We start from the raw sequence: 914,957 nt of genomic DNA, 5'->3' as shown, positions 1-914,957 counted from the left end.
TCGGGCCGCGGTCACCGGCGCCGCAGCCACAACCCCAGCGGTAGGTCCCTACTTCCCAGCCGGTACGACGCCGGCGCGCAGTACCTCCCTCGCTCGACGGCGGGGGACTTCTGATTTGACGATGTGTGTTGCTCGAGCCAGCGCCTCCGGCTCGAGCAACAGGTGTTTCCGGGCCGTCACTCAGGCAGGTGGTTCGGCCGGCAGGTGTGACTCGAGCAGGTGATGCAGGGCCGGCCGGCCCTGAGCCAGCACGTACTCCGCGTCCGCGGCGGGCAGCCGATCCGCCAGATGGGCCAGCGCCTCGCCCATCGCGATCGTCAGCGTGACCGTCATCCGGAACTCGTGGCTGTCCTTCGCCCCGAACCGCAGCGCCAGCAGCTCCGCGAACTCGCCCGCGTGCTGGTCGTCGAACTCGCCCGGGGTCGCCTCCAGGTCGGGATCGCCCAGACCGCTCAGCACCACCGCGCGGAAGCCCGGGTCGGTGGTGTGCATCTCGCGGAAGGTGTCCAGCGTGACGTCGACGGCTTCGCGCCAGTCCGCCACCACGGCCAGCCGCTCGCGCACCGTCTCGGTGTAGCGGTTCTGGTTGCGGCGCTCGATCGCCTGGATCAGGGTTCGCTTATCGGGGAAGTAGCGGTACACGCTGCCGACCGCGATCTGGGCGCGACGGGCGATGCTGCTGGTCGAGGCGGCGTCGTAGCCGCGCTCGACCACCTCGGCGCAGGCCGCGTCCAGGATGCGCTCGACCTGGCGGTTGGCCCGGTCCTGGGTCGGCGTCCGGCGCAGCGGGTACGCCGTACCGGCGTCCGCTCCCGGCTCCTCGCCGGCGGATGTGGTGACCATGTGTTCATTGTGCCTCCATCCGGCGACAACGTTGCCAACTCCACCGCTTCGGCAGCACACGGTTTCCTGTCAGCTTGCGGTCAGCCGGATGACACCGGTCCGGGCAAGAATCGCGGCAGCCCGATCCGTCCGCTTCACCGAAAGTGGGAGAACACATGCAGCTCAGCAGAAAACTGGTCGCGGGACTCGCGTCCGTGGCGGTCGCCGGTGGCGGTCTCGCCGGCAGCGCCGCGCTGCCCGGCGACGCGGCGGCGAAGACCTCCGGTGGCGCGGTGAGGATGAACCAGCTCCAGCAGATCGGATCGCACAACTCCTACCACCGTGAACTGAGCCCGAACGAGCAGAAGGCGCAGCAGCAGCTGAACCCGGGCTCCGTCGATCTCTGGTACTCCCACGCCTCGATCCCGCAGCAACTGACGGACCAGAACGTCCGGACCCTGGAGCTCGACCTGTTCCCGGATCCGGCCGGTGGGCTCTACACCTACCCGCTGATCCGTAAGCTGACCGGCCAGGGGCCGCTCACCGACCCGGCGCTCGCACAGCCCGGGATCAAGGTGATGCACGTCGCCGACTTCGACTACAACACCAACTGCCGGACCTTCGTGCTGTGCCTGCGGCAGGTCAAGGCCTGGAGCGATCAGCACCCGGACGCGGCACCGATCACGATCAACCTGGAGCTGAAGCAGTCCGATCCGCAGGTCGTCGCGGCCGGCGGCGTCAAGGCGCCACCGTGGGATCTGGCCAACCTGAACAGCGTGGACGCCGAGATCCGCTCGGTCTTCGGCGAGGACGACCTGCTGTCGCCCGACGACGTCCGCAAGCCGGGCCTGACCCTGGAGCAGTCGGTGCTGACGAAGGGCTGGCCGACGCTCAAGCAGGCTCGCGGCAAGGTGCTGTTCTACTTCGACAACGGCGGGCCGGGCCAGGTGCGCGACCTGTACCGCGAGGGCAAGCCGAACCTCGAAGGCCGTGCCGTCTTCACTCGCGGTCCCGAGGGCGAGGCGGACGCCGCGATCACCCAGGTGAACGACCCGCGGGGAGCCAACCAGGCCGAGATCCGGCGGCTGGTCAAGAAGGGCTACCTGGTCCGGACCCGCTCCGACGAGCCGCTCTCGACGATCCGGGCGAACGAGACCAGCCGGGTCGGCGTCGCGCTGGCCAGCGGAGCGCAGTACGTGACGACGGACTTCCCGGTCGCCGGGATGGCCTCGCGGTACGACAGTGACTTCGTCGCGGATCTGCCTGGGCCGTTCGCCGTACGATTCAATCCCGTCTCGGGGCCGTTGGGGCAGCGAGGGGCAGTCGCGGAGAGGTGATCCCATGTCGGAGCACGTGGTCGACGTCCGGTGGAGCCGTGGTGAGCACGAGTTCACCTACCAGAGCTACAACCGTGACCACGAGTGGCGTTTCGACGGCGGAGTGACGGTGCCCGGGTCGGCCAACCCGGCGTACCTGGGGACGGACTCCGGCACGGTTGACCCGGAGGAGGCCTTCGTGGCGGCGCTGTCGTCGTGCCACATGCTCACCTTCCTCGCGATCGCGGCGAAGAAACGGCTGGTGGTCGACTCGTACGTCGATCACGCGGTCGGGGTGATGGCCAAGAACGAGGCCGGCCGGACGGCGATCACGAAGGTGACGCTGCACCCGGTGATCACGTTCGCGGGCGAGACACCCGACCAGGCGGTGCTGGACCGGTTGCACCATTTGTCGCATCAGGAGTGCTTCATCGCGAACTCGGTGACCACCGAAGTGGTGGTGGGGTAGGAAAAGAAAGAACCACCCGGGCCGGCCTGAGCCTCGCGCAATCGGCGTCAGGATGACCAGCGGGTGGTTCTTTTCGGGTGCTCGCTGTGGCTGAGCACCCGGTGACGGGGCAGGCGACGCGCTCGCACAAGGGCGCCTCTTGCGTCGTGCGACGTCCGTGCGATCTACCTCGGTGGGGAAGATCGTCCGGGGGCGCCGCCTGCCCGTCCGTCCGGTTCGCGCCTTACTGCTCGGCGGCGGCGTCGCTCCGGTCGTCGGTGGGGACCACTGAGGCGGCCGTGGCGGCCGTCTTGTCGCTGCGGTCATCGCGGCGCAGCTGAACCTGCTCGCTGGCGATGACTGTCATCAGTCGGTGGATCGTCATGCTGGTGAGACGCACCAGGTCACCAGGTATGACGGAGATTTCCAGAAACTTTTTTGGTGTGAGCGGTGACACACTGTCAGCTTCTGATTGTCGGTGGTCCTGTCTAGCGTTGCCGGCGTGAGTATCCGGCAGCGTCTCTATCCAAGGCCCGACCAAGCCGTCGGGCTCAGGAAACATGTGGATGACGCTCGTTTCGTATTCAACCTCGGCCTCGAACAGCGTTCTTTCTGGCGGCGGGAAAAACACGATCGCGGCTCCCATCCCGAGCACGGGAGTCTGGACGCCGTACGCATCACCAAAGCAACACAGATGCGCGAGCTGACACGGCTTCGAGTTGAGCTACCGTGGCTTCGCGCAGGCTCGTCATCAGTGCAGCAGGCAGCATTACGGGACCTTGACCAGGCGTTCGCGAACTTCTACGCAGGGCGGGCCAGATATCCGGTGTTCAAGCGCCGGGATGACCGAGTCGGTGGGTTTGTGGTGCGGGATTTTGCTGTCCGTCGACTGAATCGAAGGTGGGGCACGGTCACCGTGCCAAAGGTCGGCCGGGTGCGGTTCAGGCTCAGTCGAAGCTGGGCAGAGATCACGCAGGGCACTTCGGCCCGCATCACCCTTCGTCATGGCCGCTGGCATGTCGCGCTTACCACTCCCCCCGCGGCGAAGGTCTTGTCCGGGTCGGAGTCGACGGCAGGGATCGATCGGGGCGTGAGAAACACTCTCGCCACCAGCGACGGCCGGATGTTCCAGGCTCCTGCGCTCACTGCCGTCGAGCGAGCGCGGCTCCTGCTCCTGGAGCGGCGGTTGACGCGGCAGACCAAGCATGTACTTCGCCGGAAGAATGGTGGCTCACGTCGCCGTCAGGCCACGCTGGACCAGATGGCGGTACTGCGGAGAAGGCTGGCGAACCGGCGTACCGACTGGATCGAGCAGACCACCACACGTCTTGCTTCCGGCTATGCCTTGATCGCGGTCGAGGACCTCCGGGTCAGGAACATGGTTCGGCGGCCGGCCACGAAGCCTGATCCCGACCAGCCAGGGGCGTTCCTGCCCAACGGATCCAGAGCTAAATCCGGATTGAATCGGTCGATTCTCGCGTCGCTGTGGGGAAGGTTCCAGACCAGACTCGAGGACAAGATGGGTTCGGCTCGCGTGGTGCGGGTGAACCCGACGAACACCAGTCGGACTTGCGCGGCCTGTGGGCACTGCGCACCCGGAAACCGCGAGAGCCAAGCGGTCTTCGAGTGCGAAGCCTGTGGACATCTGGCTCATGCCGACACCAATGCCGCGGTGGTGATCCTCAACCGCGCCCTGAGCAGTCTCCCGGCCGCAGGACATGCGGTGTCCGGGCGCAGAAGCCCAGCCCCGGCTGGCAGCGCCAATCAACCGGCCGCCTAGCGGTCGAGAATCCCTGGTGCACTCCGGGGAGAATGTCAACTACTTCTCGTCCAGGCCGTCCGGTCTGAGGGGGACCAGGGCCCGGGCTTCGTCGTAGGTGGTGCCGGTGAGTTCGAGCAGGTCCACGACGGTGGAGCGGATCTGGCCGAGGACCACCACGGCGGAGAGGCCGGGTGGGGTGGGGAGGACCGCGGTACGGCGGCCGAGCTCGCCCAGGACGCGGTGGGCGGCGACGTCGGCGGCGGGTTCGAAGAGGGACTCGGCGATCAGCCGGGTGCCGTCGGCGAGGCGGTCGAGCAGGAGCGGGTACTCCTCGGGCATCCGTTCGTCGCGCCAGACGGAGACCGCGGCGCGGCGGACGAGGACGCGGACGTTGCGGATCGCGCGGTCGAGCGGGATCACCAGGTCGGCGATCTCCTGCACCCGGCCGCGGTGCCGGCGGCGGAACGGGGACAGCTGGACGACCGCGACGCCTTCCTGAGCCGCGCTGCGGAGGTCGTCCAGCAGGCTCTCGCTCTCGCGGGCGCGGCGGAGGGCGTCGGTGAGCGCCGCTTCGTCGTGAGCGCGCAGACCGTCGGCGGTCGCGATCAGGATCGCGGCGAGCTCGTTGAGTACGCCGGTCGCTTGTTGCCTCGGGCGCCTGATCGCGGCCGCGGGGGCGATGGTCGCCGCCGCCAGAGCGACCACGCCGCCCAGTACGGCGTCCAGCCAGCGGTTGAAGGCGGCGCCGTCGCTGGGCAGCAGGGTGGTCACGATCGCGGCCTGGACGCCGGCCTGGGTGGTCATCAGGGTGCCTGCGCCGAGCAGCACCGCGATGCTCATCGCCAGCGCGACGACGAAGACGATCTGGACGACGCCGGTGCCGAACAACCGGACGAAGAGATCGCCGACGCCCACCCCGACGGCGACGCCGACCATCACCTCGGCGACCCGGCGCAGGCGCTGACCGAAGCTGAAGCCGAGGCAGACCATCGCCGCGACCGGGGCGAAGAACGGTTGCTGGTGGCCGAGGGCGTAGCGGGCCAGCGCCCAGGCGAGGGCGGCGGCCAGGGCGCACTGGGCGATGAAGAAGGCGCGGTCGCGCCAGCGCTCGAGGCGGCGGTTGACCGACGCGCGCGAGCGGCGGGCGGCCCGGGGCGCGATGTCGACGCGCAGTTCGCGCAACTGCTCCAGGGTCAGCCGGACCGGGTCCATCTGTCCATCATCGGGGATGTCGGCGGACAGCGGCGGCCGGGGCTGCCGGGTGCCGCCTTGATTCGGGTGGCCCGGACAGCGAGGGTGGTGGCATGACCGACAACAACCGTGAGGACTACGGCAACTACAGCGTCGACGACGAGGACCAGTTGCAGGCTTCGGACACGCTGAACGACCGGGGCGTGGACGACCTGCTGGACGAGGGCTACTCGCCGCCGGAGAAGTGGTCCGCGGGCGAAGGCTTCGGCACCACCGCCGACGAGGCGCTGGAGGGCGAGACGCTGGACCAGCGAATCGCGCAGGAGGAGCCGGACATCGACCCGTACGCCGAGGACGGCGAGAACGTCGGCGGTCCGGAGGTCGGGCAGGTCCGCTCCGGGCGGCTGGTCGCGCCGGACCAGGGCGCCGGGGACGACGAGGAGAAGGATCTGGTGGCCGCGGACGTCGGCTTCGACGGTGCGGCGGCCAGTGCGGAGGAGGCGGCTGTCCACGTCATCGACGACGACGAGCCGTTCGAGCTGGACGGGGACGACGAGAGCGGGCTGGATGCCGTCCGCGACGTGGATCTCGGTGATGTGGGGGATCTGGAGGACTGACCACGGGGTTTCCGTGGTTGCTGCTGCGTGATGGCGGCGGGCACCTCGTCTGAGGGTCTCGCCGCCGCGCTGCGGAAGTTGAACGGAGCCGTTGGTTGCCGGTCGCCTAGTTGGAGCTAGGTGCGCTTCGTGGCGGTGATGGTGCAGCCGTTGGCGGGAACCAGGGTGACGTTGCGGGGTTTGGCTGGTTCGGGGGTGGGATCCGGCGCCTGTACGTCGTACTGGGTGAGGGCCGCGCGGAGGATCTCGGTGGACTCCAGCAGGGAGAAGCCGGCGCCGATGCAGCGGCGGGTGCCGCCGCCGAAGGGGATCCAGGTGCCGGGGGCGGGCGGAGTGTCGCCGAGGAAGCGGTCCGGGCGGAAGATGCGGGCGTCGGAGAAGTTCTGCTCGTCGCTATGGACCAGACCGATCGCGGCCATCAGGGTGGTGCCTCGGGGAAGGCGGTAGCCGGCGATCTCGGCCGTCGCGGTGAGCCGACGGCCCACCTGGTAGACGACCGGATGCAGGCGAAGTGCTTCCTTGCCCATGGCATCCAGGTAGGCGTCGTCGCCGGCGTCGGCGGCCTGCTGACCGGCTCGGAGCTGGTCGGGTCGCCGCGCCAACTCGTGGAAGGCCCAGGCCAGCGAGGTCGCGGTGGTCTCGTGGCCGGCCAGCAGCAGAGTGACCAGCTGATCGCGGAGTTCGACGTCCGACCAGGTGCCGGCGGCAAGCAGTTTCGACAGTACGTCGTTGCGCTCGGCAAGCTTCGGGTCGGTCCGCCGGCGGGCGATCTCGTCGTACAGGATCTCGTCGACCTGCCGCTGGGCGCGCAGGAACGTCCGCCACGGGGGCAGCTCGAGCAGGACCGGGTAGAAGCCGCCGAGCATGATCACCGGTCCGACCGAGACGATCTTCTCGACCAGCGGGCGCAACCGGTCCAGCCGGTCCGAGTCCGTCACGCCGAAGACCACCTGCAGGATCACCTCGAGGGTGAGGTCGCGCATCCGGTCGTGCAGCCGGAACGGCGTACCGACCGGCCACTTCCCGACCTCGTCCCGCGCCAGCCGGGCGATCATCTCGGCGTACCCGCGCAGCGCGTGCCCGTTGAAGGCCGGCATCAGCTGCCGCCGCATCCGGACATGGTCCTCGTCGTCGACCAGCAGCAACGAGTGCTGCCCCATGATCGGCGCCAGCGCGGTGTTGCCCTCACCCGCGTGCGCGATCGACGGCGGCGTACCGAACACCTCGCGGATGTGCTCCGGTCTGCTCAGCACCACCACGACCCGGCTCGACGGAACCAGCCGGATCGTGAACACATCCCCGTACCGCGCCCGCAGCCGCGGGAAGAACGTCTTGCGATGCCGCGCGAACATCACCGTCTGGACGAACGTCGGCAGCCGCGATCCGGGCGGCAGCGAGCGCGCGGTCTCCCGATCGAGCGTGCGTGCTCCGAGCAAGGGCGTAGGCGGGGTCATGGCACCTCCCAGGTCTCACGGCCACGCTACGACAGCTCCGTGAACGACGGGAGTCGGCCGAGTGGCGCGCTCGCTCCGCCGGCTAGGAGGCGTCGTGGGCGGCCAGCGCGGCAACCAGGCGAGGAAGTTGCTCTGTCTGAGCCGGATCGAGGCCCGTGAGCTTGCCGACCTGCCGCAACCGGTAGTCGACCGTGTTGGCATGGACGTGCAGCTCGGCGGCGGTCTGCCGGCGATTCCGCCCGTGGCTCAGGTAGCAGCGCAGCGTCTGCAGCAGATCCGGTCGAGTCGCCAGGGGAGTCATCAGCCCGGCGAGCTGATCGCGCGCCGGGCTCGGCCTGGTCAACTGGTACTCGAGGACCAGATCCTCGAGCCGATGCACCCCGGCCGGCAGCCGATAGATCCGCACGACCTCCAGCAGTTCGCGCACCAAGGCCACCGCGGCCGGCACTTCCTCCGGTACTGCGCCGGCCGCCGCCACAGTCACCTGTACGCCGGCCGCCCTGCTCATCCGTTGTCTCAACTCTTCCAGCGAAGCAGGTGATTCGCTCAGCAGAGCAATGCCGTCCACCGGGGTCAAGCTCGACATCGACGGCCCTCCGTCGGTCCGGTCGAGCTCCAGCCGGATGCGCCGAAGCTTGCGTCTGGCAACGATCTTGATGTCCACGCCGGGCTGTTGCTCGTCGGCGTGCGCGCCGAAAGCCAGCCCCAGAACGGCGTACCGGCTGGGCAGGTGGAGGCCTGCGCGGCGCGCGACCTCGGTGGCGGGACCGCCGTCGAGGAGGGTGGTCAGGAGGGACTGGCGGGTGGCCAGATCCTCGCCCGCGATGATCTGGCGCTCCTCGAAGTAGCTGGCGGAGACCACGGCGGTGACGGTCTGCAGGAAGTCGAGGATGAGCCGGTTCAGGGTGAGCGCGTCGGCCAGTTCCTCGGGGCGGAAGCCGGCGGCGACGTGGTCCGCGCAGATCCGCCCACCCAGGTGGTACGCCGCCAGGATGGCTTCGAGGGGCACGCCTTCCTCGGCCCGGCGGGTGGCTGACTCGCGAAGTGGCGCGAGGGCCTCGCCGCTCGGTGGCCGACCTGTCCTGAAGGTCTCGATGAAGGCTCGCAGGCTCCGGTCGATCACCCGCCGGATGTCGCCCTGCAACTCCTCCTGCGGGAGTTGCGTGTAGAGCGGGATCTCGGCGACCAGTTGCTCCAGGACGGCGTCGACCAGCAGCCCGAGGCTGCGCGTCAGTACTTCGTGCGCCGGGATGCCGCCGACCAGCAGTTTGTGATCCGTCACAACCGATGCCCCCTGAAGTCTGGGGCGCGCCCCAGCGACCTGGTCGTGCTTTGTGGTCGAACATTACCCGTAAGTATCTGGTGTTCGAGAAAACGCGGAGGGTGACGATGTTCGGAAGACGCTCACTGGGCCTGGCCGGGGCGGCGGCGCTGCTGACCGGTTTGCTGGTTTCGGCCCCGGCGGTCGCACAGGCCGCGGACCCACTGGAGACGGCCCCGCTGGAGTACGTCGCGATCGGTGACTCGTCAGCGGCCGGCCCGCTGATCCCGTGGCAGATCGACCTGGCCTGTCTGCGGTCGAGCGTCAACTATCCGCACATCGCGGCCAAGCAGCTCGGTGCGCGGCTGACCGACGTGTCCTGCTCGGGGGCGGTGGTCCCTGACTTCACCAGCAAGCAGTTCGGCTTCGTGCCGCCGCAGTTCTCCGCGCTGAAGCTGACGACCGACCTGGTGACGGTCGCCATCGGCGGGAACGACACCGGACTGGTGACAGCCGCGCTGAGCTGCATCAACCTGCTCCCGGCGCCCGCCGGAGTCTCCTGCAAATCGCGCTTCACCGCAGGCGGGAAGGACCAGTTGGCAGCCCGCATCACGGCAGCAGGCCCCTCGGTCGGTGCCGCGCTCGACCGCATCCGCCAGCTGTCGCCGAACGCGAAGATCCTGGTGACCGGTTACGGCACCTACATCCGCCCGAACGGCTGCTACCCGCTCGTCCCGGTCTGGCCTGTCGACGCGAACTACCTCCAGGCCACCGTCGACCGCCTGAACACGATGCTTGCCCAGCAGGCCGCTGCCCACGGTGCGGAGTACGTGGACCTTCGTACGCCGAGCATCGGCCACGACGCCTGCGCCCCCAGCAGCCAACGCTGGCTCGAAGGCCTGGTCCCCAGCTCGATCGCTGCCCCGCTCCACCCGAGCCAAGCCGGCATGGCCGCCTTCGGGCGGATCGTGGCCGCCCGAGCGACGCGCTGATGAAGCGTCTACCCGCTCTGTTGCTAGCGGCAATTATGTCGCTGGGCATGGTGACTGCTCCGGCCTCGGCCGGACAGCCGGCCGGTATCGATCAGCAATGGGCTCTGCCTGGAACCTCCGCGGTGAAGGTCAAGGTGCTGGCGGCTCACACGCTCTACTATCCGGCGGTGCTGACGGGGCGCCGTCCGGTGGTGCTGTGGGGTAACGGGACAGGAGTCGTGCCAGGGGTCTACAGCGGACTACTGCGGCATCTCGCCAGTCACGGGTTCATCGTGGCGGCGGCCAACACGCCGTTCTCCGGGACGGGGCTGGAGATGCGAGCCGGGATCGACCTGCTCGCGCGGTTCGACGGCGACGCGGGCAGCGAGTTCCACCGGCATGTCGATCTGCAGCAGATCGGCGCGGCCGGGCACTCGCAAGGAGGCATGGGGGCGATCAACGCCGGTCTGGACGAGCGGATCGACACCACTGTCCCCATCCAGCCGGGGCCGTTGGCTGCATCGGGGAAGCTGAAGGGACCGGCGCTCTTCCTGTCCGGCGGGCGGGACACCATCGTTCCGGCCGCTTTGGTGGTGGCGATGTGGAAGCAGGCGACCCAGGTGCCGGCCGTCTACGGATCATTGCGTGAGGCAACGCATCTCGAACCGAGCGGTGACGGAGGTGGGTACCGGGGTGTGGTGACCGCCTGGTTCGCCTACCGGCTGACGGGCAACACCGCTGCGGCGGCCGAATTCACCGGTCCGGCCTGTGGCCTGTGCGTCGACGCGGCGTGGACCGACGTACGCCGGAACTCGCCGGCGGGCTGAGCAACGGCAGAAGGCCGCCCCGTCGAATCGGCGGGGCGGCCTTCTGATGGTTCGACTGGATCAGCTGCGCTTGAAGCGCAGGGTGAGGATCTGGAACGGGCGGAGCTCGAAGCTGACCGAGTTGTCCGCCAGGTCGCGGTCGGCCAGGTGGCGCTCGAGCAGGTCGACCTCCGTCACCGACGCGGCGGCGAAGCCGGTGGTGAGGGTGGCGCGCGCCCGGCCGCCGGACGACTCGTAGAGCCGGACGACGACGTCGCCGGACCGGTCGTCGGCCAGCTTGACCGCCTCGACGATCACATTGCCGTTGTCGAGGGCAACGATCGGGTCGGTGCCCTCGGCCCCGGTCACCACCCGCTCCGGCAGGTTGATCCGGTAGCCCTCCTCGATCGCCTCCGGGATGCCGGCGCCGACGACGAGCGCGTGGTTGACCACGTGCACGCCCTGGTCGGTCTGCGGGTCGGGGAAGCGCGGCGCGCGGATCAGCGAGGTACGGATCGTGGTGGTGCTGCCGCCGTCCTCCCGCGCGGTCCGGTTGACGTCGTGCCCGTACGTCGAGTCGTTGACCACGGCAACGCCGTAGCCGGGCTCGCCGACGTGCACCCAGCGGTGCGCCGCGATCTCGAACTTGGCCGCGTCCCACGAGGTGTTCTGGTGGGTCGGCCGGAAGATGTGCCCGAACTGCGTCTCCGAGGCGGAGCGGTCGGCGTGCACGTCGACCGGGAAGGACGCCTTGAGGAACTTCTCCGACTCGTGCCAGTCCATCGAGGTCTCGATGTCGACCCGCTTCGCGCCCGGTCGCAGCCGCAGCGTCTGGGTGACGCTGGACCGGTTGAACGAACGCTTCACCACGACCGTGGCGACTCCCTCGACGGTGCTGAACTCGACGCTGTCGACCTCGGTCACGTCGCGGACGTTGTTCTTGTAGAACGAGTCGACGTCCCAGGCGTCCCACTGGTTCGGGGTGTCCACGTGCAGCTGCAGGAGGTTCGCGGTACTGCCCGGCGCGATCACCTCGCGGCTCGCGGCCACGTCGTACAGGCTGGTGATCAGGCCGCGCTCGTCGATCGTCACCCGGATCACGCCGTTGTCGAGGACACCGCCTTCGATCGTCGCCGCCGGGCCCTCGCCGACGGTGATCCCGGCGCCGAGACCGGCGATGCCCTCGCGGGCGTGCGGAGCGCCGTTGAAGACGATCTGCGCGTTGCCGGTGCCGGCCAGCGCCTGCTGGGCCCGGCCGATGATCGCCTCGAGTTCGGCGGCCAGACCCGCGTACGTCGCCTCGGCCTCGCGGTGCACCCAGGCGATCGAGCTGCCCGGCAGGATGTCGTGGAACTGGTTCAGCAGCACGGCCTTCCAGATCCGGTCCAGCTCCTCGTACGGGTAGACGTCGAGCTTGCCGGCCACCACGGCCGCGGCGGACCACAGCTCGGCCTCGCGGAGCAGGTGCTCGCTGCGCCGGTTGCCCTGCTTGGTCTTGGCCTGCGAGGTGTACGTCGCGCGGTGGATCTCCAGGTAGAGCTCACCCGACCAGACCGGCGCGTTCGGGTACTCCTCCTGGGCGGCGCTGAAGAACTCGGTCGGCGACTCGATCGTCACCCGCGGCGAGGACTCCAGGTTGGCCACCCGGCGGGCCGTCGCGACGAACTCGCGGGTGGGGCCGCCACCGCCGTCGCCGTACCCGAACGGGACCAGCGAGCGGGTCGCGGAGCCGTTCTCGGCGAAGTTGCGCTGGGCGTGCGCCAGCTCGCGGCCGGACAGGTCGGAGTTGTAGGTGTCGATCGGCGGGAAGTGGGTGAACACCTGGGTGCCGTCGAGGCCCTCCCACCAGAAGGTGTGGTGCGGGAACTTGTTCTTCTGGTTCCAGGAGATCTTCTGGGTCAGGAACCACTTCGAGCCGGACAGCTTGACCAGCTGCGGCAGCGCCGCGGTGTAGCCGAACGAGTCCGGCAGCCAGACCTCCTGGGTGTCGATCCCGTACTCGTCCAGGAAGAACCGCTTGCCGTGCACGAACTGCCGGGCCAGCGCCTCGCCGCCGGGCAGGTTGGTGTCGGACTCCACCCACATCCCGCCGACCGGGACGATGGTGCCCTCGGCAACGGCCTTCTTCAGCCGCTCCCAGACCTCCGGGTAGTTCTCCTTCACCCAGGCGTGCTGCTGGGCCTGCGAGAAGGCGAAGACCAGCTCGGGGTACTCCTCGGCCAGGGTGGCGACGTTGGAGATCGTGCGGGCCACCTTGCGCCGGGTCTCCCGCAGCGGCCAGAGCCAGGCGGAGTCGATGTGCGCGTGCCCGACGGCGGACAGTTGGTGCGCGCTGGTGTGCGCCGGCCGGCTCAGGACGTCGGTCAGCTCGGCGCGGGCGTCGGCCGCCGTGCCGGCGACGTCCTCGTAGTCCAGTACGTCGAGCGCGCGGCTCAGCGCCCGCAGGATCTCGCGGCTGCGCGGCTCCTGCTTGGGCAGCTCCTTCTGCAGGCCGTTCAGCGCCTCCAGGTCGAGGATCAGGTCCCAGACGTCGGCGTTGAAGACCGCCAGGTCGGCGCGGGTGAGCTGGTAGATCGGCTTGCCACCCGGCTCCGGCTTGGAGCCCATGTCGGAGGAGATCGGGGCGAAGGCGTTGTAGCCGAGTACTTCGGGGTTGGCAGCCGCCTCGACGTAGAACTCGATGCTGTCGCCGGCCGACGCCGCCGTACCGTCCGGGCCGAGGATCGACAGCGGCGCGTAGGTCTGGCGCGGGTGCAGGCCCTTCAGCGGGACGCCCTTGGTGGTGTGCACCAGGCCCTCCGCCGAGAAGCCCGGGCCGCCGCTGAAGCCGAGGTCGATGACCGCCTCGATCTCGCGGCCGGCCCACTCGGCCGGCACCTGGCCGCTGAAGTGGAACCACGCGGTGCCCCAGGCCGGACCCCACGGCAGGCCGATCTCGGCCGGCTCGTAGGACGCGGCGAGCGCCTCGGCGGGCGGCACCGGCTCACCAGGTGCGTGCCACACCTTGATGTCCAGCGGGACGGCCGCGCCGTAGATCGCGGGGCGGATCCGCTCCCGCAGGGCGCGCTGGAGCCGCTCCTCGATGAGTTGACGGTCGTCGTGCACGAAATCATCCTCCGATGACGGTCTGGCGTGGCCCTGGCGGCCGGTGCGATGACAACGCTGTCACATCCACCCGGGGCCCGTCCACACCCTGTTCGTTGCAGCACTGTGAGTAGCTCAGGGACCACTTGCCCTCTAGGTTGTTCCCATGGACCGTCCCCGCCTCCTGAACCGCCGCAACGTGCTCGGACTCGGAGCCGCCGCAGCGGCCACCCTGGTGACGCCGGGATGCTCCCGCGGCAAGTCGAACGAGCCGGCCCCGGCCGGACCGGCCAAGATCGCCACCGGCAACCCGGACGGCGTGTACGCGATCTACGGCGCCGGCCTGGCCAATCTGGTCACCGAGGTGACCGGCGTCCGGATGGATGCCGTCCCGACCGAGGGCTCGGTGCAGAACCTGCGGATGCTCGACCGAGGTACCGTCGACATCGCCTTCAGCCTGTCGGACTCGGCGCTGGACGCCTTCGAGGGGAAAGAATCCTTCAGCTCCGGCGCCCTGCGGTTCAACGCGCTGGCGCGGGTCTACGACAACTACGTGCACGTGGTGGTGCCGACCGCCTCCAAGATCTCCACCCTCGCCGACCTCGCGGGCAAGGTCGTCAGCGTCGGCCCGAAGCTGTCGGGGACGAAGGTGGTGGCCGACCGGATCATCGCCAAGGCCGGCATCGACGGCTCGAACCCCAAACTCAAGCCGGTGCGGACGGTGAACTACAACCTGGTCACGGCGGTGAAGATGCTCAAGGCCAAGGCGGAGAACCCGAACGTTCCCAACGGGATCGACGCACTGATCTGGAGCGGGGGCCTGCCCACCACCCCGATCAAGGAGCTGCAGTCGACGATCGGCTTCCGGCTGGTCGACATCGGCGTCACGGCCAACGCCATCGCCCAGCAACGCTTCGGCGGGTACGTCCTGTCCTCGATCCCGCCGTCGATCTACTCCCTGGCCAGCGCGGTCCCGACCCTCGCCGTACCGAACTACCTGCTGGCCAAGCGCGGCCTGTCCGACTCCTGGGCCTGGTGGACCCTGAACACGATGTTCCGCCGCCAGGCCGACCTGATGAAGGTCCACCCCGAAGCAGGCTCCCTCGACGCCCGCTCGGCCATCGCCACCATGCCCATCCCGCTGCACCCGGCAGCCGAGCGCTGGTACCGCACCAACCACATCTGATCGCCCGTACTACGCCCACCCACGCGCGGCTCCTCCGTCGCCGGCTCGAGGTGACCATGGGCCGCTTGCCTGCGCACGGGCTTGCTTGTCGAAGGCAAGCCGGTCTTGGGGGCAAACTTGCGCCAGATTGAAGATGCCTTCTAGAGAAAACCTGCCTTTCTGGGCAAGTTTTCTTGTGAGGTAATATTTTGTGTGCAAGTATGAAGCGTGGACTTCAGTGAGCCAGCCTCGGAGTCCCTGCTCGAACAAGGGCTTCAGGTTCTGAGAGACCTCCTTGGGGATACCTGGGAGATCACTCTCGACGTCAGCGAGCAGGCGGTCATGAAGGAGCGCTCTCGCGACGCGTTGGTGCAGGTCAGGTCAGCAGGCGACGGTGTTTTCACGCAGCTACTGGTCAACCTCGAAGAAGATGTCACTCCTCGAGTCATCGAGGAGCAACTGCTGCCCAAGCTGGACCTCGTCCGGCGGGTGAATCGCTACACCACACCACTCGTAATCACTCCTTGGATCTCGCAGCGCATACAGCTACTCCTGCGTGAGAACGAGATCGGGTACATCGACCTCACCGGCAACGCCTTTCTCCGAGTGGCAAGGCCGGCTATCGCGATCTACACCCAGGGGGACAGCCGACCTCCGCGGTCCAGCCCGACGCGGGCCAGCAGAACGACGCTGGCGGGGCCTAAAGCCGGCCGTCTGGTGCGGCTCCTGACAGATATCGCACCGCCGTACCGAGCTGGAGAGCTTGCCGAGGCGGCCGATCTCAGCCTTCCCTACGTGTCCCGGCTTTTGGGTGTTCTTGAAGACCAACTATTGATCCGGCGTCAAGGCCGGGTGGTCGCCGACGTGGATTGGCCCCAACTGTTGCGGGCTCGCGCCGAGCAGTACGTCCTGCTACGACAGGGCTCCTACGTCGGCATGGTCGCTCCGAATGGCATCGACGCGGTACTCGAAGCACTGCGCGCTCTTCCAGCGAGAGGCGGTGAACGGATTCTTCTCACCGGGTCCTACGCGGCGCGAACTGTCGCACCGCTCGCGGTTGGTGGGCAGTTGATGCTTTATCTGCCTTCTGATGCTTCGAACGTACCGGACGAACTCGGTGACGAACTCGGCCTGCTTCCTGTCAGAAAGGGCGCCGACGTGCTACTTCTCCGGGCCGAGGACAAGGTCGTTCAAGAGCGAGCCACTCGGGATGACGGAATCGGGCGAGTTGCTCTGAGTCAACTCGTTCTGGATTGCATCGCAGGCCCCGGCCGGCTGCCGGCTGAGGGCGAGGCGGTCCTCAAGTACATGCAGGAGAATCCTGGCCTATGGCGGAAAGCCGGGCTTCGGGAGTAGGCCAGCCAACTACTGGGACTCTGGCATCCGAATTCGTAGTTGAGTAGGAGCAAGGAAGGTATGTCCAAGGTTCCCCCAGGCGTAGAGCAGACTTTGTTGGCCATCGCAGCACGCCGTGTGCTCCTTGATGGACTCATAGCTCTGCGACCTCACCTAGGTGCGCTGACAGTCGTCGGGGCTCAGGCTGTTTATCTACGCACACCTGACGCCGCCATCCGAAACGCTCCGTTCACTTCTGACGGGGACTTGAGCATCGATCCTCTGCTGCTCGAAGACCAGCCACATCTTGATGAAGCGTTACGCGTCGCCGGATTCGAACTGATGTACCCCGATCAACCTGGTCTGTGGGCACGCACTGAACGCATCGCCGGCAAGGACGTTCCCATTGAACTGGACCTCCTTGTCGCGAAGGAGCTGGTCGCCGGAGGGCGAAGCGCCAGACTCCCACCCCACGGCAAGATGTCAGCCCGTACGACGCCTGGCCTGGAGGTCTGCGTCATCGACCGCAGCCCCATGCTGATCACTGGCCTCGACCCGAACGACGAGCGCAGGATCAGCGTCAATGTGGCAGGCCCGGCGGGTCTGCTGGTCGCCAAGGCGTTCAAGATCAGCGAACGTGTCGCCGGTGCGGCTGCGCGTCCGGCCCGCCTGACCAACAAAGATGCCGGCGATGTCTACCGCATCATGGCCGCTGTTCCTGCTCGTCAGGTGGCTGGCCTGTTCGCGACTCTCATTGACGATTCGCGCGTGGGTGCCGTCGCTACTGAGGGTCTCAAGCTCCTGCAGCAACTCTTCGGTGGTGCGGGCTCTGTCGGCGTCGATCTGGCTGTTGAAGCTCATGCTGGTGACATCCCTGAGATCACCGTTCGAACGGTCGCCCCCGCATACATCGGCCGCTTGTTGGCCGTTGTTTGAGGGCTAACGCAGGAGCCGCGCGTGGGCGGGCGCAGTACTAGACCTCGTAGTCGTCGATCAACGGCACCCGGACCTCGATCACCAGTCCGCCGCCGATCGGGGGCCGGGCGACCACCCGTCCGCCGACTCGCGCGGCTTCGGAGCGGACGATCGCGAGGCCCAGTCCGGTGCCGGGCATCTCGCGGTGGTGGGCGCTGCGCCAGAAGCGTTCGCCGACCTTCTTCAGGTCGCGGGAGCCGAGGCCCAGGCCGTGGTCGCGGACCGACAGGACGACCTCGGTGCCGTCGCGGAGGACCGACACCTCGACCGGTGGGGCGCCGTACTTGCTGGCGTTGTCGAGCAGTACGTCGAGGATGTCGTCCACCTCGAGCTCCGAGGCGACTCCGCCGGGCACCATCTCGCCGATGATGAGTTCCAGGTCGTCGGCGGCGTAGACGGCCTTCCAGCCGACCAGACGCTCCTTGACGGCCTGGGCCAGGTCCAGCGGCTCCTCGTTGCCCTCGGCATCGCCTGGACGGTCGGAGCCGGCCAGCCGGGACAGGCGCTGCACGATCCGGCCGAGCCGGTCGATGTCGCTGAGCGCGAACCGCGCGGTCGGCGACAGCCGGGACAGGCCCTCGATGTGGATCCGGGCCGACGTCAGCGGGGTCCGGAGCTGGTGGGACGCGTCGGCGACGAACTCGCGCTCGCGCTGGCGGGCCTGGTGCAGGCTGAGGGCCATCGAGTTGAAGCTGTCGCCCAGCCGGCGCAGTTCGGGGGCGCGGCCGTCGGTCGAGACGCGGGTGTCGAGTGCGCCGCGGGTGACCTGGTGGGTCGCGTTGTCGAGGTCGTTGAGCGGGCGCAGTACCCAGCGGGTGACCGGGCGGACGATACCGATGACGACGGCACCGATGCTGATCAGCAGGCCACCGAGGAGCAGCAGCAGGCCGTTCTGCACCTGGTCGCGAGCACGCTCGGTCGGCACCCGCAGTACGGCGGCACCGAGGACGCGGCCGTTGTTGACGACCGGGCGGGCCACCACCATGTCGCCGGAGCGCCACGGCCACAGCGCCGGCGGCTCGGCGGGCAGCCGGCCGGCCAGCGTGCTGGACAGCGCCCTGGCGATCTCGGGCTCGGACACGACCACGCCGGACCGCGAGGTGGCGATCACCCGGCTGTCGACGTCGACCACGAACACCGGGGTGTTGTAGAGCTGGTGATAGCGGACGGCGAGCTCACGCAGGCTGGCGACGTCGCTGGACTGCAGCGGCGCCTCCGCCATCGTGGCGAACCAGTCCGCGTCGTTGCTGCGGGACAGGAAGAGCGTGCGGGACGCACCGGTGGCGATGAAGTTGGCCAGCGGGACGGCGGCGACGATGGCAAGTGCGATCAGCATCGGGACGAGGGACTGCAGCAGGCGACGGCGCAACGGTCAGTCCGAACCGAGGCGGTAGCCGACGCCGCGGATGGTCTGCACCAGTTCGGGTCGGCCGAGCTTGGCGCGAAGGCTCGCGACGTGCACGTCCATCGTCCGCGAGGAAGCCTCGAAGACGGACTGCCAGGCGTACAGCGCGACTTGCTCGCGCGGCACCACCCGGCCGTGGTGGGCGGCCAGCACAGCTAGCACGTCGAACTCCTTGCGGGTCAGGCTGATGGGCTTGTCGGCGACCTGGACCGTCCGTGCCTCGATATCGACGGTCAGGTCTCCGACGGTCACCCTGGGGCGGGGCTGCAGCAAACCGGTACGGCGAAGTACAGCATCGATGCGGGCCAGCAGCTCGGAGATCGCGAACGGTTTGACCACATAGTCGTCGGCGCCGCTGCGCAGGCCCCGGACGCGGTCGGCCGCCTCGCCTCGGGCGGTCACCGCGATCACCGGAACATCCGACACCGTGCGGATCTGCCGGCACACGTTGATGCCGTCACCGTCGGGGAGTCCGAGGTCGAGCAGCACGAGGTCACCCGGGTCGGCGGCGAGCGCGTCCGCGGCCGTCCGGACGTGCGTCACCATCAACCCGTACCGGCGCAACGCAGGTATCAGAGCGTTCGCGATATCGAGATCGTCCTCGACCAACAAGATCCTGACTGCGCCGCTCATGCCGTGATCGTAGGGCAGGGAGCAGGGTTATGTGTCAGATCTTGGTAAAGACGTAATCATGCGACTGCACGGCGTGGTCGGCAACACTAGCCTTCGACCACAGGAGGGAACCGTTCGATGACTGTCGGTGCAACACCGGGGGCTGGCAGCGCCACGCTCTCCGAGTCCGAACTGGCCGAGTACGAGCAGGAAAAGCCCGCTCGGCGACTCCGTCCTGCCCTGGACCGGGTGATCTCGGTCTGGTGTGCCGTGATCAGCGTCGGCGTACTGCTCCAGGTGTTCTTTCCGCTGGCGGCCGGCACGCAGTTCTATTTAGTGATCTTTCTCGCAGCCGTCCTGCCGATCACCTTGTTGTGCTATCGGGGCTGGCGGGTGCCGGCCTTCGTCAATCCGTTCAAGGCCCGCAAGACCGACGACCCGGGCGTCACCGACTGGATCCTCGCGCTGGTCGCGCTGGCGGTCTGCCTCTATCCGCTGCTCGACTTCGACGGCTTCCTCGAGCGCCGGCAGGCTCCGACGGGTCTCGACGTACTGACCGGCGCTCTCCTGCTCGTCCTGCTGCTCGAGGCCTGCCGCCGTACGACGGGCTGGGTCCTGCCGCTGGTCAGCCTGTTGTTCGTCGCCTACGCGTACTACGGCGGCTTCCTGCCCTACACCTGGTCGCTGGCCCACCAGGGCTTCAACTTCGACGCGATCATCGCCCAGTTGACGATGGGCACGGCAGGTTTCTACGGTACGCCGCTGAACGTCGCCGCCAGTTACATCGTGCTCTTCACCATCTACGGCGCCGTGCTGGACCACTCCGGCGCCGGCAAGTTCTTCATCGACCTGTCCTTCGCGGCCTTCAAGCGCAGCCGGACCGCCCCCGGCCGGACCGTCACCCTGGCCGGCTTCCTGCTCGGCAGCGTCTCCGGTTCCGGTACCGCGACCGCCGTCTCGCTGGGCACCGTGTCGTGGCCGATCCTGCGCCGCGCGGGCTACCCGCCGGAGCCCGCGGGCGGCATGCTCGCCGCGGCCGGGATCGGCGCGATCCTCTCGCCGCCGACGCTGGGCGCCGCCGCGTTCATCATCGCCGAGTTCCTCCAGGTGTCGTACCTGACGGTGCTCGGCTACGCGGTGATCCCGACGATCCTCTACTACCTGGGCATCCTGCTCGCGATCGAGATGGACGCCCGCCGGCACGGCACCACCGAGGGGGAGGCCTCCACCCAGTCGGCCTGGAAGCTGCTGAAGAGGTTCAGCTACCACTTCCTGTCGTTGTTCGTGATCATCGCCTTCATGGCGGTGGACGTGCCGCCGTTCAAGGCCGTCGTGTACGCCGTCCTGCTGCAGATCGCGCTGTCGTTCCTGGACCGTGAGCACCGGCTGACCGCCGGGCCGCTGTTCAAAGCGCTTGCCCAGGGCACCCGTTCGGTGCTGCCGGTGGTGGCGACCTGCGCGGTCGCCGGGGTGATCGTCGCGGTGACCACCCAGACCGGGCTCGGCCTGAACCTGGCCTCGATCATCGTCGACGCGGCCAAGGAGCTGACCGACAACCAGACCGTGGTGCTGATCCTGACCGTGGTGCTGTCGGCGTTCGCCGTCCTGATCCTCGGCCTGGCAGTGCCGGTGACGGCCTCGTTCATCATCGCTGCGGTGATCATCGCGCCTGCGCTGGTGCAGCTGGGCATCACCGCGCCCGAGGCCTACATGTTCATCTTCTACTACGCGGTCCTGTCCGAGGTGTCGCCACCGACCGCGCTCGCCGCCGTCGCGACCTCCGCGATCACCGGCGGCAAGGTGATGCCGACGATGTGGCAGGCCTGGAAGTACACGCTGCCCGCGTTCCTGGTGCCGTTCGCGTTCGTGCTCACCGACAACGGCGCTCACTTGCTGGGACAGGGCAGCCTGATCGGGATGGTGTGGACCCTGGCGGTCTCTATGCTCGCCGTCGCGGCGCTGGCGGTCGTGACGGGTGGCTGGATCGTGATCGCGGCCGGCTGGGCCGAGCGGCTGCTCTGTGTCCCGGCCGCGTTGCTGCTGCTCTACCTGGCGCCCGTAACCATCGCGGCCGGAATCGGTTTGCTTGTTGTCGCCGTCGTCATCAACCTGGTCCGGCGCTACCGCCTGACCGGACCAACGGAAGGACCCGCCACCAATGAGAACTAGTCGACGTCTTCCCGCCGCCGTGGTCGCGGTCGCTGCCGCCGTCTCGCTGGTCGCGTGCGGTGGACAGCGAGAGCCTGAAGCCGGCGGAGCCGGGACCGACAGCGGCCGGCTCACCATCGCCACCGGCAACACGACCGGTGTCTACTACCAGCTCGGTGGCGCGATGGCGAAGGTCTTCTCGGAGAAGGTCGAGGGCTACCGCGCGACCGCCAGCGAGACCGGCGCCTCGGTGCAGAACGTCCAGGGACTGGTGGCCGGCAACTACGACATCGCGTTCTCCCTCGGCGACACCGCCGCCGACGCGGTCAAGGGTGAGAACAGCTTCAAGACCAAGCAGGACGTGGTCGCGCTGACCCGGCTCTACCCGAACTACACCCAGGTCGCGGTCCGTGCGTCGGCCGGGATCACCAAGTTCTCCGACTTGAAGGGCAAGCGGGTCTCCACCGGCTCGCCGAACTCCGGCACCGAGGTGATCGCCCGGCGGTTGCTCACGGCGGCAGGGCTGGACCCGGCCCGCGACGTCAAGGCGCAGCGGCTCGGGCTGCCGGAGTCGGTGGACGGGATGAAGGCCGGCTCGATCGACGCGCTGGTCTGGTCCGGTGGGCTGCCGACCGGTGGCATCACCGATCTGACCACCAGCCTCGGCAAGGACGTCAAGCTGATCCCGATCACCGATCTGCTGCCCGCGCTGAACAAGACCTACGGCACGATCTATGCCCAGGGCAACATTCCGGCGGCGACCTACAAGCAGCCGGGTGACGTGGCGACGATCATCGTGCCGAACGTCCTGCTGGTTCGGAGGAACATGCCGGACGAGCTGGCGGAGAAGCTGACCAAGGCGATCTACGACAACCAGGACGCGCTGGTCGCGGTGAACGCGGCGGCCAAGGGGATCAAACTGGAGGAGGCCGCCGCTACCGATCCGGTCGAGCTGCACCCCGGAGCGAAGAAGGCGATCGACGCCCTGAAGTAACCCACGAACCGTCCTCCCCCGCACACCAGGCGCAGCGGGGGAGGGCGCAGGGTCCCACCGCCGCACACCAGGCGCAGCGGCGGCGGGAACCAGGCCCACCCTCACAACCAGGCGCAGTGGGGGCGGGTTTCAGATCGGGCCCGTCCCACCGGAGGCATCCGGCGGTGACGGGCCCGATCGCTGTCCTCGGCGCGCTAGTGGTCCGAGCTCTTCTTCCACAGGTTGATGCCGGCCTCGACGGCGTCGGCGTCGATCGCGTCCAGTTCGGCCTGGCTGAACTTCAGGTTGCCGACCGCGGCCAGGTTGTTCTCCAGCTGGGCGACGCTGGAGGCGCCGATCAGCGCGCTGGTGACGCGCTCGTCGCGCAGCGTCCAGGCCAGGGCCAGCTGGGCGACCGACTGGCCGCGCTGCTGGGCGATCTCGTTCAGCGCGCGGACGTGCCCCAGGGTCTCCTCCGTCAGCTGGTCGGTGCCCAGCGAGGTGCCCTTGGAGGCCCGGGACCCCTCCGGGATGCCGTCCAGGTACCGGTCGGTGAGCAGCCCCTGGGCCAGCGGCGAGAAGGCGATCACGCCGACTCCCAGCTCGCCGACGGCGTCCAGCAGGTCCTCCTCGATCCAGCGGTTCAGCATCGAGTACGACGGCTGGTGGATCAGCAGCGGCGTACCGAGCTGGTCGAGGATCGCGGCGGCCTCGCGGGTTTTCTCGGCGGAGTACGACGAGATGCCGGCGTACAGCGCCTTGCCGGAGCGGACGGCGGTGTCGAGCGCGCCCATCGTCTCCTCCAGCGGGGTGTCCGGGTCGAACCGGTGGGAGTAGAAGATGTCGACGTAGTCGAGGCCCATCCGCTCCAGCGACTGGTCGAGCGAGGCGAGCACGTACTTGCGGGAGCCACCGCCCTGACCGTACGGTCCCGGCCACATGTCGTAGCCGGCCTTGCTGGAGATCAGCAGCTCGTCGCGGTACGGCTTGAAGTCGCGCGCGAAGTGGCCGCCGAAGTTGGTCTCGGCCGAGCCGTACGGCGGGCCGTAGTTGTTCGCCAGGTCGAAGTGGGTGACGCCGAGGTCGAACGCCCGGCGCAGGATGTCGCGCTGGGTGTCGAGCGGCCTGTCCCCGCCGAAGTTGTGCCAGAGTCCCAGCGAGATGGCCGGCAGCCGCAGTCCGCTGCGGCCACTGCGCCGATAGGTCATCTGGTCGTCGTACCGGTCCTGAGCGGCTACGTAGTCAGTCACAATTCCTCAGTGTGCCCCATGTCGTGACAAGCGGCGAACCCTTGTTTCGCGGCAGTTGTGAGTGTCAGTAGCCGGTCTTCTGACTGAGCAGCTCCGGCCAGGGCTCGGGCGGCGACGAGGCATAGAAACGCAGTACGCCGAGGAGCCGGCTGCCCGGGGGAGCGGTCCAGTGCCGCTGACCCGGCTGCGGACCCTTGGTGAGGCCACTGAGCCCCCAGCTCAGGTGAAACCACAGCGCTGAGGCTTCCAGCCCCTCCCGGCCGCTGTAGCCGGACAGGGTCGCGGCGACCTGTTCCAGCGTGAGCTTGGCGAACTCCATCCCGGGTGGCCCCCACGCGGCGTCACCCCAGTCGATGATCGCCTGCAGTTGGTTGTCCCGGAGCATGAGGTTCTGCTGACCCACATCACCGTGCAGGAGTACTGGCGGCCGCCCCGGATCGACGTACGTCGCCAGGTGATCGAACACGCCGAGCAGCCAGCGCGCCGTCCCCAGATCGAGGTAGCCCTTCGTTGCCAGCCCGTCCACTGTGGGGCGAGGATCGCCGCCTCCGTCGTCTGCCGGTACGCCTGTCGGCTGCTGGGCGACCTTGTGCAGCAAGGTGAGCTGACGGCCCAGCTCCTGCCAGAAGCCTGACGGGGGAGTGGCGCCCTCGACCAGGTCGGTGCCGTGCACACGCTCGAGCACCATGTACGGCGCGTCGACGAGACCGCGGGTGGTGTCGAAGTCGACGATCGGCGGCGTGCGTACGCCGGCCGCGCGGGCCAGCGGGATGACGGTCGCCTCCTTGACCAGATCGGCCTCGAAGGCGGCGCGGCGAGGAATGCGGACGAACAGGTCGTCGCCCAGCGTGTAGGCACGGTTGGCGACACCACCCGGTACTTCGCGAATCGCTTCGGCCGGTACGCCGTACCGGGTGGCCAGCGTGTCGCGGAGCAGGAACTGCATGCAGGACATACTGGCGGACGTGCGGAGAAACGTGGATCCGGAACTGGTCAGCAACAGGGACTTCTACGCCGTGATGACCGCGGTGATCGTGCCGCGGCCGATCGCGTGGGTCTCGTCCCGGTCGGCCGAGGGGGTGCTCAACCTGGCCCCGCACTCGTTCTTCACGGTGGCGTGCGTCGACCCGCCGATGGTGCAGTTCACCTCGGTCGGGCGCAAGGACAGCCTGACCAACGTGGAGGCGACCGGCGAGTTCGTGGTCAACTTCGCGGCCGAGCCGCTGTTCGAGCAGGTGAACGCGACGGCGACGAACTTCCCGCCGGAGGTCGACGAGTTCGCCGCCGTCGGGCTGCACCTCGAACCCAGCGCGACGGTCGCCGTGCCGCGGGTGGCGGAGTCGCCGGTCGCGATCGAGTGCACGCTGCACACCACCTTGGAGCTGGGCGACTCGACCGTGGTGATCGGTCAGGTGCGGCACATCAGCATCGACGAGGCGATGCTGGACGGGAACCACCCCGAGATCACCCGGCTGCGGCCGCTGGCCCGGATCGGCCGCAACGAGTGGTCCACGCTCGGCGAGGTCCGCGACATCAGCCGGATCCGGTGGGCCGACTGGCCGGGGGACTACGCGGGGCCACAGAATCCCTGACAGGTAAGGAAGTCCTGGGGGCCGGTCGCGGGAAGCTGAGAACTTTCTTCGATCCGCACCCATCCGGGCCGTGGTCGGGCCCGAAGTACTGGCATGACCACAAGGAAACGCAAGGCCCTGGCAGCGCTGGGAGGTTTGCTCGCCGCCGGCGCAGGACTCGGCCTCGGTGAGCTGACCGCTTCGCTGGCCGGCGGTACGTCACCTGTGGTCGGTGTAGGCACCCAGTTGATCGATCTGGCGCCCGGCCCGGCCAAGGACTTCGCAGTCAAGAACCTGGGCACCGCGGACAAGCCGGTACTGATCGGTGTCGTCCTGCTCGTCGTGACGGTGTTCGCCCTGGTGGCAGGCGCGATCGGCGCCACCAAGCCGCGGGTCGCCGTCGGGATGACGGTGCTGCTCGGCGCGCTGGCCATCCTCGCCGCGGCCACCGGCCGCACGCTGGCGGCCAACCACTTCGTGCAGGTCCTGCCCGGCATCATCACGTTGCTGATAGCAACGACCGGGATGATCCTGGTGCTCCGCGCCTTCTCCCTCAGTCCCTTCGGTGGCGGCGGACGCCGGAACATCCCCGCCGCCGAAGGCTCCAACCGCACCGACTCACCCGCGCCCTCCGCCGCTCCGGCTGGCTCCGCCTCCGCCTCCGCAGCTCCGGAGTCGTCTGCTTCGAACACCGCCGCTCCCCGGCACGCTGCGGCGGAAACGGCCGCCTCCGCCTCAGCAGCGCCAGAGTCGTCCGCTCCGAACAGCGCCGCTCCCCGCGACGCTGCGGTCTCGGCTCCCAGCGGGGTCACCAACAGCTCCACCGACGCCACCAGCTCCACTGACGCCTCGGGCTCGGGCTCCGGCTCCGGCTCCGGCTCCTCGGAGCCTCCTGCCGCCGACGCGCCTGACGGGTTCGACCGCCGCAAGTTCATGGCGACCACCATGGCTCTGGGGGTCGCCGGTGTCGGCGGCCTGGCAGCCTCGCAACTTCTGCCCGACGGTGTCACCGAGGCGACCCGGCGAGCGATCAAGCTCCCGGTGCCCGCCAGCAAGGCGCGCCCGATGCCGGCCGGCGTGGCAGCCGACGTACCAGGCGTCAGCCGCTTCGTGACCCCGAACCCGAGCTTCTACCGGGTCGACACGCTGCTGACCGTGCCCAAGGTCGATCCCCGCACCTGGGAGTTGCGCATCCACGGCATGGTCGACCGCGAACTGCGGCTGAGCTTCGCGGACCTGCTCAACCGACGCCTGATCGAACGCGACATCACCCTGACCTGCGTCTCCAACGAGGTCGGCGGCCCGTACGTCGGCAACGCCCGCTGGATCGGCGTACCGATCGCCGAACTGCTGCGCGAAGCCGGTGTTCAGGGCGACGCGGACGCGGTCAAGTCGACCAGCGTCGACGGCCTCACCATCGGTACGCCGCTGCAGGCGCTCACCGACGGCCGGGACGCGATCTTCGCTCTCGGGATGAACGGCGAGCCCCTGCCGTTCGATCACGGATTCCCGGTCCGGATGGTGGTCCCCGGCCTGTACGGATACGTCTCCGCGACCAAGTGGATCGTCGACTTCGAGGTCACCAAGTTCTCGGACTTCAGCGCCTACTGGACCGACCGTGGCTGGTCGGTCGAGGCGCCGATCAAGACCTCCTCGCGGATCGACGTACCGAAGGGTTTCGCCCGGATCAAGGCCGGACCCGCCGTTGCGGCCGGTACCGCCTGGGCTCAGCGCCGCGGCATCACCAAGGTCGAGGTGCAGGTCGACGACGGCGACTGGCAGCCCGCGAAGCTCGCGGCCGAGAACAGCATCGACACCTGGCGTCAGTGGACCTTCCGCTGGGACGCGACGCCGGGCAACCACACACTCACCGTCCGGGCGACAGACGCCACGGGACAGGTGCAGACCGCCGACCGTGCGGCGCCACGACCCAACGGGTCGAGCGGCCTGCACAACACGGTGGTGATGGTCGAGTGACTCGGCCGCTCCACCCGCAAGCCCCCACCAGCTGACGGCTTCTCAGCAGGTCGCAGCAGCACATCCCCACCCCAAGGAGAACGATCGTCATGTCGCACACCCTCAAGCGCGTCGTCCTGGCCGCTTCCGCCGTTTCGTTGCTGTTCGCAACCGCTGCCTGTGGTGGCGGCGACGACAGCTCCAGCAGCAGCTCTCCCTCGGCCAGCACTTCCACCTCGACCTCGGCTCCGGCCGAGACCCCGTCGGCGTCGGCGTCGATGGACAACGCCGCCGGCCTGGTCGGCCCGGGCTGCGCCGACTACGCCAAGGCCAACCCGACCGGCGCCGGCTCGGTCGACGGCATGGCCGCCGCCCCGGTCGCCACCGCCGCGTCGGGTAACCCGCTGCTCAAGACCCTGGTCGCCGCGGTCTCGGGCAAGCTGAACCCGAAGGTCGACCTGGTCTCGACGCTCAACGGCGGCGAGTTCACCGTGTTCGCCCCGATCGACTCGGCGTTCGCGAAGATCCCGGCCGCGACCATCAACACCTTGAAGACCGACTCGGCGCTGCTGTCGTCGATCCTGACCTACCACGTCGTCCCCGGCCAGCTCGACCCGGCCGCGGTCGTCGGTAAGCAGACCACCGTGCAGAAGGGCGCCGTCACCGTCACCGGCTCCGGTGACACCTTGATGGTCAACAACGCCAAGGTCATCTGCGGTGGCGTGAAGACCGCCAACGCGACCGTTTACCTGATCGACACCGTGCTGATGCCCCCGGCGGCCTGACCTCCAGCTCCACCCGGCCGCCCGGGTATTCTGTTGCTAACCGCAACGAATCTTGGTCGGCTGACCACCTGCACCAAAGCCCCACAGCTCCAGACCGATTGGGCGGCGCCTCTTCTGCCGAGGCACCGCCCAGTCTCACGTCTGTCACACCTGGCTTTGCCACCTCACCCAGCCAGTTTTCGGGTGGCCTGGCCAGGATCGCCGCACGACACTTGCCTGATGGTGACAACTCCTAGTCCGATCATCGACTCGGTGGTGCGCTCGGTCTGTGGCCGCGGCGTCGAGCGACTCGTACCCCTGGCCGGCGGCGGGATGAACGAGACCTACCGCGCCGAACTCGCCGGCGAGCTCGCTGTGGTGATCCGGATCGCGCGTCAGGCCACGCCGTGGTTCACCGACGAGGCGCACCTCATGACACAAGCGCGGGCCGTTCACTCGAGGAAGCCTCGAGCGACACCTCTGCTGCTGATCTCGAGCGGTTGGGCATGGACGCCGGTGAGGTTTTGGCGCGGGTGGACAGCGTGGTCCCGGACGACCACCGAGGCATCCGGCACGCGCTCCGGTTACCCGACCAGCATGAAGTCAGCCGGGTCGCACTCATCGTCAGGGAAACACTCGGTCAGGCAGCAGCCGTGGTAGTCGAGCGTGGCGCCGACTTCCTGCGCCAAGAGGTGCTGACCCGTACCGCGCCCTGGCCCGTACTGGTCCACGGGGAGCACTCGAAAAGCTCGGTTGGAAGAACCCCGCTTCGCAGGCGCAGTTCCGACGCTGCGTGGAGGTAGTCGCCCGGTATACGCCGTCTTGATCCCCGACGGCATCCCGCTGGGACGGCAGCGAGGTGACTTCCAGGGTGCGAGGTCGGCAGGTGAGTCGGCTCCGAGGGAGCCGCCCGCCTCGGGGTGCGGACTATGGCGGCGCCGCCGACATTACGCAGCTGTGCCTACCGGCGCAGGTCGGCCCGCACGTGCGCGATCTTGTGCTCGGTGGTCAGGGTGAGGTCGAAGATCCCGCCGATGCGGCCCTCGGGGAACTCGCCGGTGAACTCGACCTCGACGTGGACGTGCCCGTCGCGTGGCTCAGTGCTGAGCAACCGAGTCTGGGTGTTGTAACCGACGAAGTAGGACTGGAAGTACTCGTTGATCCCCGCGTGTCCCTCGAAGACCTTCCCGACGGAAGGGTCGTCCAGCACGGCGTCTTCGGTGAAGAACGCCAGGTACGCGGCGGAGTCGTGAGTGTTGGTCGCGGCGATCCAGTCGGCGATGGAGTCGTCGTGCTCGGTGATGGGCCCGCCGCGGCCCGGTGTGCGGTAGTGGTCGAGCGGCATCTCATCCACCTTCGTGGTCGTCAAGCGGCGCGTTCGGCCGCCTGTATGGCCAAAGCCTGCGGCGGCGTGAACCCGCTCGGGAAGGGTGGGCGAACCAGGGAGGACTACACCCCCTCAACATTCCCGCCCGACTCGAAACTTCTCTCGGACCTGTGGCATTATGTTTTTGTACCGCACGTTATAAAAATCGAAGTCAGCATTCCTGCAGGAGGTGACCATGGCTGGACCGGGCAGGCCGCGCGCCTTCGATATCGATGAGGCGCTGGATGCCGCGGTGGAGGTGTTCTGGCGTCGCGGCTTCGCCGCCGCGAGCCTGTCGGAGCTCGCCGCAGCGATGGGGATCAACAAGCCCAGCGTCTACGGGGCGTTCGGTGACAAGGCTCGGCTATTCCAGGCGGCGCTACACCGGTATGTCGAGCGCAACATGGGTTACGTCACGGACGCACTGGAGCAGCCCTCGGCGCGAGAGTGCGCGCGGGCGTTCCTCGTCGGCAACGCGCTCGCAGTGACCGCGCCCGGGCGACCGGCCGGCTGCTTGTCGGTGCAGGCCGTCGCCACGCCGGACGACTCGGGTGAGTACGCCGTACTCGCAGAGAACCGCGCCACGGTCCAGCGACTGTTCGCGGACCGGTTCCGGCAGGCGATCGCCGACGGGGACCTGCCCGGCAGCGAGGACCCCGACGAGCTCGCCACGTTCCTCATCACGCTCAGCAGCGGTTTCGCCATCCGCGCCGCAGACGGAACCCCGCGGGAATCCCTGGTGGCATTGGCAGAGCGGGCTGTGACCGTCTTTCCCGTATCAGTGGCCGACTCTCGATCCGCCACCTCGAAGGAGAACACCCATGCCTGATTCCCCATCGTCGCTCGCGGCCGCCCGCGAGCAGGCCCTCGCCGTCCGCTCCCTCTACGAAGTCCTGGAAGAGCGGTTCAACGGCAAGACGTGGTCGTTGCACGAGTTGATGATCGGCTTCTCCAACGACGTCGGTCATATCGGACGTCTGCTCCTGGCCCACGACGGCACCTGGGCCATCGAGGGGGACCCGCGCGCGGAACTGGAGCACAAGCTCGCTGAGTCGATGTGGTGGACGTTCGTCCTGGCCGACAAGCTCGACATCGACATCGACGTGGCCTACGCCCGGACCATGGACCGCATCCGCACCGGCCTGGAATCCACTGTCGCCCGCACCGCGCCCGCCAGGCCCGAGCAGAACTGATCCACCACCTGACCCGCCACACCGCACGATCCTCCAAGGAGCACCCATGCTGACGACCCAGCACACCGACCACCTGCAGGCCGCCGACGACCCCGAGCACGTCCGTACACCAGCGGTGACCTATGTCGCTGTCCTGGGCGGCGGAGCGCCGGGGACCGACGAGTTCTACCGCAAGAAGACTCTGGTCACCGACATCGCGGACCAGCTCACCCAGGCAACCGGCTCCGCACCGGTCGAGGAGATCCAGTACTGGTACCCGGAGGGTTCGGAACCTGTCGAGATCGCCGACTTCTACAGCGTCAACCCGATCTCGTCCCTGCGCTACCGGGTCCTGTCCCAGATCCCTACCGGCACCACCCAGGAGGATGTCGACGCCGCTCGCGCCCGAGCGGCCGGCGCCGCGGACACGGCATCCGACGAGGTGACCGTCTTCATCGTTCCAGAGCAGGACGTCGTCCAGGTCATGCACCACGGCCCGTTCGCCGAAGAGTTCGCCACGCTCGGACGGCTCGGTGAGTTCGCGCGCCAGCGCGGTCTCCGCCGCAACGGCCCGCACCACGAGGTCCACCTGGACGCCTTCACCCGCAGCACGCCCCAGGACACACTGCGCACGATCCTGCGTGACCCGGTCGCCTGAGCGGCCGACGGCATCTTCCCGTACGGCGGGGAGCGGCTGCTCTCCACCACACCAAGGGTCGGCGACGGCTGCATCCGTCGCTGGACGAACGCGCCGTACGGCGACACTCCGGGTGCCGTGCGGCGGCATTCCGGGTGCCGTGCGGCGGCATTCCGGGTGCCGTGCGGCGGTACTCCGGGTGCCGTGCGGCGGTACTCCGGGCCACCCGAGACAGGGAGCAGCACACCCTGCCTGAGTTGGCTGACCGCGGTTAGCCTGAAGTACATGGCGACATCACCTGGTCCCCTCGGCGACTTCCTGCGTGCCCAGCGCTCCCGCCTCACACCCGCTGACGTCGGCCTGCCCGATGTCGGTGCTCGACGGGTCTCCGGGTTGCGGCGCGAAGAGGTCGCCGTGCTGGCCGGCGTCAGTGCCGACTACTACAGCCGGCTCGAACAGGGCCGCGAACGCACACCGTCAGCACAAGTCGTGGACGCCTTGTGCACCGCCCTGCGACTGAGTCCGGACGCCCGCGACCACACCTTCCGCCTCGCAAAGCTCGCACCCGCCTCCCAGCCGGAGCCCGGGCCGGTCAGTCCCGAACTGCTGCAACTCATGGACGCCTTCCCGCAGGCCGCCGCCTACGTCGTCGACCCCGGCTTTCAGATTCTCGCCGCCAACACCACAGCCAAAGCACTCCTGGGCCCGTCGCAACTGGCCCTCGGGGCGTTCGACTTCCTGTTCGTCGACCCCACGGCACGCACCTACTTCGCCCACTGGGACCACGTCGCACGCGCCGCGGTCAGCGCCCTGCGTCTGGCCGCGGGCTTCGCCAGGCCTCATCCGGCCGTGCCTCCGCTCGTCTCCCGCATGCTCGCCGGGTCTCCAGAGTTCGCGTCCTTCTGGGCGGACCAGACCGTTGCCGGCCTCAGCCTGACCGAGAAGGTCATCAACCACCCCGACATCGGCCGGATCACCCTGACCTACCAGACGCTCGACGTCCGCGAAGTACGCGGACAGCAGCTCACCGTCGCAACCGCCCCAGCAGGAAGCCCGAGCGCGGACGCCCTCGGCCTTCTGGGCGCGCTCGAGGCCACCCGGACCACGCAACCGTAAGAGCACGGCTGGCATGCACCAAGGGCGTCCGCGGATGCGAACCTCGCCCTTGGTTGCACTGCAGCAGGCCGACATCGTCATGAGGCCTGGTCCAGTTGGTGAAGCAGGTCGACGAACGGGGAGGACAACCCGGGAGCGGAGTCGCCCAAGGGGCGGGTCGCCGGCTGCCAGCCGTTCCTGCCGGCCAGGTAGATCCACGGGCTCAGTGGACCAGGGTCGGTGGCGTACGAGCGGCCGGCCAGGTTGAGCATCAGGCCGAGGGCTGGGATCACCGACAGGTCGGCGATCACGTGCACGAGCAGCAGGTTGCGGACCGGCATCGCCGCCAGTACGCCGTATCGCGGGTTCTCGATCTGGAGCGATTCCCGCAGGACGGTGTCGAGCACGAGGGCTCGCGAGGCGGCGAAGTCGTGGCCGGTGACCAGGGCGACCCGAGTGCCGTCGTGCTCGGCGTAGGTGACCGTGTCAGTCAGTGATCGAAGGTTGCGCAGACCGTAGGACTCGGCTGCCGCCCAGCTGAGGCCGAGATCCGTCTCCGGGTCGAGATACATGGTGATCGTGCCGTCGGTGGTCGTGGCAGGGACCGACAGCAGACCGGGCACGAACTCCGGTGCCGAACTGGTCAGTCGTGGCTCCAGTGAGTCCTTGACGGCCAGCCGCTGTAGGAGCTCACGTCGCGGATCGGCCGGAGCCGGCGGCGGGCCGTGCCGCACGGCGTGTGCCAGCCGGTCGAAGTGCTCGCCGACCAGCCGTGGCCAGTGGTCCGGCCGCTGCCCGGCGACGATCCTCGCCAGGTTCGTCAGCCCTGCCTCGAACCGGCCACTCGGTGGCGAGTCCGGATGCAGGACCAGCGCCCCGGCGCCGTCGTACCGCGCGGGCAGTGCGTGGCGGGCGGCGGCCTCGAGACTCAGCCGCACCAGGTGTGCGGCCTCGGCCCGGGACAGCGGCGCGAGCGCCTCGGGTTCGTTGCCCAGGGCCCGCTCGGTGGAGTCGTCGTGAGTGATCATGCTGTCCACCTCCTTCGACAGAGAAAGTACGAGCGTCCGGCCGATCGACGGCCGGTACTTCGCGGCCTGTGGACAACCGCCGGATATTCTGCGAGCCGACCCACCTGCCGACGCAGTACCGAGGAGCGACCCGATGCCCGCCACCCCCAGCGCAGACCGGACGCCGGCCGACGGCGGTCCGCGCCCCGAGGTGACGAGCCGCTCCGCGTCGGCCACCCGGCTCTCGCTCTCGCACATCACCGCCCAGCACGAGACCAACCTGCTCGGCACCGTGCACGGTGGCGTGGTGATGACGCTGGTCGACTCGGTCGCCGGTGTCGTCGCGGCCCGGCACTCGGGTGGTCCGGCGGTGACCGCCTCGATGGACGAGATGGTCTTCCTGGTCCCGGTCAGGGTCGGCGACGTCGTGCACTTCACCGCTCAGGTGAACTGGACCGGCCGCAGCTCGATGGAGGTCGGCGTGCGGATCACGGCCGATCGCTGGGACGCGGTCGGCCCGCAGGTCCACGTCGCCACGGCGTACCTGGTGTTCGTGGCGGTCGACGAGGAAGGCAAGCCGCGCGCGGTACCGCAGGTGGTGCCGGAGACCGACGAGGACCACCGGCGGATGCGCGAGGCGGAGATCCGCCGCAGCCACCGGCTGGCCCGGCGGCAGGCGATCATCGACTCCCGCGAGCCGACCGAGGAAGCCGTGGTGGCAGCAGCCCCGGCAGCGCCCACAGAGCGCTCAGGGTCCAAGAAGTGAACCTGTTGCACGGCGCCCGCCGCAACCCGTCCGCGATCCTCCTGGTCGTCCAGCTGCTCGGCGTCCTGGTCTACCCGGCGATGGAGGGCTCACGTGGCGGCCGAGTCGCGTTCGAGATCCTCGGCATCGTCGTCCTCACGCTCGCCGTCTTCTCGGTCCGCTCGACCCCGGGACTCACCTGGGTCAGCGTCTGTCTCGGCATCCCGGCGGTCGTCCTGTCGCTGGTGGACGCCATCCGACCGACCGAGGCGATCGTGCCGATCTCCGGGGTGCTCCATGCCGCCTTCTACTTCTACGCCGCCTACAGCCTGCTGCGCTACATGCTGTCCGACCACGACGTGAGTGTGGACGAGCTCTATGCCACCGGCGCCACCTTCACCTTGGTGGCCTGGGGTTTCGCCTACCTCTTCGTCTTCGTCCAGGCGCTGGTCCCGGGCAGCTTCACCGCGGCGGTCAACCCGACCGCCGATCGCAGCTGGATGGAGCTGCTCTTCCTCAGCTTCACCACCCTGTCGAGCACCGGCCTGAGCGACATCGTGCCGATCACCTCCTGGGGACGCTCAGTGGTGATGATCGAGCAGCTGGCCGGCCTCGGGTACGTCGCGATGGTCGTCTCCAGGCTGGTCGGCCTGACCGTCGCCAAGCGTCGCGCCTAGCTTCGCGGCCAACCCGCCAGCAGGTCCGCTGCCGCCCGCCGCGCGACCTCCGGCGCGTGCTCCATCGCAGCCACCCGGTAACAGACCAGCGCCCCTTCGTGGAGCAGGAGCAACCGGTCGGCCAGCTCTTCGACCTGTTCGAACCCACCTTGCGCGGCCTGTGCCAGGAACTCCGCCCGCATCCACTGTTTCTGCGCCACGATCACCGGCATCGCCGGGTGGTCCGGCGCTGCCAGCTCGACGCTCGCGTTGATGAAGCCGCAGCCGCGCCGCGACTCGGCCATCCAGTCCGTCAGCGCCGCGAACAGCGCCAGGATCATCTCCTCGGGTGACGACGGCCGCCGCTCGGTCAGCTGGTCGTCGAGAAACGTGTGCCAGACCCGGTTGCGCCGTTCCAGGTACGCCGCGATCAGGTTGTCCTTCGACCCGAACCGGTCGTACAGCGTCTTCTTCGTCACCTCGGCCGCAGCCGCGATCGCGTCGACCCCGACCGTCCGGATCCCGTGCTCGTAGAACAGCATCGATGCCGCGGTCAGGATGCGCTCACCCGCCGGTGTCAGGCGCTCCGCCTCGAGCCCGCCGCGGTTCGTCAGGAGTCTCGCCTGCTGGTCGACCATACTGACAGTATACCGACCGGTATGGTTACTTGGGATCCATGATCACTCCAAGGGCACTTCCGCTCCTCGCCGGAACAGGATTCGTCGTGTTCTGGAGTTGCGGCTTCATCGGCGCCCGCTGGGGCACGGAGTACACGTCGGCCTTCGACTTGCTCGCCTGGCGGTACGTCGTCGCCGGGGCCCTCGCCGCCGCGGTACTGCTGAAGCGCAGGCCGAAGCTGACGAGTGCCGACCTGATCACTCACGCTGTGATGGCGCTCCTGACGCAGTGCCTGTACCTAGGCCTCATCTTCACCGGTATCGACCACGGCATCTCCGCAGGTGTCACGGCTCTCATCGGTTCGTTGCAGCCGATCCTGATCGCCACGCTGGCCGGTCCGCTGCTGAAGGAACGAGTCAGCGGCAGACAATGGATCGGTCTGGTCCTCGGGGTGGCCGGCGTAGCGCTGGTCGTTGCGGACGACCTGAGCGCCGGCCACGCGAAAGCGGTGGTCTTCCTGCTCCCACTGGGCGGACTGCTCGGTCTGGTGGCCGGCACGCTCTGGGACCGGCGCCGGAAGCCGACGACCAGTCTGCTGGATGCGCTGTGCCTGCAGAGCCTTGTCTCCTGCGTGTTCTTCGTCGTGGTCGCCGCGGCGACCAGCCAACTGACCGTACCGCGGGAACTGCAGTTTTACGGCGCAGTCCTGTGGCTGGTCGTGCTGGCCACCGGTGGTGGCTGGGGCCTCTATCTCGTGAACCTCGAACTGGCGGGCGCCACCAAGATCAGCGCCCTGCTCTATCTGGTGCCGCCGACCACGATGGTCTTCGCCTTCGTGCTGTTCGGTGAGACCATCGGCGCGCTCGCGGTCGGCGGAATGCTGCTCTGCACGCTGGCTGTTCTGCTGATCACGGCCCGCCCGGGCGGCAGGAGGACCAGGATCTCGTTACGCTGCGACAATGGCGGAACCACGGTGGCTGGATGACCAAGAGCAGCGGGCCTGGCGAGCGTTCATCGCGGCCCAGCGCGTGGTGAACGGCCGGATCGAGCAGCAACTGCAGCGTGACGCCGGGATGCCGCACACGTACTTCGAGATCCTGGTCCGGCTGGCCGACGCGAACGACGGCCGGCTGCGGATGAGTGAGCTCGCCGTCTCCACCCTCGGCTCGCGCAGCCGGTTGTCCCACGCGGTGAACCGGCTCGAGAAGGTCGGCTGGGTCCGCCGGGAGGGAATCGAGTCGGATCGCCGCGGCCAGGTCGCGATCATCACCGACGAGGGCCGGCAGAAGCTCAGGGACACCGCGCCCGGCCATGTCGAAACCGTGCGGCAGGCCGTCTTCGACGCGCTCAGCCCCGAGCAGGTCGACCAACTGCTGGACATCTGCGCGGCGCTGGCCCGGCACTCCGGTGGCACCTACGACAGCGCGGTCTGGGAGTCGAAGGCGTCCGGTCCCTCGGCCTGATCGCGCGATGGGCAAGAATGACGGCGATGAAGATTTCGGGAAGCCGGGCACTGGCCGTGGCGGGTGCGGCCACCCTGCTCGCAGGTTGCGGCGGCACGGACACACCCACAGCGGGGCCTGGCACTGCGCCCTCGTCCACGGTCACCCGGCAGACCTCACCGCCGGGCACACCCACCGGGACGCCCCCGCCGCCCAGCCAGTCTCCCGGGACGCCCAGCACTCCACCGACCGGCTGTGTCGATCAGAAGCTGCGGCAGCTGACCCCCCGCGAGCAGGCGGCCCAGCTGATCATGACCGGCATCAGCACCAACGGCATGACCTCGGCAGAGCAGGCCATCGCTGACGCCCAGAAGCCAGGCGGCTTGCTGCTGATGGGCCCTGGCGGCAGCGCCGACCACACCCGTACGGCGATGGCCAAGGCCAGTACGACGGCCACGGTGAAAGGCATCCGCCCCTTCGTCGCGGCCGACCAGGAAGGCGGCAAGATCCAGCGTCTCAAGGGCCCTGGGTTCGACCGCATTCCCGCTGCCACCGTGCAGGCGACCTGGTCGGGCGACAAGCTCACGGCGCGAGCAAAGACGTGGGGCGGCCAGCTCAAGCAGGCCGGCGTGAACATGGACCTCGCGCCGGTCGCAGACGTCGTACCGGCGTCTCTCGGGGACGACAACGCGCCCATCGGAGCGCTGGATCGTGGCTACGGCAACACTCCGGAGAAGGTGAGTCCGCAGGTCACCGCCTTCGTCAAGGGGATGAACGCCGCCGGGGTGATGACCTCGGTCAAGCACTTCCCGGGCCTCGGCCGGGTCAAGGGCAACACCGACTTCTCCTCGGGAGTGGTCGACACCGTCACCACTCGCGACGACGACGATCTCGCCCCGTTCGAGGCCGGGATCAAGGCCGGATCCGAGCTGGTGATGGTCTCCACCGTCACCTACACCAAGATCGACCCGAAGAACCGTGCGGTGTTCTCACCGACGATCATCGGCGGGATGCTGCGCGGCGACCTCGGGTACGCCGGTGTCGTGATCACCGACGACGTCGGGGCGGCCGCAGAGGTCGCGTCGGTGCCGGCCGGGCAGCGGGCGACCCGGTTCGTCGCTGCGGGCGGCGACATCGTCATCACCGCCAAGGCCTCGCTGACGTCGACCATGGTCGAGGCGCTGGTCGCGAAAGCCCAGCAGGACAAGCAGTTCGCCGCCGCGGTGCAGGCCAGCGTCCGCCGGGTGCTCATGCTCAAGCAGAACCGTGGCCTGCTGAGCTGCGGATGAGCACGCCCGGGCAGGAGCCGGACTACCGCTTCACGCTCGCGAACGAACGCACCTACCTGGCCTACCTGCGGACGTCGCTGGCGTGCTACGCGGGCGGGCTGTCCGCAGTACAGTTCCTGGACCTCGGGCCTGGTCGATGGCCCGCCCGGATCATCGGGATCGTCCTGGTCACCGCCGGGATCGCCACCACGGCAGGCGCCTTCCGGCGCTGGCAGGCCAACCAGATCGCGATCCGAACGGGCGGACCTCTGCCCGTGACCAGGCTACCTTTGGTGCTGGGGGCAACGATTGCCGTCGTGGGGCTGATCGGGCTGCTGTTCAGCTTGTGGCGATGACCACACAACGTGATCCTGGTCTCCAGCCCGAGCGGACGTTGCTCGCCTGGCGCCGTACGTCGCTGGGCCTGATCGTCAACGGCGGCCTGCTGCTTGCCTCCGGCCACGGTACGTCGGACGTCCGGCTGGGCCTCGGCATCGTCGTCACGGTGCTCACCCTGGGCTGCTGGGCCGCCGTCAGCGCGGTCTACCGCCGGGGCGTCCGGCCGAGCGCGCTGGGATCCGAGCGGGTACTGCGGCTGGCGGCCGGTCTGGTGCTCGCTGTGGGGCTGATCGACCTCTACGCGGTCGTCACACGCTGAAGTCTTCCGGTCACTTTCCGGTCGGATTGAGTCTGCGTGTTCATCATCTCGCGGTACCTTGACCAGGCGGATGCTTCGTCAACGGTCCGTTGCCCCTAGCATGTTCACGGTTTGTCCCTCGTTCACCCGGAGCTTGAAGTGCGGTTACGTCTGCGTCCGAACGACCCGACGTTCTACGACCTGTTCACCGAGTCCGCCAATCACCTGGTGGACGGATCCCGCATTCTCGCTGAGCTGCTCGGCAGCACGGCCGGATCGGGACTGTCCGCGAGCCACCAGATCGCCGTCCAGATGAAGGACGCCGAGCACGCTGCCGACGAGACGACCCACTCGATCATCCGCCGGGTCAACTCGACGTTCGTGACGCCGTTCGACCGGGAGGACATCTACCGGCTGGCCTCCGATCTCGACGACGTGATGGACTTCATGGAGGAGGCCGTCGACAACGTCCACCTCTTCGGCCTGGACAGCCTGCCGGCCGAGGTGGCCGAGCAGATCGAGGTGCTGCAGCGGATGGCCACCCTGACGGCCGAGACGATGCCGCGGCTGCGCACGATGAAGGATCTGGCCGAGTACTGGATCGAGGTCAACCGGCTGGAGAACACCGGTGACGCGGTCCACCGCCGGATCATCGCGAAGCTGTTCAGCGGCGAGTTCGACGCGCTGACGGTGATGAAGGTGAAGACCGTGGTCGACCTGCTGGAGGCCGCCATCGACGCCTTCGAGCACGTCGCGAACACGGTCGAACAGATCGCCGTCAAGGAGAGCTGAGCGTGGAGTTCGCGCTCGTCATCGCGGTCATCGTCATCGCGCTCGCCTTCGACTACACCAACGGTTTCCACGACGCCGCGAACGCGATCGCGACCTCGGTCTCCACCCGGGCACTGACGCCGCGGGTCGCCCTGGTGATGGCGGCGGTGATGAACTTCGTCGGCGCCTTCCTCGGCACCGAGGTCGCCGACACCGTCGGCAAGGGCATCATCACCGTCCCCGGTGGGCAGCACGGGCTGGTGGTGGTGATCGCCGCCCTGATCGGCGCGATCACCTGGAACCTGATCACCTGGTACTTCGGGCTGCCGTCCTCGTCCTCGCACGCCCTGATCGGCGGCCTGGTCGGTGCCGGGCTGGCCTCCACCAGCGTGGTGCTGTGGTCCGGCATCGTCGACAAGGTCGTCATCCCGATGGTGCTGTCACCGGCCATCGGCTTCCTCGGCGCCTTCGCGGTGATGACCGCGATCCTGTGGATCTTCCGGCGCAGCAACCCCGGCAGGACCACCCGCGGCTTCCGGCTGGCGCAGTCGCTGTCGGCGGCCGCGATGGCGCTCGGCCACGGTCTGCAGGACGCCCAGAAGACGATGGGCGTGATCTTCCTGGCGCTGCTGACCACCGGGCACGTGGACAAGGACGACGGCATCCCGATCTGGGTCAAGATCGCCGCCGCGACCGCGATCTCGGCGGGCACCTACGCGGGTGGCTGGCGGATCATGCGGACCCTCGGCCGCCGGATCATCCACCTCGACCCCGCGCGGGGGTTCGCCTCCGAGGCGGTCGCCGCGACCGTGCTGTACGTGATGGCGATCGGCCTGCACGCGCCGGTGTCGACCACGCACACGATCACCTCTGCCGTGATGGGCGCGGGCGCCACCAAGCGGCTCTCGGCGGTTCGCTGGGGAGTGGCCAAGGGCATCATCACGGCCTGGGTGCTGACCATCCCGGCAGCGGGCGTGGTGGCGGCCGGCGTCTACGCGGTCGCCCACCTGATCCTCGAGTAGCAGGACCCTGAGCGGACCGGTCCTGAGATCGGTCCGCCGGCGACGTCAGCGGTTCCAGCGACGGACGGACTTGGCGACGTCCTTGGGCCGCAGCGAGGCGACGGCGCTCTCCCAGTTGTTGTAGAGCGAGTCGCCGAGCAGGGTGAGGCTCAGGAACGCCTGCGGGCGCACCGCCATCACCCAGGTCGCGGCGGCGGCATGACCCTGCTGGTGCAGCAGCCGGTCGGCCGTGTCCTCGATCCGCCTCTTGTGGCCGTCGGGCGGCATGTTGATGGTCGCCCAGGCCTTGACGATCGCCGAGTCCTTGGCCGTCATCTGGGCCAGATAGGTCAGCGGCCCCCGCCAGGCCCCGCGGCGGCCGAGATTGGCCAGGCTCTCCAGCGGGAACCAGCCGTTCTGGCAGCGCCGGCCGTTCACCGCCGACTCGATCTCCCTGGCCTGCTCCGGGCGCAGGTTCTGCGTCGCCCAGTAGAGGAAGTAGACCCCGACGTCGGGGATCTCCTCCGCGACGTTGTCGGGAATGCTCAGCTTCCCCGGCTCGAAGAGGTGCAGCTCCTCGTCTGGTCCGTACAAGATCGTCATTTCCCCCCGCCCAGCCTGATGACCGCAGGCAGGGGCGTCCGGGGCGGAACGCGGCCAGCCTGCCGTCGAGAGGGACCCCCCAGGTCCAGCTTTCGACTACTACCAAAGGTTCTTGGTACCCCTGGCTCGGCGCCCGGTCAAGCCCTCGTCCGGATACCGATTACCGCTATAACTGGCCGGAGCGTGCGGGGTTACTGCCTACTTGCGGCGTTTCGCGGCCCGGGCCCGGAGTTCCTCGGCGTCGAGCTGGTCGGCCTGCTCAGGCGTCGGCGCGCCCCCGCCGTACGACGCGGGCAGCCACCACGCACCGGCCGGCTTCTCCGGATAGGCACTGATCGTCCGGGCCAGCATCGCGGCCATCGTGGTGCGCAGCCGGTCGGTCGCCTCGACGGCGTCGTCCTCGAGGGAGACCCGCTGCGGCTCGCCGACCGTGATCGAGACCTGCTGGTGCCGGGAGAAGTCGCGCGGGTGGTCCTTGGTCATCATCCGCTGGGTGCCCCACAGGATCATCGGGATCACCGGTACGCCGGCCTCGGCCGCCATCCGGACCGCGCCGGACTTGAACTCCTTCAGCTCGAACGACCGGCTGATGGTGGCCTCGGGGAAGACCCCGACCACCTCGCCGTCGGCCAGGTAGCGGATCGCCTGCCGGTACGACGTCGCGCCCGCGCCGCGGTCCACCGGGATGTGGTGCATCGCGCGCATCAGCGGACCGGAGTACCGGTTGCGGAAGAGCACCTCCTTGGCCATGAACCGGACCATCCGCTTGCTCGGCTGCGCCCCGAACCCGCCGACCATGAAGTCGGCGTAGCTGATGTGGTTGATCGCCAGCACGGCACCGCCGGTCCGCGGGATGTGCTCCGTTCCGACCATGGTGAGCCGCAGGTCGAGCAGCTTGAAGCCGGTCTTGACGAGGCCGATCACCGGCGGATACACAATGTCGCGCATGAGCCGACGCTACCGGGTCGGTCAACGCCACGCGGCCCCAGCACGCGGTCCGCGGACGGCCGTTAGAGTGACGGCGACAAGTTGATACCGCGGGAGCTCGCGCTGTAGCGGGCTGAGAGGGCGGCTGGGTTTCGATCCCGGTGCCGCCGACCGCCGAACCTGTCCGGGTAATTCCGGCGTAGGGAGCAGCATCGTGACAACTATCGACAACTCTGTCCGGCCGCAGGTCACCACCGGGCCGATCTCGGGATCAGAGAAGATCTACACCGGTGAGCTGCGAGTACCGCGGCGACGGGTCAATCTCACCAACGGGGAGCACTTCGACCTCTACGACACCTCGGGGCCGTACACGGACTCCACCGCCGAGATCGACGTCCAGGCAGGGCTTCCGCCCGTACGCCGGGAGTGGGTGGCCGGCCGTGAGCCGCTGACCCAGCTGGCGCACGCGCGCGCCGGGACGATCACCGAGGAGATGCGGTACGTCGCCGTCCGGGAGAACGTCGAGCCCGAGTTCGTCCGCGCCGAGGTGGCGCGGGGGCGGGCGGTGATTCCGGCCAACCACCGGCATCCGGAGTCCGAGCCGATGATCATCGGCAAGAAGTTCCTGGTGAAGGTGAACGCGAACATCGGCAACTCGGCCGTCTCCAGCTCGGTCGAGGAGGAGGTGGAGAAGCTGGTCTGGGCCACCCGGTGGGGTGCCGACACGGTGATGGACCTGTCGACCGGCAAGAACATCCACGCCACCCGCGAGTGGATCCTGCGCAACTCGCCGGTCCCGATCGGCACGGTGCCGCTCTACCAGGCGCTGGAGAAGGTGAAGGGCGATCCGGCCGAGCTGTCCTGGGACGTGTACCGCGACACGGTGATCGAGCAGTGCGAGCAGGGTGTCGACTACATGACCGTGCACGCCGGCGTCCTGCTGCGGTACGTGCCGCTGACCGCGCGGCGGATCACCGGCATCGTCTCCCGCGGTGGCTCGATCATGGCGGCCTGGTGCCTCGCGCACCACCAGGAATCCTTCCTGTACACGCATTTCGAGGAACTCTGCGAGATCCTGCGCGCGTACGACGTGACCTTCTCGCTGGGCGACGGACTGCGGCCCGGCTGTATCGCCGATGCCAACGACGCCGCTCAGTTCGCCGAGCTGCGGACGCTGGGGGAGCTGACCAGGATCGCCTGGGAGCACGACGTCCAGGTGATGATCGAGGGTCCCGGGCACGTGCCGATGGACAAGATCGCGGAGAACGTCCGGCTCGAGGAGGAGCTGTGCGGCGAGGCGCCGTTCTACACCCTGGGGCCGTTGGCCACCGATGTCGCGCCTGCCTACGACCACATCACCAGCGCGATCGGCGCGGCCCAGATCGGCTGGCTGGGGACGGCGATGCTCTGCTACGTCACGCCCAAGGAGCATCTCGGGCTGCCGGACCGCGACGACGTCAAGACCGGCGTGATCACCTACAAGATCGCTGCCCATGCGGCCGATCTGGCCAAGCGGCACCCGGGCGCGCAGGACTGGGACGACGCGTTGTCGACGGCCCGGTTCGAGTTCCGCTGGGAGGACCAGTTCAACCTGTCGCTGGATCCCGACACGGCCCGCTCGTACCACGACGAGACGCTGCCGGCCGAGCCCGCCAAGACGGCGCACTTCTGCTCGATGTGCGGGCCGAAGTTCTGCTCGATGCGGATCACCGCCGACATCCGCAAGTACGCCGAGGAGAACGGGCTGGACTCCGCCGAGGCGATCGAGGCCGGCTTCGCGGAGATGTCGGCAACCTTCAAGGCCAAGGACTCCAAGCTCTACCTGCCGCTGGCCGACTGACGGAGCTCGACCTGCCGGCTGCCGCAGCCGGCTGACCAGGCGCCCCTGGCCGCATCGGCTGGGGGCGCCGCGGTTCGCCCTGCCCGGCGTGGAATTCCGGACCGGCCGGTCCGCGGGCCGAGCGGCCCGGGAACGTCCTGACTCCGTGTGAGAATGCCGGAGAGTCGGGATGCGGGAGGGGCCGGATCCAGCGGAGAATGAGGAAATCGGTGGCCATCGGGATGATCACGGTGAGTGATCGGGCGAACCGGTTCAGGTTTTTCCCTTCACTCTGCGTGAATAAGGTTGTAGCCTTAATCAGCGTTGGGAAGGAGGTGCAGGACCAGTGGTCTTCGTTCTCACGGTAGATCAGCGAGGCAGCCGAAGCACGAGCGATCTCGTACCCGAGCTGCTGACTACGCTCAATCGGCGGCCGCGCCGCATCGGGCTCCTGCGCAAGTTCGAGCGGACGGCGGGAGACGAGGTCCAGGGAGTGCTCTCGGAGGCACGCGCCACCGTCGACGTGATCGTGCAGCTGCTGCGCGCGGACACCTGGTACGTCGGTCTCGGAGTCGGCGCCGTCGACCAGCCACTGCCCCGCAGTACGAGGGCAGGCAGCGGTGACGCCTTCGTCTTGGCGCGCGAGGCGGTGAACCGGGCCAAGATCAGTCCCCACCACGTGAACGTCGTCGGCGCCAACGAGCACCTGGCAGAGCAGGCGGAGAGCGTGCTGTGGCTGATGGCCTCGGTACTGCGTCGCCGCAGCGACCGCGGCTGGGAAGTGGCCGACCTGTTGACCGAAGGCCTCAGCAGGCGGGAGATCGGCGTGAAGCTCGGAATCAGCCAGTCCGCGGTGACCCAGCGGGCGCAGGCGGCCGGCTTCGCCGAGGAACAGCGCGGGCGAGTGCTCGCAGCTGAGTTGCTAGAGGCAGGGGACGCTGCATGACGGCGGCAGTACTGGCGCTGGCCGGAGTCAGCCTGCTGCTCGCAGTACTGGCGTGGCTGCCCAAGTCGGGCTCCACCCTGGCCATAGTGGTGAGTGGTCTGATGCTGGGCTGTCTGACGACGGCCGCCATCCTGCTGCTGACCGGGCACGGCGTAGAAGGCTGGCGAGAGGCCTGGTGGAACATCCTGCTCCTGTTCTGCGGCCCTCTCGCAGTGACCGGTGGAGGCCCGTTGACTACCTCGGTGCTGGCCCTGGTCGACCGGGGCAACACCAGGTCGCAGTCGACGCAGCAGGCCGGTGAGGTCCTGCGCGGCGGCGCACTGATCGGTGCGCTGGAGCGCGGTGCCATCTTCGGCTCGATCGTCGCGGGCTGGCCCGAGGGACTCGCGATCGTGCTGGCGATCAAGGGCCTGGCGCGGTACCCCGAGCTCCGTAGCCCGGATCAGCCGGCGTCGGTGACGCCCCAGGCGGTGGCGGAGCGATTCATCATCGGCACCTTCACCAGCGTGCTCTGGTCCGTCACCTGCGCCGGCCTTCTGCTGTCGCGGTAGTGCTCCTGCTCAGACCTTGACGACGTAGGTGGAGAGCACCTTGTCGTGCCAGGTCTGCTTCTTGTCGTCCCACAGCGGCCAGAGCGAGTTGAGCAGACAGGCCTGGTCGAAGATGCCCCGCAGGAAGTCGCGGAGGAACGCCTTGCCCGGGCCGATCGGCTGGAAGCTGCTGGAGTCGACCAGCTTGAGGTTCAGCACGCTCTTGCCGACACTCTGACCGGTGTTGCCCTGCCGGATCACCCGGTTCCAGATCCACAGGCCGAGGCTGGCCAGGGCGCCGATCACCAAGGCGATCACGGCGTACGGCGGAACTCCCTGTTCGTAGGGGTCCTGGGAGGACTGGCTCGCGACGCTGCCGATGAAGATCCCGTAGCCGATCAGCACTGGCACGCCGGAGACCAGACCGTCCAGCAGCGAGGCGCCGACGCGGGATCCCCAGCCGGCCAGCTCACTGCCGGCGGACGCACCGTACCCGTAGCCCTGCTGGTACGGGTTTCCGCCGTACGGCGGCTGCTGCCCGTACTGCGGCTGCCCATAGCCGGGCTGGCCGTAGCCGGGTTGCCCGTACTGCGGCTGCCCCTGCTGGGACTGGCCCTGCTGCGGTTGGCCGAACTGGGGCTGGCCGTACTGGCCAGGTTGACCGGGCGGCCCGTACTGCGGTGGCTGCTGCCCGTACGGCTGGCCCGGAGGCTGGTTGGGTTGGTCCTGAGGACCGTTGGGAGGGGTGGTCACTGAAGTCCTTTCAGAGCTTGATGACCAGCGTGTCGTTGATCTTGTCCGCGAAGGTCTGCTTCTTCTCGTCCCACAGCGGCCACAGATAGCCGACATAGCAGGCCGCACTGTCGAGGATATGGGTCAGCTGGCGCAGAAGTGCCTTGCCCGGGCCGACAGGCTGCCCGGTGGAGCCGTCGACCAGCTTGATCTTCACCACCGTCTTGCCGAGGGTCTGCCCGGTCTGGCCCTGCCGGACGACGACGTTCCAGATGCCAAGGCCGAGAGCCACCAGGGCGAAGATCACCAGCAAGCTGCTGTGCACCGAGCGGCCGAGCATCAGCCCGAGGAAGTACGGCACTGACACCAGCACGCTGTCGATGAGCGCGCCACCGACCCGCAGCGGCCACTCGGCCAGCGCACCGGTCGGAGCTCCGTAGCCGTAGGGCTGCTGACCGTACGCCTGCGGGTAGCCCGGCTGCTGCCCGTACTGCGCCTGCGCGGGTTGCCCGTACTGACCAGCCTGCTGCCCGTACTGCGCCGGCGGCTGACCATAGCCAGGCTGCTGGCCGTACTGCGGCTGCTGCCCATAGCCCGGCTGTTCCGGCTGCCCATACTGCCCAGGCTGGCCGTACTGCTCAGGCTGGCCGTACTGGCCAGGCTGCTGCCCGTACTGACCCGGTTGGTTCGAGTCTTGCGGGCCATAACCCGGCGGCGGCGTCGGAGCGCTCACGACGATCCTTTCTACTGACATTCGAGGAGTGGTTCTGCAGGCTAGTGGCCGTACGGAGCATCAGACGGATGAACTCCCCGCGGGGATCCCATCAAAGTTGCCGGTGACAGGAGATACCTTGGTAGGCGTGACCCTGACACAGCAAGGAGTCGTTCTGCGCCCGCAGGGGCCGGTCGAGCCACTGGACCGGCGCGTGCTCGGGGTGGCTGCCGTCGGCGTCGGCGGCTTCGCGCTGGCAGCGATCTACCAGCTGTCCGGCTCGCTCCAGCTCGGCGTTCCGTGTCTGTTGCACGCCACCACCGGGCTGAACTGCCCGTTCTGCGGTGCGACCAGGATGGCGGCGGCGCTGCTGCGCGGCGACCTGGACGCCGCCTGGCACTTCAACCCGGTCGTGCTCGTCTTCGGCCCGCTGATCGGCGTTGCCGTCGGCTACCAACTGCTCGCCTGGGCGCTGGAGCGCGTCCGGCTGGTCAAACTGCCCAGGCTCAGGCCGAACCCCCGCGCCCTCGACTGGAGCATCAAAGCGCTGGCCGTGCTGCTGGTCGTCTACGGCGTCGCCCGCAACCTGAACTGACGAACGACGCCGTACGACGGACCGTGGTACCGACTTGCCCGGGGACTAGCGGCCGACGGTGCCGGACGCGTAGCCGAGGATTCCGATCGCGAAGGCGACGATGCCGCCGATCCAGGCGACCTTGGCCAGGGTGTCCGAGCGGCCCTGCTCGCGGAACTTGCTCTGGGCAATGAAGCCCAGCACGATCGCGGCCGGCGAGCAGCAGAACCAGCAGACGATGCCGATGATGGCCAGGGTCTGCGGGGTGTTGCTCACCGGTGCGCCACCGCCGTAGCCGTAGGCGCCCTGCTGGCCCGGATACCCACCGGGCTGACCCGGATAGCCGCCGGGCTGCTGGCCGTAGCCAGGCTGCCCGTAGCCCTGCTGGTCACCGTAGCCCGGCTGCTGGCCGTAGCCCGGCTGACCGGGCGGCTGCTGCCCGTACTGCCCCGGCTGCTGGCCGTACCCGGGCTGGCCCGGCTGCTGCCCATAGCCCGGCTGCTGTCCATAACCAGGCTGTTCGCCGTAGCCCGGCTGCTCCCCGTACCCGGGTTGGCCGGGCTGCTGCCCGTACTGGCCTGGTTGCCCGTAGCCCCCAGGCTGGCCCGGCTGCTGGTACGGATCTGGCTGCTGTCCGTACCCGTCCCGCTGTCCCGGCTCGTCCTGGGGCCGGTTCTGGTCGTTCTGATCGTCGCCAGGAGGCGTCGGAGTGCTCACCACGGTCCCTTCGGAGAACGTTGAGAAGGCACCGACCCTACTACGGCCGGCTGCCCTGGATGCTCAGCCGAAACGCCCGGTGATGTAGTCCTCGGTGGCCTTCTCGTTGGGGTTGGAGAAGATCTGCTTGGTCGGGCCCATCTCGATCAGCCGGCCGGGCTTGCCGGTGGCGGCCAGGTTGAAGAAGGCGGTCTGGTCGGAGACCCGGGCCGCCTGCTGCATGTTGTGGGTCACGATCACCACGGTGAACCGGTCCTTCAGCTTCTCGATCAGGTCCTCGATCGCCAGCGTCGAGATCGGGTCGAGAGCCGAGCACGGCTCGTCCATCAGGATCACCTCGGGCTCGACCGCGATCGCCCGGGCGATGCACAGCCGCTGCTGCTGACCACCCGACAACCCCGCGCCGGGCTTGTCCAGCCGGTCCTTCACCTCGTTCCACAGGTTCGCGCCCTGCAGTGAGGCCTCGACCACCTCGGTGAGCTTCTTCTTGTCCTTGACCCCGTTCAGCTTCAGCCCGGAGGCGACGTTGTCGAAGATCGACATCGTCGGGAACGGGTTCGGCCGCTGGAACACCATCCCGACCACTCGCCGGACCGCGACCGGGTCGATACCGGTGGCGTACAGGTCCTGCTGGTCCAGCAGCACCTTGCCCTCGACCCGGGCCCCGGGGATCACCTCGTGCATCCGGTTCAGGGTGCGCAGGTAGGTGGACTTGCCGCAGCCGGACGGGCCGATGAACGCGGTGACCGAGCGGGGCTCGATCGTCATCGACACGTCCTCGACGGCCTTGAAGTCGCCGTAGTAGACGTTGAGGCCGCTGACCTCGATGCGCTTAGCCATATCGAATCGGAACCTCTCGACTATTTGGACTTGATGGTGCTGAACCGCGCGAACACGCGGGCCAGCAGGTTGAGCAGCAGAACCAGCAGGATGAGCGTCAGGGCGGCGGCCCAGACCCGGTCCGCGGCGGGCTGCAGCGCCAGCTCGGTCCGGTCCTGGTTGATCATCGTCGGCAGCGCGCCCATGAACCCGTCGAACGGGTTCGTGTTGATGTTCTTGGAGTAGCCGACCAGGATCAGCAGCGGCGCGGTCTCACCCATCACCCGGGCCAGACCGAGCATCACGCCGGTGATGATGCCGCCGAACGCGGTCGGCACCACCACCTTCAGGATGGTCTTCCACTTCGGCACACCGAGCGCGTACGACGCCTCGCGCAGCTCGTCCGGCACCAGCTTCAGCATCTCCTCGGTGGAGCGCAGGACGACCGGCAGCATCAACAGGACCAGCGACAGCGAGACCGCGAAACCGACCCGGTTGAAGCCGAACACCGTGATCCAGACCGCGTAGACGAACAACGCGGCGACGATCGACGGCACCCCGGTCAGGATGTCGATCATGAAGCTGACCACCTTGGCGGCCTTGGTGCCCTTGCCGTACTCGACCAGGTAGATCGCGCCGAGGATGGCGATCGGGACCGCGATCACCGCGCACATCAGGGACATGATCAGCGTGCCCATGATCGCGTGGTACGCGCCGCCGCCGACCCGGCGTACGGTGACGCCGCGCTGGGACTGGCTCCACCAGTTCGGGTCCAGCAGCAGGTGGTAGCCCTTGCTCACCACGGTCCACAGGATCCACACCAGCGGTACGAGCGCGATCAGGAAGCACAGCACGATCAGCACGGTGGCGAGCGTGTTCTGGAACGCCCGGGCACCGGACTTGCCGGTCAGATCGAGGGTCTTGCCGTCGTAGGCCGGCTTGTTCGCGGCGAGGGTGGTCACGAGGCGGCTCCTTCGGTCTGGGCGGGGTTGCTGCCGGCCCGGCGGTTGCGGCGCGGCCGCTTACCGCCCGGACCGCTGCGCGCGACGATCAGCCGGGCGGCGGAGTTGACCAGGAAGGTCACCACGAACAGGACCAGACCGGCCGCGATGTAGGCACCGGTCTTCTCCGGGGAGTCGAACTCCGCGGCGTTGTTGGCGATCTTCGAGGCGAACGTCTCGCCGCCGGCGAAGATGGAGGGGTTCCACGGGTCGTTGCCGTTCGGCACCGACAGGATGATCAGCACCGCGACGGTCTCGCCGAGCGCGCGGCCGAGGCCGAGCATCGAGGCGCTGACCACGCCGGAGCGGCCGTAGGGCAGCACCGCCATCCGGATCATCTCCCAGCGGGTCGCGCCGAGTGCCAGCGCGCCTTCGCGGTGGGTGATCGGGGTCTGGGCGAAGATCTCCCGGCTGATCGCGGTGACCACCGGCAGGATCATGATCGCCAGCACCACCGAGGCGGTGAACACCACTCCGAGGTTGTCGGTGACCGGCTTCTCGAACAACGGCAGCCAGCCCAGCGCCGAGCTCAGGCCGTTGATCACCGGGCGCAGGATCGGCGCGAAGAAGATGATCGCCCAGAGGCCGTAGATGATCGAGGGGACCGCCGCGAGCAGGTCGATCGCGTGCGAGACCGGCGCGGCCAGCCGCTTGGGCGAGTAGTAGGTGGTGAACAGCGCGACCCCGACGGCGATCGGGACCGCGATCACCATCGCGATGACCGAGCTGACCAGCGTGGTGTAGAAGAGCGCCGCGATCCCGAACCGGGGGTTGTCGCCGCCCGGTTCCCAGATCCGCGAGAACAGGAAGCTGGTGTTGTTGTCGGCCAGCGACGGGATCGCCAGCGCGAGCAGGAAGATGCCGACGAACGCGACGATGACGACCACCAGGCCGCCGGAACCATGAGCGAGGCCGGAGAACAACCGGTCGCCGAGATGCCCGACCGGCCCCAGGTCCAGCTTCTTCCCGGGGGTGCGGTCGGTCGGCCGGTCGGGCGGGGCCGTGCCGTCTGTACTACTCATCGATGCTGCTCCAAGCGCCTGGTCGATGCGGGGTGGCAAGCCGGCGAGCCGAAGCCCCGGCCGTCCGTTTTCCGGAACGACCGGGGCTCACAGCACGCCGTACTACGGGTGTCGCTGGATCAGCTGATCGCCTGGATGGCGGCGTCGACCTTGGTCCGGATCTCCTCCGGCAGCGGCGCGTACTTCAGCTCGGCCAGCGAGGACTGGCCGTCGGCGCTGGCGAAGTACGACAGGAAGCTCTTCACCAGTGCGGTCTTCTCGGCCGGCAGGCCCTTGGTGCAGGCGATCTCGTAGGTGACCAGGATGATCGGGTACGCACCCGGCGCCTTGGTCGCGTAGTCGAGCTTCAGGGCCAGGTCGCTGCCGCTGCCGGCCGGCTTCGCGGCGGCCAGCGCCTTGCCCGCGGACTCGGCGGACAGCTCGATCGGGCCGGCGCCGGTGTCGACCTGCGCGACGCCGAGCTTGTTGTCGACCGCGTAGCTCCACTCGACGTAGGTGATCGAGTTCTTGGTGCTCTTCACGCCTTCGGCGACACCGGCGGACTTCTCCTTGCCGGCACCCGTGCCGGTCCACTTCTTGGCCGGCTTACCGGTCCACGCACCGCCACCGGCGGCCTCGAGGTACTTGGTGAAGTTCTCCGTGGTGCCCGACTCGTCGGAACGGAAGAAGACGGCGATCGCGGCCGACGGCAGCGTCGTACCGGGGTTCAGCTTGGCGATGGCCGGGTCGTTCCAGGTCTTGACGGTGCCCTGGAAGATCTTGGCGGCGGTCGCGCCGTCCAGGATCAGCTTGTCGAGGCCGTCGACGTTGTAGGCGATCGCGACCGGGCCGATCACCATCGGCAGGTTCACGGCCGGGTTGGTCGCGCAGCGGGTCGCGGCCGCGGTGGCCTCTTCCGGCTTCAGCGCGGAGTCCGAACCGGCGAAGTCGACCTGGTTCGCGTTGAACTGCTTGATGCCCGCACCGGAACCGGTCGGGTTGTAGTTCACCGTGACGTCGGCGCACTTCTCGTTGTACTTGGAGATGACTTCTTCGATGGCGTTCTTCTGCGCCGAGGATCCCTCGGCGTTCAGGGTGCCCTTGGGGCAGTCGCCGCCACCGGCGGACGAGCTGGTGCTGCCGGGGTTCGCGGAGCCGGATGGTTCCGGATCGGAGCCACACGCGCTCAGAGCGAGGACACCGAGGGATGCCACGGCGACGGTGCCGACGCGGAGCAGGCGATTGACGGACACGAGAGTGTTGCCCTTCTGCGGGATTCAGACTAGTTGAACTTCCACAGACGGTAGGGAGGGCAGATGACCGGGTGGCTCGTGCAGGGTGAACGAGCGGTGAACGGTTCCGGTAGCGCTCGCGACGCCTGGCGTGCCGTCAGGAGGCCAGCAGGTGAACTGAGTTAGTGGCCGTGACGCACCGTGACCAAAAAGGCTGTTGGGTCACGGTCCGAAGTCTCAGCGCTTCACCGTACGGTGAGTTTGAAGGCCTTGCTGGTGGTCGCGACGATCGGGAGACCGTTCATGGTCATCTTGGGCACGACCACCCGCCAGTACCGCGTGGTGCCACGGCCCGCCGCCTTGAAGGAGTAGGTACCTACGCCCTTGGTGAGCGGGACGTAGGTCGAGTGGCGCCAGACCTTGCCGTCGTACGACTGCAGGCTGGCTTTCACGGTGCCGGCCGGAAGAACCTTGACGGCGAGCTTGACGACCTGCCCGACCTGCGCGGTGTTGGTGGTGAAGCCGACGGTGGCGAGGTAGGCCTGGGTTGCCGAGTAACGTGCCGAGGTCGAAACCGCCGCACCGACGAACCAGCGGGAGTAGTCGCGGGTCTGCCACGCGGGCACGTACAAGCGGTACTCGCGGCCACCTGAGGTAGGGAAGGTGCGGGTGAAGGTGCTGTACCCGGTGTAGGTGCCGATTGTCTTCCAGGGCTTTGTTGCGTCGGGGCGTGCTTGGAGCTGAGTGGGCGGCATCGCGCTGCTGAAGGGGCAGGAGACGGCGAGGCATTCCCGCGGCTCAGCGGTCGCGGTGAAGGAGATTGGTCGCTGGAACTGTCCGACCGGCGAAATCTTCAAGATGGCCGTCGTCGCGCCCTGGACCACCGCTTGATCGCTGGAGGTCTTGCCCCACTCGTTCGTAGCGTTGACCGATGTCGCCTGGGCAGCGATCGCCGCCGGCACCGTCGCGGTGCTGGAGTCGATCGGAACCGGGTAGGTCTCCCCGGCCGTACTTCGGAACCCGACGTCCAGCGTCTCCTCCGACAGTGGACGGTCAAGCGGGTCGTTCGGCGTGGCGTCGGCCGGAATGGCCCGCGACCAGCTCAGCCGAAGCGATCGGCCGGGCAGCGACTCGGCGCCGACGATGACCGCCTTGGCCGCACGCTGCGTGTCGAACCACACCGACGGCGTCCGGGCAGTGGTCACGCCGCCGTCCGACGACTCCACGGTGACACGAGCCCTGTCCTGCCAGACGAACTGGCTGGTGTCGAGGACCACCTCGTTGCTGCCACCGGCGTCCTGCGCGACGAGGAACTGGTTCAACCGCGGCAGATCCGGATACTCGACCCTGACCAGGTTCTTCTCGCCGCTGTCCTGCCAGCTGACCCGAAGCGTCTTCTTGGCGAGATCCGCCCAGCCGATCTGAACCTCGGTCGGCGCCGGACCCGCGGCCAGAGCAGGCACCTGGTGGATTGCGAGCAGAGCAACTGCCACACCGGCAGCGATGAGTGTCTTGCGCATGGTGAGGTCACTCCCAGGAGAAGGATTCCTGGCGAGTGAGCCCCCCGGCGCCGCCAGTACGTCGGGGTGCAACCTAGCGCACGCGGTACGGCGTACTGAAGCCTGCTTGCAGCTTGTTGCGACGCCTCAGCTGGAGAAGTCCTCCGGCGCAACGCCGTCGAGGAAAGCGCGGAAGCGCTCGAGCTCGGCCTGCTCCTCCTCCGGAGTGGCCACGCCGGCTTCCTGCAGCACCTGCTCGGTGCAGCGGATCGGCGTACCGAGACGGACCGCGAGGGCCACCGAGTCGCTCGGGCGGGCCGAGACGCGGGCGCCGTTGCCGAGCACGAGTTCGGCGTAGAAGACCGCGTCGCGCAGCTCGACGATCTCGACCGCCTCGACGGTGACGCCGAAGGCCTCGACCAGGTCGCGCATCAGGTCGTGGGTGAGCGGCCGGGACGGGCGCAGGCCCTGTTCCTCGTAGGCGATCGCGGTCGCCTCGACCGAGCCGATCGAGATCGGCAGATAGCGGTAGCCCTCGGTCTCGCGCAACATCATCACGGGCGCCCGGTTGGGCGACTCCATCCGGATCCCGATCAGAGTGAGCTCTCGCATCGTCGTCATGGCCCCGACCTCTCCGTGAGCCGGCGCCCGGTGGGACGCCTCGGTAGGAACATACCCGCCCTGACCAGCGTCATCCGGCAGTGCCCGCGGCTGTTTGGTAACTGTGCTCCGACTGTGAGCGTCGCAACGGGTCTCGCCGGGCACGGCGGGCAGTGGCCGGCCTCAGGGCGCGCGGAAGCGCTCGTAGACCAGCCGGCCGTCTTCGAGCTGGTGGGCGACCAGGAAGGCGCCGGGGGAGAACTTGCCGACCTTCAGACCGAGTGCCTTCGACAACGCGGGCAGTACCGGCCGGTGCGAGCAGACGACGGTCACCTTGCCAGGCTGCCAAGCGCGCCCGACGATGCTCTCGACACCTGACGGGTCGGCCTTGTAGCCGCGCTCGGAGATCTCCGGGTGCACGTGGATCTGGCGGCCGAGCTCAGCGGCGTACGGGGTGATGGTGGTGAGGCAGCGCTCGGCATCGCTGCTGCGGAGTCGGTTGACGCCGAGAGCGGCCAGTACGTCGACCAGTCGCTCCGCCGTGGCGTACCCGGCCTCCGACAGCGGCCGGTCGGTGTCCTTGCCGTCCCAGTCCTTGCGCTTGATCGCCTCGGCATGCCGCGCCAGCACCAGCGTCGAGACGACCGGCGTGAACTCGGCCAGCGCGTCCAGGATCTCGACATCACGCGGGTAGCTGAGCCTGCGCCGCGCCTTGTCGACCGGCAACCACTCCAGCTTGTCGACCTCGTGATTGGGCACGAACTCCTGCTCGGGCCCGGTCAGCTGGGCCGACCAGTAGTGCACCATCTTCGGTACGACGGCGCCGTTCTTGCGGACGTCGTACCGCTGGATGCCGAGCGGCGGGCCGAGCTGAACCCGCTGACCGGTCTCCTCCTCGATCTCCCGTCGAGCCGCCGACAGGACGTGCTCGCTCGGAGTCAGCTTGCCCTTGGGCAGGGACCAGTCGTCGTACCGAGGGCGGTGCACCAGCAGGATGCGCCGGCCGTCGCGGCCGTCCCGCCAGACAACACCGCCCGCAGCGATCACGGTCGCCGGACTGCTCACGGTTTCAACCTTAGGTAATGGGGTCCGCTTGCCGACGGCGCCCACGCGTGGAGATCAGCCGCTCCTGCAGATCGCGCAGTGGCTTGCCGTCCGCATCGGTCAGCCGTGCCTGCCAGGTGTCGTCGGGCTGCAGCCACCAGGAGCCGGTCCGCTCGTCGAAACCGAGGTCGAACAGGTCCCGGAGTTCGGTGACGTGGTCCTGCTCCTTCAGCTGCACCAGTACCTCGACCCGGCGGTCCAGGTTGCGGTGCATCAGGTCCGCCGAGCCGATCCAGACCTCCGGCTCGCCACCGTTCTCGAACCAGAACACCCGGCTGTGCTCGAGGAAGCGGCCCAGGACGCTGCGGACCCGGATGTTGTTCGACAGTCCAGGCACTCCCGGCCGGATCGTGCAGATGCCGCGGATCCACAGGTCGACCGGTACGCCGGCCTGCGAGGCGCGGTAGAGCGCATCGGACAGGGCCTCGTCGACCAGGCTGTTCACCTTGATCCGCACCCGGGCCGGGCGACCTGCCAGGTGGTGCTGCACCTCGCGCTCGATGCGGTCGAGCAGGCCACGGCGTACCGACTGCGGGGCGACCAGGATCCGGCGGTAGCCACTCGACCGGGCGAACCCGGAGAGGTGGTTGAACAGGTGCGCGACGTCCTCGGTGACCACCTTGTCGCTGGTCAGCAGACCGAGGTCCTCGTACAGGCGAGCCGTCTTGGGGTGGTAGTTGCCGGTGCCGATGTGGACGTAGCGGCGGAGGCCGTCGGGCTCCTCGCGCACCACCATGGAGAGCTTGCAGTGCGTCTTGAGCCCGATCACGCCGTACACGACGTGGCAGCCGGCATGCTCGAGCTGACGGGCCCACTTGATGTTCGCCTGCTCATCGAAACGCGCCTGGATCTCCACCAGGACCAGCACCTGCTTGCCGGCCTCGGCGGCGTCGATCAGCGCGTCCACGATCGGAGAATCGCCGCTGGTCCGGTACAGCGTCTGCTTGATCGCCAGCACGTGCGGATCGGCCGCAGCCTGCTCGATGAAGCGCTGCACGCTGGTGGAGAACGAGTCGTACGGATGGTGGACCAGCACGTCGCGCTGCTTCAACGCGTGGAACATGTCGGCCGGGTTGGAGGTCTCCACCTCGGCCAGATGCGGGTGGGTGGACGGGACGAAGGCCGGGTACTTCAGCTCGGCCCGGTCCAGCGCGGCGATCGTGAACAGTCCGCGCAGGTCCAGCGGACCCGGCAGCTCGAACACCTCGGCCTCGGTGACTCCCAGCTCGGACACCAGCAGGTCGCGAACCTTCGGGTCGATCGACTCCTCCACCTCGAGCCGGACCGGCGGACCGAACTTACGCCGCAGCAACTCCTTCTCGAGTGCCGCGAGCAGGTTCTCCGCGTCGTCCTCCTCGACCTCGAGGTCCTCGTTGCGGGTGACCCGGAAGGTGTGGTGCTGGGTCACCTCCATCCCCGGGAAGAGCTGGCCCAGGTGCGCGGCGATGACGTCCTCGAGCGGAACGAACTTGCCGTCGGCGACCGTGACGAACCGCTGCAGCAGCGGCGGCACCTTCACCCGCGCGAAGTGCTCGCCGCCGCTGTCGGGGTTGCGGACGACGACGGCCAGGTTGAGCGAGAGGCCGGAGATGTACGGGAACGGGTGCGACGGGTCGACGGCCAGCGGAGTCAGTACGGGGAAGACGCGGTCGCGGAAGAACCGGGTCATCGTCTCGCGCTCGTCGGTGCTCAGCTCGTCCCAGCGGAGGATGTCGATGCCCTCCTCGACCAGCGCGGGCAGCACCACCTTGCGCCAGGTCTCGGCCTGCCGGTCCATCAGTTCGCGGCTGCGGTTCAGGCTCCGGTCGAGTACCTCACGCGGCAGCAATCCACTGGCCGCGCGGACGGCGACCCCGGCCGCGATCCGCCGTTTCAGACCGGCGATCCGGACCATGTAGAACTCGTCCAGGTTGCTGGCGAAGATCGCCAGGAACTTGGCGCGTTCGAGCAGCGGTACGCGGTCGCTCTCGGCCAGCTCCAGCACCCGCTGGTTGAACGCCAGCCAGCTCAGTTCGCGGTCCGAGAACCGGTCGTTCGGGAGATCGCCGGCCTCCGTGATGTCGTACGGGGGTTCGACGTCGTACTCCCGGTTGTGCGACGCCAACAAGTCTCCAGCCACGTCCACCAGCATCCCATCCTCGGGTGAACAGCAGGTGGCCTAGGTGGCCCGGCGGCCTTTCTTGCTAGCGTCACTCCTTGTGAACCGACGAGTGGACACGTTGCTCCGGACAGCCCTGGACGCAGTGCAAGGCAATGCTCTGAAGCCTGTGACGGCGCTGCCCACCGCGGTCCGCAGGCGGCTGGCCGGCGCCCCGATCCAGATCGACGGCAACGTTCTGGACCCGGAACTGCAGCTGCTGATGCGCATCGACGGACTGTTGCCGAACACGACGAAGCAGTCGGTCGCCACCGCCCGCGCGAACCTGCTGACGATGTCCAAGCTGGTCGCCGGTCACCCCCGCGAACTACTCCGAGTGACCGAGCTCACGGTTCGTGGCGCGGACGGCCAGCTCGGCGCGCGCCTCTACGTACCCCGCAGCGCCCCGACGTCAGGCGGCGGACTCCTGGTCTTCTTCCACGGCGGCGGCTGGGTCGTAGGAGACCTCGACAGCCACGACGCCTACTGCCGCGCTCTGGCCGACGACGCCGGCATCCGAGTACTCGCGGTCGACTACCGGCTGGCTCCCGAAGCTGAAGCCCCCGTCGCGGCCGAAGACGCCATCGCCGCGTTCAACTGGGCCCTGGAACACGCCGAAGACCTGGGCGCCGACCCCGCCTACGTAGGCGTCGGCGGCGACAGCGCCGGCGGCAACCTCGCCGCGGTGGTAGCCCAGCAGTGCGTACTGCGCGGGTTCGCCCCTCCCGCCCACCAGATCCTGATCTACCCCGCCCTGGACCTGGTAGGCCGCCGCCCCAGCCGAGACCTCTTCGCCGAAGGCTTCTTCCTCAGCGACCCGGACATCCTCTGGTACCGCGCCCACTACACCCCCGACCCCGCCATCCGCCCCAGCCCCCTGGTCTCCCCGCTCCTCGCCGAAGACCTCACCGGCCTGGCCCCCGCCATCATCGTCACCGCAGGCTTCGACCCCCTCCGCGACGAAGGCAACGAATACGCCACCCGCCTGACCGCCGCCGGCGTCCCCGTCACCCACACCTGCGAACCAGCCATGGTCCACGGCTTCGCCAACATCCTCGCCCTCCCCGGCGAAACCCGCGCCGCCCAATCCCGCCTGACCGACTCCATCCGAGGGGCCCTCAACCCAGCAGGCTGACGACTACCGCACCGGCTCAACCAACACAGGCACAGCCTCCCGAACCAGCAACGCGGTAGCAGGCCCGGTAATCGGCACGGTGCCCTCGACGTACTGCCAGCCAGTACCAGCAACGTTGAACCGCGCCGCGTAACTGGTCGTGAGGGTCAGACCCACCCCACCCTTCTTCAGGTACTTATGCGTGATGTCCATAGCCGGATAGGGCCGGCCCGGCGTCGTCGTGGTCTTGGACGCCCCGTCACCGAAGCTCCACATGTAGCTCATCGGCATCGCCTCGACGACCACCGGAAACCCCAGAACAGTCACGGTCTGCGTGTAAACCCTGCTCTCGTCGGTGTAGACGATCGTGTCCTGATTGACCAACGTCCGCCCGACCGGCTGCACCTTCACCCCAAGCTTGGGAAACAACACGTTCTTGCTCTCAGCCAGAACCTGCCCCCACTCCACGTCCTGAGGCAACGGAATCCGAACCGCCACCGCCCTGCTCGGAATAGCCTCAGGCAAGTTCGGCTGCTCCGGCGTATCCGGCCGATCATCCTCAATAGCTGGCAGGCACCTGGTCAAGTTTGAAGTATTCCCGCCAATGTGCCCACAGATTCCGATATTGAGGCGAAAGGGGTGGATAGGCGCGTTCTTTGGTGTGGTTTTGTTGCGACGAGAAGACGACTTTTTAATTTCTGCCTGGCTCTTCTTTTCTTCATCTTTGATGTTCTTCCCGTGCTGCACTCGCTTAGCCTGCGCAGCTGTCACGGTCAGTCCCCACCTACGCTTTTTGGCCGTCGCGTTTGGTGACGGGCTCGGGTTGGGGTCAGCAGCAGGTCGGGTGTGCGCCGACGCTTGGCTCGCTTCAGCGATGTCTTCGAGTAGCGCTGCGGGCAGCACCCAAACAAGTGTTGCCGCCACGGCCAGCGCCGATGTCTTCACCCACCTGCGCCTATTCATTCTTTGATCTGCATTTCATACATTACCCAGTTCCCGGCACTGGATGAGAGCGTGAAGTCCATGGCGCCGGTGCTGGCAGCCTGCGGGGTAACTGGGGCGCCCGGGGTGGCTCGCTCCTGATAGGTGCCAGTTTTCAGTGAGGCCAACCCGCCGAGGCGGCCGGCTTTGTCTTTGTAAATCTCCTTGACCTCGATCAACTGATCCTTGAAGTCACCTTGGAGCCCTCCGTTCTTGGCGTTGGTCTGACGCGCGTAGTCCGCTAGACCTTTACAAGCGATGCAATCCTTCTCGCTCTCCGACAGGAAAGGCGCCGGGTCGCCAGTGATGTATGAGTAGTTAAGGAGCTCGATGTAGTAAGCGATGAACGCTTCGCCAGCCGCGAGACTGGAGCCAACTGCAGCCGGTGGACGCGTCGGCGCGGAAGTTGGAGAGGTTGCCGAGGAGGTGCTGCCGGTTGAGGGCGCTGCGCTCGTCTGGGTAGGCGTCGCTGTCTGGGACGGTGGTGCCGTGTTCGGCCGACCTGCCTCCGGGCTGTCGTTGTTGCAGGCTGTCAGTAGAGCAGCGCAGAGGCAGGCCGAGATGAGTGCTCTGGTCTGCCTGTTGCGGGTAATCACGTTTGTCGCCTTTCGTAGTCTGCTCGGCCGGTCAGTTTTCAGGTTCGACCAGGACCGGCACCGCCTCCCGAACCTGCAGCGTGGTCGTAGGCCCAGTGATCGGCACAACCCCATCGACGTACTGCCACCCGGTGCCGGCGACATTGAATCGGGCGCCGTAGTTCGTGGTGAGAGTCAGCCGCACCGCAGCTTTCTTCATGTACTTGTGCGTGATGTCCATGGCTGGATAGGGACGCCCCGGCGTTGTCGTCGTCACCGACGTACCATCGCCAAAGCTCCACGTGTAGCTCAACGGCGTCGCCTCGACCACGACAGGGAACCCGAGCAACGTCACGGTCGTCACGGACACCCTGCTCTGATCGGTGTAGACAATCGTGGCCTGATTGACCAACGTCCGCCCGACCGGCTGAACCTTCACCCCGAGCCCAGGAAACGCCACGTTTTTGACCTCACTCAGCACCTGCGCCCAAGTAACGTCTTCAGGCCGGGGTATCCGAATCGCGAGGGCCATACTCGGCGTTGCGCTCGGTAGTTCGGGTTGTTCTGGCCGGTCGTCCTCTATGGCTGGCAGACAGCGGATCAATGCCGGGGTGTTTCCGCCAGCGTGTCCACAGATGTTGACGTGCAGTCGAATCTCTTGAGCCGGAATTCGTTGTTTGTCGTTGGTCGACCTGCCTTGACGAGGCCGCAAGGGGTTGTGTTCTGGAATTTCTCCAGTGTTACGCCGCTCCCGCTCCAGTTGCGCCTTGCGGTCTGCGGATAAGGAGAGCCCCCACTTGTAGGTTCTACCGCCGACTGTGGGAGGAGGCGGAGTGACCTGCGAGGCATCGGTGATCGTGCCCGCCGTGCTGTACGCCGGGATAGTAATCGTGAGGCTGGCAACGACCAGAGTCGCGGCGACAGCTGAGGCGACTAGCCCGGCGCGGGTCACTCGTTGATCTCCATCTCGTACATGAGCCAGTTGTTGCCGCTTGGAGACAAAGTGAAGGCGAGAGTCGCGGACGCCGCCGGTCTGGCGACAGGTGTTGCCGACGGAGACAAGCGCTCGGTATAGGCGCCGGTACTAACCTTCGCCGTGCCGGCGACCTTCCCGTTGCCAGCCTTCACGATCTCCTTCACCTCAACGAGGCGATCGAGATAGTCGCCGCTCAAGCCGCCGTTCGATCCGTTCGACACTTTCAGATAGTCAGTGATGCCTTTGCAACCAAGGCAACCCTTGTCGCTCGCGGCCAGCAGATATTGGACGTCGCCGGTGGCGTAGGCATAGTTCTGCAAGGAAACGAAATAGCCGATGAAGGCTTCTGCAGACGCAAGCGTCAGGCCAGTCGCGGTGTCAGGCCGCTCGGGCGGCGCGGTCGGCGTCGGACTAGTGGTCGGCCTGGATTCGCTGGGAGCGCTCGCGGTCGATGTTGCGCTTGATGACGGCGAAGGCGGCGGCGCGGTGTTTGGCCGGCCTGCGTCTGGGCTGTCGTTGTTGCAGGCGGTCAGTAGGGCGGCGCAGAGGCAGGCCAGGGTGGAGATGGTGGCTTGCCTGTTGCGGGTAGTCACGTTTGTCACCTCTCCGTAGTCGGTCTGATCGTAACCGGCGGCGGGAGCGGGGTGGGATGTCAGTTGATGCAGTTGTGGATAAGTGGTGGTGAGGCCAGGAGCCGCCCGGCTGGGGGGAAATGGCTCGGACGGCTCCTGGTTGTGAGTGGGACGCGCGGCAGGGCGCGTTATGACGCGGAGTTACTGGGGGAATCGTTTGTGAAGCCGTTCACAGGTGCGAACTGGACGTCCAGGGCTGCGGTGGTGAAGCCGAGGTTGGTGTAGAGGCGGTGGGCGGCGGTGTTGGTGCCGTCTACGTAGAGGACCACTGATGAGAGCGAGCGGTCGTCCTGCAGGTGGCGGATGCCCTCGAGGGTGAGGGCCTTGCCCAGGCCGCTGCCTTGGTGGTCGGGGGAGACGCCGACTACGTAGACCTCGCCGAAGGGCTCGTCGCCCTCGTCCTCGTGGATCTTTGTCCAGTGGTAGCCGGCGATTGAGCCGTCGTCTGTCACTGCAAGGAAGAAGCCTGCTGGGTCGAACCAGGGCTGCTGTAGCCGGTCTGCGAGGTCTGCCTGGGTCCAGCTGCCCTGTTCGGGGTGATGGGCGAAGGCTGCGGCGTTTACGGCGAGCCAGCCGCTGTTGTCCTGGCCCGGTACGAAGGTGCGCACCGAGATCCCCTCTGGCCAAGCAGCCGCGGCTACCGGTTCGCTGGGGCGGCGCAGGAAGTACAGCTCCCGGGTCACAGTCAGCCCCAGGCGTCCAGCGAGCTCATCTGAGCCAGGGAGGCGCCCGTGGGCCCACACGCGCAGCTCCGGGCCGCCGTGGTCAAGCAGCATCCGCAGCAGCGCAGTACCGAAGCCCCTACGCCTGTACGCCGGGCCAACCACCAACTCGGCCGACCCGTCTGGGCCCAGCGACGCGTAGCCGGCCAGCTCGGACGAGCCTGGTTCGCCGGCGTACGCGAGGAGATGCGCGTCACCTGGATGCTCCCCGTCCAGGTGCAGCAAGGTGTGTTCGGACAACGGGTTGACCCCGTCGCTGTGAGCAGCCGAGCGGGCGAGCTCGGTGACGGTGGCGGCGGTGGCCGTGGGCAGCGGTGAGGGAACGACTTCGAGGGTCACCCCGATACCGTAAAAGGTCCTGGTGAGTTCATCGTCGAGACCTTGGTCAGCCGCGCCGTGGCAGGGTAATTTTCGGGAACCGCGCACCAGCGGTGATCGAAACGACGACGGAGAAGACATGGCGTTCACAGGACGAGACAAGAAGTGGCTGAGGGGACCCCGGGCTGTTGCCCTGGTGGCCGCCGGCGCCGCTGTGGTGCTCGGCTTGGCCACGGGGGGAACCGTGACCCAGGCTGCGCCGGCCAAACCCCAGCCGACGCACACCCAGATCCAGCTGCTCGCGATCAACGACTTCCACGGAAACCTGGCCCCCAACCCGGCGACCAGTTCCAGCGGCAACGTCAACGGCGTCCCGGCGGGCGGCGCGGAGTACCTCGCGACCAAGCTGGAGGCGCTGCGGGCGTCGGCCGACGCGCAGGGCCAGGACACCGCGACGGTGGCTGCGGGTGACCTGATCGGCGCCTCGCCGCTGCTGTCCGCGGCGTTCCACGACGAGCCCACCATCGAGGCGATGAACGAGATGGGCCTGGATGCCACCTCGGTCGGCAACCACGAGTTCGACGAGGGCTACAAGGAACTCCTGCGGATGCAGAAGGGCGGCTGCCTGAACGACGGCGACGGCCAGAACAACCAGAACTCCTGTCCGGACCCGAAGGCGAAGTTCAAGGGAGCCGACTTCGACTACCTGTCGGCGAACGTGTTCTACGAGAACACCGGCAAGACCCTGTTCGCGCCGTACACGGTGAAGAAGTTCCGCGGCGGTCAGAAGGTCGCCTTCATCGGCATGACGCTGGAGAACACGCCGAACATCGTCACGAAGGCCGGCGTCGAGGGCCTGTCGTTCAAGGACGAGGTGGAGACCGCCAACGCGCTGGTGCCGAAGCTGAAGAAGGAAGGCGTCGAGGCGATCGTCGTGCTGCTGCACGAGGGTGGCCTGCCGTCCGACGCGCGGGCGTTCAACAGCTGCCCGGGGATCTCCGGCCCGATCACCGACATCGCCAAGACACTCGACCCGGCGATCGACGCGATCATCTCCGGTCACACGCACGCGGCGTACAACTGCTCGATCAACGACCCGGCCGGCAAGCCGCGGCTGGTCACCAGCTCCGCTTCGTTCGGCAAGATCGTCACCGAGGTGCGGCTGAGCATCAACCTGGCCACCAAGGACGTGGACCGGCTGAACACGCTGGCGAACAATCACATCGTCACCCAGGACGTGCCGAAGGACCGGCAGCTGACCAAGCTGATCACGAAGTACCAGGGCCTGGTCGCGCCGATCGAGTCCAAGGTGATCGGTCACATCACCACGCCGTCGGTGGTGAAGACGGTGGACGACTCGCAGGAGTCCCCGCTGGGCAACCTGATCGCCGACGCGCAACTGGCCGACCCGTCGACCGTCACCAACGGCAAGACGCCGGTGGCCGCGTTCATGAACCCGGGCGGTATCCGGGCTGACCTCGCGTCGAACGGAGGCGCGGTCACCTTCGGCCAGGCGTTCACGGTGCAGCCGTTCAACAACTTCCTGGTGTCGATGGACATGACCGGCACGCAGATCAAGGCGCTGCTGGAGCAACAGTTCTCCGGCGTCAACCAGGCGGCGAACAAGGTGCTCCAGGTCGCCGGCATCACCTACACCTACAACCCGGCCGCGGCGCCGGGCGCCAAGGTGGTGGCGGGCTCCGTCAAGATCGCGGGCCAGCCGCTGGTGGACGGTACGACGTACCGGATCGTCACGAACAACTTCCTGTCCGACGGCGGTGACGGCTTCCCGGCCTTCACCACGGCGACCGACAAGTTCTTCGGCGGCCTGGACATCGACGCTTTCGCCAGCTACCTCGCGGCCAACGACCCGTACACCCCGGGCCCGACGGACCGCATCAGCATCGGTTCTTGATCCGAGGGTCACAGCTCCGCCGCCCGACCGTCTCGCACGAGGCGGTCGGGCGCTGGAGCCGGCTCGACACGGGTGAAGTCCCAGGCGGAGCGGTAGCGGCGGAGTCCCCAGGCAATGCGGTAGTGGCGCTGACGTGTGACTGCCGCGAACTCAATGCGGTCGGGCGCGATCTTCCTCGTCAGAGGATGAAGTTCAGAACCACCAAGGCGAAGGCAATGCCGGTGGAGAGGGCCGCGGGGGCCGAGCCGAGGCCGTGGCGCAGGGCGCTGGCGAAGACGGCGAGGGTCAGTGGAACGAGCATGATCTGCAGCGTCAAGCCGGCTGCGTGCACGCCGACGTGGGAGCGGGCGGTGAGGACCAGACCGAGGATGAGCGCGAAGGTCAGGCCGAGCCAGGTCGTGGGTTGGACCGGACCGTCGGTGCGATCGACGCGATGTGAAGCGCGAGCACCTCGGCGGTGCGAAGTCGGAGCAGCGTGCGCCATCGGTCACCTTCCGTGAAAAAGACCGAATACGCAACGTAGCAGTACGAATACGCTGTGAGTCAAGCTGGAATTTCGTCCAGCTGGATCAGTCCGGAATTCCTCCGGACGAAACACGGGTGGGCGAAATCAGACTTTGACGTCCGCGCTTTCGCGGTCCTTGGCCGGCGGGATGACGAAGCGGTAGCCGACGTTGCGGACCGTGCCGATCAGGGATTCGTGCTCGGGGCCGAGCTTGGCGCGCAGACGGCGTACGTGGACGTCGACCGTGCGGGTGCCGCCGAAATAGTCGTAGCCCCACACCTCCTGCAGCAACTGCTCTCGCGTGAACACGCGGCCGGGGTGCTGAGCGAGGAACTTGAACAACTCGAACTCTTTGTAGGTGAGGTCGAGCGCGCGGCCGTTGAGCTTCGCCGTGTACGAGGCTTCGTCGATCACCACGTCGCCGCTGCGGATCAGCGAGGTGTCGGGGTCCTCGTTGCGGGCGGCGGCCAGACGGCCGATCACGAGTCGCAGGCGGGCTTCGATCTCGGCCGGGCCGGCGGTGTCGAGCAGGACGTCGTCGGCGCCCCAGTCGGCGTTCACGGCGGTCAGACCGCCTTCGGTGACGACCAGGATCAGCGGTACGCCGATGCCGGTGGTGCGGATCAGCCGAGCGACTCCGCGGACCGTGACCAGGTCGCGGCGGGCGTCGAGGAGGACCGCGTCGGCGTCGGGGGCGTCCACGAGGGCGGCGACCTCGGAGGGCAGGATCCGGATCTGGTGTGGCAGCAGAGCGAGCGACGGCAGCACCTCGGTGGAGGCCTGCAGTGCGTTCGTCAGCAGAAGCAACGTGCTCACGCTGTCTCCTTGTGCGGGTAGTCGGGTCTCTGGTGAGAGATCCGGTCCTTTTGCACGTCAGGCCCCAGCGGCGTCATTGCCGGGGGCCCGAGACACACTGGATGCAACAGCAAGCTGACATAATAGCCGAAGACTTAACCGATTAGTTAGGCCCTCCCAGATGCCGGAAGTGACCATCAGGTACTTCGCCGCCGCTCGCGCCGCGGCGGGCGAGTCGACGGCGACCGCGCAGGCTGCCTCCGTCAAGGAGCTCGTGAGCACGGTTTCGGAGGGCAAGCCGGAGCTGGCCCGGGTCCTCGGGATCTGCACCTTCCTGCTCGACGGCGAGCGGGTGGAGCTTGACGCCCGCCTGAACGACGGGGCCTTGGTCGACGCTCTGCCGCCCTTCGCCGGCGGCTGACCGACGCCACTCGCTGCACCGGCACCGGCACCTGCGCTGCACCGGCACCTGCGCTGCACCGGCATCCGCGCTGCACCGGCACCAGCGCTGCACCGGCACCAGCACTGCACCGGCACCAGCACTGCACCGGCACCAGCGCTGCACCGGTGTCGCGCTCGGCGCGCACTGCGCTGGTCGGCCGCACAGCATGGCTAGCGCTGCGCTGGTCGCCGCACGGCATCAAGCTTGCTGTCGCCTGGCGCAAGACCGTGTGGCCTCTGGGTGAAGCGGTTTGCTCGGTGCAGCGACGCCCTGGTCTTGTTCGAACCGGACCGTTCACCGCCCGAGCCGGCGAGACTTGAGCGAACAGCATCCTGCGGCATCAATCCGCCGTGAAGTTGTCCACAAGCGACAACGCCAGGCGGGGAACCCGTGGGCCGGTAGATTGCGCGGTTGTGGCGATGGAATCGGGGACGTTGCTCACTACGGTGGGGCGCGCGGGGGCTTTGTTCGGGAAGGCCTGGCCGCGGTTGCTGGCTGTGTTTCTGATCGCGCAGCTCGTGCATCGGGGGCTGCAGTGGGTGGCAGTGCAGGCCGGGGCGAAGGCTGAGGCGGCTGGGATCGCCGTGCTGGCGTTGCTGGTGGTGGTTTCGCTGGCGATGTACGTCGCCATGTTCCTCGTACTGCGAAGCGAACTGCCCTTCCACCGCCGTGCCGTGGCCGAGGGGATGCTGGCGCCCGACGGTGTCGAGCCGGGCAAGGAGCATCGGCCGATCGACGCGTTGGCGGCGGCGTTGTTGCCGTTCCTCGCTTTCTACGCGGCCTACAAGTTTCTCCAGGCCGAGGCGCTCGACTACGAGTACCAACTGGCTGTCCACAAGGTCAACGAGACTGTCGCGACCGTTCTCAACGGCGGCACGGTCGCGGCGCAGCCGTCCGGGCTGCAGGCGCTGTCGACCTGGCTGTTCATCGCCCTGGGGCTGACGGCGTACGTGCTGCGGTTCTTCTTCAAGCGGAAGGGCAAGAACACCGGCGGCCCCGTACGCCGGTTGTTCGTCACCTATCTCGAGGCGCTCTGGATCTTCGTGGTCGTCTACCAGGCGTCCTCGTTCATCCCGTCGCCCAAGGCCTGGCTGAAGGAACGCCAGGTCGCCGCCTGGGTGCGGGACGGATACCTGTGGCTGCTCGATCACCTGCTCGGGGTCGAGAAGATCCGGGAGATCTGGGACACCGTCACCGGGTTCGTTGCCGCAGGCATCGGTGACCTGTGGAGCGCGGCCGTGCTGCCGCTGATGTGGATCACGATGACCGCGGTGATCTACGGCCGGGCGGTGCACAAGGCCGACAAGCCCGAGCGGCGCTGGCGATTCGACCGGATCACCAACCGCTGGCAGCAGACGCCGAAGCTGGTCCGGGTGGCCGGCAACTCGATGGTGTCGGACTGGAAGGACCGCTGGACGCCGGTCGCCGACGCGTTCCGGCTGGTGGTCCGTTCCGGGCTGCGGCCGATGCTCGGCTATTTCCTCGCCTGGGCAGTGGTCACGTTCCTGGCCAGTGAGGTCTGGGTCTTCCTCAAGTACTACGTCCTCGGGCCGCACTCGCTGCAGTTCTGGCTGGTCGTGGACGAGCCGCTCAGCCTGGTCACCGACGGGCTGAAGATCATGCTTCAGGTGAGCTTGCTGGCGGCGGCGTACGACCGGATGATCGGCGGCCTGGCCGGCTACCTCAAGACCAGGACCCACGCCGCCCACGCGTCCGGGCCGCAGGAGGACAAGGGCGTCGCGGATTTGACCGCCGCTACCTCGGGAATGCCAGATACTCAGGCAGCCGAGTAGCCCACGTCATCACCGGCTCCACCGAGGAGGCCACCGCGGTCGGCACGATGAAGACCGCGACTGTCTCGTACGGCTTCCCGGCCGTCGGCTTCAGGTAGTACGGCGCGAGCTTCGGGTCCCGGAAACTGGCCGGTTTGTCGTCGTAGCCACCCGTGCAACCGGTCGGCCGGTCCTGGAACTCGTTCTCCAGGTTCGACTCGTCCCAGATCCGCCCGTCCGGCGCCCGCAGGTGCACCCGGCAGCCGCTCACCGACTCGAGCTTCTTCAGATCGTCCACCTGCAGCCGGAAGTAGACCCGCACGCGAGTCGTCCCCTCCGGCAGCGCACTCGGTACGGCGGTCGACCGGGTCGGCCGCGGATCGACCTCGACGCTCGCGGCGAACCAGGTGGCATCCGCGTACGACGTACCGCCCGCCGCGACTCTGACCGCGTCGCGCGGCTCGGCGTCGTACCAGGACTTGAGATCGGACCGCGTCGTCCACCAGCCGGTCAGCGGCACGGCGACGACCAGGGAGAGCAGCGCCACCCCGTTCTTCCGAAACCAGCCGGGCCGGGCCCGGCGAGCGCTGCTCATCGCGCGTCCGCGGCGTTCAGGATCGCCACGTCCTTCCGCGCCCCGTCCAGCTGGTCCTTCTCCACCCCGAGCGGGATGGTTGCCCTCGGCTCCAGATCGTTCATGAACTGCTTCTCCATCACCAGCAGCACCGACCCCGGCAGCTGATCGGCGGGCATCTCCACCACGAACGACCCCCGGGCGGGGATGTCCGGCGCGAGCTGGAACCCGGTCAGGTCCACCTCGCGCAGGCCGGACCGGTTCGCGCCCAGGTAGACGGTCCCGTCAGCGGCCTTGATCGACACGTTCTTCAGGTAGAGCGGCTCGCGCTTGGCCACCGCCACAGCCTCCACGACGACGAAGTCGGACAACGTGTCGCGATCCGGCGCCGACCGCGGGATCCGCAGCTTCTTGCTGACCTGGACACCGCTGACGAGCAGCTCGAACCGCGGCGTCTTGACCGCCTTGCCGACCACACCCTTCACCGCAACCGGCTCCTGGATGTCCTTCTGCGTCGGCGTCAGCCGATAGAGCCCGATGATCGCCACCAGCACGACCAGCACCAGCCCGATGTTCAGGACTCTGCGCCGGCGCCCGCGCCCGGCTGAGGCGGCCTGCTCCAAAGGAGGCGCGGTCATTTGCTGTTGTCCTTCACCTTGACGCTGCCCTCGGCCGCGACCTCGCCCGGATTCCACTTCTCGTGGGCGTCCAGCAGCGACGACTCGACGTGCTCGTAGTGCCGCACGGTGAGCTCCACCTCGGCCGGCAGAGCAGTGGCCTTGGGCAACTTCCAGACGTAGGCGACGTCCTCGCCCTGCTCCGGTGTCAGCACCGGGTCGCGCGTCTCGTCGCGGAGGTTGGTGGTGCCCAGCGGTGGTTGGTCGTCCTTGATCCCCGGTACGCCGATCAGCCGGATCAGGTCCGTGGGCGGCGTAGCGCCGGTGTCGTCGGTCACCTTCAGCTTGGTCACCACGGCGATCAGCGCGCCACCGTCGTCCGGGGTGAACAGCGGCTTCAGGTCCTTGACCGTGACCACCCGCTGGATCGTCACCTCGAGCCGGCCGCTGTCGATCGCCGTACCGGCCGCCACGCGCGGAGTCTCGTCCGCAGCCTTCTTCAGGCCGCCGAACGCCGCCGAGACCGCCAGCAACAGCACTCCCGCGCTGATACCCCAGGTCTTCAGCGGCCAGCCGCGCACCTTCATGTCCTGCAGTGCCGGCAGTTCCTCGCCGTCACCGCTCCCCGTTGGTTCCTGCACGCCCGAAGCCTAACCACCGAAAGGGGCGCCGCAGATCAGTCGGTCGGCCGCCCTCGGAGGCGCTTGGTGTCCCCGCGGCGCTTCTTCTCGTCCAGCCGCCGCCGGACCGAGCCCTTACTGGGCCGGGTCGGCCGCCGCTGCCGTGCCGGCGCTGCGATGGCCTCCCGGATCAAAGCGGCCAGCCGCGCTCGCGCCGCCTCCCGGTTGCGCCACTGTGACCGCTGCTCGGACGCAGCCACAGTCAGTACGCCGTCCACCAGCCGCGACCCGAGTCGCTCCAGCGCCCGTGCCTTCAGTACGTCGTTCAGCGCCGTGCTGCTCGCCACGTCGAAACTGAGCTCCACCCGGCTGTCGGTGGTGTTCACCGACTGGCCGCCCGGGCCGCTCGACCGGGAGAACCGCCAGGACAGCTCGGTTTCCGGGATGACGACGCCGTGGCGCACGATCAACCCGGAATCCATGAGCACCATTCAACCAAGCGCCGTCAATCGACTTCAGGCGGCCGGGTCAGGCAGCCGAGTCAGGCAGCCGGGTCGTGAGCGCGCCCCAGCGCCCGGTAGTCCCAGGACGCCGCCTGCCAGGCCACCGGGTCGAGCGCGTGCCGGCCGTCCACGATCGCGCGCACGGCCACGATCTCGCCGAGCCACTCCGGATCGATGTCCTTGAACTGGTCCCACTCGGTCAGCAGGGCCACCACGTGCGCTCCTTGCGCCGCCTCGGCGACCCCCGAGGCGTAGTGGAGGTCCGGATAGGCCTTGCGCGCGTTGTCCATCGCCTGCGGGTCGTAGACGCGCACGATCGCGCCCTCGGCCTGCAGCAGCCGGGCCACGTCCAGGGCCGGAGCGTCGCGGACGTCGTCCGAGTCGGGCTTGAACGCCGCCCCCAGCGCGCAGACCGTCACCCCTGCCAGCGAGCCGCCCGCCTGGGAACGGATCAGGTCGACCGTCCGCTGCCGCCGGCGCTGGTTGATCGCGTCGACCTCACGCAGGAACGACACGGCCTGCCCGACCCCCAGCTCCTCGCTGCGGTGGATGAAGGCCCGGATGTCCTTCGGCAGGCAACCGCCGCCGAACCCGAGTCCGGGCCGCAGGAACCGGCCCCCGATGCGTGGGTCGTAGGACAGCGCGGCCGCCAACTGCTGTACGTCGGCGCCGGTGGTCTCGCACACCTCGGCCATCGCGTTGATGAACGAGATCTTCGTGGCGAGGAAGGAGTTCGCGGACACCTTGACCAGTTCGGCCGTCGGCAGATCCGTCACCACGACCGGTACCTCGGCCTCGAGCAGCGGCTCGAATGCGGCCCGCAACTGCTCCACCGCCCAGTCGGATGCCACTCCGAAGACCAGCCGGTCCGGGCGCAGTGTGTCCTCGACGGCGAAGCCTTCGCGAAGGAACTCCGGGTTCCAGGCCAGTTCGACCTGGTCGCCGGCCGGTGCCGTCGATTGGAGCAGCTGAGTCAGCCGGGCAGCGGTGCCGACCGGGACGGTGGACTTGCCGACCACCAGAGCACGCCGGGTCAGGTGTCGCGCCAGATCGGTGACGACGGCGTCGACGTACGTCATGTCGGCGGCAGGCGAGTCCTTGGCCTGCGGCGTACCGACGCAGACGAAGTGCACGTCACCGAAGGCGGCCGCCTCGGCGATGTCGGTGCTGAACCGCAGCCGGCCGGAGTCGAGCGCTTTGCTCAGCATCTCGGGCAGGCCGGGCTCGTAGAACGGCACCCGGCCGTCCGCCAGCGCCGCGATCTTGGCCTCGTCGGTGTCGATGCCGAGTACTTCGAAGCCGAGCACGGCCATGCAGATCGCGTGCGTGGCACCCAGGTAGCCGGTGCCTAGAACGGTGATGCGTGGCTTGGCAGCCATCGGAACCCCCCATAGGTTCTTGAGTCGGAGAAATCAGCGGCAGGGAATGTTGCTGAGCCCCTCGCCGGCGCCGGTGAACTTGTTGTCGCAGGCAACCACGTTGGCGGCGGGCTGACGCAGGGCGATCGCCAGGCCGGGCCCGTCGACGGTGGCGATGTTGCCGGTGAAGACGTTGTTGTCTCCCCAGCCCTTCAGGATCTGGTGGGTCTGGAAGCCGTCCTGGGTCGACTTCGCCCCGCTGTTGCCCTTGATCAGCCAGTTGTTGCCCTTGACATCCACCCAGGAGTCCGCGCCGGTCAGGGCCGACCCGTCGAAGGTGTTGCCCTCCACCAGCCCGCCGGTGGTGCCTTCCTTGATGTCGATCGCCTCGGAGGTGGTCTGCGACATCTTGTTGCCCTTGACCACGTTGCGGTCGCTGCGGTCGGGCTGGCAGTCGTTCACCGTGCACCAGTTGCTGACCGCAGAGCCGATGTAGACGCCCTCGCCGAACTTGTCCCGGCGCAGGCCGGTCTTGAAGATCGTGTTGTTGAGGACGACGTTGTCGGTGCTGTTCGCGCGCAGGTGGATCGCCTCGTCGCCGATGTCGTGCACGGTCAGACCCTGCACGACCGACCCGACGGTGGTGTCGGCCATCACGCCCTTCTGGCCGTTCGTGACGGTGAAACCCACCAGCCGCCAGTACTTGGCCTTGTTGAGGTGGAGTACGTACCCACCCTTGATCCCGTCACCGTCCAGTACGGCGCCCGCGCCGCCGCACAGCCAGATCGGCTGGTCCGCGGTACCGGAGGCCTGGGTGACGAACTTGCCGAGGTACTTGCCGTCCTCGAGCGCGATGCTGGCGCCCGGAGCGACCTTCGCCAGGGCCTCTTCCAGGCTCTTGGTGTCCGTCACCGTGACGGTGGCCTCGGGGCAGCTGACCGCTGCGGAGTTCGGCAACGGACCTTGCCCGGCCGCCGCCGCGTTGGCGATCAGCGGAGCGTCGGCAGGCTTGCGTTTGCCTTCCTTGCCCTCCTCTTGCTCCGAGTCGTCCGGCGACTTGGTCTCGGTCGGTGACTCCGTCGTACTGGGCGGATCGGTCGGGTCGTCGGTGATCGGCGGGATGCTGGGCTCCGGTGGCACCTCCGGGATCGACGGCACGGCCACCGGCGGCGGGGCCGACGAATCGTCCGGCCAGGCGGCGGCGACGATGCCACCACCGAGCAGCAGGACCGCCCCGGCCGCGCTGCCGGCGATGACCAGCTCGCGCCGGGAAAGCCTGTTCAGCCTGGTCAGTTCGAGCAGCCGGCGCAGCCGGGTCATCTGGCTCCCAAGTGGTTCTCGTTGGACGCGGGCACGGTGCCGGCGGACAGTGTCCGGCCGTCGGTGACCGGCGCCTTGTCGGCGTACGGGTGAGCAACGCGCCGCGCCTGGCGGGTGCCGCGGGCGGCGGTGAAGATCAGCAAGGCGGCCAGCAACAGCCACATCGCCGTCAGCGGCTGCAGGAACCGCTTGAGCGTGACCACGAACGGCGTGGTGTCGTGCCAGTGGTCCTCGTCGTTCTTCCAGCGCTGCATGTTGACGTCGGCCGCGCGCTTGGTGTCGATCGCGCTCGGTCCCCGGCCGCTGATGGTGTTCTCGGTGACCTTCGTCTCGTTCACCGAGCCGACCAGCGAGATCGCGTGCGAGTCGGCGTCGGACAGCGTGTTGCGCTGCACCGTCGCGGCCGAGTCCCGCACGTACACCGAGGTGTTGCCGCCGCTGACGATGTTGCCGGTGATCACCGACTTGCTGACGCCGTCGCGGATCGCGATGCCCTGCCGGATCGGCTTGGTCACCCGGTTGCCGACCACCGAGACGTCCTCGGCGCCACCACGGACCACGACGCCCATGTCGTTGCCCTGCAGGTCGTTGGCGTTGACCCCGATGTTGGTGCCGCCGATCACCTCGACGCCGTACCGGGCGTTGTCGATCAGTTTGCTGTTGGAGACGGTGTTGTTGCCGTAGCTGCCCAGACTGGAACCGGTCGCGCTCGGACCGTCGGCCAGCGGCAGACCGGACATGGTCAGCCCGTTGCGGTGGTTGCGGCTGGCCCCGATCTCGGACAGCACGATGCCGGTCGTTGCCCTGGACAACACGAAGCCGTCACCGGCGTTGCCGTCGGCGGTGCTGGAGTCGACCACCGCGTTGGTGACGTAGCGGTGCATCACCAGGCCGTCGACCAGGCTGTCGTCGAACTTGCTCTCCCGGATGTCGAGCCCGTTGGCGCTGGCGGCGAACAGCCCGAACGCGTTCCGCTTGACGGTCGTGTTCTGGATCAGCGCGGAGACGTAGCTGTACTCCGGATCCGCGATGTCCACCTCCGGCAGCGGCAGCTTGCCGGCCGGCAGCACCTGGCTCAGGCTGTTCTTGCCCGCCCCGGCCAGCCCGGTGGTCCCGTTGGTCTCGGTCTTCTTCGCGTCGTTCTGCGCCTGCCGCTCCTTGGTGGCGCGCTTGCCGACCCGCATCGTCTCGCCGAGCTTGTCCAGCGAGCCGCTGTTCGGCCGGTCGGTACCGGTCAGCGACAGGCCGCCGGTCCGGCCGCTCCAGAAGCCGAGATCGGACAGTTCGGCGTACCGGAAGCGGACCTGGCCGCCGAGGGAGCGGATGTAGGACCGGCCGTCGTTGGTGAGCGTGTCCGGGCCGTCGTTGTCGCGGTTCCAGCTGGAGATGCGGACCGGCCGGCCGTTCGCGCCCTGCACGTTCAGCACGCCGCCGTAGTTGACGATCGAGACGAAGCCGTTGCCGTCACTGGCCAGCCGCAGCGTGAGGCCGCCGGACGACGCCAGGTTCAGCGTCGCGCCGTTCTGGATCACCACGTGCTCGGACAGCAGGTAGCCGCCGTCGGGCTGCCGGATGAAGGTCTGCGGGGCGAGCCCGAGCAGGTCCTTGATGGTGTACACCTCGCGCCGAGGGGTCAGCACCAGCGTGTACGCCGATCCGGTGGCGATCCGGTACGGCGAGTTGAGTGAGGTCTTGCTCCACCGGGCCAGCGAGTCGACCGTGCGCACCTCGACCAGGCGGCGGTCCTCGTCGGCGACGTACGCCGCCTCGGCCTCCGGATCGCCCGGGTAGGGGAGCCGGTCGATCGTCTTGTCGTCCTTGGCCTCGCCGGGGGTGGTCGGCTGGGCGGAGTCCGGTGGCTGGGTCGTCTTCGGGGTGGTGCTGCCGGGTTTGACGGCGGTTGGGGTCGTCTGCGGGGTCGGCGTCGGTGTCGCGTCCGTCGTACCGGCGGCGGTGGACTGCATCCAGACCAGTCCGGCGACGCCGAGCACACTCACCACGACGACGGCACGCCAGAGCTTGCGGCCCTTCTTCGGCGCGGTCATGAGGCGGTCTCGTTCTGCAGAGCGGGCTGGAGACCGGTGGTCGAGGTGGTGGTCTGGTTCGGCCGGATCAGCGAGGCCGCGTCCTGGCCCTCGCCGCCGACGGAGTCCTCGGAGCGGGTCAGCCAGCCCTGGTGGTTCATCGTCACGAACGCGTAGAGCTTGATCGGCAGCGCGATCAGGATGACGACCACGGTGATCAGCGGGAGGAGCAGGATCTCGCCCGGATGCCTGCGCAGGTGTGAGATGCCGCGGATGCCGCGGGCGATCGTCATCCAGATGATGGCCAGCGTGTAGCTCTGCCAGGTCCACTCCAGCCGGCTGAACACCAGGTAGCCGATGGTGATGCCCATCGTGATCGGCGTCAGCAGGATCTGCAGCACGGTCACCTTGGTGACCAGCGGCACCCGCCACAGCCAGCCCTTGTAGACGGCCGTCAGGTAGCAGCGGTAGGAGTTGCGGCTCCAGCGGATCCGCTGCTTGGCGAACGCCCGGAAGGTGGCCGGGAACATCGACAGCGCGCGCGCCGACGACTGGTGCACGGTTTTGTAGCCGGAGGCAAGTACCAGCCAGGTGAGCCGGCCGTCGTCACCGGCGATGCACCGCCGGCCGAGGAAGAACTCGTTCTCCAGGTTCTCCAGCACCGGCAGTACGACGCTGCGCCGGTAGGCGCCGGTGCGGCCCGAGACGCAGGCGACCGCGCCGGCCCGGCCCATCGCGGGCACGTAGTCGTAGTAGCGGAGGTTGACCAGCCAGTTGGCGACCCGGCGCCAGACGCTGGTGGTGCGCTCGTGCACGTTCTGCTGGGTGCTGACCGCGCCGACCTCGGGGTCGATGAAGGGGCGCTGGACGGCCTTCAGCAGTCCCGGCTCCCAGCTGGTGTCGGAGTCGACCAGGACCAGCACCTCCGAGGTGGCGACCCGGATCCCGACGCCGAGCGCGGACCGCTTGCCCGCGTGCTTGAACAGGATCGGGTTGATCCGCGGGTCGTCCAGCGCGACCAGGCGCTGGTACGCCTCGGTGTCCGCGACGTCCAGGACGATGATGATCTCGTCGGGGTTCTGATGCCGCCAGGACTCCAGGCAGCGCATCAGGATGTCGGGATCCTCATGGAAGGAAGGAACCACCACCGACGTGGTGGTGGTGAAGTCGTTTTCGATCGGCCCGGCCAGCCGGGACAAAAAGAATCGGTAGAGCCAGAGCGCCCAGACGACAATTCCGGCGGCGGCCAGCGGAATCAGACTTCGCCATTGCGAAAGGTCGTCCGTCGAGATCGAGAATTGGGCGATGCGGTCCCAGATCTCAGCCAGGCTCAATCGGCTGACGGGCAGATTCGACACAATCATTCCTTAACCCCCCACCGCACAATGCGGTCGAATTTTCACCCGACCACACCCCTGGGTCAGGTGACGCCTCGCGACCGCACCTCACGTCGGTCGTCCTGCGATCGGCTGCGGACAGTCACCGACCTGTTCGCAGCCTCCGTCGAAAATAGTCGCCCCCGCCGTCGGCGTCAACGCGGTGCGGCCAGCCCTGAAACTAGCCGTTGCGGCCGCCGGGCGCTGCTGACTTCGGCATCGTTCACGCAACATTAATCGGCGAGTAACACCGGCCCCGGCGGCATTTCCGCCGGTCCGTCCCGCATGCGAGACTTGGCCAATGCGAAATAGGTCACGGCTGGTGAGGAGTTGTTTACTCGCGATTGCGGTGACCGGTGCGCTGGTGGCTTGCGACGACGACGGGAAACCTTCTTCCGGGGGCTCCGTGCCGCCGTCGGCGCCCGGCTCCGCGACCGTCTCGGCCACCCCCGGCACACCCTCCACGACCAGTGCTTCCAGTACTCCGCCGACGCCCGCGCCGGACCCGGAGTGCACGCCCGGCCCTGGCCGGACCGTCGAGCAGTTGCCTCCGGCCACCGTGGCCGAGGTGGCGGTCCCGCCGCTCACCTACGACTCCGGCGGTCAGCAGAAGACGGCGATGGAGGGCTTCACCATCCCGGCGCAGACCGTCCCGGCCGGCTGCGTCATCCGGTACGACGCCCCTGGCGGCTGCCTGGGCGCGATCAAGATCACCGGCGCGACGATCCCGCCCGTGACGATTCCCGGCAGCACGCTGACCGGCAGCACGCTGACCGGCAGCGGCAAGGAGTTTCCCGGCGTCACCGTGCCGGGCCGGAACGCGCCTGCCGTCACCTCACCGCAGATCTGCCAGGTCGAGACGAAGGGCGTGCTGCCCACGGTGACCCGCAAGGGCGTCGTACGGCGGGGAGTGTCCCGGAACGGCGCCGCCAGACCCGGTGGTTTCGTCCGGGGTGAGGGAGAGGTTCCCGACCTGCGCGTCCCGACGGTGAAGGTGCCCGAGCTGCAGTTGCCGGACGTGGACGTCGACCCGGCCCGGCTGGAGTCGCGCAAACTGCCCGGCCAGGACAAGGTCGACGTCTTCACCGGCGAGGGCGCGGTCTCCTACGTCGCTCCCGGCGATGTCCTGTTCGATACCGATCAGGCCACGATCCGTCCGGACGCGGCCAAGGCGCTGCATGCCATCGCGCTGAAGATCAAGGCCGGAGCGCCGGGGGCGAAGCTGCGGGTCGAGGGCCACACCGACGATCGCGGTGACGCGACGTACGGGCTGCGGCTGTCCGAGCGGCGGGCGCAGGCGGTCGCGTCCTACCTGATCGGAATCGAGAAATTCCCGGCCGCGCGGATCAGCACCAAAGGTTTCGGCGAGGCGGCTCCGGCCGTTCCGAACAGCTCGGATGCCAATCGGCAGAAAAACCGCCGGGTGGTCATCACCGTCGCCGCCGGCTGATCCTTACCGGTCAATTATCCGGCCGGCGGCCTAAACGTCCGTTTGAAATGCGGTGCCGACGATTTGTGGTTTAACGCCGGTCCACCCAGTGAACGAGCGGCGGAGCGTATTGGGCGCCGACGTACGCTGGATTGTCATGAGCCCAGGGATCATCGTGCTGGTCGGCGCCGTCGTCCTCGGCGTCGTGCTGAGCGTGCTGAAGTCCCGGTTCGACGGACGGTTCCGGGGCCGGGCGAGACGTGGAGGAGCAGTGGAGGACAAGTCGGCGGCGGTGGAGCGGGTCTCGGCCGCGGAGCTCGGTGGCGAGCTCGGTGAGCGGGCCACGATGCTGCAGTTCTCGTCGGCCTTCTGCGCGCCCTGCCGGGCCACCCGCCGCACGCTGGCCGAGGTCGAGTCGATGGTCGCCGGGGTCCGGCACGTCGAGCTGGACGCGGAGTCCCACCTCGAGCTGGTCCGCCGGCTCGACATCATGCGGACGCCGACGGTGCTGGTGCTGGACGCGAGCGGCGCGATCGTGACCCGAGCCAGCGGCCAGCCGCGCAAGGCGGACGTGATCGCAGCCCTCGGTGTCGCGGTCGACGCGAGCAGCTCCGCCAGGTAGCGGCCCCGGATAGCGCGGCGACCTGCCGATACGTGATGCTTTGGCGATGAGCTTCCCCGCCGGCTGGTACGACGATCCGCAGGACCCGACCCAGCAGCGGTACTGGGACGGCGGGTTCTGGACGGACTACCGCCGCCCTCGCGAGGGGCCGCCGCCTTACCCGGGGCAGTTCGGGCAGCCGGCCGCAGGACAGCCGGGGAGCGGGCAGGCGCAGCAGCAGGGGCAGCAGGGCTTCGTGCCTGGCCTCGGGCAGCCCGGCATGGGCCGCGAGGGATACGGGCCGCAGCAGGGGTACTCGCAGCAGCAGGGTTTCGGCTATGGGCCGCGCGTTCCGGCGACACCGGACGGTCAGCCGCTGGCCGGCTGGTGGAAGCGGGTGCTGGCCCGCATCATCGACAGCTTCGTGCTGTTCTTCATCACGATGCCGTTCGCCGGCTATTTCTACTGGCGGGCGATCGAGATCATGATCGACGAACTGCGCGACGACTTCGACGCGGCGTCCAGGGGTGCCGAGCCGCCGCCGATCAACACCGAGCTGCCGCCGGAGCTGTACAAGTGGCTGATCCCGGTGGCGGTGATCTCGCTGGTCATCTCGTTCCTCTACGAGTACCTGATGCTGACCCGCAGGGGCGCGACCCTCGGCAAGATGGCGGTCGGCATCAGCGTGCGGCTGCGTGACGTCGCCGGCCCCCCGCCCGGCTCGGCCGTCGCCAAGCGGTTCGGCGTGGACTTCGGGTTCCAGTTGCTCGGCTGGATCCCGGTGGTCGGCACGCTGTTCAGCTTCCTCGGCCTGATCAACTACCTCTGGCCGCTGTGGGACGACAAGAAGCAGGCCCTGCACGACAAGGCCGCCAAGACGAACGTGGTGGTGGGCCGGCAGTCCTGATCCAGCATGTGATCAGTTGTCTCATCAGGTGGGACCATTGCTGGTGGTCCCCACAGGTATCCGTACTCTCGGGAACGTGGAGTACACGACATGGCTGACCAAGCGCAGGGCAGTGGACAACTGCCGCATGCGCTCGTCCCTGTGTCGTCCCTACTGACCAGGCGGCGTCCCGAGCGCTCCGGAACCGGTAGCTGAGCACGGTTCCAGTACGTCGCCTCCCGCAATCCCCGGGCGGGTCCGGCTCGAACCACCTCCTTCTCCGGGAGTCGTCATGTCCAGCAAGACGGCAGCACAACCCCAGGTCGATCCGCGCGGGCTCCGGTTCGCCGCCGTGCTGACGACGGTCGTCCTGGCGCTCACCCTGGTGCTGAACAACCCGTGGCCGCTCGCGGTCCAGGCCGTCGTGTTCGCGATCTCGGTCGCCCTGGGCGTCCAGGCCTCGCCGTACGGGTTGCTGTTCAAGCGGCTCGTCCGGCCCCGGCTCGGCCCGCCGGCGGAGCTGGAGGACGCGGCGCCGCCGCGGTTCGCCCAGCTGGTCGGGCTGGTCTTCGCCGTGCTCGGGCTGGCCGGGTACTTCGCCGGTGCCGAGCTGCTCGCCGTGGTCGCCACCGGGTTCGCCCTGGTCGCCGCGCTCGTGAACGCCACCGTCGGGCTCTGCCTCGGCTGCGAGGCCTATCTGCTGATCCATCGCATTCGTACGCCATCCACCGCTACCACCACTTAGGAGCAGCATTCAATGAGCAGGGAATCCTCGCTCGTCTCGGCCGACTGGGTCGAGGAGCACAAGAGTGACGCCGACGTCGTCCTGATCGAGGTCGACGAAGACGTTTCGGCGTACGACGCCGGCCACATCGCCGGTGCGATCAAGCTGGACTGGAAGCAGGACCTGCAGGACCAGGTCCGGCGCGACTTCGTCAACCAGGAGCAGTTCTCCGCGCTGCTGTCGGAGCGGGGCGTCAAGAACGACGACACCGTGGTGCTCTACGGCGGCAACAACAACTGGTTCGCGGCCTACGCGTACTGGTACTTCAAGCTCTACGGCCACAGCGACGTCCGGCTGCTCGACGGCGGCCGCAAGCGCTGGGAGCTGGACAGCCGCGAGCTGACCGACGAGGTGGTCAAGCGCGAGGCCACCCAGTACCAGGCCAAGGAGCCGAACCTCGCGATCCGCGCCTTCCGCGACGAGGTCGAGCAGGCCATCGGCGTCAAGAACCTGGTCGACGTCCGCAGCCCCGACGAGTACGCCGGCCGGCTGCTCGCCCCGGCCCACCTGCCGCAGGAGCAGGCCCAGCGCGCCGGGCACATCCCGACCGCGGCCAGCATCCCGTGGAGCAAGGCGGCCAACGACGACGGCACCTTCCGCGCCGACGAGGAGCTGAAGACCCTGTACGCCGACGCCGGCGTGGACTTCGGCAAGGACACCATCGCGTACTGCCGGATCGGCGAGCGCTCGGCGCACAGCTGGTTCGTGCTGCACGAGCTCCTCGGCCAGGAGAACGTCAAGAACTACGACGGTTCGTGGACCGAGTGGGGTTCGCTGGTCGGCGTACCGGTGGCGCTCGGCGACGAGCCCGGGAAGGCCTGACATGTGCGGCGCCAAGAAGGGCGGCCTCGACCTCAAGGGGGTCGACATCGACAAGGAAGCCGTGATCCAGGGCCAGGTGCTGCGCGGCGAGGAGCCGGTCGGCGGGGCCTACGTGCGGCTGCTCGACTCCACCGGTGAGTTCACCGCCGAGGTGCCGACCTCCGCGACCGGGCACTTCCGCTTCTTCGCGGCTCCCGGAACCTGGACGCTGCGCACGCTGGCGCCGAAGGCCGACCCGGTCGACCGCCAGGTGGTGGCCCAGTTCGGCGAGGTGGCCGAGGTGGCCGTCGCCGTCTGACTTGGTAGTTTGCTGACCCCGAAGGGCCCGTTTGCTTGCGCGACGGGCTCTTCGGCTTGTCCGGGCCCGGTACGGATTCCCTTCCCGTACAGGGCTTTCGTTGTTTCGTCAGCGAGTTCTCAAGGTAACGGTTTGATCTCGGAGAGGGCACAGCTCGTTACCTACCGCGACCGAATGAGTTGTGTCTGTGTCCTGGCCCGCTCACTAGGGTCATGTCATCACTCAGGGAGGAGGGGTCATGAGACCCCGCATCGGATACAAGAAGCTCGCTGCCGTCGGAGTTGCGGCGGCTGTCGGCGTGGCTTCCACGATTGCGCTGACCTCGGGTTCGGCGTCCGCCAGCTCGGTTTTCGGTCGTAGCGGCTACGCGTTCGCCACCGACGTGCAGGCCGGCGTCGTGGGCAGCGGCCCGACGACCGTCGCGCAGTTCAGCTGCACCACCAACACGAACGCCTCGGATCGCAACGACACCGCGACCGCGAACGTGAACAACCACGCCATCGCGCAGACCGTCACCACCGACACGAAGTCGTTCAACGACGCCCGTGGCAACGGTGTGACCAGCAACGCGACCGCCGCCGACATCCGGCTCGGCAACCTGCTGCACCTGGTCGGCGCGAAGACCACGACCACGTCGGTCTACAAGAACGGCCAGCTGTCCTACAGCGGCAACACCACCTTCGCCGCGGTGCGGATCGGCGGCGTCAACGTGCCGTCGCTGCTGAAGCCGAGCCCGAACTTCAAGGTCGCCGTTCCGGGCCTGGGCTACATCGTGCTGAACCGCGTCGGTGGCGTGAAGACCGGCTCCGGGATCTACTCGTACTCGCAGGCCGTCGTGCTGCACGCGACCGTGAAGAACCGCTACATCCCCGAGGGCGTGGACGTCGCCGTCCTGAAGACCCGCGCGGAGATCACCAAGCCGGCCACCGCGATGGTGATCGGTGACGCGTACGTGTCGACCGCGCACGTCGACAAGCTGGTCAAGTCCGGCAAGACCGCCTACCAGGCCACCTGCCAGGGCACGGAGGGCAAGACCGTCCGGAACGCGACCGCCGAGGTCGTCATCCCCAAGGTCGCCTACGTGGGTGCGGCGTTCACCACGAAGAACGGCTACATGGGGGCCGAGAAGTCGGCCGTCAACTTCACCTCGCACGTCGCGGGTGTCCGGGTCGGCAAGCTGCAGATCGGTGCCATCGAGTCCTCCGCCTCCGCGTGGAAGACGAAGAACGGCAAGGTCGGCCTGAACCACACCTCGAGCATCGCCTCGATCCGGGTCGGCAACAAGACCTACCCGGTCCAGACGGGCCCGAACGCAACGCTGGACATCCCCGGTATCGCCAAGCTGACCTTCAACCAGGTCGTGCGTCAGAGCCGGTACGTGTCCGTCAACGCCCTGGTGATCGACGTCTACAGCCTGAACACCAAGGTTGTCCTCGGCCACTCGGCCGCCGGTGTGATCGGCTGATCCAGCCACCACCTCACCTCGCTGAGCCGAACCTCACCGATTCAGCCAGGTAGCTCTCCAGGACCCCCGGGTCCGGATCCACGAGATCCGGTCCGGGGGTCCTGTCGTTGCCGTCGGGGCCGGGGGCCGGGGGCCGGGGCAGGCGTCGGGCGTCAAATGTCAGGTGTCACGCGTCACGCGTCACGCGTCACGCGTCGAGGATCAGCGTGACCGGTCCGTCGTTGGTCAGCGCGACCTGCATGTCGGCGCCGAAGCGGCCACGCTCGACCTTCGCGCCCAGCGCCTCCAGTGCGGCGCAGAAGGCGTCGTACAGGGGTTCGGAGACCGGCCCAGGAGCGGCGGCGCTCCAGGAGGGGCGGCGGCCCTTGCGGGTGTCGGCGTACAGGGTGAACTGGCTGATGGCGAGGATCGGTGCCTGTTCGTCGGCGCAGGAGCGCTCGTCACGCAGGATCCGCAGGGTCCAGATCTTCGCGGCCAGGGCAGCCGCCTTCTCGGCGGTGTCGTCATGGGTGACCCCGAGCAGGACCATCAGGCCCGGCTGGTCGATCGCGCCGACCACCTCGCCCTCGACCGTCACTGACGCCTGACTGACCCGCTGCACGACTGCTCTCATGGAACCATCCTGCCGTGCCGGACATCGTCCGGTAATCGAGCCCCTCCGCCGTCAAATATCCCGTTTCAGGCCGCGATCTGGCACGATTCGTTCATGACGTCGACGCTGATCACTGTTGCCCCCACCGGCGCCGAGACCGCCAAGGCGGACTGTCCGGCGCTGCCGACGACGCTCGAGGAGCTGGTCGAGACCGCCAAGCGCTGCGAGGCGGCGGGCGCGGCGATGATCCACCTGCACGTCCGCGACGGCGAGCACCGGCCGACGCTGGATCCGGGCCGGCTGCGCGACACCGTGACCGCGGTCCGGGAGAACACCGCGCTGATCGTCCAGTTGTCGACCGGTGGCGCGGTGACCGATCCCTTCGACCACCGGCTGCGGGTGCTGGACGCCGCTCCGGACTCCTGCTCGCTGACGATGGGCACGGTCAACTTCGGCGACGACGTCTTCATGAACCCCTGGCCGTTCGTGACCGAGCTCTACCAGCTCAGCCAGGAACGTGAGGTGGTGCCGGAGTTCGAGCTGTTCGACCTCGGTCACGTCGCGGCGCTGAACCGGCTGCTCGACAAGTTCGGCCTGCCCTACGGCGGCAGGGTGCATTGCGACCTGGTGATGGGAGTGCCGGGTGGCATGCCCGGTACGCCGGACGCACTGGTTGCCGCAGTCAACGGTCTGCCTGCCGGCGTGACCTCGTGGTCGGCCACCGGCGTCGGCCGTACGACGCTGCCTGTCGCTCTGGCCGCACTGTCGAAGGGCGGCCACCTCCGGGTCGGGATGGAGGACACCCTGACGCTCGCCAAGGGCCGGCCGGTGACCCACAACGCGGAGCTGGTCGAGCGTGCCGCCGCGCTGGCGACGCTGGCTCAGCGGCCGCCGATGTCGCCCGACGAGGCTCGCGACCTGCTGAACGTGAAGCGCCGCTGAACCAGCAGTACTGCCACGCCGGTCACGATGATGGTGGCTTCCAGCAACAACCAGTCGCGCAGGTAGTCGCGCGGCAACACGGTCGGGTTGGCGCCGGTGCCTTGTCTGAGCAGCAACGGGATCGCGATGAGCGTGGTGATCCCGACGTACAGGCCGGTCGTGCGAACGGTGCCGACGATGCGGTGGCGATCGGGGCCCGCCGACCAGCGGGTGAGCAGCCAGCCGGCGGCCAGGGTGATTGGTACCAGGAGGAAGTCGTCCACCAGTACGGCACCGCCGAGCCAGAGTGGCAAGCGGATCAGGGCGTCGAAGCTGAGGGACTGAAGGAGTAGCCAGCCGCCCCAGAGCCCGAAGCCGACGCCGAGAGCGCCGAGCGCGGCTCGCCCGCCACGTGCCGCCGACGAGGGAATGGCTTCCGTTTCGTTCTTCACTTGAGTACCTCCAGACGGTGGACCCATTTGGTCTGGAAGACGCCTGGGCGGTTGGGAGCGATGAGACGGGCCGGGAAGCCGTGGTCGAGATCCAGTTCGGAGCCGTTGAGCCGGAGCGCCAGCAGGGTGAGTGGGTCCTCGGCGAACTGGGATGGGAGCTCGCTGGTGGCGTAGAAGCCGCCCTTCTCCATCGACACCACTCGCAGCGACGAGCCTTCCGGTGCGCCGCAGAGTCGCAGCAGGTCGCGGATCCGGATGCCTTCCCAGCGAGCGCCTTGACTCCAGCCCTCGACGCAGGCGATCGGGAGGTCGGACCGGCTCTGTGGCAGGGCGCGAAGCTGGTCCAGCGAGTAGGAGAGTTGTGAGGGGCCGGTCATCGTGAAGCGCCAGTCCGCATTGACCACGACGACGCCTGCGTCTTCGGCAGTGCGATTGACCGGTAGTCCTTGCGGGCCGATGTTGGGCTTGCGTGGGGCCAGGACGGCGACCGGGCCGAAGGCGGGGACCGACTGGCCGATCGAGGCGAGGCCGACCAGCGTGCCCGCGCCGGCGACCGTGCGGAACAGGCCGCGCCGGCTGAGCCCGGTGATTGCTGGTGGCAACGAATCGGTGGAGTGCGGTAACGGCGTACGGTCGGCTGGGGTGCGGCGCCAATGCTCGCTGATGAGGGGGAGTTTCACAGCCAGGTGGACAAGTAGGGCGCCAACGATGATCCAGGCGAGCGCGTAGTGCGTTTCCTTGAAGGGGAACGGCCACGGGTACCACTGGAGGGTGTTGAGGAAGCCGACGAAGATCTCCAGCGCCAGAGCTGAGACCAGCACCAGGATCGAGGCCCGTTCGAGGACGGTGACCAGTGCCTTCCTGCTCGGTGGCCAGGGGAGCTTGGCGAACAGCTTCGGGTAAACGGTCCAGAGTTTCGCCAGCAGCAGCGGGACCGACACGATCCCGCTGACCACGTGCAGGCCCTGGGTGACGCGGTACAGCGAGACCGGGCGGGTGGGGATCACGAGCCAGCCCGGCGTCGCCTGCTGGAAGTGGCTGAACAGTCCGGTCAGGAAGCAGAGCGCGATCGCCACCCCGAGCCAGCGCCCGAGCACGGTGGCGACGCGCGGATGATGCAGCGGCGAGGAGAACGATCGCTCGGCTGGAGGCTTCGGCAGCTTCATGGTTCTCATCACAACGCAGAAACCGGCGGCCCGGTCGGCGCCGGCGGTTACTGCTCGCGAACGCCCGGACGGTACGCCGTACCGGTGCTTACGGCTTCCGAACAGGTGCGATATCCACAGTCCATCGGGTTGCGTCCGACGGCTGGCACCCCACCCGTTTACGCTGGGCAGGTTCGAGTGAAGGGAGAGGGACAGGTGAGGACGCAGCAGCGGTCGTCGGCGGACGACGAGCGCGCTATGGCCGACCTCGCGGAGGTGTCCGACTGGAAGCGTGTCTGGGGTCCGCCCGAGACCGGTCTGGACGCGATCCGCGCCCTGGTGTCGCGGGTCACCGCCGCCACCGGCTGGCGTCCCTGGGCTCCCGGCAACATCGATCCCGATCGCTACACCTGGGGGCTGGTCACCCAGCGCCGGACCGTGATGCTGGTGCTGCCCGACGCCGTACTGCCGGACAGTCCGCGCAGTGGGTGGTCGGCGTACGAGATCGCTCCGGAGGACCTGCCTGCCGCGCAGGACGGGCTCGACGAGCACTGGCCCGGTCAGCTGGAGCTGGCCCGGCAGCACTGGGGCCAGCCCGTCTTCGTCGGTCCGGGGGACGATCCGAGGATCCCGGTGGAGTGGCGTGGCCGGCGCCGCCATCTGGCCGTTTGGCTGCGCCCCGGCGCGGAGCTGCACCTGTACGCGACCCAGCCCGACGCGACGCCGGCCTTGGCCAGTGCCGGATTCGGGTACTCCGTCTATGCGAGCGAGGTGGCCTGATGGCGTCGATCGAGGAAGACATTCTGCAGGACGTCTACCAGGTGGTCCGGACGCTGGCGGCCCGGCTGACGAAGAAGCGGAGCTCCGATCTGGCGCGGCGGATGCGGGACGCGCAACTGCGGGAGGCCGCGCAGGCCGAGGAGCGGCGCGCGCTGGTCGAGGACCTGGTGCACGAGCGCAGTAACAACCCGGAGTTCGCCGAAGCGCTGGACCGGCTGCCCGACGACGACCGGACCGCGCTGCTGGAGAACGAGGCGCAATGGCAGCAGGAGCAGCGGGACCGGATGGACGCCGACCCTGACCTGACGCCCGAGGACATCCAGCGGGAGGTGGAGGAGCGGCGCGACCTCGACCACAACGGGAGGGACGACAACCGGGACCGCGACCTGCAGACCGACCAGGTCGTCGATGAGCGGGTCGACCCGAACCGGAACGGTCAGATCGACGCGGTCGAGCAGCGCCAGGAGAAGCAGGCGGCGCGCGACGCGGAGACGCGGCAGAAGCTGGAGCAGGAGCGAGCCGAGGAGCAGCGCCGGACGGATGAGGCGCGCGGAGGCGACCTTGCGCCCGCGGTCGCTGCCGCCGGAGCCGGCGCGGTGGTCGCCGACGAGGTGGCGGACGAGCTGGAGGACCGGCAGGCGGAGCAGGAGCTTGCCGAGCCCGAGCGTGATGAGCCGTTGCTCGACGAGAACAACGCTGCGCCTGAGGTGATCGGAGAGTCGGACCAGGAGCGGGATGCTCGGTTGGCCGATCAGCAGACGGGAGACCGGGACGTCGTCGCGCCTGAGGTGATTGGTGAGTCGGATCAGGAGCGGGATGCTCGGTTGGCCGAGGCGCAGGGTGAGGCTGGGCGGGACGGCGAGTTTGTTGATGCGGATGGTGCTTCGCCTGAGGTGATTGGTGAGTCGGATCAGGAGCGGGATGCTCGGTTGGCCGAGGCGCAGGGTGAGGCTGGGCGGGACGGCGAGTTTGTTGATGCGGATGGTGCTTCTTCTCCGGTGATCGGGGAGGACGCTGCTGAGCAGGAGCGGCGTGAGGGGCAGGTCGAGCAGGGGGAGGCTGGGCCGCAGCCGGGGTTGCCGACTGGTGGGGATCAAGCTGCGGCTGCCGAGCAGGAGCAGTTGAACGCGCAGCAGCAGGGCGGGCAACAGCAGGGCCGGCAACAGCAGCAAGGGGCACAGCAGGACGGGCAGCAGCAGGGCGCGCAGCAGCAAGGTGGGCCGCAGCAGGGCGTACAGCAAAACGGGCAACAGCAGCAGGGTGGGCCGCAGCAGGGCGTACAGCAAAACGGGCAACAGCAGCAGGGTGGGCCGCAGCAGGGCGCGCAACAGCAGCAGAACGGGCAACAGCAGCAGAACGGGCAGCAGCAGGGCGCGCAGCAGCGGCCGGATGCGGTTGAGGCGACGCTGCAGGAGGCGCGGCAGTCGCGGCAGAACGGGCAGGCCGGTCAGGGGGAGCAGAACGGCAAGCGGCCGATGTCGCAGGACGAGATCAAGCACCTGCAGAGCATCCAGCGGGGTGCGGCCGACGCTTCGCAGGCAACTCAGCCGCGCACCGACGCGCCCGCGGAGGTGGGTGGCAAGACCGCCGGCAGCCGCGCTGCGACGCTCAGAGCTGACAAGACCGCCAAACGCGACGGCCCCGGCGTAGGCGAGTAGTACTAGTAGACGATCGCCTGGGCGTCGTCCGCCAAGATCTCCTCGGTGAAGGCGGGAGCTCCGGCGATCCGGGTGCCGGGGAGCAGATCGGCCTCGGTGAGCTCGCGGCGCTTGACGCACTGCGTACAGGCAGTGAGCTGACCGCCGGCCAGTACGGCGGCCAGCAGGTCGGCAAGCGGCGCGGCGTGGGGCAGCTCGAACTCCTCCGCCCGCCCCGGTACAGCGAACCAGACCGCCTCCCCGGTCAGCCAGAGCGACACCTGCGCACCCGACGCGACAGCGGTCGCGGCAACGGTCACGGCTTGGTTGGCGCGCTCGGGTTCTTCGGCGCCTGCGGTCAGCTTGATCACCAGCGTGCGGGACATCACGCCACCGTAGCTCAGACTCCCGCCGGCATCCCCTAGACTGATCAACGTGCTACACGTCATCTTCACGTCCCTGCTGGTGCTCGTCACCGTCTTCATGGGCTGGTTCTCGGCGTTCGTCGTCTACCGGCTGTACCGCGGCCGCAGCGCGAGCTGAGGCAGACGATGGCGTTCGAGATCCCGCAGGACCTGCATCCCGACCTGATGCCGCTCGCCTGGCTGCTCGGCCGGTGGGAGGGCCGCGGCCACGGTGACTACCCGACGATCGAGAAGTTCGAGTTCGGGCAGCAGATCGACTTCAGTCACAACGGCAAGCCGTTCCTGCACTACGTCAGCCAGACCTTCGTGGTCGGCGAGGACGGCAAGCGCGAGCGCCCGCTGGCGCTCGAGACCGGTTTCTGGCGGCCCAAGCCCGACGGCAAGCTCGAGGTCGTGCTGGCCCACCCGACCGGCTTCGCCGAGATCTGGTACGGCGAGACCGACGGCGCCAAGATCGAGATGCGCACCGACGTGGTGGCGCGGACCGAGACGGCCAAGGAGGTCGCTGCGGGTCACCGGCTCTACGGCCTGGTCAAGGGCGAGCTGATGTGGGCCTACGACATGGCCGCCGAGGGCCTGCCGCTGCAGCCGCACCTCTGGGCGACGCTCGTCCGCGCCTAGCTCTCCGAGACCCAGGAGTACTCGACCTTCGGTCGCCCGCTCCGCCCGTCGTACCGCTGTGTCCGCAGCGCCTGGCCCTGGTCGGCCAGGTGCTCCAGGTAGCGCCGGGCCGTGATCCGCGACGTACCGATCGAGGCCGCGACCTCTTCGGCGGTCCATCCCTCGCGATCGCCGAGCAGCGTCACCACCCGATCCAGCACCGACCCTGCGAGGCCCTTCGGCACCGACGAGCTGGTTGCCGGATGCAACAACCTGTCGACCTCGTCCTGATCCGCGACGACCTGCCCGGCCTCTGCTGCCCGTCGTTGCCGCGAGTAGGCAGAGAGCCGATCTCTCAACGTTTCAAAGGCAAACGGCTTCAGTACGTACTGCACGACACCGATCCGGGCAGCCGCTTGAACCGCCGCCACCTCGCGCGCTGCGGTCACCGCGACCACATCGGTTTGGTTGCCCGCGGCCCGCATTCGCCGTACGACGTCGAGCCCGTGGCCGTCCGGAAGGTTCATGTCCAGCAGTACCAGATCGATCTCGCCGCCGCTCAGCAGATGCAGCGCGCGCGCCGCAGTACCGGCCAGACCGACGCAGACGAAGCCCGGCAACCGATCGACGTACACGCGATGAGCCTCAGCAGCAACGGGATCATCCTCAACCACCAGCACCCTCAACTCAGGCACTGGCACTCACCGCCCGAGGTAGCCGCACCCGCACAGTCAACGCCGGTACGTCGTCGAGCTCGGAGTCAGGGTCCACCATCAGTGTCCCCTGCCACCGCTCGACCGTACTGCGGACGAGCACCAGCCCCAGCCCGTGACCCGGCTCGGCCTTCGTGGTCCAGCCTCGCTCGAACATCCTGGCCAACTCCGTGGCACCCAGCTCGGCGCCGGTGTTGGTCACGGCGAGGTCGATGAACTCCGCGCTCGTCGACGCCTTCAGCTCGACCCGCCGGGGCGCCGTACCGCCGTGTGCCGCCTCGACCGCGTTGTCGAGCAGATTGCCGACCACCGTGACGATGTCCTGGGCAGGCAGCCTGGTGTGCAGCGCCTCCGAACCCAACTCGAGAGTGAGCAGCACCCCACGTTCCTGCGCCTGAGCCAGCTTGGCGAGCAGCAGCGAGGCGAGGACGGGATCGCCGACGGTCCCGACCACCCGATCGGTCATCGCCTGCGCGAGCTGCAGCTCCGAGACCGCGAACTGCCGGGCGCGCTCCGGCCGGCCGATCTCGATCAGGCTGACCACCGTGTGCAACCGGTTCGACGCCTCGTGGTTCTGCGCCTGTAGCGACTCGGCCAGGCTGCGAACCGCATCCAGCTCACCCAGCAGCGCTTGCAGCTGAGTGTGGTCCCGCAGGGTGACGATCCGGCCGGAACGGGCGGGTTGCTGGTTCACCACGACCACACCGAGGGCCCCGAGATGCAGTTCGTCGTACGCCGTCCGGCCGGCGCTGAGGAGGCTGGACAAGGTGGCTGGCAGGTGCAGGTCGGCAACCGTCGAGCCAGGCATCACCTGGTCCAGCCCGAGCAGCCGGCGCGCTTCGTCGTTGACCAGCTGGACCTGACCGTCGGAGTCGATCAGCAACAGACCTTCGCGCGCCGCCCGCAGTACGCCCTCGTAGAAGTCGAGCATCCACGCGAGAGTCTGGGTGCCCATCCCGCGGGTCGTCCGGCGCACCCGCCAGGTGACCAGCGCGTTGCCGGCCACCGCGACGCCGAGCACGAGGCTGGCGACACCGAGCATCGCGCGGAGTTCGAGCTCGATCAGTTCAGCCCAGCCAGGTGGGGTGAGACCGGCCGCCGCCGCGTCCCGGTCGGCCTGCGTGCGGGTCCGGGTCAGCAGGACGAGCCAGATCAGCGCGACCATCACCGCGGCCGTGGCCGTCTGCAGCCAGAGCACCTGGCGGCGGAGCTCCCACGGGCGGCTGGTCATGCCAGCCATTGTGCCGCGCGCCGCGCTTTCCGGACGGGCAGCGAACGATATGAACGAAATGCGCAGTTGTCCTGTGCGTCACGTCACAGTTACTCAGAACCCCCCGCCCGCCCGGCCAATCAGGAGTCTCCATGGCGAGCCCCACCACACCCCGACCGACGCCGGTCCGCAACGACCGCACCCACTTCCTCTATATCGCCGTCATCGTCGCCGTGCTGCTCGGTATCGGTGTCGGGTTTCTCTTCCCGAACTTCGCGGTCGAGCTGAAACCGCTCGGTACCGGCTTCGTGAACCTGATCAAGATGATGATCAGCCCGATCATCTTCTGCACTCTGGTGCTCGGCATCGGCTCGGTCCGGCAGGCCGCCAGCGTCGGCAAGGTCGGAGGTCTCGCGCTGGTCTACTTCCTGGTGATGTCGACGGTCGCTCTCGCCATCGGCCTGGTGGTCGGCAACCTGGTGCAGCCCGGTTCCGGCCTGAACCTGACCGACAAGCTGCGGGAGACCGGTCAGAGCCAGGCGGCCGGTGGTCACGAGACCACCGCCGACTTCGTGCTCGGCATCATCCCGAAGACGCTGCTGTCCGCCCTGACCGAGGGTGAGGTGCTGCAGACCGTGTTCGTCGCGCTGCTGGTCGGCTTCGCGCTGCAGGCCATGGGCAGCAAGGGGCAGCCGATCCTGAACGGGATCGGGCACATCCAGCGGCTCGCCTTCAAGGTGCTGGCGATGATCATGTGGGTCGCGCCGGTCGGCGCGTTCGGTGCGATCGCCGCCGTCGTCGGGGCCACCGGTGCGGACGCGCTGGTGAGCCTGGGCAAGATCATGCTCGCCTTCTACCTCACCTGCGCGATCTTCGTGGTGGTGATCCTGGGCGCCATCCTCAAGGTGGTCACCGGGATGTCGATCTTCCAGTTGCTGAAGTACCTCGGCCGTGAGTTCCTGCTGATCGTGTCGACCTCGTCGTCGGAGACCGCGCTGCCGCGGCTGATCGGCAAGATGGAACACCTCGGTGTCGACAAGTCCGTCGTCGGGATCACCGTTCCGACCGGCTACTCGTTCAACCTGGACGGCACCGCGATCTACCTGACGATGGCGTCGCTGTTCATCGCCGAGGCGATGGACCAGCCGTTCTCGCTCGGGCAGCAGGTCTCCCTGCTGGCGTTCATGATCCTCGCCTCGAAGGGTGCGGCCGGCGTCACCGGCGCGGGGCTCGCGACGCTGGCCGGCGGTCTTCAGTCGCACCGGCCGGATCTGGTCGACGGTGTCGGCCTGATCGTCGGCATCGACCGGTTCATGTCCGAGGCACGGGCGCTGACGAACTTCGCCGGCAACGCGGTCGCGACGGTTCTGGTCGGGCACTGGACCGGCGGGTTCGACAAGGAGCAGGCGCGCCAGGTCTTCGCCGGTGAGGATCCGTTCGACGAGGCGGCCTTCGCGGCCGGTGACACCCACGCGGGCGACGCCCACCCGGAGGACGAACCACGGACGCCCGGCGCCGTACTGAACACCGGCGGCCCGGCTCACTAGACCATCTGTCCCACCCCTCAACGCTGCCCGTCAGCTCCCGATCCGTCCGGGAGTTGACGGGCAGCGTGCCGTCCGGGGACGGCGCACATTTCGTCTACCGACAGTGGACGTACGCTGGTGACATGTCACTGATGCGTAGCCCCTTGTTGGACCTTCCGGCCGCCGTGGAGGCAGACGGCCTGGACGCCGGCGTCGCTGCGCACTACGGCTCCGATCTGCGCGAGCAGCGGGCCCTGGTCGCGGGCAAGGGCTTCGTCGACCGCTCGAACCGCGACGTGGTCACCATCACCGGCCCGGACCGCCTGACCTGGCTGCACGCGATCACCAGCCAGTACTTCGAGGGTCTGAAGCCGGGCACGTCGACCACCGCCCTCCTGCTGTCCCCGACCGGGCACGTCGAGCACGCCATGTACGGCGTCGACGACGGCGAGACTTTCTGGGTGCACACCGAGCCGGGCGCCGCGGCCGCTCTGGTCGAGTGGCTCCAGAAGATGGTCTTCATGTCCCGTGTCGAGATCGCCGATGTCACCGCCGACTACGCCATTGTCTGGCGCCCAGGTCAGCCTGCGGAGCCCGCCGGGCCGATCGTCAGAGCTGGAGCCGACTCTCTGGGCGGGAACGAACTCTTCCTCCCTCGCGGAGATCTGCCGGCCTTCGCCGAGCAAGCAGGCCCCGCGGCCGGCATCTGGGCCTACGAGGCTCTGCGGATCGAGGCGGGCGCACCCCGGCTCGGGCTGGACATGGACGAGCGCGCGATCCCCAACGAGCTCGGCTGGCTCGGCATCGGCGTACACCTGGACAAGGGGTGCTACCGGGGTCAGGAGACCGTCGCCCGCGTCCACAACCTGGGCCGCCCGCCTCGCCGGCTCGTCCGGCTGCTGCTGGACGGTTCGGTCGACCACCTGCCGGCCCACGGGTACGCCGTGCGGGTGGGCGAGAAGCAGGTCGGTTTCATCGGCTCGGCGGCGCGCCACCACGAGTACGGGCCGATCGCGCTGGCTCTGATCAAGCGCAACGTCGACCCGGCAGCGGTGCTAGAGGTCGTCGCGGAGGATCAGCCGACGGTCACCGCGACCCAGGAGTTGCTGGTCGACCCCGAGGTCGGGCTGCACGTGCGCGCCCGGCTGTGAGCCGAATCATCTCCAACGTGGCTGTTTGCCCCTGACGTCGGCGCCGTACAGTTCAGCCGTGACCGAACCTGTGATCCTGGCCGACGTCGTCCGCAGCGGATTCGTGGAGGGCCACCACCGCGGCTCCGTGGTGGTGACCGCCCCCGACGGCTCCGTCGAATGGTCGGCCGGGGTGATCGACCAGCCGATGTTCCCGCGCTCGTCGAACAAGCCGATGCAGGCGCTCGGCATGCTCCGCAGCGGCCTTGACCTGGACGGCGAGCTGCTCTCGCTGGCCGGGGCGTCCCACTCGGGTGAGGCGTTCCACCTCGACGGCGTACGCCGGATCCTGGCGACCGTCGGCCTGGACGAGTCGGCGCTGCGGACGCCCCCGGCGTACCCGATCGACGACCAGGCCCGCGACGAGTGGGTGCGTGCCGGCCACGGCCTCGACCCCGTCACGATGAACTGCTCCGGCAAGCACGCCGCGATGATCGCCACCTGCGTGGTCAACGACTGGCCGTACCACGACGAGTCCCGCGAGAAGAGCACCGACGCCGTCTGGGGTAGGGACGACTACCGCTCCCCGGAACACCCCCTGCAGCAGGCGATCCGCACCGCCGTCGAGGACTCGGCCGGCGAAAAGGTCTCGCACGTCGCCGTCGACGGCTGCGGCGCCCCGATCCTCGCCATCACTCTCTCGGGCCTGGCCCGGTCCTTCGGCCTCTTCGCCGCCGAGCCCGCCGACACCCTGGAAGGCCGCGTCGCCAAGGCATTCCGCGAGCACCCCGACTACGCCAGCGGTAGCCGCCGCGACGAGTCCGCCCTGATGAAGGCCGTCCCCGGCCTCTTCTGCAAGGCCGGCGCCGAATCCGTCTACGCGGTCGGCCTCGCCGACGGCTGCGGCCTGGCCGTCAAGATCGAGGACGGCACCCCGCGCGCCCGCGCCGTCGTGATGGCCGCCACCCTGCAGAAGCTCGGCCTCCGCAACGACGTGATCGACCAGCAGACCCGCTCCCCGCTCTACGGCGGCGGCATCGAGGTCGGTGCTGTCCAGCCGCACCCCGCGGCCTTCGCCTGATCCTCCGGCGCAACTCTGCTGGTTGGTGGTGGTGCGGCTGTTCATCCACAGCCGCCCGCCAAGGGCTCGTGGCGCTGCGCGCCACCTCGCTGATGCCTGAATGCTGACGCGGGGAAGCTTGTGTTGGGGGTCAACCGATTTGGCTGGAACCGGTGATACCGGGCCTGCTCATCCATGACCGCTCGGCGAGGGCTCGTGGCGCTGAGCGCCACCTCGCTTGCGTCTGGACGCTGACGCGGGCAGGTCTGTGTGGGGGATCGGCCGATCTGCTTGGTCTGGTGGTGCCGCGCTTGCTTATGCACCATCGTCCGCGAGGCAACCCGCTCGGTGGACGGTTGCGGCGTGCAGAGCGACAGGCAGTGGTGGCTGTTTCAGCTCTTCGCTGACCACCGATCACGCTCAGCGCGTCGTGTCAGCCTGCATATCTGCCTGTCGTTGTGCACGCATAAGTCGGATGCGCTTCTCGTTTCGACCAAGCCAGAGGGCGCATCTGCATGCTCTTGCGGGGCCGCCCGTCGAGGGCTCGTGGCGCTGGGCGCCACCTCGCTGACGTCTGGATGCTGACGCGGGGAAGTCTGCGCTGCGGGTCAACCGGTCTGCACGGACCGGTGGTGTGACCCGTGGCTTCCGCGATTCGCGCCGATCAGGCCTAGGAGGGCATCTGCGTGCTCCTGCAGGGCCGTCCGTCGAGGCACCCGCTCGGTGGACGGTTGCGGCGTGCAGAGCGACAGGCAGTAGTAGCTGTTTCAGCTCTTCGCTGACCACCGATCACGCTCAGCGCGTCGTGTCAGCCTGCATATCTGCCTGTCGTTGTGCACGCATAAGTCGGATGCGCCGTTGGCGCTTCTCGTTCCGACCAAGCCAGGGGGCGCATCTGCGTGCTCTTGCGGGGCCGCGCGTTGAGGGCTCGTGGCGCTGGGCGCCACCTCGCTGACGTCTGGATGCTGACGCGAGGAAGCCTGCGTTGGGGGGGATCAGCCGATCTGGCTGGGGCCAGTCGCGCCGGGTCTGCCCAACGCGACCGGCGACCTGCTGCCGGCGGGCTCGTGGCGCTGGGCGCCACCTCGCTGATGTCTGGATGCTGACGCCAGCAAGCCCGTGATGCGGGGAGCCCGTGTGCGTCTCTTCCCATGCACCGCTCGAGCCCATCCAATGACGTTGCATTCCACGTCACGTCAGTCGACCACCTCACGTTTGGTCGACCAGCGCACCTGCCCCATACCGGCCACGCGCTCGTTGGCTGACCGCCGCACACTGGTCAAGCCGCACGTTGGTCGGCCACCCTTCACCGCCCAACTACTGCACCGGCTCACCCTTCCTGGCAAGCTGGTTCGCCTGCACAGGCCGAGGCAGCAAGAGGGGCGACGAAGGAGCTCCCGAGCTGGGGGGTGGGGAGCAGGCGACGGAGGAGCCGACGGGGGCGGAGGAGCCGGCGAGCGAGCAGAAGCGTCACTCGCCGTAGTGATCGGCCTCACGCCCATACTGCTTGCAATTGCAAGCACCTGCTAGCAGTATGGGCGTATGGCCGGACTGAGTGATCGAGCCGCTGGTGCGGTGGGATCGGTGGGGGAGTACCTCGCCGAGCAGCGTCGGCATGCGCAGTTGTCGTTGCGGCAGTTGTCCGATCTGGCCGGGGTTTCGAATCCGTACCTGAGTCAGATCGAGCGTGGGCTGCGCAAGCCGTCGGCGGATGTGCTGCAGCAGTTGGCGAAGGCGCTGCGGATCTCCGCGGAGACGCTCTACGTGCGGGCCGGGATTCTCGATCCGGACGAGAGTGAGGACGGCGCCCGGCGTACGCCGGGGGTGGTCGACGCGGTCCTGCTCGATCCCGCGCTGAACGAGCGGCAGAAGCGTGTGCTGCTCGACGTCTACGGCTCGTTCGTCCGTGAGAACGCGAGCGACGACGGCGCCGACGAGCCCGGACCAGCCACCGCACCACCAGCCTCCGCACCGGCCCCCGCGGCCGCCGCCACTAAGAAGACCCCTGCACGAAAGAGCAGCACCCCGAGAACCCCTGCACGAAAAAGCAGCACCCCGAAGACCCCGCTGAAAACCTCACGAGGAGATGCCTGATGGCAACCCGTACCCCCGTCACCCCGCTGTACGCGATCGCCGGCGCCGGCGACCTGGCCGTGGAGAAGTTCCGCGCCGTCAGCGACGACGTCACCACCCGGTTCGCGAAGCTGGACCAGAAGACCCTGCAGTCGACCGTGCAGACCGAGCTGAGCAAGCGTCAGGCCGAGCTGAGCGAGCGTCTCGAGACGCTGGTCGCCAACGCGAAGACCGTGCCGGCCACGCTGCGTGAGCTGCCGGCGGTCGCGCAGGCCGGGCTGACCGTCGCCCAGGCCGGACTGACCACCGTGCTCGGCCAGGCCGAGGAGACCTACGAGGACCTGGCCGGCCGGGGCAAGGACCTGGTCACCCGGATCCGCACCCAGAAGGCGACCGAGGACCTGGCCGCCCAGGCCCGGACCACGGTGAGCAAGGCCAAGGCCACCCGGACCACCGCGAAGAAGACCGCCGGCACCACCTCGCGCAACGTGAAGGCGACCGCCACCAGCGCTCGCAAGACCGCGAAGAGCGCCACCAAGGCCGCCGGCACCGCCGCCGCCAAGGTCGGCGACTGAGGGTAGTTCCTCCCGCTCCGCAGGCACGGGTGGTCCCGATCCGGGTTCGACGGATCGTCGGCCACCCGTGCCTGGGTTAGGCTCGTTGCATGCTCCCACTCGCCACGTTCCAGAACCTGTTTCCCGGGTTCGGTGATCCCATCGGTGTCATCTGGTGGGCGCTGCTCGGTCTGAAGCTGGTCGCCTTGGTCGACGCGGCGTTCCGGCCGCGGGCGGTGTACGTCGCCGCCGACAAACTGACCAAGCCCGGCTGGGTGCTGATCCTGGCCACCTTCACGCTGTCGCAGATCTTCCAGAGCTGGCTGAGCTTCATCGGCCTGTTCGGGATCGTGGCCGCGGCTGTCTACCTGGTGGACGCCCGTCCCGCGCTCCGGGCGGCGTCCGGCCGTGGGCGCGGCGGTGGCTGGGGTATTCGCCGTCGCCGGGGGCCGCGCCCGCTCTGAGGCGCAGCTACGAGCGGTAGACGATCACCTTGTCGCCGACGTTCACCTGGTCGAAGAGGCTCTTGATCTTGGCCAGGTCGCGGACGTTCACACAGCCGTGCGATCCGCCGTTGTAGCCGCGGGCGGCGAAGTCCGAGGAGTAGTGCACCGCCTGTCCGCCGCTGAAGAACATCGCGTAGGGCATCGGTGAGTCGTACAGCTTGGAGACGTGGTTGCGGTTCTTCCAGCCGACCGTGAAGCCGCCCTCGCGGGTGGCCGTCTTCTCGGCGCCGAACCGGACGTCGAACTGCATCTTCACCACGCCGTCGACCACGTATCGCAGCTTGCGGTCGGTCTTGTCGACGCACAGCGCGACGCCGGTCGCGCACCGCGGGTCCAGCTTCTTACCGTTCACCACGGGGGCCGGCGGATAGAGCTCGGCCTGAGTGGGCTCGCGGGTTCCGGCGGACAGCTTCGTCCAGGTGTTCTGGTCGACGTACCCGAGCGGCGGAATTCCCTGTGAGGTCTGGAACTTCTTCACCGCGGACCGGGTCATCGTGCCGTACGAGTTGTCCAGCCACCGCTTGTCGAGCAGCTTGAGCTGGATCAGGCGCGCCTCGACCTTGCGTACGGCAACACCGCTGGAACCGTTCTTCCACAGGGCCTTGGGGTAGATCGGCAGTTCGCCGCTGACCTCGAACGGCACCGGCGCGACCTCCGCCGTACTGACCTGCGGCGCCGCCGAGGCGGTGATCGCCGTTCCCCCGACCGCAGTGACGACCACGGCCGTCAGCACGTTGCGAACAATCAGCGTACTCCGAGACCAACGCATCCGAACCCCTCAAGTCGATCCGTCCCCTGTACCAGGTAGGACGCCCACGCGGATCAGTTAGTTGGCATCGGGCGGACGCCAACCGATCAAGCCTAAGGTACGGACCTGGAAATCGTCCTCTCGACAGCCGGCCTCAGCGCGCGCGACTTGGGACGGCAACGCGAAGCGGCGGCCACTTCCCGAAGGAAGTAGCCGCCGCTGAGAGACTCCAGGTCAGGCGTTGTAGACCAGGACCTTGTCGCCGATCTTCACCTTGCTGAAGATCCAGGCGATCTTCTTCTTGTCGCGCATGTTCGCGCAGCCGTGCGAGCTGCCGTTGTAACCGCGGGCCTTGAAGTCCGCCGAGTAGTGCACCGCCTGGCCGCCGACGAAGAACATCGCGTACGGCATCGGGGTGTGGTAGATCGACGAGACGTGGTTCTTCGACTTGCGGTAGACCTTGAAGGTGCCGTTCTTGGTCGGCGTCCGGGGGCCGCCGAAGCGGGCGTCACCCTCGGCCTGCAGGCGGCCGTTGACGATGAACATCACCTTGCGGGTCTTCTTGTTGATGCACAGGTAGCGCCCGGTCATGCACTGCTTGGCAATGTGCCGGCGACCCGGCACCAAGACCGTCTTCTTCGCTTTCGCCTTCGGCTTGGCCTTGGCGGTCGCCGAGCCGGCGACGACGGTCTTGGACGCAACCTTCGGTGCCACCACGGTGCCGGCGGCCGGAGCCGCGGCCGCGGTCGTCGTCGCGGCGGTGAGAACGCCTACCCCCAGCATCGCGACCGCCGTGGTGGTGGCGCCGAGCTTACGCAGAATGCCCATGGTCCTTTTCCTTCCCCCAACTGATGTGCTTTCACAAGGTCAGACGCAGCAGCCCGCCAGCTGGTTGGTAACGATCCGGCACTTTCCCCCGTCGGATCGGGCCACCAGGTGAGCGGGCTACTCCCCGACTACTACTGGATCAGGCTTTGTTCTTGCGGCCGAGCTTCGCGCGCTCGATCTGGGTCAGCGCGAGTTTGCGGATCCGGACCGCGTCCGGGGTGACCTCGACGCACTCGTCCTCGCGGCAGAACTCCAGCGACTGCTCGAGCGACAGCTTGCGGGCCGGCACCAGCTTCTCGAACTCGTCCGCGTTCGACCGGACGTTGGTCATCTTCTTCTCACGGGTGATGTTCACGTCCATGTCGTCGGCGCGCGAGTTCTCGCCGACCACCATGCCCTCGTAGACATCGGTGCCCGGCTCACAGAACATCGTGCCGCGCTCCTGCAGGTTCACCATCGCGTACGACGTGGTGACGCCGGTGCGGTCGGAGACCAGCGAACCCGACGGGCGGGTGCGCAGCTCGCCGAACCACGGCTCGTAACCCTCGAAGACGTGGTGCGCGATCCCGGTACCGCGGGTGTCGGTGAGGAACTCGGTCCGGAAGCCGATCAGGCCACGGGCCGGGACCAGGAACTCCATCCGGACCCAGCCGGTGCCGTGGTTGGTCATCTGCTCCATCCGGCCCTTGCGGACCGCGAGCAGCTGGGTGACGGTTCCGAGGTACTCCTCGGGGCAGTCGATGGTCAGGCGCTCGACCGGCTCGTGCCGCTTGCCGTCGATCTCGCGGGTGACCACCTGCGGCTTGCCGACGGTCAGCTCATAGCCCTCGCGGCGCATCTGCTCGACCAGGATGGCCAGCGCCAGCTCGCCACGGCCCTGCACCTCCCAGGTGTCCGGACGCTCGGTCGGCAGCACCTTGATCGAGACGTTGCCGATCAGTTCGCGGTCCAGCCGGTCCTTGACCAGCCGGGCGGTCACCTTGGTGCCCTTGATCCGGCCGGCCAGCGGGGAGCTGTTGGTACCGATCGTCATCGAGATGGCCGGCTCGTCGACGGTGATGAACGGCAGCGGCTTCGGGTTCTCCGGGTCGGCCAGGGTGTCGCCGATCATAATCTCCGGGATACCGGCGATCGCGACGATGTCACCGGGGCCGGCCGAGTCGCCGGGAACGCGCTCGAGCGCCTCGGTGATCAGCAGTTCGGTGATCTTGACCTTCTGAATGGTGCCGTCGTGCTTGCACCAGGCGACCTGGGAGCCCTTCTTCAGGGTGCCTTCGTGCACCCGGACCAAGGCCAGCCGGCCGAGGAACGGCGAGGCGTCCAGGTTGGTGACGTGCGCCTGCAGCGGCGCGCCTTCGGTGTACTCCGGGGCCGGCACGTTCGCCAGAATGGTCTCGAACAGCGGCTCGAGGTCCTCGGAGTCCGGCATCCCGCCGTCGGCCGGCTGGGTCAGCGAGGCGCGACCGGCGCGGGCCGAGGCGTAGACGACCGGGAAGTCCAGCGCGGACTGGTCGGCGTCGTGGTCCAGCAGGTCCAGGAACAGCTCGTAGGTCTCGTCGACGACCTCGGCGATCCGGGCGTCGGGACGGTCCACCTTGTTCACCACCAGGATCACCGGCATGTTGCGGGCCAGCGCCTTGCGCAGTACGAACCGGGTCTGCGGCAGCGGACCCTCGGAGGCGTCCACCAGCAGCACGATCGCGTCCACCATCGACAGGCCGCGCTCGACCTCACCACCGAAGTCGGCGTGGCCGGGGGTGTCGATGATGTTCAGCGTCATCTGCTCGCCGTTGGCCATCTTGTGCCGTACGGCGGTGTTCTTGGCCAGGATCGTGATGCCCTTCTCACGCTCCAGGTCGCCCGAGTCCATCGCTCGCTCGTCGACGTGCTGGTGGGCCCCGAAGGCACCGGACTGCCACAGCATCGCGTCGACCAGGGTGGTCTTCCCGTGGTCGACGTGGGCCACGATGGCCACGTTGCGCAGATCATTACGGAGGGGCATGCGGAAGCGCTCCAAGCAAGTCGGATTGAGGTCAGGCGGTGGCTACGGCAAGTCCTACGTGCCACTGGAGACGCAGTGCGCAGCCATCTCATCCTACCGGTCGGTGGAGGTAGCGCCGAATTCGGGAGAGCCTTTGACATTCGTTCGCTGTACGTACAGTCTATAAGTGGACGCCTGGGGAGGGGTCCGCACCTCGGGGCCGTGCCACCGGGGGCCGAGTCGCCGTGGGGGGTGGACTCGGCTCCCGAGGGGCGTCCGGCCAGGAAAGAAGCACCGTGCCGCGATCGGCCAGTACCAACCTCGAACTGCGGGAGAAGTCGCGCGAGCGGATCCTGAGTGCTGCCCTGGAGGTCTTCGCCGAGAAGGGCTACGAGGCCGCGTCGATCTCGGACGTGACCCAGCGTGCCGGCGTCTCCCGCGGTCTGGTCACCTACTACTTCGCCGGCAAGCAGTTGCTGGCGGCCGAACTGCTGGACCGCTGGCTGGACGGCATCGGCGCCATTCTCACCTTGCAGGGCAGCGCGGACGAACGTCTGGCCGGCATCATCGACGGCACCCTGATGGCCGCGGCGTCCACGTTGCCGATCCAGCGGCTGGCGATCTCGCTGATGCTGCAGCCCGGGACCCATCCGGTCTTCGCCGCGGTCGAGGCGGCCAAGGCGGCCCGGGTGGAGCAGATCGAGGACGCGATCCGGTCGATCTTCGGTCAGCGTGGCGCCGACGACCCGGCCGTCGAGGAGATGTTGCTCAGGGCAACACTCGAGGGCGTGACGGTGAAATTGGCAATCTACCCCGAGACGTTCCCGGTCGAGGCGGTCCGCCGCCGCCTGCACGCGTCGTACGGGCTGCCCGAGCCCCGTACGCCGCTGCTGATCAGCTCACCGCCGGTGGACCGCCTCCGCGCCAAGTAGTCAGCCTGGCTCAGCTGACCCGGTGCACCTTGTGCTGCGCGGCCTGCGCCCGCGGCCGGACCGTCAGGCGGTCGATGTTGACGTGCTTGGGGCGGGTGGCGATCCAGGCGACGATGTCGGCGATGTCGTCGGCGACCAGCGGTTCGGCGACCCCGGCGTACACGGCGTCGGCCTTGGCCTGGTCGCCCTCGAACCGGGTGAGCGCGAACCCCTCGCTCTTCACCATTCCCGGGGCGATCTCGCAGACCCGGACCGGCTGGTCCCACAGCTCCAGCCGGAGCGTGTCGACAACCGCCTTGGCCGCGTGCTTGGCCGCGACGTACCCACCGCCGCCCTCGTAGGCGACCTGGCCGGCCGTCGAGCCCATCACCACGATCTGGCCCTCCGCCGCGATCAGTGCCGGGAGCAACGACTTCGTGACCGCCGCGACCCCGATCACGTTCACCTCGAACATCTGCCGCCAGGCCGCGAGGTCGGCCTCGGCGACCGGCTCGAAACCGAACGCCCCGCCGGCGTTGTTGAGCAGCAGGTCGACCCGGTCGCCGACCGCCACGGCGAGCGCGGCGACGTCCTCGGCCGAGGTCACGTCGCACTGCACCGCACGCCCGTCGATCTCCTTGGCGAGTGCCTCGATCCGGTCCAGCCGCCGGGCCGCGCAGACCACCTCGAACCCCTCCCGGGCGAGGTACCGCGCCGAAGCGGCCCCGATCCCACTACTGGCTCCGGTGACCACTGCGACAGGACGGGTGCTGGAAGTCATGCCTCAAGTCTAGGGAGAAGTCCTGATTCGGCCGAGGGAGGCCGGAGTTACGCTGAGGCGGTGACCCAACCCTTGGCAGACCGTCCTCTCCGGCGGGTCGCGATGATCAGCCTGCACACCTCACCGCTGGACCAGCCCGGGATCGGCGACGCCGGCGGGATGAACGTCTACGTGGTCGAGATGTCCAAGCGGCTCGCCGGCCTCGGGATCGAGGTGGACGTCTTCACCCGGGCCACCTCGTCCGCCTTGCCGGCGAAGGTCGAGCTGCTGCCCGGCGTGACCGTGCGCAACGTCGCCGCCGGCCCGTACGAGGGACTCTCGAAACACGAGCTGCCCGCGCAGCTGTGCACGTTCGCCCGCGCCGTACTGCGGGCCGAGGCGATCCGCGAACCCGGCTACTACGACGTCATCCACTCGCACTACTGGCTCTCCGGGCAGGTCGGCCTGCTGGCCCGGGACCGCTGGGCCGTGCCGCTGGTGCACACCATGCACACGATGGCGAAGGTCAAGAATGCCAGCCTGGCTGAGGACGACGTACCGGAGCCCCCGGCCCGGCTGCTGGGTGAGGAGCAGGTGGTCGAGGCGGCCGACCGGCTGCTGGCCAACACCGAGGACGAGGCGCACGAACTGATCAGCCTGTACGGCGCGCAGCCGGCCAAGGTCGGCGTGGTCAGTCCGGGGGTGGACCTGGAGGTCTTCTGCCCGGGCGGCCAGGCAGCGGCCCGCAAGGCGCTCGGGCTGCGGGAGGACGCGATCGTGCTCGCGTTCGTCGGCCGGATCCAGCCGCTGAAGGCACCGGACATCCTGATCCGCGCCGCGGCCCGGATGCTGGCGAAGGACCCGTCGCTGCGGGAGCGGCTGGTGGTCGCGATCATCGGCGGGCCGTCGGGCAACGGGATGGAGCACCCCGAGTCGCACGCGGAGCTCGCCCGCGAGCTGGGGGTCTACGACGTGACCTGGTTCGTGAAGCCGATGGCCCGGGCCGGGCTGGCCGAGTGGTACCGCGCGGCCACGGTGGTCTGCGTGCCGTCGTACTCGGAGTCGTTCGGGCTGGTCGCGCTGGAAGCCCAGGCCTGCGGTACGCCGGTGGTCGCGGCGGCCGTCGGTGGCCTGACCACGGCGGTCTCGGACGGCCGGACCGGGCTGCTGGTGCCGGGGCACGACGTCGACGACTTCGCCGACGCGCTGCGCCGGATCGCGACGGATCCGCCGTTGCGCGAGACGATGAGCCGCGCCGCGGTCGGGCATGCGAGCCGCTTCGGCTGGGAACTGACCGCGGAGAGGACGCTGGCGGCGTACCGGACCGCGCAGCAGACGATGGCGGCCGAGCTGGCCCAGGAGGTTGGTCGATGAGAGTGTCCGCCGCGGACGTGATCCGCCAGGTGCTGAACGAGAACGAGCTGGAGTTCACCGAGACCGAGCCGGGGGTGTTCAGCGCGGACCTGCCCGGCGAGCGCAAGCTGAAGACCACCGTCTCGCTGACGGTCGGCAGTCAGGCGGTCCAGGTGCACGCCTTCGTCGCGCGCCGGCCGGACGAGAACCACGAGGCCGTCTACCGCTGGCTGCTGGAGCGGAACCTGAAGATGTACGGCGTCGCCTTCGCCGTCGACCACCTGGGCGACATCCACCTGGACGGCCGGGTGCCACTGCACGCGATCACGCCGGTCGAGGTGGACCGGCTGCTCGGGGCGGTGCTGGAGTACTCCGACACCTCGTTCAACACGATCCTGGAACTGGGGTTCGCCTCGTCGATCCGCAAGGAGTACGACTGGCGGGTGAAGCGGGGCGAATCGACCCGGAACCTGGACGCGTTCAAGGGCTGGCTGGAGCCTCGGTAGGCTGAGGGCCATGACTTACCGCCTGATCCTGCTGCGCCACGGCCACTCCGACTGGAACGCCAAGAACCTGTTCACCGGCTGGGTCGACGTCGACCTGAACGCCCAGGGCGTGGAGGAGGCGCACCGCGGCGGCCAGCTGCTGCTCGAGCGCGACCTGCTGCCCGACGTCCTGCACACGTCGCTCCTGCACCGCGCCATCCGGACGGCCAACATCGCCCTCCAGGAGGCCGGCCGGTCCTGGATCGACGTCCGCCGCTCCTGGCGGCTGAACGAGCGCCACTACGGCGGTCTGCAGGGCAAGGACAAGAAGCAAACCCTGGAGGAGCTCGGCGAGGAGCAGTTCATGCTGTTCCGCCGCTCCTACGACACCCCGCCGCCGCCGATCGAGCGCGGCTCGGAGTTCGATCAGGCCGGCGACCCCCGGTACGCCGGTCTGCCGCCGGAGCTGCTGCCGGCCACCGAGTGCCTGAAGGACGTCGTCGAGCGGATGCTGCCGTACTGGTACGACGCGATCGTGCCGGACCTGCGCGACGGCAAGACCGTCCTGGTCACCGCGCACGGCAACTCGCTGCGCGCCCTGGTCAAGCACCTGGACACCCTGGACGAGCAGACCGTGGTCGGCCTGAACATCCCGACCGGCGTCCCGCTGTACTACGAGCTCGACGAGAACTTCACCCCGGTCAAGCCCGGCGGCGAGTACCTCGACCCCGCCGCGGCCGCCGCCGCGATCGAGGCGGTCAAGAACCAGGGCCGCTGACCCACCCGTAAAAGTAGCCCCCAGCAACCAAATGGTTGCTCGGGGCTACTTTCATGGAGCCGGATCAGTGGCTGCCGTTGCCGTTTCCGTTGACGGGAGTGGAGGCGCCGGCGCCCGAGCCTGCGGCGGTGCCGCCGATGGCGACCGGGAGCTCGCCGGTCACCAGGTAGACCACCCGGCGGGCCATCGAGACCGCGTGGTCGGCGATCCGCTCGTAGTACCGGCCGAGCAGGGCGATGTCGACCGCGACCTCGACGCCGTGCGGCCAGGAGTCGTCCATCATCAGCCGGAACTGGTTGCTGCGCAGTTTGTCCATCTCGTCGTCGACGGCCTCCAGACGGGCGGCGGCGTCGACGTCGCGGGACTTGATCACGTCACCGGCGCCGTCGACCATCCGGCCGGCCACCGAGCCCATCTCCTCGATCACCGGGTGCAGCTCGGCCGGGATCGCCGAGGCCGGGTAGCGCAGCCGGGCGATCTTCGAGACGTGCGCGGCCAGGTCGCCCATCCGCTCGAGGTCGGCGACCATCCGCAGCGCGGCGACCAGCATCCGCAGTTCGTTGGCGACCGGGGACTGCCGGGCCATCAGTTCGAAGACCTTCTCCTCCACGCCTTCGCCGGCCGCGTCCAGCTTGATGTCGGCGGCAATCACTTCCTCGGCCTGCCGGATGTCGGCGGTCAGCAGCGCGGTGGTGGAACGGCGGACGGCGGTGGACACCGTCCGCGTCATCCGCTCGAGCTCGGCCAGGATGTCGTCGAGCTGCTCGTGATAGGTGTCGCGCATCGTCTCTGCTTCCGATCTGTGGTGTCCGGTACTGCGGTGGGCGGGGCTACCGCGGGCACGGAACAGTTCCCGCCCACGCTGGACGGTATGCCAGCCAGGTTGCCGGTCGGCGACGAGTGGTGAACGCCCGATGAACAGTTAGGACGCGTTCCGGTCATCGGGTGCTCATTCGGTCTTTCCCTGCTGGTTGCCCGCGTAGCATCGATCTCGTGGACCCCACGCTGGCAGCGGTGCTGGGCGGCGTCATCGGCGCGGCTCTGGCTCTCCTTTCGCTCGGCGCGATGATGCTGAGCGAGCGATCCCAGACGAAGGTGCCGGTCTCGCCGGACCCGATCGTGCCCAGTGGCGTTGCCACCGTCCTGTCCGTACTGCGCTCGTCGGCGGTCGTGATGGGCCCCGAGGACCAGGTGCTGCAGGCCAGCGCCCCGGCGCACGTGCTCGGCATCGTCCGGGGCGAGCGGCTGGTGGTGGACGACCTGCTGACCATGGTCCGGGCGGTCCGTCGCGACGGCGAGATCCGCCAGCAGGACCTGGAGATCGTCCGCGGCCGGCTCGGCGCCACCCAGTACGTGAGTGCCCGGGTGGCCCCGCTCGGCAGCCAGCTGGTGCTCGTCCTGGTCGAGGACCGGACCCGCGAGCGCCGGCTGGAGGCGATCCGCCGCGACTTCACGGTCAACGTCAGCCACGAGCTGAAGACCCCGATCGGGGCGATCATCCTGCTCGCCGACGCGGTCGCCGAGGCCTCCGACGACCCGCCCGCCGTCCAGCGCTTCTCCGGCCGGATGCGGATCGAGGCCAGCCGGCTGAGCCGGCTGGTGAAGGAGATCATCGAACTGTCCCGGCTGCAGGGCGACGACCCGTTGGAGCACCCGACCCCGGTCGACATCAACGGCGTGATCGAGGCGGCGGTGGACCGTTGCCGGGTCGACGCCGAGGACCGCCAGATCAACCTGGTGGTGAAGACCGACCCCGCGCTCGAGGTGATGGGCAGCGAGGACCAGCTGGCGATCGCGATCGGCAACCTGGTGGAGAACGCCGTCAACTACAGCCCCGACGGGACCCGGGTGGCGGTCGCCGCCCACCCGATCGGGGACCTGGTGGAGATCACCGTCAGCGACCAGGGCGTGGGGATCCCGAGCAGCGACCTGGAGCGCATCTTCGAGCGCTTCTACCGGGTCGACCGGGCCCGCAGCCGCGAGACCGGCGGGACCGGCCTCGGCCTGTCCATCGTCAAGCACATCGCCTCGATCCACGGTGGCGACGTACGGGTCTGGAGCGTCGAGGGCCAGGGGTCCACCTTCACCGTCCGACTCCCGCTGCGGCTCGATCCCGCCACCGGGCAACCCACGGACTGCTCCATCCAGGAGGAGTCCGAGCAACCCCTGACGCCGACCCCGTCAGAGAAAACCAAGGAGGCAGCTTCGTGACCCGAGTGCTGGTCGTCGAAGACGAAGAGAGCTACAGCGACGCGTTGTCGTACGTGCTGCGCAAGGAGGGGTTCGAGGTCGCCGTCGCGGAGACCGGGCCGGACGCGCTGGACGAGTACGACCGGGCCGGCGCCGACATCGTCCTGCTGGACCTGATGCTGCCCGGGCTGTCCGGGACCGAGGTCTGCCGTGCGCTGCGCAGCCGCGGCAACGTGCCGGTGATCATCGTGTCGGCCAAGGACACCGAGGTGGACAAGGTGGTTGGGCTGGAGCTGGGCGCCGACGACTACGTCACCAAGCCCTACAGCCCGCGCGAGCTGCTCGCCCGGATCCGCGCGGTACTGCGGCGCGGCGCCGACGTCGAGCTGTTGCCGGACACCCTCGAGGCCGGTCCGGTGCGGATGGACGTCGAGCGGCACGTGGTGACGGTCGGCGGGACGGAGATCCGGCTGCCGCTGAAGGAGTTCGAGCTGCTGGAGATGCTGCTCCGCAACACCGGCCGGGTGCTCACCCGCGGTCAGCTGATCGACCGGATCTGGGGCGCCGACTACGTGGGCGACACCAAGACCCTGGACGTGCACGTCAAGCGGTTGCGGTCGAAGCTGGAGAAGGACCCGTCCAGCCCGTCGCACCTGGTGACGGTGCGCGGCTTGGGGTACAAGTTCGAGGCCTGACCAGGGGCGGGCTCGCAGCTACCGCGCTGGTGGCGTGCGGTAGCGACGGCGGCACGGGTGAGGCGCCGTCAGTGTGCTGAGCGTGCCCTGGGTGCTCGACAAGATCCTGCCGGGCCTGGTCAAGGCCGCTCAGCCGCGCTGATCAGCCGTGCGCCTCGCCGTCGGCCTCGGGGGCCGGCGACGGGGAGTAGTGGTCCTTGGTCAGCACCGGGATCGAGACGGCGATCGGGCCGGCCTTCTCGAAGGTGAGGGTCACCTTGAGCATCTGGCCGGGCTTGCCGCCGGTGACGGTGACCGGCAGACCGGTGGCGGGCGGCAGGTTGACCGCGCCGCCGGCCTTCAGGTCGAGCGCCTTGAAGTTGGTGAACGTGAACGGCGCCGTCGCCGCCGTCTGCACCGGGCAGGGGCTGGCCGCCGAGGCGGCGTCGGCCGGGGGCTTGGCGTCCGTCGCCGCGATGCACACCAGGCTGTCGTCGCCCTGCTCGTTGTTGACGAACGTGCCCTGCAGCTGGCCCTCTCCGTCCGCGGAGGCCAGTACCAGCAGGTTCCGTACGGCGACCGCGCCCGAGTCGGCGTTGGTGCCTTCGGCCGGCTGGTACGGCATGTTCGTCTGGGCGTCGAAGCCCGCGCCACAGCCCGCCACCACGACGCTCAGAGCGACGGTGGCTCCGGCCAGGGCGGTGCGCCGAACGGCCTGCGAAGACAACGTGATGCGCACTGGAGTTCCCTCTCCTACAAACAGGTGGAAGCCGATGGGCTGAAGCCTCCGGCGGAGCACAGCGTAGCGAGCGGGACGGCCGTCCTCGACGGCGCCCACCCCATTCGGCGGTGTCCCGGGCAACCATGTCCGCGCGTACGAGGCACGCCGGACAGCGTTTGTCAAGGCGGGAAAGGGCCTCTGACCAGCGCAAACGCCCGAACCGGACCAGCGACCGCGTGGTAGGATAGAGGTCGGAAAGGGGCACGTGACATATGACTTTCAACGTCGGCGAAACGGTTGTTTACCCCAACCACGGTGCGGCCGTTATCGAGGACATCGAGACCCGTCAGATCAAAGGTGAGGACAAGACCTATCTGGTCTTGAGGATCGTCGCTCAGAACGACCTGGTCGTCCGGGTCCCCGCGTGCAACCTCGATCTCGTCGGCGTGCGTGACGTCGTGGATCAGGCTGGCTTGGAGCGCGTCTTCGACGTGCTGCGGGCGCCGCACACGGAGGAGCCGACCAACTGGTCGCGTCGTTACAAGGCGAACCTGGAGAAGCTGCACTCCGGTGACGTGATGAAGGTGGCAGAGGTCGTCCGCGACCTGTGGCGCCGTGAGCGTGACCGCGGTCTCTCCGCCGGTGAGAAGCGAATGCTGGCGAAGGCTCGCCAGATTCTCGTCTCCGAGCTGGCCCTGGCCGAACACACCAACGAGGACAAGGCGGAAGCCATCCTCGACGAGGTCCTCGCCTCCTGACCAACCGGTCAGCAGTGGAGTCGGGGTCGCGCGACTGAACCGTCCGGCATGATGTGGTCGTGAGTACTGCGGCGATCATTCCGGCGGCCGGTCTCGGGCTCAGGCTCGGTGGTGAGGCACCAAAGGCATTGCGAGAGGTCGGTGGCGAATCGCTGCTGGTCCACGCTCTTCGTGGACTGCGGGCAGCGACCGCCGCCGACCTCGCCTGCGTTGTGATCGCGGTGCCACCCGGCACCGAGCAGGCGGTCCGCGAACTCCTCCAGCCGTACTCCGGTCCGCTGGAGCTCCTGATCGTTGCCGGCGGCGCCGAGCGGACCGACTCGGTCCGGCTGGCGCTCGAGCTGGTCCCTGCCGAGGGCATCGACTGCGTGCTCGTGCACGACGCGGCTCGTTCCTTCGCGCCGCCCGACCTGATCGAACGGGTCGTTGCCGCGGTCATCGGTGGTGCGCCCGCGGTCGTTCCGGCGATCCCGGTGACCGACACGATCAAGCGCGTCGACGCCGGCGGGCTGGTGGTCGACACGCCCGACCGCTCGACCCTGGTCGCGGTCCAGACCCCGCAGGGGTTCGAGCCGGGACTGTTGCGCAAGGCCCATTCCGGCGACACCGGCGGCGCGACCGACGACGCCATGCTGTGCGAGCGGCTCGGCGTACCGGTGCTGACGGTGGCGGGATCGCAGGACGCGTTCAAGGTGACCCGGCCGCGGGATCTGATCCTGGCCGAGGCCATCCTGGCTGAGAGGCGGAGTTCGTGAGGGTGCCGAGGGTGGGGACGGGCGTCGACGTCCATCCCGTCGAGGAAGGCCGCCAGATGTGGCTGGCCGGCCTGCACTGGCCCGAGGAGACGGCCGGCCCGTCCGGTCACTCCGACGGCGACGTGGCGGCCCATGCGGCCTGCGACGCATTGTTGTCGGCGGCAAGGCTCGGCGATCTCGGCTCCAACTTCGGTACGTCGGAACCGCAGTGGGCGGGCGCCTCGGGCGCGACCCTGCTCGGCGAGGCGGCCCGGCGCGTTCGCGCCGCCGGCTTCGAGATCGGCAACATCTCCGTCCAGGTGATCTGCAACCGGCCACGGTTCGCCGCCCGACGCGAGGAGGCCGAGAAGGCCCTCAGCGCCGCCTGCGACGCCGAGGTCTCGGTCTCGGCCACCACCACGGACGGACTCGGCCTCACCGGCCGGGGAGAAGGCATCGCGGCCATCGCCACCGCCCTGGTCTACTAGTCCCGCTGCAGCCTTAGCGGCGGCGCCGGGGGAGCGCAGGCAGGTCGACACTGTCCAGCCAGACAGCGAAGAGAGCCCGTACTGCGTTTTCGTCCGACGTGAACTGGACGGCTAGCCCGATGAAGTCCTCCGTGGTCACCGAGCCGTGCCGATGCGCCCTGGTCCAGGTGCGCAGCAGTTCGAAGAACGGCTCGTCGCCCAACTGCAGACGCAGGACGTGCAAGGTGATCGCGCCACGCTTGTAGAGCCGGTCGTCGAACATCAGCTCAGGCCCCGGGTCCGAGAGCAACAGATCCTGGTCGAGCCCGCGCAGCCGGCTGTAGGCCTTGGAGACCTGCTGCGAAGCCGTCAGCCCACCGGACTCCTCCGACCACAACCACTCCGCGTAGCAGGCGAAACCCTCGTTGAGCCAGATGTCCTGCCAGCGGGAGGGCGTCAGGCTGTTGCCGAACCACTGGTGCGCCAGCTCGTGCGCCACCAGCCGCTCGGCGCCGCGCTTGCCGTCGACATGGTTGCTGCCGAAGACCGAGATGCCCTGCGCCTCCAGCGGAATCTCCAGCGGATCGTCGGTGACCACCACCGTGTAGCCGCCGAACGGGTAGGGCCCGAAGAGCTTGATGAACAGCCGCATCATGTCCTGCTGCCGCCCGAAGTCCGACTTGAAGTCGCGCAGCTGTGCGGCGGGCAGCACGGCCCGGGTGGTGACAGGCGACGTCTCCAGTTCCAGTACGTCGTACCGGCCGATCTGCACGGTCGCCAGGTACGTCGCCATCGGTGCCGCCTGGTCGAACACCCAGCTGGTCCTGCTGGCCTTGGTACGCCGGGAGACGGGCCGCCCGTTCGCCACCACGTGGTACGGCGAATCGGTGGTGATCGTGATCCGGTAGTGCGCCTTGTCGCTGGGATGGTCGTTGCACGGGAACCAGGTCGCGGCGCCGCTCGGCTGGCTCGCGACGATCACACCCTCGGTCAGCTCCTCCCAGCCGAGCTCGCCCCACGGGCTGTCCATCGGAGCCGGGTTGCCGGAGTACTGGACGTCCACCACGAACTCCGCGCCGTCGGCGATGGCCGGGGACGGCCAGACGTGCAGTTTGCCGTTGCGGTGCGCGTAGCGGCCGGCCCGGCGGCCGTTGACGAGCACCTTGGCCACGCGCAGGCCGACCAGGTCGAGGCTGACCCGGGACAGCGCCTGGGTCGCCTCCGCGGTGATGGTGGCCTTGCCGCTCAGCCGGTTGCTGCTGACGCGGTAGTCCAGATCCAGCTCGTACGACTCGACCCGGTAGCCGCCGTTGCCGTGCGTCGGTACATAGGGATCACCGGCGGTGTCGTCGCCCGGCAAGCCCTTGTCGCGGGCAACCATCAACCCTGCCAGGGCGCGATCGGGTTGCCGGCCCAGCGGGACCCGGCGGGAACACTCTCACCACGCATCACCAGCGAGACCGGGCCGACGGTGGCGCCCGCGCCGATCGAGGCGGCCGGCAGGATGATGCCGTGCGGCCCGAGGGTGGATCCAGGCCCGAAGGTGACGGTGCTCATGGACATCACCCTGTCATGGAACAGGTGGGTCTGGAGCACGCAGCCGCGATTCACCGACGCACCGTCGCCGAGCGTGATCAGATCCGCTTCCGGCAGCCAGTAGGTCTCGCACCAGACCCCCTTGCCGATCTTGGCGCCGAGCGTGCGCAGCCAGAGCGCGAGGACCGGCGTACCGGCGGCCGCGTTGGCGAACCAGGGGGCCGCGACCATCTCGACGAAGGTGTCGACCACTTCGTTGCGCCAGACGAAGCTGCTCCACAGCGGGTACTCGACCGCGCGGGTGCGGCCGACGATCACCCATTTCGAGATGGTCGCCATCGTGCCGGCCACCGCACCAGCGGCCAGGATCACCGCGCCCGACAGCAGGAACGTCGCCCACGGCCCGAGCCACAGGTCGAGCGCCTGCAGGGTGAACAGCACGCCGAGCGCGATCAGTACCGTGCACATCATCGGCACGAACCGGCACAGCTCCACCGCGGCCCGGGCGAACTTGAGCCGCAGCGGCGGGTCGAACGTACGGCTCTGGTCGCCACCGACGGCCTGGCGGCGCAGCTTGACCGGCGGGCTGCCCAGCCACGACGTACCGGCCTTGGACTTCTTCGGTGCCGCCGACAGGACCGCGACGAGGCCGTTCTTGGGCACCGAGCGGCCGGGTGCCGTCATCCCCGAGTTGCCGAGGAAAGCGCGCTTGCCGACCTTGGCGCCGGCGACGTGCAGCCAGCCACCGCCCAGCTCGTACGACGCGATCATGGTGTCGTCGGCCAGGAAGGCGCCATCGCCGACGGTCGTCATCTTCGGGAGCAACAGCACGGTGGACGCCTCGACGTCCCGGCCGATCTTCGCCCCGAGCGCCCGCAGCCACCACGGCGTCAGCAGGCTCGCGTAGAGCGGGAAGAGCAGCGTGCGGGCCGAGTCGAGCAGCCGCTCGGTCGCCCACACCTGCCAGCCGATGCGGCTGCGTACGGGGTAGTGGCCGGCCTTGATGCCGATTCCCAGCAGCCGGACGATGATCAGGGTCAGCAGGGCGAGCGTGAGGAAGCCGACCAGAGTCATCAGGGGGATCGCGTACAACGCTTGCAGGGCGGCGTCTCCGAGCGACGTGGTGCCGGAGACGGCGTTGCGCAGTACGAGGATGGCGGTGGTCGCCGCGGCCAGCGGCAGGAGCGACATGAAGGCGGAGGCGGCGCCGTACGCGAGGACCCACCAGGGAGCGCGAGCAGGCCGCTCCTCCGGCCATGGGCGCCGGGCGCGGCCGACCCGTGTTGCCGGTGACCCGGACCAGCGCTCGCCCGGCGGGACCTTGCCGGACACGGCAGAGCCTGCGGCGATCTCTGCATTGCGGCCGACCTCTGCGCCCGGCAGCAGAGTACTGCGGGAGCCCACGACCGCCTCGGCACCGACAGTCACCGTGCCTACGTGCAGGCGGTCGCCGTCGATCCAGTAGCCCGACAGGTCGACCTCTGGTTCGATCGACGCGCCACGGCCCATGCTGAGGAGGCCGGTGACCGGGGGAAGCGTGTGGAGGTCGACACCCTTGCCGATCTTCGCCCCCAGAGCCCTTGCGTAGTAGGCGATCCAGGGCGCACCGGCGAGGTTGGCGGCACCTGCGGCGTCAGCGAGGTTCTCTGCTGCCCACAGACGGACATGGACGTTGCCACCTCGTGGGTAGACGCCAGGCTTCAGCCCACGCAGCAGCAAGCGAGCGCCGACGACAGCGATGCCCATGCGGCCGGCGGGCGTGATGAGGATCAGCCAGCCGGCCAGGATCCACCACCACGAGACTGTGCGCATCCAGGGGTGCGGGCCGTCGGTCAGCGCCAGCAGGTTGTTCAGGGTGAAGAGCCAGACCAGCCAGCGAACACCGACCACTGTCTGCAGTAGGAGGGTCAACGCGGTCTGCAGGAGCTGGGTGCCGGGCGGGGTCGGCCGAACCTCCCGGATCTCCACCGGCACGGTGGAGGTCTTGAAGTCGTCGAGCCGATCGGCCAGTGCGCCCAGGCGCGGGTACTCGTAGATGTCGCCGACCGTGACCTCGGCGTACCGCTCCCTGAGGGTGGAGACGAGCTGTGCGGCCGCGAGGCTTCCACCGCCGTGCAGGAAGAAGTCGTTGTCGGCACCGGTGACCTTGGCACCCAGCACCTTCGTCCAGCGCTCCGCCAGCCAGCCTGCTGTCCCGTCGAGCTCGGCAGCCGGTCCGTCCGTGTCCATGCCCGGTAGTGGCCACGGCAGCGCGTTGCGGTCGACCTTGCCGGAGGTCCTGGTCGGCAAGGTGTCCGTGATGGCGAGCAGTGGGACCAGCGCGGCCGGGAGTGCTTCGCGAAGACGCTCTGTTGCTGCTTGCCGGTCAAAGGCCTCAGCGTCATCCGGTACGACGTACCCGACCAGTAGCTGGTTGCCGGCACCACTGGTCCGTACTGCGGCTGCCGCGCCGGTGACGCCGGGCAGAGCCTGCAGCGCCGCATCCACCTCGCCCAGCTCGATCCGGCGACCACCGAGCTTGATCTGCTCGTCGGCGCGTCCCATGAACAGCAGGCCTTCGGGTTCGTTCCTGACCAGGTCGCCACTGCGATAGGCGCGCTCCCAGCCGAGTGACGGCATCGGCGCGAACTTCTCCGCGTCCTTCGCCGGATCGAGGTACCGGGCCAGGCCGACGCCGCCGATGATCAGCTCACCGATCTCGCCTTCCGGTACTTCGGTGCCGGCCTTGTCGACCACGGCGAGGTCCCAGCCGTCCAACGGCAGGCCGATCCGGACCGGGCCCTCACCGGTGAGTTGGGCGCCACAGGCAACGACCGTGGCCTCCGTCGGTCCGTAGGTGTTCCAGACCTCGCGGCCGTCGACCGCGAGCCGCTCGGCCAGCTCCGGGGGACAGGCCTCACCGCCGAAGATCAGCAGCCGCACGTTGTCGAGGGCGTCCGACGGCCAGAGCGCGGCGAGGGTCGGTACGGTCGAGACGATCGTGATGCCCTGCGCGACCAGCCAGGGACCGAGGTCCATGCCGCTGCGCACCAGGGACCGCGGCGCGGGGACGAGGCAGGCGCCGTACCGCCAGGCGAGCCACATCTCCTCGCAGGACGCGTCGAACGCCACCGACAGACCGGCCAGCACGCGGTCCTCGGGGCCGATCGGCTCTGCTTGCAGGAACATCCGCGCTTCGGCGTCGACGAAAGCCGCTGCCGAGCGGTGGGTGACAGCGACGCCCTTGGGGACGCCGGTCGAACCGGAGGTGAAGATGATCCAGGCGTCGTCGTCCGGGGTCGGGCCGTCGCCGTGGCTGGTCCGGGTCGGTTCCGCCGGCGTACCGGGGGCGTCCATGCGGGCGGAGTAGGGGAAGTCGTAGTAGCCGTCGGCCGAGTCGGCATCGGCGTCCGCTGCCGGCGCAGGGCGGGTGGAGGTGATCTCGAGATCGTCGGTGACGATCGCGGCCACCGCTGCCTCGCCGAAGACCAGCTCGGCCCGCTCTTCGGGGTCGTCGGCGTCGACCGGTACGTAGGCCGCGCCCGCCTGCAGCGTGCCGAGGATCGCGACGTACAGGTCGTTGTGCCCGGACGAGATCCGTACGCCGACGCGGTCACCTGGACCGACACCGAGTTCCGTCAGCCGCCGCGCGAACTTGGTGACCGCGGCAACCAGTTCGCGATAGCTCAGACTCACACTGCCGTCGTCCAGCGCCGGCTCGTCCGGGAAACTCGCCGCCGACGCCTGCACCACGTCCACCAGCGTCCGCTCGGGCGGAGCGCTGTCCCCCCGTCGCAAAGTCACGGCCGGATGATACGCCGCCCGAGCGACGCCGACCTGAACTTCACGCCAACACTTCCCCCGGCGATCGGGGCCGGACTACCGGACCTGGTCGGCCTGGGCGGCGAAGGTGTTGCAGGCCTTGCTCTCGCCGACGTTGAGACCGTTGGTGATCCAGAATCCTTGACTGGAGGCCAGTCCATGGGTCCGTTCGGCCTCGGGTGTGTTGGAGGAGTCCCCGAAGCTGTTGCCGGCCTGCTGCTCGAACTCGTTCAGCCGCGAGGTGAACGGATAGGACCGGGCCACCGAGCGGCTGAAGACACCGGCGAAGCAGGAGGCCTGGAGTTCGTTGCGGCGGGAGCTGTCCAGCTTCTCGTCCGGGTGGTCCTGCAGGTAGACGGCGCGGGCGTAGAACAGGTCGGTGACACCTTGGATGTGGTGGCCGTACTCGTGCGCGATCGTCAGCAGGTACGCCAGGTCCTGCTTCGGACCGAACGCCTTGTTCATCTGCTGTACGTCGGTGTACATCACCTTGTTGCCGTAGCAGTAGAAGGCCAGGACCCGGCCCGACAGCGGCTCGAACCGGCCGCAGGAGGTCTGGACCGGCTTGTCGAAGACGACCAGGCTCGGGTCCGGGTCGTTCTTGCCGATCTTGGTGAAGACCGGCCGCCAGGCGTCGTTCAGGCACTTGAAGAGCTTCTCGTAGTAGACCTTCTGCGCCGCCAGGCTGCCGTCACCGAGCTTCTCGGCCGGGCAGTTCTGCTCACCCAGCCCACCGGACTGGTAGATCGGGGCGTTCAGCAGGTAGTCCTCGGCCGAACCCTTCGGCGGCTTGGTGGTCGCCGTCGGCACCACGGACGGGCCGTCGACCTGCGGCGTCGCCGTGTCGCTGGACGAGAGGCCGCCGGTCAGCACCACACCGACCACAGCCAGCCCGATCCCCAGGAGCGCCACCACGGTGAAACCGAGCAGGACGAGCCGGATCGCTCCACCCCGCTTGGGCGGCGGCTGGAAGCCGTTGAACTGCTGAGGCCCGCCGTAGTAGGGCTGCCCGTAGTACTGCGACTGTCCGTACTGCGGCTGTCCGTACTGCCGCTGCGCGTACTGCGGCGGCGGACCGGCCTGCCACTGGGTCTGCTGCGGCGGCGGCAGTACGCCGGGAGGCGGCGCCACCCGGTCCTGGAGACGGCCGTCGTACCCGTACGGGGTGCTCACGTGTCGTTGCCCCTTCAGCTCGATGTCGGAGTTCGCAGGACGAACCGGCACGAGACTACTCTCGACCCATGTCACCGAAGAGCCGCCTGTCGTCGGCCGCCCTGCTCGTGTCTCTGACAGTCCCCCTCGTTGCTCTGGGCGCCTTGCCGGCCCAGGCCGCGGACGACCAGATCACCGGGTACGCCGCGCAGGCGTCGCTGAACGGTGCGGGCGTGCTCAAGGTGCAGGAAACGGTCGACCTGACCGCCGGTGGCGACACCTTCGCGCGCACGCTGGCCACGCGGGTCCGCTCGGACGCCGACGAGGACCGCACCTACGACATCCGCAACGTGTCGGCCACGGTCAACGGGCAGCCGGCCGAGAACTTCACCGACGAGAAGATCGAGAACGGCCGCAAGCTCAGCCTGAAGGTCTCCGGCCAGGCCAAGATCGTCTACAGCTACGAGGTCGACAACGTCGTCGCGGACTCGGTCGAGGGCCGCGAGGTGAGCTGGCCGATCGTCCAGGGGTACGGCGTCGGCATCCCGAAGGCCTCGGTCTCGGTGACCGTCCCGTTCGCGACCTGGGTGACCTGCTTCGCCGGCCGGGTCGGCTCGAGCATGCCCTGTACGACGTCGCAGCTGGCCGAGTCGGCGGCGCTGGAGATCGAGCAGAACGGCGTACCGGCAGGCGGGCGGCTGACCTTCCTGACCGGGCTGAGTGGTCAGGCGACGGTCCAGCCGAACGCCGAGTTCCGGACCCGCTGGAGTCTCGGCAACGCGTTCACCGTCGACCGGTCCACGGCCGGGCTGAGCGTGCTGCTGCTCGGTCTCGGCGTCCTGGGCGCCGCGGCGTTGTGGTTCTTCCGCGGCCGGGACGCGGTCAAGGTCGGGGTCGGGGCGCCCGAGCGGCCGGTGCTGGACGGTGCCGACGGACCGCGGTTCGCGGCTCCGGACGGGATCCGGCCGGGCCAGGTCGGCACCGTGGTGGACGAGACGGCCGACGTCGTCGACCTCACCGCGACGCTGCTGGACCTTGCCGTACGCAACTATCTGACGATCGTCGAGCTGCCGCGGGAGTCCCACTTCGGCCGGCTCGACTGGGAGCTGCAGCGGCGCAACGCCGGCGGCCCCGAGCTGCTGCCGTACGAGAAGGCCTTGCTGGACGCGGTGTTCGCCGACGGGGAGACCGTCAGGGTGTCCTCCCTCGGGCACGGACTCCGCTCGCGACTCACGCTGGTGCGCGAGCAGCTGTACTCCGACGTCGTCACGCAGGGCTGGTTCGCGAACCGTCCGGACGCCGTTCGCAACCGGTGGACCACGGCCGGCCTGGTGCTGCTCGGAGCCGGAGTAGTGCTGACCGTCGTACTCGCGATCGTGACCAAGTTCGGCCTGGTGGGCTTCGCCGTGATGCTGTCCGGGCTGGTGCTCGCCCTGGCTGGGCAGGTCGCTCCGGCGCGCACTGCTCGCGGTGCGGCGGTACTGGGACGTGTGGCCGGGCTGCAGCGCTACCTGGCCGACGAAACCTCCGCCGACCTGCCACAGAGCCACCGGCTGGAGTTCGCGTCGCGCTGCCTGCCGTACGCCGCCGTACTGGGGCTGGCGGACAAGTGGGCGCTGGAGATCGCGGCCACCGACGACGATGACGACCCCGACGCGGGCATCGGCTGGTACTCCGGTCCGGAGAACTGGCACCTGTCCGACATCGGGGAGTCGCTCTCGAACTTCGTCACCGTCTTCGGCGGCCACCTGTCGTCGTCGCGCCGCCTGTTCTGACCCCGGCTCAGTTGGTCAGAACAGGCTTCGCGACGAACGAGTTGCACACGTCCGGGCTCTTGGTGTTGAAGCCGCGCACCGACCAGTAGTTGTGGTTCACCCGGTTGCCCCGGTCGCGGACCAGCGGCCGGGAGAACTCGTCGCCGGTGTTGGCGACCAGGACCTTCCAGGTCGCCAGCAGCGGGCCGCGCAGCGGGATGTACGGACCGGCCGCACCCAGGTACGCCGAGCCGAAGCAGGCCGCCTGCAGTTCACGCGTCCGGCTCTCGGTCAACTGGGCGACCGGAGTCGCGGCGTTGAGTTGCCGGGACAGGGATGCGGCGTAGATGCCGGACAGCTTCTGCACGTGATGCCCGTACTCGTGCGCGAGGGAGTTCATCATCCACACCCGGCCGGAGACGGGGTTGCGCTTGTAGTAGGCGATCCCGAGCGCGTACGGCATGTAGATCGTCTCGGTGAGGTGGCAGTAGTACGCACGGTTGCCGCGCTGCTGGCCGCAGCCGGTCTTCAGCGCACCGGCGTACACGACCAGCTTCGGCGCGCGGTACGGCAGGCCGGCCTTCTTCATCGCCAGGTACCAGGTGCGGTTCATGCACGGGACGATCAGGCCGTAGTACGCCTTCGCGCCGGCGTACGTGCTCGGGATGGCCTTCGGCTCCACGCACGGCGTGGGGCTGAGGACACCGACCTTGTACAGCTTGCTGGTGGTGACGATCTCGTCGACCGTGGGCGGCGCGGGGGCCGTCGGGGTCGGGCTCGGCGTGACCGACGGGGTCTCCGAAGGCGTCGGCGACGGCACCGGGGTGTCCGAGGCGGCAGGGACGTTGTCGTCACCGCCGTTCCGCAGGGCCAGGGTGATGCCCGAGCCGACGATGAACACAGCCAGCACCACGAGCCCGATCAGCAGACCCTTGGACACCTGGCGAGGCTTCCGCCTACGCCCCGGCCCCGGCGGCTGCGGGATCGGGATCGGCGGGTACTGCCAGGTCGGAGGCTGCTGCACCGGCTGCCCCAGCCCCTGGAACCCACCCTCGGCCGGCTGCGGCTGCGGCTGCTGCGGCGGTGGGGTGGGCCCGGGCGCACCCGCGTGCCGTGCCCGCCGAGGACCAGCCGAGCCGGGACCGGGCTGACCAGCATCGGCTCCCGGCTGTCCGCCTGGGCCGGGGTTGCCGGCACGCCGAGGTGGCGGCGTAGCGCCGGGGTTGCCGGCAGGCGGGCGTGGCGGAGTGGCGCCCGGCTGGGAGTAGGGCGGCAGGTTCCAGGTGAGGTTCCGCTGCCCGGGTGGGCCTACCAGCGGTGTCTGTTCACCGGGAGGAGCGGGCTGCAGGTACTCCTTCTGCTTCTCGGCGGATTCGGTCCACCACAGGGGCGACTGGCCATCCCGGCGGGCAGACCCCTCGTCCGGCCGTCCGGTGGGCTCGTCACCCTCCGGCTCCGGCTCGTTCGGGTTCCGCCCAGGGGGTGGAGTCCAGTTGTCCGACATCGATACTCCTCACGAAACCTTGCCGGCCGTAGCCGTGAACGTGTTGCAGCTGACACTGTCGAGCGTGGTGAAACCGCGTCCGGTCCAGTAAAGATGATTGGCCCGGCCACCGTGGTCCCGCGGCCCGCCGCGGTTGTTTTCGTCCCCGGTCTGTGCCTGGACGTAGTTCTGGTAGATCGTCAGGTCCAGACCGTTGATGCCGTAACTGGTTCTGTTCGCGCCGGTGAAGACCGCACTCAGACAGGATGCCTGGAGTTCGACCCGCCGGCTCAGTTCCAGCCGCGCGTCCTGGTCCGGCGCGTCGTACTGGAGTTGCTGGGCAGCCGCCATGATGCCGGTCAGCTGCTGCAGGTGGTGGGCGTACTCGTGCCCGGCCGTGTACGTCGCCCACATCCGCGCGAACGCCCGGTTGGCGGCGTCCGGAGACCTGGTCCACAGCTTGATGTCGTCGGTGAACTTCAGATAGACGGTCCGGTTGGGACCGCAGTAGAACGACACCGACGAGCCGGTGGCGCAGGGGGACTGCACCACGCCGCTCCAGAAGTTCAGCCGGGGCGGCGTGAAGGGGTCCTTCGCCGCCTCCACCTGCGGCGCCCACGCCTTGTTCAGGCATGCGACCACGTTGGAGTAGTACGCCTGGACGTTCGCCTGCTTGCTCAGCGGGACCGGACTCTCCTGGCAGCCGACAGGGCGCTGGACACCGGTCGCGTAGATGGCATCGGCGGTCACGGTCCTCGTCGCGGCCTGCGACTGCGGAGTACCGGACTTGCTGTCGTCGGGCGTGCCGGGTGTCGTCGCCAGGCCGGCGCCGGGCGCAGGGCCGGTAGCAGACGAGTCGCTCTCGCGGAGTGCGAGAGCGACTGTCACCACGAGGGCCGCCACTCCGCCGAGCAGCAGCAGGCTGAAGAGCAGCCCGGTCGGACGTCTTCGCGGCTGTGGCCCCCCGTGCCGAAAATGCCGGCCGCCACCGAGGTCGGGCCCCCAGCCCACCGGCGGCTGGGCCGGTCCACCGCCGGGCGCACCTGGCAGCGGGTAGTTGCCGTACAACGGTATGGAGCCGTCGGGTAGCGCAGCCGGGGGAGGCTGCGGCCCTGGTGGCTCGCTCCATTGCTGGTCTGACACGGTCGTTCCTCATCCCCCCGGGACACACAGGGCGTGAGCCGGGGCAACAGGCTAACCATCAGGACCGCTATCCGTCTCTGTCGCTGATCAAATATTTGTCTAAGACACCCGGGGCTGGGAGGCGGTGAAGGTGTTGCAGGCGCCCGGACCGACAGCGTTGAAGCCGCGCAGCGCCCAGTACTTGTGGTTCGCCTTGCTGCCGTGGTCACGCTTCGGGTCGACGGTGTTGCCGATCAGCCAGTTCCACTGCCGCAGGGACTCGCCGGTCAGCGGGTAGCTGCGCTTGTTGGCGGCGATGAAGACGTCGCCGAGGCAGGAAGCCTGCAGTTCGAGCCGGCGGCTGGCGAGCAGCTCGCCGGCTTGGTTGGGGGCGTCGTAGCGCAGGTCGAAGCTGGCCCGCATGATGCCGGTCAGGTTCTGCACGTGATGGCCGTACTCGTGCGCGAACTGGTGCAGCATCCACATCCGGGCCCAGACCCGGGCGTAGCTCGCGTTGACCCGCTTGTAGTTGCCGACGTCCTCGGTCAGGTTCATGTAGATCGTCTGGTTGCTCGGGCAGTAGAAGGGCGGCCCGGAGTCGTACATGCTGCCGCAGGGGGTGGTCACGGTGCCGGAGAACGACATCACCCTCGGGGCCCGGAAGGTGGAACCTGACCGCTGGACCAGCGCCGGCCAGGAGCGGTTGAGGCAGTTGACCAGATTGGCGTAGTTGGCCCGGGCACCGGCGGCTGTGGCCGGGCGGGCACTGGACTCGCGGCAGTTGACCGAACCCATCTTGCCCGCCTGGTAGAGCCGGTTGCGGGCGACGATGTCGAGATTGCTCGGCTCGGACCGGGGCTTCGTGGTCGGCCGGGAGGTGGTCCGGGGAGCGGTCGGCCGGGTCGCCGTAGGTCTCGACGTGGTCGGTGCCACCGGCGACGTCGGCTGAGTGCTCGGCGGCTGCGGCGAAGGCTCCTCCGACGGCGAGTACGTCGGGCTGTAGGTCGCCGTCGGGGACGGCGTACTGGTGTAGGGGTCGTTCGGCTTCAGTGCGATCACTGCGGCCGTGCCGCCCACCACTCCGAGTACGACGACTCCCAGCACGAGCAGGATCGCCTTGCCGGCCCCGCCCTTCTTCCTCGGCGGCGTCCAGCCTGGGCCGCCCGGCTGAGGCGCACCCCAGCCCATGCCATGCGGCAACCCGCCCCCGTACTGCGGCGGCGGTGGCTGCTGCCACTGCGGTTGCGGCCCCCACTGTCCTTGGGGAGGGGGTGCCTGCCACTGCTGCCCCGGCGGAGGACCTTGCCACGGCCCGGGCGGGCCTTGCGGGGGCTGCTGAGGGTTCTGGCCGGGGGGCCACTGGTTGGACACGGAGCCAGACGCTATCCGAGACCGGGCTCAGGTCAGCGGGTCGCGGTATGGTGCGGTCTGCAACGACCTGCTCCGGCCGCCCGGCCGCAGAGCTCTGACCCTCTCGATACGGTGTGATTGGGCGATGCGTAGACGTCTGCTCGGGGTACCTCTGTGTGCCCTCGGTTTCCTGGCCCTGACCGGCGTTCCGGCCGGTGCCACCGCGACCGCCGACCCGGTGGTCACCAATTTCGACGCTACGATCCGGGTCGAACGGGACGGCTCGCTGAAGGTCGCCGAGACCTGGAAGCTGAGCAACGTGACCGGGACCTTCACCCGGTTCGTGGTCACTCGCGACCACCTGCCCGACGACGTGGACCACGTGCAGAAGATCGAGGACCTGCAGGTGAAGTCCGGCGGGACGGACAAGGAGAAGGAGCTCACCAGCAACGGTGACATCAGCTCGATCGCCGTCGCCGACCTGTCCGGTGACACCCAGCTCGACTTCACCTACACCGTCAAGGGCGCGGTCGCGGACACGCTGAACGGCACCGAGGTGCGGTTCTCGCCGCTGACCGGGCTGGGCCTGACCGTGCAGGACGTCAACATCGTCTACAGCGCTCCCGAGGTCAGCCACGTCTCCTGCTTCGCCGGCGCGATCGACAGCAACACCCCGTGCACGCTGTCCCAGCTCGGCGAGACGGCCGGCCCCACCTTCAAGCAGCAGGGTCTGCCGCCGGGCAACACGGTCCGGACCACGATCGGTTTCCCCAAGGGCCAGATCGCGGCCAACTCGATCGTCGAGTACCGCAAGACCTTCAAGCGCGCCTTCTCCACCGACGCCGCCCAGCTGATCACCGCCCTCGCGGTGCTGCTGCTCGGCGCCCTCGCACTGCTGGTCCTCTACCGGTTGCGGGGCCGCGACCAGGTCGACCCGCGCCGCGTCGTACCGGCTTCGCTGTTCAGCCTCGGGCAGGACACCCGGATCGACTTCACCCCGCCGGCCGACCTGCGGCCCGGTGAGGTGGGCACATTGATCGACGAGCGGATCGACCCGGTCGACGTGACCGCCACGATCATCGACCTGGCCGTCCGCGGTCACCTGACGATCACCGAGCTGGAGCACGAGACCGAGTTCGCCCGTCCCGACTGGGAGCTCCGCCGGGTGGCCAACGCGCCGTCGGAGGAGCTGCAGCGCTACGAGAACGTCCTGGTCCGCGCGATCTTCGGCGACAACGACGCGGTGCTCGTCTCCGAGCTCGGCCGCCAGGTCCGCGCGAACCTCGGCCTGGTCCAGGACGCCCTGTACGACGGTGTCGTCAAGCGGGGCTGGTTCTCCGAGCGCCCGGACCGCACCCGCTCGCTGTGGGCCACCATCGGCATCGCGGTCACCGCGCTCGGCGTGGTCCTGACCGTGGTGCTCGCCCTGATCTCCACCTGGGGTCTGCTCGGCATCGCCATCACCGCTGTCGGCGTCGGCCTGCTCGCGATCGGCCGGCACATGCCCGCCAAGGCGCCGGCCGCCGGCCGGGTTCTCGGCCAGGTCGCCGCCATCCGCGGTGAGCTGCTGGAGATGGACGTCAGCGAACTCCCCGCCGACCAGCACGCCGAGCTCTGCTCCCGCGCGCTGCCGTACGCCGTAGTTCTCGGCGGCTCCGAGCGCTGGATCGACGCCCTGGTGGCGACCGACAACGACGCCGACGAGGACGAGGGCTTCCACTGGTACCGCGGCCCCCGTGGCTGGCACCTCCAGTACCTGCCGGACTCGCTGCGCAACCTCACCACCAACCTGACGGGTGCGCTCTTCACCCGCTGATCAGCAGCAGTACTTCGGAATCGCCCGCACGCCGCCCCCGGCATACGGGCGATTCCTGTTCGTGGGCTACCAGTTGGCCTGGTGGGTCTTCGGCGGCAGGCGCTTGCCGGCCGGATGGATGACGTAGACCAGGCCACCCGAGTGCGGGATCCAAGCGTTCTCGAAGGCCTGCCGGTTGTAAACAGCTCGGACCTCGTCGTTGCTCTTGATCAGGTGCGAGGCCGGGTCGTTCACCACCACGTCGCCGGTGGTGGTGAAGCCGACGATGACCATCAGGTGGCCGTTGGTGCCGTAGCCGGCGCCGGGGAGCTCGTCCTTCTCGAAGGAGAGGGAGGCGACCAGCGGGATACCTGCCTTGATGAACTGCTCGGCCTCGGTCAGCGACCGCAGCCGGGTGACGAAGGCGTCGAGGCCCCGCGTTCCGGCGTACGCGGTGTTGAAGGGCCAGTTGCCGGCGCCGTCGTACTTGTAGTCGAACACCGATCGGGCGGCGTGATCGACCTGTGGATCGGCATCGGCCGGGTCGACCCACGCTGTCTCGGCAGGGGACGGCCCACGGCGGTAGTAGTCGAGCACCATCGCGGTGGACGTCGCCGAGCACCAGGCCTCACCGCCACCGTCCCACTGCGGGTAGTGGCCGATATGGGTCTCCTGCGAGTACGTCGGTACGTCGAGCACGCGCCCCCAGGCGCCGCCACGCGGGCTGACCGGCACTGTCTCGTCCGCGGGCAGCCGCGACGCCATCGCGCCGACAGACCGCACTACTGGGACCTTCTTGGTGCCCGCGAGGCGGTACAGCGTCACCTTGAGGCGCCAGCTGTCCAGTGAGCGGCCCGAGCGGGCGACGAAGGTGTCCACCGAGACGGTCCCGGTGGTGTCACCCTGGCCGGCCACCGACGTGCGGTGGATGTCACCGGCGGCGGTGTCGTCACCGTGACTCCAGCGGCCGAGCACGTACCACTTGGTGGTGGTGCCCTCGTCCGACCGCCCGGACATGGCGACCTCGATCCAGGTGCCGGCCGGAGTGGTCGCGTTCCAGGAGGCGACCAGCTCGGTCAGGCCGTAGCCGGGTCTCACCTCCGGCGAGATCCAGCTGGCCTGCTCGTAGGTCTTGGCGGAGCCGTCACCGAACGGATCGACGTACGCCGTGGTGCCGGTGGCGGAACCGAAGCGCAGGGCGCCACCGGCGACAGTGGTCCCGGAGCGGGTGCCGGAGAGGAAGTCGGCGGACGACGTCCACGTGCGGTACGTGATCTCCCGCTGCTGCGGCGGCACGGCCTGGCTCGGCACGGACGCCAGGCTGAGCACGAGGACGCCGGTGAGCAACGCGGCAAGAGGACGGGCGGCGGTCATGATTTCGACGGTAGACCCGCGGGCGCCCGCTGTCGCGGTGAACGCGTGCCGTGACGTGTCAAACTTTTGTGAATTACTTACGGGTGCCGCTCCACTCCTCGGCGAGCACGGCGAAGACCAGTTCGTCGGTCCATTCACCCTTCAGGAACTCGTTGCGGACGAAGTGCGCCTCCTGCCGCATCCCGAGCCGCCCGAGCAGCTTCGCCGAGCCGGTGTTGCGGTGGTCGAGCCGGCCGATGATCCGGTGCCAGCCGAGCTCTTCGAAGCCGAGCCGGAGCAGTTCGGCGGACGCCTCGGCGGCGTACCCGCGACCGTGGGAGGCGGGATGGAAGACGAAGCCCAGCTCGCCGGTGCGATGGTCGGCGTTGTGGACGAACAACGTCACCTCGCCGAGGTGCTGCCCGGTCTCGCGCAGGATCACCGCGAGGGTGAGCGCCTGGCCGTCGGTGTCCATCGGTACGTCGGCCATCCGGCCGGCCAGCGACTCCTTGACCTGCTCGGGCGTCTTCGGGTCGTACAGCAGGAACCGGGTGACTTCCGGGCTCGACTGCAGCTTCAGCAGATCGTCGTAGTCGGTCTCGAGATAGCGGCGGAGGATCAGGCGGTCGGTCTCAATCGGCAGAGAATAGGTCACTGATCGAGACTATGAGACCGCCGCAAGCCGATTATTCGTCAAGAGCGGTCCGGAATCACCGTTACCCTTGATCGGTGACACTTCGCTTGTACGACACCGCGACGGCAGCAGTGAGGGATTTCGAACCGGTCCATCCGGGCAAGGTCGGGATCTACCACTGTGGGCTGACGGTGCAGGGTGCCCCGCACGTCGGGCACATCTACAAGGAGATCGTGTTCGACGTCCTCCGGCGCTGGCTCGAGCGCTCGGGGTACGAGGTCACCGTGATCGCGAACGTCACCGACATCGACGACAAGATCCTGGCCAAGTCGGCCGAGCGGCAGGTGCCCTGGTGGGCGCACGCCTACGAGTTCGAGCGCGAACTGCACTGGGCCTACGACGTGCTCGGCTGCAGGCCGCCGACCTACGAACCGCGCGCGACCGGGCACATCCCGGAGATGGTCGAGATGATCGACGAGCTGATCGAGAAGGGCTACGCCTACGTCGCCCCCGACGGTTCCGGCGACGTCTACTTCGACGTGAAGTCCTGGCCGTCATACGGCGAGCTCTCGCACCAGCGGATCGCCGACATGGAAGCGGCCGAGGACGCGGATCCCCGCGGCAAGCGGGACCCCCGCGACTTCGCGCTCTGGAAGGGCTACACCGAGGACACCCCGCGGACGGCCTCCTGGCCGACGCCCTGGGGTCGCGGCCGGCCGGGCTGGCATCTGGAGTGCTCCGCGATGGCGGGCAAGTACCTCGGGACCGAGTTCGACATCCACGGCGGCGGTCTGGACCTGCGCTTCCCGCACCACGAGAACGAGCTGGCCCAGTCCCGGGCGGTCGGGCAGAAGTTCGCCCGGTTCTGGATGCACAGCGCCCTGGTCACCGCGGCCGGCGAGAAGATGTCGAAGTCGCTGGGCAACGGTGCCGTCGTGCGCTCCGTGGTCGAGCACGTCCGGCCGATCGAGCTGCGGTACTACCTGGTCAGCTCGCACTACCGTTCGGTGGTCGAGTTCTCGCTGACCGCGCTGGAGGAGTCCGCGACCAGCTTCCAGCGGATCGAGGGGTACGTCGGACGCGCGACCGAGGTGACCGGTGGAGTGCAGCCGGCCACCGAACTGCCGGCAGCCTTCGTCACCGCGATGGACGACGACCTCGGCACGCCGGCCGCGATCGCCGTACTGCACAACACCGTGCGGGACGGCAACAAGCTGGTCGGCGACGGTGACTCCCCGGCGCTGCGAGAGAACCTGGCCGCCGTGCGCGCGATGCTCGGCGTCCTCGGGCTGGACCCGCTGGCCGAGCCGTGGGCCTCGCGTGCGGGGGGTACCGAACCGCTCACCGAGGTCGTCGACGGCCTGGTGAAGGCGCTGCTGAACCAGCGGCAGGCCGCCCGCGAACGCAAGGACTATGCCGCGTCGGACGACATCCGCGACCGGCTCAAGGCGCTCGGCGTCGCCGTCGAGGACACCCCACAGGGTGCCCGCTGGACGGTGGGCCGGCCCGAACCGACCGAAGGAAACTGAAGTGCCAGGCAGTAGTCAGCGCAAGGGCGCCATCCGCAAGAAGCCCAAGGGCAACCCGACCGCCGGGTCCGGTGGCCGGGTCCGTCAGGGTCTGGAGGGCCGGGGCCCGACGCCGAAGGCGGTGGACCGCACCAAGCACCCCGCGCACAAGCGGGCCAAGGCCAAGGAGCGCGCCGAGAAACGCGCTCCCGGCGGCCGGCGCCCGGACCGCAAGGACGCCGACGCGACCGTCGAGTGGGTCTACGGCCGCAACCCGGTGGTCGAGGCGCTCCGCGCGGGCGTGCCGATCAACGCGCTGTACGTTGCCGAAGGCACCGAACGGGACGCCCGGCTGCGTGAGGCGCTGCTGATCGCCACCGAGCACGGCATCTCGCTGCTCGAGGTGCCGCGGACCGAGATGGACCGGCTGACCAGCCACGGCGCGCACCAAGGCCTCGCGGTGCAGATCCCGCCGTACGAGTACGCGCACCCCGACGACCTGCTGTCCCGCGCGTACGACGCCGGCCAGGTGCCGCTGATCGTCGCGCTCGACGGCGTCACCGACCCGCGCAACCTCGGCGCCATCACCCGCTCGGCCGCCGCTTTCGGTGCCCACGGCGTACTGGTTCCCGAGCGCCGCACGGCCTCGATGACCGCCTCGGCCTGGAAGACCTCCGCCGGTGCCGCGGCCCGGATCCCGGTCGCCCGCGCGACCAACCTCAACCGCGCCCTGAAGTCCTACAAGGACGCCGGCCTGATGATCGTCGGCCTCGACATGGGCGGCGAGGTGGAGCTGCCCGAACTGGAGGCCGCCACCGAGCCGATCGTGCTGGTCGTCGGCTCCGAGGGCAAGGGCCTGGCCCGGCTGGTCCGCGAGAACTGCGACCTGATCGTCTCCATCCCGATGACCTCGGCCACCGAGTCCCTCAACGCGGGCATCGCCACCGGCGTCGCCCTCTACGAGATCTCCCGCCGCCGCGCCTGATCGACGAAGAACGACCTTGAACACCAAACGGCGACCTTGAACAGGTAATAAATTGTTCAAGGTCGCCGTTTGGTGTTCAAGGTGCCAACGCTGGTGCGCCGAGTAGGCGGCGGAGGCGGGTGGCAGTTTGGTGGGGGTGGTTCAGGTCGGGCCAGGTGACTCGGGCGAAGGCATAGCCGAGCTCGCGGAGGCGGTCCTCACGCCACTTCTCGGCCATCAGAGCCTTTGAGCTGTCGTACTTCAGGGCTCCGTCGAACTCGACGATCAGGTGGCCGAGCAGAAGGAAGTCGACTCGGCCGACCAGTTGCCCGGCCGCATCGAGAATCTCCACTTGCGACTCAGGCGCCGGTAGACCTTCGTTGGCCATCAGGATCCGCAGTCGCGACTCACCGACCGACTCGCTCGCGCCATCGGCGAAGGCGGTTGCTGCCTGGGCGGCGGGCGAGCCTGGCCAATGTTTGAGGTAGTCCGCCATCTGGGTCAGCTCAACGGCGGTCACCAGACCCTCCCGCAGCGCGGCGTCCGCCAACACCACCCCGACCTCGTACGACGAAGTACAGGTGGTTTCGACGACTGCCCGGGCGGGCGAGGTGACACGCAAGCCGAGCACCTCAGCCGTCTCGTCCGTCGCGAGGACCGTCCGATGTACCTGGACCGAACGGTCGGATCGCGCTCGCCCTGAGGTTCTTGTCACCTGCACCCTGCTGTGATCGAGTCCCCAGGTCGGAAGCCCGTAGAGCAACGTCGCCGTTTGGTGGCTGATCACGACTCCGGCATCCAGCCGCCTGACGACCGCCCGCGCCATCAGGGTGTGCAGTCGCGCGGTACGGGCCCAAGGCGACTCGTCCTCCGGCCAGTCGCCAACTTCGCAGTACACGTCCCTGCACAAACGTTTCCACTGCCCGCGCTTGAGTCGAAGCCGGACCTCGCTGGCGGTGTACGCCGCGTCCAACGCATCACCCCGACTGAACCACCCACCCCGCTCCCGCACCACCCGCTGCAATTTCTTGTTCACACCAACAACATGCCGGTCGGCCAGCCCTCAACCGATCCGGACTTTCCTGCCTGGGGATAACCACTCCCGCCGACCGCGAACACCAAATGGCGACCTTGAACAAGTTATTACCTGTTCAAGGTCGCCGTTTGGTGTTCAAACCCGCTTGATGAGGGCGGTTGCGTCAGCGGATCAGTAGACGCTGACGTTGTAGGTGGAGAGGGCCTCGGTGACCGGCTGGAAGTAGGTGGTGCCGCCGGAGCTGCAGTTGCCGGAGCCGCCGGAGGTCAGGCCCAGGGCGGTGGTGCCGGCGTAGAGGGCGCCACCGGAGTCGCCGCCCTCGGCGCAGACGTTGGTCTGGATCAGGCCGGTGACGGTGCCTTCGGCGTAGTTGACCGTCGCGTTGACGCCGGTGACGGTGCCGTCGTGGACCTGGGTGGTGGAGCCGCTGCGCTGGACCGCCTGGCCGACCGAGGCGTCACCGGCTGAGGTGATCTCCTGGAACGAGCCGTTGTAGAGGTCCACGTTGCCGGCCGGTTCCGGCGTACCGGCCGGGTACTTCACCAGGGCGTAGTCGTTGCCCGGGAAGCTCGAGCCCTGGACGTCGCCGACAGACTGGGAGTGGCCGGAGTCGGCGTACCAGGTGGCGGCGATGTTGCCGCAGTGGCCGGCGGTCAGGAAGTAGTACGAGCTGCCGTCGGTGACGTTGAAGCCGAGGGAGCAGCGCGAGTTGCCGCCGTAGATGGCGTCGCCGCCGCTGAGCTTCTTGGAGAGCTTGCCGGGGATCTTCTCGACCTTGACCTTGCTGCCGAGTCCCTTGGTGACGCCGGTCAGCGCGGTCAGCTTCGAGCCGGTGACGGTGTCGTCGTACGAGACGGTGACGACGCCGGTCTTCGGGTCGGTCACCCAGGCGGTGCCGGGGATCGATGCTTCCTTCGCCAAGGTGGCGGTGACGGCCGCCGGGCCGGGCGGCGCGGCGTTGGCCTGGGTGGCCAGCAGAGTGGTGGTGGCGGCGAGTCCGGCGGTGGCCAGAAATGCTGCGGTACGGGAAATACGCATGGTTCGTCTCCTCACGATGAGGACGCATTCGGGGGCGGACGCGTCCTAGACCTAACCGAGGAGAGACCTACCCGGCGTCTCTGTGAGTACTCGGACGGCTCCGTGATGTGAGGGTCATCCTTCTTCTGGCCGGGCCCGAGTTATGAACGTCGATAACTCCGCAGTTATGACGAACGCCCCCTGCCGCGCTGCGGCAGGGGGCGTTGCTGGAACTTCTCGTCGATCAGTAGACGCTCACGCCGTACCGGCTGAGCACCTCGGTGACCGGCTGGAAGAACGTGGTGCCACCGGTGGAGCAGTTGCCGCTGCCACCGGAGGTGAGGCCGAGCGCGACGGTGCCGGCGAACAGCGCGCCGCCCGAGTCGCCGCCCTGGGCGCAGACGTTGGTGCGGATCAGACCGGACACGCTGCCCTCGGCGTAGTTGACCGTCGCGTTGGTAGCGGTGACGGAGCCGCTGCGCAGCCCGGTCGTGCTACCGCTGCGCCGGACGGCCTGGCCGACCGAAGCGTTCCCGGCGCTGGTGATGTCCTGGTACGAACCGTTGTAGAGGTTCACGTTGCCAGGGTGGTTGGTGTAGGAGGCGGCGTAGCGGACGATCGCGTAGTCGTTGCCCGGGAAGCTCGAACCGGTGACCGTGCCGAGCAGGGTGGTCTTGGACGAGTTCGCGTACCACGACGAGGCGATGTTGCCGCAGTGACCGGCGGTCAGGAAGTAGTACGTGCTGCCGCTGCGGACGTTGAAGCCGAGGGAGCAGCGGGAGTTGCCGCCGTAGATGGCGTCACCACCGCTGATGTACTTGCTGAGCTTGCCCGGAATCTTCTCCAGGGTGATGCGGCTGCCGAACTGCTTGGTGACGCCGGTCAGCGCGGACATCTTGGATCCGGTCACGGTGTCGTCGTACGACACGATGATCCGGCCGTCGGGCTGGGTGCTCCACGCGGTGCCCGGGATCGACGCGTCCCGGCTCAGGGTGGCGGTGATGGCGCTGGCCGACAGGGTCGACGGCTGCACAGGTGCGGCGGTCGCCTGGCTGGACAGCAGTGCGGTGGTTGCGGCCAGTCCGGCGGTAGCCAGAATTGCTGCGGTACGGCGGGCGGAAGGGAACTTCACGGTCAGCCTCCTCAGGATGAGGACGCGCTCGGGGCGGGTGCGTCCTTGACTCAACCGTGATCTGTTCTACCGGAAACTGTCATAAAGTGCCCGTGCGAACTCAGAGAGTAAGGGTTTCCCTCCGCGACACCCCCTGCTCACCCTCAGGCGGTCAGCCGGTGACGCAGAGTGCTCTTCAGCTTCTGCCGGCCGTCCACGAGGCGCGCGTGATCGACCGCCACGTCCGCGTCGTCACCCCGCACGACCACCGTCATCACGCCGTTCTCGAACCACGGCCCGTACGCCGTCCGCCAGTTCGCCGCCACGTCACGCACTCCGGCCGACCGGGCCAGCCGGTGCAGCACCTTCGTCATGCCCCAGCTGTCGAGCAGCCTGTTCGCCAGCTTGATGTGCCAGCCCACCGGGTTGCGGAACGGCGACATCGTCAACTGGCGGATCGCGGTCCGCGGATGGTCGACGCCGTTCAGTGACGCTTCCGTCAGGTAGCTGCAGTGCACGTCGCCGGACAGCATCAGGATCGAGTTCGGCGGATCGTCGGCCCGGACCAGCTCGCCGAGCAGCTCGGTCACGTCGTCGAAGGACCTGCGGAACGACGCCCAGTGCTCCAGATCCATGCCCTGCCGGATCTTCTCGCCCAGCCGCGACCCGCGCGGTCCCCAGGCGCCCGACGAGATCGCCTCGTCCCAGCCCTCCAGGTGGTGCAGGCCCGGCGCGAGCAGGAACGGCAGGGTGGAGGCGAGCAGCAGGTGGTTGATCGGCTGCGACGCCTCGACCGTGTGCCGCCGGACCCACTCCCACTCGTGCGCGTCGACCATCGCCCGCTCATCGGGTTCCAGCTGCCGCGAGCACCGGGAGTCGACGGCCACCAGGCGGACCCCGCGAGACCGCGCGCCGAAGTCGCGGTAGAAGCTCCACCGGGTCGACGCCGGGTCCTCGTCGGCCTCCCAGGCGAAGGCGTCCAGGTAGGAGCTGCGTTCGTCCTCGTCGTCCAGTCCGCGCATCGCGGCGTACGTCGGATCCTTGTCGAGCTGCTCCGGCGACAGGTTGCCGAGGTGCTGGTACACCCAGTACGACGCGTACGCGCCGACCACCCGGTCGTGCCACCAGGACTGCCGGGTCACCCAGCGACGCCAGGTCAGCGAGGTGTTCCAGTCGTCGCGCAGATCGTGGTCGTCGAGCAACATGCACAGCGGCACGGTGGAGAACAGCCACCGGACGGCTGGGTTCAGCCAGGCGTCGTCGTACAGCCAGGTGTACTCCTCGAAGTTGCCGATCTCATCGGCCACCTCGGAATCCGGCCGGCGCCCGTGAGCGGCCCGCAGCTTCTCCAGTACGACGTCCGACGGGTCGTCCGCGTAGACCTGGTCACCGAGCAGCAACACCGCGTCCGGCCACTCGGTGTCGCCCGCGCCGGACGTCATCCGCTCGGCCAGCGCCACCAGGGCGTCCGGCCCGAAGTCCTTGAAGCCCTGCTCGTCGAACGGCGCCGATCGCCGGCAGGACCCGAAGGTCAGCCGGAAGGTCCCGTCCGCCCGGGGCGTCCGGATCACGCTCGGCCCGTACGGACTGTCGGCCGGCGGCCAGACCTTCTCGCCGTCGAGATGCACCTCGTACGGCGTCGCGGTGGCCGGCTCGAGTCCTTCGATCAGCACCAGTGCGTAGTGGTGCCCGTGCACCGACCAGGTTCTGGTGCGGTGCCCGAGCACTTCGACCTCGCCGGCTTCGGTGGTCTCCACCCAGACGGTTGCGCGGGTTTCGTCGACGTACCGGAGCAGGGGCCCCAACTTCAGCTGCATTCCGGAAACGCTACTCGCCGGGGCCAAGCTCTGGGGCCCGGATCAGTAGACGGTGACGCCGTAGACGTTCAGCGCCTCGACGACGGGCTGGAAATAGGTCACGCCGCCGGACCGGCAGTCGCCGGTACCGCCGGAGGTCAGGCCGAAGGCGAAGTTCCGGTAGAACAGCGGGCCGCCGGAGTCTCCTTCGTCGGCGCAGACGCTGGTGCGGATCAGTCCGGCCACCCGGCCGTCGGGGTAGTTCACGGTCGCGTTGAGACCGGTGACCCGGCCGCTGTGCAGGCCGCTGGTGGCACCCATGCGGTAGACCAGCTGGTTGATGCCGGGGTTCATCGCCTTGGTGATGTCCTGGGACCGGCGGTTCGGCAGGCTCACGCTGCCGCCCGGCTTGAGGCCGGAGCGGTAGACGACCAGGGCGTAGTCGTTCCATGCGTAGCTGGAGTGGTGGACGGTGCCGATCCGGTTCGTCTTCCGCTCGTCGTGGTACCAGTGCGGCGCGAAGTTGCCGCAGTGGCCCGCGGTCAGGAAGTAGAAACGGCCCTTGCGCTGGACGTTGAAGCCGAGCGAGCACTTGTACTCGCCGCCCCAGATCACGCCGCCGCCCCCGAGCTTCTTGCCGAGCTTGCCGGGCATCCTCTCCAGCACTACCTGGCTGCCGAAGCGCTGCGTCTGCCTGGTCAGCGCCTGCAACCTGGCTCCGGTCACGGTGGAGTCGTAGGAGACGAGGATCCTGCCGTCCGGACGGGTCATCCACGCCGTACCGGGGAGCTCGACGTGCTCGTTCAGTTCCGCGGTGATCGCCGCCGCGGAGCGCGGTGGCTCCGGCTTCCGCGGGACCGCCGGGACAGCCGAGGCGGCGGGCAGCGCCGCGAAGGCGAAGGCGCCGGCGATCAACGTCGCCGCGGCGCGCCGGAGGGAGACAGTCGTCATGGTGGACAGCTTTCCATCGCGAGCGGTCCGGAGGTGGGCGACGGCAGCTTCCGGACCCGGCTTTTTTCGGCTCAGTCCTGGCGCAGCGAGTGCAGCACGAAGGAGGCGAGCTCGCGGTACGCCTCGGCGTCGCTCAGCCCGGTCCGCCGGGTGATGTCTCCGCGCTGGATCGCCTGCATGGTGTGCGCGACCATTTCGGCCGCGAAGCCGATGTCGACCTGCCGGAAGGCCCGGCTGGCGATCCCGTCCTCGATCAGCGAGCGGACCCGGTCGGCCGCGATCCGGGTGTTGCGCTCGTAGACCGACCGGGCCGGCGCGAAGGTGGCGACGTCGTCCAGGAAGGTCCGGCCGGCCGGGCGCAGCGCGTCGGCGACGGCGTTCAGGTACGCCGCGATCCGGCGGTCCGGCCGGGTCTGCTTGGCGACCGCCGACTCGACCTCGGCGGTGGCGTTCTTGAAGTAGTGCTTGACCACCTCGACGGCGAGCTGCTCCTTGCTCGGCGCCAGGGCGTACAAGGTCGTCTTGCTGCAGCGCAGCTCCGCGGCGAGGTCGTCCAGAGTGAACCGGCTGAAGCCTTGCGTGAGAAACAGGGACAGGAGCCGGTCGAGCAGCTCGGACTGCCTGCGGGTACGGCGCCCGGGGACGACTGTTGTCATATCGAGACAGCATAGAACGATACTCAAGTATGGTCTTCAGTATCAATGCGAGTATCATTTCGGTAGCTTGCTGAGAGGGGTGCCCGATGGCGGTCGACCGCTTGCTCCCGACCGAGGAGGCCGGCGATCTGCTGGGTCTGGTCCGGGACCTGTGCGAGCACGAGCTCGCGCCGTACGCCGCGAAGGCGGAGGAGGCCGAGAGCTTCCCGCGGGAGACGTTCCGCACGCTCGGGAAGGCCGGGCTGCTGGGCCTGCCCTATCCGGAGCAGTACGGCGGCGCCGAGCAGCCGTACGAGGTCTACCTGCAGATGCTGGAGGAGATCTCCGCGGCCTGGATGTCGGTCGGTGTCGGCCTGTCGGTGCACACCATGACCAGCTACGCGATCGCGAACTTCGGCTCGGCGGACCAGCGCGAACTGCTGCTGCCCGACCTGGTCGGCGGCGAGTTGCTCGGTGCCTACGCGTTGTCGGAGCCACAGGCCGGTTCGGACATCAGTGCGATGACAACGAAGGCAGTCCGCGACGGCGACCACTACGTACTGTCGGGGACCAAGTCGTGGATCACGCACGGCTCGCAGGCCGACTTCTACACCACCTTCGCGCGGACGTCGGCCGACCCCAAGCGCGGTATCTCGGCCTTCCACGTGCCGGCCTCCTGCGAGGGGCTCAGCTTCGGTGCGCCCGAGCGCAAGATGGGCCTGACCGGGTCGACCACCACGCTGGTCAACTTCGACCAGGTGCGGGTCCCGGTCGCCAACCTGATCGGCAACGAGGGCGACGGGATGCGGATCGCGCTGTCGGCGCTCGACTCCGGCCGGCTCGGGATCGCGGCTTGCGCGGTCGGGCTGGCGCAGGCCGCGCTCGACCTGGCCGCGTCGTACTCGCTGGGCCGGGAGCAGTTCGGGCAGCCGATCTCCGACTTCCAGGGCATGCAGTTCCTGCTGGCCGACATGGCCGCGGCGACCGAGTCCGCCCGGGCGACGTACCTGCAGGCGGCCCGGCGGCGGGATCTGGGCCGGCCGTTCACCCAGCAGGCGGCGATCGCCAAGCTGGTCTGCACCGACGCCGCGATGAAGGTGACCACCGACGCCGTCCAGGTGCTCGGTGGCTACGGTTACACCCGCGAGTTCCCCGCCGAGCGCTACATGCGCGAGGCGAAGGTGACCCAGATCTTCGAAGGAACCAACCAGATCCAGCGACTGGTCATCAGCCGCGATCTACTCAGGAGTGTTCGATGAAGCTAGGCCCATCCGATGTCGTTCTGGTCACCGGTGGTGGCTCCGGTCTCGGTGAGGCGACCGTACGCCGCTTTGCCGCGTCCGGTGCCGGTGTGGTGATCTGCGACCTGCCGTCGTCGGCGGGCAAAGCGATCGCCGACGAACTGGGGGAGCGCGTCGTCTTCGTGCCCACCGACGTCACCGACGAGACCGCCGTCGCCGCCGCCCTCGACACGGCCGCCGCTCTGGGCCCGCTGCGTCTGGTCGTCACCTGCGCCGGGATCGCCACCCCCGGCCGGGTCGTCGGCCGCAAAGGACCGTTGCCATTGGCAACCTTCCGGCAGGTGGTCGAGGTCAACCTGATCGGCACCTTCAACGTGCTCCGGCTGGCCGCTGAGCGGATGATCGCGCTGGAGCCGGACCAGGACGGCGACCGCGGCGTGGTCGTGATGACCGCGTCGATCGCCGCCTACGACGGCCAGATCGGCCAAGCGGCGTACGCGTCGAGCAAGGGCGCCATCGTCGCCCTCACCCTGACCGCCGCCCGCGACCTGGCCGACAAGGGCATCCGCGTCGTCACCATCGCCCCCGGCACGATGGAGACCCCCATGCTCGCCGGCCTCCCCGAAGACGCCCGCAAGGTCCTGGAACAGCAGGTCCCGCACCCGGCCCGCCTCGGCCGCCCCGCGGAGTACGCCGCCCTGGTCGACCACATCGTCACCAACCAGCTCCTCAACGGCGAGGTCATCCGCCTCGACGGCGCCCTCCGGATGCCGCCGCGCTGATCAGCGGGGCAGCAGTCCGATGCCGCTGTCGCCGCTCCAGCCGGACAGCCGGTGGGGACCGGACAGCAGCAACTGCAGGTACGGCCTGGTCAGCCGGCGCTCGATGGTTCCGTCCGAGGCGCCGTTGCCCGCACAGCCGCTGTAGTGGATCGCGACCTCGGCTGCTTGCGCGGTGCCGTCGACCTTGAGCTGCAAGCCGATCGGGCTGACCTTGGTGCACTTCTCCTTCGAGTCAGGGCCACGGCCGGCCGGTGCGGCGAGGACAGCGTCCACCGCGGCCTGTGCCCGAGCGCCTTCGAGTCTCGAACTGGCGAACAGTTGCCGGCCGCGGTAGTCGCAGATGGTGACCGACTGGACGGCGCCAACGGCTGCAAGGGCGTGACCGAGCGGCGGCTTCTTGGTGGGCACGTTCGGCTGGCAGCCGTAGGCATCGGTGCTGACGATCGGCTGAGCCGACCCGAAGATCGAGTCGCGGAGTACGTCGTCGTCGGTGAAGACAGTGACCTTCACGCCGAGTAGAAGCCGGGTTTCGGCGGTCCACCCGTCCCCACTGCCTTGTACGCCGACCGGCTCCCGGCTCGCGAACCAGAGGTAGGGCGAGCGGACCTCGGGATCCGACAACCGGGAACCGCAGCCGATGTCGGGTACGGCGCCCAGCCGTCCGACGTAGGCAGGCTCCCGTTTGACGACACAGGTCGATCCCCAGTCGCCCGGGACCCGGAGCTGAACCGTGCGGTAGGACTCCCAACGCCATTGCGTCACAGGTCGGCGTGGCTCGGGCTCGGTCTGTTCGAGTACCGAGTGGACGCCGTAGGCGCCGGCCGCGAAGGCGCCGGTCACCAGAAGAGCCGTCAGGCCACGCGAGTTCGCCCACCGACTCACGTCCATCCGGCGCCTCCGGTCGGTCAGTCGAGGTCGGGATCGAGCGACGTACCGGGCGGCGGCGCGGGCGGCAGGGTGAGCTTCTCGTCCGGCTTGGCGGCCAGGACGTCGTCGACGTACGAGCGGGCGGCCTTCGTCGTGTCCACCTCGTGGCCGGCCTGCTCGGACAGGAACCAGCGGTGTTCCAGTACTTCGTGGAACACCTCGGCCGGCTCCAGTTTGCGATTCAGGTTGCGCGGGACCGACCGGACCACCGGCTCGAACACCTCGGTCAGCCACTTGTGCGCGACGATCTCCTCGTCCTCGTTCTGCTGGTCGGTCGCGGCGGAGTAGGAGTCCAGGTCGTTGAGCAGCCGGCGGGCCTGGTTCTCCTCGACGTCGAGGCCGGTCAGCCGCAGCAACCGGCGGCTGTGGTGGCCGGCGTCCACGACCTTCGGCTGGATCCGGACCTGGCTGCCGTCCCAGTCGGTGATGATGTCGATCTCGGCGACGTCGAAGCCGAGCTCGTTCAGCCGCCGGATCCGCGAGTCCAGCCGGTGCATCTCGTCGGCGTGGAACTCCTCCGGCGCGGTCAGTTCCTTCCAGAGCGCCTCGTACCGCGCGGTGATCGAGTGGATCGTCTCCAGCGGATCGATGTCGGCGTCGAGCAGGCCGCCCTCCTCCAGGTCGGACAGCTCGCCGAACAGGTTGATCTCGGCGGTGTAGAGGTCGTGCGCGCGCTGCCCGTCGGAGATCTCCTGGTGCAGCTCGCCGGTCTCGGCGTCCACCAGGTACGCCGCGAAGGCGCCGGCGTCCCGCCGGAACAACGTGTTCGACAGCGAGCAGTCGCCCCAGAAGAAGCCGAGCAGGTGCATCCGGACGATCAGCGCGACCAGCGCGTCGATCAGCCGGTTGACGGTGTCCGGGCGCAGCGTGCTGGAGAACAGCGCGCGGTACGGCAGCGAGAACTGCAGGTGCTTGGTGACCAGGATCGAGTCCAGCGGTTCGCCGTCGCGGTCCACCCGGTCGGTGATCACGCCGACCGGCTCGACCGAGGGCGAGTCGAGGCGCTCCAGATCGCGCAGCAGCCGGTACTCGTGCATCGCGAGGTGTTCCATCACCTCTTTGATCGCGTAGACGGTGCCGTTCACCCGGACGAACCGGACGACGTGGCGGGAGATACCGCGCGGCAGCGCGACGAGCTGGTCCTCGGGCCAGTCCTCCAGCGGGATGTCCCACGGGAGTGACAGCAGACCGGTGTCCGGGCGGGTGGCTACGAAACGAGGCACGTCCACCAGTGTCGCAGTTCCTGGCCGACGGTACTGCGACGCAAGTGGCTGCAAGAATTTGCGAAATATGGCGTAGTGTTTGCGCTATGACTCGACGTCTTGCAGAGGTGGCCAAGAAGGTCGGCGTGAGTGAAGCGACCGTGAGCCGGGTGCTGAACGGGAAACCGGGGGTCTCGGAGGCCACCCGGGAGGCGGTGCTGACCGCGCTGGACGTGCTCGGCTACGAGCGTCCGACCCAGCTCCGAGGCGACCGGGCCCGGCTGGTCGGCCTGGTGCTGCCGGAGTTGCAGAACCCGATCTTCCCGGCCTTCGCCGAGGTCGTCGGTGGCGCACTCGCGCAGCAGGGCTTCACTTCGCTGCTCTGCACCAGGACGGTCGGTGGCGTCTCCGAGGCCGACTACGTCGACCTGTTGCTGCAGCAGCAGGTGTCGGGCGTCGTGTTCGCCGGTGGCTTCTACGCCCAGGCCGATGCGCCGCACGCGCACTACGAGCTGATCCAGGAGCGCAAGCTGCCGACCGTGCTGGTCAACGCGGCGGTCGACCACCTCGGCTTCCCGCAGGTCTCGTCGGACGACGTCGTCGCCGCGGAGATGGCGATCGGCCACCTGCGGGCGCTCGGGCACCAGAAGATCGGCATGGTGCTCGGCCCGCGCGACCACATCCCTTCGCGGCGCAAGCTGGACACGTTCCTCTCCTCGCCCGAGGCCGACCCCGCGCTGGTCGAGCACACCATGTTCTCGCTCGAGGGCGGGCACGCGGCCACCACCCGGCTGGTGAAGCAGGGCGTCACCGGCATCGTCTGCGCGAGCGACATCCTGGCGCTCGGCGCGATCCGCGCGGTCCGCCGGGCCGGCCTGTCGGTGCCCGGCGACGTCTCGGTGATCGGGTACGACGACTCCGCGATGATGAACTGCACCGATCCGCCCCTCACCACCGTCCGCCAGCCGATCGACGCGATGGGCCGGGCCGCGGTCGACATGCTGGTCGCGCTGATCGAGCGCGCCGCCGTACCGGCCGACGAACTGCTGTTCGAGCCCGAACTGGTGGTCCGCGCCTCGACCGCCCGGCTGAGGTCGCGGGCGCTGGTCTGACAACGACAGACACCCTCCGGGGGTCTTGGACAGGATTCCTGTCCGAGGCCCCCGTTTTGTGTTGTTCCGTGACGTAGTCACGTTTTTGCAACTTGAGATCGAAGTATTGCGCACATCCGGTCGGGTTGCCTACGGTACGGACCACATCCGAGGGGCGGGACGGAAAGCGCCCTCGCCAGCAGAAGGGCACATCGATGAGGACAACGAGCCACCGCAAGGCGCTCAGCCTGTTGCTCGTGGCAGGGCTCGGCCTGGCGGCCGCGTCCTGTGGATCCGGGGACGACGACAAGCCGGCCGCGCAGAGCTCGGGCGACGCGAACGCCCCGGTCACGATCACCGTGGGATGTCAGCCGCCGAAGAGCAACCCGAAGGAACGGGCCGGCTGGGACGAGGACATCGCGGAGTTCCAGAAGCTGCACCCGAACATCACGATCCAGAGCAAGGACGCGTTCCCCTGTATCAACCCCGACACCTTCCAGGCGAAGCTGGCCGGTGGCACCCAGGAGGACGTCTTCTACGTCTACTACACCGACGTCCAGAAGATCATCAAGGCCAAGCAGGCCGCCGACATCACCCCGTACCTCGGTGAGGTGAAGGCACTCAAGGACATCCGTCCCGACGTCCAGGGCGTCTTCAAGTCCGAGGACAAGACCTACGGCCTGCCGCGGAACAACTACAACATGGGCCTGGTCTACAACCGCAAGCTGTTCACCCAGGCCGGGCTCAACCCGGACTCGCCGCCCAAGACCTGGACCGAGGTCCAGGAGGCGGCCAAGAAGATCGCCGGTCTCGGCGCGGGCTACACAGGCTTTGGTGAGTACAGCGCGGGCAACACCGGCGGTTGGCACTTCGCCGCCTCGCTGTACGCCCGGGGCGGCTCGATGGTGGCCGACGACGGCAAGTCCGCGGCGTTCAACAGCGCCGAGGGCAAGGCCGTGCTGGAGAACCTGAAGAAGATGCGCTGGGACGACAACAGCATGGGCACCAAGCAACTGCTGCAGTGGGAAGACCTGATGCGGATGATGGGCTCGGGCAAGCTCGGCATGATGATCGGTGCGCCGGACGTGGTCCAGTCGGTCAACAACGACTTCCAGGGCAAGTTCGAGGACTACGGCGTGACCGCCGTACCGGAGTCCGACGGCAAGTCCTCGCTCAGCGGTGGCGACGGCTACATGTTCAACCCGAAGGCGACGCCGGAGAAGATCAAGGCCGGCCTGGCCTGGCTGGAGTTCCACGAGCTGACGCCTGGCAAGGGGCAGTTCGACTACGAGCGCGCCAAGAGCCAGGGCCGCCCGGTCGGCCTGCCGATCCCGGACCTGTACGGCAACTCGGCCCCCGGCAAGGAGATCGTTGCTCTGCGCAAGCAGTTCGCGACGGTGCCGGTCGACCACTTCACCCCGTACGTCGACGCGCAGGCCAGTATCACCAACAAGCTCGAGCCGCCGAAGGCGCAGGAGCTGTACGCCGTACTCGACGTGGCGATGTCCGCCGTGCTGACCCGGAAGGACGCTGACATCGACAAGCTGCTCTCGGACGCCGAGGGCAAGGCCAACAAGATCCTCGCCAAGAACACCTGATGGCGGTTCTGACCGCGAAACCGCCGGTGCGCCGTTCCCTTCCCCAGGGAGCGGCGCGCCGCGCGGTCGGCAGGAACCTCACGGCGTACGGGTTCCTCTGCGGGGCACTGATCTGTTTCGCCTTCTTCTCCTGGTACCCGATGGTGCGCGAGGTCTTCCTCAGCTTCCAGGAGAACAACTTCGTCGACCCGGCCAAGTGGGTCGGCTTCGACAACTTCCGGACCGTGATCGAGGACCCGGCGTTCCGGTCGGCCTGGCTGAACACCGCGGCCTTCACCGGTCTGTCGCTGGTGATCGGCTACGCGGTCCCGTTCGTCCTCGCGGTGGTGCTGAACGAACTGCGGCACGCGCGCGGCTACCTGCGCTTCGTCGTGTACCTCCCGGTGATGCTGCCGCCGGCCGTCGGCGTCCTGCTGTTCAAGTGGTTCTACGATCCGGGCGCCGGCCTGTTCAACCAGGTCCTCGCCGTGTTCGGCCTGCCACCGCTGGCCTGGCTGGACTCCTCCAGTACCGCGCTCGTCTCGCTCGTCCTGGTCTCCACCTGGATGAACCTCGGCACCGGCACCCTGATCTACCTGGCCGCGTTGCAGAGCATCCCCGGTGAGCTCTACGAGTCGGCCGAACTGGACGGCGCCGGCCTGTTCAAGCGCGTCTGGCACGTGACCATCCCGCAGACCAAGCTGATCCTGCTGGTGATGCTGCTGCTGCAGGTGGTGGCGACCATGCAGGTCTTCATCGAGCCCTACCTGCTGACCGGTGGCGGCCCCGAGAACGCGACCGTGACGGTGGCCTACCTGATGTACCAGTACGCCTTCAACTTCGGCGACTTCGGCGGCGGTGGCGCGCTCGGGCTGATGTTGATGGTCGTCCTGATGGTCTTCTCCGCGATCTACCTGCGCGTCTCGCGAGACAACGAAGGTGGCCGATGACAACGACTCTGCAACCACGACAGGTGCTGGAGGCAACCACTCCGGCGCCGGCGACCCGGCGTACCCGGAAGAGGAAGAAGGACAAGGGCCGCGGCTACGAGACCAGGAGCCTGGTGTCGCCGCTGGCACTGCAGTCCTGGCACGGCAAGCTGACCTACTGGACCGTGCTGGTCGTGGTGGTGACCGGCTTCACGCTGGCCTTCGTCTTCCCGCTGTACTGGATGGTGACCGGCGCGCTGAAGTCGCCGGAGGAGATCGCCCAGATCCCGCCGAGCTTCTTCCCGAAGACCTTCGACTTCGGGGTCTACGCCGACGCCTGGAACCAGCTGCAGCTCGGCGTCTTCCTGAAGAACACCATCGTGTACGCCGGTGGCGCCTGGCTGCTCACCCTGGCGGTCGACGTCACCGCGGCGTACGCGCTGTCCAAACTGCGGCCGTACTTCGGCAAGGTGATCCTGGCGCTGATGCTGGCCACCTTGATGATACCGCCGATGGTGCTGCTGCTGCCGACGTACCTGGTGGCCAAGGACGTGCCGCTGTTCGGGTTCAACCTGCTGAACACCCCGTGGGCGATCTGGTTGCCGGCGGCAGCGAACGGGTTCTTCATCTTCCTGCTCAAGCGGTTCTTCGACTCGATCCCGCGCGAGCTGCTGGAGGCGGCCGAGATCGACGGCGCCTCGCCGATGCGGATCCTCTGGTCGATCGTGCTGCCGGTGTCGCGGCCGATCCTCGGGGTGGTCTCGATCCTGTCGGTGGTGACGGTCTGGAAGGACTTCGTCTGGCCGCTGCTGGTGCTGCCGGAGACCGACAAGATGTCGATCAGCGTCGGGATCGCGTCGTTGTCCGCGCAGATGCCGCAGAACGTGCTGATCGCCTCGCTGGTGATCGCCTCCCTGCCGACCATCCTGGTCTTCTTCGTGTTCCAGCGCAGCATCATGGCGGGTCTCACCGCCGGCAGCCTCAAAGGCTGATTCCCCAACCCCCTAAGGAGAAGCAATGGCGGACACCGGGACTGACACATGGTGGCGCGGCGCGGCGATCTACCAGGTCTACCTGCGCAGCTTTGCCGACGGCAACGGTGACGGGATCGGCGACCTCGCCGGGCTGCGGGCCAGGCTGCCGTACCTGGCCGAGCTCGGCGTGGACGCGATCTGGCTGAACCCGTGGTACCCGTCGCCGATGGCCGACGGTGGCTACGACGTGGCCGACTACCGCGCGATCGACCCGAGCTTCGGCGATCTGGCGGAGGCGGAGGCCTATATCGAAGAGGCGCACGCGCTGGGCATCCGCACCATCATCGACATCGTGCCCAACCACGGCTCGGACCAGCAGGACTGGTTCGTCCAGGCACTGGCGGCCGGGCCGGGGTCGGCCGAGCGGGAGCGGTTCCTGTTCTGCGACGGCCGCGAAGGCGGCCTGCCGCCGAACGACTGGCAGTCGATCTTCAACGGGCCGGCCTGGACCCAGGTCGCCGACGGCCAGTGGTACCTGCACCTGTTCGCCCCCGAGCAGCCCGACTTTAACTGGCGCAACCCCGAGGTGGTGGAGGAGTTCCACGCCATCCTGCGGTTCTGGCTGGACCGTGGCGTGGACGGGATCCGGATCGACAGCGCCGCGGTGCTGTTCAAGGACCTGGACTGTGTCGAGGAGTCGTACACCGACCACGACGACGTGCACGAGGTGTACCGCGGCTGGCGGCGGATCACCGACGAGTACGAGGGGCGCTTCCTGGTCGGCGAGATGTGGATGCCGGACCAGGAGCGGTTCGCGCTGTACCTGCGCCCCGACGAGATGCAGACCGCGTTCAACTTCGACTTCCTGTCCCGCTCGTGGGACGCGGCCGAACTGCGGGCCTCGATCGACCTGACGCTGACCACGCACGTCCCGATCGGAGCACCACCCACCTGGGTGCTCTCGAACCACGACGTCACCCGCCCGGTGACGAAGTACGGGCGGCCGGACACGTCGTTCTCGCACCAGGACCGCAAGCACGGGATGCAGACCGATCCCGTCCTGGGCGAACGCCGGGCCCGCGCCGCGGCCCTGCTCGCAATGGCTCTCCCCGGCGGGCTCTACGTCTACCAGGGTGAGGAACTGGGCCTGCCGGAGGTGGAAGACCTCCCCGACCACCTCCTGCAGGACCCGCTGTGGGTCCGCTCCGGCGGCACCGACCGGGGCCGCGACGGCTGCCGTGTCCCCATCCCGTGGTCCGGCAAAGAGCCTCCCTTCGGCTTCGGCGCCGGTACGCCGTGGCTCCCGCAACCCGCCGACTGGAAGAACCTCACCGTCGAGTCCCAGCAGGCCGACCAGAACTCCATGCTCGCCCTCTACCGCGACGGCCTCAAGCTCCGCCGCACCCACCTCGGCGACGGCACCCTCACCTGGATGGACTCGGCCGAAGGCGTCCTGGCCTTCACCCGGGAATCCCTCACCTGCATCACCAACCTGACAGCAGGCGCGATGAACCTCCCACCCCACACAGAGGTCCTCCTCACCAGTGCCCCCCTGGAAGAAGGCAAACTCCCCACCGACACGACAGCCTGGCTCCGCTGACCACCCCTCCCCGACCCCGCTGGAGCCCTGGGCCGCAGACCAGGGCTCCAGCGGGTCGGTCTTTCTGCGACTGATCAGTGGTCAGGCGAAGGGACGTCGAGTTGTCCCCAGCGGTCGCGGCGTCCTGCTATCTGCGCTGCGACCAGCTCAGCGATCCAACCAGCCCGGCTCTTCAGCGGGGCCGGAACAGCGGATTCGGTCGCTGCTTGGTGGAAGGCCGTGGGGACCTTGGAACGGATCGATCGAACCCGCAGTACGGATTCGTCGCTCGTCAGACCCAAGCCGTCTCCCCACGGCGATCCAATCCTGCTCGGAAACGCCGGCCATCTCCCACGTCGTACAAAGGAGCGAGTCGGACACTTCGGGAACTCAGCAAGAGCGAGAAGTTCTTCGCATGCGCGTCGGTCGCAGCGATCGCGACGTTGAAAACCAGATAGTCGAACAGGGTTCGCAGGTTGTCGCGACGGTGTGCAGCGAGGCTGCGGCTGGACAGCAGATCGCCGAGCTGGTCGGGCCCTGGTCCGCCGTCGGACTGGTACTTCTTACTCGGTGAGATCGAGAGCGCCTGGCAGAAGTCCTCCTGGTGTAGCCGACGCCATCGACCGTCAGGGCCTTTGATCCGGTCGTACCTGTGCGAGATGAGTACTTCGTACCTGTCGCAGGCGAGCAGTTCCGTGACGGCCGCAGGTAGCCCGCAGAGTTGCGCTGCTCTGAGACAGAGGTGCTCGTTGAGATGATGGCCCTGGTAGTTCGGCATCGACGGTTTGAGGATATGGGTGGTCGGCGTCGAGTCACGAGGGACTACATCGCTACTGCTCTCAGTTTTTGGTGAGCGGCTGGAAGCGTCTGAGTCTCAGGCTGTTGGTGACCACGAAGACCGAACTGAAGGCCATCGCGGCTCCTGCCAGCATGGGGTTCAGCAGTCCGGCGGCGGCCAGCGGCAGGCCGGCGACGTTGTAGGCGAAGGCCCAGAACAGGTTGCCCTTGATGGTGCGGAGGGTGGTCCTGGACAGCCGGATCGCGTCGGCGGCCGACCGGAGATCGCCTCGGACCAGCGTCAGGTCGCTCGCCTCGATGGCGACGTCGGTGCCGGTTCCCATCGACAGTCCCAGGTCGGCCTGCGCGAGCGCGGCGGCGTCGTTCACGCCGTCCCCGACCATCGCGACCGAGCGTCCCTCGGACTGCAGTTTCTTCACCGCGTCCACCTTGCCGGCCGGCAGTACCTCGGCGATCACCTCGTCGATCCCGACCTCGGCAGCCACCTTCCGGGCGACCGCTTCGTTGTCGCCCGTGAGCAGGACCGGCCGCAACCCGAGTGCCTTCAGTTGACGGATCGCCTCCGCCGAGCTCGGTTTGACGGTGTCGGCGACCACGAGCACAGCCCGCGCCTTGCCGTCCCAGCCGACCGCGACCGCAGTACTGCCCTCGGCCTCCGCTTGCTCCTTCGCCTCGGCCAGTGACGCCGGCAACTCCTGACTCCACTCCGCCAGGAGCTTCGTCCGGCCGACCAGCACGGCATGTCCATCGACGATGCCCTGTACGCCGAGGCCTTCCACGTTCGCGAAGCCTTCGACCGCAGGCAGCGCGCCCACCTCGTCGGCAGCCCCGCGGGCAATCGCCTGCGCTATCGGGTGCTCACTCGAGTGCTCCAGCGCGCCTGCCAGGCGTAGTACCTCGGCTCGCTCCTCGCCTTCGGCCGGCAGTACGTCGACCAGCGCCATCCGCCCGGTCGTCACGGTCCCTGTCTTGTCCAGGACGACGGTGTCGATCCGATGGGTGGACTCCAGCACCTCAGGACCCTTGATCAGGATCCCCAACTGAGCGCCACGTCCGGTCCCGACCATCAAGGCGGTCGGCGTCGCCAGTCCCAGCGCACAAGGGCAAGCGATGATCAGTACCGCGACAGCGGCCATGAACGCGACCTCCGTCGGCGACCCGTTTCCGAGCCAGAATCCCAACGTGGCCAGGGAAAGCCCGATCACGATCGGTACGAACACCCCGGAGATCCGGTCGGCCAGCCGCTGGACGGCGGCCTTCCCGTTCTGAGCGTCCTCCACCAGCCGTGCCATCTGCGCCAGCTGGGTGTCCGACCCGACCCGAGTGGCCCGGACGACGAGCCGCCCACCGGCGTTCACCGTCGCGCCCACCACTGCGTCACCCGCGCCGACCTCGACCGGCACCGACTCGCCGGTCAGCATCGACGCGTCGACCGCGCTGGAGCCGGTGACGACCACCCCGTCGGTCGCGATCTTCTCGCCCGGGCGCACCACGAACTCGTTGCCCACGGCAAGTTGCTCCGCCGGGATCCGGACCTCGGCCCCGTCACGGAGTACGGCGACGTCCTTGGCGCCCAGTTCGAGCAGTGCCCTCAGCGCGGCACCCGACGAGCGCTTGGCGCGCGCCTCGAAGTACCGGCCGGCCAGGATGAACGTCGTCACTCCGGCCGCGACCTCGAGATAGATCTCCTCGGCTCCGCTGCCGCGCGACGGGATCAGCGTGAACGGCATCTTCATCCCGGGCTCACCGGCCGCACCGAGGAACAGCGCGTAGAGCGACCAGACGAACGAACTGATCACACCGACCGAGATCAACGTGTCCATCGTCGCGGCACCGTGCCGCAGGTTGGTCCAGGCGGCCTTGTGGAACGGCCAGGCGGCCCAGGTGACGACCGGTGCGGCCAGTGTCAGCGACGCCCACTGCCAGAAGTCGAACTGCAGTGCCGGAATCATGCCCAGGGCGATCACCGGTACGGAGAGCGCGATGCTGGCGAACAACCGCTCGCGCAGCGGGCGTAGTTCGTCGACCGGCTCGGGGCCGTCGGCAACAGGGGGAGTGGGCAACGAAGCGGTGTAGCCGGTCGCCTCGACCGTGGCGACCAGGTCGTCGGTGCTGATCCCCTCGCCGAAGGTCACCTTCGCCTTCTCGGTCGAGTAGTTGACGGTGGCGGTGACGCCTTCCATCCGGTTGAGCTTCTTCTCGACCCGGTTGGCGCAGGAGGCGCACGTCATGCCACCGATGAGGAGCTCGACGGAGTTGTCGGGTGTGGTCATTGCTGGGCCTCCTTTCAGTGGCCGTGCGGGGTTTCTTCGTGGCCTGGTGTCTCGCCGGGCAGTTCGGCGGGCGGCACGATCGCCGTCCCGTCGGTACCGACGTTCACGGTGAACTCGGCGGTGCGCACCTTGTCGGCGTGCTTGAAGTCCAGGAACAGGCTGTACGTCCCCGCGGTGGGGAAGGTGGTGCCGAAGGTGATGCCCTTCAGCGGATGGGTGTGCAGGTAGGCAAGGTCGCCGCCGCGCAGGGACACCAGGTGCCCGGACGCTCCGAGGTACGGCTGCAGGTCGGTGACCGGCTTGCCCGCCTTGCTGACGCTGAAGGTCAGCTCGGACTCCTGGCCGGCGACCGGCGTACCGGCCAGGGTCACGTCGTACCCGTCGACGGAGTAGACGCTCGCGGGCTCGTTCAGCGGGACCGGGATGTAGAGACCGGAGACGTTCAGATCGGCGCCCAGCGTCAGCGTCTTGCCGAGCGCGGCCGGCTGGAAGTCGGTGAACATCCGCCACTGGCCGCCGGCGGTGAACGTGAACGGGATGCTCCACGTCCCGTCGGCGGCCCGGGTCGGGTGCACGTGGTGGAACCCCGACAGGTCCCGCCGGACGACGATCAGGTGCAGATCCTTCTCATGCGTCCGCGTGTACTGCGTCAGCGTCCTCCCGTCCGGCCCCTGAACGGTGAACTCCAGTTTCTGCGCCTTGCCGGGCTGGAAGAAGGTCTTCTTCGGAAGCAACGTGTAGCCCGACTGGGAGACCGCGAGGCCCGGCGGCTGGGCGTCGGTTTCGCTGTGGCCCGCGCCGTGAGTTCCGGTCTCCGGCACGGCTCCGTGCTCACCGGCGGCCGGAGCCGGATCGGCTGCCGCGACCGGGTCGACCACGGAACCGAGAGCGAACGCGCCGGCGAACGCCAGCGCCACCGCACCGGCGAACGCGCCGAGCCGAACCGCGACAGCCCGGCTCATGCGCCTGCGAGCTCGTAGCCCGCCTCGTCGACGGCTTCGCGGACGACGGCCTCGTCCAGGGCCGACTCGCTCGTCACGTGCACGGTGGACGTGCCGCCCTTGTTGAGGTCGATGGTGACCTCCTGGACGCCCGGCAGCTTGCCGAGCTCCTCGGTGACGGCCGCGGTGCAGTGACCGCAGGTCATGCCGTTGACGGAGTACGTGGTGGTGGTCATGGCAATGCTCCTAGCTCGGGTTTCCGGTGCTCAGCTGCGGACCAGACGAGCGATGGCGTCGGAGGCCTCGCGGACCTTCTCCTCGGCCTCCGCGCCGCCCCGTTGCGCGGCCTCGACCACGCAGTGCGACAGGTGCTCGTCCAGCAGTTCGAGGGAGAAGGACTGCAGCGCCTTCGTGGCCGCCGAGACCTGGGTGAGGATGTCGATGCAGTACTTGTCCTCCTCGACCATCCGCTGCAGTCCGCGCACCTGCCCCTCGATCCGGCGCAGCCGCTTCAGGTGGCTGGTCTTCTCCGAGGTGTAACCGTGCACGTGCTCGGCGCTGTCTTCGGTGGTCATGGCGGGTTCCTCTTCTCCACTACTACCCCGGAGGGGTATGTCGACACCTCAAAAGGTACCCCCTCCGGGTATCGGATGCAACTGCGGGTGGCCGCCTGCCCTGCAAGGATGAGCGTCCTCCTCGCCGAGGGGACAAGACGAGAGGGGCGCTATGCCTGAGCTGGCGATCCGTACGCAGGCGCTGCGGAAGACCTACCGGACCCGGCGCGGCAAGCGGGTGGTGGCGGTCCAGGGGCTGGACCTGGAGGTGCCGGTCGGTGGGGTGCACGGGTTCCTCGGGCCGAACGGCTCCGGCAAGACGACCTCGATCCGGATGCTGCTCGGGCTGGTCCGCGCCGACGCCGGCACGATGACCGTCTTCGGCCAGGTGGTGCCGGACCGGCTCCCCGACGTGGTCGGCCGGATCGGCGCGATCGTCGAGTCGCCGAAGTTCTTCCCGGCCTTCAGCGGCCGCAAGAACCTCGAACTGCTCGCCGACGCGATCGGCGCACCGCGGAAGAGGGTCGGCGAGGTGCTCGCGGAGACCTCGCTGAACGAGCGGGGCAAGGACAAGTTCAAGACCTACTCGCTGGGGATGAAGCAGCGGCTGGCGATCGCGGCCACGCTGCTCAAGCAGCCTGAGCTGCTGATCTTCGACGAGCCGACCAACGGTCTCGACCCGGCCGGGATCCGGGAGATCCGCGAGACCATGCGTGGGCTGGGTGAGCAGGGCCGGACCGTGCTGGTCAGCAGTCACATCCTGGCCGAGGTCGAACAGGTCGCCGACACCGTGTCGATCATCGGTCACGGCCGGTTGCTGGCCTCCGGCACCGTCGCGGAGGTGATCGGTGGAACCGGCAAGGCCACCGTGAAGGTGTCCCTGGGCGATCACCCGGCCCAGCAGGAACGGGCCGCCGCCGTCCTGGCCGCGGCCGGACTGTCCGTACGGACCGAAGGCCGCTACCTCTTCGTCGACGGCGCCGAACGCTCCGCCGAAGTCACCAAACGCCTTGCCCAGCAGGAGTTGTACGTGTCCGAGCTGATCCTGGTCCGCGCCGACCTGGAGTCCGTCTTCCTCGAGCTCACCGCCGACGAGGGTCTGGGAGGCCACCAGTGATCCGCCTCACCGCAGTCGAGCTCCGCCGGCTGACCTCCCGCCGGATCACCCTCGCCGGAGTGGCTGCCCTGCTGGTCGTCACGGCCTTCATGCTGTTCGCCAGCTGGCAGCAGGCCAAGCCGTTGTCGGCCGAGGAACAGCGCCAGAACCAGGTCTACTTCGAGGAGGCGCAGAAGGACTGGAAGCTCAACGGGACGCAGTACCAGAAGGACTGTGAGGCCTCGTACGCCGCGGCGCCCGACCCGAAGCCCGCGCTGAAGGAGTTCTGCCCGGGTCCGCCGACGCGGGAGCAGTTCGGCAAGCCGAAGACGGTGTTCGCCGAGGTCATGCCGGAGGGGCTGCAGGGATCGTCGTACCTGTTGCTGTTCGTCGCCTTCCTGGTCGCGGCCAGCTTCGTCGGCGCCGAGTTCAGCAGTGGGTCGATCGGCAACTGGCTGACCTTCGAGCCGCGCCGGATGCGGGTCTACGGCAGCAAGCTGCTGGCCGCGGCGATCGGCTTCGTCCCGGTGGCGGTGGTGATCACCGGAATCCTGTTACTGGGCACGTTCCTGATCGTGGACCAGCTCGGAACCACGGCCGGCACCACCAGCAAGGTCTGGGGCAACCTGTTCGAAACGTCGGGCCGGATCGTCGCGACGACAGCCGTCGGGGCAGCGCTCGGAGGTGTCGTCGGGCTGCTGCTGCGGCACACCGCGGCAGCGATCGGCCTGGTGATGGGCTACATCGTGATCATCGAGGCGGTCTTCGGGGGCTTCCTGGCCGGGGTGCAGCCCTGGCTGATCCGGCTCAACTTCGACGCCTTCGTCGGGCACGGCACGACCTACTTCGTCGACGAGTGCGACGGTGGCGGCGGCAACTACACCTGCAACATGGTCGAGAAGCACCTGTCCTTCGAGCACGGCGCCTGGTATCTCAGCGTCGCCACGGTCCTGGCCATCGTGCTCGGCGCCCTGGTGTTCCGCCGCCGCGACGTCAACTAGCGCTCCTTCTCCTCCTGCCCAGCAGGAAGAGACCGAGGGTGATCAGCAACGCCGAGGCTCCGGCCGCCAGACCCAGCTCCAAGCCTGGCGGCCGGAAGCTGCAGCTGACCTTCTGACTCGGTCCAGGTAGCTCCACCGCCAAGAGACCGCCGAACTCATTGGGCTCCTGTGCCTTGCCGTCGTCGACCGAACAGCGCCAGCCGTCGACCCGCGGTACGGCGACGACCGCGAGCCCTGTGCTACCAGGCTTCAAGGTGGCCTCGATCGAGTGCCCGCCGGTCTTCACCGCAGTTGCCCCTGCCGTGCGCAACGCCGCGACAGCGGCTTTCAGCTTGGCCTCGTCCAGACATCCCATCGCGCCGGTCAGCGGGATCGGTCCGGCAGAGGTGATGATCCTGATCTCGGCGACAGCGACCCCGCTCGCGGGCGTCGGCCCCAGCTCCACCATCGCGCTGCTCGTGTTGATGCCCGGACGCCGTGGCGCCGCGAGCCGCTGCCACTCGCCGTCCGGACCGCGGGCCTCGCCCGAGATCCGCGGCAGGGTCAGGTAGATCGTCGACCCGACCGGGCAGCGGGCGGTCAACGTGACGACCCCCGGTCTGTCGGTCCGCCTGCCCTTGTACTCCGGGACCTCGTACACCTTCGCGCCCAGAAGCCTTTCCTGGTAGGCGAAAGCGCTGTCCGGCTGCGGCGCGCCGTCAGCCGGCTTCGGCCGGACGGTGACCAGCGGTGGTACTTCGGTGCGCTGGACGGCGCCGTCCTCGAGCGTGGCGCCGATCGAGAAGATCGCGTCGGTGACCGGGTTCTCGAGCCTGAACGAGGCACGCCCGTAGCCGGCCCAGCCGAAGCCGAGCTCGGTCAGCGTGCGGTTGAGGCTGGCCGGCAACAGACTGCTGTAGTAACCAGTGCCCTGGCCGCCCACCAGCATCGGGTCGTTGGGCGTGAAGGTCGTCCCAGGATCCGTCCGGTACTGCGGCCAGCCGGTTGTCTCGCGCAACTTGTCGGCCGCCTCACTGTGCTCGGTGCCCCAGGGCCGTGCCGAGGCGGGCAGGACCTTGCTGCGTTGCTCGTCGACCACCACCGCGGTCCAGGTGAGCTCCACCCCGACCGCGCCGAGGACCAGCGCAGCGGCGACCAGAGCGACCAGGCGCGGGCGGCCGACGTACCGCAGGGCCAGCAGGACCAGCAGCATCAGGGCGGCCGAGCAACTGAGGACGATGATGCTGCCGTTGGTCAGCAGAGGGCTGTGCTGGGTGCAGATCGCCAGCGTGGCCACGAGCGCCGCGCCGCCGGTCAACGCGATCCAGCTCGGTGCGCGGTCGGCGACCGACAGCCAGGCAGCCATCACGAGAATCGCGCAGAGGACGAAACCCTGCCGGTACTGGCTTCCGTTCGGGCTGTCGAAGCCGTGCCAGACCTCGTGCGTCGGCTGCCACAGGAACGAGGCGCCGACGAGCACGGCCAGCAGGGTCCAGGCGATCCGCGTGACGGCTTTCACCGAACCGTTGAAGGGAAGTGTCGCGGCGAGCAGCAGGGCCGCTGTGCCGACGTACAGGCCGGCGCCGCGGCCGACACCCTCGGACAGGGGGAGGAGCCGGGAGAAGAAGTTCTCCAGGGGCACGGGAGTGAAGGTGCCGGAGGGTGAAGGAGCGGCGAGGCTGTTGGCCTGGAAGACCGGGATCAGCACCGGGGTCGACAGCGCGAGACCGAGGACCCAGACGAGGGCGTAGCGCAGCACGCCGTACAGCCTGCCCCGCCAGGCGATCTCGCTGGTCAGTACCCGGACGAGGAAGACGAGAGCGGCGGCGATCGCCGCCATGTAGGCGGTGTAGAAGTTGGAGATCCAGAAGACGGCGATCACCAGCACGCCGAGGGTCCGGTGTTTGCCTCTCAGCGCCCATTCGCCGACCAGGCAGAACATCGGCACCGCGATCAGCCCGTCGAGCCACATCGGCACGTAGGCGCCGTCGTCGATCGCCCACCCACACAGCCCGTACGACGCACCGAGGGCCGCCGCGAGCCACCACGGACCCGGCCGCAGCCGGCGCAGCAGGGCCGCCATCGCAGCGGCCGCCAGCGCGAGTTTCAGCGTGGTGATGACGAAGACCGCGAGGTCGATGTCGTCGCGGGGGAACAGCACCACCAGGAACGACAACGGGCTGCCGAGCACGACCCCGAAGTCGGCCAGGAACCCGACACCGAACCCGCTCTGCCAGTTGAACAGCAAGTCGCCCTGCGCGTTCCCGGTCAGCACGTCCCACAGATGGGCGTAGAACGGTACGTACTGCGCGCCCAGGTCGTTGGTACTGCGCGACAGGTCCCCGAACGGGTACGTCCCCCGGAACATGCCCGCCACCACGAAGCCCAGTGCCGCGAGGGCCCCGGCCAGCAAGGACGCTGCCGCGGGCACCTTGGGTGGCGGGTGGTCCGACTGCAAGGATCGTCCTCCGGGAGTTCATGTCGAGCCCGCGCCCCACGCACCGGACGGCCTACCGCCGCCAGGCTACACTCCTGCCGGTCTAGTCCGACTTCCCTGGAGCGCAATGCGCCTGACACTGGTGGTCCCTTGTTTCAACGAGGCTGACGTGATCGCCCGATTCCACCAGGCCGTCAGCCGCGAGCTCGCCGGCACCGACGAGCCGTACGAGATCATCTACGTCGACGACGGCAGCGAGGACGGCACGCTCGACGCGCTGCTCGGGATCGCCGCCGCCGATCCGACCGTCCGTTACCTGTCGTTCAGCCGGAACTTCGGCAAGGAAGCGGCGATGCTGGCCGGGCTGCGGCACGCGAGCGGCGACGCGGTGATCCTGATGGACGCCGACCTGCAGCACCCACCCGAGCTGATCGGCCGGATGCTGGAGCTGCACGAGCGCGGCTTCGACCAGGTGATCGCCCGGCGGACCAGGTCGGGGGACCCGGCCACCAGAACGCTGCTCGCCCGCACCTACTACTGGCTGATCAACCGCTGGGCCGACGTCGAGCTGATCGACGGGGTCGGCGACTTCCGGCTGATCTCGCGCCGGGCGGTCGACGGGTTGCTGAAGCTGGAGGAGAACAACCGGTTCTCCAAGGGCCTGTTCGCCTGGATCGGGTTCGAGTCGATCGTCTTCGAGTACGAGAACGTCCAGCGCGAGAAGGGCCGCAGCCGGTGGTCGTTCCGCAAGCTCTTCGAGTACGGGCTGGACGGATTGCTGTCGTTCAACAACAAGCCGTTGCGGGCCGCGATCTACGTCGGTCTGGTGCTCACCACGGTCGCGGTGCTCTACGCGATCTGGGTGATCGTGGTGGCGGCGACCAATGGCGTCGAAATGCCCGGGTACGTCACGCTGATCGCGGCGATCACCGGGCTCGGCGGCCTGCAGATGGTGATGCTCGGCGTGATCGGCGAGTACATCGGCCGGATCTACTACGAGACCAAGCAACGCCCGCACTACCTGGTCAAGGAGAGCAACCTGACGCCGCCGGGCGTCGTACTGGGTGGGGCCGTCACGTCGACGTACCGGCTGCAGCGGCACCCGGACGACGCGCGACTCGACCGGGACTAGCAACTAAACGGCCCCGGGGTGGATGAACCACCCCGGGGCCGCCGGTGTTCGAGCTGCCTGAGAATCAGGCGGTGAGACGCTCCTCGGTGGAGGTCGAGAAGAGGTGCAGCTTGTCGGTCTGCGCCTCCAGGTGGATCAGCGAGCCCTTCTCGACGTTCATCCGGGCGCCGATCTTGGCCACGATCTGCTGGTGGTTGCCGTCGTGCTCGGCGGTGCCGTAGAGGAACGCGTCAGCGCCGAGCTCCTCGATCACGGCGACCTTCACCGGCAGGCCGTTGTCGGAGACCTTGAAGGCCTCCGGACGGACGCCGATCGAGACGGTCTTGTCGTTGCCGGCCTTGGCCAGGATGTCGCGCGTCACCGGGATGGTGTAGTCGCCCAGCTTGACGCCGCCGTCGACCAGGTCGCCGGTCAGCAGGTTCATCGCGGGGGAGCCGATGAAGCCGGCCACGAACAGGTTCTTCGGGTTGTCGTACAGGTTCAGCGGGGTGTCGACCTGCTGCAGCAGACCGTCCTTCAGCACCGCGACCCGGTCGCCCATCGTCATGGCCTCGACCTGGTCGTGGGTCACGTAGACGGTGGTGACGCCGAGGCGCTGCTGCAGCTCGGCGATCTGGGTACGGGTCTGGACCCGGAGCTTGGCGTCGAGGTTCGACAGCGGCTCGTCCATCAGGAAGACCTGCGGGTTACGCACGATGGCGCGACCCATCGCGACGCGCTGACGCTGTCCACCGGACAGGGCCTTCGGCTTGCGGTCCAGGTACTCCTCCAGGCCGAGCAGCTTGGCGGCCTCCAGGACGCGCTTGGCGCGGTCCTCCTTGGAGACACCCTGCATCTTCAGCGCGAAGCCCATGTTGTCCGCGACCGACATGTGCGGGTAGAGCGCGTAGTTCTGGAACACCATCGCGATGTCGCGCTCTTTCGGCGGGCGGTGGGTGACATCGCGGTCGCCGATGTAGATGGAACCCTCGTTGACCTCTTCGAGGCCGGCGAGCATCCGCAGCGAGGTGGACTTGCCGCACCCCGACGGGCCGACGAGCACCATGAACTCGCCGTCCTCGATCTCGAGGTTCAGCTTGTCGACGGCGGGCTTCTCAGAACCGGGGTAGACCCGGGATGCCGCCTTGAACGAGACAGTGGCCATGACTGTGTACCTTCCTTCACCGGCAGGAACGTGCCGGACGATCCGAGTAAAGGCCCCCAGGCGGGGGTGCGCCCATCCTGACCCGAGCCGCAGCTCCTGACAAGGTGTACGGCGTGTGACTTGTCCGTACTCTTCACTGGCTGGACACTTCTGCGCAGTTTCCGTCTGCAAGTTCTTGCAGCTTCTTGCTGCAAGTTCATCGGCCGGTGGGTAAGGTGCCGCCGTGAGCAGTAGAGCGAGGCTGGCCGACATCGCGGTCAAGGCCGGTGTCAGCGAGGCTACGGTGTCCCGGGTGCTGAACGGCAAGCCGGGAGTCGCCGAGGAGACCAGACAGGCAGTACTGACCGCCCTCGACGTACTCGGTTTCGAACGGCCGACCCGGTTGCGCCGGCGCTCGGCCGGGCTGATCGGGCTGGTGATGCCGGAGCTGATCAACCCGATCTTCCCTGCCTTCGCCCAGGTGATCGAGTCGGCGCTGTCCCAGCGCGGCTTCACCCCGGTGCTGTGCACGCAGTCGCCGTCGGGCGCCACCGAGGAGGAGTACGTCGAGATGCTGCTCGAACGCGGCGTCTCCGGCATCATCTTCGTCTCCGGCCTGCACGCCGACACCGGCACCGACCACGGCCGGTACCAGTCACTGGTCGACCGCAACCTCCCCGTCGTCTTCGTCAACGGCTGGCTCCCCGGCGTCGAGGCGCCGTTCGTGTCGTCCGACGAGTACGCCGCGATGGAGCTCGCCGTCTCGCACCTGGTCTCGCTGGGTCACCGCCGGATCGGCTTCGCCTCCGGACCGGAGCGCTTCATCGTCGTCCAGCGCAAACTCGCCGGCTACCGGACCGCGATGAAGGCCCAGCTCGGTCTGTCCGACGGGGAGCTGGACGAGCTGGTCGAGCTGAGCATGTTCGGCGTGGAGGGCGGGCACGCCGCGGCGCAACGCCTGCTGGACGTAGGAGTCAGCGCGGTCGTCTGCGGCTCCGACATGATGGCGCTCGGCGTCATCCGCGCCGCCCGCCAACGCGACCTTTCGGTCCCCGACGACATCTCGGTGGTCGGCTACGACGACGCCCCGATGATGGAGTTCACGGACCCGCCGATGACGACGGTCCGCCAACCGGTCAACGCGATGGGACTGGCCGCGGTCCAGGCGCTGCTGGAGGAAGTCCGCGGGCACGCGACGCCCCACACGGAGTTCTTGTTCCGCCCGGAGCTGGTGGTCCGCAACACGACCGGCCCGTACCGCGCTCGGTAGCAGTACAAGGGCGCAGTACAAAAGATCTCCGGCCCGGGCCGTCCCCTGCCGGGCGGTCCGGGCCGGAGGCTCCGAGGGCTACCTCACTTGGAGGTGTGGAACGCGGCCTTCTCGCCAAGGCTGCTGAGTCCGTTCGCCCACAGGCTGTTGACCTGGGCGCGCTCGTTCGCGTCCGGGTTGGGATTGGTGCAGGACGGGCCGGGGCCACCGCCGGACATCAGTTCGCTGCAGGGGCCCGAGTAGTGGTCCGGCAGGCCGAGGACGTGGCCGGTCTCGTGGGCTGTGATCCGGGTCGAGTCGTACTGCTGCGCCTGGGCGTAGTCCAGGAAGATGTAACCCGAACCATGGCCGTCGGTCGACGCGTACGAGCCGCGCGGGTCGTTGCCCTCGGTGTAGTAGAAGTCGTAGTTGCTGCCTTCGACCAGGGTGACGTTGCTGACCGAGGAGTTCCAGATCGACGTACTGGAAGCGATCTCGCCGGCGAAGGTCGGGGCATCGACCGCGTAGGTGACGGTGACCGCGGCGGCCTTGTTGCCGGCCTTGGCCTGCTTCGCCCGGGCGGACTTCATCACCGCTTCGTAGAACGCCTTGGTGGCGGCCTCGTCCTGCGGGGATCCGGTGTACGCCGACACGGTGGCCGGGGCGGCGGTCGTGCTGGGCGCCTCGGCCGTGGGGGCGGCGGCGGCGAAGGCGGGGACGACGAGCGCAGTGGCTGCCAGTCCGGCCAGGGACGTCAGGATACGGCGATGCGACATGGGAGGGCCTCACTCCGTGATCTGTGGCGGAAAGCGACCGGCGGATTACTGATCGCTACAGATCGGAGCTTGCCAAGGGTTCACGAATTTCACACCAGATCGGGAAAAAGCCGGGGGTAAACCCTCGTTCACCGATCCCGGCGGTATGCCGGTCATAACTCGCCGGGGATGCCTACGTTCAGGATGCGGGCGCCCGGTCCATGTTCCGACAACCGATCGGCCTTGTTGTAGAGGTTGCAGCGCTGCAGGCTGAGGCAGCCGCAGCCGATGCACTCGTCCAGATCGTCGCGCAGCCGCTCCAGCTCGGAGATGCGCTCGTCGATGCGGCTGCGCCAGGACCTCGACAACCGGCTCCAGTCGGCGCGGGTCGGGGTGCGGTCGTTCGGCAGTGAATCCAGGGCGGACTTGATCTCGGACAGTGCGAGCCCGACCCGCTGCGCGGCCTGCACGAAGGCGATCCGGCGCAAGGTACTGCGTAAGTACTGCCGCTGGTTCCCCGCCGTACGCCGGGAGCTGATCAGCCCCTGGTCCTCGTAGAACCGCAGAGCAGACGCGGCGACACCGGAACGATGGGCGATCTCCCCGATCGACAGCCAGTGGTCCTTGCTGGGAATGGTGTCCTCCGCCATACCTTCACCCTAGGCCGCCCGCACAAGAGCTGAAGCGGACTTGAGCATCAGCGCAGCAGCGTGAGCCGCTCGACCAGAGTGTCCTGCAGGCCGGCCGGCCAGGGGAACAGCGATGCCGCCACCCGCAACTGCGCCAGCCCGTGCAGGCCGACCCACAGCGCGGTCGCGTCGGCCATCGGGTCGGTACTGGCCGAGCGTCCCGCCGCGACACAGTCGGCCACCGACTGCTGGAGGATGCCGAAGGCATCCATTCCCAGTACTGCGAGGTCCGGCGCCAGCTTCGGGGCGCGCTTCACCGTCTGACTGGCGTCCCAGGCCGCTCCGAACAGGATTCGGTAGCGAGCGGGCCGACACTGCGCGAACTCCAGGTACGCCGTACAAACCGCGCGCAGCCGCTCCACCGGGTCCGCTCCCGCCGATGCCCCGACTGAGGCTTCCCGCAGTACCAGTTCCAGTTCGGCGAACCCGTTCTGCGTCACCGCGAGCAGGATCGCGTCCCGGTCGGCGAAGTGCGAGTAGATGGAAGGCGCCGTGATGCCGGCCTCCCTGGCCACCGCGCGCAGAGTCACGCTCTGTTCCGTGCCGGCGTCCAGCAGCCGGGTGGCCGCGCTGACGATCTCTTCCCTCAGTTGGGCGCCCTCGCCGCGCTTGTTGCGCTCACGCGCCCTTCCTGTGCTCATGGCGAATGACTTTACACCCGTTTGTTCATGTCGTAAGGTTACGCTTGTAAAGTTACAGTCGCTAACCGAGGAGTCGCCATCATGTCCGCTCGTACGCCGAAGTCCGTCCTGATCTCCGCCTGGTCCGTCCCCGTCCTGGTGATCGGCCAGTTCTCGATGCTGGCCGTCGTTCCCGTCGCCCTCGTCCTGATCGGCACGCTGCGAACCGCGAGCCTGCGGCCGCTGCGCTGGTGGTCGATCGCCCTCGCCGCCGTGTACGCCGTTCCGTTGGCGCTCTGGGTGATCGGACCCGATCGCGCGCCCAGTCTGTCCAAGGACATGGCCCCGATCTTCGTCTGGCTGATCTCCGCCGCGGCGGTCGCCGTGCTCGCCGCCCTGTACGCCGTCCGCCGCCGGTCACCGGCCGTGGTCGAAGCATGAGCTGGGAGGGGGTATACTTTTCGGGTCGGTGCGCGAGTCGCGTCACCAGAGCATTTCCCAGGCGCTCCGACCCGTCGGTTTCAGCATCCCGCTGATGGACCACCGGCGACATGGGTGCAATCCGCGATAGCACCCGCAGGTCGATGCCAGTCTCCTGCCCAGCACGGTTCAGTCCGGCCAAATGATTTTGGCCGGCGCTCGCGTGCGGCTCCGATCCGGCATCAGTCCGTGACGTTGAGAGAGAGATTGCGTGTCCCAGCACCACCAGGACCAGTTCGTACCCGCCGAGGGCAACGAGATCAAGAAGCCCCGGCACAAGAAGTTCCAGTCCCAGTCGTACGGCGAGCGGATGGCCGCTGAGCTGGACGCACCGAACACCCCCGGCACCGAGCGCAGCTCGGCCCGGGTCGAGAAGGTCGCCCCCGCTCCCGAGCGTCGCGGCGGTCCCTCCCAGTACTCCGACCGCGGCAGCCGCGGCGAGCGGCGTGACGCGCCGGTGAAGGGTTACCGCGCCGAGCGCGGCACCAGCGCCCGCCCGGAGCGCTCCTCCTACCCGAGGAGCACCCAGCCGGCGTCGTCGTACCCGAAGAGCAGCTACCAGGGCTCCTCGGACAAGCCGGCCTTCCGCAGCAACGACCGGGACAGCCGTGGTTTCGACCGCGACCGCCCGGCCCGCGACGACCGCCCGGCGCGCAGCTACGACCGGACCGACCGTCCGGCCCGTGACGACCGCCCCGCCCGTGAGGACCGCCCGGCTCGCAGCTTCGGCGGCGGCGACCGCGACAGCCGTGGTTTCGACCGCGACCGTCCGGCCCGCAGCTACGACCGCAGCGACCGTGCCTACGACCGCCCCGAGCGCAAGTTCGAGCCGATCGAGGACCTCGGCGAGGTTGCCGAGGGCAACGGCTTCGCCGCCCTCGGGCTCGCGCCGCGGCTGGTGCAGCGGATGGCGAAGGACGGCATCACGATGCCGTTCCCGATCCAGCAGGCGACCATCCCGGACGCGCTGGCCGGCAAGGACGTACTCGGCCGCGGCCAGACCGGTTCGGGCAAGACGCTCGGCTTCGGTCTGCCGACGCTGATGCGGCTGGCCGGTGGCCACACCGAGTCGCGCCGTCCGCGCGGCATGGTGCTGGTGCCGACCCGTGAGCTCGCCATGCAGGTGCACGACGCGCTCGAGCCGCTCGCCCACGTGATGGGTGTCTCGATCAAGCTGATCGCCGGTGGCCTGCCCTACCCCAAGCAGATCGAGTCGCTGCGCCGTGGCGTCGACCTGCTGATCGCCACCCCCGGCCGGCTGATCGACCTGTGTGAGCAGGGCGCTGCCGACCTCGGTGCGGTCGAGGTGGCCGTCCTCGACGAGGCCGACCACATGTGCGACATGGGCTTCATGCCGGCCGTCACCACGCTGCTGGACATGACCCCGAAGGAAGGCCAGCGGCTGCTGTTCTCGGCCACGCTGGACAACGACGTCGACAAGATCGTGAAGACCTACCTGAAGGACCCGGTCACGCACTCGACCGAGTCCGGCCAGGCCACCGTCTCCACGATGGAGCACCACCTGCTCGTGATCGAGCCGGGGCACAAGCAGTCGCTGACGGCCGAGCTCGCCAGCCGCGACGGCCGCACCATCGTCTTCGTCCGCACGAAGCTGGGCGCCGACCGCGTCGCCCTGCAGCTGCGCGACCGTGGCGTGATGGCCGCGGCGCTGCACGGTGGCCTGACCCAGGGCGCGCGCAACCGCACCCTGGACCAGTTCAAGGACGGTTCGGTTCCGGTCCTGGTCGCCACGGACGTCGCGGCCCGCGGCATCCACGTCGACGACGTCGGCCTGGTCGTCCAGGCCGACCCGCCGGCCGAGCACAAGGACTACCTGCACCGCGCCGGCCGTACCGCGCGCGCCGGTGGCAAGGGCGCCGTCGTGACGCTGCTCCTGCCGCACCAGCGCCGGGGCATGATCCGGATGGCCGAGTCGGCCGGTGTCGAGGCCGAGCCGGTCCGCGCCCGTCCGGGCGACGGCCTGGTGACCGAGCTGACCGGTGGCACCAAGCCGTCGGGCTTCCCGGTCAAGCTGCCGGCGCCGAAGCCGGTGCGTGGCAGCGGTGGCTTCAACAAGGGCGGCAAGCGCTTCGGTGGTGGCGGTGGCTACCAGGGCCGCGGCGCCAGCGGTGGCAGCCGTCGTCCGGAGCGTTCGGGCAGTGGCCCGCGCCGGACCGAGGGCAACCGCTACGAAGGTGGCAACAAGACCTACCAGCGGTGATGTTCTGACCTACGAAGCCCCGGTGACCATCTGGTCGCCGGGGCTTCGTGCTGTCAGCCGGTCTCCATCGCGAGCCGGGTCAGGATGATCTCGACCTCGTCGTCGTCCAGGGGAACGAGTTCGAGCAGCAGTTCACCCGCTGAACTGGGCGAAGTGATGACATGGATCGCCGGAGTGCCTTGTTCCAGCCGGGCTGCCAGCGTGGTGGCATCGATTCCGCCGGAGACGGTCAGCAGGACGCGCGACAACGGCAGACCGGCGGAGTCCGGAACGACCTCGGCGGTGATCCCGGGCAGTTTGCCGGCCGCGGTGGCGAAATCGGTCACCTTCGCCGCCTGATCGGCCTCCCACTTGGCACGGTCCATCGCATGCCATTCCTCCAGCGCCGCGAGGACACCGACGATCGCTTCCTTCGTCGGCTTGAACCCGCGCCCGATGCCCTTCTCCTGCGCGCGAACCGCACGCACCAGCCGCTGCGTGCCGAACACCAGCCCGGCGGTCGGCGCGGCCAGATACTTCTGTGCGCTGACCAGTACGGCGTCCGCTCCGGTCGCGAGCAGGTCGGCGGTCCGCGCAAACTGTCCCGCGCCGTCGATGATCGCGGGAACGCCTCGGCGGTGCGCGGCGCGCACAGCGGCGGTCAGATCCATCGGCTCGCCGTTGACCAGTCTGGAGGACACCAGCAGCAGACAGGCGACGTCAGGTCCGGCGAGCGCGGTGTCCAGATCGCTGATACTGCAGTGGTTCTCGTCACCGGCGAGGATCACGCTCGCACCTGCCAGCCGGATCGCCTGCACGTTCGACTGCCCGTAGTCGACCACCTGCGTGGCCGGCAGTACGACGCGGTTGTGCAGGTCGGTGGTGTCCGGCAGGGCCGCGATCCGTCCGGGATCGGTACCGGCCATGACGGCGGCAACGGTCACCGTGATCGCCGCGGACGTGCAGTGGGTGATCGCGCCGGCCTGTGCACCGGTGGCCTGGGCGAGAGCGTCGCCGGCGCGGTCGGCGAGCTGGTCCATCACGAAGAATTCGGAGAGTGCTTTACCAACGGCTGCCGCCACGCCGGGCGAGCTGCGGGAGACCCCGAGCGGGGTGTAAGTCCCCTTGGCGTTGATGACCTCGGTCAACCGATGCCGCTCATGTGTGCCCATGGTGCGGATCACCATAGTGGCTTGCAGCACCCAGTCGCCATGGTTTCGGGTATGGTCCGGCGGTGGGGAGCATCCGGTGGGGACGTGCTGTGGTGATCTGTGCGGCGCTCACGCTGGCTGCCGGATCCGGGGTTGTTGCCGCGCGACTGGCTGGTCCCGGACGGGCGCTCGAGTCCTCCACCCCCGGTTCGGCACCCACCACCAGTTCTCAGCCGTCGCTCGCCCCGAGCGCGCCGGCCGGCGGACCGGCGACTGCGACGCCGTCGGGACCGATCGCGACCGCCGACCCGATGGCGACCGCGGCTCGTACGGTCGTGCAGAGCAACCTCTACAAGGCCGGCCGCCTGCCTGCTTCGCGCTGCAAGGAACCGGCGGCCAGGGCGACCTCGCCGGCCAAGGTCAGGCTGTACTACACCCAGTTCCTGGCATGCCTCAACAAGTCGTGGGCTCCGGTGATCCGCAAGGCGGGCTTCACATTCTCGGCGCCCAAGCTCGTCGTGTACGCCGGTCGCCAGGCCGACCTGCCCTGCGACCTGACCAGCACCGCCGTGTACTGCGACGGCACCATCTACATGAGTGCTGACTACGATCTGAAGAACCACGCGTCCTACGATCCGCTGTGGACCCGCACGACGATGGCGTTCCTGATCGCCCACGAGTACGGGCACCACGTCCAGTCGCTGGCCGGCATCCTGCAGGCCTCGCACCTGCGCGAAAGCACCCTGAGCAACTCCAACCTGGCCCTGCTGGAGCACCGTCGTCGCGAACTGCAGGCATCCTGTCTGAGCGGCGTCTATCTGGGCGCCGACAAGCAGTACTTCCCCGCCCGTGGCTCCTGGCTGCTGAAGTGGAGGTGGACCGTCCGCAACCGCGGCGACGAGTGGAACCCCCAGCGCACCCACGGCAACAAGACCAGTCACAGCCGCTGGTCACGCGCCGGCTTCGACGCCGCCGATCCTGCCGCCTGCAACACTTTCACGGCCGAACCGGCCACGGTCTCCTAGCCGGCCCACGCGAGCAACTGCTCGGCGAAAATCTCCATCGTCTGTACTGCGGACGCCGTGTCCCGGTCGACCAGCCAGCCGAGCGTGACCCCGTCCGTGACCGCCAGCGTCATTCGCGCGAGCTGCTCGGCCGGCACTGTCCACTCGACCTCGGTCGCCTTCGAGATCTCGGCCAGGATCGCCTCGATGCCGGCCAGCTGACTCGCGCGCTGCTCCCGTGCCAGCGGCTCGGTCTCCGCGTTGCGTAACGCCCAGCTGGTCAGCTCGTAGGTCAGCAGCTGAGCTTGTGGGGTTGCCTCGACCAACTGCCAGAACCCGAGGAACGCGTTCCGCACGCTGGTGGGCAGATCGCCGCCGGGCGTGATCGCCGAGCGCGCGGCCACCACCTGAGCCTCCGCGATCACCCGGATCACCTCGTGCAGCAGTTCCTCCTTGGACCGGAAGCAGTAGTGCACGATGCCGACCGAGATGCCGAGCTCCTGGGCGATCCGTCGGGTGGTGGTCGCGGCCAGTCCCTCCCGGGTGGCGACCTGGATCGCGGCCTGCACCAGGTCGGCACGGCGTTCCTGCGCCGGTACGCGAGCCATCGGACTCCTCTCGATCGGTCTCACAGTACGTCGAGCAGGTCAAGCGTCCAAGACTCTTGACCTGATGCTACTAGTGAGTCATCGTCAGTTTTTGACGACGACTTTGGGAGGACCCAGTGACGCGCCGCCCCGCTCAGCTCACTCGTGTTGTCCGTACCACGCTGGCCGCGCTCTCCGTGAGCGCAGTGATGGCCGCCGGCCTGTCCACCACCAGTCAGGCCAGACCTGTGGCCGCTGCCGCCGCTCCTCCGGTCGACTACTGCGTCGGGCAGTGCGAGGACATCGTCCCACCCGGCCAGAACGGCAACGCCACCTTCGCGGATCTCCTGCTGTTCAAGGGTTTCGGGACCAGGCCGGCGCACTTCAGCGACACCGTCAAACCCTACGAGCGACTGGTCTGGAACTCCCAGGGCATCACCGACGAGGGCCTCGATCCGTACTTCGACGACGCGTCCTTCGGGGTCGCGCCGGCCGACGTCGCCAGCACCTCCAAGCCGCGTGCCGACGTCACGATCGTCCGGGACAAGTCCCGCGGCATCCCGCACATCACCGGCACCACCCGCGAGGGCACGATGTTCGGCGCCGGGTACGCCGGTGCGCAGGACCGGCTGTTCGTGATGGACGTCTTCCGGCACCTCGGCCGCGGCCAGCTGACCCCGTTCGCTGGCGGCGCGGCCGGCAACCGCGCGTTCGAGCAGGAGTTCTGGCGGACCGCGCCCTACAACGAAGCCGATCTGCAGAAGCAGTACGACGACGCCGACGACCTCTACGGCGCCAACGGGCTGAAGATGCAGAAGGACATCCAGGCCTGGGTCGACGGCGTCAACCACTACATCAACACGGTCGGCATCGCCTATCCGGGCGAGTACGTCGCGCTCGGACTGCCGAAGCCCCAGCCGTGGAAGGTGACCGACGTGGTCGCCACCGCGGCCGTGGTGGCCGGCATCTTCGGCACCGGCGGTGGCGGCGAGATGGCCTCCGCGCTGGCCCTGCTGGAGGCGCAGGCGAAGTACGGAGTTGCCCAGGGCACCAAGGTGTGGGAGTCCTTCCGTTCCCAGAACGACCCCGAGGCGAACACGACCGTGCACAACGGCACGTCGTTCCCCTACGGCGTGGTCGGCGCGAACCCGGCGGGCCGGGCGATGCCTGATCGTGGCTCGGTGACGCCGGAGCCGCAGGTCGTCGACCAGACCGGATCGGCCGCTTCCAGGTCGCTGAAACCCAGGAGCAGCGACGGAATCAAGCCACCGAAGAAGGCCCAGGGCAAGGAATCGCTGCGCGGAATCTTCGATGCCGGAGTCTTCGGTGAGAACTTCGGCCCGAAGGGGATGTCGAACGCGCTGCTGGTCTCCGGTCAGCACACCGAGAGCGGCAACCCGATCGCCGTCTACGGTCCGCAGACCGGGTACTTCGCGCCGCAACTACTGCTCCGCCAGGAGCTCCAGGGCCCGGGCGTCAGCTCGCGTGGCGTCGCCTTCGCCGGACTCAACTTCTACACGCTGATCGGGCGGGGCGCCGACTACTCCTGGAGCGCGACCTCGGCCGGTCAGGACATCACCGACACGTACGCCGTACCGCTGTGCGAGGCAGACGGCGGTACGCCGAGCAAGTCGTCGACCTCCTACGTGTTCCGCGGTCAGTGCACGCCGATCGAGAAGCTCGAGCGGCACAACGCGTGGTACTCCAGTCTCGGCTCGTCGGAGCCGGCCGGTTCGTACACGCTGGTCGCCCAGCGGACGAAGTACGGGATCGTCACCCATCGCGGGACGGTGGCCGGGAAGCCGGTGCTGTTCACCAAGAACCGGTCGACCTACGGCAACGAGGCCGGCTCGGCGCTCGGGTTCATGCTGTTCAACGACCCGGACGCGATCCACTCGGCCGCCGACTTCCAGCGGGCCGCGGGCAACATCGGGTACACGTTCAACTGGTTCTACACGGACAAGAACTCGATCGCGTACTACAACTCCGGTGACAACCCGGTGCGCGCGGCCGGCGCCGATCCCAACCTGCCGACCTGGAGCACGTACGAGTGGCAGGGCTGGAACCCGATCAGCAACCGGGCGACCTACACCCCTGCCGCGCAGCACCCGCAGGTGATCGACCAGGACTACCTGACCAGCTGGAACAACAAGCAGGCACCGGGATTCTCTGCCGCCGACGGTAACTTCGGCTACAACTCGGTCTACCGCAGTCAACCGCTGGACGACCGGATCGAGTCGGTGATCGGGGCCGGGCAGAAGTTCACCCGGGGCAAGCTGGTCGAGGCGATGGAGTCGGCGGCGACGGTCGACCTGCGAGCCGATCAGGTGCTGCCGTATCTGCTGCGGGTGCTGAAGAGCGCACCGATCACCGACCCGGCCGTCGCGGCGGCGGTGACGAAACTGGAGGCCTGGCAGGCTGCCGGCAGTCATCGGAAGTCACCGAACGAGGCATCGAAGACCTACGACCACGCCGAGGCGATCCGGATCCTCGACGCCTGGTGGCCGTTGCTGGTGCCGGCGCAGTTCCAGGGGCTCGGACCGGAGCTCTACAACTCGCTGGTCAGCGCGCAGAAGATCGACGAGCGGCCGGGCGCACAGGGCTCCGCGTTCCAGAACGGCTGGTGGGGTTTCGTCCAGCGCGATCTGCGGAAGGTGCTCGGGGATCCGGTGCAGACGGCGCAACCGGTGACGTACTGCGGTGCCGGAGTACTGGTGAACTGCCGATCGGTGCTCTCCGAGTCCTTGCTAGCAGCAACCAAGGTGCCGGCGACGACGACGTACCCGGCGACCGGCGACTGTGCTGCCGGTGACCAGTTCTGTGCCGACCAGATCGTGCACCAGCCGATGGGTGGCATCACCCAGGACCGGATGGCCTGGGTCAACCGGCCGACTTACCAGCAGGTGATCGAGTTCCCGGCGCGACGCGGGGACGACGTCTCCAACCTGGCGGTGGGGAAGACGGCGACCGCGAGCAGCTACGAGGGCGGCGTTTTCAACTCGCCGCCCGCCAAGGCGGTCGACGGTGACCCGAAGACGCGGTGGGCGAGTGGCTGGTCGGATCCGCAGTGGATCAAGGTCGACCTCGGCAGCGAGCAGACGGTACGGCGGGTGGTGCTCCAGTGGGAGGCGGCCTACGGCTCGGCGTACCGGGTGGAGGTGTCGCGGGACAACGTGAACTGGCAGCAGGTCTTCACCACCGCGGCCGGCAACGGCGGGAAGGACGTCGCGAGGTTCGCGCCGGTGCAGGCGCGGTACGTCCGGATGACGGGAACGAAACGCGCCACGTCGTACGGGTACTCGCTGTATGAGTTCCAGGTCTACAGGCAATGATTACGCCATGAACCAGTACTTTCCCCCCAACCCGAACCAGCCCTACCCGCCGCAGCAGCCGGGGTACCAGCAAGGGCCGCCGCCCGGGTACCAGCAGGGACCGCCGCAGCAGCATCATCACCAGCCGCCGCAGCAGTACAACCAGCCGCGGGTGGCTCCGCAGGGTTCGCCGTACCCGGTGCTGGTCTCGACCATGAACGACCTGCCCGGGTACACCGCGGAGAAGGTGTTCGGGGAGGTCTTCGGGCTGACCGTGCGGAGCCGCGACTTCGGCTCGAACTTCACCGCCAGCTTCCGGTCGCTGGGTGGCGGCGAGGTGCCGGAGTACACCCAGATGCTGGCCGAGTCGCGGCACGTCGCGGTGATGCGGATGTGCCAGATGGCGCAGCAGATGGGCGCGAACGCGATCCTGGCGATGCGGTTCGACTGCAACGAGATCGCCCAGACGATGAGTGAGGTGGCGGCCTACGGGACGGCCGTCATCGTCCGGCCGGTGCAGCAGCCGAAGGTGCAGGACATGCCTGCCCCGAAACCTGAGGATGCCAATGACAGCTGAGCTTGCCTTCGGCCCCGACTTCGTCTGGGGTGTGTCGACCTCGGCGTACCAGATCGAGGGGGCGGTGACCGAAGCCGGTCGCGGCCCCTCGACCTGGGACACCTTCTGCGCCGAGCCGGGCCGGATCCTGAACGGCGACACCGGGGCGGTCGCGTGCGACCACTTCCACCGGTACGCCGAGGACGTCGCGCTGATGCAACGGCTCGGGGTCGACGTCTACCGCTTCTCCTTCTCCTGGCCCCGGGTGCAGCCGGGCGGCAAGGGGCTCGGCAACGGCGCCGGCCTGGACTTCTACGACCGGCTGATCGACGAACTGCTTGCCGCCGGCATCAAACCCGCGCCGACGCTGTTCCACTGGGACACCCCGCAGGAGCTGGAGGACGAGGGCGGCTGGCTGAACCGGGACATCGCGGACCGGTTCGCCGACTACGCGACGATCCTGGCCGAGCGGTTCGCCGACCGGGTGCCGCTGTGGATGACGATCAACGAGCCGATGGTGCTCACCCTGATCGGCTACGCGGTCGGCGGGCACGCGCCGGGCAAACAGCTCAGCTTCGAGGCGCTGCCGGTGGCGCATCACCAGTTACTGGCCCACGGGCGCGCAGTCCAGGCGTTGCGGGCCGGTGGCGCGTCGAACATCGGGATCGCGTCGAACCACGCGCCGACCTGGCCGGCCAGTGACAGCGCCGAGGACGTCGAGGCGGCGGGGCTGTACGACAACCTGATCAACTGGATGTTCTCCGACCCGATCCTGCTGGGGGAGTACCCGGCAGGGATCGGGGACGGGATGCCCGGCCCGGTCGCGGAGGACCTGGAGATCATCTCCACCCCGATCGACTGGTTCGGTCTCAACCACTACGCGCCGGCGCGGGTCGGAGCGCCGACCGGTAACCCCGACACGGCCGCGACGGATGGCATCCCGATCCCGGCCGGGCTTCCGTTCGAGCCGCGCGCTCTGGAGGGGTATGCCAAGACCGACTTCGGCTGGCCCATCGTGCCGGAGGCCTTCGGGGAGATCCTTCGCACCTTCAAGAACCGCTACGGCGACCGGTTGCCGCCGATCTACATCACCGAGAACGGCTGCGCGATCAACGACGAACCGGTCGACGGTGTGGTCGCCGACCAGCGCCGGATCGACTACCTGGACAGCTACCTGCACTCGCTGAAGTCCGCGATCGACGACGGGGTCGACGTCCGCGGCTACTTCCAGTGGTCCCTGCTCGACAACTTCGAATGGTCGGTCGGCTACAGCCAGCGCTTCGGGCTGATCCACGTCGACTACGAGACGCTCGAACGCACTCCCAAGGCGTCGTACCACTGGTACCGCGACCTGATCGCCCGTCACCGCCCATGAGCCTCGCGCTCGCCGAGCCGACGGTTCTGGTCAGGGGACGATGGACCGCTGCCGTCGTACTGGCCAACGTCGGGGTGTTCGCTGCCTTCCTCGGGCCGATCCAGGTGTTGCTGGCCAAGCAGTCGGAGGCGGTCGCGGCGGACAACAAGGAGTTCGTCTTCGGGCTGGTGACCGGGATCGGTGCAGCGGTCTCGGTCGTCGCCAATCCGGTGGCGGGTGCCGTGTCCGACCGGACCGCGTCCCGGTTCGGCCGGCGAGTGCCCTGGGTGCTCGGCGGCGCGCTGGGTGGGGCGGCCGGCTTGCTGGTGCTGTCCGGCGCCTCTGCCGTCGCGGTGATGGTGGTCGGTTGGTGCCTGGTGCAACTGTTCTGCAACGCGTTGCTGGCGGCAATCACGGCCGCGGTGCCGGATCGGGTGCCCAAGCTGCAGCGCGGGGTTGTCGGTGGCTGGGTCGCGCTGGCTCAGACACTGGGCGCCCTGGTCGGCGTAGGGCTGGCCACGCTGGTTGGAGGCGTGGGCTTCGGCTACATCGCGTGCGCCGGCTTTCTCCTGCTTTCGGTCGTCCCGTACGTCTTGAAGAGCGGTGACCAGCGCCTGCCGGAGAAGCCTCCGCTGGTCTGGCAGGAGTTCGTGAAGAGCTTCTGGGTGAGCCCCCGGCGGTACCCGGACTTCGGCTGGGCCTGGCTGACCCGCTTCCTGCTCAACCTCGGCAACGGGCTGGGTACGCTTTATCTCTTCTTCTACCTGCAGGACGCGGTGGAGTACGGCGATCCCGGCACCGGCGTACTGATTCTCACTGCGATCTACAGCCTGTGCGTGATCCTGACGGCGGTCTCGTCGGGTAGTTGGTCCGACCGGCTCGGCCGGCGGAAGGTGTTCGTCACCTGGGCCGGGGTGGTGATGGCGGGTGGCGCCCTCGTGCTGGCGGTCCGGCCGACCTGGACCGCGGCCGTCATCGGCGCCGTGATCCTCGGCATCGGCTTCGGGGTCTACCTGTCCGTCGACTTCGCCCTGCTCACCGAGGTCTTGCCGAGTGCCCGCGACCGGGCGAAGGACCTCGGTGTCATCAACATCGCCAACTCGCTGCCACAGGTGATCGCTCCGGCCATCGCCGCCCCGGTGGTCAAGCTGTTCGGCGGCTACCCGGTGCTCTACGCGCTGGCCGCGGCGATCACCCTCGCGGGCGCAGTACTGGTGAACAAAGTGAGATCCGTCGCCTAGTCTGCTGACCATGCCGCTGTTTTCGTTCGAGGGCGTCAGCCCGACCGTGCACCCGGAAGCCTGGATCGCGCCGACCGCCACTCTGGTGGGTGACGTGGTCGTCGAGAAGGACGCGTCGATCTGGTACGGCGTGGTGATCCGCGCCGATCTCGGCCGGGTGATCATCCGCGAGGGCGCCAACATCCAGGACAACTCGGTCATCCATGTCAACACCGGGGTCTGCGAGGTGGGCCGGAACGCGACGGTCGGGCACCAGTGCCTGGTCCACGACTGCACGGTCGGCGAACAGGCGCTGATCGGCAACGGCGCGATCGTGCTCGACGGCGCCGTGATCGGTGCCCGCACCCTGATCGCCGCCGGCGCGACGGTGACGCCGGGCTCGGTCGTCCCGGAAGAGTCGGTGGCTCTGGGCAGCCCGGCCAAGAAGATCATTCCGCTCGACGGCAACGCGAAGCTGTTCGTCGACCACAACGCGGCGATCTATCGCGAGCTCGCCCGCCGGCACGCAGCCTCCGTCGAGCAGGTCGGCTAACCCTGGTAGGCCTCGGCGATCAGCGCGACGGCGTGCTGGGTCGCCGGATGGGGGTCGTGGCGCGGCCAGATCACCCGTACCGCGACCGGTGGCGCGTCGCGTAGTGGACGGAAGACCACCCCCGCCCGCCCGTACTGCGTGGCGGTGCTCTCCGGGGTGATCCCGACGACGCCACCGGCCGCGATCCGGGCCAGCCAGTCGTCCACGTCCCCGGTGTCCTCCAGCCGCGGCTGGTCGCCGGACGGCCAGAGGTCGGCGGTCGTCGTACCGGTGCGGCGGTCGGACATCACCGTGCGGTCGCGGACCTCGTCGAGCCTGATCGAGCGCCGGCGGGCCCACGGATCGTCGGCGGCCAGCGCGATCACCCGGCGTTCGAGCCCGACCTCGGTGACGGCGAAGTGCTTCTCGTCGGGCGGCGTCCGGACGATGGCGAGATCGCACGCGCCCTCGGCCAGACCGCCGCTCGCGGTGTTGGTGCGGACCAGCAGCAGGTCGACGTTGGGGTGCAGTTCGGCCCAGCGGCGCTGGAAGGTGGCGGTGTGACGGCCGAGCGCCGACCAGGCATGGCCGAGGCGGAGCCGGGCGTGACCTGACGTCGCCTCACGCACCAGGTCGTCCATCTCGGCCAGCAGCCGGCGAGCCCGGGAGACGAGCTGAGCGCCGGTTGGCGTGAGCGCGATCGTGCGGCTGGTCCGATGCAGCAGCCGGACCTTCAGGATCTGCTCCAGCGCTGCCAGCGTCCGCGAGACGGCCGCCTGGGAGACGCCGAGGTCGAGCGCCGCGTCGGTGAAACTCCCGGCGTCGACGATCGCCACCAGGACCCTGAGTTGCCGGAGCTCCACATCCATACGCTGAGCGTATAGGTAGCTGAAGGATGCATTTTGCGTATTGCTGCGGCAGGCACACCCTGCAGCTATGAGAGCCAAGGGTGTGCTGATGATGCTGGGAAGTGCGCTCTCCAACCAGGTCGGCGCCGCGACCGGCGCGCTGGCCTTCCCGGCGCTGGGACCAGCCGGCGTCGTCGCCGTCCGGCAGTGGGTCGCCGCGATCCTCCTGGTGGGCATCACCCGCCCACGCTTCCGCACCTTCACCCGCCGCGAGTGGGAGCCCGTCCTCGCTCTCGCCGCGGTCTACGCGATCATGAACCTGACCCTCTACACGGCGATCGACCGCATCGGCCTGGGGCTCGCCGTGACCCTCGAATTCCTCGGCCCACTGGCGGTCGCCCTCGCTGCATCACGCCGCCGCCTCGACCTGTACTGCGCCTTGGCGGCCGGCGCCGCGGTCGTAGTACTGATGCGGCCGCAGCCCACCACCGACTACTTCGGCATCGCCCTCGGTCTGGTCGCGGCCGCCTGCTGGGCCTGCTACATCCTGCTCAATCGCACCCTGGGCAACCGCCTGCCTTCCGCCCAGGGCGCCGCGGCCGCCTCGACAGTCTCAGCGATCGTCTATCTCCCCATCGGCGTGCTGATGCTCCTGCACCACAAGCCGACCCTCCAGTACGTCGCCTACGCGGTCGTCGCCGGCGTACTCTCCTCCGCCGTCCCGTTCCTGGTGGACCTCATCGCCCTCCGCCGAGTACCGACCGGCTTCTACGGCCTCTTCATGAGCGTCAACCCGCTCCTCGCGGTACTGGTCGGCTGGGCCGTCCTGCACCAGACCCTGGGCCCGATCGAGTGGCTGGCCGTCGCCACGATCATCACCGCCAACACGGTCGCCGCAGCCGTGCCGGTCAGCCGTCCGGCAGCGCACCCCGCAGGCGCAACCCGAGCGCGCGACGTACTCGGCGCGGAATCGGCCGAACAGGTCGGCTGAACTAGGCGTACAGCGCCGCCACCGGGGTACCGGCGTCCTCAACCGCGTCTTGTGCCGAGGAGGAGGCCCCAGATGGTCGAGGTAGTCCAACGGCGCCCGGAACCGATCGCCGGCGCCAGAGCGTCGCGACGGCGGCTGGGCGCGCAGGCGGTCCGCATCCTCACCACCACCGACCACAAGGTGATCGGTCACCTCTACCTGGTCACCTCGTTCGGGTTCTTCCTGGTCGGTGGTCTGATGGCGCTGCTGATCCGCGCCGAGCTGGCCGGGCCAGGGCTGCAGATCGTGAACGAGGAGGTCTACAACCAGCTCTTCACGATGCACGGCACGATCATGCTGCTGCTGTTCGCGACGCCGCTGTTCGTCGGCTTCGCGAACGTGATCATGCCGGTCCAGATCGGTGCCCCCGACGTGGCCTTCCCGCGGCTCAACATGTTCAGCTACTGGCTCTTCCTGTTCGGCGGCCTGATCGCCTCGGGTGGGTTCCTGACCCCGCAGGGCGCGGCCGACTTCGGCTGGACGGCGTACACGCCGTTGTCCAGTTCGGAGCGATCACCCGGCGTCGGCGCCGACCTGTGGATCATGGGCCTGTGGCTGGCCGGCCTCGGCACGATCCTCGGCGCGGTGAACTTCGTGACCACGATCATCACCATGCGGGCGCCCGGGATGACGATGTTCCGGATGCCGATCTTCACCTGGAACATCCTGGTCACCTCGATGCTGGTGCTGATCGCGTTCCCGATCCTGGCCGGCGCGTTGCTGATGCTGGAGGCGGATCGAGCCTTCGGGGCTCACGTCTTCGACGCCGCGAACGGCGGGCCACTGCTGTGGCAGCACCTGTTCTGGTTCTTCGGGCATCCTGAGGTCTACATCATCGCGCTGCCGTTCTTCGGCATCATCACCGAGATCCTGCCGGTCTTCAGCCGCAAGCCGGTCTTCGGGTACGTCGGTCTGGTCGCGGCCACCCTCGCCATCGCGCTCTACTCCGTGGTGGTCTGGGCGCACCACATGTTCGTCACCGGTGCCATCAACCTGCCGTTCTTCTCGCTGACCACGTTCATCATCGCGGTGCCCACGGGCGTGAAGTTCTTCAACTGGATCGGCACCATGTGGGGCGGATCGGTGTCGTTCGACACCCCGATGCTGTGGGCGGTCGGCTTCCTGACCACGTTCCTGTTCGGCGGTCTGACCGGCGTCATCCTGGCGTCGCCGTCCCTGGACTACCAGCTGTCCGACACGTACTTCGTGGTCGCGCACTTCCACTACGTGGTGTTCGGCACGGTGGTGTTCGCGATGTTCGCGGGCTTCTACTACTGGTGGCCGAAGATGACCGGCCGGATGCTCGACGAGAAGCTCGGCAAGCTGCACTTCTGGCTGCTGTTCGTCGGCTTCCACACCACCTTCCTGGTGCAGCACTGGCTGGGCGTCGAGGGCATGCCGCGCCGCTACGCGACGTACGGGGCGGACGAGGGGTTCACCACTCTGCACCAGGTGTCGTCGGTGGGTGCGTTCCTGCTGGGTATCTCCACCTTGCCGTTCCTGTACAACGTGTGGAAGTCGCGCAATGCGCCGCTGGTCGAGGTGGACGACCCGTGGGGCTGGGGCCGCTCGCTGGAGTGGGCGACCAGCTCCCCGCCGCCACGGCACAACTTCGTCAAGCTGCCGCGGATCCGGTCGGAGAGCCCCGCCTTCGACCTGCACCATCCCGATGTCGCGAAGATGGAGTACGCCGACAGCGGAGCCGACCGGGACAACCTGCTGGACGCGGGCGAGGACGAGGGCCGGGTCGAGAACCTCGAACGGAACGACGACTCGCCGCGCTGACCTGAGTCAGCGTTTCACCCGCCGGGAGAGCCGCCGGACCGTACGGAACCCCAGTACGCCGGCGGCGATCCACGGCCAGCTCACGATCACCAGATCGAGCGGCTGGTGGACCAGGTCGGCGCGCTTCTGGCCGCGCCGGGAGCGGATCCCGTGGTGCTTGAACTCGGCCAGGATGCCGGTCTCGGTGATCGGGTTGTCGGGGTGCCGGGTCGCGAACGACCGGAGCGTGCTGCCGAGCGTGTCGACCCGGTCGGCGCCGACCAGCAGCAGCCAGTGGGCGGCGCGCCCTTCGCTGTAGCGCCGGTAGGCGAACTTGCGGATCGCGCCCGAGACTCCGCGGGGTGGGCACGACGTACCGAAGACCGGCGTGAGGAACGCGTGCTCGATCGACCGCTCACGCGGCCAGTGCTCCGGCTGGCGTTCGGGGAAGTCCCAGACCGCGCCGTACGGATGCGGGTCGTAGACCTCCTTCGGTACGGCGGGCCGGTCCGCCGGGTCCAGGTCCGCGCCCCAGCCGGGGATGCGGGCGCGGAGCTCTTCGGGGGATTCCGGCAGCGGGGGACGATCGGGGGTGTAGGCCATCTCGGACTCCGTGGGTCAGGCGGCGGTCGGGACGATGAGAGGTTTGATACAGCCGTCGAGCTTGGCCGAGAAGAGGTGGTAGCCCTCGGCGATGTGCTCGAGCGGGACGCGGTGCGTGATCAGCTCGGTGGGCTTGAGGTAGCCGTTGCGGATGTGCTCGAAGAGCCGAGGCCACTGGCGCTTCACCGGGCACTGGTTCATCCGCAGGGTCAGGCCCTTGTTCATCGCGTCGCCGAACTTGACCGCGCTGAAGATCGGCCCGTAGGCACCCATCACGGACACGGTGCCGCCCTTGCGGACCGAGTCGATCGCCCAGTTCAGCGCGATCGGTGAACCGCCCTGCAGTTTCAGCTTCGCCGAGGTGACGTGCTGCAGCAGGTTGCCGTCCGCCTCCGCGCCGACCGCGTCGATCGCCACGTCGGCGCCGCGATGGTCGGTGAGCTTCTTCAGCAGGACGACGACATCGGCGTGCTCGCTGAAGTTGTACGTCTCGGCGTGGGCGAACGAGCGGGCCTTGGCCAGCCGGTACTCCAGGTGGTCGATCACGATCACCCGGCCGGCGCCCATCAGCCAGGCCGACGCGGCCGCGGTCAGACCGACCGGGCCGGCGCCGAAGACCACCACGACGTCGCCTTCGGTGATGTCTCCGAGCTGCGCACCGAAGTACCCGGTCGCCACCGCGTCGGTCAGCAGTACGGCGGTGTCGTCGTCCATCCACTCGGGGATCACACTCGGGCCGACGTCGGCGAACGGAACCCGGACGTACTCCGCCTGGCCGCCGTCGTAGCCGCCGCAGGTGTGGGAGTAGCCGTAGATCCCGCCGACGGCGGTCGCGTTCGGATTCACGTTGTGGCAGTTGGCGTACAGGCCCCGGGCGCAGAAGTAGCAGGTGCCGCAGAAGATGTTGAACGGAACCATCACCCGGTCACCCGGGCGCAGTGTCCGGACCGACGGCCCGACCTGGTCCACCACCCCGACGAACTCGTGCCCGAACGTCATCCCGACCCGGGTGTCCGGCATCATCCCGTGGTACAGGTGCAGGTCGGAGCCGCAGATCGCGGCCCGGGTGACCCGGACGATCGCGTCGTTGGGATGTTCGATCCGGGGCGCTTCCTTCTCCTCGACCCGGACCCGGTACGGACCTCGATAGACCATTGCCCGCATGGGCTTCTCCTTTGCTCGGGCGCGACGCCTGCCGGTACCCGGCCGGTCTGCGGTAAACCGTCCGGTGGGCTGTTTTCCGGCCGGGTACCGCGAGGTATCACCGAGCGAGGAGGCAAGCTGATGAACGCCACGAACGCGACCGGTCCCGACGTCGTCGACGTACTGACCACCGACCACCGCGAGGCCGAGGAGCTGATCGGCCGGATCATGACCGAGGTTGATGCTGGGCAGCGCCGCGAGGCCGCCGACCTGTTGATCGCCGAGCTGGTCCGGCACGCGGTGGCCGAGGAGATGTTCGTCTATCCGGCGATGCGCAAGCACCTGCCGCAAGGGGACGAGGCGGTCGAGCACGACATCCAGGAGCACCAGGAACTGGAAGAGCTGATGAAGCAGCTCGAAGGCGCCGACGCGAACGAGGCGCGGTTCCTCGAGCTGGTGGAGGAGCTGCGGCGGGTGCTCGACGACCACGTCCAGGACGAGGAGAACGTGCAGTTCCCCAAGCTGCGGGCGCATCTGCCGCAGGACGATCTGGTCGCGCTGGCCGGGAAGGTCGACGCGGCCAAGAAGGTCGCGCCGACCAGGCCGCATCCCGGGGCGCCGAACTCGGCGCTGTTCCACCTGCTGGCCGGACCCGGGGTCGGCTTCATCGATCGGCTGCGGGACCGGCTCACCAACCGTCCTACCTGAGCCCGGTTACCTGAGTACTGCCACGGTTTCGATCGGCAGAGGCGCGGCCGGCATCCACTGCCGCGCCTCTGCGATGGCCTCGGTGAGGATCTGGTGCAGGAGCGCGTCCGCGGTCGGTACCCGGAAGTCGGTGATCGCCCGGATGGCTCCGGCCACTGCCAGCGGAGCCTCCCACTCGTAGCCGACCGACAGTTGGGTCGGCTCCGGCTTGCGCAGATCCTCGCGGACGGCTTCCGCCTTCTGTACGGCGGCGACGAGCTTCGCCCCGAACTGCTCCGACACGAACGGGACGACCGGCCGCGCGCAGCGCGCGACGAGGGCGGGGACCACTTCCGGATGGCTCGGGTTCACTCCGATCACGGCCGGGACGAGCGGCACCAGCATCGTCCGGCCGGCGTCGGACATCTCGTCGTTGACCTCGCGCCCGATCAGCGCGAGCAGGGGATGCGTGCAGTCGGGGCTGTCCGACCAGGGAACGCCGGCCAGGTAGGAGGCGTACTCCATGAAGCAGCCGCCGCGGCGCGGATCTCGATGCCGCCCGCGCGACAGAATCGGCACTACCTCGATGCCTACGGTCTTTCCAGCCATCCCGGACCTCCCGACGAGTGAACTCGCTTCGGCGGTACCCGCCCGAACTCCTTACAACCCTGGGTTATCCGGTCCGTGCCCGGGTACCGGCGACGCACCCTGACGATGAAGGAGTTGTGATGAGCCAGCCGGACGAAGACGACTACCGCCCGACCATCGACGACGTCGACCCGAGTGCCATGGCGGTCAACTCCGTCGACGACCAGGTCCGGGTCTCGGCCGATCCGTCGGAGACAGAGATCGTCGACTCGAACGGCGAGACGATGCGGGTCGACGACGAGGAGGGCCAGTGATGGCGGGCGAGCGACGGCCGGTCAGCGATCCCGAGGCCGAGGGGCTGCCCGGCACCGCCGACGACGACTCGACGGCGTACGACGACGTGGACTCGGCGCGAATCGCGGACGGTCCGGACCCGGCCGCTCTGCCCGCCGACCACCCGATCGCCTCGCTGGACTACGGCACCACCCCGCGCGAGGCGTCGACTCCTGAACCACTCGACGATCGCCTGGCCCGCGAGGAACCCGACCTCACCGCGGAGCCGCTCGAGCCGGCCGAGGACGTCACCGGGATCAGCGACGTGGACGTGCTGCCCGCCAGTGACGACCTGTCCGACCTGAACGCCGACCAGATCCTGGACAGTGACGATCCCGGCCGGACCGCCGGGATCGACGAGGACAGTCCTGGGCGGCTGGTGGCCCCCGACGAGGGTGCTCATGCAGACCAGGAGGGAACGGCGATCGCCACCGGCGCCGGTGCGGCGGGTGGAGGCCTGAGTGCCGAGGAAGCTGCCATGCACGAGGAGCCCTAGATGAACATCGTCGGGCGTCGCCGATCGGATCGGGGCGCGGTGCGTCTTGGTCTGCTCGTCGTGGTGCTGGCGCTGGTGGTCGTCGTCGCGCTGGTCTCCAACCGCCGCGAGGGCACCGGGCCGGGCGTGGGCGACGTGTCGCTCGGTCGCTCGTCCGGCTCGGCTGAGGGCGTCACCGACGCCGCCCAGCAGAGCCTGGTGGAGTACTGGTCCGCGGAGCTGCCGAAGGTCTACGACAAGGAGTTCGTGCAGCTCGCCGGGGGATTCCAGCCGAAGACGCCGCAGAGCGCTCCGTTCTCGTGCGGCGGGCAGCAGCAGTCGTACGACGACCTGCGCGGGAACGCGTTCTACTGCGGCGGACCCGACGACGACTACATCGCCTGGGACGCGACGGACCTGTTCCCGCGGCTTGCCGACCAGTTCGGCAGTATCGCGCCGGCCGTCGTGCTGGCCCACGAGACCGGGCATGCGGTGCAGGCCCGTGCGGGCGTCAAGGCGCCGTCCGTGGTGCAGGAACTGCAGGCCGACTGCTTCGCCGGATCATGGACCCGGTACGCCGAGACCTCCGGTTCCGATCCGGTCTCTCTCGTGGACGGCGCTCTGGACAGCGCGGTGGTCGCGATCCTGACCCTGCGGGACCAGCCGGGTACGGCGGCCGGCGGGCAGCAGGCCCACGGCCTCGGGTTCGACCGGGTCAACGCCTTCCAGACCGGCTACGAGCAAGGTGCCGGGAGATGCGCGCAGTTCCCGGAGCAAGGCGTGGTCACGACCGAGCTGCCGTTCCGGACGGTCGCCGAGTCCCGGACCGGCGGCAACCTCCCGTACGCCGAAGCGGTGCAGTTGCTGACCGCTGACCTCAACGAGTTCTGGACGGCGGCCGTGCCGAGACTCGAACCAGGGCAGACTTTCTCCCCACCCGCGGAGAAGCCTTCGGACCAGGATCTGCAGACGGTGCACGAGCGGATCGGCGACCTCGCCACCGGGAGTGTGCTGAGCGACGCCTGGGCGGAGGCCGCGCAGTCCGAGCTCGGTCTCCCGACCACAGGTGAGCAGGCCGGACTTCAGCGGGACTGTTTCACCGGCGCCTGGATCGCCCACTTGGCGGGGACCGACCTGCCGACTTCGCAACTGTCACCCGGTGACCTGGACGAGGCAGTGACCCAGATCGTCGTCAGCAGCTTCTCCGAGGACGGCAAGCGGACGGATCGCGGTGGCGCGTTCGACCGTACGAAGTCCTTGCGCACCGGCGTCTTCGACGGCGTCTCGGCGTGCAAGTGAGGGCATCGGCCGGAGCGTGCGCGCTGCTCGGCGTCGCCCTGATGGCCGGGATCGACGAGGTGGTCTTCCACCAACTGCTCGGCTGGCACCACTTCTACGACCGCTCGACGCCGGCGGTCGGGCTGCTGTCCGACGGCCTACTGCATGCCGCTGAGCTGGTGGCGCTGGTGGCGGGCTTCTTCTGGTGGGCCGACCTCAGGCGACGCGGTGCCTTCGTGAGACTCGCGGGCTGGTCGGGCCTGATCGGTGGCGCGGGAGCGTTCCAGCTTTTCGACGGGCTGGTCGATCACAAGCTCCTCCGCGTCCATCAGATCCGGTACGGCGTGGACAACCTCGCGGCGTACGACTTGGCCTGGAACGTCGCCGGGGCGCTGCTGCTCCTGATCGGCGTCGTGCTCGGACTGCGCGCCGGTAAAGCCACGCGGTCGACCAGCTGATGTTGTCACTGCACGCCGGACACGACTCGAGCAACACCTCGCACTGGCTACCGTTCCTGCTCGCGATGCCGGTTCTGGCGGGCGGCTATGTGTGGTTGACCCGGAAAGCCTTGCGGGGCTGGGATCATCGCCGTACGGCGGCCTGGGTGGCCGGTTGCGCACTGGTGATCGTGGCAACCTCACCGCTGTTCGCAGACCGTCCCGGCCCGGTCGCGCACATGGCTCAGCACTTGCTGCTGGGTATGTTCGCGCCACTGGCGTTGATGCTTGCAGCCCCTATTCGCTTGCTCCTGGCAACCTCCGCGCTGCCGACGCGACGCGTGATCGGCAGAGTCCTGCGCAGCCGCCCGCTCCACTTCCTGGGACACCCCGTCACGGCCACCGCGCTGAGCGTCGGCGGCCTGTACGCCGTCATGCTGACTCCCTTGTACGCCGCCGCCGAGCGAAACGCCGTGCTGCATCTCGCGATTCACCTGCACTACCTGCTGGCGGGCTACCTCTTCGCGTGGTCGATCGCGGGACCCGACCCAGCACCACGCCGCCCCGGCCTGCCGCTGCGCGCCGCAGTACTGATCATTGCGGCGGCTGCGCACTCCGTCCTGGCCAAGCTCCTCTATGCGCAAGAGCCGGGCTTCCAGACCGCAGCACAACTCATGTACTACGGCGGCGACGTGGCCGAGTTGCTGCTGGCCACTGTGCTGTTCAGAACTTGGTTTCGGCGAGCCGGTTCCAGAAATGCGCCAAGGTCGCTGCGCCCTTCCGCAGTACCTCGATAGCGGCGCGCTCGTCGCTGTCGTGCCAGCGATCCTCGGGCAGTCCGGTACCGAAGAACACCACCGGGGCGCCGGCCACCTTCTCCAGCCACCGAACCGGCCCGCCACCCGCGTTGCCCATCCGCCCGGCAGGCTTACCGAATCCAGCCTCCATCGCCTCCGCCAAAACCTGGACCGCAGGGTGGTCCTCCGGCGTCTGGTATGGGTCCTGCCCGGTCTCCTCGGTGATGCTCAACTCGTGGCCGAACTCCGGCGGCAGAGCATCGGCAACCCACCGCCGCAGTTGCTCGGCGACGGCCGGCACGGTTTGATCCGGTACGGTCCGAATGCTCAGCTCCGCCGTCGCGACGGCTGGTACGACGGCTCGTGGCACGCCTTCCGGATCGCCGGCGATGACGGAGATCGCCTCGATAGCGGGTCTGGTCCAGAGCTGCTCGAGGACGGTGTAGCCGGCTTCGTGGGTGATGCCACCGGTCTCGGACCGGGCCAGCCAGTCCTCTTCGGTGAACGGCAGCTCCGCAAGCTCCTGGCGACGCCGCTCGCTCGGCTCGATCACGGCGTCGTAGAAACCCGGCACGGTGACCCGGCCCTTGTCGTCGTACAGGCCGCCGAGCAGCGCGGCCAGCGCGAGCACCGGATTGGGCGCCGGTCCGGAGACCGCGCCGCCGTGGACGTCGCGTTGCGGGCCGTACACCTCCAGATGTGCGTTGATGGTGCCGCGGATGCTCGTGCAGACGGCCGGATGGCCGGCCTGCCACAGCATCGTGTCGGAGAAGACGACCAGGTCGGCCGCCAGCCGGTTCCGATGGTCCTTCAGCAGCTGCCGAAAGTGCGGGGATCCGGTCTCCTCCTCGCCCTCGATCAGGAGCTTGACGTTCACCGCCGGTGCTGTCCGGCCGGTGGCGGCCAGGTGGGCACGGAGGCTCCACAGATGCGTGAGGACCTGGCCCTTGGCGTCCGACACCCCGCGTCCGTAGAGGTACCCGTCGCGGACGACGGGTTCGTGCGGCCGCGTCTCCTGCCACTGTTCGTCCTTGCTGACCCGCACGTCGTGGTGGCTGTAGATCAGCACCGTCGGCGCCGACGGTTCCGCGCACCATTCCGCGTAGACCGCGGGTGCTTCGTCCTCGGACCACACCTCGACCACGGGAAAGCCGATAGCCCGGAGCGTGCCGGCCAGCCAGCGGGCCGAGCGGACGACCTCGATCCGCTGCTCCGGCACGCCCGCGACCGACGGGATGCGCACCCAGTCCGACAGCTCGGCCACGAGATCGTTCTCGTGCTCCAGGAGGTAGTCGTGCAGCTTGGAGACGGCCACGTCAGCGCTTCTTCGCGGCCTTCTTGGCCGTCGTCTTGCTGGCCGTCTTCTTGGTCGCTGCGGACTTGCTGGCCGTCTTCTTCGTGGCCGCCTTCTTCGCAGTGGCCTTCTTCGCGGTGCTCTTCTTCCCGGCGGCCTTCCTGGCCGTGGACTTCTGCTCGACCGGGAAGGTTGCGAACAGCGCCGGGTCAGGCTCCGGCGCGGTGCCCGGATCGCCCAGGGGCTCGGGATCCAGCAGGTACTCCAGGGGATCGTCCCCCTTGCTCCAGCCACCCTTCGGCCCGTCCGTACCGTCCGAGAGACCCCAGATGGTGCGGTTGTGGTCCTGGTTCTCCTCGTCGAAGAGGGCGTTCGGCACGATCGGAGTCTCCAGTCCGTCGGCCTCCAGTTCCTCGATCGCCTTCAGCCACTGCTTCTGATGCACGGTGTCCCGGGCCAGGTTGAACTGCAGCATCGCCTTCACCCCGGGATCGTCGGTCATGTTGTACAACCGCGCGGTCTGCAACCGGCCCTGCGCCTCGGCCGCCGCGTTCGCCCGGAAGTCCGCCAGCAAGTTGCCGCTAGCAACGATATAGTTGCCGTTCCACGGCACCCCCTGACTGTTGGCCGCCAGCGCACCACCACCGGCCACGATCGCCTGCTGCGGATCCATCCCGCCCAGCACCGCCGCCATCACCGGATCCTTCACCGCTTCCGCGGTCACCGTCGACGGCGCCCCCTCCAGCAGCCGCGCCACCATCGTGGCCAGCATCTCCACGTGACCGATCTCCTCGGTCGCGGTATCCATGATCAGATCCTTGTACTTCCCCTCGACCCGGCAGTTCCAGCCCTGGAACAGGTACTGCATGGTCACGGTCATCTCGCCGTACGCGCCGCCGATCAACTCCTGCAGTTTCCGCGCGTACAGGGCATCCGGCCTCTCCGGCTTCGCCTCGAACTGCAGTCGCTTGGTGTGCCGGAACATCGCAACTCCTTCATCAGGGAACAGGTTCGGTCCGGCCCCGGTACCCCGGCCGTACGGCGTGAAGCAGCCTGCGGAGGAGTGATGGAACGCCGGTCGGGGTACAGCAAGGCATCGATCCCGATCGGAAGGACTGCCATGTGGGTCACCAAGTGGACGCTCGCGCTCGTCTGGGCAGCTGTTGCCGTCCTTGGAGCCCTGGGCGTGGCCGGCGCGCTGCAGTCGCCGAATGTGGAGAGCTCGGCCCAGGTGACCCAGGTGATGCTGGCGCCGGCCGCTGACAGCCCTAGTCCGTCGCTGGGATCGACTCCGCGGCCCGGCGTGAACCCACCGGGGGACAACGACGGTGACGCCGCGGACTTCTCGCAGGTCGGCCTGGGCGTGCTCGCCCCGTTGACCATCGTCGCCGTGGTCGGCGGCTCACTGGTCTTCTACCTGATCCGGCGAGCCCGGCGGAAGCCCCCGTACACGGACGAGTCGGCGCCCAGGAAGTAGCTCAGCCGCTCGTCGTGTGGTGACGGGCGACCCGGGCGCGATTGCCGCAGGCCGGGCCGCACCACGCCTGGTTGGTACGACGCTGGAAGAAGAGCTGGCCGCAGCCCGGTGCATCGCAGAAGGCGAGATCGGATCGCGGCCCAGCCAGCACATCGCGTACTGCGCCGGCCAGTCTCGCCAGCAGCAGCGTGAAGGCGTCCGGTGAGCCGACGGCGCAGCTGACCACCGACCCTGGTTCATCGCCGAGCACCATGACCTCCGGGCAACCCAGCAGCGTCTCGTTGAGCGTCTGCACGTCGGCTTCCAGCCGGCTGCCCTGCCCCGCAGCCGCACGGAGCAGGCGCAGAGCCGGGTCGCGAAGCCGGAGGAAGGCCTCCAGATCCTCGGCCGTGACCTCTGCGGGTCGCGGTGCCGGAAGCGCTGCCGCGCCCAGCCAGGAGGCCAGATCGTCGACCGAGCTCACCAGCTCGTACTCCGTCCAGCCGCGCCGGATCACCGTGTTGGCGAAGTCCAGCGACGGGTAGCCCTCCAGCCACGCCCACGTCAGCTCATTCTCCACGTCGGCCAGTCTAGTGCAACACGCTAACGGTTTGAGTCTGTAAAACCATTAATCTAGCGTCGGGTCCATGGAGAACTCCCGCCGCCGGCTGATCACCCTGTGCACCGTGCAGTTCGTCGATGTGATGGGCGTGACGGTCGTCGTGTCCGCCTTGCCTCGCATGCTGGCCGATCTGGGCGGATCGGCTGCCCAAGCAGGACTTCTGGTGCCTGTCTATGCGGTCGGCTTCAGCAGCCTGCTGCTGTTGGCCGCTCGGCTCGGCGATCGCTGGGGTCATCGCCGGGTGCTGATCGCGGGGTTGCTGCTCTTCGCCGCGGGTTCGGTCATCGCGGCGGTTGCACCGACGATGACCGCGCTGGTGGTTGGGCGAGGCATCCAGGGAGTGGCGGCTGCCGTCTCGGTGCCGAACGCGTTGGTGCTGCTGACCCGCGCCGCCGATTCGCAGTCGAGCAAGGACCGAGCCCTCGGCGCCTGGAACGCCACCGGCGGGCTGGCGGGTGCGGCAGGATTGCTGGTGGGCGGCCTGACCACGTCCGCGGTGAGTTGGCGGGCGATCTTCTGGGGAAACCTGGTGGTCACCGCTGCGCTGATCGCAGTACTGCTGAGGCTGGTGGAGCGGGATCCGCGCGCCGAGCGGACTCCGGCCGGTTTCGATCCCCGCTCGGTGGTGCTGCAGGTGATCGCGGTCGCAGCGATCGTGGCGGCGGCCAACACCACGACCGAACCCTGGCCGGTGATGCTCGCGCTGGTGCTCAGCGGGGTGCTGGCCGCGAGCTTGCTGGTACGGCGCGAGCGTCGTACGGCGTCGCCGTTGGTGGCGGCGAGCCTGTGGCGGCCGAAGTTCGTGGCCGGGCTGGTGGGGTCGTTCGGGATCACGGCCACCACCAGCGCGTTTGTTGTCCTGGGCACCATTTACCTCCAGGAGGACGAAGGCTTCAGCCCGGCGTCGGCAGGCCTGATGATCCTGCCGTTCAGTCTGTCCGTCGTGCTGGCGGCCGGGCTGGCCGGACGGTTGATGCCCAGGACGGGAGCGCGGTTGCTGCTGGTGCTCGGCCTGGCGCTGATCCTGGCCGGGGCGGGCTTGGTGGGGTGGCGGTCGGGGAGCGCGGCGCTGGTCGCAGGACTTCTGCTGGCGGGTCTTGGCAACGGCATGGGCGCCGTCGCGGCGTACGGGCTCGGTACCGCGGTGCCGGCCGACCAGCAGGGCAGCGCCGCGGGACTTCTGAACACGGCGGCACAAGTCGGTACGGCGACGATGGTGGCGATCGCTGTCGCGGTGGCCGGCCACGGGGGCGGGCTGGATTACACCGCTGGCTGGCTGACGGTCGTGATCACCGCAGCCGTGGTGACGGCGCATGTCGTCGCTGTCACCAGGCATCGGGTACGGCGTCCGTCGGCTGCATAGGTTCGCGTTTCTTTCGGGATGCCTGGGTACCGGGGCTGGAGAAGTCGTTCACAACCGCGCCTCGCAGGCAGGGGCAGAGGAGGAATCAGCGATGGGTAACACCACCGAGTCGGTCGACGTCGAGGCTCCGATCAGCGCCGTCTACAACCAGTGGACCCAGTTCGAGTCGTTTCCGGCGTTCATGGACGGCGTCGACGAGGTCAGGCAACTGGACGACACGCACACGCACTGGGTGACCAGCATCGCCGGCGTCAAGCGCGAGTTCGACGCGACCATCACCGAACAGCACCCGGACGAGCGGGTGGCCTGGAAGTCCGACACCGAACCGCGGCACGCGGGCGTGATCACCTTCCACCGGCTGGGGGACACCACCACCCGGGTGACCGCGCAGATGGACCTCGAGCCGGAGGGCGTCGCCGAGCAGGTCGCGGACAAGGCCGGACTGGTCAGCCACCGCGTCAAGGGTGACCTGCAGCGGTTCAAGGAGTTCATCGAGAAGCGCGGCACCGAGACCGGCGGCTGGCGCGGCGACATTGAACGCCCCGGCGCCGGGCAATGACCTCAGTACTGATCACCGGCGCGGGCAGCGGCATCGGAGCCGCCACCGCGCTGCAACTGGACCGCGCGGGGATCCAGGTCTTCGCCGCGGTCCACGATCCGGCGGACGGTGAAGTTCTGGCTCGGCAGGCCTCGCCCGCGCTGAGCGTTCACGCCGTCGACGTGACGGATCAGGTCTCGGTCGAGAGCCTGGCTGAGACAGTAGCTTCCGTTCTCGGCCCGGAGGCGCTGTCCGCTGTGGTCAATGTGGCCGGAGTGGGGGTTGCTGGACCGCTTGAACTCCTGCCGGTCGAGAGTCTGAAACACCAGCTGGATGTCAACGTGATCGGGCCGGTGTCGGTGACCCAAGCCGTGTTGCCGCTGCTGCGCCGGGCCCCGGGCGGCCGGATCGTCTTCGTCGGTTCGATGGGTGGGTTGGTGACGGTGCAACTCGCCGGCGCGTACCACGCGTCGAAGTACGCGATCGAGGCGATCGGCGACGCCTGGCGGCAGGAGCTGGCCCCGGACGGGATCTCGGTCTCGATCGTCGAGCCCGGCCCGATCGCCACCCCGTTGTGGGCCAAGGCGATCGAAACCCTCGACCGGCTGCCGGCGAACGAACGCTACGCGGACCGGATCGACGGCTTCCGGGAGTCGTTGCGGAGTGCGTCGAAGAACGGTGCGAACGCGGCGAAGGTCAGTGCCGCGATCGAACATGCCGTCACGGCGCCGCGGCCGCGCAGCCGCTATCCGGTCGGCGCGGCTGCTGTGGTGATCCCCAAGATCCGCCGCCTGGTGCCGGACCGGCTGTTCGACAAGGCGGCCCAGCAGGTGACCACGAAGAGCGCCTAACAACGAATCCGTCCCCGGCACCCAGCAGCGAGCTGGGTGTCGGGGACGGAGTACGAGCGGGGGTGTTCGTTACTCCTCGCTCGCCTCTTGCCGGAGCTTCTTCTGCAGCTCCTCCTTGCCGAGCGAGGAGACGCCGGAGACGTCGGCGTTGCGGGCCTGCTGGAGCAGCTCACCACGGGTTATGTCCTCCGGCTGGTCACCGAGGTGCTCCTTGCGGCTGGCGGCGAAGGCCTCACCGAGCTCGATGCGACGCTCGTCGCTCAGATTGGCGCGGATGCCGGGGAGGACCTTGGACTCCTCCTCCTCGACGTGGTGGCTGACCGCGTCGATCAGGTTCTGCAGCACCTTCTCGAAGTCCTTGGAGTCCGGATCGGTGGCCGCCAGCTTGGCGAGCAGTTCGTCGGCCTCGACGTGCTCTTCCTGGCTGTGCGCGACCTCGTCGGCTTCGTCGGCCTCCTCGGCCGCCGCCGGGTAGACCGCGGACTCCTCCGCGCGGCTGTGCGCGGACAACAGCGTGGTCAGCACCGGCACGAGGCCCTTGCGCTTCTCCGGGTTGTCCATCAGCTCGTCGAACAGACGCTCGACCTCGCGATGGTCCTGCATGATCAGATCGACGACATCGGCAGTCATGCCACTTCGCCCTTCGTCCATGGCTCGCCCTGGCCGGCGAGACCTCTGCCAGCTGGTACCCGAGCCGAAACGCGCATCCTCCGATCGTGGCGGGATCGGCGTACGGGCTCGGGTTCCAGTGTCAGGGGCGTTGCTGCAAAGCTGGACGTCCTTGCCTACGGCACCTGTGTCGGCTAGCGCAGGACGCGGCGCGGGCCGTCGACGCAGCCGAAGGCGGCGAAGCCGTGCTTGTTCGGCGCACCCGCGACCGAGTCGACCGGCACCCAGCGGTTGTCGTTGCGGCAGTCGGTGTAGCTGCGACCGGTGCGCAGACCGCTGCAGCCGAGGTCGACCAGCGTCTTGCCGGCGCCGACGAAGTAGTCGGCAGTCGTCGAGGTGGGGGACCGGAACAGGTTGATCCCGGTGTTGGTCGTGTACAGGCAGTCGTAGATGGGTGCCGCCTGGGCGGGCCCGGTCGCCAGCACCGTGCCCGCACCTGCCATCACCAGCGCCACCGAGGTGCTCAGCAGACGTTTCGTGTTCATCGGTCCTCCACTTGGGCGTGGGGACGGTCTTGCGCCGTCCGTTCCGGCCAGCATCGTCCCGGCGCTCCTCGGCACCCGCGTTCTCGATCGAAACCGATCACCTACTGGGGCGGGTACATCGAGAACCAGTTGAACCCCTCGACCATCGCCTCGGTGGTGCCCTCGTAGCTCGGCCCGGTCAGGTGCCAGCGTTCGATCCAGCGCCAGGTGCCCAGGGTGAGGCTCTCGTCCTTGACCGTGTCCGGGTCGTCGGCCGGCCGCAGGTACTCGTGGATGACCTTCTTCTTCAGCGTGACCTGCTCCGCCTGGTACTGCGACTGGCTGATCAGGTAGGTCGGAGCGTCCTTGTCGGCGGCGCGGGCCGGGTCGTAGACGGTCAGCTTGATGGTGTCCGGGGTGTCCAGGTCGTAGTTCGCGGCGATGACGGTGACCATGTGGCCGCCGTCGCGTTCGACTCCGCCGTACACCTGCTTGTAGCGGCCGTACAGGATCTGAGCCGGCCCAGCCGTGAGCTTCGACGCCAGTTGATGCCCGAAGGACTGGCCGAGCGCATTCGGGCCGGTACTGGGAACCCCGCCGGTCGCCGTCGTCCAGCCATCCAGCCGCGCCCCCACAGTGGCGGTGTTGAAGGCCTTGCGCAGCTCACTGAGCTGAGTGCCGGTACTGGTGATCTTGGACCACGTCCCCAACGTGGTCAGCCAGTCCTTCGTCTCCGTCGTATCGGCCGGATCCCTCGGATCGACCTCCGTCATCGGCACCCCGCCCCCGATCCGGACCGGAGCGCCCTTCCGCCGATTGAAGTGGTGCAACACGTTGAACAACGTGGCCGGCCCGCAGTACGCCCCGCCCTCCTTGGGCAGCGAGTACCAGTGCTGATCGACGTCACTCGTGTGACACAACTTGACGTTGATGGTGTCCTGATCCAGCTCCAGCACGCTGCTGCACACCGGCACCGGCGCCTTGTCGGCCTGCGCGACCACCGGAACCCCCGCCAGCACCATCGCGGCAACCCCAGCCACCCCGCCACCCCGAACCACCCGAACAAAAGACATGAACCCCACCCTCACTCGAACCACCTCGGCAACTTCAACACCTCAAACCCTGCCGCCACGGCCACCCCCTGCGCGTGAGGGACCACCCCCCAACCTCAGACCTGAGGGGGTCGAATCTGGGGTTCATGCCCCTTCGACGGCTGGCCGCACGTCTCGGTCAGGATTTGCGTAGCTTCGTGAAAGTGATCGCACGCGGTCGGCGATGTCCTCGACGTCCACAACGGCTCGGCGCTGCTTCCAACAGGCGCGGTGATGTGACCGTCCACCGGCGTGAACATCGCCTTCGAGCCGCAGACGCCGGCACCGCAACGAATACGCCTTCGCCACAGCCTTCCACAGCCACCACGGCCTCTCACCCGGCCGCTGGCGCTGCGAAGCATCGTCGGTCGTACAGCCAACCGAAAGCGCCTCCAGACTGGAGCCAACCCTCGTCAGTTCTCGTCGGTCTGCCGGCCCGGGACTGCCACGAGCGTATGCAGGGCTTCCCGAGTTTCGGGATCTGACGAATAGAGAACGGTGCCGCGCATGCCACGGGTCAGCAAAACCTTGTAGGTATTGCGAACAAGCCGATCGAACGTCGCGTCGTCAATGGATTTCCGGCTGCGGAAGGCGGGATCGCGATTGGCGTCCCAGTTCGTGGTGAAACGTCCGTCGCGCCAGATCAGATCCGGCCCGAGAATGACGCCGCTCCAGTCGTACTCGAAGCCTTGCGCCGTGTAGATGCACCCAACCTGCCCGAATCCGTTCGGATCGGTGGCCCAGAGCGCGGCCGGAGGAGCATTGCCCACCATCCGGTCACCCTGGACGTTCCAAGGGCGTGACCAGTCACCGATCTGGACGTCCTCCACGAGGGTCTCGTCCGGGCGAGGCTTGCTCCACGGCCAGCAGTAGCCCGCGGACATCCGGGCGCCGTACCCGGCTTCGATCTTGCCCTGAAGAAAGTCCTCCATCTCCTCCGGGCTGTCGGCAACCCGTACGTCGAACGCGGGATCGCCCAGCCAAGGCGTCGGCTCGCCCTCGGCGAGACCCAGCAGCCGCTGGACCCATTGGATGTATTCCTCGCTGCCGCCACAGCGGAACTGTGCGTCGAGCTCGATCAGGTGCACGGGAAGGCCGAGGTCTGCCGCGTACCCACGGATCTCCTCGACGGTCCCGAGCTCGCCAGGCTTCACCACCTGGTGCTGGTCGAGCAGGAACACCGGCACGCGCGCAGCGGCGATCAGCTCGTCGACCTGTCGTCGCCCCGTCCGGAAGGCGGCCTTGGTGTAGCGGTCGACGGAGGTCTCGCGGATGCGATGCGCCTCGTCCAGGATCAGAACGTCCAGATTGTTGGGCTCTGCGTCCATGAACTGGTTGAAGTACTTGAACATCTTCTGGACGCGAGGCTGCCGTTTTCCTGCGACCTTGCGGAGGGTCTGGGTGAACGACCGCGAACCCGTCGCGTGGAGCACGCTGCGTCCCTGTCGGGCCAGGTCACCGAGAAGGGACAGAGCGATCACGCTCTTGCCGCTTCCTGGTCCGCCGGTGACGATGACGACCGACTTGCTGTCCCGCCGGCGCGCCCGATCGACCTCGTGCAGCACCATCGCGTGCGCCAGCTTCTGCTCGGCGACCAGAACGAACTGCTCTCTTCGCTGGACCTCGTCCGCAGCGACCGCGAGCAACTGCTTGGACGGCGCGATCGCGGAGTTGATCAGCTGATCGGCGTACGGACCACCCGGTACGTCAGGGTCCAGCCGATCACGCAGAAACTCGATGAACTCCCCCCGGCGTGCACCGGTGAAGAGCTGTCCTCTGCTGTCCTGCGGGTAGTCGTAGAGATCCCGTACGTCGGCCTCGGCCATGGCATTGTGCAGGTAGGCCGCACCCGCGACGGCATCCGTTTGGCCGTCGAGGAACTTCGCGAAATCGGTCAAGTACTCGCAGTACCCACGCACCTGAGCGACAGGGTGCAGCCGCGGCGCGTTCGGGAAGCCATCGATCAGAACCAGTTCCCGGTCGTCATCCCAGGCGGTCGCGCGGCTCCACTGCTTGAGTTCGATGACCACGTACGACGGTCCGCCCGTTCGCGGGTGACGACCGGCGAGTACGACATCGGCTCGCTTCGAGGTCAGGGGAAGGTGGTGTTCGACGAGTACCTCGACGTTGCTGAGCCCGGCCTGCTCGAGGTCCTGCGCGAGAATCGGCAGGCTGCGCTCCCACGACCGCACCTCCGTCGGCGCGGCTCTCCGTCCGGTGTGAAAGACCATCTGTTCGGCGATCCTCAGCGCGAACTGCTGTTCAAGTGTCAGCATCACGAATCCAGCGCCGGATTGGCGGAACAGCGTCACGAACAGGCCCCCACAGGCAGCACGAATCAAGGTCGTGCGGGTGGAGGCATGTCCTGTGAACGCTGACGTCCGGCGGAAGCCTGTCGGGCCGCGCCCCCGACTCTACCCAGCAGGCGTAGTGAGCAAGACCCATGTCATGCTCGCGGCGTGTCCGATCTGATCGAGCTAAGAGACCGCATGCGAGTGTTCACCGAGGAACGGAACTGGGCTCAGTTCCACGATCCGAAGTCCCTGGTCCTCGCCCTCGTCGGCGAGGTGGGCGAGGTAGCCGAGCTTTTCCAATGGCTCCCCGCGGACAAGGCGCTCGACCTCGCCCACGAAGACCCACTCCGCACCCGCGCCGCCGAGGAACTGGCCGACGTCCTGACCTACCTCGTCCGCCTGGCAGACGTCCTCGACATCGACCTGGCCAAAGCAGCCTTCGACAAACTCCAGAACTCCTCAGCCCGCTTCCCGCCCGAAGACTTCCACGGTCAAGCCCCAGCGAGGAGCTGACCGGGCCGCGTTGTTGCCGGCTGACGAGCTGTCAGCCCTGTGACTGATGTGGCCGACGACCTGGTCGAACTCGTCCGTGGGGGAGCCAACGTACTCGCTGCCCTCCAGCGCCACGGGGGCGTGACCCGGGGGCCAGTACACCGCCTGGCCGGCCTCGTAGATCTTCTCGCTGTCCGAAGCCCCCATCTGGCGGCGCGTTGGAAGCACGCGATATCGGGTTCGAACTGCAGGCAAGGAAAGCGGCGATCTCGCCACGTCGGAGTACGACCGCCTGCTGCTCACCGAGCGTCTGCCGTGCGCAGTGGCAGCCTTCCGCAGATTCACGGCCCGTGCTTTGCCATCGAGCTGCGGCCAGAGCGCATCGACCACTTGATCGAGAAGCAGTGCTCCTCGGCGAGCGCAAGCAGCTGCGCGAACTCCGCCGCCAGCCGAGCGGGCCAGCCGTCGAACACCACCTCGAGGCCCGCGGCCAGGACCCGGAAGCGCCCGAGCAACTCGATGCGAACCGATTGCAGGAACCTGCAACGAGTTTGCCGGTCTTCCAGGCCCCACCTAGCGTCGCGTCGTTGGCTAAGAGGAGCCAACACTCCCATACAGGAGGACTGCGTATGTCGAACAAGACCATCGGACGTATTGCCGCAGCAGTAGCCATCACCGGCGCATCGCTGGTTGCGGCGACCGGTACGTCACAGGCCGAGGACTGCACCCAGTACGGGACCAACGTGGACGGCGGCTTCCTCTACACCAACGGAGCCGTCCCCTACCGTCGTGGACCGGCGACGGGCTGCGCCAGCACCGGCAACCGCTCGGGCAAGGCCGCCATCTGGTGCTCGAAGTACAACGACGTCGGCAACCTCTGGTACTACGCCCGCGACATCTCGTCGAACGTCGTCGGCTGGGTGTGGGCCGGCAACGTCAGCCGCACCGAGGGTTCGAACCACCGGTCCTGCTGACCATTTCGTGAGGCGGAGGGCGGGGCACTCACCGTGTCGCGCCCTCGGCCTGCTCGTCCTCGTCGGAGGACAACCGGCGGATCCGCTCACGAAGCCGCCGCGGCCAGTACAGCTGAAACCCGGCCGCCAGCAAGCCAGCCACGGTGCCGGCGTTGCGCCACTCGGCACCGTCGTCGATGAACGACACCACCAAGGACAGCGCTAAGAAGGCAGCCGCGACGATCCAGAGCTTGCGGTAGCGAAGCGAGTAGCCCAGTTGCTGGGTGGCGATTCCTCGAGCCGCGGCGCGAATCGCTGGGTCGGCAGGTATCGGCCCTCGCCCGGCTGCCCGCTGGGCAGCAGCAAGCTGGTCGGTCGTCAGGTCAGCGGCAGCATCCCGCATAAGCTTGCGGGACTTGTTGAGGCTGTAAGCCATTCCGGTGCCGAAGAACACCGCAGCCATGGCGCCACTGATCAGCGTCACGGTCCAGCTGGCGGGACTGACGATCTTGAAGTAGATCGCCATGATGAGCCCAAAGGGTAGGCCTGTGAGGACGCCCAGAACCCAGCGGGGCGCCGTCAGGAAGTAGGTGCGCATGCAAACATCGTTGCCGATCAGCAGGCCACCCGTCCGGTCTGGAGAGTCGTACGGAAGCGACTGTGCCCGTGGATCGGTCAGACCTTGCGGCGACCACGTGGGGTGAGGCGAAGAACGCTGCCGCAGAACCGCTTGAGGTGCCCGAGCACCCGGTCGCGAAGCGCCAGCAGCCCGGAATGCCGACGCCTGGGCGCGAGCGGATTACCCCGCCGCATCGCCATTCCCGGCGGATGGCGGTTGCCGGCATCTTGCCGGTCACCCGGACGCCCGCTCGGCCGGGAACTACGCGGTTCGTGCGCCGCGACCGGGAGTCCCCGTGCGACCTTACGGCGACCGTACGTCGCCCCGACAACTCGCCGTCTACCGGTCATCGCAATCTCCTGACCCTCGTCGCCGTTGCCCTGTGCATCAATCCGTACCCCATCACTCTCGGAACATGCACTGCTACGAGACTCGCAGCCAGCGACAGCTGCTAGGTCCGCGGTGCCGCGGGGAACAAACCGTTCTGCCGCAGGCGTTCGGTGAGGCGGTCGCGATTGGCCGGAACGTCCAGGACGGCAACGGACTGACGTCGCCGTTCCGCGGCGCCGGGCGACCAGGCCTCTTGCTCAGCGCTGCTGATGCTCAACTGACGGCCGCTGAGCGACTTCACGATGAGATCCGCCACCGCTGCCTGCTCCTCGGCTCGCGGATGGAACGCGGCCGCCTTCAGCAGGTCAGGGTCCTTGCCCTGAATCCATGCTTTCTCCTTGGCGCAGACATCGTGCCCGGTCGATGCCTTGAAGATATCGACGTACTTCGCGCCGGTGGTCTTCGCCGCTGCCTGGATCGCCTTGTTGAGTTCGATCACGGTCGCGTTCAGGTAGGCGTAGTCGCCTTTGGCGAGGGGGAGATCGGCACAGACGGTCTTGGCCGGCGCGATAGTCGGGTAGCCGACCAGGACGATCGTTGCCTTGGGCGCGATTCTGGGTCTGATCGTCTTCACCGCGGCCGTCAGTCGGGCCTTGGTCTTGGTGACGTTCTCCTTCAGCTGGTCCTTGCCGCCGACAGTGAACCGCTTCTTGCACGGCGCCCCGTCAGGGTCGGAACTCCGCAGGCTCGGGCAGACCGCGAAGAGCGCCGCCAGTACGCCGAAGTCGTTGCCGCCGATCCCCAAGGTGACCAGATCGACCGTCTTGGCCAGCGCATCGAACTGCGCGGGCACGAACCCCGCGGGGGTGGCCTGCGCCGTCTGCAGATGAGTGGAGTCGGCCCCGCCACAGCTGACGTCGGTCACCTTCGGCACCTTCAGCTTCGTGGCCAGCAACGCCGGATAGTTGCCGCCTGATCGCAGACAGGCCAGCGTGGAGAGATCCAGCGGCGGGACGAGCGGCGCCGCGGTGTAGGAATCGCCCATCGCCAGGTAGTACTTGAACTTGGGAGGCGCTGGTGCGGCGCGGCCGTCGGCTGCTCCTCCCAGCAGGGAAAGCAGCGCGGTGACGGTGACGCCGGCAGTTGCAGCGAGTCGGCCGGACCTGGTCATGTTGCCTCCAAGAAGTGAATCTGCCGAAAACGGGGCGAAGAGCAGAGGGCCGGAGATCGCTGGATTGCGGTCTCCGGCCCTCTGCCGGGCCCGGTCGCTGGATACCCGACGTACCAGCGCATCGACCGCGAACGGTCGGCGTACCGGGCGGGAGGGAAAGCTGGTGGGAGCCAGGCGGGGCAGCTGGTTCACGACCGCCTGGCTCCCGGTCAGTGCCTAACCGGCCATCCGGACCATTTCCTTCGGCAGCTGCTTCAGCTGGTCCGGAATCGGCAGCTGGGGGCCGACCGCATTGACCAGCTGCTTGCCGCTGGTCTCGTACTCGTCGGGCATCTCCAGGCCGAGCGCCTCCAGCAGCGCGTCGAGCAGCTGGATGATTGCCCCGAGCAAGGTTTCCATCGGGATCGCGGCGCCCCTCCACTTCTGGTCGGACGTACCGGTGAACGGAACGGTCGACGTGGGCCGGGCCTGCTTCGCCAGTCCCAGCATCGAGCTGAGGGCCTTGCCGTTGGCCGCGTTGATCAGCGCACCGGTCTTCTGGTCGTAGTTCCACTTCTGGCCGTCGCCGACGCGGCAGGGCATCACCAGCATCGGTGCGGCGCCCTTGACGGTGGCCAGATCAGCCACCGTGTCGAGGCAGGCACCATGGGGAAGGTCGCCACCGACGTCCTTCGACATGGCTACCTGCAACTGACCCTCGGGCGTGTAGATCCACTGCTGGATCTTGCCCTTGGATCCCTTGTTGCACTTGATCATCACCGCGGTCGGGATGCCGTTCGGAGTGACCGCGAAGGTCAGGCACATCTTGCGGTTGGCGCTGCTCACCAACTGCTTCGGCGTACCTACTGGAAGGTCTGGGGCCGCCGCCGCGGCGGTCGGAGCTGCCGCCGGAGCCGCGGGCTGCGCGGCCGCGGTGACCGAGGTGGCGGCCGCCATCGCCAGTGCCAGGGTGGTCACACCAACTCGGGTCAGCGTTCTGTGGAAGATCAAGACAACCTCCAAGGTCGATCTGTCACCGGCGCGGGTTTCGGACCCTGCGAGCTGTCGGCCGAGCAAGGATCAGGACGTCTCTGACACCAGCCCGGGTGGGCGGGGATTCGGGGCGAGAGTTCCAGTGCTGATCACCGACAGCAGCGAATGCGCCACAGCCAGTAAGAACTGCCGCTCCGTTCCCGCGCAAGAGCAAAAAGATGCCACTGGCAACAAGTTGCCGAAAATCCCGGGAATTGTCCTGACGGAGAAGAATCCGAGAAGAAACCGATCCGGCCGGGAGGACTGATCCCAGTCACCGATGGGCAACGCCGAATGCAGCAGAACGACTGTTGCTGAACTGCCATGGACGGCCATGACTAAACCATTTCTGCATTGGGTACTAACACTATGCGGACACGTCCTCGCGCAATTCCCGCAGCGTCTTGGACAGGATCCGGGAGACCTGGATCTGGCTGAGCCCGACGTCGGCACCGATCTCGGCCTGCGTCCTGCCGTGCAGGAACCGCAATTGCAGGATCCGACGCTGCCGCGGCGCCAACTTGTCGAGCACCGCCAGGACCGCATCCCGATCCTCAAGCTGCCGGAGCGCGGCATCCTCTTCCGCCGTCAAAACCTCCGCCAGCGCCGGAGTCGCGTCCATATCGCCCGGTCGATCCAGCGAGACAACGTCGAAACAACCCACCGCAGCCAAGGCCTCAGCGACATCTGCGGCCTCCGAGTCGACCGCCGCCGCGATGTCATCAGCCGTGGCGGTACGCCCCAGCGCCTGCTCCAACGCCGGTAGACACGCAGCAATCGCCGACTGCAACTCCTGCAACCGCCGCGGAATCCGGACCATCCAGGCGGAGTCGCGAAAGTACCGCTTCACCTCACCGCTGATCGTCGGCGCCGCATAAGCGGTAAAGGGAGTCTCCTCAGCCGGCCGATACCGATGAACGGCCCGCACCAACCCCAGCAGCGCGACCTGCTCCAAATCCTCGACCTCGACACCGCGCCCACCGAACCGCCGAGCAATCGCCTGAGCAAATGCGATGTTCAACTCAACAGCTTCACTCAGCAACTGCCGCCGTTCACGATCACAACCCGACCGCTCCCGCCGTTCCAGCAATGCCGCCGTCGCCGCATCCAGGGATTCCCTGGCGCTCGACCTCGAAGCAACTACCTCTGCCCGTGTTTCCATTCGCCTGCCCTCGCGACCAACTCATCGCGTGGCACACTTCCGAACCACGGTAACCGCGCTCTCGGTAACCGCGATGACTCCAGGTATACCTGTAACTACGCACTGTTACGGCATCGTTATTTCGCCTCCGCTCTCCGCCGCAACGGCAGAGCGTCGGGGCGGCAACCGGCGTACGGCGCGGGCCTGGACCCATCCCGTTCGGCGAACTACTGCAGCTCCTCGGGCTTCTTCTTGGTGAGCTTGGCCGATTTGCCGGCACCGTACGCGACGCCGAGGGCGATGCCGATCGCTATTCCGGCGCCCAGGTTGCCGATAGCAACACCGAAGCCCGCACCGATCGCGATGCCCAGTGTGAGGCCCAGCGTCAGCGCGGCGTTCGCCTTCTCCTTGTCCGACTTCCCTGTCGGTTCCGGCCCGTTCTGTTCAGTCATGATTCCTCCTGTACATCGTGCTTGGACGTACCGCACGCCGTACCGGTTCCCCACTCGGGAGCTGATTCAATCGAGCTCAGAGGATGACCGGCGTCCAGCTGCCAGTCAGCTCCATCACGAGTACATAGCCGGTCAGGACAGGCGCCAGATCTGCGGTGTGCGATCTGCCAGGGCCTCGAAACCCAGCCGCAGCATGTTGGCCAGCGACGGGTTGTGCTTGCCTGGTTCGGGCTTGTACGAGCCCGTGGTGACCAGGTCGCAGCCTTGCGCGAAAGCGTCGGCGATCCGGCGGGTGAGCAGCGCTGACTGCGCGCCTCTCCCTCGGTACGCCGGGTGGGTCGCGCCGCTGCGCAGCCGGCCGACGCCGTCCACGACATGCAGGGAGCCGGTGGCGACCATCGTGTCGCCGTCCCAGGCGGCGTACGCCGTGGCGCCGGGCCATTCGGTGTACGCCGCGAGCATGGCGCGGAAAGCGTCGTCGCGCATCTCGTACGCGTCCACTTGCAGCTGCGCCCAGACATCGGCGTACTGCTGCCCGATCGGCTCGATGCGGAAGTCGGACGGTGCCTGTTCAATCGGCCCGGCCACGCGCGCGACCTGGACCGTGGTCTGACCGGCGGTGATTCCGTAGGACTTCGCTATAGCGTCCCAATCCGGCGGAAGCGCGCTCGGGGCGATGCTCAGGCTCGCCGTCGTACAACCGGCCGCCCTCAGATAGTCCAGCACCTCGCCGATCACCGCCGACGTAACTGGCCGGTCCAGGCCGAACCCAGACGCCTGGGACCAGAACGACAACGTGTCCCGTGGTGCCGCCAGAGCCACGACCGAGCCGAACCGGCGGCGCGTCAACCCCAGCAGAGCCGGGCCTGGTCCGGGGATGTCACCGAAACTCCAGACCAACTCTGTCTCGGCCCGTTCAATCCGCTCGATCAACTCCACCCCACCATCATGCCCAAACCGGCATCCACCACCCAGACCTCGGACTGCTGGACCTGAGTTTCCAGACCTTCGACGTACGCAGCGCCCTCTTGTTTCGCTTGCGCTCAAGAGCAGCAGCCGTTCCTGGGTGCAGTACTCCCAGGAAGACTCGTCCTTCCCGCGCTTCCTTCATGGACGTTGACTGAGTCTCATCACCTCCTCGGGAAGGCAACGAACTTGAGCATCGTCATCATCACCGGCGCGAGCCGCGGCCTCGGCGCCGCCACCGCCGTTGCCTGTGCCGCTCGCGGCATGGGCGTCATCCTCACCTACAACAACAATCCCGAAGCAGCAGCGGGCGTCGTCACGAGAATCACCGAAGCCGGCGGCCGGGCTGTGGCGCTGCAACTCGACGTCGCGGACGCTTCATCCTTCCCGGCCTTCGGACTCTCGGTCCAAACCGCCTTGCAGGAAACCTGGAACCGGACAAGCTTCGACTACTTGGTCAACAACGCCGGTTACGGCCTCTACCACCCGATCGACACCGTCACCGAGGAAGAGTTCGACGGACTTTTCAACGTGCATCTCAAGGGACCGTTCTTCCTCACCCAGACACTTCTGCCGCTCATCGCGGACGGAGGCCAGGTGGTGAACATGACCAGCGCGACGACCCGGGTGGCAACCGCTGGGGTCGCGCCCTACGCCAGTTTCAAGGGCGGCCTGGAAGTGCTGACCCGCTACATGGCCAAGGAGTTCGGCGACCGTCGAATCCGCGCCAACTCGATCGCTCCCGGCGCGATCCGTACCGAACTCGGCGGCGGCCTGACCAGTAATTTCGAGGCACAACTCGCTGCTCAGACAGCACTCGGACGCGTGGGTGAGCCCGATGAGATCGGCAGCGTCATCGCCGGCCTCCTCTCCGACGACAGCCGCTGGATCAACGCCCAGTCCATTGAAGTTGCCGGCGGCTACAACATCTAGCCACCAAGCAGAAGCCTCGAGTCCGTCACAAGAGCCGGCAGCATCGACCATGACCACACTGACGATCTACGGCGCGACCAGAGCTTGCAGGTTGCTGCAACCGCCGTAACAAACGTTCGAGCGTCTCGATATACGGGCGAACGAGAACCTTTCTGGCTCTCGCCGTCCCGATTCGAGGAACCCTGTGCGCACGACCTTTCGAGTGCTCGCGCCGATCGCGCTGGCCGCTGTCGGCCTGACCGCGATCCTGCCCGCCGCCGCGCTTCCCGCTCCCACCAAGGTGAGTCGAGCGGCGAAGTTGCCGTCCGCGCCGCTGGACGTCAAGCTGGCCGGCACCCTGACCGGCGTCGATTTGCGCTGGACGGCGTCGCCCGATGCCAACGACGACTCCGTGACCGGCTACAACATCCACCGGATCGTCGGCGGCACCGACACCGTCCTGCCCTGGAAGCCCGCCTGGAACGAGGTCGGGTACCAGTGGCACGAGTCGGAGCACGTTCCCGGCGCGACCTACTCGGTCGCCGCGACGAACGCCGAGGGCGAGGGCCCAGCCAGTACGCCGATCACGCTGCCGGCCGCCCGTCGGGCGATCACCGTCGGCCACACGATCTGGCTCGAGAACGGCAACACCCGCACATACGCGGGCCAGATCGCCGTACCCGGGGGCCAGCAGGTCGTCCCGCTCGCGCCGGACGGCCCGACCCAGATCATCGGCGACGTCCTCGCCGCCTCGCCCGACGGACGGGAGATCGCCTTTGCGAGGGGGCAACTCGCCATCTGGCGCGTGCGGGCCGACATCCCGCACGCGACGCCGGTGAAGATTCTCGACGGCTCCTCGGGCATCATCCGCCTGGCGTGGTCGCCGGACGGGTCGAGGATCGCCTTCGAGCGACTGCAGCCGAACGCCGGTTCCTGCGTGGAGCTCGTGGCCGCAACAGGAGGGACGCCGATCCGGGTGGGCTGCAACCTGCAGATGCCGACCTGGATGAGCAACTCGAACGTGATCGTGAAGGACCAGACCAGCGGACGGTTGGCCATCGTTCAGGCCAAGGCCGCCGGAGTCGTGACCGGCACCCTCGCGGGTACCGAGCAGAGCACCATGCCGTCGGTGTCGCCGGACTACCGCTGGATCGCGTACATCGACGGCAACGCCCCCGCGATCGTTCCGGTCGGCGGCGGCACACCGAAGCTCGGCACCGCGACCGAGCGGCCAGCAGGCATCACGTGGTCACCCGACGGCTCCGAGGTGCTGATGACGCAGTCGATCGCCTTCGGCGGCAGCGCCCTCGTGACGTTTCCGGTCGGGCCCGACGGAACCCTCGGATCGGGCCAGACAACCTACCGCACCCAAGGCACGGATCGCATCGGGTCGGCGGTGTGGCAGGGCGCCCGAGTGAGCCTCGGTTCGACGTCCACCCCGATGGGCTCCGCTGTGAGCATCCCGTTCGACACCAACGGCATGGCAGGACCGGTGACCACCACGTGCCAGCTCGACGACACGCCGGCCGTGCCGTGCACCTCGCCCTACCAGAAGAGCGGAGTGCCTGCCGGCTCCCACAAGTTCCGGGTGAAGGCGGTCGACGTCGACGGGCAGGCCAGCGTTGCCTTCCGGCACGTGCTGGTCGACCTCACCGCGCCCACCGTGCGGATTACCGCGCCGGTCTTCGACGTGACCACGGCGGCGACCGCCACGGTCACCTACACCGCCTCCGACGACAGCGGCACGCCGGTCGACTCGTACGACTCCCGCTGGCGGATCGCACCGACGGCCGGAAACTTCGGCGCGTACGCCGCGATCAAGTCCGGTACGACGGCCACCTCGGTGACGATCGGCCTCGCGGCGGGGTATGAGTACTGCGTCTCGGTCCGAGCCCGGGATGCCGTCGGCAACGTATCCGGCTGGACCGCCGACCGCTGCTTCTCCCGGCCGTCGGACGACCGCACGATGGGCGCCTCGACCGGATGGACCCGGACGACCAACTCGGCGTACTACCTGGGCACCGCGACGGTCACCACCACGACCGGGATCTCCGTTTCGCGCAGCAGCGTCCAGGCCAAGCGCCTCTGGCTGGTGGCGACGAAGTGCTCGACCTGCGGCAGCCTGACCGTCTACTACAACGGGAAGTCGGTCGGCATCGTCGATCTCAGCAACCCGTCACTCGTGTACCAGGCAGTCGTGCCGCTGCCGGTCCCGTCGACCTTCCTGACCGGATCGGTGCTCCTGACCACCAGAACAGCCGGCAAGGTCTACCAGATCGACGGCCTGGCAGTCCGCCGTACCTGACCAACCCGCTAGGCCCGGCGCTCCGGCGCCGGGCCCAGCACTTCGGCTGCCGGCTCTCGAGCTCATTCCTGGCGGCGGCCAGCAATGCAGGCTGTGCCAGCATCTCAACCCAGGATGCTCTGGGGACGAAGGTTTCGGTGTAGCCGCCCATCTGGTTCACGGTCGTGCACCATCGGTCTTGCAGCCAGCTAGCGGGGAACCCACCGAGCAGCAATGGCCTCGTGCGGCTGCGGCTCGCTCACTAAGTCAGAGGCCACAGCCTGGCGTAGAAGCCGAGCCGCCGGACGGTCGCATCGTCTAGTGTGACCTCGCCCATCCGGCGGCGCAGCCTCACCTTCTGATCCTCGTTCGGTAGCTGCCCACCATCGGGGGTACTCCGGAACCAGTTGGCCAGCCTGATCCGACCCTGCCGGCTCAGATGGGGATCGACATCGGCCACCAGACGCAGGATCGACTCGAGTGCGTTCCAAGGTCCGCCGGCAACCTCGACCCGCGTCGCGCCGGCCCGCGACCACGGTTGACCGGAGGCCCAGGCAGCTTCGACGAACTCGGCCGTCACCTGCCGTGGCAGTGCCGCCAAGGCAGCCGCCGCGGCGCCGACCACCTTCGGTGAGGCATCCAGCAGCAACGGCCCCAGCAACTTGGCCCGCTCCGCACCGTCGAGCCAGCCAGTTACCGCCTTCACCGCCGCGAGTCGCACCCGTGGTCCTCGATCCGTGAGGTGCCGCACGATCAGCGGCAGATCGTCCGCCTCGCCGACCTCGAACAGCCCGGAAATCAAGCCGATACGACGGCCTACCGCGATCCGATCGGCCACGAGAGCAGCGTCGCGATAGGTCTTGGCGGGGTCGCCGCTTCGTCGCCGACAGCGCCATTGGGCCAGCTCGCGGACGCGCGCCGATCTGTCGAACAGAGCATCGCCGATCTGCTCAACACTCAGCAGTTCGTCAGGCAACCGGAGCAGCCCAGCCATACGTGTTTCGACGTACCGGCTGGTGAGGAGCCCGGGCGCGACACCGGCGTCGGCTCGTTGGGCCAGTGCGTCAGCGCATCTGGCACGGATCCACTGGTCGTTGTCGAGAGCACCGATCTCCAGTTCGGCCCGAGTGAGGGTGCCGTTCACCAGATCACGCTGATAGGCCCACCGCCGCAGGTCCCGAAACCGAGCTGCGCGCAGTCCCGAAAGTTGTTCTTCGGTCAGCCGCTTCGCGTACTCGTCGAGGAGTCCTTTGCCGTACAGGCGCCGGCGTATAACCAGCAGCACCTCCATTGCGGCCAAGGCGGGTGGCAACGTGAACAGCAACTCCCGGGCGCGTGTGCGGATCTGCGGGACATGATCGGTGGTCCGGAGCGCCAGCAGCACAGGCGCGAGCTCACCAGGCAGGTAGGGCAGCGCACGCTCCCGCAATCGCCCGTCGTAGTACAGGCTCGCCAGCACCGCTCCCAGCCCGGTCGACTCTGTCGGATCAGGGCGGCTGCTGATGGCAGGGCCGTCGTAGATCGTGCGGTAGCGAGCGAGTTCGTCCAGCCGGACCAGGTCCTCGCCGTGCAGGGCCGCGAGCCAGGCGAGGCCTTCGCGCCGGGCGCTGGTCCGCAACGGCCCTTCCAGCGCGTCGTTCAGCCGCTGCAGGGCTTGGCGTGCCTCAGCCGCGGTCATCGTCACCTCGCCCATTGTCCTGGGAGGGAGCCAATGGGCGCTACGGGTTTGCGGTCTCAGGGCCTGGTCAGGGATGTACGACGACTTTCGTCGGTGTGGCGGGCGGCCCGATGGCGGATGCACTGGGTTCGTGGACTGTGTGGTGATGTGCCGGCAGCAGATCCAGCCGATGCCGTACGTCGTCGTTGCCCACTGCCACCCGTTCGCGGTGAGCTGTTCAGTGACGACTGCCAGCAGTTGCTGCGGCCGGTGTCGCCGGTGAGCTCGGCGAATGGGCTTCGCCGCCGTTGCCGAGTTCGTCGAGCACAAGAACTGGTGCCTGCCGCAGGACATGCTCGGCGAGCCGGCCGGCGGGAAAGCGGGCGGTGCCCTACTCGAAGTGGCGCTGAACCCGGAGTCTCCGCCTTCCACTGGATCCGACGATGCGGTGGACCTGCTGCCCGTCGAACCGTCGACGATCCCAACATTTGATGAAGGTTGTCGAGCGAGCTCAAAGGATGAGCTGCGGCCCTCGGGAGAATGTCCCGACGGGCATATGCCCACTTCACAGGGCCGACGAGGGGACTTGAACCCCTAACCACCGCTTTGCCCCGCCAGACATCTCAACACCTGCCAAAGTTGTCCGAACATGCCCGTGACCTGCGAAGATGCGCCGCCGGACTTGTCAGTGGCTCTCGTCGTTGCGCGACATCGAGCACTCATTGCGGTCAGTAAAACGGCTAGTAGTGTCCACCAGATCGGCTCGTTGTCGGTGCGGCAAGCAACGAACTCGAACTGCGATACTCGCAATCATGACGCCTGCTCCCGCAGAAACCATCCAAGCCTGTCTTGGGAGCGTCGCCTGACATGTCTCTCACGGTGGCGCTGGACGATCCGAAGAGCTCGGTCAACGCGTTCTTCGATGAACATCTTCCGCATCACGAACTGCTTACCCGCCCCTGGGCGAGGAACCTGCAGCAGCATTCATGGACGAGGTCCATACCGGCATCACGAACTCCGCATCTCATCGGAGCTGCGATCGAAATCCGCCTCGGATTCGACCTGGCTCAGATCCTGCCGTACGGCGAACTCACTGCTGCTGTCTCGTTGCCGGATGGCCTAGACGCGATCCGCGCATTGGGCTTCAGCCCGCCAGCAGACGACGACGGGCTACCGACCTGGCAGAAAGGTGCCCTGATCGATGATCACTACCTCCTCAACGATCACGATCGTCAAGTTGAAGCGTCAACGCTGTGCTGGCGCGTGGCCTACGTCGAATCCATCGCCCATGCGCTAGGGAACAGGGAACTCAACACTCCGGAGAACCTCTCTGCCTTCTGGGCCCACAATCGGCACAGCCCGCCACAAGAGTCGATCGAGGCACTCCTTAGGCTCTGGTACAAATACCTCGCCGCAGCACGCGCCACGTTCGCGGGACTTGGCGAACCCACAACGATCAGACCTAGCTTCGCCAACCGCTTCGCCGTCGGAGATCTGCTACTCGGCAATACCCTGATCGAGGTCAAATGTGAGCTGCGCCCAGAAGCCCAACTTCCTCGAACGCTGCGCCAAGTCTTAGCCTGCGCACTCGCCGACTCCGACGATGAGCTATCGATCGAAGGCATCGGCGTCTACCACGCGTACGAAGGCTCCGTCACGCACTGGCCGCTGACTCGCGTACTCCAGAGCCTCTCGCCCACCGGCCACGCTTCTCTGCCCGAACTCCGCGCGCGTTTCGCCGAAACCATCGCAACAGAACGCCGAACGATCGACGAGCGCGGCAGCTGATCAGTCCCGCCGTTGGGCTCGGTCTGGCTGACCTACAGACGTGGAGAGACTGCTGTCCATATCGCGCTAGGCGCCACGAGGCGCTAGCCTTGGATGCAGGTAGCCCAGCTGCCCGACTCCGAGCCTGGTGCCCATGTCACTGCGGCAACGAAGACAAGAAGCACAGCTTCCATGGGAATCAGTTGATCTGCCGTTAAGCCAGTCCAGCCTTTGACACCGCCGGCAGAGCGACGACATGGGCGTGCTCTGTCGCAGAGGATGTGTCATGGCTGACAAACGCCAACGCGCGGTTCGCGCATACATGAGGCTGACCGGCCTCAATTACACCCGTGCAGCCCGAGAGATGGCCCGATACACCGACCCCACGCACCACCACATCGTCGCCCAGGCACGACACCTAGTGCACTGGCTCGAGTCCATGCCGCGAGCTCACGACGCTGAATTCGACGCCTTAACGACCAACCGTTGCCTAACCCTCGCTGTCGCTGCCGCGCGCGATGTAGAGGCATGGGCTCAGAGTGGTGACATCGGGCGGGAAGAGTTCGATAGAGCAAATCATGTCAGCGAGTGGCTCCGAGAGGTCAGCGAGCAACGGTCCAGCGAAGTTATCGCTGCGGACGCGCTGGTGACGTGCGTCTGTGCCGTACGACGCGGAAGCTGCAGCATCGGGCATTGCCGACCGACCTCCTGCTCCCCAGCACCAGAACGCGCGTTCCTCGTTGTCTCCACCGGTGAGACTAGACAAGGCTGCTTTCAACACATCGCCGAAGATCTTGTTCGCCTTCGCGGATCTGTTGATGCCGAACGCTACGAAATGATCGGCCCTCCAGCCGTGATCGAAGCCATTGAAGCACTCGCGTCCAGCGGAGATGTCGCCGTGGTCGAGGACCTCGAGACAGACCTTGGAGCAGCCTCGGCATGGATGCTGGAGCTGGAACTCGAGTACGACCTGGCGCAACACAACGCCGAATGCATCGAGGCTGCCATCGATGCGGCATATGGCCTGGGCCATGACGAGGAGTCGACAGTCCGGCAAGCCGCGGCCCAGTTCCTCGAAGACCGACCAGATGAATGCGTCTGCGAGGCCTCTGCTCTCGAATAGCCCATGATTCCGGCCCCTCTGGGCGGGCGAATCGCTCGCCCAGGGGGACCCGACTTTCGGCATTGGAAGGCTTCGGGACCGTGCCAGCTCGGTGGCGGAAGACCTCCTCAGTTGCCTGTCTTGCAGCAAGCTTGAGTGCTGCGGTCTGAGTCGTCGCCGAACAGGAGCCGCTAGCTGCTGCGAACCAAGGTCACCGTCTCTGCGGATAGCTGGACATGCGTGGCTTTCCAGCCGGCGTCGATGATTGCGCGGGCGACGGCGCTGCCTTCGTAGCTGTACCAGTGGGGTGGGTGATCTCGGCTCGAGTTGGGCAAGGAGAACCCCAGGATCTGCTCGACCTTCGAAAACGTCAGATGGACTTCGCCTTTCTCGCAGTCGCGGAGCCAGCGCCACAGAGGCTCATACTTCCCCGTGTGTACCACCCACATTGGAGCAGCTGGCTGTGAGTTCGGCAGTGACTCAACGGTCTCAGATGGCGTGGCGAGATTCCGGATTGCCCGCCACCGGTCGGCGAGCTCGGTTCGCATCCGATAGTGCCATCGCCCATCGGCCTTGATGAACTCAATCGGCGGGTTCGATCTGCGATAGGTCTGATAGGTCTTGCGCGCTATCGCTCCACTGATGCCAGAGATCTGGTCGACGACATAGCCCTGATCTTCCAGATCAGCACCGGTGAACAGCACACCAGGCTTGGCCACGGCGACGTGGTCAAGGAAGTCGAGAGTCAGGCCAGTTGAGGATGCGGCGAAATCGGCGAGATCGGTGTCGTCCCACGACACCACCTGCAGCGCCGCGCCGATGGGCGAGCCCACAACCTCGACCGTAAGATCGATCGGCGCAACACCAGCTGGGGGACCAGGCCATACGTCGCAGATGTACTCCGTCAGTTCAACGGACCGAGCGTCGATGGCTGCGTCAGTCCAAGCGCTGACGTGATTACGGATGAGGTCATTCGACAAGACGAGCAAGCTGTACTTGTCGAGGAGACTGCGCTTCCCAAAGTTAGCGTCGCCTCCGGCTTTGAGCCCATCAGCTTCCCTGTCCGTCCAGGGGCGGTGCGACAGCGAGCCGTTCAGCCTTCTGGTAACCAAGGTGAGGTTTCCCAGAGTGTTGATCCGCTTCTCCCGAGCGGCCGCCTGCTCCGGCGTGAGCTTGGGCTCGGGATCCCAGTACGTGTGCCACTTCTGGGGCATCACATGTTCGATTTCCAACTTCGGAGGTAGGCCAACTGCCTCGTGCCGTTCGGTTCGAAGCATCTGCTCCACCGCCCCGAGGACGGTTCTTAGCCGCGCCTGCCGAACGTTTCCATACAGCCGAACTGTCGGCAAGTCAGCCTTCATGGCGTCATCGGTTGGCCAGACTCGGGCGTCGGCGGTCTGCGAGGCAAGGAAGCTCCGGACCGTGTCGCCGGCGGTTGCGACCGTGCTCCTGTCTAGCAACTTCAGAATTGCGACCATCATGCGGTTGACGTCTTTCATGGTCAACCGAAGGAGGGTACGGCGGATGACCCAGCTCTCGAGTGCGTTGAGGCCGACAGCACGCTGGTCGGCTGGTACTTGGTGGTTCTCTGACAACATCCACATGAGTAGCGGACTGGTCGCGGCCAGCTCCATTGTCTCGATTACACGGCTGTAGAAGGCTCCCTCAGCCGCCTGCTCGTCGAGTTCGACGAATGCACGGTATGTGTCGGCGTCCTTCCGTAGCTCGCCAAGCAATCGCTCGGTCTCGGTAGCGTCGGCCATAAGAGGAGCCGCGTACTCGGTGAAGACTCGAAACACGTGCTCGGTCTTGACCTCATCGGACAGGCGCATTGTGAGCCAGTACTGCAGGAAGATGTCGATGCGAGATCGCGAGTGGCGGCCCTGGTTGATCTCGGCCCGCCACCAGTCGTCATCGAAGTCGCCCCAATGGGTCTCGGGCCACCGCTCGATGTCTACCCCGACCCTCTCGCCGTGCTGGAATATCCAGTTCTTGATCAGGTCGGCCTTCAGCAGGGGCGTACCGCGATCGTTCAGGGTCTCGAAAATCAGCTGCGCATCGTCGTGGCCGGCCAGGTTGATCGCGACTAGGAACAATCCGTCCTGGAGCGTCGCTGACAACGCCTCAGCTCGCTCGGCTTCTGTGCCAGGTGGTTCCTTGCCGTCGGCATCAGGCGTGGCAGTCAACCAGGTGCGGGCTTCGGCACTGAAGAATTCGTGGGCCGCCAAGATTCGGTGTTCGCCCGTCCAGCCTGCCTGAGGGTCCATGGCCTGCGCGAACGCCGCGCGGTCATGACGAGATGGCCAAAGCTTGAAGCGTTCGGGGCGACCTTTGAACGCCGAAGACTTGTTGAGGATCAACTCCTCCAAGTCCTCTGCCAGCAGGTCGTGTCCACGCTCAGCGATGGCTGCCTGAGCTGCGTCAATCATCAATTGGAGGGTAGTCGTGCGTTGCTGGCCGTCGATAACCATGTGTCGGGTGACGTCGCCGACTACTGGCGGCTTCGACTCGTAGACGACTGCGCCCAGAAAATGATGAGGTATCGCTGCCTGGGTGCCGCCTGCCACCCGACTCTCTGCGACTCGGACTACGTCGGCCCACAGAGGCGCCCACTGGTCTTCTTCGTTCCACACATATGGACGTTGGAACGCGGGAATTTCGTAGTGCATTTTTCCGTCGAACAGTTGCCGCGGGCTAAGTGCATCGGCTTTCATCTCGCTCCTAATGATGCTGTCGCTAACGACATATGTCGACCAACCCCGAGAAGTCTGCATGCCAGAATTGTTTGATAGATAACGGGAAGACTTCTTTCAGTCCTGAACTTCGACTACAACAGCCCGCTGGAGACCCCGCGGCGTCTCGAACTCGACCGTGTCCCCAGGCTCTGCGCCTTCGATGGCCCGCGCAAGATCAGTAAGGGGGCTGACCGGCAGCGTGTCGGTAGGAAGATCATTGGCATGCGGCACGATGGTCACGAACAGCCGATCGCAGTCGTCGTCGCCCGGGTACTGGAGCCCGATAATGCATCCGGGCGTAACCCAAAGGCCGCCGCCGTGCGACGGATCCACGGTTGACTGCGACAGCACTCGCTCAAGGTGGTGCAATCGGGTCTCTAGGTCATCACGATGTCGTTCCTGGTTTACAAGCTCGACATCGTGCGATCGTCCGTCAACGGCTCTGATGGGCGGCGGATCACGGAGCCATCGTTGGATGGCCGTGGCTTCCTCTTGAACTCTTCTTCGTGCGACTGAAGAGAGCAGCATCTTCCCGCTGCGGAACCGCTGCACCGGATGATCATCGATCTGGGGCTTGTCAATGACGGTGGCTGTTGAGGCTGCCGGCGCAACGATCGTGGTTACATCGGTCGAGTTGCCTGGTGAGAAGGGCTCATCAAGTAGTTCATCCGCTGCACTGCTGACGGGTACCGCGGCGGCCTGAACCTCGACATGTGTGGCTATAGCGTCTTGAATCGTCTGCTGACCCCAAGTTGGCTGAATCTCCAGGTCCTCGAGTTGTGCCCAGAGTGGTTGGAGAGCTTGTTGCGGATCCCGGAAGAAGACGCTGCCTCGAACGCGCCAGAAGGTCCAGCCGACCCGTTCGAGGTCTCGCTGCCGGGCCGCGTCGTCCAACGCTGCCTCGCCGTCATGGAATGCATCGCCGTCGCATTCGACGGCTAGTCGCTGGGTGCCGCCTTCGATAACCAGGTCGATTCGATAGCCGCCGACCTTAACCTGCGGGCGCACGCGGAATCCGCGCTCGCGTGCGGCGAGGAAGACGCGTTGCTCAAATAGGCTATCGAAGGCCGGATGACGGCGATCAGGCAGAACGTCACCGATATCGAGCGCATCCTGCTGTCCCACAGGCTTGAGCAGGTAGCGCAGATAACGCTGCCGCAAGTCTTTGCCGGACAAGTCTCCTGGCTGAACACTATGGAACAGCCATACCTGGTCCCTCGCACGGGATGCCGCGACGTTGAGGCGCTGTTGATCGGATTCTTTGCTGAGTGTGCCGATGCGGGCCGGGCCGATTGTCGACTGGAGACTCGAAACCATCGAGATGAAGATGACGTCTCGCTCATCACCTTGGAACGCCTCGGCGTTGCCGGCGCGCAGCTTTCGTTCCTCGACGAGGCGGACTCCCAGGGCGTCTACCAGCCGCTGCATGATCAGTTTGTCCTGTGCGTGCCCGAGCAAGGTGATGACGCCCATGGACTTGCCGTCGTACGCCGGATCGGCACAACACTTCTCGATCTGAGCGACGATCTCGTCGGCTTCGGGTTCGTTGACAACGTCCCGGCGGCCGGATACGACGGCGCCCTTGACGTAGGTCGTGCGCAACGGTGGCAGCCGGTCGGCACCATACTGCCGCAGAGGCACTAGCGCACCGTTGTAGCACAGCTCATTGGAGAAGCCGATGATCTCGGGCATACAGCGGAAGTGCTCGCGGAGCATGATGCGCGACGCCATGCCGACTGCCTGGTCGAAGAAGCTGTTGAGGGGGCCGAACAGGGCCTTGTGTTCAAGCGGCGCTAGGTAGCGGTCCTGCAATGTAAAGACAGCTTCGTGGTCCAACCCCACGTTCGATGGACTTACCTGCTTGTCATCCCCAACGACAACCAGCCGAGGAGCCAACCAGGACAGCAACAGTCCTTCGAGTCCGGATTGACTGGCCTCGTCGACGATAACGACATCGAACAGATTCGGCCGATCGACCGGAACGGTGTCGAAGACCTGGTGCATCGGCATGATCCATGCAGGAACTGCGCTCTGGCATTCCTGAAGACTCTGGCGAGCATCTTCGCGATACCTGCTCACGTATTTCCCGGTGCCTTTACCCGCCTTGCGCACGGCCTGGGCGTACATCTTTAGGTGGGTGGACTCTCTTGGGGTAAGACGTCTGAGTGCATGCGCCCAGCCCCTGTTGGTCGCGAGTCGCTCCAATGCTGCCCGAATGTCTACCTCAGCGGCGTCGAGCGACTCCCGCCATCGTTGTTCAGCGAGTGGATCGGTCTTGGCGGTCAACCTCTCATCCCACACGGACCAGGCCCAGGCCTCGGATAGCCGGTGCAATCGCTCGTCCCAGGCCGGATCTGAGCTTGTCTGCTCAATGCCTGCAACAAGATCCGGTGCTGCAGTCGCAACGTCCTGTCGAGACTGACGCAGTCGCTCGAGGACCGTATTTGCTTCCCTGGCTGCTTCCAGAGCGTGGAATGCCGTTCGGTACTCGGCTGGGTCCCACCTGCTGAGGGCTTTTGCACCTTGTTGGACGGCCGCGACCGAGCCTGCCGCCTGATCGTCCAACAGTCGCTTCGTCCGATCGACCGAAGCTCGAACTACCTCATGAAGAGCGACGAGATCCAGCGCATCCAGCGCCCTGACTAGCCTAGCGATGCCGTCGCTCCCGCCAAGATCCACGGCGGGCATTGTGGGGAATTCCTGCAGCCGTCGCTCGACGACGTGGACCGCATCTGCAAAAGACAGGACATCGGCGAGGATCTTGTTGTCATCGACAAGGACTGCGATCCGTTGCGCGAGCGGTAGGGTTTGCGGCTGCGCGTAGCCCCACATTGCTTCTAGTGGTACCAGTACCTTCTCGACCATGACTTGAGAATGAGCGGGTCGCAGACGTTTCAGATCGTCAATCTCCCGGCCATCGACACGGACCTGATCCAGGAACGGCGAGGCAACCTTGGCGATCTTGGATCGCCCGAGAAGCCCTTTGAGCTTGCCACCCTGGTTCAGGTGATCGAATAGGGCGGCGGCGTGCCCGGCGGCCTCACCAAGGTCAAGAGCATCAAGCCCCGTGACAGCATGTCCATCGATACCTGCAAGCCACGACTCTTCATTGATGATGCCGGCCGCGGTCATTTCCTGTCGCTGCCGCCAGACGCGGTCTCGGCCGCTGAGCACCGCACTCTGAGCCTCGGCAGCCCATTCCTCGGTACGGCGACCAAGCTCGCCCCGACGACGGCCCAGGTCACTCAGCACGCGGCGGATCTCGTCCCGTTCGGGTGTCTCTGTGTTCGCAAGCGCGACGAACTCCTCTGTTCCCCGAGCCTCGATCAGATCCGCTTCACGCGCGTTCAACTCGGTTCGCCGCTCGGCAAGTCCCTCAAAATCGGTCGGCTGTACAAGCTCGGTAAGCTGTGGGACTCCTCCGGCCAGTGCCCGCAACTCAGGGGTCGCACGACGCGACAAGTCCAGGAACTCGGTCACGTCGGCCACGCTGACATCGAGTCGATCGGACGTGGCACGACCAAGCCAACCTAAGGCGTTGGCCTCCCGCGCAAGGCGTTCGGCGATCTCCTGCAATGTTCCGGAGTAGCTACCGACGTCAGGACCATAGACGTAGGTCTCGTGTTCTCGAATCGAGCGCAACTCGGAAAGCGCTGTCTGCTCACGCTTCCGAGCGGATGTCAGACGCCTCCGAAGGTCTGCTGCCTCTCGCTCGGCGGCTGTAGCATCCCACCGGTCAGCCTTGTCCAGGATGGTTGTCACCGATCGCTCGAGGTCCGCCTGCCCCCTCACGGCATCGTCGGTGACACTGACGCACAGATCGCTGACTTCGCTCGGCAGCTTGTCCTTGAGAACCGTCAGGGCGCGCGTGGTCGTGCTTGTAACAAGGACTCGTTGCCCATGGGCAAGCAGGTCACTAACTAGGTTCGCGATCGTGTGGGTCTTGCCTGTCCCTGGCGGGCCTTGGACGACCACTGTTTGATGATCGGCCAGCCGCTCTCGGATCAGACGTTGTTCGTCGTTTGCCGGCTTGGGGAAGTAAACCTCTTCGTCGGCATATGCCTGTTTCCAGGACCGCTGGTCAGCATCGAAGACGCGACCGTCAGTAATTTCAGCGAACTGCCGCAGACCCGACGGCACCTCTTGGCCAGCGCGCAGCATCGCGATGATCTGCTCACAAGCCGCGACGAACGACCTCTTGGTTCGCTCGCGCAGTATCAGAGCGGGTGCGAACGTTACGGTGGGCTCCTTCGCGCCAGCGCCGCTTGCCGGCGGCAACTGCGCGGCAACAAAGGCAGCGTCAGGGCCGGATCCGTTCACCCATGACCGGAGTAAAACGGTCACGCCGTCCGGTTCATCGCTCCATGGATCGTTAAGGCTTTCGAGCCCGGTACGGATTGACTGGCGAAGGATGTCAGACGCAGTGTCTTGTGGATCCAGCATGTCCTCCTCGAGCGCCGGTGGCCTGGCGTCCGGGGAAGGCACCACAGTCAGCCGTCCCGAGTCCAGATCAAGCTCGATCGTTGCGGCCATCGTGACGAGATGTCGCCGGACATCCTGGCTACCAGACCTGGTGGTGAGGCATCCGAGTCCGAGAACGATTTCATAGGTCTCAGCGAGAGCACGCGAGTCCTGGTACATCGCATAAATCCGGTGGTACGCGTCGCCGACGGCGGCTCGTGGCCGATCGTCTGCCGCCCATGCCTGCCAGACCGGCGCCCAATCGCCAAGCGCATCGGGTACCTCGGGAGAATCCTGCAGCAGTAGCTCTTCGGTAACCGTCTCGAGATCACCTTCAGGCGTCACGACCTGAACCGCCCGAGCCGCAACAGGACTTAGCGATGGAATCGTTCGCGAGGAGTCGCGCAATGATTTCTCAGTGATCCACGGCTTGAGAAGCTCCGGTGGCGACGGAGGCGGAACTCGCTCGACACGGTCGATCGTCAGCCACAGGGTGGGATCGCCGGTTCCCTGCCCGAAGCGCAAGCCGTCGGCCACGGGCAGGTGACCAAACCACATTACCGACCGGTATGCATCGACCGAACGCACGACTTTAGTTCGTAGCCGCTGCAGTTGAACCAGAAACTCGAAGATCCGTGCAGCTCGATCGTTTAAGGACCCGTCCGGCACAGACGAGCCCACCCCCTGTGACTCCACTGTCTTCCCCCAGCCTCATCCGCCCCTAACAAGCCCCGGCATCACCGACCCCAACGGGTTGCTGGCCCCCCAGCCAGCATGGGCTTGAACTCGCAACCGTAGACCCGCGGAGCGGCCTACGCCACACTTCGATGATCGCTGTAGCTCACCTAGCGTTACGGCGGGCACAAAATCCGAAGGCCGCGGGCGCTCAAGAGGAGCATTGAGAAGAACGTGCGAGTGAGATTGAGCGGTGTCGGAGAGCCTTGCGCCCTCGGAGTTCCAGAGCGATGAGCTGACGGAACTGCCCGCGGCGTAACGATCAGTCACATCGTGGCCCAGGCAGCGAGGTGCGACCCCCACAGGGCCGATGGGTGATCAACATGAACCACCTGGCATCGAAGCTTCTTCGCTCTTGGCATCTGAGCAGGAAGAGGCTATGTACGAGGCAGCGCTGACACCGTCGGTGGAGCATCTACCAGGAAATATCGAAGGCCGCTGAGTCTTAACTGCAGAAGGAAAAATCTATGACCTTAAGTCCGACCGTCGTCGAGGCAGCGTCATGGCGTCTGGCAAGCGAGATTGCCCGTCGGCACCCTCAACTCATTCGTATCGCACGTGAGCATCCTGGCGGCGGTCAATATGATGTATTGGCCCTAAGATCGATTGCCGGATTAGATATTATGCTCAATCGCAGCGGCACAATTCAGGTACACAGTCGTCACGATCATGGCGTCTGCGACTGGGAGCCAACTGAATGGATCGACTATCTGCGCAACGAACCTCGGGAGTTCATGAGGCGACTTGAAGTGGCTGCGGGGCTGCCATCTGTGGCAATGGTGCCGGCGAGTACGCCAGCGACTCTGGTGTACAGGGTCATAGCAGGGATCGCTGCGACGTCGTTCATGACCGTGCGTCCGATCGAGATCGAGCCTGGCTATGTTGACACCTCGGGCTACGGCGGTGGTCCCGCGAGCTGGCTCGATATGTTCCCAGTCAGCGGTAGTCTCCGGCGGCCGCTGACGGATGATCCGTTTGGTGAATCTGGGTATCGGTTCTGGATGTGTAAGCGGCCGGGCCTGATGCTGGCGTTCGAGACGAGCAGCGGCAGTGCGTGGGCAACGACGGGCACGCCAGTTGACCTGATGCAGACTTACCAATCAGTGGATCGTGATATCGACGCACTTGCACTCACAGTCATGCGACATGGGGCTGCCGACGAGTGAACTGTCCGGCAGGCAGGCTTGCAGCCGCTTCATGGCAACTAGCCTAGGTCGCCGGGTTTATGTCAAAGGCTCGTTCAGTGGATCTCCGACCGAGAGGCTGCCGGCGGCACGCCAGGCGACTATGTCGAGAGCGCGGAGGTGGCTGATCGGCGGGTTTGTAGCGAGGTCCGCGATTTCAGACCAGGTTTCGTGCTGGTCAACTAGGTCCTTGCGCATGGCCATTGCTAGAGCGACGAAGAAGTCGCCCCATGGACGACCTCGCTGGGGTGGCACCGGTGCCCGCTCAGTGTCTTGGTAACAGCGGCGGATGCGTTCGTCGTAGAGCGGAATGAAGCCGGGCCTTTTGCGATGCAGGATCTTCGCAAGAATCGTCCCCCGGACGTCTGGGATCCTGTGCTCGTCGAGCACTCCGAACAGCATTCGGATCGGCTTAAGATCCTTGTCCTCAGCGCTGATCAGTTGGGCACCCTGAGGGATTTCTGTCAGCCACTCCTGCAATCGGGGCCGTTGTTGCTGCAAACCGTAGTAGGCCTTAAGGGTGAGCCTGTTGACATTGAGCAACACTGGCGCAAGCAAGTCTGCGTCCTCAATGCGGTTCGGGTCCGATTGCGCTTGGTATGCGTCGTATGCCGGGTAAGCCCAGGTGGCAGATCCTGTTAGGTATTCGCGGGCCAAGCCGATGGCTCGCTCACGTTCAATGAGCGCACCGCCAACGCGAACGATGCCGTAGTCCAGCGGTGTGGCCTCTGGGCTCGCCGTCTTCGCGCGAACTTTGGGGTGCGCTCGCTCGAACGCGCTGACTAGTAGTTGAGCTAACTGCTGTGCCGGTATGTCGAGGGGGACAGTGACGTCATATTGCATCGGGGAGCGCTTTGTGATGTGAGTAAAGGTCAATCGAAGAAGGCCGAGGCCGTCTTCTACTACGGTAGCTTCAACATCCTCAACGTGCGTCCGCAAGGCACCGAACGGGCCACTCGGCTTGAATCCGATCTCCGCAAACGTGCTGCGCCAGTCTGCCATCAGCGGGTCACCTTGGGCCAACTCGCGAAGCAATTCAAGATGGCACCTTCCTTCCATAATTTCGATGGATAAGACCTCTAGTGACAGTTTTGGGACACGCAGCCGTTGTCATCGAATGGTCGCAACTTAGTTCATTTCGCAGTCGGTATCGCGTTCTCAATTCGCTTGTGTGCCACCGAGGCAGCGCCCTGCCAGTCGGCGCCACGTGCGGCCAGGGTTTGTAGAGCGAGTTGGGGCGGCAGAAGTTCCGAGAATTTGAGCTTCTTCAGGGCCTGTTGGCTGATCTCTGGCACCACCCCGGCCAGATCTTCTCCGAAGCGGCTTCGGGCTTCACGCATGGCGGCCCTGACCGCGACGGCCGTCGCGTCGGACCGTAGCGAGAGGTTCAGATTGCTGAAGGTCCACTCATCCAGCAGGTCCGGAGCGGTTTGGCCGATGGCCGCCGTCAAGACCGCGTTGGCTCGAGCCCCCGCGAAGGTCCACCAACGCAGTCGTGAGCTCTCCTCTGCGATCACGGTTGCGTTATTGCTGACCCGTGGATCGAAGGTCTCGCGCAAGTTGGCGAGGCGGTCGACTGCACGCCGGCTCAGCTCTGTTTTCGAAGGGTCTGCACCGAGCAGCACCCGCCGAATCGCGTCGGAGAGCTCGAAAGAGTATGGCTGGGGATCACCGCTCCACTTGGACTTTCCGAGCCCGTCACTCGGTTCGACGTACGCACGACGTCGCTTCCAGTCGATATGGGTCACCTGCCACGGCCGTCCTGCAAGGGCGATCACACGCGGCCCGTCGGTCTTGGTGGTCAGCAGCATCGGATCAACGCTGCCGATCTCTGTACGTCCGTGCAGCACAGCGACCTCGGGTGCGGCTGTGAAGATCGCCAGCAGCTCCATGAAGTTGCGTGGCCCATAGCGTCGTTCTGCCGTCGGGCCAACGAAAGCCAGCCCGGAGTCCACATCCAGATGCCCGGTGTCGAGGAGCCACTGCTTGATGAGCGCGAGCTCATCGCCTGTCGCCAACCCGAGCTCGGCTATCCATGTCGACTCGAGGTCGACATCGATATGGCCGTTCTGTAGGGCAGCTCCGAGGAACTGCTGTGCTGCTACGTGTCTTGGCTCAGGTGGTGCAACCACGGCCTCGACAAACCCCTCGCTGAGCAACAGGAGAAGACCCAAAGACCGCGCGAACTCCACGTCATCCAGAGCCAGGAACGTCATGTTCCGGGTCGTTCCCGGGCGGCGTCCGGTGCGCCCGAGTCGCTGCAGCAGGGATGAGACGGAGTTGGGAGCGCCGATTTGGATGACGCGGTCGAGGTCTCCTACGTCGATTCCGAGCTCGAGTGTGGATGTCGAGACAATGACGCAGTTCCGTGCCTCGGAGAAGGCGGTCTCGGCTCTTCGTCGCTCGTCCAGTGACAGCGACGAGTGCGATACGAAAGTCTCGACCTCCCGTTCGCGTAGCCGAACCGCCAGATCCTCGACGGTACGCCTCGAGTCGGCGAAGACGAGCCGCTTCTCGCCAAGGTGCATCTGAGCCAACACGGCCGCCGCATTGCCAACGTTTCCTACGTAGTCGAGGGCTAGCTCGGGAACCACATTCGTCTCCACGGGCGGCGCAACCACCGTGGCAGGCCTCGATCCCAATGTCCGTCCTTGGAGCCACTCAAGCAGCTCTGCCGGGTTTCCGACGGTTGCGGAGAGCCCCACTCGTTGCAGCGGCCGGCCAGCGAGAGCTGCCAGTCGCTCCAGCACCGCGAGTAGGTGCCATCCGCGGTCGTCTTTGGCGAACGCGTGGACCTCGTCCACAACGACCGTGCGCAGTTCGCCGAACATCCGCGGTGCGTCCAGCAGCGGCGAGACCAGCATGGCCTCGAGCGATTCGGGCGTAGTAAGCAGGATCGAGGGGCGTTCGAGGACTTGGTGCCTGCGCGCGCCTGCAGTCGTGTCGCCGTGTCGGGTGTACGCCGCTCGCCCAAGCCAACCGGCATATGTCTCCAGGCGTGGCTGAAGATTGTTCAGCAGCGCCTTGAGCGGGCACACGTAGAGAACAGAAAGTCCTCCCCATCGCTCGCTCTCCATCCGGCTAAGCAACGGGAACATTGCGGCCTCGGTTTTACCGCCCGCAGTCGGCGCGAGCAGTACGGCGTCTGACCCCGCGAGCAGTGGCTCAATGGCCTCACTCTGCAGAGGGCGGAGTTCCGACCACCCGAGGGTGTTGACGATGTGGTGCTGAAGGACCGGATGGAGGCGATCGAAGGGCTGTACATCGGCCATCACTGTCAGGCCTCGTCTCCAACATCCAATTGGATGTCATCTAGGGACGAGGTGTTGTTGGAGCTGCGCCCTCGTGCTGCGCGCTCGACATCGGAGAGCTCCGATGCGTCGACGGTCAGGGCGTAGTGGACACGCGGATCGAAATCCTCGTACTGGTCAACACGGTCGAGGACGTCGACCACAAGCTTCTTGAGGAATACGCGAGGCGCAATGCCGACCCTGCCACCAAAGGCTCCCGCAACCGCATCGGCCAACGTTTCGATGTATGCGTCATCGACGATCGAGCGTATGCGATCGCTGTGATCGCTGCCCGCCGCGTACAGGTCACGCACCTTGTGTCCCAGAGCCACCAGCGCGACATGGTCGAACCCGGGAAGCCGGATCTGGACCGCCCGCGGGTTGTCGAACCGGGCATCGGTGCCGAAGTCTGTCAACAACCGCTGCGCAAGTGGTGCCAGCCGCGATACCCCGGACGGCCCGTCATAGAAGGCCGGTGTTCCGGTGATGAGCAGATAAAGGCCCGGGTAGCGCCCGGCGTCGATCTCGTCGATCAGCTGTCGTAGAGCGTTGAAGGCCTTATCGCGCACGTCGCCCCGGACCCGCTGGAGGGTCTCCACCTCGTCGAGCACGAGGATGAGACCCGGGTGCCCTGCGTCGCGGAGCACGGTCAGAAGTCCCTGCAAGAAACCCATTGCTCCGAAGTGGTCCAGCTCTCCCCGAATCCCGGCCGCACGCTTCGCCGAGGCTGCAACCTGCGGCTGTCCACCCATCCAGGCGGCCAGACCGTCCGCGGTCGTGCGGTCACCAGCGCCTATGGCGCGCCGATAGCCTCTCAGCGCCTGAGCGAAGACGGGTGTCCGTGAGCTGACTTCTCCCAGTCGTTTTTCGAGCAGCAGATCGACAGCCTCGGCCATGGCTGCATCTCCGGCTGCCTCGAGCGACGGGTCCGCTCCCAGTGCATCGGATTCCAGGGTGAAGAGCCACGAGTCGAGCACGGGCCGGAACGCACTCGGTGGGATCGACGAGGCTCGCATCGATTCAGTCACCCGGCGATAGACGGTCTCTAGCCGGTGCAGCGGGGTCTGCGTCTCGGAGATCTGTACCTCCGCACTTGCGAAGCCACGGCGTAGCGCACGCTCTGCAAGGTGTCGAGTAAAGAACGTCTTGCCCGCGCCGTACTCCCCACGCACAGCCTTGAACACGGCGCCACCGTCGACGACCGTGTCCAGTTCCTCATCGATGGCAGCCTCGAAACGGTCCAGACCCACCGCAAGGAGGTCGAGCCCATACTCAGGCACTGTGCCCCGGCGAAGAGCGTTGATGACTTCCCGGCGCCGGCGGCTGGAGACATCCTTCGCCATCAACGCACCTCGAACTGCTCGCGCAACAGTCGCTCGTCCAGGACAACGGTGGACGTGTGCGGGTCAGTGCCGATAACGGCGTACCCCTCGACGTTGAGCAGCTGCTGAACCTGCGCCAACGCGCCTCGCAGGCGAGTCTCGTTAACCGACAACGCTCGCGCGGCGATCGTCATGGGCAGGCGTGTCGCCGCAGCGACGGTGAGCGCGTCGATGAGGGCGGCGACCTGCTCGTCTTTGACGATAAGGCGACCGGCGACTCTTCGCTGCGCGCGGTAGACCTCGCTGCGGACTACAGCATCGCCGAGTTTCTGCGCGGGTGCTGACGCCTCGGGGGAAGCTATCTCGTCGAAAAGGGTTGGTCCGAGGTCGGGCTTGTTCTTCTTCGAGGTCTTAGCTAGATCGCGCGTGCCGAGTGGCAGGGGCGCTTGGACCGGCTCGATCGCCGCGTTTTCCTGGGTGAGCCACCACGTCGGGACCTGGGGCGGCAGGAGCGCCAGGCCGAGGGGGTTGCTGTCTTCATCGGGAACGAGCACGGCGATAGGTACGACAACCTCGGCGGCGCTGGCTCCTCCGTGGTAACCGGCTTTGAGGGGGCCGTAGCGCAGACTCTCATCGACAGCGAGGACAGCGCGGTGATCCGGCGTGAGAACACGGTCGCCGGAGACCTCGATCTCGCCCTCCTCGACCGTCCCTGTCGCAGTCCTGGAGCGTCCGCTCGTGATGTCGGCGTAGGACCGCTGGGTGCCATGGCGTCGCTCGACGACGTGGCCGTGGTCGGCCGTGATGACCACGGTCCGTCCGGCCGCGCGGGCCCGGGCCAGGATCGGTTCGAGGTGCTTGACCGCATCCGCGGTCCAGGTCGTGCCAGCCGGGTCGCTGCGGTCGAGCGCGTCGTCGATGGTGTTGAGTACGACGGTGACGAGGTCGATGGTGCGGTCGTCGATGGCTGTACTTACGTCAGCGCTCACGGACGAGCCGGCCGCGGTGGAGTCGACACCCTTCTTGTGAAAGAGGGCGGCCTTAATCTTGCCTGCCTTGACCGTCAGTTCTTCGTAACCCCGTCGCTCGACGTCCTGCTGGCCCTGGCGAAGCTGGCCGCACAGTAGCGAGGCCCTGCTCACCTCGGTCAGTGATGGCAGGACCGACAAGCCGGCAGCCCGGCGTCCAGCGCTCGCGCCTGGCAGTTCGGCCTCGAGCCACTCGAGTCGAGCCGTTGCGTCCCCGACGATCTCCGTGGCGACTGCCGCACTCATGCCGTCCATGACAAACAGGAGCAGCGGAGTCTTTCTTGCCATGGGGATGACGACGCCGGGCAGCACTGCCTCGAGAGGCCAGACGGTCGGGTCGATGGCTTGGGAGAGGATGCCGTCCAACCGGGTGGCCTGGGCGAGCGCGGTCGCGAATTCACGCTCCTCGGCCTGGCGACGCTTCATCGCCGCATCGGCGACCACGCCGAGGTAGCGCGCCTGGTGTGGGTCCTCGACGCCACGGTGGACGTCGTTGATCGCGGCATCGACCCATGCGCTCTGGTCCATGTGGCGACGGGTGAGCGCAACCAGCTCGCTCTTCGTGACCCCGTCATGGATGAGGAGCCATCGCGAAAGCCGGACCGCAGCTGCGAAGGCCACGGTGAGCGGGTCCGCCGGACGGCTCAGCAAATGAGCGCGGACGAGGGACCATGCAGCTTCGACGTCGCGGCCTGCGGTTGGTGCGGGGTTTGGTGCGATTGTCGCAGCTAGGGCGTCACACAGACGGGTCAGCCGTGCGTATTGCCCCTGCTTGAGAAGGTCTGAGTGCCCGCTGAGCTGCTCGCCCTGGACCTGGCTGAGTATGGCGCCTGCCCGCTGCAGGGCTCTTTCCACGTGAGCCCCCTGCCGCGGTTCGGCCGCGAGCTCGGTCAGCAGTTCCGTGGATGCGCTTCCGAGAGCACGCAGTGCCGGGACAGGTGGAATCTCACCGCCCCATCGTGGCTCGATCCGAACAAGCGAGGTGCCGGCGACATGCCGTTCTTCGGCGGTAAGCACCTCCTCAGCAGTGAGTAACTGAATGACCGTGCCCAGCGGGACCAGGTCGGCCATCTCACCCTGCCTGAGCAAGGTCCGAACCGGCCGGGAGGCCGCGCCGGCACGTTCGGCGATCCAATCGAGTGTCTCGTCCGCGAGCCTGTTCCCGAACTCGCCTCGGAGGTCCGCGACCGCGGTCACGCTCGCTGGGCGCATAGTCCAACGCAGGACACCAAGTACGTCGGCTGTGTCGCTGTCCAGGCCAAGATGGATCCGCGCCACGGAGGTCAGCGCGTGTGACCGGGTGAGGACCCCGGCCGGCGCTGCGGGCCAGCCGCTCGGCGGTGTGGCTGCGAGTAGGGCCGAGGCGAGCTCTCTGCTCTGGTGGCTACCGGTCAGAGCAGGGTCGATGCCCGTCGCGGCGAACCGGTGACGCACGGCCTCCCACGGGTCGGGGCTGCGCAGACGTTGCCAGATGAAGTGCGCGAGGACGCCCGCGCCGAGGTCGTCGTCGGCCCGATCCGTGATGACGACCATCCAGTCGCCTTCGCGATGCTCGGTCAGCACCTCGCGCACGGCGAGGGCCGACTCTGCCGGCCGCACTCGGACGACGCGACCGTCGTGATGGAGATCCGCGATGACCGCACGATCGGGCACGCCTCGTAGACCGATCACGCCGGTGGAGTAGTCCTTGTCCCGGGCCTCGTCGATGATTGCGAGGACCATCGAGGAACTAACCGGAGTTGCCGCGACTGTAGCGGTCATTCGAGCACCCGCCATGTCACCTCGACCGCGTCCTCCGGGTGCTCGTCGAGAAATGCTCCTAGTTCAGTGATCACCGCGTCTTTGGTGGTGTCCTTATAGCGCGTGGCCCGGCCGCGCGGGGTTCCGGGCGGAAGCGGCGGCTCGATCGGACCCGGCCCAACGATAGGTGGCGTGATGACGGGCGGCAGATGGTCGGCGAGCCAGCGGAAGATGGCACTGTCCGTGTCGTTGAGAGCCGTACCGATAGCCGTGACAATCTCGTCCGCCTCGAGTGCTGCGCGGAGGCGATTCACGATGTTCGCAGCCTGGTTGGCGGCTGTGCCCTCGGACTGCATAGCCTGCACCAACGGCCCGAGCCGTTCCCAGTGGAAACGATCGATCGCGCTGGTCACCGAGGCCGCCGTGGCCAGCGACTTACCGGCAGCAGAGGGCGACGCACCGAGGTCGGCCGCAGCGACTCGCCGTACTAGCTCGAGGCCAGTCAGGTGGCGCAGGTGTTGCACCAGCTCGGCGGTAGCGTTGGCCGTCCTGAATCGGTCGCTGTCGGTCACGTCGAGGCGAGCGTTCGCCGATTCCAGCGCGCTCACAAGACCGGGCGCAGCCACAGCGAACTCCTTCGCCTTCTCCGTCACTTGGTGCACGAAGTCAGCCACCGCCGGAGCAGTCAGGTGGGCCGCGCCGTGCACACCAAGCAGCCCGCCGGCGACGGTGGTTGCCTCGGTCCACTCGGTCGTGGTGGGCATGGGCTGAGTCCGCAGCTCCATGCTCGGCGCGAGCATCCCTGGCTCAGGCACGGCGCCAAGGGCTTGCTCGTGCTGGAACCAGGCCCGCTGACGCAGTGCCGCCCAGGTGATGATGACGAGGTCACTGACCTCCTGGCGCAGGCCTTGGGCTGGCTTGACCTCATCAATCCAGCGCCGGAGTTCCACAACGGTCACGGGATCGTGAGGGATGGCACCACCCTCCTGCTCGCGGCGCCCCAGGGCCCGCTCGATCTCCTGGCCCCAGGGGCTGAAGCGGTCGTCACCAAGGATGTAATGCGTCTCCGCAGCGGTCCCGACACCGAGCGGTCCCGCTATCCGCCGGACGGCACCGACGTCACCTTGCAGTTCGACCCGCTTCTCGCGGTCGGCGACTGCGCGAGCGACGTGTGCAGCCACGGCTCGCAGATCCTTCGCCTTGACCTCGACGTCGCCGGGCTCGAAGTTCGGGTGGCCCGGATAGGTCGCTTCGAAGGCCTGCGCCAGCAAGTTGTCGAACGCGGCTCCGAGCGTTGCTCCCACCGGGTTGGCCGGGGCGAAGGATCGATCCAAGGAGACGAGAGTCCGGTCGTGCGACGCGTCATCGAGCAGGACGCCAGGACGTACTGACGCGGCGCCGTATGCCTGCTGGATGGCGTCTTCGAGGCTGCGGCGCAACGTGTTCCGCTGAGATTCGAGGATCCCTCGCGCCACGGCTCGGTCCGCCTCATTCAGGTGATCCGCGTGGCTCTGCCACCGATCCCCGCTACCCTCGAGAAGCCAGTTCAGGATGACGAGTCGGCGTAACTCTCGAAGCTTCTCGTCGGACAGGAACTTCGGCAGCCAGACGATGGTCGGCGACTGGAAACCTCGGCTTTGCATGTCATCGAGCCGCCGCAAGTCCTCCGATGACGAATGACCGGCGTCGTCGAACGGGTGATCAACGACGACGCGCCACGTTCCGGCGTTCGCTATGAAGTGATCGTCTGAGAGCCAACTACGGTCGCGGACGTTACCGAAGATAACGTCCACCTCGCGTCGAGACCCGCGCCAGACCAGCTGGTGATGGTGCGCGCCTTGGATGTCCTGCTGGTCAAGCTCGATGCCGAGCCCATCGCTGACAAGGCTCTTGATGAGCTCACGTCTGCGACCGTCGTTGTCCTCGCCCTTGGCCCTCTCGACGATCGACTCGTAATCGACCTCGGAGAGCTGGACCCGGATGGTCGGATTGCGATCGTCGTCGTCGAGGTGGATCTCCGGGACATCGCGAGCCCAGGTGCGAATCTTCGACAACACAAGGGAGGCCTCGCCACCCGGGAGTGGAGACACAAGCGAGCCGTGATTGAGCGAAGCCAGCCGCGACGCGGTCAGCGCCTTGAGCGCCGGAACATTCGGTGCGACGGCAGACAAGAGCAGCGTCTTGGCAAGCCGGTCGTCCGTCCTGAACGGTGACGGCACGCTCGCCGGCTGGTCTTCGATGGTCTGCTCGTCAATGCCGTGCATTCTCAGCAGGAGTGGGCGGAGCTTCTCGGTGTAGAGCTTGTTGGCTGACCTGAACAGCGCAGCGGCCTGCGCGTCAAGCGCCTGACCGCTCTGGCCCTGGACGATGAGGTCGAACGAGTCACCGACTGGGATGATTTCGTCGATAGTCAAGGCGTCCCGCCGGTCCACGAGCATGTGCTGCATGACCTTGAGGGCGGTGCGCTCCCGCTGCATGACGCTGGCGAGGGAGCGGAGTGTCGAGACCAGTGCGGGAGAGAAAGGATAGGTCAGCGCGAAGGCCTTCTCGTCCGCTCCGCGGTGACGCTCGTCGGTGTTCACGCCGTCCAGCAGGACGTCCCAGACCGCTGGACGACGGTCGATGGCCTTGAAAGCCTCCTCGAGTTGGTGCTCGGCCTCCGGGCTTTTGGGTCGCAGCAGACGTTGGTGGGCGACGTACGGCAGGTTCTCGTCGCCGAGGGCAACGGTTCCGAAACGGCCCTCCTGGTGGCGGAACGCGCGGTCTAGAGCCTCCTGCTCCGAGCCACTCGCCCCGGAGTCCGCGAACCAGCGACGTAGGTCCATCTGCCGCGCGACGAACGAGATCAGCGGGATCGCGCGGCCACCGATCGCGGACTCCACCAGCTTCGTCAGCTTCTGCGACTCGCGCCGGAAGAACTCTCGGTCCTGCACCGAGAAGGCGAGCCAGAGCACGAGTTCGTCGAGGAACAGGACGACAGCGTCATAGCCCAGGGCCTTGCTGTGGCTCGCGATTGCGGCCAAGCCGGTGTCGAGATCGACGAACTCCGCCTGCTGCGTGTACGCCGTGAAGTACGTCTCGACGAGCGCTGTCGCCAGCTGCATGCGCAGGTCGGTCGCGGGCGACGCCGCACGCGCCTCGGCATAGCGCTCCGCATCCCACGAACCAGCGCCGAGGATGGTGGCCCACGGGTCGCCTTTGTCTCCGTCCGCCTCCGTACCACGGTTGAGACCGCCGAAGAAGCGCTCATCCCCGAGTCGCTGACGCAGTCCCTCCGCATCGTCGAGGAGTGCATCTGACTTGTGGATCGCAGGCAACGGTGCCCCGGGGTGGAGCTCGCGGACCTGTCGGATGTAGCCCTCGAACAGCGCCTGCTCCATCGTCCTCGCACCGAGCAAGTGGAAGGCCAGCGGGAGGATCTTGCGCTCGTAAAGTTGGTGGTCGTGTTTGGCAATGGCGGCCTGCAGTTCCGCCTTGGCTCTGGCGGCCGGCTCGTGCCGGAGCAGGGCGTGCAGCACCGCCATGAAGTGCGACTTGCCGGACCCGAAGGAGCCAGTAAGGAAAGCCCCGCGGCTGACGCCGGAGCCGACTGCCTCGCTGACGAGTCCAAGGGCCGAGTCGAAAGCGTCTGCGATCGCGTCGGTGACGACATACTCGTCGATCGTACGACTCGCCGCCTCGTGGCCGACCGAGTCGGTCAGGCGCAGGACATAGTCTTCGGCTCCCGCGCGTTCGGGGATGTCGATGACGTCTCGGAGCAGCGTGCTCACGTAGTCTCCTCGGTTCTTCTCGTCGCCATGTCTCAGGCCTTCGCCTTGCGGCCGCGAGTGGCCGCCGCGGGCCGCCAAGCCTTGAGCTCGTCCAGGGTCTGGTGAACCTGAAGCGCACGGTCGCGCAACTGCTCCTCACAGAAGTCCGCGAGGTTCAGCCCGTAGGTCTCGTCGACCTCATCGTGCCACTGGCGCACCCACGGCTGAAGCTCGGCCAGACCGGCTACGAGCGGCAGGAGCTGTTCCTCCTGCCAGCCTTCCTGTTCCCGGTCACCGATGATCCTCGCCAGGGCTAACGCCTGCTGCGCGTGATCCCAGCCTGCCCACCCGAGCAGTTCGGTCGGATCGGTCTCTCGGCCGGCGTTGGGGTAGAGGATGAACCGTTCCTTCGGTACGTCGAGCTTTCCCCGATGCTGCCACCATGCCGTCTTCCGAAAGTCCGCAGTCGTGTACTTCGGCGGTACCGGGATGGCGCCAACCTTCTCTCCCGCGTCCTCACGGCGCTGCAAATCCCAAGTGTTCTCCCACGCCTCCCGCTTGCGCAGCCCGGAATCCTTGAGGCGGTTGGCCGCCAGGAACGGCACACTCTCACCATCCAGGAGCGCGGCGAGCTGTTGCGTGACCGTTTGGTCCTTGCGACCCGACCACAACTCCAGTACCGAAACGAAGTCGGAGTCACGGGAGACCACGTCAGCGAGCTGCGCCACCGACCGGGCCACGGCGGCCTGGCCTTGCGCGTCGAACCAGAAAGTCCTGTCCTCCAGTCGATCGAGGAGCCAGCCACGGAGAGCCCGTTCGACCTGCTTGTCCCACGGCTCCGATGCCCAGCGTCGTTTGTGCTCCGGCTTCTCGAGCAGGCGGATAAACTTGTCGGACTCGATGAGGTCCAGCCGCCGCTGAACTAGGTCCCGGTATGCCGCTGGCCAGTGGGACGGCATCTCCGTGGGTTACCGCTCACGTCTTTCGGAAGACGACGGCGACGATTCTTGAGGATGCCGGGCAGACGCCACGGAGAATTGCTGACCAGCTCGGGCATTCGAGGATCTCGACCACAGTCGACGAGTACATCGGCCGGAGAGCACGGAACCCGGAGGCGGCCGGGCACTTGGAGGATGCGTTGCGGAGCATTCATGAGCAAGACCGGTTGCCGGAAGGCCTTGAGCGTTAGGAGCACTCCGGCCGTCGGGGCCGGTGGAACTCGGCCAGGTTCGTCCTGTTCCTGTGGGCCGATCAACTAGCGGATCGCTCGTAGAGAACGTCGATCACGTCGGCTCCGCGGCGTCTTTCGACCTTGAGGACGAAGTTGGACACGTCGGGGACTCCACCGATGACCGCGAGTTCAACCGCCGCATCCCTCAGAGATCGGCCTTTGCGACGTTCGGCGAAGGGAAAATTCTCAACCGTTGTGAAGGTGTCACTGCCGCGCTTAGGGGCGTTGGGAAAGATGGTGGCACCTGTGTTTATCCCGGCGAGGCGGACGTCATCTCCGTGTGCGGCAAGTAGCTCAGTCGTATCGAGAACCAACACGTCATGGGTGGCGTCCCGGTAGAGCTTTGCTCCCAGCAGCTTGGCGAGTCTGTCGGGGTGGAGCCAGAAGAAGACCCGATCGTTGAGCACCTCGAGCCATTCCTGCACTGTCATGTCTGTCAGCGCAGGACGAAGATTGTGCTCTTTCAGGGGTCCTTGGTCCCGAACCGTGACGGGTCCGAGCACGGGATGCTGCAGGGTGTACGAGCGTGGCCGGCGTTGCTTGAGTATGGCTTCCTGCGTGGCCTCATCTGGCGCACATGCTTCGACGAGCTGCTCGGTAGTCATCAAGCCGACCTGCTGGATGCCGGGCCAGCTACCCGCCTCCGCCATGTGATGCAGGCGAGGATAGTGCTCGATCAACTCCGCATGTTCCATGGGGCAGCCTCTCCTAGATTGCGGTGCTCAGAGCTCACATGTGAGCATCGAAGAGCTGCGTTACCAGCGCCGACGGTCTATGACGCTGCGAACATCGAATCGGGTCGTCATCAAACTAACCGGTACACCCGATACCCGTTCGACCTCCTCAACGAACTGAATGGTCCGATCGGTCAACTGGTCGTAACGCTGTGCTTCGCGGTTCTGAACGTCTAGGTAGTCGGCGAAGGTGAGGGCCAGATCGGTAGCACCGTTCAGCTCGACACTGGAGCGCAACAAGGCCCAGTCGAACTCGGCCAACCGGCGTTGGCGATTGCTGACCGATCCCTTCTCGGTCCTCACCAACTCCTCAAGCGGTACGCCAGATCTACGAGCGAGCTCCTCGTAACTGATCTCTTGGGACATTGGGCCCGAGGTCTTACCCTCATTATCTGGATCCTGGACCCGAATCGGGTAGGTACGCGCCACGAGGATCACCCTTCGCAGCCGTCTGGGCCCAATGCCGGATTCAGCCAGCGTGCCTGGTGTCGTCGTGTCTCGGCTCGTCACATGGGGGTAAAACCCGTGATAGAGGCTTAGCGCTGTTCCCTGCGTCCCCTCCAGCAGCACCCTGCGGCCATTGCGGAAGTTCTCGTCCAGGACTTCTTGTGATGACCTGATGTAGGCCCTCAACTCGATCGCATCTTTTGCCAGACGAACCGGTGTTGTGACTGCTTTGTCGCTGCGACCCAAGATTCGTCGCGCAGCCGCTGCACCACCACCCTTCCCCGTCGATCCGATGTCAGCAACCAGCGACTGTTCGAGATCCTTGTCTGCTTGCTCGATGATCATTGCCTGCGGATCGATGCTCAGCCGGCTTGCTTCGACGGAGCAGTCCGAGATCTCTCGAAGGAGAACCTCAATGTCCAGAGTTGCGCCTGGCCCGATAACTAGCTGAGCTTCAGCGTTCGCTTGCGTGCCCGAGGGCAGAAGGCGATGCGTGTACGCCGTCGGGAGCGGAACCTTGTGGCCGGCGTTCGGGCCACCCACGCGCATCAACACGTCATACTCTCTGGCCAGGTAAAAGGCCAGGTTTCCCTTTCCCTCGCTGCCGTACTGGCCGCCAACCAAGACGTCGACAAGGCGGTCGTCAGCACGAGGCAGTAGCTGCAGGGCCGCGGCTGCCCGAATGAGAACGTCGCGGATGTTGCTGCGTTCAGTGTCGATGGCTACGTCCGCATCCGAGGCAAGATCGCGCACGCCAGCCTCAGTGGGATCAGCTGCTACTTCGTCATAGCTACTCAGCTCTTGCAGTCCCGATGTGTCCCCACGCTCCGCGTAACGATGTGCCAGTACATCCTGCGACGAATAAAGGTGCAGGTGAACTACGTTGCCGCCGAAGGCGGCACGGAGTTCGTCGATCTGCTTCTTGATGCGGACCGCATCCACGATGAACAAGGACGTGAGCCCTACATCACTGACCTGCAGATCGCTGGCGCCGGACACTTTCCTACTCACAGCATCGGCAACCCAGTGACCGTCTGTTTCGGTGTCCAGCTGAGTGCCGAAGCGTTGCATCGCCGCCCGCTCTGACAGCAGCTCGACGCCTCGAGTCACCGCCATCTCGCGGAGCAATTCTTTCGTGCTCAGGTGGATCGCGCCGTAGGTTCGTGCAAGGCCTTCGGCGACCGTCGACTTTCCTGCGCCGACCGGTCCGCTGATGACGACGATACGTAGCCCCTTCATCGGCGGCTCTCTCCTGCCGGCTGGGATCCTTGTTGTGGCTTGTCGACCTGGCCCTGGGTATAAACCACCGTTGAAATGCCGTGCGCCAGAAGCGTCCGCTCGATAGTCGCCTGGATAAGATCCCAGCGCCCGCCTGCCTGGCCAGCACCAATGCGAGGGATATGAACCTCGGCGCCCCGGTTCGCAGCGACTCGAGCGACCTCCTCAAGCGCCTGGGCAAGCGCGACGTACGAGAGCCTCGGTGACGCGCTGGGACCGTATCCTCGTTGGACGACCATGCTGGCAACGCCGACACTGGGTTCGCCCGATGCGGAGGCGGTGTCAACAACGTGTACGTGTCCGAGCCCTAGGTTCTCGGGTGATGCGATCGTCCATGCTCGGAAGGCGGCCGCTGCGTCAGGGAACCTCCTTTTCAAGGCCGCGGCAACGCCTCGATTGCCCCAAGCTCGCGCGCCGTCGGAAACCACGTGGGCCACCACGACCGGCGCCTTTTGCGCTGCATCGGCGGCCGTAGCAATGTCGGCAGTCACGAAGCGCAGCGCGTCCGGTGCTGTGCGGGATGCCCCGAGCGGCTCAAACAGAGCCAGAACTCTTGGAAAGATGCTGCCTGGGTACGAGGGGATGCCGACTGCTTGTACGGCCATTGCCTCGTTGGCTGCGGTGACCTCGCCTCGAGCCGTTACACCGACAGCTGATGCGTCAGCGAGGGGACTTCCCGGTCCGAATAGGGCCCCTGGCCTCAGGCTGCCGGACCATGTCCTGGAACCCAACACATACTCACACCGCAGGGATGAGCTGGCCGATTCCTCTACCCGGCTGAAGGCGCCTAACGCCATCGGGCGAACCGAGGCATGGACAAGGCGACGTAAGAGGGCTTCGGTGGAGACGTTGAATCTCTTGCGCTGCACCATCAGAAAGTCGATGTCAGTATCGATGTTTACCAGGCCCTCAACCTCAGCTGCCGGCATGAGGAGCTCGGCGGCCGCGACATTGCAAAGCAGCTCGAGCTGCCAACTGTCGTCAGTGGCCATCTGGCCGACCGCGCCCATCGGCGTACGGTGGCGTGTCGCTTCGCCAGCGTCTACGAACAAGGCATGGGCAAGTTCGTGGGCGAGGCTGTATCGCAAACGCCCGCGGGGCCGGGTTGGGTTGTATTCGATGACCAACGGGGTTGCGGAATTGACGAAGTGGCCGAGGGCAGGTGCGGACGGCCGTGCCGGGGCATTCGGCGCTGGAGCCTCGTCGTCTACTCTGTCCGACCTGACCAAGCGAGCATCGCGAACGTCGAATCTCGGTCGGAGTTCGATCCCCATGTGTTCGGCGAGATCGAATGGGTTGGTCGGCGGACCCAAGACTCCTGCGTCAGCGGCCTCAAGCACGAGGCGGCTGACTAAGTCGCTAAGCCTCACCATCGGGTCCTGGTCGCCCGCAAGCGCGCGCACAGACGCGTTCGTCCATTCGAACTCGTCTGTGTTCCCGGTCACAGATCTAGACTAGACCGCGGCTCGAACTTGTGAGCTATGAAGGCCTACAGATGCGGGTTCTGCTAGTTCGTGTGGGAGACGGCAAGCGCGTCTTCCTCGGCACACAAGTCGGCTGTGTTGAACAACGGGAGCTGTTCGTGAAGGATTCTCGCCACATCCGGGGGGGTGTACCTAGACGACTTCATCACCTTTCCGTCCGACCGAAGTACTGGGCGGCCAGCATCGTCTAGCTTGCTCATGTTGGCTCGATGGACCTCAGCGATGGCGGCATCGAGGTCGATTCCATAGGAGATCGCTGACCCGTAAGCGACATAAACGACATCGGCCAAGGCGTCGGCCAAGGCCACGATGTCTCCTGCCTGGGTGGCGTCTGCGAATTCCTCCACCTCCTCACGCAGCAGGCGGACCCGCAAATCTGCTAGCTCGACGCCGATCGCGACTTCTGGCAGGTGCCGGCGCGGGAGGTCAAACGCGCGATGAAACGCGAGAACCTGTGACATGACGCTGTCGATCTCAGCGATGGTGGGCGGCCGATGAGTGTGTGAGGTCATTCTTCCGTTCCTGCTTGGCGCCGGCCCGGAGGCCTGCGTCTTGAGCGTGACACTCGGCATTGCCAGACCGAGTTCGAGCTGCTGAAAATCTGGGCCTGGGTGACTGCTGGTCTCGCCGGCGGCTCGAGTAGCTGCGAGCATGTCGTGGTGGGCGGCAAGGGGCGAACGATGCCCACCGCGACTCGCGGACCGCGGTTTGGGCGCGGACTGGAGTCTGCTCGCCACTACCACGTCGCTAGCCTGCCAGATCGGAACGTTTCACGCGACAGCGGCTCGCGAATGTGTGGATAAGACCGAGGAGACGGCATGCACGACAGATACACCTCGGGCGAGATGGCCAGAGTTTGGTCCGACGAGGCCAAATTAGCTCGGTGGCGGGAAGTTGAACTGGCGGTGTTGGGTGCCCGCGTCGAAGCGGGGGAGATATCCACCGACATCCTGACCGCCGCGGAGGTGATTCCGGCTCCATCACCGCGCGAAGTTGCTGAGGTCGAGGCCGATGTACGCCACGACGTCGTCGCCTTCATCTATGCCTGGACCGCCAATATGGACGATGCGGCGGCCAGAGAGGTCCATCGTGACCTGACCAGTAGTGACATCGTTGACACCGCTCAAGCTCTTGCGCTGACCGCGGCGAGCGACCTTATTCTTTCGGCCACAAGGCGTCTCCTCCTTGCATTGACCGGGTTAGCCATCGCTCACCGGAGCACGATCTATCTCGCCAGAACTCATGGACAGGCAGCCGCTCCGGATGTGTTCGGTCATCGGCTGGCAGACTTCGCATTCGCCGTCGATCGAGCGCGGAGAAGGTTTCGGTCGGCGGTGGAGGAGATAGGTGTCGCGAACATCTCCGGGCCGGTCGGAACTGGAGTTGGTATCGGAGCCGAGGTACCGGAGTTTGTTGCTGCGCGGCTGGGTCTAAGAACGGCGGCAGTCAGCACACAGGTGGTCTTCCGCGATGGTATCGCCGCCTGGCTATGTGCTCTCGCTGTGATGGCTGGGGCCTGCGAGGCGATCGCGACCGAGGTGCGCCTCGGGCAACAAGAGGCGATCCTCGAAATATTCGAACCGGCTGGAGAGCGACAGCAGGGCTCCTCAGCCATGCCCCACAAGCAGAACCCGATCGCAAGCGAGAACGTTTGTGGGCTAGCTCGGGTAGTCCGGGGCTATGTCTCGCCGGTGCTCGAGGACGTTGCACTTTGGCAGCATCGTGACATCTCGCATTCATCCGTTGAGCGGATCGTGCTCCCGGACGCGGCCGCGGTGACTGAGCGGTTGTTGATCACAACGTCTCGGATCGTCGAGGGGCTGGTCGTGGATGCCGACGCGATGAGGAAGAACCTGCTTCTGGCAGGCAGCAAAGCGGTGTCCAGTCGAATGCTGAGCACCCTGCTCATATCGGGGATTGACAGACGCACTGCCACGGCACAGGTGGCTGCGCGAGTTGCTGCCGAGCGTTCACCCAACGGCAGTTCTGAGCTGGACGGGGCGATCGCCGAGGTTCTGGAAAGTAGCAGCCTGGCCAAGGTATTTGACGACGTGCTGAACCTCGCCGAGCGTACGAGGCAGCTGAGGGAATAGGGCCCCGGCCGATGGCCTGCGAACCTCCAGGCCTTCACCCGCACGTCGCCGTGTTAGCTGGCGATGTGGGCTGGACAGTTTGTCTATGCCGGAACTGACGATCCGAACTCGGCTGGCAGCCGTGTCACTGATCGGCGATGTCTGGCCGCCATTGAAGGATTTCAGCATCTAGGTCGCCTTTGCGGATGTCGTTCAAGCCGGCGGCGTACCCGATCTCTGTCGCGGCGATCAGCATCCGAAGGACTGCATCTGGCAGGTTGTTGTAGCTCTGATATCCGGATCCGGACCAGACGTTGGCCATGGCCTCGTAGGCCAACCGTTCATCGCTTCGATCGTGAACAGTGACGGTGTGGAGGGTTGTGACTAGTTCCGTCCAGCTCTCCAGGTCGTACTCCGAGAAAGACATAGCGCCAAGTATCTCTGAACGACTGATACGGCGCTGTAGCGATAGCGGGTCGGCGGTGCTCAGACGGAAGGTCGTGTGGATCGAGCGAGTATCCCGGCCCGGTGCCTGAGAGGCATTGCCCGCTGAGCCTCGTCAATCGGAGTTGGCACCTGGGATCGGCCCGAGCCGCAATCGCCAGTCGCGCGGACGCGCGTCAGTCGGCGGCTCGCGAAGCGCAATGCGCGGGCGGAGCCCGCAGAAGGTCGGGTGGGTGGGAGCGGGCGTAGCTGACGCGACGACGGAGCGGCTGCGGAGCACGCGTGGGTAGAAGAAACCCCAATGCGGTCAATAAGCGGTCAGTTGGCCGCGCCGGGAGCATTCGCTCGCAGGCATATGCCCTGTTCACAGGGCCGACGAGGGGACTCGAACCCCTAACCACCGCTTTCCGGAGCCAGACTTGCCACTAGCGATCGGTAGGACGCATTATTGCTCATGACCTGCGCATATGCCTGATGAGGCATCGTGTAAGCATCCAAGGTTGCTCGTCATCTTTCGCTGAATCACGTGAGTTAACAGGTGAGTAGGAAGCACAGATCTCCAGAGCTCGGGCCGCAAGCGCGGATTTAGGCCGGTAGAAGATGACCCAGGCGAGCTCGTGACCCAGCTCAACATCCGGCACGGACCAAGGCCCGGTTCAGTGCCCCCGCCAGACCTTCACCGGCAGAGCAGCAGAGCAGGATCAGCAGCGGGACGAGAACAGCCGCGGAGACCAGGCCCAACAACGTGCCGCCGAAGCTCGTCCCGTGATCGACCGCTCCTAACGCGAGCTAGACGGCGTCAGGAGTGCGACCCAGGTAGCGAGCCACTCCTGTGCAACGTCATGTAACTCGTGTCGCAGGATGTCTGCATCGCCCGGTGACAGGCTCTCGCCGTTGCGGAATCGACGAGCAGTTCCGCCGAATGGCGCACGTCCCGGACTCCACCCACGAGCCTTGATGCGTGCTCCATCGATCCACCATTCCCGCGGCAGGCACCAGAGCTGGCCATCGCAATAAGGGATGACTCCGCCGGGCTCGCGCGTGGACTTTGGAGTGTCGCCGAAGACGATCATGCCGGCGAGGTGCCCGAACACACCGTCTGATCGGTAGATCCAGCCGACTGTGCCTGGTCCGATGCGCCTGATATTGCAGGCAAGGCTCCAGTTGCCTAGACCGTAGGGGATTGATAGGACATCGACTTCCCGACCTGACATTTTCGTCCAGCCCGTGTTCGCCGTCGGCGACGGGTTGTTTCCGAGCAGCACGTCCGTCAACTGAGTCGCGCTAATGGAAAGTCTCCTATCGGTGGGTAGCCGGACGACCGTCCGCCAGGCCCCAGGCGACCCTCGGGATCCGGGAGACCATCGTGATTATGTTTTAGACCGGCGACACAGAACTAAGAGACCTCGACTGGAGGATTGCGGCTGAGCACAATGACGCCGGCTAGACCGTACACCCGCAAGGCCTGTTCGGCCACGAGCTCAGCGATCGCCGTCAAGCAGTCGCCCGAGCGCCTCGTCAGCGGCGCCGGGTTCCTTATAGGACTGTCGGTACACTTTGTACTGACGATCGAGTCGGATTCAGTGGTACAGGCCTCTCGGCTCACCGAAGACGATATCGCGGGGGCCTCGAACGGCGCTTCCCCGGCGTACGACCAAGATGGCGCGGTCGGTGACGACGACCGTGCACGGAACGGTGAAGATCCATCCGCCGCCCGGTCGCTGCGATGAAGGACCAGCTTGACGGGGGCCGTGGAGAGACGATCACGTCGACAAACGGGTTCGACTCGCGAAGGCCAATCGCGGGCCCAGAGTTTGGAGACTGGGTGGCCGGCGCGCTGACCAGTTCGGTCTCTAGCATCACCGCTGACCGGTGACGCGCTATCGAAGAACTCCTCGAATCCGACTGCCGCGCGTCGTGGATCAGATGTATCACGGGTGCCAGCGTTGTTGCGCTACTTCTTGTCCTCATCGCGCCATGATTGCTACTTCTGGTGGTCGACCGCTCGACCACCAGAAGCCTGTTCAGCGCAGACCTGCGAACGCGCGATCGGTCGAGGATGAGCGATCTACTGTCCGTTCAGCCGTTCGTACACCAGCATCTCCGAAGCGGACGCACCTAGACTCTCCTTCGAGAGGAGCGCCCGCTGCGCAGGCCAGGAGCGTCAAGAGCCGTCGTGTCGCGACGGGCCTGAGTCACCATTCGGCCGAACAGTCGGTGTCGTATGCCGTGTGAGAGCGCGGAATTGCCGTGGAGCGTGTTACGGGGCGAGGTTTTTGACGGTAGCGAGCAGCGTGCCGACTGCGGTGGCGGCGCCGATCGCGGTTGTGAAGATGCGCCGCGGGCGCCATGGGTTCCAGGCGCGATGGTCGGCGAGGTCGGCGAGGTGTAATCGTTCAGGGCCAAGGACGTCGAGGTCTCCGAGGACGGCGAGCCGGACGATCCGGGTGATGGCGATGTCGGAGTTGATCTCAGCGGCCGGGAGGCCCGAGGTGGCGAGCCTGGTGAGGCCGATGAAGAGTGGTTCCGTGCTTCGGAGGACTGCGCTTCGATCGAACCACGACCACCGCCGGAGCCTGTGCCAGAGGACCGCGCGCAGGTGCTTCTGGGCTCGCAGAAGGGCTGAGTGGCGTGCGCTGATACCGGCATCGAAGATGTCCTGCGGCGTATTCCTGATTGCGCCTGATCGCGTACCAGATAGACCTACTGGCTGTTGGTCGGGCGCGCAGGCGTGGCCGAGCACTCGTAGCAGAGCATCGGTCGGGTTCATGGTGTCGCTGATGAACACGGTGAGCAGGTGGAGCAAGCTGAGGACGAGCAGAGCGGTGAGGCCGGCAGCGAACGCGACGATCGTGCGATTGGCGGGATCCCAGATCAACGCGACCATCCACACGATCGGGAAGTGATCGCAGGCGACGATGAGGGCCCCCGCGAGGTTGATGAGAACCCGTGAGCGAGCCAAATCGTGGATGTGCCGACCTGGTACAGAGTGCACACGTAGCCATTGCAGGTCGGCCCGCCTGATCCGTCGAAGCGCGAAGAACGCATAGATCGCTGACCCGATGCCGAAAACAGTCAGTTCGACACCGACGGCGATCGCGATGGATCGAGGCACGGATCCATCCAGCAGGCTGACGATGACGTTGGCTATCAGTAGGCCTGCAAGCCCGGTTGCGCCCAGCATTCGGAGCAAACGACCCGGAATGTGGAGTCGCGGAGATGCACGTGGCATCGGGCCAGGGCCGCAGGTGGGCTGATGTGGGGAGAGCGCAAGGACTGCGGGTATGTAGAACATCACCAGCCCACCGAGCAGTATGCCCGTTGCGATAGCCATCCCTACGAGAGTTAAGAGGTAGGTGAGAAAGTCCGACACGGTTCTCCTGATGTCCTGAAGGCGGAACGAACCATCATCTACGAACGAGTCAGAACGATGTCTTCGGTGCAGAAGTCGGCGAGTTGCGTAACTCGGCTGACGGGCCGGAGTTGGAGCTGGGTGAAAGCCGACAGCGTCGAGTCGTACGGTTTTCAGTTCGAGGTTGAATTGCCTGGTGAGGAACCAGGCGGCGGGCGTAGCCGGGCAGCACAACGAGAAGCTGCCAAACCTGAAAGCATCTGCCACCACCCACCTCGTACGGCGTCTGTGGGTGCCTGAGACCCACTGTGTCGGTCACGTTTGAGATCGGCGGACCTGATGCACCCTTTGGCGGTGCTGTGGTCGGCACGGCTTGAGATGACTCTTGCAGCATGGCGACGGGTCCCCTCTCTGCAGCACGGTGCCGTCGGTGCCGGACTGTTGCCGCGTTGGGAGGCAGGCAGACCTGGGTCGAATAGTGGGGCATCTGTCTTGTTTTCTGTCTGTCGGGGCCTGGGTACAGCGCGACGGTTCGCCTCCTGGTCTGGGGATTCGTGCAACGGGCTGCGCCGGGGGCACTACGGCTTCGTCGCGGCCGGATCCGGCGTCTGATTGAGAGGTTCGGCGGTGAGGGCCTGGTGCTGGGTGTGACGCGGGACGCTTTGAGAAAGTGACAGTCGCCATGGCGCAAGGCGGTGGTCCCAACCCTGCTGGACAATTGTGGCGGTCAGGTCCAGGGGAGAAAAGCCGACCTCGCGGCGAAGGTCGAGTTGATCGAGCCATGTCATCGTCCCGGCCTTGAGATAGTCGGAAAGGATCTGAACGTGCTCGGGATCGGGCTGATGTTCCTCGACTGAGCGCAACGTTCTGCTGCCGTCGGTGACCAGGAAACCAATTCCGCGCTCGGTACACCAGCTACGAGCGGCGGCCCATTTGGCTTGGTTCATGGTGAGAGAGGACTCCATGAGGTTCTTGATCTCGACGAGGAGACGAGTGCCGTCCTTGAAGGCGACCATCGCGTCGGGAAAATACTGGCGCCAGCGGCCATCGAAGTAGTACTCGATCGCCGCTGGCTGCTCGCAGTACCAGGTGACCTCTGTGGCTGTCTCGCAGAGCTGATAGAAGCGGAGCTCGATCGACGATTCAGCGGCGATTTCGCGAGCCATCTTGGCCGACGAGAAGACATATGGCGGTAGGTCGCCGTCCAGGAGCCGAAGTGGAACGGGAATCTCGATCGGTCGGTCCGCCAAAGGAACTGGCCAGTAGGCGTCGGCACGTAGCGATTCGAACCGCGTCGCAGCAGCGCTCTGCAACTGCTCGAGTCGGAACCGCCTGGTCGGCTCTTCCCGCTGCCGACGGGCCGCTTTTCGAAGCTCGGCGCGGAGCGACTTGCGCAGTCGGTCGCGTTCTTCGCGGGAAGTGCCCAGAAGGCGGGCGACGAGGTCCACTGAGGTTCGCACCGGAGTTGCTGGGAGGATTGCGAGAGCGGTCCGGATGATGTTCATGCCGTCATGACCGCCGTCGGCAACCAAGGCCCTCAGTGTGTTGATCAGAGCGCGCCACAGTGGGCTGTCGTCGGTCCGCGCCAAAGACCTTCGAAGGATCTTGTCGCGCAGTTGGCGCACTCGCTCGCCGGAGAGTCCGACGAAGATGCCGATGTCTGCGAGGGTCCGTGTGTCGGCGCCGGCTAGTCCGTAGCTCTGGCTGATGATCTCGAAGTCGCGGTCGTCAGTGTCGTGGGTGAGCAGATCCGTGAGCGCCTGACGGACTGTCTCGGCCTCCTCGTCTGTTGCGTCGGCCCATCTGCTGGCTGCTGTGGCTACTACCACGGTGCCAGGGTGCGCCAGTTCGTCAGCCCACTCGACTAGACGGAGGCGTCCCCGAATTGCGTGGATCCGTTTCCCTGCGGATTGCAGTTCGTCCTCCGGCCAGCCGGAGACGAAGAGCTGAGCGGCCTCGCGATGGAATCTCGAGGCTTGGCCGGCTGAGAGCTCGATACTGGTGATATTTGACCACGCCTGAAAGACCTGCTGGGTCTGACGATGGTCGACGCGGACGTGCTCTTCCATCGTGGTTTCAAGCATCTCGAGAACACAGACGATGTCCAGCAGAGTCTGGCATCCGAGGTTGCGGATGGTCGTCAGGTCGTGCCACGTGAGTTTCTGAACATCACGGACCCAGTGCAGTTGAGACCGTCGCAAACAGTTCTTCGCGCGCGTCGTGAGCCGGAGTTCGCTCAGTGGCTGGTCGAGGTGCTCCGCATGTGCCCACACCTGCGTCTCGAGGAGCTCGGGAGACTCCTCGAGCGCATTTACGACCAGCTCCAGAACTGACCGGCACGAGTCACGAGGCCACTGTGGTCCCGTCGGTGTCAGATGGTTGCCGTCAAGCTGGTCCAGCGTGCCGGACCGGGACTCACAGGCCATGAGCAGTTCACCCGGACAGGGACGTCCGGCGAAGTAGCTGCGGAGGGCACGCGGCAGTAGCGGAACTTCGGAACATCCCCAGGAACCGGCCGTCACACCCACATTGTTCCCGGTTGCACCGACAGAAACAGGTGCCGGAGGGTCGCCCCGACCCGCCAGCGGACCGTCGCGCGGCAGACTGTCGGCGATTGGATGGGTTCGGCTCGGTGCTGCTCCCGGAAGTCCTCAGGGAGCACGTGGTCGACGATGGTGGCCGCGTGCTGCTCAGGGGATCGCAGCGTTCCGTGATCCGGCCGTGTGAGGTGTGCGGCGTGACCAATCCGTACGCCAGCGGGCTCACCCACGGCCTGCGACATCGGACGATCACGGCGAATGGCTGGCGCGCCGGCGCTGATATCCCGTTCTTCGGCGATGGGTTGACCGAAGGGCGAATCCAGTTGCGCGCTGAAGGGACAGCGACCGGCCGGTCGGCGTTCCGATTGATGTCGCATCGAACGCTGCGACGGCTCGCTTCCCGATGGCGGCCGTGTCACCGCTCACATGAAGCAGGTGAACAGCAGCGTAGAAAATCAGCCGCTGATCTCGATGTCGCTGGGGACTTCGTGTCGGCACCAGTCGAGGTCGGTGCCACTTGTGAGGACAACCATCGGCCGGTGAGGTCATACACCGGATGCAGCGGCAGGATATGTACGCCGCCGGAGGAGGTCTCGAGGACCCGCGAGCAATTCCAGGATACGCGGGCGGGAGGCAGCATGTCCTCGACGCTCGCCACCCAGCCACTGCAGCTTGCTCATGCTGTAACGCGAAGACGCTCGGCCACTGGCCGATCAGCGTCGTGCGGCTGTGGAGGCACGCTCGATCAGCCGGACCTCGAGCGTGATCGGGTCCACGGGATGCTCTTTGCCCTCGACCGTGCCCAGCAGCAACTGGACGGCGATCGCCGCCTTCCGTGGAATGTCCTGCGCGATCATGGTCAGCTTCGGCGTCACGTAGGCACTCAGATCGAGGTCGTCGAACCCCAGCACCGAGACATCGCCGGGAACGGAGTACCCGGTCTCGGACAACCCCTCCATGATCCCGATCGCCAGGATGTCGGCGGTCACGAACACGGCCGTCGCCTCCGGGTGCTCCGCTTTTAGCCGGCGACCGAGCTCGCGACCGCTGGCGTCGTGGTCGCCGTCACCAGCCGCTCGCCCCACGACAGCCCGGCCTCGGCGAACGCCGCCCGGAAGCCGGTGTACCGCTGGTGCACCACACCCACGTCGGAGAAGGCCGGCGCGGCGAACACGATCTCGCGATGCCCGAGCTCCAGCAGATGCCGGGCCGCCAGCAACGCGCCCGTATGGTCGTCGGACCGTACACCGGTGGTCAGCGGACTCGCCGAGTAGCTGTCGATCGCGAGCAGCGAGACCTTGCCGACCGTCCGCGGCGTGAGCCGGTCGATCTCCTCGTCCAGGAACCCGAGCAGCACCGCGCCGTCCAGACTCAGGTCAGCATATCGGCCAGAGGGCACCGGCTTGTGGGGTGACGACGTAACACATGACCATCTCAGGTGCATCACGCTGTTACTGTCGGCAGATTGACTACGGTTGTGGTGACGGGGGAACGATCGATGTGATTGTCGACAAGCCAGGACTGCGCTCATACGACTTAGTGCCAGATGCAGTGTTGACCAGGGCATCGGCCGATGCCCTGGACCATGATCCTGTCGCTAAGGTTGTCAGCGATCTCGCAAAGCACGTGAACAGCCCTGCCAACATCGCGCTGTTCGGTGCTTGGGGATCCGGCAAGTCGAGCATGTACACGATGTTGAAGAGTCACCTTGCTGGCGACGCCTCCATCGTGGTGACGAGGTACGACGCCTGGAAGTTCGGTGGTCACAGCCTGCACCGGAACTTCTTGATGGATCTGGCGACCAGCCTTCAGGTCAAACCAGAGCGCTACATGGCCAACCTGCACAATGGCTCTGAGTCGACGAGGCTCCGGCTCGGCCGATTCCTTCGGCGGAACTGGTTGTCGCTGCTCGGGGCGTTCCTGCTTGCCCTGGGTGCGGGGGCTCTGTGGATTGGCATCTCAGCGTGGGCTGCCTGGGAGGTCGGTAGGCCAACTGAATTCAGCAGCGAACTGATCAGATTCAGTCCGAGCGGTGCAGTCGTGTTCGGAGCAGTCATCGCAGGCCTGCTACTGAGTAATCAAACCCTTGCCTCAGCCGTCGAGAAGCAGACACGTTCGCCTCTTCAGGACTCCGATCAGTTCTCAGCAGCGTTCGACAATCTCATCAGCCATGTCACGCGAAGGAATCGCTGGTACCAGCTCATGCGGAAGGAGGTCGACCGCATCGTCATCTTCATCGACGAGCTGGACCGCTGCTCACCCGAAGATGTGGTGAGCACGCTCACGGATCTGAAAACCTTTCTGGATCACGCAAAGTGTGTGTTCATCGTAGCGGCGGACCGGCAAGTCATCGAGAGATCGCTAGTACACGCTCCGCAAGCGAAACCGGCGCGAGGCGACGAGCCGTACTACGCGACGGTTGGCGCGTTCCTCGACAAGATCTTCCAGTACCAGATGAACCTCCCACCCATGCGCCCAGAGGCCCTGACCAGTTTTGCGATGTCTCTCGCTCAGAAGCAACGTGGGCTTTGGGAGGATCTGCGGGGCGATCCCCGGACCTACGAAGACGCCGTGTACTCACTGGTGCCCGCGCACGTCCGCAGTCCGCGCCGGGTCAAGGTACTGATGAATAATTTCGCTACTAACGTCCGGGTGCTGGAGTCGCGCAACATGGACTGGAGGGCCCGGGCCGCCGAAATCGCTGTACTCACTGTTCTCGAGACCGAGTTTCCGGCAGTGATCAAGGATCTTGTGTCACAGCCTCGACTCCTTGAGAGCCTGGTGAATAAGGACGGCGAGTACACCGATGAGATCAAGAGCCTCAGATCGACCTACCAGAACGGAAGCGGCACCGACGGCAGCGCGGCCGGCGTATTGATGCTCGACGGACCTGACTCAGATCGGGAGCAGGCCAGGGAGGTGCTGAACGCGCAGCTCGATGCCTACCTGTCCAAGGTCAACGCTGCGGGGATTCCGCTGCCGACGCTTGACCTTATCTATATTCAGACAGCAGGTCACGCCGAAGGGCTCAGCGACAGCGACATCGCGAGCCTACTCGACTTTGCGGCAGACACAGACCCGGCAGACTTGGTGGTGAAGTTTCACACGGCGTCGGGCGAGGACAAACGAGCGGCAATCCGCTTTCTGACGACCCAAGCGGACAGCACCTTCGGCCCGGGTCGTGCAAACATCATTGAGTCGGCCTGCAGGATCGCCGAACTCACCGACTTTGAAGACCTTCGCCCCGTTGCGCGGTACGTCGCCGGAACGATTCTTGGCGAAGTGCCTAAGGGACGGTGGCGGAAAGAAGCGACACCCGGAGCGATCCTGCTAGGCCTACTCGACCCCGCCATTGCTGACCCCATCGGTCAATTGGGTACCCATGCCGAGCCTGGCCAATTGGCGGCGGAAGGTTCCCTTCGGCGCATCAGCCCAATCCTTCCCGCGCTCGACGACGACCGCGCCGCAGGAGTCGAGGCCCTGCTCGGTTCGGCCTATCTAGCGGAGCCAGACACTTTGCATGGGGCGCTTCGTGATCTGCCCGGGGCGCACGCCAAACGTCTGTGGGACTCGCAGGAGTCCGTAGTCAGGTCAGCCATCGTCGGTGACGACGGAGTGGTGCCACCCCCATCGTCCGCGCGGGCCACCCTTTCGGCTCAACCGGCGGCCGGCGTTGCGTCTTCCCGATCCGATTCAGGGGTGGAGAGGTATCAGTCACTTCTTTCCGCGATAGCCGAACGAGACAGCCCGGTAGATCAGCTAGGGATAGACGTGCTGCGCATCGGGCTGAGCTACGATTCCCCTCCCGCCCTCTACGAGATCGCTCGCGAATGGGTAGACCCTTTTCGCGCGGCTGTGATCAGGGATCCCAAAAATGTCAATCGAGTCGCTCTGATGGCGATCGCGGCGGGCCCACGGGCAAGTCTGATAGGTCCTGCCGCCGCCGACTTCGCCCGTTGGCTGGGCTATATCGAGTGGTCCAAGGCATCACCTGGCCCGTATGCGGACAGCGCCGCCGTACGGATCGCCGAGCTTCTCGCTCACGCTGACCCCGCCGGTGAACGTGCCCTTGTCGTGGCCTTCATGTCTCTAGCGCCTTGGATAAGCGACGCGGCTGGCCGCCGAGTCCTTGGCGTCCTGTCAGAGGCGCTCCTAGAACTGGAGTTCAACGTAGCAGCGGACAGTAGGCGCGATGCCTACTACGAACTTCTCGATCTACTGCCCGACCTGCCGCCGACCGAGACCGATGCGGTACGTGCGTTGGACCTACGGAAGGCGCTGAAGACTCGACCGCTGGAGGACTCCGTCGTATTGTCCGTCCTGGAGCGGATACCTCGTTTGACTCCGGATGGCGCTGCGGAGTTCGACTCCCACCTGAGCACTTCGGAGAAGAGACCGGAAGATGTCCTTGCGACGACACGATTGCGTGTCTCCGCTCGTCGACGCGCAGGTAGGACGTCACTGAACATCGGCACTTTCTTCTCGGCGCTTGACGACTCAGCGGAGTCGCTGCAAACCGTGAGCGAGTGGCTCGCCTCAAATCCACCCCTCAAGGACGTCCTGCGCGCTGTGAAGAAGGCCAGTGTCTCGACGACAAGTATCGGCGGGTACGCCGCGAGCAGATCGATCTCTGATCGAAGCAAGATCTGGTTGGCGCTGTACGCCGCCAAGTACCACACAGCGCACTTACAGGCAGTGGGGTCGACAGGTGTAGATCGGAGCGTAGTTGAACGGCTCAGCGCCGAAATCCTTTCCACTGGACTGGCTGATCAGCGCAAGTTGCTGGACGACCTGCTGACTGCCGATCTTTCTATCGATTCGGGTGCGCGTCAGGCCGCGACTGACCTGGCAATCGCGCTTCTGAGTTCTGGAGTAGCTGGCGCTGGTCCGTTGGCAGTCAAAGTGATCTTCAACATGGGCGGCGCCGCTTCGGGCCGCAAGGGAGCACTGCGGAGCGCAATGGATTCCTACCTCGATCATCACCCGAAAGGCGTTACGAGCAAGAGTGACATCCGGAAGCTCAACGACCTGAATTTGCTAACCAGGCGCAAGAAGAACCCATGGGCAAAGTTCTTGGACTGGTTTGATTCGACAGCGTGAGAGTTGCGACCTAACGGCTTGCGGTCGCGCCTGTTTCGCACACCTGGAGGACGGGCGCAATCATAGCCGAGGTAGCCGCTTGGCCGTCTAGGTCGCCGTGTTCGGCTTTATGGTGAAGGGGCCTGGGGCTGCCCAGCCTTCACAAAGGGGCGGTCGCTTTAGGTGAGCGGCTGCGGTTGTCCGACTAGGTCTGTCACCTGAAGCAAGCACGGCACGCAACGGGGGAGTGCTGTCGAGGTTCCCAAGGTCGCACTCTCGGTCCAGAAGGTTTTCGTGCAGCACCAATGGCCGAGAGGGGTAGTCAGGCGGGCCTGCGCTCGGTGTTTGCAAGATCTCGACTCCGGTAGTCCTTGAATCGGATATCAGGTTTCTTCGTCGGTTTAGTCCAGCAACAGAGTTGAAAGCAGTCTTGCTGGCTGATCGGAGGGTGAGAATGAAGAATCTGTCGTCAGATCCTGAAGCTGTGGTGCTCGGTGCGGAGCGTCGGCGGTTGATGATGGCCAATCTGGCCGCGGTGCGCTTCTTCCATCGTGAGTCGTTACAAGAGGCAACTGCGTGACCGGTTCAGCGGCTAAAAATCCGCGGCGCGGAAGCGGTGTTGAGCGAGGAGTCGAACTGGTCGGTGGGTTATGCCCCCGACTCGCGTTCTCGCCTGGTGGATCATCTGCGGTCGTGCGGGTTCGACTTCCGCACTGCTGTCAGGGCCGGCTTGGCTCGATCGAGCGCCGCCGGGCACCCTGTCGATCTGTTCAGGGACCAGCTGATGTTGCTGGCGCGCGACGATCGGATGGATGCGGTCGGGTTCGTCGGTGTGAGCAGCGACGAGCGATCAGCCGCAGAGCAATGGAATGCGATGGTCACAGTCGGTCAAGCGCACCCAGGCGACCGCCGTTCCCGGACGCACCCATCTACGCCACGATGCTCCGAGACCTGCGCTGATTGCAGTCAGCGGACCGATACCGCGACGACCAAGGTCTGTGGCGCCGCGTAGATCCGCCGACCGCCCTGGTTCGACTCTGACCGACTACTTACGGTGGAAGCATTCGGGGAATTCGCTGCACAATCGGTGCTCCGCCGAGGCCCTCCTGTTGTCACCGAGTGATCAGTTCGGGTCTTCAGGCTTGACGGTCGTGGTGCCATGGAGAAGCGGCTTCTCCGTCGACGCGGAATCCTCTGCCGCCGACCTCTGGTGAACGCGGCCGGCCGCTTCCAGCAGGAATTGCTCAGCAGCGTCGTGCTCACCTGCCTCCTCCCGGAGACGGGCCAGGCGCACCAACGCGGTGATGCTGCCGCGGCTCACCGCCTCCAGCAGGAGCTGCTCAGCAGCGTCGCGCTGACCTGCCTCCTCCCGGAGACGGGCCAGGCGCACCAACGCGGTGATGCTGCCGCGGCTCACCGCCTCCAGCAGGAGCTGCTCAGCAGCGTCGCGCTGACCTGCCTCCTCCCGGAGACGCGCCAGGCGTACCGATGCGGTGACGTCGCCGCGCTCTATCGCCTCTGCCAGTAGTTGCTCAGCAGCCTCCCGGGACCAGGCCAGGCGCGTCAGCGCGGTGGAGCTGTCGCCGAGGTCGTGCAGGCTCGCTGTGAAGGCGTCGCCGATCTGCTGGCGGTACTCGTCGCTGATGGTGGTGCGAAGCCACGGAAGGAGTTCCGCCTCTACCTCGTTGATATGTGAGGTGATTTCCTCGCTCAGGCGGTCGAGGATACTTTGGGGGTCAGGGCTATTCAGTCCCTCCAGCAGCCGTTGAGCTCTGCTCGTACTCGTGGCCAACCGCAGTACCATGGCGAGGATTTGGGACTCTCTGTGTCCCTCTCTTTCGCCACCGGCAAGGTTGTTGGTCATGCTCGACGCCCGTAAGGCCTCCTCATAGACCGCGGACTCCATAGCATCGCTATACCTCGCCAGCGCGGTTCTTAGCGTGTCGCCCAGCACGGACGATCCATCCGTCTCCACACTGCTGAGCAACCAGCGGATATCGCGAAGTTCTTGCTCGATCAGAGGGACGACATCTTGCCCGCGGGCGAACACCGGAAGAGAACCGCCCCCGTACACGTCGTGCGCGGGAATCGCCTTGTCCTCGTGGTGGAGCTCACGGCGCATGTCGGCGATCTGCGCGGCTTCCCTGACGCCGCCGCCGTAGGGACGGAGGGAATCCGACCCGCTCCGCGTTCCCGACACCTGCGGTTCGGTGTCATGGCGTGACTCAGCGGCTTGCTCGAACTGCCCAGCAGCGTCGTCGCCAATGATCCCTGTGAAAACGGGAATGAGGTTTCTGGCTTCTGGCGGGTCTTCAGGGCTGTTCGCGGCGGAGCCAGGTCGGGGAGGGGCGGAGCGTGCGGCGGCCTCGTCCGCGGACTGGAGCATCTCACGTGCTGTCTTCACGGCCGCGTCCCACGTGGCCTTTTCCCCGGGGATCCAGAACAGTCCTCGGAGATTTACGCGTGACGCGCGGCCCTTCATGCAACGAGTCTACGGTCCAGCGTCACGCAGCAGGGAGATTGCTGCAAGCGTCCCAGCTGCGATGGCGGTCGATACCTGGACCAGGAGAGCTACACGCACGACCTCCAGCCAGCGGCGGTTGAACTGCGCTGTCGCCACGACCTCTACCCGCAGTTCAGCGATCAACTTCGCGTCATCCCATCCGTGGATCTTCGACTCAGTTAGGACAGCGGCATGGTCAGGTTCACGCAGGCGATCAAGAACGAGGACGGCCAGTGCGAAAACCACAGCTGCGCCCAACAGGCAAGTGGCCACACGGTCGGTGCCGTTAGTCGGGTCGACTTGCAGCGCCGTACCGACGATGGTCGCGGCGACCCCGCTCGTGAATGTCACCACCAGCTTTGCGACGTCAGCTCGCCACCGCGCCCGTTCAGCCAGTCGATCGGCGTGGTTCTCCAGCCACTCTGCTACCCGCATCGGCACATTGTGGCGTAAAGGCGTCATGGGTGGGCGTCGCTCGGTGCTGCGCGGGGGCGATTTGCATCAGCGGAAGTCTCTGGACGTTGTACGCCCGGCCAAAGGGAGCCGTTCCAGCGATCGGCGACCAGGTTGGTGACGCCGTTGGCTCGCTCGAGCCTGCCGCGCACGATGAGGGCGGCCGAGTCGCGCGCGATCGTGCGGTGCCGTTTCCAGCTGCCGGGCGAGACGATGACGTTGATGAAGCTGGTCTCGTCTTCCAGGTTGATGAAGGTGACGCCGGAGGCGGTCGCGGGCCGCTGCCGGTGCGTCACCACGCCGGCGGCGCGTACGCGGCTGTCGGGTGCTGTGGTGCGCAGTTCTTCGGCGGAGAGGATCCAGTTGGCGGCGAGCTGGGCGCGGACGTGCTCGACGGGGTGCCGGCCGGTGGAGGACAGGTCGGCCATGGTGAGTTCGGTGTGGCTCATCCCCGGCAGGGTGGGGGGAGGACCGACAACGGTGACGCCGGCGAACCGTTCGGTGCGTTCCTCGGCCGCGCGGCCGGCCTCCCACAGTGCTTGACGCCGGCCCAGGCCGAAGCAGTCGAACACACCGGCGGTCGCCAACGATTCGACTTGGGCCGCGGTGAGGCCGGTACGGCGTACCAGGTCGGCCATGTCGGCGTACGGGCCGTCGAGTTCGCGCTGCTCGACGAGCTTCTCGGCGTCCTTCTCACCGATGTGCGCACGCTGGCCAGCCCGAGCCGGACCGCGAAGGCGCCGTCGCGGCGGTGCTGGCCGCTGGTCTCGGGCGCGTCGGGGTCGAACGGCTCGATCGGCGGCTCCACCGTGGCCAGGCAGCTGTCCATGCCGGTCGGTACGGCGGCCGGCCGTCGACCAGGTCCTCGAGCTCGGCGTTGACGCCCGACAGCTGCAGGTCCGGACGGCGGACCTCGACGCCGTGGCGTTTGGCGTCGGCGACTAGCGACTGCGGTGAGTAGAAGCCCATCGGCTGGGCGCAGCAGGGCGAGGAACGCGGCGGGGTAGTGCAGCCGGAACCAGATGGAGGCGTAGACGAGCGGGGCGAAGCTGATCGAGTGCGACTCGGCGAACCCGAAGTTCACGAAGGCCTCGATCCGGGCGTAGATTCCGTTGGCGGTCTTGGCGGTCTTGGCGGTCTTGGCGGTCTCGCCGGCGATCCCGTTGGCCGCCATCCCCTCGTACAAATTCGTCCGCAGCGACGAGATCTTCTTGATCCCGCGCTTCGACCCCATCGCCCGCCTCAGCAGATCGCCTCGTCACCGTCGATCCCGCCGACCGCCATCTGCATCAACTGCCGCTGGAACAGTCGCACACCCTTGGTCGGCTCCAGCAACGGATGCGGGTAGGTGATGGGCTCCTGGCCGGTCATTCGCCGGACGAAGGGGTGGACGGCGCCGCCCTGGATCGGGCCGGGGCGGATGAGGGCGATTTCGCAGGCGAGGTCGTAGAAGTGGCGCGGCCGGAGCCGGGGGAGCGTGGCCATCTGGGCGGGGGACTCGACCTGGAACACCCCGACCGAGTCGGCGCGGCAGAGCTGGTCGTAGACGCCCTGCTCCTCCTTGGGGATGGTGCAACTCCCAGGCCTCGCCGAGTCGGTCCTCGACCAGGTCGATCGTGTACTGGGTCGCGGCGAGCATGCCGAGGCCGAGCATGTCGAACTTAACCAGCCCCATGAAGGCACAGTCGTCCTTGTCCCACTGCAGCACGGTGCGCTTCTCCTTGCGGCCGCGCAGCCGATTGATCGAGGCGACCCGGGCCGCGTACGACGAAGGTCTGCTCACGTCGTTCAGATCCGCCGTACGACCGGCCTCAGCCGCGCCCAGGTCCTCGGGAACTCGTCTTCGTGGTGGCTGCCGCAGTCCGATCAGTCGCGGCCAGGAGATATAGATCAGTGTGGGTCGGGTCCTGGAATCACGGGCAGCACCGCGGTTCAACGAATAGGTCCCGCGAGTGCGCGCCGCCGCGCTCAGCGTCGGTACGGCATCCGTGGGGCGGATTGGCTCGTCAGCTTGTCGCCCTTCAATCTGGCCACCAGCCGACGGTGAGCCTTACCATCTAGGATGTTTTTGTTGGCGAATGAGGTCTGGGCGCTGGGCGCCGCAGGCGCCTTTGGGGCGCTTCTCACGGAGGCAGCCGAGGCGACCCTCTTCATTCGCCGCTACGCGCACCCGCCCTGGACGGTAGTGAAAGGATGGCGGGGCAGGAAGGTCAATGGAATCCTTCACCCGTCGTTGCAGACGTACCTGCTCGGCGCGTTCTTGAAGATCTGCATTGTCGCCTTCGGCCTCGTGACGGTCCTCGCTGCGGCACATCAGATCAGCGGACCGTACGGTGCGCTGGTGACAGGAGCGGCGGCATTGACTAGCGTCAGCCGGCTTGCGGATCAGGGAGATCTCCCGGACCCTGAGCAAGCTACCGCTCCTTCGGCGAACCCAAAGGCCAGGCCGACCCCGAGCTCTGGTGGGCCAGATACGTCCCTCGTGGATCGGCCGGTCCAGGAACGAGGAGCATCTTGAGCAGCCTCCGGACCCGGCTGGGCCTTCGCGTGCCGCGTGCGCGCGGTGGGACAACGAAATCACACCGCTGGATAGACGAACTGCTGATGGCAATGTCCAATCGGCGCCCGACGCCCCAAGAACTCAGCTCCCCGTTGCGCGTGCCCCGTGAACGAGAGCGGAACGTTGTGACAGCCAGCAGCCAGGCCGTCGGGACAGGGTACATTCCCAGACAGCAAAGAATCCTGGACACCCACGCTGAGTCCGAGGACCGCACCCGACGAATCATGACGCTGGCCGAAATTGAGCTGTTGACGATCCTTTCTCGCGCGATGCAGTCAGTGCAGAGCGGCGACACGCCTACCGCACTCGCTCTGTATGCCGACCTGCTGGAACGGTCCGAGGGTCTGCCCAACTCGCCTGATATACGGCAGGCCATCGAGGAAATGGCTCCCCTGTTCGAGATGCTGCGGTCCCTGGAAACCCTCAGCGAGGCCGGCTCCCCCCGCTTGTTCGAGCTGACGCGGTCCCTGGGAGACAGCAGGCCGGACCGCGAGGAGGCCGCTCCTTCCGAGCACTTGGAGTCGGCGCGCGAGGCCGCGCGGCGTCCAGGGATCACCGATGCTGAACGCGCGCTGCTCCTTCTCGCCGCCGGTGGCGAGGCGATGGACCAGGGCGGCGGGCAGGATCTCGGGCGGATCGAGCAGGGGGTCGCCGACTTGCGGGATGCCGTGGCGCTGACCTCCGTCGAGCATCCGGAGTACGTGTTTCGCCTCGCCTCGCTCGCGCTAGCGGTCTACCGCCGGTCGGAGGTCACCGGGTCACTCGCGGACGTCGACGAAGCGATCGGGATGTTGGAACGTGCCAGAACAATGGCGCGGGGACCCGCCCATTGGAGCTGGAGCTTCGTCAACGACATGTTGTCGCAGTTCGGTCGGCGCCGCAGCGGGAGCTCGGCGACGAACCCCACCGCGCCCGACAAGTCAACGCGACTCAAACCGTACGCTCTCACTGACGCGGAGTTCGAAGTGTTGCAGTTACTCGCTGGGGGGAAAGGAGCGGCAGCGATCGCGGCCGAGCGCGGTGTGGCGTCGGGAACGGTCGCGAACCAGCTCAATGAGATCTTTCGCAAGCTAGGTGTGCGCAGCGCGTCCGAGGCCGTGGCTTTGGCACACAGCGAGCGGCAAGATGGCACCAACCGACACGACGCAGACTGAGCACGTGCACCGCGGTTGTGTTACTCGATCAGGACGGCTCCATCCGCCGATAACCCATCTTATGTCAGGCGCTAAAGACACTTTTGCTACTTACAGCGGCTCGATCAGTAGGCCACCCGCGGCGACTAGCTGCGACCACGTCTGAGAAGCGTTGCCAAGCTGGCTTCTGCCGAGCGCCAGCCAACCGCCACGAGACGCATAAAACTTCGTGCGGTCTTCCGCGGCTACGGAAGACCGCACACTCCGACCAAGACCCAGATCCAGAGAGCTAAGTCGGACACCGATCGAGATGGGTTGCGCCACATCCTCGAGGACAACCATGCCCGTTCCGAAGTGAGCGCCTCAACGACAATTGTCATGCCTTTCTGGGCGCGGAACTGTCATCAATCACGCGAGGACAGTCAGCTGCACCGCCTGTAACACTGATGCTGCTGGACCTTCTGGATCGTCGGGCGGCTACCTGACGGTTTGGAATGTGTGAGTAGGACCTTGGTACCCAGATCCCGGGCGGGGCCGCCGACCGACGGCCCTGCCTCCCCAGAGAGGCCAATCATGACCACCGCTCGTTCAGGCGGCGACCTCGCTGCGCCCGCAGAGGGCACAGCTCTCGGCGTCGCCACAGTCGCCTTGATCTTGACGCTGGTGCTGTTGCTCATCTGCTTCTCCATCGGCGCTGCACTGTTAGGCCAGACTTCACTGGCCGCGATCGCTGGGACAGGCGCGGTCGGCTTAGCGGGCGAGATCGTCCGGCGTGTTCTCACGTCCGCAGCTCGGCCGGCAGAGCAGGCGCCGATGTCTCCGCTCGATCCCGAGCGCCCGGACGTCGGATAAGGCCGGAGATGCCGCGCCGCGAAAGCCCGATCGAGCCCGCCGCTGGCCAGCTAGCAGAGTTTGCGCTGGCGCTGCGCCGAGCGAGACGTGAAGCCGGGCAACCCTCCTACGCGAAAATGGCTCAAACTGCGCACTACGCCAGTTCCGCGCTGTCGAAAGCCGCCAGCGGCGGCAAAGCACCGACCTGGAACTGCGTCAGAGCCTTCCTGCAAGCCTGCAATGTCACAGACGGACGCCTGCTTGATCAGTGGCGGCAGCGATGGGACGCGCTGCCCCCCTCGGCTCCCGACGAGTTGGGCCACGTATCGGAGCTATTGGTTTCGACTGAGCCTCCGAATCAGAATCACCAGCCCAAGCTCGATGACCGTACTGACGACGTGCGGAACGCTGCGATCGGCCTTCTGGACCCCGCTCGTCTGGAGGCCGCCGCTGGTCCCTCCGGATCCGCAGCGCTCCCCAAGACGCGCGATGAGCCGCCGCTCAGAGTGATGGTTGTCGCACGCAACGGCCTCATGCGGCTCGGTCTGACGACGATGCTCGCGAGCACCGACGACGTGACGGTTGTTGCTGAGGTCGAATCTTATGAGGACGTCGTAGCACGCGCACAGACAACCCAGCCGGGAGCCATACTCTTGGACCCGCTTTTAAAGGACGATCTGGACGTCGACGCCAAGATCGCGGCGCTCCTCCCAAACTGCAGACGACTCTGGCTAGTCGGACCCGAGACAGCCGCGTCCGTAAGCGCCGCCCTCGGCCGCATGTTCGACTCGGCACCACCCTACTCGAGCCGGCTTGGCGGCATCTGGAAAGAGAGCGACTCGAGTGAGATCCGTGAGTTTGTTCGTAACCCAAGTCTCGGCCGCTGGATGATGAACCAATCGATGCGATGGGCAATGGCCGAAATGAGAGTCCGAAATCCGTTGACCGCCCGCGAGCAGCAGATCCTTCTTCAGACAGCCCAAGGTCTCCCAAGCCACGAAGTCGCCCGCGCTCTACATCTGTCCCCGGGAACGGTCAGGACCTGCCTGTCCGACGTGGCCATAAAGTTGGGCGCCCGCAGCAGTCTTCACGCGGTCGGTATTGCAACGCAGGCTGGCTGGATCGGGCCATACAGCGTGCTCTCGATCTACGACTAAGTTTGGTGAAAGCGCTGACAAGCGGCGTTGTGTCGGGTATTAAGCAGCGGAACGCTCCTCACATAGATAGGCCAGTGTCCGCTCTAATTGATGTCCGCGCGAGGCGCGATCGCGTTGTAGCAAGCGACGCACAGTGGCAGGCATCGCTGATGTCGGCTGGTGCCCATGACTGCGCCGAGGGCAACAATGCGCAGCAACCGGCCTGGCTCCGCTGCGGCCGGGCAGGTACCTGGATCGTCGTGGTAAAGCTGGCAGACGCACCGGCACCCACCCGGCTGGTGCTGTTCCCAGCTCAACAGGGCTTCCATCGTCAGGTACAACATCAGGGTTAATCTGTGTGTGCAGGATCCCGGGGGCCTGGGAAGCTTCCACTGCGACGTCTACCAGGGAGCCCTCGTGCACGCACACCAAGCTCGCACCAATGCAATGGTGACCGGATGCAGCCGCAGCAAGTACTCAACGTACGTGCAGGTAGCGTATTCGATCATGGCCAACTACCAGTACTACCCCAGCCCCGTCGAATCGAATCAGACCTCGATCAAGTGCGGGTTCTGATGTGATCTGGGTTCTGAGCCAGACGCAGCCACGCATCGAGGTATGGCCGGTCACCATGCCGGACATGCCCGATGGATACACCCTGAAGGTTCGGGTGATTGTGACGGAACCCACCGAGCCGGATTGGATTCCGCCGGAAGTCCGTGGGTTGTAGAGGTCTGGCTCGAGGACGGGACTCCACTCATCGAGCGGGGCGATTCCGCCGGCTTCGAGGCCGACAGCGTAGAGACCACCGCCGGGTTCGAACCGCTCCCCGCAAACCGAGCGGTTGGCAGGATCTCGGTTCGCAACGACTCCGTCGGGGCATGGAGCATCGCCCCTCCGACGGCCGAAAGCGAAGCCAGCCCCACTCGCAGCTAGCCCCACACCTGGTCCGGGCCGGCGACACTCCTCGATCACCGGCCCGGACTGGTGACATCCAAATTACCGGGTGATCTCCTGGCAGCCGTAGCCATCGAACGGTGCTGACGAGTCAGGTACCGAGCCTGCAGAAACTGCCGGATGATCGCCTCGCCGTGTCAGGCGGCCGACTTTGGTCGCCTGCCCGCCGCTGCAGCGGCGGGCAACCGGTCCGACCATGCCCCCGCCTGCGCGCCACCGGCTCAGCAGTAAGTAGGCCTGGCGCCGCGACAGCCCGAGCTCGCCGGCCGCCTTGTCCACAGCAGTCACGCCAGCGGTGTCGAGCGCGGCCAGGCGGCTGCTGATCACCGCGGCTTGCCGTACGGCGACTCCCATAACTCGTCCGACGCCGTCAGCAAACCGCGCTCAAGCCCCTCATGACCGACAGCATCTCCAGGCTCGCGTAACCGCCGAACTCGCACGCTAGTGCAGACGGCTTCGGTACACCGGCAGTCCCCTGCAAACCAGCCACTTCGGAGCGTGGAATCCGTGCAGGCTACTTCTGACACCGACAGCGACAATCGATCGGCGTCGGTGTTGTAGAACGATTGATCCTCAATACCCGCCTTCTACCTACTCAGGCGGTAAGGGCAGAGCTGCCGTGATCGTGCTTAGATCCGGATCTCCTGGATGTATCAACTCTCGAAGGCGACCTCACAAGAGTCGCACTCCGTCGTGCACCCACATCGAGGCAGTGACCTCGCCTCACTCAGGGCACTCCACGGCGAGAGTGTCGCATGGACCGCAGTAGCCGGCCAGCATCGCAGTCCCGTCCTATAGGAGATTCGCCAGATGTCGGCGCCACGCGCGCGCCGGTCGCCGGTCGCCGAAAGAGTTCTACATCATCTGTTGCTTCCGCCACTGGATCGATCAATAGTCGCGCGCGGCGGAGACGAGGAGCCTTGTCCCAGCGGGCGGCACCTAACGCTCCTGTGCGCAAAAGCTGGCCGCTGGAGCAGTTGGGTGGTTCCGATCGGCGGTCTCGGCCGATTGACCATACTGAGCGCTTCGCCCTAGAGTCGGACGCTCAACTTCATATCGCGCCGCTCGAATCGGGGCGGGAGAGCTCTTGCCCAATATGGCAAGGCGCCGAAGGAGCAACTCTCCCCAGAATCTCTCAGGCCCATTTACCGTCCCGGTGAGGCGAACTCTGGAAAGCCAGGACCACGGTCCTGCACCCAAGGTGCAAGCCGCCCACCGGGCGGTGAAGCTCTCAGGTACCGATGACAGAGCGGGGAGGTCACCCACCGTGGTACCGCATCATGCGGTGCCTGACACAGGGAGCCTCCCACTCATGACGACGTCGCACGACAAGTCCAGGCAAACGCCGCTGTACGCCGAACATCAGCGTCTCAGTGCCTCCTTCACCGACTTTGCCGGCTGGTCCATGCCGGTGCGCTACTCCTCCGACATCGCGGAGCACATCGCTGTCCGTACCGCCGCCGGCCTGTTCGACCTGTCGCACATGGGCGAGATCGAGCTGACCGGTCCGCAGGCTGGGCTCGCGCTCGACCACGCCCTGGTCGGTCACCCGTCGAAGCTCGCGATCGGCCGAGCGCGGTACTCCATGCTTTGCGACCCGGACGGCGGCATCCTCGACGACCTGGTTGTCTACCGGCTCGCCGAGGAAAGGTTCTTGGTCGTCGCCAACGCGGGTAACGTGGACCCCGTACTCGAAGCCCTTGAGCAGCGCGTGACCAGCTATGACGCCCAGCTCCGCGATGCAACTCATGATTGGGCCTTGATCGCTGTGCAAGGTCCTGCGGCGGCGGCCATCGTGTCGGAGTTGACCGACACGGAACTGGCTGAGCTCAAGTACTACGCGATCGCCGAAGCCACTCTCGCCGGGAGCGACGTGCTGCTCGCTCGCACCGGGTACACCGGCGAGGACGGCTTCGAGATCTACGGCCGTCCCGAGCACGCGGAGCATCTCTGGACCGAACTGCTCCGCGTCGGCGAGCCGCACGGGCTGGTGCCGGCCGGACTGGCGTGCCGCGACACCCTGCGACTGGAGGCGGGCATGCCGCTGTACGGCCACGAACTCAGCCGTGACGTGACGCCCTTCGAAGCCGGGCTGGGCCGGGTTGTGGCTTTCGGCAAGGAAATCGCGTTCGTCGGCGATCAGGCACTCGCCGTACGCCGAGACGCCGGCCCTCGACGCCTGCTGGTCGGTCTGGTGTCGTCTGGCCGGCGCTCACCCCGCAGCGGCTACTCAGTACTGGACCCCGGAACCGGCGCGGTTGTCGGCAGCGTGACCAGCGGCGCCCCCTCACCGACACTCGGTCATCCCATCGCGATGGCCTACGTCAACGTCGGTTTCGACCAGCCGGGGACGCAACTGCACGTCGACATCCGCGGCACCCGGGACGACGTCGAGGTCGTCGCTCCCCCCTTCTACCGCCGCGCCCAATGACCACACCAGGAGCTTCCATGTCCGTGCCTGCCCACCTCAAGTACACCGCCGAGCACGAGTGGCTCGACCTCGACGGAGACATCGCCACCATCGGTATCACCGCCTTCGCCGCCGATGCGCTCGGGGACGTCGTGTACGTCGACCTCCCCGCGACCGGCACCATCGTCACCGCGGGCGAGGCTTGCGGTGAGATCGAGTCGACGAAGTCTGTCAGCGACCTGTTCGCCCCGGTGGACGGCGAGGTCGTCGAGACCAACGAGGCGGTCGCGTCCGAACCCGGCGTACTGAACACCGACCCCTTCCAGTCCGGCTGGCTGTTCCGGTTGAAGGTCAGCGACCTGGGAGAACTACTAGACGCCGCGGCGTACGAGTCCCTGATCGGAGGCGAGTGAGATGAACACCCACAACCAGTCGCTGGTTGACTTCGACCCGGAGATCCACGCCGCCATCCGCGCCGAACTCGGACGCCAGCAGAACACGCTCGAACTGATCGCCAGCGAGAACTTTGCCCCCGTCGCGGTGATGGAGGCGCAAGGCTCCGTCCTGACCAACAAGTATGCCGAGGGCTACCCCGGCCGGCGGTACTACGGCGGCTGCGAGCACATCGATGTCGTCGAGCGACTCGCCATCGCCCGGATCAAGCAACTCTTCGGCGCCGGCTTCGCGAACGTTCAGCCGCATTCGGGTGCCCAAGCCAACGCGGCCGCCATGGCCGCACTGCTCGAGCCAGGCGACACGATCCTTGGCCTCGACCTCGCCCATGGCGGACATCTCACTCACGGTATGCGGCTCAATTTCAGCGGCAAGCTGTACGACGTTGTCGCGTACCACGTGCGCGACAGTGACTTCGTCGTCGACATGGCAGAGGTCGAACGCCTCGCTCTCGAGCACCGCCCGAAGCTGATCATCGCCGGCTGGTCGGCGTACTCACTGCACCTGGACTTCGCGGAGTTCCGCCGAATCGCCGACCTCGTCGGCGCCTACCTGATGGTCGACATGGCACACTTCGCCGGACTCGTCGCGGCCGGCCTGCACCCGAACCCGGTCCCCGATGCGGACGTGGTCACCACAACAACCCACAAGACTCTCGGCGGCCCACGCGGTGGCGTCATCCTGACCAACCGCGCGGAACTGGCGAAGAAGTTCAACTCTGCGGTCTTCCCAGGTCAGCAAGGCGGCCCACTGGAACACGTGATCGCCGCCAAGGCAGTGGCCTTCAAGCTGGCCGCGACCGAGGAGTTCCGCGAACGGCAACGCCGAACACTGGAGGGCGCGCACACCCTGGCCACACGTCTGATGGCCGACGACGTTCGCGCCGCGGGAATCTCCGTACTGACCGGGGGTACTCAGGTACATCTGGTCCTGGTCGACCTGCGGAACTCCGAACTCGACGGACAACAGGCCGAGGACCGACTCCACACAGTTGGCCTCACCGTAAACCGCAACGCAGTCCCCTTCGACCCCCGCCCGCCAATGATCTCCTCAGGCCTGCGCATCGGCACCCCAGCCCTCGCCACCCGCGGCTTCGGCCCACCCGAGTTCACCGAGGTCGCCGAAGTCATCGCGATCGCGTTGACACACGAGCCGACCGAGCAGCTCACCGCGGAACTGCGTGTTCAGGTGTCCAACCTGGCAGCGAAGTTCCCGCTGTACCCGGGACTGTGACGTGACCGTCGCAGAGCCAGAAGGACGGAAGCTGCTCAGACTCGAAGTGCGCAACGCGGCGACCCCGATCGAGCGCAAACCCGAGTGGATCAAGACCCGCGCCAAGATGGGCCCGGAGTACCAGAAGCTGCAGAAGCTGGTGAAGTCCGAGGACCTGCACACGGTGTGTCAGGAAGCGGGCTGCCCGAACATCTTCGAGTGCTGGGAAGACCGCGAGGCCACCTTCCTGATCGGTGGCGACCAGTGCACCCGGCGCTGTGACTTCTGCCAGATCGACACCGGCAAGCCACAGGACCTGGACCGCGACGAGCCCCGCCGGGTCGCCGAGTCGGTGGTCAAGATGGGTCTGCGCTACGCGACCGTGACCGGCGTCGCCCGCGACGACCTGGACGACGGTGGCGCCTGGCTGTACGCCGAGACGATCCGCCAGATCCACGCGCTGAACCCCGACACCGGCGTGGAGATGCTCGCGCCCGACTTCAACGCCGTACCGGAGCAGCTGGCCGAGGTGTTCTCGTCGCGCCCCGAGGTGTTCGCGCACAACATCGAGACGGTGCCGCGGATCTTCCGCCGGATCCGGCCCGGCTTCCGCTACGAGCGGTCGCTGGACGTGATCACCCAGGCCCGCGACTACGGCCTGGTGACCAAGTCCAACCTGATCCTCGGCATGGGCGAGACCCGTGAGGAGGTCAGCCAGGCGCTGACCGACCTGCACGAGGCCGGCTGCGAGATCATCACCATCACCCAGTACCTGCGCCCGTCGGTGCGGCACCACCCGGTCGAGCGCTGGGTCCGGCCGGAGGAGTTCGTCGAGATGAAGGAGGAGGCCGAGGAGATCGGCTTCGCTGGAGTCATGTCCGGTCCGCTGGTGCGTTCGTCGTACCGGGCCGGTCGGCTGTACCGGGGCGCGATCGAGAAGAGGCTGCAAGACCGCTGAGCGCGTCCGGCCTGTTGCTATCCCCACTTCCAGGCGATGCCGATCGTGCCGGCATCGGCGGAGGGCTAGGTGAACTGGCGACGCGCCGTGCCGGCCGAGCCGCGGGATCCCGCCTTGTGACGGGACTGTGCGATTCGGGCAGCACGGCGCGCGTGGACGTTGGTCAGCTGATGCCGTAGTTGGTCAACCTGCCCGACCCCGGGTACGAGATCGTTCCGCCGCGCTTCGCGTAACCCCCGTAGGCCTGCGCACCCTCATAGAAGGTCCAGCCGCCGATCGTCTTGCCGTTCACGGCCACGTAGCTACCGCTGCCGTTCAACAGGGTGAAGTGCACATGGGCCCCGTTGGCGGATCCACCGCAGGGCAGCCGGGTGCTGGCGGTGCCGAGGTACGTCCCGGTCTGCACTGCTGCGCCGTCTGCCAGCGTGGTCAGGTTGCTCATGTGGTAGTACGACGTGCGGTAGCCGTTGGTGTGGACGACAGTCACCAGCGCGCTGTCGCCGCTGCGACAGGATTTGTACACCCGGCCGGGCGCCGCCGCCAGGACTTGGCCGTTACCGCCGAAGTCGATCGAGCTGAACGGACGGGTGTTGCCTCCGTATCCGTGCGGCCCACCGCCCCAGCCCCAAGTGGCGCCCTGCTTCCAGGGCAGAGCCAGCCCGGTGTTCTCCGCGAGAGCCTTCGCCTCCGTGGTGAACAGGTCCTTCTCGGCCTTCGACAGGACCGAATCCGGCGCCTGCCGGGCCATGGTCCGGAACTCGGCGGTGCCGTCGAACGCTACCTGCCAGCCCTTGCCGGTGGACCGGGCCAGGAAGATCGCGCTCTCCGGGGTGCCGTGCTGCTCGCGGGCGTCGGCCGGGATTGGGATCACGGTGGTGCCGAACGCCCACTGCCCGTTGGTCCGCTGCGGCTCGACCACCGGGGCCGGCACGTAGTCGGTACGAAAGTACGCCTTGGCCTGTTGCCCGTGCGCACCGACCATTGCGGCAGCGACCGCTTGGCCTAGCGGCGGGGCCGCTGCCTGGGAATCCGCGGTGGCCGCCGATCCGGCCGCCACGGCGGCTGATGCGGTGAGGGCGAGGGCGGCGAGCGCGACTAGCGCACGACGCGGCAATTTTCTGACTCTGGTCACAAATTCCTCCAACTAGCGGGGCGGAAATGCAGGGCGTTTTTAGCAGACTACGAAGCGTGCGGACAGGGCGACCAGACCTTTTCAATCCACACGACAAGTTCGACGGCCAATTCTGTTAAACAAATGTTGAATCCAGACCGAGAGACCGTCCCAGCCCACCCTTGGTCTCCGGACGAGTGCCTTTGGCACCGGTACCTCGCAGACTCTTGCTAGCGTTCGATACGCAGGGTGCCGGGGACGCAGCGCGGGCCGCACCCTGGTGGTGTGCGGCCCGCGCGTCATTGGGTACTGCGGATCAGCGGATCGCGTCGGCTTTCTGGTTTCGGTCGGCGGCGGACCAGGCGGGATCGTTGAACAGTTCCGCGGACGACCTCGGCCCGAAGAACACGGCCTTGGCCTGGGTGTCGCCGGCGAGCTGGTACCGGAACCAGGCGGTCCCGACACCGATTGCGTGGATGCGGGTCTCGCCCGGGAAGAAGTGGTCGGAACCCTTCAGTTCGGCGAAGACGGCCGGGTGGTTCCGCGCCCAGGCATAGCGGCCCTTCACGTAGAACGACGGCACGATCACGTCGACCTGACCGGCGATGAACAGGCTGGGACCCCGCAATGCCGGGACCGAGCCCTGCGGACCAGGCTGAACGGGCAAGGTTGCCTTGATCATCGCGTCCGCGCCGGCGGCGATGGCTCCTCCGCCGCCCTGCGAGTGTCCTGCGGCACCGATGTTCCTGGTGTCGATCTTGCGGTAGAACACGCTGCCCGGACGGCTGTTCTCGGCGATCAGAAACTTGCCACCGGCAAGCATCTCGCGACCGGACCCGGACTGCCCCGTGTTCGCGGCGGCGACGACCATCCCCCACGAGGCGAAGTGCTTGAGGAATTCGTCGTACTGGTCAACGCTGGCGCCGGTGCCATTGCCCCAGACGACGACAGGGTAGACAGCCGAGCTGGAAGCGATACCTGTGGGGTAGTAGAGCGTGTGGTCCGGACCACCGGCGACCTTGGTCACCTGATGCGGTCCAGGCTGCTCGTAGTACCGGGCGGGAGCGGACGTCGCGGTGGCGGTCCAGGCCGGCTGCAGGGCAATGAGGCCGAGCAGCGCAGCCATCAGAGTCGCACTTATCGCAAGGGATAACCTTCGCACGCGAAGACACCTTTCGGGAGAATTGGGGCGGAACAAGCCGCATTCTTTCAGTCAATTCGTTCGAGCGCTTCAGACGCCAACGCAAAAATCTCCAGCTGTCTTTGTGATCAATCACAAAAGCAAGGTCTATTCGAAGTGGAGAAATTCGCGCCACCCGGACCAGGACGATCGGCGGGCACGGTGTCGTGACTCAGATCACGTCCCCTTGTCGTCGCCGCCCGCCCGGGGGAAACTCTAACGAGTGTTCAATTTTCTCAGACGAGAGGTGCTGGGGCGTGATCAATCCCTACCGTCAACTCTTCGCCGCGCCGGGTTCCGTCGCCTTCGCCGCCACCGGCTTTTCTGCGCGGATGGCGCAGCCGATGGCCGGTATCGGGATCATCACCATGCTCGCGGAGCTCCGTGGTGACTTCGGTCTGGCGGGTTCTGTCGCGGCGGTTTTCACCGCCTCGTCAGCGCTGCTCGGGCCACAGGTGTCGCGGTTGGTTGATCGTCATGGGCAGAGCCGGATACTGCTGCCTGCCGCCGGCCTCAGCGCGGCCTCGCTCGGCGCACTGCTGCTGTGTGCCCGGTATGACGCACCGGCCTGGACGTTGTTCGTCTTCGCTGCCTTGGCTGGATGGATGCCGAACATGGCAGCGATGGTTCGGGCGCGCTGGTCCGAGATCTATCGAGGATCGCCGCGGCTGCACGCAGCGTTCTCCTTCGAGTCCGTGGTCGATGAGCTGACCTTCGTCATCGGCCCAGCGCTGTCGATCGCACTGAGCACAGCGGTATTTCCAGCCGCAGGCCCACTGGTTGCAGCCCTCTTGTTGGCGGTCGGCGTCCTCCTGTTCACTCGCCAACGGGAGACCGAGCCGGTTGTGCGGCCGTCTTCGGAACGAACCTCTCCTTCGGCGATCCGGTTACCTGCTCTGGTCGCACTGGTCCTTGTCCTGACCGCAGGCGGCACGATCGTCGGCACCGTCGATGTGGTCAGTGTGGCCGCAGCCGGCGCGGAGGGGCACAGCACGTCGGCCGGAATCGTGATCGCGGTGTACGCGCTGGGATCCGCGATGGCCGGACTGGTCTTCGGCGGGCTGCGGCTGAACTGGCCACTGACTCGGTTGCTGCTGGTTGGGTCCATCGGCACGGCGGTGACCACCCTGCCGCTACTGCTGGTCGACAGTATCGCGTGGCTGGCAGTCGCACTGTTCTTCGCCGGACTGTTTTTCGCGCCCACGATGATCGTGGTGATGAGCCTGGTCGAACGAATCGTCCCGGCCGCGAGGCTGACCGAAGGAATGACGTGGGTGATCACCGGGCTGAGCCTGGGCGTCGCGGTCGGCGCGGCGGGATCAGGCGCGGCGGTGGATCAGGGTGGGCCTGACGCCGGCTTCTGGGTCGCGATAGGCGCGGGATCGGCGATGGTGCTGCTCGTCCTCGTGGGGTACCGGGTGCTGCAACGCGCTGACGAACGCGGACGCCCCGTATCCTCGCCCGCGAGAGCCGAATCGGGGGTGTGACTTGAACGAGCCGCTGACCGACGGACGCAGGCTGAAGGGCGAGCGTCGCCGGCAGGAGTTGATCGAGGCGACCCTGCGGGTCGTCGCCAAGGACGGTGTCTCCGGAGTAAGTCATCGGACCGTCGCCCGGGAAGCCGGCCAGCCGGCAACGGCGGCGGCGTACTACTTCGACGGCATCGATGACCTCCTCACGGCCGCCCTGACCAGCTGCATGGACGAGGACGCCGACCGGATGCGGCGACTGGCCGAAGCCGTTGACGGCGGAGCGGACAGCATTCGCCTGCTGGCGGACCTGATGGCCGAGGTCATCCGCGATCCCCGCCGACTGCTGGCCGAGTACGAGCTGTACCTGCTGGCAGCACGTGACGAAAGACTCCGCGGCCCGACCGATCGCTGGCTCACCGCCGTCGCGGAATTTGCGCGGCGCCACACCGATGATCCGGTCCGGGTCCAGACAGTGGTCGCCACGGTCGACGGGCTGATGCTCCAGGCCCTGCTAACAGACCAGCCATCGACCAGCGCGCAATTCGAGGCCGTCCTCCGACTGCTGCTGCCGTAACTGAGGGCCGACCCACCTCCATCGGCCTACCACGGCGATCACACGATCTTTCATACCGGCAGACATCAGCGTCAACAGGCACCGGTCGCGATTGGGCAACCCACAAGCGCTCGCCGGACGCCCGAGGCGGAAGTTCCCAGCTGAACAACCAGTTCCGCAGGGGTGGCCTATGACGCGTTCACCACGGCCAAGAACACTCCGTTGTCAGTCTCCGACAGCCCGACCGGCTCAAAGCAGGTAGCCCATACCGGCAGCCTAGCCACTTCTGTAGGTCGTCAGTTGGGCGGCCGTGACGAAGCCGGCCCTGGAGCTGACGATATGAGCGCCGATCCGGCCGTGCCCGTTGTCGGCATCGAGGTTGTGATCGTCAAGCTGCCCGATCACGTGTCGCACGCCGAGGTGGTACATCAACCGGAGACACGCCTTGAGGAGGCGTCCGCCCACTCCATGCCCGCGATAAGCGGGATGAACCTCGATCCAGTCCACGACACCGTGTCCTGGCGCTGGAACCGAGATCGTGGCGCTCGCTATCTTGTTGCCCATCGGCCCGGCGATGCTCAACTGACGTTGGTTGCCGCGGGAAGCCACCTGCACCGTACAAGAATCGCCGGCGGGTGGTGGACTTTGCAGCGCACGGTACAAGAAACGACCGGCCTGCTTCCCCTTGAGACCCCGCTGCGTCAAGGCCTCCCGTGTCGCCTCGCGGTCATCCGGGAGTCCGGCTATCAGCGGCCCGATGCCGCTGGCACTGAACGCCTCGATTACCTTGCAGCCGGAGAGGTGTTTGATCGCCTGATCCAGGAGGTCAGTGACGACGGCGGGCTCCTCGCGGGCATGTAACCAGCTGATCGTCCCAGTTCTTCCATCGTCGCTGCGCCCGAAGCAGACTGCCCCTAGTACCTCCTCGCTGATGGCAACCAGCGTCTGCCAATCCTGGACTGTCCCGGCTTGTCCCAGTGCAGTACCCGCTCGCGAACTTGCGGCCCCCAGTTCGGTTGCGGCGCGCAGCGCGCCAGGACGGCAGGGCGGTTGACCAGGCAGCGCGTCGGCATCGACCACGCCAAGCAACGAGGACAGATGAGTTCGGGTCAGTGGACGGACCACGGTCGTCTGACTGGAACTAATCACAGCTACCTCCCTACGCCGGGCCGCCCACCATAGGCGAAAGTGGCGTCCAGAAATCGACATCGTCGTGAAGTAGACAGACAAATATTTCCGCGCAGCCACCGCAATGCCAGGCGCCGCCGGAAGCAGCCGCAGAACGAACTTGACGAACGGCGGCATGTCAGGACGAGCACAGTCGAGAAGCCCGGCTTGGCTGTCGAGTGCGATCCTCGGTGCGGGTCAAGAGCTGACGTAGCAGCACGGCAATCTGACGACGTTGCCCAGTGGTCAACGGGGAGAGGAACTCTTCGTCAACGGCAAGAACCTTCGTCAGCGACCGTTTCGCCAGGCTGCGGCGGCGGACGCCAGTGGACACGGATCGCTTGCCCGTCCTCGGCGTCAGGAGTCCGGCGAATCAGTCCGACTACCTCCAGAACGCCGACATCCAGATCGGGTTGGGTGCCTGCCCATGCTTCGACCATCCGGTCCACGGAATCTTTCTGCACTCTTCACAGTTTACCTTGGCATCAAGCAAGTTAGCTTGGCATCAAGCTATCCGTCAGTGAGGAGAGATCGCATGTCGTTCAGCAACTGGGCCTTCATCTACCTGGGCCTCGGCGAGGAGGACCCTGTCCGTGACCGGGCCGTCATCAGCGTCGGAGGTCTGACCACCACCATCGTGCCGGTTCCGGACCCTGCTCTGGCAGCGGGAGTTGCCAAGGAACTGGTGGCCGCCGGCGCACAGACCATCGAGCTGTGCGGAGGACTGGGACCGTCGGTGGTGGCCGAGGTCCTCGCTGCAACTGAGGGCAAGGTGCCAGTGGGTGGCGTCAACTACGGCGTCGAGTCGGTCCACGGGTTGGCTGCGCTCTTCCCCGTCGCCCAGCCCTAATCCTCCCCGCTGTGATCAGCCGGGCTCCCGACGACGGGGAGTCCGGCTGCACGTCCCGATAATGAGTGGCATGCCGCACATCACCGTGGAGTACTCGGAGTCCTTGTCCGGCGCGTTCGATCGACGCGCCTTCGCCTTGGCGCTGCACCGCGCTGCCGCGGAACTGATCGACAGCGCGATCCCAGGATTCAAGACTCGCTTCCGTCCGATCGACGAAGGTGTCATCGCTGACGGCGGCGACGGCGAGGCGATGATTCATGTGGAGCTGGCGATCCTGCCTGGCCGTGACCAGGACACCAAGTCGCGTCTCGGCGACTTGACCCTTGCGACGCTGGGCGAGTATCTCGATCCTGCGGCAGGGTCGAACACGCAACTCACGGTCGAGGTCCGTGACCTGGCGACCTACGTCAAGCGAGTCATGCGCCCCGGTGCCACCGAACCACACTGACGGTCGTTGCCATCAGCAAGCAACCGGGCTTGGTCCTTGCGCGCAGCCTGTCAACTGACGGCCGATGACTGGACGTAGCCGGGCTATGGCGTGACTATGGGCGCATGACGGTGACGCGAAGTAACCGGGAGTTGGCACGGCTGTTGCGGACCGGGCCGTTCGAGGCCGCGCTCGACTCGGCGATCGCGGCGTCCGGCCTGTCGCTGGAGGCGTTGTGCGAGCGGCTGGCGGCCGACGGCGTCTCGGTGAGCCGGACGGCGTTGTCGTACTGGCGCAACGGTCGTAGGCGCCCCGAGCGCAATGAGTCCCTGAAGGCCGTGGCCAGCTTGGAGGAGATTCTCGGCTTGCCCTCGTCAGCGCTACTCTCCCTGCTCGGTGCCCGCCGGCCAAGAGGCCGCTGGGTCGGGCACCCAGCGGGTGCGGTGGACCGGTGGAAGTTGTGGCCGTCGTCCGAGTCGCTGCTCGCGGCCATGCATGCACCGCCCGACGGGCAGCTCGCCTTCCTGAGCATCAGCGATCTGCTGGTCGTGGACGAGGACAGCGACGTACGGCGGCAACGCGTCCGGCTGGTCGCCGAGGCGCTGACCGATCGGGTCGACCGGTGCATGGTCTACCACGAGATCGTCGACGACCCGAAGAACCTGGTGCCGGAGCTGGTCGGGGTGGCGTTCGCGCGCCGCGGCAGGGTCCGTTGCGACCTGGCCTCCCGCCAGTTCGTCGCCGAGTTCCTCTTCGACCGGCCGCTGATGGCCGGCGAGCGTGCCGTCGTCGAGTACGAACTACGGTTGCCGGTCAGTGAACCGATGGACAACTTCTACCGGCGGTTCACCCGGCCGGGCGCGCTCTACACCCTGCAACTCAGGTTCGTCGGCCGGCAACCCGCCTGGGTACGCCGCTACGATCGATCCGGCGCCGACGACAACGACCGGCACATCGAGGACCTGTGGCTCGGCGGCTCGGGCACAACCTCCCTGGTCGTCCCGCAAGTGCAGGCGGGAACGGTCGGCGTCCGCTGGATGTGGTGACGTCGCGCCGTCAACACTGGCGCCAATACCAGGTAAAACTGTGAACAGAAACCCCCGCTGACCTGCGCGAACGCGGCCGCCGAGGCATTCGATGGGGAACCGGGCAATTCCCGTCACCCAGTGGACTGGCGTCGCTACCTTCCTGCTGTTCCCTGGGCGCCGGCGAAGGCCGGGGCCCTGCCCGCCCCTAGGAGGTAGCACGCATGCGCCTGTTACGAAGAACCGCACCATTCATGGTTGCGGCGCTGGCAGCGTTCGCCGTCACCGCGGCGACGGCAACGGCCGGGTCGGCCGCGCCAGAGCCCGAAGGCCACGTCGTCAGCGTCGCCGAGAAGCCGGTCGCCGGGACCTACCTGGTCACGCTGGCACCGAACCGCCAAGCGGTCGCGTCGGCCACAGCGACCGAGAAGGCGGCCAGTGCCATGGCCAGTCGGTACGACGGACGGCTGGGCACCGTCTTCACCAAGACGATGCGCGGCTTCGTGGTCCGCGATCTGTCCGAGCAGCAGGCTCGCCGGCTCGCGGCCCACCCCGATGTCGCCGAGGTCCGGCAGAGTGGAACGGCCCGGATCGGCACCGCCAACGGGCCGGGCGGCACCCAGAACAACCCGCAGAACTGGGGCCTGGACCGCATCGACCAGCGGGACCGGCCAGTGGACAGCAAGTACACCTATCCCAACGACGGCGCCGGTGTGACGGCGTACATCGTCGACACCGGCATCCGCTACAGCCACCAGGAGTTCGAAGGCCGGGCCAAGCTCGGCGTCGACCTGTTCGCCACCCCGAACGGTGGCAACGACTGCAACAACCACGGCACCCACGTGGCCGGCATCGTCGCCGGCAGCACCCGGGGCGTGGCGAAGAAAGCGAACCTGGTCTCGGTCCGGGTCCTCGGCTGCGACGGACAAGGCGAGGACATCGTCGTGGCCGAGGCCGCCGAGTGGCTCGCGAAGAACGCCGTCAAGCCGGCCGTGGCGAACCTGAGCGTGTACACCGGCGACCCGGACATCGCGGTGAACGCGATCCGCGGATCGATCGCCGCCGGCGTGCAATGGGCACTGATCACCGGCAACAACAGCGGCAACGCCTGCAGTTACGGCCCTGGCGGTCAGATGACCGAAGCCCTGACGGTTGCCAACGCGACCAGCAGCGACACTCGCGCCGGCGACTCCAACGCCGGCAGCTGCATGGACCTGTGGGCGCCCGGATCCGGGATCAGCTCGGCCTTCCGCGGCAGCGACTCGGCGTACGGGAATCTGAGCGGTACGTCGATGGCGGCGCCGCACGTCGCCGGGGCGATGGCCCTGCGGCTGCACGACGCGCCGAGCAGCACGCCGGCCCAGTTGCACCAGTGGGTGATGGACAACGCCAGCACCGGCAAGATGTCGGGAATCCCGTCGGGCTCCCCGAACAAGCTCCTGTATGTGCCGAACAGCCCACCGGCCAGTGACGACTTCTCGATGGCCGCCAACCCCACCGCGGTCAGCGTTGACCCCGGTAGCTCGGTGACCACCACCATCGCGACCACAGTGACCCGCGGCGCAGCACAGACCGTGCAACTGTCCGCCAGCGGCCTACCGTCCGGCGTCACCGCAACATTCGACCCGGCATCGGTCACCGCCGGCAACTCGTCGCGGCTCACCCTCACCGCCGCGGCCTCGGCCAGCCCGAGCCGGGCAACAGTCACCGTCACCGGCACCGGCGCGGTGACCCGTACGACGAGCGTCGGGCTCACCGTCAACGGCGACGTCCCCGACGACTTCTCGCTGAGCACCGACCCGTCTTCCGGAACGGTATCGGCCGGCAACTCGATCACCACCACCGTGCGGGCGACCGCCACGAGCGTCTCGCCGGCGAACACCGGTGAGTCGAAGACCGCGATGCGGGAGGAGAGCAGTGCCGGACCGGGCTCCGGTCCCGGGGTCGTCGGCGGTACGCCGACCACCGTCGCGGAGTACCCGTTCATGATCTCCATGCGGCGCGAAGGCTCGTCGTTCCCGGGACAGCAGTCCTGCAGCGCCAGCCTGATGGGCCCGCGCACCGTCCTGCTCGCGGCCCACTGCTTGGTCGAGAAGCCGGGTCGCAAGTGGTTCGTGTACGGCGCGACCAAGCTCACCGACTCCGGCTTCACCGCGGAGATCAAGTCGTCCTGGGTCCACCCCAAGCACGTCAACTACCAGGGCGGGTACGACGTCGCGGTCGTCCAACTGGATCGTGACGTACCGGTACCGGCCGGGATGGTGTACCCGACCATCGCGACCGACACCAGCAAGGAAACGGTCGGTACCAACGGCCTGGTGCTCGGCTGGGGCAAGACCGGGCAGAACACCTTCAGCGACGTGTTGCGTAAGGCAACCATTCCGGTCGCGCCCGACAGCGGCTGCAACGAGCGGTACACCGGCACCTACAAGCCGAACCTGATGCTCTGCACCGGCTTCTCCGACGGCCGCATGGGAACCTGCCCCGGTGACTCGGGCGGCCCGTTCATGGTCGGGAACACCATTGTCGGTGTCTTCTCCTGGATGGACAACGCCTGCAACTGGTACTCGGTCTACTCTCGGGTCTCGACCTACAAGACTGAACTGCTCGAGCAGCTGGGCCAGACCGGCCCCGAGCCGACCGGCGACGTCACTCTCTCGGCCAGCGGACTGCCCAGCGGCGCGACAGCGGCCTTCAGTCCGGCCAAGGTGAGCGTCGGCGGATCGTCACAGCTGACGATCACCACGTCGGCCACCACCCCGGCCGGCGACTACACCGTCACCGTGAACGGCGCCCGCGACACGGTGACCCGGCAGACGACGTACAAGCTGACCGTCACCAGCGGAGGATCGACCACCCTCTCGCTGACCAACCCCAACGTCCAGACCTCGGTCAAGGGCCGTCCGGTCAGCCTGCAACTCAAGGCATCCGGCGGCACCGGCGGGAACCGCTTCACCGCCACCGGGCTGCCGGCCGGACTGTCCATCAACCAGTCCACCGGTCTGATCAGCGGAACCCCGACCGTCGCCGCCAACTACCGCCCGGCAGTCAAGGTCACCGACAGCTCGGGCGCCTCGGCATCCGCCACCTTCTACTGGTTCATCTTCCCGTACTAACCCCTCAAATGATCCGTAAGGAGGCTGCACCACCCCCAACCTGACCCCTCCCTCGAACATGTCCCGAGCCAGCTCACCACCGGCTCGGGACATGTTCACGTTACGGCCGGCAGTCGACGTCGGGCGTGTTCATTTCTCATCGCGCTCTCTGCTACCGACTCATCGCCTGTCGCCGCCCCGAGTCGGCCACCGACGGCCCAGTGCTCCCGCGCCACCTCGTCGATCACTACCCAGACCGATTCCTGCGGCTGGTCCGGGCGGCCGCAGGTCTCTAGGAAGGCATCCGTCAGCCGCTCGGCCAGCGCCACCTTCTGTTCGGCGTTCCGGCCGGCGAACAGCTGCACCGTGATCATCGGCATGTCAGTTCCTCTCGTGGGACAGTCAATCTGACGAGGTCCTGCTGACCTCAGCCTCTGCCGGAAAGCGGGCCGGCAACAAGCAGCGATCTCTGAACGGATTCTTCAAGCTGCAGTGTGCCGGCGTATGACCCGGCGTCGCCATAACGAACACCCCCGGGGCCAGCTCGTGGCCGTCGGCAACGAACTCGGCCACCTCCTCGAGCGGTCGCTGAACGGCGACCGGATGCGGGCCCACCGTGAGACGACAGTTGGTGACCGCAGCGGATCTTGCTGTCGCGCACCTATTGCTGGCGAGCCGATCACGCCAAGCGACGATCGCGCCCTGCTCGTAGGCTTCTGGATGGATTGTGAGGATCGATCGAACCCCCGTGGTATTCCTGGTCCGGGCAGCCTCCGGGTGAACACCAAGTACCGGTGTTCGGTGAGTCTTCAGGCGAACGTCTTGTTCGTTTCATCGGGCGTTCGGTCGAGGTCTGCGAAAATGGGCCGGTGCCGAACGCCAAGTTTCGTGAGATCGCGGATCGGCTGGCTGTGGACATCGAGCGGTTGCCGCCGGGGTCGCGGCTCGAGACCGAGATGGAGATTGCTGAGCGGTTCGGTGTCGGGCGGGCTGCGGCGAGGGCTGCCTTGCTGGATTTGCAGCATCGGATGCTGATCCGTCGGGTGCACGGAGTCGGGACTTTCAAGGCGGAGCGGATCGATTATCTCATCTCACCGCAGTTGCCGCCGTCGTGGTCGCGGGCGATCCGGGAGTCCGGTGCTGTGCCGCGGACGGTTGTCCGCTCCTGCGAGCCAGTGACATTGCCGGACCCGATCGCGGACCTGCTGAATCGGTCGCACGGTACGTCGGCGCATCTGCTGCGAAGGCGTTCCTTCACCAACGATGTGCCCGCGGCCTGGGGAGCGGAGTGGGTGCCGACGGATGTGGTGGCCGACCTGCCGGTCGCGGTTCGATTGGTGGAGTCGCTGGATACCATCCTGCGCGACATCGCGGGTGCTGTTCCGGCGCGGGCGTGGTCGCGTGCCGGTATGGAGGCGGTGGATGCCACGGTGGCGATGGAACTCGGTTGCCGGGCCGGTGACTGGGCGTGGCTGGTGGAGAGCCTCAACTTCGACGCCAACTCGGGCCGAATGCTCTGCTTCACTCAACGCTGGATGCGTGCGGACACGGTCCGGGTTGTGATCGAGAGTTCTGCCCGGGAAGGTACTCCGCCCTTCAAGGCTTGACGGCAGTCCTTGGCGGGCCGCCATCGCGGGCGACGAGTAGTTCGTTCAGCGCCTCGAGCGGCAGCGGGTCAGCGACCAGTGAGGCCCAAGGTCGTACGGCGCTGGTGCGGTGGAGAAAGTCGATCGCCTGCTGCAGATGCCGCGGTTCGTAGTTGTGTACGCCGGTGACGGTTGCCCAGCGGCGTACCAACTGTTCGGGATCGAAGGCAACACGCGGACCGGGGGAGACCGAGCCCGCCAGTACCAGTCGGCCACCGATGGCGAGTGCTCCGAGCAAACACTCGACCGCAGTGGCTGCCCCCGACAGTTCGAATGCGACGTCGATCTCGGCGAGGCCGGCATCGGTAGGGGAGGCGACCCGCGTAGCACCGAAGGCCAGCGCGGACTGCCGGCGGTCGGTGTCGGGATCAATGATGATCACCTCGTCGGCGTCCGCCTCCGAGGCCAGGGCAGCCGCGGTGAGTCCGAGCATGCCCGCGCCACTCACCACAACCCGCTGTCCGGTCAACGGGCCTGCTGCTTCGGCTGCTGCCATCACTGTGGCGGTGGCACATGCTGCAGGCGCCGCGACCGCATCAACAAGGCCGTGGGGAAGTTTAACTGCGGCAGCGCCGGCCGCTAGCAGGATGTGTGAGGCGTAGGAGCCGGACAGCGCCCAGGTGCCATCGAATGGCTCGTGTCCGACCTTCCGCACGCTGCGGCACTTCGCCGTACGCCCGGCTCGGCAGCGGTCGCAGCTTCGGCAGGCGACGGTGACGCCCCACACGATTCTGTCGCCAGTTCTGATTGGTGAACCGTTCAGGTACTGCGGCGTACCTGGTCCCACGGCTATGACGTCGCCGACGGCCTCGTGGCCGAGAACACCAGGGCACGGGGATGTTCGATGACCGAGCACGGTGTGCAGGTCGGAGCCGCACACAGTGGCCAGCCGGACAGCGACAAGTACCTCGCCGAAGCCTGGCGTCGGCAACGGCACCTCGGCGATCTCGACCGTTCCGTGCCCGCGCCAGACCTGGGCTCGGGCGGTTCTCACTGCACCTGCGACCGGATCCATCCGGACAACCTCTCGATCACGTAGACGACGACGAAGATGATCAGCACGATCGCGCCGGCGAACGGGAAGTTCAGCGTGCGAACGGCCTCGAAGAGCAGGAACCCGACACCCCCCGCGCCGACGATGCCCAGGATCGTGGACATCCGGATGTTCACGTCCAGCAGGTAGAGGCCGGATCCGACCATTGCCGGCAGGACCTGCGGCAAGACCGCGGAGAACAGTTCCTGCCACCAGCCGCCACCGGCGGCACGGATCGCCTCTCGCGGGCCGTCGGCGATCTCCTCGGCGGCGTCGGCCAGCAGTTTGCCGAGGAACCCGACCGAGCCGATCGCCAGTGCGCAGACCCCGGCGGTCGGTCCCAGCCCGATCGCGGCGACGAAGACGACCGCCAGGATCAGCTCCGGAATCGCCCGGATCGCCAGCACCACGGCCCGGGCGGACCAATAGACCGCCGGATGCGGCGCAATGTTGCGGGCGGCAAGCAATCCGAGCGGCACCGACAGCAGGATACCGATCGCGGTGGAAAGTACGCCGATGGCAACGGTCTCGATCACCGCGGCGGCAAGCCGGTCGCCGACCAGGGTGAAGTCCGGCGGGAAGAGCCGGCCCGCCACATCGACCAGCGCGGCCGGAGACGTCAGCAGAGCGACAGGATCGATTCGCAGTACAGGGAACGACAGGATCACGGCGGCGAGTACGACGCCGTTGAGACCGAGCCGCGCAACTCGATCACGGGTCCAGGGTGGACTCGACTTGCCGGCCGGCGTGAGCTTGCCGGTTCCCGGCTGCAGTAGTAGTCGCCGGACCCAGATGGAGAGCAGCTCCATGGCGGCGATGATGGCCAGGATGACCAGCACGATGCCCAGCGCCTTGTCGTACACCAGGCCGCGAAGGGCGTCCTGCAGAGCGAATCCGATGCCGCCGGCGCCGACGAAGCCGAGCACGACGGAGGTTCTCAAGTTGATGTCGACCCGGTAGACGAACGTCGAGATCCAGGAAGGCACAACCTGGGGGAGGACGCCCCCGACCAACTCCCGCAGCCGGCCCGCGCCCGTACTGCGGACGGCTTCGCGAGGCCCTGGGTCGACCCGCTCGATCGCGTCCGCGAACAGCTTGGCCACCATTCCGACCGAATGCAGCGCGAGGGCCAGGACACCGGGCAGGACTCCGATCCCCATCGCGCGGACCAGCAACACTGCGAACACCAGATCGGGTACGGCGCGGCAGAAGGTGATGGCTCCGCGCGCGACGGCGTACACGGCGCGGTGCGGAGTGGTGTTGCTCGCGGCAAGGAACGCCAGCGGCACGGACAACAGCACGGACAGCACCGTGCCGAGCAACGCGATCAGCAGGGTCTCGCCCGCGAGTTCGAAGATGCGTGCCGGATCGTCCAGCCGAACCGGCAACATCCGCTCGATCAGGTTCTGGACGTCGTCCGCGCCTTCGATCAGCGCGCTGGGGGTGAACTCGAGCCGAACCGTGCTCCAGCCGGTCACGACCGCGGCAGCTATCGCGACCGCCGCCAGCAGCACCCGTCGCCGGTCGATCGGTGGACGGATCGCGGTCCGGCCATCGGGTATCGCCCGGACCTTCGGCGCCAGGGCGAGATCGGGCGGTGTGCTGGTCATGCGGCGTCCGGATCGACGCGACGGTACACGTCCATCACCTCGTCGCGGCCGAGCCCGGCAGTGGGTCGGTCGAGCACCTTGACGCCTTGCCGCAGGCCCACCAGACGACCGGCCCAGCCGAGGGCCAGGTCGACCTGGTGAAGGGTGCAGACGACGGTCAGGTCGTCTTCGCGACAGACCCGCAACAACAGGTCCATGACGACCTGCGAGTTCTCGGGGTCGAGTGAAGCGACCGGTTCGTCGGCCAGCAGCAGCGTCGGCTTCTGCATCAGAGTGCGGGCGATGGCGACTCGTTGCTGCTGACCGCCGGACAGCGTGTCTGCTCGCTGGAACGCCCGATCCGCCAATCCGACCCGGTCGAGGTGGTCCAGCGCATCGCGTCTCAGCGCTTTCGACCAGCTCAGTACGCCGTACCGCGGACCGGTGACGCGGCCGAGCGCGCCGGTCAGCACGTTCTCCAGACAGCTCAGCCGGCCGACCAGGTTGAACTGCTGGAAGACGAAGCCGATCTCGGTCCGCAGGCGGCGGAGCTCGGCGGAGCGGGCGGTGTCGACTCGCCGGCCGAGCACGGTGATCTCACCGGACGTGACGTCGTGCAGGCCGTTGAGGCACCGCAGGAGCGTCGACTTACCCGAGCCGGACAGACCGAGCAGCACCACCAGTTCGCCACGCCGTACGTCGAGATCGACCCCGGCCAACGCGGTGGTGTCACCGAACTGCTTGCGCAGCGATCGGGTGGCCACCACGGTTTCGGCCGGCCTGGTCAGCTCTTGCATTTGTCCGACTTGGTAACGGCGCAGACCTGACGGACCCCGGCGTAGTCGGCGTCCTTGGCAGCGACGACTCCCCAGGCGTCTTCGTCGGTGAGCAGACAGTCGCCGTCGCACATCCCCTGACCCTTGAGGTAGTCGGCGTTCGCCTTCTCGGTGAGCAGGCTGGTCAGGCGGCTGATCTGATCGGCGCCGAGATCCTGCCGGCCCACGAACAGCGATCCTGCGATGGTCTCCGAGGTCCAGACCTTCTTCAGGTCCTCGGCCTTCAGTTCGCCCTTGCCCGGCAGCGTGGTGTCCACCATCGACTGCATTGCGAACCCTGCCTCGCATCCGCCGTTCTTCACGGCAAGCGCGGACGCGTCGTGCCCGCCGGCGTACACGGGCTTGAGGCCTGCCGTCAGATCCTTCTCCCGCGAAGAGGTGATCACGCCCGCCTCGATGAGTCCGGCGGACGGGTACAGGAAGCCGGACGTCGAGCCGGGGTCGACGAAGCAGACCGATCTGCCTTTGAAATCGGCCAGCGAGTTCACGGTGCTGTTGCCGGCCTTGGTGAGCCCGTACGAGCGGTACCCGGCAGGCTGTCCCTTGGCCGGAATCACCGCGCCGAGCGGCTGGATCTTCGCGCCGTTGGCGGTCGCGATGACGTAGGCGAAGGGGCCGAGGAAGGCCAGGTCGACCTTGCCGGCGATCATGCCTTCCACGACGCCGGCGTAGTCGGTGGCCTGGCTCAGTTCGACCTTCGCCCCGGTCTCCTTTTCGAGCAGCTTGATCAGCGGGTCGTAGCCGGCGCGCAGGTCGGTCGAGTTCTCCGCGGGGACGGCGCCCAGCACGAGGGTTTTCGGGAAGCCCTGGACGGTGGCGGCCGCGTCCTCGCCGTCGCTACCGCAGCCGGCGGCCAGCAGCAGGAGGGCGAGCGTAGCGGCGATGGTCTTCGGGCGGATGGAACGCATGGGAGTACCTCCGGTGAGTGCGGTCAGGCCGCGGTTCGGGTGTCCGCGTCGGCGGCCAGCAACTGGTCCAGCTCGACGACGGAGGGCAGTACGTGGGTGTGCGGGACGGTCGCGAAGTCCGTCTCGCGGTGGGCGCCGGTGAGGACACCGGCGACGATTCCCGCACCGGCTCGGCTGCCGGCCAGCAGATCGCTGGTGGTGTCGCCGGCGACGGCGACCGAGCGGACATCGTCGATGCCGAGTCGCAGGACCGCGGTGAGGACCATGTCGGGGTACGGGCGGCCTCGGCCGGCATCACCGGGGGAGAGCACCAGGTCGCAGAGTTCCTGCCAGCCGAGAGCGGCCAGCAGAGCGTCTCGGGTCCGCGCGGAGAATCCGGTGGTGAGCGCCACCCGAGTACCACGGTCGCGCATCCGCCGGATCGCCTCCTCGGCGCCCGGAACCGCGCTCGCGCCGGCCACCAGCCCCTCGGCGTACGAGGCCTCGAAGGCCGTGTTCGCCGCCGCCGCGCGGGTTGCGTCGCCATCGAAGATGGCCGTGAACACCTCGATCTTCGACTGACCCATCGTTTCCGCCGCGAAGTCGAGCGCGCTGCTGTGTTCCGCCGATCCGTCGGCCAGTCCTGCCGCCTCGATCGCGGACCGGAACGCAGCGATCACAGTCCCGTCGTCGGCCACCGTCGTTCCGGCCATGTCCAAACACACCAGCTCGATCATGCTTCGCCTCTCGTCGTCGGTCACTGGGTCGATCGTTGGCGCAGAGCCGGAATGGCGACGTCCGAAGGGTTGAACGCCGGGTGAACTCGGTGTTCACCTGCTGCTCAGTTGTCCGCACGACTGTGAGCGCCATGACCTGGTCCGTCCGTGTCCCGTCCGATTACGTCCTCGGGCACGTGCGTGCCGTGCTACCGGACCGGGTCGTCGACGACGCCCGCCTGGTGGTGCGCGACGGCCGGATCGCGGAGGTCGCTCCGCATCCGCCCGGCTTCCGGGCCGATCTCGACGGCCAGGGCCTGCTGTGCCTGCCGGGTCTCGTCGATGTGCACAGCGACGCTCTCGCGCGGGAGTTCCGGCCGCGGCCGGGATCCTCTCTGCCGGCGGGCTTCGCACTTCGGTCGGTCGAGCAGAAACTCGTTGCGGCAGGCATCACGACGGCGTTCCACGGGATCGCCTTCCAGGACCGTTCCGCGGTGGGGATGCCGATCGACTCACCGAGCGACGACGACCTCTACGACGTGCTGAGGGCACACGAAAGCCACCAGGTCGATCACCGGGTGCTGCACCGGCTCGATGTTCGCTGTTCCGGCGGCGTTCGACGTCTGAGGGCGCGGCTGGCTTCGTTGCCGGGGGATGTCGTACCGCTGGTCTCGTACGAGGATCACACGCCGGGCCAGGGCCAGTACGCCGATCCGACGGTGATGGAGCGGTGGCTGGTCGAAGCCGAGGGATTGACGGGAGAAGCGGCCGCCGCGCACGTCGCCTCGTTGCGGAGCGACCGCGATCAGCGGCTGGACCAACGGACGGAGACGTTGGACTGGTTGGCCGCGATGGCGTCGGCCGGACAGATCCGTTTGGTCGGGCACGATCCGGCCACCCGCTCCGATGTGGATCAGCTTGTGGCCGGCAGCGCTGCGGTCGCTGAGTTTCCGACCACTCGCGCGGCAGCTGAGGCAGCCCGTGAGCGTGGTTTGCTGGTGGTCGCCGGCGCGGTGAACGTGCTGCGAGGGGGATCCCATGCCGGGAACGTCTCCGCCGGTGAACTGGTCGAGGCAGGACTGGTCGACGCTCTGACCTGCGACTATCTGCCGTCCGCCTTGTTGCCGGCAGCAATGGAGTTGGTACGGGCCGGGACGATGGAGCTACCGGCGGCCGTGCGGCTGGTGACGAGTGGTCCGGCCGCCGTCGCTGGATTGACCGATCGCGGCGTCCTGGGGGAGGGGTACGTGGCTCATCTCGTCCTGGCAGACACGACCGGACGCTGGCCGACGGTCCGCCTCGTGCATGGCTCCCACTGAGGGCCGCCGCGCGGCGGCCCTCAGTGGGGTCAGCTGGCGTGTCCCATCGCGTCTGCGGTCCGGCGGACCTCGAAGATGCGGCGGCCTTCGCGATTGATCCAGGTCGCGGTGAGCGTCGCCGGGCTGACTGTGGTGTCGGCGACCAGCTTGAGGAACACGTGCGGCTCGACCGCACTGTGCACCAGGTTCGGGTGCGGCACGTTCAGACTCGGGATCGTGCTGCCGTGCAGTGGGCTGACGATGTACTGCCAGAGGTCGTAGCCCACCCTGTCACCGTAGTTCAGCGCCCGGGAAACGTGGATGTCGCCGCCGACCAGGAAGCAGCCCGGGATGTTCTCGTCGCGGATGAAGTCGAAGATCGCGTCCCGTTCGTGGGCGTACGTGCCCCAGTCGTCCTTCTCGCTGTTCTGCTTGTCGTCCCAGATCATGCCGGTGGCGATCGCTTTGAAGGTCGCGGTACTGCGCCGCAGCCGGTCCCGCAGCCATCCCCACTGGACGGCGCCCAGGCAGGTCGGCTGCGAGGGGTCCGCCCAGCTGGGCTCGGTCCGGCTGAACCAGCGTGGATCCAGCAGAAAGACCTCGATCGGACCGCGCCGGAAGGAGGTGTAGACGCCGTTGCCCTCCGATCGCTCCGTCAACTGCGCGCCGGCGGAGTTGTGGCCGAACGTCGGGTTGGCGCGGTAGTCGACGAAGGCTCTACGGGTGTTGCGTTTACCCGCGAAGTCGCCGTGCTTGTCGTTGCCGCCGAAGTCATGGTCGTCCCACGTTCCCCAGATCGGCCGGGTGCTGATCAGCCGCGCCAGCTCAGGGACCTGGAGGAAGGCGCGATGCTTGCTCCGGGCAACTTCAAGGTCGGAGGAGTCGACGTACGGCGTGTCGCCCAGCATGACGAAGCTGTCGCACCCCTCGGAGGCGATTCTGTCCCAGACCGTGTTGGGTTCCGAAGGGGCGCAGGAGCCGAGTCCCATCGTCACCACTGCCGGGCGTCCTGGCGCCGGCGCCGTTCGGAAGCTGCCGGTCAAGGGCTGGAAGTCGCCTTCGAATCGCAGCGGCGTCACCGCCAGCGTGTACGCCGTACCGGCTCGCAGTCCCCAGAGGTCGAACACGACGGTGTGGTCGTTCTCGACCGCTGTCCGGGCGGTGGCGACCGTGGTCCGGCCTGCTGGATCGCTGACAACGCACTGCCACCTGCCCAGAGGCTGGTGGTCGGCGCCCGGACGGATCCAGATCCGGGCACTGTCGGTGCCGACGTGTCCTACCAGCGGTCCAGTGGCCCGCTCGGTCGGAATCGGGGTCGGGACGACCGCCGGTGCGCCGCCGGACCGGACCAACCTGACGTACTGCTCGAGGTTGGCGAAGAAGGCGGCGCTGTCGGCGACCGCCTCGGCGGGCTGGATCATCGTGGAGCCGGCCTCGTCGTACACCTTGTCCACTGTCAGGCTGCTGATCAGGAACCGGCCGCGGCCGTGCGCGCCTTCCAGCAGGCAAGGCGGGAGGCCGTTGGGGGCGGCGCCCATCAGGATCCGCATCGAGACAGCCGCGACCAGGGTTTTCCAGCTGGTCCGGATCGTGGCGGCTCGGCCGGTGAACAGTCGGCCACCTGTCGTCCGAAGGCCTTGCAGCAACGGGTGATCCGGCGCGGTGGGATAGATCGTGTCGTGATCCGGATCCGCGCGCCGGGCGCTCATGCCCTCCGGTAGGTACCGCACGAGCGCGCCGAACTGGTCGGACTGGGCGAGCTCGAGGACCACACCGCCGCGGGCGGCGAAGTCACGCAGTGACTCCAGCTCCTCGGTCACGTAGGCGGTGTAGGTGGCGTCATTGTTCGTGAAGCTGCCGAAGGCGATCAGGTCGACCCGCTGACCATCGAGCTGCTGGCGTGTGGCGGGCAGGCCGAGGTCGAACGGGACGACCTGTACGCCGGCCCGACGCAGCAGCGTTGCCAGTCCGGTTCCGCGGGTCCACTGGTCGGCGTACTCCAGTACGGCGGCGCGGATCGGACCGTCGGGGCGGGCGGCGGCCGTCGGTAACCCGGCAATCGACATGGCCGCGGCGATGCCGCCGCCGAGCAGAGATCTGCGTTCGAGGCCTTGGCCTGGGCGGGATTCGGGCTGGTCTTCGGTCGTCATCAGTTTCCCCCGGGCAGTCGGCTGTTGGTCGGACAGCCTGGTGTGCTCGGCTGTCGTCCCGGGCGGAGCCGATCGGGATCGTCGACGACGGGTTGGTGAACTGCTCGGCATGCTGTTCGGACAACTCGGCTCACTGCGCCAGCTGGTCGAAGCTCTCCTCCGCGATGGCCGGAGACATGGTCATCCCGCGGCCTCCCGGTCCGGTCACCACGTGGACGCCGTCAGCGGCGGTTCGGCGTACGACGACTTCGCCGGGAGTGGTCGCCTGCGAGTACACGCCGGCCCACCGGCGGACGATCGGAGGCAGCGGCCTGCCGAGCAGAGCTTCCACGGTCTGCTGAAGGTAGTCGTAGGGCTCGCTGGTGACGTCGAACGGGAAGGGCTCGTCGTACTCGTGGGTGTCACCGATGGTCAGTCCGCCATGCTGTCGCTGGACCATCAAGAGCTGCATGGCGTTGGCCTCGGCAACCGGGCACTGGGGTTGCTGTGCCCCAAGTGAGTCGAGGGCTGGTCCGCGGTACGCCGGGTAGTAACGGAAGCTGTCCGCATCGGCGACCGCGGTGGTGAGTTCCTCGTCGAGCGGTGCGGTCTGCATCATCTGCAAGCGGACGCGGCGGACCGGCAGCTCACCGGCGAGTTCCCGGATCAAGCCGCTGTGGGTGGCGCCGGTGCACACGAAGATCAGGTCGGCGTCGAGACGCTCGCCGTGGTCGGTGCGTAGCTGCCGACCGACGATCGCCCGGATCTCCCGTCCGGGGCGGAACTCGTAGCGCTCGGATTTCGCGAGCTCCGCCCGCAGGGCGGGAAGCAACTCGCGAGGTTCGACGATGGCGTCACGCGTGCATTCCAGCGACCCGAGGAGGTCACCGCGCAGCGCCGGGTTGCGCTTGCGGGTCTCGTCGGCGTTGAGCAGCCGGAAGCCTCGGTCGGCGGCCTCAAGGCCTTCGGCCGCCTCTCGGGCGACAGCCAGTTCGGCATCGGTCCTGCAGACCGTCAGGGATCCGGCCGGCCGAAAGCTGATGCCCGGAACGTCAGCCCACAACTCGCGGGCCCGTTGCGCCGTGGCCAGCTCAGGCCCGGAGGCCCGTCCGCTCACCCAGACCAGGCCGAAATTGCGGACGCTTGCCCCGCGCGCCTCCAGTTCGCGCTCCACCTGCACCACCTGGTGGCCACGGCGTACTGCCTCTCGGGCGTGGAAGGTGCCGAGTACACCTCCACCAACGATCACTACCCGCATGTCCAGTTCCTCTCGCTCGACCTGTCGGCGAGATTGGTCCGGACCAATTGCGATCCGGCGGACGGACGGTGTCGGCCAGGTGAACTCGGCCGGTCAAGGGCGCAAGGTTGCTCGAAACCCCACCCGGTCACCGCGGTACAGGGAGCGGACCGCTTCGATCGGCGTACCGTTGGTGTCGCGGCTGATGCGCTGCAGCAGGAGCATCGGCAGCGACTGCGTGGCTTTCAGGAGATCCGCCTCTCGTGGCGAGGCGAGCACAGTCTCGACGACCTCCTCACCGTCACCGAAACGGACGCCGAACTCCTCGATCAGACAGCGGTACAGCGACCCGGCCGGGTCGAGCGCATCTCGCAGTCCTGGAAACCGGCTCACCGACAGTCGAGTCGTCTCCACACCGATCGGCTGATCGTCGGCGAGCAGTATCCGCTCCAGTAGGTAGGCCGGATCTCCGACGTTCACTCCGAGTCGAGTCGCGAGCTCCGCATCGGCTTGCAGGATGTCGAAGCGGACGGTCTGACGGCTCGGCCGCAGACCTTGGTCACGCAGCGATTCGGTATAGCTGACCAACGCGAGCGGCTGAATCACCTTCGGACCCGCGATGAAGGTGCCTTGTCCCTGACGGGACGACAGCCGGCCCTCGGCGACCAGTTCGCGAACCGCTTGACGCAGCGTCCAGCGGGATACGCCGTACTCCGCCGCGAGCACGCGCTCAGGAGGCAGGAGTGCACCCGGGCCGAGCGTTTCCAGCAGCGTCACTAGTCGCGCTTTCACCGCAGAGTGCAGAGGCGTCGTCACGTTGTGAACGATAAGCATCCAGATGACCGCGGGCCGGACCGGGTTCTCCTTCTGGCTGCGCGGATCCGCTGTCGCTCGGGCAGTTCTGGCATCAGTTGCTGGGCGGAGATCTGCGGTTCGGCGCCGACGGTGACGCCAAGCTTCACGGCCCGGCCGTACTCGTCCGGGCCGACGACTGAACCGACTGTCCGAAGACGGCGAAACGGTTGGAGCCCGGACAAGTCTGAGGATCCCGTGCATCAGCTGGCGCTGCGTCAGCCGGCGTGGAGTTCGCTGCGGGTTCAGATACCGAGTTTGCGGTAGATGCGGGTGAGGTTCGCCTCGATCGCCTTCAGGGAGAGGTGCAGGTCGGCGGCAATCTGGCGGTTGGTTCGGCCGGCGACGACGCTGGTTACGATCTGCTGCTCCAGCGCTGACAGTGTGGTCTGCGCACTGTCGAGCCGGGCAAGCTCCGCCTCTGCGCGATGTAGCCAAGGCAGGCAGTCGGCCATCCGGAAACGGCGGACGGCTTCCAGCAGAGCGGTTCGCGCCGCGGTCCTGCGCCGCGCGCGACGCTCCAGTCCGCCCAGGACCAGCCAGGCGCGGGCCAGTTCCAGCGGATAGGGGTGCTGGTCCGGCAGCGAGGAGCGGAGTTGGTCGGCGGCGGCGCGCGCGTCGCCGGTCTGAGCCTCGACGATCGCCTCGGCGCGGCACAGCCCCAGGTCGGTAACCCAGCGGCCGTGCGCCTTCGCCGTCAGCTGGCGCCCGGCACCCGTGGCCAGATGAGATCGCTACCCATTGGGGTCGCGGCAGCAAGACTCCGATGATCAAGGTCCGACCCACCGTCGTGGTCGAGGTCGCTGCCGAGGCCGCTTTGCAGGCCGGGCACTATCGCCATCTCCTGCGGCTGGTGCGTCACCGTACCGACCTCACTCGCGATGATGTCGAAACCCTGCCCGAGACCTGATCAACGGGACTGATCGAGTCCGGCGAACAGTTAGTTCTCCGCCTCCAGCCGGTGCTGACGCAAATGCTTCGGGGACTCCTCCAGCGCCGCGACCTCGCCGAGCCACGCCGATCTGCGCCTCGGTCAGTCACGCCTCGGCGTTGCAGGTCATCTCCTCGATCCGGACACCCGTGTGTCGCAGGGGTCTCCACGATCGCCCACGCCCAGTACCCTTCAGCTTCGGCCTGGATCACATTCACCAGGCCGAACTGCAGCCGCAACGCAGGGACGGCCGAGTCAGGCGATAACAGATCGGCTCGTAGCTCGCTGGGCCGCTGGCGTTCTACTCGCACCGAGGGCGCAGTACGGCGGAAGGTCGCGTCGACAGTGAACATCTCGCCCGGACTGCCAGATCGATCCCCATAGCACCGCTCTAGTGGGCTGCGGTTGGGGCAATGTCGCGTCGTCGACCAAAAGCTGGCGGCACCCTTCGGACGAGAGTAACCATCGCTTATCAGGCTGACCGATTAACGCCGTCCATTTCTGTGAGTAAGACTAAGAGCTGTGCTGAGTCTCAGTTGTTCGTGAGCAGTTCGATCTCGGCGATGGTGGAGGCGGCGTCGTGGAGGACGGTCAGGAACTCCCTAATCTGTTTTGCCGCCAGCGTCGGCGAGGTCTTCTCCAGGGCGGTGTGCAGCATGCTGATCGAGAGACCGGGTTGTGCGATTGCGACCCTTCCTGCTGCGATGGGCGGCGGTCGGTGCGCGAAGCCCCAGTGTGGATGGTCAGGATTCTTGCCGCAGAGGAGCCGGAGTAGGCGCTCGTTGCCTTCGACGAACGTGATCTTCGGTGAGTCTTCGCCGGCGAGGCGGGCGCCGATCGTTCGCCAGAGTCCCGGGTCCGTGATGTAGCCACGACTCTTGATCGCCTGCTGAGTCACCGTCTGCATGTCGTTGACTCGTACGCCGGGAGTGGAGTTGCCAGCGGCCTTGGCGTGCCAAAGCGAGAGGGTGACGTGCCTGCCGGGGTCGGCCTCGATCACTATGTAGTCAGCGATCTCACCGCTACCGTCGTTGCAGAGGATCCATCGATGTTTGGCGCGCTTGGGCTGCGCCTGTAGATACGTCTCGAGTTCCTCGTGAATCGAACGGCCGACCATCTTCTCCGCCGCCTTCTTCTTCGTCTCGGCTTCCAGATCTACACCCAGCCAGGGAAGCGAGCGGTAGAGCACTGGAGGTAGCGATGTGCGTGGACCGCGGGAGTCGTAGATCACCGGTCCGATGCAGGTCTGTCCGTCAAGAAAAAAGATGGTCGGCGGCTTGGCGGACAACAGGTCTTCCAACTGCATGCCGGACGCGAAGCCGAGGTGAACCTCAAGTGATCTGCCCGAGCAATGAAAGCGTCCCTCGAGGTCTTGGTAGCCCTGCCAGACCGGTACGTCGGGATCCGCTGGGGCGGTGGCGATCAGGGGAAGCCGCTCGTCGGTGCGGGATCCGCTCGGATCGATTCGAAGATCGAGGATCGCGACCGGTAGATCACTCTGATCTCGCCACCCCATATTTCGGATACTCGGGCTATGTTCGATGAGCGCAACGTAGGAGTCAGGAAACGCGCTAAGTCGGCGCCCTCGTACCACGTTGGGAAGCAGCCGGCCCGCCGCAGAGGCGGTCGGTAACCAGTACCTGGACGCCAGATCGGCGGCGAAAACCTCGTAGTTACGCAAGGACAGATAGCGGCCCTCCCAGTACTTGCTCTTTCCCGTCGCGACGCCGGCCGAGAACGAGCCTGGCCCGGAGCCGACCTGTGCGATCGCGTGGCCCAGCGCACGCTGGTCGGTATCAGCGGCACGGAGGCCACGATCGACGCCGCTTCCCGAGAACATGGTGTACGACGGAACTCCAGGACTTCCGCTGTAGGTGTTGCGTACGCCGACCGACGATACGGAGATTCGGTCGAGAGCGTCGAAGGCATCCTGCAACCGCTGGGGATCTGTCATCTTCGCGTGTGGCTCGGCGCCGAGGGCGACTCGCAGCTGATTCCGGATTGTGCCGTCCCCGCTGTTAACGAGTAGAAGGTGCGGTTCGTCGATTCGCGGTGAACGGATCCACGTGACCAGATGAAGGTCGTACGTCGGTGCGTCAAGTCCAGGACTCGACGAGTGCCAGCGTGGCCGGCTCGTCGCGGTCGTGACGATCACCAGGGTCGAGTTGGTCGGATTGACCGCGCTGTAAATGATGGTCTGCCCTCCCAGGCGTCGGCCCTCGACGAGTTCGTCCGGTACCTGCCCGGTGGCGATCTGCGGTTCGTACCCGGACTGGGTGCCGACCTCGTACAGGACCACCGAGCACGAGGGCGTGACGGCATTCAGTGCGAGGCTCGGGGGCGCCGAGGAGAACGCTTCGACGTAGGTTCGATCTGCGCGGGCCTCAGCAATGTCGGCGTCGATCAAGCCCGGAAGTACCTGACCCCAGTCCGCGTCCTCAGCGTAGAGCTCGCGTACGGCGCCTTGGAGGTGCGGGTACACGTCGCGATCTTGAGCGGTGATGAGCACCGACGGCTGTGGGTAGGCCTTGTCCACCCGCGCAAGTCGTCCGAGGAACTGCGTCGTGGCCGCCAGCGATCGGTGTTTGTCGTGATAGGCAGCGATACGGAGCCTCGGAAGATCGAAGCCCTCGCCGAGCATGTTGACGACCGCAACCGCACGACACTCTCCGGAGCGAACGCGGCTCACCAGATTCTCACGCTTGCTCTCTGCCATCTCGCTGTGGAGCGTCTCGACCTCGATACCCATGCTGCTGTAGAGCTCTGCCAGGGCTGTGGCGCGTTGACGGGTCCGGGCCCTGACCATGATCGAGCTTGTCGCGTGCTCGGGTTGCCCGGCCAATCGGATCGCCTCGGACGCGATCAAGTGGTCGACGCTGTCTTGCGTCGGGTTGTCCGGCAGGTTGAGGATCTTCGGCTCAACAGGTTTGTATGATCCGTTGTCCAGCGCGAGGCTGATCGGGTAGTGGTAGAGCTCCGTTCCCGGAAGCTGCTGGCGGTCCCGCCGCCGTGGCGTCGCGGTCAGTAACAGAGCAGCGGAATCGCCGAAATGGTCGAGGATCGCGCGCCAAGTCGGTGCCGGCGAGTGGTGCGCTTCGTCGACGATCACCAGGTCGAACAGGCTTTTCGGAGGCAGAATGCCGTCCGTGTAGTACGCCGGGCTGATCGCGTTAGGAAGTGCGACGACGACGTCGGCCCCGTACAGTCGACTCCAGTCATCACTGGTTCCTGAGAGCTCGAGGACGGTCGGGTTCGATGCGCCACTTAAAGCACCGATCCGTCGCAGTACCTCCTGGCTCTGAAACGCGTCGACTGTCTGTCTGCGCAGATCGCGGCTTGGCACAACCACCAGTACACGAGTCGACTGCAGTAGATGTGGAGCAGCCAGAGCGACGGCGGTCTTCCCCGAACCTGTCGGCAATGAGATCAGTGCCGGCGGCTGGCGGGGTAGCGACCAATGACCCAGGAGTACCCCGAGCGCCCCTCTTTGGGCGTCCCGCCAACGCAGGCGAGAACTCGCCGTCAGCAGTTGAAAGCTCTGCTCATCACCGTAGTAGCCCATGTCGTCCCCCAACCGCGGACGCGCGACCAGCCATTACGCCAAGTCGCCGCGTTACCGGGTGTATCCGGAATCGAACACGCTCCGTTACATCGTGACCTGATCTAAGCCGCTCGTCAGCCAGATCGGGTCCTGGACTTCCGGATCGTGGTTCTCCATTTCAACTGTCGGAGCGATGTTTCGTCGCATGACTCATGAACACGGTGAACAGAAGCTGCGGTGGAGCATACGGCGACTTGTGGAATTGCTGGACGGGGCGATCGATTCCGCAGGCAAGCAGCTGTCACGGGCCGAGAGCCGGGTGATATGGCGAGATCCGGTTGGTCGGACTCCTGAGAACGACGCTGAATCAACACATGGTCCGCAGATCTGAATCCTTGGTTGCTGACTCCTGGAATCCTGAATCTGGGTTCTGACCTTCGAGGCAAGCGGCGATCTTCGACTGCGACAGCTCTTGGTTGCGGTTCGGAGGTTGTGATGGGTGAGGTCATCGTTCCCGGGTTCGGTATTACGGGGCCAGAACGGCAGCGGATGCATGAGGCCGTCGAGGAGGCGGGCAAGTTCTTCCGGCGTGAGTTGCTGTTGGCAACCGAAGGGTGGCCGCCGCGGTTCCTCAAGGAGCGAGGCTTGGAGAAGAGCTTGGCGCCTGGGGCGACTTGGAAGGTCGGGTATGCGCCTGACAGTTGGGCGCGACTGACCGATCACTTGCAGAAGCGGGGGTTTGAGCTCGCTACCTTGGTGCGGGCTGGGTTGACGACCTGGTCGGACGACGGTTCGGCGATCGACCGAAATCGCGACCGGATCGTGTTCATTGCTCGTAACGAGCGGCTGGCGCCGGTGGGAATCGTCGGGATCGACCGGGAGGGGGAGATTCGCTTGCCGGCGCCTGAGAGTCAGGTGAATCGTCTGTCGAATTCTCTGGTGGGTCTGCGTGAGCAGATCGACCTGCTCAGCGGTGGTGCCGTGCCGGTGATTGTTGATCGTCCGACGGATGCCATGGCGATTGAACAGTTGAGCCGTGCGACGACGAAGAAGTACATCGGGATCCCGCTGTGTGGGTCGCCAGTCTCCACTTTTCAGGCTCGTATCTTGGCGCGCTATAGCGAGACTGATCAAGCGATCGTGATGCTGCCGGCGGAGACGCGCGAGAGTCGGCAGAGAGCGACTGGGAACGCGCTTGATCTTGCTCTGTACTTCGATCGGATCCAGACGGTTCCGTTGCCTCGCGGTGATGCGATGTCCACTTTGGCGCACACACCGAGTGGGCGTCAGTCCTTGCTGACCCATCTGTCGTTGGCCAGGCCTTTGACCGGCTATCGCAACGGCCTGAACGACAACGGAACGCAGCACACGTCACTGGAGATCGACGATCCGGGCCCGGGTCTGTGTCCTTGAACTGTTGATCGGGGTTCCGAGCAGGTCGCGTGGCCGCGATCTTCGACGCGTCAGCTCGAGTAGCGCGCTTCGGAGGTTGAGATGGGTGACATCGCACGTGGATCGGTTCCATCGCCGGAACAAAGGTTGTTGCATGAGGCAAACGCAGAGGCGGCCATCTTCTACCAGCAGGAGCTGCTGCGAACTACCTCATCATGGCCCGCGGAAGTTCTTGGGGACTGGGGTGTCGAAGCCGTTCTGAAATGTAGGTCCAGCTGGCAGGTCGGCTACGCACCTGAAGGCGGAACCCGGGCGATCGACCACCTGCAGAAGAAGGGCTTCGGACGTGAAACGCTGATGCGAGCCGGGCTGATGAGTTGGACCGACGACGGCCGGGTGGTTGACCGCTATCAGGATCAGTTGGTCGTCGTGTCGCGTGACCAGCGGCTGGACCCGGTGGGGTTCGTGGGCGTGAGTCGCGATGGCAAGGCGCAGGCGATCACGCCGGAGACGCCGGTACATCGACCATCGGAGGCGCTCGTCGGCGTACGGGAGCAGATCGATGCGCTCGAGGCTGGTGCGACGGCGGTGCTCGTCGATCATCCGCTCGACGCGATCGGCATCCAACTGGCACAGCAGTATTCGGGCAGGAATCGCTGGGTAGGTATTCCGCTGGTCGAAGCGTCACCGACGGGCGCTCAGGCGCGGATCCTGCGGCAGTACAGCAGGACCAGCCGGGTGATCGTCACCGTTATGCCAGATCCATCGGGCGCTGAACTTGCGGCGCAGAACGCTCTCGATCTGACGGCTGTCTTCGACAACGTCCAGGTGTTTCAACGTGGGCCCGGACCGCTGCTCATCAGCCCTCGTCCGTTCGAGCTGATCGCTGACCTTCGTGTGGCGCAGCAAACGGACGGTCCGGAGGGCAGTGGGCACCACTTCTATATGCCCAGTACTGATGACCCAGACCTGGGTTTGTGACCGATGGACAGGCTCTTCCGGGTGCATGAGGCCGCAACGGCGTTCTACCGTGCCCAGTTGCAGAGCAACTGCCGTACTTGGGCCGCGCGCCTATTGGTCGATCGACATCTGGGTGCGGTGCTGTCGTCCGACAGCACGTGGTCGGTCGGCTATGCGCCAACTGGATGGTCTCGGCTGGTCGACCACTTGAGGTCGGCCGGATTCGATGACGACTCGATGGTCGCGGCCGGCTTGGCCAAACCGATCCGGTCAGGCTACTTGGTTGACCGTCTCCATGACCGTTTGACGTTTGTGGCTCACGACATCGACTTGCGACCTGTCGGTTTCGTCGCGCGCGCTCGCGCCGGTGAGCCGAAGTATCTCGGCTCGCCGACCACTCGAATCTATGCCAAACGTCGGTCGCTGGTGGGGCTGGATGCGCAGCGGGATCGACTGGCCAGGGGTGCCGTGCCGGTCGTGGTTGAAGGGCCCACAGATGCGGTGGCCGTCAGCCTGGTCGGCGATGAGTGGGCAGGCGCTGCCACCTGCGGTACGGCGATCACCGCGGAGCAGGCGGCGATCGTCAGGCGACATACGGTCGGAGACACGGTCATTGTGATGCTCGACGGCGATCCGGGTGGACAACGCAGTACCGAGCGTGGGCTCGATGTCCTCGCCGCGGAGTTCCGATCGGTGCTGGTCGCAGAACTCCCGAGCGGTGACGATCCGGCGTCGTTGTTCAGATCGGCACCAGGGGTCCTGCGCGCAACCCTGACGCATGCACGATCGGGAGTCGAGTTCGCTATCGACGTCGAGTTGGCGCGGTGGGGAAAGGTTCTCGACCACGTCAGCGGTCAAGTCGGTGCACTGCGGGCAGTCGCGCCGCTGGTGGTCAGGCTCCCGCACGAGCAGATCGCCGGTCAGGTCGCCAGGCTTGCGCGGCAACTTCACCTGGAGGAGCGAGTCGTGTCGCGAGAGATCCTCGCCTCCGTCGATCGCCGTGGCAGCAGCGGAGCCACGGCCAGCGATCTGGAGACCGATCCCGAGCTGGATTCAAGGAGTCCTTGATCTTGTGATCCAGGTTCAGAAGGCGGCTCATCGGCATCAGATTGATTGCCATGGAAGACGATTTGGAGGTACTCATCAGAGCCGCTGCTCAGGCAGCGTGGAAGAACGAGCCTGCTCGGCAGTTGGCCGAAGCGATCGAGCATCGCATTGTGCTGCCGTTGCCGCTCTGGCTGAAGACCAATCTCGGCCGGGACGAGGCTTCGCAACTCGCTCGGGTGATTGCCTGGGAGAGGTGTCACGAACTCGCGGTCAAGCCACCCCGAGCCGGTATCTCCTGGGGCTACCTGGCAAATCACGTCCGGTGGCGTCTGATCGACGCCGTACGAGCCGAGGTGGTGCGTCGGCAGCGCCACCCAGTCACCCACCCGGTGCCTGATGTCGAGACACCAGAGGTACCGATGCTCGGCGCTCATTTGGACCGGATCGTCGCAGAGCTGGAGCAGCACGGCCTGCCAAGCGCGGTAGGCCGAGAGCTGATGCGAGTGGCGGCCGACGGGCCTCCCTTCTACCGATCGACCATCATCTCGCGACTCCGCCTCAGCGGGGTGACGGAGTCACAAGCAGAAGCGCTTGCCTGGCTTGTACGAGGCAGTCCGTCTCGGCCATCGGCACTTGCGCGACTTGCGGCCGGGCAACCCGACACGCAGGTGTTCGAAGACCTCACGGTCCGCAAGTGGCTGAAAGCGGCGGCCGGCCGTGACCTGCGGTTTTTCGGCCGATGGACTAGCGAGTACTCCGGGCGCGACCTCGCTAGATCCGCCTGATCCCAAAGTTGCCGAGCTCGACCGTTGATCCCGGCATGACTGAGATTCGCCGACACAACTGGCTCATCCGCTACTACCGCGCCCAGTTCGGGCTGTACCTGCGCCTGCTCGCCGGCCCGCGCCTTCTGCCTCCGCCCGTGGCGGCTGCCGGCTTGAGATGGCTGCGGCGTACTGCCGTCCCCAAGAGAGGAATCTGACGTGAACCACTCCATCCGCCCACAGCTGGTGCTGCCCGTCGCCATCGTTCTGACCGTCGTCACGGTCGTCCTCGTTCTCGTCTTCAGTTCACCTGGCTGGGACGAGCCGGAGAAGGCAACAGCCGAACCCACGATCCTGCCGAGCGAGCAGCACGAGCGGTCGGCGAGGCTCGAGGCCTGGACCCGACCGGCAACCACCGACCCGAAAGCGATGGCGATCGGATACGCCCGCGCGATCTGGACCTACGACACCGCGAAGCACAACTTCGACGACTGGCAGGACGCAGTCAGCGTTTTCGCCGACCCAGTGGGCGAGGGCCCTCGCATCGCCAGAAGCCTCTTGCCGCTGCTACCCGAGTGGCAGCAGCTCGAGCTGCACCACGCGAGAGCCTCGGTCGATTACATCACCGCGGAGATCACTCCGGAGATGAAGCAGCTGCAGCAGAGTGCTGCAGCTCCCGAGGGCTGGACCGGCTTCGTAGTCCACGGAAAGCAGACCGTCGTACTCGACACCGAGACCATCGTCGCGGATCGCCAGGCAGCCGTCGGCGTGGTCTGTACGTCGATCTGCAAGTTCTGGTCAGCGACGGCTCAGATCAAGCCGTGATCGGCAAGCTGGCGCTAGCCGGTGCGCTGCTGATCAGCGGCATCGGTCTGATCGCGCCACTCGCGATCGCGGTCGGCGGCTCAGACCTCTGCGTCGCAACACCGACAGAACCACCACCTGAAGACTGCGAGCCACCTACCGGTGTCGACACAGGGGGCGACACCGGTGGGGATGCAGGAGGCGACACTGGCGGGCTTCCTGGCTCAGCCGAAGCGGTAGGCCGGGCGCACCGACTCGTTGGTGGTCACGGCTACTACCAGCTGTGCGCAAGGCTCGCCGCGAACATCTGGGGCAGACCACGCTCCGGGTACTACTCCGCAGCAGAGCAGTGGCGCCAGATGGCTGCAACCGGCAAGGCCCATCTGCATGACAGACAGTTCCCGGTCGGCGCTCTCCTGTTCTGGTCTACCGGCGGTCCGTTCGGCCACGTCGCCGTCTACATCGGCAACGGCCGCATCGTCTCGAACGACATCAACGACCGATTCCCGGGCGAAGGCGGCGTCTACGACGTCGAGTTCGGCCTCATCGAGTCCCGCTGGGGTGCGACCTACCTCGGCTGGGCCCCACCCATCTACTGAAGGACCTCTCGTGTACATGTTGCTTCCGCTTCAGGACCCTGGCGTCAGCCCGAACGGAACCGGCCTGCCCGGACTGCCGGCACTGCGGCAGATGGTCGGAGCTCTTCTCACCTTCAGCCTGGTTCTTTGCGTGGCGGCCTTCGTCATCTCCGCAGTTGCGTGGGCATGGGGCAGCTTCAACAGCAACGGTCATGCTGCGGGCAAAGGAAAGGTCGGCTGCTTGGTGGCTGCCGGCGCCGCGATCCTGATCGGGTCGGCGAACACGCTCATCCGCTTTTTCAGCAACATCAACCTCGGCTGACCGCGATGGCGTGGTCGGACTGTCTCCTCAACCCCGTGACCTGCGTCATCGACAGCGGCACCAACGCGGCCACCAACTCGGTCTGGGACTCCTTCCTACGCTGGGCTGCCCGTGGCCTGGCCGACATCACCACCATTGTCTTCAGCGAGTTCAGCTCGAGCACGTCGCCCCGTTTCGACCAGCAGTGGTGGAACGACAACCTCGACTTGATGGTCACCATCTCCTTACCGCTGCTTGTCGGACTGTTCGTACTGCAATGCGTGTCGGCAGCCATACGCCGCGAGCCGGGCCGCCTTGGTCACGCGCTGGTCGGTGCTGTGATCGGCACCGTCGGCGTGCCCTTCGCAATCGCGATCCTGGCAGCGAGCGGCAAAGCCGTCGATGAGATCTCACTGGCGATCATCGGCAACGAAGCCACCGCGGACGGGCTGAAACGCATGGTCGACATCGGCAGCCTGCTGTCGGTGGGAACCCTCGGTGGATTTCTTCTGGTGGCAGTGTTCCTCGGCTTGATCGCGATCATCTCCCTGTACGTCGTGATGCTGCTGCGCGATGTCGCGATCGTCGCGTTCGGCGTGTTCGTGCCACTCGCGCTGGCCAGTTGGACCTGGTCAGCCAGTAGGCACTGGCTGCGCCGATACGTCGAAGTAGTCGGTGCCCTCGTGTTCTCCAAGGTCGCGATGGCAGTGGTGTTCGCAGTAGGAATCTCTGCTACCGGCAACACCACCCCGTCGGGAGAAGCGAGCGTCGGGACGTTCTTGGCGGGTGTCCTTCTCCTGGCGATGGCGGCCTTGGCGCCGTTCGCGACGTTCACCTTCATCCATTGGGCCGGCGATCACAGCCAGGCGGCTGGCCACGCAATCCAACAGGGTTTGTCGGGAGCAACTGCGGCAAAGAGCCAGGTCGATCAAGCTCGGGCCATCGGCGCCGACCACTTTGGCGGCTCCGGTGAAGGAGGCCCGGGTCCGATCGTGGGCGACGAAGGTGACTTAACGAGCGCGCATGGCTGGACGGAGGAGTCGATGGGCAACGGCGACTCGAACGTTGCAGGCGACGAAGCGAGTGTGAGCGGCGATGCTTCCCATCCGCCAGCGGACCAAGCAGACGCCGGCTCGACGGCATCTGAGACAGCCAGTGCGGTTGTCCCACCTGCATTACCGGCTAGCGATACCGGCGACACACCAACGGCCATCGCCACCTCGACCAGCGAAGTATCGGTCAACACCTCGGACGGTCCAGGCGCCCAGGCTGATCACGACACCGACGGGGGAAGCCGCTGATGTCCACACTGTCGACTCGATTTCCTCGTCCAGAACGCAATGCCGTCCTGCTTGGGCTTCGTCCAATCCAGGTGGCGTTAGTGGCGGCGGCGGTTCTCACTTCGACACTCGCAGTCGTCACCACGGCGACGCCGGTGGTGAAGTCGGTCGGGATGGTCGCCGCAGGTCTGATCCTGGTAGTTGCCTTCGCAAAAGCTGAAGGGCTACCGATGCACCGCTGGCTGGTCCTGCGAGCTGTGTCGTTTTGGCGGCCACGCTCATATCGGGCTCGTGTGATGCAGCCGCGCAACCACGGCCGACTCCAGTTGCCCGGTGAAAAGCTGGAACTGCTGAGCTGGAACTCAAGGATCGGGATCGTCCACGACAAGCGGAGAAACAGGCTCATCGCGGTGGCCCGAATTGAGGGACCGGCGCACCTCCTGCAGAACTCCGACGAGCAGGACCGGCGCGTCACGGCGTACGGGCAGATGATCGCGGGATTGTGTCACGGCAACCGGATTGCAAGGGCACAGATCCTGGAGCGGACCTTGCCCGATCCAGGCGATGAGGTCGGCGCCTGGGCGAAGCGGCGGAACGTCGACGCCAGAACGTCTGCAGGTGCGATCTATACCGACCTGCTCGACAGAGCGGCGCCGGCCGCCGCGAAACACGAGACGTTGTTCGCCTTCGCCGTGAATCTCGATGCGGTATCTCGGGAGGTGCGCAAGCACGGCGGCGGAATCACGGGAGCTGTCGCCGTACTGGAGTCCGAGGCACGAGCGTTTCAGACTTCCTTGGCGTCGGCAGGAGTTGTCGGTACCTGGCTTGCCGCGGACGATCTGACGATGAGTCTGCGACTCGCTTTCGATCCGAAGGCCGTGCGGGGTCCGAAGGTCTCCGAGGCCGCTGATGTCAGTCCTCTGGCGATTGATGCCGACTGGGACTTGCTCAGGACCGACTCGTCGTTTCACCGGGTCTATGTCATCTCGGAGTGGCCGAGGGTTCGGACGACTCCGTCGTTTCTGAGTCCGCTGCTATTGAAGCCGGGGATCCGACGAACCTTCACCTTGGTGCTGCAGCCGATCCCGATGGCCAGGGCGCTGCGCGACGCCCGACGGCACCAGGTCGAGCGGATCACCGACCGAACGACTCGGAAGCGAATCGGGCAATTGGAAACAGAAGAGGACCGACAGCAGGACGCGGACGTCGCACAACGCGAACGCGATCTGGCCGCTGGCCACGGCGACGTCCGCTGGCTTGGACTGGTCGTCGTCTCTGCGGATGATGAGGAGAAGCTTGACGACGCATGTATGGAGGTCGAGATCGCCGCAACGCAAGCCCTCCTGGATCTTCGACGCCTGGTCGGTCAGCAGGCCGACGGCTTTCTCGCAGGCGCCCTGCCGTTCGGGATTGGACTGTGATGGATCTTCTCGTCGACGCTCACCGCGCAACGACTCGGATCGCTCAGGTTGCCTATCCGTTTCTCGCGGAAGGTGGTCTAGGGGCCGACGGCACCTATATCGGCTCTGATGTGTTCAGTGGAGGGTCGTTCGTCTACGACCCGTGGGTTCTCTACCAAAGCCGGATCATCACGAACCCGAACATTTTGCTGGCCGGCGTCATCGGGAGCGGCAAGTCCTCGACAGCGAAGGCCTTGATTACGCGATCGATCGCGCTTGGCCACAAGGCCTACATCCCGTGTGATCCGAAGGGGGAGTGGACGTCGGTGACCGAAGCTATGGGCGGTACGGCGATCAAACTCGGCCCCGGCCTGCCGACGCGCCTGAATCCACTCGACGCCGGTCGCCGACCAGACGCTGTCGCAACCGATGAGTGGGACCGCATCGTCTGGTCCCGCCGACGTGCGCTACTCGGCACCTTGGCCGAGTCAACCCTCGGCCGCCCGCTGGCTGCCATCGAACACACCGCTCTGGACCTCGCCCTGGAGACCGTCTGCGCCCAAGTGCCCGACCCGACAATCCCCGATGTAGTGGTGGCGCTGTTCACACCGGACAGCCGCTGTGCCGAACGTGCAGGACTGAAAGCGAGCAGCCTGACCACCGACGGTCGGGAGGTCGCTCACGCGATCAGGCGTCTGGTGCATGGAGATCTGTCTGGCATGTTCGACGGGCCGTCGACCACCGAGTTCGATCCGGCCGCGCCGATGGTCTCGTTGGACTCGTCCTGGATTGGTAGCGGCGGCAACGACCAGGCGCTCCGCCTCACTCTGGCCTGTGCATCATCGTGGCTGGAGGCAGCCGTCGCCGATCCTGCTGGCGGCAACCGCTACATCGTGTACGACGAGGGCTGGCGCGTCATGCGGGACCCGGCGCTGCTCCGCCGGATGCAGGAGCAGTGGAAACTTTCACGGGCTTGGGGCATCTCCAATGTTCTGATCGTGCACCGGCTGTCCGACCTGGCTGCTGTCGGAGATCTGGGATCAGAGGCGCGAGCGCTTGCGGAAGGTCTACTCGCAGACTGTTCGACGCGAATCATGCTCCGGCAGGAGTCGGACCAGCTCGCCCGCACAGCGAGCCTGCTCGGCCTCACCGATGTGGAGATTGCGACGATTGCCAAACTGCCCAAAGGTCGGGCGCTCTGGCGTCTGCCGAGCAGGTCGTTCGTGGTGCAGTTGGTTCGCCACGTCCGCGAGGTGCAGCTCTTCGACACGGATGGGCGGATGTGAGCATGCGACCAAACCGCCCCAAAGCGCCGACCGAGACGACGGACCTGGCGATCGCCGCCGCAGCGGTGGTACTGGCTTGTGCCGGCATGTTGTACCTGGCTGGCGGCCTCGGCTGCCTTGTGACAACCGGCAGATGGGTCGACAGCGCTTGGATCGACGCACTTGGCGTACCACTGCATCCCGGCAACCCCGCCGCCGCGTTCGGGCTGGAGCGAGATGAGTTGCCACCGACGACGTACTGGGTCGTTCTCAGTTTGCTGATTGGTGGTCCGCTGGCGTGCGGGATAGGTGTTGGTCGGCTGATTGTTCGGCGGAGGGCCGGAGCATCCAGCCGGGGCACGGCATTGGCCGCACGCCCCGGGTTGGCGACCAAGGCCGATGTCGAAGCCGCGGTGGGTCGCCGTCAGGTGGTACGACGTGGTCGCTCAGCGCGGCCTCTCGCATCGGGCAACTCACCGACCGAGGTTGGAACCTTGCTAGGGCACTCGCGGGGGAGTGGATGCTGGGCATCGGTCGAGGACTCGGTCATCGTCGTCGGCCCGCCCCGTTCAGGCAAAGGGCTGCATCAGATCATCGGTGCCATCATCGACGCACCTGGCGCAGTCGTCACCACCTCGACTCGGCCGGACAATCTCGTCGCAACTCTCGGGCGGCGCCGAACGATAGGTCCGGTGGCTGCCTTCGATCCGCAGGGGCTGTCGAAGACCGAGGGAATCCGGTGGTCACCGGTTCGTGGATGCGAGAACCCCGGTACCGCCATGGTTCGGGCAACCGGACTCGCTGCAGGCGCCGGCTTCGCCAAAGGCGGGGTATCGGACGGCGCGTTCTGGCACGGCCAGACCGAGATGGCGTTGCGCGGTCTCCTGCACGCCGCAGCCATCGACGACACCGGGATCGCCCAGCTCTACCGCTGGGGGCTCGAACCGGCCTCGGCCATCGAAGCCGTCACCATCCTGAACCAGTCCTCGATCGCAGCCGAGGGCTGGGGAGACACCTTGGACGGCATCGTCCGCATGGAAAGCCGGACCCGTGACGCGATCTGGGCCGGCGTCCGCTCCGCCCTCTCCGCGCTCGCCGATCCTGCCGTCCGCAAGGCCTTCGACCCACCGCCGGGGGAGGGCCTAGACCCGGCCACCTTCATCCGAGAGAAGGGCACCATCTATCTCCTTGGTACAGGCGCGGGCGCCAGTGCAACCTCGTCCTTCATCGCGGCCCTGCTCGAGGACATCACCGAATCAGCCCGGCAGATGGCCGCCAAGAACCTTGGTGGGCGCCTGGAACCACCGTTGTCTCTGGTGCTCGACGAGATCGCCAACCTCTGCGCAGTACCTTCCCTGCCGTCCCTGATGGCAGATGGCGGAGGCTCCGGCATCTCCACGCTCGTCGTCATCCAGTCCCTCGCTCAATCACGCGATCGCTGGGGCGAGCAGGCCGCCGCGGCGATGTGGGACGCCGCTACCCTCCGCCTCATCCTCGGCGGCTCAGCACAGACCCGCGACCTCCAGGACCTCAGCGCCGTCTGCGGCGAACGAGACGAAGAACTACGCAACTGGAGCCGCGGAGCCGACGGCGGCCGCACAATCTCGACCAACACCCGCCGGATCGCGATTCTCCCGCCCGACGTCATCCGAACGCTGCCGTTCGGTACCGGCGTACTGCTCGCCCGCACAGCACCGCCGATACTCCTGAAGATGACCCCGTGGACCGACCGCGCGGACGCCGAGCAGATCCGTCACAGCATCTTCGAGACCACATGACCGACGACCTGACCCGAGCCCTGGGTCTCATCCCACCAACCAACGACCCATACGTCGTGTGCTGGCGCGATCTGGACGGCGCCGACATCCGTGACGAGCTCGACCGCCTCACCACCTGGGTCGACTGGGCAACCGATCGCTACCGCCTCGACCACAAAGTGATCCCACCATGCTGGTCACACCACGGCGCTCTGGTAGAAGAACTCTCAGCCCTCCGCACCTTCTGGGAAGCCTGCTACCTAGAAGACTCGGCCCCCTCGGACCCGATGAGCTTCCACCGCGACCTGACCCTTGCTGTCCGCCGCCTCCGAGACTGGAGTTCCATGCTCGGCTGCTCACGGACGACCCATAGGCCTGAGTGATCGAGCGCGCCGATGTAGTTCAGGTTGATCCCCGATCCTCTTCGCCGCGGTCCACCGCGACCCCGTCACACCACCCGGCGCAGACTTGGCGCGATCAATTGGCTTCAGGGCTCAAGCTCGGCGTTCAACCCAGCGTCGTGGACCGTCGTGGACCGCCGAGCCGACCAGCGTTCCAAGGCACTTGAGCATGCTCAGTTGCAACCGAATCTAGACTTCAGTGTCGCCGGGCCGGTCTCCGGTGGCGGATACGAGGTGACGTCGCCGTAGTAGGTCAGAAGGGGATTGGCGCCGTCTCGCTGAACAGCGGCACGGAATGTCTCAGGAAGGGTCATCCTCCAATCTTGCTGCGGTGGTCAAAGTACGACCTGAGGATGAGCCGGGATGCCGACTCGGGGGTGATGTCGTCGCGACGGGCCGTCAATAGGTTGGTGGCTATGAAGAATCAACGTCGCATCGTCGCGACCACGCTCGCTTTGACCACGCTCGGAGCGGGGCTGACCGTCCCCTCCGCCCTCGCCGCACCACCCGCCTCCCCGGGCGCGCCTGGGATCGGCGACAAGGTCTGGCCCGAGCTCGGCAACGGCGGGTACGACGTTCTCGATCAGCAGTTGGCGTTCCGGTTCAACGACAAGCTGACCGACTACACCGCCAGCACGACGCTGACCGGTCGCGCGACGCACGGCCTGAGCAGGTTCGACCTCGACCTGCTCGGCCCCGAGGTCACCGCGGTACGGGTCAACGGCCTGCGAGCGACCTGGAAGTCAACTCCACAAGGCGAACTGGTGATCACGCCCAAACGCGCGGTGCCCAAGAACGCTCGTTTCGTCGTGAAGGTGGATGTCAGGAGCAAGGTCACCGGCGTGACCGATCCGGCCATCGCCTTCCCGCCAGGTCTGATCCAGTACGACGACTGGATCCAGGCGATCAACCAGCCGTCCGGTGCGCGCCGGATGCTCGCGGTCAGCGATCACCCGGCCCAGAAGGCGCCGGCGACCATCAGCATCACCGGCCCCGCGAGGCTGAACTCCATTGCCAACGGCAAGCTCATCCGGACGACCCCCATCGGCAAGACGGTCACCCGGGTCTTCCGCGAGGACCGCAAGATCGCCACCGAACTGCTGCAGATCGGCGTCGGCCCGTTCACGGTGGTGCACGCCAAGGGACCGCACGGCATGGACCTACGGTACGCCGTACCGACGGCGCGGCTGGCCGAGATCAAGCCGCAACTGAAGACGTTCGACGAGTCGGTGCGATTCATGGAGCAGCGCCTCGGCCGCTTTCCCGGTGTCCGGGCCGGCGCGTACGTCGCACCCGTCGGCGGCGAACTGGAGACCCAGGGCCTCACGTTGATGTCGGCCGACGCGATGACCAAGGAGGGCTTCGAGCAGAACGGGACCGACGCGGTCGTGCTGCACGAGATCGCGCACGAGTGGTTCGGCAACTCGGTCTCGCCGGAACAGTGGTCCGACCTCTGGCTCAACGAGGGACACGCGGTCTTCTACGAAGGCGAGTGGTCCGCCGCCAAGGGGCGGATGAGTCAGTCCGAGCGGATGCGTTCCACCTATGTTGAGCAGGGCAACCAGTTGCTGGTCAACGGCCCGATCGCCGAGCCGGATCCGGCCAAATGGCCCGGCGAGAACGCATCGACGCGTCCGTACAGCTCAGCGGCGTACGGCGGTGGCGCGTTGGTGCTCTACGCCCTGCAGCAGACCGTCGGCACCAAGACGTTCAACCAGATCGAGCGCACCTGGGTCCGCGAACACGCCAACGGTCTCGGCAGCACCGAAGAGTTCATCGCCACAGCCTCGAAGGTGGCGAAGACCGACCTCGGCCCGTTCCTCCGCTCCTGGCTCTACGGCACCAAGCTCCCAGCCATGCCCGGCCACCCGGACTGGAAAGCAGCACCCGCGACACGTCAGTAAGCGGAGTCTCCTCGAAATCGCTGGATGTTGATCGTGATCGGCCTGGTGCTAATCCTGGCGTAAACCATCACCGCCGGCTATCTCGTGGCGCCGGATCGACTGCACCAGGTCGCGGCCGAAATCGTGGCTGGTCGAACGGCACCCTACTTCGATGGCGGGTTGTGTCGTGAGTACTCGTGTAATTGCCATCGCAGCGAGCTTGCGTTGTTGATCTGAACGATCTCGTCGATGTCGAACTCGATGACTCGAAGAGCTCCCGGGTGGACCTTAGCGCTTCCGGGGTTCCAGTCGATGCGGCCTGTTCCGGTGAGCTGCAGTGTGTGACCACTTTCCCAGTCGATGAACAGCAGGCCGATCGCGGGATTGAGATGCATGTTGCCCAAGGTCATGTAGAACTGATTGCCGGCGTAGTCTGGCCAGCGGAGCCGCCGTGTCCCGACCACCGTCACGAACCCGGGCATCCCTCCCCTGCTGGAGGAGTCGGCGCCGTGTTCGGGTGATCGACTGGCAATGAAGAAGGTGTCGGACTGCGTGATCCAGCGGGTCTGATCGTCGGTCAGTTCTGCTGCGCTCTGCGCGGTTCCCCTGGTAGCGGTCTCGTCGACGTGGGATACGGATCGGAGCTGAAGGTACTTCGGGCAGTTGCCCAGCACCTGCTCGGTGCGCACGACGAGTTGGTGGCCGGAACGGGTCGCAACGCCATTGGCGCGAATCCGGCGTTGCGTCTGCGGCTGCAGAGCGAGGATGCCGATGTCTTGGGCAGACTCGAAGGTGCTCTGCAGCGGATCCCCCTGCCCAGGGACCGTGTCGATGACGATGGTTCGCTCGTCTGTAGCGTTGACGAAGCCCGGCCGGCCCGAGAGAACCGTCGACCACATGGCGCCGCGGTCGTCGGAGGCCCCGATGATGAGCATGTGCTGGTCCAGCAGGAACTTGGCGAACGCTCCGGGGATGGTCGCATCGAACATGGGTGAGCCCCAGCCTTCGCGGCCTTCCTTTGCGCGGCACTGTACTGCTCGTTCGCCATCGTGGGACGGGTTTTTCATCGGTCGTCGCCTCGATTCGGAGCGGCACTTGACGGTGTAGCGGTCAGTAGTTGCGGCAGCCAAGCGAGTGTGTTGTCGAACTCAGTGGGATCGTCCAGAACCCGGGCAACGACGAGAGCGCCCTCGATATTTACAAGGGCTGCGTGGGCGCGCCTCTCCGCCTCGTCCTGACTCGCGCCGGACCGCATCGCGGCCGCTGCCATGCCGTGCATCCAGCGACGCGCCACGGCTGTGGCCCGGACCCGAATATCGTCGGGTGCGCCGTCGAGCGTCATGGTGTCGAGGAGACATCCCCTCCGCCCATCGCGGTAGAAGGCACCTATCCGCTGCGCCATCTCGGCAACGCCGTCGGCAGGGTGCTGGGCGGTGGTCAGGGGTTCGAGGATCGCTGTGAACATCCGCTCGGCGTGGTTCAGCACTGCTGCAGCCATCGCCGGCTTTCCCTCGGGGAAGCGGTGGTAGAGGCTGGCGCGCTGCAGTCCGGCGGCTTGGGACAACACGGTCAGGGATGCGCCCGCATACCCATGACAGCGAAAAACTTCCGTCAGGCGATCAAGGAGGTCGTGGTCGTCGATGGCGCTTGCTCGGCCCATGGAAATACTTTACCGAACGATCGGTAAAATTCAACTGGCTGGAGCATGCATGGTCGCTCGCCTTGGGAAACGTCAAATGCGGGACAGCAAAATCAGAGGCCACCGCCATGGTGGCAGCTGATGGACCGCAGCACCCGCGGCGATTGCGGCAGCGCCGAAGCTCTGAAACTCAGCCCCGTGCCTCCCTCCCGCAGCACATGGACGGCTCGCGTCACTGGGGCAGACGAAGCTGACGCAGTTGTCGGAGCCGGCCGGGCGAAATACGTTCATCTCGTCGCCGGGCTGCGCCCGCAGCGCCCTCACGCAACAAATAGCGCTGTGCAGATCGGTGAAAGCTTGTGCCCGCTACTTCGAGCCCGCTCGGCGGGCCGGATCGGTCAGCCGGTGCATCATGGTGACGATGGTTCGCCGGGGAGCCAGCCGCCCCATGCTCGCGACCAGGCGGTTTGATCGGCCGTCGATGACACTCGGGCCAGGGTTGCGGCTCTCGAGGTGGGACAAGGCGGTGGCGACGACGTCGGCGGGGGTGCGCATCTTGGCGCCCGCGGTGGCGTCGTCGGTGCCGACGACGGCGTTGAACTCGGTGCTCGTCGCCCCTGGAGATAAGGCGAAAGCGGTGAGTCCGGTACCGCGCAGCTCGGCCCAAAGCGCCTCGGTGAAGCTGAGGACGAACGCCTTCGTCGCACCGTAGACAGCCATCCGAGGGGTCGGCGTGTAGGCGGCCAAGCTGGCGACGTTAATGAGGAAGCCGCGCGCCGCGATGATGTCCGGCAGGAACGCGGAGCTCAGTTGCACCGGGGCGGTGACGTCCACCGCGATTTCCTGGGATAGGCGGGCCGGGTCTTCGTCGACGAACTGGCCGAAGGTGCCGAATCCGGCGTTGTTGATCAAGCTGGTCGCGGTGAGACCGGCGTCGGCCACGGCCTTCTTCAGCTCCACGCCGACGTGCGGCGAGGTGAGGTCGAGCGCTATCGCTGTCGCGGTGATCTGGTGTTTCCGTTCCAGCTCGGCAGCCAGCGACTGCAGCCGGTCGAGCCGGCGCGCCACCAGGATCAGGTTCGCGCCCCGGGCGGCAAGGGCCTTGTCGAACGAGGCGCCGATTCCGGAACTGGCGCCGGTGATGATGACGGTCTGATTGCGGTAATCCTGTCGTGGCATCAGTTCTCCTAAGTAGTTGTCGAATCACCCGAACGGCCAAGCATCGGGGGTGCGGGTCGTGGCGCGCTGGGATCGCATGGGAGTGATCCACGCGTTCCAGATCCGCCGGTCCGATTGCCTGGCTTCGCTCGAGGGAGGCCTATGGCCGCAGTGCTAGGAATGCGGCCGCTGTTTGGTGGTCACTGTGCAACAGGGCTGAGATGTTCGGCCTGCTGAGTACCGGCGTCGTAGGCGGCCTGAGCGCGGCTGGTGTCCATGACGTTGGCGCCCCATCCGCTGATGTCGAGGAAGAGCGGGCTGGGCTCGATCACGGTGACCTTCGCGCCCTGCGTGCGCAGTTCGTCGATCTCGGCAAGGCGCTGTTGAGCGCCGGGGTCGACGATGCCTGCCGGCAGATTGAGCGCGAAGCAGGACACCACGACGACCTCGTCGTATCCGGCGGCGAGCGGGACATTCAGCGGGCTGAGCATGCCGCCGTCCATATAGCGGGAATCTCCTACTGTGATGGGCGGGAAAAGCAATGGCACGGCGCAACTGGCGGCCAGCGCGCTGGGCAGGTCGTAGCCGTCCGCCGCGTCCCAGACGCGTAGTTGGCCTGTGGTGGCGTCGATGCCGGTGCAACGAAACGCAGCCGGCCAAGCGGTGGTGGCGAAAGACGCGAACACCTCGGTGCCGACGTAGCCGGACTCGTCGACGGTCGCGGCGGCGAGGGCGTATTGCCCGATCTGTGCCATTGCCTCCTCGGCCGTTGCCGTGGCCGCGATGGTGTCGGCCGTGAGGGCTTGCAGAGCTGGGATGTCCGCGGTTGTGCCGGCTGGCGTCGGTAGCGAGCCGGTAACTTGCTGGGCCAGTGCGGCCAGGTCGCCGCCGGTCGCGAGGGTCGCACCGACAACCGATCCTGCTGACGTACCGACGATGAGGTCGGCATCGGTGAAGGTGATTCCGAGTTGCTGAAGTCGGCCGAGCAGTCCGGCCTGCCACGCGATGCCCAGTGGACCTCCGCCGCCCAGAACAAGGGCGCGGGTGATCGGCGTGGTCATGCGAGGCGGGTGGCGGTGATGCCGCCGTCGACGTGGAGGGTGGCGCCGTGGATCATCCGGGCCTCGTCGGAGGCGAGGAACGCGACGGCGTAGGCGATGTCGTCAGGGCTGACCGGACTACCGGCCGGGGTGGTCGCGGCCATCTGTTCGACGATCGCGAGGTCTGCTTCGTTGCCGGGGGTGAGAGTGACGCCGGGGGCTACGGTGTTGACGCGGACTCCGCGTGGACCGAACTCGGCGGCCCAGGCACGGGTCAGCTGGTGGTCGGCTGCTTTGGTGGCGGTGTACATGGCAGCGAACGGGCTGCCCACCAACGCCATCCAGGACCCGATCGTCACGATTACACCGCTGCCACGATCCGCCATCCCGGGCGCGATCTGCGCGACCAGTACATGCGGCGCGCGGACGTTGACCGCGAGCATCGCGTCGAGAGCAGCGTCGGGAAGATCCGGTGTGAGCGTGGCAGGGTAGGTGCCCGCATTGTTGACGAGGATGTCGATCCGCCCTCCTGCCACGGCGATCGCGCGGGTAGCGAATTCGCGGACAGTGCCGGCGTCCCCGGCCAGATCCGCGGCGACGAAGTCGGCCTTGCCGCCGGCGGCCCGAATGGCCGTCACGATGTCGTCGCCCCGGGCGGCGTCGCGGCCGCTGACGATGACGTGGGCGCCGCGGGCCGCGAGCAGGTGAGCTGTCGCGGCGCCGATCCCGCTGGTCGATCCGGTGACGAGTGCCGTCCGTCCAGCGAAAGGGGTGGAGTGGTGGTTGAGTTCAGTGCTCGATGTGGTCATGCACCTATTCAGTCGTCGACCTGAATCTGGCGCCAGTGCCGGTTCAACCTAGGCATGACATGCCTACCTAGGGTCAGCGGGACGCACCTACGATGAGTTTCATGAGCCAAGAACGGTCCGCCCTCGGAGCTTTTCTGCGATCCCGGCGTGATCGCGTAACACCAGCGCAGGCCGGCATAGCCCCCTTCCCCGGACCGCGCCGCGTACCAGGACTTCGCCGAGAAGAGCTCGCCGTCGCCGCCGGGCTCAGCACTGACTACTACAGCCGGGTCGAGCAGGGGCGGCAGCCGAACATCTCCGACTCCGTCCTGGCTGCGCTCGGTCGAGTCTTACGCCTCGACGAGGTCGAGGCCGCACACCTGCGCGATCTGGCGATCTCCCACAGTCACTCGTCCCGCGGGAAATCTGCTCGTCCACAGGTCCCCGATCCAGGGCTGCTTCGCCTCGCTGCCAACCTCGACCACGTTCCCGTACTGCTGCTGGGGCAACGCGCCGAAGTTCTCTTCCACAACGAACTTCTGAGCAAGGTCCTCGGTCGCGATTTCACAACCGGGGTGTCGATCGTGGAGTACCTGTTCGACGATCCCCTGGCCAAGGAACGCTTCGTCGACTGGCCGTTGTTCGCGTCCCGGGCGGTCGCCGGCATGCGCCGCGAAGCCGCACGGCGCCCGCACGACACCCTGCTCATCGAGGGGATCGCGAACCTTCGCCGTACCAATCCCGACATCGAACGCTGGTGGCACGACCACGCGGTGCACGACTACGCACCAACCCAGCAGACCATCGCCCACCCAGGCGGACAACTCCAGTTCGCGCTTCAATCCGTCGCGGCGCACACTGAGCCCGACCAGCACCTCGTGGTGTACACCGTCGAGATCGATTCCCCCACCGCCAGGCTGCTCGCAACCCTTTAGTCTCGCAGCAACGACAGCCGATCGATGAGCGTCGACTGCAACCCGGAAGGCCAAGGAAACAAGGGCGTCGCCACCTGTAGTTGAGCGAGCCCGTGCAGGCCGACCCACAACGCGGTTGCGTCGGCGTGCGGATCTGTCCCGGTGGAGCGCCCTGCCTCGATGCAGTCGGCGGTGGCCCGGCTGATGACCCGGAAGGCGCCGAGGCCGAGTTCCGCGAGATCGCCGGCCATCGCCGGTGCGCGCTGCAGCGACTTGCTCGCATCCCAGACCCCGCCGAACATGATCCGGTAACGGCCAGGTGAGCGCTCGGCGAATGTCAGATAGGCCGCGGAGACCGCTCGCAGCCGGTCGGCGGGATCGCTGCGGTCACCCACATCGTTCAGCGCATGTTCCAGCTCGGCGAAGGCGACTTCGGCGACCGCGAGCAGGATCGCATCGCGGTCGGCGAAGTGCTGATAGATGGCCGGCGCGGAGATCCCCACCTCCCGGGCCACCGCGCGCAGCGTGACGCTGTGCTCCGCGCCTTGCTCGAGCAGCCTGGTCGCGCCGCTGACGATCTCGTCGCGTAGCTGCGCGCCTTCACCTCGCTTGTTGCGGACACGTTCCTTCGAAGTCGCCATGCAGATCACTTTACACCTGTTAACTAGTCATGTAAGTTAACAGGTGTAAAGCCAATGAGGCAGACATCGAACACTGAACCTGGGAGTAGTCATGAAGAAGAACCTGATCACTGCGGTGCTGACGGTCTCGGTTGCTACGGCGGGTGTCGCGACGGTCGCTGCAGTCGGTCCGGCGAACGCTCAGGTGCCGGCCCCGGCATCGTCTGCACCGGCGTCGGCGAGCACGGTGAGTGCGGCGGCGTCGTGGGGTCACCACAACTCCAAGGCCATCGTGTCGCAGTGGGAGACGGCCTGGACCAAGAACCAGCCCGCGAAGATGGCTGCTCTGTTCACCCGTGACTCGACCTACACCGATCTCGCGTTCGGCGCCGAGTGGCACGGCCAGGCCGAGATCGGCAACTGGGTCACCAAAACCCACGCCGTCATCAAGAACACCAAGGTCAAGGTCCACACCTCGTTCCGCAGCGGCAACCAGATCGCCATCGAGTGGACCTTCTCCGGCACCATGCCCGGCGCGACCAAGCCGTTCGCTGTTCCGGCCACCACGATCATCAAGCTCCGCGGCGAAAAGATCGTCACCAACTCCGACTACTACAACCTCGCCGTCCTCCTCAAGCAGTCCGGCCTGCCGGCCAACTGGCCCGAAGCCAGCTGACCGTACGAAATCCCCCGGTCCACCGCCACCCTCTTTCCGCCAGCCAAGCATCAGTCAGGAAGAAGACCATGACATTCCATACCGGCATACCCGTCACCAACCAGCCCTCGGCCCTGGCAGACAGGATCGGACGAGGACTGCTCGCTCTGTGCGCACTCGCGACACTCGTCGCCTTCGCCAACGGAATCGCCATCCTGTTCGACGTCGAGCCCGACCGCGTGATGTCCGAAGCGTGGCGCACCCTCGGCTACCTCGTCTTCGTCGGCCTCTTCACGATGATCATCGTTGCCCCGCGCAACCAACGCGGCCCCTGGGAACTGATCTTCCTCCACAAGATCGCTATCACCGTCTTCGGCGTCGTCGCGGCCACCAGCAACACCCCCGACGCCGCGAAGACCTGGCCCATCGACGCCGGCCTGGTGATAGCCACCGCGATCGCCTACGTACTGTGCCGTGGCTGGCAAGGCTGGCGACCCAGCTCCGCCAGCGCACGCTCGACCAGTTGATCGCTCGGGCGCCAACCCGCCGTTATGCGGTCAGTCTCCCGCCGGAATGCCGGGGGACTGATGCGGCCGCCAGGTCGCCCGATAGAACGGCCATGCTGCGCGCAGATACAACGCGAACGGGACCCACCAGATCAAGTCGTTGGTGACGATGATGGCTACGGTCTGCCACGGCCAGACGCCGGTCACGATGAGCCAGGTGAGGCCGAGCGGGCCGAGGATCTTGCCGGTCAGACCGACGGCGGCGATGAGCCAGCCCTCGGCCGGGCGGCGGGCGGCCTCCAGGTAGAGCAGGCCGTAGAGCCCGAGGACCATGCCGAGGGTGGCGAAGATCTGCGGGGTGTTCGACGGGGGCATTCCGGCCACCCGGAACAGCCACTGCGGGTCGATCACCGCATACAGACCCCACAGGATGTTGTAGGCGCCGGCTGCGGCAAGGACCACGCGATGTTTCCGGTCAACGTTCACGGGCATAGATCATGCGCCATGTCCAAACTAGTCGTTGACATCCCTCTGCCGGGGGACACCGGGAGCCTCTTCAAGGTGACGACCGGGGGCGGCTGTCTTCCTAGAGTTACGGCCATAGGGACTGAACCGAGCCCAATCAGTGCTCGAGACCCGCCTTTACTCTTGGAGAGATCCGTGAAGACAACGATATTCGCCACCGCTTTGGTGACCCTGACCAGCGTTGCCTCGCTCGGGATTGTCGCAACCGGTGCCGGCGCGGCCGGGTCGGCCGCTTCCACCCGGCCGGTGATGAGCGCCTCGGCCACCACAATCGCCACCCTGGCTCCCTGCAAGGATCTGCCTGCTCTGCCGACGGCCCGTTGCGGTGTTCTGAAGTTGCCGCTGGACCGTAGCCGTCCCGAGAAGGGATCGACGGCGGTTGCGTTTGCTCTGGTACCGCGTACGGACCTGTCGAAGCCGGGGCTCGGTACGATCGTCCCCAATCCTGGAGGGCCTGGTGCCTCGGTGATCGATCTGTCCGGGGAGTTGTTCGGGCAGGCTTTCGCGGCGCTGGGCGATCGGCGCGATCTGTTGCTGATCGACCCTCGTGGGGTGGGGCGCTCCGGGCCGATCACCTGCCCGGCCCTGGCCACCGCAGACCGGCTGTTCAGCGGACTTCAGCGGCAGCGTCAGCTGATCGGTGAATGCGGACGGCAGTTGGGCAAGCGGGTCGGTGACTACGGGACGGCGGCCTTTGCCGACGATATCGACGCTGTCCGTGCTCGCCTGGGTGTGGACCAACTCGACTTGGTGGGAGTGTCCTACAGCACCTACCTGATGCCGGTGTATGCCCACCGCCACCCGAAACACGTGCGGACCGTCACGCTGGCCGGAGCCTATGCGGTGAACATCGACGCGGTCGGAAAGAACGACGTCGCAGCCTTCCGGCGCGCTGTGAAGCTGGTCTGCGAGCGGACCCAGAAGTGTTCCGGCGACAAGGTGCTGGCCGATCTTGGAGTTCTGGCGGCGCGGTTGCGCAAGCACCCGGACCGCGTGGACGTCACCTATGAGGGCGTGACGCACCGGGTCGTGCTGGATGAGTGGCGGATGACGTCGACAGCGGCCAGTGTCTACCAGTCCCAGCCGGACACCGAGACTCAGTTGGCGCTGGCGTCCGCGGCCGCCGCGGGCCGACACGGCAACCTCGAACCCTTCCGGGCCCTGGTCCGCGAGGGCCTCACCGCGACGGCCGGCAACCTCAGCCTCGGTTCTGCGCTGTACTCCGACACCCTTGCCTGGGCCGCGACCTGCCACGACTATCCGCGTGCGTTCGACTACGACGACCGGCAGCGCACTCGCCTGCGTGACTACGAGCGGGCGCAGTCGCACTGGAAGACTGCTGACTTCTTCCCGTTCAACCCGAAGGCCTGGGTCACTCGCGCTGACTACGACACCGGCGCCTGCCTTGCCTGGCCGAACGACCCGACTGCGACCTCGCCGCTGCCGAAGGGTGCCCGACTGCCCGACGTTCCGGTGCTGGTTCTGTCCGGTGACCTGGACGCCAACACCTCCAGCGCGTCCGGGCGTCAGGCCGCGGCACAGTTCCCGCACGCGACGTTCAAGGAGATCAAGAACGCCGGCCACACCCCGGCCTCCACTCCGGAAGGAGTCGGGGAGATCCTGGCCTTCATCGCGGCAGGGCGAGCCTGACCTGCTCCACCTTCGGTGTAGTGCACGATCTGCCTGGGCGCTTGGCGGCCGGACCAGCACAGACAAAGAAAGCAGGGCCATGAGGATCGGTGCCCGACTCGACGAGAACATCTCCCTGCGTCGGCAGTCGATGCTCATCGCCCTGCTGTGCGCGGTAGTAGATCTCACCATCTTCTACCTGATCGACGTCACCAGCCATCCGTTGACGGCAGCGATCTGGTTGGCGGGTACAGCGATCCTGCTGGTCGACCTTGCCCTGGCCTTGCCGGCGGCAACGGCCGGCTGGGTCGCCTTGGCGCATGGCACGGTTCGTTGCGGCATCGCGGTATTGCTGATCTCCGCAGGTCTGGGCAGCGAGAGCGTAGGCAATGCGGCCGGGCTGGTCCTGGCCGGATACCGGGCCGGAGCCTGGCTACGGGGGTGGCGCTCCGGCGGCGCTCTGGCCGCGTTGATGATCGGCATGACCGCGAACCAGTGGGTGCAGGGCTTCGACGGGGCACAAACCGCCGCTTCGATCGGCAGTGCCGTGCTGACCACCGTCGCCAACACGTTCCTGCCCTGGCTGATGGGCCGCTACACCACAGCCCGTAGCGGCTACATCGACGAGGTCGAGCGCCAGGCCGAAGCCGAACGGCAAGCAGCCCGCACGGCCCTCACCGAAGTCGTCGCCGAAGAGCGAGGCGCCATCGCCCGCGATCTGCACGACACCATCTCGCACCACGTCAGCGCCGTCGGCGTCCACGCGGCCGCCGCCCGGCTCGGACTGTCAGCCGGATCGGAACCAGAGCAGCTGCGATCAGCGCTGAGCCAAGTCGAAACCTCCAGCCTGGCGGCGATGTCAGACCTGCGCCGAATGCTGGACCTGCTGCACGACCATCATCGCGACAGCGTGCAACAACCCGGGTTGCGCAACCTCGACGAACTACTCGACAGCAGCCTGCGCGCCGGTCTCGTCGTCGACCTGCAGCCCGGCGGAGTGCACGCAGCCCGGCTACCGGACTCGATCGACGTCGCGGCGTACCGGGTGGTCCAGGAGATTCTCACCAACGCGCTGCGGCACGGCAGCGGTGGCAGCCTGGACCTGCGGATCGAGTACGACGACGCCAACCTGATCATCACCGGCCGCAATCCTGTACCAGCCGTACCAAGACCGTCGCCGGGTACCGGACGGGGACTGGACGGCCTGCGCCAACGGGCTGACCTCTTCTCCGGAACCGTCGTGTCCGGGCCGACGCCGAACGAGCAGACCTGGAGTACCCGCGTGACCTTCCCCCTGGAAAGCAACCGATGACCGTACGCGTGGTGCTCGCCGACGACCACGAGTTCTTCCGCTCCGGCTTCAAAGCGGCCCTGCAGACTCAACCCGACCTGGACTGCGTCGCCGACGTAGGAGACGGGCGCGCCGCAGTCGACGAGGTCATGCGCCTCACACCGGACGTGGCTGTGCTGGACGTGCGAATGCCCATCCTTGACGGTCTGGGTGCGGCCGAAACTATTCTTCGGGCCGGTTCACCAACTCGGATCTTGCTGCTGACCACGTACGACGACGAGTCGTACCTGTATCGGGCATTGCAGGCCGGCGCCAGCGGGTTCCTGCTCAAGAGCATGCCGACAGAGGAACTGCTGGGCGCCATCCGGATCGCCGCCCGCGGCGACGCCCTCATCGATCCCTCAGTCACCCGGCGGCTGATCGCCCGGATCGCCGCCGAGCTCGCACCTGTCCCGGAGCCACCGGAAGTAGACCGGTTGACCGCGCGCGAACGCGAGATCCTGCTGGAACTCGGCCGCGGCCGCTCCAACGCCGAAATCGCGGCGGCGCTGTATGTCGGAGACCAGACCGTCAAGACCCACGTCTCCCGGGTCTTGGCCAAACTCGGCCTACGCGATCGGGTCCAAGCCGTGGTCTACGTCCATGAACACAACCTCCTGCCCTGACCGCCTACCCGGGGACTCGACTCACAGGTGGTTTGCCGGGCAGACCCAGCCGTGGGGTGAGACGTTGCCGCCCATCGCCACCGGTCCGGGCCAGCTCGCTGGCCACGATGGCGGGTAGTAGCTCGTGTCTCGGATGAGCTCGGCGAAATGGCCGGTCAGGAGCGATCCGTCACCGCAGGTCAAGCACGCCACGGCGTAGACGAAGTGCGGCTGGCACTGTCGGCAGTGCCGTGTCATCACGAATAAGGCCGAGCCGGTGTCGGTGGTCGACCACCAGTCGGTTCTGGGAGTTCTTCACGCAGCGCGGCCTCGATGTTGCTATGGCTACAACGCCACAGGCTGAACAGCGACGCCGACGCCTGCTGCCCTGTTCACGTGAGGCGCCAGGAGGTATCAGGGCCGTGGCGACCGCCACGATGGGCACGGCGGTGAGGCCCGGCGAGCTGTCGCCGGCTGAATCCAACATCCGCCACGATCTGCCGGATCGACTGGCCATCGGCCCTGAGCCGCTGGGCAGTGACGATCTGGCCGCGTCAGAGACTCCCCCGCCTAGCCGGCGTGAACGCGCGGCGCCGGGTTCTTCTTCCTCATGACCTCCCGCGCGACCCGGTGCACCGTCGCCCGTGACACGTCGAATGTCGCGGCGAGCTCCTCAACCGGTGTCCCAGTGCAAACTCACCAGCCAGGCCCTCAGCGAAGTCCGGTGTGAGTATGCGGGGCCGGTGCGCGGTCTTGCCAGACTCGCGTGCCGACGCGAACGGTGCCGCTGATGTCTCTAGCTAGGCTTTGTTGGCGCTGCGGCCGAGCAGTCCAGATCACGTCGAGGCGATCGGCAGTTGACCTCGGGTGGGTGTGTTGCCGTACTCAAGTCGCGAGGCCCATTCTCCTGGCAAGCTGCCGCACAGGTGGCGCTGAGCGTCGACCTCGGTGAAGTAGGTCCAAGACGAGTTGGCGAGCCATGGGGCGGTTGTGGACATGGGCCGGGGCGAGCCGTTCCGCGGTGAGGAGCGCCTCAAGGGCGGCGTCGTCCCGGTGGGCCATGGCCAAACTGCGGGCGCGGCAGGTCCAGTAGTGGGTGCGGCGTTCGGTGGAGCCGATGGCGTCGATCGGGACCTGGTCGGAAAGACCTAGGGCGTCGGCTGGCCGGCCGAGTTCGACCGCGGTCTCGAGGGCGTGGAGGGCGACGTTCGGGGCGTTGAACTGGGTTTGCCAGGTGTTGCCGGAGGCAGGGGCTACTCGTGCTGCCTCGGCTAGGTGCGTCTGTACGTCGGCTTCTGCCCAGAGGCGTGAACTCGTGACGGCGGCGCGGAGGTGCATCGCGCCCCACAGCGCAGTGAGTTCGGCGTCTTTCCCGACGTGTTCGTCGAGTCGGTCGATGCCTTCTAGCGCTGCAGAGCGGGCGGAGCGGAGAGCGTCGCCGCCAGAATGGAGCCAGACGCCGCACAGGTCCCAAGTAGCCGCCGCTAGGGGAGCGGGGTCGCCTAGTGACTCGGCGGTGCGGACTTCGAGTTCTACTGCGGTCCAGGCGAGGTCGTGGTGGCCGGTGAGGTCGGAGGTGACGCGGGTGATGTGGCAAACCCTGACGAACAGGGCCGCAAGTTGGTCGTGTTCGAGCCCGTCGCTTGCGCGCAGGGCGGCGGACACGTCGTCGACCAAAGCGGGCATGATGCCGCCGAGGGCAGCGAAGTTGGCGGCCTGGCGCAGGTCTTCGGCGGCAGCGACCTCGGTGCGGAGTTCAGCGAGCGACCGCGGAGCGCGCGCGGAGTCGCGGTAGGTGGGCATGAGAGCCCGTTGAAGTGCGAGCCGGAGTGCCGGGATGCCGTTGTGACCAGAGTCGAGGTCAGGGGTGCCGTGCCGATAGGGCTGGCCGGTAAGTTCGGGCATCTCGACGCCCAGTACGCCGGCGACGCGGTCGAGAACGCTGAAGCGGTCCAGCGGGATCGCCCCACGCTCGGCTTGGCTGACCCAGCTGACGGAGTATCCGAGCGCGTCGGCCAGTTGGCGCTGCGTCCAGCCCTTGCGCTTTCGCGCGCGGGCGACCCGCTGTCCGGCGGTTGTGCTCGTCATCGTGTCTGCCTCTCCAGCTATCGGCTAGCGCATCACAGGAGAAGTCTCTCACTGACTGTGTACGGAGGGCACGGAGTCGCAAGAACTCTGCGAGTGCGCGTGCTGCCGCAGGACGAGAATGGTTACTCAAAGCAAGCGAAAAGCGAGTCGTTAGGAGGCGCAGCGGATCATGCCTGCAATAGGGCCTCGGCATCCGTTGGCAGCGATACGCGCGCGGGCGGGACTGTCTGCGCTGGCCTACCTTCGACGAGTGGATGAGAAGCACCGGCTACTCGGCTACGGGCCGATGGCCCTCCGGCGGGAGAAGGTGACTCGCTGGGAGTCGGGCACCGTAGTTCCTGACGCGGCAGCTCAGCATGCGATGGGTGAGCTGCACGGCGTACCGCACAGCGTCGTGAAGCAGATGGGCTGGCCTGGATGGCTGCTGCAAGCCTTCCCAGACGACCACGCCGTCATCCACAGCCCATGGACACCTGCGGGTACGGTGGCTTCAACCGCCGCTTCCGCGCAGGGAGGATCGATGGACCGTCGTGGATTCTTGATCGCGACCGGTGCGACGCTGTCGTCGCTAGGCGTCGAGTGGGCAGCTGCGCTCGCCGATCCGCTGTCAGCAGAGGCGATCTTCGGTAGGCGTCAGGTGACCGCAGCGATGATCATGCGGCTCGAACAGAGACTCGACGATCTTCGGCACCTCGACGACGTACTTGGTGGAGGTGAAGTACGGCCGCTCGCGGTCGCAGAATTCAACCTCCTCAGTCAGCTGGCCGCAGACACGATCTATGACGACGCGACGGGACGTCGCTTGTTTGCGACGCTGGCGGAGGCCGCTCGAATCTGCGGCTGGCTGCACTTCGATGCCGGCCGCCACGCGGCTGCTCAGTCGTATTACATCTCTGCATTGCGCGCATCAGCGACCGCTGGAGATCGTTCGAGCGGAGCCAACGTGCTTGCCTTCATGGCGATCCAGACGTACTCCGTGGGCAACCCACAAGACGCGGTGAACCTGGTCCGAACTGCTCAGGAGGAAGCGCGCGCGGCAACACCTCTTGTTCGGTCAATGCTGCACATGCGCGCCGGACGGGCATTGTCGAAGACCGGTGATCGAGCCGGCTCCGCCAGGGAGTTGGATGCTGCTCGGCAGGCGTACTCAAAAGGTTCCCACGACGACGATCCGCAGTGGGCGTACTGGATGTCGGCGGCAGAGATCGAGATGATCGCGGCTTCGTCTGCGCTCGATTTGGATGATCCGCGGCAGGCGTTGGCGAGCTTCGCCGCTGCGCGAGACAGTTCGTATGCCGCTGACGGATATGCGCGCGACAATGCGCTCTTCCTCGCCAGGTCTGCCGACGCCCATCTGAGACTCGGTGATGTCGATGCTGCCTGTGTGGTTGCGTCGCAAGCACTCGACCAGAGCGACGTCGTCGACTCAGCTCGGCCATCGGCGGCGTTGAGCGACTTTCGGCTGAGCCTGGCCCCATACCGGGCGACTCGGTCCGCGCAGGAATTTCTCAACCGCACCGGATAGTCCGACCAGACCTCATGTAAAGCCGCGCATCCCATCTCGGGTGCGCGGCTTCTCTGCTTCGGCTCGATGCTCATAGCAACAAGACATCAACGGTTGGCTTCCCTTGTTTTCGGTCGATACCGGCGAGAAGGCAACACGGAAGCAACGACAGCTGTTGGACGCAACATCGAGGCAACTTCTCGTGTCTGGCAAGCAGGTTGCACGGTCCGCTTTGGTAGTCGAGCAGGGTCACTCGACCGACCATGAGGAGGACCTAGTGACAAGCTATTGGCTCGCAGTTTCAGCTCCCTCTGTCGTCCAGCACGGACTGATCTTCGCCCTAGCGTTCATGTACCGCGGGATCGTGCGCGACATCAACCAGGAACTTCAGGGGTTGTGATGTCGACCCTGATGTCACCTGAACCACGTGACCACGTAGGTGTCTGGTTCGGCGATCACAAGATCGCCGGCTACAGCGCCACGCCGGCACTGGCCGCGCGGTACGCCGGAGCCATGCGGCGTCGCTTTCCAAGCCTGCGGGTCACTCGAGAGCCGATCTTGGCTCAGCAGGATCTCTCCCCGACCACGGAAGACCTCAACTAGACCAGCGGGATCGCCATCGGCGGGACGTGGGGAGTTCCAGTTTCACCTGCCGTGTCTATCCCGCCCACTAGACCGGTGGGCGAGCGGGCCCGAAAGCAGTGGCGCGCTCGCCCGCCGTTCCAGCGCAAACTCGCAGGTTCCGGACCGGGACCGCGTAATCGAAAGGATCAGTACGTGCCGGATTCGGACGCCGGGCTGAAGATGCCCGAGATTCACGATCACTACACCGATCGCCATACGGAAGCTGATCGGCTGGTGACCACGCTCAAGGGGCGCCTGGAGCTGCAGCGACTCCAAGACTTGCTGCTTGAGCACCTGCCCACGGCGCCGGCGCAGATCGCTGACGTTGGTGGTGGCCCGGGAACTCATGCTGCTTGGCTCGGCAAGCTCGGTCACGACGTCGTACTCCTCGACCCCGTCGAGAGACACATCGATCAGGCCAGAGCAGCCGGCATCAACGCAGTAGTCGGAGATGCGCGGCAGTTGCCTTGGGACAACGAGAGCAAGGACGTCGTGCTGATGGCCGGTCCGATGTACCACCTCACTGAGCCGTCGGAACGCCGCGTCGCTGTCCGGGAGGCCGCTAGGGTCCTGCGGCCTGACGGCCTTCTCGCGGTCATCGCGATCAACCGAAACGCGAACCTCATCGGCTCAACACTGGCCAACACTCTGCAGGAGCGGCGGGAGGTCGTTGAAGACATCCTGAACGACGGCTTCAGCTTCGAGAACGAGCGGATGGCCCAGACGACCTATCACACGGTCGCGCAACTGCGGAGCGAGATCGCACCCTTCGTGGACCGCGTAAGGATGTATGGACTGACCGGTCCAGGTGGCTGGCTGACCGTGGTCATCGACGCACACTTCAACGGAGTGTCGCTACCGGACTCCATGGAAGATCCAGACCCGCTGGAGACCGCACTGGCCTGCTCCCGACTGGCGGACCAACAACCGGCGCTCGTTCACGCAAGTTCATTGCTTCTGGCAATCGGTAAGCGTGCCTGACCTCCGTTCAAGGTGGGAGATGCGCCGTAGCGATCAACTACGGCGCCTCGCGGTCCGCTATGTCGAAAACGGCTGGCCGGTCGCACGGCTGGCCGTCCCTTTCAGCGGCGCGTGCCCGTGCGGTCTCAGCTGCGCCGAACCTCATCTCGTGCAGAGGAATCTGGAGATGATCACAACATCGCGTGAGGCCGCTGATGCTTTCGCAGAAGGCCGCTGGGCGATCGCCTTGGCGACCCACGGCTTCGACGTACTAGAGATCCCGGCGCCGTTCGGGGCACCACTCCACCATCAACTGAAAGACTCGTGTCCCACAGCCCTTGCTCCCGCGACCCGCACCTGGCAGTTCTACCTGGCACCCGGGTCGGTGGCCGCAGCTCTTGCCGAGGCCTCCGGCGGACGACTAAAAGCCGGCCCCGGCGATTGGATACCTGCACCAGGCACAACCTCGGAAGGCACGGGAACGATCCGATGGCTCGTCCATCCATATCTGACCAACTGGCGCCCATATCGTCGGCACGATGCCATCGACCGGGTGTTCAGTACGGTCGACTGGTCGGCCAGCGAGGCGCCGTCCACGCTGCCGCCAACGATCGTTGACGGGCTTCTCGACTAGTTGCGGGGAGTTGAGCGGATGCCAGTCAGCAGTTCGACCCGTTCCTGCTCCGCGCGATCAACCAGCCCGAGGACGTCCTCGGCCGCAGGCAGTGGCGCTCTCGGAAACCGCGAAGCTTGCTCCCAGCGCGTGCGAGTGGCACGGTCGAAGAGGCCGTTCTGAGCAGCGGGACGACGCGATGGCGGGACCAGCACCGGTACGCCGGGCTCAAGGTGCACCACTCCGGTGGGTAGTGCGACCTGTGAGATAGCAGGTCGCGTCGCCACCAGCCAATCGCCGTCGGCAAGCTTCATCTGCGGTGGCCACGGCCCAGGACGCCGCTGCTCGAACAGTCGCATTCCTTCGGCTCCGCTTAGGCGAGGCAACCGCCAGAAGGAGATTCGCTCGCCCGACGTAGCGAGTAGGTTGGGAGGCGAAGCCACATCCCAGATCGCAGTGATGGTGTCTGCGTCAACCGTCCAATCGCCGCCAGTACAGACGTGCTCACCAGGCAACTTGCAGACTCGATCGCCGCAGCTGCACGCCCATCGCCCGAAGGCATCGTCTTTGACCGGCGCGCGTACTAATGCGGCGGCTGGCCTCACCGCGATTCCTGCGTTGGCGTACGCCAACGCGGTCACAAGCAACTTGTTTCGAGTTCGGAACATCAACTAATCCTCCTTGGGCCCATCATGGCGTACTGATCGCTTCGGCGGACACGTCGCTCATGGCCGATCTGACGAGTAGAGCGCCGAGCGGTGCTCCTCTACACATGGGCATCAGCGTGATGAGGTTCCCGCTCGGTCGGCGTATGACATCTCCGCAGGTCGCTCGGAGAGACGGTTTGGCTGCCGGGTGCCTGGAACGCGGCCGGCAGGATAATCGGTCAGTGCGGTGTGGCGACTCCGATTGGTGGGACGTGACCGGCTCTGTCTTGGGCTGTAGGCCCTAGAGCGACGGGAGGACTCCTCCAGCGGCCGCAGGCCGGCTCCATCATGTCCTCACCTGCTCGGTGCTGCCCAGGCCGGACCGAAGCGCCTGATCGTGTGGCTCGATGCCGACGGCTCGCCACGGCGCTGCTCCGATCCGTCGACCACCTGCAGGAGCGTGCCGGTGGGTTGGGTGGTGGCCAGGTCGGCGAACGGCAGCGGGCAGCCGGGGCTGTGAGCGCAGTCGATCAAGTCGTTGCACCCGGCATCGAGCGCTGTCCGAAGCGACGCAGCGATCACGGTCAGATCAGCGATCTTGGCCTCGACGTCGACCAGCTTGTCCCGTGCCCGCGCCTGCAAGCCTTCGTCAGGGTTCTGCCTGTGGCGATGCTGGCCAGCCTCGAGCAGGTCAGAGATCTCCTCCAAGGTGAACCCCAGCCGTTGCGCGGCCTTGATCACCCGCAGCACCGTCACCGCCTCCTGCGGGTAGAGGCGGTGCCCGCCCGGGCTCCGGTCGGGTTCGGCCAGCAAGCCGCGGCGCTCGTAGTAGCGCAGCGTCTGCAGGGTCACTCCCGCGGCGTCGGCGACCTGGCCGCTGCGCAGCCCGCTGTCGGTCACGCTGCAAGCCGCGCGGTCGCGGCCGCGCGAGTCGCCAGCGCGTCCAGTACCGCGACGTGCGCCGTCGGCACCGACACCTCCACCAGCAGCTCCCCGTCGGCGGCCGGGGCGTAGTCGAACGCGAAGAACGAGCAGCAGGTCGTCTCGCGGGCGGCCAGGTCCCGTGCGGTCGCCTCGGTCGCGGCGTCCAGCCGCAGCTGCAACCGGGTCGGTGCCAGCCGGTCCAGACCGAGGAGACCAGTAGCGAACAGGTGGTCGAACTCCGCGTTCCGCAGCGGCTGCTCAGCGGTTGGCAGCGTGCAGGCCTGCGGCACCCAGTCATCAATAGCGAGAGGTTTTGTGGTCATGTCTCGACGGTAAACCCGTACCTAGGTACCGGATGCAACCTCTGATTCGCTGCACTAGCTGGATGCTCGACCTCAGCGGAGACGCCGTACCGGCACCGAATAGCGCAAGGTGCAGATAACGCTCGTTGCCAACGTATCGAGCAGACCTCAGGCCTGGTGATGTCGACCAGCTTGACTAGATGGCCTGCTGTGGGCGCCAGCACCGACCCGAACCGGAATTGGTCGGTGCTGGCGCCTAGGGTCCGGATAGAACCGCTTCGCAGCAAGTTCGGTCCTATCCGGTCAGCGCCTGGATTGACTGTTCAGCCAATGTCACGAGCGTCTTCTGGGCGACTGACGGCGTTGCCTGCTTCACGCCCTCGTAGATTTTGTCGACCAGTTGACGGAGTCGCCCGTGATTCGGCTTCTCGCCATCAGCTTCGGCATGCAAGTCGGCCGCGGTCTCTGTGAGCTGACGCGCCTGATCGTCGGACAGCCCCAGCGTCGGTCCCATCTGCTTGGTACCACCGGCGAGTTCGAGGATCATGAGAATCTGCTGAGGATCCAGACCGGCGTTGTTGATCTTCTGGTGGAAGTCGTTGCCGGCCACGTACATGTCACCCTTGTTATCGGTGAAGTTGAACGTGGTGTTCGTCGTTGAGTGGTTGGTGACCGGACGCGCGGCACCACGGTTCAGGAATTCGCTCACTTCGCCTCCGAAGTCGGTCACGCACGCCCGGCCGTCAACCGTCAGCTGCGGTCGAATCCATCCGTCCGTCTCGCCCATGGCGCCGATGGCCTTGATCAGTTCATGCTGGAACAGGTACTCGGCACCGTGCCGGACCTGCCGCTCGGTGTGATCGTTCTGATCCTCGACGAACGAGTCCCAGCCGGTGACGTGCCGATCGTTGTCCTCCTGCTCGTAGAGCCACTGGAGCATCTCCCTGCGCAGCGCCGCCGTGCGGATCTTGGGGTCAGCGCGCCTGGCGCGGAGTTGCTGCACCTCCCGGATCCCGGCGGAGGTGATATCGCCCCACGCGCCGCCCATCTCGTTCGCCGCCCGGACAAGACCATGCCTGTCCAAGAAATCGATGAGGGTGTACCCGTACGACGTTTCCCGCCCCTTTCCCTCCAGGAAGCGCGCCACCGTCGCGCCCTCATTTTCGTTGGCCTCATGGCACTCGTACAGCTGCTCCAGCAAGTCCGATGCATGCTGTTCGATTTCTGTTCCCACTGCTCCCCCTCGGTCCCGAGCGAATGCCGTCACCGGCCGCAACTACAAACGATCTTCACCCAAGCCTAAGCACGGCTGGGTACGACGTACGGGACGTGGACCAGGCTGGCGGCGCGGGCCTTGGCCGCGGCCATCCTCCGGTCGTAGATCGTCGTAGTACTGGCGCGGGCGTGCCCCATGAGCTGCTGGACGGCGGCCAGGTCAGCGCCGGCGTCGAGGAGTTCGCCGGCGAAGGTACGGCGGCCGTCGTGCGGCTGAACTTCGCGATGCCGGCCGCGGCCGCGCAGCGGCCTGGGCTGGTCACCACGTACGGCGATCCAGTCCTCGACCGCGGCTGGCTTAACCTCGATGCGCGAGTCGGCGTCCGGAGCAGCTGCTCGACCAGCTCCGGATCCGGTCCCCGGACCGGGCTCATCAGGCTCGGAATGGCTCACGGGAATAGCCATTCCGCAAGCTATGAGGGGCGCTAGGACCACCCCGTGGCCTACCTAAGCCTCGGGCCGAAATGAGTCCTGCCTTTTGCATCTAACAGCTCTTCTAGCTGGCTTGCGATGACGAACTCCAGGTCGCGCTCGTTCTTGGTCGGTATGGGGTCGATTTCGATGCGCCACCAGCGTTCCTTTGGTGGTAGGTAGGTGTGCAGTGTGCGAACTTGGACCGATGCCGCACCAACGAGGTCGCGAGGAAGTAGCGCGCGATGATGGTCAGCGACGATTTCTACGACGGTGCTGTCACCCGTAGACCAACCGAAGAGCCGGATGGTGGGTGTGAAAACGCGTACGTTGATCGCCCCCTTTGATCGGCCCTCAGCGAACCCGAGATGATGCATAGCCGCCTCGAGGACGTCGTCGGCGGACCACTCCGCAAGTGCCTGATCTGTGTATGAGGCGTAGTAGGCGGGAAGAAACACTTCTTGCCGCTTCAGGAGGTGAGGGTCCGATCGCCGCTTCGCAAGCAGCAGTGCCTGCCGAAGCAGGTCAGCTTTGGAAAGGCCTGTTGCCCGTGGAGGCGACGTCACCGGTCGGCTCCACGTGGGGGCTGGCTTGGTCCCCACGGGCCGCTTTGACGATGGGCTTGCGGTCGAGGGCCGGCGTCCTCCCCATCGCGTATACGGTCCGGCTTTTCCTTCGCGGCAGCGCGGGCAGTTGGTGGAGACGTCGAGTGCGTCGTGAAGCGCGCTTGCGGTAGTCCATGCTGGGTTGGACTTATCGATGAGACCAGTTCCTTCGCAGGCGGCGCACGCGCGTTCGGTCCACACGGGGTGCTGAGGATTGAGGTTTTCCAGAACCTCGAGGTATTTGATGGCGCGGCTGGGATTAGTAATGGGTCCGGGAGCGCCGGCGTGCTTGAGCGCTCCAACCACCGCTCTGGACCACTGCGTTGTCCCAGTGGCCCTGCTGCGAGCCTGGACCAACTTCAGCGTGATTCCTGGGTGGGCCGCATATTCCTCGACCGCCATCCGGTACACCCGCCTCGGATAGCGATCTACCAACGCTGCCAGAGTCACTTCGACGGCGTCAGGCGCAACATCCTCCAGCCGATTGAGTAGCGCGAAGGGCACCCCTCCTGAGGATGAATAGAAGAGTCCCGCTACTGCCTGAGCTTCTGTGACACCGGCACGAGCGACTCCCGCTAGGGCGATGGCCGCGCTCTCGGACGACTGGACATACCAGTCCGTCACGAAGCGGTCAACGAAGTCTTCGTGGTGGTCGGTGACCAGTCTGGCCATCACATCCACGATCTCCGCTGTCCGCCCAGAGCGGAGCAACGTGTCAAATCGGCCGAGGACATCCGAGAGCAATGCCTTTTTGCCATCACTGATCCAGATCGCTATCGCAGCTACCACGGCTGACCGGCCTTCACTAGAGGACAGCACTTCAGACCACAGCTTCTGGCTGCCGCTTTCGAGCACAGCGGCTGGGGCCGTACCGGAGCCGTCAGTGCGGCACGTTGCCGCAGCGGCTAGTGAATCCAGCCTGAATATGTCGAGGGTGGTCCGCAACTGATAGTCGAAGTCAGGGCGACGGCGGAAGTAGGGGCTTACGAGCTGTAGAACGACTCCTGCCACGGTTTCGGGCCTCAGACTCGAGGCTACGTCCCTGATCGGCTGGATCTCGGGGTCGGGGCGCCGGCTCCAGAGTTCGACGCATAGCGCCGCTTCCCCCGGATGGTTTGTTGTCACGAACTCGTCCAGCAGTGCGGCAACGAGTCGTGGCCCGTCGTCGGCGGCCGCAAGGATCGCGTCGAGCAACTGCAGCACCGCTGAAGTGTCGAACCCCTCGGAATAGCCGGCCTCCGGACCCCTTTTCTCTCGTCTAACCATGGCGGCCGCCGCGTCCCAGCTTATTTCGGAAGGAACGATAATCATCCCGTTCTCACTGGGAGTAGTTCCTTCGTGCAGTACCTCTAGCGCCGCTTGGGCAACACCGCCGCGCCGGATCTGTGCTGCCAGGCGACGCCCCTGCCCCACGATCGGATCAAGGGCTGACAACGGCACCAACTCCGGCTCCGGGACAGCCACTGGCTTGGTCGTGGACTTCAACGGCGTGACCGTGGGAACCGCGCGGATCTTCTCCGCGACCGCCTCGTCTCCCGCTTCCAGCGCCTCGAACAGGCTGGATGCCATCTCATCGCCACCTTGGATCTCGAGCGCCACGAGTACCAAAGTGACAGCTCGGTGATCCTTGCTTCGAGCGATCTCCAGGAGAGCCGGTGCCACATGCCGGAGAGGTCGCTGGCCCGTGATCAACTGTTCGGCAAGCTCGTGACCTCGCCCCTCCCAGAGAAGCTCTAGGAGCTCCTCGACCAGCTCGGGGCCGGTGACCGCGGATTGCGGCTCCAGAGACCTAGCCGACGCTTGACCGGCCGCTGGTGTCTGCTCCCACAAAGTGCCGTACTTCTTAAGGGCCGTCTCGAGATCCTCGCCTAGTGCCTCTACGCAGGCCTGAACGAACCCGGCAACGAAGTGCCCATCCGGCCCCCGCTCCTTGCGGTTCATCTGGCTGGAGAACCGCTTGGGCGATAACCCGGACAACCGGGCCTGGCGGATCTTGTCGTGGGTCAACTCGGCGCGCACGCACAGCGTATTGAGCGCGGCGATCAGGGTCGCCACCTCAACGGAAAAGCCGTCCCTAACCAGCTCTCCCACGTCTATCCGAAGTGGTCGGCCAGAACGCGACGGCGCTGAGTTTTCCCCCATGTGTGTCCTCCCGGACAACTCTGCGGGCTGATGCCCGGAGTACCCGAAAATCTCACGGGTTGTCCGCTTTGTACTAGGCCCTGACCGCGAGATGTAGACGGAAAATTCGCCGGACCGGAAGTCTGGGCGCACGCCGCAAGGAAGTGCGGCCTCCCCGACGATGACGCGCCAGCACCGCAAGCAGTCTCCGGCCAAAGAGAGCGGAGCAGGCGTCGTCTCGTCGGGGATCAATCCACGAAAGGACTGTGGCCATCATGCCTCAGAAGAAGCGCCGTGTAACTGGCCAAGGAGCCACCCCTCCTCACCATGAAGTCCCGCCCGGACTGGCAGGCGACCAGTCAGACACGAACGACCGTGGGCTGGTGAACCTGCGCAGCGCGGTGATCGTGATGCTCGCGCTGCTGAGCGGCGTGCTCATCGGCATCCTCACCTTCATCGCCGGCGACGGGGTCGCCGACTCGGTGATCGCCGGCCTGGTCGCGTTCGCGGGATCGGTCTTCCTGTACGACCGGGCGATCCACTAACGGGATCGTGTAGATGCCCAGGCTCCTCCAGGAGCCGGGGCATCTACACGTTCAGGATCTGTTCGTGCGGCGGCGGTGCCGGGCGCGAAGTTCGGCGTCGGCGGCCGCGTCGGTGTGGTCGGCGTACACCAGCGTGGTCTGCAGCTTGCGGTGCCCGAGCCGCTTCTGGATCGTGCGCGGGGAGACGCCGTCGAGGGTGAGCTCGGTGGCGTGGGTGTGCCGCAGCTGGTGGAGCTCGAGCTCGGGGTCGCCGGCCAGGTAGCGGTACCGGGCCCACAGCTCCTGGACGGTGGAGTAGGTCAGCGGCCGGCCGGTCCAGTTGCGCTCGGCCCGGAACAGCGGCCCGTGGGCCCAGCCGGTCTCCCGCAGGAACCGGCGCAGCAGATTGACCAGGCGCTGGTCGTTGAGCAGCAGCACCCGGATCCGGCCGCCCTTGCCGTGGACCTGGACGTGCTCGTTGCCCGGCGTCAGGTCGAGGTCCTCGAGGTAGACCCCGAGCGCCTCGCTGACCCGGCTGCCGGTCGCGGCCAGGAACTCGAACAGCAGCCGGTCGCGGATCCGGCCGCGGTCGATCTTGGCGATCACCGTCGCGATCCGGGCCGGCGGGACGGCCGCGGTGCGCCGTCGGGGACGTGGACCCGGTCGAACTTGTCCATCGGGTTGGCGTCGATCAGGTCGCGGCGCACCGCCCACCGCAGGAACGCCGCGACCGAGGCCTGCTTGCGGGCCCGGGTGGCGACGGCCAGATCGTTGGTGGCCGCCGACCACGACCGCAGTACGGCGGCGTCGATCCCGTCGACGCCGGCGTCGGTGTGCTGGGCCAGCTCGAACAGGTCGCCGCGGTAGCAGCGGATCGTGTGCTTGCCCCGGCCGGCGAACTCCTGGTCGGCCAGGAAGTCGCGCACCGTGCCGGCCAGCGGGTGGTCGCCGGCCAGCACCACCGCGGCCGGGCTCACCGCGACCTCCAGCTGGTCGACGCCGGCGAGGTCGTCGACGTCGTCGACGTGGACCAGGTGCTCGTCGACGTCGAGGCCGGCGGGCGCGTGCTGAGCAGATGCTCGCCGTACCGGGGCGGGGTGGTGTCCATGCAGCTCACGGTAGGGGCGGGGGCCGACGCTTCCGGGCCACCCGCTGCGTCCGGACCGGTAATAATGGGCAATTCGCCGATCGGCGCCGGCCTCGCGTGTCGAGCCCGGATCCGGCCCGGTCCCCTCCTGGATCCGGGCCGGCGTACCGACTCCAGCGGGCGGGACCCGGTGATAGTGGTCGTTATCACCCGGCAGACGAGGGGCTGGCTGCATCTCGGATCGCAGCCCGGCTGTGGTGCACTTCGGCTGCCGACGGGTCGTACCGAGGCCCGATCTGGGGCACGGCCGAGCCCTTGCAGTCCCTGGCGTACTGCACCGGCTGGGTGGGTGCCGAGAGCACCAGCTCAGCACCGTCTACAACGAGCTGGCTCGCTGGTCACAAGGTCCGGGCAACTGCGGGTCGGTGTCGCGGGCGCGACGGGAGAGGCAGGCGGGCGAAGATGCAGCCGAATAGTGCAAGGTTCAGATACCGCTCGTTGCCAACGTACCGAGCCGATCTGGTTCCGGGCGACGTCGATGAGCTTCCACCCAACGAGCCCTCGGCGTGACTATCTTGTCCTCCTGGTCCGGCGACGCGGTGGTGCTGGGTCGTAAGCACTCTGCGGAGCTCAGAGCAGAGGTAGCTGAGGGAGCCGGCCGGACGTCTCCCTTACTCGGCCGGGCTCAAGTCGGCCGGGTGTCAGCGACGCTCACCGGAACTCTTGCGGGACCGGGCGAACAGAGGAGTATTCCGAATGCCGAAGGGCCAGATGACCCCGAAGTGGCGCAAGCGCCTTGGGCGGGCCAAGGAGATCGCGCAGCCGGCGTTACAGGTCGTCTCCATCGTAGTGAACACCATCAGGATCATCGCCGACATGACCTGATCTCGACGGGGCCTGGTGCTTCAGTTCACACTGGAGCACCAGGCAGCCGCGTCCCGGATCGACACCAGCGTCGAGCCGGAACACGCATAGGCGGCCTTTTACTCGCCGGCCACCTGCGGGAGGTAGGTTGACCAGCGAGGCGCCTCAGGTGCCGCACCTCAGCACGGTGAGAGCTTCGTACTGCGCGAAGCCGGTGCTGCGGATCAGCTTGAGTGCCGGGCGCGGTGGTCGTCATCAGCAGGACGTCGTACATCAGCATCTCGCCGACTACGGTCATGACCTTGACCGGCTTGACTCCCCGAGAACGAGCTGAGCTGCTTCACCCCGGTGCCACCTGCGCGTACCGGTACAGACTGTCGTTCGCGTTCAGCCCGCCAAGAATATGTGTACTACGCGTCCTTCCACGGCGCAGCCGTTCCCGTCTAGACCGGCGCGGATCGAGATGACTCACCCGCCTTGGCGTGGAGCGGGTCGATAGTCCTTCGTGGTCGAGATGGGGAGCGACCAAGAGGCGCCCAAACAGGGCGAGCGCGGAGGTGCTGGAGTTCGCATGGCCGTCACTCACCGCAACAGACTGCTACAGAAAGTTCTTGAGGGAATCCGTAAACACTTCCTTCCCCTCAGCGCAGTAACGGGGTGACTGCCGGATTTGCCGGAGGGTTGTAAAGGAGAGGTCCCGTGAACGACTGTGTGCCGAGATCGCTCGGCGATCTCAGCTGCACGACGAGGCAGCAACCTTCAGGTCACCAGATGCGGGAGGGCCGTGGGGCAATCTATCCCGCGGGGCGGAATGGCGGTGCCGGCTATGAGTGACTTGGAGTTCGATGTGGCGCCACCAATCCCTGAACCGGACAAGGAGCCGGCCAAGAGGTTGTCGGGTCCGGAGTCGGAGGCTCTTCGGGATTTCATCGAGGGGACCTCGAGCGAAGCTTGGCGTTGGTCCTACTGGGTCGCCTTCGCCAACGAGCACCATGCACGAGAGATCCGGGCGAACGCTTTTATGATGCTCGCGCGCGACTGGAGGAAGCTGGCCGGCGAACGCGACCACGAAGGTCTGAAGCTGTGGCTCTTCAAAACGATCCGCAACAGCGAACTCGCGCGGAACCGCCGCGAGGTCTCGCAGAGGATCAAGGCTCAGAAGGACACCCCTCTTTCGAGGAGGGAGACCAGAAGCCCCGAGGATGCGGTGCTGGGGCAGATCATGGTCGACGAGGTTCTCAAGATCGCCGTGGGGGTTCTTCAACCCCGGACCTACGACGTCTTTTTTCTCAAGGTTCAGATCGGTCTGGAGAACGACCAGATAGCCGAGCGCCTGGGGATGCGTGCCAGCACCGTCCGAGTGCAGTTGACGAGAGCTCGCCAAGCGCTAGACGAACATCCGGATGTTAGGAAGATCACCGGCTACGAGGAGGGAGGAAACCAATGAACGACATGGACCGCAACGAGGAGAACGACAGGTTCTGGCGGGCGCTCGGGCTTGAAGACATTACAGGTGAGATCCCGGCTCCTCCGGACGAGCGAGCCGACATGGAAACTCTGTGGGACGCTCTACGCCGAGAAGGAATAGTCGACCCATCGGTCCAAGGACCCAATCAGAACTCCGACCTTTCGGCTGATCGCCCGCAGCCGACCTTAACCGGACGGCACAGCGCCGGTCTAAAGCTCCACACCACGGAGCACCCGGTCGCAACCACCGGGAGCCGTCGGCCGATCGGGCGGCATCCAGAACAACGACCTGGCAATGCGCTGATCAGACGGCCGCGGTTCAAAGTGGTCTTCGCACAGCGCGTTCAGAACATCTCCTGCGATCGGGCTAGAACGCGGGGAAGCGCTGGCAGGCATTGGATAGGCCTCCTCGTCTCAACTATGACCGTTCTCGCTGCGTTGATAGCTTTTCGCGCTTCGGGCGAAGGGCTCTACCTCATCGGAGCTCTAGTTCTGGCGCCCATCGCAGCCCTTGGAGTCGGGCGGATCAAGACAATCACGCTGGCCGATCTAGCGAAGCTAGAGGCAGTTGCGCATGTACGGAGGACTAACAGCACAGGCTCGGGCAGCGAGACCTCGCATCAGGATAAGTCTCGTGCGGACAGAGCCAATCGCCATCGGACGCCTAGAAAGACGGTGAAGTATTGGACAGGTAGTCGAGTTTGGAGGCTCGCCACCGTGGCAGCGACCGTGCTGGCTGTCGTCACCTCATTCGCGACCTATATCTATGACCGCGAGGAGAGCGGCCGCCCGGACAGCAGCAGGATCACCATGGATCCCACGAATGCCCGCGTGAAAGTGATCGACACAACGTCCCTCGCCGATTTCTATGTCGCGTCGCCAGGCTGGGTTCCGGGAGACTACAGTTTGGCCAGTCGTGAGGCTCCAGGCGGTCAGACGCGTTCACAGCCCGGACTTGCAGTCGGCCTTAATGCAGCCGGTCCGTCCAAAGAACTTGGTCTAGAACTGGACGGTGACGAGCGTGTGCTCGATCTGACGATCGGGCAGAAGCTGTCCAGCAGGCCTGCTGCGCAGCTACGCGTCGAGATCTGGGTTGATGCCAGATTGGCAACTTCCGCAGTCATTCGCTATGGCGAGATCGCTGCCCTGTGGGCAGCGGTTCTTGCCACCAGCACCGTCAAGGTGGAGGTGTCTGCGGAGGGTGCCCCCGGCACAACCGCAACGGCCGTGGTGACGTCGATGCACCTGAGGCCCTGACGTATTCGGAGGTGGGTCGTTGATGCGGCGGCTCAGCGGCCCCGCTTTCTCCGAATGGCTGCCGCAACTCCGAGTTGGAGGCACGCTCCAACCCGCGCGGCTATCGGTGCTGCTCTTTGCGCCATTGAAGATGATTAGGGAGCGAAGTGAACGCGCGGTCGGCCGACTAGTAATTCTGATGGGTATGCGCCGACGAGCGCGAGTTGAGCGTCGACTCTGGGGCGGTGGCAGTTGAAACCTCGCCAGATGAACCGGTCGTCCCGGCGCCACGTAGGCGAGGATGCGGCCGGCTGGATCGCCGGGGATCGAATCGCTTCATCGGCGGGCGGCGATGATTTGCTCGCGCAGGGCATGTAGGTGGAAGCGCTGGCCGCTGATCGAGCCGTCCTCAAGTTTAACTCCGAATCCGGCGTTCATGCGTTGTCCTCGGCCGGTCGCAGGTCGGGCTGCGGGACGAGCGTGACGTGGCCGTCGCGGTCGCGGATCTTGCCATACCAGCGGCCGCCGTCTCGCAGCCAGGTGTCCAGCTCGACCGATTCCCAGGCGACCGCTCGCTCGATGAGCTGGGCGGGCTCGACGGGGCGGACGTCGTCCGCCAGCCGGGGGCCGTGCGCGTTGAACTGAAGGTCGAGGTCGACTTTGGTCCGCTCGGCGACGTCGAGTGTCTGCCCGGTGGTGCGCCAGCCGTTGACTGCGCCGTCCCACACTCCGAAGGTGCCGTCGCCGTCGTCCGGCCGCACCGTGAACCGTCCAGGCATGTCCCCTGTCATGTCGCAGGACATCGGTGACGGTTCTGTGTCGAGATATCGGTGACGGTTTCGGGGGTGTTGGTGGTGACACTTCGGTGAGTCGTCCGAGTCGGTGGTGCCTGTGGCCGGTCGACTGAATCGCCCCGGGTTTGATGCACCCTGTGTTATGTGTGGACGACCTGCCGGTCGTCGCGGGTCTGTGAATAGTAGTCAGCTTCGGCTTCGGCGGGTGGGCGTCGGTCGAGGCGGTGCATGAGCCGGCTGGTGTTGTACCAGTGGACCCAGTCGGCGGTGATGGCCTCGACGGTGCTGAGGCTGGTCAGTGGTCCGCGGCGAAACGGGGAGTCGTCGCGGATGCATTCGGTCTTGTAGAGGCCGATGGTGGTCTCGGCTAGGGCATTGTCGTAGGCGTCTGCGACGGTGCCGATCGAGGGGTTGAGACCGTGTAGTTGGAGGGTCTCGGTGAAGCGCAGAGCTGTGTATTGCGACCCGGCATCGGAGTGGTGAATCGTCTTGTTTTGCAGGGGATTGCCTTGCCTGGCACGGAGTGCCGCGGCCTGGGTGATGGCCCGCTGGACGAATGCTGTGTGTTTGCTGGTCGAGCATTCCCAACCGACGACCATCCCAGCGAAAGCGTCGATCACGAACGCGGTGTAGACGAACGAGCCGGTGACCAGTCCTACGTAGGTGAAGTCCGCGACCAGCAGCAGGTTCGGTGCCTGCACGGTGAACTGGCGATTGACCAGGTCCGGTGCCCTGGTCGCGCCCGGATCAGCAACCGTCGTACGGACCTTCTTGGCCCTCGTCACACCCTGCCAGCCGTTGACCTTCATCAACCGTTCCACGGTGCATCGGGCAACCTCGACGCCTTCGCGATTGAGGTGAGCCCACATTTTCAATGCTCCGTACAACGCCTCCGGTCGCCGCCTGGCCTGTTGGTCGGGCTCGTAGTAGCCGGCCAGGACCTCTGTCACCGTGGTGTCCCAAAGGGCCCGCTTGGACGGTGCCCGGACCGCCCAGGCGTAGAAGGTTCTCGGGGCGATCTTGCAGCCCTGCGCGGTCAGCGCACGGCAGATCGAAGCGACCCCGAACCGAGCCTTGTACTCGGCGATGAACCGGCAGATCACCGAGATCGCGGGTCGCTCTCCCGCGCGAAGAAACTCGTCGCCGCCTTCAAGATCTCGACCGTGCGCTCCAGTTCGGCGTTCTTCCGCTTCAACTCACGGATCTCGCGCGCCGACTCAGACGTCACCCCGTCGGCCTGTCCCGCATCGACCGCGGCCTGGCGAACCCAGCGACGCAACGTCTCCGATGTCATCCCCAACCGGCCCGCCACCGCCGTGATCGCAGCCCACTCAGACTCGTAATCCTGAACATGCTCAGTGACCAACCGGACCGCCTTGGCCTTGGTCTGCTCGTCGTACTTCCTCGGCATAGATGCCACCTTCCCAACGAAGGAGGTGTGCATCAAACCCGGGGTGGTTCACGACTGCGGCGGTGTCGAAGAACGAGCTTGTTGATCCTCGTGTCCGTCTCGCGATCACCCAGTGGCCCTCTGATGCGCCTCGTGGGGCGGTGACGACCTTCTGTGCCGAGCACGGCATCTCCCGCAAGACGTTCTACGCGATCCGGCGGCGCACGGCGGTTCCACCAGCCTCGGGAAGGGATTCGGGCTCGGTGTGAACTTCGGAACCGTGGGCCAGACTGGAACATTCGGTCGCTGACAGTCGGGGTGAGAGGCCGCCACAGGCAGGGCGGCCTCTCACAGGTGATGCCGGGCCAGGCGTGGCAACTGCAGGAGCGACAAGGGGGTGACAGGCTTCTGACAGTTCATCGCCGGAGATACGCAGAGTCATAGCTGGCACCGACCGGGGAAGCGCTACGCATGCGACACTCGAACCGCCGCATCAACCAGAGATCGCTGAATTGCTGAACGAGTTGATGCCAGCCGGTATCAGACACGAGCCGCTGACACTGTTTCGGCTGCTCGCCGTCGATCCTGAGCTGGCCGACAGGCTGCGCCCCTTCGCGTCCGGGCTGCCGAACCACAGTCCGTTGCCGCCCCGGGAGCGTGAACTGGTCATCGCTCGAACAACCAGCCGCGGCGTGAGTACAAGTGGGGAGTGCACGCGGCCTTTTTCGCCGAGGTGTCGGGCCTGCGCCACGGCGTCGATCTCAGCGTTCACCAGAGCTCGGCTGACAAGCCGGTACAGCGACGCGCAAGTAGTCGAGCTGGTGCTTCTAGACGGCTGGTACCGGACAGCGTCGACCCCGATCAACGCGTCGGGTATCCCGCTCAGTCATGGGCCGCGCACTGTCCGGCTGAAGGATCCGACCGGACGCCGGGACGCCCTGTCGAGAACAGCTCGGCGCCGGCCGGGTGAGTCCGAGTCGCTTGGCGTGAAGCTAAACTCGGCGGATGCAAAAAGACTCCGTGGATCGGATGATCGAGACCTGGGCCGACACGCATCCTGACCTGGACGTGAGTCCTCTCGAGGTCGTCGGCAGACTGTTGCTTTGTGCACACCATCTCCAACGGGCGTTGGTGGAGGAGCTACAACCACTGGGGCTGACCTTCGCCGACTTCGATGTGCTGAACACCCTTCGGCGCCAGGCCGAGCCGACGGGCGCCAACCCGAGCGTCCTTGCCGAATCGGCCCTCATCACGACCGGTGCTATGACGTCCCGGCTGCATCGCTTGGAAACGGCCGGGCTGGTCCGGAAGGTTCCTGATGCCGAGGACGGCCGTTCCGTCCGCGTCAGCCTGACTCCGCGCGGACGGAGGCTCGCCGTCCGGGCGCTGACCAAAGTTCTGGCGGTCGACGAGAACTTCCTCGCGCCGTTGACCAACGCGCAGCGACGCCAGGTGGCCGGCGCCCTGCGGCAGGTGTTGGTCGAGTTCGAGGAGTGATGCCGCGGCGCGCTCGGTCAGACTAGTTGGGAGATAGTTCTGCATCGTAGGTCGTTAGCTTGGTGCCAATCTAACTGGCTTGACATCAAGCTAGCTTCGCGGACGTACGCTGAGAGACAGCCAAGCGTGGCCGGTGCGGCCACGCAACACCGCCATCTGCCGTGCGGGCGAACTACATGCAGCACGGCTTCACGATAGCGTTCAAGAATCGTTGATGTCGGCTCCGCCGACGGTCAGCCTTCGGTGCGGCACACTAAGAAGGTTCGTCTGAGGACGGCTTGTCCGTCCCGGTGAGGTGGTGCGCGCAGTGGAATTTCGTGTCCTCGGACCGATCGAAGTCTTCGACGACCTAGGCGATCGGGTCCCGTTGCCATCGAAGCGGATGCGGACGGTACTGGCGGTGCTGCTGCTGCGGTCCGGACGCGTCGTCAGTGTGGACGACCTGATCGACCATCTCTGGGGTGACGGTCCACATCCCGACGCTCCTCGCGCGGCTGTTTACACCTATATCGGTCGACTCCGAGCACTGATCGGTCCGAGCATGGTTATCAGCAAGGCTCCCGGATATTTGGTCACGCAGGAGGCCGCAGACCTCGCAACCTTTCGTGAGCTGGTCAACCGCGCGGCCACGATGTCGGAGGCGGAGACCAAAGCCGATTTGCTGACCGAGGCACTCGCGCAGTGGCGTGGGGCAGCCCTGAGCGACGTACCGTCGGAGCTGCTGCAGCGGTACGACGCTGCCGGTCTCGTCGAGGAGCGGCTCTGGGCACTGGAGCAACAGATCGAGGCAAGGCTCGACCTTGGCGAGCATGACGCCGTCCTGCCGCAGTTGGCTGCTCTGACAGCAGAGCATCCGACCCGGGAACGGTTCTGGGCTCAACGAATGACTGCTCTTCACCGCGCTGATCGTCAGGTCGAGGCGCTCGACGCATACAGCAGGGTCGCGCTGTATTTGGCCCAAGAGCTCGGGCTCGATCCGAGTCCTGAACTCCAGCAGCTCAGGCAGTCGATACTGATCAATCAGCCCCGCCCGGCCGAGACCTCGAAGTCCGCGCATCGGCAGGCGTTGTTCCAGGTGCCCTCAGCACAGCGCGGATTCGTCGGCCGGGACGCACTGTGTGAAGAACTCGAAGGAGTCATCCGGAGCCGCGAGACGCACGCGGTGGCGATCGACGGTCCTCCCGGCGTCGGCAAGACGGCCCTGGCTATCCAGCTCGCTCAACGCGTGCGGGAATGCTTTCCGGACGGCCAATGGTACCTACGTGCTCACAGCGCCGGTTTTCATCCAGCATCGAACGACGGGTTGGTCGCAGACCTGCTCCGTCTCGCTGGAGTGGAGGTAACGAGTTTGCCTGAGCATCTGGATGCTCGGACTGCAGCTCTCCGTGCGGCATTGGCTGATCGCAGAGTGCTGATTCTGATCGATGACGCTGCTTCGGTGGAACAGATCCGAGCTGTACTTCCCGGCACCGGAACGTCCGTCTTAGTGGCCACCAGCCGACAGAGCTTGATGGGTCTCGCGGCGCTCGACGGTGCGCACCGGGTGGCCTTGGGCGTACTCGGACCGAGCGACGCGATCGCTCTGGTCAAGGAGTTGGTGGGTGAGAAGGCCGTGAATGATCAACCGCAGGCAGCTGCTGAGCTCGCCGGTTTGTGCGGCGGTCTGCCGCTGGCACTGAGGATCGCGGCGGCCCAGGCGTCGGTGCGGTCCGGCTCCTCCCTGACCGATCAGGTGCGGGAGCTTCGGTCAGGTGATCGACTCGCGAAGCTGCGGATCGCCGGGGACCCGGAGGCGGCGGTAGATCGGGCGTTCGAGGTGTCCTTCGAGAAGCTGCCCGAGGGAGAACAGCACGCCTTCAGGCTGCTCGGGCTGGTACCGGGCGACGATTTCGACCAATCGGCGGCCGCGGCGTTGTTCGGAGTCAGTGAGGTCGCGGCCTGCGAGCTGTTGAACTCCCTTGTCGCGGCCAACTTGATCGAGGCCCGAAGCGGGGGCCGTTATGTTCTCCACGACCTGCTCAAGCTGTTCGCGGCCAAGCTGTCAGTATCAGTTCGGTCCGCTGCAGTCCGTCTCTATGAGAGATACTTGCGAGTTGCTGCTGACGCGTGCAGCTTCGAGTACCGGGTGCTGACCGGGCTGCGGCCGACCGCGACATCGCCTTCCTGTTTCAGCGGGCCGAAATCTGCAGAGACCTGGTTGAGTACCGAGCGGCACAACTTGATCGCGCTCATCGTCGCAGCCGAGGAGGTTGGTCAGCCGGAGTACGCGTGGCGCCTGACCGACGTGCTGCGGCACTACTTCCTTCAGATGGGGCTACGGAACGTTTGGAGGACCGCATTGGATGCCGGCCACCGGGCCGCGCTCGCCGCAGATGACCGCATCGCATTGGGGTTGATGACGCAGTCGCTCGGCAATCTTGAAGACAGCCAAGGCAACTTCTCTCAGGCACTCGAGCATGCGGAGGCGGCACTGTGGTTGTTTCGTGCCGCTGGGTATCACCAAGGAGAGGCCGCGGTGATCGGCAACATGGCCGTCTCGGCTCTTGGCCGGGGAGAGTTACACAGGGCGATGACGCTGCTGGAACAGAGCCGCGAGCTCTTCGTCAAGTCCGGCCGACCGGAGCTGGCCACCCTGGTTCTTACCAATTTGTCCGCCGTACGTACCTCCCTCGGCGACTTGACCGGAGCCGTAGCGGCAGCCACCGAAGGATTGGAACTCGATCATCGGTTGAGCCGGCCGGTTGGCTTGGCCGCGAAGCTGGTCAATCGAGCTGATGCTTATCGTCTGCTCGGTCAGTACGAGCTTGCCCAGGCCGATCTCTACGCCGCCATGGAAATCGCGGCTGAATCGGCTCGTGGGTTCCATCTGACCGCGGTCCACGCAGCTCTGGCCGAGACGCTGCTCGATGCCGGTCGCCTTGGAGACGCCAGACTGCACGCGGAAGCTGCTTTGGAGGCCGCCCGCCAGGCGGGTGATCGCTGGCACACAACCATCGGCTGGCGTCTGCTCGGCGATCTGACGACGGCGAACGACCGGCTGGAGCTCGCAAACAAGGCCTACCGGCGGTCGCTCCAGATCGCCGAAGAGAACGGCTACCGCGTGCTGGCCGCACAAGCTTCGCTGGGACTAGCCAAGCTACTGCACCGCCGCGGCCGTACAGGCGCGTCGATCGATGCGACGAAAGCTGTTCTGCAGACTGCGCGGCGCGCCCGGATGCAGATAGTCGAAGCCGAGGCAGATCGGTTGCTTAGAGCAATCACCACTTCGATGAGCGGCCCTGGAGCTGGTACTACTGACTCACAAGTGCGCACTTGCCGCGGGCAGCGGGAGGTCGAACACTCGAAGTGCTGAGCAACGATACCTCGAAAGAGCGCGCCCGATCGAGGCAGCACGACAGAAGCAGGTCTCCGTCGGGGGGTACGACTGTCATCTATCTGCCTGACGGACAGGGCAGGCTTGAGCCCACGGCCGTCTTCCCGTTCACCCCCTGCCATCAACTGCACACGACACGACGACTACCTCGATGAAGACGGCAGGTTCGTGGTCGTATCGGGCCGATCCTGATCCGCACCGCCGGACACGCGATCTTGGTGGATCCGTATCGATGTCGTCCGAAGACGACCCATCGGCGCCGACAGTAGCGGCCGAGCCGTGCCGGGCCGGCTGCCCTTGGGGAACGCGCGGCACTTGATGGCGGCCGAGGAGTGGAAACACAGGTCCGGCAGTCAAGTGCTCGACGGACCTGATCCGACCGCCGTGCAGCGGCCGCTTGATGGAGCCAGCGATTTTCGTCTCCGCTGGCGATCTCATCGCTCCTGGTGTCGCCGTCCTCAACACCCCTGGTATGCCCCGGGCCACAGCAGCCTGATCGTCGCCATCCGACCGGCGCAGACCTCAACCGGGTACTCATTCTCGGCGACGTCATGCACCAGGCGCAGGTCACCGAGCAGAACTGAATCCCGTTCGACGTAGATCCGGAGCGCAGCCTGGACACCCGGTGCAACGTCCTGCAGGCGGCGAACGGCGGTGCGACCACTTTGGCCACTGGTCACTTCAGCGACTCTGTCTTCTGCCAGCGCGGCCCCGTGACTCGATCATTCCCCGAACCGGCCCATGAGGCCTTCTGTCATTTATCAGCGGCCGTGTCCCAGCCGCGGAGGCTCGTGTTCCGTGATTGAGTCTCATCTTTCGGATCGATCGGTTACTGCGCTGGGGGAAGTTGCCTACTTGGTGGAGTGAACCGTGGCGGTCGGTTCTGCCTGGTCAGCGCTGCGAGACCTTCGTCGGCTGAGCAGGATGCCTCCCAGGATCAATGCCATCCCGACAATCTGTCTTGCGGACAGGCGGTCGCCCGACAAGCTCGTCCCGAGCAGCACGCCGGTGACAGGGTTGAGGAGGCCGATCAGGCCGACGGACGCTGCGGTCAGATGGCGCAGACCGCTGAACCAGGCAAGGTAGGCGATGGCGGTGGCCACCACAGTGACGTAGGCAAAGCCGCCGATGGCCGGTAGGTCAAGGCCAGGTGGTGCGCCCTCGAAGACGATGGCGAATGGGAGCAGAGCAGTTCCGCCTGCGATAAGTTGCCAGGCGGTGGTCGCGAGCAGATCGCCAGGGCGGCCCCACCTCTTGGTCAGTGCGTAGCCGAAGGACGAGATTGTGACCGCGGCCAGAGACGCGGCGACTCCACGCACGTTGACGGTCGTTTGCGCGGTCCCAAGCATGAGGCAGACACCGCAGATTCCGGCAGTTGCCCCGATGACGACGGAAATCGTGGGGCGTTCGGCGAGAATGGCCCAGGCGAATAGGCCCATGGTGAACGGCGCAGTCGACATGATCGTCGAGGCGAGACTTACCGGCAGGAGCTGCGATGCGACGTAGATCAGGGCGAAGAACGCACCCACGTTGCACACGCCGAGCACCGCAGACTTCCACCACCAGTCGCCCGCAGGGCGGCGGCGTGCCAGACAGTACAGCAGCAGGCCCGCCGGAAGCGCCCGGATCGCCGCGCCGTACAGCGGGTGACCGCTGGGCAGGTATTCGTGAGTTATGAAGTAGTTAGTGCCCCAAGCAACCGGCGCGACGGCGGTGATGGCCGCCCAACGAAAAGTAGCTTCCACGGAAAACACTATATCTTCCCAGGAAGATATAGTGTTCTCCGTGAGTGAAAACTTGGACCACGTAGCCCGCATCCAGGCGGCCTGGCAAGCAGAGCGGCCGGATCTCGATGTGTCGCCGCAGGGTGTGATCGGCCGGCTGCACCGGATTGCTGCCCAGTTGACTTGCGAATTGAATGCCGTCTATGCGAAGTACGGGGTGACCGAGGGGGAGTTTGACGTCCTTGCTGCCCTGCGCCGCGCCGGCGCGCCGTACGAACGAGCGCCTGGGGAGATCGCGCTGCACACGATGGTCACCACGGGCGCGGTCAGCAAGCGGGTCGATCGGCTCGAGAAGGCCGGGCTGGTGCACCGCCGCCGTAGCGCCGTCGACGGCAGAGGGCGGATGGTGCGGCTTACTCCGGCCGGCAAACGCCTGATCGACAAAGCTTTCACAGCTCACATCGCCAACGAACATCGGCTGGTCGAGTATCTGACCTCCGAGGAGGCCGATCAACTGGAAGCGGTGCTCACTAGCTGGCTTGCCCGAATCGAGCCGACTGGGTGAGGAATGAAAGCCAGAATGAGATGACGAATCGATGAGCAAGGAACTGAGGCTGAACTTCCTTGATGACCTCCGCAGGTTGCGTGTGATGGCGCGTGCCGCCGCCGGCGGACTCTTTACTACCGCCGGCGGCACATGCTCGATTGTCGCCGCGTCGACCGATGGCCCACATCCGGCGTAGAAGCCGGGTCTGCCGACGGTGACGCCGGATGTGCCCAACGTGACGCCGGTAGAGCGTTGGGCGCCTGGCCAGACGAACTGATGAGCGGCATCGATGCCGCTCATCAGTTGTTCGTGCGGAGGGACTGGTAATCACGCGATTTGTCGCCTGAACGATTAAAGCGACTGCCATCGCGAAGCGGGCCGGATCTGGCCGAAAACCGAGCCGGAGAAGTGGCCCCCAGCGATTACGGTGTCGGCTCCGGCGAACTCTGCGATCACTCGCCGCCGGGTGGCCTCGCTCTGGTTCGGGTCGACATCGAAGATTGGGTTCCAGTTGGCTTCGCCGACCTGGATTTGACAGTGCATGACGTCGCCGAGCACCAGGATCTGTGTGGGGTCGTTGCCCGCAGCATCGGTGACCACCAGACTGCTGTGCCCCGGAGTATGGCCTGCGGTGCCGACAACGTGGACACCGGGAGCGATCTCATCGTTTTCAGCAACGAACTCGATGATCCCTTCCAGCGGACGCTGGACGGCGATCGGGTTTGGCCCGACGACCTCGTCGGTGCCGGACCAGTATTTCCATTCGGCCGCCGCCACCAGATGGCGTGCGTTTCGAAAGGTCATTCCGGCGGCAGTTGCGTCCGACGCGACCGATGGGGCCGGTGCAAGCTCGGTGGTCCAGCCCACGTGGTCGTGGTGAAGGTGGGTGTAGAAGACGGTGTCGATGTCCGCGGGCGCGAGCCCTTCGCCGGCGAGACTGTTCAGCAGTTGGCCGGACTCAAAACTGGCGAGTCCGGGTACGTCGAATTGTACCGACCCCAGGCCGAGGTCGACGAGAATGTTGTTCGTCGGCGTACGGATCAGGAAGCTGCCGATGCTGACCTCGAACCGTCCGTCGTCGTCGAGCAGTTCCTGGTAGCGGGACCATCCGCCGCTGCTGCCGGTGAAGATCGCGGCGGCATCCAGCCGTCCGTAGCCGTCCGGCAGATAGGTGACAGTGGCTTCGCCAACTGCTTGTTGACTGCGTTGCGCAGCCTTCATGTGCACTCCTCAGAACCGATGGAACCTGGCGATTCGAGTCTTGAAGGTGCTCAAGCAGACGACAAGTACGCACTTGCAAGTCAGTGGTCGTCGCCGAACTCGACAGACCATTCTTCTGCCCAGCGCCGCAGTGGCTTGAGTGAGTCGTAGAGCCGGTTGCCCGATGGTGTCAGATAGTAGGCGCGGGCCTCGTTCTGCGTGACGAGACCGGCGGCCTTGAGTTCGGACAGCCGCGAGTGCAGAACCGTCGGCGATGCCTGGTCACAGCGAGCTCGGAGATCGCGGAAGCCAACAGCGCCGTCGCGAAGCTCCCAGAGGACTCGCAGCATCCATCGGCGGCCGAGCAGGTCGAGCACGGCCATGATGGGGCGGCCCGTGCTCGAGCCCCGCACCGGCCTTCCTGGTAACGGCAGCCGTCCGGTCGGTTCGCCGGACGGCGGTTTGCGCGCTGCGGGCATCAATTTCCCGTGGTCGTGGTGGCTTTCATCACCTATCCTAGTGATACAAAAAGCGTATCAATAGGAGTGTGGGATGGACCCGATCGAGCCGCCGTACGAACCGCGCATCGCTGACCTCCTCCGCAAGTTCATGCCTGCCGACGCCGACATCGAGCCATTGGCGCTGTTCAGGTTGTTCGCCCTGCATCCGGATCTCGCGGACAGGATCCGCCCATTCGCCTCCGGCCTGCTCAATCACGGGCTGCTGCCCGCCCGCGATCGCGAAATCGTGATCGCCCGTACGACCGCGGTCTGTGGCGCCGAGTATGAGTGGGGAGTGCATGCCGTCTTCTTTGCGGGGTCCTCCGGGCTCAGTCGAGCCGATTACGACCTGCTGGCCGGTGACCGAACCGATGGACTGGCGGGGCCGGATCGACTGCTGGTCACGGCCGTTGAGGAGTTGCTCGACATGGCGACGCTTTCTCGGCCGACGCGATCGAAGCTCGTGGGACGCTACAGTGTCGCGGAGGTCCTCGAGTTGATTCTGCTGGTCGGTTGGTATCGATCAATAGCAACGCTCGTCAATGCGACCGCATTGCCCGCTGAGAAGTGGGCCGCTCACTTTCCGGCCAATCGACTCAAGGGTGCTGACCTGTGATCGTGCCGATGTCGACGGCGGTACGCGGAATTGTTTCGGCCGGGCTGGTCCGTCGTTGGCAGCCTTCTGGTGGCGGCGGGATGTGCCGGAGGCGACTCTGATTCGAGTCCAGTCAGCTCGCCCGTCTCGCCCTCGCGTAGTCCACAACTCCGTAGTCGAGTCCTGATCAGCCATTGAGTCACCCCTGTCCCCTTCGGTTGTCACGCCCTCGGGGTCGGTTACATGGCTTCAGTGTGTTCCGTGTCCACGCGATGTGCGCGCCGACCGCCCCATCGAGCGGTTGGCCGGCTGTACCGCGACGGGGGCCTGGGGACATGCGAGAAGGGCGCCAGGCGACGAACTGGTCCGTTGGTGCCACCGTTGTTGCATGTGGAACGTGAGCCCTCCCGGCAGATGCCGTGGTCGAATGGGTCGGCGCCGCCGGGAGGACAAAGCGGTGGTGTTCACGAACTGTGAAGCGTATTCGGCGGGAACTCTTGCTGGTTCTACAGCGCCTCGCTTGCGATTATCGACCGATGATGGATCGGTTCGATCGTCCGCGCGCGGGCTCGCGCGGAGGGGTTCAGGTGTGGTTGCCGGATGGCCGCCCGGCTGATGCGTACTCGGCGATGTGCCCGTCGCGCAGAGCGCTGGACCGGATCGCAGACAAGTGGACTGCGCTGATCGTGGGTGCGCTGGGGTCGTCGGCGTTACGCTTCGGTGCGTTGAGTCGGTCCGTCGACGGCATCAGCGAAAAGATGCTCACTCAAACACTGCGAAGCCTGCAACGCGACGGCTTGGTGTCGCGCCGCGTCGTGCCTGGCGCGGTGTCGGCTGTCGAATACGAACTGACCGCGCTCGGCCGCACGCTGGAAGGCCCGTTGACGGCGATCAGGGACTGGGCTGAGCTCCACATCAACGAGATCGAGGCTGCCCGGGCCGGTCACGACGCCGAGAGCCGGGACGACTAGGCGCCGGTGGATCGGCGCTCAACGTGCCGCTGGTGGAACGATCGCTCGACACGTTCTACGATACACATTATGTATCATCGTGGATGGGTTGAGATCGCCGATCAGATCTTCATCCGAACGATCGAAGACATGCAGGTCAACGTAGGTCTGGTGGTGTCCGACAGCGCCTGTCTCGTGATCGATACCGGCCCCTCGTTGGCCGCCGGCAGGGAGCTCGCCGATGCGGTGCGCTCCATCACCAGAGCTCCGTGGTCGATCGTCAACACACATGCTCACGTCGACCATGTGCTGGGCAACGCTGCGTTCGGTCGTACCACGGTGTGGGGACAGCAGCGGAGCCGTGAGCACCTGGCCCGTCCACTCGACACGCAATGGACGCGGATCGGTATGCCGCGGACAGTGCCGGATCTCCTCGGAGAACGGGTCATGCCGCCCGATCAGCACGTTCACGAGAGCAAGTCGCTGCGAGTTGGTGGTCGCACCGTCGAGTTGTTGCATCCTGGACGCGGCCACACGGACCATGATTTGGTCGTCTCGGTGGTTGATGCGGGTGTCGTGTTCGCCGGAGATCTCGTCAAGGGAGATGGTGTCCCGTGGATGGGTGACAGCTTCCCGCTGGAGTGGCCTGGGGCCCTGGAGGCGTTGGCGGACTTGTCCGCCGGAATCGTTATTCCCGGTCATGGTCCACCGCTGTGCCGAACCGATGTCGTGGCGCAGCAGCAGGTCATGGAGTCCGTGGCTGCGACGGCCAGTGCCAGCTTCCGGTTCGGCGCCTCCGTCGAGGCGGCCGCAGCTGAGTTGCCACTACCGGCACCGACTGCACTTGTGGCGGCCGCCCGCGTCTACCGTCAGCTCAACGGTCGCCGGAAGCCACTAGCGGGGTCGGTGCAAGGCCGCTGAGAGATTGTTGACAGCGCCCTTGCTGACTCTGCTGGCAGAAGAAAGTCATAAGACGAGTTCACAAGCCGACATCCCAGCGGTTCGGGCAACACGCCGCCGTGTCGTCTTGCGAGGCGGTTTGCTCAGCGCGGTTGCCGCGGTCTTGTAGCAAGACTCATGAGCACCGATCCCGCCGCGGCGGCCGACACGGCCATCCCTGCCTCGCTTCAGCCACCAACTGGAGATCACCGACGATTGATCCGTGTCGCTGTCGATCACCCTTGCGGACGCTCGCATCCTTGCGGTTCAGGCGGCCGCGCCCTGTCGGGTCTTCCCCTCGTTCGGCGGGTTCAGTCTCGGTGACGGGCCACCGCCGAGCCGGCACGCAGATGGCGAAGGCACTGCAGGTCGCGCGGACCGTGACGCCGGAGCACTTGCCCTACATGAATTTCGGTACCACCGACCGGGCGGAACTGAAGACGAACGTCCGTCAGTTCGTGGATACGGTCAAGCCCCCGCTGTTGTGGTTGGACCGGCATCCGCACACGGTTGGTGAATCCGATCGCTGCCATGCATGCCAACGAGACGCCACCCCAGGACGCCCTTTCCGGTTGGAGCTTTGGGAGCAATCGCGTGATCACCACCCTGGTGAGCGGGGCTCGGGCCGCCCGCTGGGCCGGCGGTTCCAGCCCAGCTGCCGCCGCCGGCAGTTATGCGCGGCAGTGGTTCCTGTTCAACAGCCGCACATCGTCGGCGGCAACTGTGCCCCCTTCGCCTTCGGCGTTGTTTCTGCGGCGATAGTTGTGGGTGGCTGGGACGGCATCGGCGACGGTATCGGGCGTCTATGACGCCGACCAGCGCCAGTGCACGCTGACCGTCAGCTTGACCGCATCCGGTACGACGGTCCACATCGCCTTCGGTGAAGCGGGAGATCGGCCGGTCGCAGGCGATTGGAACGGTGACGGATCCGACGACATCGGGGTGTATCGGACCGCGGACGCCAATTTCGATCTTCGGCTGCCCGATGGAAAGGTTCAGGCCATCAACTACGGCGATTCGGATTGGTGCCCGATGGTCGGCGACGGTCGCGAAGAGCCCGCTGTCGTGAACTCCGACGTTCCGCGGTTCATACCGAGTCAGCCGGATCGATGCAGTTGAGCGCACCGAGTCAACCGCCTACGGGAACCGTGGCGACAGCCCGCTCGTGGGTGACTGGGATGGAAACCGCACCAGCACCCACGGCGTCGTTGGAAACAGCTGAGACCCTCATCGAGGTCGATGCCGGAAGAAGAGCTCCCGATCGGTAGGGTCCGGCCACGGGCGTGACCGACTCGGCGCTGGACCGTCGTACGGCTCGCGGTGATGTGGCTCCGTGGTGAGAATGCCCTCGCCGCCGGTAGCGGCGGCGAGGGCGTTGCCAACCTGGGGAACCCGGTCCGCTCGGATATTGCCGGTGACAGTGATCCATTCCCCGTCCTCGTCGTACCCGACAGGTATGGCGCGGTGATCGCGCAACAGAGCATTGACCTGCGCCGACGTCGACTGTGGGGCTTCGATCTCAAACCGATCGATTGGAGCGCAGACCTGCGTTGCGGCCTGCCGAAGAGCTGCCGCAAGGACCACCGCTGTGAGCAATCGGAAGTCTTTCGCCGTGCTGGAGATGGACTTGTCGAAGCTGCCGTATGCCGGGCTTTGGCGAGCCCAATAGCCGGTCCGGGTGACGAGTACACGAGCATCATGGATCGGCCAGCCGGAGAGGCCGAACCGGAGTTCGTGATGGACAGTCTCTTCGATCGCTGTGAAGAACGATCGTGGCATCGAGCCGAGTTCGACGTCGAGTGCGACCTTGATTCCACTGCCCGGCGGGGCCGGTTCGACTCGCAGCCCGATCGTCGCCAGGTAGGGATTGTCGCCGGTCGCGATGACGTCGAAGGATTCACCGACGCCGATCAGTTGTTCACTGCAGCTCATCCCGATTTCGCCGAACTGAACAACGATTCCGTAGACCGTGGTCAGCAGCTCCGCCAGGACCTCCTGGTGAACTTCCCCCAGGAGCTCGACAGTCAGCTCACCGGTATCCGTATCGGTAGCCAGCTGGATCATCGGGTCGATGTCTGCCAGTTGGCGCAGTGCGCTTCCGAGAGCGGCACGCTGCCGAAGCTCGACCGGCCGAACGGCCACGTGCACAGAGGCGCGCCGAGCGGTGGCGGTATGCCGCAGCCCGATCGATCCAACTCGGTCGCCGATTCTCGCGTCGTGCCAGCCGCGGACACGGGCGATGTCGCCGGCGTGCACTTGTCTCGCCGCAGCCCAGCCGGCCGGTACTGCAACCTCCAGAGACTTGATCCGCTGCGGATCCCGTCCATCAAGGCTGAGACGATCGCCAACCCGAAGCCTCCCGGACCACATCCGGAGCAGACTGCTTCGAGGCACGTCCGGGCCGGCCTCGACGGTGAATACCGTTGCGGCGGGCTCGGTGGACGTCAACTGGTTGCTATCGGCAAGGCGTTGCAGCGCGGACATCAGAGTCTCTACACCAAAGCCTGTGCGGGCTGATCCTCCGGTGACCGGCCAGAGGTCACCTCGGCGAGCCGCCGTCCAGGCGGCAGACTCGAGCTCCGCAGGAGAGAGCGACACTCCGTCCAGCCAGCGCCGTAGAACGTCTTCGTTCTGGTCGGCCACGATCGAGAGCAGTTCGTCCACGTCGCAGGTGTCCAGATCGACCGCTGGTTCGCCGATCCGCGCACGCAGCGACCTGATCGCCGCGTCGGGATCCGCGTCCGGGCGATCCTGCTTGTTGAGGAAGACCACTGTCGGAACGCGGAGACGGCGCAGCGTCCGGCCCAGGAGCACTGTCTGAGGCTGAATCCCGTCGACGGCCGAGACGACCAGCACAGCCGCGTCCAGGACGAGGAGAGACCGCTCAACTTCAGGAATGAAATCGGGATGCCCCGGGGTGTCCAGCACATTGATCTGACGGCCTTCCAGCAGGAACGACGCGACCGCGGCGCGGATTGTGATTCCACGGCGGCGTTCGACCTCCATGCCGTCGGTGACTGTCGTGCCGGCGTCGACGCTGCCCAATGAGCGGATGGTTCCGGTCCGGAAAAGGAGCTGCTCGGTCAGTGTGGTCTTGCCAGCGTCGACGTGTGCGAGCATGCCGATGTTGAACGGGAGATGCATCAAATACTCCGGATCAGGCTTGATCGGGAATCAGTGCACTCGGCAACGGCGGACTTTGGTCGACGCCGCGCCTCTCCGGGAGTGCACGATGCTTAAGCTGAACGACGCATGACGCAACGCTAACACGTCAGTTTCGCTCATCGCCGAGATTTGCCAAGCCCAACACTTCACTGTTCGTGAACGCTGAGACCTGTTCAGACTGAAGGATCGCAAGGCTGACGAGAGGTCGCTGACAGATCGTTGCAAGGTTGAGCAGAGACGGTGTCTATGGCCGTCAGTCATGCGACGGTCGGGGCCGTCTGTCGGGAACCGCGCCTGGGCTGATGGACGGCCTCCCCATCGAGAGGAAACGGATCGAAAGTTGGCAGCTGCGGCGATCCGGCGGCGCGCAGCTCGGACCGGCGTGCGCAGCTTGTATCGACGACTCGTGGACTGGCGATGCGGCATCAGCTGGAGCCGGTGATCTGCCGTGAAGCAGGCTTCGTTGCCGGCGGAGTGCAAGCCAGTTGACCGAAGGGCCCTCGCGGGCCCACCTGAGACGCAACAGTTCCTGATCGCCCATGTGCTTGCCCGTATACCGATCGGCCGTCCGCGGCGATCAGTTGGCCGAGCAGCGATGGCAGTGGTCCTGGACGTGGTCGCATTGACCTGCCGTCTCGGATGGCTCGTGCCGGAGCATCATCCTGCGTTGATTAGCTATTCGCTCGGCGGCGGTGTCCTGACGGCCGCGGTGCTGGTGCTGGCCTGGCGGGCGCGGAGATTCGAACGCGAGGCCGATGACATCGCGGCCGACCGACTGAACGCTCCGCTCACCCCTTCGATCCTCCGTTTCCTCGCATCCCCGTTTTCGCCCGTCGTGATCTGCGACGGTCGCTACCTGATCGGACCAAATCATGAAACCATTGCGTCTGGCAATCATCGGCCTCGGAGTCATGGGCCGGGAGATGTTTCGCTCGGTCGAGCGCCATCCCGATTTCACTTTGGTCGCAGCAGTCGATGCTGATGTGCGGGTGATCGAGCAGTTGGCACAGCTCCACCCGGAAGTCATGTTCGGTACGGACCCGTCGTCGGTCATCGGTGTGAAGTCGGTCGACGCTGTCTACATCGCCACCCCGCCGTCAACTCATGCCGAACTGGTGGTGCCCGCGCTCGAGTCCGGGCAGGCGGTGTTCTGCGAGAAGCCGCTCGCCGTCAGCCTCGCCGATGCGAAGGTGATGTGCGAGGTCGCCCAGCGAGCGACCACGGTAGCGGCGGTGAACTTCTCTCTGTCCGACCGAGCGGCGACCCGCTACTTGGCTGGAGTACTTGAGAATGGGGAGGTCGGTGACATTCTCGCCGTCGACATCAATTTGGCGTTCCCGGCCTGGCCGCGGACCTTCCAGACAGCGGCCGGCTGGGTGGGTGGGCGTTCTCAGGGGGGATTCGTCCGCGAGGTCTTCTCGCACTTCGCCTACCTGACAGACCGGCTCGTCGGGCGGCTCGAGCCGGTCGATGTCGGCGTGGCCTATCGCGATTCGGGCAGTGAGGCCACCGCGTCCGGGATGATGACAGCCGGACTGGCGCCAGTCAGATTCGCTGGAGTGGTCGGCGCCCGACCCGAACAGTACGAGTGGATTCTGACCGGCAGCCGCCGCTCTTTCCGGTTCACGAACTGGCGCGAACTGCACGCATCGAGCGGCGGTGACTGGGAACTGGTAGATCTGCCGGGTGAGCAGGGATCGGAAGCCTCCAGGTTGGCCCTATTCGCCCAGGCGATGCGTGGGACACCCAGCGCCGACTTAGCAGACTTCGATATCGCGTATCGAGTTCAACGGGCGGTCGAGGCGTTTCACGAGGAGACGAGATGAAAGCATTCCAGGTCACCGCTCCCGGAGAAGCCCGCGTCGTCGAGATGGCATCCAGGCCGCTGAAGGCCGCAGAGGCCCGGGTCAAGGTCGTTGCTGCTGGCATCAACTACCTCGACCTGCAGGGATGGACCGGGGGAGTGGGTCCGCAGGAGTACCCGTGGATTCCAGGTGGCGAGGGGAGCGGAGTGGTTGTGGAGACCGGCGCGCATGCGATCGGCGTGGCGGTCGGAGATCGGGTCTGCTGGCAAGGGGTGCTTGGGTCGTACGCCGACGAGGTGGTCGCTCCCGCAGATCGGCTGATTCCCATCCCGGAACACCTGACATTCGACGAAGCCGCGGCTGTCCTGCTGCAAGGGCTGACCGCGCAGTACTTGAGCGCGGATGCGTACCGGATCAGGCCCAAAGACCTGGTAGTGGTGCACGCGGGAGCCGGCGGCGTGGGCATGCTCCTGACCGGTTTCGCGAAGTCGATGGGGGCAACGGTCATCACGACCGTGTCGACCGACGCCAAGGCGATGCTGTCGCTGGAGGCTGGAGCTGATGAGTCAGTGCCGTATGCCGACTTGGTGGAGATCGCCAAACTCCGGGCGGCGGCCGTGTACGACAGTGTCGGCCTTGCGACTTTCGAGCAGTCACTGTGTTGCCTCGCGCTACGCGGAACGCTGGTGTTGTATGGGCAGTCGAGTGGCGCGGTTCCGCCATTCGACCTGGGTCGGCTCGGCCCGGCTGGGTCGCTGATCGTGACCAGGCCGACATTGCGGCACTTCGTTCGCAGTCGGGCGGAACTTCTTGCGCGTGCCGACGACTTGTTCTCCCGAGTCGCGCGCAGCGAGGTACGGATCCGCTTCGGAGGTGTGTATCCGTTGGCCGAAGCGCCACAGGTACTGGATGCCCTGCGCTCCCGTTTCACTACTGGGAAGCTCATTCTGCAGCCGTAGAGGTTCTCACAGTGAACAACTGAACGGATTCGTCCAGACATCGTTGCTGGTAGACGGCACGCTTGCCAGACAGAGTGGAGAGGACCGACCCTAGGAGTTCGCCCACGCGCCTTCGACTGATGGTCCTTGCCTTGGCGCCTTTGCGGGCGGCACGGACACCTTCGTCGTTAGGGGGATCCTGCGCGTCTCGCGAAGGACCTGAACGTCAGTGAGGAGCGAGCGAGTTTTCTGGTGACTGTCTTCGCTGAGGCCATCGGCGTCTTCGCGCCCGTAGGCGCTGCGCTGACAGGCCGGCTTCCCCGGTGCCTGGTGCTCCCCACCGGTTCAGCCTCAACATCCTGGGAGACGTTCTGACGGCGATCCCTCCGACGTCCTGCGCGTCCTCGCCCCTCGCGCGGCCACCAGCGTGGGTACGGCACTGGTGACGCCGACTGCCGCCGTAGGCGCACCGGTCGGTACCTCCACCGGTGTCTATCGCCGGCTGGAGGGCGACCACATGTTCGCCGCAACCCTGACAGGGTTCGGCCTGATCGGCGTCGCGCTGGTCCTGCCATCCGTGCCGGCGCCTCCGCCAATCAGCATCCGCAGTCGGCTGGCGCCCCTTCGTGAGCGCAGCGTTGTGGACGCTCGCCACGTCACTGCTGGTGTTCTCCGGCGTGAACGCTGTCTATATCTACCTCGGGTCGACCTACGACCGCGTCACTGATGGCGACGGTGGCAGCCCGGCTATGTTGCTGTCGCTGTACGGCGTCGCAGCTCGAGGGCGATGTCGTCGCGGGTTCGCTGACTGATCGGCTCGGCAAGCGGCGGGTGAGATCGATGCAGTCATCGTTGTTCGTGCGCTCGAGCTCTTTTTGATGCCTTGAACAACCAGTGCGTGGGCTGGGCGGTCGTCTCGATCGTTGTCTGGGGAGTGACGGGTGGGCGTTCCTTGTTGCGCAGCAGCACAAAGTGGCGTTCGCCGGGTCCGAGACCGCTCCGTTGGCGATTGCGCTCGCGCTCGGCGATCAGTCTGTCGGTCGCGGCGGCGAGCCCGGTCGTAGCCGCCGGGCTGCAACTGGTCAGCGTCTACTATCTGGCCCCGGTCACGGCGATTCTCATGCGTCTTGGATCGGCAGCTGCGTAGGTGGCTCACTGGACGATCCGTGGCCACGCGCGAAGTACAGCTGAACGGACATCCAGACGTTACGGGACTCCAGGAATCAGCTGAGATGCGGGCGCGGGAAGCGTCCAGTTCATCGAGATTGGCTATCGCGTGAGTATCTCCGGCGGTGCATCATGAGACTATGAGCGGACTTGCGCCCCGGAATAAGCTCCGGCCCACATTCCTGGACGACCTGCGAAGGCTCCGGGTGCTGCGGGAGTTCCGCGAGCGGGGATCGGTCACCGACACGGCGCTGGCCATGCACCTCACGACTTCGGCCGTGTCCCAGCAGCTCTCCGGATTGTCACGTGAGTTGGGCTTTCCGGTCACTGTGAAGGTGGGGCGCAAACTGGTTCTGACGCCAGAGGGGAAAGCGCTGCTCGACCATGCCGACGCTGTTTTCGCTCGGCTTGAAGAGGCGCGCGTCGACCTGCAGAATTGGAGTCCGGCCGGTAGGTGCCGCATCGACGTCGGTGGGTTCTCGAGCATTCTGACCGGTCTTTTGCCCGGAGTCGTGCAGCTGATGCGGGTCCAGGCTCCGCTGGCTGATCTCAGGCTTCATCAGGTGGAATCACCGGAGCTGTTCGACCGGCTGGACGACGGCACCGTGGATGTCGCGCTGTCGTTGAGCTTTCGGGGTTCCCCGGAGCCGGATGACTCGCGTTACCACCGAGTCGAGCTTGGTGTCGATGTCTTGGATGTCGCGCTGCCTCGGGATCATCCTGCTGCGGACGAAGCCACCGTCGCCCTCCGAGATCTTTGCGGCGAGGAATGGATCTCCGGAACTCCTGGGGGCTCCTGCGACGTTCTTCTGCAGACGGCGTGCAACGCGGCCGGTTTCACGCCACAGATCGTCCACCGGCTCGAGGACTGGCTGTCGACGGCAGCGTTCGTCGCCGCCGGTCAGGCGATCACTCTGATACCCCGGCTGGCCCAGGTCACGCTGCCAGCCGGCTTGGTGATCCGGCCGCTCCGTGGCCCAGTGCCGGAGCGCTACGTGTTCGCGGCGATTCGACAGGGTGCGCAGAACGATCCGTACCTGGTCGAGCTGCTCGAAAGTCTGGTCCGATCCGCGAGCTCGCTGCGGAGTGCCGCGGCAGCTCAGGTCGGCGAGGCGTAGTAACCCATCAGATTCGCCAGATCGGCTCAGCCCTGCACAAGATCCGTAGGCTGGGAACGGACCCACCGCGAGAATCACACGCAATTGACGGGCGCGATCGGCCTTCGTCGTCGATCACCTCGATAGGCCCGAGTACCAGGAACTCCACAGGCCACCTTCGCCGTGCTCCGATGGCGACATCAGTCTGAAGCGAGCCCGGGCCGATCAGCTCCGGGCACCGTGAAGAATTTTTACACTCGGCGATTCAGCATTCCTTCACGAACGGGAAGGGCGCATCGTCGGAGTCTTGCTGTTGTCGTTCACCGTTGATGCGGTCGAAGAGTGTCGAAGCCGACGGCGGTGTGGTCGTGAGCGCGGCTTCTTCGAGTCTACGAGGTCGAGGTCACGCGCGATCGAACCTTGGAGATGCCGATTGAGCCCACGAACGGCGCTCAGGTGCGCAACATTGTTGTCTGCGCGACTCCGCCGTCTCGACAACTTTCACGTCTTTCCGGATCCGGTCGGAGAAGATCGTGTACTTCGGAGCTCGGCCGTGACCCCGAAGCCGCACTGAACGAAGCCGTTGCGAGAACGACCCTTGTTTCTCGCCCCCGTCGCTCATCACCCTGGAGATCCGGGTGATCGAGAAGCGAACGGACGTCTGCCCATGAAAGTTGTTGCCCTGAGCTCCAGCCCACGGTCGGCGGGCAACTCGCGACTGCTGACTAGAGCTGTTCTCGAGGGTGTCCTGGAGGCCGGGCACGAGGTGGAGCTGATCGACCTTCCTGGTCGGGTCGGCGAGCCGTTGCGGGACTGCCGGGTCTGTCGTCGGGCCGACGGAGCCTGCGCCATCGAAGACGATTACGAGGCAGTGCTTGGACGCCTACTCGACGCGGATGCCGTGGTGCTGGCGACGCCGCTGTACTGGTACGGCGTCTCCGGGCAGCTGAAGATCTTCATCGATCGGCTGTTTTGTCACACCAGCAATTCGGCCCCGAAGCCCGAGATCGTGCTCAAATCCTTGGTCGGAAAGCGGCTGCTGGTGGTCATCAGTTCGGAGGAGACCTATCCGGGAGCCATCAGCGGCGTGGTCGCGCAGTTCCAGGAGCTGTCGCGCTACCTGCACTGGCAGTTCGCGGGCGTCGTTCGCGGTGTCGGCAACTCCCGCGGCGAGGTGGCCCGCGACCCGGACCACTCCGTCGAGCTCGCCACGGCTGCCGGCCGACGCTTGTTCGACCGGCTGGTCAGCGACTACCAGATCGACACTTTGCGGAGCGGTCGTGTCTGGGGCTGACGGGCCGGAGCAGCCCGATTCGGCGGACGGTCCGCTGGATCGGCTGACTGCGGTCATGATCATCGTCGGGGTGTTCGCGGCCATTAGCCTCTTCCGTGTCCTGGCGCCCACCGTCTGGAAGGTCGTGCTCTGGCTTTCGTGAGTACTCAGATGTTGAACGTGCGCTGCAGCGATATGGACAGAAATCCGCAACGATTCGGGCGGGTCTCGAACGGTGCGAATCGGTAGCGTTCCAATCATGACGACGAATCAAGATTTGCCCACAGCGGCCGTGCTGGGGCTGGGGCCGATGGGCCGCGCGCTCGCCCACGCACTGCTCGCGTCTGGTCACCAGGTCACGGTCTGGAACCGCTCACACGGCAAGGCCGCAGAACTCGCTGCAGCCGGCGCCAAGGTCAGCGACAGCCCTGCCGACGCCGTAGCCGATGCCGCCCTGGTGGTTTTGTGTCTGCTCGATTACCAGGTCGTCGGAGACGTGTTGCTGGCGGCCGGCGGAGCACTGGACGGCCGGACGGTGGTGAACCTGACCTCCGGATCACCGCAAGCAGCCCGGTCGACAGCGGAGCAGGTCACGAGCAAGGGGGCAAGGTATCTCGACGGAACGATTCTGAGTCCGGCAGCGACGATTGGCACCTCGGACGCAGTCCTTCTCTACAGTGGATCCTCTGCTGTCTATGAGGCGAACAAGGTCTCGTTCGCAGCGTTCTCCGGATCTCAGAGGTACCTCGGAGAGGATGCCGGCCGAGCGGCCGGGTACGACGTAGCGCTGGTCGGCATGTACTGGACGGCGGTCGTCGGAGTGATCCACGGCCTGACGCTTGGCAAATCCGAGGGTATTGAAGCCGCCGAGCTCGTTGCCTTCAGCCAAGGAATCATCGGCCTCCTTCCGGGGTACATTCCTGTCCTGGCCGAGTCGATCGACTCCGGCATCCATCCCGGTGACGCCTCTACCTTGAGATCCACCGCGGCCGGGATCGAGCATGCGCTGCACAGTGCTGAACAGCGCGGCATCGACCCCGGGCTGTTGCGGGCTGCTGCGGCGTTGACCCGGCAGGCGATTAGGGACGGATACGGCGACGAGGCAGTCAGCCGGCTCAGCGACACCATCCGTGCCGGGTTGCCAAGGAGTTGATAGCCACACCGCAAGCCAAGGCCGGCCGTCTGACGATCAGACGGCCGGTCGACTGCTGTCAGCTGCTGACTGCAGCCAACGCGTCGACCAGCGGCTGCCCGAACAGCAACGGGTTCCGGCTCGTCGACAACGCAAGCACACCGGTCAGTTGCGGTGTCACCATCGATGTCCCTTGCAAGTAGCCGTATCCGCCAGGAACAGGCCGGTGGCGGAGTTGTAAAGCCCTGCGCCCATGAGTTGAAGGTCGCCGCCGGAGGTGGCCCGTTGCTCGGCGCCGAGCCAGCCGTAACGGATTGGGCCTGTAGCGGTGAGGCGATGCCGTACTCGTCGAAGTTGCTGCGAGGTCTTCTACTCATTGGCATCCCCGAACCACTGATTCGGTACTCGTCCCGTTGTATGTCGGATGTCGTCGATGGGGTTCCTGCGCCGTGGACCTCGGGGCGATCAATCGGATACCCCTCAACGTGCTGGCTCGGGCGGCGACTGCAGGCGCTCGTCGCGATTGCTGCTGGTCCCTCGGTCGGTGACGTGGGCGGATGGTCTGGTTTCGAGTGGGGCGCTCAGACGTTGGCGCTGTCTGGTTTGGGCTAGTGCGTTCGGCGCCGGCCTATCGCCTAGTGGGCTTCGGCTGCGGATGGCGTAGCGCTCGCGATAGGCCGCGATCTCAAGAAGCAGTTCTCGAGACATGGATTCGGACCAGGGTTGTGATGTGGCGGTCGCCTGGTCGGCCAGCCAGACGGCGCGTTGGGCGATCTGGGCTTCAAGTTCGCGGAGTGGAGCGATCAGGGTTGGGTCGGAGACGTGCGTGGCCGGCGTGACGAGGCCCGCGATGAGGTGCGGGGTGTGGCCGGTACGCCGCGAGGCTCTGGATGTCAGCCGCTCGACGCGCCGGTGGAGGACCGCGGCGATGTCGGTGGCGTTGTTCAGTGATGACTGGTGGACGGCTCGGCGTAGTACTTGTGGCACGTCGAGGTCGGCGGCTTCAGCGCGTCGAAGAGCCGTGATCAGAGGGCCGTAGGCAGGTGAGGCTTCGAGGGCGGCCAGGTCGGCGCGGTCCAGGCCGCAGGTGGCGATGGCGGGGGCGAAGCGGTTGCGGGCGTCCAACTGGCAGAGATGCTCGTGGATCGGGACGAGACGGTCTAGGCGAGTGGCGTTGTCGAGTTCTTGACGGATGACCTCGTGGGCGGAGAGTTCGACTCCGGCGTTTTCGAGGACGGCTTCCAAGACGTCTTGCATGGTCTGTTCGGAACGTGGTTCGTGGAGGTCATTGTCGGATTGGTGGGTGGCCACATAGGCGTGGTTGCTGTCCCGGCCGCGGGTCATGCCGACGTACATGAGGGCTCGGGTCAGCCGGTCGGTGACAAGGAGATGAGCCGTGTCGACGGTTGAGCCTTGGGCGCGGTGAGCAGTTGTTGCGTAGGCGAGCTCGACCGATTCCTGAACATAGCTAGCGGGCAGTGTCACTTGATGATGGTGGGCGTTCTCGACTGTGAGGGAGCCGTCTGGCCAGCGGTGAACGACTGTCCATTGGTCGCCGTTCTGGACGAAGCTGTGGCGTGCGTAGCGCAGGCGACGGTTGTTGAGGCGCGTGACGATGCGGTCGCCGATGCCGACTTGGTTGGTGTTGTGAAGGACTATCCCGTCTGGCTCGACCTCGCCCGTGATGATGCGGTCGAGGCGCGCACGGGCGTTCAGGCGAGCCACCGTTGTGTTGTCGGCTGCGATGAGCAGGCTGGTCTTACCGGCTGCAGTGTCTGTCATCCAAGCCCGGTATGCGGCGTCCTCCATAGCGTCGGATGTTCCGGCCAGTAGCCGCTTGTGGTCGTCGTACACGTCGATGACTTGGAGAGAACCGACGCGTAAAGCGAGGCTGGCGTCGCGCTCCCAGGCGTTGGTGAAGCGCCAGACATCGCTGAGTTCGGCGGCATCGGTGTCGCGGGCGATCAGGCGGAAAGCACCGCCGGTGTCGGCAGCACCGAGTTGGGCGTCGTCACCGACCAGTAGCAGCTTGGCGCCTGCGGAGTTTGCTTCCCGCGCGAGGGTGGCGAGCTCCATAGTGCCGGCCATTGAAGCCTCGTCGACGATGACCAGCTGGCCCGAGCGGAACCTCCAGCGATCTTGCTCGGCGCGCAGCGCGGCAACTACTTCCGACAGACGTTGTGCTCGACGTCGACGCCCCGCCTGATGTGCCTGCTGTACGGCGTAGTCCGTCTGCCGGATGCGGTTGCGTCGTTCCTCGGCGCCCAGGCCCGTCGACTCGTAGATCCACTTGGCGATGTTCTCGGCCGGTGACCCGATTGCGTCAGCCAGCACAGCGGACGCAGCTGAAGAAGGCGCGAGAGCGATGACCGATCCTTCGCCGTTGCTCGAGATCCAGCCTGTTGTCAGAACCGACAACAGGCTCGTCTTGCCAGTGCCGGCAGGACCAACGAGCGCTTCAACCCTCCGGCCGCTGCTGGTGATTCGACGCAACGCGATCTGCTTGTCCGCGCTCAAGCCGCTGTCCGACAAGCCTGAGATCTTGGGCGCTGAGGGATCACGGGCGAGCTCGAGCAGGAGCGATTCTGCTCCGAGGATCACAGGGGAGGTGAAGATCTGGCCGTTGTGGATCATGAAGACGCTCGAGCCGTCAGAGCGCCTCACAGGCGTAGTCACGACCTCCGGAGCTACAAGGTTGATCGATTGCTCTTCGGCGCGTTCGACGATCGACTCCAACACTGCGAACCGCTGAGCCGACGACACCATACGAACCAGCCGAGTTTGGCGAGCTGCTTCCGCCAGCAGGTTCCAGCGAGTCCAGGTGGCCCGCTTCGTCTGCAGCGCGATGACCACGGCGGCGGCGTACGCGTCAATCGTCGCAGGGCTGAGATCGGCGGCCGCCAATGGTCGGTCGTCGGCCAGATCGAGCGACTCTTGTATCGCCTTAAGCGCCGCCTTGCCGACTTTGTGATGGGCCCTCCGGCGCCAATCTTGCATGAGCGATGCGAGCGGTCGCGCGACGTGCTTGGGCGGTCGATTCATCAGCGTGGCCTGTTGGCGAAGTACATACATCTCGTTCCGCCCAGGTGGCGGCAAACCGTCGGACCGTTCCTCCAGAAGTACAGCTAGGTTCGATTCGATCTGTTCTGTCCTGGCCGAGAACTCCTCGATCAGCTCGTCGGGAACGACACTCAGCTCAAAGGCAGGGTTACGGCGTTTGCCACGTTGTCGCAGCTCCCAGCCGATGCCGAGCCGATGATTCAGATTGTCGGCGAGAAAGACGTTGTGGATCTCCGACATCGCCACGGCTGAACGGAACAGCACCCGGCCATCGATACTGCGCCATGCTCCATCCGGTCCCTGAACTCGGTTGGCGACCACGACGTGGGTATGCAACTGAGGGTCGCCGGCACGCGTGTCCCAGTGGTCGAAGGCGGCTCCGATCAGTCCCTTGGTCTGGATTTGGGCGATGCCTTGTTCTCCCGTGCGGGTGAGTATCGAGTGCTGTTCGATCAGGCCGAGTACCTGCTCAACTGCGTCATGATGCGCAGCGAGGATCTGCTCCTGCGTGCCAACGTCGGAGGTCGCCCACAAGGCCGAAACAGACTTAGCGGGGGAGAACGTCAGGTCGTAGCCAGCAACCGCATGCTTGGTCTTCTCGCGCATCACCGCGGCTCGAATCTGCCCAATCGCCTCGTACCTGGCACTGCCCGTTAGGTCAGAGTCCAGAGCATCGACCTGCTGCTGAATCCGCTCGGTCGGGCTCTTGTAGACCGGGTGAGGTCGCCCAAGCGGACGCTTCGTCATCGGGTCTTCAGCACGGCCGAAAAGCGCGGCCATCTGTCTCTCGGAAACCGCCGTTCCTGGGGCAGGTCCGCCGTTGGCCAAGCCGCTCAATCCGCTGCCCATCCAACGGCCAGGAGGGTAGCCGGACGCCGCGTAGTACGACGTGAGCGGCGTCGTCAGGTGCCGGTCGACGTCGCCCGAAGCCACATGCCGGAGAAGGTACCTGAAGCCTTCTCCGGCAGTCAGGCGATGCACTGTCAGCACGAGGTCCACCGCGTACGACGGTGCCTGAACTGCCTTCCGAGAAGCTCCATATACGTGTCAACGGCCCGTCGCGTCAGCGCGGGTTTCTGATCGGCCCCTCAGCGGAGCTGCCTTAAGTGCAAGAAGTGTGACGGTGGTCTGCCCTGCACTCGGCCCGAATCTTCAGAGCCACGCCCGTTGAGTGGCCGTAGGCAACCGAAGGGACGTGGAATGGACGACAGCAACGACACAGATGCCGTACGTCGGCGGGTCACAGAGCTGGCCGCTCGGGCAGAGGCGATCGTCGAAAGGCTGGAGGCGACCGCCGTCGACAGCAGATGGGCGATGACGGCGTTCAGTCGTTATCGAGTATGCGAGCTTCTCGGCATCATCCCGTATCTCCGGTACGACGGTGATCTGGAAGGCGATCCCGCGGTCCTCTATGACGAGGCCGCCGAGGCGTTGAACGACCTGGACGTAGCAATCGAAGACGTCAGTTGGCGACTGGCGCTCGCCGACTCTCTCAGGTCAGCCGCAACGGACGTTCGGAGAGTTCAAAGTGCGCGCGACCTATGAGGACCTGCTGCGTGCGGCACGGCGGAAAGCGATGCAAGCTTGTCAGATTCAGCACACCAACGGAGACGAATTGGTTTCTGGATGGCAGTCCGTCTTGGCCGCAACACGCGCCCACATGGCTCTGCTGCGGTACGACCTTGAGCTCAGCGACGGGCTGAAGCCTGGTGAAGCTGTCCCTGCAGGTACGACTGGACTGGGTGTCGTGGCGCAGGCGCTTGGAGCGGGCGCAGACCTCTTGGCGACGCAGGATTGGGACGAGGCTTCAGCTCGGGGGAGTCAGGCCAGCCTCGTTGCGGCGCGCGCTGAGGTTGCCGGCATCGCCCATATTGCTGGCCGGACGGTACTGCGTGACCTGGGTCGTACAAGCGGTATGGAACAGCACCGAGCGCTGCTGGACGAGTTGCAGGTGCTCAGGAGAGTTGTGCTTGCAGGTCGAGGATGCCCGGGACTCGGATACCTCCGCGACCTGGTGACATCGCACCCTCGGTATGGGACTGACGCTGCATCGCAGGTTGCCTGGATGGCTGTCCGCTGGGATCGAGCACATCACGAGGTCGAGCCCCGTGCTCTCCTGGTACGCGATCTGAGGTCCACTGCGGGGCAGCTCAGAACGGCTGGCGGCTACGCGAGGTATCTCGCGGGGTGCATCCTGGCTGCAGCGAATGCGGTTGGAGTCCACTCGCAGCTCCAGGCTCAGCTCGATCGTCTGCGGCGTGTGCTGCTCGCCGTCGATGCGAGCGCCGCCCGAGCCTCAACTTCATGGCAGCGTCGGGCGCCAGATATCGGCGGTAGCAGCGATACGCCAGGCGAGTTCGCCTTCTTGGATCTGAAGATGGCACTGGATGTCCTCCTTCGCCCACACGGAGACTTGCTGTCCCCGAGAGCGCTCATACCGCATCAGTCACAAGCGGCCGGCACGATCGATGCGCTAGATGAGCTACTTGGTGCAGCGGCAGAGGTTGCGTGGTACCAGCGAGATGCGGTGCACAGCATGATCTGCAACGGTCAACTATCCCTCCCTGGCCAAGACACGGATGGAACGTCGCTGCGGCAAGGAGCAAGCAAACGCCGGCCGCCGGCGGCCGATATCCCGGGGCAGTTCGCGGAGCTGACTGGGCTTCATACCTGGATTGCTCGTCAGTGGTCTGCCGCGGCGGCGTTGGCGCGTGATGTATCCAGCAGCGCACATCATCGACGGCACTCAGTGAACAAGCAGTCCCATGTGCGGCCACTCACGATCAGGCGCTGCGCCGTTGCTCCGGGCATCGGATCCCGGGATCAAGGACAAGAAGATGTTGGGCTGGCCCGTTGAGCGAGCAGGACCGAACATGGAGGTTTCTCATGGGCAGCATCAACGTGAGTGCTGAGGATCTGCACACTGCGCTCACCCGAGAGGTACGCAAGCTCGATTCGGGAACTGACTGGGCCCGTTGGCTGGATGCGGCAGCGCTCTTCCCGACGTACGGGTTCGGGAACGTCGTTCTGATCACGCTCCAAATGCCTCAGGCGAACTGGGTTGCCGCGGCGCAGGCGTGGGAACGGATGGGCCGGAAAGTGAGAGAAGGCCGTGCCATCAAGATCCTCGCCCCTGTCCGTTCGAACGTCCTCGTCGAGAAGGACGGATCGAGCGGCATCAGGGGCACCATCCACAACGGCATCATCGGCTTCAAGGTCGCGAAAGTCTGGGATGTCGCGCACACGGTAGGGCCGCCAGTCACTGTTCCACCGGTCGGCCGCGCAGCAGTGGCGGATGTCTGGCGGGCACTGTCAGCCGACGTGCAGAAGGCCGGGTTTCAGATCGATAAGCGTTGGGTCCCGGCCGAGACACCGAGCTACACCGACTACTCCGACAGACGAATCGTCATATCGAATCAGCTCGATACCGCGACCGCCGCCGCGCATCTGGCACACGAACTGGGTCACGTCCGTATGCATCAGTCGGCCTCAGTGGGGCAGGTTTGCGGCGGCATTCGCGAGATAGAGGCCGACTCGTTCGCCCACATCGCATTGGCGTACTTCGGACTGTCGGTGGAAGCGCCATCCTTCGAAGCACTTCCTGGTCAGGCGTCCTCAGCTGAACCGAGTTCTCCGGAGTCGGTTATCAAGGCCACAGGTGCGAGAGTCGTCAACGCTGCCCGGAACTTCCTCGAGACCACCGGCCGGAGGACCTCACCTGCAATGCAAACGGCTGGCATCGGACTGGACGTCATCTGGCAAGCGCCACCCACCGGTCCCGAGTTGTGAGCCGATCGTGGGAGCCAGCGAACGAGTTGCCGCACTCCGGCGGTCACGGGCACGCCAGGCGAAGATAGAGGCCGCGACGGCTCGAGCTATCGGCGCGCAGGTCAGTCTGATCCGGACCATCCAAGCCAAGGACGTCGCGATACGGCGATGGGATGAACGAGTCGCTGATGCGGAAGTCCATCTTGCAGCCAGGACGTCCGAACTGGCACAGGTGTGCGGCTCGGCGGATGCCGCTGCGGAGATCCTTGGCTGGAGCGTCCGTGAAGTCCGTCGCACTGTGAAGCTGGAACGAGAGCGGCGAGCCGAACCGGGAGGCGTCGATGTCATCCGGAGCTGAGCCCGACCCGCTCTGGGTCGCCGACCAGGTGGCGGCGTACCTGAGAGTTCCGAAGGCCACTTTGTATCGATGGCGCACCATGAACGTTGGTCCGCCTGCGAAGAAGGTGGGCCGCCACCTCCGCTACAAGTCGAGTGAAGTCATCAGTTGGTTCGACAACCTTGATGGTCAGGTGTCGGATGACGACCCGGCGTGATGTGAAGTGAGAAGTCCCTGCCCGAGCTTGCAGGGGATTACAGGGGTCGGGGCACTCGGGCAGGGACACATCAGGGATGGAACCGGTGGGCTGTACGGCGATGACACCGTACTGAGGGGTTAGGAAGGACTCCCACCGACCCCATCCAGTCAGGGGGAAGCGAGCAGCAGGACGCGGGCGCCAGTGGCTCGTTCGAATGAACCCTTGATGTCGCATGGCGGTCCGAGCACAGCAAAGTGCAGGAGGCTCGGCAGCATCACGGCCGTGATTCCCAAGCGGATGACCGCCTCGACCAGGGCGTCGAAGGCCGCGGGCCACGTGCCGGCTTCTTCTATGTAGATGTAGCTCATCGAGAAGCCGCTGACAGCGGCGTACAGCGCCATCTGGCGTTGAGCGAGCGCGACCTGAGCATCGACAACCAGCAGCTCTCGTCGGATGTAGCCAACCAGGAGCGGTCGGTCGAGGTCCTCGGCGAACCCATCAATCCGGTCAGCAGGGCTCAACCCTCGTCTCGCCACCGACGGAACGCATCGTTCAGGCTGGCCCACAATTTGGCGCCCCAGATGCGCAAGCGAGAGTTGCTCACGACAGTTGGTCATCGGTTGCGTCCATCTTCTGCAGATCCTTCAGATAGGCGAGGCCGCCGCTTGTCGCCGACCGCTGGTAAGCCTGCCGGTCCGGCGATGGACAGCGATACCGTGTAGCCGGACATTTGCGGACATTTCGTGTTACGGTCCGACTAGACATTTACAGACATCTACTCGCAAGTAAGGTCTGGTTGGGTGATGACTAGAGAGATTCTCCGGCGGGCCATCTTCGACGCTCAGCTCTCTGAAGAGGACTTGGCGACGAAGCTGGCGGTCGACCCGAGGACCGTCCGCAGGTGGTTGTCCGGCCAGGTTCCGCGTGCGCGAAGGCGCGCCGAGGTTGCTCGCCTCCTGGGTGTCGATGTGGAGACGCTCTGGCCTGCTTCGAGCGCATTGGAATCTTTAGATGATCAGCCGGCCGAACTGGTGGCGGTCTACCCGCGCAGAGTTGCCATAACCCAAGGGGGCTGGCAGTCGTTCTTTGCCTCAGCCCAGTCCGACATCGGCGTTCTTGCTTACAGCGCTCTCTTTCTGGCTGAGGATGCCAGGATCGTCAGGCTTCTCTCCGAGAAGGTTGGAGAAGGAGTCCGGGTTCGGATCGCTCTGGGGGACCCTGACGGGCACCACGTTGGTCGCCGCGGCATCGAAGAGGAGATCGGTCCGGCGATGAGCATGAAGGTCCGAAACGCCATCGTGTTGCTGAAGCCTCTCCTGCAACTGGACGGGATCGAGTTCAGGTTGCACGACACTGCTCTGTACAACTCGATGTATCGGTCAGACGGGCAGATGCTGGTCAACCAGCATGCCTTCGGCTCGCCCGCGGCCCAGTCGCCGGTGTACCACTACCGCGAAGGCGTCGGCAGCGTCATCTTCCAGAACTACCTTGCCAGCTTCGAACGCATCTGGGCGCTCAGCCGTCCGACTGTGGTGGAAGCCGGTGGGGAGTAGCCTCAGTCGTGTGACCAGCGTGGTCGAGGCGAAGAGCTTGGCTCGCGACCTGCTCGCTGAGGAGTTGCCCAGGCGATGGGCACATACTCGGGGCGTCGCGGCTCAGGCGCGTCGGCTTGCCCCGGGCTTGGGGGCGGATGCCGAGGTCGTGGAGGCAGCAGCTTGGCTGCATGACATCGGCTACGCTTCGAAGGTGGCCGCTTCGGGGTTCCATCCTCTCGATGGGGCTCGCTATCTCAGGGAGACTAGGAGGGCTGACGAGATCGTCTGTCGTTTGGTGGCTCACCACACGTGCGCCGTCATTGAGGCGCGCGAGAGAGGCATCGGCGCCCTGCTTGACGAATTCGCGGTACCGAATCGGCAGTTGCTGGACGCGCTGACGTACTGCGATCTAACCGCGGACGTGGACGGTCGAACGGTTGCTGTCGAGGAGCGGCTGGGGGAGATTCTGCGCCGCTATCCGCCCGATCATGTTGTGCATCGATCGATCAGGCGAGCTAGGCCCTGCCTCCTGCGAGCGGCAAGTGATGTACGACGGCGGCTAGCTGATTTCTGAGACATTTTGGACGTGGCGAGATGTCTTTGAGATGTCCTGTGATGCCGTGGTGCTGTCCCTCCGCCACATAGCATCCTGGGCATATGACCGGTGGGGACCGACAACCAAACGATGCGCTGCGGACGGCGCGTGGAGCGTTGTCACAGGCAACTCTGGCCGATCAGGTGAACGCTGCGATCTACCGCGCCACAGGTCGGGAGACTGTGATCACGGCCAAATCGATCTCGGACTGGGAGCGGGGTTGGTACTCATGGCCATCCGCAGACGTCCGCATGGCGCTCTGCGAGATCCTGGGAGCTCCGGACGCTGCTGCCCTCGGGTTCTTCAAGCGACGTACGAGACGCGCGGCGCTGGAGACGTCACCACTTGTCCTCCCTGACTTGATCAGCGGCCGCGGCCTTGTGTCGGTTGGCTCTAGCAACGTAGTAAGGGTTCCAGACGGTCGCTTCTTCGCCGGCGGTGAACTGGTGATGCACCACTGCATCGCCGATGAGGCTGGGCGCGGCTGGTTGATGATCAATCCCTCAGATGGGGTGACCACATCTCTACGGCGTACCGATCGATGGAGTGCGGTGGTCACTTCTGATGCCGACGGCAAGTACTACGTGTCGGACTCGCGGCGATTCGCGCGGCAGACCGGCCGTCGTACCAATCGTCAGCCGGTGGCGGCCGCGAATGTCGTTGACGACCTCACAGCTGGCATCATCTGGGCGGTCGTCAATACCGACAACGCTTTGCTGGCAGACGATGCGCAGATAGAAGCGAGTCAATCGCGGCTGGGGCACTACGTGGAGCAGTCGGCTTCGATGGCCGCGCTGAACGAGGTGCCGGACCTGGAACTCGTCACGCGCCATTGGTTGGGTTCGAGCTTCTGCTCGCGGCATATCAGTCGCCATGTCAGCCGGCTCGCTCAGGAGCCGTTCTTTTGGACCCGAGAACAGTCTGGCGAGGAGGCATCCTCCTGGCTGCTGTGGAACCACAAGCTCGACTACCTCCGCTACACCTCCAAGCGCTTCGCCGGAATGCGTCGAGCGTTCTGTGTGCCCGAGCGGGAAATCGACACCTCTCCGCAGTACGAGAAGGTGCTTCTCCTGTTGACGATGGCCCTGATGGAAGCTTTCGGAATCACCGTGGAGTTGACTACCGATTCCTCACTCGGGCCGGTTGAAGGCTTCGTGATTGCCAGTGAGGCGATTGCGGCCAACTGGCTGGGTGGTGAGGAGCTTTGGCACGTCGACGCCAGGCCGGAGCGATCTCGCCGTGCGGCGTACCAGGATTTGAGCGATGAGCTGGCGGCGAACTCGGTTATCGCTTCCGACTGCTCTGCGGCTCGCCTGGAATGGATGGCAGACTATCTCGGCGTGTCCTGGCGCTGGTTTCGCCGCAGGTGTGAAGAGTTGGCTGTGGCGGGCATCGACGGGATCGTGCAGCCAAGGAGCAGACATCTCTCGACGCGCGGCCTTGATGCTGCCGTTCGCTATGTTGCTCATATCCATACGATCGAAGGAAGTTGCCTTGCGCGCTGCTGAACTCACCATGGGACGCACGTTCGCCGTTCATTTCGACCATGGCGACGACTTCTACCCCGCGCTTGCGGACTTCTGCTCCGAGCACGATGTCAGGCAAGGCTTCATCCCGATGTTCATCGCTGGGTTGCGCGAGGTCCAGCTTGTCGGGACCTGCGAGAAGCTGGACAACCCCGACGCTCCTGTCTGGACGTCCGTCCACCTTGAGAATGTCGAGGCGTTCGGTGGAGGAACTCTGGCGTACGACGACGCGTCGGACTCCGTCCGCCCGCACATCCATGTCTCCGTCGGGCTGAAGGCGCAGTCGGCCAGCGCGCACACGAGCCACCTCCTCGGCGCCAAGGTTCAGTTCCTGACCGAGATGTACGTGGTCGAAGTGAAGTCGCCCGGTTTTACCCGCATCCCGCGAGCCGACCTGTACGACGTGCCGCTGCTGTCATGGGGCTAGCGACGAATCAATCGATGTACGGCGTCGGAGCGTCTTTCAGATAGTGCTCGATACGGCGTCGCATCGAGCGGTCCATCTGAAGACCGCCGAGTTCACTGCGGGCGATCCAGCGGACCTCGGTCGTCTCAGAGCTGGTGCGCAGTTCACCGCCGATGGCGCGCGCTTTCACGAGGATGGAGAACTCCTGACGTGCCTCGCCGTTGCTCGTGTAGAAGATGATGTGCTTAGGGTCGGTGTAAATGCCTACGACATCGATCACCTCGCAGTCGATGCCAGACTCTTCCTTCGTCTCCCGGATCGCGGCCTGAGAGAGAGACTCACCGAGGTCTATCGCCCCGCCGGGAACAGCCCAGTTCCCGTTGTCGGAGCGACGGATCATCAGGATCTCGCCCGTGTCGTTCTCGATCACGACGTTTGCCGACGGCACCATGCTGTTTGCAGCGGGTGCTGAGGGATCGTCGTAGTAGTCGATCCGGCCGGCCATCAGGCCTCCTCGATGAGTGGGGAGCCGAGCTCCCAAACCCGCTCAAAGCTGTCTAGGTAGGTTTGCGTCAGCTCACCGCCCGGAACCTTTCGCAGGTGCAGAACCGGGGCCAGCGGTGCAGGAAGCCCATACACGTGCGTATTGACCAGCACCTGGTCGTCGGCGACGTAGATCGAGTTATGAAGAGCGGTCCGATGCAACCGGAACTCGATGCCATCGGTGGCTCGTAGACGACGAAAGTTGACCAGCGCGTTGCGGATCTTGAAGGCGAGGCCGTCGCCGATTCCCTCAGCCTCACCCCGATCGGCAATGTGCTCATCCTCTGGGTCGCCCAGAGCCATCCGGATCCGAACTCCGGCCTTGGCCTTCTTCCGCAAGATCCGCTCGAGCCCTGGATCCTCGGAGAAGAAGAGCCCGGCGTAAACCAACACGCCGATCTCTTTGGTAGCCGACTCGAACAACCGGAGCCACTCGTCTCTCGGTACGTCGGAGCGGTGTGCGTAAACCTTGAGAAGCTCACTGGCGGCCAGATCGGCGGCGCGGTTCGGCGGGACAGCGTCCGGCCAGAGGTAGGACTCGTCGCGACTCAGCCTGATCGACAGCTGGTGCCGGTTCCGGGCGAACGGAACGATGCCACCTTTGACCCAGCGCTCGACCGTCTTGACGTTCACACCGAGCTCTTCGGCGAGCCCGAGTTGGGTGAGCCCATGCTCCACCATCGCCGCCCGCAGTCGTTCGTTCGCCACAGACCTTAACCTAGGACATTTACGGACCTTTTGAGGCGATTTCGGGCGCCCCGGGTTGGAGTTCTCCCGGTTTGCACCTTCGAGGTACTCGCGCAGGCGTCGCGAGATTGGGTCGTGACAGCTTCGGCCGGGAGCATCCAGGCCGTCCACGAAGGCTGAAGGCAGTCGAGACCCCTCAACCAACGCACAATCGCCAGCTTGCAACGGCGAGTTCCGTACGCGCCACCGCTCGCCGGATCCGGTGATCTTCAATTTCGACCTGCCTGACATCCCGACGACGGGCCCGCGAGGAGCGACTTTCTCTAGGTGCCCGAGCGCCACGTGCGCGGGAGCGCTGGGTGGATCGGGTGGAAGATCGACACAAAATGCCGCGGCCAGGTACGTGGCGGGCGGCGGGTCGGTGGTCGCAGGCCGCACTTACTCCGTCACCGGGACCCTGCCACCGCAGGACCTGCCCGCCTGGATCGCCGACCTTCTCACCGCGCCTGAATTCGTCGACGCCGAGCATAGGGCTGGGCCGGTCCGGCACCACAGGAACACCTACGCGCTGGCGGCGCCTGACCGGCGAGTTGGACAAGTTGTTGGCCGCGACCGAAGGTGGCCGCAACGACACGCTCAACTCTGCCGCGTTCGTGTTGGGGCACGCTGGTCGGTGCCGACATGCTCGACGAAGCCGCCACTCGTGACGAGCTGATCTCAGCCCGCCGGCCCGATCGGTCTGCCCAGGGCCGAAGCCGAACGCACCGTCACGTCAGAACTCACCGCAGGAACCCGCAACCCCCGCCCGCTGACGCTGACCCGCCGCACCACTCCGAAGAGCCTCAGGCAACCGCACACGTCGCCTGAGGCCTCTGTTGTTGCACTGGTCGACTACTCGGCCTGGTCGATGGTCTGCTGAATCAGCGCGGTGGCGACGTTACGGAGCTTCACATTGGCTGCCTGGGACATGCGGACCAGGAACGAGAAGGCGCGTTCGGGGTCGAGTTTGTAGCGTTCCATGATGATGCCGACGGCCTGGCCGATCTGTTCTCTGGTCCCGAGCGCCTCGACCAGGGTGTCGGCGTGGCGGGACCAGCCGAGGGCACCGCGGCCAGGTGGGCGAACATGGCGCCGATGTGCAGGGTGTCGGTGTCGATCACGTGCGTCTTGTTCGCGTACATGTTCAGCGCGCCTCGGGCGTGGGTTTCAGCGTTGAACTGGAACGCTAGTTGCGATCCGATGCCGTGTCCGGTGGCGCGTGCTCCGTAGGCCGGCCAGCGCGGGTCCTCGGCGAGGTTGTCGACCTGGACCATCGGTTCACGCAGGGCAGCCTCTAGGCAGGGGCCTTGGCCGAGTTCGTATTGCGCTTCGTCGAGAGTGACCGCGATCGAGTCGGTCGGGGCCAGGGTCTGGATCTGGCCGTTGTGGCCGGTCAGGGAGATGCTGACGTGGTCGATGCCCGGCACGGTGTCGGCGGCGCCGCGTGATCCTCAGCAGTGCCTCGTCCAGTTCGATCGGGTAGGTCAGTGTGGCCGCGACCGAGTTCATGACCGTGATCAACGACTGTCTTTGCATCGCCAGCTCCCCCAAGAGGCCAGGCTGGGGCGCCGACCGGTGCTGACAGTCTGCCCGTACCAGGCGGCTGACATTAGTTGGGGAGCCCGTCGGTGCGAGGTCATGGCAGTGTCCCGGTGTTGCACAGCCAGCGCGCGACCTCGATCGGTGGCAGTCCGGTGGCGTCTGCTCGCACGTCGAGCAGCGCGCGAGCCAGGCCAGGAGTGATCTGGTGGCGCTCGATGAGCACCCCGACAGCCAGCGAGACCACCCATTCCAGATGGTTCTGATCAAGGTTGATCGGAGGTAAGGACTGATCATCGTCCGGGCTGGCCATGCGTGGCGCCCTTCGCGGCCAATCAGTGTGGCCGGTGGGTCGTACACCGCAGACGGCGCACCTTGGCTGGCGAGTCGACAAGCCGACGGTCCTGTCCCACTGTACGCGCGACAAGGAGACGCGGGTCGGCTCAGCAACGGGCCTACGCCGCAGGCCGCTACCTGCGTCTCGGCTGAACGCCGGGCAATTTCCGGGTCTCGATCAGTTCAACCGCAACGTCACGTAACTTGCGGTTGTTGTCCTGGGAGTAGCGCTTCAGCACTCCGAAAGCGCGGTCGCTGTCGAGGTCGAAGCGTTCCATCAGCATGCCCATCGCCTGGCCGACGATCTTGCGTGCGTCGACAGCCTGATTCATGGACTCTTCGTGGCGTGCGTTCGCAATCGCTATCGCCGCGTGACGAGCCAGGATGTGAGCCACCGCCAGGTCATCGTCGTCGAAGGCGTGCGGCCGGTCGCTGTAGAGACTCAGCACGGCCGACGGTCTGCCGCCCACGGTCAGCGGAACGTGCAGCGCGCTACAGATCTCGGCGGCGGTGACCTGCTGAGCCCAGTTCGGCGACCACCGTGTCTCGCTTGTTACGTCGGGGATGTGGATCGGTTGGTCGTCACCGATCGCGGCGAGTAGAGGCCCTTCGCCGGCGTCGACCTGTTCGCGGTACAGGTCGGCAAGCCTCGGATCGGTCAGGGCCATCGGCTCGGGCCGCGCACCTCTGGTCACCAGCACAACCGACGCGGCGGTGCACTTGATCGCCTGCAACGCGAACTGCACAACGGCTTCGACCGTCTCCTCAACTCCATCGACTTCATGCAAATCCGATGCCAGAAGAGCGAACGCCTCGGCGGCAGCACGCTCAACCGGCTCATCACTGTGCGGAGGCACAACGCCGTCGCCGGTGGAATTGAACTGGAAGTGAGGCACGGCAAAATTATGCAGCCGTTGCGCAACTTCTGCGATGCGATCTTATGCACGGCGCTAGCGCCGGAGCCGCCTCAGATCACTCAGGGCCTGGCCAGTCGCGTTGATCGGCGTCGGCCGGGACCGTCTTCAGCTACTTCTCCAGCCACCGCAGGCGCGTCGTCTCCATCGGCAGCGGTCCGCTCGGCGTGCTGTTCGCCCTTGCGACAGCCACGGCATCAACAGCGGCGAGGCCCACGCCCACAGCGTCATGACGGTGAAGTTGTCGAACTGGGTGACGTAGCTGAGTACGAACACACCGAGCGTCAGTACGACGATCCACAGCCGGACGACGATGCGCAGATCTTGGGTTGAGTCCGTTGACGATGCCCCAGCCCATCGCGCGGGCGGGAAGCGACAGCCAGAACAAGAACAGCGACACCCGCCGAGGCAGTGCCATGTGGTGCGCGAGCTCGTGGGCCAAGATCGCTTCCAGATTGTGCTGGGGGGCGTGTAGACGGTCCAGTTCGACACGCGACCGTGTGCCCGTAGGTGACCGGCGCAGCCGCCTCCGGGCCTTGGCGAATCCACACCCGGTACGCGTTCGGGTCGACGCCGCCGCGGTACACACCGCCCACCAGGCCGGGCCGAGCTTGCGCAGTTCGACCTCCGACGGCTCCCGCAACCGGTGAATCTTCAACGCCAGCACTGTCTCGAAACCGCGATGCAAGATCGCCAGGCCAGACAGCAGCACCACGGCCAGAACCACCCGGTAGAGCGCGGTGCTGAACAGGCCGAGGAACTGGATCGAGAGCCGAGACCTTCTCTGCATTTCGTCGAGCCGACTGTGGCCATTGCCGGGCCACGCGCGCGGTGAAATCCTGCGAAGCGTCGACGAGGGCACGCACTCCGTTGGTAGCGGCGTCAGCTCCGGGGTTCCCGGTGGCACGCCATTGGCCAACGACGTTGCAGGCTCTGCAGGTTGTTGCAAGTTTCTCTGGCCTTCTTTCTTCCATACGAACCCAGATCTAGCCTCGCTCACACGGATCGGTGGGCAATGGAAGCCTGGTGAGTCCAACGTTCTCCAGGACAAGCCGATCGATCTGCCGTGAATCAGCGAGGAGGATTTCGTGAGTACACGAAGATATGTCGGGCTTGGCGTCGCCACAGTGATGATCTCGACCCTGAGCTTCGGGGCGGCTCAAGCGAACATGGTCAGCCCAGGAGCAGAGGCTCCGGCCTCATCGGCCTACGACCAGGCGATGCTCGAGTCGATGGCGAGGTCACTGTCGATCACGCCATCGGCTGCTGCCCAACGGCTTGCGGCCGAGGTGACCGCGATCGATGCGGTAGAGAAGCTGCAAGCGACCGAACCAGGAGTCGATGGCGCGTTCTTCTCGGACGACTCGAAAATGACGGTGAATGTTCGCAGCCAAGCGGCGGCGGACAAGGTGAGGACCGCCGGCCTGACACCCCGGCTGGTCACGCGCTCACAGAACGAGCTGGCCGGCCTCGCCGAGCGAGTCGGCCAGTTGGCTGACTCGACACCCCTCGGAACGGTTCGCGGGATCGGCCACAATGCCCGCGACCAGTTCGTCACGGTCTATGTCGGGGACTCCCCAGCCGCGAAGGCCCTTAGGAAGCGACTGACAAATCTGGACGGAGTTGTCGTCAAGTATCGGCCGCAACTCGCAACCGTCAAGGCCACCCAGATCGGTGGGAACGGAATGCAGACCGCCAGCAGCCAGACTTCTGGTGACCTCACGTGTACCCAGGGCTTCAGCGGACGCCGTGACGGCGCCCTCGTGATGCTCACCGTCGGACACTGTTATACGGACGGACGGAAGTGGGTATACGCCAGCACCACGGCCAACGCCTCTACGTACCTCGGCCAAACCATCGGCAATGCGTTCCGCTGGGGTGCGACTGCGGCAAACTCCGCTCTGGACGTCGCCATCGTTCAGCTCACCCCGTCGGCGGGCGCGTACTCGAGCATCTGGACGCACTACACCGGCTACCACCCGATCGCGGAGGCCAAGGCCCCGTTCATCGGCCAGACCATCTGCAAGTCCGGGATGATCACGGGCTGGACTTGTGGCCACACCAGGGGCTACGAAGACAACGTCACCGTCGGTGACGAATTTGGCCGAACCACTGTCGTGGACGGCATGTGGAGAGGTTCACTGTGCACACTCGCCGGTGATAGTGGTGGGCCTATCGTCCAGGGCAACTTCGCTGTCGGCCTGGTGAGCGCGGGCGCTGACGTTGCCTGTGGAGCGAACTCTGGCTTCCAGGACGAAGTACCAGGCGCTGACGCCGTCGGCACCTTTTTCCCCTCCGTCGGGCTCGTGCTGAAGTCGTATCCGGGAACCATCACGAACTTCTGACTCGACCGGAGCACCGCGAGGGCGGCTATCCACTGCGCACGGTGAATGGCAGCCCTCGCGTCAGTCACGGCACTAGGTCCTTGCAACGCTGGCATGCCGAAGCTGGCACTGACCACCACAGCCAGGGCAGTGCCATGAGCAGTCGGACAGGCAGACAAACCGCAGCCAGCGACGCATCTGCCAGCCTGGATTGTGACTGCTGTGCGGCGGGGGAGGCGCGAGTAGCGGCCGGGTGGGCGGTGCCGGACGTGGCGAATCTTCCTGATAGTTGCTAGATGCCCATTCGTGTCCCGACCGTAAATATTTGCCCACGCATATGACCAACAGTTTTGCACCTTGTTGCAGCAGGCCTGGCATGGAGATTCGACAGAGGGGAACCAGCCTTGTAACTGCGCCATGGAAAGGAACGGGCTATGTCTGAACCGGTTACCCGCCGCAACGACGGCGTTACCTGGACTGATGAACAAGTCGCGCAGCTGCGTGAGCTTGTCGAGGGCAACGCTCCTGCAGGCGTGATGAGCGTGAAGCTTGGCCGCACCGAGGACGCAATCAGGTCCAAGGCAACGGCTGAAGGGATCTCGCTGTCGCCGCCCAACCGCGCCCGTACGGTGACATGAGCGGCTAGTCAGGCACCCTCTGGATCTATGACCGGATCGGTGCAAGCGATCAACATCGTCTTTGACGGGCCGGCCGCGCATGAGGCCGGGCGGTTCGTCGAGGTCGAGATTGACGACGGGTTGTGGGCGCTCCGGATCGAGAACGGACGACTTCGGCCCGAAGAAGACTGACTTGGCCTGAGTGTCCCCGGCGACGCCCTGGGATGACCTGCGGGGACGATGGTCTTGGTGTCAATCTTGCGGTAGAAGACACTGCCCTGACGACTGTTCTCGACAGCAGGAACTTGCCGCCGTCAAGCATCTCCCGACGGGAGCCGGACTGACCGGTGCTGGCGGCAGCGACGATGATTCCCCACGAGGCGAAGTGCTTGAGGAACGGCTTCTCGTAGTACCGGACGGGGGCGGAGGTCGCGGTAGCGATCCCAGCCAGCTGCACGGCAACGAAGCCGAAGAATGCAGCATGCAAAACCGTTGTCATGACACGGGAAATCTTCGCACGCGAAGACACCTTCGAATGGGGGCGGGCCACACCGCATTCTTCCGTTCTTTTCGTCCATGCGCTTCAGGCACCGAGGTAGAGATTCCCGCTTCTTTTGTGATCCGTCACAACGAAAGGTCCATCCATTTTCGGTAGGTGACCCAGGTCACCGTGCTTGCAGTGGCCCGCTAGGCCAGAGAAAAAATCGAACGAGTGTTCAACTTTTCCTAGATCATCGTGGAAGGCGGCAGCCTGATCTATTCGTACCGTCAGCTCTTCGCCGTCGGGCTCGGCGGCCTTCGCCGTCGGGGCAGGGGTGATCGTACCGATTGGTCGATGGAGACACTCTGATGACGTCGCGCGCGAACAGGTGGAGGCACGTTTACCTCGACGGTGAACGCGGCTCGGACCGGGGACAGTTGAGCCTTTTCGCAGGGGCGGTCCGAACGGGCCTGGTGCCACCTTCGCTGGCCGACATGGCCACCGCACGGCGAGTCCGGCAGGTAGTCGAAAGTCTGCACGAGTTACGGCTGCTTCTGCCAGAAGCGCCGATGGCTTGGTCGTCGGCGAACCGGTGCAATACCCGGAGCCGACCATGCCGGATCAGCCCGTGGCGCTGGGCTGTTCGGACCACATCCATCGCATCCCGACGATGCCCGCGGGGACATCGGTCTCCGCGACCAGCGCGGTACCCGAACCCCCGATCCACAACTCGGTCTGATTGCTTTCGGGCGCCAGCGCGGTTCGGCGATCGTAGCGTCGGCAATGAGCTGGGATGGCCTCGGCAGCGAAACAAGCTTCTAGCAGATATTCGCGTACCGGATCGATGAATCGGTGCTCGTAGTTCACCACGTGCATCCCCTGATCGAAGTGCCACTCGTACTCGAGCAAGGCCCTGTCGCCGGTCTGAAGGACACGATCGAAGACCATCTCCGCAGCGATCAGACCCACTGTCCGGTCAACTCTGACCTCGCCGAGCCGGGCATTGCGCACAACACGCAACCTTGGTGGCCTGTCGGGCTCTTCGTTGGCGATGTACAGCACCCCGCAATGTGTCACCCGGTCCACCAGTGCCTCGATCACCTCTCGAACGCAGATCCGATGGACCAGCCGCTCCGGCCCCACCTCGACCTGAACCTGGGTGCTCATCCTACGAAGCCGGCCCCGGTGCCCGATCCCGATCTCCTCCAGAACGCGCTCGGGACGATGATCGCCGAACAGTACGTGCGGTGTGACGCTTCCGGTGATGTGACCGATCCACCGTCCGCGGGCCCGCCGCGGACCGAGCAGGGCGACCAATCCATCCTGCGGGAGGTCCAGCAACGACTCGAGCAACTTCACGGCATCGAGCGACTTCGCCCTCTCCGGTCTGCTACGTCCCCGCCTCCAATAGCTCAGGGTAGCGAGACTGAGATGAGCGCCGCGTTCTCCCAGCCAATCGCGGATCTCTCCCAGCGTCAGCCCGCTGCGCTCGATCGCCAGATGCAGCGCCGCGGAGAACGGTCCGTTGCGCAGCGTCTGGTTCAACTCCTCACGCAACCGCACCTCAGCGGACGGGCTCCCCGGGAGAGTAGTCATCGGACCTCCTTCGTCATGCAGCGTGCTCACCTTTTAACACTTCGCAGGCACCTATGGCGAGCCCCGGAGACGTTCTGATACCACATTGCTGCTACCAAAGGTAATCAGTCAGCTACATATCGCGTTCATTCTCGCCCGGACGGCGTGAGGTCCGATACAGTGCCGAGCTCAGTCATCATCGGCGACCTCTACAACCCCTTGGCACCCTTAACGATTTTGATGGTGCAGGTCAAGCTCCGCTCAACCTGCAGTATCCGCCGAGCGACTGCGGCCGGACAGTTGCGCGTATGCTCGAACCGTCAGATCGACGGCGGCTCTACCGTCCAGCGGTGACTCGGCTGCTGCGGTCTCGATCGACGCGCCCGCGTCGAAGAGCTCGCGTGCCCTCGCGGCGGCAGCAGTGAACTCCATCCGTTGCTCATGGACGAGTCCAGCGCTCGTGACGCGGCCGTGCCCGGGCACCACCAGGCCGGTCGAGGCCTTTTCCAACCTTTCCAGCGCCTGCGGCCAATCGAGCGGGTATCCGTCACCGATCCAGGGCATTCCGCCTTCCCGGATCAAGTCTCCCGCGAAAACGACTCCCGCGTCACGGATGGACACGATCAGGTCGTTGTCGGTGTGAGCGCGCCCGACGTAGGTCAACGCCATCTTGCGGGTTCCGGCCCGAATCGTCTTCGCCTCGTGAACGCGGCGATTTGGGCCGACCAACCACTCTCCGGCGAGCTGTCGAGAGGTTCGTGTGACACCGATCCTCGACCATTGATCCGCCAGCGGACGAGCGAGAAACTGCCGGCACCGATGATGACCCCAGATCGTCGCCTGACCAAAGGCAGCGTTGCCGAGAATGTGATCCACGTGCGCGTGGGTGTTGACCACCGACCACGGTGCCGGCGTGACCGAACGAACGGCCCGGGCGAGCTCCCGTCCCTCGGCGTACGACGCGCCGGTGTCGATCACCACACATCCGGAGTCGTCGACCACCAGACCGACATTGACCTCCCAGGGGCCGCTCCTGCGAACGAAGACCCGATCCGCGATCTCCAGCCAGGTTGACGCCTGCGTCATCGTTCTCCCCATCGTCAGCGCGCTCGCGGCGACCTCGTTCTGATATCGCGGATTGTCGGTCGCCGACCTCCCAGGCGTCTGTCACGAAGCTGATCCCGATCTTGGACGTGCCGCCTTCGGCCGTGAAGATAGACCATCGTTGAGGCCGAGGGCAACGACAGGTCACCACCAACCCAGGCAGCCCGTCGAGCGCCGGGAGTTCGCTCTTCCGTTTCAACAGAGTTGCGGGCCTAACTGAAAGCGTGGGTTGAAATGCTGTTGTCTTTGCCCCGGGCAACTGCCTAGCGTTGCGGGAGACTCCGCGCCACAGGAGGCATCGCTATGCCGAAGAAAGCACTTGCAGCAACCGCGCTGATCATCACCGCGGTTGCCCCGAGCGCCGCCCCGATGGTCGACACCAGCCCGATCACCGGGTTGATCGCCGATGGTGTCCATGCTGCCGACAGTTGCCGAACACAGCGAGAAAGTGTCCGGAGTGGGCCACGGCACCTCGGTGGTGGATCTCACCGGTGCCACGTTGGCAACCGAGCCCGGTAAGGTCGCCGGGCCGCCGACGGGTGGCTGGAACCGTCCCGAGCCGGCGAAGCTACTACCTCGAGGCCTCCTGCCGCCCGTACGCCGCCACGATCCGTGCCGGATCAGCAGCCTGGGCCGGAATGGCCGAGGGCAGCGTACGTCGGTTGAGTGCCGCAACGGCTACATCAACGACTGCAACGGCAGCGCGCGGATCGTGAGTGGGTGATCAGTCGGGGGTTGGCATGAACTGCCGGTCGTTGGGCGGCTGCTGCGGCAGATCGATCGGCACCTGCCTTGACCCGGCCGGCCGTCAGGTCGCGAGGAGTGGCTGGAACAAGGCAGGTGGCGAGTTGCTCGGCTTCGGGCTGGTGGAGGGACCCGTCCGGGACCGCCGGGGTGGCTGCTGATCCAGACCTGCGCCGTGGCGTGGTCTGCGAAGAAGTTGAGGTAGTCGCAGCAATAGTCGGCTGACGGGCCGCCGCCGGCATCAGCGCCGATAAACGCGGCTGCCGTTGCGGGCTGCCAGGTGGTGTGCCCGCCGGTGGTGGCGACGGTGATCGGCTGGCCGGTGGTGACGACAACGGACTCGATCCGGGTGTCTCGTCCAGCATGGGTGCTATGCCGAGGGCCTCGATCGCGCACATCGCGTTCACGTCGGTCCCCCTGCCAGGGTGGTTACTGTGGACGCGGTGCCCGGGTCGGTGTTGAGGAGAAGGGGTAGGCGACTGCGATCTGGCCATCGGCGGCCCGCCGGATCGCGTGGGCCTCGTGCAGCGCTGACAGCTCATTTTCGACGGCGGACGGCTCGGGGAGAACCGAGGTCTTACGTCTCCGGCCCTCAAAGCCACAGAGTCGCAGACAGTTGTCTACCTTCACGATGGCAACCGACCTGACCGAAGAGCGGGCTAGTCCCTGATCCTCGCTGTCTCAAACGTTGAGCAAAGGTCAATGTCTGAAGCAGCTCTGGAGGAACATATGGCCAAGAAGCCGTTGCCGTTGGGGACTTGGGGAGGAATCTGGATCAAGCCGGTTCGCCTTGATGCCAAAGGTAATCCGGTCAAGTTCCAGGCCAGGGCGAATTATCGTGACTACGACGGCGTTACGCGGGAGATCGCTGCTCATGGCAAGACCCGTTCCGCGGCAGCAAACAAGCTACGAGCAACTCTCAAAGTCCGAACTGAGCGAGGGGACTACGGCGGGCTGAAGCCGACCGATCGGTTCTCCGTTGGCGCTGAGCGGTTCATGGCGAACCTCAAGATGCTGGTCGACGAAGACGTGCGCGCTCCAGGCACGTACGACACCTACAGGTACCAGCTCACCAAGAATGTTCTCCCTCGGCTCGGACATATCCGGTTCTTCGAATCGACCACGCCGTTGGTCAACAAAGCCATCATGGCGATCAAGGACGCGTCTGGTGCTGCCTCCGCCAAGACCTGCAAGAGCATCATCTCCGGGATCTACGCGCTCGCAGTACGAGATGGAGCGGTGACCTCGAATCCGGTGCGTGAGATCGAGATCGTCAGCAAGGTTCGACGCTCTCCGCCGCGGGCTCTGACCAGGGACGAGCGAAATCAGTGGTTCGAACTGCTGAGCAAGGACGAACGTGCGGTTCGCGCCGACCTGATCGACATCAGCAAGTTCATGCTCGCCACAGGCGAGCGGATCGGCGAAACACTCGCCGTCACGTGGGAGGACGCTGACTTGGAGAGCGGAGAGGTGAAGTGCCTCTTTCAGATCCAGCGGATCGCCGGAAAGGGCTTGGTACGCCGACGCGTCAAGTCCAGCGCTGGCGAGAGGGTTCTGCTCCTTCCCGATTGGGCTGTCCAGATGCTCAAGTCGCGGTGGGTGCCCGGCACACCTCTCGAGTCGCCAATCTTCCCTGATAGCAATGGAGGATTTCGTGACCCACACAACGTCCGCCGGAACCTGCGAGACGTTCGACAGCCGGTGGGATCCGCCAGGCGGCAGGAGCTTGGCAAGGTCCTCCGCGCGCGCAGACGCCGGGCCGGTCTGACCCAGGACGACGTCGTCTCGAAGCTCAGCTGGAAGAAGACCCGGCTGAGCCTCATCGAGACCGGCAGGGTGCGCCTGAGTCAGGAGGAAGCAATCACTCTGGCCGATACCTACGGGTTGGCGCGACCGGATCGCCTGGCTGTTCTCGAACTCACCGAGATGGCCGGCATTCAATCGCTGGCAGACGAGCTGGCCTGGGTGACATCCCACAAGTTCCGGAAGACGACTGCAACCATCCTCGACGATGCGGGTCACTCCGCGAGGCAGGTCGCCGACCAACTGGGACACTCGCGAACCAGCACCACGCAGGATGACTACATCGGACGAAAGATCCGAAACCCCGAGGCAGCCAAGGCGCTCGATGAGGCGCTCCGCTCCATCCACGAGCAAGGTCTGCAACCACCGGAAGGGCCTGCGCAATAGGCAATCGAGCGACCGTCGTTGTCGCCGTGAACAGCTAGTTTCGCCGCAACTTGTGGATGCTCGCTGACCTGCCGGTCCGACCAGTCGACCGGCGCTGCGACGTGGGAACGAAGTTCACAACGGTCACCGGGTCGTCGGAGCGTTCGAATGGCCTGACAGACCAATCGATCCAGCGCTCGTGATATTGGCGACTCAGGCCGTTGTGTGCCGACGCGAGTTCGAGCGTAGAAATGGCTTGCCGCTTGTACGCTCTGCTCAATGCGCGCTCGAACCAGATCGCTTCCTCGTGCCCGACACTGACCGGCTCGACCTTGTTCCACTTTCGGGCGCTGATCTGCTTGTACAAACTTCGGGCTTGGGCATCGTCGATGCGGTCCAGTTGCCGAAGCCGCACGACCAACATCTTGATCGCAACCCCCCAGCGCTCTTTCAGGCCTTGGAGCGTAGTCAATGTGACGCGGTCGCCGAGGTTCTTCAGGTCTTCAAGGAGCGGCTCGGCCGGCGCCAGGAAAGCACCCGCGAAACGGTGGGCTTGTCGCTCGTATCGGGTGCCCTCGTCGGCGGTTGCTGGTGGCGGACAGGCCGTATGCAGGGAGAGATGGCCGAGTTCGTGCGCGACCGTGAAGCGTTGCCGATCTCCTGACGGCATTGCGATCTGTCCGCCGTCTGCATCGACTGCAGCGGCGATTGGCCGGCTGACTCTGATTACAGGGAAACCGTTGACGCGGAGCGACATGCCCATGTGGCGACCGAGTTCGTCGTCCATCGGAAGGACCACGCACCCGAGACGCTCCGCAGCTCGCATGGAGTTGCCTACGACGTCTCCGGGATGAAGCTTGGCTGCCTCCCGAACCTGCTCGGCGAAGTCTTCGATGGCGTCTTCATCGTTCAGGTCCTCACCGAAGACCGGGATGATCTCAGGAAGTGACTTCAGGCCCATGAACTCGATCGCCTCGACGGCGGCCTCTGTGTCGGCGACATAGCGGTCGACCGCACGTTTGGACGCATCGGCGTAGGCACGTAGCCACGGTCTGCTCGCGACTAGGTCGCGCTGAGGCCTGGTCAGGTAGTCGGGAGTGCAGCCCAACCTCTTAGCCATGGCTTTGAGTGCATTGCTGTCGGCGGCCTGGCGCCCGTTCTCGATCATCGAAATGGCACCGGTCGCGATTCCGCAGGCGAGCGCGAACTCAGCTTGACTCCAGCCGTTCGCGACTCTGAGCCGCTGGATTCGCTTGCCGACAGTCGAAGCGCTGGTCACTGTTTCCTGTCTCCATCGTGGGGAAGTCACTAGATGCACAACGGCTGGAGTGCAGGTTAGGCGACGTTACCTTCGGAGCCCTCCTCGCCGTCGTCCAGGCCCTCTTCCTCGGTATCGCCGTCCAGGTCGAGATCCTCGTTGGTTGGCTCGAAGCGTCCACGCCCGGGCGGTAGAGCAGAACTTCCAGCGCCAAGAGGGAAGACGGTTCCTAGCTCGAGTCGTCCTGGAGAACCGTCGGAGACGCCGAGGATCTCGGCGGCGAAAACACTCTCCAACTGATTGTTGGAATCGATGGTGTAAGCGAGGACCCAGCGCTCCTCCTTGAACAACGAGTCGCCTTCCGACTGCAGAATCGCGTCGCCTTTGGACTCGATGACGAAGTCGTCGTTCTGGCCCTCCCTAGCGCGCCGGATGCGATACCAACGCTCGACCGTTCGCTCACCGTCGATCCTGACCAGTGAGCAGGCTCCTCCCGCGCCGGTGACGAACGACAGGCCGCAGCGAGAGGCAGCCACCTCAGCAGCCTCGAGGAAGAGGTACCGCACCATGCCCGACCTGGGAATCTCTCCCCGCTGGAAGCTGGGATCGAGCTCCAACGCCCGCCCGACGTTGTGGGCTCGATCCGCAAAGACCTCGCGAGCTTCGTCTGCGAGGTGACTGAGGGCCTCGAACTCATCGCCGGAAGGAAGTGACATAGCCCTGAGGATATTCCAGCAAATGTCACATGTCTAGCGACGCGCCTTCGCGACGCCCCTAACCTCTCGCTGACCTAGTTGCAGTGCTTTGGCCACGGATTGGTTCGAAGGTCCCGCCGATGTCCGCCTGGCGTTCGGACGATCTCATCGCTGCAGCCGAGGGCGCAGGAGTTGGCGCCGAACGATGGTGGTGGTTTCGGCCGCCTGATCGTCAATCACCGGAGTAAGACCGGAGTTTGGACCCTCGAGTCCATAGCCGCGAGGGTATATCTGCAGTTCACAGGGCCGACGAGGGGACTTGAACCCCTAACCACCGCTTTACAAGAGCGGTGCGCTACCAATTGCGCCACGTCGGCTGGTGCACCGGAGTGCGGGTCCATCGTAGTGGATGGGAAATGGGTGGTGGGGGAGGTGGGTGGGGGAAGAGACTGGGGGGATGGGGTCGGTGAGGGTGTTGCGGGGGCGGCGGGGGTTTCGGCGGTTGGTGGTGGCTCGGGGGGTTTCGTTCCTGGGGGACTCGCTGGGGCTGGTGGCGTTGCTGTTGTTCGTGGAGGCGGAGACGGGGGCCGCGTTGGCGGTGGCGTTGTTGCTGCTGGCGGGGGACTTCACGCCGGGGTTGTTCGGGGCCTTCGCGGGGGTGGTGGGGGATCGGGTCGACCTGCGCAAGGTGATGGTGGGGTGCGATCTGGCGCAGGGGGTGCTGGTGCTGGCGATGGCGGTCGTGTTGCCGCCGTTGCCGGTGTTGCTGGTACTGGTGGCTGTCCGGAGTCTCGTGGCGCAGGTGTTTCAGGCGAGTAGCCGGAGTGCGGTGCCGGCGTTGGTGGCGGACGAGGAGTTGGAGGCGGCCAACTCGGCGTTGGGGGGATGGACGTACGGGCTGGATGCGGTGGGGCCGTTGATCGCGGCGGCCTTGTTCCTGGTGCTGGACGTGCGCGGGATTCTGCTGATCGATGCGGCGACGTTCTTCGTGTCGGCGGTGTTGTTGTGGGGGTTGCCGAGTTTGCCGCCGAGCAACGAGCACAGCGGTACGTCGGTGCTGGCCAACGCGAAGGAGGGGTTGGGGTACATCTGGCGGACCAGGGCGGTTCGGGTGATCGGGCTCGGGTTCTTCGCGGTGGTCGCGTTCAGCGGGGTGGACGACGTTGCGATGGTGTTCCTCGCCAAGGACGAGTTGCGCGGTGGCGACTCGGCTGCCGCCGTCCTGTACGCCGGAGTCGGGATCGGCCTGGTTGCCGGTTACGCGCTGCTCACCAAGCAGGCGACGCGTTTCGCGATGCCGGTGTTGCTGATCGTCGGGTTCGCGATCAGCAGTCTGGGCAATCTGTTCACCGGGTTCGCCTGGGCGATCTGGGCGGCGTTGGCTCTGCAGACGATTCGCGGGCTCGGGATCGCCGCGTTGGACGTCGCGATCAACACGCACCTGCAGCGCGTCGTACCGGCTGCCATGCTGGGGCGCGTCTTCGGCAACCTGTACGGCGCGATCGGGCTGGCCGCGGGCCTCTCCTACGTCTTCGGTGGTCTCCTCCTCGAGCACACCGATGCCCGCACCACCTTCATCGCGGCGGGAGCGGGTGGCCTGCTCGCCACCGCGGCCACGGCGATCAGCCTGGCGCGTCGAGCTCGGCAATAGGGCGCCGCAGCGCTCGTGCACCCGGTACTGCGATAAGCGCGACTCCCGCCATCACCAGGAAGGCTGCCAGTGGGCGATCGACCAGGATGCCGACCGCGGTCGCGACCAGCAGACCGCCGAGGTTCCCTGCCATCCAGATCAGGCCGGCCGCCGTACCCTCTGCCTCGCCGGTACGCCGCTCGACCAGCTCCAGCACGATTGGCAATGCAGGCAACAACAAGAAGCCGATCAGCGTGATCGCGATGAAGCCCACCGCAACCGAGGGCGCCAGCGCCAGCGCGACGCAAGCGAGGGCGGTCACCGACAAGCTTGCCACCAGCAACGCTGCCTCGGCGTGGTGCCTGACCACGAGCACCGGCACGACGGCGCTGCCGACGACTCCGGCGACGACATTGATCAGCAGGATCGTGGAAGCGGTGCCCGCGCTGACACCGGCCGGTTCCAGCAGCGCCTGGGAGAAGGTGGTGATGGCAACGAACACGCCGAACGGGAAGATCGCCAGCACGCACAGCCGCCGGATCAGCGGGTCGCCCCAGGCGATCTGCAAGGCGCCGCGATCCGGCCGCCGGCGTTCGAGCTTGTGTTCACCAGGTTTGCGCAGGGCAACGATCACGCCGGCCGCGGCGAGCACGGAGAAGATTGCTGTCAGCCACAACACGGTCGGGAGTTGGTTGCTGTCGGGGTAGATCGCCGACAGCAGGAAGGCGAGCACCATGCCGGCGAAGATGCTCGCCGTCCCGGCCGCTATCCCGGTCGGTCGATCCTTCTCCGCCAGGTAGCGCCCGGTGATGCCGGTGACCGCGTTCAGCACCAGCGGTTGGGCCACGGAGGCCACGAGTTGCCCGGCAAGCAGCCAGCTGTAGTCGTCACCGCCGAGTCGCAGCAGCGCGCCCAGCGCGGTCAGTACGGCGCCCGCGATCAGGCCGCTGCGGAACCACTTGTCGAGGATCAACCCGGCCGGAATCGCCAGTACGACGTACAGCAGCGGGAAGACCTGCGCCAGCCAGCCGATCGCGTTCTCGGACACGCCGTACCGATCGGCGGCCACCGTGGTCACTCCGGCGAAGTTCAGCCAGACCAGTTGAGTCGCGGCCCCCACCAGCGCGAACGCGGCGATCGCTGTCCAGCGACTCCGCGGCCTGACCTCCACCATCCGTGCTCCCATCCCCAAGGCTTACCGAACAGTAGCCCTACTCCGGCCCTGCGGCGAGACCTTCGCCGACCCTGCCTCACCGGACCCGGCTCGCGGTGCGGAACAAGCGCCGAGGGTGTTTCAGAAATCGAAATCTGGGGAATTTCTCAATTCTTGGACCAGCTCGATCCTGAGTGCATATTGCGGACAATTGACTGCAGTATCAATTACTCGTTGTGTTGAGGGTCACGGGCCACCGGTGTAACGGGCGGGGACGCGCGGAAGACCGAGGGCGAAGTGCCGGGAATTCGGTGATACTCGGGTGGTGCGAGTGCTGATTGCCGGTGTGGATCAGAAGTTCGTAGCGACCACCGCGCGTGAGCTGCGGAGGTTGTCGATGGCGGTCGACGTCTGTCGGGACGGCAACGCCGCGCTGGATCGTGCCGGGCTGCACCAGTACGCCGTGATCGTCCTGGACAGCGACCTGCCGGGGGTGCCGGCCGACGAAGTGGTCAGGAAGGTGGTCGCGTCCGGCGAGGGACCGCGGTTGTTGCTGCTCACCCGGTCGGTGGAGGTGTCGGACCGGGTCGAGGGACTGGCGATCGGCGCGGACGACGTGCTGTCGTGGCCGTTCGCGACCGAGGAACTGGTGGCCAGGATCCAGGCGCTCGGACGCAGGTCGATGCGCGCGCTTCCGCCGGTACGGACCTGGCAGGGCGTGGTGCTCGACCTGCCCCGTCACCAGGCGAGTCGCGAAGGGCGCTTCCTGCAGTTGTCGCCGAAGGAGTTCGCCGTCCTCGACGTGCTGATGCGGGCCGCGGGGGTGGTGGTCAGTGCGGAGGAGTTGCTGGAGCAGGCCTGGGACGAACATGTCGATCCGTTCACCAACGCGGTCCGCGTCACGATGATGACGCTGCGGCGGAAACTCGGGTCGCCGGCGCTGATCGAGACGGTTCCCGGGGTCGGATACCGCCTGTGCCGCACGCCGGAGACATTGTCTTCGCAGTGCGGCTGAAATGCGGGCCGGAGTTCGAACCTTCCGCCCCCGGAGGTCGATCCCCGGCCCGCCGAGCGTAGTGACGTCACCACTTCTTCGATTCAACACGATCGGGACTATTGCGGCCGTCAGGGAATTCCCTTATCCCGGCCTTATCCGGGCGGCGGCTATTCGCCGGTGAGGTTGTCGATCTCCGGCGCGTAGCGGAAGTAGTGCGGGTCGTTGAAGGTGCCGGGGACCTTGCCAAGGCTCTTGATCACGGTGCCGGTGCTGCCGACGTGGCCGAACTGGTAGAGGTAGGCGGACTTGGTGTCGCGGTCGATGCCGAGGACCAGAGAGCCGTCGGGGCCACAAGGGGTGGCGATGAGTTGCTCGAAGACCTGCCAGGTCGAGGTGCGGACCGTGCGGCCGTAGGTCTCCAGCGGGTAGGTGCCGACGGGGACGACCACCACCATCAGGGCGCCGGCCCGGGTGTTGGTCAGGAAGCTCTCGTAGAGGTCGTCGCGGCCGATCAGCGTCATCGACTTGACCGTGCTCAGCCCGCCGATTCCGCCGGTGTCGCGCCAGCCGCCGTTGCTCTCCAGATTCCAGCGCTCGAAGGTGCCGGCCGTGTCCTGGGCGTAGAGCGTCGTACGGACGGAGCCGCTGACCTTCTGCTCGACCGACCGCTCGATCCAGCGGAAGTTCGACCACCCACCACCGATCCGGCGGTTGACCACCGGCCGGGCCGGATCGAGCTGTCCGTTGGCCTTGAGGTTGTAGCTGGTTTCGTACAGGGCTCCGCCCATCACGGCCAGGCCGGAGCGGATGCGGCCGCCCTGCGGCGCAGGGAGGTCCCTGAAAGTGCTGAGGTGCTTGACCGCACCCGCCGGATAGACGCCAGGGACGGACTGCATCGCGCCGACACCGACCGGCGCGCCGGCGGTGATCGTGCGGGCGGTCTGAGCGCCGGCGGCGGTGACCGAGCCGAGGTCGAGTGTGCAGGCCGCAGTACTGCTCGCGGTGGCCGACGTGGTGGCGTTGGCCGGCCCGACGGCCGAGCCGAGCGTCACGGCCAACGCCGCGGCACCCGCGAGACTGATGGTCTTTCGGAACATGACTTTCCTCCCGGTTCCGAGAGCCCCCCTTGGCTCTCATCACGTTGGAAGCCGCTCGGACCCGAGAAGTTGTGTAGCTGTCCAGACCGTTACTTCACCCGGCTCAGGTGGCCGTCCTCCCGTACTGCGACGGTGGTGCGCAGGGCTCCGACAGTGAGGTCGACGAACATCGTCGAGCCGGTCGTTCGGGTCCGGTAGCTGACCGCCGCCCGGTGGTCGGCGGGGACGATGACGGACAGGACGGTCGCCGACTTGCCGCTGCGGTTGAAGCTGACCACTGGCGCCGCCTGCCTCGTCGTGGTCGTCGGGTAGTGCCAGCCTTGCACCGGGTCTTCCTGGCCGTGAGTCACCGTGATCGCGTCGCCCGGAAGCGCTTGCTGGTAGGGGATCTGCAGCAGCACGGTCTTGACCTTGTCGCGCGGGTTGTGCGCGACCACCGTGGTCGGTGAGCTGACCGTCGCCTGCTGACCGATCGGGAGATGCCACTGGGCCTGGAAATCCTGGCTCTGCTCAGAGGTGGCCCGATCCAGCGCGAGGATCAGGTCCGGATCCTTGAGCACCAGGATCGAACGCTCGCGCGACATCCCTGGCCCCGGGGAGTCCGACAGGTGGTAGAACTCCGCTGTCGGCTCGATCCGCGAGCGGACCAGCTTCGTCTCGGTCGGGCGACCGGCCATCAGCGGGCTCGACAGCACGTTGTGCGCGGACTCGCTCTTGGCCCAGTTGCGCCACTTGTCGACCTGGTACCCCGGGTGCCCGCCGTCGACCAGGATCTCCCGGCCGTGCGAGGTGTAGGTGATCGACATGTGGTCGTCGTGCCCGTGCAGCGTGCGCGCCGGCCCGAACCTGATGCTGTACGTCGACTCCTGGGCGAAGGGCCGCTGCTCCCCCCAGCCGGTCCGGCCGAAGACGTAGCCGGCGTCGTAGATGCCGACCCGCTCGGCCGGCGGACGGCCTTGTTCGCCAAGGGTTCCGGGGTACAGCATCAGCGTACCGGGGAAGATCGTGGGCGTCCTGACTCGCTCGGAGTCGCCGAGCTGGTGCACTCTGCCGAAGGAGTCGCTGGCCATCGCGATCCAGGTCGCGAGGGCGGCCCGGCGGCCCTTGACGGACGGGCTCGGCTCGGCGCCGCAGTCCTGCAGGGCTTTGATCGCCCGGCCCCACAGTGTGTAGTTGAAGATCGCGTACGCCGTGGACTGCTCGTTGGTCGAGCCCTGTTCGTCGATCGACTCGTTGATCGCCCTGCTCAGCCGTCGTTCCGCGAGCTGCTTGAGCGGTTGACGCCCGAGCGTGCAGCCGATTCCGAACAGGGCGATGCTCTCGTCGGTGCCGTGGTTGCCCACCCCACCCCAGTTGATCTCCATGAACCTGGCGTGGTCCAGCAAAGCCTTGTCCAGCCAGGCATAACCGGGCGGCAGCGTCCGCGCCTTCGATCCGCTCAGCACTGCCTGGCGGGCGCAGATCAGCACGTTGGTGCGATGCATGGTCGCCTCGTGCGCGCCGACGTCGCCCTTCCAGTCGTACGGATTGTCGGTCACCCAGTCGCGGATGATCGTCGTCACCCGGGCCAGCGCCTTCTTGTCGCCCGCCCGGCCGGCCTCGATCCCCTGGCCGAGCCAGCGCAGCGAATGCAGCCACATGTACCAGCTGGGCTGGTTGTAGGGATTCGCCCGCCAGTTGATGTCGCCCTTGCCGTCACCCACCTGGTACGCCGGGTGCACGCCCCACTGGAAGGTGTCCTGGTGGATCCGGGCGACCGGGTTGGGCCCGTCGATCCCGCTGTACTTCGGACACTCGTACTTCGCCGCCTTCACCTGACCCGGCCGGTCCGCCGTGGTCGGCTTCGTGGCGCTCGGGATGGCCTTGGCGCCGGCCTTCGGTGGCTGCGTGGCGCGCGGCCCCCAAGCGGTCTGCGGCGACAGGATCACGGTGATCAGCGCGATCACCACGACGACGGCTCCCGCCGTCAGCAAGGGCAACCACAGTCGTCGTCGGGGCATGCCGTCCTCACTTCAGTTCAGGCCTTGACAGTTCAGGTCTAGACCGGTATTGAGGCCGGGCGTGCCCCTGGGAATGGGTGGTTCGGGTTTGGCTGCCGCTGGGCGAAGCGGTGCTACCCGGATAGACGTGCGTGAAGGCCCGAAATGTTGTAGCGATCGGGCAACAAAAAACCCACGCATCCAGCGGGCATGCTGAACCCCCGGCCTGCTAGGAAGCAGACCGGGGGTTCGTGGTGCCGAAGGTCAGCGGCTGAAGCCGGCGGTGAGACCGCTGAGGAGCTGACGGCGGCCGAGCGCGTAGAGGACGACGATCGGCAGGGTGGTGAGCACGACCGACGCGAGGACGGCCGGGACGTTCACGGAGTACTGGCCCTGGAAGGTCCACAGGGCGAGCGGAAGGGTTCGTTTCTCCGGGCTCTGGGTCAGGATCAGCGGCAGCAGGAAGCCGTTCCAGACGCCGAGACCGTTGTAGATGCTGACCGTCACCAGCGCGGGCCGGGTCAGTGGCAGCGCGAGCTTGCGCAACATGCCCCACTCGGTCGCGCCGTCCACCCGCATCGACTCGAACAGTTCCTTCGGCACGTCCCGGATGAAGTTGGTCAGCACCAGCACGGACAGCGGGATGGAGAACGCGATCGACGGCAGGATGATCGCCAGCAGGCTGTCGTACAGCTGCATCCGGATGATCAGCAGGTAGACCGGGATGATGGTCGCCTGCAGGGGGATGGCGAGCCCCATCAGGAACAGTCCGTTCACCCCCGCCAGGAACCGCCCGCCCGCGCCCCGGACGATCGCGTACGCCGCCATGAACGCGATCGCCACGGCCGGGAGGATCGTGCCGGCCGTGACGATCACGCTGTTCAGGAAGTACCGCGGGAAGTCCGACTCGATCACCAGCCGGTAGTTCTCGATGGTCGGGTCCGCGGGCAGCGCGAACGGGTTCTGGGTGAAGAAGCCGGCCTGGTCCTTGAAGCTGGACACGACGATCCAGTACAGCGGGATCAGGACGATCACCAGCCACAGCCAGCCCGTCGTACCGCCGAGCCAGTTCCGCCGGATCAACCGCATCTCAGGCACCTTCCTGCTGGCTGGCCGTCGTACTGCCGCCGAGCCGGCGGAGCAGCAGGGCCAGCGCGAGGCCGATCAGGACGAGCAGTACCGCGATCACGCTGGCCGGACCCATCAGGTTGGCCTGGAAGCCGCGTTTGTACATGTCCAGCGCGAGCACCCGGGTGGCGTCACCGGGACCGCCCGCGGTGAGCACGAAGATCAGGTCGAAGAAGGTCAGCGACCCGACCACCATCAGCGTGGACGAGGTGATGATCGTGTACTTCAGTTGCGGGACGGTGATGCTGAAGAACTGCCGGATCCGGCCGGCCCCGTCGATCGAGGCGGCCTCGTACAGGGTGGTCGGGATCTGCCGGACGCCGCCTTGGTAGATCAGCGAGTGGAACGGGATGAACTGCCAGGAGACGACGAAGATCACCACGCCGAGCGCCAGGTGGTCGCGGCCGAGCCAGTCCTGGGCCAGGAAGTCCAGGTGCAGGCCGGCGCCGAGGCCGAAGTTCGGGTCGAGCAACGCCTTGTAGGTGATCGCGATCGCGGCCGAGCTGAGCAGCAGCGGGACGAAGTACAGGACGGCGAGGACCGCCCGGTACCGCTGGCGGCCGGCCAGGAAGACGCCGAGCAGCAGGCTGATCGGGGTCTGCACGGCCCACGACAGGATCATGATCTCGAACGTCACGAACAGCGAGTGCGGCAGCCCGGGATCGCTCAGGACCGTACGCCAGTTGGAGAGTCCGGCGGCGTTGATGGCGCCGAGGCCGTCCCACTGGGTGAAGCTGAGCAGCAGCACCCCTACCAGTGGGACGACCCCGAACACCACGAAGATCGCGAGGGCGGGGAGGGCCATCCACGCGACCGAACCGCTCCGGCCGGCGTGCGAGGGCGTCCGCCGCGCGGCTCGAACGACGGTCGGAGCGGCCGCCGTCACTTGCCGATCACTCCGTTCATGCTGTCCGCGAACTGCTGCGGCGAGATCGACAACTGGAAGAGTTTGGCGATGTTGTCGAGCAGGGTGGCGGCCGCCGTCGGGCTGAGCGCCTGGTCCCAGGACTGGCCGAAGGTCTTGGCCTTGCTCGAGGTGTCGTAGACGAACTTGAGCCATTCGGCGTCGAACTTGTCGGTCACCGAGGCCAGCTTCTCGCCCGAGCTCTTCACCACCGGGATGCTGCCGGCCTTGACCCAGGCGTCGACCGACGCGTCGTCGAGGGTCGAGGTGGCCAGGAACTTCTTGGCCACCTGCTTCTCCGCGTCACTCGCCTTGGCGGAGATCGACAGGTACTGGCCGGGGTTGCCGACCGTGGTGCTCGGGTCGCCCTTGCCGCCGTCGACCGGCGGGAAGTTCATGTAGCCGAGCTTGCCGTCGGTGACGAACTTGCCGCCGTCGGCCTTCATCCCGCCGTAGGTCCAGGCGCCGTGCACCATCATCGCGGCCTTGCCGGTGTAGAGCAGGGCCTGGTCGGCGTTGGAGTCGGCGGTGATCGACGAGAAGCCCTTGATGAAGCCGCCCGCCTTGATCAGCTTCTGCATCTCTTCCAGGGCCTTGATCGCGGACGGGTCGGACCAGCCGTTCGCCTTGCCGTCGAAGATGTTCTGGAAGACCTCGGTGCCGCCGATCCGGTCGAACAGGAACTCCAGCCACATCATGCTGGTCCAGCGCGACTGGCCGCCGAGCGAGAACGGCGCGATGCCCTTGTCGTTGAACTTCGGCACCAGATCCATGATGTCGCCCCACGACTGCGGCGGCTCGGCACCGATCTTCTCGAACGCGCTCCTGTTGTAGAACAGGACGATCGGCGTCGTGGTCTCGACCGGCATCGCGTAGATCTTGCCGCCGACGGTGGCCGCGCCGAAGGCGGACGGGAAGATCGACTCCTTGAGTGCGGCGTTCTCGCCGAACCAGCTGGTCAGGTCCTCGACCTGGCCGGCGTCGACGTAGCTCTTCAGGCCGCCACCACCCCAGCCCCAGATCAGCGTCGGGCCCTCGCCGGCCCCGATCGCGGTCTTGATCTTCTGCTTGAAGGCGTCGTTCTGGAACGTGTTGGTCTTCAGTGCGGAGTCCGGGTTGGCGGCGTTGAACCGCTTGACCTGGGCTTCGCGGAGCCCCTGCTGGGGCTGTCCGGTGAGGTACCAGTACGTCGCGCCGGTACCGGTCGCGCCGCCGCCGGTCGATTCGCCGGTGCTTTTCGGGCCGGAGGTGCCGCAGGCCGCGAGGCCGGCGGCCATCGCGGCGCTACCGGCGGACAGTCGGAGGAAATTGCGCCGTGAAGTCGTCATGTTTCGTAACGTAGATTTCGAGAGTGTTGCTGTCAAGATCTTGAATACCCTCCGTTTCTGCGTCAGATTAAGACATATGGGTGACAACGGAGTAACGAAACATTTCGAAAATACTGCTTGGCTCGATATCTCGTTACCGGCCGAGAAGCGGGCCGAATTGCTTTTGCAGGCGATGACGTTGGCCGAGAAGGTCGCCCAGCTCGGCAGCCGCTGGGTCGGCAACGACCAGACCGGCGCGCAGGAGCCGGCCGAGGAGCAGCTCAATGTCGCGCCGATGCAGGACGTCTTCTCCACCGCCGGAGCGGTGTCGCTGGAGGATGCCAGCCGCCACGGGCTCGGCCAGCTCACCCGGGTCTGGGGCAGTGTGCCGTTGTCGTTCGAGGAGGGTGCGGCCGAGGTGGTCCGCCAGCATCGCGTGGTGCTGGCCGGCTCGCGGCTCGGCGTACCGGCGCTGGTGCACGAGGAGTGCCTGACCGGCTTCACGACGTACGGCGCGACGGTCTACCCGACCGCGCTCGCCTGGGCGGCGACCTTCGATCCCGAGCTGGTCGAGCGGATGGCGACGGCGATCGGCCAGGACATGGCAGCCGCCGGCGTGCACCAGGGACTGTCGCCGGTGCTCGATGTCGTGCGCGACTATCGCTGGGGCCGGGTCGAGGAGTCGATGGGCGAAGACCCTTATCTGGTGGGGATTCTGGGCTCCGCCTACGTCCGTGGGCTGCAGAGCGCCGGGATCGTCGCCACCCTCAAACACTTCGCCGGGTACTCCGCCTCGCGCGCCGGGCGCAACCACGGGCCGGTTTCGATCGGGCGGCGTGAGCTGCTCGACGTCATCCTGCCGACCTTCGAGCTGGCGATCGCCACGGCGGACGCGGGCTCGGTGATGACCTCGTACTCCGACCTGGACGGGCTGCCGGCCGGCGTCGATCCGTGGCTGTTCACCCAAGTACTGCGAGACGAATGGGGTTTCGCCGGCACGGTCGTGTCGGACTACTGGGCGGTGCCGTTCCTGGCCAGCATGCATCGCGTCGCGGCCACCGCCGACGATGCCGGCGCACTGGCGCTTGCCGCAGGCACCGATGTCGAGTTGCCGGACGCGATCGGTTTCGGCGCGGGCCTGGTCAAGCGGGTCGAATCGGGTGAGCTGTCCGAGGACTTGATCGACCGCGCGGCCCGCAGAGTCCTGCTGCAGAAGGTGCAGCTGGGGCTGCTCGACCCGGACTGGACGCCGGAAGGCTCGGTGCGAGTTCGCGATTTCGACTCGGCCGGGAACCGTGCGCTCGCGCTGGAGCTGGCCGAGCGATCCGTCGTGCTCCTCGACGCCGGTACGGCGCTGCCGCTGGAACGCCTTGCGCCGAAGCGAATCGCGGTGATCGGGCCGGCCGCGGGCGACCCCAGGAGCTTCATGGGCTGCTATGCCTTCCCCAATCACGTCCTGCCGCGCTACCCGGACCTGGGCCTCGGAATCTCGGTGCCCACCCTTTTTGATGCTCTAGGCAAGGAATTGCCGGAGGTCGAGCTGGTCCACGAGCGCGGGAGCGCTGTGCTCGGTGAGGATCGCTCCGGGTTCCCGGCGGCGGTCGAGGCGGCTCGTGGCGCTGATCTGGTGATCGCCTGCGTGGGTGACGTCTCCGGCCTGTTCGGGCAGGGATCGTCGGGTGAGGGCTGCGACGCGGAGGATCTGCGCCTGCCCGGCGTACAGGGGGAGCTGGTTGCCGCCCTGCTCGATTCCGGTACGCCGGTCGTCGTGGTGGTCGTCTCCGGCCGGCCCTACGCCCTGGGTGAGATCGCGGCGAGGGCCGCTGGTCTGGTGCAGGCCTTCTTCCCGGGGCAGGAAGGCGGGGCGGCGATCGCCGGAGTGCTGAGCGGGCGAGTCGTGCCCGGCGGCAAGCTGCCGGTACAGATTCCGCGGCAGCTGGGCGGGCAACCGGGGACGTACCTGCAGCCGCCACTGGGAAGTGTCGAGAGCGCAGGTATCAGTGGGTTGGAGGCCACGCCGCTGTTCCCGTTCGGGTACGGCGCGTCGTACACGACCTTCGAGGTCGGCGACCTGCGGCTCAGTGCTGACGAGATCGCCACCGACGGCTCGTTCGACGTGACCGTCCAGGTGCGCAACACCGGCGTACGGGGCGGTGACGAGGTGGTCCAGCTCTATCTGCACGACGTGGTGGCGCAGGTCGCGCGGCCGGTGAAGCTGCTGACCGGGTTCGCCCGGGTGCGGCTGGAGCCGGGGGACGCGGCGGAGGTCGTCTTCCAGGTGCATGCCGACCGAACCGCTTACAGTGGGCCTGATCTGCGGCGCATCGTCGAGGCGGGCGAGATCGAGGTGCTGGTGGGGACCTCGTCGGCGGAGCTGCCGTGCCGCGCGACCGTGCGGATCACCGGTGCCACCCGGGTGGTGGGTCACGATCGTACGATGGTGACCCCCGTCGAGATCCGCACGAGAGGAACAGGGTGAGGGAGGTGCCGCGTTTGACCGGCCGTGTCACGTTGGCCACTGTCGCCGCCACTGCCGGGGTGTCGGTCGCGACGGTCTCCAAGGTGCTCAACGGGCGCAGCGACGTCTCCGAGTCGACCCGCGCCCGCGTGCAGGAGATCCTCCGCGACCACGAGTACGTCGGACGGCGGCCGGAGCAGGTCGACCGAATCACGGTCGAGCTGTTCTACCAGGGCTTCCTCAACAGCTACTCGGTGGAAGTGATCCAGGGCGTGGTCGAGGCGGGGCAGGCGGCCGACGTGGACGTCGTCCTCGGTTCGCGGCCGCTGCCGTCGGCGCCGCGCAGTACCGGCCGGGCGGCGCAGTGGATCCGCGAACTGACCTCGACCGGACGCCGCGCGGCGATCGGGATCACCTCCGAGCTGACCGACGCCGATCTCGCGGCGTTGTCGCGAGCCCGGCTGCCACTGGTCGTGGTCGACCCGATCAGCATCGCGCAGCCGGACGTCACCAGCGTCGGCTCGACCAACTTCGCGGGCGGGATGGCGGCCACCGAACACCTGCTGTCGCTCGGTCACCGGCAGATCGCCTACCTGGGTGGGCCGCCGTGTTCCGGCTGCAACCAGGCCCGGCTGAACGGCTTCCGCGGCGCGATGGAGGCCGCGGGCGTCTCGGTGCCGAAGGAGTACGTCTGGCTCCGCGAGTTCCTGTACGAGGATGGGCTCGCCGGTGGCGCGGCCCTGCTGGACCTGCCCGAACCGCCGACCGCGATCTTCGCCGGCAGCGACGAGACCGCACTCGGCGTGATGGAAGCGGCCCGCGCCCGCGGACTCCGGGTCCCCGAAGACCTCAGCGTCATCGGCTTCGACGACACCCAGGTCGCTCGGCTCGCGTCCCCGCAACTGACGACGATCCGTCAACCGCTGCGCGAGATGGGCGCGGTGGCCCTCCGTACGGCGCTGCAACTGTCCGCGGGCGAGAAGGTCGATTCCCATCACGTCGAGCTGGCGACCAGCCTGATCGTCCGCGACTCCACGGCAGCCCCGGTCCGCGTCGCCGTCAGCTGACCTCACGACTGCCGGGCAGTTTGCGGGTGTCGATGAGCTGCTGGGCCACGTCGCGGAGCTTGGTGTTGCTGTCCTGGGAGTAGCGGCGCAGTACCTCGAAGGCGCGGTCGCCGTCCAGGTCGAAGCGCTCCATCAGGATGCCCATCGCCTGGCCGACCAGTTTGCGGGCGTCGACGGCCTGGGACAGGGTCTCCTCGTTGCGCGCGTTGGCGACGGCGATCGAGGCGTGCCGGGCCAGGATGTGGGCGATCGCCAGGTCGTCGGGCTCGAAGCTGTTCGGCTGCTCGGCGAACAGGCTGAGCACGCCGACCGGCTGGTTCGCGGGCATCAGCGGGAGGTGGAGGACGCTGCGGACGCCGATCGAGGCGGTGAGTGCCGACCACTGCGGTGACCAGCGGTCGTCGGTGGTGGCGTCGGCGACCGTCACCGGCGCCCGGTTCTCGAGGCTGGCGATCAGCGGGCCCGTGCCGGCGTCGATCTGCAGCTGGTAGAGGTCCGCGATGATCGGTGCCGTCACCGCCGCGATCACCAGCTGCCGGCCGTGCTCGAGCAGCACCAGTCCGGCGTACCGGCAGGACAGCGCCTGGCGGGCGAACTGCACCGCGGTCTCGACGGTCTCGGCGACGCCGGTGGAGTCGTGCAGCTCCACGGCCAGGCGTGCGAATGCTGCGGCCGTGGGGTGCTGAGTGCTCATCGGACCTGCTTTCTGCTCCTCGCCGAGTCGGAGATCAGCCTAGCCATTCGCGCGCCTCGAGGGGCAAGCTGGTGACGTGGCCGAGAGCCCTCGGCGCAGGGGAGAGGAAGCGCCGATGGCCGCCGGAATCGCACCGCACGGACTGCACCACGTGACCGCCATCGCGGAGGACCCGCAACGCAACGCCGACTTCTACACCACCGTGCTGGGTCTCCGGCTGGTGAAGCGGACCGTGAACTTCGACTCGCCCGAGAACTACCACCTGTACTACGGCGACGAGTCCGGCCGGCCTTCGACACTGCTGACCTTTTTCGCCTGGCCGGGCGCCGACGCGGGCCGGCAAGGTACCGGGCTCACCACGGCCACCGCTTTCAGCGTGCCGCCGGAGGCGCTCGGCTGGTGGCAGAAGCGGCTCAAGGACCTCGGTGTCGACTCGGACGACCCGGTCGCGCGCTCCGACGAGGAGGTACTGCGGCTGCGTGACCCGGACGGCCTGGTGATCGAACTGGTCGCCTCCGACGGAGATTCACGCTCGGGGTGGGACGGCGCGGCCGCAGTACCGGCTGAGAGCGCGATCCGAGGCCTGTACTCCGTGACGATGACCGAGCGTGAGCTGGAGCCGACCGCGGAACTGCTGGCCGGGATGCTCGGGATGTCCCACCAGCCGACCACCTCCGACCGGACGCGACTGGTGATGTCGGGTGGCCAGGAAGGTACTGCGGTGGACGTGCTGCCGAGCAAGGAGTCCCGCGGCTTGCAGGCGGCGGGCACGGTGCACCACATCGCCTTCCGGGCGCCGGATCAGGAGACCCAGGCCCGCTGGCGGCTGGAGCTGCTGGAGGCCGGGATCAAGGTGACCGAGATCCTGGACCGGCAGTACTTCACCTCGATCTACTTCCGTGAGCCCGGCGGCGTGCTGCTGGAGATCGCCACCGACCAGCCGGGGTTCACCGTCGACGAGCCGTTGCTCGAGCTCGGCCGGCAGCTCAAGCTGCCGCCGTGGCTCGAGCCGGATCGTGAGCAGATCCAGAACGCGCTGCCGCGGCTGCGCGCTCCGGAAGGCTCCTGACGCCGCCTACTTGTGGATGTGCTTCACCCAGTCGGCCGGTACTGCGCCCTCCGGGCCCGGAGCCGGCTGGGTGACCGGGTGGTTGACGGGCGGAGCCAGCTCGGGACCCTCGACGATCTCCTCGGTCCTGAAGTCCCAGAACCAGTCCTCACCCGGTTCGTAGGACTGGATGATCGGGTGGCCGGTCTCCGCGGCGTGCTTGCCGGCGTGCTGCTCGGGGGAGCTGTCACAGCAGCCGATGTGGCCGCACTCGGCGCAACGGCGGAGGTGGAACCACCAGCCGCCACCGTCGGTGCACTCGACACAACCAGGTCCCGAGGGGGCGACCTCGGGCCGGATCCCGGCGTCGTTCGTCATACCGTCAACCCTTCGTTCGGTGGTTCGCAGTTCGCAGCCTAAGCCCAGTCAGCTGCCCGGAACGGTGAGCAGGTCGGCGAAAACCGTGTCCAGGGCCATCTTGGCCGCACCGAGTGCGACCGAGTCGGCGCCCATCGTCGAGGTGACCACGTCGACCGGGAGCAGCGTGAGCTTGGCCAGCTCCCGCCGGAACGGTTCGGCGATGATCGCCCCACCGCGGGACATGCCGCCGCCCAGGACGACCACCTCGGGATCGACGGCCAGCGCCAGGACGGCGGCGCCGGTGGCCAGCACCTCGGCGAACCTGATCAGCACGGCAAGGCTCTCGGGATCCTGTCGCGCCGCGGAGGCGATCACGAACTCGCCCTCCCGGCCGGACGGTGCACCCGCCTCGGCAGCGAGCTCGGCGCCGCGAGCGTGCAGCCGCTCGACCGCGTCGGCCCAGCCGAGCATCGGCAGTACGCCGATCTCACCGGCGGCGCCGTGCCGGCCCTGATGGACCTGGCCACCGATCAGTACTCCGGCGCCGGCCCGGTGCCCGGCGAACATGTAGACGACGTCGCGATGCTCCTGAGCCGCGCCCTTCCACTGCTCGGCCAGCGCGGCCAGCTTCACGTCGTTGGCGACGGCGACGGGCCGGCCCAGACCGTCGGACAGGATCCCCGGTACGGCGACCTCGGTGAAGCCGGGCAGCGAGTACGGCGCGAGACTCGCTCCGAACGGCCCGACCCGTACGTCGGACACGCCCTCGGCGGCCCGCAGCGCGCCGGTGATCCCACAGGCCACGCCGGTGATCGCCGTCGGGTCGAGCCCTGCGTCCGCCCAGCAGGCGAGGGTGGTGTCGATCGCCGCCTGGAGTCGGTCGCGCGCCGGGAGGCCGGGATCCAGCTCGACCCGGCGGCTGGCCAGCGTGTTGCCGCGGAGGTCGGTGACGACCGACATCGATTTGTGTGCGCCGATGTCGATTCCGCTGACGTAACCGGACTCGGCGCGGAACCTGAAGTGGCGGGCCGGGCGGCCCGCGGGCCGCCCGGACGGCGTCCGGGGTGGCGGGGTCTCTTCGACCCGGTTCTCGGCCAGAAGTTCGGCGAGCAGGTCCTCGGCGGTCGGGCGGGAGACGCCGATCACCCCGCGGAGTTCGCGCAGGGTCAGGCTGGGCGCGTTCACGAAGGCGCTCAGAGCAGCGGAGAAGTTGAGCCTGCGGAGCAGCGACGGATCGCCCAGCCGTCCACCCGGCTTCTCGTCACTCCTCACGTTCGAACACTAACGAACGGCGTAAAGGCTGCACGCCGCGCTGTACCGTACGGGGGTGGATCAGGAGGCGCGGGAGAAGCTCTCTCCCCGGGACAAGTGGATCACCATCTTCGGGCGTAAGCCGGTGCTCGAGGCACTGAGCGACCCCGCCCTGTCGGTGGCGAAGGTCGTGGTCGCGGACAACGCCGGCGGTGGTTCGCTGGACGAGATCCTGCGGGCGGCCAGCCGGACCGGTACGCCGGTGGAGCGGGCGACCGCGTCGCGGGTGAAGTGGCTGGCCGGTAACGGCAAGCACGACCAGGGCGTGGTGGCCGACGTGAACGCGCCGCGGATGACGCCGCTGGCCGACTTCGTCCGGGCCCGCGGCAAGCGGCCGACCAACGTCTTCCTGCTCGACGGTGTCACCAACCCCGGCAACGTGGGGATGATCCTGCGCACCGCGACCGGAGCCGGCTTCGACGGCGTCATCCTGCCTCGCGCCGGTACGCCGCACGTGGGTCCGCTGGTGATCAAGGCGTCCGCCGGGGTGGCCTTCCAGGCGCCGATCGTGAACGTGGCGACCGCGAAGGCGGCCGTGAACCTGCTGGTCGAGGCGGGGTACCGCATCTACGGGCTGTCGGCGCGGTCGAAGCAGTCGCTGTTCAGGGCTGAACTGGCGCCGCGCGCGGTGTTCGTCCTGGGCGGTGAGACCAACGGGATCACCGTCGGCACCGACGAGGACCTGCAGATCCCGCTGCACGCCGGGGTCGAGTCGCTCAACGTGGCGGTCGCCGCGGCCGTCGTTGCCTTCGAGGTCACCAACCGCGACTGACCCCGTCGCCGTCGCCGCAGCCGTCGCCGAGCCTCATCCGGTCCGGATGAGGCTTTCGCCTGCGCTCGATTATTGATTCGGCCTTGCGTCAGCGCCAGGCTGCGGTTTACCGTCCCGGTTAACGTTTAAGTGAGCGTTAGTGAGCGAAGGGCGGCTGTGATGAGCAAATTCGGGCGGCGGAGGTTCTTGGAGTTGAGCGGAGGCGCCCTCGGGGCGGCCGCGCTCGGGTCGACCCTGACGGGGTGTGGTGACGGCGGAGCGACCGGCGGTGGCGCGAAGGCGTCGGGCGACGTGGCGCTGCCGACGTACAAGGCGTTCGAGGGACTGCGGCCGGACCTGGCCGGGGCCGAGTCGGGGCTCGAGCCGGGCTTCCTGCGGTTCCCCGAGAACGCCATCGCCAGTGTCCAGAGCCCGCCGCTGAAGAGTGCGGTGACGGCGCTGACCGAGACCTTCGCGACGCCGCCGCCCCCGATGGGCAGCAACCCGATGTGGCAGGCCCTGAACCAGGCGCTGGGCGGCGAACTCAAGCTCACCATCGGCACCGACCCCGGCTACCCGGAGAAGTTCGCCACCCTGCTGGCCGGTGACTCGCTGCCGGACCTGATGTGGCTGCCGCCGAACCAGGGGATCCCGAACGTCGGCCCGATGCTGGAGGCCAAGTTCCAGGACCTGACGAAGTACCTGTCCGGCGACGCCGTGCTGGAGTACCCGAACCTCGCCGCGCTGAAGCCGGCCTCCTGGCGTACGGCCGTCGTGAACGGCAAGATCTGGGGCGCGCCGATCCCGTCCACGCCGTTCGGCCAGGTGATGATGGGCAACCCGAGGACCTGGGCGAAGGTCGGCGGCCTGCAGTGCCGGACGGCCGACGAGTTCTTTGCCAAGTGCAAGGAACTGACCAGCGGCACGAACTACGCGCTCGAACCGGCGATCGTGAACATGTTGCACATGTTCGGTGAGTGGTTCGGTGCCCCGAACGGCTGGCGGGTCAACCAGGACCGGTCGCTGACGCATCTCTACGAGACCGACAACTACCGGGCCGCGGTCGAGTACGCCGCCAGGCTCTGGGCCGCGAAGGTGTTCTATCCCGACCTCAACCTGGCGGACGCCACCTCGAAGACGGTCAACGGCCAGATCGCCGCGCAGGTCACCGTCGGGCCGCGGGCGACCGCCGACTTCCGGGCGGCCGACCCGGCCCTGTTCGTGGACACGTTGATCCCGTTCGGCCATGACGGCAAGGCGAAACCGGTCTACGACATGGGCTACGGAACGGTCGGGTTCACGCCGTTCAAGCAGACCGACGAAGGCCGGATCCGCGAATTGCTTGCCTTGGTCAACTACCTGTCGGCGCCGTTCGGCACCAAGGAGTACCTGCAGAAGAACTTCGGTACGGCGGGACAGCAGTACACCCTCGACGCCCAGAAGAACCCGGTGCTCAACGCGGCCGGCAACCAGCAGGCGCCCGGTCTGGTCAGCGCGCTGCAGATCATGACCGCGCCGGAGAGCGTGATCTTCAACCCCGCCTTCCCCGACGACACCCGCAGGATCCACGCCACGGAGCAGAAGTTGCTCGCGTTCGCGATGCGCAACCCGACGGCAGGCACCTACTCCGACACCAGCAGCAAGGTCGGCACCAAGCTGACCGCGGCGTTCCGCGACACGATCGTCGACATCGTCACCGGCCGGCAGAAGATCGGCGTCTACGACGAGGCGCTGAAGCGCTGGAAGAGCGGCGGCGGCGACAAGATGCGTGGTGAGTTCGAAGCCGTCCTGCCTGCCGGCGTACCGGTGACGCAGTCTTGAGCCGGCGCAAACAGCCGGAGCTGCCGTTCGCCGTCAGGCTGCGGCGGGACTGGCAGATGCTGGTGCTGATGCTGCCCGGGGTGCTGTTCCTGCTGGTGTTCTTCTACCTGCCGGTGCTCGGCAACGTGGTCGCCTTCCAGGACTTCCAGCCGTACCTCGGCATCATGCACAGCGAGTGGAACGGCGTACAGAACTTCGTCAACCTGTACGCCGATCCCGACTTCTGGGACGCGCTGCGCAACACCCTGCTACTGGCCGGCGTCCAGCTGCTGCTGTTCTTCCCGGTGCCACTGGCACTCGCGCTGATCGTGGACTCCCTGGTCAGCAACAAGATCCGGCGCGCGTTCCAGACCATCGCCTATCTGCCGCACTTCCTGTCCTGGGTGCTGGTGATCGCGTTGTTCCAGCAGTCGCTGGGCGGTGCCGGGTTCGTCAACAACCTGCTCCGGCAGGCCGGTTTCGACCCGATCCCGTTCATGACCAACCCGGACACCTTCCCGCTGCTGGTCGTCGGCCAGCTGATCTGGAAGGACGCCGGCTGGGCGATGATCATCTTCCTCGCCGCGCTGTCGGCGGTCGACGTCTCCCTGTACGAGGCTGCCGCCGCGGACGGCGCGGGCCGGTGGCGGCGGCTCTGGCACATCACCCTGCCGTCGATGCGCACGGTCATCGTGTTGCTGCTGATCCTGCGGATCGGCGACATCCTCAGCGTCGGGTTCGAACAGTTCATCCTGCAGCGCGACTCGGTCGGGCCGGGCGCGGCCGAAGTACTGGACACCTTCACGTACTACGCCGGCGTGGTCGGCGGGGACTGGAGCAGCGGGGCCGCGGCCGGACTGGCCAAGGGAGTGATCGGCGCGCTGCTGCTCTGGGGCGCGAACACGGTCGCGCACCGGCTCGGCGAACCGGGCATCTTCCAGAAGAGAGGACAGTCGTGAGGCCGATCTGGAAGGAGCGGCCGGCTCCGGCGTACCAGGCCGTCAAGGCGGTGGTACTCGGTGGTTTCGCGCTCGCGATCATCGTCCCGATCATGGTGGTGGTCTCGACCTCGCTGGCCAGTGACGCCGACATCATCGAAGCGGGCGGATACGTGCTGTGGCCGTCGCATCCGACCCTCAAGGCCTACGACACGTTGTTCAGCGGCGGGCTGATGGCCCGGGCCATCGGGGTCAGCCTGTTCGTCACCGTGATCGGTACGGCGATCGCGCTGTGCACCACCATCGCCCTCGCCTACGCGACCTCGCGGCCGGTGCTGTTCGGGCGGCCGGTACTGCTGCTGGTGCTGTTCACGCTGCTGTTCGCGCCGGGCATCATCCCGATGTTCCTGGTTGTCAAGCAGCTCGGGCTGATCGACAGTCTGTGGTCGCTGATCCTGCCGGGCGCGCTGGGGGCGTTCAACTTCGTGGTGATGCGGACGTTCTTCATGAACGTGCCGGCCGAGATCCTGGAGAGCGCGCGGATCGACGGCGCGAGCGACTTCACCATCCTGCGGCGGATCGTGATGCCGCTGTCGAAGGCGGTGATCGCGGTGGTCGGGCTGTTCTACGCGGTCGGCTTCTGGAACGCCTTCTTCAACGCGCTGCTCTACCTCAACGACACCTCCAAGTGGCCGGTGCAGGTGATCCTGCGGACCTACGTGCTGCAGGGCAAGTCGCTGTCGGCCGACCAGCTCGGCGTGACGCCGCCGCCGCAACCGCAGTCGTTGCAGATGGCGGTCGTGGTGGTGGCACTGGTACCGATCGCGATGGTCTATCCGTTCCTGCAGCGGCACTTCACCAAGGGCGTGATCACCGGGGCGGTCAAGGGCTGAGAGAATCGGTCTCATGGCCACGGGGATGACCGACAAACCGACGCTGCGGACGGTTGCCGCCGCGGCGGGAGTCTCGATCGCCACGGTGTCCTACGTGCTGTCCGGGCACCCGCGCAGCCAGACGATCTCGGACAACACCGCCGACCGGGTGCGGGAAGCCGCCACGCGACTGGGCTACCGGCGCAACGACGCCGCCCGGGCGATCCGGACGGGGAAGTCCGACCTGGTGCTGCTGTCGCTGAGTGTGCTGGCCGATCCGTGGGCGCAGGCGGTGGCGGCCGACGTCAGCGCCGCGGTGACGCCGCTGGGCAAGACCGCGCTGATCGTGGCCGACGGCGACTGGCGGACGGTACTGGCGAACCGGACGCCGGACGTGATCTTCATCGACCACGTCCGGGACGATCCTTCACTGGTCGCCGATCTGGAGGCGTTCGCCGCTCAGGGTGTGCAGATGGTGGTCTTCAGCGAAGTGCTGGAGCCGAAGGGGTTCGACGTGATCCGCTCGGGTGCCGAGCCGCGTTGCCACCTGGCCGTAGAGCATCTGCTGGAGCGGCACACCCGAATCGGCGCGCTGACGTCCAAGCTGGCGGGCTGGCCGCGCTACGACGCCTATCTGCGCGCGATGGCGGCGGCCGGCGTACCGGTGCTGGACGAGCTGGTCGCGACGTACGAGCCGCATCCCGAAGGTGCCTACCGGGCAGCGATCTCGGTGCTCAACCGGCCTGACCGGCCGACGGCGCTCTACTGCACGACGGACTTCGCCGCCATCGCCGCGATCCGGGCCGCGCACCGGCTGCGTCTCGACGTACCGGGGGATCTGGCCGTGATCGGGGTCGGCAACACCCCGGAGGGCGAGCACCTCGACCCGTCGCTGTCGACGGTCGGACCGGTCGGCTTCAACGCCGCGCTGAGCCGGATCATGGTCGGCCGCCTGACCGACCGCGAAGGCGCGGACGGCAAGGTCTACGACTTCCCGTGGCAGCTCATCCCACGCGAATCCACGGCATAGATGGAATTGCCGGGCGGTGGCTGGGAGCTGGTGAAGGCCGGGGAGTCGGCGACCTCCGTCCACCGCCGGGGTGCGGTCTTCGCGAAGACGTGCGGTCCGGACGGAGTGGCGGAGTTGCTGGCCGAGCGCGACCGGGCGGAGTGGCTGGCCAGTACGTCGGTTCCTGGTGCTCGGGTGCTGGACTGGATCGAGAGTGCTGAGGGCGCCGCCTTGCTGACCTCGGCGGTGCCCGGCGTGACGGCCGGCGATCTGCCGTGGTCGGAGAAGCTGGTGGCGAGCTTGGCGCGGGCGGTCCGGGCTGTGCACGAGTTGCCGGTCGAGAGCTGCCCGTTCGAGCGCCGGCTTGTCGACGTTGTCGCGCAGGCCGAGGACGTCGTACGGCGGGGTGCGGTGAACCCCGACTTCCTGACCGACGATGCCCGACTGGTTGCGCCCGAGGAGTTGCTGGCACGGGTGCGCGCGGCGCTGCCTGCCGTCCAGGCGGCGCAGGAACTGGTCGTCTGCCACGGTGACGCCTGCCTGCCGAACTTCCTGTTCGACCCGGACACCCTCGAATGGACCGGCACGATCGATGTCGGCCGCCTTGGGGTAGCGGACCGGTACTCGGATCTCGCACTCGTCAAGGCGCAACTGGAGGACGAGTGGTCTGTCGACGCGGCAGCGTTCTTCGCGGCGTACGGGGTGGTTGAGCCGGATGCCGAGCGGCTTGCCTTCCACCTGCTGCTCGACGCGCTCACCTGGGGCTGAGCGGGTGCTGTTTGATCGCCGCCACCGTTTGCTGTCTGAGGACGTTGCTGAGTGATGCCTGCGTCCTCCACGCCGTTCGCCGTACTGCGAGTAGCGTGGCGGGGTGGGCGAAATTGTCGCGGTCGAGATCGTGGCGCTGGTGGTGTCGGCTGTGCACGCCTACGAGGGGCGGCCGTTGGACGGGCCGCGGCCGGATCCGGAGCCGGTGAAGCGCGCTGAGATCGAGGTGCGGGCCGGGCTGGGGATCGTGGGCGATCGGTACTTCAACCAGCCGGTGCATCGGAAGGCGGCGGTGACGATCTTCGATGCCGCGGCGCTGGATGGGTTCGCGGGGGTGCCTGATCCGGCGTTGACCAGGCGAAACATCATCATTCGGGGCTATCCGGTCGACCAGCTGGCGGTTCGGCGTACGGCGTCGGGTGAGCGGGTGGCGGGCCGGAGTTTCAGTTTGGACAGTGGTTCCGGGGCGGTGCGGTTCCAGGCGCAGAGGCCGGCGAATCCGTGCGCGTGGATGGACGTCGTACTGGGGGCGGGGGCTTTCAAGGGGTTGCGCGGGCGGGGTGGGGTGCGTTGCGAGGCGCTGGGGTCGGGAGTTCTTCGAGTGGGGCCGGCTGAGCTGATCGTCGGCTAGGACGCCCGTGCACAACGACAGGCAGTAGTCACCTGGGCGACCCGGGTTCAGGCGGGACCGGGCGGACGGATGACGCGACAGCCGTACTACTGCCTGTCGTTGTGCACAGACCGGCAGCGGTGAATTTCGGTCGGTTTTCGGTGCGGCGGGCTACGGTCCTGGAATGGTCGGGCGATGGGTGGTCGCGGTGGTGCTGGCGGCTGCTCTGGCCGGATGCTCCGACACCGCCGGACCTGCTGGGACTGCTGAGCCGACGGTGGTGGGGACGCCGGAGCGGTCGGTGCCGGAGAGTCCGCGAGTCAGCGTGACGGAGGGGCCGCCGTCGGCGACGCCTTCACTGCCCACGCCTTCTCGATCCACGCCGCCTCCTTCCACGCCGCCTCCTTCCACGCCGGCTCGTCCCACGCCGTCGCGGTCGGTGCCGGTCTCGACGGTGACGACGCTCGCGATCCCGTCGATCGGCGTACGGGCGCTGCGGGTGGTCGGTTACACCGGTACCGCCGACGACAAGCCCGGGACGGTGATCCAGGATCGTGGGGTCTTCGCGTCACCTCGTGGACCGGCGGGTGGCGTCGGTCCGGGGGAGATCGGCAACTTCATCGTCACCGGGCACCGCACCACGCACGGCCGGCCGTTCGGGCGGTTGCCGCAGCTGAAGAACGGCGCGCACGTGCTGGTCAGCGCGAACGGGACCGTCTACGACTACGTGGTCGGCCGGACGATGAAGATCTCGTTCCGCAAGCCGGCCGAGAAAGCGCAGCAGAACGCCGCCGTACCGGGGCGTCCGGGCGTGGCACCCACCGCCGCGATGCTGACGCTCTCGACCTGTGCGACCCCGGAGGACCATGCGGTCGGCAACTACTGGAAAGACGCCCTGAACAACCCCGAACACCGGATCAACAAGATCGCCACCCTGGTCGCCACCCGCCCGGCGAGCTGACGGTCAGCTGCGGCCGAACTTCCACCACTTGGGCTTGTTGGCCTTGATCTCGTCGTCGGTCAGCGGCGGTGGAACCGGGGGACGCGACTCCTCGGTGAGGAAGTCGCCGGACTCGGTGTCGTACGGCGTGACGCCCAGCTTGCTGCTGATCCGCATCACGAGCGGGATCGAGCGGGGGCCGTCCAGGTAGAAGGTGATGTCTCGGACCTCGACGCCCTTGCCGATCGACATCTCGATGTCGTAGTCGGCGCCGCGCAGGTGCAGCCAGGACCGCTTGGTCGCGTCCAGATCCGGTACCAGCTCCTTGACCTGGTCGACCACCTCGACCGCAGTACCGAGTGAGGGCGGCGCGTACCCGTCCGGAATGTCCTCGAGGCGGCGTACGCCTCCTGGCCCTCGCATCGCGTAGATAGCCCAGCTCATACCGACAGCATTGCTCAGTGCTGATTCAGTCCGGAACCCGGGCCGGTTTACGGGCGGTCACCAGCGCGAAGGTCAGGAGTTCGCCCTGGTCGGCGTGGAGCATCTCCAGGCTGGCGTCAGGGGTGCCGGTGCGCTCGGAGATGGCCTCGGCCCAGGCCAGCCAGTCGCGCCAGCCGGACTCTTGCAGGCGGGCCGAGGTGACCTCGACCAGTTCGGTGATCTCCCAGTGGAAGCGCCACCAGTCGGCGGTGTGCCACGCGATCGCTTCCCAGCCGACCAGCTTCTTGATGTGCTCGGGGATGTGGCCGAGGTCGCGGATCTCCCGGGTCAGCGCGGGGGTGGCGACGCCCAGTTGGCCGCCGGGTTTGAGGAAGGTGACGAGGTAGGGGAGGTAGCTGTCCGCCGTACCGAAGTACTCGTAGGAATCGATGCTGAGGATCACGTCGAAGAACTCGTGGGCGAAGGGGAGAGCGTGGGCGTTGGCCTTGAGGGCGACGGCGTCGACACCGTGAGCGGCGAAGTTGGCGGCGGCGACGGAGGGTTCGATCCAGAGGTCGGCGGCCCAGACCTGGACGCCGTACTCCTTGGCCAGGAAGACGGAGGTGGCGCCCTTGCCGGAGCCGAGGTCGAGCACCTTCAGGCCGGGGCGGAGGTCGAGATCGCGGGCAAGGTCCTCAAGCAGCCAGAGCGGGTTGGGGCCCATGTCGCAGTCGAGCAGCCAGTCGGCGTCGTACTTGGACGACAGTGGGTACTCCGCTCGCCTCAGGTCAGCCATACCCTCCCACCCAACCGGTGGGGCGGGGGAGGACGCAACAGGATTGCAAACTGTCGGTGGCTGCGGGCAGAGTGCGGTGGCATGGAGGTGGTGCGCGGATGCAGGTGAGGGCGATCGACGAGGACGGGCTGCGCCAGGTCGAGCAGTGGCTGGCGGTCGACCCCGCCGGCGGCGCGATCTTCGGCGGCTTCTACGGGCATGCCGTCGAGCGCTGGGCGCCGTTGCTCCAGGCACCCAGCCGGCACGGCTGGATCACCTTCGACGAGGCCGGACCGATCGGTTTCGTCGATCTGGAGATCCTCGACGAGGAGGCCGAGGTCACGTACTACGTGAGCACCGACCGGCGAGGGCAGGGGCTCGGACGGGCGACCGTCGAGCAGGTCGTGCAGCTGTCCACGGAGCTCGGCGCCGAGCAGATCCACGCCTCCGTCGACCCGGCCAACGAAGCCGCCCTCGCGACCCTCCGCTCCACCGCTTTCGTCGAGCAGGGCGCCAACGAGTTCGACGAGATCGAGTTCGTCCTGCAGCGCGCCAGTGGCTGACTACGCCGGCGTCCTGGCTTTCCGCTCAGGAAAGGTCGCGCTGGTCCGCGAGCGCTACGAAGAGTGGGAGGACGAGCAGTGGTCCCTGCCCAGCGGTGCCGTCGAACCAGGCGAGTCACCGGCCGAGGCAGCCGTCCGCGAGCTCCACGAAGAGACCGGTCTGCGGATCGACCTCGACCAACTGACGCTGGTCGCCGAGGTGCTGGTGGTGAGCCGCGACGGAGCTACCCGCAGTACCGCCTGGAACTTCCGCGCCGACGTCCCATCCGGAGACTTCGCCATCGACGACCCGGACGCGTCCGTCCAGGAAGCCCGATGGTTCTCACCCGCCGAGGCGATCCCGCTGGTCACGGCCATCCCCTATCCACCCCTCAGCACTCCCGTCGCTGCGTACCTGCGCACCGCCGAACCGCTCCGCTGGACCTTCACCTTCGACCCCGGCATCGCGCTCCTCGACCGCACCTACACCATCACCAGCTCCCCGTTCTGACAGATGCTGGATGATTCGCTGCAACGACGTACTGGTGGATTCCGTCGAAGTGTCGATCAGCAGTTCGTAGGAGTGGGCGCCAAGAGCTTCGTAGTCGGAGAGGTCCGGTTCCAGTGGGCCGTTGTACCGGTCGTCGCGCTGAAGCTCGCGCTGCCGCAGTACGGGTAATGGGCAGGTGATGCCGATCAGCGTCACGTCGAACTCGCCGAACAGAGCGTCGTACCGCGGCAGGTCAGCGGGCAGGATGATCGACTCGGCGACGATGTCGATCCCGCGGAGTGCGATCTCGCGCAGGCAGGAGACATAGGCCTCGACGACTCGGTCGAAGAGTCCGGGCACGCGACCGCGGAGCCAGAACTCCGCGCGGATCGAGCGGCGGAAGTCATCCAGGGACTGGTAGAAGACCGGGCCCGGCAGACGCGCGTGGAGGCCGCGAGCCAGCGTGGTCTTGCCCGTGGAGGGGGCGCCGTTGAGGAAGACGATGGACGTCATCTAGGCAGGGTACGGCGGGGTTAATGGGAGGTGCTGGGGATTTCGGGTGGGGATGATGGCGGGATGGTTGAACTGGATCCGTTGATCAGGGCGTTCTACGCGGAGCGGTATGTCGAGGATGATCGGCTGGCTCGGTCGGGGCATGGGCGGCTGGAGTTCCTGCGGACGCAGGAGTTGATTCGGCGGTGCCTGCCGGGGCCGGGGGCAACGGTTCTGGATGTGGGTGGGGCTACTGGGGTGCATGCCCGGTGGCTTGCCGCGGACGGGTACGCCGTGACGCTGGTCGATCCGGTGGAGGAGCATGTCGCCAAGGCCGCGGAGGTGGGGACGTTTGCGGCGGTGAGTGGGGATGCGCGCGCGTTGGCGCAGGAGGACGGCAGTGTTGACGTCACGTTGCTGCTTGGGCCGCTGTATCACCTGGTCGAGGCAGCCGATCGGGCTCAGGCGTTGGCAGAGGCGCGGCGGGTGACTCGGACGGGTGGGCTAGTAGTTGCTGCAGGCATCAGTCGGTACGCCGGGTTGCTGGAGTACGGCACCAAGGGGCTGATCGCCGAGGACAACCTGCACCAGTTCGTCGAGGCGCTGGCGACCGGCCGCAACTACGACGAGCCCGACGGCTTCACCAACGCTTACTTCCATCACGCCGACGAACTGCGCGGCGAGTTCGAGCGGGTGGGATTCAGCGACATCGACGTACTAGGGGTCGAGGGGCCGGCCGCGGCAACTCTCGAACACTCCGCCCCCGAGGAGGTCCCGCGGCTGCTCGACTCTGCCGTACTGCTAGCTCGCCTGCTGGAGAACGACCCTCGAACGATCTCCACCAGCTTCCACTTCCTGGCTTTCGGCCGCGTCTAGGCGGCCGGGCCGGTCAACTTCTGCGGCGTGATGCGGATGACGGTGCGGACGATCCCGGCCGGCAGGTCGAGGTACTCCTGCCCCGCGCCTTCGCCCTCGTAGTGCTCGGCCAGCCGGAAGGCGAGTGCCCGCTCGGGATCCTCGGTGACCACCGCCGTACCGCGGATCTCGACGTACTCCTCCGGGTCGTCCTTCGCAATCACCAGCAGACTCGCTCTCGGGTCGCGGCGCAGGTTCCCGTCTTTCCGGCGGCCGGCCTGGGTGGAAATCACCACCTCGTCACCCTCCCGCGCCACCCACACCACGGAGGTCTGGGGACTCCCGTCGGCGTTGACGGTCGCCAGCACCCCCGGGTTGGTTCCGTCGACGAGCTTCCGGGCACCAGCGCTCAGTTCCATGCCGCGGACCCTAGAGCAACCCCGCCGACACCGGCCAGCCAATTCAGTCCGTACTCCGGCTGGTACGGACAGTCAGCTCCGGTCGCGAAGTGATGTCAATAGCTGCAATTCGGTACGCCGGCCGGCCGCGTGCGTCGTAGCATCGTCCGGCGGTTCAGGGCTAGGGGTGGTCCGGATCGCCATCGACAAAGTCGCTCCGGGACGGCCCGGAACTGGGGAAGAAGCGGGGAAGTATGGCCGAGGAAACCGGGCCTGGGCCGGGACACTTCCTGCCGAAGGACGACAGTGTGCCTGAGAACGACAGCCTGCCCAAAGGCGAAGGCAAGGCTGGGCGACCGGGCGTGCCGGCGTACGGCGCACCCTCGACGCCGCTCGCCGCGCCGACGCCTCGCCTCGGCCGGGGTGCCGAGAACAACGACGGGCCGCCGGTACTGACCGGTTCGCGGCTCGGCCCGCCGCCGCCCGGCGATCGCGCCGCGGCCGCGTTCAGGGCGCGGTACCAGCCCGAGCCGATCCCGTTCCAGCCGAGGAAGCGGTCCAAGGCGCTGGTCGCGGGCATCGTCGCCGGTGCGCTGCTGGTGCTCGGTGGTGGCGTCTTCGCGGCCGGCAAGGTGCTCACGTCGTACGACGACTTCGTCGCCAACCCGCTCGGTACGCCGTCGGTCAAGACGCCGGGCTACACCCCGTCGGACCAGGAGCCCGCAGGCAAGCCGATCGACGACGTCGCCGTGCTGCAGAAGAACGCGCTCTACACGACCGGCGCGCTGGCCCCGGTGAAGTGCAAGGAGCCGAACTTCCGGCCGAGCTCCAAGGAGAACGTCCGGTCCTATTACCAGGCGCTGATGGTCTGCCTGGAGAAGTTCTGGAAGCCTGTCGTGGTCAGGAGCGGCCACGAGTTCCACCCGCCGAAGCTGATCATCTTCGACGACGGCCAGGAGACCGCGTGCGGCGTACAGGAGGACGTTTCCTCGTACTGCGCCGCCGACGGCGGTAGCGTCGCGCTGCCGTGGGAGGACCGGCCCGACGAGTACAGCTCCAACCGCTCGCTGACCCGGGTCGACCTGGCCGGCGCGCTCAGTTACGTGTACGCCGTGCACGTTCAGAACCTGACCGGCATCTTCGACTCGGTGGACAACAAGCGGTCCGAGGCTGCCACGGAGGCGCTGAGACTCGAGCAGTCACGGCGGATGGCGCTGCAGGCGAACTGTCTGTCGGCCGGCTTCCTGGGCGCCGAAAAGGCCACTTTTCCGATTACCGGTGACCTGCTCACCTGGTGGAAGTGGCGGAGCAGGAACAACGGCGATGAGACCGACCCGGGCAAAGTGCGCGACCATGGTTCCCGCAAGAGCGTCGAGCTGTGGATGAACAAGGGGTTCGCGGCCCCGAACCCCGGCTCCTGCAACACTTTTGTGGCAGCGGCGGCCAAGGTCAGCTGATCACCGACGGACTTGGGGTAGATGGATGGCGGACGACGAGCGGGGACCCGACCAGGTGTCCGAGCCTGGACCCCAGGCCGGGCACTTCCTGCCCGGCGGCGCGGGCGACCGGCCCGAGACGCCCACGGCGGACACACCCCGTACTGCGCTGACGCCGGCCGACGCCGTCAATCGCCGCCAGTTGGGGCTCGGCAAGGCTCGTCCGCTCGACGCTCAGGGCGACCCGTCGCTGAAGAAGGCGGCTCCGCTGCCGACCGATCCCGGCCAGCAAGGCTTCGGCGCGCCGCCCGCAGCGCCCCTGGCAGGCGCGCCGGTCACGCCGTTGCGCGGCGGCAGGCAGTTCGGCGGCCCTCGGCCGGTCGGCTGGCACACGACGTCCACCCGGACCGGAGTACCGCAGTTCGCCTCGGAGCCGCCGGAGCTGAAAAGCCCGCGCCGGTTCTCCCGGCCGCTCGTGGGGTTGATCTCCGCGCTGGCCCTGATCCTGGTCAGCGGTGGGGCCGTCGCCAGCTACAAGCTGATCGACTCCTTCGACAGTACGGTCGCGAACCCGCTCACCCAGCCGACGGTGAAGCCGTCCACCGATTCACCGCAGCCGATCCTGCCGGACCCGACCGTGACGAAGACGGTAGAGGGAATCCCGGACGCGGTTCGGTTGCAGAAGAACGAGCTCTACAAGCTCGGCAAGATGGCGAGCATGAACTGCGCGTTGCCGAAGGTGAAGCCGGACAGCCAGGCGAACGTGCTGCGCTTCTACCAGGCGATGTTGCCCTGTCTGGCCGAAACCTGGGAGCCGCTGGTCCTGAAGGCCGGCTATCCGTTCCGGCAGCCCAAGCTGGTGCTCTACAGCAAGGGGCTGAAAGGTGGATGCGGTGCCGGGCTGCCGGACTATTCCTACTACTGCCCGGCAGACGAGACGATCACCATGCAGTGGGCCCTGAAGGCCAAGTACTACAAGCAGAGTCCGGTCACCGCGGTCAACCTGCTGGTGACGATGGCGCACGAGTACAGCCATCACGTGCAGCAGCTGACCAACATCCTGATCTCTTCGGACTCCCAGGCGGGGTGGGCGAAGAACAAGCCGCTGGAGCTGGAATGGTCCCGGCGGCTGGAGTTGCAGGCCGACTGCCTGGGCGCGGTGTTCCTCAGCGCGAACAGGAAGACGCTGCAGCTCACCGGTCAGCGGCTCGAGTTCTGGAGGTACGGCTCGAAGAACGGCGGCGACGAGCTGGACCCGAAGAAGGACCGCGACCACGGCTCGCGGAAGAACTCGGAGTACTGGCAGACCAGAGGGTTCAGCACCGCCGATCCCGCCTCGTGCAACACCTACGCGGCGTCCTCCGCCAGGGTTTCCTGACCCGATGAAGGTTCGCGTCGCGGCGGTTGCCGTGATCGGCGTACTGGTGGTGGGGGTGGCTGTCCGGTTCGGGCCGGGGCTGGTGCCCGCGGACGCCGAGGAGGCCGGGCGTCCCGTCGTACGGGTGCCGAAGGTGGACGCGCCGTTGCGGCAGCCGACTACCGCGATGACATTCACGCCGGACCTGCCTTTGGTGCAGAACGGGCTGTACAAGGCTGGGCGGGTGCCTGCAGTCAGTTGCAGGATGCCGGTCGGCGCGCAGACGTCGAGGGCTGCGGTGCTGGCGGCCGCGACGGTGGTGCTCGACTGCCTCGATCGCTCGTGGGTGTCGGTGGTCGCGCGATCCGGGCACTACTTCGAGTCTCCCGGGTTGGTCGTCTTCGACCGGGCCAAGGACAAGTCCTGTGAACTACGTGAGATCCACGCGTCGGCGTTCTACTGCTCGAAGGACAACAAGATCTACCTGGAGTGGAAGGACTACCTCCAGCGCGGCAACTGGAACCGGCAGATCGATCTGCTCGACACGATGGCGCACGAGTACGGGCATCATCTTCAGCGGCTGGCCGGCATCCTGTCCTATGGCTGGGACCCGGAGGCTTCGCAGACCTCTGCTGCCGCGCTACTGAAAAGCAGGCGGCTCGAACTGCAGGCGACCTGCTTCGGCGCCGCCTTCCTTGGCGCGAACAAGACCTCGCTGCGCCTGACGGGCGAGCGGCTGAGGACTTGGCAGCACCAGACGAGGCACAGCGGCGACGAGTACAGCGCCGGCAAACTCCGCGACCACGGCTCCCGTCAAAGCCAGTGGCGCTGGGCCGCGCCTGCCTTCCAGTCCGCCAACCCCTCTTCCTGCAACACCTTCACAGCCGCCACCACAAAGGTTTCCTGATGCGTCGCGCTGCCGTAGTACTGGCTGGGTTTGTGCTTGTTTTGCAGGGATGTACGAGTACGGCACCGCAGTCACAGCCGACTGTCACCAGTACGCCGTCGCCCACGCCTTCGGTGACGCCCAGCCCGACGGTCGAGCCCAAGAACGCTATCTACCGGGCAGGTGTGGTGCCGGCGGTGAAGTGCAAACTGCCGGCCGGTCTGCTGATCTCGAAAGTGGCAGTCGACCGCTATGCCAAGGCGTTCATGGTGTGCCTCGACAAAGCCTGGGCTCCTGTCGTCAGCCGTGCCGGCACCACGTACGCGCCGCCGCTCCTGTACGCCGTCCAGGTGGGCGCGTCCACAGCTTGCGGCAAGTTCGGCGGCGAGGACTACCTGGCCTACTACTGCCACGACAATGGCGCGATCTACTTCGACTGGCAGGAGTACGCCGACCCGAGCGGCGAGGTCAGTGTCGAGGCCGAGGTGGAACTGCAGGTCCTGATGGCGCACGAACACGGCCACCACTTGCAGCAGTTGCTGTGGATCACGACCAGCTTCTCGGAGGACGCCGTCACGGCGGCAGAGTTGGAGGAGTCCCGGCGGCTCGAGATCCAGGCCTCCTGCTTCGGCTTCGCCTTCCTGGGTGCGAACCGGACCGGCCTGGGCCTCACCGGCTACCGCAAGTTCTTCCTGGACGACATCGACGAGAGCGGTGACGAGCCTGGCGAAACCCGCTCCCATGGGTCTCCGCGGAACAACCGTGTCTGGTCGAGAGCCGCCTTTGCCAGCCGGAGCCCGGCGTCCTGCAACACCTGGGCGGCGCCGGCGGCGAAGGTCAGTTGAGGAAGTACTTGAAGCCCTCGTGGCTCTGGGTGAAGCCGAGGCGGCGGTAGAAGCGGTGCGCGTCGGTGCGGGCCTTGTCGGTGGTGAGCTGGACGATGCTGCAGCCGCGGGCGCGGGCCGCTTCGAGCGACCACTCGATCAGGGTGGTGCCGAGACCGGTACCGCGAGCCGAGGTGGCGACCCGGACCGCTTCGACCAGGCCGCGGGTGGCGCCTTGGCGGGACAGGCCCGGAATGATCGTCAGCTGCAGGGTGCCGACCAGTTCTCCGTTGCGTTCGGCAACGACCAGGAGCTGGTTCGGGTCGGCCTCGATGGCGGCGAAGGCGGCCTGGTACGGCGTCAGGTCCTCGGGGCTCTCGCGCTGCGCGGCGATCTCGTCGTCGGTCAGCATCGCGACGATGCCGGGAACGTCGGTGGCGGTGGCACGGCGGATCTCGACGGCGGTCATTGCCTTATGCAATCACATTACCTTAGGTGAGTACCGTTTACGCACGGTGAGGCCGGGCACGTGATGTTCCGACACCACTGCAACCCGCCCGTAGCCGGAGTCGCGCGGGACGTGTGCGTGGCGGCGGGTGCGGGCCAGTCCGGAGAGGAACGCCGATGTCAGCACTGGCCATCGACTTCACCCAACCCTTCGAAGATGCCTTCGGCAAGCTTCTCGGGTTCATTCCCAACCTGCTCGGCGGCATCGTCATCCTGGCGATCGGCTACATCGTCGCCAAGGTGCTCGGCAAGCTGGTCGGGAAACTGCTCGGCAAGGTCGGCTTCGACCAATGGATGGAGCGTGCCGGTGTGTCCGGCATCCTGCAGCGGTCCGGCACGGGGCTGACCGCTTCGGCGATGCTCGGCAAGGTCGTGTTCTGGTTCGTCTTCCTGATCAGCTTCACGATGTTCGCCTCCGCGCTCGGCGTACCGGAGATCTCGGCCTTCATGTCCGACATGCTCGGCTACATCCCGCGGATCTTCGCCGCGATCGTGATCGTCTGCCTGGCGGCGCTGTTCGCGAACTTCCTGGCGATGATCATCCGCGGTGCCACCGGCAACGAGACGCTCGCCAAGGTCGGCCGGTACGCCGTACTGGTGTACGCCGCGTTCGCCGCACTGACCCAGCTCGGGATCGCCGTCCAGCTGACCGGCAACACGCTGCTGATCGTGCTCGGTGGTGCTGCGCTGGCACTCGGCCTTGCTTTCGGCCTCGGGGGCCGCGAGATGGCCGCCCAGGCGCTGCACACCGTGTTCGACCGCAGCACGATGAACCGTCCGAACGCGGCTGCTGGTTCCAACGGGATGAGCAATGGCACTAGCAACGGTGCGGGCAACGGCGCCGGCACCGGCACCGGCACCGGCAACGGAATGGGCGATCGCACCGCCGCCTACCCGTCGCAGGAGGCGCAGTACCCGGCCCACCAGGGCGCACCGGGTGCCAATGGCAACTGGTCCGGCGGCGACAACGGCTGGAGCACGGAACCCCCGCGCCACAGCTAGGCGATCCGGAGCGCCAGCACACACCAAGTCGGCTGAAGCCGACCGCGGCCCGCCTGCGAAGGCTCAGGGCAGCGGCTCCGAAAGAGCTTGGTGTGTGGTGGCGAACCGGTGCTACTCCTCGGTGGCGTCCGGCCCCGCCCGGCGGACGTCCTCCACCTTCGCCATCGCCTCCCGAAGATCGCCCAGCCAGCTCTCACTGTGCTGGGCAACCAGCTTCACGCACCATCCGAGCGCGTCGCTGCGCGACCGCGCCACCCCGGCGTCGACCAGCGTGTCCAGCACCTGTCGCTCCGGCTGCCGCAACCGCGTCATCACCGGCGCCGACAACGACGTGAACACGGTCCGCGTCCCGCCGGCCCGCACGCCCCAGGCGACCTTCCGCCGGGTCGCGTGCTCCAGCTCCCGCGCGATCTCGATCCGCTTCTCCCGGGTGTCCTCCCGGAACTGCTTGATCCGCCCTTCCTCAGCGGCAGCCCGCTCCGCCGCACTGACCCCGTCGCTCTGCTCAGGCGCCGCGATCTGCCCGACCACGAGAATCTCGTCGCGATCGATGCTCACCTCGAGCTCACCCTCGAACCACTCCGCCGGAAGCCGGCCGGTCAGCCAACCCCGAACACGCTCACCCTCTGACTGTGTACTCATGTAATCATGATTACATCCCACGCAAGCCGGGGGCCTGGTGTCCGCTTAGGCTGGCGAGCGCTCTAGGCGGTCCGGTCCGATAGCGAAGACCGAACCGCCATGAGTCGGCGTCTACGCGGCCGGCGAACTGGCGTAGGCGGAGCGGAGGGTCAGGTGCGCCGCGGGGGCCGCGTTGGTGTGGTCGAGGCCTAGCAGGGCTGCGCCGACGACCGGCGGCACGTCTACTACCCGGGCGACCGCCTTCGGGGCCGCGGCGGCGAGTAGGCGGACGATGGTTTCCATCAGCAGGGGGTGGCCTGCGGTGAGGACGCCGCCGCCCAGTACTACGTCTGTCGGCTCTGTCAGGAGGTCCAGGCGGCGCATTGCGACTACCGCCATGGCGACGACCTCCTCTGCTTGGTGCTGGACGACTGCGCGGGCGACGGCGTCGCCTGCGGCTGCTACCTGGAAGAGGAGAGGTGTCGCTTCCAGGCGGCGAGCGTAGGGGATGTCGCCGAGGTGCAGGGCCTCGATCAGGGATGGAATCGAGTCGACGCCGTAGTGCGCGGGGAGCGCTGTGGTGAGGGCCGTTGCCGGGCCTCGGCCGTCGTCGGCGCGGGCGGCTGCCGAGAACGCCTCGTCGGCGAGTTGCTGGCCGCCGCCCCAGTCGCCGGAGATCTTGCCGACCGCCGCGAAGCGGGCCGTCCGGCCGTCGGGTAGCAGGCCGGCGCAGTTGATGCCCGCGCCGCAGACCACCGCGACGCCGCGTGGCTCGTCGACGCCCGCGCGCAGCAGCGCGAAGGTGTCGTTGGCGACGTGCACCGAGGTGGCCCAGCCGAACGACTCGAACGCCTCGGCGAGGCGCTCCTCCTCGATCGGCAGGTCCGCGTTCGCCAGGCACGCGGAGATCTGCTGCACCAGCGGGACGTCACCGACCGCGAGGCCGGCCTCGGCCGCGGCGGCGGCGACCAGCGGGGCCAGCCCCTCCACCGCGGCGTAGGCGCCGATGATGTGCGGCTCGAAGCCGCCTCCGCGCGCGGTCCCCAGCACTGTTCCGTCGGCGGACACCAGGGCGACGTCGGTCTTGCTGTTGCCGGCGTCGAAGGCGAGCACGCCGCCCGGCACCAACGGTCTCACCAAGGCCACGCCGTCCACCTCGTTCACCATCGTCACGCCCATGAGAGGTACTCGCGGTTGTGTGCGAGCAACTTGTCGGTGAGCTGGTTCGCGTACTCGATCTGGCCGATCAACGGGTGCGCGAGCAGAGCGTTGAACACCCGCTCCGCACCACCCTTCAGAGCGGCCTCCAGAGCAAGATTCTCGTACGCCGTGACGTTCGCGACCAGTCCGGCGTACAACGGCTCGAGGGGCGAGATCGGCAACGGCGTCGTGCCGGCGGCGCCGACGGTGGCCGGTACCTCGATCACCGCGTCGTCGGGGAGGAACGGCAGCGCGCCGTTGTTCAGCGTGTTGACGACCTGGACGTCGCCGGTGTCGTTGAGCAGCGACGACGCCAGCGCGACCGCTGCTTCGGAGTAGTACGCGCCGCCACGCTGCTCCAGCAGGGCGGGCTTCTCGTCCAGCGAGGGATCGGCGTACAGGTCGAGCAGTTCCTTTTCGATCGCCGCGACCTCGGCCGCCCGCGACGGCTTCTCCCTGAGCTCACGGACGACCTCGTCGTGGGCGTAGAAGTAGCGCAGGTAGTACGACGGTACGACGCCCAGCTGCAGCAGCAGCTCGGCCGGCAGGTGCAACTCGTCGGCCAGTTCCGCGGAGTGCGATGCGAGCAGCTGAGGCAGCACGTTCTCGCCGTCGACCCGGACGCCGCGCTCCCAGGTCAGGTGGTTGAGGCCGACGTGGTCGAGGGTGACCTGCTCCGGCGTCACCCCCAGCATCTTGGCGAACTTGCGCTGGAAGCCGATCGCCACGTTGCACAGCCCGACGGCCTTGTGGCCCTCGGACAGCAGCGCGCGGGTGACGATCCCGACCGGGTTGGTGAAGTCGATGATCCACGCGTCCGGGTTGGACCGGCGGACCCGCTCGGCGATGTCCAGGACGACGGGAACCGTGCGCAGCGCCTTCGCCAGGCCGCCCGCGCCGGTGGTCTCCTGGCCGACGCAACCGCACTCCAGCGGCCAGCTCTCGTCCTTGCCCCGGGCGGCCTGCCCGCCGACCCGCAGCTGCAGCAGGACCGCGTCCGCGCCGTCGATCCCCTGGTCGAGGTTCGACGTGGTGGTGACCTTGCCGGGATGGCCCTGCTTGGCGAAGATCCGCTCGGCCAGCCCGCCGACCAGTTCGAGCCGGTCGGTCGCCGGGTCCACGAGGACCAGTTCGGTGACCGGCAGTGAGTCGCGCAGCCGGGCGAACCCGTCGATGAGTTCAGGCGTGTAGGTGGATCCGCCACCGACGACTGTGAGTTTCAACCTTTGACCCCTGTAAGTGTGACGCCTTCGATGAAGGCCTTTTGGGCGAAGAAGAACAGGATGATCACCGGAGCCATCACCAGCAGGGTTGCTGCCATGGTGAGGTTCCAGTTGGTGTGGTGGGCACCCTTGAAGGATTCCAGACCGTAGCTGAGGGTCCAGGCCGCGGCGTTCTCGGAGGCGTAGATCTGTGGACCGAAGTAGTCGTTCCAGCAGTAGAAGAACTGGAACAGCGCGACCGCCGCGATGGCCGGTTTGGCCATCGGCAGGATGATCCGGACCAGCGCGCGGAAGTCCCCGCAGCCGTCGACCTTGGCCGCGTCGACGTACTCCTTCGGGATGGTCAGCAGGAACTGGCGGAGCAGGAAGATCGAGAACGCGTCGGTGAACGCCATCGGGATGATCAGCGGCCACAACGTCCCGGACAGGTGCAGTTCCTTGGCCCAGAACAGGTACATCGGCACGATCACCACCTGCGGCGGCAGCATCATCGTCGAGATCACCAGCATCATCGCGAGGTTGCGGCCGCGGAACTTGAAGCGGGCCAGCGCGTACGCCACCGGGATGCTGGACAGCAACGTCAGCACCGTGCCCAGGACGGCGTACATCAGGGTGTTCTTCCACCAGGTCAGGAACCCGGGGGTCTCCCAGACGGTGCGCAGGTTCCCCCAGTGCCAGGAGTCCGGCCACAGGTCCCGGGTCAGCGCCTGCTGGTCGCTCATCACCGCGGTCAGCGCGACGAACACGAACGGCAGGACGAAGAACAACGCGGCCGCGATCGCCAGCGAGTGCACGGCGACCCACTGCAGGAACTTGGTACGCCGTGCCTCGCGGCCGGCCGTGGTCAGCCCCGGGGCGGGGACGGGAGTCTCCACCCGGGGCGTGGTCAACGTGCTCATCTCTGCAGGCCTCCTAGTCGTCCGTGGCCAGGAAGCCACTGCCGCGGCGCATCAGGATCGCCGTGAACACCATCGCCAGTACGAACAGCACCAGCGCGATCACCGAGGCGCCACCGGTGTCGAACCGCTGGAACCCGAGGTTGTAGACCAGTTGTGGCAGGGTCAGCGTCGACTTGTCCGGATATCCCGGCTCGAACTGCTGACCCGACCCCCCGATCACTCCACTGGCGACTTTTCCGGCGATCAACGGCTGGGTGTAGTACTGCATCGTCTGGATCACGCCGGTGATCACCGCGAACAACACGATCGGCTGGATGTTCGGCAGCGTGACGTGCACGAACCGCTGCCAGGCGTTCGCGCCGTCCAGCGACGACGCCTCGTACTGCTCCAGCGGCACGTCGAGCAGCGACGCCATGAAGATCACCATCAGGTCGCCGATGCCCCAGATCGCCAGCAGCGTCAGGGCCGGCTTGGACCAGGCCGGATCGTTGAACCAGCCCGGCTGCGGCAGCCCGAGCCTGCCCAGGATGTTGTTCACCGGCCCGGTGCCCGGGTTGAGCAGGAACGCGAACGCCATCGTCGCGGCCACCGGCGGCGCCAGGTAGGGCAGGTAGAACATCGTCCGGAACAGCCCGGCACCGGTCTTGACCTTGGTGATCAGCATCCCGATGCCGAGCCCGAACAGGACTCGCAGGGTGACCATGATGATCACCAGCCAGAGCGTGTTGCGCAGGGCCGGCCAGAAGAACGGGTAGTCGGTGAAGACGTAGGACCAGTTCTTCAGGCCGGTCCAGACCGGCGGGGTGAACCCGTCGTACTTCATGAAACTGAAGTAGACGGTCGAGGCCAGCGGGTAGAGGAAGAAGACGCTGACCCCGATCAGCCACGGGGACAGGAAGGCGAGGTTGCGCAACCGCTCACGGCGGCGTTTGTGCCTCAGGCCTGGAGAGATCGTTGCCGTCGACATCATTTGGCCTGCGCGATGTCCTTGTCGATCTGGGCGTCGGTCTTCGCCAGACCAGCGGCCAGATCGGTTTGCTTGCCGGCCTCGAAGGCGTAGCCGAAGTCCTGCAGGGTGAGCTGGTACGCGCCGCCGTTGGGGCTGGCCGGGGTGGTGCTGCTCTTCGGGTGCTGGGCGATCTCCAGGAAGACCTTGAAGCTCTCGTCGACCTTCAGATCGGGCGACTTCAGCGCCTCCAGGGTGGAGGGCACGTTGTGGATGCCGTTGGAGAAGTCGACCACGGCCTTGGTGTCGGTGGTCATGAACCGGACCAGTTCCCAGGCGGCGTTCTGCTTCTGGCTGGTGTTCGCGATCCCGATGATGGTGCCGGACAGGTAGCCCTTGCCGTAGCTGTCGACCTGGTCGTCCGGGACCGGGAACGGCGCGACACCGATCTCGAACTTGACCCCGGCCTCCTTGGCCATCCCGAGCCGCCACTCACCGTCGAGCGACATCGCCACCTGGCCGGTGTGGAACGGGTTCTTGGCGCCCCACTCGTCGCCGAAGGTGGCGCGGTACTTCTCCAGCTTGGCGAAGCCGCCGAGCTCCTTGACCAGGTTGGACTGCCAGGTGAGCATCTTGCCGAAGGCCGGGTCGCCGGCCAGGTTGGACTTGCCCTCGGGGGTGAAGTACGTCGGGTTCCACTGCGCGGCGAAGTGCGAGGTGGTCGACTCGTAGCCGTGGAAGTTCGGCATGAAGCCCAGCTGGGAGTAACCGTCCGCGGTCGGCTTGGTCAGCTTCTTCGCCGCCGCGTCGAACTCCGACAGCGTCTTCGGCGCCTCGGTGATGCCGGCCGCCTTGAACGCGGTCTTGTTGTAGTACAGGCCGTACGCGTCGTTCAGCAGCGGCAGCGTGCAGCGCTTGCCCTCGAACTGGGTGTAGTCCTGCAGCGGCTTCGGGAAAGTCTTGTCCAGGTCGACCCCGGACTTGTCCAGGAACGGCTTCAGATCGGCGAAGACGTTGGACTTGCAGAACGTCCCGACGTTGTCGGTGGTGAACGACGACACCACGTCGGGGGAGTTCGGGCCGCCGGCCCGCAGCGCCTGCTTGATCTTGTCGTCGTTGATGTTGCCGACGACCTTCACCTTGATGTTCGGGTGCGCGGTCTCGAACGCCTTGACGTTCGCGGCGATCGCGGCCGCCTCGCTGGGGGCGCTCCAGCCGTGCCAGAAGGTGATGGTGGTTTCCTGGGTGGCGTCGTCGTTGGCCGCCGGGGCGGTCGACGTACCGGTGCAGGCGGTGGCGAGCAGCGCGACCGCGGCGGCCGCGGTCACTGCTTGGTGGACTCGACGCATTTCCGTTCTCCTGATCCTGGATGGAGCTGACTGCGTTTCGGGTGTGCGGATCCGCCGGGCCAGGTCGCTTCCTGGTCCGGGGGTGTGCGGGGAGTGGTCCGGGCTAGTCGGTACTGCTCCCGGAGGTGGTGCCGGCGGTGTCGAAGACCTCGTCGCGGGTGTAGGTGAGGGCGGACTGGAGGGCGCCGGAGAGGACCGGATCGGCGTTGATGGCGGTCATCAGCAATCGCGGCCGCGGTACGGCGAGCTCGGCGAGCTCGTCCTGCACCAGACCACGGAGGCGTTCGCCGCCGGCGGTGATGACGCCACCCGCGAGCACGATCAGCTCGGGGTCGACGACGGACACGATCGCGGCCAGGCCGACCGCGAGACGATGGGCGAACTCGGCGAGCACGGTGTCGCCGGCGCCGGGGGTCTCCAGGGCGGCGGCGATCGCGGCTTCCGGCGTACGGGCCTTGATGCCGTTGGTGCGGGCCAGTTCGAGGACCGGTTCGCCACCGGCGAGTTCCTGGAAGCCGCCGGCGTTGTTGCGGCCGACGTTGCGCACCAGCGGAGTACCGGGCAGGGGCAGGAAGGCGACCTCACCGGCACCGCCGGTCGCGCCGCGGACCAGGCGGCCCCCGATCACTATCGCGGCACCGATCCCCTCCTCGCCCCATAGCATGACGAAGTTGTCGCTGTTGCTCGCGTGCCCGACCTGCTGCTCGGCGACGGCGGCCAGGTTGACGTCGTTCTCGACCTCGAGCGGTACGGCGATCGCGGCCGCCAGTTCCTCGAGCAGGTGCGGCGCGTGCCAGCCGGGCAGGTGGGTCGCGTAGCGGAGCCGGCCGGTGGTCGGGTCGAACCCACCGGGGGTGCCGATCGAGACGCGGTGCAGCCGGTCGCGGGTCAGGCCGGCTTCGCCGAGGGCGCCGTCGATGGCCTTGACCACCCGCTCGACCGTGCCCTTGGCGCTGCGGCCGGGGGTCGGCAGCTCGAAGCGGCCGACCACGTTGCCGGTCAGGTCCGCGACGGCCGAGCGGATCCGGGTCGGGGTGACGTCCAGGCCGGCGACGTACGCGATGCCGCCGTTGATCTCGTAGAGCTGCGCGTTCGGGCCGGGGCGGCCGGCGCTGGTGCCACTCGCGCGGACCAGGCCGGCGCTCTCGAGCCGGGCGAGCAGCTGGGAGGCGGTCGGTTTCGAGAGGCCGGTGAGGTTACCGAGCGTAGTGCGCGACAACGGTCCCTGTGACAACAGCAGGTCGAGGGCGGCGCGGTCGTTCATCGCGCGGAGCAGGCGGGGAGTACCGGGTGTGCTGGCCATGTGCCTACCCTGCCCTTCCGTCGCCGTCCCGTCGCCTGGCCACGCTGCTGGATCGCGCGCCGGATCAACTGTTAGGAAAGTTTCCTATTACCGCCAGACCGTACGGGCGGAGCCGGGCAGGTGTCAATCGATCGGCCCGAACGAGTTGCTTCCGCCTCAGGTTAGGGTGGGCTAACTTGTCGCCGAAGCGAGCGGTGACGCCCGAGTGGGGAAGGCTTCCGTGGAGTTCACAGCAGGCAGCGTGATGCGGCGGGCGGTCCGCAGACACCGCCGCCGGTTGACCGGCGGCATCCTGCTGCTGTCGTTGCACCAGGCGACCGAGGCCGCCGTACCGGTGGTGATCGGCATCTTCGTGGACCAGGCGGTCTCGACCGGCCGGCTGGAGCCGCTGCTGTGGTGCGTGCTGATGATGCTGGCGTTGTTCGCCGTCCTGTCGAACGCCTGGAAGGCCGGTGCGTGGCAGGTGATGCGCACGATCGAGTTCGAGACGCATCAACTGCGGTTGGAGATCGCCCGCCGGGTGCTGGATCCGCGGGGGCACCGAACCGGTCTGCGGTCGGGTGAGCTGTTGATGATCGCCACCTCCGACGCGGAGAAGGCGTCCCTGGTACTCCGTGCCGTGGCGCTCGGCTTCGCCGGCAGTACCGCGCTCGCGGTGTCGTCGGTGGCGCTGCTGCTGGTCGACGTGCCTCTCGGGATCGGCGTGATGATCGGCGTTCCCCTGCTGGTACTGGGCCTCCAGGCCTTGTCGCCACTGCTCACTCGGCGTACGTCGTCACAGCAGGAGGCAGTCGCCAGTACTACGGCCCTCGCCACCGACCTGGTCGGCGGCCTGCGGACACTGCGCGGTATCGGCGCGCAGCACAACGCCGCCGAGCGCTACCGCCGGTCCAGCCAGGCCACACTGACGGCCACCCTGCGTGCGGCCTCCACCAACGGCCTGCAGGACGGAGTGACAGCGGCAATGAGCGGACTGCTTCTTGCGGCGGTCGCAGGTGTCGCGGGCTGGTTCGCGTTGAACGGGCGGATCACGATCGGTGAGCTGATCACAGTGGTCGGCCTAGCGCAGTTCGTCGCGGAGCCTGTCGGGCTGCTCGGCTACAGCGGCCAGGTCCTCGCCACCTCTCGTGCTTCTGCGGGCCGTTTGGCTTCAGTGCTCGCTTCTCCCTGGTCGATCACCACTGGGACCTCTACCACCGTGGATCCGTCGAAGCCGCTGCTTGCGCTGGAGGGAGTCGGCTACAAGACCTTGTCGTCGCTGGACCTGTCCCTGCAGGCCGGTGAGCTCGTCGGAGTGCTCTGCTACGACCCGAGGGACGCTGACGCCTTGCTGACGGTCGTTGCAGGCCGGGCCGCGGAGCACTCCGGTCGGGTGCTGGTCGGCGGAACAGAGGTCGAGGAGCTCGACATCGACCTGGTACGCCGTTCCGTCCTGGTCGAGCAGCACGACACGGATCTGTTCGAAGGCACGCTCCGATCGAACCTCCTGGCCGGGTCCGACAAGACTGCTCGACTGGATCGCGTAGTGCGGGCAGCAGCGGCGACTGACGTCGTCGAGGCCCACGCTGACGGCCTCGACCACCCGCTGGCCGATCGAGGCCGCACCCTGTCCGGAGGCCAGCGCCAGCGTCTCGGCTTGGCCCGTGCCTTGCTGGCCGAGCCGCCAGTGCTGGTGCTGCACGACCCCAGTACTGCGGTGGACGCTGTCACCGAGGAGTTGCTTGCCGAGGGAGTCGCGGAGGTGCGCGGCGTCGCGACGCTGGCGACTCTGGTGCTGACCAGCAGCCCTGCCCTGCTGGGCAAGATGCATCGAGTGCTGGTCGTCTCGGACGGCGTTGTGGTGGCAGAGGGACGACATGCGGAGCTGGCCGCGACGGATCCGGCGTACCAGGAGGCGGTACTGCGATGAGTACGTCCGAGTTGCTGCCGATCGCTGGGACGCGCGCCACCTGGATCGTCTTGTGGCGGGAGATCCGGCGACTGAAGGTGCTGTCGCTGGTCGCGGCCGTCGTCGTGACTGTGGGAAGCGCTGCCGGATTGGTGGCGCCGTGGGCCCTCGGCGTGCTGGTCGACGACGTGTCGACCGGTGCTGAGGGGTCGGCTGTTGTCCGGGTGGTGGTGCTGATCGGTGGCGCGGCGTTGCTCAGCGGCGTACTCACTGCTCTGGGGGTGACGCTGATCGCGCGGGTGGGCGAGAGCGTGCTAGCGCGGATCCGGGAGCAGGTGCTGGATCGAGTGCTGCACTTGCCGGCGCCGGTGCTCGACCGGATCCGCACCGGTGATCTGCTGTCGCGAGTCGGCGACGACGTGGCCACGGTGGCGGCAGCGTTGACCGAGGTCGGACCGGTGCTGCTGGCGGCGTCGCTGACGATCGTGCTGACCGTCGGAGGGCTCTTCGCCCTGGACTGGCGGCTGGGGCTCGCCGGGCTGCTCGCGCTGCCGATGTACCTGATGGCGCTCCGCTGGTACCTGCCGAGGTCCGCGCCCTTCTACCGCAAGGAACGGCTCGCGATGGGCGAGCGGTCCGAAGCGATCATCGCCTCGCTGCGGGGGAGCGGGACGGTTCGGGCCTACCAGTTGGAGGAGACGCAGCTCGAGCGGATCGGGGACCGCTCGGCGGTGGCGCGGGATCTCTCGCTGAACGTCTTCAGGCTCTTCGGCTCGTTCGTCTCGCGGATCAACCATGCCGAGTTCGTCGGACTCACCTCGATCCTGGTGGCCGGTTTCTTCCTGGTCCGGGCGGACGCGGTGACGATCGGCGCGACGACCGCCGCGGCGCTCTACTTCCACCGGTTGTTCAACCCGCTCGGCGCGCTGCTGATGCAGTTCGACGAAGTGCAGACGGCTGGGGCCGGGCTGGCGCGACTGGCCGGAGTGCTGGAGCTTGAGGCAGCTGTCGAACCGCCTGCCGGTCCTGCTCCGGCGGACGCCTCGGTGGAGCTGGTGGGGATCGGGCACTCGTACGGCGGCGGCCCGCTGGTCGTCGATGGCGTGTCACTGCGGTTCGAGCCGGGTGAGCGCGTGGCGCTGGTCGGGGCGAGTGGCGCCGGGAAGACCACGCTGGCGGCGATCGCGGCCGGCGTACTGATGCCTACTGCTGGGACTGTGCTACTGGGCGGGGTGGACATTCGCGCGTTGGGCGAGACCCGGACTCAGCAGCAGGTCGCGCTGCTCAGCCAAGAGGTGCACGTGTTCTCCGGGACGCTGCTGGAGGATGTACGGCTGGCCAAGGCCTCAGCGACCGTTGCTGAGGTCGAGAACGCGCTGGAGCGAGTGGGAGCGCTGGCATGGGTGCGTGCCTTGCCGGATGGGCTCGAGAGCCAGGTGGGGGAGAACGCCCACCAGTTGACGGGTGCGCAGGCGCAGCAGATTGCACTGGCCCGGCTGGTGCTGGCCGACCCGCCGTTCGCAGTACTGGATGAGGCGACGGCCGAAGCGGGTAGCGCAGGCGCCCGCGACCTGGAGCGGGCCAGTGCAGCTGCCACCGAGGGGCGTACGACGCTGGTGGTGGCTCACCGGCTCACTCAGGCGCAGCAGGCGGATCGCATCGTCGTACTGGACCAGGGGAAAGTGGTCGAGTCGGGTACGCACGACGGGTTGCTGGCTGCAGGCGGTCGCTACAGCCAGCTCTGGCACAGCTGGACGGGAACTCCTAGGGAAGCCGCCAGTCGATAGGAGTGCCGCCCTGCTGCACCAGCAGGTCGTTGACCCGGCTGAACGGCTTGGAGCCGAAGAACCCGCGGTCGGCCGACATGGGGCTCGGGTGGACGCTCTCGACGTACGGCGTACTGCCGAGCATCGGCTTGAGTGTCTGCGCGTCCCGGCCCCAGAGGATCGCCACCAGCGGGCCACCGCGCTCGACGAGAGCATGGATGGCCTGTTCGGTGACTGCCTCCCAGCCCTTGCCCTTGTGCGAGGCGGACTTGCCCGGCTGGACGGTGAGCACTCTGTTGAGCATCAGCACGCCCTGCTCGGCCCAGGGGGTCAGGTCACCGTTCGAGGGAGCCGGTACGCCGAGGTCGGCCATCAGTTCGCGGTAGATGTTCTGCAGGCTGCGCGGGATCGGGCGCACGTCGGGGGCGACCGAGAAGCTCAGGCCGACCGGATGCCCAGGAGTCGGGTAGGGATCCTGGCCGACGATCAGCACCTTCACGTCGTTCAGCGGCTGCTGGAACGCGCGCAGGACGTTCTCGCCGGCGGGCAGGTACGGCCGGCCGGCGGCGATCTCGCCGCGCAGGAACTCACCCATCCGGGAGACGGTCTCTTCCACCGGGGACAGGGCCTTGGCCCAGTCGGGCGCCACCAGGTCGTTCAAGGTCTTGGGACTCACCCGGACATGATGTCACTCACTGTTCGCGTGTCGAACGCCCCACCGGCCGACGCGGTTGGGTAGAAAGGTTTCCGGCCCCGCAGAGGTATGAGCTCTCGCGGGGCCTTTGCGTTGTCCGACGCAGATCAGGCGGTCTCCCACCCGAAGTTGAGCGACTGGCTGCTCGGCTCGTGCCGGTGGTAGAACCTGTGCGCGTCGGTCCGCGCCGTCGAGGAGTCGAGCTCGAGATGGGTCGCGCCGTTGTCCTTGGCCCATGCGCGAGCCGCCGCCAGCAAGGCCGCTCCGATGCCGCCGGACCGCTGCGAGGGGTCGACCGCCAGGTCTTCCACCCAGCACCGCTGCCCGAACCGCACCGACTCGATGTCCAGGTACGTCGTACCGAATCCGACGACGGTCTCGTCCTCGACAGCAACCAGTACTCCGCTGCGCGGCCCGCTGATCGTCCGCTCCAACCGGTCTGCCGCCACCACCGGATCCCACGCGGCCGGCTTCGCCCCCGGCGGCTCGAACAACCAGCCGTAGGCGTCGATCAACTGCGGGATGTCTGCTGTGGTCGCTGCGCGTACTTCGCTCATACGCCGAGGCTATGAAGCCGGAACCGGCCGAGACAGATCCAATCGGCCCTGCCTTCTGCAGTCCACTCAGTGGTTGGCGAGGCGCTGAAGGGCTTTGGCATAGCGTTGAGCGAAGCGGGTCTGGACAGCACGAGTGACCGGGCCGCCCAGGCTGGCGTACCAGGTGCCGGCCCGGCTGTAGGCGCGAACGGTGAAGTAGATGCCATCCGGTTCACGGGTGACGACAAAGGACTCCTCGCCTGCCTCCGGATGCCCTTCCAAGGTTCCGTAGGCGAAGCCGATCCGGTCCGGCTCATCCACCACCCACACCACTCGGCAAATCACCGCCAAGCCCAGTGAGCCGACTCCTACGCGTCCCAGCGAGTTGGCGCCGATCACGGCCGGAGTGTCGGTCGCCTTGATCCGCACACCGGCTTTGGTATGCATCCGCCACGTCATCAGCGCTTCACCGGCACGGCGGAAGACGTCGTCGCCGCTGCCGATCCGGACGCGGTGGTCCAGGCGGTGGTAGCCGGGCGGCGTCTCGTCGTACCGGGTCGAACCGACGACGTCGTAGCTGAACCGCCGATGACGCAGGTCTTCCAGCTTCATGCGCTGGCGAGGCGTTGGAGGGCCTTGGCGTAGTGCTTGGCCACGAGTAGCTGGGCTCGGCGGGTGAGTGGGCCGCCGAGTCGGGAGTACCAGGTGCCGCCGCGACTGTAGGCGCGGATCGTGTAGTAGATGCCGTCGGGTTCACGGGTCACCACCATGGACTCCTCGCCTTCCTGCGGGTGGCCGGCCAGCGTGCCGTAGGCGAAGCCGGTCCGGTCCGGCTCGTCGACGACCCAGACCACGCGGCAGGGAGCCGGCAGGCCGAAGTCGCCGACGCCGAGGCGACCGAGCGAGTTCGTGCCAATCACCAGCGGGCTGTCCGTCGCCTTCACCGGTACGCCGGCCGCGCGGTGAGCCTGCCACGTCATCAGCGCCTCACCCGCACGGCGGAAGGCATCGTCGCCGCTGCCGATCCGGACGCGGTGGTCCAGGCGGTGGTAGCCGGGCGGCGTCTCGTCGTACTGCGTCGAGCCCACTGCGTCGTAGCTGAACCGGAGGTCCCGCAGGTCATCTAGCTTCATCTGACTCCTTCAGTAGGCGCCAGGCCAGCAGCCCACACAGAGCGAAGCCGAGTGCGTTCGCCACTCCATGTGTAGCAACCATCCAGCGCAACGGCAGGTACGGCGTTGCCGCTACATGCCCTAGTGCCCAACTAAGCGCCAGCAGCATCGTGACAACGAGCGTGCCTGCCGAGATGACCAGTAGCACCTTCGGCACCCGCTCAGCGGTTCGCGACCGGCGCCACATGGCCCAGCCGACCAGCCACATCCCGGCCGTCAGTACTGCGGCGCCCAGCAACTCGACCGGGTCGCCGAGGAAGAAGCCCAGCAGCACGATCCCAGTACCCAGCGGCACACTGACAGCCGCAGCGGTCGTAGCGCGGTCGCTATCCGACTCCACTACCAGACACGCGACCAGTGCTGCGGCGAAGCCGGCGAAGTGGAAATGGGCGACGGTCAGCGACAGCACTGTGAGGTTGAAGCCGAACAGCTCGTACGACGAGCGCTCGGCCACCAGCGCCAGCGCGGCGATCGCCGGTGTCACCAGTGCTGTGTAGAGCGCGACCTCCCGCGCGCGGAGACGCCTCCGGCGTACCAGGTCTGCAGTGGCCAGGCCAACGAGTACTAGCGTGCCTGCCAGGTAGATGCTCGCCAGAGTGACCGACAGCGGGCCGCGGCCGAGCCAGAGGGACAAGACCCCTGGCACAGCCGCGGCGAGCCACCAGCGACGGGCCGTAGTACCGCCTGGCACCTGCACCAGACTCAACCCGAGTGGGACGATCACCAGCATCCCCAGGCTCACCATCAGGTGAACCAAGGTGAGCACTAGCTGCTCTTCAGACCGGTGGTGTTGTCTTCCTTCAGGCTCTTGAAGAGCGCTGTGGCCTGCTTGGTGTTCCACTTCACGGCCGAGCCGTGCGAGGTGCTCAGGCTGCTGTCGGAGATCGGCACGGTCAGCGTGACCCCGTCACCACCGGCGGAGACCGCCTTCATCCCGCGAGCGAACCTGAGCAGCGTGAACGGGCCCATGTCGGAGTCGATGGTGAGCGCCTCGGCACCGGCGGTGCTGAGCTGGTAGAAGCGGAACGGGTTCACGAAGGTGCCCGGTGAGACGGCCTTGTTCGCGATCGCGCCGATCATCTCGCGCTGCCGCTGGACCCGGCCGAGGTCGCCGGACGGATCGAAGTACCGGGCCCGCACGTAGCCCAGCGCGGTCGGGCCGTCCAGGTCCTGGCAACCCTTCGGCAGGTCGATGTGCGCCTTCTCGTCTTTGATTGCCTTGGGCAAGCACATGTTGATCCCGCCGAGGCTGTCCACGATCGAGGCGAAGCCGCCGAAACCGATCTCGACGTAGTGGTCGACGCGCAGGCCGGAGACGTTCTCGATGGTCTGGATCAGCAGTTGCTGGCCGCCGAACGCGAACGCCGCGTTGAGCTTGTTCCGGCCGTGGCCGGGAATCGGCACGTAGGAGTCCCGCGGCAGGCTGATCAGCGCGGTCGGGCCGGACTCCGGCACGTGCAGCAGCAGGATCGAGTCGGTCCGCCGGCCGCCCGCCTTGCCGGTGTGCAGCTTGGCGCGCTCGGCGCGGGTCAGGCCCTCGCGGCTGTCGGACCCGACCAGCAGGTACGTCGTCCCCGGCGTCTCGGCCGGCCGGTCACCCGTCGGGAAGGCGTCGACCTTGTTGATCTTGCCCCAGGCGAACAGCGGGATGCAGATCAGGCTCAGCACGAACAACAGGACGATCAGTCCGATGATCCGGCCGAACCAGTTGCGCCGCTTCTTCGGCCGCACGGGCGCCCGGCTCACGTAGCGCGGGTCGATGGACTGCGGTTGGCTCATGGAACGAAGGTATCGGCCCGGGGGCCGATCGCGCGTCAGTCCCGCGAAGGGTCTTCACCCCACACTTTCAGACCGCGGTACCGGCCGGCCTCGATCGAAAGGATGATCTTGGCCCGCTGATCGAACCGATCCGCCGAAACGTGCGTGGCGGCTCCTGATCGGCCGGTGAACGCGGGGTGACGCGGGTTTTCCCCAGATTTTGAGATCGTTCTCGCTAACGACATTCATTTCGGTTAAGGTTTTCGAGGATCGACCGGACGGTGGATGGGGTGCCGTCCGGCGGCGCGAAGCTGAGGAGAACCGTGAACCGCAACGAGCTGGTCGCCGGCGTGGCGACGAAGGCGGGCATCCCGCGCAACCAGGCCGAGAAGGTGCTCGACGCGCTGGGTGACGTCGTCACCGAGGCGGTGCACAAGGGCGACAAGGTCTCGCTGACCGGCCTGCTGAGCATCGAGCGGGTGATGCGCGCGCCGCGCACCGGACGCAACCCGCAGACCGGTGAGCCGCTCTCGATTCCGGCCGGCTACTCGGTTCGCCTGTCCTGCGGAAGCCGCCTCAAGGCTGCTGCCCGAGGCGACCTCCGCACCGTTTCCTGAAGAGCTACCGCCGGACGGCGGTCACCCAGTACTCCGTCGTCGGCGTCGGCGGGGTGCTGAAGCGGGCGTTCGGCAGGTAGATCCGCGACCGGTAGAAGGCTGCCGTGGTCGGGATGTCGAAGTCCGGGCTGGCGATCTCGCGAACCAGCCGGCCCTTGCTGCCGGAGTTGTCGAGATCCAGCACGGCGATCTTGTTGAGCCGGTTCTGGACGACGTACAGGGTGTCCTTGCTGCGGAGCAGCCCGTCGCCGTTCGTCATCACCGCGCCGCCCAGCTCGAGCTTGCGGGTGACGCCGGTGCGGGGATCGACGCGGAACAGGAAGCCGGTCGCGGACTGCACGATGATCAGGTTGCGGCCGTCCGGGGTCAGTTCGATGCCGTTGCCGTTGTTGCTCACCGGGTCGTGCACGTAGTCGCCGCTGAGCGGAACGGTCTTCACCGCGGCCTGCGGAGGCAGTTGGCCGTTGCGGCCGAGCGGGACCTTGTAGAGCACCGGCTGCCGCGAGTCGGTGAACCAGGCGGCGTCCTTGCCGAGGATCACATCGTTGACGAAGGTCGGCGTCGTGGTGGTGAACGTGTAGCTGGCGAGCACCTTGCCGGAGCGGGTGTCGATGACCCGGCCGTTGCCACCGGCAGCGCCGGCTACGAACAGCCGCCCGCGCCGGTCGACCTTCAGGCCGAGCGAGGCGGTACCGGGGCCCTGGCTGAGCACCTTGCCGCGGCCGGTCCGCAGGCTGGCGGCGTAGATGTCGCCGTCGACGCGGGAACCGAAGTACGCCGTACCGGAGCGGTCGATGGCGATGCCTTCGGGCTGGAAGCCTGCCGGCAGGGCGAAGCGGGTCGGGTAGCTGTGGCCGGTTGTTGAGGTCGTGGTGGTTGCCGCCACTGTGGTGGCGGAGGCGGTGAGGCTGCCGACGAGTAGTGCTGGGAGGCCGATGGCGATGGCGAGTACGCGGCCTAGCTGTCTCGGCTGTGGACGTGACATGGCGGAGTGTCCTCCTGGTCGATGACCGGGCCTGGCCGACGCCCCTCGTACGCCGACACAGCGGCTGGTTGTGCTTTCAACATAGTGGAACGGCTCGCCGGGCTGAACGGTTCACGGCTGTTGACAACTTCCGGGGCGGCTGGGCCGGAACGGGTAATGTCACGGTGAGTGGTATCCAGGCCGGATCCACCGGTGACGAGGAGTGGGGCAGGAATGACAGCAGGGATCGACAGCTCGGATCTGTCCACGACGGTCCGGCCGCAGGACGACCTGTACCGGTATGCCAACGGGCCGTGGCTGGACCGCACGGAGATCCCGGCGGACAAGGCGATCTACGGCGCATTTCACGCGCTGCTGGACAGCGCGGAGCGCGACGTCCGGACGATCGTCGAGCAGGTCGCGGCCACGGCCGCGGAGCAGCCGGCCGGCAGCGAGGCGCGCAAGATCGGTGACCTGTTCACCAGCTTCATGGACACCGGGACGATCGAGCGGCTCGGCGCCGCTCCGATCGCCGACCAGCTCGAGCTGGCCGCCTCGGTGAAAGACGTGGACAGCCTGGTCGCCGCGCTCGGGCAGTTGGAGCTGCAGGGCGTCCCTGGGGTCTTCTACTACGGCGCGGACATCGACGCGAAGAAGTCCGACGAGTACATTATCTACGCCAGCCAGGGCGGCATCAGCCTGCCGGACGAGTCCTACTACCGGGAGGACTCCTTCGCCGAGGTGCGTACGGCGTACGTCGCGCACGTCGCCCGGATGCTCGAGCTCGCCGGCCTGCCAGACCCCAGCGCTGCCGCCGAGCGGATCATGGCGCTCGAGACCCGGCTGGCCAAGGGCCACTGGGACCGGGTGAGCAACCGCGACGTCACCGCGACCTACAACAAGGTCGACCGGGCCGGGCTCGAAGCGCTCACCCCCGGCTTCGACTGGGCCATCTGGCTGTCCAACGCCGGTGTCCCCGACTCGGCCTTCGCGCAACTGGTGGTTCGTCAACCGGACTACCTGACCGCGGCCGCCGGGGCCCTGCAGGAGATCGACCTGGAGCACTGGAAGGAGTGGCTGAGCTGGCGCATCGTGCACGGCGCCGCGCCGCTGCTGAGCCAGGCCTTCGTCGACGAGAACTTCGCCTTCTACGGCAAGACCCTGACCGGCGCGCCGGAGCTGCGTGAGCGCTGGAAGCGCGGCCTGGGCGTGGTCGACTCCGCGCTCGGTGAGGCGGTCGGCCAGTTGTATGTGGCCGAGCACTTCCCGCCGGCCGCCAAGGCCCGGATGGTCGAGCTGGTCGGACACCTGGTCGAGGCCTATCGGCAACGGATCGAAGCGCTCGACTGGATGGGTCCGGAGACCCGGCGGCGCGCGCTCGACAAGCTCGCCACCTTCACGCCGAAGATCGGCTACCCGGACAAGTGGAAGAACTACAGCGGCCTCGAGGTCAGCGCCGACGACCTGGTCGGCAACATCCGCCGCTCGGTCGCGGTGGAGACCGAGCGCGACCTGGCCAAGCTGGGGCAGCCGATCGACAAGACCGAGTGGCTGATGACGCCGCAGACGGTCAACGCGTACTACAACCCGCGGATGAACGAGATCGTCTTCCCGGCCGCGATCCTGCACCCGCCGTTCTTCGACCTGGATGCCGACGACGCGGTCAACTACGGCTCGATCGGCGCCGTGATCGGTCATGAGATCGGCCACGGCTTCGACGACCAGGGCTCGAAGTACGACGGCGAGGGCAATCTCAGCGACTGGTGGACCGACGAGGATCGCGCCGCCTTCGAGGTGCGTACCGCGAAGCTCGTCGCGCAGTACGACGTACTGGAGCCGACCGACGCGCCTGGCCACACGGTCAACGGCGAGCTGACCCTCGGCGAGAACATCGGCGACCTCGGCGGCCTGTCGATCGCCTACGTCGCCTACACGCTCTCGCTGGGTGACGCGGAGTTCCCGACCGTGGACGGGCTCACCGGCCCCCAACGCTTCTTCCTCGCCTGGGCCCTCGGCTGGTCCAGCAAAGCTCGCGAGGCCGAAGCGATCCGCCGTCTCGCGATCGACCCGCACTCCCCGCCGGAGTTCCGCTGCAACGCGGTCGTCCGCAACATCGACGCCTTCCACCAGGCATTCGGAACCGCGGAGTCCGACGGCATGTGGCTGGCGCCTGAGGATCGAGTGCGTATCTGGTAGCCCGCCGTACGACGGGGTGGTGGTTGGACGGGTCATCCGTGTGCAGGTGGCTGACCCGTCTCGCCCCTCCTCCGTCGGCGCTCCTGCCCATCCACCCCAACGCGGCGCTCCTCCGTCGCGCCTTGAAAGGCACGCGGTGGCGCGAGTCGCTGCCCGGGCGTGTGGAGGCAGTTGCCGGTTGCTAGCGCGGCTGCTGTCCCGTCTGGTGTGCGTGTCCCTGTGCAGGTGGTTAACGGGTCAACGACGTCATCGTTGGCCAATTTCTCCTGCGGGCGGACGGCGTTTCGTGGTTCTTTCCTTCTGCGTCGTCAGTTGACGGAGCTGCTCGGCCACGGCTTCGCTGACAGCGCTCTTGAGTTGAGGCGCGAGAGCTTGCAGGACGCTCTCGCGCAGCGCCGGGGACAACTCCAGGTTTTGGAGGTCAGGTTGGTATCCGGTTGCTTTCAGCGCTGCGGAAAGTAGGGCGACGCCGTCTGGAACTCCGAATCGTTCGGCTGCTGGTTCGAGTGCCCGGACGAGGGCCAGGGGAGGGACGTTGGCGATGCTGATGGCGTCGCGGACTACTGTGGCGAGGTGGTCGAAGTCAGTACTGCCAGTGGCCAGGTCGTTGATGGTGCGGGCGGCAGTGGTGACGGGGAGCCCATCGACTTGGATGACGTCATCGTCCGGCAGATCGCGCTTGCGATATCGGATGTCCGGCTGCGTGGTCTGCCGGCGTACTGCGGTGGTGAACTCGTACGTGGAGGGTAGGAGGTCTCCGAGTCCGTGCACGGCTGCCGCGGACTCGCCGGACACTACGGTCAGCGGCTGGTTTCCGGCCGGCTGACTGCCGGTGGCGAGCCAGGCTGCATGTAGGCCCTGTAGTGGTCCGGTCTCGGCTGAAGGGAGCGCGTAGACGCCGTGACGAACCCGGTGCAAGGTGCCACGGTCGGTGAGGCGTGACAGCTGCATCTTGGACACCCCGGCTTCAGCTGCCTGAATCGTCGTCACCAGGCCCCAGCGGCCGGAACCCAGCAGCTCCAACGTTTCCAAGACGTCGAGTGCGCGCATCATCTCACCTCCCAATTACTTGGATAGTAACGCCCTGGTCGTTACTTTCAAAGTATTTAGGCATAGTTGAATGCTTGTAAAGTACCTCCGCGATCCTCTTCCGTGCTTCCGGCAACTTACGAGTGAGTGCTCCCGGGCGTAGGCGGGTACGGTGAGCGGGATTTGATCATCTATCTGGAGGATTCATGCGCTCGATCGCCCTCGGTGCCCTGTCCCTGCTGGTTACGGCCGCCGCCGTAGCCGTGCCCGTTACGACCGCCACGCCCGCCCAGGCTGCCGTTACCGCGCCCAACTGCGAGGTGTGGCGCTCGAGCGGTGCGGCGCTGACCGGGTTCGGCCGGTGTGTGACTGCCGACGGCTACCCGCGGTTCCAGATCAAGGTCCGGTGCTCGAACGGCACTCTGATCTACTCGCCGATCGTGCGCCTCGGTCAGACCACCTGGGCGACCTGTACGGCAGCCCAGGGCATCGTCGGCTCGATCCAGGCCGTCGGCAAGAACTGACCGGCCAGGCCGCCTCGCCGGGCATCTGCCCAGCGAGGCGGCGGCTGGGTCAGCCGGCCATCCAGGCTTCTACCGCGTCGATCTCTCGGGGCATGGCGGCGGAGAGGTTCTCGAACCCGTCCGCGGTGATCAGGATGTCGTCCTCGATCCGGATGCCGATGCCGCGGAGGTCCTCGGGCACGGTCAGGTCCTCGGCCTGGAAGTAGAGGCCGGGCTCGACGGTGAGGACGTAGCCGGCTTCGAGGTTGCCCTTGTTGTACTTCTCGTTGCGGGCGGCGGCGCAGTCGTGCACGTCGATGCCGAGCATGTGGCTGACGCCGTGCAGGGTGTAGCGCTGGTAGATGCCGCTGTTCGGGTCGAGCGCTTCGTCGGCGCTGACCGGGAGCAGTTCCATCGCCTCCAGGCCGCGGACGATGACCTCGATCGAGGCTTCGTGGCCGGCCCGGAAAGCGACACCGGGCTTGAGCGCGTTGATGCCGGCGTTCTGGGCGTCCAGCACCAGTTGGTACAGCTCGCGCTGACGCGGGGTGAACTGGCCGTTGATCGGCAGCGTGCGGGTGATGTCGGCGGTGTAGAGGTTGCGGTTCTCCACACCCATGTCGAGCAGCATCAGGTGGCCGTTGTCGACGGTGCCGTCGTTCTCGATCCAGTGCAGCGTGGTCGCGTGCGGCCCGGCCGCGGCGATCGAGGTGTAGCCGACGTCGTTGCCCTCCGCGCGGGCCCGGCGCCAGAAGGTGCCCTCGATCCAGCGCTCGCCGTACTTGCGGACGCTGTCCATGTCGGCCAGTACGTCGGAGAAACCGCGGTGGGTGATCGCGCAGGCTTCGCGGAGCTGCTCGATCTCGAACGCGTCCTTGACCAGCCGTAGCTCCGACAGCGTGAAGGCGAGCTCGCCGTCGCGGTCGGCGTCGGTCTTGGTGCCGCTGAGCAGGGAGGCGATCGAGCTGTCCTCGCCGCGGCGGACGCGGGTCGGTACGTCGCTCTTCAGCACGTCGGCGAGGGCGTCGACGTGCCGGGTCTCGATCCCGAACTCCTTGGCGGTCTCGGTCAGTGACGGGCGGCGGCCGGCCCACAGCTCGCCGTACATCCGGTCGCGCCAGAACTCCTCGCCCTCGCTGCGGTCCGAGCGGGGCCGGAAGTACAGCACCGAGTCGTGGCCGCTGGTGCCGTTGGGCTCCAGTACCAGGACGGCGTCGGAGGTCTGGTCGCCGACCAGCCAGACGTAGTCGGTGTGCGGGCGGAACGCGTAGTCGGTGTCGTTGGAGCGGACCTTGAAGGTGCCGGCCGGGATCACCAGCCGCTCACCGGGGAACGCCTGCGAGAGCGCGTCGCGCCGCTTCGCCGCCCACGTCCCCACGTCACTGAGCGTGACGTCGTCTCGCTCGATCGAGCCCCAGCCGGAGTTCATGAACTCGCGCAGCTTCTCGCCCGACGGGCTGTCGTGGGTCGCGGTCTTCGGGGCCTTGTCCGTGCTCTCGCTCATCGTCGAGCCATCCTCATCTCAGCGCGCGGTGTGCAGTTGGTCGCCGCGGAGCGTGCCGTTGTCGGGCAGCACCTCGGCGGGGTCGGAGCCGATCCGGCTGATCGCATCGCCCCCGTCCACGAAGACTACGCCCGGCTCGAAGATCTTGGCCTCCGGTACGTCGTCAGCCGGTTCACCCTGCCGAACTCCGAGACCTACCCCTGCCGACGGATGGTTACCCCCGGTACTAACCGGGGGTAACCATCCAGTGGCGGGGGTAGGTCTCGGCGGGGTTAGTGGGCGGTGAGGGCGGGCTCGCGGGCCGGTACGTCGGGGGTGAGGGTTTGGCGCAGTTTGTCGCCCTCCACGTCGATGTCGGGGAGCAGCCGGTCGAGCCATCGCGGCAGCCACCAGGCCGAGCGGCCGAGCAGCGCCATCACGGCCGGCACGATCGTCATCCGGACCACGAAGGCGTCGATCGCGACCGCGAAGGCGAGCCCGAAGCCGATCTGCCGGACCAGGGTCTCGCTGGACAGGATGAAGCCCGAGAACACCGCGACCATGATCACCGCGGCGGCGGTGACCACCCTGGCACCGTGACTGAAACCGTCGACCACCGCCGCCCGCGGCGTCGCCCCGTGCACGTGCTCCTCCCTCATCCGGGTGACCAGGAAGACCTGGTAGTCCATCGCGAGGCCGAACACGATCCCGACCAGGAACACCGGCAGCATGCTGATGATCGGTCCGGCCTGTCCCTCGATGCCGAACAACCCGGCCAGCCAGCCCCACTGGAACACGGCGACGACGGCACCGAAGGTCGCCGCGACCGTCAGCAGGAACCCCAGCGCCGCCTTCAGCGGCACCAGGATCGACCGGAACATCACCATCAGCAACAGGAACGCCAGCCCGACAATGAGCGACAGGTAGGGCAGCAGCGCGTCGTTCAGTTTGTCGGAGATGTCGATGTTGAAGGCCGTCGTACCGGTCACCGACACCTCGGCACCAGCCAGCTCCGGCGCCGCCCGGATCGCCTCGACCAGGTCCTTGGTCTGGTCGGTGCCGGGCCCGGTCGACGGGATCACCGTCAGCAGAGCGGTGTCACCTTGTGGGTTGAAGTTCGGCGGCGTCACCACGGCGGCACCGGGCAACTTCCGTACTGCGTCCGCGGTGGCTGCCGCGGCACCCTTCGGATCGGCGGCGCCTGCCGCGTCGACCACGAGCATCAGCGGGCCGTTGAAGCCGGGGCCGAAACCGTCCGACAGCAGTTCGTAGGCCTTGCGCTGGGTGGAATCCGGCGCGGCGGTGCTCTCGTCGGGCAGCCCGAGCTTGAGATCGGTGGCGGGGATCGCCAGCACGCCGAGACCGGCGACGGTCACCAGCAGGACCGCCAGCGGACGCCGGGTGACGAACTTGGCCCATCGGCGGCCGGCCGAGGGCCTGCCGCTCGTTCCCTCCGGATCGCCGCCGCGCAGGCCGGGGAGCTTGCCGCCGAGCACGCGGCGGCCCGCCATCCCGAGGACGGCAGGGAGCAGGGTGATCGCGATGGCCACCGCGATCACGACGGTGAAGGCCGCCGCGAGCCCCATCTGGGTGAGGAACGGAATGTCCACCACGATCAGGCCGCCCAGGGCGATCACCACGGTCAGCCCGGCGAAGACGACCGCCGAGCCCGCGGTGCCGACCGCCCGGCCGACGGCCTCCTCGGGCTCCAGTCCGGTGCCCAGTTCGTGCCGGTAGCGGGACATGATGAACAGGGCGTAGTCGATCGACACCGCGAGCCCGATCATCACCGCGAGGATCGGTGTCCCGGAGCCGATGTCGACGAAGCCGGTGGCCGCGGTGATCGCGGTGGCACCGATCCCGACCCCGATGATTGCCGAGAGCAACGGAAGTCCGGCCGCGATCAGGGAGCCGAAGGTGATCAGCAGGACCACCGCGGCGACCCCGACCCCGATCACCTCGGTCGCGCTCTGCTCCTGCTGCACCTGCATCGCGTCGCCACCGAGCTCGACGGTGAGGCCCGCTTCCCGGGCCGGCTGCACCGCCTCGGTCACCGCTTCCTGCGCTTCCGGCGTGACCTCCTGCGCACTGACCTGGTAGGCGACTTGGGCGTATCCTGTCCTGCCGTCGGCCGAGATCGCCTTGGCGGTAAAGGGATCCACCACCCGGTCCACCTGCGGCGCGGCTCCGATCTCGTCGAGAGTACTCCGCACCAGCGCCGCGTTGGCGGGATCGGCGAGCTTGCCACCCGGCGGCGCCTGGAACACGATCCGGGCCGTGCCACCGTCCGCCCCTGCCTGCGGGAACCGCTCGTCGAGCAGGTCCAGCGCTCGCTGCGACTCGGTGCCCGGAATGGAGAAGCCGTTCGCGGTCGGACCGGACAACGTCGCAGCGCCGGTGATGCCCGCGACGAGCAGCCCCAGCCAGATGAACACGACCATTCGGCGTCGGCGGAACGCGAACCTGCCGAGGCGGTAGAGGTAGGTAGCCATGCTGACGATCGTTGCGTCCGGCCCCTGTAGTCCGCGTCCACCGGCCGTGGGCTCCCCGCCGTACTGCGGGCGTCGTACGGGCTACTGCAGCGGTTGTACGCCGGCTGTGACCAGGCCGGTCCGGTAGGCGATCACCACCAGCTGCGCCCGGTCGCGCGCCTCGAGTTTCATCATCGCGCGGTTCACGTGCGTCTTGGCCGTCAGTGGCGAGAGCACCAGCCGATCGGCGATCTCGTCGTTCGACAACCCCAGCGCCACCAGGCCGACGACCTCGCGCTCCCGGTCGGTCAGCACGTCCAGCTCGGCCGGGAGGACGCCCGAGCCGGCCTCGGGCTGGGTCAGGAAACGGTCCATCAGGCCCCGCAGCGCTTTCGGCGACAACAGCGCGTCGCCGCGGGCGACCGTGTGGATCGCGCTGATCAACTCCTCCGGCTCGGCGCCCTTGCCGAGGAACCCGCTGGCACCGGCACGGATCGCCTCGAAGACGTACTCGTCGATCTCGAACGTGGTCAGGATCAGCACCTTGACCCCGACCAGCGACTCGTCGGCGGTGAGCTGCCGGGTCGCCGCGAGGCCGTCGAGCCCGGGCATCCGGATGTCCATCAGGATCACGTCCGCGCGGTCGCTGCGGGCCAGGTCGATCGCTTCCTGCCCGTTCGCCGCCTCAGCAACGACCTCCAGTCCAGGCGCTGAGTTCACCAGCACCCGGAATCCGCTCCGGATCAGCTTCTGATCGTCGGCCAGCAGTACCCGGATAGTCACCAGTAGCTCCAGTTTCCAGAGGAAGCACGGCGTGGACCCCGAATCCGCCGTGCGGTAGAGGTCCGGCGGTGAGGTCGCCGCCGACCGCCGCGACGCGCTCGCGCATACCGAGCAGGCCGTGCCCGGAGCCGAGTGGGTCCGCCGCGACGCCGCTGTACGGCGTACCGGGGTGGCCGCCGTCGTCGGTGACCTCGATGGTGAGCGAGCCACGCCGCTCCTCGAACCGCACCCGGACGGCGGCACCAGGAGCGTGTTTGACCACGTTGGTCAGGGATTCCTGCAGGATGCGGTAAGTGGTCAGCTCGAGCACGTCGGGCAGCGAAGCGGGAACCGGCGGCTCCCAGTCGATGCTGATTCCGGCGGCGGTGGACGACTCGATCAAGGCGCCCAGCTCCTGCAGGGAGGGTGCCGGGGCGGTCGGCAGCGAGTCAACGCCTGAGCGGCGAAGTACGCCGAGCAGGACAGTCAGCTCGGACAGCACGGTCCGGCCGCCCTCGCGGACCAGTGCCAGTGCCTTCTGTGCCTCGTCGGGTTGCTCGCGCAGCAGATGGGACGCGACGCCGGACTGCACGTTCATCAGGGCGATGTGGTGCGCGATCACGTCGTGCAGCTCGTGCGCGATCCGCAGCCGCTCCTCGATCACCCGCCGCTCGGCCTCTTCCTCGCGGTCGTGCTCGGCCCGCCGGACCCGCTCCTCCAGCTCGGCCGAGTAGGCCCGGCGGTAGCGGACCGCCTCGCCGGTCGCGGAGGCGAACAGCACGAGCACGACGACGGTGAGGTTCGCCAGCAGCCCCTCGTCGGTGAACAAGGTGGCCGCGGCAACCATCACGACCGCGACCGTCGCGACCGCGATCGACCTGGTCCGGCGGTCCAGCTGGACGGCGACGGTGTACATCGCACAGGCCAGCGCCAGCGCGATCGGGCTCTTCACCTGTTCCGTGATCGCATAGGCGGCCCCGGCCAGCGTCGTACAGGCAAGCACGGTGACCGGCGCCCGGCGGCGGAAGACCAGCACGGCCGAGGCGAGCACGATGAGGGTCGCGCCGGTGGCGGTGAGCTCGATCTGGCTCTGGCCGTGCTTGGCGCCGGGCTGCACCAGATTGATGATCAGCACGACCAGGGCGATGGCGACGTCGCACGCCAGCGGATGCTTCCGGCACTTGGCGAACCACCGATCAGCCGGGCCCATTCCCTCACAGTACGGGTTGGCGGCGCCCGGACACGTCCTCCTCGGGTGGTATCCCGCGGCTACTGCGAGCGCAGTAGACGCGGGACGGGGTTCGCGCGTCCGGCTCCGGCCCCACCGGTTATTCGGGTTTTGCGCCGGGGGAGTCGGTGGTGCGGTTCTCGGCTCGGGGGGAGGGGAGTTCGTCGGCGGCGGTCGGGGAGACGGCAGCCTGGACCGCGAGTTCGCGCAGGGACTCGTAGCGGGGGCGGAGGAGTCTGATGCGTTCAGCCTCAGCAGGGACCGGGTCCAGGTGTTCGCCGCCGGGCTCGGGCGACAAGCCCAACGCGACCGCCGCCGCGCCTCGGGCGCCGACCTCGGGTTCGGAGCAGACGTCGGTCGGCCGGTCGAAGGTCGCGGTGAGGCAGCGCCGCCACCAAGCCGAAGCGTCGATGCCGCCGCCACCGAGGACGACTTCGAGCGGGCGGCCGAAGAGCTCGTCGAGCATCCGCAGCCCACGGTCGATCTCCAGCGACGCGCCCTGCAGGGAGGCGGCGAGCAGATCGGCGGCGGAGTCGTCGAACGACAGCCCGAAGTACACGCCGGAACCGCCCGGAACGATGTGCGGCGGCCGGGTGCCGGCGTGGAAGGGGATCGCGATGACTCGCGACGAGCCGATCTCCACCCCGACCGGCTCATCGGCTTCCAGGTTCAGTACGCCGGTCAGCCACGCGTGCAGGTTTCCCGCGGCGGAGAAGGCCATTCCGGTGACGGCGCGCTGATCGTCGACGCGGTAGCGCCACAGCTCCCACGGCAGCTCGGGGGCGCCCTCGATCGGGTGCACGACGCGCACGGCGGCCGACGTACCGACCGTCACGGCGGCGGTGGTCGCGTCGTAGCCGCCGGTGCCGACATTGGAAGCCGCACCGTCACCGGTCGGCGGATGAACCGGTACGCCGACCAGGCCCGGCCAGCGGCGCGCGTACTCCGCCGAGATCGCGCCGGTCCAACCGGTCGGCACGATCGGCGGAAGCTGATCGGCCGAGACACCGGCCACGGCGAGTGCTTCGGCGTCGTACCCGCCGGTGGCGAGGTCGAGCGTGCCGGTCCCGGAAGCGACGGAGACCGACGTGACGCGGTGGCCGGTCAGCCGCTCGAGCACCAGGTCGGGCAGGCCGGCGTAACACGACGGGTCCGTGACCGAGCGCAGCCAAGGGATCCGGCGGGTCCAGTACAGCCGGTGCAGCCAGGCGCCGGTGCGAGCGTGGAAAGCCTGCTCGTCGAAGGCCGGATCGAGCGCGAGCTCCACGGACCGGGTGTCGACCCACGGGATCACCGGCGTCAGCGGGGCGCCCTTGTTGTCCAGGGCAACGATCGAGTGCCACTGCGAGGACAGCACGATCGCACTGATCCCGGTCAGGTGGCCGCCCTGCTCCAGCTCGTCGAGACAGCCGAGCAGGCCTTCGACGTACCCGTGCAGATCGAGCGTCGCCTCGCCGGCGGCGCCGTACCGGGCACTGACCTTGTGCCGGGCGAGCGCGCCGGGGATCGGGGACGCGTCGGGGGACAGCACCAGGGCCCGGGCCGACGACGTCCCGAGATCCAGCGCCAGGATCCGCCCGCCACCGGCCCCCGGCTCTTCGTTGCCGCCGTCAGTCCTCCGCATGGAGCGCCTTCAGGAAGGACGCCGCCCAGACGTTCACATCGTGGGCGGCCAGGTGCTTGCGCATCGCCTTCATCCGGCGGCCGAGCTGACGGTCGTCGGTGTTCATGGCGTCGACGATGGTGTCCTTCATGCCGTTGATGTCGTGCGGGTTCACCAGGAAGGCCTGGCGGAACTCGTCGGCGGCGCCGGCGAACTCGCTCAGGACGAGCGCGCCGGTGTCGTCGTAGCGGCAGGCGACGTACTCCTTGGCGACCAGGTTCATCCCGTCCCGGAGGGGAGTGACGACCGCGACGTCCGCGGCCCGGAACAGCGCCGCCATCTCGGTGCGCGAGTACGACGTGTGCAGGTAGTTGATGGCCGGCGTGCCGATCCGGCCGTGCTCGCCGTTGATCCGGCCGACCAGCAGCTCGATCTCGTCCCGCAGTACCCGGTACTGCTCGACCCGCTCCCGCGACGGGGTGGCGACCTGGATGAAGACCGCGTCGTCGACCGAGACGCGACCCTCGTCGAGCAGCTCACCGAACGCCCGCAGCCGCTGCCGGATGCCCTTGGTGTAGTCGAGCCGGTCGACGCCGAGCAGGATGTGCGCGGGGTTGCCGACCTCCTCGCGCATCTCGGCGGCGCGGGCGATCGTCTCCGGCTGACGGGCGATCTGCTCCAGCTCGCCGACGTCGATCGAGATCGGGAACGCCTTGGCCCGCACCACCCGGTCGTCGGGCAAGTGGATGCGGTCGCCGCGGGTGCGCAGGCCCATCCGGTTGCGCGCCAGCCGGGCGAAGTTGGACGCCGCGCCCGGCCGCTGGAAGCCGACCAGGTCGGCACCCATCAACCCGTCGAGGATCTGCCGCCGCCACGGCATCTGCGCGAACAGCTCGGTCGGCGGGAACGGGATGTGCAGGAAGAAGCCGATCCGGACGTCGGGGCGCAGCCGCCGCAGCATCGCCGGCACCAGCTGCAGCTGGTAGTCGTGCACCCACACCACGGCGTTGTCGTCGGCCGCCTCCGCGGCCGCCTCGGCGAAGCGCCGGTTGACCGCGACGTACGACTCCCACCACTCGCGGTGGAACTCCGGCGCCACGATCACGTCGTGGTAGAGCGGCCAGAGCGTCGCGTTGGAGAAGCCCTCGTAGTACAGCTCGATGTCCTCGGCCGACAGCGTCACCGGGACCAGGTGCATACCGCCCTCGTCGAACGGGTCCACCTTCTCGTCGACGCCGCCGGTCCAGCCGATCCAGGCGCCCTGGTGGCGCTGCATCACCGGTGCCAGCGCGGTCACCAGACCGCCGGGGCTGCGGCGCCAGGCCGTCGTACCGTCGGGCATCTCGATCCGGTCGACAGGCAGCCGGTTGGCCACCACTACGAAGGAACTGCGTCCGCTCGGCATCAGCTGTTATCCACCCAGGTATTCGTCGTCGCCGGGGTAGCTGACCCCGATCTGTCTACGTGTCTCGTCGAGCAGCTCGAGGATCTCGATCGTGGCGGCATGCGGGAGGGCGGGGCACTCGATCTGCCCGGCGCGCAGCGCCCGCATCACCTCGGCTGCTTCGTAGTGGTACCCAAGGCCATGCGTCGGTACGTCGACGCGCTCCTCGCCTGCCGCGGTACTGCGGACGTAGTACGGCGGGTTGTGGAAGCGGCTCGGGAGCAGCAGGCTGCCGTCCTGTCCGCTGACCGAGGCGGTCCACGGGTTCTGGGAGCGCAGCCCGCAGGTCAGGGCGGCGACGGCCCCGGAGTCGTAGCGCCAGGCCATCGCGACGTTCAGGTCGACGCCGTCCGAGCTCAGCGAGCCGACCGCCTTGACCTCGGCGGGCTGGCCGAGTGCCATGTGGACGAAAGTCATCGGGTAGATGCCGCCGTCCATCAGCGCACCGCCACCGAGCGCCGGGTCGAGCAGCCGGGCCGGCAGTTGCGGCTTGTGGAAGCCGAAGTCGGCCAGCGCCTCCATCGGCTCGCCGATGGTGCCCTTGGCAAGGTCCGCGAAGAACGCCTGCACGACCGGGTTGGTGCGCATCCACATCGCCTCGGCGAAGAGCGTGCCGTTCTCGGCCGCGACGGCGACCAGGTCGCGCGCCTGCCGGGCGGTCAGCGTGACCGGCTTCTCGCACAGCACCGCGATCTTCGCCTGCAGGGCGGCCCGGGCGATCGCGTAGTGCTGCGGGTGCGGCGTGCCGATGTAGAGGACGTCGACGTGACCGTCGTCGATCAGCCGGCGGTAGTCGTCGTACCGGTGCTCGATGCCGAACTCGTCGGCGAACCTGGTGGCGCTGTCCATCGACCGCGACGCGACGGCGGTCACCACCGCTTCGCCGCCGAGCACGGCGAGATCCTTGGTGAACGAGGTGGAGATGTTGCCAGTAGCAACAATTCCCCAACGGACTCGGTCTATACCCATGATCTGAACTCCGGGGTCGGGAACGGGCCGTGAGCCATGATTCTCACGGCTTCGAACGCGTGCGCCAAGCGAATGAGGGTGGCGTCACTGCCACCGGTACCGCTGAAGGTGATCCCGACCGGCAGGCCCTCGACCAGACCCGACGGCACCGTCAGCAACGGGTAGCCGGCCAGTGCGGCATGGGACGACGAGCTTCCGAGCACGTGATCGCCGTTGACCAGGTCGATCGCCCAGGCGGGTGAGTAGGACGGCGTGACCAGGGCATCGAGCTGGTTCTCCCGCAAGAGATCGTCGATCCCGTCGCGGCCGGCCTTCAGCGCGGACAGCCTCGCCGCGACGTACGCCGGGGAGTCGAGCCCGTCGGTCTGCTCGGAGCGCTCGAAGAGCTCCTGGCCGAAATACCGCAGTTCGGTGTCGGCATGGGCTTTGTTGAAGGCGATGATGTCGGCGAGGGTCCGCGGGCCGCCCGGCCGGCGGGTGGCCAGGTAGGCGGTGAGGCCGACCTTCATCTCGTGTTCGAGGATCGCCAGCTGGTCGCGCTCGCTGCCTGGTGCCGGGAGCGAGAGGTCGTCGACGACCGTCGCACCGGCCGCGGAGAGCAGCACGAGGGCTTCTTCGGTGACTCGGTCGAGGCTGGTCGAGTAGCCCCACAGCGGTCCCCGCGGTACTCCGATGCGCACGCCGGTGAGGTCGCCGCCTCGGCAGCTTGCCTCGTAGTCGGTGCCGCCGCCGGTCAGCACGGTGAGCAGGGCAGCGGCCTGGCGAACCGTCTTCGTCATCGGTCCGGCGGTGTCCTGGGAATGACTCAGCGGGACGATGCCCTGCTGCGGGATCAACCCGACGGTCGGTTTGAGGCCGACGACGCCGTTCAGGGCCGCCGGGCAGACGATCGACCCATTGGTCTCGGTGCCGATCGCCAGGTCGGCCAGGCCGGCGGCGACGGCCGCGCCGGAACCGCTGGAGGACCCGCCGGCGGAACGGTTGAGGGCATACGGATTGCGGGTCAGGCCGCCGTACGCGCTCCAGCCGGACGACGACGCCGAGCCGCGGAAGTTGGCCCACTCGCTGAGATTGGCCTTGCCCAGGATGATGCAGCCGGCCTCGCGCAGCCGGCGGACCAGCGGGGCGTCGGACGGCGGCGGTGGCTGGTCGGCCAGCGCGAGGGAGCCCGCGGTGGTCGGCAGGTCTGCCGTGTCGATGTTGTCCTTGACCAGCACGGGCAGGCCGTGGAGCGGTCCGCGGGACCGGCCCTCGTCACGCTCCGCGTCCAGTCGGACGGCTTCGGTCAGGGCTGCTGGGTTCGGGGTGCAGACGGCGTTCACCAGAGGGTTCACCTCGGCGTACCGGGCCTGCAGCTCCTCGACCGTCGCGATGGCGGTTCGCGGGCCGGGCGACACGTCGCCGGGGCCCTGTCGAGTTGAGCTCACACCGTCGATCCTGCCAGAGTTGAGCGCGTCCGGCCGTCCGCCCGGTGTCCGTGGGACGCTCCGTCCGGCTCCCCGCGACACAGCTCCGGGTAGCTGCGCGGTGAATGACATTGCTGTGTTTCTCCGCGTAGGGTGGATCGCGGACGGACGATCACCGACCGCACGGGAGTCAGCAGCAGATGGACAGCGCCAACGCCAGCTCTTCCGGCCCCGCCGAGGCGGGCCAGCCGGCCGCCGCTGGGTTGTCCGACCGCGACGGGGCGATCCTGGGCTTCGAGCGGCACTGGTGGAAGTACGCCGGTGCCAAGGAGCAGGCGATCCGGGACCAGTTCCAGATGTCGGCCACCCGCTACTACCAGGTGCTCAACGCCTTGATCGACAAGCCCGAGGCCCTCGCGCACGACCCGCTGCTGGTCAAGCGCCTGCGCCGCCTCCGGGCCGCCCGCCAACGGGCCCGATCCGCCCGCCGCCTGGGTATCGAGGTCTGATCTTGAACCGCTCTCCGGACGAACGAGGCCAGGTCCTCTCGTCCCTGGTCGCCGTGCTCGCCGTCGTCGCGATCGTCGGCGGGTTGCTGGTCCTTTTCGGCACCCGCGGTAACGACTCCGTCGCAGACTCGGGCCAGCCGGCCGGCAAGACCACGCCCAAGCCGTCGGGTGGACCATCGGCGAGTACGCCGGTGCAGACCGGCAGGCCGGCCGCGCCAGTCTCCTCGGTGCCAGTCTCCTCGGTGCCAGTCTCCTCGGTGCCCACGACGAAGCCCTCGGCCCCTGCGTCCACACCGCCGCCGGTGCCTGCCTCCACGCCTGCTTCGGAGGCGCCCAGCGTGCCGCCCAGCAGTCCGGCATCGATCCCAGCCGCCAACCGGCCCGCTGTCGAGGTCTACAACAACACCACCCGCAAGGGTCTGGCCGAGGACGTCGCGATCCGCGCCCGCCAGGTCGGCTGGATCGTCACCGGTCAGGACAACTGGCGCGGCAAGATCGTCTCCAGCACGGTCTACTTCCCGGCCGGGATGCAGGCCGAGGCGAACCAGCTGGCCCGGGACATCGGAGTCAGCCGCACCAAGGAAGCCCTGCCGAACATGAAGAAGGACCGCCTCAGCGTCATCCTGACGACGGACTACGCCGGATGAGCACTCCCGTACTGGCGACTGCCGCCGGGCGGGCAGGCTGGGAGGCGATCGTCGGCGACCCCGTCGGGGCGGTCATCGCCACCGACTTCGACGGCACGCTCTCACCGCTGGTCGAGGATCCGTCGATGTCGCGGGCGGCCGAGGGTGCCCTGGACGCACTGGCCCGGCTGGCGCGCTCGGTGGGACAGGTCGCCATCGTGACCGGTCGCCCGGCACTGGTCGCCACGGAGTTGTCCGGCGTGACTGGGCATCCGGGGCTGGGGCGGCTCGTAGTACTGGGGCATTACGGGTTGGAGCGCTGGGAAGCCTCCACTGGTGCTGTCACCAGCGATCCGGTGCCAGGGGGTGTCGCTGTCGCTCGGGAGCGACTTCCCGCGCTTCTGCAAGGTGTCGGTCTCGGCGACGCGTTCGTGGAGGACAAGGGCAGCTCGCTGGCGGTCCACACTCGCCGCCTCCCCGACCCGGTCCCTGCTCTCGAGGTACTGCGCCAGCCGCTGACCGAACTGGCCGAATCGGTCGACCTCCGCCTGGAGCCCGGCAACCTCGTCCTGGAGCTCCGCCCGCCCGGTATCGACAAAGGCGTAGCCCTGCGCCGCCTGATCGACTCCACCGGCGCCCGCTCGGTCCTGTACGCCGGTGACGACCTGGGCGACCTGGCAGCCTTCCACGCAGTCAACGCGCTCCGCGCCGACGGCCTTCACGCCGTACTGGTCGCTGCCCGTTCCTCCGGCGCCACCGCACTCACCGACGCCGCCGACATCGTCGTAGACGACCCGGCTGGCGTGGTAACCGTCCTCACGGCCCTCGCGGACGCGATCGCAACGCGCTGAACGCCTGACTGAAGGTCTGGCCGAGCGGCTGGACCGGATACTCGGTGTAGTTGCCGTGCTGGAGGTTCGCCAGGCGTTCGAAGGGATTGCGGGAGGCCGGGCAGCCGGTTCGCAGCCAGGACCAGCCGGCGCCTACGACGTACAGCGGGAGCATCGGCAGGCCGATCAGGCAGAAGTACTGCCAGGAATGCCGCTCCTCGTGCTGCACCAGCAGCGGCCGCGCGTCGAGGTACTCGCGATCGTGTCTGCTCAGCACCAGATTGCCGATCGTGAACGCGCCAGCCATCGGGAACCGCAGCTTGTAACCGGTCGCATAGAACAGCCCCCGCGGCCCCCGGCTGAATTTCGCCCGCCCGAGCAACCCGACCAGTAGCCCGGCGGGCGTCGACAGATTGGCGGTGTTCCCCACCAACTTCACCACCTGCCACCCCGACATCCCCATGACTCAAGTATTGGCCTGCGTCACCCGTTCTGTCTCTATGTCGCAATTCTTGGGACATCCCGTGCTATTTTGTCCTGAGAATTGCGACATTAGGACAGGGAAAATGATCTTCAGTACGCCGAACCCGGACGCGGAGGACCAGCAGGCGTTGGAGCAGATCCATGCGTACCGTGCTGAGTTGGCCGACGTGATGCGCATACCTCGCCGCTGGGCGGGAGGGCTCCGTCGGAGCATGCTCGCACGAGCGATTCAGGGCTCGAACAGCATCGAGGGGTACGCAGTACGGGTGGACGACGCTGTCGCCGCCCTCGACGACGAAGAGGCACTGAGTGCCGACGAGCAGACCTTCGCCGAGATCAGGGGGTATCGCCAGGCACTCGGGTATGTGCTGGCGATGGCGGGCGACGCCGACTTCACGCTCGATGTGGCCGCAGTCCGGGCCATGCATTTCATGATGCTGAGCCATGACCTGTCGAAGAGCCCTGGCAGCTACCGGCGGCGCGAGATCTACGTTCATGACGAGAAGACCGGAGAGAACGTCTACGAAGGCCCTTCGGCGGAAGACGTTCCGGGGCTGGTCGAGGAGCTGGTGGCCGAGCTGGCCAGCGCTTCCGGAGTGGACATGCTGGTGCGGGCGGCGATGGCGCACCTCAACCTGGTGATGATTCATCCTTTCCGGGACGGCAACGGCCGGATGGCCAGGGCGCTGCAGACCTTGGTGCTGTCGCAGTGCGGTATCGGTGAACCCGCGTTCTCGAGCATCGAGGAGTGGCTGGGCAGCAACACCGAGGACTACTACCGGGTCCTCGCGCTGACCGGTGCCGGCAGTTGGCAGCCGGAGCGTTCGGCCGAGCTGTGGGTGAAGTTCAATCTTCGGGCTCATCACATCCAGGCCCAGACGGTGGCTCGGCGGTACCGCGAGGCGGGCAGGCTCTGGCTGGCCTTCGATCGCCTCTCGGAGGAGTTCAAGCTGCCGGACCGGGTGGCCGACGAACTGTTCGACGCGACGCTCGGGTTCCGTATCCGCCGATCGACCTATGTGCGCCGGGCCGGGATCGAGCAGAGAACCGCCACGCGTGACCTGGCCAGGCTCACCGAGCTCGGTCTCCTGCGGCCGGTTGGCGAGACCAAAGGACGTCACTACGTGATGGGCGATCGGCTCGCCGCGGTGAGGAAGCAGGAGCTTCAGGCCCGCACACCGGTGGTCGATCCCTACCCCTGGATGCGCCAGCGGCTGGCGGCCGCAGGCGGACCTCTCCACTAGCTGTGATGTCCAGGAAGGTTGTCCCGTGTTGCGGCGGTGAGTCGGTGTGACAGGTGAAGGCCTCCGGTTGTGAAGTGGAGCTGTCTAGTTCACCGCTTCACCACACCGGAGGCCTTCGTGTCCCACGTTAACGCGACTTTGACCCCCCGCACCCGGCTACGGCTCGCGCGTCTGATCGTCGATCAAGGCTGGAGCTGTGCCGCGGCGGCGAAAATGTTCATGGTCGCAGCCAAAACGGCGCGCAAATGGGCCCAGCGGTACCGCGCCGAAGGACCTGCAGGGATGGCTGACCGCAGCTCCCGCCCGCGCCGCAGCCCCTTCAAGACCCCGCCACACCTGGTACGCCGGATCGTGCGGTTGCGGTGGCGCCACCGGCTCGGCCCGGTACAAATCGCCGGCCGCCTCGGCCTGCCCGCCTCCACCGTCCATGCAGTACTGGTGCGCTGCCGAATCAACCGGCTGTCCCGGATCGACCGGGTCACCGGCGAACCCCTGCGCCGCTACGAACACGACTATCCCGGATCGCTGATCCATGTCGATGTCACCAAATTCGCCAACATTCCCGACGGCGGCGGCTGGCGCTACCTGGGCAAACAACAAGGCGACAAAAACCGTGCCGGCACCGCGCTACGGACCGGACGCACCGCCAAAGGCCACCCCAACATCGGTACCGCGTTCGTGCACACCGTCATCGACGACCACTCCCGCCTCGCCTACGCCGAAATCCACACCAACGAGAAAGCCAGCACCGCCACCGCAGTACTCCAACGCGCCGTCGCCTGGTTCACCCACCACGGCGTCACCGTCGAACGCGTCCTGTCCGACAACGGATCCTGCTACCGCTCCCACGCCTGGCACGACACCTGCACAGCACTCGCCATCACCCCGAAACGCACCCGGCCCTACCGGCCACAAACCAACGGCAAAATCGAACGCTTCCACCGCACCCTGGCCGACGGCTGGGCCTACGCCCGGCTCTACAACTCAACCAACCAACGCAACACAGCCCTACCCGGCTGGCTCCACTTCTACAATCACCACCGAGCCCACTCCGCCATCGGAGGCAAACCACCAATCAGCCGACTGACCAACCTCCCTGGACATCACAACTAGCTGTCGGTGGGGTGGGTAAGACTTGGGGGGTGAGTTCGGTGGTTCGGCGGTGGCGGCCTGGGCGGGTGGTGGATCCGCATGTGGTGATCGGGGGGCTTCGGAAGGGGCCGGGGGATCCGGCTTATGTGTTCGAGGTGGGGCGGCGGACTGTTTGGCGGGCTACTCGGACGCCGGAGGGGCCGGTGCTGATCAGGCTGACGCCGTACTCCGCGTTGGCGGAGGTCGAGGCTGAGGCGTGGGGGCCGGGGGCTGCTTGGGCGGTCGACGGGGTGCCTGAGTTGTTGGGGGACGGGGACAGCTGGGACGGGTTCGAGCCGTTGGCGGAGCACCGGGCGCTGGTCGACGCGGCTCGGCGGTTCGCTGATTTCAGGGTGCCGCGGACGCGGGCGGTGTTCGAGGCGATGGCGGCGGCGGGGATCGAGCAGGTGGTGACCGGCAAGGAGGCGTTCGCGGGGTGGCGGATGCTGCTGCGGGAGTACGGCGAACCGGCGCCCGGGCCGGGGTCGCCTGACGGCCGGAAGATGATGGTGCCGCCGACACCTGAGCAGTGGCGGCTGATCCCGTCCTGGCAGTGGTTGAGGGCCGGGGTGGAGGGTCGGCGGTCGCGAGTGGTGATCACCGCCGCGACGCGGGCCGCAGCGTTGGAGCGGACGCTTGAGCTGACCGATGGAGCTGAAATCGAGCGGCGGCTGAGGTCCCTGCCCGGTGTCGGGGTGTGGACGGCTGCCGAGGTGCGGCAGCGAGCGCACGGCGACGCCGACGCGTTCTCCTTCGCCGACTACCACATCTCGCGCAACGTCTCCTACGCCCTGACCGGCGAGGAGTTGGACGACGACGGCTGCGCCGAGGTGATCGAGCCCTACCGCGGCCACCGGTACCGCGTGCAGGCGCTGCTCGCGCTGGCCGGCATCACTCACCCTCGCTACGGGCCCCGCAAATCCCTGCCTACTCACACCCCGGGTGCCACTCACCGGCTCCGCTGACCGTGCCCGCGGGTGAAAGCGGGGAACTTGGGCACAAGATGAGCCTATGAAAATCGATGGGGACGGGCTGTACCTGGTGGCCGGGGCGGCTCTGCTGGTGGGGGCCGTGCTGCCGCGGCTGCTGCGCCGGTATGCGATCTCTGCGCCGATCGCCTTCGTGGCTGCGGGGCTGCTGCTCGGCTTGTTCGTCGATCAGTCGCGGATGAGCCCGATCGCCGAGCCGAAGTTGACCGAACGGCTCGCCGAGTTGACCATTCTGGTCGCGCTGATGGGTGTCGGGCTGGCGATCGACCGGCCGATCGGCTGGAAGCGATGGGCGGTGACCTGGCGGCTGCTGCTGGTCGCCATGCCGGCCTGTATCGCCGCGATGGCGGGAGTGGGCTGGCTGCTCGGGCTGGCGCCGGCGACGGCGCTGCTGCTGGGCGCGGTACTGGCGCCTACCGATCCGGTGCTGGCGTCCGACGTACAGGTCCAGGGGCCGACGACCGGGGAGGGCGCCGAGCCGGACGAGGACGACGAGGTGCGGTTCGCGTTGACCTCGGAGGCCGGGCTCAACGACGGTCTCGCCTTCCCCTTCATCTACGCGGCGGTTTTCGCCGCGACCAAGGGCGCGGTGGGCAACTGGGCGCTGGAGTGGTTCGCCTGGGATCTGGTCGGCAAGACCGTGATCGGAGTGGCCATCGGAGTCGGGGCCGGCTGGGTGCTCGGCAAGATGGCCTTCTCCGCGCCTTCGCGCACCTTCCGCCTGGCGGACTCACGCGAGCCGGTGCTGGCGCTGGCCATGACTCTGGGCGTCTACGGACTCGCGGAGGTGCTGCACGGCTACGGGTTCGTCGCGGTGTTCGTCGGGGCGATGACGCTGCGGGCGTCCGAGCGCGACCACGAGTTCCACGAGGACCTGCACGGCTTCATCGAGCAACTCGAGCACATTCTCACCTGGGGGATCCTGTTGCTCCTCGGCGTGGCGATCACCGGTGGGCTGCTCGAACCGCTGACCTGGTCGGGCGTCGCGATCGGGCTGCTGCTGGTGTTCGTGCTGCGGCCGGTGAGCGCATGGCTCTCGCTGGCCGGTACGCCGATGCGCCGGTCCGAGCGCTGGGTGACCGCGGCATTCGGCGTCCGCGGCGTCGGCTCGATCTTCTATCTCGCGTACGCCGGCGCCGACTTCTCCACAGATCTCTCCTGGCTGTGGGCGACCGTGGGATTCACCATCGTGCTGAGCGTGCTCGTGCACGGCGTCGCGGCGACTCCGATGATGCGGATGCTGGAGCGCCGGCGCGCTGGTTGAGGGCCCGGGCCGGCGGCTCGGCGCCGTGCCGGATCGCCGCGGCTGCTGAGACTCCGGCGGCGAAGTCCTTCAGTTTCTCGATCATGCCTTCATCCTCCGAGTCCTGCCTCGGGCGCAGAAGTGGCAAAGAAGACCATGACCGCTAAGATTTCGACATATGCAGCGACCGACCGTGTCAGTGCTCGCGTACGACGGGATGACGGCGTTCGAGGCCGGCATCGTGATCGAGGTGTTCGGGCTGGTCTGGCCCGACATCGACCATCCCTGGTACGAGCTGAAGGTCTGTACCGAGACGCCGGCGCCGGTCCGGGTGATCGGGGGCGCGACGATGAGCAGCCCGCACGGCCTGACGGAGTTCGCTGCTGCCGACACGGTCGTCATCCCGAGCGTCGCGAATCCGCGCGGCGAGACGTCGCCCGAGTTGATCGAGGCGCTCCGGGAGGCACAGGCCCGCGGCGCGCGGATCGTGTCGATCTGCTCGGGCGCCTTCGCGCTGGCCGCCGCGGGGTTGCTCGACGGGCGGCGAGCAACCACCCACTGGCGGTACGCCGACCTGCTGCGAACTCGCTACCCGCGGGTGCTGGTCGATCCCGAGCCGCTCTACACCGACGAGGGTGACGTGCTCACCAGTGCGGGCTGCGCCGCGGGCCTCGACCTGGCGATGCACCTGGTCCGGAAGGACTTCGGCGCGGCGATCGCCAACGCGGTCGCCCGCCGGATGGTGATCCAGCCCTACCGGGCCGGTGGCCAGGCGCAGTACATCGAAGCGCCGATGCCGCCGGAGCCCGCCGACGCGCCGGTGGCCCGGAGTCTCGGCTGGGCGCTCGAGCACCTGGCCGAGGCGATCGGCGTACCGGATCTGGCGCGGGAGGCCGGCCTGTCGCCCCGGACCTATCTGCGGCACTTCGTCCGGGCGACCGGTACGACGCCCGCCAAGTGGCTGATCGCCCAGCGGCTGCAGGCGGCCCTGACGATGCTGGAGACCGGTGACGCGCCGGTGGAGGAGATCGCGCTGGCCGCCGGTTTCGCCACGCCGGTGACGTTCCGGCACCACTTCGCCAAGCAGTTGCGGACGTCGCCTTCGCAGTACCGGCGGACCTTCCGGGCGCGGCAGGCGGAGTGAACTTCGGCTGAGATCAGCTGTCTCGCATGGTGGGATCACAAGACACAATATGGACCCGGTTGGGTAACCTCGGCAGTGCTCATCCAGAGGGACTGAGGGAAACGGCCCGTTGAAGTCCCGGCAACCCTCCCCGTTCGGCGTCTCGATCCGAGATGTTCGGCGGCGGACCGGTGCCAAATCCGTCCTGTGCCGAGATCCGGTGCGGGGAAGATGAGGAGGGAAAACTCCGTCATGAGCCTGAGCACCGCGCCGACCACCCACACCATCCGTGAAGGTGCCTTCGGCAACGGAACCCACCTGAGCTGTCGTGCCTGTGGCGCGAAGTCCGAGCTGGGCCCGTTCTACGCCTGTATGGAGTGCTTCGGTCCGCTGGAGGTCGGGTACGAGTTCCCCACCATCACGCGGGCACAGATCGAAGCCGGCCCCAAGAACATCTGGCGCTACCAGCCGCTGCTGCCCGTCCCGGTCGACGTGGCCAGCTTCCCGAACACCGAGCCCGGCTACACCCGGCTGATCGACGCCGGCAACCTCGCCCGCGCTCTCGGCCTGCGCAAGCTGTGGGTGAAGGACGACTCGGGCAACCCGACGCACTCCTTCAAGGACCGGGTCGTCGCCTCCGCCCTGAGCGCCACCCGTGAGCTCGGCATGAAGGTCTTCGCCTGCCCCTCCACCGGCAACCTGGCCAACGCGGTCGCCGCGGCCGCCGCCCGGGCCGGCATCCGCTCGGTCGTGTTCGTGCCGCAGGACCTGGAGCGCCCCAAGATCATCACCACCGCCGTGTACGGCGGCACGCTGGTGGCCGTCGAGGGCAACTACGACGACGTCAACAAGCTGGCCTCCGAGATCGCCGGCGAGGAGGACGGCTGGGCGTTCGTGAACGTCAACGTCCGGCCGTACTACTCCGAGGGTTCCAAGACCCTCGCCTACGAAATCGCCGAGCAGCTCGGCTGGCGGATCCCGCAGCAGGTGGTGATCCCGGTCGCGTCCGGTTCGCAGCTGACCAAGATCGACAAGGGGTTCACCGAGCTCGGCAAGCTGGGCCTGGTCGACGCCACCGACTACAGGATCTACGGCGCGCAGGCGACCGGCTGCTCGCCGGTGGCGCAGGCGTTCCGCGACGGCCACGACGTGGTGAAGCCGGTCAAGCCGGACACCATCGCGAAGTCGCTGGCGATCGGCAACCCGGCCGACGGGCCGTACGTGCTGGACGTGGCCCGGCGGACCGGTGGGGTGATCGAGGATGTCAGTGACGAAGAGGTGATCCAGGGCATCCAGTTGCTCGCCCGGACCGAGGGCATCTTCACCGAGACGGCGGGCGGGGTGACCGTCGCGACGCTGAAGAAGCTGATCGAGACCGGTCAGCTCGATCCCGACGCCGAGACGGTGATCATCAACTCCGGCGACGGGCTGAAGACGCTCGACGCCGTGGCCGACCGGGTCGGCCCGAAGGTCACCATCCCCGCGTCGTACGACGCCTTCGTGAAGGCTGGTCTGCAGTGAGTGTCAGTGTCCGTGTCCCGACCATCTTGCGTCCCTACACCCAGGGCGTCTCCGAGGTCTCCGTCGAGGGTTCCACGCTGAGCGAGGTGCTGGAGTCGCTCGACTCGTCGTACCCGGGGATCAGGAGCCGGGTGCTCGACGAGTCGGGTGAGCTGCGCCGGTTCGTGAACATCTACGTCGACAACGACGACGTGCGGTTCTCCGAGGGGTTGCAGACGCCGATCAAGGACGGCGGCCAGGTCTCCATCATCCCGGCCGTCGCCGGCGGCTGATTCTTCTGGTAAACGAAGGAAACCCCGGACCTGCTGGTCCGGGGTTTCCTTCGTGTGCTGCTGAGGTCAGTCGGTGCCGAACTCCATCGCCGCGTTGTCGAGGAGCTCGTCGTCGGGGTTGATCTCGCCGCGGGAGGCGATCGCGTCGGCGCCGCCCTGGGTCATCTCACCGATCAGGGTGGTGTCGGCGCCGAGCAGTTCGGCGTGGGCCGAGCCGATCATCCCGAGACCGGCGTACTGCTCCAGTTTGGCGCGGGAGTCGGCGATGTCGAGGTTGCGCATGGTCAGCTGGCCGATCCGGTCGACCGGGCCGAAGGCGGAGTCCTCGGTGCGCTCCATCGACAGCTTGTCCGGGTGGTAGCTGAAGGCCGGTCCGGTGGTGTTGATGATCGAGTAGTCGTCGCCGCGCCGCAGCCGCAGCGTGACCTCACCGGTGATCGCCGAGCCGACCCAGCGCTGCAGCGACTCGCGCACCATCAGCGCCTGCGGGTCCAGCCAGCGGCCCTCGTACATCAGCCGGCCGAGCTTGCGGCCCTCGTTGTGGTACGACGCGATCGTGTCCTCGTTGTGGATCGCGTTCACCAGCCGCTCGTACGCCGCGTGCAGCAGCGCCATCCCCGGTGCTTCGTAGATGCCCCGGCTCTTGGCCTCGATGATCCGGTTCTCGATCTGGTCCGACATACCGAGACCGTGCCGGCCGCCGATCGCGTTGGCCTCCAGCACCAGGTCGACCGCGGAGCCGAACTCCTTGCCGTTGATCGTCACCGGCCGGCCCCGGACGAAGCCGATCGTGACGTCCTCGCTGCCGATCTCGACGTTCGGGTCCCAGAACTTGACGCCCATGATCGGGTCGACCGTCTCGATCCCGGTGTCCAGGTGCTCCAGCGTCTTCGCCTCGTGCGTCGCGCCCCAGATGTTCGCGTCGGTCGAGTACGCCTTCTCGGTGCTGTCGCGGTACGGCAGCTCGTGTGCGACCAGCCACTCGCTCATCTCCTTGCGGCCACCGAGCTCGGTGACGAAGGCGGCGTCGAGCCACGGCTTGTAGATCCGCAGGTTCGGGTTGGTCAGCAGCCCGTAGCGGTAGAACCGCTCGATGTCGTTGCCCTTGAAGGTCGAGCCGTCGCCCCAGATCTGGACGTCGTCCTCGAGCATCGCGCGGACCAGCAGGGTGCCGGTGACCGCGCGGCCCAGCGGGGTGGTGTTGAAGTACGCCCGGCCACCGCTGCGGATGTGGAACGCGCCGCAGGTCAGCGCGGCCAGGCCTTCCTCGACCAGCGCGGCGCGGCAGTCGACCAGCCGGGAGATCTCGGCGCCGTACGCCTTGGCGCGGCCGGGGACCGAGTCGATCTCGGGCTCGTCGTACTGACCGATGTCGGCGGTGTAGGTGCAGGGCACCGCGCCCTTGTCGCGCATCCAGGCGACCGCGACCGACGTATCGAGGCCTCCGGAGAAGGCGATGCCGACGCGTTCGCCGACGGGCAGAGACGTGATGACCTTGGACATGAGAATAAGTATGCACTCACCTGCATGATCATGCAAACCGGGTCGCTAGGATGGCCCGATGCGCGCGATCGTGATCGAGCAGTACGGCGTACCGCCGACGGTGCAGGAGGTGCCCGAGCCTGCGGTCCAGCCTGGTGGGGTGGTCGTGCAGGTGGCGGCGACCGGGTTGTGCCGCAGTGACTGGCACGGGTGGCAGGGTCATGATCCCGACATCGTGCTGCCCCATGTGCCGGGACACGAACTGGCCGGGACGATTGCCGCGGTGGGCGCGGGCGTGGAGGGCTGGGCGGTCGGCGATCGGGTCACGTCGCCGTTCATCTGCGCCTGTGGGACCTGCGAGCAGTGTTTGCAGGGGAATCAGCAGGTCTGCCCGAATCAGTTGCAGCCGGGGTTCAACTACTGGGGTTCGTTCGCGGAGTACGTCGCGCTGCCGTTCGCCGCGGTGAATCTTGTCCGGCTACCGGAGTCGCTCGACTTCGGTACGGCGGCAGGGTTGGGGTGCCGGTTCGCTACGTCGTTCCGGGCTGTGCGGCAGGTAGGCCGGGTCGTTGCCGGCGAGAATGTGGTGGTCTTCGGATGCGGTGGCATCGGGCTGTCGGCGGTGATGATCGCTGCGGCGCTCGGTGCGCGGGTGATCGCTGTGGACACGAACCCGGCGGCCCTCGAGTTGGCCCGCTCGTACGGCGCTGCCGAGGTGCTGTTGTCGTCGGAGTCCGTCGCTGACGAGATCCGAGAACTGACCGGCGGTGGGGCACAGGTGACGATGGACGCCCTGGGCTCCAACGAGATCGTGCAGAGCGCGTTGCGGTCGCTGCGCCCGCGGGGGCGGCATCTGCAGGTGGGGCTGCTGCCGTCCGGGGTGCAGTTGGATGTCGGCGGCCTGATCTGGCAGGAGCTGGAGTGGCTCGGCAGTCATGGGATGCCGGCGCATGCCTATCCGGAGATGCTCGGGCTCGTTGCCTCCGGCAACCTCGCCCCCGCCGAGTTGATCACGCGGAGGATCTCCCTGGAGGAGGTGCCGGCGGCGCTCGCTGCGCTGAGCGATGGGACGCCGGCAGGCATCACGGTTATCAACCCCTGGGGCGAGCCGTCATCGAACCTCAGAGCCGGATCAGATAGACCGTTGGTGGCCGGCCGGTGCGGCCGTGTTGCTGACTGCCGATCGGGTCGGCCAGGCCGGCGCGTTCGAGGCGCTTGAGGACGCGGCGGGCCGTCCGCAGCTGGACCGCCAGGTGCTCGGCGACGTCCTGGGTGGTGAGGCCGTCGGGGAGGGTGGCGACCAGTTCGCGCATCCGGGACAGGGTCTGGGTGTTGAGGCCGACCCGGCGGGCCAGCAGCGGCAGGGATTCGGGCGCCCGGTCGGTGACGGGCTGGTCGCGCTCGCTGGAGGGCTCGATCACGATCTCGACGTCGTCCGACATCGAGACCACCCCGGCCACCGGGCCCATCGACGCCGCGCGGCTGACCGCGCGGCGGGCCAGCGCCTCGGCCTCGGCCGCAGTACGGCCGACTCCGAAGCCGACGCGGGCGGTCGGGTGGCGCGCGGCCAGCGCGTCGAGCAACGGCATCCGGCTGAACTGTTCGGTGGCTTGCTCGAGCAGGCCGCGGGTGGTGACGACGAGGTTCCGGCCGTCCGGCAGGACCGCGAGGCTGCCGCCAAGCGTGATCAGGTCGCGGGCCAGCGCGTCGTCCGGCTGCGGAAGCTCGACGATGCCGAGCGCTACCTGGGCATCGCCGACGTGCTGGCCGGTGGTGGTGAGTACGAGGGCTTGCAGGGTGTGCTGGATCGAGTACCGCGAGGGCGCCAGGCGCACCGAGGGCATCTCGTTCTCCAGCAGGTGGAACGCCGAGCCGAGGCAACTGATCGCGACCTTGGTGTCGTGCTGCTCGTGCACGCTGCGGTGGAAGGCGACGATGTCGTCGGAGGTCAGGCCGGCGCGGTACGGCAGCACGTGGATGTCGTCGGTGGGCAGCTTGGCCTCGATCAGCGTCTCGATCACCTCCGTCCGGCGCAGGGTGTCGATCGACAGCCGGGTGACGTCGTGGCCGAGGCGGAGCAGTTCGACCAGCGCGCGCAGCAGGGTGGCGCCGTCGTACGAGACGTACATCGCCGGGCGGTCGATGACGCCGGCCTCGGTGGCGATCGTGAACGGGACGACGCCGGTGAAGAGGATCGCGTCCACCTGCTCGTGGACCTGCTCGACCAGCTGGACGGCCTCGGTCTCGTGCCGGTAGGGCAGCGGGACCAGGGTGGCCGGATTGTTCGCGGTGCCGACCGCGAGGACGCGCTGGACCAGGTCCTCCGGACCGATGATCCCGACGCTGATCACTGCGGTGCACCCCTCGTTGGATCCCCGAAAATCTGGTCCGAAAATCTGGTCCGGCCCTCAAATCGGCACAATAGCGCACTGTCTGCCGAAGGTGGGGCAACTCTTGACGCCATCTGACGCCGTCTCCTAGGTTTCGGTCAAGACCTAAACTGCTGCAATCCCGGGGAGCCGCTCATGTCCGGAGCGCCAGTACGCCGTACGCCGCTGCCCGGGGTGCTCGAACCGGCCGGGCGAACCATCGGCGCGGAGGAACGGGCCGCCGTCCTGCGGGTGCTCGACTCGGCGGTGTTGTGCAGCACCTTCGGCGGCGAGGCGCGGGCGCTGGAAGACGAGATGGCAGCGCTGTACGGACGGCCGGCGATGGCGTGCAGCTCCGGTACGGCGGCTTTGCATCTCGCGATGGCGGCGGTTCGGTTCGAGCCTGGTGACGAGGTGATCACGACGCCGATCTCGGACTTCGGCACGGTGGCGCCGGTCCTGGCGCAGAACGGCGTACCGGTGTTCGCCGATGTGGATCCGGTGACGGGGAACCTCGATCCGGTAGCGGTGGAGGCGGCGGTCACGGCCCGGACCCGGGCGATCGTCGTGGTGCATCTGTTCGGTGCGCCCGCGGACGTGGTGGGCTTGCGTGCCGTGGCTGACCGGCACGGGCTGGTGCTGATCGAGGACTGTGCCCAGGCCTGGCTGGGGACGACGGCCTCGGGGGAGCTGCTCGGCACGTTCGGCGACATCGCCTGTTTCAGCCTGCAGCAGTACAAGCACATCACGGCTGGGGACGGTGGGCTGGCCGTGACCGCTGACGCGGAATTGGAGTCGCGGATGCGGCTGTTCATGGACAAGGGGTGGGATCGCTCAGGTGGGCGGAAGCATCTCGTGCTCGGGCTGAACTACCGGATGACGGAACTGGTCGCCGCGGTCGCGCGGGCACAGCTGGGCAAGGTCGCTGGAGTGGTGAAGCGGCGGCAGGAGGCGGCGGGAGAGCTGGTTGACGCGCTGCGGGACCTCGGGGTCGGGTTGCCGTCCCTCGCCGGGCATGCGTTCTGGCTGTTTCCGCTGATCGTGGCCGGGGGCAATCGGAGATGGGCGGATCGGCTCACTGCTGAAGGTGTTCCTGCCTCCGCCGGGTACTTGGAGCGATTGCTGTATGCCAATCCGGTCTTCGCCGGCGCGCCGGTGTACGGAACTTCGCGGTATCCGTTGGACCGGGCGTATCCGGTCGGCCTGTGCCCGAACGCCGAAGAGCTGATCGACCGGACCCTCGTAGTGTTGCCCTGGAACGAGGCCTACACGACGACGGATGTCGATGACATCGCCCGCGCGATCCGGAAGGTGCACGCCGATGGATGAGTGGCTGACTCGGTCCGCCGAGGAAGACGTCGAGTACGACGTCGACGTCCTGTTCGGGGCCTGGCCCAGCCATCCGGACGATTCGGATCTGGCCGGGGTGACGGCTCGGCTGGCTCGGCATCAGGTCCGCAACGCGTTGGCGGTCTCCACTCGTGGCGCGCTGTTCTCGGATCGGGCCGGCAACGCGGAGACCTTCGCGGCGAGTGCCACGCAAGGCTCGTCGAACGGCACCACCAACAACGACGTCCGGCTGGTTCCGGTGGGCACTGTGGATCTGCGGGATCCGTTGACCGCTGTCGAGCAGCTGGACCAGATGGTTGCGCAGGGCATCAAGTTCGTCCGGTTGTTCACCGTGCAGCAAGGAGTGCTGGGGGACACGCCGGGATACCGGCACGTGGTGGGCGAAGTGGTGGCGCGGGGGATGGTGTTGCTGCAGGACGGCGATCCGCGCAAGTTCGGGGACGTGCTGGCGGGGCGCGGGGCCGAGGTCGTCTTCCTGGATCTGCACGTCTATCTGCTGGGTGACTTCCTGGTGATGGCCGAGCGGGAGCCGGGGTTCCGGGCGACCACCCGGATGTTGTCGAGTCCGGACGGGATCGAGCGGGTGGTGGAGCGGGTGGGCGCCCGGCATCTGGTGTTCGGCTCGCGGACGCCGTTCATGGACGTCTCACCGCAGACGCTGCGCCTGCGGTACGCGCGGATCGGCGCCGGCGACCGGGCCTTGATTGCCGGGGGCAACGTTCGAGAGCTGTTGGGGGAGTAGATGCGGATCATCGACGTGCACGGGCACTGGGGTGAGTGGCCGTTCCATCTGGAGGTGGGCGGGGTGGCGCTCAACCTCGAACTGATGGATCGGTACGGGATCGAGCTGCAGATCGTGTCCGCGGCCGAGGCGGTGGTCTACGACGCGGTGGCGGGTAACGCGAAGCTGGCCGAGGTGCTGATGGAGCAGCCGCGGCTGTACGGGTACGCGGTGGTCAACGCGAACCGGCTCGAACGCAGCGCGGAGGATCTGCGGGACTGCCTCAGCACCGGACGGTTCGTGGGAGCGAAGATCCACACCACGTACCCCGGCGTGGGGATCGGGTCGCCGTTGATGGCCGAGGCCTTCGACCTGCTGAACGAGCTGGAGGTGCCGTTGCTGATTCACACCTGGGGCAAGGATGTCGCGCTGCTGCCGGAGCTGTTGGAGGAGCGGCCCGGCCTCGAGGTGATCGCCGGGCACGCCGGGGGTGACGCGTGGCGGGAGGCAGCCAAGGCTGCGGTGCAGTGCGATCGGCTCTATCTGGAGCACTGCCGCACGGTGACGGACGCCGGCCGGATCGCCTACGCCCGCAGCATCGGCGTACCGATGGAGCAGTTCCTGTTCGGTACCGACTCGACGTTGATCGACCCGTGCATCTCCCTCGGTGTCATCCGCGACGCGGGGTTCACCGAGGCAGAGCTGGTCCAGGTTTTGTCGAGCAATGCGGAGCGGTTGTTCAAAGGCTTTCGAGGCAACGGATGACGAGGTCGCGTTCGGCGGCGGGGAGGCTCGGCCCGTAGGGGTCGGAAGCAGCAGCCTCGGGGAGCAGGCCTTCCCAGACGGCGGCCCAGAGCATGCGCTGGACATAGCCTTCGATCGGGTCGTAGAAGGTGACGGCGGCGAAGCGGTCGAGGCGGTCCGAGGCCTTCAGGAACTCAGCGTGGTCGCCGGCTGTCCAGGCCCGCAGTACTGCGGCCGACAACTCGACCTGGGCGGCAGCAATGCCCACCAGGGCAGTGTCCGCTCCCCACATCATCGACGGGCCGTACATCCGGTCCTCGCCCGTGATCAGCAGCTTCCCGGAGTCGCGGCCTGCCCAGATCGCGTCCTGGCAGGCGACGGCCTGGTCCAGCGTCGCCGTCTTGACCCCGAGCATCTCGGGCAGTGACAGGAGTTCCTTGATCAGGGACGGCGGATACGGATAGCCGCCGGCACCGCCGTGCAGGTAGAAGCCGACCAGCGGCAACCCGCTCTCGGCCGCCACCCGCTGGTGCAGCCGCACAGCCGCAGCCTCGCCATCCGGGAGTGAGCCATAGGCCGCCAAGGGATAGACCATCACCGCATCGGCTCCGAAGCCCGCCGCGTTGACAGCCATTCCCACAGTGGCGTCTTCCGCCTCCCTCAAGCTGCCCGGCTCGACACTGCGCGGCACCCCGACGCCTGCCACGAGCGGAGCGCTCGTGGCGGCTCGCCAGGTCGCCATGACCTTGCCACGGTCCGCCTCGCTCAGGAACAGTCCCCGGCCGGTGTGAGCCCAGACGGCCACCCCGCCGATGGGTCCGGCCGCGATGGCAGCCGCATAGGGCTCCAGGGCGTCGTACGAGACGACGCCGGTGCTGTCCATCGGTGTGACGACAGCAGGGAGGAGCGTGCCGCGGAGCTGTTCAACCAGTGCGTGCATCAGAGGTCGTGTCCTAGTCCGGGCCGGGTCGGCACTTCCACCCAGCCATTGACGTCGCTGAAGGTCTTGGGAGCCAGCGGCTCCTCGCGGACCAGCAGCGGTCCGACCAGGTCGGCCGGAACGGTAGCACCGGGCACAGCCGCCGCCAGATGTACTGCGGCGAGCGTTGCCACTCCCAGCTCGGGCATCGATCCGACCTTCACCGCCAGTCCGGCGGCCTCGGCCAGATGCGCGATCTGCAGCGCCCTGTGCAGTCCCCCGACCTTGAGAATCTTGATGTTCAGTACGTCGGCAGCGCCCCGCCGCACGATCTCCAGGGCGTCCTGCAGCGACTGCATGCTCTCGTCGACCATCAGCCGCAGGTCGAGCCGCTCCCGCAGCCGCACCAGCCCGGCAAGGTCCCATCGCGGCAGTGGCTGCTCCACCAGAGCCAGACCCGCATCGGCCATCTTGGCCAGCACCGGCAACGCGGTCGCCGCGTCGTACCCCTCGTTGGCATCCAGGCAGAGCTCCGCGCCGGGCGGCAGCGCGGCGAGCACTGCTCGGACGAGTTCGAGGTCGGCGGCCGGGTCCTTGCCACCCTTGACCTTCAGGTGCCGGAATCCGCGGTCGGCGTACTCCGCTGCCTCGGCCGCCATCTCGTCCAGGGTGCCGAGCCCGACCACCCACGCCGTCTCGACCCGGGAGCGGATGCTGCCACCGAGCAGGACGTGGACCGGCCAGCCGCTCAGCAGCCCGGCCAGGTCGTGCAGGGCGATGTCGATCCCCGACTTGGCCACGTGCTGACCGCGCAGCGCGGTGTCCATCAGCAGGTGGGCGCCGGCCCGGTCGAGCGGGTCGTGGCCGATCAGGGCCGGGACCAGGTGCTCCTCGATCGCCGCCCGGACGCCGGCCAGCGTCTCACCCGTGTACGCCGTCATCGGTGACGTCTCGCCGACCCCGACGAGCCCTTCGGTCGTTTCGACCTCCACCACCAGGCTGACCAGTTCGGTGCTCACGCCACTGCTGATCCGGAACGGCCGCCGGTACGCCGCGCGCACCACCTGGGTCCTGATCTGGGCGATGACTCCGGCGGCCGCGGCGGCCGGCAGCTCAAGAGGCTGCGGTGCGACACTCACGAATCTGCTCCTTGGGGTCGCGCAACGAGACAAAAGGACTTACGGTCAAGACCGTAATTACCCAGCACGGTGGATGTCAATGGACCGAAAGGTGGCAGGGATGCGACTCGGGCTCTATCTCAACCTGTACGGCGACGAGGCGGACCGCCCCTCGCTGGAGGACGGCGTCGAGCAGGCCCGGCTGGCCGAACAGGCGGGTTTCGAGTGGGTCGTGCTCGGCGAGCGGCACCTGCATCGCCCCGGCTACCACGAGATCCTCACCTCGATGACCTGGCTGGCGGCCAGGACCGAGCGGATCGGGATCGCCACCGCGGGCATCGTCGCGCCGCTCTACCAGCCGGTGGTGCTGGCCGAGACGCTCGCCCACCTCGACGTCCTGTCGGGCGGCCGGCTGACCGCGGGCTTCGTGCTCGGCTACCGGCCGGAGGAGTTCGCCCTGTACGGCGTGCAGCAGGCCGAGCGGGTCGCGCGGTTCGAGGAGTGCCTGGACATTCTGACCCGGCTGTGGACCGAGGACGAGGTCACCTTCGACGGCAAGTTCACCAGCATCAGCGAGGCCTTCCTGTCGCCCAAGCCGGTGCAGAACCCGCGACCGCGGATCTGGAACGGTGGCCGCGTCTCGGCGATGCTCGAACGCACCGCCCGGATGTGCGACGGCTGGACCACGTCGTTCAACGAGCTCGATGCCGACCTGCCGGCGAAGATCGCGGAGTACCGGTCGTATCCCCGGGGTGCGGGCACGCTCGGCGCCGAGGTCATCCTGTGTCGTGAGGGCTACGCGGCGCCGACCTCGCAGGACGCCCGCAAGGTGCTGGAGGAGCCGCTACGCGACCTGTACGACGCCTACACCGGCTGGAAGCGCACCTCCGCCGACGCCGCGCGGTACACCCAGGGCTGGGACGACATCGCCGACCGCGGCGTGATCGGCTCACCGGCCGAGTGCGCCGAGCGGATCCAGCACTACGAGGAAATGGGGGCCGACGGCATCGTGCTGCGGATCCAGCCGCCGGGGATGTCACAGGCCGATGCGCTGAGGGCGATCGAGGCGTTCGGCAATCTCTAGGCTTTGAGGCCTGACATCGCGATGCTGTCGGTCAGGTAGCGCTGCAGCAGCCCGAAGACGAGCAGGCTCGGGACGACGGTGATGGTCGCGCCGGCCATCACCTGGTTGATCGGGACGGCCTCGCTCTGCAGACTCGCCAGGCCGACGGTCAGCGTCTGCATCTGCGCCGACTGGCCGATCACCAGCGGCCAGAGGAAGTCGTTCCAGTGCCAGAGGAAGACGAAGATGCCGAGCGTCGCCAGCACCGGCCGGACCAGCGGCAGCACGATCGTGGTGAACGTCCGCCACTCGGAGGCGCCGTCGATCTCGGCTGCCTCGAACAGCTCGTCGGGCAACTGGCTGATGAACTGGCGCAGCAGGAAGACCGCCTGCGAGTTCGCCAGCGTGGGCACGATCAGCCCCCAGTAGCCGTCCACCCAGCCGAGCTTCGAGACCAGGATGTACGACGGGATCAGGGTCGCCTGGAACGGCACCATCAGCGTCGCCAGAAAGGCCCAGAACATCAGCTCCCGGCCCGGGAACCGCTTCTTCGCGAAGGCGTAACCGGCCATCGCGGCGAACAGCAGGATGAAGAACACCGAGATCAGCGAGTAGGCCAGCGAGTTGAGCGTCCAGCGGACGATGTCCGAGCTGGACAGCACGGTGGAGAAGTTCTGCAGCGTCCAGCGGGTCGGGTCGAGCGCGCCCGGAAAGGTCTGGCCGCTCGGCGGCGCGAAGGCGACCAGCACCATCGCGGCGAACGGCACGATCGTCACGATCGCGGTCAGCGTGAGCAGGGTCGGCAGCGTCAGCCGGGCCGGGTGTACGGCGGAGCGCATCAGTCGTCCCTTCCGACCAGCCGGCGCTGGACCAGCGAGACGACCAGCACGATCAGGAACAGCACCAGCCCGATCGCACTCGCGTAGCCGAAGTCGAAGAACTTGAAGCCGGAGTCGTAGAGGAAGTACACCAGCGAGTAGCTGCCCCGGATCGGCCCGCCGGCGGTCATCACGTACATCGCGTCGAAGACCTGGAACGCCCCGATCGTCTCGATCACCAGCACGAAGAACAGCACCGGCCGCAACTGCGGCAGGACGATGTAGCGGAACCGCTGCCAGCGGCCGGCGCCGTCGATCATCGCGGCTTCCAGATAGGACCGTGGCACGGCCTGCAACCCGGCCAGCAGGATCAGCATCGAGTAGCCGAAGCCCCGCCAGGCCGACATCACCGCGATCGACGGCAACACCGAGCCGGCGGTGCCGAGGAAGTCGAACGGACCGAGGGAGAGCCACCCCAGTACCCCGTTGAGCAACCCGTCCTCGGCGTTGTAGATCCACTTCCAGACCACCGCCGCGAGCACGATGCTGGTGACGTAGGGCAGGAAGAAGACACCGCGGAAGAAGCCGCGGTTCCAGACCACCTGCTGCAGCAGCAGCGCGGTACCGAGGGAGAGCAGCACGATCAGCGGGACGAAGATGGCCGTGTAGGTAAGGGTGACCAGCAGGCTCCGGTGGAACAGCTCGTCGCCGAGCAGCCGCGAGTAGTTGTCAACGGCAACGAAATCCCACTGGCCGCTGAGCCGGTAGTCGGTCAGTGAGAGCAGGAACGCGCCCACCACCGGGACGAACCGGAAGACGACGAACAGCACCAGCATGGGCGCCACGAACAGCAGGCCTGCCAACGACCGGCGACGTCGCCACGGCGACAGGTCCCGGCGCGCCGCCCGCGCTGCCGGTCCTGTCGCCTGGTCCGGTGGGGAGGCCGCGCGGCCTCCCTCCGTGATTGCCGCGCGACCTCCCCACGAGCTCATCTCTGGCGTGCCAGCAGGTCGTCGGCCTGCTTGGCCGCGTCGTCCAGGGCCTGCTGCGGCGTCTTCTTGCCGGTCAGCGCGGCCTGCAGTTCCACCGCGAGCAACGACATCACCTGCCGGGCGGCCGGGTTCGGCTCACCCGGATAGGCGTACTCGAGGGCGGCGGCGAACTTCTCCGCCTCGGCGTCCTTGGCCGGCACCTTCGCGTCGGTCCGCGGCGACAGGAAGCCGGACGCCGAGCCGAGGCTGACGACCTGCTGAGGGTCGATCATGAAGGAGAGGAACTTCTCCGCGCCGGCGAGGTTCTTCGACGCGGCGTTCACGCTGAGGCCACCGGGCAGCCCGAAGCCGACCTGCTTCTCGCCCTTCAACGGCAGCCCGATGATGACGTTGCCCGCGCCCCAGGTGGTGGCGACCGTCTTGGCGTCCGCGGGCGTGTTGGTGAAGCCCATCGCGACCTGCTGCTTGCCCAGCGGCTGGTCGGCGATCACGTTGCCGTTGGTCAGCGCGGCCTTCGGGATCGCGCCCTCGGAGTACAGGCTGGTCAGGAAGGTCAGTGCCTCGACGCCGGGGGCCTGGTTGAAGGCCGCCTTCTTGCCGTCCTCGCTGAAGACCCGGCCGCCGGCCTGCCAGAGCAGCGGGTAGAAGTTCAGGTTCAGGGTCGCGGTCGGCGAGGCCGAGTAGTCGAGGGTCGCGACACCGGCCGCCTTCAGCTTCGGCGCGGCGGCCTTGATCTCGTCCCAGGTCTGCGGCGGCGTCGTGATGCCGGCCTGGTCGAGCAGCTTTTTGTTGTACATCGTCGTGGTGACGGTGTGATAGATCGGCGCGGCGTAAGCCTTGCCGTCGACGGTCAGCGCCTTGACCGCGCCCGGCAGGAACTTGTCCTTGGCCGGCTCGACCACCTTGTCGACCGGGGCAAGCGACCCGTTCCGCACGTACTGCGGGACCTGGTCGGGGTTCAGCAGCACCACGTCCGGGCCCTTGCCGCCGGAGAACGCGGTGGCCAGCTTCTCGTCCCGGTTCAGCCAGGGCTGCAGCTCGATCTTGAGGTCCGTGCCGGCGTTGGCCGCCTCGAAGTCCTTCTCGATCTGGCCCCAGTACGCGGTACCGGCCTTGTCGTCGGCGATCACCGGATAGATCCAGGCGGTGACGGTGCCGGCGGAGGACGACGACGGCTCGTCGGAGCCGCCGCAGGCGGTGAGTGAGGCGGCCACGGCGAACGCCGCGAACGGCGCGAGGATACGGCTGGCGGTGGTTTTCATCGGACCCCTTCTAATAACGGTCCAGACCGAAACTACTGGGAAGGAATTTCCGCTGTCAATGAGTTAGGCCGACGGCGAAAAGGCGGGCGCCCGACGTCACCAGCAACTGGTTGCCATGGACGGCGAGCCGGCGGTTCGGGTGGACGAGGAACACCGGAGGAGTCTTCCGCTGCCACGGGTCGAGCCGGTAGATCCGATTGCCGTCGATCCCGGCGTACAGGGCGTCGCGGGTGGCGACGATGTCCCCGCCCGCCGTCGTGGTGCCCACGTCGAAGCGGCGCTTGAGGCGGCCGCGAAGAGTGTCGACGGCGAAGACCGTCTTGCCGGCCACGCCCCAGAGGAGGCCGTCGGGACCGATCGCGACCGAGCTGACCGTGCCGGCACCGGCGATCGGCGTCTCCCAGAGCTTGCGAGCCCGCCGGACGTCCCAGGCGAAGACGGTGCCCTCGGTCCGGGTGGGCGGAGTGGTGCTCAGGCCGCCGGTGATCGAGGTGCCGCCGTAGACGATGCCGCGGTCGGCGGCGAGGCCGAAGACGCTCTGGTCCTGCACGACGTTGCGGAAGGTCTGCGTGCTGCCGGTGGCGGGATCGTGGATCGCCAGTGCGCCGCCGAGCCGATCGCCCTCCGGGACGGTGCCGATGGCGATCTTGCCGTCCACCTCGACCAGGGCGCGGGCCCGCATCTGCAGGTCGGTCTTGAGGTTCACTCGCAGCTTCGGGTTGTCCGGCGTACCGGGTGGTCCGGGGGAGTACTCCGGGCTGCTCCACGGCTGGGCGGGATCGTAGGAGTAGACCCGCGCTTCGGGGTAGTTGCCGAGCCAGACCCGGCCGTCGGAGGCCTCCAGGATCGCCTCGGTCTGGGAGAACCGGTTGAAGGTCGCCGCCCCGGTGCTGGTGTCGACCAGCGAGACGCCGCCGTTCAGGAAGCCACCGGCGTACGCCGCGCGCTTGCCGCCGGCGATCGAGAGGATCTCGATCGGCTCCCGGCGGACGCCGGACTGGATGATCTCGGACTTGCCGGTCTGCGGGTTGTAGCGGAACAGTTCGCCTCGCCACAGCGTGCCGACAATGCTCTTGCCCGGGTAGTCGGGCAGGCCGAGCTCGGCCCAGCCGATCGCGCGGGTGTTCTGGATCCGGCCGGTGAAGGTGAGGCCGGTGCCGGTCAGCGCCTTCGTCGACGGGTCGTACCGCTTGAGTTCGCTCTGCTGGATCAGGTAGAGCTCGCCGTCGTCACCGGCCGGCGAGACGTCCAGGCCGTGCGTGGCCGGGATCTCGTCGACCCACGCGCGGGTGGCGAGGTCCCAGACGAAGGTCGGCCCCGGGTACGCCGTACTGAAGCGCGCGTAGAGCCGGCCGGCCCGCGCGTTGAGGTCGTAGACGGCGACGTTCCGGATGTCGGGGAAGCCTGGTGGGGTAGGGATCTCGGTCACCACGCCGGTGACCGGGTCGAGCTCGGCGAGGTGCGCGTCGGGGTTGGTGCCGGCGTAGACCTTGCCGTTCGCGTAGTCGATGCTCTTCAGGTACGGCTGGCCGGCGACGATCTGGCCGTAGTCGCGGATGGCGCCGGTGACGGCGTCGTACCGGAAGATCTTGCCGCCCGGGTAGGTGCCGCCGTAGATGTTGCCCTGCTCGTCGGAGGTCAGGCGCCAGATGAACCCTTCGGTGGCGATCGGGCGGCCGAGGTCCTCGACGGTGTTGCCGCTGTCCGGCCGCCAGCGGTAGAGGTGCCCGTTGTTGTAGGTGCCCACGTAGATCGTGCCGTCCGGGGTGGCCGTTACGGCGTACCCGGAGTCGGCGCCGGTGAGCGGGGCGGAGACCAGGCTCGCTCCGGTGGCCGGGTCGATCGCGTTCAGATACCCCGGTTTGCCCGTCGACACGTTCCAGATGGCGGCTTTGCCGGCGTCGGGGCCGGGGGCCACGGTGCCGCCGATCAGCAGGACGTCGGACAGCGGCATCCCCAGCGGCACCGCGACCGGCGGCTCGGGCGGAGGATGGCCTGCTTCGGCCGCGGAGAGGGGCGTCAGCAGCAGGAAGATCAGAGCCGTTGTCAGGAGAGCGCGCGCAGATCGCATGGAGCTGCCTCCAGGGCGGGAGTAATAACGGTCTTGTCCGAAAGTAGAACTGCCTCGGGAGGCCAGGTCAAGATCTCGGGACCACCGCCGGGTACGCCGGTGTGCGGGCGCTTTCGGGCTCAGCCGATAGCTGTCAGAGCGTCTTCACCGCGTCGGCCTCGCGGCCCTTCGGTCCGTCCACCACCTGGAACTCGACCTGCTGCCCGTCCTCGAGCGTCTTGTAGCCGTCGGTGACGATCTTGCTCCAGTGCACGAAGACGTCGTCCTGACCGTCGACGGCGAGGAAGCCGTAGCCCTTGTCGGCGTTGAACCACTTCACGGTGCCGCGCACCATCACAACTCCTGTTGACCTTCAACGGAGCCCACTCACCAGGCCCCTCGGGCGTCCGGTCACCGGTGAACCGGTTGACCGAGCGGTCAACAAGACTAGCTCAGTGACCCACCGGCCGGGTGTGAGACAACCGTCAGCCGCGGTGTGACGCGACCAGGCCGAGGATGCCGGCGGCGACCAGCAGCAGCGCCGCGGAGACGCCCAGATCGTCGGTCCGGACCACGCCGTGGTCGTTCAGGAACCAGATAGTGGCGCTCCCGGACAGGACGGTGCCGGCGATGACGCCCGGGACGTCCGGCTTGATCTTCCGCATCAGCGCACCACCTCGATGCTGCCCAGCTTGAGATGCAGGTCCAGGACGAGGGACTGCGGTCCGGGGGAACCGTTGGCGCCCAGGTCGGCCACGGACAGCTTCGCGGGATGCCCGCCGGAGGTCCGGTTGAACGCGTCCACCTGCCCGGTGTCGGCGGCCAGGCTACCGGTCACGTCGACGTCCGGCGGCAGCTTGACGACGACCTCGCCGACGCCGCCGTCGATGGTCACCTTGGCACCGGGAGCGAACTTCGCCTTGGTCAGGTCGAGCTTCACCGAGCCGGCGTCGAACTTGTACGTCGTGTTGGTCGGGTCGATCGTGTTGTTGGCGGTGGCCACGAAGTTCACCTCGGCGATGTCGCGGGGGACAGTCGGGAAGACCATGCTCGCCGCGGCGCCGGCCGCCAGCAGGATGCCGAGCGGCAGCAATCCGAGGGTCTTGCCCACGAAGCCCCCGAGCAGCATGCCCAGGCCGAGAGTGGCCAGTCCGATCACCAGCGTCAGCGTCAACTGTCCGCTCGTCAGCCAGGCGACGGCCAGGGCCAGGCCGGTCAGCAGGGTGATCATCGGCTTCACGCCGCGGTAGCCCTTGACCGGCGGTGCCGCGGGCGTCCGGGTGGCCGCGGTGGCGCGGGCCGGCGGCTCGTCGACGTACAGGCCCAGCGGGTCGTCCTCGGTCCAGACCGGGTTGGCCGGGTGGACCGGGGCGGACACGCGGTCCTGAGGGCGGCGCTGCTCGGCGGCCGGGCTGCTGGGAGCGCTCGGAGCGGGAACGCCGTACTGGGCGCCGGCGGGCGGCGTGCCGGTCCTGGTGAAGCCGGCGCTGCGCATGGCCCGGTCGACGGATCGCTGGGCGCTGTCCTGGGCCTGCTGGATGCTGGGGTGGCCCCACTGGCCGACCCCGAAGTGACCGCTGCCGCCCTGCTTGTGGCCCTTCCGGCGGAAGATCAGCCACAGCAGCCCGAGCACCACCAGTGGCGCGGGAACCAGCTTGCCGAAGTCGAAGGACGACATCACCGCGATGGCGCTGAACACGCAGACGCCGATCACCACCGGCCACAGCCACGGGTGGTCGGCCCGGACCCGGTCACCGAGCACGCCCTGGGCGGCAGAGCGGTCGCTGCCCTCGTCGGGCATCAGCACCCAGGCGGCCGGGTAGAAGATGAGGCCGGGGCCGCTCAGCACCAGGACCGCCATCACCACCCGGATGAGTACCGGGTCGACGTTCAGCGCCCGGCCGATCCCGCCGCAGACGCCGGCGAGCATCCGGTCGGACCGGCTGCGGCGCCAGCTCTGCACGTTCTTGAGCTGGTCGCGGTCGATTCCCCCGCTCGAGTTCTGGTCCATGCCATCGATACTGGCCCCTCCCGGGCCACGGCGACATCGGGGATCCCCCTTTGCCGACCCCGGGTCGCCGGTCGGCCCCACTCGGCTAGGGGTTCTCCCCGGGGCGACCCTGACCGCCGGTGGCGCAGGCTGAGGAGTCAGCCGGGGAGAAGCCTGCTGGTGCGGGGCCTGCCGGCATGTGACGATCGTGGTGATGACACAACCAGCTGCCACCGCGCCTCCGGGCGGGTCCCCGACGACCGGGGGTCCGGTCGGTGGTTCGTACGCCCAGGGACCGCAGTACGGCGCGCCGTACGGGGGGCCCGGTGCCCAGCCTCCGCCCGGGAACGAGCCGCCGCCGGTGCGGCGCGCGTACCGGCGTACCGACAGCCGGGTGCTGAGTGGGGTGGCGGGTGGTATCGCCGACCACCTGAACGTCTCCGACACCGTGGTACGGCTGTTCTTCATCGGTACGACGGTGTTCGGCGGCTTCGGCGTACTGATCTATGCGGCGCTGTGGTTCCTGATGCCGCTGGAGGTGCCTACCGGTCCCAACGCGCCGGGCCTGGCCGCGGCGGCCCGGGCCGGCATGCGGCCGGAGACACCGGTGCCACCGCTCGCCTCCGAGAAGAAGGAACGCCGCAAGGAGAAGAGCCGCGGTCAGCTGACCGCGCTCGCCGTGGTGGCCGTCGGCGTACTGCTGCTGCTCAACGTGGCCGGCCTCGGGGTGGCCGGCAAGATGTTCTGGCCGCTGGTGTTCGCCGGTACCGGTCTGGCGCTGATCTGGCGGCAGGCCGACGAGGGCCAGCGCAACGCATGGATCGGCAAGACCCCGACGCTCGGCGCGTTGTTCGGCAAGGGGGCCTGGAAGTCGGTCATCCGGGTGGTGGTCGGGCTGGTTCTGATCGGGACCGCGATCACCGTGTTCCTGGTGCAGAACGGCCGGCTCTCGATGGTCGGCGACGTCCTGGTCGCGCTGCTGCTCGCGGTGGTCGGCATCGGCGTCATCGCGGGACCGTGGGTGCACCGGCTCAGCCGCGACCTCAACAACGAGCGTGGTGAGCGGATCCGGTCGCAGGAGCGGGCCGACATGGCCGCGCACCTGCACGACTCGGTCCTGCAGACGTTGGCGCTGATCCAGAAGCAGGCGAGCGACCCGCGGGCCGTCGTACGGCTGGCCCGGGCGCAGGAGCGCGACCTGCGGTCCTGGCTGTACGACGAGGACGACAAGACCGACCAGACCCTGGCCGGGGCCACCAAGCGGGCTGCCGCCGAGGTGGAGGACTCCCACGGCGTACCGGTCGAGGTGGTGACCGTCGGCGACTGCGACCTGACCGAGGAACTGTCGGCGATGGTCCGGGCGGCGCGCGAGTCGATGGTGAACGCCGCGAAACACTCCGGAGCTGACAAGATCGACGTGTTCGTGGAGGTGGACGGGGACCGGGCCGAGATGTTCGTCCGGGACCGCGGCAACGGCTTCGACACCGACGGGGTACCGGAGGACCGGCTGGGGCTGCGGCACAGCGTGATGGGCAGGATGGAACGGCACGGCGGCCGCGCAACGGTGCGGTCGAACCCGGAGACAGGCACCGAAGTGCGACTGGAGATGGACAGATGACGCAGAGGCGAGTGGTGGTCATCGACGACCACGACATGTTCCGGTCAGGCGTGCGCAGCGAGATCGGCGCCTCGGTCGAGATCGTCGGCGAGGGCGCCGACGTGGAGTCGGCGGTGAAGGCGATCGTCGCGGCCGAACCGGACGTGGTGCTGCTCGACGTCCACCTGCCCGGCGGCGGTGGGATCGAGGTGATGAAGCAGGTGCACCAGCGGCACCCGGAGATCAAGTTCCTGGCGCTGTCGGTCTCCGACGCGGCCGAGGACGTGATCGGCGTGATCCGGGCCGGCGCCCGCGGCTACGTCACCAAGAACATCTCCGGGACCGAACTGGTCGACGCGATCGGCCGGGTTGCCGACGGCGACGCCGTCTTCTCGCCCCGGCTGGCCGGTTTCGTCCTGGACGCCTTCTCCGGCGCGATCGACATCGCCTCGGTCGACGAGGACCTGGACCGGCTCTCCCAGCGCGAACGCGAGGTACTCCGGCTGATCGCCCGCGGCTACGCGTACAAGGAAGTGGCCCGTGAGCTGTTCATCTCGGTGAAGACCGTCGAGACCCACGTCTCCTCGGTACTCCGCAAGCTCCAGCTCTCCAACCGCCACGAACTGACCCGCTGGGCCACCGACCGCCGCCTGGTCTGAGCTGCCGGATCCTCAGCGGGTGGTGGAGGTGTAGGGGAGCAGGGCCATCTCGCGGGCGTTCTTGATGGCTCGGGCGACCTGCTTCTGTTGCTGCACGGTCAGTCCGGTGACGCGGCGGGAGCGGATCTTGCCGCGGTCGGAGATGAACTTGCGGAGCAGGGCGGTGTCCAAGTAGTCGACGGACTCGACCTGGTGGAGCGGGTTCTGCTTCGGCTTGCGTCCGGTCGCCGGCTTCTCGCGTCGTGCCATCGGGACACCCCTTCTTGCTGTTGATAATCGTTTTCATTAGCATAGCCCCTGTTCAGCCGAGCAGAGGAGATGGGTCATGGCGGTACCGAAGCGCAAGATGTCGCGGTCGAACACCCGCAACCGGCGGGCGCAGTGGAAGGCGGCGGCGGTGGAGCTGGTGCCGATCACCGTGAACGGCAAGCAGCTGCGGGTACCGCGGCGGCTGGTCCGGGCCTACCAGCTCGGCCTGATCGAGTGACCTGATCGTTCCGCGCCGGTGGCGGGTTGTGGACAGGGCACAAAGTCGCCACCCCGGCAGGGACGCAGAGCCCTTTGTCCCTGTTATACCGTCGCTGTCATGGAGCGGAATCTCACCACCGAACAGCTGGGGCTCTTCGAGAAGGAGTTCGCGTCGAACCCGCAGTACCGGGTGATGCAGAACGCCGTCACGGAAACGCCGATCAGCAAGATCGCCCTGGATCGCCAGGTCGTCACCTCGATCGACCATTCCGTGTCGAACCTGCTGGACGACTGGAAAGTGACGAACCAGAAGAAGAGCGGCCGGTGCTGGCTGTTCGCCGGGCTGAACCTCTTCCGGGCCGGCGCCGCCGAGAAGCTCGGCGTGAAGGACTTCGAGTTCTCGCAGAACTACCTGCTGTTCTGGGACAAGTTCGAGCGGGCCAACTTCTTCCTCGAGGCGATGATCGAGACCGCCGGCCGCGACGTCGACGACCGGACGGTGGCGCACCTGCTGTCCGACCCGATCGGTGACGGCGGCCAGTGGAACATGTTCGTCGCGCTGGTCCGCAAGCACGGCCTGGTGCCGAAGTCGGCGATGCCCGAGACCGAGAGCTCCTCGGCGACCGCGCAACTGAACGACTCGCTGCGCAAGCTGCTGCGACAGGGCGCCCGTGACCTGCGCAAGCTGGCCGGCTCCGGCGAGGAGGCGCAGCGGGCGCACAAGCGCGAGCTGCTGACCACGATCCACCGGGTGCTGAGCATCCACCTCGGGACGCCGCCGCAGAAGTTCCTGTGGCAGTGGAAGGACAACGACAAGGGCTTCCACCGCGACGGCTGGACCACCCCGGCCGAGTTCGCGGCGGCGTACGTGACGTTGCCGGTCGAGGAGTACGTCTGCATCGTGCACGACCCGCGGGAGTCGAGCCCGGCCGGCAAGACCTTCACCGTCGACTACCTGGGCAACGTCATCGACGCGCCGCCGGTGGTCTACCTGAACGTCGAGATCGACCTGATGAAGCAGCTCACCCAGGACGCCATCGTCGGCGGTGAGCCAGTCTGGTTCGGCTGTGACGTCGGCAAGCAGATGTCGGCCGACCTCGGCTACTGGGACGCCGGTCTGTACGACTTCGGCGCGGTCTACGACACCGAGTTCAGCCTGGACAAGGCCGAGCGGCTGCTGCACCACGAGACGTTGATGACACACGCGATGCTGTTCACCGGTGTCGACCTGGTCGACGGCAAGCCGCGGCGCTGGCGGGTCGAGAACAGCTGGGGCGACGAGAAGGCCGACAACGGCTTCTGGACGATGAACGACTCGTGGTTCGCCGAGCACGTCTTCGAGATCGCGGTCCGCAAGTCGTCGCTGCCGGCCGAGCTGCAGGCGCGGTTCGACGAGGCTCCGATCGTGCTCCCGGCCTGGGACCCGATGGGCGCGCTCGCCGACTGACCGGATCTTCACCGACGGCCGGAGGACCCTTCGTGGGTACTCCGGCCGTCGGTCGTTTCAGCCCAGCGCCGCGCGGATCAGCGCGGTCGTCTCGTCGGGTCGTTCGAGCGACGGCAGGTGGCCGGCCCAGGGCAGCTCGGTGTGCTCCACTGCGGGCAGGATGTTGCTCAGATGTTCTGCGCAGGCAGCGAAGAACCGTAGTTCGTGGGCACCGGTGAAGAGCTTGACCGGCGCCGTGATCCCGCCGACCTCCCATTCGTCGTTGTCGACGTCGCCAGCGGCCAGTTGGACCTCGAACGCGTGCTTCTGCATCACCCGCACCAGCTCGCGCGCCTCGTCGTCGGCCTCCGGCCCGAGCGAGGTCCGCACGTTGAGCTCGGTGGCCCCGTCGAGGTCACCGGCCTCCAGCAGCCGGTCCTCCTCGGCCGCGAAGTCCCGGAAATCATCGGTCGGTACGACGTCGTCAGCAGGCGGCGACAGCAGCACCAACCGGCTGAACCGCTCCGGCTGCCGGCTCGCCGCCTGCAACGCCACATAGCCCCCGTACGACGCCCCGACCACCTTCGTCTCCTCGACCCCCAGCTCGTCGAGCAGCCCCAGCACGTCGCCGGCATCGGCGTACTTCGCCCCGGCCTCCAACGGCGTCCGGCCGAACCCGCGCAGATCCAGCGTGATCACCCGATGATCGGTCCGCAGATCCTCCACCTGCCGGGCCCACATCCGCGAATCACAAACCCCCGCGTGCACCAACAAAACCGCCGGCCCGTCACCGGTCACCTGATAAGAAAGAGTCACCCCCGCACCTTCCCGCCTCACGCCCGCAACAGCAAATGCTTTAGCCGTCGCAGTCGCGGTCAGGTGGTGACGACGGTGAAGGCTTCGGCGTAGTGGTTCTCGGGGTAGCCGGCCGTGGTGGCGAGTTGACGGAACAGGCTGTGCAGGCGGGTGGTCAGGGCTTCGGGGTTCGCGTGCTGGCTGGTGTGGGCCAGTACGGCGGCGAGCTTCCGGTCGATCGTCTCGGTGATGTCGACGTAGTGGTTGGCCTCCGGGTGGGCGATCAGCCAGAGCTCGTTGACGGTCCAGGCCGCTTCGGTCAGTTCGGGGTACGCGAAGGGGTTGCCCGCGGCCGGGAAGAAGGCGCGGACGGTGGCCTCGCCGGCGGCCAGGTGGTCGGGGTGGGAGGCCGGCAGGCGGGACCAGTTCCGCTCGGGTGACTGGCAGACCAGGCGCTGTGGCCGGACCTGGCGGATCACCCGGGAGATGTCGCGGACGACGTCCTGGGTGGGCTCGAGACAGCCGTCCTCGTAGCCCAGGAAGTGCAGGTCGTGGACGCCGACCTCCTTGGCCGCGATCGTCTGCTCCGCCCGGCGCACGGCGGGCATCGAGGCCCGGTCGCGATCGGGCTCGAACCCGCCGGCCTGGCCGTCGGTCACCAGGCAGTAGCTGACCTCGATCCCCGCCCGGGTCCACAGCGCGATGGTGCCCGCGGCGCCGAAGTCGACGTCGTCCGGGTGCGCGGACACCACCAGAATGCGCTCGATCTCGGAGTCGGGACGGGGCTTCGCGGCAGGAACGGTCACACCGGCGACCTTAGTCTCAGGCGCTCAGCGCGGGTGCGGCCGGGAAGGTCGCGACCGCGGTCCGATGCTGGATCACCTCGTCGGCGACGCCGTAGTCGCAGGCGGCCTGCGCGGTCAGGACGTGGTCGCGGTCGGTGTCGTGGCGGAGGCGCTCGATCGACTGCCCGGTGTGGGCGGCCAGGATCGCCTCCTGCTGACCGCGGACCCGGACCAGCTCGTCGGCCTGCAGGATCAGGTCGGGGATGGTGCCCTGACCGCGAGCGGCCGGCTGGTGCAGCACGACCCGGGTGTGCGGCAGGACGGCCCGCCGGCCGGGGGCACCGGCAGCCAGCAGTACTGCGCCCGCGGCGATCGCCTGGCCGACGCAGACGGTCGCGATCGGGCTGCGGACGAACTGCATCGTGTCGTAGATCGCCAGCATGGCGGTCGGATCGCCGCCGTCGCAGTTGATGTAGAGGTTGATCTCCTGGTCGGGCGCGGACGCCTCCAGGTGCAGCAGCTGGGCGATCAGGGCGTTCGCGACGCCGGCGTCGATCGCCGTCCCGAGGTAGATGATGCGTTCGGTCAGCAGGTGCGAGTACACGTCCATGATCCGCTCGCCGCGCGGGTGCGGGCTGATCACGTTCGGAATCATGTAGCTGTTGCTCATCGGGGTGCTCCTGACTGTGCGGGCTGCCGGGGCATCACCTGGTCGAACGTCTCGACGATGTGGTCGACGAAGCCGTAGGTGCGGGCCTCCTCGGCGGTGTACCAGCGGTCGTGCAGCGAGTCGTCGAAGACGGTCTCGATCGGCTGCCCGGTGTCCTCGGCGATCAGGGCGAGCACGGTGTCGCGGATGTGCCGCAGGTCGTTCGCCTGGATCTCGATCTCCACCGCCGATCCGCCGATCCCGGCCGACCCCTGGTGCATCAGGACCCGCGCGTGCCGGAGCGCGAAGCGCTTGCCCGGCGTACCGGCGGAGAGCAGGAACTGGCCCGCGCTGCAGGCCAGTCCGAGCGCCAGCGTCGAGACGTCACACGGCACCAGCCGGATGACGTCCCGGATCGCCAGCATGGAAGGCACGGACCCGCCGATCGAGTGGATCCACAACGAGATGTCGGTCGACGGGTCCTCGGCCGCGAGGGTGAGGAGCTGGGTGGTGAGCAGAGTGCCGTTGTCGTCGGTCAGCTGGCCGTCCAGTACGACGATCCGCTGCCGGAACAACGCCTGCCGCGTCTGCTCGTTGAACATGGGAGGTTTCGTGTCATCCGCCATGCGTCCACTGTGGGCGCATGGCGGACGGCGAACCCAGCTTTTCTGCTGGCAGCAGGTCTGCTCTCAGCCGATCGGGGTCAGAGCAGCTTGTAGTAGAGGTTCGCGTAGCGGTTGGCGCCACCACCCTTGGGCCGGGACGCGAAGCCGAAGAACAGGGCCAGCTCGCCGGAGTCCATCCGGTGGATCGCCATCCCCTCGGGCTCGCGGTAGGTCAGCGAAGCGCCGGCCCTGGTGACGGCGGGCCCACGGGTGAACTCGCCGGTGTTCAGGTCGACGGTCCGGATGGTGGAGTTGATGTTGTCCGGGTTGGTCTGGCCGTCGCCGTAGAAGAGGTACGCGTACTGCCCGTAGAACGTGTAGCCCTGGAAGGTGCGGCCGTAGCTCGGCTGCTTCACCCGGACCAGCCGGTCGGCACTCTTGCCCTCGCGCGCCTTGCTGAGCGGCCAGACGCTCAGGTAGAAACTGCCGTTCTCCTTTCTGCGGACCATCAGGCGCTTGTTGACCGGGTCGACCGCCGCGGTGATCGTGTCGCTGCCCCGGAAGAACTTCGCGGAGTCGGCGATCGAGGTCCGGACGATGTTCTTGAACTGCACCCGGGCCAGCGCCGTACCGCGGCCCTCGCCGTCGTTGCGGTCGGTGTCGCACTCGACCCAGATGTAGGTGACGTCGCCGACCGGTTCGGCGGCGATCGAGACGCCGTGGCCGGCCTTCTTGATCGTCATCGAACCGAGCACGGTGCCGCCGGCCGACACCTGGTTGATCACCAGGTCCGAGCCGGACCCGCCGTTCTCGGCCTGGACCACGAACAGCCGCCGGTTGACGTCGTCGAAGGTCAGGCCCTGCATCGAGTGGTGCGTCTCGGCCAGGATCTTCGGCCCGAACAGGTGGTGCGGAGTGGCGCCGAGATCGAACTCCGGCGACGCGGGCAGGGCGGCGTTCGCAGTACCGGCAGCCAGTACTCCGCTGCCGAGCGCCCCCGCTCCCACCGCGGCGCCGGCCCGGAACACTCCTCGGCGACTAAGACGAATCTGACTCAGCGGATCCATGGAAACTCCTCAACAGGTGGGCGGACTTTCACGTCGGTGCCCCACTGTGACCACCCGCTCGCTGAAACGGTTCCCACTCCATAACAGCTTTGTCGGTCCCTGTGTCTAAGGTGGTGGGCGATGACGACGCTCTTTTCTCCAGACGAACTGCCGGTGCCGCTCGAGGCGCCGAAGCAGAACCGGGCCGACCCGGCGGCGCTGCTCGAGGGACTGAACCCGCAGCAGCGCGCTGCCGTCGTGCACGCGGGCAAGCCGCTGCTGGTGGTGGCCGGTGCCGGTTCGGGCAAGACACGGGTGCTGACCCGGCGGATCGCGTACCTGCTGGCGGCGCGGGACGCGCACCCGGGCTCGATCCTGGCGATCACCTTCACCAACAAGGCGGCCGCCGAGATGCGCGAGCGGGTCGTCGACCTGGTCGGGCCGCGGGCGAAGCTGATGTGGGTCTCGACCTTCCACTCCTCCTGCGTGCGGATCCTGCGCCGCGACATCAAGCGGTTCGGGATCAGCTCGACGTTCTCGATCTACGACAGCACCGACTCACGCCGGCTGATGACGCTGGTCTGCCGCGAGCTCGACCTGGACGTCAAGCAGTACAACCCGCGCGCGGTGCTGAACTGGATCAGCGCCCAGAAGAACGAGCTGGTCGACCACGAGTCGGCCGGCTCCCGGGCGGAGAACCACCTGGAGGAGAAGTACGCCGAGTGCTACCGGATCTACCAGGAGCGGCTGGCCCAGGCCAACGCGCTGGACTTCGACGACCTGCTGATGACCACGGTCAACCTGCTGCAGGCCTTTCCGGAGGTCCGGGAGTACTACCGGCGCAGGTTCCGCCACGTGCTCGTCGACGAGTACCAGGACACCAACCACGCGCAGTACACGCTGATCCGGGAGCTCTGCGCCCAGCTCGAGCCGGGGCCGAACGACGGCCCGATCAGTCCGCCGGCCGAGCTGATGGTGGTCGGTGACTCCGACCAGTCGATCTACGCCTTCCGGGGCGCGACGATCCGCAACATCCTCGCCTTCGAGGAGGACTTCGCCGGCGCCGACACGATCCTGCTGGAGCAGAACTACCGCTCCACCCAGACCATCCTGACCGCGGCCAACGCGGTGATCAGCCGCAACGAGGGCCGGATGGCGAAGAACCTGTGGTCCGACTCGGGCCAGGGGGAGCAGATCGCCGTCTACGTCGCGGACAACGAGCACGACGAGGCGCAGTTCGTCGCCGACGAGATCGACCGGCTGACCGACGCCGACGGCGTCAAGCCGTCCGATGTCGCGGTCTTCTACCGGACCAACGCGCAGTCGCGGGTGTTCGAGGAGGTCTTCATCCGCACCGGCCATCCGTACAAGGTGGTCGGCGGCGTCCGGTTCTACGAGCGCAAGGAGGTCCGCGACGCCCTCGCCTACCTGCGGGTGCTGACGAACCCCGAGGACACCGTCTCGCTGCGCCGGATCCTCAACGTGCCCAAGCGCGGGATCGGCGAGCGTGCCGAGGCGGCGATCGAGGCCCTCGCGCTGCGCGACCGGATCACCTTCGCCGCGGCGCTGCGCCGGGCCGACGAGGCCCCGGCGATGGCGACCCGGTCGGCGAAGGCGGTCCAGGGCTTCGTCGACATCCTGGACGAGCTGACCGCGATGGTCGACTCCGGCGCCCCGCCGGACGACATCCTCGACGTCGCCCTGCACCGCTCGGGGTACTACGAGGAGCTGCAGAAGTCCCCGGACCCGCAGGACGAGACCAGGGTGGAGAACCTGGACGAGTTCATCGCGGTCGCCCGCGAGTTCGTCGAGGAGCGGACGGCGGCCTCCGAGCCGGCCGACCTGCAGGCGTTCCTGGAGCGGGTCGCGCTGGTCGCCGACGCCGACCAGATCCCCGACGCCGCCGACGACGGTGGCGTGGTCACGCTGATGACGCTGCACACCGCCAAGGGGCTGGAGTTCCCGGTCGTCTTCCTGACCGGGATGGAGGACGGCATCTTCCCGCACTCGCGGTCGCTCAACGACGTCAAGGAGCTGGAGGAGGAGCGGCGGCTCGCGTACGTCGGGATCACCCGTGCCCGGCAGCGGCTGGCGATCTCGCGGGCCGCGGTGCGCAGCGCGTTCGGTGCCCCGCAGCACAACCCGCCGTCCAGATTCCTGGAGGAGATCCCCGCCGAGCTGCTCGACTGGCGCCGCGACGAGTCCGCGATCACCCGCTGGTCCGGCACCGGCACGTCGTCCGGTGGGAGTGGCGGCGGTGCCGGCACCCGCTGGGAGACCAACCGCCGTTCGGCCGCCTCCGACAAGCCGGTCATCAGTCTCACGCCGGGGGAGCGGGTCGTGCACGACACCTTCGGCATGGGCACCGTCGTGGTGGTTCGCGGCGAGGGCCAGCAGGCCCAGGCGGACATCGACTTCGGCTCCCAGGGAGTCAAGCGTTTGCTGCTGCGCTACGCCCCGGTGGAGAAGATCTAGAACCGCAAGGTGCCGAATCCGGCGCGGGCTGCGACAATCGATGTTTCGGCCCTCCCGGACGAAGGTCCAGCCCATGCCCAAGGCAGCAGACAGCAGCAACCGCCGGATCATCCTGGCGGGGGCCAACCCTGGGCTGCGGCTGTTCGACCAGGACGGAAAGGTCACCGCGTTCGCGTCGATCTGGATGGTCGACTGGTCGATCTGCGGTGCCGGAACGGCGGTCGTGCTCTGGTTCGACGGCATCGTCCGGGTGGTCTCCGAGGACGTCGACCTGGCCTCCTGGCTGGAGCGGTACTTCGTGCGCTCGTTCCTCGAGGTGCAGGGACTGGCCTGGCACGAGCCGGCCGTCGAGCGTGACCTGGTCCAGGTCTCGATGAACCTCGCCGACGGGCTGAGCGTCAAGGCCGCGGACATCCAGATCGAGATGAGCGGCGTGCTCGACCGGCGGCTGTTCGCCACCGACAACTTCCAGCTCGCCGAGGGCCCGCACAGCCTCAGCCTGGTGATCGCTCCGGTCCGCACGGCCACCGTCTCGATCGGCGGTGCCTCGGTGCCCGGGTTCGTGCAGGTCGACGGCTCGGCGGAGCGTCCCGGCTCCTCGGCCTTCCTTACTACGGCAGAGGTCTGGCGCCGCTAGTGCCGGTGGCCCACCAGTTGTCCATCCGGAGCACAGGCGTTGCCGCGGCGCCCTGGTTCGCCACGCGGTCGGCGTGGAAGAGACAGCCAGCGATACCGGCGGCTCCCTGCATCCATCCGACGCCGGGTGGGAGGAGCGGATCCTCGTTGCGGTGCTCGATGAACTGCCAATAGGCGTGGCTGCCGTCGTGGGTCGCTCGCTCGACCAGGGTGTCGGCCAGGCCGAGCGCGAAGTCGAGATTCACCTGGTCACCGGTGGAGTGCCAGTAGTCCAGGAGCACGTCGGCGACTCCCGCCGTACCGCAGCAGCGGCCGTCGTTGTCCCAGAAGCCCGGGTGGAGTCGCGCGGGCAGACCGGAGGTCCGGACGCTGTGGGAGCAGCGGCGTCGCCAGGTCAGCGGCGACTCACCGGCGACCTGCTCCACACCGGCGTGCTGCAGCGCGGCGAAGAGCAGCGACGTACCGGCTGGGCCGTGGCACCAGTTGTAGGTGACGGGATCGTGGTCGGACTCTTCCTTGATCGGCACCAGCCGGGGAACCACCAGACCGTGGTCCTCACTGACATTGAGGGTCACCAGGTGCTCGGCGCCGCTGCGGGCGGCCGCGGTCAGCTCGGGCTGCCCGAGCTCGGTGCCGGCGATCGCCAGCGTCGCGGCGATCCCTGCCAGTCCGTGGGACAGGTTCGGCATCGACGACTTCGGCTCAGGCAGGAAGCGGTTGGGGATGAACGGCCAGTCGAGTCCAGTGGGCAGTGACTGCGACTCAGACAGCAGCAGAGCCGCCGCTCGCTCCGCCAGCTCAGTGGCGCCAGGGGTGTCGCTCCGACGAGCCCAGAGGGCACCCAGAAGCACGCCAGCGGTACCGAGAGTCAGGTCGTTGGCTCGCGCACCTGGCAGATACCCCGGCGGTACTGCGAACGCCTGCGGCCACCCGTCCGGCTCCGCCAACTCGAGCAGGCGCCCGATGGCCGCCGCGGAGCCCGGAAGCTCCAGCGATGTCAGTACGCCGATGGCGCTGACCAGTCCGTCGAAGAAGGAGCAGTCGATGCTCGTGGCGATGCCGGCCCGCACGCGTTCGGCGATCCCGTCCGCCAGCGTCTGTTCCTCGGCAGTCCACGGCCGGCTGAGCTTGATCTCGGCGAGCACGTACGCCAGCCCGCCGATCCCGCTGTACATACCGTCGCGGTACTCCACCTGCTCGACGGTCGCCGGCTGACCGAGCGAATCCGGGATCCACGGTCCGTCGTCCCACCGGACCTGATCCAGCACCCAGCGCCAGCCGGCCTCGGCCACTTCGGCGTACGGGCCCATCACCGGGCGACCGCGTTGCGCAGCCGGATCCCGCTGAACTCCAGCGTGCTGGCGGTCACCGCGTCCCAGAACTCGTGCAGGCGTGGCAGCACGCGCAACTGGATCCCGGCCTCGGCGTGCAGCTCGAACAGGTCTCCTACGCGCTCGGGCGGTCCCAGCGGCTCGACCACGGTCGTCGCCACGAAAGCAGCGTCGGCCTGTTCGAACGGCTCGGCAGGCAAGCGGTAGGCATAGAGCTCGACGGTACGGACGGTTTCGAGCCAGCCGTACTCGATCGCGTGCACTCGTGTTCCGCAGCCGTCGCCGATGATCCGGGACAGATCTGTCGCAGTGGTGCCGGGGCCCTCCCACGCCATCGCGCGGGGGCACTGCCGGGGGAACCAGTAGTCCGGCGCACGATCGTGGCCGACGGCCCAGACGTACGGCGTGGTCTTCGCCGACGTGGGAGCCAGTTGGGGCCGGAAGATCCGGATCGCCGGGTCTTCGGAGAAATGCAGTACCTCACCAGGCCGCGGACGCATGCGCGGCAGCCTAGTACCGCGGAACAGCAGTGAGCCAAGCCTTATCCGGAAGGCTGGGACCGGCGCTGAGGATCAGGGGTTGAGACCGCAGTGGTTGCGCAGCCAGGAGATCGGGTTGATCGGGCTGCCGCCACCGGGACGGACCTCGAAGTGCAGGTGCGGTCCGGTGGTGTTGCCGGTCATGCCGACCGCGCCGACCTGGTCACCGGCGTACACGGTCTCGCCGACCGAGACGGTGAACTTCGACATGTGGTTGTACCAGGTCTCGGTGCCGTCCTCGTGCCGGACCCGGACCTGACGGCCGTAGGAGCCGGCGAACTCGGCGCCGACGACCTCGCCCTTCATCACACTGCGGATCGGCGTCCCCATCGGGGCGGCGAAGTCGGTGCCGGTGTGGTCCCGGGCCCAGCGACCGCCGGCCTGACCGAAGCCGGCCGTGATGTGGTAGCCGGAGATCATCATCTCGCAGCGGGTGGCCGACTCGCGGGCGTTCTTCTGGGCCTGCTCGATCTTGGCCTTGGCGCTGGCCAGGGCGACCGCGCGCTTGTTCGTCAGGGCCCGGGTGGCGTCGAGCTTGGCCGCCCGCTTCTTCGCGGTCTGGTCGGCCGCGGCCTGCTTCTTGGTCAGGTCCGCGCCGGTCAGCTCGACCCGCGAGGAGTCCCTGGTGGCGAGGTTGCGGCGCTCGATCCGCGCCGTCGTGAGTTCGGACAGTTGCCCGTTGCCGAGGCTGAGGGCAGCGATGTTGACCGCCGAGTTCGCCTGCGTCGGGGACGCGAGCGAGCTGTGGCTGAAGCCGACTGCTCCTGCTGCTGCCGCGAGTGCCGCGGTCAGTCCAACTACCTGCGTACTGCTGGGGGTATTACGCCTGGCAACACGATGCTTGGCACTGTGACGTCCTACGCCGGTCTTGCGCGCAGCGTTGCCTGGCGTGACGCGGCTGGCCGCGGCACGGTGCTGGGACACAACGTGGCCTTTCGGTCACAGGGGAGGGGGCAGGGGTGGGGCTAACTGTTCGTCCACTCACTCCCGGGTTATCCCCCGGGGGCTCATGCACCATAACGGAACCGCAACGAGCCGACAAACCCATCCGGCACTTTTGGTGCCCCACCTTCACGAAACTTTTGCATGCGCCGCTGCACGTGCATCGGCCTGAGCGCTCAGTTGGTTGTCATGTCAGGAAGAACTTTCACGCAACTGTGTCCTGCTCGTCGAGGTGCGAGAGCACCCCGGTGATCTGGTGGACGACCTCGCCGTGGAACGGCAGCGACAGGTGTCCCACGCCGTCGACCCGGACGTTCTGCGCGATCAGGTCCGGGTGCTTGATCCGGGCCCGGCGCTGCGGAACGATCAGCTGGTCGACGTCGCTGTAGAACGCGACGAACCTGGTCCGGCAGCCGGGGGCGGGCTCTGCCAGCTCCTCCATCAGGTCGCTGTCGGGCCGCAGTTGCTTCACCAGCGGCCACGGCAGCAGCCGCGCGGCGACGGTGCCCTGGTGAGGGGTGCCGAGCGTGACGCAGGTGTGCACGTACTCGTCGCCGCCCAGCCGTTGGACGTAGTACCGCGCGATCAGGCCGCCCAGGCTGTGGCCGACGATGTGGATCCGGTCCGAGCCGGACTCCTCGCAGAGCCGCTCGATCTCGGCGCCCATCCGCTCCGCCGTACTGCGGACGTCGAGCGTCAGGGGTGAGTAGGAGAAGGTCTCCAGCTGGGTGAAGCCGCGGCGGAGCAACTGGCGCCGCATCAGGGCGAACACGGTGTGGTTGTCGATGATGCCGTGCGCGAGCAGGATCGGCGTCCCGGCGGCGCGGACGTCACCGACCAGCAGGCTGCGCTGGGCCGGGGTCAGGCCGCTCAGGGTGAGGCGCTCGGCGCGGGAGCCGGCGCCGCCGACCAGGCCGAGCGGATACATCGCCAGATGGGTGGTGAGCCAGCCCAGCTCGACGGCCGCGCTCTGCAGGCCTCGTGGTGACAGCGCCGAGCGGGCGCCGTACTTGAGTCCTTCCAGAGCTTCCCGGATTCCGTCGGCGCTCATCGCGTCTCCTCACTCTTTTCTCACGGTAACCGGTTCCCTCTTCGGGTGGCCGTGAACACACTGCTCCGTGTCCGATCCGTGAGGTAACTTCTGCATATGTCTGCCACTAGCCCTCTGCGAGTTGTTGTTGCCAAGCCGGGACTGGACGGCCACGACCGGGGCGCGAAGGTGGTCGCCCGGGCGCTGCGCGACGCCGGGATGGAGGTCATCTACACCGGCCTGCACCAGAGCCCGGAGCAGATCGTCGAGACCGCGATCGCCGAGGACGCCGACGCGATCGGCCTGTCGGTGCTGTCCGGCGCGCACATGACGCTGTTCAGGAAGGTGCGCGAGCTGCTGACCGAGCGCGACGCGGACGACATCGTGGTCTTCGGCGGCGGCATCATCCCCGAGGCCGACCTGCAGCCGCTGGCCGAGCTCGGCGTGCACAAGATCTTCACGCCGGGAGCGACCACGACCGAGATCGTCGAGTGGGTCCGCGGGCATGTCGGCGACGCCTCCGCGGCCTCCTGACCACTCTCCGCAGCCGATCCGGCACCGGAATGCTTGTTACTAATCGGTAATACCGAATCGTTAAGAAACACCTGGTTGTGCCCGGTGGGGAATCGCGGTCGCATACAGCCATGCGCATGTCCGTTCATGACGCTGGGTTCGGCAACGTGTGTGGCTCAGGACACATCGGCCCCGATCTCGGTTAGTGTCCGGAGAGGCCGGCTCGCAGCGTGGTGGGGGCAAACGGCCGGCCTGCGCAGGACCAAGTGACGTCCCATCGGGAGAGGGCAGGTACACGATGAGGTTTGAACGATCACACACGCGTAAAGCGGTCGCCCTGGCCGTGGCCGGCAGCTTGACGCTGCTCGCCTCCGCGTGTGGCGGAGACGACGGCAGCGAAGGCAGCACGGGCGGGGGTGGAGGAACGGCACTCGAGGGCCGTGGCCCGATCACGTTTGCCACCGGCAAGGACACCTCCGGCAACCTGACCAACCAGGTCGCGGCCTGGAACGCGGCCCACCCGGACGAGAAGGTCGAGGTCAAGGAGCTTCCGGAGTCCGCCGACCAGCAGCGTCAGCAGATGGTGCAGAACGCCCAGGCGAAGTCCGATGCCTTCAGCGTGCTGAACCTGGACGTGGTCTGGACCGCGGAGTTCGCGGCCAACCGCTGGGTGCAGGAGCTGCCGGAAGACCAATTCCCGGATCTGGGCAAGTTGATCCCGGCAACCGTTGACACCGGCAAGTACCGCGACAAGCTGTACGCCGTACCGGTCACCTCCGACGGCGGGCTGCTCTACTACCGCACCGACCTGCTGAAGGCGGCCGGCGTCGAGGCGCCGAAGACGTGGGACGAGATGAAGGCGGCCTGCGCCAAGATCAAGGCCACCCCGGCGGGCAAGGGACTGGACTGCTACGCGGGTCAGTTCGAGAAGTACGAAGGCCTGACGGTGAACTTCTCCGAGGCGGTCAACTCCGCCGGTGGCGTCGTCGTCGGCGAGGACGGCAAGCCGAACGTCGACTCCCCGGAGGCGCTGGCCGGCCTGCAGTTCCTGGTCGACGGCATGAAGGGCGGCGAGTTCCCGAAGGCGTCGATCACCTACAAGGAAGAAGAAGGCCGGCGGGCCTTCCAGGAGGGCAAGCTGATCTTCCACCGCAACTGGCCCTACGTCTTCGCGCTGGCCGGCAAGACCGACGGCTCGTCGAAGATCGCCGGCAAGTTCGGTGTCGCTCCGCTGCCGGGTAAGGCCGAGGGCGGCGTCTCGACGCTGGGTGGCCACAACTACGGCATCAGCAGCTTCGCCAAGAACAAGGCCACCGCGGCCGACTTCATCAAGTTCATGTCCAGCGAGGAGCGCCAGAAGGCGAACGTCGAGAAGACCTCGCAGGCGCCGACCTGGGCCTCGCTGTACGAGGACCCGGCACTGAACAAGCAGTTCCCGTACCTCGCGCCGCTGAAGGCGTCGATCGAGTCCGCGAAGTCGCGGCCGAAGGTGGTCAAGTACGGCGACGTCACCGTCGCCATCCAGGAAGCCGCCTACGGCGCGCTGACCGGCACGACACCGCCCAAGGAAGCGCTCACCGCTCTGCAGACCAAGCTGAGCACGCTCATCACTCAATGATCGAACGGCGGGGCCGGTACGCAGCGAGCCTGCTGGGTACCGGCCCCGACCCGTCCCTGCCCGCCGAACGGGCAGAGAGAAGGAGGCAGAGGTGAGCAGTGCATCCGTGCCGGTTCCCGCGGGTTCCGGCAAGCCCAAGCGGCAGACCAGCTTCAACGAGGGCACCGGGAAACTGGCGGCGATTCTGCTGTCGCCGACCCTGATCGTGCTGGCGCTGGTGGTCGTCTACCCGATCATCTCGGCGTTGCGGGAGTCCCTCTACACCAGCGGCCAGAAGTTCGACGCCGACGGCTTCGTGATCGAGGGCTCCACCTTCGTCGGACTGGAGAACTACACCGCGATCTTCTCCGGCGAGACCGGCGATCGCTTCTGGAACGCGTTCTACAACACCACGTTCTTCACCATCACCTGTGTCGCGCTGGAGACGGTGCTGGGAGTGGCGATGGCCCTGGTGATGCACAAGGCGTTCAAGGGCCGCGGCCTGGTCCGGGCCAGCATCCTGGTGCCGTGGGCCATCCCGACCGTGGTCTCGGCCCTGCTGTGGAAGTGGATCTTCCAGGCCGACGGCGCGGCCAACGCGTTGCTCGGCCAGCAGATCCTGTGGTCCACGGAGGGCTGGCAGTCGGTCCTGTCGGTCATCGTGGCGGATACCTGGAAGACGGCACCGTTCATCGGGCTGCTGGTGCTGGCGGGCCTGCAGACGATCCCCGGCGACGTGTACGAGGCCGCGAAGGTGGACGGCGCGACCCCGTGGCAGACGTTCACCCGGATCACGTTGCCGCTGGTCAAGCCGGCCCTGCTGGTCGCCGTCCTGTTCCGCATTCTCGACACGCTGCGGATCTTCGACCTGCCGTACGTTCTGGTCGGACCGAACAAGACCTCGGTCGAGACGCTGTCGATGCTGGCCTACGACGAGGCGTCGAACACCAGGTACGGACCGGCGGCGGCGTACGCGACGATCCTGTTCCTGTACGTCGCTCTGGTGGCCTACGTGTTCGTGCGACTGCTCGGCGCCGATGTGCTCGGTGACGCCGTGCAGAAGAAGAAGTCCAACGGCAAGCGCCGCAAGAATCGGGACAGTGCGCCTCCCGGTGCGACGACGATCGGGATCGCCGGTTCCGCCGGTGGGTCAGGGAGTGGTGTCGGATGAGCACTGCAGTGAAGACCGACGTGCCGGAGAAGATCGACCTCAAGGCGGCCGAGGCCAGCCCGTGGCGCAAGTACCTGCCACTGCTGGGTGTGGGGATCATCGTCCTGTACTGCCTGGCGCCGTTCTACTGGATGATCGTGTCGGCGTTCCGCCGGCCGCTCGACCAGTTCGACAACGGGCTGCTGCCGTCGCCGTGGTCGCTGGACAACCTGCAGGCCGTGTTCGGGCCGGGCGTCGGCTTCGGCCGGGCCCTGCTGAACAGCCTGATCGTGGCCGGGGTGACGACGATCCTGACCCTGATCGTGGGGCTGGTCGCCGCCTACACGCTGGCCCGGCTGGAGTTCCGGTTCAAGAACGTCGTGCTGGCGATCATCATCACCACCTCGATGTTCCCCGGCATCTCGCTGGTGATCCCGCTGCTCAAGCTGTTCATCGACATCAAGTGGATCAACACCTACCAGGCGATGATCGTGCCCAGCCTGTCGTTCGCGCTGCCGCTGGCGGTGTGGACGCTGACCACGTTCTTCCGGCAGATGCCGCGGGAACTGGAGCAGGCGGCGATGGTGGACGGCTGTACGCCGGCCCAGGCGTTCCGCAAGATCATCCTGCCGCTGGCCGCGCCCGGTGTGTTCACCACGGCGATCATCACCTTCATCGCGGCCTGGAACGAGTTCCTGATCGCGCTGAGCATGGTGAACAAGAAGGAGGTGCAGACGGCGAACGTGGCGATCTCCAAGTTCACCGGCATCTCCGGCTTCGACCAGCCGTTCGGGACCCAGATGGCGGCCGGGGTGGTCGTCACCATCCCGCTGCTGATCGCGGTACTGGCGTTCCAGCGCCGCATCGTCGCCGGTCTGACCGCGGGCGGCGTGAAGTAGGCGGTTTCGACCGGCGTAGGGTCGGTGGCTCAGCCGCTGGAGGTGTGAAGTGAGCTACGGAGACAACAGGAACAAGCGCGACCAGGAAGACCGGGACCGCCGGGACCGCGAGGAGCAGGACCGTCGGATCCGGGACGAGCAGGATCGTCGGGACCGCGAGGAGCGGGACCGGCGCGATCGCGACAAGCGCTGAGAACGAAAGGCCGGACCCGCCAGGGTCCGGCCTTTCGTCACTGCCGCGTCAGAGTCAGACCTTCAGCCAGACAGTGGCGTCGACCGGCAGTTTGCCGTCGGTCAGCGGCTCGCTGGCGAGCAGTACTTCGCCCGCCGGCAGGTCGAGCGGCTCCTCGCTGATGTTCACCACGCAGCGGAAGCCCGGGTCGCGGGTGAACGACAGGACGCCGTCCGGTGCGTCGGTGTCCCAGGCGAGCCGGCCCTCGCCTAGTGCCTCCTGCTCGCGGCGGATGCGCAGTGCCGCCTTGTAGAGGGCGAGATGGCTGTCGGCGTCGGTTGCCTGGGCCTCAGCCGTCAGCGGCGCCCAGTCGGCCGGCTGCGGCAGCCACGGCTGCCCGTCGCCACTACCGAACCCGTACGGCGGCTCGCTGCCGCTCCACGGGATCGGCACCCGGCAGCCGTCGCGGCCACGCACGGTGTGGCCGGACCGCTCCCAGGTGGGATCGTCCAGCACGTCCTCCGGAAGGTCCTCGACCTCCGGCAGGCCCAGCTCGTCGCCTTGGTAGATGTACGCGCCGCCAGGCAGCGCCAGCTCCAGCAGAGCAGCAGCCCTGGCCCGGCGGAGCCCGAGCGCCAGGTCAACCGGTACTACGCCCGCCTGCTCCAGCGCGTGCTGCTGATCCCGCCCGTATCGCGTGCGATGCCTGATGGTGTCGTGGTTGCTCAGCACCCAGGTCGCCGGCGCACCCACCGCCCACAGGCTGTCAGTGGTGTAGTCGATGACCTGCCGCAGCTCCTTCGCGTTCCACGCGGCCCGCAGTACGTCGAAGTTGAAGGCGGAGTGCAGCTCGTTCGGCCGGACGTACTGCGCCAGCCGCTCGGCCGGGGACAGCCAGGCCTCGGCGACGAACACCCGCGGCCCCTGCGGGGTGTCGGCGTACTCGTCGGCGATCGCCCGCCAGCGCTGGTGGATGGCGTGCACGCCTGGCTGGTCGTAGAACGGGTTGCCGACGTACTTGTCGCGGGTCGGCTCACCGTCCTGCAGCGGTACGTCGGGCAGTGAGGCGTCCTTGGCCATCGAGTCGGCGACGTCGATCCGGAAGCCGTCGATGCCCCGGTCGAACCAGAACCGCAGGATCGAGTCGAACTCCTCGATCACCTTCGGGTGGTCCCAGTTCCAGTCCGGCTGGGAGATGTCGAACATGTGCAGGTACCACTGGCCGTCCTCGATCTGCTGCCAGGCGCCACCGCCGAACGCGGCCGGCCAGTTGGTCGGCGGCAGGCCACCCTCCTTGCCGTCGCGGAACCAGAACAGGTCACGCTCGGGCGACCCCTTGCCCGCGGCCAGCGCCGCCTTGAACGCCGGGTGCTCCCAGGAGCAGTGGTTCGGCACCAGGTCGATCAGCAGCCGGATACCCAGCGCGTGTGCCTCGGCGATCAGCGCGTCGGCGTCGGCCAGGGTGCCGAACTCCGGGTTGATGTCGCGGTAGTCGGCCACGTCGTACCCGCCGTCGAGCAGCGGCGAGGGGTACCACGGGCTGATCCAGATCGCGTCGATGCCCAGTTCGGCCAGATAGGGCAGCCGGGCCCGGATCCCGTTCACGTCACCCGTGCCGTCACCGTCCGCGTCCGCGAACGACCGGGGGTAAACCTGGTAGACGACGGCACTACGCCACCAGTCGTCAGCTGGTCTGGTCGCTTGTTCTGTCATGGCATCCAGCCTTTCACGTGAGGGCAAGACGACTGTGACAGTCGTCTCAGCCCGTACCCCGGCTGTCGCGCGGGGTACGGAGGTGGCTAGTCTCAGCGCGACGGAACGCGCCGGCGACCGTGCCCTCTGCACCGCAGCCTGCCGCGGACTGACTCGGAAACGCGAGACCCGAACAGGCGAGAGAGGGACCACGACCGTGGACTTGATGGAGTACCAGGCGAAGAGTGTCTTCGCCAAGCACGGCGTACGGACGACGGTGGGTGAAGTCGTCCACACGCCCGAGGAAGCTCGCGCGGCGGCCGAGAAGCTCGGTGGCGGCACGGTGGTCGTGAAGGCCCAGGTGCTGACCGGCGGCCGCGGCAAGGCGGGTGGCGTCAAGATCGCCGCCAACCCGGACGAGGCCGAAGCGCGCGCCCGCGACATCCTTGGTCTCGACATCAAGGGTCACATCGTCAAGACGCTGAACATCGTTCCGGCCGCGGCGATCGCCGAGGAGTACTACTTCTCCTTCCTGATCGACCGCGCGAACCGCAACTACCTCTGCATCGCGTCGGCCGCCGGCGGGATGGAGATCGAAGAGGTCGCGCACACCAACCCCGACGCGGTCGCCAAGATCTCGATCGACCCGGCCACCGGTGTCGACGAGGCCAAGGCCCGGGAGATCGCCACCTCGGCCGGCTACCCGGCCGACATCATCGACGCGGTCGCGCCGGAGATCGTGAAGCTCTACCAGGTCTTCCTGGCCGAGGACGCGACCCTGGTCGAGGTCAACCCGCTGGTCAAGCTCAAGGACGGCAACGTCGAGGCGCTGGACGGCAAGGTCTCGCTGGACGAGAACGCCGACTTCCGGCACCCGGAGTTCGCGGACTACGCCGACTCGTCGGCCGAGGACCCGCTGGAGGCCGCGGCCAAGGCCAAGGGCCTCAACTACGTGAAGCTCGACGGCTCCGTCGGCATCATCGGCAACGGCGCGGGCCTGGTCATGTCGACCCTCGACGTGGTCGCGTACGCCGGTGAGGCCTTCTCGGACGGCAACAGTGGTGGCGTCAAGCCGGCCAACTTCCTCGACATCGGTGGCGGCGCGTCCGCCGAGGTGATGGCGAACGGGCTGGAGATCATCATCTCCGACACCCAGGTGAAGAGCGTCTTCGTGAACGTCTTCGGCGGCATCACCGCCTGTGACGCGGTCGCGAACGGCATCGTCCAGGCGTTCGAGCTGCTCGCCGCCCGCGGCGAGGCCGTGAACAAGCCGCTGGTCGTCCGGCTGGACGGCAACAACGCCGAGGAGGGCCGCCGCATCCTCGACGAGGCCGGGCTGGCCGGACTCGAGCGGGTCGACACGATGGACGGCGCCGCCAAGCGGGCCGCCGAGCTGGCAGCGAAGTAAGGGAAAAGCTGAAATGTCTATCTTCCTGACCAAGGACAGCAAGGTCGTCGTCCAGGGCATGACCGGCTCGGAAGGCACCAAGCACACCACCCGGATGCTTGCCTCCGGCACCAATATCGTCGGCGGCGTGAACCCGCGCAAGGCCGGCCAGTCGGTCGACATCGACGGCAAGTCCGTCGCGGTCTTCGGCTCCGTCGCGGACGCGATCAAGGAGACCGGCGCCGACGTGTCGGTCATCTTCGTGCCGCCGAAGTTCACCAAGGACGCCGTCCTCGAGGCGATCGAGGCCGGGATGCCGCTGGTCGTGGTGATCACCGAGGGCGTGCCGGTGCACGACACCGCCGCGTTCTTCGCCGCCGCGCAGGCCTCCGGCACCACCCGGATCATCGGGCCGAACTGCCCGGGCATCATCACCCCCGGCGAGTCCAACGCGGGCATCATCCCGGCCAGCATCGCCGGCGCCGGCCGGATCGGCCTGGTCTCCAAGTCGGGCACGCTGACCTACCAGATGATGTACGAGCTGAGCGACTTCGGCTTCTCCACCGCGATTGGGATCGGTGGCGACCCGATCGTCGGGACGACGCACATCGACGCGCTGCAGGCGTTCCAGGACGACCCGGACACCGACGCGATCGTGATGATCGGCGAGATCGGCGGCGACGCCGAGGAGCGGGCGGCGGCGTTCATCAAGGACAACGTCACCAAGCCGGTCGTCGGCTACGTGGCCGGTTTCACCGCCCCCGAGGGCAAGACGATGGGCCACGCCGGCGCCATCGTCTCCGGCTCCTCCGGGACGGCCGCCGCCAAGCAGGAGGCCCTCGAGGCCGTCGGCGTCAAGGTCGGCAAGACCCCGACCGAGACCGCCAACCTGATGCGCGCGATCATGCAGGACCTGAACAAGTAGCAGCACCGCAAGGAACGGCCCCCGAGGTGATCCTCGGGGGCCGTTGCGTTGGGTTTCGCCGTCTACTTGTAGGCGGCCGAGCGTTCCGCGGCGCGGGTGAGCACCTCGTTGAAGGCCTCGTTGGTGATGTCCAGCTTCTCCAGGACCGGGTAGAGCGCGTAGACGGCGCGGGAGCCGGCCGCCGCGATCCCGATCCGGTAGGTGAAGATCTTGCCGCCGCCGGTGTCGTAGGAGACCCGCCAGCTCTCGCCCTTGACGCTGTTGCCGACGGCGATCTCGCCGGTCGGCCGCACGGTCGCGTTGGAGGTGGTCTTCTTGCAGTTGTCGACGGCCTTGCGCAGGTCGCCGACGAAACTGCCCGCCGCGGCCGGGCTCGCGAAGGCGGCCACCATCGTGTCCAGCCCGAACTCGGGTGGCACCTTGGCCTCCGGTACGACGTACGTCTGCGCCCGGGTGGCCCTGGCCTTCGCCTTCTTCAGGTCGAGCTTGTCGCAACCGGTGCCCTTGGGGGTGGTGCTGGTGGTGCTGACCCAGGGCTTGTCGATGCTCGGCAGCACCGGCAGGTCGATCGGGGCCATGAAACCGGCCGGCTCGGTGGTCGGCAGCAGGACGGGCTTGGCGACCGGCGTACCGGTCGTGCACTTGGCCTCGTCGCAGATCCGCTTCAGGCCGGCGCCGGCGGTCGCGATCAGGGTGTCCGGCTTGGGCGGGGTCTTGCCGACGGTGTCGTACTCCACCACCATCGTCGTCTGGCCCGCCGTGCTCACGCTGACCGTGCGGTACTTGTTGGTCTTCGGGCCGGGCTGGCCGAAGACGGCCACCACGCCCTTGCTGCCCAGGCCGCTGGTCGTGTAGCTGGAGATCAGCCGGATCTGCGGGGTGTTGCAGGCGCTGAGCCAGCCGGTGATCGTGCTGTACGCCTTGCCCGCGGCGGCCTCGTCGTTGGAGACCTCGACGTACTGGACCGCGGTGTCCTTGGTCGACGGGTTGCGGAAGTTGCGGATCCAGGTGCGGATCCCGGCCGGGTCGGCGAAGCGCTGGGACTGGCAGACGAAGGACCTGTCGGGGGCGTTGCTGCCGTTGTCGGTGCTCGCGACTGCCCAGGCGCCGCCGGCCGGGGCGAGTTGCTTGGCCGCCGTACCGTCGATCAGCACCTTGGCGTCGCCGAGCAGGCCTGGGCCGTTGCCGCCGGACTTGTCGTCCTGGTTGCCAGACCTGGCGTTGTCACCGGCGGAATCGTCGCCACCGAAGGCGTTCACGGCCGCGATGCCACCGCCACCGACGAGGACCAGCACAGCCGCGCCGGCGCCGATGATCTGGTTCCGTCGACGAGACTGCTGACGGCGTGCCTCCCGGGCGGCAGCACGACCGCCGCCCCGCGAGGAACGGTGGGAACCGGTCACTAGTTCTTGACCTCCAGACTGATTCCACCCGACGGTACCCGGTGGCCCGTCATCTCTGTCCACAGGGAGCAAGCAGGGCCGAAGTCTTCCATATCCGGCGTGTCAGAACGAGCCGCGTCCGGGCGACGAGTGACGATGGAGTCAGATGACCGACATGCTGAGCCGTCCGGGCGCCCGTGACGGCGGATCTCACCAGGCGCCCGGGCCCGCCCAGCCCGACGCCACCGCACCGACCAAGCCGGTGATCGTCTCGGCGGTGATCGGAGCAGGCGCCTGTCTGCTCACCGGGCTGATGACGTGCGCCGCGGTAGCGGTGATCGGTTGGCTGGCCGCGGCCTTCGGTGGAGCGTCCGGCGCGGTCCGGGCCGGTGCCACTGTCTGGCTGGTCGCCCACAAGGCCGGCGCCACGCTTGGCGACGCCAGGCTCACTCTTGCTCCGCTCGGCCTGACTTTGTTCTTCGCCTGGTGCCTGTACCGCGGCGGGCGGTTCACTGCGCGCGTAAGCGGAGCAGACGAGACCAAGGATCTTGCAGTAGCCGCCGGCGTGCTCGCCGGCACGTACGGCCTGGGTGCGCTCATCATCGCCCTGCTGGCCTCCGACGGAGCGGTGAAGGTCTCACCGGTGACAGCCTTCCTGGGTGCCGCCACTCTGGCGCTCATAGCGGGCACCGCCGGGATACTGGTCGAGTCCGGGGCTGCAGAGGACATCGCCGACGCAACGCCACAGGGTCTCCGTGACGTGGTCCCTGCCGCTGCCGCCGCAGTATTGACCATCGTCGCCACCGCAACCCTCCTGTACGCCGTACTGCTGGCAGTGCACTTCTCCCGCGTCACCTCCATGCTGGAGCTGCTGGATGCCGGTGTGGTCGGCTCAGTGGTCCTCTTCGCCATCTGTCTGGCACTACTGCCCAACGTGATCCTGTACGCCGTGGCCTTCCTCGCCGGACCCGGATTCCAGCTAGGAGTCGGTACGACGATCGCCCCGACCGGGGTGGACGTCGGCAACCTGCCCGCGCTGCCGCTGCTGGCCGCAGTACCTGCTGACGGCGCAACTCCGACGTACCTGCTCATCCTGACCGCGCTGGTGCCACTGGCGGCCGGTGCGATGGCCGGGCTGGTGGTTGCCCGGCGGGGGCTGACAGCGGAGGACTCGGACGTGCTGGGCTGGGATGCCTTCGCTCTGCGGGGCGCCATCGCGGCTCTGCTGGCCGGGATCGTGCTGCTCATCCTGATGCTGGTTTCCGGCGGCGCCGCCGGGCCGGGACGGATGGCCGAGGTCGGCGTACCCGCCGCGGTGCCGGCCGCCGGCGTACTGGTCGCCGCGATGGCGATCGGAGCGGCGATCACCGCTGCAGTGATCGCGGCCAGGCGCCCGCAGCCGACCGTCTGAGAGCCTGCCCGGTTCGACCGGATGCGGGTCGGGGCGGGGGTGGACGATAGGGTTTGCCAAGTGACAGATCCGGTTGCGCCCACGCCCGAGCCCGCACGCGTCGTCGTGCTCATCTCGGGTTCCGGCTCGAACCTGCAGGCCCTGCTCGACGCGTGCGCCGATCCGGCGTACGGCGCCCAGGTGGTGGCCGTCGGCGCGGACCGCGACGGGATCGCCGGGCTCGACCGGGCCGCGGCGGCCGGGGTGCCGACGTTCGTGCACAAGGTCAAGGACTACCCCGAGCGGGCCGACTGGGATCGCGCGCTGACGGCTTCCGTCGCGCAGTACGAGCCCGCGCTGGTCGTCTCGGCAGGGTTCCTCAAGCTGGTCGGTGACGACTTCCTGGCCGCTTTCGGGGACCGCTACATCAACACCCACAACGCGCTGCTGCCGGCCTTCCCCGGCATCCACGGACCGCGTGACGCCCTGGAGTACGGCGTCAAGGTGGCCGGCGCGACCCTGTTCTTCGTCGACGGCGGCGTCGACACCGGGCCGATCATCGGCCAGGTCGTCGTACCGGTCGCCGACGACGACACCGAAGACACCCTGACGGAGCGGATCAAGGAGGTCGAGCGCCGCCAGTTGGTGGAGTGGGTCGGCCGGCTGGTCCGCGACGGCTGGACCATCACCGGACGAAAGGTCACCACGAAGTGAGCACCGACCGCAGGCCGATCCGCCGGGCGCTGATCAGCGTCTACGACAAGACCGGTCTGGAGGAGCTCGCGCAGGCGCTGTCCGCAGCGGGTGTGCAGATCGTGTCGACCGGTTCCACCGCCGGCCGGATCGCGGCGGCCGGCGTACCGGTCACCAAGGTCGAGGAGCTGACCGGCTTCCCGGAGTGCCTCGACGGCCGGGTCAAGACGCTGCACCCGAAGGTGCACGCCGGGCTGCTGGCCGACGTCCGCAAGTCCGACCACGTCGAGCAGCTGGCCGAGATGCGGGTCGAGCCGTTCGACCTGCTGGTCAGCAACCTGTACCCGTTCAGCGAGACGGTCGCGTCCGGTGCCTCGGTCGACGAGTGCGTCGAGCAGATCGACATCGGCGGTCCGTCGATGGTCCGCGGCGCGGCCAAGAACCACGCGAACGTGGCCGTGGTGACCTCCCCGGAGCAGTACGCCGATGTCTACACGGTGCTCGACGAGGGCGGCTTCTCGCTGGCCGAGCGCAAGAAGCTCGCCGCCGCGGCGTTCGTGCACACCGCGGAGTACGACGTGGCCGTCGCCTCCTGGATGGGCAACGTGCTCACCGACAGCAGCGAGGGCGCGGGCTTCCCGGCCTGGGTCGGCGCGACCTGGGACAAGAAGGCCGTCCTGCGCTACGGCGAGAACCCGCACCAGCTGGCCGCCCTCTACGGCAACGGCCGCAAGGGGCTGGCCTCGGCCGAGCAGCTGCACGGCAAGGAGATGTCCTACAACAACTACGTCGACGCCGACGCGGCCCGGCGGACGGCGTACGACTTCGCCGAGCCCGCCGTCGCGATCATCAAGCACGCGAACCCGTGCGGCATCGCGATCGGCAACGACATCGCGGAGGCGCACCGGCGGGCGCACGAGTGCGACCCGGTCTCGGCGTACGGCGGCGTGATCGCCACCAACCGGCCGGTCTCGGTCGAGCTGGCCAAGCAGGTCGCGGAGATCTTCACCGAGGTGCTGGTCGCTCCGGCGTACGAGGACGGCGCGGTCGAGATCCTGCAGGCCAAGAAGAACATCCGGGTGCTGGTCTGCGGTCCGGACGAGGCCGGCCAGCCGGTCGAGATCCGCGCGATCAGCGGCGGGCTGCTGATGCAGGCGAAGGATGTGTTCCAGGCCGAGGGCGACAACCCGGCCAAGTGGACGCTGGCCGCCGGCGAAGCCGCTTCCGACGAGGTGCTGGCCGACCTGGCCTTCGCCTGGAAGGCCTGTCGCGCGGTCAAGTCCAACGCGATCCTGCTCGCCGCCGACGGCGCCTCTGTCGGTGTCGGCATGGGGCAGGTCAACCGCGTCGACTCCTGCCGGCTGGCCGTCTCCCGCGCGGCGGAGCGCGCGACCGGCTCGGTAGCCGCCTCCGACGCCTTCTTCCCGTTCCCGGACGGCCTGGAGGTCCTGCTCGAGGCCGGCGTGAAGGCAGTGGTGCAGCCGGGTGGCTCGATCCGCGACGACCAGGCGATCGAGGCAGCCACCAAGGCCGGCGTCACGATGTACTTCACCGGGACGCGGCACTTCTTCCACTGATCCCCGAGTTCCTCCAGGGAATGGGGTAAGAAAACGCTCCCTCAGCGGGCGGAAGAGGAGCAAAATGCTTTCATTAGAGACGTTGCCTAAATAAGTAGGCCGGACCTATGGTGAGGCATTCTGTCCCTCCACCCGCCCGTTGGGGAGAAGCATGTCGGTGAAACGTCGGAGTCTCGCGCTGCTGGTCGCAGCCACGGTCGTCGTCCCGCTGGGACTGACCGCTGCGCCCGCCGAGGCCCACAGTCAGAAGCGTGTTGTCGGTTACTACACCCAGTGGAGCGGCTACGACCGCAACTTCCTGGTCAGTGACCTGGTCAAGAACGGAACGGCCGCCAAACTCACCCACCTGAACTACGCGTTCGGCTTCCTGGACGACAAGGGCCTCTGCATCAGCAGCGACCCGTGGGCCGACTACCAGCGGCCGTTCACCGCCGAGCAGAGCGTCAACGGCAAGGCCGACGTCGCCGGTCAGCCGCTGTCCGGCAACCTGAACCAGCTCAAGCAGCTGAAGCAGAAGTACCCGAAGCTGCGGATCAGCATCTCGCTCGGCGGCTGGACCGGCTCGAAGTACTTCTCCGACGCGGCGCTCCCGGCGAACCGCGCCGCGAGCGTCAAGTCCTGCCTCGACCTGTGGATCAAGGGCAACCTGCCGGGTGCACCGGCCGGCGCGGCCAAGGGTGTCTTCGACGGCATCGACCTGGACTGGGAGTGGCCGGCCAGCGAGGGCAACCCGGGCAACGTGATCCGCCCGGAGGACCGGGAGAACTTCACCGGTCTGGTGCACGAGTACCGCAAGCAGCTGGACCGCTCGTCCTGGCCGTTCCGCGGCCGCTACAACCTGACCGCGTTCCTGCCGGCCGACCCGGTCCAGATCGACCGCGGCTTCGAGGTGAAGAAGGTCTTCAAGGACCTGACCTTCGTCACCACCCAGGGCTACGACTACCACGGCGCGTGGGACCCGGTGACGAACCAGCAGTCCGCGATCGACGGCCCGAAGGGTGACCCGTCGGCCGCCGAGTTCAGCTCACAGGTGACGATCGACCACTACCTGAAGCGCGGCGCCCCGAAGAACAAGCTGGTGATGGGCGTTCCGTTCTACAGCCGCGGCTGGACCGGAGTGACGAACGCGAACAACGGGCTGTTCCAGCCCGCCACCGGTCCGGCGCCGGCGACGTACGAGGCCGGCTACGAGGACTACCGGATCCTGAAGGCCAAGGCGAGCACCTTCACCGTGCACCGCGACGCCAAGGCCGGCCACGCCTGGCTGTTCGACGGCACCACCTTCTGGACCTGGGACGACCCGATCGAGATGAAGCGCAAGGCGCAGTACATCTCGAAGCGCAACCTCGGGGGCGCGATGATCTGGTCGCTGGACGGCGACACCTCCAACGGCGAGCTGATCACCGCCCTGCACCGCAACCTGCGGTAACCCCAACCCAGCAACGAAAACCGGCCCGGCGCGATCAGCGCCGGGCCGGTTTGTGCTTGTCTGAGCTCAGTTGGACTCGTGCAGGTCCGTGCCGAGGCCGTGGACGGCGGGGATGGTGCCGAGCTTGCCGGCCTGGAAGTCCTCGAAGGCCTGCACGACCTCCTCGCGGGTGTTCATCACGAAGGGGCCGGCCATCGCGATCGGCTCCCGGATCGGGCGGCCGCCGAGGACGATGACGTCGAGGTTCGGCTCGGCCGACGGCTGGGTGAGCGCGGCCGACGTACGGATGGTGTCGCCCGGGCCGAACACGGCGAGCTGGCCCTTGCGGATCGGGCGGCGGTCGGCGCCGACGGTGCCCTGGCCGGCGAGCACGTAGACGAGCGCGTTGTAGTCCGGCTGCCACGGCAGCACCAGTTCGGCGCCGGGGCTGACGGTGGCGTGCACCAGGGCGATCGGGGTGTTCGTCGAACCGGGACCTTCGTGCCCGTCGACAGAGCCCGCGATCACCCGGATCAGCGCGCCGCCGTCGGCGGTCGACAGCAGTGCCGAGTCACCGCCACGGATGTCCTGGTACTTCGGTGCCGCCCACTTCTGCGCCCTGGGCAGGTTCACCCACAGCTGTACGCCGTGGAAGAGCCCGCCGCTCAGCACCAGGTGCTCCGGCGGCGTCTCGATGTGCAGCAGGCCGCTGCCGGCGGTCATCCACTGGGTGTCGCCGTTGGAGATGACACCGCCACCACCCTGGGAGTCCTGGTGCTCCATGATCCCGTCGAGCATGTAGGTGACGGTCTCGAAGCCGCGGTGCGGGTGCCACGGAGTGCCCTTGGGCTCGCCCGGCGCGTACTCGACCTCGCCCATCTGGTCCATGTGGATGAACGGGTCGAGGTCCTTCATGTCCACGCCGGCGAACGCCCGGCGGACCGGGAAGCCTTCGCCCTCGTAGCCGGTCGGTGCCGTGGTCACCGAGCGCACTGCCCGCTCCCGGGCGACGGCCGGGTCGGGCTGGTGGACGCGCGGCAGAACGGTGATGTCGCTGACGGTGACGGCGGGCATGTTCGGCTCCTTGGTCGAGGTAGTTCAAGAATAAACTATCCGACTCAACCGCGACAAGCCCGCCGTCATTCCGGTCAGTCGGCGGTGACCAGGTGCTGCTCCTTCGGGGTCTGCAGCGAGTCGCCCTCGATGTCGACCTTCGGGGTGATCCGGTCCAGCCACTTCGGGAAGGCCCAGGCGCGGTCACCGAGCAGTGACAGCACCGCCGGCACGATCGCCATCCGGACCACGAAGGCGTCGATCAGCACGCCGACGGTCAGCCCGAAGCCGATCGTCTTGATGATCGGGTCGTGCACCAGGATGAAGCCGGCGAACACCGCGGCCATGATCAGCGCGGCCGCCGTCACCACCCGGGCGCCGTGACCGACGCCCTGGATGGTCGCCTCGGTCGCGTGCTTGCCGTGCACGAACTCCTCCCGGACCCGGGAGACGATGAACACCTCGTAGTCCATCGCCAGCCCGAACAGGATGCCCATCATGATGATCGGCAGGAAGCTGACCAGCGGTCCGGGGGAGTCGACGCCGAACAGCGACGCGCCCCAGCCGTTCTGGAAGACCGCGACGGTGATGCCGAAGGTGGCGCCGATGGTCAGCAGGAAGCCCAGCGTCGCCTTCAGCGGAACCAGGATCGACCGGAACGCCAGCAGCAACAGCAGGAACGACAGCCCGATCACGATCAGCAGGTAGACCGGCAGCGCGGCGGTCAGCTTGTTCGACACGTCGACGCCGATGGCGGTGTTACCGGTGATCGAGATCGTGCTGCCACCGGTCTCCAGCGGCCGGACGGTGTCGCGCAGGTTCTTCACCAGGTCGGCGGTCTCCTGGGAGGCCGGCCCGCTCTTCGGGATCACGCTGACCAGCTGGGTCGAGCCGTCCTTGCTCGCCGGGCCGGGCTGAACGGCGACCACGTCCGCGAGCCCCTTGGCCTTGGCGCTGACCTGCCCGACCAGCGCGGCCGAGGTCGCGGCGCTGTCGCTCTTCACCACCACCACCAGCGGCCCGTTGGAGCCAGGACCGAAGGCCTCCGCGGACAGGTCGTAGGCGACGCGCTGGTTGGTACCGGCCGCGGCCGTCGCGCCGTCGGGCAGCGCGAGCCGCATGTCCTGCGTCGGGATCGCCAGGACCCCGAGACCAATGATGCCGACGGCAACGATCGGGATACGGAACCGGGTCACGAACCGGGCCCAGCGGAAGCCGAAGCCCTCGACCGCGGGAGCGGCGGCGGTCTTGCGGAGCTTGCGCGGCAGTACCTTGCGGCCCATGAAGCCGAGCAGAGCCGGCAGCAGCGTCAGAGCCACCAGTACCGCGGTCAGCACGGTCGCCGCCGCGGCCAGGCCCATCGCGGTCAGGAACGGAACGCCGACCACGCTCAACCCGGCCAGCGCGATCACCACGGTCGCCCCGGCGAACGTCACGGCCGACCCGGCGGTCGCGGTCGCCCGCGCCACCGACTCCTCCTCGTCCATCCCCGCCGCCAGCTGCGACCGGTGCCGCGAGCTGATGAACAACGCATAGTCGATCCCGACCGCGAGTCCGAGCATCAGTGCCAGGATCGGGGCGGTCGAGGAGACCTCGGTGAACGAGGTGACGATGAACAGCCCGGCCATCCCGGCCAGTACGCCGAGCAGCGCGGTCAGCAGAGTCATCCCGGCCGCGACCAGCGAGCCGAACGTCACCACCAGTACGACGGCCGCGACCGCGACGCCGATCGCCTCGGTGGAGCCGATCTCCGGTGGTCCGCCGACCACCTGCCCACCCGGCACCACCTGCAGGTCACCCGTACTGAGCGACTTCAGGTTGTCGTACGCCTCGGTGCTGTCCTTCGACAACTCGTCGGCGGCCTTGTCGAACTGGACGCTGATCAGACCCGTCCTGCCGTCGGGGCTGATCGCCTTGCTGGTGAAGGGATCGATGGCGGCGATCACCTCCGGCACCTTGGCGACCTGCGTCACCGTCGCGCCGACCGCGGCCTTCACCGCCGGGTCCATCAGCGTCTTGCCCTCGGGCGCCTTCACAACCACCGACGCGGAAGCCCCGCTGGCGGACGGCAGGTCCTTCGACAGTGCGTCCAGGGCTCGCTGCGACTCGGTGCCGGGGATCGAGAAGGTGTTCGAGGTCGACCCGCCGAGCGTCAGCGCGCCGACGCCGAGCGCGACCAGGACGAAGGTCCAGATCGCCGCGACGAGCCGGCGCCGCTGGTAGGAGAACCGGCCGAGCCGGTACAGGAGGTTGGCCATCAGAGAGCGTCCGTTTCACTGGTGTGGGCTGGCAGGGAAGACGTACTACTGGTACTGCGAGGGGCTGTCGGTGGGCGGAGCAGGCGCCGCAGAGCCGTGTCGCACAGCGCCTGGAGTTCCGCGTCGGTGCGCTCGCCCGGATGCCGGCACTCGCCGAGCAGGCCGTTGACGGCGAACTGGGCGAGGTCGATCTCGAGCTGGTCGTCGGGGCCGCCGGCCATGATCACGGTGAGCTGGATGCCTTTGCTGATCAGTTCGGTGAACTCGGGCATCTCCTCGATCTTCGGCAGCACGTCCTGCAGGACGCTGATCACTCCGCGGAACTGGACGGCGACCTCGACGAACCGCTTGATCGCCAGTTGCTGGGCCTCGGCGGCGGGCAGCCGGCCGACCTCGTCGAGCAGGCTCACCAGCGCGGCGTGCGACGGCTCCAGCACCGCCGCGAGGACCGCGGCCTTGCCGTTGAAGTGGTAGAGCACGGTCGCCTTGGAGCAGCCGGCCGCGGTGGCGATGTCCTGCAGTGAGGTCGCCGCGTAGCCGTTGGCCTGGAACAACGCCATCGCCTGCTGGACGATCTCGCGCCGGGTGCGGTCCCGGACCGCTGTGGTTGCCATGGGCCCCATCATCCTGACCGCTCGGCCAGTTTTCAACCGATCGGTCAGGATTGTGCGCCAGTTCACGCTTCCGCGCCCCGGCCTGGCAGACTCCGGTGTTGTGACGGCGGAGATTCTGGACGGAAAAGCGACCGCGGCGGCGATCAAGAGCGAGCTGGCGGTCCGGGTGGCAAAGCTCGCCGAGCAGGGCGTCGTGCCCGGGCTCGGCACGATCCTGGTCGGCGACGACCCGGGCAGCCGGGCCTACGTGGCCGGCAAGCACCGCGACTGCGCGGCGGTCGGGATCTCCTCGATCCAGGTCGAGCTGCCCGCCACCGCGACGCAGGACCAGATCGCGGCCAAGGTCCGCGAGCTCAACGAGAACCCGGACTGCACCGGCTTCATCGTCCAGCTGCCGCTGCCCAAGCACGTCGACACCAACGAGATCCTCGGTCTGATCGACCCGGACAAGGACGCCGACGGACTGCACCCGATGAGCCTCGGCAAGCTCGTGCTCGGTCAGGACGGTCCGTTGCCGTGCACGCCCAAGGGCTGCGTCGAGATCCTCCGCCGGTACGACGTACCGATCGCCGGCGCTCACGTGGTCGTCGTCGGCCGCGGTGTCACGGCGGGCCGCCCGATGGGTCTGCTGTTCACCCGGCGCTCGGAGAACGCGACCGTCACCCAGTGCCACACCGGCACCAAGGACCTGGCCGCCGTCGTCCGGACCGGCGACATCGTGATCGCCGCGGCCGGCTCGGCCGGGCTGATCACGGCCGACATGGTCAAGCCGGGCGCCGTCCTGCTCGACGTGGGCACCAGCCGCAACGCCGAGGGCAAGATCGTCGGCGACGTTGAGGACGCGGCCCGCGAAGTCGCGGCCTGGATCGCCCCGATGCCCGGCGGCATCGGCCCGATGACCCGCGCGATGCTGCTCACCAACGTCGTCGAGGCGGCCGAGGCTGCCCTGTCGGTCGCGACCGACTGATGGCCGGCGAGGCCGAGCGGCGCAGCGAGTGGCCGCTGGCACTGTCCGGACTGGTCGCGGTCGCCGGGCTGATCACCCTCACCTTCCACGACTGGCGCAACGGCATCCTGATCTTCGCCGGCGGCGTCCTGCTCGCGGCCCTGCTGCGGGTCAGCCTCAGTGACAACGCGGCCGGCCTGCTCCGGGTCCGCGGCCGGATGTTCGACATCGTCCTGCTCGCCGGCGTCGGCGCCGCGGTCGCGCTGCTCGGCCTGATCATCCCCAACTAGCCGACCGGTCTCGTTGCAGCTTCCTGCAAATCAGGGACCGGCAAGCAACAGTTCTGAGTTCCGCTACGTACCGCGCAGGTTCCGGAGTCGGCATGGCGATTCCGGGACCTCGCCGATTCCGGTCCGGACCAGATGCAACCTCGGAGCCGCTTGGTCGCGTCCTAGTAGTACGCGAGCACGGTTCGATCACGATCGAATTCCTCGCGGGCGGCACTCAGGTCTCGATTGTGTGGCACAAATCGGCAACCCCGAGGGTCTCCCAGGCATCTACGTAGTATGACCGGGAACCGGTCTGGACCGCTAAGACACCGACTGGTCAACAGACCGCCGAACTCGAGGGACTCCGTGACCACTGCACAACATGTCGTGATGATGGTCGCCAATGGCATCGAGAACGACAGCAGAGTGCTGAAAGAAGCCATCGCGATCGCCCGCACCGGCGTACGGGTGACGCTGCTCGGGGTGGCTCCGAACGGCGTCCTGTCCCTCAACTGCCTGGACGGCAGCACGGTGATGGCGAGACTGCCCGGCGCGTTCCCGCTCCGGGAAGACCGGGCCCGCCGCCGCGCTCGCCGCCGGGCCCGCCGACTGCCGCTGCTCGGTCAGCAGACCAGGGCCGAAGTGCTGGCCCGCAGTGCCTGGATCGCCGCCCGCCAGGCCGACCTGAAGGCCGAATCCGGGCAGGCGCTGGCCGCCCGGCAGGCCAAGAGGTCGGGCCCGGTCCGGTACCGGTTGGGCGTCCTCGACCGTGGCGTCAGGCAGCGGATGCTGCGACTGGCCGGCACCCGGATACGGCTGCACAGCCGTTTCGCCGGAAATCAGCACACCTGGTTCGCCAAGACCTGGGCCTGGTACGACGCCCGCGTGGCCCGGACCCAGCGGCTGTCGCGGTGGCGGTCGGTGGTCCCCGAGGCCTACGACTACGAGCAGATCTTCGGTCAGGTCCTCGACGAACTGGCCCCCGACGTCCTGCACGCCCACGACATGCATCTGGTCGGGGTGGCGGCCCGCGCGGCCGGCCGCGCCAAGCTCCGCGGCCGCGACCTGAAGGTCGTCTACGACGCCCACGAGTACGTCGCCGGTCTCTCCCGGTACGACGCCCGCACGCCGCGCTTCATCTCGGCCTGGGCGGGGCACGAGCGGGAGTACATCGGTGCCGCCGAGCGGGTGATCACGGTCAGCCCGGCGATCGCCCGCACGCTGCACCAGCGGTACAAACTGGACCGCGAACCGACGGTCATCTTCAACACGCCGAGCCGGTCGGAGACCGCGGTCGAGGTGCCGGACCTGCGGAGCCGGACCGGCCTGGCCGCGGAGGTGCCGCTGATCGTCTACAGCGGCGGCGTCACCAGGGCCCGCGGCGTCGAGACCGCGGTACAGGCGCTGCCGATGCTGCCGGACGTGCACCTCGCGGTGGTCTGCGTCCCGTCGATCGACATCGGGCCGGTCCGCGAACTGCGCAAGCTGGCGGCCTCCCTCGGCGTCACCGAGCGGGTGCACTACCTCGACCCGGTCGGACCGGAGGAGGTGGTCGCGTTCCTGCGGACCGCGGACATCGGCCTGATCCCGATCCTGCGCTACCCGAGCCACGAGATGGCGCTGCCCAACAAGGTCTTCGAGTACATCTTCGCCGGGCTGCCGGTGATCACCAGCGACATGCCCAGCCTGACCGAGTTCGTCGAGCGGACCGGGATCGGCGAGGCCTTCGCGGTGGAGGACCCGGCCGACCTGGCCGACAAGGTCCGCAAGGTCCTGGCCGACCCGGCGCCGTACCGCGAACAGGCGAGCCGGCCGGAGTTCCAGCTGGAGGTGTCGTGGGAAGGCCAGGCCGCCGAACTGCGCAAGCTGTACGGCGAGCTGCTGGGCCGGGAACTGGAGCTCGTCGAGCGGCCGCCGGTCCAGCCACGGGTGCTGATCGGCCCGATGAACACCGCGGGCCGGGCGACGAGCTGGGCGCGCGCGATCGAGAGTCACCGGCCCGAGTTCCAGGCCGAGTCGTTCCAGGTCCAGTGGCGCGCCGTGGCCGAGTCGGCCCCGCTCTCGGCGGATCGCACGGCCACCGAGGCGGAGTACGGGACGAAGACCGGCTGGCGGGTGGAGCTGGGTGACTATCTGGCCGGCCACGTCAGCCATGTGCTGTTCGAGTCCGGCCGGGCGATCCTCGGGGCGGGTTCGACCGACGGGTTCACCAGGGACCTGAGGTTCCTGGACTCGGCCGGGATCAAGCATGCGGTCGTGATCCACGGCCCGGAACTCGACGGACCGGGCTGGCCGGTGACGCGGGAACTGCTGAAGGACTACCAGGGTCAGTTGTTCGTGACCGATCCCGCTCTGCTCGACGAGGTCGAGGGCAGCCGGTTGCTGCCGGTGATCGAGAGCCCCGGCGACGAGCGGCGCGCCGTCGAGGCGCTGTCGTCCTTCCTTGACCGGACCTGAAGGGGGCAGCCGAGCAGGACGAGATCAGGCCCTCCGGGACGTCGTACGAGCCGTCGACCTGATCATCTCCAACTGACGCCGGCGTAGTACGGACGCGTCCGTACTACGCGCCTTCGGCGTCAGTGGCCGACCGGCGCGGCTGGCGGATCAGAGCGCTGAGACAGTTGACGAGCACAACCTTCCCGTCGCCGACGAACGGCAGCAGGTTCGCCAAGTGGACGACTGCCACTGCCCAGCAGATCGGCGTTCTCAGTCCGGTGAAGGTCAAGGCGTAGCAGCTGAGCGCGCCCATGACCGGCCCGGCGGTCGCGACGGCGATTGCCCAGCGCCGAGACAGTTGCGGGCACTCGACCCAGACCTGAGTCCACGATCCGTGCACGACTCCCGCGACACGCCGGTCGCGGGGTGACCGCAGGAGCAGGATGTGGGCGGACTCGTGCGCGACGAGAGAGATCCCGACGACCAGAACAAGGTGGCAGGCGGCAACCAAAGGGGTACGCAGGTCGCCGGCCAGCAGGCCGGCGATCCCCGCGACTCCCAGGGTGAACGTCGCCACCGCGGTCACCGGCCGGACCGCAGCCCGGAGAATGGCGACCACCGGTGCGACCAGGCCCGGGGACAGGGCGGCCGGACGTCTGCCACCCAGGCCTGAGGCGTTGGTCATGGAGCGAGGTCGAGTCGGGTGGATCTCCGCGCGACGAACAGCAAGAAGCCGAACGCCGTGATCAGTGCCACCGCCTGCACAGCCAGGATCGAGGTCACCGAGCCGACCTGGGACAGCAGGCTCTGCAGGCCCGAGGTGACGGCGAGCAGGAGGGCCAGGGCGAGGGCATCGGACATCGCGCCGGAAATCGAGGTGTCCCGGCCGACCGGCAGCAGGACGCCGACGGCCGCCGCCACGATCAACTCGATCAGCAAGGTGGGGAGCAGTAGGCCCAGGTCGCGCAGCGTCCAGTTCGTCAGCAGAACCAGCCAACCGCCGTGCACGCTGATCAACAGCACCCAGACCGCACCAACTGCGACCAGCTTCGGCCGGATCCAGGCGTAGGGATGCTCGGTGGTGCGATAGATCCAGTGGTGCCGCCGGGTCGGGCCGTAGGCGCCGACCGCCCAGGCGCTGACCATCGTCAGCACGATGACCCCGAGTCCGAACTCGTCCTGCGCCGATCGCAGCATGAAGACAGCGGCGAGAACCGCTATGCCGTTGACGAAGACGAGCAACATCGCGTTCGGCGGATACCGAAGGATCTGAAGCAGTTCCAGCCGAACCGGAGTGCTGGCGGCGCCGGCCGACAGCCACTGCGGCAGGTGCAGGGAGTTGCCGGAGTCCAGTTCCGGCGACCGGCCGCAGGCCCACAGGACGGCGACGGCAAGCACTGGAAGCAGTAACGCGGAGGTCGCCGGGGCGAATGCGGTGCCGCTCTCGGCGAAGTCGACCAGACCGGCGGTGAAGGTCTGATGGAGCCCACCCGGGATGTTGCCGTTCATGGGCATCGCATCCGCGAAGGCCAAGGCGAGCAGTACCGCGGCCGACAAAGCCGCCAGTCCACGGGAGAAGATCGTCCCCATCCGAAAGACGGTGCGATACCCCAGCGAGAGCGCGGCCTCGAGGGCGAGAGCGATCAGGACGCCGCCCAGGCCGAGCCAGAACAGGCTGGCGACCACAGGTGCCCCGTCCAGGCCGCGGGCGATCAGGACCGGTGCCCACAGGGGTGCCAACAGGACCGCCCCAGCGAACCCGCCGATGGTGCCCGTCATGGCTCTGACCGCCGCGCGGACGGCACCGTCGGTGACCGGCATCACGGAGAGGATCTCGGTCACCAGCGTGCGCGAAGGCACGTAGAGACCGACCATCAGGGTGGTCAGAGCCGGAACCGTGAAAGTGATGGCACTGTAGGTCGTCTCGGCGCCCGTCAGGTCGCTGACGCCAAGCTGACGCGCGCTCTGCAGGGAACTCCAGACGGTGAACCCGGCGATGGCCGCACCGAAGGCGCCGACCAGCACCCAGGCCTGAGCGCGCGAGTGCAGGGACCGGCCGAGGTCGTTGAACCAGAGCCGCAGGGTGAGTAGCTGGACGGTCAACAGCACCCGCGCCGTCGAGGGAAAGGCCGCGGCCGGGTGCGCCACCGGGACGCTCAACTGTCGTCACCGTCGGCGGTTGCCCGGGACCGGGCCCGAAACACCGGCCACAGCAGCAGACTGAGGATGACGAGGCCGAGCAGTGGACCGATCGGCGAGAAGGACAGCGTGGTCTGCGGTTCGCCGCCGGCCTTCTGTTCCGAGTCGACGTCCAGGAACAGCGGAACGTGCAGGTCGTTGCCGGAGACGAGTCCCCAGCCGAGTAGGGCGATCGCCACGACGACGATCAGGACGGCGGCGGTGGGAACGGCTCTACCGAGGCTTTTCATGACGTTATCCCTGGAGGTGAGTGGCGGGCCGGGCCTCTTGGCCCGCTCGGTGGGTGCGGAGAAGTTCGGCGACCGCAGCCTCGGCGGCCGCGACGCTGGTGGTCAGGCCGGTCACCGCTACGAAGGCGTCCGCGAGGTCGGCGGTTCCGGTCCGGGTCACGATGTCGGCCGGTCGGCCGCTCGCGGCGAGCTTGCCGTCGGACAGGATGCAGACCTCGTCGCAGGTCCGCTCGGCCGCGTACAGGTCGTGGGTGGCAATCAGGACGGCGCCGCCGGATCCCGCGAACTGCGCGATCACCGAACTCATCAAGGCCCCGGCCTCCGGGTCGAGGCCGCGCAGCGGTTCGTCCAGGATCAGCAAACGCGGATGGTGCGCCAGCGCCAGTACGAGTTGCAGCTTGCGGCGCATGCCGTGCGAGTAGTCACCGACGAACTTCTTGCGGTGTGCCAGCAATCCGACTGTCTCGGTCAGCGCCTCGGCGAACTCGAGATCGAACAGCGGCCGAAGCCGGCGGTGCAGGGCCAGCGTCTCGTCCGCGGTCAGCGACTCCGGCACCGGAAGATCGTCGGGGAAGAAGCCGAACTCGTTCTTGGCGGCCGGGGTGTCGTGCGGAAGGCCGTTGATCAGCACCTCACCAGCCGTCACCCGGTGGAAGCCGGTGATGCAGTGCAGGGTGGTGGACTTACCCGAGCCGTTGGGGCCCAGCAGGCCGACGATCGATCCGGTCGGCACGGTGAACGAGACATCGTCTACCGCGCGCTGCCCGCCGAACTTCTTCGTCAATCCACGGACCGCCAACGGCTCGGGCGTTTTCATGCAGTTCCTCTCGTCAGGAAATCAATTCCGAAAGAATATGATTTTCTTGGCCAGATTTAATGGGTCGAATTGACCGGCAGGGTCCGGACTAGCCCTTGTAGCAACCGATCTTGACACCGATCTTGAAGCCGCCGGGTCCCTTGACGGCCTCGATGTGGCCGGTGAAGCCGTCGAACCCGCGAGCCCGGCAGTAGATGAAGCCGGCGGCTGCGGCGATCACGAGGACGCCGATCAGGATGATCCAGACCCAGCGCATCGGGGTCTGGTTCGTGCGAGCGGACTCAAGCGATCGGCCCAGTCGCGATTGCAAACTCATCGCACCGGAGGTCAGGTAAAGGGCGGCGTTTGTCACAGGTTTCACCTTTCGGTCTGTCGAACAGGATAGGCGTCCGGGGCCCCACCATCGACGCGAAACTGGACGTTACGGCGGTACCGTGTTGGCCGTCAAACAAAGCGGTGCCGATTGCTGCTTGTTGCAGTTTCGGAATTCATCGGCCAACAATTAGTGCGTAATAGCCGGGCGCCGCCATCGCTGCCGGCAGTGTCCGAGGATATCCGGATCTATCACCCTGTGTGCTGTCATGAGTTCGGATCGTGACCGTCCGTGCCTACCGTCCGCCGACCGGCAAAAACAAAACCCCCGGGAGCAGTTCGAAGCATCCCGGGGGTTTTGCAGGTCTTGCCTGCGAAGATCAGCCGAGCAGGCCGAGGGCCTGGACGGCGTCGCGCTCCTCGCCGAGCTCCTTGGTGCTGGCGTCGATCCGGGCGCGGGAGAACTCGTTGATCTCGAGGCCCTGGACGATCTCGTAGTCGCCGTCCTTGGTGGTCACCGGGAAGGACGAGATCAGGCCCTCCGGGACGTCGTACGAGCCGTCGGAGACGACCGCCATCGAGAGCCAGTCGCCCTCGGCCGAGCCGCGCAGCCAGTCGCGCGCGTGGTCGACGGTGGCCGCCGCGGCCGAGGCGGCCGAGGAGGCGCCGCGGGCCTCGATGATCGCCGCGCCGCGCTTCTGCACGGTCGGGATGAAGTCGTTCTCCAGCCAGGTCTGGTCGTTGACGACCTCGGCGGCGTTCTTCCCGGCCACCTCCGCGTGGAAGATGTCCGGGTACTGGGTGGCGCTGTGGTTGCCCCAGATGGTCAGCTTCTTCAGGTCGGTGACGTGCGTGCCGGTCTTCCGGGCCAGCTGCGCCAGCGCCCGGTTGTGGTCCAGCCGGGTCAGCGCGGAGAAGCGCTCGGCCGGGATGTCCGGCGCGTTGCTGCGGGCGATCAGCGCGTTGGTGTTGGCCGGGTTGCCGGTCACGGTGATCCGGATGTCGTCGGCGGCGTGCTCGTTCAGCGCCTTGCCCTGGACGGTGAAGATCGCGCCGTTGGCCTCGAGCAGGTCGCCGCGCTCCATCCCCTTGGTCCGCGGCCGCGCGCCCACCAGCAGCGCGACGTTGGCGCCGTCGAAGATCACGTTCGGGTCGTCGCCGATCTCGACCGAGGCGAGCGTCGGGAAGGCGCTGTCGTCGAGCTCCATCACGACCCCCTCGAGCGCCTTCAGCGCCGGGGTGATCTCCAGCAGCCGCAGCTCGACCGGCGTGTCCGGCCCGAGCAGCGCGCCGCTCGCGATCCGGAACAGCAGGCTGTATCCGATCTGACCGGCAGCACCGGTAACGGCCACCTTGACGGGTGATTTGCTCACGACACGCTCCTTGGGGAATTCGAACGACGGACTCCCTTCGGACGCTAGCAAGTCCGGCCCGCCCGGGCGACGGTGGGTCAGGTGATCCACACCACCCGTTCATCACCCGGACGCCGTCCCGCCTTCCGCCGCCCCGATGGTGTGCACAGTCCCTGACTTGTAAGGAGAAACTTCGATGGTTTCGGTGCTGCCCCGCCGCTTCGTCCCGGCCACTGCCTCCGCGCTGGCCGTCGCCGCCGCGGTCCTGGTCCCGCAGGTGTCCGCCCCGTCCCACTCGCCCTCGGCCCAGCCGGCCGCGGTGGTGGCGAACAAGCCCGACGACTTCGTCGTCGTCGGCCACCGGGGTGCCTCCGGGTACCGCCCGGAGCACACGCTGGCGGCGTACGAGCTGGCCGCCCGGATGGGCGCCGACTACATCGAGCCCGATCTGGTGACCACCAAGGACCGCGTGCTGGTGGCCCGGCACGAGCCCGAGATCGGCGGTACGACGGACGTCGCCGCGCACCCGGAGTTCGCCGCCCGGAAGAAGACCAAGCTGCTCGACGGATCGCCGCTGACCGGCTGGTTCACCGAGGACTTCACCCTGAAGGAGCTGAAGACGCTGCGGGCGAAGGAGCGGATTCCGGCGCTCCGGCAGCAGAACACGGTCTTCGACGGGCGCTACCAGGTCCCGACCCTGCAGGAGGTCATCGACCTCAGCCGGCGGCTGTCGCGGGAGCTTCGCCGGCCGATCGGGATCTACCCGGAGACCAAGCACCCGACCTACTTCCAGCAGCAGGGCCTCGCCCTCGAGCCCGAGCTGGTCAAGACACTCACCCGCAACGGCCTCAACCACCCGGGCGCGAAGGTCTTCGTCCAGTCCTTCGAGGTCGCCAACCTGAAGGCGCTCGACCAGCAGTTGCGGGTTCCGCTGGTCCAGCTGACCAGCGCGTCCGGAGCGCCGTACGACTTCGTGGTGAACGGTGACAAGCGCACGTACGCCGATGTCGTCTCGGCCACGGGGCTGCGCGAGGTCGCGAAGTACGCCGACGGGGTCGGTCCGGCCAAGGACCAGGTCATCCCGCTCGACGCCACCGGCAAGCTCGGTCGGCCGACCGCCCTGGTCCGCGACGCCCACCGGGCCGGCCTGGTCGTGCACCCGTACACCTTCCGGGTCGAGAACAACTTCCTGCCGGCGGACTTCGACAGCTCGGCCGTTCCGGCGGACGCGGGCAACCTGTTCGGTGAGATCAACGCCTTCCGCGCCGCGGGGGTCGACGGGGTGTTCTCCGACAACCCCGACGTCGCCGTCGCAGCCGAGGCGGAGTCGAAGTAGCGCCTGCTGACAAGATGACGGGGTGGAACGCAAGGTAGCCAGTGGTACGGCGACCGTCGAGGCCGAGGCGGACGGGACGTTCGTCCTCCGGGTCGACGGGTCGCTGCAGTCGCAGGTCGACCTCGCCGACCCCACCCACCTCGGGTTCGAGTACGTCCGCCGGATCGGGGACGTGCTCGACCTGGTGGCCCCCCGCAAACAACCGATCTCCGTGGTGCACGTCGGCGGCGCCGGGCTGACCCTGGCCCGGTACGTCGCGGTCACCCGTCCCCGTTCGCGGCAGATCGTGCTCGAGCCGGACGAGGAGCTGACGGAGTTCGTGCGGGAGGCGCTGCCGTTGCCGAAGCGCGCCGGGATCAAGGTCCGTGGCGTGACCGGCCGGGAGGGGATGCCGGGTCTGTACGAGGACTCCACCGATGTCGTGATCGTCGACGCCTTCGTCCGCGAGGCCGTGCCGGCCAACCTGGTCACCGCCGAGTTCGTCGCCCACTGCGCCCGGATCCTGCGGCCCGCCGGCGTACTGGTCTTCAACCTCATCGACGGCACCGCCGGTCTGGGCTTCGTCCGCCGGGTCGCCGCGACCCTGCGCGACGGTCTCGGCGACGGTGTGGTCCTGGCCGAGCGCAAGGTACTGCGCGGCAAGGGTTTCGGGAACGTGGTGCTGGTCGGTTCGCCCCAGCTGCTGCCGGAGCTGACGCCGTCCGGCCGACGGGCGCAACCGCCGTACGAGGTGCTGCCGCTGGCCGAGCTCGCGGGCAAGGCCGCAGCACTGACGGACGCCGAAGGTTTCGCCTCGCCGGCCGCCCCGGCAGGCACGTTCGGCCGCTGACAAAACAGTGTCAGCTTTGCCCGGAAGGTGAAGCCGGGAGAGCTCGGGGACCGGTAGCTTGAGCGCGTGTCTGCTGCCAGCATCGCCGCGCTGAGGTACTACCCGGTGAAGGGTCTCACCGGCGTCTCCGTCGAGCACGCCGAGGTGACCGCGACCGGCCTGCGGCACGACCGCGCGTTCATGCTGGTCAACCCCGACGGCACCTTCCTCAGTCAGCGCACGGTGCCCGCGATGGCACGGCTGCGCGCCGAGGTGCTGGCCGGTGGCGACGGGCTCCGGCTGTCCACCGAGGGCGCCGACACTCTCGAAGTACCGGTCGCGTACGACGGCAAGCGCCGCGACGTGAGCCTGTTCGCGAAGTGGTTCGGGGCCGGCGTGGTGCAGGATCCGGCCGCCGACGAGTGGTTCTCCGAGCAGCTCGGCCGCCCGGTCGCCCTGGTCCGGACGACGCCGGAGCACGAGCGGCCGAGTTGGGGTGTGCATCAAGGATCGACCGGCTTCGGCGACGCCCACGCACTGCTGGTCACGTCGCTGTCCTCGCTCGACTGCCTCAACGAGCGCATCGTCGAAACCGGCGCCGAGCCGATCCCGATGGATCGCTTCCGTCCGAACCTGGTGGTCACCGGCTGGCCGGAGGCACACACCGAGGATCGCGTACTGCGTGCGTCGGCCGGCGGGCTCGAGATCGGCTACGCCGCTCGCGCCATCCGGTGCGCGGTCCCGACGGTGGACCAGGCGACAGGGGAGAAGCGCGGGCCCGAGCCGACCCGGTCGCTGGCGAAGTACCGGCGGCAGCCCGACTACGGCGGCGGCGTGAGCTTCGGCATGAAAGCAGCCGTCCTGACACCGGGCACTGTCACGGTCGGCGATGAGATCTTGGTACACGATTGGCTTCCCGAAGGCACTGACCCCGCTCCTGACGGCCGTTAGCGTCGGAGACTCCACGAACCCGGGGAGTCTCCGTGCGCCGCATCGTCGTCCTCCTGGTCGGCTGTCTCCTGCTGGCTGCGACGGCACTGCCCGGCGCGACCGCGAAAGTTGCTACAGGCAAGGATGTGCGCGGCCCCGGCGCGGCGCAGTACGACGTCCAGCTGGCCGCCGACGCGACCGGGCGGACCTGGTCGGGCCGCGAACGCATCGCCTTCACCAACACGACCGGTGAGCCGCTGGCCGAGATCTACCTGCGTCTGTGGGGGAACGCCTGGGACGGCTGCGCCTCGCCGGTGAAGGTGAGCCGGTTCGAGGGTGGGACGCCGGGTACGCCGACAGTGAACTGCACGGCAGTGAAGGTGACGCTCGATCAAGTGCTTGCCCCAGGCAAGCATTCGGCGATCGGGTTCGACCTGGTGATGACGGCGCCGGCGCGGTTGGAGCGGTTCGGGCGGGCCGGCGCCTACAGCTTCTTCGGCAACGCGCTTCCGGTACTGGCCGTACGCGACCAGGCCGGATGGCATCTCGAACCGGATCTCGGCATCGGTGAGAGCTACTACACGCTCGCCGCCGACTTCGCCGTACGGCTGGAGCATCCGGCTGCCCTGCAGGTGCCGGCGACCGGCGTGACCTCGGCGATCCGCCGGGGCGGAACGGTCACGGCGACCAGTACGGCCAAGCAGGTCAGGGACTTCGCCTTCGCGGTCGGTGTCTTCCAGCAGTCCGTGCTGACCTCACCGGGTGGGGTGAAGATCCGTACCTGGTGGACCGGCACGGTGACGCCGGCCGCTGTCGCCGATGCGCGGACCAAGGCAATGGCAGCGATCGACGACCTCGGCCGGCGGTTCGGCAAGTACCCGTACGGCGAGGTCGACCTGGTGCTGAACGACAAGTGGCTCTCGTTCAGCGGGATGGAGTATCCGGGCTTCGTGCTGCTCATCGCGCCACCGGGACAGGAAGGCCCGGTCGTGCACGAGCTGGCACACCAGTGGTGGTACGGGATCGTCGGCAACAACGAGTACGCCGATCCCTGGCTGGACGAGTCCTTCGCCGTCTACTCCACCGACCTGCACGGAGGTGACTCGCAACCCGGCTGCTGGCCCGGGCGGCTCGATGCCCGGATCACCAACGACATGGCGTTCTGGAAGCGGTACGGCGCCAACTGGGGCCGTTACGTCTACACCTACGGCGCCTGCCTGCTGCACGACCTGCAGCGCTACATCGGCACTCCCGCGATGGCGAAGCTGATGAAGGACTACGCCACGTCCCACTGGTACGGCGTCTCCACCCCCGGCGACTTCAAGTCGGCCGCCGAGGCCGCCACCCCGAAGGACCTGGCGCCCTTCTGGAGCTCACACCAGCTTTCCTAGCAGGCAACTCGCGAGCGGCCGGTCATCGCCTTGTAGGAGCAGGTGTCGAAGACCTTCCCGGCCGGGGTCAGGAAACGGGCGGTGTCACCGGTGTTGTTCCAGACGTAGTTGCCCTGGTTCCAGTACAGGGTGACCGCGGTGTTGCGGTTCCGGCCGGTGCGGATGATCGCGGTCGTCCGGCCCTGCAGCACATAGCCGCGCGGGAAGACGAAGGTGTGGTTGGCGACGTCCTTGACCATGAAACCGGTCAGGTTGATCGGCCGGGTGCTCAGGTTGCGGATGGTGAAGAACTCGGTGTTGAGGTGCGCGTTGGTCCGGGTGTCCTTGCCCGGCGCGTCGTACTGGATCCCCGACAGGACGATCGTGCTCGCCGCCGCGGCGGGCAGCGGCGCGGCGAGGCCGACGATGGCGGTGAGTGCGGTCGCGACGGCGGCGACGGGCAGGCTGAAGCGTCGTACGAACATGGAATTCCCTCCGGCTGTGGGCCGATTTCCCCCCGGCCCGGTGAACTGCTGACTGCCGGCTTCCCCCCGGCGGGTCGTACGTTATTGTCACCCTCCGTGTCCGTCAAGGGCTGGCGGGCTCCGGTTCAGATCAGCGTCAGCAGGATGTAGAGCACCGGGGCCGAATAGGTCAGCAACAGCAGCCAGGCCATCATCTTGTGCCCGGGCTTGGCCCGGTTCAGCGAGGAGGCGAAGAAGACCACCGCGCCCTCCTCGGTGTGCCGGCTCAACCCGATCCGGCGGGCGTCCTCGGGCCGCGGATCGGGGCGTTCGTCGGCGACGGCGTCCGGCGGGATGCCGAACAACGCAGGCCGGGCCGGATCGAGATCGTCGCGCTCGCCGTACATTCCGGCCTCCCGCAGGGTGGGTGGAGGCTCAAGCTAACCCCGCCGCCGGAGCCGACTCAAGCACCTTCGTCCATCGTCCCACTCCGGCGGTCACCACGGCGGCCGGCGATCCGCGAGCCGTCGTCGTGGGTCACCGCGCGACTACTTGAAGTCAACCACCCAGGCGTACCGCCAGGCGGTGCTGAGACAGACCAGCACCTGCGTCGTGCAGTACTCCGCCCTGGCCTGGCCGACGCCGAGCTGGTCCAGTCCGCAGTTGAGAACCGTCCTCGAGTTCGAGCTCATCAGCCGGTCGAAAGCAGTCTTCGCGGTCATGTTCCGGCCGCCCGTGGACGCGCCCGACGAACCACCGGAGGACAGGTCGCCGGTCCTCGCCCGGTCGGCGGCTTCGCCCCGGGCCCCGCCGGTGAGACCGCTGTCCCGTCTCAACGGCGCGCAGCCACGCTCGGTCCGCGCGTTGTCGACCAGCGTGAACAACTCCACCTCGGCACCCGACATGCTGCCGTCGTCGGTGGGTGGCGGCGGGGTCGTCGTGGTCGTGGTCGGCGAACTGGAGGGGGTGCTGCTCGGCGAGTGGGTCGGGTCCGGGGTCTGGGAGGCCGGGTCCTGCGGGGTCGAGGTGGTGCCCGGGCTGCCGGACGGGCCGGCGGTCGGCTCGTTCGTGGGCCCGGCGGTCGGCGCCGTGGTGGGACCGCTCGTGGGCGTTGCCGACGGGGCCGAGCCCGGGACGCTCGGGGAGCCGGTCGGGGTCGGCGTCGCGCTCGGCTTCGGCGTACCGGTGGGTGATGCGGTGGTGGGCGTGCTGCCCGGTGCCGACGGGACTGCCGCGATCGGGGTGGTGGACGCCTCGAGATAGGTGTCGTCGTCGCGGGTGACGTAGGGCACCGAGGCCTCGGCCTGGCCGGTCTGTGGCTGGTGGAGCAGGATCCAGGAGATCGGCGTGATCACCAGCAGGACGGAACCGATCGCGACCACGGTGCGCCGGACGCGGGACCGCGGCCGGGCCGATCGGGTACTGCGCCGCCGCCGGCCGGCGGCTGATCGCGTTGACATGTCAGTGCGTGTTCCCTTCACGGTTCAAGACGTGCCTCGTTCGTCTCACCGCGGCGCCGTGGGGTGCGCCCGATGGCATGGCACAACGGATCTACCCGTCGTGTTCGGCGGCCAACCGGACAGGCGTTGTCGGTTCGCCACAGTGCCTGTGGCGAACTCGGTGGACAACGGACAACGCCTTACCGGTGTGGGTCCTGCGGTCAAGCCGGCTGCTGCGGTACGGCGGTCAGTCGCGACCGAAGTTCTGCACCCAGCTGCCAGGTCCCCATTCGGGTTTGACCTGGCCCGGGTCGAACCCGATGCCGATCTTGGTGAACCTGCAGTTCAGGATGTTCTTGCGGTGCCCGTCACTGTTCATCCAGGCGTTGAAGACCTTTTGCGGGCTGCTGTAGCCGGCCGCGATGTTCTCGCCCCAGCCACTGCCGCGCCAGCCCGCCTTGGCCATCCGGTCGCCCGCGCTCTCGCCGTCCGGATTGGTGTGGTCCAGGTAGTGCCGGCGAACCATGTCGGAGGCGTGCGAGCCGGCGGCCTCGACCAGGCTGTCGTTCAGTTGCAGCGGGCGGCAGCCCTGGCTGCGGCGCGCCTGGTTGGTGAGGTCGAGCACGTCGCGCTCCTGCGCGTTGGTGCCGCCACCACCCGGAGGCGGCGGCGGAGGGTCGTCCGGCGTCGGCTCGGTGGTCGGGGTCTTGGTCGGCGTCTTCGTCGGAGCGGTCGGGGTGGTCGGCTTCGACGCGGTCGGCTTGTGGACCGGCCGGCCGTGACCGTTGACGGTCCGCGGCGGGCCGCTCGGCGTGATAGTGACCGTCTCGACCCCACCGGCCGGGCCGGTGGTGAGCACTGCCGACGGTGCGCCGGGCGCGGTCGGCGTACGGGCGGCGGCGGAGGTCGACTCGGCCGACCCCAGGGCCGGCGTACCGGTCGGGGTGATGGTGGTGGTCAGGCCGTTCGGCAGGGTCTTGGTGACAGTGACCTTGGGCTTGCCGGGACCGGTGCTGGCGCCTTCGACGGCGGCCGGGCCGGAGTTGTCCTCGGCAACGTTCAGGACCTTCGTGTCGTCCTGCGCAACGGCGGAACCGTCCCGGGCCGAGATCACCCAGACCACAGGTCCGATGGCGAGCAGCACGGACAGGGCGCTGACGATCGGGCCGATCAGGCCTCTGCGTCGGGGTGCTTTCCTGCTGCGGTGCCGCCCAGGGGTAGGCGAGTCCGTCATGGGTGGGCGAGTCCTCTTCAGTTCGTCGTACTACCGGAAGTCCGTCGTTCTCCGTGCGTGTTCGTTGCCAGGCCCCCCTGGTGACCGAACAGTGACCTTAACCGACCCCTGCGGCCACCGTTACGGTTCAAACAAACGTCTTAACGAATCCCTTAGATTCGCTCCGGCACCCGGCCGGAGCCAGGCTCAGCCGCCGAAGTTCTGGACCCACGAGCCGTTGCCCCAGTCGGGCTTGACCTGGCCGGCGTCGTAGCCGATGCCGATCATCGTGTAGTCGCAGTTCAGGATGTTCTTGCGGTGGCCCTCGCTCTTCATCCAGCCGTCCACCACGGCGGCCGCGCTCTTGTAGCCGACGGCGATGTTCTCGGCCATCGCGCCACCCTTGAACCCGGCGGCCTTCATCCGGGCGAACGGCGAGCGGCCGTCCAGGCTGGTGTGGTCGAAGTAGTGCCGGACCACCATGTCGGTCGCGTGCAGGTCGGCGGCCTTGGTCAGCGCGCTGTTGGTCCGCAGCGCGCCACAACCGTTCTTGGCGCGCTCGTTGTTCGTCAGCTGCAGCACCTGCGCCTCGGCGCCACCGGTCGGTGCCGGCGGCTTGGTCGACGGCGGCTCGGAGCTCGGCCGCGGCGTCGAAGTACTGCTCGGCTTGGGGGACGGCTTCGTCGACGGCTTGGGGGAGCGGGTGCCCTCGCGGCTCGGCTGGCTGGTCTTCGACCGCGTCGGCGTCGGCGTGGCCTTCGGCGTCTTCGAAGGCGTCGCGGAGGGAGTGGCCGTCGGCGTCGGGGTCGGCTTCGGGGTAGGTGTCGGCGTTGCCGCCGGGCTGCTGACGTCGTCCGACGGCGTCACCATGGACTCGTCGGTGGTGGTGCTGCTCCGGACCGTCAGCGGCTGGTCCTGGCTGGTCGTCTTCGTGTCGTCGTGCGTCAGGTACCAGCCCGTTCCGGCCAGCAGTCCGAGCACGGTCAGGGCACCGAGGATCGGGCCTGCCACTCCACGCTGCTGCTTACGGCGTCCGTGCGAGCGCGGCGGCTGCTGCTCAGCGTGGAAGGGATCGTTCGGTGCGTCGTTCATGGAGCTGAAAAGCCTCTCGTCGTCCTGCGTCGATCCCCGTGATCCCCAGGTCGTTGCGGCACGGACGCTAGCGGATCCGATCGCCGACCACGACCCCTTGGGGCATACCTCACCCCCGCATTGACGAACCTTTTACGACCGGGCCCGGGTCAGGATCGAGCGATGACGATGTCGGCGACGACCTTCCAGCCGAGGCTGCGGTAGAGCCGCAGGCCGTCGATCGAGGCGATCAGGATGCCGCGCTTGGCTCCCTGGGCGGCAGCCGTCTCCACCAGCGAGGCCATCACGGCACTACCCAGACCACGGCGCCGGTGCGCCGGATCGGTCTCGATCCGGTCGGCGACGGCGTCCTGCCCGACCACGGCCATCCGGCCGCTCGAGACCACTCCGCCGTGCAGCGTGGCGCGGGTGATGATCAGGTCGTCCTCGAGCTCGGTGTGCAGCGCGTAGCGCTCGTTCAGCTTGAGCGCGGGCTGCTCGGACAGCTGGATCGTCATCAGCCAGTCCTGGTCGCGCTGCACCTCCAGCCCGAGATCCTCCAGCTGCTCGATCCGCGCCTCCCGGTCGTCGGTGGCGAGCGTGACCCAGCCGGCGCCGCGCTCGCTCCCCGCCGCGATGGCCAGCTCGGCCGCGCGCTCGACGCGCTCGGGTTTGTCGTCGGCGTCCAGGACGACGTACTCCATCGCGCGGTTCCCCTCACCCGCGCGGACGGTCAGGATCCCGTCGTTGTCATCCTCGACTGTGGTCCAGCCCCGCGATACAGACCACCCGGCCTGCCAGCGGCGGACGAGTTCCTCACGATCTCTCACCAGTCGATTCAATCAGTCAGAAGCTCTCCCGGCGAGGGGAAGATGTGTCGGCTGTCACCAACTGGTCGCGAAAACCCGGATTCTTCCCCTTCGGGAACGACTTTTCACGGTCGTGGGTCGGTGCCCAGCAGGTCGAAGCAGTGCAGGTCGCGGAACACGCCGTCGCGTCCCGGCGAGGCCGCGCGCTCGCGGCCGGTGCGGGTGAAGCCGTTGACCTCGGCAACGCGCTGGGACGCGGTGTTGCCCTCGGCAGCGAACAGCACCAGCCGGCGGCGGCCGAGGCCACCGTCGGCGATCGGGGTGAAGGCGTGGCCGATCGCGCCGCGCACCGCGCCGGACATCACGCCCCGGCCGCGAGCGTCGGGGTGGGCCCAGTAGCCGATCTCGCCCATCGTCGAGTCGATCCGGTTCTGCAGATCGAAGACACTGACACAGCCGAGCAGCTCGTCGGTCTCCGGATCGGCGATCGCCCAGGAGACACCCTCGCCGCCGGCCGAGTTCGCCGGCCGGCTCTCGATGAAACCTTCGGCGTCGGACAGCTGGTACGGCTGCGGCAGTCCGGCCAGCCACTCCTGAGTCCGTACGTCGTCGCAGGCCTCGGCGATCCGCTTCGCGTCAGTACTGCGAAACGGCCGCAGCCGGAGCCGATCGGTCTCGATCACCGGCACCTGCCACCAGTTGCCCTGGGCCTCCGGCTCGTCGTCCCGAGCGATCGACGCGACCCACTCGTCCTGGCGGACACCGCGCTGCAGGCCACCGGCTGGAATCGTGACCAGGTTCCGGAAGCCGCACTTCCACGCCACCCGGCGCGAGCCCCAGTTGCCGACGTACGCACGCCAGACCACCCGGTCCCAGCCCTGCTCGAACGCGTGCCGCACGGCCAGCCGCAACGCCCCGGTCATCACGCCGTTGCCCCGGGCCCAGGGCGCCACCGCGAAACCGACCTCGCCGAGGTTGCCGTCCTGGGGACGCAGGTCGATGGTGCCCGCGTAGCGGCCGTCGTACTCGATCGCCCAGGCCCACGACTTGCCGTCGCGCCAGGCGGCCGGGATGAACTCGGTCAGGTACTGCTCGGCGTGCTGCCGCTCGTAGGGCACCGGGATCGTGGTCCAGCGCTGCATCTCGGCGTCCTGGCAGGCGTCGTACGCCGCCTCGATGTCCGAGACCGTGTGAGCACGCAGGGTGACGGCGTCGGCGGTCAGCGTCGGGACGTCCTCGGGGAAGCGCATGGTTCAGCCTGACAAGCGGTGACCGTGGCGGCAATCCTATTTCGGTCCCGCGGCACCTAAACCAGCACATTCCGCCTGCGATCGGGGGTCCAGACCTTAGGCTGTCGCTGTGAACGTCACCGGAGCAGCCGAACCGTCCCGCGGCCGGGGCGGCCAGCTCGCCGCCCAGCGGCAGGCCACGATCGTTGCCGAGGTCAACAGCCGCGGCGCGATCACGGTGGCCGAACTGGTCGAGCGCTTCGGCGTCTCCGACATGACGATCCGGCGCGACCTGGACGCCCTCGACTCCAGCGGCCTGCTGCACAAGGTGCACGGCGGCGCCACGTCGGTCGGCCTGCGCAGCGCGCACGAGCCGGGCTTCGACGCCAAGCTGACCCAGGAGTCCGCGGCCAAGCAGTCGATCGCGATCGAGGCGGCCGGCCGGGTGCGGCCGGACAGCGCGATCGGGATCGGCGCCGGTACGACGACGTACGCGCTGGCCCGGCAGTTGCTGCGGGTGGAGAACCTCACCGTCGTCACCAACTCGGCCCGGATCGCCGACGTCTTCCACGGCAACGGCCGCTCCGACCGCACTGTCGTGCTGATCGGCGGCATCCGGACCCCGTCCGACGCCCTGGTCGGGCCGATCGCCACCGCCGCCCTGCAGTCGCTGCATCTGGACCTGCTGTTCCTCGGCGCCCACGGCGTCGACGCGCACCACGGGCTGAGCACCCCGAACCTGATGGAGGCGGAGACGAACCGCTCCTTCATCGCCGCCAGCCGCGAGGTGATCCTGGTCGCCGACCACACCAAGTGGGGCACGGTCGGCCTGAGCACCTTCGCCACCTGGTCGGACGTCCAGGTGGTGGTGACCGACGCCGGACTGCCGCAGCCGGCCAGAAAAGCCATGCGCGAGACAGGCAGTGAACTCATAATCGCTTCGTGACCCGGACCGGTACGGCGCCCCTGGGACGACCGTTCTGGGTCGTCTGGTGTGCCGGAGCGGTCTCGTTCATCGGCGACGGCATCACCTTCGGGGCACTGCCGCTGCTGGCGGCGTCCTTCACCCGGGACCCGCGGATCGTCTCGCTCAGCGAGGCGGTGGCCGGCGCGGGCTGGCTGCTGCTGGGCCTGGTCTCCGGGGTGATGGTCGACCGCTGGCGGCGTACGTCGACGATGTGGATCGTCGACGCGCTCCGCGCCGTGCTGGCCGGCATCCTCGCCGCCTTGATCATCGCCGACGTCGCGAACATCCCGATCCTGCTGATCGCCGGCTTCGCCCTCGGACTGCTGGCGCCGTTCTTCGACAACGCCGCCTCCGTGATCGTGCCGGACCTGGTCGCCGGCGAGGCCCTGGAACGCGCCAACGGCTACCAGCAGGTCTCGTTGCTGCTGCTCGCCAGCCTGATCGGCCCGCCTGTCGGCGCCGCGCTCTTCGTCATCGACCGCGGCCTCCCGATCGTCGTCGACGCCGTCTCCTTCGCCGTCGCCGCGATCCTGGTCTGGTCGATCAGGCACGCCACCCCACCCCAGCAGCCGGCCGCCGACCGTCACCTGGGCCGCGAGCTCAAAGAGGGCCTGACCTACCTGTGGCAGCACAAACTGCTGCGCTCGCTCTGCCTGCTCCTGCTGGTCCTGAACGCGGTCGGCACCGGCATCATCGCCATCCTCGTGCTCTACGTCCTGGAGGTGCTGGACCTGCCGGAGGCCGGTTTCGGCTGGCTGGTCGCGACGTACGCCGTCGGTGGCATAGCGGGCGGCCTGCTGGCCCCACGCTGGTCCAAGCGCACGCCGATGGTGGTCAGCGTGATCGGCTCGTCGCTCGTCTCGGGCCTGATGATCATCGTCTTCGGCTTCGCCACCAACCTCGTCGTGGTGGCGATCGCCGTGATCGTCCTCGGCCTGGCCGGTACGTGGTGGAACGTCGTGACGATCACCCTGCGCCAACGCCTCGTCCCGCCCGCACTCCTGGGCCGAGTCACCTCGGTCTACCGCATGGTCGGCTTCTGCGCCGCCCCACTGGGTGCGGTAGGTGCCGGCCTCCTGGCCCACAGCACCACCCTGACGTTCCCCTACATAGCCATGGGCGTCCTGCAGCTGATCGCCACCCTCTGTTTCGCCCCCACCATCCGCAGAGAACTGGCGACCTGCTGACTACGAGACGCGGGAGGCGCCTGCTGAGGGGGTGGCGTCCAGGGAGGTCGGCTTGGTGAAGCCCTCTTTCGAGAAGGCCTTTTCGATGGCAGCCAGCACCTCGTTGGTCGCCGAAGCCTCGACCAGGGCGACGATGCAGCCGCCGAAGCCGCCGCCTGTCATCCGGGCGCCGAGGGCACCGGCGGCCAGCGCCGTGTCCACGGCCACGTCCAGTTCGGGAACGGTGATCTCGAAGTCGTCGCGCAGCGAGGCGTGCGAGGCGGTGAAGAGCGGGCCGACGTCGCGCAAGCGGCCAGCGCGCAGGAGGGCGATCGTGTCCTCTACCCGGCGGATCTCGGTCACCACGTGCCGGACGCGGCGGCGCGCGACGTCGTCGGACAGCCGGCCCAAAGCATCGTCCAGGTCCTCGGGGGCGATCGACCGCAGCGCCGGTACGCCGAGTTCGGCCGCGGCTTGCTCGCAGGACTTCCGGCGGGCGGCGTACTCGCCGTCCACGTGCCGGTGCGGTGCCTTCACGTCGATCACCAGCAAGGCGAGGTCGTCGGCCGCGGGGTCGAAGGGGATCTGGTCGGTCGACATCGCGCGGATGTCGAAGTACAGGGCGTGGCCGGCCGTGCAGCACATCGACGCCATCTGGTCCATCAGACCGACCGGCGCCCCGACGTACTGGTTCTCGGCGCGCTGAGCGAGCCGGGCGACCTCGGCCGGATCGACGTCGAGGTCACGCAGGCCGAGCAGGGCGACGGCGGTCGCGCAGAGCAGGGCGGCGGACGACGACAACCCGGCGCCGGACGGCAGGTCGGACTCGACGAGCAGGTTCGCCCCGCCGATCTCGTAGCCGTCCTTCAGCAGCACCCAGGCCGCGCCGGCCGGGTAGGCGGCCCAGTCCGCCACCGAGCCGGGAGCCAGCGAGTCCAGCTCGAAGGTGATGATCCCGTCCTGGCCGGAGGACGCCACCGCGACCACCCCGTCGGTCCGGGCCGAGGCGGTGACCGTGATCTGGTTCGGCAGCGCGATCGGCAGCACCAGACCGTCGTTGTAGTCGGTGTGCTCGCCGATCAGGTTGACCCGGCCGGGCGCGCGCCACACCCCGTCGGCCGGAACGCCGAAGACCTCCACGAACTTGCTCATGAGCCAACCTTCCGCAGCATCTCGGCGACATCCTCGGGCAGGGTGTCGGAGATGAAGGCACCCATCCCGGACTCCGAGCCGGCCAGGTACTTGATCTTGTCCTGGGCCCGCCGGATCGACAACAGCTCCAGGTGCAGGTAGCCCAGCTCGCGATCGACCCGGACCGGCGCCGGGTGCCAGGCGGCGATGTAGGGCAGGTCCTCGCCGTACAGACCGTCGAAACGGCCCAGTACGTCGAGGTACAGCTGGGCGAAGTCGTCCCGCTCCTCCGTGGTCAGGTCGGAGATGCCGGCCACCTGGCGGTGCGGGTAGAGGTGTACCTCGACCGGCCAGCGCGCGGCCTGCGGCACGAACGCGGTCCAGTTCGCGTTCTCCGCGACCACCCGGCGGCCGTCCTTGCGCTCGGCGGCCAGGACGTCGGCAAAGAGGTTGCTTCCGGCAACTTCCTGGTACTCCCGGGCGCGCGCCATCAGGGTCTGGATCCGCGGCGGCAGGAACGGGTAGCCGTAGATCTGGCCGTGCGGGTGGCTCAGCGTGACGCCGATCTCGCGGCCGCGGTTCTCGAAGGCGAAGACGTACTCGATGTCGGGCCGGGAGCTCAGCTCCGCGGTCCGGTCGGCCCAGGCCTCGACCACCAGCCGGGCCTGGCCCTGGGACAACTGGGTGAAGGACTTGGTGTGGTCGCTGGTGAAGCAGACCACCTCGCACCGGCCCGGGCCGGAGAACGACGGGAACCGGTTCTCGAAGACGGCCACGTTGTAGTCGTGGTCCGGGATCTCGGTGGCGTTGCCCGGCCGGCTGGCATCCAGCGGGCACTGGTCGGCCGGCGGCAGGTAGGTCCGGGTGTTGCGGTGGGTGGCGAAGGTGATCGTGTCACCGGTCAGCGGATCGGTCCGGAACTCGGCCAGCGGCTTCGGCGCCGGCAGGCCCCGGGTGTCCTCGAGCGGGACCCGGACCGGCGCGTCGGCCGGGTCGTAGTAGATCAGTTGCCGGCCGTCGGACAAGGTGGTGTCCGTCCGGCGCGCACCGCGTGCAGTGGTGTTCATGGTCCGACCTTCCGCTCCAGGGCCGAGAATCGACACTCTCATTCATCAACCATCGTAAACCAACAATTTCAAACATGCATCGATGGACCCGCCACCGGTACTCTTGATCGATGGACGTCGCCCTAAGGTCGCGTCCTCTCCTGTCTACGCGGAGAGGGCGCTAGGAACCCCCAGCTCATGAACGAAACCCTGCTCAACATCGTCCTGATCTTCGTCTTCGTGCTGATCGGTGGTGTCTTCGCCGCCGCCGAGATGGCGCTGGTCTCCCTGCGGGACAGCCAGCTCAAGTCGATCTCCCAGCGCGGCCGGCGCGGCGAGATCGTCGCCAAGGTGGCCGCCAACCCGAACCGCTTCCTGTCCGCCGTGCAGATCGGCGTGACGCTGATGGGCTTCCTGTCCGCCGCCTTCGGTGGCGCGACGCTGGCCGACAGCCTGTCACCGCACCTGCAGGATCTCGGCCTGCCCGAGTCGGTGGCGAACACCGTCGCGCTGGTGCTGATCACCGTGGCCATCTCCTACGTCTCGATCGTGCTCGGCGAGCTCGCGGCCAAGCGGCTGGCGCTGCAGCGGGCCGAGACGTTCGCACTCGGTCTGGCGCCGCTGGTCGACCGGATCGCTTCCGGTGCCCGGCCGGTGATCTGGCTGTTGTCCCGCTCGACCGACCTGGTGGTCCGCGCGCTCGGCGGTGACCCGAACGCGAACCGCGAGGTGATGTCGGACGAGGAGCTGCGCGAGATCGTCTCCGCGCACGAGTCGCTCGGCGAGGAGGAGCGCCGGATCGTCGACGACGTCTTCGAGGCCGGCAGCCGGCAGTTGCGCGAACTGATGCTGCCGCGGACCGAGGTGGACTTCGTCGACGCCGAGATGCCGGCGTACAAAGCGGTGAAGTTCGCCGCCGAGCGACCGCACTCGCGCTACCCGGTGATGAACGGCTCGGCCGACGACATCGTCGGCTTCGTGCACGTCCGCGACCTGTTCGATCCCGCGGTCGCCAGCCGGTCGGTCCGGGTCGGTGACCTCGCCCGCGAGGTGCTGATGCTGCCCGACACCGCGAAGCTGCTGCCGACGCTGACCGAGATGCGCCGGCGCAGCACCCACCTGGCGATCGTGCTCGACGAGTACGGCGGCACCGCCGGCATCGTCACGCTCGAGGACCTGGTCGAGGAGCTGATCGGCGACATCAAGGACGAGTACGACGAGGAGTCCACCGAGACCACCCGGCTGCGCAGCGGTGACGTCGAGGTGGACGGCCTGCTCAACCTGGACGACTTCGCCGACGAGACCGGCGTCGAGCTGCCCGACGGCCCGTACGAGACGGTGGCCGGTTTCGTGGCCGCCCAGCTGGGCCGGGTGCCCTCAGTCGGCGACGAGGGCGCGGTCGACGGCTACAAGCTCACGGTCAAGGAGATGGACGGCCGCCGGGTGGCCCGGGTCCGGGTGCATCGCGTCAGCGGGGACGAAGCCGTCGTCAGCACCGACTAGGACGTCCCCGACGGGGGTCGGGGTCAGGATCTTCAGCCTGCTGAGCACGACCAGGCTGCCGACGAAGTAGGTCAGGCAGGAATACGGCCGGTTCGGCCCGGCGGAGTACTGGAAGGTCTGCCGGCCGAAGGTCAGCATCAGGACGACGGTGCCCGACGACCACGGCAGGACGATCGGGGTGACCCCGACGGCGAGCAGGCAGCCGATGGTGAGGCGGAGCGCCAGCGAGGTGTAGAGGCCGCCGAGCGCTGTTCTGGTGTCCAGGCCGACGAGCTTGCGGTAGATGGTCCAGCGCAGTACGCGGCGGGCCGTCACTGAAGCGGCGCCGTGCTCGCTGCGGTAGATCATCTCCGACCACTGCGGCCAGGCGTGCTCCGCGTCGGCCATCCGCCGGTAGACCGAGCGGTCGAGCTCCCGATGGGCATGGGGCGCGGGCGCCGACCGGACCAGGCCGAGCAGGACGACGATCCAGAGCAGTACCGACGTGATGCCGCCGATCCCGAGTTTGTTGAGCTGCCAGATCCAGAGCACTGCCGTGGCGGCTGTGAGCGCGAGCAGACGCAGAGCGCTGGTGAGATGGACCGCGCTGAGCGCGACCACGAGCCGGCCGAGATCCGGCGGATGCGACCTGCGGCACAGGCTAGGGTCGGCGCGGGCCCGGCGGTGGTGCTTTTCAGCGTGGTCCAACTAGCGGCTGCCGGTCAGCCCTTCTTGCTGTTGCCGTTCCCAGCGTTGCCATTGCCGTTGCCGTTGCCGTTGCCGGTGTTCCCGTTCCCGTTGTTCCCGTTCGTGTTGGCGGGCTTCGGCTTCTTCGTCTTCTCGGTCTTCGTCGGCTTCGCCGAGGGGACGGCCTTCGGTGCCTGGGTCCTGGTGCTCGCGCGGAGCGACCGGTCAGGAGTGGCGGCCCTGGTGGTGCCGAGCACTCCGGTCGACCGGGAAGTTGTTGCCTTTGGCAACACGGTGGCGGGCTTGGTGGGTGCCGGAGCACTGGCTGCGGGCACTGATGGCCGCAGGTCGTTGGTGGCGGGCAGTTTCTCCGAGTTCGCGTCCAGCAGGATGCCCACGGCGCCGGCGGCGGCAAGTGTCAGCCCAGCCGCGGTCGCGGCGAGCACCCTGCGCGACGGGCGACGGCGTACCGGCAGTGGCAGGATCGCGTCGGCACGGGTGAGCGGCGGGGCCGTCGCTCCGGCAGCCACCTGCTCGGCGGTCGGGCGGGCTTCCGGATCCTTGGCCAGCATCCAGAACAGCAACGCCTCGAAGTCCCCGGCGAGCTCAGGTCGCAGCTCGCTCGGCGAGGTCGCCTCGCTCTGAACGTGCTGGTACATCACCGAGGCCGGGTCTTCCGCCGTGAACGGCGGCTCACCCGTCACCAGTTGGTAGAGCACGCAGCCGAGCGCGTACACGTCCGAGGCCGCCTCGGCCGGCTTGCCCAGGGCTCGCTCGGGCGCGAGGTAGTGGCTGGTGCCGACGATCTGGCCGGTCGCGGTCAGCGTCGTGGTGGTGTCCCCGAGAATCCTGACGATGCCGAAGTCGGCCACCTTCACCAGATCGTCCTTGGTGAGCAGCAGATTGGCCGGCTTGATGTCGCGATGAATCAGGCCGTGCCGGTGAGCCGCGGCCAGCCCGGCAGCCGCCTGCCGCACGATCGCCAGTGCCCGCTCGGACGCGAACGGACCCCGGAGCTTGAGTTCGACGCTGACGTTGGTTCCCTCGACCAGTTCCATCGCGAGGAAGTAGCCGTCACCGTGTGGGCCGAAATCGTAGGTCGCGACGACGTGGGGATCAGAGATCATCGCCGCGGCCCTGGCCTCCCGCTGGAACCGCTCCACGGCCGCAACACTTTCCCGTACCGGCAGCAGCAGCTTGATCGCGACGTCACGGCCCAGCAGTTCGTCCGTGGCGCGATAGACAACTCCCATCCCGCCGCGACCGACGGGGTCGCCGAGCCGGTAGCGCTCGGCCAACAGCACGTTGGCAGCTCCAGGGGGCCTCATCTGTAAATCAGTACCCACTCCGAAGCGACCGCAAGCGTTCAGAGCTGAGCACGGAGCCACTCCAGACCCGACTCTGCGTGGGTGACGATGGTGAAGTGACTGTCGGCCGGGAAGCTGCGCAGTACGGCGGTAGGGCAGTGCGCCGCCAGCCAGTCGCCGTGGGAGCTGGGGATGATCCCGTCCTGACCGCCGTGCAGCAGCAGTACCGGCGCGGAGATCGTGGCGGGGTCACAGCCCCACGGCGTGACATAGGAGAGGTCGTCGTCGATCAGGCCGTCGGGCCCGGCGTCGAGTCCGGCACCGGCGACCTTGCCCAGCCAGCCCCAAGGACCGTCGAACGTCGTGAAGTCAGCAGGAGTGAACTCGGGGTCGTACTCGACGCCGGACGCCTGGTGCGCCGCCTTCACCGCGCGCCCGCCCACCGCGGCGCGCAGGGACGCCACCCCTGACGGCACCATCCCGTCGAACCAGTCCAGCCCCGCCACCCCGTACGGCGCGATCGCCGCGAGCGTGACCGCGGCCCGCACCCGGTCGCCCAGGACCGCCGCGCTGCCCAGCGCGTAGGACCCGCCACCCGAGTAGCCCGCCACAGCGAAACGATCGAAGCCCAGCGCATCGGTCACCTGTCCGGCGTCAGCCCCGACCGACCCGATCGTCCGGCCGGGCGCCGCGGTGGAACCGCCGTACCCGGGCCGGTCGAAGGAGAACCACCGCAGGCCGAGCCGCTCGGCCGCCTCGAACAGCGGCTCCGGCGGCGTACCGACGTTGGGGGTGCCGTGGTTCCACAGCACCGGTACGTCGCCCCGGCCGGTGTCGTACACGTGCAGGGTCCGGCCGTCGCTCAGCTGCAGGTCGATCTCGTTCATGGCGCTCACCTTAGGGTCGGTCGACTGGATCAGCCGGTACGTCGGGGCAGGGCGCCGCCGCTCGACATTCCGCGATGTCGAGAACCCGGGTGGACCTCCGACCTGTGCTGCGAGGATCACTCGACCGAAAGGAACCACCATGAAGTACCTGCTGCTCATCCACAGCAATCCGGTGACCTGGGGACATCCGTCCTTCCTGCACACCGAGGAGGGGAAGAAGCTGCCCGCGCCGGCCAGGCAGCTGCTGGCGGAGCAACTGGAGAAGCTGCTGGCCGAGCTCACGGCCAGCGGCGAGCTGGTTGCCGCCGAGCCGCTGGCCGCGCCGCACCGGACGAGGGTGGTCCGGGTCCGCGAAGGAGTCCGCGCCACCACCGACGGCCCGTACTCCGAGGCGAAGGAGCAACTGGCCGGCGTCTTCATCGTCGACGTCGACAGCGCGGAGCGGGCCGAGGAGATCGCCGCCCGGATCCCCGAGGCGCAGTTCTTCGCGGTCGAGCTGCGGCCGATCGCGACCTGACCGGAAACAGTACGGCCCGGTGACGGAGAGCCACCGGGCCGTAGTACCGGGGGTGCCTAACTGACCAGGCGGGCGTGGTTGGAGTGGGTGGCCAGAGCGGGATCGAGGACGCCGAGGGCCAGCCAGGTCGCGCCACCGACCCCGTCACGGGCAGTCAGCACCTCGCCGTCGAAGTGCTCGTGAATGCTTTGCCGCAGCAACCGGCCGACCGGTGACGATTCACCCGCGACACTGCCGGCCAGGACCAACGGGCCGTTGTCCGACGTTGTCCACAGCCGGCTGACGGTTTCAATGAGCAGTTCGGCTGCGCGTTTCACCAGGGCGTGGGCGGTCTTGTCGTTCTGGTCGTAGGCAGCCACCACCGGCCGGGCCAGTTCGGCCAGCAGCACCGGTGGACGTGAGTTCACGGTGCGGATCAGGTCGTCACGGAGCAGATCGTAGCCCTCACGCTCCGCGCCGGCGCTCGGATCGCGGTCCGGCAGGACGGCCTGTACGACCGCCTCGCCGAGGACGCCGAGCGGCTCGCCCAGATCGATCCCGCGCAGCACGCTGCGCATCGCCTCCCGGCCCAGCCAGAAGCCGGAGCCGTCGTCGCCGAGCAGCCAGCCGTGACCGCCCGCGGTCCGGACCAGCTCGTTGTTGCGGACGAGTCCCGTGTTGCTGCCGGTGCCCGCGATCACCACCGTGCCGTCCGGCGCGGGCGTGCCTGAGGCGAACGCGACCTCGAGGTCGCCGATGAACCGCGGTTCGGCCGTCAGTCCGGCGCTGGTCCAGGCGGCGTCGAACTGGGCTTTGACGTCCGGCCGGCCGAGTGCCGAGCCGCCCGCCGTACCGATCACGGCGGCCTGGACGGCGGCCGGATCGAGGCCCTCCAGTGCCGCCCGGACGGCCTGACCGAAGTTCGCCGCGGCGGTGGCCGGGTGACTGGTCGGATTTCCGCCGGCCGCGGCTCCGCGGCCGATGACGTTGCCCTCGTGGTCGGAGATCACGATCCGGGTGGAGGTGCCGCCGAGGTCGCCGCCCAGGACCAGCGTGGCGGCCGGCAACAGGACCACTGAATCCGTTGGTTGCGTGAGTGGGCGTTCGACCGACATAAGCAATGCTCCAAACTGCTCGAAAGAGTCTAGTCGTGAACAACAACAGACAAGGTCACGCAACGGTCCCGATCTGGGAAGAAGAGTGAGATGAGCCTTGACTTTAGCTGTCAGGTGAGAAAAGTTCTGTCCAGCAAACCGCAAACTTGCGCACTTGTCGGCATCAGGTGTGTCGCGGCGATCAATTTAGTCGAGGGGTGGGGCCGCTGATGGCCAGCACGGCAGACGGCAGCGAGCAGGCCGGAAGCAAGAACGACAGTGGTTTGAGCGCGCAGGCCTTTGTTCACGCGCTCACCCCGATCATGGCTGCGGTCACCGCCCAGATCGACGGCCCGATCCAGCAGGCCGCGGACCTGTTCACCGCCTCGCTGCGCGCCGACGGTGTGATCCAGGCCTTCGGGTCCGGTCACTCCGAGGCGCTCGCGATGGAGATCGCCGGCCGCGCCGGCGGCCTGATCGCCACCAACCGGATCGCCCTGCGCGATCTGGTGCTGCTCGGAGGTGAGTCGCCCGAGCTGTTGCGCGGCGGCGAGCTCGAGCGCGACCCGCAGTACTCCCGGAAGCTCTACGAACTGTCGGCCGCCCGCCCCGGCGACCTGTTCGTGATCGCCTCCAACTCCGGCGTGAACGGCTCGATCGTCGAGCTCGCCTCGGTGGTGAAGGAGAAGGGTCACCCCCTGATCGCGATCACCTCCCTGCAGCACACCAGCGGGGTCGACTCGCGGCACCCGTCGGGCAGGAAACTGATCGATTTCGCCGACGTGGTGCTCGACAACCACGCTCCGTACGGCGATTCCGTACTGGATCTCCCCAATGGGGGCAAAGTCTGCGCCGTGTCGTCCATCACTGCGGCGCTGATTGCGCAGATGCTGGTCGCGGAGGTTCTGCGCCGGCTGACCGAGTCCGGTGAGACGCCACCGGTCTACCTGTCCGCGAACATCCCGGGCGGCGACGACCACAACCACGCCCTTGAAGCACAGTACGCCGGCCGGATCCGGCGTACTGCTTGAAACACTCTCGGAAGGCGGGACCAATGAGTACTCCCAACAACCTGTCGCGGCGGCTGTTCCTGCAGCGCGCGGCGGTCGGCACCCTGCTGGCCACCGGCGGCAGCACGCTTCTCGCGGCCTGTGCCGGCAGCGGCAGCGACGACAGCGGTTCCAGTGGTGGTGGCGCCGACAAGACGGCCGACAACCCGTTCGGGATGGCGGACAAGGCCACCGTCGACGCGGTGATCTTCAACGGTGGCTACGGCTACGACTACGTGACCTTCGCGGCCGAGATCGCGCAGAAGAAGTTCGCGGGCTCCACCTTCAAGGTCGCTCCGTCCACCCAGATCGCCCAGCAGCTGCAGCCGCGCTTCGTCGGTGGCAACCCGCCGGACCTGATCGACAACTCCGGCGCGAACCAGATCGGCTTCAACACGATCCTGGACCAGCTGACCACGCTGGACGACGTCTTCGAGGCCAACAACTACGAGGGCACGAAGATCGCCGACACGCTGTACCCCGGCGCCAAGATCCCCGGCACCTTCGACGGCAAGTTCGTCGCGATGAACTACGTGCTGACGCTGTACGGCCTGTGGTACTCCGAGAGCCTGTTCAAGGAGAACGGCTGGGAGCCGCCGAAGACCTACGACGCGCTGCTCGACCTGGGCGCCAAGGCCAAGGCCAAGGGCAAGTACCTGTTTGCCTGGGGCAAGGAAGCCGCCACCTACTACCACACGATGGCCGTAGACGGCGCGATCAAGGAGGGTGGCGACGAGGTCCGGCTGGCGCTGGAGAACCTGAAGGAGAACTGCTGGTCGATGCCGCAGTTCCAGGGCATCTTCAAGGCCCTGGAGACCATGGTCAAGAGCGGCTACTTCGTCCCCGGCGGCGCCGGCACCCAGTTCACCGCCGCGCAGGCGAAGTGGAGCAACGACCAGCAGGCCATCCTCTACCCCTCGGGTTCGTGGATCGAGAACGAGATGAAGAAGGCCACCAAGGCCGGCTTCAACATGAAGGGCATCCCCGAGCCCACGCTGACCGACAGCCCGAAGCTGCCGTACGAGTCGCTGCGCAGCGCGGCCGGTGAGCCGTTCATCATCCCGGCCAAGGGCAAGAACGTTGCCGGCGGCAAGGAGCTGCTGCGGGCCATGCTGTCCAAGGACGCGGCGACCAACTTCGCCAAGACCCGGCTGGCGCCGACCATCGTCAAGGGCCTGGTGCCCGCGGACGGCTTCGGTTCGACCGCGCTGCAGTCGCAGACCGCGATGCTGGATGCCGCCGGCACCAACATCTTCGACTACCAGGTCTTCGGCCTCTACGGCATGAACACCGACCAGCTCGTCGTCTGGAACTCGTTCCTGTCCGGCCAGCTGGACGCGGCGGGCCTGACCAAGGGTCTGCAGCAGATCACCGACAAGGTACGGAACGACAGCTCCGTCAAGAAGATTCCGGTCACCAAGTGACCATGACGCCAGATGTCGTGCCGAGCGGCGGACCCCAAGGGTCCGCCGCTCGGCGGCGCCGCCGGCCGCTGACCTTCGACCGGGTCAGCTTCATGGTCGTGTTCCTCGGCCTGCCGCTGGCGGTCTTCGTGATCTTCGTGGTCTCGCCGTTCGTCCAGGCGCTGTACTACTCGCTGACCGACTGGTCCGGGTTCAGCGCGGGGATGAACTTCGTCGGCTTCGACAACTACGTGAAGTTGTTCAACGACGACATCTTCCTCAAGGCCGTACGCAACAACGTCCTGCTCGCGATCGTCGTGCCGATCGTGACGATCCTGCTGGCGCTCACCCTGGCCACACTGGTGACCATCGGCGGGTCGGGCACCGGCACCGTCCGGGGACTGCGCAACTCCGGCTTCTACCGGATCGTCTCGTTCTTCCCGTACGTGATCCCCGCGATCGTGATCGGCCTGATCTGGGCCCAGGTGTTCACCCCTGGCTCGGGCGTGCTGGACGCGGTGCTGTCGAAGATCGGGCTGGAGCAGTTCGAGAACTACGCCTGGCTCGGGGACGCGCGGACCGCGATGCCGGCCTCCATGTTCGTGATGATCTGGGGCTTCGTCGGCTTCTACATGGTGCTGTTCATCGCCGCCATCCGGGGCATCGACCCCGAGGTGTTCGAGGCGGCGCGGATCGACGGCGCCGGCCGGTTCCGGACCGCTGTGTCCCTGACGGTGCCACTGATCCGGGACAACGTGCAGACGGCGTACGTCTATCTGGGCATCGCCGCCCTCGACGCGTTCGTCTACATGCAGGCGCTGAACCCCGGCGGCGGGCCGCAGAACTCGACCCTCGTCATGCCCCAGCAACTGTTCACCACGGCCTTCAGCAAGGGCCAGTTCGGTTACTCGACGGCAATGGGTGTGATCCTGGCCGCGGTGACGATGCTGTTCGCGCTGCTGGTCTTCACCGTGAACACCCTGACCGGCGGAAGCAACCGGATAGCGAAGGGACGCCGATGACCACCACCGCCGCCGCCGACCGGGCCGATGTCGTGGCCGGGTCCCGCGCGCCAGAAAAGCCGTACCGGGAGGGCAGGGGCGTTGCCACCGCCGCCCACATCGCGCTGATCGTGTGGTCGCTGCTGGTGATCCTGCCGCTGGTCTGGACCGTGCTGTCCTCGTTCAAGTCGTCGCAGGAGGTCCTGGGCAACCCCCTGGCGCTGCCGGGCAAGCTGCGATTCGAGAACTACGCCAACGCCTGGACCACCGCGGGGATCGGTCGCTACTTCGCGAACACGGTGGTCGTCGTGGGCACCGCGCTGGTGCTGGTGATGGTGCTGGGCGCCATGTGCGCCTACGTACTGGCCCGGTTCTCGTTCCGCGGCAACCGGTTGATCTACTACTCGATGCTGGCCGGCCTGACGTTCCCGGTCTTCCTGGCGATCGTGCCGCTGTTCTTCGTGCTGAAGAACCTGTCGCTGCTGAACACCCTGCCAGGGTTGATCGTCACCTACGTCGCGTTCGCGCTGCCGTTCACCGTCTTCTTCCTGCACAGCTTCTTCAAGGCGCTGCCCGGGGAGATCTACGAGGCGGCCCAGATCGACGGGGCCGGCGAGTGGCGCACGTTCTTCTCGGTGATGTTGCCGATGGCGCGGCCGGGAATGGCGTCGGTCGCGATCTTCAACTTCCTGGGACTGTGGAACCAGTTCCTGCTCCCGGTGGCGCTGAACACCGACTCGAACAACTACGTGCTCTCGCAGGGCATGGCCTCGTTCGCGTCGCAAGCCGGATATGCGGTGGACTTCGGGGCACTGTTCGCGGCCGTGGTGATCACGGTGCTGCCGGTGCTGGTGGTCTACATCATCTTCCAGCGTCAGTTGCAGGTCTCGGTGACCGCCGGTGGCGTGAAGTAACCAGTCCGTGGTGTCGGTGGCCGTCAGCTCCTGGATCCAGGAGCTGACGGCCACCTTGTCTTTCAGGTTCCTGCGTCGTCAGTTAGGTTAGGGCAACCTAATGCCGACTGTGAGGTTCCCTGATGCGCTCCATCCTCCGGCCGCTCGCGCTGCTGGCCGCTCTGCCGTTGCTCGCCCTCACCGCCTGTGGTGGCGGCGGCCAGGAGGACGAGGCCGCGCGGACGCAGTCCTCGGCCGACGCCGGCGCCTTCCCGGTGTCGATCAAGAACAAGTTCGGCACCGCCGAGATCAAGTCGGCGCCGCAGCGGATCGTCGTCGTCGGGCTGATCGAGCAGGACGCACTGCTCGCCCTCGGCGTCACGCCGGTGGCGACCACCGAGTGGTTCGGTGACAAGCCGGGCGCGCTGTTCCCCTGGGCCAAGGCGAAGCTCGGCGACGGCGCCGTACCGCAGGTACTCAAGGACAAGGACGGCATCCAGTTCGAGCAGATCGCCGCCCTGCGGCCCGATCTGATCATCGGCCTGTACGCCGGGATCACCGCAGCCGACTACCAGAAGCTCACCGCGCTCGCCCCCACCGTGGCGCAGCTGCCCGGCTCGCAGGACTACGGCGTCGCCTGGCAGGACGTGACCAGGACCGTGGGACAGGCTGTCGGCAAGCCCAAGGAGGCCGACGAGCTGGTGAAGGGGATCGAGGGCCGGTTCGAGAAGGTCCGCGCCGAGCACCCGGAGTTCAAGGGCAAGACCGCGCTGATGGCGTCGCCGTACGAGGGCTACTTCATCTACGGCAGCCAGGACCCGCGCTCGCGGCTGCTGACCGACCTGGGCTTCGTCCTGCCGGCCGACCTGGACAAGGCGATCGGGGACAAGTTCGGCGCCAACATCAGCGCCGAGAAGGCCGCGCTGCTGGACCAGCAGGCGATCGTCTGGTTCCCGACCAAGGGCGGCACGGCGAAGCTGAAGGAGGACAAGGTCTATAGGGCGCTGAACGCCCGCAAGCAGGGTCGCGACGTCTTCATCGAGGAGGACTACGACAGCGACCTGTACGGCGCCACCACCTTCGTCTCGATCCTGAGCCTGCCGATCGTGCTCGACCAGCTGGTCCCGCAGCTCGCGAAGGCCGTCGACGGCGACCCCACCACCACATAATTTCGGCACTATGACCGCTCTGCGGGCGCCCGGGTGTGGCGGAGAGCCCGGGCGCTGGCAGAATCGGCCCCATGTCAGCAGCCGTCCCTGGGGACACCCCTGTGCAGGCCGCCGGATCCGAGCGACGCCCGCGCGTCCTCTCCGGTATCCAGCCGACCGCGGATTCGTTCCACTTCGGCAACTACCTGGGCGCCGTGCGCCAGTGGGTGGCGCTGCAGGAGGATCACGACGCCTTCTACTGCGTGGTCGACCTGCACGCGATCACGGTCGAGTACGACCCGAAGGTGCTGCGGGAGCGCACCCGCCGGTCGGCGGCCCAGTTGCTGGCGGCAGGCATCGATCCGGAGCGGTCGACGCTGTTCGTCCAGTCGCACGTGCCCGAGCACGCCCAGCTCGGCTGGGTGCTCGGCTGCCTGACCGGGTTCGGCGAAGCGAGCCGGATGACCCAGTTCAAGGACAAGTCCGCCAAGGGCGGTGCCGACCGGGCCACTGTCGGGTTGTTCACCTACCCGATCCTGCAGGCCGCGGACATCCTGATCTACCAGGCCGACCGGGTCCCGGTCGGCGAGGACCAGCGCCAGCACCTGGAGCTGACCCGCGATCTCGCACAGCGCTTCAACCACCGCTTCGGCAAGACCTTCCGGCTGCCCGAGCCGCACATCGTCAAGGAGACCGCGAAGATCTCCGACCTGCAGGAGCCGACCGCGAAGATGAGCAAGTCGGCCTCCTCGCCGGCCGGCATCATCGAACTGCTGGACGACCCCAAGGTGAGCGCGAAGAAGATCCGCTCGGCGGTGACCGACTCCGGCCGCGACGTCGTCTTCGACCCGGAGAACAAGGCCGGGGTGGCCAATCTGCTGACCATCTACTCCGCGCTGAGCGGCAAGAAGATCAGTGAGCTCGAGGACGAGTACGCCGGTCGCGGCTACGGCGACTTCAAGAAGGACCTGGCCGAGCAGGTGATCGAGTTCGTCACCCCGTTCCGCGAGAAGACTCAGCTGTACCTCGACGACAAGGCGCAGCTGGACGCGATCCTGGCTGCCGGCGCCGAGCGCGCTCGGGCCGTCACCGAGCCGACGCTGCAGCGGGTCTACGACCGGCTCGGCTTCGTGCCCGGACCGTCCATGACCTCCGAGCCGGGCCGGTAGGCGCCCGATGGCGACGATCGGTGTGGCGATCCCGATCGCGGAACCCTTCGGCACCGAGCTGCAGAAGTACCGCGAGGAGTTCGGCGACCCGATGGCGACGTCGATTCCGACGCACGTGACGCTGCTGCCGCCGACCGACGTGGCCGACGAGGACCTGGCTCTGGTCGACGACCACCTGCTCGAGGTGGCGGCGCGGTTCCCGAGCTTCCGGATCCGCCTGCGCGGTACGGCGACCTTCCGGCCGATCTCACCGGTGGTGTTCGTGCCACTGGCCGAGGGGATCTCGTCCTGCGAGGTGCTGCAGTCCCAGGTGCGCTCCGGGCCGCTGGAGGTCGCGCTGCGCTTCCCGTACCACCCGCACGTCACGGTGGCGCACGATCTGGACAAGGCCTCGCTCGACCTGGCCTACGACGCACTGTCGGAGTACGACTGCGCCTTCGACGTGACCGCCTTCAGCCGGTACGAGCACGGTGCCGACGGCGTGTGGCGGCCGCAGCGCTCGTTCCCCCTGGCAGGGTAGGACTTCTTACCCGGGGTACAGGAGTCACATGGGGATCAAGGATCGGGCCGGAGCCGTCTGGGCACGTTTCAGCCGGACACAGTTGTGGCGGGCGTGGAAGCGGTACGGCGACCGGCGCGGCAACCGGTTGGCCGGGGCAACGAGTTTCTTCGGCTTCCTGTCGATGTTCCCCCTGATCGTGCTGGCCGCGGCGGTGACCGGCAGGCTGCTGAGCGATCAGTACGTGGGCCGGCTCAAGGAAGCGATCAAGACCAACCTGCCCGGCCTGGGCAACCAGATCGACCTGGACAGCCTGATCAGCAACGCGGGCACGATCGGGTTGATCTCGGGCGCCTCGCTGCTGCTGACCGGTCTGGGCTGGATCGACTCGTTGCGCGCCTCGATCCGCTCCATGCACGAGCTCGACGACCAGCCCGGCAACGCGGTGAAGCTGAAGCTCACCGACCTGGGCGCGCTGATCGGCCTCGGTGTGGTCGGCCTGATCGCCACCGGCGCCTCGTCGCTGCTGGTCGGCCTGTCGGACCAGATCATCGACTGGATCGGCCTGGACGGCACCTGGGTGGCCCGCTGGGGGATCAACCTGATCAGCATCGTGGTCGGGATCGCGGCCGGCGCCCTGCTGTTCATCTACCTGCAGACCGCGCTGCCGCGGATCATCCTGCCGCGCAAGGTGATGCTGATCGCCGCGCTGGCCGGCGGCATCGTGTTCTACCTGGCCCAGCGACTCGGCAACGGCTACGTGAAGAACGTGATCGGCAACAACGCGGCGTACGGGACGCTGGCCCTGCCGCTCGCCCTGCTGGTCTGGATCTATCTGATGACCCGGGTGATCATGCTGATCGCCGCCTGGACCAAGGAAGCCACCCTCGACCACCGCTGGCACACCGGCGAAGCCGAAGAAGCCGCCCGTGCCGCAATGCCGTTCGAGTCCGAGCCCGCCCCCTACAGCAGAGCTGCCCGCACAGCAGCCCTCCCGGGCGACGACGGGCTGCTCCCCGGCCCACCCGGCAAGAAGTACAAGGTCGTTCCCATCCCGGCCCGCAAAGCCGACACCGTCGCGGTAGCCGCCGGCGCCCTCCTCGGCGCCACCGCCACAGCCATAGCAGTCCAGCTGACCCGAGCCGGCCGCTCCCTCAGACGCTAGATCCTCGACTACTTCTGCAGTCGAGCTTTGGCTGCTGCCTTGGCTCGAGCCCTGAGCGCCTTCGGACGACGAAGGAACAGGGGAAGGAGTAGCAGGGGCGGGAGGGCGTAGGCCCAGCTCGGGACGCGGTAGGCGACCGACTGGGCTACGGCAGCCGCGGCGAGGGCAGCGCGGTTGCGGCGAGGTGGCAGGGCCGAGGACTTCTTGGAGGTGTTCGGGCCCTCGCCTTGAGCGGTCTTCGGCGGTGCCGCGACAGCGGGCTTGACCAGGGTGCCGACCGGCGACAGGGCGGCGTACGACTTGAAGCCCCAGTCGAGCAGCTTGGTGGCGTCCTGAGTGATGCCGTGCGGTGAGTTCAGCAGGGTGACGACGAGCGTGTGCCCGTTCCGCCTGGCCGCGCCGACGAAGGTGTTGCGGGCCAGCGTCGTGTAGCCGGTCTTCACCCCGAGCGCGCCGTCGTAGTTGAAGAGCAGCTTGTTCTGGTTGGCGACCTGGTAGCTGCCGGCGTTCTTCGCCAGCGGGAAGTTCGTGTACTTCGTCGCCGCGTACTTCGCGAAGTCCGGGCGCTTCAACCCGGCCTGAGCGAACAGGGCCAGGTCGTACGCACTCGAGTACTGCCCGTCGGCGTCCAGCCCGGTCGGGTCGGTCACATGGGTGTCCAGGGCCCCTAGTTGCGCGGCCAGCTGGTTCATCCGCTGGATGGTCCCCGGTACGCCGCCCGCGTCGTGGCAGGCCAGCGCGTTCACCGCATCGTTGCCCGAGGCCAGGAACATCCCCTCGAACAGCAGATCCACCGAGTACCGCAGACCGGGGTACACGCCGACCTTGCTGCCGATGATGCCGGCGTCCTTGTCGGTGCCGACCACCTGGTCGGTCTTGTTCAGCCGCGGCAGCAGCACCAGCGCGGTCAGGGTCTTGAGCGTGCTGGCCGGCCGCAGCTTGGCGTGCGGTGCCTTGGCCGCCAGGATGTCGCCGGTGTCGACGTCGGCCAGCACGTACGCCGACGCCTGCACGGCCGGCGGCGTCGCCCCAGCGGCGACAACCGTCGGCTCCGTGGTCAGCTGAGCGCCGCCGACCGGAGTACGAGCACTCTGGCCGACGGCGGTCGCAGCAAGAGGACCGGTCACCGCGAGAGCCGTGGAGGCTACCGCGGTGGCGCAGGCCGTCAGGAGGACACGCATCGCGGGAACTCTAGACGGCCCGCGGCTCACAAGGCCATGCCGGGCGGCTTCCTGCGTGCTGCGGGGCGCTCGGCACGGCACCTCGCCGCACTGGAGCAAAGGCCACGATGGAACAACATCGAGGCCTTCACTCCAGCACGCCGAGCTACCGCACCGAGCACCTCCTCGCGACTGCAGGAAGCCGCCCGGCATGACCTTCACGCCCGGTACGCGGTCCAGGCGTTCGAGATCCGGGTGCTCTGGCCCGGGGTGAACTGGTTGTAGCAGGAGTCGTAGGAGTAGTCCATGTAGTTGCGGATCGGGTCCACGCCGGGCAGCGAGCAGGAGTCGCGGCCGGTCGGGCAGCCGGAGCTGGCGCTGCCCTGGGCCGGGGTGTCGGCGACCGAGTCGTTCGTACTCGTGCAGCCACCCTGGAAGGTGTGGTAGAGCCCGAACCAGTGGCCGGCCTCGTGGGTCGCGGTCTTACCGAGGTTGAAGTTGGCGGACGAACCGCCGGGCAGCGAGCTGTACTGCACCCGGACGCCGTCGATCGACGGGTTGCTGGAGTAGTCCCACGGGAAGGTCGCGATCCCGAGGTAGGAGAAGTTGACCAGCCAGATGTTGAGCGCGTTCTTGCCGCCCTTGCGGGTCTGCGACCGGTACGTCGTGCTCTGGCCGTCGCGGTGCCAGGTGTTGTTGTTGTACCGGTAGGTGCCGGCCAGGGTGAAGGTGAAGCCGGTGTTCGCGGCGGCCGACGACTCGCCACCGGCGAAGTTCTGGTTCAGCTCGGCGATCTGCTGGCTGATCTGGGTGGCGGTCACGTCGCCGGCGCCGGAACTGCTCCGCATGACGTGGATGTAGACCGGCACGTTGGCAGCAGCCAGCTTGCCGGCCTTCGGCGCGAGACCCCGCGCCTGCTTGGCGGCCACCAGAGCGGCCGTCCTGGCGTCGATCGCCTTCTGCTCGGCAGCCGACATCTCCCGATGGTCGGCCTCCTGGCCACCTCGCGCCGACGTCGTCCCGGCGGGGGTGTAGCACGGGTTCGTCAGGTGTTCGACCGGCAGCTTGGCGTTGGCCTGACCACCGAGCGGACTGAACGCGAGCGCCGTACCGGCCACCAGAACGGCGACGGCACGGGGACGAATGCTGAGAGATCGCATAGCAGCGCTCCTCGAGATTTTTGGCCGCTGGGCGGTGCGACCGGATCAGCCGATTTTGAGCGTCATTCCGGCAACTGCAAAGCCGTTCGCTGGCGGAAAAGTGCCAAGGCAGTGTCAGGACAGCTCGGACTCGGCCTGCTGGATGGCGGCGAACTCTTCTTCGGGGGCCGAGGCGACCAGGTGGTGGCGGCTGTAGAACCAGAAGTAGGCGAGGGCGACGACGAAGATGCCGGCGGTGATGGCGGCGGCGAACTTGTCGACGAAGAAGGTGGCGATGACGGCGGTGATCGCCAGGGCCAGGGCGACGCCGGTGGTGACGACGCCGCCGGGGGTGCGGTAGGGGCGTTCGAGACCTGGTTCGCGGACCCGGAGGACGATGTGGGCCAGCATCATCAGGACGTACGAGACGGTGGCGCCGAAGACGGCGATGTTGATCAGCAGCGCGCCGTCCTGGGTGATCGCGGCCAGCAGGAAGCCGATCAGGCCGGGGACGGTCAGGGCGAGGTACGGCGTCTTGCGCTTGCCGGTGACCGAGAGGAAGCGGGGGAGGTAGCCCGCGCGGGACAGCGCGAAGAGCTGCCGGGAGTAGGCGTAGACGATGGAGAAGAAGCTGGCGACCAGCCCGGCCAGGCCCACGTAGTTGACGAAGTCGGCGACCCACGTCTCGCCGCCGAACGCGGTACGCAACGCCAACGGCAGTGGGTTGTCCGAGTCGGCGATGACCGCCGAGCCCGCGCCACCGGCGGTGAAGACGAGCATCAGAGCGGCGAAGACGAGCAGGATCAGCATCGCGGTGATGATGCCGCGGGGCATGTCCTTGCGCGGGTCGCGCGCCTCCTCGGCGGCCAGCGGAACGCCTTCCACCGCGAGGAAGAACCAGATGCCGTAGACCAGCGCGGCCAGCACCCCGGCGTACCCGAACGGGATGAACTCGCTGGCCCCGGCGGCGTTGTTCGGCACGATGTCGAAGAGCTTGTCCGCGTCGAACTTCGGCACCATCGCGACCACGAACACCACCAGCGCGACGACGGCGACCGCGGTGATGCCCAGCGTCAGCCGCAGCGCCTCGCCCACGCCGTACAGGTGGATGCCGACGAAGACCACGTAGCAACCCAGGTACACCGGCCAGCTCGACGTCAGCCCGAACAGCCCGAGCGCCTCGATGTAGCCGCCGATGAAGGTGGCGATGGCGGCCGGCGCGATCGCGTACTCGATCAGGATCGCCGTACCGGTGGCGAACCCGCCGAGCGGCCCGAGCGCGCGCCGGGCGAACCCGTACCCCGCGCCGGCGACCGGGATCGCGGAGGCCAGCTCGGCCAACCCGAACACCATGCAGGTGTACATCGTGGCCATCAGCACGGTCGCGATCAGCAACCCGCCCCAGCCGCCCTCGGCCAGTCCGAAGTTCCAGCCGGCGAAGTCACCGGAGATGACGTAGGCGACGCCGAGCCCGGCCAGCAGCACCCAGCCGGCCGCGCCACGTTTCAGTTGCCGCTGCTCCAGATACTCCTTGCCGACCTGCTGGTAGTCGACGCGGGCTTTCTTCTGGCTCATCGGGGCCTCCCAGGGGGTGTTCGGTCATCTTGACATCGCGACCCCGGGTTGCGTCAATGGACTGACCGCATACCAATAAAACCCAGGAGCGACCGTGGCCTCGAGTACCGGCAAGCTGACCGTGCAGGAGCTCCGGGACCAGATCGGCGCCGGGCGGATCGACACCGTGCTGGTGGCGATCACCGACATGCAGGGCCGGTTGCAGGGCAAGCGATGCGGCGGCCGGTACTTCGTCGAGGAAGTGCTCCGGCACGGCACCGAGGGCTGCAACTACCTGCTGGCCGTCGACGTCGACATGAACACCGTCGACGGCTACGAGATGTCCTCGTGGGAGCGCGGGTACGGCGATCTGCTGATGGCCCCCGATCTCGACACCCTGCGGCTGCTGCCTTGGCTGGAAGGCACCGCGCTGGTGATCTGCGACGTCCAGTGGCTCGACCAGACGCCGATGCCGGCGTCGCCGCGGCAGATCCTCCGGGCTCAGCTCGACCGGCTGGCCCAACGGGGCCTCAAGGCCTACGTCGGGACCGAGCTCGAGTTCATCGTCTTCAACGACACTTTCGAGCAGGCCTGGACCAAGAGCTACCGCGACCTCGACCCGGCCAACCAGTACAACGTCGACTACTCACTCCTCGGCACCGCCCGGATCGAGCCGCTGCTGCGCGACATCCGCAACTCGATGGAGGGCGCCGGCCTGTACGTCGAGTCCGCCAAGGGCGAGTGCAACCTCGGTCAGCAGGAGATCGCCTTCCGGTTCGACGAAGCGCTGGTGACCTGCGACAACCACTCGATCTACAAGACCGGGGCCAAGGAGATCGCGGTCAAGCACGGCAAGAGCCTCACCTTCATGGCGAAGTTCGACGAGCGGGAGGGCAACTCCTGCCACATCCATCTGAGCTTCCGGTCCGACGACGGCGAGGCGGTGCTGGCCGGCGACCGCGAGCACGGCTTCTCCGAGCTGATGGAGCAGTTCATCGCCGGGCAGCTGGCCTGCCTGGAGGAGTTCACCTACCTGCTCGCGCCGAACATCAACTCCTACAAGCGGTTCGTACCGGGCAGCTTCGCGCCGACCGCCGTCGCCTGGGGCCTGGACAACCGCACCTGCTCGCTCCGCGTGGTCGGTCACGGCGAGTCGCTCCGGGTGGAGAACCGGCTGCCCGGCGGCGACGTCAACCCGTACCTCGCGGTCGCCGCGCTGATCGCGGCCGGCCTGCACGGGATCGAGAACGAACTCGCACTGGAGCCGATGCTGGAGGGCAACGCCTACACCTCCGGCAAGCCGCACGTCCCGACCACGCTGCGGGAGGCGTCGGCGTTGTTCGCCGGCTCGAAGATCGCCCGCGAGGCGTTCGGCGACGAGGTCGTGGAGCACTACGTCAACGCGGCCCGGGTGGAACTGGCCGCCTACGACGCCGCCGTCACCGACTGGGAGCGGATCCGTGGTTTCGAACGACTCTGACCGGCCGCGGATCGGCATCACCACCTATCTGGAGCCGACCATCTGGGGAGTCTGGGAGCGGGAGGCGGCCTTGCTGCCGCGCGTCTACCTGGACGCCGTGGCCACGGCGGGCGGCGTACCGCTGCTGCTGCCGCCCGTCGGCACCGACCCGTCCGTGCTGGACGTCCTCGACGGCCTGGTCATCGCCGGTGGATGCGACGTCGACCCCGCCTCGTACGGCGCTGCCCCGCATCCCGAGACGGTCGGCACCCGGCCCGGTCGTGACGAGCACGAAGCCGTCCTGATCGCGGCGGCGCTCGAAGCCGACCTCCCGTTGCTGGCCGTCTGCCGCGGTCTGCAGATGCTCAACGTCACCCTCGGCGGCACTCTGCAGCAGCATCTGCCCGACACCGGCGCGCACGAGCAGCATCGCCCCGCGCCGGCGATCTTCGGCCGGACCGAGGTGAAGATCGAGCCGGACACCCTGACCAGTGAACTGTTCGGTGGAACCACGACCGTGCACTGCTACCACCACCAGGCGCTCGACGTCGTCGCCGACGGTCTGCGGGTGACGGCCCGGGCCGGTGACGGCACCGTGGAGGCGGCGGAAGTGACCGGCCGGAGTTTCGCGCTCGGCGTGCAGTGGCATCCCGAGGAGAACCCCGAGGACCTGCGGCTGTTCGCCGTACTTGTTGCTGAAGGCAAGAAAAGGAGAGCACTCCGGTGACGTACGACGTGATCAACCCCGCGACGGAGAAGGTCGTCCGGAGCCTCGAGCTCGCGTCGGTCGAGGACACCGATGCCGCGATCGCGCGGGCTGCCCGGGCGTTCACGACCTGGCGCCAGGTGGCGCCGGCCGACCGGGGCCGGTTGCTCAGGCGGTTCGCCGACGCGGTCGACGCCGACCTGGAGAACCTGGCCCGGATCGAGGTGGAGAACGCGGGTCACACGATCGGCAACGCCCGCTGGGAGGCGGGCAACGTCCGGGACGTGCTCACCTACTACTCGGCCGCCCCGGAGCGGTTGTTCGGCCGGCAGATACCAGTTGCCGGAGGCATCGACCTCACCTTCCACGAGCCGCTCGGGGTGGTCGGCGTCATCGTGCCGTGGAACTTCCCGATGCCGATCGCCGGCTGGGGGTTCGCCCCCGCGCTGGCCGCCGGCAACACGGTGGTCCTGAAGCCGGCCGAGCTGACGCCGCTGACCGCCATCCGGCTGGGCGAGCTGGCGCTGGAGGCCGGCCTGCCGCCGGGGGTGCTGGAGATCGTGCCGGGCGCCGGCGCCGTCGTCGGGCAGCGGTTCGTGACGCATCCCGCGGTACGGAAGGTGGTCTTCACCGGCTCGACCGGGGTGGGCAAGCAGATCATGGCCGGCTGCGCGGACCAGGTGAAGCGGGTGACGCTGGAGCTCGGTGGCAAGTCGGCGAACATCGTGTTCGCCGACTCCGACCTGGCCAAGGCTGCCGCGCAGGCGCCGGCCGGGGTGTTCGACAACGCGGGGCAGGACTGCTGTGCGCGGTCGCGGATCCTGGTCGAGCGGTCGGCGTACGAGCGGTTCCTGGAGTTGCTGGAGCCTGCGGTGAAGGGGTTCCGGGTGGGGGATCCGGCGGATCCTTCGAGCGACATGGGGCCGTTGATCTCGGCTCGGCAGCGCGAGAGGGTGGCGGCGTACACGGGGCAGGACGTGGCCTTCGCCGGTACCGCGCCGGAGGGGCCGGGGTTCTGGTTCCCGCCGACGGTGATCACGCCGCCGCCCGGGTCGGCGGCGCTGACCGACGAGATCTTCGGTCCGGTGGTGGCGGTGGTCCCGTTCGAGAACGAGGCCGACGCGCTCAGGATCGCCAACGACTCGGAGTACGGGCTGTCCGGGTCGATCTGGACCCGGGACGTCGGCCGCGCGCTGCGGGTCGGCCGCGGGGTCGAGGCGGGCAACCTGTCGGTCAACTCGCACTCGTCGGTGCGCTACTCGACCCCGTTCGGCGGCTACAAGCAGTCCGGGCTCGGCCGTGAACTCGGCCCGGACGCGCTGGACGCATTCACCGAAACCAAGAACATCTTCATCGCCGAAGACTGATCGGGAGGACCAGAAAATGACAGACGTACAAGCGACCCGGCTGGTGGGACGAGTCGCGGTGGTGACCGGTGGTGCCAGCGGCATCGGCCTGGCCTCCGTCCGGCGGCTCGCGGCCGAGGGAGCCAAGGTGGTCATCGGTGACGTCGACCCGGCGGCCGGCAAGGCAACCGCGGACGAGGTCGGCGGCCTGTTCGTGCAGACCGACGTGACCAGCGACGCCGACGTCGCGAACCTGTTCCAGCAGGCCCACGACACCTTCGGCAGCATCGACATCGCGTTCAACAACGCCGGCATCTCGCCGCCCGACGACGGCTCGATCCTGGAGACCGGGCTGGACGCCTGGCGCAGGGTGCAGGAGGTCAACCTGACCTCGGTCTACCTGTGCTGCAAACACGTCATCCCGTACATGCAGCGCCAGGGCAAGGGCTCGATCATCAACACCGCGTCGTTCGTCGCGGTGATGGGCGCCGCCACCTCGCAGATCTCGTACTCCGCATCCAAGGGCGGCGTACTGGCGATGAGCCGCGAACTCGGTGTCGAGTTCGCCCGGCAGGGCATCCGGGTCAACGCGTTGTGCCCGGGCCCGGTCAACACCCCGTTGCTGAAGGAGCTCTTCGCCTCCGATGCCGAGCGAGCCCAGCGCCGGATGGTGCACGTGCCGATGGGCCGGTTCGGCGAGCCCGAGGAGATCGCCGCCGCGGTCGCCTTCCTGGCCAGCGACGACTCGTCCTTCATCACCGCCAACACGTTCCTGGTCGACGGCGGAATCTCGGGCGCGTACGTGACTCCGATCTAGTCTGACCGGAGGTACCAGAGGCGGGGCGACGGGGAGAGCGGGTGGCAGGCGTGGCGACTGCGGACGAGGCTGTGTTCCGGCCGGTCCGGGCCGGCAACCCGTTCGAGGAGACGGTCGAGCGGCTGCTGCAGGCGATCAAGCTCGGCGTGGTCGCGCCCGGAGAGCGGCTGCCCGCCGAGCGCGACCTGGCGGCCCGGCTCAGTGTGAGTCGGGTCACCCTGCGCGAGGCGATCAAGGTCCTCACCGACTCCGGGTACGTCGAATCCCGCCGTGGCCGCTACGGCGGCACGTTCGTCAACGAGCGCCTGCCCAAGCCGCGCCGGATCGGGCCGAAACGGATCGCCCGGGAGCTCGGCGACGGCCTGGACGACGCGCTCGTACTGCGGGCCGCCCTGGAGGTCGGCGCGGCCGAGGCTGCCGCGTCCCGACAGTTGAGTCCGGAGGAGCACGAGCACCTGCGCGGCCGGCTCGCCGACTCGGCCGGTGCCAAGCTCGCCGACTACCGCCGGATGGACTCGCGGCTGCACCTGGCGATCGCCGAGCTGAGCGGCTCGCCGTCCCTGACCTCGGCCGTTGCCGACGTACGGATGCGGCTGAACGCGCTGCTCGACGCGATCCCGCTGCTCGAGCGCAACATCGTGCACTCCGACGAACAGCACCGGGCCGTGGTCGAGGCGATCCTGACCGGCGACGCGCCGGGGGCCCGCGCCGCCATGCACCAGCACGTCGCAGGCAGCGCCGCCCTACTTCGTGCTTTCCTGAGCTGACCAGTCCACCCACTGGTCTATCGAGGGATTTGACCGACACGCCGCTGAAATGAGCAATCCTGGGCGACGCGCCCGGGAGAAGAGGTAGGTGACGAGGTGATGGCCGGACGATCTCCATATGTGACACTCGCCGTGTCCATTGGCACTCGACTGTGATGTCGGCGAATGTAATCCTTCGGGGAGAATGTGGATCGATGACTGACGACGAGCTGGTGGGGCGAGCCACCCTGGTCGAGCGTGCCAAGAAGCAGCTCGAGACCAGCGGTAGTGTGCTGCTCTACGGCCCGACCGGGATCGGCAAGTCCGCCACCGGCCGGGCACTGGTCGCCGATCGCGCCCGGGCGGGCTGCCGCGTGCTGAGTGCAGCGCCCTCCCAGAGCGAGGCGGGCCTGCCGTATGTCACTCTCCTCGACCTCCTCTCCAACCAGCTCGAGCTCGCCTGGCAGGTGCTGCCCGACCACCTCCGCCAGCCGCTGGAGGTCGCGCTGCTCAAATCGAGCGCCCCCGACACCGTCCGCGACGAGCTGGCCGTCCGCCTCGCCGTACTGCACGTACTGCGCCGCCTGGCGGCCTCCGGCCCGGTGCTGCTGGTCGTGGACGACATCCAGTGGGTGGATCCGTCCAGCCTCGAAGTACTGACCTTCTGCGCCCGACGGTTGACCGAAGGCGTCCACATGCTCGCCACCGAGCAGGTGGCCGACGGCGACCTGCCGGTGATGGCGGAGGCCTGCCCCGAGCCGCTGCTCCAGCTCGAGGTTCCGCCGCTTGTCGAGGCCGACGTCCTGGCGCTGCTCCGCAACAGGCTCTCCAGTCCACTCCCGGTCCGTACCGCGCGCCGCATCTTCACCGCGAGCGCCGGCAACCCGTTCATGGCGCTGGAGCTCGGCCGAGCCATCCTGCGCCATCCGCAAGGCGTCTCGCCGAACGATCCGCTGCCGGTGTCGAGTCGTCTGAAGACCCTGCTGGGCGACCGGCTCGCCGACCTCACGCCGGCGACGTACGAGCTGCTGCTGCACGCCGCCTCCTCGCCGCGTCCGACGACCAACCAGCTGGCCCGGTCGCTCAAGCGGCCCATCGATGCCGAGCTGGCCGAGGCCGAAGGGCTCGGGCTGATCGACGTGTCGTCGGAGCGGCTGCGGTTCTCGCATCCGCTGCTCAGAGAGTTCGTGTACGCCGAAGCGACCTCCGCGGGCCGGCGGCAAGCGCACGCCCAACTCGCCGCGGTGGTGGACGAGCCGGTTGAGAACGCGACGCACAGAGCACTGGCGACGCAGGAAGCCGACACCGACCTCGCAGCGACGATAGAGGCCGCCGCGGTCGTCGCCGGAGGCCGTGGCGCGCTGGGAGCAGCCGCGACCCTGTGGCGACTCGCTGCTGAGCGCACACCGACTGACGAGCGCGATGACCGCGCCCTGCGGCTGTCCAGCGCCGCGGACGCCGCTGCCGCCGCCGGGCACCTGGTGGAGTCTGCGGAGATGGCGCGCCTCGCAGTGAAGGCTGCCACTCGTCCGGACACCAAAGTGGCTGCCCTGCTGCTTCTGGTGGACGCGGCCTGGCCGGAGCGGGAGCATCGGATCGCGCTGCTCGCTGAGGCCTTCGACGCTGCGGCCGGCGACCCGCAGCTCGAAGCGCGGGTCCGGATCCTGCGCAGCAACAGCGCGTACTTCGACCGTCGGCTCGATGACGCCCAGGCCGACGCGCAAGCGGCCGAGCGGCTCGCCCGGGAGTGTGGAGACACCGAGGCCCTGGTCGACGCGCTCAGTGCGGCCAGCAGCGTACAGATCGCACGCGGTGGCGAGCACTCCTCCGACTCGTTGCTGAAGCAGGCGGCAGAGCTGTCCCGCGGTCTGCCACTCACCAAGGCGGTCGTGGGTGCCCGGCAGATGGCCGCGATGCGGGAGCTGTTCCGTGGTCGCACGGAGGCGGCGATCGAGCAGATCAGTGCACTGGTCGACGAAGTACGGACTGCCGGCGCGGTTCGCTGGCTGGCGTCGATCCTGATCTCCGCCACCGCCATCTACGAACGCAGCGGCCGCGGCGCCGACGCGTTGGCCACCGGCCACGAGTGCTACCAGTTGATGCAGGATCTGGGCGACGAGCCCGAGGTCGGCATGGTCGTCGCCTGCCGCGCCGAGTGGGCCGGCGGCACGGCGACGATGGCGCGCGAGCTGGCCGAGGCGGCGCTCGAAGGATGCCGCCTGGTCGGCAACGAGGAATGGACCGGACCGGCCCTCTCGGGCGTCGGCGTCATCTGTGTACTGACCGGTGACCCGCAGCGCGCGGTGGAGGCCTTCGACGCGATCGCCGAGTCGGGCGAGGCCGCGATGCCCTACGACCCGGCCGTGATCCCGTGGCACGCCGACTACGCGGAGGCACTCGTTGCGGCTGGGCGGCTGGACGACGCCGCCGCGTTGATCGCGGAGATCCGGGAGCGGGCCGAGACGCTCGACCGCTCCGTCGTACTGGTCGGTCTGGCGCGATCCGAGGCGCTGCTGGTTGCCAAACAGGGCGACCCGGCCGCCGCCTTGGAGCTGCTCGAGAAGACCATCACGACGGCGGGGGACCACGTCTACCCGCTCGACCTGGCACGCTGCGAGCTGACCCGGGGCCGGGTGGCCCGGCAGGCCCGTCGCCGCTCGGTGGCCCGGACGGCGTTCCTGGACGCGATCGAGCAGTTCGAGGCGCACGGCGCTCCCGCCTGGCGCGAGGTGGCCGAGACAGAGCTGGCGCGCCTCGACGTACCGAGCCGGAGCCGGCAGCCGTCCGAGCTGACCGACAACGAGCTGCAGATCGTCGCGATGGTCCGCGACGGGTCCACCAACCGCGAGATCGCGGCGGCGCTCTACCTGAGCGTGAAGGCGGTCGAGTCGCAGCTCACCCGGCTGTACCGGCGCTTCGGCGTCGCCAACCGCACCCAGTTGCTGCGCACGGTCGACCGCGGCGGAGCGTGACAGCGGCTACCGAGCGGGTTAACCCTTGTTTTTACCCGCGAGTAGCTTGAAAGGCTTGATCACGCCTCCGCGCTGAACCAGTGTCGTTCTCACGTAGAGAGCTCGCCCCTCGTTCGGGGCGGCCGAGTGAGGCGCGGCCGCCCCGCTACGCCAGACTGTTCTCGTGAAGCTCGAGAAGAAGCACGCCCTGGTCCTGATCGGTATCGCCGGCTGGAACGTCGTCACCTACGCGACGTTCATCAAGAACCTGGCCGGCACGGAAGGCCGCCCGCGCGGGTACTACATCGCCCACACGGTGCTGATCGTGGTCAACCTGGTGATCGCCGCCGTCCTCGGCAAGTGGGGCGTCCACGCGCTCAAGGCCGCGCGAACCGCGAAGGACTGACCCCGAGCATCCGGCGGAAGTGCCGGTTGAGGTGCGACTGGTCGTAGAACCCGGCCAGTACCGCGACCTCCGCCGCCGGCCGGCCCTCCAGCAGGTACCGCCTGGCCAGCTCGACCCGTCGCCCGGTCAAGTAGCGATGCGGCGGTAGCCCGTACTCCCGGCTGAACGCGCGCACGAGGTGAGCCGGATGCGCGTGCACGACCTCCGCCGCTTCGGCGAGGGTGACCCCGGTCGGCAGCCGGGCGTCGAGCAGTTCCCTGAGCTCGGCGGCCAGGCCCGGATCCCGGAGCTCCGGGGGAGGCGTGACCTGCTGCCGTAGATGCTGCTGCAGGCGCTCCTCGATCAACGTGAGCCGGCTCTGCGCCTCCAGGTCCTCCCGTCCGTCGACGAGTACGCCGTGCAACTGGTGCAGGCGGTGCCGCAGGACCGGATCGGCGTACTCCGGCTGGTCCACCGCCGCACCGACCAGCCCTTCGCCGCCCAAGCGATCCGCGGCGAGGTAGAGCACCCGCTTGCGGAAGCCCCCGGGATGCACCGAGCGGCCGTCGTGCGGGACGTTCGGCGGCAGCAGCGAGACCTGGGCCTGCGCCAGACCGTGCTCGCGGTGATCCAGGTCGTACTGGACCGTGCCCTCGTCGACGATCAGCACCGTCCACGCGTCGTGCGTGTGGCTGGGGTAGGCGTGGGCCGGGAAGTGCGCGTGCAGCACCTCGACGACCCCCTCCAGGGCGGGCCGCCAGGCCGTCACCTGCGCGCCGGTGCTCATACCTCAGAACATACGCTCAGGCGATGAAGGTCTACCTGAGCGCGGACATGGAAGGCATCACCGGACTCGTCGACGCCGAGGACGTCCAGCCCGGCGGGCGCGACTACGAGCGCGGCCGGGTGCTGATGACCGAGGACGTCAACGCGGCCGTCCGGGGCGCCTTCGCGGGCGGGGCGTCGACGGTTCTGGTCAACGATGCACACGGCCCGATGCGCAACCTGCTGCCGGAGTTGCTCGATCCGCGGGTGACGCTGATCAAGGGCCGGCCGAAGCCGATGGGCATGATCGAGGGCCTGACACCGGAGTACGACGCCGTGGTCTGCGTCGGCTTCCACGCCCGGGCCGGGATCCTCGGCGTACTGAGCCACAGCTTCATGGGCCACGAGATCGAGGACATCTGGCTGGATGACCGCCCGGTCGGAGAGATCGGCCTGCTGCACGCGACCGCCGCGGCGTACGGCGTACCGGTGGTGCTGCTGACCGGCGACGACGCTGCCTGCGCCGAGACGACCGGCTGGGACCCGTCGGTGGCGACCGTGCCGGTCAAGTTCGCCAAGGACCGCTTCGCCGCCCAACTCGTCCCCGTCGCCGAGGCACGCGCCGCCATCGAGTCGGCCACCGGGACGGCCCTCCGCGCACCGAGAGCCACCCCGGCCGCCGACCGCACCACGCACCGGCTGGCGGTCCGCTGGCAGAACGCCTCCGTCGCCTCTCACCTCCCCGCCATCCCCGGCGTCACCCGCACCGACGACCGCACCGTCACCGTCGAGGCCCCGATGCCCGACCTGTACCGCCTCTTCAACCTCTTCCTCCGGGTAGCCACAGCCATCACCTCCAACCCGCCGTACTGCTGATCCTGCAAAGAACGTACAAGCCGGGGCTGCGATTCAGCGGGCAGATTCGAGGCTGTGGACAACGATGCTGAGCCGATTCGGTTCGAAACCAAGATCGCGGTGCTGTTGCGGGACGACCTGGCGAGCTGGCAGCGGTTGAACGTGACGGCGTTCCTGGTGAGCGGGATCGCGGCGAGCACCCCGGAACTGGTGGGCGAGCCGTACGAGGACGCCGACGGGACGCGGTACCTGCCGATGTTCCGCCAGCCGGTGCTGGTCTTCGAGGGCGCGAAGGAGTTCATGACCACCGCCCACCAGCGTGCCCTCGGCCGCGGGCTCACCGTCTCGATCTTCACCCAGGATCTGTTTGCCACAGGCAACGACCGAGACAACCGCGCGGTCGTGAAAGCAGTCCGGCAGGGCCAGCTCGACCTGGTCGGGCTGGCCCTGCACGGTCCGAAGAACGCGGTGGACAAGATCCTCAAGGGCGCGAGGATGCACCCCTAGCGGGGTTCGAAGTACTTCCAGGTCACGCCATGATCGGCGCTGGTCATGGCCTGGGTGTTCTTACCACCCAAGTGGTACCGGCTCGCATAGACGAGGCCGCCCAGACTCTTCAGTTCGCCCAGGTCTGCCGGTGGAGCCAGCGGCGCACCGGCACCCGGCCGCAGGAGTTCGCGCTTCTTACCCTGGTAGAGCAGCAGCGCCGTGCCGTCGTCGAAGGCGACCGGGTCCGACAGGAAGGTGGGATCGCGGGTCACCACTGTCGTCCAGCGCGCGCCGCGATCGGTGGAAAGCTGTACCGGGACGGCTCCATCCGGCGCGTCGAACTTACGGGCCGGATACGCCACCAGGGTCCTGCCGTCGGGACTGACCCCCAGTGAACCCCGCGGCCGGGCGGAGTCGACGACGTGGTTGTCCCAGCTCTTGCCGTTGTCGTCGGTCCAGTAGACGGTGCAGGCTCCGCGCTCGTTCGCGCCCATCAGCCACCACCGGCCGGTGGTGTCGCGCTGCGGCTGCCCGGCGCCTTGCAGACCCGGGATCTTCACCTCTCGCAGCTTGCCGGTCTCCGGGTTCAGCGCCTGCAAGCTCCCTTGCACCAGCAGCACGTCATCAGCGGCGAACTCGCTGGTCGGCGGTGCCCAGCTCAACTGCTTCTCGATCCGGCCCTGGTCGGTCAGCCGAACCATCAGGCTCTGGGACCACCTGGGATCGCCCTCCTTCAGATCTCCTGGCAGCGCCAGCGCCAGCGCCTCGTCACCTGCCTGCAGCACCCGCCACGGCTCCTTGCGTACCGGCGTCGTGGCTCGTACTCCGTCCCGGCTCAGCACTGCGACGGAGTCGTAGGTGTAGTCCGGCGCGGGAGAGGACCACACCGAGGCCCACCGTGTGGGCGTGCCGAACGCGATGGCGATGCTGCCCGACTTCTTGTCCGCGAGCAGCTTCTCGGCCGCCTGATCGACCGGAATCACGGTCGGCGTGCCGGCGACCGGCGGCTTCTCGGTACCGGTCACATCACCCAGCGGCAGCATCACAGCCAGTACTGCGATCGCGACCGCCGCGGCGGCTCCGGCTCCGGTGAGCGCCTGACGGCGGCGACGGCGGCGGACGCCACGGCGGCGCAGCGTCTCGAAGGGCAGCGGCTGGACGGTCTTCTGGACTTCCCAGGACAGTTCTTTCAGCTCAGACATGGTTGACCTCCTCGGCGTCGTCGGCGAACTCTGCGAGCAGTGGCGCGAGCCGGGCCCGGCCCCGGGCCAGCCGGGCCTTGACGGTCCCCTCCGGGACTCCCAGTTGCGCCGCGATCTCGCGCACCGGCAGGTCGACGATGTGGTGCAGCGCGATCGCCTCGCGCTGCTCGTAGGGCAGCTGCCGCAGCGCGTCGACGAGCGCCACCCGGTCAGCGGACATCCCGGTCGTGGCCGTCTCCGGCGAGACCTGGCGCGACAGCAGCCCGTGGAAACGCGACGCCCGGCGGTACCGGCTGCGCAGTACGTTCAGCGCGACCGTGCGCAGCCATGCCTCCGGGTTGTCCACCTGGGCGAACCGCCGGGGCTTCTCCACCGCCTTGACGAAGGCCTCCTGGACCGCGTCCTCGGCCTCGCCCCGGCTGCCGCAGATTGCGAACAACTGACCCACCAGGCGCCGGTAGCACCCCTCGTACAGCTCGCGCACCGTGTCTTCGTCAGCCATCACCACTCCCAGTTCGGACCTTTGCCTGCACGACTCCTGGGAAGCCGGTCCGGTTGCATCACCGAACCACAACGTCCGGTCACCCCCGAGGGGAGGACCGGACGTCGGTGGTGCGGCAGGGGTCAGACGCGGCGGAAGATCAGCGCCCGCTTGACCTCCTGGATCGCCTTGGTGACCTCGATGCCGCGCGGGCAGGCGTCGGTGCAGTTGAAGGTGGTCCGGCAGCGCCAGACACCCTCCTTGTCGTTCAGGATCTCGAGCCGCTGCTCGGTGCCCTCGTCCCGGCTGTCGAAGATGAACCGGTGCGCGCCGACGATCGCCTGCGGACCGAAGTACTGGCCGTCGGACCAGAACACCGGGCAGGACGTCGTACAGGCGGCGCAGAGGATGCACTTGGTGGTGTCGTCGAAGCGCTCCCGGTCGGCCTGGGACTGGATCCGCTCCCGGCTCGGCTCGTGCCCGTCGGTGACCAGGAACGGCATGATCGCGCGGTACGCGTCGAAGAACGGCTCCATGTCGACGACCAGGTCCTTGAGCACCGGCAGGCCCTTGATGGGCTCGACGGTGATCTCCTTCTCCGGGTTCAGGTCCTTGATCAGCGTCTTGCAGGCCAGCCGGTTGCGGCCGTTGATCCGCATCGCGTCCGAACCGCAGACCCCGTGCGCGCAGGACCGGCGGAAGGTCAGGGTGCCGTCCTGCTCCCACTTGATCTTGTGCAGCGCGTCGAGCACCCGGTCACCCGGCTGCAGCGTGACCGCGTAGGTCTTCCACTCGGTCTCGTCCAGTACTTCGGGGTTGTACCGAAGGATCTTGACCTTGACGTCCATCAGTACTTCCGCTCCATCGGCTTGTAGCGGGTCTGTACGACCGGCTTGTAGTCCAGTCGGATATTGGTGTTGCCCTCGGCATCGATCGTCCGGTAGGCCATCGTGTGCCGCATGAAGTTCACGTCGTCACGCTTGTCGTAGTCCTCGCGGAAGTGCCCGCCGCGGGACTCCTTGCGGGCCAGCGCGGAGACCACCAGGACCTCGGCCAGGTCGAGCAGGAAGCCCAGTTCGACGGCCTCCAGCAGGTCGGTGTTGAACCGCTTGCCCTTGTCCTGCACGGAGACGTTCGCGAACCGTTGCTTGAGGCCCTCGATATCGGTGAGCGCCTGCTTGAGCGAGCCCTCGGTCCGGTAGACCTGCGCGTTGATGTCCATGGTGGCCTGCAGGTCGGTCCGGATCGCGGCCACCCGCTCGGTACCGGTCGCGTCCCGCATGCTCTCGATCAGGTCGACCACGAAGGCTTCCGGTGCCTCCGGCAACTCCTCGTACTCCACCGTCTCGGCGTACTCCGCGGCGGCGATACCGGCCCGCCGGCCGAACACGTTGATGTCCAGCAGCGAGTTCGTGCCGAGCCGGTTGGCGCCGTGCACCGAGACGCAGGCGACCTCGCCGGCGGCGTACAGGCCGGGGATGACGTCCTCGTTGTTGGCCAGCGCCTCGCCCTTGATGTTGGTCGGGATGCCGCCCATCGCGTAGTGCGCGGTCGGGAACACCGGGATCTGTTCGGTGTACGGCTCGACGCCGAGGTAGGTGCGGGCGAACTCGGTGATGTCCGGCAGCTTCGCGTCGATGTGCGCGGGCTCCAGGTGGGTCAGGTCGAGCATCACGTAGGCCTTGTCGGGCCCACAGCCACGCCCTTCCCGTACTTCGTTCGCCATCGCGCGGGCGACCATGTCCCGCGGGGCGAGGTCCTTCACGGTCGGCGCGTAACGCTCCATGAAGCGTTCGTTGTCGGAGTTGCGCAGGATGCCGCCCTCACCGCGAGCGGCCTCCGACAGCAGCACGCCGAGGCCGGCCAGGCCGGTCGGGTGGAACTGGAAGAACTCCATGTCCTCCAGCGGCAGGCCCTTGCGCCAGGTGATGCCCATCCCGTCGCCGGTCAGCGTGTGCGCGTTCGAGGTGGTCCGGAAGACCTTGCCGAAACCGCCGGAGGCGAACACGACCGACTTGGCCGAGAAGATGTGCAGCTCACCGGTGGCCAGCTCGTAGGCGACCACCCCGGTGGACCGGCCACCGACCATCAGCAGGTCCAGCACGTAGAACTCGTTGAAGAACTCGACGTTCTGCTTGATGCACTGCTGGTAGAGCGTCTGCAGGATCATGTGGCCGGTCCGGTCCGCGGCGAAGCAGGACCGGCGGACGACGGCCTCACCGTGGTTGCGGGTGTGACCACCGAAGAACCGCTGGTCGATCTTGCCCTCGGCCGTCCGGTTGAACGGCAGGCCCATCTTCTCCAGGTCGAGGACCGCGTCGACGGCCTCGCGGCACATCACCTCGGCGGCGTCCTGGTCGACCAGGAAGTCACCACCCTTGACGGTGTCGAAGGTGTGCCACTCCCAGTTGTCCTCCTCGACGTTGGCCAGCGCGGCACACATGCCGCCCTGGGCCGCGCCGGTGTGCGACCGGGTCGGGTAGAGCTTGGTGAGCACCGCGGTCCGGGTCCGCTTGCTCGACTCCAGAGCGGCACGCATGCCTGCTCCGCCGGCGCCGACGATGACTACGTCGTACTGATGCCGCTGCATCTGAGACCTCTCTTGAAAACGTCGCGGTACTACTGGCAGACCGACAGCGTGGAGCTGGGGTCGAGGCACGGGTCGAAGGTGAAGATGACCAGGGTGCCGAGCACCACGATCACGATCGAGGCGGTGATCAGCAGGCTCTTCAGCCAGAACCTGGTCTGGTCCTTCTCCGCGTAGTCGTTGATGATCGTGCGCATTCCGTTGGTGCCGTGCAGCATCGCCAGCCACAGCATCAGCAGGTCCCAGACCTGCCACAGCGGGTTGGCCCACTTGCCGGCCACGAAGGCGAAGTCCAGCGCGGTGATCCCGCCGCCGAGCATCAGGTTGACGAACAGGTGGCCGAGCACCAGGACGACCAGGGCCAGCCCGGACAGCCGCATGAACAGCCAGCTGTAGAGCTCGAAGTTGGTCTGGCCGGAACGGTTGCGGCCGCCGCCCTTGAGGGTCCGGCCCCGGGTGGAGGACCGCGGAACTGCGATCTCGGACATACTCACTCCCCGCCGAAGACGTGCATCAGGTGCCGGACCACGAACGGCACGAACAGGACCACCCAGACGACGCCGACGCCGATCATCAGCTTGCGCTGGTTGCGCGGGCCCTTGGCCCAGAAGTCGACCAGGATCAGCCGGATGCCATTGAACGCGTGGAACAGGATGGCGCCGACCAGACCGACCTCCATCAGGCCGACGATCGGGTTCTTGTAGGTACCGATCACCTCGTTGTAGGCCTCGGGGGAGACCCGGACGAGGGCGGTGTCGAGCACGTGCACGAGGAGGAAGAAGAAGATCCCGACCCCGGTGATCCGGTGCGCCACCCATGACCACATGCCTTCGTGACCGCGGTACAGCGTGCCGATTGGCTTGCTGGGCAAACCGATCCTCCGATCGGACGACAGACCAGAGCCGGTGAGCGCGGCGACTCCGGGGCGTCTGATCAGCACGGTGTCGGTCTGATGCGGCGGGCCGCGATCGGCTCGGCCTGGAAGGGAACCAGGCCGTTCTTGATGCTATCGCTGCGCCGCGCCCGATCCGTGCCACCACCGTGTGAGATCGCTCTCGAAAGGGTCACAAGTGGCCCTTCCGGCCGGGCGCCGACTGGCCCGGGCGGGGCGGACCTGTCCGGGTTTAGCGTGGAGGTGGCGAAAAACACGACCCGGCGACGCTGGGTGGAGAGGGGACGACAGTGAGTTTCCGGATCTGTGAGACCTGTGCGGTCGAGCATGCCGAGCAGGTCGAGGTGTGTGCCATCTGCGCCGACGAGCGGCAGTGGATGCCGGCCGACGGGCAGCACTGGACCACGCTCGAGCAGTTGAGCGCGGCGGGGTACCGGGTGGAGGTCAAGGAGGTCGAGACCGGCCTGCACGGAGTCACCTCGACGCCCGACGCGGGGATCGGCCAGCAGTCGATGCTGGTCCGGACCACTGCGGGCAACCTGTTGTGGGACCCGATCGGCTATCTGGACGACGACGCGGTGGAGCAGGTCCGGGCGCTGGGCGAGGTGGCCGCGATCATCGCCAGCCACCCGCACATGTACGGCGTACAGGTCGAGTGGAGTCACCGGCTCGGCGGCGTACCGGTCTATGTGTCGGAGGCCGACAAGCAGTGGGTGGCACGGCCGGACGACGTGATCCGGACCTGGTCGGGCACGCTCGACCTGCTCCCCGGCGTGACGCTGATCCAGCCGGGCGGCCACTTCCCCGGCAGCGCGGTCGTGCACTGGGCGGAGGGTGCCGGGGGCAAGGGAGTGATCCTTGCCGGCGACACCATCTTCGCCAACCCCGACCGTACGTCGGTGAGCTTCATGCGCAGCTTCCCGAACCGCATCCCGTTGTCGGGCGCGGTGGTGGACCGGGTGGCCAAGTCACTGGACGTGTTCGAGTACGACCGGCTGTACGGCAACTTCGGCGGCTGCATCCCGGTCGACGCCCGGACCGTCGTCCGCTTCTCCGCCGACCGGCACGCCGCCTGGGCCCGAGGCGACCACGACCACCTGACCTGACCTGACCTGAGCTCAGATCGGGCTCGAGCAGGTCTTCGTCCAGACGTTCGTGCCCGGGTTGTACTGCCGCCAGTTCATCGCCGAGCGGGTCTGCGGACCGTAGACACCATCAGCCTTGAGCTTGTGGAGGGTCTGCACCCGCTTGACGACCGCGGCGGTGTTCGCGCCGTACTTGCCGTCGACCCGCAGCGCCGAGCCGTAGCAGAAGTTCAGGTTGCGCTGCAGGGTCTTGATCGCCGCGGCCGGGTTGCCGAAGGGGTTCTGCGGGTCCCGGTTCGGCAGGTCGCCCAGCTTCAGGTTGCAGCTGAAGTTGTAGTCCTCCCACACACCCGGAAGCGTGATCTGCCAGCCGCGCTGGAGCTTGACCGGGTAGGCGTCGTCACACTGGCTGAGCTTGGCCGAAGCCTGGGCAGGTGCCGCTGACGCCGGCAGCGCGAATGCCAGCGGCGCCAGCGCCATTCCAGCAAGGGCCATCGCTGTACGAACGATCATGTGGGACTCCCTGTATCGGTGGGGCGGCCCCTCTGCCGTCCCAGTGCAGATACAGACCCCGCCCGGCGGGCGATGGTTCGGGCGGCCTCGAAGCTGAGATGCGGCTGCAACAAAGCAGAAGTCAGGCCGCGAGCCGTTTCCGGGCCAGCCGGGCGTGCAGATTGAGCATGTGGTGCACGCAGGAGTCCCAGTCGTAGAGCTCGGCTCGCCGGCGGGCCGCGGCTCTGCGATCGGGCTGCTCCACCAGCTCCAGTACTGCGTCCGCCAGCGCTGCCGGAGTCGGTCGTCCCCAGCGGCCACAGGTGAGGTCCACCAGCTCACGCGCTCCGCCGGTATCGGCCGTGACCACCGGCGTACCAGCTGCCAGCGCCTCCAGTACCGCAAGGCCGAACGTCTCTCCTGGGCAGACCGAGAGCGCGATGTCTGCCTCCGCAAGATGGGTCGCAAGCTTGGTCCGGCCGTCGACGTAGCCGTGGAAGACGACCGGCGCGCTGCCCGCGATCGCGATCAGCTCGTCGAGATGCGGGCCGGAGCCGTAGACGTCCAGCCGGAGCTCGACGCCACGCTTGTGCAACTCGGCCGCGGTGGCGACAGCGAGGTGCGGGCTCTTCTCGCGGGACAGTCTGCCTGCGTGCACGAGCTTGAGTACGCCGTCGTCGGCAGGCTCGGCTCTCGAGGGGTGGAAGGTGTCGAGGTCCACTCCCAAAGGGATCCGGACGAGAGGAGTGGTGACTTCGTCGAACTCGGCGGCGGCGTAGCGGGAGGTCACCACCACTGCGTCGTACGTGCGGCTGAGGAGTTTGTAGAGCGCGCCGACACCGGCGGCGACGCCGAGCTGGCGGCCGGTCCGGAGGGAGAGCATCGCGTCCAGCCGCTCGTGGCTGAACAGCACCGAACCGATCCCGTTGCGGCGCGCCCACCTTGCCACCGGCAACAAAGTGGACTTGTCCGAGATCTCGACGGTGCTGGGGCCGAAGCGTTCCAGGGTCTCGATCACCCGCCAGGGATCGGTGATCAGGCGGTAGCCGCCGCCGACCTTGGGGGCTTTCATCCGGACGATGGTGCCGTCCTCGGTCTCGGTCACGCTGTCCCGCTCGCCGGGGGTGATCAGGATCCGGTCGGCGCCGGCCGCGCGGTACCCCTGCCCGAGGTGCTCGATCGCGGTCCGCATCCCTCCCGAGGTGGGTCCGACGAAGTTGGCCAGCTGAGCAATGCGCAGGCTCATGCGACCCGCCGAGCTCGCGCCGTACGGGCCTGGACAGTCATCCCCGCCACCCCGCGCCCGTAGTCCCGGCCGGCTGCCTCTTCCAGGACCTCGGCATAGTGCTTGCCGACCAAGTCATCGACCACCGCCGGCCAAGTCCTGGTCTGCACCCTCCGCCGTCCCGCGGCGGCCATCCTCACCCGCTCGTCCGGGTTGTCGAGCAGTTGCGCGACGGCCTGCCGCAACGAACCAGCCCGCCCAGGCTCGAACAGCAACCCACTGACCCCGGGCCGGATCAGGTCAAGCGGCCCACCCGCCGCCGGCCCGACGGTCACCACCCCGGAGGCCTGCGCCTCCTGGATGGTCTGGCAGAACGTCTCGTGTTCCCCCGTGTGCACGAAGACGTCCAGCCCGGCGAAGATCGAGGCCAGGTCGGAGCCGCGCCGCATCCCGAGAAAAGTTGCATTCGGCAACGTGTTCTCCAGGGTCGCCCGATCCGGCCCGTCGCCGACGACGACCACGTGACAGGCCAGCTCGGCCAGCTCGGCCAGCCGCTTGACCTTCTTCTCCGCGGCCAGCCGGCCGACGTACCCGACGATCGGTTTGCCGCCCGGCGAGATCTCCCGCCGCCAGCGCTCGTCGCGATGGCCGGGATCGAACAGTTCGAGGTTCACCCCCCGTCCCCAGGTGTGCACCCGGGGTACGCCGGCCTGCACGAGTTGGGCGACCGAGGCGGACGACGGTGCGAGCGTGCGGTCCGCCCGCGAGTGCACCCGCCGGATCCAGGCCTGCACCCCACGATCGGCCTTCGCGAACCACGGGTACTGCCGGGCGAAGGCCGCCAGGTCGGTCTGGAAGACCGCCACCGTCGGCAGCCCCAGCCGCCGCGCGCTCCGCAACCCGTAGGCACCCAGGATGAACGGTGACGCCAGATGCACCAGGTCCGGCCGGAACTCCGCCATCGCCCGCTCGATCGCCGGGTCGGGCAATCCCACCGGAAACTCCTTGTAGCCCGGGATCCCGAAGCTGCGCGCCCGGATCACCCGGACTCCTTGATACGTGTCGGGCCCTGGCCCGGCGGCGATGATCAGCAACTGGTGCCCGTGCACCAGCAACCGGTCGGCGACGTGGCGAACCGTGTTCGCCACCCCATTGATCTGCGGCAGGAAGGACTCAGCGACCATCACGATGCGCACACTGCCGAGGTTCCCGAGTCCGCATGAACCCTGAGCGACACTCCCATGACGCCGGGTCGATCCCCTGTCGACGCGTCCACGGCCACCCGATGACCACCAAGTGACCAGCCGGCGCCTCCCGGCCACCAGCACGCGAACAACTGGGATCGTGGCTGTCGGAGAGACCTCGGTCACGTAGGGGTGCTGGATGTCACCAGCATGGTGCGTACCAGTGGTGGGGTGGTTCGGCCTACGGTTGAGGGATGAGTCATCAGACCGAGTCGGGATGGGACTTCGAGCCGGTCTACGGACCCGAGAGGCTCGAGGGGTTCGACGCGACCGAGAAGCTGGGTGAGCCGGGGCGGTACCCGTTCACCCGGGGTGTCTATCCGACGATGTACACCCAGCGGCCGTGGACGATGCGGCAGTACGCCGGCTTCGGAACCGCCGCGGAGTCGAACCAGCGCTACCACCAGCTGATCGACGCCGGCACGATGGGCCTGTCGGTGGCCTTCGACCTGCCCACCCAGATGGGCTACGACTCCGACGCGGAGATCGCGTCCGGGGAGGTCGGCAAGGTCGGGGTGGCGATCGACTCGATCGACGACATGCGGGTGCTGTTCGACCGGATCCCGCTGGACCAGGTGTCCACCTCGATGACGATCAACGCGCCGGGCTCGGTGCTGTTGCTGCTCTACCAGCTGGTCGCCGAGGAGCAGGGCGTGTCCGGGGACAAGCTCACCGGCACGATCCAGAACGACGTACTGAAGGAGTACATCGCCCGCGGCACCTACATCTACCCGCCGAAGGAGTCGCTGCGGCTGATCAGCGACATCTTCGCCTACTGCCAGACCGAGCTGCCGCGCTGGAACACCATCTCCATCTCCGGCTACCACATGGCCGAGGCCGGTGCGACGCCCGCGCAGGAGATCGCCTTCACGCTGGCCGACGGGATCGAGTACGTCCGGACGGCGGTCGCCGCCGGTCTCGACGTCGACACCTTCGCGCCCCGGCTGTCGTTCTTCTTCGTCTCCCGGACGACGCTGCTGGAGGAGGTCGCCAAGTTCCGCGCGGCCCGCCGGATCTGGGCGCAGGTGATGCGCGACGAGTTCGGCGCGAAGAACCCCAAGTCGCTGATGCTGCGCTTCCACACCCAGACGGCCGGCGTCCAGCTGACCGCCCAGCAGCCCGAGGTCAACCTGGTCCGGGTCGCGATCCAGGGCCTCGCCGCCGTCCTCGGTGGCACCCAGTCACTGCACACCAACTCGTACGACGAAGCGATCGCGCTGCCGACCGAGAAGGCGGCACGGCTCGCGCTGCGCACCCAGCAGGTGCTCGCCTACGAGACCGACATCACCGCGACCGTCGATCCGTTCGCCGGCTCGTACGTCGTGGAGTCGCTGACCGACGAGGTCGAGGCGGCCGCCCGCGAGCTGATGGAGCAGGTGGAGGAGTACGGCGGCGCCGTCGCGGCGATCGAGAAGGGCTTCCAGAAGCAGGAGATCGAGCGGTCGGCGTACCGGATCGCGCAGGAGATCGACAACGCCGAGCGGGTCGTGGTCGGGCTGAACAAGTACCGGGTGGCCGAGGAGGAGCCGTACGAGCCGCTGCGGGTGAACCCGGCGATCGAGGCCGAGCAGGTGGCCCGCCTCGCCAAGCTGCGCGCCGAGCGTGACCAGGCGGCCGTCGACAAGGCGCTCGCCGATCTGCAGGCCGCTGCCCGCGGCAGCGACAACTGCCTCTACCCGATGAAGGAAGCGCTCAAGGCCCGCGCCACGGTCGGCGAGGTCAGCAACGCCCTGCGCGAGGTGTGGGGTGTCTACGTGCCGGCCGACACCTTCTAGTCGAGCAGAACGACTGCGAATGAATTAAATGCCAATCTTCGGTCCCAGATACGCGACGCGAGCCGAATTGCTCTCGGGGATCAAACGAAAATGGACTCGGCCGGCGCCGGGGGTAAATCTCGCGTGCCAGTCGAAAATCTGCGTTCGCCCATCTATGTCAACAAATTCGCATAGCTTTCTACGCTGCTCATGCTCCGGGGTGGTTTTTGTTCTCCAAACTGGCATCTGTCCACTTGAGGAATCCCACTCCGCGATAGCACTGTTGAGTTCCACTAAACGATTCGCGACGGGGCCGACCCATATTTTGCTAATTCCGAGCAAATCATCTTCCACTCTCGGTAAAAAGCTCAGAGCGGGAAAATACTCGCCACGGCGATCCCAGAGGTGGCGACCGGTCTGGATTTCACCCAGCACATTGCTAGCAAACCAGTGGGCATGCTCGGACAGATGGCTGATGGTCGATGCGTGGCGGACGGCTACCTGTTCGTCGTCGCTATCAGCCCAGATCCGATTGAGCTCCACCGTTTCTGTCGCCCATGCGATATCAGAGCCTAGGCTGACTGCAAGGCCATTCTGTTCGTGTGCAAGGCCGAGGCCTACCGCGGCCATGTCATTATGATAATACTCGCGGTCGCTACGCTCATCTGCTGGGAGCAAGTCGTCAAATGAATACGGCGCCTTGTCCTGCATCCTTCGCATCGATCTCCACAGATCTCTGTTTCGACCGTCGGCCGCCCATTTGGCCATCGGGTAACCGTTGGCGAGCTCGATGTCGGGCAGTCGGAAGGGGGTAATCAAGGCGGAGTCAGGCCGCGTGCGTCGTACTTCTCGGAGAAGAGCCACAAAGTCTCGCATGGCTTGATCCACTTCGGATCGGTCGACTGTCTGTGAGCATGAAAGCTCGTTCAAACATAGAATCGCAGTCAAGTCTCCCCCTGGGCCGTATCAGTCGATCAGTTCGTCGAGGGCGCGATCCCACTCGTCGAAGAAGCCATTCGGCCAGCGCGAAACCAAACCGCTCGGGCTAACCTCAATCGATTCGACGGTACGCCCATCGCTGGCTGATGTGAAATACAGCAGCTCGAGGTCACTTGACCTGATCAGGTCTCTTTTCACAGCTATCCGAAGGCCATTCAACACGTGATCGCTGTGGGACTCAACTATAATCTGCGCGCCCGCAGACGTTGCTCGGGCTAGTAGTTCTGCCATTGCAGCTTGGCCCCGCGGGTGTAAATGCGCTTCAGGATTCTCTAGGAGGATCATTAGGCCAGGCCTGGCTGTCAAGCACGCAACGATGACGGGAAGTACGTATGTTAATCCAAAGCCAACATTTGTAGGACGGTATTGATTAGATGAAGAGAGGCCTGCCGTACCGAAGCTGTAGGCAAGGCGCACAGTATCCGTACCATCGATGCCAGTCGCTGATAAGTTCACCCCAGGGCAGAGGTTGCCCAGCCAGGCTTCAGTCAATCGAAGTAAGGTGTTGGTGCTTGCATCGGGATGATGGAGTTCTACTGCTGTGATCTCGTCATCTTGATGGTGGCGTAGATAGTTGACGGTGTGCTCTCCGCGAGCGCCGAGGAAACCGCGCCGTACTGCCGCGTCGTGTGACCGCGGGTAGCTCACCGCGGGGTTGATTCGATCTGCCCTGAGGTATTGAAAGCCTAAACCGAACAACGCGAGATTGGTGAGGTCTTCCGGATTCGGTGCAGCGATCAGAGGGAGTAGGTCGTCCTCCGTGCCGTAGGTAACAGCCCAGTGCCAGGCTTCGTTGCCATCCGAGAGTTCGATCTCGATGCCACCGTGGCTTCCCTGCGTCTCGATCCATGCCTCGTGTCGGACGTCGCGTCCTACTCCAAGTTCTATGAGGTCGCCATTTAAGAGAAATCCGCTTTCGGCTAGGTCAAGGATTAGCCCACCGGCCTCGTTTGATTGGCGGAGTAGAGCCAGGGACTGCAGGACAGTGCTCTTGCCTGATGAATTCAGACCAGAAAGCAGTGTGAGAGGTGCCAGTGGAATTTTTTGGTCCGCGAACGCTTTGAAGTTCCGCAACCTCAGCCCAGTAAGCACTAGCTGCTCCCGTCGAACTCGGAGAATAGTTCGTCCATACTCTGAAACCGATACCTGACCTTGGCGACGTCTCCGGTTCCGACCGAGATCGCTCGTTCGAACTGCGGATCCGAGGTTAGTAGCTCGATGAAGGCGAGATTGACGTCCTCGCTTTGCTTGACAAGCTCATTGAGTTGCTTGGTGTTCCGTTCGGCTAATGTGACAGCTACAGTCTCGAATAGCGCTTTATTTATCGGATAGCGGGAGGAGTTTACTTCGTACTGCTTCCTGAATGCATATTTGCCGAAGATTTCGTGCGCGGTATCCATGGCGCGTCTGAACTTCTTCTTAAGGTCGATAATGCCAGATGTAGTCAGATCGTTGATATTTTTCATGGCAACGCGCAGGAAGAGGTCAAAATCTTGGTGACTGTATAGCGGGGGCTTAGTCATCAGGAAGGCGGCGAAGCGTAAAATCATCTCGCGATCGGCCATTCGGCTGCTGCCAACGGTGCCAAGAGTCGCCCGCTTGAATGAGAGCGATTGAGCCAGTTCCGAAAGCAACTCTCGGCCCTGGCCGGGAATAAGTGCATGCCTTAATTCTTGAGATGACAGTGGAACTCCGCCGGTGTTGATCCGCGCGAAAATATTGAATTTGACTTCTTCCGGAGTTCCTCGCCGAATCAAGTGCAGCACGACCTCGGTTTCTTCGAGTCGAGTTTGTAGCCTGCCAGGTAGATCTTCGAAGCGGAATCCTTCGAAGTCGAGGTAGTCGAGACCCTGCAAGGTCAGTGGCTTGAAAGCCGACGAGTCAGGGTCGATGAACCTGGTGATAGCCGTCAGTCTCTGGATTCCATCGACGATTGCCCAGGAGTCATCGGCTGCGCTCTCGGCGGCATAGAAGGTCGGAAGAGGTATCCGAAGAAGGAGGGATTCAATGAGGCGACTCTGGTTGACGTCTCGCCAAATTCCTGCATGCCGCTGAAAATCCGGCGCTAGGTCTATGGTCCCTTTGCGGATTCGTGACAGCAATAGGCTTACCGTCGGAGTCCGGGTGACAACGTCGATCTTCTCAGGGTCGAAAGGTTCGTTGATTGGTGGACCGGGGTCCTCGGTCTCGACGTCTGCAACTTCGCCGCTGCCGCCGATCTCGCGGCGGATCGCGGTGATGTCACGCTCAATTTCCCCGCCGTCGATGTCGCTCATCAGAAACTATACTCCTCGTCCAGGACACAGTGTCCCCGCGCGCATACTGCCTCCGAGATGACAGCGTACCGAGATCCTGGCATTTCATGTACGTGGTTTGGGCCCCAGTCGCGCGCGTTGCTGATTCTCGCATCTTCAAGTTGTTGTGTCGCCTACCGCTCTAATCCAGCAGCGCCGCGGCGGTCAGTACTCCGGTGCCGAGCGCGATGGCTTCTTCCGAAGGGTTGAAGCCCGGCGTGTGCAGGTCGGCGGCGGTCTCGACCCCGGCCGGGCGGACGCCGAGGCGGGCCATCGCGCCGGGGACGTGTTCGAGGTACCAGGCGAAGTCCTCGCCGCCGAGGCTCTGGTCGGTCTGCGCGATCGCGCCCGCGCCCATCGTCTGCTCGACCGCCGTCCGGAACACGTCGATCGCGGCGCCGTCGTTCATCACCGGCGGCACCCCGTGCGTCACCTCGGTGTCCACCTGGACGCCGTACGGCGCGACGAGCTGCTCGGCCAGGGTGGGGATCAACTCGGCCGCGAGGCGCCAGGCGTTGACGTCGAGGCAGCGCAGCGTGCCCTCCGCCTCGCCCCGGGCAGGAATCGCGTTGGCCGCGGACCCCGACGTGATCCGGCCCCAGACCAGCGACATCCCGGAGCGAGGATCGACCCGGCGCGACAACGCGGCCGGAAGTTCGGTGACGAGGGTCGCGAGGGCATAGACGAGATCGCCGGTGAGGTGCGGGCGGGAGGTGTGCCCGCCCGGTCCGGTCAGCCGGACCAGAATTCGGTCGGCGGCGGCGGTCAGCGCGCCGTTTCGCAGTCCGACCTGCCCGACCTCGAGCCGGGGGTCGCAGTGCAGTCCGTAGATCCGGTGCACCGTTTCGAGGCCGCCGGCCGCGATCACGCCGAGCGCGCCGCCCGGCATGACCTCCTCGGCCGGCTGGAAGATCAGCCGCACCCGGCGATCGAGCAGCCCGTCACGGGCCATCCCGGCCAGCACGATGCCGGCGCCGAGCAGAGCAGCAGTGTGTACGTCGTGCCCGCAAGCGTGCGCCGCCCCGTCGATCGTCGACCGCCAAGGCGCATCCACCGCGTCCGGTACCGGCAACGCGTCGATGTCGGCCCGCAACGCCACGCACAGGTCGCCTGATCCGATGTCGCAGATCAGCCCGGTCCCGGTCGGCAGCACGCGCGGTGAGAGACCGGCTTCGGTGAGTCGCCGCATCAGCAGTTCCGTCGTCCGGACCTCGTGCCAGCCGAGCTCCGGGTGAGCGTGCAGATCACGCCGTACGGCGACCGCCTCGTTCCGCCCCTCGTCGACCCGGGCCTTCACGTCGGCCAGCAGCAGACTGTGCGAAGTCGTCATTACCGGATGATTGCATATCCCCACCGGCGCGAATTCAGCCATCCAGGGTGAGGATGCCGACCTCGTTGCCTTCCGGGTCGGCCAGTGTGTGGCCGTCGGCGAGCAACGTCCCACCGGCCTCGACGCCGGTGGCGAGGCGGGCCCGGACCTGGTCCGCCGGCACGAAGAGGTCGAGGTGAACGCGGTCGCGCTGCTGCCGTCGAGGGTCTTCGGGATCCAGTTGCTGGAACATGATCACCGGCGTCAGCCGTCGCGGGTCGTAGATGTCGGTCAGGAAGTCGCGCGGATCGCGCTGGTAGCCCAGCACGGACAGCCAGAACGCCCGGACCGCGGGGATGTCGACTGCGTCGAAGGCGAACTGGACGAACCGCAGCCGGGCCGGATCCGCGATCAGCCCGAGCTCGCGGGCCGCGGTCTGGATCTCGGCGGCCAGGGCGGCGAAGGCGGTTTCGTCGTTCTCCCATTGGTCTTTGCCGGTGTCGATCGTCACACCGTCGGGGCGGAGGTCGATCAGCAACGGCCGGCCCGCGGCATCGGCGAGGGCGGCCACTGTCCCGGCCAGCTCGACGGTCTGCTGCGACGAGGTGGTCGGGTAGAAGGTCATCGCGCTGAACAGCAGGCGCCAGTCGTCGGTGGCCGGCTGCTCCGGCCAGGTGCCGCCCGGGACCAGGTCCATCTCGTTGCCCTCGGCATCTTTGAGGGTGAGTCCGTAGGCGCCGTACGGGTGCTGGCCGAAGCTTGTCCTGAACGCCTCCACCGCCTCCGCGACCCGGACGATGTCGACGTGGATCCGGTTGCGCAGCAGCCGCGGGGGTTCCTGCGGATGGAACGAGATCGCGGGCTCCCGGCGCAGTGGGTCCACCAGCCCGTCACCGGCTGCCTCGTACCCGAGTGCCCCTTGCCAGAACGACCGCACGGCCGGCGTGTCAACGGCATCGAAGCTCAACCGAACCACCTGCGGCGCGGCCGGATCCGCGGTCATCCCGAGCTCGCCGGCGGCCGCCTCGACAGCGGCAGCAAGGTCGGCCTCATCGATTCGCACCCGGACACCGGTGGGGCGGAGGTCCAGTTCGGGCAAGGATTTGCCATCCGTCAGTTCGGCGATGCGGGCGGCCAGCGCCGCGCTTGCGGTCAGGGACGGAGCGTCGTACCAGGCGATCATCGGCCCAGGTTAGGACTGTTCGCGGACGATCCCCGTCCGCAACCACTCGGTACTCCGGCGCAGCAGCTCGGCGTGTTCGGGGGACTCGTACGAGCGTTCGTCGTGGCCGAGGGCGCTGTAAACCACGCGGCCGCCGCCGTGCTCGCGGGCCCAGACCAACGGGTGGGTGACGCCTTCATGTTCGTGCACGTACAGCGGCTCGATCACAAGGTCGTCGACGAAGGCCAGGCCGGAGTAGCGCTCGTCCTCGACCCAGAAGTCGCCCAGGCCCGCCGCGATCGGGTGCTCGACCTCCGTGCGGTGCACCAGCGTGCGGTCCAGCGGCGGGTGGAAGGTTTTGCCGTGTTCCCAGATTGCGCCGACCGTCTGGTGCCAGGTCTGCAGGCCGGGGAAGGCGATGGTCGAGCTGTGGATAGCGAGTACGCCGCCGCCGCGCGCCAGGAAGCCGTCCAACAGCCGGCCGAACTGCTGATCCGCGGGGGACGGGCCGGTCCGGTTCGCGCTGGCGTTGACGACCAGGACGGCGGCATCGTCCAGCCGGGCGGCGAGTTCGTCCGGGCTGCCGACGCTGTGGACGGGACCGAAGTCGCGCAGCTCACCGGCCAGCCGCGCGCTGGTTTGCGGCAAGGGGTGCCACGGGTCGGCGTCCGGGCCGGTGCCGCTGTAGATGATCAGTTCGGTGGGCATGCCGACAGAACCAGCCATAGCTCTGGTGTTATTCCCCGGCAGAGCCGGAACCGGTCGGCGATCACGCTGTGTGACCGTCGGAGGGCGGTCGGCAGATGTTTCGTTGCAATGCCTCTCGTGCCGGTCACTTTCCGGTATCGAGGCTCTTGCGCCGTTCAAAGATGGGCGGAGTCGCACCTATAGTCTGCGGATGCGGCACCTGGGAAGGCGTGCCGGTGACTAACTTGTTCGACAAAGGAGACGTCCGGTGAAGAAGTACGTGCGGGGACTGGCGATCGTGAGCGTAGTGACGCTCGCCGTCGCTGCTTGTGGCAGCAAGCCGGTAGAGGACGCTGCCGGTGGGGGCGCCAACAAGGACTTCAAGGCCTGCATGGTCTCCGACTCGGGTGGGTTCGACGACAAGTCGTTCAACCAGACGTCGTACGAGGGCTTCTCGGCCGCCGTCAAGGCCAAGGGCCTGACCGAGCAGAAGGCCGAGTCGAAGTCGGACAACGACTACCCGACCAACATGACCGCGATGGTCTCCGCCGGCTGCAAGGTGATCATCGCCGTCGGCTTCAAGCTGGAGGACGCCACCGACAAGGCGGCCACCGCCAACCCGGGGATCAAGTTCGCGATCGTCGACTCGGCCCCGGCCAAGCCGATCGAGAACGTCAAGCCGCTGGGCTTCAACACCGCCCAGTCCAGCTTCCAGGCCGGCTACCTGGCCGCCGCGATGTCCAAGAGCGGCAAGGTCGGCACCTTCGGTGGCATCAAGATCCCGCCGGTGACCATCTTCATGGACGGTTTCGCCGAGGGCGTGCGCTACTACAACAAGCAGAAGTCGAAGAACGTGACGGTGCTCGGCTGGGACGACGCCAAGCAGGAGGGCCTGTTCACCGGCAGCTTCGAGGACAAGGCGAAGGGCCAGAACACCGGCCAGAACCTGATCACCCAGGGCGCCGACATCATCTTCCCGGTCGCCGGTCCGGCCGGTCTGGGCGGCCTGCAGGCGGCCAAGGCCAGCGCCGGCAAGGTGAACGCGATCTGGGTCGACACCGACGGCTGCGTCAGCGCCGCGGAGTACTGCTCGGTGCTGATCACCAGCGTCAAGAAGGGCATGGACGTCGCCGTCCAGGACGCGGTCACCTCGGTGGTCGACAACAAGTTCGACAACAAGCAGTTCATCGGCACGCTGGAGAACGGTGGCACCGGGCTGGCCCCGTTTCACGAGTTCGACTCCAAGGTGCCGGCCGAGCTGAAGACCGAGCTGGACCAGCTGAAGGCCGACATCATCGGCGGCAAGATCGTGCTCGAGTCCAAGGCGCAGCCGAAGGCCTCCTGAACCACCGCTGAGTCGCGTAGTACGGTGCGAGCCAGGAAGAACGGCCTCCTCACGGGGGCCGCGCTTCCTGGCTCGCCGTCTGAAGGCTGATGTCCACGAAGGGGGCATGCCCGCATGCATCTAGAGCTCTCGGGGCTGACCAAGAGTTTCGGCTCCCTGGTCGCCAACGACCACATCGACCTGGCGATCGAGCCGGGGGAGATCCACTGCCTGCTCGGTGAGAACGGGGCCGGCAAGTCGACCCTGATGAACATGCTCTACGGGCTGTTGCAGCCCGACTCCGGCGAGATCCTGATCGACGGCGAGAAGGTCGCGATCACCTCGCCGAACGACGCGATCCGGCACGGGATCGGGATGGTGCACCAGCACTTCATGCTGGTGCCGGTCTTCACCGTCGCGGAGAACATCATGCTCGGCCGGGAGAACACCCACCCCGGCGGCGTGCTGGACCGCAAGAAGGCGAACCGGCTGGTCACCGAGCTGTCCGAGCGGTACGGCTTCGAGGTCGACCCCGAGGCGCTGGTCGAGAACATCCCGGTCGGCGTCCAGCAGCGGGTGGAGATCATCAAGGCGCTCACCAACGACGCCCGGGTGCTGATCCTGGACGAGCCGACCGCGGTGCTCACCCCGGCCGAGATCGACGAGCTGATCGCGGTGATGCGCCAGCTCAAGGAGAACGGCACCTCGATCGTCTTCATCACCCACAAACTCAAAGAGGTCAAGGCGATCGCGGACAGGATCACCGTGATCCGCCGCGGCAAGGTGGTCGGCACCGCCGAGCCGTCGGCCACCGAAGAGGAGCTGGCCGAGCTGATGGTCGGCCGGGCCGTCGACCTGGTGGTCGACAAGACCCCCGCCCGGCCCGGCGAGGCAGTACTGCGGATCGAGGGCCTGACCGTGATCGACGAGCGTGGGTTCACCGCCGTCGACGGGGTCGACCTGGAGGTCCGCGCGGGCGAGATCCTGGCCGTGGCCGGGGTCCAGGGCAACGGGCAGACCGAGCTGGCCGAGGCGCTGCTCGGGCTGACCCCGATCGCGGCCGGCCGGATCTCGCTGGCCGGGCAGGACCTGACCGGGGTCTCCACCCGGCAGCGGCTCGACGCCGGTATCGGGTACGTCCCCGAGGACCGCGGCCACGACGGTTTCGTCGGCCCGTTCAGCGTCGCCGAGAACCTGGTGCTCGACCTGTTCCGGCAGGCACCGTTCGGCAACGGGCTGAGGCTGAAGACCGACGAGATCGACCGGAACGCGGCCGCCCGGATCGAGGAGTTCGACATCCGCACCCAGGGCGCCGACCAGGCGGTCTCCTCGCTGTCGGGCGGTAACCAGCAGAAGGTGGTGCTGGCCCGTGAGCTGTCCCGGCCGCTGAAGCTGCTGGTCGCCTCGCAGCCCACCCGCGGAGTCGACGTCGGCTCGATCGAGTTCCTGCACACCCGGATCGTCGAGGAGCGCGACCAGGGCACCGCCGTACTGATCGTCTCCACCGAACTGGACGAGATCGCCGCGCTGTCCGACCGGGTCGCGGTGATGTACCGCGGCAAGGTGGTCGGCATCGTCGCGTCCGACACCCCCCGCGACGAGCTCGGGCTGATGATGGCCGGCGCCTCCCGGACCGAGGCGCACGAAGTCGCGATCGAGAACCCGACCACGTTGGGAACCATCTAGATGAGCAACGAAACCACCACCGTGCCGGCCGAGCCGCCGGCCGCCCCGGCCCCGGCGGGTGCACCGAAGCGGTCCGGCCTGCCCAGCTGGGCGGTCCAGGGCCTGGTGTCGCTGAGCGCGATCGTGCTGGCGTTGCTGGTCGGCGCCGTCCTGATCATCATCGGTGACGACCAAGTGAAGGCCGCGGTCTCGTACTTCGGCGCCGCGCCGGGTGACACCTTCTCGGCCGCGTTCAGCGCGGTCGGCAACGCGTACCAGGCGCTGGCCACCGGCGCGGTCGGCGGCATCACCCCGATCACCGAGTCGCTGACCGCGGCGACGCCGCTGATCTGCGGCGGCCTGGCCGTGTCGCTGGCGTTCCGGACCGGGCTGTTCAACATCGGCGCCCAGGGCCAGCTGATCATCGGCGCAATCCTGGCCGCCTGGGTCGGCTTCGCCTGGCACCTGCCGCCCGGCCTGCACCTGATCGTCGCGGTCCTGGCCGGCCTGCTCGGTGGCGCGCTGTGGGGCGGTATCGCCGGATTGCTGAAGGCCCGCACCGGCGCGCACGAGGTGATCGTCACGATCATGCTGAACTACGTCGCCATCTACCTGCTGCAGTGGTTGCTGACGACAACAACCTTCAAGCGGCCCGGTCGCGAGGACCCGATCAGCCCGATCGTGGACGCGAACGCGCAGTACCCGCAGTTCGGCAGCACCCGGTTGCACATCGGCTTCTTCCTCGCCCTGGCCGCTGCCGTCTTCGTCTGGTGGCTGCTGAACCGCTCGACCGTCGGCTTCGAGCTGCGGGCCGTGGGCGCCAACGCCGACGCGTCCCGGACCGCCGGAATGTCGGTCGGCCGCGCGTACTTCATCGCGATGCTGGTGGCCGGCGCGCTGGCCGGCCTGGCGGGTTCCCAGCAAGTGCTCGGCACCGATCTGCCGCTGACCGACGGCGTCGCCGCGGAGGTCGGGTTCGACTCGATCACCGTCGCGCTGCTCGGCCGCGGTACGCCGCTCGGCACCGTGCTGGCCGGTCTGCTCTTCGGCGCCCTGAACGCGGGTGGCCTGCAGATGCAGTTGCAGACCCAGACACCGCTGACGCTGACCACCGTGCTGCAGGCCGTGATCGTGCTGTTCGTGGCCGCCCCCGCCCTGGTGCGCTCGGTCTTCCGCTTCCTGCCGAAGGACCGCGGTACCGGTGCCGTCCTCGCGAAAGGCTGGAACGGATGAGCGAGTCGACCAAGACCGCGGATACTCCGCCGACTCCGGCCGGTGCATCGGCACCGGTGGCGATCGAGGGCCCGGCCGAGCGGACCCGCCGGCTGCGCGTCGGTGGCCTGATGGTGGTCTTCGCGCTGATCGGGCTGGCCCTGGCGATCGCCACCAACGGTGGCAAGGCGACCTTCCAGCTGGTCTCCGGCGACCTGGAGAACAACCTGGTCGGCGTACCGGCCCAGCCGGTCGCCATTCTGCTGGGCGCGCTCGGACTGGTGGCTGCCGTCGCCTACGTGCTGCGCCGGGTGCCGCAGAAGTACGCGGGCTGGCTGGCCGCGGTGCTGGGTGTCTGCTTCATCGGCGCCTTTCTGTGCTGGGCGGCGGCGGGCAAGGTCTTCCCGCTGGCCAACCAGTTCCAGGGCACGCTGAACTTCGCCACTCCGCTGATCCTCGGCGCGCTGGCCGGCGTCCTGTGTGAGCGAGCGGGAGTCATCAACATCGCGATCGAGGGCCAGTTCCTGGTCGGCGCGTTCACGGCGGCGGTCGTCGCCAGCACCACGGGCAGCGCGGTGGCGGCGCTGATCGCCGCGGCTCTGACGGGCGTGCTGATGGCCTCGCTGCTGGCCGTGTTCTCGATCAAGTACCTGGTGAACCAGGTGGTCCTCGGTGTCGTGCTGGTGGTCTTCGCCTCCGGCATCACCGGCTACCTGTTCGACCAGTTCCTGCAGGCCGACGCCGCGAACCTGAACACGCCCGACGTGCTGGCGGCGGTGAAGATCCCGTTGCTGGCCGACATCCCGTTCTTCGGGCCGATCCTGTTCCAGCAGACCGTCCTGGTCTACCTGACCTACATCGCGGTCGCGGTGGTCACCTTCGTGCTGTTCCAGACCCGTTGGGGCCTGCGGGTCCGCGCGGTCGGCGAGCACCCGAAGGCGGCCGACACGGTCGGCATCAAGGTCAAGCGGGTCCGGTACTCCGCCGTGCTGTGGGCGGGTGTGCTGGCCGGCCTCGGCGGCGCCTTCTTCACCGTCGGGTACGCCGGTTCGTTCAGCAAGGACATGACCGCGGGCAACGGCTTCATCGCGCTGGCCGCCCTGATCATGGGCCGCTGGCACCCGATCGGCGCGATGGTGGCGGCGCTGTTCTTCGGCTTCGCCACCCAGTTGCAGTCCCAGCTGCAGATCATCCAGACCCCGATCCCCGGCGAACTGTTGCTGATGGCCCCTTATCTGGCGACCATCATCGCGGTGGCCGGTCTGGTCGGCCGGGTGCGCGCTCCGAAGGCGGACGGTGAGCCCTACGTCACCGAATGAGCAGGACATCGACTGGCCCGTACTGCGGCAAGCCGCCGTGCGGGCCATGCGCCGGGCCTACGCGCCGTACTCCGGATATCCGGTAGGCGCGGCAGCACTGGTGGACGACGGCCGGATCGTGGCCGGCTGCAACGTGGAGAACGCGTCGTACGGGCTGACGTTGTGTGCGGAGTGCGGGCTGGTGTCCGAGCTGCATGCCAGTGGCGGTGGCCGGCTGGTCGCCTTCACCTGCGTGGATCACGACGAGCAACTGCTGACGCCCTGCGGCCGCTGCCGGCAACTGCTGCACGAGCACGGCGGCCCGAACCTGCTGCTCGAGTCCGCCACCGGCAGCCGTCCGTTGCGCGAGCTGCTGCCCGAGGCGTTCGGGCCCGAGAACCTGGAGGATTGAGTGAGCTTCGACGCGGTAGACGTCATCCGCACCAAGCGGGACAAGGGTGAGCTGAGCGACGGTCAGATCGACTGGGTGATCGACGCCTACACCAAGGGCGCGGTCGCCGACGAGCAGATGTCCTCACTGGCGATGGCGATCCTGCTGAACGGGATGAACCGGCGCGAGATCGCTCGCTGGACCGCGGCGATGATCGCCTCCGGTGAGCGGATGGACTTCGCCGAGCTGTCCCGGCCGACCGCCGACAAGCACTCCACGGGTGGCGTCGGCGACAAGATCACGTTGCCGTTGGCCCCTTTGGTGGCGGCGTGCGGGGTCGCCGTACCGCAGCTGTCGGGGCGCGGCCTCGGCCACACCGGCGGGACGCTGGACAAGCTCGAGTCGATCCCCGGCTGGCGGGCGGCGCTGTCGAACGACGAGCTGATGCGGCAGCTCGAAGAGGTCGGCGCGGTGATCTGTGCGGCCGGTGACGGCCTCGCGCCGGCCGACAAGAAGCTCTACGCGCTGCGGGACGTGACCGGCACGGTGGAGGCGATCCCGTTGATCGCCAGCTCGATCATGAGCAAGAAGATCGCCGAGGGCACCGGCGCGCTGGTGCTGGACGTGAAGGTCGGCACCGGCGCCTTCATGAAGGACCTGGCCGACGCGCGCGAGCTGGCCTCGACGATGGTTGCTCTGGGCACTGATGCCGGGGTGAAGACCGTCGCGCTGCTGACCGACATGTCGACGCCGCTCGGCCTGACCGCCGGAAACGCCTTGGAGGTCAGGGAATCCGTCGAGGTGCTGGCCGGTGGCGGTCCGGCTGACGTGGTCGAACTGACTGTCGCGCTGGCCGTGGAAATGCTGGCCGCGGCCGGCGTCACGGACATCGATCCGGCCGAGAAGCTTCGCGACGGTACGGCCATGGACGCCTGGCGGCGGATGATCTCCGCCCAGGGTGGCGACCCCGATGCCGAGCTTCCGGTCGCTCCCGAACAGCACGTCGTGAAGGCCGCCTCGTCCGGCGTTCTCTCGACCCTCGACGCCCTGGCCGTCGGTGTCGCCGCCTGGCGTCTCGGCGCCGGCCGGGCCCGCAAGGAGGATCCGGTCTCCCCGGTCGCGGGAGTCGAACTGCACGCCAAGCCCGGCGACCAGGTGACGGAGGGCCAGCCGCTGCTCACCCTGCACGCGGACGACGCCTCGCGCTTCGACCGCGCGCTGGAGTCGCTGACCGACGCCATCGCGATCTCCGACTCCTACACGCCGACGCCCTTGGTGATCGACCGCATCACGGCCTGATCGCGGAGTACGGCGAGCCACCCGAGCCTGGGTGGCGTTCGCGCGACCGTCAGCCGGACTTGGTGGTCAGGCGGGCTTGTTGCAGGCGAAGGATCGTGGTGGCCAACCGGATGTCGGGGACCGGGGCGTTCTCCAGCGTGCCGGTCTGCGTAACGGTGACCTCGGCAACCATCGTGCCGACGGTGATGCTCGCCTCGGCGACCGCCTCGATCCGACCGGTGACGCCGACAACCTCGGTACGAGCGTCGGTGAGGGCTTCGGGCAGACCCGGTACGGCGAACGCCTTGGAGTGCTCCGTCTGGCTCCAGAAACCCTTCTGCAGGTCGAGTGCCTTGGGCTTCGAGGCGGTCTTGAAGAGTTGCACGGTCACGCGCTTGCGACGGTCGGGGCTGACCCGGAAGGTCTGGTAACCCTCCTTGCAGCCCGCGTTCAGCAACAGTGCAAGGTCCTTGGCGGGGGCAGCGGACAAGGTGTCGACGAAGGCCTGGCGGGTGAACGGTCCGGTCGCCTGGGTCGGATCACCGGCAACGCCCCTCAGGAACCCTCCCGGTACGGCGGCCAGCCCAGCCAGCCCGCTGGTGGCAGCCGGGGCCGCAGCGGGCAACTCGGCGGGAGCGCTTGCGCTGATCGGGGCCGTGGCGGCACCTGCGTCGCTCCCGCAGCCGGTCAGTGCCGCCAGCCCGGCGAACACCACGGCGGCAACACCCGGCGCGACTCGCCTCACGATTCCTCCGCAGTGTCTGGTGGGCTACCGGGGCAGCCCACCAGACGAAGATGAACGTCAGGCAAAGAGTTTCGCCGGGTCGTTGATCAGTAGCGGGTGCTGATGGTGACGCCGCTGCAGGCGGCCGCGCCGTACAGGCTGATGTAGTTGTAGCCCGCGGGCGGGTTGGTGACGGTGACCGATTCGGTGTTGCCGGCAGCGGTCGACCGCTGGTTGTAGGCGGTGGTGGTGGCCCAGGTGCTCTTGTTGAAGTACAGGTCGCAGTTGCCGGTCCCGCCGGCGGTCGTGATCTTCAGCTGGGCTGTGCCGGCCGGCACCTGGATGAAGAGGTAGTCGTAGTTGCCGGTGGTCGCGCCTCTGTTGCTGCGTTGGCAGTTCTTGGCCAGGACGCGGCGGTCGGACGCGCTGCACTCCGGCAGGCTCGTTCCGCCGTCGCTCCCACAGTTGCCGGCCGCGCAGGCGGACAGCCAGCTGTACCAGTCGGCGTCGTACCGGTTGCCGATCGTGGATCGAAGGTGGCTCGCGGCGGCGTTCCAGTTGCCTGATCGGTAGTGGTTGAGGACGGTGGTCATGTCGCCGCGGTGCGACTGGAGCATGTAGCGCACGGCCAGGTAGCCCCAGCGGTAGACGCGGGTGGTGTCGTGGCTGTAGGTGGTGCCGAAGAGCGTGCTGAGCGCGTAGGTACGGCGAGCTGCTTCGGTGATCGCGGCGGTGTAGGTCTCGTTGCGGTAGGAGTACGACACGTACTCGGCGAAGCCCTCGATCCACCAGATGGTCGGGGTGGAGACGTTCGCGCCGAAGTCGCCGTACATGTTGAAGCGGCCGTCGAGGTAGTGGGTGTACTCGTGGTTGAGGTTCCAGATCGCGAACGCCGGGCGCAGCCACTCGGCCTCGTAGGCGATGAACCGAGCCTGGTTGCCGGTGGCAGACGGATCTCCTTCCAGGTACATGCCACCGTTGTTGGTGTCGATGCCCCACATCGCCCCGGCATAGGTCTGGTAGTCGGTGCTGGAGTTGTAGACCACCACCTCCAGGCTGGTGTTCCGGTCGTTCGCGACCGGACCGGAGTCAGCGACGATGCCGTGGAAATAGGCATCCTGGTTCGCCAGGCTGCTGCAGCTCGACGACAGCTGGCTCGCGGTCATCTCCTGGGCCCGGATGCGCAGGGTGGAGCTGCAGGTGTGGTTGATCGGCAGTACTTCGGCAGCCAGCCTGGCCTGCAAATTGCAGAGGTCGTAGTACGCGCAGTTGGCCTTGTCGTAGTAGTCGGTGATCTCGGCGACGCCGACCCACAGCGGCGCGGTCGGACCTGTCAGGGAGGTCTGCGCCAGGAGGGCCTTGACGAGCGGCCGCACCTTCGGTTGCAGTGCGGAGTACTGCAGGAACCGGCTGAGCTCGCGACCGGCGTTCGAGGTCAGGTAGCTCTGGTCGCCGGACAGCAGATCCTTGTGACTGGAGGCGAAACCGTACAGGGTGTCGATCACACTCGGATCGCGTTGCACCGCCGAGACGAACTCCGGCACCTGGTGACCGCGGAACAACACGGTGTAGACGTTGTTGACCGCGTTCACCATCCACCAGGACGTGTTGTACGAGTTGTCGTAGCTGGTCAGCATTCGCTTGACGACCGAGAGGTAGCGGGCGTTCTGGGCCGAGCTGTCGATCAGGGTGATCGCCTCGGAGAGGGTCTCTCCGTTGGCGTCGCTGACCTCGAAGGCGCGGGCGTTGGCGAAGAAGCTGTCGAGGCCGGACTGGATCGCAGTACGCAACGCTGGGCCGTAGGTGCCGACCGTGGCGGGGTCGTACCACTGCACGTAGTACCCGGCTCGCAGGTACAACGTCAGTTGCGCGGTACTGGTCGAGTTGTTGCCCGGGTAGCCGGCGCCGTTGTCCCGCAGGCCGTTGGCGACGCTGACCATCTGGGCCTCGCGGAAGGCGGCGCGCGCGTCCGACCCGGTGAGGGCGAACAGGGAGTTCACGCAGTCCGTGGTCGATGCCTTGATGTGGTCGACCAGAGCGCGGCCGGTCCGGCTGGTGAAGTCCGCGATGTTGCAGGCCGCCGCTGTGGCTTTGGTGGTCCTGGTGGTTCGCATCGAAGGCCGTGGTTCGGCGAGTGCCTGGTCGGGGAGGTCGTAGTCACGGCGTAGTTCCCGCTTCGAGGCGGGAAGTGGCTTGCGTTCGCTGGCCGGCAACTTGGCGTCGGTCACGTGGGTCGGATCGTCGCTCGCCGGTGAGGGCCCGGTGGGGCCGGATCCGGTGGGGATCGTGGTTCCGGGCCGGTTCACGTCGGTGGACGCTTGGCCTGGGCCGGCGGCGAGGGTGAGTCCGGTCAGGGCGATGACGGCGGCCAGGGAAAGTACCGAGGCCTGGCGCCGGAACAGCCGTAGTCGTTGGAGTCTTGGAGATGTCATCAGTTCGTCCTCCGGGGCGGGGGCACGCGAGCCGCGTGGCTACGGTGGGAGAGTGGCGGGGATCCGCGACGTTTCGGAGCGTTCCACGGTGAGCACTGCCACGGTCATCCCAACAGCGATAGCCTCATGTGATGGATCCGGAAATCCGCCATCTGCGGGCGATTTGCGCGATCGCCGAGGCCGGTAGCGTGACCAGGGCCGCCGCGCTGCTGGGGATCTCGCAACCAGCTCTGACCGGGCTCCTGCAGCGCTTCGAGCGATCGCTCGGCGGGCAGTTGTTCGAGCGCGGCCGGACCGGCGTCAGACCTACCGCCCTCGGTGAACGCGCGCTGCAACGCGCCCGGTTGGTACTGGCCGAGCTCGACTCGTTCGCCGGTGACCTGACGCTGTCGGCCGGGACGTCGCTGCGGTCGTTGCGGATGGGAACGGCACACATGGAGTGCGTCGGCACGATGGTCGAGCGGGTCCAGACGGCGCTGGACCCGATCGAGATCAGCGTCCAGATCGACGCGTCCGCGATCAGCCTCGCGCAGGCGCTGACCCATCACCGGTCGGATTTCGCGGTGATCGGGATGAACGACGACAGCGACGTACCGCTGGCGCCGGACGTTGCCCAGCGCACGGTTCTGCCCCGGCTGCCGTTCTTCATCGCGTTGTCGTCGAGCCACCCGCTGGCCGGCCGGCCGGAGATCGACCTGGCCGACCTCGCCGACGAGGCCTGGATCAGTCCACCCGGCGCCGACGACGGCTCGCTGGCCTCGCTCCGCGCCGCCTGCCGCCGGGCGGGCTACAGTCCCAAGGTCCGCTACGAGGCGCCCAGCGGCGGTGGCAGGCAACTCATCCAGACCGGCCGCGCCGTACAACTGGTCGAGCCCACGTCACTCGGAGCCACTGGCATGGCGATCCGGCGGCTGGCCGGCGATCCTCTCCGCGGCCGGCTCGTCCTCGCCTGGCGCCGGAGCCGGATCACCGACGACCAGGTCGAGACCACCTATCTCGCCATCGCCAGGGCCTACACCGATCATGCGCTCCGCAGCCCGACGTACGCTCCGTGGTGGGCGGCGCATCCGGAGGTGCACCCTCGGACCAGCTGAGGCTGGGTGAGGCCCGGCTGGTGGATTCTGCTGGGTGCTGGGTGCTGGGTGCTGGGTGCGGGCTGCTGCGTGCTGGTGCGGCAAGCCTGTGATGTCGCCCAGGGTTCGTGGCGCTGCGCGCCACCTCACTCCGCCCGGATGCTGACGCGGCCAACCCTGCGATGGGGATCCGCTTGAACCCGACCTGCGGCGCCGGCTCGCCCGCCTCCGCTGACGGGTGTGGCCTCGCCTTTTCGAGCCGGGGGCAGGCGTAGTACGGGACGGCGACGGTGGGGATCGTGGGGAAATCTGCGGGTAGGGAAGAATGCGGCGGGTGAGTGCTCGGGTGGTGTTGCTGGCGGGGCCTTCGGGGGCTGGGAAATCGCGGTTGGCGGAGACTGTGGGGCTGCCGGTGGTGCGGCTCGACGACTTCTATCGCGACGGGGATGACGAGGCGATGCCTCGCTCGCCGTTGGGGATCGTCGACTGGGACGATCCAGGATCCTGGGACGGCGAGCGGGCGGTGGCGGCGCTGGAGCTGCTGTGCGTCACCGGGGTCGCGGAAATGCCGATCTACGACATCTCGGCGGACGGAACCGTCGGGCATCGGCCTGTGCAGACAGGCGGGGCGGCGCTGGTGGTTGCCGAGGGCATCTTCGCCGACCAGATCGTCGGGGAGTTGCGGGAACGCGGGTTGCTGGCCGCCGGCATCTGTGTGCGGCATCACCGGATCGTCACCTTCGTACGCCGGTTCCAGCGCGACCTCCGCGAACATCGCAAGCCGCCCTTCACACTGCTGCGCCGAGGACTGCTGCTGCTGAAGGACGATCCCCGAGTGGTGAAGCGCTGCGTCGACGCCGGTTGCGAACCCCTGCACCCGAAAGCCGCCCGCCGCCGCATCACCACGCTCATCGCGGCCACCAAAGGCTGACCGTAGTCCCGAGCTCGTGGCGCTGCGCGCCACCTCGCTCCGCTGGAACGCTGGCGCGTCCAACCCCTGCGATGCGGATCAGCCAATTGCTCAGCTCAGCGCTGGGCCTAGGACGTGCAACGGTCGCCTGAGAAGTGCTCGTGGCGCTGCGCGCCACCTCGCTTCGCCCTGATGCTGACGTGACCGGATCCTGCGATACGAATCAGCCGACGTGCTTGGGGCCAGCGCTGACCGAAGGGTGCAACGGTCGTCCGCCCAGGGCTCGTGGCGCTGCGCGCCACCTCGCTTCCACCGGGATGCTGACGCGGCCAAGCCCGCGATGCAGATCAAACGGCATGCTCGGACCGGTGCTGCCGCTTCTTCGCCCCCGGTTGGTGGCGAAGCCCTGAGCCACTCCCACATCCGAGGAAAGGACCAACGACCGCCCGCTGAGGTCTCGTGGCGTTGGGCGCCACCTCCCTTCCGCCGAAATGTCAGTGCCGTCAAGCCTGCGATGTAGGCAATTGCGAAGGACGGCCTGTCTGCACGTGAACCGCCGCGGCTCTGCGCCGGGTTGTGTACCTACCGACAGGAAGTAGTAGGCGGTGGCATCACCAGGCACGCTCAGAGCAATGCGGCTGAGAGGAAGAAATGGCACTACTTCCTGTCGCTGTGTACGCAACCGGTTGATGAATGTCAGCGATCAGGCGGCTTGTCCATCTTGAGGTGATGTCAGCATCCAGGTGGAGACGAGGTGACGTGTAGCGCCACGAGCTGTTCAAGAGCCGAGGCGGGCTGCTTGGGTGAGGTCTGCGATACGTGGGCGGTTGTACCTACCGACAGGAAGTAGTAGCGGGCGGCATCACGCGGCACGCTCGATGCATCGCGGTTGGCGCGCGGGAACGGCACTACTTCCTGTCGCTGTGTACGCAACCGGTCGATAGCTGACGGCAACCAAGCGGTTCGTCCGCATCGAGGTGATGAGTGGCGTCAGCATCTAGGCGGAGACGAGGTGGCGCGTAGCGCCACGAGTTGTTGAGGCGGAGGTGGGCTGGTGGGTGGAGTCCGCGATAGGTGGGTCGGCTGTAGCCAGCACACGAGAGGTCTGCCGCAGTCGGCGGTCAGATGGCTGATGCACCTCGAAGGCTTAGCCGCGTCAGCGGCTGCGCGGAAGTGACGTGGGGCGTAGCGCCAGGAGTTGTTCTAGGCAGATGGGTTGGTGAGGTGTGCGGGGGCCGTTGTACCTACCGACAGGAAGTAGTCGCCGGCAGCATCGCGCGGCACGCTCGCAGTATTGCGGCCGGCATGCGGAAACGGTACTACTTCCTGTCGCTAGGTACGCAACCGATCGACAGCTGACGGCAACCAAGCGGCTCCTCCGCATCGAGGCGATGAGCGGCGTCAGCATCAGGGCGGAGCGAGGTGGCGCCCAGCGCCACGAGCTGTTCGAGAGGGAGAAAGGCGCAATCGCCTGCAGTGGAAGGCAGACGGCGCGATGGAGTGGGCGGTGGGCAACAACAGTTGGCGTGCGGGGAGACAGTCACAACCGCAGGGCGTCAGCCAGCATCGCGTGGTGCTTGGTGAACCACGCGTTCGTCCGGTCCGTCAGCAGGGATTCGCCTGCTACCCAGCGTTGGTGGAACCACGGGTGTCCGGATTCGGCGCCGCGGCGGACGTAGTCCATGCACCAGATGTGGTTGGCGGCAGCGGCGTCCACCAGGCGGTTGCGGTCGGGGTCCGAGAGGTCGTAGGCGTCGGCGAAGCGGCGGAGGCGGGCGAGGGACTGGCCTTGGCGCGGGTCGTGGATGTCGGCGTCGGGGCGCAGTGGTGCCCACAGGCGGACCGCGGCGGCGACGTCCCACAGGGCCGATCCGGGGCCGGCCAGGTCGAAGTCGATCAGGGCGACCGCCAACCCGTCGCGGAAGACGATGTTGTCGAGGTTCGGGTCGTTGTGCCCCACCAGGCCTTCGTCGTACGCCGCCGGCACCGGTTCGGCCCACGGGTGGCCGGCCGGCGCGAACGAGGCGACCGCCTCGTGGTACCGACGCAGCAAGTGAGCGACGCTCTCCAGTGCCGCGTCGCTCATCGACCAGGTGGGGTACGGCGCCTGCACGGTCTCGCCGGGCACGTAGGTGAGCACTTCGCGTCCCTGCGCATCCACCCCCAGGAAGCGGGGTACGGCTTCGAAGCCGATCTTCTCCAGGTGTTCCAGCAGGGCATGGACGGCAGGGCTGCTCGGCCGGAGCGGGCGGCGTACGGTCTGGCCGACCCGCACCACCAGCCCCCGGTTGGCGGTGCCGCCGAGCAGGCGGGTCTCGACCTCAGGCATCACCGCACAGTGTGGCGGCTGGACCGTCCGGAGGCCAGGGCGGTCGCCGGCGAACTCAGGGCCAACATGCTTCAGCTGCGGTGAACCCCGACGGCATGCTCAGATGAGCAACGATCCGCTCGACTGTTACCCGAACTCTTGACAGGCCGGGCCGTATTCGGTTCACTCAACGATGAGCAGTCCGCTGCTCATATGAGCACACCCGCCCGATCGCGAAGGAGCAGCCCGTGCTGGAACAGCGCAAACGCATCGGAGGTGTGGCGATCGCACTCCTGCTGGTGACCGGAGTGAGCAGCTGCGCCGGATGGGGTGGGGGTGCGGGAGGTGGTGGCGCCGACAGCATCAACGTGCTGATGGTGAACAACCCGCAGATGGTCGACCTGCAGAAGCTGACCGCGGAGAACTTCACCAAAGAGACCGGGATCAAGGTCAACTACACCGTCCTGCCGGAGAACGACGTCCGGGACAAGATCAGCCAGGAGTTCTCCAGCCAGGCCGGCCAGTACGACGTCGCCTCGCTGAGCAACTTCGAGATCCCGATCTACGCCAAGAGCAAGTGGATCGCGCCGCTGTCTGACTACATCGCCAAGGACCAGACCTTCAATCAGGACGACATCCTGAAGTCGATGACCGAGTCGCTGTCCGGCGAGGACGGCAAGGTGTACGGCGAACCGTTCTACGGCGAGTCGTCGTTCCTGATGTACCGCAAGGACATCCTGCAGGCCAAGGGCGTCGAGATGCCGGCCAAGCCGACCTGGCAGCAGGTCGCCGACATCGCGGCCAAGGTGGACAACGCCCAGCCCGGGATGCGCGGCATCTGCCTGCGCGGCCAGCCGGGCTGGGGCCAGCTGTTCGCCCCGCTGACCACGGTGGTGAACACCTTCGGCGGCACCTGGTTCACCGAGGACTGGCAGGCCAAGGTCGACTCCCCGGAGTTCACCGAGGCGACCAAGTTCTACGTCGACCTGGTTCGCAACCACGGTGAGCTCGGCGCGCCGCAGGCCGGCTTCACCGAGTGCCTGAACAACGTTGTCCAGAGCAACGTAGCGATGTGGTACGACGCCACTTCGGCCGCCGGTTCACTGGAAGCGCCGAACTCACCCGTCAAGGGCAAGATGGGCTACGCCCCCGCGCCGGTCGTCAAGACCGACAGCTCCGGCTGGCTGTACGCCTGGTCGTGGAGCATCCAGGAGGCGAGCAAGAAGAAGGACAACGCCTGGAAGTTCATCTCCTGGGCCTCCAGCAAGCAGTACGAGGAGCTGGTCGGCAAGGAGCTCGGCTGGTCCCGCGTCCCGGCCGGCAAGCGGGCCTCGACGTACGAGAACCCCGAGTACCGCAAGGAGGCTTCGGCGTTCGCGGATCCGACCAGGCAGGCGATCGAGGCCGCCGACCCGCGCAACCCCGGCGTCCAGCCGCGACCGGCGATCGGGATCCAGTTCGTCGACATCCCCGAGTTCCCCGATCTCGGCACCCAGGTCAGCCAGGACGTCAGTTCGGCGATCGCCGGCCGGATGAGCGTCGAGGAGGCCCTGAAACGCGGGCAGGAACTCGCCGACGACGTGGCCGAGCGCTATCGCGCCAGAGAAGCGAAGTGAGGCTGACATGAGTGTCGACACCGAGGTGCGTCCCGGCCGTCATGCGGCCACTCCGCCCAACCAGCCGGGCACGATGCTGCGCCGTACCGGCGACTGGGCCCGGCGGGCGCCGCTGCTGCCCGCGCTGATCTTCATGATCGTGGTCACCCAGTTGCCGTTCGTGGTCACGATCATCACCTCCTTCATGGACTGGAACGCCTACTACCCCGACGAGCGCGGGTTCGCCGGGTTCGACAACTTCCGCCGGGTGCTGACCGACGCGAACACCCGGCAGGCGATCTGGGTGACCGTCCTGCTGACCGCGGGCGTGGTCCTGATCAGCCTGGTCCTCGGCCTGTGCATCGCGCTGCTGCTCGACCGGAAGTTCCGCGGTCGCGGCCTGGTCCGGACGATGATGATCACGCCGTTCCTGGTGGTGCCGGTCGCGGCCGCGCTGCTGTGGAAGCACGCGCTCTACAACCCGGAGTACGGGCTCTTCAACGGGGTGCTGACCTGGATCTTCGGCGAGAACGCGCCGCAGCCCGACTGGATCAGCAACCAGCCGCTGTGGTCGGTGATCTTCGCGCTGGTCTGGCAGTGGACGCCGTTCATGATGCTGATCATCCTGGCCGGCCTGCAGAGCCGCCCGCTCGACGTGATCGAGGCCGCCGGTATCGACGGCGCGAGCCAGTGGGACATCTTCCGCTACATGACGCTGCCGCACCTGCGCCAGTACCTCGAACTGAGCGCGCTGCTCGGCTCGATCTACGTCGTCCAGAACTTCGACGCCGTCTTCACCATCACCTCCGGCGGACTCGGTACGGCGAACCTGCCGTACTCGATCTACCAGACCTTCTACACCGCCCACGACTACGGCCGGGCCTCGGCCGCCGGGGTGATCGTCGTGATCGGCACCATCGCGATCGCGACCTTCGCGCTCCGTTCGGTGTCCACCCTGTTCAAGGAGGAGGGCCGATGAGCGGCCAAGTGACGACTGTGACCGGCCGGAAGAACCGTGGCGGCGGGATGGCGCTCAGCGCGCTGGCCTGGATCGTCGGCGTGATGTTCGTGCTGCCGGTGCTGTGGATGGCGCTCACCTCGTTCCACGCTGAGGAGGACGCGGCGAAGAACCCGCCCGCCCTGACCGCGCCGCTGACCCTGGACGGCTTCCGGTCGTTCTTCGACACCGGCCCCTGGCCGTCGATCGCGAACTCCCTCACCGCGAGCATCCTGTCCACGATCCTGGTGATCCTGCTGGCGTTCCCGGCGGCGTACGCGCTGTCGATCAAGCCGGTGAAGAAGTGGACCGACGTGATGTTCTTCTTCCTCTCCACCAAGATGCTGCCGGTGGTCGCGGGCCTGCTGCCGATCTACCTGTTCGCCCAGTTCGCCGGGCTGCTGGACAACATCTGGCTGCTGATCGTGCTCTACACCTCGATGAACCTGCCGATCGCGGTCTGGATGCTGCGCAGCTTCCTGGCCGAGGTGCCGGTGGAGATCCTCGAAGCGGCGTCGGTCGACGGGGCCGGCCTGTTCCGGACCCTGCGGTCGGTGGTGGCGCCGGTCGTGATGCCGGGGATCGCGAGCGCCTCGCTGATCTGCTTCATCTTCAGCTGGAACGAACTGCTCTTCGCCCGGGTGCTGACCGGTACCGTGGCGCAGACCGCGCCGGTGTTCCTGACCGGGTTCGTCACCAGCCAGGGCCTGTTCCTCGCGAAGGTGTGCGCCGCGTCCCTGGTGGTGTCGCTGCCCGTGCTGATCGCCGGTTTCGCGGCCCAGGACAAGCTCGTCCAGGGTCTGTCGCTCGGGGCGGTCAAGTGACGACGTCCCCTCCAGGAGGCAAGGTGCAGCAGCTCGATCAGGCCGGTCTCGGATCGCTCGGCGAGCAGGTCGGCGTACCGGCGTACGACCGTACGGCGGTCCGCCCGGGCATCGTGCACTTCGGTGTCGGCGGCTTCCACCGCGCGCACCAGGCGATGTACCTCGACCAGCTGATGAACGACGGCAAGGCGCTCGACTGGGGCATCGTCGGCGTCGGCGTCCTGCCGCACGACCGGCGGATGGCCGAGGTGCTGGCCGCGCAGGACCACCTGTACACGTTGGTGGTCAAGCATCCCGACGGGACGCTGGAGCCACGGGTGATCGGCTCGATCGTCGGCTACCTGTTCGCGCCGGACGACCCGGAGGCGGTACTGGCCCGGCTGACCGATCCGGAGACCAGGATCGTCTCGCTGACCATCACCGAGGGTGGGTACCACGTCAACCAGGTGACCGGCGAGCTGGACGCGTCCGATCCCGGCCTGGCCGCGGACCTGGAGCCGGGCGCGCTGCCGGGGAGCGCGTTCGGTTTCATCGTCGAGGCGCTGGCCCGGCGGCGGGCCGCCGGGGTCGCGCCGTTCACGGTGATGTCGTGCGACAACATCCCGGGCAACGGGCACGTCGCGCGCAAGATGTTCGCGGCCTTCGCCCGGTTGAAGGATCCGGAGATCGCGGACTTCCTGGAGAGCGAGGTGCGCTTCCCCAACTGCATGGTCGACCGGATCACGCCGGTCACCGCGGACGCCGATCGCGAGGCGCTGGCGGAGCGGTTCGGCGTACAGGACGGCTGGCCGGTGGTCTGCGAGCCGTTCACCCAGTGGGTGCTGGAGGACGACTTCGGCGGTGACCGGCCGCCGTTCGAGGACGCCGGGGTGCAGCTGGTCGAGGACGTCGAGCCGTACGAGCTGATGAAACTGCGGCTGCTCAACGCGAGCCACCAAGCCCTTTGTTACCTGGGATATCTGTCCGGCTACCGGTACGCGCACGAGGTCTGTCAGGACAAGCTGTTCGTCGACTTCCTCCTCGGCTACATGGACACCGAAGGTACGCCGACGCTGCCGCCGGTGCCGGGCGTCGACCTCGACGAGTACAAGCATCAGCTGATCGAGCGGTTCGCGAACCCCGAGGTCCGCGACACCCTGGCCCGCCTCTGCGCGGAGAGCTCCGACCGGATCCCGAAGTGGCTGGTTCCGGTGGTCCGCGAACAGCTCGCGGCCGATCGCGGGATCGAGCACGCCGCACTCGTCATCGCCGCCTGGGCCCGGTACGCCGAGGGCGTGGACGAGCAGGGTGAGCCGATCGAGGTGGTGGACCGCTTGCGCGACCGGCTGGTCGAGCGGGCCCAGCACAATCGCGACCGGCCGTTGCTCTTCGTGTCCGACCGGGATCTGTTCGGTGACCTGGTCGACGACGAGCGGTTCGTGCGGGCCTACACCTCGGCGCTGACCTCGTTGCACGAGCGTGGAGCCCGGGCGACGCTGGAGGCGCGCACCGGCTGACCATCCTTTGGCGGCCGCTCGCGGCAGGAGGCCCGAACCGTTACGGTGCGGGGGAATCACGGAGAAGGATTGGTGGCGGGGTGAGCGTGAACAGCCGGGAACAGCTGCTCGGAGAGGGCGACCAGGACGACGAACTGCTGGCCGAGGTCGCCCGTCGCTACTACCTCGACAACACCTCCAAGGTCGAGATCGCCAAGCAGTTGGAGCTGAGCCGGTTCAAGGTCGCCCGGCTGCTCGAGGACGCCCGCAGCCGCGGCATCGTGCAGATCCAGATCAAGAACCCGAGCCCGATCGACCGGGGGCTGTCCGAGCAGCTCGCGACCGCGCTCGGGGTACCGCGCTGCGTCGTCACCCACACCTCCGGATCGCCCGAGCAGGTCCGTGACCAGGTGGCCGAGGCGGCGGCCCGGACGGTCGCTCCGCTGGTCCGCGACGGTGATCTGCTCGGCTTGACCTGGAGCCGCGCGGTCGACGCGATGGTCGACCATCTCGACGCGCTGCCGGCCTGCACGGTGATCCAGATGGCCGGTTCGCTGCACTCGCCCGCGGGCGGCGGCAGCACGATGGATCTCGCCCGCCGCGCCGCGGCCCTGGCCGGCGGTACGGCGCACGCAGTCCACGCGCCGCTCGTGGTGGACGACATCGCGGCGGTCACCGCGCTGCGCCGGCAGCCCGGCATCGCCGACACCCTGGCGCTCGCCGACGGGCTGGACATCTCGGTGGTGGCGATCGGCGCCTGGCGCGCGGGCTGCTCGACGGTCTGGGACGCGGTGTCGGAGGAGCTCCGGGACGAGGGCCTGGCCGGGGGAGCAATCGCCGAGGTCAGCGGACATCTGCTGGACCTGGACGGCAGACTGGTCGAGTCACCGTTGGAGCAGATGATCATCGCGGTGTCGGTCGACCAGTTGCGCCGTCCGGCGGAGCGGGTCGCACTGGCCGCGGGGACCCAGCGCGCCCCGGCGGTGATCGCCGCGGTCCGGGCCGGTCTGGTCAGCACCCTGGTGACGACGACCGACCTCGCCCGCGAAGTACTGCGGCACCAAGCTGTTTCAGAGAGGGAGCCAGATGACTGACCCGAGACTGGTCGCCGGTGTGGACTGTTCCACCCAGGCGACCAAGGTGGTCGTGTGCGACGCGAACACCGGGGAGGTACTGCGGGAAGGCCGCGCGCCGCATCCCGACGCCACCCAGGTGGACCCGGCCGAGTGGTGGAAGGCCTGGTCGATCGCGTCCGACGGTCTGCTCGACGGAGTCTCGGCGTTGTCGGTCGCCGGTCAGCAGCACGGCATGGTCCTGCTCGACGGCGCCGGCGCGGTCGTCCACCCGGCCGTGTTGTGGAACGACACCAGCTCGGCCGACGCGACCACCTCGCTGGTGTCCGAGCTGGGTGGCCCGGAGGCCTGGGCCGCGGCGATCGGTTCCGTGCCGGTGCCGAGTTTCACCGTCACCAAGCTGCGCTGGGTCCGCGGCGCTGCTCCCGACGCGGCTGAGCGGGCCGAAGCCGTCGCACTGCCGCACGACTGGCTGACGCACCGGCTTGCGGCCGACCGGTCCGGCATCTCCGACCTGACGACGGATCGGGGCGACGCCTCCGGTACCGGCTGGTGGTCGCCGACAACCAACGACTACCGCCCCGACCTTGTCGAGCTGGCCTTCGGTCGCTCGCTCCAGCTGCCTCGGGTGGCCGGACCGGCCGAGGTGGTCGGACAGACCGCTGCCGGCATTTCCCTTGCCGCAGGCACCGGCGACAACATGGCCGCCGCCCTCGGTCTGGACCTGCAGCCCGGCGATGTCGCCGTCTCCCTCGGAACCAGCGGTACTGCGTTCGCTCGATCCACCATGCCGACCACTGACCCGAGCGGTTTCGTCGCCGGCTTCGCGGACGCGACCGGCGACTACCTGCCCCTGGTCTGCACGCTGAACGCCGCACGGGTGCTGTCGGCAACTGCTCAGCTGCTCGGCATGGACCTCGCCGAACTGGACGAAGCCGCGCTGACCTCGCCCGGCAGCAACGGCCTCGTCATGCTCCCGTACCTCGACGGCGAACGCACCCCCGACCTACCGCACTCCACCGGCCTCATCTACGGCCTCACCCGCACCACAGCCCAGCCCGCCACGATGGCCCGCGCCGCCGTCGAAGGCATGCTCTGCGGCCTCGCCGACGCCGTCGACGCCCTCCGAGCCCAGGGCGTCCCGGTCAACCGGATCCTCCTGCTCGGCGGCGCAGCCCGCTCCCGCGCAGTACAGGCCCTCGCCCCGGCCCTCCTGGGCGCCCCCGTCGTCCTCCCCGAGCCAGCCGAGTACGTCGCCCTCGGCGCAGCTCGCCAAGCCGCCTGGGCAGCCACCGGCTCCATCCCGACCTGGGACGTAGCCATGAGCAAGCCCGAGTCCCAGGTGCTCACCGACGAGGCAGCCGGCGAAGTCCGGGAACGCTACGCCGCAGTACTCAACGGCACCCGCCCACTCCTCGGCAGCACGCGCTAGCAGCTACAACCTTCAGCTGGGCCGGGGGCCGAGGGGGTCTTCGGTGGGGGGTGTGGGGGAGCTGCGGGTGGTGTTGGTGAGGGAGCGTTCGGGGAGCCAGAGGACGAAGGTGGAGCCGATGCCTACCTCGGAGTGCAGGGACACCGAGCCGCCGTGGGACTCGACGATCTGGCGGACGATGGCGAGGCCCAGGCCAGCTCGGCGTTGACTGGTCGACGGGCCGCTGGAGGGGTCGGTGAGGGGGACCGTCGCCGGTGGCTGGCGCTGGCCGGAGCGGAAGAAGCGGTCGAAGACGCGGTCGGTGTCCTCGACCGCGATGCCCGGCCCTTCGTCGCGTACGGCGATCCAGGCCCAACCGTTGCGGCTCCCGACCGCCAGCACGAGTTCGCTGCCACCGCGGGCGAGCCGGACCGCGTTGGACAGCAGGTTGTCGACCGCCCGGCGCAGCGCCTGGCCGTCCCCGGCCGCGATCGGCCCGGGCGCGAGTCGCCGTACCAGTCGGAGCTCTCGATCGGCCGCAAGTAGCGCGTACTCCTCAGCCGCCTCACCCGCGATCGCGGCGAGGTCGACATCGGCATCCACGAACGCCGGGGACGACCGGCGAGCGGACGCCAGCAGGTCCTCGACCAGCCGGGTCATCCGCTGGATCGCGCGAGAGACGATCGCGGTCGCCTGGGCCCGATCCTCCGAGGGCGTGTCGTCATGAGCCAGTACGGCGTCGACGTTGGCCTGGATCACCGCCAGCGGATTGCGCAGCTCGTGGGACGCGTCGTCGACGAGCTGCCGCTGCGCGACGAAGGCCGCCTCCAGCCGCTCGAGCATGTCGTCCACGGTGTCGGCGAGATTGCGCAGCTCGTCCTTCGGCCCGTCCATCGCGATCCGGCGGGACAGGTCGGTCGCGGAGATGTCCTGCGCCGTCGCGGTGATCCGGCTGACCGGTTTCAGGGCGCGACCCGACAGCCACCAGCCGGTGCCGAGACTGAAGAGCAGCAGCACGCCCATCCCGGCCGTCGAGTAGGTCTTCAGCGTCTGCAGGGTCTGGTAGTTCACCGCCGACTGGATGCTGGACAGGTCCGCGGCCTGGATCGTGAACCCTTCCTTGACGTGCGGCTGGCCGTGCTTGTCGAGGTAGTACTTCTTCACCGTGATCGGGTCGATCGGCTTCGGATCGAGGTACGCCGACAGCGAGAAGTACAGCCCGCCCAGCACCAGCGCCGACAGCCCGATCAGGACCGCGGAGTAGGTCAGCGTCAGCCGGAAGCGGATCGTCTGGGTCCAGGCCGGCAGGTTGGGTTTCCTCATGCGTCACCCCTGAGCCGGTAGCCGCGCCCGATCACCGTTTCCAGCAAGGCTTCCTCGCCCGCCAGCGTGAGCTTGCGGCGCAGGGTGCCGACCGTCACGCGCACGCTCTGGGTGAACGGATCCGCGTTCTCGTCCCAGACGTGCTCCAGCAGTTCCTCGGCCGAGACGACATGACCGGGCCGCGACATCAGGTACCGCAGTACGCCGAACTCCTTCAGCGTCAGCGGCAACTCCCGGCCGGCTCTGGTCGCCAGGTGCCGCGCGCTGTCGAGCACGAGGTCGCCGACGTGCAGCTGCGTGGTCCCGTTCGTCACGTCGCGGCGCAGCAACGCGCGGATCCGGGCCAGCAGCTCGACCAGCGCGAACGGCTTGGTCAGATAGTCGTCCGCGCCCTCGTCGAGCCCGCGGACCCGGTCGGCGAGCGAGGCGCGCGCGGTCAGCATCAGCACCCGCAGCTCGCGCCCGGACGCCACCTCGATCTCGCCGCGCCGGACCGCGCGGCACAGGTCGAGACCGCTGGTGTCCGGCAGCGTGATGTCGAGGATCGCCAGGTCGTACGGCGTACTGGCGAGCTTCTCGACCGCCTCGGCCCCGGTCAGCGCCGCGTCCACGGCATAGCCGGCCCGGCCGAGTCCCGAGCGCAGCGCGCTGACCAGACCTTCCTCGTCCTCCACCACCAGTAATCGCACGAGTCCAAGGTAGCCGCGCGAAGGCGTGCACCGGGTCTGCCCTTTCGCCGGACTTTCGTTCTGCTTTCCGGTCGTTTTCGGGGTGGCCTGATGAATTGGTGCTCACCATCCGAACTCGAAGGAGTCAGCATGAATCTCCCCGGCAAACGCCTCCTGCTCGGTACTGCGATCGCCGTCGCCGCTCTCGGCGCCGGCGGGGTCGCGTACGCCGCCGGCAACGACCCGGCGCCCGAACAGGGCTATGTCACGGTGGAAGAAGGCTCGGCCACGTCCGGCCAGAGCACGCGGGACTGCCCGGAGAAGGACGGCTCCGGTGGTCAGCAGGGCGGCGCGGAGCAGGGCGCCCAGCCGTCCCAGCCGCAGGGTGAGCAGCAGCCCGACGTGGCGGGCAACGCATGACCGCAGTACTGGAGCGGGCGCTCTTCGAAGTGAAGCGGGTCGTCGTCGGGCAGGACCAGCTGGTCGAGCGGATGCTCGTCGGATTGCTTGCCCGCGGCCACTGTTTGCTGGAGGGCGTGCCCGGTGTCGCCAAGACGCTGGCGGTGCGGACGCTGGCGGAGGTGATCGGCGGCCGGTTCGCGCGGCTGCAGTTCACGCCTGACCTGGTGCCCGGCGACATCGTCGGTACCCGGATCTGGCGGCCGTCGGCGGAGGGGTTCGACACCGAGCTGGGCCCGATCTTCGCCAACCTGGTGCTCGCCGACGAGATCAACCGCGCACCGGCCAAGGTGCAGTCGGCGTTGCTGGAGGCAATGGCCGAGAACCAGGTCAGCATCGGCGGTGTCAGTTACCCGCTGCCGGAGCCGTTCCTGGTGCTCGCCACCCAGAACCCGATCGAGTCCGAGGGCGTCTACGCGTTGCCCGAGGCGCAGCGCGACCGGTTCCTGCTGAAGATCACCGTCGACTACCCGACCCCACTGGAGGAGTTGACGATCCTGCAGCGGATGAGCTCGCGCCGTCCGCATGCCAGCGGTGTGCTGACGCCGCAGATGGTGAGCGAGCTGCAGGAGGCCACCGAGGACGTGTTCGTGCACAACGCCGTGGCGGAGTACGTCGTCCGGCTGGTGCACGCGACACGCGAGCCGGCGCAGTACGGGATCGACGATCTCGGCGGCGTACTGGAGTTCGGGGTGAGCCCGCGGGCGACCCTCGGCCTGGTCGCGGCCGGTCGTGCGCTCGCCCTGCTGCGAGGCCGGGACTACGTGCTGCCGGCCGACGTGTACGACGTGGCGCACGACGTGATGGCGCACCGACTGGTGCTGACCTTCGACGCGCTGGCCGACGGGGTGGACCCGAGGGCCGTGGTGTCGCGGGTCCTGCACGCGATCGAGCAGCCGCACGTCGTACCGGCCGATCAGGCGCAGCAGGGGTCGGCGGCATGACAGGTCCCGACCTGCTGGCCGGACGGGAGCGCGCGCTCCGCTCGCTGGAACTCTCGGTGAAACGGAAGCTGGAAGGCTTCCTGCACGGCGAGATCACCGGCCTGCGGAGCGGCCCGGGCAGCGAACCGAACGAGGCCCGGCCGTACCAGGCCGGTCAGGACGACGTCCGCCGGATGGACTGGAACGTCACCGCGCGGTCGCTGGAGCCGCACGTCCGCGCGCCGCTGGCGGAGCGCGAGCTGGAGACCTGGGCGCTGGTCGACGCCTCGGCGAGCATGGACTTCGGTACGGCGTTGTCGGAGAAACGCGATCTCGCCGTCGCCATCGTCGGCGCGGTCGCCCTGCTCGCGGACCGTCCCGGCAACCGGCTCGGCGTTCGTGTTGCGTTAGGCAACGAAATTCGCCGGATCCCCGGCGTCAGTGGCTCGGCGGCTCTCCGTCGTACCCTGCGTACGTTGCTCTCGTTGCCCAGAGCAACTCCTGGTGAACATCCGGCGACGGACCTGGCACACGCCATCACCCGCCTGAACCGCGAACATCCACGGCCCGGTCTGCGCCTGGTCATCTCCGACTTCCACACCCCGCCCTGGCCCGACCCGGCCACCGCCGACCCGACCACCGCCGGCGGGTCCGGCGCCGGCTGGGCCGACTCCTTGCGACGCCTCGGCGCCCGGCACGAGGTCATCGCCGTCGAGATCCTCGATCCTCGCGAGCTCGAACTCCCCGAAGTCGGTCTGCTCACATTGGTGGACCCCGAGACCGGCCGCACCCGCGAAGTACAGACCAGCAGCAAACGCCTCAGGCAACGCTATGCCACCGCGATGCGAGAGCACCGCGAGCAGACAACGCAGGCGATCCACGCTTCCGGTGCCGCCCACCTGGTGCTCCGCACCGACACCGACTGGGTCCGCGACGTCGCCGCCTTCGCCACCGCCCGCAAACGCGCCAACACCCGCAGAACCCCGAGAGTGTCACGTGGTCGAAGTTCTTCGGCGCCTGCGGCGCTCAGGCACGCACCTCGCGGCTGAGCACCGCAGTCACTCGAACAACTTCAACCACGTGACACAAGGAGGACCGGTATCCGATGAAGTTCGAGCAACCCCTGTGGCTCTGGCTGCTGCTGATCGTCGCGGCTCTGGTCGTGGCCTATGTCTTCGCCCAACGCCGCCGCGGCCAGTACGCCGTCCGCTTCGCCACCCTTCCGATGCTGGAGAAGGTCGCCCCGAAGAGTCCCGGCTGGCGTCGGCACGCGCCGGCGTTCGCCTTCCTGGCGGCGCTCACCGTGCTGACGATCGCGATCGCCCGTCCTGTCACCGACGTGCGGGTACCGCGGGAGCGCGCCACCGTCGTCGTCGCGATGGACATCTCCAACTCGATGGCCGCCACCGACGTCGAACCGAACCGCTTCGAGGTCGCCAAGAGTGCCGCGACCGAGTTCGTCAACAGCCTGCCCGAGCAGTTCAACGTCGGGCTGGTCTCCTTCGCCCGCACCGCGAGCGTGGTGACGCCTCCCAGCACCGACCACCAGGCCACCGTGGATGCGATCAGCCGGCTCGCCCTGACCGACAGCACCGCGATCGGCGAGGCCGTCCTGACCAGCCTCGCCGCGGTCCGCACGCTGGACGCCGACGCGGCCACCGACCCGCCGCCGACCCGGATCGTGCTGCTGTCCGACGGTGGCAACACCTCGGGCCGGCCGATCGACGAAGCCGCCCAGGCGGCGACCGAGGCCGGCGTACCGGTCTCGACGATCGCCTACGGCACGCCGCAGGGAACGGTCACCATCGAAGGCCGGAACATCCCGGTCCCCGCCGATGCCGACTCGCTGCGCGGACTGGCCGAGGCGACCAACGGTTCCTTCTACTCCGCGGAGAGCGACGAGGAACTGCGCTCCGTCTACTCCGACCTCCAGTCGTCGATCGGCTGGACCACCGAGGAACGCGAGATCACCAACCTGGTGGCGGGTATCGCCCTGGCCGTCGCACTGCTGGCCGGCCTGGCCTCGCTCCTGTGGTTCTCGCGGCTGCCTTAAGTCCTTTGGAGCCTTCAGTGAGCCCTCATCTCGGTCATCCCTTCCGCGGGCCGCACTACCAGCCCGGTCCGCCACCCACCGCCCCACCTGCGCCCACCGGTCCACCTGTGGGCGCCCCGTTCACCGTCACCCCGGCGGCCGCTCCGCCGGCTCCCCCCTCTCCGGCCGCGGCACCTCGCGCCGGGGTGACGGCCCCAACCCCGGTACGCCGTACCGGCCGCGTCCTGGCCACGGGGATCGCGCTCTCCGTACTGGCGGGCGGTTTGGCCGGCGCGGTCACGGGAAACTGGGGTGACTCTCGGCCCGCGGTCAGTGCTCCCGTCGAGCTGCCCCAAGCCGCGGCGCCGTCGGCCGGTGCGCAGGAAGGCTCGATCGCGGCGGCCGCGGCGAGCGTGCTGCCGGGCGTCGTTTCGGTCCGGGCCGGGCGGGCGACCGGTTCGGGGTTCGCGATCGACCAGCAGGGGCACGTGGTCACCAACGCGCACGTGGTGGAAGGAGCGAGCAATGTGTCACTGGTCCTGTCCAACCGGCGCACCGTGGCCGCGCGCGTCGTCGGGGTCGACCCGGACAACGACCTCGCCGTCCTTCAGGTCAGCGGCGATGTCGAGGGACTGCGTGCGCTCACGCTCGGCCGGTCCTCGTCCCTCCGGGTGGGCGACCCGGTGCTGGCGGTCGGCTCACCGCTCGGACTGGAAGGAACGGTGACGGCCGGCATCGTCAGCGCCGTCGGCCGGCAGGCCCGGTTCGGCGACAACGGCAACCGCCAGACGGCGATCCAGACCGACGCCGCGATCAACCCGGGCAACTCCGGCGGCCCACTGGTGAACGCGGCCGGTCAGGTGGTCGGCGTCAACACCGCCATCGCCACCCTCGGTACGTCGTCGCGCTCCGGCAGCATCGGCATCGGCTTCGCCATCCCGGTCGACCGGATGACCACGATCGTCGAACGCCTGATCAACTGAACGGCGCGGCAGTCAGGGCGGCGTCAGGGAGAGTCGGTGAGCCGGCCGGAGATCGGTGCTGAGCCGGGTGTCTCGCCGTCGCTGTGCCGGAGTACCCAGTCGTCCAGATCCGCCGCCGCTTCTTCCGGTGCCTCAGGCAACGACCAGGCAACCGGCGCGACGGTGGTTCGCCTGCAGGTGAAGGCGTGGACGGCGGCGGCGTACCGCTCGGCGGCGGCCAGTACTTCGTGCGCCCGCGCGAGCAGTTCGTCGGGATCGTCCTCGAGCGTGACCGCCGTCCGCGCGGTCTCGGCCAACTGGCACGCCTCCCAGGCGACTGTCAGCCGGGCCAGGGATTCAGCGGCGATCATGACGCGATCACGAAGTAGCCGACGGTCATCGCGGCAGCCGACGTCACCACGATCGCGCGGAGTACGGAGGTGGAAAGCCTGCGCCCGATGGAGGCGCCGCCGTACCCGCCGATGATCGCGCCGCTGAGCATCACGAGTACCTTCGGCCATTCGGTGAGGACGTCCGAGGCGACCAGGAAGACGGCGCCCGCGGTGAGGTAGATCGCCGCCATCTGAGCCTGCCGCAGCGGGTTGAGGCGGCCGGGATCGACACTCGCGGCCACGCTCCAGAACGCGACCATCATCAGTCCGGAGGCGCCGCCGAAGTACCCGCCGTAGAGGGAGAGCAGCAGTTGGCCGGCCACGATCGCCGGCCGGCCGGCGACCCGCGTCCTGAGAGCGCTCGTGATCCGGCGGCCGAAGGCGAGCACGAAAGTGGCGAAGGCGAGCAGCCAGGGAACGACCGCGTCGAAGGACTCCGACGGCAGCAGGAGCAGCAGTCCCGCGCCGAGCGCCCCGCCGACGACGCTCGTCGTGGTCAGCGCGCGGATCGAGGTGCTCGGCAGCGGCCGGAGATCGTGCCGGTAGACCCAGAGGCTGGCCAGTCCGCCAGGTAGCAGCGCGACGGTCGTGGCCGCGTTCGCCGTGACCGCGGAGACGCCGATCGCCACCAGTGCAGGGAACGCGACGAAACTTCCGCCGCCTCCGACCGAGTTCAGCGCTCCGGCCGCGACTCCCGCGAGCAGGACGATCAGCAGCGCGGTCATCTCTAGAGCATCGGGGGATCGAGGTGGCAGCGCAATGCGTATTTGCCGCAGTCAGCCTCTGTCTCAGACGTAGGCTGGCCGTCATGCGCTACGACCTCGATGACCTCCGGCTCTTTGTCCAGGTCGTGGACCAAGGCTCGATCACGGCCGGGGCGGTCCAGATGCACCTGAGTCTGCCTTCGGCCAGTGCGCGGGTCAGAGCGCTCGAAGCGCACGCCGGAGTACCGCTCCTGATCCGCGAACGCAGGGGAGTGCGCCCAACCCCGGCCGGTACGACACTCGCCCGCCACGCCCGCGAAGTACTGGCGCAGACCACGCGCCTGGACAGCGCCGTCGCCAGCTACACCGCAGCCCGGTCGCGCCCGCTCGTCCTGGTCTCCGGCGGTTCTGCCATGCACCGGGTCGTCCCGGCCGCCTTGGCGTCGTTCCTCCGCGAGTACCCCGAACACGACGTCACCGTCTCGGAGCAACGCACGCCGCGTTCCCTGCGCCTGCTGTCGGAAGGCAAAGCCGACCTCGGCATCGTCCTGGACGACGACGAGACCCTCGGCACCACCCTCCGCACCGAACCCCTGGTCGACGACTCCCTGGTCGTCATCGGCCAGTCCGGCGGCCTGCTCACCGGCCGCCCCTCCATGCCGTACGCCGAGGTCGCCGAGCACCCCATGATCGGCCTCGACCTGGGCTCCACACTCCGCACCTGGATGGACCGGCGCCTCGGCCCGCACGCCCCCGCCCCGCGGTACCGCACCCTCGTCCCGACCCTGCACACCCTCATCACCCTCGCCACCGCGGGCGTAGGCCTCGCCATCGCCCCACTCCGCTCGGTGGACGGCAACCCGGCCCTCGACATCACCCGCCTGACCGATGCGTGGGCCACCCGAACCCACCTGCTCTGCTACGCCTCCGCAGGCATCACCCCGCCGGTCAAGGCCCTCGCCCACCACATCCGCCAGGCCGCCAACACCTGAAAGCCCGAATCTGCAGCTTGCTGCAATTTCGGTAACAGGCCGGCAGCGGCCCCGATGTAGCGAGCGCCGACCCGCTTGGCGACCGTCCCGTCGCCACAGCAGCCCAGGCCGGCGATTATTGGGGAGAGTCCTGTGTTCGTTCTCGATCGATCTCAACGTGCCCGGATCCAGAAATTTCCACGGGTGGTCGCCGCGGTGGTCTCACTGGCGTTGCTGGCCACGACGCTGGACACCTATCAACCCGCCGAGGCCGCGCCGGCGGAGGACCCGAAACCGGCCGCCCAGAAGGTGACCTCGCGTCCCGACGTGATCTCGGCCTCGGTGACCGCGCGAGCTCAGGGCTCCCGGGTCGAGGTCGAGTCGATGCGGACCGAGACGTCCACGACGTGGTCGAACCCTGACGGGACCATGACGACGGACGCCCACGCGGCACCGATCCGGTTCAAGACGGCCAAGGGCCGCTGGCAGTCGATCGACCTGACCCTGCAGAAGGCTGCCGACGGCACGGTCGCTCCCCGCGGCCACCAGCACGGCGTGCGCTTGGGCAAGCGCAACACCAGCACCGGCCAGGTCTTCGCGTCGGCGTCGTCCGGCGCCGGCCGCCAGGTCGAGTGGATCTCCCCCTGGAAGCTGCCCGAGCCCACCCTCAACGGCACCAAGGCGACGTACGCCGACGTGCAGCCGGGCGTCGACCTCGTCCTCGATGCCCGCCGCAACGGTTTCGAGAACGACTTCGTCGTCAAGCACCGTCCGGTGACCGCGCCGGTCTGGCGAATCCCGTTGCGTACAAAGGGTCTGACGCCCCGCGCGCTGGCCGATGGCACGATCGAGTTCGTCGATGCCAAGAACGTGGTCCACTCGACCATCCCGGTCGGCTACATGTGGGACTCGGGCGTCGCGGCCAATGGTGAGCCCGCGCACAAGACGACCGTCAAGGTCACCGTCGAGCAGGTCTCCCGCGGCAAGGCGACCCTGGTCGTCGCGCCCGACGCGAAGTGGATGCTCGACCCGGCCCGCTCCTACCCGGTGACCGTCGACCCGACGTACGTGACCGGTACGACGAAGGCGAACTTCGACACCTACGTCCGGTCCGGCGTCACGACCGACCTGTCGAGCTCCACCGACCTGCAGGTCGGCTACGACGGCTCGTTCTGGGCGCGCTCGTTCCTCAACTTCAGCACCGCTCCCTTCGCCGGCAAGGACATCCTGTCGGCCAACATCTCGCTGTGGCAGCACTCCTCGAGGTCGTGTACGCCGAGCGCCGTCGTCGCCCGTTCGGCGACACCGGCCACCACCGCCAGTCGATGGACGGCCCAGCCGGATCTCGGCGGCGTCTACGGCACGGTGTCCTCGGCCAAGGGCTTCTCCGGCTCCTGCCCGGGTGGCCGGATCTCCATCCCGATGACCGGTCTCGCGCAGGCCTGGTCGACCGCGTCGTACCCGACCGGAGGCCTGGCTCTCACCGCCGGCAACGAGCAGGACACCAACTCGTACAAGAAGTTCTACTCCACGGCGGGGATCGCCGATCCCTACATCACGCTGACCTGGAACCGCCCGCCGGCGAAGCCCGCAGTACCGACGTATGTGTCGGCCGTCGGCTACGCGCCGCCGAACGGCACCACGGCCCTCTACTCGCCGTACCTGAAGCCGTGGGTGTCCACGAAGGCGACCGATGCCGACGGCAACACCGTGAAGTACGTCTTCGAGTTCCACACCAGCCCTGAAGGACCGAGCAGCCTGAAGGCCACTTGCACCTCGGCCGTCTATCCGTCCGGCACCACCGCGGGCTGTACGCCGACCACCAACCTGCCGGAGAACACGGCGATCTACGTCAAGGCGAAGTCGAACGACGGCCGCAAGGACTCGGCCTGGTCCGGCTGGAGCCCGGTCCGGGTAGGCACCCTGCAACCGGCGGCGCCGACGATCTCCTGCCCGGCGCCGTACGGGATCAACTCCTGGCAGGACACCGCTCCGGCCAACGACATCGTCTGCACGATCACCGCGCCCGGCAGCGGTTTCTCCGCTCCCGGCTACGTCCGAGCCACGGTCGACGGCAAGCCGTACGTGTCCAACTTCTCGGGTGGCGCGGCCGGTCAGATCAAGATCAACCCGTCGAGCGACCCGGCGGTCGCCAAGACCACGGTGACGATCAAGAAGGGCACGCCGGGTCTGCACCGCATCTCGGTCCAGGCTGAGTCCCCGGCCGGCCGGTTGTCGGCCAGTACGTCGTACAGCTTCGGCTGGGGCGGTTCCTCGCTGGCCACCCCCACCGCCAGTCCGCGGATCACCACCACGAGCACGGTGAAGATCGATGCCTCCGGCCCGCCCCGCGGCCAGTCCGCCATGCCGACCGCGAAGGTGCGCTGGCGGCTGTCCGGCTACAGCCGTGACGGCCAGCACGACACCGTCGGCTGGAACGTCGACGAGAATCCGCTGACCGTCACCGACAACGGCACCGGCGGCATCCGCGTCACCGGCCTGTGGGACTCCACCAACGCCAAGATCGACGCCAATGTCGACGCCGACCCGTCGACCCCCGCGATCGAGCCGACCACGCTGAACGACCGGGTCCCGGTCAAGCTGGACGTCCAGGTCTGCATCACCTACGCGTCCTCCAGTCAGTGCTCCTGGTCGCAGACCCCGAACACCACGATCCAGCGCGTACCCAGTGCCTTCGGCAACGGTTTCCCTACTGCTGAGGCCGGCCCGGGGCAGGTCGCGCTGTGGACCGGCGAGTTCAACGCCGACTCCACCGACATCTCGGTTCCCGGCTACACCGGCGACCTGTCGATCTCCCGCTCTCACTCCACCTACGCGGGCGCTCCCAACACGGTCAACGGGGTGTTCGGGCCGGGCTGGGTCGCTCAGTTCGACGGCGCCGACGCCGGGGCGGCGGGGATGGAGGTGGTCGACTCCACCCGGATCGACGGCACCATCGCGCTGCTCGAGGGTGACGGGACGGGGCTGATCTTCGAAGCTCCGAACGGCCAGCGCCGTACGTCGGCCGCCTTCGCCACCGGTACCTGGGTCCCCGCCGACGAGGACACCGAGCTCGACGGCTCCAAGTTGACCGTCACCGGCTCGGGCGCTTCGACGGTGATCGCCTACACCGAGGACGACGGCACCGTCACCACCTGGACGCCGGCGGCCGCTCCCAGCGCCGCCTCCGCGACCTTGTTCCGTCCCGCGGGCATCGCCGAACCGGGCATCGCGTCGAAGACCACCTATTCGTACGACGCCGCCGGGCGCATCACGCGCATCCTGGCGCCCGCCCCGCCAGGTGTCACCTGCCCGGCGACAGGGACGCTCAACCCCGGCTGCCGCGCGCTGCGGTTCGTCTACACGACGATCAACGGCAACGTCCGGCTGTCCGTGGCCTGGCTCGACATCTTCAATCCGGACAAGGCCGGTGGCCCGGCGATGGACTCCACCCGGGTCGCCAACTACAACTACGACAGCAGCGGCCGCCTCACCTCGGTCCTCGACCCGCGATCGAACCTGACCGCGGAGTACGGCTACAACGCCGCCAACCACCTGACCTCGGTGAAGCCCGCCGGACAGGTCCCGTTCCAGCTGAACTACGTGACCGTCGACCAGCGCGAGAAGCTCGACTCGGTCAAGCGCGACCGCCCTGCTGGTGATCCGGCCGGGGGCACCGCGACCCTCGCCAAGATCGTGTACGACGTACCGCTGTCCGGCGCGGGTCTGCCCGACCTGTCGAGCACCTCGGTGGCCCGGTGGAACCAGAAATCGACGCCCACCAACGGTTTCGCGGTCTTCGGTCCGGACCGGCCGGTGAGTGGCGCGCCGACCGCTGACGACTGGCAGTACGCCGATCTGCAGTACACCGATGCTTCGGGGTACACGGTGAACTCCGCGAAGTACGGCGCGGGCGACTGGCAGTACACGTCGACCGACTACAACGAGCAGGGCAACACCGTCCGCGAGCTGGACGAACGCGCCCTGCGCTCAGTGATCGACGACGCGATGCCGTCGGGTGCCTCGGTCGACCAGTTGGCCAACGTCACGGTCTACAACGCCGAGATTAAGAACGCTGCCGGCGACACCGTTCTGACGCCGGCCGGCACGCTGGTCACCGACACCTACGGCCCGTCGCGCTTCGCCGCGTTGAAGAACGGCACCGTCCAGTGGGTCCGCTCGCACACGCACACCACCTTCGACCAAGGTGCGCCGAACGCGGGGATCAACCCGGACACGTCCATGCCGTACCGCCTGCCGACGACAGCATCGTCGTACGCCCATGATCCGGGCACCGGCACCGATCTGGAGCTGACGTCGCAGTCGCTCACCGACTACGGACCGCCGGTCGCGGGCGACGCCGACGGCTGGAAGCTCGGCCAGGTCGGCAAGTCGATCACCGACGTCGATCTCGACGGCACGAACAGCGCCGGCGACATCGTGAAGCTCACCCGGTACGACGCCGAAGGTCGCGCCGTCGAGAGCCGGCAGCCGGCCTCGAACGGCACGGACGCCGGCACGACGAAGACGGTCTACTACACGACGGCGGCCAACGCGTCGTTCGCCGAGTGTGGCGGGAAGCCGCAGTGGGCAGGCCTGGTCTGCAAGACCTATCCGGCCGGTGCTCCGTCCTCTGGACCGACGTTGCCTTCGACAACTACCAGCAACTTCACCTGGCTGCTGTCACCGAAGACGGTGACCGAGACCTCGGGCTCGGTGACTCGCACCACGACCACGGTGTACCTGCTGGACGGCCGTCCTGCCTCGACCTCGACGGTGGTCACCGGTCTGACCGGATCGACGCCGAACACCAGGAAGGCAACGACCTACGACCCGGCCACCGGCCAAGCGACAGTCGTGACCGCGACTGCCGCCGACAACTCGACCACCAATGTCACCACCGGCTACGACTCTTGGGGACGCCAGACGACGTACCAGCCGTCGGGGGAGCAGGCCACCACGACCGTCTACGACGCCACGGGTGCGGTCGCGACCGTCACCGACGCGAACGGCTCGACCCGCTACACCTACGACGGTACGGACGCGGCAGGCAAGACCGAACGCCGTGGCGTCGCCACGAAGGTCGAGGTCACCACCGCCGGCTCGACCTGGTCGTCGACCGGCGCCTACGACGCCGACGGTTCGATGACGATCCAGAAGCTGCCAGGTGGCGTCACGCAGTACAACGACCTCGACAGCGTCGGCGAACCGGTCGGCCTGCGCTACACAGGCCAGGTCACCAACCTGAACGACGACGGCTCGACCACCGTCGACCCGGACGGCCCGTGGCTGTCCTGGTCCCTCGCGAACGACGTCGACGGCCGAATCGCCCGTGAATGGACCCCCGACGGCTCCGCCTTCAACGGCGACGCCGGAGACGCTCCTGGCGACGCCCTCGGCTACGACCGCGCCTACACCTACGACAACGCCGGCCGCCTCGCCAAGGTCCACGACCGCTCTGCCGCAACCACCGGCGCAGACGTCACCGACCCCACCGAAACCCCCGGCTGCACCACCCGCACCTACACCTTCGACCGCAACGACAACCGCCTCACCAAGTCCACCGCGGCCCCCGCCACCGACGGCTCCTGCACCACCACCGGCAGCACCGCGGTGACCAGAGCCTTCGACACCGCCGACCGCCCCATCACCGGCGCCAACGGCGCAGGCACCTACACCTACGACGCCCTGGGCCGCACCACCACCCTCCCGGCCTCAGACGCCCCACGCCCCGCGGCCGGCGACATCTCCCTCGCGTACTACGACAACGACCTGGCGAGGTCGATCGCCCAGGGAGGCACCACCACGACGTACACCCTGGACGCCCTCGACCGCCGCTCGGTAGAAGCCGTCACAGACGCCAACGGCACCAAACAAACAACCCGCCACTACGCCGACACCTCCGACAACCCCACCTGGGTAACCACCACCGGCGGCGGCACCCAACGCTACGCAGAACTGATCGGCGGCGACCTGAGCCTCACGGTCAGCGACGCAGGCGCCGACCTGACCCTGGCCAACCCCCACGGCGACGTAGTCACCTCCGTGGACCTACCGACCACCGGTTCCACCGCCACCAGCATCAACGGCTGGAACTCGTACGACGAATACGGCAACACAGCAGCAACCAACACCTCCCAGACGGGCGCAATCGACTACGGCTGGCTCGGCGCCAAACAGCGAGCCACCGCCGGCGCCGGCCTGATGCTGATGGGCGTCCGCCTCTACAACGCCGCCACCGGCCTGTTCTCCTCGGTCGACCCGGTCAGAGGAGGGAACGAAAACGCCTACATGTATCCGTCGGACCCGATCAACAGCGTCGATCTCGACGGCAAGCGGAAATGTGGCTTTCGATGCAAGGCGAAGAACGCAGGTAAGTGGGCCTGGAAACATCGAGTGGCGATTGCCGGAGGCGTTGCCTTCGGGGCCTGCGTCATCGCCACTGTCGGGGCCTGTGCAATCGCCAGTGGAGTGGCCGTCGGATTCAGCTTCGCCTCCAACTACAGGAAGTACCGGGGCGGCCATATGAGCCGATGGGGTCTGGTCGGCAACACAGGTCTCGACATCTTCGCAGGCAGGTTCAAGGCGATCCGCTACATGGGCAGGGCCAAGCCCCGGCATTATGGAGGTAGCCGGCTGCGCCGTTGGTGGAGGCACAATTACAGTTTCCGCAGCACCAAGCGTGCGTTCCAGCGCCGTCCGGTCCGTTCAGCGCTCCGATTCTCACGCCAGACCTACGGCCTCTATCGTTCGCTGTCCGGCAGGAACTATCCCACCGACTGACTGGAGACAGTTGAGTGAGCGGAGAACAGGCCTTACTCGGTGTTCTCGCGCTGGTGCTTCTACTTCGTGCGGCTTGGCTGTCGGCGCAGAAGCACCAGCACCTCGCCTGGATCAGTGCCGCCGGCGGGGCGCTCGTCCTGGCGGGAGCCTTGCTGAACGACGACAGGATCTTCCTCCCCGGCATCGTTGTGATGGTTGTCGGGGAGTTTCTTCACCAGACGAACAGCGAGATCCCTCCCCAGGACAGAAGCGAATCGAGCTAGCGGCAACTACCATCGGCGAATGGTGATCTTCGGTGGACTGGTCGGGCTGGTGGGGTTGTTGACCCTGGTGTTTCGGGATGGCGATGTCATCGGCATCCCCGCCTCGGGCATCGGGGTCACGTTCCTCCTGCTAGGTGCCGCGATCGCCGGGATCGGGCTGCTTCGCCGCGCCAAGTGGAAGCGGAAGAAGGAGCGGGGGGAGCCGGTGCCGGTGGGGGATGTGTTCGAGCGGGCCAAAGCCCTGCCGCGGTTGTTGCGGGCTGCGAAGGCTGAGGGGTACGGCGGGGTCAGTGGTGGGCAGAAGGTGTTGTGGGGCGTGGCGTTGGTGTATTTGATCTCGCCGATCGACGTGTTGCCGGATCTGTTGCCGTTGATCGGGATCGCGGATGACGCCGGCGTCGGTGTCTGGTTGTTCACCAGCGTGTCGACGGCCGCGGGGTTGTACCTGAGGCATGAGCGCGAAAGGCGCGGGTTGCCGCCCAGGTAGGCCCTCGAACACCCGGCCGGTCAGCGGCGGAAGAAGCGGGCGAAGAGACCCGGGCTCTCCTCTTTCGGGTGGCCGCCGCACCACTCGGCCGCCGGTACGGCCTGCTTCACCTGGGCGACATGTTGTCCACAGCCGGCCCAGGTGGTCTTTCCACAGCTCTTGCACTTCACCGCTCGGCACATGCGCCGCACGCTACCTGTCAAGGGGTCGCGCTTGTCGGTGGGGCCGCTTACTCTCATCAGCAGTGTCGCCCCACGACTGAGGAGTCCGCCCGTGCGCCGGTTCATCCGCTTTGCCCTGGTCACCGCCCTGGTGGCCGGGTCCGCGCTCACCACCGCGACGGCAGCGCCCGCGGTCCAGGCCGCTGATCCGGTCGCCGACGTCACGGCGAAGCTGCAGACGATCCCCGGTCTGCGGATCGAGACCAGCAGTGTCGTCGGTGGGAAGCCGTTCTTCGTCCTGCGCTACACCCAGCCGGCCGATCACAAGAAGCCGGGCGGCGAGAAGTTCGAGCAGCGGGTGACCCTGTGGCACCGTGACTTCGTCCGCCCGACCGTCCTGCACACGACCGGGTACGGCGGTGTCGGCGGCGCGTTCACCTCGGAGCCGACGCGCCTGGTCGACGGCAACCAGGTGAACGTCGAGCAGCGCTTCTTCAACACCTCCACGCCGGCCAGCCAGGACTGGTCCAAGCTCAACATCTGGCAGGCCGCGAGCGACCAGCACCGGATCGTGCAGGCGTTCCGCAAGGCCCTGTACGCCGGCAAGTGGGTCGGCACCGGAGCCAGCAAGGGCGGCATGACCTCGGTCTACCACCGCAGGTTCTATCCCAACGACGTCGACGCGACGGTCGCCTACGTCGCCCCGCAGGACGTGAACAACCGCCACGACTCCTACGTCAGCTTCATCCAGAACGCCGGTACGGACGACGCCTGCAACCTGGCTCTGCGCAACCTGCAACGCAACACCTTGCTGCGCAGGCCCGCGATGCTGGCGAAGCTGAAGGAGTACGCCGCGCAGAACGGGCTGACCTACGAGAGCACCTTCGGTTCGGCCGATCGCGCCCTCGAGGCGGCCGTACTGGACACCCCGTTCGCCTTCTGGCAGTACAGCTCGCAGGCGAACTGCCCGCAGGTCCCCGGGACGGCGGCTGCGACGGATCAGCAACTGTTCGACTTCATCGACCAGATCTCCGGCTGGTCGTTCTACTCCGACGAAGGCACCGCGGGCTTCCTGCCGTACTACTTCCAGGCCACCCAGCAGCTCAACTGGCCGGACGTCGCCAGCAAGACGACCTGGCTCAAGGGCCTGCTGCGGTACCGCGAGGCGGGTGACGCGCCGGCCGCCGTACCGGACTCGATCGAGCCCCGGCACGAGCCGTTCGCGATGCTCGACGTGGATCTGTGGCTGAAGCGGTCCGGTCAGCGGATGCTGTTCGTGTACGGCGAGAACGACCCGTGGAGCGCGGAGAAGTTCGAGCCCGGTCGCGGTACTCGCGACTCGCACTGGTTCACGGTGCCGAACGGCAACCACGGCGCGAGCATCGGCGGACTGCCGTTGCCGCAGCGTACGGAGGCCACCCAGATCCTGCAGAAGTGGATGGGTGTCGCCGCCAACCCGGCGGTCGCGCAGACGAAGACGAACACGATCGACCCGGGAGCGCAGCGGCAGGGCCGCCTGCGGTAGACCGGCGCATGCTGCTCCCCGGGCGAACGGGCCCCAGGACCAGTTCAGCGGATGGTGAGGTGCTCGGCCACCTGTTTGCGGGCCTGGTGAATCCGGGCCTTCACGGTGCCGAGCGGGACAGCCAGTTCTTCGGCGATCTCGGCGTAGGTCATCGCGCCGAGATCGCGGAGGACGAGCGGCTGGACCAGTTGCGGATGGCTCGCCTCCAGGGCCTCCAACGCCTCCAGCAGATCGAGTCGCGAACCGGCGATCACCGACGTGGTCCGCGGATCGACCGACTCGGGCAGCACCTCGGCCGACTGCTCGACGGCCCGGCGCTTCAGCGACCGGTAGGTCTGCCGCGCGCAGTTCGTCGCGACCACGGTCAGCCAGCCGGCGAAACTGCCGCTGCCCTTGAAGGTGTGGATCTTGGTCGCCACCGTCAGCAGGGTGTCCTGGGCGGCCTCTTCGGCGTCTTCACGAAACGGCAGGAACTTCGACACACGGCGGAGCACCTGCGGGCGGATCGCCTGCAGCAGTTCGGGAATGACGCTCTCGTCGCCGGCCGCGGCGCGGGCCGCGAGGTCTTCCAGATCCTCGTTCATGCTCTCCCAGGTTCGCCACCACGCTGCCGCCATGGCGTTATGTGTTCGCCTTGATCCCTGCAGTGCTCGACAATAGCGGGGATGGACGTCATCGGGCGGTATCGGTTGCAGGCGAAGATCGGCGCAGGCGCGTTCGCGACGGTCTGGCGGGGCTACGACGACGATCTCGACGTGGACGTCGCCGTCAAGGTGCTCGCCGACAACTGGGCCTCCCGCGCGGACGTGCGCGAACGCTTCCTCTCGGAGGCCCGGCTGATGCGCCGGATCGCGAGCGACCGGGTGGTCCGGGTCTTCGACCTCGGCCAACTGCCGGACGGCCGCCCGTACTTCGTGATGGACTTCGTGCCCGGCGGTTCACTGGCCGAGGTGCTGGCGCACGGTCCGCTGGAGCCCGCCGACGCGCTCTGGTGGGGCGCTGACCTGGCGCGAGCCGTCGCGGCGCTGCACGAAGCGGGCGTCGTCCACCGCGACATCACTCCCGCGAACCTGCTGCTCCGGCCGTCCCAAGGGTTCGAGTCGGGTGGTGGCACGCACCGGATCGTGCTGGCCGACCTCGGGCTGGCGAAGCGGGCGGCCGAGGCGTCAGGGCTGACACAAGCCGTCGGAACTCCGTCGTACATGGCTCCGGAGCAGGGGCGAGGCGACGGCGGCTTCGACGAACGCGCCGACGTGTACGCCGTCGGCGCGGTGACCTACGCGTTGATGACCGGCCGGCCGCCGTTCGTGGCCTCGTCGATCACCGACGTGCTCGCCCGCGACCCCGACAGCAAGCCGCCGAGCCTGCGGCCGCTGCTGCACGACTCTGTCGGCGAGATCGACGAGATTCTCGCCCGGACGCTCGCCTACCGCGCAGGTGATCGCTGGAACCGCGCCGACACTCTCGCCGACCGTCTCGAGGCGGAGGCGTACCGGCTGGAGCAGGAGGCGCCGATGCTCGCCGCCCAGCGCACCACCTTCGGCGACGAGGACCAGGTCCGTACGACGATCGCGGCCCGAGCGCCCGCTGAGCGAGGCCGGCGCGGCTGGCTGCTCGCTGCTCTACCGGTCCTCTTCCTTCTCGCAGGTGCTGGCGGCTGGTTCCTCGTCGGCCGCTGATCACCAGGCGAGACGAGGGCAGTCAAACCCCGCTTCGACTCCTTAGGGTAGTCGTATGACTACTCACTGCATCAAGATGTGGTTGCGCAAGTCATCACTCCTCGCCGCAGGCCTGGTACTGGTCGCACCGGTTCTCACAGTTGGAACAGCAGAAGCCGCCGGCCCGACTGCGAGCTATGCCTGCCGAGCTGACACCAAGTTCGGCAAGCAGACCTTCCAGCTCAGGCAGGGGGTGAATGCGAAGGCTCCGGCGAGCGTCCGCAGCGGAGAGCGCTTCACCGTGGCGGTCGACCTCAAGCCGGGCAACCTGCCGGGTGAGGTCAAGGGCTTCAAGCTCAAGGAGGTCCGCGATCTTCAGCTACGGATCCCGGTCCCCGCCAACACCTCGTTCGTCAGCGCCAGGCTCTCCGGCGGCTCCGGCCTCGGCTCCACCCCGACGCTCGAACGCCACGGCAGCGTGCTGACCGTCCGCGTCGGCGGCCCGGTCCCCGGCGGAGCGGCGTACCAGTTGCCGAGCTTGTCGGTGCGCCTGAAAGCCGGCGCTCGCGGCCGGGTGGTGGAGACGAGGCTTCAGGGCACCAGCTTCGACGATCCCGGCCTCAGCCTGCAGGCCACCATCAAGTGGAAGTTCGTCACCATCAAGTCACCGGTCGCCTGCCACCCCGATCCGAATCCCGCGCTGACCAGGACCCAGATCCGTTAGCCTGCGCGCTATGCGCTACATGATGACGTTTCGCGGGACCGAAGAGTACGAGAACGGCGCGATGCCCAGCGAGGAGAGCATCACGGCGATGACCGCGCTGATGGCCGAGATGGCGGAGCAGGGCGTCCTGATCGGCGGCGACGGGCTGCACCCCAGCTCCCAGGCCGTCCGGCTCGAGGTGCGGGACGGCAAGCCTCGCGTTCTCGACGGCCCGTTCGCGGAGACGAAGGAACTGATCGCCGGCTACGCCCTGATCCAGGTCGCCTCGAAGGAGGAGGCGATCGCGTGGGCCTCCCGCTGCCTGGAGGCCGACATGGGCAACTCGCGCGGTGTCGACCTCCGGCTCATCTTCGAGGCGGACGACTTCGGCGACGCCTACACCCCGGAGGCCCGGGCCCGGTCGCGCGAAGCCGACGCCAACATCAGTAGCTGACCGAGATGCTCCGAGTCGCCGGCGTGAGTGTGGCGATGCCGCCGTAGGGCAGTACCAGCTGCGGATCGGTGTGGCCGATGTCCAGGCCGGTGACGAGCAGCGCGTCAGGCTTGTACTCCGCGAGCGCACGGCGTGCGGCGGCGTACTGCGCCTCGACGAAAGCTGCCGACTCCTCCGGCGTCGAGCGCCGGTCGAGCGCCCACGACTTCGGCCGGCCCCAGAGCACGGCGTCGAAGCGTTCCAGCAGCCCTCGTTCACCGAAGTTCCGGAGCATCCAGTAGACGTCGTCGGCCGACGGCAGCTCCTCGGAGGTCTCCAGGAACAGGACGCCGGAGTACTCCTCGACCGGCAGCATCCACCGGTTCGCGGCCAGCTGCCATTCGAGAATCTCCAGGCAACCGCCCCAGAGCCGGCCGCTCACCTGGTCCTGCCTTCCGTGCCAGCTCCACTCGGTCGCGGGGAAGAGCTCGGGCTCGGACTCCAAGGTGCTGGGATCGGCCCAGTCGCGGTCGCGGTCGGTCCAGCCGGAGGCAGTCAGCTCGAAGTCGCCGGAGCTGAACAGCGCTGCCCGCAAGGATCGTTCGCTGTCGGGGTGCATCGCCCCGCCCCGCCCGAACTGCACCATCACGCTGCCGCCGTGATAAGCCGGGATGCCCAGTGAATAAAGGAAGTTGAGCAGGTTGGTGTTGTCGCTGTACCCGAAGAACGGCTTCGGATCGGCCCGGAACACCTCCGGATCGAGGTGCTTCAGCACGGTGAGCTGATCGTCGCCACCGATCGAGGCGATCACTGCCCGGATCGACGGGTCGCTCCAGGCGGCATGCAGGTCGGCGGCCCGCTCCTGAGGGGTGGTGCCGAGCTTCCGGGTGGTCGGATACTCCACCGGCTCCAGCCCGAACCCCCGAAGGCGCTCCAGACCCAGCTCGTACGGCGCCGGAAACACCTCGGGCAGCCCACCCGACGGCGAGACCACGGCAACACGATCACCGGCAACAACCTTGCGCGAGAACAACATGCCGCCAAGCTACACAAGCGACGGCCGGTCAGCCCACGCGTTTTGCGATGCCCGGGTAGTTGACGATCAGGCCGTCGGTGTCGAGCTGGAGGTCGGCGACGAAATCACCGTCCAGGCTGATGAATCGCACCCCGGACTCCGATGACTGATAGGCCTCGCCGTCGACGGACGTGGTGCACTGCCAATGACCGGCGCCGTCCGACCGCAGCTCGAGCTGAGCTGCCTCCGCCGTCCAGGCGCCGTCACCGCTCCACAGCACCATCACCGGTCCGCGCTCACAGCCCGATCGGGTGCCAGACGGTCTTCAGTTCGAGGTACTGCGTGAGCCGGGACAGGCCCGGAGACTCGGTCCAGTCCTCGACGGCAGGGCGGCGGACCCGCTTGAGGTTCTCCGCCGAGGCGGCTTCGAGCGCGGTCGCCTCGGCGGCATCGGTGATACCGGCCAGGTCGATCGCGTTGACGTCGGAGTGCGAGGCCAGCCAGGGGCCGATCTCGGTGGCCGAGCCGGTCAGGATGTTGACCACCCCACCCGGTACGTCGGAGGTCGCCATCACCTCGCCCAGTGTCACCGCGGGCAGCGGCCGCTCGAACGACGTGACCGCCACCACCGTGTTGCCGGACACGATCGCCGGCGCGATCACGCTGGTCGGGCCGAGCAGGCTGGAGTCCTGCGGCGCCAGCACCGCGACCACGCCAGTTGCCTCAGGCAACGAGAAGTCGAAGTACGGGCCGGCCACCGGGTTGCTGGAGCCGACCACCTGGGCCAGCTTGTCGGCCCAGCCGGCGTACCAGACCCAGCGGTCGATCGAGGCGTCGACGACCGCGCGCGCCTTGCTGATCGACAGTCCCTCGGAGGCGGCGACCTCGGCGCTGAACTGGTCGTGCCGGCCCTCCATCACCTCGGCGATCCGGTAGAGCACCTGACCACGGTTGTACGCCGTGCGCGCCGACCAGCCGCCGAACGCCTTGCGCGCGGCGACGACCGCGTCGCGAGCGTCCTTGCGGGACGCCTGGGAGGCGTTCGCCAGGAACTTGCCCTTGGCGTTGGACACCACGTACGTCCGGCCGGACTCGCTGCGGGGAAAGGCGCCGCCGACGTACAGTTTGTAGGTCTTGCGCACGTCGAGGCGGCTGCTGTCAGTGGGCAAGGTAGGCCTCCAGACCATGGCGGCCGCCCTCGCGGCCGTAACCCGACTCCTTGTAACCGCCGAAGGGCGAGGTCGGGTCGAAGCGGTTGAACGTGTTGGCCCAGACGACGCCGGCCCGGAGCTGGTTCGCCATCCAGAGGATTCGCGAGCCCTTCTCGGTCCAGACGCCTGCGGACAGGCCGAAGGGCGTGTTGTTCGCCTTCTCGACCGCCTCGGCCGGGGTGCGGAAGGTGAGCACCGACAGCACCGGCCCGAAGATCTCCTCGCGGGCGATCCGGTGCGCCTGGGAGACGCCGGTGAAGACGGTCGGCGGGAACCAGAATCCCTGCGTGGGCAGCTCGCACTCCGGCGACCAGCGCTCGGAACCCTCGTCCTCGCCGATCTGGGAGAGCTCCCGGATCCGGGCCAGTTGCTCGGCGGAGTTGATCGCGCCGATGTCGGTGTTCTTGTCCAACGGGTCACCGACGCGCAGCGACGACATCCGGCGCTTCAGCCGGGCCAGGACCTCGTCGTACACGCTCTCCTGGACCAGCAGCCGCGAACCGGCGCAGCAGACGTGGCCCTGGTTGAAGAAGATGCCGTTGACGATGCCCTCGATGGTCTGGTCGATCGGGGCGTCCTCGAAGACGATGTTGGCGGCCTTGCCACCGAGCTCCAGAGTCAGCTTCTTGTCGGTGCCCGCGATCGACTTGGCGATCGAACGGCCGACGGCGGTCGACCCGGTGAAGGCGACCTTGTCGACGTCCGGGTGCTCGACCAGCGCCTGCCCGGTGCGGCCGGCGCCGGTGACGATGTTGACGACGCCCGGCGGCAGCTCGGCCTGCTGGCAGATCTCCGCGAACGCGAGGGCGGTCAGCGGGGTGGTCTCGGCCGGCTTCAGCACCACGGTGTTGCCGGCCGCGAGGGCCGGCGCGATCTTCCACGCGAGCATCATCAGCGGGAAGTTCCACGGGATCACCTGCGCGGCGACGCCGAGCGGACGCGGGTCGGCGCCGGCCCCGGCGTACTCGAGCTTGTCGGCCCAGCCCGCGTAGTAGAAGAAGTGCGCGGCGACCAGCGGCAGGTCGACGTCGCGCGACTCACGGATCGGCTTGCCGTTGTCCAGCGACTCCAGCACGGCCAGCTCGCGCGACCGCTCCTGGATCAGCCGGGCGATCCGGTACAGGTACTTCGCGCGGTCCCGGCCGGGCATCGGGCCCCAGACCTTCTCGTAGGCCTTGCGGGCGGCCTTGACGGCGCGGTCGACGTCGGCCGGACCGGCCTCACTGACCTCGGCCAGCACCTCCTCCGAGGCGGGGCTGACCGTCTTGAACGGCTTGCCGTCGGTCGCCTCGGAGAAGGCGCCGTTGATGAACAACCCGTACGACGACCTGATGTCGACGATCGCGCGGGATTCCGGCGCCGGTGCGTACTCGAATCTGCTCATGCCTCAGTCCAGCGTGAAGTAGTCGGGGCCGGGGTAGTGCCCGGTGGCCAGCTTGGTGCGCTGCATCAGCAGGTCGTTCAGCAGGCTGGAAGCGCCGAAGCGGAACAGCTCCGGGTCCAGCCAGTCGGGGCCGGCCGTCTCGTTGACGGTGACCAGGTACTTGATCGCGTCCTTGGCCGTCCGGATGCCGCCGGCCGGCTTGACGCCGATGTGCAGCCCGGTCGTCTCGTGGTAGTCGCGGACCGCCTCCAGCATCACCAGCGTCACCGGCAGCGTCGCCGCGGGGGAGACCTTGCCGGTGGAGGTCTTGATGAAGTCCGCGCCGGCCAGCATCGCCAGCCAGGACGCGCGCCGGACGTTGTCGTAGGTGACCAGCTCGCCGGTCTCCAGGATGACCTTCAGGTGCGCGTCGCCGGCGGCCTCGCGGATCGCGGCGATCTCGTCGAAGACCAGCCCGTACCGGCCGGACAGGAAGGCACCGCGGTCGATCACCATGTCGACCTCGTCGGCACCGGAGGCGACCGCGTCCTTGGTGTCCTGCACCTTGATCGCGAGGCTGGAACGCCCGCTGGGGAAGGCGGTAGCGACACTGGCCACGTTGATCCCGCTGCCGCGCAGCTCGAACTTCGCCGTGGCCACCAGGTCGGGATAGACACAGACCGCTGCCACCTGGGGCGCGGTCGGGTCGGCCGGGTCGGGGCGCTTGGCCTTCGCGCACAGTGCCCGCACCTTGCCCGGGGTGTCCGAGCCCTCCAGCGTGGTCAGGTCGATCATCTGGATGGCCAGATCGAGCGCGTACGCCTTGGCGGTGGTCTTGATCGACCGGGTGCTCAGGGTGGCGGCCCGGGCTTCGGCGCCGACCTGGTCGACGCCCGGCAGGCCCAGCAGGAACCGGCGCAGCCGGTCCTCGGACGAGGTCACGTCGGCGAGACTGTCGACGCCAGTGTCGGTAGTGGTCACGCTGGGCAGTCTAATCGCGTTTCGGCTGCCTCGTTCGCGGCCGTACACAGGTACCAGGACGGCAACAGGTCGGCTCCGATCCGAGCGCGAATCTAGGGATCCTTCCCTGCTGCGGCTACGTTGTCCGGGTGAATTCGAAGTCGATGGAGAACGAGCAGTACCTGTCCCAGTCGAACCGGATCACCGCGGTCCTCGTGCTGGTGATCGGGGTGGCCGGGCTGGTGGACATCGTGGTGGAGTGGCGCACGCTCGGCGGGCTGGTGGCAGCCTGCCTGATCGGTCTGCTGATGGTCGCGGCGTACGTCGGCCTGTTCCGTCCGTCGGTCACGCTCCGCCCGCAGAACCTGCTGATCCGTAACCATCTGCGCGACCACGTCGTGCCGTGGAACCTGATCACCGAGACCGACGTGACCGACATCCTGCGGGTGCACACCGAGACCGGCAAGCTGCGCTGCCCGGGCGTCCAGCTGGTGATGCGCGACATGCGCAAGTCCCGCGTCGGCGGCCGCAAGCTCAAGGCGGAGAACTCGATGTCCCGCGCCGACTTCGTCGTCGACCGGATCGACCACCACGTCAACCTGTACGGCGGAACGGGCGCCGAGGACGCGAAGATCGTCACCACCTGGGCCCGCCCCGAGCTCGCCCTCGCCGCAGTACTCGCCGTGACCGCTCTGATCGCCCAGCTGCTCCGCTGATCTCCTGCACTGCCAGGAAAGTCGGCGATTGAGGGGAACTTCACCCCGATCGGCCGCGTCCGAACCCGTGTCCGCCCCCGGGATGAACCTCAGGGTCACCCAGGATGGACTCCGCAAGGTCCCCGAATCACCGAGAGTGGAGCTCATGGTCAACCTCTCCAGCAAGAAGCGCGTCCTGGCCGGCGTCGCCGCCGTGGCCGGATTCGCAGCGCTGGCAATGCCGGTTCAGGCAGCGCAGGCGACTGGTGGCGTCCCGCCGCAGATCCCCGCCGCCGAACTGGGCAAGTCCGCCGCGTCCCAGGCGAAGATCCAGGGCACCCAGGCCACCACCCTGGCGAGCTCGAACACGAACATCGTTCGCTACAACAAGCTCTACAAGACCGGCGCGCTGCAGGCGTCGAAGTGCAAGGAGGTCAACGTCTCCCTGCGCACCGCGGCCGGCGTCAAGGCCTACGACCAGCAGTTGCTGAACTGCATGTGGGCAGCGTGGGCGCCGACCCTGAAGGCCTCCGGCGCCAACTACTCGATCAAGCCGGTCCTCGTCGTCTACTCCGCCAGCAAGGTCGCCACCCACTGCGGCACGGTCAGCTACCCGACCTCGTACTTCTGTGGCTACGGCAACCAGTCGCACATCTACATCCCGTGGGCCTACATCGCGGGCTTCTGGAAGCAGAGCCCGACCTACGCCCGCGCCTACGCCACCAACACGCTGGCTCACGAGTACGGGCACCACGTGCAGTACCGGACCGGCATCCTGTCGGCGTCCTGGTCGCGTCAGTACGCGTTCAAGACCACTGCCGCGAAGCTCGAGGAGAGCCGTCGCCGTGAGCTGCAGGCCTCCTGCCTCGGTTCGGCGATGCTCGGCGCCAACAAGAAGTACTACCCGCTGTCCGGCGGCCTCTACACCCAGTGGAAGTACCTGGTCGAGCACTCCGGTGACGTCAAGGGCTACCCGCGTGACCACGGCTCGTTCGCCAACCACGGCTGGTGGTCGCACGCCGGCTTCTACGCGGCCAGCAGCAAGACCTACGCGAGCCGCTGCAACACCTTCAACTCGGCCGCGAGCCGGGTCGCCTGACCCGACTGACACAATCTCCGGGTGATCCCGGAGTAACAAAGCCGCCTGGAACGCGTTCACGTTCCAGGCGGCTTTTGTCCGATCCGGTCGAATGTTGCAATTTGGCCGACACGTTCACGATCTGCGATCGTGTGGTTACCGTGTTCGGGTCCGCACGCCTTACAGTCTTGGTCGACCCACGAACGGCAGGAGTCAAGGATCGTGAACTACGACGAGTTCAACACCGAGTACACCAAGGTGCTGGACAAGATCAAGAGCGGCAAGTGCAGCTGGTCGGAGCTGTCCGGTCACGTCACCCGGCTACGGCAGGGGACGGCCGGGATCACCTCACCGGTCGAGCGCACGCAGATCGACAGCGATCTGGCCGCGCTCGGTCAGATGGTCGACCTGTCGCGGCGGACCAACGACAAGGAAGACGTCTGGACCGTCACCTCCGAGGCGGTCCGCCGGGCCAGCAGCGGTGAGGGTTCCGTCGCCGACCGGATCGCCCGGATCGAGGCGAGCATCCACGAGATCACCACGCTCGCCAACCGCAACCCGGACGAGCGCGAGGCGCTGATGCAGTCCACCAGCACCCTGAAGATCCTGCACTCCTCCCTGCAGAGCTCCCTGCGAGCCGAGCAGGCCGAAGCAGCAGCCCTCACCAGCTGACCCGCCACCAGCTGCCGGGAACGGCCTCTCGTCGTGGCTGCTGCCTGTTGGCAGCAGCCACGAGGCATTCCAGGCCTTTCTGGAGTCGGTTGAGTCAGTTGCCGGCAGGGGAGTGACGCGGGCTCGTGGCAGGCTGTGCGCCATGACTGCAGCGAGGCGACCGAAGCCGATGACCCGCGGTGGGGCGGTGTTCGTCTGGTTCATGATCGTCTGCATCGTTCTCATGGGCCTCCTCGGCGGCGGCGCCGGGATCAAAGCCGGCCTGGATGGCCGCTCTGCCCTGGCGAACGGACCGTCCGGCAGCTTCGCCCCGACAGACCGCACCTGCGGCAAGAGCAGCTGTACCTGGATCGGCGATTTCGTGAGCCACGACGGCACGGTCACCCACACAGGCATCAAATTGCTCGACGGGGTGAGCGTCTCCCGCACCGACCCGATGCCTGCCCGGATCGCCGATGTGCGCCTGCATGACGACGCCGACGGATCCATTGCCTACACCGAGGACCACAGCTGGGGATGGTCGCTGGTCGGCGGTGCACTTCTCCTGCTGCTGGGCCTGACGATGCCGGTGTTCCTGATCCGCGTGCTCAGACGTCACCAGCAGCAAACACAGGCCCGACGCTAGCGACTCTCAAGGGTCGAAATGTTCAGATTCCGGCTGCGATGGCGAGATCTTTCTTGATAGCGGCCAGCTCGACAGCGGCCTGGGCGCGCGCGCTCGGGACGTCATCCCCGGTTACCGGGATGACAACCTCCAGATAGCACTTGATCTTCGGCTCCGTGCCCGACGGCCGAACCACCACCCGAGCACCGGCCGACAGTGAGTAGCGCAGACCGTCGGTCGGCGGCAGCGCCTCGGAACCCTCACTGAGGTCCTCGACGCGCTCGACCGCATGTCCGCCCAGCGACGTCGGGGGAGTGGCGCGGAGCCGGTCCATCGCCGCGGCGATCAAGCTCAGGTCGTCGACCCGTGCGGCCAGTTGGTCGGTGGCGTGCAGGCCGTACTTCTTCGCCAGGTCGTCGAGCAGATCCAGCAGCGTGCGCCCGTCCGCCTTGGCAGCAGCAGCGAGTTGCAGCACGCGGACCAGCGTCGACACACCGTCCTTGTCCTTCACCGCGCCCGGGTCGACGCAGTACCCGAGTGCCTCCTCGTAGCCGAAGACCAAGTCAGGCACGCGCCCGATCCATTTGAACCCGGTCAGCGTGTCGACGTACCCGACGTCGTACGCCGCCGCGATCTTTCCCAGCAGCGACGACGACACGATCGAGCATGCCGCCACCCCAGCCGGTCGCGACGACAGCAGGAACTCACCGAGCAGGGCCCCCAGCTCGTCCCCGCGCAGCATCCGCCAGCCACCCTCGGCACCAGCATCCGGTACCGCGACCGCACACCGATCCGCATCCGGGTCGTTGGCCACCGCGATGTCGGCCTCGACGGACCGCGCCAACTCCAGCGCCGCGTCGATCGCCCCCGGCTCCTCCGGATTCGGGAACGCCACGGTCGGAAAGTCCGGGTCCGGATCAGCCTGCGACGCCACCACAGCCGGTACGGCGAAGCCCGCGCGTTGCACCGCGGCCTCGACCAGCAGCCGCCCGACGCCGTGCAGCGGCGTGTAGGCCACCTTCAGCTCCCGGGGAGCATCCGCGGGCACCAGAGTCGCGATCCGGTCGAGATAAGCATTCAGCAGGTCGTCACCGGCCACCTGCCAGTCGTCGCCACGCGGTACCGATGCCAACGGCCCGACGGCCTCGATGGCAGCAGCGATCTCGCGGTCGGCCGGCGGCACGATCTGCGAGCCGTCCCCGAGATAGACCTTGTATCCGTTGTCCTGCGGCGGGTTGTGCGACGCCGTGACGACCACTCCGGCAACCGCTTTCAGGTGCCGGATCCCGAACGCGACCACCGGCGTCGGCGCCGGCCGGTCGAGCAGGACGGCATCCAGTCCCGCGCCTCGGATCACCGCGGCGGTGTCCTGCGCGAAGACGTCGGACTTGTGCCGGGCGTCGTACCCGATCAGGACCGGACCGTCGGTGAGCCCATTGGCCTTCAGGTACGCCGCCAGCCCGGCCGCGGCGCGGATGACGACCACCCGGTTCATCCGGTTCGACCCGGCGCCGACGGCGCCACGCAGGCCCGCCGTACCGAATTCGAGGGTGCCGGCGAAGCGGTCGGCCAGTTCGGCGTCGGCCTCCGGGCCGGCGTCCAGCAGGGCCTGCAGCTCGGCGCGCGTGTCGGGATCAGGGTCCTCGGCCAGCCAGGCCTGGGCGGCAAGACGGGGCAGAGCGGCATCGTTGACGGTCACCACCGCACGATACCGCCCAGTATCGGCGGTCAGGCGGACCGCCGAGTGTCAGTCAGAGCCGGTCAATGACCCGAGCTCTGGCACGGACGGGCCCGGAGGTCCGCCACGTAGTCGTCCGGAGCGCCCGCCGCCTCGGCCGCCTCGGCGAGGATGCCCAGGTAGCGCGCGGAGGGCAGACCTCCCTCGTAGGCGTTCAGGACGTACATCCAGGCGAGCTGCTCGCCGTCCAGGGTCTGCACCCGGACCTGAAGCTTGCGGTAGACACCCTGGTCGATGAACTCCCACTCGTCCAGGCGCTCGAGGTCGACCGGGCTGACGTCGTACAAGGCGACGAAGACCTGGTTGGTCGGGTCGCTGGGATCCTCGACGACGGTCGCCATCGAGCCCTCCCAGCCGAGTTCCTCACCCCCGAAGGTGAGGCGCCAGCCGACGATCCACCCGGTCCCGCGCAGGGGGGAGTACGGGCACCGCTCGGACATCAAGTTCGGGTCCAGATTCGACGCAAACGCGGCGTACAGGGTCACGAGATCACAGGATACGGAACAATGGCCTCTCGTGGCGCGAGTTGTGATTATCGGTGGCGGTCCAGGCGGTTACGAAGCGGCGAGTGCGGCCGCCCAACTAGGGGCGGAGGTGACAGTTGTCGACTCCGACGGGATCGGTGGTTCCGCCGTGCTCACGGACTGCGTTCCGAGCAAGACGCTGATCGCCACGGCGGAGGTGATGACAGAAGTCGAGGAGGCCGGCCAGCTCGGTCTGCGGGTGGAGGACGGCGACGACGACCCGGCGAACTCGGTGCGGGTCGACCTCTCCGTGGTCAACCAGCGCGTCAAGGCGCTGGCGACGGCCCAGTCGGAGGGAATCCGGCGGCGGCTGATCGACGACAAGATCCGGGTGATCAACGGCCGCGGCCGGCTCGACGGGCCGGAGACCGTAGTCGTCGGCGACGAGCGGCTGGACGCCGACGTGGTGCTGATCGCCACCGGGGCAAGGCCGCGCATCCTCAAGGGGTCCGAGCCGGACGGTGAGCGGATCCTGACCTGGGAACAGGTCTACGAACTCGAGGAGCTGCCCGAACGGCTGATCGTGGTCGGGTCCGGGGTCACCGGTGCCGAATTCGCCAGCGCGTACGACGCGCTGGGCAGCGACGTGGTGCTGGTCTCGTCCCGGGACCGGGTGCTGCCGGGCGAGGACAAGGACGCCGCCGAGGTGCTGGAGGACGTCTTCAAGCGCCGCGGCATGACGGTGCTGGGCAAGTCCCGCGCCGAGTCGGTGCGGCGGCAGGGCGACGGCGTCGTGGTGACGCTGACCGACGGCCGGACGGTCGAGGGTTCGCACGCGCTGCTCGCGGTCGGATCGCTGCCGAACACCGAGGAGATGGGGCTCGTCGAGTCGGGCGTGTCGCTGGGCGACGGCGGATTCGTCACCGTCGACCGGGTGTCCCGTACGACGGCCCGCGGGGTCTACGCCGCGGGCGACTGCACCGGCGTACTGATGCTGGCCTCGGTGGCCGCCATGCAGGGCCGGATCGCGATGTCCCACGCGCTCGGCGACGCGGTGGCGCCGCTGAACCAGTCGACGGTCTCCTCGAACGTCTTCACCGCCCCCGAGATCGCCACGGTCGGCGTGACCCAGGCGGCGCTGGACGCGGGCGGCAGCACCGCGATGATGGTCAAGGTGCCGCTCGCCGACAACGCGCGGGCGAAGATGCAGGGCGTCCGGGACGGCTTCGTCAAGCTCTTCTGCCTGCCGAACACCGGCATCATCGTCGGCGGCGTGGTGGTCGCGCCCCGCGCGAGCGAGCTGATCCACCCGATCTCGCTGGCCGTTGCCACCCGTCTCACGGTCGACCAGATGGCTCAGTCCTTCACCGTCTACCCGTCGGTCTCCGGCTCCATAGCCGAAGCCGCCCGTCGGCTCCACCTGCGGTCTTGACCTCAGGTTCCGTGCACAACGACAGGCAGTAGTCCCCGTACGGCGGCCGGCCGACGCTCGAGTGAGCGTGGCGACCGGCCGCGAGACCGACTACTGCCTGTCGGTGTGTACAAGCCAACCGAGCACAGCAGGACGTGCCGATCAGCTGGGAGTGTTCGCCGAGGCGGTGTCGCCGGGGGTGTCGGCCGAGGCGGTGTCATTCGGGGTGTTGGCGGACTCGGTGTCACCCGGGGTGTTGGTGTCGCCCGGGGTATTGGCCGACGTGGTGTCGCCCGGGGTGTTGGCCGAGGCAGGCTCGCCCGGCGTGTTCGTGCTGGCGACCTCGCCGGGGGTGTCGGCGGAGGCGGTTGCCGGCGCGGCGGTCGTCGTACCGGGGCCGGCGGAGGTGCTGGGCGTGACACCCGGCGTAGTGACGCTCGGGGTCGCCGGCGACGGGTCGTTCAGGTTCGGGGCGGCGTACGCCGCGGTTCCGATGCCGATCGTGGAGATGGCGGCGATCGATCCGACTACGGCCCACTTACGCGTTGCTGACATGGTGAATCCCTTCTTCTTGGAGCCGTCGGCTCCGGTTGACCCGGTCTGCGGCCTCGACCCAGCTCTCGGCCAGGAGGAGTCGTTCCCGGGTTGCTTGCCGCCAGCCGGCTTCCTGCACGCGGTGCGGGCCGGTGGCGAGTGAAAGGACGACCGACGCGACCCGCAGCCGGAGCTGGCGCGGATCGACGTGCCGGTCGAAGGTGGAAAGACAGTGCGCGGAGTAGGCGCCGATCGCGGACGCATGCCGCGGCAGCACCTGCGCGAGAACGTCCAGGTGACCGACCAGGCAGGCGAGGTCATCGAGGCGATCACCCGGTCCGGCCGTGTCGACGTCGAGCAGCCCGGTCACCGAGCCCCGCGCGTCCACGAAAACCTGCGCCTCGTAGAAGTCGCTGTGCACCGGGACGATCGGGCCACTGTTGCTTTCCGCAACGATCTTGGCGGCGAGCTCTGCAGCCGACGCGGCCAGCTCCGGTACGACGTTGCCGACCGAGCGGGCGTAGTACTCGGTCCGCTCCAGCCAGGACGTACGGCGAGGGGCGTCGAGCAGCTCGGCCGGAAGCGCGTCGAGCACTCGCACCAGTTCCGACGGATCCGGCAGCGGCCCGCCTGAGCGCAGTACCGATCGGAGGTTCTTGCCGGGCAGATTCTCCAGTACCAGCAGCCCGTCGTCGCTCCAGCCAAGACTCTTCGGAGCCGGTACCCCGGCGCGCGTCAGCAGCTGGTGACGATCATGCAGCGCCTCGACCTTGGCGGGCGGAACCACCTTCAGATAAAGGCGTCCCAGCGCTCCAGTGGCCTCGACAACAGCCCGTCGCAACGGTCGATAAGACAGCAGCTTGAGGCCGACCTCACCCTTGCCGAGCCCGCAGTTCTCGAAGAGCGCCGAGACAGCGGCAGGGTTCATCGCCGCCCGCATCCCGGGAAGCAACGGATCGGCCGCAGCGGCCCAGACTCCTACCTGCAGCTCATCGTCACCAAGGATTGCGACACCGTCCGGCAGCGCTCCACCAGCAGTCGCGCAGAAGACCTCAGACCGCACTACCGAGTCGCGCAGAACCTCCGCGCGGTAGGCAACCGTCGTACCGCCACCGTGGTGGTCGACCTGGTCGGCCCGCCAGCTGAGCAACTCCCCGCCGCCGGCCCCAACAGCCGCCGCCAGAATCTCACCGGCCGCCCCACCGGTGAGGAGCTCCAGGAACGCGCTGTCTTCTGTCATACCGACAACACTGCCCGCCCCCGATGAGCGACTTGTTAGCGCATTCTGAGAGCTTTCTCATCCGTGCTCAGCTCGAGGTCGGACCGCATCGCGATCCGGATTTCCCGCAACGGCACCCACGCCTTCTGCAGAATCTCCCGCGCCTTCTCGGTCGTGTCGGTGGAAGGATCGTGAGTGCCGTCCTCACGGTGCTTGAGGACGGCGTACGCATCCGCGAGCCCTCTGGCGATCTGCTGAGCGAGCACCAGCACCGGCGCGCTGACAATCATCTGTGCCTCGGCGTACGCCGTCTGGAACGCCTGCCGCATCTGCGGCAACTCAACCGCCTCAGCCGGCCGCTCGGTCCCGTTGTCAGCCGCAGAGGACCAGGCGCGGAGGGCGCGATGGTAGTCCCGCGCCGCCGCGTTGAAGGTGATGTACCCCTCGCGCAGCTCCAACCGCCGCACCCGCGCCTCGTCCCGCGCCGCCTGCTCAAGCCGCTCAGCCCGAGCCCGCTCGAACTCCCGCCGCTTCGACCGCTCGGAGATCAACGGCGACAGGGTCGAGGCAACCAACGTCCCCAGTACGCCGATGCCGGCGATCGCCAGTGAGCTGTCCAAGATGGTCTCCTCAGTAACACACGCGCAGCCGAAGGCTCAGGGTAAACAAACGACAAGGAGCGTGGAGAAGAGATGATTGTGCCTATAAACGTTCCGGAGTACGACGTGGGAGGCGGTATGCGCCTCGAGTGGGATGAGGATTTCGAGATCGAGGCAGAGGTGCTCGGTTCTGAGATTCGTCTAACGGCAAACCGAGCAGGCCTGATTTCGTTGGCTCGCCAGTTGTTGACCTTGGCACAGGACGGCGTACCAAGTGGCCATCACCTCCACCTGACAGCAGATCAGGAAATCGAAGGTCCTTTCGATCTCATTCTTGAGCGGCATGACAGTCGTTGAGTACCCGAACATGCGTTGCGACGTGCTGGACTCTCTCGCCGTCCTCTCCGACACGGAGTACCAGCGGCGCGCGTGGATAGAGAGACAAGGGTTCAAGGCAGGGGGGTTCGACAACTTCGACTACCACATTGACGTGCTCTACGACGACACGGAAGTGTTGCCGAACCCAGAGGATTCTCTGGGCACCGTGCTGCTTCCCGGCGACGAGATCGAGCGCCTCCGAGCCGTAGGCGCGATCTTGGACCAACTGCTCGACCGTCACGGTGACGCGGGCGACGAGGTCTTCATCTCAGACACTCAGTGGCCCAGTGTGGTCAGCGCGGCAAGTGTCGCGCTCGCAGCGATGATCCGGGCAGGCGGCCTTCGAGTTGTGCTGTAAGCAGGGGAGAGCTGGTGGAGCGAGACGTAGGTCTGAGTTCGTACGAGTTCGATGTCCTGCGAGCGGCGGCGTCGCAGTTCTCGGAGATCTCTCCAAAGTACTTGGGTTCGATTGCTGTCTCCGATGACGACTGCACCGTCATTTGGCGTTTGATCAGCGATGCGGACGCCTTGGCGCATGAAACCGTTTCGTTCCGCCTGGTTTCTGTTGCTGAGAGCGGCTCTTGTTCCGCTGCTGGCGATGTGGTCTACCTGCGTCTGACTGAACGGCAGTGGTTGGTGCTCTGCCGGTTGGCTCGAAGGGTCCTGTCGGCGTTCGGCGAGCGCGAGTTGTTCCTTCGCACTGGTTTTCAGTCGGCTGAGGTCACACAGGTTGTCGAGAAGCTCTGTGGCTTTGCGGGGCTTCCTTGCCGCGAAGGAGGAGTTGCGGGGGAAAGAGAAAACCACCGGAACCCCAAGGGTTCCGGTGGTTTTAGTTAGCTCAGAAGTCTCCGCCGCCGAAGTCGCCGCCGCCGAAGTCCCAGCCGCCGCCGTCTCCGCCGCCGAAGTCGCCGTCGCCGCTGAAGTCGCCTTCGCCGCCACCGCCGTCTCCGCCGCCGCCGTCTTCGAAGCCGCCGCCGGCCATGTCGCCGTAGCCGCCGCCGGCGAACATGCCGCCGAGCATGGTGCCGATGAACATGCCGGTCATCACGCCGCCGAGGGCGCCGAACATGCCCTGGGCGTAGGGGGAGTAGGCCGGGCCGGCCTCCCAGTACGGGACGCGCTGCGGGCCGACCATGACCTTGCGGATGTCGGGGTCGGCACCGGCCCGGACGCGCTCGGCGTCCGCGGCGCAGGCCGGGACCTCACGCGGGGCGCCGCCGGGGGGCGACCAGGTGACGTCGGCGACCGACGGGCCGTGCTGGGGGTTGAAGAAGCAGGACGGGCGGCGCTGGGGCAGCGGCTCGCCGTTCACCCGGGCGCGGACGCAGGCCATCGCGTACCGGCCGTCCTCGAGGATCTCGATCACGTGCCGGATCTGCTCGGCCTCGGTGACCTGGCCGACGGCCGACTTGGCCGACTCGTAGGAGTCGAGCGCGCGCTGGTAGTCCTGCCGGGCGCCGTCGCCGAGGTCCTTGCCGACCATGTCCAGGTCGAGGTCCTGCAGCTCTTCACCGAACTTGGTGATGTCCTCGTCGGCGGTTCGCTTCACCGACTCCAGTTCGCCCGCGGTGATCTCGTGCTTCTTCTTGGTTTCGAGTTGGGTGCGCTGGTACGAGCGAAACGCCATGAAGGCGATCACGATGACCGCGATCACAAGAATGGTGGTGAACATGTCGGGCCTTCCTCGACGAGTGTTGCGTCGAGCCTACCGGGCGGTCGAAAGCGACCGAAATCTCCTGAGAATCTCCTGAATATCACTGCGTTCGCGGCGGCTCGTACCGCCGCCGCATAGCTTCCGTGGCAGCAGGTCCAGCGGTGAACACGTACCGCGTGCCGTCGATCGGCCGGCCGGTCGACCGGTCCACCACCACCGGCTCGACCTCCTCGCCGCTCTCGGAGTCGACCAGGATCATCGTCCGGTCCTCGGTCGCGAGCCGCGCGTTGCCCCAGGCGGCCAGCGTGACGATCACCGGCCGCAACGACCGGCCCAGCTCGGTCAGCAGGTACTCGTACCGCGGCGGCCTGTCCTGGTACTGCGTGCGCTCCAGCAGCCCGTCGTCGACCAGCGTCTTCAACCGGGTGGTCAGCATGCTGGACGAGATCTTCAGGTTGCGCTGGAACTGGTCGAAGCGGGTGTAGCCGTCGAAGGCGTCGTGCAGGATCAGCAGCGTCCACCACTCGCCGACGTGCCGCACCGTCGTCGACAACGGGCAGGACAGGTCCTCGGGCCGGAACCGGTTCACCACCGCCACCCCTCTGGTCGCTTCGATTTCCGAAGTCATTCTACCGGCGCCACGCAGGGTGACGGCAATGCACGGCTGCCGCTCACTCAGTGCGCATAATCGATTACTGCTGTCCCGTCTAGCAGAAGGCTGTCCGATGAGCAAGACCTTCTCACCCCGACTCGCGCTGACCGCGGTGACAGGCCTGGCCCTGTTCGTGCCGCTCGCGCCCGCCTCTGCCGAAGTGCCGGCCGTCCAGACCCTCCAGTCGGCCGACCCCACCTACGAAGAGCTGCCGCTGACGCAGGGCTCGCAGTACTCGATCGCCCAGGCCCAGGAGACCAAGCCGTTCGGCCTGGTCGGCGTCACCTGGCCCTACCAGAAGAGCTCCGCCCAGGTGCAGGTCCGGATCCGGGTCCAGCGCGACGGTCAGTGGACCGCCTGGGAGAACCTGCTGGTCGAGGACGACCACGGCCCGGCCGCGGCCACCGCCGAGGGCAACCAGCGCTCCGGCACCGAGCCGTACTGGGTCGGTACCGCGAACGGCGTCCAGACCTCCCTCACCACCCTCGACGGGACGAAGATCTCCGGCGCCAAGGTGGTCCTGATCAATCCCGGCGTCCGGCCCGCCGACAGTGAGCCGCCGACGATCCAGGATCCGGTGGAGGCAGAGGCCGCGCGAGCGCCGTACGCGATGCCCGCCATGGTGAGCAGGCGCGCGTGGGGCGCCGACGAGCGGCTCCGCGCCCACAACGGCAAGGCCTGCGTGAAACCGAAGTACACGGGCACCGTGCAGGCCGCCTTCGTCCACCACACCGCCGACCGCAACAACTACACCCGCACGCAGGTGCCGGCGATGGTCCGCAGCATGTACGCGTACCACGTGAAGAGCCGAGGCTGGTGCGATCTCGGCTACAACTTCCTCGTCGACCGCTTCGGCCGTGCCTTCGAGGGCCGGTACGGCGGTGCGCAACTGCCCGTGCTCGGCGCGCACACCGGGGCGTTCAACGCGAACTCCTTCGGCGTCTCGCTGATCGGCAACTTCGACCAGGTCGCGCCGCCCGCCCCGATGCTGGAGACGACGGCCCGGATCATCGCCTGGAAGCTGGACGCCAACTACCGCTCGCCGCTGACCACGGTGGTGCTGGCCGGCAGCAAGCTGCACACCGTCTCCGGCCATCGCGACACCAAGGCGACGGCCTGCCCGGGCAAGAACCTCTACTCCAAACTTCCTTGGCTGAAGCAACGGACCAACATCCTGATGGGCAAGAGCGTCTCCACCGAGATCTACCGGTACGCCAAATCGCTCGGCGGATTCCGGGTGACGGGGCAACCGTTCTGGGGTGAGCACCGGACGAAGACAGGTCGCGCCACCTACTTCAGCGCTCGGGACATCTACTGGTCGAAGGCCAGCGGCGCGCACTCGGTGACGGGCCTGTTCCGGACCCGCTACCGCCAGCTCGGCCCGGACGGACTGCTCGGCCTTCCGACGACGGAGTACCGCGTGGGCCGGGTCAGCGGCAGCAAGGTGCAGAACTTCCAGAACGGTGGCCTGTACTGGTCGAAACGCACCGCGATGCGCCCGGTCGCCGGGATGATCCACCGCAAGTACGCCGCTCTCGGTGCCGAGCGGTCGAGGCTCGGCCTGCCGACCACGGACATGTACCCGGTGAAGGGTGGCCTGCGGCAGAAGTTCCAGCGCGGCGCCCTCACCTTCAACAGCCGGGACAAGAAGGTCTACGTCTCATGAGGTTCTCGACCCGGCGCGGCGCGATCGTCGCCGTTCTCCTCGGCTCGACGGTGCTCAGTGCGACCGCACAGGGGTACGCGGTGGCTCCACCCGAGCCAGAGGCGGCGCAGACGATCACCGGTCGCGGGTTCGGCCACGGCCGCGGCATGTCGCAGTACGGCGCTCAGGGCGCGGCGATCGCGGGCCGCTCGGCCAAGTCGATCCTCGACTTCTATTACCCGGGAACGACGGTGGGCAAGGCGAGCGGGGCGATCCGGATCCGGATCAGCGCCGACACCACCGACGGGGTCCGGGTCGTCGCCGCGAACAAGCTGCGGCTGCGAGACCTGAAGACGGGCAAGGTCTTTACGTTGCCTACGGCATCGACTCGGGCGCAGTGGTCGATCGATCCGTACGGCGAACGCGGCGCCAAGGTCAGCTCGTACAACGCCAAGGCGAAGAAGTGGACGCTCTGGAAGACGTTGACCGGGATGGCGCAGTTCGAGGGGCCGACGGTCATCTCGCTGGTCCTGCCCAGTGGCGCCGTCGTGCGTTATCGCGGCGTACTGCGGTCCGCCGACCTGTCCGGCGCCCACTTCGACACCGTCAACGTGCTCTCGCTGGAGCTCTACCTGCGGGGCGTGGTCCCGCGCGAAGCCCTGACGAGCTGGCGGCCGGCCGCGCTGCAGGTCCAGTCGGTTGCCGCTCGCACCTATTCGGTGTACCACCGCAACCGTGCGGCGAAGCGGGCCTACGACCTGTGTGACACCACCTCTTGTCAGGTGTACGGCGGCTACAACTCGGAGAAGTCCCAGACCAACGCGGCGATCGCGGCCACGGCCGGGCAGATCCGGCTCTACCGGAGCAAGCCGATCATGGCCGAGTTCTCGTCCTCCAACGGTGGCGCGACGGCGGACGGCGACGCGGCGTACCAGGTGCTGAAACTGGACGGCTGGGACGCCTACCCGGGCAACAAGAACCCGAATGTGACCTGGCGGGTCACCCGGACCAGCGCGCAGTTGCAAGCGGCCTTCGGAGTCGGCTCCCTGCGCAGTCTGCGGGTCGTACGCCGAACCAAGGTCGGTCCGTCAGGTGGCCGGGTGCTGTCGGTCGAGGCGATCGGCTCGAAGGGGAAGGTCGTGCTGACCGGAGATCAGGTCAGGAGCCGACTGGGCCTGCGATCGGCCTGGTTCGCGTTCGCCGGGGTGCAACCCACGTCGGTTGGTATGCCAACTGGGAGTCAACTCGGTTCGGGCTGAGGCATTGACGGCGAAACCCCTGGCCAGCTAGAACGTGACATCGATGTCAATCGCTGCCGCCCCAGGAGGAGCAAGTCGATGCGCAGAAAATTTGGTATACCAACTCAACGGATCGCCGGCGGCTTGCTCGCGGTCGGGATGCTGGCCGCGCTGCACACACCGGCCGCCGACGCGAAGGCCGGCGCAGTGACCGGTGGACCGCACTCGCCGGCGGCCAGGGCCCAGGCGTCGTACCAGGCGCTGAACAAGTACTTCGAGGTCGGCCAACAGGGACTGCTGCTGGAGGAGTACCCGAACGAGCAGCAGAACCCGTACTCCTACATCTGGCCTTACTCGCAGGCCGCGGTCGCCGCCGAGAACCTGGCCGGCATCCCCGGCTCCGGGCGCAAGGCCGACCAGGAGGCCCAGCGCCGGCTGGACCTGTACGAGCCCTACTGGAATGCGACCACCACGCCGAAGGGCTACGACTCCTACCTGCGGCCGCCGCTCGGTCAGGGCGGGGACAAGTTCTACGACGACAACGAGTGGATCGGGCTGCACCTGATCCAGCAGTACCAGCGGACTGGTGACCGCTCGTCGCTCGCACGGGCGAAGGAGATCTTCGCGCTCGTCGTGCACGGCTGGGACACCGACACCACCCACCCGTGCGCGGGCGGCGTCTACTGGACCCAGGCGCCCTGGAGCCAGGACCGCAACACCATCTCCAACGGCCCGGGCGCCGAGCTGGGCGCGCACCTCTACCTGCTGACCCGGGACAAGTCCTACCTGACCTGGGCGAAGAAGATGTACGCCTGGGCACAGCAGTGCATGCTGGCGCCGAACGGGCTGTACTGGGACCACATCGACCTGGCCGGCACGATCGAGAAGACCCAGTGGAGCTACAACCAGGGCGTCATGCTGGGTGCCGGAACCCTGTTGTACAAGGCAACGCGCGACAAGAAGTACCTGAACGACGCCAAGGCACTCGCGAAGGCCTCGCTGGCCTTCTACGCGGCCGAGGACCGGCTGTGGAAGCAGCCGACCAGGTTCAACGCGATCTACTTCAAGAACCTGCTGATCCTGGACTCCGTCTCGCACGACCGCAAGTACAAGGCGGTCGCCGAGGCCTACTCCACCCGGGCATGGAAAGAGGCCCGCGATCCCGCCACGGGCCTCTTCCACTTCGCCGAAGGACCGGTCCAGTTGCTGGAGCAGTCCGGCATGGTCCAGATCGACGCCTTGCTGGCCTGGCCGCGCGGCAAGTACGGCGAACTGGCCTGAGTACTAGCTGGCGGCGGTCGCCGTCTTGATCTCCACCGGAGTGGCGGGCCTGCCATCGGTAGGTCCGCCACCGCCCGGCACGACGCCCGCGTTCGCGACCTTGTCGATGATGTCCAGACTCGCCTTGTCGATCGTGCCGAAGGCCGAGTACGACGGGGGCAGGCCGGCGCTGCCGTAGACGACGAAGAACTGGCTGCCGTTCGTGTTGGGACCCGAGTTGGCCATCGCCAGCACGCCGCGGCCGTACTTGAGCTCCGGGAACACCTCGTCCTTGAAGCTGTACCCCGGTCCGCCGCTGCCCTGGCGGGCCTCGTCGGTGGTCGGATCGCCGCACTGCAGCACCTGCAGTCCCTCGCCGACGGTGAGCCGGTGGCAGGTGGTGTTGTCGTAGTACTTCTGGCCGACCAGGTTCAGGAAGCTCTTCACGGTGCAGGGCGCGAGGGCGCTGTCCAGGGTGAACTGCAGGTCGCCCACCGAGGTGCTCAGGGAGACCTTCGAGGTGCCGCTGGCTTTGACCTTGCCGTCAGCCGGCGGGTTGACCTTCTTGCTGGCCGGCTCGGCGGACTTGGTGTAGGCGCAGTCCACCTCCGCCGCGAGCGGCTTGGCGCGCTTCGGCGCCGGCGCGATCGCGGTCGGGATCGAGACCGGCTTGTTCTCCGCTCCGGCGGCAGGCGCCGACGGCGAGTCCGCGGCCGCCGGGGTGTCGTTCCCGGTGTTCTTGGCGAGCAGCACGACGCCGCCGCCGATCACCGCGACCACCGCGACGATCGCCGCGATGGTGGCGGCCACCATCCTCCGCTGCTTGGCGCGTTCAGCCTGCCGCTCGGCCTGTCGCTGCGCCTTGCGTTGAGCCAGCTGCTGCTCGTGGGTCTTCCTGGACATGCAAAGTTCTCCTCACCTCGCGGCAATCCTGCAGGGAAGCTACCGCCAAACCCTGAGAAACGCCTGTGGATCACCACAAGTGGAGACCGCGGACACCAAACGGTGACCTTGGACAAGAAATATCCTGTTCAAGGTCACCGCCGGGTGTTCAAGCCCACCAGTGGTGGGGTCAGTCCTTGATCTCGCAGATCGCCGCGCCTGCCGCCACCGTTGCGCCTACCTCGGCGGACAGGCCGGTGACGGTGCCGGGGCGGTGGGCGTTCAGGGGCTGCTCCATCTTCATCGCCTCCAGGACCACGATCAGGTCGCCCTCGGCGACCGTCGCGCCCTCTTCGACGGCGATCTTCACGATGGTGCCCTGCATCGGCGAGGTGAGCGAGTCGCCGGAGGCGGCGGCCTTGCCGCTGCCACCCGCGCGCCGGGACGGCTTCTTCTTCGCCGTACCGGCGGCGGCCGCTCCCGACGCGCCCAGCCCGGCGGGGAGGACGACCTCGAGCCGCTTGCCGCCGACCTCGACGGTGACCTTCTCCCGCTCGCCCTGCTCGGCGACGTCCGCGGCGCCGTCGTACGGCGGGATCTGGTTGTCGAACTCGGTCTCGATCCAGCGGGTGTGCACCTGGAAGCCCTCGTCACCGACGAAGGCCGGGTCGCTCACCACGGCCGCGTGGAACGGCACGGCGCTCGGCATCCCCTCGACCACGAACTCCTTCAGCGCGCGGCGGGACCGCTCCAGCGCCTGGGTCCGGTCGCGACCGGTGACGATCAGCTTGGCGACCAGCGAGTCGAACGACCCGGGCACGGTCTCGCCCTGGTCGTAGCCGCCGTCGAGCCGGATGCCCGGTCCGGACGGCGCGTGCCACTTGGTCAGCGTGCCGGGCGCCGGCAGGAAACCGCGGCCCGGGTCCTCGGCGTTGATCCGGAACTCGATCGAGTGGCCGGACACCTCCGGGTCGTCGTAGCCGAGCTCCTCGCCGTCGGCGATCCGGAACATCTCCCGGACCAGGTCGATCCCGGTCACCTCTTCGCTGACCGGGTGCTCGACCTGCAGCCGGGTGTTGACCTCCAGGAAGGAGATCAGGCCGTCCTGGCCGATCAGGAACTCGCAGGTGCCGGCGCCGACGTACCCGGCTTCGCGCAGGATCGCCTTCGACGACGTGTAGAGCGTCTCGAGCTGCTCGGCCGAGATGAACGGCGCGGGCGCCTCCTCGACCAGCTTCTGGTAGCGGCGCTGCAGCGAGCAGTCCCGGGTGGAGATCACCACGACGTTGCCGTGGGCATCGGCCAGGCACTGGGTCTCGACGTGCCGCGGCTTGTCCAGGTAGCGCTCGACGAAGCACTCGCCGCGACCGAAGGCGCTGATCGCCTCCCGGGTCGCCGACTCGAACAGCTCCGGCACCTCTTCCATCGTGCGCGCGACCTTCATCCCGCGACCGCCACCGCCGTACGCCGCCTTGATCGCGATCGGCAGCCCGTACTCCGTGGCGAAGGCCACCACCTCGCCGGCGTCGGCCACCGGGTTCGGCGTCCCGGGGACCTGCGGCGCGCCGACCTTCTCGGCGATGTGCCGGGCCTTCACCTTGTCGCCCAGCGAGTCGATCGCCGACGGCGGCGGGCCGATCCAGATCAGGCCGGCGTCGAGCACCGCCTGGGCGAACTCGGCGTTCTCGGCCAGGAAGCCGTAGCCCGGGTGCACCGCGTCCGCGCCGGAGCGGGCCGCGACGTCGAGGATCTTGGCGATGTTCAGGTAGGAGTCGGCCGGCGTCGCGCCGTCCAGCGAATAGGCCTCGTCGGCCAGCCGGACGAACAGGGCGTCGCGGTCGGGCTCGGCGTACACGGCGACGCTGCCCAGCCCCGCGTCGGCGGCGGCACGAACGACCCGGACGGCGATCTCGCCCCGGTTCGCGACCAGAACCTTGGTGATGCGCTTGCTGTCAGACACAGCTGAACTCCCTTCGGCCCGGCTGAGTCTAGGGTCAACAAGACCTCAGGGGTGACAGGTTCTATGTCACACCAGCGTGGCCGGCCGCTCGAACCGGCGCTCCGGGCCGGTGACTGTCTACTGACTGGTCACTTCGTCCAGCAAGTGGAACGCGGACGGGGCCTCGCGGTCGTACGATCACGGGTGACAACGTCGGTACTTCGATGAGGAGCGTCCCGGATGCCTCTGCTTGAGCCGTTGGCTGGAACCGTCCCTGCCGAGTGGGTGAAGCTGGACGACCGCTTCGCCGGGATCCGGGGGGACTCGCGACTCGAGCGGTTGTGGACCGGTGGGCGATGGCTGGAGGGACCGGCGTACTCGGCGGCCGGGCGGTACCTGGTGTGGAGCGACATCCCCAGTGACCGGATCCTGCGCTGGGACGAGACGTCGTACCAGGTGTCGGTGTTCCGGGAGCCGGCCGGGAACACCAACGGGCACACCATGGATGAGCAGGGCCGCTTGGTCAGTTGCGAGCACGGCAACCGCCGGGTGACGCGCACCGAGCACGACGGGTCGATCCGGGTGCTCGCCGACGGATACAACGGCGGTCGGCTGAACAGCCCGAACGACGTCGTGGTGGGCGCGGACGGCGCGGTGTGGTTCACCGATCCGGCGTACGGGATCGACAGTGACTACGAGGGGTATCAGGGGGAGATCGAGGTCGGCGGCTGCCACGTCTACCGGATCGCTCCGGACGGCACGCTGACCGTGGTTGCCGACGACTTCAACCGGCCGAACGGTTTGGCCTTCTCCAACGACGGCAACCTGCTCTACGTGACCGACACGGAAGAGGCGACCATCCGGGTCTTCACCGTCGACGGGGACAAACTGTCCGGTGGTGAGCTGTTCGCCGAGTGCGGCAACGGCGCGTTCGACGGCATCCGCCTCGACAGCGAAGGCCGGGTCTGGGGCGCGGCCGCCGACGGCGTCCACGTCTACCACCCCGACGGCACCCTGCTCGGCAAGCTCCTGGTCCCCGAGACCGTCTCCAACCTCTGCTTCGGCGGCGCCAAGCGCAACCGCCTCTTCCTGACCGCCACCACGTCGCTCTACTCGCTCTTCACCACGGTCAACGGCGGAAGGCAGGCGTACGACCTGAATGTCTGACTTCGGCCCGGTACTCCGAGGCTTCCGCAAGGCCGCCGGCTTGTCGCGGGAGCGTCTCGCCGACGTCTCCGGCGTCAGCGTCGAGGGGATCAAGCTGCTGGAGACCGGTCGCCGGCGGCATCCCCGCCCGGCCACGCTGAAGCTGCTCGGTGACGGTCTCGCGCTGAGCGAGGTCGAGCGGGCCGAACTGGTGGCCGCGGGAGCACGGACGAAAGCCGGGGCCGAGGTACCGCGCCAGCTGCCCGACGACCTGGCCGACTTCTCCGGGCGTGAGCGCCAGGTGGCCGCGCTCGTGCGGGCCTTCGCGGCCGGGGAGAAACGGCCGGGCGTTGTGATGACGTCGGCGATCGCGGGAATGGGTGGCATCGGCAAGACCGCCCTGGCCGTCCATGTCGCGCACAGGCTGGCCGATCGCTACCCCGACGGCCAGCTGTACCTCAATCTCCGGGGATTCGGGCCGGGCCGGCCGTTGACGGTCGAGGAAGCGCTCGGCCGGCTGACGCAGAGTTTGGGGCTGCGCGGTCCGGACGATCCGCACGACGTGGACGAAGCCGCCTCGCGCTACCGGTCGGCACTGGCCGGCCGCCGGGTTCTGGTGCTGCTCGACAACGCGGTCAGTGCCGCGCAGGTGGCACCTTTGTTGCCGGGGGCATCGACCTGCGGAGTACTGATCACGAGTCGCCGGACGCTCAGCTCGCTGCCCGGCGTCGCCCGGGTGGCGCTGGAGGTGCTGCCGGACCAGGAGGCGCTGGAGATGCTCGCCACGATGGTCGGGGCGGCCCGGGTGGCTGAAGATCGGGCCAGCGCGCTGTCGATCGTGCGGTTGTGCGGCGGCCTCCCGCTGGCCTTGCGCATCGCGGGCGCCCGGCTCGCGGACGAGCCGTCGTGGAGCCTCGCTGACTTGAACGGCCGGCTGGACAGCGATCGCCGGCGCCTGGACGAGCTGTCGATCGCCGATCTCGACGTCCGGGCCGGCATCGAGTTCTCGTTGTCCGCGGCGGCCGAGCGTGATGCCCGGGCAGTCGGTGCCTTCCGGTTGCTCGGGCTGCACGAAGGCGAAGAGCTCGATCTTCGGGTGGCGGCCGCCGTGCTCGACCTCTCCGTTCCCGAGGCCGACCACTGCCTGGAAAGGCTGGTCGACCTGCACCTGCTGGAATCGCCGGCGCCACAGCGCTACCGGATGCACGACCTGATCCGGAGTTTCGTCGATGAGACCACCGCGGAGCTGACCGACGAGGCGGCTCGGGACGCCGCGCGGCTGCGGGTACTGCGGCTGTATCTCGCGATGACGTGGCGGAGCAGGACGCTCTGGTTCGTCACGCCGATGACGGACGACTGGAGCGAACCGGGCTGGACTGCGGACGTGCCGGAGTCCTCGCTCGAGGAGCTGCACGTTTGGCTGGACGAGGAGATCGACGAGATCATCGCCGCGATCAGGCGCGCCGCGACCGGACCGCCCGAGGAACAGGCCATGGCGGTCAGGATCGTCGTCGGACTGATGCCCTACCTGCACGCCCGGCGCCGGTACTCCGACGGCGTCGCGCTGGGCGCCATCGCCCTCGCGGCGGCGCAGTCGTTCCGCGACCCTCGGGCGACTGCTCTGGTGGCGTTCGACCTCGCCCAGCACTGCGGCGCCGCAGGCCGCTACCCACTGGCGGCCGAGCACATGACAACCGCGCTCGCGGTACCGGCAACGGTCAAGTACGAGGAGATGGCCGCGGAAGGGCAGGTCTTCCTCGGTGAGTATCTCGCCGAACTCGGGCGCTACGAGGAGGCGATCGCGTCGGCCGACCGGGGGATCGCGGGTGCGGTGCGCCTGGGCGACCTGGCTGTGGAGGCAGACGGGCGGGTGATCCTCGGGATCATCGCCGGCCGACAAGGACGGCCCTCCGCCCGGGATCACGAGTTCGAGCGCGCCGTCGAGCTCGTGCACAAGGTCGGCGACGCCAACGCGCGCCGCTGGGTTCTGGGAACCGTCGGAACCGCATACCGGGAGTCCGGACGGTTCGACGAATCCCTGGCCCTCTTCGAAGAGTGCCGAACGACGGCCCTCGCTGCCGGTGACACCTTCGGGGTGGCCGAGGCCGTCGAGGATCTCGGCCGTACCGAGTTCGCCCGCGGTCACCTGGACCGCGCCGAGCAGCACCTGACCTCCGCCCTCGAAATGGTGCGTGGCACCTGGCAGTCCGAAGCCCGCGTCCGGGAGCACCTGGCGCGGGTCCTTCAAGCGATGGGCCGCCCGGCCGAGGCCGCGGCGCAACTAAGCTCCGCACAGGACCTCGCGGCTCGCCACGGAGTCACACGAGTCGAAGAACTGCGGTCGAATGTCTGACTTCGGCCCGGTACTCCGAGGCTTCCGCAAGGCCGCCGGCTTGTCGCAGGAGGTCTTGGCTGCGGCGGCCGGGGTCAGCGTCGAGGGCATCCGGGCGCTGGAGACCGGCCGCCGCCGCCGTCCTCGGCCGGCCACGCTGGCGCTGTTGAGCGACGGTCTCGGCCTGACCGACGACCAGCGGGCCGAGTTGGTCGCCGCTGGGTCCCGGCCGGTGTCGCGGGGCGAAGAGATCCGTCAGTTGCCCGACGACCTCGACGACTTCTCCGGTCGCGAGCAGCAGGTCGCCGAGATCGAGAAGGTGCTCGGGGCCCCCGAGCTGCGCCCGGGCGTCGTGCTGACGTCCGCGGTCTCCGGGATGGGCGGTGTCGGCAAGACCACGCTCGCGGTGCATGTCGCTCATCGGCTGGCCGATCGTTACCCGGACGGGCAGCTGTACCTGAACCTGCGCGGTTTCGGCCCGGGGCGCCCGATGCCGGTCGAACAGGCGTTGGGCCAGCTGATGAGCAGCCTGGGAGTCGGGGCGCCGGAGGATCCGCAGGACGTCGCCGCGACTGCTTCCCGCTACCGGTCGGCCTTGGCCGGCCGACGGGTGCTGGTCCTTCTGGACAACGCGGCCGATGCGGCACAGGTCGCGCCGTTGCTGCCGGGAACATCGACCTGCGCAGTCCTGATCACCAGCCGCCGAAAGCTGAGCGCGCTGCCCGGCGTCGCCCGGGTGGCCTTGGACGTCCTTCCGGACTACGACGCCCTGGCGTTGCTGTCCCTCGTCGTCGGTGGTGGCCGGATCGCCGCCGATCCGGTCGGCGCGCTCTCGATCGTTCGGCTCTGCGGCGGCCTCCCACTGGCTCTGCGGGTCGTCGGCGCTCGGCTCGCGGCCGAACCAGCTTGGACCGTTGCCGACCTGGTCGAGCGGCTGGAGAGCAGCCGCCGGCGACTGGACGAGTTCTCGATCGCCGATCTCGACGTCCGGGCGAGTATCGAGTTCTCACTGGCCGCGGCGGCCGAGCGCGATGCCGATGCCGTGGGCACCTTCAGACTGCTCGGACTGCACCAGGGCAACGAGCTCGACGCCCGGGTCGCGGCAGCCCTGCTCGACCTGCCGGTCGCCGAGGTGGAGGACCGGCTGGAACGGCTGGTCGACCTGCACCTGCTCGATTCGCCGGCCCCGCAGCGCTACCGGATGCACGACCTGATCCGCAGCTTCGTCCAGGAGACGACGGCCGAGCTGACCGACGAGCCGGCTCGCGAGGCGGCGCGGTTGCGGGTTCTGCGGCTGTACTCAGGGATGGTTTGGCAGAGCCGGTCGCCCGAACCCCCGGGCTGGCTGGCGATCGACTGGTTCGAGGCGAGTTGGACGGCGGGGGCGGAACGCGTCCCGCGACAGCAGGCCTATGCCTGGTTCGACGAGGAGTTCGACGAGATCGTCGGTGCGGTCCGGCGGGCTGCCGGTGGCACGACCGTCGAGCGGGCCGAGGTCGCCAGAGTCGTCTTCGGGTTGCTGGAATACACCAGCGAACGGCGCCGGTACTCCGACGGAGTGATGCTCGGAACGCTCGCGCTCACCGCCGAGCGGACCGTCGGTGACCCGTACGCCGCGGGCGTGGTGGCGTTCGAGCTCGCCCAGCAGTGCGGTGCTGCCGGTCTGTACTCGCTGGCGATCGAGCATATGGAGACCGCGCTCGCCGCTCCGAAGATGATCGAGTGCGAGACGCAGTACCGGTACGGGCAGATCTATCTCGGCGATTTCCTGGTGGAGCTCGGTCACTGCGACGAGGCGATCGCCTCGGCCGGCCTAGGGATCGCCGACGCGTTGCGGCACGGGGACGAGATCGCGGAAGCGGAGGGGCGGCTGGTCCTCGGGACCGCGGCCGGAAAACAAGGGCGAACCGATGCGCAGGACCAGAACTTCCACCGCGCCGTCGACGTGATGCGCCGGCTGGGGCACAGATTGGAAGTCCATTGGGCCCTCTGGACAGCAGGGGTCTCGTACCGAGAGGTCGGCCGGTACGACGAGGCGCTGACGTACTTCGAGGAGTGCCGGGCGGCAGCGGTCGCGAACGGCGACGAGTTCGGTGTCGCCGAGGCGCTCGAACAGCTCGGCCGGACCCAACTGGAGCTGGGCGATCTCGAGACGGCCGAAGAACACCTGCTCGCCGCACTCGAGACGATGCAAGGCACCTGGCAGTCCGAGGCGCGGGTCCGGGAGCATCTCGGCCGGGTCTTCGAGGCGGCGGGCAGGCCCGACCAGGCTGTGGCCCAGTGGCGCTCCGCGCTCGACCTACTCGCCCGGCACGGAGCGCCACGGACCGACGAACTTCGTGCTCTGCTGACCGGTCACCAATAGGCGGTGCCCGGCTCGCCCTTGAACGGGCCGACCACGCGGGACGTGATCCAGCCGCCGTAGAAGTTGCCGGGTTGCGGCTGGACCTGTTCGCCGTCGATGGCGCAGGTGTCCATCGCGCCGGGATAGAACGCGATGTGGTCCGCCAGTACGCCGTACGCCGGTACCGGCTCCGGATAGAACCAGGCTTTCGCCTCGGCCACCCGGTCGCCCGCCGCGATGGTCAGGTAGGACGCGACGCCCTTCCATTCGCAGTACGACGTACCGGCTGCTTCGCGCAGTACGCCGGGGGTGAACGCCGCGCGGGGCAGGTAGTAGGTCGGCGGGTGGCTGGTCTCCAGCACCCGGTACGACGTGGTGGTGTCGACCACGAGCAGGCCACCGAGCGTGGCGATGACACGCTCGGTGGACAGCTCGACGGCCGGTGGTCTGGGGTAGTCCCAGACCGACTCCTGTCCGGGGCCCGGGAGTTGGCGCTTCAGAAGTTCTTCTTGAACTGGTCGATGATCGTGAAGACCGCCAGGAAGCCGAAGGCCAGGAAGGCGAACAGCATGACGCCGGTGCGGAGGCGGCTGATCCGGATCGCCCGGGGGAGGGCCCGGGAGTTCATCCACCAGAGCAGACCGGAGTAGACGAACATCATCGTGCCGGCCGTGCAGGCCGAGATGGTCAGCAGCACCAGCGGCTGGGACAGGCCGGCCAGCAGGACGACGATGCCGAAGGCAACCAGTCCCCAGACCAGCCAGAAGTACAGCTTGGACTCGGTGATGGTGGAGGTGCGCAGGTAGCGGGCCTTGATCATGTCGGAGGCCAGCCGGGAGGTGTAGTCGACGATGCCGGCCGCCGCGGCGAACAGCGAGAACGCGCCGATCGCCCAGAACAGGTAGCCGAACCAGCCGCCCACCAGGTTCTGCAGGTTGACACCCTCGATCTTCAGGAAGCTGATGTTGTTCTTGACGCTGTCGTCGCCGAACAAGGTGGCGTGGGCCAGCATCGAGGTGAACAGGATGGTGGCCACCGTGATCAGCACGAAGGTCAGTGCCTGCTCGAGGTTGGTGAACTTCCACCAGCGCTTCCAGCGGGCCAGGTTCGCGGCGTCGGGCGGGAAGGTGAAGCCGTTGGCGTGCGGGTCGGCGGCCTTCTCCCCGGTGACCGGGGAGGTCAGCCGGGGGACGTGGACGCCCATCCCGAAGCCCTTGTCCCGGATCCAGTTGCTCTGGCACAGGTTCTGCCCGCCACCGGCTCCGGCGTACGCGATCGCGCCCATCATCAGGGCGAAACCGAGGGTGCTGACCGGGAACTCCGGGTGCGTGACGGCGTCGCCGAGGGCGCTGTAGGTCCTGCCGCGGATGGCGAAGATCAGGGCCAGGATCACCAGCACCGCGACGGCCGCGATCTTGACGAAGATCAGCCGCTCCAGCATCACGTAGACGACCGGCGCCAGGGTCAGGATCAGGCCGATCACCACCAGGATGCCGATCGCGATCCAGCGTGGGTCGCCGGCGCCGAACAGGTAGGTCAGCATCGAGGCGGAGCTGGTCGCCCAGCCGGGCCAGAGGTTCGCGAAGTACGTCATGATCGCGAAGAACAGGCCCCAGTGCTTGCCGTAGCGGTTGAAGCCGGTCAACGCTGTCTCACCAGTGGCCAGCGTGTACCGCTCGATCTCCATGTTCAGGAACCACTGGATCGCGACCCCGACGACGGCGCCCCAGAGGAACACCAGCCCGACCTGGGAGGCGATGTACGGCCAGAGGATGAACTCGCCGGAGGCGAGCCCGACCCCGGCGCCGACCATTCCCGGCCCGACGATCCGCCAGGTCTGCGACGGTGGATCGGGCAGGTCGCGGACCTGCGGCGCGGGCAGGTTCTTCGTCGGCAGGTTGAACCTGTCGTGGTCTGTGGACGTGGTGTCTGCCATCTGGCTCCTCACCTTCCTCAACCCCCTGACGGGACCCTAATGCGCCACGCGGCCCGACGGCTAGTGGTCCGCGCGAGACAGCTTGCTCGGCCACCACACCTTGCGGCCGATGTCGTGCGAGAGGGCGGGCACCAGCAGGGAGCGGACGACCGTGGTGTCGAGCAGCACGCCGAAGGCAACCATGAAGGCGATCTGGACCAGGAACAGGATCGGCAGCACCGCCAGGGCGGAGAAGGTGGCGGCCAGTACGACGCCGGCCGAGGTGATCACCCCGCCGGTGACGGCGAGGCCGACCAGGATGCCCTTACGGGTGCCCTGCGCGATCGACTCCTCCCGCACCCGGGTCATCAGGAAGATCGAATAGTCGATGCCCAGGGCAACCAGGAAGACGAAGGCGTAGAGCGGGATCGAGGGATCCGCGCCCGGGAAGTCGAACAGGTGGTTGAAGGCCAGCGCGCTGACGCCGACGGTGGCGCCGAACGACAGCACGTTGCACAACACCAGCAGGACCGCGGCCAGGACAGAGCGCAGCAACAGCATCAGGACGACGAAGATGACCGCCAGGATTGCCGGGATGATCACCTTGAGGTCCCGCTCGCTGGCGTTCAGTACGTCGAGGTTGATCGCCGTGGTGCCGCCCACCAGGATGTCCGGGCTGATCGTGTCGAGTTCGGTCCGCAGGTGCTCGACCACCTTGGTCGCGTCGGGGGAGTCGGCGGCGACCTTGAGCGTCGCCTGGACCAGCACCTTGCCCTCGACCACCTTCGGCGGCGTACCTGGCGCCGGCGACGCGGTCGCGGTACCGACGCCGTCGACCTTCGTCGCCGTCTGGACCACCTTCTCGGCCTGGTCGAGCGGGGTGAGGATCTGCACCGGTGTCCCGGCGCCGGCATCGAAGTGTTTCGCCAGTTGCTCCTGGCCGGTGACCGATTCGACCTTGTCCAGGAACAGGTCCTCCTGCGAGATCCCCGAAGCGCTGAAGGTCGGCAGGAAGGCACCGCAGGCCAGCAGGCCGAGAGCGCTGAGGACCCAGACCTTGCGGGGGCTACGGCCGACCAGACCGGAGACCCGGCCCCACAGCTTCCGGCCGCCGACCTGGTCGCTGGCGTGCACGTGGTCGACGCGGGGGATGGCCGGCCAGAAGATCCGCCGGCCGAAGGCGAGCAGCACCGCGGGCAGGAAGGTCATCGAGGAGACCAGCGCGCCGGCGATGCCGATCGCGCCGACCGGGCCGAGGCCCTTGGTGCTGCCCAGCTGGGACAGCAGCAGGCAGAGCAGACCGAGGATGACGGTCGCGGCGCTGGCGGCGATCGGCTCGATCGAGGCCCGCCAGGCCACCCGCATGGCGTCGTACTTGCTCTCGAAGTCGTGCAGTTCTTCCTTGTACCGGGAGACGAGCAGCAACGAGTAGTCGGTCGCGGCGCCGACGACCAGGATGAAGAGGATGCCCTGACTCTGCCCGTTCAGCTCGATCACGTTGTTCTTGGCGAGCGGATAGACCACCAGGGCCGCGAGCGCGAGACCGAAGACGGCCGTCAGTAGGACGGCGATCGGGAGCACCGGGCTGCGGTAGACGATCAGCAGGATGATGAAGACGACGACCAGGGCAACGCCCAGCAGGATCCCGTCGATCCCGCCGAACGCGACCACGAAGTCGGCGAACACCCCACCCGGCCCGGTCACGTAGACCGACAGCCCGGTCGGGGTCAGCGACTGCTTGATCTCGTTGCGCATCTGGTCGGCGACCGCGAACAGCACGGTCTCGCCTTCCTTGACCACGTCGTCGGCGCGGTCACCGTCCAGTTCGACGGTGAGCAGCAGCGCCTTCTTGTCCTGCGACGGCACCACCGTCCTGGCCGGCGAGGCGAGGTACTGGCCGATGGTCTTGCCCTCGCCCAGCTCGATCGACGGCACCTTGGCCAGGAAGGCGTTCGCCTTGGCCAGATCGTCGGGAGTGATCCCGCTGTCGCGTTCGATCAGGACGAAGTACGGCAGGGCGGTGGAGTCGACGAACTTGGCCGACTCGTTGCTGACCAGCGTGGACTCGGCCTGCTTCGGCAGGAAGTTGGCGTTGTCGTTCTCCTGCACCTCGCTCAGCCGGCCGACCGTCGGCCCGCCGAGCGATCCCAGCACCAGCCAGGCGATCAGTACGGCGGCCACGCCCGCGCGCCAGGCCCAGCGGCGGTTCGAACGCCGCCCGGTCGTTGCTTTTTCCACCAGATCCTGCTCGTCGGTCATGGCGGAACAGTACCCATTCCTCTCACCGCCGGCCGGGAGGTGTGCGGTAGCCGTTTCGACGGCGTAACAACGAGATGACCACGCGGAAACACCCCGGTCATAGCGTCCTGAGCTAATCAGGTGAGGCGATTGATCGGAGACGAACGATGACGATCGAGGCTCGACCGGAGGTCGTCACCACCCGCGACCGGGCCGGCGCGGTGGGTACCGTCGAAGCGCCCCGGCGCGGGCGCTGGATCGACGTCTGGGAGCCCGAGGACGGTGAGTTCTGGGCGGCGAAGGGCCGCCGGGTGGCCCGGCGGAACCTGTGGCCGTCGATCTTCGCCGAGTTCCTCGGCTTCTCGGTCTGGCAACTGTGGAGCATCGTCGTGGTCTCGCTGCCGGCCGCCGGGTTCGCCTACACGACCAACCAGATGTTCTGGCTGATCGCGTTGCCGAGCCTGGTCGGTGCCACCCTGCGGCTGCCCTACACCTTCGCCGTGCCGAAGTTCGGCGGCCGGAACTGGACGATCGTCTCCGCGTTGCTGCTGCTGATCCCGGCCTCCGGGCTGGCCTTCTTCGTCAGCCGGCCGGACACGCCGTTCTGGGTGATGGCGCTGGTCGCGGCCACGGCAGGTGCCGGCGGCGGCAACTTCGCCAGCAGCATGACCAACATCTCCTTCTTCTATCCCGAGCGCGACAAGGGCTTCGCGCTCGGCCTGAACGCGGCCGGCGGCAACCTTGGTGTGGCCGTGGTCCAACTGCTGGTGCCGATCGTGATCGTGGCCGGTGCCGGGCTGACGCTCAACCGGGCCGGGTTGATGTGGATCCCGCTGATCCTGCTGGCCGCGGTGCTGGCCTGGCGGCTGATGGACAACCTGTCCGCGGCCACCTCGTCGTTCCGGGCCTCGATCGCGGCGGCGAAGCGGCCGCACACCTGGGTCATCTCGTTCCTCTACATCGGTACCTTCGGCTCCTTCATCGGCTTCGGCGCGGCCTTCCCGCTGCTGATCAAGACCACCTTTCCCGAGATCACGGTGGCGCACATCGCCTTCCTCGGCGCGCTGGTCGGCTCGGTGTCGCGGCCGTTCGGCGGCAAGCTGTCCGACCTGGTCGGCGGCGCCTGGGTGACGGTCTGCGCGTTCGTGGTGATGGGCGCCGGCATCCTGTCGGCGATCGCCGCGCTGAACGCGGGCAGCTTCACCTGGTTCCTGCTCAGCTTCCTGGTGCTGTTCGTGGCCAGCGGCGCCGGCAACGGGTCGACGTACCGGATGATTCCTGCGGTGTTCCGGCAGACCACGCGGGACCTCGACGGCAAGCCGGAGCCGATCCGGGCCCGGCGGGAGGCCGCCGCGTGTATCGGGATCGCGTCCGCAGTCGGTGCGTACGGCGGCTTCCTGGTACCCCGCGGCTTCGCGATGTCGACGGACCAGTACGGGTCGCTGGTGCCCGCGCTCTACACCTTCTGTGGCTTCTACGTCGTCTGCCTTCTGGTCACCTACTTCTGCTACCTCCGCCGAGGCGGCCCGCTCAGCCAGGAGCGCGTGTGACTGCAGTCGCCACTCACTGCCCGTACTGCGCGCTGCAGTGCGCCACGACCCTCCACCCGGTCGACAAACCGGGTTCGGTCGAGGTGCGGCCGCGGGATTTCCCGACCAACCGTGGCGGACTGTGCCGCAAGGGCTGGACCGCTGCAGAGGTGCTGACCGTGCCCGATCGGCTCACGACGCCGTTGGTCCGGGACGCCTCCGGTGAACTGGCCGAGACGACCTGGGACTTCGCGTTGGACTTAGTTGCCGACCGCCTCCGATCGCTACAAGATGCTCACGGCAACGATTCGGTCGCGGTCTTCGGTGGCGGCGGACTGACGAACGAGAAGGCCTATGCGCTGGGCAAGTTCGCCCGGGTGGTGTTGCGGACCGCGAACGTGGACTACAACGGCCGGTTCTGTATGTCGTCCGCGGCCGCTGCGACGAATCGATCCTTCGGGATCGACCGTGGACTGCCGTTCCCGCTGGCGGATCTGGCGGGGGCCGAGGCGATCTTGCTTGTCGGCAGCAACCTTGCCGAGACGATGCCGCCGGCGGTGGCGCATCTCGCGACCGCCCGCGAGGCCGGTGGCCTGCTGGTGGTGGATCCGCGACGCAGCGCGACTGTTCAGCTGGGTGGCATCCACCTCCAGGCGACGCCCGGGACGGATCTGGCGCTGGTGCTCGCGCTGACGCACGTAGTACTGCAGGAAGGGCTGGCCGATACTGCGTATCTGGCTGAGCGGACCGATGACCCGGACGGGCTGTACCGGTCGACGGCGGGCTGGTGGCCGGAGCGGGCGGAGCGCCTGACCGGCGTACCGGCGGCGACGATCCGGCGGGCGGCCCGGGTGCTGGCGGCTGCTGCGCCGGTTCACGGTGGGGCAGGGGCCTTCGTCTTGACCGGGCGTGGGGCTGAGCAGCAGAGCAAGGGGACCGACACGGTCACGGCTTGTATCAACCTGGCGCTGGCGCTCGGGTTGCCTGGGCGGGTCGGCAGTGGCTACGGCTGCGTCACGGGGCAAGGAAACGGGCAGGGAGGTCGGGAGCACGGGCAGAAGGCCGACCAGCTGCCGGGGTACCGGAGTATTTCCGATCCTGCTGCGCGAGCACATGTCGCTGACGTCTGGGGAGTGGCCGAGGAGTCGTTGCCTGGTCCGGGGCGGAGCGCGGTCGAGCTGATCAATGCGCTCGGTACTGCGGACGGTCCGCGCGCGTTGCTGGTGCACGGCAGCAATCTGCTGGTGTCCGCGCCTCGGCTGGCGTCAGTGCGGGAGCGACTTGCCTCGCTCGACCTGCTGGTGGTGGCGGACGTCGTACCGTCGGAGACCGCGATGCTGGCGGATGTCGTCTTCCCGGTCACCCAGTGGGCCGAGGAGGAGGGCACGATGACTTCTCTCGAAGGGCGCGTACTGCGCCGGCGGGCGGCTGTCGAGCCGCCGGGTTCGGTGCGGAGCGACTTGGCTGTCTTCGGTGGGTTGGCCTCCCGGTTGCGGCCCGAGGTCGCCTTCTCGACCGACCCGGCCGCAATCTTCGAGGAGCTACGGATCGCGAGCGCGGGCGGGATCGCCGACTATGCGGGGATCAGCTGGGAGCGGCTCGACGCCGGTGAGGCGTTGTTCTGGCCATGTCCTTCTGAAGAACACGCAGGGACGCCCCGGCTGTTCGCGGACCGCTTCGGTACGCCGGACGGGCTCGCTCGGGTGATCTGCGTGGACCACCGGCCGGTCGCTGACGATCTTCGGGCGGAGGCGCCGCTCTACCTCGTCACCGGACGGTTGTTGCAGCACTACCAGAGCGGAGCGCAGACCCGGCGGGTGCCGGAACTGCTGGCGGCCGAGCCGGAGGTGTTCGCGGAGATCCACCCGCGAGTGGCCGCGCAGTTGGGGATCGTGGACGGGCGTCCGGTGCGGCTGCGGACCGCTCGGGGGTCGATGGTGCTCGTCGCGCGGGTGACGGACGAGGTCCGGCCGGACACGGTGTTCGTGCCGTTCCACTTCGGCGGGGCGGGGGCGGTCAACGAGCTGACCAACGACGCGCTGGACCCGATCTCCCGGATGCCGGAGTTCAAGGTGTGCGCGGTCGAGTTGACGGCCGAAGCGCTGCCGCTGGCGGAGCGGTCGGCATGAGCGGGCGCGTGGTGGTGATCGGTGGTGGGGTGGCCGGGCGGCGGCTGGCCTCGGTGCTGGGCGATGAGGTGGTGCTGCTGGGGGCTGACAATCCGGCGGTCCAGGTCGATCGGGCGGCGCGGGTGGTTGTTGATGCGGGCGGTCGGGCGTGGTCGTACGAGAAGGTGGTGTTCGCGACCGGGAGCGAGCCGGTGGTGCCGGCGGGGATCGAGGGCTACTGCGTGACCCGGTCCGCTGAGGAGACCAGGGCGTTCCTGGCGAGCGCTGGTTCGGGCGCTGGCCTGAGGGTCGGTCTGGGCACTGGCACTGGTCTGCAGGGCGGATTGGCGGGCGGCAGGGTCCGGCGGGCTGTGGTGCTAGGTGGTGGGGTGCTCGGGGTCGAGACGGCCTGTGTGGTGCGCGAGAGTGGTGTTGCGGTCACGGTGGTGCACGACGGCGAAACCCTGCTGGACAAGACGGTTCGGCCGACGGCGGGGCGAGCGATCACCCGGGTGGTACGGGAACTCGGTGTCGAGGTGCTGCTCAACTCGGAGGTTCGGCGGACCGACCTGAGGGACGGCGCGTTCAGGGCCTTGGTGCTCGACGGGGGACAGGCCGTCCACGGCGAGTTGCTGATGGTCACCGCTGGAGTGCGGGCACGAACTGAGCTGGCCGTCGCGGCTGGGCTGCCGGTCGGCGCCGGGGTCGTGGTCGACGAGCGGTTGACGAGTCCGGTCGACGAGCGGGTGCACGCGATCGGTGCGTGCGCCGAGGTCGACGGGCTGGTCTGCGGCACGGTGAGCGCGGCCTGGGATCAGGCGGATGCGTTGGCGGCGCAGCTGCGCGGTACGGCGTACGAGTTGGCGCGGGAAGTGGTCCGGATCAGCGCGGGTGGGCTCGAGCTGATGGTGCTGGGCGAGCGCGACAGTCTCGGTGAGGTCGTGCAGTTGGCCGACGACCACCGCTACCTGCGCGCCGTACTGCGGGACGGCGTGGTCGAGGCAGCCGTCGCCGTCAACGCCCCGGAGGCTGCGGCTGAGCTGATGCAGCTGGCCGACCGCCGGACCCAGGTGCCGGCGGAGTTGTTGCTCTCGGCACCGGAGCAACCGGCGGCACAGCGGAAGAACATGACCGTCTGCCGCTGCAACGGAGTGACCAGAGTCGCCATCGAGGCGGCCTGGCAGGGCGGTGCCGACAGTGTGGCCGACATCGCGGCGAAGACCAGGGCGACGACCGGCTGCGGAAGCTGTACCGGAGCCGTCGGCGACCTGCTCGACCGGCTCCGGCGCGGCGAGAGCGAACCCGTCCCGACCAGAAGGGCGACCATGACAGAGCTGACAAAGGCCCGGCACTTGGTGATCGTCGGTGGCGGCATGGTCGCGCACCGGCTGGTGGAGGCGCTGCGAGCACGCGACGCCGAGACCGCCTGGCGCATCACCGTGCTGGCCGAGGAACCACGGATGCCGTACGACCGGGTCGCGCTGACCAGCTACTTCTCCGGCCGCGACCCGCACGACCTCTCCCTCGGCGAGCCCGAGCTCTGGGACGATCCGGCCGTCACCTTGCGCAAGGGCGTCACGGCCGTCGCGTTCGACCCGGCGGCCAAGACCGTCACGACCGCCCGCGACGAGCTCATCGGGTACGACGAACTGGTGCTCGCGACCGGCTCCTACGCCTTCGTCCCGCCGATCAAGAACAGCGACGCCGAGGGTTGCTTCGTCTACCGGACGATCGACGACGTCGCGGCGCTGCGGGTCTACGTCGAGCGGCTACGGGCCGAAGGCAAGGAAGTGAACGGGGTCGTGGTCGGCGGCGGCCTGCTCGGCCTCGAGGCCGCCGGTGCGCTCCGGGCCCTCGGCGCGGCGACGAAGGTGGTCGAGTTCGCGCCGCGGCTGATGGCGCTCCAGGTCGACGAGGGCGGCGGTAGCGCGCTGGCCAGGCTGATCCGCAACCTCGACATCGAGGTGCTGACCTCGACCCAGACCACCCGGGTCAAGACCACCTCCCAGGGCGCGGCGCGCGCGATGGCCGTTGCGGAGGGCAAGGATCTTCCGGCCGACGTGGTGGTGTTCGCGACCGGCGTACGGCCGCGGGACGAGCTGGGCCGGGCGGCCGGGCTGGCGATCGGCGAACGGGGTGGTGTGGTCGTCGACGACGGTTGCCGGACCTCGGTGCCCGGCGTCTGGGCGATCGGCGAGGTGGCCTGCATCGACAGCCGGGTCTGGGGGCTGATCGCGCCGGGGTACGCGATGGCGGAGATCGTCGCCGACCGGCTGCTGGGCGGCGAGGCGACCTTCCCGGGCGCGGACACCTCCACGAAACTCAAGCTGCTCGGGGTCGACGTCGCCAGCTTCGGCGACGCCTTCGGGACCACCGAGGGCGCGCTCGACATCGTGTACGCCGATCCGGTGGCGGGCGTCTACAAGAAGCTGGTGCTGTCCGACGACGCGCGGACCCTGCTCGGCGGCATCCTGGTCGGCGACGCCTCGGCGTACTCGGGACTGCGACCGATGGTCGGGCGGCAGCTCGGCGCCGATCCGGCGTCGTACCTACTGCCGGAGGGCTCTCAGCCTGCCCAGCTGGAGCTGCCGGACGACGCGCCGGTGTGCTCGTGCAACAACGTTGCTGCCGGCACCATTCGCTGCGCGGTCCGGGACGAGGGGTGCGGCGACCTGAAGTCGCTGTGTGGCAAGACGAAGGCCGGTACGAGTTGCGGTTCGTGTCTGCCGATCGTCAAGAACATCCTGAACACCGAACTGGCCGCGGCCGGTGTCGAGGTCAGCAAGGCACTGTGCGAGCACTTCGCGCTGTCCCGCGCCGAACTGTTCGACGTCGTCCGGGTGACCGGGCTGCGGACCTTCAGTGAGATCGTCGAGCGGCACGGGTCAGGGCGTGGCTGCGACATCTGCAAGCCGGTGGTCGCGTCGATCCTGTCCAGTCTGGATCCGGCGGGGCACGTGCTCGACGGTGAGCGGGCGACACTGCAGGACACCAACGACCACGTGATGGCCAACATCCAGAAGGACGGCACGTACTCCGTGGTGCCTCGGATCCCCGGTGGTGAGGTGACGCCGGAGGGCCTGATCGCGATCGGCGAGGTGGCCCGCGACTTCGGGCTCTACACCAAGATCACCGGTGGGCAGCGGGTCGACCTGTTCGGCGCGCGGATCGAGCAGTTGCCGGCCATCTGGCAGCGGCTGGTCGATGCCGGGTTCGAGTCCGGGCACGCCTACGGCAAGGCGTTGCGGACGGTGAAGTCGTGTGTCGGCTCGACCTGGTGCCGGTACGGCGTACAGGACTCCGTCGGGATGGCGATCGCGTTGGAGCTGCGCTATCGCGGGCTGCGCTCGCCGCACAAGATCAAGCTCGGCGTCTCCGGTTGCGCGCGCGAGTGTGCCGAGGCGCGGGGCAAGGACGTCGGGGTGATCGCCACCGAGAACGGCTGGAACCTCTACGTCGGCGGCAACGGTGGCATGACGCCACGGCACGCGCAGCTGTTCGCCTCGGACCTGACCGACGAGCAGTTGCTGCAGGCAATCGACCGGTTCCTGATGTACTACGTCCGGACCGGTGACCGGTTGCAGCGGACCGCGGTCTGGGTGAACCAGATCGAAGGCGGGCTCGAGCATGTTCGCGACGTCGTACTGAACGACAGTCTCGGGATCGCGGCCGACCTGGACGCGGCGATGGCGGCGCACGTCGACTCCTATGTCGACGAGTGGCAGGCCACCCTGCGGGACCCGGACAAGCTGGCCCGGTTCGTCTCGTTCGTCAACGCGCCGGACCAGCCCGACGCCGACCTGCGCTACGTGGTCGAACGCAACCAGCCCCGGCCGGCGACGCCGTCCGAACGCGGGCAACTCGAACCGGTGCTGCTCGCCGGTCCCCGACTGGAGGTACGCCGATGAGTGTCTCGACGACAGCGATGGTGGTCTGCGGGTACGACGCGCTGCTGCCGGAACGCGGGGTCGCCGCGTTGGTCGGGGAACGGCAGATCGCACTGTTCCGCACCTACGACGGTTCGGTCTTTGCCCTCGGCAATCAGGATCCGGTGAGTGGCGCCAACGTGATGTCGCGCGGGATCGTCGGCAGCCGGGGCGACGTACCGACGGTGGCGTCGCCGATGTTCAAGCAGGTCTACGATCTGCGCACCGGCATCTGTCTGGACGATCCCTCGCTGGCTCTGACGGTGTACCCGGTGCGTATCGCCGGCGGTCAGGTGATCGTCGGTGACTAAGCCGGGTCCGCTGAGCGGCTGCACGATCGCCGTCACCGCCCATCGGCGGGCGGACGACCTGATCGCATCGTTCGAGCGCCGGGGCGCGAAGGTGCTGCACGCGCCGACGCTGCAGATCGTGCCGGCCGCCGACGACCAGCCGCTGATCGAGGCGACCCGGCGGGTGATCGCCAATCCGCCGGACGACGTGGTGGTGACGACCGCGGTCGGGTTCCGCGGGTGGATCGAGGCCGCTGACACCGTGGGGCTCGCGGCCGATCTGCTGGGCACGCTGGACCAGGCGCGGATCCTGGCGCGTGGACCGAAGGCCCGGGGTGCGATCCGGGCGGCCGGCTTGGTCGAGCACTGGTCGGCCCGGTCGGAGACGACGGCGGAGGTGGTCGACTGGCTGCGCGATCAGGGCGTCGCGGGGCGCAAGATCGTCGTACAGCTGCATGGGTTGTCCGATCCGTCGTTGCAGGACGCCTTGCGGGCGGTCGGAGCATCGGTGCGTGGGCTGGAGGTGTATCGGTGGGGTCCGGCGCCTGATCCGGCCGCGGTCGAGCGGACGATCGGGCAGATCTGCGCGGGCGGTGTGGATGCTGTCGTGCACACGTCAGCGCCGGGTGCGCAGGCGCTGCTCGATGCGGCGGCCCTGAACGGGCAGTACGACGCGCTGGTAGCCGCGCTGCGGACCGGCCGGGTGATGAATGCCTGTGTCGGACCGATCACCGCGGGGCCGTTCTTGGCGCTGGGGCTGGAGCCTTTGGTGCCCGACCGGTTCCGGCTCGGTGCGTTGATCCGGATCGTCACCGATCGGTTGACCGACGACAACGCGCGCTCCATCCAAACCGCCTTCGGGCAACTGGTGATCCGGGGCGGCGCAGCTGTGCTGGATGGTGTCGTGCTGCCGCTGGGTCCTGGTCCCCGAGCGGTTCTGGCGGCCTTGGTGGCGGCGGGTGGAGATGTGGTGTCCCGGCCGGATCTGCTGGCTGTGCTGCCCGGCGCGGAGGACGTTCATGCGGTGGAGGTGACGGTGAACAGGTTGCGTACGGCGGTCGGGCATCCGGAGCTGGTTCGGACCGTCGTACGGCGTGGGTACCGGTTGGCCGTCGAACCGGTGCCGGTGACGACATGATCGACCTGGTGGCAGCGGCGCACGGCACCGCGGACCCTCGTGGGATTCATGAGGTGCACGAGCTGGTCCGGTTGATGGCCGCGGCCCGGCCCGAAGTGCCGATCTCGCTGGGATTCGTGGACGTCGACGTACCGGCGCTGCCGGGGTTGGTGGACCGGGTAGTTGCTGACAGCAATCAACTTGTGGTGGTGCCGTTGTTGTTGAGCAGCGGCTACCACACGGCGGTGGACATCGCCCGTGAGGCCGAGCGGCGGCCGCATCAGGTGCAGACCGCTTCCGCGTTGGGACCGGATCCGGTGCTGGCCGAAGTACTGGTGGATCGGTTGCGGGCCTGTGTGGATCTCCGCGGGATCGATCAGGTGGTGCTTGCTGCTGCCGGGTCGTCGGATCGGCGGGCGCTGCTCGACTGCTCGGCGACAGCCGCGTTGCTGGCGGAGAGGATCGACAGGCCGGTGGAGGTCGGATACGTCTCCGGTGCCGGTGAGCGGCTCGGGCCGGTGCTCGATCGGACGGCCGGCGGTTCGGGACGTCGTACCGGGCGGGTTGCGGTGGCGACGTACTTGCTGGCGCCTGGATTCTTCGCGGACCGAGTCCGGCGGATCGCCGGGGGACTGCCGGTCAGCGCGCCGCTCGGGGCCGATCCGCGAATCGCGGGACTGGCGATGGCGCGGTACGACGCTGCCAGGAAACTGTCGGTGGTGGCGGTCTAATCTTTGGCGCGTGGGGATCTTCGACAGACTAAGCCGCCGTACGCCGCCCAGCGAGCCCGTCGCTCCCGAGCCCGTTCCGGCTGCTGAGCCGGCAGCGCTGGAGGAGTTGCGAGACCAGGTTCTGCTCTGGGTGCTGCCGGGCTTCAACACCCGCGACGAGGTGCTGGAGTACGCGCGCGAGTTCCGCGACGACGACGAGATGCAGGTGTCGGACGCCGAGCTCGAGCAGGTCGTCGACGAGGTCTGGAACGCCCGGCTCGCCGAGCAACAGACGTGGACCACGCCCACCGACGCAGACCGGGTCGAGGCCGCCTTCGCCGCCTTGGACGCGGCCGGCGTGGTCGCCCGGATGAACTTCACCTGCTGCCAAACCTGCGGCGTCGACGAGATCGACGACGAACGCCCCACCGACCGCCCTTCCTCCGGCTACGTCTTCTTCCACCAGCAGGACAGCGAACGCCTCACCGACAACGGCTCCCACCTCTACCTCGCCTACGGCACCCTCGACCCGATCCGCGGCCAGGTCGCCGAACAGGACACCGAGATCGGCCACCAGATCACCGCCGCCCTCCGAGCCCAGAACCTCCCCGTCGACTGGAACGGTTCCTCCGACCAACGCATCGCGGTCGGACCGCTGACCTGGCACCGCCGACTGCCGTGAGCCATCGCATCCGCTGACCTCTCGCCGTACTTCCCGGCAGGCACGGCACTCAGCTGTAGGTCGTCTGTGGGTTGGCACAGTGGGTGATGTCACCACGCCGGTAGTTCGGTCACTGGGCCGACAAGCTCCGCCGCGAAGAGGCGCTGACCTGCGCCAACACCTCCGATGCCTACCGCAGGCCCACCTCGGCGAGGATCGGTTGGGTGATGTGCGCTCGATGGTTTGCCGGTAGTGGTTCGGGTGAGCGCGAAGCTTTGCTCCGCGACACTGGTGTGGGTGGGCTATCCACCTCGGCCGGGATCGGTCGGTGGTGCTTGATGGTCCCCCGGGTAGTGGTTTGGATGGGCGCGAAGCTTTGGTCCGCGACGCCGGTGTGGGTGGGGCTATTCCACCTGGGCCGGGGCTGATCGGGTCATGCGGCGCTCGACGGTCATCCGGTTGGGGTTCGGGTGGGCTCAACGCTTCAGCCGGCGAGGCGTGTGCGGGTGGGGTTATCCACCTCGGCCGGGATCAGTCGGGTGATGTGCGCTTGACGATCCATCGGTAGTGGTTCGGGTGGGCACAACGCTCTAGCCCGCGACGCCTGCACGGGTGGGGCTCACCGCCTCAGCCGAAAGTCATCGGTTGCGCAGGATGTCCAGATCCGACTGGCAGCGGGCTTCTACCTCGGCCAGCTCGGCCAGAGTCTCGTCGATGTCCCGCCGCCGTTGTTCGAGTTCCGCTCGCCGGGTGGTGATCTGGTTGAGGAGGTAGACCAGTTGGCCCTCCTCGCCGGGTTCACGGTCGTACATGTCGACGATGGTGGCGATCTCGTCGAGAGTGAAGCCGAGGCGTTTGCCGCGCAGGATCAGGCCGAGGCGGACCTTGTCGCGGGCGTGGTAGACGCGGGCCGTGCCGCGGCGCTCAGGGGTGAGCAGGCCGCGGTCCTCGTAGAAGCGGATGGTGCGCAGGGTGACGTCGTATTCGGCGGCCAGCTCCGCGATGGACCAGGTAGAGGTATCGGCAGGCACCCGGACATTGTGCACACAGCCCATCGTGCTTTACGTTTACGTAAGCGTCAATCACGAGGCCCGGGAGAGAGTCATGTCGTACGAGCTGTCCGAAGAGCACCGCGAGTTCGCCCACAGCGTGCGCGACTTCGCCCAGGCCGAGATCGCGCCGCACGCGGCCGAGTGGGACCGCAAGCACTACTTCCCGGTCGAGGTGGTCCAGAAGATGGGCGCGCTCGGGTTGTTCGGGCTGACCGCGCCGGAGGAGTTCGGCGGTTCCGGCGGCGACTTCACCAGCCTGTGTGTGGCGATCGAGGAGATCTCCAAGGTCGACCAGTCGATGGGCATCACGCTCGAGGCGGCGGTCGGGCTCGGCATCAACCCGATCCTGACCTACGGCACCGACGAGCAGAAGCAGCAGTGGCTGCCCGACCTGATCTCCGGTCAGCGGCTGGCCGGCTTCGGCCTGACCGAGCCGGAGTCCGGCTCGGACGCCGGCGCGACCAAGACCAAGGCCGTGCTCGACAACGGCGAGTGGGTGATCGACGGCTCGAAGCAGTTCATCACCAACTCCGGCTCCGCCATCACCTCGCTGGTCACCGTCACCGCCCGGACCGGCGAGAAGCCGGACGGCCGCCCGGAGATCTCCACCATCATCGTCCCGACCGGTACGCCGGGCTTCGTGGCGGAAGCGGCGTACGACAAGCTCGGCTGGCACGCCAGCGACACCCACCCGCTGTCGTTCGCCAACTGCCGGGTGCCGGAGGCCAACCTGCTCGGTCAGCGCGGCAAGGGCTTCGGCCAGTTCCTCGCCACCCTGGACGACGGCCGGGTCGCGATCGGCGCGGTCGCGCTGGGCTGCATCAAGGCCTGCCTGGAGATGTCGGTCCAGTACGCCGGTGAGCGCAAGACCTTCGGCGTACCGATCGGGCAGAAGCAGGGCGTCGCCTTCCAGATCTCCGACCTCAAGGTGATGGCCGACGCGGCCGAGCTGCTGGTCTACCGGGCCGCGGCGCTCAAGGACGCGGGCGCGCCGATGAAGGAGTTCAAGCAGGCGGCCGCCGTCGCCAAGCTGTACTCGACCGAGGCCGCGGTCACCGCGACCCGGATCGCGACCCAGGTGTTCGGCGGCTACGGCTTCATGGAGGAGTACCCCGTGACGCGGTTCTACCGCGACGCGAAGATCCTCGAGATCGGCGAGGGCACCTCCGAGGTCCAGCGGATGCTGATCGCCCGCGGCCTCGGCCTCCCGGTCGAGTGAACGGCCGGTCGAGTGAGCGGCCGGCCGAGTGACAGACGACGTAGCTGACAGGATGGCCGCATGAGCAGGGATCACTGGACCGAGGTCAAGGTCGCGCGCGAGGCGACGCTGTCGCCGCCCGAGAAGGCCGCCGCCAAGCTCGCCTCGCAGAACAAGCTCTACGTCCGCGACCGGATCGCCCTGCTCGTCGACGAGGGCAGCTTCGTCGAGGACGCGCAGCTCGCCAACGCGCTGAACCCGGGCCTGCCCGCGGACGGCGTCGTCACCGGCCGCGCGCTGGTCGACGGCCGGCCGGCTCTGCTGGTTGCCAACGACCCGACCGTCAAGGCCGGTTCGTGGGGAGCCCGGACGGTGGAGAAGATCGTCCGGATCACCGAGGTGGCGCTGCGCGACGAACTGCCGATCTTCTGGCTGATCGACTCCGCCGGCGCGCGGATCACCGATCAGGTGGACCTGTTCCCCGGCCGTCGCGGTGCCGGGCGAATCTTCCACAACCAGGTCGCGCTGTCCGGCAAGGTGCCGCAGATCTGCTGCCTGTTCGGCCCGTCGGCGGCCGGTGGCGCGTACATCCCGGCGTTCTGCGACCTGGTGATCATGGTCGACGGCAACGCCTCGATGTACCTCGGATCGCCGCGGATGGCCGAGATGGTGGTCGGCGAGAAGGTGACGCTGGAGGAGATGGGCGGCGCCCGGATGCACACCAGTGTCTCCGGCTGTGGCGACCTGCTCGCGAGTGACGACGCCGAGGCGATCGAGCTGGCCAAGCAGTACTTCTCCTACCTGCCCGGTTCGTGGCAGTCGCCGCCACCGGCGTACGACGCGTCACCGGCCGGCCGCGACTTCACCCGCGACCTGGTGCCGGTCGAGGAGAGCGTCGGCTTCGACATCCACGACGTGATCGACGCGATCACCGACGCCGACACCTTCTTCGAGATCAAGCCGGCGTACGCGCCGGAGCTGGTCGTCGGGTTCGGGCTGCTGGCGGGCCAGGTGGTCGGTTTCGTGGCGAACCAGCCGGCCGTCAAGGGTGGCGTGCTGTTCGTCGACTCCGCCGACAAGGCGGCCCGGTTCATCTGGTTGTGCGACGCGTTCAACGTGCCGCTGATCTACCTGTGCGACGTACCGGGGTTCATGATCGGCTCCGAGGTCGAGCGGGCCGGCATCATCCGGCACGGCGCGAAGATGATCACCGCGGTGTCGGAGGCGACCGTGCCGACGGTCTCGGTGATCGTCCGGAAGGCCTACGGCGCCGGCCTGTACGCGATGTGCGGGCCGGGTTTCTCCCCGGACGCGTGTATCGCGTTGCCGACGGCCAAGATCGCCGTGATGGGTCCGGAGGCCGCGATCAACGCGGTCTACTACAACAAGATCCAGCTGATCGAGGACGAGACCGAGCGGGTCGAGTACGTCTCCAAGCTGCGCGAGGAGTACGAGACCGACATCGACATCCTCCGGCTGGCCGCCGACCTGGTGATCGACGCGATCGTCGAGCCGGAGAACCTGCGCGACGAGCTGATCGCCCGGCTGGCCGCGGCGCAGACGAAGAACCGCCACTTCAGCACCAGGCGGCACGGCGTACCGCCGGTCTGATCGCCACGTCACAGGACTCCCGCGAACGGGTCGTCCAGTGACTGCCAGTCGAGGGTCGCGAGCTCGGACTCGGTCAGCAGGCAGGCGTCGAGAACCGCCTGCAGGCGGGCCGGGTCGAGCCCGACGCCGGTGGCGACCACGGTGCACTCGGCCAGGTGCTCGGTCTCCGACCACTCGCCGAGGGTGCCGAGCGAGGCGCTGAAACCGGCCGACTCCCAGCGAACCCGCTGGGTCGGCCGGTTCGCGAGCCAGACCACGCCACGGCTGCGGACGACGTCCTCGACGATGTCCTCCAAGGCTTCACTCAGCCGGGCGGGGTGCAGCGGGCGACTCGACCGCCACAGCATCGTGGTGACGCCGTCGCCGCTCGGCTGCAAACGCGAGTCGGTTGCCAGCTCACCTGCCCAGGCCTCGGCCGCCACGAAGTCGAACCGCCCGAGCCGCGAGACCGGCTCACCCGGTACGCCGCTGGGGTCCGCGCTGACGACGGTGGTCCGCGGGTTCAGGTGCTGGAGCAGGTGGTGCAGCCGCTCGGGCGCCTTGGCACGGTAGGCATTGGCGAGGACGCAGACATCGGCGTACTCGATCTGGCGCGCGGTCAGCTCGGCCACATTGCGCCGGTCGGGCGGCCCGAGCGCGAGTCCACGCTCGTCGAGCAACTCGTCGCCGGACAACTGCTCGACCAGCAGTACGGCGTCGACCACGCAGGTCACCGTGTCGACCTGGATCTCGGGCATCGTCGCGACCAGCGCACTCGCCAGTGACCGCGCCTCCATCGCAGGCGGAGCCGCCAGTACGACGTGCTGCCAGTGTTCGCGCGAGACCAGAGTCTCCAGCAGCGGTAGCAGCGACTCGATCAACTGACAGGCGCCGCAGTCGTCGTCGACGCTGAACTCACCCGCGTCGATCGGGCCACTGTGGTCGAACACCTTCCAGCCCAGGACGCCCCGGTGGCGCAGCTCGTCCTGATCCACCACGACAGCCACGGTGGTGGCGTCGACCATGGTGGCCAGTACGGGCTCGCGAAGGGTGGTCGAGAGCCCGGTCAACAGGGTCAGCGGGGTCTTACGATGGGCGGCCATGCCCTGAGTATATGAAAACGGTTTTCATCAGTCCAGAGCTGGGGGTGCACCGGTTTTCCCGCGAGTTCGGGAAAAATCGCGGGCCGCCGCGGAAATCCGCCAGAAGCTGTTAACTGTTAAAGGGCCGGTGCCTTCCGTGAGCAGGGAGAGCTAACTAGGGTGCGGACTATGCCGGAGCCACTCGAGCAGGCTGACAGCGAGTTCGCGCGGATCCTGCGCGCGGCGATCCGGGCGCGCGGGCTCGGGCTGGAGCGGATTCGGGACCGGCTGCGGGCTCAAGGCGTGTCGGTGAGTCTGGCGACGCTCAGCTATTGGCAGTCGGGGCGGTCCCGGCCCGAGCGGCGTGACTCTCTGGCGGCGGTGCAGTTGCTGGAAAGCGTGCTGGAGGTGCCCGCCGGCACGTTGGTGGACTCGTTGGGGCCGCCGCGGAGGCGTGGGCGATGGCTGAGCACCGTGCCGGTGCCGCCGGAGGTGGCCGCGTTCTGGGCCAGGCCGGACGCGGTCGTGGACGCCGTCAGCGAGGTCGACATCAAGTGGGACGAGCGGCTGACCAGGATCAGCCAGCACGATCGGGTGTTCATCGGTCCCGAAGGCGGTGAACGGTCCTACCACTCGCGCCAGGTACTCCGGGCGGAGGCGGACGGCCCTGATCGCTGGGTCGTGATCATGCACCTCGACGAGCATGATCGCGCGCTGCCCGAGATCAGGCCGCTGCGGCATTGCCGGCTGGGTCGCACGGTACTGCGCCCCGCCGACGGCCTGCTGGTCGCCGAATTGCTGTTCGACCGTGCGCTGCGCAAAGGCGAGACGGTGATCACCGAGCACGAACTGGTGAATTCCGCGCCTTATCCGCCGGCCACCAACTACGAACGGAAGTTCCGGTTGCCGGTCCGGGAGTTCGTGCTGGAGGTCTGTTTCGACCCGGCGGCCCTGCCGGTCGGCTGTGAGCGCTATTCGCAGCTGGACGAGGCGGCCGAGACCGTCGTACGGGTGGAGCCGGAGGAGTCGGTGCACGGAGTCGCGCTGAACTTCGGTCCCGGCCGGTACGGCTTGCGCTGGAACTGGCCGCACCAAGAAAAGTGAAGTGTTAAGTCCATAGCCTTAACTGTGAAAAGCGCCCGAGTGATATCGGCGCCTCGAATTCGTTCCTAGGGTCGGCCCAACCCCTCCCCGGAAAGAATTCAAGGAGAACAGTGATGAAAAGGCGCAGGAAGACGGCCGCAACGGTCGGCGGAGCCGCGGTACTGGCTTCGATCGCGGCTCTGGTCGCCGTCGGCGGCCCGGCCAACGCGGAGCAGTCGCGAGCCTCGGGCTCAGGTCCGGAGGCGCTCCTGCAGCAGCAGGCCGTGCTGCACCAGGTGTCCGGCAAACTGGCTCCCTCTCCGGCTCAGGCCGGCCGGTGGATCGCCGACGGCAAGCTGATGGTCGCCGTGACGACCCAGCAGGAAGCGGCCAAGGTGCAGCAGGCCGGTGCCACGCCGAAGCTGGTCAACCGCAGCCAGGCGCAGCTCGACGCGCTGTTCGTCAAGGTCGACAAGATCGCGACGGCCGATCGTGGGAAGGGTCTGCAGAGCTGGGGAATCGACCCGGTCAGCAACAAGGTCGTCGTCAAGGTGCGTGGCGCGTACGGCGGGCTGCGGGGGCTGGGTGACGGCGTCCAGGTCGTCCAGGTCAGTACGACGTACAAGCAGCAGGCCGGAGAGGTGCATCCAGGTGATCCCTGGTGGCCGGGCAGCGAAACCTATTGCTCGGTCGGCTTCCCGGCAACCGATGCCCAGGGCAACAAGCACTTCGTCACCGCCGGACACTGCACCAACGACGCCAACCAGGCGGCGTACGGCGCGATCGGCCAGGCCAACCGGCTCGGTACTTCGAACGTCGGCGGCAGCCGCAGCATCAACGCCCGCGAAGGCGACATGGGCGTCGTGGCCGTGACGGAGAGCGGCTGGACCCTCTCGCCGAACGTCAACACCTGGGGCTCACCCGCTGTCACGGTCAGCGGTACGGCCGACGCGATCGTCGGCGACGCGGTCTGCCACTCCGGCAACACCGCACCGAAGTGGGAGTGCGGCACGGTCACCGCGGTCAACCAGTCGATCAACTACGGCAACGTGACGATCGACGGGCTGAGCACGACCAACGCCTGCTCGCAGGGTGGCGACTCCGGCGGTGCTTGGCTTCGCGGCAGCGAGGCCGTCGGCCTGCATTCAGGCGGCAACAGCAGCTGTGTCTCCGGCGACTCCGGCAACTCGATCTTCCAGCCGGTCAGGGAGGCGCTGACCAAGTGGAACCTCACGTTGCTCACCGGCGCACCCGACCCGGGCGGCGATGACGAGGCACCGACCACGCCGGGCAACGTCCGCTCCACCGGTACGACGTCCGACAGCGTCTCGCTGGCCTGGGATGCCTCGACGGACAACACTGCCGTCACCGGCTACGAGGTCTACAACGGCAGCGCTCTCGCGACAAGCGTCACCGGTACGACGGCCACTGTCTCCGGCCTGACGGCGGACACCAGCTACTCCTTCACCATCCGGGCAAAAGATGCTGCAGGCAACAAGTCGCAGGCCAGCTCGGCCGTGACGGCGCGCACCCAGCCAGGCGGCCCGGGCGGCGGCCGGACCTTTGCCAACGGCACCGACTTCCCGATCCGCGACTTCCAGACCGTGGTCAGCCCGATCCGCTCGACGGCGACCGGCAAGACCGCGAGCCAGCTCAAGGTCACCGTCGAGGGCAACCACACCTGCCTGGAAGACCTCAACATCTCTTTGGTCTCCCCGAGCGGCCGCTGGTACTACCTGCAGCGCACCGGCGGCGCCATCTGCCACCCGCTGCCGGCCAGCAAGACCTACACCTTGACGCCGACCGGCACCGAGAACGCAGCCGGTACGTGGAACCTCCGCATCGGCGACAACGGGCCCGGCGACACCGGAGCCCTGACGAACTGGTCGATCACCCTCTGACCCTTTCGCTCCTGTGCCGGGTCGAGGTGATCCCTCGACCCGGGTGAGCAGCCGGCCGGCTTGGGGACAGCCGGCCGGTTGTTTTCCACGCAGCTCCTTCGTCGCTGCTCCCGCCGGCCTCGGTGCGCGGCTCCTGCGTCGCCGCTTGGTGGTGGTTGCGGTGGTCGGCTGGCGGCGGGCCGGTAATCGGAGGTGCTCGCCGCTGGAATGCGAGGTGGGCGGTTGTCGACGGCAAAGCTTGTCGAACATCCGGCGGCGACCACTCACCGGCCAAGCCGCTAGCTGAATATCTACCGACCAGGCGGCTGTCCTACGCACACCAGTGGCGCAGCGACAGATACCTCCGCTGATGCCGACGAGCCGACCACCGCGCTGAATGTGACGATCCAGACGGCGGACCAGCAGTTCGTGGTTGCTCTGACCTAGCCGCGCATAGAAGCCCATCGCAACCACACAGCAAGCGGCGACGCAGGAGCCGCGCACGAGGGTGGGCGGGAGCAGCGACGGAGGTGCTGCGTGGGAAAACCCGAGGCAAGCACCCACAAGTGTCTGGTAGGCAAGACACATGACGATCGAGATCGCGCCGTACGCCGGTGAGTGGGAGCAGTTGCAGGATCTGATCAACCTGGCGTTCTCCGCGCCGTGGACCGAGGCTCAGCTGAAGACGGAGGAGCAGGTCTGGGCGAGGGAGCGCAGTCTGGTTGCCGTCGACGGGAAGGAACTGGTCGGGCACACCGGGTCGTTTCGGTTCGAGTTCACCGTGCCGGGCGGGCAGGTCGCGGCCGGCGGGGTGACGATGGTCGGCGTGGTCTCGACGCATCGTCGGCGAGGCATTCTGCGTGATCTCATGCGCAGGCAACTGACAGACCTGTACGAGGCGGGGGAGCCGCTGGCTGTGCTGACCGCGAGTGAGCCGGTCATCTACGGGCGCTTCGGGTACGGGCTGGCTTCCGATCATCAGCGCGTCACCATCAAGCGGGTCTCGCGTCAGTTGCGGGAGGTGGCCGGGGCCGGCGACGTCCGGATCCGGTTCGCCGATCCGCAGGAGTCGCTGCGGCAGACTACTGCTTTCCACAACGCCGAGGCGCTGACCCGGCCGGGCATGTTCCAGCACGGCGAGAAGCTCCAGTACTACGCGACGCACGACAACGTGACGACCGATCTCACTGGCGCGTCCCCGCTGCGGTGTGTGCTCGCCGAGCGCGACGGCGAGTTGGTCGGCTACACGCACTACCGAACGCGTCGTACCGACAGGGGTTTCGTCGACGTCGTGCGGGTGCACTCGCGGGACGTGGCCGCGCATGCGGCCCTGTGGCAGTTCCTGCTCGACCCCGACCTGCTCAGCGAGACGACGTACGGGTCGCTGCCGTCCGATGACCCGCTGCTGTTCCTGCTGGTCGATCCGCGAGCGGCTGACGCAACCACGGTGGACGGGGTGTGGGCCCGGTTGACCGATGTCCAGCAGGCACTGAGCGCGCGAACGTACGCCGAGGAACTGGACGTCGTTCTGGGCGTCGAGGACGACTTCCTGCCCTGGAACGCCGGCTCCTGGCACCTGACCGGTGGTCCGGATGGCGCGGCCTGCGAGAAGACCGACCGTGCGCCGGACGTCGTACTCGGTGTGCGCGACCTCGGTACGGCGTACCTGGGTCGTCCGTCGCTCGGGCTGCTCGGCGCGGCCGGGCTGGTGGAGGAGCGGACCGATGGAGCGCTGGCCGCGACGTCGCGGGCGTTCCTGTCAGCGCGGGTGCCCTGGCTCGACACGGGGTTCTGATCCAGCACCCGGCTAGTCTTCCCGGATGCAGCCAAGCCGTCGTAGCGCGTTGGCAGTGGCGCTCGTTCTGGCGCTGGGAGTGGCCGCTGTCGCGCTGGTCGTGCTCGCGTCGGCAGGTGGCAGCGTCCGGCCGTACAGCGAGAGCACTGCCACCGCGGCGCCACGCGAGCTGCCGACACCGACGCCGGACCAGGTGACCCCGCCGCAACAGCTGTCACCACCGCCGAGGAAAGAGGTGGAGCCGTTCGAGACGCCGGCCTGGGTGACGTTCCTCTGGCAGGCGGTGTTCTACGCGGTCGCGACGATCCTGCTCCTGCTCCTGCTCCGCGCGCTCTACCGGATGCTCCGCAAGGTCGAGTTGCCGACGCCTGAGCGCTCCGACTCCGACTGGGAGCGTCTGAAGGTCGCAAGGCTCGCCGAAGCGGTCGAGTCCGGCTTGGCCGCGATCGACTCCGGTACTGCGACCGACGGCGTGATCGCGTGCTGGGTAGCCCTGGAGGACGCTGCCGCCTCAGCAGGCGTGGCGCGGCAGCCGTCTGAGACACCGGCCGAGTTCACGGTGCGGGTGCTGGGTGTCGGCGGTGTTTCCGAGCCCGAGCTGCTCCGGCTGGCGCAGCTCTACCGCGAGGCGCGGTACTCGACGCACGGCTCGAGCGAGGACTCCCGCAACCAGGCACGGGCAGCACTCGTCCGGCTGCAGGAGGAGCTCGCGGCAGCGACAGCACGTCGTACCCCGGCGCAGCCTGGCCAGCCGGAGGACGACTCCGAGGTGACGTCCCCATGAAGCAGCGGTTGGGACCGTTCAACAAGGTGCTCGTGCAGCACCTGCTGATCGCGGTGCTGGGCAGCCTGGTGCTGGTAGCGGGCTTCGGTCTGGCCGGCACTCAGCCGCGGCCGCTGTGGTTCGTCGCGATGGGGTTGGCGATCGGCTTCGGTTCGGTGGCTCTGCGGCTGGCGATGCCGCAGGTGCTGGAGACCTCCTGGCCCGCCCGGTACGACGAGAAGCTGACCGCCCGCCGGGGCCGCAACAGCGACAACCGGACCCAGTTCCTCGCGACCTGGGTGCAGGAGTCGGATCGGGAGCGCAGGGCCGGGGAGGGATCGATGACGTTCACTCGCCGGATTCGCCCGCTGCTGCTGGAGCTGACCGTCGACCGGCTGGTGCACCGGCACGGTATCGACCCCGAGCTGGAGCCCGAGCGGGCCCGGGAGGTGGCCGGTGCGCAACTGTGGGACCTGATCAGCGGCACCGAGGCACGGACCGCGACGTTCGCGGAGATCGAGTTGGCAGTCCAGACCATCGAGAAGTTGTGAGGGAACCCGTGACTGATGAGCTGAGCCTCACCGAGGTGTCGGCGTTGAGCCGGAAGGTGCTGGACCGGGTCGGCGAGGCGGTGGTCGGCAAGGGCGAGGCGCTCGAGCTGGTACTGGCCGGGATCCTGGCCGGCGGCCACGTGCTGCTGGAGGACTACCCGGGCCTGGCCAAGACGCTGGCGGCGCGGTCGTTCGCACAGGCGCTCGGTCTGGAGTTCCGCCGGGTCCAGTTCACCCCGGACCTGCTGCCCTCCGACGTCACCGGTGCGTTCGTCTACGACCAGCGGGACTCGCAGTTCGTCTTCCGGCCCGGTCCGATCTTCACCGGCCTGCTGCTGGCCGACGAGATCAACCGGACACCGCCGAAGACTCAGGCCGCGCTGCTGGAGTCGATGCAGGAGCATCAGGTCACCGTCGAGGGCGAAACCTTCCCGCTGCCGGTGCCGTTCCACGTGCTCGCCACGGCCAACCCGGTCGAGTACGAAGGGACCTACCCGCTGCCGGAGGCCCAGCTCGACCGCTTCATGCTGCGGATCGCGTTCGGCTACCCGACGGCCGCTGAGGAGTGGGAGGTCCTGCAGCGCCGCATGGGTCGCCGCTCGGAGGACCAGAAGGTCGAGCCGGTCACTGATGCCGCCGGACTCCTTGCGGCGCAACAGGCGATCGAGACCGTCACCGTCGACGACACAGTCGGCCGGTACTGCGTTGAACTGGCCGCTGCGACTCGCCGCGACTCCCAGGTGCTGGTTGGCGCCTCGCCCCGTGGCTCACTGGCGCTGCTGCTGGCCGCTCGCTCGTACGCCGTCATCCAGGGGCGCGACTACGTCGTACCGGAGGATGTGAAAGCGGTTGCCAGCCCTGCGCTGGCTCACCGGATCACTGTGCGGCCCGAGCTGTGGCTGCACGAGGTGACTGGCGCCACTGTGGTGCGTGCCGTGTTGGGGTCGGTGCCTGCACCGCCTACCGTCGCGGGCGCCCGGCAGTGAGCTGGCGGCCGACACACGCGCAGATCAGGGCGGTCACGGTCGCTGCCGTCCTGCTGATGATCGCTGTGCTGGGTCGTCGGCCGGACCTGGCCGTGCTGGGTCTTCCACTGGCCTTCGTCGCTGCCTGGGGACGCTTCTTCCGTCCACGGGCCCAGCCGGTGGTCACGACCGAGCTGGACGCCGACGTGCTGTTCGAGGGACAGGCGACGACGTACAGGCTGAAGGTCGACGAGGAGCTGGACCCGGACGTCGACCTGGTGGTCATGTCTCTGCTCCGGACGCCGTGGTTCCGCTACGACCCGCCGCAGGCTGCTGTAGCCGCGCCGGCGGGGCAGGGCGGCGTGGCCGTCGAGGTGGGCCTGCGCTCCGAGCGCTGGGGGCTGCGGCCGTTGGAACACCCGATCGTCATCGCCACCTCTGTCCTGGGCGGCTACCGGACGCACGTGTCCTCGACGGGCGCTCAAGCCATCAGTACCTTGCCACTGCGCGACGGGTTCGAGGCGGTCGACTCGGTACCGCGCCCTGCCGGGCTGGTCGGGCTGCACCGCTCCCGCAGGCCGGGGGAGGGCACTGAGCTGGCAGGCGTCAGGCCGTTCCGTACCGGCGACAGGTTGCGCCGGATCAACTGGAAGGTGTCGGCCCGCACGCGCGAGCTGCACGTCACGTCCACCTGGTCAGATCGAGACACCGAGGTCGTCATCCTGCTCGACACTGGCGCGGAGGTCGGCATCAGTGAGGGCATCGACGGCAGGTCGAGCAGCTTGGACACCGCAGTACGAGCGGCCGCGTCCATCGCCGAGCACTACCTGCGGCACGGTGATCGGGTCCGCCTGATCGACACCGGTACGACGACCGGCGGAGTGCGCGCCGGTAGCGGCCGGGCCCACCTGCGGCGGATCCTCGACGTGCTGGTGCACGCGGATCGCAAGAGCCGGCAGCAGGACGAGAACCAACTGGCCCGCCGGCACCGGATCCGCGCCGACAGCCTGGTGATCGTGCTCAGCCCCCTGCTGGGCAAGGCGATGCTCGGCTACATCGTCACGTTGGTCCACTCGGGCTGCACGGTGATCGCGGTCGACACCCTGCCGCCGGATGTGGCCGACGTGATCGACCTGGAGCAGCACGACGCGAAGGCGTGGCCGCTGGCGTGGCGGCTCCGGCTGCTCGAGCGCCGGGCGGAACTCGACCGGCTGGGCGACCTCGGCGTACCGACGGTCGGCTGGCGGGGCGCCGGGACGCTGGACGAAGTACTGCGGGATGCGGCGCGTGTCGCCTCGGCACCGAGGATCCGGTCATGAGCGGCGCGGAGAAGCTCACCCAGTGGTTGTCACAGGCCCAGTCGACAGGTACGGCGACCTGGCTTGCGCGGTCGGCGATCGCGCTGGCGGGAGTGGTGGCCGTCGTGCTGCCCGGCTGGCAGACCTGGGACCAGCTTGATGCGGTCCCGATCGTTGGGTCGCTGCTGCTGGTCGCCTGCGTGCTGCTGCCCGACTCGTTGGCGGCACTCGTGTTCATTCTCGTCGTCTGCTTCGGCTGGTTGATGCGAGCGCCGAACGAGCTGAGCTGGAGCCTGGTGGTGACCGGGATCGCCTTGTTGGTGGTGCACCTGGCGTCAGCCTTCGCCGCCCAGATCCCGTCGTACGCCGTGGTCGATCGGCAGGCTTTGCGCAGGTGGTTGCTTCCAGCAACTGTTGCGCTGCTGCTCGGCCCGGTCGTCGCGCTGGCCGCCGCGGTGGTGCGCGGGGCCGGCGTACGGGGGTCTTTGCTGGTGACCGTCGGTGCGCTCGCCGCCGCGACTGCCGTCGTCTGGTTCGCTTCCGGTCAACCGCTGGGTGACCGCGAGGACTAGTGGAGGGTGAAGAGTAGTTCGGTGGCCCACTCGCAGGAGATCGGATTGGGGCCGGCGACCTGCATCGCGGCCATCACGGTGAGCAGCATGCCGGTCGCCATGAACTTGGTGACCTCGTCCGGCGTCGCGCCGGTGAGATCGCCGACCAGGCGGTGGATGCCACCGAAGCGCGCCCGGACGGTCTCGCCGATCGCCGGGTCGGCGCTGGCGGCGAACCCGTGCAACAGGACGACCAGGAGCTCCCGCTCCGGCATCAGTTCGTTGTAGGCGTCGCCCAGGCTCTCCAGCGTGCCCTCGCGCGTCGCCGCCAGCCGGAACTCCTCCTCGATCCGGTCGCAGACCCGGTGGGTGGTCGCCAGGAAGAGTTGCTGCTTGGTGCCGAACAACCGGATCACGTACGGCTGCGACACCCCTGCCAGCCGCGCGATCTCGTCGGTCTTGGTGCCCGCGTAGCCATTGGCGCCGAACGCCACCACGGCGGCCTGCAGCACCTCTTCGCTCCGCTCGGCCGCGGTCAGCCTGGTCCTCGTCATCGGCTTCCTCTCCGTCGTCACTTGACATGTTATCAGTCGATGCATACTTTGATCCGGGCGTAAGTTATCAGTCGATAACAACAAGGGAGCTGGACATGACGACGACCGCCCTCGAACCGGCCGGCGATCCGGCGGTCGACGAGCCCGCCGGACGGCGCTCGCTGGCCACCGTGCTCGCCGTGGTGGGCATCCCGGTGTTCATGGTGACGCTGGACAACCTGGTGGTGACGAACGCGCTGCCGGTGATCAAGGCCGAGCTCGGCGCCTCGCTCTCGGACCTGCAGTGGTTCATCAACGCGTACACGCTGTCCTTCGCCGCACTGCTGCTCACCGCTTCGGCGATCGGTGACCGGCTCGGCCGGCGGCGGATTTTCCTGGCCGGGCTGGCGTTGTTCACGGTCGCCTCGGCGGCCTGCGCGCTGACCACCGAGCCGTGGATGCTGATCGGCGCCCGCGCGATCCAGGGCGTCGGCGCGGCCGCGGTGATGCCGTTGTCGCTGACGCTGCTGGCGGCCGCCGTACCGGCTCGTCAGCGCAGTGCGGCCATCGGTATCTGGGGCGGGATCTCCGGTCTCGGCGTCGCGGTCGGACCGGTCGTCGGGGGAGCGGTTGTCGACGGCATCAACTGGCAGTGGATCTTCTGGCTGAACGTGCCGATCGGCCTGATCGCGCTGCCGCTGGCCGCGCGAGTGCTGACCGAGTCCCGTGGGCGCCCGCAAAAGCTCGACCTGCTCGGTCTGGTGCTGTCCGCGACGGCTGTGCTCGCCATCGTCTGGGGCGTCGTGCACGGAGCCGACGACGGGTGGAGCTCCGCCCAGGTGCTGGCCGCACTGATCGGTGGCGGCGCGCTGTTGATCGCCTTCCTCGCCTGGGAGCACATGACACCGGCTCCGATGCTGCCGCTGCGGTTGTTCCGGTCGCGCGCGTTCAGCGTCGTCAACACCATCTCGTTCACCTTCTCGGTCGGTGTCTTCGGCGCGGTCTTCCTGCTGGCGCAGTTCTTCCAGGTGGTGCAGGGCTACTCGCCACTGGAGTCAGGTCTGCGAACGCTGCCGTGGACGATGGCGCCGATGGTGGTCGCGCCGCTCGCCGGGCTCGTGGTCGACCGGGTCGGTCCTCGGGTGCTGATCGCGTCGGGACAGTTCCTCCTCGCCGCAGGCCTGGCGTGGATCGCCCTGGTCACCACCACCGACGTCGCCTACAACTCGTACATCGCTCCGTTCGTGCTCGCCGGGATCGGCATGGGCCTCACCTTCGCCCCGTCGGCCAGCGTGGTGATGGCGAGCTTCACCGACTCCGACCGTGGCGTGGCGTCGGGCACCAACAGCACCATCCGGGAGGTAGGCGTGGCGATGGGAGTCGCGGTGCTGGCCTCGGTCTTCGCCTCCACCGGTTCCTACGCAAGCCCTGAGGGGTACGTCGACGGCCTGGTGCCGGCGGTCTGGGTCGGCGCCGCGATCGTCGCGGTCGGCGCAGTACTGGCTCTGCTTCTCCCAGGCCGTCGCCGCTGATCGCTGTTGATGGCCGGGACCGCACTGTCGGTCCCGGCCACTAGTGTGTCGTCGTGCTTGACGCTGACGACGTACGCCGGATCGCCCTGTCGCTGCCGCAGGCGGTGGAGAAGGAACGCTGGGGCCACCCCACCTTCGACGTCGCCGGCCGGATGTTCCTCACCCTCCCCGACGACCAGACCTCCTTCGCCGTCCGCTGCCCCCGCCTCGAACGCGCCGAACTCATCGCCGCCGAGCCGGACAAGTTCTGGGTCCCCAAACACGAAGCCCTCTCCAGCTGGGTCCGCGCCCGCCTCACCGCCCTCGAAGACGCCGGCGAACTCCACGACATCGTCCTTGACTCCTGGCGCCAGGTAGCACCGGAAACCCTGGCCGCCGAGGGCTGACCTTGAGCCAGCTGATCACGTGGTTGGGCAGCGCGTGCGGGACCTGTTGTGTGTGCCTGCCACACAGCTCACGAGGCGAAGGGGGCCGAGAAGCCGACGCTGACCAGTGCGCTGACCAACGGGCTCAGGAGGTAGGTGGTGCGTTGAACATCAGCAGGCCGAAGAACAAGAAGAGCGCCACCGCGGCGAGCACCGGATGAGCCTACTCCCACGCGTCGGCCCGCCCGTCGTAGATGGCCCCACCAACACCGAAGCCAGAAGCCGCAACCACCGGGGCGGCCGTTCGACTGTGCAAAGGTGACGGGCTCAGTTGAGCGCGACACGGAGGCCGGTTCCTGTTTCCTCGCTCTGGTCGTCGGTGACCACGGCAAAAGCACCCGATGGAACGCCGGGCAGTACGGCGACCTCGGCGGCGACACGGAGCAGGACCTCCGCGGTGGCGCCGGCGACGAAGAAGACGTAGGCGTCGTCGACTTCCTCGCCTCCGTCGTAGATGTCGAAGCTACCGTCACTCGACTCGTCGTCGAGGAATTCCTCGATACCGTCGATCCAGCCGAACTCGTAGCCGGGATCACCCGGCAGGATGCCGCCGGCTTCGTCCAACGGAACGTGGATCTCGACCACGAGTTCGCCGCCGATGGGATCCTGCGACGCAACGGCCGGAACTCGGGAAAGTCGCTCCGCCTCCGGGCGCAGAACAGAGCGAACCGCCGCCACGCCGGCCTCCCAGCCACCGCCACCTGGCAACGATCCGTCAGGGAGCGGCGCATTCGTCTCGCCGCGGAGTTCACGAAGACGCCTGCGCCGGATCACACCCGGGCTGAGAGGGGCCGGCCGCACATCGTCCGGAAGCTTCGGGATCTCGCCCGACAGATTCAACGCTGACCGTGCTCGCGAGACGCCCTCCAGAACTGCGGGCAGCGCAAGCAGCCTGCGTTCGTCAGGCTCGAGCGGTTCGAGTACCTCGAGGTCGATGCGCATCTCCACCAGGTGCCGTTTCCGGCCACGCAGAACTCGTTCCTCGGCAGGCCCCTCGTGCTCCGCTCTGAGCACCATCATGTGGACCTCCAGTGTCGGCGCGTCGCTGATCCGTCGCCACCAGGCCAGCCACGACTCGTCCGTACCGAGGAGGTCGATGACCCGATCGACCTCTTGCAGGAAGCCGTTCTCGCCACCCCGCGTGATGGCGTCGACGCCGCCCTCCAGCCAGTAGTCCTCAGTACCGTTCAGCTCGCCCATGACCCGGACTGTAGCCACCCAGGCCGAGTCAGCTCCGGTCCGGCGGCTCGGTGTATTGGCTGTTGCGCTGGGTTCCCCATGGCTGACACGCATCACTGCCCGGCAAGCTGGGCACCAGTTCGGTATGGCGAAGTACGAGGTCAACGAAGCGGCTGTGGAGTATGCGAAGCAGCTGATCGAGAGCCGGCAGTACGTGCTGGACAGCGAGTGGGGTGCGGTCCAGCCGAACGCGGAGGCGCAGAACAAGTACCTCGAGAGGCACTCCTGGGAGGAGTACGGGCGGTGGCATCTCGGGCTGACTGTTGGGGCCGGGGAGGACACCAAGGGCCGCTTCGCTTTCGGGTACGGCGACCTGCGGCGGCTGCACCGGTCCGGGCTGATCGCCTGCGTCTACCGCGCCTCCGAGTGGCGGCACAAGGAGGTTGAGCTGGCCGCGCACGAGTTACTGCAGCTACTGGACGCCAAGACCGGCCAGTAGCCGCAGTACCGGCTGTTGTCAGTTCACGTTGGCAGGTGAGGCCGAGAAGGTGTTGCAGCTGGCTGGGTTGCCGGTGACGAAAGAGCGGCCCATGAAGCGTGCCTGGCTGGCAGAGCTGCCGTGGGTGCCGAGGTTCGGCTTGTCACCCGACGTCACCACCCACTTGTTCCAGACCTGCAGCATGATCCCGTTGATCGGGTAGCTGCGTTTGTTGGCCGCCAGGAAGACGCCGGCGAGGCAGTTGGCCTGCAGCTCCATCCGGCGGGTCATCCGGAGCCGGTCGGCGTAGGTGGCCGCGTCGTACCGGAGGTTCTGCGAGGCCTTGAGGATGCCGGTGACCGACTGCATGGCGTGGCCGTACTCATGGGCGATCGACCGGGAGTACCACATCCGCGAGTAGGCCTTGTTCTCCGCGTCGGGGTACTGGTTGTAGGTCTTCACGAAGTTGTCGACCTTCATGTACATCATGTGGTTGGCCGGGCAGTAGAACGGGACCGACACCGCTCCGGCGCCACACGGGTTGCTCACGCTGACGCCCGACCAGTAGATCATCGACGGCGCCCTGAAGTCGTACCCCGCCAGTGCGATCTGCCGCGCCCAGGACTGGTCCAGGCACGGCTTGAGCCGGGCCCAGTACTTCGCGGCGTTGGCGGCCGTGTTCGGCCGGACGTTCGGCTCTTTGCAGTTCACCGTACGCATCTGGCCGGTCTTGTAGAGCGCGTTCTTGGCCACGACGTCCAGGTCCGCGACTCCCGGCTTCTCCGTCGAGGTCGTGGTCGGCTCGCTGCTGGTCGGTTGGGTGGTCGGCGCGGTGGTCGGTTCCGTGGAGCGGGTGGGGCTCGGCTGCTCGGTCGTCCGGTACGTCGGCTGCGTGGGCTCCGGCTGGGTGTAGTTGTTGTCGGCGTTCTTCCTGATCACCCCGAAGGCCCAGGCGCCGACCACACCGACCAGCAGGACGCTCAGGATCGCGAACAGCGGAGCCTTGGACTTCTTCCGCGGCGGCAACTGCGGCTGCCAGCCCGGCTGGAACCCCGGCCCCTGGAACCCTGGCCCCTGGAAGCCCGGACCTTGAAAGCCCCCCGGCCCCTGGGAGCCCGGCCCCTGGAACCCCTGGCGCGGCGGGTATCCCGGAGGCGGTCCCTGCTGCGGGTAGCCCTGCGGCCCGGGCGGCGGAGCGAACTGCGGCCCCCAGCCGAACCCCTGCCCCTGCTGCGGCGCCACCGACGGCGGACCGTACTGGTACGGCGGCTGGTTGGGCGGTTGCTGCTGGTACGGCGGCCGCGGCTGGTTCTGCTGGTACGGCGGCGGCTGCTGCTGATTCTGGTAGGGCCCGCTTGGCTGCTGACCGTACGGCGGCTGCGTCAACCCCATATCCCTTTCACCGACACCAGCGTCGTTCCACTGGCGAGAGAGCGCCACAGTACCGGCCTCCGGGCTCAGCTGCGCGGTAGTGTCGGCCTGGTGACGGACGCGACCACACCGAACAGCCCGATCGACCAGATCTCGGAGCAGTTCCTAGAGACCTTTGCCGAGCTTGCGCCGACCCAGGCGACCTTCATGGGCATCCAGGGCCACGACCACCAGTTGCCGGACTTCTCCCCGGCCGGGTACGAGGCGCTGATCGAGCTGAACCGCCGGACGCTCGCCGAAGCGTCCGCAGTACAGGTGTCCTCGCCGCGTGAAGAGGTGGCCAAGGACGCGCTGCTGGAGCGGCTCGGGCTCGAACTGGAGCGGTACGAAGCAGGTGTTCCGCAGTCCCAGCTCAACGGGATCGCCTCGGTGCCGTGCGAGATCCGGCAGGTCTTCGACCTGATGCCGACCGCGTCGCAGGACGACTGGGAGACGATCGCGATCCGGCTCAACCTGGTCGGTACGACGCTCGACGGCTACCGCGAGACGCTGGCCGAGCAGGCCGCCGTCGGCCGGGTGTCGGCTGCCCGCCAGGTCAATGTGCTGGCCGAGCGGATCGCCAGCTGGACCGGCGCCGAGGGTGACGACTTCTTCTCCGGGCTGGCCGCGAAGGCTCCCGAGAGCCCGGTCAAGGCCGCCGTCGAGGCGGCCGCCGCCTCGGCTCGGAAGGCCTACGACCAGTTCGGTCAGTGGATCACGACCGAGCTGCTGCCGCAGGCGCCGAGCCGGGACGCCTGCGGGCGCGACGTCTACGCCCTCGCCTCCCGCGACTTCCTCGGCGCGACCGTCGATCTCGAGGAGACCTACGCCTGGGGCTGGGAGGAGCTGGCCCGGATCGAGGGCGACATGCAGGGCATCGCCGCCGACCTGAACGCCGGTGACCGCAACATCGAGGCCGTCGCCACGCTGCTCGACAACGACCCGGCCCGCAAGATCCACGGCAAGGAGGCGTTCCGCGACTGGATGCAGCAGCTTGCCGACGCCGCCGTCGCCGAGCTGGCCGGCACCCACTTCGACATCCCGGACGCGATCCGCCGGATCGAGTGCATGATCGCCCCGACCTCCGACGGGTCGATCTACTACACGCCGCCGAGCGAGGACCTGACCACCCGGCCGGGCCAGATGTGGTGGGCCGTACCGGCCGGCGTCGAGGACTTCGCCACCTGGCGCGAGGTCACCACCGTCTACCACGAGGGCGTTCCGGGCCATCACCTCCAGGTCGCCCAGACGATGCTGCGCGCGGATCTGCTGAACCGCTGGCAGCGCGTCGGCTGCTGGGTCTCGGGGACCGGCGAGGGCTGGGCCCTGTACGCCGAACGCCTGATGGAGGAGCTCGGTTACCTGGAAGAGCCCGGTGCCCGGCTCGGCATGCTGGACGCGCAAGCCTTCCGCGCGGCCCGGGTGATCGTCGACATCGGCATGCACCTGGAGCTGGAGGTGCCGGCGGGCAACCCGTTCGGCTGGCGGCCGGGTGAGCGGTGGAACGCGGAGCTCGGGTACGAGTTCCTCCGCGCGCACTGCCGGATGGAGACCGAGTTCCTCAAGGCCGAGCTGAACCGGTACCTCGGCTGGCCGGGGCAGGCGCCGTCGTACAAGGTCGGTGAGCGGATCTGGCTGCAGGCACGCGAAGAAGCCAGGCAGCGCAAGGGTTCCGCGTTCGACCTGAAGACCTTCCACTCCGACGCGCTGAACCTGGGCTCGATCGGCCTGGATCCGCTGCGTCGCGCCCTCGCCAAGCTGTGAGCGCGCCGGTGCGTTTCGTCCTGGCCTCCGCTTCACCGGCCCGGCTCAAGACCCTGCGCAACGCCGGGGTCGAGCCGGAGGTGATCGTCTCCGGCGTCGACGAGGACCACGTCACCGCCGAGAACCCGGGAGAGCTGGCCCGGACACTCGCGGTGCTGAAGGCACGCGCGGTCGTCTCCACGCTGGATGACCACGCGACCGTGCTGGGCTGCGACTCGGTCCTGGAGATCGACGGCGTCGCCTACGGCAAACCCGGTACGCCGGAGATCGCGCGCGAGCGGCTCCGGATGATGAGCGGCCGATCGGGCGTCCTGCACACCGGGCACTGCCTGTTCGACACGTCCTCCCGCCAGGAGATCCGCGAACTGGCCTCCACCACGGTGCACTTCGCCGAGTTCACCGAGCCGGAGATCGAGGCGTACGTCGCGACCGGCGAACCGCTGGTGGTCGCGGGCTCGTTCACCGTCGACGGCCTCGGCGGACCGTTCGTGCGCGGTATCGAAGGCGACTACCACAACGTGGTCGGCATCTCGCTGCCGCTGGTCCGCCGGATGCTGGCCGAGGTCGGCATCGCCTGGCCCTCGCTGTGGGCCAAGCCCCGCAAACTCCGGTACGACGAAGCCGAGGCCGCCCAGTACGACGAGAGCCGCGGCGGCGTCGAGCGTGCCCGAGCCGCAGCCGACGCGATCCAGGAGTTGCTCCCCAAGGGCGGCCGGGTCCTCGAGCTCGCCGTCGGCACCGGCCTGGTCGCCGCCGAACTGGTTGCCCAGGGCAACCTCGTGCACGGCGTGGACCTCTCGGCCGCGATGCTCCACCACGCCCGCGTGCGGCTGCCCGGCCACCTCGCCGCCGCGGATGCCACGCGACTCCCGATCGCCGACCGCCGCTGCGACGCAGTACTGGCGATCTGGCTGCTGCACCTCGTCGATGACAGCGACCCGATCCTGGCCGAGGTCTCCCGGGTACTCCGTCCCGACGGCGTGTTCATCGCCACCACCGAGAAGTCGGAGGCAGCACGCTACGCCGACGGCCGTAACCCCGACGACCACCGAGCCGAAGACGCGCTCCCGCTCCTGGTGGCCCGCGCAGCCCAGCACGGCCTCTACCTGGACGGCGCGACCAGCTTCACCGGCCCGGCCCGGGGCAACACCGCAGTACCGCTCTACCCGCTGATCCGGTTCCGCCGGGCCAGCTGAGGCTTACGGGTGGGCGCTGGCCCTCCAGCGGCCGGGGCCTGGGTGGAGCGGGCGGGTGTGGTTGCGCCAGTAGGTGGCCCAGTCGCTGGCGGTGGTGGGGGCTGAGGGAGCAGCGGGGGCCGCTGCGGCTCGGGCCGAGACGACGGCGATCAGGGCGGCCAGCTCTTCGGGGGTCGGGTCGCCCTTGGCGATCCGCAGTACGGGGTCAGTCATCGTGGGCTCCGATCAGAGCGGGATGTTGCCGTGCTTCTTCGGCGGGAGGGTGTCGCGTTTGGTGCGGAGCAGGCGGAGGGCGCGGATGATCTCGGCGCGGGTCTCGCTCGGCCTGATCACCGCGTCGATGTAGCCGCGTTCGGCCGCGATGTAGGGGTTGGCGAGGTGGTCCTCGTACTCGGTGATGAACTGCCGGCGGCGGGCCTCGATGTCCTCGCCCGCTTCGGCGGCGGCGGCGAGTTCGCGGCGGTGCAGGATGTTGACCGCGCCCTGGGCGCCCATCACGGCGATCTGCGCGGTCGGCCAGGCCAGGTTGATGTCGGCGCCGAGGTGCTTGGAGCCCATCACGTCGTAGGCGCCGCCGTAGGCCTTGCGGGTGATCGTGGTGATCATCGGGACGGTCGCCTCGGCGTACGCGTAGATCAGCTTGGCGCCGCGGCGGATGATGCCGTTCCACTCCTGGTCGGTGCCGGGCAGGAAACCGGGAACGTCGACGAAGGTCAGGATCGGCACGTTGAAGGCGTCGCAGGTGCGGACGAACCGGGCCGCCTTCTCGGAGGCGTCGATGTCCAGGGTGCCGGCGAACTGCATCGGCTGGTTCGCGACCACGCCCACCGGGCGGCCCTCGACCCGGCCGAAACCGACGATGATGTTCGGCGCGAACAGCGACTGGACCTCGAGGAACTCGCCCTCGTCGACGACCGCCTCAATCACCGCGTGCATGTCGTAGGGCTGGTTCGGCGAGTCCGGGATCAGCGTGTCCAGGGCCAGATCGGTCTCCCCGGCCTCCAGGTCGGCGTCGAAGTCGTAGGCGGGCGGGTCCTCGAGGTTGTTCTGCGGCAGGTGCGCGACCAGGGCCTTCACCCAGTCGATCGCGTCCTCCTCGTCACTGCCCAGGTAGTGCGCGTTGCCGGACTTGGTGTTGTGCGTCCGGGCGCCGCCGAGCTCCTCCTGGGTGACGTCCTCGCCGGTGACGGTCTTGATCACGTCCGGACCGGTGATGAACATGTACGACGACTCGTCCACCATCACGGTGAAGTCGGTGACCGCGGGGGAGTAGACCGCGCCGCCCGCGCACGGGCCCATGATCAGCGAGATCTGCGGGATCACGCCGGAGGCCCGGACGTTGCGGCGGAAGATCTCGCCGTACAGGCCGAGGCTGACCACGCCCTCCTGGATCCGGGCGCCGCCGGAGTCGTTGATGCCGATCAGCGGGCAGCCGATCTTCATCGCCAGGTCCATCACCTTGACGATCTTCTCGCCGAAGACCTCACCCAGGCTGCCGCCGAAGACGGTGAAGTCCTGGGCGAAGACGCAGACCTGCCGGCCGTCGATGGTGCCGAAACCGGTCACCACGCCGTCGCCGTACGGGCGGTTGGCGTCCAGCCCGAAGGAGGTCGAGCGGTGCCGGGCGAACTCGTCCAGCTCGGAGAAGGAGCCCTCGTCCAGCAGCAGCGCGATCCGCTCCCGCGCGGTCTTCTTGCCGCGGGCGTGCTGCTTGTCCACCGCGCGCTCGGACCCGGCGTGCACGGCCTCGTCCAGCCGGTGCTCGAGGTCCGCGAGCTTCCCGGCGGTGGTGTGGATGTTCACGGTCTCTCCCATAAGCGGGCAGCCTAACTTCCCTGAGCGGTTCGTGTGCTGTGACGTCTACCGCAGACGTTACTGCGCAGTACGGGCTCAGCGGGGACCCACGGCGAAGAGTTTGGTGAGGCGGGCGGCGAGGGCCAGGTCGCCGCGGACCGAGAGGCGTTGTTTGAGGACGGCCAGGACCGGGTCCTCGTTGCCGGTGACGATCTTCAGCAGCGTGGCCGGGTCGGTGCGGACCGAGATCGCGGGTGGTTCGGAGTGGTCGGTCAGCACCTGGCAGGCGCCGTCGCTGACCCGGATCCGGAACTCGTCGATCCCACTGCCACTGCCGCCCGCGCCGGTGATCTGCCAGGCGACGATCGCGTCGAAACCCTCCGCCCGGGCCGGGCGGAGGTACTCCGGCATCCGGCGAAAGATCTCGCGCAACGCGATCTCTCGGACTCCCCCGATGAGCCGATGCCGGAGCTCTCGCTCCGAGGTCCGGTCCACGAGGCGGGCCAGTTCACCCACCTCGAGTGCGGCGAAGTCGTGTTCGAGCCACCGCGCGCTGCCGCGTTCGGCCACCCAGACCTCCCCGGCGGTTGGTGGAACGAGTTCCTACCAGACCGTAGGAATTTCCTATGCTCTGATAGCTTTGTCAAGTGGTCAGCCCTAGAGACCCGGTTGCGGAACCTCGCCGCCGTGCCGCGCACCTGGGCCCGGAGCGCCGGCGCCCGCTGATCCTGGATGCTGCTCTCGAGGTGTTCTCCGAGCGCGGCTTCGCCGGTACGACGATGCAGACGGTCGCCGACGCCGCCGGGGTCACCAAGCCTGTGGTCTACGACTCCTTCGCCAACCGCGACGAGCTGCTGCTCGCCTTGCTGGCCCGCGAGGAGCAGCACCTGGTCCTGTCGATCATGGCCGCGCTACCGGCTGAACCGGCCGTCGGTACGCCGGAGGAGCACGTCCTGGAGGGGCTCACCGCGTTCCTGGAGACGGCCGCCAAATCGCCGCATTCCTGGCGGATCGTCTTCGGCGCCCAGTACGGCGCGGCGCCCGCGGTGGCCGAGCGGGTCCGGGCAGCGCGTGCCTTCCTGGTAGAGGGTCTGCGGCTGACACTGGTGAAATCGTTGCCAGCCGTCACCGACCCGGACGCGAACCTGCCGGTGCTGGCCGAGATGCTCGCCTCGATGACCGAGAGCTGCGCCCGGATGCTGGTCGTCGACGGCACCGACCGCACCCCGGCCCAACTCGCCAAGACCGTTTCCCAAGTCGTCGGTGGCGGTTTCCGGTCGGTCTGATCAGTCACGGAGCTCACCTGTTCGGTCACATTTCGTCACGATCTGCGCTCACTGGTCGGACTGGGAAGCGAGAGAGCGTGGCCACGGATATCGTGGGCGAACGTGACCGAGACCGGCAGTCAGGCGAACGCCCGTACCCGTACCCGCGCACGCTTCGAAGTGCCCGAGGAGCTGCGCGCCGACGTGCGGCTGCTCGGCGAGCTGCTCGGCCGGATCCTGGTCGAGTACGCGGGTCAGCCGCTGCTCGACGACGTGGAGAAGCTTCGTGAACTGACCATCGCCGGAGACGGTGAGGGCGCCGAGGCACTGGTCGCCTCCTGGCCGCACGAGCGGGCCGAGGACGTCGCCCGCGCGTTCACCTGCTACTTCCACCTGACGAACCTGAGCGAGGAGCTGCACCGCGCCCGGGTACTGCGCGAGCGCGACCGTTCAGGTGAGGCGCCGGCGGTCTCCGAGCTGGCCCAGGCGGTCGAGCAGATCGGCGCCGACGCCGGCGAGCAGCAGGCGCGTGCCCTGCTCACCGGGCTCGAGTTCCGGCCGGTGCTGACGGCCCACCCGACCGAGGCGCGCCGCCGGGCCGCACTGGCGACCATCCGGCGGATCTCGGCGCTGCTGGAAGAGCGCAGCGACCCGCGGGCCGGTGACTCCGAGCTGGCCGAGAACCGGCGCCGCCTGATCGAGCAGATCGACATCCTCTGGCGTACGTCGCAGCTGCGGACCAGCCGGCCGACGCCGCTGGACGAGGTGCGCTCGGCGATGGCCGTCTTCGAGGAGACCCTCTTCGACGTCGTCGGCAACGTCTACCGCCGGCTGGACGACGCGCTGGCGGGGGAGGATGCCGGGATCAAGCAGCCCGTGGTGGCTCCTTTCGTCCGGCTCGGCTCCTGGATCGGCGGCGACCGCGACGGCAACCCGAACGTCACCGCCGCGATCACCCGCGAGGCCATGCAGATCCAGGCCGACCACGTACTGCGTGCGCTGGAGCTGGCGACCGACCGGCTCGGCCGGGCGCTCACCCTGGACTCGGCGACCACCCCGCCCTCAGCGCCGGTCCGCCGGATCCTCGAGGACGCCCGGGCGGTCAACCCGGAGCTGATCACCGACATCGAGACCCGCTCGCCCTCGGAGCCGCACCGCCAGCTCCTGCTGCTGGCGGCCCGCCGGCTGGCCGCCACCCGTGGCCGGGACGCCGACTTCGGCTACCCGCGGGCCTCCGACTTCCTGCACGAGCTGAAGGTCCTGCAGGACTCCCTGGTCAGCGCAGGAGCCCTGCGGCAGGCGTACGGCGAGCTGCAGCAGCTCATCTGGCAGGTCACCTCGTTCGGCTTCCACCTGGCCGAGCTGGAGGTCCGGCAGCACTCCTCCGTGCACACCAAGGCGTTGGAGGAGGTGCTGGGCGGCGGCGAGCTCTCCGACCAGACCGAGGAGGTGCTGGCCACCCTGCGTGTCATCGGGCAGATCCAGCAGCGCTTCGGCCCCGAGGCCTGCCGCCGGTACGTCGTGTCCTTCACCCGCAACGCGGGTGACCTCGCGGCGGTCTACGAGCTGGCTGACGCCGCCATGGACGGCCGGCCGATCGACCTGGACGTAGTACCGCTGTTCGAGACCGGCGAAGACCTGCAGAACTCCGTGGAGGTGCTGGACAACGCGATCCAGCTCACCCGGGTCAGGCACCGCCTGACGGCCAACGACCGCCGCTTCGAGGTCATGCTCGGCTACTCCGACTCGGCGAAGGACGTCGGCCCGGTGTCGGCCACCCTGGCCCTGTACGACGCGCAGGCGCGCATCACCGCGTGGGCTCAGCGCAACGCGATCCGCCTGACCCTGTTCCATGGCCGTGGCGGAGCACTCGGCCGCGGCGGAGGCCCCGCCAACCGCGCCGTACTGGCGCAGGCGCCTGGGTCGGTTTCGGGCCGGTTCAAGCTGACCGAGCAGGGGGAGGCCATCCCGGCTCGCTACGGCAACGCGGCGATCGCCCAGCGGCACATCGAGCAGGTCACCGCGGCCACGCTGCTGGCGTCCACACCGGGGATCGAGGAGCGCGCGACCGTTGCCGCCGAGCGCTTCGCCGTGGTGGGCAAGACGATGGACGAGGCCTCGCGGACGGCGTACCACCGGCTGGTGAAGGCGGAAGGGTTCGCCGAGTGGTTCGGGCGGGTCACGCCGCTGGAGGAGCTCGGGCAGCTGCCGCTCGGCTCCCGCCCGGCCCGCCGTGGTGTGGCGGTGTCGTCGCTGGAGGACCTGCGGGCGATCCCGTGGGTGTTTGCCTGGTCGCAGGCCCGCGTGAACGCGCCGGGCTGGTACGGGCTGGGCTCCGCGCTGTCGGCCGTCGACGACGTCGCGCTGTTGCAGGACGCGAACAAGCACTGGCCGCTGTTCCAGGTGATGCTCGAGAACGCCGAGATGTCACTGGCGAAGACCGACCGCCGGATCCTCGGTCGCTACCTCGAGCTGGGCGACCGGCCCGGCCTGACCCAGCAGATGCTGGACGAGCACGAGCTGACCACCGAGTGGGTGCTCAAGGTGCTCGGCGGCGACCGGCTGCTCAGCGGCCGCCGGGTGCTCGGCCGAGCGGTCGAGCTGCGCAACCCGTACGTCGATGCGCTGAGCTACCTGCAACTGCGCGCGCTGCGAACCCTGCGGACCGACGACTCGCTCGACGAGCAGCAGATCGTCCGGACCAGGCGACTGCTCCTGCTGACCGTGTCGGGCGTTGCCGCCGGCCTGCAGAACACCGGCTGATGTTCGGCGATCTGGAGAGGCCGCCCCTCGACGCGAAGTACTTGCGGGGCCGGCTGGTGCGATCTGGCTCCCTGTGGAGTCAGATCGACGTACTGGCGGAGACAGAGTCGACCAATGCCGTCGTAGCGGCGGCGGCGCGCGCCGGAGCGGCTGAGGGGCTCGTGGTGGCGGCGGAGTACCAGTCGTCGGGTCGTGGGCGGCTGGGCCGCACGTGGACGACTCCTGCACGCTCTGCGCTGCTCATGTCGGCGTTGCTGCGTCCGACGGGCATTCCTGCCCACAGGTGGCCGTGGCTGGGGCTGCTGGTACCGCTGGCCGTCGCGTCCGCAGTTCGGCAGGTGGGTGAGATCCCGGCGCAGGTGAAGTGGCCGAACGACGTACTGGTGGAGGACCGCAAGCTGGCGGGCATCCTGCTGGAGCGGATCGACGGACCGGCAGCAGTGGTCGGCATCGGGCTCAACGTGACCCTCAGAGCGGACGAACGACCGACAGAGGTCGCTACGTCGATGGCGCTGGAGGGTGCAGCGACGACGGACCGGGCCACGGTGCTGGCCGCGGTACTGCGGGAGCTTGCTGTTCGCTACGAGGCCTGGGTGCGGGCTGACGGGGATCCGGAAGTGATCCTGCCGGACTACCGCGAGCTGTCGGCGACGTTCGGACGGCAGGTCCGGGTGGAGCTGCCCAACGGGGTGTTCCTGGAAGGCACTGCCTCAGACCTGGACTCCGACGGCCGGCTGATCGTGCTGACCGCCGACGGCCCCCATTCGCTGGCCGCCGGCGATGTCACGCATCTGCGGAGTACTAGCTAGTGAAGAGCTTTGCCGCGGTGATCAGGGTCTGGATGATGCCGTAGCCGAGCAGGACGGCCACCAGCGCCCAGGAGACGACGAGGCGAGGGGTCTGGTTCATTTCGTGGCCTCCGCTGCAGCTGACTGGGACTTCTCGTGGAACCGCTCGGCGACCGGCCGGATCAGCAGGTTCGCGACGAACCCGATCGCCAGTACGCCGACCATGGTGAACAGGGCCGGCCGGTAGGCCTCGGCGGTCAGCGTGCCCGGCTTGCCCTCCCGGTCGAGGAACCCGTTGATGATGAGCGGCCCGGTGACCCCGGCCACCGACCACGCGGTCAGCAGCCGGCCGTGGATCGCGCCCACCTGGTAGGTGCCGAAGAGATCCCGCAGGTACGCCGGGACGGTGGCGAACCCGCCGCCGTAGAAGGACAGGATGACCGCGGCGAACAGGACGAACAGCGCGGTGCTGTTGTGGCCGATGGTGGCCAGCAGGGCGTAGAAGATGATCCCGACGCCGAGGTACATCGCGTAGATCGGCTTGCGGCCGATGATGTCCGACGTGGTCGACCAGGCGAACCGCCCGGCCATGTTGAAGATCGACAGCAGGCCGACGAACCCGGCGGCCGCACCGACGGCCACGGTCGACTTGCCGCCGACGTCGCCGCGGAAGAAGTCCTGGATCATCGGGCTGGCCTGCTCCAGGATGCCGATACCGGCGGTCACGTTGCAGAGCAGGACCACCCAGAGCAGCCAGAACTGCGGAGTCCTGATCGCGTTCGCGGCCGAGACGTTCGAGGTGGTGACGAGGGCTTTGGCCTTCACCTGCGAGGGATCGAAGCCGTCCGGCTTCCAGCCGTCGGCCGGGACCCGGATGTTGAAGACGCCGAACATCATGATCACGAAGTAGCCGATGCCCAGGGTCAGGAAGAGGGCGACCAGCGCGCTGCCGCCGGCCACCGAGGCGGAGTTGCCCGGGTCGTAGTTGTCGTCGTACAGGCTGAGCAGCTGGCGCGACAGCGGGCTGGCCACCAGGGCGCCGCCGCCGAAGCCCATGATCGCCAGGCCGGTGGCCAGTCCCGGGCGGTCGGGGAACCACTTGATCAGGGTGGAGACCGGGGAGATGTAGCCGATTCCGAGGCCGATGCCGCCGATCACGCCGTACCCGAGGTAGACCAGCCAGAGCTGACCGGTACCGATGCCCAGGGCCCCTACTCCGAACCCGGCGGCCCAGAAACAGGCGGAGACGAACATCGACTTGCGAGGGCCGTTGCGCTCCACCCAGGTGCCGCCGATCGCGGCGGACAGGCCCAGCATCACGATCGCGATGCTGAAGATGACCCCGATCTCGGTCTGGCTCGCGTCGAAGTGCTTGGTCAGCGAGGTCTTGTAGACGCTGGTCGCGTACGCCTGGCCGATACACAGATGCACCGCGAGCGCGGCCGGTGGGATCAGCCAGCGGCTGTACCCCGGTGGTGCGATCGTGTGCTCGCGATCGAGTACGGACAAGATGCCCATCCCGGCTCCTTCTAGGTCGGCGCCCCCGGTTCGCGCGCACCCCTTCGCGCATCCTGCCCGACTGTATCCCTTCGTGAAGTATTGGATTATGGAGGCTTCAACCATCGTGTCGGGCCGCGACAAGCGGACCCCGGAACTGGGAGAGTGGGGGCATGGCGATCTCGGCGAAGTTGTTGGGTGAGGACGAGCACGTCGTCGTCAGCACCCGGACGCACTGGAAGGCACTGATCTTCCCGGTGTTCCTGCTGCTCGTGGTGGCGGCCGGCGGCGGGTTCCTCGCGGCCGTCGTACCGGAGGGCAACCTGCAGACTCCGGCCCGGATCGCGATCGGCGTCGCCGGGCTGCTGGCGCTGCTCGTGTTCGGCGCCAAGCCGTTCCTGAACTGGTTCTTCTCGACCTACACGCTGACCAACCGGCGGCTGATCACCCGGCACGGCATCCTGACCCGGACCGGCCGGGACATCCCGCTGATGCGGATCAACGACGTCTCCTACGAGCACGGTCTGATCGACCGGATGCTGGGCTGCGGGACGCTGCAGATCCAGTCCGCCAGCGAAGGCGGCCAGGTGATCCTGCCTGACGTCCCACACGTCGAGCGGATGCACCTGCGGATGTCCGACCTGCTCTTCGGTGGTCCCGAGGGCAAGCCCGGCGACGGCATCCTCGACGACGAGGCCGTGCCGGAACACCAGGTCCGGCGCCGGGAGCCGCGCCCCGCCGCGAATCCCGAGCCGGACTCCGAGACCCTCTTCAGCTCAGAGGACAACGACCGCCGCTGACTCAGTTGCTGCTGTCGTCCCAGCGCAGCAGCGCGGCCACTGGTGAACCTCCGAGCACTGCACGGGGGAGCACGGCCACGTTGGCGCTGGTGCGGACAGCAGCGGCCACCAGCGCTTGATCCGCCCGCAGCGGTTTGTCCGCCGGTACTGCGCCCAGGTCCAGCCCAGGATGCTCCCGTACGACGACCTCGAACTCCGCCGCCTCGGCCGGATCCAGTAACAGCGTGTCCACCTGGCCACGCACGAACGCCTCGGCCACTTCGCGGACGCCGGTGGCGACCGCCGAGTCCTGCCCGAGCTGGTCCTTGAGGCGGTGCGCGAGCTCCAGCCGCCGGCTCACCACGTGCGCCATCAGCGCCTCTCGGATCGCCTGCTGCTGCGCCTCGTCACCACCGTCCTCCGCCCGGCCGCCGGATTCCAGCCGCACCACGGTCGCCGGCGTGTTCTCCAGCCGCTCGGTCACCTGGGCGGCAGAGCGCGGGTCACCCGCCACGAGTACCAGCCGGACGCCGCTACGGATCACCGACTGCACCTCGTCGGCGACAGCGTCGGCGTTGCGGCTCCAGACGTTCTCCGTCTCGTGCTGGTAGCGCAACGCCGACCAGCCACCGACCGGAACCTTGTGCACGTGGGTGGTCTCGCCACCCGCCGAAGTCTGGCTCTCGGGCTCCGGGATGTCGGAGTTGTAGACCGCCACATCACCGCCCTCGTGGTCGACCAACGCCAGCACGAACCGGAGGTTGCGGTCAGCCAGGTGCAGCCAGCCCACCAGATCCGGCAGCGGTCCCCAGCCCACCGACGGCGGATCCACCCGCTGGTGAGTCACCTCGTCGAAGACGACCCCGGACCGGTTGGCCACCACCGTCCTGGCCGCCGGAGCCGGCAGGTCGACCTGCTCACTCAGCCGTTCGGAGACGGCCTCGACCACCTCGGCCGGCGCGCCCGCCTGGGCGAGCTCCTCGGCAGCGGCACGCACCCGCAGTTCCTGCTCGTGCGCCCCGGTCTCCGAATCGCGGCTCACGTCCAGCAGCACGCTCGCGAACGGCCCGTCTTCGGTAAAGATCCTGCTCAGTCGCGTGACATCCATGTCGGCCCGGTTCCCCGGCCGACCGCCGGAAAACCTGACGGCGGCCGGGAATCGCAACCGTCAGAAAATCTCCACGCTGACCGGCGCGACCGGCCAGCCGAAGGCCGCCGTGGCGAGATCGAGAGCGCCGGGCGTGTGCTCCGTGACCCGTCCGGTCGCGGCGAACTCGGCAAGCCTGCGGCCACCGAGGTAGGTCGCGCCGAGTTCGGTCACGGACAGGCTCAGATCGGCCGCGTCGTCCGTCCGCTCGCAGCGCACGGAAGCGCCGTCGGCGGTCAGCCGGTAGCGGCCGGCGTTGGCCGGGATCAGCTCGTCGGCCACCTCCAGCACCAGGTCGACCGCGACGGCGTACCGGCGTTGTCCGAGGGCGCGGGCCACATCGGTCACGCGGACCCACAGGGATTCGCTCACGCGCCGGTTCAGCGCGGTCGGAGTGGTGACGAGCTGCTGCAGTGGCTCGTCGACGGCGGCGAAGCCGAAGTGGAGCGTGCCGGCCAGATCCAGGGTGAGCAGGTGCTGCCACAGTGCCTTGTACGCCGTGGGCCGCACGGTCACCAGCTCTTCGAGGTACACCTCGTTGGCCGGTCCGGTCGGCCCCCAGTTCAGCTTGCCGCGCCAGAGCGCATACCCGTCGATGGTGCCCGTCTCGTCACGATGCACCAGGACCTGGCGGGCGGTCTTGCCGCCACGCTCCTCCGGCTTGTCCACCAAGCGCTGCTGCCAGCCCAGCTCGGAGCGGCCGGAGATGCCTGGGCGCCGTTCCTGCAGCGTTCGCAACAGCGGAGCTAGTTCCTTGGCGGCGTCATCGGCGGGCAACACGCTGACCTCGCCCGGAGCCGTCCGCCCACTCGGCGGCCCGACCCGGTGCAGGTCGATCTCGTACGACGTCCCGAACGCGGCGGCGCCGTAGCCGAACCGGCCGTAGATGCCGGATTCGCTGGCCCAGAGCACCGCGATCGCTTCCGGTACGTCGCGCAGTTGCCGGCTGATCAGTTGCGCCATGATCCCGCGGCGGCGATGCGTCGCCCGCACGCCGACTCCGGTCACGTGAGCCGCCGGCACCACCGCGCCGGGGACGGACAGATCGCGGGTCAGCGCCCGCGTCGTACCGACGATCTGCTCGCCGTCGGTCACCGCCAGCGCCCGCTCGGGCTCGAACTGGCTCCGGCCGAGCTCGTCCGCCGAGGGCTCGAACATCATCGCCCCGGCGAACACGGCGCCCAGCTCTTCGTAGTCCCCGGACTCGGCCGGGCGTACGTCGAAATCGGTCACCACCGCATCTTCACACGGACGGGTGACCCCGGTCAGCAGCGATCAGCGGATGACCGGAAGGTCGCCGGTGGAGTCGGCGGCCGGGTGCTGCTCGGTGCCGTGCTCCGCCTCTTCCAGGGCGATCTCTTCCTTGAAGACGAACTTGCGGTAGGACCAGAAGCGGAACAGCGTGCCCAGGCCCAGGCCGACGAAGTTGGCGGCGATGTTGTCGGCCAGCCAGCTGTGCTGGTCCAGCACGTACCGGGAGAAGCCGAGGCAGCCGGCCGCGATCAGCAGGCCGATGCCGTTCAGTACGAAGAAGAGCACGTACTCGCGGTGCAGCCCGGTGCGCTCACGGTGCCGCCAGGTCCAGTGCCGGTTGCCCAGGTAGGTCGCGATGGTGGCGATGGTGACCGAGATGAACTTCGCCGTCACCGGCTTGTCGTGCAGCATGCCGTCGCCCGACGCACCGAACACGAGCGGGTTGTCGAAGACCAGCCAGTTGTAGATCGGCAGGTCGACGACCATACCGAGCAGTCCGACCAGACCGAACTTGGCCACTTCGTGCACCAGGTGCTCCACCTGGCGGTACAGCGTTGTGACGATCTTCAACGGTCCTGGAGACTCTCTGTGAACACGGACACTGGGAGGGCAGCTTCCCACGGTACCCGGCCACGGGTCGGACCCCGAAATCTCCGCCGTCACCTTGACGCTGCCTTGACGCCCGCCCGGCCTCCGGACGACGCCGCCGCCGGGACGGGGGTGTCCGCAGATTAGGCTCGCCCCCGTGAAGTTCGAGCGCAAGGACCTTCCCGTCGGAACCCCGGTCGTCGGCATGGTCGGCGGTGGCCAGCTGGCCCGGATGACCCAGGAGGTCGCGGTCGCGCTGGGTGTCCAGCTGCGGGTGCTGGCCGAGGGGCCGGCCGTCTCCGCGGCGCAGGCCGTGGCCGATGCCCCGGTGGGCGACCACCGCGACCCCGAGACCGTACGCCGGTTCGCGGCTGACGCCGACGTGGTCACCTTCGACCACGAGCACGTCCCGACCGAGCTGCTCCGGGCCCTGGAGGCCGAGGGAGTGAAGGTCCGCCCCGGCCCCGACGCCCTCGTGCACGCGCAGGACAAGGCGGTGATGCGGGAGCGGCTGGACACCATCGGCGCCCCCGCTCCGGCCCATCAGGTGGTCGGGTCCAAGGCGGACATCGACGACTTCGCCCAGCGCGTCGGTGGCTTCCCGATCATCCTGAAGACCACCCGCGGTGGGTACGACGGCAAGGGCGTCTGGGTCGCCACCAGCGCCGACGATCCCGCGGTCGCCGAGGCGTTCGCCGCCAAGGTGCCGATCCTGGCCGAGGAGAAGGTCGACTTCGTCCGCGAGCTGTCCGCGATCGTCGCGCGCTCCCCGCACGGCCAGGCGGTGGCGTACCCGATCGTGGAGTCCGTCCAGCGGGACGGGATCTGCGTCGAGGTCACCGCGCCGGCTCCCGGGCTGAGCTCCGACCAGGCCGCGCAGGCTCAGCAGACCGCGCTGCGGATCGCCGGCGAGCTGGGCGTGGTCGGCATCCTCGCGGTCGAGATGTTCGAGGCCCGCGACGGCCGGCTGCTGGTCAACGAGCTCGCGATGCGCCCGCACAACACCGGTCACTGGTCGATCGAGGGCGCGGTCACCAGCCAGTTCGAGAACCACCTGCGCGCGGTCCTCGATCTGCCGCTCGGCTCGCCGGCCGCGCGGGCGCCGTACACGGTGATGGTGAACGTGCTGGGTGGCGATGTCGAGGACATGCATCTCGGGCTGCTGCACTGCATGGCGCGGGACCCGGGCCTGAAGGTCCACTTCTACGGCAAGTCCGTGAAGCCCGGCCGCAAGGTCGGCCACGTCACGGCGTACGGCGACGACCTGGACGAGGTTCGCGAGCGGGCCCGGCACGCGGCGGCGTACCTGACCGGCACCATCGACGAGTGAAAGCAGCGACTGATGACCGTGGGAATCCTGATGGGGTCGGACTCCGACTGGCCGACGATGAAGGCGGCCGCCGAGGTGTGCGTCGAGTTCGGCGTGCCGTTCGAGGCTGACGTGCTGTCCGCGCACCGGATGCCGGTCGAGATGATCGACTACGGGAAGGCGGCGCACGAGCGCGGGCTCAAGGTGCTGATCGCGGGTGCCGGTGGCGCCGCGCACCTGCCCGGCATGCTCGCCTCCGTCACCCCGCTGCCGGTGATCGGCGTACCGGTGCCGCTGAAGTACCTCGACGGGATGGACTCGCTGCTGTCGATCGTGCAGATGCCCGCCGGGGTCCCGGTCGCGACGGTGTCGATCGGCAACGCCCGCAATGCTGGGCTGCTGGCGATCCGGATGCTCGCGGCGTTCGACCAGGAGTTGCTGGCCAGGATGACGGCGTTCCAGGAGAACCTGGCCGAGGTGGCCCGGGCCAAGGGCAGTACTGTGCGTGATGGCGCGGCAGAGCTGCGTAAAAGCTGACACTCACACGGTTTTCCACAGACCTGGGGCGGGTAGCCGTGAGATTCCCACCAACCTCGTCTAAGGTCGTCGCTCGTGACTCCGCCCACAGAACCGGATACTCAGCGCATCCCGGTCCGTTACTGGATCTGGCTGTTCGGCGCTGCTGTGTCATTGCTGGGCGATCTGACCATGACGTTCGCCATCGGCTGGTCCGCCAGCCGGCACGGCGGCCAGGTCGCCGGACTGGTGTTGCTGCTGGCCGCGGCGCCTCGCGCGGCGCTGCTGCTGATCGGCGGCGCCGTCGGCGATCGGTACGGCGCACAGAAGGTCCTGCTGGCCAGCTGTGTCGCGATGTTCGTGGTCACCACCGCGCTGGTCCCGGCCACGCTGGCCGTCGGTGAGCCGATCAGCCTGCTGCTGATCACCGCGCTCGTGGTCGGTGTCATCGACGCGTTCTTCCTGCCGTCGTCGCGCTCGATGCCCCGGCTGCTGGTCTCGCCGGAGCTGGTCCCGCGGGCGCTGGCCAGCTTCCAGGTCACCGGCGTCGTCTTCGCGGTCACCGGTACGGCGGTCGGCGGGGTGCTGGTCAACTGGTCGGGGCTGACCGCGGCAGCGGGTTTCGACGCCCTGACCTTCGCGGTGATGATCGTCGTACTGCTGTCGCTGAAGGGGTTGCCGGCTGCCGCCACCGGGCCACGCACCGGCATGTTCCGGTCCATCGCCGACGGTGTCAAGGTCGCCTTCGGGCGACCGCTCACCCGCGCTCTGCTGATCACCATGACGGTCGCGGCCGGTCTGCTGATGCCGCTCGACGCGCTGCTGCTTCCCTTGCTGGCAAGGGATCACGGCTGGGACGCGTCGACCGCCGGCCTGCTGGTCGCCAGTCGCAGCCTGGGCGTCGGTGTCATCGCGCTGCGCATCCTGGCCCGCGGAGCCTTCCCCCGGCCGGGCATGTTCGCCGCCTTCGGACTGCTGCTGGCCGGGGCCGGACTGTTCGGCCTGTCGGTGCTCGACTCGTTGCCGCTCATGTTCCTGGCCGGCATGGTCAGCGGCATCGGTGTCGGAACTTTCACGGGACACGTGCTGCCGCTGCTGATGAACTCGGTCGAGCGGGAGTACCAGTCCCGCCTGCAGTCCGTGGTCGTGCTCTGCCAGAGCCTCGCGCTGGTCGTGATGAACCCCGTGCTGGGCACCTTCTCGGACCTGGACGGGGTGGGCATCACCGGTGTCTGCCTCGGTATCGCCGTCGCATCGGCGCTGATCGGCCTGGTCGCGCTCACCCGTCCCGTGCTCAGGAACGCGACCGTTTCCTAGCCGCCGGCCGGCGAGCACCGGCCGGCTTGGCGAAAGACCTGTCGGCTAGGGCCGGCCGGGCGCGCGGTAGATCCAGCCGGCGTCCCGCCACTTCTGCGCATCCAGGGTCAGCCGCGCGTCCACCACGACCGGCGCGTCGACCACCCCGCGCAGCGCGGCCGGGTCGAGTTCGCGGAACTGCGGCCACTCGGTCAGGTGCAGCACCAGGTGCGCGCCCTCGCAGGCCTCGGCCGCCGAGGCGGCGTACCGGAAGGTGGGGCGGACCTTGCGCGCGTTCTCCATCGCTTCGGGGTCGAAGACGGTGACGGTCGCGCCGTGCAACTGGATCCGGCCGGCGATGTCGAGGGCGGGCGAGTCCCGGACGTCGTCGGTCCCGGCCTTGAAGGCCGCGCCGAGCACCGTCACGTTGCGGCCGATCCACTCGGTGCCGAGCATCTCGTGCACGACGTCGACGATCCGCCCGCGCCGGTGCTGGTTGATGTCGTCGACCTCGCGCAGCAGCGTGATGATCTCCTCGACGCCGAGTTCGCCGGCTCTGGCCATGAACGAGCGCAGGTCCTTCGGCAGGCAGCCGCCGCCGTACCCGGGGCCGGCGTTCAGCATGCCGCGGCCGATCCGCTTGTCGTGGCCGAGCGCGTCGGCGAGCAGGGTGACGTCGGCGCCGGTCGCGTCGGCGAGGCCGGCCAGGGCGTTGATGAAGGAGATCTTCGTGGCCAGGAAGGCGTTCGCGCCGCCCTTGACGATCTCGGCGGTCGGCAGGTTGCAGACCACCACCGGCGTACCCTCGGAGATCGGCCGGGCGAAGACCTCCCGCAGCTTGGCTTCCGCGGCCTCGGACTGGACGCCGAAGACCAGCCGGTCGGGGTGCAGCGTGTCGTCGACGCCGTGCGCCTCGCGGAGGAACTCGGGCTGCCAGGCGATCTCGACCCCTGACCCGGCGGGCGCTTCGCTGTGGAAGCGCTCCTCGACGATCTTCGACGTACCGACCGGGACGGTGGAACGGCCGACCACCAGGCAGGGCTTGGTCAGCAACGGGGCGAGCATGGTGACGACCGAGTGCACCTGGGACAGGTCGGCGGCGTCACTGCCCTCGAGCTGCGGCGTACCGACGCAGATGAAGTAGATGTCGGCCCAGTCGCCGATCTCGGTGTAGTCGGCGGTGAACCGCAGCCGGCCGGAGTCGGTGTGCTTCTTCAGCAGCGGATCGAGACCCGGTTCGTACAGCGGCGCCTTGCCGTCCTTCAGCAGTTTCAGCCGGTGTTCGTCGATCTCGACGCCGATCACATCGAAGCCGAACTCGGCCATTCCCGCGGCCGTGTTGGCGCCGAGGTAGTTGGTGCCGATCACCGCGATCCGCAGTGGTCGCGCGGTGCCGCTGCTGCCTTCAGTCATGCGAAGGACTCTACCGATCGTGGTGAGCAGCCGATGACGGGCTCATGGCGTACATTAATACTCGTGAGTAACTCATTCGACCTGTACGCGCTGTCCGAGGAGCACCAGGCGATCCGGGAGGCCGTTCGCGACGTCTGCGACGCGAAGGTGGCCCCGAACGCCGGTGACGTGGACGAGCTGGCGGAGTTTCCGAAGGCGTCGTACGACGCGCTGAAGGCGTCGGACTTCCACGCCCCGCACATCCCCGAGCAGTACGGCGGCGCCGGCGCGGACGCGCTGGCCACCGTGATCGTGATCGAGGAGGTGGCCCGCGCCTGCGCGTCCACCTCGCTGATCCCCGCGGTCAACAAGCTCGGCTCGCTGCCCTTGCTGCTGTCGGGGTCCGACCAGGTCAAGGACCGGTACCTGCCGCCGGTCGCGGCGGGCGAGGCGATGTTCTCGTACTGCCTGTCCGAGCCCGAGGCAGGATCGGACGCCGTGTCGATGAAGACCCGCGCCGTCGCCGACGGGGACACCTACGTCCTGAACGGTGTGAAGCGGTGGATCACCAACGCCGGCGTCAGTGACTACTACACCGTCTTCGCGGTGACCGACCCGGACGCGCGCTCCAAGGGCATCAGCGCCTTCGTGGTCGAGAAGGCCGACGAGGGGGTCTCCTTCGGCGCCCCGGAGAAGAAGCTCGGCATCAAGGGTTCGCCGACCCGCGAGGTGTACTTCGACAACGTCCGGATCCCGGCCTCGCGCCTGATCGGCGACCTCGGCACCGGCTTCGGTACGGCGATGTCCACCCTCGACCACACCCGCGTGACGATCGCCGCCCAGGCCCTCGGCATCGCCCAGGGCGCGCTCGACTACGCCCTCGGTTACGTCAAGGAGCGCAAGCAGTTCGGCAAGGCCCTGGCCGAGTTCCAGGGCCTGCAGTTCATGCTCGCCGACATGGGCATGAAGATCGAGGCCGCCCGCCAGCTCACCTACGCCGCGGCGGCCCGCTCCGAACGCAACGACTCCGACCTCACCTACTTCGGCGCCGCCGCCAAGTGCTTCGCCTCCGACGTAGCCATGGCCGTCACCACCGACGCCGTCCAGCTCCTCGGCGGCTACGGCTACACCCACGACTACCCGGTCGAGCGAATGATGCGCGACGCCAAGATCACCCAGATCTACGAAGGCACCAACCAGGTCCAGCGCATCGTGATGGCGCGTCAGTTGCTGAAGGGCATCAGCTGAGCGGTGTTCCTCGGCGCAGAATGGCCACCGACGCTGGGCTTCGGCCGGTTGGGGTAGAGCCTGCGCCAGCACTGTTTCGGGTGCTGACTGGATGGTTCATGGGCTCGGTGGTTGGCAGCATGTTCAGGAGGCAGTAAGCCGAAAGAACAAAGGGTTGAGCAGATGACCATTGTGGGTAAGGGGTTTCGGGGTACGGCGATATTGCTGGCCGTCGGATTGTCCGTGACATTGGCAGGCGTTGGCCTCAGCGGCGCAGCGGCATCGATATCGGCCGAGGTCGAAACGCACCCGCGGGGTGCGGCTGGCGGCCCAAGCGCGACGCTGGTTGACGCTGTACGGCGGACGGTGGCTGCGGGGGTTCCTGGAGCGGTGGTGCGCGTCGACCGTGGCCGAGGAGGCGTGACCGAGCTGGCAAGCCAGGCGGAGTGGACCAAGGTGGACCACCGGCTGAAGCCTGGAGACCAGCTCAGGGTCGGCTCCAACACGAAGACGATGGTTGCGGTGCTGGTGTTGCAGTTGGTCGGTGAACACAGGCTCGCCTTGGATCAGCCTGTCGAGAAGTGGCTGCCGGGCATGATCCCCAACGGCGGCCGTATCAGTCTGAGAATGCTCTTGAACCACACGAGCGGCCTGGCCAACAACACCGACGACGAACAGGTCCTACGCTCCGTCTTCGGACTGGAGAAGCGATCGTGGACCGCCGCGGAGTTGCTGGCGGCAGGAACCAGCCAGCCTCCGGTGGCTGCTCCTGGCGAGAAGTGGTTCTACAGCAACACGAACTACGTGGCGCTCGGGCTGGTGCTCGAGCGGGTAACTGGTCGCGACCTGTCTTCGCTGTTGAACGAGCGCATCATCCAACCGCTGCACCTGAACCGGACCTATCTCGCGTCTAGTGCGGTCCCACGGAAGAGGGACACGCTGGCTCCCGGCTACGAGCCGGATGCCGCGCATCTCGGTGCCGTCATACCGGGCCTGCCGCCCGGCTTCCATTTCGTCGGAAACGAACACGATGGCCACGTGGACGTGAGTACGATCGATCCGAGCTGGGCCGGCGCGGCCGGAGGGATCGTCTCCACGACCAGGGACTGGTCTCGTTTCCTGACGGCGCTGATGTCCGGTCGGCTGCTTCCCCCGGCGCAGTTGCGACAGATGTTGACGATGATCCCGGCTGATCCAGAGCGTCCCACCGCGGGTAGCTATGGGCTCGGCCTCGCGAAGATCCCTACGCCGTGCGGTCCGGTGTACGGGCACACCGGCGGTATTCCGGGGTACCGCTCAGATATCTTCACCGACCGCACCGGCACCCGCAGCGCCGCGGTCATCGTGACCGAGCAGCAAGGTCTCGGCGTACCGGCTCACGCCGCAGCACACCATGCGCTGGTCGAGCAGGCCGCCTGCGCAATGTATGGCCGGCCCGTCCCGACCCGCTGAGTCCTCGCCTCCGCACCGATACCCGTTCCCACCACCAGGCACCGGCGACCACTCCGCACGAAAGCACAGCATGACCGGGAGTTGCTCAAGGGCATCAGCTGACGGGGTGCCAGCCGGAGGGTGGGTCTTCGCCGGTTCGGCCGTCGATGGCTTCGCGGAGCAGGTCGCAGTGGCCGGTGTGGCGGCCGTACTCCTCGACCTTGTCGTAGACGAGGCGGCGGAGGCTGGCGTGGCGGCCGTCGGGCCAGGTGATGGCGGCGGGCTGGTCGAGGCCGCCGTCGGCCAGGGCGGCCGCGAGGGTGGCGCGGGAGCGGGCTACCGCGTTGTCCCACAGGGCATAGAGGGTTTCGGGGGAGTCGCCGGCCGCTGAGCTGAACTCCCAGTCCCTGTCGCTCTCCCAGTCGACAGCATTCCAGGGCTGCCCGAGGGGCTCACCGCGGAACTTGACGGTGAACATGTGGTCCTCGTGCAGTGCCAGGTGTTTGAGCAGGCCGCCGATGGTGAGCGAAGAGGCGCCGACGCGGGTCCGGAGGCCGGCCGCGTCGAGGCCGTCGGCCTTCCAGCGGAAGGTGGTGCGCAGGCGATCCAGCGCGCCGAGCAGGTGTTCTTCTTCGGTGCCCGCGACGGGCGGTTCGCAGAAATCCATGGCGTCACCGTAGAACCGATCGCGGACGCTTCGCTTCCTGGAAAGAAATCTCGCCCCGGGTGCATCCGTTGCCGGGCCGGCGCGAGAAGAGGAGATAAAGCACCCGATCCGGGAGGTAGACATGTTTCACCGTCGTTCTGCAGCCGTCGCAGTTGCGGGCGTCATCGCTCTGGCTGCTGCAACCGCCGTAGTACCGGCACAGGCCGGTGAGCGGGCATCGACCCGCGCCACAGCTGACGCGACCGTCTCGGTCCTGCACGGTGTGCCGGGCGCCACCGTCGACGTATATGCGGGTGGCAAGGAGTTGCTCAAGAACTTCAAGCCCGGCACGCTCACCGATCCGCTCAAGCTTCCGGCCGGCACCTACGACCTGAAGGTGGTCGCCGCGGGAGCCGGCGCCAACGGCAAGGCCGTCATCCAGGCGAACGGGGTCAAGGTCCCCGGTGGCGTCAACGTCACCGTGGTCGCGCACCTGGACGCGGCCGGCAAGCCGAAGCTGACGCCGTTCGTCAACGACGTCTCGAAGCTCAAGGCCGGTCAGGCCCGGCTGACGGTCCGGCACACGGCGGCGGCTCCGGCCGTCGACATCCGGGCCGGCGGAAAGCCTGTGTTCCCAGGGCTGATCAACCCCAAGGAGGCCAAGGCCGACCTGCCGGCCGGCACGGTGAAGGCCGACGTGGTCCTGGCCGGTACGACGACCGTCGCGCTCGGCCCGGCCGACGTACCGCTGGCCGAGGGAACCAGCACGATCGTCTACGCGTGGGGCAGCGCGAGCGCGAAGAACCTCAAGCTGGCGGTGCAGACGATCGACGGGCTGCACGGGAACCCGACGGGTATCCCTGGTGGCACCGGTGGCCAGGCCGCGGTCCAGTCGCAGAACGCCTTGCCTGCTTGGGCATTCGGGCTGATGTTGCTGGCCATGCTCGGTCTGGTCGCCTCCACCGGGCGGCTGGTCCGCGCGAAGCGGTGAACAGACGCAAGAGCGTAGTACTGCTGGTCGCATCCTTGTGCACCCTCGTGGCCGTGCCGTTGTACTGGTACGGCCGCGAGGGCCCAGCCGGAAACAGCGCGGCGGAGGAACCAGGAGCCGGTGCGGCGAGTGTGGTGGCGGGTGAGCCGAGTGGAAACCCCCGGCCGCCGGCCACCGCCGCCGCCTCGTCTGCACCTTCCACTCCATCGCCCGCTCCCGCAGCAGCGATTCGGGTCCCGGTGGAGCTGGTGGTGAAGCGAGCAGGCCTGCGCATGCCCGTCGTACCGACCGGAGTCGCCGCAGACGGCCAGATGGAGTTGCCGGTCAGCCCGACGCGCATCGGCTGGTACCGGTTCGGTCCGGCGCCAGGAGCGGCCGCCGGGTCGGTGGTACTCGGCGGGCACCTCGACAGCCGTCAGTACGGCGTAGGGCCGCTGGCGCGACTGAGCCGGGTCAGGGTCGGCGACCCGATCGAGCTCCGGCTGTCCGACGGACAGATCGTGAGATACCGAGTGGAGGCGGTGCGAGATGTCGACAAACAGACGCTCGCCCTTGACTCCGTCTTCGACCGGAGCGGACCACGCCGCCTTCAGGTCGTCACCTGCGGCGGCCAGTATCTCCCCGACCGTGGCGGCTACCAGCAGAATCTTGTTGTCACCGCCACACCTGCCTAGTGAGTGGAGCACAGATAGAGTGCGCGGGGTGAGACCCGTCGAGTCTGGTGAACTGACTGCAGCCGAGGTAGCTGCAGCGTTCGCGGCCGGCCATGAGGAGTCACTGGCCGAGGCGTACCGGCGCTGGTCGCCGCTGGTGTTCGGCGTCGCCCTGAAGACTCTGGGCGACCGGACCGACGCGGAGGACGTGAGCCAGCAGGTGTTCGTTTCGGCCTGGCGCGGCCGGGCCACCTTCGACCCGTCGGCCGGTTCGCTGAGCGCCTGGCTGATCGGCATCACCCGGCATCGCGTCGCGGACCGGCTGGCGGCGCGCGGCAAGGACCAGCGCACGCTGGCGGCGGTCGGCTCGGTGCGGGAAGAAGCCCGGACGGCGCCCGTCGACGAGCGGATCGTGGACCGGCTGGTGCTGGCCGACGAGATCGCCAGACTTGATGACCCCCGCCGAACCATCCTCGGGCTCGTCTTCTACGAAGACCAGACGTACTCGCAGATCGCCGAACGACTCGAGCTGCCGCTCGGTACGGTGAAGAGCCATGTGCGTCGGGGCCTCCTGCACCTCCGCGACCGGTTGAAGGAGGTGACTCATGGAACACCTGGAGCCTGAACTGCTGGCGCAGTACGCGCTGGAGGACGTCACGCCCGGTGCCGGGGAACAACAGCACCTGGCGGGTTGCGCGGTCTGCCGCGCCGAGATCGAGGAGCTCCGGGAGCTGGCCGGGCTGGCCCGTGAGTTGGAGTCCGGCGACGGGCTCGAAGCGCCGCCCCCGCTGGTCTGGGACCGTGTGGTGGAGGAACTGGGCCTGAACGAAGGCGCCCGGACCACCGCCCCGTACGCCGGTACGACGCTGGCCGACCGCGACCCCGTGCGGATCGGCGACACCCGGGCCGCCGGGCGGGCAGTGCGCCACGGACGCAGTCGCGTCGTACTGGTCGGTGCGGTGGCAGCGGCTGCCGGCCTGATCGCCGGCGTGCTCGGAGCGCGCGTACTGGGCGAGGACAACCCGGTGCCGACGCAGCCACCGCCGGTGGCGAGTGTGCGGCTCGATCCGCTGACGGGCAAGACCGGCGACGGTGTCGCCAATCTGATCAGCACCGGAACCGGCACCGAGCTACGGGTCGGCGTCAACGGGCTGCCTGCGCCGCAGGGGTTCTACGAGCTGTGGCTGATCAATGTCGACGGGAAGCGGATGGTCTCGCTCGGGGTGCTCGATCCGAGCGCGGGCGGGACGTACGTCGTACCGCCGAAACTGACCGCTCAGGGCTACCGGATCGTCGACGTCTCGCTCGAGCCGGAGGACGGCAAACCCGAGCACTCGCTGGACAGCGTCATCCGCGGCACCCTGCCGGCCTGACCTACGCCCTAGGGCGCTTCGACCGGGTGGTACTCACAGGCGTCGGCCAGGTCGGCGGGCGCGGCCGTGTTCGGCGTCGAGGGTGTGGACGGCTTGTTGGTCGCCTTGCGGGTCGGCTGCGCGGGCTTCGGCGTACCGCGAGTGGTCGGTGTGGTCGAAGCCGGCTTGGCCGCCAGGGCCGCCGCGACGGTGGCGCGCAGCCCGTCGTAGTCGGGGTGCGGGTAGGCGAACTTGAGCTTCTTCCCGTCCAGCGGCACCTCGGACACCTTCGCCGACTTGATCTTCAGCGCGAGCTCGAGGAAGGCGGGCAGCAGCTCCTGCGGGATGTCGGTGCGCAGCATGTTCTTGCCGACCTCGGCCAGGCTCCGGTAGCTCTTCAGCAGGTTCGGCGGTGTCGCGGCCTCGGCGATCGCGTGGATGGCGCAGCGCTGACGGGCGCTCCGGGCGTCGTCGGGGTTGGGGATCATGTACCGGCCGCGGGCGTACCAGAGGGCCTCCAGGCCCCAGAGGTGCTTGTCCTTGGCCGGCTGGAGGTAGTAGTTCGGCGGGCGTTTGGCGTCGTCGCTGCCGCCGACCGGGATCGGGTAGTTGATGTTGACCCTGATCCCGCCGAGCGCGTTGACCAGCTGGGTGAAGCCGGCCAGGTTGATCTGCACGTAGTAGTCCAGGGGCAGACCGGTCGCCTCGCCGACGGTGAGCTTGAGGATGTCGGCACCCTCGTTGTCGGACGGCCCGACGATGCCGGGGTGCTGCTCCGGCACGTTCTTGTAGATCGCGTCGAGCATCCACTCCAGCCGGTCAGCCATGCTGATGCCGTCCTCGCCGAAACCGTCCGGATACTCCTCGTGCAGCTTGGTGCCCTTCGGGAACGGCATGAACATCAGCTTGCGCGGCAGCGAGATCAGCGACACGTTGCCGGTGACCGTGTCGATGCTCGCGACGATCACGGTGTCGGTCCGGACCCCGTCGCGCTTGGCCGCGTCGTCGGCGCCGAGCAGCAGCACGTTGAGCCGCGGCTTACCGGCCCACGGGTCCTTCTTGTTCTTGACGGTCGGCCGGGTCGCGCTCTTGCTGTTGCCACCGGCGAAGACGGTCTGCACCAGGTCCTGCTGCGTCCGAGCGGTCTGCACGCCCATCGCGGTCGGTACGGCGACCGCGAAGCTGAGCAGCCCGACCAGTACCGCGCCACCGAACCGCGAGCCCTTCGTCGCGGTTCCCGAGCGCAGGGCCCGGTGCGAAGTGACGATGACGACGATCCACAGCGTGCCCAGCAGACAGAGCCCGACCGTGACGTACTGCAGCTGTTTGGGCGCCACCGCCAGCTCGATGATCCGCTCCCGCTGCGTGAGGCCGTAGTAGCCGGCCAGCCCGAGCAGAGCGAGGCTGACGGTGAGCACGACCGCGCCGAGCTTCTTCCAGCCGGCTGCCAGGTACCCGACCCCCGGGATCAGCGAGCCGAGCAGCGTCAGACCGAGGATCGCGCCGGTACGGCGTGGCCGGCCGGCCCGTCGCCGGGGCGCGGCCCGCCGGGCCCGGCCCCGCGAAGGTGCGGGTTGGTGCTGGTCACTCGGCATCGGTGTGTCTACAACTCCATCCAAGGGAGAGTTGGGCGCACACAATATGACGTATCCGGGGTGCAGATGGTTGTCGGTTTACCAAGGCCTGATGTTGGCTGACGGATCGTGGTCACGGCGTCGCTCAGGGCTAGCTGTTCGCGCCTGCGGGTCAGGCCAGCGCTTTGATCAGGTCGGTGAGCAGCTGCTGGGTCTGCCGCGGCGTACTGGCGGCGATCGACAGCGAGTCCATCGTAATCACGTACTCGTCCAGGTCCTCCAGCTTGTCCAGGTAGACCGCGCTGGTGAGGTGCTCGATGTAGACGATGTCGGGCAGGTCGGCGTCGGCGAACCGGAGCAGGCTGAACGCGCCGCCGGTGGCCGCGTAGCCGCCGGCCGAGAACGGCAGGATCTGGAGCGTCACGTTCGGCAGCCTGGACACTTCTGCGAGGTACTCCAGCTGGCCCCGCAGGACGGCCTGGCCGCCGATCGGCCGGCGCAGGACGGACTCGTCGACGATCGCCCAGAACCGGGCCGGGTTCGTGCCCTGCAGAATTTCCTGCCTGGTCTTGCGCAGTGCTACCAGCCGGTCGATCTCGGCGGTGGGCAACGGCCGCTCGCCGCGGCCGAGCCGGATCACCGCGCGGGCGTACTCGGGAGTCTGCAGCAGACCGGGCACGAACTGGACCTCGTAGGTACGGATCAGTTCGGCGGCCATCTCCAGACCGAGGTAGGAGTGGAACCAGTTCGGCGTGATGTCGTCGTAGCGCTGCCACCAGCCGGGGTTGTTCGCCTGTTTGGCCAGGTTGACCAGCCGGGTGCGCTCGGCCTCGTCCTTCAGTTGGTACAGGGTGAGCAGATCCTCGACGTCGCGGACCTTGAAGCCGACCCGGCCCAGCTCGAGCCGGCTGATCTTCGACTCCGAGCCGCGGATCGCGTAGCCGGCCTCGGCCCGGGTGATGTCGGCGTCCTCGCGCATTCGGCGGAGGTGCGCGCCGAGCATGATCCGCAGTGCGGTCGGCCCGCCCGGCGCTCCTTGCTCTGTCACCGCCATCCTCCCTGTCGCTGCCGCAGACGAGGATCATTTCACGATCGGGGCCTGCCCGGGGCAGGTCGACGCGCCCCCACGAACTGGAATCGTTCCCCTACTGTTAGTAGGCTCTGCTCTCCAGCCCCGTTCTGCCGACGTTCTGCGAGGTCGCTGATGCCCGACACCAAGATGTCCCCGAGCTCGGTACCGGTCGGGGTGGACACCACGCGGGCGAGCATCGCGCGGGTGTACGACGCGTTCCTGGGCGGCAAGGACAACTTCGAGATCGACCGCGAGGTACTGCGCCAGGTGGCGACGGTGGCCCCGGAGGTGACCGACCTGGCCTGGTCGAACCGCAACTTCCTGGTCCGCGCGTGCCGCTTCCTGGCCGGCCAGGTGGGCATCACGCAGTACCTGGACTGCGGTTCCGGCCTGCCGACCGCGGAGAACACCCACCAGATCGTGCAGCGGCTGGAGCCCAAGGCCAAGGTCCTCTACGTCGACAACGACCCGGTGGTGCTCGCGCACGGACGCGCGCTGCTGGAGGAGAACGAGCAGACCCTGTTCATCAGCGCCGACATCTTCAAGCCGTCGGAGGTGCTGGACCACCCGGAGGTCCGGGAGTTCCTGGACTTCGGCCAGCCGATCGCGCTGATCCACAACGGCACCATGCACCACTACCTCGGTGACGACGGCCCTGGCGTGATCAAGCAGTACACCGACACGCTGGTCGCGGGGTCGTACGTCGTGCTCTCGCACTTCCTCGACCCGGAGACGCCGGCGCACGCCAAGACCGCCCGCGCGCTGGAGGAGCGGTTCACCCACAGCCCGATGGGCAGCGGCCTGTTCCGCACCTACGGCGACATCCGGGCGATGTTCGGCGAGCTGGAACTGATGGAGCCCGGCCTGGTGCTGTGCGACGAGTGGTGGCCGGACGGCCCCCGGGTCAAGCCGCTCAGCCAGATCGAGGAGTGCATCGCCGGCGGCGTCGGCCGCAAGAACTAAGAGGTCTCCGAGACCAGTACGGCGGTGGTGTCCGCGGCGAGTGCCTTGAACAGATGGGGCACGTCGCCGGGGTAGGCGATGTAGTCGCCCGGGTGCAGCTCGATCGGCTCCTCCAGTGGGCCGATCAGGGCCCGCCCGGTGCTGAGCACGACATGCTCGATCGTGCCGGGCATGTGGGGCTGGGATTCCCGGCCCGGTCCCGGCGCGACGACGATGCGGTAGAGGTCGCGCCTGGCGTGGGGTGGGCTGGCCGCGACCAGGGTGGCGCTGTAGTCGGCATGCTCCGAGCGGATCGCCGGACCCTCGTTCGCCCGGATCACCTGAACCTTCGGGCGCTGTGGCTCGAGCAGGTCGGCGAACTGGATCTCCAGCGCGACGCTGAGCGCCCAGAGCGTCTCGACGCTCGGATTGCCGGTGCCCGACTCCAGTTGGGACAGGGTGGACTTCGCGATCCCGGCCCGTTTGGCCACCTCGGTGAGGGACAGGCCGGCCCGGCCGCGCTCGCGGCGCAGCGAGGACGCGATGACGTCGAGTGGTGCCTTGCTGTCCATCTGTGTTCGCTCCATCGGTCCAACCGTTCGGCTTGACGAACGGTCTCGAGGTGTTCATCATAAAACACATGCGTTCGACATGGCGAACAATCGATCCTGGACTGCTGCGGGACATCGCGCTGGTCTGCCTGGCCGACGGCATCGTCGGGCTCTCCTACGGTGCGATCAGCGTCGGCGGGGGACTCGCGTTCTGGGTGCCGATCGCGCTGTCCGTGCTGGTGTTCGCCGGAGCGTCGCAGTTCCTGTTCGTCGGGATCGTCGCGGCCGGCGGCAGCCCGGTCGCCGCCACCGTGGCGGGGTTGCTGGTGAACAGCCGGCACGTCGCGTTCGGGCTGGCCGTCAGCGATCTGATCGGCGGTGGCTGGCGGCGGCTGCCCGGCAGTCACCTGATGACGGACGAGAACGTCGCCTTCGCGCTCGGGCAGGACGAGTTCCGGCAGAAGCGGGCGGCGTACTGGGTCTGCGGGATCGGGATCTTCGTCTGCTGGAACCTCGGAGTGGTGATCGGGGCCGCGGCCGGATCGGTGATCACCGACACCGATGCGTTCGGGCTGGATGCCGCGTTCCCCGCGGTGCTGCTTGCGCTGGTGCTGCCGGCGTTGCGCGAGCGGTCGACGCGGACGGCTGCGCTGGCCGGGGTGGTCGTTGCCTTGGCGGCCACGCCGTTCCTGCCGGCCGGATTGCCGGTGCTGCTCGCGTTGACCGGCCTGGTGTTCTTCCGAGTTGCCAGACCCGTTGCTGCGTTGGAGGCTGCGCGATGAACGACACGACGATGCTGGTGGCGATCGGAGTGCTTGCCATCGGCACCTTTTCGCTCCGGCTGGCCGGGCCGTTGCTGCGGACCCGGTTCGAGTTGCCGGAGCGGGCGCAACAGGTGATGTCGGCGGCGGCGGTCGTGCTGCTGGCCGCGCTGGTCGCGACCGCGGCGCTCACGGACGGCGACACCCACGCGGGGATCGCGCGACCGGCGGGCGTGCTGGTCGGCGGCGTACTGGCCTGGCGGAAGGCGCCGTTCGTGCTTGTCGTGGTTGCCGCCGCGGCGACGGCCGCCGGGCTGCGGTTGCTCGGCGTACCGTGACCGGGGCTGGGCGCGCGGAGTCTCGCTGGCACTATCCCGCTTCGGTTCAGGGAGTTACCAGTCCAGTCTCGTAGGCCGTCACGACGAGCTGGGCCCGGTCGCGGGCAGCCAGCTTGAGGAAGAGCCGCGACACGTGGGTCTTCGCGGTCAGTGGCGAGAGCACCAACTGCTCGGCGATCTCCTGGTTGGACAGCCCTCGCCCGACGAGGCCGAGAACCTCCCGCTCCCGCGGAGTCAGACGGTCGAGCCGCCCGTCCGGAGCCGGCGACACCGCCGCGGCAATCTCTGGTACGGCGACCGGAATGGCCGCCACGTAGGCCTCGATCAACCGCCGGGTGACCTGCGGGGACAGCAGAGCTTGTCCGTCGTGGACCAGGCGGACCGCGTCGAGCAGGGCGCCGGGATCCACGTCCTTGAGGAGGAAGCCCGAGGCCCCGGCGCGCAGTGCGCCGAAGACGTACTCGTCGAGCTCGAAGGTGGTCAGCACCAGTACGCGGGTGCCGGTGAGCCGGGGGTCGGCCGTGATGCGCGCGGTCGCTTCGAGCCCGTCGACCCTGGGCATCCGGATGTCCATCAGAACCACGTCGGGCATGGTCCGGGTGGCCAGCTCGACGGCCTCGGCGCCGTCGACGGCCTCGCCGACCACCTCGAAGTCGTCCTCGGCTTCCAGGAGGGCACGGAAGCCGGCCCGTACCAAGGTCTGGTCGTCGACCAGCAGCACCCGGATCATGGGGCTCCGATGGGGAGCGACGCGGCCACCCGCCAGCCGCCACCTGGGCGGGGCCCGGCCTCCAGTGAGCCGCCGAGAGCGGCGGCCCGCTCTCGCATCCCTCGCAAACCTTGGCCTGATCCGGTACCGGCACCAGCCGGTGCTCCGGCCGGACTCCCGTCGTCCTCGACCGCGAAGACCACGAGGTCGTCGTGCCGGGTCACCAGCACGTGCGCCGAGGTCGGGCCTGTGTGCCGGAGCACGTTGGTCAGCGCTTCTTGCACGATGCGGTAGCCCGTCGCGCCTACTGTCGCCGGGAGAGCCCCGCCGTCCGCGCCCAGGTCGACAGCGATGTCGACGTCGAGACCGGCAGATCGCAGGCTCTCTCGCAAGTCGGAGAGACCGTCGAGGTCGAGGGTCGGGTGCACCGGCGCGGAAGCGCCGGGACCGTCGTTCTCGCGCAGCACCCCCAGCATCGAGCGCAGGTCGTTCAGAGCGGCACCGCTGACGCTTTTGATGTCCGTCAGGGTGCGGCGAGCCTGTTCGGGGTTCCGGTCGAGCAGACGCGCGCCGACGCCGGCCTGCACGTTGATCGCCACCATCGCGTGAGCGACGACGTCGTGGACGTCGCGGGCGATCCGGAGTCGCTCCTGCCCGACTCGGCGCAGAGCCTCCTCCTCCCGGGTGCGCTCGGCTGTGCGCGCCCGCTCGAGCAGCGCGGCGGTATGGGCCTGCCGCTCGTGGGTCGCCACTCCGAGCGCGAGAGGAAGCGCGACCAGGCTGAGGTTGCGCGCGGTGTCCCACGAGAGCACGGCATGCGGGCTGCGGGTCTGCAGGATGATGATCACCACCGGGACGAGCAGGGCTGCCGCGGCCAAGGCAGTCCGGCGGCCCCGGCGGGTGGCCAGCGCGTAGGCGCACAGCACGGCTGGGAGCACCGAGGTGTTGTAGATCTGTGCGGTCACCAGCACCCCGAACAGCGTGAGCATCGCCAGGAACAACGCCCACTCCGGTGCCCGCCGGCGCAGCACCAGCGGGAGCGAGGCGGTCACGATCGCGGACACTGCGAGCACACTCGGCCGGGCCTGGTCGAGCACCTGTAGTTCCACCACCATGGCCGCGATGCACAGCAGCGCCGGTACCCCGTCGGCGACGAGGTACCGGAAAAGCTTGCGACGCTCAGCGGCTCCGGTCACGCCCCGAGAGTAGCGGGCCGTGACCCGAGCCGGCGTCGTCCTCAGGGAGTACTTGCCAGGCGCTTCGCCTCGGCCTGCGCGAGGTGTTTGTTCGCGTCGGAACCGCCCTCCGACAGGCCGATCCGGTCGTGGAGCCGGCGTAGCGGCATCGGCGCCCACCAGTTCCATTTGCCCATCAATCCCATCAGGGCCGGTACCAGCAGCGAGCGGACGACGAAGGCGTCGACCAGGACGCCGACCGCGGTGGCCAAGCCCAGTTGCTGCATGAAGGAGATCGAACTGGTGCTGAACGCCCCGATCGCGACCGCCAGCAGGATCGCCGCCGAGGTGACGACACTGCCGGTACGGCCCAAGCCGGTTGCCACCGCGTCACGCTCGGAGAGCCCGGCCTCACGAGACTCCTTGATGCGGCCGAGGAGGAAGACTCCGTAGTCGGTCGACAGCGCGAACACCACGGCGGCGGCGACCAGGAAGTCGGTCGGTTCGATGCCGCCGTTGGGGGTGTAGCCGAGCAGGCCGGTCAGGCGGCCGTCCTGGTAGATGAAGGTCAGTACCCCGAGGGCGACACCAACGGTCAGGACATTCATCAGCACCGCCTTGATCGGCAGTACCACCGAGCCGGTCATCAGCCACAGCACCAGCATCGTGAGGCCGACCAGCAGCGCGATCGCGAGCGGCAGGCCGGCCGCGATGGAAGCCTGCTGGTCGACGAACTCGGCAGCGGGTCCGGCGACCAGCGCGTCGACACCCTTGCCGTCGGCCAGTTCGCGGACGTCGGCGACTGCTTGCTGGGCGACGTCTCCGGCGGCGTCACCCGCGACGACCAGGTCGATCTGCCAAGTGTTCTGGCCAAGGTCGACGGCTTTGGCAGGGACTTCGACACCTCGCACGGACGAGGCCGCCTCGGCGAAGGCCGCAGCCTCGGCCGGGTCTCCGGTGCGCACCACAGCGGTCACCGGAGTGTTGCCGGAGCCGTCGTACTTCTGGGCCAAGGTGTCGCTGACCACGCGGGCGCTGAGGTCGGTGGGCACCACGGTGCCGTCGACCGGGGTCCACTCGGCTCGCAGCGCCGGCACCGCGAGCGCGACCATGACAGCGGCGGTCGAGACGGCTACCAGTCCGGGGCGGCGCATGACCAACTGCGAGAGGCGGTACCAGCGGGCCTCGGACCCGGAGGCCTGTCGGGACCGGCGAGCGAGCTTCGCCCCCCAGAGGCCGAAGACCGCCGGGGTGACGATGAGCGAGGCGACCGCCGCGATGACCGAAACGACGGCGCCGGCCAGGCCCATGGATCGGAGGAAGCCCAGCGGGAACACAGTCAGCGTGATGAGCGCGACCGCGACGGTGGCCGCCGAGAAGGCAACAGTGCGGCCGGCGGTGCGCATGGTGGTGGCGACCGCACCGAAGGTCGGGCCCTGACTTTCCAGTTCCTCGCGGTAGCGGCTGACCAGGAAGAGGGTGTAGTCGATGGCCAGTCCGAGGCCGAGTCCGATCACCAGGTTGAGCGCGAAGACGCTGAGGCCGTAGACCTGGTTGATCCCGGCCAGCGCCAGAAACGTGCCCATGACGGTGGTGATGCCGACGGCCAGCGGCAGGACCGCGGCGCGGCCGCCGAAAATCAGCAGCGACAGCACGATCAGGATCGGGAAGGCCAGCAGTTCGGCGCGGCTGAGATCTTCGGCGACCCGCTCGCTGAGCTGAACGCCGGCGACGGCCTGGCCGCCGACCGTGACGGCGGGGTCGTCGGCGAACGCTTCCAGGACGTCGGTGGCCACGTCGTTGCTGCTGACGCCGGCCTCGAGAGTGCCGAGGACCAGGCTCGAGGAGCCGTCGGTCGCGGACCCGGCCGAGGTGACCGCGGCGATGCCGTCGACCGCTTTGAGCGTGTTGGTGGCGGCGCTGACCGCGGGCCCACTGGAACCGCCATCGACGAGAAGTACTACGCCGGCCGACGGGCTGCGTCCCGTCGCGGCCTCGGCCCGCTCTACGGCGCGGACGGAGTCGGCATTCGAGGCCACGAAGCCGCCCTCCGTCTCGAGAGCACCGGCGACCGGACCGCCGATGACACCGGCGACGACGACGAAGAAGAAGATCGCCACCAGAGAACGACGTGGGGCTGAGTGGAGGGCTTTCAGGGCCCGGCCAAGAGGTGAGGTGGTCATGGCCCCAACCCTCGTCGCAGGCAACGGGCCGGCGCGTCATGCCGGGGGAGTGGGTCAGGACCCGACGACGACGCGGGTACGTCGCCCGGCGTACACCCCTCGGCGTAGCCGCGCAGGCGGCGCAGCGCAGATGGCGCAGCGGCGACGGCAGCCGGGCTGCGGCGGTTCGGCGTACCGTGACCGTGGTCGGCCCTATCGTTCTGGCATGAAACGAGTCGCGCTCGCCAGCTTCGCCGTCGGGGCCGTCCTGGCCGCGTTCTTCGCCGTGTTGCTGGTTCGCAACCTGCCGAGCACGCCACAGCCGATCGGCGCCGGGAGCGTGCAGCTGAAGAAGGACGGGTTGCAGTTGTGGGCCTCCGTGCGTGCTGCGGAGCCGGCTTGTGAGGTGAAGAACTCGGCCGGTTCCGAGGTCGCGCTGACGGTCGCGACCGGATCGGAGCGGATCACGATCAACGACAAGAGCTGGTACCTGGTCGCGCGGTCGACCGACGTCGTTCCCGCCGGCGACTACACGGTCAGCTGCGTCGCGGCCGATCCCGGTACGACGTACGCCGTCGGCCCGCGACTGTCGATCGGGACCTTCGTGCTGTCGATCCTGGGCCTGGTGTTCTCGCTGCTGATCTTCATCGGGCTGGGGGTGGTGCTCCTGGTGATCAGCTCGGTCCGCAAGCGCAAGAATCAGCCAGGCGGTACCTTCCCGAGTGGCGGCCCCGGCTACCCGCGGCAAGGCAACACCTTCCCGGGCTACCCGCCGCCCGGCGGCTACAACCCCGGCCCCAACCCGGATCGCCCGCAGGACCGCTAGCTCGCGGTGCGAAGGCGAGGGCGTCGAGAAGTCGCCAGTACCGGTGACCGGCCAAGGCTCGGCCACCGGCTGAGGCGTACAGGCTGCTGAAGGTGGTGCCTGCCTCGACTCCGTGGAGCAACGCGAGCGCTGTCGAGCAATGCGCGACGTCGAGGTCGGCCGGTCCCCAGGACGTCTCCACCCAATCCACTACGCCGCTGACCCGACCGCCGTCGAACAACACGTTGCTCGGATGGAAGTCCCGGTGCAGAAAGACCACGCCTGGTACTCGCGAGGTCTGGCATCGACCGTCACCCGATGGATCGCGGCGAGCTGCTCGGCCAGTAGCACTGCTCGTTCGGCCGACCCCGGCTCCTCCACGTGCACGACACCAGGCAGCAGCGTCATCAGCAGTGACGGGTGGTCGCAGTACCGGGCTTCCGCGTCGACACCGACCAGCTCCGCGGCGAGGATCTCGGTGGGGTGCTTGACGAAGAACTCGTCGACGAAGACGAGGGGATCAGGCATGGACCACCGGCGAGCCCTTCGGCCGGAGCAGGAAGGCGCCGACGTACAGCAGGGCGGCGATGATCAACAGACCGTCGAAGCCGATCAGCAGGGCGGCGTACTCGAGGCAGCCGCCGAGCATCGCGCCGAGCAGGTTGGCACCGAAGCTGGCCGTGCCGTCGGCGGTGTCGGTGAAGCGCTTCGCGAAGATCACGTTGGCGGCGAAGATCGGGGTGAACGCGATCACCACGGCGACCAGGGCCCGCAGGCCGACCGGCATCGACAGCAGCCAGCTGTCCGGGAACACCCAGCTCAGCAGCAACCCCGCGCCGAGGACGACGTACATCACCTTGACCGGTGGGGTCTTGAACCTCCGCGTCACCTCGACGGCCGCCAGGACGGCGACCAGCACCCCGGCGAACACGATCGCGTTGACCACCCACGTCGTACCGAACAGCAGGGCGAACCCGGTGATGCTCTTCGTCTCCAGCAGCATGAAGCCGGCGCCGAGCAGGAACAGGTCGGCGTACGGGCGCATCCGCCGGTACGACGAACCGCCGCCCGCTATCCCGACGCCGATCAGCCCGGCCAGCAGCACCAGGCCGAGCGTCACCAGGTAGAGCGACGGGATCCGGTCGGTGAACAGGTAGAGGAACGGCCGGTTGTCGGTGGCGGGCGGCGGCGTGATCGCCGTCTTGCCTGCCCATGCGGTGCCGCAGGTCTGGTCGTTCTCGGTCAGTCCGACGGTCACCACGGCCTGCTGCAGGTCGTCGCCGACCTTGTCCACGCACGGCTTGTGCCCGAAAGCCTTCTCCGCCGTCAACGCGAGCCGGTCGATCAGCCAGGTCTCGCGGTAGTAGTTGTACATCGCGAACGCGCCGCCGGGAGCCAGGTGCTCCTTGGCGCTCTCGAACGCCTGCTGGGTGAACAGGTAGCTCTCCAGCCGCAGCGAACTGGCGCCGTTGACCAGCGTCAGCGAGTCCGGCAGCGCGAGCAGGATCAGGTCGTACTTCTTGTCCGTCCGGGACAGGAACGCCCGCCCGTCGTCGATGTACGACGTCACCCGCGGGTCCTGGTACGGGCGGTCGGGGTGCCTGGCCTTGCCGATGTCGCGGATCTCCGGGTCGATCTCGACCGCGTCGACGTGCTCCGCGCCCTTCTTCAGCGCGATCGCGACGTCGGAGCCCGAACCCGCGCCGATGATCAGCACGTTCTTCGGCGCCTTGCCCGCGTTGGCGCGCTCGTACGGCAACCCGTACTGCGGCTCCCACTGCAGCCGCGAGTCGGCCGGGATCGCCTGCTGGTGCGGTACGCCGTTCACCGTGATCGTCAGTAGCGGTACGCCTTGCCAGTCGTACCCGGAGGTCTGCACCTTGTAGTACGGCGACCAGCTGTTCTCCGGCCGCGTCGACTCGTGGAACAGCACGCCGACCATCACCAGCAGCGGCGACGCCACCAGCGCGGCGCTCAGCGCGGTCGCGGTCGCCTTCTGCTGCGGAACCATCAGTGCCAGGAAGGCGATGGTGACGATCGCACCCCACCAGATCGGCGGCGCGCCCAGGAACGACAACCCGGTGAACAGCAGGATGCCGGCCAGGCTGCCGATCAGGTCGAACCGGTACGCCGTCAGCCGCGGCAGCTCGCCGAAGCAGCGGCCGACGAGCTCGGCCGGACCGGCCAGAATCACCGCGGCGGCGATGAAGACGATCGGCAGGATCGCCCAGGTCGGCGGACCGGTGGTCTCCAGGCTGGTGAAGTAGATGACGCTCGACGAGTTGCCCCGGTTGACCGTGACCGGCTTCCACGCGATCACCGCGACCAGCAGACCGAGCGCGATCGGCGAGTAGTACGGCAACTGCTTCGCCCGGCTGGACCGCAGGATCCCGATCCCGATGCCGAGGAACGAGCCGAGCAGCACGAAGTTCGAGAAGTAACTGAGGTGGACGACGTTGGACCCGGTCCACCGGATCAGCGCCAGCTCGAGGAACAACATCAGCGCGCTGGCGAGCACCAGGCGCGGCCGCACCGCGAAGGGACTGTGCCAAGCCGGAGCGCTGACCTGACCGGGGGTAGACGAGTCGACTGCCATGGGCGGGGACCATACCGGATCAGGTGTGGTCTACATCACCCTTGCTGGTTTTTTTGGGTCTGAGGTTTTGACCCACCCGTACTCGGATCGCGGGGTGCGGGCGTTGCGCCCACCCGGCACCACGGTGGTGGGTCGCGGATCCTGCGGCATCACTCCGGCGTTTGCGGCGGGCAACAGGTTGGCTCACCTATGCAACGCGAGCAGGAGAAGCATCGCGTTGTTCCAACTGTGGTTCGGGCGGGCTCAACGCGGCGGCGCGCGATGTGAGCACGGGTGGGGCAAAAGCACCGGCGACCACCCCCACAACTGAGGGTGGCCGCCGGCGGTTGTCAGCGAATGGCGGGCCTCGCCAGCTGGCAGCCGGACTTGTTCAGGTCGAGGGTGCGGGTCGCCGTGAGGCAGGTGTAGAGCCACCAGGTCTGCTGGCCGTACGCCGCGCCCTGGTCGACGGTGATGTTGCCGGCGGCGTCGACCTCGCACGGGTTGTTCATCGTGCAGCGGCCGCCGTCCTCGTTGCCGGTGTTGTTGACGCCGATCACCTCACCGGTCGACGTGCTCACGATCGGCGAACCCGAGGTGCCGCCGATGGTCTGGCAACCGGGCTGGCGGTACTTGATCGAGCTCTTCATCACCCAGCCGGCCTCGCGCAGCTCGGGGATGGTGCTCTGCACCGAGCAGGTGTAGATGCGCTTCCAGTAGCCGGAGACGACCGCCATGCCGGCGCCGGCGGCGGGAGCCTGCTTGGCCAGCGTCAGCGGGGTGACGTTCAGCCGGTTCTTGATCGCGGCGTAGCTCTCGGTCAGCCGGTAGAGCGACACGTCGGTCTTGGTCATCGTCGCGTAGAGGACCCGGTTGGCCCGGACCGTACCGGCGTTGCTGGAGCTGGGCCGCAGCAACGTGAACGAACGGGAGGAGGACCGGTTGACGATCACCTGGCCGGGACTCGGCATCCCGCCCTCGTAGCAGTGGCCGTTGGTGAGGATCAGGGCCGGGTCGGTCGCCAGCGATTCGGCGTACCGGACCAGCGAGCCGGAGCAGTTGCTGAGTGCCGCGATACCGGTGTAGTCGGCGCCTGGTGCGGCGACGGCGGCCGGGGCGGAGGCCTGGGGTGCGGCCTCGACGGCGAGTGCCTGGCTGCCACCGAGCAGCGCGGCGCTGAACGCGACGGTGGTCGCGGCAAGGGTACGGAACAGTCTCATGGGCGGTTTCCTGTCCTCACTGGAGTGCTCGCAGTCTGGGGCGGTGCGAGCGGGCCGTAACCGGCCCAGGACTCTTCGTATCGGAACATCGGGTGCCGTGACCATCACCAAGGCGTGAAAACGACCCTCCGCGCCGGAGTACAGGGGTAAACCTGCGGCAACGCCCGTTCGGCCCTACGGCTGGTCGGCGCCTGCAGTGGGTGAGCCTCCTGTTACCCTTCGTCTCCGGATCCGCCCGGCTCGAACCATGACCTCCTCCGGTACGTCGTACCCGGTGAGGACGGGGGACAGGAGGCATGTCGGCGCACCTGAGAGGGTGGTGTCGTCCATGCCACGGGAGAACGGAAGGGACCATGCCGCAGGACAGCAAAGACCTGCGCAATCTCAGCGAACCGGTGCGGTTCAGGCGGGCGCTGACGCTGCTGCTGATGACGCTGATCCTGCCCGGATCCGCGCAGATCGCGGTCGGCAGCAAGAAGGCGGGCCGCTGGGCCTGGCGGGTGCTGGCCGGCATCTTCGCGGTCGTCGTCTTCGTCGTCGTGCTGTCGCTGATCTGGCGGGCCGGGGCGATCAACCTGATGGTCTCGCCGACCACACTGCGGTTCGTCCAGATCCTGCTGATCCTGCTGGCGATCGGCTGGGCGGCGCTGTTCGTCGACGCCTACCGGCTCGGCCGGCCGCTCACGCTGGAGCGCAAGCACCGGCTGACCTTCAGCATCCTGGACGGCGCGCTGATCGTGCTGGTCGTCGGCGCGCTGATCTGGGGCAGCACGATCGTCTCCACCCAGCGTGACTTCGTCGCGTCGGTGTTCGGCAACGGCAAGAAGTCCGACGCCGACAAGGGCCGGTACAACGTGCTGCTGCTCGGCGGCGACTCGGGCACCGACCGGGTCGGCACCCGGCCGGACAGCATCACGCTGGCCAGCGTCGACGCGAACACCGGCCGGACCGTACTGATCGGCCTGCCGCGCAACATGGCGAGGGTGCCGTTCCCGGCCGGTACGCCGATGAACAAGGAGTTCCCCGAGGGGTTCCGGTGGAAGGACTGCGCCGAGAACTGCCTGCTGAACGGTGTCTACACCTACGCGGCCGAGCACCCGGCGTTGTTCCCCGGCGATCCGAACCCCGGCGTCACGGCCACCATGCAGGCGGTCGAGGGGATCACCGGACTGAAGGTCAACTACCACGTGCTGATCGACCTGGCCGGCTTCCGAGACCTGCTGAACGCGGTCGGCGGGATCACCCTGGACGTCGGCAAGCGGGTCCCGATCGGCGGCATCGGTTCACCGATCAAGGGGTACATCGAGCCGGGGGCCAACCAGCATCTGGACGGGTACCACGCCCTCTGGTTCGCGCGGTCACGGGCCGGTGCGACAGACTACGAGCGGATGACCCGGCAGAAGTGCGTGATGACGGCGATGCTGAACCAGCTGTCACCGCAAACGGTGCTGGTCAAGTTCCAGGGCATCGCGAAGGCGAGCAAGAAGGTGGTCAACACCGACATCCCGGCCAGTGACCTCGGCACCTTCACCGATCTCGCGCTGGACTCGAAGAAGCTGCCGGTGTCAAGCTTCTCCGCGGTCCCGCCGCTGATCAGGACCGGTAACCCGGACTTCGAGCTGATCCGGACCAAGGTGGCCGAGGCGATCGGAAAGTCCGAAGCGCTGGACAAGTCGTCCGATGACGGAGACGGTAAGACCACGAACACCCCGAGTAACCCCCGCACGACCACCACCCCGAAGAAGCCGAGCAGCACCAGCACCAAGCCCGGTAAGAGCAGCAGCACCCCGTCCAAACCCGGTAACGACGTCGACGACGTCGCTTCGATCTGTAAGGCCTGACCTGAACATGTCCTTGTCTTCCTGGCCCCCCGTCTCCGTCGTGATGCCGGTGCTGAACGAGGAACGCCACCTCGAAGAGGCCGTAGGTCGCGTACTCGACCAGGAGTACCCCGGCGAGCTCGAGGTGGTGCTCGCGATCGGTCCGAGCAAGGACAGAACCCAGGCGATCGCCGCCCGGCTGGCCGCGGCCGACCAGCGGATCACGATCGTCGCGAACCCGACCGGCAAGACGCCGGCCGGCCTGAACACCGGGATCTCGCACGCCCGCCACGACATCGTCGTACGGGTCGACGGGCACGGCGTACTGACCCAGGGCTACATCACCCGCGCGGTCGAGGTGCTGCACGAGAGCGGCGCCGACAACGTGGGCGGCGTGATGGCGGCCGAGGGCCGGACGCCGATCGAGATGGCCGTGGCCTGCGCCTACCGGTCGCGGCTCGGTCTGGGCGCCTCCACCTTCCACCAGGGCGGCAAGGCCGGTCCGGCGGACACCGTGTACCTCGGCGTCTTCCGCCGCGCCGCGCTGGAGCGGGTCGGCGGCTTCGACGAGTCGATGCACCGGGCACAGGACTGGGAGCTCAACTACCGCATCCGCAAGACCGGCGGCCTGATCTGGTTCAGCCCCGACCTGTCGGTGACGTACCGCCCGCGCTCCTCGCTGAAGGACGTCGCCAAACAGTTCTTCCACACCGGCCAGTGGCGCCGCGAGGTCATCCGCCGCCACCCGGAGACCGCAAACAAGCGCTACCTGGCCCCGCCGGTAGCGGTCGTCCTGCTGGCCCTCGGCACCATCATGGGCATCGTCGGCCTCGCCACCGGCATCAGCATCCTCGACATCGGCTTCCTGGCTCCCCTCGGCTACGCCCTCCTCCTGCTGGTCGGCTCCGCCATGGAAGGCCGCTACCTCCCCTGGAAAGCCCTCTTCTGGCTCCCCCTGATCTGCGCCACCATGCACGTCTCCTGGGGCCTCGGCTTCCTGATCGGCCTCCAGGAACGCCCGGCCCCGCCCGCCACGGCCCCCGGGGCTCCTGCTTCGGCCTAGTACTACGCCCGCTTCGCGCCTCCTCCGTCGCGGCTCGCGATGGCTGGGGCCGGCGGCCTGGATACTCCAAGGAACTCACATGCGTCGGCTGATCCTCGCCCCAGCTGTCTTGACCGCACTAGTACTGGCCGGGGCCAGCTGTACTACCGAGCCTGCAGCCATCGACGATCAGAAGACGGCACCGAGCACTCCGTCGGCGACGCAACCTGTCGAGACGTCGGTGGCGCCTATGTCGCTTCTGCAAGCCAAGAAGGCGTTGCTCACTCTGCGGGATCTTCCTGCGGGCTGGACTGGCGGTAAGGCCACAGAAGAGCCTTCTCGGCCGGAAAAGACCGGGAGCTACGATCCGGCGGAGTGCGTGGTAGTCCTGCATCCGCTGCACGAACGGGGCGCACCGCTGAAGAAGGTGGGAGTTACTTTCACTTCGGCGACAGATTTCAGCATCTCCGAGACGGTCACCACGTGGCCGGTAACGCAACGAGGAATCGTCCAGCGCGTCGCGGACACGCTGTCGAGATGCTCAGCATTCAAGCTGACCTATCCGACCGGTGAAGAGTCGACCTTCACCGCCAGGCAGGTGGCGCTTGGCGGGCTGAGCGATGTCGTTGCAGTACATTTCGAAGAGACAAGCGGCTTCCGGTATGGGATGCATGTCGGATGGGCCGTTCGAGGTGGCGGGGTGCTCCGCCTTCAGATGGGCGACTCGTACAGCGAGGCCCTGTTCGTCAGCACCCTGTCGAAGGCGACCTCGAGGCTTGAAGACGCGGCCGGCTGACCTAGCTGATCTTCAGAGTGCGCCCGCCGCCGGGATCGAAGGCGTGCTGGAAGGTGAACCCGTACGGCGTGGAGCCGTGGTCGTGCAGGTGTTCCAGCTTGGCGACCCCGTCCTGCCAGGTGGGGACCATCTCCTCGGCGACCCACCAGAACACGTGCCCCGGGTGTCCCGTCTTCTCGAACCAGTCGTAGCGCCGGTTGAGCGCCGTGCGGTGCAGACCGGCGTAGACGAAGCCGAAGGCGGATGGCAGATCGGTCCAGAGTGAGAGGGTCGCCGCCAGCGCGATGGTCTCCGCGGTGCGGCCCTTCCGGTACCAGGCCGGAACAGCGAACTCTCCCCATTCGCCCCAGTCCGAGTCGAAATCGGTCTGCGTGCCCAGGCTGCGGTCGGCCGCTTGAGCATGAGCGATGTATCCAGGTTGCCGGCCGACCTCCCCGTAGACGGACCCGCCGCTCGCGTGGAACTCCCGCGTAGCAGGTGCTGGATCGGTGAGAGGCGACTTCAGGACGCCGAACGTGTACAGAGCAAGCTGGGGCATGCGTCTCCTTCGCTGGCTGGACGCCGAACGTCAGAGAAGGTAGCCCGCGCCGCAGGCGCTGTCGAAGTTGCTTTTCCCTTGCTGAAATGGCCTCTCGGACAGGGCGAACTACCTCGCGGCAGTCGCCTCGCGGTTGTACGCCCCGACCACCTCGCGCACATCCCCGTCCATCCGCAGGACGCCCTTGTCCAGCCAGATCGCGCGGTTGCAGGTGTCCAGTACGACGTCCAGGCTGTGGCTGACCAGGAAGACTGTGCCTGCCTCCGACCGCAGGTCCTTGATCTTCTGCTCCGACCGGACCCGGAACTCCGCGTCCCCGGTCGCCAGCGCCTCGTCGACCAGCAGGATGTCGTGGGTCTTCGCCGACGCGATCGCGAACTTCAGCCGCGCCGCCATCCCCGACGAGTAGGTCGACATCGGCAGGTCGATGAAGTCGCCGATGCCGGAGAACTCCACGATCTCGTCGTACCGCGCGGCGATCTCGGCCTGCGACATACCCATCGCCAGGCAGCCGAGGACGACGTTCCGGTCGCCGGTCAGGTCGTTCATCATCGCCGCGTTCACGCCGAGCAGCGACGGCTGCCCGCCGGTGTAGATCGCGCCGGAGGCGGGCGGCAGCAGCCCGGCGATCGCGCGCAGCAGCGTCGACTTGCCGGACCCGTTGCGCCCGATCACGCCGATCGCATCGCCCTTGTACGCCGTGAACGTGACGTCCTTGACCGCGTGCACCTCGCGGATCGTCGGCCGGTCCTGACGCTTCAGGATCCGCCGGAACGCGGTCGCCGCGGTGCCCTTGCCGCCCTGCCCCGCGATCACCTTGTAGATGATGTTGACATGGTCCGCGATCACCGTCGGAATCTGCTCAGCCACGGCCGTACCTGTCTTCCGCGCGCCAGAAGAACACGAACCCGCCGGCCAGTACGACGACCGCCCACCCCGCCGCGATCGGCCACGCGTTCGGCAGCGCGTTGCGCTCGTGGCCGTCCAGCAGGGCGCGGCGGACCAGATCGATGTACGCCGAGATCGGGTTGAGCGCGAGCAGGTGGATCACCCATCCCGGCGCGTCGAGATCGCGGAGCTTGTCGGGGATCGAGAAGAAGATGCCGGAGGCGTAGAGCCAGGTCCGGGTGACGAACGGCAGCAACTGGCTGATGTCTGACACGAAAGTGCCGATCCGGGCGAAGATCAACGTCATACCGAGATTGAACATGGTCTGCAGCAGCAGCGCGGGCACCACCAGGAACCAGCTCCAGCTGAGCCCGTCGGTCACGCCGACCAGGATGAACACGATGCCCATCGAGACGGCCATCTGGTTCAGCTCGTTCAGCACGTAGGCCAGCGGCAGCGTCGCCCGCGGGAAGTGCAGGGTGCGGATCAGCGACATGTTCAGCGCCAGCGCGCGCGACCCCTCGGTCATCGAGCGCTGGGTGTAGGTGAAGACGAACATGCCGCAGATCAGGAAGGCGGCGTAGTTGTCGATGCCGTTCTTCGTGCCCAGCAGGACGCCGAACGCCAGGTAGTAGACCGCCGCGTTCATCAGCGGCGTGAGCACCTGCCAGATCGAGCCGAGCCGCGCGCCGGCGTACATGGAGTAGGTGCGGGCACGGGCGTAGCTGACGATGAACTGCCGGCGTCCCCACAGCTCACGCAGATAGCCGCCGAGTGGAGGTCTCGCGGAGCTTCTGGTCAGGCCATGTCGTGCTGCCAGCGCCGCCAGGTCGGCGTTTTCGGCCGGCCCGGCCGTAGTGGACATGCGAGCAATCTATCGGCCCGGTGCACCGAGCTTCACATCGGCGGGCCGGTCCCTGTCGCGGTGGCCCCGGAACCGCACTAGCGTGGTCGGGTGAAGCAGAGCCGCCCTTCTGATCTGTCCGAGGAAGAGCTCGGATTCCGCATCCGGGGACCAGTGCGCTGGTTGCTGCCGTCCGTGCTCAGCAGTATCGGCATCAAGGCTGTGCTGTCAGGCATCTTCGGCGCGTACGCCGACAAGCGGGAGCTGCAGAGTTCGTTGCCCGCCGACCACTATCAGCACGGCACCGAGGAGTTGTGGTTCGACTTCGTCGCCGATCTGGGGGACGGGTTCGACGCGACGTACACGGTGGCTTCGTTGCTGGCCGCCCCTGAACTCGAGCCGGTCGACGGGTTGCGCCTGCCGCGCGCGTCGCTGCTGGTGATGGGAGGCGACGAGGTCTACCCGGCCGCGTCGTCGACGGCGTACGAGGATCGCACGAAGGGCCCGTACCGCGCCGCCCTGCCGGAGCCGGCCGACCCGCCGACCTTGTTCGCCCTGCCCGGCAATCACGACTGGTACGACGGTCTGACGGCATTCCTGCGCGTCTTCGCCCAGCAGCGCGACGTCGGCGGCTGGAAGACCGAGCAGGGCCGCAGCTACTTCGCGATCAACCTGCCGCAGCGGTGGTGGCTCGTTGCCGTCGACACCCAGTTCAGCGGGTACATCGACGCGCCGCAACTCGACTACTTCCGCAACGCACTCGCCTCGATGCAGAAGGGCGACGCGGTCATCCTCTGTACGCCGACGCCCGCGTGGGTGCACGCCGGCGCCGGTGGCGAAACGCACGAGTACGACACCATTCGCTTCTTCGACCGCGAGATCATCCGGCCGCTCGGCGGGGTCACCCGGGTGATGCTGTCAGGGGACTCGCACCACTACGCCCGGTACGCCGAACGCGACGGCAGCGGTCAGCGCATCACCAGCGGTGGAGGCGGCGCCTTCCTCTCGGCGACCCACCTGCTGCCTTCGTCGCTCACCCTGCCGCCGAAGGTCTCGCGCGTTGCCGACGTCAACGAGGTCGCCACCTTCGACAACCAGCAGACCTATCCCGAGGCGCGCGAGTCGAAACGACTGGCGCGCGGGATCTACAAGCTTCCCTTCCGCAACCCCGGCTTCTGGGGGTTGACGGCCGCGCTGCAAACCGTGTTGGCGCTACTCGTCCAGTTCGGCCTCGCTGCTGAGCCGAACGGCATCTTCGACCTCCTCGCGGCCTGGACCCCGGCCGCCTTCGGGGTTGCGCTCACCGTCGTCGCCGGCGTTCTGTTCTCCCGCTTCGGGCTGGTCCGCAGCGGCTGGGCCGCCGCCTTCGCAGGTTTCCTGCATTCGCTGGCCCATCTGGCCCTGATGATCGCCTGGGCCGCAGTGCTCTTCCGGCTCAGCCAGGACGCGGCCGACTGGATCACGGTGCTGGTCGCCTTGGTGGTGACGCCCGTACTGGTGGGCTTCGTGGACGCCGAACTGGTCGCGGCGTACCTGCTGATCGCGGGGAAGTTCGGCTTCAACATGAACGAGCTGTTCGCCGGGCAGAGCATCGAGGACTACAAGGGATTCCTGCGGATGCACATCAACCGGGCGGGAGATCTGACCATCTATCCGCTGAAGGTGCCCAAGGTCTGCCACGCGTGGAAAGCCGATCCGTCGGGTTCCCCGGAAACCCCATGGCTGATCCCGGACGGGCCGACGTTGCGGGCTGCGCTGATCGAACCGCCGATCGAGGTGCCGCGCGGGACGACGCTGCCGGGGACCGATACGACTGCTGTCCTGTAAGTCTCCCGCGCCTGCTCCGGCGGTCGCTCCCGCGCCTGCTCCGGCGGTCGCTCCTGCGTCGCGCTCACCTCCGCTAGCTCCCACCCACCCTTCAAGCCGGCTCCTCCGTCGCCGAACCTGCGGCGGTCAGCCCGGCGCGGCGTACCTGCGTGGTTGCGCGTGTTGGTGACCAGAGGTCAACGCGTCAAGCCTGCAACTGCAGTGCTGGACCCCGCCGAGAAACGCCTGTCCACGCGCCTCCGTCCGCCGTCCGCCGTCCGCCAACTGAGACTCCTCTTCGGCATCCCGGGAAAAAGTTACCTTTGTCTATCTTCTTACTAAACTTTACCCGGAGGCCTGGACCATGAGCGTGACCGACGAACTGCTTGCCAACGCCGAGCAGTATGCGGCGACCTTCGACAAAGGCGACCTTCCGCTGCCTCCCGCGAAGCACGTCGCGGTGGTTGCCTGCATGGACGCCCGCCTCAACCCCTACGGCCTGCTCGGGCTCGACGAAGGCGACGCCCACGTCATCCGCAACGCCGGCGGCGTCATCACCGCCGACGAGCGCCGCAGCCTCGCGATCAGTCAGCGGCTGCTCGGGACCAAGGAGATCATCCTGATCCACCACACCGACTGCGGCATGCTCACCTTCACCGACGACGAGTTCAAGGCCTCGATCCAGACCGAGACCGGCCTCAAGCCCGACTGGTCCGCCGAGGCCTTCGCCGATCTCGACGAGGACGTCCGCCAGTCGCTCCAGCGCATCGCGGCCGACCCTTTCATCCCCGTGAAGGACTCGGTTCGCGGCTTCGTCTACGAGGTGGAGACCGGCCGTCTCCGCGAGGTGAAGAACTAGTCCGTAACCTGAAACGCCTGTCGAGCTTGTCGCGACAGGCGATTCAGATGGTCAACCTGAAGCTTAAAACTTAGAGATAGGAGTTGCGAATCGACAAAGGCGTGCGGCAGTCGACAAGCTGAAGCGTCCTATTAACGTACGAAGTTGGGGCTGCCTACTCCTCGTTCTCGTCGTCCCACTCTGTCGCTGGAAGTTCAACCTGCACAGTCTGGCTTGATTCCAACCAGCGGTATTCGAAGCCCATTCGGCTGTCAACACTTTCGATGCTGTCGTCGAGCAGTTCATTCTGTGCTGCAATTATGGCTGCCTCGACTGCCGCCTGGTAGGCAGCTTTAAGTCTATCGGTCTTATTCTTGCGTTCGGTCAACTTGAATTCCAGCTTGACCGTCAGAACTTTCGGTACTGCCACTGATTGAACCTCCATCGGAATGTGTGGTGAAACTCATCGCTGAACAATCTGTGCTGGGAACCGTGGCTTGACGCTTGGCCAACTTGCTGCCCATGGCATGCTGTCGCGGCACCGTTGTTGCATTCGAGGCATTTCTGATCTCTCCAAGAGATAGATTTGCTGATCGATTTATCTGCCGAAGCCGGGCTCCCCGCACGACCGTGTATCGCGTCATGAGTCATGAGTGTTACAGCGCATCGCTGTGAAATTCTGCGATGATCGGACGCCACGGAGCTGCCAGCCGACCGGTCAAGCCTTGGGTAGTGCTCTCAAGCGCTTGATGACCAGGCGATAGACCGATCTGGTCGACGTCGCTTCGGTTAACGCTATCGGCGCCAGAGCTGAGCCAATCGTCAACGCACGGGACAGTTATCGAACGGGCCGGCGATCGTCGACGACGATCATCTTCGCTTAACCAGCGCGACAACAACGCTGTACCACTGGCATGTGGACTGGAAGCCTCTGGAGGTGGCTCGTCGCAAGTGTCGCGCTCGAAGTCGTCAGACCTCGACCTTGAACGGGTCGTGGTCGGCGAGGAGTTTGTCGAGGCGGGCCTGGTCCACCCGGTTGGTGACGACCGAGAGTTCCTGGCGGTCGCGGACGACCTTGCACAGCGTCACGGTGGAGGTGACGAGGTACAGCAGGCCGAGGGCGAGGAAGGCGCGGATCCAGCCGGCGGCGGGGAGGTAGACGATCGCGATGGTCATGGCGGTGATCGAGACGCCGAAGGACAGGATCGCCTGGAGGTAGAACGCCTGGGTCTGCGAGGGCTGGATCGGTTTCGTCATGGGTTCATCGTCGGCGCGAGGTGCCGGCCGCCGCATGAGTCGAACTACTCAACGCGGGTGCAGCGAACGCGGCTGCCGGGGTGGTGGCGCGGCAGCGGCGTACCGGGCCCGTACCGTTGGACAGGTGAATACCTTGGCGCGGCGGGTGGACTCCGTCCAGCGGCGGCGTCGGCGACTCGGGTTTCCGCTGGCCGTGGTCTACAAGTTCTTCGACGACCAGGGCAGCTACCTCGCCGTGATCGTCACGTACTACGCGTTCGTGGCGATCTTCCCGCTGCTGCTGATCTCGTCCTCGGTGCTGGGTTTCTTCCTGCAGGGCAACGAGGATCTGCAGAAGGCGGTGCTGGAGTCGGCGCTCAAGGAGTTCCCGATCGTCGGCACCCAGCTCGCCACGCCGCAGGGGCTGGAAGGCAGTACGGGCGCGGTGATCGTCGGAACGCTGACCGCGATCTACGGCATCATCGGGCTCGGCCAGGCCGTGCAGAACGCCGTCAACGTGACCTGGGGGATTCCCCGGAACGGCCGGCTGAACCCGTTCCGTGGCCGGCTTCGGTCCGGCGCGCTGCTGACGCTGGCCGGCGTCACCGTGCTCAGCTTCGCGACCCTCACCGTGCTGGCCGGCAGCCAGGGATCACTTCCCGGCGGGTACGCCGAGGGGATGGGCTGGCTGGTGTCGATCGGCTCCGTGCTGGTCCTGACCGCGATGCTGACCCTGTGCCTGCGTCCCGGCGCCCGGCCGCGCCCGGCGTTGCGCAAGATCCTCCCGGGGGCGTTCTTCACCGCCGTCGGCTGGCACCTGCTCGAACGTCTCGGCGGGATCTACGTCGACCACGTACTGGCCAAGGCCAGCGAGGTGAACGGCGTCTTCGCGCTGACCCTCGGTCTGATCGGTCTGATCTACGCTGCCTCGGTGATCGCGGTGATCGGCGCCGAGCTGAACTCGGTCATCGCCCACCGCCTCTACCCGCGCTCGCTGCTGGCACTCTTCACGGACTCGGCGGTCGACCTCACGCCGGCCGACCATCGCGCGTACGCGATGTACGCGCAGGCGCAACGGCACAAGTCGTCCGAGACGATCGCCGTCACCTTCGAGCATCGCCCGGGCCGCGGCCGCAAGCCCGACCCGGAAGAACCCGCCGACAGCTGACGTGAAGCTGGGTGGGGAAACAGCACCGCGCGACCCGGCGAAGAGCCGGATCGCGCGGGGCCGGGGGCGGGTTACGGGACCCAGTGGTTGTGGGTGGCGGTGATCATCACCTGGAGCTGGATGCTCGCGGCGTAGTAGCTGCTGGTGTCGACGGGCGTGGCCAGCATCTTGTTCCAGAGGGAGTCGAGCCAGGCCTGGCTGCCTGGATCGGTCATGGCGGCGACGGCGAAGGGCGCGAAGTACGACGGGTCGCTGCCGGCGGAGATCTGGGTTCCGTTCAGCTGGTAGCCGATGGCGATGTTGTTGACGTTGCCGCCCGTCTTGGACTTGATCCAGGTGGTGAGTTTGCGGGCCGAGGCGAGGGACTTGGCGTCGCCGCTGGTGACGGCGTCGGCGCCGATGCGCCACGGGTCGCGGCAGGCGTTCCACCAGAAGGCGCCGTCGTTCGGGGCCTCCAGGACCTGGCCGGTGGCCGGCCTCGGGGTGGAGTTCGTGTTGATCACGAAGTCAGGCAGCAGGCCGGTGCCGGAGGCGTAGTTCGCCTGCAGGGAGGTGATGACGTTCTGGTGCGCCGTCCGGATGGTGTCCCAGGCCGAGTTGCCGGTGGCGGCCTTGAAGGCGCGGAAGTGGTCGATCATCCAGTCCGACGTACGGGAGATGTAGTAGTACTGGTCGCCGGAGCTGCTCCAGTCGCCGAGCTTGAGCAGGTTGGTGCTCGGGTTGATCTCGCTGGCCCGGATCGCGTTGATGTGCCTGATCGCGAGCTGCTTGTAGTTGTAGGTACCGGCACTGCCCCACTGCTTGTCGGCCAGCAGCAGGCCGTAGGCGACGTCCATGTCGCCGTCGGTCGCGCTGTCGGAGCCGTTCACGCTCTGGCAGGAGGAGTTCTGCTCAGCGGCCAGCAGGTCGGCGTTGTGCACCGACGGGTGGGCCAGCATGTACTTCGTCAGGCCGTCGAAGATCGTCTTGGCGGCCGGGTCGGCGCCTGCCATCGTGGCGGTGATGACCATGCCGTAGCCCTGCGCCTCGGCGACGTACGGGTGGTCGGCGTCCGGCGAGATGACCTGGTACCAGCCGTTGCCGCAGTTCTGCTTGACGAAGGCGGCCTTCCACTTCTGGTAGTACTCGACCACCTTCTGGTCGAGCGTCGCTTGACTGCCCGACGGCTTGAGCATGCCCGCGGCGTACGGGAACTGGTGGCTGCCGAACGGAACGGCAGGTCCGCCGCCGGTACCGGCCTGGGTGGTCGCGGTGACCGTGTTGCTCGCACCGGAGGTGTTGCCCGCCGCGTCACGGGCCTTGACCGTGTACGTGTAGCTGGTCGACGCGGAGCGGCCGGTGTCGGTGTACGTCGTACCGGTGCCGGTGGTGGCGATCTCGGCCCCGTTGCGGGAGATCACGTAGCCGGTGACGCCGACGTTGTCCGTCGCCGCGCTCCAGGCCAGCGAAACGCTGCTGGAGGTGGTGCCTGTGGCTGCAAGACCGCTCGGAGTACTCGGCGGCGTGGTGTCGCCGGTGCCGCCGTCGCTCGAGCCGTAGACCTCCAGGTCGTAGAGCGAGTAGCCGTACGTCGTACCGCGGGCGGTGCCGTAGACGCGGACGTACCGGCCGCTGCCCGACACGGTGAGGTCGTCGATCGCGCCGTTGCCGGTCGTGGTCGAGTAGACGTCGGTCCAGCCCGTCGAGCCGTCGGCCGAGGTCTGGATCTTGTACGTCTTGCCGTAGGCGGCTTCCCAGTTCAGCTTGACCCGCGTGATGTTCGCGGCCGCGCCGAGGTCGACCCGGATCCACTCCGGGTCGTGGGCCTCGGTACTGGCCCACCGGGTGGCGGAGTTGCCGTCGACGGCCTTCGATGCCTCGAAGCCACTGCCTTCGATCGACGACGCGGTTGCGGGTTTCCCCTGGGACAGCAGGGTTTCGACGGCAGCGGCGGCCGGCGAATCCATCCTGGCCAGAGCAGTGGTGGCGAACAGGGCGGTGGCAACCGCGGCAGCGGTCAGCCCTCGAAGTAGGTACGACATCAGCGGTGTCCTCCGGGCGGTGGCGGTGAAAGGAGCTGCAGCTGCCTTGACCGTTAGGAAACCTTCCTAACGATTAGCTGAAGGTAAAGCCCCGCTCGAAGGAGTGCAAGACCTCGACGCAGTGATAACCGGTTCGAATGAGTGCGCGCTCAGCAGACCAGGCGTGCGCGGAGGGTGTCGAAGGTTCGGGTAGAGAGGCCGGCTTGGGTCAAGTAGGGGAAGGAGCCGCCGTACTGGGTGTCGAGGTGGCGCAGGATCGCGGTGAGGGAGGCGGGGCGGGTGTCGTGGTACTCGATCATCCGCGGATGGAGGGATTCGTCGGGTTCGGCGGCCAGTTGTTCGGCGAGCATGCCGGCCAGGCGGGACTGGGTGAGGGCGTAGTCGGCGACTATCTCGGGTTCGGGGACGCCGGCGATGAGGAGGGCCAGGGCGACCAGTACGCCGGTGCGGTCCTTGCCGCCGTAGCAGTGGACGATCACGGGGCCGGGTGGGGCTTCGGCGATGGCGTGGAGGGCTTCGGCGAAGCGGGTGGGGTGGCGGTCGAGCATCTGGGTGCAGGCGCCGACGATGGTGGTGTGGTTCTGGGGGTCGGCCGGGTCCAGCAACGGGATGTTCAGGGTGATCGGGTCGGTCGGTGGTGAACGGAGTGGGGTGGGTGGAGATCTCGGGCTGGGAGCGGAGATCGATGACGCGGCTCACGCCGGTACGCCGTACGGTCTCGACGCCTTCGGGAGTGAGGAACTGCAGGCAGTCGGAGCGAATCAGCGCGCCCGTCCGGATCGTGCCGCCGTCCGAAGTCGGGAGCCCGCCAAGGTCGCGGGCGTTGCGGCAGGCAGGCCAGTCGAGATGGCGGTCGACGGTCACCGGGCCTCCGGGGGTCCTGAAGTTCGAGTGCGTCGAATGTACCGGTGCTTCGGCTGGCGTAGTCATGAATATTTACGTGCGAAAATGTTGATTTGTGTGGTTAAATGATGGGGAGTTCACCGCAGGGCTCGAAGGCACCTCGATGGGAGAATCTGGACATGACATGGCTGGTGACTGGCGGGGCCGGGTACATCGGAGCGCACGTGGTGCGCGCCTTCCAGGCTGACGGGATCGACGTCGCGGTGATCGATGACCTGTCCAGCGGCAAGGCCGAGTTCCTGCTGGACGGCGTACCGTTCACGCACGCGAACCTGCTGGACGCCGACGCCACCCGGCGCGCGCTCGAAGGCGTGACCGGCGTGGTGCACCTGGGTGGTTTCAAGTACGCCGGCGTCTCGGTCGAGCGCCCGCTGCACACCTACACCCAGAACGTGACCGCGATGATTTCGTTGCTCGAGGCAATGGCCGAGCAGGGCGTCGGCAACATCGTCTTCTCCTCCAGCGCCGGCGTCTACGGTACGCCGAAGGACGAGGTCGTCACCGAGCAGACCACCCCGGCGCCGGAGAGCCCGTACGGCGAGACGAAGCTGATCGGCGAATGGCTGCTGCGAGATCAAGCCAAGGCGACCGCGCTCAACCACACCTCGCTGCGCTACTTCAACGTCGTCGGCTCGGGTGACCCTTCGGTCTACGACGCCAGCCCGTACAACCTGTTCCCGATCGTCTGCAACCTGCTGACCCAGGGCAAGGTCCCGCAGATCTACGGCACCGACCACCCGACCCCGGACGGCACCTCGGTCAAGGACTACGTGCACGTCGCCGACCTCGCCCGCGCCCATGTCGCCGCGGCGCGGATCCTCAACCAGGGCAAGGCTCTGGAGCCGGTCTACAACCTCGGCAGCGGAACCGGTACGTCGGTGCGCGAGATCATGGACGCCGCCCGTCGCGTCACCGGCATCGACTTCACCCCCACCGAAGGCCCTCGCCGCCCGGGCGATCCGTCCCGCGTGGTCGCCTCCGGTGAGCTCGCCGCCCGCGACCTGGAGTGGAAGAACACCCACACCGTCGACGAGATGTTCGCGACCGCGTGGGAGGCCTGGCCGAAGCCCTAGCTGTTCAGCGTCTCCGCGACCAGGGCGCCGACCTGGTCGAGCTCGATCAGGAAGCCGTCGTGGCCGTAGGGGGACTTGATCAGGTGCAGTGGACCGGTGTCCGGGCGGGCGTCGATCAGTTCGCTGGACAGGCGGCTCGGGTAGAGGCGGTCGGAGTCGACGGCGGCGACGACGAGGCGCGATCTCAAGCCCTGCAAGGCAGTTGCCAGACCACCACGGTCACGGCCGATGTCATGACTGTTCATCGCCCGCGTCAGGACGACGTACGAGCCGGGGTCGAAACGGGCGGACAGCTTGCCGGCGTGATGGTCGAGATAGGACTCGACGGCGAATCGCCCGTCGCCCTGCGGCGTACGGCCGAAGCGGGTGGCGAGCTCGTACTCCGAGCGGTAGGTCACGTGCGCGATCCGGCGCGCGATGCCGAGGCCGCCCACGGGCGCCGTCCCGGTGCCGTAGTAGTCGCCGCCCTGCCAGGCCGGGTCCTGCTCGATCGCCGCGAGCTGTGGCGAGCACCAGGCGATCTGCTCGGCGGACGCGTAGCCGGTCGATGCGAGGACGATCGCCGTACCGACGCGGTCCGGGTGGAGCAGAGGCCACTCGATCGCTCGCATGCCGCCCATCGAGCCACCGATCACGGCGGCCCAACGGTCGATCCCGAGATGATCGGTGAGGGCCGCCTCGGCGGCCACCTGGTCCCGGATCGTGATCGCGGGAAACCGGCTGCCCCAGGCCTTGCCGTCGGGGGCGGGGGACGACGGGCCGGTGGTGCCCTGGCAGCCGCCCAGAACGTTCGCCGCGACGACGAACCAGTCGGCGGGGTCGACGTACCGGCCGGTGCCGATCAGGCCGTCCCACCAGCCCGGGGTCGGTTGCCCGGGGCCGGTGGGACCGACCACATGTGCGTCCCCGGTGAGGGCATGGCAGATGAGGACGGCGTTGTCCCGGGCGGCGTTCAGCCGTCCCCAGGTCTCGTACGCCACCTGTACTGCGGGCAGTCGCGCGCCGGACTCGAGCGTCAGGTCACCGATCGGTGCGAAGAGCCGGTCGGCCACCGGGTCTCCGGGGCGCCAGCCGCCGAATGCGTGATCAGGACCGCCCGCTCCCCGCGCACCGGCCACCTGACCTGGTGCGTGAGGAGCTCCCGGCGTGCTGCCGGGACTGGCCGCCTCCCCGCCGATGTCCCGCCCCCGGGCATCGACGGTCGAGGCAGTCGGGCGATCCTGGGTCATCGGGCGGTCAGGCGGACTTGGCGGCGGCGAAACCGACCTCGAGGTCGGCCAGGATGTCGTCGATGTGCTCCAGGCCGACGGCCAGCCGGACGAGTCCGGGGGTGACGCCGGAAGCGAGCTGGTCCTCGGCGGACAGCTGGCTGTGCGTCGTCGAAGCGGGGTGGATCACCAGCGACCGGACGTCGCCGATGTTGGCGACGTGGCTGTGCAGCTGCAGCGCGTCCACGAACCGCTTGCCCGCGTCGACACCACCCTTGATCTCGAACGCGACCACGGCACCTGCGCCCCGCGGCGTGTACTTCTGCGCGAGCTCGTGGTACCGGCTGGACGGCAGGCTGGCGTAGGCGACGCTGTCGACCTCGTCGCGGGCCTCCAGCCACTGCGCGACCTTGAGCGCGTTGTCCAGGTGACGCTCGATCCGCAGCGACAAGGTCTCCAGGCCCTGGGAGATGAGGAACGCGTTGAACGGAGACACCGCAGTACCGAGGTCACGCAGCCACTGCACCCGCGCCTTGAGGATGTAGGCGAGGTTGCCGAGGTCGGAGCCGACGCCGAGCGCGGTCGCGTAGGTGAGGCCGTGGTAGCTGTCGTCCGGCTGGTTGAAGCCGGGGAACCGCTCCGGGTTCCGCGCGTAGTCGAACTTGCCGGAGTCCACGATCACGCCGGCGATCGCCGTACCGTGGCCGCCCAGGTACTTCGTCGCCGAGTGCACGACGACGTCGGCGCCGTGCTCGAGCGGGCGCAGCACGTACGGCGTGGCGACGGTGTTGTCGACGACCAGCGGTACGCCGTACTCGTGGGCGACGCCGGCGATGCCCTCGATGTCGAGGATCTCGCTCTTCGGGTTCGCGATCGTCTCGCCGAAGAACGCCTTGGTGTTCGGCTTGATCGCGGCCTTCCAGGACTCCAGGTCGCTCGGGTCCTCGACGAAGCTGACCTCGATGCCGAGCTTGGGGAAGGTGTAGTGGAACAGGTTGTAGGTGCCGCCGTACAGGCTCGGGCTGCTGACCACGTGGTCGCCGGCCTCGGCGATGTTGAGCAGGGCGAGCGAGGTGGCGGCCTGACCGGACGACACCAGCAGCGCCGCGGTGCCGCCTTCCAGGCTGGCGATCCGCTGCTCGACGGCGTCCTGGGTCGGGTTCTGGATCCGGGTGTAGATGTTCCCGAACTCCTGCAGCCCGAACAGGCTGGCGGCGTGATCGGTGCTGTCGAAGGTGTACGACGTGGTCTGGTAGATCGGCAGCGCCCGCGCCTTGGTGGTCGGGTCGGAGGTCTGGCCGGCGTGGATCTGCCGGGTCTCGAACGACCAGCTGGGGGTGTTCTCGGTCATGCGACGGTCCTGTTCTCGGGTACGACGGCACGCCGACCCGCCCGTGGGCGATCGGCCGAAGCCTGATGACGTGAAGGGTTTCAGCTCACAACAGGTGCTAGCGGCAACAACACTCGGTCATGGCAGCTCCTGGAGTCCCGGGGCTGCCGCTGACGGACCGCCCTCATGGAAAAAACGATAACGTCACTAGACATTCACCCCGGGTCATCGTCCACATGCTGAACAGCCGGTCCAGACGCGTCGAGCTGGAACGCGGGCCCGCAACTTTGCCCGTGCCCGGCGCATCAGATGGGGGAGACACGATCCGGAGGAGTCGAGCGTGCGGCGTAGCGGGGATTTTCTGGGGTTGGCCGGATTGCTGGTCGCGGCGGTGCCGTCCTCGCATTCCGCGGCGGCGACCGGTCAGGCGACGAGTTGGCGAGCGGCGTGGCTGACAGCGATGCAGCGGCCGAATGCCAATCCGAACTGGTCGCGGCAGGGATTCGCCGACCAGTCGGTGCGGCAGATCGTCAGGCTGACCGCGGGTGGCGCGAAGCTCCGGATCCGGCTCAGCAACCAGTACGGCGACCGGCCGCTCAGGGTGACCGGCGCGACCGTGGCCAGGGCCGCTGAGGGCGCTGGTGTCGAGTCTGGATCAACGCGGGCGGTGAAGTTCGGGGGAGCCGGGGCGGTGAGTGTTGCGGTCGGGGCGCAGGTTGCCAGCGACGCCATCGCTTTGCCTGCGATGGGTAGTGGTGTGCGGTTGGCCGTGACTTTGTATTTCGCGGAGGCCACGGGGCCGGCGACCTTTCACGAGTACGGCGCGATCGGGGCGTCGTACCGGGCGGCTGGTGATCAGCGGGAGGACGCCAGCGGAGCGGCGTACCGGGAGAGTGGGGGTGGTTGGTACTTCCTGGCGGGGGTGGACACCGTTGCATCGGGTGAGGGCGGGGTGGTGGCTTTTGGTGACTCCGTGACGAACGGTTATCGCACCACACCTGGTCGGCGCTACCCCGATTTGCTGGCAGGGCGACTCGCGGCGGCTGGTCGGCCGATGCCGGTACTCAACGCTGGACTCGGCGGCAATCGTCTACTGACCGACTCGGCCTGCTCCGGCGAACGCGGCCTGGCCCGCTTCGCACGCGACGTACTCGACCAGCCCGGCATCACCACCGCGATCGTCCTGATCGGCGTTAACGACATCGGCTCGACGGAAGTCCCGGCAATCACCTCCGCCCAACTGATCGCCGGCTACCGCACCTTGATCCAGGAGGCCCACTCCCGAGGCATCCGCATCATCGGCGTCACCATCCCACCGTTCCGTGGCGCCACGGCGCACACCGCCCGCAGCGAACAGCTCTGGACCACGGTCAACACGTGGATCCGCACCAGCGGCGAGTTCGACGCAACCGCCGACTTCGCAAGCTCCCTGGCCGACCCCGCCGACCCGACCCGCCTGAGTCCTGGGTACGACAGCGGCGACCACTTGCACCCCAACGCCCTTGGCTATCGCGCAATGGCAGACACCCTGGACCTCGCGACACTCTAAGCGTGCATAACGACAGGCAGTAGTCCCCTTCTCGGGTGCAACGGGCTGTTTGCTGAGCGGGGGCTGACTGTGGGAATGGCGCTACTGCCTGTCGTTGTGCACGTACCGGGCAGACCTAGATGCTGCTCCGGCCGGGCGCGTGTCGTTCAGGCGGCTTCGATCGACAGGTCCGTGATCAGGTCGTCTTTGGTGGCGAAGGTGAACGCGAACGTCAACGGGCTCCCGGGGAACTGACCGGCGCCCGAGGCGACGAGCCGATTGTTCTCGAACGAGATCGGCGTGGTCACGATCTTGGGCTCGATCAGGTGACTTTGGATCCACTCGCGGATCTCGGCTCCGCTGGTGTAGGTCTTCCCGTCGTCGAACACGGTCGCTGGGTCGCTGAAGACCGCCAGCAGCGCCTCCGTGTCGTGGGCGTTGGCGGCTGCGACGAAGTTCTCGATGGCCTTCGGGAGAATGATGCTCATGATCGTGTCCTTTTCTGGTTGGTGATCTGGCGTTGGGGTCAACGCAGCTCGCTCAGTCGACGGGGTACGGCTCAGTACTGGAAGTCCGCGCTCCGCGAGAGCTTCTCGTTCTCGCGCAGCTCTGTGAGTGCGTTCTCGTGCATGGCGACAACGGTGTCGTAACCGGAATTGCCGAGCACGATCCGTTGCGGTGGGACGGGTGCGTTCATCGCGGTGATCGTGGCCTGCACGCCTCGCACGGGATCACCCGCCTGCTTGCCGTTCTGGTCCACGAACGCCGCCTTGACGGCCTCGACCATCGGCACATAGGCATCGACGGTCTCGTCGACTGGTTCGTCCTGGAAGCCGGCATAGGCCTTGGTGCGGAACGCTCCCGGTTCCACGACAAGCACTCGCACCCCGAACGGCTCGACCTCGTGACGCAGTGTTTCCGACAGCCCTTCGAGAGCGAACTTCGCCGCGGCGTAGTAGCCGAACCCAGGGGCGCCGACGAGGCCTGCCACCGACGACATGTTCACGATCCAGCCGTTGCCACGGGCCCGCATTCCCGGCAGAACCGCACGCACCACCTCGACCACGCCGAACAGGTTCAAGTCGAACGTGCGGCGGATCACGTCGTCCCGGGCGCCTTCGAGTGAGCCGAACCAGCCTCGGCCGGCGTTGTTGACCAGCACGTCGATCCCACCGAACCGCTCCTCCGCCGTCCTGACCGCCGCCCGTACCTGATCTGCGTCGGTCACGTCGAGCTGCAGAACCAGCACCCGGTCGTCCCCGTACTGCTCAGCCCACTTCTGCAGTTCAGAGGGCCGACGGGCGGTCACCACCACCCGATCGCCCTGTTCCAGCGCGGCCTCGGCATAGGTCAGGCCGAATCCTCCGGGCGTGCCACCAGTAATGAACCAAGTCCTCACGGACATCTCCCTTGCTATAACGGCTTGTGTATCGCTATAGATGTCAATGTAGCGATACATGGGCTAATATAGCAACATGCAAAACACGCGGGATCGGCTCTTGCTCGCCGCAGCGGAGCTACTGCAGAGCACCGGCACGGTGTCCACGAGGGCCGTGTGCGAACGGGCCGGCGTGCAGGCGCCGACGCTGTACCACCACTTCGGCAGCAAGCAGGGTCTGATCGACGCCGTGGCGAATCACGGCTTCACTCAGTACACGGCCGTCGAGAGCTCCGGCGACCCGCTCGGCGACCTGCGCGAGGGGTGGGACAGGCACGTGCGGTTCGGACTGGAGCACCCGTCGTTCTACGCCCTGCTCTATGGGCGCGCCGAGCCTGGAAAGCCCTGTGCCGTCACCGCTCCGGCACACGCCGCGTTGCGCGAAAGGTTCAGCGAAGCGGCCTTGAAGGGCTTGCTGAAGGTGCCGGCGGAAGACGCCGCCAAGCAGGTGTTTGCCGCGAACGTCGGTGTGACGCTGACCTTGATCACGCAGCCGGACCCGGACTTCGCCTTGTCTGAACGCGTCCGCGAGGCGGCGCTGGCCGGGGTGCTGAACTCCACGGCGGAAGGCGCCCTGACGACCCGTGCAAGTGCCGCGCTCACGCTGGGCGCGATGCTCCGCGACGACTCAGGCGATCTCACGCCAGGAGAAAACGCACTACTGGCCGAACTGCTCGACCGTCTGGCCCGCTGACGGGCCAGGGAGAGGTCCGCAGCGTCGGGGCTCGAACGCCCAGTGCGGAGGGAGTCTTCGATGCCGTTCCGCATCCGGGGCAAGCGAGGTGACGCGTAGCGTCACGAGCTGGTCAGTCCGTGGGGTAGTCCTTGCGGAACGGGCCGCTCGGCGTCAGGTCGAGTAAGCCTGGGCCGGTCAGTACGCCGCCGTCGACCGGAAGCGTGTGGCCGGTGATCCAGGCTGCGTCGGGGGAGGCCAGGAAGGCTACTGCGGCGGCTATGTCTTCGGGTTCGCCGATGCGGGCCAGCGGGTACAGGCCTTTGAGGTTGTCGAGGGCCTGGGGCTGGTGGTCCCAGACCGGGGTGCGGATGGTGGCGGGGGCGACCACGTTGAAGCGGACGCCGAGGCTGCCGTAGCGGGCGGCGAAGTTCTGGCTCATCGCGATCTGGCCGGCTTTGGCGGCGGCGTACTCGATGTTGCCGAAGGCGGCCAGGCCGTTGACGGAGCTGATGGTGACCACGTTGCCGTGGGACTTCACCAGGTGAGGCAGGGACGCCTGGATGCAGCGGGCGGCGCCGACCAGGGTGAGGTCGAGCTGGCGGTGCCACCCCTCGTCGGTGGTGTCCTCGGGGACCGTGCTGACGATGCAGCCGCCGGCGTTGTTGACCAGTACGTCGAGCCGGCCGAACCGCTCGATCGTCGCCGCGACGGCGGCGTCGACCTGCTCGCGCACCGTCACATCGAGCGGTACGGCGATCACGTCACCGGCCGAGTCGGCGAGCTCGGTGGCGAGAGCCTCGATCTTGTCCTGCTGCAGATCGGTGATCACCACCGAGCCACCCTCGGCCGCGATCCGCCGGACGACCGCCGCGCCGATGCCCTGCGCGCCGGCGGTGACCAGCGCGACCTTGCCCTCGAACCGCTGCATCTAGAGCTCCTCCAGTACTCGGTCGACCTTCTCGTCCGCGACCCGGCGCTCGAGTTTCGCGGGGTCCAGGTTGCGGCACAGCACGATCGAGCCGCCGCCGGCGATCACGCCGATCAGCGTGCCGATCCCGGCCGGGACGACGAGCGAGGTGGTGGTGAGGACCCGATCGCTGATCGGTGCGGCCGCCGCGATCAGTTCGGCGTGCGTCTTCCCGTCGTACGCCGGTGCGTCGGCCTGCGGCGGGTCGAACGGGACGAACAGGTCGGGGTGGTTGTAGACCTCGGCACCGTAGTCGTGGACGCCGGCCGGCAACGGTTCGCGGAACCGCCCACCCAACGGGAGCAGCGCGGAGGCGATCGTCTCGCGGGTGCCGCGGACGGCGAAGTCCGGACCGGTGATCGCGACCGTGCCCTCGCCGGTGGTCACCTCGGCGCCGGCCGACCAGGCCGACAGCGCCCAGACGACACCCAGCCAGTGCGGCGGCAGCCCGATCGCGACCGTCTCGCCGGCCTCCAGGTCGTACTCGTCGACGAGCAGGTTGGCGGTCTTCGCCACCCAGTTCGCGGTGGTGACCGCGCTGAGCTCGATCCGCTCGCCGGTGACGTCGTCGTAGTAGGTCAGAAGCGGGTTGGCGCCGTCCCGCCGTACCGCGGCGCCGAACAACTCAGGAAGGGTCACGCCGCAACCCTACGTTCAACCGAGGCCGGAGCTCGCGGGCCAGGAGCCACACCAGGGCTGACCGCGACCGGGGACCCGCAACAGTCGGCCCGCCGGTGGGCTCGTAAAGTCGTTGCATGTTGATCGTGATCGGCCTGGTGCTGATCCTGGCGTTGACCATCGCCACCGGCTACTTCGTGGCGCAGGAGTTCTCCTACGTCGCGGTGGACCGCAACCGGCTGCACGCACTGGCCGACAGCGGCGACGCCGCCGCGGCCCGGGCGCTCAAGGTGACCTCCCGGCTGTCCTTCGTCCTGTCCGGGGCGCAGGTCGGCATCACCGTGACCGCGCTACTGGCCGGCTACGTGGCCCAGCCGTACCTCGGCCAGGGCCTGGCGAACCTGCTCGGTACGGCGGGCCTGCCGGCGGGCGTCAGCCTGTCCGTCTCGGTGGTCCTCGCGTTGCTGCTGGCAACGATCATCCAGATGGTCTTCGGCGAACTGGCCCCGAAGAACCTGGCGATCGCCCGGGCCGAGGCGATCGCGCTGCGGCTGTCCCGCTCGACGCTGATCTACCTGGCCGTCGCCGGACCACTGATCCACGTCTTCGACGCCACCTCGAACCGGATCCTGCGCCGGGTCGGCATCGAGCCGGTCGAGGAGCTCCCGCAGGGCGCCACCGCGCAGGACCTGGACCGGATCATCGCCACGTCGTACGAGCGGGGCCTGCTGGACGAGGACACCATGCGGCTGCTCGACCACGGGCTCGACTTCCGCAACCGCAACGCCGACGAGGTGATGACGCCGCGGGTCGACGTGATCACCGTGCACCGCGACGCGCCGCTGACCCGGGTGGTGGAGTTGCTCGACACCGGGCACAGCCGCTTCCCGGTGATCGGCGACTCGGTCGACGAGGTGGTCGGCGTGATCGCGATCGGGGACGTCGTCGAGATCGAGCCGGCCCAGCGCGCTCGCTTCACCACCGTCTCGCTGGCGTCGCCGCCGGTCGTCGTACCGTCCACCCTGCCGCTGCCCGCGGTACTGCAGGCCCTCCGTACGGCGCATCGCCAGCTGGCCATCGTGGTCGACGAGTTCGGCGGCTTCGCCGGCGTGCTGTCGCTGGAGGACATCGCCGAGGAGCTGGTCGGCGAGATCCGGGACGAGGACGATCTGCCCGAGGTCGAGCTGATCGAGAACCCGGACGGTTCCTGGACCCTGCCGGCCCGCTGGCGGATCGACCAGGTGGCCGAGGCGACCGGGATCGACCTGCCGGAGGACGAGGACTACGACACCGTGTCGGGGCTGATCATGGCTGGACTCGGCCGGATTCCGGTGGTCGCCGACGAGCTGGTGGTGGAGCTGCCGCGGCGCTTCGACCATGATGGCCGGCCGGTGCCCACCGAACTGGTGCGGCTCAAGGTGCGGTCGGTCCTGCGGCACGTGCCCGGCATCGTCGTACTGGAGCGGGTGTCATGAGTACCACGGTCGCTCTGCTGATCTCGTTGTTGCTGCTCATCCTCAACGGCTTCTTCGTCGCGGCGGAGTTCGCGTTGGTGGCCTCCAAACGGCACCGGCTCGAGCAGGCCGCCGCCTCCGGGAGCAGATCGGCCCGAGCCGCCATCGCGGGGGTCAGTGAACTGTCGCTGATGCTGGCCGGCGCGCAGCTCGGCATCACCTTGTGCACGCTGGGACTGGGCTCGTTGTCGGAGCCCGCGGTGGCTCACCTGCTGCATCCGCTCTTCGAGCTGATCGGGCTGCCGGAAGGTGCGGGGCACGTGGTCGCGCTGATCATCGCGGTCGGCGGCATCGGGCTGCTGCACGTGCTGCTGGGGGAGATGGCGCCGAAGTCCTGGGCGATCAGTGACCCGGAGCGCTCGGCGCTGCTACTGGCTCTGCCGTTCCGCGGCTTCACCTACGTCGTCCGTCCGCTGCTGATCACTCTGAACGGGATGGCGAACCTGTGCCTGCGGCTGGTCAAGGTCACTCCGCAGAACGAGTTGGCCAACGCGCACGGTCCCGACGAGCTGCGGTTGCTGATCGAGTCGTCCCGTGAACACGGCACGCTGGAGGCGCCCGAACACGACCTGCTGACGGCGATGCTGGCTCTGCAGAACACCACTGTCGCGCAGGTGATGACCCCGACCTCGCGGCTGTCCACGGTGCCCGCATCTGCGGGAGCCCGCGAGGTCGAGCTGACCAGCCGACGTGAAGGACACTCACGGCTCGCCGTGGTCACCCCCGGTACGACGGCCGTCTGCGGCATCGTCCATGTCAGTGACGCGGTCCGTGCGACCACTCGCGGCGGTACGACGCTGCGCGCCTCCGAACTGATGACCGAGCCGCTGCGGCTGCAGGCGACCACCCCGGTCGCGGCGGCGATTCGCCTGATGCGGGAGCGCCGGTCGCAGTTGGCCGTCGTTCAGGAGGGTGACGAGCCGGTAGGTCTGGTCGCGCTCGAAGACCTGCTGGAAGAGGTGATCGGCGAGTTCGACGACGAGACCGACCCGATCATCTCCGCCGCCGCTCGCCGTCCTGCTCCTCCCGTCCCCGGCGGCGCGGCAGGATGACCGGCTCGCCGGTGGCGGGGTGCGGCCACACCTCGACCTCGTGCTGATAGACCTCGCTCAGTAGCTCAGCGGTCAGTACTTCGGCCGGGGCGCCGGTCGCTGCCAGCCGACCGTGAGAGAGGACCGCCACCTGATCGGCGTACCCCGCGGCGAGGTTGAGGTCGTGCAGCACGACCACGACGGCATCGCCCTCCGCAGCTCGGCGGCGAGCAAGTTGGAGCACATCTTCCTGGTGGTGCAGGTCGAGCGCCGCGGTCGGTTCGTCCAACAGCAACAGTTGGGACTGCTGGGCCAGCGCGCGGGCCAGCGAGACGCGGGCCCGCTCACCGCCGGAAAGGGAGCTGAAGACCCGCTCGGCGAACGGAACCACCTCGGCCAGCATCATCGCGGTACGGATGGCTTCGTCGTCGAACTCGTCGCGCTCCGTGCCGGACCAGGGCGCGCGACCCATCGCGACGAGCTGGCCGACGCTGAACGGGAAGGAGATCGTTGCCTGCTGCAACATGACCGCGCGGCGCATCGCCATCTCCACCGTCGACCAGTGGGCCAGTGGCTCGTTGTGGAGCAGGACTTCGCCGCTGTCGATCGGGAGGTCGCCGCAGAGCGCGCTGAGCAGTGTCGACTTGCCGGCGCCGTTCGGGCCGACGAGCGCAAGCACCTGGCCGGCGGTGACCTCCAGGCTGACACCGTCGAGGATTTTCGTGCCGCCCAGCGCGACCTGAAGCTCACGGACGGCGGCGATCGTCGTACCGGGCGCGAGCCGGTCCGGAAGGCGGCGTTTCATCCCCAGCCTCCTTGGCGGCTCCGGGTCCGGCGCAGCAGCCAGAAGAAGAAGGGCGCGCCGACCAGTGAGGTGATCATCCCGATCGGCAGATCGGCGTTGCGGATCAGGGTGCGGGCGATCAGGTCGGCGCTGATCACCAGGACGGCACCGCCGAGAGCGCTTGCCGGGAGCAACAATCGGTGACCGGGCCCGGCCACCATCCGGATCAGGTGCGGGACGACCAGGCCGACGAAACCGATGATGCCGGAGAAGGCGACACTCGCGCCGACCAGCAACGCGACGACCACGATCGCGAGCAGCCGCAGTCGCTCCACGTCGACGCCGAGGTGTGCGGCCGAGCGGTCGCCGAGGGACAGCAGGTCGAGTTTGCGGCTGAGCGCGAACGCCGCGAGCAGTCCGACGACAGTGAACGGCAGAACCGCACCGACGGCTCGCCAGGTCGCGCCGTTGAGGCTGCCGAGCTGCCAGAAGACGAGTTGCTCGCGAGCGCTGGTGCTGGCGATGAAGGTGGCGAAGGAGATCAGGGTGAAGGTGAGCGCGTTGACCGCGATCCCGGTCAGCACCAGCGTGACCACTTCGGTCTTGCCGCCCGCTCGCGACAACACGTGCACCAGCAGGGTGGTGATCAGCCCGGTGACGAAGGCGGCCGCCGCGATCGTCCAGTTGCCGAGGAAGGTCACGCCGGTCACGATCACCAGGCTGGCGCCGACCGCGGCGCCCGAGGAGACGCCGACCACGGAGGGCTCTGCCAGTGGGTTCCCGAAGATGCCCTGCATCAGGGCGCCTGCCGTCGCCAGCGACGCGCCGACCAGCACCGCCAGGGCCACTCGCGGGAATCGCACCTTCCACAAGGCGTTGTCGCCCTGCGGGTGGTGCGGCACCGGGCCGAGATCCAACGGCAGATCGAGCCGCAGGAGATCTTCCAGGCCATGATCCAAGCGATGCATCACCGAACCGAGGATCTCGCTGGCGGGGACGGGCAACTGCCCGACCCCAGCAGCGACCACCGACATCGCCAGTAGCGCTACGACCAGTCCGCTGACCAGGCTGAGCTTGCGAAGCTTCACGACCGGGCTGGGGCGTAGACCGCCTTGGCGAGCGCTTCTACGGTGCGGCCGGTGCGGGGACCGAAGCCGAGGAGTTCGGAGTCGTTCATGTCGATCACGCGGCGATTGCGGCCGGCCGGGGTCTGCGCGATGCCGGGCAGCTTGACCAGGCCGTCGACACCCTTGATCGACTTCAGCCCTTCGGTCATGACGATGATCAAGTCTGGTTGCGAGCGGATGAGGGCCTCGCTGGTCAACGGCACAAAGGGTTTGGTCAGGCCGATGTCGGTGCCGGTATCGACCCCGCCGATGGACTTGATCATCGCGTCCGCTCCGGAGCCGGGACCGCTCATCAGGTAGACGCCGGCCGTGCCGCGGACGTACAGGAAGGTCATTCGCAGCGGCTTGGCGTCCCGCGGCGCGAGGGACAGTGCCTTGACGATCTCGCCCTGTGTACGGCGTACCAGTTGCTCACCGCGCTCCGGTACGCCGAGTGCTGCCGCGACCGCGCGGACCTGACTCGGCAGGCCGTCCATCGTGCGGGCGTCGTCGAAGAAGACCACCGCGACCCCGGACGCGCGCAACTGCTCGAGCACCTCCGGCGGGCCGATGCTCTTGTCGGTCAGCACCACGGTCGGGTCGAGGGCCAGGATCGCCTCCGCGTTCAGGTCGTGCGCGGACGGCGTGACCTTGGGCAGGCGGGCCGCCTCCGGGAAGCCGGTCGAGGTGTCCCGGCCGACGACCTGGTCGCCGAGGCCGAGACTGAAGACGATCTCCGCGAGGGTCCCGTAGAGGTCGACGGCGATGATCCGGCTGACGTCCTCGACCTGCACCGACTTGCCGTCGCAGGACTTCACCTGAACCGGGAGGCTCGGTTCCTGGGTGGACTCGACCGGGTCGATGCCGTGGTCGGTGAGAGTCGCTGTGGAAGGTCCGCTGATGGTGTGCGGGTCTTTCGTTTCCTGCGACGGGTTCTCCGTCGGCTTGGGCAGCGGCTTGCCGTCGGCGTCGGTGGTGACGGCGAACCCCTCGACCGGCGGGCGGCAGGCGTCGGCTGCCGTCGTACCGGGGATCGCTGTTTCGGACGGTCCGGCGCAGGCGGTAACGGCCAGCAGGAGCAGGGCTGCCAGGGCAGGACGCGTCACGACGCGACCTGCGGGTACTGCGGGAGCACCTGCTCGGCGAGCGAGGTCAGCACCTCGACGTTGAACTTGTAGGCCAGCAGGACCTCGTCGAGCACTTCCTCCTGCTCACGCTCGTCCAGCGGCATGGCGTCGAGGAGCAGCCGGTATTCGTCCTTGAACGGCTTCGCTTTGACGTCGTCGAAGACGTAGAACCGCACGCCGTCACCGCCCGGCACCAGCCCGTACGCCGTCGCGATCAGCCGGCCGATCGCCTGACCACCCGAGAGGTCGCCGAGGTACCGGACGTAGTGGTGCGCGACGAAGCCGGCCGGCCAGGTGGCCAGCTCGGCCAGGCGTTCGGCGTACCGAGTGGTGGCTTCGGTCGGTGCGGCCGGGAGGATGCCGCGGGCACGGAGGAAGGCCAGGTCGGCCTCCAACTGCGGCCGCCGGGCCAACTCGGGGAAGACGAACCGGCCGGCGATCGGATCGTCGGCGAAGGTGTCACCGAGTTGTTCGAGTGCCTGGTAGATGACCGCGTGCTGGCCGACCAGGGCCGCATAGGCGGTCAGATCGAGGCGGCCGTCGGTCAGGGCGGCGAGGTAGGTACTCCCTTCGGCGTCTCGGTGCATGCGCAGACTCCGTTCCCGGAGGCGAGCAGAGAACGGCGGCAGGGCGGTGGCCGTCGGGCCCGATTGTGGGGTCACGGAAGTTAGGTTAGCCTAACCAAACATCAAATGGTGCGGCTGGAAGGGACAGATCTTTGAGACGGTTCGCGGGCCTGGTCGTGGTACTGCTGCTCGCTGTGGTTTCAGTGGGAGCCGCGCACGCGGCGTCCGGTCCGGCAGGGCAGCAGGTGACGGTCAGCCGCAGCCAGGGACTGGATCCGGCCGGTACGTCGGTGACTGTGCGAGGGCGCGGATTCGATCTGAACAAGGGGATCTACGTCACGTTCTGCGTCAACAAGGGTGCCGGCCAGATGCCTTCCCCCTGTCTGGGCGGCGTTGACATGCAGGGCGCCTCCGGGTCGTCGGCGTGGATCTCGTCGAACCCGCCGTCGTACGGCGAAGGGCTGGCCAAACCGTTCACGAAGGTGGACGGCAAGGGATCGTTCGAGGTGCAGTTGACGCTCAAGGCCAAGGACCAGTTCACCAACTGCCTGGACAAGAAGACCGCGCCCCTCGGCTGCGTCGTCGGCACCCGGGCCGATCACACCCGTACCGCGGACCGCAGCGCCGACGTGCTGATCCCGGTCACCTTCGCGGGGGCCGGCACCACCAGCACTCCGCCGTCGACGACGCCATCCACCGCCAAGCCGAGCACCGGCGCGACCACTACCGGCAGCAATAACAACACCGCCGCAACCGTGCCGGAGAAGAAGCCCACCGGAAAGCTCGCCAGCACCGGCGGCCTCTCCACCGTCTTCCTGGTCGCCGCCCTGGCGCTGCTCGTCGTGGGAGCCGGTCTGCTGATCATCACCCGCCGCCGCAAGACCTCCAAGGAGAAGCCCGCATGAGCCGCCGCCCAGGCGCTGCTGCCCGGCGTGGACTCGCAGGACTGACTGCCGTCCTGCTGGCCACCGCAACTCTCGTCCCCACTGCCTCCGCCACCCCGGAACCGGCCGTCGCCGAACCGCCGGTGTGGGTCCCCAAGATCGTGGTTTCCAAGACGACCGGCGTCACGGAGGGCGAAGAGCTCACCGTGACCGGGTCGGGGTTCGACCCGGCGGCCAACCAGAGCCTGCGGGTGCCGGTGACGCCGGGGCAGCCGGCCGGGGTCTACGTCGTCTTCGGGTCGTTCGCGGAGAACTGGAAACCGTCGGGGGGAGCCGATTCGAGCACCCGGACGCTGCTGGACACGAAGTGGGCGTTGCCGCAGGCATCGTTCGACCAGGTGAGCCGGGACTTCGGCAACCAGGTTCCCCGGCTGGTGAAGCTGACCGAGGACGGGACCTTTGAAGTCAAGGTCAAGGCCAAGAAGGCCGTGGAGAACCCGCGCGGCTACGGGGTCTACACCTACCCGGGCGGAGGCGCGGTCAATGGTGAGCATGAGCTCGCTGTGCCGGTGGCGTTTGCTGGCGGCGGGGGCGATCCTGATCCGGATGCTCCGCCGGCCGACACGATCGACTGGGGACTGAAGGCCTCGTTCAGGACCTACATCGAGGGCAACATCGCGCGCGGGTCGATCACGATGCTGCCGCCCGCGACGAGGAGGAGCGACGGGACCTTCCGGTTCCCGGCCGGCTCCGGTGGCGCCTACTTCAAGGGCCATGAGAGCCGGCCCGGCAACCCGCTGCTCGAAGTCACCGTGTCCGACGTACGGGTGCGGCTCGACGGAGCAACGGGTTCGGTGGTCGCCGACGTGATCAGCAAGAGCCTGGAGAACGGCCAACTCACCACGTACGACGACCTGGCGCTGGCCGCGATCGACTTCGCCGCGCACCCCGTCGTGGTCAAGGACGGTGTCGCGACCGCGCTCGGCGCGACCACCAAGCTCACCGAGGCCGGCGTACCGGCCTTCGCGAACTTCTACCCCGCCGGTTCGGTGCTCGACCCGATCAGCTTCTCGGTCAAGGTCGCACCCGCGCCGGTCTGGCAACCGAAGCTGGAACTCCTCGGTCCCGACGGCACGCCGCTGACCACCGTTCCGCGGGCCGGGCAGACCGTCACGGTTCGCGGCTCGGGCTACGACCCGGCGGCCAACCTTTCGACCCGTCCGCCCGTCACCCCCGGTCAGCCCGCCGGCGTGTACGTCGTCTTCGGCAGCTTCGACCCGGCCTGGCGCCCGTCCGGGAACGCGCCCGCCGACTCTCGCCGGGTCCTCGACCAGAAATGGGCCTTGCCGGACGCATCGCGACCGGGCGCCGCCAACCCGGCGTACGTGACGCTGAAGCCGGACGGCACCTTCGAGACCACGCTGACCGTCAAGCCCGCCGAAGCCGCCAAGGGCACCTACGGCGTCGCCACGTACGCCGCTGGCGGCGCGGCTCCGAACGCGTCCCAAGAGCTCCTCGAGCCGGTCGCCTTCGCCAACCCCAGTACTCCGGTGCTGACGGTCGAGCCGAGCGCCGACCTGACCGACAAGCAGGCGGTCACCGTCAGAGGCACCGGCTTCGCCGCCAACCGCGCTCTGTACGTCGCTCAAACCCCGCAGGGCAAGGCAGGCGAGTCCAACCCGTCGCCGTTCTCCGGTGCCCAACGCGTCGTCACCTCGGTCACCGGGACCTTCGAGACCTCGGTCGAGGCGACCGTCACGTTCCGCAACGAGGGTACCGCTGCGGACTGTCTGGCGGCCCCTTGCTTCGTTGCCAGTTTCAACTCACCGCTTGCCTCCGACAACGTCGAGGTCGATCGTCGTGGTGATCGCAGCCAGGACGTCTTCCAGGCCATCAGCTTCAAGTCGGCGGGACCCCAGCCGGTGCTGCCGGCAATCACCAGAGAACCCTTGCCCGCAACAACTTTCTCCGGCGGCACCGCGAGCTTCACTGCCGCGGCCACCGGTACTCCGGCGCCGACGGTGCAATGGGAGCGCAGCGTCGACGCAGGCAAGACCTGGACGCCGATCTCCTCCCCGTCCGCGGTCACCGGCACGCTGAGCCTGACCGCGGTGGTAGCCGCCGACAACGATGCACGCTTCCGGGCGGTCTTCAGTAACGAAGCAGGCTCGGCGACATCGAGCGCCGTCGCTCTGACGGTCACGACGCCATCGGTGAAGGTCGCCCCGAGCGCGGTCAAGGCCGGCGAAAATCTCGCAGTCACCGGCGAAGGATTCCCCGGAGGCCAGAAGGTGAAGGCTGTCGTCGACGCCGGGAAGCCCTCGGAGTTCACCTTTCGCAACTCGAACGGTCAGAGCGTCGTGGTCAGCTCCGCCGACGGCAAACAACTGAAAGTTGCCAACGGCAAGCTTCAGGTGGTCGGTGGGGCCAAGGTCACCGTCCGGGCTGCTGGGCTGAAGAACAGCAAGGCCAACACCGCGGACGCGCCGAGCGGCTTCTACGTTCTGACCGCGGTCGACAACGGGCCTGGCAAGCAGGCCTCACCGGCGATCGGTGGCGCGGACGTGACCGGCTCGTCGGGGGAGTCACAGTGGATCACCAACTTCCCGTACGCCGGTTCGGAGCAGCTCGTCGTACCGGTCGGGGCTGATCTGGTCGCCAAGGCGTCGGTCAAGGTCTCGCCGGCCGACGAGCACACCGACTGCGCCAAGGCGGCGAACGGCTGTGTGCTCTACCTGCGCGCCGACCACCGGTCGACGGGCAACCGGGCGTTCGACGTACGGGTGCCGTTGCAGTTCGTTGCGGCGGCCGAGGCCGATCAGGGCCTGGTGCTGGGCGAGCAGACCTCCAGTGCCGCGGGGAAGATCTCGTTCAACTGGAAGGTGCCGGCTGAGTTCGCCGCCGGCGAGCACAGCGTGACGCTGTCGGCCGGGGACAAGTTGACCGCTGCCGCCACCTTCTCGGTCACGGCCGGTCCGACGCCGACTCCCACCCCGACGCCGACTCCGACAACCACGCCGACCCCGACGGCCACGCCGTCGCCCACGGCCACTCCCACGCCGATCCCGACGGCCACGGTGACCAGCACCGAGCCGCCGGTCACCGATACCCCGACCTCACCGGCCGGCGCGCTCGCCAGCACCGGCGGTGCGGCCTTCCGGTTGCCGCTCCTCGGAGCGTTGTTGCTGATCACCGGTGTCGCCATCACCCTGGCGACCCGCCGACGGAAGGCCCAGGCATGACCGCGACTGACCCGTTCGACCCCGAGATCGTGCTCGCCGTACTCCGGCACATGAACGAGGACCACGCGCACGACTCGCTGCTGATCGTCCGCACCCTCGGGGCCCAGCCGTCGGCGACGTCGGTAGTCCTGACCTCGATCGACCCGGACGGCGCCACGTTCAAGGCGATGCTGCCCACCGGCGACTCGATCGACGTCCTGCTCGGCTGGTCACACTCCATCCACGAGCGGCCTCAGTTCCGCGGCGAGTTCGCACGCTGGTACCAGGAAGCGGTGACGCGCGCCTCGTCCGGTGGCTAGCGCGGCAGGCTGAGACGGACGGTGGGCCCCTCCTCGGATCGCGTCCTGACCACATACGGTGGGCGCCAACGCAGTACAGGAGACGCACAGCCAGGAGGAGCCACACCGTGCCCGTCAGCCGTCTCGGCCTCGTCGTCCACCAAGCGCGTCCGCTCGCTGTCCAGGCCGCCGGAGTGGTCCGCGAGTGGTGCCGCCGGAACGACATCGGCTGCACCGACATCGACGTGTGGGCCAACCACGAGCACCGGCGGGGCGGGACGGCGGAGATGGAGCACGCCGGCAATCCCGACCTGGTGGTCACGCTGGGCGGCGACGGCACCTTCCTGCGCGGTGCGCGGATCGCGGCCAAGAACGGCGCGGCCGTGCTCGGCGTGGACCTCGGCAAGGTCGGCTTCCTGACCGAGGTGGCCTGCAGTGACGTCGAGGAGGCGCTCGAGGCGGTTCATCGCGACGAGGCGACGATCGAGGAGCGGATGACGCTCACGATGCGCGCCTCCCGGCCGCTGGAGATCCCGACCGGCATCGAGGCCCTGCTGCGCTACGGGCACGGCCCCGGGCTGCCGCCGCCGGCGGTTCGCAGCGAAAGCCCGGAAGCCAACGGCTGGGGCGTCGCGCTCGACGTGACCGCGCTGAACGACGTGGTGGTCGAGAAGCTCGCTCGCGACCACCAGGTGAGCGTGGGCGTCTACCTGGCCGGCCGTCTGCTCGCGTCGTACTCGGCCGACGCGCTGATCGTCGCCACCCCGACCGGCAGTACGGCGTACAGCTTCGCGGCCGGAGGGCCGATCCTGTCGCCGAACATGGAGGCTGTCGTCTTCACTCCGGTCGCTCCGCACATGACCTTCAACCGCACGGTCGTCGCGGCCCCGGACGAGCCGGTGGGTCTGCGGGTCCTCCCGCACTCGGGCCAGGCCGCTGTCAGCATCGACGGTCAGCTCCGCGGCGTACTGGACCCGGGTGACTGGATAGGCGTCTACGGCTCGGTACGGCGCCTCCGCCTCGTGCGACTCCGTCCCACTGACTTCTACGGCCGTCTCCGCGACCGCTTCCGCCTCACCGACGCCCCGGCCACCGGTATCGACGGCGACCCGGAACCGTTCTTCCGCCCGATCAGCCCGGTGCCGCCGGACATGGCTCACCTCCGGCTGCCGCCGCCGATCGACACCCGTCCCGAGAACCCGGCCTGCGAGGTCGAGACCGCCACCGAGCCGGTGGAGTAGTCCCAGCCCGGTAGGCTCCCTCCCCATGCGAAACGTGGTGATCCTGGCCGGTGGCTCCGGGACGCGGCTGTGGCCGCTGTCCAGGGCCGACAAACCCAAGCAGGTGCTGCCGCTGGCAGCGGGCAACTCGCTGCTGCGAGTGGCCTACAACCGGGTGAAAGGGCTGGTCGACCCGGCCAACATCTACGTCTGCACGGTGGCCGCGCACACCGACCTGGTGCGGGAGGAACTGCCGGAGCTCGGCGAGCACAACATCATCGGTGAGCCGGTCGGGCGGGACACCGCCAACGCGGTCGGCCTGGCCTCGGCCGTGGTGGCCCGCAACGACCCGGACGCGGTCGTGGCGATCCTCGGGTCCGATCACCTGATCACCCCCGAGGACGAGTTCCGGGCGGCCCTGGAGGCGGGCTTCGAGGTGGTCGAGCAACGGCCCCGATCGCTGGTGACGTTCGGGATCGAGCCGACCCACCCGCACACGGGTCTGGGCTACGTCGAGCGCGGTGACGCGATCGAGGGCACCGGAGCGTTCGTGGTGGACCGCTTCCGGGAGAAGCCGGACCGGGCCACGGCCGAGGAGTACCTGGCCACCGGACGGTTCTGGTGGAACTCCGGCATGTTCGTCTGGCGCGCCGAGACCGTGCTCAGCGTGCTCGACGCGCTGCTGCCCGAGTCGGCCGCCCAGCTGCGTCAGGTCGCCGCGGTCTGGGACACCCCGGAGCGCGAGGCGACCCTGGCCGGGATCTACCCGGCGCTGCGCAAGATCAGCGTCGACTACGCCGTGATGGAGCCTGCCTCGCAGGGCAAGGTCGACGCGGACGTGGTGGTCGTCCCGATGCCGGTGCACTGGCTCGACGTCGGCTCCTGGGCGGCGTTGGCCGGCACCTACGAGGTCGATGCCAAGGGCAACCGTCATGACGGCTCCGCGCTCAGCTGCCTGCTCGACTCGCACGACAACGTGATCGTCACCGACGACCCGGACCACCTGATCGCGGCGGTCGGGCTGCGGGGGCACATCATCGTGCACACCAAGGACGTCACGATGGTCTGCCCGCTGGCCGACGGCGAGCGGGTCAAGGACCTGGTCGCGGCCGTCCAGTCCGACCACGCCGACCGCTACGTCTGACCCACCGGCCGACGGAAGAAGCCCTGGACCTCACCGAGGTCCAGGGCTTCTTCGCTGCAGGGTGGCGATCAGCCGCCGTTCGGCTCCTGGGCGTCCAGGGCCGGGTACTTGTCCATGAACTGCTTCAGGGCCTCGCCGGAGACCGAGCCGCAGAACTGGCGGTGGCCGAACGCGGTGGTCTGGCCCGGGGTGTTGCCACTCCAGTGCGAGAAGGCGATGTTCTTGTCCTTCGGCCAGGCGGCGCCGTCGGAGGCCTTGAACGGGGCCGCGATGAACTTGCCGTTGGCGCTGTCGGGGAGCTTGGCCTTCGAGATCTGCTCGATCAGGGCGACCTGGTCCTTGTCCTTCATGGCCGTCTCGTTGTACCAGAGGATCGTGTAGCCGTGCTCCAGGTTGTGCACCAGGTTCGGCACCGGCGGCCGGTCACCCTCGCCGTAGAACTTCTTCGACAGCGGGGCCCAGGTCTGGTAGTGCGGGCCGGACGACGGCGGCGACACCGGGTAGGGGATCACCTCGCCGTCGGGCTTGTGGTCCTGGGTGCCGGAGGCCTTGTCGTCGATGACCTTGTCGCACGAGGCCGCCGAGGCGCTGACACCGAGTGAGGTGATCGCCTGGTTCCTGGTCCGCGAGTCCTGGATCAGCTTGATCGCCGGGTAGGCGATGATCGCGAGACCGACGAGCATGCAACCGGCGATGATCAGTCTGGTGCGGACTTTGTCGCCGCGGGCCTGATCGCGCTGCATCTTCTCGACGAGCTCGCGGCGTGACTGCTTCTGAGACTTACCCACAGTGATGGTCTTCCCGGATCAGGGGCGGTCTCGGAGCCGCCGTGCGGATGCAGTGTACGCAAAGTGCCTGAGAGCTTGCCTAGAAAGCTATCGAGACCGTGAGCCGAACGTGATCGTCGCGTCACTCCGTAAACCTCTCCGGACGCTCACCCCGTAGCCCTCGGCGTGCAGCAGCACGGCCAGCCGCTCGGCGGTCATCCCGACCGCGACAGCGTCCTCGCCGGACACTCGCAGGCTGCCGTCGAGCAGCTCGACCTGTACGCCGTCCAGCGGCAACGCCGCCCACAGCTCCGCAGTGGCTTCTCGCGGCCCCTCAGGCGCCTTCCGAGCCAGTACTGCGGCCCGCGCCGCCTCCCGGGTGCCCAAGCTGAACAGATCCAGCTCGGCGTCCCGCACGAGCGCCCGGGCGCCGGGTCCGTGCTCCCCGGCCGCGAAGACCACGTCGGCCAGCCCACGCAGTACTGCGACCGGTACGCCGTCCGCCTTGCCCTTGACCAGTTCGCTGGCGGCGGCGATCTCGTCGGCCAGCGCCGGCTCGGTCACGGCCAGCACGTTGCCGTGGCTGTCGGTGGTGCCGCGCAGGTCCTCGATCACCTGAACACCGGCGGCGCCGATGGCCAGGTCGACCTGGCCGTTGCGCCACGGGCGCCCCAGGGTGTCCGTGACGACCACGCCGACGTTCACGTCGTACCGGGTCTTCAGGGCCTCGCGCAGCTCCCGAGCGGACAGGTCCGGATCGACGGGCAGTAGCAGGACCGTGCCGGGGCGGGTGTTGGAGGTGTCGGTGCCGGCAGCGGCCATCACCAGGCCGTGCCGGGTCTGCACGATCCTGGTGTCGCCGCGCTGGGCGACGACCCGCACCAGTTCGGCGTCGATCGCCTCGTCGCGGGTGCCGGTGGTCAGCCGGCCCTCGGCCTTGCTGACGATCTTCGAGGTGACCGACACGACGTCGCCGTCCCGCAGGTCGGCGGCGTCGCCGATCAGGGCGGCCAGGTCGGCCCCGGCGCCGACCTCGGGCAGCCCGGTGACCGGGAAGACCTCGAGGTGCTTCCTCACCGGCGGACCGCTTCGGCCAGCGTGAGCGCCGCCTGTGCCATCGCCGCGGTGGTGTCCTCGTCGGTCATCCACAGCGGCACTGCCTGGGCGTGGATGCCCGCCGTCGCGATCGACTCCAGCTGAGCCGCGTCGGAGGTGTCGATCAACCAGCCGTCCAGGACGCCGTCCGCCGCGCGCGACCCGTAGTACCGGGCGACCGCGCCGGCGGTCGACTCCACGCCGACCGCGGCCAGCACCTTGTCGGCCATCCCGCGGACCGGGCCGGTGCCGATGATGGGGGAGATCCCGATCACCGGCGCGGAGGTCTCCCGGACCGCCTCGCGGATGCCCGGGACGCCGAGGATGGTGCCGATCGAGACGACCGGGTTCGACGGCGGCAGCAGCAGCGCGTCGCACTCGGCGATCGCGTCCAGTACGCCGGGGGCCGGCTTGGCCTTCTCCGAGCCGATCGCGACGATCTGGTGCGCGGTCACCTCGGCGTGCAGCCGGACCCAGTACTCCTGGAAGTGGATCGCCTTCTTCGTGCCCGGCTTGTCCGGGTCGTCGACCACGACGTGGGTCTCGACCCGGTCGTCGCTCATCGGCAGCAGCCGAACCGGCAGGTTCCACCGGGAGCAGAGCGCCTCGGTCACCGCGGCCAGCCCGTAGCCGGCGTCGAGCATCTGGGTCCGGACGAGGTGGGTGGCCACGTCCCGGTCGCCGAGCCCGAACCAGGTCGGCTCCACGCCGTACGCCGCGAGCTCCTCCTTGATCACCCAGGTCTCGTCCTCCCGGCCCCAGCCCCGGTCCTTCGAGATCCCTCCGCCCAGCGTGTACATCACCGTGTCGAGGTCGGGGCAGACCCGCAGACCGAACAGGGTGATGTCGTCCGCGGTGTTCCCCACCACGGTGATCTCGGCGTCCGGTCGGGCCTTCAGCAGGCCGCGCAGGAAGGTGGAACCGCCGATGCCACCAGCAAGCACTGTCAATCGCATGGGAACAGTTTCCACGAGTCGTCAAAGCAGTCGACCACCGCACGACTATGCTGCCCAGGGTCCGATGTGAGTCAACTGTCAGTTGAACGGCCCCCAACATCCCGAGGAGCCCTCGTGGTCACCGACGCAACCAAGAAGCTCAGAGAGCCGGTCGCGTACCTTTTGCTCGCTTTCACCGGCCTGGTAGCGCTGGCGTTCCTGTTCCGGCTGTTCGTCGGCAGCGCGGGTTTCACCAACGCGGCCGGCCTGGTGCAGAGCCGGATCACCCCGCCCGAGATCCAGGCGCTGGTGCTGCTGATCGCCCTGGTGGCTGCGGTCTGGCTGGTGAACGACGCCGGTGAGCGCACCCCGAACGCGCGGCTCGTCACGATCGGCGCGCTGTCGATCACCGGGCTGCTCGCGCTGCTCAGCCTGATCGGCGCCTTCGCCGGTTTCAACGAGACCAGCACGGCCGGCGTGAAGATCGTCGCCTTCATCTTCTCCCTCGGCGGCCTCGCGCTGTACGCCGCCGCCGGTCTCTACATCTTCAAGACCTTCCAGGCACTGCCGGCTCCGGTGCGGGCGCCGAAGGCGGGTCCGCAGGGCCAGTTCGCCGGCCAGCAGGGTCAGTACGGCGCCCCGGCGCAGTACGGGCAGCAGGGCGGTCAGTACGGGCAGCCCGGCGCTCAGCAGGGTCAGCAGTATGGGCAGTACGGCGCCCAGCAGGGTCAGTACGGTCAGAACGACCAGGCCGGTCAGTACGGTGCCTACGGCGCCGGTGCGGCCGGAGCTGCTGCTGGCGCGGCCGGTGGCTACGCCGCAGCTCAGGGTGGCGAGCAGCAGTGGCCGCAGGAGCAGAGCTGGAACCAGGGTGGCGAGCAGCAGGCTGCCTGGACCGGCAGCGACGCAGAAGCTCAGCCGCAGGCCGACTCTGCGGCAGCACAGCCGGCTGAGCAGGCCTGGTCCGCTGAGGGTCAGACCGCCGAGCCGACGCAGCAGTGGAGCCCCGAGGGCCAGCAGTGGCCGGCCCAGGAGCAGGGCCAGCAGTGGCCGCAGGAGCAGCAGCAGTGGGGTGGCGCCGACTCCGGTCAGCAGTGGGGCCAGGAGCAGTACGGCCAGCCGGCTCAGCAGGAGTGGCCCGCGCAGGAAGCTGCTCAGCCCGAGCAGCAGAGCTGGCCGCAGGAGGGTCAGGCTTGGCAGGGCGAGCAGGCGGCCCCGGCTACCGACCAGCCGGCCGAGGCAGCTCCTGAAGGAGTGGACGAAACCCGCGTGGAGCCGCCGGTTTCCGACGCTCCCAAGGGTGAGGAAGCGCCGCAGCAGGGTCAGCCCGGACAGCAGGGCTGGTGGTCACAGCCTTCCTGACCGGGAAGCGACTTGCTTCGTCAGCTCGTTCGAAACGCCCTGACGAAGTGCCGTAGAAGACCGAGAGGCCTGTCCACACAGGCCTCTCGTTCTTTTGCAGCCGTGTTGCGGATGATGCCAATAGCAGACCACGGCTTGACTTTCATGGATTGCAGGAATGTAATTTCAACCGTGTCGTTCGTTGGACACTCGGTATCGGGGACCGCTTTCAGCACACAGAGCGGTCGAGGTCAGGCATGTGGGACCGCAAGCCCACATGTACAGGGGAACGAACAGGGTCGAGGAGGTCGTACCGTGACAGAAACGCTGCTGGCGATTGTCGACGGTGAGGCGATCGAGGAGGAGCCGAACTGGCAGGAAAGGGCGCTGTGCGCCCAGACCGATCCAGAGGCTTTCTTCCCGGAGAAGGGCGGTTCCACCCGAGAGGCGAAGAAGGTCTGCCTCGGGTGCGACGTACGGGGCGAGTGCCTCGAGTACGCGCTGCACAACGACGAACGCTTCGGAATCTGGGGCGGGCTGTCGGAGCGGGAGCGCCGCAAGCTGAAGAAGAAGGCCGTCTGACGGCTGAATGATCGACGGGTGTGGTGCCCTGCCACCCCACCGTCGTCGATCCCCTTAATTCACTCGCTGAATTAGCAGCCGCAGAAACTCAACACAAACTTCCGCGTGAGGCCCCGGCCGGACTTTGTCCACCGGGGCCCGCTGCTGTGTCCGGCCAGACCGGGGCGGTGGGGTGGGGAAAGTGGCGGCACTGCCTTGGGTGTCGCGTAAGGTGAGGCCTCGCCGTACCAGGCCGTCACTTTCCCCTGAGGTGTCACTGCTCCGCATGGAACCAGAAGCTCCGGCCGGCTGGGAGTTCTTCGACTCAGTCGACTTCCCCACCGACCACACCCTCGACCCGCTGGGTCGCGCGCCGATCCGGCACGTCGTCACCGCGGTCGTGGTCGGCCACGAGGGAGCCGCCTGGCTGCCCCGGCTGACCGAGGCGCTGTGGGCTCTCGGCCGCCGTCCCGAGCGACTGATCGCGGTCGACACCGGCTCCACCGACGACACCGCCGAACTGCTCGCCACGATGCCTGCCGTCGAGCCGGTCGTCAGCCTCTCGGCCCGCACCGGTTTCGGCACGGCGGTCGCTCGCGGTCTGGAGGCGGTCGGCTTCGCACCGGTGCCGTCCGCCGTCGGCCCGTACGGCGACGACGGTCACATGCCGGTGGTCGAGTGGCTCTGGCTGCTGCACGACGACTGTGCCCCGGCCCCGAAGGCGCTGGAGCAGTTGCTGCTGCAGGCGACGATGTCGCCGGACACCGCGGTCTGGGGTCCGAAGCTGCGGATGTGGCCGCGCGATCGCGAGCTGCTCGAGGTCGGCGTCACGACGTCGCTGGGTGGCCGCCGCGACACCGGCATCGAGACCGGCGAGCTCGACCAGGGACAGCACGACCAGCCGCGCAACGTGCTCGCGGTCAGCTCGGCCGGCATGCTGGTCCGGCGCGACGTGTGGGAATCGCTGCGGGGGTTCGATCCGCGGCTGCCGATGTTCCGCGACGACATCGACTTCGGCTGGCGCGCCAGCCGGGCCGGCTTCAAGGTCGGCGTCGCGCCGGACGCCGTCGTCTACCACGCCGAGGCCGCCGCGACCGGTGAGCGAGCGTTGGCCGGCACCCGGCGGCACGCCTACCAGCTCGACCGCGCCCACGCCTACTACACCGTCCTGGCCAACGCGCCCGGCAAGCTGCTGCCGCTGCTGGTGCTCAGGTTCCTGCTCGGGACCTTCGTCCGCTCGGTCTGGTTCATCATCGGCAAGACGCCGTCCGGCGCGGTCGACGAGTGGACCGCGCTGCTCGGGACGCTGCTGGCCGGCGGCTGGACCCAGGCCCGCAAGGACCGGCGCCGGCTCGACCAGGTTCCGTACGACGACATCAAACCGCTCTTCTCGCGCTCGGTGCACGCCCTGCGGCACAACCTCGAGGAGACCGGCAGCACGATCACCGAGCGCCTCCGGGAGGCCTGGGCCGACGAGCCCGAGGAGCAGGTCGTCACGAGCGCCCGCCGGGCCAAGAGCACCGCCCGGGTCGCGCAGGACCAGCCGCGCTGGCGCCGGCAGCTGATCCGCCGGCCGTTCCTGGTCACCTGGGTTTTCCTTGCCCTAGGCACCTTTGTTGCCGCGCGCAGCCTGATCGGCAGCGGCGTACTGCGCTCCGACCTGCTGCTGCCGCCGCATCAGAGCCTCGGCTCGCTGTGGCACGCGGCCGCTGCTGCTCCGTCCGGCGTGACTCCACCGGCCTGGCTCGCTCAGCTCTGGGCCCTCTCGACGGTGACCTTCGGTCCGTCCGGCGCTGTCAATGTGCTGTTGCTCGGCGCGATCCCGCTGGCTGCCTTGGCGGCCTGGGCCCTGTTGCGCGCCTTCGTCGTCGACCGGGTCGCGCGAGCTTGGGGCGCGGCGGCGTACGGGCTGGCGGTCTTCACCAACGGCGCCGTCACGCAAGGGCGACTGGGCACAGTGGTGGCGGCGATCGCGCTGCCGCTGCTCGGTGCCGCCGTGCACACGGTTGCCCGGCGCCGGCGAGTGATCATCCAGGGCAGCTGGCGAGCCGCCTGGTTCGCCGGTATCTGTCTCGCGGTGCTGATCGCCTTCACCCCGGCCGTCGGTCTGCTGGTCGGCATCACGTTGGCGGTGGCCGCTCCGCTCGGCCTCGGTTGGCGCAGGCAGGGCCGGCAGTTGGTCTTCTCGGTCCTCCTCGGCCTGGTGCTCGTGCTGCCGTGGACCATCGAGCTGGTGCTGCACCCGTCCAAGCTGGGCCAAGAGGCGGGTGGACCGCCGACCACGGCAGTCGGCCCTGGCGACAGCCTTCCGCACCTGCTGACCGGTACGCCGATCGGCGGGCCCGTCCCGTGGTGGTTCGCGGTACCGCTGATCCTGATCGCCCTGCTCAGCCTGCTGCGCGAGTCGCGGCAACGCTACGAGCTGATCGGCTGGTTCTCCGCGCTGGCCGGACTGGCCGGCACGCTGGTCGCCAGCCGCCTCGGCGGTGGCAGCGGCCCGCTCATGTTCCTGATGACGGCGGGCTGGATCATCGCGATCACGGTCGCATGGGACTCGGTCGGCAAGTCGCGCGAGCTGGTCGTCCAGGCGGTGCTCGGGCTGGTGCTGGTCACCACGCTCGTCACGGCCGGCTTCTGGCTGGTGCGTGGTGACGACGGGCCGCTGCGGCGCGGACCCGAGCAGGACCTCCCGGAGTACCTGATGTCCTCGCAGGGGCCGCCGCAGAACGCGTCGATCCTGGTGGTCCGCAAGGACGCGACGACCGCGATGCGGTTCGCGCTGGTTCGTGACGGTGGACCGCGGATGGGTTCGCTGGAAGCCGCTCCGAAGGCCGAGCAGACCAAACCGATCACCGACATCCTCTCGGCGCTCGGTGGCGGCGGAACCGGTGAGGAAGGACGCGAGTTCGCGGCGCTCGCGATCGACTACGTCTATCTGCCCTCCCCGGTCGATCCGACCCTGACAGCCACGCTCGACTCGCTGCCCGGCCTGACCAGGGCCAGCGCGGCGGACGGCGACGCCTCCTGGCTGGTCGACCGGACGAAGGTCGAGGGCAAGACGCCGGTCCAGGACGACGTCCGCGGCATCTGGCGGGTGCTCGGCATCATCGCCTGGATCATCGCGCTGATCTCCTGCCTGCCCACCGCCCGCCGTACGGTCGCGGTACCGCGCGGCAACCACGCTAGGAGGGCGTCGTGAGCGGCCTGCTGTCGGACACCCGGATCAGACTCGGCGCTTGCGTGCTCGCTCTCGCGGTCGCCGCCGGGCTCGGAGTGGTGACGCACGCCAAGGAGCCGGTCACTCGGCCGGAGGGCGCGGCGGCCCAGACCCGCACGGTCGTGAACCGCACCGCGCTGGGCTGTCCGGTGACCGGTCCTGGCGGCAAGCTGCAGAGCCAGGTCGACGCGGTCTCACCGTTCCTGCCCAAGGACACCCCGACCGCCTCCGGTGACGGGACGCCGCTGGCGATCGCGCCGCTGCCGACCACCTCGGACCCGGTCGGGTCGGTGCTGGCCCGGGGCAAGGTCGCCTCGACGCCGAAGAGCAGCAAGCCGGTGCCACTGTCGATCCAGGGGGTCGGGCCACTCGCGGCAGGCACGGTCGGAACCAGTACGACGACCTCGACCGAAGGCGTCAACCGGGGAATGGCGAGCGTGCCCTGCCAGCTTCCGGGCTCGGACTTCTGGTTCGTCGGCGCGAGTGGCGCGGCCGGCCGGCGCGACGTCCTGGTGCTGACCAACCTCGACTCCATCAACGCCGAGGTGAACATCAGCGTCTACTCGGCCAACGGCGCCCTCGACCTGGCGAGTGCCCGCGGCATCGTCGTCCCGGCGCGCGGCGTCTCCGAGCTCTACCTCAGTGTCCTGGCTCCCAAGATCCGCGACCTCGCCCTGCACGTCGAGTCGACCGGTGGACGCGTCTCGCCCTCACTGCGCGACAACGTGGTGACCGGGAGCGAGCCGGGTGGAGTGGACTGGATCAACACGTCCGCGCCGCCGGCCACCTCGCTGGTCGTGCCCGGGATCGCCCCGGGCAAGGGCGTCCGGATCCTCACGCTGGCCAATCCCAGTGACCTCCAGGCCACGGCGACGCTGACCGTCAACGGTCCCAACGGGCCGTTCAAACCGGCCAACCTGTCGACCGTGCAGATCCCGGCCGGGACGGTGAAGTCGGTCCGGCTCGACACCGTGCTGCTCGGCGACCCCGCCGCGGTGACGATCAGCTCGGACCAGCCGGTGACCGCCTCGACCCGCACCATCGACGCGAGCGGGCAGGACTTCGCCGTGATCGGATCGGCCGAGGCGCTGACCGGACCGGCGTACCTGGTGCTGCCGCCGCACGCACAACCCGCGCAGCTGCAGATCACGGCGCCGAGCAGGTCGGCGAGTGTGAAGTTCGAGCTGCGGGACGCCAGCGGCAAGGGCATCACCGCCCGGTCGCTCGACGTCGTCAACGGCGCGACCACGATGGTCACGCTGAAGGCCCAGGCCCGGCCGACCTACCTGATGGTCGAGCAGGTCAAGGGCTCGGTGGTCGCGGCCGTCACCCTGATGCCGCCGGCCAAGCCCGACGAGGACGACGTACCGATGGTCGCGGCCTGGCCGCTGACCACGTCACTGGTGTTCCGGGCCCAGCTCGGCGCGCAACCCGACGTCCGGGCCGCGCTGAGGTAGCGGTCAGTCGTCGTCGTCCACGTCGAAGTCGGGGTCGATCTGCTCCGGTGACAGCGCCAGTACGTCGGCCAGTTCGAGCACCAGCGCGGACCGGACCAGCCAGGCCAGGCTGGTGCCGGAGCGTTCGGCCCGGAGCTCGATCGGGCGGCGGAAGACGACGATCCGGTACGGCTCGTGCGACGTCCCGCCGGTGGAGTGGGTCAGCGGGATCTCGCCGGCGTGGATGTCGAGGTTCGGCACGTCCTCGATCGCGAACTCGACCCGGGCGACCACCTGCGGCAGCCGTTTCTCCAGCCGGGTCACCTCGATCGCGACCACCTCGTCGAACTGGGCCGCGGCGGCCCGCTGCAGGGGCAGTCCGCGCGGGGCGAAGCTGCTCGGCCGGCTGATCGGGCCGAGCATGCCACGCCCGTGGCGGTCGATGTGCCGTCGATGACGGCGAGCCTCGGTCACACGATCAGCCTAGTGGGGGTAGCGTCTGGACGTGAGCATCGCCAGGATCTGTTCGCGCGCCGCCTGCCATCGGCCGGCCGTGTCGACGCTCACCTACGTCTACGCGGACTCCACCTGTGTGCTGGGCCCGCTCGCGACGTACGCCGAGCCGCACTGCTACGACCTCTGCGCCGACCACGCCGACCGGCTGACCGCGCCGAACGGCTGGGAAGTGATCCGGCTCGCTCCGGATCTGGCTGCCGCCGGTCCCTCCGACGACGACCTCGAGGCGCTGGCGAACGCCGTCCGCGACGCCGCCCGGCCGTTGCCGCCGGCGAGCCGTCCGCCGGCGCCCGGCGCGCCGGTCGAGGTGATCCGCCGGGGTCACCTGCGGATGCTGCAGGATCCGGGCTCGACCGCCTCGGACGGCAGCACCGAACAGGCCTGAATCATCACGGTCAGGGCCTGAACTTTTCCGTTCCCCCGGGTGTCTCACTGCGCAGAACACCAACCACGGAGGGGGAATCCGAAGATGAAGGTCAGGGGAATCGCGGGTGTGGCAGCCGGTGTGCCGGCGCTGGGCATGCTGCTGGTGGGGACCACCGCGACGGGGGCACAGGCCGGGACCATCGGTCTGGACCGGGGCAAACTGCTGACGATCGCGCAGGTCAAGCAGGCGGATCCGGCGACGAAGTGGATCACCCAGGTCGACCGAGGCATCCTGCCGTCGGCGTACTGCGGCCCGGCGTCCACCGAGGGCAAGGCGGTCGTTCAGCGGCTGGCTCGCGGCTACACCGACGAGATGATGTCCTACGGCACGCAGTACCTGAGCCGGTACCGGACCAACGCCGCGGCCAAGGCGGCGTACAGCTCGGTGCTGGCGACGCTGAAGACCTGCACGTTCTCGAAGCCGGCCCCGACCCACGCGCGCCGGATCACCGAGAACCGGAAGATCGCGGCCGGTGACGCCACCACGATCCTGCGCTGGTGGGACTACGCGCTGCCGAGCGACCCGGGCAGTGAGAACGGTGCCTTCCCGTACGCCGTGACGCTGAAGGGGACCGTCGTCTCGGTGACCGCGTTCAGCTCCGACGGTGTCGGGATGCCGGCGACGAGCATCGACAAGGTGGCCAAGGCCGCGGCGGCCAAGCTGCCGGGCTGACAGAACCTGGGGGAACCGGCGCCGGCCCGAGCCACAACTCGGGCCGTCGCCGGTTTTTGATGTGCGAATGTGTTTCGTCACGTGGGATGAGGTTGACCGGTCAGTCAGGTACTGACAAGACTCCTCGGTGTGAACGATCAAAAACTACGGGTCGGAGTGGTTGGTCTCGGCTTCGCCGGGCGAACCGCGCTGGAAGCGTTCTCGGAGTTGCCCGGCGTCGAGGTAGTGGCGCTCGCGGGGCTCGAGACGGACATCCTGAAGAGCCTCGGCGCCAAGCACCAGGTGCCCAACCTCTTCGAGAACTGGGAGGACCTGCTCGCCACCGACGGCCTGGACGCCGTCAGCATCGGTACGCCGACGCAGCTGCACGCGCCGATCGCGCTGGCGGCGCTGGAGCGCGGGCTGCACGTGCTCTGCGAGAAACCGCTGGCCAGGACGGTCGCGGAGGGTACTGCGATGACGGAGGCCGCCAAGAAGGCCGGCCGGGTGCTCAAGGTGGTCTTCAACCACCGCGAGCGCGGTGACGTCGCCACCCTCAAGCATCAGATCGACGAGGGCCTGCTCGGGCGGATCTACTACGCAAAGGCGCACTGGATGCGCCGCAACGGCATCCCCGGGATGGGTGGCTGGTTCACCAACAGCGAGCTGTCCGGTGGCGGCCCGCTGATCGACCTCGGCGTGCACATCCTGGACATGGCGCTCTACCTGATGAACGAGCCGAAGGTGACCACGGTCAGCGCGAGCACCTTCGCCGAGCTGGGCCCGCGCGGCCGCGGCAGTGTGAGCAGCGTGGTCCGGCCGACCGTCGACACCCTGGGCGCGAAGTTCGAGGTGGAGGACCTGGCCACGGCGTACCTGCGGCTGGAAGGTGGCGGGGCGCTGCAGCTGGAGACCAGCTGGGCGACCTACCGGGCGCCCGGCGACAACTTCGGGATCGAGCTGTTCGGGACCGAGGGCGGCGCCAAGATCGACGTCCAGGACTACACGAACACCGACACCCTGAAGATCTTCACCGACGTCGGCGGCGTGCCCGCCGAGGTCCGTCCGGCCACCGGCCCCGGGCTCGGCCACCGCGCGGTGGTCAGCGAGTTCGTCGCGATCGTGCGGGCCGGCGACTGGTCGGACCACAACGGCTCGGAGGCGCTCGCGCGCACCCAGGTCATCGACGCCGCCTACGCCTCGGCGAAGGCCGGACGAGAGGTAGTGCTCAATGATTAGGGTCACCGTCTGGGGCGAGAACGTCCACGAGCAGGACGACGCCGCGGTGCAGAAGATCTATCCGGACACCATGCACGAGACGATCGCGGCCGGCCTGCGGTCCCTGCTCGGCGAAGAGGTCGAGGTCCGGACGGCGTGGTTGCAGCAGCCCGAGCACGGGCTGACCGACGAGGTGCTCGCCGACACCGACGTGCTCACCTGGTGGGGGCACCGCGCGCACGGCGACGTGGACGACGCCGTGGTCGACCGGGTGCAGCAGGCGGTGCTGTCCGGGATGGGCCTGATCGCGTTGCACTCGGCGCACTTCTCGAAGATCTTCAAGCGGCTGATGGGCACCACCTGTTCGCTCGACTGGCGCTCGGAGAACGACCGCGAGCTGCTCTGGACGGTCGCGGCCGGCCACCCGATCGCGGCCGGCGTACCGCATCCGCTGGTGATTCCGCAGGAGGAGATGTACGGCGAGCTGTTCGACGTACCGCAGCCCGACGAGCTGGTCTTCGTCAGCTCGTTCTCCGGCGGCGAGGTGTTCCGCTCCGGCTGCTGCTATCGCCGTGGTCAGGGCCGGGTCTTCTACTTCCGGCCGGGCGACCAGGAGTACCCGACGTACCACCAGCCGGAGGTGCGGCAGATCCTGGCCAACGCGGTCCGCTGGGCCGCGCCGGTGGTCGAGCGGAAGCTGCCCGACGTGCACCACCGGGCAACACCCGGTTGGTTCGAAACATCCTGAAACACGGGATCGGGGCCGGGCCAGATAAGGTCCACGCATGGCTGACGTAGCGGCGATCTTCAAGGCGTACGACGTGCGAGGCGTCGTCCCGGACGAGCTGGACGAGGCGGTGGCCCGGGCAGCCGGGGCGGCCTTCGTCGAGGTCCTGGACGTTCTCGCCGGTCCGGGAGCCGTGGTGATCGGCTACGACATGCGTCCGTCGAGCCCCGGCCTGGCCGCCGCCTTCGCCGAGGGGGTGACCAGCACCGGGGCCGACGTGATCGACATCGGGCTGGCCTCCACCGACCAGCTGTACTTCGCGTCCGGGCGGCTCGACCTGCCCGGTGCGATGTTCACCGCCAGCCACAACCCGGCGAAGTACAACGGGATCAAGATGTGCCGCGCGGGCGCCTCACCGGTCGGTGCGGAGTCGGGCCTGCGGGACGTCGCGGACCTGGTCGCCAAGACCCTGATCGACGGGCTCTCGCCGGTCGCCGTACCGGGGCACGTGAAGCAGAAGGACCTGCTGACGGCGTACGCCGATCACCTGAACGACCTGGTCGACCTGACCGGCATCCGGCCGTTGAAGGTCGTCGTGGACGCCGGCAACGGGATGGGCGGGCACACCGTGCCGGCCGTCTTCGCCACCGGCCCGGTCGAGATCCTGCCGCTGTACTTCGAGCTGGACGGCAACTTCCCGAACCACGAGGCGAACCCGCTGGACCCGAAGAACCTGGTCGACCTGCAGGCGAAGGTGCGGGAGACCGGCGCCGACCTCGGGCTGGCCTTCGACGGCGACGCGGACCGCTGCTTCGTGGTGGACGAGAAGGGCGACGCGATCTCGCCGAGCGCGATCACCGGCGCGGTCGCCGTCCGGGAGCTGGCCAAGCACCCGGGTTCGACCATCCTGCACAACCTGATCACCTCCAGGGCGGTGCCGGAGCTGGTCGCCGAGCACGGCGGGGTGCCGGTGCGGACCCGGGTCGGGCACTCCAACATCAAGCAGAAGATGGCCGAGACCGACGCGGTCTTCGGTGGCGAGCACTCCGCCCACTACTACTTCCGGGACTTCTGGCGGGCCGACACCGGCATGCTCGCGGCACTGCACGTGCTCGCGGCGCTCGGTGAGCAGGACCGGCCGGCCTCGGAGCTGTTCTCGATCTACGAGCGGTACGTCGCCTCCGGCGAGCTCAACAGCCGGGTCGACGACGTCGCCGCCACGGTCGCGGCGATCGAGGACACCTACGGCGACCGGGCGGGCATTACCGTTGACCACCTGGACGGCCTGACGATCACCAGCGGCGGAGAAAATGGCGGAGACTGGTGGTTCAACGTGCGCGCGTCGAACACCGAGCCGTTGCTGCGGCTCAACGTCGAGGCCGCGGACGCCGCCACGATGGAGCGGATCCGCGACGAAGTACTGGCCCTGATCACCGGTGCACCGGAAGAACAAGGAAACTAGATGACTGCCACCAATCTGAACCTGGACCCCGACCTGCTCAGCATCCTGGTCTGTCCGAAGTGCCGGTCGGAGTTCCGGGTGGACGACGAGGCGAGCGAACTGATCTGTACCAACGCGACCTGCGCGCTGGCCTACCCGGTCCGCGACGACATCCCGGTGCTGCTGATCGACGAGGCGCGCCCGACCCTGGACGGCGGGGCAGAAGGCAACCGATGAGCCTCTTCGACGATTCACGGCTGGACGACCCGGCCGCCCTGGCGGCCTCCGACCACCTGCTCCGCCGGCTGGCCGGCGCGGGCGCGCGGGTCCGGGCCGAGCTCGAGGCCTCCGACGAAACCCTGTCCCAGCTCGCCACCGACGGCTTCCGCCCGCGGGCGATCGTCGCCGCCGGCCGCGACGCCCGGCTGGTCCGTGCGGTGCTCGAACCGGTCTGCCCCGTGCCGTTCGTCGCCTGGCCCGGTCCCGGTCTCCCCGGCTGGGCCAGCCCGCTCGACCTGGTGGTCGTGCTGGGCGGCTCGGACGACGATCCCGGCGCGGTGTCCGCTGCCTCCGAGGCCGTACGCCGCGGCTGCGGGCTGATGGTCGCCTCTCCGCCCGACTCGCCGGTGGCTGTTGCCTCGGCCGGTTCACGGCACGCAGTGCGGCTGCCCTCGCAGTCCGACGACCAGTTGGCTGCTGCTGTCGCCGTGCTGCAGGGGCTTCACCAGATGGAGCTCGGCCCTGCTGTCGACGCCAAGGCGGTGGCAGAGATGCTCGACGAGGTCGCGATCGAGTGCTCGCCCAACCTCGACCTGGCATCGAACCCTGCCAAGGACCTGGCCCTGATGCTGGCCGATGCGATGCCGCTGGTGTGGGGCGGCTCTGTGCTGGCGGCTCGAGCCGCTCGACGGGTGGTGGAAGCAGTGCGGCTCGCCAGTGGCCGCCCGGCGCTCGCCGCCGACTGCGGGCACCTGCTGCCCGTGCTGGCGAACCAGCCGCCGCGTGACGTCTTCGCGGACCCCTTCGACAAGCCGGAGGAGCTTCGGCCCGGCCTGGTCATCCTGGACGACGGTGTCGAGGACGCAGGCGTCGCCGAGCACCGTCGCCAGCTCGAGGAGAAGGCAGAGCGCCACGACGTCCGGGTGCACGTGGTGCGGCAGGCGAACGGCACCGATGTCGCCCGGTACGCCGCCCTGACGCAGCACGGCCGGTACGCCGCGGCGTACCTGGGCATCGGGCTGGGCCGCTACGGCACCCCGAGGGCTGACCAGGCACCGACTTCGGCCGGCGCAGGCAACCCCGCGGAGGACCCGGCGTGGTAGTTCGGCTTCAGAACACCGTCCGCGACTACGCCTGGGGATCGCGGACGGCGATCCCCGAGCTGATCGGGATGGAACCGGACGGCCGGCCGCAGGCCGAGATGTGGATGGGCGCGCACGAGTCGGCGCCCTCCGTGCTGCCGTCGGGTGAGTCGTTGTTCGACCTGGTCTCCGCGGACGCCGAAGGCGTGCTGGGGAAGGAGACCGCCGCCGCGTTCGAGGGGCGGTTCCCTTTCCTGGCGAAGATCCTGGCCGCCGAGCAGCCGTTGTCGATCCAGGCGCACCCCTCGCGGGAGCAGGCCGTGGACGGCTTCGCGCGGGACGAGGCCGCGGGCATCCCGCGCGACGCGGGGGACCGCAACTACAAGGACTCGTGGCCGAAGCCGGAGATCCTGATCGCCCTCGGGCCGTTCGACGCGCTGGTGGGGTTCCGGCCGGTGGCCGCTTCGGTGGCGCTGCTCGAGGCGCTCGGCGTACTGGACGAACTGCGGGAACTGCTGCTCCAGGGCAGACTGCAGGAAGCCTTCACCACCTTCATGAGCACCGACCGGGATGCGATCCGGCCGTTGGTGGCCGCTCTCGGTTCGGCCTGCCGGGCATACGAAGGCGCCGAGTTCGCGCTGGAGACCGAGTCGCTGACGCGGCTCTGCGACGAGTTCCCGGACGACCCGGGAGTACTGGCCGCGTTGCTGCTGAACCGCGTCCGGCTCGAGCGGTTCGACGCGGTCTATCTGCCGGCCGGCAACGTGCACGCCTATCTGCACGGCACGGGGTTCGAGGTGATGGCGAACTCGGACAACGTTCTGCGCGGCGGGCTGACGCGCAAGCACGTCGACGTACCGGAGCTGGTGTCGGTGGTCGACTTCGAGCCGCTGGCGTCACCGGTGCTGCTGGGCACCGAGATCGCGCCGGGCGTGACGGCGTACGAGACCGGCTGCGACTACTTCACCGTCCGGCGGGTGGACCTGGCCGACGGTGACCTCGAGGTGGCCGCCGAGGGACCGAGAATCGTCGCGTGTGTGGACGGTTCGGCCACAGTGAGTGCCGACGGCACCGAAAAGCCGGTGGCGTTGTCCGCCGGTCAGTCCGCGTTTCTTCGTGGACCCGAAGGACCCTGTACATTGCGTGGTTCCGGCACGGCGTTCGTCGTGTCCGCTCGCTGATTCCCCTGCGCTCTCCGGAGGACAACGAACATGGCTGGTGGCGGTAACAAAGCCGTCGTCGCGGCACTACTGGCGAACACCGGTATCGCGATCACGAAATTCGCTGCCTGGGGGCTGACCCAGTCCGCCTCCATGCTGGCCGAGGCGATCCACTCCCTGGCCGACGCCGGGAACCAGGTGCTGCTGCTGGTCGGGTCGAAGCGGGCCAAGCGCCAGGCCGACGAGCTGCACCAGTTCGGGTTCGGGCGGGAACGGTACGTCTACTCGTTCATCGTCGCGATCGTGCTGTTCAGCGTCGGTGGTCTGTTCGCGCTGTACGAGGGCTACCACAAGGTGCACGACCCGCACGCGATCGACAACTGGAAATGGGTCCCGGTCGTGGTGCTGGTGGCCGCGATCATCATGGAGACGTTCTCGTTCCGGGTCGCGATCATCGAGGCGAACAAGATTCGCGGCACCGTCGGCTGGATGCGGTTCATCCGCAATGCCCGCTCGCCGGAGCTGCCGGTGATCCTGCTGGAGGACTTCGCCGCGCTGATGGGTCTGATCCTGGCGCTGATCGGCGTCAGCCTGACACTCGTCACCGGCAACGGGATCTACGACGGACTCGGCTCGATGGCGATCGGCGCGCTGCTGGTAGTGGTCGCGATCTTCCTGGCGATCGAGATGAAGTCGCTGCTGCTGGGTGAGTCGGCGACCCGCGAGGCGCAGCAGAAGATCGTCGCGGCGATCGAGAACACCCCCGGCGTCCAGCGCCTGATCCACCTCAAGACCCTGCACCTGGGTCCGGAGGAGGTGCTGGTGGCCGCCAAGGTCGGCGTCCCCGCCGACGCCGACGCGGCCACCATCGCCGAGACCATCAACGCGGCCGAGCGAGCCGTCCGCGAGGCCGAGCCGATGTCCCAGCACGTGTACCTCGAGCCGGACATCTACGCCGAGGGCTACACCCGCGAAGAGCGTCCGGCGGTCCCCGAGGCACCTTCGCACTGACAGCTTCAGCCAGGAACCCCCAGCCACCCGGTGGCTGGGGGTTCCTGTCGTTCGGGGTGAGGGCCTTCAGCGAGGCCGGTTGTGCGGCGGCGGCAGCGTGCCGGACCGGCCGAGCCAGCGCAGCGCGCGCTCGCGATCGATCTCGGCCGGGCTCGGCGGCGTGGTCAGCCGGCCGGTGCGGTAGCCGAGGTCGCGGATGTCGGCGGCGACCGACGGTTCGGCCAGGGCCTTCAGCGCGAAGGCGAGCGCGGCCGGCGTCACGTCGTACCGGCGTTCCAGTTCGAGGGCGAGCTTGACCGCCGCGAGGTCACGGCCGTCGTACTGACGCTGGGAGTTGCGGGCCGCCCGGGATCTCGGCAGCAGCCCGAGAGCCTCCCGGTAGCGGAGCATTCGGGGGGTGGTGCCCAGGCTCTTGGCCGCCTCGGTGATGCGCATGACACCAATCCTGACATTTCGGTGTCAGAAACGCCGATCCGACGGTCCGTCGGCCTCCCCGCAACCCCTAGGCTCGTCCCGGTAGCAAGCAACCACATCCCAGGGGAGCGGCAACGGTATGACGTTCGACTACAAGGTGGCAGACCTCGGCTTGGCCGAGTTCGGGCGCAAGGAAATCCGGCTGGCCGAGCACGAGATGCCGGGGCTGATGGCGATGCGCGCGCAGTACGGCGAGAGCAAGCCGCTGGCCGGCGCGCGGATCATGGGCTCGCTGCACATGACCATCCAGACCGCCGTCCTGATCGAGACGCTGACGGCGCTCGGCGCCGAGGTGCGCTGGGTCTCCTGCAACATCTTCTCCACCCAGGACCACGCGGCCGCGGCGGTCGTCGTCGGCCCGAACGGTACCGCCGACGCACCCCAGGGTGTCCCGGTCTTCGCCTGGAAGGGCGAGACGCTGGAAGAGTACTGGTGGTGCACCGAGCAGGCGCTGCGCTGGCCCGGCGACGAGGGTCCGAACATGATCCTGGACGACGGCGGCGACGCCACCATGCTGGTCCACAAGGGCACCGAGTTCGAGAAGGCCGGCGCGGTTCCGGACCCGTCGACGGCGGAGTCCGAGGAGTACGGCGTCGTGCTGTCGGTGCTGACCCGGTCGCTGCAGGAGGACCCGCAGCGCTGGACCACCATCGGCCAGAACATCCTCGGTGTCACCGAGGAGACCACCACCGGCGTGCACCGGCTCTACGAGATGCACAAGGCCGGCTCGCTGCTGTTCCCGGCGATCAACGTCAACGACTCGGTCACCAAGTCGAAGTTCGACAACAAGTACGGCTGCCGGCACTCGCTGATCGACGGTATCAACCGCGCCACCGACGTGCTGATCGGCGGCAAGGTCGCGCTGGTGGCGGGCTACGGCGACGTCGGCAAGGGCTGTGCGGAGTCGCTGCGTGGCCAGGGCGCCCGGGTGATCGTCACCGAGATCGACCCGATCTGCGCGCTGCAGGCGGCGATGGACGGCTACCAGGTCACCACCCTCGAGGACGTCGTCGGGATCGTCGACATCTTCGTCACCACCACCGGCAACAAGGACGTCATCACCGCCGACCACATGGCGCAGATGAAGCACCAGGCGATCGTCGGCAACATCGGTCACTTCGACAACGAGATCGACATGGCCGGGCTCTACAAGACCGTCGGGATCGAGCGGGTCAACATCAAGCCGCAGGTCGACGAGTTCCGGTTCCCCGACGGCCACACCGTGATCGTGCTGTCCGAGGGCCGGCTGCTGAACCTGGGCAACGCCACCGGGCACCCGTCGTTCGTGATGTCGAACTCGTTCACCAACCAGGTGCTGGCGCAGATCGAGCTGTTCGCGAAGACCGCGGAGTACCCGACCGACGTCTACGTGCTGCCCAAGCACCTCGACGAGATGGTCGCCCGGCTGCACCTCGACGCGCTCGGGGTCAAGCTGACCGAGCTGTCGAAGGAGCAGGCGGAGTACCTCGGCATTCCGGTCGAGGGTCCGTACAAGTCGGACGCCTACCGCTACTGAGCTGATCCGAAGGGCGTCGTACCGGTCTCCGGTACGGCGCCCTTCGGCGTTGCCGGGGTCAGCGGATGGCGGCGAAGAGGTGCTTGTCGGCGACCTGGCCGAGCACCGCGACCTCGGTGAAGCCGGCCTTGCGGAAGGACTGGACCGCGTCGGTCAGGGTGATCTCGCGACCTCTCCAGCGGTTGGCGAAACGCTGCTCACGCTCGGCCAGCAGCTCGGCGAAGGCGGGCTCCGCGGCGGCGGCGTCCCACCAGGTCTGCCAGTCCTCGACCCCTCCGGCGTGCGAGGACGCCCAGATCTCGTCGCGCAGCTCGACGGTCAGGGCGTCCAGGCGCGGGACCTCGTCGGGGCCGAGGCGCATCGTGTCGGCGTTGAGGAAGACACCACCCGGCCGGATCCGGCGGCCGAGGGTCTGGGCGACCGCTTCGAGATCGGCCGGGTCCAGCCAGTGCAGGGCGGTCGCCGAGCAGACGGCGTCGACCTGGCCGTCGCCCAGTACGGCGTCCCAGCCCGGTGTGCGCAGGTCGGCTTCGGCGAAGCGGACCTGCGCGGACGCCGTCGTCTGCCGGGCGATCTCCAGCAGGAACGGGTCGAGATCCAGCCCGGTGATCTCGGTCTGGGGAAAGCGGCGGGTGGCGCGGGCGGAGATGGAGCCGGGGCCGCAAGCCAGATCGACGAAGCGGGCCGGTGGGCCGGCGAGGCGTTCGACGATCTCCAGCATCAGCTGGAACTGCTCCTCCCGGTCGGGCAGGTAGCCCGCCTGTTGCTCGTCCCAGCGCTGCAGCCAGCCGGCCCAATCCACTTGATGCGACATGGTCGCAAGAGTAGCTGGGTCAGGTCCACTTGTCGGGTTCGCTGCCGGGGGCGTGCCAGCCTTGCGGGTTGATCTTGGTGGTCTCTGGCGTGGGTTGCGGGGGAGGTGTGGGGAAGGGCCGGCCTGGAGGGGGAGCGGCGGGGTTGTAGGGCGCGGGTTGTGCGCTGTACGGGCTGGGCGGGGCGAAAGGGCCGGCGGGTACGGCGTACGGGTTGGGTGGGCCGACTGGTACGGCGTACGGGGTCACCGCGGGACCGAATGGTCCTGTGTTCGCCGTGTAGGTCGCCCTCGCCGTGGCCAGGCGGGTCAGCTCGCGGCGGCGGCGTTCGGCCAGTACTGCGGAGAGGAACGCAGGAGCGATGATCGTCGCTGGAGGAGCCGGCGCGGTCACTTGGCCGACCCGGAAGGCGAGGGCGTCGCCGAGAGCGACCCGGGCATCCGGCTCGAGCTCCAGGTAGCGCGCCAAGTACTCGCGGCAGGTGTTGGCCAGATCGTCCGACAGACGCGACAGCTCCAGCGACTGAGCCCACTGGACCAGATGGCCGGGAACGAACAGCGGCGGCGAGGCCATCGGCTGGTGCCGCTCGCGGATCACCACCGTGCCCGCGACCATGTCACCGATCCGCTTGCCCTGCTTGTTCATCAGACTCGCCACGATCCCCGGGCTGGCCGCGAACCACGGCGCGAAGTCCACGAACAACCACAGCAGCGCGCGGACGAGCGCATGGCGGAACCGGATCGAGCTGCCGTCGTCGCGGACCACCTTGAGCCCGAGCATCAGCTTGCCGAGCGTCTTGCCCCGGGTCAGCGTCTCCATCACGACCTTGTAGCCGACCAGCACCAGCAGGACGACGATGAACACCAGCGCGAAACCCAGCGCCGGACTGGCATCGGTGATCAGGAACTGCAGCAGGGCGCCGAGCAGTACCAGCAGCACGATCACCTGGATGAAGAAGTCGATCGCACAGGCCAGCGCCCGGGTCGGCATCCGCGCGATCCGCACCTGGAGGACAACCGCTTCCCCCGTGACCAGCTGAGACACAGCGCCCCCTCCCTAGCCGTTCCAGACACCCCGGACAGCTAGTGTGACGCAGGGGAGAGCCAGTCGAGCGCAGGGAGGGCTGATGGACGTCGAGGCGTTCGTGTCCGTGCATCAGCCGCAGTGGGATCGGCTGGCCGCTCTGACTCGGTGGCAGCGGCGGCTGACCGGTGCTGAGGCCGATGAGCTGGTGTCGCTCTATCAACGCGTCGGGACGCATCTGTCGGCGCTCCGGGCCAGTGGCGCCGACCCCGTCACCATCGGAAGGCTCTCCGGACTCATCGCCGACGCGAGAGGTGCGGTGACGGGTGCACAGGCGCCTGTCTGGCGTGACATCTCCCGGTACTTCCTGGTCAGCTTTCCCGCCGCCCTGTACGCGTCACGCCGCTGGTGGCTCAGTATCGGCCTGCTGTTCTATCTGGTGGCCGCCTGGATGGCCTGGCGGATCATCGCGCATCCGGAGGTGCTCGACTCGGTCACCACCCCGGCGCAGATCCAGCAGTTGGTCGACAAGGACTTCGCCAACTACTACTCCGAGAATCCGGCGCAGGACTTCGCTCTGCGGGTCTGGATCAACAACGCGACGATCTCGGCCGCGGTACTGGCCATCGGCGTCCTGCTGGTGCCCGTGGTGTTCGTGCTGTGGGACAACTCGATGAACCTCGGCGTGATGGCCGGCATCATGATCAGCAACGACCGGGCCGACGTGTTCTTCGGCCTGATCACCCCGCACGGCCTGCTGGAGCTGACCGCGGTCTTCGTCGCGTCGGCCGCCGGGCTGCGGCTCGGCTGGTCCTGGATCGCGCCCGGGCCACGCACCAGGATGCAGGCGCTCGCCCGAACGGGTCGCGCCACCGTCGGGATGGCGATCGGGCTCGGCGTGATCCTGTTGATCACCGGTCTGATCGAGGCGTTCGTGACGCCGTCGCCGTTGCCGACCTCGGTCCGGGTCGGCATCGGCGTACTGGCAGAGCTCGCCTTTTTCGGCTATGTGTGGACACTCGGTCGCAGAGCGTTCAAGTCCGGCGAGTACGGCGATGTCGAGGAAGCCGACCGCGAGGCGAGCGCGCCGATCTCGGCCTGACAGCGTTTCCGCCTGGGTACGTAGTTTCCTATGAGGACCGCCCAGAAAGCCCAGAACAGCCGCTTGTACTCCGTAGCGATCACCGTCGGCCTGATCGCGTACGGCGTTGTCCACCTGTTGATCGCCTGGATCGCCCTGCAACTCGCCTGGGGGAAGTCCTCGGAGCAAGCCGATCAGCAGGGTGCCCTGCAGGAGCTGGCGAGCAAGCCCTTCGGTGGCTTCCTGCTGTGGGTGGTCGCGATCGGGATGTTCGCGCTGGTGATCTGGAAGGCGCTCGAACTCGCCTACGGTCACCTCGACACCGAGAAGAAGGTGTCGTCGGCAGGCCGCGCGGTCATCTACCTCGCGTTGTCCATCAGCGCGGCCAGAGTCGCGATGGGCTCCGGGGGCGGGCAGCAGAAGGGGATGACCGCGAAGTTGATGGAGTCCGGCCCGGGCCGGATCCTGATCGTGGTGGTCGGCCTGGTGATCATCGGCGTCGGAATCCGCCAGCTCTACAAGTCGTACACCAAGAAGTTCACCGAGGACCTGACCGGTGGTGTCTCGGACTCCACCATCCTGCTGGGCCGGCTCGGGTACGCCGCCAAGGGGGTCGCGTTCCTGGTCGTCGGTGGCCTGTTCGCGGTGGCCGCCATCAACTACGACCCGGAGAAGACCGGCGGTCTCGACACCGCCCTCCGCACGCTCAAGGAGCAGCCCTTCGGCTCGGTCCTGCTGACCTTGATGGCGCTGGGCATCGCCTGCTTCGGCGTCTACTGCTTCGTCTGGTCCCGCAACGCCAAGAAGTAGCCGGCCGTCAGTCCGTACCGGTGGTCTGGTGAGCGAGGTTGGAGCTCGGACCCCGGTGGAAGGCGCGGATCCGGTACGACGCGTCGCGTTCGCCGGGAAGGGTGGTCAGCTCCGTGAAGGTCGAGTCGGGGTCGACGAAGCCGGCCACCCGGTACTGCGTACTGCCGCGCGGCCTGATCTCCAGGAGATAGCCGTCCTCGTCGGAGGAGTTGTCCTTCCAGGTGAGGCGGACACCGTCCTTGCCGACCGACTTGGCGGCCACCTCCGTGGGCGAGCCGGCGGCCGGGTTCTCGCTCGCCGTACGGAAGATTGTTGCTGCAGGCAACTTGACCTCCAGTGCCGCGGAGGCCGGCCCGAGCACCGGGGTGACCCGGTAGTAGAACGGGGTCTTCGGCATCAGGTCCGGGTGCTCGAAGGTCAGTCGATCCGCGTCGACGAAGTCGAGGATCGTGTAGCGGCCTTCGGGTTCGGTCGCGAACTCGACGACCGTGCTGGTGGCGTCGGCCGGTGCGCCGGACCACGACAGCGTGACGTCGGTCGGCGAGTCGAGGGTCGCGATGAGCCGGAGGCCGGCCGATTGCGAGGCGGGCGAGCCGGCCGGCTGATCGGTCGCGCTTGAAGCGCAGCCGGTCAGCACGGCCAGCAACGTCGCCGCGGTGGCGATGCGAATCAACGGAACCTACTTCCGCCAGAAGTTGACGCCGCTCCACTGGACCGTGGCCGGACCTCTGCCGCTGTCGGTCCGGTAGGAGCCGAACTTGTCGTAGAAGCTGCCGCCCGGGCTCGAGATGCTCAGCTTGAGCGAGCCGTTGATGTAGGTCCGGTGCGCGCTGCCGACGACGTGCACGGTGTTGACCCGGACCGTCGTACCGACCGTCGCGCCGTTGGCGACAGTGCCGGCGCCGACCCGGTAGAGCCGGCCGCCGTTCTCCACCGCCAGCATGAAGAACGGGCCGGACTGGCTCTCGTTGAAGGTCTGTTTCAGGCTGATCCGGGTGCCGGTCATCGAGGTGATCCGGAAGTACCCCTCGAACTGACGGGAACCGCTGGTGTAGGTGGCGTACCGGCGCTCGGCGCGCTGGTCACCGCTGGCGGTCGAGCAGGTCAGCTGGAAGGTCAGGCCGCTGATCTGGCCGCACCCGCGTTCCTGTTCGGTGAAGGACGGGGAGTAGGAGATCCAGCCACCAGGCTCGACCTCGGCGGAAGCGGTGGGGGCGGCGAAGGTCAGGACGGCGGCCAGAGCGGCCACCGCGCCGAGCGCGCGAAAACCCTTCTTACGGGACTGTGGTTTCATCGGGCACCTCATCGGATAGTTCGGGGCGTTAACTGTCCGCGTACGCTCGCTCACCATAGGGCAAACGTTTACCGAACCAACAGATCCCCCGATGGGATTTTATGGAACCTGGTTCCACTAATCTGCCGGAGTGAGAGTCCACCGCGTCCATCGCGACGACAGGCATCGATTCAGCAAGTCGCCGGCCGGCGAGATCGAGTTGATCGAGGGCTTCGGGGTGGAGGGCGACGCGCACGCGGGCGCGACCGTGCAGCATCTTCATCTGCAGCGGAGGAACCGGACGGCCCCGAACCTCCGGCAGGTCCACCTGATCCCGCTGGAGATGCTGGACGAGTTGGCGGTCAACGGGTACGACGTGGCGCCCGGCGAACTGGGCGAGAACATCGTCACCGCGGGCCTCGACCTGTTCGAACTCCCGGTCGGGACCACGCTCCACCTCGGCGACACCGCGATCCTCACAGTGACCGGACTACGGGACCCCTGTAGCCAGATCAACAAACTCCGAAAGGGCCTGCTCAAACAGGTCCTGACCAAGACGGAGGACGGCTCGATCGTCCGCAGAGCCGGAATCATGAGCGTGGTCACGGTCGGAGGAACGGTCCGGCCCGGCGATCAACTGACGATCACCCTCCCGCCCGCCCCCCACGAACCGCTCGACCTGGTCTAGAGCCGTCCGGCCTTTTTGAGGGCCAGGTAGGTGTCGGCCAGCGCCGGGGCGATCTGTTCGGGGTTCTCGTCGACCACGGTGGCGCCGGCCCGGGTGAGGACGGCGGTGACGCGTTCGCGGTCGAGGCGGGTGCGGGCGGCGGAGGCGGCGCCGTAGATCTCGATCATGTCGGAGCGCATCGTCTCCAGTTCTGTCAGGCGAGGGTCGGCGACAGAGGCCAGTACTACGACGTGGCGGCGGAGGAGCGGGCCGATGACGGGCAGTAGGGACTCCTCGATCACCGCTGGGTCCAGGCCGGTCAGGATGACGACCAGCGAGCGTTGGCCGAGGCGTTCGAGCACCTGGGAGACGACCACGCGGAAGTCTGTTTGGACGAGTTGGGCGTCCACGTTGGCCAAGGCGTTGACGAACGACGGCAGCACGTCCTGCGGTGCCGGGCGGCGGACGTCCGCGCGGACCTCGGAATCGCAAGCCAGCAAGGAGACCCGGTCGCCGGCGCGGGTCGCCAGCGCGGCCAGCAGCAGCGCGGCGTCCATGGCATGGTCCAGTCGTGGGGCGTCCCCGACCCGTCCGGCCGACATCCGGCCGGAGTCGATCACGATGGCCACCTGGCGGTCACGCTCGGGACGCCAAGTACGCAGTACGACGCTGTCGCGGCGGGCAGTCGCACGCCAGTCGATGCTCCGGACGTCGTCGCCCGGCACGTAGTCCCGCAGTGAGTCGAACTCGGTGCCCTGACCCCTTACCAGCAAGGCGGTTCGGCCATCGAGCTCGCGCAGCCGAGCAAGCCGCGAGGGTAGGTGCTTGCGGCTGTTGAACGGCGGTAGCGCCCGCACGGTCCACGGCACCTTGTGCGACCCCTGCCGCCCAGCGAACCCGAGCGGCCCGATCGACCGCACCGTCACCCGGTCAGCATGCCGATCCCCGCGCCTGGTGGGCACCAGCCGAGTTGTCAGCCGCCGTCGCTCGCCGTTGGGCAGGTCAAGCTTGTGCGGCCCATCCTGTACGCCGGCAGACGGCGGCCACGCATCTCGCAACAGCCCCTTGACCCGACGCCCGGGATTGGCCACCAGCAACGTCACCACAGCTTGCTGGCCCAACCGCACCGCAGTGTCGCCTTCCCGGCTGAGCTGCAGCCGCCGTGGCGACCCTGCCAGCAGCAGGTCGACCAGGCACACCAGCAGAACCACAGCGACCACTACGCCGACTCCGGCCCACCGCGGCATCACTACGGCGACGAAGACGACTCCCAGCCCGGCAAGCACGCCGGCCCGGCCAGTGAGGACCATCAGCGAGGCACTGGCACCGTGGCCAGCACACTCTCCAGTACTGCGTCCGCCGTCACGCCCTCCAGCTCTGCCTCCGGCCGGATCTGCACCCGGTGCCGCAGGCAAGGACGTGCCATCGCCTTCACGTCGTCAGGGATCACGTAGTCGCGCCCCGACAACCAGGCCCATGCCCGAGACACAGCAAGCAGCGCAGTGGCACCACGAGGCGACACCCCGAGCTGCAGCGACGGCGACTGCCGAGTCGCACGACACAGGTCGACCACATAGGCCAGCACGTCCTCCCGTACCGCGACCCGCCGCACCGCGGCCTGCCCGGCCAGCAGGTCCTCAGGACCGGCCACCGGACGCAACCCGGCCGCGGCAAGATCACGCGGATCGAACCCCTGCGCGTGCCGGGCCAGTACTGCGATCTCCGCGTCCCGCGGCGGAATCTCCAGCGTCACCTTGAGCAGGAACCGGTCCAGTTGCGCCTCGGGCAACGGATAGGTGCCCTCGTACTCGATCGGGTTCTGCGTGGCGGCGACGACGAAGGGGTTCGGCAGCAGCCGGGGTTCACCGTCGACGGTGACCTGCCGCTCCTCCATCGCCTCCAGCAGCGCGGCCTGCGTCTTCGGCGGCGTCCGGTTGATCTCGTCCGCGAGCAGGATGTTGGTGAACACCGGGCCCTTGCGGAACTCGAACTCACTGGTCTTCGCGTCGTACACCAGCGATCCGGTCACGTCACCGGGCATCAGGTCGGGCGTGAACTGGACCCGCTTGGTCTCCAGCCGCATCGCCATCGACAGCGCCCGCACCATCAGCGTCTTCGCCGTCCCAGGGACGCCCTCCAGCAGGACGTGGCCGCGGCAGAGCAGGGCGAGCACCAGCGCGGTCACGGCGGTCTCCTGGCCGACCACGGCCTTGCCGATCTCGGTGCGCAGCTCGACCAGTGCCTGCCTGGCCCGTTCGGGGGTGACCTCGGTAGCGGTCGTCACGGGTGTCGTACCTCCAGCGTCAGCAGGTCCAGCTGATGGGACAGGAACATGAGGCCGGAGTCGTCGGCCGGTGGTTGACCATAGAGCAGTTCGAAGAGCATTGCCGGATCCCTGCCGGTGCGGGCCGCGACTGTCGTCACCACGGCGATCGGCTCGGCCCGGCGGGGGATCCCGTGGGCCTTCTGAAGCTTGCCCAGAGCAGACTCGCGCAGCGCGGCCGCAGCACGATCACGAGCTCTGGAACGGCGGTAGAGCCGCGCCCGGCCCTCAGTGGTCTCGGCCGCGTGCACGATGACCGGCAACGGCTCCGGTACGACGGGTCCGAGCCGCCGGCCGCGCCAGATCGCCACCACGAACGCGGCGAAGGCCAGAGCCCAGGCGATGTACCGAACGTCCGGCGGGACCAGCGGCGGCCCGTCGGCATCGCTGTTGCGGCTACTGCTGCTCTCGTACTGCGGTAGGTACCAGACCAGGTCCGAGTGAGTGCCCAGCAGGTTCAGTGCGAGCGCCGCATTGCCGTCGTCGGCCAGTTCGGCGTTGGTGAAGGTCCGAGAAGACCCCACTACGTCCACAGTCTTGCCGCCGGTCTCGAGCCGGATCACCGTGTGGTTGATGCCGTCGCCGTAGCAGGCGATTGCCGAGTCGGGAGCGGAGTACGAGACGCCGGCGACGGTCGCAGTACCGGCTTTGACTGCCGCAGGGAGATCGCAGCCAGGGGAGCGGCTGCGCTTCGGCAGAGTCTCCGACGAGTTCCGTACGCCGGGGGCAACGGCCTCCAGAGCTCGAGTCGTGGGCCGGATGAGCACCACGTGGCTCCAACTGCCGTTGGCGATCCGCTCCCAGTCGGAGCGGCGAAGAGAGCCGCCTGGCGCGATCAGCAGCGTGCGGCCGGCCCCGGAGCCGAGGGCGTCCTTGAGGTCCTCTGTGCCGGTCACGTCGACGCCGTGGTCTTCGAGCAGAGCAGCCAAGGCTTTGGTGCCCGACGGCTCAGCAGAGTCCGGGCTGAAGGGCCCCGAGGTCCTAGCGGCTCCGGCGATCAGCAGAACCAGTACGCCGAGCACCACGATGCCGGTGACCAGCATGGGCAGCCGCAACGCCCGCCACGCCTCGGAACCGCTCCGGCCGAGCGCCGTGCTCACTCCTGCACCAACTGCCGGGTCGACACGTGCCGGGCGGCCTCATCGGCCATCACTACTTGGGCATAGCGCTCCGCAGTTCCGGGTCGGTTGCCATAGACAACCTCCGTGAAGACGAGCGCCGCCGGCTGCAGTGGCTCCCGCAGCGCCGGTACGACGCGGCCCGCGTCCGCCACCGCCTCGTACGCCGTTCGCCCCGGCCTGTCGTCGAGCACAGTGCGCTCGGTCAGCTCAGCAACACAAGCACGGAACCTGCTACGCACAGCGGCCGTGTAGTTGCCGCCGGCCGCCTCACCCTCAGCCTGGGCCCGGTACTGCGACGCGCTGCGTGGCCGGTCGCTCTCGAAGACGGTCTGACTCTTGGTGCCACGGGTGGTGCGCAGCACGCCGGCTCGCCAGAGGACCACCACCGCGACCAGCGCGATCAGCCCGACGAGCATCAGCACCCCCGCGTTGCCGTCCGGAGACTGCCCGGTCAGGTCGGCCAGCATGTCGGTGATCCATTCGAGCACCTGGTTGACGATCCGGGACACGACGTTGTCGCCCGCCTGTCCGTACGCCGGTTTGGCCAGCTCCCTGGCGGCCTCCCGCGCGGCCTCGTCGCGACCGATGTCGATCGGTGGCTCCAGGAACACCCTGGGCGTCACAGGATCGACCCCGGCTGCCGCAGGCCCGGTCCGGGCTCAGGCCGGAGGGCGGGACGCAGCCACAGATCCAGCCCTTCACGCCGGACCCGCAGGTCGAGGTAGATGAGGGCCTGCACGGCCGACATGAAGGCAAGGCTCGCGATCAAGGTCAGCACGGTCGCCACCCCGGCGGCGACCCCGAGGACGACGGCAACGACGGTCGCGCTGCTGTCCTGGCTTCCGTCGGCCCAGGAGCCCAGCGTGGCGATCAGAGTGCCGATGCCGAACTGCAGTGCGTAGCTGACGATGTTCACCACCACCCCACCGAACAGCAGGATGCCGAGCACCCGCCAGAACTTGCCCCGCACCAGCTGCCAGGACCGTCGCAGAGAGCCCCAGATACCTACCCTGGCAGGGATGTAGAGCCCGATGTCGGGAGCGTGCTTGCCTTCCATCAGCACCACCGTGCCGGCCAGCACGAGCCGGATCCCGAAGACCAGCACCAGCACGCCGCCGACCAGGACCAGCAGCACCGCGACCAGTCCGGCCACCTCCGACGAGATCATCGCGTCTGCTCCGGCCCCGGCGCCGAAGACGCCCAGGCCCCAGCCGGCGATCACCACGACGAAGCAGAGGGACTGGACGATGCCGACGCAGGCGAGAGCGGGCAGCGAACGGCGTACCAGCCGGAGCAGCTCTCGTGGACCCACCCGGTTGGCCAGCTGACTGCGGACGGCGGCCAGGGCGATGATGCCGGACAGCATGCTCGACACCACGGCGAACAGGACGAGCTGCAGTCCGTACATGACCAGCATCGAGATGCCGGCCTGCTCGAAGGGTGAGTCGGCGTCGAAGAAGCCGCTGATGCCGCCGGGCACGGTCAGCTGGGTCAGCGCGGCCTGGACGGCGGCCAGGCCGATCCCGGCCAGTACGGGCAGGCCGAGCATGATCGCCTTGTTGTCGGAGATGGTCCGGGCGGCGTTGTCGAGCAGGTCGGCCGGCAGCCACGGGCGGAGCGGTTCGGCGTACTCCGCACTCTCCTGGACGCCGATGTCGTCGCGCATGCCCCGCCCCCTCCCTGGGGTGTCTTTGTTTTGTCACGGACCCCTGCAGTGCACCATGATCACAGCCCGGACGGTTCATACCGCCATTCGCACGGTCCCGCTCGGCGATCCGGCGTGTGCGCTACCCGGGGAATGGGACACTATCCGTAGTGCGTACGATCGGCGCCCGCTGGGCGCAAGCCAGATCCGGACCGGCCGTGACAGTACAAGGAGCAAGGCGTGGCAGAAGGTAACCGGACGATGCGGGGCCGAGTCCTCATCGTCGATGACGACACGGCGCTGTCCGAGATGCTCAGCATCGTGCTGCGCAACGAGGGCTACGACACCTATCTGGTCGCCACCGGCGACAAGGCGGTGCCGGCCTTCCGTGAGTTCAAGCCCGACCTGCTGCTGCTCGACCTGATGCTGCCGGGGATGGACGGGATCGACGTCTGCCGCGCGATCCGGGCCGAGTCCGGCGTACCGATCGTGATGCTGACCGCCAAGAGCGACACCGTGGACGTGGTGCTGGGCCTGGAGTCCGGCGCCGACGACTACGTGGTGAAGCCGTTCAAGCCGAAGGAGCTGGTGGCCCGGATCAGGGCCCGGCTGCGCCGGATGGACGAGCCCGGTCCGGAGTCGCTGACGATCGGCGACCTGACCATCGACGTGGCCGGTCACTCGGTCAAGCGCAGCGGCGAGACGATCCAGCTCACCCCGCTGGAGTTCGACCTGCTGGTCTGCCTGGCCTCCAAGCCCTGGCAGGTCTTCACCCGTGAGGTGCTGCTCGAGCAGGTCTGGGGCTACCGGCACGCCGCCGACACCCGGCTGGTCAACGTGCACGTCCAGCGGCTGCGGTCCAAGATCGAGAAGGATCCCGAGCACCCCGAGATCGTGGTGACCGTGCGCGGCGTGGGTTACAAGGCCGGTGCGGACTGATCGAGTACGGACGCGACGACCAGTCGCAGGCGGACAAGCCGGCGGCCGAGCCGGAGCCCCGCGGAACCGAGATCGAGCTCACCGCCGCAGGGGCTGACTGGCACGCCCAGCCGCAGCCGCTGTGGCGGACCCATCCGCGGTACTGGCCGGACGTCTGGCGGCGCTCGATCCAGGCGAGGATCGTCACCGGCACCCTGCTGATGTCGATGATCGTGCTGATCCTGGTCGGCTGGGTGATGATGAGCCAGGTCACCGACGGCATCCTGGAGTCGCGCCGCGACTCCGCGCAGAAGGAGGCCGTCGCCCAGCTGGCCTCGCTGTCCGGCTCGCTGAACGCGGCCGACGCGGGCGCGATCCAGCTGAAGCTGTCGCAGCTGGTCGCGGGCTCGAACCGGCCCGGCCTGTACGAGGTGGTGCTGATCCCGAGCGACAGCGCCGAGTCGAACGCGATCCGCACCACCGGTCTGGTCGAGAGCGACTCGATCCCGACCGAACTGCGCGCCTCGGTCTCCCGGGACGAGACCATGCTCTGGGACACCTACGTCCGGATCAAGTACACCAACGGCCAGAGCGAGCCGGGGCTGGCGATCGGCTCCCAGCTGCGAGTGCTGAACGCCAGCGCCCAGCGGTACGAGGTGTACTTCCTGTTCCCGCTCACTGCTCAGAGGGAGACGCTGGAAGTCGTCCAGCGCGCCCTCCTGACCGCCGGACTGCTGCTGGTCGTCCTGCTCGGCGGCGTGGCCTGGCTGGTCACCCGGCAGGTCGTGACACCGGTCCGGATGGCCCGGCGGATCGCGGAGCGACTCGCGGCCGGCCGGCTGGAGGAGCGGATGCAGGTCCGCGGTACCGACGACCTGGCCCGGCTGGCGGTCTCGTTCAACAAGATGGCCAGCAACCTGCAGCAGCAGATCCGCCGGCTGGAAGAGCTGTCGCGGCTGCAGCGCCGGTTCGTCTCCGACGTCTCGCACGAGCTCCGCACCCCGCTCACCACAGTCCGGATGGCAGCCGACCTGCTGCACGACATCCGCGACGACTTCGACCCGATCAGCCGCCGCTCGGTCGAGTTGCTGCAGAACGAGCTCAACCGGTTCGAGGAACTGCTCGCCGACCTGCTCGAGATCAGCCGCTTCGACGCCGGCGCCGCGGCGCTCGACCTGGAGGACATCGACCTGCGCGACATCGTCGCGCGGGTGCTGGAGAACCACGAGACGCTCTTGGAGCGCAAGGGCGCCGAGGTCCGGCTGGAGATGCCGGAACCGTGCCGGGCCCAGGTGGACTCGCGCCGGATCGAGCGGATCCTGCGCAACCTGATCGGCAACGCGATCGAGCACAGTGAGGGCCGGCCGATCGTGATCAGCACGGCTTACGACGAGGAGGCCGCGGCGGTGGCCGTCCGCGACCACGGTGTCGGTTTCCGGGCCGAGGAGGCCGAGATGGTGTTCAGCCGGTTCTGGCGGGCCGACCCGGCCCGGGCCAGGACCACCGGCGGCACCGGGCTGGGCCTGTCGATCGCGCTCGAGGACGCCCGGCTGCACGGTGGCCGGCTGGACGCCTGGGGATCCCCGGGCGACGGCGCGTACTTCCGGCTCACGCTGCCCCGCCGCCCCGACATCGTGCTGACCGGCTCGCCGCTGCCGCCCCGGCCCGCCGACGCCGCCCGGGTGGTGACCGAGATGTCGCTGGTCGACGTCGGAGCGCCGTACCAGAAGCTGACCGGTGGTGACGACTCGTGAAGCGCCGACTGCTGACCACGCTGCTGGCGACCGCGCTGCTGGCGGCCGGTTGCGCGACCGTGCCGGCCAAGGGCCCGATCCGCGGCAGCAGCCAGGACGCCCCGGCCTCGAACAACAACGGGATCGGCGTCGAGGCGCGGCCACCGCGGCCGAACGCCGAGCCGCTGCAACTGGTCAACGGCTTCCTCGAGGCGATGTCGGACTCCCGGGCCTTCGACGTCGCCCGGGAGTACATGACCGCGGAGGCGGCGGGCGCCTGGAAGCCCGAGTCCCAGATCATGGTCTACGACCAGAGCGCGAGCTCCGGGGTCTCGCTGGCCTCCGACGGTGTGGTGCAACTGTCGGCGCCGCTGATCGCGACCATCGACTCCCGCGGCACCTGGACGCCCGCGCCGGCGCCGCGGACCCTGACCTGGAAGTTCGCCCTGACGGAGGTGTCCAAGGAGCTCCGGATCGTGAAGGCGCCGCCCGGCGTGTTCCTGGGCAGCAACCAGCTCGACTCCAAGCTCACTCCGCGCGCCCTCTACTTCTTCAACCCGTCCAAGCGGCTGCTGGTCCCGGACCCGGTCTTCCTGCCCTTCAACCTCTCTTCCGGCCAGGCGGCGACCCAGCTGGTGCAGGAGTTGCTGAAGGGCCCGACCGGCCGGCTCGGCAACGGCGTCGTCTCGCTGGCGCCGCCGGGCACCACGGTGAACGTCTCGGTCCCGGTCGAGAACGGCGTCGCCACGGTGGCGCTCAGCGACACGGTCACCGCGCTGACCGACCCGCAGGACCGGGAGAAGCTGGCTGCCCAGATCACCAGGACGCTGCGCCCGATCACCGACCGGGTCCGGATCACCGTCGAGGGCGCGCCGCTGCTGCCCGACCAGGAAGACGTACTGCAGTTCACGAACCTGTTCAGCCAGTACGACCCGTCCGTGCTGAACGGGCGGCTCAAGGACCTGTACGGCCTGCGGAACGGCAAGATCCAGCGCATTCTGGGCCAGGACGACGGCCAGACGATCGAGGCCCGGCCGATGATCGAGAGCCCGCTGTACTCGTACTCCGCGCAGTCGTTCGCGGTCAGCCTGGGCGGTGCCACCGGAGCGATCGTCACCACCACCAAGGGCGGCCGGCCGAGCGTCGTGGTCGGCTCGCTGGAGGCGCCGAAGAACGAAGAGGCCGAGACGGCGATCGCGGCCGAGGGCAAGGTGCTGCGGCCGAGCTACGACAACGAGGAGAACCTCTGGATCCTGGACCGGGCCAATGGTGCGACGCCCAGGCTCCGGGTGCGGGGCCAGGACGGCAAGCTCCGGTTCGTCCAGACCAAGTTCGACGGGGCCACCCCGATCGCGCTGCGGATGGCGCCGGACGGCGTCCGCGCACTGCTGGTGGTGCAGTCGAAGGGGGTGAACTCCGTCCTGACCGCGACGGTCGAGACGAACGACCAGGAGCAGTTGGTGCTCGGCAGGTTCAAGCCGCTGCAGTTGCGGCTGGCCGATATCACCGACGCGGCCTGGAGCAACACCGGAGTGCTGGTGGCCGGCAAGGCGCTCAAGGGTGACCAGGCGCGGCCATGGCAGGTCAACATGGACGGCTCGCAGCGGCGCGTGATCCCGGGCGGGAGCGACAAGTTCGACGCGGTGCTGGTCGCCTCCAACCCGAACATCGACACCCTGCCCGCCGTGCAGGACAGCAACAAGCAGTTGCACTGGCAAGGCAAGGACCTGACCTGGATCGATCTGGCCGAGGGCCCAGAAGGCCAGATCACTCCCGTCTACCCGGGCTGACCAGGGTTTTCCACAGGTCGGCCCGGCCTCGGTTGCGGCCGGACCGGCGATCGCGGATCGTGATCCGGGTGGCTGCTGCGGGACGCGCTCGTCGATCTCGTGCTGGGTGGGCGCTGTGCGGGCTGCGAGCGACCCGGGGTGTCGCTGTGCCCGGGATGCAGGCTCGCGCTCGCCACCAGTACGCCGTACCGGGCCTGGCCTGATCCGGTGCCTGCCGAGTTGCGGGTGACGACGGCGACCACGGAGTACGACGGAATCGTGCGAGCGGTGATCCTCGCGCACAAGGAGCATGCGCGCTATCCGCTGGCGCGGCCGCTCGGCGACACGCTGGCGCTGGCGATCCAGGCCGCGCTGGGACCGGGCCGCGCGGCCTGGCTCTGTCCGGTGCCGTCCTCGCCGGCCACGGTCCGGCGGCGTGGGCACGACCCCCTGCGCCGCATCACGAAGGTTGCCGTGCACCGGCTCCGCCGCGGTGGGTACGACGTACGGGTCGCCGACGCGCTGACCGTCGTACGGCGTCCGCGGGACCAGGCCGGCCTGTCCGCCGAGGACCGGGCGACCAACCTGGCGGGGGCTTTCGCGGCGCGTTCGCGCTGGGCTGAAAGGCTGACCGGTCAACCGGTGATCGTGGTCGACGACGTGCTGACCACCGGATCCACGCTCGCCGAAGCCTGCCGGTCCTTGTCATCACAGGGAATTCCGGTCCTCGGCTGTGCCGTGCTGGCCGCCACCCGGCGGCGCGTGGTGCCCGGTTCATGAAACCGTCCCTACCGGTTTTCGCAGAAGCCGACTAGCGTTGGCCTATGACACCCGCTTGGGCTTGTCGAACTGGGATGTGGACGAGGACCGGATCAGCCGGATTCCTTCCCACGGAGTTCGCCGGGCCGCACAGCGGGTGTTGTCGTTTCGGGCGTCCGAACCGCGGTTACGGGGGTCCGAAGACGTAACAGAGTCGCCGATCGATGGAGGTTTCCGTGGACGTCGTTGTCAAGGGTCATCACTGCGAGGTCAGTGACCGCTTCCGGCAGTACGTCGAGGAAAAACTCGAGCGGATCGAGAAGGTCGATCACCGGGTACTGCGATGCGAAGTAGAAGTCAGCCAGGAGAAGAACCCGCGACAGCACGACCGGGCGATGCGCGTCGAGCTCACCATGTACACCAAGGGGCCCGTGGTCCGGGCCGAAGCCTGTGGTGAGACAAAGCAGGCAGCGTTCGACGTCGCCCTGGACCGGTTGCAGGCACAGGTCCGCAAGGCGGCCGACCGCCGCCGGTTGCACACCGGCCAGCACGCTCCCGAGGGGCTGCGGCACATCGCCGCCAAGCAGGCGGCCAACGGCATCGCCGCGGAGGTCGAGGAGACCGAGGACGACAACGCGATCCCGACGCAGAAGTTCGGCTCGCTGACGGTGACCGGCGACGGGCCGCTGGTGATGCGCGAGAAGACCCACACGGCCAAGCCGATGTCCCTGGACCAGGCGCTCTACGAGCTCGAACTGGTCGGGCACGACTTCTACCTGTTCGTCGATGCCGACGAGAACCAGCCGAGTGTGGTCTACCGGCGCCGCGGCTACGACTACGGCGTGATCCGGCTGTCTGTCTGACTCCGGGAGGAGCCAAAGAACGAGGGGCCCGGTCCAGTTGGACCGGGCTCCTCGTTTCCTTCCCCTGTGAAGGTTCGGGGTGCGTTGCGGCTAGCTGTCGATCTGGGCCTGCAGCGTCGCGGCGTAGGTGGCTACCTCGGCGTAGACGCCCGGGTTGCCGGCCTCGGCGCAGCCGATACCCCAGGAGACGACACCGAAGAGCCGGCCGTTCAGGACCAGCGGGCCACCGGAGTCGCCCTGGCAGGAGTCCTTGCCGCCGTCCTCGTAGCCGGCGCAGATCTCACCGGCGGCCGTATAGCCCTCGCTCGCGTACGCCGAGGTGCAGTACGCGTCGCCCAGCACCGGTACGGCGACCTTCTGGAACGTGTCGGCGGGACCGGTGTTCTTCGTGGAGCCCCAGCCGAACACGACCGAGGCGGCACCGGCGGCGTCCGCTGCGGTGCTGGTCTCGAGTGCCAGCGTCGGTACGCCGTCGAACGGTGTCGCCAGCGTCATCACCGCGACGTCGTGGCCGGGAGACTTCCCGTACTCCGGGTCGGCCCAGATGCTGGTGATCTTGGAGCTCTTGCCGCCGGTGTCGGACAGCTTGTCGCGGCCCTGGATCGCGGTGTACGTGCCGGCCGCCGCAGTCGCGCAGTGGGCGGCGGTGACGATCTTGTTCGGCGCGACCAGCGTGGCGCCGCAGTACTGGCCGCTGGGGACCGGGGAGCCGCTGTTGTTCAGCGCGATCGCCCACGGCGCATCGGCCGTACTGGCGAGCTCACCGCCGACGATCCGGGTGTGCGGTACGCCGGGCGTCGGTACGCCGGGCGTCGGCGCGGCGCTGGCCGTAACCGCTCCGAGGGACGCCGCGGTCAGCGCACCCGCCGCGAGAACGGCCCGAACCAGTTGCAGTCTTCCTGACATGCCTCACACTCCAGGGGTGATTGGGGCGGCGCGGGCGGCGCTGCCTTCCCGCAGACTCTCCCGGCTACGACAGGTAGCGCACCTCTCACTTGCGGTAACACCGAAGTTATGACCACTTTCGTCCCTACACTCAGTCGGTCGGATCGCAGCGAGGAGAGCCCGATGGGGACTGTGAGTTACGAGGTGCTCGGGCCGCTGGCCGTCCGGCGGAACGGCATCCGGCGGGATGTGGGCCCCGAGCAACGGCAGCGCATTCTGGCCGCCCTGCTGCTGCGAGCGAACCAGGCGGTTCCGCTGACCGACCTGATCGCCGCGGCCTGGGTGGGCAGACCGCCCGCGGATGCGGATCAGGTGGTCAGCAACCACATCGCCGTACTGCGCGACCTGGTCGATCCGCAGCGGACGGTCAGCACCGGTGAGCTGCTGATCACGCTGGCGGACGGCAGCTACGTGCTGTGCGTCGAGCCTGGCGACAGTGACCTCGACCAGTTCAGCAGGAACGTCGAGCGCGCCGAGGAGTTGTGGGCCGCAGGCAACGGTGACGAGGCCGGCAAGCTACTTCGCAGCGCGCTGGCGCTCTGGCACGGCACACCGCTGGAAGATCTGAGCGGGCCGCTGTTCGACAGTGCGCGGCAAGAGCTGTCCGCGGCTCGGTCGAACGCGCAGGAGTCGCTCGCGAGGATCGAGGCCGGACAGCAGGCTGCGACTCCGGCTCCACCACCCGCTGCCTATGCGGCGCCGCCTCTCGTGCAGGCTCCTGAGCGGTCGGGGGCCACGCTGGTGGTGCTGAAGCTTCTCGGTGCCGCCGTACCGGTCGTCACGATCGGATTCCTCGGCTGGGTGGTCACTGCCGGAGTGGCGATCAAGCAGCGCAGCATCGCGCTCGGGATCTCGGCCGCCGCCTATCTCGCCGTCGTCGTGTGGTTCACGGTCTACGTGATGGTTCCCGACGGTCCGGAGATCTCCGACGGCCAGGGGCTGGTCACGCTCGTCTATCTGCTGGCCGGGATGGCCTGCTCCGTCCAGGCCGCGGTCGTCATCGGCAGCCCCAGGCGCCGCGGTGCACTGCAACCGCCGTACCGGCTCCAGCCGCAGGCGCAGTACCAGCCGCAGTACCAGGCATCGCCGGTGCACCAGCCGCAGTACGGCGCACCGGCCGCGTACCCGCCCGCGCCCGACGCCGTACGCCGGCAACAGGCGCGGGAGCTGGCCCGCACCAATCCCGCGGCCGCGCGTTCACTTGGCATCGGCCGCCCCGACCTGCCCCGGCAGTACGACGACGGCGGGCTGGTCGACCTCAACGACGCCCCCGCCGACCTGCTGGACACGCTGCCCGGCGTCACCGGCAAGCAGGCGGCTGCCATCGTCGTGAGCCGGGCCCAGCAAGGCCGCTTCCGCACGGTCGACGAGCTCTCGACCCGGGGCCTGCTGCCTACCCACCTGCTCCACGAACTCGCCGACCGCCTGGTGATCATCGACATCCAGGACTGACCGCGCGGGTTTTGTCGGTGCCGGCAGGCAGACTTCGTCAGGTGACTGTGGAGGTGTTGTCGACGGCTCAGGCCCGGCGGATCGCGTTGGCCGCTCAGGGGTTCACCGATCCGCGCCCGAAGGGGGTGCCCGACTCGCGCGCGCTGACCCGGGTGCTGGGCCGGATCGGGCTGATCCAGATCGACTCGGTGAACGTGCTGAGCCGCGCGCAGTACCTGCCGCTCTACTCCAGGCTCGGGCCGTATCCGCGGGACCTGCTCGATCGGGCCGCCGGCAAGTCACCGCGCAAGCTGGTCGAGTACTGGGCGCACGAGGCGTCCCTGATCCCGGTCGAGACGCACCCACTGATGCGCTGGCGGATGGCGCGGGCGGCCACCGAGGCGTGGGGCGGACCGCGGGCGATCGCGGTGGAGCGGCCTGAGCTGGTGCGGCAGGTGCTCGCCGACGTGCGCGAGCACGGCCCGCTGACCGCCCGGGAGATCGACGACGACGTGGAGCGCGACCGCAACCACTGGGGCTGGAACTGGTCCGACGTGAAGCGTGCACTGGAGTACCTGTTCTTCGCCGGTGAGATCACGGTGGCCCGGCGGAACCAGCAGTTCGAGCGGATGTACGACGTACCCGAGCGGGTCCTGCCCGCTTCGGTGGTCGCCACGCCGACCCCGACGCCGGAGGAAGCGCACCGCAGGCTGGTCTCGATCGCTGCTCGCGCGCACGGCGTCGCGACCGCGCAGTGCCTGAAGGACTACTTCCGTACGTCGCCCGCCCCGACCGCGCAGGCGATCGGCGAACTGGTCGAGGAGGGTGAGCTGCTCCCGGTCACCATCCAGGGCTGGAAGCGCCCCGCCTACCTGCACCGCGACGCCAAGCTGCCGCGCCGGGTCAACGCCCGGGCCCTGGTCAGCCCGTTCGACTCGCTGGTCTACGAGCGCACCCGCACCGAGGTCCTGTTCGACTTCCGCTACCGCATCGAGATCTACGTCCCCGCGGAGAAGCGCGTCTACGGCTACTACGTACTGCCCTTCCTCCTCGGCGACCGCCTGGTGGCCCGCGTCGACCTGAAGGCGGACCGAACCGCCGGCGTCCTCCTGGTCCAGTCGGCCCACGCCGAGCCCGGCGCCCCCGCCGAGACCCCCGAGGAGCTGGCCGCCGAGCTGGTCCAACTCGCCGGCTGGCTCGGCCTCGACCAAGTCCGGGTAGCCGGCGGCGGCGATCTGACCCCAGCCCTGAGCGTCGCGCTCCGCGGCTTCTGACCACAACCCGTCACACCGGTCGCTCCGCGGCGTACCCGGAACTTTTCGCGTCCTCCAGTCGTGGGTGGAGGAGAGCGCCACTCACTCCGGGGAGTGGGTTGACGCCTGCCGCCCAGTACCATGGGTGGCGCCCGCCAGGCGGGCAGGCCGTGCTGCGTCCGTCACCGGGTACGCACGGTCAGGCACCCGCCGCATTGAAGGCTGCACAGTCAAGGAGTGGACCCCCCACGATGAAGGCGTTCGACAAGTTACTGCGGATCGGCGAGGGCAAGATCGTTCGCAAGCTCGAGACCATCGCCAAGGTGGTGAACTCGATCGAGGACGACTTCACCGGCATGTCCGACGAAGAGCTGCGCGCCCAGACGGCCGACTTCAAGCAACGGGTCGACAACGGTGAGTCCCTGGACGGTCTGCTGCCGGAGGCCTTCGCGGTCGTCCGCGAGGCCGCCAAGCGGACCCTGCACCAGCGCCACTACGACGTCCAGATCATGGGCGGGGCCGCGCTGCACCTGGGCAACATCGCCGAGATGAAGACCGGTGAGGGCAAGACCCTGGTCGGCACCCTGCCGACCTACCTGAACGCGCTGTCCGGCAAGGGCGTTCACGTGGTCACGGTGAACGACTACCTGGCCCGCTTCCAGGCCGAGTGGATGGGCCGGGTGTACCACTTCCTCGGCCTCGACTACGGCGTGATCCTGCCGGAGATGACGCCGGCCGAGCGCCGGCTGGCCTACGGCAAGGACATCACCTACGGTACGAACAACGAGTTCGGCTTCGACTATCTGCGCGACAACATGGCCAACGACATCGGCGACCTGGTGCAGCGCGAGCACAACTACGCGATCGTGGACGAGGTCGACTCGATCCTGGTCGACGAGGCCCGGACCCCGCTGATCATCTCCGGCCCGGCCGAGGACTCGCAGCGCTGGTACGTCGAGATGGCGAACCTGGCCGGCGTGCTCAAGCCCCGGTTCGCCGACGACAAGGTCGCCGAGGACCAGCGCCCGGTCGCCGACTACGAGGTGGACGAGAAGAAGCGCACCGTCGCCATCCTCGAGCGCGGGATCGAGAAGGTCGAGGACCGGCTCGGGATCGACAACCTGTACGAGTCGGCCAACACCCCGCTGATCAGCTACCTGAACAACGCGCTGAAGGCCAAGGACCTGTTCCGCAAGGACAAGGACTACGTGGTCGTCGACGGCGAGGTGCTGATCGTCGACGAGCACACCGGCCGGACCCTGCACGGCCGCCGCTACAACGAGGGTCTGCACCAGGCGATCGAGGCCAAGGAGAAGGTCGAGATCAAGGAGGAGTACCAGACCCTCGCGACGATCACGCTGCAGAACTACTTCCGCCAGTACAACAAGCTGGCCGGGATGACCGGTACGGCACAGACCGAGGCGGCGGAGTTCTCCAAGATCTACGGTCTCGGCGTGGTGCCGATCCCGACCAACAAGCCGATGGTCCGCAAGGACCAGCGCGACCTGATCTACCGCACCGAGGAAGCCAAGTTCGAGGCGGTCGTCGAGGACATCGCGACCCGGCACGAGACCGGGCAGCCGATCCTGGTCGGTACCACCAGCGTGGAGAAGTCCGAGCGGCTGTCCAACCAGCTCCGCAAGCGCAACATCCCGCACGAGGTGCTGAACGCCAAGCAGCACGCGCGGGAGGCCGCGATCGTCGCCGAGGCGGGCCGCAAGAACGCCGTCACGGTGGCCACCAACATGGCCGGCCGTGGTACCGACATCATCCTGGGCGGCAACCCCGAGCACCTGGCCGACAAGGACCTGCGCGCCCGGGGGATCGACCCGGTGGAGTCCGCGGAGGAGTACGAGGCGGAGTACCCGAAGGTCCTGGAGAAGTTCGAGAAGCTGGTCAAGGACGAGCAGGTCGAGGTCCGCGAGGCCGGCGGTCTGTACGTGCTGGGCACCGAGCGGCACGAGTCGCGCCGGATCGACAACCAGCTGCGCGGTCGTTCCGGCCGGCAGGGTGACCCGGGCGAGTCCCGCTTCTACCTGTCGCTGGAGGACGACCTGATGCGCCTGTTCAAGCGCGAGATGGTCGACTGGGCGATGTCGCGCAACGACGACGACACGGTGCCGCTGGAGAACAAGGTCGTCACCAAGGCGATCGCGTCGGCGCAGTCGCAGGTCGAGGCGCAGAACTTCGAGACCCGGAAGAACATCCTCAAGTACGACGACGTGATGAACCGGCAACGGCACGTCGTGTACGCCGAGCGCCGCCGGGTGCTCGAGGGCGCCGACCTGCAGGAGCAGGTGCTGGACATGCTCGACGAGACCATCACCGGCTACGTGCAGGGCGCGACCGCCGACGGCTTCGCCGAGGACTGGGACCTGGACCAGCTGTTCACCGCGCTGAAGACGCTGTACCAGACCCAGCTGACCGAGGAGGAGCTGGTCCAGGAGGCCGGCGGCGACCGCTCCGGGCTGACCCAGGACTTCCTGGTCGAGCGGCTGATCACCGACGCCCGCGAGGCGTACGCGCGCCGCGAGGCGACCCTCGGCACCGAGGCGATGCGGGAGCTCGAGCGCCGGGTGGTGCTGAGCGTGCTGGACCGCAAGTGGCGCGAGCACCTGTACGAGATGGACTACCTGCGTGAGGGCATCGGCCTGCGCGCGATGGCGCAGCGCGACCCGCTGGTCGAGTACCAGCGCGAGGGCTACGACATGTTCGCCGCCATGATGGAGTCCATCAAGGAGGAGTCGGTCGCGTTCATCTTCAACGTCGAGGTCGACATCGAGGCGATGCAGGCCGACCTGGCCGCGCAGGCGGAGCTGGCCGAGCTGGAGGAGACCGAGGCCGAGGACATCCTGGTGCCGGGTGCTCCGGTCGCCGAATTCCCGGGCCGTCAGTCCGATGACGACGAGGACCGGCCGCAGGACACCCCGAAGCTGCGCGCCAAGGGCCTGTCCAACGAGAGCCGGCCGCAGCGGCTGACCTACTCGGCGCCGACGATCGACGGTGACGACGAGGTGTCGGTGCACACCGACGCGGTCGAGGGTGGCGCCCTGGAGTTCCCGGGCACGCCGCGCAACGCGGTCTGCCCGTGTGGCTCCGGCAAGAAGTACAAGCGCTGCCACGGCGATCCGGCCTCGGACGCCTACAAGTAACCGACGCAGTACCTTCGAAGGCCCGTCCCTGTGCTGGGGGCGGGCCTTCGGCTTGGGCGAGAGGAAGTGGACCGATGGCCACCTGGTTGACGGAGACGTTCGGATTGTCGGTGCCGGTGGTCGGCGCCCCGATGGCGAACGTCAGTGGCGGCCGGCTGACCGGCGCGATCTCGGCGGCCGGCGGGCTGGGCATGCTCGGCGCCGGGTCGGCGGTGTCGGCCGACTGGATCCGCACCGAAGGCGCGATCGCGGCGGCGACCGGCAAGCCGTACGGCGTCGGCTTGATGGCCTGGTCGGTCGAGAGCCACCCCGACCACCTGGACGCCGTACTGGAGCTGAAGCCGGCGCTGGCCTCGCTCAGCTTCGGCGACTACACCCCGTACGTCGAACCCCTGCGCGCGGCCGGCATCGTCGTCGCCACCCAGGCCGGCACGGTCGCCGACGCCCAGGAAGCGATCGCGGCCGGAGTCGACGCGATCGTCGTCCGCGGCGCCGAAGCAGGTGGCCACGGGCGCAACGAGGTCGCCACTCTGCCTCTGCTGCAAGCGATCCTCGACCTGACGGACCTCCCGGTGCTGGCCGGTGGCGGCATCTCGGGGCCGCGCGGCCTGGCCGCAGTACTGGCTGCCGGTGCCGCCGGTGGCTGGATCGGCACCGCCTTCCTCACCTGCGAAGAGGCGCTGACCCCCGATGCATCCCGTCAACGCCTCCTGGAGGCCACCGAGACCGACACCGTCTACGGCACGGTCTTCGACGCGGCCTCCCGGGCCGGCTGGCCCGACGAGTACGGCGGGCGCGCCCTCCGCAACACCTTCTACGACACCTGGGAGGGCCGCGAGGACGCCTTGAAGTCCGACGACGAAGGCCACCAGCAGTACGTCGCCGCCACCCGCGGAGCGGACCCCACCTCAGCCTCGCTGTACGCAGGCCAAGGTGTGGGCGCCCTCCGAAAGACCACCACGGCGGCCGAGGTCCTGGCCGATCTCGCCGCCTACAAGGATCTGCTGCGAGCAGCGCTCACAGACTGAGCCGTACCCGCAACGCGGGGTCGAGGTAGTTGCTATGAGCATCTACCAGGTCGTTCGCCAACGCCCAGATCTGCGGAACCGTCAGAGCGGCCGAGGTGGCCGGATCCACCATCAGCGCCTGACGGATCGCCCTCGGGTCCTCTTCCACCGCCGCCCGGACGACCAGTTCGTTGACCCCGAGGTAGGCGCGGTTCAGCGCCGCGCACTGCGCCGGCAACGCGCCGACGGAGGTCGGCTGCACCCCCAGGGAGTCGACCAGGCAGGGAACCTCGACGATCGCGCCGTCCTGCAGGTTCGAGATCGATCCCTGGTTGACCACGTTGCCGTAGATCGTCCGGGGAGTCCCGGTGACGATGCTGTGGATGACCTGCGGCGCGTACTCCATCGTTCCCTCGACCGGCAGCGGCTCACCGGCCTTCAACGCGTCCCGGGTGCCTTCGTAGAGAGCGACGTTCTCCTCCACGATCCGCAGGTAGTCGCCCACCGGCAGCCGCAGCCGCTCCACCTCCGACGCGTCGTGCAGGTACCACGGCACGTACTCCGAGGAGTGCTCGCTCGTCTCGGTCGGATAGTGCCCGAGCCGCCGGTACATGTCGACCCGCACCCGGCGCGCCAGTTCGGGATCGCGAGCGATGCGCTCGTCCAGCGCCGGGTACAGCGACCTACCTTCGTGCTCGAACCGCAGGACCCACGCCTGGTGGTTCACCCCGGCGGCCAGGTAGGACACCTCGTCCAACGGCACCCCGACCAGCGCGGACAGGTCGTGCATCGTCCAGTAGACCGAGTGGCACAGCCCGACGACGTTCTTCACGCCGAGCGCCTTCAGGTACCAGACGTTCATCGCCATCGGGTTCGTGTAGTTCAGCAACCACGCGTCGGGGCAGACCTGCGCGATGTCGGCCGCCAGACCGCGCAGTACCGGGAAGGTGCGGAGGGCGCGGGACACGCCGCCGGCGCCGAGCGTGTCGGCGATGGTCTGCCGTACGCCGTACCGGGCGGGGATCTCGAAGTCGAGCCGGGTCGCCTCGCCCATCCCGACCTGGATGATGTTGATGACGAAGTCGCACCCGTCGAGGGCCGCCCGCCGGTCCAGATGCTCGGTGATCCGTGGCGACATCCCCCGCTCGGCCGCGATCGCCGCCGCGGCGCCGCCGGCGGTCGCCAAGCGCTCAGGATCGATGTCGTGCAGGGCGATGTGCAGCTCACCCAGGTCGGCGAAGCCGAACAGGTCGGCCAGCAGCCCTTGGGTGAAGACGACGCTGCCGGCGCCGATGAAAGCGATCTTCGTCATCGTGCACTCTCCAGAGCAAGCTCCCAGTCGGCCTGCGCGGCAGTACCGCCGGCAGCCCGCGTCGACAACGACCCACAGGCCGCCGCGATCTCCAATGCCCGTTCCCGACCGAGCCCCTTCAGTACTGCGGCCACATACCCCGCGTCGAAGCTGTCTCCAGCCCCAACGGTGTCCACTGGCTCCACAGCGAGCGCAGGCACCGACAGCAGCTTCGAGCCGTCGTGTGCCAGAGCCCCGGCGGCGCCGTTCTTCACCACCACCAGTGGTCCGCGCCGAGCGAGGATGCCGGCCGCGTCCTCCACCACAGGGTGCCCGGTCAGGGCCTGCGCTTCTGCGGCGTTGGGGAACAGGATGTCCGTCACCCGCAGCACCGCGTCCAGTACGACGCGGTCCCACCGCCCACTCGGGTCGTCGTTGGTGTCGAGCGACGTGGTCGCCTTGTTGCTCTTCGCCTCCTTGAACAGCGCCGCAAGCCCACCAGCGAGCTCAGGCATCAAGTAGAACGAGGCAGCGTGCACGTGCCGCACAGACCGCAACAGCTCAGCCGGTACGTCGTACGAGGTGGTGGCGGGCAAGCAGCCAGGTGCAGTGAGGATCGCCCTGTCGCCACCGGAGGTCAGCACGGTCGTCAGGGGAGTGGGGAGCGTCGCGTCGACGACGAGTGCCGACACGTCGACCCCGCGCTCCTGCAACGCAGTACGGACGAAGGCGCCTGCTGCGTCGTCACCTACGCGACCAGCGAAGGCGACACTCAGCCCGAGTCGGGCAGCGCCACACGCCATGATCGCGGCAGAGCCACCGAGTACCAGTGAGCCGTTGTCGACCAGCCGCTCGTGCTGCCCGAACGGCAGTGGATGTGGAACCGGACCAATCACTACATCAGGGTTTGCGTCCCCGATGACCAGTAGGTCAAAAGATCTCATATCTGTCAGCCCTTTAATCCAGTGGAGGCCAGCGAGCGGATGAACGCCTTCTGGGCCAGCAAGAACCCCAGCAGGACAGGCAGCACCGTGATGACGTTGCCCGCCATCACCGCCGCCCACTGGGTGTGGTGCTGGCCCTGGAAGGTCGTCAGGCCGAGCTGGAGTGTGTAGTTGGTGTCGTGGTTGATGGCGATCAGCGGCCAGGTCAGGTCGTTCCAGGTGCTCAGGAACGTCAGGACCGCGACCGTGCTGAGCGCGGGCCGGGCCAGTGGCAGGACGACGGACACGAGGATCCGCAGCCGCCCGCAACCGTCCAGCCAGGCGGCCTCTTCGAGTTCGCGGGGCAGCGAGACGAAGAACTGCCGGAACAGGAACACCGAGAACGGCGTCACCAGCGACGGCACGATCAGCGCGCCCAGCGTGTCGATCAGGCCGAGCTCCTTCATCACCAGGAAGGTCGGGATCATCGTCAGCTGGAACGGGATCACCATGGTGGCGAGCATCAGTCCGAGCAGCGCCTTCGAGCCGGCGAACCGCATCCGCGCGAAGGCGTAGCCACCCAGCGACCCGAGCACGAGGTTGGCGGTCACCGCGACCGCCGAGACGATGAACGAGTTGAGGAACCAGCGCGGGAACAGCGCGTTCCCGAGCACGAACCGGTAGCCCTCCAGGTTGATCCCCGACGGGATCAGCGCCGGCGGGAACCGGTTGATCTCCGCGTTGCTCATCACCGAGCTGACCAGCAGCCACAACAGCGGCAACGCGAACAGCAACGCCAGTGGCGCCAGGACGAAGTGCCAGGCACTGAACGGAAGACGTTTCATCGCGCTGCCCTCCGGCGGTAGAGCTGGAGCGTGAGGCCGATGACCAGCAGCGCGACGGCCAGCGCGTACGCCGCGGCCGCGCTGTAGCCCGCGGTGAAGGTCTTGAACGCCTTCTCCCAGATGAAGTAGACGATCACCGTGGTCGAGCCGAGCGGCCCGCCCTTGGTGGTGACGAAGACGAGGTCGAACACCTGCAACGCGTTGATCGTCTGGAACAGCACCAGGAAGATCGTCACCGGGGTCAGCGTCGGCAGCGTGACATGCCGCAGTACGCCGGCCTTGCTCGCGCCGTCGATCCGCGCTGCCTCGACCAGCTCGTTCGGAACCCCTTGCAGGGCGGCCAGATAGACGATGACGCAGAAGCCCGTGCCGCTCCACAGCGAGATCCCGACGAGCAGGTAGAGCGCCTGACCCGGGTCGCTGAAGAATCCCTGCGCAGGCAGTCCCAGCTTGTGCAGCAGTGAGTTGGCCGCCCCGAACTCGGGATCGAGCACGAACGAGAACAGCACGCCCTGCGCGGCCGCCGAGACCACGAACGGCACGAAGACCAGCGTGCGGTAGAGGCTGATGAACCGGATCTGCCGGTCGAGCATCAGCGCGATCGCCAATCCGCCCACCACACTGAGCGGCACGTACAACGCCGCGTAGATCAACGTGTGCTGGACGGCGGAGGCGAAGTTGGGGTCCTTCGACAGAGCCTGGTAGTTGGCCAGTCCCACCCACTCGCTCGGCGAGACGAGGTCGTTGGACTGGAAGGACAGCAGCAGCGACCACAGCACGGGCACCACGCTCAGCCCGAGAATGATCAGCACCGACGGGCTGACGAACGCCCACGCGGTCGCCCCTTCGCCCCGCGTACGCCGCTTGGCCGCCCGCCGGGCTCTGGGGTCGACCGTGAAGGTGCCGACGACACTGGCCATCAGCTGGGCACTGCCAGCAGCGCGTTGCACTGCTTGACGCACTCGCTGAGCGCGTCACTCGGGGACTTTCTGCCCAGCAGCACGGCAACGGTGGCCAGACCGAGCTGCTGCGAGATCTGCGGGTACTGCGTGATGGTCGGCCGGACCTTCGCGGTCTCCAGCGCGTCGACGAAGACCTGGAGTCCCTTGGTGCCGGCCGCGTGCTTCTTCCACTCGGGCAGCGCGGCGGTCGTCGTGCTGACCGGCAGGCTGCCGGCCTGGATGTCCCACCGGACGTCCTGCTGGGGATCGTTCAGCCACTTGACGAACTCGGCCGCCGCCTTGACCCGCGCCTTGCCGTTGTCGAACACGGTCCAGGTGTCCGGCCCCGAGATGGTGATCGGCTTGCCCGAGTACGACGGCAGCGGGACGACCCCGTAGTCGATGCCCTTGTCGATCACGTCGGGCAACTGCCAGGGGCCGGTGGCAACCATTCCCATCCGGCCGCCGAGGAACACCTGGTAGAGCTGCTCACCACCGGGTTTGGGATCGACGTACAGCGACTTGTCGGAGCGCAACCGGTCGAGCGTGCCGAGGACCTGCTCGCCGACCTTGTCGAAGGCCACGGACTTGCCGTCCTCGCTGACCACGTTGCCGCCGAGGTCCCAGATCATCGGCCAGAGCCGCCAGACCGTGTCCTCGTCACCGACCCCCGGCCAGCCGGTGCCGAAGACACCCTTGGCCGGGTTGTTCAGTTTCTGCGCGGTGCTGGTGAAGTCGTCCCAGGTCCAGCCGGCCTTCGGCTCCGGCAGACCGGCCGCGGCGAAGAGTTTCTTGTTGTAGACAACGCAAAGGGAGTCGAGCAGCGCGGGCGCTGCCCGCACCTTGCCCTTCACGGTGACCGCTTCGCGCGCGGCCGGCCAGCAGTCCTCGAGATCCATCGCGGCCGACAGATCGGCCACCTTGGGGCTGCGGGTCATGCTGGCGAGGTCCGACCCGAAGATGTACGCGATATCCGGGTAGGACCCCGCCGCCAGCCCCGCGGTGACCTTCTGCAGCATGCTGTCCGCGGTCACCCCGCCGCCACCGCCGACGACCTTGATCAACGGGTGGGTGTCGTTGAACTGTTTGATCAAGGCGTCGAGCGCCTTCTTGGCCGTGTCGGTCTGGCCGTGCCAGAGGTCGACGGTGACGAGGCCACCGGCTTCCTCCTGCTCGGGCTTGCCGCAGGCACCGAGAGTGCCGGCGGCGGCCAGCACGGCAGCGGCGCGAAGGAGGTCACGACGGGTTGGTGAAGACATGGTTTACCCCAAAGACTTGGCAGGAGAGGAAGAACAGGTCAGCAGGTCAGCAGGTCTTGCGGACGTACCCGCTGGTGCCCGGCGTGGAGACGTCCACGTCGCGCTGCACGATGCTGAGCCGGCTGCCGAACCCGCTGCAGGCCTTCTGCCGGCCGGAGTTCGTGTACTCGATCACGATCACGTTGTTGCCGAAGGCAGCGACATAGTCGCCGCACTCGTCGTACTGGCCGCACTCCTCGGCGACGGCGAAGTCCAGACCGATGCTGGCGCGGTACTGCGACAGTTCGACGGTGTTCTTCTGGGCGATCGCCAGGTTCCTCGAGTGCGAGTGGTCGGCCAGCAACTTCAGGTAGGCCCTGGCCTGACTGGTGCTGATCAGGTTTCTCGAGCGCAGGTAGCTGTCGTAGTTGTCCGGCTCGATCGCCTTGTAGCCCTTGGCCGCGCAGCCGTCGATCCAGCCGTTGACCTTGGCGGCGACGCGAGCGGCCTTGGCGCCGCGGATGTCGAGCAGCGCCTCGCCCCAATCCTCGTCGATGACCAGGTTGCCCTGGGCATCGCGCAGCAGCAGGTCGGACGGCCACTGGCTCTGCTCGCCCGGCTGGACCTGGAAGGCGTTCACGTAACAGATGTTGTAGAGGCCGGCCGCGGGTGCGACGGTCCGGTCGCGAGTGACGACCTGGACTCCGGCGGGCGGCGTGTAGGCGCCACCGATCTGGTAGTCGAACTTGGCATGGGTCGGGGGCAGGGTCGTCGCCGCGCTGGCGGCGTTGTCGGTGGAGAGTGCGGCGAGGGTAGCGGTCGCGAGGGCGGCGGCCGTGGCGACTGCCACCAGATGACGGATACGGAAACGGGACACGATTGGCTCCATCGGTCCAGGGGACGCTACCCCGCCTCGGGCCGTCGCCCTGGCGCCTGGAAACCGGGCTCGAACCTGGGTTCATTACCGGCTGGGTGCGTCACTGCAGTGTGGGCCCGACAGGCCCGGCACTGATGGCTTAGTTAAGCGATCCGCTGCCGCAGCGTCAAGGGAAACTGCAAAGGAGTGCGCGGAAAGCTTCGGTTAGCGCATTCCTGTGCATCCTTGCTGAAGTCTTGACGCCGAGGGTTTGGACCGGTTTAGTGGCTGTCTAAACCGGTTTAAACCCTCAATCCTGGGATGCAGATGAGCAAGGAACGGCCGACCATCGCGGATGTGGCGACCCGCGCAGGCGTTTCGAAGGGTGCGGTCTCGTTCGCGCTGAACGGCAAGCCGGGCCTGGCCCAGGCCACTGTCGACCGGATCCTGGCGGCCGCCGACGAGCTGGGCTGGCGGCCGAGCAGCCGGGCCCGGTCGCTGTCGGTCTCGAAGGCCTTCGCGCTCGGTCTGGTGATCACCAGGGACCCGGCAGTGCTGTCCTCGGACCCGTTCTTCCCGGCCTTCATCGGCGGGGTCGAGAGCGTGCTCGCGCCGCGGGGCCAGGCGCTCGTGCTGCAGGTGGTCGCCCCCGGCGAGAACGAGGCGGCGGGGTACCGGCGACTGGCTCAGGACGGCCGGGTTGACGGGGTCTTCCTCTCCGACCTCAGGCACGACGATCCCCGGATCGAGCTGCTGGCCTCCCTCGGGCTGCCCGCGGTGACCCTGAACCGGCCGGAGGCCGATTCACCGTTCCCCGCGGTCTGTCTGGACGACCGGCCGGGCACGATCGCGGTCGTCCAGCACCTGATCGAGCTCGGCCACCGCCGGATCGCGCACGTCGCCGGCCCCCAGGACTTCGTGCATGCCACGGCCCGGACCGATGCCTTCGTCTCGGCGCTGACCGAGGCGGGGTTGCGGCCCGCGGGGATCGAGGTCAGCGACTTCACCGGCGCGGGTGGGATCGAGGCCACCAAGCGGTTGCTGGCGCTCCCCGACCGGCCGACCGCGATCGTCTACGCCAACGACCGGATGGCGATCGCCGGGATGGGCGCCGCGCAACAGACCGGCCTGAACGTGCCCGGCGACCTCAGTGTCGCGGGCTTCGACGACAGCGAGCTCGCCGAGTTCGTCCATCCCGGGCTCACCACGGTGCGCGCCGATCCGTACGCCTTCGGCGAGGCGGCCGCGCGCACTCTCAACCAGCTCATCGACGGCGACAGTGCGGTACCCGATGTGGAACTGCCGCCCGCACGGCTGATCATCCGGCGGTCCACCGCCACTCTGGAGGAGTCATGAAACACAAGCTCGTGGCCGCGTTGGTGGCCTTCGGTCTCGCCGGTACGACGGCTGCCTGCGGCAGTGGAGGTGGCGGCGACGCCGAGGCCGCCGCCCAGGCCAAGGGGGAGATCACCGTCTGGATGTCCAACAACGCCGAGGAAGTGGCCTGGGGCAAGCAGATGGTCGCCGCCTGGAACAGCGCGCATCCGGACCAGAAGGTGACCGCCCAGGAGATCCCCGCCGGCAAGAGCTCCGAAGAGGTGATCGGGGCCGCGATCACGGCGGGCAACGCGCCCTGCCTGATCTTCAACACCGCACCCGCGTCCGTCTCGCAGTTCCAGAAGCAGGGTGGCCTGGTGGCGCTCGACAGCTTCGCGGACGGCAAGGCGTATGTCGAGGAGCGCAGCGGCAAGACCGCGGAGCAGTACAAGTCGACCGACGGCAAGTACTACCAGCTGCCGTGGAAGGCCAATCCGGTGATGATCTTCTACAACAAGTCGGTCTTCGCCAAGGCCGGGATCGATCCCGCCAAGCCCCTGCTGGCGACGTACGACGAGTTCCTGGCGGCCTCGCGCAAGATCGTCGCCTCGAAGGCCGCGAAGTACGCGATCTATCCGGCTCCGAGCAACGAGTTCTACCAGTCCTGGTTCGATTTCTATCCGCTGTTCGCGGCCGAGACCGGCGGCAAGCAACTGGTTGCCGACGGCAAGGCTCAGTTCGCGTCGGAGGAGGGCAAGAAGGTGGCCGGTTTCTGGCGGACCCTCTACGCCGAGAAGCTGGCGTCGCAGGAGAAGTACACCGGTGACTCGTTCGTCGACGGCACCGCCGCGATGGCGATCGTCGGGCCGTGGGCGATCGCGACGTACAAGGGCAAGGTCGAGTGGGGCGCGGTGCCGGTGCCGACGTCGGCGGGGAAGCCCGCCGGTGACACCTTCACCTTCAGCGACGCGAAGAACGTCGCGATGTACTCGGCGTGCAAGAACCGCGGTACCGCCTGGGACGTGCTGAAGTTCGCCACCAGCAAGGAGCAGGACGGCAAGCTGCTGCAGGGCACCGGGCAGATGCCGCTGCGCAACGACGTGGCCGGCGCCTACCCGGAGTACTTCACCAAGAACCCGGACTACCAGCAGTTCGCCGACCAGGCCGCCCGGACCGTCGAGGTACCGAACGTGCCGAACTCGATCACGATCTGGCAGACCTTCCGCGACGCGTACTCCAAGTCCGTCATCTTCGGAACCCAGGACCCGGGAGCTGCCCTCGACGGCGCCGTCCAGAAGGTCGACCAGCTCGCCGCCGGGTCATGAGTGCGCGCGGCCGGAGCGGGCGCGGCGGGGTGCTGAGCTCGGTCCTGGGCAAGCAGCCGATCGGTACCGCGTTCGTCACCCCGTACGTCGTCTTCCTCGCGGTGATCTTCGCCTACCCGCTCGGGTTCGCGGTCTACATGTCCTTCCACGACTACTTCTTCACCGCGCCCGGCGCGATCGTCGAGCGGCCGTGGGTCGGCTTCGCGAACTACGCCGCGGTGCTGTCCGACCCAGCGGTCCGGCGCTCGTTCGTCAACGTCGGCATCTTCCTGCTGATCAATGTGCCGCTGACCGTCGTCCTGTCGCTGGTGCTGGCCTACGCCCTGAACGCCGCGATCCGCTGGCGCACGTTCTTCCGGGTCAGCTACTACGTCCCGTACGTCGCCGCGTCGGTGGCCGTGGTGGGGGTCTGGCTGTTCCTGTTCAACTCCGACGGCCTGGTCAACCGCCTCCTCGGCCCGCTCGCGCCCGATCCGTCCTGGCTGGTGAACTCGGCGCTCGCGATGCCGACGGTGGCGTTCTACGTGACCTGGAAGCAGCTCGGCTTCTTCATCCTGCTCTACCTGGCCGCCTTGCAGAACGTCTCGAAGGATCTGTACGAGGCGGCGTCGATGGACGGCGCCGGGCGGCTGAAGTCGTTCTGGAACGTCACCGTGCCGGGGGTGCGGCCGGCCACGACGCTGGTCGTCCTGCTGGCGACCGTGACCGGGGCGAACCTGTTCACCGAGCCCTACCTGCTGACCGGCGGCGGCGGTCCTGACGGTGCCTCGGCCTCGCCGGTGCTGATCATGTACCAGAAGGGGATCGAGCAGGGCAATCCCGACATCGGCTCGGCGATCGGCGTCCTGCTGGTGATCGGCGTGCTGCTGCTGGCTCTGGCCGAACGCCGGTTCGTGGGGCGGGAGGACCGATGAAGCAGAGCCCGTCGAGAAAGAGTCCGTGGCGGTTCCTGACCTTGCTGGTCGGTGCCTTCGTGTTCCTGTTTCCCTTCTACTACATGCTGATCGGCAGTCTGCAGGCCGAGCCCGACCCGTCGGTGAAGGGTGCATTCCCGTCGCCTGGCAACCTGACCGGCAAGAACTACACCGAGATCAACGCGGCGATCGACCTCGGCCGGTCGTTGCTGAACTCCGGCATCTTCACCGGCGGAGTCATCCTCGGCACCCTGGTCTTCGGCGTGCTGACCGGCTACGCGCTGGCCAGGTTGCAGTTCCGTGGCCGGGGCGCGGTCTTCAACCTGATGCTGCTGGTCCAGGTGGTCCCGTTCCAGTTGCTGACCATCCCGCTCTACGTGCTGATCGTGCGCAGCTACGGGCTGGCCGACTCCTACCTGGGCATGATCGCGCCGTTCGCGATCAACTCGACCGCGGTGTTCGTGTTCCGGCAGTACTTCCTGCAACTGCCGCAGGAGCTGTTCGACGCGGCCCGGATCGACGGCGCGGGGGAGCTGAACATCCTCTGGCGGGTGGCGATCCCGCTGGTCAAGCCGGCCTTGCTGACCGGCGTACTGCTGACCTTCATCGGGCCGTGGAACGAGTTCCTGTGGCCGTTCCTGATCACCAAACAACAAGATCTGCAGCCGCTCGCGGTGTCGTTGTCGAACTACCTGACCACCGTGTCGGCGCGGGCGGCGAACCCGTTCGGCGCCGTCCTGGCCGGGGCCTGCGTCCTGGCCGCTCCCGCGATCGGGATGTTCATCGTCTTCCAGCGTCGCTTCATCTCGTCCAGCCTCGAGTCCGGGGTCAAGGGCTAGTTTCCGAAAGGGTCTTCCGCTGTGACTGTTCCTTATACTCTGACGCGCCTCGGTGTCGTGATGACGCCGGAGCCAGGCAACGAACTGGAGTCCGAAGGGGTGCTGAACCCCGCCTCGGGGCACACCCCGGACGGACGGCTGTACCTGCTGCCGCGACTGGTTGCTCCGGGCAACGTATCGCGCGTCGGCCTGGCCGAGGTGGCGCTGACCGACGGCGTACCGACCGGGGTGTCCCGCGAAGGTGTGGTGCTGGCCCCCGACGAGGGCTGGGAGCGTGGGCTGAACAACGCGGGTGTCGAGGATCCCCGAGTGACCTGGATCCCGTCGCTCGGCAAACACGTGATGACGTACGTCGCCTACGGTCCGTTGGGTCCGAAACCGGCGCTGGCGGTCTCGGAGGACCTGCGGACCTGGACCCGGTTGGGACCGTTGCACTTCGAGTACCAGGCTGACCTGGACACCGATCTCAACCTGTTCCCGAACAAGGACACGGTGTTCTTCCCCGAGCCGGTGCCCGGTCCCGACGGCCGGCCCGCGTACGCGATGCTGCATCGGCCGATGTGGGACCTGGGCTGGTTCCGCGAGGGCGAGGGCGTGCACCTGCCGGCCGGGGTGAAGGACGACCGGCCGGGGATCTGGATCTCGTACGTGCCCGTGTCGGAGGTCGAGCGCGATCTGCGCAACCTGGTGCACCTGCGTGGACACCGGCTGGTGGCGATGTCGGAGTACCCGTTCGAGGAGCTCAAGATCGGCGCCGGGCCCGCGCCGCTGCGGGTGCCGGAGGGATGGCTCGTCATCCATCACGGCGTGACCGGCGAGCAGCCCCAGGGGTTCGATCCGACGACGCAGAAGGTCAGCTACGCCGCGGGTGCGCTGTTGCTCGACTTCGAGGACGTCAGCCGGGTGATCGCGCGGACCGAGGAGCCGATCCTGGTCCCGGAGACCGAGGAGGAACGCATCGGCACGGTGGGCAACGTGGTGTTCCCGACCGCGATCGAGGAGGTCGACGGGGTGCACTACGTCTTCTACGGGATGGCCGATGCCAAGATCGGCGTAGCTCGCTTGGACCGGTTGTCATGACGGTCAGCCGTCGCGCCGTCCTCGGCGGGTCGCTCGCCGCTGCCGCTGTCTCCGGTGTTCCGGCTGTCTCCGCCTCCGCCACGTCTGCCGGTTCGCCTTCATTGACCAACCTGGCTCACCTCGACTACCTGGGTGATGCCGTCTCTCCACCTTCGGCAGCCGGGCACTCGACGTACGGGTCGGGGCCGGTGGGAGTGCTGTGGACGTATGCCGATCGCCGGGACGACGGCTCCTATGCCCGCATCGGGGGCGGGACCTTCGACCCCTCGACCAACACCTACGGGCAAGGCGCCTACAACGCTGACGACCTTGCCCGCGCTGCGGTCGTCTACCTGCGGCACTACTCGGCGATGGGCGACGCGCACAGCCGGCAGGCGGCGTACGGGCTGTTGCGGGGGCTGACGTTCCTGCAGACGACCGATGGAGTCAACGCGGGCAACGTGGTGCTGTGGATGCAGCCGGATGGCACGCTCAACCCCAGCGCTGACCCCGTGGAGTTGCCTGACCCGTCGGACTCTGCCGCGTCGTACTGGCTGGCTAGGACGGTCTGGGCGCTGGGGGAGGGGTACGCGGTCTTCCGCTCTGTCGACCGTAGGTTTGCCGCGTTCCTGCGGGCGCGGCTCGAGTTGGCGATCGCTGCGCTGGAGCGGCAGGTGCTGGTGCACTACGGCCAGTGGAACGTCGTTGACGGACGCCGTGTCCCGGCGTGGCTGATCGTTGCCGGTGCTGACGCGACATCTGAAGCAGTGCTCGGGTTGGCCGCCTATGTTGGTTCTGATGGTCGCTCTGCTCGCGCACGGCGGGCGTTGGAACGCTTCGCCGAGGCTGTCGCCGCGATGGGTGCGGGGGACACTCGGACTTGGCCGTTCCGGGCGCTGCTGCCTTGGGGTGAGTCCATCTCGGATTGGCACGCGTGGGGTGCACAGATGTCGTCAGCGCTGGCGGCTGCTTCCGCAGTACTGCGGTCGCCGCGGCTGCTTGGCCCGGCGCTTGGTGACACTGCCGGGTTCACTCCGCTGCTGATGACTGCAGGCGGTCCGGACAACGGCTGGCTGCCTGCACCGATCGACCGCACCCAGATCGCGTACGGAGTCGATGCTCGGTTGCAAGCCCTGCTGGGAGTCGCTGAAGTTGCGGACCGTCCCGGCCTTCGACAGGTCGCCGCTTTCGTCGCCGCCTGGTACTTCGGCGCGAACCCGGCCGGGGCGCCGATGTACGACCCGGCTACCGGCCGCACCTACGACGGAATCTCCGGCGAGGGCGTGATCAACCGCAACTCCGGCGCCGAATCCACCATCCACGGGCTGCTCTCCATGCTGGCCCTGGACGCCAACCCGTCGCTGGCCAAGCAGGCTCGCACTCTCGGGCCCGCGCCCCGGACCCTGGCCGGCCTGCACACCGTCGAGGCAGAGGCGGCAACTCTTTCTGCAGGAGCCACGATCGTCACCCCGCAGTCTCCCTGGACCGGCGAATCCCAATGGAGCAACAACTCCTACGTCGCCTTCACGTCTGGCAGCACCGCGACGTGGACGCTGCCCAGCTCCGACCAGCCGCAGTTGGCGCTGCCCGTCATCGACGTGGTTCCCGACCGCGAGGCGGGTCGAACGACGTGGTCAAGCAACAACCGCGTCCTTGGCTCGCTCAACCACGGCACCGGCGGCCCGCAGGGCGAGTCGGCGGCTCCGGGCGCGCTCCTTCCACGCACTCTGCCGCGAGTACTTCCGCCCGGTGCGACTCAGTTGACCGCGACCGCTGCGCCTCTTGCGGGCACGTCGGCTTCCGGCGCTTCATCTGCCGCTGGCCGGCGAGTGGACGCAGTACTGCTCCTGCCACTCATCTCCAAGCTCCAGCTGGGCACAACCGCCCTGCTGAGTAGCGCCGACACCCACCCACGCTCGTACAAGGTCACACGTGCCACCAGCCGACGCAGTGTAGTGACGGCCTACGACAGCAGCGGCAAGCTCAAATCCCGGTTCACCACGACAGCGAAGACCTTCAGCGCACCCGTCTTGCCGGGAGGTTTCACCGTCGTCCTTTGAGCGCTTCAGCAGCCCAGTCGGCCACGAACTCGAACGCCAACCCGCGCTGCTGGAAGAGCCGCTGACTGTCCACCTGCTGGTGGTACGCCGCGTGTGACGGGTTGGCGGCTTTGGCGAGCACCAGAGGAAGCAACCAGGCGTACTTGACCATCGACGCCATCACTGCCCGCCGTACGACCGCCGGCTCGCCCCGCCAACCACCCTCACGAAGGCCTTCCAGGTAGCTGCCGAGACAGGTCTCCGCCAGCTCACCGATCCGCTCGGCCGGCCAGAACAGATCGAACACCGCATCGGGAATGTGATTGCCGATGTCCTCACCGAGCGCTCCGTCCCCGGTGAAAGCCCAATCCAGCAAGGCGATCTCACCGTCCGGCCGACGGATCACGTTCGACACCCACAGATCGAGATGACACTGAGCTCGCGGCGACTGCTCGACAATCGTCAGCAGTTCGCCGCGATGCGCCACCAACTCTGCCCAGGCCCTTCGCAAGCCCGCCGGCCAGCTGTCGGCCACCAGCGGCTGCCTCCACGCCGCATCGTCATCGAGCACCTCCCAAGGCACGTCCCGGGTGGTCGAGTAGTCCCGCAGGAACCCCGTCGACGTCCACTCCCGCTCCGGCGCCGGCCTCGCCTGCCACCGTCCGCACCCGAGCGCCAGCGCAGCGTGATCCGCCAACGCGAACTCCGTCCCCGGCCGACCAGCGACATCCTCCAGCCAAAGCACCGCGCCCCCGGAGAACTCCTCCACCCCACCCTCCGGCAGCCCCAACCCGGTCCCGGTCAACCGCTCCCGCACCCCAGCGTCCCGATAGACCTCAACCTCACGCCGCCAGTAGTTCCAATGCCGAGGCGCCTCAGAAGCCGCCCACCCACCCAGCCCCACCTCGCCCGCGCCACCAACTCCCGCTGCACACGGCCGACGAAGCTCTTTGCGGATGAACGTATTGCCGTCCTCGCCAGTGACCCGCTCGACCTTCGCGGTGACAGCGTTCAGCAGATTGTGACGAAGCGGCGTGGCCGGCCTGCCACGTCCGGCACCGCGGGCTGCGTCGTACGAGAAACTCATACCTCGATTGTCAGGCCAGCAAGGTTCGCGGCGGCACACCCGCCAGCGCCTTCACCTCGCGAGTGAAGTGAGCCTGATCCGCGTACCCCGTCCGCGCGGCAACCTCCGCGAACGACAACCCCGCCCGCGCCCGATCCAGCGCGACATTCAGCCGCAACACCCGATCCAGCATCTTCGGCCCGTACCCGAACGCATCCAGACACCGCCGATACAACTGCCGCTCACTCAACCCGACACTGCCCGCCAGATCCGGCACCGCCAACCCCCGCCGAACCCCGCGCACCACCTGCCCCACCAGCCGATCAGGCGCCACCTCGAACACCTCGGCCGCAACCTCCTCCAGAGCCAACGCCGGAACCGCAGCCCGCCCGATCCGATCCGCCAACCGCCGACTCCGCCCCGGCGACCACACCTCACTCAACGGCACCAGCCGATCCAGCACCTCCCGAGCAGGAACCCCCAGAAACCCCGGCGCCGCCCCCGGCGCAAACCTCAACCCCGCAATCCGAACCCCAGCCTCAGCAGCCCCCACATGCGCCCGGCTGTCAGGCCCAGCCACCGCAAGCTCCCCCTCGATCCACAGCAGATCCATACACCCGTCCGGCAAAACCCGATAAGCCTCACCATCCGCAGTACGAGCCCACAACACAGCCCCCGGCAACACCGCCGCCCGCTCCCGATAAACCGTCTCCAAACCCACCCCCACAGTCTGCAACCCCCCACCGACATTCCTTCGCCTCCTACCCGAGCCCCGTTTCCGACGAGCACCACCCGCCCAGCTCAAGCACACCCCGACCCGCCCAGCTCAAGCACAAGCCGACCCGCCTAGCTCAAGCACAAGCCGACCCACCAAGCTCAAGCACAAGCCGACCCACCAAGCTCAAGCACAAGCCGACCCGCCGGGACTGCGGGTGGCGAGTGGTGTGTGGTCGCCCTCTACCGCCAGGCGGACGAAAGAGTTCAGCCGGTAGTCGGCTGCTGATCGAGGGGAAGGGTTACATCGAGGATGTCGGCCTCGGTGGGGACGTACTTGACCAGGGCAACGTTCTCGCGGATCAGGTGGGTTTCGAGGGAGGCGCCGGTACGGCGGTCTCGGACGGTTCGCCAGATCTCGTTGCGGCGGTAGTAATTGGTGCCGGCGCGGAGGAAGCGTTCGCCGCGGGCGAAGACGCGGTAGGACCGGGTGGTGGGTTGTTCGGCACGGATCTCGCCTTCCAGGTAGCGCTCGCCGACGCCGACTCGGAGCTGGAAGGTCTGGTCGGTGTCGTTGCGGAACTGGAGATCGACATAGTTGTAAACGATGCTGCAGCCGACTCCCCACGGAAGCACGCGGCCGTTGTCCGGGAACGGATCGAAGCTGTGGGTCGAGCGCTGGGTCACTGTGAGAGGTGAGTGCAGAGCCATCCAGTGCAGCAGATTCGCCAGCTGGCAGATCCCGCCGCCGATGCCTGAGCGCGCCTCGCCGTTGGACAGGCGCATGCCCTTCACGTAGCCCTTGCGCCGCGTCGCGTTGCCGACCAGTTTGTTGAAGGAGAACGTCTTACCCGGCCTGATCAGTACGCCGTCGACTTGCGCGCAGGCAAGCTTCAGGTTGGTCACCTTGTTGTGCTGCATCCACATGTCGGTCTCGCCGAGCTGGCGCAGCAGCAGCGAGTTGTGCCGCTTCACTCGAACCGGCAGATCTTCCCCCTGCCTGATCCGCGCGTACGGCGTATCGGATCGCAGCCACTCCACTCTTCGCCGAGCCCGGTGGTACCGCACTGCCAGCGGATACAGCGCCGGCACTCGCTCCGACCAACGCTGCTTCCCACCCCGAGGCAGGAGTCGTGCCAACTCGGCCGGCGTCAGCTGAATCTGCTCCTCCGGCCTGAGCATGAGCTGGTCGGAACCGGTCGGTGTGCGCTCACTGCTCTCGTCGGCGTCGGCGTCGGCGTGGGCGTGGCCGGTGGTGGTGCTGTTGTGCATACGTTCCCCCGGAACGGACTGGATCGATCCCCCTGACCGACCTCGCAACGCTACGCCCGGTCGTACGACAGCTTCGTGACAGCGACTGCACGATCGGGTTGCGCACCGGTACGACGCCGTGGAGGTCAGCCGAGTTCGAGAGCGGTGCAGATCCAGCGGTTTCGGTGCACCTCGAGACGGAGTGCCATCGCGCGGGACCGGTCGCCGTAGCGGATATGGGCAGAGACCTCCGCGACCTCCGTCGCAGGGCTGAAGACGTGGACCGAGCGGACGGCGCTGCGCTCCTTGGTGCTGCGGCCGTTGGCGGTCGTGGTCAGGCCGAGGACCCGGACCCGCCGGTTGAGATCGCTGAACACGACCGTGTCGGTGAACCGGATCAACTGCCCGATCGGGCGATCACCGGCGAGTACTTCGGCGACTGCCTGCACCAGGCGAGTCGCCCAGGCTTGGGCGTCCGGCAGCGACGGGCCGGTCGGGACCAGCCGCAGTACTGGCGGCGTCGGGACGGGATGGAGCTCTGGCGCATCTTGGTAGTGCAGGGCCAGAGCGCCTTGTGTGATGGGGGTTGCGGCGTGGACGCGGCGCCGGGATATGCGCGTGGCCGGGGCCGGTAGGGATCGGACGGCGGTGAGGGTGGCGTGGTTGCTCATGTCACTTCTCCTGGTGGGTTGGCGGCACGGGGTGGACCGGCGCCGGCGCGGTAAGCACCTGGCCGGGGTGGATCAGGTCGGGGGTTGGACCGATCAGGTGGCGGTTGGCGGCGTACCACTGCGGCCAGCGGGCGGCGATCGCTTCGTCGGTCGCGGTGGGGCCCAGTTCGGCGGCCGCGATGGACCAGAGCGAGTCGCCTTGCTTGACGAGGTGAGAGGCGGAGCGGGTGAGCCGGCCCGACTGCAGATGCGTGTAGCGAGTCGGAGCGCCGGCGGTCGGACGATCCGGCACGGCGACTGGTCCGCTCGGCCGCTTCTGCACGGGCTTACCACTCGCGGGCGGTGTACGAGGCTCACCACCGGTCCGGGTCGAGCTGACCGGAGGCTTCTCGATCGCCTCCCCGGTCACCTCAATGTAGGACGGCTTCTCGGCAGCCGGGCGACCAGCGGGTGAGTCCTCGGCAGGAAGCGACCCGCTGGATCGCGAGTGCGAGGAGGCGACCGGAGGCTTCTCGGCGCCCTCCCCGGTCACCTCGATCGAGGACGGCTTCTCGGTAGCCCGCCAGTCAGCCGGTGAGTCCTCGGCAGGACGCGACTCGCTGGACCGCGAGTGCGAGAAGCTGTCCGGCGCGCCGCCGATCTCGACGGTCGACCGAGGCTCGACCGCGCTCCACGGGCGGGCGCCGGACGGCGAAATCTGTGCGGCAGGGGCTGACCGCACCTCGGCGCCGCCACGAGTCGCCCGGGTTGTCTGCGTCTGAGGTGAGGCAGGCTGCGGCGCGCTAGACCGACCCGCGGTACGGGCTTCCCCCGTAAGGCTGATCCTCGAGCGGGGCTCGACAGAGGTCCACGGGCGAATACCGGCGGCGGTGGAGTCGCCGGTGAGCTGAACGGTCGAGCGGGGCTCGGTGTCGCGGTACGGGCCGTCTCCGGGCGTCGCTTGGGCGATGCCCACGGTGAGTGGCGTGACCGCCGCTACCCCTAGAGCCGAGCGGAGCAGGGCTCGCGAGCCTTGGGACGTGATGCGGGTGGCGACCACCGAGGCACCGCGACCAAGGGCTCCGGGGGCTTGCTCCAGGACTGTGGCGAGCACCGCGACGACGAGCCAGCCGTAGGCGACCCAGGCCACCGCGCCGATCGTGAGTGAGGCCATCGAGGTCAGGTCGTGGGTGGTCGCCGCGGCGATCGAGCCCGAGGTCACCCAGCGCAGCAGCAGGCCGAGGACGGCCAGAGCGCTGAGCGCGAGCAATCCCTTGAGTCCCCGAATCGTTGCGTTCATCGGCTTTGACCTCCGACCTATGAGTTTGCGTCAGTTTGCGTTGGCTTGATCAATATAGACCTGACTAGACCGCCTTTGGCAAGTCCGAAACCGCCGAACAGTGTCACGCAGTGTCGAAGTGATCGACGCTGTGTGCTCGTGACCGCTCGGCCGGGTAGGTTCACGGCATGCGTCTGGAAGCCCTGTTCGCCGACCTGGAGTCGCAGTTCGAAGCTCTGCAGGACGGCGATCTCTACGGCGAGGTGGCGGACCGGATCAGGGCCGAGGTCGGCAAGATCACCGTGCTCGACCGTCTGCGGGGTGCCGTCGGGACACCGATCCGGGTGGAGCTGCGGCACGCGGACCCGGTCCAGGGCACGCTCAGCCGAGTCGGTAAGGACTGTCTGCTGCTGGAGGCCGAGCGCTATGAGGAATGGCTGATCCCAGACACGGCACTCACCGCCGTCCATGGGCTCGGCCCGTTCGCGGAGCCGGCCGAGGGGGCCGTCGCGGCCAAGCTCGGGCTGGCGCACTTGCTGCGCGGAATCGCCCGGGACCGTTCACCGGTGACGTTGTTCTGTGGGGGAAACCCGATCACCGGCACCATCGACCGGGTCGGCGCCGACTTCCTGGAGCTGGCCGAACACCCGCTCGACGCGCCGCGCCGCCGTACCGAGGTCTACAACTCCCGCCTCGTCCCCACCCAGGCGCTCGACGCCGTACGGCGCAGGTAGCTAGAGCTGAGCGTCCTCGGAGGTCTCGGCCTCTTCCCCGAACGGGTGGCTGTCGATGAACTGCTTGGTCTCGGTGTAGAGCCGCTCGATGTACTTCTCCAGCTCGGTCGACTCCACCCGCCACTGGCCACGGCCGCCGATCTTCACCGCGGGGATGTCACCACGGCGGACCAGCGCGTACACCTGGTTGGCCGAGATGTTCAGCACCTCGGCGACGTCGGACAGCTGGAGGAAGCGTGGAGCCGGCATGCGCGCTGTGTCCCTTCGAGTCGGCAGCGGCTGGTTGCTTCAGTTTGCCACGGTTGGCATCGGAATCAGGCAGTTTGTCCCCAGGCCACCCCGGCCTGTGGATGACAACCGACGCCCGAACCCCCGACACGGCAGAATGTCGTCGCCAAGAGCAACCAGAAGCATTCGAGTGGTAATCAAAACTGGGGAGTGTTCCGAGTGGCCGACAGTCCTGTGCTGCGAAGTGGGTTCGCGGCGCCGTCCACGCCCACCCTGCGGACCCGGCGGGCGCGCTGGAAGGACGGCCGGCTGCTGCTCGGCGTGCTGCTGGTCGCGATCACCGCGCTGGCCGGCGCGAAGCTGCTGTCCACGGCCGACGACACCACCGCGGTCTGGGCGGCCAAGCGCGACATACCGCTCGGCGTCACGATCACGAGCGAAGACCTGACCACCATGAACGTCCGCTTCACCAGCGACGAGGCCGCCGGCCAGTACGTCGCCGCCGACGCCGACCTCAAGGGCCTGGTCTCCATCCGCGCGATCAGCAAGGGCGAGTTCGTCCCGCGTCAGGCGGCCACCACCAAAACCGACAGCGAGCGCACGGAGCTGCCGCTGTCGATCGCGGCCGGCCGCCTCCCGTCCGACACGGCGGTAGGCGACCACGTCGACGTCTGGGTAGTGCCCAAGGACCAACCGGCCGCACAACTGTGGACCAAGGTCCGTGTCGTCCAGATCGACGCGGTGAAGGGTGTCTCGGGCAGCTCGGCGCGGCGCCAGCTCCTGATCGGTCTGGAAGGCAAGGACCCCAACCAGTTGCCGAAGACCCTGGCGCTGCTCAACACCGGCGAGCCCGTGGTCGTCCGGCGGGGCCGCTGATGTCGCTCCCCGTCCTCCTCGCGGTGACCGGTGCGCCGTGGGAGGCAGACGTCGTACGCCGGGCCGAAAGAGCCACCGGCATTCGGGTCGTCCGGCGGTGCGTCGACATCGCCGACGTGATGGCCGCGGCAGCCAGTGGTCAGGCACGCGCCGTCGTGCTCGCGGAAGACCTGCCCAGGCTCACTTCTGACGCAGTTGCCGCCCTCCACGCCCGCCGGATCGCAGTGGTCGCGCTGGTCGATCCCTCCGACAACGGTGAGCCGAGTGGCGCCGAAGACCGCCTGAGCCGGATGGGCATCGAACGCATCCTCCCCGCCGACGTCAGCGCTGACGACCTCGGCCGAGCCGTCATCGACGCCGTGGAGTCGGGCCCACCGGCGACCGTTTCCCACTTCGCCGGCGGATTCGTACCGTTCAACAGCGAGTCAGTGGCCAACCCGGAGGCGTACGGCGAGCCCTACGGCCAGGGCACCGGCCGGGTCATCGCAGTCTGGGGCCCGACCGGAGCACCAGGCCGCAGTACGGTCGCGGTCGGACTGGCCGCCGAGCTGGCTGCGCGTGGCATACCGACTCTGCTGGCCGACGCCGACGTGTACGGCGGCACGGTGGCTCAGCTGCTTGGCATGCTCGACGAAACCTCAGGCCTCGCCGCAGCCGCCCGCTCCGCCGGTGGAGGCTCGCTGGACGTGGCAGTGCTCGCCAGGCATGCCCGACAGGTCGGCCCGAACCAACTGGTCCTGACAGGGCTCAGCCGCGCCGATCGGTGGACGGAGCTGCGTCCCACCGCGATCGAGTCGGTCTGGTCGACCGCGAGGATGCTCGCCCCCTGCACGGTGATCGACGCGGGCTTCTGTATCGAGAGCGACGAGGAGATCTCGTTCGACACGCTCGCGCCGCGCCGCAACGGCGCCACTCTTGCCACGCTCGAGGAAGCCGACGAGGTGATCGTGGTCGGCACAGCTGATCCGGTCGGGCTCACCCGGCTGATCAGAGCGCTGCACGAGCTCAGGGCCGCAGTACCGTCGGTCACCACCCGGGTTGTGGTCAACAGGGTTCGTTCAGGGTCGCTGGGGGCTTCTCCGGCCGACGCCGCCAACGAAGCCCTCAACCGGTACGCCGGAGTGCAGGCCGCCGCGCTGCTGCCTTTCGACCAGACCGCGTGCGATGCGGCCCTGTCGCACGGCCGGAGCCTGGTGGAGGCGGCGAAGTCGAGCAAGTTGCGCAAGGGAATGCAGCAGCTCGCGGCCGGGGTTGTCAGGGATCACCTCAGTTGAAAACCGGGGGTTGCCCCCACCGACAAAGGCTCGGCGATGTGCCATCGTGACGTCACGGCGTCAACAGTGATGCCGGCGCCAAGGGGAGAGCGATGTCCGAAGTCGAGGGCCGTCGGGCCAGCAGCATGAGCGCCGAGCGGCGGTACGGCATCGCGATCTCGGTCGCCCTGATCCTGGGTGGCGTCTACTGGGCGCTGACCAGCCTGACCGAGGACACGAAGACCAGCCAGCAGACGTATCCGGTGGTCGGTACGGCCCTGTCGATCGAGAACAGCTCGAGTGATCTCGAGGTCCGCGCGGGCGACGTACGGGAGATCACCATCGACCGGCTGGTCGAGCGCAACGCGCTGGGCTCCGATCCGCGGGAGAAGTACGAGAACGGCAAGCTGGAGATCCGCGACACCGGCTGCGGGTTCCTGTCCTTCGGCTGTGCCACCAGCTACGTCCTGACGGTGCCGAGGGATCTCGACGTCTCGATCAAGACCAACAGCGGCGACGTCAAGGTGGCCGGGCTGGGCGGCCGGACCAAGCTCGAGTCGAGCTCGGGCAAGTTCCGGGTGCAGGGGTTGTCCGGTGATCTGGAGGCGGAGACCTCGTCCGCCGATCTGGAGGCGAGCGACCTGGGCTCGGGGACGGTCGTCGCCAAGAGCAGCTCGGGCGGGATCGATCTGACCTTCCGTTCCGCGCCCGGCACGGTCCGCGCCAACTCCAGCTCGGGTGACGTGCTGGTCCAGCTCCCGGCCGGTACCGAGACCTACAAGGTCGACAGCGACACGGCCTCCGGTGACATGCGCGCCGAGGTCAAGATCGACCCCGCCTCGACCCGCACGATCACGGTCGAGACCTCCTCCGGCGACGCGGTGGTCGAGTACGACGGGTGAGCGGGTGGCCGGAACCCGTGATCATGTCCTGAGTAGTCTTGCGGGCATGCCTGACGAGACGCCTGTACTGCGGGGCCTGCTGGTGGACTGGGGCGGAGTGCTGACCTCCGGTCTGGACGTGGCCCTGCGGCAGTGGGCCGAGTTGGACGACCTCGACTTCGACGCCTACTACCGGGCGATGGTCGGCTGGCTGTCCGCCAGCCCGGTCGAGGCCGAGGTGAACCCGATCCACGCGCTGGAGCGCGGTCAGCTCGCGGTGCCCGACTTCGAGCGCAAGCTGGCCGCCAAGCTGGTCCGCCGCGACGGTGGCGAGGTCCAGGCGGAAGGGTTGCTGATGAGGATGTTCGCGCACTTCGAGCACCAGCCGCAGATGTCCGCGCTGATCCGGCGGGCCAGGGGCCACGGCATCAAGACCGGGTTGCTCTCGAACTCGTGGGGCAACACCTACCCGCGGGAGACCTGGGACGGCATGTTCGACGACATCGTCATCTCCGGCGAGGTGCAGCTGCGCAAGCCGGAGCCGGAGATCTACCAGCTGGCGGCGCAACGGCTGGCGCTGCGGCCGACGGAGTGCGTCTTCATCGACGATCTCGAGCTGAACGTGGTCGCGGCCCGCGAGCTGGGGATCACCGGCATCGTGCACACGTCGTACGAGCAGACGCGCAGCGAACTGGAAGCCCTCTTCGGAGTCGACCTGACGTGACCATGACCTCTTCTTCATCGAACGCTTCGCCGAGCACCCCACCGAGTACCGACCGCCGCCGGGTGGTCGCCGCCATCGTCGGCTGCGCGGCGCTCGTCACCCTCGGCGCCTGGGCCTACGGCCTCTTCGACGGCATGATCGATCTGCGCGTCTACCGGATGGGCGGCTCGGTCCTGCTCGACCGCGGTTCCCTGTACGACGCTCAACTGCCCGGCTCGGGCCTGCCGTTCACCTACCCGCCGTTCGCCGCGATCGCGATGCTGCCGCTGGGCGCCGTGCCGTGGGGCGTCGCGCTGGTGCTCTGGACGACGATCTCCGTGCTCTGCATCGCGTTGATCTGGCGAGCCGCGCTGCCGGCGAACGCCTGGACCCTCGTCCCGGAGCAGTGGCGCGACCGGCGGATCGCAGTACTGGCCGCGTTGACCGCGGTGTCGCTGCTGCTCGAACCGGTCTGGCAGACGATCCAGTTCGGCCAGATCAACTTGTTGCTGACCGCAATGATCCTGCTCGACCTGGTCCGGCCGGCCGGAGCGAAGTGGCGCGGTTTCTGGGTCGGGGTGACGATCGGCGTCAAGCTGACGCCGCTGCCGTTCCTGGCGTTCCTGCTGATCACCAAGCAGTGGCGGGCGTTCCGCAACGCGTTGCTCGGCCTGGCCGCGACGATGGCGATCGGGTTCGCCGTCGTACCGAACCAGTCCTGGGAGTACTGGACCGTCGTCATCCGCAACGCCAACCGGGTCGGCGGCCTCGCCTACACGGCCAACCAGTCGTTCATGGGCTTCCTCAGCCGGCTCGGCGACGAGGCGTCCTGGGTGGAGCCGGTCTGGTTCCTGCTCTCGGCGGTCTTCGGCCTGCTGGTGCTCTGGCTGGCCCGCCGGTACTGGCTCGCCGACGAGCGGGTGACCGCGATCTCCGTGATGGCCCTGGCCGTCCTCTACGCGTCGCCGGTCTCCTGGAGCCACCACTGGGTCTGGATCATCCCGCTCGGCATCAGCCTGATCCGCGCCGTCCACCGCGAGTGGGGCACCCGCCCCGCCCTCGCCACCGGCATCCTCTGGTACGGCCTGTTCGTCCTCAGGTCGATCTGGTGGATCCCCTTCCGCGACGACCGCGAACTCAACTGGACCTTCTGGCAGTCCATCCCCGGCAACTCCCACCTCCTCCTCGGCCTGCTGGCCTTCCTCACCCTCGCCTACACCAGCAGATCCCTCCCGAGACAGCCTGCTTAGTCGGAGAAGAGGAGGAGGAGGCCGGCGACGGTGTAGCCGACCATGACGATCAGCAGGGGGAGTTGGCCGGCCAGGGCTTTGTGGCGGGGGAAGAGGGCTACTGCTCGGTCGTGGGCGGAGATGACGCCGAGGAGGTGGCCGCAGACCACGGCGAGGACCTGGATGACGGAGATCGTCGTGCTGTGGTTGGTGATGTCGGTGTTGAGGCCGAGCAGGCCGGTGCCGAAGACGTTGGCGCCGTTGGAGAGCGGGTCGCTGAGGTAGATCAGCGTGCGCTGGCCCTCCAGGATGAGCAGGGTCAGGTAGTGGGCGACGACGTACCCGAAGGCGATCGGTACGACGGAGTGCGCGAACAGGCCGGGCAGCGCGGTGCGGGAGCTGTCCGAGAGGCGTCCGGCCAGCAGGGTCGCGCCGGAGTACGTGACGAGCACGAACAGGATGAAGCCGACCAGCGCGAGGGTGCCGAGCAGGGCCATCGAGTAGTCGGTGCTCTGGGCCCAGCCGATCCAGGCGGTCGAGTTCGAGAAGCCGTCGTACGCCGTGGAGCCGAGCAGCGCCGCGACCATGCCGACCAGTCCTGGTTGCGCCTTCAGGCCGTCGAGGTTCTCCAGCGGCCTGCGGATCACCAGCTTGCCGTCGTCGCGCCGGCCACAGGGCGACATCCGCGCGATCAGCGTCGCGTAGACCTCGAACGGGTCGGCGGTCGAGAACCAGCGGTCGCCGAACAGGATCGCGCCGAACAGCATGATCACGACGTACAGCGCGAGCCACGCCTGCAGTACCGGTAGCGTCGCGCGGTCGGGCGCGACCAGTTCGAGCCAGGTGAAGGCGAAGATGCCGAGCGCGGCCGGCCACAGCCCCAGCCACTTCGGCAGTTCGAGCAGCCCCTGGGACGGCGGTTGCCGCATCGCCTTGCTGAGCAGGAGATGGATCGTCCGCAGCGGGTTCAGCGTGCGCCAGACCGGTCCGAGGAACAGCGAGATCGGCACCAGCCCGACCCAGACCAGGATGTAGACGAACCCGAAGATCGGGTTGGTCAGCCGGTCCACGCCGAACAGCAGCGCCACCAGCGCGTAGAGGAAGGTAGCCAGCCCGAAGAGCCGGACGAACCAGCGCAGACCGGCCGAGTCGACCGTCCGGGTGATTGCGTCCGGCAACGGCTTGCCGGACTTGTCGCCCCGGTACTTCGGCTTGCGCCAGGCCAGCCCGAGGACGACGAAGGACAGCGCGATCGCGACGCCGGCCCCGCCGACGGCCAGACCGAAGGGAACGGGCAGGTCCTGGCGGCCGCCGATTCCGTGCAGCGGCAGCAGCAGAGAGATCACTGTGAGGTCGCCGGCTCAGGAGACGACGAGCTTGGCGACCAGTTTGGCGCTCTGGTGCGTCTCGATCTCGAAGGTGCCCTTCATGTCCGCGGTGAACTTCACCGACGCGGGCTTGCCCGGGGTCAGCTCGAGTTCCTTCTCGTAGCCGTGGATGTGCAGTTCTTCGTCGGCGTCGCTGATCGCGGTGACCAGCACGCTCTGACCGGCCTTGACCTTGATGCTGGAGCCGCTCGGGTTGACCTTGCCGTTGGCAACGGTGATGTCGATGGTCACGTCGGCCTGCTCACCGGACGGGTCGGCGGTGTTCGACGGGGCCTTCGTGTTCGGCGTACTGCCGGGGGTGGTCGGCGTCTCGGTCGGAGTCGCGCTCGGCCCGGCGGACGGCGTGCTCGACGGGCTGGTGCTGGGACTCCCACCGGCGCCGGAGTCGTCTCCGCAGCCCGCCAGGACCAGCATGCCGAGGGCGGGCAGGAGAGCGAGCGCGGTACCGCGGGAGAACGTCGAACGCATGAGCCGAGGAGCCTTTCGAGTGTCGATGCCGATTGCCGGACGTGGAACACGCCCTCTTGCCTGACGAACACGCGGGCACCAGTGTTCCCGCCGTACACCATCAGTCGTGTCACGATCGCTGACAGCCAGGTTCGCCGTTCGGGGCCAGTGTCGCAGCTCGCTGTCGGCGGACCCGGTTAGGGTGAGCGGACACAGAGCCTGGACCAGGCCCCGATGAGCCTCGACGACGAAGGAGGGCCCGCCATGCCGGACCGGTTGACGTCGCTGGACCTGACCTTCCTGAAGACCGAGAGCCCGGCCACGCCGATGCACGTCGGCACCGTCGACATCTTCGAGCCACCGGTGCACGGCGGTGAAGTGTCACGCGACGGGTTCGACTACGAGAGCCTGGTCGCGCTGATCCGCGACCGGATCGCCTTCGTGCCGCGGTACCGGCAGCGGATCCAGCACGTGCCCGGCCGGTTCGCCGGGCCGATCTGGGTCGACGACGAAGAGTTCGACATCACCTTCCACGTACGCCGGTCCGCGCTGCCGCGCCCGGGCACGCACGCGCAGCTGCTGGAGCTGGTGGCCCGGATCATGTCGCGCCGGCTCGACCGGGCCAGGCCGTTGTGGGAGATGTATCTGGTCGAAGGCCTGCAGGGTGACCGGTTCGCGATCATCTCCAAGTCGCACCAAGCGCTTGTCGACGGCAACAGCACGGTCGACATCGGTCAGGTCGTGCTGGATGCGACCGCCCATCCGCGAGACACCCCGACCGACACCTGGCAGCCCGCCCACCCGCCGTCGGCACTGGAGCTGCTGGCCGGCGTCTTCGCCGATGCGACCCGGCACCCGACCGCCGTGCTGGAGCTGGCGCGGGCCGAGATGGCCAGCCTGACCGGCTCGACCTCCGTGCGGGAGGTGCTCGGTGACGTGGTCGGCTCGGTGGTCGCGCAGCGGCACGTCCAGGAGAGCTCGCTGCACGTGAAGACGTCCGGGCAACGCCGGTTCACCACGGTGCAGACCGAGCTCGAGGACTACCGGGCGGTCCGGGCGATGCACGGCGGCACGGTCAACGACGTGATCCTGGCGGTCGTGGCCGGCGCGCTGCGGGCCTGGATGATGACGCGCGGCGAGTCGGTCAGCCCGACCCGTGGCGTGCGCGCCGTCGTACCGGTCAGCATTCGCGACGACGACGACGAGGAGCCGACGTCGCTGGGTTCGCGGGTGATCGCCTCGACGGTGAACCTGCCGGTCGGGGAGAACTCGCCGGTGATGCGGCTGCACCAGATCTCCTACCAGACCAAGGTGCACAAGGACACCGGACGAGCGGTCAGCGCCCGGTCGCTGGTCGGGATCGCCGGGTTCGCGCCGACCACCCTGCACGCCCTCGCGGCGCGGGTGGCGACCGAGACCGTGCGGCCGATCGACGACGTGGTGATCACCAACGTGCCCGGTCCGCAGTTCCCGCTCTACGCCCAGGGCGCGCCGATGCTGGCGTCGTACCCGGTGGTGCCGCTGATGCCGGGGCAGGGTCTGTCCGTGGGCGTCACGTCGTACGACGGCAAGGTGTCGTTCGGGCTGAACGCGGACCGGACGGCGATGCCCGACCTGGCGGTCTTCGCCCAGTGCGTCACGGACGCGCTGGACGAGCTGCTGGACACCACCAAGGGGAGCCGCAGCCGTGCCTCGCGCGGCAAGAAGCCCCGAAGTCCCAAGAAGGCGGGTTCATGAGGGTCTACATCCCATCCACCATTCCCCTGCTCGACGCCGCCTGTCACGCGGGGGAGATCGGTCCGGCACCGCAGCTCGCGTACGCCGTGACGCCGGCGCTGCGCGAGTGGTTCGCGACCGCCGACGACGAGGAGCTGGAGTACGCCGCGATGGCACAGGCCGCTCGCGCCTCGGTCGGACTGATCGCGGCCGATCCCGCCGCGGCCCGGAAGCGGGTCGTCGTCGCCTGCGAGGTGTCGGCGGTCCCACCGGCGGACGGCACGGTCCAGCTCGGCGACGCCCGGCTCGAGCTGCACGTGGTGGTCCCGTGGTCGGCGGTCGCCGCGGCGCACGTGGACAGTGACGACGCCGTCGAGGTGGTCGCCAAGGCGGCCGAGCTGTGGGAGGTGGCGCAGGGGGACACCGCGAATCCTGCCCACGATGACGCTGTTTTCGCCCTCGACTCGTGCGAGGGTGAAGACCTGTTGTGGTACGCGACACAGGAGATCCCGGACTTCCTCGCGCGGCGGGACCGCAGCAAGGACACCGGGACCTGACCGGCTGAGCGGCCCGGGCGACAGACCGGGCGACGAACTGACAGGGAGCTGATGGCGATGCAGGCGATCTGGAAGGGCGCCATCTCGTTCGGGATGGTGACGATCCCGATCAAGGTGTTCTCGGCCACGGAGGAGAAGGACATCTCCTTCCGTCAGGTGCATGTCGCCGACGGCGGCCGGATCCGGTACAAGCGGGTCTGTTCCGAGTGCGGCGAGGAGGTCCCGTACTCCGACATCGGCAAGGGCTACGAGCTGGCCGACGGCCGGATGGTGGTGCTCGAGCCGGAGGACTTCGCCGAGCTGCCGCTGTCGAGCAAGAAGGTCATCGACGTCCTGGAGTTCGTGCCGGCCGACCAGGTCGACCCGCTCTACCTGGGCAAGTCTTACTATCTTGCGGCCGACGGCGGCCCGGGCGCCAAGCCGTACGTGCTGCTCCGCGACGCGCTCGAAGGCTCCGAGCTGTACGCCCTGGTGAAGGTCGCGCTGCGCTCGCGGGAAAGCCTCGGCCTGCTCCGGACCCACGACAACGTGCTGGTGCTGCAGGTGATGCTGTGGCCGGACGAGGTCCGCGACTCCGCCTTCGCGGCGCCCGACGAGGACGTCGAGATCCGCAAGCAGGAGAAGGCGATGGCCGAGTCGTACATCGACACCCTGCGCGGTGAGTTCAACCCGGACCAGTACCACGACGAGTACCGGCACGCGCTGGAGCAGGTGGTCGAGGCCAAGGCCGCCGGCGTACCGATGCCCGCCGAGGCGGAGGAAGAGGAGACCGAGGGCGCCGAGGTCGTCGACCTGGTCGCCGCACTCCGGGCTTCCGTCGAGGCCGCCAAGGCCCGCCGCGCCGCCGGCGGTTCAGGTGGCGGCGGCCAAGGCGACGCCGCTCCGGCCAAGAAGACCCCGGCGAAGAAGGCCGCCCCGGCCAAGAAGGCGACGGCCACGAAGAAGGCCGCGGCCGAGAAGGCTCCGGCCAAGAAGACCGCCGCGAAGAAGGCCACCAAGAAGTCGGCTTGACCCGACTCTGCCCAGGGCACTTCACCGGTGTCCTGGGCGGCGCTGCGGACCAGACCTGTCAGGTTCGTGGTTCTGGTTTGGACATGGCACCATGAAGACGTCAGTTTCAAGGCGCCAGCTGAGAACCAGTCGAGCCGATCGAGGAGCACCGCACACATGGATGCCGTCACCGCAGTACCCACGCCGATCAACGAGACAGTCCGTGGGTATGCGCCCGGTTCGCCCGAGCGAGTCAGCCTGGAGGCGAAGCTCAAGGAGTTCAACGCCGCCGGTGGGATCGACCTGACCTGCACGATCGGCGGTGAGCAGAAGCTCGGTGGCGGTACGCCGTTCGAGGTGGTTCAGCCGCACAAGCACGCGCACGTGCTCGGCACGCTGCGTAACGCCACCGAAGCCGACGGCAAGGCCGCCGTCGACGCCGCCCTCGCGGCGGCTCCGGCCTGGCGCTCGCTGTCCTTCGACGACCGCGCCGCTGTCTTCCTCAAGGCCGCCGACCTGCTGGCCGGCCCGTGGCGCGACACCCTGAACGCGGCCACCATGCTCGGCCAGTCCAAGACGGCCCAGCAGGCCGAGATCGACGCCGCCTGCGAGCTGATCGACTTCCTGCGCTTCAACGTCGCGTTCGCCCGCAACGTGATCAGCGACCAGCCGGTCTCCTCGCCGGGGATCTGGAACCGGGTCGACTACCGCCCGCTCGAGGGCTTCGTCTACGCGATCACCCCGTTCAACTTCACCGCGATCGCGGCCAACCTGCCGGCCGCCCCCGCGCTGATGGGCAACACCGTGGTCTGGAAGCCGTCGCCGACGCAGCAGTTCGCGGCGCACTGGACGATGCGGCTGTTCGAGGCCGCCGGACTGCCGGACGGCGTGATCAACCTGGTCACCGGTGACGGCATCGACGTCAGCAAGGCCGCGCTCACCCACCCCGACCTGGCCGGCATCCACTTCACCGGGTCGACCAAGACCTTCCAGAGCCTGTGGGCGACCGTCGGGCAGAACATCGCCGGCTACCGGACCTACCCGCGGCTGGTCGGCGAGACCGGCGGCAAGGACTTCATCCTGGCGCACCCGTCGGCCGACCCGGCGGTGCTGAAGACCGCGATGGTGCGCGGCTCCTTCGAGTACCAGGGCCAGAAGTGCTCCGCCGCCAGCCGCTCCTACGTCCCGCGCAGCGTGTGGAACCAGATCCGCGACGACATCGCCGCCGAGACCGACTCGCTCACGATGGGCGACGTCACCGACCTGTCGAACTTCGTCGGTGCCGTCATCGACGACCGCGCCTTCGCCAAGCACAAGGCCGCCCTGGACCGGGCCCAGCAGGCCGCGGGGATCGAGGTCCTTGCCGGCGGCACCTATGACGACTCCGAGGGCTACTTCGTCCGGCCGACGCTGCTGGTCTCCGACGACCCGACCGACGAGATCTTCACCACCGAGTACTTCGGCCCGATCCTCGGCGTGCACGTCTACGAGGACGGCGACTACACCCAGGTGATGCGGCAGATGGAGAACGCGGCGCCGTACGGGCTGACCGGTGCGGTCATCGCCCAGGACCGGACCGCGATCGCCGAGGCCGCCGACTACCTGCGCTTCGCCGCGGGCAACTTCTACGTGAACGACAAGCCGACCGGCGCGGTCGTCGGCCAGCAGCCGTTCGGTGGCTCCCGTGCGAGCGGGACCAACGACAAGGCCGGCTCGATGTGGAACCTGATCCGCTGGGCCAGCCCGCGGTCGATGAAGGAGACCTTCACCCCGCCGACCGACTACCGCTACCCGCACCAGGGCTGAGACCCCCGCCCTCAGACAGTCAGTCCCCGCCGGACGGTGATGTAGAACGACGTCATGTCCTCGATCAGGGCCTCCACCTGGTCGGGGACATTGGCGTTGGCGTCGAGCAGCCAGTCGGCGATCAGGTCGAACAGGCCGCCGACCAGCCCGATCGCGATCGTGTGGCGGGTGCGCAGGTCGGCCTCGTCCGGCGCGGGTGCCGGGCGCCCCGAGTCGCGGTGATCACGGTCGCCGGCCTCGGGCGCGGGGTCGGCCGGAGCGTCGTACCGGTCCCAGATCTGCTCCAGGAAGCCGGCCGCCCAGCGACGGTTGGTCCGGCGTTGCCGCTCGACGGTCTTGGAGATGCCGCCGGCCTGGCCGAAGGTGACGACGGCGACCCGCGGATCGTCCAGCAGGGCGTGCGCGAAGGCCGCGATGATGCCCGGTGCCGCCTGGCGTTCGTTGCCCTCGGCCCGTGCCGCGACGGCCATCATGTCGGCCATCAGGCGTTCCGAGGTCCTCTGCAGCAGGGCGACGTAACAGTCCTCGCGGTTGTCGAAAACCTCGTAGAAGCTCTTCGTGCCCACGTACGCCGTACTGCAGATCTGCTCGATCGTCGTGGCCAGGTAGCCGTGGACGGCGATCAGTTCGAGCGCGGCGTCCAGTAGTTGCTCCCGGCGCTCCGCCTTGCGTTGCTCTGCCGTCAGACCTCTGATCACTCGCCCCATGGCGTGACGTTACCCCCGCGGCGGGTTGCGAACCAATGGCGGAGTTGTGAACACGAGGACTTGTTCGTAACTCGAAGACGTGCTCCACTGTCGGTCATCCTGTCGTCACCGAACGACACTGCCCTCCGGGAGCCGTCATGAGAAATGTCCTCCGGCGTACCGCGGCGAGCCTGGTGGCCGCCGTACTGCTCGCCACAACCCTCACTGCCTCGGCACAGGCCGCGGCGCCCCGCTCCGGGTTCGACAACTGGGCCTGCAAACCCTCCGCCGCCCATCCGAACCCGTTGGTGCTGCTGCACGGTCTCGGCGGCAACGGTCCCGGCAACTACTCGTTCCTCGGCCCGTACCTCGCGGCGAAGGGCTACTGCGCCTACACGCTCACCTACGGCCAGGCGACACCGCTCATCCCGGTCGGCGGCACAGTCTCGATCGTTCAGTCCTCGGCGCAGATCGAGGCGTTCGTCGACCGGGTCCGGCAGAGCACGGGCGCCGCGAAGGTCGACATCGTCGGCCACTCCGAGGGCGGCTTCCAGAGCCTGTACGGCCCGAAGGTCCGTGGGTACGCCGGCAAGGTCGGCAAGGTGGTCGCGCTCGCGCCGCCGACTCACGGTACGACGTTCGGTGGGCTGGTGAGCGTCGGCGACTACCTCGGTCTGCGCCCGCTGGTCGACCAGGTACTGCGCGATTTCGGCTGCCCGGCCTGCGACGAGATCATCGTCGGTGGTTCGGAGGTGGCGAAGCTGACCGCCGGGCCGATCGCCCAGCCGGGCGTGAAGTACACGGTGATCGCCTCGCGGTTCGACGCGCTGGTGACCCCGCACGAGACCTCGTTCATCCGCGAACCCGGCGTCAGGAACCAGTTCGTCCAGGACACCTGCCCGCTCGACCTGGTCGGGCACGTCGGACTCGCGTTCGACCCGACGGTCGCACAGCTCGTCGCCAACGCTCTTGATCCCGCGAACGCGCGGCGAGTGATCTGCGGCTTCGGCCCGCCGGTCTGAGCCTGGGCGAGGTGAGCCTGGGTGGTCAGAAGACCTGGGGGTGGCGCGGAGGCCGGCAGCAGGGGAGCCGGCCTCCGCGCCATCTCCGGCGCGCTCCGGTCAGGCGGTGCGGTCAGGCGGTGCGGTGCAGCGGCTGGGCCGGCGGCCCGATCAGAACGGCCGAACCGCAGGACACGCAGATCCGCTCGTCGGCCAGGTCATCGGCCGGCCGGTCGCCGGTCTGCACGAGTTCGAACGGGACCAGGTCGTCGCACAGTACGCAGTACCAGGTGTCGTCGATCGGTGTGTGTTGTCGGGTACGCATCAAAAACCCACCTCCGATGGTCCTTTTCAGGTTGCCACCGGAGATGGGTTCACCAGGTCAGCGACACGGGTTGGCGCGGTGTCGGCCGCAGGGTCAGTTGGTGCCGTCGTGCCAGTCGCGGCCGAGGTCGTGCTCCTTCTGCAGGCCCTTGCGAATGGCGTCGACCACGAACGGCTCGATCTTCTTGCCGATCAGCGGCACTGCGACCTTCACGTCGAGCTCGATCGACTGGACCGTCTCGCCGCCGGTCGCCGTGATCGTGGCGGTGCCTTTGAGCGTCACCGGCGTACCGGTGATCTCACCCTTCACGTCGGCGTTCCGCGACCCGTCCGCGTTGGCCGGGTGCCAGGTCTCGGTCTGGACGACGGTCAGCGTCCCGCCGACGAACTTGCGCGCGATGTCCGGTACGTCGTCGGCCGGCATCTCCCGCTGCACCCGCACGACGGTGTCGCCACCGGACGTGCTGACCTTGACGTCGTACGACAGCGCCTTGGTCTTCTCGCAGGCCTGCTCACGGAAGGTGGCGTCGGTGACGATCGCGAAGACTTCCTCGGGGGTGGCGTCATAAGACGCCGACATCTTCAGCTCCATGCCGCACATCATGGCATCCAGCCGTACGACGCCCCGCGCACCCGCCGCTGCTTGCTCCTGCGTCGCTCACCGACCACCTTCAGAGACCTATGAACTCCGTCGCCGAACGCCTCGGCTGTCTACGGAGAGGCCGGGAGCGACAGAGCCTTGCCGGAGTACAGGCGGTCGATCGTCGACCACCAGTCGCGGGCGCCTTGCTGGTCCAGAGGATCCATGCCGAGGACTTCGGTGATGCGGGTGCGAAGGAGCAGGGGAGACAGTTCGTGGGAGAGCAGGACGGCGGCCAACTGCTCGGGGTCGATGTCTGCGGCGACGATGCCGTTGGCCATCCAGTCGCGGACCACCGCAGTACGGGTTGTGTGGAGGAGGCGGTAGGCCTCGGTGCCGCGGTCGGAGTCTTCGGTGAGAAGGCGGGCGAGGTAGCTGCCGACGATGGGGTTGCCGAGACGTGCGTCGCCCACCGTGAGGCGGTCGGCGGAGCCTTCCTGGGTCGCCTGCGCCGCGAGCTGGACCATCTCGTTCAGCAAGGCGAGCACATGGTTGTCGACGGCAAGGATCAGCTCCTTTCGTGAGCCGAAGTGCTTGAGGATGAGCGGCTGGGACACCTCGGCCAAGTCGGCGATCTTTTTGAGCGACACCTCCGCGACGCCGTGGCGGCCGAAGAGCTCCAGTGCCGCCTCGCGGATTCGGGCCCGGGAGGTCAAGTCGTCGCGGTTCACCAGGTCAGGCTATCCATCTGGCTTGCACGAACATCGTTGGGTGAATGTATAGTCACTTTTGTGAACACTCATTCACCACTCTTTCGTAGTCTGGCCGGTGCTCAACTGGTTCGGAAGCGCTATGACGCGGTCCTGACGGCCTGGCCGGTTCGTGCCGAGCATCGGGTGGTCGGGACGGCGTTTGGGGACACGTTCGTCAGCCTTTCGGGTGATCCGGCCGCGCCACCGCTGGTGCTACTGCATGGCTCAGGCTCCAGTACGGCGGAGTGGGGCGAGAGCATCGAGACCCTCGCGCGGCATTTCCGTACGGTCGCCGTGGATCTCATCGGCGAACCGGGCCGCAGTGCGCCGACGCGCGCCGACCTCGACGCCGGGGAGATGGCCCAGTGGCTCGGTGAAGTGATGGATTCCTTGGATCTCGCCGCCGCAGAGGTCGCAGCGATATCACTCGGAGCCTGGGTGGCGGTTGACTTCGCCTCGCGGCATCCGGAGCGTGTTCGGCGGCTCGTGCTGCAGAGTCCGGCTGGTATCGGCCGGGCGAAGTACGGCTGGTTGCCGAAGGCGATCGTGGCTCAGATGCTGGGCGGGCGCGCCGTACGCCGCTCCGCCGCTCGAGTCGCGGGGCTCGATCTTCAGGAGCACAGCGCGATCCTCGATGGTGTCGCGCTGATCTTCACCCACTACAAGCCACGTCCAGGGGTGCCGCATCTCAGCGACGACATCCTGCGCCGAGTCGCTTCTCCCACGCTTGTTCTGGTCGGCGAGGCGGACGCGATGTACGACGCCGCTCAGACCGCCGAGCGCTCGAGTCGGTTGATCGAGAACTCCACCGTGCACACCGTTCCCCGTCCGTCCGTCCGGCCGGCCATGCCTTGCTCGGCCAGATTGAGCAGATCCTGAACTTCCTCAAGGCTTGAGCACCCGTACCGCGCCCTCGCCGTCGGCTGACAACAGATGGACGCCGAAGGGCCCCGGTGCCGAAGCACCGGGGCCCAAGGGGTTGTTGGATTGTCACCATCTACCGGCTGTGAGGCCGGGACTGCAGTTCCGCAGTGCGCCACGTGAAGGCTGTCACTGCGGGGATCGCTGAATGCGTAACCGAAGACCACCTTCCAATCTCGATGGAACCACGGCACCCGCCCGGCGAAGTACTGGCACTGGCGGGCGATCCGACGGTGTAATCCTTTCCCTTCTGAACTCTCGAACAACTACCGCAACTACTGATTGCCGTCCCTCAAGCCTGGAACCCCTTGCGACCACTGGCTCCAGCCGCTCTGAGCGGACCTTGGCGCGAAACCCGAGCCCCTGCACTGATCGGCCCGGCGGAGTCCGCCGTCGTACTTCCTTCAACACTTTTGGACAGGTCGTTGGCTGTCCACGTCAGCTTCGCTGTTCTTCTCTGTCAACACGAGGAACATTACCCCGTCCGGCGAGCAATGTCTAATCTCGCCAGCACAGATTTTGTGCGGGTCCGATCGAAGCTGTGCTCAGCAGCCGCCGGTGCTCAGCTCGCAGATGTCCGAGCGCACGGTGGAGACCTTGAGGTCGTCGTACCAGATCCAGGAGTCATTGGCCGGGGCGAACGAGGCGGTGGCGCCGCCCGCGAACGAGGAGAAGTACGCGCGGTTGATCAGGTCGCCGTTGCGGACGAAGCGCAGGCCCGAGATGCTGGCCGCGGAGACTCCGTTGAACCAGACCTGGATCTGGCCGTCGGCGTTCGCGTTGCCATTCGTCACGGTGTTCACCCGGACCCGCTGGACGATGTTCACCCAGGACCCGCGCGGCCACTTGATCCCGGCGCCGGCGGCGTTCGTCAGGTTCAGGTAGTCGCCGTACTCGCCGGCGTGGTTCATCGAGTAGTAGTAGATCGCCGCCTGGCCGCCGCTGCGCCAGATCGGCCGGACGGTGAATCCGTTGTAGCCGTTGCAGGGATCGCCGCCGGAGCAGGCGGCGCCGCCGGCCAGTCCGACGCCGACCTTGCCGGCGAATTCGGTCGTGCCCCAACTGAAGTCACTGCTGAACCGCACCCACTGCGACACGTAGTACTCCCGGGCGGAACTCAGGTCCAGCGGTATCTGCGCCCCGGAATCGGCCGGCCCGATCTTTCCCTTCGGATAGAAGATGCGCAGCGACTTGCTGCCGTTGTGGTGGAAATTGACGCCGTCGATCCAGCTCCGTGAACTGAATCCCTCGTCCCAGGCGGCGGTCCAGCCGTCGGTCTGCCAGGCCGCGCGGGTGTACGCCGATCCGCTGGCGGGCCGCTCGAACGTGTTCACCCGCAATGCGCTCACCTCGGCCGGCCGGTTGACGGGTGAGGGCGGCTCGGGCGCGGGCGCGGCGGCCGCCTGGGGCGAGCCGGCAGTACCGAGCGTGAGGGCGGTGAGCAGTGCCAGTGCTTTGATTCTTCTCATCGCGGAAACCTTCCTTGGAGAGAATGAATTTCTGGACAATTGCCGTGCCGCTCAGAATGAGGATTACCGCTTGAGTCGTCAATGCTTCGGAAATCATTCCTAATACATGCCTTGACGAGGGATGAATTGCCTTTCAGGATGAGCGACATGACGAACGAGCACGGACCCGACGAGGTGCCGCGAGGGATGAAGTTCCGGACCCTGGCGCACCAGTTGCGGGAGCAGATCCTGACCGGCCGATGGGCGGTCGGCGACCGGCTGCCGACCGAGCCGGAGTTGGCCCGGACCCATCAGGTCGGGATCAACACCGTGCGCCGTGCCGTCGACCTGCTGATCGACGACCACCTGGTCGCCCGGCGGCAGGGTGCGGGCACTTTCGTGCTCGCGGTCCCGGCGGACAGTGCGCTGCAGCGCAGGTTCGTCGGCGTACTGGTCCCCTCGACGTCGTACTTCTACCCGAAGGTGATCGAGGGGATCGAGCGGGTGCTGAGCGCGGCCGGCGTACGGGTGATCCTGTCCAGCTCGGAGTACAACCTCGATCGTGAGGCCGAGCAGACCAGGCAACTGCTGGACGCCGGAGTCGACGGACTCCTGCTGGTGCCCAACCTGCACCTGATGGCCGAGCCGGACCGGTACTTCGAGGAGCTGCCCGGCCTGCCCGTGCCGTACGCCCTGATCGAACGGCGTCCGCCTCACCCGGCACCTGACGACGCCACACCCTATGTCTGCACCAACCACCAGGGCGGCGCCTACGCGGCCGTCCGGCACCTGGTCGAGCTCGGGCACCGGCGGATCGGCCATCTCGGCCGGCACCGCACCGGTACCGCGGACGCGATCCACGCGGGCTACGAACGCGCGATCGCGGAGTTCGGTCTGCCGGTGCTGCCCATCGCCACCCAGCGGCGCGAGGAGTGGTCCTCCGAAGAACTCGCCGCCTACACCCGGACCTGCGTCGACAACGACGTCAGCGCGGTCTTCTGTCTCGGCGATCGTGATGCCTCCGCACTCGTCCTGCATGCCCGCAGACTCGGGCTGACGGTGCCGGACGATCTCGCGATCGTTGCCTATGACGACGAAGTGGCGGACCTCGGCGAGGTCCCGCTGACCGCCGTCTCCCCACCGAAGGCCGAGGTGGGGGCGCTGGCAGCAGAGCTCCTGCTACGCCGCCTCGGACAGGGCGAGACGACTCCCATACCTCAAGTCCAGCTGCAGCCACGCCTGGTCATCCGGGCCTCCTGCGGCGCCGAATCGGAGAACCGACCATGAACAACCTCACCAGGCGAGCCATCGCCCTGACCGCCGCGGGAGCGCTGCTGGCCACGCTCGCCGCGTGCGGTGACGGAAACAACGACGATGCGGCAAGTGGCGGCCAGATCAGCCTGAAGCTCGGGTACTACGCCGAGGCCGGTGGCGCCGCCGACAAGACGATGCGGGCCCTGGCCGAGGAGTTCGGCCGGCAGAACCCGAACATCAAGCTGGAGCTCTCGTCCGCGCCGTACGACGACTTCTTCACCCGCCTCCGCACCCAGCTGGCCGGCGGCAAGGCGCCCGACGTGTGGCTCTCGGACGGCGTGATGGTCCAGGAGTACGCCGGCCGCAACAGCCTGCGCGACCTCAGTGACTTCGCGGCCGGGATCAAGGCCGACGACTACTACGGCGTCGAGCTCAACAAAGATGCCGACGGCAAGCTCTTCGGCTTCCCGCAGGGCGCGCAGACTCCGGTGCTCTTCTACAACAAGAAGTTGTTCGCCGCCGCCAAGGTGGCACCGCCGACCGCGGAGTGGACCTACGACGACCTCGCCGCCGCGGCCAGGAAGCTGACCCGCGACACCAACGGTGACGGCAAGCCGGACGTCTGGGGGATGCGACTGTACTCGAAGAGCTTCACCGAGAGCTGGTGGCCGCAGATGAAGGCCTTCGGTGGCGAGATTCTTGCTGACAGCAACAAGAAGGTGACGATCGACAACCCGGGCAGCCGGGCGGCGCTGGACTGGACGCTCGACCAGCTCTACACCCAGAAGATCGGCCCCGACGTGGTCGGTACCGAAGCGCTGGGCGGCTCGCAGAACCTGTTCCCGAGCGGCCAGGTGGCGATGCAGTTCGGCATCTACGCCCGGGTGCTGCCCGCCGTCCAGGCCAAGGTCGACTTCGACGTCGCGCCGTTGCCGAAGGGACCGAGCGGCAAGCGCGGCAATGTCGCGGTGGTGAACTCCTGGGTGGTCAACCGGGCCGCGTCGGACCCGAAGGCGGAGGCCGCGTGGAAGTGGATCACGTACTTCGCCTCGGAGAAGCCGCAGACGCAGTGGACCGGTATCGGCGAGGCGATCCCGATCAACAAGGCGGTCGCGGCCTCGGAGGCGTTCCTCGAGCCCGGTACGGCGCCGGCCGCTCGGCAGGTCTTCGTCGACGCGCTGAAGGACTCCGACGACCTGGGCGTCAACCCGGTCTGGACGGAGTACACGAAGGCGCTGTCGACCGAGATCAACCAGGCTCTGTCGAAGGACAAGAGCGTCGCGGACGCCACGAAGGCCGCTCAGCAGTCGGCCCAGCAGGTCATTGACCGCTTCTCCGCGGCGAAATGAGCCGGCGGGCCTGGGCGACGCTGTTCGCGTCGCCGTACCTGCTGCATCTCCTGGTGCTGACGGCCTGGCCCGTGCTCGCGCTGGCGTATCTGAGCTTCACCGACTACGACACGATGAGCGCTCCCAGCTGGATCGGCCTCGGCAACTTCCGCCGGCTCGCGGGTGACGAGGCGTTCTGGAAGACCCTCCTGAACACCGGCTACTTCGCCGTCCTCTACGTCCCCGCCCAGACCTTCCTCGCCCTCGTGCTGGCGGTCGCCCTGAACCAGAAGCTCCGCTTCATCTCCGTTCTCCGCGGCGCGTACTTCGTTCCGGTGATCTCCTCCTGGGTAGTGATCGCGTACGTCGCCGACGCCGTCTTCAACCCGAAGTCCGGTCTCGCCAACTCGGTCCTGGCCAAGCTCGGACTTCCCGAACAGGTCTGGCTGCAGAGCCCGGTGCTGGTCATCCCGACCCTCGCGCTGGTCGCGGTCTGGAAGGGCGTCGGCGCGATGATGGTGCTCTTCCTGGCCGGCCTGCAGACCATCCCGAAGGAGTTGTACGAGGCGGCCGAGACCGACGGCGGCAACGCCTGGCAGCGGTTCCGCCACGTCACGCTGCCGGGTGTTTCGGGCACCACGTTCCTGGTCCTGGTGCTCTCCACGATCACCACGCTGCAGGCGTTCGAGCAGATCTTCGTGATGACCGGCGGTGGCCCGAACGAGGCCAGCGAGCTGACCGTGCTCTACATGTACCGGCAGGGCTTCGAGTACTTCCAGATGGGGTACGGCGCCGCGATCGCCTGGGTGCTCTTCGCCCTGACCCTGCTGCTCACCCTCGCTCAACTCAAACTGCAGAAGCGGTGGGTCCACTATGCGTAGCAGCACCCGTTCCAACGCCGTCGCGTACGCCGTACTGGTGCTGGGCGCCGCCGTGATGGTGCTGCCGTTCCTGGCATCGATCGGCAACTCGCTGAAGAGCTTCGCGCAGTACATCCAGATTCCACCGGCCTGGGTCCCCGATCCGATCCAGTGGGACAACTACGCCGCTGTCTGGGAACGCGCGCCCTTCGGGCGGTATGCGTTCAACAGTCTGCTGATCGCCGTTCTGGCGGTGCTGGGCAACCTGATCACCAGCTCGATGGTCGGTCACGCCCTGGCCCGGATGAAGCTGCCGGGCCGGGAAGCCCTGCTCGCGGCGGCTCTGGCAACCCTGATGCTGCCGACGGTCGTGACGATCATCCCGAGCTTCATCCTCTACAAGCAGCTCGGCTGGCTGGACACGATCCTGCCGCTGGTGATGCCGTACTGGCTGGCCACTCCGTTCGGGATCTTCCTGATGCGGCAGACCTTCCTGGCCATCCCGCGCGACTTCGAGCAGGCGGCGATGATCGACGGCGCCAACCCGTGGCAGGTGTTCTGGCGGATCCACCTGCCGCTGGCCAAACCCGCGCTGGCCACCCTCGGGGTCTTCACCTTCATGGCCTCCTGGGGTGCCGTGCTGGAACCCAAGATCTACCTCACCTCACCCGAGAACTACACCCTGCCGATCGGCGTGATGAGCCTGCGCGGCCAGTTCGTCGGCAACGACCAGCTCGTCACGGCGGCCGCCCTGATGTCACTGGTCCCGATCCTGCTGCTCTTCCTGTTCGCCCAGCGGTACTTCGTCAGCGGCGCGACCGCCGGCGGCGTCAAAGGCTGATTCCTGAAAGGACCACTGTGGTGACCCACAGCAGAAAGTTCCGGCTCGGTCTGGTCGGTGCGGGCGGCGTCGCCGTCCTGCACGCCGACGCGGCCGCTGCCCTGCCCGATGTCGAGGTGACCGCCGTCTGCGATCCGCGGCTCGAGGCGGCCGGTGAACTCGCTTCCCGAACGGGAGCGCTGGCCTTCTCCAGTCACACGGCGATGTTCCGGTCCTGCGACCTGGACGGCGTGGTGGTGACCGCGCCGCACACGTTGCACGCGCCGATCACGGTCGACGCGGCCCGGCACGGGCTGCACGTGCTGGTGGAGAAGCCGATGGCGACCAGCGTCAGCGACTGCCTGCTGATGATCGACGCCTGCCGCCAGTACGGCGTACGGCTCGGGGTCGGGCATGTCGTGCACTTCCTGCCGGGGGTGATCGAGGCCAGACGCATCCTGACCTCGGGGGAGCTGGGGGTTCCGCTGACGATCACCGAGCGGCGGACGGCGCACTACTCGCCGGGTTCGCGGCCGGCCTGGTTCTTCGACCGATCGCTGGCCGGTGGCGGCATCGTGATGAACGTCGGAATCCACAGCATCGACAAGGCCCAGTGGCTGGGGGCGGCGCCGGCAACTCGGGTGCTCGGGCACGTGGCGCAGAAGCCGGGGATGTCGGTCGAGACGGAGGCGCTGGCGATGCTGCAGCTGCAGAACGGCGTACGGGTGTCGCTGTCGCTGGCCGGAACCGGGCTGCCGTTCCAGGACGAGACCGAGATCGTCTGCGAGCAGGGGGCGCTGCGGTTGTCGCGGCGTGACGGGGTGTGGATCTACCGGGAGTCCGAGGAGGTCCAGCTGCTGCCCGCGGCCGAATCCGAGATCGGGGTGGCCTTCGGGGCGCAGCTCGAGGACTTCGTCGAGGCGTGCCGTGACGATCGTGAACCCGCGGTCAGTGGTGCTTATGGGCAGTCGGTGATCGCGACGGCGATCGCGATCTACGAATCGTCGGCGTCGGGCGAGCAGATCGCTGTCCCGCATCTGGGCGAGCTGGTGCAGCGATGAGAGTCCGCGCGACGATGCTGGCGATCGCGTTGATCGCCGGCTTGGTTCAACCCTTGAGCCAAGCCCAGGCCGAAGTCTCCGCCGATCCTCCGCCGCCAGCAGGCAACCTGGTGCTCAACCCAGGGTTCGAGGCCGGGGCGGCGAGTCCGGCCAGTTGGACGTTGTCCAGCAGAACGACCTGGGACACCGCCGCCACCGGCCGCTCTTTGCGGATCTCTTCAACCACCGGTGCCGGCTGGGAGGGAGCCACCTCCGCGTCCTTCGGGCTGGACGGACGGCGAGTTTCGCAGGTGACCGTGTCGGGACGGATGAAGCTCGACGGGGTGACGCAGGGACCGAGCGTGGACAACCAGGCGAAGCTGTACATCGCCTTCGTCAACGCGAGTGGCACCAAGAGCTGGCAAGGCATTCGCCTCCAAGGGACGCAGGACTGGACCGACCAGCCCGCCACGTACGCCGTACCGGCTGGAACCGTCTCGGCGTTCCTAAGCCTGGCGCTCGATCGGGCGGTCGGGACGGTGTGGTTCGACGACCTGACGGTGACCGCGAAGCAGCCGGTCAACCTCGTGGCCAACCCGGGCTTCGAGACCGTCGGGACCGATCCGGCCTGCCCGGCCACGAGCTGGTGTACGCCGTACCAGAGCCAGGTCTACGATCTCGACACCACCGAGGTCTCGTCCGGCACGCGATCGCTGCGGATCAAGGGCGTTCCCGGCAAGAAGGTCGGCGGCTTCGTCACCACCCAGATCGACCAGGCCACCTGGCCGGTGATCACCGTGGGCGCCGATCTCAAGGCCGACCGGATCGTCTCGTCCGACTTCACCGACACTCCTGGTGGGGTTCGCGTCTCGCTCAACTTCTCCTACGTCGACGCGGCCGGCCAGACGGTCTACACCGGCTCCTCGATCATCGCCGGTGTCATCACTGGCAGCCGCGACTGGGCCCGGATCGAAGGCACTCTGCGCCTTCCACCGAAGACGAAACGGGTTCAGGTCATCCCCACGGTGACGAACGCGAGCGGCACGATGTGGCTGGACAACGTGACGATCACCCCGGAGTCCAACTGGGTGTCACCGACCATCGTGGCCAAGTCCGCGGCGGCCGGTGCCCAGGTTGTCCACTACGCCACGATCACCAACCGCCGCGAGGTTGCCGACACCTTCCGGTTGGGTCTCGACGACTCGGCGCTCACACCCTTCACCGCTGAGGTCGAGCCGGCCACCACGGCACTGCTGCAACCTGGACAGTCGGTCCAGGCCAAAGTCACAGTGACCGTTCCGCCAGGTCAGCAGGTCGGCGCGGTCCGTCAGGTCAAGCTCACCGCTGCCCCGAGCGGTGCCCCCGATCTGACTCAGCTCGCCTGGCTCAACACCACCGTGGCTGCCCAGGCCGACCGTGGTGAGCAGCCGCAGGTCTTCAACACCCCTGCCGAGTTGGATGCCCTACGCAACAAGATCGCCGCGCAGGGCTGGGCCAAGGACGCCTACACCAAGGTGGTGAAGGCCGAGGCCGACGCCTGGCTGACCCGGCCGCTCGATCAGACCATGTTCCACAACGCCTGGAGCGGCAACTACAAGTGCCCGGGCACGAACACCTCCCTGCAGTTCGACTTCGCCAAGCCCACCGAGCACCGCTGCCCGATCGACGGCAAGGTGTACTCCGGTGAGCCCTACGACAGCTCCTGGATCGAGATCTGGCACAACAACGCGGCGCAGGGCGCGGCCGACCTCGGTCTGGCCTACCAGTTGACGCCGGCCACGGATCCCGCCCGGGCGCAGTACGCGGCCAAGGCTCGGGACATCCTCCGGTACTACGCCGACCGGTTCCTCTCGGTCCCGTTGAACGGGCTCTACGGCCGCGTGCACTACCAGGTGCTGGACGAGGCGGTCGTCTCGATCGGACTGGTCGATGCGTACGACCTGATCCACGAGACCCTGACCCCGGGGGAGCGGGTGGACCTCGAGCAGAACCTGCTCCGGCCGATGGCCGACCTGCTGATCTCCTGGCCGACCTCGACGTCGAACTTCCAGGCCTGGTCCGCCGCCGGGATCTACTCGATCGGTGCCGCGATCAACGATCCCGGCTACCGAGCCTACGCGCTGCGCGACCCCGAAGCCGGCCTGGAGTTCCTGCTCGACAAGGCCCGGATGGAGGACGGCTGGTGGTGGGAAGGCTCGGCCAGCTACCACATCTACGCGTTGCAGGCGCTCACGAGTCTGGTGACGGCTGCGCGCAATCTGCCCGAGGGACAGCCGGACGGGCGCGACTACACGAACGATCCGCGGTTCAAGCAGATGTACACGACGATGCTGCCCTACCTGTATCCCGATCTGACCATCCCCGCGGCCGGCGACGGCGGCAACTGGGGACGCAGGTTCGGCGTGAGCTTCGCGCAGTTCGCGGAATGGGCCTACGGCCAGTACCACGATCCGCGGTTCGCCGCCGCGCTCGACTACGCCTACACGAACGCGAAACTCCCGAGGACCGATCGCTGGGCGTTGCGGTACGGCGCCGACAGCGTCCCGCCGAGTTCGGGGTTGCGGGTCAGCAGCAAGAACCACCAGAGTCTCGGCGAGGCGACCATGCACTCGGGGAACGGCCGCAACCTGACGCCCAACCCGGGCTTCGAGGACGACGACTACTGGAAGCTGAACGGCGCGGTGCCGGACAGCGACGTGGTGTTCGACGGCGAACGCTCGATGAAGGTCACCGGGAGTGCTCAGCAGGACGTTCCGCTCGACGGCAGCCGGGTCGCCGGCGTCAAACTGTCGGCGATGGCGAAGGGCACCGGCAAGCTCACGGCGGTCTTCCTCGATGGCGCCGGTCGGGCGATTGCCACTCGCACCCGGCCAGTCAACGGAGCGGACTGGGCGGCGTACCACCTTGATGCGCAGGTGCCACCGGCAGCGCGAGGTGTCGAACTGAAGCTCGAGGGAACCGCCTGGTTCGACAATGTCGATTTGTGGACCGGCAACCTGATCCGGGACCCCGGCTTCGAGGGCAAGGCGTTCGGCTGGACGAAGACAGGCAGCGTGGCGATCGCTCCGCTGCCCTATCGCGGAGTCAGGGCAGCCGGGGTGATGGGGGCCGGACTCCAGCGCAACGGCTGGTCGACCGAGATCCCGGTGATCGGTGGCAACGTGGCGAAGCTGACCCTCGGCGCGAAGGTGCGTGCCGTGGGGCTGGTTCCGTTGGGCGGTGGTGGCCGGCTCCAACTGGACTTCCTCGCCAAGGACGGGTCGGTGAAGCTGAGCCGGACGGAGAGTTTCCACGGCACGTTCGGCTGGAGCGACAGGACGATCGCGACCGGCGTACCGGCTGAGACGGTGAAGGTACGGGTGAGTCTGGTGGTCGAGAAGGCCGCCGGGATCGCCTGGTTCGACGATGTCACGCTGGGCTTCGTCCATGCCATCGATCCGTTCCAGGCCAACTACCTGCGCCTCGACTACGGCATCCCCGGCGGCACCCACGGTCACGCCGACAAGTTGCACCTCGATGTGGCCGGCGCGGGTGGTCTGCAGTCGACAGACCTCGGCCAGGTGTACGGCGCCTCCAACGCGGACCTGACCGAGAACTGGTACCGCGAGACCGTCTCGCACAACACCGTGGTCGTCGACGGCACCAGCCAGGACCGCAACGCCCGCGGCACCCTGAAGTACTTCGGCGTCACTCCGCGGCTCCAGGTCGCCGACGCCGAAGTGCAGGGGGCGTACGCGAGCGTTCCCACGGCCAAGGACGTCGAGCTCCGCCGGGCGGTGCTGATGACCGACGACTACACCCTCGACGTCTTCGATGCGAAGGGCACGACGGCACACACCTTCGACCAGTCCTGGCACGGATCCGGGGCGCTCACCCTGGGCAAGGTGGCGATGACCCCGACGCCCTGCCCGAGCCCACCTTGCGTACTCGACCCGGCCGACAAGAACTTCGGATACCACCGGCTGACCAACGTTGCCGAAGGCACGGCAGCCGACGGTCAGTGGACCGGCACCTGGTCGGACGGCCTGAAGCTCACCGCCCTGGAACCGGAGGCCACCAAGGTTCTGCACGAAACCGGACCCGGCCCCGCCTCGACCGGTACGCCGATCCCGTTCGTGCTGGCCCGCCGCGAAGGCGTCACCAGCACCCGCTACACCACACTGCTGGAGACCTCGCCGACCACCACCGCGGTACGCCGAATCGCCAACGGACACGTGCAGGTCGACCTGGCCGACGGTACCCAGGACGACCTCCTGTACGACGGCAACGGCTACGCGTTGATCAAGCGCGACCAGCACGCCTTGCGTAGCGTCGACCTGTTGCAGCGGTCCACGGTGGGGACCTATGTCGAAGCAACACGCACGCTGGACAAGGCCTCCGTGGTCTACGCCGGCACGACGCTCAGGATCGACGTCGGCCGCTCCGCCCGGCCGCAACCGGTCACGATGAAGATCTACGCGCCCGGAGTACGCAAGGTGACTCTCAACAACAGCCCGATCGAGGCGGTCAGCGCCGGCCGCGACTACCTGAAGGTGACCTTCGTTGCTTGACGAACCGGTGGTGGGCGCTGCAGGAGACCTGCGGCGCCCTGCGGGACGACATCGGTGCTGCGGAGGCATCGCGACACCGCGCTAGCGACCTGCTTCTGAAATTCGTGCCATGAGTCTTGGGTGGCTGTATCTCTGAATCTGGGCGGTTGGCGGGGAGGACCTTGTCCGGGGCCGTGGTGGGTTCTCCTCCCGATCCGGGCTATTTCCCTCCCCAACTCCTGCTGGGAAGGATGACAGGTCGGCGAGCTTAGGAGGTGGTGGCTGCCAGGATCCCTCCCAGGGCGCTCGCCTGGGTTCGCCAGTCGCGGGGGTTGGGGCCGACGCCGGTCCAGCGTTGGCCGAGGCGATTGAGGGAGTCCCGGTCGGACTGCCAGATGGTGTCGGACTGGCGCTGCGCGTAGGTGCGGTACGCCGCGGCGCCGGTGGTGTCGGCCAGATCGGTCAGGTAGCGCATGAAGATGCCCTTGAACTGCTTCTGGTTGTCGTCGCAGGTGGCGCTGCCGACGTCGCAGGACTCGGTCAGGATGCCGTTCGGGCTGAGAAGCGACGAGGTGATCGCAGCGTCGGCCAGTTGGCGGGCGGTGGTGAGGAGGGCCGGGTTGCCGGTGGCTCGCCAGAGTTCGAGGGCGCCGCCGATCGCGAGGCCCTGGTTGTAGGTCCAGACGGTCTGCCCGTTGTTCGCGCAGTTGGTGGTGATGCCGTCGTTGACCAGGTCGGCGGAGTTGATCATTCCGCTGGCCTGGTACCAGTTCCAGCCGGTTGTTGCCCGTTGCAACCAGACGGTGTCACCGGGCAGCCGGTTGTGCAGCGCGGCGGTCAGCCGGACGTACAGGCCGTTGGTGATCGCGTTCTTGTAGGTGCGTTCGCGGTCCCACCACACGCCGCCACCGCAGGTGCTGGTGTCCCAGTAGCTGTGCACGTAGTCGGCGATGGTGACGGCCATGTCGAGGTACTTGCGGTCACCGGTCAGGTCATAGGCCTGGATCCAGGCGAGCGCCCACCACTCGGTGTCGTCGATCGCGCGGCTGATGAAGTTGCCCTCGATCGCGTCGCCGCTCTTCGTCCCGGCCGGGAAGACACCCAAGTTGGCGGTGAAGGTCCGGTCGATGATCCAGCGCAGGTCCGTGCGGCTGGTGCGCTGCTGATAGTCCATCACCGTGGTGACGGCCACGGCGGAGTTCCACCAGCTCGACTGCCACCACGCGGAGTCGGGTCGATAGGAGTACATCAAGGCGTCAGCCGCGGCAGCAGCCCGATCGGTTGCCGGCCGAGCCCACGCAGTACAGCTTCCACCGGCTCCCTCCACCGCTCGGCCACACGCCCGTACTGCGCCGCCGTACAGCTTGGATCTCGGGTCCTTCGTCGCGAAGAGCGCGGTCCTGGCCGAGGTCGCTCCAGCCGGCACGCCGAGGCGGCCCAGAGAGGAGCCGCCCGGCCACGAGGCGCCTTCGTTCCACGATCGGTCGAGCCAGATCTCGTCGCCTGCCCGGCCGGTGTCGATGCTCGCCCACGCCATCCCGCGTTGATCGACGTGCAGGGCGATCCGGCGATTCGAGAGCGTGGTGGAGGGGACTGGCTGACTGTCGCCGACCGGGTTGGTCGAGCCGTCGCAGGCCGTGTCACACACCTTGAGGTGAGCCCAGTCGGTGCAGACGACACCGCTCGCGTCACCGCAGGCCCGGATCACGCCACGCCGGTGCCCGGCCGGATCGGCCTGGTTGTACATCAGCGTCCGCGTTCCGGTCCAGGCCGAAGGGATCGTTGCTCGACCCAACAGTCCGTCCCAGGTCGCGCCACCGTCCCAGCTCCGGTCCAGCCAGACCGCGTTGCCCGCGGTCCCGTTGTCGATACTGGCCCAGCCCATCGCGTCCTTGCCGGACACGTGCAACACGATCCGGCGTCCGTTGAGCACCTTCTCCGCCACGGGGAAGGTGTCTTCCTGTGCCCGCGACGGATCCAGCGTGTCACAAGCGACCGAACACACCTGTACTGCTTGGGCTTTCGCCTCGGCGGCCGGTGCCGGAAGCAGCACCGCCAGCAGGACCGTGGCCAGCAGGACCCTCATCCTCAGCCTCCGAGCCCGGCCGTGTCGGCCCAGGTGGTGTCAGCGTCGTAGCTGCTCGCGCCGTCCCACGGATTGCCACCGCCGGCAACGGCTATGTAGACGGACTCGGTGGCGTGCCGCACGTAGTGGGTCGGGTAGTTGAACGACTGGAGCGAGACGTTCCCAGTGCCGCCTGCTCGCGCCGGCTGCGCGCAGAACGTCGCGTCCTTGGCATAGGTGGCCGTGCCGTCGTTGGCGTCCTTGTGCAGCCGGTAACCGCGATGCCGCAGGTACTGTCCCGGGAAGTTGCGGGACTCCAGCGAGTAACAACTGCTCTCCGCCAATCCCGGCCGGACGACGAAGCTCGCGTCCTGCCTGGCTTGCAGAGGTGATGCCGCATCGATGACATCGGTCCGGGCAGCGCCGTCCAGGTGTCGCAGATACCGGTTGGTGTACCCAGGGGTGGTCACGCGGAACGAGCGCACCTGCCCCTCGGCGAGATCGGCTCCGCTTCGCCACCAGGCCGGTACGACGTTCCAGGTCGAGTCCTCGCGGAAGGAACCACCAGTGTCGCGGTCGAGCCAGACCTCCGCGTTGCGGTGGCGTAGGTAGTACCCCGGCAGGTTCTTCGACTCCAGCGACGTACCGCCGCCGCTCAGCCCCTCGCGCGCGCAGAAGGTGGCATCGGCGGCGAAGCTGCCGCCAGTACTGGCTGCTCGCTGGATACGGAAGTTGGAGTGCCGCAGGTACTGGCCGGGGAAGTTGCGGGATTCGAACGAGTAGCAGGCAGCGTCCGCCAGACCTGGGCGGACCCAGAAAGCACTGTCCTGCTTGAGCACCTTGCTGCTGGCGGCATTGACGACCTCGGTCGCGGCCACGCCGTTCAGGTGCCGGAGGTAGCGCGTCTGGAGCCCGGTGGTGGTCACCTTCAGGGCCGCCAGACTGCCGGTCGTCAGCACGGTCCCCTTGGCCGCGGCAAGCACCTTGAGGTTGGCCTCGCGGACCTTGGCGAAGTCCATCTTCCGGACCTGCCGGTCGTAGGTGTAGAAACCGTTGATCTCGTCCTCGACGTCGGTCGGCTCGGTGTAGACGCTCGCGGACAGCCCGGACCCGTTGATCAGGTCGGGGAGCTGGCTGGTGATCTGCACGTACCGGTTCGTCAACGCCGCCGGAGTCGGCAGCATCTCGTAGGCGAAGGTGTCGCCGGTCGACCACTCGTGACCGGGCACGTGCAGCCCGAGTCCGCCGTACTCGCCGAGCGCGAGGATCCGGGTCGCCGAGGGCGTCCTGGCGACCGCCGGCCCGACGTACATGTGGTCGTCGATCACGTCGCCGTTGCCGGGATCGGGATCGGAGTCGCAACAGTTCGAGCCCGAGTTGTGGTTCACCAGCCGGGTCGGGTCGAGGCTCTTCACCAGGTCGGCGATCCGGCCGGCGTCGAACTCGCCCCAGCCCTCGTTGAACGGGACCCACTGGACGATCGACGTGATGCCCTTGTGGTTCTCGATCATCCGGCGCAGCTCGGTCTCGTACCGCGCTTCGCCGGCCGCCGACGCGTTCCGGCCGGCCACCAGCGAGGGCATGTCCTGCCAGACCATCAGACCGAGCTTGTCGGCGTGGTAGAACCAGCGCGCCGACTCGACCTTGATGTGTTTGCGCACCAGGTTGAAGCCGAGTGCCTTCTGCTGCTCGAGGTCGAACCGCAGCGCCTCGTCGGTGGGAGCGGTGGACAGCCCGTCGGGCCAGTAGCCCTGGTCCAGGGTGCCGAGCTGGAAGACGAACTTGCCGTTGAGGGTCGGTCGCAGGACGCCGCCGAGCATCGCCTTGCCGACCGACCGCATCCCGAAGTACCCACCGACGCTGTCGCCGCTGCCCAGGGTGACCCTGAGGTCGTACAGGAAAGGGTCGTCGGGGGACCACAGTCTGGCGTTGGGGACCGGGATGCGGAACTGCGTGCCGGTCGTACCGGTCGCCTGGCCGACCACTTGACCGCCGGAGACGACCTGAGCGGTGACGGTCTGACCGGAGGTGCCCTGGACGGTCAGGTCCAGAGCGCCCGCGGCGACGTTCGGGGTGGTGTCGAGGCGGGTGATCCGCGCGGCGCTGGTCGGCTCGAGCCAGACTGTCTGCCAGATGCCCGAGGTCGGGGTGTACCAGATGCCGCCGCGGTTCAGCCGCTGCTTGCCGAGCGGGATGTCCTCGGCGTCGACGGGGTTCCGGACGCCGACGATGATCTCGTTGGATCCTGCCCGCAGCGCCGGCGTCACGTCGTACGAGAACGCGTCGTAGCCGCCCTCGTGGGTGCCGAGCAGAGTGCCGTTGACCCACACCTTGGACTGCCACATGACCGCGCCGAAGTTGAGCTGGATCCGCTGACCGGACCAGCCGGCCGGCACCGTGAAGGTGCGGCGGTAGTACATCCGGTGCTCGTGCCGTTCGATGCCGGACAGCGCCGACTCGATCGGGAAGGGCACCAGGACTTCCTCGGCCAGGTTGACGCCGACCGGTGGGGTGTCGAGGTTTGCGGCGGGCGCGAACTGCCAGATGCCGTTGAGGCTCTGCCATTGGAAGCGGGTGAGTTGCGGTCGCGGGTACTCCGGCAGCGGATTGCTGGTCGAGACCTGGTTGGACCAAGGAGTCGGCAGGCGAGGAGGCTTCGGGGCGAACGCGACTGCTGCCGTCTCACGTTCTCCACTCGGTACTGCGCCTGCGGCTGGTGTGGCCAGCGCGGATGCCAGCAGGCCGGCGATCAGCGCGGCCGTCAGTGCGAGGCGGCGCTTCACGAGACCGCGTTCAGCAGGTCGAGGGCGCTGTGCTGGCGGGCCGCGTCGAGTTTGTCGATCGGGCCGTACCAGCGCAGACCGTACTGATCCATCGGCGTCCGGTCGGCGGCGAAGGCCCGATCGGCCTGCCGTTTGAGGTAGCCCGTGTACGGGCGGTCGGACAGCGCGGCGTTCAGCTGGCCGAGACCGCGGACGTGCGCACCCTTGAACGACGGCCCGTCACCGGCGCAATCCCCACTCTCACAGGGCTCTCGGAGGATTCCGTCGGCGGTGTTCAAGCTTGCGGAGGTGGTCGCGGCATCCGCGATCTGCCGGGCTCTGGTGAGGTAGCTGGTGTTCCCGGTGGCCTTGGACAACTCGGTGAGGGCTCCGAGCAACACTCCCTGGTTGTAGCTCCAGGCAACGTCTCCGTTGTTCTTGCAGGTGGTGAGACTGATGCCGTCGTTCACCAGGTTCGAGCTGTTGATCATCTGGGTCTGCTGGAACCAGGTCCAGCCGTTCTGCGCCCGTTGCAGGTACGTCGTGTCGCCCGCGATCCGGTTGTGCAGGGCAGCGCTCAGCTGGATGTACAGCGAGTTGGTGATCGCGTTCTTGTAGGTCTTCGCCTGACTCCACCAGACCCCGCCGCCGCAGGTGTTGTCCCAGTGCGCCGCCATGTGGTCGGCGTCGGCCCGGGCCGTCCGCAGGTACCGCGCTTCGCCGGTCAGATCGTAGGCAGCGATCCACGCGAGACCCCACCAGCCGGTGTCGTCGATGTAGTCGTTGCGGAACTGACCCTGCTGGGCGTTGAGGTTCAGGTCGTACGTGCGGCCGATCGCGTACCGGTAGCTGTTCATGCCCGACACCCGGGCGTTGTCGATGATCGCGGTGAGCGCGTTGGCCGAGTTCCACCAGCCGGTCGTGTCGAAGAGCCCGGTCGACCGGTTGTAGAACTGCATCTGCGCGGTCGCCGCGGCGGTCCGCCGGTCCCACGCGTTCCAGGTGGTGCGCGCCCACGGCGTACAGGCGATCTCGCCGCGGTCGCCGGCCTTGCCGCAGGCTCGGAGCGCACCGACGCCCTGGTTGTTCCAGTCGTCGACGTTGAACATCTGGCTGCGCCAGCCGGTCTGGCCGCCGGGAACGACGGTGTTGCCGAGCCGGCTGTCACCGGACCAGCTGCGGCCACCGTCCATCGAGCGGTCCAGCCAGACCTCGTCGCCGGGGCTGCCGTTCGCGATCGACGCCCAGCCCATCGCATCGGCGTCGTCGAAGTGCAGCCGGATCGTCCGGCCGAAGATCCCCGCGGTGACGGGGGACCGGTCGCCGGGGGAGAGGGCCGGATCGCGGGAGTCGCAGTACTTGTTGCAGATGGTCGCCTGGACTGCCACGCTCACCGCCGGAGTGGAGGGTGGGACCGGCGGAGGAGCTCCGACCGGAGCAGACATCGTTGTCAGGGCGACAACGGAAACGATTCCAACGATCATGATGTTCTCCCTGGGGCGGAGGAAGAGAGCGCTTTCATTGAAAGTAGGGCGCGCTGTGTGAAGACGTCAATACTGAAGGTGATCGAATTTGTGGGAAAACGTCGGACCAGGCCGACGCCTTCACCTGGCCCAGCTACTTGTTCAGCGCAGTGAGAGTGGTGCCGGTGGTGAGTCGGCCCGTAACGGTGACAGCTCGCGTGCTCCTGGCGGGCTGGGTGACCAGATTGCCCTTGAACGCCTTGCCGTTGACCATGATGCGATCCACCCTGCGGCTACCGGCGGCCAGGAGGTAGGAACCACCGGCCGGCGCCTTCCAGTAGGTGGAGGCCAAGACGTTCTGGTCGAAGCGGCTGCAGGCAGCGGTGTTGACCGCCTGGCCCGCAGCGGCGGCAGGTACGCCGGGGGCCAGCAGGTGAGCACTGGCCCAGCCGTTGCCTTCCCAGGTGTCCGAGCGGGTGCAGACCCAGCTGCCACGGCCGCCACCCGGCAATGGCTGCTCGGCGAAGATCCAGTTGTTGGCGGACCGGATGCCCTGGTTCTGAAGGGATTGCAGGCTGCAAGCGGTCTTTGCCCAGCCGAGCAGGGCAGCGCTGCTGGTCGCTTCGCGAGGGGACCGTGCGGCGCCACTCGACGGCGGTGGCATGTAGGTGAGGTGCACCGGACTGAGCCCGCCCAGATGCGTCAGCAGGAAAGCGTGCTTCTCTGCGACCGTCGACGCCGACCGGAGCTGCAGTGTGGGCCAGGAGGAGCAGGTGGGGGCAGCAACTGCGGCGGTGATGCCGTCGACCCGGTCGAGACCGGTTGACCGCGAGTTGGGCTTCACCAGGTCCCGCAGGCCTACCGTGGCGATCCAAGGGGCCGTGAGGAAGCGAACACCTTTGGCTGATTCACTGATGGCGACTGCGGCGGCCGTGGTGACGTCTGCGTCGTCGGCGCGAGCCACGACGAGTCCTGCGCCTGCGGTGTAGCGGGCGAGACGCTGGCCGTCGTACAGGAGGACTATGGGCTTGCTGTCCACGGTGCCGGCGTACAGGAGTTGTGGGGGCTGGTTGGGCGCAGCGGTCGGCGTACCGGCTACTGCGGTGACACCGGCGCCGGTGGACCAAGCGCTGAGCGCCTTGGTCAGGAGTGCCTTGTCTGCCAGGAGATCGCCGCGCGGTGCCCAGGCGGTGAAGTCGACGCGTGCTGTGTCCTGCCAGCGGTTCGCGTCGGTACGACGCAGTCCGTCGGCCGTCAGCTTCGACGCGAGCACCAGGCGGTTCTGCGACTGCTGCGGGCCGGCTGCTGGTTCTTCGGCACCGGCCGTGGCGATCAGCGAGACCAAGATGGCCAGCGCGATGACTCCTGTGACAGCGATGGCCACCGCGCGGCCGCGGGCCTTGCGGCGCATCAGGTCGGTCGGGGCCAAGCGGACGTCGCAGGGGTCGAAGACCGAGGCATCCAGCGGACCACCCAGGCCGGCGGCTGTGCTCTCCTCAAGGAGGGCAGCCTCGTTGATCGCGGCCTGAGGGTGCTGGATCCCCATCGCCCGCAGTTGCAGCTCGGTCTCGTCCACGCAGAGCCGCTCGGCTCGCACGAGTGCCCAGGCTGCCCGCGCCTCGGGGCTCAGGCTGCTCAGCGCCAGGTCCAGCGCGAGGTCGTCGGCGGCGCCGGACTGCGGGAACAGCCGGAGACCCCAGACCTGCGGGAGGAGGCGGAGCGGCGTACGGGAGGAGGCTTGTTTGATGGCGTCCCGGACGACGCGGCGGCGAAGGAAGTCGAAGGCGTCGGTCTCGCCGGTCAGCTGCCGCTCGAGCCGGCGGCGGTCCGGAAGCGCGCGCTGGACGACGCCGTGCGCGGTCAGGATGCGCCGATGCCGGCCGAGTGAGGCGGGCAGGATCAGGTACGCGAGCCGGACCAGCCGCGGATAGCCGTCCAGCAATGCTGCTTCGACCTCGGCCGGGCCGAGGGCCGGCGCCGCGGTTCCGGCAGGACTGGTGCCGCGGTCGGCCAAAACGTCGATGTGGCCCATGACTGGCTACCTACTCCTCAGATCGGCTCTAGCACCCCACCGAGAGCCCAACGAGCGACATTGCTCCTGGTCACACCTGGGAGCCGACGGATGCCGGACTCGTTGTGGCGGATGCCGGACTCGTTGTAAGGCCGATCTCACCCGCGGTGATCCCGGTTATCCTCGGCCCGTGAGCGAGAAGAGCGGAATTCAGCCCAGCGGTGAAGCGGTGACCGGCCGGTGGGACGGGGTCGACGTCCACTTCGGCGAAGAAGGTGGGCGGCTCACCTACGGCAGCTACCTGCGGTTGGGCGAGCTGCTCGATCAGCAGCGGCTGGAGTCGGACCCGCCGGCGCACGACGAGCTGCTGTTCATCACGATCCACCAGGTCTACGAGCTGTGGTTCAAGCAGGTGCTGCACGAGATGACGGCGTCGCGGGACGCGATGCTGGCCGGCCAGATCTGGCGGGCCCAGCACCTGCTGCGGCGGGTGCACACGATCGAGCGGACGCTGACCCAGCAGGTCGACATCCTGGAGACGATGACGCCGCAGGACTTCGGTGAGTTCCGGCACCGGTTGTCGCCGGCCAGCGGGTTCCAGTCGGTGCAGTTCCGGGAGATCGAGTTCCTGTCCGCGGCCAAGGACCCGTCGTTCGTGAAGCGCTTCCGTGGGCTGTCGGAGGCAGAGAAGGTCCGGCTCGATCAGCGGCTGACCGAGCCGACCCTGTGGGACGCCTTCCTGTCGGTGCTCGACCGGGCAGGTTTCTCCACCGCCGACGAGGACGACCTCCGCAAGGCGCTCCAGACGGTGGCCGGCGATCGCGGCAGTTACGCCGAGATCTGGGAGCTGGCCGAAGCGCTGCTCCAGCACGACGAACTCGCCGCTGCCTGGCGCGCCCGCCACGTGGTGATGGTCGAGCGGATGATCGGCACGAAACCCGGCACCGGCGGTTCGTCCGGCGCCGGCTACCTGCGCAGCCGTCTCGACCTGCGCTACTACCCGCTGCTCTGGCAGCTCCGCAGCTCGCTCTGACCCACCGAGCTGGCAGGCCGACCGAGGCAGTCGATGCCCGGCCTGCTAGTCGTCTGCCGGGCGCTTGAGCGTGTCCAGCAGCCGAGCCAGTACTGCGTCCGGGGCGGTGTTCCAGTCGCCGGTGAGAACGTGATGGGTGCGCCAGCCGCCGGTTGCCAGAGCGCGAGGATGGGTGGTCAGGCGCTCCAGCAGCGTGTCGGCGGCCAGGCGCTCCGGCGTGTCCACCAGCACGGCCAGGCGATGCCCGGTGTCGTCCGGAAGACGGAGCGCGAGGTCGCAGCGGAAGACGGACTCGCCGACCGCGGTCTCCACGATGACGCCGTTCTCCCGCAGGGCCTGCGTCAGCTGCTCCACCACCGCGGACCTGGCCACCTGTGAAGTCGCGGTGGCACGGGCCGGATAGTGCGAGAGCGCCGCGCGGGTGGCTTCGGCGTTCGCCTGGGAGACGGCGTTGGCGTAGCCGAGGAAGCGGCGCAGGGTGTTGGCGCCGTCGTTGTAGGTGTTGGTGATCGCTTCCGGCTCGATGCTGCTGACGATCACCATGTGCTGACGGGCCCGGCTGAAGATGACGTTCAGCCGCTTCTCGCCACCCGAGGTGTTGATCGGGCCGAAGTTCATCAGCATCCGCCCGTCCGGTCCGGCCGCGTAGCAGACGCTCATGATGACGACGTCGCGCTCGTCGCCCTGGACGTTCTCCAGGTTCTTCACGAACAGACCGGCGTCCTGCTCGTCGCGGGTGCGGACCTGCTCGGCCTCGTACCGCGTGCCGAACTCCGGATCGGCCTCGGCCAGCTCGTCCAGGGCCCGCTCGATCTCGCCCTGCTGGGCCTCCGAGAACGCGACGATCCCCAGGCTCTTGCCGGTGTCGCGCGCCAGCAGCTCGCGGACCAGCCCGGCGATCCACCGTGCCTCCGCCGGATTGGTCCGCCGGACGTAGACGCCGTCGGCCACCCGTACCGCGGTGATGCTGCCGGCCAGCATCCCGTCGACCACCTCGGTGACCTGGGACGGTGACTCGTCTCCCGCGCGGAGCGTCCACGGGGGCGCGGAACGGGCCGGCAACCGATCGGGGATGGTGGCGAGCCGCCCCTGGTAGAACGCCGCGTTGCTGAAGGAGATCAGGGCCTCGGAGCGGCTGCGGTAGTGCCAGGTCAGCATCGTCGAGGCGAGCCGTAGCGCGCTGATCGCCAGGAAGCTGTCGTCGGACAGGGCGACCCCGACCTGCTCGGCCTCGTCGTCGGGATCCGCGGCCGGGGTGGTGACCCGGAAGTACTGCGTGGGTGGCAGCTGCATCTGGTCGCCGACGACAATCACCTGGGGAGCGCGGTGCAGGGCAGGTATCGCCTCCTCGACCGGGATCTGACTGGCCTCGTCGTAGATGACGACGTCGAAGAAGGTGTCCAGGGGCAGGGTGTCGGAGACCGACGACGGACTCATCAGCCAGACCGGGCGAAGCAGCGAGACGACCCGGCCGGACGCGCCGGAGGCGAGATCGCGGATCGACTTGTAGCGCATCACCTTGCCGAACTCGTGCTCCAGTTCGCGCCGGCCGGTGGCGAAGGTCTTCTTGCGTTCGCGGTCCTCCGGCGACATGCCGGTCACGCTGAGCTCGGAGTGGGCGAGCTCGGTCAGGAAGCGGCGCCGTACGCCGGACACCACCACCTCGGCGTTGACCTTGGTCAGCTCGTCGTACACCAGGCTCAGCTCGCCGACGATCGAGTCGAGCCGCGCGGAGGTCACCTCACCGAGCAGCGGTGTCGCCGCGCGAGCCCGCTCCCAGTGCAGTGCGGACACGGCGTACTCGAGTTGGTCGGGAGTCGCCTCCAACTCCCGTACGGCGGCCTGCACGGCAGCCGGCGCTTCGCCCAAGCGGCGCATCACCGGGACCAGTCGCTGCACCACCGGCACCAATCCGCCGCCGGCCAGCACCTCGACCACCTCGCGCACACCTTCGAGCGTCCGCTGCTGGTACTCGTCGATCAGCAAGCGCGACGTCACCGCCTCCGCCTCTGCCAGGACGCGTCCCGCCTGCGCGAGCGCCGTGACGACCGCGCTGGAGAGTGTGCTGCCCGGCTGGTCGGGGGTGGCCAGAGTGGCGAGCCATGCGGTTACGGCCGGATCCTGTGTCATGGTCTGGATCGTCTGAGCCAGGTCGGCCGGGTTGGTCGTGCCCCACTCGCGGCTGAACTTTTCGGCGCTGCCGGTCACGGCGGCGGAAGCGTCGTGGGCCGCCAGCAGCGTGGTGAGAATCTCGACCACCGATGGCTGGACCGCCCGGGTGGAGCCGTCGAAGCGGGAACGGACCAGAGACCTCACCCGCCGCCAATCACCGGAGAGGAAGGAGAGCAGGCCGCCTTCTTTGCTTTGGGCAACGAGAAGCGCAGAGCGCGCGTCGGCCGGCGGAAGGGGGTCGGTCCAGCCTGCCGTCTCGGTCCACGCGGCGCGCTCGGCCGTCAACAAGGCATCATGCTCGGCCGCGGCGGCACGAAGCTCACGAGAGTCCGCCGAACCGCTGTCGAGTACGCCGGTCCTGCCGCGCTCGGCGAGGGGCAACATGCTCGTCCCGAGCGCAGCCAGTCGCCGGATGACTCCGAGCTCGACGTCCTGCCACCGGCTCTGGGACGCGGTCGGCACTCCGTCCAGCCGTTCGCGGTGGGCAACCACGTCAGGCGTGTCAGGCGCGTCAACCACGTCAGGCGCGTCGAGCGCGTCAGCCAGGTCGGGCGCGTCGAGCGCGTCAGCCAGGTCGGGCGCGTCGAGCGCGTCAGCCAGGTCGGGCGCGTCGAGCGCGTCAGCGAGGTCGGGCGCGTCAGCCAGGTCGGGCGCGCGGAGACCGGTGAGCGCGGCGGCGACTGCCGACCAGGCGTTGCGGGCTTCGGCCGCGATCGCGGGAATCTCGGTGTCGGCTCCGGGCGACGACCAGACGGCCGGGGCGATGAGGCTCAGCGGGCTGCGGGCGAGAATGCCCTGGCTGGCCGGGTCTGCGGTGGCCAGGCCTGTCGAGAGCTCGCGGACGACCTCGCGAGCTGTCCACCAGTCACTCGGAGCCGGGATCAGGCGGCGCTGGGCGGCGTCGAGCGAAGCGCCCCACTCGTGCGAGCGCAGCTCGGCCAGAGTGCCGACGACAGTGCGAAGCGAGGGTGTCCCGGCGGCAAGCTGGGCTTCGAAGTCACCGACGGTGCCGAGCAGCCGATCGACGCGAGCCACCAGCGCGTCGCGGCGTACGGTCAGGGGGTCGAGATCATCGTCCGCGGCGAGCCAGGCTTCGTAGGTGTCGCGCAACCCGTGCACGAACGCCTTCTTGTCGGCTTGGGAGTCGTGGATCAGCGTGCAGAGTCCGTCCAGGCGCCGGCTCACCAGCCGCGCGTGGACGACGTCGAGCGCCGCGCGCTTCTGGCAGACGAACAGCACCCGCTGACCGCGCGCCACGAAGTCGGCGATCATGTTGGTGATCGTCTGGGACTTACCGGTCCCCGGCGGTCCCTGGATGACGAAGCTCTCGCCGCGTTGCGCGCGGGCCACCGCAGCCACCTGCGAACCGTCCGCAGGCACCACCAGATGCCGCTCGGACGTCGGCAGTTCCGGCGGGTCGGAGACCAACGGCCGGGGTCGGTCCGAGAACAACTGGTCGAACGACGGACAGGACCGCCCGGTGTCCAGCAGTTCGTCGTAGTCGCGCACGAGCCCGAGTGTCCGGTAGTTGAAGTTGGCCAAGGCGACCGCGCACAGATCGACGTCCCACGAGTACGGGCTGCCGTCGCCGGTCTCCAGCACGTAGGTGTCGGTCTCGATCGCTCCTGGCCGCCGCGGCTCGCCGAACACCACACTCAGCGGCAACTCCTGCACCGCAAGCTGATTGCGGAAGATCTGGACCCCGAGCGGCTCGTAGTCCGACCGGCGGTAGGAGTACGGGTAGCGTCGGCCGCCGAACTCGTTCGCCGTGTTCCCGTGCTGCCGACGGCGGTAGCTGCGCAGCTTCACCATCGCGCGCTGCCGGACCAGGTCGATCCGGGGCTTCGACCGCAGGTGCAACTGCAGCCCCGGCTCCGAGGCCTGCAACTCGGCCCGCAACCGCTCGTGCAGTACGCCGAGGGCGTCCGGCTCGGTCAGATCCACCCGAGCCGGCAGCTTGATCCCGTACAACTGGTGCAGGTGATGCCGCAGCGTCGGGTTGATCTCGGCCACCGGATCGGTGATCCGCACCGTGTAGGAGTCGCGCACGCCCCGCTTCTTCGCGAGCTCGACCTTCACCAGCACCAGCGGCGACGTCAGCCGGGTGTCGGGATCGTTCTTGAGGTCGTGCCAGCGCAGGAACGCCGGGACGAGCCGCAACTGGTCCTGCCCGTACTCCGCGCGGTCGCGTCTGGCCGTCGAGATCAGCTTGTCCAGCGCGCCCGCGGCGTACGGCGCCTCGTCGTACCGGATCCACTTGCCGAGGGTCTGGGCCTTGCCGTTGACCAGCAGACCGGCGAGGTCGGCGTTCCAGGTGAAAAGCTGCTCGGCGCGGATGTTGCGGACGTCGAGCATCAGCGGCACGGAGACCTCGGTGAGGTTGACCGTCTGGGCGGTGTGCCGGAAGTTGACCAGCCGGTTGCGCCGGGAGAGGTCGAAAAGCCTGTCCCGCAAGGCGGTCAGCACTGCTTCCCGCCGGTCGGCGGTGCCCTGCGTGATCGCGTCGACGTCGAAGTCGAGCGGCTGGTCGCGGTAGTTCTCCAGCTGCTCGGTCAGTGAGCGCAGATCCTGGGCGCGGTGATGACGGTCGGGCTCGGCCATCTGGGACGCGACCGACACGATCACCGGATGGAGCGAGCCGGCCAGCCGGTAGTAGTTGCCGCGGGCCCCGATCAGCTGGGCGACGGACTCCGGCTCCGACAGGTCGAGGCCGCAGCCGAGGCCCAGCAGGAGCTGCCCGAGGCTGAAGATGTCGGTCAGCGGATCGTGATGACCGAGCACGTGCTCCCAGCTCTGCCAGCCCGGCACGAGCACCGGCGCGGTGATCGCCTCCGGCACCGGCTCGGTCACCTGCACCTGCTGCCGGCCGCCGCTCTCGCCGAGATCCAGCTGCACCTGCCGATGTGCCACGACCTCGACCGCGGCACCGCGATGCCCTTCCCTGGCGGCGAGCTGAGCGGTCTCGATCAACGGCCGGCCGGCGTCTTCGGGGGCGAAACCCAGCCTGGTGCGATCGTCGGCGGTAATCCGCTCGAGACCACGCAGCGGCGCCACCAGCCCACGCTCGTGCACCTCCGCGGTCGCGTGGAACAGCGGCAGCACGGCAGCCAGCAGCGCGTCGTTACCGAGGCCGCCCTGCGACACGGCGAGCGCGACCAGGTCCTTCATGACGTCACCGCCCGGGTCAGCTCGGCACGGCGCTGGTTGCTCCAGCCCAGCTCGTCGTCGGCCAGATCGTCGTACTCCGCAAGACCCGCGCGGCGCGCCAGCGTCAGCGAAGCGACCAGGCCGTCGTCCCCCAGCTCGGGATCGGCGGTCGCAAGGTCGAGCAACAGATAGCAGAGGTACTGCCGGGTCGCGGCGGTCAGCACCCGGGGTCGCGGGATCGGAGCGCCGTCGACCGGACGGATCGCCAGCGGTTCGTCGAACCGCGGCACCACACCGCCCGGCACACCGAGGGGCCCGGGCGGATCAGCGAAGCCGGCGGCGTAGGTGGCGACCGTGTCCGACCGCAGCCCTTCCGCCTGCGCGATGTGGGCGGCGAAATCGGTGCTCAGCTCGCGCAACAGGACGGCATCGAGCAGGTCCGGCGAGTCGACGTCCAGCGGCCCGGTCAGCAGCACCTCGACGTCTTCGTCGGCCAGCCAGGTCTGCAGCGCCCAAGCGCGAGCGACTCCTTCGGGGTGACTCGTGCCACGGCTGCCGGTGCTCAGGTCCAGCTCACCTGCCTGCCGGAGATAGGCCGCCGGGTCCACGGAGCCCAGACCGGTCTGGACCTTCAGCAACGCGCTCACCGTCGTACCGAGGTCTCCGCAGGCGACCAAGGCGCCGCGGTCGGCGAACAGCTCGCAGGCCATCGTCCAGCGGCGATGCGTCTCCAAGTACTGCGCGGGAGTCCGCGCGTCGCCTGCGGCGGCGTCGAGCAACCGATCGACAGCGAGGTAGGCGCCGTCTTCGAGCGTCCACAACACGCGATGCGCCAGCTCGTGCCCGCAGACCGCGGTCAGCTCGTCGGCGTCCAGTCGCTCCAGCAGCGGTCCCTCGAAGAGGATGATCGCCCGCTCTCGCTGATGGAGGAGAGAAGCATTCGGCTGACCCGCGCCCTGTGCCTGGTAGAACTCGAGCTCCACCTGCAGCCCCAGCGCCTCCGCGGCGCGCAGCCCCGCCGCGTGCAGCTCGGGATGGCCGCCGGCCTCCAGCCGATAAGTGTTGCGCAGCAGCACCTCGCTCAACGCCGAGTCCTGCGCCTGCTCGTCGTGCAGCGCCGCCCAGGCGCGCTCGTCCACCCGGCGCAGGTGCGTGAGCACGGACCGGTGATACCCCAGCGGCAAGAGCGTTTTGACCACAGCGTCACCCTAACCAGCCGCACCGACGAAGAGTTCGGCCGACGACTTTGCCCGGCAGGTACTTTCTGCAAGGTGGAGCTGAACTGCGTTGTCGACGACGTGAGTGGCGTCGAGCACCCGCTGGGGATCGTCTGGCACACGGCGCCGTCGGACGACGACGTGACCTCGGTCGCCGCGGAGCCGGCGAAAGCGCCGGTGGTCCGGTTACCGGACGTGCAAGAGCCGGCGAATTCCTTCGCCGAGGTCTGGACCACCGGCAGGCCTGTCGTCGCGGGGGAGTTCGACGAACTGGTCTACGGCCACGACGGGGAGTACGCGTTCTGCGCAGTACAGGTGGCGCCGGCCGGCAGGTACGCGCCGGCCGTCCGGGATGCCTATCTGAGCCTGCTGCTGGCGATCGCCGATCTCGGTTATCCCCACGTGTTCCGGATCTGGAACACGATCCCGCGGCTCACCGAGCGCAACGCCGACGGCCTGGAGATCTACCAGGACTTCTGCCGGGGTCGTGCCGAGGCCTTCGACTTGTCGCCTGTCCGGCTGGCTTCGCTGCCGGCCGCCACGGCAGTGGGCGGGCAGGGCGACGGCGTCATCGTCTATCTGTTGTCCCGCCGTACCGAGCCACATCTGGCCCTCGAGAACCCGCAGCAGGTCCCGGCGTACCGCTATCCCGTCCAGTACGGCGCCCGCCCACCGGCCTTCGCGAGAGCAGCCCGCACCGGCGACCACCTCTACCTCTCCGGTACGGCGTCCGTTCTCGGCCATGAAACCGCTCATGGTGGCGACCTCCCCGCCCAGTGCCGCACGATCTTCGACAACTTGACCGCTCTGCTCGCCACGCAGTCCGCCGATCTCTCGGCCCTCCGCACGATCAAGGTTTACGTCCGTCACGGGCCCGACCTCGAGACTGTCCGGGCGCTCTGCGGGCAGCACTTCGCGCCGGACGCCCGGATCGACTACCTGGTGACCGAGCTCTGCCGCTCGGATCTCCTGGTCCAGGTCGAGGCCGTCGGCCGGACCTCACCGGTTTCCTCCGCGATCGTCCTCGGCTAGTACTAGTGTCAGCCTGCCCCGGGAGGGGCAAATGGACGAGGTAACCGATCGAGGAGATGACCGGCGTGAAGCTCTACTCCGACGTGGGCGTGCAGCGGTTCGGGCAGGTCTTCGGGGATCTGCTGTTGCTGGGCTGGATCGCCTTCTGCACGGCGCTCGGCCTGACCGTCTTCAAGATCACCAACGCGCTCGGGTATCCGGGCCGTAAGACCGCTGAGGCCGGTGACGGGCTGGCGGCCGACCTGCAGAAGTTCTCCGAGCCGGTGGGCAAGGTGCCCGCCGTCGGGGACGAACTGAGCGCGCCGATCCAGGGCGCGGCCAAGGCGGCCACCAGACTGGCCGAGGCCGGCCGGGACCAGGCCCAGGCCGTCGAGCAGCTGGCCTACCTGCTGGCCGGCGTGACGATCGGGCTGCCGGTCCTGTTCGCCCTGCTGATCTGGCTGCCGCGCCGGATCAGGTTCTCCCGCCGGGCGACGGCGGCCCGCAGGTTCATCGACAACGCCGCCGATCTGGACCTGTTCGCGCTGCGTGCGATGGCCAACCAGCCGATGCACAAACTCGCCAAGATCTCCGACGACCCGGTCACCGCCTGGCGCGAGGGCGATGCCGCCGTGATCACTCAGCTCGCCGACCTGGAGCTCCGCAGTACGGGCCTGCGGTTGCCGCCGCCGGCGGTCGGTAGCTGAGCTTTTGGGCCAGGCGGTTCACTTCGTCAGAGCAGGGCGTGGGGTGGCAGGGTGCGCAGCTGCTTGACCGGCGAGAAGAGCAGCGGAGCGCAGCTTGCCGCGAGGCCGGCAGAGGCGAGCAGGAGCGATGGACCCAGGCCGACCAGTTCGCCCAGGCCGCCTCCGATCAAAGCGCCGACCGGGGTGGCTCCCAGCCGCAGGAAACGGTTGCTCGCGGTGAGCCGGCCGAGCAGTCTGCCGGGGACGGCCGACTGCCACAGGGCGACGCCGTTCACTCCCCAGACCGCACCGCCGAACGAGAAGCCGAACTGCGCCAGGGCTGCTGCTCCGACGGCGAGTGCGCCCGGCATCAAGGCGGCCAGCGGCAGGATGGCGGCGAAGGCGCCGACGCCGAGATAGACGCCGATGAGGCTCGGTCCCAGACCCATCGAGGAAGCGACGCGGCCGGCGGCGAGCGCGCCGAGCAGCGCGCCGGCCCCTCCCGCGCCGAAGACGATTCCGAGCTCGGTCGGCGAGGCGTGGACGACGGTGGTCAGGAAGACCACGACCAGCGCGGTCCGTACGCCGGTGAAGAAGCCGTAGATCATGCTCGACTTGGTCATCGCCGCCAGCACGAGGTGCTGCCACAGAGTGCGGAGGCCTGCAACGATCGCCTCGGTACCGGATTGGTCCTGGTCCTTGCTGACCGGTGGTTCCGGCCGCCGGATGAGACTCAGCAGCAGAGCCGAGACGAGGAGACTGACGATGTTTCCGACGATGGCCAGCGGCGCGCCGAGCAGCTGGACCAGCCCACCGGCCGCGTTGGGGCCGACGATGTTGGCGACCGCCGCGCTTCCTTGCAGGGCCGTGTTCGCCTCGGTGACGCGGGCGCGGCTGACGAGCGTCGGCAGGTAGGAAGGGAAGGCCACGTCGAAGAGGCTGGTGAGCGCACCGGTCGCGAAGGCGACGACGTACAGCAGTTCGAGTGACAGCCATCCGGCCAGGGCGCCCAGCGGGACGATCCCGAGGATCAGGGCCCGTCCGAGGTCCGCGGTGATCATCAGCCGGCGACGTGAGCCACGGTCGACCCAGACTCCGGCCAGCAGCGTGAACACCAGGGCGGGGGCGAACTGGACCGCCGCGAGGATGCCCATCTCCATCGCGCCCGCGTGGAGGACGAGCGCAGCGGTGAGTTGCAGCGCCAGCACACTGACGTGGAAGCCGAAGGCTGCCAGCGTCGTACCGGTCCAGAGCTTGACGAAGGCGCCGTCACGCCAGAGCGAGCCGGCGGTCACGAGCCCTGCGGATCCGCGCTGCCGGAGGGCCGCCAGGCCGTTGGATCCGCCCGGACGATATCGAGCCGGAGCAGTTCGGCCGTGATGCCGTTCGCCCAACGGTGCAACGATTGTGAGTCGTGCGGATAGGCGGCCGTGTAGCCGGAACTGTAGAGCACCCCGCCTTCCGTCACCAGGAAGTCCGGGCAGTCTCGCCGACGGGCGGTGATGGCCACCATCGAGTCGTGGCCGACGACTTCCGGGTCGAACCCGTCGACGGCAACAGGTCCCCGCTGCTCGCTGCCGTCGGCGATGAAGCGCGGACCGACCGGCTCCTCGACCGGCCGCAACCGGATCGACGTCCAGGCGGGTGGCGCGCTCAACGTCCAGGGCCACAGGCCGAGCAGCCGGAGCAGCGGTTGCCTCAGCCGCGTGGCCGCTTGCCGGTGGAACCGCAGCCGGCTGTTGCGGGCTGCCCAGGCGAGGTGCTTCTCGATGTCCACCAACGTGGTTGCGACGACGTGGGGAAGCGCCCACCGCCAGCCGTGCTGCTTCCGGTCGAAGTCCAGCGTGGTCGCGGCACGGTAGGGCAGCGCGCGAAGTGGAGCCGTCCAGGTGAAGCCCTGTCCTTCGGGCGGTGACAGGAGTTTGGTGAAGCGGGCAACGATCGGGCGACTCCGCATCGGTGGCCGCTTCGAGCCGGTTGCCTCCAGCAACAGGTCGAGAATCTCGGCCAGGCCGTTGTCTTCCGCCGTACGGCCGAGGTAGTTCCAGTCGATTCGCTGGTCGTGCACGAGGACGTAGGCGTCGTTCAGGTCTCGCAGGTGGATGGATCCTTCCCGGCTGCGATGCGCCGCGAGCACGAGCAGGGCATCCTCCGGTGACGGAGCGGCGGCGGTCCGGCCGTCCAGCGACAGCTGCTCGCTGCGCTCCCAGAGCGGAGCCCGCAGGGCCAGGTTGCCGACCATGTCGAAGGTTCCGCAGTGCACGTCGACGCCGGCAGCGGTGGGATGGTCGAGATCGATCTTCAAGCCGATCAGTCCGGGACCACGCCGGGAGAGATCGGCTGCCGCCACGGAGTAGCCGCACTTGGCCAGTGATCGGCTCAACTGCCAGCCGGCCGAGCTGTCGGGAACCAGGATGTCGACATCCGACAGGTCGCGGGTGCCGTCCGGATAGCGAGGCAGCAGTGAGCAGCCCTTGAGAACAAGGAGCGGTACGCCGGCGGAGGTCGCCTGCCGCATCACCGTCAGCAGGCTGTCGAAGATCAACGACTGCCGTTTGCGGAGCGCCGACCGGAGTACCTGGACGCCGGACTCGACCTTTTCCTCTTCAACGTAGGCCGTGTGAAGCCCGTGCCACAGGCGGCGCAGTTCGGGGGACGCCCAGAGCTGGTCGAGGGCCTTGCTCGTGACCAGTGGGCGGTTCCCTTGCTCCCAAGCCAGCAGACGGTCCATCACCAGGCTGGGCACGCGTTCTTCGAGTGCGTGGGCGATCAGCGCCACGGCTTCGTCCTCGTCGAGTCGCCGCAGTTCGGCGTACGCGACCTGGAGATCCGGGGCCGGTAGTGCAAGGCTGCCAAGAATACGAACGAGTGAAGCTAGCTGTTCGGTCTGCATCCCACTCCGTCCAGAAGGCTCGAAGGAAGCCCGGACGCGATCTCGAGGACAGCGAAGGCAGCTGCGTCGGCATCCGGGCCGTAGTTCAGCTGGACGCAGTGCACATGGTTGCTGCTGAGGAACCGCCTCAGTTGTTGCTCGACCCTTGCTCGCTTGCCGGACAGCCCGTACACGCCTTCGCGCCGGATGAACCAGGGCAGCAGATCCGTCGAGAGCAGCGCTGCTGCACGGTCGGCGGGAACGCCGGCAGTTGCAGGAATGCTGCGGTCCGGCTCGAAGCGCGGCAGTACCAGCAACGTCGAGTCGGTGCGTGTCTCGTCGAGAGGCCCGAAGAGCGACCGCGCCGAGACGTGGAACTCGCCGCCGTGGTGAGTGAGTGCCGGGGATCGGCCATGGCGCCTCGTGAAGTGGCGCCGAGCATAGTCGGCGGCTCGCGTCGTCAGCGAAAGATCCTTGTAGTCGAACCCGAGGACTGCTGCCTCAGGCGTGATCACAACGCTGTCGTCGGCGACGTACTTCGCTCCTGCGTTGACGGCGGCCAACGTCAGCGTAGTTTTACCTGCACCTTCTGGTCCGGCGAAGACAATGGTCGCGTCGTCACTACGGACGGCCGCGGCATGTAAGCCGTAAAGGTCTGACTGTGCCATCAAGCTCTCCAGCGCCATGACGCTGGTCGTGTAGCCTGCTCGTCGATGTTGCTCCCGGGTCACCAGCAGCGTTCCGTTGGCCCTCGACCGATGAATCGACCATAGATAAGGCAGTACGCCGTCGCTGAACCGCATCGCGCCGCAGACCCCCGGCCCGGCCTCTTCGGTACTGATCCACTGCGGCACGGACGGACTGGTACTCCGAAGTCCCGCGAAGTCACCGCCGAGTACGGCCTCCGCAGCAGCCAACAGTCCGTCATCGGCCACTGCAGCGAATACCACCTGCCTGGAAGGCGGTGCCGCCGGCAGCGAGCTCAACTGGCTCATCAACCGCTTCACCGGCTGCAGCGAGTCGGCCGAGTCGGCATCCACTTGGCAACGGACGCTGAGCGGCCCGTACGTCAGGTCGAACACCTGACTGGTTCGAGCCAGGATCGCCTGTTCGAGGTGGTCGATTCCCTGGACCAGGTCTGCACGGGTCGAGGCCACGCTCAGCTCCCGTCCTGCTGCTCGAGTCGTGCCAGGCGGTCCCGCTGAGCCTCGGCCTCGGCCCGGAGTACGCCTGCGTGGACTTCGATGCGCTGCGGCCCCGACCGGCTCGACAACTCCTCGATCCCGATGTCTGGGAACGTTCCGGGCTCGCGTGGCGCTCCGTAGCCCAGAACCGCGAGTTCCACGTTCACCATCGCGGAGAAGCACATGGCGCACGGCTCCGCGTTCGTGTAGATGCCGAAGCCGGCCAGTGTCAGGGTGTCCGTCGCCCGGCACTGTGCCCGGATCAGGTTCACCTCCGCGTGGGCGAGCGGATCTGCCAGCTCGGCAACACGGTTCCGGTCCCGCGCGACCACCTCGCCCGCGGCGTCGACGAGTACCGCACCGAAAGGGCGGCTGCCCATCTTGGCGGCTCTTTCGGCCAGCTGCATCGCCTCACGGACGTACGACTCGAGCTTCGCGTCCCGCGTACTCATGGAGCTCAGGTACGCCGGGCCAGCAGTCGCGTGATCGAGTGGTGATGCGGCACCTCGGTGTGCGGATGGAAGTCCGCCAGATCGGTGTCCGACGCGTGCAGGAGCTCCCAGTCGCGATAGGCGTCGACGTAGTACTCGTGGGGCAGCAGACAGGGCTGGAAGTGTGCGCCGTGGCCGCTCAGGTCCTGGGAGCGGTCGTTGAAGGCGGAGAAGACGTTGAGCCCTCCTGGCCGGGTCAGGGCCTGCATCCGGGCCAGGGCGTCGCCGACCTCCGCCCGGTCGCGCAGACAGTGGAACGATCCGGTGGCGAGCACCAGGTCGAACTCCCCGTCCAGTTCCACCTGCCGCAGGTCACCGACCTCGAAACGCAGGTTCTCCAACGGGGGCCACAGCTTCTTGGTGTGCTCGATGGCGAGACCGGAGACGTCGAAGGCGCGGACGTCGGCGCCCCGCGAGGCGAGGTAGTAGGAGTTCTTGCCTTCACCACAACCGATGTCGAGCACCTTCGCCGACGACAGGTCCGTCAGCGTCGCCGCCCGCTCGACCAGCGTCGCCGGATCCTTGCCCCAGAAGCAGGGGCAGGCGGCGTAGCCCTCGTCGTAGCCACCATCTGCCCCGGCCACCGCTGCTGCCGTCGACTGCGTAGTAGGTCCTGTGCTGCCCATGGGCTTCCTTTCTGCTCGAACCAACGGGTCTGTAGCCGAACGATCACGGGTGGTTCCCAGTTGCGTCGCCAACAAACCCGGCGGCACGTCGGCGGGCCGGAATCGGCCTGGTCGCGGCGTGCGGGGTGAGCTCGAAGGGGTACTGGGGTGCGGTGTTGGTAAGAGCAGAAGGCGGATGGAGCCAGAAGGAAGGTCGCGTGCAGGAACCGGATCGGCGGGTGTCAGTCGTGGTGATCACGTACAACAGGCGAGCTGAGCTGGACACGGCGCTCCATCGGCTGGAGCAGCTGCCGGAACAGCCGTCGATCGTGGTGGTCGACAACGGCTCGGAGGATGGCACCGCCGACCTGGTTCGGCGGCGGCATTCGCAGGTGCAGCTGATCCGGTCGGAGCGCAATCTCGGGGCGGTCGGGCGCAACGTGGGAGTCGCTGCGGTCCGTACGCCGTACGTGGCATTCTGCGACGACGACACGTTCTACGAGGCCGGTGCACTCACACTGGCCGCCGACCTGTTGGACGACCATCCGGCGCTGGCGGTGGTGACGGCGAAGATCCTGGTCGAGCCCGGTGGGCGGGTGGATGCGATCTGCGAGGAGATGGCGCAGAGTCCGTTGCAGCGGCCGGAAGGCGTGCCGGGGCATCCGCTGCTGAGCTTTCTCGCGGGCGTGTCCGTCGTCCGGCGGGAGGCGTTCCTGCAGGCCGGTGGCTTCTCGCGGCACCTTTGGCTGGGCGGGGAAGAAGAACTTCTCGCCTCGGACCTGGCCCGGGCCGGCTGGTCCATGTCGTACGTGCCCGAAGTGGTGGCTCACCATCAGGCGTCGAAGCTTCGCGACGCGCATCTGCGCCGGCGGCACGGAATCCGGAACACGTTGTGGTTCACCTGGTTGCGAAGGCCGCTGGCGAGCGCGATCGTCCGCACCGTCCGGCATCTGGCCCGGGTCCCGCGCGACCGGATCAGCATGTACGCCGTTGCCGACGCGCTGCGCGGCCTGCCCTGGGTTCTCCGGGAGCGCAAGGTGGTGCCCGACCATGTCGAGCGCGGCTACCAGCTGCTCGACCACATGCAACTCACCAGCAAGGCGCGCAGATATGTGTCCTGAGCAGGTACCGGCGACGAACCACGAGAGCCCGGTGACCGTTGTGGTCGCGAGCCGCAATCGGAGGTCCGAGCTGCTGCAGACGCTCGGCTGTCATGCGGCGCCCGTCATCCTGATCGACAACGGATCGGCCGACGGTACCGCGGACGCCGTCGAGCAGGCCTATCCAGCCGTCCGGGTGGTCCGGCTGAGCAGCAACCAGGGCGCGCCGGCCCGCAATCTGGGCGTCGCCCTCGCCACGACGCCGTACGTCGCGTTCGCCGACGACGACTCCTGGTGGGAACCGGGAGCGCTGGAAGCCGCCGCCGAGATCCTGGACAAGCAGCCGACACTCGGCCTGCTCGCGGCGCGCATCCTGCTCGGTCAGGAGAACACCTCCGACCCGCTGAACGACCTGATGGCCGACTCGCCTCTGCAGCCCGATCCTGGCGGCTACGGCAAGCCGATCCTCGGTTTCGCCGCCTGTGCCGCGGTGGTCCGGCGGGATGCCTTCCTCGTGGCGCAGGGATTCGATCCGGTCGTCTTCTTCGGCGGCGAGGAAGAGCGGCTCGCTCTCGACCTGGCCGCCGCCGGCTGGGAGCTCTGCTACGCGCCGGAACTCGTCGTGCACCACCACCCGTCGCCGTCGCGCGGCAAGCCACAGGACCGCGAACTCCTGATCCTGCGAAACCGCCTGCTCACCGCGACGATGCGGCGACCCTGGCCCGTCGTACTGCGAGAGGCCTGGCGCGCAGTACGACACGGTTCTGTCGGCCTGCGCGCCACCCTGACCGCCGTACCGCGACTACCTGCCGCGTTGGCCGCGCGCCACAGAGTCCCCACCAGCCTGGAGCAACGCCTCTCCATCCTGGAAGCCTCGCAGACCGACCGAGCCGCGTCCGGGGTCAGTCGCTGATCTTGGACTTCGGCTGGGTCACTCATCTGTTCTCCCGTCCTTGATTCCGGGTTAGACACGCCTGCGACCGTGAAGTTGGTTGCATGGCAGTCAGAACCAGTCGGAGAGGTTTCCGCTCCGGACCGCCTGGAGGAAGGCTGTGTGGGGAGTTAGACGCTGTGGTGCTGGCTGCTCGGGGCCGCAGGGGAGGAGAGAGTGGTGGTGAAGAGGCGGGCGTCGAGTTCGTTCAGGGCGAGGCGGATCGCGCCGAGGGCGACGGAGTCGGCGCCGAGAGTGGAGGCGCGTACTTCGGGGACGCGCAGGCAGAGACGCTGCAGTTCGGCGGTCAAGGGAGCGAGGACGAGGTCGGCTGAGCGGGAGAAGCCGCCGCCGTAGATGACGACCTGGGGGTCCAGGGCGAGGACCAGGGCCGCGGCGCCGACGGCGAGATCCTTGACGTAGCGGTTGACCGCTGTCTTCGCGTGACGGTCGCCGCGGCGGGCGGCGTCGAAGACCCAGGCGGCAGCGTCGTCAGGGCTGACACTCTCCGGTACACCGGGACAGTTCTCCAGATGCGAGGGTGCCGCGAGCCAGCGAACCTGCTTGAGGGCGCCGATCTCGCCGGCCGCGCCGCCGTAGCCGCGGCGGAGTACTCCGTCGAGGATCAGGCCGGCGCCGATCCGCATGCCGGCCAGCAGGTAGATGACGTCGGCCGCGTCGCTGGCGGCGCCCTGCCATCGCTCGGCGAGGGCGGCCAGCTTGCAGTCGTTCTCGACGATGATCGGGCAGGAGAAGCGTCCGGCCAGGTGGGCGGGCAGGTCGACCTGCTGCCAGCCGGGGATGGGGGTGAAGAGGCTGGTGCGTCCGCTCGCGTCGACCGGTCCGCTGACGCCGATGGTGACCGCCCAGAGGTCCTTGGGCTTCTTCTTCGCCGCGCCGAGGCACTTCCGGATGGCCTCGTCCAGGGCCGCCAGCCGCGCCTCGGGGTCGGCGTCCGCGGGAACGGCCACTCGGTGACTCTGCAGAACCTCACCGTTCAGGTCGGCCACCAGCGCCAGAACCTTGTGAACCCCGACATCGACACCGAGCACGTACCCCGCGGTGCTGCGGAACTGGTACCGGCGGGCGGGCCGCCCGACCGCGCTGCTCGAGCCCGGTTCGATCACGGTCGCCCAGCCGTCGGCGACCAGGTTCTGGGCGATCAGGTCGGCCGCCGGCCGGGACAGACCGGTCCGCTGGGACAGTTCGGTCACCGTGGAGGGCGGGTGGTCGCGAAGGGCGCGGACGATCGTCAGCGAGTTGAGCTCACGAAGCCGTGGAAGGTCCACGCCGGCGACGGCGCCATCTGTCACGGTTTGTTGCTCCTTCGTCGTCCCCGCACACCCACCCGTCGACATTATCAACTGATCGGATAGGCAGCCCCGGTCGGCAGTTCCACCGCGGCGGTGAAGTCGACGTCACGCCCGTCGATCCGGTACTTGTACCGGCCGAGCTGCTCGATCGCGGGAGCCGCGCCCAGGTACCTCGTCATCGCCTCCAGCTCGTCGGGACGAAGCCAGGACGGCGGGTCCGACACCGCCCGGAACCGGCAGATGTCGGCCAGGTCCCGCAGCCACTCCTGTTGCTGTTCGGTGAGCAGGTTCAGGCGGCTGCGGAAGTAGACGACATCCGGGTCCACTTCAGCCACCGGCGCGTGCCAGAGGCGGTGCAGCGTGTTGACGACCGCGTTGCGAGCCATCGCGTCGGAGGGGTCGTCGCTGGCGTAGTTCTGCCACATCGGTGCGACGTCGGGCCCACTGCGCAGCCCGTCGAGAATGCCGAGGGACGGCAGCAGCAAGGCGCCGCTGCCCAGCAGGTAGACGTCGTCGCCCGCGGTCCGGCGGATCAGGGCCAGCGCCTCCCGATAGGCTTCTTCGCGGCCGGTGCCGTTCGTCCGTACGCCGGGCACGGCGGCGGCGTTGACGAAGTCGAGCTTGAGGTACCGGAATCCCCATTCGTGCACCAGCCGCTGGGTCAGCTCGACCAGGTACTCCTGCGTCTCCGGAAGAATGACGTCGAGGGCGTAGTAGCCGGCTCCCCAGTTGTAGCCGGCAACAACCGGTGCTCCGTGCTCGTCGCGCAACAGCAGGCCGGGACGCTCGACCGCGAGCCGCGAACCGGGCAGCGCGATGAACGGCGCCACCCACAGGCCCGGGGTCATCCCGGCGTCAGTGATCCGCTCAGCCAGTGCGGCCATCCCGGACGGGAACTTCTCGTTGGGCTGCCAGTCCCCGACCATCTCCTCCCAGCCGTCGTCCACCTGCACGACGTCGAAGGGAAGACCGTGCAAGGCGTCGATGTCCTTGTCGAGTTGCTGTTCGGTGATGCCTTCGTAGTACGCGTACCAGGAGCACCAGACGTTCCCGGCCCGGTTGCGGCCTTGCCCCAGGTGCTGGGCGAGTTGCCGGGTGTAGGCCGCGAAGACAGTTGCCTCAGGCCCATAAGCCGCGAACCACGGGGCGGCGCCGGACTCGTACCAGCCGGCGAGCGTGTCGCGGTCGGCAGTCAACCGCGGCACGCCCAGGCCGAGTGCTCCCAGCAGAAGCACGTTGCCTTCTTCGCCCTGGATCGCGGCGACAGCGGACGAGTGGTGCCGGCAAGGGTCGTCCCAGATGTCGTCGTCGGCCGTGACCCGGCGTACCGGGTCGGCGATCCGGAGCGGCTGGTCCGACAACTGTCGCCAGCCGCAGGGGCTCCAGGAGTTCTGCCCGTGCCGGTAGAACAGCCCGTCGCCCAGGCCGTGCAGGAGAGCGATCCTCCCCGCGGGGAGGATCACGCCTCCGTCGACGGTCCGTGGTTCGCCTGGTCCGTCGTGGCGCAGAGCGAGAGTGTGTCCGCCCAGCTCGATCAGCAGTGCCATGCTTCTCCTTCTACTTGAACAGGGCATTGACCTGGTCGTTGGCCTTCTTCAGCGCGGTCGCCGAGTCCGACTGGCCGAGTACCGCGGACTGGATGCCGTCCTGCACGAGCTGGGAGATCTCGTTCCCGTGCTCGCTGACCGGCAGGAAGAAGGTGCCGTCGGCCGCCTTCGCCTCGTCGACGAACACCTGGACGTCCTTGCCCTTGGACTTGTGCGCGGCCAGCGCCTTGTCACCGGCGGCGGTGATCGCCGGGAACACGACTCCGCTGCTGCCGAGCAGATTCTGGCAGTCGGCCGAGCCCAGGAACTTGACCCACTTCCACGCCTCCTCCTGGTGCTCGGTGCCGGCGTTGATGGCATCCGACAATCCGTTGATGGCGGTCTTGCGTCCTTCCGGTCCGGTCGGCAACGGCGCGAACGCGAACTTCACCTTGGCCTCGGCGGCGAGGTAGCTGTTGATCATCCAGGAACCCGCGAAGGTGATCGCACCCTTGCCCGCGTTGAGCAGAGCGTCCCGCGAGAGGGTGGAGGCCTTGTCGAGCGGCGGCGCGTAGCCCTTGGCGATCAGGGACTTGAACCAGTCGATGGTCGCCGCGAGCTTGGGGTCGTCGTACTTGTACTGCGTCCCCCACGGGTTCTTGTCGAGATAGCCGAATCCGTTGCTGACGGCAAGGTTACCCCAGCCGTTCTGGCCCTGCGACCCGTCGGCCCACTCCGGCAGGAAGCCGTAGGTCTTGATCTTCGTCTTGTCGAAGGCCGGGTCCAGACCGTTGCGGCCCTGCTGGTCCACGGTCGCCTTGGCGATGAGCTGTTCGAAACTCCCGCCATCATCGGGATTCCAGGTGAGGTCCTTCAACTCGGCGGGCTTGATGCCCTGCGCTGTGAGTTGAGCGGTGTTGTAGACCAGGGCCATGGTGTCCCAGTCCTTCGGCAGACCGTACCGCTTTCCGTCCTTCGCGTAGAGGTCCGCGAGCCCCGCCTGGTACTGCGCGAGATCGACCTGGTCGCGATCCACGAACGGCTGGATGTCGAGAATCTGGTTGCTGGTGACGAACTGCGGATAGTACGACGCCTGGTTCGTCCACACGTCCGGCGCGTCACCAGCGGCCAGTTGAGTGGTCAGGTTCTGCCAGTACTGCGCCCAGGCGGTCTGGGTGATCTTGACGGTGATCCCCGGATTCGCGGTGTGGAACGCGTCGGCGCAGGCCTGGTACGGCGCCTTCTGGTTGTCGTCCCAGAGCCAGTAGTCCAGCGTCACCGCCCCACCGGAGCCGGAGTCGTCGGCCGAGGTACAGCCGGTCAGGGTGGCCAGCGACAAGGCCAGTAACGCCGCGCCGGTTTTCAGGATGCGTGCCATGGTGTCCCTCCAAGGGAGTAGTGGGTGTTACTTGCCGCCCGTGAAGCTCAGTGACTGCACGAGTCGCTTCCCCAGAAAGACGAGCAGCAGCAGAACAGGCAAGACGGACAGAGTGGAAGCAGCCATCAGGCCGGTCCAGTCGGGTTGGGTGTTGGGCGACTGCTGCAGGAAGACGCCGAGGGCAACAGTCACCAGCCGGTGTTCTTCGCCACGGCCGACCAGCAGCGGCCAGAGGAAGTCCTTCCAGGCCCAGACGGTGGTGGTGAGACCGATCGTGATCAGTGGACCGCGGCTCATCGGCATCGCGACCCGCCAGAACATCCCCCAGGGCCCGACGCCGTCCAGGGTCGCTGCTTCCTCGACGTCCCGGGGCAGCGAGAGGAAGAACTGACGCAGGAAGAAGACCGCGAACGGGGTCATCAGGATCGTCGGCGCGACCATGCCGGCCATCGTGTTGATCCAGCCGAGCTGTTTCACCAGGATGAAGTTCGGCAGCAGGGTGAAGATCGGAGGCACCATCAGGGCGGAGACGAGCAGCGTGAAGGTGAGATCGCGACCTGGGAACCTCAGCCGGGCGAAGGCGTAGCCCGCCATCGAGCACAGCAGGGTCTGCACGCCGGCGATCAGTCCGCAGTAGATCACCGAGTTCAGCAGGTACCGGCCGAAGTCCAGGCGTGCGCCGGAGCCGCCCGCGGCCCTGGCCTCCGCCTCGGTGGTCAGGCCGAGCACCCGGGTGAAGTTGATCAGGGTCGGTTGCTGGGGGAGCAGCGAACTGCTGTCGTGGTAGAGATCTGCTGCCGGGGTGATCGCGGTCCGGATCATCCAGTAGAAGGGGAAGATCGTCGCGAGCAGGAAGACGGCCAGAAAGCTCCAGGCCAGGATTCGTCCTGGACTCCAGCGCCGGGTGGGTTTCATCGCGCGCTCTCTCATGCGAGGTCCGAACTGGACGCCCGCAGCAGGCGTAGCTGGACGAAGGTGAACACTCCGAGCACCAGGGCCAGGAAGACGGCGGCCGCGGCGGCGTAGCCCATGTGGAAGTAGCTGAACGCCTGCTGGTAGATGAAGTAGTAGATGACCCGGGTCGCCGAGACCGGCCCGCCCTTGGTGGTGACCGCGACCGTGTCGAAGATCTGGAACGAGCCGATCAGGGTCACGACCAGCACCAGGGCGAGCACCGGTCGCAGCAGTGGCAGGGTGATCTTGGCGAAGATCCGCAGCTCGCCGGCGCCGTCGATCGCCGCGCTCTCGTAGAGATGCTGCGGGATCTGCAGCATCCCGGCGTACAGGAGCAGGGCGGTGTAGCCGGTGTAGGCCCAGGTGTTGATCCCGGCGATCGCGGGCATCGCCCAGGTGGCGTCGGTGAAGAACCCGACCGTGTCGAGCCCGACCGCCCGCAGGAGGTGGTTGACCAGCCCGAGGTTCGTGTCGAGCAGCCACATCCAGAGCAGGCCGATCGTCACGTTCGGCACCAGCCATGGCAGCAGCAGCGTCGCTCGGAGCACCACCGAGCTGGTCAGCCTGTGCATGAGCGCGGCCACCGCGAGGGCCAGCAGAGTCTGCGATCCGACGTTCAGCAGCACGTAGTACGCCGTGACCAGCATCGAGCTCCAGAACTGCCGATCGCTGATCAGGTCGCTGTAGTTCTGCGCGCCGACGAAGGACGGCGTACCGAGCATCGTGTAGTCGGTGAGCGAGTACCAGATGCCGCGAGCCGCCGGGTAGGCGTAGAAGATCGCGAATCCCACCAGCACCGGCGCGACGAACCACCACGCGACCCGCCGGTCGTCCCGTTGTCTGAGCTGGCCCATTGCCGTCCTTCGATCGGTGACGACGAGCTCTTGTCAGCAAGCCCGCCCGGGACTAATGATGTAGTTATTCGGAAGTTTGTCAACACTTCTTCATATTCGCCCCGAGGAGAAGCATGAACCTTCGTCCCCGCGCCCGGCGCCTGCTGGTCGCGCTCGCCGCAGTCACCGCCGCGTTCGGTCTGAGCGTGGCGGGCGTGACGCCGGCCGGCGCCGTACCGGCCGGTCCTCCGCCACGGCCCGCGCCGCCGGCCGCCCCCGATCCGTCCCTGCAGGCGCACACCCTGCAGGCCGCCGACGGCCCGCTGGACAACCCACTGAAGGGATTCGCCCGGTTTTACACGCCAGGCGCGAACCAGAACACCGGCTATCCGCACGCCCTGACGTGGGGCTACTTCGGCCTGTCAGAGGTGATGACGAATGCCGGCAACTGCGGCAGCTACGACTGGACCATCCTCGACAACATGCTGAACGAGACCGCCAGTCAGGGTAACCAGGCCGCGATCCGCTTCTACCTGACGTATCCGGGCGGCACCGGCACGCATCCGGCCAACGCGATTCCGTCCTGCTTCAACGGGCACGTCGGCAACCGCTCCGACACCTACTGGAACGTCACCCACCCCGACTACGACAGCCCGTACCTGCTGAACGCGCTGAAGAACTTCATCGCCGCGTTCGGGGCCCGGTACGACGGCGACCCGCGCCTCGGGTACATCCACCTCGGTCTGGTCGGACTCTGGGGTGAGTGGCACACCTGGCCGTACGACACCGACACCGCCGACGGGCTGCCCAACTACATGCCCACCGACGCGAACGGCGCACAGCTGCTCACCGCCTACGAGAACGCGTTCAACACCACCAAGCTGGAGGTCCGCTATCCCGAGGTGGCCGGCGGTGCCGCCAACAGCAAGGACATCGGTTACCACGACGACTCGTTCTGCTACCGCGAAGGTTCGCCGCTCGCCGGAGTCACGCTGCCCCAGTCGATGGGTGGAGCGTCTTACTCCCAGCTGCAGCGCAATCTCGACACCGGCACGGAGAACAAGTGGATCACCAACTCGATGGGTGGCGAAGTCCGGCCGGAGATCCAGACGACCGCGTTCGACAACTGGCCTGGTGGCTCAGGAGCGGTGGACGACATGAAGGCGTGTATCGAGCTCGAGCACACCACCTGGAAGATCAACGAGCAGTCGGTCAACTACGCGCCGGGCAACGCCAAGGTCGGGGCGGCAGTGCGGGCGATGGGCTACAACCTGACCGTCGACAAGTCGTACTTCCAGAGCACGGCCAGTGGCACGGCCAATCTCGGCGTACAGATCAGCAACACCGGCGTCGCGCCCTTCTACTATCCCTGGAAGATGACGGTCGGTCTGAAGAACGGCGCCGGCACCGTGGTGAAGACCTGGGACACCAACTGGGACCTGCGCACCATCCAGCCGCTGAAGCTCCGGGCCTTCCCGGACTGGAACGTCGGGAGTGATCCCACCTACCGCGACTTCGGCCACCCGCAGTACTTCCAGACGCCGGTGAACCTGACTGGAGTTGCTCAGGGCAACTACCAGTGGGTGCTGAGAGTGAAGAACCCGCTGGAGGCGACGTCGCCCGCCGCGAAGAAGTTGCGGTTCGCGAACGCGAGCCAGAACGCCGACGGCTGGGTCGGCCTGGGTGCCGTCACGGTCGGATCGGGGAGTGCGCCGGCGAGCTACGAAGCCGAGGCCACCGGCAACAGCCTCGCGGGTGGAGCGGTCGTCACTTCGTGCTCCGCGTGCTCGGCCGGCTCCAAGGTCGGTTACGTCGGCAACAACTCCGGAACTCTCTCCATCCAGGGTGTCAACGGCGGAACCGGTGGCGCCAAGTCGATCACGATCCACTACACCTCCGCGCTCGCCAGGACCGCGGTCGTCAACGGCCAGTCGGTCAGCTTCCCGGCGACCGCCGACTGGAACACGGTCGGCACAGTGACCGTGTCCCGCACCCTGCAAGCCGGAACCGCGAACAGCATCTCGTTCACCAACCCTTCGGGCTGGGCTCCTGACATCGACCGAATCACCGTCGGTTAGCTCGCTGGACCTGCCTGCAGGTGTTGTCACTCCACCCCGGCCGATTTGCGTCGGCCGGGGTGGGTGATGGAGTTCATCGCCTTGCGCGGGTTACTGAACGCGCGCGGCGGTAGAGGGCTTGGAATTGCGCGCCACGCGCAACTCGATGCGATGGTAGAGGTCGTCGCGGCCGATCACCTGGTGGAGTTGTTGCCCGGTGTGCTCGGCTGCGGCCCGTACGGCGTCGAGATCGGCGCCAGGCTCGAGAGTGGCGGTGAGTTCGGCGACGAGTTGGCCGCGGTCGAGCACGATCCGTCCGGAGCCGTGACGGACGCCTGCGGTCTGGGCGAGAACCTGTCCGGCTGTGTCGGCGGCGGCGCTCGCGTCGGCGGTGAGCCTGCCAGTGGCGTCGCTGCCCGCAAGACGCAGCTGCCCGGTACCGCGGCGCGGCAGATGCCGGGCGAGCCAGGTGAGGCCGAGGAGAACGAGGAGTACTCCGCCGGCACCGGTGGCCCAGGGCCACCACGCCATGGCCGGTAGATCGCTGAGGCCGTTGATCTCGAGCCGGTCGGTGGCGTCGGGGATGAGGTCGTAGCGCCAGGCCAGTGCGGCGGCGCCGGCGGCAATCAGGACGACGGCGATGACGAGGGCGGCGAGCCGGTCGAAGGTGATGAGTCCGCGGCGCATGTCAGTTCTCCTCGACGGTGACCCGGGCCCGAAGCCGCGGGGCCGGAGTGACGGTGTGGAGGCGTTGGGTGATCGCGGTGGTCAGGTCGTCGTGGATTCGGTTCGCGTCGCCGCCCGCGGTCGAGGTCGCGGTGATTCGCAGTTTGCGGCCTTTGGCCTTCGAACTGGCGGTGATGACCGAGTCGATGGTCGCGGCGGTGTCGCCGGCCAGCCGGGCAGCGTCGCGGCCGCGGATCCAGACACCGTGGTCTCCGACGGCCAGGTGGGTGGTCCTGCGCGGCTTCAACGCGGCGATCAGGATCCAGAGCCCGATCAGTACGGCGGCGATCCCGGCGGGGATCATCCAGTCGACGGGCTTGAGCACTTCGGCCTTGCCGAGCAGCCACTCGATCCATGGCGTGCCGGTGCTGAGGCCGGTGGCGACCAGCGTGTCGCGGATCGCGACGGCGCCGAGTGCGGTGAGGGCGAGGGCGGCGGTGATGCCGACGGTCGCGGCAGCCGGTGCCGCGACGGGCTTCTTGGCCGGCGTGCTGCTCATGCGACCCTCCTCGGGCTCGTCGCGCGGTTGCCGGTGGTGGGGAGCTCGACGGCGGAGATGTCGACGCTGACGCTGTCGACCCCCAGCCCGGTCAAGGTGGTGATCGTGTGGGTCAAGCGGCCGCGGACCTCAGCGGCCAGCTCAGCCAGGGGATAGCCCCATTCGACGGCGATCTCCAGGCCGACCTGGACGCGTTGCCCGGCGAGTTGGGCCTTGGCTCTGGGCAGTCCGCGTCCGAAGGTCGCCGCCTGCCGTAGTACTCCAGCGGCTCGGAGCGCGGTCACCTCGGCGATCCGTTCGATCGCTCGCGGGCTGATCTCCAGGCTGCCCCGGTCACCGGCCCCGTCGTCCGTGGGTACGAGGACCTCGCTCGTGGCGGTCGGCGGGAGGGTGGCGGTGTCAGCCACGGCCGCGGCGCGACATCAGGTCGTCCAGGCCCTTGGTGCCGTCGCTCAGATACCGGCCGGCGGCGAAGCCGACGGCAGCCAGGACGAGGGCGAGCAGGAAGCCGCCGAATCCACCGGCCGCGGCGGCGATGGCGAGCAGCAGGCCGGCGAACAGGCCGATGGTCGAGGTGTTCACGAGTGTCCTCCAGGAAAGGGCGGCCCGGGCTCCGTGCCCGGTGCCGGTACTGCGGATCAGCGGCCGGCTGTGGTCACTGGACGCGGCGCTCGGCGGGCTCGACGTCGGTGTCGGCGGCGGTGTCGTCCTCGCCTTCGAGGTGGATGTCGCTGACGGCGATGTTGACCTCGGTGACCTCGAGACCGGTCATCCGCTCGACCGCGGAGATCACGTTGCGGCGGATCCCGGTGGCCAGGTCGGCGATGCTGACGCCGTACTCGGCGATGATCTGCAGGTCGATCGCGGCCTGGGTCTCGCCGACCTCGACCGTGACGCCCTGGGACAGGTTCGTCTTGGAGCCGGGAATCCGGTCGCGGATCAGGCCGACCGTGCGGGCCGCGGTGCCGCCGAGGTCGTGGACGCCGCCGACCTCACGGGTCGCGATACCGGCGATCTTGGAAACGACCTGGTCGGCGATCGAAGTCTTGCCCTGGGCGTCGTTCAAGTTGCCATCGGCAACGAGAGTCTGGGTGGCCGGGTCGGCGGGCTTGAGCGTGGTACCGGTCGCCGGGGTGCTGGTCTGCGTCATCGGTTCGTCCTTCGTTCGCGGTGCGGAGTGGTCCTGGTCTGTCTTCGGTAGGACAACGGGTCCGGACGGATCCTCACGGTCAGTGGGCAGGTCGGCCGGTGTGTCCGTGGTCACTCCCCGGCGCATCGGCCGCCCCACCGAAGTGAGCTGCGTAGTCACCCGGGTACTGTCAGTGTCAGGGCAGTCTTCAATGATCTTTCGAAACTGCACTCCGAGCCGCGGCAGCGCTGGAAAGGCGCTGCTCGAAGGAGCCAGATCAATGCTCAACACCCGTCTCAGAGACAGTGGCGCCGAGCCCACGATCGGCGCACCGGTAGCAACAGAGCTTGCTGCCGAGACGATCTGCGATCAGCACGGTGCCGCGTTGTTCGCTCTGGCGAGCGTGCTGGTGAGTGATCGCGGTTTCGCCGAGGCCGCAGTGGTCAACGTGATCAGTGCCGGATTTCCGGCGACGTCGATGGCGGTGCCGATGCCCGTCGCGGAGATGCGCCGCCACCTCGCCAAGCGGGTGTATCTGTCGTGCGGCTCCCGGCCGGCGGAGGGCAAGGCTGTCGCTGCGCAGGAGCAGACTGCCTTGGCGCTGACCCACTACGGCCACCTGACGTACCGAGCAGTAGCTGACCTGCTGGGACTGTCGGGCGCAGAGGTCGCCCGGTGCCTGGAGTCGGCGTTGCGCCGCGGCGCCCTCGGCGCGCAGTAGCAGCAACTCCGAACCGATCAGGTAGTTCACGTAGCAATGCTCCCCACCGGTGGGTGGAGAGCATCTGGTGCTAGGTGGTGCCGGCCGGCCGCGCTCGTCCGCGGCCGGCCGTTGCGTTCGTCCGCTCAGTTGAAGATGCCGAGCAGGCCGTGGCTCCAGCCGCCGTGGCCGCTCCAGCGCGAGCTGATCTCGACGTAGAGGCCGACGACGATGTTGAGGCCGCTGTGGTAGTCCATGGTGTCTCCTTGGAGCGTTGGGGGGAGGGGTTCTGCTGACATCTCTACTTCGGAGCGACCGTCGAGCTGGATGGGTCAAGCGCTTGAACTCGCCGGAAAACTTGCAGAAGGCAACGAATGTCGTCGGTTGGTCAGGTGGTGAGGTCCGCGTACGGGGCGAGGTCTTTGAGGAGCGCCGCCTTGGGCTTCGCGCCGACGATGGACTTGACCAGTTCGCCGTTCACGTAGACGTTGATCGTGGGGATGCTGATCACGCCGTACCTGCCGGGGGTGGCGGGGTTCTCGTCGATGTTCAGCTTCAGGAAGGTCAGCTTGTCGCCGTGCTCGGCGGCCAGCGCTTCGAGGATCGGGGTGACCTGCTGACAGGGTCCGCACCATTCGGCCCAGAAGTCGACGACGACGGGCTTGTCGCTCTTCAGTACGGTCGCGTCGAAGTCGGCGTCGGTGATGTCGTTCAGCTTGTCGCTCATGATCAGTTTCCTCAGGTTCGGGTCAGGCCGGAGACGGGCTCGGTGTTCGTTCTCCGGGGTTCAGGGTTGGAAGCAAGCCGGCCCGGGTCGGACCACACGGACCGGCTTGCGGCTTTGGGGCGCCCTGGCAGGGCAGACCGGCTCAGCCGAAGCTGAAGGTGAAGGCGGAGACTCCGGGGCTGTAGGTCAGCGTCATCGTCTTGCGCTCCTGCCCGGGCTTGTCGACCAGTTGGTAGGCGTTCGGCGTACCGGAGACGTTGATGGTCTTGTCGGGTTCGCCGGGGATCGACACCGTGACGGTGCCTTCACCGGACAGGACGTGGAAGACCTTGGCCGCCTGGTAGTTGAGCCGGGTCTGCGAGTCCTTGGTGGAGGTGACGCTCTGGGTGCCGACCGCCCAGTTGCCACCGAGGCTGAAGGTGTCGTTCGGCTGCTCCGGGTTGAGGCCGAAGGCAACGGTCTTGTTCGGGGTGAGCTTGCCGGTGGGTCCGTTGAGGTTGGTCGAGCGGGAGTAGCCCAGGTAGGTCTCGGGCGTGGTGCCCTCGGCGCCGATGGTGTCGGCCTGCACCGTGCCGTCGACCGGTGAGGGAAGCTGGACACCGGGGTTGGCGGCCTTCAGCAGCTCGCGGATCTGGTTCTCGGTCTGGCCGTAGTCGCCCTCGCCGAACTTGATCGACCGAACGGTGCCTTCGGCATCGACCAGGTACTTCGCGGGCCAGTACTGGTTGCGGTACGCCGTCCAGGTGGCGAGGTTGTTGTCCTGCCCGACGGGGTAGGTGATGTCCTCTTTGGTGATCGCCGACTGGACGTTGCCGGCGGACTTCTCGAACGCGAACTCCGGGGAGTGGATGCCGACGATCTGCAGGCCGAGATCCTGGTAGGCCTGGTCCCAGGCCAGCAGGTGCGGGGTCGCGCGCTGGCAGTTGATGCAGGAGTAGGCCCAGAAGTCGACCAGGACGACCTTGCCCTTCAGGCCGGCGAGGGTGGCCGGCTGACCGCCGGGGGTGTTGAACCACTTCTGCGTACCGCGGAACTCGGGTGCCGCGCCGCAGGAGGCGAGTTCGGCCACGCCCGGTGTGCACTTGGCCAGGTCGGCGTTGCCGGAGTTGCCGATCGCGGGGGCGAGGGCGCCTTGCACGGTCTTGGATTCGGCGACCTTCTTCTCCAGGCCGCTGGTGTAGCTGGGCAGCGAGCGCTGGATGACGTCGGTGACGTTGAAGGCCAGGGCGATGGCGAGCAGAATCATGACGATGCCGCCGCCGATCCGGAAGCCCTTCTGGTGGTCGCGGTAGGCCTTGACCCGCTGTGAGATCCGCGATCCGGCCGAGGCGAAGACCAGCAGGGGAAGCGCGGCCCCCATGGCGAAGGTGACGGTCAGTACGACGGTGCGCCAGCCGACGTTGCCGGTCGCGCCGGCCACGGTGATGGCGGCGAGGACCGGACCGGCGCAGGGGACGTAGAGGGTGCCGAGTCCGAGGCCGAGAACGAAGGCGCCGTTGTTGTTGCGGTTGATTTTGGGGAGCCGGTAGAAGGGCTTCTCGATCCAGTGCCCGATGGCGGGAAAGATGAGGCCGATGCCCACCAGCGTGAGGATGGTGAGGCCGCCCCAGCGCAGGAAGCTGTCGGGGAGCCCCAGGGCGGACAGGATGACCGATCCGGCCAGCGTGAAGAGACTGAAGCTGACGATGATGCCGGCGATGATCTTCAGCGGGCGGAAGTCGCGTCGCCGCTTCACAGGCTCGGCGGCGTCGGTCTTGCCGGTGGTTCCGGCGAAGAAGATGATCGGCAGCATGGGCAGGACGCACGGAGAGACTCCGGTGATCAGCCCGCCTACCAATCCGATAAAGGCCAGCGTCAACATGGGGTCACTCCAACTCGAAGAATTTCGACAGGGTCACCATCAGTTCGGTTCACCACCGGTTGCCGGATGGGCGATGGCCGGGGCGGCAAGAAAGTTCGCGGAGGCACCCATCCGGGCCAGGTACGGCGCCGAAGTACCGATGTCAGCTGCGAGCCACACAAAGCGGCTCACCAGCAACTGGTGGCGACGAAGCCGGGTGATTGACGGTCTCGCCGGAATTACCAGTCGCCCCGGCTTCGTTCCCTTCCGTGAAAGAGAGATTTCGTCATGTCGCAGACCATCAAGCGTGTCGTTCTGGCCGCTTCCGCCGTTTCGTTGCTGTTCGCAACCGCTGCCTGTGGTGGCGGCGACGACAGCTCCAGCAGCAGCTCTCCCTCGGCCAGCACTTCCACCTCGACCTCGGCTCCGGCCGAGACCCCGTCGGCGTCGGCCTCGATGGACAACGCCGCCGGTCTGGTCGGCCCGGGCTGCGCCGACTACGCCAAGGCCAACCCGACCGGCGCCGGCTCGGTCGACGGCATGGCCGCCGCCCCGGTCGCCACCGCCGCGTCGGGTAACCCGCTGCTCAAGACCCTGGTCGCCGCGGTCTCGGGCAAGCTGAACCCGAAGGTCGACCTGGTCTCGACGCTCAACGGCGGCGAGTTCACCGTGTTCGCCCCGATCGACTCGGCGTTCGCGAAGATCCCGGCCGCGACCATCAACACCTTGAAGACCGACTCGGCGCTGCTGTCGTCGATCCTGACCTACCACGTCGTCCCCGGCCAGCTCGACCCGGCCGCGGTCGTCGGTAAGCAGACCACCGTGCAGAAGGGCGCCGTCACCGTCACCGGCTCCGGCGACACCTTGATGGTCAACAACGCCAAGGTCATCTGCGGCGGCGTGAAGACCGCCAACGCGACCGTTTACCTGATCGACACCGTGCTGATGCCGCCGGCGGCCTGACGATCCCGTCGACCCGGCATCACCGGGTCGGAGTCACCAGGCCAGGACACCAGATCACGGTGACACCGACCCAGCAGTAGCGGTGGCGCCTCTCCACTCCAGGGAGGCGTCACCGTTCCGGCTCTGCTCCATCCACCAGACGAGGACGCGCCACGGCCCGACCCGCTCCAAGACCGCGACGGCTCCAGGGAAGCGACACCACGTGACCTCAACACCTGACATCCATGCCCTGACCGGTCCCTACGTCCTGGACGCCGTGAACGACCTCGAGCGAGCCGGTTTCGAGCAGCACCTGGCCGGCTGCACTGACTGCGACACCGAGGTGGCCGATCTTCGCGAAGCTGTCACCAAGCTCAGCGTGTATGTCGCTACCCAGCCCCCGGCGGCCCTCAGGTCCAGGGTGATGACCGCGGCCGGACAGGTGCGGCAACTTCCACCCGCCCCTCGCCCCGGCATCGACTCGCCGCGACGAGCCCGGCCGCGTGTCCTGCGGCGCTCAGTGACCCTGGCCGCCGCCTTCCTGGCCATCGCGGCCAGTGGCGGGGTTGCGCTCGATCAGTACCGCGACAACGCAGCCACAACTGCCCTCAGCACCAGAGCAGCCACGATCCTCGCCGAGCCGGACACCCGCACGGTCCACGGCGCTGTCTCCGGCGGTGGCCAGGCGACCGTCGTACTGTCCGTGCGGCAGGACGCCGCGGTTGTGCTGGTCCGCGACCTCAAGCCGCTCGCCAGCCGCATGACCTACCAACTGTGGCTCATCGACGGCGCACAGAACGCCCGCTCGATCGGTCTGACCGACGGCAAGTCCTTGCGTCCCGCTGTGGTGACCGGCGGCGTGACCAGCGGGGTTGCCTTCGGTGTGACCGTTGAACCGCGAGGCGGTTCGTCCCGCCCGACACTGCCTTCCAGAGGCGGACTCCAGCCGGTCCTCCCGCTCGGTACGCCGACTGCCTGATCAAGGCCTGAGGAGCCGGTCCGTCCCCGTGAATTCGCGGAACGGACCGGCTTCTCGGTCTGCGGTGACAACCTCGCGATGCAGAAAACTCGGGCCGAGCGCCCATCCGTTCACCGAGCAGCCCCGAATGCCCCTGCAGATGCCGTTGTGATCCGGATCACAATATGCGACTCGATCGCATCTAGGGCAGTTCTGGCCGCCGGCAGTCGCCGGTGGCCGCAGTACGGAGCAGGAAGGGACAGTCATGAGTGACGCAACACGTCGCGGTTTCCTGGTGTTCGCAGGCGCGGGGACCGCAGCGGCGGTCGGCGCCGTCGCGGCACCGAAGATCTTCGGTGAGCAGTCCGCCGACGCTGCGACCCAGCTCGAGGCCGCCGACCTGGCGAACGCCGAGTCGTTCGTGGTCCACGTCAAGGACGTCCGGAAGGGCGAACTGGCGATCATGGTCGGCGAGCGCGAGGTGCTGATCACCGATCGCGAGCTGGCCGGCCGGCTGGCCGGCCTGAAGACCACCTGACCGCCCGCGGTCCGGGCAGCGCCGCCGACGGTGGCTTGCCAACCATCACCTGAGCTCGACCCCAGCTGGAGGAAATTTCATGTCTTCGCATCGCGAAGCACCGGAGATCTCGAAGGACCCGGTCGCCGACAACACCGACGTGTACGCGTTCGTCAGCCCGGACAAACCGGACACGGTGACGCTGATCGCCAACTTCATCCCGTTCCAGAACCCGTTCGGCGGACCGAACTTCTACGAGTTCGGCGACGACGTGCTCTACCAGATCCACATCTCCAACGGCGGTGACGCCCACGCGGACATCAGCTACCAGTTCCGCTTCCACGCCGAGATCCGGAACAAGAAGACGTTCCTCTACAACACCGGCCCGATCACGTCGATCAAGGACAAGACCTGGAACCGGCCGCAGTACTACTCGGTCACCCGGGTCGAGAACGGCCGGTCCCGGATCCTGGCTCGTGAGCTGGCCGCGCCGCCGGTCAACGTCGGCCCGCGCAGTACGCCGAACTACGCCAAGCTCGCCGGTGAGGCGATCCACACCATCGGCACCAACCGCAAGGTGTTCGCCGGGCAGCGCGCCGACGGGTTCTTCGCCGACCTCGGATCGATCTTCGACCTCGGCACCCTGCGGCCGTTCCAGGCGGCGCACCTGATCCCGTCCGCCGCGGCGATGGGGGTCAACGGTCTGCAGGGCTCGAACGTGCACACGATCGCGCTGCAGGTGCCGATCACCGACCTGACCCGCGACGGCAGGAAGCCGACCGATGTGATGGACGCCAAGTCCGTGATCGGCGTCTACGCCACCGCGAGCCGCCAGCAGTCCAAGATCTTCAACGACCTGCTCGGGATCTCGCTGTGGCACGGTCCGCACAAGCAGGTCTCCCGGCTTGGCAACCCGTTGTTCAACGAGGTCATCGTGCCGATGGCGGAGAAGGACAAGTGGAACAGCCGGCCGCCGTCGGAGGACAAGAAGTACGCGGAGTACGTGACCAAGCCGGAGTTGGCCGGGCTGCTGCCGGTGCTGTATCCGGGGGTGTTCCCGAAGCTGGCGGCGTACAAGAAGCCGCGGGCCGACCTGGCCGCGATCCTGTTGACCGGCATCCCGAAGGGCGTCGTACCGGGGTTCCAGAACTACACCGGTCCGGTGCAGGCCGACATGCTGCGGCTGAACGTCGCGGTACCGCCGGCGAAGACGCCGAACCCGCTCGGTCTGGTGGCGGGCGACGCCGCCGGCTTCCCGAACGGCCGCCGCGTCTTCGACGACGTCGTGACGGTCGAGATCCGGGCCATCGCCGGGCTCACGATCCCGCTGGTGGACAAGACGTTCACCCCCGACGGTGCCGCCTCGGCGGTCCAGGACGGTACGTCGAACACGAACTCCGACTACCTCAAGGTGTTCCCGTACCTCGGGACGCCGGGTGGCGGATACCAGAGCAAGCCGGGCGTACCGGCCGCCTCATGAGCGTGGGGCATGACAAGCCGCTGACCAACGCGGAGGAGAACCCGCATGCGGGGCAGGGCTCGTCGGTCCTGCTCGACATCGGCGACGGGGTCGGCGCGATCGTGATCACGATGCCGGCCGAACTGGACGACGTCGAGATCGAGCGTCGGCCGGTCGGCTGGGCAGCCGTGACGGAGGACCACGAGCACGACGGCGAACAGGGCGCTGAGGCCGGGCACGGCCACGGGCATGGGCATGGGCACGGCCACGGATCCGGGTTTCCGCATGTGGCGGTCGTTCCGCGCTCGGCGGCCGACGGGGAGCTGGTCTACTCGGCGGTCTTCTTCGACGTAGCGGAAGGCAGCTACGAACTGCACGCCCTGCCGGACGGACCGGTGCAGCTGACGGTGGAAGTGGTCAGCGGCCAGGTCACCGAGGCGGACTGGCCGGCTTAGGCCGGCTTCCTGGGCCAGGATCGTCGGGATGGGAGCAAGGCCCACCCCGACGATCCTGGTCACTGGGTCAGCTCAGGCGTTGGCGCGGCTGGTGTTGATCTGGCCGTTCACGCCGGCCGGGAAGAAGCCTCCCTTGGTGGCCTTCTTCGGGGTCAGGTAGACGACGTTGAGAACCTGGTCGGCGCCGCGGCTGAAGGCGATACCGTTCTCGTCGGTCGGGACGATGTTCGTCTTGCCCTTGTACGTCGTGCCCTGGTCGAGGTCGGCCTTGCCGTCGAGGCTGTCGCGGGCGTCGGAGATCGCCACCGAGGGGACCTCCAGGCCGCGCGCGACGAGCGTGGTGCGGATGTTGGCCGCGTGGTACGCCTCGACCGCGAGAATGCCGGCGGCGGCTTCGAGGTAGGTCTTGTTGGTGATCAGCGGGGCGGCGCCCTTGTACGCGGTGACGCCGACGTCCTCGAAGACGTAGGCCGCGAGCAGGAAGTTGTTCTCGTTGGCATAGGCGTCGAACTTCTGGCCGGGCTTGATCAGCTTGGCCGCCAGGGCCGCGGAGGTGAACGCCGCGTCGATGTCGATCGCCGGGCGCGCCACGGCCGCCGTACCGAGGGCCTTGCGGAGGAACTTGACGTGGGCGAGCTCGTCGGCCGCGATCTCCTCGGCGTACGCCTTGACGATCTTGGTCTTGAAGCTGACCTTGCGGCCGCCCTTGACGCCGCCGGGCTTGCCCTTGCCGTGCACCTCGGTGGCGGACAGTCCGTAGCCGCGGACCGCGCGGAGATAGAACTCGGCCTCCAGGTACTCCAGGTTGAGGGCGAAGTTCAGCACCGCCCCGTCGCTCGGCTTGGCGTTGTCGTGGTCCTTGTCCTGACCGAGATCGAGTAGGTCCAGGTCCAGGCCGGAGCCGGTGGTGCCGGCGCTGGCCGGGTTGAGCACGCCGCCGGCGAGCAGGCCGCCGCCGGCCAGTCCGGCGCCGACGGTGGTGACACCGGCGGCCCGGAGGAACTTGCGCCGATCGACACCGTTCTCGGCGCTGCGATCGATCGCGTTGCGGATGAAGAGCTTGTCGAACATCAGTACTCCCGATTCGAGTTCCGCCAGGCCGGCCGACCTGGCGGTGACAGCGAGTCGTCCCAAGAGCGGTTGACGCGACCCAGCCATCGGCGCTGGTTCGGCGCGGGTGTGCCCCCGGATAGGTCGAGACCGCGTGTCGCTTCTCATTGGTTCCGCGAAACCATCTGGTAGCTCGTTCGCTCCGAATGATCCAGGTCCGGATTGTCGAGCGAGAGGCCTGGCGGATGTACGCACCGGCTCCATTGAAGCGCCAGTTGAACCGATCGGGTCTGTTGCTGCTCGGCCCGGCTTTCGTCGCGGCGGTCGCCTACGTCGACCCCGGCAACTTCGCCACCAACATCGCGGCCGGTACGACGTACGGCTATCTGCTGTGCTGGGTGGTGGTCGGCGCCAACCTGATGGCGGTGCTGGTCCAGTACCTCGCGGCCAAGGCGAGTATCGCCACCGGCCGGACACTGCCGCAGCTGTGTCGCGAGCAGTTCAGACGGGCGACCTCGGCCGGTTTGTGGGCGCAGGCGGAGCTGGTGGCGATCGCCACCGATCTGGCCGAGGTGGTCGGCGGAGCGATCGCGCTCAACCTGTTGTTCGGAGTGCCGCTGCTGCTGGGCGGCGCGATCACCGGACTGGTGTCGTTCGCGCTGCTGATCTATCAGTCGAAGCGGGGGCAGCGACCGTTCGAGGCGGCGATCGTGGGCCTGCTGGCCGTGGTGCTGGTCGGCTTCGTGGTCTCCACCGTGCAGTCGCATCCGTCGGGTTCGGCGGTGATCGGCGGCCTGGTACCGCGTCTGGACGGCACCGACTCGCTCGTGCTGGCCGCCGGGATGCTCGGCGCGACGGTGATGCCGCACGCGATCTGGCTGCACGGCGCGCTGGTCACGGACCGCCACGGCAGGACGTTGCGGTCGGCGGCCGGCAGGCTACAAGTGCTCAAGGCAACGAAGCTCGACGTCGGGATCGCGATGGCGCTGGCCGGCGCGGTCAACCTCGCGATGGTCGTGGTCGCCGCCGCCGCGCTGCAGGGCTCGGGTGCCGACACTCTCGATGCGGCGCACCGGGCGTTCGGCGACAACCTGGGCCGGATGCCTGCTCTGCTGTTCGCTTTGGCTCTGCTCGCTTCGGGCTTCGCCTCGTCCTCGGTCGGCACCTACGCCGGATCCGTGATCCTGGAAGGCTTCTGGCAGCGGCACGTCCCGCTCGCCGTCCGCCGCCTCGTCACCTTGCTCCCCGCGCTCGTCATCCTGGCGATCGGCATCGACCCGAGCCGCGCCCTGGTGGTCTCCCAGGTAGTGCTCAGCTTCGGGATTCCGTGCGCGCTCTGGCCGTTGGTCCGCCTGACAGCGTCTCGCAGAGTGATGGGGGAGTTCGTCAACCGCTGGCAGACCACGCTGGTCGCCTGCCTGGTCGCCACCGCGATCACCACGCTGAACGTCGTACTGATCGTCCTCACACTGCGGGGCTGACCGAGATCCGCACTCGAAGCGGGCCGGTCTCCCCCAGGAAGACCGGCCCGCTTCGTCGCTGGATCAGTGGGTGATCGCGGCAACCACCTTGTTCGGGTCGACGAGGAAGGGTGCGACCGCCGTCAGGACGTCGGCCTTGGCGAGGCCCTTCTCGAAGGCTCCCAGGTAGACGCCGCCCTCGGCCTCGAGCCCGAGCAGGTTGCCGACCACCGCGGCGTGCCGGGCCTCGACCCCGAAGATGCCGGCCGCGGCCTGCAGGATCATCTTGTCCTTCACGAAGCCGGCCGCGCCGAGATAGGCGCCGACGCCCTTGTTCTCGAAGATGTGCGCGGTGGTCAGGTAGCTCTTGCGGGTCTCGAACGCGCCGCCGAAGTCGACCGCCGGCGCGCCGATCGGCGTACCGCCGAGCTTCTGGATCGTCGCCGTCAAGGTCGCCACGTGCGAGGCCTCGTCGGCCCCGATCTGCATCAGGTACTGCTTCTCCTTGCCCTTGACCAGGTTCGCGGCGTTGCCCTGGCGGTAGAACTCGGCCTCCAGGTACTCCAGCGCGAGCGCGTAGTTCAGTACCTCGATGTCGTTCTTGAAGTCCTTCGCGCTTGTCAGTGCGAAACCGTTGTTCAGGGCACCGAGGGCGACCCCGGCCGGTACGGCGGAAGCGTTGCCGTGGATCAGATCTGCTGTCGTGTCAGTCATCAGGACTACTCCCTCTACTTCGCGATGAACGGCATGGCGGCCTGCAGGACCGGACCCATCGCCAGATTGGCCTCGATCGGCGCCGGGAACGGGTTCCCGCCGGTGATCTGGGCGATGATCGCGGCGTGCCGCGACTCGACCCCGGCGATCGACGCGGCGGCCCCGAGCAGCTCGGGGCTCTTCACCAGCGGCACCTGACCGTGGTACGCCTTCACGCCGAGCTCCTCGAACACCCCAGCGGTCTTCAGGAACGACGCCCGGCTGCTGAACGTGCCGGCCGGGAACTTCACCTTCGGCGCCGCGACCGGCTTGCCACCGAGCTGCACGATGGTCGACCGGACCACCTTCACGTGGTCGGCCTCGTGCTGCTGGATCGGGTCGACCAGTTCCAGATCGCGGCCCTTCAGCAGCTTCGCCTTCAGCCCCGCGGTGTAGAACGCGGCCTCCAGGTACTCCAGCGTCAGCGCGTAGTTGAGGATGTCCAGATCACTCGCGTTCGCGTCGTTGGCGGCGTAGCCACGATCGGCGGTGCCGAACGCCAGCGGATCACCGGCGCGGGTGGCGACGTACGTGACCCCGACGCCGACCAGGGCCGCGTTGCGCAGGAAGCTGCGCCGGTTGTGCTCGTCAGCGAACTCGAGAACCGGACGGCCCCCGAAAATTGCCTTGATACCCATGACTCTCCTTGAGTTGTCACTCAGACAGCGCGCGCCTCGACGACGATGCGCTGGAAGTGAGCGGTGATGGGATTGCAGGCGAACAAGGTGAGCACCTTGCCGCCGGGATCGATGGGCTGCCGCAGGACGAACTTCACGTACGTCGCCTCCGGCACGATCGTGGTCTTCACGACCTTGTACGTCGTGCTCTTCGCACCGACGGTCACCTTGATCGGGTCGCCCGGCCGAAGCCTGTCCAGGTACAGGAAAGGCTTCCCGTTCGTGCTGCGGTGACCGCTGATCACGCTGTTGCCGGCCACGCCGGGGAGCGGCGTACCGGGCCAGTGCCCGACGCCCTTCACCAGCGCGGCCTCGTCCACTCCGTTGTTCAACTGCTGATCCACACCCAGCTTGGGGATCGCCAGCCGGCCGAGCTGCAACTGTTCACCGGGCTTGGCCTTGATCGCCTCGATCGGTACGCCGGAAGCCGGGTTCCCCTCGCCCGGCGCGAACTGCGACTCGACAGGTTTGCCGTTCCGGATCTGATCGAGCATGCGGTTCACCAACGCGTCGGGCTCGTTCTTCGGGGATTCCTCCGTCGCGGGTGCTTCGCCGGCGGTGGGCGTGGCTGCCGGTGCCGACGGAGTGTTCGCCGTACCGGCTGAGCTTGCTTGTTCACCATCGGGTCCGAACACCACTACGCCGACCGTGACCAGAGCAGCGAATCCGATACTTGCCGCCAGCCACCGATAGGCCGGTTTCCAGGTCTTCATACCGCTGACCATCTCCTCACCGAAGGGGTGCGTCAGCGGGGACTTCGGAGACAACGGAGCAGCGGATAGGTGTCCCGGCAACATCTTTTCCGGTGCCTGACCCATCTTCCGGCCGGCCGGCACCGAATCCCTGGCGACTGTCCATCAAGGAACTGGAGACGTCATGCTCACGCTTCTCGGGATGCCCCAAGGGCCGGAGTGGCTCATCATTCTGGCCATCGTGGTGTTGCTGTTCGGCTCGGCGAAGCTGCCCGGGCTGGTGAAGCAGCTCGGCAGGTCGAAGAAGATCTGGGAAGAGGAAGTCGGTCCGCGGACGAAGGCCGACGCCGAGCTCGACGCGGCCCCGAAGCCGGCGGAGCAGCACGGCTCGCCGACGCCGCGAGTCACATCTCCGCTGGACTAGTCCGGCAGCCGCAGGGGGCAGTGCGGATCGGTGGCCGCGTCGGCGAGATCGTAGGCAACCATCGGGCACTGCCGGCAGTACAGGAGATCGTCGGTGGCGGCTCTGACCAGCTGATGTTCATGCGCTCTGGTCAGGTCGGCGCAGGGGGTGTTCTCGATGTCGATCCGGTCGCTGAAGTGGGTGCCGCAGCTGAAACAGACCGATTCGCCGCCGGAACCGGCGGGACGCCCGGCCGGCCGGATGGTCGCGATGCGATGACCGTTGATCTCGACTGATTCGCCCACTGTCCTCCTCTGCCGACCGCGCACTCCGTCCAGGTCACCGGCACCCGTGCTTGTGTTTCCGCGGCCGACGTTCCATCAAGATACCCATCGTCTGCCCGACGAGCCTGCAGGCGTCTCGGACTCGAGTCTGGGACCTGCATCGCGACTCCGTACTCGACTGCCGGCATGCGAGCACGCCTCGGCCGCCGACGGATCAAGCAGCGGTCAGTTCACGCCATCACATCTCCGCCCCTTCAGAGTTGAGGCCTCACGGCGCTTCTTCTGCGGCGGGACGTAGATCGGTCTGCGGGATCCACGCGACGGCGCCGTCGCGGTTGCGGACCCGGCCGTGCCACTGACCGCCGTCGCGGACCCAGGCGTCGAGTTCTCCCGGTTCCCAGACGATGAGGTGCTCGACGGGCTGGGCGGGGTCGACGGTGCGGATGTCGTCGGCCGGACGCGGTCCGTGAGCGTTGAACTGCAGGTCGAGGTCGGTCTTCATCTGCTCGGCCCCGGCCCGGTCGAGGTTGGTCACGCGCCACCCGTTGACGGCGCCGTCCCACACCCCGAAGGTGCCGGATCCGTCGTCTGACAAGCGCACTGTGAACCGTCCGAGCATGGATCCACGGTAGCTCATCTTCGAACACATGTTCTAGTCTCGGGGTAACGGGAGGAACCTCGATGGGCTACAACAATCCGCCGGTGAAGTGGTCGGAGCTCGAGCGGCGGCTGTCGAACCGGTCGCGGCCGGGGAGTGACGGCGGTCGTCCCGCGGCTGGGGACGGCGGCGATTCGCCGGCGTGGAGTCAGCATCGGGGGCCGTACGTCGCCGCCGACCAGGGGGAGTCGCCGGTTGCTCGTGCGGCCAGGCTTCGTGCGGCCGCGGTGCCGTACGCGGAGCTGCATGTGCACTCCACGTTCTCGTTCCTGGACGGTGCGTCGCAGCCGGAGAAGCTGGTGGAGACCGCGGCCGAGCTGGGTTTGCACGGTCTGGCGTTGACCGATCACGACGGGTTGTACGCCGCGTCGCGGTTCGCTGAGGCGGCGACGGCGCATGGGGTTCCGACGGTGTTCGGGGCGGAGTTGTCGCTGGGGTTGCCGGGGCCGCAGAACGGGGTCGCGGATCCGGAAGGCAGTCATCTGCTGGTGCTGGCCGAGGGGCAGGAGGGGTATCACCGGCTGGCCGGTGCGATCACCGAAGGGCAACTCGCGGGTGGGGAGAAGGGCCGGCCCGTGTACGGCCTGGAGGAACTGTCCGCGCGCGGCCGTGATCACTGGGTCGTGCTGACCGGCTGCCGCAAAGGCGTCGTACGGCAGTCCCTGGAGGCTGGGGGAGCTGCAACCGGTCGCGCCGCTGCCGATCGTGAGCTGGACCGGTTGGTGGCGTTGTTCGGTGCCGACCGGGTGGTGGTCGAGTTGACCGATCATCAGTTGCCGACCGACTCGACCCGCAACCGGATCCTGGCGGACCTGGCAGCCAAGCGGGGGTTGGCGGTGGTGGCGACGAACAACGTGCACTACGCGAACCCGCGCGACCATCAGCTTGCCGCCGCGGTCGCCGCGGTACGGGCCCGGCGTGATCTGGATGCGATGGACGGGTGGTTGCCGCCGGCCGGGATGGCGTTTCTGCGGTCCGGTGCGGAGATGCGGCAACAGTTCCACCGGTTCCCCGGCGCCGTGGAGTACTCGGCGCGACTGGCCGAGCAACTCGGGTTCGATCTGCGCCGCGCCAAGCCGAAGCTCCCGCTGCGCGACGTGCCGGAGGGGCAGTCGCCGATGAGCTGGTTGCGGCATCTCACCTACACCGGCGCGAAGACTCGCTACGGCAGCCGCGAGCAGCGCCCGGATGCGTATCGGCGGTTGGATCGGGAGTTGGCGGTGATCGAGGAGCGCGGCTTCCCGGGGTACTTCCTGATCGTGTTCGACATCTGCCGGTTCGCCCGGACCAAGCAGATTCTCTACCAGGGCAGGGGATCGGCGGCCAACTCGGCGGTGTGTTACGCGTTGGAGATCACGGCGGTGGACAGCATCCTGTACGGGTTGCCGTTCGAGCGGTTCCTGGCCGCGACCCGGACCGAGGAGCCCGATATCGATGTGGACTTCGACTCCGACCGGCGCGAGGAAGTGATCCAGTTCGTCTACGGCAAGTACGGGCGCCGCAACGCCGCCCAGGTCGCCAACGTGATCTCGTACCGGCCGAAGTCCGCGATCCGCGACGCGGCCAAAGCCCTCGGCTACTCGACCGGCCAGCAGGACGCCTGGTCGAAGAACGTCGACGGCTGGTCACCGGAGATCGAGGCCGGCGGGGGAGACGGTGACATTCCGCCGAGAGTCGTTGCGCTGGCGACCCAGTTGCTGAAGTTCCCGCGGCACTTGGGGATTCACTCGGGTGGGATGGTGCTGACCGAGCGGCCGGTGGGTGAGGTGGTGCCGATCGAGCATGCCCGCAAGGAGAACCGGACGGTGTTGCAGTGGGACAAGGACGACTGTGCCTGGATGGGGCTGGTCAAGTTCGACCTCCTGGGTCTCGGGATGCTCGCCGCTCTCCAGTACTGCATCGACCTCGTCCGTGAGCACACCGGTGAGGCGTGGTCGCTGCACACGATCCCGAAAGAGGAGGCCGGCGTCTACGACCAGCTGTGCCGGGCGGATTCGGTGGGCGTGTTCCAGGTCGAGTCGCGGGCTCAGATGGCCACCCTGCCGCGGTTGTTGCCGCGCCGGTTCTACGACCTGGTCTGCGAGATCGCGCTGATCCGGCCCGGCCCGATCCAGGGCGGCGCGGTTCACCCCTACATCCGGCGCCGTACCGGCGAAGAGCCCATCACCTACTTGCACCCCAAACTCCGACCCGTCCTGGAACGCACGCTGGGCGTTCCGTTGTTCCAGGAGCAGTTGATGCAGATGGCGATGGCCGTCGGCGGGATCGACGGCGACGAGGCCGATCTGCTGCGCCGCGCGATGGGCTCCAAGCGCGGCGTCGAGAAGATCAGTTCGCTGAAGACGAAGCTGTTCGACGGGATGGCGGCCAACGGGATCACCGGTGATCTGGCGCAGGAGATCTACGACAAGATCGAGGCCTTCGCGAACTTCGGGTTCGCCGAGTCCCACTCGATCAGCTTCGGCCTGCTCGTCTACACCTCCACCTGGTTCCGTCTCCACTACCCGGCAGCCTTCCTCGCCGCGCTGCTGCGGGCGCAGCCGATGGGGTTCTACTCCCCCCAATCCCTGGTCGCCGACGCCCGCCGGCACGGTGTCGAAACCCGGCGCCCGGACCTCGATCGTTCCGGCGTCAACGCCGACCTCGAACCCCTCGTCGACGGCCAGGAACTCACCGGCCCGACCGGCGACCCGGCCTGCCTGGTCGACCCCCAACCCGTTGTCGGACCGTTCGATCCCAAGGCGCCGTTCACCACCGCCACGCACCGCCGCGACGGCGCCTACGCCGTCCGGCTCGGTCTGACCGATGTGCGGTCCATCGGGAAAAAGGACGCCGAGAAGATCATTGCCGAACGCGACGCCGGCGGTCCCTATGCGTCAATGGCCGACCTCGTACGGCGTACCGGGATCACTGCCAAACAAGTCGATGCCCTGGCCGCCGCGGGAGCGTTCGACTGCTTCGGTCTCGACCGGCGGCAAGCGATCTGGCAGGCCGGCGCTGCCGCCGAAGAACGCCCCGGCCGGCTGCCCGGCATCACCGCTGTCGGCGCGCCGCCGATGCTGCCCGGGATGAGCGAGATCGAGACTGACATGGCCGACCTGTGGTCCACCAACATCACCACCACCGGCCACCCCGTCCAGCGCATCCGCGGCTGGCTCCGCGACCAGGGCATCCTGTCCGCCGCCGAGCTCAGGAAAGCCGACGACGGCTCCCGGGTGCGGGTGGCCGGCGTCATCACCCACCGGCAACGCCCAGCCACCGCCTCCGGCGTCACCTTCATCAACCTCGAAGACGAGACCGGTATGTCCAACATCGTCGTCTCCGTCGGCGCCTGGACCGCCAACGCCAAAACCGCCCGGACAGCAGCCGCCGTCATCGTCACCGGCCGCGTCCAGCGCACCGGCCAGGTCGTCAACCTCAACGCCGAAAGACTCCATCCCCTCCCGCTCGCAGCCAAGACCAAGTCCCGCGACTTCCGCTAGCGGCAAGCCGGTGCCGTCGGCAACTACTGGGGTAGTCCGCCGCGCACATCCGTCACCGGCAGCTCATCGGTAGCTCAGCGGGTCAGAGTGCGAGTGTGGCTCCGCAGGTCGCCGTACGGTGGCCAGTTCGACGGCGCCAGCGACAGACCGAGCTCCCGCAGCTTGTCCTGTACCGCGACCTCGGTCTTCTCGAGCTTCAGCCCGATCAGCCGAGTCGGGGTGTTCTTGTCGACCAACCCACGAAGCTCCTGGACGTCGCTGTCGCTCCACGGTTCGCCGGTGTGGCCGCTCGACTCAACCTCGCTCATGACGCCGCTCCAATCGGTCGCTGGGGTGATGACCTTCGACCCCCAGTACCCCGGTTGACGAGTCATGGTCACTCCCGTGCGGAGAGGTCTGAAGGGCTAGCAGGTCTCGCGGGGTCGGGAGCTCGCCGGGACGAGGATGTGGCACCGTCCTGCCGAACCGATGCCGGCCACGCGGTCCAGCAGCAGTCCCACGGCCGCGTCGGCCAGCATCTCCCGCTGGGTGGGTGGCGCGACCGGCAGCAGTGTGTGGTCGAGCGAGACTCGGTCGAAAGCGAGCTCGGAACAGCCGTCCCCCAGCAGGACCACCGGTCTGCGCGGGTTTCCGGTGCCGGTGGATGCCGTCGGCCACCACAGGATTCCGTCGACCAGTCGGTCACGGAGACCGTCGAGGACGTGATCCTCCGCAGCGGTGTCGCCTTCGGTCTGCTCGATCAGGACGGCGATGCCGTGGTTCTTCGCGGCTCGGACGACGGCAGCAGCGAGCCCGGCGAACGACAGTTGCGCGAGGTCGGGAATCGCCAGCGCGATCATGCCGCAGCGTCCGTTGCGCAGCGACCGGGCCCTGAGGTCGGGGCGATAGTCGAGCTCGGCGATCGCCGCCTCCACCTTCGCCCGAGTCGCCGGCGTCACCTGCGGAGAGTGGTTGACGACGTTGGAGACGGTCTTCAACGAGACACCGGCCTTCTGGGCGACATCGCGCATCCGCGCCGTCATCGTTCCTCCGGATCGTCACGTGATGATGGAGCTGATCACGTTATCGAGCCGGTCGACGCAACGCAATGGCGGGGAGCAACGCGTTATCTTGGCCAGATGCGAGTTCAGGTGGAGCCGATGCCGCTCGACGCTCTGGTCGAACTGGTGAACGGGTGGGGCGTCGAGCCGCGCCGCGCGGGTGCCCGATCGGAGGTGCCACCGCTCGCCGATCACGTCCACCGTGCCGGCGTCCCGGCCTCGGTGGCGGACACGCTGACCGACACCGCGCTGATTCAATTCGCGGACACGATCTTCGGCATCTTCACCTCGGTCGGTACGGCGGCTCGCGTGGACGCGGTCTCCGGCTTGCTGAGGACCATCGACGTACGGCCCGACCTGGCAGTGACGGACGGCGAAGTACGGCGAACCTGGTGGGTGGACCCGCACGACGCTCTCCTGGCCGCGGCTTTGCTGGCCCTGCGTGCGCAGTTGTGCGACGAGAATCCGGGTCGCCTCGGAGTCTGCATCGACGGCGGTTGCGCCGACATCTACGTCGACGGCTCGCCTGCCGGCCGACGCCGCTTCTGTTCGGTCACCTGCCAGAACCGCGCCCGCGCCGCGAAGTACCGGCGTACCCGGCGATCCGCCTCATGACCGCCGACCGCTGACGGAGCGAGCGCGCCGCGCGGTACTGGCTTGCCCAGCCCTCGCGCCGCGGGCTGCCGGGAGTGTTGAACGTGAGTCGCAAGGCATCGGAAAGGAGCGTCCCGCCATCACACCAGTGACCGAAGTGGACTAATCTTTGCGGGAGGCGCACAACGTCGTGGGCCCGGCGCTGAGCGCCGCTTTTTCACGCGTGGAGACGGTGGGGAATGCAGAGCAAGCTGGACGTCCAGAAGGCGGATGTTCTCGCCAAGGCGGTGGCCGCGGGATCGCACGGCAAGGACCATTCGGTCGATGCCGGCAAGCTGCGGACCTTCCTGGAGCGCTACTACCGGTACGTCGCCGCGGAGGACGTCGCCGAGCGTCAGCCGACCGACTGCCTGGGCGCTGCCAAACACCACTACCGGTCCGCGCTGGCGCGGCCGCAGGGCACCGCCAAGGTGCACGTCTTCACCCCGACGGTGGAGGAGCACGGCTGGTCGGCCAACGGCCGGACGGTGGTCGAGATCGTGATCGACGACATGCCGTTCCTGGTCGACAGCGCGTCGATGGTGATCACCGACCACAACCTCGAGCTGCAGCTGCTGGTGCACCCGCAGTTCGTCGTCCGCCGTGACATCGAGGGCACCCTGCAGGAGGTGCTCGACGACGCGGCCGCCGCGGACGAGCACGACCTGGTCCGGGAGAGCTGGATGCACCTGGAGGTCGAGCGGATCGCCGACCCCGCCGAGCACCGCCAGCTGGAGCAGGCGCTGCAGCGCGTGCTGGAGGACGTCCGGGAGGCCGTCGAGGACTGGCCGAAGATGCACGAGAAGGCCGTCTCGATCGCCGACGGCCTGAACGCGTCCGAGCTGCCGGTCAGCGAGAGTGAGGTGGAGGAGGCCAAGGAGCTGCTGGAATGGCTCGCCGACGAGCACTTCACCTTCCTCGGCTACCGCGAGTACAGCTTCACCATGGACGGCGACCAGGGCATCCTGCGCGGCATCCCGGGGACAGGCCTGGGCATCCTCCGGCCGGACCCGAAGCTCGACGAGAACGCCGGAAAGCTGCCGCCCGAGGTGAGCGCGAAGGCGCGCGAGCGCAAGCTGCTGATCCTGACCAAGGCCAACTCGCGCTCCACGGTGCACAGGTCGTCGTACCTGGACTATGTCGGCATCAAGCAGTTCGACGAGAGCGGCGAGCCCGTCTCGGAGCTCCGCTTCATCGGACTGCTCTCCTCCACGGCGTACACCGAGAGCGTCATGCAGGTCCCGGTACTGCGTCGCAAGGCGATCGAGCTGTTCGCCCGGACGGGGTTCGACCCCAACAGCCACAGCGGCAAGGGCCTGCTGGACGTGCTGGAGACCTATCCGCGCGACGAGCTGCTGCAGGCGCCCGTGGAGGACCTGCTGCCGATCGTGCAGTCCGTCCTGCACCTGCAGGAGCGTCGTGCGGTCAAGCTGTTCGTCCGGCGCGACGTGTACAACCGCTACCTGTCCTGCCTCGTCTACCTGCCGCGTGACCGCTACACCACGGCCGTCCGGCTCAAGATGCAGCAGATCCTCAAGGACGCGATCGGCGCCGAGTCGGTCGACTACGCCGCCTACGTGACCGAGTCCGTGCTGGCCCGGGTGCACTTCGTGGTCCGGATGAAGCAGGGCTCGACGGTCGGCGACTTCGACGCCGAGATCCTCGAGCAGAAGGTCGTCGAGGCCACCCGCGCCTGGCAGGACGACTTCAACGTCGCGCTGCACCAGCAGGGCGGGGACGGCGCCGTCACCCGGCTCGCCAGCCAGTACGCCGGTGCCTTCCCGGAGGCGTACAAGGAGGACTTCGACGCCCGGGTCGCGGTGCGCGACGTGACGATCCTGGACCGGCTGCCGGCCGAGGACGGGCTGGCCATGTCGCTCTACAGCCCGATCGACGAGGAGTGGGCCGGTGAGCGCCGCTTCAAGGTCTACCGCACCGGCTCCGCGCTGTCGCTGTCCCAGGTGCTGCCGCTGCTGACCCACATGGGCGTCGAGGTGATCGACGAGCGGCCGTACGAGATCCGCCGCCCGGCCGGTACGGCGTACATCTACGACTTCGGGCTCCGGGCACCACAGGGCGCCGAGGAGAAGGAGGAGCTGCGCCGGCTCTTCTCCGACACCTTCCAGGCAGTGTGGGAGGGGCGCGCGGAGAGCGACAAGCTCAACGCCCTGGTACTGCGGGGAAGCCTCAGCTGGCGGCAGGTCTCGATCCTGCGCGCCTACCAGCGGTACATCCGGCAGGGCGGGACACCGTTCAGCCAGGACTACATCGAGAACACCTTCCTCAACCACGTCGACGTCGCCAAGCTGCTCGTCCAGTTGTTCGAGACCAGCTTCGACCCGGCCCGCGGTGCCGCCGACGATCCCAACCGGGTGACCGCGGTGGAGCAGCTGGAGAAGGAGATCGTCACCGCGCTGGACACGGTGAAGAGTCTCGACGAGGACCGGATCCTGCGGTCCTACCTGACCGCGATGAAGGCGACGCTGCGGACCAACTTCTTCCAGCCGGCCGCCGACGGCACACCGCGGACGTACATCTCGCTCAAGCTGGAGCCCAAGGCGATCCCGGAGCTGCCGCAGCCGCGGCCGGCGTACGAGATCTTCGTGTACTCGCCGCGGGTCGAGGGTGTGCACCTGCGCTTCGGTGCCGTCGCGCGCGGTGGGTTGCGCTGGTCGGACCGGCGCGAGGACTTCCGGACCGAGGTGCTGGGTCTGGTCAAGGCGCAGATGGTGAAGAACTCGGTGATCGTGCCGGTCGGCGCGAAGGGCGGGTTCTACGCCAAGCAGCTGCCGGATCCGTCGGTCGATCGCGACGCCTGGCTGGCCGAGGGCATCGCGTCGTACAAGACCTTCATCTCCGGGCTGCTGGACATCACCGACAACATCGTGGCCGGCCAGATCGTGCCGCCGTCGCAGGTCGTCCGGTACGACGGTGACGACGCCTACCTGGTCGTCGCGGCGGACAAGGGCACGGCGACGTTCTCGGACATCGCCAACAGCGTGGCCAAGGAGTACGGCTTCTGGCTGGGCGACGCGTTCGCCTCGGGCGGTTCGGTGGGCTACGACCACAAGGCGATGGGGATCACCGCGCGAGGTGCCTGGGAGTCGGTCAAGCGGCACTTCCGCGAGATGGGACACGACTGCCAGAACGCCGACTTCACCGTGGTCGGGGTCGGTGACATGTCGGGTGACGTGTTCGGCAACGGGATGCTGCTGTCGGAGCACATCCGGCTGGTCGCGGCGTTCGACCACCGGCACATCTTCCTCGATCCGGCGCCCGACGCGGCCGCCTCGTTCGTGGAACGCAAGCGGTTGTTCGAGCTGCCGCGATCGTCGTGGGCCGACTACGACGCCGCGCTGATCTCGGCCGGTGGTGGCGTCTACCCGCGTACCGACAAGGCGATCCCGATCTCCGCGGAGGTCCGCGAGGCACTCGGTATCGAGGGCAACCCGACCTCGCTGGCGCCGAACGAGCTGATGCAGGCGATCCTGAAGGCCCCGGTCGACCTGTTCTGGAACGGCGGGATCGGCACCTACGTGAAGGCCGCCACGGAGTCGCACGCCGACGTCGGCGACAAGGCCAACGACGCGGTCCGGATCAACGGCGCGGAGCTGCGCGCGAAGGCGGTCGGCGAGGGCGGCAACCTGGGCTTCACCCAGCTCGGCCGGATCGAGTACGCCACCCTGGGCGGCCGGATCAACACCGACTTCATCGACAACGTGGCCGGCGTGGACACCTCCGACCACGAGGTGAACATCAAGATCCTGCTCGACAAGGTGGTCGCCGACGGCGACCTGACCGAGAAGCAGCGCAACGACGTGATCGCGTCGATGACGGCCGAGGTCGGCGCGCTGGTGCTCAAGTCGAACTACCGGCAGAACATCGGGCTGGCCAACGCGACCTCGCAGGCCCCGGCGCTGATGCACGTCCACCAGGACTGGGTCCGCCGGCTGGAGAAGCAGGGGCTGCTCAACCGTGAGCTGGAGTTCCTGCCGAGTGTCGCCGAGTTCAAGCGCCGCAAGGCCGAAGGCCGTGGGCTGACCTCGCCGGAGCTGTCGGTGCTGATCGCCTACACGAAGATCGTGCTCGAGGCAGAGCTGCTGAAGACCTCGCTGCCGGACGACGACTACCTCGCCTCGAAGCTGACCAGCTACTTCCCGAAGGCGATCCAGGACCGGTTTGCCGGACCGGTCGAGTCGCACCAGTTGCGCCGCGAGATCATCACCACCCAGGTGGTGAACGAGTTCATCAACTCGTCCGGCATCACGGCCTACCACCGGCTCTCGCTGGAGACCGGCGGCACGGTGGAGGACGTCGTCCGGGCGAACCTGGCGGCCTCCCGGATCTTCGCGCAACCGGAGCTGCTGGCCCGCAACGCGGAGCTGGACAACCTCGTCGACGCCGCCACCCAGACCGCGATGCGGCTGGAGACCCGGACGCTGGTCGAGCGGGCGACCCGCTGGCTGGTCTCGAACCGGCGGCCCCCGGTCGACATCGCCGAGCTGATCGAGTTCTTCCTGCCGGGGATCGCCAAGCTGACGGCCGCGCTCCCCGAGGTACTGCGCGGGCGGGAGCTGGCGTTGTTCGAGCACCGTCGCGAGGCGCTGGTCTCCCAGGGCGTGCCGGTGGACTTCGCCACCCGGATCGCGGTGCTGCCGCCGGCGTACGCGGCGCTGGGCATCGTGGAGACGGCGTACCGCGACGACCTGGACGTGCTGGAGGTCGCCAAGGTGCACTTCGCGCTGGGCGAGCGGTTGCACCTGGGCCTGTTCCTGGAGCGGATCATCGGCTTGCCGCGGACGGACCGCTGGCAGACGATGGCCCGCGCCGCGCTCCGCGACGACCTGCACGCGGTCCACGCGCACCTCACGGCGCAGGTGCTGGCCACGACCGAGGCCTCGCTCGAGCCCGAGGACCGGGTCCGCGCCTGGCAGGACCTGAACGAGACGGCGCTGTCCCGGGCCGCCACGATGATGGAGGAGATCGTCGAGACGGAGGGCCCGGAGCTGTCCCACCTGTCGGTAGGCCTACGCCTGGTCCGCACCCTCCTCAACAACCAGGCCTGATCGCAACTCGGCACCTCGGACACCCAGCGGTGACCTTGAACAGGAAATAACTTGTTCAAGGTCGCCAGTTGGGGTCCGAGGTCGCCAGATCTCCCGGGCGGTGAGGCAGGGATGCTGAGGCTGGGGATGCTGCCTGTGGGGGTTAGGCTTCGCGCGTGGCGACCCTTGTGGATGTGGCTGGCGGTTGTGAGTATCCGGGGCGTGGGGTGGCGATCGGGCGGGATATCGATGGCGTGCCGTTTGCCGCCTACTGGCTGACCGGCCGGAGCCCGGCGTCCCAGCAGCGCGAGCTGGTCGTAGCGGAGTACGAGATCGTCGTGCAGGACGTGAGCGGCGCCGGGACGGACGAGCTGCGGCACTACACCGCCGCGATCCGCACCGAGGACTGGGTGATCGTCGGCAACGGCACCCACGTCAGCGAACTGGCCGGTACCCACGCCGACTGTGTGGATCTCCAGGTCGCGCTGCGCAACATCGACTACGAGCCGGACCCACCCATCCGCACGCCGCGGATCTTCGCCGGTGCCGTCACCGAGGGTCCGGAACTGCTGGATGTCGTCGTCGGCTCCGCCCGCTCGTACTCGGCCGATCAGGTTCAGCATCCGTCGCTGTTCCTGCGCCGATCGGAGGAAGCCACCGCCGGAGTGGTCACCACGTACGCCGGTTCTGCCGCCGAAGTCGTGACCGACGGCTATCCGCTGACTGTGTCGGTGGAGGCCGAGTGGGAGTCGCTGCCCGATCTGCTGTGGGCTCGGCTCGACCCGAGGCTGCGGGTCGGGTTGGTGGTCATCCCCTTGCATGTGGAGAGCTTCGAGGAAGCGATCGTCCGGCGTCGCTGAGGGTCAGCGTTCGGAGACGATGACGTCGACCGAGTACTGGTCGGCGCGGTAGCAGTGGTCGCCGAACTCCACCGGGGAGCCGTCGGCGTCGTACGCGCTGCGGGTCATCGTGACGAGTGGCTCGGCCTTGGACATGTGCAGGGTACGGCGTTCCTCGGCCGTGGCGTTGCGGGCGCCGATGCGCTGGCGGGCCACCGTCGGGCGGATGCCGCGGGCCCGGAGTACGGCGTACAGGCCGTCGGTCTCGAGCTGCTCGGCGGTCAGGTCATTCATTGCTGGCGGCAACCAGTTGCGGAGGATCGCGAGCGGCTGCTCGCCGGCGTAGCGCAGCCGGACGATCGAGACCAGCGGCGTACCGGCCGGCAGTCCGAGCGCCTCGGCGGCGCGATCGTCCTGGGCCGAGCGGAGCAGCGAGAGTACGTCGGTGCGCGGGGTGCGGCCTTCGCGGACCAGGTCGTCGTACAGGCTGGTCAGCTCGGCGCGGCGGTGGACCATCTGGTTGGCCACGGTGGTGCCGATCCCGCGACGGCGGACCAGCAGGCCCTTGTTCACCAGTTCGGAGATCGCCCGGCGCACCGTCGGCCTGGACAGGCTGAGCCGGTCCGACATCGCCAGCTCGTTCTCGAAGGCGTCGCCGGGGCGCAGGGTGCCGTCGCTGATGGCAGCGGTGAGCTGCTCGGCGAGCTGGTGGTAGAGCGGCACCGGGCTCGTCCGATCGATCTGGATCGGAAGGGCGGCCATGCCGGGATATTACAGGAATGACGTCTGTATGTCCCGACGTGAAAATGTGCTTACAAAGTATTGACACCCCTGATCTCGCCCGCGAAGCTGACTGGGCGAACCAGTACTGCCGGTGGCGGGCCGGCGGGCACTCACGAACGCCTTGACGAGAGGGCACACAGGATGCGAATCGGGTTGGTCGGAACCGGGCGGATCGGGGCGTTCCACGCCGCGACCCTGAAGGGCCTGGCAGCGGTCGGGCAGGTCGTCGTCACCGACGCCGACACCAGCCGGGCGGAGCTGATCGCCAAGGACCTCGGCCTGGAGCTCGCGGTCACCGTCGAGGAGCTGCTGCGCAGCGGTGTCGACGGGTTCGTGATCGCTGCCGCCACCTCGGCGCACGCCGAGCTGATCGAGCGTGCCGTCGCCGCCGGGATCCCGACCTTCTGCGAGAAGCCGGTCGCGATCGACCTCGGCGAGACCCAGCGGATCGTCGCGCTGGTCGAGGCCTCGCAGGTGCCGGTGCACATCGGCTTCCAGCGCCGCTTCGACGCCGGCTACCGGTCCGCGCAGGAGCAGATAGCGACCGGCGAGCTCGGCTTCGTCCATCACATCCGCGCGAACACCAACGACGCGTTTCCGCCGCCGCACGAGTACATCCCCACCAGCGGCGGCTTCTTCCGGGACTGCACGGTGCACGACTTCGACATCATCCGGTTCGTCACCGGCCGTGAGGTGGTCAGTGTCTACGCGACCGGCGCCAACCGTGGGGAGCCCTTCTTCGGCGAGTACGGCGACGTCGACGCGGCCGCCGCGCTGCTGACGCTGGACGACAACACCTTCGTCTCGGTCAGCGGGACCCGCTACAACGCGGCCGGTCACGACGTGCGAATGGAGGTGCTGGGCTCGCTCGGCTCGATCGCGGTCGGCCTCGACGCCCACACCGCGCTGCGGTCCGCCGAGCCGGGGGTGACCTTCCCGGACGGTCAGTCGCACAGCACCTTCATGGACCGGTTCCAGCCGGCCTACATGGCTGAGCTGACGGCCTTCACCGAGGTCGTCGCGGGCACTCGTGCGGTGCCCTGCACGGTGCGCGATGCTCTGCAGGCCTTCCGGATCGCGGATGCCTGTGAACTGTCCCGGCGCGAGAACCGCGTCGTTTCCCTGGAGGAGATCGGCCGATGAGTGACGTTGCCACCAGGATCGCCGGTGCACCCATCTCCTGGGGCGTCTGCGAGGTCCCGGGCTGGGGTTGGCAGTACGACCCGGACACGGTGCTGGCGCAGATGCGTGACCTGGGCCTGGCCGCGACGGAGTTCGGACCCGAGGGGTTCCTGCCGGACGACCCGGCCGAGAAGGCCAAGGCGCTTGCGGACCTGGGATTGCGGGCGGTCGGCGGGTTCGTGCCCGTCGTACTGCATGATCCGTCGCACGACCCGTCGGCCGAGGTGGCTCGCGCGCTGAAAGGTTTCGTCGCCGCTGGTGCCGGCACGCTGGTGCTCGCCGCGGCGACCGGACGGGACGGGTACGACGAGCGGCCGGCGCTCGATGACGCAGGGTGGACCACGTTGCTCGCCAACCTCGACTTGCTGGCCGGGCTGGCCGCGAAACAGGGCGTCACCGCGACGCTGCACCCACATGTCGGCACGATGATCGAGAAGGCGGCCGAGGTCGACCGGGTGCTCGCGGGCTCGACGATCGGGCTCACGCTCGACACCGGACACCTGCTGATCGGTGGAATCGACCCGGTTGCGCTTGCCCTCAAGCACACCTCGCGGATCGTCCACACGCATCTGAAGGACGTCGACGCCGCTTGGGCCGCCAAGGTGCAGTCCGGTGAGGTCAGCTACACCGACGCCGTACGGGCGGGGATGTACCGGCCGCTGGGTGGAGGCGACATCGATCTGGCGACCATCGTGTCGGCGCTGGAGAAGTCAGGGTACGACGGGTGGTACGTGCTCGAACAGGACACGATGCTGACCGGGCGGCCGGACGACGACGGGCCGCTGGCCGACGTACGGGCGAGTATCGGGCACCTGCGCCGGATCGCGGAGGAGATCTGATGGCTGACGAGGTACTGACCATCGGCCGGATCGGGGTCGACCTGTATCCGCTGCAAACCGGGACGCGGCTCGAGGACGTCGAGAGCTTCGGGAAGTTCCTCGGCGGCAGCGCGACCAACGTGGCGGTCGCGGCCGCCAAGCACGGCCGAAGGTCGGCGGTGATCAGCCGGACCGGGAACGATCCGTTCGGAACCTTCATCCACCGGACGCTGCTGGAACTGGGCGTGGACGACCGGTTCGTCACGCCGGTCGAGGGGCTGCCGACGCCGATCACGTTCTGCGAGATC

Annotated in this window: 837 protein-coding genes, 1 tRNA gene, 5 pseudogenes and 3 riboswitches (2 of these 846 cut by a window edge); of the genes and pseudogenes, 432 read left to right on the top strand and 411 right to left on the bottom strand. The window is 67.8% G+C overall.

The window, feature by feature from the left end:
• A protein-coding gene (locus tag OX958_RS32425) for a hypothetical protein (RefSeq protein WP_270134036.1) crosses the window boundary here: on the top strand, nt 1–44 show its 3' portion. 301 nt of this gene lie to the left of the window's left edge; the window shows 44 of its 345 coding nt (coding positions 302–345); the start codon falls outside the window, past its left edge; its stop codon occupies nt 42–44.
• 136 nt (nt 45–180) lie between these two features.
• Here OX958_RS32425 and OX958_RS32420 read toward each other — a convergent pair whose 3' ends face one another.
• Nucleotides 181–843 (bottom strand): TetR/AcrR family transcriptional regulator, encoded by a 663-nt coding sequence (locus tag OX958_RS32420; protein WP_270134034.1) that lies wholly within the window; start codon nt 841–843, stop codon nt 181–183.
• A 155-nt stretch (nt 844–998) separates the two neighbouring features.
• On the opposite strand from OX958_RS32420, the gene OX958_RS32415 reads away from it, so the two are divergent.
• Together OX958_RS32415 and OX958_RS32410 are read left to right on the top strand one after the other, a co-directional pair.
• Nucleotides 999–2,159, top strand: a complete 1,161-nt coding sequence (locus tag OX958_RS32415; RefSeq protein WP_270134032.1) for a phosphatidylinositol-specific phospholipase C1-like protein — start codon at nt 999–1,001, stop codon at nt 2,157–2,159.
• A gap of 4 nt (nt 2,160–2,163) precedes the next feature.
• Nucleotides 2,164–2,607, top strand: coding sequence for an OsmC family protein (locus tag OX958_RS32410; protein WP_270134031.1), 444 nt, complete (start codon nt 2,164–2,166; stop codon nt 2,605–2,607).
• 223 nt (nt 2,608–2,830) lie between these two features.
• On the opposite strand, the gene OX958_RS32405 is transcribed toward OX958_RS32410, so the two are convergent.
• Nucleotides 2,831–3,232 carry a hypothetical protein gene (locus OX958_RS32405; RefSeq protein WP_270139217.1) on the bottom strand — a complete coding sequence of 134 codons (402 nt, stop codon included), beginning with the start codon at nt 3,230–3,232 and terminating at the stop codon, nt 2,831–2,833.
• On the opposite strand from OX958_RS32405, the gene OX958_RS32400 reads away from it, so the two are divergent.
• The gene (locus OX958_RS32400) at nt 3,149–4,366 is read left to right on the top strand and encodes an RNA-guided endonuclease InsQ/TnpB family protein (RefSeq protein ID WP_270139188.1); all 1,218 of its coding nucleotides are present in this window, start codon (nt 3,149–3,151) and stop codon (nt 4,364–4,366) included. The two genes, OX958_RS32405 and OX958_RS32400, sit on opposite strands and share 84 nt — an antisense overlap.
• A gap of 39 nt (nt 4,367–4,405) precedes the next feature.
• Here OX958_RS32400 and OX958_RS32395 read toward each other — a convergent pair whose 3' ends face one another.
• Nucleotides 4,406–5,560, bottom strand: a complete 1,155-nt coding sequence (locus OX958_RS32395; RefSeq protein WP_270134029.1) for an FUSC family protein — start codon at nt 5,558–5,560, stop codon at nt 4,406–4,408.
• Nucleotides 5,561–5,652: 92 nt separating this feature from the next.
• Here OX958_RS32395 and OX958_RS32390 point away from each other — a divergent pair, with 92 nt between their 5' ends.
• Nucleotides 5,653–6,156: a DUF5709 domain-containing protein gene (locus OX958_RS32390; protein WP_270134028.1), complete on the top strand. Its 504-nt coding sequence runs from the start codon at nt 5,653–5,655 to the stop codon at nt 6,154–6,156.
• A 116-nt stretch (nt 6,157–6,272) separates the two neighbouring features.
• On the opposite strand, the gene OX958_RS32385 is transcribed toward OX958_RS32390, so the two are convergent.
• Together OX958_RS32385 and OX958_RS32380 are read right to left on the bottom strand one after the other, a co-directional pair.
• Nucleotides 6,273–7,610 carry a cytochrome P450 gene (locus tag OX958_RS32385; RefSeq protein ID WP_270134027.1) on the bottom strand — a complete coding sequence of 446 codons (1,338 nt, stop codon included), beginning with the start codon at nt 7,608–7,610 and terminating at the stop codon, nt 6,273–6,275.
• An 82-nt stretch (nt 7,611–7,692) separates the two neighbouring features.
• Complete coding sequence (locus OX958_RS32380) at nt 7,693–8,892, bottom strand: PucR family transcriptional regulator (protein WP_270134026.1); 1,200 nt, start codon at nt 8,890–8,892, stop codon at nt 7,693–7,695.
• A gap of 107 nt (nt 8,893–8,999) precedes the next feature.
• On the opposite strand from OX958_RS32380, the gene OX958_RS32375 reads away from it, so the two are divergent.
• Together OX958_RS32375 and OX958_RS32370 are read left to right on the top strand one after the other, a co-directional pair.
• On the top strand, nt 9,000–9,863 hold the full coding sequence (locus tag OX958_RS32375) for an SGNH/GDSL hydrolase family protein (RefSeq protein ID WP_270134024.1): 864 nt from the start codon (nt 9,000–9,002) through the stop codon (nt 9,861–9,863).
• Complete coding sequence (locus OX958_RS32370) at nt 9,863–10,669, top strand: poly(ethylene terephthalate) hydrolase family protein (RefSeq protein ID WP_270134023.1); 807 nt, start codon at nt 9,863–9,865, stop codon at nt 10,667–10,669. The genes OX958_RS32375 and OX958_RS32370 overlap by 1 nt, the downstream gene beginning before the upstream one ends.
• Before the next feature lie 60 nt (nt 10,670–10,729).
• On the opposite strand, the gene OX958_RS32365 is transcribed toward OX958_RS32370, so the two are convergent.
• Nucleotides 10,730–13,753: an alpha-mannosidase gene (locus OX958_RS32365; protein ID WP_270134021.1), complete on the bottom strand. Its 3,024-nt coding sequence runs from the start codon at nt 13,751–13,753 to the stop codon at nt 10,730–10,732.
• A 145-nt stretch (nt 13,754–13,898) separates the two neighbouring features.
• Here OX958_RS32365 and OX958_RS32360 point away from each other — a divergent pair, with 145 nt between their 5' ends.
• The 3 genes from OX958_RS32360 (at nt 13,899) to OX958_RS32350 (ending at nt 17,168) form a co-directional block, all read left to right on the top strand.
• Complete coding sequence (locus OX958_RS32360; protein WP_270134020.1) at nt 13,899–14,918, top strand: TAXI family TRAP transporter solute-binding subunit; 1,020 nt, start codon at nt 13,899–13,901, stop codon at nt 14,916–14,918.
• Between the two features lie 207 nt (nt 14,919–15,125).
• Entirely contained in the window at nt 15,126–16,253 is a 1,128-nt protein-coding gene (locus OX958_RS32355) for a hypothetical protein (protein ID WP_270134019.1), read from the top strand.
• Between the two features lie 246 nt (nt 16,254–16,499).
• Nucleotides 16,500–17,168, top strand: coding sequence for a hypothetical protein (locus OX958_RS32350; protein ID WP_270134018.1), 669 nt, complete (start codon nt 16,500–16,502; stop codon nt 17,166–17,168).
• Between the two features lie 37 nt (nt 17,169–17,205).
• Here OX958_RS32350 and OX958_RS32345 read toward each other — a convergent pair whose 3' ends face one another.
• Both OX958_RS32345 and OX958_RS32340 read right to left on the bottom strand, forming a co-directional pair.
• Nucleotides 17,206–18,543 carry a sensor histidine kinase gene (locus OX958_RS32345; protein ID WP_270134016.1) on the bottom strand — a complete coding sequence of 446 codons (1,338 nt, stop codon included), beginning with the start codon at nt 18,541–18,543 and terminating at the stop codon, nt 17,206–17,208.
• Between the two features lie 36 nt (nt 18,544–18,579).
• Nucleotides 18,580–19,245: a response regulator transcription factor gene (locus OX958_RS32340; RefSeq protein ID WP_012918592.1), complete on the bottom strand. Its 666-nt coding sequence runs from the start codon at nt 19,243–19,245 to the stop codon at nt 18,580–18,582.
• 117 nt (nt 19,246–19,362) lie between these two features.
• On the opposite strand from OX958_RS32340, the gene OX958_RS32335 reads away from it, so the two are divergent.
• Nucleotides 19,363–21,393, top strand: coding sequence for a TRAP transporter permease (locus OX958_RS32335; protein ID WP_270134014.1), 2,031 nt, complete (start codon nt 19,363–19,365; stop codon nt 21,391–21,393).
• Nucleotides 21,383–22,366 (top strand): TAXI family TRAP transporter solute-binding subunit, encoded by a 984-nt coding sequence (locus OX958_RS32330; protein WP_270134012.1) that lies wholly within the window; start codon nt 21,383–21,385, stop codon nt 22,364–22,366. Before OX958_RS32335 ends, OX958_RS32330 begins: the two co-directional genes overlap by 11 nt.
• Nucleotides 22,367–22,560: 194 nt before the next feature.
• Here the strand turns inward: OX958_RS32330 and mgrA are convergent, their stop codons facing one another.
• Together mgrA and OX958_RS32320 are read right to left on the bottom strand one after the other, a co-directional pair.
• Nucleotides 22,561–23,595: an L-glyceraldehyde 3-phosphate reductase gene (gene mgrA, locus OX958_RS32325; RefSeq protein ID WP_270134010.1), complete on the bottom strand. Its 1,035-nt coding sequence runs from the start codon at nt 23,593–23,595 to the stop codon at nt 22,561–22,563.
• A 64-nt stretch (nt 23,596–23,659) separates the two neighbouring features.
• The gene (locus OX958_RS32320) at nt 23,660–24,541 is read right to left on the bottom strand and encodes a phosphotransferase family protein (protein WP_270134008.1); all 882 of its coding nucleotides are present in this window, start codon (nt 24,539–24,541) and stop codon (nt 23,660–23,662) included.
• Nucleotides 24,542–24,560: 19 nt separating this feature from the next.
• On the opposite strand from OX958_RS32320, the gene OX958_RS32315 reads away from it, so the two are divergent.
• The 3 genes from OX958_RS32315 (at nt 24,561) to OX958_RS32305 (ending at nt 27,907) form a co-directional block, all read left to right on the top strand.
• Nucleotides 24,561–25,187 (top strand): flavin reductase family protein, encoded by a 627-nt coding sequence (locus OX958_RS32315; protein ID WP_270134006.1) that lies wholly within the window; start codon nt 24,561–24,563, stop codon nt 25,185–25,187.
• 93 nt (nt 25,188–25,280) lie between these two features.
• The gene (locus OX958_RS32310) at nt 25,281–27,143 is read left to right on the top strand and encodes a molybdopterin-dependent oxidoreductase (RefSeq protein ID WP_270134005.1); all 1,863 of its coding nucleotides are present in this window, start codon (nt 25,281–25,283) and stop codon (nt 27,141–27,143) included.
• Between the two features lie 89 nt (nt 27,144–27,232).
• Complete coding sequence (locus OX958_RS32305) at nt 27,233–27,907, top strand: fasciclin domain-containing protein (RefSeq protein ID WP_270134004.1); 675 nt, start codon at nt 27,233–27,235, stop codon at nt 27,905–27,907.
• Nucleotides 27,908–28,847: 940 nt separating this feature from the next.
• Here OX958_RS32305 and OX958_RS32300 read toward each other — a convergent pair.
• Nucleotides 28,848–29,231, bottom strand: a complete 384-nt coding sequence (locus OX958_RS32300) for a nuclear transport factor 2 family protein (protein ID WP_270134003.1) — start codon at nt 29,229–29,231, stop codon at nt 28,848–28,850.
• Nucleotides 29,232–29,448: 217 nt separating this feature from the next.
• Between OX958_RS32300 and OX958_RS32295 the strand changes: the two genes are divergently transcribed.
• The 4 genes from OX958_RS32295 to OX958_RS32280 all read left to right on the top strand — a co-directional run bounded on the left by OX958_RS32295 (nt 29,449) and on the right by OX958_RS32280 (nt 32,177).
• Nucleotides 29,449–30,081, top strand: coding sequence for a TetR/AcrR family transcriptional regulator (locus tag OX958_RS32295; RefSeq protein ID WP_270134002.1), 633 nt, complete (start codon nt 29,449–29,451; stop codon nt 30,079–30,081).
• Nucleotides 30,074–30,445 carry a hypothetical protein gene (locus tag OX958_RS32290; protein ID WP_270134000.1) on the top strand — a complete coding sequence of 124 codons (372 nt, stop codon included), beginning with the start codon at nt 30,074–30,076 and terminating at the stop codon, nt 30,443–30,445. Before OX958_RS32295 ends, OX958_RS32290 begins: the two co-directional genes overlap by 8 nt.
• Nucleotides 30,446–30,491: 46 nt before the next feature.
• The gene (locus OX958_RS32285; protein WP_270133998.1) at nt 30,492–31,082 is read left to right on the top strand and encodes a GyrI-like domain-containing protein; all 591 of its coding nucleotides are present in this window, start codon (nt 30,492–30,494) and stop codon (nt 31,080–31,082) included.
• Nucleotides 31,083–31,346: 264 nt separating this feature from the next.
• Nucleotides 31,347–32,177 carry a helix-turn-helix transcriptional regulator gene (locus tag OX958_RS32280; RefSeq protein WP_270133997.1) on the top strand — a complete coding sequence of 277 codons (831 nt, stop codon included), beginning with the start codon at nt 31,347–31,349 and terminating at the stop codon, nt 32,175–32,177.
• A gap of 77 nt (nt 32,178–32,254) precedes the next feature.
• Here OX958_RS32280 and OX958_RS32275 read toward each other — a convergent pair whose 3' ends face one another.
• A complete protein-coding gene (locus OX958_RS32275; RefSeq protein WP_270133996.1) occupies nt 32,255–33,184 on the bottom strand; it encodes a hypothetical protein in 930 nt (309 codons plus the stop codon).
• 133 nt (nt 33,185–33,317) lie between these two features.
• Between OX958_RS32275 and OX958_RS32270 the strand changes: the two genes are divergently transcribed.
• Together OX958_RS32270 and OX958_RS32265 are read left to right on the top strand one after the other, a co-directional pair.
• Nucleotides 33,318–33,929, top strand: coding sequence for an acyl-CoA thioesterase (locus OX958_RS32270; protein WP_270133994.1), 612 nt, complete (start codon nt 33,318–33,320; stop codon nt 33,927–33,929).
• Entirely contained in the window at nt 33,926–34,585 is a 660-nt protein-coding gene (locus tag OX958_RS32265; protein ID WP_270133992.1) for a potassium channel family protein, read from the top strand. The genes OX958_RS32270 and OX958_RS32265 overlap by 4 nt, the downstream gene beginning before the upstream one ends.
• Here OX958_RS32265 and OX958_RS32260 read toward each other — a convergent pair.
• On the bottom strand, nt 34,582–35,202 hold the full coding sequence (locus OX958_RS32260) for a TetR/AcrR family transcriptional regulator (RefSeq protein WP_270133990.1): 621 nt from the start codon (nt 35,200–35,202) through the stop codon (nt 34,582–34,584). The two genes, OX958_RS32265 and OX958_RS32260, sit on opposite strands and share 4 nt — an antisense overlap.
• Nucleotides 35,203–35,240: 38 nt before the next feature.
• Here OX958_RS32260 and OX958_RS32255 point away from each other — a divergent pair, with 38 nt between their 5' ends.
• The 7 genes from OX958_RS32255 to OX958_RS32225 all read left to right on the top strand — a co-directional run bounded on the left by OX958_RS32255 (nt 35,241) and on the right by OX958_RS32225 (nt 40,322).
• Nucleotides 35,241–36,167: a DMT family transporter gene (locus tag OX958_RS32255; RefSeq protein WP_270133988.1), complete on the top strand. Its 927-nt coding sequence runs from the start codon at nt 35,241–35,243 to the stop codon at nt 36,165–36,167.
• The gene (locus OX958_RS32250) at nt 36,142–36,645 is read left to right on the top strand and encodes a MarR family winged helix-turn-helix transcriptional regulator (RefSeq protein WP_270133986.1); all 504 of its coding nucleotides are present in this window, start codon (nt 36,142–36,144) and stop codon (nt 36,643–36,645) included. The genes OX958_RS32255 and OX958_RS32250 overlap by 26 nt, the downstream gene beginning before the upstream one ends.
• Before the next feature lie 26 nt (nt 36,646–36,671).
• A complete protein-coding gene (locus OX958_RS32245; RefSeq protein WP_270133985.1) occupies nt 36,672–37,913 on the top strand; it encodes a glycoside hydrolase family 3 N-terminal domain-containing protein in 1,242 nt (413 codons plus the stop codon).
• Nucleotides 37,910–38,248: a YidH family protein gene (locus OX958_RS32240; RefSeq protein WP_270133984.1), complete on the top strand. Its 339-nt coding sequence runs from the start codon at nt 37,910–37,912 to the stop codon at nt 38,246–38,248. Before OX958_RS32245 ends, OX958_RS32240 begins: the two co-directional genes overlap by 4 nt.
• Nucleotides 38,245–38,550: a DUF202 domain-containing protein gene (locus OX958_RS32235; protein ID WP_270133982.1), complete on the top strand. Its 306-nt coding sequence runs from the start codon at nt 38,245–38,247 to the stop codon at nt 38,548–38,550. Before OX958_RS32240 ends, OX958_RS32235 begins: the two co-directional genes overlap by 4 nt.
• A gap of 138 nt (nt 38,551–38,688) precedes the next feature.
• A complete protein-coding gene (locus OX958_RS32230; RefSeq protein ID WP_270133980.1) occupies nt 38,689–39,321 on the top strand; it encodes a DUF47 domain-containing protein in 633 nt (210 codons plus the stop codon).
• Nucleotides 39,322–39,323: 2 nt separating this feature from the next.
• Nucleotides 39,324–40,322, top strand: coding sequence for an inorganic phosphate transporter (locus OX958_RS32225; protein WP_270133979.1), 999 nt, complete (start codon nt 39,324–39,326; stop codon nt 40,320–40,322).
• A 45-nt stretch (nt 40,323–40,367) separates the two neighbouring features.
• Here OX958_RS32225 and OX958_RS32220 read toward each other — a convergent pair whose 3' ends face one another.
• Both OX958_RS32220 and OX958_RS32215 read right to left on the bottom strand, forming a co-directional pair.
• Nucleotides 40,368–40,904: a hypothetical protein gene (locus OX958_RS32220; protein ID WP_270133978.1), complete on the bottom strand. Its 537-nt coding sequence runs from the start codon at nt 40,902–40,904 to the stop codon at nt 40,368–40,370.
• Nucleotides 40,905–41,102: 198 nt separating this feature from the next.
• Nucleotides 41,103–41,852 carry a lysophospholipid acyltransferase family protein gene (locus tag OX958_RS32215; protein WP_270133976.1) on the bottom strand — a complete coding sequence of 250 codons (750 nt, stop codon included), beginning with the start codon at nt 41,850–41,852 and terminating at the stop codon, nt 41,103–41,105.
• 193 nt (nt 41,853–42,045) lie between these two features.
• Here OX958_RS32215 and thiC point away from each other — a divergent pair, with 193 nt between their 5' ends.
• The 3 genes from thiC (at nt 42,046) to OX958_RS32200 (ending at nt 45,147) form a co-directional block, all read left to right on the top strand.
• The gene (gene thiC / locus OX958_RS32210) at nt 42,046–43,671 is read left to right on the top strand and encodes a phosphomethylpyrimidine synthase ThiC (protein ID WP_270133975.1); all 1,626 of its coding nucleotides are present in this window, start codon (nt 42,046–42,048) and stop codon (nt 43,669–43,671) included.
• A gap of 472 nt (nt 43,672–44,143) precedes the next feature.
• Nucleotides 44,144–44,596 (top strand): transposase, encoded by a 453-nt coding sequence (locus OX958_RS32205; protein ID WP_270133974.1) that lies wholly within the window; start codon nt 44,144–44,146, stop codon nt 44,594–44,596.
• Nucleotides 44,593–45,147, top strand: a complete 555-nt coding sequence (locus tag OX958_RS32200) for a hypothetical protein (RefSeq protein WP_270133972.1) — start codon at nt 44,593–44,595, stop codon at nt 45,145–45,147. Before OX958_RS32205 ends, OX958_RS32200 begins: the two co-directional genes overlap by 4 nt.
• A 9-nt stretch (nt 45,148–45,156) precedes the next feature.
• Here OX958_RS32200 and OX958_RS32195 read toward each other — a convergent pair whose 3' ends face one another.
• Complete coding sequence (locus OX958_RS32195) at nt 45,157–45,879, bottom strand: RDD family protein (RefSeq protein WP_270133971.1); 723 nt, start codon at nt 45,877–45,879, stop codon at nt 45,157–45,159.
• 10 nt (nt 45,880–45,889) lie between these two features.
• A complete protein-coding gene (locus OX958_RS32190) occupies nt 45,890–46,591 on the bottom strand; it encodes an RDD family protein (protein ID WP_270133970.1) in 702 nt (233 codons plus the stop codon).
• A gap of 127 nt (nt 46,592–46,718) precedes the next feature.
• On the opposite strand from OX958_RS32190, the gene OX958_RS32185 reads away from it, so the two are divergent.
• Complete coding sequence (locus OX958_RS32185; RefSeq protein WP_270133969.1) at nt 46,719–47,165, top strand: DUF2752 domain-containing protein; 447 nt, start codon at nt 46,719–46,721, stop codon at nt 47,163–47,165.
• A gap of 45 nt (nt 47,166–47,210) precedes the next feature.
• Here the strand turns inward: OX958_RS32185 and OX958_RS32180 are convergent, their stop codons facing one another.
• From OX958_RS32180 to OX958_RS32140, 9 genes are all read right to left on the bottom strand, one after another.
• Entirely contained in the window at nt 47,211–47,861 is a 651-nt protein-coding gene (locus tag OX958_RS32180; RefSeq protein WP_270133968.1) for a DUF4190 domain-containing protein, read from the bottom strand.
• A gap of 63 nt (nt 47,862–47,924) precedes the next feature.
• Nucleotides 47,925–48,701, bottom strand: coding sequence for a phosphate ABC transporter ATP-binding protein PstB (gene pstB / locus OX958_RS32175; RefSeq protein WP_270133967.1), 777 nt, complete (start codon nt 48,699–48,701; stop codon nt 47,925–47,927).
• Nucleotides 48,702–48,721: 20 nt separating this feature from the next.
• Nucleotides 48,722–49,642 carry a phosphate ABC transporter permease PstA gene (gene pstA / locus OX958_RS32170; RefSeq protein ID WP_270133966.1) on the bottom strand — a complete coding sequence of 307 codons (921 nt, stop codon included), beginning with the start codon at nt 49,640–49,642 and terminating at the stop codon, nt 48,722–48,724.
• The gene (gene pstC / locus OX958_RS32165) at nt 49,639–50,703 is read right to left on the bottom strand and encodes a phosphate ABC transporter permease subunit PstC (protein WP_270133965.1); all 1,065 of its coding nucleotides are present in this window, start codon (nt 50,701–50,703) and stop codon (nt 49,639–49,641) included. The genes pstA and pstC overlap by 4 nt, the downstream gene beginning before the upstream one ends.
• Nucleotides 50,704–50,822: 119 nt before the next feature.
• Nucleotides 50,823–51,935: a phosphate ABC transporter substrate-binding protein PstS gene (gene pstS, locus OX958_RS32160; RefSeq protein WP_270133964.1), complete on the bottom strand. Its 1,113-nt coding sequence runs from the start codon at nt 51,933–51,935 to the stop codon at nt 50,823–50,825.
• Between the two features lie 224 nt (nt 51,936–52,159).
• Nucleotides 52,160–53,434 carry a hypothetical protein gene (locus OX958_RS32155; RefSeq protein ID WP_270133963.1) on the bottom strand — a complete coding sequence of 425 codons (1,275 nt, stop codon included), beginning with the start codon at nt 53,432–53,434 and terminating at the stop codon, nt 52,160–52,162.
• A gap of 126 nt (nt 53,435–53,560) precedes the next feature.
• Entirely contained in the window at nt 53,561–54,034 is a 474-nt protein-coding gene (locus OX958_RS32150; RefSeq protein ID WP_270133962.1) for a bifunctional nuclease family protein, read from the bottom strand.
• Between the two features lie 162 nt (nt 54,035–54,196).
• The gene (locus tag OX958_RS32145; RefSeq protein ID WP_270133961.1) at nt 54,197–55,078 is read right to left on the bottom strand and encodes an NUDIX hydrolase; all 882 of its coding nucleotides are present in this window, start codon (nt 55,076–55,078) and stop codon (nt 54,197–54,199) included.
• A gap of 10 nt (nt 55,079–55,088) precedes the next feature.
• Nucleotides 55,089–57,248: an RNA degradosome polyphosphate kinase gene (locus tag OX958_RS32140; RefSeq protein WP_270133960.1), complete on the bottom strand. Its 2,160-nt coding sequence runs from the start codon at nt 57,246–57,248 to the stop codon at nt 55,089–55,091.
• A 67-nt stretch (nt 57,249–57,315) separates the two neighbouring features.
• Here OX958_RS32140 and OX958_RS32135 point away from each other — a divergent pair, with 67 nt between their 5' ends.
• Nucleotides 57,316–58,389: an alpha/beta hydrolase gene (locus OX958_RS32135; protein ID WP_270133959.1), complete on the top strand. Its 1,074-nt coding sequence runs from the start codon at nt 57,316–57,318 to the stop codon at nt 58,387–58,389.
• Between the two features lie 3 nt (nt 58,390–58,392).
• On the opposite strand, the gene OX958_RS32130 is transcribed toward OX958_RS32135, so the two are convergent.
• The 5 genes from OX958_RS32130 to mshD form a co-directional block, all read right to left on the bottom strand.
• Nucleotides 58,393–59,313 carry a PKD domain-containing protein gene (locus OX958_RS32130; RefSeq protein WP_270133958.1) on the bottom strand — a complete coding sequence of 307 codons (921 nt, stop codon included), beginning with the start codon at nt 59,311–59,313 and terminating at the stop codon, nt 58,393–58,395.
• Between the two features lie 14 nt (nt 59,314–59,327).
• Nucleotides 59,328–59,945 (bottom strand): DUF6318 family protein, encoded by a 618-nt coding sequence (locus OX958_RS32125; protein ID WP_270133957.1) that lies wholly within the window; start codon nt 59,943–59,945, stop codon nt 59,328–59,330.
• A 31-nt stretch (nt 59,946–59,976) separates the two neighbouring features.
• Nucleotides 59,977–60,876 (bottom strand): PKD domain-containing protein, encoded by a 900-nt coding sequence (locus OX958_RS32120; RefSeq protein ID WP_270133956.1) that lies wholly within the window; start codon nt 60,874–60,876, stop codon nt 59,977–59,979.
• Nucleotides 60,873–61,493 carry a DUF6318 family protein gene (locus OX958_RS32115; RefSeq protein ID WP_270133955.1) on the bottom strand — a complete coding sequence of 207 codons (621 nt, stop codon included), beginning with the start codon at nt 61,491–61,493 and terminating at the stop codon, nt 60,873–60,875. Before OX958_RS32115 ends, OX958_RS32120 begins: the two co-directional genes overlap by 4 nt.
• Before the next feature lie 167 nt (nt 61,494–61,660).
• Nucleotides 61,661–62,593, bottom strand: a complete 933-nt coding sequence (gene mshD, locus OX958_RS32110; protein ID WP_270133954.1) for a mycothiol synthase — start codon at nt 62,591–62,593, stop codon at nt 61,661–61,663.
• A gap of 118 nt (nt 62,594–62,711) precedes the next feature.
• Between mshD and OX958_RS32105 the strand changes: the two genes are divergently transcribed.
• On the top strand, nt 62,712–64,487 hold the full coding sequence (locus OX958_RS32105) for a bifunctional metallophosphatase/5'-nucleotidase (protein WP_270133953.1): 1,776 nt from the start codon (nt 62,712–62,714) through the stop codon (nt 64,485–64,487).
• A 178-nt stretch (nt 64,488–64,665) separates the two neighbouring features.
• Here OX958_RS32105 and OX958_RS32100 read toward each other — a convergent pair whose 3' ends face one another.
• Entirely contained in the window at nt 64,666–64,971 is a 306-nt protein-coding gene (locus OX958_RS32100) for a hypothetical protein (protein WP_270133952.1), read from the bottom strand.
• Between the two features lie 126 nt (nt 64,972–65,097).
• Nucleotides 65,098–65,808 carry a winged helix-turn-helix transcriptional regulator gene (locus OX958_RS32095; RefSeq protein WP_270133951.1) on the bottom strand — a complete coding sequence of 237 codons (711 nt, stop codon included), beginning with the start codon at nt 65,806–65,808 and terminating at the stop codon, nt 65,098–65,100.
• A 160-nt stretch (nt 65,809–65,968) separates the two neighbouring features.
• Between OX958_RS32095 and OX958_RS32090 the strand changes: the two genes are divergently transcribed.
• Entirely contained in the window at nt 65,969–66,208 is a 240-nt protein-coding gene (locus tag OX958_RS32090; protein ID WP_270133950.1) for a MoaD/ThiS family protein, read from the top strand.
• Nucleotides 66,209–66,648: 440 nt separating this feature from the next.
• Entirely contained in the window at nt 66,649–68,022 is a 1,374-nt protein-coding gene (locus tag OX958_RS32085; protein WP_270139187.1) for a hypothetical protein, read from the top strand.
• On the opposite strand, the gene OX958_RS32080 is transcribed toward OX958_RS32085, so the two are convergent.
• The 8 genes from OX958_RS32080 to OX958_RS32045 are packed head-to-tail and all read right to left on the bottom strand — an operon-like array spanning nt 67,985 to nt 76,375.
• Nucleotides 67,985–68,596 (bottom strand): hypothetical protein, encoded by a 612-nt coding sequence (locus OX958_RS32080; protein WP_270133949.1) that lies wholly within the window; start codon nt 68,594–68,596, stop codon nt 67,985–67,987. The two genes, OX958_RS32085 and OX958_RS32080, sit on opposite strands and share 38 nt — an antisense overlap.
• Entirely contained in the window at nt 68,593–69,213 is a 621-nt protein-coding gene (locus OX958_RS32075; RefSeq protein WP_270133948.1) for a hypothetical protein, read from the bottom strand. The genes OX958_RS32080 and OX958_RS32075 overlap by 4 nt, the downstream gene beginning before the upstream one ends.
• Nucleotides 69,210–69,833, bottom strand: a complete 624-nt coding sequence (locus tag OX958_RS32070; RefSeq protein WP_270133947.1) for a hypothetical protein — start codon at nt 69,831–69,833, stop codon at nt 69,210–69,212. The genes OX958_RS32075 and OX958_RS32070 overlap by 4 nt, the downstream gene beginning before the upstream one ends.
• A gap of 35 nt (nt 69,834–69,868) precedes the next feature.
• Nucleotides 69,869–70,294 (bottom strand): alternative ribosome rescue aminoacyl-tRNA hydrolase ArfB, encoded by a 426-nt coding sequence (gene arfB / locus OX958_RS32065; protein WP_270133946.1) that lies wholly within the window; start codon nt 70,292–70,294, stop codon nt 69,869–69,871.
• A gap of 59 nt (nt 70,295–70,353) precedes the next feature.
• The gene (locus OX958_RS32060) at nt 70,354–71,694 is read right to left on the bottom strand and encodes a UDP-glucose dehydrogenase family protein (protein ID WP_270133945.1); all 1,341 of its coding nucleotides are present in this window, start codon (nt 71,692–71,694) and stop codon (nt 70,354–70,356) included.
• Nucleotides 71,695–71,727: 33 nt separating this feature from the next.
• Complete coding sequence (locus OX958_RS32055; protein ID WP_270133944.1) at nt 71,728–72,993, bottom strand: hypothetical protein; 1,266 nt, start codon at nt 72,991–72,993, stop codon at nt 71,728–71,730.
• Nucleotides 72,990–75,038, bottom strand: coding sequence for a right-handed parallel beta-helix repeat-containing protein (locus tag OX958_RS32050; RefSeq protein ID WP_270133943.1), 2,049 nt, complete (start codon nt 75,036–75,038; stop codon nt 72,990–72,992). Before OX958_RS32050 ends, OX958_RS32055 begins: the two co-directional genes overlap by 4 nt.
• Entirely contained in the window at nt 75,035–76,375 is a 1,341-nt protein-coding gene (locus OX958_RS32045; RefSeq protein WP_270133942.1) for a glycosyltransferase, read from the bottom strand. The genes OX958_RS32050 and OX958_RS32045 overlap by 4 nt, the downstream gene beginning before the upstream one ends.
• Before the next feature lie 340 nt (nt 76,376–76,715).
• Here OX958_RS32045 and OX958_RS32040 point away from each other — a divergent pair, with 340 nt between their 5' ends.
• The 7 genes from OX958_RS32040 to OX958_RS32010 all read left to right on the top strand — a co-directional run bounded on the left by OX958_RS32040 (nt 76,716) and on the right by OX958_RS32010 (nt 82,678).
• Nucleotides 76,716–77,843 (top strand): OmpA family protein, encoded by a 1,128-nt coding sequence (locus OX958_RS32040; RefSeq protein ID WP_270133941.1) that lies wholly within the window; start codon nt 76,716–76,718, stop codon nt 77,841–77,843.
• Between the two features lie 136 nt (nt 77,844–77,979).
• Nucleotides 77,980–78,444, top strand: a complete 465-nt coding sequence (locus tag OX958_RS32035; RefSeq protein WP_270133940.1) for a TlpA family protein disulfide reductase — start codon at nt 77,980–77,982, stop codon at nt 78,442–78,444.
• Between the two features lie 46 nt (nt 78,445–78,490).
• Nucleotides 78,491–79,330, top strand: coding sequence for an RDD family protein (locus tag OX958_RS32030; protein ID WP_270133939.1), 840 nt, complete (start codon nt 78,491–78,493; stop codon nt 79,328–79,330).
• A gap of 271 nt (nt 79,331–79,601) precedes the next feature.
• Complete coding sequence (locus OX958_RS32025) at nt 79,602–80,054, top strand: DUF4395 domain-containing protein (RefSeq protein WP_270133938.1); 453 nt, start codon at nt 79,602–79,604, stop codon at nt 80,052–80,054.
• A gap of 12 nt (nt 80,055–80,066) precedes the next feature.
• On the top strand, nt 80,067–80,915 hold the full coding sequence (locus OX958_RS32020; protein WP_270133936.1) for a sulfurtransferase: 849 nt from the start codon (nt 80,067–80,069) through the stop codon (nt 80,913–80,915).
• 1 nt (nt 80,916) lies between these two features.
• Nucleotides 80,917–81,213 carry a DUF1416 domain-containing protein gene (locus OX958_RS32015; RefSeq protein WP_270133935.1) on the top strand — a complete coding sequence of 99 codons (297 nt, stop codon included), beginning with the start codon at nt 80,917–80,919 and terminating at the stop codon, nt 81,211–81,213.
• A gap of 238 nt (nt 81,214–81,451) precedes the next feature.
• Nucleotides 81,452–82,678, top strand: coding sequence for a choice-of-anchor P family protein (locus tag OX958_RS32010; protein ID WP_270133934.1), 1,227 nt, complete (start codon nt 81,452–81,454; stop codon nt 82,676–82,678).
• 187 nt (nt 82,679–82,865) lie between these two features.
• Here the strand turns inward: OX958_RS32010 and dtd are convergent, their stop codons facing one another.
• Nucleotides 82,866–83,291, bottom strand: a complete 426-nt coding sequence (gene dtd / locus OX958_RS32005) for a D-aminoacyl-tRNA deacylase (RefSeq protein ID WP_270133933.1) — start codon at nt 83,289–83,291, stop codon at nt 82,866–82,868.
• 93 nt (nt 83,292–83,384) lie between these two features.
• Between dtd and OX958_RS32000 the strand changes: the two genes are divergently transcribed.
• Nucleotides 83,385–84,212 (top strand): 3-keto-5-aminohexanoate cleavage protein, encoded by an 828-nt coding sequence (locus OX958_RS32000; RefSeq protein WP_270133931.1) that lies wholly within the window; start codon nt 83,385–83,387, stop codon nt 84,210–84,212.
• Here OX958_RS32000 and OX958_RS31995 read toward each other — a convergent pair.
• Together OX958_RS31995 and OX958_RS31990 are read right to left on the bottom strand one after the other, a co-directional pair.
• Complete coding sequence (locus OX958_RS31995; RefSeq protein WP_270133930.1) at nt 84,152–84,643, bottom strand: hypothetical protein; 492 nt, start codon at nt 84,641–84,643, stop codon at nt 84,152–84,154. The genes OX958_RS32000 and OX958_RS31995 overlap by 61 nt on opposite strands.
• Nucleotides 84,640–85,809, bottom strand: a complete 1,170-nt coding sequence (locus OX958_RS31990) for a molybdopterin-dependent oxidoreductase (RefSeq protein ID WP_270133929.1) — start codon at nt 85,807–85,809, stop codon at nt 84,640–84,642. Before OX958_RS31990 ends, OX958_RS31995 begins: the two co-directional genes overlap by 4 nt.
• A 195-nt stretch (nt 85,810–86,004) precedes the next feature.
• Here OX958_RS31990 and OX958_RS31985 point away from each other — a divergent pair, with 195 nt between their 5' ends.
• Together OX958_RS31985 and OX958_RS31980 are read left to right on the top strand one after the other, a co-directional pair.
• Nucleotides 86,005–86,568, top strand: coding sequence for a hypothetical protein (locus OX958_RS31985; RefSeq protein WP_270133928.1), 564 nt, complete (start codon nt 86,005–86,007; stop codon nt 86,566–86,568).
• Nucleotides 86,568–88,226, top strand: coding sequence for a hypothetical protein (locus OX958_RS31980; protein WP_270133927.1), 1,659 nt, complete (start codon nt 86,568–86,570; stop codon nt 88,224–88,226). Before OX958_RS31985 ends, OX958_RS31980 begins: the two co-directional genes overlap by 1 nt.
• A 2-nt stretch (nt 88,227–88,228) precedes the next feature.
• On the opposite strand, the gene OX958_RS31975 is transcribed toward OX958_RS31980, so the two are convergent.
• On the bottom strand, nt 88,229–88,591 hold the full coding sequence (locus tag OX958_RS31975) for a DsrE family protein (RefSeq protein WP_270133925.1): 363 nt from the start codon (nt 88,589–88,591) through the stop codon (nt 88,229–88,231).
• A 165-nt stretch (nt 88,592–88,756) separates the two neighbouring features.
• On the opposite strand from OX958_RS31975, the gene OX958_RS31970 reads away from it, so the two are divergent.
• On the top strand, nt 88,757–89,251 hold the full coding sequence (locus OX958_RS31970) for an FABP family protein (protein WP_270133923.1): 495 nt from the start codon (nt 88,757–88,759) through the stop codon (nt 89,249–89,251).
• Here the strand turns inward: OX958_RS31970 and OX958_RS31965 are convergent.
• Nucleotides 89,248–89,925 (bottom strand): response regulator, encoded by a 678-nt coding sequence (locus OX958_RS31965; protein WP_270133922.1) that lies wholly within the window; start codon nt 89,923–89,925, stop codon nt 89,248–89,250. The genes OX958_RS31970 and OX958_RS31965 overlap by 4 nt on opposite strands.
• The gene (locus OX958_RS31960; protein WP_270133921.1) at nt 89,918–91,174 is read right to left on the bottom strand and encodes a sensor histidine kinase; all 1,257 of its coding nucleotides are present in this window, start codon (nt 91,172–91,174) and stop codon (nt 89,918–89,920) included. Before OX958_RS31960 ends, OX958_RS31965 begins: the two co-directional genes overlap by 8 nt.
• Nucleotides 91,175–91,305: 131 nt before the next feature.
• Here OX958_RS31960 and OX958_RS31955 point away from each other — a divergent pair, with 131 nt between their 5' ends.
• The 6 genes from OX958_RS31955 (at nt 91,306) to OX958_RS31930 (ending at nt 97,960) form a co-directional block, all read left to right on the top strand.
• Nucleotides 91,306–92,700, top strand: a complete 1,395-nt coding sequence (locus OX958_RS31955) for a cation:dicarboxylate symporter family transporter (protein WP_270133920.1) — start codon at nt 91,306–91,308, stop codon at nt 92,698–92,700.
• 122 nt (nt 92,701–92,822) lie between these two features.
• Entirely contained in the window at nt 92,823–93,830 is a 1,008-nt protein-coding gene (gene ygfZ / locus OX958_RS31950; protein ID WP_270133919.1) for a CAF17-like 4Fe-4S cluster assembly/insertion protein YgfZ, read from the top strand.
• Between the two features lie 58 nt (nt 93,831–93,888).
• Entirely contained in the window at nt 93,889–94,890 is a 1,002-nt protein-coding gene (locus OX958_RS31945; RefSeq protein WP_270133918.1) for an asparaginase, read from the top strand.
• A 1,521-nt stretch (nt 94,891–96,411) separates the two neighbouring features.
• Complete coding sequence (locus OX958_RS31940) at nt 96,412–96,963, top strand: helix-turn-helix domain-containing protein (protein WP_270133916.1); 552 nt, start codon at nt 96,412–96,414, stop codon at nt 96,961–96,963.
• Entirely contained in the window at nt 96,963–97,517 is a 555-nt protein-coding gene (locus OX958_RS31935) for a hypothetical protein (RefSeq protein WP_270133915.1), read from the top strand. Before OX958_RS31940 ends, OX958_RS31935 begins: the two co-directional genes overlap by 1 nt.
• A gap of 89 nt (nt 97,518–97,606) precedes the next feature.
• Complete coding sequence (locus OX958_RS31930) at nt 97,607–97,960, top strand: DUF2516 family protein (RefSeq protein WP_270133914.1); 354 nt, start codon at nt 97,607–97,609, stop codon at nt 97,958–97,960.
• Nucleotides 97,961–97,967: 7 nt separating this feature from the next.
• Here OX958_RS31930 and OX958_RS31925 read toward each other — a convergent pair whose 3' ends face one another.
• From OX958_RS31925 to typA, 3 genes are all read right to left on the bottom strand, one after another.
• Complete coding sequence (locus OX958_RS31925) at nt 97,968–98,771, bottom strand: L,D-transpeptidase family protein (protein WP_270133912.1); 804 nt, start codon at nt 98,769–98,771, stop codon at nt 97,968–97,970.
• Nucleotides 98,772–98,984: 213 nt separating this feature from the next.
• The gene (locus tag OX958_RS31920) at nt 98,985–99,578 is read right to left on the bottom strand and encodes a L,D-transpeptidase (RefSeq protein ID WP_270133910.1); all 594 of its coding nucleotides are present in this window, start codon (nt 99,576–99,578) and stop codon (nt 98,985–98,987) included.
• 139 nt (nt 99,579–99,717) lie between these two features.
• Nucleotides 99,718–101,580, bottom strand: coding sequence for a translational GTPase TypA (gene typA / locus OX958_RS31915; RefSeq protein WP_270133909.1), 1,863 nt, complete (start codon nt 101,578–101,580; stop codon nt 99,718–99,720).
• A 275-nt stretch (nt 101,581–101,855) separates the two neighbouring features.
• Here typA and OX958_RS31910 point away from each other — a divergent pair, with 275 nt between their 5' ends.
• A complete protein-coding gene (locus OX958_RS31910; RefSeq protein WP_270133908.1) occupies nt 101,856–102,491 on the top strand; it encodes a TetR/AcrR family transcriptional regulator in 636 nt (211 codons plus the stop codon).
• Between the two features lie 10 nt (nt 102,492–102,501).
• Here the strand turns inward: OX958_RS31910 and OX958_RS31905 are convergent, their stop codons facing one another.
• On the bottom strand, nt 102,502–103,251 hold the full coding sequence (locus tag OX958_RS31905; protein WP_270133906.1) for an SDR family NAD(P)-dependent oxidoreductase: 750 nt from the start codon (nt 103,249–103,251) through the stop codon (nt 102,502–102,504).
• 60 nt (nt 103,252–103,311) lie between these two features.
• On the opposite strand from OX958_RS31905, the gene mshA reads away from it, so the two are divergent.
• The 3 genes from mshA to OX958_RS31890 are packed head-to-tail and all read left to right on the top strand — an operon-like array spanning nt 103,312 to nt 105,846.
• Nucleotides 103,312–104,604 (top strand): D-inositol-3-phosphate glycosyltransferase, encoded by a 1,293-nt coding sequence (gene mshA / locus OX958_RS31900; protein ID WP_270133904.1) that lies wholly within the window; start codon nt 103,312–103,314, stop codon nt 104,602–104,604.
• Nucleotides 104,601–105,089 carry a YbjN domain-containing protein gene (locus OX958_RS31895; RefSeq protein ID WP_270133903.1) on the top strand — a complete coding sequence of 163 codons (489 nt, stop codon included), beginning with the start codon at nt 104,601–104,603 and terminating at the stop codon, nt 105,087–105,089. Before mshA ends, OX958_RS31895 begins: the two co-directional genes overlap by 4 nt.
• Before the next feature lie 10 nt (nt 105,090–105,099).
• Complete coding sequence (locus tag OX958_RS31890) at nt 105,100–105,846, top strand: phosphoglyceromutase (protein ID WP_270133901.1); 747 nt, start codon at nt 105,100–105,102, stop codon at nt 105,844–105,846.
• A gap of 64 nt (nt 105,847–105,910) precedes the next feature.
• Here OX958_RS31890 and phoU read toward each other — a convergent pair whose 3' ends face one another.
• Nucleotides 105,911–106,630, bottom strand: a complete 720-nt coding sequence (gene phoU, locus OX958_RS31885) for a phosphate signaling complex protein PhoU (RefSeq protein WP_270133900.1) — start codon at nt 106,628–106,630, stop codon at nt 105,911–105,913.
• Nucleotides 106,631–106,839: 209 nt separating this feature from the next.
• Here phoU and OX958_RS31880 point away from each other — a divergent pair, with 209 nt between their 5' ends.
• Together OX958_RS31880 and OX958_RS31875 are read left to right on the top strand one after the other, a co-directional pair.
• On the top strand, nt 106,840–108,057 hold the full coding sequence (locus OX958_RS31880) for a sensor histidine kinase (protein ID WP_270133898.1): 1,218 nt from the start codon (nt 106,840–106,842) through the stop codon (nt 108,055–108,057).
• Nucleotides 108,054–108,731: a response regulator transcription factor gene (locus tag OX958_RS31875; protein WP_270133897.1), complete on the top strand. Its 678-nt coding sequence runs from the start codon at nt 108,054–108,056 to the stop codon at nt 108,729–108,731. The genes OX958_RS31880 and OX958_RS31875 overlap by 4 nt, the downstream gene beginning before the upstream one ends.
• Nucleotides 108,732–108,873: 142 nt before the next feature.
• Here the strand turns inward: OX958_RS31875 and OX958_RS31870 are convergent, their stop codons facing one another.
• Nucleotides 108,874–109,449 carry a hypothetical protein gene (locus OX958_RS31870; protein ID WP_270133896.1) on the bottom strand — a complete coding sequence of 192 codons (576 nt, stop codon included), beginning with the start codon at nt 109,447–109,449 and terminating at the stop codon, nt 108,874–108,876.
• Between the two features lie 254 nt (nt 109,450–109,703).
• On the opposite strand from OX958_RS31870, the gene OX958_RS31865 reads away from it, so the two are divergent.
• The 3 genes from OX958_RS31865 to ispF are packed head-to-tail and all read left to right on the top strand — an operon-like array spanning nt 109,704 to nt 111,411.
• Nucleotides 109,704–110,189: a CarD family transcriptional regulator gene (locus tag OX958_RS31865; protein WP_164595486.1), complete on the top strand. Its 486-nt coding sequence runs from the start codon at nt 109,704–109,706 to the stop codon at nt 110,187–110,189.
• Nucleotides 110,190–110,248: 59 nt separating this feature from the next.
• Nucleotides 110,249–110,944 carry a 2-C-methyl-D-erythritol 4-phosphate cytidylyltransferase gene (gene ispD, locus OX958_RS31860; protein WP_270133895.1) on the top strand — a complete coding sequence of 232 codons (696 nt, stop codon included), beginning with the start codon at nt 110,249–110,251 and terminating at the stop codon, nt 110,942–110,944.
• Nucleotides 110,945–111,000: 56 nt separating this feature from the next.
• Complete coding sequence (gene ispF / locus OX958_RS31855) at nt 111,001–111,411, top strand: 2-C-methyl-D-erythritol 2,4-cyclodiphosphate synthase (RefSeq protein WP_270139186.1); 411 nt, start codon at nt 111,001–111,003, stop codon at nt 111,409–111,411.
• Nucleotides 111,412–111,424: 13 nt separating this feature from the next.
• On the opposite strand, the gene OX958_RS31850 is transcribed toward ispF, so the two are convergent.
• The 3 genes from OX958_RS31850 to OX958_RS31840 form a co-directional block, all read right to left on the bottom strand.
• Nucleotides 111,425–112,771, bottom strand: coding sequence for a M1 family metallopeptidase (locus tag OX958_RS31850; RefSeq protein ID WP_270133893.1), 1,347 nt, complete (start codon nt 112,769–112,771; stop codon nt 111,425–111,427).
• Nucleotides 112,771–116,709 (bottom strand): Pls/PosA family non-ribosomal peptide synthetase, encoded by a 3,939-nt coding sequence (locus tag OX958_RS31845; protein WP_270133892.1) that lies wholly within the window; start codon nt 116,707–116,709, stop codon nt 112,771–112,773. The genes OX958_RS31850 and OX958_RS31845 overlap by 1 nt, the downstream gene beginning before the upstream one ends.
• Nucleotides 116,710–116,784: 75 nt before the next feature.
• The gene (locus OX958_RS31840) at nt 116,785–117,951 is read right to left on the bottom strand and encodes a neutral zinc metallopeptidase (RefSeq protein WP_270133891.1); all 1,167 of its coding nucleotides are present in this window, start codon (nt 117,949–117,951) and stop codon (nt 116,785–116,787) included.
• Between the two features lie 17 nt (nt 117,952–117,968).
• On the opposite strand from OX958_RS31840, the gene OX958_RS31835 reads away from it, so the two are divergent.
• On the top strand, nt 117,969–119,654 hold the full coding sequence (locus OX958_RS31835; RefSeq protein WP_270133890.1) for a DUF2207 domain-containing protein: 1,686 nt from the start codon (nt 117,969–117,971) through the stop codon (nt 119,652–119,654).
• 7 nt (nt 119,655–119,661) lie between these two features.
• Here the strand turns inward: OX958_RS31835 and OX958_RS31830 are convergent, their stop codons facing one another.
• The 3 genes from OX958_RS31830 to OX958_RS31820 all read right to left on the bottom strand — a co-directional run bounded on the left by OX958_RS31830 (nt 119,662) and on the right by OX958_RS31820 (nt 123,426).
• The gene (locus OX958_RS31830) at nt 119,662–121,137 is read right to left on the bottom strand and encodes a neutral zinc metallopeptidase (RefSeq protein WP_270133889.1); all 1,476 of its coding nucleotides are present in this window, start codon (nt 121,135–121,137) and stop codon (nt 119,662–119,664) included.
• A 9-nt stretch (nt 121,138–121,146) separates the two neighbouring features.
• Nucleotides 121,147–122,259, bottom strand: coding sequence for a neutral zinc metallopeptidase (locus tag OX958_RS31825; RefSeq protein ID WP_270133887.1), 1,113 nt, complete (start codon nt 122,257–122,259; stop codon nt 121,147–121,149).
• A 99-nt stretch (nt 122,260–122,358) separates the two neighbouring features.
• Nucleotides 122,359–123,426: a neutral zinc metallopeptidase gene (locus OX958_RS31820; RefSeq protein ID WP_270133885.1), complete on the bottom strand. Its 1,068-nt coding sequence runs from the start codon at nt 123,424–123,426 to the stop codon at nt 122,359–122,361.
• Between the two features lie 307 nt (nt 123,427–123,733).
• Here OX958_RS31820 and OX958_RS31815 point away from each other — a divergent pair, with 307 nt between their 5' ends.
• Entirely contained in the window at nt 123,734–125,404 is a 1,671-nt protein-coding gene (locus OX958_RS31815) for a DUF2207 domain-containing protein (protein WP_270133883.1), read from the top strand.
• A 66-nt stretch (nt 125,405–125,470) separates the two neighbouring features.
• Here OX958_RS31815 and OX958_RS31810 read toward each other — a convergent pair whose 3' ends face one another.
• Both OX958_RS31810 and OX958_RS31805 read right to left on the bottom strand, forming a co-directional pair.
• Nucleotides 125,471–126,757, bottom strand: a complete 1,287-nt coding sequence (locus OX958_RS31810) for a peptidase C39 family protein (protein ID WP_270133882.1) — start codon at nt 126,755–126,757, stop codon at nt 125,471–125,473.
• Between the two features lie 73 nt (nt 126,758–126,830).
• Nucleotides 126,831–127,391 carry a GNAT family N-acetyltransferase gene (locus tag OX958_RS31805; protein WP_270133881.1) on the bottom strand — a complete coding sequence of 187 codons (561 nt, stop codon included), beginning with the start codon at nt 127,389–127,391 and terminating at the stop codon, nt 126,831–126,833.
• Between the two features lie 74 nt (nt 127,392–127,465).
• Between OX958_RS31805 and cysS the strand changes: the two genes are divergently transcribed.
• Nucleotides 127,466–128,899, top strand: a complete 1,434-nt coding sequence (gene cysS / locus OX958_RS31800) for a cysteine--tRNA ligase (protein WP_270133880.1) — start codon at nt 127,466–127,468, stop codon at nt 128,897–128,899.
• A gap of 1 nt (nt 128,900) precedes the next feature.
• Nucleotides 128,901–129,863, top strand: coding sequence for a 23S rRNA (guanosine(2251)-2'-O)-methyltransferase RlmB (rlmB, locus tag OX958_RS31795; RefSeq protein ID WP_270133879.1), 963 nt, complete (start codon nt 128,901–128,903; stop codon nt 129,861–129,863).
• A gap of 76 nt (nt 129,864–129,939) precedes the next feature.
• Here rlmB and OX958_RS31790 read toward each other — a convergent pair whose 3' ends face one another.
• The 6 genes from OX958_RS31790 to OX958_RS31765 all read right to left on the bottom strand — a co-directional run bounded on the left by OX958_RS31790 (nt 129,940) and on the right by OX958_RS31765 (nt 136,409).
• Nucleotides 129,940–130,878 (bottom strand): hypothetical protein, encoded by a 939-nt coding sequence (locus tag OX958_RS31790; RefSeq protein ID WP_270133878.1) that lies wholly within the window; start codon nt 130,876–130,878, stop codon nt 129,940–129,942.
• Nucleotides 130,879–131,049: 171 nt separating this feature from the next.
• A complete protein-coding gene (locus OX958_RS31785) occupies nt 131,050–131,916 on the bottom strand; it encodes a S1 family peptidase (protein WP_270133877.1) in 867 nt (288 codons plus the stop codon).
• Between the two features lie 223 nt (nt 131,917–132,139).
• On the bottom strand, nt 132,140–133,027 hold the full coding sequence (locus OX958_RS31780; protein WP_270133876.1) for a S1 family peptidase: 888 nt from the start codon (nt 133,025–133,027) through the stop codon (nt 132,140–132,142).
• A gap of 143 nt (nt 133,028–133,170) precedes the next feature.
• Nucleotides 133,171–134,823: a DUF7800 domain-containing protein gene (locus tag OX958_RS31775; RefSeq protein ID WP_270133874.1), complete on the bottom strand. Its 1,653-nt coding sequence runs from the start codon at nt 134,821–134,823 to the stop codon at nt 133,171–133,173.
• A 42-nt stretch (nt 134,824–134,865) separates the two neighbouring features.
• Complete coding sequence (locus OX958_RS31770) at nt 134,866–135,753, bottom strand: S1 family peptidase (protein ID WP_270133873.1); 888 nt, start codon at nt 135,751–135,753, stop codon at nt 134,866–134,868.
• Nucleotides 135,754–135,824: 71 nt separating this feature from the next.
• Nucleotides 135,825–136,409 carry a TetR/AcrR family transcriptional regulator gene (locus OX958_RS31765; RefSeq protein WP_270133872.1) on the bottom strand — a complete coding sequence of 195 codons (585 nt, stop codon included), beginning with the start codon at nt 136,407–136,409 and terminating at the stop codon, nt 135,825–135,827.
• Nucleotides 136,410–136,495: 86 nt separating this feature from the next.
• On the opposite strand from OX958_RS31765, the gene OX958_RS31760 reads away from it, so the two are divergent.
• Together OX958_RS31760 and OX958_RS31755 are read left to right on the top strand one after the other, a co-directional pair.
• Nucleotides 136,496–137,647, top strand: coding sequence for an acyl-CoA dehydrogenase family protein (locus tag OX958_RS31760; protein WP_270133871.1), 1,152 nt, complete (start codon nt 136,496–136,498; stop codon nt 137,645–137,647).
• Nucleotides 137,644–138,411, top strand: coding sequence for an SDR family NAD(P)-dependent oxidoreductase (locus OX958_RS31755; RefSeq protein WP_270133870.1), 768 nt, complete (start codon nt 137,644–137,646; stop codon nt 138,409–138,411). The genes OX958_RS31760 and OX958_RS31755 overlap by 4 nt, the downstream gene beginning before the upstream one ends.
• Here OX958_RS31755 and OX958_RS31750 read toward each other — a convergent pair whose 3' ends face one another.
• Both OX958_RS31750 and OX958_RS31745 read right to left on the bottom strand, forming a co-directional pair.
• Complete coding sequence (locus tag OX958_RS31750) at nt 138,412–139,299, bottom strand: hypothetical protein (RefSeq protein ID WP_270133869.1); 888 nt, start codon at nt 139,297–139,299, stop codon at nt 138,412–138,414.
• A gap of 17 nt (nt 139,300–139,316) precedes the next feature.
• Nucleotides 139,317–140,561, bottom strand: a complete 1,245-nt coding sequence (locus OX958_RS31745) for a DUF4032 domain-containing protein (protein WP_270133867.1) — start codon at nt 140,559–140,561, stop codon at nt 139,317–139,319.
• 86 nt (nt 140,562–140,647) lie between these two features.
• Here OX958_RS31745 and OX958_RS31740 point away from each other — a divergent pair, with 86 nt between their 5' ends.
• The 5 genes from OX958_RS31740 to OX958_RS31720 all read left to right on the top strand — a co-directional run bounded on the left by OX958_RS31740 (nt 140,648) and on the right by OX958_RS31720 (nt 146,711).
• Entirely contained in the window at nt 140,648–141,652 is a 1,005-nt protein-coding gene (locus OX958_RS31740) for a LacI family DNA-binding transcriptional regulator (RefSeq protein WP_270133866.1), read from the top strand.
• Between the two features lie 194 nt (nt 141,653–141,846).
• Nucleotides 141,847–143,229, top strand: coding sequence for an ABC transporter substrate-binding protein (locus tag OX958_RS31735; protein WP_270133865.1), 1,383 nt, complete (start codon nt 141,847–141,849; stop codon nt 143,227–143,229).
• Nucleotides 143,229–144,158 (top strand): carbohydrate ABC transporter permease, encoded by a 930-nt coding sequence (locus OX958_RS31730; RefSeq protein WP_270133864.1) that lies wholly within the window; start codon nt 143,229–143,231, stop codon nt 144,156–144,158. Before OX958_RS31735 ends, OX958_RS31730 begins: the two co-directional genes overlap by 1 nt.
• Nucleotides 144,155–145,129 carry a carbohydrate ABC transporter permease gene (locus OX958_RS31725; protein ID WP_270133863.1) on the top strand — a complete coding sequence of 325 codons (975 nt, stop codon included), beginning with the start codon at nt 144,155–144,157 and terminating at the stop codon, nt 145,127–145,129. The genes OX958_RS31730 and OX958_RS31725 overlap by 4 nt, the downstream gene beginning before the upstream one ends.
• A 25-nt stretch (nt 145,130–145,154) precedes the next feature.
• Nucleotides 145,155–146,711: a glycoside hydrolase family 13 protein gene (locus OX958_RS31720; protein WP_270133862.1), complete on the top strand. Its 1,557-nt coding sequence runs from the start codon at nt 145,155–145,157 to the stop codon at nt 146,709–146,711.
• Between the two features lie 271 nt (nt 146,712–146,982).
• Here OX958_RS31720 and OX958_RS31715 read toward each other — a convergent pair whose 3' ends face one another.
• From OX958_RS31715 to OX958_RS31695, 5 genes are all read right to left on the bottom strand, one after another.
• A complete protein-coding gene (locus OX958_RS31715) occupies nt 146,983–147,468 on the bottom strand; it encodes a HipA domain-containing protein (protein WP_270133861.1) in 486 nt (161 codons plus the stop codon).
• A 61-nt stretch (nt 147,469–147,529) separates the two neighbouring features.
• Nucleotides 147,530–149,761 (bottom strand): heavy metal translocating P-type ATPase, encoded by a 2,232-nt coding sequence (locus tag OX958_RS31710; RefSeq protein WP_270133859.1) that lies wholly within the window; start codon nt 149,759–149,761, stop codon nt 147,530–147,532.
• Nucleotides 149,762–149,775: 14 nt separating this feature from the next.
• Nucleotides 149,776–150,723, bottom strand: a complete 948-nt coding sequence (locus OX958_RS31705) for a hypothetical protein (protein WP_270133858.1) — start codon at nt 150,721–150,723, stop codon at nt 149,776–149,778.
• A complete protein-coding gene (locus OX958_RS31700) occupies nt 150,720–150,938 on the bottom strand; it encodes a heavy-metal-associated domain-containing protein (RefSeq protein WP_270133856.1) in 219 nt (72 codons plus the stop codon). Before OX958_RS31700 ends, OX958_RS31705 begins: the two co-directional genes overlap by 4 nt.
• Nucleotides 150,939–150,968: 30 nt before the next feature.
• Nucleotides 150,969–151,277: a metal-sensitive transcriptional regulator gene (locus OX958_RS31695; protein ID WP_270133854.1), complete on the bottom strand. Its 309-nt coding sequence runs from the start codon at nt 151,275–151,277 to the stop codon at nt 150,969–150,971.
• A 151-nt stretch (nt 151,278–151,428) separates the two neighbouring features.
• On the opposite strand from OX958_RS31695, the gene OX958_RS31690 reads away from it, so the two are divergent.
• On the top strand, nt 151,429–152,373 hold the full coding sequence (locus OX958_RS31690; RefSeq protein WP_270133853.1) for an ABC transporter ATP-binding protein: 945 nt from the start codon (nt 151,429–151,431) through the stop codon (nt 152,371–152,373).
• Nucleotides 152,370–153,353, top strand: a complete 984-nt coding sequence (locus tag OX958_RS31685) for an ABC transporter permease subunit (protein WP_270133852.1) — start codon at nt 152,370–152,372, stop codon at nt 153,351–153,353. The genes OX958_RS31690 and OX958_RS31685 overlap by 4 nt, the downstream gene beginning before the upstream one ends.
• On the opposite strand, the gene OX958_RS31680 is transcribed toward OX958_RS31685, so the two are convergent.
• Complete coding sequence (locus OX958_RS31680) at nt 153,346–155,790, bottom strand: YfhO family protein (protein ID WP_270133851.1); 2,445 nt, start codon at nt 155,788–155,790, stop codon at nt 153,346–153,348. The genes OX958_RS31685 and OX958_RS31680 overlap by 8 nt on opposite strands.
• 148 nt (nt 155,791–155,938) lie before the next feature.
• On the opposite strand from OX958_RS31680, the gene OX958_RS31675 reads away from it, so the two are divergent.
• A complete protein-coding gene (locus OX958_RS31675) occupies nt 155,939–156,901 on the top strand; it encodes a glycosyltransferase family 2 protein (RefSeq protein ID WP_270133849.1) in 963 nt (320 codons plus the stop codon).
• 64 nt (nt 156,902–156,965) lie between these two features.
• Here the strand turns inward: OX958_RS31675 and OX958_RS31670 are convergent, their stop codons facing one another.
• On the bottom strand, nt 156,966–158,045 hold the full coding sequence (locus tag OX958_RS31670) for an ABC transporter ATP-binding protein (protein WP_270133847.1): 1,080 nt from the start codon (nt 158,043–158,045) through the stop codon (nt 156,966–156,968).
• A gap of 223 nt (nt 158,046–158,268) precedes the next feature.
• Here OX958_RS31670 and OX958_RS31665 point away from each other — a divergent pair, with 223 nt between their 5' ends.
• Nucleotides 158,269–159,294 carry a LacI family DNA-binding transcriptional regulator gene (locus tag OX958_RS31665; protein ID WP_270133846.1) on the top strand — a complete coding sequence of 342 codons (1,026 nt, stop codon included), beginning with the start codon at nt 158,269–158,271 and terminating at the stop codon, nt 159,292–159,294.
• An 83-nt stretch (nt 159,295–159,377) separates the two neighbouring features.
• On the opposite strand, the gene snpA is transcribed toward OX958_RS31665, so the two are convergent.
• From snpA to OX958_RS31650, 3 genes are all read right to left on the bottom strand, one after another.
• Complete coding sequence (gene snpA, locus OX958_RS31660; RefSeq protein WP_270133844.1) at nt 159,378–160,049, bottom strand: snapalysin; 672 nt, start codon at nt 160,047–160,049, stop codon at nt 159,378–159,380.
• A gap of 152 nt (nt 160,050–160,201) precedes the next feature.
• Entirely contained in the window at nt 160,202–160,678 is a 477-nt protein-coding gene (soxR, locus tag OX958_RS31655; protein ID WP_270133843.1) for a redox-sensitive transcriptional activator SoxR, read from the bottom strand.
• A 47-nt stretch (nt 160,679–160,725) separates the two neighbouring features.
• Nucleotides 160,726–161,358, bottom strand: coding sequence for a TetR/AcrR family transcriptional regulator (locus tag OX958_RS31650; RefSeq protein WP_270133842.1), 633 nt, complete (start codon nt 161,356–161,358; stop codon nt 160,726–160,728).
• 81 nt (nt 161,359–161,439) lie between these two features.
• Between OX958_RS31650 and OX958_RS31645 the strand changes: the two genes are divergently transcribed.
• Entirely contained in the window at nt 161,440–161,778 is a 339-nt protein-coding gene (locus tag OX958_RS31645; RefSeq protein WP_270133840.1) for a hypothetical protein, read from the top strand.
• 250 nt (nt 161,779–162,028) lie between these two features.
• Nucleotides 162,029–164,038 (top strand): DEAD/DEAH box helicase, encoded by a 2,010-nt coding sequence (locus OX958_RS31640; RefSeq protein WP_270133838.1) that lies wholly within the window; start codon nt 162,029–162,031, stop codon nt 164,036–164,038.
• Between the two features lie 53 nt (nt 164,039–164,091).
• On the opposite strand, the gene OX958_RS31635 is transcribed toward OX958_RS31640, so the two are convergent.
• Nucleotides 164,092–165,189, bottom strand: coding sequence for an aminotransferase class V-fold PLP-dependent enzyme (locus tag OX958_RS31635; protein ID WP_270133837.1), 1,098 nt, complete (start codon nt 165,187–165,189; stop codon nt 164,092–164,094).
• 62 nt (nt 165,190–165,251) lie between these two features.
• Here OX958_RS31635 and OX958_RS31630 point away from each other — a divergent pair, with 62 nt between their 5' ends.
• Nucleotides 165,252–166,193, top strand: a complete 942-nt coding sequence (locus tag OX958_RS31630; protein WP_270133836.1) for a neutral zinc metallopeptidase — start codon at nt 165,252–165,254, stop codon at nt 166,191–166,193.
• On the opposite strand, the gene OX958_RS31625 is transcribed toward OX958_RS31630, so the two are convergent.
• Nucleotides 166,190–166,780, bottom strand: coding sequence for a TetR/AcrR family transcriptional regulator (locus tag OX958_RS31625; protein ID WP_270133835.1), 591 nt, complete (start codon nt 166,778–166,780; stop codon nt 166,190–166,192). The genes OX958_RS31630 and OX958_RS31625 overlap by 4 nt on opposite strands.
• Before the next feature lie 116 nt (nt 166,781–166,896).
• Between OX958_RS31625 and OX958_RS31620 the strand changes: the two genes are divergently transcribed.
• From OX958_RS31620 to OX958_RS31600, 5 genes are read left to right on the top strand one after another with little or no spacing between them, the layout of a single operon-like run.
• Nucleotides 166,897–170,091, top strand: coding sequence for a penicillin acylase family protein (locus OX958_RS31620; RefSeq protein WP_270133833.1), 3,195 nt, complete (start codon nt 166,897–166,899; stop codon nt 170,089–170,091).
• 7 nt (nt 170,092–170,098) lie between these two features.
• Complete coding sequence (locus OX958_RS31615; protein ID WP_270133831.1) at nt 170,099–170,647, top strand: YbjQ family protein; 549 nt, start codon at nt 170,099–170,101, stop codon at nt 170,645–170,647.
• Nucleotides 170,637–172,001, top strand: a complete 1,365-nt coding sequence (locus OX958_RS31610) for a GH1 family beta-glucosidase (protein WP_270133830.1) — start codon at nt 170,637–170,639, stop codon at nt 171,999–172,001. Before OX958_RS31615 ends, OX958_RS31610 begins: the two co-directional genes overlap by 11 nt.
• Nucleotides 171,998–173,221 (top strand): MFS transporter, encoded by a 1,224-nt coding sequence (locus OX958_RS31605; protein WP_270133829.1) that lies wholly within the window; start codon nt 171,998–172,000, stop codon nt 173,219–173,221. The genes OX958_RS31610 and OX958_RS31605 overlap by 4 nt, the downstream gene beginning before the upstream one ends.
• 10 nt (nt 173,222–173,231) lie before the next feature.
• Nucleotides 173,232–173,753 (top strand): gamma carbonic anhydrase family protein, encoded by a 522-nt coding sequence (locus tag OX958_RS31600; RefSeq protein ID WP_270133827.1) that lies wholly within the window; start codon nt 173,232–173,234, stop codon nt 173,751–173,753.
• Here the strand turns inward: OX958_RS31600 and OX958_RS31595 are convergent.
• On the bottom strand, nt 173,750–174,601 hold the full coding sequence (locus OX958_RS31595) for a LysR family transcriptional regulator (RefSeq protein WP_270133826.1): 852 nt from the start codon (nt 174,599–174,601) through the stop codon (nt 173,750–173,752). The genes OX958_RS31600 and OX958_RS31595 overlap by 4 nt on opposite strands.
• A gap of 67 nt (nt 174,602–174,668) precedes the next feature.
• On the opposite strand from OX958_RS31595, the gene OX958_RS31590 reads away from it, so the two are divergent.
• Nucleotides 174,669–175,571, top strand: coding sequence for an EamA family transporter (locus tag OX958_RS31590; protein ID WP_270133824.1), 903 nt, complete (start codon nt 174,669–174,671; stop codon nt 175,569–175,571).
• A 72-nt stretch (nt 175,572–175,643) separates the two neighbouring features.
• Nucleotides 175,644–177,395, top strand: a complete 1,752-nt coding sequence (ctaD, locus tag OX958_RS31585; RefSeq protein ID WP_270133823.1) for an aa3-type cytochrome oxidase subunit I — start codon at nt 175,644–175,646, stop codon at nt 177,393–177,395.
• 6 nt (nt 177,396–177,401) lie between these two features.
• On the opposite strand, the gene OX958_RS31580 is transcribed toward ctaD, so the two are convergent.
• Nucleotides 177,402–177,977: a hypothetical protein gene (locus OX958_RS31580; RefSeq protein ID WP_270133822.1), complete on the bottom strand. Its 576-nt coding sequence runs from the start codon at nt 177,975–177,977 to the stop codon at nt 177,402–177,404.
• Between the two features lie 15 nt (nt 177,978–177,992).
• Nucleotides 177,993–179,141 carry a zinc-dependent alcohol dehydrogenase gene (locus OX958_RS31575; RefSeq protein WP_270133821.1) on the bottom strand — a complete coding sequence of 383 codons (1,149 nt, stop codon included), beginning with the start codon at nt 179,139–179,141 and terminating at the stop codon, nt 177,993–177,995.
• Nucleotides 179,142–179,261: 120 nt separating this feature from the next.
• Here OX958_RS31575 and OX958_RS31570 point away from each other — a divergent pair, with 120 nt between their 5' ends.
• Nucleotides 179,262–179,828, top strand: a complete 567-nt coding sequence (locus tag OX958_RS31570; protein WP_270133819.1) for a hemerythrin domain-containing protein — start codon at nt 179,262–179,264, stop codon at nt 179,826–179,828.
• Between the two features lie 6 nt (nt 179,829–179,834).
• Here OX958_RS31570 and OX958_RS31565 read toward each other — a convergent pair whose 3' ends face one another.
• Nucleotides 179,835–180,416, bottom strand: coding sequence for a hypothetical protein (locus OX958_RS31565; RefSeq protein ID WP_270133817.1), 582 nt, complete (start codon nt 180,414–180,416; stop codon nt 179,835–179,837).
• 119 nt (nt 180,417–180,535) lie between these two features.
• On the opposite strand from OX958_RS31565, the gene OX958_RS31560 reads away from it, so the two are divergent.
• From OX958_RS31560 to OX958_RS31540, 5 genes are read left to right on the top strand one after another with little or no spacing between them, the layout of a single operon-like run.
• A complete protein-coding gene (locus OX958_RS31560; protein ID WP_270133816.1) occupies nt 180,536–180,709 on the top strand; it encodes a hypothetical protein in 174 nt (57 codons plus the stop codon).
• Nucleotides 180,709–181,224, top strand: coding sequence for a DUF5709 domain-containing protein (locus OX958_RS31555; RefSeq protein ID WP_270133815.1), 516 nt, complete (start codon nt 180,709–180,711; stop codon nt 181,222–181,224). Before OX958_RS31560 ends, OX958_RS31555 begins: the two co-directional genes overlap by 1 nt.
• Nucleotides 181,225–182,502 carry a hypothetical protein gene (locus tag OX958_RS31550; RefSeq protein ID WP_270133814.1) on the top strand — a complete coding sequence of 426 codons (1,278 nt, stop codon included), beginning with the start codon at nt 181,225–181,227 and terminating at the stop codon, nt 182,500–182,502.
• A complete protein-coding gene (locus OX958_RS31545; protein WP_270133813.1) occupies nt 182,493–182,939 on the top strand; it encodes a DUF2243 domain-containing protein in 447 nt (148 codons plus the stop codon). The genes OX958_RS31550 and OX958_RS31545 overlap by 10 nt, the downstream gene beginning before the upstream one ends.
• Nucleotides 182,939–183,715 carry a cytochrome c oxidase assembly protein gene (locus OX958_RS31540; protein WP_270133811.1) on the top strand — a complete coding sequence of 259 codons (777 nt, stop codon included), beginning with the start codon at nt 182,939–182,941 and terminating at the stop codon, nt 183,713–183,715. Before OX958_RS31545 ends, OX958_RS31540 begins: the two co-directional genes overlap by 1 nt.
• On the opposite strand, the gene OX958_RS31535 is transcribed toward OX958_RS31540, so the two are convergent.
• Complete coding sequence (locus OX958_RS31535; protein ID WP_270133810.1) at nt 183,642–185,030, bottom strand: M20/M25/M40 family metallo-hydrolase; 1,389 nt, start codon at nt 185,028–185,030, stop codon at nt 183,642–183,644. The genes OX958_RS31540 and OX958_RS31535 overlap by 74 nt on opposite strands.
• A gap of 1 nt (nt 185,031) precedes the next feature.
• A complete protein-coding gene (locus tag OX958_RS31530) occupies nt 185,032–185,994 on the bottom strand; it encodes a manganese catalase family protein (protein ID WP_270133808.1) in 963 nt (320 codons plus the stop codon).
• 81 nt (nt 185,995–186,075) lie between these two features.
• On the opposite strand from OX958_RS31530, the gene OX958_RS31525 reads away from it, so the two are divergent.
• Complete coding sequence (locus OX958_RS31525) at nt 186,076–186,486, top strand: hypothetical protein (RefSeq protein WP_270133807.1); 411 nt, start codon at nt 186,076–186,078, stop codon at nt 186,484–186,486.
• Nucleotide 186,487: 1 nt separating this feature from the next.
• On the opposite strand, the gene OX958_RS31520 is transcribed toward OX958_RS31525, so the two are convergent.
• A complete protein-coding gene (locus tag OX958_RS31520; RefSeq protein WP_270133806.1) occupies nt 186,488–187,045 on the bottom strand; it encodes a CGNR zinc finger domain-containing protein in 558 nt (185 codons plus the stop codon).
• Between the two features lie 67 nt (nt 187,046–187,112).
• On the opposite strand from OX958_RS31520, the gene OX958_RS31515 reads away from it, so the two are divergent.
• From OX958_RS31515 to OX958_RS31505, 3 genes are all read left to right on the top strand, one after another.
• Nucleotides 187,113–188,450: an MFS transporter gene (locus OX958_RS31515; protein ID WP_270133804.1), complete on the top strand. Its 1,338-nt coding sequence runs from the start codon at nt 187,113–187,115 to the stop codon at nt 188,448–188,450.
• Between the two features lie 91 nt (nt 188,451–188,541).
• Nucleotides 188,542–189,009: an SRPBCC family protein gene (locus tag OX958_RS31510; RefSeq protein ID WP_270133803.1), complete on the top strand. Its 468-nt coding sequence runs from the start codon at nt 188,542–188,544 to the stop codon at nt 189,007–189,009.
• The gene (locus OX958_RS31505; RefSeq protein WP_270133802.1) at nt 189,006–189,839 is read left to right on the top strand and encodes an SDR family NAD(P)-dependent oxidoreductase; all 834 of its coding nucleotides are present in this window, start codon (nt 189,006–189,008) and stop codon (nt 189,837–189,839) included. Before OX958_RS31510 ends, OX958_RS31505 begins: the two co-directional genes overlap by 4 nt.
• 69 nt (nt 189,840–189,908) lie before the next feature.
• Here OX958_RS31505 and OX958_RS31500 read toward each other — a convergent pair whose 3' ends face one another.
• The 4 genes from OX958_RS31500 to OX958_RS31485 all read right to left on the bottom strand — a co-directional run bounded on the left by OX958_RS31500 (nt 189,909) and on the right by OX958_RS31485 (nt 194,339).
• A complete protein-coding gene (locus OX958_RS31500; protein ID WP_270133801.1) occupies nt 189,909–190,469 on the bottom strand; it encodes a hemerythrin domain-containing protein in 561 nt (186 codons plus the stop codon).
• A gap of 173 nt (nt 190,470–190,642) precedes the next feature.
• Entirely contained in the window at nt 190,643–190,993 is a 351-nt protein-coding gene (locus OX958_RS31495) for a hypothetical protein (RefSeq protein ID WP_270133800.1), read from the bottom strand.
• A 101-nt stretch (nt 190,994–191,094) separates the two neighbouring features.
• Complete coding sequence (locus OX958_RS31490; protein WP_270133799.1) at nt 191,095–192,045, bottom strand: hypothetical protein; 951 nt, start codon at nt 192,043–192,045, stop codon at nt 191,095–191,097.
• Nucleotides 192,046–192,476: 431 nt separating this feature from the next.
• A complete protein-coding gene (locus tag OX958_RS31485; protein WP_270133798.1) occupies nt 192,477–194,339 on the bottom strand; it encodes a DUF2075 domain-containing protein in 1,863 nt (620 codons plus the stop codon).
• Nucleotides 194,340–194,552: 213 nt separating this feature from the next.
• On the opposite strand from OX958_RS31485, the gene OX958_RS31480 reads away from it, so the two are divergent.
• Complete coding sequence (locus tag OX958_RS31480; protein WP_270133797.1) at nt 194,553–194,870, top strand: nucleotide pyrophosphohydrolase; 318 nt, start codon at nt 194,553–194,555, stop codon at nt 194,868–194,870.
• A gap of 320 nt (nt 194,871–195,190) precedes the next feature.
• Here the strand turns inward: OX958_RS31480 and OX958_RS31475 are convergent, their stop codons facing one another.
• A complete protein-coding gene (locus OX958_RS31475) occupies nt 195,191–195,463 on the bottom strand; it encodes a hypothetical protein (protein ID WP_270133796.1) in 273 nt (90 codons plus the stop codon).
• A 15-nt stretch (nt 195,464–195,478) separates the two neighbouring features.
• On the opposite strand from OX958_RS31475, the gene OX958_RS31470 reads away from it, so the two are divergent.
• A complete protein-coding gene (locus OX958_RS31470) occupies nt 195,479–195,823 on the top strand; it encodes a hypothetical protein (protein ID WP_270133794.1) in 345 nt (114 codons plus the stop codon).
• Between the two features lie 28 nt (nt 195,824–195,851).
• Here OX958_RS31470 and OX958_RS31465 read toward each other — a convergent pair whose 3' ends face one another.
• From OX958_RS31465 to OX958_RS31440, 6 genes are all read right to left on the bottom strand, one after another.
• The gene (locus tag OX958_RS31465; RefSeq protein WP_270133792.1) at nt 195,852–196,400 is read right to left on the bottom strand and encodes a hypothetical protein; all 549 of its coding nucleotides are present in this window, start codon (nt 196,398–196,400) and stop codon (nt 195,852–195,854) included.
• 472 nt (nt 196,401–196,872) lie between these two features.
• Complete coding sequence (locus tag OX958_RS31460) at nt 196,873–197,922, bottom strand: SGNH/GDSL hydrolase family protein (RefSeq protein ID WP_270133791.1); 1,050 nt, start codon at nt 197,920–197,922, stop codon at nt 196,873–196,875.
• A gap of 216 nt (nt 197,923–198,138) precedes the next feature.
• Nucleotides 198,139–198,912, bottom strand: coding sequence for a ricin-type beta-trefoil lectin domain protein (locus tag OX958_RS31455; RefSeq protein ID WP_270133790.1), 774 nt, complete (start codon nt 198,910–198,912; stop codon nt 198,139–198,141).
• A 388-nt stretch (nt 198,913–199,300) separates the two neighbouring features.
• Entirely contained in the window at nt 199,301–200,095 is a 795-nt protein-coding gene (locus OX958_RS31450; protein WP_270133788.1) for a sigma-70 family RNA polymerase sigma factor, read from the bottom strand.
• A gap of 206 nt (nt 200,096–200,301) precedes the next feature.
• Entirely contained in the window at nt 200,302–200,526 is a 225-nt protein-coding gene (locus OX958_RS31445) for a hypothetical protein (protein ID WP_270133787.1), read from the bottom strand.
• Nucleotides 200,527–200,658: 132 nt separating this feature from the next.
• Nucleotides 200,659–201,465 (bottom strand): GNAT family N-acetyltransferase, encoded by an 807-nt coding sequence (locus tag OX958_RS31440; RefSeq protein ID WP_270133785.1) that lies wholly within the window; start codon nt 201,463–201,465, stop codon nt 200,659–200,661.
• A gap of 216 nt (nt 201,466–201,681) precedes the next feature.
• Here OX958_RS31440 and OX958_RS31435 point away from each other — a divergent pair, with 216 nt between their 5' ends.
• Nucleotides 201,682–202,425 carry an SDR family NAD(P)-dependent oxidoreductase gene (locus tag OX958_RS31435; RefSeq protein ID WP_270133784.1) on the top strand — a complete coding sequence of 248 codons (744 nt, stop codon included), beginning with the start codon at nt 201,682–201,684 and terminating at the stop codon, nt 202,423–202,425.
• 184 nt (nt 202,426–202,609) lie between these two features.
• On the top strand, nt 202,610–204,709 hold the full coding sequence (locus OX958_RS31430) for a hypothetical protein (protein ID WP_270133783.1): 2,100 nt from the start codon (nt 202,610–202,612) through the stop codon (nt 204,707–204,709).
• Between the two features lie 241 nt (nt 204,710–204,950).
• Here OX958_RS31430 and OX958_RS31425 read toward each other — a convergent pair whose 3' ends face one another.
• Nucleotides 204,951–206,372: a hypothetical protein gene (locus OX958_RS31425; RefSeq protein ID WP_270133782.1), complete on the bottom strand. Its 1,422-nt coding sequence runs from the start codon at nt 206,370–206,372 to the stop codon at nt 204,951–204,953.
• Nucleotides 206,373–207,212: 840 nt separating this feature from the next.
• On the opposite strand from OX958_RS31425, the gene OX958_RS31420 reads away from it, so the two are divergent.
• Both OX958_RS31420 and OX958_RS31415 read left to right on the top strand, forming a co-directional pair.
• Nucleotides 207,213–208,133: a hypothetical protein gene (locus OX958_RS31420; RefSeq protein WP_270133780.1), complete on the top strand. Its 921-nt coding sequence runs from the start codon at nt 207,213–207,215 to the stop codon at nt 208,131–208,133.
• Between the two features lie 265 nt (nt 208,134–208,398).
• On the top strand, nt 208,399–209,235 hold the full coding sequence (locus OX958_RS31415) for a hypothetical protein (protein WP_270133779.1): 837 nt from the start codon (nt 208,399–208,401) through the stop codon (nt 209,233–209,235).
• Nucleotides 209,236–209,405: 170 nt separating this feature from the next.
• Here the strand turns inward: OX958_RS31415 and OX958_RS31410 are convergent, their stop codons facing one another.
• Nucleotides 209,406–211,928 carry a DUF262 domain-containing protein gene (locus OX958_RS31410; RefSeq protein WP_270133777.1) on the bottom strand — a complete coding sequence of 841 codons (2,523 nt, stop codon included), beginning with the start codon at nt 211,926–211,928 and terminating at the stop codon, nt 209,406–209,408.
• Between the two features lie 96 nt (nt 211,929–212,024).
• On the bottom strand, nt 212,025–216,998 hold the full coding sequence (locus OX958_RS31405) for an AAA domain-containing protein (protein ID WP_270133776.1): 4,974 nt from the start codon (nt 216,996–216,998) through the stop codon (nt 212,025–212,027).
• Between the two features lie 614 nt (nt 216,999–217,612).
• Between OX958_RS31405 and OX958_RS31400 the strand changes: the two genes are divergently transcribed.
• Entirely contained in the window at nt 217,613–218,311 is a 699-nt protein-coding gene (locus tag OX958_RS31400; RefSeq protein WP_270133775.1) for a TY-Chap2 family putative peptide chaperone, read from the top strand.
• 57 nt (nt 218,312–218,368) lie between these two features.
• Here OX958_RS31400 and OX958_RS31395 read toward each other — a convergent pair whose 3' ends face one another.
• The 6 genes from OX958_RS31395 to pglX form a co-directional block, all read right to left on the bottom strand.
• Nucleotides 218,369–219,331: a DUF6308 family protein gene (locus tag OX958_RS31395; protein WP_270133773.1), complete on the bottom strand. Its 963-nt coding sequence runs from the start codon at nt 219,329–219,331 to the stop codon at nt 218,369–218,371.
• Nucleotides 219,332–219,462: 131 nt separating this feature from the next.
• Nucleotides 219,463–221,601, bottom strand: a complete 2,139-nt coding sequence (locus OX958_RS31390) for a DEAD/DEAH box helicase (protein WP_270133772.1) — start codon at nt 221,599–221,601, stop codon at nt 219,463–219,465.
• A gap of 5 nt (nt 221,602–221,606) precedes the next feature.
• Nucleotides 221,607–222,962, bottom strand: a complete 1,356-nt coding sequence (brxD, locus tag OX958_RS31385) for a BREX system ATP-binding protein BrxD (RefSeq protein WP_270133771.1) — start codon at nt 222,960–222,962, stop codon at nt 221,607–221,609.
• On the bottom strand, nt 222,962–225,730 hold the full coding sequence (pglZ, locus tag OX958_RS31380) for a BREX-2 system phosphatase PglZ (RefSeq protein WP_270133769.1): 2,769 nt from the start codon (nt 225,728–225,730) through the stop codon (nt 222,962–222,964). Before pglZ ends, brxD begins: the two co-directional genes overlap by 1 nt.
• Nucleotides 225,727–229,479: a DUF6079 family protein gene (locus OX958_RS31375; protein WP_270133768.1), complete on the bottom strand. Its 3,753-nt coding sequence runs from the start codon at nt 229,477–229,479 to the stop codon at nt 225,727–225,729. Before OX958_RS31375 ends, pglZ begins: the two co-directional genes overlap by 4 nt.
• 32 nt (nt 229,480–229,511) lie before the next feature.
• On the bottom strand, nt 229,512–230,417 hold the full coding sequence (gene pglX, locus OX958_RS31370) for a BREX-2 system adenine-specific DNA-methyltransferase PglX (RefSeq protein WP_270133767.1): 906 nt from the start codon (nt 230,415–230,417) through the stop codon (nt 229,512–229,514).
• On the opposite strand from pglX, the gene OX958_RS31365 reads away from it, so the two are divergent.
• Nucleotides 230,393–230,647 carry a tyrosine-type recombinase/integrase gene (locus tag OX958_RS31365; protein WP_270133765.1) on the top strand — a complete coding sequence of 85 codons (255 nt, stop codon included), beginning with the start codon at nt 230,393–230,395 and terminating at the stop codon, nt 230,645–230,647. The two genes, pglX and OX958_RS31365, sit on opposite strands and share 25 nt — an antisense overlap.
• Before the next feature lie 62 nt (nt 230,648–230,709).
• Here OX958_RS31365 and OX958_RS31360 read toward each other — a convergent pair whose 3' ends face one another.
• The 4 genes from OX958_RS31360 to OX958_RS31345 all read right to left on the bottom strand — a co-directional run bounded on the left by OX958_RS31360 (nt 230,710) and on the right by OX958_RS31345 (nt 235,144).
• Nucleotides 230,710–231,384: a DUF7002 family protein gene (locus OX958_RS31360; protein ID WP_270133763.1), complete on the bottom strand. Its 675-nt coding sequence runs from the start codon at nt 231,382–231,384 to the stop codon at nt 230,710–230,712.
• A 60-nt stretch (nt 231,385–231,444) separates the two neighbouring features.
• Nucleotides 231,445–233,109, bottom strand: a complete 1,665-nt coding sequence (locus OX958_RS31355; protein WP_270133761.1) for an adenylosuccinate synthetase — start codon at nt 233,107–233,109, stop codon at nt 231,445–231,447.
• Nucleotides 233,106–234,422, bottom strand: a complete 1,317-nt coding sequence (locus OX958_RS31350) for an ImmA/IrrE family metallo-endopeptidase (protein ID WP_270139185.1) — start codon at nt 234,420–234,422, stop codon at nt 233,106–233,108. The genes OX958_RS31355 and OX958_RS31350 overlap by 4 nt, the downstream gene beginning before the upstream one ends.
• Nucleotides 234,423–234,655: 233 nt before the next feature.
• The gene (locus OX958_RS31345; RefSeq protein WP_270133760.1) at nt 234,656–235,144 is read right to left on the bottom strand and encodes a nucleoside triphosphate pyrophosphohydrolase family protein; all 489 of its coding nucleotides are present in this window, start codon (nt 235,142–235,144) and stop codon (nt 234,656–234,658) included.
• Nucleotides 235,145–235,450: 306 nt separating this feature from the next.
• On the opposite strand from OX958_RS31345, the gene purB reads away from it, so the two are divergent.
• Nucleotides 235,451–236,725 carry an adenylosuccinate lyase gene (gene purB, locus OX958_RS31340; protein WP_270133758.1) on the top strand — a complete coding sequence of 425 codons (1,275 nt, stop codon included), beginning with the start codon at nt 235,451–235,453 and terminating at the stop codon, nt 236,723–236,725.
• 124 nt (nt 236,726–236,849) lie between these two features.
• Here the strand turns inward: purB and OX958_RS31335 are convergent, their stop codons facing one another.
• From OX958_RS31335 to OX958_RS31315, 5 genes are all read right to left on the bottom strand, one after another.
• Nucleotides 236,850–237,131, bottom strand: coding sequence for a hypothetical protein (locus OX958_RS31335; RefSeq protein ID WP_270133757.1), 282 nt, complete (start codon nt 237,129–237,131; stop codon nt 236,850–236,852).
• A gap of 2,277 nt (nt 237,132–239,408) precedes the next feature.
• A complete protein-coding gene (locus OX958_RS31330; protein WP_270133756.1) occupies nt 239,409–240,332 on the bottom strand; it encodes a hypothetical protein in 924 nt (307 codons plus the stop codon).
• A gap of 746 nt (nt 240,333–241,078) precedes the next feature.
• Nucleotides 241,079–242,926 (bottom strand): TnsA endonuclease N-terminal domain-containing protein, encoded by a 1,848-nt coding sequence (locus OX958_RS31325; protein WP_270133754.1) that lies wholly within the window; start codon nt 242,924–242,926, stop codon nt 241,079–241,081.
• Between the two features lie 827 nt (nt 242,927–243,753).
• Nucleotides 243,754–244,125 carry a substrate-binding domain-containing protein gene (locus OX958_RS31320; protein ID WP_333486455.1) on the bottom strand — a complete coding sequence of 124 codons (372 nt, stop codon included), beginning with the start codon at nt 244,123–244,125 and terminating at the stop codon, nt 243,754–243,756.
• Entirely contained in the window at nt 244,062–244,439 is a 378-nt protein-coding gene (locus tag OX958_RS31315) for a substrate-binding domain-containing protein (RefSeq protein ID WP_270133752.1), read from the bottom strand. The genes OX958_RS31320 and OX958_RS31315 overlap by 64 nt, the downstream gene beginning before the upstream one ends.
• Before the next feature lie 101 nt (nt 244,440–244,540).
• Between OX958_RS31315 and OX958_RS31310 the strand changes: the two genes are divergently transcribed.
• From OX958_RS31310 to OX958_RS35445, 3 genes are all read left to right on the top strand, one after another.
• Complete coding sequence (locus OX958_RS31310) at nt 244,541–248,140, top strand: KAP family P-loop NTPase fold protein (RefSeq protein WP_270133750.1); 3,600 nt, start codon at nt 244,541–244,543, stop codon at nt 248,138–248,140.
• A 433-nt stretch (nt 248,141–248,573) separates the two neighbouring features.
• Nucleotides 248,574–248,699 (top strand): hypothetical protein, encoded by a 126-nt coding sequence (locus tag OX958_RS31305; RefSeq protein WP_270133749.1) that lies wholly within the window; start codon nt 248,574–248,576, stop codon nt 248,697–248,699.
• Nucleotides 248,700–248,735: 36 nt separating this feature from the next.
• Nucleotides 248,736–249,131 (top strand): hypothetical protein, encoded by a 396-nt coding sequence (locus tag OX958_RS35445; protein WP_442913233.1) that lies wholly within the window; start codon nt 248,736–248,738, stop codon nt 249,129–249,131.
• 111 nt (nt 249,132–249,242) lie between these two features.
• On the opposite strand, the gene OX958_RS31300 is transcribed toward OX958_RS35445, so the two are convergent.
• Genes OX958_RS31300 through OX958_RS31290 form a run of 3 tightly spaced genes read right to left on the bottom strand, consistent with a single transcriptional unit; the run spans nt 249,243 to nt 251,776 of the window.
• Nucleotides 249,243–250,601: a hypothetical protein gene (locus OX958_RS31300; protein ID WP_270133748.1), complete on the bottom strand. Its 1,359-nt coding sequence runs from the start codon at nt 250,599–250,601 to the stop codon at nt 249,243–249,245.
• A gap of 9 nt (nt 250,602–250,610) precedes the next feature.
• A complete protein-coding gene (locus OX958_RS31295; RefSeq protein WP_270133746.1) occupies nt 250,611–251,057 on the bottom strand; it encodes a hypothetical protein in 447 nt (148 codons plus the stop codon).
• Nucleotides 251,058–251,080: 23 nt separating this feature from the next.
• Nucleotides 251,081–251,776: a helix-hairpin-helix domain-containing protein gene (locus OX958_RS31290; protein ID WP_270139184.1), complete on the bottom strand. Its 696-nt coding sequence runs from the start codon at nt 251,774–251,776 to the stop codon at nt 251,081–251,083.
• Here OX958_RS31290 and OX958_RS31285 point away from each other — a divergent pair.
• Nucleotides 251,672–251,956, top strand: coding sequence for a hypothetical protein (locus OX958_RS31285; RefSeq protein WP_270133745.1), 285 nt, complete (start codon nt 251,672–251,674; stop codon nt 251,954–251,956). The two genes, OX958_RS31290 and OX958_RS31285, sit on opposite strands and share 105 nt — an antisense overlap.
• 361 nt (nt 251,957–252,317) lie before the next feature.
• Here the strand turns inward: OX958_RS31285 and OX958_RS31280 are convergent, their stop codons facing one another.
• The gene (locus tag OX958_RS31280; protein WP_270133744.1) at nt 252,318–252,587 is read right to left on the bottom strand and encodes a hypothetical protein; all 270 of its coding nucleotides are present in this window, start codon (nt 252,585–252,587) and stop codon (nt 252,318–252,320) included.
• 1,272 nt (nt 252,588–253,859) lie between these two features.
• On the opposite strand from OX958_RS31280, the gene OX958_RS31275 reads away from it, so the two are divergent.
• The 3 genes from OX958_RS31275 to OX958_RS31265 all read left to right on the top strand — a co-directional run bounded on the left by OX958_RS31275 (nt 253,860) and on the right by OX958_RS31265 (nt 256,756).
• Nucleotides 253,860–254,789: a helix-turn-helix transcriptional regulator gene (locus tag OX958_RS31275; protein ID WP_270133742.1), complete on the top strand. Its 930-nt coding sequence runs from the start codon at nt 253,860–253,862 to the stop codon at nt 254,787–254,789.
• 552 nt (nt 254,790–255,341) lie between these two features.
• Nucleotides 255,342–255,620, top strand: coding sequence for a hypothetical protein (locus OX958_RS31270; protein WP_270133740.1), 279 nt, complete (start codon nt 255,342–255,344; stop codon nt 255,618–255,620).
• A gap of 8 nt (nt 255,621–255,628) precedes the next feature.
• Nucleotides 255,629–256,756 carry a response regulator transcription factor gene (locus OX958_RS31265; protein WP_270133739.1) on the top strand — a complete coding sequence of 376 codons (1,128 nt, stop codon included), beginning with the start codon at nt 255,629–255,631 and terminating at the stop codon, nt 256,754–256,756.
• Nucleotides 256,757–256,839: 83 nt separating this feature from the next.
• Here the strand turns inward: OX958_RS31265 and OX958_RS35440 are convergent, their stop codons facing one another.
• Nucleotides 256,840–257,064 (bottom strand): DUF6372 family protein, encoded by a 225-nt coding sequence (locus OX958_RS35440; protein WP_442913300.1) that lies wholly within the window; start codon nt 257,062–257,064, stop codon nt 256,840–256,842.
• 1,694 nt (nt 257,065–258,758) lie between these two features.
• Nucleotides 258,759–258,853, top strand: a riboswitch (glycine riboswitch).
• Nucleotide 258,854: 1 nt separating this feature from the next.
• A riboswitch (glycine riboswitch) is annotated at nt 258,855–258,950 on the top strand.
• 54 nt (nt 258,951–259,004) lie between these two features.
• On the opposite strand from OX958_RS35440, the gene gcvT reads away from it, so the two are divergent.
• From gcvT to lipA, 4 genes are read left to right on the top strand one after another with little or no spacing between them, the layout of a single operon-like run.
• Nucleotides 259,005–260,123: a glycine cleavage system aminomethyltransferase GcvT gene (gcvT, locus tag OX958_RS31260; protein ID WP_270133737.1), complete on the top strand. Its 1,119-nt coding sequence runs from the start codon at nt 259,005–259,007 to the stop codon at nt 260,121–260,123.
• 17 nt (nt 260,124–260,140) lie between these two features.
• Entirely contained in the window at nt 260,141–260,515 is a 375-nt protein-coding gene (gene gcvH / locus OX958_RS31255) for a glycine cleavage system protein GcvH (protein WP_270133735.1), read from the top strand.
• Between the two features lies 1 nt (nt 260,516).
• On the top strand, nt 260,517–261,788 hold the full coding sequence (gene glyA, locus OX958_RS31250) for a serine hydroxymethyltransferase (protein ID WP_270133733.1): 1,272 nt from the start codon (nt 260,517–260,519) through the stop codon (nt 261,786–261,788).
• A gap of 1 nt (nt 261,789) precedes the next feature.
• Complete coding sequence (gene lipA, locus OX958_RS31245) at nt 261,790–262,725, top strand: lipoyl synthase (RefSeq protein ID WP_270133731.1); 936 nt, start codon at nt 261,790–261,792, stop codon at nt 262,723–262,725.
• 163 nt (nt 262,726–262,888) lie between these two features.
• Here the strand turns inward: lipA and OX958_RS31240 are convergent, their stop codons facing one another.
• Both OX958_RS31240 and OX958_RS31235 read right to left on the bottom strand, forming a co-directional pair.
• On the bottom strand, nt 262,889–263,839 hold the full coding sequence (locus OX958_RS31240; protein WP_270133729.1) for a M23 family metallopeptidase: 951 nt from the start codon (nt 263,837–263,839) through the stop codon (nt 262,889–262,891).
• Nucleotides 263,840–264,152: 313 nt separating this feature from the next.
• Complete coding sequence (locus OX958_RS31235; RefSeq protein ID WP_270133727.1) at nt 264,153–264,962, bottom strand: poly(ethylene terephthalate) hydrolase family protein; 810 nt, start codon at nt 264,960–264,962, stop codon at nt 264,153–264,155.
• Between the two features lie 311 nt (nt 264,963–265,273).
• Here OX958_RS31235 and OX958_RS31230 point away from each other — a divergent pair, with 311 nt between their 5' ends.
• Together OX958_RS31230 and OX958_RS31225 are read left to right on the top strand one after the other, a co-directional pair.
• Nucleotides 265,274–266,503 carry an MFS transporter gene (locus OX958_RS31230; RefSeq protein ID WP_270133726.1) on the top strand — a complete coding sequence of 410 codons (1,230 nt, stop codon included), beginning with the start codon at nt 265,274–265,276 and terminating at the stop codon, nt 266,501–266,503.
• A gap of 1 nt (nt 266,504) precedes the next feature.
• Nucleotides 266,505–267,062 (top strand): TetR/AcrR family transcriptional regulator, encoded by a 558-nt coding sequence (locus OX958_RS31225; protein WP_270133724.1) that lies wholly within the window; start codon nt 266,505–266,507, stop codon nt 267,060–267,062.
• Between the two features lie 255 nt (nt 267,063–267,317).
• Here the strand turns inward: OX958_RS31225 and OX958_RS35435 are convergent, their stop codons facing one another.
• Nucleotides 267,318–267,605: a GNAT family N-acetyltransferase gene (locus tag OX958_RS35435; protein WP_442913299.1), complete on the bottom strand. Its 288-nt coding sequence runs from the start codon at nt 267,603–267,605 to the stop codon at nt 267,318–267,320.
• Between the two features lie 1,138 nt (nt 267,606–268,743).
• Here OX958_RS35435 and OX958_RS31215 point away from each other — a divergent pair.
• The 4 genes from OX958_RS31215 to OX958_RS31200 all read left to right on the top strand — a co-directional run bounded on the left by OX958_RS31215 (nt 268,744) and on the right by OX958_RS31200 (nt 273,626).
• Nucleotides 268,744–269,058, top strand: coding sequence for a DUF6506 family protein (locus OX958_RS31215; protein ID WP_270133722.1), 315 nt, complete (start codon nt 268,744–268,746; stop codon nt 269,056–269,058).
• 70 nt (nt 269,059–269,128) lie between these two features.
• Nucleotides 269,129–269,506 carry a 5-carboxymethyl-2-hydroxymuconate Delta-isomerase gene (locus OX958_RS31210; RefSeq protein ID WP_270133721.1) on the top strand — a complete coding sequence of 126 codons (378 nt, stop codon included), beginning with the start codon at nt 269,129–269,131 and terminating at the stop codon, nt 269,504–269,506.
• Nucleotides 269,507–269,610: 104 nt separating this feature from the next.
• Nucleotides 269,611–270,531: an XRE family transcriptional regulator gene (locus tag OX958_RS31205; RefSeq protein ID WP_270133720.1), complete on the top strand. Its 921-nt coding sequence runs from the start codon at nt 269,611–269,613 to the stop codon at nt 270,529–270,531.
• 233 nt (nt 270,532–270,764) lie between these two features.
• Entirely contained in the window at nt 270,765–273,626 is a 2,862-nt protein-coding gene (locus tag OX958_RS31200) for a trypsin-like serine protease (protein WP_270133719.1), read from the top strand.
• A gap of 95 nt (nt 273,627–273,721) precedes the next feature.
• Here OX958_RS31200 and OX958_RS31195 read toward each other — a convergent pair whose 3' ends face one another.
• Entirely contained in the window at nt 273,722–273,985 is a 264-nt protein-coding gene (locus OX958_RS31195) for a 2-hydroxymuconate tautomerase (RefSeq protein ID WP_270133717.1), read from the bottom strand.
• 489 nt (nt 273,986–274,474) lie between these two features.
• On the opposite strand from OX958_RS31195, the gene OX958_RS31190 reads away from it, so the two are divergent.
• Complete coding sequence (locus OX958_RS31190) at nt 274,475–275,212, top strand: GntR family transcriptional regulator (protein ID WP_270133715.1); 738 nt, start codon at nt 274,475–274,477, stop codon at nt 275,210–275,212.
• Here OX958_RS31190 and OX958_RS31185 read toward each other — a convergent pair.
• Genes OX958_RS31185 through OX958_RS31165 form a run of 5 tightly spaced genes read right to left on the bottom strand, consistent with a single transcriptional unit; the run spans nt 275,202 to nt 280,357 of the window.
• Nucleotides 275,202–276,245, bottom strand: a complete 1,044-nt coding sequence (locus OX958_RS31185) for a zinc-binding dehydrogenase (RefSeq protein WP_270133713.1) — start codon at nt 276,243–276,245, stop codon at nt 275,202–275,204. The two genes, OX958_RS31190 and OX958_RS31185, sit on opposite strands and share 11 nt — an antisense overlap.
• Complete coding sequence (gene phnE / locus OX958_RS31180) at nt 276,242–277,894, bottom strand: phosphonate ABC transporter, permease protein PhnE (RefSeq protein ID WP_270133712.1); 1,653 nt, start codon at nt 277,892–277,894, stop codon at nt 276,242–276,244. Before phnE ends, OX958_RS31185 begins: the two co-directional genes overlap by 4 nt.
• On the bottom strand, nt 277,891–278,670 hold the full coding sequence (gene phnC, locus OX958_RS31175) for a phosphonate ABC transporter ATP-binding protein (RefSeq protein ID WP_270133711.1): 780 nt from the start codon (nt 278,668–278,670) through the stop codon (nt 277,891–277,893). Before phnC ends, phnE begins: the two co-directional genes overlap by 4 nt.
• Complete coding sequence (locus OX958_RS31170; RefSeq protein WP_270133710.1) at nt 278,658–279,617, bottom strand: phosphate/phosphite/phosphonate ABC transporter substrate-binding protein; 960 nt, start codon at nt 279,615–279,617, stop codon at nt 278,658–278,660. Before OX958_RS31170 ends, phnC begins: the two co-directional genes overlap by 13 nt.
• A gap of 23 nt (nt 279,618–279,640) precedes the next feature.
• Nucleotides 279,641–280,357, bottom strand: coding sequence for a phosphonatase-like hydrolase (locus tag OX958_RS31165; RefSeq protein ID WP_270133708.1), 717 nt, complete (start codon nt 280,355–280,357; stop codon nt 279,641–279,643).
• Between the two features lie 107 nt (nt 280,358–280,464).
• Here OX958_RS31165 and OX958_RS31160 point away from each other — a divergent pair, with 107 nt between their 5' ends.
• The gene (locus OX958_RS31160) at nt 280,465–281,631 is read left to right on the top strand and encodes an alpha-D-ribose 1-methylphosphonate 5-triphosphate diphosphatase (protein WP_270133707.1); all 1,167 of its coding nucleotides are present in this window, start codon (nt 280,465–280,467) and stop codon (nt 281,629–281,631) included.
• A gap of 29 nt (nt 281,632–281,660) precedes the next feature.
• Here the strand turns inward: OX958_RS31160 and OX958_RS31155 are convergent, their stop codons facing one another.
• The 4 genes from OX958_RS31155 to OX958_RS31140 all read right to left on the bottom strand — a co-directional run bounded on the left by OX958_RS31155 (nt 281,661) and on the right by OX958_RS31140 (nt 286,283).
• Nucleotides 281,661–283,760, bottom strand: coding sequence for an alkaline phosphatase D family protein (locus OX958_RS31155; RefSeq protein ID WP_270133706.1), 2,100 nt, complete (start codon nt 283,758–283,760; stop codon nt 281,661–281,663).
• 130 nt (nt 283,761–283,890) lie between these two features.
• Nucleotides 283,891–284,997, bottom strand: coding sequence for a TIGR03364 family FAD-dependent oxidoreductase (locus OX958_RS31150; RefSeq protein WP_270133704.1), 1,107 nt, complete (start codon nt 284,995–284,997; stop codon nt 283,891–283,893).
• A 93-nt stretch (nt 284,998–285,090) separates the two neighbouring features.
• Entirely contained in the window at nt 285,091–285,792 is a 702-nt protein-coding gene (locus OX958_RS31145) for a GntR family transcriptional regulator (protein WP_270133703.1), read from the bottom strand.
• Between the two features lie 281 nt (nt 285,793–286,073).
• Nucleotides 286,074–286,283 carry a LuxR C-terminal-related transcriptional regulator gene (locus tag OX958_RS31140; protein WP_270133702.1) on the bottom strand — a complete coding sequence of 70 codons (210 nt, stop codon included), beginning with the start codon at nt 286,281–286,283 and terminating at the stop codon, nt 286,074–286,076.
• Between the two features lie 311 nt (nt 286,284–286,594).
• Here OX958_RS31140 and OX958_RS31135 point away from each other — a divergent pair, with 311 nt between their 5' ends.
• Nucleotides 286,595–286,738: a hypothetical protein gene (locus OX958_RS31135; protein ID WP_270133701.1), complete on the top strand. Its 144-nt coding sequence runs from the start codon at nt 286,595–286,597 to the stop codon at nt 286,736–286,738.
• A gap of 553 nt (nt 286,739–287,291) precedes the next feature.
• Here OX958_RS31135 and OX958_RS31130 read toward each other — a convergent pair.
• Nucleotides 287,292–290,321 (bottom strand): DEAD/DEAH box helicase, encoded by a 3,030-nt coding sequence (locus OX958_RS31130; RefSeq protein ID WP_270133699.1) that lies wholly within the window; start codon nt 290,319–290,321, stop codon nt 287,292–287,294.
• A 474-nt stretch (nt 290,322–290,795) separates the two neighbouring features.
• On the opposite strand from OX958_RS31130, the gene OX958_RS31125 reads away from it, so the two are divergent.
• From OX958_RS31125 to OX958_RS31060, 14 genes are all read left to right on the top strand, one after another.
• Nucleotides 290,796–291,713, top strand: a complete 918-nt coding sequence (locus tag OX958_RS31125; protein ID WP_270133698.1) for a hypothetical protein — start codon at nt 290,796–290,798, stop codon at nt 291,711–291,713.
• Between the two features lie 81 nt (nt 291,714–291,794).
• Complete coding sequence (locus OX958_RS31120; RefSeq protein ID WP_270133696.1) at nt 291,795–292,673, top strand: hypothetical protein; 879 nt, start codon at nt 291,795–291,797, stop codon at nt 292,671–292,673.
• A gap of 3 nt (nt 292,674–292,676) precedes the next feature.
• On the top strand, nt 292,677–293,720 hold the full coding sequence (locus tag OX958_RS31115) for a toprim domain-containing protein (RefSeq protein WP_270133695.1): 1,044 nt from the start codon (nt 292,677–292,679) through the stop codon (nt 293,718–293,720).
• Nucleotides 293,721–293,770: 50 nt separating this feature from the next.
• Nucleotides 293,771–294,484, top strand: a complete 714-nt coding sequence (locus OX958_RS31110) for a hypothetical protein (protein WP_270133693.1) — start codon at nt 293,771–293,773, stop codon at nt 294,482–294,484.
• A 35-nt stretch (nt 294,485–294,519) separates the two neighbouring features.
• The gene (locus OX958_RS31105; protein WP_270133692.1) at nt 294,520–294,681 is read left to right on the top strand and encodes a hypothetical protein; all 162 of its coding nucleotides are present in this window, start codon (nt 294,520–294,522) and stop codon (nt 294,679–294,681) included.
• Between the two features lies 1 nt (nt 294,682).
• Entirely contained in the window at nt 294,683–295,288 is a 606-nt protein-coding gene (locus OX958_RS31100; RefSeq protein ID WP_270133691.1) for a hypothetical protein, read from the top strand.
• Complete coding sequence (locus OX958_RS31095; protein ID WP_270133689.1) at nt 295,285–295,866, top strand: NlpC/P60 family protein; 582 nt, start codon at nt 295,285–295,287, stop codon at nt 295,864–295,866. Before OX958_RS31100 ends, OX958_RS31095 begins: the two co-directional genes overlap by 4 nt.
• 16 nt (nt 295,867–295,882) lie before the next feature.
• Nucleotides 295,883–296,167 (top strand): DUF6112 family protein, encoded by a 285-nt coding sequence (locus tag OX958_RS31090; protein WP_270133687.1) that lies wholly within the window; start codon nt 295,883–295,885, stop codon nt 296,165–296,167.
• Between the two features lie 35 nt (nt 296,168–296,202).
• Complete coding sequence (locus tag OX958_RS31085) at nt 296,203–297,447, top strand: hypothetical protein (protein WP_270133686.1); 1,245 nt, start codon at nt 296,203–296,205, stop codon at nt 297,445–297,447.
• Entirely contained in the window at nt 297,447–298,847 is a 1,401-nt protein-coding gene (locus tag OX958_RS31080; protein ID WP_270133684.1) for an SCO6880 family protein, read from the top strand. The genes OX958_RS31085 and OX958_RS31080 overlap by 1 nt, the downstream gene beginning before the upstream one ends.
• Nucleotides 298,847–300,112, top strand: coding sequence for an ATP-binding protein (locus OX958_RS31075; RefSeq protein ID WP_270133682.1), 1,266 nt, complete (start codon nt 298,847–298,849; stop codon nt 300,110–300,112). Before OX958_RS31080 ends, OX958_RS31075 begins: the two co-directional genes overlap by 1 nt.
• Before the next feature lie 2 nt (nt 300,113–300,114).
• Nucleotides 300,115–301,869, top strand: a complete 1,755-nt coding sequence (locus OX958_RS31070; RefSeq protein WP_333486454.1) for a type IV secretory system conjugative DNA transfer family protein — start codon at nt 300,115–300,117, stop codon at nt 301,867–301,869.
• Nucleotides 301,866–302,231, top strand: coding sequence for a hypothetical protein (locus tag OX958_RS31065; protein ID WP_270133681.1), 366 nt, complete (start codon nt 301,866–301,868; stop codon nt 302,229–302,231). The genes OX958_RS31070 and OX958_RS31065 overlap by 4 nt, the downstream gene beginning before the upstream one ends.
• 434 nt (nt 302,232–302,665) lie before the next feature.
• Nucleotides 302,666–304,153, top strand: a complete 1,488-nt coding sequence (locus OX958_RS31060) for a M1 family metallopeptidase (protein WP_270133680.1) — start codon at nt 302,666–302,668, stop codon at nt 304,151–304,153.
• Nucleotides 304,154–304,296: 143 nt separating this feature from the next.
• Here OX958_RS31060 and OX958_RS31055 read toward each other — a convergent pair whose 3' ends face one another.
• The 5 genes from OX958_RS31055 to OX958_RS31035 form a co-directional block, all read right to left on the bottom strand.
• Nucleotides 304,297–305,199, bottom strand: coding sequence for a pyridoxamine 5'-phosphate oxidase family protein (locus OX958_RS31055; RefSeq protein ID WP_270133679.1), 903 nt, complete (start codon nt 305,197–305,199; stop codon nt 304,297–304,299).
• Nucleotides 305,196–305,792, bottom strand: a complete 597-nt coding sequence (locus OX958_RS31050; protein ID WP_270133678.1) for a TetR/AcrR family transcriptional regulator — start codon at nt 305,790–305,792, stop codon at nt 305,196–305,198. The genes OX958_RS31055 and OX958_RS31050 overlap by 4 nt, the downstream gene beginning before the upstream one ends.
• 345 nt (nt 305,793–306,137) lie before the next feature.
• Nucleotides 306,138–306,950 (bottom strand): SDR family NAD(P)-dependent oxidoreductase, encoded by an 813-nt coding sequence (locus tag OX958_RS31045; RefSeq protein WP_270133677.1) that lies wholly within the window; start codon nt 306,948–306,950, stop codon nt 306,138–306,140.
• 179 nt (nt 306,951–307,129) lie between these two features.
• Entirely contained in the window at nt 307,130–307,990 is an 861-nt protein-coding gene (locus OX958_RS31040; protein ID WP_270133675.1) for a patatin-like phospholipase family protein, read from the bottom strand.
• On the bottom strand, nt 307,987–308,778 hold the full coding sequence (locus OX958_RS31035; RefSeq protein WP_270133674.1) for an SDR family NAD(P)-dependent oxidoreductase: 792 nt from the start codon (nt 308,776–308,778) through the stop codon (nt 307,987–307,989). The genes OX958_RS31040 and OX958_RS31035 overlap by 4 nt, the downstream gene beginning before the upstream one ends.
• 101 nt (nt 308,779–308,879) lie before the next feature.
• On the opposite strand from OX958_RS31035, the gene OX958_RS31030 reads away from it, so the two are divergent.
• Nucleotides 308,880–309,692 carry a helix-turn-helix transcriptional regulator gene (locus OX958_RS31030; protein WP_270133672.1) on the top strand — a complete coding sequence of 271 codons (813 nt, stop codon included), beginning with the start codon at nt 308,880–308,882 and terminating at the stop codon, nt 309,690–309,692.
• On the opposite strand, the gene OX958_RS31025 is transcribed toward OX958_RS31030, so the two are convergent.
• The gene (locus OX958_RS31025; RefSeq protein ID WP_270133670.1) at nt 309,689–310,312 is read right to left on the bottom strand and encodes a TetR/AcrR family transcriptional regulator; all 624 of its coding nucleotides are present in this window, start codon (nt 310,310–310,312) and stop codon (nt 309,689–309,691) included. The two genes, OX958_RS31030 and OX958_RS31025, sit on opposite strands and share 4 nt — an antisense overlap.
• A 91-nt stretch (nt 310,313–310,403) precedes the next feature.
• Here OX958_RS31025 and OX958_RS31020 point away from each other — a divergent pair, with 91 nt between their 5' ends.
• Nucleotides 310,404–310,967: a nuclear transport factor 2 family protein gene (locus OX958_RS31020; protein WP_270133669.1), complete on the top strand. Its 564-nt coding sequence runs from the start codon at nt 310,404–310,406 to the stop codon at nt 310,965–310,967.
• 68 nt (nt 310,968–311,035) lie between these two features.
• Nucleotides 311,036–311,473, top strand: a complete 438-nt coding sequence (locus OX958_RS31015) for a hypothetical protein (protein ID WP_270133668.1) — start codon at nt 311,036–311,038, stop codon at nt 311,471–311,473.
• 30 nt (nt 311,474–311,503) lie between these two features.
• Here OX958_RS31015 and OX958_RS31010 read toward each other — a convergent pair whose 3' ends face one another.
• The gene (locus OX958_RS31010) at nt 311,504–311,938 is read right to left on the bottom strand and encodes a hypothetical protein (RefSeq protein WP_270133666.1); all 435 of its coding nucleotides are present in this window, start codon (nt 311,936–311,938) and stop codon (nt 311,504–311,506) included.
• A 174-nt stretch (nt 311,939–312,112) separates the two neighbouring features.
• On the opposite strand from OX958_RS31010, the gene OX958_RS31005 reads away from it, so the two are divergent.
• From OX958_RS31005 to OX958_RS30995, 3 genes are all read left to right on the top strand, one after another.
• Entirely contained in the window at nt 312,113–313,627 is a 1,515-nt protein-coding gene (locus OX958_RS31005) for an alpha/beta hydrolase (RefSeq protein WP_270133665.1), read from the top strand.
• Between the two features lie 79 nt (nt 313,628–313,706).
• Nucleotides 313,707–314,918 carry a sensor histidine kinase gene (locus tag OX958_RS31000; protein WP_270133664.1) on the top strand — a complete coding sequence of 404 codons (1,212 nt, stop codon included), beginning with the start codon at nt 313,707–313,709 and terminating at the stop codon, nt 314,916–314,918.
• The gene (locus tag OX958_RS30995) at nt 314,915–315,562 is read left to right on the top strand and encodes a response regulator (RefSeq protein ID WP_270133663.1); all 648 of its coding nucleotides are present in this window, start codon (nt 314,915–314,917) and stop codon (nt 315,560–315,562) included. Before OX958_RS31000 ends, OX958_RS30995 begins: the two co-directional genes overlap by 4 nt.
• Nucleotides 315,563–316,426: 864 nt before the next feature.
• Here OX958_RS30995 and OX958_RS30990 read toward each other — a convergent pair.
• Entirely contained in the window at nt 316,427–317,629 is a 1,203-nt protein-coding gene (locus tag OX958_RS30990; RefSeq protein ID WP_270133662.1) for a helix-turn-helix domain-containing protein, read from the bottom strand.
• A gap of 250 nt (nt 317,630–317,879) precedes the next feature.
• Here OX958_RS30990 and OX958_RS30985 point away from each other — a divergent pair, with 250 nt between their 5' ends.
• From OX958_RS30985 to OX958_RS30970, 3 genes are all read left to right on the top strand, one after another.
• Nucleotides 317,880–319,154 carry a hypothetical protein gene (locus OX958_RS30985; RefSeq protein ID WP_270133660.1) on the top strand — a complete coding sequence of 425 codons (1,275 nt, stop codon included), beginning with the start codon at nt 317,880–317,882 and terminating at the stop codon, nt 319,152–319,154.
• Nucleotides 319,155–319,910: 756 nt separating this feature from the next.
• Nucleotides 319,911–320,738, top strand: a complete 828-nt coding sequence (locus tag OX958_RS30975; protein WP_270133658.1) for a class I SAM-dependent methyltransferase — start codon at nt 319,911–319,913, stop codon at nt 320,736–320,738.
• 19 nt (nt 320,739–320,757) lie between these two features.
• Nucleotides 320,758–321,351 (top strand): hypothetical protein, encoded by a 594-nt coding sequence (locus OX958_RS30970; RefSeq protein ID WP_270133657.1) that lies wholly within the window; start codon nt 320,758–320,760, stop codon nt 321,349–321,351.
• Nucleotides 321,352–322,331: 980 nt separating this feature from the next.
• Here OX958_RS30970 and OX958_RS30965 read toward each other — a convergent pair.
• The 5 genes from OX958_RS30965 to OX958_RS30945 form a co-directional block, all read right to left on the bottom strand.
• The gene (locus OX958_RS30965; RefSeq protein WP_333486453.1) at nt 322,332–322,877 is read right to left on the bottom strand and encodes a MerR family transcriptional regulator; all 546 of its coding nucleotides are present in this window, start codon (nt 322,875–322,877) and stop codon (nt 322,332–322,334) included.
• Nucleotides 322,874–323,224: a hypothetical protein gene (locus tag OX958_RS30960; protein WP_270133656.1), complete on the bottom strand. Its 351-nt coding sequence runs from the start codon at nt 323,222–323,224 to the stop codon at nt 322,874–322,876. The genes OX958_RS30965 and OX958_RS30960 overlap by 4 nt, the downstream gene beginning before the upstream one ends.
• A 274-nt stretch (nt 323,225–323,498) precedes the next feature.
• Nucleotides 323,499–324,437: a hypothetical protein gene (locus OX958_RS30955; protein ID WP_270133655.1), complete on the bottom strand. Its 939-nt coding sequence runs from the start codon at nt 324,435–324,437 to the stop codon at nt 323,499–323,501.
• Nucleotides 324,438–324,502: 65 nt separating this feature from the next.
• Nucleotides 324,503–324,871, bottom strand: coding sequence for a tyrosine-type recombinase/integrase (locus OX958_RS30950; protein ID WP_270133654.1), 369 nt, complete (start codon nt 324,869–324,871; stop codon nt 324,503–324,505).
• A gap of 50 nt (nt 324,872–324,921) precedes the next feature.
• A complete protein-coding gene (locus OX958_RS30945) occupies nt 324,922–327,585 on the bottom strand; it encodes a hypothetical protein (RefSeq protein ID WP_270133653.1) in 2,664 nt (887 codons plus the stop codon).
• A 413-nt stretch (nt 327,586–327,998) separates the two neighbouring features.
• Here OX958_RS30945 and OX958_RS30940 point away from each other — a divergent pair, with 413 nt between their 5' ends.
• A complete protein-coding gene (locus OX958_RS30940) occupies nt 327,999–328,160 on the top strand; it encodes a hypothetical protein (protein ID WP_270133652.1) in 162 nt (53 codons plus the stop codon).
• Nucleotides 328,161–328,211: 51 nt separating this feature from the next.
• Here OX958_RS30940 and OX958_RS30935 read toward each other — a convergent pair whose 3' ends face one another.
• Both OX958_RS30935 and OX958_RS30930 read right to left on the bottom strand, forming a co-directional pair.
• A complete protein-coding gene (locus OX958_RS30935; protein WP_270133651.1) occupies nt 328,212–328,745 on the bottom strand; it encodes a tyrosine-type recombinase/integrase in 534 nt (177 codons plus the stop codon).
• Complete coding sequence (locus tag OX958_RS30930; protein ID WP_270133649.1) at nt 328,742–329,461, bottom strand: site-specific integrase; 720 nt, start codon at nt 329,459–329,461, stop codon at nt 328,742–328,744. Before OX958_RS30930 ends, OX958_RS30935 begins: the two co-directional genes overlap by 4 nt.
• Nucleotides 329,462–329,982: 521 nt before the next feature.
• On the opposite strand from OX958_RS30930, the gene OX958_RS30925 reads away from it, so the two are divergent.
• The 3 genes from OX958_RS30925 to OX958_RS30915 all read left to right on the top strand — a co-directional run bounded on the left by OX958_RS30925 (nt 329,983) and on the right by OX958_RS30915 (nt 332,814).
• Nucleotides 329,983–330,111, top strand: a complete 129-nt coding sequence (locus OX958_RS30925) for a hypothetical protein (RefSeq protein WP_270133648.1) — start codon at nt 329,983–329,985, stop codon at nt 330,109–330,111.
• Nucleotides 330,112–330,916: 805 nt separating this feature from the next.
• Nucleotides 330,917–331,537: an RNA polymerase sigma factor gene (locus OX958_RS30920; protein ID WP_270133647.1), complete on the top strand. Its 621-nt coding sequence runs from the start codon at nt 330,917–330,919 to the stop codon at nt 331,535–331,537.
• Between the two features lie 737 nt (nt 331,538–332,274).
• On the top strand, nt 332,275–332,814 hold the full coding sequence (locus tag OX958_RS30915) for a hypothetical protein (protein WP_270133646.1): 540 nt from the start codon (nt 332,275–332,277) through the stop codon (nt 332,812–332,814).
• 413 nt (nt 332,815–333,227) lie between these two features.
• On the opposite strand, the gene OX958_RS30910 is transcribed toward OX958_RS30915, so the two are convergent.
• Both OX958_RS30910 and OX958_RS30905 read right to left on the bottom strand, forming a co-directional pair.
• The gene (locus OX958_RS30910; protein ID WP_270139216.1) at nt 333,228–333,572 is read right to left on the bottom strand and encodes a hypothetical protein; all 345 of its coding nucleotides are present in this window, start codon (nt 333,570–333,572) and stop codon (nt 333,228–333,230) included.
• Between the two features lie 155 nt (nt 333,573–333,727).
• Nucleotides 333,728–334,998 (bottom strand): IS3 family transposase gene (locus OX958_RS30905; RefSeq protein WP_442913232.1). Its coding sequence is split into 2 segments (ribosomal slippage): nt 333,728–334,725 and nt 334,725–334,998, totalling 1,272 coding nucleotides; the frame shifts between segments, so codons are not numbered across the junction.
• A 984-nt stretch (nt 334,999–335,982) separates the two neighbouring features.
• Here OX958_RS30905 and OX958_RS30900 point away from each other — a divergent pair.
• A complete protein-coding gene (locus OX958_RS30900) occupies nt 335,983–336,474 on the top strand; it encodes a MarR family winged helix-turn-helix transcriptional regulator (RefSeq protein WP_270133645.1) in 492 nt (163 codons plus the stop codon).
• 307 nt (nt 336,475–336,781) lie between these two features.
• Entirely contained in the window at nt 336,782–339,826 is a 3,045-nt protein-coding gene (locus OX958_RS30895; protein ID WP_270133644.1) for an AfsR/SARP family transcriptional regulator, read from the top strand.
• Nucleotides 339,827–340,698: 872 nt separating this feature from the next.
• On the opposite strand, the gene OX958_RS30890 is transcribed toward OX958_RS30895, so the two are convergent.
• Nucleotides 340,699–341,592: a DMT family transporter gene (locus OX958_RS30890; protein ID WP_270133642.1), complete on the bottom strand. Its 894-nt coding sequence runs from the start codon at nt 341,590–341,592 to the stop codon at nt 340,699–340,701.
• Between the two features lie 31 nt (nt 341,593–341,623).
• Here OX958_RS30890 and OX958_RS30885 point away from each other — a divergent pair, with 31 nt between their 5' ends.
• Nucleotides 341,624–342,136 (top strand): MarR family winged helix-turn-helix transcriptional regulator, encoded by a 513-nt coding sequence (locus OX958_RS30885; RefSeq protein ID WP_270133641.1) that lies wholly within the window; start codon nt 341,624–341,626, stop codon nt 342,134–342,136.
• 333 nt (nt 342,137–342,469) lie between these two features.
• Here the strand turns inward: OX958_RS30885 and OX958_RS30880 are convergent, their stop codons facing one another.
• Together OX958_RS30880 and OX958_RS30875 are read right to left on the bottom strand one after the other, a co-directional pair.
• A complete protein-coding gene (locus tag OX958_RS30880) occupies nt 342,470–343,339 on the bottom strand; it encodes an MBL fold metallo-hydrolase (protein WP_270133640.1) in 870 nt (289 codons plus the stop codon).
• 80 nt (nt 343,340–343,419) lie between these two features.
• A complete protein-coding gene (locus OX958_RS30875) occupies nt 343,420–343,731 on the bottom strand; it encodes a winged helix-turn-helix transcriptional regulator (protein WP_270133639.1) in 312 nt (103 codons plus the stop codon).
• 139 nt (nt 343,732–343,870) lie between these two features.
• Between OX958_RS30875 and OX958_RS30870 the strand changes: the two genes are divergently transcribed.
• The 4 genes from OX958_RS30870 (at nt 343,871) to OX958_RS30855 (ending at nt 347,421) form a co-directional block, all read left to right on the top strand.
• On the top strand, nt 343,871–344,434 hold the full coding sequence (locus OX958_RS30870; protein ID WP_270133638.1) for a carboxymuconolactone decarboxylase family protein: 564 nt from the start codon (nt 343,871–343,873) through the stop codon (nt 344,432–344,434).
• Between the two features lie 515 nt (nt 344,435–344,949).
• Nucleotides 344,950–345,384 (top strand): winged helix-turn-helix transcriptional regulator, encoded by a 435-nt coding sequence (locus tag OX958_RS30865; protein WP_270133637.1) that lies wholly within the window; start codon nt 344,950–344,952, stop codon nt 345,382–345,384.
• Between the two features lie 69 nt (nt 345,385–345,453).
• Nucleotides 345,454–346,284 carry an MBL fold metallo-hydrolase gene (locus OX958_RS30860; protein WP_270133636.1) on the top strand — a complete coding sequence of 277 codons (831 nt, stop codon included), beginning with the start codon at nt 345,454–345,456 and terminating at the stop codon, nt 346,282–346,284.
• A gap of 786 nt (nt 346,285–347,070) precedes the next feature.
• Nucleotides 347,071–347,421, top strand: a complete 351-nt coding sequence (locus tag OX958_RS30855; RefSeq protein WP_270133634.1) for a hypothetical protein — start codon at nt 347,071–347,073, stop codon at nt 347,419–347,421.
• Between the two features lie 108 nt (nt 347,422–347,529).
• On the opposite strand, the gene OX958_RS30850 is transcribed toward OX958_RS30855, so the two are convergent.
• Entirely contained in the window at nt 347,530–349,446 is a 1,917-nt protein-coding gene (locus tag OX958_RS30850) for an elongation factor G (RefSeq protein ID WP_270133633.1), read from the bottom strand.
• Between the two features lie 893 nt (nt 349,447–350,339).
• On the opposite strand from OX958_RS30850, the gene OX958_RS30845 reads away from it, so the two are divergent.
• The 6 genes from OX958_RS30845 to OX958_RS30820 all read left to right on the top strand — a co-directional run bounded on the left by OX958_RS30845 (nt 350,340) and on the right by OX958_RS30820 (nt 356,900).
• Complete coding sequence (locus tag OX958_RS30845) at nt 350,340–351,293, top strand: Gfo/Idh/MocA family protein (protein ID WP_270133632.1); 954 nt, start codon at nt 350,340–350,342, stop codon at nt 351,291–351,293.
• Complete coding sequence (locus OX958_RS30840) at nt 351,290–352,231, top strand: quinone oxidoreductase family protein (RefSeq protein ID WP_270133631.1); 942 nt, start codon at nt 351,290–351,292, stop codon at nt 352,229–352,231. The genes OX958_RS30845 and OX958_RS30840 overlap by 4 nt, the downstream gene beginning before the upstream one ends.
• A gap of 605 nt (nt 352,232–352,836) precedes the next feature.
• Complete coding sequence (locus OX958_RS30835; RefSeq protein ID WP_270133629.1) at nt 352,837–353,022, top strand: hypothetical protein; 186 nt, start codon at nt 352,837–352,839, stop codon at nt 353,020–353,022.
• A gap of 495 nt (nt 353,023–353,517) precedes the next feature.
• Complete coding sequence (locus OX958_RS30830; RefSeq protein WP_270133628.1) at nt 353,518–354,495, top strand: LysR family transcriptional regulator; 978 nt, start codon at nt 353,518–353,520, stop codon at nt 354,493–354,495.
• A gap of 646 nt (nt 354,496–355,141) precedes the next feature.
• On the top strand, nt 355,142–355,768 hold the full coding sequence (locus tag OX958_RS30825; RefSeq protein WP_270133627.1) for a flavodoxin family protein: 627 nt from the start codon (nt 355,142–355,144) through the stop codon (nt 355,766–355,768).
• 214 nt (nt 355,769–355,982) lie between these two features.
• On the top strand, nt 355,983–356,900 hold the full coding sequence (locus OX958_RS30820) for an NAD(P)-dependent oxidoreductase (protein ID WP_270133626.1): 918 nt from the start codon (nt 355,983–355,985) through the stop codon (nt 356,898–356,900).
• A 459-nt stretch (nt 356,901–357,359) separates the two neighbouring features.
• Here the strand turns inward: OX958_RS30820 and mobF are convergent, their stop codons facing one another.
• The gene (mobF, locus tag OX958_RS30810; RefSeq protein ID WP_270133624.1) at nt 357,360–360,938 is read right to left on the bottom strand and encodes a MobF family relaxase; all 3,579 of its coding nucleotides are present in this window, start codon (nt 360,936–360,938) and stop codon (nt 357,360–357,362) included.
• Between the two features lie 201 nt (nt 360,939–361,139).
• Between mobF and OX958_RS30805 the strand changes: the two genes are divergently transcribed.
• Complete coding sequence (locus OX958_RS30805; protein WP_270133623.1) at nt 361,140–361,484, top strand: hypothetical protein; 345 nt, start codon at nt 361,140–361,142, stop codon at nt 361,482–361,484.
• Nucleotides 361,485–361,746: 262 nt separating this feature from the next.
• Here the strand turns inward: OX958_RS30805 and OX958_RS30800 are convergent, their stop codons facing one another.
• On the bottom strand, nt 361,747–361,965 hold the full coding sequence (locus OX958_RS30800) for a hypothetical protein (protein ID WP_270133622.1): 219 nt from the start codon (nt 361,963–361,965) through the stop codon (nt 361,747–361,749).
• A gap of 860 nt (nt 361,966–362,825) precedes the next feature.
• Here OX958_RS30800 and OX958_RS30795 point away from each other — a divergent pair.
• Together OX958_RS30795 and OX958_RS30790 are read left to right on the top strand one after the other, a co-directional pair.
• Entirely contained in the window at nt 362,826–363,728 is a 903-nt protein-coding gene (locus OX958_RS30795) for an ImmA/IrrE family metallo-endopeptidase (protein ID WP_270133620.1), read from the top strand.
• A 320-nt stretch (nt 363,729–364,048) separates the two neighbouring features.
• Nucleotides 364,049–364,261 (top strand): helix-turn-helix domain-containing protein, encoded by a 213-nt coding sequence (locus OX958_RS30790; protein ID WP_270133619.1) that lies wholly within the window; start codon nt 364,049–364,051, stop codon nt 364,259–364,261.
• A gap of 149 nt (nt 364,262–364,410) precedes the next feature.
• Here the strand turns inward: OX958_RS30790 and OX958_RS30785 are convergent, their stop codons facing one another.
• Nucleotides 364,411–364,860: a hypothetical protein gene (locus OX958_RS30785; protein WP_270133618.1), complete on the bottom strand. Its 450-nt coding sequence runs from the start codon at nt 364,858–364,860 to the stop codon at nt 364,411–364,413.
• A 186-nt stretch (nt 364,861–365,046) separates the two neighbouring features.
• On the opposite strand from OX958_RS30785, the gene OX958_RS30780 reads away from it, so the two are divergent.
• From OX958_RS30780 to OX958_RS30765, 4 genes are all read left to right on the top strand, one after another.
• Nucleotides 365,047–365,796, top strand: coding sequence for a helix-turn-helix domain-containing protein (locus tag OX958_RS30780; protein ID WP_270133617.1), 750 nt, complete (start codon nt 365,047–365,049; stop codon nt 365,794–365,796).
• Nucleotides 365,797–365,806: 10 nt separating this feature from the next.
• The gene (locus tag OX958_RS30775; protein ID WP_270133615.1) at nt 365,807–366,352 is read left to right on the top strand and encodes an HD domain-containing protein; all 546 of its coding nucleotides are present in this window, start codon (nt 365,807–365,809) and stop codon (nt 366,350–366,352) included.
• Nucleotides 366,353–366,435: 83 nt separating this feature from the next.
• A complete protein-coding gene (locus OX958_RS30770; RefSeq protein WP_270133614.1) occupies nt 366,436–367,881 on the top strand; it encodes a helix-turn-helix domain-containing protein in 1,446 nt (481 codons plus the stop codon).
• The gene (locus OX958_RS30765) at nt 367,868–368,326 is read left to right on the top strand and encodes a PPC domain-containing DNA-binding protein (protein WP_270133613.1); all 459 of its coding nucleotides are present in this window, start codon (nt 367,868–367,870) and stop codon (nt 368,324–368,326) included. Before OX958_RS30770 ends, OX958_RS30765 begins: the two co-directional genes overlap by 14 nt.
• 7 nt (nt 368,327–368,333) lie before the next feature.
• Here OX958_RS30765 and OX958_RS30760 read toward each other — a convergent pair whose 3' ends face one another.
• From OX958_RS30760 to OX958_RS30735, 7 genes and pseudogenes are all read right to left on the bottom strand, one after another.
• Entirely contained in the window at nt 368,334–368,810 is a 477-nt protein-coding gene (locus OX958_RS30760) for an NUDIX domain-containing protein (protein WP_270133612.1), read from the bottom strand.
• Nucleotides 368,810–369,481: an XRE family transcriptional regulator gene (locus OX958_RS30755; RefSeq protein ID WP_270133611.1), complete on the bottom strand. Its 672-nt coding sequence runs from the start codon at nt 369,479–369,481 to the stop codon at nt 368,810–368,812. Before OX958_RS30755 ends, OX958_RS30760 begins: the two co-directional genes overlap by 1 nt.
• A 945-nt stretch (nt 369,482–370,426) precedes the next feature.
• Nucleotides 370,427–370,555 (bottom strand): ANTAR domain-containing protein, encoded by a 129-nt coding sequence (locus OX958_RS30750; protein WP_270133610.1) that lies wholly within the window; start codon nt 370,553–370,555, stop codon nt 370,427–370,429.
• 146 nt (nt 370,556–370,701) lie between these two features.
• Nucleotides 370,702–371,001, bottom strand: a pseudogene (locus tag OX958_RS35430) (GAF domain-containing protein); the annotation flags it as partial.
• Nucleotides 371,002–371,210: 209 nt separating this feature from the next.
• On the bottom strand, nt 371,211–371,426 hold the full coding sequence (locus tag OX958_RS30745) for a hypothetical protein (protein ID WP_270133608.1): 216 nt from the start codon (nt 371,424–371,426) through the stop codon (nt 371,211–371,213).
• Between the two features lie 157 nt (nt 371,427–371,583).
• Nucleotides 371,584–372,345: a GAF and ANTAR domain-containing protein gene (locus tag OX958_RS30740; protein WP_333486452.1), complete on the bottom strand. Its 762-nt coding sequence runs from the start codon at nt 372,343–372,345 to the stop codon at nt 371,584–371,586.
• A gap of 130 nt (nt 372,346–372,475) precedes the next feature.
• Complete coding sequence (locus OX958_RS30735; protein WP_270133607.1) at nt 372,476–373,225, bottom strand: hypothetical protein; 750 nt, start codon at nt 373,223–373,225, stop codon at nt 372,476–372,478.
• Nucleotides 373,226–373,493: 268 nt separating this feature from the next.
• Here OX958_RS30735 and OX958_RS30730 point away from each other — a divergent pair, with 268 nt between their 5' ends.
• The 3 genes from OX958_RS30730 to OX958_RS30720 all read left to right on the top strand — a co-directional run bounded on the left by OX958_RS30730 (nt 373,494) and on the right by OX958_RS30720 (nt 375,496).
• The gene (locus tag OX958_RS30730; protein ID WP_270139178.1) at nt 373,494–374,708 is read left to right on the top strand and encodes a S1 family peptidase; all 1,215 of its coding nucleotides are present in this window, start codon (nt 373,494–373,496) and stop codon (nt 374,706–374,708) included.
• 413 nt (nt 374,709–375,121) lie between these two features.
• Nucleotides 375,122–375,325: a hypothetical protein gene (locus OX958_RS30725; protein ID WP_270133605.1), complete on the top strand. Its 204-nt coding sequence runs from the start codon at nt 375,122–375,124 to the stop codon at nt 375,323–375,325.
• Nucleotides 375,326–375,352: 27 nt separating this feature from the next.
• On the top strand, nt 375,353–375,496 hold the full coding sequence (locus OX958_RS30720; protein ID WP_270133603.1) for a hypothetical protein: 144 nt from the start codon (nt 375,353–375,355) through the stop codon (nt 375,494–375,496).
• Nucleotides 375,497–376,406: 910 nt separating this feature from the next.
• Here OX958_RS30720 and OX958_RS30715 read toward each other — a convergent pair.
• From OX958_RS30715 to merB, 3 genes are all read right to left on the bottom strand, one after another.
• On the bottom strand, nt 376,407–377,381 hold the full coding sequence (locus OX958_RS30715) for an XRE family transcriptional regulator (RefSeq protein WP_270133602.1): 975 nt from the start codon (nt 377,379–377,381) through the stop codon (nt 376,407–376,409).
• Nucleotides 377,382–377,621: 240 nt separating this feature from the next.
• Nucleotides 377,622–378,338, bottom strand: a complete 717-nt coding sequence (locus tag OX958_RS30710; protein ID WP_270133601.1) for an MBL fold metallo-hydrolase — start codon at nt 378,336–378,338, stop codon at nt 377,622–377,624.
• Between the two features lie 804 nt (nt 378,339–379,142).
• Entirely contained in the window at nt 379,143–379,604 is a 462-nt protein-coding gene (merB, locus tag OX958_RS30705) for an organomercurial lyase (protein ID WP_270133599.1), read from the bottom strand.
• A 306-nt stretch (nt 379,605–379,910) separates the two neighbouring features.
• On the opposite strand from merB, the gene OX958_RS30700 reads away from it, so the two are divergent.
• Entirely contained in the window at nt 379,911–381,398 is a 1,488-nt protein-coding gene (locus tag OX958_RS30700) for a helix-turn-helix domain-containing protein (RefSeq protein WP_270133598.1), read from the top strand.
• Between the two features lie 34 nt (nt 381,399–381,432).
• Here OX958_RS30700 and OX958_RS30695 read toward each other — a convergent pair whose 3' ends face one another.
• The 3 genes from OX958_RS30695 to OX958_RS30685 form a co-directional block, all read right to left on the bottom strand.
• A complete protein-coding gene (locus OX958_RS30695) occupies nt 381,433–382,656 on the bottom strand; it encodes a helix-turn-helix domain-containing protein (protein WP_270133596.1) in 1,224 nt (407 codons plus the stop codon).
• A 56-nt stretch (nt 382,657–382,712) separates the two neighbouring features.
• Nucleotides 382,713–383,351 (bottom strand): hypothetical protein, encoded by a 639-nt coding sequence (locus tag OX958_RS30690; protein WP_270133595.1) that lies wholly within the window; start codon nt 383,349–383,351, stop codon nt 382,713–382,715.
• Nucleotides 383,352–383,634: 283 nt separating this feature from the next.
• Nucleotides 383,635–383,707: transfer RNA gene (locus tag OX958_RS30685), tRNA-Thr, on the bottom strand.
• 80 nt (nt 383,708–383,787) lie between these two features.
• On the opposite strand from OX958_RS30685, the gene OX958_RS30680 reads away from it, so the two are divergent.
• Nucleotides 383,788–384,981 (top strand): MFS transporter, encoded by a 1,194-nt coding sequence (locus tag OX958_RS30680; protein WP_270133593.1) that lies wholly within the window; start codon nt 383,788–383,790, stop codon nt 384,979–384,981.
• Here the strand turns inward: OX958_RS30680 and OX958_RS30675 are convergent.
• Nucleotides 384,953–386,134 carry an MFS transporter gene (locus tag OX958_RS30675; protein WP_270133592.1) on the bottom strand — a complete coding sequence of 394 codons (1,182 nt, stop codon included), beginning with the start codon at nt 386,132–386,134 and terminating at the stop codon, nt 384,953–384,955. The two genes, OX958_RS30680 and OX958_RS30675, sit on opposite strands and share 29 nt — an antisense overlap.
• 304 nt (nt 386,135–386,438) lie before the next feature.
• Between OX958_RS30675 and OX958_RS30670 the strand changes: the two genes are divergently transcribed.
• On the top strand, nt 386,439–387,128 hold the full coding sequence (locus tag OX958_RS30670; protein WP_270133591.1) for a response regulator transcription factor: 690 nt from the start codon (nt 386,439–386,441) through the stop codon (nt 387,126–387,128).
• 149 nt (nt 387,129–387,277) lie between these two features.
• Here OX958_RS30670 and OX958_RS30665 read toward each other — a convergent pair whose 3' ends face one another.
• The 5 genes from OX958_RS30665 to OX958_RS30645 all read right to left on the bottom strand — a co-directional run bounded on the left by OX958_RS30665 (nt 387,278) and on the right by OX958_RS30645 (nt 393,546).
• A complete protein-coding gene (locus OX958_RS30665; RefSeq protein ID WP_270133590.1) occupies nt 387,278–388,207 on the bottom strand; it encodes a hypothetical protein in 930 nt (309 codons plus the stop codon).
• An 89-nt stretch (nt 388,208–388,296) separates the two neighbouring features.
• Nucleotides 388,297–390,207 carry a heparinase II/III domain-containing protein gene (locus OX958_RS30660; RefSeq protein WP_270133588.1) on the bottom strand — a complete coding sequence of 637 codons (1,911 nt, stop codon included), beginning with the start codon at nt 390,205–390,207 and terminating at the stop codon, nt 388,297–388,299.
• A 243-nt stretch (nt 390,208–390,450) separates the two neighbouring features.
• A complete protein-coding gene (locus tag OX958_RS30655) occupies nt 390,451–391,275 on the bottom strand; it encodes a carbohydrate ABC transporter permease (protein ID WP_270133587.1) in 825 nt (274 codons plus the stop codon).
• A gap of 1 nt (nt 391,276) precedes the next feature.
• Nucleotides 391,277–392,119: a carbohydrate ABC transporter permease gene (locus OX958_RS30650; RefSeq protein ID WP_270133586.1), complete on the bottom strand. Its 843-nt coding sequence runs from the start codon at nt 392,117–392,119 to the stop codon at nt 391,277–391,279.
• A 77-nt stretch (nt 392,120–392,196) separates the two neighbouring features.
• Entirely contained in the window at nt 392,197–393,546 is a 1,350-nt protein-coding gene (locus OX958_RS30645) for an extracellular solute-binding protein (protein ID WP_270133585.1), read from the bottom strand.
• A 172-nt stretch (nt 393,547–393,718) separates the two neighbouring features.
• Between OX958_RS30645 and OX958_RS30640 the strand changes: the two genes are divergently transcribed.
• On the top strand, nt 393,719–396,004 hold the full coding sequence (locus OX958_RS30640) for a glycoside hydrolase family 3 N-terminal domain-containing protein (RefSeq protein WP_270133584.1): 2,286 nt from the start codon (nt 393,719–393,721) through the stop codon (nt 396,002–396,004).
• A 5-nt stretch (nt 396,005–396,009) separates the two neighbouring features.
• Entirely contained in the window at nt 396,010–397,050 is a 1,041-nt protein-coding gene (locus OX958_RS30635; RefSeq protein ID WP_270133583.1) for a LacI family DNA-binding transcriptional regulator, read from the top strand.
• On the opposite strand, the gene OX958_RS30630 is transcribed toward OX958_RS30635, so the two are convergent.
• On the bottom strand, nt 397,043–397,744 hold the full coding sequence (locus OX958_RS30630) for a GAF and ANTAR domain-containing protein (RefSeq protein WP_270133582.1): 702 nt from the start codon (nt 397,742–397,744) through the stop codon (nt 397,043–397,045). The two genes, OX958_RS30635 and OX958_RS30630, sit on opposite strands and share 8 nt — an antisense overlap.
• Nucleotides 397,745–397,859: 115 nt before the next feature.
• Between OX958_RS30630 and OX958_RS30625 the strand changes: the two genes are divergently transcribed.
• The gene (locus tag OX958_RS30625; RefSeq protein ID WP_270133581.1) at nt 397,860–398,813 is read left to right on the top strand and encodes a ring-cleaving dioxygenase; all 954 of its coding nucleotides are present in this window, start codon (nt 397,860–397,862) and stop codon (nt 398,811–398,813) included.
• A gap of 6 nt (nt 398,814–398,819) precedes the next feature.
• On the opposite strand, the gene OX958_RS30620 is transcribed toward OX958_RS30625, so the two are convergent.
• Nucleotides 398,820–399,170, bottom strand: coding sequence for a UBP-type zinc finger domain-containing protein (locus OX958_RS30620; protein WP_270133579.1), 351 nt, complete (start codon nt 399,168–399,170; stop codon nt 398,820–398,822).
• Between the two features lie 48 nt (nt 399,171–399,218).
• A complete protein-coding gene (locus OX958_RS30615; RefSeq protein WP_270133578.1) occupies nt 399,219–400,424 on the bottom strand; it encodes an ROK family protein in 1,206 nt (401 codons plus the stop codon).
• Nucleotides 400,425–400,479: 55 nt separating this feature from the next.
• Between OX958_RS30615 and OX958_RS30610 the strand changes: the two genes are divergently transcribed.
• From OX958_RS30610 to OX958_RS30580, 7 genes are all read left to right on the top strand, one after another.
• Nucleotides 400,480–401,235, top strand: a complete 756-nt coding sequence (locus tag OX958_RS30610) for a TrmH family RNA methyltransferase (protein ID WP_270133577.1) — start codon at nt 400,480–400,482, stop codon at nt 401,233–401,235.
• Between the two features lie 159 nt (nt 401,236–401,394).
• The gene (locus OX958_RS30605) at nt 401,395–403,035 is read left to right on the top strand and encodes an extracellular solute-binding protein (RefSeq protein WP_270133575.1); all 1,641 of its coding nucleotides are present in this window, start codon (nt 401,395–401,397) and stop codon (nt 403,033–403,035) included.
• On the top strand, nt 403,032–403,973 hold the full coding sequence (locus OX958_RS30600; protein ID WP_270133574.1) for an ABC transporter permease: 942 nt from the start codon (nt 403,032–403,034) through the stop codon (nt 403,971–403,973). The genes OX958_RS30605 and OX958_RS30600 overlap by 4 nt, the downstream gene beginning before the upstream one ends.
• Nucleotides 403,970–404,845 carry a carbohydrate ABC transporter permease gene (locus OX958_RS30595; RefSeq protein WP_270133573.1) on the top strand — a complete coding sequence of 292 codons (876 nt, stop codon included), beginning with the start codon at nt 403,970–403,972 and terminating at the stop codon, nt 404,843–404,845. The genes OX958_RS30600 and OX958_RS30595 overlap by 4 nt, the downstream gene beginning before the upstream one ends.
• A gap of 13 nt (nt 404,846–404,858) precedes the next feature.
• Nucleotides 404,859–405,854 (top strand): LacI family DNA-binding transcriptional regulator, encoded by a 996-nt coding sequence (locus tag OX958_RS30590; protein WP_270133571.1) that lies wholly within the window; start codon nt 404,859–404,861, stop codon nt 405,852–405,854.
• Nucleotides 405,855–406,601, top strand: coding sequence for an aminoglycoside 3'-phosphotransferase (locus tag OX958_RS30585; protein ID WP_270133569.1), 747 nt, complete (start codon nt 405,855–405,857; stop codon nt 406,599–406,601).
• Between the two features lie 103 nt (nt 406,602–406,704).
• Nucleotides 406,705–407,232 (top strand): molybdenum cofactor biosysynthesis protein, encoded by a 528-nt coding sequence (locus OX958_RS30580; RefSeq protein ID WP_270133567.1) that lies wholly within the window; start codon nt 406,705–406,707, stop codon nt 407,230–407,232.
• A 150-nt stretch (nt 407,233–407,382) separates the two neighbouring features.
• On the opposite strand, the gene OX958_RS30575 is transcribed toward OX958_RS30580, so the two are convergent.
• On the bottom strand, nt 407,383–407,592 hold the full coding sequence (locus tag OX958_RS30575) for a hypothetical protein (RefSeq protein ID WP_270133565.1): 210 nt from the start codon (nt 407,590–407,592) through the stop codon (nt 407,383–407,385).
• A gap of 58 nt (nt 407,593–407,650) precedes the next feature.
• On the opposite strand from OX958_RS30575, the gene OX958_RS30570 reads away from it, so the two are divergent.
• Nucleotides 407,651–408,172 carry a class E sortase gene (locus tag OX958_RS30570; RefSeq protein WP_270133564.1) on the top strand — a complete coding sequence of 174 codons (522 nt, stop codon included), beginning with the start codon at nt 407,651–407,653 and terminating at the stop codon, nt 408,170–408,172.
• Nucleotides 408,173–408,175: 3 nt separating this feature from the next.
• On the opposite strand, the gene OX958_RS30565 is transcribed toward OX958_RS30570, so the two are convergent.
• Together OX958_RS30565 and OX958_RS30560 are read right to left on the bottom strand one after the other, a co-directional pair.
• Complete coding sequence (locus tag OX958_RS30565) at nt 408,176–408,595, bottom strand: hypothetical protein (RefSeq protein ID WP_270133563.1); 420 nt, start codon at nt 408,593–408,595, stop codon at nt 408,176–408,178.
• A 25-nt stretch (nt 408,596–408,620) separates the two neighbouring features.
• The gene (locus OX958_RS30560; protein WP_270133562.1) at nt 408,621–409,370 is read right to left on the bottom strand and encodes an SAM-dependent methyltransferase; all 750 of its coding nucleotides are present in this window, start codon (nt 409,368–409,370) and stop codon (nt 408,621–408,623) included.
• A 98-nt stretch (nt 409,371–409,468) separates the two neighbouring features.
• Here OX958_RS30560 and OX958_RS30555 point away from each other — a divergent pair, with 98 nt between their 5' ends.
• A complete protein-coding gene (locus OX958_RS30555) occupies nt 409,469–409,912 on the top strand; it encodes a GNAT family N-acetyltransferase (protein WP_270133560.1) in 444 nt (147 codons plus the stop codon).
• Nucleotides 409,905–410,192 (top strand): annotated as a pseudogene (locus OX958_RS35425) (NUDIX hydrolase); the annotation flags it as partial. The gene OX958_RS30555 and the pseudogene OX958_RS35425, both read left to right, overlap by 8 nt.
• 42 nt (nt 410,193–410,234) lie before the next feature.
• Here OX958_RS35425 and OX958_RS30545 read toward each other — a convergent pair.
• Entirely contained in the window at nt 410,235–410,894 is a 660-nt protein-coding gene (locus OX958_RS30545) for a phosphotransferase-like protein (RefSeq protein WP_442913230.1), read from the bottom strand.
• Between the two features lie 63 nt (nt 410,895–410,957).
• Between OX958_RS30545 and OX958_RS30540 the strand changes: the two genes are divergently transcribed.
• Nucleotides 410,958–411,749: a class I SAM-dependent methyltransferase gene (locus OX958_RS30540; RefSeq protein WP_270133557.1), complete on the top strand. Its 792-nt coding sequence runs from the start codon at nt 410,958–410,960 to the stop codon at nt 411,747–411,749.
• On the opposite strand, the gene OX958_RS30535 is transcribed toward OX958_RS30540, so the two are convergent.
• Entirely contained in the window at nt 411,746–412,147 is a 402-nt protein-coding gene (locus tag OX958_RS30535; protein ID WP_270133556.1) for a PPOX class F420-dependent oxidoreductase, read from the bottom strand. The two genes, OX958_RS30540 and OX958_RS30535, sit on opposite strands and share 4 nt — an antisense overlap.
• A gap of 287 nt (nt 412,148–412,434) precedes the next feature.
• On the opposite strand from OX958_RS30535, the gene OX958_RS30530 reads away from it, so the two are divergent.
• The 4 genes from OX958_RS30530 to OX958_RS30515 all read left to right on the top strand — a co-directional run bounded on the left by OX958_RS30530 (nt 412,435) and on the right by OX958_RS30515 (nt 416,650).
• Entirely contained in the window at nt 412,435–413,583 is a 1,149-nt protein-coding gene (locus OX958_RS30530; protein WP_270133555.1) for a neutral zinc metallopeptidase, read from the top strand.
• A 25-nt stretch (nt 413,584–413,608) separates the two neighbouring features.
• Nucleotides 413,609–414,940, top strand: a complete 1,332-nt coding sequence (locus OX958_RS30525) for a neutral zinc metallopeptidase (RefSeq protein WP_270133553.1) — start codon at nt 413,609–413,611, stop codon at nt 414,938–414,940.
• Between the two features lie 4 nt (nt 414,941–414,944).
• Entirely contained in the window at nt 414,945–415,826 is an 882-nt protein-coding gene (locus OX958_RS30520; protein WP_270133552.1) for a neutral zinc metallopeptidase, read from the top strand.
• Nucleotides 415,827–416,002: 176 nt separating this feature from the next.
• Entirely contained in the window at nt 416,003–416,650 is a 648-nt protein-coding gene (locus OX958_RS30515; RefSeq protein ID WP_270133550.1) for a neutral zinc metallopeptidase, read from the top strand.
• On the opposite strand, the gene OX958_RS30510 is transcribed toward OX958_RS30515, so the two are convergent.
• A complete protein-coding gene (locus OX958_RS30510; RefSeq protein WP_270133549.1) occupies nt 416,643–417,098 on the bottom strand; it encodes a GNAT family N-acetyltransferase in 456 nt (151 codons plus the stop codon). The genes OX958_RS30515 and OX958_RS30510 overlap by 8 nt on opposite strands.
• Before the next feature lie 155 nt (nt 417,099–417,253).
• On the opposite strand from OX958_RS30510, the gene OX958_RS30505 reads away from it, so the two are divergent.
• Nucleotides 417,254–418,138 carry a mechanosensitive ion channel family protein gene (locus OX958_RS30505; protein ID WP_270133548.1) on the top strand — a complete coding sequence of 295 codons (885 nt, stop codon included), beginning with the start codon at nt 417,254–417,256 and terminating at the stop codon, nt 418,136–418,138.
• A 111-nt stretch (nt 418,139–418,249) separates the two neighbouring features.
• Here OX958_RS30505 and OX958_RS30500 read toward each other — a convergent pair whose 3' ends face one another.
• The 7 genes from OX958_RS30500 to OX958_RS30470 all read right to left on the bottom strand — a co-directional run bounded on the left by OX958_RS30500 (nt 418,250) and on the right by OX958_RS30470 (nt 425,679).
• Nucleotides 418,250–418,780 (bottom strand): hypothetical protein, encoded by a 531-nt coding sequence (locus OX958_RS30500; RefSeq protein ID WP_270133547.1) that lies wholly within the window; start codon nt 418,778–418,780, stop codon nt 418,250–418,252.
• A gap of 111 nt (nt 418,781–418,891) precedes the next feature.
• The gene (locus tag OX958_RS30495; protein ID WP_270133545.1) at nt 418,892–419,905 is read right to left on the bottom strand and encodes an N-acetylglucosamine kinase; all 1,014 of its coding nucleotides are present in this window, start codon (nt 419,903–419,905) and stop codon (nt 418,892–418,894) included.
• A 23-nt stretch (nt 419,906–419,928) separates the two neighbouring features.
• Nucleotides 419,929–421,182 carry a 6-phospho-beta-glucosidase gene (locus OX958_RS30490; RefSeq protein WP_270133543.1) on the bottom strand — a complete coding sequence of 418 codons (1,254 nt, stop codon included), beginning with the start codon at nt 421,180–421,182 and terminating at the stop codon, nt 419,929–419,931.
• Complete coding sequence (locus OX958_RS30485; protein WP_270133541.1) at nt 421,179–422,081, bottom strand: carbohydrate ABC transporter permease; 903 nt, start codon at nt 422,079–422,081, stop codon at nt 421,179–421,181. Before OX958_RS30485 ends, OX958_RS30490 begins: the two co-directional genes overlap by 4 nt.
• Before the next feature lie 13 nt (nt 422,082–422,094).
• On the bottom strand, nt 422,095–423,051 hold the full coding sequence (locus OX958_RS30480; RefSeq protein WP_270133540.1) for a carbohydrate ABC transporter permease: 957 nt from the start codon (nt 423,049–423,051) through the stop codon (nt 422,095–422,097).
• On the bottom strand, nt 423,048–424,376 hold the full coding sequence (locus OX958_RS30475) for an ABC transporter substrate-binding protein (protein ID WP_270133539.1): 1,329 nt from the start codon (nt 424,374–424,376) through the stop codon (nt 423,048–423,050). The genes OX958_RS30480 and OX958_RS30475 overlap by 4 nt, the downstream gene beginning before the upstream one ends.
• 103 nt (nt 424,377–424,479) lie before the next feature.
• Nucleotides 424,480–425,679, bottom strand: coding sequence for an ROK family transcriptional regulator (locus tag OX958_RS30470; protein WP_270133537.1), 1,200 nt, complete (start codon nt 425,677–425,679; stop codon nt 424,480–424,482).
• Nucleotides 425,680–425,899: 220 nt separating this feature from the next.
• On the opposite strand from OX958_RS30470, the gene OX958_RS30465 reads away from it, so the two are divergent.
• Entirely contained in the window at nt 425,900–427,588 is a 1,689-nt protein-coding gene (locus OX958_RS30465; RefSeq protein WP_270133536.1) for an ABC transporter ATP-binding protein, read from the top strand.
• Nucleotides 427,585–429,354, top strand: coding sequence for an ABC transporter ATP-binding protein (locus OX958_RS30460; RefSeq protein WP_270133535.1), 1,770 nt, complete (start codon nt 427,585–427,587; stop codon nt 429,352–429,354). The genes OX958_RS30465 and OX958_RS30460 overlap by 4 nt, the downstream gene beginning before the upstream one ends.
• On the opposite strand, the gene OX958_RS30455 is transcribed toward OX958_RS30460, so the two are convergent.
• From OX958_RS30455 to OX958_RS30430, 6 genes are all read right to left on the bottom strand, one after another.
• On the bottom strand, nt 429,332–430,009 hold the full coding sequence (locus OX958_RS30455; RefSeq protein WP_270133533.1) for a uracil-DNA glycosylase: 678 nt from the start codon (nt 430,007–430,009) through the stop codon (nt 429,332–429,334). The two genes, OX958_RS30460 and OX958_RS30455, sit on opposite strands and share 23 nt — an antisense overlap.
• A 125-nt stretch (nt 430,010–430,134) precedes the next feature.
• Nucleotides 430,135–430,584 carry a GNAT family N-acetyltransferase gene (locus tag OX958_RS30450; RefSeq protein ID WP_270133532.1) on the bottom strand — a complete coding sequence of 150 codons (450 nt, stop codon included), beginning with the start codon at nt 430,582–430,584 and terminating at the stop codon, nt 430,135–430,137.
• Between the two features lie 66 nt (nt 430,585–430,650).
• Nucleotides 430,651–431,175: a DUF1990 family protein gene (locus tag OX958_RS30445; protein WP_270133530.1), complete on the bottom strand. Its 525-nt coding sequence runs from the start codon at nt 431,173–431,175 to the stop codon at nt 430,651–430,653.
• Nucleotides 431,172–431,696 carry a DUF1990 family protein gene (locus OX958_RS30440; RefSeq protein WP_270133529.1) on the bottom strand — a complete coding sequence of 175 codons (525 nt, stop codon included), beginning with the start codon at nt 431,694–431,696 and terminating at the stop codon, nt 431,172–431,174. Before OX958_RS30440 ends, OX958_RS30445 begins: the two co-directional genes overlap by 4 nt.
• Nucleotides 431,683–432,501: a YndJ family protein gene (locus OX958_RS30435; protein ID WP_270133527.1), complete on the bottom strand. Its 819-nt coding sequence runs from the start codon at nt 432,499–432,501 to the stop codon at nt 431,683–431,685. Before OX958_RS30435 ends, OX958_RS30440 begins: the two co-directional genes overlap by 14 nt.
• A complete protein-coding gene (locus OX958_RS30430; protein ID WP_270133526.1) occupies nt 432,501–433,514 on the bottom strand; it encodes an LCP family protein in 1,014 nt (337 codons plus the stop codon). The genes OX958_RS30435 and OX958_RS30430 overlap by 1 nt, the downstream gene beginning before the upstream one ends.
• Nucleotides 433,515–433,816: 302 nt before the next feature.
• Here OX958_RS30430 and OX958_RS30425 point away from each other — a divergent pair, with 302 nt between their 5' ends.
• Nucleotides 433,817–434,110, top strand: coding sequence for an HU family DNA-binding protein (locus OX958_RS30425; RefSeq protein WP_020386933.1), 294 nt, complete (start codon nt 433,817–433,819; stop codon nt 434,108–434,110).
• Nucleotides 434,111–434,114: 4 nt separating this feature from the next.
• On the opposite strand, the gene OX958_RS30420 is transcribed toward OX958_RS30425, so the two are convergent.
• On the bottom strand, nt 434,115–435,095 hold the full coding sequence (locus OX958_RS30420; RefSeq protein ID WP_270133525.1) for an SMP-30/gluconolactonase/LRE family protein: 981 nt from the start codon (nt 435,093–435,095) through the stop codon (nt 434,115–434,117).
• Between the two features lie 213 nt (nt 435,096–435,308).
• Between OX958_RS30420 and OX958_RS30415 the strand changes: the two genes are divergently transcribed.
• On the top strand, nt 435,309–437,270 hold the full coding sequence (locus tag OX958_RS30415; RefSeq protein ID WP_270133523.1) for a M13 family metallopeptidase: 1,962 nt from the start codon (nt 435,309–435,311) through the stop codon (nt 437,268–437,270).
• A gap of 246 nt (nt 437,271–437,516) precedes the next feature.
• Here the strand turns inward: OX958_RS30415 and OX958_RS30410 are convergent, their stop codons facing one another.
• A complete protein-coding gene (locus tag OX958_RS30410; protein WP_270133522.1) occupies nt 437,517–438,323 on the bottom strand; it encodes a type IV toxin-antitoxin system AbiEi family antitoxin domain-containing protein in 807 nt (268 codons plus the stop codon).
• 182 nt (nt 438,324–438,505) lie between these two features.
• Here OX958_RS30410 and OX958_RS30405 point away from each other — a divergent pair, with 182 nt between their 5' ends.
• Nucleotides 438,506–438,823 carry a hypothetical protein gene (locus OX958_RS30405; protein WP_270133520.1) on the top strand — a complete coding sequence of 106 codons (318 nt, stop codon included), beginning with the start codon at nt 438,506–438,508 and terminating at the stop codon, nt 438,821–438,823.
• 49 nt (nt 438,824–438,872) lie between these two features.
• Here the strand turns inward: OX958_RS30405 and OX958_RS30400 are convergent, their stop codons facing one another.
• From OX958_RS30400 to OX958_RS30365, 8 genes are all read right to left on the bottom strand, one after another.
• Nucleotides 438,873–440,306 (bottom strand): aminopeptidase P family protein, encoded by a 1,434-nt coding sequence (locus OX958_RS30400; protein ID WP_270133519.1) that lies wholly within the window; start codon nt 440,304–440,306, stop codon nt 438,873–438,875.
• 272 nt (nt 440,307–440,578) lie between these two features.
• Nucleotides 440,579–442,777 (bottom strand): MMPL family transporter, encoded by a 2,199-nt coding sequence (locus OX958_RS30395; RefSeq protein ID WP_270133517.1) that lies wholly within the window; start codon nt 442,775–442,777, stop codon nt 440,579–440,581.
• A gap of 81 nt (nt 442,778–442,858) precedes the next feature.
• Nucleotides 442,859–443,539 (bottom strand): response regulator transcription factor, encoded by a 681-nt coding sequence (locus tag OX958_RS30390; RefSeq protein ID WP_270133515.1) that lies wholly within the window; start codon nt 443,537–443,539, stop codon nt 442,859–442,861.
• Nucleotides 443,442–444,728 (bottom strand): sensor histidine kinase, encoded by a 1,287-nt coding sequence (locus OX958_RS30385; RefSeq protein ID WP_270133513.1) that lies wholly within the window; start codon nt 444,726–444,728, stop codon nt 443,442–443,444. The genes OX958_RS30390 and OX958_RS30385 overlap by 98 nt, the downstream gene beginning before the upstream one ends.
• 118 nt (nt 444,729–444,846) lie before the next feature.
• Nucleotides 444,847–446,370, bottom strand: coding sequence for an FGGY family carbohydrate kinase (locus OX958_RS30380; protein ID WP_270133511.1), 1,524 nt, complete (start codon nt 446,368–446,370; stop codon nt 444,847–444,849).
• Complete coding sequence (locus OX958_RS30375) at nt 446,357–447,754, bottom strand: alpha,alpha-trehalose-phosphate synthase (UDP-forming) (protein WP_270133510.1); 1,398 nt, start codon at nt 447,752–447,754, stop codon at nt 446,357–446,359. Before OX958_RS30375 ends, OX958_RS30380 begins: the two co-directional genes overlap by 14 nt.
• 6 nt (nt 447,755–447,760) lie before the next feature.
• Nucleotides 447,761–448,762, bottom strand: coding sequence for a Gfo/Idh/MocA family protein (locus tag OX958_RS30370; RefSeq protein WP_270133508.1), 1,002 nt, complete (start codon nt 448,760–448,762; stop codon nt 447,761–447,763).
• A complete protein-coding gene (locus OX958_RS30365) occupies nt 448,753–450,189 on the bottom strand; it encodes an amidase (protein WP_270133507.1) in 1,437 nt (478 codons plus the stop codon). The genes OX958_RS30370 and OX958_RS30365 overlap by 10 nt, the downstream gene beginning before the upstream one ends.
• 179 nt (nt 450,190–450,368) lie before the next feature.
• Between OX958_RS30365 and OX958_RS30360 the strand changes: the two genes are divergently transcribed.
• Genes OX958_RS30360 through otsB form a run of 3 tightly spaced genes read left to right on the top strand, consistent with a single transcriptional unit; the run spans nt 450,369 to nt 452,154 of the window.
• Entirely contained in the window at nt 450,369–450,677 is a 309-nt protein-coding gene (locus OX958_RS30360; RefSeq protein WP_270133506.1) for a DUF3263 domain-containing protein, read from the top strand.
• A 2-nt stretch (nt 450,678–450,679) separates the two neighbouring features.
• On the top strand, nt 450,680–451,324 hold the full coding sequence (locus tag OX958_RS30355; RefSeq protein WP_270133505.1) for a LytR C-terminal domain-containing protein: 645 nt from the start codon (nt 450,680–450,682) through the stop codon (nt 451,322–451,324).
• On the top strand, nt 451,321–452,154 hold the full coding sequence (gene otsB / locus OX958_RS30350; protein ID WP_270133503.1) for a trehalose-phosphatase: 834 nt from the start codon (nt 451,321–451,323) through the stop codon (nt 452,152–452,154). The genes OX958_RS30355 and otsB overlap by 4 nt, the downstream gene beginning before the upstream one ends.
• On the opposite strand, the gene OX958_RS30345 is transcribed toward otsB, so the two are convergent.
• The gene (locus tag OX958_RS30345; protein WP_270133502.1) at nt 452,120–452,596 is read right to left on the bottom strand and encodes a hypothetical protein; all 477 of its coding nucleotides are present in this window, start codon (nt 452,594–452,596) and stop codon (nt 452,120–452,122) included. The genes otsB and OX958_RS30345 overlap by 35 nt on opposite strands.
• A gap of 103 nt (nt 452,597–452,699) precedes the next feature.
• Here OX958_RS30345 and OX958_RS30340 point away from each other — a divergent pair, with 103 nt between their 5' ends.
• The 7 genes from OX958_RS30340 (at nt 452,700) to OX958_RS30310 (ending at nt 460,139) form a co-directional block, all read left to right on the top strand.
• Entirely contained in the window at nt 452,700–453,860 is a 1,161-nt protein-coding gene (locus OX958_RS30340) for a Fic family protein (RefSeq protein WP_270133501.1), read from the top strand.
• 117 nt (nt 453,861–453,977) lie between these two features.
• Complete coding sequence (locus OX958_RS30335) at nt 453,978–454,973, top strand: IS481 family transposase (protein ID WP_270133500.1); 996 nt, start codon at nt 453,978–453,980, stop codon at nt 454,971–454,973.
• A 182-nt stretch (nt 454,974–455,155) separates the two neighbouring features.
• Entirely contained in the window at nt 455,156–455,956 is an 801-nt protein-coding gene (locus OX958_RS30330; protein WP_270133499.1) for a DNA-3-methyladenine glycosylase family protein, read from the top strand.
• A 46-nt stretch (nt 455,957–456,002) separates the two neighbouring features.
• Nucleotides 456,003–457,244 (top strand): cation:proton antiporter, encoded by a 1,242-nt coding sequence (locus OX958_RS30325; RefSeq protein ID WP_270133497.1) that lies wholly within the window; start codon nt 456,003–456,005, stop codon nt 457,242–457,244.
• Between the two features lie 157 nt (nt 457,245–457,401).
• Complete coding sequence (locus OX958_RS30320; protein ID WP_270133495.1) at nt 457,402–458,367, top strand: helix-turn-helix domain-containing protein; 966 nt, start codon at nt 457,402–457,404, stop codon at nt 458,365–458,367.
• 76 nt (nt 458,368–458,443) lie between these two features.
• A riboswitch (SAM riboswitch) is annotated at nt 458,444–458,584 on the top strand.
• Between the two features lie 14 nt (nt 458,585–458,598).
• Nucleotides 458,599–459,867, top strand: a complete 1,269-nt coding sequence (thrC, locus tag OX958_RS30315) for a threonine synthase (protein WP_270133494.1) — start codon at nt 458,599–458,601, stop codon at nt 459,865–459,867.
• Nucleotides 459,864–460,139 (top strand): ubiquitin-like small modifier protein 1, encoded by a 276-nt coding sequence (locus tag OX958_RS30310; RefSeq protein ID WP_270133492.1) that lies wholly within the window; start codon nt 459,864–459,866, stop codon nt 460,137–460,139. The genes thrC and OX958_RS30310 overlap by 4 nt, the downstream gene beginning before the upstream one ends.
• Nucleotides 460,140–460,205: 66 nt before the next feature.
• On the opposite strand, the gene argG is transcribed toward OX958_RS30310, so the two are convergent.
• Nucleotides 460,206–461,642, bottom strand: coding sequence for an argininosuccinate synthase (gene argG / locus OX958_RS30305; RefSeq protein ID WP_270133490.1), 1,437 nt, complete (start codon nt 461,640–461,642; stop codon nt 460,206–460,208).
• Nucleotides 461,643–461,700: 58 nt separating this feature from the next.
• Between argG and OX958_RS30300 the strand changes: the two genes are divergently transcribed.
• On the top strand, nt 461,701–462,840 hold the full coding sequence (locus tag OX958_RS30300; RefSeq protein WP_270133488.1) for a zinc-dependent alcohol dehydrogenase family protein: 1,140 nt from the start codon (nt 461,701–461,703) through the stop codon (nt 462,838–462,840).
• Here the strand turns inward: OX958_RS30300 and OX958_RS30295 are convergent.
• Nucleotides 462,743–463,972, bottom strand: a complete 1,230-nt coding sequence (locus OX958_RS30295; protein WP_270133487.1) for a helix-turn-helix domain-containing protein — start codon at nt 463,970–463,972, stop codon at nt 462,743–462,745. The two genes, OX958_RS30300 and OX958_RS30295, sit on opposite strands and share 98 nt — an antisense overlap.
• A gap of 174 nt (nt 463,973–464,146) precedes the next feature.
• Between OX958_RS30295 and OX958_RS30290 the strand changes: the two genes are divergently transcribed.
• From OX958_RS30290 to OX958_RS30280, 3 genes are read left to right on the top strand one after another with little or no spacing between them, the layout of a single operon-like run.
• Complete coding sequence (locus OX958_RS30290; protein ID WP_270133486.1) at nt 464,147–465,319, top strand: DegT/DnrJ/EryC1/StrS family aminotransferase; 1,173 nt, start codon at nt 464,147–464,149, stop codon at nt 465,317–465,319.
• Nucleotides 465,312–466,082: an amidohydrolase family protein gene (locus OX958_RS30285; RefSeq protein WP_270133485.1), complete on the top strand. Its 771-nt coding sequence runs from the start codon at nt 465,312–465,314 to the stop codon at nt 466,080–466,082. The genes OX958_RS30290 and OX958_RS30285 overlap by 8 nt, the downstream gene beginning before the upstream one ends.
• Nucleotides 466,083–466,826, top strand: coding sequence for an amidohydrolase family protein (locus OX958_RS30280; RefSeq protein ID WP_270133477.1), 744 nt, complete (start codon nt 466,083–466,085; stop codon nt 466,824–466,826).
• On the opposite strand, the gene OX958_RS30275 is transcribed toward OX958_RS30280, so the two are convergent.
• A complete protein-coding gene (locus OX958_RS30275) occupies nt 466,801–467,745 on the bottom strand; it encodes a dihydrodipicolinate synthase family protein (protein WP_270133476.1) in 945 nt (314 codons plus the stop codon). The two genes, OX958_RS30280 and OX958_RS30275, sit on opposite strands and share 26 nt — an antisense overlap.
• Nucleotides 467,745–468,863, bottom strand: a complete 1,119-nt coding sequence (locus OX958_RS30270) for a mandelate racemase/muconate lactonizing enzyme family protein (RefSeq protein ID WP_270133475.1) — start codon at nt 468,861–468,863, stop codon at nt 467,745–467,747. Before OX958_RS30270 ends, OX958_RS30275 begins: the two co-directional genes overlap by 1 nt.
• Before the next feature lie 100 nt (nt 468,864–468,963).
• Between OX958_RS30270 and OX958_RS30265 the strand changes: the two genes are divergently transcribed.
• A complete protein-coding gene (locus OX958_RS30265; RefSeq protein ID WP_270133474.1) occupies nt 468,964–469,926 on the top strand; it encodes an LLM class flavin-dependent oxidoreductase in 963 nt (320 codons plus the stop codon).
• On the opposite strand, the gene OX958_RS30260 is transcribed toward OX958_RS30265, so the two are convergent.
• The 7 genes from OX958_RS30260 to OX958_RS30230 all read right to left on the bottom strand — a co-directional run bounded on the left by OX958_RS30260 (nt 469,923) and on the right by OX958_RS30230 (nt 477,038).
• On the bottom strand, nt 469,923–470,744 hold the full coding sequence (locus OX958_RS30260) for a carbohydrate ABC transporter permease (RefSeq protein WP_270133472.1): 822 nt from the start codon (nt 470,742–470,744) through the stop codon (nt 469,923–469,925). The two genes, OX958_RS30265 and OX958_RS30260, sit on opposite strands and share 4 nt — an antisense overlap.
• Entirely contained in the window at nt 470,744–471,559 is an 816-nt protein-coding gene (locus tag OX958_RS30255) for a carbohydrate ABC transporter permease (RefSeq protein ID WP_270139176.1), read from the bottom strand. The genes OX958_RS30260 and OX958_RS30255 overlap by 1 nt, the downstream gene beginning before the upstream one ends.
• 152 nt (nt 471,560–471,711) lie before the next feature.
• Entirely contained in the window at nt 471,712–472,977 is a 1,266-nt protein-coding gene (locus OX958_RS30250) for an ABC transporter substrate-binding protein (RefSeq protein ID WP_270133471.1), read from the bottom strand.
• A gap of 55 nt (nt 472,978–473,032) precedes the next feature.
• Nucleotides 473,033–475,048: a hypothetical protein gene (locus OX958_RS30245; RefSeq protein ID WP_270133469.1), complete on the bottom strand. Its 2,016-nt coding sequence runs from the start codon at nt 475,046–475,048 to the stop codon at nt 473,033–473,035.
• Nucleotides 475,049–475,181: 133 nt separating this feature from the next.
• On the bottom strand, nt 475,182–475,382 hold the full coding sequence (locus OX958_RS30240; protein ID WP_270133467.1) for a cold-shock protein: 201 nt from the start codon (nt 475,380–475,382) through the stop codon (nt 475,182–475,184).
• A 130-nt stretch (nt 475,383–475,512) separates the two neighbouring features.
• A complete protein-coding gene (locus OX958_RS30235) occupies nt 475,513–475,692 on the bottom strand; it encodes a hypothetical protein (protein ID WP_270133466.1) in 180 nt (59 codons plus the stop codon).
• The gene (locus OX958_RS30230) at nt 475,692–477,038 is read right to left on the bottom strand and encodes a PspC domain-containing protein (protein ID WP_270133465.1); all 1,347 of its coding nucleotides are present in this window, start codon (nt 477,036–477,038) and stop codon (nt 475,692–475,694) included. The genes OX958_RS30235 and OX958_RS30230 overlap by 1 nt, the downstream gene beginning before the upstream one ends.
• 193 nt (nt 477,039–477,231) lie before the next feature.
• Between OX958_RS30230 and OX958_RS30225 the strand changes: the two genes are divergently transcribed.
• On the top strand, nt 477,232–478,635 hold the full coding sequence (locus OX958_RS30225) for an ATP-binding protein (RefSeq protein WP_270133463.1): 1,404 nt from the start codon (nt 477,232–477,234) through the stop codon (nt 478,633–478,635).
• Nucleotides 478,632–479,273 (top strand): response regulator, encoded by a 642-nt coding sequence (locus OX958_RS30220; RefSeq protein WP_270133462.1) that lies wholly within the window; start codon nt 478,632–478,634, stop codon nt 479,271–479,273. The genes OX958_RS30225 and OX958_RS30220 overlap by 4 nt, the downstream gene beginning before the upstream one ends.
• 12 nt (nt 479,274–479,285) lie before the next feature.
• Here the strand turns inward: OX958_RS30220 and rpsR are convergent, their stop codons facing one another.
• Nucleotides 479,286–479,522 carry a 30S ribosomal protein S18 gene (rpsR, locus tag OX958_RS30215; protein ID WP_270133461.1) on the bottom strand — a complete coding sequence of 79 codons (237 nt, stop codon included), beginning with the start codon at nt 479,520–479,522 and terminating at the stop codon, nt 479,286–479,288.
• Nucleotides 479,523–479,598: 76 nt separating this feature from the next.
• Here rpsR and rpmF point away from each other — a divergent pair, with 76 nt between their 5' ends.
• Together rpmF and OX958_RS30205 are read left to right on the top strand one after the other, a co-directional pair.
• On the top strand, nt 479,599–479,760 hold the full coding sequence (gene rpmF / locus OX958_RS30210) for a 50S ribosomal protein L32 (RefSeq protein ID WP_270133459.1): 162 nt from the start codon (nt 479,599–479,601) through the stop codon (nt 479,758–479,760).
• A gap of 99 nt (nt 479,761–479,859) precedes the next feature.
• Nucleotides 479,860–481,188: an aminopeptidase C gene (locus OX958_RS30205; RefSeq protein ID WP_270133458.1), complete on the top strand. Its 1,329-nt coding sequence runs from the start codon at nt 479,860–479,862 to the stop codon at nt 481,186–481,188.
• A gap of 57 nt (nt 481,189–481,245) precedes the next feature.
• Here OX958_RS30205 and OX958_RS30200 read toward each other — a convergent pair whose 3' ends face one another.
• The 5 genes from OX958_RS30200 to OX958_RS30180 all read right to left on the bottom strand — a co-directional run bounded on the left by OX958_RS30200 (nt 481,246) and on the right by OX958_RS30180 (nt 485,029).
• Complete coding sequence (locus OX958_RS30200; RefSeq protein ID WP_270133456.1) at nt 481,246–481,983, bottom strand: alpha/beta fold hydrolase; 738 nt, start codon at nt 481,981–481,983, stop codon at nt 481,246–481,248.
• A 59-nt stretch (nt 481,984–482,042) separates the two neighbouring features.
• Nucleotides 482,043–482,768 carry a PIG-L deacetylase family protein gene (locus OX958_RS30195; protein ID WP_270133455.1) on the bottom strand — a complete coding sequence of 242 codons (726 nt, stop codon included), beginning with the start codon at nt 482,766–482,768 and terminating at the stop codon, nt 482,043–482,045.
• Between the two features lie 16 nt (nt 482,769–482,784).
• Nucleotides 482,785–483,417 (bottom strand): ClpP family protease, encoded by a 633-nt coding sequence (locus OX958_RS30190; protein WP_270133453.1) that lies wholly within the window; start codon nt 483,415–483,417, stop codon nt 482,785–482,787.
• On the bottom strand, nt 483,414–484,022 hold the full coding sequence (locus tag OX958_RS30185; protein ID WP_270133452.1) for a ClpP family protease: 609 nt from the start codon (nt 484,020–484,022) through the stop codon (nt 483,414–483,416). The genes OX958_RS30190 and OX958_RS30185 overlap by 4 nt, the downstream gene beginning before the upstream one ends.
• A 77-nt stretch (nt 484,023–484,099) precedes the next feature.
• Nucleotides 484,100–485,029 carry a phage baseplate protein gene (locus tag OX958_RS30180; protein WP_270133450.1) on the bottom strand — a complete coding sequence of 310 codons (930 nt, stop codon included), beginning with the start codon at nt 485,027–485,029 and terminating at the stop codon, nt 484,100–484,102.
• 159 nt (nt 485,030–485,188) lie between these two features.
• Between OX958_RS30180 and pcrA the strand changes: the two genes are divergently transcribed.
• Both pcrA and OX958_RS30170 read left to right on the top strand, forming a co-directional pair.
• Nucleotides 485,189–487,522 carry a DNA helicase PcrA gene (pcrA, locus tag OX958_RS30175; RefSeq protein WP_270133448.1) on the top strand — a complete coding sequence of 778 codons (2,334 nt, stop codon included), beginning with the start codon at nt 485,189–485,191 and terminating at the stop codon, nt 487,520–487,522.
• 73 nt (nt 487,523–487,595) lie between these two features.
• Nucleotides 487,596–488,159, top strand: coding sequence for a hypothetical protein (locus tag OX958_RS30170; RefSeq protein ID WP_270133446.1), 564 nt, complete (start codon nt 487,596–487,598; stop codon nt 488,157–488,159).
• Here the strand turns inward: OX958_RS30170 and OX958_RS30165 are convergent.
• The 4 genes from OX958_RS30165 to OX958_RS30150 all read right to left on the bottom strand — a co-directional run bounded on the left by OX958_RS30165 (nt 488,134) and on the right by OX958_RS30150 (nt 492,021).
• Entirely contained in the window at nt 488,134–489,468 is a 1,335-nt protein-coding gene (locus OX958_RS30165; protein ID WP_270139174.1) for a lanthionine synthetase LanC family protein, read from the bottom strand. The genes OX958_RS30170 and OX958_RS30165 overlap by 26 nt on opposite strands.
• The gene (locus OX958_RS30160; RefSeq protein ID WP_270133445.1) at nt 489,468–489,989 is read right to left on the bottom strand and encodes a DUF6886 family protein; all 522 of its coding nucleotides are present in this window, start codon (nt 489,987–489,989) and stop codon (nt 489,468–489,470) included. The genes OX958_RS30165 and OX958_RS30160 overlap by 1 nt, the downstream gene beginning before the upstream one ends.
• Before the next feature lie 72 nt (nt 489,990–490,061).
• Nucleotides 490,062–490,952, bottom strand: a complete 891-nt coding sequence (locus OX958_RS30155; RefSeq protein ID WP_270133444.1) for a M23 family metallopeptidase — start codon at nt 490,950–490,952, stop codon at nt 490,062–490,064.
• Between the two features lie 223 nt (nt 490,953–491,175).
• A complete protein-coding gene (locus tag OX958_RS30150; protein WP_270133443.1) occupies nt 491,176–492,021 on the bottom strand; it encodes an esterase/lipase family protein in 846 nt (281 codons plus the stop codon).
• A 96-nt stretch (nt 492,022–492,117) separates the two neighbouring features.
• Between OX958_RS30150 and OX958_RS30145 the strand changes: the two genes are divergently transcribed.
• The 5 genes from OX958_RS30145 to OX958_RS30125 all read left to right on the top strand — a co-directional run bounded on the left by OX958_RS30145 (nt 492,118) and on the right by OX958_RS30125 (nt 496,352).
• A complete protein-coding gene (locus tag OX958_RS30145; protein ID WP_270133441.1) occupies nt 492,118–492,534 on the top strand; it encodes a cobalamin B12-binding domain-containing protein in 417 nt (138 codons plus the stop codon).
• A gap of 277 nt (nt 492,535–492,811) precedes the next feature.
• A complete protein-coding gene (locus tag OX958_RS30140; protein WP_270133440.1) occupies nt 492,812–494,131 on the top strand; it encodes an ABC transporter substrate-binding protein in 1,320 nt (439 codons plus the stop codon).
• A 91-nt stretch (nt 494,132–494,222) separates the two neighbouring features.
• A complete protein-coding gene (locus OX958_RS30135) occupies nt 494,223–495,281 on the top strand; it encodes a carbohydrate ABC transporter permease (RefSeq protein ID WP_270133439.1) in 1,059 nt (352 codons plus the stop codon).
• Nucleotides 495,278–496,159, top strand: coding sequence for a carbohydrate ABC transporter permease (locus OX958_RS30130; RefSeq protein ID WP_270133438.1), 882 nt, complete (start codon nt 495,278–495,280; stop codon nt 496,157–496,159). Before OX958_RS30135 ends, OX958_RS30130 begins: the two co-directional genes overlap by 4 nt.
• Before the next feature lie 49 nt (nt 496,160–496,208).
• The gene (locus OX958_RS30125) at nt 496,209–496,352 is read left to right on the top strand and encodes a hypothetical protein (RefSeq protein ID WP_270133437.1); all 144 of its coding nucleotides are present in this window, start codon (nt 496,209–496,211) and stop codon (nt 496,350–496,352) included.
• 54 nt (nt 496,353–496,406) lie between these two features.
• Here the strand turns inward: OX958_RS30125 and OX958_RS30120 are convergent, their stop codons facing one another.
• On the bottom strand, nt 496,407–498,044 hold the full coding sequence (locus tag OX958_RS30120) for a glycoside hydrolase family 13 protein (protein WP_270133436.1): 1,638 nt from the start codon (nt 498,042–498,044) through the stop codon (nt 496,407–496,409).
• 196 nt (nt 498,045–498,240) lie between these two features.
• Between OX958_RS30120 and sucC the strand changes: the two genes are divergently transcribed.
• Nucleotides 498,241–499,431, top strand: coding sequence for an ADP-forming succinate--CoA ligase subunit beta (gene sucC, locus OX958_RS30115; RefSeq protein ID WP_270133435.1), 1,191 nt, complete (start codon nt 498,241–498,243; stop codon nt 499,429–499,431).
• 13 nt (nt 499,432–499,444) lie between these two features.
• Nucleotides 499,445–500,335 carry a succinate--CoA ligase subunit alpha gene (gene sucD, locus OX958_RS30110; RefSeq protein ID WP_270133434.1) on the top strand — a complete coding sequence of 297 codons (891 nt, stop codon included), beginning with the start codon at nt 499,445–499,447 and terminating at the stop codon, nt 500,333–500,335.
• A 62-nt stretch (nt 500,336–500,397) separates the two neighbouring features.
• Here the strand turns inward: sucD and OX958_RS30105 are convergent, their stop codons facing one another.
• Nucleotides 500,398–501,738 (bottom strand): hypothetical protein, encoded by a 1,341-nt coding sequence (locus tag OX958_RS30105; RefSeq protein ID WP_270133433.1) that lies wholly within the window; start codon nt 501,736–501,738, stop codon nt 500,398–500,400.
• 145 nt (nt 501,739–501,883) lie between these two features.
• Here OX958_RS30105 and OX958_RS30100 point away from each other — a divergent pair, with 145 nt between their 5' ends.
• The 4 genes from OX958_RS30100 to OX958_RS30085 all read left to right on the top strand — a co-directional run bounded on the left by OX958_RS30100 (nt 501,884) and on the right by OX958_RS30085 (nt 506,806).
• On the top strand, nt 501,884–503,128 hold the full coding sequence (locus OX958_RS30100; protein WP_270133432.1) for a cell division protein PerM: 1,245 nt from the start codon (nt 501,884–501,886) through the stop codon (nt 503,126–503,128).
• A 60-nt stretch (nt 503,129–503,188) separates the two neighbouring features.
• Nucleotides 503,189–503,821 (top strand): phosphoribosylglycinamide formyltransferase, encoded by a 633-nt coding sequence (purN, locus tag OX958_RS30095; protein WP_270133430.1) that lies wholly within the window; start codon nt 503,189–503,191, stop codon nt 503,819–503,821.
• Nucleotides 503,818–505,377, top strand: coding sequence for a bifunctional phosphoribosylaminoimidazolecarboxamide formyltransferase/IMP cyclohydrolase (gene purH, locus OX958_RS30090; protein WP_270133429.1), 1,560 nt, complete (start codon nt 503,818–503,820; stop codon nt 505,375–505,377). The genes purN and purH overlap by 4 nt, the downstream gene beginning before the upstream one ends.
• 151 nt (nt 505,378–505,528) lie before the next feature.
• On the top strand, nt 505,529–506,806 hold the full coding sequence (locus OX958_RS30085; RefSeq protein ID WP_270133427.1) for a glycoside hydrolase family 18 protein: 1,278 nt from the start codon (nt 505,529–505,531) through the stop codon (nt 506,804–506,806).
• A 66-nt stretch (nt 506,807–506,872) separates the two neighbouring features.
• On the opposite strand, the gene OX958_RS30080 is transcribed toward OX958_RS30085, so the two are convergent.
• The 3 genes from OX958_RS30080 to OX958_RS30070 all read right to left on the bottom strand — a co-directional run bounded on the left by OX958_RS30080 (nt 506,873) and on the right by OX958_RS30070 (nt 510,710).
• A complete protein-coding gene (locus OX958_RS30080) occupies nt 506,873–507,859 on the bottom strand; it encodes a pirin family protein (protein WP_270133425.1) in 987 nt (328 codons plus the stop codon).
• Between the two features lie 74 nt (nt 507,860–507,933).
• Complete coding sequence (locus OX958_RS30075; RefSeq protein WP_270133423.1) at nt 507,934–510,096, bottom strand: MMPL family transporter; 2,163 nt, start codon at nt 510,094–510,096, stop codon at nt 507,934–507,936.
• Nucleotides 510,096–510,710 (bottom strand): TetR/AcrR family transcriptional regulator, encoded by a 615-nt coding sequence (locus tag OX958_RS30070; protein WP_270133422.1) that lies wholly within the window; start codon nt 510,708–510,710, stop codon nt 510,096–510,098. The genes OX958_RS30075 and OX958_RS30070 overlap by 1 nt, the downstream gene beginning before the upstream one ends.
• A 100-nt stretch (nt 510,711–510,810) precedes the next feature.
• Between OX958_RS30070 and OX958_RS30065 the strand changes: the two genes are divergently transcribed.
• From OX958_RS30065 to OX958_RS30055, 3 genes are all read left to right on the top strand, one after another.
• Nucleotides 510,811–511,677, top strand: coding sequence for a bifunctional methylenetetrahydrofolate dehydrogenase/methenyltetrahydrofolate cyclohydrolase (locus OX958_RS30065; protein WP_270133421.1), 867 nt, complete (start codon nt 510,811–510,813; stop codon nt 511,675–511,677).
• Nucleotides 511,677–511,946, top strand: coding sequence for a DUF3017 domain-containing protein (locus OX958_RS30060; protein ID WP_270133419.1), 270 nt, complete (start codon nt 511,677–511,679; stop codon nt 511,944–511,946). Before OX958_RS30065 ends, OX958_RS30060 begins: the two co-directional genes overlap by 1 nt.
• A 369-nt stretch (nt 511,947–512,315) precedes the next feature.
• On the top strand, nt 512,316–514,382 hold the full coding sequence (locus tag OX958_RS30055) for a glycosyltransferase family 4 protein (RefSeq protein WP_270133418.1): 2,067 nt from the start codon (nt 512,316–512,318) through the stop codon (nt 514,380–514,382).
• Nucleotides 514,383–514,485: 103 nt separating this feature from the next.
• On the opposite strand, the gene OX958_RS30050 is transcribed toward OX958_RS30055, so the two are convergent.
• The 6 genes from OX958_RS30050 to OX958_RS30025 form a co-directional block, all read right to left on the bottom strand.
• Entirely contained in the window at nt 514,486–515,046 is a 561-nt protein-coding gene (locus OX958_RS30050; RefSeq protein WP_270133416.1) for a hypothetical protein, read from the bottom strand.
• The gene (locus OX958_RS30045) at nt 515,043–516,521 is read right to left on the bottom strand and encodes a hypothetical protein (protein ID WP_270133414.1); all 1,479 of its coding nucleotides are present in this window, start codon (nt 516,519–516,521) and stop codon (nt 515,043–515,045) included. Before OX958_RS30045 ends, OX958_RS30050 begins: the two co-directional genes overlap by 4 nt.
• Nucleotides 516,518–516,790 carry a hypothetical protein gene (locus tag OX958_RS30040; protein ID WP_270133412.1) on the bottom strand — a complete coding sequence of 91 codons (273 nt, stop codon included), beginning with the start codon at nt 516,788–516,790 and terminating at the stop codon, nt 516,518–516,520. The genes OX958_RS30045 and OX958_RS30040 overlap by 4 nt, the downstream gene beginning before the upstream one ends.
• 4 nt (nt 516,791–516,794) lie before the next feature.
• Nucleotides 516,795–517,607 (bottom strand): ABC transporter ATP-binding protein, encoded by an 813-nt coding sequence (locus OX958_RS30035; RefSeq protein WP_270133410.1) that lies wholly within the window; start codon nt 517,605–517,607, stop codon nt 516,795–516,797.
• 88 nt (nt 517,608–517,695) lie between these two features.
• A complete protein-coding gene (locus OX958_RS30030; protein ID WP_270133408.1) occupies nt 517,696–517,863 on the bottom strand; it encodes a hypothetical protein in 168 nt (55 codons plus the stop codon).
• Between the two features lie 436 nt (nt 517,864–518,299).
• Nucleotides 518,300–519,292, bottom strand: a complete 993-nt coding sequence (locus OX958_RS30025; protein WP_270133407.1) for a malate dehydrogenase — start codon at nt 519,290–519,292, stop codon at nt 518,300–518,302.
• A 175-nt stretch (nt 519,293–519,467) separates the two neighbouring features.
• On the opposite strand from OX958_RS30025, the gene OX958_RS30020 reads away from it, so the two are divergent.
• The 4 genes from OX958_RS30020 to OX958_RS30005 all read left to right on the top strand — a co-directional run bounded on the left by OX958_RS30020 (nt 519,468) and on the right by OX958_RS30005 (nt 523,736).
• Nucleotides 519,468–520,607 carry a glycerophosphodiester phosphodiesterase gene (locus OX958_RS30020; RefSeq protein ID WP_270133405.1) on the top strand — a complete coding sequence of 380 codons (1,140 nt, stop codon included), beginning with the start codon at nt 519,468–519,470 and terminating at the stop codon, nt 520,605–520,607.
• A gap of 22 nt (nt 520,608–520,629) precedes the next feature.
• Entirely contained in the window at nt 520,630–521,436 is an 807-nt protein-coding gene (locus OX958_RS30015; protein WP_270133404.1) for a spermidine synthase, read from the top strand.
• 66 nt (nt 521,437–521,502) lie between these two features.
• A complete protein-coding gene (locus OX958_RS30010) occupies nt 521,503–522,366 on the top strand; it encodes an MOSC domain-containing protein (RefSeq protein WP_270133403.1) in 864 nt (287 codons plus the stop codon).
• Nucleotides 522,367–522,398: 32 nt separating this feature from the next.
• Nucleotides 522,399–523,736 (top strand): M1 family metallopeptidase, encoded by a 1,338-nt coding sequence (locus OX958_RS30005; protein ID WP_270133402.1) that lies wholly within the window; start codon nt 522,399–522,401, stop codon nt 523,734–523,736.
• On the opposite strand, the gene OX958_RS30000 is transcribed toward OX958_RS30005, so the two are convergent.
• The 7 genes from OX958_RS30000 to OX958_RS29970 form a co-directional block, all read right to left on the bottom strand.
• Entirely contained in the window at nt 523,733–524,200 is a 468-nt protein-coding gene (locus tag OX958_RS30000) for a lamin tail domain-containing protein (RefSeq protein ID WP_270133401.1), read from the bottom strand. The two genes, OX958_RS30005 and OX958_RS30000, sit on opposite strands and share 4 nt — an antisense overlap.
• A 125-nt stretch (nt 524,201–524,325) precedes the next feature.
• A complete protein-coding gene (locus tag OX958_RS29995; RefSeq protein ID WP_270133400.1) occupies nt 524,326–524,586 on the bottom strand; it encodes a hypothetical protein in 261 nt (86 codons plus the stop codon).
• 141 nt (nt 524,587–524,727) lie between these two features.
• Nucleotides 524,728–525,639: a CAP domain-containing protein gene (locus OX958_RS29990; RefSeq protein ID WP_270133398.1), complete on the bottom strand. Its 912-nt coding sequence runs from the start codon at nt 525,637–525,639 to the stop codon at nt 524,728–524,730.
• Nucleotides 525,640–525,865: 226 nt separating this feature from the next.
• Complete coding sequence (locus tag OX958_RS29985) at nt 525,866–526,852, bottom strand: CAP domain-containing protein (RefSeq protein WP_270133396.1); 987 nt, start codon at nt 526,850–526,852, stop codon at nt 525,866–525,868.
• A 186-nt stretch (nt 526,853–527,038) separates the two neighbouring features.
• The gene (locus OX958_RS29980) at nt 527,039–527,923 is read right to left on the bottom strand and encodes a CAP domain-containing protein (RefSeq protein ID WP_270133395.1); all 885 of its coding nucleotides are present in this window, start codon (nt 527,921–527,923) and stop codon (nt 527,039–527,041) included.
• Nucleotides 527,924–528,072: 149 nt separating this feature from the next.
• Nucleotides 528,073–528,732 carry a GNAT family N-acetyltransferase gene (locus OX958_RS29975; protein WP_270133393.1) on the bottom strand — a complete coding sequence of 220 codons (660 nt, stop codon included), beginning with the start codon at nt 528,730–528,732 and terminating at the stop codon, nt 528,073–528,075.
• 104 nt (nt 528,733–528,836) lie between these two features.
• Nucleotides 528,837–529,961, bottom strand: coding sequence for a GNAT family N-acetyltransferase (locus tag OX958_RS29970; protein ID WP_270133391.1), 1,125 nt, complete (start codon nt 529,959–529,961; stop codon nt 528,837–528,839).
• Nucleotides 529,962–530,070: 109 nt separating this feature from the next.
• Here OX958_RS29970 and OX958_RS29965 point away from each other — a divergent pair, with 109 nt between their 5' ends.
• Nucleotides 530,071–530,886, top strand: coding sequence for a DeoR/GlpR family DNA-binding transcription regulator (locus OX958_RS29965; protein WP_270133389.1), 816 nt, complete (start codon nt 530,071–530,073; stop codon nt 530,884–530,886).
• A complete protein-coding gene (locus OX958_RS29960; protein WP_270133388.1) occupies nt 530,883–532,094 on the top strand; it encodes an MFS transporter in 1,212 nt (403 codons plus the stop codon). The genes OX958_RS29965 and OX958_RS29960 overlap by 4 nt, the downstream gene beginning before the upstream one ends.
• On the opposite strand, the gene galK is transcribed toward OX958_RS29960, so the two are convergent.
• Entirely contained in the window at nt 532,095–533,225 is a 1,131-nt protein-coding gene (gene galK, locus OX958_RS29955) for a galactokinase (RefSeq protein ID WP_270133387.1), read from the bottom strand.
• Nucleotides 533,222–534,271 carry a galactose-1-phosphate uridylyltransferase gene (gene galT, locus OX958_RS29950; RefSeq protein WP_270133386.1) on the bottom strand — a complete coding sequence of 350 codons (1,050 nt, stop codon included), beginning with the start codon at nt 534,269–534,271 and terminating at the stop codon, nt 533,222–533,224. The genes galK and galT overlap by 4 nt, the downstream gene beginning before the upstream one ends.
• A 177-nt stretch (nt 534,272–534,448) precedes the next feature.
• Here galT and OX958_RS29945 point away from each other — a divergent pair, with 177 nt between their 5' ends.
• Entirely contained in the window at nt 534,449–535,753 is a 1,305-nt protein-coding gene (locus tag OX958_RS29945; RefSeq protein WP_270133384.1) for a hemolysin family protein, read from the top strand.
• 701 nt (nt 535,754–536,454) lie between these two features.
• On the opposite strand, the gene OX958_RS29940 is transcribed toward OX958_RS29945, so the two are convergent.
• Nucleotides 536,455–537,747 carry a serine/threonine-protein kinase gene (locus OX958_RS29940; protein ID WP_270133382.1) on the bottom strand — a complete coding sequence of 431 codons (1,293 nt, stop codon included), beginning with the start codon at nt 537,745–537,747 and terminating at the stop codon, nt 536,455–536,457.
• A gap of 38 nt (nt 537,748–537,785) precedes the next feature.
• Nucleotides 537,786–538,613, bottom strand: coding sequence for an alpha/beta fold hydrolase (locus OX958_RS29935; RefSeq protein ID WP_270133380.1), 828 nt, complete (start codon nt 538,611–538,613; stop codon nt 537,786–537,788).
• A 139-nt stretch (nt 538,614–538,752) separates the two neighbouring features.
• On the opposite strand from OX958_RS29935, the gene OX958_RS29930 reads away from it, so the two are divergent.
• Nucleotides 538,753–539,130: a YciI family protein gene (locus tag OX958_RS29930; protein WP_270133379.1), complete on the top strand. Its 378-nt coding sequence runs from the start codon at nt 538,753–538,755 to the stop codon at nt 539,128–539,130.
• A 56-nt stretch (nt 539,131–539,186) separates the two neighbouring features.
• On the opposite strand, the gene OX958_RS29925 is transcribed toward OX958_RS29930, so the two are convergent.
• Entirely contained in the window at nt 539,187–540,185 is a 999-nt protein-coding gene (locus OX958_RS29925; RefSeq protein ID WP_270133377.1) for an N-acetylglucosamine kinase, read from the bottom strand.
• 248 nt (nt 540,186–540,433) lie between these two features.
• Between OX958_RS29925 and OX958_RS29920 the strand changes: the two genes are divergently transcribed.
• The 8 genes from OX958_RS29920 (at nt 540,434) to OX958_RS29885 (ending at nt 548,530) form a co-directional block, all read left to right on the top strand.
• A complete protein-coding gene (locus OX958_RS29920; RefSeq protein ID WP_270133375.1) occupies nt 540,434–541,234 on the top strand; it encodes an SIS domain-containing protein in 801 nt (266 codons plus the stop codon).
• Nucleotides 541,235–541,257: 23 nt separating this feature from the next.
• A complete protein-coding gene (gene ngcE / locus OX958_RS29915; RefSeq protein ID WP_270133374.1) occupies nt 541,258–542,676 on the top strand; it encodes an N-acetylglucosamine/diacetylchitobiose ABC transporter substrate-binding protein in 1,419 nt (472 codons plus the stop codon).
• 2 nt (nt 542,677–542,678) lie between these two features.
• The gene (locus OX958_RS29910) at nt 542,679–543,677 is read left to right on the top strand and encodes a carbohydrate ABC transporter permease (protein ID WP_270133373.1); all 999 of its coding nucleotides are present in this window, start codon (nt 542,679–542,681) and stop codon (nt 543,675–543,677) included.
• Nucleotides 543,674–544,570 carry a carbohydrate ABC transporter permease gene (locus OX958_RS29905; RefSeq protein WP_270133372.1) on the top strand — a complete coding sequence of 299 codons (897 nt, stop codon included), beginning with the start codon at nt 543,674–543,676 and terminating at the stop codon, nt 544,568–544,570. The genes OX958_RS29910 and OX958_RS29905 overlap by 4 nt, the downstream gene beginning before the upstream one ends.
• 122 nt (nt 544,571–544,692) lie before the next feature.
• Entirely contained in the window at nt 544,693–545,718 is a 1,026-nt protein-coding gene (locus OX958_RS29900; RefSeq protein WP_270133371.1) for an iron-siderophore ABC transporter substrate-binding protein, read from the top strand.
• A 71-nt stretch (nt 545,719–545,789) separates the two neighbouring features.
• Nucleotides 545,790–546,866, top strand: a complete 1,077-nt coding sequence (gene trpS, locus OX958_RS29895) for a tryptophan--tRNA ligase (protein ID WP_270133369.1) — start codon at nt 545,790–545,792, stop codon at nt 546,864–546,866.
• 7 nt (nt 546,867–546,873) lie between these two features.
• Nucleotides 546,874–547,386 (top strand): 2'-5' RNA ligase family protein, encoded by a 513-nt coding sequence (locus OX958_RS29890; RefSeq protein WP_270133367.1) that lies wholly within the window; start codon nt 546,874–546,876, stop codon nt 547,384–547,386.
• Nucleotides 547,387–547,414: 28 nt separating this feature from the next.
• Nucleotides 547,415–548,530: a YihY/virulence factor BrkB family protein gene (locus OX958_RS29885; RefSeq protein ID WP_270133366.1), complete on the top strand. Its 1,116-nt coding sequence runs from the start codon at nt 547,415–547,417 to the stop codon at nt 548,528–548,530.
• Nucleotides 548,531–548,538: 8 nt separating this feature from the next.
• Here the strand turns inward: OX958_RS29885 and OX958_RS29880 are convergent, their stop codons facing one another.
• The 3 genes from OX958_RS29880 to eat form a co-directional block, all read right to left on the bottom strand.
• Nucleotides 548,539–549,711, bottom strand: coding sequence for a D-alanyl-D-alanine carboxypeptidase family protein (locus OX958_RS29880; RefSeq protein WP_270133364.1), 1,173 nt, complete (start codon nt 549,709–549,711; stop codon nt 548,539–548,541).
• Between the two features lie 197 nt (nt 549,712–549,908).
• Entirely contained in the window at nt 549,909–550,850 is a 942-nt protein-coding gene (locus OX958_RS29875; protein WP_270133363.1) for a zinc metalloprotease, read from the bottom strand.
• 114 nt (nt 550,851–550,964) lie between these two features.
• Nucleotides 550,965–552,404 carry an ethanolamine permease gene (eat, locus tag OX958_RS29870; protein WP_270133361.1) on the bottom strand — a complete coding sequence of 480 codons (1,440 nt, stop codon included), beginning with the start codon at nt 552,402–552,404 and terminating at the stop codon, nt 550,965–550,967.
• 94 nt (nt 552,405–552,498) lie between these two features.
• On the opposite strand from eat, the gene OX958_RS29865 reads away from it, so the two are divergent.
• The 7 genes from OX958_RS29865 (at nt 552,499) to OX958_RS29835 (ending at nt 560,814) form a co-directional block, all read left to right on the top strand.
• The gene (locus OX958_RS29865) at nt 552,499–553,863 is read left to right on the top strand and encodes a glutamine synthetase family protein (protein ID WP_270133360.1); all 1,365 of its coding nucleotides are present in this window, start codon (nt 552,499–552,501) and stop codon (nt 553,861–553,863) included.
• Nucleotides 553,844–554,569, top strand: a complete 726-nt coding sequence (locus OX958_RS29860; RefSeq protein WP_270133359.1) for a gamma-glutamyl-gamma-aminobutyrate hydrolase family protein — start codon at nt 553,844–553,846, stop codon at nt 554,567–554,569. The genes OX958_RS29865 and OX958_RS29860 overlap by 20 nt, the downstream gene beginning before the upstream one ends.
• Entirely contained in the window at nt 554,566–555,915 is a 1,350-nt protein-coding gene (locus OX958_RS29855) for an aldehyde dehydrogenase family protein (RefSeq protein ID WP_270133358.1), read from the top strand. Before OX958_RS29860 ends, OX958_RS29855 begins: the two co-directional genes overlap by 4 nt.
• Before the next feature lie 16 nt (nt 555,916–555,931).
• Entirely contained in the window at nt 555,932–556,711 is a 780-nt protein-coding gene (locus OX958_RS29850) for a 3-oxoacyl-ACP reductase (protein ID WP_270133357.1), read from the top strand.
• A gap of 41 nt (nt 556,712–556,752) precedes the next feature.
• On the top strand, nt 556,753–557,478 hold the full coding sequence (locus OX958_RS29845) for a FadR/GntR family transcriptional regulator (protein ID WP_270133356.1): 726 nt from the start codon (nt 556,753–556,755) through the stop codon (nt 557,476–557,478).
• 194 nt (nt 557,479–557,672) lie between these two features.
• Nucleotides 557,673–560,429: a helix-turn-helix transcriptional regulator gene (locus OX958_RS29840; RefSeq protein WP_270133355.1), complete on the top strand. Its 2,757-nt coding sequence runs from the start codon at nt 557,673–557,675 to the stop codon at nt 560,427–560,429.
• 163 nt (nt 560,430–560,592) lie between these two features.
• The gene (locus OX958_RS29835) at nt 560,593–560,814 is read left to right on the top strand and encodes an SCO4848 family membrane protein (RefSeq protein WP_270133354.1); all 222 of its coding nucleotides are present in this window, start codon (nt 560,593–560,595) and stop codon (nt 560,812–560,814) included.
• On the opposite strand, the gene OX958_RS29830 is transcribed toward OX958_RS29835, so the two are convergent.
• Nucleotides 560,786–561,580 (bottom strand): helix-turn-helix domain-containing protein, encoded by a 795-nt coding sequence (locus OX958_RS29830; RefSeq protein WP_270133353.1) that lies wholly within the window; start codon nt 561,578–561,580, stop codon nt 560,786–560,788. The genes OX958_RS29835 and OX958_RS29830 overlap by 29 nt on opposite strands.
• Before the next feature lie 23 nt (nt 561,581–561,603).
• On the opposite strand from OX958_RS29830, the gene OX958_RS29825 reads away from it, so the two are divergent.
• Together OX958_RS29825 and OX958_RS29820 are read left to right on the top strand one after the other, a co-directional pair.
• The gene (locus OX958_RS29825) at nt 561,604–562,434 is read left to right on the top strand and encodes a M55 family metallopeptidase (RefSeq protein ID WP_270133352.1); all 831 of its coding nucleotides are present in this window, start codon (nt 561,604–561,606) and stop codon (nt 562,432–562,434) included.
• Between the two features lie 54 nt (nt 562,435–562,488).
• On the top strand, nt 562,489–562,920 hold the full coding sequence (locus tag OX958_RS29820) for a DUF2000 domain-containing protein (protein WP_270133351.1): 432 nt from the start codon (nt 562,489–562,491) through the stop codon (nt 562,918–562,920).
• Here OX958_RS29820 and OX958_RS29815 read toward each other — a convergent pair.
• The 6 genes from OX958_RS29815 to sdhC all read right to left on the bottom strand — a co-directional run bounded on the left by OX958_RS29815 (nt 562,917) and on the right by sdhC (nt 568,043).
• Complete coding sequence (locus OX958_RS29815; RefSeq protein WP_270133350.1) at nt 562,917–564,104, bottom strand: hypothetical protein; 1,188 nt, start codon at nt 564,102–564,104, stop codon at nt 562,917–562,919. The two genes, OX958_RS29820 and OX958_RS29815, sit on opposite strands and share 4 nt — an antisense overlap.
• Nucleotides 564,097–564,606 carry an RNA polymerase sigma factor gene (locus OX958_RS29810; protein WP_270133335.1) on the bottom strand — a complete coding sequence of 170 codons (510 nt, stop codon included), beginning with the start codon at nt 564,604–564,606 and terminating at the stop codon, nt 564,097–564,099. Before OX958_RS29810 ends, OX958_RS29815 begins: the two co-directional genes overlap by 8 nt.
• Before the next feature lie 122 nt (nt 564,607–564,728).
• Nucleotides 564,729–565,433 (bottom strand): succinate dehydrogenase iron-sulfur subunit, encoded by a 705-nt coding sequence (locus OX958_RS29805; RefSeq protein ID WP_270133333.1) that lies wholly within the window; start codon nt 565,431–565,433, stop codon nt 564,729–564,731.
• A complete protein-coding gene (sdhA, locus tag OX958_RS29800) occupies nt 565,433–567,175 on the bottom strand; it encodes a succinate dehydrogenase flavoprotein subunit (RefSeq protein WP_270133332.1) in 1,743 nt (580 codons plus the stop codon). The genes OX958_RS29805 and sdhA overlap by 1 nt, the downstream gene beginning before the upstream one ends.
• Before the next feature lie 29 nt (nt 567,176–567,204).
• Nucleotides 567,205–567,660, bottom strand: coding sequence for a succinate dehydrogenase hydrophobic membrane anchor subunit (locus tag OX958_RS29795; RefSeq protein WP_270133331.1), 456 nt, complete (start codon nt 567,658–567,660; stop codon nt 567,205–567,207).
• A 2-nt stretch (nt 567,661–567,662) separates the two neighbouring features.
• The gene (gene sdhC, locus OX958_RS29790) at nt 567,663–568,043 is read right to left on the bottom strand and encodes a succinate dehydrogenase, cytochrome b556 subunit (RefSeq protein WP_270133330.1); all 381 of its coding nucleotides are present in this window, start codon (nt 568,041–568,043) and stop codon (nt 567,663–567,665) included.
• Nucleotides 568,044–568,354: 311 nt separating this feature from the next.
• Here sdhC and OX958_RS29785 point away from each other — a divergent pair, with 311 nt between their 5' ends.
• Nucleotides 568,355–569,170 (top strand): MBL fold metallo-hydrolase, encoded by an 816-nt coding sequence (locus OX958_RS29785; protein WP_270133328.1) that lies wholly within the window; start codon nt 568,355–568,357, stop codon nt 569,168–569,170.
• Between the two features lie 12 nt (nt 569,171–569,182).
• On the opposite strand, the gene OX958_RS29780 is transcribed toward OX958_RS29785, so the two are convergent.
• The 3 genes from OX958_RS29780 to OX958_RS29770 all read right to left on the bottom strand — a co-directional run bounded on the left by OX958_RS29780 (nt 569,183) and on the right by OX958_RS29770 (nt 572,050).
• The gene (locus OX958_RS29780) at nt 569,183–569,662 is read right to left on the bottom strand and encodes a peptidoglycan-binding domain-containing protein (protein ID WP_270133327.1); all 480 of its coding nucleotides are present in this window, start codon (nt 569,660–569,662) and stop codon (nt 569,183–569,185) included.
• Nucleotides 569,663–569,783: 121 nt separating this feature from the next.
• Complete coding sequence (locus OX958_RS29775; RefSeq protein WP_270133326.1) at nt 569,784–570,887, bottom strand: glycosyltransferase; 1,104 nt, start codon at nt 570,885–570,887, stop codon at nt 569,784–569,786.
• Entirely contained in the window at nt 570,884–572,050 is a 1,167-nt protein-coding gene (locus tag OX958_RS29770; RefSeq protein ID WP_270139172.1) for a glycosyltransferase family 4 protein, read from the bottom strand. Before OX958_RS29770 ends, OX958_RS29775 begins: the two co-directional genes overlap by 4 nt.
• Before the next feature lie 254 nt (nt 572,051–572,304).
• Between OX958_RS29770 and OX958_RS29765 the strand changes: the two genes are divergently transcribed.
• On the top strand, nt 572,305–573,885 hold the full coding sequence (locus OX958_RS29765; protein WP_270133324.1) for an acyl-CoA mutase large subunit family protein: 1,581 nt from the start codon (nt 572,305–572,307) through the stop codon (nt 573,883–573,885).
• A 24-nt stretch (nt 573,886–573,909) separates the two neighbouring features.
• Here OX958_RS29765 and OX958_RS29760 read toward each other — a convergent pair whose 3' ends face one another.
• The 6 genes from OX958_RS29760 to OX958_RS29735 all read right to left on the bottom strand — a co-directional run bounded on the left by OX958_RS29760 (nt 573,910) and on the right by OX958_RS29735 (nt 580,354).
• Nucleotides 573,910–574,632, bottom strand: coding sequence for a hypothetical protein (locus OX958_RS29760; protein ID WP_270133323.1), 723 nt, complete (start codon nt 574,630–574,632; stop codon nt 573,910–573,912).
• 198 nt (nt 574,633–574,830) lie between these two features.
• Nucleotides 574,831–575,937 (bottom strand): AAA family ATPase, encoded by a 1,107-nt coding sequence (locus OX958_RS29755; protein ID WP_270133322.1) that lies wholly within the window; start codon nt 575,935–575,937, stop codon nt 574,831–574,833.
• A gap of 17 nt (nt 575,938–575,954) precedes the next feature.
• Nucleotides 575,955–577,139 (bottom strand): DUF262 domain-containing protein, encoded by a 1,185-nt coding sequence (locus OX958_RS29750; protein ID WP_270133320.1) that lies wholly within the window; start codon nt 577,137–577,139, stop codon nt 575,955–575,957.
• Nucleotides 577,140–577,299: 160 nt separating this feature from the next.
• Complete coding sequence (locus tag OX958_RS29745; RefSeq protein ID WP_270133319.1) at nt 577,300–578,487, bottom strand: amidohydrolase; 1,188 nt, start codon at nt 578,485–578,487, stop codon at nt 577,300–577,302.
• A gap of 34 nt (nt 578,488–578,521) precedes the next feature.
• Complete coding sequence (locus OX958_RS29740; protein WP_270133318.1) at nt 578,522–579,649, bottom strand: VOC family protein; 1,128 nt, start codon at nt 579,647–579,649, stop codon at nt 578,522–578,524.
• 9 nt (nt 579,650–579,658) lie between these two features.
• On the bottom strand, nt 579,659–580,354 hold the full coding sequence (locus OX958_RS29735) for a ThuA domain-containing protein (RefSeq protein ID WP_270133316.1): 696 nt from the start codon (nt 580,352–580,354) through the stop codon (nt 579,659–579,661).
• Between the two features lie 229 nt (nt 580,355–580,583).
• Between OX958_RS29735 and OX958_RS29730 the strand changes: the two genes are divergently transcribed.
• The 6 genes from OX958_RS29730 to OX958_RS29705 all read left to right on the top strand — a co-directional run bounded on the left by OX958_RS29730 (nt 580,584) and on the right by OX958_RS29705 (nt 587,504).
• Entirely contained in the window at nt 580,584–581,660 is a 1,077-nt protein-coding gene (locus OX958_RS29730; RefSeq protein ID WP_270133314.1) for a BMP family lipoprotein, read from the top strand.
• Between the two features lie 114 nt (nt 581,661–581,774).
• The gene (locus tag OX958_RS29725; RefSeq protein WP_270133312.1) at nt 581,775–583,325 is read left to right on the top strand and encodes an ABC transporter ATP-binding protein; all 1,551 of its coding nucleotides are present in this window, start codon (nt 581,775–581,777) and stop codon (nt 583,323–583,325) included.
• Nucleotides 583,326–584,537 (top strand): ABC transporter permease, encoded by a 1,212-nt coding sequence (locus tag OX958_RS29720; protein ID WP_270133310.1) that lies wholly within the window; start codon nt 583,326–583,328, stop codon nt 584,535–584,537.
• On the top strand, nt 584,534–585,835 hold the full coding sequence (locus OX958_RS29715) for an ABC transporter permease (protein WP_270133309.1): 1,302 nt from the start codon (nt 584,534–584,536) through the stop codon (nt 585,833–585,835). The genes OX958_RS29720 and OX958_RS29715 overlap by 4 nt, the downstream gene beginning before the upstream one ends.
• Nucleotides 585,836–585,881: 46 nt before the next feature.
• Nucleotides 585,882–586,226, top strand: coding sequence for a cytidine deaminase (locus tag OX958_RS29710; protein ID WP_270139171.1), 345 nt, complete (start codon nt 585,882–585,884; stop codon nt 586,224–586,226).
• Nucleotides 586,227–587,504: a thymidine phosphorylase gene (locus tag OX958_RS29705; RefSeq protein WP_270133308.1), complete on the top strand. Its 1,278-nt coding sequence runs from the start codon at nt 586,227–586,229 to the stop codon at nt 587,502–587,504. It abuts the gene before it with no gap.
• Between the two features lie 49 nt (nt 587,505–587,553).
• Here the strand turns inward: OX958_RS29705 and OX958_RS29700 are convergent, their stop codons facing one another.
• Nucleotides 587,554–588,228: a hypothetical protein gene (locus tag OX958_RS29700; protein WP_270133307.1), complete on the bottom strand. Its 675-nt coding sequence runs from the start codon at nt 588,226–588,228 to the stop codon at nt 587,554–587,556.
• A gap of 86 nt (nt 588,229–588,314) precedes the next feature.
• Entirely contained in the window at nt 588,315–590,639 is a 2,325-nt protein-coding gene (locus OX958_RS29695; protein ID WP_270133306.1) for a M9 family metallopeptidase, read from the bottom strand.
• 131 nt (nt 590,640–590,770) lie between these two features.
• Here OX958_RS29695 and OX958_RS29690 point away from each other — a divergent pair, with 131 nt between their 5' ends.
• Together OX958_RS29690 and OX958_RS29685 are read left to right on the top strand one after the other, a co-directional pair.
• Complete coding sequence (locus OX958_RS29690) at nt 590,771–591,733, top strand: LysR family transcriptional regulator (RefSeq protein ID WP_270133305.1); 963 nt, start codon at nt 590,771–590,773, stop codon at nt 591,731–591,733.
• A 367-nt stretch (nt 591,734–592,100) separates the two neighbouring features.
• Nucleotides 592,101–592,643 carry an ATP-binding protein gene (locus tag OX958_RS29685; protein ID WP_270133303.1) on the top strand — a complete coding sequence of 181 codons (543 nt, stop codon included), beginning with the start codon at nt 592,101–592,103 and terminating at the stop codon, nt 592,641–592,643.
• A gap of 1,519 nt (nt 592,644–594,162) precedes the next feature.
• Here the strand turns inward: OX958_RS29685 and OX958_RS29680 are convergent.
• Nucleotides 594,163–594,951, bottom strand: a complete 789-nt coding sequence (locus OX958_RS29680) for a phosphotransferase (protein WP_270133302.1) — start codon at nt 594,949–594,951, stop codon at nt 594,163–594,165.
• 227 nt (nt 594,952–595,178) lie between these two features.
• Here OX958_RS29680 and OX958_RS29675 point away from each other — a divergent pair, with 227 nt between their 5' ends.
• The 6 genes from OX958_RS29675 to xylB all read left to right on the top strand — a co-directional run bounded on the left by OX958_RS29675 (nt 595,179) and on the right by xylB (nt 602,326).
• Entirely contained in the window at nt 595,179–596,546 is a 1,368-nt protein-coding gene (locus OX958_RS29675) for an ABC transporter substrate-binding protein (RefSeq protein ID WP_270133301.1), read from the top strand.
• 7 nt (nt 596,547–596,553) lie between these two features.
• On the top strand, nt 596,554–597,504 hold the full coding sequence (locus OX958_RS29670) for a carbohydrate ABC transporter permease (protein ID WP_270133300.1): 951 nt from the start codon (nt 596,554–596,556) through the stop codon (nt 597,502–597,504).
• A complete protein-coding gene (locus tag OX958_RS29665; RefSeq protein ID WP_270133299.1) occupies nt 597,501–598,346 on the top strand; it encodes a carbohydrate ABC transporter permease in 846 nt (281 codons plus the stop codon). Before OX958_RS29670 ends, OX958_RS29665 begins: the two co-directional genes overlap by 4 nt.
• Before the next feature lie 23 nt (nt 598,347–598,369).
• Nucleotides 598,370–599,842, top strand: a complete 1,473-nt coding sequence (locus OX958_RS29660; protein ID WP_270133298.1) for a mannitol dehydrogenase family protein — start codon at nt 598,370–598,372, stop codon at nt 599,840–599,842.
• 80 nt (nt 599,843–599,922) lie between these two features.
• Entirely contained in the window at nt 599,923–600,915 is a 993-nt protein-coding gene (locus OX958_RS29655; RefSeq protein ID WP_270133297.1) for a sugar-binding transcriptional regulator, read from the top strand.
• Nucleotides 600,908–602,326, top strand: coding sequence for a xylulokinase (gene xylB, locus OX958_RS29650; RefSeq protein ID WP_270133296.1), 1,419 nt, complete (start codon nt 600,908–600,910; stop codon nt 602,324–602,326). Before OX958_RS29655 ends, xylB begins: the two co-directional genes overlap by 8 nt.
• Nucleotides 602,327–602,338: 12 nt before the next feature.
• Here the strand turns inward: xylB and OX958_RS29645 are convergent, their stop codons facing one another.
• Both OX958_RS29645 and OX958_RS29640 read right to left on the bottom strand, forming a co-directional pair.
• Complete coding sequence (locus OX958_RS29645) at nt 602,339–603,628, bottom strand: sensor histidine kinase (RefSeq protein WP_270133295.1); 1,290 nt, start codon at nt 603,626–603,628, stop codon at nt 602,339–602,341.
• Complete coding sequence (locus OX958_RS29640) at nt 603,625–604,317, bottom strand: response regulator transcription factor (RefSeq protein ID WP_270133294.1); 693 nt, start codon at nt 604,315–604,317, stop codon at nt 603,625–603,627. Before OX958_RS29640 ends, OX958_RS29645 begins: the two co-directional genes overlap by 4 nt.
• 129 nt (nt 604,318–604,446) lie before the next feature.
• Between OX958_RS29640 and OX958_RS29635 the strand changes: the two genes are divergently transcribed.
• The 5 genes from OX958_RS29635 to OX958_RS29615 are packed head-to-tail and all read left to right on the top strand — an operon-like array spanning nt 604,447 to nt 608,693.
• Complete coding sequence (locus OX958_RS29635) at nt 604,447–604,716, top strand: hypothetical protein (RefSeq protein ID WP_270133293.1); 270 nt, start codon at nt 604,447–604,449, stop codon at nt 604,714–604,716.
• Nucleotides 604,713–605,699 (top strand): AAA family ATPase, encoded by a 987-nt coding sequence (locus tag OX958_RS29630; protein ID WP_270133292.1) that lies wholly within the window; start codon nt 604,713–604,715, stop codon nt 605,697–605,699. The genes OX958_RS29635 and OX958_RS29630 overlap by 4 nt, the downstream gene beginning before the upstream one ends.
• On the top strand, nt 605,696–606,727 hold the full coding sequence (locus tag OX958_RS29625; protein WP_270133291.1) for a DUF58 domain-containing protein: 1,032 nt from the start codon (nt 605,696–605,698) through the stop codon (nt 606,725–606,727). Before OX958_RS29630 ends, OX958_RS29625 begins: the two co-directional genes overlap by 4 nt.
• A gap of 56 nt (nt 606,728–606,783) precedes the next feature.
• The gene (locus OX958_RS29620) at nt 606,784–607,731 is read left to right on the top strand and encodes a VWA domain-containing protein (protein ID WP_270133290.1); all 948 of its coding nucleotides are present in this window, start codon (nt 606,784–606,786) and stop codon (nt 607,729–607,731) included.
• Nucleotides 607,732–607,748: 17 nt separating this feature from the next.
• Nucleotides 607,749–608,693 carry a S1C family serine protease gene (locus OX958_RS29615; RefSeq protein WP_270133288.1) on the top strand — a complete coding sequence of 315 codons (945 nt, stop codon included), beginning with the start codon at nt 607,749–607,751 and terminating at the stop codon, nt 608,691–608,693.
• A gap of 23 nt (nt 608,694–608,716) precedes the next feature.
• Here the strand turns inward: OX958_RS29615 and OX958_RS29610 are convergent, their stop codons facing one another.
• Complete coding sequence (locus OX958_RS29610) at nt 608,717–609,043, bottom strand: hypothetical protein (RefSeq protein ID WP_270133286.1); 327 nt, start codon at nt 609,041–609,043, stop codon at nt 608,717–608,719.
• Nucleotides 609,040–609,789 carry a sulfite exporter TauE/SafE family protein gene (locus OX958_RS29605; RefSeq protein WP_270133284.1) on the bottom strand — a complete coding sequence of 250 codons (750 nt, stop codon included), beginning with the start codon at nt 609,787–609,789 and terminating at the stop codon, nt 609,040–609,042. Before OX958_RS29605 ends, OX958_RS29610 begins: the two co-directional genes overlap by 4 nt.
• An 83-nt stretch (nt 609,790–609,872) precedes the next feature.
• On the opposite strand from OX958_RS29605, the gene OX958_RS29600 reads away from it, so the two are divergent.
• The 4 genes from OX958_RS29600 to OX958_RS29585 all read left to right on the top strand — a co-directional run bounded on the left by OX958_RS29600 (nt 609,873) and on the right by OX958_RS29585 (nt 618,272).
• Nucleotides 609,873–610,760 (top strand): LysR family transcriptional regulator, encoded by an 888-nt coding sequence (locus OX958_RS29600; protein WP_270133282.1) that lies wholly within the window; start codon nt 609,873–609,875, stop codon nt 610,758–610,760.
• A gap of 132 nt (nt 610,761–610,892) precedes the next feature.
• Complete coding sequence (locus OX958_RS29595) at nt 610,893–617,522, top strand: RHS repeat-associated core domain-containing protein (protein WP_270133281.1); 6,630 nt, start codon at nt 610,893–610,895, stop codon at nt 617,520–617,522.
• 14 nt (nt 617,523–617,536) lie between these two features.
• Entirely contained in the window at nt 617,537–617,785 is a 249-nt protein-coding gene (locus tag OX958_RS29590) for a hypothetical protein (protein WP_270133279.1), read from the top strand.
• Between the two features lie 19 nt (nt 617,786–617,804).
• A complete protein-coding gene (locus tag OX958_RS29585; RefSeq protein WP_270133277.1) occupies nt 617,805–618,272 on the top strand; it encodes a YkvA family protein in 468 nt (155 codons plus the stop codon).
• Nucleotides 618,273–618,292: 20 nt separating this feature from the next.
• Here OX958_RS29585 and OX958_RS29580 read toward each other — a convergent pair whose 3' ends face one another.
• Nucleotides 618,293–618,454 (bottom strand): hypothetical protein, encoded by a 162-nt coding sequence (locus tag OX958_RS29580; RefSeq protein ID WP_270133276.1) that lies wholly within the window; start codon nt 618,452–618,454, stop codon nt 618,293–618,295.
• Nucleotides 618,455–618,545: 91 nt separating this feature from the next.
• Here OX958_RS29580 and OX958_RS29575 point away from each other — a divergent pair, with 91 nt between their 5' ends.
• A complete protein-coding gene (locus OX958_RS29575; protein WP_270133275.1) occupies nt 618,546–619,958 on the top strand; it encodes a S28 family serine protease in 1,413 nt (470 codons plus the stop codon).
• A gap of 44 nt (nt 619,959–620,002) precedes the next feature.
• Here OX958_RS29575 and OX958_RS29570 read toward each other — a convergent pair whose 3' ends face one another.
• Entirely contained in the window at nt 620,003–620,542 is a 540-nt protein-coding gene (locus OX958_RS29570) for an RNA polymerase sigma factor (RefSeq protein ID WP_270133274.1), read from the bottom strand.
• 81 nt (nt 620,543–620,623) lie between these two features.
• Between OX958_RS29570 and OX958_RS29565 the strand changes: the two genes are divergently transcribed.
• From OX958_RS29565 to OX958_RS29555, 3 genes are read left to right on the top strand one after another with little or no spacing between them, the layout of a single operon-like run.
• Nucleotides 620,624–621,637, top strand: coding sequence for a serine/threonine-protein kinase (locus OX958_RS29565; RefSeq protein WP_270133273.1), 1,014 nt, complete (start codon nt 620,624–620,626; stop codon nt 621,635–621,637).
• A gap of 55 nt (nt 621,638–621,692) precedes the next feature.
• Complete coding sequence (locus OX958_RS29560) at nt 621,693–622,340, top strand: hypothetical protein (RefSeq protein WP_270133271.1); 648 nt, start codon at nt 621,693–621,695, stop codon at nt 622,338–622,340.
• A gap of 10 nt (nt 622,341–622,350) precedes the next feature.
• Nucleotides 622,351–622,773 (top strand): YciI family protein, encoded by a 423-nt coding sequence (locus OX958_RS29555; RefSeq protein WP_270133270.1) that lies wholly within the window; start codon nt 622,351–622,353, stop codon nt 622,771–622,773.
• On the opposite strand, the gene OX958_RS29550 is transcribed toward OX958_RS29555, so the two are convergent.
• From OX958_RS29550 to deoC, 5 genes are read right to left on the bottom strand one after another with little or no spacing between them, the layout of a single operon-like run.
• Entirely contained in the window at nt 622,763–623,788 is a 1,026-nt protein-coding gene (locus OX958_RS29550; protein ID WP_270133268.1) for a S66 family peptidase, read from the bottom strand. The two genes, OX958_RS29555 and OX958_RS29550, sit on opposite strands and share 11 nt — an antisense overlap.
• A 28-nt stretch (nt 623,789–623,816) precedes the next feature.
• A complete protein-coding gene (locus OX958_RS29545) occupies nt 623,817–624,050 on the bottom strand; it encodes a putative glycolipid-binding domain-containing protein (RefSeq protein ID WP_270133267.1) in 234 nt (77 codons plus the stop codon).
• A gap of 13 nt (nt 624,051–624,063) precedes the next feature.
• Nucleotides 624,064–624,936, bottom strand: a complete 873-nt coding sequence (locus OX958_RS29540) for an aldehyde dehydrogenase family protein (protein WP_270133265.1) — start codon at nt 624,934–624,936, stop codon at nt 624,064–624,066.
• On the bottom strand, nt 624,926–626,362 hold the full coding sequence (locus OX958_RS29535) for an aldehyde dehydrogenase family protein (RefSeq protein ID WP_270133264.1): 1,437 nt from the start codon (nt 626,360–626,362) through the stop codon (nt 624,926–624,928). Before OX958_RS29535 ends, OX958_RS29540 begins: the two co-directional genes overlap by 11 nt.
• 3 nt (nt 626,363–626,365) lie before the next feature.
• Nucleotides 626,366–627,322, bottom strand: coding sequence for a deoxyribose-phosphate aldolase (gene deoC / locus OX958_RS29530; protein WP_270133262.1), 957 nt, complete (start codon nt 627,320–627,322; stop codon nt 626,366–626,368).
• Between the two features lie 128 nt (nt 627,323–627,450).
• Between deoC and OX958_RS29525 the strand changes: the two genes are divergently transcribed.
• The 4 genes from OX958_RS29525 (at nt 627,451) to OX958_RS29510 (ending at nt 630,371) form a co-directional block, all read left to right on the top strand.
• Nucleotides 627,451–628,017: a PH domain-containing protein gene (locus OX958_RS29525; protein ID WP_270133260.1), complete on the top strand. Its 567-nt coding sequence runs from the start codon at nt 627,451–627,453 to the stop codon at nt 628,015–628,017.
• A gap of 145 nt (nt 628,018–628,162) precedes the next feature.
• Nucleotides 628,163–629,095, top strand: a complete 933-nt coding sequence (locus OX958_RS29520; RefSeq protein WP_270133258.1) for a neutral zinc metallopeptidase — start codon at nt 628,163–628,165, stop codon at nt 629,093–629,095.
• Nucleotides 629,096–629,296: 201 nt separating this feature from the next.
• On the top strand, nt 629,297–629,746 hold the full coding sequence (locus OX958_RS29515) for a hypothetical protein (RefSeq protein WP_270133256.1): 450 nt from the start codon (nt 629,297–629,299) through the stop codon (nt 629,744–629,746).
• 142 nt (nt 629,747–629,888) lie between these two features.
• Nucleotides 629,889–630,371 (top strand): hypothetical protein, encoded by a 483-nt coding sequence (locus OX958_RS29510; RefSeq protein ID WP_270133255.1) that lies wholly within the window; start codon nt 629,889–629,891, stop codon nt 630,369–630,371.
• Nucleotides 630,372–630,393: 22 nt separating this feature from the next.
• On the opposite strand, the gene OX958_RS29505 is transcribed toward OX958_RS29510, so the two are convergent.
• Entirely contained in the window at nt 630,394–632,052 is a 1,659-nt protein-coding gene (locus tag OX958_RS29505) for a phospho-sugar mutase (protein WP_270133254.1), read from the bottom strand.
• 59 nt (nt 632,053–632,111) lie between these two features.
• A complete protein-coding gene (locus tag OX958_RS29500; RefSeq protein WP_270133252.1) occupies nt 632,112–632,573 on the bottom strand; it encodes a gamma-glutamylcyclotransferase in 462 nt (153 codons plus the stop codon).
• Nucleotides 632,574–632,604: 31 nt separating this feature from the next.
• Between OX958_RS29500 and OX958_RS29495 the strand changes: the two genes are divergently transcribed.
• A complete protein-coding gene (locus tag OX958_RS29495; RefSeq protein ID WP_270133251.1) occupies nt 632,605–633,984 on the top strand; it encodes an NAD(P)H-quinone dehydrogenase in 1,380 nt (459 codons plus the stop codon).
• A gap of 141 nt (nt 633,985–634,125) precedes the next feature.
• Here OX958_RS29495 and OX958_RS29490 read toward each other — a convergent pair whose 3' ends face one another.
• The 3 genes from OX958_RS29490 to OX958_RS29480 are packed head-to-tail and all read right to left on the bottom strand — an operon-like array spanning nt 634,126 to nt 636,336.
• Entirely contained in the window at nt 634,126–634,518 is a 393-nt protein-coding gene (locus OX958_RS29490; RefSeq protein WP_270133250.1) for a hypothetical protein, read from the bottom strand.
• The gene (locus OX958_RS29485) at nt 634,502–635,737 is read right to left on the bottom strand and encodes a phosphotransferase (RefSeq protein ID WP_270133249.1); all 1,236 of its coding nucleotides are present in this window, start codon (nt 635,735–635,737) and stop codon (nt 634,502–634,504) included. The genes OX958_RS29490 and OX958_RS29485 overlap by 17 nt, the downstream gene beginning before the upstream one ends.
• A gap of 35 nt (nt 635,738–635,772) precedes the next feature.
• Complete coding sequence (locus OX958_RS29480; RefSeq protein WP_270133248.1) at nt 635,773–636,336, bottom strand: hypothetical protein; 564 nt, start codon at nt 636,334–636,336, stop codon at nt 635,773–635,775.
• A gap of 117 nt (nt 636,337–636,453) precedes the next feature.
• On the opposite strand from OX958_RS29480, the gene OX958_RS29475 reads away from it, so the two are divergent.
• The 3 genes from OX958_RS29475 to OX958_RS29465 are packed head-to-tail and all read left to right on the top strand — an operon-like array spanning nt 636,454 to nt 637,530.
• A complete protein-coding gene (locus OX958_RS29475) occupies nt 636,454–636,672 on the top strand; it encodes an Imm32 family immunity protein (RefSeq protein WP_270133247.1) in 219 nt (72 codons plus the stop codon).
• Nucleotides 636,659–637,051 (top strand): SCO4402 family protein, encoded by a 393-nt coding sequence (locus OX958_RS29470; RefSeq protein ID WP_270133246.1) that lies wholly within the window; start codon nt 636,659–636,661, stop codon nt 637,049–637,051. The genes OX958_RS29475 and OX958_RS29470 overlap by 14 nt, the downstream gene beginning before the upstream one ends.
• A gap of 14 nt (nt 637,052–637,065) precedes the next feature.
• Nucleotides 637,066–637,530 (top strand): hypothetical protein, encoded by a 465-nt coding sequence (locus OX958_RS29465; protein WP_270133245.1) that lies wholly within the window; start codon nt 637,066–637,068, stop codon nt 637,528–637,530.
• Nucleotide 637,531: 1 nt separating this feature from the next.
• Here OX958_RS29465 and OX958_RS29460 read toward each other — a convergent pair whose 3' ends face one another.
• Both OX958_RS29460 and OX958_RS29455 read right to left on the bottom strand, forming a co-directional pair.
• On the bottom strand, nt 637,532–638,365 hold the full coding sequence (locus tag OX958_RS29460; RefSeq protein WP_270133244.1) for a hypothetical protein: 834 nt from the start codon (nt 638,363–638,365) through the stop codon (nt 637,532–637,534).
• A gap of 82 nt (nt 638,366–638,447) precedes the next feature.
• Nucleotides 638,448–638,975 (bottom strand): winged helix-turn-helix transcriptional regulator, encoded by a 528-nt coding sequence (locus OX958_RS29455; protein WP_270133243.1) that lies wholly within the window; start codon nt 638,973–638,975, stop codon nt 638,448–638,450.
• A 97-nt stretch (nt 638,976–639,072) separates the two neighbouring features.
• Here OX958_RS29455 and OX958_RS29450 point away from each other — a divergent pair, with 97 nt between their 5' ends.
• The 3 genes from OX958_RS29450 to OX958_RS29440 all read left to right on the top strand — a co-directional run bounded on the left by OX958_RS29450 (nt 639,073) and on the right by OX958_RS29440 (nt 643,163).
• Complete coding sequence (locus OX958_RS29450) at nt 639,073–640,665, top strand: N-acetylmuramoyl-L-alanine amidase (RefSeq protein ID WP_270133242.1); 1,593 nt, start codon at nt 639,073–639,075, stop codon at nt 640,663–640,665.
• Nucleotides 640,662–641,903 carry a SpoIID/LytB domain-containing protein gene (locus OX958_RS29445; protein ID WP_270133240.1) on the top strand — a complete coding sequence of 414 codons (1,242 nt, stop codon included), beginning with the start codon at nt 640,662–640,664 and terminating at the stop codon, nt 641,901–641,903. The genes OX958_RS29450 and OX958_RS29445 overlap by 4 nt, the downstream gene beginning before the upstream one ends.
• 78 nt (nt 641,904–641,981) lie before the next feature.
• A complete protein-coding gene (locus OX958_RS29440) occupies nt 641,982–643,163 on the top strand; it encodes a glycoside hydrolase family 76 protein (protein WP_270133239.1) in 1,182 nt (393 codons plus the stop codon).
• Between the two features lie 3 nt (nt 643,164–643,166).
• Here the strand turns inward: OX958_RS29440 and OX958_RS29435 are convergent, their stop codons facing one another.
• Together OX958_RS29435 and OX958_RS29430 are read right to left on the bottom strand one after the other, a co-directional pair.
• The gene (locus OX958_RS29435; protein ID WP_270133237.1) at nt 643,167–644,045 is read right to left on the bottom strand and encodes a peptidylprolyl isomerase; all 879 of its coding nucleotides are present in this window, start codon (nt 644,043–644,045) and stop codon (nt 643,167–643,169) included.
• A gap of 169 nt (nt 644,046–644,214) precedes the next feature.
• Nucleotides 644,215–645,984 carry an acetyl/propionyl/methylcrotonyl-CoA carboxylase subunit alpha gene (locus tag OX958_RS29430; protein ID WP_270133236.1) on the bottom strand — a complete coding sequence of 590 codons (1,770 nt, stop codon included), beginning with the start codon at nt 645,982–645,984 and terminating at the stop codon, nt 644,215–644,217.
• A 219-nt stretch (nt 645,985–646,203) separates the two neighbouring features.
• Here OX958_RS29430 and OX958_RS29425 point away from each other — a divergent pair, with 219 nt between their 5' ends.
• The 3 genes from OX958_RS29425 to OX958_RS29415 are packed head-to-tail and all read left to right on the top strand — an operon-like array spanning nt 646,204 to nt 651,806.
• Nucleotides 646,204–647,130: an SMP-30/gluconolactonase/LRE family protein gene (locus OX958_RS29425; protein WP_270133235.1), complete on the top strand. Its 927-nt coding sequence runs from the start codon at nt 646,204–646,206 to the stop codon at nt 647,128–647,130.
• Nucleotides 647,123–649,462 carry an ATP-binding protein gene (locus tag OX958_RS29420; protein WP_270133234.1) on the top strand — a complete coding sequence of 780 codons (2,340 nt, stop codon included), beginning with the start codon at nt 647,123–647,125 and terminating at the stop codon, nt 649,460–649,462. The genes OX958_RS29425 and OX958_RS29420 overlap by 8 nt, the downstream gene beginning before the upstream one ends.
• Entirely contained in the window at nt 649,455–651,806 is a 2,352-nt protein-coding gene (locus tag OX958_RS29415) for an XRE family transcriptional regulator (protein ID WP_270133232.1), read from the top strand. Before OX958_RS29420 ends, OX958_RS29415 begins: the two co-directional genes overlap by 8 nt.
• On the opposite strand, the gene OX958_RS29410 is transcribed toward OX958_RS29415, so the two are convergent.
• The 3 genes from OX958_RS29410 to OX958_RS29400 form a co-directional block, all read right to left on the bottom strand.
• The gene (locus tag OX958_RS29410) at nt 651,797–652,174 is read right to left on the bottom strand and encodes a DUF427 domain-containing protein (protein WP_270133231.1); all 378 of its coding nucleotides are present in this window, start codon (nt 652,172–652,174) and stop codon (nt 651,797–651,799) included. The genes OX958_RS29415 and OX958_RS29410 overlap by 10 nt on opposite strands.
• 107 nt (nt 652,175–652,281) lie before the next feature.
• Nucleotides 652,282–653,721: an Nramp family divalent metal transporter gene (locus OX958_RS29405; RefSeq protein ID WP_270133230.1), complete on the bottom strand. Its 1,440-nt coding sequence runs from the start codon at nt 653,719–653,721 to the stop codon at nt 652,282–652,284.
• A gap of 60 nt (nt 653,722–653,781) precedes the next feature.
• On the bottom strand, nt 653,782–655,959 hold the full coding sequence (locus OX958_RS29400) for an MMPL family transporter (RefSeq protein WP_270133228.1): 2,178 nt from the start codon (nt 655,957–655,959) through the stop codon (nt 653,782–653,784).
• 146 nt (nt 655,960–656,105) lie between these two features.
• Here OX958_RS29400 and OX958_RS29395 point away from each other — a divergent pair, with 146 nt between their 5' ends.
• Genes OX958_RS29395 through OX958_RS29365 form a run of 7 tightly spaced genes read left to right on the top strand, consistent with a single transcriptional unit; the run spans nt 656,106 to nt 666,300 of the window.
• Nucleotides 656,106–657,488: an MFS transporter gene (locus OX958_RS29395; RefSeq protein ID WP_270133227.1), complete on the top strand. Its 1,383-nt coding sequence runs from the start codon at nt 656,106–656,108 to the stop codon at nt 657,486–657,488.
• Nucleotides 657,485–659,596, top strand: a complete 2,112-nt coding sequence (locus OX958_RS29390; protein WP_270133226.1) for a molybdopterin oxidoreductase family protein — start codon at nt 657,485–657,487, stop codon at nt 659,594–659,596. The genes OX958_RS29395 and OX958_RS29390 overlap by 4 nt, the downstream gene beginning before the upstream one ends.
• Nucleotides 659,593–663,483: a nitrite reductase large subunit NirB gene (gene nirB, locus OX958_RS29385; protein WP_270133224.1), complete on the top strand. Its 3,891-nt coding sequence runs from the start codon at nt 659,593–659,595 to the stop codon at nt 663,481–663,483. Before OX958_RS29390 ends, nirB begins: the two co-directional genes overlap by 4 nt.
• A complete protein-coding gene (gene nirD / locus OX958_RS29380) occupies nt 663,480–663,812 on the top strand; it encodes a nitrite reductase small subunit NirD (RefSeq protein ID WP_270133223.1) in 333 nt (110 codons plus the stop codon). The genes nirB and nirD overlap by 4 nt, the downstream gene beginning before the upstream one ends.
• Nucleotides 663,805–664,929, top strand: a complete 1,125-nt coding sequence (locus tag OX958_RS29375) for a uroporphyrinogen-III synthase (RefSeq protein ID WP_270133222.1) — start codon at nt 663,805–663,807, stop codon at nt 664,927–664,929. Before nirD ends, OX958_RS29375 begins: the two co-directional genes overlap by 8 nt.
• Nucleotides 664,926–665,639, top strand: coding sequence for a sirohydrochlorin chelatase (locus OX958_RS29370; RefSeq protein WP_270133221.1), 714 nt, complete (start codon nt 664,926–664,928; stop codon nt 665,637–665,639). Before OX958_RS29375 ends, OX958_RS29370 begins: the two co-directional genes overlap by 4 nt.
• A 10-nt stretch (nt 665,640–665,649) precedes the next feature.
• Nucleotides 665,650–666,300: a DUF6891 domain-containing protein gene (locus OX958_RS29365; RefSeq protein ID WP_270133219.1), complete on the top strand. Its 651-nt coding sequence runs from the start codon at nt 665,650–665,652 to the stop codon at nt 666,298–666,300.
• Between the two features lie 617 nt (nt 666,301–666,917).
• Here OX958_RS29365 and OX958_RS29360 read toward each other — a convergent pair.
• Nucleotides 666,918–667,310 carry a MerR family transcriptional regulator gene (locus OX958_RS29360; RefSeq protein WP_270133218.1) on the bottom strand — a complete coding sequence of 131 codons (393 nt, stop codon included), beginning with the start codon at nt 667,308–667,310 and terminating at the stop codon, nt 666,918–666,920.
• A 73-nt stretch (nt 667,311–667,383) separates the two neighbouring features.
• Here OX958_RS29360 and OX958_RS29355 point away from each other — a divergent pair, with 73 nt between their 5' ends.
• Together OX958_RS29355 and OX958_RS29350 are read left to right on the top strand one after the other, a co-directional pair.
• Entirely contained in the window at nt 667,384–668,550 is a 1,167-nt protein-coding gene (locus OX958_RS29355) for an acyl-CoA dehydrogenase family protein (RefSeq protein ID WP_270133216.1), read from the top strand.
• Between the two features lie 60 nt (nt 668,551–668,610).
• Entirely contained in the window at nt 668,611–670,140 is a 1,530-nt protein-coding gene (locus tag OX958_RS29350) for an acyl-CoA carboxylase subunit beta (protein WP_270133215.1), read from the top strand.
• An 8-nt stretch (nt 670,141–670,148) separates the two neighbouring features.
• Here OX958_RS29350 and OX958_RS29345 read toward each other — a convergent pair whose 3' ends face one another.
• Complete coding sequence (locus OX958_RS29345; protein WP_270133214.1) at nt 670,149–671,222, bottom strand: CobW family GTP-binding protein; 1,074 nt, start codon at nt 671,220–671,222, stop codon at nt 670,149–670,151.
• A gap of 168 nt (nt 671,223–671,390) precedes the next feature.
• On the opposite strand from OX958_RS29345, the gene OX958_RS29340 reads away from it, so the two are divergent.
• From OX958_RS29340 to OX958_RS29305, 8 genes are all read left to right on the top strand, one after another.
• Nucleotides 671,391–672,305, top strand: a complete 915-nt coding sequence (locus OX958_RS29340) for an XRE family transcriptional regulator (protein WP_270133213.1) — start codon at nt 671,391–671,393, stop codon at nt 672,303–672,305.
• A 113-nt stretch (nt 672,306–672,418) separates the two neighbouring features.
• Entirely contained in the window at nt 672,419–674,185 is a 1,767-nt protein-coding gene (locus OX958_RS29335) for a proprotein convertase P-domain-containing protein (protein ID WP_270133212.1), read from the top strand.
• 565 nt (nt 674,186–674,750) lie between these two features.
• Nucleotides 674,751–675,959 carry a GNAT family N-acetyltransferase gene (locus OX958_RS29330; RefSeq protein WP_270133211.1) on the top strand — a complete coding sequence of 403 codons (1,209 nt, stop codon included), beginning with the start codon at nt 674,751–674,753 and terminating at the stop codon, nt 675,957–675,959.
• A gap of 25 nt (nt 675,960–675,984) precedes the next feature.
• A complete protein-coding gene (locus tag OX958_RS29325) occupies nt 675,985–676,743 on the top strand; it encodes a DUF4129 domain-containing protein (protein ID WP_270133210.1) in 759 nt (252 codons plus the stop codon).
• Nucleotides 676,740–677,273, top strand: coding sequence for a hypothetical protein (locus OX958_RS29320; RefSeq protein WP_270133209.1), 534 nt, complete (start codon nt 676,740–676,742; stop codon nt 677,271–677,273). The genes OX958_RS29325 and OX958_RS29320 overlap by 4 nt, the downstream gene beginning before the upstream one ends.
• A gap of 8 nt (nt 677,274–677,281) precedes the next feature.
• Nucleotides 677,282–678,259, top strand: a complete 978-nt coding sequence (locus OX958_RS29315; RefSeq protein WP_270133208.1) for an AAA family ATPase — start codon at nt 677,282–677,284, stop codon at nt 678,257–678,259.
• A 56-nt stretch (nt 678,260–678,315) separates the two neighbouring features.
• Complete coding sequence (locus tag OX958_RS29310) at nt 678,316–679,557, top strand: DUF58 domain-containing protein (protein WP_270133207.1); 1,242 nt, start codon at nt 678,316–678,318, stop codon at nt 679,555–679,557.
• On the top strand, nt 679,554–680,108 hold the full coding sequence (locus OX958_RS29305; protein WP_270133205.1) for a hypothetical protein: 555 nt from the start codon (nt 679,554–679,556) through the stop codon (nt 680,106–680,108). Before OX958_RS29310 ends, OX958_RS29305 begins: the two co-directional genes overlap by 4 nt.
• Here OX958_RS29305 and OX958_RS29300 read toward each other — a convergent pair.
• Nucleotides 680,105–680,641, bottom strand: a complete 537-nt coding sequence (locus tag OX958_RS29300) for a TetR/AcrR family transcriptional regulator (protein ID WP_270133204.1) — start codon at nt 680,639–680,641, stop codon at nt 680,105–680,107. The genes OX958_RS29305 and OX958_RS29300 overlap by 4 nt on opposite strands.
• Nucleotides 680,642–680,736: 95 nt before the next feature.
• Between OX958_RS29300 and OX958_RS29295 the strand changes: the two genes are divergently transcribed.
• Together OX958_RS29295 and OX958_RS29290 are read left to right on the top strand one after the other, a co-directional pair.
• On the top strand, nt 680,737–682,152 hold the full coding sequence (locus tag OX958_RS29295) for an MFS transporter (RefSeq protein WP_270133203.1): 1,416 nt from the start codon (nt 680,737–680,739) through the stop codon (nt 682,150–682,152).
• 53 nt (nt 682,153–682,205) lie between these two features.
• The gene (locus OX958_RS29290) at nt 682,206–682,538 is read left to right on the top strand and encodes an MmcQ/YjbR family DNA-binding protein (protein WP_270133202.1); all 333 of its coding nucleotides are present in this window, start codon (nt 682,206–682,208) and stop codon (nt 682,536–682,538) included.
• Nucleotides 682,539–682,844: 306 nt separating this feature from the next.
• Here OX958_RS29290 and OX958_RS29285 read toward each other — a convergent pair whose 3' ends face one another.
• A complete protein-coding gene (locus OX958_RS29285) occupies nt 682,845–683,777 on the bottom strand; it encodes a hypothetical protein (RefSeq protein WP_270133200.1) in 933 nt (310 codons plus the stop codon).
• Nucleotides 683,778–683,901: 124 nt separating this feature from the next.
• On the opposite strand from OX958_RS29285, the gene OX958_RS29280 reads away from it, so the two are divergent.
• Nucleotides 683,902–684,255, top strand: coding sequence for a hypothetical protein (locus OX958_RS29280; protein ID WP_270133198.1), 354 nt, complete (start codon nt 683,902–683,904; stop codon nt 684,253–684,255).
• 18 nt (nt 684,256–684,273) lie between these two features.
• Here the strand turns inward: OX958_RS29280 and OX958_RS29275 are convergent, their stop codons facing one another.
• Nucleotides 684,274–685,626 carry a neutral zinc metallopeptidase gene (locus OX958_RS29275; RefSeq protein WP_270133196.1) on the bottom strand — a complete coding sequence of 451 codons (1,353 nt, stop codon included), beginning with the start codon at nt 685,624–685,626 and terminating at the stop codon, nt 684,274–684,276.
• 90 nt (nt 685,627–685,716) lie between these two features.
• Between OX958_RS29275 and OX958_RS29270 the strand changes: the two genes are divergently transcribed.
• Nucleotides 685,717–687,408: a DUF885 domain-containing protein gene (locus tag OX958_RS29270; protein WP_270133195.1), complete on the top strand. Its 1,692-nt coding sequence runs from the start codon at nt 685,717–685,719 to the stop codon at nt 687,406–687,408.
• 8 nt (nt 687,409–687,416) lie between these two features.
• Nucleotides 687,417–688,604, top strand: a complete 1,188-nt coding sequence (locus OX958_RS35295) for a Maf family nucleotide pyrophosphatase (protein WP_333486449.1) — start codon at nt 687,417–687,419, stop codon at nt 688,602–688,604.
• Nucleotides 688,605–688,607: 3 nt separating this feature from the next.
• Here OX958_RS35295 and OX958_RS29255 read toward each other — a convergent pair whose 3' ends face one another.
• The 3 genes from OX958_RS29255 to OX958_RS29245 all read right to left on the bottom strand — a co-directional run bounded on the left by OX958_RS29255 (nt 688,608) and on the right by OX958_RS29245 (nt 690,968).
• Nucleotides 688,608–688,817, bottom strand: coding sequence for an acyl-CoA carboxylase subunit epsilon (locus OX958_RS29255; protein WP_270133194.1), 210 nt, complete (start codon nt 688,815–688,817; stop codon nt 688,608–688,610).
• 12 nt (nt 688,818–688,829) lie between these two features.
• Nucleotides 688,830–690,419, bottom strand: coding sequence for an acyl-CoA carboxylase subunit beta (locus OX958_RS29250; protein WP_270133193.1), 1,590 nt, complete (start codon nt 690,417–690,419; stop codon nt 688,830–688,832).
• 75 nt (nt 690,420–690,494) lie between these two features.
• Nucleotides 690,495–690,968 (bottom strand): SCP2 sterol-binding domain-containing protein, encoded by a 474-nt coding sequence (locus OX958_RS29245; protein WP_270133191.1) that lies wholly within the window; start codon nt 690,966–690,968, stop codon nt 690,495–690,497.
• 77 nt (nt 690,969–691,045) lie between these two features.
• Between OX958_RS29245 and OX958_RS29240 the strand changes: the two genes are divergently transcribed.
• The 3 genes from OX958_RS29240 (at nt 691,046) to OX958_RS29230 (ending at nt 695,235) form a co-directional block, all read left to right on the top strand.
• Entirely contained in the window at nt 691,046–691,684 is a 639-nt protein-coding gene (locus OX958_RS29240; RefSeq protein ID WP_270133190.1) for a TetR/AcrR family transcriptional regulator, read from the top strand.
• A 102-nt stretch (nt 691,685–691,786) separates the two neighbouring features.
• Nucleotides 691,787–694,426, top strand: a complete 2,640-nt coding sequence (locus tag OX958_RS29235; protein WP_270133189.1) for a phosphoenolpyruvate carboxylase — start codon at nt 691,787–691,789, stop codon at nt 694,424–694,426.
• Between the two features lie 56 nt (nt 694,427–694,482).
• Nucleotides 694,483–695,235, top strand: a complete 753-nt coding sequence (locus OX958_RS29230; RefSeq protein WP_333486448.1) for a biotin--[acetyl-CoA-carboxylase] ligase — start codon at nt 694,483–694,485, stop codon at nt 695,233–695,235.
• Here OX958_RS29230 and OX958_RS35420 read toward each other — a convergent pair.
• Both OX958_RS35420 and OX958_RS29225 read right to left on the bottom strand, forming a co-directional pair.
• A complete protein-coding gene (locus OX958_RS35420; protein WP_442913229.1) occupies nt 695,228–695,335 on the bottom strand; it encodes an MFS transporter small subunit in 108 nt (35 codons plus the stop codon). The two genes, OX958_RS29230 and OX958_RS35420, sit on opposite strands and share 8 nt — an antisense overlap.
• On the bottom strand, nt 695,332–696,732 hold the full coding sequence (locus OX958_RS29225; protein WP_270133186.1) for an OFA family MFS transporter: 1,401 nt from the start codon (nt 696,730–696,732) through the stop codon (nt 695,332–695,334). The genes OX958_RS35420 and OX958_RS29225 overlap by 4 nt, the downstream gene beginning before the upstream one ends.
• A 152-nt stretch (nt 696,733–696,884) precedes the next feature.
• Between OX958_RS29225 and OX958_RS29220 the strand changes: the two genes are divergently transcribed.
• Nucleotides 696,885–697,511 carry a PH domain-containing protein gene (locus OX958_RS29220; protein ID WP_270133185.1) on the top strand — a complete coding sequence of 209 codons (627 nt, stop codon included), beginning with the start codon at nt 696,885–696,887 and terminating at the stop codon, nt 697,509–697,511.
• Nucleotide 697,512: 1 nt separating this feature from the next.
• On the opposite strand, the gene OX958_RS29215 is transcribed toward OX958_RS29220, so the two are convergent.
• The 3 genes from OX958_RS29215 to OX958_RS29205 are packed head-to-tail and all read right to left on the bottom strand — an operon-like array spanning nt 697,513 to nt 700,461.
• Nucleotides 697,513–698,598, bottom strand: a complete 1,086-nt coding sequence (locus OX958_RS29215; protein ID WP_270133183.1) for a baeRF2 domain-containing protein — start codon at nt 698,596–698,598, stop codon at nt 697,513–697,515.
• Between the two features lie 60 nt (nt 698,599–698,658).
• Nucleotides 698,659–699,870 (bottom strand): GNAT family N-acetyltransferase, encoded by a 1,212-nt coding sequence (locus OX958_RS29210; protein ID WP_270133180.1) that lies wholly within the window; start codon nt 699,868–699,870, stop codon nt 698,659–698,661.
• A gap of 42 nt (nt 699,871–699,912) precedes the next feature.
• Nucleotides 699,913–700,461, bottom strand: coding sequence for a GtrA family protein (locus OX958_RS29205; protein ID WP_270133178.1), 549 nt, complete (start codon nt 700,459–700,461; stop codon nt 699,913–699,915).
• Nucleotides 700,462–700,636: 175 nt separating this feature from the next.
• Between OX958_RS29205 and OX958_RS29200 the strand changes: the two genes are divergently transcribed.
• The 3 genes from OX958_RS29200 to OX958_RS29190 all read left to right on the top strand — a co-directional run bounded on the left by OX958_RS29200 (nt 700,637) and on the right by OX958_RS29190 (nt 703,621).
• Nucleotides 700,637–701,809, top strand: coding sequence for a 5-(carboxyamino)imidazole ribonucleotide synthase (locus OX958_RS29200; RefSeq protein ID WP_270133176.1), 1,173 nt, complete (start codon nt 700,637–700,639; stop codon nt 701,807–701,809).
• A gap of 12 nt (nt 701,810–701,821) precedes the next feature.
• Nucleotides 701,822–702,325: a 5-(carboxyamino)imidazole ribonucleotide mutase gene (gene purE, locus OX958_RS29195; protein ID WP_270133174.1), complete on the top strand. Its 504-nt coding sequence runs from the start codon at nt 701,822–701,824 to the stop codon at nt 702,323–702,325.
• A gap of 75 nt (nt 702,326–702,400) precedes the next feature.
• Nucleotides 702,401–703,621 carry an MFS transporter gene (locus tag OX958_RS29190; RefSeq protein ID WP_270133172.1) on the top strand — a complete coding sequence of 407 codons (1,221 nt, stop codon included), beginning with the start codon at nt 702,401–702,403 and terminating at the stop codon, nt 703,619–703,621.
• 45 nt (nt 703,622–703,666) lie between these two features.
• Here OX958_RS29190 and OX958_RS29185 read toward each other — a convergent pair whose 3' ends face one another.
• Nucleotides 703,667–705,013 (bottom strand): UDP-glucose dehydrogenase family protein, encoded by a 1,347-nt coding sequence (locus OX958_RS29185; protein WP_270133170.1) that lies wholly within the window; start codon nt 705,011–705,013, stop codon nt 703,667–703,669.
• 33 nt (nt 705,014–705,046) lie between these two features.
• Between OX958_RS29185 and OX958_RS29180 the strand changes: the two genes are divergently transcribed.
• The gene (locus OX958_RS29180) at nt 705,047–706,240 is read left to right on the top strand and encodes an acyl-CoA dehydrogenase family protein (protein WP_442913228.1); all 1,194 of its coding nucleotides are present in this window, start codon (nt 705,047–705,049) and stop codon (nt 706,238–706,240) included.
• Between the two features lie 162 nt (nt 706,241–706,402).
• The gene (locus tag OX958_RS29175; protein WP_270133165.1) at nt 706,403–707,671 is read left to right on the top strand and encodes a serine hydrolase domain-containing protein; all 1,269 of its coding nucleotides are present in this window, start codon (nt 706,403–706,405) and stop codon (nt 707,669–707,671) included.
• Nucleotides 707,672–707,765: 94 nt separating this feature from the next.
• Here OX958_RS29175 and OX958_RS29170 read toward each other — a convergent pair whose 3' ends face one another.
• Entirely contained in the window at nt 707,766–708,317 is a 552-nt protein-coding gene (locus OX958_RS29170; RefSeq protein ID WP_270133164.1) for a mycothiol transferase, read from the bottom strand.
• Between the two features lie 121 nt (nt 708,318–708,438).
• On the opposite strand from OX958_RS29170, the gene OX958_RS29165 reads away from it, so the two are divergent.
• From OX958_RS29165 to OX958_RS29150, 4 genes are all read left to right on the top strand, one after another.
• A complete protein-coding gene (locus OX958_RS29165) occupies nt 708,439–709,287 on the top strand; it encodes a DUF4397 domain-containing protein (protein ID WP_270133163.1) in 849 nt (282 codons plus the stop codon).
• A gap of 251 nt (nt 709,288–709,538) precedes the next feature.
• Nucleotides 709,539–709,961, top strand: a complete 423-nt coding sequence (locus OX958_RS29160) for a class F sortase (protein ID WP_270133160.1) — start codon at nt 709,539–709,541, stop codon at nt 709,959–709,961.
• Nucleotides 709,962–709,989: 28 nt separating this feature from the next.
• Nucleotides 709,990–710,565 (top strand): RNA polymerase sigma factor, encoded by a 576-nt coding sequence (locus OX958_RS29155; protein ID WP_270133159.1) that lies wholly within the window; start codon nt 709,990–709,992, stop codon nt 710,563–710,565.
• Nucleotides 710,546–711,313, top strand: coding sequence for an anti-sigma factor (locus OX958_RS29150; RefSeq protein ID WP_270133157.1), 768 nt, complete (start codon nt 710,546–710,548; stop codon nt 711,311–711,313). Before OX958_RS29155 ends, OX958_RS29150 begins: the two co-directional genes overlap by 20 nt.
• Before the next feature lie 8 nt (nt 711,314–711,321).
• On the opposite strand, the gene OX958_RS29145 is transcribed toward OX958_RS29150, so the two are convergent.
• Nucleotides 711,322–712,887, bottom strand: a complete 1,566-nt coding sequence (locus tag OX958_RS29145) for an LCP family protein (protein WP_270133154.1) — start codon at nt 712,885–712,887, stop codon at nt 711,322–711,324.
• Between the two features lie 151 nt (nt 712,888–713,038).
• The gene (locus tag OX958_RS29140; protein ID WP_270133152.1) at nt 713,039–713,914 is read right to left on the bottom strand and encodes a helix-turn-helix domain-containing protein; all 876 of its coding nucleotides are present in this window, start codon (nt 713,912–713,914) and stop codon (nt 713,039–713,041) included.
• Between the two features lie 156 nt (nt 713,915–714,070).
• Here OX958_RS29140 and OX958_RS29135 point away from each other — a divergent pair, with 156 nt between their 5' ends.
• The gene (locus tag OX958_RS29135) at nt 714,071–714,901 is read left to right on the top strand and encodes an SAM-dependent methyltransferase (RefSeq protein ID WP_270133150.1); all 831 of its coding nucleotides are present in this window, start codon (nt 714,071–714,073) and stop codon (nt 714,899–714,901) included.
• Here OX958_RS29135 and OX958_RS29130 read toward each other — a convergent pair.
• Nucleotides 714,898–715,467: a helix-turn-helix domain-containing protein gene (locus tag OX958_RS29130; protein WP_270133149.1), complete on the bottom strand. Its 570-nt coding sequence runs from the start codon at nt 715,465–715,467 to the stop codon at nt 714,898–714,900. The two genes, OX958_RS29135 and OX958_RS29130, sit on opposite strands and share 4 nt — an antisense overlap.
• A gap of 53 nt (nt 715,468–715,520) precedes the next feature.
• On the opposite strand from OX958_RS29130, the gene OX958_RS29125 reads away from it, so the two are divergent.
• Together OX958_RS29125 and OX958_RS29120 are read left to right on the top strand one after the other, a co-directional pair.
• A complete protein-coding gene (locus tag OX958_RS29125; protein ID WP_270133148.1) occupies nt 715,521–716,213 on the top strand; it encodes an AzlC family ABC transporter permease in 693 nt (230 codons plus the stop codon).
• Nucleotides 716,210–716,530, top strand: coding sequence for an AzlD domain-containing protein (locus OX958_RS29120; RefSeq protein WP_270133147.1), 321 nt, complete (start codon nt 716,210–716,212; stop codon nt 716,528–716,530). Before OX958_RS29125 ends, OX958_RS29120 begins: the two co-directional genes overlap by 4 nt.
• A 46-nt stretch (nt 716,531–716,576) precedes the next feature.
• Here OX958_RS29120 and OX958_RS29115 read toward each other — a convergent pair whose 3' ends face one another.
• Genes OX958_RS29115 through OX958_RS29105 form a run of 3 tightly spaced genes read right to left on the bottom strand, consistent with a single transcriptional unit; the run spans nt 716,577 to nt 720,597 of the window.
• The gene (locus tag OX958_RS29115; protein WP_270133144.1) at nt 716,577–717,260 is read right to left on the bottom strand and encodes a response regulator transcription factor; all 684 of its coding nucleotides are present in this window, start codon (nt 717,258–717,260) and stop codon (nt 716,577–716,579) included.
• Nucleotides 717,257–718,435, bottom strand: coding sequence for a sensor histidine kinase (locus OX958_RS29110; RefSeq protein WP_270133143.1), 1,179 nt, complete (start codon nt 718,433–718,435; stop codon nt 717,257–717,259). Before OX958_RS29110 ends, OX958_RS29115 begins: the two co-directional genes overlap by 4 nt.
• A 41-nt stretch (nt 718,436–718,476) precedes the next feature.
• Nucleotides 718,477–720,597: an MMPL family transporter gene (locus OX958_RS29105; RefSeq protein WP_270133141.1), complete on the bottom strand. Its 2,121-nt coding sequence runs from the start codon at nt 720,595–720,597 to the stop codon at nt 718,477–718,479.
• A gap of 205 nt (nt 720,598–720,802) precedes the next feature.
• Between OX958_RS29105 and OX958_RS29100 the strand changes: the two genes are divergently transcribed.
• A complete protein-coding gene (locus OX958_RS29100) occupies nt 720,803–721,402 on the top strand; it encodes a hypothetical protein (protein WP_270133138.1) in 600 nt (199 codons plus the stop codon).
• A 121-nt stretch (nt 721,403–721,523) separates the two neighbouring features.
• Here the strand turns inward: OX958_RS29100 and OX958_RS35415 are convergent.
• The 4 genes and pseudogenes from OX958_RS35415 to OX958_RS29085 all read right to left on the bottom strand — a co-directional run.
• Nucleotides 721,524–721,625 (bottom strand): annotated as a pseudogene (locus OX958_RS35415) (phosphotransferase); the annotation flags it as partial.
• Nucleotides 721,592–721,909: a hypothetical protein gene (locus OX958_RS29095; protein WP_270133137.1), complete on the bottom strand. Its 318-nt coding sequence runs from the start codon at nt 721,907–721,909 to the stop codon at nt 721,592–721,594. The gene OX958_RS29095 and the pseudogene OX958_RS35415, both read right to left, overlap by 34 nt.
• A complete protein-coding gene (locus tag OX958_RS29090) occupies nt 721,902–723,977 on the bottom strand; it encodes a spermidine synthase (protein ID WP_270133136.1) in 2,076 nt (691 codons plus the stop codon). The genes OX958_RS29095 and OX958_RS29090 overlap by 8 nt, the downstream gene beginning before the upstream one ends.
• Before the next feature lie 329 nt (nt 723,978–724,306).
• On the bottom strand, nt 724,307–725,176 hold the full coding sequence (locus OX958_RS29085; protein WP_270133133.1) for a S1 family peptidase: 870 nt from the start codon (nt 725,174–725,176) through the stop codon (nt 724,307–724,309).
• Nucleotides 725,177–725,529: 353 nt separating this feature from the next.
• Between OX958_RS29085 and OX958_RS29080 the strand changes: the two genes are divergently transcribed.
• From OX958_RS29080 to OX958_RS29070, 3 genes are all read left to right on the top strand, one after another.
• Nucleotides 725,530–727,017 (top strand): LCP family protein, encoded by a 1,488-nt coding sequence (locus OX958_RS29080; protein ID WP_270133131.1) that lies wholly within the window; start codon nt 725,530–725,532, stop codon nt 727,015–727,017.
• Between the two features lie 7 nt (nt 727,018–727,024).
• A complete protein-coding gene (locus tag OX958_RS29075) occupies nt 727,025–728,059 on the top strand; it encodes a glycosyltransferase family 2 protein (RefSeq protein WP_270133129.1) in 1,035 nt (344 codons plus the stop codon).
• Nucleotides 728,060–728,138: 79 nt separating this feature from the next.
• Nucleotides 728,139–728,834, top strand: coding sequence for a hypothetical protein (locus OX958_RS29070; protein ID WP_270133126.1), 696 nt, complete (start codon nt 728,139–728,141; stop codon nt 728,832–728,834).
• 1 nt (nt 728,835) lies between these two features.
• On the opposite strand, the gene OX958_RS29065 is transcribed toward OX958_RS29070, so the two are convergent.
• From OX958_RS29065 to OX958_RS29055, 3 genes are all read right to left on the bottom strand, one after another.
• Entirely contained in the window at nt 728,836–729,372 is a 537-nt protein-coding gene (locus tag OX958_RS29065) for a DUF3291 domain-containing protein (protein ID WP_270133123.1), read from the bottom strand.
• Nucleotides 729,373–729,480: 108 nt separating this feature from the next.
• The gene (locus OX958_RS29060) at nt 729,481–730,242 is read right to left on the bottom strand and encodes an ABC transporter ATP-binding protein (protein WP_270133121.1); all 762 of its coding nucleotides are present in this window, start codon (nt 730,240–730,242) and stop codon (nt 729,481–729,483) included.
• Nucleotides 730,235–731,125: an ABC transporter permease gene (locus tag OX958_RS29055; protein WP_270133119.1), complete on the bottom strand. Its 891-nt coding sequence runs from the start codon at nt 731,123–731,125 to the stop codon at nt 730,235–730,237. Before OX958_RS29055 ends, OX958_RS29060 begins: the two co-directional genes overlap by 8 nt.
• 90 nt (nt 731,126–731,215) lie before the next feature.
• Here OX958_RS29055 and OX958_RS29050 point away from each other — a divergent pair, with 90 nt between their 5' ends.
• Nucleotides 731,216–732,931, top strand: coding sequence for a metallophosphoesterase (locus tag OX958_RS29050; RefSeq protein ID WP_270133117.1), 1,716 nt, complete (start codon nt 731,216–731,218; stop codon nt 732,929–732,931).
• 343 nt (nt 732,932–733,274) lie between these two features.
• The gene (locus OX958_RS29045; protein WP_270133115.1) at nt 733,275–733,769 is read left to right on the top strand and encodes a beta-class carbonic anhydrase; all 495 of its coding nucleotides are present in this window, start codon (nt 733,275–733,277) and stop codon (nt 733,767–733,769) included.
• A gap of 154 nt (nt 733,770–733,923) precedes the next feature.
• Here OX958_RS29045 and OX958_RS29040 read toward each other — a convergent pair whose 3' ends face one another.
• Nucleotides 733,924–734,178, bottom strand: coding sequence for a hypothetical protein (locus OX958_RS29040; protein WP_270133113.1), 255 nt, complete (start codon nt 734,176–734,178; stop codon nt 733,924–733,926).
• A 539-nt stretch (nt 734,179–734,717) separates the two neighbouring features.
• Nucleotides 734,718–735,005, bottom strand: a complete 288-nt coding sequence (locus OX958_RS29035; RefSeq protein WP_270133111.1) for a YiaA/YiaB family inner membrane protein — start codon at nt 735,003–735,005, stop codon at nt 734,718–734,720.
• Between the two features lie 124 nt (nt 735,006–735,129).
• Between OX958_RS29035 and OX958_RS29030 the strand changes: the two genes are divergently transcribed.
• Complete coding sequence (locus OX958_RS29030; RefSeq protein WP_270133109.1) at nt 735,130–736,152, top strand: YihY/virulence factor BrkB family protein; 1,023 nt, start codon at nt 735,130–735,132, stop codon at nt 736,150–736,152.
• Nucleotides 736,153–736,223: 71 nt separating this feature from the next.
• Here OX958_RS29030 and OX958_RS29025 read toward each other — a convergent pair whose 3' ends face one another.
• The 3 genes and pseudogenes from OX958_RS29025 to OX958_RS29015 form a co-directional block, all read right to left on the bottom strand.
• Nucleotides 736,224–738,173 (bottom strand): glycosyl hydrolase family 8, encoded by a 1,950-nt coding sequence (locus tag OX958_RS29025; RefSeq protein ID WP_270133107.1) that lies wholly within the window; start codon nt 738,171–738,173, stop codon nt 736,224–736,226.
• A gap of 149 nt (nt 738,174–738,322) precedes the next feature.
• Nucleotides 738,323–738,778, bottom strand: a complete 456-nt coding sequence (locus OX958_RS29020) for a tyrosine-protein phosphatase (protein ID WP_270133105.1) — start codon at nt 738,776–738,778, stop codon at nt 738,323–738,325.
• 61 nt (nt 738,779–738,839) lie between these two features.
• A pseudogene (locus OX958_RS29015) lies at nt 738,840–739,103 on the bottom strand (tyrosine-protein phosphatase); the annotation flags it as partial.
• A gap of 92 nt (nt 739,104–739,195) precedes the next feature.
• On the opposite strand from OX958_RS29015, the gene galE reads away from it, so the two are divergent.
• Nucleotides 739,196–740,149 (top strand): UDP-glucose 4-epimerase GalE, encoded by a 954-nt coding sequence (gene galE / locus OX958_RS29010; protein ID WP_270133104.1) that lies wholly within the window; start codon nt 739,196–739,198, stop codon nt 740,147–740,149.
• Here the strand turns inward: galE and metX are convergent.
• Together metX and OX958_RS29000 are read right to left on the bottom strand one after the other, a co-directional pair.
• Nucleotides 740,146–741,201 carry a homoserine O-acetyltransferase MetX gene (gene metX, locus OX958_RS29005; RefSeq protein ID WP_270133101.1) on the bottom strand — a complete coding sequence of 352 codons (1,056 nt, stop codon included), beginning with the start codon at nt 741,199–741,201 and terminating at the stop codon, nt 740,146–740,148. The two genes, galE and metX, sit on opposite strands and share 4 nt — an antisense overlap.
• Nucleotides 741,202–741,385: 184 nt before the next feature.
• Nucleotides 741,386–742,708, bottom strand: coding sequence for a bifunctional o-acetylhomoserine/o-acetylserine sulfhydrylase (locus tag OX958_RS29000; RefSeq protein ID WP_270133100.1), 1,323 nt, complete (start codon nt 742,706–742,708; stop codon nt 741,386–741,388).
• A gap of 319 nt (nt 742,709–743,027) precedes the next feature.
• On the opposite strand from OX958_RS29000, the gene OX958_RS28995 reads away from it, so the two are divergent.
• Complete coding sequence (locus tag OX958_RS28995) at nt 743,028–744,236, top strand: SGNH/GDSL hydrolase family protein (RefSeq protein WP_270133098.1); 1,209 nt, start codon at nt 743,028–743,030, stop codon at nt 744,234–744,236.
• A 146-nt stretch (nt 744,237–744,382) separates the two neighbouring features.
• Here OX958_RS28995 and OX958_RS28990 read toward each other — a convergent pair whose 3' ends face one another.
• Entirely contained in the window at nt 744,383–744,703 is a 321-nt protein-coding gene (locus OX958_RS28990) for a nuclear transport factor 2 family protein (protein WP_270133097.1), read from the bottom strand.
• Nucleotides 744,704–744,774: 71 nt separating this feature from the next.
• The gene (locus OX958_RS28985) at nt 744,775–745,674 is read right to left on the bottom strand and encodes an SDR family NAD(P)-dependent oxidoreductase (RefSeq protein WP_270133095.1); all 900 of its coding nucleotides are present in this window, start codon (nt 745,672–745,674) and stop codon (nt 744,775–744,777) included.
• Between the two features lie 16 nt (nt 745,675–745,690).
• On the opposite strand from OX958_RS28985, the gene OX958_RS28980 reads away from it, so the two are divergent.
• On the top strand, nt 745,691–746,347 hold the full coding sequence (locus OX958_RS28980; protein ID WP_270133093.1) for a TetR/AcrR family transcriptional regulator: 657 nt from the start codon (nt 745,691–745,693) through the stop codon (nt 746,345–746,347).
• Nucleotides 746,348–746,459: 112 nt separating this feature from the next.
• Here the strand turns inward: OX958_RS28980 and OX958_RS28975 are convergent, their stop codons facing one another.
• Entirely contained in the window at nt 746,460–747,257 is a 798-nt protein-coding gene (locus OX958_RS28975) for an SDR family NAD(P)-dependent oxidoreductase (protein WP_270133090.1), read from the bottom strand.
• Nucleotides 747,258–747,935, bottom strand: a complete 678-nt coding sequence (locus tag OX958_RS28970; RefSeq protein ID WP_270133088.1) for a TIGR03089 family protein — start codon at nt 747,933–747,935, stop codon at nt 747,258–747,260.
• Nucleotides 747,936–748,051: 116 nt separating this feature from the next.
• On the opposite strand from OX958_RS28970, the gene OX958_RS28965 reads away from it, so the two are divergent.
• A complete protein-coding gene (locus tag OX958_RS28965; RefSeq protein ID WP_270133087.1) occupies nt 748,052–749,389 on the top strand; it encodes a hemolysin family protein in 1,338 nt (445 codons plus the stop codon).
• On the top strand, nt 749,386–750,480 hold the full coding sequence (locus OX958_RS28960) for a hemolysin family protein (RefSeq protein ID WP_270133085.1): 1,095 nt from the start codon (nt 749,386–749,388) through the stop codon (nt 750,478–750,480). Before OX958_RS28965 ends, OX958_RS28960 begins: the two co-directional genes overlap by 4 nt.
• On the opposite strand, the gene OX958_RS28955 is transcribed toward OX958_RS28960, so the two are convergent.
• Genes OX958_RS28955 through OX958_RS28940 form a run of 4 tightly spaced genes read right to left on the bottom strand, consistent with a single transcriptional unit; the run spans nt 750,422 to nt 754,138 of the window.
• Nucleotides 750,422–751,264: a heme ABC transporter ATP-binding protein gene (locus OX958_RS28955; protein WP_270133084.1), complete on the bottom strand. Its 843-nt coding sequence runs from the start codon at nt 751,262–751,264 to the stop codon at nt 750,422–750,424. The genes OX958_RS28960 and OX958_RS28955 overlap by 59 nt on opposite strands.
• Nucleotides 751,261–752,331, bottom strand: coding sequence for a FecCD family ABC transporter permease (locus OX958_RS28950; protein WP_270133082.1), 1,071 nt, complete (start codon nt 752,329–752,331; stop codon nt 751,261–751,263). The genes OX958_RS28955 and OX958_RS28950 overlap by 4 nt, the downstream gene beginning before the upstream one ends.
• Entirely contained in the window at nt 752,328–753,455 is a 1,128-nt protein-coding gene (locus OX958_RS28945; protein WP_270133080.1) for a heme/hemin ABC transporter substrate-binding protein, read from the bottom strand. Before OX958_RS28945 ends, OX958_RS28950 begins: the two co-directional genes overlap by 4 nt.
• The gene (locus OX958_RS28940; protein WP_270133078.1) at nt 753,452–754,138 is read right to left on the bottom strand and encodes a biliverdin-producing heme oxygenase; all 687 of its coding nucleotides are present in this window, start codon (nt 754,136–754,138) and stop codon (nt 753,452–753,454) included. Before OX958_RS28940 ends, OX958_RS28945 begins: the two co-directional genes overlap by 4 nt.
• A gap of 56 nt (nt 754,139–754,194) precedes the next feature.
• Here OX958_RS28940 and OX958_RS28935 point away from each other — a divergent pair, with 56 nt between their 5' ends.
• From OX958_RS28935 to OX958_RS28915, 5 genes are all read left to right on the top strand, one after another.
• Complete coding sequence (locus OX958_RS28935) at nt 754,195–754,947, top strand: hypothetical protein (RefSeq protein ID WP_270133077.1); 753 nt, start codon at nt 754,195–754,197, stop codon at nt 754,945–754,947.
• Nucleotides 754,944–758,168 carry an HtaA domain-containing protein gene (locus tag OX958_RS28930; RefSeq protein WP_270133075.1) on the top strand — a complete coding sequence of 1,075 codons (3,225 nt, stop codon included), beginning with the start codon at nt 754,944–754,946 and terminating at the stop codon, nt 758,166–758,168. The genes OX958_RS28935 and OX958_RS28930 overlap by 4 nt, the downstream gene beginning before the upstream one ends.
• On the top strand, nt 758,165–758,467 hold the full coding sequence (locus OX958_RS28925) for a DUF2470 domain-containing protein (RefSeq protein ID WP_270133073.1): 303 nt from the start codon (nt 758,165–758,167) through the stop codon (nt 758,465–758,467). Before OX958_RS28930 ends, OX958_RS28925 begins: the two co-directional genes overlap by 4 nt.
• 107 nt (nt 758,468–758,574) lie before the next feature.
• Entirely contained in the window at nt 758,575–759,687 is a 1,113-nt protein-coding gene (locus tag OX958_RS28920; protein WP_270133072.1) for an NAD(+)/NADH kinase, read from the top strand.
• Between the two features lie 25 nt (nt 759,688–759,712).
• Complete coding sequence (locus tag OX958_RS28915) at nt 759,713–760,810, top strand: mannose-1-phosphate guanylyltransferase (protein ID WP_270133071.1); 1,098 nt, start codon at nt 759,713–759,715, stop codon at nt 760,808–760,810.
• Between the two features lie 68 nt (nt 760,811–760,878).
• Here OX958_RS28915 and OX958_RS28910 read toward each other — a convergent pair whose 3' ends face one another.
• The 3 genes from OX958_RS28910 to cofD all read right to left on the bottom strand — a co-directional run bounded on the left by OX958_RS28910 (nt 760,879) and on the right by cofD (nt 763,628).
• A complete protein-coding gene (locus tag OX958_RS28910; RefSeq protein WP_270133070.1) occupies nt 760,879–761,598 on the bottom strand; it encodes a DUF3105 domain-containing protein in 720 nt (239 codons plus the stop codon).
• A gap of 87 nt (nt 761,599–761,685) precedes the next feature.
• Nucleotides 761,686–762,654 (bottom strand): coenzyme F420-0:L-glutamate ligase, encoded by a 969-nt coding sequence (locus tag OX958_RS28905; protein WP_270133069.1) that lies wholly within the window; start codon nt 762,652–762,654, stop codon nt 761,686–761,688.
• Nucleotides 762,651–763,628 carry a 2-phospho-L-lactate transferase gene (gene cofD, locus OX958_RS28900; RefSeq protein WP_270133068.1) on the bottom strand — a complete coding sequence of 326 codons (978 nt, stop codon included), beginning with the start codon at nt 763,626–763,628 and terminating at the stop codon, nt 762,651–762,653. Before cofD ends, OX958_RS28905 begins: the two co-directional genes overlap by 4 nt.
• 114 nt (nt 763,629–763,742) lie before the next feature.
• On the opposite strand from cofD, the gene OX958_RS28895 reads away from it, so the two are divergent.
• The 4 genes from OX958_RS28895 to OX958_RS28880 all read left to right on the top strand — a co-directional run bounded on the left by OX958_RS28895 (nt 763,743) and on the right by OX958_RS28880 (nt 770,183).
• Nucleotides 763,743–764,969: a hypothetical protein gene (locus OX958_RS28895; RefSeq protein ID WP_270133067.1), complete on the top strand. Its 1,227-nt coding sequence runs from the start codon at nt 763,743–763,745 to the stop codon at nt 764,967–764,969.
• Between the two features lie 309 nt (nt 764,970–765,278).
• A complete protein-coding gene (locus OX958_RS28890) occupies nt 765,279–765,530 on the top strand; it encodes a WhiB family transcriptional regulator (protein ID WP_203589828.1) in 252 nt (83 codons plus the stop codon).
• 265 nt (nt 765,531–765,795) lie between these two features.
• Complete coding sequence (locus OX958_RS28885) at nt 765,796–768,708, top strand: glycosyltransferase family 2 protein (RefSeq protein ID WP_270133066.1); 2,913 nt, start codon at nt 765,796–765,798, stop codon at nt 768,706–768,708.
• Nucleotides 768,705–770,183 carry a DUF5719 family protein gene (locus OX958_RS28880; protein WP_270133064.1) on the top strand — a complete coding sequence of 493 codons (1,479 nt, stop codon included), beginning with the start codon at nt 768,705–768,707 and terminating at the stop codon, nt 770,181–770,183. The genes OX958_RS28885 and OX958_RS28880 overlap by 4 nt, the downstream gene beginning before the upstream one ends.
• A 3-nt stretch (nt 770,184–770,186) precedes the next feature.
• On the opposite strand, the gene OX958_RS28875 is transcribed toward OX958_RS28880, so the two are convergent.
• Entirely contained in the window at nt 770,187–770,636 is a 450-nt protein-coding gene (locus tag OX958_RS28875) for a metallopeptidase family protein (protein WP_270133063.1), read from the bottom strand.
• 31 nt (nt 770,637–770,667) lie between these two features.
• On the opposite strand from OX958_RS28875, the gene OX958_RS28870 reads away from it, so the two are divergent.
• From OX958_RS28870 to OX958_RS28830, 9 genes are all read left to right on the top strand, one after another.
• Nucleotides 770,668–771,063, top strand: coding sequence for a DUF3499 domain-containing protein (locus OX958_RS28870; RefSeq protein ID WP_270133061.1), 396 nt, complete (start codon nt 770,668–770,670; stop codon nt 771,061–771,063).
• Nucleotides 771,064–771,147: 84 nt separating this feature from the next.
• The gene (locus tag OX958_RS28865) at nt 771,148–771,777 is read left to right on the top strand and encodes a hypothetical protein (RefSeq protein WP_270133059.1); all 630 of its coding nucleotides are present in this window, start codon (nt 771,148–771,150) and stop codon (nt 771,775–771,777) included.
• 129 nt (nt 771,778–771,906) lie between these two features.
• On the top strand, nt 771,907–772,995 hold the full coding sequence (locus OX958_RS28860; RefSeq protein ID WP_270133058.1) for a Gfo/Idh/MocA family protein: 1,089 nt from the start codon (nt 771,907–771,909) through the stop codon (nt 772,993–772,995).
• Nucleotides 772,988–773,722 (top strand): ThuA domain-containing protein, encoded by a 735-nt coding sequence (locus OX958_RS28855; RefSeq protein WP_270133057.1) that lies wholly within the window; start codon nt 772,988–772,990, stop codon nt 773,720–773,722. Before OX958_RS28860 ends, OX958_RS28855 begins: the two co-directional genes overlap by 8 nt.
• Before the next feature lie 37 nt (nt 773,723–773,759).
• Nucleotides 773,760–775,163 carry a phosphomannomutase/phosphoglucomutase gene (locus tag OX958_RS28850; RefSeq protein WP_270133056.1) on the top strand — a complete coding sequence of 468 codons (1,404 nt, stop codon included), beginning with the start codon at nt 773,760–773,762 and terminating at the stop codon, nt 775,161–775,163.
• The gene (locus tag OX958_RS28845) at nt 775,164–775,379 is read left to right on the top strand and encodes a Trm112 family protein (protein WP_270133054.1); all 216 of its coding nucleotides are present in this window, start codon (nt 775,164–775,166) and stop codon (nt 775,377–775,379) included.
• Nucleotides 775,376–776,464, top strand: coding sequence for an SIS domain-containing protein (locus tag OX958_RS28840; RefSeq protein ID WP_270133052.1), 1,089 nt, complete (start codon nt 775,376–775,378; stop codon nt 776,462–776,464). Before OX958_RS28845 ends, OX958_RS28840 begins: the two co-directional genes overlap by 4 nt.
• On the top strand, nt 776,458–777,624 hold the full coding sequence (manA, locus tag OX958_RS28835; protein WP_270133050.1) for a mannose-6-phosphate isomerase, class I: 1,167 nt from the start codon (nt 776,458–776,460) through the stop codon (nt 777,622–777,624). Before OX958_RS28840 ends, manA begins: the two co-directional genes overlap by 7 nt.
• 30 nt (nt 777,625–777,654) lie before the next feature.
• The gene (locus tag OX958_RS28830) at nt 777,655–778,614 is read left to right on the top strand and encodes a cation diffusion facilitator family transporter (protein WP_270133048.1); all 960 of its coding nucleotides are present in this window, start codon (nt 777,655–777,657) and stop codon (nt 778,612–778,614) included.
• 66 nt (nt 778,615–778,680) lie between these two features.
• Here the strand turns inward: OX958_RS28830 and OX958_RS28825 are convergent, their stop codons facing one another.
• A complete protein-coding gene (locus tag OX958_RS28825; protein ID WP_270133046.1) occupies nt 778,681–779,049 on the bottom strand; it encodes a MerR family transcriptional regulator in 369 nt (122 codons plus the stop codon).
• A gap of 118 nt (nt 779,050–779,167) precedes the next feature.
• Between OX958_RS28825 and ahcY the strand changes: the two genes are divergently transcribed.
• Entirely contained in the window at nt 779,168–780,604 is a 1,437-nt protein-coding gene (ahcY, locus tag OX958_RS28820; protein WP_270133045.1) for an adenosylhomocysteinase, read from the top strand.
• A 58-nt stretch (nt 780,605–780,662) separates the two neighbouring features.
• Here the strand turns inward: ahcY and OX958_RS28815 are convergent, their stop codons facing one another.
• The gene (locus OX958_RS28815) at nt 780,663–781,418 is read right to left on the bottom strand and encodes a class I SAM-dependent methyltransferase (protein WP_270133044.1); all 756 of its coding nucleotides are present in this window, start codon (nt 781,416–781,418) and stop codon (nt 780,663–780,665) included.
• Nucleotides 781,419–781,437: 19 nt separating this feature from the next.
• On the bottom strand, nt 781,438–782,460 hold the full coding sequence (locus OX958_RS28810; RefSeq protein WP_270133043.1) for an RDD family protein: 1,023 nt from the start codon (nt 782,458–782,460) through the stop codon (nt 781,438–781,440).
• An 82-nt stretch (nt 782,461–782,542) separates the two neighbouring features.
• Between OX958_RS28810 and OX958_RS28805 the strand changes: the two genes are divergently transcribed.
• A complete protein-coding gene (locus OX958_RS28805; RefSeq protein ID WP_270133042.1) occupies nt 782,543–783,541 on the top strand; it encodes a stage II sporulation protein M in 999 nt (332 codons plus the stop codon).
• A gap of 30 nt (nt 783,542–783,571) precedes the next feature.
• Complete coding sequence (locus OX958_RS28800) at nt 783,572–784,330, top strand: DUF1206 domain-containing protein (protein ID WP_270133041.1); 759 nt, start codon at nt 783,572–783,574, stop codon at nt 784,328–784,330.
• 7 nt (nt 784,331–784,337) lie between these two features.
• Here OX958_RS28800 and OX958_RS28795 read toward each other — a convergent pair whose 3' ends face one another.
• Nucleotides 784,338–785,003 carry a fibronectin type III domain-containing protein gene (locus tag OX958_RS28795; RefSeq protein ID WP_270133039.1) on the bottom strand — a complete coding sequence of 222 codons (666 nt, stop codon included), beginning with the start codon at nt 785,001–785,003 and terminating at the stop codon, nt 784,338–784,340.
• A gap of 6 nt (nt 785,004–785,009) precedes the next feature.
• Nucleotides 785,010–785,624 (bottom strand): hypothetical protein, encoded by a 615-nt coding sequence (locus tag OX958_RS28790; protein ID WP_270133038.1) that lies wholly within the window; start codon nt 785,622–785,624, stop codon nt 785,010–785,012.
• Nucleotides 785,625–785,754: 130 nt separating this feature from the next.
• Between OX958_RS28790 and OX958_RS28785 the strand changes: the two genes are divergently transcribed.
• Nucleotides 785,755–786,291: an MOSC domain-containing protein gene (locus tag OX958_RS28785; RefSeq protein WP_270133036.1), complete on the top strand. Its 537-nt coding sequence runs from the start codon at nt 785,755–785,757 to the stop codon at nt 786,289–786,291.
• Here the strand turns inward: OX958_RS28785 and OX958_RS28780 are convergent.
• The 5 genes from OX958_RS28780 to OX958_RS28760 are packed head-to-tail and all read right to left on the bottom strand — an operon-like array spanning nt 786,288 to nt 791,380.
• Nucleotides 786,288–787,580: a DUF58 domain-containing protein gene (locus OX958_RS28780; RefSeq protein ID WP_270133035.1), complete on the bottom strand. Its 1,293-nt coding sequence runs from the start codon at nt 787,578–787,580 to the stop codon at nt 786,288–786,290. The genes OX958_RS28785 and OX958_RS28780 overlap by 4 nt on opposite strands.
• Complete coding sequence (locus OX958_RS28775) at nt 787,580–788,554, bottom strand: AAA family ATPase (RefSeq protein ID WP_270133033.1); 975 nt, start codon at nt 788,552–788,554, stop codon at nt 787,580–787,582. The genes OX958_RS28780 and OX958_RS28775 overlap by 1 nt, the downstream gene beginning before the upstream one ends.
• Nucleotides 788,551–789,693 carry a DUF4350 domain-containing protein gene (locus OX958_RS28770; protein WP_270133031.1) on the bottom strand — a complete coding sequence of 381 codons (1,143 nt, stop codon included), beginning with the start codon at nt 789,691–789,693 and terminating at the stop codon, nt 788,551–788,553. The genes OX958_RS28775 and OX958_RS28770 overlap by 4 nt, the downstream gene beginning before the upstream one ends.
• Nucleotides 789,690–790,337, bottom strand: coding sequence for a DUF4129 domain-containing protein (locus tag OX958_RS28765; protein ID WP_270133029.1), 648 nt, complete (start codon nt 790,335–790,337; stop codon nt 789,690–789,692). The genes OX958_RS28770 and OX958_RS28765 overlap by 4 nt, the downstream gene beginning before the upstream one ends.
• Complete coding sequence (locus tag OX958_RS28760) at nt 790,334–791,380, bottom strand: hypothetical protein (RefSeq protein ID WP_270133028.1); 1,047 nt, start codon at nt 791,378–791,380, stop codon at nt 790,334–790,336. Before OX958_RS28760 ends, OX958_RS28765 begins: the two co-directional genes overlap by 4 nt.
• A 240-nt stretch (nt 791,381–791,620) precedes the next feature.
• On the opposite strand from OX958_RS28760, the gene mtrA reads away from it, so the two are divergent.
• The 5 genes from mtrA (at nt 791,621) to hpf (ending at nt 797,401) form a co-directional block, all read left to right on the top strand.
• A complete protein-coding gene (mtrA, locus tag OX958_RS28755) occupies nt 791,621–792,298 on the top strand; it encodes an MtrAB system response regulator MtrA (protein ID WP_026163715.1) in 678 nt (225 codons plus the stop codon).
• Between the two features lie 200 nt (nt 792,299–792,498).
• A complete protein-coding gene (gene mtrB, locus OX958_RS28750; RefSeq protein WP_270133026.1) occupies nt 792,499–794,031 on the top strand; it encodes an MtrAB system histidine kinase MtrB in 1,533 nt (510 codons plus the stop codon).
• Nucleotides 794,028–795,800, top strand: coding sequence for an LpqB family beta-propeller domain-containing protein (locus OX958_RS28745; RefSeq protein WP_270133024.1), 1,773 nt, complete (start codon nt 794,028–794,030; stop codon nt 795,798–795,800). The genes mtrB and OX958_RS28745 overlap by 4 nt, the downstream gene beginning before the upstream one ends.
• Nucleotides 795,801–796,007: 207 nt before the next feature.
• Nucleotides 796,008–796,559: a ComF family protein gene (locus OX958_RS28740; protein WP_270133023.1), complete on the top strand. Its 552-nt coding sequence runs from the start codon at nt 796,008–796,010 to the stop codon at nt 796,557–796,559.
• Between the two features lie 215 nt (nt 796,560–796,774).
• Nucleotides 796,775–797,401, top strand: coding sequence for a ribosome hibernation-promoting factor, HPF/YfiA family (gene hpf / locus OX958_RS28735; RefSeq protein ID WP_270139168.1), 627 nt, complete (start codon nt 796,775–796,777; stop codon nt 797,399–797,401).
• 90 nt (nt 797,402–797,491) lie between these two features.
• Here the strand turns inward: hpf and OX958_RS28730 are convergent, their stop codons facing one another.
• Nucleotides 797,492–798,307 carry a S1 family peptidase gene (locus tag OX958_RS28730; RefSeq protein ID WP_270133022.1) on the bottom strand — a complete coding sequence of 272 codons (816 nt, stop codon included), beginning with the start codon at nt 798,305–798,307 and terminating at the stop codon, nt 797,492–797,494.
• Nucleotides 798,308–798,469: 162 nt separating this feature from the next.
• Here OX958_RS28730 and OX958_RS28725 point away from each other — a divergent pair, with 162 nt between their 5' ends.
• The 4 genes from OX958_RS28725 (at nt 798,470) to OX958_RS28710 (ending at nt 805,210) form a co-directional block, all read left to right on the top strand.
• The gene (locus OX958_RS28725) at nt 798,470–799,798 is read left to right on the top strand and encodes a BTAD domain-containing putative transcriptional regulator (protein ID WP_270133020.1); all 1,329 of its coding nucleotides are present in this window, start codon (nt 798,470–798,472) and stop codon (nt 799,796–799,798) included.
• A 47-nt stretch (nt 799,799–799,845) separates the two neighbouring features.
• Entirely contained in the window at nt 799,846–801,051 is a 1,206-nt protein-coding gene (locus OX958_RS28720) for a winged helix-turn-helix domain-containing protein (RefSeq protein WP_270139166.1), read from the top strand.
• A gap of 230 nt (nt 801,052–801,281) precedes the next feature.
• Nucleotides 801,282–804,182 carry a preprotein translocase subunit SecA gene (gene secA / locus OX958_RS28715; protein WP_270133018.1) on the top strand — a complete coding sequence of 967 codons (2,901 nt, stop codon included), beginning with the start codon at nt 801,282–801,284 and terminating at the stop codon, nt 804,180–804,182.
• A 74-nt stretch (nt 804,183–804,256) separates the two neighbouring features.
• Nucleotides 804,257–805,210, top strand: coding sequence for an NAD(P)H-dependent flavin oxidoreductase (locus OX958_RS28710; RefSeq protein ID WP_270133017.1), 954 nt, complete (start codon nt 804,257–804,259; stop codon nt 805,208–805,210).
• Here the strand turns inward: OX958_RS28710 and OX958_RS28705 are convergent.
• From OX958_RS28705 to OX958_RS28680, 6 genes are read right to left on the bottom strand one after another with little or no spacing between them, the layout of a single operon-like run.
• Nucleotides 805,200–806,501 carry an alpha-glucosidase/alpha-galactosidase gene (locus tag OX958_RS28705; protein ID WP_270133014.1) on the bottom strand — a complete coding sequence of 434 codons (1,302 nt, stop codon included), beginning with the start codon at nt 806,499–806,501 and terminating at the stop codon, nt 805,200–805,202. The genes OX958_RS28710 and OX958_RS28705 overlap by 11 nt on opposite strands.
• Nucleotides 806,498–807,376: a carbohydrate kinase family protein gene (locus OX958_RS28700; protein WP_270133011.1), complete on the bottom strand. Its 879-nt coding sequence runs from the start codon at nt 807,374–807,376 to the stop codon at nt 806,498–806,500. Before OX958_RS28700 ends, OX958_RS28705 begins: the two co-directional genes overlap by 4 nt.
• A gap of 53 nt (nt 807,377–807,429) precedes the next feature.
• Nucleotides 807,430–808,248, bottom strand: a complete 819-nt coding sequence (locus OX958_RS28695) for a carbohydrate ABC transporter permease (protein ID WP_270133008.1) — start codon at nt 808,246–808,248, stop codon at nt 807,430–807,432.
• Entirely contained in the window at nt 808,245–809,168 is a 924-nt protein-coding gene (locus OX958_RS28690; protein ID WP_270133005.1) for a carbohydrate ABC transporter permease, read from the bottom strand. Before OX958_RS28690 ends, OX958_RS28695 begins: the two co-directional genes overlap by 4 nt.
• Nucleotides 809,168–810,448 (bottom strand): ABC transporter substrate-binding protein, encoded by a 1,281-nt coding sequence (locus OX958_RS28685; RefSeq protein WP_270133002.1) that lies wholly within the window; start codon nt 810,446–810,448, stop codon nt 809,168–809,170. The genes OX958_RS28690 and OX958_RS28685 overlap by 1 nt, the downstream gene beginning before the upstream one ends.
• Before the next feature lie 46 nt (nt 810,449–810,494).
• Entirely contained in the window at nt 810,495–811,304 is an 810-nt protein-coding gene (locus OX958_RS28680) for an endo alpha-1,4 polygalactosaminidase (protein WP_270132999.1), read from the bottom strand.
• A 306-nt stretch (nt 811,305–811,610) separates the two neighbouring features.
• Here OX958_RS28680 and OX958_RS28675 point away from each other — a divergent pair, with 306 nt between their 5' ends.
• Genes OX958_RS28675 through OX958_RS28650 form a run of 6 tightly spaced genes read left to right on the top strand, consistent with a single transcriptional unit; the run spans nt 811,611 to nt 818,797 of the window.
• The gene (locus OX958_RS28675; RefSeq protein WP_270132998.1) at nt 811,611–812,639 is read left to right on the top strand and encodes a LacI family DNA-binding transcriptional regulator; all 1,029 of its coding nucleotides are present in this window, start codon (nt 811,611–811,613) and stop codon (nt 812,637–812,639) included.
• On the top strand, nt 812,636–813,925 hold the full coding sequence (locus OX958_RS28670; protein WP_270132996.1) for an ABC transporter substrate-binding protein: 1,290 nt from the start codon (nt 812,636–812,638) through the stop codon (nt 813,923–813,925). Before OX958_RS28675 ends, OX958_RS28670 begins: the two co-directional genes overlap by 4 nt.
• A complete protein-coding gene (locus tag OX958_RS28665; protein ID WP_270132995.1) occupies nt 813,922–814,839 on the top strand; it encodes a carbohydrate ABC transporter permease in 918 nt (305 codons plus the stop codon). The genes OX958_RS28670 and OX958_RS28665 overlap by 4 nt, the downstream gene beginning before the upstream one ends.
• The gene (locus OX958_RS28660; RefSeq protein ID WP_270132994.1) at nt 814,836–815,678 is read left to right on the top strand and encodes a carbohydrate ABC transporter permease; all 843 of its coding nucleotides are present in this window, start codon (nt 814,836–814,838) and stop codon (nt 815,676–815,678) included. The genes OX958_RS28665 and OX958_RS28660 overlap by 4 nt, the downstream gene beginning before the upstream one ends.
• A 21-nt stretch (nt 815,679–815,699) precedes the next feature.
• Nucleotides 815,700–816,758 carry a glycoside hydrolase family 130 protein gene (locus OX958_RS28655; RefSeq protein ID WP_270132992.1) on the top strand — a complete coding sequence of 353 codons (1,059 nt, stop codon included), beginning with the start codon at nt 815,700–815,702 and terminating at the stop codon, nt 816,756–816,758.
• Nucleotides 816,755–818,797 (top strand): hypothetical protein, encoded by a 2,043-nt coding sequence (locus OX958_RS28650; RefSeq protein ID WP_270132991.1) that lies wholly within the window; start codon nt 816,755–816,757, stop codon nt 818,795–818,797. The genes OX958_RS28655 and OX958_RS28650 overlap by 4 nt, the downstream gene beginning before the upstream one ends.
• Here OX958_RS28650 and OX958_RS28645 read toward each other — a convergent pair.
• The 6 genes and pseudogenes from OX958_RS28645 to OX958_RS28625 form a co-directional block, all read right to left on the bottom strand.
• Nucleotides 818,781–819,863 carry an aminoglycoside phosphotransferase gene (locus OX958_RS28645; RefSeq protein WP_270132990.1) on the bottom strand — a complete coding sequence of 361 codons (1,083 nt, stop codon included), beginning with the start codon at nt 819,861–819,863 and terminating at the stop codon, nt 818,781–818,783. The two genes, OX958_RS28650 and OX958_RS28645, sit on opposite strands and share 17 nt — an antisense overlap.
• Nucleotides 819,864–819,873: 10 nt before the next feature.
• Entirely contained in the window at nt 819,874–820,248 is a 375-nt protein-coding gene (locus OX958_RS28640) for a helix-turn-helix transcriptional regulator (RefSeq protein WP_270132989.1), read from the bottom strand.
• A 99-nt stretch (nt 820,249–820,347) separates the two neighbouring features.
• Nucleotides 820,348–820,455: pseudogene (locus OX958_RS35290) on the bottom strand (AraC family transcriptional regulator); the annotation flags it as partial.
• Nucleotides 820,456–820,823: 368 nt separating this feature from the next.
• The gene (locus OX958_RS28635; RefSeq protein ID WP_270132987.1) at nt 820,824–821,828 is read right to left on the bottom strand and encodes a VanW family protein; all 1,005 of its coding nucleotides are present in this window, start codon (nt 821,826–821,828) and stop codon (nt 820,824–820,826) included.
• Nucleotides 821,829–821,953: 125 nt separating this feature from the next.
• Entirely contained in the window at nt 821,954–822,478 is a 525-nt protein-coding gene (locus tag OX958_RS28630; protein WP_270132986.1) for an Rv3235 family protein, read from the bottom strand.
• A 1-nt stretch (nt 822,479) separates the two neighbouring features.
• Nucleotides 822,480–823,757 (bottom strand): LysM peptidoglycan-binding domain-containing protein, encoded by a 1,278-nt coding sequence (locus OX958_RS28625; protein ID WP_270132983.1) that lies wholly within the window; start codon nt 823,755–823,757, stop codon nt 822,480–822,482.
• Between the two features lie 167 nt (nt 823,758–823,924).
• On the opposite strand from OX958_RS28625, the gene OX958_RS28620 reads away from it, so the two are divergent.
• The gene (locus tag OX958_RS28620; RefSeq protein ID WP_270132980.1) at nt 823,925–824,470 is read left to right on the top strand and encodes a hypothetical protein; all 546 of its coding nucleotides are present in this window, start codon (nt 823,925–823,927) and stop codon (nt 824,468–824,470) included.
• Here OX958_RS28620 and OX958_RS28615 read toward each other — a convergent pair whose 3' ends face one another.
• Nucleotides 824,471–824,719 carry a helix-turn-helix domain-containing protein gene (locus OX958_RS28615; protein ID WP_270132978.1) on the bottom strand — a complete coding sequence of 83 codons (249 nt, stop codon included), beginning with the start codon at nt 824,717–824,719 and terminating at the stop codon, nt 824,471–824,473.
• 198 nt (nt 824,720–824,917) lie between these two features.
• On the opposite strand from OX958_RS28615, the gene OX958_RS28610 reads away from it, so the two are divergent.
• The 5 genes from OX958_RS28610 to OX958_RS28590 all read left to right on the top strand — a co-directional run bounded on the left by OX958_RS28610 (nt 824,918) and on the right by OX958_RS28590 (nt 829,661).
• Entirely contained in the window at nt 824,918–825,574 is a 657-nt protein-coding gene (locus OX958_RS28610) for an SAF domain-containing protein (protein ID WP_270132976.1), read from the top strand.
• Nucleotides 825,574–826,848 carry an AAA family ATPase gene (locus OX958_RS28605; protein ID WP_270132973.1) on the top strand — a complete coding sequence of 425 codons (1,275 nt, stop codon included), beginning with the start codon at nt 825,574–825,576 and terminating at the stop codon, nt 826,846–826,848. The genes OX958_RS28610 and OX958_RS28605 overlap by 1 nt, the downstream gene beginning before the upstream one ends.
• 92 nt (nt 826,849–826,940) lie before the next feature.
• Nucleotides 826,941–827,729 carry a DUF4097 family beta strand repeat-containing protein gene (locus OX958_RS28600; RefSeq protein ID WP_270132971.1) on the top strand — a complete coding sequence of 263 codons (789 nt, stop codon included), beginning with the start codon at nt 826,941–826,943 and terminating at the stop codon, nt 827,727–827,729.
• 46 nt (nt 827,730–827,775) lie between these two features.
• Nucleotides 827,776–828,432 (top strand): HAD family hydrolase, encoded by a 657-nt coding sequence (locus OX958_RS28595; RefSeq protein WP_270132968.1) that lies wholly within the window; start codon nt 827,776–827,778, stop codon nt 828,430–828,432.
• A gap of 2 nt (nt 828,433–828,434) precedes the next feature.
• Nucleotides 828,435–829,661 carry a glycosyltransferase 87 family protein gene (locus OX958_RS28590; protein ID WP_270132966.1) on the top strand — a complete coding sequence of 409 codons (1,227 nt, stop codon included), beginning with the start codon at nt 828,435–828,437 and terminating at the stop codon, nt 829,659–829,661.
• On the opposite strand, the gene OX958_RS28585 is transcribed toward OX958_RS28590, so the two are convergent.
• The gene (locus tag OX958_RS28585) at nt 829,658–830,983 is read right to left on the bottom strand and encodes a hypothetical protein (RefSeq protein WP_270139164.1); all 1,326 of its coding nucleotides are present in this window, start codon (nt 830,981–830,983) and stop codon (nt 829,658–829,660) included. The genes OX958_RS28590 and OX958_RS28585 overlap by 4 nt on opposite strands.
• An 18-nt stretch (nt 830,984–831,001) precedes the next feature.
• Entirely contained in the window at nt 831,002–831,496 is a 495-nt protein-coding gene (locus tag OX958_RS28580; protein WP_270132964.1) for a cupredoxin domain-containing protein, read from the bottom strand.
• Between the two features lie 243 nt (nt 831,497–831,739).
• On the opposite strand from OX958_RS28580, the gene OX958_RS28575 reads away from it, so the two are divergent.
• The 4 genes from OX958_RS28575 to pruA all read left to right on the top strand — a co-directional run bounded on the left by OX958_RS28575 (nt 831,740) and on the right by pruA (nt 836,544).
• Nucleotides 831,740–833,212, top strand: coding sequence for a WS/DGAT/MGAT family O-acyltransferase (locus OX958_RS28575; RefSeq protein ID WP_270132963.1), 1,473 nt, complete (start codon nt 831,740–831,742; stop codon nt 833,210–833,212).
• Entirely contained in the window at nt 833,209–833,748 is a 540-nt protein-coding gene (locus OX958_RS28570) for a DUF6912 family protein (protein WP_270132961.1), read from the top strand. The genes OX958_RS28575 and OX958_RS28570 overlap by 4 nt, the downstream gene beginning before the upstream one ends.
• Nucleotides 833,749–833,805: 57 nt before the next feature.
• Nucleotides 833,806–834,759 carry a non-homologous end joining protein Ku gene (ku, locus tag OX958_RS28565; protein ID WP_270132959.1) on the top strand — a complete coding sequence of 318 codons (954 nt, stop codon included), beginning with the start codon at nt 833,806–833,808 and terminating at the stop codon, nt 834,757–834,759.
• 156 nt (nt 834,760–834,915) lie between these two features.
• Nucleotides 834,916–836,544 (top strand): L-glutamate gamma-semialdehyde dehydrogenase, encoded by a 1,629-nt coding sequence (gene pruA / locus OX958_RS28560; protein WP_270132957.1) that lies wholly within the window; start codon nt 834,916–834,918, stop codon nt 836,542–836,544.
• 11 nt (nt 836,545–836,555) lie between these two features.
• On the opposite strand, the gene OX958_RS28555 is transcribed toward pruA, so the two are convergent.
• Nucleotides 836,556–837,251, bottom strand: coding sequence for a TetR/AcrR family transcriptional regulator (locus OX958_RS28555; RefSeq protein ID WP_270132956.1), 696 nt, complete (start codon nt 837,249–837,251; stop codon nt 836,556–836,558).
• A gap of 137 nt (nt 837,252–837,388) precedes the next feature.
• Here OX958_RS28555 and OX958_RS28550 point away from each other — a divergent pair, with 137 nt between their 5' ends.
• The gene (locus OX958_RS28550; RefSeq protein WP_270132954.1) at nt 837,389–838,252 is read left to right on the top strand and encodes an alpha/beta fold hydrolase; all 864 of its coding nucleotides are present in this window, start codon (nt 837,389–837,391) and stop codon (nt 838,250–838,252) included.
• A gap of 112 nt (nt 838,253–838,364) precedes the next feature.
• Here OX958_RS28550 and OX958_RS28545 read toward each other — a convergent pair whose 3' ends face one another.
• From OX958_RS28545 to OX958_RS28535, 3 genes are all read right to left on the bottom strand, one after another.
• Entirely contained in the window at nt 838,365–838,556 is a 192-nt protein-coding gene (locus OX958_RS28545) for a hypothetical protein (RefSeq protein ID WP_270132953.1), read from the bottom strand.
• Nucleotides 838,557–838,649: 93 nt separating this feature from the next.
• Nucleotides 838,650–839,147, bottom strand: a complete 498-nt coding sequence (locus OX958_RS28540; RefSeq protein WP_270132952.1) for a DUF2505 domain-containing protein — start codon at nt 839,145–839,147, stop codon at nt 838,650–838,652.
• A 119-nt stretch (nt 839,148–839,266) separates the two neighbouring features.
• A complete protein-coding gene (locus tag OX958_RS28535) occupies nt 839,267–839,866 on the bottom strand; it encodes a TetR/AcrR family transcriptional regulator (RefSeq protein WP_270132951.1) in 600 nt (199 codons plus the stop codon).
• 60 nt (nt 839,867–839,926) lie between these two features.
• Here OX958_RS28535 and OX958_RS28530 point away from each other — a divergent pair, with 60 nt between their 5' ends.
• Nucleotides 839,927–840,766: an alpha/beta fold hydrolase gene (locus OX958_RS28530; protein WP_270132950.1), complete on the top strand. Its 840-nt coding sequence runs from the start codon at nt 839,927–839,929 to the stop codon at nt 840,764–840,766.
• A gap of 587 nt (nt 840,767–841,353) precedes the next feature.
• On the opposite strand, the gene OX958_RS28525 is transcribed toward OX958_RS28530, so the two are convergent.
• Nucleotides 841,354–842,277, bottom strand: a complete 924-nt coding sequence (locus tag OX958_RS28525) for a polysaccharide lyase (protein ID WP_270132949.1) — start codon at nt 842,275–842,277, stop codon at nt 841,354–841,356.
• Nucleotides 842,278–842,415: 138 nt separating this feature from the next.
• On the opposite strand from OX958_RS28525, the gene OX958_RS28520 reads away from it, so the two are divergent.
• From OX958_RS28520 to OX958_RS28495, 6 genes are read left to right on the top strand one after another with little or no spacing between them, the layout of a single operon-like run.
• Nucleotides 842,416–843,543 (top strand): GntR family transcriptional regulator, encoded by a 1,128-nt coding sequence (locus OX958_RS28520; protein ID WP_270132948.1) that lies wholly within the window; start codon nt 842,416–842,418, stop codon nt 843,541–843,543.
• Nucleotides 843,540–844,859, top strand: a complete 1,320-nt coding sequence (locus OX958_RS28515) for an ABC transporter substrate-binding protein (RefSeq protein WP_270132947.1) — start codon at nt 843,540–843,542, stop codon at nt 844,857–844,859. The genes OX958_RS28520 and OX958_RS28515 overlap by 4 nt, the downstream gene beginning before the upstream one ends.
• Nucleotides 844,856–845,719, top strand: coding sequence for a carbohydrate ABC transporter permease (locus OX958_RS28510; RefSeq protein ID WP_270132946.1), 864 nt, complete (start codon nt 844,856–844,858; stop codon nt 845,717–845,719). Before OX958_RS28515 ends, OX958_RS28510 begins: the two co-directional genes overlap by 4 nt.
• Entirely contained in the window at nt 845,712–846,539 is an 828-nt protein-coding gene (locus tag OX958_RS28505) for a carbohydrate ABC transporter permease (protein WP_270132944.1), read from the top strand. The genes OX958_RS28510 and OX958_RS28505 overlap by 8 nt, the downstream gene beginning before the upstream one ends.
• A 20-nt stretch (nt 846,540–846,559) precedes the next feature.
• On the top strand, nt 846,560–847,579 hold the full coding sequence (locus OX958_RS28500; RefSeq protein ID WP_270132942.1) for a Gfo/Idh/MocA family protein: 1,020 nt from the start codon (nt 846,560–846,562) through the stop codon (nt 847,577–847,579).
• Nucleotides 847,576–852,108 (top strand): heparinase II/III domain-containing protein, encoded by a 4,533-nt coding sequence (locus OX958_RS28495; RefSeq protein ID WP_270132941.1) that lies wholly within the window; start codon nt 847,576–847,578, stop codon nt 852,106–852,108. The genes OX958_RS28500 and OX958_RS28495 overlap by 4 nt, the downstream gene beginning before the upstream one ends.
• 247 nt (nt 852,109–852,355) lie before the next feature.
• Here the strand turns inward: OX958_RS28495 and OX958_RS28490 are convergent, their stop codons facing one another.
• The 4 genes from OX958_RS28490 to OX958_RS28475 all read right to left on the bottom strand — a co-directional run bounded on the left by OX958_RS28490 (nt 852,356) and on the right by OX958_RS28475 (nt 860,409).
• Entirely contained in the window at nt 852,356–854,173 is a 1,818-nt protein-coding gene (locus OX958_RS28490) for a glycoside hydrolase family 76 protein (protein ID WP_270132940.1), read from the bottom strand.
• 2 nt (nt 854,174–854,175) lie between these two features.
• Nucleotides 854,176–856,935: an AbfB domain-containing protein gene (locus tag OX958_RS28485; protein WP_270132938.1), complete on the bottom strand. Its 2,760-nt coding sequence runs from the start codon at nt 856,933–856,935 to the stop codon at nt 854,176–854,178.
• On the bottom strand, nt 856,932–858,308 hold the full coding sequence (locus OX958_RS28480) for a glycoside hydrolase family 76 protein (RefSeq protein ID WP_270132936.1): 1,377 nt from the start codon (nt 858,306–858,308) through the stop codon (nt 856,932–856,934). The genes OX958_RS28485 and OX958_RS28480 overlap by 4 nt, the downstream gene beginning before the upstream one ends.
• Before the next feature lie 223 nt (nt 858,309–858,531).
• Nucleotides 858,532–860,409 (bottom strand): hypothetical protein, encoded by a 1,878-nt coding sequence (locus OX958_RS28475; RefSeq protein ID WP_270132935.1) that lies wholly within the window; start codon nt 860,407–860,409, stop codon nt 858,532–858,534.
• Nucleotides 860,410–860,578: 169 nt separating this feature from the next.
• Here OX958_RS28475 and OX958_RS28470 point away from each other — a divergent pair, with 169 nt between their 5' ends.
• Entirely contained in the window at nt 860,579–861,421 is an 843-nt protein-coding gene (locus tag OX958_RS28470) for a tryptophan 2,3-dioxygenase (protein WP_270132933.1), read from the top strand.
• A gap of 45 nt (nt 861,422–861,466) precedes the next feature.
• Here the strand turns inward: OX958_RS28470 and OX958_RS28465 are convergent, their stop codons facing one another.
• Nucleotides 861,467–866,761 (bottom strand): AAA domain-containing protein, encoded by a 5,295-nt coding sequence (locus tag OX958_RS28465; RefSeq protein ID WP_270132931.1) that lies wholly within the window; start codon nt 866,759–866,761, stop codon nt 861,467–861,469.
• The gene (locus OX958_RS28460; protein ID WP_270132929.1) at nt 866,758–867,939 is read right to left on the bottom strand and encodes a M48 family metalloprotease; all 1,182 of its coding nucleotides are present in this window, start codon (nt 867,937–867,939) and stop codon (nt 866,758–866,760) included. The genes OX958_RS28465 and OX958_RS28460 overlap by 4 nt, the downstream gene beginning before the upstream one ends.
• 72 nt (nt 867,940–868,011) lie before the next feature.
• Here OX958_RS28460 and OX958_RS28455 point away from each other — a divergent pair, with 72 nt between their 5' ends.
• Nucleotides 868,012–868,989 (top strand): chorismate transformation enzyme, FkbO/Hyg5 family, encoded by a 978-nt coding sequence (locus OX958_RS28455; RefSeq protein WP_270132926.1) that lies wholly within the window; start codon nt 868,012–868,014, stop codon nt 868,987–868,989.
• Between the two features lie 56 nt (nt 868,990–869,045).
• On the top strand, nt 869,046–869,675 hold the full coding sequence (locus OX958_RS28450) for a hypothetical protein (protein WP_270132925.1): 630 nt from the start codon (nt 869,046–869,048) through the stop codon (nt 869,673–869,675).
• A 26-nt stretch (nt 869,676–869,701) separates the two neighbouring features.
• Here the strand turns inward: OX958_RS28450 and OX958_RS28445 are convergent, their stop codons facing one another.
• Genes OX958_RS28445 through OX958_RS28425 form a run of 5 tightly spaced genes read right to left on the bottom strand, consistent with a single transcriptional unit; the run spans nt 869,702 to nt 874,827 of the window.
• Nucleotides 869,702–870,949: an MFS transporter gene (locus OX958_RS28445; RefSeq protein WP_270132924.1), complete on the bottom strand. Its 1,248-nt coding sequence runs from the start codon at nt 870,947–870,949 to the stop codon at nt 869,702–869,704.
• A complete protein-coding gene (locus OX958_RS28440; protein WP_270132922.1) occupies nt 870,946–872,547 on the bottom strand; it encodes a nucleotidyltransferase family protein in 1,602 nt (533 codons plus the stop codon). The genes OX958_RS28445 and OX958_RS28440 overlap by 4 nt, the downstream gene beginning before the upstream one ends.
• Nucleotides 872,529–873,683, bottom strand: a complete 1,155-nt coding sequence (locus tag OX958_RS28435) for a hypothetical protein (protein ID WP_270132921.1) — start codon at nt 873,681–873,683, stop codon at nt 872,529–872,531. The genes OX958_RS28440 and OX958_RS28435 overlap by 19 nt, the downstream gene beginning before the upstream one ends.
• Nucleotides 873,684–873,685: 2 nt before the next feature.
• Nucleotides 873,686–874,162, bottom strand: a complete 477-nt coding sequence (locus OX958_RS28430) for a nucleoside deaminase (RefSeq protein ID WP_270132920.1) — start codon at nt 874,160–874,162, stop codon at nt 873,686–873,688.
• 5 nt (nt 874,163–874,167) lie between these two features.
• Nucleotides 874,168–874,827 carry a class I SAM-dependent methyltransferase gene (locus OX958_RS28425; RefSeq protein WP_270132919.1) on the bottom strand — a complete coding sequence of 220 codons (660 nt, stop codon included), beginning with the start codon at nt 874,825–874,827 and terminating at the stop codon, nt 874,168–874,170.
• A 197-nt stretch (nt 874,828–875,024) separates the two neighbouring features.
• Between OX958_RS28425 and OX958_RS28420 the strand changes: the two genes are divergently transcribed.
• Together OX958_RS28420 and OX958_RS28415 are read left to right on the top strand one after the other, a co-directional pair.
• Entirely contained in the window at nt 875,025–875,927 is a 903-nt protein-coding gene (locus tag OX958_RS28420; RefSeq protein WP_270132918.1) for a glycosyltransferase family 2 protein, read from the top strand.
• Complete coding sequence (locus tag OX958_RS28415) at nt 875,917–876,819, top strand: glycosyltransferase family 2 protein (protein ID WP_270132916.1); 903 nt, start codon at nt 875,917–875,919, stop codon at nt 876,817–876,819. The genes OX958_RS28420 and OX958_RS28415 overlap by 11 nt, the downstream gene beginning before the upstream one ends.
• A gap of 149 nt (nt 876,820–876,968) precedes the next feature.
• Here OX958_RS28415 and OX958_RS28410 read toward each other — a convergent pair whose 3' ends face one another.
• Genes OX958_RS28410 through OX958_RS28390 form a run of 5 tightly spaced genes read right to left on the bottom strand, consistent with a single transcriptional unit; the run spans nt 876,969 to nt 882,862 of the window.
• Nucleotides 876,969–878,150 (bottom strand): ROK family transcriptional regulator, encoded by a 1,182-nt coding sequence (locus tag OX958_RS28410; protein WP_270132915.1) that lies wholly within the window; start codon nt 878,148–878,150, stop codon nt 876,969–876,971.
• Nucleotides 878,151–878,197: 47 nt separating this feature from the next.
• Nucleotides 878,198–879,697, bottom strand: a complete 1,500-nt coding sequence (locus OX958_RS28405; RefSeq protein ID WP_270132914.1) for a glycoside hydrolase family 36 protein — start codon at nt 879,695–879,697, stop codon at nt 878,198–878,200.
• A gap of 10 nt (nt 879,698–879,707) precedes the next feature.
• Nucleotides 879,708–881,054 carry an ABC transporter substrate-binding protein gene (locus tag OX958_RS28400; RefSeq protein WP_270132912.1) on the bottom strand — a complete coding sequence of 449 codons (1,347 nt, stop codon included), beginning with the start codon at nt 881,052–881,054 and terminating at the stop codon, nt 879,708–879,710.
• Between the two features lie 27 nt (nt 881,055–881,081).
• Nucleotides 881,082–881,969, bottom strand: a complete 888-nt coding sequence (locus OX958_RS28395) for a carbohydrate ABC transporter permease (protein ID WP_270132911.1) — start codon at nt 881,967–881,969, stop codon at nt 881,082–881,084.
• Between the two features lie 11 nt (nt 881,970–881,980).
• Entirely contained in the window at nt 881,981–882,862 is an 882-nt protein-coding gene (locus OX958_RS28390) for a carbohydrate ABC transporter permease (RefSeq protein ID WP_270132909.1), read from the bottom strand.
• Between the two features lie 113 nt (nt 882,863–882,975).
• Here OX958_RS28390 and OX958_RS28385 point away from each other — a divergent pair, with 113 nt between their 5' ends.
• Nucleotides 882,976–884,919, top strand: a complete 1,944-nt coding sequence (locus OX958_RS28385; RefSeq protein WP_270132908.1) for a DUF4832 domain-containing protein — start codon at nt 882,976–882,978, stop codon at nt 884,917–884,919.
• A gap of 90 nt (nt 884,920–885,009) precedes the next feature.
• Here the strand turns inward: OX958_RS28385 and OX958_RS28380 are convergent, their stop codons facing one another.
• From OX958_RS28380 to OX958_RS28360, 5 genes are all read right to left on the bottom strand, one after another.
• On the bottom strand, nt 885,010–885,585 hold the full coding sequence (locus OX958_RS28380) for a hypothetical protein (protein ID WP_270132907.1): 576 nt from the start codon (nt 885,583–885,585) through the stop codon (nt 885,010–885,012).
• A 1-nt stretch (nt 885,586) separates the two neighbouring features.
• A complete protein-coding gene (locus OX958_RS28375; protein WP_270132905.1) occupies nt 885,587–886,123 on the bottom strand; it encodes a DUF6286 domain-containing protein in 537 nt (178 codons plus the stop codon).
• Nucleotides 886,120–886,530 carry an Asp23/Gls24 family envelope stress response protein gene (locus OX958_RS28370; protein ID WP_270132903.1) on the bottom strand — a complete coding sequence of 137 codons (411 nt, stop codon included), beginning with the start codon at nt 886,528–886,530 and terminating at the stop codon, nt 886,120–886,122. Before OX958_RS28370 ends, OX958_RS28375 begins: the two co-directional genes overlap by 4 nt.
• Complete coding sequence (locus OX958_RS28365) at nt 886,523–886,705, bottom strand: hypothetical protein (RefSeq protein ID WP_270132901.1); 183 nt, start codon at nt 886,703–886,705, stop codon at nt 886,523–886,525. The genes OX958_RS28370 and OX958_RS28365 overlap by 8 nt, the downstream gene beginning before the upstream one ends.
• A gap of 73 nt (nt 886,706–886,778) precedes the next feature.
• Nucleotides 886,779–887,273, bottom strand: coding sequence for an Asp23/Gls24 family envelope stress response protein (locus OX958_RS28360; protein ID WP_270132900.1), 495 nt, complete (start codon nt 887,271–887,273; stop codon nt 886,779–886,781).
• A 259-nt stretch (nt 887,274–887,532) separates the two neighbouring features.
• Here OX958_RS28360 and OX958_RS28355 point away from each other — a divergent pair, with 259 nt between their 5' ends.
• Entirely contained in the window at nt 887,533–887,973 is a 441-nt protein-coding gene (locus OX958_RS28355) for a hypothetical protein (RefSeq protein ID WP_270132899.1), read from the top strand.
• 367 nt (nt 887,974–888,340) lie between these two features.
• On the opposite strand, the gene trxA is transcribed toward OX958_RS28355, so the two are convergent.
• Together trxA and OX958_RS28345 are read right to left on the bottom strand one after the other, a co-directional pair.
• Nucleotides 888,341–888,679 carry a thioredoxin gene (trxA, locus tag OX958_RS28350; protein WP_270132898.1) on the bottom strand — a complete coding sequence of 113 codons (339 nt, stop codon included), beginning with the start codon at nt 888,677–888,679 and terminating at the stop codon, nt 888,341–888,343.
• 142 nt (nt 888,680–888,821) lie between these two features.
• Entirely contained in the window at nt 888,822–890,540 is a 1,719-nt protein-coding gene (locus OX958_RS28345; RefSeq protein ID WP_270132896.1) for a cytochrome c biogenesis protein CcdA, read from the bottom strand.
• A 267-nt stretch (nt 890,541–890,807) separates the two neighbouring features.
• Between OX958_RS28345 and OX958_RS28340 the strand changes: the two genes are divergently transcribed.
• The 5 genes from OX958_RS28340 (at nt 890,808) to OX958_RS28320 (ending at nt 894,850) form a co-directional block, all read left to right on the top strand.
• Nucleotides 890,808–891,482 (top strand): fasciclin domain-containing protein, encoded by a 675-nt coding sequence (locus OX958_RS28340; RefSeq protein WP_270132895.1) that lies wholly within the window; start codon nt 890,808–890,810, stop codon nt 891,480–891,482.
• Nucleotides 891,483–891,684: 202 nt separating this feature from the next.
• Nucleotides 891,685–892,440: an anti-sigma factor gene (locus tag OX958_RS28335; RefSeq protein ID WP_270132893.1), complete on the top strand. Its 756-nt coding sequence runs from the start codon at nt 891,685–891,687 to the stop codon at nt 892,438–892,440.
• A gap of 244 nt (nt 892,441–892,684) precedes the next feature.
• Nucleotides 892,685–892,957 carry a twin-arginine translocation signal domain-containing protein gene (locus OX958_RS28330; RefSeq protein ID WP_270132892.1) on the top strand — a complete coding sequence of 91 codons (273 nt, stop codon included), beginning with the start codon at nt 892,685–892,687 and terminating at the stop codon, nt 892,955–892,957.
• Nucleotides 892,958–893,036: 79 nt separating this feature from the next.
• The gene (locus tag OX958_RS28325) at nt 893,037–894,416 is read left to right on the top strand and encodes a DUF4331 domain-containing protein (RefSeq protein WP_270132891.1); all 1,380 of its coding nucleotides are present in this window, start codon (nt 893,037–893,039) and stop codon (nt 894,414–894,416) included.
• Entirely contained in the window at nt 894,413–894,850 is a 438-nt protein-coding gene (locus tag OX958_RS28320; RefSeq protein WP_270132889.1) for a hypothetical protein, read from the top strand. Before OX958_RS28325 ends, OX958_RS28320 begins: the two co-directional genes overlap by 4 nt.
• Before the next feature lie 72 nt (nt 894,851–894,922).
• Here the strand turns inward: OX958_RS28320 and OX958_RS28315 are convergent, their stop codons facing one another.
• Nucleotides 894,923–895,921: a ferritin-like domain-containing protein gene (locus OX958_RS28315; RefSeq protein WP_270132888.1), complete on the bottom strand. Its 999-nt coding sequence runs from the start codon at nt 895,919–895,921 to the stop codon at nt 894,923–894,925.
• A 224-nt stretch (nt 895,922–896,145) separates the two neighbouring features.
• Here OX958_RS28315 and OX958_RS28310 point away from each other — a divergent pair, with 224 nt between their 5' ends.
• Nucleotides 896,146–897,381 (top strand): Nramp family divalent metal transporter, encoded by a 1,236-nt coding sequence (locus OX958_RS28310; protein WP_270132885.1) that lies wholly within the window; start codon nt 896,146–896,148, stop codon nt 897,379–897,381.
• A gap of 63 nt (nt 897,382–897,444) precedes the next feature.
• Here OX958_RS28310 and OX958_RS28305 read toward each other — a convergent pair whose 3' ends face one another.
• From OX958_RS28305 to OX958_RS28295, 3 genes are read right to left on the bottom strand one after another with little or no spacing between them, the layout of a single operon-like run.
• The gene (locus tag OX958_RS28305; protein ID WP_270132883.1) at nt 897,445–898,074 is read right to left on the bottom strand and encodes a ferritin-like domain-containing protein; all 630 of its coding nucleotides are present in this window, start codon (nt 898,072–898,074) and stop codon (nt 897,445–897,447) included.
• Nucleotides 898,075–898,088: 14 nt separating this feature from the next.
• Complete coding sequence (locus OX958_RS28300; RefSeq protein WP_270132882.1) at nt 898,089–898,751, bottom strand: ferritin-like domain-containing protein; 663 nt, start codon at nt 898,749–898,751, stop codon at nt 898,089–898,091.
• A 20-nt stretch (nt 898,752–898,771) separates the two neighbouring features.
• Nucleotides 898,772–899,503 carry a class E sortase gene (locus OX958_RS28295; protein WP_270132880.1) on the bottom strand — a complete coding sequence of 244 codons (732 nt, stop codon included), beginning with the start codon at nt 899,501–899,503 and terminating at the stop codon, nt 898,772–898,774.
• A gap of 163 nt (nt 899,504–899,666) precedes the next feature.
• Here OX958_RS28295 and OX958_RS28290 point away from each other — a divergent pair, with 163 nt between their 5' ends.
• Nucleotides 899,667–899,906, top strand: coding sequence for a twin-arginine translocase TatA/TatE family subunit (locus OX958_RS28290; RefSeq protein WP_270132877.1), 240 nt, complete (start codon nt 899,667–899,669; stop codon nt 899,904–899,906).
• Here the strand turns inward: OX958_RS28290 and OX958_RS28285 are convergent.
• A complete protein-coding gene (locus OX958_RS28285) occupies nt 899,903–900,190 on the bottom strand; it encodes a hypothetical protein (RefSeq protein WP_270132875.1) in 288 nt (95 codons plus the stop codon). The two genes, OX958_RS28290 and OX958_RS28285, sit on opposite strands and share 4 nt — an antisense overlap.
• 247 nt (nt 900,191–900,437) lie before the next feature.
• On the bottom strand, nt 900,438–900,788 hold the full coding sequence (locus OX958_RS28280; RefSeq protein ID WP_270132873.1) for a hypothetical protein: 351 nt from the start codon (nt 900,786–900,788) through the stop codon (nt 900,438–900,440).
• Nucleotides 900,789–900,850: 62 nt separating this feature from the next.
• Between OX958_RS28280 and OX958_RS28275 the strand changes: the two genes are divergently transcribed.
• Nucleotides 900,851–904,309 carry an error-prone DNA polymerase gene (locus OX958_RS28275; RefSeq protein ID WP_270132872.1) on the top strand — a complete coding sequence of 1,153 codons (3,459 nt, stop codon included), beginning with the start codon at nt 900,851–900,853 and terminating at the stop codon, nt 904,307–904,309.
• 74 nt (nt 904,310–904,383) lie between these two features.
• On the opposite strand, the gene OX958_RS28270 is transcribed toward OX958_RS28275, so the two are convergent.
• Nucleotides 904,384–904,617 carry a hypothetical protein gene (locus OX958_RS28270; protein WP_270132871.1) on the bottom strand — a complete coding sequence of 78 codons (234 nt, stop codon included), beginning with the start codon at nt 904,615–904,617 and terminating at the stop codon, nt 904,384–904,386.
• A gap of 96 nt (nt 904,618–904,713) precedes the next feature.
• The gene (locus OX958_RS28265; protein WP_270132869.1) at nt 904,714–905,331 is read right to left on the bottom strand and encodes a LacI family DNA-binding transcriptional regulator; all 618 of its coding nucleotides are present in this window, start codon (nt 905,329–905,331) and stop codon (nt 904,714–904,716) included.
• 96 nt (nt 905,332–905,427) lie between these two features.
• Here OX958_RS28265 and OX958_RS28260 point away from each other — a divergent pair, with 96 nt between their 5' ends.
• From OX958_RS28260 to OX958_RS28250, 3 genes are all read left to right on the top strand, one after another.
• The gene (locus OX958_RS28260; RefSeq protein ID WP_270132868.1) at nt 905,428–905,964 is read left to right on the top strand and encodes a CGNR zinc finger domain-containing protein; all 537 of its coding nucleotides are present in this window, start codon (nt 905,428–905,430) and stop codon (nt 905,962–905,964) included.
• Nucleotides 905,965–906,182: 218 nt separating this feature from the next.
• Nucleotides 906,183–911,048: an NAD-glutamate dehydrogenase gene (locus OX958_RS28255; RefSeq protein ID WP_270132867.1), complete on the top strand. Its 4,866-nt coding sequence runs from the start codon at nt 906,183–906,185 to the stop codon at nt 911,046–911,048.
• Nucleotides 911,049–911,203: 155 nt separating this feature from the next.
• Entirely contained in the window at nt 911,204–911,887 is a 684-nt protein-coding gene (locus OX958_RS28250) for an IMP cyclohydrolase (RefSeq protein ID WP_270132866.1), read from the top strand.
• A 3-nt stretch (nt 911,888–911,890) separates the two neighbouring features.
• On the opposite strand, the gene OX958_RS28245 is transcribed toward OX958_RS28250, so the two are convergent.
• Nucleotides 911,891–912,628, bottom strand: a complete 738-nt coding sequence (locus OX958_RS28245; RefSeq protein WP_270132865.1) for a GntR family transcriptional regulator — start codon at nt 912,626–912,628, stop codon at nt 911,891–911,893.
• 162 nt (nt 912,629–912,790) lie between these two features.
• Between OX958_RS28245 and OX958_RS28240 the strand changes: the two genes are divergently transcribed.
• The 3 genes in view from OX958_RS28240 to iolC are tightly spaced (each overlapping or abutting the next) and all read left to right on the top strand, a layout consistent with a single transcriptional unit that may run on beyond the window.
• Nucleotides 912,791–913,792 carry a Gfo/Idh/MocA family protein gene (locus OX958_RS28240; RefSeq protein ID WP_270132863.1) on the top strand — a complete coding sequence of 334 codons (1,002 nt, stop codon included), beginning with the start codon at nt 912,791–912,793 and terminating at the stop codon, nt 913,790–913,792.
• The gene (locus OX958_RS28235) at nt 913,789–914,670 is read left to right on the top strand and encodes a sugar phosphate isomerase/epimerase family protein (protein WP_270132862.1); all 882 of its coding nucleotides are present in this window, start codon (nt 913,789–913,791) and stop codon (nt 914,668–914,670) included. The genes OX958_RS28240 and OX958_RS28235 overlap by 4 nt, the downstream gene beginning before the upstream one ends.
• Nucleotides 914,670–914,957, top strand: partial view of a 5-dehydro-2-deoxygluconokinase gene (gene iolC / locus OX958_RS28230; RefSeq protein ID WP_270132861.1) — the 5' end (the start) only. The gene runs 654 nt beyond the window's last position; the window shows 288 of its 942 coding nt (coding positions 1–288); its start codon is at nt 914,670–914,672; the stop codon falls past the right edge of the window. Before OX958_RS28235 ends, iolC begins: the two co-directional genes overlap by 1 nt.

The sequence above is a fragment of the Kribbella sp. CA-293567 genome, from assembly GCF_027627575.1.
Taxonomy (GTDB): Bacteria; Actinomycetota; Actinomycetes; order Propionibacteriales; family Kribbellaceae; genus Kribbella.
This window is presented reverse-complemented; position numbering and strand designations above follow the sequence as displayed.

Excerpts from the sequence above, each read along its gene's own strand:
- OX958_RS32420 (WP_270134034.1), bottom strand. The coding sequence starts at position 843 with ATGGTCACCACATCCGCCGGCGAGGAGCCGGGAGCGGACGCCGGTACG.
- OX958_RS32415 (WP_270134032.1), top strand. The coding sequence starts at position 999 with ATGCAGCTCAGCAGAAAACTGGTCGCGGGACTCGCGTCCGTGGCGGTC.
- OX958_RS32410 (WP_270134031.1), top strand. The coding sequence starts at position 2,164 with ATGTCGGAGCACGTGGTCGACGTCCGGTGGAGCCGTGGTGAGCACGAG.
- OX958_RS32405 (WP_270139217.1), bottom strand. The coding sequence starts at position 3,232 with ATGGGAGCCGCGATCGTGTTTTTCCCGCCGCCAGAAAGAACGCTGTTC.
- OX958_RS32395 (WP_270134029.1), bottom strand. The coding sequence starts at position 5,560 with ATGGACCCGGTCCGGCTGACCCTGGAGCAGTTGCGCGAACTGCGCGTC.
- OX958_RS32390 (WP_270134028.1), top strand. The coding sequence starts at position 5,653 with ATGACCGACAACAACCGTGAGGACTACGGCAACTACAGCGTCGACGAC.
- OX958_RS32385 (WP_270134027.1), bottom strand. The coding sequence starts at position 7,610 with ATGACCCCGCCTACGCCCTTGCTCGGAGCACGCACGCTCGATCGGGAG.
- OX958_RS32375 (WP_270134024.1), top strand. The coding sequence starts at position 9,000 with ATGTTCGGAAGACGCTCACTGGGCCTGGCCGGGGCGGCGGCGCTGCTG.
- OX958_RS32370 (WP_270134023.1), top strand. The coding sequence starts at position 9,863 with ATGAAGCGTCTACCCGCTCTGTTGCTAGCGGCAATTATGTCGCTGGGC.
- OX958_RS32360 (WP_270134020.1), top strand. The coding sequence starts at position 13,899 with ATGGACCGTCCCCGCCTCCTGAACCGCCGCAACGTGCTCGGACTCGGA.
- OX958_RS32345 (WP_270134016.1), bottom strand. The coding sequence starts at position 18,543 with ATGCTGATCGCACTTGCCATCGTCGCCGCCGTCCCGCTGGCCAACTTC.
- OX958_RS32340 (WP_012918592.1), bottom strand. The coding sequence starts at position 19,245 with ATGAGCGGCGCAGTCAGGATCTTGTTGGTCGAGGACGATCTCGATATC.
- OX958_RS32335 (WP_270134014.1), top strand. The coding sequence starts at position 19,363 with ATGACTGTCGGTGCAACACCGGGGGCTGGCAGCGCCACGCTCTCCGAG.
- OX958_RS32330 (WP_270134012.1), top strand. The coding sequence starts at position 21,383 with ATGAGAACTAGTCGACGTCTTCCCGCCGCCGTGGTCGCGGTCGCTGCC.
- OX958_RS32320 (WP_270134008.1), bottom strand. The coding sequence starts at position 24,541 with ATGCAGTTCCTGCTCCGCGACACGCTGGCCACCCGGTACGGCGTACCG.
- OX958_RS32310 (WP_270134005.1), top strand. The coding sequence starts at position 25,281 with ATGACCACAAGGAAACGCAAGGCCCTGGCAGCGCTGGGAGGTTTGCTC.
- OX958_RS32305 (WP_270134004.1), top strand. The coding sequence starts at position 27,233 with ATGTCGCACACCCTCAAGCGCGTCGTCCTGGCCGCTTCCGCCGTTTCG.
- OX958_RS32300 (WP_270134003.1), bottom strand. The coding sequence starts at position 29,231 with ATGCCGCTCGACCACTACCGCACACCGGGCCGCGGCGGGCCCATCACC.
- OX958_RS32295 (WP_270134002.1), top strand. The coding sequence starts at position 29,449 with ATGGCTGGACCGGGCAGGCCGCGCGCCTTCGATATCGATGAGGCGCTG.
- OX958_RS32290 (WP_270134000.1), top strand. The coding sequence starts at position 30,074 with ATGCCTGATTCCCCATCGTCGCTCGCGGCCGCCCGCGAGCAGGCCCTC.
- OX958_RS32285 (WP_270133998.1), top strand. The coding sequence starts at position 30,492 with ATGCTGACGACCCAGCACACCGACCACCTGCAGGCCGCCGACGACCCC.
- OX958_RS32280 (WP_270133997.1), top strand. The coding sequence starts at position 31,347 with ATGGCGACATCACCTGGTCCCCTCGGCGACTTCCTGCGTGCCCAGCGC.
- OX958_RS32275 (WP_270133996.1), bottom strand. The coding sequence starts at position 33,184 with ATGATCACTCACGACGACTCCACCGAGCGGGCCCTGGGCAACGAACCC.
- OX958_RS32270 (WP_270133994.1), top strand. The coding sequence starts at position 33,318 with ATGCCCGCCACCCCCAGCGCAGACCGGACGCCGGCCGACGGCGGTCCG.
- OX958_RS32260 (WP_270133990.1), bottom strand. The coding sequence starts at position 35,202 with ATGGTCGACCAGCAGGCGAGACTCCTGACGAACCGCGGCGGGCTCGAG.
- OX958_RS32255 (WP_270133988.1), top strand. The coding sequence starts at position 35,241 with ATGATCACTCCAAGGGCACTTCCGCTCCTCGCCGGAACAGGATTCGTC.
- OX958_RS32250 (WP_270133986.1), top strand. The coding sequence starts at position 36,142 with ATGGCGGAACCACGGTGGCTGGATGACCAAGAGCAGCGGGCCTGGCGA.
- OX958_RS32245 (WP_270133985.1), top strand. The coding sequence starts at position 36,672 with ATGAAGATTTCGGGAAGCCGGGCACTGGCCGTGGCGGGTGCGGCCACC.
- OX958_RS32240 (WP_270133984.1), top strand. The coding sequence starts at position 37,910 with ATGAGCACGCCCGGGCAGGAGCCGGACTACCGCTTCACGCTCGCGAAC.
- OX958_RS32235 (WP_270133982.1), top strand. The coding sequence starts at position 38,245 with ATGACCACACAACGTGATCCTGGTCTCCAGCCCGAGCGGACGTTGCTC.
- OX958_RS32220 (WP_270133978.1), bottom strand. The coding sequence starts at position 40,904 with ATGACGATCTTGTACGGACCAGACGAGGAGCTGCACCTCTTCGAGCCG.
- OX958_RS32215 (WP_270133976.1), bottom strand. The coding sequence starts at position 41,852 with ATGCGCGACATTGTGTATCCGCCGGTGATCGGCCTCGTCAAGACCGGC.
- OX958_RS32200 (WP_270133972.1), top strand. The coding sequence starts at position 44,593 with ATGACGGCGGCAGTACTGGCGCTGGCCGGAGTCAGCCTGCTGCTCGCA.
- pstB (WP_270133967.1), bottom strand. The coding sequence starts at position 48,701 with ATGGCTAAGCGCATCGAGGTCAGCGGCCTCAACGTCTACTACGGCGAC.
- pstC (WP_270133965.1), bottom strand. The coding sequence starts at position 50,703 with ATGAGTAGTACAGACGGCACGGCCCCGCCCGACCGGCCGACCGACCGC.
- OX958_RS32155 (WP_270133963.1), bottom strand. The coding sequence starts at position 53,434 with ATGCGCAAGACACTCATCGCTGCCGGTGTGGCAGTTGCTCTGCTCGCA.
- OX958_RS32150 (WP_270133962.1), bottom strand. The coding sequence starts at position 54,034 with ATGACGACGATGCGAGAGCTCACTCTGATCGGGATCCGGATGGAGTCG.
- OX958_RS32140 (WP_270133960.1), bottom strand. The coding sequence starts at position 57,248 with ATGCTGGTGGACGTGGCTGGAGACTTGTTGGCGTCGCACAACCGGGAG.
- OX958_RS32105 (WP_270133953.1), top strand. The coding sequence starts at position 62,712 with ATGGCGTTCACAGGACGAGACAAGAAGTGGCTGAGGGGACCCCGGGCT.
- OX958_RS32100 (WP_270133952.1), bottom strand. The coding sequence starts at position 64,971 with ATGGCGCACGCTGCTCCGACTTCGCACCGCCGAGGTGCTCGCGCTTCA.
- OX958_RS32090 (WP_270133950.1), top strand. The coding sequence starts at position 65,969 with ATGCCGGAAGTGACCATCAGGTACTTCGCCGCCGCTCGCGCCGCGGCG.
- OX958_RS32085 (WP_270139187.1), top strand. The coding sequence starts at position 66,649 with ATGGAATCGGGGACGTTGCTCACTACGGTGGGGCGCGCGGGGGCTTTG.
- OX958_RS32080 (WP_270133949.1), bottom strand. The coding sequence starts at position 68,596 with ATGAGCAGCGCTCGCCGGGCCCGGCCCGGCTGGTTTCGGAAGAACGGG.
- OX958_RS32075 (WP_270133948.1), bottom strand. The coding sequence starts at position 69,213 with ATGACCGCGCCTCCTTTGGAGCAGGCCGCCTCAGCCGGGCGCGGGCGC.
- arfB (WP_270133946.1), bottom strand. The coding sequence starts at position 70,294 with ATGGATTCCGGGTTGATCGTGCGCCACGGCGTCGTCATCCCGGAAACC.
- OX958_RS32060 (WP_270133945.1), bottom strand. The coding sequence starts at position 71,694 with ATGGCTGCCAAGCCACGCATCACCGTTCTAGGCACCGGCTACCTGGGT.
- OX958_RS32055 (WP_270133944.1), bottom strand. The coding sequence starts at position 72,993 with ATGACCCGGCTGCGCCGGCTGCTCGAACTGACCAGGCTGAACAGGCTT.
- OX958_RS32050 (WP_270133943.1), bottom strand. The coding sequence starts at position 75,038 with ATGACCGCGCCGAAGAAGGGCCGCAAGCTCTGGCGTGCCGTCGTCGTG.
- OX958_RS32035 (WP_270133940.1), top strand. The coding sequence starts at position 77,980 with ATGAGCCCAGGGATCATCGTGCTGGTCGGCGCCGTCGTCCTCGGCGTC.
- OX958_RS32030 (WP_270133939.1), top strand. The coding sequence starts at position 78,491 with ATGAGCTTCCCCGCCGGCTGGTACGACGATCCGCAGGACCCGACCCAG.
- OX958_RS32025 (WP_270133938.1), top strand. The coding sequence starts at position 79,602 with ATGTCCAGCAAGACGGCAGCACAACCCCAGGTCGATCCGCGCGGGCTC.
- OX958_RS32020 (WP_270133936.1), top strand. The coding sequence starts at position 80,067 with ATGAGCAGGGAATCCTCGCTCGTCTCGGCCGACTGGGTCGAGGAGCAC.
- OX958_RS32015 (WP_270133935.1), top strand. The coding sequence starts at position 80,917 with ATGTGCGGCGCCAAGAAGGGCGGCCTCGACCTCAAGGGGGTCGACATC.
- OX958_RS32010 (WP_270133934.1), top strand. The coding sequence starts at position 81,452 with ATGAGACCCCGCATCGGATACAAGAAGCTCGCTGCCGTCGGAGTTGCG.
- dtd (WP_270133933.1), bottom strand. The coding sequence starts at position 83,291 with ATGAGAGCAGTCGTGCAGCGGGTCAGTCAGGCGTCAGTGACGGTCGAG.
- OX958_RS32000 (WP_270133931.1), top strand. The coding sequence starts at position 83,385 with ATGACGTCGACGCTGATCACTGTTGCCCCCACCGGCGCCGAGACCGCC.
- OX958_RS31990 (WP_270133929.1), bottom strand. The coding sequence starts at position 85,809 with ATGAAGCTGCCGAAGCCTCCAGCCGAGCGATCGTTCTCCTCGCCGCTG.
- OX958_RS31980 (WP_270133927.1), top strand. The coding sequence starts at position 86,568 with ATGGCGTCGATCGAGGAAGACATTCTGCAGGACGTCTACCAGGTGGTC.
- OX958_RS31975 (WP_270133925.1), bottom strand. The coding sequence starts at position 88,591 with ATGTCCCGCACGCTGGTGATCAAGCTGACCGCAGGCGCCGAAGAACCC.
- OX958_RS31970 (WP_270133923.1), top strand. The coding sequence starts at position 88,757 with ATGGCGTTCGAGATCCCGCAGGACCTGCATCCCGACCTGATGCCGCTC.
- OX958_RS31960 (WP_270133921.1), bottom strand. The coding sequence starts at position 91,174 with ATGACCAGCCGCCCGTGGGAGCTCCGCCGCCAGGTGCTCTGGCTGCAG.
- OX958_RS31955 (WP_270133920.1), top strand. The coding sequence starts at position 91,306 with ATGGCGAGCCCCACCACACCCCGACCGACGCCGGTCCGCAACGACCGC.
- ygfZ (WP_270133919.1), top strand. The coding sequence starts at position 92,823 with ATGTCACTGATGCGTAGCCCCTTGTTGGACCTTCCGGCCGCCGTGGAG.
- OX958_RS31940 (WP_270133916.1), top strand. The coding sequence starts at position 96,412 with ATGGCCGGACTGAGTGATCGAGCCGCTGGTGCGGTGGGATCGGTGGGG.
- OX958_RS31935 (WP_270133915.1), top strand. The coding sequence starts at position 96,963 with ATGGCAACCCGTACCCCCGTCACCCCGCTGTACGCGATCGCCGGCGCC.
- OX958_RS31930 (WP_270133914.1), top strand. The coding sequence starts at position 97,607 with ATGCTCCCACTCGCCACGTTCCAGAACCTGTTTCCCGGGTTCGGTGAT.
- OX958_RS31925 (WP_270133912.1), bottom strand. The coding sequence starts at position 98,771 with ATGCGTTGGTCTCGGAGTACGCTGATTGTTCGCAACGTGCTGACGGCC.
- OX958_RS31920 (WP_270133910.1), bottom strand. The coding sequence starts at position 99,578 with ATGGGCATTCTGCGTAAGCTCGGCGCCACCACCACGGCGGTCGCGATG.
- typA (WP_270133909.1), bottom strand. The coding sequence starts at position 101,580 with ATGCCCCTCCGTAATGATCTGCGCAACGTGGCCATCGTGGCCCACGTC.
- OX958_RS31905 (WP_270133906.1), bottom strand. The coding sequence starts at position 103,251 with ATGACTTCCAGCACCCGTCCTGTCGCAGTGGTCACCGGAGCCAGTAGT.
- OX958_RS31895 (WP_270133903.1), top strand. The coding sequence starts at position 104,601 with ATGAGAGTGTCCGCCGCGGACGTGATCCGCCAGGTGCTGAACGAGAAC.
- OX958_RS31890 (WP_270133901.1), top strand. The coding sequence starts at position 105,100 with ATGACTTACCGCCTGATCCTGCTGCGCCACGGCCACTCCGACTGGAAC.
- phoU (WP_270133900.1), bottom strand. The coding sequence starts at position 106,630 with ATGCGCGACACCTATCACGAGCAGCTCGACGACATCCTGGCCGAGCTC.
- OX958_RS31865 (WP_164595486.1), top strand. The coding sequence starts at position 109,704 with ATGACTTTCAACGTCGGCGAAACGGTTGTTTACCCCAACCACGGTGCG.
- ispF (WP_270139186.1), top strand. The coding sequence starts at position 111,001 with ATGTGGCTGGCCGGCCTGCACTGGCCCGAGGAGACGGCCGGCCCGTCC.
- OX958_RS31850 (WP_270133893.1), bottom strand. The coding sequence starts at position 112,771 with ATGGTTGCCCGCGACAAGGGCTTGCCGGGCGACGACACCGCCGGTGAT.
- OX958_RS31835 (WP_270133890.1), top strand. The coding sequence starts at position 117,969 with ATGTCACCGAAGAGCCGCCTGTCGTCGGCCGCCCTGCTCGTGTCTCTG.
- OX958_RS31830 (WP_270133889.1), bottom strand. The coding sequence starts at position 121,137 with ATGTCGGACAACTGGACTCCACCCCCTGGGCGGAACCCGAACGAGCCG.
- OX958_RS31820 (WP_270133885.1), bottom strand. The coding sequence starts at position 123,426 with ATGGGCTGGGGTGCGCCTCAGCCGGGCGGCCCAGGCTGGACGCCGCCG.
- OX958_RS31815 (WP_270133883.1), top strand. The coding sequence starts at position 123,734 with ATGCGTAGACGTCTGCTCGGGGTACCTCTGTGTGCCCTCGGTTTCCTG.
- OX958_RS31810 (WP_270133882.1), bottom strand. The coding sequence starts at position 126,757 with ATGACCGCCGCCCGTCCTCTTGCCGCGTTGCTCACCGGCGTCCTCGTG.
- OX958_RS31785 (WP_270133877.1), bottom strand. The coding sequence starts at position 131,916 with ATGCGTATTTCCCGTACCGCAGCATTTCTGGCCACCGCCGGACTCGCC.
- OX958_RS31775 (WP_270133874.1), bottom strand. The coding sequence starts at position 134,823 with ATGCAGCTGAAGTTGGGGCCCCTGCTCCGGTACGTCGACGAAACCCGC.
- OX958_RS31770 (WP_270133873.1), bottom strand. The coding sequence starts at position 135,753 with ATGACGACTGTCTCCCTCCGGCGCGCCGCGGCGACGTTGATCGCCGGC.
- OX958_RS31765 (WP_270133872.1), bottom strand. The coding sequence starts at position 136,409 with ATGACAACAGTCGTCCCCGGGCGCCGTACCCGCAGGCAGTCCGAGCTG.
- OX958_RS31760 (WP_270133871.1), top strand. The coding sequence starts at position 136,496 with ATGGCGGTCGACCGCTTGCTCCCGACCGAGGAGGCCGGCGATCTGCTG.
- OX958_RS31755 (WP_270133870.1), top strand. The coding sequence starts at position 137,644 with ATGAAGCTAGGCCCATCCGATGTCGTTCTGGTCACCGGTGGTGGCTCC.
- OX958_RS31750 (WP_270133869.1), bottom strand. The coding sequence starts at position 139,299 with ATGGACGTGAGTCGGTGGGCGAACTCGCGTGGCCTGACGGCTCTTCTG.
- OX958_RS31740 (WP_270133866.1), top strand. The coding sequence starts at position 140,648 with ATGACTCGACGTCTTGCAGAGGTGGCCAAGAAGGTCGGCGTGAGTGAA.
- OX958_RS31735 (WP_270133865.1), top strand. The coding sequence starts at position 141,847 with ATGAGGACAACGAGCCACCGCAAGGCGCTCAGCCTGTTGCTCGTGGCA.
- OX958_RS31730 (WP_270133864.1), top strand. The coding sequence starts at position 143,229 with ATGGCGGTTCTGACCGCGAAACCGCCGGTGCGCCGTTCCCTTCCCCAG.
- OX958_RS31725 (WP_270133863.1), top strand. The coding sequence starts at position 144,155 with ATGACAACGACTCTGCAACCACGACAGGTGCTGGAGGCAACCACTCCG.
- OX958_RS31720 (WP_270133862.1), top strand. The coding sequence starts at position 145,155 with ATGGCGGACACCGGGACTGACACATGGTGGCGCGGCGCGGCGATCTAC.
- OX958_RS31715 (WP_270133861.1), bottom strand. The coding sequence starts at position 147,468 with ATGCCGAACTACCAGGGCCATCATCTCAACGAGCACCTCTGTCTCAGA.
- OX958_RS31710 (WP_270133859.1), bottom strand. The coding sequence starts at position 149,761 with ATGACCACACCCGACAACTCCGTCGAGCTCCTCATCGGTGGCATGACG.
- OX958_RS31705 (WP_270133858.1), bottom strand. The coding sequence starts at position 150,723 with ATGAGCCGGGCTGTCGCGGTTCGGCTCGGCGCGTTCGCCGGTGCGGTG.
- OX958_RS31700 (WP_270133856.1), bottom strand. The coding sequence starts at position 150,938 with ATGACCACCACCACGTACTCCGTCAACGGCATGACCTGCGGTCACTGC.
- OX958_RS31695 (WP_270133854.1), bottom strand. The coding sequence starts at position 151,277 with ATGACCACCGAAGACAGCGCCGAGCACGTGCACGGTTACACCTCGGAG.
- OX958_RS31690 (WP_270133853.1), top strand. The coding sequence starts at position 151,429 with ATGCCTGAGCTGGCGATCCGTACGCAGGCGCTGCGGAAGACCTACCGG.
- OX958_RS31670 (WP_270133847.1), bottom strand. The coding sequence starts at position 158,045 with ATGGCCACTGTCTCGTTCAAGGCGGCATCCCGGGTCTACCCCGGTTCT.
- snpA (WP_270133844.1), bottom strand. The coding sequence starts at position 160,049 with ATGTCGCATCGCCGTATCCTGACGTCCCTGGCCGGACTGGCAGCCACT.
- soxR (WP_270133843.1), bottom strand. The coding sequence starts at position 160,678 with ATGGCGGAGGACACCATTCCCAGCAAGGACCACTGGCTGTCGATCGGG.
- OX958_RS31650 (WP_270133842.1), bottom strand. The coding sequence starts at position 161,358 with ATGAGCACAGGAAGGGCGCGTGAGCGCAACAAGCGCGGCGAGGGCGCC.
- OX958_RS31645 (WP_270133840.1), top strand. The coding sequence starts at position 161,440 with ATGTCCGCTCGTACGCCGAAGTCCGTCCTGATCTCCGCCTGGTCCGTC.
- OX958_RS31635 (WP_270133837.1), bottom strand. The coding sequence starts at position 165,189 with ATGGGCACACATGAGCGGCATCGGTTGACCGAGGTCATCAACGCCAAG.
- OX958_RS31625 (WP_270133835.1), bottom strand. The coding sequence starts at position 166,780 with ATGGCTCGCGTACCGGCGCAGGAACGCCGTGCCGACCTGGTGCAGGCC.
- OX958_RS31615 (WP_270133831.1), top strand. The coding sequence starts at position 170,099 with ATGAACCAGTACTTTCCCCCCAACCCGAACCAGCCCTACCCGCCGCAG.
- OX958_RS31610 (WP_270133830.1), top strand. The coding sequence starts at position 170,637 with ATGACAGCTGAGCTTGCCTTCGGCCCCGACTTCGTCTGGGGTGTGTCG.
- OX958_RS31605 (WP_270133829.1), top strand. The coding sequence starts at position 171,998 with ATGAGCCTCGCGCTCGCCGAGCCGACGGTTCTGGTCAGGGGACGATGG.
- OX958_RS31600 (WP_270133827.1), top strand. The coding sequence starts at position 173,232 with ATGCCGCTGTTTTCGTTCGAGGGCGTCAGCCCGACCGTGCACCCGGAA.
- OX958_RS31595 (WP_270133826.1), bottom strand. The coding sequence starts at position 174,601 with ATGGATGTGGAGCTCCGGCAACTCAGGGTCCTGGTGGCGATCGTCGAC.
- OX958_RS31590 (WP_270133824.1), top strand. The coding sequence starts at position 174,669 with ATGAGAGCCAAGGGTGTGCTGATGATGCTGGGAAGTGCGCTCTCCAAC.
- ctaD (WP_270133823.1), top strand. The coding sequence starts at position 175,644 with ATGGTCGAGGTAGTCCAACGGCGCCCGGAACCGATCGCCGGCGCCAGA.
- OX958_RS31580 (WP_270133822.1), bottom strand. The coding sequence starts at position 177,977 with ATGGCCTACACCCCCGATCGTCCCCCGCTGCCGGAATCCCCCGAAGAG.
- OX958_RS31575 (WP_270133821.1), bottom strand. The coding sequence starts at position 179,141 with ATGCGGGCAATGGTCTATCGAGGTCCGTACCGGGTCCGGGTCGAGGAG.
- OX958_RS31570 (WP_270133819.1), top strand. The coding sequence starts at position 179,262 with ATGAACGCCACGAACGCGACCGGTCCCGACGTCGTCGACGTACTGACC.
- OX958_RS31565 (WP_270133817.1), bottom strand. The coding sequence starts at position 180,416 with ATGGCTGGAAAGACCGTAGGCATCGAGGTAGTGCCGATTCTGTCGCGC.
- OX958_RS31560 (WP_270133816.1), top strand. The coding sequence starts at position 180,536 with ATGAGCCAGCCGGACGAAGACGACTACCGCCCGACCATCGACGACGTC.
- OX958_RS31555 (WP_270133815.1), top strand. The coding sequence starts at position 180,709 with ATGGCGGGCGAGCGACGGCCGGTCAGCGATCCCGAGGCCGAGGGGCTG.
- OX958_RS31550 (WP_270133814.1), top strand. The coding sequence starts at position 181,225 with ATGAACATCGTCGGGCGTCGCCGATCGGATCGGGGCGCGGTGCGTCTT.
- OX958_RS31540 (WP_270133811.1), top strand. The coding sequence starts at position 182,939 with ATGTTGTCACTGCACGCCGGACACGACTCGAGCAACACCTCGCACTGG.
- OX958_RS31530 (WP_270133808.1), bottom strand. The coding sequence starts at position 185,994 with ATGTTCCGGCACACCAAGCGACTGCAGTTCGAGGCGAAGCCGGAGAGG.
- OX958_RS31525 (WP_270133807.1), top strand. The coding sequence starts at position 186,076 with ATGGAACGCCGGTCGGGGTACAGCAAGGCATCGATCCCGATCGGAAGG.
- OX958_RS31515 (WP_270133804.1), top strand. The coding sequence starts at position 187,113 with ATGGAGAACTCCCGCCGCCGGCTGATCACCCTGTGCACCGTGCAGTTC.
- OX958_RS31510 (WP_270133803.1), top strand. The coding sequence starts at position 188,542 with ATGGGTAACACCACCGAGTCGGTCGACGTCGAGGCTCCGATCAGCGCC.
- OX958_RS31505 (WP_270133802.1), top strand. The coding sequence starts at position 189,006 with ATGACCTCAGTACTGATCACCGGCGCGGGCAGCGGCATCGGAGCCGCC.
- OX958_RS31500 (WP_270133801.1), bottom strand. The coding sequence starts at position 190,469 with ATGACTGCCGATGTCGTCGATCTGATCATGCAGGACCATCGCGAGGTC.
- OX958_RS31495 (WP_270133800.1), bottom strand. The coding sequence starts at position 190,993 with ATGAACACGAAACGTCTGCTGAGCACCTCGGTGGCGCTGGTGATGGCA.
- OX958_RS31490 (WP_270133799.1), bottom strand. The coding sequence starts at position 192,045 with ATGTCTTTTGTTCGGGTGGTTCGGGGTGGCGGGGTGGCTGGGGTTGCC.
- OX958_RS31485 (WP_270133798.1), bottom strand. The coding sequence starts at position 194,339 with ATGCTGACACTTGAACAGCAGTTCGCGCTGAGGATCGCCGAACAGATG.
- OX958_RS31480 (WP_270133797.1), top strand. The coding sequence starts at position 194,553 with ATGCGAGTGTTCACCGAGGAACGGAACTGGGCTCAGTTCCACGATCCG.
- OX958_RS31475 (WP_270133796.1), bottom strand. The coding sequence starts at position 195,463 with ATGGGAGTGTTGGCTCCTCTTAGCCAACGACGCGACGCTAGGTGGGGC.
- OX958_RS31470 (WP_270133794.1), top strand. The coding sequence starts at position 195,479 with ATGTCGAACAAGACCATCGGACGTATTGCCGCAGCAGTAGCCATCACC.
- OX958_RS31465 (WP_270133792.1), bottom strand. The coding sequence starts at position 196,400 with ATGCGCACCTACTTCCTGACGGCGCCCCGCTGGGTTCTGGGCGTCCTC.
- OX958_RS31460 (WP_270133791.1), bottom strand. The coding sequence starts at position 197,922 with ATGACCAGGTCCGGCCGACTCGCTGCAACTGCCGGCGTCACCGTCACC.
- OX958_RS31450 (WP_270133788.1), bottom strand. The coding sequence starts at position 200,095 with ATGGAAACACGGGCAGAGGTAGTTGCTTCGAGGTCGAGCGCCAGGGAA.
- OX958_RS31445 (WP_270133787.1), bottom strand. The coding sequence starts at position 200,526 with ATGACTGAACAGAACGGGCCGGAACCGACAGGGAAGTCGGACAAGGAG.
- OX958_RS31420 (WP_270133780.1), top strand. The coding sequence starts at position 207,213 with ATGTCTCTCACGGTGGCGCTGGACGATCCGAAGAGCTCGGTCAACGCG.
- OX958_RS31415 (WP_270133779.1), top strand. The coding sequence starts at position 208,399 with ATGGCTGACAAACGCCAACGCGCGGTTCGCGCATACATGAGGCTGACC.
- OX958_RS31410 (WP_270133777.1), bottom strand. The coding sequence starts at position 211,928 with ATGAAAGCCGATGCACTTAGCCCGCGGCAACTGTTCGACGGAAAAATG.
- OX958_RS31400 (WP_270133775.1), top strand. The coding sequence starts at position 217,613 with ATGACCTTAAGTCCGACCGTCGTCGAGGCAGCGTCATGGCGTCTGGCA.
- OX958_RS31395 (WP_270133773.1), bottom strand. The coding sequence starts at position 219,331 with ATGGCAGACTGGCGCAGCACGTTTGCGGAGATCGGATTCAAGCCGAGT.
- OX958_RS31390 (WP_270133772.1), bottom strand. The coding sequence starts at position 221,601 with ATGGCCGATGTACAGCCCTTCGATCGCCTCCATCCGGTCCTTCAGCAC.
- brxD (WP_270133771.1), bottom strand. The coding sequence starts at position 222,962 with ATGGCGAAGGATGTCTCCAGCCGCCGGCGCCGGGAAGTCATCAACGCT.
- pglZ (WP_270133769.1), bottom strand. The coding sequence starts at position 225,730 with ATGACCGCTACAGTCGCGGCAACTCCGGTTAGTTCCTCGATGGTCCTC.
- OX958_RS31365 (WP_270133765.1), top strand. The coding sequence starts at position 230,393 with ATGCCGCTGGCCAGTGGGACGGCATCTCCGTGGGTTACCGCTCACGTC.
- pglX (WP_270133767.1), bottom strand. The coding sequence starts at position 230,417 with ATGCCGTCCCACTGGCCAGCGGCATACCGGGACCTAGTTCAGCGGCGG.
- OX958_RS31360 (WP_270133763.1), bottom strand. The coding sequence starts at position 231,384 with ATGGAACATGCGGAGTTGATCGAGCACTATCCTCGCCTGCATCACATG.
- OX958_RS31355 (WP_270133761.1), bottom strand. The coding sequence starts at position 233,109 with ATGAAGGGGCTACGTATCGTCGTCATCAGCGGACCGGTCGGCGCAGGA.
- OX958_RS31350 (WP_270139185.1), bottom strand. The coding sequence starts at position 234,422 with ATGGGGATCGAACTCCGACCGAGATTCGACGTTCGCGATGCTCGCTTG.
- OX958_RS31345 (WP_270133760.1), bottom strand. The coding sequence starts at position 235,144 with ATGACCTCACACACTCATCGGCCGCCCACCATCGCTGAGATCGACAGC.
- purB (WP_270133758.1), top strand. The coding sequence starts at position 235,451 with ATGCACGACAGATACACCTCGGGCGAGATGGCCAGAGTTTGGTCCGAC.
- OX958_RS31335 (WP_270133757.1), bottom strand. The coding sequence starts at position 237,131 with ATGTCTTTCTCGGAGTACGACCTGGAGAGCTGGACGGAACTAGTCACA.
- OX958_RS31330 (WP_270133756.1), bottom strand. The coding sequence starts at position 240,332 with ATGCTGGGCGCAACCGGGCTTGCAGGCCTACTGATAGCCAACGTCATC.
- OX958_RS31325 (WP_270133754.1), bottom strand. The coding sequence starts at position 242,926 with ATGGCCTGTGAGTCCCGGTCCGGCACGCTGGACCAGCTTGACGGCAAC.
- OX958_RS31305 (WP_270133749.1), top strand. The coding sequence starts at position 248,574 with ATGAAGAATCTGTCGTCAGATCCTGAAGCTGTGGTGCTCGGTGCGGAG.
- OX958_RS31300 (WP_270133748.1), bottom strand. The coding sequence starts at position 250,601 with ATGAAGGGCCGCGCGTCACGCGTAAATCTCCGAGGACTGTTCTGGATC.
- OX958_RS31295 (WP_270133746.1), bottom strand. The coding sequence starts at position 251,057 with ATGCGGGTAGCAGAGTGGCTGGAGAACCACGCCGATCGACTGGCTGAA.
- OX958_RS31275 (WP_270133742.1), top strand. The coding sequence starts at position 253,860 with ATGACGCTGGCCGAAATTGAGCTGTTGACGATCCTTTCTCGCGCGATG.
- OX958_RS31270 (WP_270133740.1), top strand. The coding sequence starts at position 255,342 with ATGACCACCGCTCGTTCAGGCGGCGACCTCGCTGCGCCCGCAGAGGGC.
- OX958_RS31265 (WP_270133739.1), top strand. The coding sequence starts at position 255,629 with ATGCCGCGCCGCGAAAGCCCGATCGAGCCCGCCGCTGGCCAGCTAGCA.
- OX958_RS35440 (WP_442913300.1), bottom strand. The coding sequence starts at position 257,064 with ATGGAAGCCCTGTTGAGCTGGGAACAGCACCAGCCGGGTGGGTGCCGG.
- gcvT (WP_270133737.1), top strand. The coding sequence starts at position 259,005 with ATGACGACGTCGCACGACAAGTCCAGGCAAACGCCGCTGTACGCCGAA.
- gcvH (WP_270133735.1), top strand. The coding sequence starts at position 260,141 with ATGTCCGTGCCTGCCCACCTCAAGTACACCGCCGAGCACGAGTGGCTC.
- glyA (WP_270133733.1), top strand. The coding sequence starts at position 260,517 with ATGAACACCCACAACCAGTCGCTGGTTGACTTCGACCCGGAGATCCAC.
- OX958_RS31235 (WP_270133727.1), bottom strand. The coding sequence starts at position 264,962 with ATGGCTGCGCTGCTCGGCCTCATTGCCCTGCAGCCGGCCTGGACCGCC.
- OX958_RS35435 (WP_442913299.1), bottom strand. The coding sequence starts at position 267,605 with ATGGGCAACAAGATAGCGAGCGCCACGATCTCGGTTCCAGCGCCAGGA.
- OX958_RS31215 (WP_270133722.1), top strand. The coding sequence starts at position 268,744 with ATGTCGTTCAGCAACTGGGCCTTCATCTACCTGGGCCTCGGCGAGGAG.
- OX958_RS31210 (WP_270133721.1), top strand. The coding sequence starts at position 269,129 with ATGCCGCACATCACCGTGGAGTACTCGGAGTCCTTGTCCGGCGCGTTC.
- OX958_RS31205 (WP_270133720.1), top strand. The coding sequence starts at position 269,611 with ATGACGGTGACGCGAAGTAACCGGGAGTTGGCACGGCTGTTGCGGACC.
- OX958_RS31200 (WP_270133719.1), top strand. The coding sequence starts at position 270,765 with ATGGTTGCGGCGCTGGCAGCGTTCGCCGTCACCGCGGCGACGGCAACG.
- OX958_RS31195 (WP_270133717.1), bottom strand. The coding sequence starts at position 273,985 with ATGCCGATGATCACGGTGCAGCTGTTCGCCGGCCGGAACGCCGAACAG.
- phnE (WP_270133712.1), bottom strand. The coding sequence starts at position 277,894 with ATGACCAGCACACCGCCCGATCTCGCCCTGGCGCCGAAGGTCCGGGCG.
- phnC (WP_270133711.1), bottom strand. The coding sequence starts at position 278,670 with ATGCAAGAGCTGACCAGGCCGGCCGAAACCGTGGTGGCCACCCGATCG.
- OX958_RS31170 (WP_270133710.1), bottom strand. The coding sequence starts at position 279,617 with ATGCGTTCCATCCGCCCGAAGACCATCGCCGCTACGCTCGCCCTCCTG.
- OX958_RS31160 (WP_270133707.1), top strand. The coding sequence starts at position 280,465 with ATGACCTGGTCCGTCCGTGTCCCGTCCGATTACGTCCTCGGGCACGTG.
- OX958_RS31155 (WP_270133706.1), bottom strand. The coding sequence starts at position 283,760 with ATGACGACCGAAGACCAGCCCGAATCCCGCCCAGGCCAAGGCCTCGAA.
- OX958_RS31150 (WP_270133704.1), bottom strand. The coding sequence starts at position 284,997 with ATGCGGGTAGTGATCGTTGGTGGAGGTGTACTCGGCACCTTCCACGCC.
- OX958_RS31140 (WP_270133702.1), bottom strand. The coding sequence starts at position 286,283 with ATGGCCGACTGCCTGCCTTGGCTACATCGCGCAGAGGCGGAGCTTGCC.
- OX958_RS31135 (WP_270133701.1), top strand. The coding sequence starts at position 286,595 with ATGATCAAGGTCCGACCCACCGTCGTGGTCGAGGTCGCTGCCGAGGCC.
- OX958_RS31130 (WP_270133699.1), bottom strand. The coding sequence starts at position 290,321 with ATGGGCTACTACGGTGATGAGCAGAGCTTTCAACTGCTGACGGCGAGT.
- OX958_RS31125 (WP_270133698.1), top strand. The coding sequence starts at position 290,796 with ATGGGTGAGGTCATCGTTCCCGGGTTCGGTATTACGGGGCCAGAACGG.
- OX958_RS31120 (WP_270133696.1), top strand. The coding sequence starts at position 291,795 with ATGGGTGACATCGCACGTGGATCGGTTCCATCGCCGGAACAAAGGTTG.
- OX958_RS31115 (WP_270133695.1), top strand. The coding sequence starts at position 292,677 with ATGGACAGGCTCTTCCGGGTGCATGAGGCCGCAACGGCGTTCTACCGT.
- OX958_RS31110 (WP_270133693.1), top strand. The coding sequence starts at position 293,771 with ATGGAAGACGATTTGGAGGTACTCATCAGAGCCGCTGCTCAGGCAGCG.
- OX958_RS31105 (WP_270133692.1), top strand. The coding sequence starts at position 294,520 with ATGACTGAGATTCGCCGACACAACTGGCTCATCCGCTACTACCGCGCC.
- OX958_RS31090 (WP_270133687.1), top strand. The coding sequence starts at position 295,883 with ATGTTGCTTCCGCTTCAGGACCCTGGCGTCAGCCCGAACGGAACCGGC.
- OX958_RS31080 (WP_270133684.1), top strand. The coding sequence starts at position 297,447 with ATGTCCACACTGTCGACTCGATTTCCTCGTCCAGAACGCAATGCCGTC.
- OX958_RS31075 (WP_270133682.1), top strand. The coding sequence starts at position 298,847 with ATGGATCTTCTCGTCGACGCTCACCGCGCAACGACTCGGATCGCTCAG.
- OX958_RS31070 (WP_333486454.1), top strand. The coding sequence starts at position 300,115 with ATGCGACCAAACCGCCCCAAAGCGCCGACCGAGACGACGGACCTGGCG.
- OX958_RS31065 (WP_270133681.1), top strand. The coding sequence starts at position 301,866 with ATGACCGACGACCTGACCCGAGCCCTGGGTCTCATCCCACCAACCAAC.
- OX958_RS31060 (WP_270133680.1), top strand. The coding sequence starts at position 302,666 with ATGAAGAATCAACGTCGCATCGTCGCGACCACGCTCGCTTTGACCACG.
- OX958_RS31055 (WP_270133679.1), bottom strand. The coding sequence starts at position 305,199 with ATGAAAAACCCGTCCCACGATGGCGAACGAGCAGTACAGTGCCGCGCA.
- OX958_RS31050 (WP_270133678.1), bottom strand. The coding sequence starts at position 305,792 with ATGGGCCGAGCAAGCGCCATCGACGACCACGACCTCCTTGATCGCCTG.
- OX958_RS31045 (WP_270133677.1), bottom strand. The coding sequence starts at position 306,950 with ATGCCACGACAGGATTACCGCAATCAGACCGTCATCATCACCGGCGCC.
- OX958_RS31040 (WP_270133675.1), bottom strand. The coding sequence starts at position 307,990 with ATGACCACGCCGATCACCCGCGCCCTTGTTCTGGGCGGCGGAGGTCCA.
- OX958_RS31035 (WP_270133674.1), bottom strand. The coding sequence starts at position 308,778 with ATGACCACATCGAGCACTGAACTCAACCACCACTCCACCCCTTTCGCT.
- OX958_RS31030 (WP_270133672.1), top strand. The coding sequence starts at position 308,880 with ATGAGCCAAGAACGGTCCGCCCTCGGAGCTTTTCTGCGATCCCGGCGT.
- OX958_RS31025 (WP_270133670.1), bottom strand. The coding sequence starts at position 310,312 with ATGGCGACTTCGAAGGAACGTGTCCGCAACAAGCGAGGTGAAGGCGCG.
- OX958_RS31020 (WP_270133669.1), top strand. The coding sequence starts at position 310,404 with ATGAAGAAGAACCTGATCACTGCGGTGCTGACGGTCTCGGTTGCTACG.
- OX958_RS31015 (WP_270133668.1), top strand. The coding sequence starts at position 311,036 with ATGACATTCCATACCGGCATACCCGTCACCAACCAGCCCTCGGCCCTG.
- OX958_RS31000 (WP_270133664.1), top strand. The coding sequence starts at position 313,707 with ATGAGGATCGGTGCCCGACTCGACGAGAACATCTCCCTGCGTCGGCAG.
- OX958_RS30995 (WP_270133663.1), top strand. The coding sequence starts at position 314,915 with ATGACCGTACGCGTGGTGCTCGCCGACGACCACGAGTTCTTCCGCTCC.
- OX958_RS30990 (WP_270133662.1), bottom strand. The coding sequence starts at position 317,629 with ATGACGAGCACAACCGCCGGACAGCGGGTCGCCCGCGCGCGAAAGCGC.
- OX958_RS30970 (WP_270133657.1), top strand. The coding sequence starts at position 320,758 with ATGCGCCGTAGCGATCAACTACGGCGCCTCGCGGTCCGCTATGTCGAA.
- OX958_RS30960 (WP_270133656.1), bottom strand. The coding sequence starts at position 323,224 with ATGACCACAAAACCTCTCGCTATTGATGACTGGGTGCCGCAGGCCTGC.
- OX958_RS30930 (WP_270133649.1), bottom strand. The coding sequence starts at position 329,461 with ATGCAGCCAGCCCCTCGTCTGCCGGGTGATAACGACCACTATCACCGG.
- OX958_RS30925 (WP_270133648.1), top strand. The coding sequence starts at position 329,983 with ATGCCGAAGGGCCAGATGACCCCGAAGTGGCGCAAGCGCCTTGGGCGG.
- OX958_RS30920 (WP_270133647.1), top strand. The coding sequence starts at position 330,917 with ATGAGTGACTTGGAGTTCGATGTGGCGCCACCAATCCCTGAACCGGAC.
- OX958_RS30910 (WP_270139216.1), bottom strand. The coding sequence starts at position 333,572 with ATGCCTGGACGGTTCACGGTGCGGCCGGACGACGGCGACGGCACCTTC.
- OX958_RS30900 (WP_270133645.1), top strand. The coding sequence starts at position 335,983 with ATGCAAAAAGACTCCGTGGATCGGATGATCGAGACCTGGGCCGACACG.
- OX958_RS30880 (WP_270133640.1), bottom strand. The coding sequence starts at position 343,339 with ATGAAGGCTGCGCAACGCAGTCAACAAGCAGTTGGCGAAGCCACTGTC.
- OX958_RS30870 (WP_270133638.1), top strand. The coding sequence starts at position 343,871 with ATGGACCCGATCGAGCCGCCGTACGAACCGCGCATCGCTGACCTCCTC.
- OX958_RS30865 (WP_270133637.1), top strand. The coding sequence starts at position 344,950 with ATGATGGATCGGTTCGATCGTCCGCGCGCGGGCTCGCGCGGAGGGGTT.
- OX958_RS30860 (WP_270133636.1), top strand. The coding sequence starts at position 345,454 with ATGTATCATCGTGGATGGGTTGAGATCGCCGATCAGATCTTCATCCGA.
- OX958_RS30850 (WP_270133633.1), bottom strand. The coding sequence starts at position 349,446 with ATGCATCTCCCGTTCAACATCGGCATGCTCGCACACGTCGACGCTGGC.
- OX958_RS30845 (WP_270133632.1), top strand. The coding sequence starts at position 350,340 with ATGAAACCATTGCGTCTGGCAATCATCGGCCTCGGAGTCATGGGCCGG.
- OX958_RS30840 (WP_270133631.1), top strand. The coding sequence starts at position 351,290 with ATGAAAGCATTCCAGGTCACCGCTCCCGGAGAAGCCCGCGTCGTCGAG.
- OX958_RS30830 (WP_270133628.1), top strand. The coding sequence starts at position 353,518 with ATGAGCGGACTTGCGCCCCGGAATAAGCTCCGGCCCACATTCCTGGAC.
- OX958_RS30825 (WP_270133627.1), top strand. The coding sequence starts at position 355,142 with ATGAAAGTTGTTGCCCTGAGCTCCAGCCCACGGTCGGCGGGCAACTCG.
- OX958_RS30805 (WP_270133623.1), top strand. The coding sequence starts at position 361,140 with ATGGACGACAGCAACGACACAGATGCCGTACGTCGGCGGGTCACAGAG.
- OX958_RS30795 (WP_270133620.1), top strand. The coding sequence starts at position 362,826 with ATGGGCAGCATCAACGTGAGTGCTGAGGATCTGCACACTGCGCTCACC.
- OX958_RS30790 (WP_270133619.1), top strand. The coding sequence starts at position 364,049 with ATGTCATCCGGAGCTGAGCCCGACCCGCTCTGGGTCGCCGACCAGGTG.
- OX958_RS30785 (WP_270133618.1), bottom strand. The coding sequence starts at position 364,860 with ATGACCAACTGTCGTGAGCAACTCTCGCTTGCGCATCTGGGGCGCCAA.
- OX958_RS30780 (WP_270133617.1), top strand. The coding sequence starts at position 365,047 with ATGACTAGAGAGATTCTCCGGCGGGCCATCTTCGACGCTCAGCTCTCT.
- OX958_RS30770 (WP_270133614.1), top strand. The coding sequence starts at position 366,436 with ATGACCGGTGGGGACCGACAACCAAACGATGCGCTGCGGACGGCGCGT.
- OX958_RS30760 (WP_270133612.1), bottom strand. The coding sequence starts at position 368,810 with ATGGCCGGCCGGATCGACTACTACGACGATCCCTCAGCACCCGCTGCA.
- OX958_RS30750 (WP_270133610.1), bottom strand. The coding sequence starts at position 370,555 with ATGGAACGCTACAAACTCGACCCCGAACGCGCCTTCTCGTTCCTGGTC.
- OX958_RS30745 (WP_270133608.1), bottom strand. The coding sequence starts at position 371,426 with ATGGCCAGCCCGGACGATGATCAGTCCTTACCTCCGATCAACCTTGAT.
- OX958_RS30730 (WP_270139178.1), top strand. The coding sequence starts at position 373,494 with ATGATCTCGACCCTGAGCTTCGGGGCGGCTCAAGCGAACATGGTCAGC.
- OX958_RS30725 (WP_270133605.1), top strand. The coding sequence starts at position 375,122 with ATGTCTGAACCGGTTACCCGCCGCAACGACGGCGTTACCTGGACTGAT.
- OX958_RS30720 (WP_270133603.1), top strand. The coding sequence starts at position 375,353 with ATGACCGGATCGGTGCAAGCGATCAACATCGTCTTTGACGGGCCGGCC.
- OX958_RS30715 (WP_270133602.1), bottom strand. The coding sequence starts at position 377,381 with ATGACTACTCTCCCGGGGAGCCCGTCCGCTGAGGTGCGGTTGCGTGAG.
- OX958_RS30700 (WP_270133598.1), top strand. The coding sequence starts at position 379,911 with ATGTCTGAAGCAGCTCTGGAGGAACATATGGCCAAGAAGCCGTTGCCG.
- OX958_RS30690 (WP_270133595.1), bottom strand. The coding sequence starts at position 383,351 with ATGTCACTTCCTTCCGGCGATGAGTTCGAGGCCCTCAGTCACCTCGCA.
- OX958_RS30680 (WP_270133593.1), top strand. The coding sequence starts at position 383,788 with ATGGGGTCGGTGAGGGTGTTGCGGGGGCGGCGGGGGTTTCGGCGGTTG.
- OX958_RS30675 (WP_270133592.1), bottom strand. The coding sequence starts at position 386,134 with ATGGTGGAGGTCAGGCCGCGGAGTCGCTGGACAGCGATCGCCGCGTTC.
- OX958_RS30665 (WP_270133590.1), bottom strand. The coding sequence starts at position 388,207 with ATGTTCCGAAAGACCATCAGTCTCGCGGGTGCCGCGGCGTTGGCCGTG.
- OX958_RS30660 (WP_270133588.1), bottom strand. The coding sequence starts at position 390,207 with ATGCCCCGACGACGACTGTGGTTGCCCTTGCTGACGGCGGGAGCCGTC.
- OX958_RS30655 (WP_270133587.1), bottom strand. The coding sequence starts at position 391,275 with ATGCGGTTGATCCGGCGGAACTGGCTCGGCGGTACGACGGGCTGGCTG.
- OX958_RS30650 (WP_270133586.1), bottom strand. The coding sequence starts at position 392,119 with ATGGCCCTCCCCGCCCTCGCGATCTTCGTGGTGTTCGGGGTCGTCCCA.
- OX958_RS30645 (WP_270133585.1), bottom strand. The coding sequence starts at position 393,546 with ATGACGACTTCACGGCGCAATTTCCTCCGACTGTCCGCCGGTAGCGCC.
- OX958_RS30640 (WP_270133584.1), top strand. The coding sequence starts at position 393,719 with ATGACGTTGGCCGAGAAGGTCGCCCAGCTCGGCAGCCGCTGGGTCGGC.
- OX958_RS30630 (WP_270133582.1), bottom strand. The coding sequence starts at position 397,744 with ATGAGCACTCAGCACCCCACGGCCGCAGCATTCGCACGCCTGGCCGTG.
- OX958_RS30625 (WP_270133581.1), top strand. The coding sequence starts at position 397,860 with ATGGCCGCCGGAATCGCACCGCACGGACTGCACCACGTGACCGCCATC.
- OX958_RS30620 (WP_270133579.1), bottom strand. The coding sequence starts at position 399,170 with ATGACGAACGACGCCGGGATCCGGCCCGAGGTCGCCCCCTCGGGACCT.
- OX958_RS30605 (WP_270133575.1), top strand. The coding sequence starts at position 401,395 with ATGAGCAAATTCGGGCGGCGGAGGTTCTTGGAGTTGAGCGGAGGCGCC.
- OX958_RS30590 (WP_270133571.1), top strand. The coding sequence starts at position 404,859 with ATGGCCACGGGGATGACCGACAAACCGACGCTGCGGACGGTTGCCGCC.
- OX958_RS30585 (WP_270133569.1), top strand. The coding sequence starts at position 405,855 with ATGGAATTGCCGGGCGGTGGCTGGGAGCTGGTGAAGGCCGGGGAGTCG.
- OX958_RS30565 (WP_270133563.1), bottom strand. The coding sequence starts at position 408,595 with ATGAGCTGGGCTATCTACGCGATGCGAGGGCCAGGAGGCGTACGCCGC.
- OX958_RS30560 (WP_270133562.1), bottom strand. The coding sequence starts at position 409,370 with ATGGCTGACCTGAGGCGAGCGGAGTACCCACTGTCGTCCAAGTACGAC.
- OX958_RS30555 (WP_270133560.1), top strand. The coding sequence starts at position 409,469 with ATGCAGGTGAGGGCGATCGACGAGGACGGGCTGCGCCAGGTCGAGCAG.
- OX958_RS30545 (WP_442913230.1), bottom strand. The coding sequence starts at position 410,894 with ATGACGTCCATCGTCTTCCTCAACGGCGCCCCCTCCACGGGCAAGACC.
- OX958_RS30540 (WP_270133557.1), top strand. The coding sequence starts at position 410,958 with ATGGTTGAACTGGATCCGTTGATCAGGGCGTTCTACGCGGAGCGGTAT.
- OX958_RS30535 (WP_270133556.1), bottom strand. The coding sequence starts at position 412,147 with ATGGAACTGAGCGCTGGTGCCCGGAAGCTCGTCGACGGAACCAACCCG.
- OX958_RS30525 (WP_270133553.1), top strand. The coding sequence starts at position 413,609 with ATGGCGGACGACGAGCGGGGACCCGACCAGGTGTCCGAGCCTGGACCC.
- OX958_RS30520 (WP_270133552.1), top strand. The coding sequence starts at position 414,945 with ATGAAGGTTCGCGTCGCGGCGGTTGCCGTGATCGGCGTACTGGTGGTG.
- OX958_RS30510 (WP_270133549.1), bottom strand. The coding sequence starts at position 417,098 with ATGACCGCCGTCGAGATCCGCCGTGCCACCGCCACCGACGTTCCCGGC.
- OX958_RS30505 (WP_270133548.1), top strand. The coding sequence starts at position 417,254 with ATGTCAGCACTGGCCATCGACTTCACCCAACCCTTCGAAGATGCCTTC.
- OX958_RS30500 (WP_270133547.1), bottom strand. The coding sequence starts at position 418,780 with ATGAGTACACAGTCAGAGGGTGAGCGTGTTCGGGGTTGGCTGACCGGC.
- OX958_RS30485 (WP_270133541.1), bottom strand. The coding sequence starts at position 422,081 with ATGAGCACGTTGACCACGCCCCGGGTGGAGACTCCCGTCCCCGCCCCG.
- OX958_RS30480 (WP_270133540.1), bottom strand. The coding sequence starts at position 423,051 with ATGATGTCGACGGCAACGATCTCTCCAGGCCTGAGGCACAAACGCCGC.
- OX958_RS30475 (WP_270133539.1), bottom strand. The coding sequence starts at position 424,376 with ATGCGTCGAGTCCACCAAGCAGTGACCGCGGCCGCCGCGGTCGCGCTG.
- OX958_RS30470 (WP_270133537.1), bottom strand. The coding sequence starts at position 425,679 with ATGGCCAGCACACCCGGTACTCCCCGCCTGCTCCGCGCGATGAACGAC.
- OX958_RS30460 (WP_270133535.1), top strand. The coding sequence starts at position 427,585 with ATGAGTACGTCCGAGTTGCTGCCGATCGCTGGGACGCGCGCCACCTGG.
- OX958_RS30450 (WP_270133532.1), bottom strand. The coding sequence starts at position 430,584 with ATGAGCGAAGTACGCGCAGCGACCACAGCAGACATCCCGCAGTTGATC.
- OX958_RS30445 (WP_270133530.1), bottom strand. The coding sequence starts at position 431,175 with ATGAAGCTGGAAGACCTGCGTCATCGGCGGTTCAGCTACGACGTCGTC.
- OX958_RS30440 (WP_270133529.1), bottom strand. The coding sequence starts at position 431,696 with ATGAAGCTAGATGACCTGCGGGACCTCCGGTTCAGCTACGACGCAGTG.
- OX958_RS30430 (WP_270133526.1), bottom strand. The coding sequence starts at position 433,514 with ATGAGCCAACCGCAGTCCATCGACCCGCGCTACGTGAGCCGGGCGCCC.
- OX958_RS30420 (WP_270133525.1), bottom strand. The coding sequence starts at position 435,095 with ATGTCACGTCCACAGCCGAGACAGCTAGGCCGCGTACTCGCCATCGCC.
- OX958_RS30415 (WP_270133523.1), top strand. The coding sequence starts at position 435,309 with ATGACAGCAGGGATCGACAGCTCGGATCTGTCCACGACGGTCCGGCCG.
- OX958_RS30410 (WP_270133522.1), bottom strand. The coding sequence starts at position 438,323 with ATGATGCGCGCACTCGACGTCTTGGAAACGTTGGAGCTGCTGGGTTCC.
- OX958_RS30405 (WP_270133520.1), top strand. The coding sequence starts at position 438,506 with ATGCGCTCGATCGCCCTCGGTGCCCTGTCCCTGCTGGTTACGGCCGCC.
- OX958_RS30400 (WP_270133519.1), bottom strand. The coding sequence starts at position 440,306 with ATGAGCGAGAGCACGGACAAGGCCCCGAAGACCGCGACCCACGACAGC.
- OX958_RS30395 (WP_270133517.1), bottom strand. The coding sequence starts at position 442,777 with ATGGCTACCTACCTCTACCGCCTCGGCAGGTTCGCGTTCCGCCGACGC.
- OX958_RS30385 (WP_270133513.1), bottom strand. The coding sequence starts at position 444,728 with ATGGGCCCGGCTGATCGGTGGTTCGCCAAGTGCCGGAAGCATCCGCTG.
- OX958_RS30380 (WP_270133511.1), bottom strand. The coding sequence starts at position 446,370 with ATGCGGAGGACTGACGGCGGCAACGAAGAGCCGGGGGCCGGTGGCGGG.
- OX958_RS30375 (WP_270133510.1), bottom strand. The coding sequence starts at position 447,754 with ATGCCGAGCGGACGCAGTTCCTTCGTAGTGGTGGCCAACCGGCTGCCT.
- OX958_RS30370 (WP_270133508.1), bottom strand. The coding sequence starts at position 448,762 with ATGGGTATAGACCGAGTCCGTTGGGGAATTGTTGCTACTGGCAACATC.
- OX958_RS30360 (WP_270133506.1), top strand. The coding sequence starts at position 450,369 with ATGGACAGCGCCAACGCCAGCTCTTCCGGCCCCGCCGAGGCGGGCCAG.
- otsB (WP_270133503.1), top strand. The coding sequence starts at position 451,321 with ATGAGCACTCCCGTACTGGCGACTGCCGCCGGGCGGGCAGGCTGGGAG.
- OX958_RS30345 (WP_270133502.1), bottom strand. The coding sequence starts at position 452,596 with ATGGGGATGTCGGGGTGGCAGGTGGTGAAGTTGGTGGGGAACACCGCC.
- OX958_RS30340 (WP_270133501.1), top strand. The coding sequence starts at position 452,700 with ATGATCTTCAGTACGCCGAACCCGGACGCGGAGGACCAGCAGGCGTTG.
- OX958_RS30325 (WP_270133497.1), top strand. The coding sequence starts at position 456,003 with ATGAAAATCGATGGGGACGGGCTGTACCTGGTGGCCGGGGCGGCTCTG.
- OX958_RS30320 (WP_270133495.1), top strand. The coding sequence starts at position 457,402 with ATGCAGCGACCGACCGTGTCAGTGCTCGCGTACGACGGGATGACGGCG.
- thrC (WP_270133494.1), top strand. The coding sequence starts at position 458,599 with ATGAGCCTGAGCACCGCGCCGACCACCCACACCATCCGTGAAGGTGCC.
- argG (WP_270133490.1), bottom strand. The coding sequence starts at position 461,642 with ATGTCCAAGGTCATCACGTCTCTGCCCGTCGGCGAACGCGTCGGCATC.
- OX958_RS30300 (WP_270133488.1), top strand. The coding sequence starts at position 461,701 with ATGCGCGCGATCGTGATCGAGCAGTACGGCGTACCGCCGACGGTGCAG.
- OX958_RS30290 (WP_270133486.1), top strand. The coding sequence starts at position 464,147 with ATGTCCGGAGCGCCAGTACGCCGTACGCCGCTGCCCGGGGTGCTCGAA.
- OX958_RS30285 (WP_270133485.1), top strand. The coding sequence starts at position 465,312 with ATGGATGAGTGGCTGACTCGGTCCGCCGAGGAAGACGTCGAGTACGAC.
- OX958_RS30280 (WP_270133477.1), top strand. The coding sequence starts at position 466,083 with ATGCGGATCATCGACGTGCACGGGCACTGGGGTGAGTGGCCGTTCCAT.
- OX958_RS30275 (WP_270133476.1), bottom strand. The coding sequence starts at position 467,745 with ATGCACGCACTGGTTGAACAGCTCCGCGGCACGCTCCTCCCTGCTGTC.
- OX958_RS30265 (WP_270133474.1), top strand. The coding sequence starts at position 468,964 with ATGCGACTCGGGCTCTATCTCAACCTGTACGGCGACGAGGCGGACCGC.
- OX958_RS30260 (WP_270133472.1), bottom strand. The coding sequence starts at position 470,744 with ATGCGCTCCGCCGTACACCCGGCCCGGCTGACGCTGCCGACCCTGCTC.
- OX958_RS30255 (WP_270139176.1), bottom strand. The coding sequence starts at position 471,559 with ATGCTGGTGCTGTTCGTCGTCTTCCGGTTCGTCCCGGTGGTGGGCGCG.
- OX958_RS30250 (WP_270133471.1), bottom strand. The coding sequence starts at position 472,977 with ATGAAAACCACCGCCAGCCGTATCCTCGCGCCGTTCGCGGCGTTCGCC.
- OX958_RS30245 (WP_270133469.1), bottom strand. The coding sequence starts at position 475,048 with ATGCGATCTGCGCGCGCTCTCCTGACAACGGCTCTGATCTTCCTGCTG.
- OX958_RS30240 (WP_270133467.1), bottom strand. The coding sequence starts at position 475,382 with ATGGTGCGCGGCACCGTGAAGTGGTTCAACGCCGACAAGGGCTACGGC.
- OX958_RS30235 (WP_270133466.1), bottom strand. The coding sequence starts at position 475,692 with ATGCGGAAGATCAAGCCGGACGTCCCGGGCGTCATCGCCGGCACCGTC.
- OX958_RS30230 (WP_270133465.1), bottom strand. The coding sequence starts at position 477,038 with ATGGACCAGAACTCGAGCGGGGGAATCGACCGCGACCAGCTCAAGAAC.
- OX958_RS30225 (WP_270133463.1), top strand. The coding sequence starts at position 477,232 with ATGACACAACCAGCTGCCACCGCGCCTCCGGGCGGGTCCCCGACGACC.
- OX958_RS30220 (WP_270133462.1), top strand. The coding sequence starts at position 478,632 with ATGACGCAGAGGCGAGTGGTGGTCATCGACGACCACGACATGTTCCGG.
- rpsR (WP_270133461.1), bottom strand. The coding sequence starts at position 479,522 with ATGGCACGACGCGAGAAGCCGGCGACCGGACGCAAGCCGAAGCAGAAC.
- rpmF (WP_270133459.1), top strand. The coding sequence starts at position 479,599 with ATGGCGGTACCGAAGCGCAAGATGTCGCGGTCGAACACCCGCAACCGG.
- OX958_RS30205 (WP_270133458.1), top strand. The coding sequence starts at position 479,860 with ATGGAGCGGAATCTCACCACCGAACAGCTGGGGCTCTTCGAGAAGGAG.
- OX958_RS30190 (WP_270133453.1), bottom strand. The coding sequence starts at position 483,417 with ATGAGCAACAGCTACATGATTCCGAACGTGATCAGCCCGCACCCGCGC.
- OX958_RS30185 (WP_270133452.1), bottom strand. The coding sequence starts at position 484,022 with ATGGCGGATGACACGAAACCTCCCATGTTCAACGAGCAGACGCGGCAG.
- pcrA (WP_270133448.1), top strand. The coding sequence starts at position 485,189 with ATGACGACGCTCTTTTCTCCAGACGAACTGCCGGTGCCGCTCGAGGCG.
- OX958_RS30170 (WP_270133446.1), top strand. The coding sequence starts at position 487,596 with ATGCCCAAGGCAGCAGACAGCAGCAACCGCCGGATCATCCTGGCGGGG.
- OX958_RS30165 (WP_270139174.1), bottom strand. The coding sequence starts at position 489,468 with ATGGGCCCGTACGCCGAAGTGGCCGAGGCCGGCTGGCGCTGGGTGCTG.
- OX958_RS30160 (WP_270133445.1), bottom strand. The coding sequence starts at position 489,989 with ATGCGTCCGCGGCCTGGTGAGGTACTGCATTTCTCCGAAGACCCGGCG.
- OX958_RS30150 (WP_270133443.1), bottom strand. The coding sequence starts at position 492,021 with ATGAGCGCCGACGGAATCCGGGAAGCTCTGGAAGGACTCAAGTACGGC.
- OX958_RS30145 (WP_270133441.1), top strand. The coding sequence starts at position 492,118 with ATGTCTGCCACTAGCCCTCTGCGAGTTGTTGTTGCCAAGCCGGGACTG.
- OX958_RS30140 (WP_270133440.1), top strand. The coding sequence starts at position 492,812 with ATGAGGTTTGAACGATCACACACGCGTAAAGCGGTCGCCCTGGCCGTG.
- OX958_RS30130 (WP_270133438.1), top strand. The coding sequence starts at position 495,278 with ATGAGCACTGCAGTGAAGACCGACGTGCCGGAGAAGATCGACCTCAAG.
- OX958_RS30120 (WP_270133436.1), bottom strand. The coding sequence starts at position 498,044 with ATGACAGAACAAGCGACCAGACCAGCTGACGACTGGTGGCGTAGTGCC.
- sucD (WP_270133434.1), top strand. The coding sequence starts at position 499,445 with ATGTCTATCTTCCTGACCAAGGACAGCAAGGTCGTCGTCCAGGGCATG.
- OX958_RS30100 (WP_270133432.1), top strand. The coding sequence starts at position 501,884 with ATGACCGACATGCTGAGCCGTCCGGGCGCCCGTGACGGCGGATCTCAC.
- OX958_RS30085 (WP_270133427.1), top strand. The coding sequence starts at position 505,529 with ATGTCGGTGAAACGTCGGAGTCTCGCGCTGCTGGTCGCAGCCACGGTC.
- OX958_RS30080 (WP_270133425.1), bottom strand. The coding sequence starts at position 507,859 with ATGCCCGCCGTCACCGTCAGCGACATCACCGTTCTGCCGCGCGTCCAC.
- OX958_RS30075 (WP_270133423.1), bottom strand. The coding sequence starts at position 510,096 with ATGGCCAACCTCCTGTACCGGCTCGGCCGGTTCTCCTACCAGCGGCGC.
- OX958_RS30070 (WP_270133422.1), bottom strand. The coding sequence starts at position 510,710 with ATGGCAACCACAGCGGTCCGGGACCGCACCCGGCGCGAGATCGTCCAG.
- OX958_RS30060 (WP_270133419.1), top strand. The coding sequence starts at position 511,677 with ATGGCCGGCGAGGCCGAGCGGCGCAGCGAGTGGCCGCTGGCACTGTCC.
- OX958_RS30055 (WP_270133418.1), top strand. The coding sequence starts at position 512,316 with ATGATGGTCGCCAATGGCATCGAGAACGACAGCAGAGTGCTGAAAGAA.
- OX958_RS30050 (WP_270133416.1), bottom strand. The coding sequence starts at position 515,046 with ATGACCAACGCCTCAGGCCTGGGTGGCAGACGTCCGGCCGCCCTGTCC.
- OX958_RS30040 (WP_270133412.1), bottom strand. The coding sequence starts at position 516,790 with ATGAAAAGCCTCGGTAGAGCCGTTCCCACCGCCGCCGTCCTGATCGTC.
- OX958_RS30035 (WP_270133410.1), bottom strand. The coding sequence starts at position 517,607 with ATGAAAACGCCCGAGCCGTTGGCGGTCCGTGGATTGACGAAGAAGTTC.
- OX958_RS30030 (WP_270133408.1), bottom strand. The coding sequence starts at position 517,863 with ATGCGCTGGGTCTGGATCATCCTGATCGGCGTCCTCGTGATCGCCGCA.
- OX958_RS30020 (WP_270133405.1), top strand. The coding sequence starts at position 519,468 with ATGGTTTCGGTGCTGCCCCGCCGCTTCGTCCCGGCCACTGCCTCCGCG.
- OX958_RS30000 (WP_270133401.1), bottom strand. The coding sequence starts at position 524,200 with ATGTTCGTACGACGCTTCAGCCTGCCCGTCGCCGCCGTCGCGACCGCA.
- OX958_RS29995 (WP_270133400.1), bottom strand. The coding sequence starts at position 524,586 with ATGTACGGCGAGCGCGACGATCTCGATCCGGCCCGGCCTGCGTTGTTC.
- OX958_RS29990 (WP_270133398.1), bottom strand. The coding sequence starts at position 525,639 with ATGTCAACGCGATCAGCCGCCGGCCGGCGGCGGCGCAGTACCCGATCG.
- OX958_RS29985 (WP_270133396.1), bottom strand. The coding sequence starts at position 526,852 with ATGACGGACTCGCCTACCCCTGGGCGGCACCGCAGCAGGAAAGCACCC.
- OX958_RS29980 (WP_270133395.1), bottom strand. The coding sequence starts at position 527,923 with ATGAACGACGCACCGAACGATCCCTTCCACGCTGAGCAGCAGCCGCCG.
- OX958_RS29970 (WP_270133391.1), bottom strand. The coding sequence starts at position 529,961 with ATGCGCTTCCCCGAGGACGTCCCGACGCTGACCGCCGACGCCGTCACC.
- galK (WP_270133387.1), bottom strand. The coding sequence starts at position 533,225 with ATGAGCAAGTTCGTGGAGGTCTTCGGCGTTCCGGCCGACGGGGTGTGG.
- galT (WP_270133386.1), bottom strand. The coding sequence starts at position 534,271 with ATGAACACCACTGCACGCGGTGCGCGCCGGACGGACACCACCTTGTCC.
- OX958_RS29945 (WP_270133384.1), top strand. The coding sequence starts at position 534,449 with ATGAACGAAACCCTGCTCAACATCGTCCTGATCTTCGTCTTCGTGCTG.
- OX958_RS29940 (WP_270133382.1), bottom strand. The coding sequence starts at position 537,747 with ATGAGGCCCCCTGGAGCTGCCAACGTGCTGTTGGCCGAGCGCTACCGG.
- OX958_RS29935 (WP_270133380.1), bottom strand. The coding sequence starts at position 538,613 with ATGAACGAGATCGACCTGCAGCTGAGCGACGGCCGGACCCTGCACGTG.
- OX958_RS29930 (WP_270133379.1), top strand. The coding sequence starts at position 538,753 with ATGAAGTACCTGCTGCTCATCCACAGCAATCCGGTGACCTGGGGACAT.
- OX958_RS29920 (WP_270133375.1), top strand. The coding sequence starts at position 540,434 with ATGGCCAGCACGGCAGACGGCAGCGAGCAGGCCGGAAGCAAGAACGAC.
- ngcE (WP_270133374.1), top strand. The coding sequence starts at position 541,258 with ATGAGTACTCCCAACAACCTGTCGCGGCGGCTGTTCCTGCAGCGCGCG.
- OX958_RS29910 (WP_270133373.1), top strand. The coding sequence starts at position 542,679 with ATGACGCCAGATGTCGTGCCGAGCGGCGGACCCCAAGGGTCCGCCGCT.
- OX958_RS29905 (WP_270133372.1), top strand. The coding sequence starts at position 543,674 with ATGACCACCACCGCCGCCGCCGACCGGGCCGATGTCGTGGCCGGGTCC.
- OX958_RS29900 (WP_270133371.1), top strand. The coding sequence starts at position 544,693 with ATGCGCTCCATCCTCCGGCCGCTCGCGCTGCTGGCCGCTCTGCCGTTG.
- trpS (WP_270133369.1), top strand. The coding sequence starts at position 545,790 with ATGTCAGCAGCCGTCCCTGGGGACACCCCTGTGCAGGCCGCCGGATCC.
- OX958_RS29890 (WP_270133367.1), top strand. The coding sequence starts at position 546,874 with ATGGCGACGATCGGTGTGGCGATCCCGATCGCGGAACCCTTCGGCACC.
- OX958_RS29885 (WP_270133366.1), top strand. The coding sequence starts at position 547,415 with ATGGGGATCAAGGATCGGGCCGGAGCCGTCTGGGCACGTTTCAGCCGG.
- OX958_RS29880 (WP_270133364.1), bottom strand. The coding sequence starts at position 549,711 with ATGCGTGTCCTCCTGACGGCCTGCGCCACCGCGGTAGCCTCCACGGCT.
- OX958_RS29875 (WP_270133363.1), bottom strand. The coding sequence starts at position 550,850 with ATGCGATCTCTCAGCATTCGTCCCCGTGCCGTCGCCGTTCTGGTGGCC.
- eat (WP_270133361.1), bottom strand. The coding sequence starts at position 552,404 with ATGAGCCAGAAGAAAGCCCGCGTCGACTACCAGCAGGTCGGCAAGGAG.
- OX958_RS29850 (WP_270133357.1), top strand. The coding sequence starts at position 555,932 with ATGACAGACGTACAAGCGACCCGGCTGGTGGGACGAGTCGCGGTGGTG.
- OX958_RS29840 (WP_270133355.1), top strand. The coding sequence starts at position 557,673 with ATGACTGACGACGAGCTGGTGGGGCGAGCCACCCTGGTCGAGCGTGCC.
- OX958_RS29830 (WP_270133353.1), bottom strand. The coding sequence starts at position 561,580 with ATGAGCACCGGCGCGCAGGTGACGGCCTGGCGGCCCGCCCTGGAGGGG.
- OX958_RS29825 (WP_270133352.1), top strand. The coding sequence starts at position 561,604 with ATGAAGGTCTACCTGAGCGCGGACATGGAAGGCATCACCGGACTCGTC.
- OX958_RS29815 (WP_270133350.1), bottom strand. The coding sequence starts at position 564,104 with ATGTCTGAGCTGAAAGAACTGTCCTGGGAAGTCCAGAAGACCGTCCAG.
- OX958_RS29810 (WP_270133335.1), bottom strand. The coding sequence starts at position 564,606 with ATGGCTGACGAAGACACGGTGCGCGAGCTGTACGAGGGGTGCTACCGG.
- OX958_RS29805 (WP_270133333.1), bottom strand. The coding sequence starts at position 565,433 with ATGGACGTCAAGGTCAAGATCCTTCGGTACAACCCCGAAGTACTGGAC.
- sdhA (WP_270133332.1), bottom strand. The coding sequence starts at position 567,175 with ATGCAGCGGCATCAGTACGACGTAGTCATCGTCGGCGCCGGCGGAGCA.
- OX958_RS29795 (WP_270133331.1), bottom strand. The coding sequence starts at position 567,660 with ATGTCCGAGATCGCAGTTCCGCGGTCCTCCACCCGGGGCCGGACCCTC.
- OX958_RS29780 (WP_270133327.1), bottom strand. The coding sequence starts at position 569,662 with ATGATCGTTCGTACAGCGATGGCCCTTGCTGGAATGGCGCTGGCGCCG.
- OX958_RS29775 (WP_270133326.1), bottom strand. The coding sequence starts at position 570,887 with ATGAGCCTGCGCATTGCTCAGCTGGCCAACTTCGTCGGACCCACCTCG.
- OX958_RS29770 (WP_270139172.1), bottom strand. The coding sequence starts at position 572,050 with ATGGTCGCTGAGTCCTTCCTGCCGCAGATCAATGGGGTGGCGAACACG.
- OX958_RS29765 (WP_270133324.1), top strand. The coding sequence starts at position 572,305 with ATGAGTCATCAGACCGAGTCGGGATGGGACTTCGAGCCGGTCTACGGA.
- OX958_RS29760 (WP_270133323.1), bottom strand. The coding sequence starts at position 574,632 with ATGGCCAAATGGGCGGCCGACGGTCGAAACAGAGATCTGTGGAGATCG.
- OX958_RS29750 (WP_270133320.1), bottom strand. The coding sequence starts at position 577,139 with ATGAGCGACATCGACGGCGGGGAAATTGAGCGTGACATCACCGCGATC.
- OX958_RS29745 (WP_270133319.1), bottom strand. The coding sequence starts at position 578,487 with ATGACGACTTCGCACAGTCTGCTGCTGGCCGACGTGAAGGCCCGGGTC.
- OX958_RS29740 (WP_270133318.1), bottom strand. The coding sequence starts at position 579,649 with ATGATCGCCTGGTACGACGCTCCGTCCCTGACCGCAAGCGCGGCGCTG.
- OX958_RS29735 (WP_270133316.1), bottom strand. The coding sequence starts at position 580,354 with ATGGCTGGTTCTGTCGGCATGCCCACCGAACTGATCATCTACAGCGGC.
- OX958_RS29725 (WP_270133312.1), top strand. The coding sequence starts at position 581,775 with ATGCATCTAGAGCTCTCGGGGCTGACCAAGAGTTTCGGCTCCCTGGTC.
- OX958_RS29720 (WP_270133310.1), top strand. The coding sequence starts at position 583,326 with ATGAGCAACGAAACCACCACCGTGCCGGCCGAGCCGCCGGCCGCCCCG.
- OX958_RS29715 (WP_270133309.1), top strand. The coding sequence starts at position 584,534 with ATGAGCGAGTCGACCAAGACCGCGGATACTCCGCCGACTCCGGCCGGT.
- OX958_RS29710 (WP_270139171.1), top strand. The coding sequence starts at position 585,882 with ATGCGCCGGGCCTACGCGCCGTACTCCGGATATCCGGTAGGCGCGGCA.
- OX958_RS29695 (WP_270133306.1), bottom strand. The coding sequence starts at position 590,639 with ATGACATCTCCAAGACTCCAACGACTACGGCTGTTCCGGCGCCAGGCC.
- OX958_RS29690 (WP_270133305.1), top strand. The coding sequence starts at position 590,771 with ATGGATCCGGAAATCCGCCATCTGCGGGCGATTTGCGCGATCGCCGAG.
- OX958_RS29680 (WP_270133302.1), bottom strand. The coding sequence starts at position 594,951 with ATGCCTGAGGTCGAGACCCGCCTGCTCGGCGGCACCGCCAACCGGGGG.
- OX958_RS29670 (WP_270133300.1), top strand. The coding sequence starts at position 596,554 with ATGAGTGTCGACACCGAGGTGCGTCCCGGCCGTCATGCGGCCACTCCG.
- OX958_RS29665 (WP_270133299.1), top strand. The coding sequence starts at position 597,501 with ATGAGCGGCCAAGTGACGACTGTGACCGGCCGGAAGAACCGTGGCGGC.
- xylB (WP_270133296.1), top strand. The coding sequence starts at position 600,908 with ATGACTGACCCGAGACTGGTCGCCGGTGTGGACTGTTCCACCCAGGCG.
- OX958_RS29645 (WP_270133295.1), bottom strand. The coding sequence starts at position 603,628 with ATGAGGAAACCCAACCTGCCGGCCTGGACCCAGACGATCCGCTTCCGG.
- OX958_RS29635 (WP_270133293.1), top strand. The coding sequence starts at position 604,447 with ATGAATCTCCCCGGCAAACGCCTCCTGCTCGGTACTGCGATCGCCGTC.
- OX958_RS29630 (WP_270133292.1), top strand. The coding sequence starts at position 604,713 with ATGACCGCAGTACTGGAGCGGGCGCTCTTCGAAGTGAAGCGGGTCGTC.
- OX958_RS29625 (WP_270133291.1), top strand. The coding sequence starts at position 605,696 with ATGACAGGTCCCGACCTGCTGGCCGGACGGGAGCGCGCGCTCCGCTCG.
- OX958_RS29620 (WP_270133290.1), top strand. The coding sequence starts at position 606,784 with ATGAAGTTCGAGCAACCCCTGTGGCTCTGGCTGCTGCTGATCGTCGCG.
- OX958_RS29610 (WP_270133286.1), bottom strand. The coding sequence starts at position 609,043 with ATGATCGCCGCTGAATCCCTGGCCCGGCTGACAGTCGCCTGGGAGGCG.
- OX958_RS29605 (WP_270133284.1), bottom strand. The coding sequence starts at position 609,789 with ATGACCGCGCTGCTGATCGTCCTGCTCGCGGGAGTCGCGGCCGGAGCG.
- OX958_RS29600 (WP_270133282.1), top strand. The coding sequence starts at position 609,873 with ATGCGCTACGACCTCGATGACCTCCGGCTCTTTGTCCAGGTCGTGGAC.
- OX958_RS29585 (WP_270133277.1), top strand. The coding sequence starts at position 617,805 with ATGGTGATCTTCGGTGGACTGGTCGGGCTGGTGGGGTTGTTGACCCTG.
- OX958_RS29580 (WP_270133276.1), bottom strand. The coding sequence starts at position 618,454 with ATGTGCCGAGCGGTGAAGTGCAAGAGCTGTGGAAAGACCACCTGGGCC.
- OX958_RS29570 (WP_270133274.1), bottom strand. The coding sequence starts at position 620,542 with ATGAACGAGGATCTGGAAGACCTCGCGGCCCGCGCCGCGGCCGGCGAC.
- OX958_RS29565 (WP_270133273.1), top strand. The coding sequence starts at position 620,624 with ATGGACGTCATCGGGCGGTATCGGTTGCAGGCGAAGATCGGCGCAGGC.
- OX958_RS29560 (WP_270133271.1), top strand. The coding sequence starts at position 621,693 with ATGACTACTCACTGCATCAAGATGTGGTTGCGCAAGTCATCACTCCTC.
- OX958_RS29555 (WP_270133270.1), top strand. The coding sequence starts at position 622,351 with ATGCGCTACATGATGACGTTTCGCGGGACCGAAGAGTACGAGAACGGC.
- OX958_RS29550 (WP_270133268.1), bottom strand. The coding sequence starts at position 623,788 with ATGTTGTTCTCGCGCAAGGTTGTTGCCGGTGATCGTGTTGCCGTGGTC.
- OX958_RS29545 (WP_270133267.1), bottom strand. The coding sequence starts at position 624,050 with ATGGTGCTGTGGAGCGGTGACGGCGCCTGGACGGCGGAGGCAGCTCAG.
- OX958_RS29535 (WP_270133264.1), bottom strand. The coding sequence starts at position 626,362 with ATGAGCAGATTCGAGTACGCACCGGCGCCGGAATCCCGCGCGATCGTC.
- OX958_RS29520 (WP_270133258.1), top strand. The coding sequence starts at position 628,163 with ATGGTCAACCTCTCCAGCAAGAAGCGCGTCCTGGCCGGCGTCGCCGCC.
- OX958_RS29510 (WP_270133255.1), top strand. The coding sequence starts at position 629,889 with ATGACTGCAGCGAGGCGACCGAAGCCGATGACCCGCGGTGGGGCGGTG.
- OX958_RS29490 (WP_270133250.1), bottom strand. The coding sequence starts at position 634,518 with ATGTCAGCAACGCGTAAGTGGGCCGTAGTCGGATCGATCGCCGCCATC.
- OX958_RS29485 (WP_270133249.1), bottom strand. The coding sequence starts at position 635,737 with ATGACAGAAGACAGCGCGTTCCTGGAGCTCCTCACCGGTGGGGCGGCC.
- OX958_RS29475 (WP_270133247.1), top strand. The coding sequence starts at position 636,454 with ATGCGCCTCGAGTGGGATGAGGATTTCGAGATCGAGGCAGAGGTGCTC.
- OX958_RS29470 (WP_270133246.1), top strand. The coding sequence starts at position 636,659 with ATGACAGTCGTTGAGTACCCGAACATGCGTTGCGACGTGCTGGACTCT.
- OX958_RS29460 (WP_270133244.1), bottom strand. The coding sequence starts at position 638,365 with ATGTTCACCACCATTCTTGTGATCGCGGTCATCGTGATCGCCTTCATG.
- OX958_RS29455 (WP_270133243.1), bottom strand. The coding sequence starts at position 638,975 with ATGACTTCGGAAATCGAAGCGACCAGAGGGGTGGCGGTGGTGAACCGG.
- OX958_RS29450 (WP_270133242.1), top strand. The coding sequence starts at position 639,073 with ATGAGCAAGACCTTCTCACCCCGACTCGCGCTGACCGCGGTGACAGGC.
- OX958_RS29445 (WP_270133240.1), top strand. The coding sequence starts at position 640,662 with ATGAGGTTCTCGACCCGGCGCGGCGCGATCGTCGCCGTTCTCCTCGGC.
- OX958_RS29440 (WP_270133239.1), top strand. The coding sequence starts at position 641,982 with ATGCGCAGAAAATTTGGTATACCAACTCAACGGATCGCCGGCGGCTTG.
- OX958_RS29435 (WP_270133237.1), bottom strand. The coding sequence starts at position 644,045 with ATGTCCAGGAAGACCCACGAGCAGCAGCTGGCTCAACGCAAGGCGCAG.
- OX958_RS29425 (WP_270133235.1), top strand. The coding sequence starts at position 646,204 with ATGCCTCTGCTTGAGCCGTTGGCTGGAACCGTCCCTGCCGAGTGGGTG.
- OX958_RS29420 (WP_270133234.1), top strand. The coding sequence starts at position 647,123 with ATGTCTGACTTCGGCCCGGTACTCCGAGGCTTCCGCAAGGCCGCCGGC.
- OX958_RS29415 (WP_270133232.1), top strand. The coding sequence starts at position 649,455 with ATGTCTGACTTCGGCCCGGTACTCCGAGGCTTCCGCAAGGCCGCCGGC.
- OX958_RS29405 (WP_270133230.1), bottom strand. The coding sequence starts at position 653,721 with ATGGCAGACACCACGTCCACAGACCACGACAGGTTCAACCTGCCGACG.
- OX958_RS29400 (WP_270133228.1), bottom strand. The coding sequence starts at position 655,959 with ATGACCGACGAGCAGGATCTGGTGGAAAAAGCAACGACCGGGCGGCGT.
- OX958_RS29395 (WP_270133227.1), top strand. The coding sequence starts at position 656,106 with ATGACGATCGAGGCTCGACCGGAGGTCGTCACCACCCGCGACCGGGCC.
- nirB (WP_270133224.1), top strand. The coding sequence starts at position 659,593 with ATGAGCGGGCGCGTGGTGGTGATCGGTGGTGGGGTGGCCGGGCGGCGG.
- nirD (WP_270133223.1), top strand. The coding sequence starts at position 663,480 with ATGAGTGTCTCGACGACAGCGATGGTGGTCTGCGGGTACGACGCGCTG.
- OX958_RS29370 (WP_270133221.1), top strand. The coding sequence starts at position 664,926 with ATGATCGACCTGGTGGCAGCGGCGCACGGCACCGCGGACCCTCGTGGG.
- OX958_RS29355 (WP_270133216.1), top strand. The coding sequence starts at position 667,384 with ATGTCGTACGAGCTGTCCGAAGAGCACCGCGAGTTCGCCCACAGCGTG.
- OX958_RS29350 (WP_270133215.1), top strand. The coding sequence starts at position 668,611 with ATGAGCAGGGATCACTGGACCGAGGTCAAGGTCGCGCGCGAGGCGACG.
- OX958_RS29345 (WP_270133214.1), bottom strand. The coding sequence starts at position 671,222 with ATGGCCGCCCATCGTAAGACCCCGCTGACCCTGTTGACCGGGCTCTCG.
- OX958_RS29340 (WP_270133213.1), top strand. The coding sequence starts at position 671,391 with ATGCCGGAGCCACTCGAGCAGGCTGACAGCGAGTTCGCGCGGATCCTG.
- OX958_RS29335 (WP_270133212.1), top strand. The coding sequence starts at position 672,419 with ATGAAAAGGCGCAGGAAGACGGCCGCAACGGTCGGCGGAGCCGCGGTA.
- OX958_RS29330 (WP_270133211.1), top strand. The coding sequence starts at position 674,751 with ATGACGATCGAGATCGCGCCGTACGCCGGTGAGTGGGAGCAGTTGCAG.
- OX958_RS29325 (WP_270133210.1), top strand. The coding sequence starts at position 675,985 with ATGCAGCCAAGCCGTCGTAGCGCGTTGGCAGTGGCGCTCGTTCTGGCG.
- OX958_RS29320 (WP_270133209.1), top strand. The coding sequence starts at position 676,740 with ATGAAGCAGCGGTTGGGACCGTTCAACAAGGTGCTCGTGCAGCACCTG.
- OX958_RS29310 (WP_270133207.1), top strand. The coding sequence starts at position 678,316 with ATGATCGCTGTGCTGGGTCGTCGGCCGGACCTGGCCGTGCTGGGTCTT.
- OX958_RS29305 (WP_270133205.1), top strand. The coding sequence starts at position 679,554 with ATGAGCGGCGCGGAGAAGCTCACCCAGTGGTTGTCACAGGCCCAGTCG.
- OX958_RS29300 (WP_270133204.1), bottom strand. The coding sequence starts at position 680,641 with ATGACGAGGACCAGGCTGACCGCGGCCGAGCGGAGCGAAGAGGTGCTG.
- OX958_RS29295 (WP_270133203.1), top strand. The coding sequence starts at position 680,737 with ATGACGACGACCGCCCTCGAACCGGCCGGCGATCCGGCGGTCGACGAG.
- OX958_RS29285 (WP_270133200.1), bottom strand. The coding sequence starts at position 683,777 with ATGGGCGAGCTGAACGGTACTGAGGACTACTGGCTGGAGGGCGGCGTC.
- OX958_RS29280 (WP_270133198.1), top strand. The coding sequence starts at position 683,902 with ATGGCGAAGTACGAGGTCAACGAAGCGGCTGTGGAGTATGCGAAGCAG.
- OX958_RS29275 (WP_270133196.1), bottom strand. The coding sequence starts at position 685,626 with ATGGGGTTGACGCAGCCGCCGTACGGTCAGCAGCCAAGCGGGCCCTAC.
- OX958_RS29255 (WP_270133194.1), bottom strand. The coding sequence starts at position 688,817 with ATGACTGACCCCGTACTGCGGATCGCCAAGGGCGACCCGACCCCCGAA.
- OX958_RS29250 (WP_270133193.1), bottom strand. The coding sequence starts at position 690,419 with ATGGGAGAGACCGTGAACATCCACACCACCGCCGGGAAGCTCGCGGAC.
- OX958_RS35420 (WP_442913229.1), bottom strand. The coding sequence starts at position 695,335 with ATGAACCAGACCCCTCGCCTCGTCGTCTCCTGGGCGCTGGTGGCCGTC.
- OX958_RS29225 (WP_270133186.1), bottom strand. The coding sequence starts at position 696,732 with ATGGGCATCTTGTCCGTACTCGATCGCGAGCACACGATCGCACCACCG.
- OX958_RS29220 (WP_270133185.1), top strand. The coding sequence starts at position 696,885 with ATGGCGATCTCGGCGAAGTTGTTGGGTGAGGACGAGCACGTCGTCGTC.
- OX958_RS29215 (WP_270133183.1), bottom strand. The coding sequence starts at position 698,598 with ATGGATGTCACGCGACTGAGCAGGATCTTTACCGAAGACGGGCCGTTC.
- purE (WP_270133174.1), top strand. The coding sequence starts at position 701,822 with ATGACCGTGGGAATCCTGATGGGGTCGGACTCCGACTGGCCGACGATG.
- OX958_RS29185 (WP_270133170.1), bottom strand. The coding sequence starts at position 705,013 with ATGACTGAAGGCAGCAGCGGCACCGCGCGACCACTGCGGATCGCGGTG.
- OX958_RS29180 (WP_442913228.1), top strand. The coding sequence starts at position 705,047 with ATGACGGGCTCATGGCGTACATTAATACTCGTGAGTAACTCATTCGAC.
- OX958_RS29175 (WP_270133165.1), top strand. The coding sequence starts at position 706,403 with ATGACCATTGTGGGTAAGGGGTTTCGGGGTACGGCGATATTGCTGGCC.
- OX958_RS29170 (WP_270133164.1), bottom strand. The coding sequence starts at position 708,317 with ATGGATTTCTGCGAACCGCCCGTCGCGGGCACCGAAGAAGAACACCTG.
- OX958_RS29165 (WP_270133163.1), top strand. The coding sequence starts at position 708,439 with ATGTTTCACCGTCGTTCTGCAGCCGTCGCAGTTGCGGGCGTCATCGCT.
- OX958_RS29150 (WP_270133157.1), top strand. The coding sequence starts at position 710,546 with ATGGAACACCTGGAGCCTGAACTGCTGGCGCAGTACGCGCTGGAGGAC.
- OX958_RS29145 (WP_270133154.1), bottom strand. The coding sequence starts at position 712,887 with ATGCCGAGTGACCAGCACCAACCCGCACCTTCGCGGGGCCGGGCCCGG.
- OX958_RS29135 (WP_270133150.1), top strand. The coding sequence starts at position 714,071 with ATGCCCGACACCAAGATGTCCCCGAGCTCGGTACCGGTCGGGGTGGAC.
- OX958_RS29130 (WP_270133149.1), bottom strand. The coding sequence starts at position 715,467 with ATGGAGCGAACACAGATGGACAGCAAGGCACCACTCGACGTCATCGCG.
- OX958_RS29125 (WP_270133148.1), top strand. The coding sequence starts at position 715,521 with ATGCGTTCGACATGGCGAACAATCGATCCTGGACTGCTGCGGGACATC.
- OX958_RS29120 (WP_270133147.1), top strand. The coding sequence starts at position 716,210 with ATGAACGACACGACGATGCTGGTGGCGATCGGAGTGCTTGCCATCGGC.
- OX958_RS29115 (WP_270133144.1), bottom strand. The coding sequence starts at position 717,260 with ATGATCCGGGTGCTGCTGGTCGACGACCAGACCTTGGTACGGGCCGGC.
- OX958_RS29105 (WP_270133141.1), bottom strand. The coding sequence starts at position 720,597 with ATGACCACCTCACCTCTTGGCCGGGCCCTGAAAGCCCTCCACTCAGCC.
- OX958_RS29100 (WP_270133138.1), top strand. The coding sequence starts at position 720,803 with ATGAAACGAGTCGCGCTCGCCAGCTTCGCCGTCGGGGCCGTCCTGGCC.
- OX958_RS29095 (WP_270133137.1), bottom strand. The coding sequence starts at position 721,909 with ATGCCTGATCCCCTCGTCTTCGTCGACGAGTTCTTCGTCAAGCACCCC.
- OX958_RS29090 (WP_270133136.1), bottom strand. The coding sequence starts at position 723,977 with ATGGCAGTCGACTCGTCTACCCCCGGTCAGGTCAGCGCTCCGGCTTGG.
- OX958_RS29085 (WP_270133133.1), bottom strand. The coding sequence starts at position 725,176 with ATGAGACTGTTCCGTACCCTTGCCGCGACCACCGTCGCGTTCAGCGCC.
- OX958_RS29080 (WP_270133131.1), top strand. The coding sequence starts at position 725,530 with ATGCCGCAGGACAGCAAAGACCTGCGCAATCTCAGCGAACCGGTGCGG.
- OX958_RS29075 (WP_270133129.1), top strand. The coding sequence starts at position 727,025 with ATGTCCTTGTCTTCCTGGCCCCCCGTCTCCGTCGTGATGCCGGTGCTG.
- OX958_RS29070 (WP_270133126.1), top strand. The coding sequence starts at position 728,139 with ATGCGTCGGCTGATCCTCGCCCCAGCTGTCTTGACCGCACTAGTACTG.
- OX958_RS29065 (WP_270133123.1), bottom strand. The coding sequence starts at position 729,372 with ATGCCCCAGCTTGCTCTGTACACGTTCGGCGTCCTGAAGTCGCCTCTC.
- OX958_RS29055 (WP_270133119.1), bottom strand. The coding sequence starts at position 731,125 with ATGTCCACTACGGCCGGGCCGGCCGAAAACGCCGACCTGGCGGCGCTG.
- OX958_RS29045 (WP_270133115.1), top strand. The coding sequence starts at position 733,275 with ATGAGCGTGACCGACGAACTGCTTGCCAACGCCGAGCAGTATGCGGCG.
- OX958_RS29035 (WP_270133111.1), bottom strand. The coding sequence starts at position 735,005 with ATGACGAAACCGATCCAGCCCTCGCAGACCCAGGCGTTCTACCTCCAG.
- OX958_RS29025 (WP_270133107.1), bottom strand. The coding sequence starts at position 738,173 with ATGTCGTACCTACTTCGAGGGCTGACCGCTGCCGCGGTTGCCACCGCC.
- galE (WP_270133104.1), top strand. The coding sequence starts at position 739,196 with ATGACATGGCTGGTGACTGGCGGGGCCGGGTACATCGGAGCGCACGTG.
- OX958_RS29000 (WP_270133100.1), bottom strand. The coding sequence starts at position 742,708 with ATGACCGAGAACACCCCCAGCTGGTCGTTCGAGACCCGGCAGATCCAC.
- OX958_RS28990 (WP_270133097.1), bottom strand. The coding sequence starts at position 744,703 with ATGAGCATCATTCTCCCGAAGGCCATCGAGAACTTCGTCGCAGCCGCC.
- OX958_RS28985 (WP_270133095.1), bottom strand. The coding sequence starts at position 745,674 with ATGTATCGCTACATTGACATCTATAGCGATACACAAGCCGTTATAGCA.
- OX958_RS28980 (WP_270133093.1), top strand. The coding sequence starts at position 745,691 with ATGCAAAACACGCGGGATCGGCTCTTGCTCGCCGCAGCGGAGCTACTG.
- OX958_RS28975 (WP_270133090.1), bottom strand. The coding sequence starts at position 747,257 with ATGCAGCGGTTCGAGGGCAAGGTCGCGCTGGTCACCGCCGGCGCGCAG.
- OX958_RS28965 (WP_270133087.1), top strand. The coding sequence starts at position 748,052 with ATGTTGATCGTGATCGGCCTGGTGCTGATCCTGGCGTTGACCATCGCC.
- OX958_RS28960 (WP_270133085.1), top strand. The coding sequence starts at position 749,386 with ATGAGTACCACGGTCGCTCTGCTGATCTCGTTGTTGCTGCTCATCCTC.
- OX958_RS28955 (WP_270133084.1), bottom strand. The coding sequence starts at position 751,264 with ATGAAACGCCGCCTTCCGGACCGGCTCGCGCCCGGTACGACGATCGCC.
- OX958_RS28930 (WP_270133075.1), top strand. The coding sequence starts at position 754,944 with ATGAGCCGCCGCCCAGGCGCTGCTGCCCGGCGTGGACTCGCAGGACTG.
- OX958_RS28925 (WP_270133073.1), top strand. The coding sequence starts at position 758,165 with ATGACCGCGACTGACCCGTTCGACCCCGAGATCGTGCTCGCCGTACTC.
- OX958_RS28915 (WP_270133071.1), top strand. The coding sequence starts at position 759,713 with ATGCGAAACGTGGTGATCCTGGCCGGTGGCTCCGGGACGCGGCTGTGG.
- cofD (WP_270133068.1), bottom strand. The coding sequence starts at position 763,628 with ATGCGATTGACAGTGCTTGCTGGTGGCATCGGCGGTTCCACCTTCCTG.
- OX958_RS28885 (WP_270133066.1), top strand. The coding sequence starts at position 765,796 with ATGGAACCAGAAGCTCCGGCCGGCTGGGAGTTCTTCGACTCAGTCGAC.
- OX958_RS28865 (WP_270133059.1), top strand. The coding sequence starts at position 771,148 with ATGAAGGTCAGGGGAATCGCGGGTGTGGCAGCCGGTGTGCCGGCGCTG.
- OX958_RS28855 (WP_270133057.1), top strand. The coding sequence starts at position 772,988 with ATGATTAGGGTCACCGTCTGGGGCGAGAACGTCCACGAGCAGGACGAC.
- OX958_RS28850 (WP_270133056.1), top strand. The coding sequence starts at position 773,760 with ATGGCTGACGTAGCGGCGATCTTCAAGGCGTACGACGTGCGAGGCGTC.
- OX958_RS28845 (WP_270133054.1), top strand. The coding sequence starts at position 775,164 with ATGACTGCCACCAATCTGAACCTGGACCCCGACCTGCTCAGCATCCTG.
- OX958_RS28840 (WP_270133052.1), top strand. The coding sequence starts at position 775,376 with ATGAGCCTCTTCGACGATTCACGGCTGGACGACCCGGCCGCCCTGGCG.
- OX958_RS28830 (WP_270133048.1), top strand. The coding sequence starts at position 777,655 with ATGGCTGGTGGCGGTAACAAAGCCGTCGTCGCGGCACTACTGGCGAAC.
- OX958_RS28825 (WP_270133046.1), bottom strand. The coding sequence starts at position 779,049 with ATGCGCATCACCGAGGCGGCCAAGAGCCTGGGCACCACCCCCCGAATG.
- ahcY (WP_270133045.1), top strand. The coding sequence starts at position 779,168 with ATGACGTTCGACTACAAGGTGGCAGACCTCGGCTTGGCCGAGTTCGGG.
- OX958_RS28815 (WP_270133044.1), bottom strand. The coding sequence starts at position 781,418 with ATGTCGCATCAAGTGGATTGGGCCGGCTGGCTGCAGCGCTGGGACGAG.
- OX958_RS28805 (WP_270133042.1), top strand. The coding sequence starts at position 782,543 with ATGGACGTCGAGGCGTTCGTGTCCGTGCATCAGCCGCAGTGGGATCGG.
- OX958_RS28800 (WP_270133041.1), top strand. The coding sequence starts at position 783,572 with ATGAGGACCGCCCAGAAAGCCCAGAACAGCCGCTTGTACTCCGTAGCG.
- OX958_RS28790 (WP_270133038.1), bottom strand. The coding sequence starts at position 785,624 with ATGAAACCACAGTCCCGTAAGAAGGGTTTTCGCGCGCTCGGCGCGGTG.
- OX958_RS28780 (WP_270133035.1), bottom strand. The coding sequence starts at position 787,580 with ATGGTCCTCACTGGCCGGGCCGGCGTGCTTGCCGGGCTGGGAGTCGTC.
- OX958_RS28760 (WP_270133028.1), bottom strand. The coding sequence starts at position 791,380 with ATGCGCGACGACATCGGCGTCCAGGAGAGTGCGGAGTACGCCGAACCG.
- mtrA (WP_026163715.1), top strand. The coding sequence starts at position 791,621 with ATGCGGGGCCGAGTCCTCATCGTCGATGACGACACGGCGCTGTCCGAG.
- mtrB (WP_270133026.1), top strand. The coding sequence starts at position 792,499 with ATGTCGATGATCGTGCTGATCCTGGTCGGCTGGGTGATGATGAGCCAG.
- OX958_RS28730 (WP_270133022.1), bottom strand. The coding sequence starts at position 798,307 with ATGTCAGGAAGACTGCAACTGGTTCGGGCCGTTCTCGCGGCGGGTGCG.
- OX958_RS28725 (WP_270133020.1), top strand. The coding sequence starts at position 798,470 with ATGGGGACTGTGAGTTACGAGGTGCTCGGGCCGCTGGCCGTCCGGCGG.
- secA (WP_270133018.1), top strand. The coding sequence starts at position 801,282 with ATGAAGGCGTTCGACAAGTTACTGCGGATCGGCGAGGGCAAGATCGTT.
- OX958_RS28710 (WP_270133017.1), top strand. The coding sequence starts at position 804,257 with ATGGCCACCTGGTTGACGGAGACGTTCGGATTGTCGGTGCCGGTGGTC.
- OX958_RS28705 (WP_270133014.1), bottom strand. The coding sequence starts at position 806,501 with ATGACGAAGATCGCTTTCATCGGCGCCGGCAGCGTCGTCTTCACCCAA.
- OX958_RS28695 (WP_270133008.1), bottom strand. The coding sequence starts at position 808,248 with ATGAAACGTCTTCCGTTCAGTGCCTGGCACTTCGTCCTGGCGCCACTG.
- OX958_RS28690 (WP_270133005.1), bottom strand. The coding sequence starts at position 809,168 with ATGGCCAGTGTCGTCGGCACCTTCACGGTCGACCCCAGAGCCCGGCGG.
- OX958_RS28685 (WP_270133002.1), bottom strand. The coding sequence starts at position 810,448 with ATGTCTTCACCAACCCGTCGTGACCTCCTTCGCGCCGCTGCCGTGCTG.
- OX958_RS28675 (WP_270132998.1), top strand. The coding sequence starts at position 811,611 with ATGAGCAAGGAACGGCCGACCATCGCGGATGTGGCGACCCGCGCAGGC.
- OX958_RS28670 (WP_270132996.1), top strand. The coding sequence starts at position 812,636 with ATGAAACACAAGCTCGTGGCCGCGTTGGTGGCCTTCGGTCTCGCCGGT.
- OX958_RS28665 (WP_270132995.1), top strand. The coding sequence starts at position 813,922 with ATGAGTGCGCGCGGCCGGAGCGGGCGCGGCGGGGTGCTGAGCTCGGTC.
- OX958_RS28660 (WP_270132994.1), top strand. The coding sequence starts at position 814,836 with ATGAAGCAGAGCCCGTCGAGAAAGAGTCCGTGGCGGTTCCTGACCTTG.
- OX958_RS28650 (WP_270132991.1), top strand. The coding sequence starts at position 816,755 with ATGACGGTCAGCCGTCGCGCCGTCCTCGGCGGGTCGCTCGCCGCTGCC.
- OX958_RS28645 (WP_270132990.1), bottom strand. The coding sequence starts at position 819,863 with ATGAGTTTCTCGTACGACGCAGCCCGCGGTGCCGGACGTGGCAGGCCG.
- OX958_RS28635 (WP_270132987.1), bottom strand. The coding sequence starts at position 821,828 with ATGCACAACAGCACCACCACCGGCCACGCCCACGCCGACGCCGACGCC.
- OX958_RS28630 (WP_270132986.1), bottom strand. The coding sequence starts at position 822,478 with ATGAGCAACCACGCCACCCTCACCGCCGTCCGATCCCTACCGGCCCCG.
- OX958_RS28625 (WP_270132983.1), bottom strand. The coding sequence starts at position 823,757 with ATGAACGCAACGATTCGGGGACTCAAGGGATTGCTCGCGCTCAGCGCT.
- OX958_RS28620 (WP_270132980.1), top strand. The coding sequence starts at position 823,925 with ATGCGTCTGGAAGCCCTGTTCGCCGACCTGGAGTCGCAGTTCGAAGCT.
- OX958_RS28615 (WP_270132978.1), bottom strand. The coding sequence starts at position 824,719 with ATGCCGGCTCCACGCTTCCTCCAGCTGTCCGACGTCGCCGAGGTGCTG.
- OX958_RS28605 (WP_270132973.1), top strand. The coding sequence starts at position 825,574 with ATGTCGCTCCCCGTCCTCCTCGCGGTGACCGGTGCGCCGTGGGAGGCA.
- OX958_RS28600 (WP_270132971.1), top strand. The coding sequence starts at position 826,941 with ATGTCCGAAGTCGAGGGCCGTCGGGCCAGCAGCATGAGCGCCGAGCGG.
- OX958_RS28595 (WP_270132968.1), top strand. The coding sequence starts at position 827,776 with ATGCCTGACGAGACGCCTGTACTGCGGGGCCTGCTGGTGGACTGGGGC.
- OX958_RS28590 (WP_270132966.1), top strand. The coding sequence starts at position 828,435 with ATGACCTCTTCTTCATCGAACGCTTCGCCGAGCACCCCACCGAGTACC.
- OX958_RS28580 (WP_270132964.1), bottom strand. The coding sequence starts at position 831,496 with ATGCGTTCGACGTTCTCCCGCGGTACCGCGCTCGCTCTCCTGCCCGCC.
- OX958_RS28575 (WP_270132963.1), top strand. The coding sequence starts at position 831,740 with ATGCCGGACCGGTTGACGTCGCTGGACCTGACCTTCCTGAAGACCGAG.
- OX958_RS28570 (WP_270132961.1), top strand. The coding sequence starts at position 833,209 with ATGAGGGTCTACATCCCATCCACCATTCCCCTGCTCGACGCCGCCTGT.
- ku (WP_270132959.1), top strand. The coding sequence starts at position 833,806 with ATGCAGGCGATCTGGAAGGGCGCCATCTCGTTCGGGATGGTGACGATC.
- pruA (WP_270132957.1), top strand. The coding sequence starts at position 834,916 with ATGGATGCCGTCACCGCAGTACCCACGCCGATCAACGAGACAGTCCGT.
- OX958_RS28555 (WP_270132956.1), bottom strand. The coding sequence starts at position 837,251 with ATGGGGCGAGTGATCAGAGGTCTGACGGCAGAGCAACGCAAGGCGGAG.
- OX958_RS28550 (WP_270132954.1), top strand. The coding sequence starts at position 837,389 with ATGAGAAATGTCCTCCGGCGTACCGCGGCGAGCCTGGTGGCCGCCGTA.
- OX958_RS28545 (WP_270132953.1), bottom strand. The coding sequence starts at position 838,556 with ATGCGTACCCGACAACACACACCGATCGACGACACCTGGTACTGCGTA.
- OX958_RS28540 (WP_270132952.1), bottom strand. The coding sequence starts at position 839,147 with ATGGAGCTGAAGATGTCGGCGTCTTATGACGCCACCCCCGAGGAAGTC.
- OX958_RS28525 (WP_270132949.1), bottom strand. The coding sequence starts at position 842,277 with ATGAGAAGAATCAAAGCACTGGCACTGCTCACCGCCCTCACGCTCGGT.
- OX958_RS28520 (WP_270132948.1), top strand. The coding sequence starts at position 842,416 with ATGAGCGACATGACGAACGAGCACGGACCCGACGAGGTGCCGCGAGGG.
- OX958_RS28515 (WP_270132947.1), top strand. The coding sequence starts at position 843,540 with ATGAACAACCTCACCAGGCGAGCCATCGCCCTGACCGCCGCGGGAGCG.
- OX958_RS28510 (WP_270132946.1), top strand. The coding sequence starts at position 844,856 with ATGAGCCGGCGGGCCTGGGCGACGCTGTTCGCGTCGCCGTACCTGCTG.
- OX958_RS28505 (WP_270132944.1), top strand. The coding sequence starts at position 845,712 with ATGCGTAGCAGCACCCGTTCCAACGCCGTCGCGTACGCCGTACTGGTG.
- OX958_RS28495 (WP_270132941.1), top strand. The coding sequence starts at position 847,576 with ATGAGAGTCCGCGCGACGATGCTGGCGATCGCGTTGATCGCCGGCTTG.
- OX958_RS28490 (WP_270132940.1), bottom strand. The coding sequence starts at position 854,173 with ATGAGGGTCCTGCTGGCCACGGTCCTGCTGGCGGTGCTGCTTCCGGCA.
- OX958_RS28475 (WP_270132935.1), bottom strand. The coding sequence starts at position 860,409 with ATGGGCCACATCGACGTTTTGGCCGACCGCGGCACCAGTCCTGCCGGA.
- OX958_RS28465 (WP_270132931.1), bottom strand. The coding sequence starts at position 866,761 with ATGAAGGACCTGGTCGCGCTCGCCGTGTCGCAGGGCGGCCTCGGTAAC.
- OX958_RS28450 (WP_270132925.1), top strand. The coding sequence starts at position 869,046 with ATGACCGGCGTGAAGCTCTACTCCGACGTGGGCGTGCAGCGGTTCGGG.
- OX958_RS28440 (WP_270132922.1), bottom strand. The coding sequence starts at position 872,547 with ATGCAGACCGAACAGCTAGCTTCACTCGTTCGTATTCTTGGCAGCCTT.
- OX958_RS28430 (WP_270132920.1), bottom strand. The coding sequence starts at position 874,162 with ATGAGTACGCGGGACGCGAAGCTCGAGTCGTACGTCCGTGAGGCGATG.
- OX958_RS28425 (WP_270132919.1), bottom strand. The coding sequence starts at position 874,827 with ATGGGCAGCACAGGACCTACTACGCAGTCGACGGCAGCAGCGGTGGCC.
- OX958_RS28415 (WP_270132916.1), top strand. The coding sequence starts at position 875,917 with ATGTGTCCTGAGCAGGTACCGGCGACGAACCACGAGAGCCCGGTGACC.
- OX958_RS28405 (WP_270132914.1), bottom strand. The coding sequence starts at position 879,697 with ATGGCACTGCTGATCGAGCTGGGCGGACACACTCTCGCTCTGCGCCAC.
- OX958_RS28400 (WP_270132912.1), bottom strand. The coding sequence starts at position 881,054 with ATGGCACGCATCCTGAAAACCGGCGCGGCGTTACTGGCCTTGTCGCTG.
- OX958_RS28395 (WP_270132911.1), bottom strand. The coding sequence starts at position 881,969 with ATGAAACCCACCCGGCGCTGGAGTCCAGGACGAATCCTGGCCTGGAGC.
- OX958_RS28390 (WP_270132909.1), bottom strand. The coding sequence starts at position 882,862 with ATGGGCCAGCTCAGACAACGGGACGACCGGCGGGTCGCGTGGTGGTTC.
- OX958_RS28385 (WP_270132908.1), top strand. The coding sequence starts at position 882,976 with ATGAACCTTCGTCCCCGCGCCCGGCGCCTGCTGGTCGCGCTCGCCGCA.
- OX958_RS28380 (WP_270132907.1), bottom strand. The coding sequence starts at position 885,585 with ATGCGCCGCGGACTCATCACCTTCGACCGGCTCGCCGCCCTCGTCATC.
- OX958_RS28375 (WP_270132905.1), bottom strand. The coding sequence starts at position 886,123 with ATGAGCAGCACGCCGGCCAAGAAGCCCGTCGCGGCACCGGCTGCCGCG.
- OX958_RS28360 (WP_270132900.1), bottom strand. The coding sequence starts at position 887,273 with ATGACGCAGACCAGCACCCCGGCGACCGGTACCACGCTCAAGCCCGCC.
- OX958_RS28355 (WP_270132899.1), top strand. The coding sequence starts at position 887,533 with ATGCTCAACACCCGTCTCAGAGACAGTGGCGCCGAGCCCACGATCGGC.
- trxA (WP_270132898.1), bottom strand. The coding sequence starts at position 888,679 with ATGAGCGACAAGCTGAACGACATCACCGACGCCGACTTCGACGCGACC.
- OX958_RS28345 (WP_270132896.1), bottom strand. The coding sequence starts at position 890,540 with ATGTTGACGCTGGCCTTTATCGGATTGGTAGGCGGGCTGATCACCGGA.
- OX958_RS28340 (WP_270132895.1), top strand. The coding sequence starts at position 890,808 with ATGTCGCAGACCATCAAGCGTGTCGTTCTGGCCGCTTCCGCCGTTTCG.
- OX958_RS28330 (WP_270132892.1), top strand. The coding sequence starts at position 892,685 with ATGAGTGACGCAACACGTCGCGGTTTCCTGGTGTTCGCAGGCGCGGGG.
- OX958_RS28325 (WP_270132891.1), top strand. The coding sequence starts at position 893,037 with ATGTCTTCGCATCGCGAAGCACCGGAGATCTCGAAGGACCCGGTCGCC.
- OX958_RS28320 (WP_270132889.1), top strand. The coding sequence starts at position 894,413 with ATGAGCGTGGGGCATGACAAGCCGCTGACCAACGCGGAGGAGAACCCG.
- OX958_RS28315 (WP_270132888.1), bottom strand. The coding sequence starts at position 895,921 with ATGTTCGACAAGCTCTTCATCCGCAACGCGATCGATCGCAGCGCCGAG.
- OX958_RS28310 (WP_270132885.1), top strand. The coding sequence starts at position 896,146 with ATGTACGCACCGGCTCCATTGAAGCGCCAGTTGAACCGATCGGGTCTG.
- OX958_RS28305 (WP_270132883.1), bottom strand. The coding sequence starts at position 898,074 with ATGACTGACACGACAGCAGATCTGATCCACGGCAACGCTTCCGCCGTA.
- OX958_RS28300 (WP_270132882.1), bottom strand. The coding sequence starts at position 898,751 with ATGGGTATCAAGGCAATTTTCGGGGGCCGTCCGGTTCTCGAGTTCGCT.
- OX958_RS28295 (WP_270132880.1), bottom strand. The coding sequence starts at position 899,503 with ATGAAGACCTGGAAACCGGCCTATCGGTGGCTGGCGGCAAGTATCGGA.
- OX958_RS28290 (WP_270132877.1), top strand. The coding sequence starts at position 899,667 with ATGCTCACGCTTCTCGGGATGCCCCAAGGGCCGGAGTGGCTCATCATT.
- OX958_RS28280 (WP_270132873.1), bottom strand. The coding sequence starts at position 900,788 with ATGCTCGGACGGTTCACAGTGCGCTTGTCAGACGACGGATCCGGCACC.
- OX958_RS28275 (WP_270132872.1), top strand. The coding sequence starts at position 900,851 with ATGGGCTACAACAATCCGCCGGTGAAGTGGTCGGAGCTCGAGCGGCGG.
- OX958_RS28270 (WP_270132871.1), bottom strand. The coding sequence starts at position 904,617 with ATGAGCGAGGTTGAGTCGAGCGGCCACACCGGCGAACCGTGGAGCGAC.
- OX958_RS28265 (WP_270132869.1), bottom strand. The coding sequence starts at position 905,331 with ATGACGGCGCGGATGCGCGATGTCGCCCAGAAGGCCGGTGTCTCGTTG.
- OX958_RS28260 (WP_270132868.1), top strand. The coding sequence starts at position 905,428 with ATGCGAGTTCAGGTGGAGCCGATGCCGCTCGACGCTCTGGTCGAACTG.
- OX958_RS28255 (WP_270132867.1), top strand. The coding sequence starts at position 906,183 with ATGCAGAGCAAGCTGGACGTCCAGAAGGCGGATGTTCTCGCCAAGGCG.
- OX958_RS28245 (WP_270132865.1), bottom strand. The coding sequence starts at position 912,628 with ATGGCCGCCCTTCCGATCCAGATCGATCGGACGAGCCCGGTGCCGCTC.
- OX958_RS28240 (WP_270132863.1), top strand. The coding sequence starts at position 912,791 with ATGCGAATCGGGTTGGTCGGAACCGGGCGGATCGGGGCGTTCCACGCC.
- OX958_RS28235 (WP_270132862.1), top strand. The coding sequence starts at position 913,789 with ATGAGTGACGTTGCCACCAGGATCGCCGGTGCACCCATCTCCTGGGGC.